Genomic DNA, 912,851 nt, shown 5'->3' with positions numbered 1-912,851 from the left:
ACGTGGTGCAGCAGATCCTGCCGACACTCGATGGCATCCGCGCCAACCTGCCCACCGGCTACCTGCTGGAAACCGGCGGCACCGTGGAAGATTCGGCCCGTGGCCAGAACTCGATCAAGGCCGGCATGCCGCTGTTCCTGGTGGTGGTGGCCACGCTGCTGATGCTGCAGCTGCGCAGCTTCTCGCGCGCAGCGATGGTGCTGGTCACCGCGCCGCTGGGCATCATCGGTGCCACGTTGTTCCTGCTGCTGTTCCGGGCGCCGTTCGGCTTCGTGGCGCTGCTGGGCACGATTGCACTGGCCGGCATGATCATGCGCAACTCGGTGATCCTGATCGACCAGATCCAGCAGGACATCGACGCCGGGCACGACCGCTGGCATTCGATCATCGATGCCACGGTGCGCCGCTTCCGCCCGATCGTGCTGACCGCGCTGGCGGCCGTGCTGGCGATGATCCCGTTGTCGCGCAGCGCGTTCTACGGCTCGATGGCGATCTCGATCATGGGCGGCCTGATCGTGGGCACGGTGCTGACGCTGGTATTCCTGCCGGCGCTGTACGCGGCGTGGTTCCGGGTGAAGCCGGATGAGGCCGAGACCACGCAGGGGTGATCGTCCCCGGTAGAGCCACCCCATGGGTGGCTCAGCGGAATGCCTGATGGAAGACAGCCACGCATGGCGTGGCTCTACCAAGGCAGGGCGAAATCCCTGTAGAGCCACCCCATGGGTGGCTGAGCGCAATGCCTGATGGAAGACAGCCACGCATGGCGTGGCTCTACCAAAGCGGCGGTACGGTTCCTGTAGAGCCACCCCATGGGTGGCTCAGCGCCATGCCTGATGGGTAGGCAGCCACGCATGGCGTGGCTCTACCAAGGCAGGACGAGATTCCTGTAGAGCCACCCCATGGGTGGCTGAGCGGGATGCCTGATGGAAGACAGCCACGCATGGCGTGGCTCTACCAAGGCAGGGCGAAATTCCTGTAGAGCCACCCCATGGGTGGCTGAGCGGGATGCTTGATGGAAAGACAGCCACGCATGGCGTGGCGCTACCTGGGCAGGGCGAAGTTCCTGTAGAGCCACCCCATGGGTGGCTCAGCGCCATGCCTGACGGAAAGGCAGCCACGCAGGACGTGGCTGCGCTACCGCATCAGCCCAGCTTGGCCAGCACGGCGTCGGTGGCGGCCGCGGTGCTGACGGCGTGGCCCTTCGCGGCCAGGTCGGCGGTGAACACGCCGTCATCCAGCACCGCATACACGGCGGCTTCCACTGCGGCGGCTTCCGCCTCCAGGCCCAGCGAGTGGCGCAGCAGCATCGCCGCGCTGAAGATCGTTGCGTACGGGTTGGCGATGCCCTTGCCGGCAATGTCCGGTGCCGAACCGTGGATCGGCTCGTAGATGCCCACCGCACCGGCTTCACCCAGCGAGGCCGACGGCAGCAGGCCCAGCGAGCCGGCCAGCATCGAGGCTTCGTCGGTCAGGATGTCGCCGAACATGTTCTCGGTGACGATCACGTCGTACTCGCGCGGCTTGGCCAGCAGGTGCATGGCCATCGAATCGACCAGCTGGTGCTCCAGCGCCACGTCCGGGAACTCCTCGCGGCCGATGCGCGCGGCGACGTCACGCCACAGGCGCGAGGTTTCCAGCACGTTGGCCTTGTCCACCGAAGTGACCTTGCCGCGGCGCTGCCGGGCCAGGCGGAAGGCGCTGCGCAGCACGCGCTCGATCTCGGCCACGGTGTAGCGGCACAGGTCGCTGGCACTGTCGGCATCGCGGGTCTTGTCGCCGAAGTAGATGCCACCGGTCAGTTCGCGCACCACCACGAAATCCACGCCGCGCAGCAGTTCGGCCTTGATCGGCGAGGCGCCCAGCGCGGCCTCATGCGTGCGCACCGGGCGCAGGTTGGCGTACAGGCCCAGTGCCTTGCGGATGGCCAGCAGGCCCTGCTCGGGGCGCACCTTGGCATTGGGGTCGGACCACTTCGGGCCGCCGACGGCGCCCAGCAGTACCGCGTTGGCGGCCTGGCAGGCGGCCAGGGTAGCGGCCGGCAGCGGTTCGCCGTGGCGGTCGATGGCAATGCCACCGATGTCGTGCTCGCTGAAGGTGAAGGTGTGGTTGAAGCGGGTGGCGATGGCCTTCAGGACGGCCACGGCGGCAGCGGCGACTTCCGGGCCGATGCCATCACCGGGCAGGACAACAATTTCAGCGTGCATGCTCACTCTCGTAACGTTCGATGTCAGGGGTGCGGCCCAGCAGGTAGCCCAGCTGGTCGACGCCTTCCAGCAGGCAGGTCTGCGAGAAGCCGTCCAGCGGGAAAGTGTAGACACGGCCATCGGGCGTGCGCAGTTCGCGGGTGGCCACGTCGATGGTCAGTTCATCATCGGGGCGCTGCATCAGCACCTGCACGTCGGCCTCGTCCAGCACGATCGGCAGCAGGCCGTTCTTCAGCGAATTGCCACGGAAGATGTCGGCGATCTCGCTGGACACGATGGCGCGCAGGCCCAGGTCGGTCAGTGCCCAGGGTGCATGCTCGCGCGAGGAGCCGCAGCCGAAGTTGCGCCCGGCCAGCAGGATGCGACGGCCAGCGTTGTGCGGCTGGTTGAAGGCAAAATCGGCCACCGGCGAACCGTCGGCCTGCCAGCGCCAGTCATTGAAGGCGTTGCGGCCCAGGCCGGCACGTTCGGTGGTGGACAGGAACCGTGCCGGAATGATCTGGTCGGTGTCGATGTTGGTCTGGCGCAGCACCACGCTGGCCGAGGTCAGGGTACGGAAACCGGCCATTACGCGACCTCCTGTGCGAACAGTTCGCGGGTGTCGGCCACCTGGCCTTTCACCGCGGCCCAGGCCGCGCTCATCGGCGAGGCCAGCAGGGTGCGCGAACCGGGGCCCTGGCGGCCCTCGAAGTTGCGGTTGCTGGTGCTGACCGCCAGCTGGCCGGGGGCGACCAGATCGCCGTTCATGGCGATGCACATCGAGCAGCCCGGCTCGCGCCATTCGGCACCGGCGGCACGCACGATCTCGTGGATGCCTTCGGCCTCGGCCTGGCGCTTGACGATCTCCGAACCCGGCACGACCAGCATGCGCACGCCATCGGCGATGCGGCGGCCGCGCAGCACCTGTGCCACTTCGCGCATGTCGCTCAGGCGGCCGTTGGTGCACGACCCGACGAACACCACGTCCACCGGCGTACCGGCCAGTGCCTTGCCGGCCTGGAAGTGCATGTAGTCCAGGCCCTTCTGCGCGGCGGCATCGTTGGCGGCGGGAATCGGCGCGTCCACGGCGATGGCGGTACCCGGGTGGGTGCCCCAGGTCAGGGTCGGGCGGATGTCGGCCGCATCGATGCGCACCTCCACGTCGAAGCGTGCGCCGTCATCGCTGCGCAGCTGCGACCAGCGGGCCACGGCGGCGTCGAAGTCGGCGCCCTTGGGGCCGCGTGGGGTGGCGGCCACCCAGTCGAAGGTCACCTGGTCCGGGGCCACCATGCCGGCACGTGCGCCGGCTTCGATGGACATGTTGCACAGGGTCATGCGCTGTTCCATGTCCATCGCTTCGATGGTGCTGCCACGGTATTCGATCACGTGGCCGGTACCACCGTTCACGCCGATCACGCCGATGATGTGCAGCACGACGTCCTTGGCGCCCACGCCGGGGGCCAGTTCGCCATCGACGGTGATCGACAGCGTCTTTGCCTTGCGCTGCAGCAGGCACTGCGTGGCCAGCACGTGGCCGACTTCGCTGGTGCCGATGCCGAAGGCCAGCGAACCGAACGCACCGTGGGTGGAGGTGTGGCTGTCGCCGCAGACGATGGTCATGCCCGGCTGGGTGAAGCCCTGTTCCGGGGCGATGACATGGACGATGCCGCGGTTGTCCGAGGCCATGTCGAACAGCTCGATGCCGTACTCGGCGCAGTTGCGCGCCAGCAGGGCCACCTGTGCCTCGGAGGCGGCGCTGGCGTAGGGCAGGGTGCCATCGGCGCGGGCCGGCAGGGTCGGCGTGGAATGGTCCATCGTCGCCTTGGTGCGGTCGGGCCGGCGCGGGGCCAGGCCGCGTTCGCGCAGTTCGGTGAAGGCCTGCGGCGAGGTGACCTCATGGATCAGGTGCAGATCGATGTACAGCACGGCGGGGGCGCTGTCGGATTCAGGGACGACCACGTGGGCGTCCCACAGCTTGTCGTACAGGGTGCGGGGTGCGGAAGTCATGCGTTTGCCTGGCAGAAGTACGAAGTAACAGACATCGGGAGAGATACGATAAAGCTCAACGGCGCCGGGCGAGCACGCGCAGCCGCACATAGTCGGCCAGGGCCTGGCCCTGCGCGTTGCGCGGCAGGTCGTCGAGCAGGGTTGTCGCGGCGCTGCGGACGGTCGCACGGATCTCGGCCGGCAGGTCGTCCAGCAGCGGGGCGGCGAACACGCGCAGCCAGCCGGCCACACCGGTCGGCAGCGGGGTCGGGCGCGGCAGGGTTTCGATCAGCTGCACCTGGAAGCCATGCTGGCGCAGCCGGTCGGCATAGGCCTCGGCGGTGGGGAAATACCACTGGAAGGTGCTGGTGCCATGGCCATGGGCCACGCGTGCGGCCTGCACGGCGGCAACGATCGACGCCACGTTGCCATGGCCACCGAACTCGGCGACGAAACGCCCGCCCGGGCGCAGCGCCCGACGCACGCCTTCCAGCACGCGGTCGGGGTTGCCCATCCAGTGCAGAGCGGCGTTGCTGAACACCGCGTCGAACTGGCCGTCAAACGCCAGTGCGTGGCCGTCCATCACCTGGGCATCGACACCACGTGCGCGGGCGGCGATGACCAGTTCCGGCGAGGCATCCACGCCGGTGATGCGGGCACCACTGAGGGCCAGTTCGGTGGTGAGCACGCCATCGCCACAGCCCAGGTCGAGGATGCGTTCGCCTGCACGCGGGTCCAACAGGCGCGCCACCGCGCCGCCGAGCAGCGGCACGAAGCCGGCATCGATCGCATAGTCCTGGGCATTCCAGTGCTGGCCGGCAGCGCTGGCCGCAGCGGGGGTGTCGAACGCGCTCATGGCAGAAGTCCTCAGGCAGTGGCGGGGGTGGGGGCCTGCGCGGTGCTGCTGGCGTTGGCCTGGCGCTGGCGCAGCAGGCGGTTGGCCACGTCCAGCCAGGCCAGTGCGGAGGCCTCGATGATGTCGCGGCTGGTGCCGGTGCCGTCGTACTCCACGCCTTCGTGGCGCACGCTCAGGTTGGCTTCGCCGCGGGCATCGGCACCGATGCCGACGCTGTGCACGTGGTAGCTGTCCAGCATCAACTGCACGCCGGTAGCGGCTGACAGCGCGCCGAACAGCGCATCCACCGGGCCGTCGCCCTGTGCGGTTTCGGCCACGCGGTTGCCATCGGGGTCGGACAGTTCGACCAGAGCATTGGCACGGCTGCCGACGTCGCTGATGGTCATCGAGGCCAGGCGGTAGCCCTGCGCGTTGGCGCCGCCCTGCATCAGCGTCTGCAGGTCGGCATCGGTGACCACGCGCTGCTGCTCGCACAGGTTCTTGAACTGCTCGAACACCAGCTTCAGCTCGTCTTCCTCCAGCCAGAAGCCCAGCGCGCGCAGGCGCGATTCGACGGCGGCACGGCCACTGTGGCGGCCCAGCACCATCTGCGAATCTTCCCAGCCCACATCTTCCGGGCGCATGATTTCGTAGGTGCCGCGATGGCGCAGCATGCCGTGCTGGTGGATGCCCGATTCATGGGCGAAGGCATTGGCGCCGACGATGGCCTTGTTGCGCTGTACCGGCATGCCGACCAGGCGCTGCAGCAGCTGCGAGGTGGCGACGATGCGCGGGGTATTGATCGCCGTGTCCTGCTCGTAGAAGGCCTGGCGCACCTTCAGCGCCATGGTGATCTCCTCCAGCGAGCAGTTGCCGGCGCGCTCGCCGATGCCGTTGATGGTGCATTCGACCTGGCGCGCACCGCCTTCGATGGCGGCCAGCGAGTTGGCCACGGCCAGGCCCAGGTCGTTGTGGCAGTGGGCGCTGAAGATCACGTTGGCCGCCCCCGGTACGTCGGCAACACCGGCGATGACCTGCTGGAACATCGCGCGGATTTCCTCCGGCGTGGTGAAGCCCACGGTGTCGGGCAGGTTGATGGTGGTCGCACCGGCGGCGATGGCCACGCGCGCGACTTCGACCAGGTAATCCAGTTCGGTACGGGTGGCATCCTCGGCCGAGAATTCCACATCGTCGATATACGAACGGGCCAGCGCGACATGCTTGCGGACCGAATCCAGCACCTGCTCGCGGGTCATGCGCAGCTTGTGCTCGCGGTGCAGCGGGCTGGTCGACAGGAACACATGCAGGCGCGGGTTGGCCGCCGCTTCCAGGGCACGGGCGGAGGTTTCGATGTCCGCCTGCAGGCAGCGCGACAGGACCGCGAGGGTGGGGCGGCGCAGTTCGCGGCCGATCATCGCCATCGCTTCACGGTCGGACTGCGAGCTGGCCGGGAAGCCGGTCTCGATGATGTCCACGCCCAGTTCGTCCAGCGCACGCGCCATCACCAGCTTCTGCGGCGGGCTCATGCTGCAGCCGGGGGACTGTTCGCCGTCACGCAGGGTGGTATCGAAGATGCGGATGCGCGGGGTGGTAATTCGTTCAATGGTGGTCACAGGGAGATCTCCTCGACAGCGGGCGTGACGGCGTGCAGGTGGGAAGCGGGGGATGAAGGGGTGGCCGGTGGCCGGGAAACAGGGGCGGCCGCGCGGGCCGGCCGTGGGGTATCGGGGCGGCGACGGCGCGGCTTGCGCGGCGCGCGCGGGCGGATGTCGGTCAGCAGGCCGGCCAGGACGCCGGCATCGATGTTGCCGCCGGATACCACCGCGCACTTGCGGCGGCCGGCGACGCGGCGGCCCGCGGCCAGCGCCAGCGCACCGGCACCTTCGGCGATGACGTGTTCTTCCAGCGCCAGGCGGACCAGGGTTTCGCGCAGCTCGGCCTCGCGCACGATGACCACGTCATCGAGCAGCGAAGCGCACAGCCGGCGGGTCAGGTGGCCGGGTACCTTGACCCGCACGCCATCGGCCAGCGAGGGTACCGGCGCGATCTCGCGCACGTCGCCGCGGATCGCGCGGGCCATCGAATCAACGCCCTCGACCTGGGCGCCGACAATGCGCACGCCCTGCGATTTCAGGGCCAGCGCGACGCCGGAGGCCAGGCCGCCGCCACCGATCGGCACGATCACCACGTCCGGGGCATGCGCGGCCAGCTCGATGCCGACCGTGCCCTGGCCGGCAATCACATCGGCATCGTCGAAGGCGGACAGGAAGCGGTAGCCGTGGCGCTGGGCCAGCTCGACCGCGAAGGCATAGGCCTCGTCGTAGCTGTTGCCGTGCTGGCGGACGGCGGCGCCCCAGTGGGCGACACCGGCGATCTTGGTGGCCGGTGCGCCATGCGGCATCACGGTGATGGCCGGTACGCCCAGGCGGTAGGCGGCCCAGGCCACGCCCTGGGCATGGTTGCCCGCCGAAGCGCAGATGACCGGGCGGGCATCGCCGCGCTCGCGGCCGGCCAGCAGGGCATTCAATGCGCCGCGCACTTTGTAGGAACCGGTGCGCTGCAGGTTCTCCAGCTTCAGCCAGGTGCCGAAGCGCTCTGCATGGTGCAGCGGGGTGGGCGGCAGGAAGCGGCGCAGGCGGGCCTGCGCAGCCAGGACGTCGGCGACGGTTACGTCGCCGACATCGCTTTCCGTGCTGGTGCTAGCGCCCGGCATGGGCCACCGGAAGCGGGCAGGCGACCTGCGGGTGTGGCCACGGGCGGCGAAGAAGACGCCTCCGTACCGGCACCGCAGGCGATACGGTGCGAGCATTCATGACGGTACTCCTTCCACGGCGCTGCTTTCGACGGGGGTGATCCGTACCGAAATGCAGTCGTAGATCTTTTCAATCTGCCGGCACAGCGTCTCCGGCGGGCGCTGGCCATCGACCACCAGCTGCAGGTGCCAGCGGCCATCATCGGCGGCCACCGGCGCACCGGTGATCGCGCGCGGGGCGAAGCCACGGCGTTCGGCCATGCCGATCACGCGCAGCAGTGCGCCTTCGGCGGGCTTCAGCACCAGGTCAAGCCGGTAGTGCATTGACGGACTCCTGTCGGGCATAGGCGGGGTTGGCTTCCAGCATCGTGCTGTTGGCGGTGTTGGGCGGCACCAGCGGCCACACGTTGGCGCGGGCATCGATGGCCACGTGCAGCAGGGCCGGGCCGGGTTCGGCCAGCAGTGCGGCCAGCCCGCCCTCGACATCGTCGCGGGCATCGATGCGGGTGGCGGCGATGCCGAACACCTTGGCCAGGGCGACGAAATCCGGGTTGTCGGACAGGTCGATCTCGCTGTAGCGCTCGGCGAAGAACAGCTCCTGCCACTGCCGCACCATGCCCAGCGAACTGTTGTCCAGCAGCACGATCTTCACCGGCAGGCGGCAGCGGGCGATGGTGGCCAGCTCCTGCACGTTCATCATGAAGCTGCCATCGCCGGACACCAGCACCACGGTGCGTTCGGGGCAGGCGAACTGCGCGCCCATCGCCGCCGGCAGGCCGAAGCCCATCGTGCCCAGTGCGCCGCTGGTCAGGTGGTTGCGCGGGTGGTTGAAGCGGCAGTGCTGGGCCACCCACATCTGGTGCTGGCCGACGTCGCAGGCAATGACGGCATCGCTGGGGGCGATCTCGCTCAGGCGCTTCAGCAGGGCCGGTGCATAGATGTGCGTGCCGGGTGCGTCGTAGCGGGCGGCGAAGCGGTCACGGTGCTGCGCGCAGCGCTTGCGCCAGGCGTCCTGGTGGGCCTTGGGGGAGGGGAAGGCGTCACGCAGGGCGCGGATGGCATGGCCGACATTGCCCGGCACCGCCACGTCGGCGGTGCGCAGCTTGGAGATCTCGTAGGCATCGGCATCGATGTGGACCACGCGTGCGAACGGGGCGAATTCGGCCAGCTTGCCGGTGGCACGGTCATCGAAGCGCGCGCCCAGCACCAGCAGCAGGTCGCAGTCCTGCACGGCCATGTTGGCCGCGCGGGTGCCGTGCATGCCCAGCATGCCCAGTGACTGCGGGTGACTGGCCGGCAGCGCGCCCAGGCCGCGCAGCGTCATCACGGTGGGGATGGCGCTGGCTTCGACGAAGGCACGCAGGTCCTGCACGGCATCGCCCAGGGCGATGCCGCCGCCGGCGTAGACCACCGGCTTCTCGGCCGCGGCAATCGCCGCGATCGCTTCGGCCAGCGCCGCTTCGGCCGGTGCCGGTGGCGGTTCCACATGGGTCGGCACATGCGCCGGCAGATGCCGGGCATCGGCCAGCTGCACATCCTTGGGCAGGTCGATCAGCACCGGGCCCGGACGGCCCTCGCGGGCGACGCGGAACGCATCGGCCAGCACCTGCGGCAGGTCGTCAACGCTGCGCACCAGCCAGCTGTGCTTGACGATGGGCATCGTCAGGCCGAACACATCCAGTTCCTGGAAGGCATCGGTGCCCAGCAGCGGCGTGCCCACCTGGCCGGTGATGCACACCATCGGCACCGAATCGAGCATCGCATCGGCGATGCCGGTGACCAGGTTGGACGCGCCCGGGCCGGAGGTGGCCACGCACACGCCGACGCGGCCACTGGCCCGGGCATAGCCGTTGGCGGCCAGTGCTGCACCCTGCTCGTGGCGCACCAGGATGTGCTTGAGCGACGAGTCCACCAGTGCGTCGTAGAACGGCATGATGGTGCCGCCGGGATAGCCGAACAGGGTCTGCACGCCTTCGGCCTGCAGGGCCTGGGTCAGCCAGCGCGCGCCGTTGGGCGGTGGCGCGCTGCGTTGTGCGGGGTTGTTCATGGGGAACCTTGCGAAGCGGGGGAGAGGGGGGCCGCGTGGTTACGCGGCCTGTCCTTGCAACCAGACCATCTTGGCGCGCAGTTCCTTGCCTACCTTCTCGATCGGGTGTTCCAGATCGGCCTGCTTGAACCGGGTGTAGTTCGGCAGGCCGGCTTCGTACTCGGCCACCCAGTTCTTGGTGAAGGTGCCGTCCTGGATGTCCTTCAGCACCGCCTTCATGCGCTCCTTGGTGCCCGCATCGATCACCCGCGGCCCGCTCACGTAGTCACCGTACTGCGCGGTTTCGGAGATGAATTCGAGCATGCGCGAGATGCCACCTTCGTAGAACAGGTCCACGATCAGCTTCAGTTCGTGCAGCACTTCGTAGTACGCGATTTCCGGCTGGTAACCGGCTTCCACCAGCGTTTCGAAACCCGCCTGCACCAGCGCCGAGGCACCGCCGCACAGCACGGCCTGCTCACCGAACAGGTCGGTTTCGGTTTCTTCCTTGAAGGTGGTCTGGATCAGGTTGGCGCGCGCGCCGCCCAGGCCACCGGCATAGGCCAGCGCGTAGTCGGCGGCCTTGCCGCTCTTGTCCTGGTACACCGCCCAGATGCACGGCACGCCACGACCGATTTCGTATTCGCGGCGCACCAGCGCGCCCGGGCCCTTCGGCGCGACCAGCACCACGTCCAGGTCCTCGCGCGGCACGATCATGTCGAAGTGCACGTTCAGGCCATGGGCGAACAGCAGTACCGCGCCCTGCTTCATGTTCGGCGCCAGCACGTCCTCGTACAGCTTCTTCTGCACCATGTCCGGGGTCAGCACGGCGACCAGGTCGGCGTCCTTCACGGCCTCGGCCGGTGCCTTCACGGTGAAGCCGTCGGCCTGTGCCTTGACCTCGGTGGGACCACCCGGGCGCAGGCCGACCACCACATCGAAGCCGGATTCGCGCAGGTTCAGCGCGTGCGCGCGGCCCTGGCTGCCGTAGCCGATGACAGCGATCTTGGTCTGGGGCAGGTCGTTGGTGCTCATGGGGGAGGTTCCTTGCGAGAGTGGGAAAAAAGAACCGGCCGGGCGTCGTGCAGACGGTCCGGCCGGTCAGGGGTAAGTGGGGAAAACGGCGCCATGCAGCGCACGGGCACAGCCACCACGAGGCGTCGCGGTGGTGCAGGTCCGGGTTTTGCGGTGGGCGGTGTTCATGGTGGTTGCGTCTGTAACCAGGTCCTGAAATGAAAAAACCCGCACCGGGGCGGGTGCGGGTTTCTGATGAGTTCCGGTGTGTCTGTTGCTTACACGCTGGCTCGTCCCGCACCTGTTGGTTGGGTAATAAGTACGAGCACAAGAATCGAACGCAGCGATGCGGCGCCGGTGTCGGCGGCTTCGATGTGGGTTCGCGGTGGTGTGTTGTGATGCAACATGTGATCGAGAGAAACACAGCCATTTCGGTGGTGTCAACCCTCGTCGAGGAATTTTCCATGGTTTCGCTTGCATCCGGCGCAATCGCTTGCGGCACAAGGATGGTTGCCGCTGAAAGTGTTTCGGTGAACCGCAATTCACTCTTTTCGCAGCGTTTTTTGCGCGGATTGCGGAGCATCTGTGGTGGCATTGGCCGGGGCCATGACCTCTGCCGGTTACCCCCGGTGCCGGCAGCAGCGAAGATCGAGGGACCACCCTTCCATCGGAACCCGACCGTGTCCCGACGCCTTGCCCGCAGCCTGCTGGCCGCCGCCGTACTGGCCGCCGTCCCCACCCTGTCCCTGGCGGCCGACCGCATCACCGGCCAGCCCTTCGCCACCCGCTCTGAGGTGATTGCCCCGCATGCCATGGCCGCGACCTCCCAGCCGCTGGCCACCCAGGTCGCCCTGGAGGTGATGAAGGCCGGTGGCTCGGCGGTGGATGCGGCGATCGCCGCCAATGCGGCCCTGGGCCTGATGGAGCCCACCGGCAACGGCATCGGTGGCGACCTGTTCGCCATCGTGTGGGACCCGAAGACGCAGAAGCTGTACGGCTACAACGGCTCGGGCCGCTCGCCGACGTCGCTGACCCTGGCCGAGTTCCAGCGCCGGGGGCTGAAGGAGATCCCGGCCACCGGGCCGCTGCCGGTGTCCGTGCCCGGCGCGGTGGATGGCTGGTTCGCGCTGCACGAGCGCTTCGGCCGCAAGCCGATGGCTGACAACCTGGCCCCGGCCATCCGCTATGCCCGCGACGGGCATCCGGTAGCCGAAGTGATCGCCTACTACTGGGACCGTTCGGTGCCGCGCCTGTCGCAGTACCCCGGCTTCAAGGAGCAGTTCACGATCAATGGCCACGCCCCGCGCAAGGGCGAGATGTGGAAGAACCCGAACCTGGCCAGCACCCTGCAGAAAATCGCCGACGGCGGCCGCGATGCGTTCTACAAGGGCGAGATCGCCCGCACCATCGGCGATTACTTCAAGGCCAATGGTGGTTACCTGAGCTACCAGGACATGGCCGACCACCACGGCGAATGGGTTGAGCCGGTCAGCAGCAACTACCGTGGCTATGACGTGTGGGAGCTGCCGCCGAACAGCCAGGGCATCGCCGCGCTGCAGATCCTCAACGTGCTGGAAGGCTACGATTTCTCGAAGATTCCGTTCGGCTCCCCCGAGCACATCCACCTGTTCGTTGAAGCGAAGAAGCTGGCCTTCGCCGACCGCGCACGCTTCTACGCCGACATGGCCTTCCAGCCGGCGCCGGTGCAGAAACTGATTTCCAAGGAATACGCCGCCCAGCGCCGCGCGCTGATCTCGATGGACAAGGCCCTCAAGGCGGTGCAGCCGGGCACGCCGAAGCAGCTGGAGGAAGGTGACACCATCTACATGACCGTGGCCGACGCTGACGGCATGATGGTGTCGTTGATCCAGTCCAACTACCGGGGCATGGGCAGCGGCATGGCGCCGCCGGGACTGGGCTTCATCCTGCAGGACCGGGGCGAGATGTTCGTGCTGCAGAAGGATCACCCCAACGGCTATGCGCCGGGCAAGCGCCCGTTCCAGACCATCATCCCGGCCTTCATCACCAAGGGCGGCAAGCCGTATGCCAGTTTCGGCGTGATGGGGGGGGCGATGCAGCCGCAGGGCCATGCGCAGATCGTGATGAACCTGGTGGACTTCGGCATGAACCTGCAGGAAGCCGGCGATGCGCCGCGCATCCAGCATGAAGGCTCGACCGAACCGACCGGGCAGGCCACGGCGATGACCGACGGCGGGGAAGTGAACCTGGAAACCGGCTTCCCGTACGAAACCGTGCGTGCGCTGATGCGCAAGGGGCACCGGGTGGTATTTGCCGATGGCCCCTATGGTGGCTACCAGGCGATCCTGCGTGACCCCGAGACCGGCGTGTATTACGGCGCCTCGGAAAGCCGCAAGGATGGGCAGGCGGCGGGGTACTGAGCGAGGATCGACCCGTTGCGGAAGTAGGGCGACGAGTCGCGACCGCCTGTTGTAGATCCACGCCATGCGTGGATGCGCTGTGTCCAACGGCCGAATCATCCGGTCCCGATCGAGTGGCATCCACGCGTGGCGTGGATCTACCGTTCGCTGGCAACGGGGCGAGGCGAAGAGTTGCTGCCGCCTGTTGTAGATCCACGCCATGCGTGGATGCGCTGCGTCCGACGGCCGAATCATCCGGTCCCGATCGAGGGGCATCCACGCGTGGCGTGGATCTACCGTTCGCTGGAAACGGGGCGAGGCGAAGAGTTGCTGCCGCCTGTTGTAGATCCACGCCATGCGTGGATGCGCTGTGTCCGACGGCCGAATCATCCGGTCCCGGTCGAGGGGCATCCACGCGCGGTGGGGATCTACCGCTCGCTGGAAACGGGGCGGGGCGAGTAGTTGCGACCGCCTGTTGTAGATCCACGCCATGCGTGGATGCGCTGTGTCCGACGGCCGAATCATCCGGTCCCGGTCGAGGGGCATCCACACGTGGCGTGGATCTACAGGAAGACGGTCGTCAGCCTCAATCGCGTTCCTGCGCCCGCGCGGCTTCGGCACGGGTGTCGGCCTGTGCGGCCTGCTCGCGCTCGATCCACGCTTCGATCATGTGCCGCGCCCGCTGCGCGCGTCGCCGCTCGCGGGCGTATTCGAAATCCAGCACCCGGTACAGCGACACGATCACCAGCACCATCAGCAGCGCAAACGGCAAGGCGGCAATGGTGATCACGCCCTGCAGCGCCTCCAGGCCACCGGCCATCAGCAGCACCGCCGCGATCAATGCCACGGCCACGCCCCAGGTCAGCTTGCGCGACATCGGCGGATCGCCGGCCTCGTCGGTGGACATGCTGGCCAGTACCAGTACCGCCGAGTCGGCCGAGGTCACGAAGAAGATCATCAGCAGCACCAGTGCGATGGCCGACAGCACCAGCGAACCGGGCAGGCTGTTGAACAGGGTGAACAGCACCGTTTCATAGCCATTGCCCAGGGCCTGCAGCAGGTCCACATGGCCGAACAGCTGCGACCACAGGGCGGTGCCACCGAACACCGAGAACCACAGGAAGCCGAGCAGGGTCGGTGCCAGCACCACGCCGACCACGAACTCGCGCACGCTGCGGCCACGTGAGACGCGCGCGATGAACGCGCCCACGAACGGTGCCCAGGCGATCCACCAGGCCCAATAGAAGATGGTCCAGTCCGCCACCCACGTGCTGCCGGAGAACGGCGACATGCGCAGGCTCATCGTCACCAGCTGGTTCAGGTAGGAGCCCAGCGTGGTGGTGAAGGTATCGAAGATGAAGCCGGTCGGGCCCAGTACCAGCACCGCCGCGGCCAGCAGCGCCGCCAGCGCCAGGTTGAAGTTGGACAGCCACTTGATGCCGCGCTCCACGCCGCTGCTGGTGGACAGCATGTACAGCACGAAGGCCACCGCGATGATGGTCATCTGCACCGGCAGGCTGGCCGGAATGCCGAACACGCGGTGCAGGCCGGCAGCGATCTGGATGGTGCCGAAACCCAGCGTGGTCGCAACACCGATGGCGGTGGCCACCACGGCGGCGATGTTGACCGCCTGCCCGAAAACACCCCGATGGTGGCGGCCGATCACCGGCTGCAGCATGTCGCTGACCAGCCCACGGCCGTTGCGGTTGTACTGGAACCAGGCCATCGCCAGCCCGATCAGCGCGTAGATCGCCCACGGGTGCAGGCCCCAGTGGAAGAACGCGTAGCGCATCGAGGCGCGCGCAGCATCCATGCTCTCCGGCGGCAGGCCTTCCGGTGGCTTGAGGAAGTGCGAGATCGGCTCGGCCGCGCCCCAGAACACCAGGCCGATGCCCATGCCGGCGGCGAACAGCATCGACAGCCAGCTGGCGCGCGAGAAATCCGGCTCGGCGTCTTCGCCGCCGATGCGCAGGTTGCCGAAGCGGCCGAAGGCCAGGTACAGCAGGAAGGTGAGGGTGAGGAACACCACCAGCAGGTACATCCAGCCGGCACCACGGATGACGTGGGCCAGAGCGGCCTGGACGATGTCGTTGAACGGGCCGGGTGCGACGCCGGCGATCAGCACCAGCAGGGCCACCAACGCGATGGAAATACGGAACACCATGAAGGAGCGTCTCCGATCAAGGGATTGAGGGGAGCGAGCCAGAGAGCTTGCATCGAGGGGCCGGCGGCATGCAGCACGAACCGGGCAGGGGCCGCAGTGGCGGCGGAGAAGACACCGGTCGCAATGACACCGGGCGCGGGCACGTTACTGAATGCGACGTCATGGTTCTGTTAATGCGCACCGTCTTTTCCCGCGCGGGAAGGCCTGACCCAGCTGCCGCATCTATGCTCTAATGCCCGCCAAGAAGCGGGGGTACCGGGCCAGTGGCCACGGTTGAGACAGTCCCTTGGAACCTGATCCGGTTCATACCGGCGTAGGGAAGCTTTGCAGTGCAGGCCGTGCGTGGACACCGCCCAGGAACCGTCCTGGCACCGTCCGCGCGCGCCGGCAGTGCGCCGCCGCTTCGTCCCTGACCTTCCTGGACGATGCCCGATGAACGCACAGCTCTCCGCCCTGCAGCAACAGGCCCAGCAACTCTCCGAATCGGTGACCCGGCCCATTCCCGGTTCGCGCAAGATCCACGTGCCCGGCTCGCGCCCGGACCTGCAGGTGCCGATGCGTGAAATCGTGCTGTCCCGCACGCCGACGCTGTTCGGCGGCGAGGAGAACGCGCCGGTCACGGTGTATGACACCTCCGGTCCCTACACCGATCCGGACGCGCGCATCGACCTGTCCGCCGGCCTGCCGGCATTGCGCCGCCCATGGGTCGAAGAACGCGGTGACACCGAAGCACTGGCCGGCCTGAGTTCAGCCTTCGGCCGTACGCGCGAGCACGACCCGAAGCTGGACGCGGTGCGCTTCCCGGCGCGCGTGCAGCCGCGCCGCGCCCGTGCCGGCGCCAACGTCACCCAGATGCACTACGCACGGCGCGGCATCATCACCCCGGAAATGGAATTCGTTGCCATCCGCGAAAACCAGCGGCTGGAGGCCATCGCCGATGCGGGCCTGCTGGCACAGCACCCCGGGCAGTCCTTCGGTGCGGCCATCCCGAAGATCATCACGCCCGAATTCGTGCGCGATGAAATCGCACGTGGCCGCGCCGTGCTGCCCAACAACATCAACCATCCGGAAAGCGAGCCGATGATCATCGGCCGCAACTTCCTCACCAAGATCAACGCCAACATCGGCAACAGCGCGGTGTCCTCGGGCATCGCCGAGGAAGTGGAAAAGCTGGTGTGGGCCATCCGCTGGGGCGGCGACACGGTGATGGACCTGTCCACCGGCAAGCACATCCATGAAACGCGCGAATGGATCATCCGCAATTCGCCGGTGGCCATCGGCACCGTGCCGATCTACCAGGCCCTGGAAAAGGTCGATGGGCGTGCCGAGGAACTGACCTGGGAGATCTTCCGCGACACGCTCATCGAGCAGGCCGAGCAGGGCGTGGACTACTTCACCATCCATGCCGGCGTGCTGCTGCGCTATGTGCCGCTGACCGCCAAGCGGGTGACCGGCATCGTTTCGCGCGGTGGCTCGATCCTGGCCAAGTGGTGCCTGGCCCATCACAGGGAAAACTTCCTGTACACGCATTTCGAAGAGATCTGCGAGATCATGAAGGCCTACGACGTGACCTTCTCGCTGGGCGATGGCCTGCGCCCGGGCTGCATTGCCGATGCCAACGACGCGGCACAGTTCGGCGAACTGGAGACGCTGGGTGAACTGACGAAGATCGCCTGGAAGCACGACGTGCAGACCATGATCGAAGGCCCCGGCCACGTGCCGATGCAGCTGATCAAGGAAAACATGGACAAGCAGCTGCGCGAGTGCGGCGAGGCACCGTTCTACACGCTGGGGCCGCTGACCACCGACATCGCGCCCGGCTATGACCACATCACCAGTGCCATCGGTGCGGCGATGATCGGCTGGTACGGCACGGCGATGCTCTGCTATGTCACGCCGAAGGAGCATCTCGGCCTTCCCAACCGCCAGGACGTGCGCGACGGCATCATGGCCTACCGCATCGCCGCGCATGCGGCCGACCTGGCCAAGGGCCACCCGGGGGCGCAGGTGCGTGACAACGCGCTGAGCAAGGCACGGTTCGAGTTCCGCTGGGAAGACCAGTTCCACCTCGGCCTGGACCCGGAAAAAGCCAAGGAGTTCCACGACGAGACGCTGCCCAAGGATGCGCACAAACTGGCGCACTTCTGCTCGATGTGCGGCCCGCATTTCTGCTCGATGAAGATCACCCAGGATGTGCGCGATTACGCCGAATCGGGCATGCAGGAAAAGGCCGAGGAGTTCCGCGCGGCCGGGGCGCAGGTCTACCGGCAGGAATGAGCCGGCGGGGCGGAGCGGGGCCGGACGGTGCGCGCCGGGCATGGTCCGGCGCGACCCGCTATTCTCGCCGCATCGCTCCCCGGGGAAAGGACGCCATGCCCGTTGCCATGACCACCCGCTGGCTGGCCATCGCCCGCCGGCATCCGTCGGCCTGGTTGCTAGGCATCCAGCTGCTGGCCGTGCTGCTGTATCCCGCCCTGGATGAAACCGCGGGGGGGCGGGCACTGGTCGGCGCCTTCGGCATGGCGGTACTGGGGCTTGCCTTGTGGGTCGTGCAGCGCAGCCCGCTCGGGACCTGGCTGGCCCTGCTGCTGGCCATTCCGGCCGTGGTGTTTTCCCTGGCCGGGGTCTGGCTGGACAAGCCGGCCCTGGCCACCACCGCGCAACTGCTCGAGAGCCTGCTGTATTTCTATACGGCCGGCGCACTGACGGCCTACATGCTGCAGGACCATAAGGTGACCCGCGACGAACTGTTCGCTGTGGGCGCCACCTTCACGCTGCTTGCGTGGGCGTTCGCGTTTGCATTCTCGGTGTGCCAGCAGTGGTATCCGGGCAGTTTCGCCGGCACCGGCGAGGGCGATCTGCGCAGCTGGATGGAACTGCTTTATCTCAGCTTCAGCTTGCTGTCCGGCGTGGGATTGAGCGATGTGGTGCCCCTGCATCCACAGGCTCGCGCACTGGTCATGCTGGAGCAGTTTTCCGGCGTGATGTACGTAGCTTTGGTGGTGTCGCGGCTGGTCGGATTGACCATGCTCAAGCGCTCATGAAAATGAACGCCACTTAAAAATTTCGCGCCCGCAGGGGCGCGAATGGTGAAGCTTTTTATCTGAATGCGTCGGCGAGAGAGAGCCTGTTGTTCACTTCGCGATAGTGCGGAGTAACCGGCTTAGGCTAATATTCGCGCGCATCTTTTTTTTTGCGCTTTGCGCCGATGCCGTGTGCCGAGTCTGGCTTTTTGCTGTACCCAAGGATGGGGGCGCCATGAATGTCCTCGGGTTTGAAACTGTCTTGGCCGCATAGCAGAGGATGAACAGCAGCGATTATCCAGCCCCGGAAGCCGACATGATCCTGGTCGGCCAGTGCCGTGTCAGCCTGTCTTCGCGTGAAGTACAGGTGCCCGGTACGCGTCGTCTGCGCCGCTTGACTCCCAAGGCGCTGGGCGTGCTGCGCCTTCTCATGCGCCAGCCGGGGCGGGTGGTCACCCGTGAAGAGCTGTTCGCCGAGGTCTGGCCGGACACGCTGCCCACCAACGACGTGCTGACCCAGGCGGTGACGCAGCTGCGCAAGGCGTTCGCCATCGGTGAGGACAACGGCACCGCCTACATCGAGACCATCGCCAAGAGTGGTTACCGGCTGCTGGTTCCGGTGACGCTGCTCGATCCGGAACACGCCCTGGAGGCCGATGCGCCGCCCCTTCCGCTTCCCGGTGAGGCAACGGATCCTGCGCTGCCGGCATTCCCGTTACCGGCCGGCGATGTTCCGCGGCGTTACCGGCGGCTGCGGCAGGCCCTGTTCTGGGGCGCCGGCGCCTGCCTGGTGGTGGCCGTGCTGCTGCTCACCTACCTGCTGGCCACGCGCGAGCCACCGCCGACCGCACTGGAAGCGGCGGTGGAAGACGGAACGCGGGTGATCGGCAGCCCGGAGCGCCCGTACCGGCTGATTACCGCAAGCGCCGGCTTTGAAACCTACCCGACGCTGTCCCCCGACGGTTCCCAGGTTGCCTATGAGGCGGCCAGTGACGGCGAAGGCAGCGGCAGTGCGATCAAGGTACAGACCTCGGGGAACACCCCGGCACGCCTGCTCGTCGCACCGCCGGCCGGGGCCAGTGACCGTTTCCCGAGCTGGTCGCCGGACGGGCGTGAAATCGCCTTTGCCCGGTTCGGGGAGGACGGCAGCTGCCAGGTGTTGATTGCCAGCGCCACCGGCGGTGACGTGCGCCAGGCGACCCGCTGTGACGGGACCGAACTGCTGAGTTTCGACTGGACACCGGACGGTCGCGGGCTGGTGTTCGGCAGCATGGTGGGCCGGTTCGCGCACAAGGGCATCCGGGTGCTGGACCTTGCCAGCGGGCAGTGGCGGGCGTTGGAGTACCCGGTCAGCGACGACGATTACGACTATGCGCCCCGGTTCTCGCCGGATGGCCGCTGGCTGGCCTTCGTCCGCAACCCCCAGCTGGGTGACCTGTGGCGCATGCCGGCCAATGGCGGGGTTCCCGAGCGCCTGACGGAGGATGCCGCCGAGATCCGCGGCTGGGCCTGGCTGTCGGACAGCCGGCACATCGTGTTCGGCCGTCGCGTGGACAGCGAGGTCCGCCTGTACTACCTGGATGGCGACAAACGCACCCTGCGCGACGTCGGGCTGGATGACGCGCAGTGGCCGGCCGTCTCCCGGCGGGGGGACATGCTGGCCTTCGTCCACCGGCGCGCCCAGTTCGGGGTGTTCCGCATGTCCCTGCAGGGCAGCGCGGCCACGCGCCTGTTCCCGTCCAACGGCCGTGATGGCCAACCGACGCTGTCGCCCGATGGCCAGCACCTGGTATTCACGTCGGACCGTTCCGGCACGTTCGCGCTGTGGTGGGCCGACCTGAAGCGGCCCGATTCGCTGCGCCCGGTGGAAGGGCTGCGGCCGGAAACCCGGCAGGCCCCGGACTGGTCACCGGACAGCCGTCAGCTGCTGGTGGTCGGGCGGGATGACCATGGCAAGGCCACCGTCTACGAGATCGCCCCCCGCGACGATCATCTCCAGGCGCTGCCGATCCCGGTCGTGCAGCCCTTGCAGGCCCTGTATACCGACCAGCCCGGGCACCTGCTGGTCATCGAGCGCGATGCTGAACAGCGGATCCGCCTGAGCCTGTTCGATCGCAGCAGCACGCCGTGGCGCCGGCTCGCCAGCCTGGAAGGCGTTTCGCAGGCCCGCTTCGACGCCCAGCATGGACGGATCCTGTTTACCCGCCTGGCGGCCAGTGGTCTGTGGTCGGTCGACCCGGGCCTGGATGCGGCCAGCGTGCGCCAGATCAGCACCGACCAGCCCACCCGCTGGCGCTACCGGACCTGGACGGTGGCCCGCAGTGGCGGCATCGATTACCTGGCCAGCAGCCGGGATTGCAGCACCGAACTGGTCCGCCTGCAGGAAGACCAGGCGCCGCTGTCGCGTTGTCTGGACGCGGGGCGGTTGAGTGCGAGCAACGGTTTCAGCGCCAGCGCTGACGGAAATGACCTGTTCCTGGCCCTGGCAGTCACCGATGGGGCGGACATCGGGGTGATGCGCTTGCCGGAAATGCCCCAGGTCCCGTTTTTGGCCATTCCCAACGCATTGATCTGGAAGGGAAAAGGGTCTTCGTAACTTTTTCGTGCCGATCTCGCATCGAATTCGGATCAATCTCGGCGGACTTTCCTGCGCCGAACCGCCCGACTTGGCAAAACAGGGGCCTGTTCCTGGCAAATCCCTGGTGAGTCATGCGTCAACTCTCGCTGGCCGATCGCGGCCAAACCCTGTCCCTCGACAAGGCAATCGATGACACCGCCCCGGTCTGCATGGGGGTGGCCCGGCTGGGCAGCCTGCAGACCTCCGGTACCTGCTTCACGGTCTGGATGCAGTTGCGCGGCAGCGCTTGGGTCGAGGCCAAGGAGGGGCGCTTCCGCCTGCGCCGGGGCGAATGGATCGCGTTCGAGAAGGAATCGCGGCCGCTGGTCCAGGCGGGCCGCAACGGGCTGTGCATCGGCCTGAACCTGAACGCTGAAGCGCTGCGTGCCCTGACCGAGATGGCCGACTGCGGCCTGTATGCCGGCCGGGGGCGGATGGGGCGTGCCGAATCGCGCATCGGCCTGCGCCTGTGGCGCGATGCACTGGCCAGCGGCCTGCCGGCCCAGGCCCTGCGCCCGCTGCTGCTGCACCTGGCCTCGTTGCAGCTGGGCCTGGCCGACAACGTGCAGCGCTGCCCGGGCCGTTCGCGCAGCCGCAAGCGCCAGGTGTTCGGCCGCATGCAGCGTGCGCGCCTGTACCTGGAAGGCAACAGCCACCGGGTGGTGCGCATCGGTGAACTGGCCGAGCTGACCAACTTCTCCAGCTGGTACCTCTCCAAGACGTTCCAGAGCCTGTACGAGGAAAGTCCCCAGTCGTTGTCGGCGCGCCTGCGCCTGGAACGTGCGGCCGACCTGCTGCGCGACACCGACATGATGGTGGGCGAGGTAGCCGCCGCCAGCGGTTTCGACAACTGCTGCAGCTTCGCCCGTGCGTTCCGCGCCCGCTATGGTCAGTCCGCCTCGCGGTTCCGCGAAAGCGTGGGTCTGCTGTCGCCACATTCGGCAAAGTCTCTGGGCGGGTCGCGCAAAAACATCGTTGCAACGCGATCGTAACGTTTTGGGGCGTTTTAACACGCCACTAACGTACTTGGAGAGATTGATGAACTTTCGCACCCCCGCCGTGCGGCTGGGCCTGCTGCCCGCCGGCATCGCGCTGGCGCTGAGCCCGAGCTTCGCCTCGGCACAGGACGCCACCGCCGGCACCAGCGGCACCACCAACCTGGACCGCATCTCGGTCACCGGTTCGCGCATCCGCCAGGCGAGCATGGAAACCGCGCAGCCGGTCATCGCGCTGCAGCGGTCCGATATCGAAAAGCAGGGCTTCACCAGCGTTGCCGATATCGTGCAGAACCTTGCCGCCACCGGCTCGCCGGCGATCAGCCGCGCCGATGCCCTGTCGTCCGGTGAAGAGGTGGGCGGCCAGTATGTCGACCTGCGCAACCTCGGCCCGCAGCGCACCCTGGTGCTGCTGGACGGCAAGCGCATGGGCGTCAGCTCCGGCGGCTACACCGACCTGGCATCGATCCCGACCTCGATCGTCGAGCGCGTGGAAGTGCTGACCGACGGCGCATCGGCCATCTACGGCTCCGATGCCATTGCCGGCGTGGTCAACATCATCACCCGCAAGAACTTCGACGGCCTGGAAGCCAGCGTCTACCGCGGCCAGTACGGCCAGGGCGATGGTGACAAGGAAACCTACAACTTCGTCTACGGCATGACCAGCGACCGTGGCTCGCTGACCCTGGGTGCCGAATACAGCGATGAAAAGCCGGTCTATGCCAAGGACCGCGATTTCAGCGCTTCGCCGAAGGGCCCGAACCACCCGGTGCCGGTCAACGGCAACGCCAACGGCTGGTCGGCGATCACCGAAAAGGGCGTGCTGGTCAACAACGGCAACTTCGTCCTGAACCCGGGTGCCGATCCGACCAACATCGCCAACTACCACGCGCTGGGTGATGCCGACCTGTCCAACCCGTCGCAGCAGATGTTCCTGCAGACGGGCATCAAGCGCCGTTCGGTGTTTGCCAACGGCCAGTTCGACTTCACCGACAACATCCGTGGTACCGCCAACGTTCTGTACACCGAGCGTGAAGCGCTGCAGCAGATCGCCGGTTACCCGTACCGTTCCTCGGCCTTCGGCACCCCGATGTCCAAGGACAGCGCGTTCAACCCGCTGGACCAGGACGTGAACTTCATGCGTCGCACCTGGGAAATGCCGCGCCAGACCAAGTCCGAACTGAACACCCTGCGCTTCAGCGCCGGCCTGGAAGGTTCGTTCCAGTTCGCTGACAAGTTCTGGGACTGGGATGTCGGCTACGTCTACAACCGCAACAAGGGTGTGAAGACCGGTACCGGCAACCTGTTCATCCCGAATGTGCAGAACGCGGTCGGTCCGTCCTTCATCCAGAACGGCGTCGCCTACTGCGGTACGCCGGGCAAGGTCATCCAGGGCTGCGTGCCGTGGAACCCGCTGCTGGGCTACGGCCAGGGCGGCCCGGGCTCGCTGAGCAACCCGGACCTGCAGAAGTACCTGTTCCTGCCGACCCACGACACCTCGCTGACCACCTCCAAGGTCTACAGCGCCAACATCAGTGGCTCGCTGTTCACCCTGCCGGCCGGTGACCTGTCGGTGGCTGCCGGTTACGAGCACCGCGAAGAGCAGGCCGAGTACAACCCGGATGCCCTGCTGCAGTCGGGCCTGAGCACCGACCTGGCCGGTGCCTCCACCGCCGGTGGCTACAAGCTCAACGAGTTCTTCCTGGAACTGAACGTGCCGATCCTGGCGGACCTGCCGTTCGCCAAGGAACTGTCGGTGGACATGGCCGGCCGTTACTCGGACTACAACACCTTCGGCAGCACCTTCAACAGCAAGTTCGGCCTGAAGTGGAAGCCGATCGACGACCTGCTGGTCCGCGCCACCTACGCCACGGGCTTCCGTGCGCCGACCGTGGCCGACCTGTACGGTGGCACCTCGCAGACCTTCGACAAGTACACCGATCCGTGTGATACGTCCTTCGGCGCGGCGGTCAGCAACCCGGCCGTGGCAGCCCGCTGCTCGGCGGTCGTGCCGGCCGGCTTCCGCCAGCAGGCGTCCGGTGGCGTCGATGCCAGCGGCCCCGGGTCGCAGTCGAACTACGCCTACCTGTCCGGTTCCAACCCGAACCTGCAGCCGGAAACCTCCAAGACCTGGACGGCGGGCCTGGTGTACAGCCCGAACTTCGTGCAGGGCCTGGACATCAGCCTGGACTGGTGGAAGATCCGCATCAACAACGTGATCGCCGCCGAGTCGGTGACCTCGATCCTCAACCAGTGCTACATCCTGAACAACCCGAATGCCTGCGCGCGCATCGTGCGTGATCCGGAAGAGGGTGGCCAGGTTACCGATGTGACCCGTACGCTGATCAACGGCGGCTACCAGGAAACCGCAGGTTACGACCTGGGCGTCCGTTACCGCCTGCCGGAATTCTCCTTCGGCAGCTTCATCATCGACTGGAAGACGACCTACGTCGACTACCTGGCGTTCAAGCGTGACAACGAAGTGCAGACGGCCGTCGAACAGCACACCGGCTGGGGCACGGGCGACTGGGGCGGCAACTTCCGCGTGCGTTCGAACCTGAACGTCGATTGGAGCCTGGGCAACTTCGGCGTGAACTGGGGCGTGCGTTACTACTCCGGCCTGAAGGAAGAGTGCGCGTACGATCGCAACGGTGGTCCGGAGTGCGATGATCCGGGCTTCTTCTCCAGCTACACGCAGGCCATCCCGGTGCGCCACACCGGTTCGAACACCTTCCACGACCTGCAGGTGCGTTACAACACCCCGTGGAACGCCACCATCTCGGCTGGCGCGAACAACGTGTTCGATCACCAGGGCCCGACGATGTACAGCGAGCCGAACTCGAGCTTCTCGTACTACGGTGGCTTCGATATCGGTCGCTTCTACTACATGAAGTACACCCAGCGCTTCTGATCCATCCAGGCGCAGCAGTACCAGGAGGGCGGGCCGCAAGGCCCGCCCTTCTTCTTTCCGGGGCGCTGCCGGTGAAAAGGGCAAGGGGGGCGGTGTCGCTCCGCACCGGCGCGCCAGGCGCGCAGCAGGCACGGCCGTGCCGCCTGGGCGCGGCCCGGCGGGGATCGCAAGGGACAGCAGGGGCCGGTGCCGCCGCAGCGGCCCGGCAGGTCAGTTTTCGCCGTCGACCAGGCCCATCAGGGCGTTGGCATGCTCGCGCCATTGCGGCAGGCGGTTGAGCACGCCGGCACGCTGCAGGTACTCCTCGTCCACCGGATCGCCGTTGACCAGGGCCAGGGCGACGTGCACGGCACCGGTGACCCAGAAGCTGCGCGTGGCGGCACGCTGGGGGTGCAGGTGGAAGGCCACCGCTTCGATGATCGCCATCGGCAGGCCCCACAGGCCCAGCAGGTAGGCGCCGGCCTCGGCGTGGCCCGGGCGCAGGTCGCCGGCCAGTGCCGGTTCGCTGCGTTCATTGCGCACGCCGGGCAGCAGCAGCCCGATATCGGCCAGCAGGGCGGCCGTCGCTCCCAGCTCGGCGCTGGATTCGGGCAGCAGCTTGGCGGCCAGTCGCGAGGCAAGCAAGGCGCGCTGCTGCAGCGAGTTGCGTTCGGCCGCCGACAGCGTGGGCGCGGAGAAGACTTCGCTGGCCAGCACCAGGTCACGCAGCGTGGACAGCCCCAGCCGGGTCACCGCGGTACGCAGGTCGGAAATGGTGCGGCCCTGGCTGAAGAAGGCCGAATTGGACAGCTGCAGCACCTTGGCGGCGATGGCCGGATCGGCAGCGACCAGCCGTGCCACATCGGCGCTGTCGGTATCGTCATCATGTTCCAGCGCCTGGGTCAGGCTCAGGTACAGGTGCGGGGGCGAGGGCAGTTTCTCGATGCGGCCGATCGCATCACGCAGCCGCGGGCTGTCGAGCAGCTCGCGCAGTTCTTCCAGGCTGGTCAGTGCTTCCAGCAGCACTTCCGGGGCCAGTGGCAACGGCAGGAAGCGGTGGGCCACGCCGATCAGGCGCGCCGGTGGGGGCCGCGAGCCCTGCTGGGCATCGATCAGGGCGATGCGGATGGTTTCCGGGCGCAGCGTGCGGATCTGCCCCAGCAACGTGGTGGCATTGAGATCGGGCAGGTACGGGCACACGATCACCGCATCCACGCCATGCGCGGCGACCGCGTTCATCGCGGTGTGGCCATCGGCGGCGGTGAGCGGTTGCCACTCTTCCCCAAGTGCGGCAATGAATTCAATCAGCTCGGCCGGCAGGCTGGCTGCATCCCCAACAAGCAGAATACGCACGACACGGTCCCCTGTCTGATCGTGATGGCGACATCGCGATCCTTGTGAAGTGACGCAATTTACCTAAAACGGCCCGTCCAGTGACGGGCCGTGTCAACGAAACGTGAACTGCATCGCCCCCGGGGGTATTCCGGTGGCGGTGCCGTTCAGGCCTGTCTCAGGCCTTGCCGTCGAGGAAACGCTGGTGCGCTTCGGTCAGGATGGCCTTGGCTTCGGCAGCGCCGCCCCAGCCGTCGAGCTTGACCCACTTGCCCTTTTCCAGGTCCTTGTAGTGCTCGAAGAAGTGGCCGATGCGCTCCAGCCAGTGGCTGGACACCTGCTCGATGTCTTCCACGTGGGCATAGCCGCTGAAGATCTTGGCGACCGGCACGGCGAGGATCTTTTCATCGCTGCCCGCTTCATCGCTCATCTTCAGCACGCCCACCGGGCGGCAGCGCACCACCGAGCCCGGCACCAGCGGCAGCGGCAGCACGACCAGCACGTCGGCCGGGTCGCCATCGCCGCACAGGGTGCTGGGCACGTAGCCGTAGTTGCACGGGTAGCGCATCGGGGTGGACAGGATGCGGTCGACGAAGATCGCGCCGGTTTCCTTGTCCACTTCGTACTTCACCGGCTCCGAGTCCTTCGGGATCTCGATGATGACGTTGATTTCTTCCGGCGGGTTCTTGCCGGGGGAGACGAGTTCCAGACCCATGGTGTGCTCCGGGGGGTAGAGAAGGGGGGCGAATTGACCCCCCATTTTATGCCTTCGGCGGCCATCGTGCAGGCCGGTGATGGCCTACGCGCGTTTGCGGCACCGGCTGATGGAGCGGCAGGGCGTCGGCTGATGGGCCCTCGCTGCGGGGACGGGCACGCTGCGGGCTGGTCTCCCGGAGCGTTTCCATGCCGTCTTTCTTCCCTTTCCGGCGCTGCGGTGCCCGTGTCGTGCGCCGTGTCGCCGCAGCGCTGGTGGTGCTGGGCATGCCGCCGGCCACCGCACTGGCCCATCATGTCGACCTGGTCGATTTTCCGTCCGGCGAGGCCAACTGGGACCGCTTCTACGCACTGGAAGCGGCCCTGATGCGCGGTTTCGATGCGTACTGCGCCGACACCCTCTGCGAAGGCGAGTACAGCAACCTGCAGGTCATGCAGTTCCGCTGCGCGGTGGACAGCGGGCGGGGCACGGTGCGCCGCTGCGCCTGGGTGGTGGTGGCCAGCGAGGTGCATGTCGATCCTGTCACGGGCCACCTGCAGCCGGACACCCCGCGCTGGGTGTGCCCGGTGGAACTGGGCCCGGGGGTGCGGGTGGAGCGTTTCCATGCCGCACTGGCGCAGCCTGATGGCATGCTCGAACCCCTGCCCGGGTCGGGCGTGGGGCTGTTCACCGGCCTGGCCGCGTGCCTGCAGGGCCAGGGCAATGTCCGGAGGGCTGGCTGATGGTCCGTCCTTCCGCCCGCGTACTGATGGCCTGCCTGGTGCTGGCCCTGCCGGCCACGCAGGCCGCGCCTGCCTATGTGGACGCGCGGCTGTATCCGTCGCAGGCTGCCGGCTGGGAGCGCTTCCGGGCGGTCGAGCGCGCGCTGGTCCGCGGTTTCGACAACGTCTGTGGCGATACCTTTTGCGAAGGCGAGTACTACAACCTGCGGCCGTTGCGCCTGCGCTGTTCGGTGCAGGCCGTTACCGGTGTGCTGGCCGGCTGCCTCTGGACCTTCACCGGCAGCAATGCCGGGGTGGAGCGGCGCAGCGGCCGCATCACGGTGGATGTACGCCACTATGCCTGTGCGCTGCCGCTGGCCGCGGGCACGACACTGGAGGCGCTGCTGCAGGCGCTGGAAGCGGCGCCGCCCGGGGAGGCGCTGGACGTGCCGCTGCCGGGGACCCGGCAGACGGTCTACGACGGTCTGGTGGACTGCCTGTAGGGGGTGTCCGCAATGCAAACGTGACTGATTCGCATTAACGGAGTAGCATGCGCGCCGCCCGCCCTTCCACGTCGGCCTGCCCGCATGCCCTCCAACGCCGCCACCCTGACCGAACTGCTGATCCGTGAACGCCCGGCGCTGCTGCGCCGCGTGCAACGCATCCTCGGTGGCGACAGTGGCGCCGAGGATGTCATCCAGGCGGTCTGGTTCAAGGCGCGCGGGGTGGACAACGCGCAGACCATCGACAACCCCCGGGCCTACCTGTACCGGCTGGCGGCCAACCTGGCCACCGATCATGGCCGTGAATCGACCCGGCGCAGCCGCCTGCTGGCCGAGCACTACCTGTGGGGACCGGACGAAACGGTGTCCACCGAAGAACAGGCCATGGCCCAGGACGAGCTGCAGCGCGTGCTGGAGGCGGCAGGTCATCTGCCCGAACCGACCCGCACCATCTTCCATCTCAACCGCCTGCAGGGCCTGACCCAGGCCGACATCGCACGCCGCCTCGGCGTGTCGGTGACCACCGTGGAAAACCATGTGCGCAGCGCGTTGCAGCGCCTGGCCTGGGCGCGCAGCGGCCAATGATGCCGCGCACTTGGGGAAACGCATGGCCCCGTCGTCTTGATGGAAGGGCCGCCGATGCGGTCTAGTTCCCGTTCCTGTACCTGAATGTGCCCGCCTGCCAGCCCATGAGCCCGCCGAGCCTGCCACCGCCGCCATCCCATGACCTGCTTGCCGAACAGGCGCAGGCATGGATCGCATGGCTTGCCTCCGGCCACGTCGATGACCACCGGATGCACGAGTTCGAGCAGTGGCTGGCGCAGCCCGGCCATCGCCGCGCGTTCGAGCATGAGCGTGCGCTGTGGCGCAGTCTGGGCCCACGCCCGCCCGCGGCCACAACGCCGCCGGTACGGCGTGCCCGCCCGCTGCGCTGGGCGATGGCCGCTGCCGCGGTGCTGGCGCTGCTGGCCGTGGCACCGGATGCCTGGTTGCGGCTGCAGGCCGACCACCGCAGCAGCAACGTGGTGGAGGCGGTGCAGCTGCCTGATGGCAGCCAGGCCGTGCTGGACGCCGACAGTGCCATCCGCGTGCGCTTCGACGCTGACGCGCGACGCATCGAACTGCTGCGGGGCCGTGCCTGGTTCGCGGTCACTGCGGACCCGCAGCGCCGTTTCAGCGTGGTGGCCGGCAACGGTGTGGTCGAGGATATTTCCACCGTGTTCACCGTTGCCCGCGATGAGGCACAGGTGGAGACGCAGGTCGGGCAGGGCAGGGTACGCGTGGCCAGCCCGGCCGGTGGTGGCTGGACCTACCTGGATACCGGGCAGCGCGCACGCTACGGCGACGGTGGTGGCGTGGCGCGCCTGGCCGACATCGATGCCGACAGCGTCGGCGCGTGGCGCCACGGCGAACTGCTGCTGGAACAGGCCAGCGTGGCCGAGGCGGTGCAGTCGCTGGGGCGCTACCGCAGTGGGCCGACCTTCGTCCGCGGCGATCTGTCGCAGTTGCCGGCGGTGAGCGCCGCGCTGCGCATCGACCGCCCGGAGCAGGCGCTGGATGCGCTGGCGGCCACCGCCGGGCTGCAGGTCACCCGGCTGCCGCTGGGCGTGGCCATCGTCAGCGCCACGCCGCGCTGACCGCCTGTCCGCAGTGGCGTGCGATTGGCCTTGGGGCTGTCGCCGCGCCGTTCGTCTTACCCCCGACCGTACCCGCCGCCGCCACGTACGTCGCCGTGTCCGCGCCCGCCGCGGATGACGCCGCGTCTGCGGCACCGAATTCCTGACAGGTTCCTCCATGCTTGAGTCCTCCCGTCCGGGCCGCCTGCCGCGCCCGTCCCGCCTGTGCATCGCCCTGCTGGCCGCCGGCCTGGCCGTCGCTGCTGCCCCCTCCGCCCTGGCCCAGTCCGCGGCCAACGGCCACGCTGCCGTGCAGCGCTTCGACATTCCCGCCCAGCCGCTGGATGAAGCGCTGCGCCTGTACATGCGCCAGTCCGGCGTGCAGGTCGTCTATCCGGCCGCCCTGGCCGATGGCGTGACCTCGCGCGCTGTCAGCGGCAGCCTGTCTTCTGGCGATGCACTGTCGCGCCTGCTGCAGGGCAGCGGCCTGGTCGCACGCCGGGTCAGCGCCGATGCGGTGACGCTGGAAGCCGGTGCGCCGGCGCAGGCCGATGCCGGCGTGGTGGTCACCGACACGCTGAGCGTGGCCGGCGACCAGCGTGGCGGCGATGCGGGCGACAGTGATGCCAAGCGCGTGCTCGACACCTACCGCAGCACCGGCTCGACCGCTTTCATCACCCACCAGACGCTGGAATGCTTTCGCGGCACCTCGGTGGGCGACATCGTCAAGGGCGTGGCCGGCGTCACCGCCGGTGATCCGCGCGTGGGCAACGCGCTGGACCTGAACATCCGTGGCATCCAGGGCCAGAGCCGCATTCCGGTCATCATCGACGGTGGCCAGTCCACCATGGACACCTACCGTGGCTATGCCGGCCAGTCGCAGCGCACCTACCTCGACCCGGACCTGATCTCCAGCATCAGCATCACCAAGGGCCCGAGCCTGCAGGCCAACGCCTCCGGCGGCATCGGTGGCGTGGTGGAAATGGAAACGCTCAAGGCGCAGGACATCCTGCGCGAAGGCAAGGACGTCGGCTTCCGCATCCGTGGCGGCCTGTCCAGCGGCAGCGCCAACAACCTGCCGGCCTACGGTGCCACCCCGCGCACCGACAACCATGCCACCGGCAACCAGTTCTTCAACATCGCCGGTGCCGGCCACTGGGACCGCTTCGACCTGGTCGCCGCCTACGCCAAGCGCGATGTCGGCAACTACTTCGCCGGCCGCCGTGGCTACGAGGATTTCCCGCAGACCCGGCGCACCCTGGCACCGCTGAACCCGCCGAACACCGAAGTGTTCAACAGTTCGTCCAAGTCCGAATCGGCGCTGCTCAAGGGTACCTGGCGCATCGATGACGAACAGACCCTGGAAGCCGGCTACCGCCGCTACGAGGGCAACGCCGGCGAAATCATGGCCTCGCAGATCATCCGCGTGGACCGCGACCGCGTGCCGCAGTGGGACCCGGGCCACGTCGACATGGATGCCTACAACGTCCGCTACCGCTTCAAGCCGGACAACCCGCTGGTCGATTTCAAGGCCAACGCCTACTACACCCACATGGACAGCCTGATGTACAACGGGCTGACCGGCATCACCCCGTGGTTCTACGACCGCCGCACCGAGTGGTACGACGCGCCGACCTTCAACACCGACCCCGGTTACAAGGAGGCCTACCGCAACGAGCTGACCCAGAACCGCTTCGGTGTCGATGCCAGCAATACCTCGCTGTTCGATACCGGCGCCGGCCTGTTCACGCTGAACTACGGCGTGTCCTTCAGCGACGAGGACGTCAAGCCGGGCCCGCATTCGCCGCGCATGCAGGACGATCTGGTCAACAACCGCTTCCTGCGCAATGCCGGCCGCAAGGAATACAGCGGCGTGTTCTCCGCCAAGTTCGAACCGGACGAGCACTGGGAATTCATGCTGGGCGGCCGCTACAACCATGTGAGCGTGCATGACCGCAACCAGCTGGCCACGGTCACCGCCACCAGCGTGCAGGGCCAGTACCGCTATACCGACCTGCTGTTCGGCAACCCGGCCAAGCCCTCGTGGCGCGACAAGCGCATCGCGCTGGTCAACTGGTACCCCGATGCCAACGGCAACTTCACCAACGATTCGCTGCTGGCCTCGCCGTACAAGCACGGTACCGTGGCCGACCTGGTGGGCTGGAACTACTTCAGCGCCGGCAAGCCGCAGGACCTGGAGGTGCCGACCGCCTGGAGCTGGTCCGATCCGATCCGTCGCCGCGACAGCGCGTTCATGCCCAGTGCCAGCGTCACCTACCGCTTCAACGAAGATGCGATGGTCTACGTGAAGTACAGCGAGGGCGTGAAGCTGCCGAGCCTGTTCGAGACCACGCTGGGCCTGTTCACCGCGGCCAAGCCGACCGGCGAGCTCAAGCCCGAACGTGCGAAGACGCTGGAGGTGGGCGCGAGCATCGTGCGCAACGACCTGTTCTTCGGCGGCGACCAGGCGGCGTTCAAGCTGGCCTACTTCAATACCCGCATCAACGACCTGATCACCCGCGACTACACCAACATCTCCGCCGGCCTGATCCGCAACGTGGACAAGTTCAAGGTGTCCGGGCTGGAGTTCCAGTCCACCTATGACACCGGCAAGGTCTTTGCCGACCTGTCCGCGCATTACTACTTCAAGGCCAAGACCTGCGCGCCGGACATCGCCGCCGGCCTGCGTGCCGATGCGGTGAAATGGGGTGACAAGGAAGCGATGGCCACGCCGGACTGCGTCGATGGCGGCTTCGAAGGGTCCTACACCAACACCCAGAACCCGCCCAAGTTCAACCTCAATGCCACCCTGGGCGCGCGCCTGTTCGACCAGCGCCTGACCTTCGGCGTGCGCGCGGTGCACAACAGCGGGCCCATCAGCGAACTGGACAAGAGCTGGAACAAGGGCCTGTCGGCCATCCAGCAGCTGTACCGCGCCGAGACCATCTATGACCTGTTCGCCAGCTACCGCTTCAGCGACCAGTTCAACGTGGACTTCAACGTGGACAACGTGCGCAACCAGTACTACCTGGACCCGCTGGCACTGGGCGTGATGCCTGCACCGGGCCGCGCGCTGCGGTTGGCGCTGACCTACCGCTACTGAGCGGGTGCGTCCCGGCGCCGGCCGCCGGGACACTCCGGTCCACCGGCAGGACGACGGCCACGCAGCAAGGCGTGGCCGTCGTGCAGGCAGGGGCGGGTGGCCCCGCCCGGGCCGGGAATGGATGAGATTCGTTCTCGTTTGGGAGTATGCTGTGCCTGTTGCCGGGTGCACGCTGACCCGTGCGGACAGGGCAGGGCGAACGCGATCTTGGGGAAGGGCCCCCCGGCGGACGTCTTCCAGTCACGTCCCTGCCTGATGCCCCTGCGGCGCGCAGTGGACACCCCTACCGCCGTCCTGTTGCACATGCCATGACCACGATCGACACCACCGCCGTCCCCACCCGCAGCCAGCGCCTGAAAGCAGCGACCAGCAGCACCCATGATTCGCTGGACAAGCGCATCATGTCCGAGGACATCTTCGCCAGCCGCGACCGCTTCGCCCGTTTCGTGCGCGTGCAGTACCGCTTCCACCGTGACATCCAGGCGCTGTACGCCGCGCCGGTGCTCGGTGCCCTGCTGCCGGACCTGGCCGAGCGCCAGCGCCTGGCCCAGATCGCCAAAGACCTGGGCGACCTGCAGCAGTCCCTGCCGGCGGATGCTGCGCCGGCCGTCGCCGCCGATGTCGAGCTGGCCCGCGCACTGGGCTGGCTGTACGTGGCCGAAGGCTCCAACCTGGGCGGTACCATCCTGTTCAAGATGGCAGCCAAGCTGGGCCTGGGCGCCGGCTTCGGCGCCAGCCACCTGGCCGCGCACCCGGATGGCGCGGCGCGCCACTGGCGCCAGTTCACCGCCGCGCTGGATACCGTGCCGCTGACCGATGCACAGGAAGCACAGGCCATCGAAGGCGCCAACGCCGCCTTCCGTACCGTGCGGGGTTATGTCGAGGAGGAATTTGCGTGAATGCCGGGCAGCTGTGGCGCATGACGGCGGACCGCCCGCGATGATCCGCTGGTTCTGGTTCTTCGTGGGCTGGCTGATGGTCGCCCTGGGCATCATCGGGGCACTGCTGCCGGTGATGCCCACCACCATCTTCCTGATCCTGGCGGTGTGGTGCTTCTCGCGCTCGTCGCCGCGTTTTGAAGCCTGGCTGCTGAACCACCCGCGCTACGGCCGCCCGCTGCGGCAATGGAAGGAACAGGGCGCGATCAGCCGCAAGGGCAAATGTTTCGCCGGTGGCGGCATGGCCCTGGGCTACGTGCTGTTCTACCTCGGTGCCCATCCCAGCTGGAAGCTGGCGCTGGGCGTGGGCCTGTTCTTCATCGCCAGCGCGGCCTACGTGCTGTCGCGGCCCGCCCCGCGTGAGCTGCCTGCCACTGTCGACGCGCCGCCGTGACGCGGCCACCGGTCGCAGGCTGCTGCCGTGCGATCGATGGCCGATGCCCCATCATGCGCGGTCGCGCCCGTCGCGGCCTGCGCCTTCCCTGAATGACGATCCGGATGTTCCCCATGCCTGTTGATGTTCTGCCGCTTGCCACTGCCACTCCCGTGCTGACGCCGTGGGGCATGTACCTGGCTGCCGATGCCGTGGTGAAGGCGGTGATGATCTGCCTGGCGCTGGCCTCGCTGGCGACCTGGACGGTGCTGATCGCCAAGACACTGGAACTGGGCCGCATCGGCCGCGGCCTGCGCGCGGCGCGGCAGGTGCTGGTGGGCAGCGGCACGCTGGCCGAGGCCGGGCATGAGGCCGCGCTGCAGCAGGGGCTGGCGCAGCAGATGCTGGAGGCCGCACGCACCGAGCTGCGCCTGTCGGCCGATGCCCACGGCCATGACGGCACCAAGGAACGGCTGGCCTCGCGGCTGGAACGCATCGAACTGGCCAACACCCGCCAGCTGCGCAATGGTACCGGCGTGCTGGCCAGCATCGGCGCGGTAGCGCCGTTCGTGGGCCTGTTCGGTACGGTGTGGGGCATCATGAACAGCTTCGTCGGCATTGCCGCGTCCAACACCACCAACCTGGCGGTGGTCGCACCGGGCATCGCCGAGGCACTGCTGGCCACGGCGATGGGCCTGGTCGCGGCGATTCCCGCGGTGGTGATCTACAACCACTTCAGCCGCCGGCTGGCGGTGTTGCGCGCGCTGTCGGGGGATATTTCCGCCAGCGTGCAGCAGATCGTGTCGCGCGACCTGGATCGCGGCCACGCGCTGCTGCGCAACGCGGCCTGAGGCGCGCCATGGCAATCCGTACTTCCCGCGACGATGACGACGGCCTGGACGAAGTCCATGACATCAATGTCACCCCCTTCATCGACGTGATGCTGGTGCTGCTGATCATCTTCATGGTGGCCGCACCACTGGCGACCGTGGACGTGCCGGTGGAGCTGCCGGCCAGTGCGGCCACGCCGCAGCCGCGCGATGCCGAGCCGGTGTTCCTGACCGTGCAGGCCGACCTGTCGCTGCGCCTGGGCGAGGCCACCGTCGATGCTGCCGGCCTGGCCGCCGCGCTGGACCAGCGCACCGGTGGCGATCACGCGCAGCGCATCTTCCTGCGCGCGGACAAGCGCGTGGCCTACGGCGACCTGATGGAAACGATGAACACGCTGCGTCGCGCCGGGTACCTCAAGGTGGCCCTGGTCGGGGTGGAGCAGGCCGCGCAATGACCGGCCTGGGGTCTTCCCGGCTGCGCTGGGGCGGCAGCTTTGCCGTGGCCGTGCTGCTGCATGTGCTGGTGATCGGCATCGTGCTGTGGTGGTCGCTGCGCGCGCCGCCGCCCGTGGCCGATGTGCTGCCGCCGGAAGCGGTGATGGTCGATCTGGCCGAGGTGCCGGAAGCGCCGCCCGCACCGCCCACCGAGATTCCACCGGGGCCGCCGCAGCAGCAACAGCAGCGCAGCGAGGCCGAGCCGACGCCGAAACCGCGTGAGCCGCTGCCGCCGGACGTGGTGCCGGAGGTGGCCGAGCCCTACACGCCGCCGAAGGCGCAGCAGCCCGACAAGGCCGCCGACCAGGCCACGGTGGACCAGACCCTGGCGCCGCCGCACGTGAGCGCGCATGCCAGTGAACGTTACGCGGCGGCGGTGACCACCGCCGGCCAGCAGAGCCAGGCCGCCGTGACCTGGCAGGGGCTGCTGCTGGGGCACCTGGAAAAGTACCGGCGCTACCCGCGCGTTGCCGAACGCCGTCGCGACGAGGGCGTGGTCTACGTGCGTTTCAGCGTGGACCGCCGCGGCAATGCCAGCAACGTGCGTATCGGCCGCAGCAGCGGCAAGGATGCGCTGGACCAGGCCACCCTGGAAACCGTCGCACGCGCTACGCCGGTACCGGCGCCGCCGGACGATGTGCCCGGCGACCCGGTGGAAGTGATGGTGCCGGTGGCGTTTTTCCTGCGCGGGCGTTGACCTGCACGGCATCCACGCATGGCGTGGATCTACCGGGATGCGCGCTGTATCCACGCATGGCGTGGATCTACCGGGGGGCGCGCTGTATCCACGCATGGCGTGGATCTACCGGGGGAGCGCGCTGCCTCCACGCTGGGCGTGGAGGCAGGGTAGAGCCAGGCCATGCCTGGCTGCGGCCCACCGGCCGGGTACCGCAGAGCCACGCGTGGCGCGGCGCTACAGCAGCGGCACCAGCAGCAACGCCACGATGTTGATGATCTTGATCAGCGGGTTGATCGCCGGGCCGGCGGTGTCCTTGTACGGGTCACCCACGGTATCGCCGGTCACCGCGGCCTTGTGCGCTTCGCTGCCCTTGCCGCCGAAATGGCCATCCTCGATGTACTTCTTGGCGTTGTCCCACGCACCGCCGCCGGTGGTCATCGAAATGGCCACGAACAGGCCCGTCACGATCGTGCCGATCAGCAGCCCGCCCAGCGCACGCGGCCCCAGCAGCAGGCCGACGATCACCGGTACCACCACCGGCAGCAGCGAGGGCAGGATCATTTCGCGGATCGCCGAGCGGGTCAGCATGTCCACGGCGCGGTCGTACTGCGGCTTGCCGGTGCCCTGCATGATGCCGGGAATCTCGCGGAACTGGCGCCGCACTTCCTCCACCACCGCACCGGCCGCGCGGCCGACCGCTTCCATCGCCATCGCGCCGAACAGGTAAGGAATCAGGCCGCCGATCAGCAGGCCGATGATGACCGTGTGGTCGCTCAGGTCGAAACGGAATTCCTGCCCGGGATGCGCGGCCTGCAGGTTGTGCGTGTAGTCGGCGAACAGCACCAGCGCGGCCAGCGCCGCCGAACCGATCGCATAGCCCTTGGTCACCGCCTTGGTGGTGTTGCCCACCGCATCAAGCGGGTCGGTGATGTCGCGGATCTCCGAGGGCAGTTCGGCCATCTCGGCGATGCCGCCGGCGTTGTCGGTGATCGGCCCGTAGGCGTCCAGGGCCACGATCATGCCGGCCATCGACAGCATCGCGGTGGCGGCAATGGCGATGCCGTACAGGCCACCCAGCGCGAACGCGCCCCAGATGGCCGCGCACACCGCCACCACCGGCAGCGCGGTGGATTTCATCGAGATGCCCAGGCCGGCGATGATGTTGGTGCCGTGGCCGGTGGTGGAAGCCTGCGCCACGCGCTGCACCGGCTTGTACTGGGTGCCGGTGTAGTACTCGGTGATCCAGACGATCAGGCCGGTCAGCACCAGGCCGATCAGCGCGCAGCCGTACAGTGGCAGGGGGCCGTGCACGTTGTCAGCCATCAGGCCGGTGGTGATCGGGTAGAACGCGATGGCGGCCAGCACGCCGGAGACGATCACGCCCTTGTACAGCGCGCCCATGATCGAGCCGCCGGGCTTCACCTTGACGAACAGCGCGCCGATGATCGAGGCGATGATCGACACCCCGCCCAGCACCAGCGGGTAGAGCACCGCATTGGCGCCGGCCTCGGCCAGCATCAGGCTGCCCAGCAGCATGGTGGCGATCACGGTGACGGCATAGGTTTCAAACAGGTCGGCGGCCATGCCGGCGCAGTCGCCGACGTTGTCGCCGACGTTGTCGGCGATCACCGCCGGGTTGCGCGGGTCGTCCTCGGGGATGCCGGCTTCGACCTTGCCCACCAGGTCCGCGCCGACGTCGGCGCCCTTGGTGAAGATGCCGCCGCCCAGGCGCGCGAAGATCGAGATCAGCGACGAGCCGAACGCCAGCCCGACCAGCGCGTGCAGCGCCTGGTCCATCTGCAGCCCCAGCCGCAGCAGCAGCGCGTAGTAGCCGGCCACGCCGAGCAGGCCCAGCCCGACCACCAGCATGCCGGTGATCGCACCACCGCGGAATGCCACGTCCATGGCCGCGCTGATGCCGTTGCGTGCCGCTTCGGCGGTGCGCACGTTGGCGCGCACCGACACGTTCATGCCGATGTAGCCGGCCACGCCGGACAGCACCGCGCCCACCGCGAAGCCGATCGCGGTGTACCAGCTCAGGAAGAAGCCGACCAGCACGAACAGCACCACGCCGGCCGCCCCGATGGTCAGGTACTGGCGGTTGAGGTAGGCGCGTGCGCCTTCCTGGATGGCGGTCGCGATGGCGACCATGCGTTCATTGCCGGTGGGTTGGCGCAGGATCCAGCGCGCCGAGACGATTCCGAACAGGATCGCGAGGATGGCGCAGACCAGCGCCAGTGACAGCCCGTGACGTTCCAGCATTAGACCCCTCCGCAGAATGGATGGACATGCATCCAGTGGCGATGAACTTCACCACGAGGGGGACGACGGGTTGCAGCCTGGAACCAACCCGTGCCGACCGTTTCGGTCGTCCAACGTATGGCGGTGTTCAGCATTCCCTGGTGCCCGCAGTATGCGTGCACCGGCGCAAAGATGGTAGCGCCGGCCCGCGCACCGCCATGCGCGGGCCGCCTGCGGCCATCCCGTCGCTGCCTTTGCACCCCGTTAAGCCACGCTCTGCAAGCCTGCACGCAGTCCCGTTGGAGAAAACCGCATGCGCCTGTCCCTCCTGTTGCTGGCCACGCTGGTGCCGGCCGTGCCGGTGCTGGCTGCCGAAACCCCGGAGCTGCAGCGTGCCGTCGGTGCCGCGCAGGCGGTAGGTGCCGTGCATACGCTGCGGCAGATTCCCGAAGCCTGCACCCGCCTGGAAGGTGAGTTCACCGGGGATGCCGCCACGCCGTACCGCTTCACCGCCGTACGCAGCAGCGAGCGCTGCCAGCCCCGTGCCCGTTTCGTCGATTACGCCACCGCCCAGCCCAGCCAGGCCAAGGGCTGGAAACTCAACGATGTCATCCGCGTGCCCCGTGCCGCGTGCCCGGCACAGCAGGCCGTGGTCCGTGTATGGCGCCTGCCGGGCGCGCAGGCGCCGCAACGGGATGGGCAGGGCCAGTCGCGCATCTACCTGGAAGAGGCCAAGCAGCAGGCAGCCGCCGGCACCATCGCACAGGTGCCGATGTTCACCGCGCAGCTGCAGGTGGAAGGCAAGGCCTGCCCGTAACCGCGCAGGGTGCCTGAACCACAACGGCCCGGGCGCGTGACACGCCCGGGCCGTTGTTCTCTGCGATGGTGCAGGGCCTCAGTTGCCCTTGCAGTCCTTCAGCCACAGCACGCGACCGATCTGGTCGTAGTGGTCGACCACGCCGGTCAGGGTGACCTTCTCGCGCGGTCGCAGCGCCAGTGCATAGGCGGTCTGGCTCGGGGCGAAGGCACAGGTGATGGCCACGCGCTCGAAATCGATGCCCGAGCTGCCGTCACCGGAAATCTCGAAGCCGGTGTTGTAGGTGCCGCCACTCTTGAGCACGCCGTTGACGCGGCCGCTGATGGCGTAGGTCTTGCCCTGGTAGCGCGGTTCGATCGCCGCCGGGTTGTCCTTGTGCTGGTTGCGCAGCTGGAAACCGAACTTGTCGGCGGTGATGTTCACCACCGAGGCCTGCGGCGTGGCCTTGGCCAGCTGCTCGCCGGCCTTGCCCGGCTTGACCTGGTTGAGCATCTTGCACATCTGCTCGCGGATGCCGTCGGCCGAACCGAAGGCGCCCTTGTTGAGCTTGACCATCATCCCCACCGTGCCGGCGGTGCCTTCGTTGGTGACGCTGACGATGATCGGAATCGGCTTGTGGGCCATGGTTTCCGGTTCTTCGATCAGCATCGAGCCGCCCTCGGCGTCTTCGCTGAGCACGTCCATGTTGGCGTTCTTGGCGATCACGCGCATCTGGCCGATGGCGCTCTTCACGCTCAGGTCCGGCTGGGTGACCGAGGCGGTGTAGGTGGTTCCGACCAGCGGGTTGCCCTTCTTCTGGAAGCTGCTTTCGCAGGTGGCGGCAAAGGCGGGCGTGGCGGCCGCGCACAGCAGCACGGCGAGCAGGGTTTGGCGCTTCATGGAATACGGTCCTTGTGGAATGACAGCACGCGCCCACACGGCAGTGGGCATGGTTCGACAGCGGCTTGCTTCGGCCCCTTGCGTCCCCCGGCCGGGCCCTGATTGTAGGGCGGCCATTCCCGCCATCGCAATGCGCCCGGCCGGCAGGGCCGGGCGCCTGTGGCTCAGCCCTCGAAGGGCGGCAGGGTCTTCTTCACGGCCACGTTCTTCAGCGTTACGTACTTCGGCAGGCCGTCGCTGCCGAAGGGAAGCGGTGCCTCGCCCTTGATCAGCGGCTGCAGGTAGGCACGGGCCTTGGCCGTGATGCCGAAACCATCGCGCCGGATGAAGCCGGCCGGCATCTTCTTCTCGTGGTTGGCGATCTTCGACAGCGGCGCAGCCTCGATCTTCCAGCGGTAGGGCGCATCGCTGCTGCGCACGATCACCGGCATCACCCCGTTGTGGCCCTTCAGCGCCAGCTGCACGGCGGCCTTGCCCACGGCCTGGGCCTGTTCCCAGTCGGTCCTGCTGGCGATGTGCCGCGCCGAGCGCTGCAGGTAGTCGGGCAGGGTCCAGTGCACCTTCAGGCCCAGCACGTCCTTGACCCGGCCGGCCAGATGGGCGGCCACGCCACCGAGCTGGGTATGGCCGAAGGAATCCTTGCCGCCGCCGGCATCGGCCACGAAACGGCCATCGGCGGTGGCGATGCCTTCCGAGGCCACCACCACGCAGTAACCCACCCGTTCGACCACGGCCTTCACCTTGGCCAGGAACGTGGCTTCGTCATAGGCACGCTCGGGCAGCAGGATGATGTGCGGGGCCTCGTCCTCGCCGTTGCCGGCCAGCCCGGCGGCGGCGGCCAGCCAGCCCGCGTGGCGGCCCATCGCTTCATAGATGAACACGCGGGTGGAGGTCTCGGCCATCGCCGCCACGTCCAGCGCCGCTTCGCGCACCGACACGGCGGTGTACTTGGCGGCCGAGCCGAAGCCGGGGCAGGTGTCGGTCACCGCCAGGTCGTTGTCGATGGTCTTGGGCACGCCGATGCAGGCCAGGTCGTAGCCGGAAGCCTGGGCCAGCTGCGAAACCTTCAGCGCGGTGTCGGCCGAATCGTTGCCGCCGTTGTAGAGGAACCAGCGCACGTCGTGGGCGCGCAGCACCTCCAGCAGGCGGTCGTAACGGGCCCGGTCATCCTGCAGCGACTTCAGCTTGAAGCGGCACGAGCCGAACGCCCCGCCGGGGGTGTGGGCCAGGGCGCGGATGGCCGCCGCGCTTTCCTTCGAGGTATCGATCAGGTCTTCGCGCAGCGCCCCCAGGATGCCGTTGCGTGCAGCCAAGACCTTGATTCCCTTGGCCCGGGCCTGTTCGATCACCGCCGCGGCGGTGGCATTGATGACGGCGGTGACGCCGCCGGACTGGGCATACAGGAGGGTACCGTTGCGCATGCTTTCACCTGCCAGGTGTGGGGGACATTGCAGGGACATTACCCGTATGCGGTAAAGTGGCGCTATTGCGGTGCAGCGATACCGGGCCGTCCGGACGCCCACCTTCTGGATTTTCAACACGTTGGAGTCAGGTTGATGCGATTGGTTCTGTTGGGACCGCCCGGTTCGGGCAAGGGGACACAGGCGACGCGCCTGAAGGAAAAGCTGGAGATCGCCCACATCTCGACCGGTGACATGCTGCGTGCGGAAATCGCCGGCGGCACCGAGCTGGGCAAGCAGGCCAAGGCCGTGATGGATGCCGGCAACCTGGTGTCCGACGAAATCCTGCTGGGCATGCTGGAATCGCGCCTGGCGCAGTCCGATGTCGCCAAGGGCTTCATCCTGGACGGCTACCCGCGCAACGTGGCCCAGGCCAATGCACTGGACGGCCTGCTGGCCAAGATCGGCCAGCCGCTGGACGCGGTGGTGCAGCTGGACGTGGCCACCGAGTTGCTGGTGGACCGCATTGCCGGCCGCGCCAAGGAGCAGGGCCGCGCCGACGACAACCCCGAATCGGTGCGCCAGCGCCTGCAGGTCTACAACGACCAGACCGCCCCGGTGGTCGATTTCTACGCTGGCCGCGGCACCCTGGCGCGCGTGGATGGCGTGGGTGACCTGGACGACGTCGAAGCCCGCATCCGCCAGGCCATCGGCCGCTGATGCCTGCCGGGCCGGCCTGCGGGCCGGCTCACCGGGAAGCACAACGCACACAGGCCAGGTCCGGAAGGACCTGGCCTGTGTCGTTTCATAGGCGCCAGCAGAGGGTTTGCTCAAGACCCCCGCAGCATGAGCTCCCTTGGGGATGGCCTCTTGGGGAGTAGGACCGATAGGGATGCTGCGGCTGGCAGGATGAATTGTGTCCGGGTTCACACATCATGGCTATCGGGAATTCCCTGACATGCGATTGGAAAAGTCGCACAGTCAATGTAGGAGTTCCCCGACCCTGAATCGACCATTGGCCGTCCATGGTCGCGATCGGTCACAATCTCCGCCCATGAGCAGCGTACATATCCTTGGAATCGCCGGCACCTTCATGGGCGGCGTGGCGGCGTTGGCCCGCGAGCTGGGCCATGCGGTCAGCGGCAGCGACCAGGCCATCTACCCCCCGATGTCCACCCAGCTGGAGCAGCTGGGCATCACCCTGGACCAGGGCTACCGCGCCGACAGCGTGCCACCGGGGACGGACCAGGTGGTGGTCGGCAATGCGCTTTCGCGTGGCAACCCGGCCGTGGAAGCCGTGCTGGATGCCGGCCAGCGCTACATTTCCGGCGCGCAGTGGCTGTCTGAACAGGTGCTGCCCGGCCGGGACACCCTGGCCGTGGCCGGCACGCACGGCAAGACCACCACCACGACCATCCTGACCTGGCTGCTGGAAGCCGCCGGCCGCGCGCCGGGCTTCCTGATCGGCGGGGTGGCCGAGGATTTCGGCGTTTCCGCACGGCGGGGACGTGGCCGCGAATTCGTGGTCGAAGCCGATGAATACGACACCGCGTTCTTCGACAAGCGCAGCAAGTTCGTGCACTACCGGCCGCTGGTGGCGATCCTCAACAACCTCGAATACGACCACGCCGACATCTTCCCCGACGTGGCCGCGATCCAGCGCCAGTTCCACCACCTGGTGCGCACGGTGCCCGCGCGTGGCCGGCTGATCGTCAATGGCGAGGATGCGCGCCTGGCCGAGGTGCTGGCGATGGGCTGCTGGACACCGGTCGAGCGCTTTGGTTTCGACCCATCGCTGGAATGGCATGCCGAACTGCTGGCAGCCGACGGCAGTGCGTTCGTGGTGCATCACCGCGGGCAACGCGTGGGCGAGGTGCACTGGCCACTGCTGGGGCGCCACAACGTGCTCAACGGCCTGGCCGCGTTGGCGGCGGCCCATGCGGTGGGCGTGGAACTGGCGGCGGTCATTCCGGCACTGGCACGTTTCCGCAGCGTCAAGCGGCGCCTGGAAGTGATCGGCACGCACGCTGGCGTGACCATCTACGATGACTTCGCGCACCACCCCACCGCGATCGCCACGACGCTGGACGGGCTGCGCGCCCGTGTCGGCGATGCCCGCATCGTGGTGGCGATGGAACCACGCAGCAATTCGATGCGCCTGGGCGCCCATGCCGAGGCGCTGGCACCTTCCCTGCAGCTGGCGGACGAGGTCGTGTTCCTGCACCGCCCGGAACTGGCCTGGGACGCGGGCAGGGTGATCGGTGCGGTGCGTGGCCATGCCCAGGCCGTGCCCGATACCGATGCGCTGCTGGCGCAGTTGCAGGCACGGGTGCAGCCGGGCGACCACGTGGTGTTCATGTCCAACGGCGGCTTCGATGGCGCCCCGCGCCGATTCCTGGCGGCGCTGCAGGCCCGATGAGCGATACCGCCAGCCTGCCGCTGTTCCCCTTGCATGCGGTACTGCTGCCGCATGCCAGCCTCGGCCTGCGCGTGTTCGAGCGGCGCTACCTGGACCTGGTGCGCGAAACCGGCCGCAGCGGCAGCGGGTTCGGTGTCTGCCTGATCCTGCAGGGCGAGGAAACCGGCGCACCGGCGGTACCGGCCGCCTACGGGGTGGAAGCACGCATCGAGGATTTCGATGTCGGCGCCGATGGCGTGCTGCAGCTGCAGTTGCGCGGTGCGCGGCGCTTCCACGTCGAGCGCACCCGCGTACGCGACAATGGCCTGGTGGTCGGTGACGTACGCTGGTGCGAACCGGACCCGGATGATGAACTGCGGCCCCAGCATGCCTTGCTGGCCACCGTGCTGGAACAGATCGTGGAACAGGCCGGTGCCGCCTTCGCGCCGGCGACACCGGCGTTGTACGACAACGCAGCCTGGGTGGGCTGGCGGCTGGCCCAGCTGCTGCCGCTGGCCGAAGCGCAGCGGCTGCAGCTGCTGCAGCAGGACGACCCGCACCAGCGCCTGCAACAGCTGCTGGGCTGGATGCCGTAACCCCGGGCCCCTGAACTGGTGGTTGCCAACCTGGGTTGGCAGCGGTCTGCACGAATCGCCAACCGAGGTTGGCGTCTACCGGAGCATGACCGGCAGCATGCCGATCCACCGGAAGGCCCCGGACCCGGTAGTTGCCAACCTCGGTTGGCAGCCGTTTGCACGAAGCGCCAACCCAGGTTGGTGTCTACCGGAGCGTGACCGGCAGCATGCCGATCCACCGGAAGGCCCCGGACCCGGTAGTTGCCAACCTCGGTTGGCAGCCGTTTGCACGAAGCGCCAACCAAGGTTGGCGTCTACCCGAGCGTGACCGGCAGCATGCCGATCCACCTGCAGCGGTCTGCACGAATCGCCAACCCAGGTTGGCGTCTACCGGAGCGTGACCGGCAGCATGCCGATCCACCTGAGGACCCCGGACCCGGTAGTTGCCAACCTCGGTTGGCAGCCGCCTGCACGAATCGCCAACCAAGGTTGGCGTCTACCGGAGCATGACCGTCAGCACGCCGATCCACCGGAAGGCCCCGGACCCGGTAGTTGCCAACCTCGGTTGGCAGCCGTCTGCACGAATCGCCAACCCAGGTTGGCGTCTACCGGAGCGTGATCGGCCCCATCACGGCGTGGTCTTCAACCGCAGCACCGGCAGCCCGGTTTCCGGGTGCACGTCCTCGGCCTGCGGCATGTCCCGCACGGCGTCCTTGACCGCATTGAGTGCCGGGTCGATACCGCGCAGCGGGTGCCACATGCCGATCCACTGCACATGCCGTTCGTAGCGCAGGGTCTGCGCGCTGCCCAGCCACAGCGGCGTATCGCCCGGCTGCAGCACGGCCGGGGCCGGCCACAGGCGCAGGGCATAGCGCTCATCCGGCCGTGCGCCCTGGCGCACCATCAGCAGCGCTTCCACGCGCGTGTCCAGGGTGGCCGGCAATACCGGCAGCGCATCCGGGCCGGTGTCCTTGTCCAGCATCATCAGCGCATCCTGCCAGCCGGCCTGCGGCTGCACGTGCCAGCCGCGCGCTTCCAGCTGGGCCTGCAGCGGCGCCAGCGGCCCGGCCACCTGCACGTCCAGCGGCCAGCGCTGGTCGTCATCGAATTCATTGCGGCGCGCCGGCAGCTGCGTCCACTGGGCGTTCCACCACGCCTGCGCATCGACCGCCACCGGTGCCGGCAGGGTCGGTTCGAAGCGGGCCAGCTTCACCGGGATGTTGCGCGGGGCGTACCACATCGCCGCCAGCACGAAGGTGCCGTAGAACAGCCACGCCGCCGGTTTCACCCAGAACGAGCGGTTGAAGCGGCGGCGGTAGGCGATGCCCAGCACCAGCAGCCAGAACGTGCCGAACAACATGCCGCCGATGACATCGCTCAGCCAGTGCGCGCCCAGGTACAGGCGGGCGAAGCCGATCAGGCTGACCACGATGCCCGACAGCAGGTACGGCCACACGCGCGTGCGGCCGGGCAGTTCGCGGGCGATCAGCACCGCGAAGAAGCCGAAGGTGATGGTGGCCATCGTCACCGACACCGACGGGAAGCCGAAGCCGCTGCTGGCATCGACCGGGCGCACCACGTCCACGGTGGCGCCCAGCAGCTTGGTCAGCGCCAGGCCGAAGGCCAGCGCGGCCAGCCAGTGGCCGGCGGCCATCCAGCGCCGCCGCCACAGCAGGTAGGCCATGCCGGCGGCGGTGGCCGGCAGCAGCACCTGCCAGGCACCCAGCGAGGCCAGCGCGGCCATCGGGTAGTCGGCCAGCGGGTTGCGCAGGGCCAGCATGGCCTGGTGTACCCACAGGTCCACGCTCAGCGGCTCACCATGGGCCACGACCACCATCAGCAGCACGAACCAGCCCCAGCCCAGCAACAGCAGCATCAGTGCCAGCATCGCCAGCGGCACCGATTCGCGCCGCGCCGGGTCGAACACCGACACCGAGTACCGGCCCAGCGTCGGGTGGCGCTGCGACCAGGCCAGCAGGCGCGCCAGCCAGCTGTCCATGCGGCTGGCCGACCAGCGGTAGCTGTACAGCACGATGGCCCAGACCAGCCCCAGGATCACCGCCAGCAGGCCCGCCACCACCACCAGACGGCCGGCCACGGCGGCCACGGCATCGTAGGCTTCGCCCAGCACCCAGCCCGGGGCCAGGAACAGCACCGCCCAGGACACGCTGGCCACGCCACTGGCCTGCAGGTAGCGCGGGAACGGCATTTTCATCATGCCGGCGATGGCCGGCACGAACGGGCGGATCGCCCCCACGTAACGCGCGACCAGAATGCTCTTGAAGGCATTGCGGCGGAACAGGTTCTCGCCCCGGTCCAGCAACTGCGGGTAGCGGCTGAACGGCCAGACGCCACGCAGCCGGTCACCCCAGCGCCGGCCCACCCAGTAGCTGATGCCATCGCCGGCGAAGGCACCCAGTGCGGCGGCGGCTACCGCATACGGCCCGGAAATCTGGCCCAGGCCGATGAACACACCGACAGCGAACAGCAGGGGCAGCGCGGGCACGATCGCGCCAAGGATGATCACCGCATCGCAGAAGGCGATGAGGAAAATAACCGCGCCAGCCAGCACGGGATGAGCTGCAATCCACGCAAGCGTGGCTTCGATCCAGGAAGCGTCCATTCCCCGATTATAGGGGCGTGAAGGTGACTGGTTCCCAGCCCCTTCGTGACCGTTTGCAACCAGTGCCATGGCCTAGAATGCACGCATGACTGCTTCTCCTACGCCTTCGGCGCGTGCGCTCAAGGCCGATACCTTCGGCCGTATCCTGCTGGTTTCCGGGGCCGATGGCCCGTTCGTCCGCCGTGATCTGGGCGCATCACCGTGGTGGCTGCGCTGGCCGGCGCGCGCGCTGGCACGGCGTGAAGCACGTGCCCTGCAGCACCTGCACGGCATGGCCGATGTGCCGCAGCTGCTGGCCTGGGATGGCCATCATCTGGACCGCAGCTTCATGGCCGGCGACGCCATGTACCTGCGCCCGCCGCACGGCGATGTGGCCTGGTTCCGTGCCGCGCGGCGGCTGCTGCAGCAACTGCACCGGCGTGGTGTGGCCCACAACGATCTGGCCAAGGAGGCCAACTGGCTGGTCACCGAGGACGGGCGGCCGGCCCTGATCGATTTCCAGCTGGCGGTGATCGGCAACCCGTGCTCGCGCTGGATGCGTCTGCTGGCCCGTGAAGACCTGCGCCACCTGCTCAAGCACAAGCGCATGTACTGCCGCGCTGCGCTCACGCCGGTGGAAAAGCGCGTGCTCAAGCGTACCTCGTGGGTGCGCGATGTCTGGTTCGCTACCGGCAAGCCGGTGTACCGCTTCATCACCCGGCGCATCCTGAAGTGGGAAGACAACGAAGGGCAGGGGCCGAAACCATGAACGGAGTGGATGCCGTGGCGCTCGATGCCGGCAGCGTGCTGCATGGGCAGCGCGAGGGCGCCATGTTCGTGCATGTGGTGCGTGCATCGACGCACCGCGCCGGCCGCTCGGCGCTGGCCGCCTACCAGGACATGGCCGCGTGCGTGCCGGGCTGGTTTGATGGGTTGATGGCCGTGCGCAACACCGGCATGCGCCTGCTGGGCATGAAAGACCTGGGCTCACTGCGCGCGGTGCGGGCGGTGACCGATCCGCGCCCGGGCCAGCGGCTGGGCATCTTCACCCTGCAGTCGCTGCAGGACGACGCGATTGTGCTGGAAGACGATGACCGCCACCTGCGGGTGCAGCTGTCGCTGCAATGGCGGGGCGACCAGCTGGAAATCGCCACGGTCGTGCACACCCACAACACGTTCGGCAGCGCCTACATGCTGCCGGTGGCGCCGGTGCATCGCTGGATCGTGCCGCACCTGCTGCGCAAGCAGGTGCGGCGCTACGCCCGGTAGATCCACGCCATGCGTGGCGGGGCGTGCCGGTTACTTCGGCGCGTCCGGCACCACCTGCTGGCCGATGAAGGTGCGCTTGGCATCGAAATCGTAGGCCACCTGCAGCTGGCCCACGTCCGGGCAGGCATGGCAATCGCGCAGCGGCGTGCGGTACAGCAGGCGGATGCCGCCGCCGTCCAGTGGCGAGGCGCCGGCCGACTGCGCCGGCGCGAACGGCGTGGCCTGCGGGTGCGCGTCCAGGATCGCCTTCACTGCCGGGTCCGCGCGCAGGGTGTCATCCAGCTGTACGGCATCCACATCGATGCGCTTGCCCTGCGCATCCACCAGGCGCGTGCCTTCGTTGGTGTTCGCGCGGAACGGGTATTCCACGGTGGCCACGCCCAGGCCGTCGTGTTCATGCCAGGCGGTCACGTAGGCCAGTTCGCCGGCACTGGACAGCTGCTGGGCGGCGGCGATGGCATCGGCACTGGCGCCACCGGCACGCATCGCATCGCGCAGGCAGTCGCGGGTGGCGGCGTTGTCGCCCTGGCGGCAGGCATTGAGATCGCCATCCCACACCACCGCGTCGCTCCAGCGCAGGTTGCTGTCGGCGGCGGCCGTCTGCGCGCTGTCGGCAGGTTCCTTGCCGGCTTCCGGGGGCTGGCCCTGGCAGGCGGTGAGCAGCACCAGGCCCAGGGCGGGCAGCAGCAGACGGGAACGACGCATGGCATGAACCTCGCAGCGGTGACTGGGCGGCTAGTATCGTCAAGGCCGGGTGAACTCCGCGTCGGCGCGGCATACTACGACCCGTTCGCAACAGTGCAGGAGTGAAGGACGTGGGCAGTCTGCAGGGCAAGACCCTTTTCATCACCGGTGGCTCGCGGGGCATCGGCCTGGCCATTGCGCTGCGTGCCGCGCGCGATGGCGCCAATGTGGCCATCGCGGCAAAATCCTCGGTACCCAACCCCAAGCTGCCGGGCACCATCCACAGTGCGGCCGAGGCGGTGACTGCGGCGGGCGGGCAGGGCCTGGCGCTGAAGTGCGACATCCGTGAAGAGGACCAGGTGCAGGCCGCCGTGGCGGCGACCGTGGATGCCTTCGGCGGCATCGACATCCTGATCAACAACGCCAGTGCGATCTGGCTGCGCGGCGCGCTGGATACGCCGATGAAGCGCTTCGACCTGATGCAGCAGGTGAATGCGCGTGGCAGCTTCCTGTGCGCGCAGGCCTGTCTGCCGTACCTGCTGCAGGCACCGAATCCGCACATCCTTACCCTGGCACCGCCGCCCAGCCTGGACCCCAAGTGGTGGGGGCCGCACACCGGCTACACCCTGGCCAAGATGGGCATGAGCTTCGTCACCCTGGGGCTGGCCGCCGAGTTCGGCCCGCAGCGGGTGGCGGTCAACGCGCTGTGGCCGCGCACCATCATCGCCACCGATGCCATCAACATGATTCCCGGCGTGGATGCGGCCGGTTGCCGCACGCCGCAGATCATGGCCGATGCCGCGCATGCGGTGCTGGTGCGCGAGGCGGCCGGTTTCCATGGCCAGTTCCTGATCGATGACGAGGTGCTGGCCCAGGCCGGCATCACCGACCTGTCCGCTTACGCGGTGGACCCGTCGCGGCCGCTGCTGCCGGATCTGTTCCTGGATTGAACCGGGCAATGCTGGCTGATGGTTGCCGGCCAACTGTGACCGGGCGCGCGACCACTGCGGTCGCAGGCTGATAGACTGCATCTCTGGAATCGGTTACATGACACGGAGATGTTGATGAAGCACGTAGGTTCAGCCGTCCTGTTGGCGGCATCGATCGCAGTGGCACTGTCCGCCTGTGGCAACAAGGGCGCGGCCGACAAGGCCGACAACGGCCACGACAGCAAGGTGGCCGCGCAGGCGCAGGACGCGCAGCAGGCGCTGACCGCCAAGCTCAATGATTACATCGACTGCTACAACGGCATGGATGCCGGGCTTCACCAGGGCATCGATCTGTACACCCGGTGGATCAAGGACCCGAAGGCGGGCCCGACCGGCCGCGAGGAACGTGGCTACGGGCCGACGCCGGTGGACGACTATCGCCTGAAGAAGTGCGATGAATCGGTCAATCGTGCGCTGGCCGCCACGCCGGCCCTGCCGGACCTCGATGCCGCCGCGCGCACGTACCTGGCGCAGCTGCATGCGCTGCAGCCGCTGGCCAAGCAGGCCCACGACTACTACGACCGCCAGGATTACGAAGATGACAACTTCGCCCTGGGCAAGCAGCTGCATGCGCCGCTGATGGCGGCCATGGCCAGCTTCACCAGCGCCAGCGAAGCGTTCAGCGATGCACTGGAGGCGCGCAACGATGCCGTGCAGCGTGAGCAGCTGGCGGCGCTGGAAAAGGCCGAAGGGCGCAGCATGGCGTTCTACCGCCTGTCGATGATGCTCGAAGCCAAGGCGATGGTGGACCTGATGAGCCAGGACACGTTCGACCCCGCTGCCGGTGCCGAGCGCGTGGCGGCGTTCAACGCCATTTCCGATGAGGCGCATGCCAAGGTGGTGGCACCGCCGAATTCCACCCAGTGGTCCACCTTCGAGATGTCGGCCGAGCAGTTCCGCCGCGAAGGCAAGGAGCGCCTGGCGCGCGTGCGCGACAGGAAGCCGTACAGCGCGCTGGAACAGAAGTGGATGGACAATCCGTCGCTGGCCCCGTCCGGTTCCCCGGGCAGGCTGCTCAAGGCCTACAACGATCTGGTCCAGCGCAGCAACCTGCTCTGATCGTGCTGCTGGCCTGCCGCCGCGCGCGGCAGGTCAGTGGTTGAAGGTGTCCGGAATCGCCCCGCCACAGCGCCGGCAATGCTTCGCATCCGGCTCGTGGCCTTCCAGCCCGCAGTGCGGGCAGCCGCGGGCATCGCGGCGGGCGGCCAGCTCGGCCTCGCGCATGGTGCTGGCCAGTTCGGCGGTGTAGATGCCGGTGGGCACGGCGATGATGCTGTAGCCGATCAGGATCAGCACCGAGGTGACGAAGCGGCCCAGCACGGTCTGCGGCACGATGTCGCCGAACCCGACCGTGGCCATCGTCACCACCGCCCAGTACATGCTGGCCGGGATGTTGCTGAAGCCATGCTCGGGCCCTTCGATGACGTACATCAGGGTGCCGGCGATGATGGTGATGGTGATGACCGTGAACAGGAACAGCAGGATCTTGCGCCGGCTGCGCCACAGCGACTGCATCAGGATGCCGCTTTCCTCGATGTAGCGGGTCAGCTTGAGGATGCGGAACACGCGCAGGATGCGCAGCGCGCGCACCACCAGCAGGCTCTGCGCGCCGGGCACGAACAGCGACAGGTAGGCCGGCAGGATCGAGAGCAGGTCGATGATGCCCCAGATGCTGACCGCATAGCGCAGCGGCCGTTTCACCACCGCCAGCCGCAGCAGGTACTCGGCGGTGAACAGCGCGGTGAAGCCCCATTCGAGCACGTACAGGCCATCGGCCCAGGCCACGTGCAGGTGCTGCACGCTGTCGATCATGACCACCAGGATGCTGGCGATGATCGCCACCACCAGGATCAGGTCGAAGTTGCGGGAGGGCCGGGTGTCGTGCCGGTAGATGATGTCGAACCAGGTCCGGCGCCAGCCGGTCTCGGTGGCGGGGTTCAGCTGGGGGGCGGAAAACGGGCGCATGGGTCCATTGTGCCGCAGGGGTACTGGCGCGAGAATGGGCCTTTCCGTCTACTGCCGCCACTGCCATGACCGCCGCCACCGACCCGCTGATCTCCCTGTCGCACTACTACCTGCCGGTGTACAAGCCGCGCCAGGTGGTGCTGGAACGGGGCCAGGGCGCCCGCGTGTGGGATTCGCAGGGCCGGGAGTTCATCGACCTGGCCGCCGGCATCGCCGTGTGCGGCCTGGGCCACAACGACCCGGACCTGGTGGCCGCGCTGGTCGACCAGGCCGGCAAGCTCTGGCATACCAGCAACGTGTTCTACAGCGCCCCGCCGCTGCACCTGGCCGAGGAACTGGTGACCTCCAGCCGCTTCGCCGAGCGCGTGTTCCTGTGCAATTCCGGCGCCGAGGCCAATGAAGCGGCCATCAAGCTGGTGCGCAAGTGGGCCTCCAGCCAGGGCCGTCCGGCCAGCCAGCGGGTGATCATCACCTTCCGTGGCAGCTTCCATGGCCGCACGATGGGCGCGGTGACCGCCACCGCCCAGCCCAAGTACCAGGAAGGCTACGAGCCGCTGCCCGGTGGTTTCCGCTACATCGATTTCAACGACGAGGTGCAGCTGGAAACGGCGATGGCCGCCGGCGACGTGGCGGCGGTGATGCTCGAGCCGGTGCAGGGCGAGGGCGGGGTGATGCCGGCCAAGCCGGGCTTCCTGCGCCGCGTGCGCGAGCTGTGCGACCAGCACGGCGCGCTGATGGTGCTCGACGAGATCCAGGCCGGCATGGGCCGCACCGGCACCCTGTTCGCGCACTGGCAGGATGACGTGGTGCCGGACATGGTCACCCTGGCCAAGGCACTGGGCGGCGGCTTCCCGATCGGTGCGATGCTGGCCGGCCCGAAGGTGGCCGAGGTGATGCAGTTCGGTGCCCATGGCACCACCTTCGGCGGCAACCCGCTGGCGGCGGCGGTGGCCCGCGTGGCCCTGCGCAAGCTGGCCAGCGCCGAGATCGCCAACAACGTCAGCCGCCAGTCGCATGCGCTGCGCGAGGGCTTCGACCGCCTCAATGCCGAGTTCAACATATTCAGCCAGGTGCGCGGCCGCGGCCTGATGCTGGGCGCGGTGCTGAACGAGGCCTTCGCCGGCCAGGCCGGCGCGATCCTCGACCACGCCGCCGAGCACGGCCTGCTGACCCTGCAGGCCGGCCCGGACGTGCTGCGCTTCGTGCCCTCGCTGAACATCACCGACGAAGAAGTGGCCGAAGGCCTCAAGCGCCTGCGTGCGGCGATCGTCTCGTTCATCGCATCGCGCTGACGTTTGGCGGGTAGCGCCGGGCCACGCCCGGCGTTACCGCACCGCGTAGCGCTTCAACACCCGGCCCAGCCCACGACCATCGCGCACGGTTTCCGCGTGCAGGCCGGCCGCGCGTGCGCCGCGCACGTTGGCGAACAGGTCATCGATGAACAGCGTGCGCGCGGGCGCTGCGCCGAGCGTGGCCAGCACGCGCTGGAACACGATCGGCTCGGGTTTGCGGCCCCCGAAACGGCTGCTGCTGAACACCCGGCCCTGCAGCGCCGGGAACAGGCGGGGCAGCAGGGCCGGCAGTGCGTCTTCCAGCAGCGGCCCGTTGTTGGTCAGCACCGCCATCGGCACCTGCAGGGGCCGCAGGCGGTCCAGCACCGCCTCGTGCGGGGCACTGGCGGCCTGCCGCGCGGTGGCCCAGGTGCGCGCATCCACGCTGCGGCCCAGGTGTTCGCCCAGGCGCGCCAGGTAGGCCGGGCCATCCAGCATGCCGCGGTCATGCGCGGCGTCCAGGCCGCTGTCGTACAGCGCGGCGTGTACTGCGGCGGCGGGTACGTCCAACGCCTGTGCCAGGTGCAGCACACGCGGCGCGCGCTGGTAGTGCACCAGCACGCCGTCCACATCGAGCAGCAGCAGGTCGATGGCCATGCCCGCAGCATGCCTGATCGGTGGCGGGCTGTGCGACACCCTGTCGCAGCACCACCCGTGGGGCGCCGCCTAGAATGGGGCAGCAACCAGAGGAGCGGTGATCGTGAAAGCGTGGTGGATGGTGGTGGGCCTGGGCGCGATGATGGTGGCGCCCTCAGCGATGGCGCGGGTGTGCGCGGTGAGCATCGACAGCAATGACCAGATGCAGTTCAGCAGCCGGCAGATCAAGGTGGCCGCCGACTGCAGCGAGGTCGACCTGACCCTGCGCCACACCGGCAAGCTGGCGGTCACGGCGATGGGCCACAACTGGGTGCTCACGCGCACGGCCGATTACCAGCCGGTGGCATTGGCGGGCATGCGCACCTCGCTGGCCGACAGTTACCTGCCCAAGGGCGATGCCCGCGTGCTGGCCCACACCAAGGTGATCGGCGGCGGCGAAACCGCGCGCGTGCGTTTTTCCACCAAGGGCCTGCAGAAGGGCGGGGATTACACCTTCTTCTGCTCCTTCCCCGGTCACTTCGCGATGATGAAGGGCACGTTCGTTTTCGGTTGAGCCGGCAGCAGCCACGCATGGCGTGGCTCTACAACACCGCTGCCCGGCCGGGTAAATCGATGAAACGCCGCCCGGCCCGGTAAATCCACGCCATGCGTGGATGAAACACCACAGGCCCCGGTAGATCCACGCCATGCGTGGATGGGGGCGGTACCGACCCACGTCGGCCGCCCCCGATGGCCTGTTACCCCTTCGCCGCGATGAACGCCACGCGCGCTGCCGCAAGCGTGGCGTCGATCACCGCATCGTCGTGCGCGCTGGACAGGAAGCCGGCCTCGTAGGCCGACGGAGCCAGGAACACGCCCTGCTCCAGCATCGCGTGGAAGAACCGGTTGAACGCGGCGGTGTCACAGGCGGTGGCCTGTGCATAGGTCTCCACCTTCTGGTCGGTGAAGAACAGGCCGAACATCGCACCGACCCGGGTAGTGGTCACCGCCACGCCGGCCTCGGCGGCGGCCGCTTCCAGGCCCGCACACAGGCGCGCGGTGCGTGCCGACAGATCGGCATGGAAGCCCGGCTGCGAGACCAGTTCCAGCATCGCCAGGCCGGCGGCCATCGCCACCGGATTGCCGCTGAGTGTGCCGGCCTGGTAGATCGGCCCGGCCGGGGCGATCTGCTGCATCAGGTCACGGCGGCCACCGTAGGCGCCCACCGGCATGCCGCCACCGATGATCTTGCCGAAGGTGGTCAGGTCCGGGGTGATGCCGTAGTGCGCCTGTGCACCGCCCAGGGCGACGCGGAAGCCGGTCATCACTTCGTCGAAGATCAGCAGCGCGCCGTGCTGCGTGCACAGTGCGCGCAGGTGCTGCAGGTAGCCGTCGCGCGGCGGGATGCAGTTGGCGTTGCCGACCACCGGCTCGATGATCAGGCCGGCGATCTCGCTGCCCTGCGCCTCGAACAGCGCCGTGGCGGCCTCGAAATCGTTGTAGGGCAGGGTCAGGGTCAGCTCGCTCAGGCCCGCCGGCACGCCCGGCGAGGTCGGCACGCCCAGGGTCAGCATGCCGCTGCCGGCCTTGACCAGGAACGAATCGCCATGGCCGTGGTAGCAGCCTTCGAACTTGACGATGCGGTTGCGGCCGGTGGCGCCGCGCGCCAGGCGGATCGCCGACAGCGTGGCCTCGGTGCCGGAATTGACCATGCGCACCATTTCGCACGACGGCACCAGCCGGGTGATGGTTTCGGCCATGGTCACCTCGGCCGCGCACGGCGCTCCGAAGGACAGGCCGTTGTCGATGGCCTTCTTCACCGCCTGGCGCACGGCCGGGTGGTTGTGGCCGACGATCATCGGGCCCCAGGAGCCGACGTAGTCGATGTAGCGGTTGCCGTCGACGTCATACAGATAGGGGCCGTCGGCGCGGGCGACGAAGAACGGCTCACCGCCCACCGACTTGAACGCGCGCACCGGCGAATTAACCCCGCCCGGCAGCAGCGCCTGGGCGCGGGTGAACAGGGCGTGGGACTGGTCGTGGTTCATGGGGATTCCTGGGCTGTACCGGCGGCGGCCGGCTGGAACTGGGCAAGGTAGGCGCGCTGGGTGGCGACCGGGTCGGTGGCGGCGTAGACGCTGCTGATGACGGCCAGCAGGTCCGCGCCGGCGTCGATGAGCGGGCCGACATTGTCCGGCGTCAGCCCGCCGATCGCCACCCGCGGCACGCCCAGTGCGGCACTGCGTCGCAGCAGGTCGGGCGTGGCGCGGCGGGTGGTGCGCTTGGTCAGGGTCGGGAAGAACGCACCGAAGGCCACGTAGCTGGCACCGGCGGCCACCGCGCGCTCGGCCAGGGCCAGTTCGTCGTAGCAGGAGGCACCGAGGATGGCATCGGGCCCGAGCAGGGCACGGGCGGCGGCGATTTCGCCATCGTCCTCGCCCAGGTGGGCCCCGGCAGCACCGATGGCGTGGGCCAGGGCGGCATCGTCGTTGATGATCAGCGGCACGTCGTAGCGCATGCACAGCCCCTGCAGCGCGCTGGCCTGCGCGTGGCGCAGGGCGGTGTCGGCCTGCTTGTTGCGGTACTGCAGCCAGGTCGCGCCAGCGGCCAGCAGTGGCGCGGTGCGTGCCAGCAGGCGGGCGGTATCGGGCTCGTCCGGGGTGATCAGGTAGACGCCGCGCGGCGCAGGGGAAGCAGGAGTCATCGATGGCTACCGGTTGCGTGGCCGCAGTGTGACAATGGGCGGCCAGAAAGGTCAGCCGTGATTATCCGATGAGCGATGCCAGCCCCACCACCTTCCGCACCTGGATGTGCGTGGTCTGCGGATTCCTGTACCACGAAGCCGACGGCCTGCCCGAAGAGGGCATCGCCCCCGGCACGCGCTGGGAGGACATCCCGGACACCTGGACCTGCCCGGATTGCGGGGTGACCAAGGATGATTTCGAGATGGTCGAAGTCGGCTGAAGCCCAGGGCCCGCCGGGCATGGCCCGGCGCTGCCGGCGGTGGCAGGCACCGGGCCGGAGGGGCAATCCCGCCTCAATGCAGCCGTGGCACCGGCCCGCCCAGGTCCACCAGCTTTTCGCGCAGCCACTGCGCATCGCTGGCATCGGGGTTGCGGGTGAGGTAGCGGCCCAGGTCGCGGCGCGCGCCGGCCAGGTAGTCCAGCTGCAGGTAGGCCAGGCCACGGTCGCGCAGCGCATCGGCCTGCTCCGGCGCCAGCTTCAGCAGGCGGTCGGCGCTGCGTGCGGCGCGGTCCCATTCGCCGGCTTCGGCATAGACGCCGTGCAGGTTGCGCAGCATGCGCATCAGGATCGCCCGTGACGGTGCCGGGTCGAGGATCTGCGCCAGGACCTGGTCGTCCGGGGCCTGCCCGCCCAGGTGTGATTTGGCGCGCTCGCGCAGCTCGTCCACGTCCAGCGGGCGGCCGCCGTTGAACGGGTCCATCACCAGCACGCCGCCATCGACCGGCAGGCGCACCAGGAAATGGCCGGGGAAGGACACCCCGTCCAGCGGGATGCCGAGCCGGCGCGCGACTTCCATCTGCACCAGCGCCAGCGAGATCGGGTTGCCCAGGCGGCGCTCGAACACCTGGTTGAGGTAGCTGTTGCGCGGGTCGTAGTACTCGTCGTGGTCGCCGCTGTAGCCCAGTTCGTCGAACAGGTGGCGGTTGATGGCGGCCATCTTCAGCGGGCTGCGCTCGATGCTGTCCACTTCCGGGCGCAGGTGGTCGACATGGCTCTGGATGAGCGCGTCGTAGGTGGCCGGCTGCAGGTCGGGGTATTCATCGCGTGCGATCAGCAGCGCGGTCGGCAGCAACGGCAGCGCCTCGTCCTCGAGGTCGGCCAGTGCATCCCATTCGGGCAGAGAGATCGGGTCCTGCATGGCCACAGACTGGCGGCAATCGCAGGCGGTTTCAAGCGGCGGGGCGTGAAAAACACAGCGTCCCGGTGCAGCACCGCCCGCTTGGGTATGGAGCGGGGCCTACCCCAGCGGGGCCGGGTACGCACGGCACCGGCCCGCTGCACGCCACGCGGCCCGTGGCGTTACTCGATGCCCGGGCCGAACTTCAGTTCCGTGCCGTCCTTGAGCTGCAGCTTGTGCGCCTGGCCGGCGTTGAGCTCCAGCACGTAACGGGCCGGGCCGCCACTGGGGTAGGGCGGGCACATGTCGCCGGCCGAGCACGGCGGCACGTCGCGCTGCTGGCTGACCAGCCTGCGCTCGGTATCGAAGTACAGGATGTCCAGCGCGATCTTGGTGTTCTTCATCCAGTACGCCTGCATTTCCTCGCGGTCGTGGATGAACAGCATGCCGTGGTCCTCGGGCATGCGGTCGCGGAACATCAGCCCGCGGGCGCGGGTGTCGTCATTGGTGGCCAGTTCCACCTTGTAACGGGTGCCGTCCAGTTCCACCCAGTGGCGGGCGGCATCGGTGGCACAGGCGGTCAGGGCCAGCAGCGGGAGCAGCAGCAGCGAGCGCAGCAGCGACATGGTCAGGAATCCGGAGGGAGGGTTACAGGACGATGGGCGGTTCGCCGCCGACGATCACCACGTCGGCCGGGCGGCGGGCGAACAGGCCCACGCAGACCACGCCGGGCAGCTGGTTCAGTTCGCGCTCCAGCGCCACCGGGTCGGTGATCTGCAGGTGGTGGATGTCCAGGATCTGGTTGCCGTTGTCGGTCACCACGCCCTCGCGCCAGGTCGGCTGGCCACCGGTCATGTCGCGGATGCGGCGGGCCACCAGGCTGCGCGCCATCGGGATCACTTCCACCGGCAGCGGGAAGCGGCCCAGCACCGGCACCTGCTTGCTCGGGTCGACGATGCACACGAAGCGCTCGCTGGCCTCGGCGATGATCTTCTCGCGGGTCAGCGCGGCGCCACCGCCCTTGATCAGGCACTTGTTGCCATCGCATTCGTCGGCACCGTCCACGTACAGCGACAGGTTGCCGGTGTGGTTCAGCTCCATCACCTCGATGCCGTGCTGGCGCATGCGCGCGGTGCTCTGCTCGGAGCTGGACACGGCGCCCTTGATGCGGTGCTGGATACGGGCGAGCGCATCGATGAAATAGGCCACGGTGGACCCGGTGCCGACACCGACGATCATGCCGTCTTCAACGTACTCGATGGCTTTTTCGGCGGCCAGGCGCTTGGCTTCGGACATGGGAAAAACTCTCAGGCAGGGAATCAGGATTTCTTTTCCAGCGACAGCAGCAGCGTCCACTGCGCGGCGGTCACCGGGAACACCGACAGCCGGTTGCCCTTGGCCACCAGCGGGAAGCCTTCGCCCAGCGCATCGGCGTGCAGTTTGATCTCGTCCAGCGCGATCACCTGCCTGAGCTTGCGGTCGAAGGCCACGTCCACCAGCATCCAGCGCGGCTCTTCGCGCGTGGCCTTGGGGTCGTGGTAGTCGGATGTCGGGTCGAACTGGGTCTCGTCCGGGTAGGCCGCGCTGGCCACCTTGGCCACCCCGACGATGCCCGGCACCTTGGTGTTGGAGTGGTAGAACAGGATGCCGTCGCCGACCTGCATGCCATCGCGCATGAAGTTGCGCGCCTGGTAGTTGCGCACGCCGTTCCACGGTTCGGTGCCGACGCGGGCCAGGTCGTCGATGGAAAAGGCGTCCGGTTCGGACTTCATCAGCCAGTAGCGCTTGCGGGCGGTCATGCGGTCACGTGCGGTGGGAGGGGAAACAGGGTGCCCTGTTCGGTGCAGATCGCATCGACCGGTACGTCCCAGGACGCCACCGGCAGCGCATCGACCTGCTGCAGCGAAAAGGCCGCGCCCACCAGCCACGGCGGTGCAGCGCGCTGGTGGCGGAAAGCGAAGCTGCGATCATACCAGCCGCCCCCCATGCCCAGCCGGCGGCACTGCGTATCGAAGCCCACCAGCGGGGTTACCACCAGCGCCATCTGCTCGGCGCTGAAGGTGTCCTCGATGGCCAGGTCCGGCTCGGGAATGCCATAGCGGTTGGCGGTCAGCGCCTGGCCGGGCCGCCAGGGCGCAAAGCGCAGCACTTCCCCATGCAGCACCGGCAGGCAGTAGGTCAGCGTGGCGGGCAGCTGCAGCTGCCAGCGGTGCAGCGCGATTTCGCCATCCAGCGCCCAGTAGCCGGCGACCGGGCCGTGCGTGGGGGCGAACGGCAGGGCCAGCAGGGCGTCGGCCAGGGTCTCGGCCGCGGCCAGCCGGGCCGGGGCGGGCAGGGCGCGGCGGCGTTGCCGCAGGTCGTGGCGCAGGTCCGGGCGCGGGTCGGTCATGGCAGGCTCGGCGGGGGAACCTGCCTATTGTGCCGCCAGAAAAGACGAAGGCGGCACCCGTGTGGATGCCGCCTTCGAGGAATACTGCATTCTCCGCAATGTCGATGCGTGCGAAACGACCTTGAACCCGGGGGCTCAAGTGGGAACGCTATGGAACCTTCGGGCTTCCCGCTGCAAGGCGGACCTGCACTCCCGGCGCCGTCGCGCTCCCGGTGTCGTTCTTAAGGGACAAGGCGAATGTTTGCACACGCCGTCGAGCACCGCAGAGAACGCGAGGCCATTATAGCGATGCGCGCGGCCACGACCAGCCCAACCGATGACCTTTCGTCGGCACAGTGCATCCCAATTCATGTACGTGTGGATGCCGTGCAGCCGTGCCGCGACGTCAGTCGTGGCCGTCGATCGCCCGGTCCAGGCGCCGGTTCAGGTCCGACAGCGTCTGCTGCAGGGCCGCGGCCTGGCGGGCATTTTCATCGCGCAGCTGCTGCAGTTCGTGGGCCAGGTTCAGCGCAGCCAGCACCGCCACCCGGTCCACGGCCGCCATGCGGTTGCTGCCGCGGATCTCGCGCATGCGGGCATCGAGCAGCCGCGCGGCCGCCATCAGGCTGTCGCGCTCGTCCCCGCCCACACCGACGGTGTATTCACGGTCCAGGATGCGGACACTGACCGGTTCGGCGGGGTGGCTCATGTGTGCTGCTCCAGGGATTTGAGCCGGCTGATCATCGCTTCCACCCGCGAGCGGGCCTGCTCGTTCTTGGCCAGCAGGGTGGAGCGTTCGGTCACCAGCTGTTCCTGCTGGTGGCGCAGGCTGCGGTTTTCCTCGGCCAGGCGCTGGTTGCGTTCAAGCAGCGCCTCGACGCGCGCGGCGAAGGCCTGCAACTGGGCGATGGCGTCTGAGGGTTCCATGAGCGGCACGATAGGCAAGCGGGGCGAGGGTGGTCAAGCGCTGCCGCAGCAAGGGCTGGCGGGCACGGGAAGGATGCCGGTGGATTGCTACACTACGGGGCTTCCCGGGCCGTGCCCTGCGCGGCCGGGATCCCCTCACCGAACGAGCCGCACGATGACCGAACTTCCCTCCGTCGACGACGTGAACCGCGCCAGCCAGGCCCTGCAGCTGGGTGCCACCGCTGCCGAGCTGCATGGCGGCCTGTGTGGCTGGCTGGCCGCCGGTGGTGCGCCGGGCAACGACTGGCCGGCCCGCGTGCTGGCCGATGACCACCTGGCGCCGGTGGCCGACGGCAGTGTGCTGGAGCAGTTGCTGCAGGTCACCATCAAGCAGCTGGAAGACCGCGATTTCGCCTTCGAGCTGCTGCTGGGCGACAGCAGCGACGTGGCCCCGCAGGCCGATGCGCTGTTCAGCTGGGCGCGCGCTTTCCTGGGCGGCTTCGGCCTGGGCAGCGGCGGCCGCCGCCCGGCCCTGTCCGAAGAAGGTGAGGAAGCCCTGAACGACCTGGCCAAGCTGGCCCAGGCGTCCAGCGAGGATTTCGAGAGCGGCAACGACGATGACGAGGACGCGCTGGCCGAGATCGAGGAGTTCATCCGCGTGGCCGTGCTGCTGCTGCACGGTGACGTGGTGCTGGCCGCGCGCCACCGCCAGCGCCTGAACTGATGGACATCAAGCAGCGCACCGGCATCGCCGCCGGCGAATACAAGCGCCGCCGCCGCCAGCTGATGGACATGGCCGGTGATGACGCGATCCTGGTGCTGCCGGCGGCGTCGGAGAAGGTGCGCAGCCTGGATACGCATTTCCCGTACCGGCAGGATTCGGACTTCTGGTACCTGAGCGGGTTCCCGGAACCGGACGCGGTGCTGGTGCTGATCCCCGGGCGGCGCCACGGCGAGACGATCCTGTTCTGCCGCGAGCGCGACCCCGAGCGTGAAGCCTGGGACGGTGGCCGTGCCGGACAGGAAGGCGCGGTGGCCCAGTACGGCATGGACGATGCCTACCCCATCGACGACCTGGACGACATCCTGCCGGGCCTGCTGGAGGGCCGCTCGCGGGTGTATTACCACTTCGGCCGCGATGCGGATTTCGACCTGAAGCTGATCGGCTGGGTCAACCGCGTGCGTTCGCAGGTGCGCCATGGCGCGCAGCCGCCGCATGAATTCCTGGAACTGGGCCACCTGCTGCACGAGCAGCGGCTGTTCAAATCCGGTGCGGAAGTGGCGCTGATGCAGCATGCCGCGCAGATCAGCGTGCGCGCCCACCAGGCCGCGATGCGGGCGGCGAAGGCCGGCATCCACGAGTACGAACTGCAGGCCGAACTGGAGCGCGTGTTCCGTGCCGGCGATGCGGTACCGGCCTATTGCAGCATCGTGGGGGCCGGCCGCAACGGCTGCATCCTGCATTACCGCGACAACAATGCGCGTTCGCGCGATGGCGAACTGGTGCTGATCGATGCCGGTGCCGAGTACCGCGGTTATGCCAGCGACATCACCCGCACCTTCCCGGTCAATGGCCGTTTCAGTGCCGAGCAGCGCGCGCTGCACGACCTGGTCGGTGCGGCGCAGGCGGCGGCCCTGGCCCAGGCGCGGCCGGGCGTGCCGTACGAAGCCGGCCACCTGGCGGCGGTGCAGACCCTGACCGAGGGCCTGCTGCGGTTGGGCCTGCTGAAGGGCACGCTGGAACAGAACATCGCCGAGGGGCACTACCAGCGCTTCTACCGGCACAAGACCGGGCACTGGATCGGCCTGGACGTGCACGATGTGGGTGACTACCGGCTGGCCGGTGATTCGCGGCTGCTGGAGCCGGGCATGGTGTTCACCATCGAGCCGGGGCTGTATGTCGGTGCGGACGACACGAGCGTGGAAGCGCGCTGGCGCGGCATCGGCATTCGTACCGAGGACGATGTGCTGGTCACTGAAGACGGCCACCGGGTGCTGACCGAAGGCCTGGCGCGCAGCGCCGACGAGATCGAAGCGTTCATGCAGGGATGAGGGGTTCTTCTTCTGCAGGGCTTGCAGCCCTGCACCCGCAGAGGCCGGAGCAACGGCAGATGCGTTGATCCCGGGTTGGTGGGGTGGTGTGGGTTCGCGGGATACGCCGTGAACCCATCCATGGGGGCTCGTAGGCGCCATCCCCCCCCGCCTTCGACAGTTGGCCGGTGGCTTGTAGATCCACGCCATGCGTGGATGAATCTCAATCGACATCGACCATTCGGGGAACTCATCGAAAAGCATCCACGCATGGCGTGGATCTACCCGATCGCGGGGATCTGTCAGGGGGGATGGTGTCCCCCGTGAATCCAGCCCGCCCAGCCGGGGGCTTGTAGATCCACGCCATGCGTGGATGGATCTCAATCGATATCGAACATTCGGGGAACTCGTCGAAAAGCATCCACGCATGGCGTGGATCTACCCGATCGCAGGGATCTGTCAGGGGGGATGGTGTCCCCCGTGAATCCAGCCCGCCCGGCCGGTGGCTTGTAGATCCACGCCATGCGTGGATGAATCTCAATCGACATCGACCATTCGGGGAACTCATCGAAAAGCATCCACGCATGGCGTGGATCTACCCGATCGCGGGGATCTGTCAGGGGGGATGGTGTCCCCCGTGAATCCAGCCCGCCCGGCCGGTGGCTTGTAGATCCACGCCATGCGTGGATGGATCTCAATCGATATCGACCATTCGGGGAACTCGTCGAAAAGCATCCACGCATGGCGTGGATCTACCCGATCGGGGGGATCTGTCAGGGGGGCCGGGATGTCCCGCAAACCCACCTTGCCCGGCCGGTGGCTTGTAGATCCACGCCATGCGTGGATGGATCTCAATCGACATCGACCATTCCGGGAATTCATCGCAAAGCATCCACGCATGGCGTGGATCTACCCGGTCCCCCGCGAACCCAATCCGCCCCACCAGCCATCAGCCGCATGGGGCGCCCCGCCACGAGGGGCTCAGCCGTTGGCGGCGAACACCGGGCGGGTCAGGTTGTCCGCCTCGTCCTGGGTGCACAGCACTTCATCCTCGATGCGGATGCCGCCGTAAGGGCGGAAGAAGTCCACGCGGTCCCAGTTGATCGCAGTGCCGTGGCCGGCCTGCTTCACTTCGTCCAGCAGCATGTCGATGAAGTACAGGCCCGGTTCGATGGTCACCACCATGCCCGGCTCCAGCACGCGGGTCAGGCGCAGGTAGGGGTGCCCGGCCGGGCGCTCGACGCGGCCGCCGGCATCGCTGGCGGCGAAACCGGCCACGTCATGCACCTGCAGGCCGATCAGGTGGCCGATGCCGTGCGGGAAGAACGCGGCGCTGACGCCGGTTTCCAGCGCGGTCTGCGGCGATACGTTGATTACGCCGAAGTCCTTCAGCACGCCCATCAGCGACAGGTGCGCATCGATGTGCAGCTGCTTGTAATCGAAACCGGCACGCACCGCCGCGCACATCTGCTGCTGGGCAGCGTCGACGGCGTCGATCATCGCGGCGAATTCGTCATGCCCCTTGGCCGCGTAGGTGCGGGTGATGTCGCTGGCATAGCCGTGGGCGCTGGCGCCAGCATCGATCAGGAAGCTGCGCAGCGGCTGCGGTGCCTTGCGGCCCAGTTCGGTGTAGTGCAGCACCGCGGCATGTTCGTTGAGCGCGATGATGTTGCCATAGGGCAGTTCGCTGGCGTCCTGGCCCACTGCCTGGCAGTAGGCCATGTGGATGCTGAACTCATCGGCGCCATGGCGGAACGCGGCTTCGGCAGCGCGGTGGCCGCGCACGCCCAGCACCTGCGCCTGGCGCATCAGCGCCACTTCATAGGGCGTCTTGTAGGCGCGGTGCCAGTGCAGGTAATCCAGCACCGGGGCCGGGTTGTTCGGCAGCCACGGGCCCAGCGCGCTCTGCGGCTCGCCCAGGATGGCGCAGCGTGCCGGGTTGGACGGCAGCAGCGGCAGCGCTTCATCGGCGGTGCGGATGATGTGGATGTCCACATGCTCCACCCACCAGCCGCTGGGTGCATCCGGCACGACGTGCCAGTAATCGAACGGCTGGTGGAAGATCACCTGCAGGCGCTTGCCCGGGGTGAACACGATCCAGCTGTTGGGCACACGGGTCAGCGGCAGCCACGCCTTGAAGTGCGGGTTCACCGCGTACGGGTAGTCGCGGTCGTCGAAGACCTGGTAGTGCAGGGTGCCGCTGGGGATCACCAGGTGGTCGAACCCACCGCGCGCGAGCGCCTGCTCGGCGCGCTGCTGCAGCACGGCCAGGTGGTGGGGGTACAGGGCGCCAGGATCTTGCAGGGTCATCGCATCGCTCGACGGAAAAACAGAACCCTGATTCTGCCGGATATGGCTGCCCCGTGCTGTGCGGGAACCGGCGCTCAGTCCGTCGAAAGCGGTGCAGCGCCGTCCTCTTCGCCCACCCAGTCGCGTACCAGCTGGCGGTGCTCGCGCGACAGCGTCAGGAAGCGGAAGCCGGCCCAGGCCTGCCCGGGCAGCTGCGCCGGTTCGGTCCACAGCAGGTGTACGCCCACATCGATGTCCACCTGGCGCCCGTCATCGAGCGGTAGCGGGAAGCGGAACTGGTACAGGGCGTCGTCGGCCAGCGGGGCGCTGGCCAGCAGCAGCATGCCAGTTTCGGACAGGTTGACCAGATGCCCGGCCGGGGTGCCGGCCATCTGGTCGGTGACCGCCACGCGCGCGGCGACCTGGCGGCGCGGCGCGCGGCGGGTGTCGACGGAGGGAGTGTTCATGCCTGCTGCTCCGGATGGGGTCCGGCCAGGGTGCGCAGTGCGCCCAGGGTGGCCTGCCAGGCGCGGTCGATCAGCCGGGCCTTGTCTTCGGTAACGACACGGACCTGGCCGTCGGCCATCTGCCGGGCCAGGGTATCCAGCTGGGTTTCCAGCGCCTTCTGGCCGCGCGCGTTGACGAACAGGGCGTGGTCGGTCAACCGGCTGTACCAGGACAGGCGCAGCCGGCGCGGCGCACCGTCCTGGGTGAATTCGAACCAGCTGCCGAACGGCAACGCCAGCAGATCGCGGTAGCAGGCGTCCTGCGTGGCATCGCGTGCGGGGGGCGTGGTGGCGGCAGGGGTGGCATCGCCGGCCTGGCCGCCCAACCGCGCACGCTGCTTCAGGCGCGCGCTCAGTTCGGTGCGCGAGGTGCTGTCGTCCTCGCCGCCGGGCGTGGACAGGCGGCGTGCCACGGCCGTGGCTTCGTCGGCGTGGTAGCCCACCTGGACCAGTGCCGCCTCGATGCCGGTGGCCAGCGTGGCATCCGCCGGTGCGCTGCCCGGTGCGTGGGCAGTCACCTCGGCAATCCGCGCGGTCTGTGCCAGGCACTGCTGCCACTGGGGCGAGTCCTCGCCATGGCGCAGTTGGGCCAGGGTCATCACATCGGCCCAGGCCTGGCGCAGCAGGGTCTGCACGAAGCGGGGCGGCTGCGCCTGTTCGCAGCGCTCGGCAATGCTGGCTTCGGTCTGGCGGCGGGCGACGTCCAGTTTTTCACGGCCACGGGCCGCATCGACGTGGCGGCGCTCGGCCAGCTCGGCGCGGTGCGCGGCGGCGCGTACCTGCTGCTGGATATCGTCATTGGCCGCGGCGAACACGGCCGGGTCCTGGGTGTCGCCGGCCTGTACGCGTTCCACGCTCTGGGCCAGGCGCTGCATCAGCTGCGGATCGACATCGTCGCTGCCCAGCCAGACCGCGCCGGCTTCGGCCACGCTGTTGAGCAGGTCGCGCGCGGGGTGTTCATCGCGCACGAAGAAGCCCGGATCGGCCAGGGCCGCGCGGGCGACCGGTACCTGCAGCCGGGCCAGCAGGCCGGCATTGCCGGCATCCGGGCGCTGCAGCTGCTGCACCTGGCCGAACAGGCGGCCGAGCAGGTCGAAGGTGTCCTGGTCTTTCACGGCCAGGGCCGGGGGCGCCTCGGGGCGTTCGCGCTGCAGCTGGGCCAGCAGGGCCGCCTGCAGATCGGCCATCGAACGTGGTGCGCTGGCCTGGGCCTGCAGGCGTGCCAGCAGGCCATCGAGGACCGCACTGGGCAGGGTGGGGGGCGCTGCTGTTCCCGGCGGCAGCGGGCCAGGCGTGCTGGCCGGGTTGGCCAGCAGCTGGTGCAGCGTGGCCATCGCCGGTTGCGCGGTCTCGCCAAAGCCCTGCAGCGGGCGTGCGGCGTCCTGCAGCATGCCCGACCAGGAACCGGCGGGGGCACTGCCGCCCCAGCCGGTCAGCGGGGCGGCGGTGCTGCTGCTGGTGCGGGTGGCACGACCACCGGCCACCGAATGGGTGATCAGGCGGCGGGTGCTGGCCGAGCGTGCCAGGTACGGCGTGTAGACCAGGCCGGGTAGCACGCCTTCCTGTGACAGCAGCCCGTTGAAGCGTTCGATGATTTCACCCAGCCGCTCCAGCACGTGGCGGTCCAGGCTGCGGAACAGCGCCAGCTGCACCGGCGGGTCCAGGCGCGCCTGTTCGGCCAGGCGGCGGGCCAGTGCGCACAGGGCATGCGGGCCCAGCGGCAGGGTTTCGGCGTCGAATGCCGGGCCGGCGGCGAGTACGCCCAGGCGCTGGCCGAGCAGGTTCAGGCCGTTGCCGCTGCGCAGGGTTTCCCGGCGGACCATTTCCACCAGCACGATGTCGCGGTCGATATCGTGTTCGTCCACCAGGCGCAGCGTGGTCAGGCTCCCGGTGGCGGGCTGCGGTGCGGCCAGGGGGGCGGCCACGCGTGGGCCGCGCAGGTTGGCCAGCGCCTCGACCACGGCATCGAGCATGCGCTCGCCAAAGGGCAGCGCGAATGCGTGTGCCTGATGGCGGTAGCCCATCAGGTCGGCCTGCTGGGCCGGGCTGCGTGCCAGTTCGGCGTCCTGCAGGAGCGATTGCTCCATCGCTTCGCCGCTCAGTGCCAGCGGTGCGGACAGCGTGTGCCGCACCAGCACGGTCAACTGGCCAAGCAGCTGCCGTACGCGGGGCGGCAGGCCCGAGTGGTCCAAGCGGGCTGCATCGGCCGGCAGCAACGGCATGGGAACTGACATCGGCGCGGTGTCCCGGGTCACGCAGAGTGAATGTGGACTCTACTGTGGGCGGCGTGGTGGGCGCCACATCCACGGCGCTGCCGGGTGCCACACAGGCCCGCCTGCCGGAGGCGTCATTCCTCCAGGAACAGGCTCACCACATCGTTGGTGAAGCGGCGGCCAAGCTCGGTGGGCTGCACATGGCCGTCGGCCACCTGCAGCCAGCCGCGCTGCACCGCCTGTGCCAGCGGTGCATCGAGCACGCGGCGTGCCAGGCCGGTGCGCGATTCGAAATCGCGCAGGCTGAAGCCTTCGTGCAGGCGCAGCAGGTTCAGCATGTACTCGAACGGCAGCCGCTCGGGCGCGATCACATCGTCGCCCCCCAGCGCGGCCGGGGTGCCGGCGGTGTCCAGGTAGGCCTGGGGATGCTTGAGCTTCCAGCGGCGCAGCACGTGTTCCTCGGCGCCGGAGCTGATCTTGCCGTGCGCGCCCGCGCCGATGCCCAGGTAGTCACCGAAGCGCCAATAGTTCAGGTTGTGCGCACTCTGCCGGCCGGGGCGTGCGTAGGCACTCACTTCGTACTGGTCGAAACCGGCCTGCGCCAGCAGGGCCTGGCAGTGTTCCTGCATGTCCCAGGCGTGGTCTTCATCGGGGATGCCCTGCGGCGGCCGTGCGAAGAACACCGTATTCGGCTCCAGCGTCAGCTGGTAGTGCGAAAGGTGCGCCGGCTGCAGCGCGAAGGCGCGTTCCAGATCGGCCTCTGCACCGGCCAGGGTCTGTTCCGGCAGCGCGTACATCAGGTCGATGTTGAAATTGTCGAAGCCCGCATCCTGGGCCATCTTCACCGCGCGCTCGGCTTCGCCACTGTCGTGGATGCGGCCCAGGCGCTTCAGTGCGGCATCGTCGAAGCTCTGGATGCCGAAGCTCAGCCGGTTCACGCCGGCGGCGCGGTAGCGGTCGAAGCGCCCATGCTCGGCGGTGCCCGGGTTGGTTTCCAGCGTGATTTCAGCGTTTGGCGCGAAGCGCAGGCGGGCGCTGGCCTGCTGCAGGAAACGGTCGATCGCCTCCGGCGGGAACAGGCTGGGGGTGCCGCCACCGAAGAACACGCTGTGCACCACCCGGCCCCAGACCAGCGGCAGGTCCTGGTCCAGATCGCGCAGCAGGGCGTCGATATAGGCATCGAACGGCAACGCGCCCTTGGCCTGGTGCGAATTGAAATCGCAGTACGGGCATTTGCGCACGCACCACGGCAGGTGCACGTACAGCGACAGCGGCGGCGGTACCAGCCGTGGCGCGGCGGCGTGCGCGTGATCGCCGGTGCAGACTTCGCCGGGCAGGTGGGTGCAGTGGTCGTGGTCGTGCGGCATGGGCTTCATCGGTAGTGCCGGCCGCTGGCCGGCTTCCCTTGGGTAATCAGGACGGCATCAGAGCCAGGTGGCCAGCTGCTGCTTGAGCTGCTGCAGCGCCAGGGCGCGGTGGCTGATGGCGTTCTTCAGCGCCGGTGCCATTTCCGCGGCGGTCAGGCCGTGGGTGGTATCGAGGAACACCGGGTTGTAGCCAAAACCATTCGTGCCACGCAGTTCGCGGATGATCTGCCCTTCCCAGCGGCCTTCGCAGATCAGCGGCTGCGGGTCGGTGGCATGGCGCAGCAGCACGATCACGGCATAGAAGCGCGCGCTGCGCTGGCCATCGGGCACATCGGCCAGGGCATCGAGCAGCTTGGCGTTGTTGGCCGCGGCATTGGTCGGGTGGCCGGCATAGCGCGCGCTGTACAGGCCAGGTGCACCGCCCAGGGCATCGACGATCAGGCCCGAATCATCGGCCAGTGCCGGCAGGCCGGTCGCCGCGCAGGCCGCGCGTGCTTTCAGCAGCGCGTTCTCGACGAAGGTCAGGCCGGTTTCCTCCACATCGCCCAGGCCCAGTTCGGCGGCCGAGGTGATCTGCAGCGGCAGGTCGGCGAGGATCTCCTGCATTTCCACCAGCTTGCCAGCATTGTGGCTGGCCAGGACAAGTTTCTTCATCCGCGCGGCTCCAGCAGGTCCCAGGTGTTCCCGTACAGGTCGCGGAACACCGCCACGGTGGCATACGGTTCTTCGCGCGGGGTTTCCAGGAATTCGACGCCGGCCGCCAGCATCGCAGCATGGTCGCGCCGGAAGTCGTCGGTGTTCAGGAAGAAGCCCACGCGGCCGCCGGTCTGGTTGCCGATGCGGCTGCGCTGTTCCTCGTTGCTGGCTTTGGCCAGCAGCAGGGCGGCGGCGCTGCCGTCGGTCGGGCCGACCACCACCCAGCGCTTGCTGCCCTGGTCGATGTCCTCCAGCAGGGTGAAGCCGAGCTTGCCGGTGTACCAGGCGATGGCCTCGTCATAGTCGGCCACCACCAGGGTGGTCAACGCGATGCGGCGCTTCATGCCTGCGGCTCCACCGCCAGCGCGGCCTGCTGTGCGGCCAGCAGTTCGGCCACGCCCTTTTCGGCCAGCGCCAGCAGCGCGTCCAGTTCATCGCGGCGGAAGGCATGGCCCTCGGCCGTGCCCTGCAGTTCGATGAAGCCACCGCCATCGTTCATGACCACGTTCATGTCGGTGTCGCAGTCGCTGTCTTCGGCGTAGTCCAGGTCCAGCACCGGGGTGCCGCGGTACACGCCCACCGACACGGCGGCCACGGCGCCCAGCACCGGGTTGCGCTTGATCTCGCCGCGCTTGATCAGCACGTTCACCGCATCCACCAGGGCCACGTAGGCACCGGTGATGGCGGCAGTGCGGGTGCCACCGTCGGCCTGCAGCACGTCGCAGTCCAGGGTGATGGTGCGCTCGCCCAGCGCGTTGCGGTCCACGCACGCGCGCAGGCTGCGGCCGATCAGGCGCTGGATTTCCAGCGTACGGCCGCCCTGCTTGCCGCGTGCCGCTTCGCGGTCGCTGCGGGTGTGGGTGGCGCGCGGCAGCATGCCGTACTCGGCGGTCACCCAGCCTTCGCCCTTGCCGCGCAGGAAGCCCGGCACGCGGTTTTCCACGCTGGCCGTGCACAGCACGCGGGTCTCACCGAAGCAGACCAGCACCGAGCCTTCGGCGTGGCGGGTGAAGCCGCGTTGGATGACGACCGGACGGAGCTGGTCGGGCTGGCGGCCACTGGGGCGGGCATCGGACATGGTGCGTTTCCCTAAGGGGTAAGACGGGCAGGGGAGTACGCCACATTGCCCGCGGCCTTCACGGGCGGGCAAGGAGGCTTCAAAGAGAGCGCTAGGGTACCATTCCCCCTTTGGGAGCATCGGAAACGCTCATGATTCGAAGCATGACGGCCTACGCCGGCGGCGAACGCGCCACCCCGTGGGGCACGCTGGGGTGCGAGCTGCGCTCGGTCAACCACCGGTTCCTGGAGGTGGGCACCCGCCTGCCCGAGGAACTGCGCGCGCTGGAACCGCAGCTGCGCGAGCGCATCGCCGCGCGCCTGAGCCGTGGCAAGCTGGACCTGATCGTGCGCCTGCGTGCGCCGGAAGCAGCAGGCAGCCTGCAGGTCAACGACGTGCTGCTGGGCCAGCTGGGCCAGCTGGCGCACCGCCTCACCTCCGATTTCCCCAACCTGCAGGTCAGCTTCACCGATCTGCTGCAGCTGCCGGGCGTCACCCAGGGCGAAGCCACCGATGCGGCGGCCCTGCAGGCCGAGGCACTGGCCCTGCTGGAGCAGGTGCTGGACGGCTTCGTCGCCGCGCGCGAGCGTGAAGGCACTACGCTGGCCACCGCCATCGCCGAACGCGTGGATGCCATCGAGCGCATCGCCGCTGAGGTGCGCACGCTGATTCCGGCCATCCGTGAAGGCCAGCGCGCCAAGCTGGCCGCGCGCCTGGCCGACCTGCCGCACCCGGTCGATCCCGGCCGCGCCGAGCAGGAACTGGTGCTGTGGCTGCAGAAGCTGGATGTCGATGAAGAACTGGACCGGCTGGGCAGCCACATCGTGGAAATCCGCCGCGTGCTCAAGCAGCGCGAGCCGGTCGGCCGCCGCCTGGATTTCCTGTTGCAGGAATTCAACCGCGAAGCCAATACGCTCGGCTCCAAGTCCGTGGACAGCCGCACCTCCAACGCGGCCGTTGAACTGAAGGTGCTGATCGACCAGATCCGCGAACAGGTACAGAACATCGAATGAGCACCCAGCCCACCCCGACCGGCACGCCCGCGCGCGGCACGCTGTACATCGTGGCCGCCCCCTCCGGTGCCGGCAAGAGCAGCATCGTCAACGCCACCCTGGCGCGCGACCCGCAGATCGCCCTGTCCATTTCCTTCACCTCGCGCGCCATGCGCCCCGGTGAAGTGAACGGCCAGCACTACCACTTCGTCAGCGCCGAGGAATTCGAGCGGATGATCGCCGCCGGCGATTTCTTCGAGCACGCCTGGGTGCACGGCGACTGGAAGGGCACGGCCCGGCAGTCGGTGGAGCCGCAGCTGGCCGCCGGCCAGGATGTGCTGCTGGAGATCGACTGGCAGGGCGCGCAGCAGGTGCGCCAGCTGGTGCCGGGCACGGTGACGGTGTTCATCCTGCCGCCGTCCAAGCAGGCCCTGGAAGACCGCATGCGCAAGCGGGGCCAGGACACCGAAACGGTGATCGCCCAGCGCCTGGGCGCGGCGCGCGAGGAAATGCTGCACTTCAACGACTTCGACTACGTCATCGTCAACGAAGTGTTCGATACGGCCGTGGACGAACTGTGCGCCATCTTCACCGCCAGCCGCCTGCGCCGGGAGGCCCAGAAGGTCCGCCATGCCGGCCTCATCCGGGCGTTGCTGACCCAGGATCCGGGCTCAACTGATTGATTCCTAAAGGGTCCGGCAGGGGTTGGCTTGATTTTGTCCAGCCCCTGCGCGTATACTCCACCCCCTTTCCCTCATTCGACTGAGCGGCCGACCGGTCGCCGGGAGCCCGTATGGCCCGCATCACCGTAGAAGATTGCCTGGAAGTCGTTAACAACCGTTTCGAGCTGGTCATGATGGCCTCCAAGCGTGCCCGCCAGCTCGCCAACGGCGTGCAGGCCACCCTGGACAACAGCGAAACCGACGACAAGCCGACCGTGCTGGCACTGCGCGAAATCGCCGCCCGCAAGATCGACAACGCCCTGATCGACGAAGTCGAGAAGGCCGAGCGTGAGCGTGCCGAGCGCGAAGCGCTGGAGTGGGCTGCCGCCGAAGTGGTCGCCGACGAAGACATGTCCAAGAACGACGATTGATCGTATCGATCGACGTCATTGATGGACCGCCGAACAGCCCGCCCCGTGCGGGCTGTTTCGCATTCAGTATTTGCCGTAAACCGCACTCTGGCATAGGCTGCGGGCATGAACCCAGGCCCCACTGCCAAGGTAGCCGCGCACCCCGCCGCGGCCGTACCTGATTACGTCCTTCAGCTCGAGCGCGCAGCGCACTACCTGCCGCCGGAGCAGCTGCCGCTGCTGCGCCGCGCCTGGGAAGTGGGCGCCGCCGCGCACGCCGGCCAGACCCGCAAGTCGGGCGAGCCCTACATCACCCATCCGGTCGCCGTCGCGCAGGTGCTGGCCGAGCTGGGGCTGGACGTGGAGGCGCTGATCGCCGCCATCCTGCACGACACCATCGAAGACACCCCGCTGACCCGTGAAGCCCTGGCTGCCGAGTTCGGCGAAGCCGTGGCCGAACTGGTCGACGGTGTCACCAAGCTGGACAAGCTGAAGTTCCGCGACCGCCAGGAAGCGGCGGCCGAAAGCTTCCGCAAGATGCTGCTGGCCATGTCGCGCGACCTGCGCGTGATCATGATCAAGCTGGCCGACCGCCTGCACAACATGCGCACGCTGGGCGCGCAGAGCCGCGAAGCCCGCGGCCGCATCGCCCGCGAGACGCTGGAGATCTACGCACCCATCGCCCAGCGGCTGGGCATGAGCCTGGTCAAGAGCGAACTGCAGAACCTCGGCTTCAAGGCGCTGTACCCGTGGCGCCACGCCATCCTGGAAAAACACATCCGCAGCCAGCCGGTGGTGCGCCGCGAAGCGCTGGCGCAGGTGGAGGTGCAGCTGTCGCAGCGCCTGGCCAAGGAAGGGCTGGAACACCGCCTGGTCAGCCGCATCAAGACCCCGTGGAGCATCTACAACAAGATGCGCGACGAGAACAAGACCTTCGACCAGGTGATGGATGTCTTCGGCTTCCGCCTGGTCGTGCGCAGCGTGCCCAGCTGTTACCACGCGCTGGGTGCGGTGCATGCCGCGTTCAAGCCGCTCGATGGCCGCTTCCGCGATTTCATCGCCATTCCCAAGGCCAACGGCTACCAGTCGCTGCACACGGTGTTGTTCGGGCCCTACGGCTCGCCGATCGAAGTGCAGATCCGCACCGAGGAAATGGACCTGATCGCCGAGCGCGGTGTGGCCGCGCACTGGACCTACAAGCTCGGCGGCGATGCCCCCAACAGCGCGCAGAGCCGTGCCCACGCCTGGATCGTCGAGCTGATCGATTCGCAGCGTGCCGCCGGCTCGTCGCTGGAATTCCTGGACAACGTGAAGGTCGACCTGTTCCCGGACGAGGTCTACCTGTTCACCCCCAAGGGCAAGATCCTGGCGCTGCCGCGTAATGCCACGGCGCTGGATTTCGCCTACGCGGTGCATACCGACGTGGGCAACACGGCGGTGGCCTCGCGCGTGGACAAGAAACTGGTGCCGCTGCGCACCAAGCTGGTCAGCGGCCAGTCGGTGGAAATCATCACCGCGCGCTCGGCCACGCCCAAGCCGCAGTGGCTGGAATTCGTGGTGACCAGCAAGGCACGCACCGCCATCCGCCACCAGCTCAAGCAGCTTGAACACGAAGATGCCGTGCAGCTGGGCCACCGCATGCTCGACCGTGCGCTGGAAGCGATGGATTCCTCGCTGGAGCGCCTGCCCAAGGGCCGCCTGGATGCCTTCCTGGCCGAGCACCGTTACCCGCGCCTGGAGGCCCTGCTGGCCGAGGTGGCACTGGGCAACTGGATGCCGACCCAGGCCGCACAGGCGCTGATGGCCTACGCTGAGCTGCGTGGTGGCCCGCATTCGCGCCACTTCTCGCAGGAAAAGATCCTCATCAACGGCAGCGAGCGCGGGGTGATCAGTTTCGCCGGCTGCTGCCAGCCGATTCCCGGCGACGAGATCATGGGCTACCACACCGCCGGCAAGGGCATCGTGGTGCACCGCATGGACTGCCCGAACCTGGCCGAACTGCGCAAGTCGCCCGAGCGCTGGGTGCCGATCGGCTGGGACACCACCGTATCCGGCGACTACGACACCTCGCTGGTGGTGGAAGTGGAGAACGGTACCGGCGTGCTGGCGCAGCTGGCCGCGGCGATCGCCCAGAGCCACTCCAACATCGAACGCGTGGATTACCTGGACCGCGACTTCAACGCCGCCGTGCTGGCGTTCAGCGTGCAGGTACGCGACCGCAACCACCTGGCCGAAGTGATGCGCCGCCTGCGCCGCCTGTCGGTCGTGCAGTCGGTGCGCCGCCAGTAGATCCACGCCCTGCGTGGATGATTGCGCGGAATGAATCAAAGGCACGGGGTCAGGTCCGTTTCCCGCCGGGGAACGGACCCGACCCCGAGCCGATGCCGCCCCCACCCGGTACAATCGGCGCTCTGTTTTCCCCAACGCACCGGAGCGATCCATGTCCCGCCAGATCATCAACACTGAAAAGGCCCCGGCCGCCATCGGCCCGTACTCGCAGGCCGTGCGCGCCGGCAACACCGTGTACTTCTCCGGCCAGATTCCGCTGGACCCGGCCACCGGCGATATCGTTGGTGCCGGTGACATCGAAGCGCAGGCCCGCCGCGCCTTCGACAACCTCAAGGCCGTGGCCGAAGCCGCCGGCGGCTCGCTGGACAAGGTGGTCCGCCTGGGCCTGTACCTGACCGATCTGGGCGAGTTCGCCAAGGTCAACGCCGTCATGCAGGACTACTTCCAGGCCCCGTTCCCGGCCCGTTCCACCATCGAAGTGTCCGGCCTGCCCAAGGGCGCGAACTTCGAGGTCGATGCGGTGATGGTCATCGACTGACCCACCCGTGGCGCGCAAGGCGGTAGCGACCCCGGCGCTGGCCCCGGCCGGCGAAGCGACGCTGGCGATGCTCGCCGGCGTCGGCCCGGCCGTGGCCGCCAAGCTGCAGGCACGTGGCCTGGCCACGTTGCAGGACCTGTGGCTGCACCTGCCGCTGCGCTATGAAGACCGCACCACCCTGACCCGCATCCAGGACCTGCGCAACGGCGTGCCGGCGCAGGTGGAAGCGCGGGTGGTGGCGGTCGAGCGCGGCATGCGCTACCGGCCCATGCTGAAGGTGGCGGTGGAGGATGAAGGGCAGGGCACGCTGGTGCTGCGCTTCTTCCACTTCCGCCAGCAGCAGGTGGGCCAGTTCGCCGTCGGCACCCGGCTGCGCTGCTTCGGCACGCCCAAGCCGGGCCAGCTGGGCCTGGAGATCGTCCACCCCAGCTACCAGATTCTCGGCCGTACCGATGACCCGGCACTGGGCGACAGCCTGGACCCGGTGTACCCGGCAGTGGAGGGCATCGGCCCGGCCACGATGCGCCGGTTCATCGGCCAGGCGCTGGACCGGCTGCCGGAAGAATCCACGCTGGAACTGCTGCCCGCCGGGTGGCTGGATGGGCTGGCCCTGCCGTCGCTGCGCAGCGCACTGCTGACCGTGCACCGCCCACCACCGGATGCCGACCTGGCCGCGCTGGCCGCCGGCACCCATCCGGCACAGCGCCGGCTGGCGCTGGAAGAACTGCTGGCCCACCACCTGAGCCTGCGCCGCCAGCGCATCGCCCTGCAGGCCCACCATGCGCCGCCGTTGGCGGGGCGGGGCACGCTGGCCAAGGCCCTGCTCAAGCAGCTGCCGTTCGCGCTGACCGGCGCGCAGGCGCGGGTGTTCAAGCAGATCCGCGACGATCTTGCCCGGCCCAGCCCGATGCTGCGGCTGGTGCAGGGCGATGTCGGCTCGGGCAAGACCGTGGTCGCCGCGCTGGCGGCCATGCTGGCGGTGGAGCAGGGCAAGCAGGTCGCGCTGGCGGCACCGACCGAACTGCTGGCCGAACAGCACCTCAACAACCTGCGCGGCTGGCTGGAACCGCTGGGCGTGCGCGTGACCTGGCTGGCCGGCAAGGTCACCGGCAAGGCGCGTGCGAAGGTACTGGAACAGGTTGCCAGCGGCGAAGCGCAGGTGGTGGTCGGCACCCATGCGCTGATGCAGGACGCGGTGGTGTTCCAGGACCTGGCGCTGGCCATCGTCGATGAGCAGCACCGCTTCGGCGTGCACCAGCGGCTGGCCCTGCGTGACAAGGGCGCGGGCGGACGCAGCGTGCCGCACCAGCTGGTGATGACGGCCACGCCCATCCCGCGCACGCTGGCGATGTCCGAATACGCCGATCTGGATGTCTCGGCCATCGACGAACTGCCGCCGGGGCGCACGCCCGTGCAGACCGTGGCGCTGAACAACGACCGGCGCCCGGAGCTGATCGAACGCATCGCCCTGGCCTGCCAGGAAGGGCGGCAGGTGTATTGGGTGTGCACCCTCATCGAGGAAAGTGAAGAACTGGACGCCACCCCGGCGCAGGCCACCTTCGAATCACTGCAGGCGCTGCTGCCGGGCGTGCGCGTGGGGCTGGTGCATGGCCGCCTGAAGGCAGCCGAAAAACTGGCCACGATGGTGGCGTTCAAGGCCGGGCAGATCGACCTGCTGGTGGCCACCACCGTCATCGAAGTAGGCGTGGACGTACCCAACGCCTCGCTGATGGTGATCGAGAACGCCGAGCGCCTCGGCCTGGCGCAGCTGCACCAGCTGCGCGGGCGCGTGGGGCGCGGCTCGGCGGTATCGCGCTGCGTGCTGCTGTACCAGGCGCCGCTTTCGCAGATGGCGCGCGAGCGCCTGCAGACCATGCGCGAAACCAACGACGGCTTCGTCATTGCCGAAAAGGACCTGGAGCTGCGCGGCCCGGGTGAACTGCTGGGCACCCGCCAGACCGGCCTGGCCGGGTTCCGCATTGCCGATCTGGCCCGTGATGCCGGCCTGCTGCCCGGCGTGCATGACCTGGCCGAGCGCCTGCTGGCCGAACAGCCGGCCCTGGCCGATCGCGTGGTCACCCGCTGGATCGGCACCGCCGTGCGCTACGCCTCGGCCTGAGCGCGCGGGGTAGCGCCGGGCCGCGCACGGTGGTTGCCTGCGCGCCGTTCCTGCATTCATCCACGCACGGCGTGGATCTACAGGGGGAGTGCCAGGCCATGCCTGGCAGGCGTCTATGCGGACGGCAACTGGCTGCCCACGTATTCGGACAGGCCGCGGCAGGCCAGCAGCAGCCCTTCGCGTACGCTGTCGCCCACGTGGTGCTCCTCCCCACCATCCACGCGCACGCGTTCGGTGGCATGCAGCAGTTCCAGCAGCACGGTCAGTCCGGCCGTGGCCCGGTCGATGCGTTCCAGTGCCATGCATTGCCCCGGTGTCCGCCGCTCTCTCGCCCACGGCTGACCATCGGCCCCTTCGCCCCGGCGGATGCGTTGCAGGCAGCCCAACAACGTGAGGTCGTCACCGGCAGGATCGGCACCGGTGGCCGACAGGGTGGTTTCCAGCGTGCGCGCCAGCGCATCGGGGATGCTGGCGGCATCTTCGCCCAACGTGGCGAACAGCAGCGGATAGCGCGAAGCAGTCATCTCGGCACTCCTTGTGCACGGAACAAGGGGCCACCAACGCGACGGCGAGGGTGGCGGGCGGTGAGTGGTTGCAATACCGGTGACTGTCGCTGAAACGCCGGCGGGCACGAGGCCCCCACGCACCGCCCGCCGTAAGGGGCGTGGACGGATTGCCTGCCGGACGCCACGCAGGAATACGCGCGCAACGCCGGCAGGCAAGCGTAAACAACACAACAGTCAAACGGGATTGCAAGCCCGTGCCATCCGTTGTCGATGGCTCGTCATGATGTTCACGGTATGCCCCGAGGCTTCAATGAGAATTGTTGGAAACATCGAAAAACGTGCGTCGCCATCGCCATCGCACAGGCCATGCCGATTACGTCAGAACGCGAGATTCGCGTGCCGTTCCGGCATTCATCCACGCATGGCGTGGATCTACATGGGGAGTGCCAGGCCATGCCTGGCAGGTGTCTATGCGGACGGCAACTGGCTGCCCACGTATTCGGACAGGCCGCGGCAGGCCAGCAGCAGCCCTTCGCGTACGCTGTCGCCCACGTGGTGCTCCTCCCCACCATCCACGCGCACGCGCTCGGTGGCATGCAGCAGTTCCAGCAGCACGGTCAGTCCAGCCGTGGCCCGGTCGATGCGTTCCAGTGCCATGCATTGCCCCGGTGTCCGCCGCTCTCTCGCCCAACGTGGCGAACAGCAGTGGATAGCGCGAAGCAGTCATCTCGGCACTCCTTGTGCACGGAACAAGGGGCCACCAACGCGACGGCGAGGGTGGCGGGCGGTGAGTGGCTCCAATACCGGTGACTGGCTACAGCCCGGTGGGCACAAGGCCCTCCACGCACCGCCCGCCATAAGGCATACGGACGGATTGCCTGCCGACGCCACGCAACAAACGCGCAACGCCGGCAGGCAAGCGTAAACAACAGCCAGTCGAACGGGATTGGAGTCCCGTGCCATCCGTTGTCGATGGCTCGTCATGATGTCCACGGTATGCCTCGAGGCTTCAATGAGAATTGTTGGAAACATCGAAAAACGTGCGTCGCCATCGCCATCGCACAGGCCATACCGATTACGTCAGAACGCGACATCCGCGCGTCGTTCCAGGTTTCATCCACGCATGGCGTGGATCCACCGTGTCGACCAAGGTCGACACCTGCCAGAGCAGGACGCCGTTCCGACAGATCACGGGAAACTGTCGAAGGTGGGATGGGTCCGGTGGCAGGGGTGTCCGCGGCATGGACGCCGCGGCCAAGCCCCCAGGGACGGGTTCACGGCGTCCCCTGCCACCGGACCCATCCCGCCCTCCCACGGACTGCCGGCCTTTGCCGTTGCTTCGGCTCCAGCTTCTGCGGGTGCCGCCCGGCCACCCCCCAGCCCCCGGTCTTGCAACGGTCATCATCCCGGTCCACACTTCGTTGCCGATCTGAAGACGGCACCCATGAGCAAGAAGATCCCGCTGTTGATCGACACCGACCCCGGTGTGGATGACGCCCTGGCCCTGTTGATGGCCTTTGCCGATGAACGGCACGACGTGGTCGCCCTGACCATCGCCGCCGGCAACGTGGGCCTGCAGTACACCGTCCGCAACGCCCTCAAGCTCTGCGACATCGTCGGCCGCACCGACGTGCCGGTGTTTGCCGGCAGCCCCGACCCGCTCATCCACCCGTCCGTGGACGCCGCCCACGTGCACGGCCGCGACGGCTATGGCGACGTGGACCTGCCGCCGCCCAGCCGCCAGGCCGAGGCCGAACATGCCGCGCTGGCCATCCTGCGCCTGTCGCACGAACATGCCGGCGAACTGATGCTGGTCATGCTCGGCCCGCTGACCAACCTGGCCCTGGCCCTGAAGCTGGACCCGACCCTGCCCCAGCGCATCAAGCACATCGTGGTGATGGGCGGGGCGGTCACCTGCCACGGCAACATCACCCCGGCGGCCGAATTCAACATCGCCTTCGACCCGGAAGCGGCGCACGTGGTGTTCACCGCGTTCAAGCACCTGCGGGTGTCGGACTGGGAAGCCACCGTCGCCCATGGCCTGCCCCTGCAGGCTGCCGAAACCTGGCTGCAGGCCGATTCGGACCGCGCCCGCTTCTACGAGCTGATCTCGCGCAAGACCCGCGGCCTGTCCGAGGACAGCAAGGGCGGCCGCTGGTACACCGCCGATGCAGTGGCCATGGCCTGGGCATTGAACCCGGAAGGGCAGCTGCAGGTGGAATCGCGGCCGGTGAACATCGAACTGAACGGCACGTTCAGCCGCGGTGCCACCATCGTCGACTGGAACCGCCAGACCGGCCAGCCCGACAACTGTGACCTGCTGATGGCCTACGACCAGCAGCGTTTCGAGGCCCTGGTCCGGGGCGCCCTGGGCGCTGCCTGAGGCCGTTCACCCTTTCCCCGGCGCGGACTTATCCCCCGGGTTGCCCCCAGCCGCAACCCGGGACTATAATGCCGCTCTTGACCACCAGCCCATTTACGGTGTGAGCCCATGAAGGCCGATATCCATCCGAACTACCGCGACGTCGTCTTCCATGACGTCACCTCCGATTTCAAGATCCTGACCCGCTCGACCATGGCGACGAAGGAAACCATCAAGTGGGAAGACGGCAACGACTACCCGCTGGTGAAGGTTGAAATTTCCTCGGCTTCGCACCCGTTCTACACGGGCAAGCACAAGGTCATCGACACCTCCGGCCGTATCGACAAGTTCCAGAAGCGCTACGCGCGCTGATCTGCCGGACCTGGTTCGAAACGACGGCCGCGCTCAGCGCGGCCGTTTGTTTTTCCCCAACGGCGGCCAAACGGCTGTTGGGATGGACGGAACACTGCGTCCGTGTGACACCTTCTTTGCCGATCCGGGCCGCATCGCGGCGGGCTTCCGGCCGCCTGTCGTCTACGACTTCCGTCTAGCGCCGGGCAAATGCTGCTGTGCGATAATGGCGTGATCCACGGCACAGGTCGTGGACGTCATTCACGTGCCTGACCAATGCGCTTGGGCAGGCGCCTTCCATGAAGGAGCGCACACAGTGTCCGATCTTGATCAGGTCACGCTCAACGCCGGCGAGAAGTCGGTCGTTCTGCCGGTCATCAAACCTACCCTTGGCAACGACTGCGTCGACATCTCGAAGCTGACCAAGGAAACGGGGTACTTCACCTACGATTCCGGCTTCACCGCCACCGCCAGCTGCAAGTCCGCCATCACCTACATCGATGGCGACAACGGTGTGCTGCTGTACCGCGGCTATCCGATCGAGCAGCTCTCGGAAAAGTCGAGCTACGTCGAAGTCGCTTACCTGCTGATCAACGGTGAGCGTCCCAGCGCCGAGCAGCTGAAGGCCTTCAACGAAGAACTGGCCGCCGAGGCCGATGTCGATGCGTCGGTCAACACCCTGATCGGCAGCTTCGCCACCGACGCCCACCCGATGGCCATCCTGGCGGCCGCCATCGCCCAGCTGTCGGCGCAGTACCACGCGTCGCTGGACCTGGCCGATGCCGAGCAGCGCCGCAAGGCTGCCGTGCGCCTGATCGCCAAGGTGCCGACCCTGTCGGCGCTGATCTACCGCCACGGCAAGGGCCTGCCGGCCAACAAGCCGGACACCTCGCTGGATTACGTCAGCCGCTTCCTGAAGCAGACCTTCGAGTCGGCCGATGGCCAGTACGAGCTGAACCAGGACGTGGTGAAGGCGCTGGACCTGCTGTTCATCCTGCACGCCGACCACGAGCAGAACGCCTCGACCTCGACCGTGCGCCTGGTCGGTTCGACCGGTGCCAACCCGTATGCCTCGGTCGCCGCCGGCGTCACCGCGCTGTGGGGTCCGGCCCACGGCGGTGCCAACGAAGCCGTGCTGAAGATGCTGGAAGAGATCGGTTCGGCCGACAACGTTGAATCGGCCGTGCTCAAGGCCAAGGACAAGACCTCCGGCTTCCGCCTGATGGGCTTCGGCCACCGCGTGTACAAGAACTTCGACCCGCGCGCGAAGGTCATCGGCGAGATGACCAGCAAGGTGCTCAAGCAGCTGGGCGTGCAGGATCCGCTGCTGGACGTGGCCGTGAAGCTGGAACAGGCCGCGCTGCAGGACGAGTACTTCGTCGCCCGCAAGCTGTACCCGAACGTCGATTTCTACAGCGGCATCATCTACAAGGCGCTGCAGATCCCGACCGAGATGTTCACCGTCATGTTCGCCCTGGGCCGTACGTCCGGCTGGGTGTCGCATTGGCTGGAACAGCAGGTCGATCCGGAAATGAAGATCGGCCGTCCGCGCCAGGTCTACACCGGCCACGACGTGCGCGATTACCAGGGCTGATCGGCCCGCAGGTGATCGGATGAAAAACGCCCCGCATCCGCGGGGCGTTTTTTTTTGCCGGCGCGACGGGGGATGGATGGGGGCAGGCGGCCGTCCGGCGCATGTGCTCTGCATGAAATTCATGCCAGGCAGTGATTGGCAATGAGGAAAATTGCATCCTTTCGAAATCAGGGTGTATTGCACAGAACTCGATGCAATGCCGCGTTTTTAAGAGTGTTTGCATGGTGCTGGGATAGGGAGTTTTCCTACCATTTTCCCCGTCGCCGCTGCCACGCCGGCGGTGATGCTTCCGGAGGAAGCCCCACCTCACTGTCCGAGAGAGACACCATGAATACGATCATCACGAAGGCCGCGCTGGCTGCAGCGCTGGCCACGGCATCGCTGTCCGCCCATGCCGCGCAGACCAACATCACCCTGACCGCCGAGATCGACAACACGCTGACGCTGCTGAAGGCCGACGGCAGTGCGATTGCCGATGCCGTCAAGCTGGCCTACAACCCGACCCGTGGCCTCAACCCGTGGGGCGAGCGTGTCCGTATCTTCTCCAATGACATCACCAGCGATGTCCAGGTGCGGCTGCAGGCGCCGGTCGAGCTGATTCCGGGCAGTGCATCCGGCCCCAATGTGCCGATGAGCGTGCAGCTGGGCGGCAGGCTGCTGTCGACCACGCCGGTGGAGTTCACCGCGGCCGAACTGTATGACGGTGGCCTGCCCAATGCCTCGGTGGCCATGGACCTGGGCATCGCGCAGACCACGGCGGCCACGCTGGCGGCCGGCAGCTACGAAGGCATGGCCAGCATCGTGCTGAACGTCAAGCCGTAAGCCGCCGCCGTACGCCCCCTGGGCCGGCCCGCCCCCGGGCCGGCCACCTCTGGTCACTTCCCCATGAATGCGTCCGCACCCGCCGTCACCCGGCTGGCGGCAGCGCTCGCCGTGTCGTTGGCCACGCCGCTGGTCGCCGCGCGCGACGTTCCCGCTGGCTTCGAGGACCTGGTTTATGGCCAGACCGAACACCTGGAAGTGCGCCTGTTCGGGCGCACGGCCGGGGTGGCGCCGGTGCGCGTGACACTGGATACCGTGCAACTGCAGGACCCGGGCGCCGTCCTTGCCGCGCTGGGCCTGTCCGCGCAGGCGCAGGCCGCGTTGCTGCCGGCCGCATCGCGGCCGCTGCCGCGCAACAGCCACCTGGCCTGCCGCTTCGGTGGCGCCGAAACCGGCTGCGGCTATCTCGATCCGCCGCAGGACCCTGCGGCGCTGCGCGCGCTGTATGACGAAGGCGAAGGGGCCGTGCGCCTGTTCGTGGCCCGCCAGTGGCTTCCCGCAGACGCCGCGGTGCCCCGCTTCAACCAGGTATCGAGCAATGCCGAAAATGCCCTGCTGCACCAGCAGGTGGTGAACGTCAGCGGCGGGCGCGACTACCAGAGCGTGGCCGCGCAGGGGATCGGCACGCTGGGCCTGTTCGAGCGTGGCCATCTGGCCGTGGAATGGAACGTCAGCCATCAGCGCTACCGTGGCCGCGGCGGCCACGCCGATGTCCAGTTCAACAATGCCTATTACCGCCACGATCTGGGCACGCAGCACTACCTGCAGGCCGGGCGCATGGACCGCCGCAACCTGTCCAGCCCGCAGGGCGGTACCTTCAATTTCGGCATGCTGCCGCTGGACCGCTTCAACGGCGTGCGCGCCGGTACCACCCAGGCCTACATCAACGCCGACGCGGCGGTACAGGCCACCCCGCTGACCGTGCTGCTGGCGCGCGATGCGCGGGTGGATGCCTTTGATGGCGAACGCCTGCTGCAGACGTTCTATCTGCAGGCGGGCATCAACCCGCTCGATACCCGCCGCTTCCCCTTCGGCGCCTACACCGTCACCCTGCGCATCTACGAAGACGGGGTGCTGGTGCGCAGCGAGGAAGCCCCCTTCGACAAGGGCGGCGACTGGACCAACAGCAGCGTGCAGTGGTTCGTGCAGGGCGGCCGGCGCGATGAACGCCGCCAGGACCGGTTCGATGGCGAATCGGCGGCCCTGGCGGGCCTGCGCGTTCCCCTCGGCCGCGATCTGGCCGTGACCGGCGGCGTGGCCGATATCGGTGGCCGCCGCTATGGCGAACTGCGCGTGGACCTGCGCCACGTGTTTCCTGGCCAGGATGTCCGCGCCAGCGCCAGCGTCATGCGGGGCAGTGATGGCAGCCAGGGCCGGCAGCACCAGCTGTCCTACCGCCGCCGTGCCTCGTGGAATGTGTACCACCAGCGCCTGCGCGGCACCGCCTGCCGCTTCGAGGACGATGCGCGTGACCGGCTGGGCTGCACCGATTCGCTCAGTGCCTCGATGGCGCTGCCGGTGGCCGCCGGCAGCCTGTATGTGGGGTACACGCGCCGCCAGACCTGGCAGACCGGCCGCATGCCGGGGGGCTACCCGGATGATCCCTTGAACGGTGGCATGCCATGGCTGCCACCGTGGGGGCGCGAGCCAGGCCGGCAACCGCAGCGCAGCCGGACCTGGCAGGCCAGCTACAGCCGCACCGAGCGCTGGAACGAATTCAGCGTATCCCTGCGCCTGGGCGGCTGGCACCAGCGCGCCACCGGTGCGGGCCTGGCCAACCGCGACCGTGGCATCTACCTGAACCTGAGTCTTTCGCGCCTGCAGCGCCGCGAGCCGGGGATCTCGCAGCGGCGTTATGCGCTGGATGTGCGCCAGCCCGAACATGCGCGTCCCAGCATCGACTACAGCGTGGCGCAGACGCTGCGGCAGGAGCATGACAGCCATTACCGCGAAGCGTCGGTGGAACTGCGCGGCAGCCAGGACGACCGCTACAGCGCCAGCGCCGGTGCGCAGCTGCAGAACGGCCTGGGCCACACCGGTGCCACCGTGGCGGCGTACCGGCAGCACGGGCGCAGTGAGATGTCCTACAGCGCCACCCACAGTTCAGGCTTTGCCCTGGGGCGGCAAGGCTTCTACTGGGGCGAGGGTGCTGGCAGCGAAGCCGGCCTGGCAGTGCGCGTGGATGATGCCGACGATGCCGACCTGAGCGGGGTCGCCGCGGAACTGCACGTGGGCGGGCTGCGCCGCCAGCGCCTGCAGCTGGGCGAGCGCCGCCTGCTGCCGCTGGCGGCCTACCAGGCCCACCGTGCTGAAGTGCAGGATGTCAGTGCGCTGGACAGCAGTGCGGTGGTACGCGTGGCCGGCACGTATGGTGCCCGCTCGCTGTTCCTGGCACCGGGCCGGCTGGTGCACATGCCGGTGCCGGTCGAGGTGACCTACACCTTCATCGGCAATGCCCGTGATATCGCCGGGCTGCCGCTGGGCGGTGCGCGCATCCTCAACGCGCCGGTACCGGGCACCACGGCCAGCGGCGGCTTCATTGCCGACTTCCCGCGCCGGGAAAAGACGCTCTACCTGCTGCAGGACGACCGCCTGCTGCAGTGCCCGCTGCAGGTGCGCGAACGCCGCAGCGTGCTGCTGCTGGTGGGGGATGTGCAGTGCGAAGCCCTGGCTGTGGCCCAGCTGCCGGCGCATATCCGCCAGCAGGCACGGGTAACGCGGCTGCTGCAGGAACAGGCGTTGATCGCGGCCACGCCGCAGACCGCCGCTACCGGAGGCGTGCGATGAGGTGGACGATGGGATGGGCCCTGGTGCTGGCAGGGGGCCTGGCGATGGTGGCGCCGGGTGCCAGCGCGCAGCGGCCGCCGGAAACCCACCCGGCCAGCGAACAGCGTGACGTCGTGCAGGGATGGGACCGCTCGGCGGTGCCGGGTGACATCGAACTGTGGGCACCCAGGACGATGCTGGCCCACAGCCACGCGGATACCACCCTGGAGTACGGGTACCTGCATCTGGTCTGTGCATCACGGTCCGATGCCCGCCAGGGACGGTGCCCCACCGAAGGCAGCGCTGATTCGGCCGTCGGGCTGCGGGCCGTGCCGGTGCTGTTCACCGAGGCCCGTTCGGGGATGACGGTCGAACTGGCCGTGCAGGGGGGCATCCAGCGCCTGCTGTCCGGGCGCTCGTGCACGCGGGACTACTGGCAGCCGGCCATCCTCGCGCCGTGGTCCAGCCATGCGCTCAACTGTGGTGCGGACCTGCCCGCAGGCACCGGCGGGCAGTTGTCGGTGCCTGGCCGGGAGCTGCAGCGGCTGGTGGCCGGCATCTGGACCGGGACGCTGTCACTCCAGGCCAGGACCCCGTCAGGTGGCGTGCTTGCGGCCTACACCTTCCGTTTCCGGTTCACCGTCACCGACCGCAATGCCGTGGCCATCTACCTGCCCGAATTCGACCACGCCACGCCCAGCGTGGGCCTGGACCTGCGCTACAGCCCGTTCGCGCAGACCATCGAGGGGCGCAAGGTGCTGGACATGTGCCTGTATGACGGCCTGGGTTCGCAGAGCACCTACCTGGGCGTGACCGCACGCGACAACAGCGGCCGGCCACCGGGCGCGACCGGTTTTTCCGTCTGGCACAGCGCTGGCGGCAGCGGTGAGCGGCAGCGCGTGGACTACACCGCCACCCTGGACTACAACGGTACGGCGGTGGCGATGGCCAATGGCGTGGAGCAGCGGCTGTCCGGCATCGATACCGCCCGCCTGCGCCTGGTGATGCTGCCGGGCATGACGCAGCCGGTGTTCTGCGTGCCCACGCCACTGACCCTGGCCACGCCCCGTTTCCCCAGTACCAGCAAGGACGCCGGCTACTACGTCGGCCAACTGCAGCTGGAACTGCGCGTGCCGACGTTCACCCCCTGACCTTCCGGAGTTCCGATGAACCACGTTGCCATGCGCGGCCTGCTGCTGTCCCTGCTGCTGATCGTGCCCAACGCCGATGCCAACCTTACCGTGCACCCGATGCGCACCTCCGTGGATGCGAAGAAGGGCACGCAAATCCGCGTGTACTCCCAATCGCCACAGCCGCAGTACGTGCAGGCATCGGTGCGCCGGATCGCCAATGCGGCCGATGCGGACGAGCAGGAGGTGGAAATCGACCCGGCTGCGGCGGCGATCGCCATCACGCCCGCCAAGTTCGCGCTGGCCGGTGGTGGCAACCGCCTGATCCGGGTTATTCCCCTGCAGCCGGTGGCGCAGGAGACCGCTTACCGCGTCTATTTCGAAGGGGTGCGTGGCCCGGATGAGAATCCGGCCGACGGTGGAGGGGGCACGGCCCGCGCCAATCTCGGCGTGAGCCTGGTATGGGGCGCACTGGTGAACGTGGTGCCTGCCGACGGCCGCGTGGCGGTGCAGCTGCGCGGCAGCACGCTGCACAACCTGGGCACGCTGCGCCTGGGCATCACCAGCGTGGCGGACTGCGAAGGCACGCGCTGCACGGCCCACGAGCTGTCGCGCAGCCTGTATCCGGGCAGTGCGGTGCTGCTGCCGTTCGCCGTGACGCCCGGGCGCACCGTACAGCTGCGCTACCGCCTGACGCGCGAAGGCTATCGCGAACACGTCCTGACCCTGGGGCCCTGAGTTTCCCATCCCGGCCGCGCGATGACGGCGGCCGGGCGCTTTTCGTGCAGATTGTTAAGGAGCACCCATGAACAAGATCTACCGACGACTCTGGTCCCGCGCACGTGGCTGCTGGATCGTGGCCAGTGAATTCGGCCGTGACCGCTGTGGCCCTGTCACCGGGCGCAAGGCCGGGCGGCCGGCGGCTACCGGCCTCATGCTGGCGATCGCACTGGCCCTGCCGGCGGTGGCCTCGGCCGATGCCAGCGATGAGCGCTGGGACGATGAGGAGGTGGCGACCTGGCCGCTGTACCCGCTGCAGGTGCTCCATGCGCTGGCCCTGCCGGCAGCCGCGCCTGTTGCCACGATCTCCAGCCTCCACCACCAGAACGCGCTGACGGTGGATACGACCTACCAGAACTCCACGGTATCCGGTAACAAGAGCATGATCCTGGGCTCCCGTTCCAGCATCAACGGATACCGCAGCAACGTCTACGGCACTGAAAGCCATACGCGCGGGGATGATCATGTTGCCGTCGGCTATGGCATCAACATGAACGGGTCGCAGGGCACGGCCGTGGGCACGCGTGCAGCAACCAATGGTGTCGGCGCGACGGCGCTGGGGCACGATGCCTATGCCAATGGCATGAACACCATTGCCATCGGCAGCGGGTCACGCGCGCAGCACGTGGAGTCCATCGCGATCGGCGCGAACTCGGTGACCAACGGTGCCAACCAGGTTTCCGTGGGCAGCAGTTCCCGCAAGCGCCGGATCGTCAACGTGGCCGACGCAACGCTGAGCACCACCAGCAGCGATGCGGTGACCGGCAAGCAGCTGCATGCCACCAACCAGTCGGTGGCCACGGCCACCAGCACCGCCAACACGGCGCGCAGCATCGCCGACCAGGCACTGCAGAGTGCACGGCTGGTCACCCAGACAAGCACGTCCAGCGCCATCCGTGTGGGCAGTGACAATACCGGCACCACGCTGACCATCAGCAACAGGAGCGGGGCAGCGCGTACGCTCAACGGCGTCCGCAATGGCGCCTTGAACAACAGCAGCACCGAAGCGGTGGCCGGCCAGCAGCTGCATGCCACCAACCAGAACGTTGCCGCTGCACGCAGCATCGCCGATGCGGTCAACAGCCGCCTGAATGCCGCAGCGGTGGCCTTGGGCCAATCGGCCACGGCCGAAGGCAGTGGCACGGTGGCAAGTGCTGCCATCGGCTCGGCCGCCCGTGCCTACAACACCCACAGCGTGGCGCTGGGTGCCGATGCTCGTGCAGCGGTGGATGCCAACGGCAACAAGAGCAGTGCCACGGGCAGTGTTGCGCTGGGCGCCGGTACCCGCAGCGGCAATGGGGGCGTGGCCACCGGCCTGCGCGCGCTGGCCACGGGCGACCGTGCGGTGGCGCTCGGCAACGATGCAGCGGCCGGATTCACCCATGCCACGGCCGTGGGTTACAAGGCCGCGGCCGGGGCCAACCAGGCCACGGCGGTCGGTCGGGAAGCGGCGGCCAGTGGGACCTATGCCAGCGCGCTGGGCAACCTGGCCAAGGCAACCGCAGACAGTGCGGTCGCGGTGGGTGACCGCTCCATTGCCAGCCATGCCGGCAGCATCGCGCTGGGCAGTGGTGCGCAGACCAGCGCGGCCAACCAGGTGTCGGTGGGCAGCAGCACGGTTAAGCGCAGGATCGTCAACCTGGCCGATGGCACGCTCAGCAGTACCAGCACCGATGCGGTGACCGGGCGCCAGCTGCATGCCACCGGCCAGGTGGTGGACGCCCACCGGCAGGTGCTTGATGCACACGGGCAGCAGCTGGCCGGGCTGGACCAGCGCGTGCTGCACAACCGGACGGGCCTGGAGGCGCTGCGTGCGGCCTTCGACGATTTCGAACCGGATCTGGATGGCGTGCTGAGGTTCGCTGCCGACGGCGGCGTGGAGGTGGGCGGCGGCCAGCTGCGCGGGGTGGCAGCGGGCGACATCAGTTCCGCCGCCAGCACGCATGCCGTGACCGGTGGGCAGTTGTTTGCAACCAATGAACGGGTGGGGGCGCTGGAGGGCTTCACCCGGTTCTTCAAGATCGGCGTTGACGAGGAAAGCCTCGATGCCCGCGCCGGCTGGGCCGGGATCGCCATCGGCGAGTCGGCCACGGCCACCCCCGGCAGTGACATGGAAGGCGGGACCGCGGTGGGCAGCTTCTCGCGGGCGATGGCCTTCAACTCGGTAGCCCTGGGGCGCGCTGCGCACGTGATCGAAAGTGCGGCCGAAGGCTTTGCGCTGGGGGCCAGTTCGATCGTCCATGTGCCGGGCGGCATGGCGCTGGGCGGGCGTGCGGAAATCCGGCCGGGCGCCACCAATGGCGTCGCGCTCGGCTACAGCTCGTATACCGACCAGGCAGATACCGTCTCCATCGGCAATGGCAGGCTCAAGCGCAGGATCATCAACGTGGGCAATGGCCGGGCCGCCGATGATGCGGTGACCGTTGCCCAGCTTGGTGGCAGCCTGGCAGGCCTGGGTGGCGGTGCTGCAGTGGATGCGGCAGGGAACATCATCGCGCCACGCTATGCCATCCAGGGCGGGCTCCACACCACGGTCGGCGATGCACTGCGCTCACTGGACGGCGCCGTGGTAGCCGGCAGTGCCCGTGTCGACCGCCTGGAGGACAGCCTGCGCGCGGTCTTCCAGGAAAGCCTGTCCCCGCGTGCGGATGGGGCCAGCCCGCTGCGCCTGGCCGGTGCGCAGGGCCGGGTGGTGTCCAACGTCGCCAATGGTGTCATCGCTGCGGGCAGCCGTGATGCGGTCAATGGTGGCCAGCTGCATGCGGTACAGCAGCAGCTCAACGGGCGCATCGATGGGCTGGAACAGCAGGCACAGGCGGTGCCGGTGGCGCGTACCGCCGTGGCGGCCGTTGCACCACCGGCGGGCAGTGGCACCGTGGCGCCGGTCGAAGGGCAGGGCACGCCCGGCCAGGCCGCGGCAGGCGAGGTGCCTGTACCGGCCGCCCCGCCCGTGGCCCGTGCCGACGCTGCCGATGCACCCCGGCCGCAGGTCGATACCGCCGAACTGGAGCGCCTGCTGGCCCGTGCCAATGACTACACCGATGGCGTATCCCGTGCTGTCGATGCCCGCCTGGACAAGATGGACAAACGTTTCAACCGCATGGCGGCGATGAGCAGCGCGCAGAGTGCGATGGCGATGAATACCGCGGGCCTGGCCACCTACAACCGCCTGGGGGCGGGCGTGGGCTACAGCGATGGCGAGTCGGCCATGGCGGTGGGCTACCAGCGCGTGCTGACGCAGACCGGCTCGGCCACCTTCAGCCTCAACGGTGCGTTCACCAACAGCGGTGAACGCAGCGTGGGGGTGGGCGTGGGCATCGGCTGGTGATGCTGTGGCCACGGCCAGCGCCGTTGCAGCTGGCCGTGGCCTTTCTTTCCAGGGGAATCATGATGGACGACTACAGCGTATTCGGCAGGCCGCATACGCGGCGGGAGAAATTCTGGTATTGGTTCGACCACTTCAACTGGTTCGGTGCCTTCGTGCTGACCACGCTTGCGCTGGCGGCCTATGTGCTGTGGGCGGCGGTGCATGCACCGGTACCCCGCATCCGGCCGGAGGCCGCCGACCTGCAGGTGCGGATGGTTGCCGAGACCATCGTGCAGCGCGCGGTCGCGGTGCGCGCTGCATCGCTGCCGGCAGGACGCCCCTACCAGACCACGGCGCAGATCCGTGCCAGCGCCGAACGTACGGTCAGGGTGCGCCAGGTGCTGGCCGAACCGGCGGTGCTTGCGCTGGAGGCGCGGCTGTACGCCGATATCGCCGACCATATCCGCGCCGCGGGCGATTGCCGGCCCCACAGCTGTGCCGAGGTGAGGGGGCGCATCGCCCTGCTGCGCAATGCGCGGCGGATCTGCATGCAGACCCACGCGGCGTTGCAGGAGGTGCTGGAGCTGCCCGTGGAGGCGGCGGTGTCGCTGGATGGCCAGCGCGGCCGCCTGGCCAGTGGCTGGGCCGACAGTTTCCAGGATGCGCACTTCCATGCGGAGGTGCTGCGCGACCTGCAGCAGGTGCATGCGGGCATCGTACTGAGCTATCCCCGGCGTGATCCTGTCATTGCCGCCACCCAGGTCCTGCTGGGGCGGCGTTCCTGAGCCAGCGCTGCATTTGCCGATGGAGGCCGAAGATGATTCTCGATGTGACCCTGATTGGGAAGACGCATGTGATGCCGGGCGTGACCCCGCGCCAGATCGTCGCCTACCGTGCGGCCCTGTCACGCGCGATGCACGGCGCCCGTGCACGGTTGCTGTCGGAACGGACAGAACCGGACGAAGCGGCCATCGGCGCGCTGCTGTTTCCTGCCGGGCCGCCGGATGTCTTCCTGTCCCATGCGCTGTGCACCAGCGATCCTGCGCTGTCCCTGGCCATCGCACTGGAACGTTTCGGCCTGAAGGTGTTCGTGGATTCGTGCATCTGGGGCAACCTGCACGCGCTGGCACCGGAGGCCGCACTGGCGTGCCCCAGCTCGGACATGGCCGATGCCTTGCGCCGTGAGCGTGCCTGGCGCGGCAGCACGGGCATGTACATGGTGCTGGCGGCGGTGGTGCAGCGCATGATCGATGACTGCGAACTGCTGCTGTTCACCGACAGCACCGAGCAGCTGGGCGATGATCCGGCCCAGCCCCAGGATGCGCTGTCGATGCCATGGGGCTTTTCCGCCCGCCACTTCGGCCGCTACGTGGCCCGGCGTGCACGCGTACGCCATTGGGTGGTGGCCGGGCGCAGCCATGCCGATGTGTGCCATACCCATGTGCCGACCGTGCGCTTCAACAACCCCGGCAACCGCCACCTGCTGGCCTGGACCAAGGTGCGTTCGGTGCTGGCCGAAGCGGACCTGCTGCCGCAGGGAACGCCGCGGCGGGGACAGACCGTGCTGGACGGGCTGTACCGCGAACTGGAACTGAGCCCGTTCGAGCGCCAGCTGCTGGGCTGGACCGGGCGCGATGCCGACGGCACCGGGCGGCCGCGCTAGGCCCGCCGCGCGCACCCGGCCCGCGCGTCAGCCCGCCAGATAACCGTCGATTTCCTGCTCGGCCAGCAGCTGCTGCAGCTGCGTGGCCGAGGCGCGGCGCATCGGCTTCTCATCCACCTGCGACAGCGGTGCCTGGCGCAGGGCGTCATAGGGCAGCACGGCCAGGTCGAAGGTCAGCTCTTCGGCGCTGAACAGCCACACCGGTACGTCCAGCGCCCGCTCCCGGTCCATGCGCAGGCGGCGCGTGCGCGATTCGGCCGGGATGCCGTGTTCTTCCAGGAAGCGCTGCACCGCATCGGCATCGTCGCTGTGCAGGTGCAGCTGCACCGGACTGTTGGCGTCGGCGGTTCCCTCCAGCACCGGGCCGGCCAGGCGGGGGGAGAACGGCGTGAGGAACTGGAGGGCACGCAGGGCCGCTTCCCGGCGGCGCTGCAGTTCGTTGCCGTGGCCGGGCCCGGCAAACAGCCGCTGGTATTCGCGCAGCGCGTCTTCAATTTCCACGTTGCGCGGCAACGACGCATCATCATGGATGCCGAGCCGGCTGGCGGCCTTGAGTTTGGCCTGGTGGAAGTCGCGGATGCCGCCTTCGGCCATCAGGCGGGCGGCTTCGTGGGCGAGGCGATGACGCCGCTCGCGGGTCTGCGTGCTGGCATGCTGGCGGGCGCGATGCATGCGGATGCTCCTTGGGCGACCTGGCCACAGCGTAGCGCACTGATGTGACATCTGCGTGGGTACGTGCGGCACGTCGCTGCATCTGCGCCATGGCACCGATGCAATGCGGGCGTCCGGCGGGATGCCTGCGCGGGGCGGCGGTTGCCGGGGCCCCCGGGGGTAACCACCCGGGCCGCGCGGGGCGTGCCGGGCCGTGCCCGGCGGGTGCATCCGCACCCGCCCGGGCCTGGACGCTGCGGTCAGAAGATATCGAACGCGCCGGCGTCGGTCTGCGGGGTATGCAGGTCCAGGTCGTAATCGGTCAGGCGGTCCATGTCCTCCACCTTCACCCATTCGGTGGCACCGTTGAGCGTGGTCTGCACCATGCCGGCCGGCGGATCGTTCTGGGCGATGGGGCGGTCCTTCAGGGCCACGCGCATGTAGTCGATCCAGATCGGCAGGGCGGCGCGGCCACCGTATTCGCGGTAGCCGAGCGAGCGGAAGTCGTCACGGCCCACCCACACGGTGGTCACGAACGGGCCACCGAACCCGGAGAACCAGGCGTCGCGGTGGTCGTTGGTGGAGCCGGTCTTGCCGCCCACGTCTTCGCGGCCGAGCACCTTGGCCTGCGCACCGGTACCGCGCTGGACCACGTCGCGCATCATCGATACCAGCTGGTAGGCCGTGCGCGCATCGATCGCGCGTGGCGCGGTGCGGGCATCGGGGTTGACCGGCGTGGCCGGTTCGGCCGGTGCCGGTGCCGGCGTGGTGGTGGCGGTCGCGGCAGGCTTGGGGGCCGGCGCGCCGAAGTTGAAGCCATCCACGACCTGGTTGACCGGCTGGCCATCGCTGCTGCCGGCGCAATCGTGGCAGGCCAGTGCCGGGTTTTCCTTGAAGACCACGTTGCCATCGCGGTCGGTCACCTGGTCGATCAGCCAGGTATCCACGCGCGAGCCGCCGTTGGCGAACACGGCATAGCCGCGGGCCACCGACAGCGGCGTCAGCGAGGCGGTACCGAGCGACATCGACAGGTTCGGCGGCAGTTCCGATTCGGCAAAGCCGAATTCGCTGATGTACTTGCGGGCGTAGTCCACGCCCATGCCGTCGAGCAGGCGCACCGAGACCAGGTTGCGCGACTGCACCAGCGCTTCGCGCAGGCGCATCGGGCCGCGGAAGCCGCCGCCGTCGTTCTGCGGCGACCACGTCTTGCCGCGCCGGTCGCGGAACACCACCGGGGCATCAAGCACGATCGAGGCCGGGTTGTAGCCCTTGTCGAAGGCGGCCGCATAGACGAAGGGCTTGAAGCTCGAGCCCGGCTGGCGGCGTGCCTGCGTGGCACGGTTGAACTTGTTGCCGGAGAAGCTGAAGCCACCCACCAGCGCCTTCAGCGCACCGCTGTGCGCATCCAGCGAGACCAGCGCGGACTGGCCACGCGGAATCTGGTCCAGCAGCCACTCGCCTTCCTTTTCGCCCACCCGCACGCGCACGATGTCGCCGCGCTGGACCAGCTTGGCGGGGGTCTTGTTGGTCCACTTGGCGGCCCCGGCCGGCAGGGTCACTTCGCGGCGGTTGGCCAGCACCACGGTGGCACTGCCATCGGCACCGGTGCTGGCCACGATGGCCGGCAGCAGGCCGGCCTGGGAGAACTGGCCACGCAGGTGCTCGGCCAGGGCGGCGGCATCATCACCGGCCCCCAGGGCGATCTGCTTTTCCACGCCGTGCCAGCCATGGCGATGGTCGTAGGTCAGCAGGCCGTCGCGGATGGCCAGGTTGGCTGCACCCTGCAGCGTTGAATCGATGGTGGTGGTGACGTGATAGCCCTTGTTGACCACGTCGCCGCCGAAGCGGGCGATCATTTCCTGGCGCACCATCTCGGCCACGTACGGGGCCTCGACCTGCACCGGCGGTTCGTGGGCACTGGCGTGCATGTCCACGGCCTTGGCCGCATCGGCCTCGGCCTGGCTGATGAAGCGCAGGTCGGCCATGCGCTGCAGCACGTAGTTGTCACGGCGCTGGCGCGCACGCTCGGGGTTGGAAATGGGGTTGCCGGAAGACGGGAACTTGGGAATGCCGGCCAGCGAGGCCATCTCGTCCAGGTCCAGCTCGTTCAGCTTCTTGCCGTAATAGAACTCGGCCGCCGCCGCCACGCCGTAGGCACGGTTGCCGAAGAAGCTCTTGTTCAGGTACAGCTCGAAGATCTCGTCCTTGGTCAGTTCCGACTCGATCTTGCGGGCCAGCAGGATCTCGGCCAGCTTGCGGGTGTAGCTGTATTCGGAACTGAGGAAGAACTGGCGGGCCACCTGCTGGGTGATGGTCGAGCCACCGGGCACGCGGCGGTCGTTGGTGGTGGCCAGCAGCCACACCGCGCGGGCGATGCCCTTGTAGTCCACGCCCCCGTGTTCATAGAAGCGGGCGTCCTCGGTGGCCAGGAAGGCCTGCTTCAGCTTCTCCGGCACGTCCTTCATGGTGATGGGGGTACGGCGGGTCTCGCCGAACACGGCCATCAGCTGGCCATCGCTGGCATAGACGTACATCGGTTCCTGCAGTTCCACATCCCGGAGGGTCTGGACGTCGGGAAGCTTGGAATTGACGGCGTAATAGAGGCCGCCCAGAGCGGCCGCGCCGACCAGCGCCAGGACCAGGAATACAACGAAGATCCAGCGCAGCCAACGGCGGAGGCGAGTCATCGGTGACAGATTCCGATTGCGAATTTCGTGGTCGCAGAGTATAGATGACGCACGGTGGCGGCTGGGGTCGGCACCGGGGGAGAGCATGGGGAAAGCCTGGGGCTGCGTGTCGAACCTGTGAGGTGCTTCACAGCAGGGCGGCTTCCGTTTGCTAAGAATACGTTATTAATGCGAGGACGCAGCTTCTGTGTCCAAGTGCCCGTCGGCAGGGGAGAAACCGTGGGGCTCATCCCAAAAAGTCAGTCGCCGCTCATCGGCGTCGACATCAGTTCGACTGCGGTCAAGCTCCTGCAGCTGTCCCGCAGTGGCAACCGTTTCCGCGTGGAACATTACGCCGTGGAACCGTTGCCGCCCAATGCAGTGGTGGAAAAGAACATCGTTGAAGTGGAGGCCGTGGGTGAGGCCATCCGCCGTGCGTTGAACCGTGCCGGCAGCAAGGCCAAGCTGGCCGCGGCCGCCGTGGCCGGTTCGGCGGTGATCACCAAGGTGATCCCGATGCCGGCCGACCTGGACGAGGACGACATGGAAGCCCAGGTCGAGCTCGAAGCGGTCAACTACATTCCCTACCCGATCGAGGAAGTGAACCTGGACTTCGAGGTGATCGGGGCGATCCCGAACAACCCGGAAATGGTCCAGGTGCTGCTGGCCGCATCGCGGTCTGAAAACGTCGAACTGCGCCAGTCCGCGCTGGAACTGGGCGGGCTGACCGCCAAGGTCATGGACGTGGAAGCCTTCGCGATCGAGAACGCCTTCGGCCTGGTGGCCAGCGACCTGCAGGTCGCCAGCGATGGCGTGGTGGCGCTGGTGGACATCGGTGCTACCATGACCACCCTGATCGTGCTGCGCGGTGGCCGCAGCCTGTACAGCCGCGAACAGGTGTTCGGCGGCAAGCAGCTGACCGACGAGATCATGCGCCGCTATGGCCTGAGCTATGAGGAAGCAGGCCTGGCCAAGCGCCAGGGCGGGTTGCCGGAAAGCTACGAGATGGAAGTGCTCGAGCCGTTCAAGGAAGCCACCGTCCAGCAGATCAGCCGCCTGCTGCAGTTCTTCTATGCCGGCAGCGAATTCAACCGCGTCGACCACATCGTGCTGGCCGGCGGCTGTGCCGCGCTGGGGGGGCTGCCGGAAATGGTCGAGGAGCAGCTGGGCGTGCCGACCGTGGTCGCCAATCCGCTGGCGCAGATGACCCTCGGGCCGAAAGTACAGGCGCAGGCGCTGGCCCAGGATGCGCCGGCACTGATGATCGCCACCGGTCTGGCGCTGAGGAGCTTCGACTGATGGCACGCATCAACCTGTTGCCCTGGCGTGCCGAACGCCGCAAACAGCGCCAGAAGGAGTTCTACGCGATGCTGGGCGTGGCCGCCATCGGTGGCCTGTTCCTGTCGCTGGTGATCTGGTTCTACTACGACCGCGAACTGGGCGGCCAGAACGAGCGCAACGCCTACCTTGAAACCGAGATCCAGAAGGTCAAGGAGCAGAACAAGGAAATCGACCGCCTGGACGAGCAGCGGGCCCGCCTGCTGGCCCGCAAGGACGTGATCGAGCAGCTGCAGGCCAAGCGTTCGCAGATGGTCCATCTGTTCGACGCCCTGGTGCGCACCATCCCCGATGGCGTCGTGCTGACCGCGTTGAAGCAGGAAGGCGACGTGCTGACCCTGGAAGGCCGCACCCAGTCCAACGCCCGCGTGTCCACCTACATGCGCGCCCTGGAAACGTCCGGCTGGATGACCAGCCCGGAGCTGGCGATCATCGAGGCACGTGCACCGGACAAGGACGGCAAGAACAACGGCCCGGTCAATGACATCAAGGCACTGCCCTACGTGTTCGTGGTCAAGGTGAACCTGCCCAAGCAGGGGGAGGACACGGCGGGCACGCCGGGCCTGAACCCCGATGGCAGTGTCGCCCACGCCCCGGCCGATCCGGCTGCCGCGCCGGCGGTCGTGCCGTTGGCGCCGGCGGCGGCCCCTGCAGCCCCGGCCGGCGCAACCCCGGCCACTGCCCCGGCAGCGCCGGCCACCCCGGCCACTGCTCCGGCCACCCCGGCACCCGCTGCCGCTCCGCCGGCCGCATCGCCGGCCAAGCCGGCCCCGGTGCGGCCTGAAGGCAGCCGCCTGGCGCAGCCGCCGCAGGCCCGCATCGCGCTGCTGCAGGGGGACCTCGCATGAGCCAGAAGAAGATCAATCTCAAGGACCTGGACTTCAACAACATCGGCAACTGGCCGCAGCAGCCGAAGATCATCTTCTGCGCGCTGCTGGCCGGGGTGATCCTGTTCGTGTCGTGGATGCTGCTCATCAGCGACAAGCGCGAGGAACTGGCCGTTGCCGAAGCCAAGGAAGTGACCCTGCGTGCCAGCTTCCATGACGAGCAGCAGCGCGCGCTCAAGCTCGAGCCGCTCAAGCAGCAGCTGGCCCAGATGGAACAGGTGCTGCAGCAGATGCTGCGCCAGCTGCCGAGCAAGACCGAGATGCCGGACCTGATCATCGACATCTCGCAGACGGCGCTGTCCAGCGGCCTGGCCAACGAACTGTTCGAGCCGCAGCCCGAACAGATCCAGGAGTTCTACGCGGAAAAGCCGATCAAGCTGCGCATGGTGGGCAGCTACCACCAGTTCGGCGCTTTCGTCAGCGGGGTGGCCTCGCTGCCGCGCGTGGTGATCCTGACCATGCATGACATCAACCTCAAGCCCAAGGAAAAGGACAAGGACGGCAAGGGCGCCATCACCGCGCGCGCCGGGGCACTGGAACTGTCGGGCACGGTGAAGACCTACCGCTACCTGGACGATTCGGAAATGACCGCCGCCGGGACCGGGCCTGCGGGCAAGGGCACCGATGGCAAGAGCGCCGATGGCAAGGGAGGCAAGCCGTGAACCGTCTTCCTGCCTGGATGGGGATGCTGCTGGCGGCCGTGCTGCTGGCGGGGTGTGGTCGTGGTGTGACCAGCACGCCCGGCGATGCGCCGAACCTGGAAAAGTGGGTCGAAAGCGAGCGCTCGCTGCCGGCCGAACCGCTGGACCCGCTGCCGGTGATGCAGCAGTTCGAAACCTTCGAGTATTCGGCCCAGGGGTTGCGTGACCCGTTCACCGACGCCTGGACCAGCCCGCAGAACGTGGCGGGGCTGCGCCCGGATCCGAACCGCCGCAAGGAGCCGCTGGAAGGCTTCCCGCTGGACAGCCTGGACATGGTGGGGACCATCGGTTCGGGCGCTGGCATGGTCGCGCTGGTGATGGCGCCGGACAAGGTGACCTACCGTGTACGCCCGGGTGCCTACCTTGGGCAGAGCGACGGCCGGACCACCGCGGTGCATGAAGACCGGATCGAGCTGATTGAGTTGGTGCCGGATGGTGCGGGTGGCTGGCTGGAACGCCCGGCGACACTCGCACTGGAAGATCAATGATCGTTAATGGGGATAGCACGATGACCTTTCACCAAGCCAAGGGGCTGCGTCCCATCCGGCGCTCTACCTTGAACCCCATCGGCGCGTTGGGAGTCGCGCTGATGCTGGCCTGTGCCCCGGCGCTGGCTGCTGCTCCTGCGGAAAAGCCGCAGGGCGCGGCGCTGGCCGCCCACGGCGCGCCGGCCACGCCACCGGCTGCGGCGCTGTCGGTGTCGCGGATCGATTTCAAGCGGGGTGATGACGGCGCCGGCCGCCTCATCCTGCAGTTCGACGGGCAGGGCGCCAATCCGGACCTGCGTACCCAGGGCAACAGCGTGGTGGTTGATGTCGGCAATGCCCGGCTGCCGGCCAACCTGCAGAAGACCCTGAACGTCACCGACTTCGCCACGCCGGTGCAGCGCATCGAGCCCAAGCCCTACGGGGGGGGCACCCAGCTGGTGCTGAGCACCAGCGGGCCGGCCGAATCGCTGGCCTACCAGAGCGGCAACGAGTACGTGGTGGAAATCATGCCGCGCCAGGCGGCCGCGGCGACCGGGGCGATCAACGCCGGCACCGTGACCCAGGCCGCTGCGGCGGTTGCCCAGCGTGGCTATTCGGGCAAGCCGGTCACCTTCAACTTCCAGGACGTGCCGGTGCGCACCGTGCTGCAGTTGATCGCCGAGGAGTCCAACCTGAACGTCGTGGCGTCCGATTCGGTGGAGGGCAATGTCACCCTGCGCCTGGTCAACGTGCCGTGGGACCAGGCACTGGACATCGTGCTGCGGGCCAAGGGCCTGGACAAGCGCCGTGATGGCAGCGTGGTGTGGGTGGCCCCGCAGGCCGAACTGGCCAAGTTCGAACAGGAAAAGGAAGACGCGCGCATCGCCATCGAGAACCGCGAGGATCTGGTCACCGATTACGTGCAGATCAACTACCACAGCGCCACGGCCATCTTCAAAGCGCTGACGGAGGCGCGTGGCATCGGCGGCGGTGGCAGTGGCGGTGGTGGCGGCAGCGGCGGTTCCAGCGCACAGGAAGAGAGTGGTTTCCTGTCCGGTCGCGGCCGCATCGTTGCCGACGAGCGCACCAACACGCTGATGATCAGCGATATTCCGAAGAAGATCGCGCGCATGCGCGAGCTGATCAACGTCATCGACCGCCCGGTCGACCAGGTGCTGATCGAGAGCCGCATCGTCATCGCCACCGATACCTTCGCCCGCGACCTGGGCGCGAAGTTCGGCATCACCGGCAACCGCAACAACGTGTTCTATGGCAGCAAGCTGGGTGATACGCACGCCAACATCCAGAATCAGTCCGACAACGACTACACCTACGCCAAGGCCTACAACGACTGGGTGGCCGGTGGCCGCACTGGGTCCGAGCCGATCCGCCAGCCGAACAAGATCACCTCCAGCCCGATGTTCAACCTGCCGGCGCTGGGCAACAACCCCGGCTCGCTGGCGCTGTCCATCCTCAACGCGGGTTACCTGCTGGATGTCGAACTGTCGGCGATGCAGCAGGAAGCGCGTGGCGAGGTGATCTCCAACCCGCGCGTGGTCACCACCAACCAGCGTGAAGCGTTGATCAAGCAGGGCAAGGAAATCGGCTACGTCACCATCAGCGGTGGCGGTGCCGGCGGTGCGGCGCAGGCCAACGTGCAGTTCAAGGAAGTGGTGCTGGAACTGCGGGTGACCCCGACCATCACCAACGACAACCGCGTGTTCCTCAACATGCAGGTGAAGAAGGACGAGGTGCAGCGCTACATCACCCTGGCCGGCTACGGCGAAGTGCCGGAAATCAACCGTCGCGAAGTCAACACGGCCGTGCTGGTGGAAGACGGCCAGACGGTGGTCATCGGTGGCGTGTACGAGTTCACCGACCGCAACAGCGTCAGCAAGGTGCCGTTCCTGGGCGATGTGCCCTTCCTGGGCAACCTGTTCAAGCAGCGCAGCCGCAGCAAGGACAAGGCCGAACTGCTGGTGTTCGTGACCCCGAAGGTGCTGCGCGTGGCCAAGCGCAGCTGAGCAGGCCGCCGTGCCTGCACGATGACACGGGCCGCATCAGCGGCCCGTGTCGTTTCCGGCGTTCAGGCGATCTTGATGCCACCCGGCGCCGTGGCCTGCGATGATGTAGGGAACCCGTGCCGTCCCACGCCGGTCCAACCCTGCCATGAACCTGCCTCCCCCGATGCCTGACACCGCCGTGGCCCCGGCCGCCGCCGCACCTTCCCGCCTGCACGAGGCGTTCGCCGCGCTACGCCAGGCGCTGTCGGCCGAGATCGTCGGCCAGGCCGCCCTGGTGGAACGCCTGCTGATCGCGCTGCTGGCCGATGGCCACCTGCTGGTCGAAGGCGCACCCGGCCTGGCCAAGACCACGGCCATCCGTGCGTTGGCAGCGCGGCTGGAGGCGGAGTTCTCGCGTGTGCAGTTCACCCCGGACCTGCTGCCGGCCGATCTGACCGGCACCGAGATCTGGCGGCCCCAGGAAGGGCGTTTCGAATTCGTTCCCGGCCCGATCTTCCATCCCATCCTGCTGGCCGATGAAATCAACCGTGCACCGGCCAAGGTCCAGTCCGCGCTGCTGGAGGCGATGGGGGAGCGGCAGGTGACGGTGGGACGGCATACCTACGCCCTGCCGCCGCTGTTCCTGGTGATGGCCACGCAGAACCCGATCGAGCAGGAAGGCACGTTCCCGCTGCCGGAAGCCCAGCTGGACCGCTTCCTGATGCATGTGCGCATCGATTACCCCGACCAGGCGGCCGAATCGGAAATCCTGCGGCTGGCGCGCGAGCGTGCCCGTGGGGCGTTGGACAACGTCAGCACCTCGCCCGGGAAGCTGCCGCTGCAGGACGTCTTCGATGCCCGCCGTGAAGTGCTGGGCCTGCATATGGCACCGGCACTGGAGCGCTATTTGATCGAGCTGGTGCTGGCCTCGCGCGACCCGGGCCGCTATGACGCTGCACTGGCCCGCCGCATTGCCTGGGGGGTCAGCCCGCGCGGCTCGATCGCGCTGGAACGCTGCGCGCGTGCGCGCGCCTGGCTGGCCGGGCGCGATTTCGTCACCCCCGATGACGTGCGGGCCGTGGCCGCCGATGTGCTGCGCCACCGCGTGCTGCCCAGTTACGAGGCCACGGCCGAAGGCTGGGATGGCCAGCGCCTGGTGGATGAACTGCTGGCCCGGGTACCGGCCCCCTGAGCACGACGATGGCGGCTGCACCTTCCCTGGCCGATGGCGATGGCCTGCGCCCGCACCTGGCCGAACTGGTGGCACTGCGCCGGCTGGCCCAGCGCCCGCCGCCGCCACGCCGTGGCCGGGCGGGCCTGGCGGGGCAGGCCCCTTCGCCGCTGCGGGGCCGTGGCATGGAATACGCCGAATCGCGCGAATACGTGGCCGGTGATGATGCGCGGCATATCGACTGGCGGGTGACCGCACGTACCGGCCGTGCCCATACCAAGCTGTTCCAGGCCGAACGCGAACGGGTCACCCTGATCGTGGCCGACACCGCGCCGGCGCTGTATTTCGGTACGCGCGTGCGGTTCAAATCGGTGCAGGCCGCGCGTGCCGGCGCGGTGGCGGCGTGGTCGGCGCAGCGGCGTGGCGATCGCATCGCTGCCCTGCGCGGCAGTGACCTGGAACCGCCGGTGGCACCCGCCGGCGGTGCCCGTGGCGTGCTGCGCGTGCTCGACGCACTGACCCGCTGGTATGCACAGCCACCGGCCGATGACCTCGGCCTGGCGCGTGCGCTGGACCATGCCGGCCGCGTACTGCGACCGGGCGCGCGCATGCTGGTGCTGGCCGATCCGCGCCAGGCGCTGCAGATTCCACCGGCACGCTGGGCGGCACTGGCCCAGCACCATGACCTGAGCCTGCTGCTGCTGGTGGACCCGCTGGAACTGGACCCACCCGCAGCGCAGCTGGAGTTCCTGGCGGACCAGCAGCGGATCGGCCTGGACCTGCGCGGCGTGGAGACGCAGGTGCAGTGGCAGGCCCGTTTCGTGGCGCCGTTGCACGAACTGCAGCAGCAGTTGGCGGCGCGCCGCATCGATGTGCACGTGCTGCGCAGCGATGCGCCCAGTGATGCCTGGCTGGCCGCCCAGCCCGGGCAGGTGCCGGCATGAGTGCGACGCTGCCGCTGCGTGATGTGCACCTGCCGCCCAGCCCCGGCTGGTGGCCGTTGCCGCTGGGCGGGTGGCTGGTACTGGCCGGGCTGCTGGTCGTGGCCGCTGCGGTGGCGTGGTGGGGGTACCGCCGTCGTGCCCGGCAGCGGCGCTGGCAGCGCGAGTTCGATGATGAAGTGGCCGCGGCGGCTGCCGGTGCACCGCGCATCGCGGCGATCGCCGCACTGCTGCGGCGCGCACAGCGGCAGGTGCGGCCGGGCAGCGAGGCGCTGCAGGGAATGCCATGGCTGGACTGCATCGACCCGGCCCGGCAACTGCCCGATGCACAGCGCGCGCTGCTGCTGGAGGGGGCCTATCGTCCGCAGGTCGATGCCGATGGCAGCGTGGCCCTGCAGGCATGGGCGCGCGCGCGCTTTCTGGCGTTGCGGCAGGGAGCGCGCCGATGAGTACCTGGGCGGCAGGATGGCCCTGGCCCGATCTGCTGCTGGCCTGGCCCTGGGCCCTGCTGGCCTTGCCGCTGCCGTGGCTGATGCGGGTGTGGCGGCGCCGCCAGGGGCGGCAGGGCGCGGCCCTGCGCGTGCCGTACACGGCGGAGGATCTGCAGTCGCTGGCCGGGCAGCCCCGCGTGCCCGGCGCCGCACTGCAGCGGCTGCTGCTGTGGCTGGGCTGGTGCGCGTTGTGCCTGGCGCTGGCACGGCCGCAGCACCTGGGCGATGCCATCGTGCCCCCGGTGGAAGGACGGCAGATGATGCTGGCGGTGGACGTGTCGGGCAGCATGAGTGAAGCGGACATGGCGCTGGGCACGCAGGTGGTCGATCGGCTCACGGCCGCCAAGGCGGTGCTGGCCGATTTTCTGGACCGCCGTGCCGGCGACCGCATCGGCCTGCTGATCTTTGGCGACCGCGCGTACACCTTGACGCCGCTGACCGCCGACCTGGCCAGCGTGCGTGACCAGCTGCGCGACAGCGTGGTCGGCCTGGCCGGGCGCGAGACCGCCATCGGCGATGCCATCGCGCTGGCCGTCAAGCGCCTGCGCACCCAGCCGGAGGGGCAGCGCGTGCTGATCCTGCTGACCGATGGCGTCAGCAACGCCGGGCTGCTGCAACCGCTGCGCGCTGCGGAACTGGCCCGTACCGAGGGCGTGCGCATCCATACCGTGGCCTTTGGTGGCGACGGCGCCATGCGCCTGTTCGGCCTGCAGGTACAACCGGACCAGGACCCGGTGGATGAAGCGACGCTGCGGCGCATTGCCGACATGACCGGCGGGCGCTTCTTCCGCGCACGCGATACCGACCAGCTGGCGGGCATCTACGCCGAGCTGGACCGGCTGGAACCGACCGCTGCGCGGGGGCCTTCGCTGCGGCCCCGCATCGAGTGGTACGCCTGGCCGCTGGCCATCGCGCTGCTGCTGGGGGCACTGGCCTGGCTGCTGCCGGAGCGCCGCCGATGAACCTGGCCATGCTGGATACCCTGCATTTCCTGCGCCCGCAGGCGTTGTGGCTGCTGCTGGCCCTGCCAGTGATCGTTGCCGTGGCGCTCTACCGTGGCCGCCGTGCCCAGGTCTGGCAGCAGGCCGTGGATGCCCACCTGCTGCCCCACCTGCTGGTGGCCGGGCAGGGGCGCGGCCCAGGCCTGCCGTGGGCGCTGCTGCTGGGATGGGGGCTGGCGGCATTGGCGCTGGCCGGCCCGAGCTGGCGCCAGCAACCGCAACCGCTGTGGCAGGCCGCTTCCCCGTTGCTGGTCGTGCTGGATCTGTCCAGCCGGATCACCGCCACCGATCTGCCGCCCTCGCGCCTGCTGCAGGCACGGGCGAAGCTGGGCACGCTGCTGGCGCAGCGCCAGGGCGGGCAGGTGGGGTTGGTGGTCTACGCCGAGGATGCCTACACGGTCGCACCGCTGACCGAGGACACCTCCAACGTGGCGCTGTACCTGGATGCGCTTGCACCGGACATCATGCCGGCCGATGGCCAGCGCGCCGACCGTGCGCTGGCGTGGGCCACGCGCCTGCTGCAGCAGGCCGGTGCGGCACGCGGGCAGATCCTGCTGGTGACCGACCGCGCCGATACCGAGGCGGTACGCGCTGCAGGACAGGCGCACGCGCAGGGCTTCACGGTGTCCGCGCTGGGGTTGGGCACCGTGGCCGGTGCCGCCTACCGCGACCGCCGCGGGCAGATCGGGCCGGCGGCGCTGGATGCCGGCAGCCTGCGTGCCCTGGCGGCGGCTGGCGGCGGCCGCTACCAGCCCGTTGCCAGCGATGACCAGGACCTGCGCGCGCTGGATGTGCTGCGTGCCGAGCAGGGCGGACAACAGCAGCGCCCCGGCGAAAGCCGGGTCTGGATCGACGAGGGGTACTGGCTGCTGCCGCCGCTGATGCTGCTGGCGCTGCTGGCATTCCGTCGCCGCGCGGTGCTGGCGGTCGTGCTGGCGCTGGGGGTGCTGCCGTTGAGCGGCGAACTGCATGCGCAGGCGCGGCAGGCTGCGCCGGTGGCCGGCACGCTGTGGCAGCGTGCGGACCAGGTGGCGCATGAGCGGATCGCGGCCGGTGTACGGGCCTACCATGACGGCGACTTCGCCACCGCGCAGGCGCGCTTCGAGGGCATCGACAGCGGCCCGGGCTGGTACAACCTGGGCAACGCGCTGGCGCGCCAGGGTCGCTACGACGAAGCCATCACCGCCTATGACCAAGCGCTGGCCCGGCAGCCCGGCATGGCCGATGCCGTGGCCAACCGCGCCGTGGTCGATGCCGCCCGCAAGCGCAAGCCACCGCAGAACACCCCGGGACAGGGCAACGGGCCGCAGCCACCGCCGTCCTCACCTGCGCGGCAGCCACCGCAGCAGCATCCCGCACAGGACCCGCAAGGGCAGGGCCAGCCGGGGCAGCGGGGCACGCCGCAGGCCCCCGGACCGGCCCCGCAGCAGGCGCAGTCCGGCCGCCCGGACGGCGCGCAGGGGCCGCAGACAGAAGACCGCCAGGCCCAGGAAAAGGCCGATGCCGAGCAGCGCCAGCGCATGCAGCAGGCCATGCAGCAGCACGCGGGCACGCCGGCGCCGGCAGCGGCCCGCAGCGATGGCCGCACGCCGCAGCAGCGCGAAGCGCAACAGGCCGTGGAGGCCTGGATGCGGCGCGTGCCGGATGACCCGGGCAACCTGCTGCGGGCGAAGTTCCAGCTGGAAAACGAACGCAGGAAACGGGAAGGACGATGACATCCAGCCACTACGGCCATTGGGTGCGGATGCCAGCGCGGGTGCTGCTGGCGCTGCTGTTGTGGCTGCCGGTGTGCGCACTGGCGCTGGCACAGGCCCCCCGCGCATGGCTGGACCGCACGCAGATCGCCCAGGGCGACACGGTCATGCTGAACATCGAAAGTGGCGGTGATGCCCCCGATTACGCGCCGCTGCAGGTGGATTTCGCGCTGGGGGAACAGACCAGCAGCCGCCAGGTGGAATGGCGCAACGGCCAGCTGCAGCAGCGCATGCTGTACGGGGTGGCCATGACCCCGCGGCGCAGCGGTACGCTGGTGGTGCCGGCGTTGCCGGTGGGGGCGGCGCGCACCGCGCCACTGCAGCTGCAGGTCACGGCCGCACCGGGCGCCAGTGCAGCAGGTGCTGGCGCTGGCGCTGGCGGTGAGGCTTTCCTGGAAACCGATGTCGATGATGCCAGCCCCTACGTGCAGCAAAGCGTGGGCGTAGTGGTACGCCTGTTCTTCGCCTCGCAGCTGGCATCGGGCGAACTGGTGCTGGATACCCCGCAGGGGGCGTCGCTGCAGCGGGTGGGCGATGACCGCAGCGATGTGCGCCAGGTCAACGGCCGCCGCTACAACGTGGTGGAGCGGCGCTACCTGCTGATTCCCGAGCGCAGCGGTGCGCTGCGGCTGCCTGCCGCCCGTTTTACCGGACGCAGCGCCGGTGGTTTCTTCGATGATTTCTTCGGGCGTGGGGATGGCCGCATGAGCGCCATCGGGCCCGAACGCGTGCTGCAGGTGCGTGCGCAACCCGCAGGTGCGCCGCAGCCGTGGTTGCCGCTGCACGACCTGCAGCTGCGCTATACGGCCACGCCCGGTTCGGCGCGGGTAGGCGAAGCGGCCAGCGTGGTGGTCGAGGCGGTGGCCGTTGGCGCTACCCGTGCACAGTTCACCGACCTGCCGGTGCCGGACATGGGGCCGGGCGCACAGGTATTCGCCGAGCCCGCGCAGTACGACGAATCCTTCGCCGGTGGCAGCCCGCGGCTGAAGGTCAGCCGCCGCTATTCCATCGTGCCGCGCCAGGCCGGCAGCCTGGACGTGCCCGGGCCGCAGCTTCACTGGTGGGACGTGGCCCAGGGGGCGGCACGCACTGCCCAGCTGCCGCCCCTGGCCTTGACCGTGGCGGCGGCCCGGCCGGGCAGCGCTGCGCCGCCCGCGCCGACGCCGATCGATACCCAGGCGGCCTTGCCGGATCAGGCGGTTGGCGATGCCGTTCCGGTTTCCCCGTCCGCACCGGCCACATGGCCCTGGCCATGGCTCGCGCTGGCGGCGGGGTTGGTGGTGCTGTGGCTGTTGACCCTGTGGTGGGGCTGGCGGCGCGGGCGTGGACCGCGCTCTGCCGGCGGCACGCCGCCCGATGGGGCGGGCACGGCCGCCGGCCGGGGGCTTGCGGCAACGCCGGCGGTACTGCGCCAGGCCCTGGATGCCGACGGGTTCGATGCTATCGAGCGGGTGCTGTGCACGATGGCGGGCGTGGCGCGGCTGGAGCAGGTCATCGAGCGCCTGGCCGATCCGCGCCAGCGCGAACTGCTGCAGCAGCTGCAGGAGGCCCGCTGGGGCGGGCAGGGCGATCTGCCCGGCCTGCGCCAGCACCTGCGTGCGGCCTTCCGCGACGGTCCGCGCTGGGTGCCTGCCGGTACCGCGGCCGACACCGCGCTGGCACCGCTGTACCCCCCGCCGCGTCGCTGAACCGGCGCGGCTTGCGCGCTTTGTTAGAGTAGATTCATTTTTCGAGGAATCCCGCGTATGACAGCAACGGCTGCCGGCAAGAAGAAGATGCCCCTGCATTGGAAGATGGGCATCGGCTTTGCGCTCGGCCTGGTCCTGGGCCTGATCGTGCACGCCCTGGGCGGCAGCATCGAAGGCCTGCAGACCGGTGCCAAGTGGGTAATGGACTACGTCACCACCCCGGCTTCGGGTCTGTTCCTCAACCTGATCTTCATGCTGATCGTGCCGCTGATCTTCTCGGCGCTGATCATGGGCGTGTCGGAGATGGGGGACATCCGCGCCCTGGGCCGCATCGGCTGGAAGACCCTGGCCTATACCGTGCTGTTGTCCGGTATCGCCGTGGGCATCGGCCTGGTGCTGGTCAACGTCCTCAAGCCCGGTGCCGGTGTGGACCCGCATGTGGCCGCGCAGATGCTGTCGGAGAACGCCGAGCGCAGCAAGGAAATCGTCGCCGGTATCCATGGCACGCCCAAGGGCATGGACATGCTGCTGTCGATCGTGCCGAGCAACGTGCTGCAGGCCGCCTCGGACAACGGCGCGATCCTGTCGCTGATGTTCTTCGCCCTGATGTTCGGCATCGGCATGGTGCTGACCAATGAAGAGAAGGTCGCCCCGCTGCGCCGCGCCATCGAAGGCGTGTTCGAGATCTCGATGACCCTGATCAACCTGGTCATCCGCCTGGCCCCGTACGCGGTGGCCTGCTTCATGTTCAACCTGGCCGCACTGTTCGGTTTCGAACTGATCATCCGCCTGGGCGCCTACGTGGGCGTGGTGGTGCTGGCCCTGGGCCTGCACATGGTGGTGACCTACGGTACGGCGGTGTGGCTGTCCGGCCGTTCGCCGCTGGGCTTCTTCCGCGATACCCAGGAGGCCACCGTGATGGCCTTCTCCACCGCGTCCAGCAACGCCACCCTGCCGACCGCGCTGCGCGTGGCCGACCAGATGAAGCTGCCGCAGCGCGTGTCGCGCTTCGTGCTGACCGTGGGCGCGACCGCCAACCAGAACGGCACCGCGCTGTTCGAAGGCGTGACGGTGATCTTCCTGGCCCAGTTCTTCGGCGTGGACCTGTCCATCGGCCAGCAGTTCATGGTGATGGCAGTGTGCATCCTGGGCGGCATCGGCACGGCCGGCGTGCCGTCCGGCTCGCTGCCGGTGGTGGCGATGATCTGTGCCATGGTCGGGGTGAACCCGCTGGGCATCGGCCTGATCCTGGGCGTGAACCACTTCCTGGACATGTGCCGTACCGCGTTGAACGTGACCGGCGATCTGGCCCTGACCACCCTGGTGGCCAAGGGCGAGCCGCAGGACGGCCCGGAACTGGTGCCGCACCGCGACTGACAGCGGGCGGCCCAGCTGGCCTGACCAGGGCCGGCGCCTTTTCCCGCGGGGAAGGGCGCCGGCCCTTTTTCGTCGGGGGCGTGGCCCGTGAAACGGCATGTGAAGGGTGTCGCGCGAGCGCCGAGGCGCTCAAGCTGCGACAATAGGCCGCCCGCACGTCCGCGGCCGCCTCCCGATTCCGACAGAACCATGACGCAGCCTACCCGTCGCCAGTTGGCCAACGCCATCCGCTTCCTTGCCGCCGATGCGGTTGAAACCGCAAAGTCCGGCCACCCCGGCATGCCCATGGGCATGGCCGACATCGCCGAAGTCCTCTGGAACGACTACCTCCGCCACAACCCGAACAACCCGCAGTGGTTCAACCGTGACCGCTTCGTGCTGTCCAACGGCCATGGGTCGATGCTGCAGTACGCGCTGCTGCACCTGAGCGGTTACGACCTGCCGATCGAGCAGCTCAAGGCCTTCCGCCAGCTGGGCAGCCACACCGCCGGCCACCCGGAACGCCATGAAACCCCGGGTGTGGAAACCACCACCGGCCCGCTGGGCCAGGGGTTTGCCAATGCCGTGGGCTTCGCCCTGGCCGAGAAGCTGCTGGCACAGCGCTTCAACCGCCCGGAACTGGAGATCGTCGACCACCGCACCTGGGTGTTCATGGGCGATGGCTGCCTGATGGAAGGCGTGTCGCATGAAGCCGCATCGCTGGCCGGCACCTGGGGCCTGCACAAGCTGGTCTGCTTCTGGGACAACAACCACATCTCCATCGACGGCAACGTCGAAGGCTGGTTCACCGACAACACCCCCGAGCGTTTCGAGGCCTACGGCTGGAACGTGGTGCGCGATGTCGACGGCCACGACCCGGAGAGCATCAAGGCCGGCATCGAAGCGGCGCTGTCGCAGGACGGCAAGCCGACCCTGATCTGCTGCCGTACCACCATTGGTTTCGGCTCGCCGAACAAGGCCGGCAAGGAATCCAGCCACGGCGCACCGCTGGGCAAGGACGAACTGGAGGCCACCCGCAAGCAGCTGGGCTGGAACTACGGTCCGTTCGAGATTCCCGAAGAGATCTACGCCGGCTGGCGCGCCGGTGGCACCGGCACCCTGCGCCAGGCCGAATGGGAACAGCAGTTCGACAAGTACGCCGCGCAGTACCCGGCCGAAGCGGCCGAACTGACCCGTCGTTCGCACGGCGAACTGCCGGCCGACTTCGTGGCCAAGGCCGATGCCTACATCGCCCAGGTCGCTGCTGAAGGCCCGACGATCGCTTCGCGCAAGGCCTCGCAGCTGGCCATCGAAGCTTTCGCCCCGCTGCTGCCGGAAATCGTCGGTGGCTCGGCTGACCTGGCGCACTCCAACCTGACCCTGTGGAAGGGCAGCACGTCGGTCGCCACCGACGATGCCAACGCCAACTACGTGTACTACGGCGTGCGCGAGTTCGGCATGACCGCCATTGCCAATGGCCTGGCCCTGCACGGCGGCTTCATCCCGTTCGACGCCACCTTCCTGGTGTTCAGCGATTACGCCCGCAACGGCGTGCGCATGAGCGCGCTGATCCCGGCCCACGCCATCCACGTCTACACCCACGATTCGATCGGCCTGGGCGAAGACGGCCCGACCCACCAGCCGGTGGAGCACCTGGCCTCGCTGCGCTACATCCCGAACAACGACGTGTGGCGCCCGTGCGATGCCGTCGAATCGGCCGTGAGCTGGAAGGCCGCGATCACCCGCCAGGACGGCCCGAGCTGCCTGGTGTTCAGCCGCCAGAACCTGCCGCACCAGCCGCGTGATGCCGGGCAGATCGCCCAGATCGAACGCGGCGGCTACGTGCTGGCCGATGCCGCCGGTACCCCGGACGTGATCCTGATCGCCACCGGTTCGGAAGTCTCGCTGGCGACCGAAGCCAAGGCCCAGCTGGATGCCGCCGGCCTGAAGACCCGTGTGGTCTCCATGCCGTCGACCGACGTGTTCCTGCGCCAGGATGCGGCCTACCGTGAGTCCGTGCTGCCGAACGCCGTGCGCAAGCGCGTGGCGGTGGAAGCCGGCGTGACCGGTTTCTGGCGCCAGTTCGTCGGCCTGGACGGTGCAGTGATCGGCATCGATACCTTCGGTGCCTCGGCCCCGGCCGACAAGCTGTACCAGCACTTCGGCATCACCACCGCCAAGGTGGTCGAGGCAGCCAAGGCGCTGTAAGCCCCTTGGAAGCTACGGAAAAGGCCGGCGCATGCCGGCCTTTTTCGTTGTATGTGTGTGGGGCGTCGCCAGGCGTGGCTTCAGCCCGTACGCGCCAGTGCCAGCCTCAACAGCCGTGCATTGAGCCGTTCGCCGACGCCCTTGGGTGCAGCCAACCCCATGCGCTGCAGGTACGGCGCATCGCCATCGCCGGCGCGCTGGCCCAGCGCGGCCCACACGGTGCGCACGGTTGCGCCGCGTGTCTGCGTGTTGCTCTTCAGCCAGCCCAGTGCCTTCACCAGCCCCTGTTCGATCTCGGTGAAATCACTGCCCAGCGGATAGTCGGGCAGGGTGCCGTCACTGCGGAAGCTCGCCAGTGCGGCCGACAGCGCCTGCGGTGAATTGCGCTGCGTGCCGGCGGGTGGCGCAGCGTCCAGTGCCCGCTTGCGCGCGGCCTTGGCCTGTTCGACCAGCGCGGACTGGAAGGGCGCTTCGGTGATGGCCAGCATGGCCTGCACGCAATCTTCGTCGGTCAGGCCGCGCAGATCGGCAATGCCGTACTCGTTGAGGAAGATGTCGCGCAGGTGGCGCGGGATGGTGGTGTGGCCGTAGTTCCAGCGCACGTTGGAGGCACGCTGGCCGCGCTCATCACGGGCGGCACGGAACATCAGCACACTGCGTGCATCCGGCAGGGCATGGGCCATCGCCACGAAGTTGTACTGCCCGCCCACGCCGGACACCACGCGGCCATCGTCCAGTGCATCGGACACCGCCGCGCCGAGTGCGGTAGCCATCATGCAGGAATTGAAGAAGCGCGCGTGGCGACGCTGCAGCCGCTCCAGTTCCTCGTTGCCGCCGTACAGCTGGTTGATCTGGCTGATCCGGCGCATGCCGATCGCATGCCGCTCGTCATCGGGCAGGTCGCGCAGCCACGCATAGAATTCCGGCGAGCCCAGGTAGAACGCCCCATGCAGGTATTCGCCCTCGGCGGCCAGGGTGGCATGGTCGGCGGTGTAGGCGCTGCCCTTGGCCAGCCGCTGCATCAGTGCCAGGTCATCGTGCACCTTGCGCTTGATGACCCCGGTCTGCACCAGCCGGCGGAAGCCTTCATTGAGCATCTCGCTGCAGCCGTACAGACCCTCCTCGAACGGGCCCAGCCCGCCGATGTCCTGCACCAGCGGGTGCTGCGCCAGCTGCGGGTCCAGTGCGTGCAGCACGCGCCGGTAGCGGGCGTTGTCGGTGTGCCGCAGCACCAGCGCATGGCTGAGCGCATCGGCCAGCGTGCCGATGCCGATCTGCAGCGTGCCGCCGTCGCGCACCAGCGTGCTGGCATACAGGCCGATGGCATAGTCGGCATCGCTGACCGGCTGCCGGGGCAGCCCGAACAGGTCCGGGTACGGGCCCGGCGGGGTGATCACCAGATCGAAGAACGTTTCCTCGACGGCGGCGCTGCCACCGAGCCAGGGCAGCTGCGGGTCCACCTCGGCCACCAGCAGTGGACGCGGCAGCCCGCGTGCGGCGATCGCATCGAGCGTGTCCTGGGTGATGTCGTTGTTGCACGACAGCGACAGCCGCGTGCTGCCTTCGCGGCGTGCCACCTTCTGCACGATCACATTCGGCGCGCGCTGCGCCACCGCATCGGCGGCGTGGGTGTAGTTGAGGCTGGTATAGCCGCGCTGCGCCTGCCGCGAACCGAGCAGGGCACCGGACTGCATGTAGAACTCTTCCACCTGCACATGCGTGGGCAGCTGGTCGCGCACGATGGCATCGGCATAGGCCAGCCGCGGGAAATCCGCACCGAAATGGCGGGCCGCGAACGGGCCCAGCAAGCGCGCTTCCAGGCCATCGCCGCGTGCCTTCGGCGGGTTCAGCGACAGCGCGGTGTACAACTGCAGCGGCCGCGACGGGTCCGCCTGGACGCGGCCATACAGCGCGTTGAGCAGCCGGTGCGGCTTGCCCAGCGCCAGGGGCGCACCTATCCGCAATCCGCCTTCCACCCGTGCCAGCAACCAGTCGACGGCGGCATCCAGGTCGGCCAGGTGTTCGGTCATGCGGGCTCCGTGCAGTGCCAAGGGGGGAAACGGCATTACAGCATGGCGGGTTTGAACGGCCGTCCACATCCGGTGCTGGCGCACTGCCGGCCACGCGAGGGCTTGACACGCGGTTCGATTACGTGCGTAATCGAATCGTCTGATTACGAGTGTAAACGATGATCCAGATCAGCGAAGCCGAGGCCGTGGTGATGGAGGTGCTGTGGGGCAGGGCACCGCGGACCGCCGATGAAGTGGTCGCGGCCCTGGCCGGTCGCGACTGGGCCGAACCCACCATCAAGACGCTGCTCAACCGCCTGCTCACCAAGGGCGCGATCAGTGCCGAACGCGACGGACGGCGCTACCTGTACCAGCCGCTGCTGCAGCGCCAGGCGTGGGTGGAGGCCCAGAGCGAGGACTTCCTCGGGCGCGTGTTCGATGGCCGTGTCGCCCCGCTGGTGGCGCACTTCAGCCAGCGCGGGCAGCTCAGTGCGCAGGACATCGCCGAACTGAAGCAGCTGATCCAGGAGCTGGGCGATGAATGAGCTGATCGATCTGCTGCTGCGCGCCAGTGCGTGGCTGGCGGTGGGCGTGCTGGTGCTGGCCGTGCTGCGGCCCGTACTGCTGGCGCTGGGCGGTGCCGCGCTGGCCTACCGCAGCTGGTGGCTGCTGCCGCTGCTGTTGCTGGCCCCGCAGTTGCCGATGCCGGCACCGGTGCTGGAGGTGGTGACCCTGCCGGTGCTGACGCTGGGCGTATTGCCTGGCCCGGTGGGCGCCACAGGCGATGCACCCGGGTGGCCGCTGGTGTGTGTGCTGCTGTGGGCGCTGGGCGTGGCCGTGGTGGCCTGGCGCAGCACCCGTGCACAGCGCGGCTTCCAGCAGGCGCTGGGCCGGCTGACCGCACGTGCCGACGGCAGCTGGCAGGCCAGTGGCGACCCGGGCCTGCCGGCCCTGGTCGGGCTGTGGCAGCCCCGCATCGTGGTCGGCCCGGACTTCGACACGCGTTTCACGTCTGATGAGCAGCACATGGTGCTGCAGCACGAGCGCAACCACCGGCGCCATGGCGACCACTGGGCCAACGGCGTACTGCTGGTGCTGCGCTGCCTGTTCTGGTTCCACCCCTTGCTGCCATGGGCGGCACGCCGTTTCCTGCGCGACCAGGAACTGGCCTGCGATGCACGCACCATCGCCCCGCATCCGGCCCTGCGCCGTCTCTATGCCACTGCGCTGCTCAAGGCCCAGCTGGCCCATCTCGCTGCACCGATGGCCTGCCATTGGCGCAGCCAACCCCTGTTGAAGGAGCGAATTGCCATGTTGAAGCAGAACGAGCGAAAGACGTTGCCGTGGGTGTCGGGCCAGGTGCTGCTGGTCGGGATGTGCGTGTCGCTGGGGGCCGTGGCCTGGGCCAGCCAGGGCGGTGGTGGTGGCGTGACGACGATCAGCGCCGAGCCGTTCGCAACGGCCCAGGCTGATGCGGCCCGTGCCGCGCTGGACCGCCCGGTGCAGGTGGACAGGATGACGCCGCCCACCTATCCCAAGAGCGCGGTGGCACTGCGCCAGACCGGCGTGGTGACACTGCAGGTGGATGTGACGGCACAGGGCACGGTGCAGGACGTGCGCGTGGTGAGTGCCACCAATCCGGGTGTATTCGACGCCGAATCGATGGCCGCTGCACGCCGCTGGACATACCAGCCGGCCCTGAAGAACGGCACGCCGGTGGCGGCCAGCGTGCGCATTCCGATCACCTTCGCGATGGATGAGAGCGAAACCCACACGGAAAACGGGGCGTGATGCGCACCTGCCGGTTGCTGCCGCTGCTGGTGCTGGCCGGATGCGCCGGCCCCGGGCAGTTGACCACGGTGGATACCCGCTCGGAAAACGTGGGTCACCAGCGCTTGAACGCGCAGCCGGCAGGCGGAGGGAGCGGGCAGGTGCAGGCCTATCAACTGGCGGCCAGCGAGGGCTACCGCATGCCGCAGCTGCACGTGGCACCGGATCCGGTGGTGGGCGAACGCGACCCACGCCGCGAACTGGCGCCCACCACGGTCTGCCTGCAGGTGGTGGTCAATGCCGATGGCCGGGTGGAACGCAGCCTGCCGTTGGCCGATCGCGCCGAATGCCTGCCGGGCAATGCCGTGGAAAACGCCCCGCTGCTGCAGGCGGCGCAGGCCGCGGTGGCGCAATGGCAGTTCTCGCCGGCGGCGGTCTGCCACTTCGGCGCGGGCCCGCGACCGCCCGACCGTGGTGACTGTGACGGTGCTGAACGTGTCGAGCCGGTGGCGGTGAGCCTGCTGTATGCCTTTACGTTCGAGATCGTGCACGGGCAGCAGACGGTGCGCACGCAGGGCCGGTAGGTCCCGGCCCTGCGCGGGGGTGGCTCATGCCCCGCCCTGGAGATTGGCTTTCACCGCTGGCTGCATCAGCTTCGGCTCGGCCAGCGTGGCATCGCGTGCTTCGCGCACGGCAACGAAGCCGGCCTCGTCCACGCCGTCATGGACATGGATGTTGCGCGCGCGCTGCTCGCCGATGGTGGTCTGGTTGGCGAACGCGCGGCCACCGGGGCCGTAATCGTGGCAGACGAACACGCGTGTGGCATCAGGCAGGGCCAGCAGGCGCTGGATCGAACGGTACAGCTGCGCCGCATCCCCCCCGGGGAAGTCGCAGCGCGCGGTGCCGCCGTCGGGCATGAACAGCGAATCGCCGGTGAACAGGGCGTCGTCGATCAGGTAGGCGATGCTGTCGCTGGTGTGCCCGGGCACGGCGATGATGCGTGCCTGCAGCGTACCCAGCGCGAAGGTTTCGCCGTCGGTGAACAGACGGTCGAACGGGCTGCCGTCTGCCGGCAGGTCGAGATGGTAGCGCGGTGCGAACGTGGCCTGCACCGCGCGGATGCCTTCGCCGATGGCCAGCGTGGCCTGCGGGAAGCGCTGCTTCAGCCAGCGCCCCGCCGACACATGGTCGGCATGGGCGTGGGTTTCCAGCAGCCAGCGCAGCTGCAGGTCCTGCTGTTCGATCACGGCCAGTACCGGGCGCACCGGTGCATCGCTGGTGGCATCGGTATCGGGGTCGTAGTCCAGCACCGGGTCGATCAGCGCCGCTTCACCGCTGGCCGGGTCGCTGACCAGGTAGCTGAAGGTATTGCTGTCGTGGTGGAAAAACGACTGGACCTGCACGCGCATGACGGTGTTCCTCGGCATCAGCCGCGAGCGTTGGCCACCAGCACGGTGTTCAACAGCTGCGCCAGGCGTTCGCCGGCCAGGCGCAGTTCACTCTCGGCCACGGGGCGGTAGCGCCCGGTGTACTCGTCACCGAGCTTACGCCCGTCCGGGTAAACCCCCTGTTTAACGGCAATGCGGCAGCTGGCTTCGGCCCAGCGCTGCGGATCGCGCTGCAGGTCGGCACGGCCCAGCTTCGGTGCCGGCAGGGCCTGCAGCACCGGCAGGTAGCCGGCATCGTCCAGCTTGCGGGTGTTGAGCATGCCGCTGTCCCACACCGAATGCAGGTTGGTGCCGCGGCCGTTGTACTGCACCTGCACGTCGTTGCCGCCCTTGTCGTGGCCGTAGCCGGCATGCATCGGCTGGTGGATGTCGCCGACCAGGTGCACGACGAACTTCAGCGCCTGCAGGCGCACGGCATCGGGCTGGCTGGCATCGCCCAGCACGGTGGTCTGCGCCTTCAGTGCTTCGACGATGCAGTTGCCGCCGTTGCAGTGCGTGGCCGGTTCATAGCGGCAGCCGTCTTCGGCGATGTTGACGTAATGCCAGCGCGCCGAGCGGCGGCCCAGGCCGGGATCCTTGGCGCGCAGCTGGTCGGCCCACGGCGCGATGCTGGACAGCGTTGCGCCGGGTTCCAGTGCCAGCAGGCGGTTCACTTCCGCACGCGCGGCCGGGGTCAGGCGCGGTTCGGCCACGTCGGCGACAAGGCGATGGCCTTGCGCGCCCCAGGCGTGGGCGGGAGCGGACAGGGAGAGCAGGGCCGGTGCCAGGGCAGCGGCCAGGAAGAGAGCGTGAAGGGATTTCATCCGGCCATTCTAGCCGGGCGGGGTTGCAGGTGGCGCCACCGGCAGTGGCCGCGCGCCCGCGGGCTGCCGCGGTGACAGAAAAAATGCCCCGGCACACACACCGGGGCAAACATGCTGCGAGGGTATCGCCGGGGAAGGGCGCCGGTGCCGTGCCCGTGCGCCCTTGCGGCTCAGAACGCGAAGACGTAGGACACGCCGTAGGCCAGCGGATCGATGTTGACCTTGCCCAGCTTCTGGCCATCGAGCTTGACGGTGCTGTCGATGTCGATCCAGCGCAGGTCCACGCGCAGCGCGCCCTTGTCGCTCACCTTGAAATCGACACCGGCGTGCGCGGCCAGGCCCCACGAATCCTTCAGCTGCAGTTTGCTGCCGGCCAGTGCGCCGTCGGTCTTCTCGCTGAAGAAGGTGGTGTAGTTCACGCCCGCGCCGATGAACGGCGAGACCTTGCCCTTGCTGTTGAAGTGGTACTGAAGGCTCACCACCGGCGGCAGGTGCTTGGTGCTACCCACCCGGCCCAGGCCGGCGATGTTGATGTCGTGCTTGAACGGCAGCGCGGCCAGCACCTCGATGCCCAGGTTGTCGGCGATGAAGTATTCGCCGGTGATGGTCGGCTTGATGTCCTTGTCGATGTCGACCTTCAGCGTGCCGTTGGCCAGCGTGCCGTTGTTCGACTTCGGCGCCACCTGGTGCACGCCGGCCGAGACGGTCCAGTCGCCCTTGGACTGGGCCATGGCCGGGGCGGCGGCCAGCGAGAGGGCGGCCGCCAGGCCGGCCAGGATCAGGGGGGAGGTCTTGCGCATGGGAGGCATCTCGTTGCGGTGGAATGGGGCCAGTGTCGGCCTCACGCCGCGCTAACGCTTTGATCCGGATCAAATCCCGCCTGCCGGCCCGGGCCCCGGCCGGCGCTGGCCCGCGGTAGCCAAGGGCGCCTGCTAGACTAATGGGCCCTATCCATCCCGCCGCATCCTTCGCGGCTGCAGGAGCTTGTGAACATGGCAATCAAGGTTGGTATCAACGGTTTCGGTCGCATTGGACGCAACGTCCTGCGCTCGGCGGTGCTGAACTTCGGCGACGACATCGAAATCGTGGCCATCAACGATCTGCTGGAGCCGGATTACCTGGCCTACATGCTCAAGTACGACTCCGTGCACGGCCGTTTCAAGGCCGACGTGGCCGTCGAGGGCAACACTCTGCTGGTCAACGGCAAGAAGATCCGCCTGACCCAGGAACGCGATCCGGCCAACCTGAAGTGGGATGAAGTCGGCGCCGACGTGGTGCTGGAAGCCACCGGCCTGTTCCTGACCAAGGACACCGCGCAGAAGCACATCGATGCCGGCGCAAAGAAGGTCATCATGTCCGCTCCGTCCAAGGACGACACGCCGATGTTCGTGTTCGGCGTGAACGACAAGACCTACGCCGGCCAGGCGATCATCTCCAACGCCTCGTGCACCACCAACTGCCTGGCCCCGCTGGCCAAGGTCATCAACGACAAGTGGGGCATCAAGCGCGGCCTGATGACCACCGTGCACGCGGCCACCGCCACCCAGAAGACCGTCGATGGCCCGTCCAACAAGGACTGGCGCGGTGGCCGTGGCATCCTGGAAAACATCATTCCGTCCTCCACCGGCGCGGCCAAGGCTGTCGGCGTGGTCATCCCGGAGCTGAACAAGAAGCTCACCGGCATGAGTTTCCGCGTGCCGACCTCGGACGTGTCGGTGGTCGACCTGACCGTCGAGCTGGAAAAGGAAGCCACCTACGCCGAGATCTGCGCCGAAGTGAAGGCACAGAGCGAAGGCGCGCTGAAGGGCATCCTGGGCTACACCGAAGACAAGGTGGTGGCCACCGATTTCGTCGGTGAGACCCACACCTCGGTGTTCGATGCCGACGCCGGTATCGCCCTGGACGGCACCTTCGTCAAGCTCGTGTCCTGGTACGACAACGAGTGGGGCTACTCCAACAAGTGCCTGGAAATGGCCAAGGTCGTGGCCGCCAAGTAAGGGCGCCCGCGTCGCAGTACAGACCCCGGCCTGGCCGGGGTTTGTCGTTTCAGGGCCTGTGGCTGTCGTAGCATGGGCCGTCCGCCCGCCGGCCATCGGGGCTGCGGGACCGCTCTGGAAGGCAGGAATGGAAGCGTTGATCGTCCTGGTGGTGCTGGTGGTGCTGGCGATCCCGCTGATGCTGGTGGTCGCGCTGGTGATGATTGCCGGCCTGCGCCGGCGCGTGGGTGCATTGGAAACCGCTCTGGCGCAGGTGCAGGAGGTGCCGGCGTCGCGACCCGTGGTGGCCCCGGCCGCCGCGCGGGAGCAGGCCCGGGACGAACCCGATGCGCTGTGGCAGCCGTCGGCGCCGCCGGTCAGGCCGCCGCCTGTCGAGCCACCGCCTGTCGAGAAGGCGCCGGTTGCGCCGCCGCCGCCGCTGCCGTCGGCCGTGCAGGCCCCCCCCCTTCCAGCCACGCCGTCCGCCCCTGCGCCGCAGGCACCGCCGCCACCGCGCGGGCCGGGTCTGGGCGAGCGCGTGCTGGGCGCGGTCAAACGCTGGTTCAGCGAGGGCAACGTGCCGGTCAAGATCGGCATGCTGGTGCTGCTGGCCGGCGTTGCCGCGCTGCTGAAGTACGTCAGTGACCAGGGCTGGCTGGTGGTGCCGATCGAGCTGCGCCTGGCCGGCATCACCGCGGCGGCGCTGGGTCTGCTGGTGTTCGGCTGGACCCAGCGTGATCGCCGCCGCCTGTTCGCCCTGGCCCTGCAGGGCGGTGCGATCGGCGTGCTGCTGCTGACCGTGTTCGCCGCGTTCAAACGCTTCGATCTGCTGCCGGCGGGGATCGCCTTCGCCAGCTCCATCGCGCTGGTGGCCGGGCTGTGCGTGCTGGCGGTGGTGCAGAATTCGCGCACGCTGGCGGTGCTGGGCATCCTGGCCGGTTTCATGGCACCGCTGTGGCTGTCCACCGGCAGCGGCAACCATGTCGGGCTTTTCAGCTATTACGCAGTGCTCAACGCCGGTGTGTTCGCCATCGCCTGGTTCCGCCCGTGGCGCGCGCTGAACCTGCTTGGTTTCGCGTTTACTTTCGGCATCGGGACGTTCTGGGGCGTGCTGCAGTACCGGCCCGACAAGTTCGCCAGCACCGAGCCGTTTCTGCTGCTGTTCTTCGCCTTCTACCTGCTGATTCCGCTGTTCTATGCGCGCCGGCTGCCGGCCGGTGGCCGCAATCTGGTCGATGGCAGCCTGGTGTTCGGCACGCCGCTGGTGGCGTTCTCGCTGCAGGCCGTCATGCTGCACGAGCAGCCGATGACGCTGGCGCTGTGCGCGTTGGGTCTGGCGGCGCTGTATGCGCTGCTGGCGCGTGCCTTCATCGCGCGCCCGGCCTACACGGTGCTGGCGCAGTCGCACGCGGTGCTGGCCGTGGGCTTTGCCACGCTGGCGGTGCCGCTGGCGCTGTCGGCACGCGCCACCGGTGCGGTATTCGCGCTGGAAGGGGCCGGCCTGGTCTGGCTGGGCCTGCGCCAGCGGCGCTGGCTGCCCCAGGTGGCCGGTGCGCTGCTGCAGTTCGGTGCGGCCTTCGCGTTCGTGGTCGGTGGCGACCACTGGGCCAGCGACCTGCGCTTCCTGCTCAACCCCACGGCCATCGGCGCCCTGCTGTTGGCCCTGGCGGGCCTGGCCTCGGCCTGGAGCTACCAGCAGCGCCAGCGGCACGACTTCGCGCTGGTGTATTTCCTGTGGGGCATGGCCTGGTGGCTGGGCGGTTTCCTGCACGACATCGTGCGTTTCATCGACAGCCGCGCGCAGGTGGATGCCGTGCTGATCCTGGCCGCGGTGACGGCCTGGCTGGTGGCCGAAGCGCAGCGCCGCTGGCCGGCGCTGGCGCTGGGCGTCACCGCGCTGCTGATGCTGGCCGCGGCGTTCCCGCTGGCGCTGCTGCAGAGCGCGATCCACCACCAGCCGTTCGCCGGTTACGGCGGGCTGGCCTGGGCGGTGTTCGCGGTGCTGGGCGTGCGCACCCTGCTGTGCCTGCGCCAGCACGGCGACGGTGTGGCCCGCATCGCCCAGTTCCTGTGGTGGCTGCTGTGGCCGACCGTGCTCTCGCTGCTGGCCCTGTGGGGGGCCGAGCAGGCGGGCCTGGCGCAGGGCTGGACCGTACTGCTGGTCACCCTGCCGTGGTGGCTGCTGGCCGCGCTGAGCGTACGCCGCTGGCCCTGGCTGCGCTGGCCGCTGGGGGAGGCGTTCGACCGTGCCCGCGTGCCGTTGCAGTGCGTGCTGTTCGCGCTGCTGGGCGTGGCATGGCTGGGCGGGCAATGGCTGCCGGGCTGGGCGGCCCCGCTGCCGTGGCTGCCGCTGCTCAACCCGGCCGAACTGGCGCAGTGGGCCAGCCTGCTGCTGGCCGCGCGCTGGCTGTACAGCGCGCAGGCACCGGCCGCGCTGCAGGGCCTGCGCGTGCCGTTGCTGGCCGTGGCCGGCTTCATCGCCCTGACCAGCATGGTCCTGCATGGCGTGCACCACTGGGGTGGTGTCAGCTGGAACGGCACGCTGTGGCATTCCAGCCTGGCCCAGACCAGCCTGACGGTGCTGTGGAGCGTGCTGGGCGTGATCGCCTGGGTATGGGGCTCGCGCCGTGGCCAGCGCGTGCTGTGGATGGTCGGTGCCGTGCTGATGGGCGTGGTGCTGGCCAAACTGGTTCTCATCGATCGCCAGCACCTGGGCAACCTGCTGGGCATCGCATCGTTCATCGCCTACGGCCTGCTGTGCACGGTCGTGGGCTATCTGGCCCCGGCGCCGCCGCGCGCCGCTGCCACGGAGGAAACCGCATGAAGACATGGCGCCGCATCCTGCTGCTGGCCGGCCTGGGCCTGATCGGCAGTGCCGGTGCGCAGAGCACCGACTACCGCCAGCAGTACGCCGAACAGTGGCCGCTGATCCTGTCCAGCACGCAGTCCGGTGCGTACCGGGTGGTGCTGGAGCCGGACATCTATCGCCGTGCGTGGTCGCCGGCGCTGGCCGATGTGCAGGTGTTCAACGCGGCCGGGCAGTCGCTGCCATCGGCGCTGCTGGCGCCGGACCAGCCGCTGGCGCAGCCGCCGGTGCAGCGCGAGCTGCCGTGGTTCGTGCTGCCACCGCTGGATGCGCGCCAGCGCAATGACCTGCAGCTGCTGACCGAGCGCGACACCGATGGCCGCGTGCGCCGTGTCGAAGCGCGGCTGGGCGGGGGCGCGGACGCGCCGACCGCCGGTGGCTGGCTGGTCGATGCCAGCGTACTGGGCCAGCAGCCCATCGCGGCACTGGTGCTGGACTGGGAAGACAGCGTGCAGCCGTTGCAGGCGCAGGTGCAGGTGGATGCCAGTGACGACCTGCAGCACTGGCGCCCGCTGCTGGGCAGCGCACCGCTGGTGGACCTGCAGCGTGCGGGCAAGCGCCTGCTGCAGCGCCGCCTGCAGGTGGATGGCGCTGCCCGCTACCTGCGCATCCTGCCGCAGGGCACGGCCCCGCTGCCGCCGTTGCGGGGCATGCTGGCCGAACTGCCGCCGGCCCCGGCCACGCTGCCGTGGGAGTGGTTGTCGCTGCCACCGCAGGCGGCAGGGAAGGGCGAGTACACCTTCACCCTGGACGGGCGTTTCCCGATCGGCCGCGCCAATGTCGAAACCGCCGACAACAGCCTGGTGCAGTGGACGCTGTACAGCCGCGATGACGACAGCGCGGAGTGGCAGCGCCGCACCGCACCGTGGATCGCCTACCAGCTGAAGCAGGACGCGCAGGGCGCAGCGACGCAGTCCGAACCGCAGGTACTGGCCGTGCCGACGCGTGACCGCTACTGGAAGCTGGTGGCCACGCCGGCCGAAACCGCGACCGCACCGACCCTGCGCCTGGGCTACCAGCCCGAAGTGCTGGTGTTCCTCAGCCAGGGCGCCGCCCCGTATGCGCTGGCGGTGGGCAGCGCGACGGCCCGGCGTGCCGATGCGCCGGTGGGGGTGATGATCGATGAACTGCGCCAGCGCAATGATCCGGCGTGGCAGCCGACGCTGGCACGGCTGGAGGGCGCCCCCGAACCGTTGGCGGGCAAGGCGGCACTGAGCCCTGCACGCGACTGGAAGGCGTGGTTGCTGTGGGCGCTGCTGGGTGCCGGCGTGCTGGTGGTGGGCGGATTGGCGGTGAGCCTGCTGAGGCAGAAGCCTGCGCCTTCAGACGATCCGTAGATCCACGCCATGCGTGGATGTTTTCCCCTGAACGATCGAAATACCTGATTCTGGCTGGGATTCATCCACGCATGGCGTGGATCTACCCCTCACGGCTGGGAACAGGCGTGCTGCTGGTAGGTGGCTGACCGGTAGATCCACGCCATGCTTGGATGCTTTTCCCTGAACCATCGAAATGCCCGGTTCCGATCGGGATGCATCCATGCATGGCGTGGATCTACCCCTCACGGCTGGGAACAGGCGTGCTGCTGGTGGGGGCATGACCGGTAGATCCACGCCATGCGTGGATGCTTTTCCCTGAATCATCGAAATACCCGATTCCGGGCGGGATTCATCCACGCATGGCGTGGATCTACGTTCTGCCGCGGCGCGGCTGCGGGCCGCACCCGATACAATGCCCGTCTGCCGCCGTGCGCGGTTTCCCGTCCCTGAGCCAAAGAGTTGCCCATGTCCATCGTCCGCATGACCGACCTCGACCTCTCCGGCAAGCGCGTGCTGATCCGCCAGGATCTGAACTTGCCGATCGAGAATGGCCGCATCACCTCCGAGCAGCGCATCCTGGCCTCGCTGCCCACGCTCAAGCACGCGCTGGAACAGGGTGCGGCGGTGATGGTCACCTCGCACCTGGGCCGCCCGAAGGAAGGCGTGTGGACCGAAGAGGATTCGCTGGCCCCGGTGGCCCAGCGCCTGTCCGCGCTGCTGTCGCGCGAAGTGCCGCTGGTCCGCGACTGGGTCGACGGGGTGGACGTGGCCGCCGGTTCGATCGTGCTGCTGGAAAACTGCCGCATGAACGTCGGCGAGGGCAAGGACGATGAAGCCCTGTCGAAGAAGTACGCCGCCCTGTGCGATGTGTTCGTGATGGATGCCTTCGGCACCGCGCACCGCGCGCAGGCGTCCACCCATGGCGTCATCCGCTTTGCCCCGGTCGCGGCCGGTGGCCCGCTGCTGATGGCCGAACTGGACGCGCTGGCCAAGGCGCTGGACGCACCGGCCAAGCCGCTGCTGGCCATCGTCGCCGGCAGCAAGGTCAGCACCAAGCTGGAACTGCTGGCGAACCTGGTCGGCAAGGTCGATCAGCTGATCGTCGGTGGTGGCATCGCCAACACCTTCATCGCCGCCGCCGGCTACAACGTCGGCAAGTCGCTGTACGAACCGGACCTGCTGGATACCGCGCGGAAGATCGTCGCCGATGCCAAGGCACGGGGTGCGGACATCCCGCTGCCGGTGGACGTGGTGGTGGCCAAGCAGTTCCTGCCCGATGCGGTTGCCGAAGTGAAGGCGGTCGATGCGGTGGCCGAGGATGACCTGATCCTGGATATTGGCCCGCAGACCGCCGCGCAGTACGCGCAGCTGATCGCCAAGGCCGGTACCGTGGTCTGGAATGGCCCGGTCGGCGTGTTTGAATTCGAAGCCTTCAGCAAGGGCACCGAAGCGCTCGCCCGCGCGATCGCCACCTCGCCGGCCTTCTCCATCGCCGGTGGTGGCGACACCCTGGCCGCCGTCGACAAGTTCGATATCGCCCAGCAGGTCAGCTACATCTCCACCGGCGGTGGTGCGTTCCTGGAATTCCTGGAAGGCAAGACCCTGCCGGCAGTGGCGGCGCTCGCGGCACGCGGCGCGTAAGTGATGGCCGGTTCCCATCACGCCACCGGAGAACAGCGCGCCGCGCTGTTCTTCGACATGGATGGCACGCTGATCGATTCGGAAGTAGGCATCACCCGCTGCATCGCCCATGCGCTGCAGAAGATGGACTACCCGGTGCCGCCGCAGGAAACGCTGCTGCGCTGGATCGGCCCATCGCTGCGGGTGACGTTCACGCCACTGTTCGTCGAGCCTGAGCGGGTGGAGCAGGCGGTGGGCTTCTACCGCGAGCGCTTCGACGCTGAAGGCTGGCGCGAGCATACGATCTACCCGGGCATCGAGGAGGCCGTGCGCACGCTGCATGCGCGGGGCCATCGGCTGGCGGTGGTCACGGCCAAGAACGAACCGCATGCGCGCCGCATCCTGGACCACCTGCCGTTCGGCGGGTTGTTCGAGGATGTCATCGGCTCCACGCTCGATGGTTCGCGCAGCAACAAGCCGCAGCTGGTGGGCGAGGCGCTGCATCGCCTGCAGCTGGCCCCGTCGCAGTGCTGGATGATCGGTGACCGCCGCATGGACATCGAAGGTGCACTGCACCACGGCCTGCGCAACGTGGGCGTGCTGTGGGGGTTCGGCGGCGCCGAGGAACTGACCGAGGCCGGTGCCGGCGTGCTGGCCGATACGCCGGCAGACCTGCTGCGGCTGCTGGACTGACCCTGCCGCACGCGCAGCGCCGGGCGGTCCCGGCGCTGCCAGGGGGCGCCACCATCCGCCACCGCATGTCCCTTCCTGCCCCGGGGATGTCCTGGCAGGGGTGTTGCCGGTGTCCGCCGGACAATCCGCGGCGCCAGCGCTGGCAAGGGTGTAAACGCATACATGGCGTGTGAAGGATGTGCTAATTTCCGTTCTTTCACGGGAGAGGCCCCTACACCATGTTTGACCGTCAGCGTCGCACCAAGATCCTTGCCACCCTCGGTCCGGCCACCGACCCGCCGGGCGTGCTGGAGGATCTGTTCCGCGCTGGCGTGAACGTGGTCCGCCTGAACTTCAGCCACGGCGACCCGTCCGGCCAGGCCAAGCGTGCCGCCGACGTGCGCGCTGCCGCGGCCCGGGTGGGCGTGGAAGTGGGCATCCTGGCCGACCTGCCGGGCCCGAAGATCCGCATCGAGCGCTTTGCCCAGGGCAAGGTGCAGCTCAAGGCCGGTGATCGTTTCGACCTGGTCGCCTCGCCGGATGCACCGGCCGGCGACACCACCCAGGTGGGCGTGAGCTACCTGGGCCTGCCGCAGGATGTGGGCCCGGGCGATGTGCTGCTGCTGGACGATGGCCTGATGCAGCTGCAGGTCGTGGAAGTGCAGGGCGAGCGCATCATCAACACCGTGCTCAATGACGGCCCGCTGTCCGACCGCAAGGGCCTGAACAAGCAGGGCGGTGGCCTGTCGCTGGGCGCACTGACCGAGCGCGACAAGGAGCTGATCGGCATCGTCGCCAAGATCGGCGTGGACTTCATCGCCGTTTCGTTCTGCCGCAACGCGCAGGACATGAACGATGCGCGCGAGATCGCCGAATCGCACGGCTGCTACGCCGCGCTGGTGTCCAAGATCGAGCGCACCGAGGCGATCGAGAACCTGGAGGAAATCGTCGAGGCCAGCGACGTGGTGATGGTGGCCCGTGGCGACCTGGGCGTGGAGATCGGCGATGCCGAACTGCCGGGCCTGCAGAAGAAGATCATCAAGGCCTCGCTGGCACAGAACAAGGTGGTCATCACCGCCACGCAGATGCTGCAGTCGATGGTCGAAAGCCCGATCCCGACCCGCGCCGAAGTGCTGGACGTGGCCAACTCGGTCATCGACGGTACCGATGCGGTGATGCTGTCGGCCGAAACCGCGGCCGGCGCCTGGCCGGTGAAGGCGGTCGAGGCGATGGCCCGCATCTGCCTGGGCGCCGAGCGCCAGTTCCAGATCGATACCGACTTCGGCGCCTCGCCGCGCGGCCTGGAGCGCGCCGACCAGGCGATCGCCATGGCCACCATGTTCCTGTCCCAGCACGTGGGCGTGCGGGCGATCGTGGCGATGACCGAATCCGGTGGCACCGCCCGCTACCTGTCGCGCTTCCGTGCCTCGGCACCGGTGTTCGCGGTGACCCGCCATGACGGCGCGCGCCGGCAGATGGCGCTGATGCGCGATGTGTTCCCGATCAACTTCGACAGCCGTGGCCTGACCCCGCGCGAAGCCGCGCGCGGCAGCATCCGCCTGCTGGTGGAAAACGAACTGCTGCAGGCCGGTGACCGCGTGGTGTTCACCAGCGGCGAGCACATGGAAACCCATGGTGCGACCAACACCCTGCGCCTGCTGGAAGTGGGCGAAGACGGCCGCGCCAGCGGCCTGGGCGAACTGTAAGCAACGCCGTTGCGGGGTCGGATCCGGTCTGGATCTGACCCTTCTCCAGACCGCACGGGACACGATGTGTCCTGTGCGGACAGGTGGAATCGTTTCCATCCGGTCTGCACGTCGAGGTCACGTGCCGGGGCGGCTATAATCGCGGTTTCCCGCACCCGCCTTAGGAAGTACATGAGCATCGAACAGCTGGCCGAAACCGCCCAGGCCATGGTCGCCCCGGGCAAGGGCATCATCGCCATCGATGAATCCACCGCTACCATCGCCAAGCGTTTCGCCAGCGTCGGTATCGAGAACACCGAAGAGAACCGTCGGGCTTACCGCGAGCTGCTGCTGACCACGCCGAAGCTCAACGACCACATCTCCGGCGCCATCCTGTACGACGAAACCATCCGCCAGTCGACCAAGGACGGCGTGCCGTTCGCCAAGTACATGGCCGACCACGGCATGATTCCGGGCATCAAGGTGGACAAGGGTGCGCACCCGCTGGCCGGCTGCCCGGGCGAACTGGTGACCGAGGGCCTGGACGGCCTGCGCGAGCGCCTGCAGGAGTACTACAAGCTCGGTGCCCGTTTCGCCAAGTGGCGCGCGGTCATCAACATCGGCGAAAGCATCCCCTCGGGCACCTGCATCGAATCCAACGCGCACGCGCTGGCCCGCTATGCCGCGCTGTGCCAGGAATGCGGCCTGGTGCCGATGGTCGAGCCGGAAGTCATCATGGACGGCGACCACGACATCGAGACCTGCTACGAAGTCACCGAAGCCACCCTGCGCTCGCTGTTCGATGCGCTGTACCAGCAGAACGTACTGCTGGAAGGCACCATCCTGAAGGCCTCGATGGTCATCTCCGGCAAGGGCTGCGACGAGCAGGCCGACGTCGAGGAAGTGGCCGAATCGACCGTGATGTGCCTCAAGAGCACCGTGCCGGCGATCCTGCCGGGCGTGGTGTTCCTGTCCGGCGGCCAGACCGACGAGCAGTCCACCGCGCACCTGAACGCGATGAACCAGCTGGGCAACCTGCCGTGGCCGCTGAGCTTCTCCTACGGCCGCGCCATGCAGCAGGCCGCGCTGAAGCTGTGGGCCAAGGACATGAAGGGCAACTACGCCGCCGCACAGAAGACCGTGTACGAGCGTGCCAAGGAAAACGGCCTGGCGGCGCTGGGCAAGTGGAACGGCTGAGCCCTGGGGCCAGTACCGCAGCATGAAAAACGCCGGCCGTGAGCCGGCGTTTTTTTTGCAGGATCACGCCAGCAGGGCGCTGATCCGCTGCAGGTCAGTGTCGGTGGTGGGGTTGTAGACGACCAGGTTCAGGTCGGTGCGCGCATCGACGGCGAATACCGAGTATTCGAAGGCGATCGGCCCCAGCACCGGGTGGCGGATGTGCTTGATCGCCTCGCCATGGGTTCCCTGCACCTCGTTGTCGTGCCACAGGCGCTCGAAATCCCTGCTCAGGTGGCACAGGCGCTCGACGAACGGGGCAATCGCGCTGGTCGCGCCCGCGCGCGCGGCGTCAACGCGGAAGGCGCCGACGGTAAAGCGGGCAACGCTTTCCCAATCGTACTGGGCGGCCCGGGCACGCGGGTCCAGGAAGATGTAGCGCAGGATGTTGCGTTCCTCCGGCGGCAGCGAACCGTAGTCGACCAGCATCACCGTGGCGGCACGGTTCCAGGCGGCCACATCCCAGGTGGCGGTGCGGATCAGCGCAGGGTGCGGGTGCAGGGCATCCAGCACGCGCTGCAGCCGGGGCGTGATGCCGCCCCCGTCACGGTAGCGGACCTCGGGTGGGCGGCCCAGGCCCAGCAGGAACAGGTGTTCGCGTTCGACGTCGGTCAGCATCAGCGCCGCCGCGATGCGGTCCAGGACCGCCGCCGAGGGCGCTCCCCCGCGTCCCTGTTCGAGCCAGGTGTACCAGGTGGGGCTGATGTTGGCGCGCTGCGCGACCTCCTCGCGGCGCAGGCCCGGCGTGCGGCGACGCGCCCCGGTGAAGCCGAAGGCGGCCGGGTCGAGCCTGGCGCGGCGATCGCGCAGGTAGCTGCCGAGGGGATTGTCTGGCGTGTCGACACCGCCGATCCTGTTGGTCATTTTACCCGTATAAGAACACTACTTTACCCGCATGTGATTGGAGCACAGATTCTGTCCCCACACCTTCAGGAGACAGTTTCATGCGCGTATTCGTTACCGGCGCGACCGGCAACATCGGCACGGCGGTGGTCGCCGAATTGATCGGCGCGGGCCACCAGGTGCTGGGCCTGTGCCGCAGTACGGAGAAGGAGGCGGCGCTGCGGGCAGCGGGCGCGCAGGCGCATCGCGGTTCGATCGACGACCCCGCCAGCCTCATGGCCGGGGCGGCAGACGCTGACGGGGTCATCCACCTGGCCTTCAACCATGATTTTTCGCGTTTTGCCGCCAGCTGCGAGGAGGATCGCGGTGTCATCGCGGCGTTGGCGTCGGCACTGCAGGGCTCGGACCGGCCGCTGATCGTCACCTCCGGCACCGCGATCGTGGCCGGTGTGGCGGGGCAGCCAGCCCGCGAAACGGATGCCATCGTCAGTACCCACCCGCGTGCGGCATCGGAGCAGGCGGCCGCCGCCGCCGCCGCGAACGGGACCAATGTGTCGGTGGTGCGGCTGGCACAGGTGCATGACCCGGTATCGCAGGGGCTGGTGACACCGTTGACGGCCCTCTACCGGCAACGGGGCCGGTGTGACTACATTGGCGACGGCACCCAGCGCTGGCCGGCCGTCCCGCTTGCCGATGCCGCGCGCCTGTACCGGTTGGCGATCGAACGCGCGCAGCCGGGCGCGAACTACCACGCCGTCGCCGAGGAAGGGATAACGCTGCGCGAGATCGCCCACGTGCTGGGCGAGCGTCTTGGGCTGCCGGTGGGCTCGATCACAGCGGCGCAGGCACAAGAACATTTTGGCTGGCTGGCCCGGTTTGCCTGCCACGATCTGCCTGCCTCCAGTGAGCAGACACGGCACCAGCTGGGATGGGTGCCCACTGGGCCGCGCCTGGTCGATGACCTGCGCCGGCTGGTGCTCGATCACGGCTGAAGCGCGTCGTGCCCCACGCACGCAGCGCGCAGGAAAGGGGAGCTGCCGGCGCGTTTCAGTGCGCCGGCAGCAGGCCGGGACCGTCCAGCGGGGGCAGGGGCGGGGACGTCGGCAGGGCCTCCAACGGCTGGCCCGCGGCCGTCAGCGCCTGCTGGTAGGCCTTGAAGGTGGCCGTGTTGTATGCCACCAGCACGATGCGCCGCGGCTGCGCATGGCTGCGCTGCCAGGCCAGGGTTTCGGTCACGGCCACCTGGGCGGCCTGGTACAGCGGGTAGCCGTAGACGCCGCAGCTGATGGCCGGGAACGCAATCGACTGCAGATCCAGTTTTTCGGCCAGCTGCAGCGACTTCCAGTAGCAGTTGGCCAGCAGGGCCGGTTCGTCGCGGGTGCCGTCGTGCCAGACCGGGCCGACGGTATGGAACACGTAGCGCGCCGGCAGCGCGTGGGCACCGGTGGCGCGGACTTCGCCGGTCGGGCAGCGCACGCCGGGGCGCAGTGTGGGCAGGGCTTCGCATTCGGCCAGCAGGTCGGGGCCGGCGGCACGGTGGATCGCACCGTCCACGCCACCGCCGCCGAGCAGGGTTTCGTTGGCCGCGTTGACGATCGCATCCACGGCCAGGGTGGTGATGTCGCCCTGCCACACTTCGATCTTCATGCGTCCGTCTCCTGCTCGTCGGTTGATCCGCGCAGCCACTGCGCCCGTTGTCCCACGGTAGTGGGAAGGGCATCGATGCTGCGTCATGGCCGTCTCACAGGGTGCGAACGACGGCCCTGACCGCACGATGGGCCGTGCCGGCTTCACGCAGGCTGAAGCAGAAAAACGGCGGCGGGAACCAACGGAAACGCCGGGCATGGCCCGGCGTTTTCTGGGGTGCAGCGGCCGCGGCGGGTCAGGCTGTCACGGCAGCCCGGCCAGCCATTCATCGTCCGAGCCCTCGTTCACGTCGGCGAACAACGGCGTGGAGAAGTAGCGTTCGCCGGTGTCCGGCAGCATCGCCAGGATCACCGCGCCCGGTTCGGCGCGGCTGGCCACGTCCAGTGCCGAGGCGATGGTGGCACCGGCGGAGATGCCGACGAAGAGGCCTTCCTCGGCCGCCAGCCGGCGCGCGGTGGCGATCGCGCGTTCATCCTCGATCGTCAGCAGTTCATCCACCACGTCGCGGTTGAGCACGTCGGGCACGAAATCCGGGGTCCAGCCCTGGATCTTGTGCGGCTTCCAGTCATCGCCCTTGAGCAGCGCTGCACCGGCCGGTTCGGTGGCGATGATGCGGGTCTGCGGCCGGGCCACCTTCAGCACTTCGCCCACGCCGGTCAGGGTGCCGCCGGTGCCCCAGCCGCTGACGAAGTAGTCCAGGCGCTTGCCGGCGAAGTCGCGCAGGATTTCCGCGGCGGTGGTGTTGCGGTGGTAGGCCGGGTTGGCCGGGTTGGCGAACTGGCTGGCCAGGAACCAGCCGTGCTGCTCGGCCAGTTCGCGTGCCTTGCGCACCATGCCGCTGCCGCGTTCGGCGGCCGGGGTCAGGATCACCTTGGCACCATAGGCGCGCATCAGCTTGCGCCGTTCCACCGAGAAGGTTTCCACCATGGTGGCCACGAACTTGTAGCCGCGCGCGGCGGCGACCATCGCCAGCGCCACGCCGGTGTTGCCGGAAGTGGCTTCCACGATCGTGTCACCCGGCTTGAGCACGCCGCGGGCTTCGGCATCGAGGATGATCGCCAGCGCCAGGCGGTCCTTCACCGAACCGCCGGGGTTGAAGGATTCGACCTTGGCGTACAGGGTCACCCCCGCCGGGGCCAGGCGCTGCAGCTTGACGATGGGGGTGTTGCCGACGGTGTCGAGGATGGAGTCGTACAGGGCCATGGAAGCGCTCCGGGGAACGGGCCGCGCCGGTCACGGCGGGCAGGGGGAAGGGGCCGCTGGTGCAGGGCCAGCGGCTGCCGGCTGACCGTAGCGCCGGCATATGACAGCCGGAAATGACCAGATGCCTTTCTTAAACAACGTTTGGTTATAAGCTGGTGACGGCAATTGACCTAGAGTGAACCTCCCCCCACCCCCGCTGCCGCCTGTCATGACGCTGACCCAGCTGCGCTACCTGGTTGCCATCGCCGATGCCGAGCTGAACATCACGCTCGCCGCCTCGCGCGTGCATGCCACCCAGCCCGGCCTGTCCAAGCAGCTCAAGCAGCTGGAGGACGAGCTGGGCTTCCTGCTGTTCGTGCGCAAGGGGCGCAGCCTGGAATCGGTCACCCCCGCCGGCACCGAGGTCATCAGCCGCGCCCGTGCGGTGCTGGCCGAGGCCAACAACATCCGCACCTATGCGGCCAACCAGCGGCGGGAAAGCCAGGGCCAGCTGATCCTGACCACCACCCATACGCAGGCGCGCTTCGTGCTGCCGCCGGCGGTGGCGCGCATCAAGCAGTCCTACCCGCAGGTGAGCGTGCACCTGCAGCAGGCCGGCGAGGCCGATGCGCTGGACCGGTTGAACCAGGGCGATGCGGACATCGCCATCATCAGTACCGCCGGGGGCGAACCCAGCGATGGCATCGCGGTCCCGCTGTACCGCTGGCGGCGGCTGGTGGTGGTACCCAAGGGCCATGCGCTGGACCGTGCCGGCCGCGTGCCGGACCTGCCGGCGCTGGCGGGGCTGCCGCTGATCAGCTACGAGTCGTCCACGCGACCGAATTCATCGCTGCAGCGTGCCTTCGGCAGCGTCGGCCTGGAACCGAACCTGGCGCTGACGGCGCTGGATGCGGACCTGATCAAGACCTATGTGCGTGCCGGCCTGGGCGTGGGATTGCTGGCGGAAATGGCGGTCAGTGCCGCCGATGAGGACCTGCGTGCCTGGACCGCGCCGGCGCCGATCGCCGAGTGCATCGCCTGGGCGGTGCTGCCGCGCGATCGCGTGCTGCGTGATTACGCACTGGAACTGGTGCACGTGCTGGCCCCGCAGATCGACCCGCGCGACCTGCGGCGTGTGCTCGACGGCAACCAGGCCCCGTCCTGGCCGGAACCGCCGACCTGGGAATCGCTGACCCAGACCATCACGGTGTGAGGTTGGTCGAGCAGGGCTTGCAGCCCTGTTCCGGCGGCTGTTGGCAGGTGTCGACCCTGGTCGACACGGTAGATCCACGCCATGCGTGGATGCATTTCGATTCCAATTCGAAATATTCGATTCCGATGGAACTTCATCCACGCAGGGCGTGGATCTACTGCAGATCGCGGAGATCTGTCGACGGCGGGGTGGGGCCGGTTGTGGCCAAGGCGACAGGGACGTACCTGCGCCGTCCCCCTCCTGCGACGGTTCGTCGCACGGCCTCCCCTGGACCCGCCTCTACACTGGCGGGATGACCCGCCTGTTCCGTCCGCAGCGCCTTCTGCTCCAGCTCGCCGTCCTGGCGACGCTGCTGATGGTGCTCGCGCCGCTGGTCAGCCGCGTGCTGCAGGCGCAGCCGATGGACCCTGCGGCGATGATGGGGATGGACCACGCTGCCATGGGCCATGACATGCACGACATGGGCATGGACATGGCTGGGCACGATCAGCACGGCGCTGCACCGGATGCACCCGCACGCCCGGCCGATCCGCATGCGATGCACGGCGAGGCCTGCGACTACTGTGTGCTGGCCATGCGCCTGCTGCCCTGGTTGGCCGTGGTGGTCCTGCTGCTGCCGTTGCAGTGGCGACCGCGCCTGGCCTTCCCGTGGACCCGCCCGCTCCTGCCCCTGCCGCGCTGGCCTGCGCATGCCGCGCGGGGCCCGCCCGTCCGCGCCGCCGTCCGCTGAATTCCCTGCCGACTACGCCGCACGACGCCTGACCGGGCGCCGTGCGTGCCTGCGTACCCTGGAGCTGTCCGATGAACATGACGTCCCGCCCTGCGGGCGCGCGCACGCGCCTGCCTGTCGCCCTTGGCCTTGCGCTGGCCGCGCCACTGGCCCACGCCGCGCCCGCTGATGAGGCGCGCACCCTGGAAACCCTGGTGGTCACTGCCGCCGCACCGTCCTCACCGCTGCACTGGGTGACCGACCCGCGCCTGCCGCGGCAGCCGGTACCGGCCAGCGATGGCGCCGATTACCTCAAGACCGTCCCCGGTTTTTCCACCGTCCGCAACGGTGGCACCAATGGCGATCCGGTGCTGCGCGGCATGTTCGGTTCGCGCCTGAACATCCTCAGCAACGATGGCAACCTGATCGGCGCGTGCCCCTCGCGCATGGACAACCCGCTGTCCTACATCGCGCCGGAAACCTTCGACCGGCTGACCGTCATCAAGGGCCCGCAGAGCGTGCGCTGGGGCGCGGGTGCCTCGGCCGGCACCGTGCGCTTCGAGCGCGATACCCCGCGTTTCGACACGCCGGGGCTGCGGGCGAGCGCCAGCGCGCTGGTGGGCGCGCGCGACCGCAACGACCAGGTGCTCGACCTGACCCTGGGCAATCCGACCGGGTATGTGCGCGCCAGCGGCAACCGCTCCGAAGCGGATGACTACAAGGATGGCCACGGTGAGGTGGTGCCGTCGAAGTGGCGCAAGTGGAATGGCGATGTGGCCATCGGCTGGACGCCCGACGCCGACACGCTGCTGGAGGTATCCGCCGGTGCCGGCGATGCCATCGCCCGTTATGCCGGCCGTGGCATGGACGGTGCCGCATTCGAGCGCACCAGCTATGCCGCACGTTTCGAGAAGCGCAACCTGCCCGGCGCGTGGGAGACGCTGCAGGCCAACGTGTACGACAACGAGGCCGACCACGTGATGGACAACTACACCCTGCGCACACCCAAACCGGCCAGCAGCATGCCCATGCCGATGGCGTCCAATGTGGACCGGCGCACGCGCGGCGGCCGTATCAGTGCTGAGTGGCGCTGGCAGGATGTGCAGCTGGTGGCCGGCGTGGATGCCGAGGACAGTCGCCATCGTGGCCGCAGCGCGATGGGGCGCGATGCCTACCGGGCAGTACCCTGGACGAAAGATGCGCAGTTCCGCCGGCAGGGCGTGTTCAGCGAATTGACACTGGGGGCCGGTACCGCGCAGCGCTGGATCGGGGGCCTGCGCATCGACCGCGCGCGCGTGCGCGATGACCGCACCGCGGTGCGCGGCATGATGATGGACATGCCCAACCCCACCGCAGGGCAGGAGCGCCGGCAGTGGCTGGGCAGCGGTTTCCTGCGCATCGAGCGTGATGTCGCCGCGGGCCTGACCGGGTATGCCGGGCTGGGCCACAGCGCGCGCATGCCCGACTACTGGGAACTGTTTTCACCCGACCGTGGCCCGGCGGGGGCCGCCAACGCGTTCGCGGGCATCCGGCCCGAGCGCACCACGCAGCTGGATGTGGGCCTGCAGTACAAGGGCCCGCGCCTGCAGGCCTGGGTGTCGGCCTATGCCGGCCAGCTGCGTGACTACATCCTGTTCACCTACCACGCCGGGGGCATGATGGGCAGCAGCAGCCAGGCCGGCAACATCGACGCGCGCATCGCCGGGGCGGAGGCCGGGGCGCAGTGGCAGCTGTCCCGGCAATGGACCGTGGGCGGCACGCTGGCCTACGCCTGGGGCGAGAACACGGATGAGCACCGCCCGCTGCCGCAGATGCCACCGCTGGAAGCGCGCCTGCAGGCTGGCTGGGAAGGCCGCAACTGGAGTGCCGGGGCCTTGCTGCGTGCTGTCACGGCCCAGCACCGTGTCGCGATCGGGCAGGGCACGGTGGTCGCCCAGGACCTGGGGCCCAGTGCCGGCTTCGCCACGCTGGCGCTCAATGCGGCCTACCGCTTCTCGTCGCAGCTGCAGCTCAGTGCCGGGGTGGACAACCTGTTCGACCGCGCCTACAGCGAGCACCTGAACCTGGCCGGCAGCGCCGATTTCGGCTTCCCCGCCGATCCGGTGCGCATCAATGAGCCGGGGCGCAGCCTCTGGATGAAGCTGAACTACCGGTACTGACGCGACCGGCCGGGCCAGGCGGGACCGGCCCGTGGCCGCATGGCGGCGTGCCCCTTTCCGGTGAAGGGGCACGCTTTCCGCCATGCCGCGCGTGGATACACCCCGACACACGGTGACACCGCCCCGGCAACCCTTGCACGGAAGCGGTTCACGGCGCTATCGCGGCCCACCCGGCAGGGCGGTAAACGCTTGGCACATACGGGTTTCATCAGGGCGCGCCTACACTCGCCGGTCGTGCATAGACTGGATGTGTTCATGTTGGGACGTAGCGCCGCGACCGTGCTCCTTGGCCTGGGACTGGCCACCCTCACCGCCTGTGGGGGAAAAGAGGAGGCTGCCACCCGGCAGGGCGGTGCGGCCGTGCCGGTGACCGCCCAGGTCGTCGCGCCGTCGGCATGGAGCGACACGCTGCAGGCGCTGGGCACGGCCAAGGCACGCGAATCGATCACGGTCACCGCCAAGGTCAGCGAGATCATCGAGCGCGTCCACTTTGAAAGCGGGCAGCAGGTGGCCGCGGGCACCCCGCTGGTGACCCTGCGCGGTCTGGCCCAGGAAGCGGCGCTGACCCAGGCCCAGGCGACCTTCGCCGAAGCCGACCAGCTGTACCGGCGCCAGCGTGAGCTGGCCACCCAGCGGCTGGTGTCCAGCGCCACGCTGGATACGCAGAAGGCCATCCGCGATTCGGCCGAGGCGCGCGTGGTGCAGATGCAGTCGGACATCGGCGACCGCCGTGTGCGGGCGCCGTTCGCCGGCGTGCTCGGCATCCGCCAGGTCAGCCCGGGCTCGCTGGTGACACCGACCACGGTGATCACCACCTTGGACGACATCGAACGCATGCACGTGGATTTCCAGGTGCCGGAGGCCGAACTGGCCTCGCTGTCCAACGGCGACAAGGTGCAGGCCACCAGCGTGGCCTGGCCGGGCCGTACGTTTGAAGGCGAGGTCAGCACGATCGATGCCCGCGTCGATCCGGCCACCCGCGCGGTCACCGTACGGGCCGATTTCGCCAACACCGACCATGCCCTGCGCCCGGGCATGCTGCTGGACGTGCGCATCTTCCGCCCCGAGCGCCAGGCGCTGGTGGTGCCGGAAATCTCGGTGGTGCAGGTGGGGCGGGATTCCTTCATCTACCGCATCAAGGACGATGCCACCGTGGAGCGCGTGGATATCGTGGCCGGGGCGCGCCGCGCCGGTGTGGTGGAGATCCGGCAGGGCCTGCAGGCCGGCCAGCGCATCGTGGTGGACGGTACCGGCAAGCTGCGCCCGGGCCTGAAGGTCGATGCCAAGGACACCGCGCCGGTCAATGCGCCTGCACCGGAAACGATGCCCGCACCACCGGCCGTGCCGGCCGGTACGCCGGCCACGGGTAACGGCGGATGAAACTGTCCGACATTTCCATCCAGCGGCCGGTGCTGGCCGTGGTGATGAGCCTGCTGCTGCTGGTGCTGGGCGTGATGTCCTTCACCCGCCTGACCCTGCGCGAGCTGCCGGCGATCGATCCGCCCATCGTGTCGGTATCGGTGGATTACACCGGCGCCTCGGCCGCGGTGATCGAAAGCCGCATCACCCAGGTGCTGGAAGATGCGCTGGCCGGCATCGAAGGCATCGACACCATCAACGCGCGCAGCACCAACGGCCGCGCGCAGGTCAGCATCGAGTTCACCTCCAACCGTGATATCGAGGCGGCCGCCAACGATGTGCGCGATGCGGTCAGCCGCGTCGCCGACCGCATGCCCGAAGAGGCGCGCCCGCCGGAAATCGCCAAGGTCGAGAGCGATGCCGACCCGATCATCTGGTTCAACATGTCCTCCACCACGATGGACACGCTGGAACTGAGCGACTATGCCGACCGCTACGTGGTCGATCGCTTCTCCAGCCTGGACGGCGTGGCGCAGGTGCGCATCGGTGGCCGCCAGCGCTATGCCATGCGCATCTGGCTGGACCGTGACCAGCTGGCCGCGCGCGGGCTGACCACCGGTGATGTGGAATCGGCCCTGCGCAACGAGAACGTGGAGCTGCCGGCCGGTCGCATCGAATCGGCCGACCGCGACTTCACCCTGCGCGTGGAGCGCAACTACATCAAGCCGGAAGACTTCGCGACCATTCCGCTGGGCAAGGGCCGCGACGGGTATGTGGTGCGCATGGGCGATGTGGCCCGCATCGAACTGGCGTCGGCCGAGCGCCGTGCCTATTTCCGCAGCAACGGCGAGCCGGGCATCGGCCTGGGCATCGTCAAGACCTCCACCGCCAATGCACTGGACGTGGCGCGTACCGCGCGCGCCGAAGCCGAGCGCGTGGCGCTGACGCTGCCGCAGGGCACGCAGATCTTCGTCACCTTCGACAACACCACCTTCATCGAAGCGGCAGTGGACCGCGTCTACGCCACGCTGGTGGAAGCGATGATCCTGGTGCTGGCGGTGATCTGGCTGTTCCTGGGCAGCTTCCGCGCCGCGCTGATTCCCGCCGTGACCGTGCCGGTCTGCCTGGTCGCGGCGTTCATCGCGCTGTACGCGTTCGACTTCTCCATCAACCTGTTGACCCTGCTGGCGCTGGTGCTGTGCATCGGCCTGGTGGTGGATGATGCGATCGTGGTGGTGGAGAACGTGCAGCGCCGCATCGACCTGGGCGAACCACCGCTGGTGGCCTCCAAGCGCGGTACCACGCAGGTGGCGTTCGCGGTGATCGCCACCACGGCCGTGCTGGTGGCGGTGTTCCTGCCGGTCGGCTTCCTGGAAGGCAACACCGGGCGCCTGTTCCGCGAACTGGCCGTGGCGCTGGCCGCAGCCGTGGCGCTGTCGGCATTCGTCGCGCTGACGCTGACGCCGATGATGGCCTCCAAGCTGCTCAAGCCGCACACCGGGCAGGCGCCGCGTGGCCTGCACGGCTTCGTCAACCGCCATCTGGAACGCCTGGCCGGGGCCTATGGCCGCCTGCTCGACCGCCATCTGGAGCGCACCTGGATCTACCTGGTGGTGATGGCGCTGGCCCTGCTGGCAACCTGGGGGCTGCTGAAGATCCTGCCCTCGGAACTGGCACCGGCCGAAGACCGCGGTTCGTTCCAGATCATGATCGATGGCCCGGAAGGTGCCGGCTACGACTACACCGTGGCACAGGTGCAGCAGGTCGAGGCGCTGCTGGCGCCGCACGTGGGGCCGGACAAGCCGATCGTGCGCGCCAACCCGCGCGTGCCCGGCGGCTGGGGCGCCAGCGAGGAAATGCACACTGGTCGTGTCAGCGTGTTCCTGCAGCCCTGGCGGCAGCGCACCGACAACACGCCCGACGTGGCCAACGCGCTGCAGAAGGAACTGGATACCCTGCGTGGCGTGCGCGTGCGCACCCAGGTCGGTGGTGGCCTGGTGCGTGGGGGCGGCCAGCCGTTCCAGATCGTGCTCGGCGGGCCGGAGTATGCGGAAATCGCCCAGTGGCGTGACCGCGTGCTGCTGCGCATGGCCGACAATCCCGGGCTGGTCGGCGTCGATTCGGACTACAAGGAAACCCGCCCGCAGATGCGGGTGAACATCGACCGCCAGCGTGCGGCCGATCTGGGGGTGCCGGTCACCGCCATTGGTTCGGCGCTGGAAACCATGATGGGCTCGCGCCGTGTCACCACCTTCGTGGACAACGGCGAGGAGTACGACGTGCTGGTGCAGGCCGGCCGCAGCGGCCGTGCCACCCCGGCCGACCTGGCGGCCATCCGTGTGCGCGCCGGTTCCGGCGAACTGGTACCGCTGTCCAACCTGGTCACGCTGAGCGAGGTGGCCGAAGCCGGTACGTTGAACCGCTTCAACCGCCTGCGCTCGATCACCATCAGTGCCGGCCTGGCCCCGGGCTACCCGCTGGGCGAGGCCATCGCCTGGGCACAGCAGGTGGTGGCCGAGGAACTGCCGCAGCACGCGCAGATCGACTGGAAGGGCGAGTCGCGCGAATACCAGAGCTCGGGCAGCGCGGTGCTGCTGACCTTCGCCATGGCCCTGCTGGTGGTGTATCTGGTGCTGGCCGCGCAGTTCGAGAGCTTCATCCATCCCTTGACCATCATGCTGACCGTGCCGCTGGGCGTGCTCGGTGCGCTGGTCGGCCTGTGGGTCAGCGGCGGCACGGTGAACCTGTTCAGCCAGATCGGCATCGTGATGCTGGTCGGCCTGGCGGCGAAGAACGGCATCCTGATCGTGGAATTCGCCAACCAGCTGCGTGATGACGGGCGCAGCGTGCGCCAGGCCATCATCGAATCGTCGATGGTGCGCCTGCGGCCGATCCTGATGACCTCCATCGCGACGGTGGTGGGGGCCATCCCGCTGGTGGTGGCCGGTGGCCCGGGCTCGGCCAGCCGTGGCACCATCGGCATCGTGATCATGTTCGGCGTGACCCTGTCCACCTTCCTGTCGCTGTTCGTGGTGCCGGCGTTCTACGCGCGGCTGGCCCCGTTCACCCGTTCGCCGGAAGCGGTCAAGCGCGAACTGGACCGGCAGGAGGCGGAAACACCGTCGGTGGGCGGCCATGCCTGAGGCGGTCAGCCTGCACGGGGAGGGTTTCATCCTGCGCCCCTGGCGTAGCGATGATCTGGACGCCCTGCTGCGTCATGCCGATGACGCGGAGGTGTCGCGCGGGCTGCGCGACCGCTTCCCGTACCCGTATACCCGCGCCGATGGCGAGGCCTTCCTGGCCGGGCGGGTACTGGCCCCCGGTACGTTGAACCTGGCCATCGAGATCGATGGCCAGGCCTGCGGCAGCCTGGGCGCCCAGCCCGGCACCGCCGAACGCGGGCATACCGCCGAGCTGGGCTACTGGCTGGGCCAGGCCCATTGGGGCCAGGGCCTGATGACCCGTGCGGTGGCGGTGTTCGCCCCGTGGGTGATGGACGAACTGCGCCTGTTCCGCCTGCAGGCGACCGTGGTCGATTTCAACATCGGCTCGGCCCGGGTACTGGAAAAGAACGGATTCCAGGAAGAGGGGCTGGAGCGCTGTGCCATCTACAAGCGCGGGGTGCTGCACGACCTGCGCCGGTTCGCCCGGGTACGCACGCAGCTGCCCTGACGGTGGCCGGGCGTGGCCCGGCACTGCCCGGTCGTCCTCTTTTTCCCGGCAGCACCGGGTGATGCCCGGCCGATGCCTTCCAGCGCTACCGCAGCGCTCCCCGATCAGGGAGAATCACCCGGTCCCCGCCAGCCGACGGGACGTCCTTCACTACCGCCGACTGGAGAGATCGCGTGGAAGCAACCGTACATTTCATCAACAGCATCATCTGGAGCAAGGCACTGATCGTGGTGTGCCTGGGCGCGGGCCTGTTCTTCAGCCTGCGCACGCGCTTCATGCAGATCCGGGGCTTCCTGGAAATGTGCCGCCTGACCGTCCGGGGTGAAAAGTCCGACGCCGGCGTGTCCTCCTTCCAGGCCCTGGCCATGTCGATGGCCGGCCGCATGGGCATCGGCAACATCGCCGGCGTGGCCACCGCCATTGCCTTCGGTGGCCCCGGCGCGATCTTCTGGATGTGGGTGATGGGCTTCCTCGGCGCGTCCACCTCGTACGTGGAATGCACCCTGGCGCAGATCTACAAGACCAAGGATGCCGAAGGCCGCTACCGCGGTGGCCCGGCGTACTACATCGAAAAGGCCATGGGCCTGAAGTGGTACGCGCTGGCGTTCGCCATCGCCACGATCATCGCGGCCGGTTTCCTGATGCCGGGCGTGCAGGCCAATGCCATCGCCGACAGCGTCATCAATGCGTGCCGTGGCACGGCCCTGTGCGGGCCGCTTGATGGCCAGGCGTTCGGCATGGACCAGGTGCAGGCGCTGAAGCTGGGCATCGGCATCGTGGTCGCCCTGCTGCTGGGCGTGGTGATCTTCGGTGGCGTCAAGCGCATCGCCAACTTCGCCGAAGTGGTGGTGCCGTTCATGGCGGCCGGCTTCATCCTGATGGCCATCGTCATCATGGTCATCAACTATGACCGCGTGCCGGAGATGTTCAACATCATCTTCAGCAGCGCCTTCGGTACCCATGCCGCGTTCGGCGCGATGATGGGCCTGGCGGTGGAATGGGGCATCAAGCGTGGCATCTATGCCAATGAGGCCGGTCAGGGTTCCGGCCCGCACGCGGCAGCGGCCTCGGAAGTCTCGCATCCGGCCAAGCAGGGTTACGTGCAGGCCTTCGCCATCTACTTCGACACCATGATGGTGTGCACGGCCACGGCCTTCCTGATCCTGGCCAGCGGCACCTACAACGTGTATTCCCCGGTGGAAGGGGCCGCACCGATCTTCCAGGGCCTGGCGGGCATTCCCGAGGGCGCCGGTTACGCGCAGGCGGGCGTGGAAGCAGTGCTGCCGGGCTGGGGCTCGGCCTTCGTCTCCATCGCCATCTTCTTCTTCGCCTTCACCACCATCATGGCCTATTACTACATGGCCGAAACCAACCTGACCTACGTCAACCATAACAAGAAGCGCCCGCTGACCGTGCTGGTGCTGCGCCTGGGCATCATCGCCATGGTGGTGTTCGGCGCCTTCCACAATGCCACCCTGGCCTGGGCGCTGGGTGACATCGGCGTGGGCCTGATGGCCTGGCTGAACATCATCGCCATCCTCATCATCCAGAAGCCGGCCATGCTGGCCCTGCGTGACTACGAACGACAGAAGAAGCTGGGCCTGGACCCGACGTTCGATCCCGATGCCCTGGGCATCAAGAACGCCGATTTCTGGCGCCAGCGCAAGCAGGAGACCGTGTAAGTGAATGACCCCTGGAGCAACCGCCGTCCCTCCGCACGCCCGCCGCGTGCCACGCCCCTGCCGCGTAGCGACGCGCCGGCAGGGGGCACCGGGGGCGGTGGTCCTGGGCGCAATGCCGACGAACTGCGCCTGTTCGGCCTCAATGCCGTGCTGGCCGCGTTCAACGCCCGGCCGCAGGCGCTGCGCAAGCTGTACCTGCTGGAGGCGCGCATTCCGCGCCTGCAGCCGCTGCTGAAGTGGTGCGTGGCCAACCGCGTGGGTTACCGCGTGGTCGAAGAGGGCGACCTGAACAAGCTGGCCGGCACCACCCACCACGAAGGCGTGGTGGCCGATGTGCAGCGCGCCGCACCGCTGCCGCTGGCGCAGTGGCTGGAGGGGCTGCACGACGGCCCGGTGCTGGCCCTGTGGCTGGATGGCGTGGGCAACCCGCACAACCTGGGGGCGATCCTGCGGTCGGCCGCGCATTTCGGCGTGTCGGCGCTGCTGCTGCCGGCCGACAGTGCGCTGGCACTGTCCGGTGCGGCGGCGCGGGTCGCCGAGGGCGGTGCCGAGGCGGTGCCGCTGGTGCGCCTGCCCGTGGCCGCGCAGGCCATGGCACAGCTGCGCCAGGCCGGCTTCGGCCTGGCGGCGACGCTGGTGGACGGTGGCGAGGATGTCTTCCGCGCCACGCTGCCGGCACGCCTGGTGTACGTCATGGGGGCCGAAGGCGAGGGGATGGACCGCAGCCTGGCCACGCAGTGCGACCAGCAGTTGTCCATTCCCGGCAGTGGGGCGGTGGAAAGCCTCAACGTGGCGTCGGCCACCGCCGTGCTGCTGGCGCAGTGGGCCAGTCGGCGCGGTTGAAGTTTCAAACTTCCCGCATCGCCAGCGGCATCGGTGGCGCGGAATGATGGGCAATTGCCACTTGCTGTCCAGGGGTGGCATTCCCGGAGCGCATCGCGGCCACCGCGTGGGGTGGCTCTGCCGGACCCGGCCTGACGGCCGGGTTTTCTTTTGCCTGGCGTTGCCTGGATCGACAGGGGCCGGGCCTTCCCATCGCCGTCCAGTCAAGCATCCTTTGCTGATTGTCAGGCGCGATGAGAGATTGAAAGTTTCCTCATTGGCCCGGCTGTTCCGGCGGCGCACGGTGGATGTCCATCCAACGTCGCAACGGAGTGGCCCTGATGCATCGATCCCACCGCAACGCGCCGGCATCCTGCCTGCTGCTGCTTTCCGTCCTGCTGCCCGCGGCCATGGCGTCATCGGTACAGGCCGGCGAACGCAGCCTGGACGGCGTCAATTTCACCGGCCCGCTCATCACGCCCAATCCAGCGGGCCTGCCCCAGGGCCACTGGTACGTGGAGCCGTACCTGGTCCGCAGCGACAGCCGCCATCATTTCGATGCCGGTGGCGACCGCCGCGACAGTGCGGCGCGCAGCGGCGGCTGGGCGGTGGTGCTGCCGGTCATCTACGGCTTCAGCGACCGGGTCACCGGGCAGGTGAACCTCAGTGCCGTGCGCGCCGAAGCCGGCGCGGCACACAGCAGCGGGTTCCGCGCCGGGGATACCACCGCACGCCTGCAGTACCTGCTGCAGGCACCCGATGCCGACGGCAGCCGCCCGGCGGTGTCGGTGGCGCTGGTACAGCGCTTCACCACCGGCAGTCATGACCGCATTTCCGGCAACCCGCTCGATGCCCAGGGGGACGGTGTACAGCGCACCACGGCCGCGCTGGGCATCCAGCAGGTGGTCTGGCTGCGCAACGGCCGCCCGCTGCGCTGGCGTGGCCAGTTCAGCGCCGGGCCGGCACCGGCCCGCACGGCCATCAGCGGCGCCAGTGTCTACGGCACCGGCGAGGGCTTCCAGGGGCAGATCGCGCGTGGTTCGGTGCTGGGGGTGTCGGTGGGGGCCGAGTACAGCGTCAACGCGCGCTGGGTGGGCGTGCTGGAGGTGGCGGCCAGCCGTGAAAGCCGCCAGCACCTGTCGGGCATCGCACCGGGTTCGGACGGGCGCTGGCGGCACATCGAGGAACACCGCCCCGCCAGCCGCAGCATCAGCATCGCTCCGGCCGTGGAGTACCACTTCAGTCCGGCGCTGGGTGTGATTGCCGGTGTGGAGATCACCGTGGCCGGGCGCAACGCGGGGCAGGTGGTCAGCCCGCAGGTCGCCCTGGGCATGTTCTTCTGAGGGGGCACTGATGACCATCACCGCTCTCTTCAGTGTCGAGGCGCTCGTCGGCAAGGTGCTGGCGGTTGTCTGGAGCCCGTACCTGGTCGTGCTGTGCCTGCTGGCTGGCCTGTACTTCAGCATCCGCACCCGCTTCATCCAGCTGCGCGCGCTGCCGGACATGCTGCGCCTGATGTTCCGCCATGAGCGCTCCGGTGCCGGCATCTCGCCGTTCCAGGCGCTGTCGCTGTCCCTGTCCAGCCGGGTCGGCGTGGGCAACATCGCCGGCGTGGCGATGGCCATCGCCTTCGGCGGGCCCGGCGCGATCTTCTGGATGTGGATCGTTGCCTTCCTGGGCGCGTCCAGTGCGTTCATCGAATCCACGCTGGCACAGATCTACAAGGGACGCGATGCCCACGGGCAGTATCGCGGCGGGCCGGCCTACTACATCGAAAAGGGCCTCGGCCAGCGCTGGTATGCGGTGCTGTTCGCACTGGTCACGGTACTGGCCGGGGCGTTGCTGGCCGGCACGCAGTCCAATGCCATCGCCAGCGCGGTGAACGAAGCCTGGGATGTGCCCGCACGGGTCACCGCCGGCGTGCTGCTGGCCGTGCTGGCGGTGATCGTGTTCGGCGGCGTGCGGCGCATCGCGCGGGTCGCCGAATGGGTGATTCCCCTGATGGCCGTGGCCTACCTGCTGGTCGCGGCGCTGGTGATGGTACTGAACATCGACAAGGTGCCCGAGGTGATCGCGCTGGTGCTGCGCAGTGCGTTCGGCGTGGATGCGGCCTTCGGTGCGATGATCGGCACGGCCATCCAGTGGGGCGTGCGCCGCGGGGTGTTGTCCAATGAGGCCGGCATGGGCAGTGGCGCGCACCCGGCCGCGGCGGCGGAGGTATCCCACCCGGTCAAGCAGGGGCTGGTGCAGGCGTTCTCGGTCTACATCGACACCATGATCGTCTGCAGCGCAACGGCCTTCCTGATCCTCTCCACGGGCCTGTACAACGTCTACGATCCGGCGGTGAACGGCGTGCCCGATGAAGCACGGCTGCTGCTGGGCAACCTGCCCGGCGTGGAGGCCGGCCCACGCTTCGTGCAGTACGCGGTGGAGTCGGCGCTGCCCGGCTTCGGCAGGTCCTTCGTGGCACTGGCGATCCTGCCGTTCGCGTTCACCACCATCCTGGCGCTGTACTACATGGCGGAAACCAACATCAGCTACCTGTGCCGTGACCGGCCGGGCGTGGTGACCATCGGCCTGTTCCAGCTGCTGTTCCTGGCGGCGACCGGCTATTCGGCGGTGAACAGCGCCACGGTGGCCTGGTCGCTGGGCGACATCGGTGTCGGCCTGATGAGCTGGTTGAACATCATTGCCATCCTGCTGCTGCAGAAGCCTGCCCTGGTCGCGCTGCGCGACTACGAGGCACACCGTCGCAAGGGCCGCGATCCGCAGTTCAGGCCCGGTGCGCTGGGCCTGCGCAACACGCGTGCGTGGGAGGGCTAGCCTTCCCGCACATGCACGGAGCCGGCACCGGGCCGGCTCCGCAGGGGGGCTTACTCGTTCGGCGGCGTGGTTGCCTTGGCCTCGCTGCCGAACGTGCCATCAGCCTCCGCGGCCAGGTAGGCGAACACCGCATAGGCCGCCACGTTCTGCGCCAGCGCCTTGGGGTCGATCTTGTCCAGGGTGTCGTCAGCGGTGTGATGCAGGTGGAAGTAATCCGACCCGTCCTGCGCCAGCCATGCCCAGGCGCCGCCCTTGGCCGCCAGCGGACCGATATCCGGGCCCGGGCCGCCCTTGTCGGCCTGGTATGCGATGCCCAGGGGCTTGAGCACCTCGGCGATCTGCTTGGTCGCTTCACGTGAACCTTCCGGGTTCGGCGAGCCGGTGTTGAACGCATAGATGCGGCCGGCACCGAAATCACTTTCGGCCGACAGCTGGTGGCGGGTGATGTCCTTGGCATGCGCCTCGGCATACGCCTTGCCGCCGTACAGGCCCTGTTCCTCATTGGCGAACGCCACCACGCGGATGGTCCGCTTGGGGGCCTGCTTGAGCTGGCCGATCAGGTGGCCGGCGGCCATGGTGATCGCCACGCCGGCGCCATCATCCACCGCACCGGTGCCCAGGTCCCACGAGTCGAGGTGACCACCGATCACCACCACTTCCTTGGGCAGGCTGCGGCCGGTGATTTCACCGATGACGTTGTACGAGGTCGCCTGGCCATCCCAGCCGCAGTCCAGTGCCACGCGCACGCGGGTGGCCCCACGGGCCAGCAGGCGCGCCAGCTGGTCGGCGTCCGGCACGGACAGCGCCGCCGACGGTACCGGGGTCAGGCCTTCATCGAAACGGGTGATGCCGGTGTGCGGTACGCGATGCGAATCGGTACCGGCCGAGCGCATCAGGAAGCCGACGGCCCCCTTGCGGATCGCTTCGGACGGCCCCTTGCTGCGGATCGCGCCGCCACGGCCGTAGTCGCGGCCATCGCGGTAGGCCACCATCTGGTAGTCGACGAACGCGATCTTGCCCTTCAGCGATCCCTCCGGTGCGGCCTGCAGCGCGGCCAGGTCGGCAAAGCGCACCACCTCGGCTTCCACCGTGCCGCCCGGGCTGCCGCCCAGCGCGGTGACCTGCAGCGGCTGCGGGTTGCTGCCCACCACGGCGGCCTGTTCACTGCGGCGTTCCCACTTGGGGAAGGTCACCGGCTCCTTCCATACCTTGTCAAACCCCAGTGCCTTGAACTTGGCTTCCGCCCAGGCCACCGCGCGCGCATCGGCTTCGCTGCCGGCCAGGCGTGGGCCGATCTCGGTGGTCAGCGATTCGACCACCTTCCAGCCGGTATCGTCATTGACGGCCTGGTCGCGCAGCTGGGCTGCGGTGGCCAGCGATGGCGGTGGCAGGGTCGTGGCGCGCGGCGCGGCGAATGCCGGGGCGGTCAGCAGGGCGAGGGTGGAAGCAAGGGCAAGGACACGGCGGCGCATGGACGGCTCCGGGAAGGGGGGGTAGCCGTCGAGCTTAACAGCGGTTCAGGCCCGCGCATGGGCGGGAGGTCATGGCAGGGGCGAACGCTGATTTCCGCCATGTTGCGCAAAGCGCGGCCCGCCCTGCAGGGCAGGCGCACGGCACCGGCGCACGCCCCACCGGCCGCCCGCGGTCAGTCGGCGGGGTTCGGCGCGAACGTGATGCGGGCGGTGACGCCCTTTTCCTGGCGCGGCGTCACCCGCACGCTCCAGCCATAAAGTTTGCACAGGCGCTGGACGATCGACAGGCCGATGCCGCCGCCCTGCGAATGCGCGGCATGGGTGCCGCGATAACCCCGCTCGAACAGGCGCGCGGCATCGTCCTCGCTCAGCCCCGGACCGGTGTCGATCACCTCCACCGCATCGGCGTGCAGGCGCACCGTCACCGAGCCTTCGCGGGTGTACTTCACGGCGTTGCCGATCAGGTTGCCCAATGCCACCGACAGGGCGGCTTCCGGTGCTTCCACCACCAGGTCCAGCGCGCCTTCCATCAGCAGGTCCAGCTGCTTGCCGCCCAGCTGGGCACGGTGCGCATCGAGCAGCTGCTCGGTCACCTTGGCCACGTTGCTGTGGCCCTGCCCACGCTCGTTGCGTGACAGCAGCAGCAGCGAGCCGATCAGATCGCTGCACTGCTGTTCGGCCCGCTGGATGCGCTGCAGGCGTTGCAGCACTTTCTCGTCCAGGCCCGGCCGCGCCAGCAGCAGTTCGGTGGCCCCCCGGATGACCGCCAGCGGCGTGCGCAGTTCATGGCTGACATCCGCGTTGAACTCGCGGTCGCGCTGCACGACTTCGGTCAAGCGGGTGGAGTAATCATCCAGCGCACCAGCCAGCTGTCCCACTTCATCGTCGGGGAAGCGGTGGGCCAGCAGTTCCGGCGATTTGGTGCCGCCCCGGTAGGCGCGCAGCCGCGATGCCAGGTCCGATACCGGGCGCATCACCCGCGAGGCCGACCACCACCCCAGCACCAGGCTCAGTGCGGTGAACAGGATGACCGCCACGATCAGCAGGCGCAGCAGCTTGCCGGCGGCTTCGGCGCTGTCGGTCACGTCGTAGCGGATCAGGCTGGTGAACGGCGTGCCCTTGGGGTCCACGCCCTTGCTGATGGCCACCTTGTAGACATGCCAGCTGCCATCGGAAGCCTGCTGCCGGATGTCATGGATGCCCACGCTCAGGTCGCGGTACAGCGGGTCCACCTTGTAGGCGTTGGCCGGGCTCCAGGTGCGCGCATCGAACATCAGGAAGAAAGGCGCTTCGCCGGGGTTGTTTTCCACCTGCGACACCAGGTTGGTGACTTCGCGCTGCAGGGTGCGTTCGACCAGCTGGTTTTCCACGCGCGCGCGCAGGTTCCAGGCGGCCGCAGCGAACAGGGCCGTCAAGCAGAACCCCAGCAGGACGAATGAAACGATGATGCGGCTGCGCAGGCGACGGCGATAACGCCCCTTCTTGCGCACGGGCTCGGATGACGAGGCTTCGGACATCGGTGATCGGGTCTTGGATGGTTGGCGCGCCACAGAGGCGTTCGCTTGCCTTGCCGGCCAGGGCCGTGGGCCCCATGCCCACCTGGACAGGATTACAGCACACCACGCGTTAAGAAAGGCCCGGCAGGTGGGGGCCGCCGGGCCGTTGCCCGCCACGCATCGGACGGTATCGTCGTGTATCGGCCGGCCCGTCCCGGTAGAGGGACGGGTGCGGCGACCGCCAGGGCGGTTACTTCTTCAGGTTGTCGCGGATCTCGCGCAGCAGCAGCACTTCTTCGGCCGGCGCGGCCGGTGCGGCTTCCTGCTTGCGCGACAGGCGGTTGATGGCCTTGACCACCAGGAAGATGGCGAAGGCCACGATGACGAACTGCACCAGCGTGTTGAGGAAATCACCGTAGCCGATGACCACGGCGGGTATTTCCTTGCCATCGGGCCCGATGCTGGCCGGAGACAGCGTCCAAGCCAGCTGGGAGAAATCCACCTTGCCGATCAGCAGGCCCAGCGGCGGCATGATGATCTTTTCCACCAGTGCGGTGACGATCTTGCCGAACGCCGCGCCGATGACCACACCGACCGCCAGGTCGATGACGTTGCCGCGCATCGCGAATTCCTTGAACTCGGTGAGCATTCCCATTCGTGTTTTTCTCCGCAGGGGCAGGGGGACAGCGCGCAGGGTAACCCAGCCGATGTCAGCCGGCGATGATGCCGTGGCGTTCGCCGACGTTTTCCAGGCGTGCACTGAAGCGGTCGCCGGGCTTGAGCGCGGCCACGCCGGCAGGGGTGCCCATGAACACCAGGTCGCCGGCACGCAGCTGCCACAGCTTGGACAGCTCATGCAGGATTTCCGGCACGTTCCAGATCATCTGGTCGAGCAGCGATTGCTGGCGCACTTCACCGTTGACCTCCAGCGACAGGTTCAGTGCGGACAGGTCGCCCACCTCGCCGGCATGCACGATCTCGCTGATCGGCGCGGAAGCATCGAAGCCCTTGGCCGCATCCCAGGGGTGGCCTTTCTGCTTGGCGGCCGCCTGCAGGTCGCGGCGGGTCAGGTCCAGGCCGACGGCGTAGCCATAGACCAGTGCCTCGGCATCGGCCACGGCCAGTTCACCGGCCGGGGCATCCTGGCCGATGGCCACCACCAGTTCGACCTCGTGATGCAGGTCCTGGGTGGAGGGCGGGTAGGGAATCACATCGTCATGGCCGACCACGATCGCATCGGCCGGCTTGCTGAAGAACATCGGGCGGCCACGGTCATCGGCAGCCGGCACGGCCGCGCCCATCTCACGGGCATGGTCGGCGAAGTTGCGGCCGACACAGTAGATGCGGTGGACCGGGAACGTGCCGCCGCCCACCACCGGAATGCGCGGAAGGGCGGGCGTAGCGATCACATCGGAAACAGCGGCAGCGGACATGCGGGGGTTCCAGTCAGGAAGGCCCCCGCAGTCTAGAACGGCATGGCGCCCGCGTCAGCGGGCCAGCGCCATCAGCGCGACATCGGCAAAGCCGACTTGCGCACGACGCGGTATTCGCCCTCGACCACGTTGGCATCGGCGGCCGCGCGCGGCGTTACCGGCTTGCGCGAGGCCAGCAGCTTCCACGCCAGGCCGACCAGGATCATGGCCGCGCCCACGAACACACCGATGAACACCATGGCGGCCAGGATCGCCAGGCCCAGCAGGCCCACGGCCACGCGCACCAGCGGGTGCCGCGGCTTGCGCGGGGCAAACAGGGTACGGAACTGGTTGAAGGCGGAAGTGCGGTTGAACATGGACGGCTCGATAGGCTGGGAATCAGCGAGCGGCCAGTATCAGGGCGGTCCGACTGTCATTGAGTGAAAAACTCGTTAAATATAGCCGTGGCTTATTACGAATCAATGACTTGTGTTCATGTCGCAGCCAGTGACCTGACCCGGCATGCGAGAATGCCGGTTTACGTACGAGCCTTCGCCATGACTGACGCCACGCCTGCCCTGATCGCCCTGGATGCCATTGCCGATGGGGGATTTGCCGAGGTCGAAGCCACGGTCGAGGGCGACGCCGAATCGCTGGTGCTGTACCGCGACGGCGTCCAGGTGCGTGCGTTCCTGAACATCTGCCCGCATGCTGGCCGGCGCCTGGACTGGGCCCCGGGGCAGTTCCTCAAGAGCCGTGAAGGGCACCTGGTCTGCGCCGCGCATGGCGCCTCGTTCGCGCTGGACAGCGGCGATTGCATCGCCGGCCCGTGCAAGGGCGACCGCCTGCGCGCGGTCCCGCTGGACGTGCGCGACGGGCAGGTCTACCTGGCCTGAGGCCAAAGCAGTCGAAAGCATCCACGCATGGCGTGGATGTACCGTGTCGACCAAGGTCGACACCTACCAAAGCGGTGTACGACGCCGTTCAGGCAGATCGCAGAAATCTGTCGAAGGCGGGGTGGGTCCGGTTGCGGGGGCGTGAGCCGCATGGATGCGGCGACCGAGCTTACATGGACGTACTTGCAGCGTCCCCCGCAACCGGACCCGCCCCGCCATCCCCCAGTAAACCAGCTGTTGCCGTTGCTTCGGTTTCTGCGGGTGCAGGGCGCAGCCCTGCCAACAAACCCCAACCCTCAGAACATCAGGTTGATCATCAACACCACCACGCAGGTGTAGATCAGCGACAACGGGCCGCCGACCCGCCACATCTCGCGCGGGGTGTAGTTGGCCGGGCCGGTGATCATCGAGATCACCGGGTTGGAGGCGGTCATCAGGTTGTTGGACGCCGACAGCGCCACGATCAACGCGAACGCGGTCGGGTTGCCTCCCGCCGCCAGTGCCAGGTTCACCGCGATGGGCACCATCACGATGGTCGCGCCGACATGGCTGATCACCAGCGAGAACGCCGTGGTCAGCAGCGCCAGCGCCACTTCCAGCACCCAGATCGGAATGCCGGTGGGCAGCTTGTCGATGGTGTGGCCGGCCACCCACGCCGCCGCACCGCTGGAATCCATCGCCCAGCCGAGCGGAATCAGCCCGGCCATCATGAACACCGTCTTCCAGTTGATCGAGGCGTAGGCCTCGTCCATGCGCAGCACGCCGGTCAGCAGCATGCCGGCCACGCCGGTCATCAGGGTCAGCGCCACCGGCAGCTTGCTGGTCAGCGCGATCAGGATGGTCAGGGCGAAGATCGCCATGGCGATCTTGAACTTGTGCGGGCGCTGTTCGCCGGTGGGGTAGTCGGTCACCACCACGAAGTCACGGCTCTTGGCGGCCTGCGCCAGATCGGTCCAGATGCTGTGGAACACCAGCATGTCACCGGCCCGCAGGGACACATCGCGCACGTCCTCGCGGATGACCTGCTTGTCGCGGTTGATCGCCAGCAGGCTGATGCCGCGCTCCTTGCGCAGGCGCAGGTCCGCGGCGCTCTTGCCGATCACGTTGGAGGTCGGCGGCACCACCGCCTCGGAAATGCCCGCGCGGCTGGGATTGAACAGATCGCCCAGGTGCTTCAGGCGCGAGGACATGCGCAGGAACTGGTTCTGCGCGAAATCGTTGACCACCTCGCGCGCGCCCATCACGCCCAGCACGCTGCCCACCCAGATGCGCATTTCCGCCGGCGGTGCCAGGCGGGTGTCGTTGCCGGTCTTCAGTGCCAGCAGCAGCGGGGCATCGTGCAGGTTCTCCGCTTCGCCCAGGGTCATGCCGACCAGCGGGCTTTCGGCGCTGACCACCAGCTCGAACACATCGCCCTCGATGCCGTAGGTCTTGGCGAAGTAGCTTTCGGTGCGCGCCGGGGTCACCCCGTCGTTGACCAGGGTCTCTTCTTCGATCAGCTTGCGGTCGCCGTAGTAGCGGAAGTAAAGCAGCGAGGCCACCACCAGCGCCAGGCCGATCGGCAGCGGTGCGAACATGCGCAGCGGCTCGATGGTGGCCAGGCCCGAGGGCAGGTTGTTGTTGGCCGAGGCCAGCAGGTCGTTGAGCAGGATCAGCGGCGAGTTGCCGACCATGGTCAGCGCACCACCCATCACGATCGCCGCGGCAATGGGCAGCAGCAGGCGCTGCAGGGTCAGCCCGGTGCGCGCGGCCAGCCGCGAGGCCACCGGCAGGTACAGCGCCATCACCGAGGGGTTCTGCATGAAGGACGAGTTCAGGCCGGCGATGGCCGTGGTCATCATCAGCAGCCGCTGTTCGACGCCGTGGCCGCGGCGCAGCAGCCAGGCGGCCAGCCGGTTCAGTGCCCCGGTGCGGTCCAGGCCCGCACCGAGGATGGTGGTGGCGATGATGCTCATCACCGCGTTACCGGAGAAGCCACCGAAGATCTCTTCCGGTGCGATCAGGCCGGTGACCCCGAGCACCACCAGCACCACCAGCGCGACCACGTCGGCGCGGATGCGCTCGAACAGGAACATCGCCATCGTGAAGCCGACCAGCCCGAGCACGAGCTTCATGTCGTTGGTCAGCGTCAGCGCGGTATCCATGTGGGGCGCGGTGTCCTCGGTGGCCGGTCAGGTGCGGTCGTACAGCAGGTCCCAGACGCCATGGCCGAGCTTCTGGCCGCGGGTCTCGAAATGGGTCTGCGGTCGCCAGTCCGGGCGCGGCACGGTGCCACGCGGGCCGGCGCGGTTGACCAGGCCGGCGGTGGCATCGAGCACGTCCCACATCTGCTCGGCGTAGTTTTCCCAGTCGGTGGCGCAGTGCAGGCGGCCGCCGGGGCGCAGCTTGCGCACGATCAGCTCGGCAAAGGCCGGCTGCACCAGGCGGCGCTTGTTATGGCGCTTCTTGTGCCACGGGTCCGGGAAGTAGATGCGCACTTCATCCAGCGCGCCATCGGCGATTTCCTTTTCCAGCACCTCCACCGCATCGTGGTGGTACAGGCGCACATGGTCGGCGTTGTCGTCGGCCAGCGCGTTGAGCAGGCGGCCCACGCCGGGCGCATGCACTTCGATGCCGATGTAGTCGCGCGACGGGTCGTGCTGGGCGGCAAAGCGCAGCGCGGCACCGTTGCCGAAGCCGATTTCCAGCACCTTCGGTGCGGTGCGGCCGAAGGTGGCATCCAGGTCGCGCAGCTGCCCGCTGTAATCCAGGCCGAAGCGCGGCCAGCGTTCATCGAACGCGCGCTGCTGGGCCGGGGTGAAGCGGCCCTGGCGCAGCACGAAGCTGCGGATCTCACGGCGGCCTTCGTTGACCGTGAACGGCTTCGGCGGTGCTTTGGAGCCCGCGCTGGAGAACGGATCGGTCATCTCAGCCCACCAGTCCTTCCACCGGGGAAGAGGCGCTGGCGTAGCGCTTGCGCGGAATGCGCCCGGCCAGGAACGCTTCGCGCCCGGCCTCCACGGCCTTGCGCATGGCACTGGCCATCAGCACCGGATGGCGGGCACCGGCAATGGCGGTATTCATCAGCACGCCGTCACAGCCCAGCTCCATCGCGATGGCCGCGTCGGAGGCCGTGCCCACGCCGGCATCGACGATGATCGGCACCTTCGCGTTCTCGATGATCTCGATCAGGTTGTACTTGTTCTGGATGCCCAGGCCCGAACCGATCGGCGCGGCCAGCGGCATCACCGCGGCGCAGCCGATCTCTTCCAGGCGCTTGGCCAGGATCGGGTCGTCGGAGGTGTAGACCATCACCTCGAAACCGTCCTTGACCAGCTGCTCGGCCGCCTTCAGGGTCTGCATCACGTCCGGGTACAGGGTCTTCTGGTCGCCCAGCACTTCCAGCTTGGTCAGGTTGTGGCCGTCCAGCAGTTCGCGCGCCAGCCGGCAGGTGCGCACGGCGTCCTCGGCGGTGTAGCAGCCGGCGGTGTTGGGCAGGATCGCGTAGCGGTCCGGCGGCAGCACGTCCAGCAGGTTCGGTTCGCCCGGGTTCTGGCCGATGTTGGTGCGGCGGATGGCCACGGTCACGATCTGGGCGCCAGCGGCCTCGGTGGCCAGGCGGGTTTCTTCCAGGTCCTTGAACTTGCCGGTGCCGGTGAGCAGGCGCGAGGAATAGGTCTTGCCGGCGATGACCAGCGAATCGGGAGAGGCAGGTGCGTTCATGACGCGATTATCGCCTATCCGCCTGAAGATGGGGTCGTCATCCGGGCGTGGCCGGGCAGGGGGCGTGGCCGGGCTCAGCCGCCGCCCAGCGCGTGCACGATTTCCACCACGTCGCCCTCGGCCAGCACATGATCGCTGTGGCGGCTGCGGGTGACGATCTCGCCATTGACCTCCACCGCCACGCGGCGTTCAAGCAGCTGTTCGGCCAGCAGCAGATCGTGGAGGGTTGCCGAGGCGGGCAGGGTGCGGGGTTCGCCATTGAGCTGGATGTTCATGCCGGCATTGTCCCCCAGCCGGCGGGCTGGGGGAACGCCGGGCAGGGCGGTATGCTCGTGCCGTTTCCCCAGCACCGGGCGTGATGGACCTCCCCGATCGAATCGCCGCCAGCCGGCTCATCCCTTGGCTGCCCCTGCTGTGCTGGGTGCTGATCGGGGTGGCCTGGCCCACCCCATGGGGCGTGCTCGCCGGATTGCTGGCCGCGATCCTGGCGCAAGCGCTGCTGCAGCGTCACGGCCTGATCGCCGCCGCAGCCATGCGCGCGCACCAGCCGGTGCCCGGTGGGCAGGCGCTGCGCTCGCATCCCGCGCCCCGGTTCCAGCTGCGCGGGGAGGCGGGGGATCAGGTGGTCCAGCAGTGCGAAATCGGCATGGGCGGTCCGGTGCTGGCGGTCTACGTCCTGCGCGATGGCGCGCTGATCGAGGATGTCGACGGAGGCTGGCACGATCTTCCCGATGGCTCGCGGCGGCTGGCCCACGTATACCGCGGGCAGGGCAGCCATGCGGTGGCGCTCTACGATGAGCGCCTGCACCAGCTGTCGCTCTGGGACGACCCTGATAGCGGCGCACTCTGGCGTTGCGTCCGCCGGCAGCTGGACGAAGGGCGCGCCATTGCCGCCGTGCTGCCGTCGCCCCCGGTCGCCTGCCTGCGCTTTGTTGCATTCCGCGGCCTGTGGTTGCCGCCGACCCACCGATGGGGGCAGCAGCCGCTGTTGCCCCTGCTGCGGCACCGGTTGGCCGACGGCCGGGAGCTGTCGGCGCCGTTGCTGCTGCCCGATGACCTGCGCCCGCTCCGCGAACCGGAGAGGTATGCCCTCTGCCCGCCACGCCGGCTCTGCCTGCAAGGGCAGGACAGCGGGCACTACGTCAGCGATCTGGAGGCGGTGGTCGAAAGCCCCACGGCGGCCTGCGTGGTGGTTGGCGGGCTGCAGATGGATGCGGCGTTCCGATCGTGTCAGGGGCTCTGGCTGGCGCATCACCGGCAGGCCTGGTGGGCGCTGGCCGACACCTGCAGCAACGGGCAGACGGGGGCCGACCACCGGTACTACGGGGTCAAGGTGGTGTCGGTCAGCGATGATGGCCTGCTGCAGCTGCGGGTGATGGAGCCGGCGTTCGCTCTGGAGTGGGAGCAGAGGCGGCCGGTGACCGGCAGGGTCTACCTGGCTGTCGAATGGCAGCCGGTCGGGCTCGCGCTGGATGTGGTGGACGGGCGGGCGGTGCTGCGGGTCGCACCTGCCCGGTAGTCCCCCCTGCCACCCCCGCGGGCCGGGGCCGGAGGCGGGCCTGCTTCGGATTTCCTGCAACCTGGCCAGTGGGGCACACCCGGCCGCTGCCAGCCGGGCGACAATGTCATGCGGCGGCGCAGCGTGAGCAAAGCGCGCAGGAGTGAAACCATTCACCGTGCGCTGGCGTACGTCCGCCGGTTTCCGATGCAATCCTTTACCCCACAGGAGTTTTCCACATGCAGCTCAGCAAACGCCCGGTCCGCACCGTGATGGCAGCGGCACTGGCGCTGGCCGCCCTTCCGGCCATGGCAGGCGAATCCGCATTCACCCGTACCGTGTTCATCGGTGACAGCCTGACCGACAGCGGCTACTACCGCCCGGTGCTGCCGGCCTCGGCGCGCCCGGTCATCGGCCAGTTCACCACCAACCCGGGCCTGGAATGGTCGCAGTGGCTGGCCCAGTACTACGGCACCAACGCCAGCCCGAACGGCCTGGGCCAGAACGGTGACAACTACGCCGCCGGCGGCGCCCGCGTGGGCACCGATCTGCTCAACCCGGCGCTCGGCAACGTGCCGATTCCCTCGCTGAAGACCCAGACCGCGCGCTACCTGGCCGCCAATGGCGGCAAGGCCGACGGCAACGCCCTGTACACCGTGTGGGGTGGCGCCAATGACCTGTTCGCCGCTGCTTCCGCGCCGGCCCAGGCGCAGGCCATCGTCGGCGCCGCCGTGACCGACCAGATCGGCATCGTGGCCAGCCTGAAGCAGGCCGGTGCGCAGTACGTGCTGGTGCCGAACCTGCCGGACATCGGCAACACCCCGCAGTTCCTCGGCCTGGGCGCTGCCGCCTCGGCGCAGGGCACCGCGCTGTCCACCGCCTACAACAACGCCCTGTACGGTGGCCTGAAGCAGGCCGGCCTGGAATTCATTCCGCTGGATACCTTCGGCCTGCTGCGCGAGATCATCGCCAACCCGGCGCCGTACGGCTTCACCAACGTCACCGGCCGCGCCTGTACCGATTCCTCGTCGCTGACCTGCAGCCCGGCCAGCTATGTCACCCCGGACGCGTACAAGACCTACCTGTTCGCCGACGGCGTGCACCCGACCATCGCCGCGCATGAAATGCTGGGCCAGTACGCCATCTCGGTGCTGGAAGCCCCGCGCCTGCAGCAGGTGCTGACCCATTCGGCGCAGACCGTGGGCCGTTCGCGTGCCGACCAGGTGAACCTGCACATCGCCGGCCGCCCGGCCGACGGCCTGTCCTGGTGGGGCAGCCTGCGTGGCGACATGCAGCGCTATGACCACGCCGACCTGTACGACGGCCTGGCCCCGGCGGGCCTGTTCGGTGTCGATTGGGCCCGCAACGGCATGGTGGTCGGTGCCTTCGCCGGCTTCGGCCGCATGGACGCCGACTTCGGCAACAGCAAGGGTGATTTCACCCAGAACGACACCAGCCTGGGCCTGTTCGGCGGCTGGTACGGCGAGCGCGCCTGGGTCAACGCCCAGGTCAGCTACACCTGGCTGTCCTACGATGTGACCCGCAAGGTCCAGCTGGGCCCGGTCACCCGCGAGCACACCGGTTCGCCGGATGGCAGCAACCTCACCGCCGCGCTGAACGCCGGTTACGAGTTTGGCGCCGAAGGCGGCTTCCGCCACGGCCCGATCGCCGCGGTGATCTGGCAGCAGGTGAAGCTGGACGGCTACACCGAAAGCAACCCGGGCGCGACGGCACTGGGCTACAACAAGCAGAACGCCGATTCGACCGTGGGCCGCATCGGCTGGCAGGCCCGCTTCGACGGGGGCCAGGTCAAGCCGTACGTGCAGGTGACCTATGACCACGAGTTCGAGGACACCAAGCAGGCCAGCGCCTGGCTGCAGAGCGTTCCGGTGGCCGGCACCTACCACGTGCCGGGCCTGAACTTCGACAAGAACTACGCCACTGCCATCCTCGGCGCGCGTACGGAACTGTTCGGCCTGCAGAGCAACATCGGCCTGAGCGCGACCACGCTGCAGAAGCGTGCGCGCGATGCCACGCTGTTCGCCAGCTTCAGCGGCAGCTTCTAAGCGGCAACCGGCCGGGCCGGCGTGCTTTCCCCCCGGGAAAGCGCGCCGGTTACCGGCATGGTGCGCAGGCCACCATTGCGTTGCACCGGCCTGCCCGCATAGACTCTCACCCTGCAACGCGGGCGTAGCTCAATGGTAGAGCTGTAGCTTCCCAAGCTACTGACGTGGGTTCGATTCCCATCGCCCGCTCCACTGCCTTTCCAGGCAGTGCGCTGGATGGCCGCCGCGAGGCGGTTTTTTTTCGCCTGTACCCCGGCGCTGCAGCGCAACGTGCACCCGCGTGGGCCTGCGGTTAGCGTCGGTCCTGCCCATGAAGGGCTGACAACGGAGACAGGCATGAAACATGGACTCAGGCTTGCTGTTGCAATGGTGGCGGTTGCATTGGCCGTCGGCATGACGGGGGCATCGGCGCAGTCGCGCTGCACGCCGTGCTATACCAACTACGAAGCCTGCCAGGCGGCGGGCAACAGTGAAGCGGTCTGCTACCCGGCATTCGCGCGTTGCCTGCGCAATGCGGGTTGCACCATTCCCTGACCAGGGGAGGGGCCTGCCCTGCAGCCAGGGCGGGCCCTGCCGGGAGCCCATCATCCCATCGCAATGCCTGCGCGCTATGCTGCCTGCCTCCTATCGGCCCGCCGCGATGAAGCTCGCCATCCTGTCCCGCAACACCAAGCTGTATTCCACCCGCCGGCTGGTCGAAGCCGCGCGCGCCCGCGGCCACACGGTGCGCATCCTCGACCCGCTGCGCTGCTACATGCGCATTGCCGCCGATGGTTTTTCGATGCACTACAAGGGGCGTCCGATGACCGGCGTGGATGCGGTGATTCCCCGCATCGGGGCGTCGATCACCCGCTACGGCACCGCGGTGCTGCGCCAGTTCGAACTGATGGGCGCGCGTACCCCCAATCCGTCCGATGCCATCCTGCGCTCGCGCGACAAGCTGCGTGCGCACCAGATCCTGGCCGCCCGTGGCATCGACATGCCGGTGACGGTCTTCGGTGACAACCCGGACGATACGGTGGACCTGCTGTCCATGCTGGGCCCGCCACCGCATGTGGTGAAGCTCAACGAGGGCACCCAGGGGCGGGGTGTCATCCTCACCGAGAAAGCCAGCGCCTCGCGCGGCATCGTCGAGGCCCTGCGTGGCCTCTATGCCAACTTCCTGATGCAGGAGTTCATCGGGGAAGCCAAAGGCGCGGACCTGCGCTGCCTGGTGGTGGGCGACCAGGTGGTGGCTTCGATGCAACGCCAGGCCCAGGAAGGCGATTTCCGGTCCAACCTGCATGCCGGTGGCACGGCGACTGCCGCCAAGGCCAGCCGGGCCGAGCAGCAGATGGCGGTGCGTTCGGCCAAGGCGCTGGGCCTGGGCGTGTGTGGGGTGGACCTGATCCGCTCCGCACGCGGCCCGCTGGTGCTGGAGGTCAATTCCACGCCAGGGCTGGAAGGGGTGGAAACCGCCTGCGGGGTGGATATCGCCGGGCGCATCATTGCGCATGTGGAGAAAATAAAATCTCTTAAAAATCAGTGATATATGATTCTCATGGGCAATTGAGGCCGGGTTTAACACGGCTTTAATCGGGTGTGCCGTAGCCTTCACCGGACCGCAGCTCTGCCTCTCAGCAGGAACGGTAATCGGGATATGACTTCAGGCCCGGGTGGCATTGCCGCCCGGGCCTTTTTCTTTGCTTTCGCCGCGCCCGGCGCATGCCCTTGCGGCGTCTGCCGTCCAGCACTTGCTGGTGGGCAAGACACCGCATACAGTCGGCCTTCACATATCAAACACGGATTCGTTTGTCATGAAACAACCTTTGTTGCTGGCTGTTCTGGTCTCCGGGCTGGCACTGTCCTCGCTCGCTAGCGCGAGTTCCAAGAGCGGTGCGGATGTGTTCCAGCCGGGCATGCCGCTGCTGCAGCAGATCGAGCGCATCGAGATCGCGCTCAACGATGGCGAAACCTATTCGGAACTGAGCCAGGATGGCCGTGGGCGTGTCCGTGAAGCCCTGTCGCGCCTTCGCGGCACGGCCGAGCGTTTTCCGAACCGTGATGCCATGCCTGAATCGGCACGAACCGAACTGTTCAATGACCAGCAGGTCGTGAACATGGTTTTGACACAAGCACGTGAAGATAGTCGTCTAATATGCCGACGTGAAAAGGCGCTGGGCTCGCACATGGCGACGACGCAGTGCATGACGGTCGCCGAGCGGGCGCGGCAGAAGGACAAGGCGCAGCGCGACATGGGCCAGGCCCAGCGCGTCGGAAAATTCGGCAATTAGAGGTGACAGTGAGAATCCTGGTAATCGAAGACAACAGCGACATTGCGGCAAACCTGGGTGACTACCTGGAGGACCGGGGCCACACCGTGGATTTCGCGGCTGACGGCGTTACCGGCCTGCACCTGGCCGTCGTGCACGAGTTCGACGCGATTGTCCTGGACCTGAATCTGCCGGGCATGGATGGCATCGAGGTCTGCCGCAAACTGCGCAATGAAGCGCGCAAGCAGACCCCGGTGCTGATGCTGACCGCGCGCGATTCGCTGGACAACAAGCTGGCCGGGTTCGATTCCGGTGCCGATGACTACCTCATCAAGCCGTTCGCGCTGCAGGAAGTGGAAGTGCGCTTGAACGCGCTTTCGCGGCGTGGCAAGGGCGTGCAGACGCGAGTGCTGGAAACCGGTGATCTGGAATACAACCTGGATACGCTGGAAGTCCGACGCCAGGGCAAGCTGCTGCAGCTCAACCCGACCGCGCTGAAGATCCTGCAGGCCCTGATGGAAGCCGCACCGGCCGTGGTGACCCGGCAGGAACTGGAAACCCGCGTGTGGGGCGAGGAGCTGCCGGACTCGGATTCGCTGCGGGTGCATATCCATGGCCTGCGCGCGGTGGTCGACAAGCCGTTCGAGGTGCCGCTGATCCAGACCCGCCACGGCATCGGCTACCGCATCGCGACCCCGGAAGTCTGACCCAGCGCAACGGCCGCCCCCTGCAGTACTGCGGGGGGCGTACCTGGCAGGCAGCGCTCAGGCGGCAGCCAGCGCCTGGTAGCGGCGGTGCAGTGTTTCCACCTGCGCCTGCAGATCATCCGGGTGGCCATCATTGACCACCACATCATCGGCGAGCGCCAGCCGCTGTGCCCGACGGGCCTGGGCGGCGATCATCCGCTCGGCCAGCGCAGCGTCGATGCCGTCGCGCTGCATCAGCCGGGCGTGCTGCACGGCTTCGGGCGCGTCCACCACCAGGATGCGGTCCAGCCACGGGTAGGCCTGGCGCCCACCCACCTCAGTTAGCAGCGGAATGGCGGCAATCGCATACGGGCTGGAGGCCTGCATGCACTGCTGCTGCATCTGCTCGCGGATGGCAGGGTGGGTGATGGCTTCCAGCGCGGCGCGTTCGGCGGGGTCGGCGAAGACATGGGCGCGCAGACGGGCCCGGTCCAGCTGGCCGTCCGCCAGCAGCATGCCGGCGCCGAAGCGCTCGGCAATCCGGGCCAGGGCCGGGCTGCCGGCCGCCACCACCGCGCGCGCGGCCAGGTCGGCGTCAGCCACGACCACGCCCAGCGCCTCGAAGCGCCGGGTCACCTCGCTCTTGCCGGCGGCGATGCCGCCGGTCAGGCCCACCACGAAGCGGCTCATGAGCGTGGCCTCAGCGCATGCCCACCGAATGCAGGTAGGCGTTGATCAGCGGTTCGCCCCACATGAAGACCAGCCAGCCGGCGATGGCCAGGTAGGGGCCGAAGGGGATCGGCGTGGCACGGTCACGGCCGCGGCTGTAGAGCCACAGCGAGCCGACGATGGCGCCGACCACCGACGACAGCAGGACGATCGGCAGGATGCCCTTCAGCCCGCACCACGCGCCCAGGGCCGCCAGCAGCTTGAAGTCGCCATGGCCCATGCCTTCCTTGCCGGTCAGCTGCTTGAACAGCCACCACACCGACCACAGCAGCAGGTAGCCTGCCGCGGCACCGACCAGGGCCGGCTTGGCGGGCATGTACAGGTTGTCGATGCTGCCGATCAGGCCCAGCCACATCAAGGGCAGGGTGAGCTGGTCCGGCAGCAGCTGGGTGCGCAGGTCGATACCGGACAACGCCACCAGGAAGCAGGTCAGCACGATGGCGCCGAAGCCCTGCCAGCCAAAGCCCCACTGCCAGACACAGGCCAGTACCAGCAGCGAGGTCAGCGCCTCCACCAGCGGGTACTGCACGGAGATCGGGGCCTTGCAGTGCCGGCATTTGCCACCCTGGATGATCCAGCTGAACAGCGGGATGTTTTCGTACCAGGACAGCTTGTGCTTGCAGTGCGGGCAGTGCGAGGGTTCCACCACGATGCCCGGCGGTGGCGGCTCGTAGATGTCCGGCAGTTCCAGGATTTCGCGGGCGTCACGCTTCCACTGCCATTCCAGCCGCTTGGGCAGGCGCAGGATGACGACGTTCAGGAAGCTGCCCAGCAGCAGTCCGAGGGCGGCCGCGGCCGGGTAGCCGAGGCCGGGATGCTGGTCGAGAAAAGCCATTCAGTGATTATCCGACAACGGCGGCAAGTTTGAAGATGGGCAGGTACATGCCGATGACCATGCTGCCGACGATGGTACCAATGATCACCATGATGACCGGTTCCAGCAGGCTGCTCAGGGCATCCACGGCATTGTTGACTTCCTGCTCATAGTACTCCGCCACCTTGAACAGCATGGCGTCCAGGGCGCCGGCCTCTTCGCCGATGCCGGTCATCTGGATCACCATGTGCGGGAACAGGTTGAGCTGCTTCATGGCCATGTTGACCGGGTAGCCCACCGACACGTCATCGCGCATGCGCAGCACGCCTTCCTCGTAGACCTTGTTGCCGGTGGCGCCGGCGACGATGCCCAGCGCTTCCACCAGCGGCACGCCGGCCTTGAAGGTCACCGCCGTGGTGCGGGCGAAGCGGGCGATGGAGCTGTTGTGCATGATCTGGCCCATCACCGGCAGCTTCAGCACCAGCCGGTCCATGCCATGCTGCATCCTTGGGGAGCGCTTGTAGGCGGCGATGAAGCCGACAATGCTGCCGACGATGGCCAGCAGGATCAGCCACCACCACGACACCATGAAGCGGGACAGGTTGACGATCATCTGGGTGAAGGCGGGCAGGTCCGCGCCGAAGCCCTTGAACACGTCTTCGAACTGCGGCACCACCCAGACCAGCAGGATGCCGCTGACGATCAGCGCCACGGCCAGCACCATGGCCGGGTAGAACAGGGCCTTCTTGATCTTGCCCTTCAGTGCTTCGATGTTTTCCTTGTAGGTGGCCACGGTGTCCAGCACCGTTTCCAGCACGCCGGCACCTTCGCCGGCCCGCACCAGGTTGCGGTAGAGCTCGTCGAACTGCACCGGGTGCTTGCTGACCGCCTCGTACAGCGATGAGCCGCCCTCGATATCGGTCTTGATGCTTTCCACCATCTTCTTCATGCGCGGGTTCTTGTGCCCGCTGGCGATGATGTCCAGCGCGCCGACGATGGGCACGCCTGATTTCATCATCGTGGCCATCTGCCGGCTGAAGAAGGCAATGTCCTTTGGGGTGACCTTGCTGCCAGATGCCCCGAACAGTGGCTTGGACTTGGGCTTGACCACACCGGGGTTGATGCCCTGGCGGCGCAGCTCGGCCCGGAGCAGGTTGGCATTCTTGGCCACCTGCTCGCCCTTCATCTTCACGCCCCGCTTGTCGGTCCCCTCCCAGACAAACGGCTGCAGCTCCGTGGTGCTGCGCGCCACGGGCTCCTTCTTGATCGCACTGCGACTGACAGACATGTTGGCTCCCCAGGCCCGCCATCCCCAGGCGGGCATCATGGGAAGCGATGGTAGCCGGTTCGGCCCGGCTCGGGGAGTCGCCGGGCGTGACCGAGCGCCCGGATCCTGCCAGCAGTGGGCGGAAGCTGACGTGCTGCGTCACATTGCCGTGCCCATCGCACTTTACGGGGCGGGGGCTTCCCATCCGCGAAAATACTGCCATCATTGGCCCGGGGAAATCCGGGGGGAAAGCTGCCAGCACATTGGCACGATACCTGCGTTGATCCACCCGCAGGGCGGGCGGCCCGCTCACCGGCGCATGCCGGCCAGGCTCCGCCCTGACTCAACCACTACTTACTTGGGGATGTATCACATGAAGAACCAGAAGGGCTTTACCCTGATCGAACTGATGATCGTCGTTGCGATCATCGCCATCCTGGCCGCCATCGCGCTGCCGATGTACCAGGACTACGTGGCCAAGTCGCAGGTCACCGCTGCGCTGGCTGAAATCACCCCCGGCAAGACCCAGTTCGAGATCTTCGTGAACGAAGGCAAGGCGGCGGACGATTTCACCGCGACCAAGCTGGGTCTGCCGACCGCGCCGACCACCCGTTGCACCAGCTTCACCATCACCGCTGGCGCTGAAGGTTCGATCGCCTGCACCACCATCAAGGGCAGCCCGAAGGCGGCTGGCAACATCACCTGGAAGCGTGCGGCCGACGGTACCTGGACCTGCAACACCTCGGTGACCGACGACAAGTACTATCCGGTTGGCTGCACCAAGGCGGGTTAATCCACGCCGGGGTACGGATCCATCCAGAAGCCTCGCAAATGCGAGGCTTCTTTCTTATCTGCGATCGTGGGGACGATTGTGCACGTTCGTATTCAGGGGGGAAGAATGGTGTACAGGCAGAAGGGGTTCAGTCTCATCGAGCTGATGATCGTTGTAGCCATCATCGCGATCCTTGCAGCCGTCGCGCTGCCGATGTACCAGACATATGTGGCCAAGGCGCAGCTGAGTGCCGCATTGGCTGAAATGCGGCCCGGCAAGACAACGATCGAGTCGGTGGTGCAGGACAGCCGGAACAGCGCGCTTGTAAACGCGGCCTATATCGGCCTGGCGCCGTCCGCACGCTGCTCGGCGGTTTCGGCCGAACTGGCCGCCACCGGTGCTGCCAGTATCAGCTGCACCCTCATCGGGGGGCCGGCGGTCGCTGGCAAGGAGCTGGTCCTGCGTCGTACGACCGAAGGCACCTGGTTCTGCGACGGCACGCCGTTCGACGCGCGTTACCGCCCGACCGGCTGCTGACCGCCCCGGGCTGCCAAGGGATGTTGGCGGCCCGTTGACGGGGCTATCATGGCCGGGGGAGTCAGGATCGTGCTGCCGGGCTGAAGGCCGGGCAATGGCAGGTCGGCTGAAGGAACAGCATCCGCTGCGGGCCAGGGCCTGCGGCAGGTCCGGCTGCCCCTGTGCCGGGAGACCGCGGAGCGGCTCCGGCGCTGCCTGCTCGTGAACAAGGATCCACATGAACGCCGTCACCACCGCCAACCTCGTCGGTATCACCGGCATCGCCCGCCGCCTTGTGCAGGACGGTGCGCTGGATGAAGCCACCGCCCGTGATGCGATGGCCAAGGCCACTGCCGCGCGGCAGCCGCTGCCGCAGTGGTTTGCCCAGAACAAGCTGGTCAGTGCCTCGCAGCTGGCCGCGGCCGGCTCGGTCGAATTCGGCATGCCGCTGTTCGATGTGTCCACCTTCGATGCCAGCCAGAACGCGATGAGCCTGGTCAGCGAGGAACTGCTGCGCAAGCACAACGTGCTGCCGCTGTTCAAGCGTGGCGGCAAGCTGTTCGTGGGGACCAGCAACCCCACCCACGCGCTGGACGAGATCAAGTTCCACACCAATCTGGTGGTGGAGCCGATCCTGGTGGACGAAGACCAGATCCGCCGCACGCTGGAACAGTGGCATGCCAGCCACGACACCATGGGCGATGCGCTGGGGGGCGATGACGATGGCATGGCCAATCTCGACGTCAGCGGCGGCGACGAGGAGGGCAGTTCCGACACGGGCATCGACGCCAAGGGGGATGACACGCCCGTGGTGAAGTTCGTCAACAAGGTGCTGGTCGATGCCATCCGCAAGGGGGCATCGGACATCCACTTCGAGCCCTATGAAGACGACTACCGGGTGCGCCTGCGCATCGATGGCCTGCTGAAGATGGTCGCACGCGCGCCGGTGAAGCTGAACCAGCGCATCGCCGCGCGACTGAAGGTGATGGCGCAGCTGGACATCGCCGAAAAGCGCGTGCCGCAGGACGGGCGCATCAAGCTCAACCTGTCCAAGACCAAGCAGATCGACTTCCGCGTGAGCACGCTGCCGACCCTGTTCGGCGAAAAGGTAGTGCTGCGTATCCTCGATGGCAGCGCGGCCAAGCTGGGCATCGACAAGCTGGGCTATGAACCGGACCAGCAGACGCTGTTCCTGGAAGCGATCCACAAGCCCTACGGCATGGTGCTGGTCACCGGCCCGACCGGTTCGGGCAAGACGGTGTCGCTGTACACCGCGCTGGGCATCCTCAACGATGAGACCCGCAACATCTCCACCGCCGAGGACCCGGTGGAAATCCGCCTGCCCGGCGTCAACCAGGTGCAGCAGAACAACAAGCGCGGCATGACCTTCGCCGCCGCGCTGCGCTCGTTCCTGCGCCAGGACCCGGACATCATCATGGTGGGTGAAATCCGCGACCTGGAAACGGCCGAGATCGCCATCAAGGCCGCGCAGACCGGCCACATGGTGCTGTCCACGCTGCATACCAACGATGCGCCGCAGACCATCGCGCGCCTGATGAACATGGGCATCGCTCCGTACAACATCACCAGTTCGGTCACGCTGGTGATCGCCCAGCGCCTGGCGCGCCGGCTGTGCACGCAGTGCAAGCAGCGTGCGGAACTGCCCGGGCATGCGCTGCTGGCCGAAGGCTTCACCCAGGCACAGATCGATGCGGGCATCCAGCTGTACGAGGCGGTGGGATGCGATGAATGCACCGGCGGCTACAAGGGGCGCACGGGCATCTACCAGGTGATGCCGATGACCGATGAGATCGCCACCATCATCCTGGCCGGTGGCAATGCCCTGCAGATTGCCGAGGCGGCGCAGGCCATCGGCGTGAACGACCTGCGCCAGTCGGCGCTGGTGAAGGTCGCTGCCGGCGTCACCAGCCTGGCCGAGATCAACCGCGTCACCAAGGATTGACCGGGGGCGCCGCGCGACGGATGCGGGCGCACAGGCGCCCGCGCCGCCTTCATTCCATGCCCAGCTTCTTCAGCTTGTAGCGCAGCGCCCGGAAGGTGATGCCCAGCTGCGCGGCGGTGCGGGTCTTGTTCCAGCGGTTTTCCTCCAGCGCGCGCTGGATCGCGGTGCGTTCCATCTGCTCGATGTACGACGGCAGGGCCGCGCCGCTGGCAGGCAGGTCGGCCACGGCTTCCGGCGGTGCCGCAGCGCCCGGTGCGCGCGGTGCGTGCTGTGGCAGCCGCAGGTCGTCGATGCCGATGCAGTCTTCCTCGGCCAGGGCCAGGGCGCGCTCGAGAATGTTCTCCAGTTCACGCACGTTGCCGGGGAAGCCGTACTGGGCCAGCGCGTCCAGCGCGGAAGGGGCCAGCAGCGGGGTGGGACGGCCATGGCTGCGCGCCAGCCGTGCCAGGATCGCGGCGGCCAGGGCCGGCAGGTCCTGGCGACGCTCGCGCAGCGGCGGCACCTTCAGTTCGATGACGTTGATGCGGTAGTACAGGTCGTGGCGGAAGCGGCCATCCTCGACCAGCTCGGCCAGGTCACGATGGGTGGCCGACAGGATGCGCACGTCCACCGGTTCTTCCTGCGCGGCACCGACCGACCGTACCGATTTTTCCTGGATGGCACGCAGCAGCTTCACCTGCATCTGCAGGGGCAGTTCGGCCACTTCATCCAGGAACAGGGTGCCGCCGTTGGCGGCCTGGAACAGGCCGGGCTTGTCGGCGTGGGCGCCACTGAAGCTGCCCTTGCGGTGGCCGAAGAACTCGCTTTCCATCAGCTCGCCGGGGATGGCCCCGCAGTTGACGGGAATGAACGGGCCGGCCGCGCGCGCGCTCTGGCTGTGGATGGTGCGTGCCACCAGTTCCTTGCCCACGCCCGATTCGCCCAGGATGTAGACCGGGGCCTGGCTTCGGGCCACCTTGGCGATGGTGCCGCGCAGCTGTGCCATCGCCGCCGAATCACCCAGCAGGCGGCCACCTTCATCGCTGGTCGGCGCCGCCACGCGGCGTTCGGCATTGTTGAGTTCCAGCGCGTGCTTGACCAGACCGCGCAGCACGGCGATGTCCACCGGCTTGCTGACGAAATCGAAGGCGCCGGCCTTCAGGGCTTCCACCGCCAGATCCATGCTGCCGAAGGCGGTGATCATCGCCACGGGGGTATGCGGGAAGTGCTGGGCGATCTCACTGACCAGTTCGATGCCGTTGCCATCGGGCAGGCGCATGTCGGTGATGCACAGGTCGTACGGGTTGCTGGCCAGCAGCTCGCGGGCTTCGGCGAGATTGGCGGCGGTGCTGATGCGCAGGCCCATGCGGCCCAGGGTCAGCACCAGCAGTTCGCGGATGTCGCGCTCGTCGTCGACGATCAGTGCGCTGCGGGTGTCGTTCATGGGGATGAAAGATAGCCGAGGGAGTACAAAGCGACAAATGTTTGACGCGGTGGCATCGCGGTCACGGTGGCATCAGGGTATGCGGGCCGGGCAGCACCAGGCGGAAACAGGAGCCGCCGGCGGGAACCGGAATGTAGTCCAGACGTGACTGGTTGGCGCGGCACAGCTCGCGGGCGATGTACAGGCCCAGGCCGGTGCCGTGCTCGGAGGTGGTGAAGAAGGGGCGGAACAGCTGTGCGGCGACGGTTTCGGGAATGCCCGGGCCGCGGTCCATCACGTCCACCACCGCACTGCGTTCGTGGCGTGCCACGCGCAGGCGGATGCGCGCGGGCTGGTCGCCGACACGGCCGTACTTGAGCGCGTTGTGCACCAGTACGGTCAGTACCTGGTGCAGGTGGCGCGGATCGACCTGCGCGGCCACCGTGGTCTCGCTGATGATCGGCTCCAGGCTGTCGGTTTCCAGCGTGAGTGTCTGCTTGTACTCGACCACGAAGCGGCGCACGAACGCGACCAGGTCCACGTTCTCGGGGGTGGCGCGCTCGCGCCGGGCCAGGCCGAGCACGCTTTCGACGATGCCGTTGGTGCGCTGGCACTGCTGGCGGATGATCTGCAGCAGCCGGCGGTCGCTTTCGTTGAAGCCGGTACCTTCTTCCAGCAGCTGCACGGCGTAGTTGATCGCCGCCAGCGGGTTGCGGATCTCGTGGGCCAGGCTGGCCGAAAAGCGCCCCATCGCCGAGAGCGTGAGGGATTCGGCCCGGCGCGAGACCACGCTGGAGTCGTCCAGGAACACCAGCACCAGGTCGCTGCCGGCCAGCAGGCGGGCAAAGCGCGGCTGCACTTCCGGCTGGTCCGGGGCCAGCTGCAGGGGCAGCTCGTCCTGCACCCAGCCGTTGCGCCAGCGCTGCAGGCGGCGGGCCAGTTCGGGCGCGATGGCCGCCAGGTCCAGGCGGCCACTGGCGGCGGCATCGTCGTTGTCGCCCAGCAGGTTGGCACCGGCCTCGTTGGCCAGGGTGATGCGGTTGTCGGCATCGACCACCAGCACGCCGGTGCGCATGCGGCGGATGATCAGCTCGTTGATCTGGAACAGGTTGGCCACTTCGTCGCCGCGCTGGTTGGCCAGCTGCTGGTTGCGCCGCGCACGGTTGCCGACCTGGTGGCTGATGAAGGCCACGGCCAGGTAGCTGGTGGTGAACATGGCCAGTTCGGCCAGGGTGCGCGTGGGATCACCGCCCTCGGTGACCTTCCAGGCATATTCAATGGCCGTGGCCACGCTGGCCGCCATGGCCAGGCTGACGCTGAGGGTCAGCGGCAGCAGGGTGGCGGCGGCCGCGATGTTGAACAGCAGCGACATCGAAATGCCGGCGCTGGCACCGGGCAGTGCATGGGCGAGCATCGAGGCGGCGACGATGTCCACGGCCACGCCGCAGACCACGATCGGCCGCAGCCACTGTTCGCTGCGGCCCACGGTCAACAGCAGCAGCGACAGCACCAGGTAGGCGCCGCTGACCCACGAGGCCAGGTGGGGGTGGTCGGGGGCGCCGACCATCGAGGACAGGGGGCTGAACAGCAGTGCGGCGATCACCGAGGCCATCAGGACGCGGTAGAGCGCGAAGAAATACAGCTCGCGCCGCGGGATCGACTCGATGCGGTCGATGAGTGAAGCACTGGGTGACACGCCGGAACTCCCCTTCAGGCTGCCTGGAATCTGGTTCTGTGCGGACGCGCGGTAAACCGCAGCCGGGCAAGTATAGGCCCCGGGACGGGGCCTGACCGGGGCGCAGGTCGCGCATTCGGTACCGCCGGGGCACCAGCGGCCACGGCGGTGCCGGGCGGGGCAGGGCGCAACTGACTGAAATTCCGCCGGAATCCCGGGGGGCGAGGTGTCGCGGAACTGACTTCTTTGCGCCCCGGCGCCGGCTCAGCCACAATAGTGGGCCCGCCGCGGTCCGTGCCGGTGTCCCTGCCCGGGGCCCCCGAGGAATTGCGTGCGGTCGTTCCTATTCCCACGGTGACGCATGAATTTCCACGAATACCAGGCAAAACAACTGCTTGCCGAATACGGCATCCCGGTCCCGGCCGGCAAGGTCGCAGCGACCCCGGACGAGGCGGTTGCCGTCGCCCAGTCGCTGGGCCAGGGCCCCTGGATGGTCAAGGCGCAGATCCACGCTGGCGGCCGCGGCAAGGCAGGCGGCGTCAAGTTCTGCAAGACCGTCGATGACGTGAAGGCCGCTGCGGCCAAGATGCTCGGCACCAAGATGGCCACCTACCAGACCGCCGGCGTCGAGCTGCCGATCAACCTGGTGCTGGTGACCACCGCCGGCGAGATCGTCAAGGAGCTGTACCTGTCGGTCCTGGTGGATCGTGGCACCCGCACCATCAGCTTCATCGCTTCGTCCGAAGGCGGCATGGAGATCGAGCAGGTCGCCGCCGAAACCCCGGACAAGATCCACACGCTGAACGTGGACTTCGTCGAGGGCGTGCAGGGTTACCACGGCCGTGACATCGGCTTCAAGATGGGCCTGACCGCCAAGCAGGCCGGCCAGTTCGCCAACATCATGGTGAACCTGTACCGCATCTTCAACGAAAAGGACCTGGCCCTGGTTGAGATCAACCCGCTGGCCATCCTGGACGACGGCAACCTGTACGCGCTGGACGGCAAGTTCAACAGCGATGACAACGCCAACTTCCGCCACAAGGCACTGGTCGCCATGCGCGACAAGTCGCAGGAAGATGAAACCGAAGTGACCGCTTCGGAGCTGGACATCAACTACGTCACCATGGACGGCAACATCGGCTGCATGGTGAACGGCGCCGGCCTGGCCATGGCCACCATGGACGTCATCAAGCTCAACGGCGGCGAGCCGGCGAACTTCCTGGACGTGGGCGGCGGTGCCAACAAGCAGCGCGTCATCGAAGCCTTCAAGCTGATCCTGTCCTCGGACAAGGTCGAAGGCATCTTCGTCAACATCTTCGGCGGCATCGTCCGCTGCGACATGATTGCCGAAGGCATCATCGCCGCGGTGAAGGAAGTGGGCGTCAAGGTTCCGGTCGTGGTGCGCCTGGAAGGCACCAACGTGGAAGAAGGCAAGCAGCTGCTGCGTGACAGCGGCATGGCCATCATCCCGGCTGACAACATCAACGACGGCGCCAAGAAGGTCGTTGAAGCGGTCAAGAACGCCGCCTGATCCCGACACCAAGGAATTCACATGTCTGTTTTGATCAACAAGAACACCAAGGTGATCGTGCAGGGCTTCACCGGCCAGCAGGGTACCTTCCACGCCACCCAGATGATCGAGTACGGCACCCAGGTCGTCGGCGGCGTCACCCCGGGCAAGGGCGGCACCACCCACATCGACCTGCCGGTGTTCAACACCGTCGCCGACGCCGTGCAGAGCACCGGCGCCGATGCATCGGTCATCTACGTCCCGCCGCCGTTCGCGGCTGACGCGATCCTGGAAGCCGCAGCTGCCGGCATCAAGGTCATCGTCTGCATCACCGAAGGCATCCCGGTGCTGGACATGCTGCGCGTGGACAACGTGCTGAAGAGCGCCTACCCGGGCACCGTGCTGATCGGGCCGAACTGCCCGGGCGTCATCACCCCGGGCGAGTGCAAGATCGGCATCATGCCGGGCCACATCCACAAGCCGGGCAAGATCGGCATCGTGTCGCGTTCGGGCACCCTGACCTATGAAGCGGTCAAGCAGACCACCGAAGTCGGCCTGGGCCAGTCCACCTGCATCGGCATCGGCGGTGACCCGATCAACGGCCTGAACTTCGTCGACTGCCTGAAGCTGTTCAACGAAGACCCGCAGACCGAAGGCATCATCATGGTCGGCGAAATCGGCGGCGACGCTGAAGAAGCCGGTGCCGAGTACATCAAGAACCACGTGAAGAAGCCGGTCGTCGGCTTCATCGCCGGTGCGTCGGCTCCGGCCGGCAAGCGCATGGGCCACGCCGGTGCGATCGCCTCGGGCGGCAAGGGCACGGCCGAAGGCAAGTTCGCCGCCATGGAAGCTGCCGGTGTCGTCACCGTCCGCTCGCCGGGCGACCTGGGCGCTGCCATCGCCAAGCTGGTCAAGTAAGACCGCTCGGCAGGGGGAGTCGACTGCCCGTCGACGGCGCTTCTGCCGGCGTGCATGAAACAGGAAGGCCGCCTCCGGGCGGCCTTTCTGCGTCTGGCGCCAGGTAACCCGGTCGGGCTCATCCACGCATGGCGTGGATCTACCCGGGGGCATCCCGGCGGGCGCACGGCGCGGCGTTACAATGGCGCATTGCAACCACAGGCTGGACCCCATGGCTTCGATCCGCATCGCGATGGCGCAGTTTGATTTTCCGGTCGGCGATGTGGCCGGCAACACCGAGCGCATCATCGGGTTGATCGGCCAAGCGCGCGACGAGTTCGGGGCCGAGCTGGTGATGTTCCCGGAGCTGGCCGTCAGCGGCTACCCGCCGGAAGACCTGCTGCTGCGCCCGGGCTTCCTGCAGGACTGCGCCCAGGCACTGGAACACATCGCCGCGGCCTGCACGGGCATCACCGCGGTGGTCGGCTGGCCGGAATCGGCCGGCGCGGTGGTCTACAACGCGGCCAGCGTGCTGCGCGATGGCATCGTCGAAAAGACCTACCGCAAGCGCGAGCTGCCCAACTATGCGGTGTTCGATGAACGCCGCTACTTCGATGTCGACCCGGACGGCGGCAGCTGCGTGTTCGAGGTCAATGGCATTCCAGTGGGCCTGCTGATCTGCGAGGACCTGTGGTTTGCCGAGCCGCTGGCCGACACCGTGCGTGCCGGCGCGCAGCTGGTGGTGGTGCCCAACGCCTCGCCCTACGAGCGCGGCAAGCATGCCCAGCGCGATGCCGTGCTGGCCGCACGCACCCGCGAGAGCGGCGCGGCCATCGCCTACCTCAACGTGGTCGGTGGCCAGGACGCGCTGGTGTTCGATGGCGCCTCGGTGGTGGCCGACGGTGACGGCACCGTGCACCCGGCCGCGGCGGCCTTCGTCGACCAGTGGCTGGTGGTGGAATATGACGGCGCGCACCGCCGCTTCATGCCGCACGTGTGGATGGACGATGGTGACGAAAGCATGGATGCGCTGGCCTGGCGAGCAGTGACCCGGGGCATCCAGGATTACTGCCGCAAGAACGGCTTCAAGAAGGTATGGCTGGGCCTGTCCGGCGGCATCGACTCGGCGCTGGTGCTGGCGATGGCGGTCGATGCACTGGGCGCGGACAACGTCACCGCCGTGCGCCTGCCGTCGCGCTATACCGCCGGGCTGTCCAACGACCTGGCGGTGGAACAGTGCCAGGCGCTGGGCGTGACGCTGGAAGGGCTGTCCATCGAGCCGGCGTTCAAGGGCCTGATGGAGGCGCTGGCGCCGATGTTCGAAGGCACCACGCCGGACCTCACCGAAGAGAACCTGCAGTCGCGCAGCCGTGGCGTGATCCTGATGGCGCTGGCCAACAAGTTCGGCGGCCTGCTGCTGACCACCGGCAACAAGAGCGAGTACGCGGTCGGCTACGCGACGATCTATGGCGACATGTGCGGTGGCTACGCGCCGCTGAAGGACCTGTACAAGACCGAGGTGTTCGGCCTGGCCAAATGGCGCAACACCGTGGGCGGCGCCCCGGTGATCCCGCCGGCGGTGATCAGCCGCCCGCCGTCGGCGGAACTGCGCGAGAACCAGCTGGACCAGGATTCGCTGCCGGCCTACGACGTGCTGGACGGCATCCTGTACCGCTACATCGACCAGGAGCAGTCGCGCGGGGAGATTGTCGCCGCCGGTTACGATGCGGCCGTGGTCGACCGCGTGCTGCGCCTGGTGCGCATCAGCGAATGGAAGCGCCACCAGGCTGCGCCGGGCCCGAAGGTCTCGCGCCGCGCCTTCGGCCGCGAGCGCCGTTACCCGATCAGCAACGGCTACACGGCCTGAACCCCGTCCGCCGGGCAGTGCCCGGCGGCAGTGCGGGCATCCGGCCGTGCCTAGGGCACGTCCTGGAGCAGCGGCTCCAGCCGGATGGTCTCGGCGGGCCCATCGAAGTGGCCAGCGCCCAGCCGTGCGCGCACGAAGGCCAGGCCATCGGCGGTGGCCGCATCCAGGGTGCCGCGGTGATCCACCGGGTAGCGCCGGAAGGCGACCGGTTCACCACGTACGGCCAGCCCGGTGGCATACAGCAGGGTGGTGAGGTAGGGCACATCCCGGTCGTGCTGGCCATGGCCCAGCATCAGCGGCTGGCCGAAGCCCTGGCGTGGCACGCCGAGATAGTCATGCAGCAGGGCCCCGATGCCCGCGACCTGCGCCAGCGGCGCGGTGAACATCTCGCCGGTGCTGGCACCGTCCAGCGCCGTGGCCAACGGGCCCAGGCACAGCTGGCGCGCCTGGGCCACCCGGGCCCGCCCGGCCGGGCTCAGCACGGCGTCGATCCGCGGTGCCATCTGCAGCAGGCCATCGAGCAGATAGGCGTGGTAGGCGTTGAGTGCGCCGGGATTGGCGGCCCGGTTGCCGGGCGTCATGGCCAGCACGGTCAGTTCGACGGCGGTCGGCGTGCCGGTGGTGAAACTGCCCCGGTAATCCAGGCCCGTGTCCTGCTGGCGGGCTGCCAGGTGCCCGGCGACCAGGGCGGCGGCGGCCCCTTGTGAGTGGCCGACCGATACCCAGCGCGGCGACAGCTGCCCCGCTGGCAGCAGCTGGTGGCTGGCGGTCACCAGGTCGAGGGTGTTGCGTGCGGCGGTACGCACATGCAGATAGACGTGCGCGCCCGGGCTGCCCAGGCCCTGGTAGTCGGCGGCCGCCACGGCGTAGCCGTCCGCCAGGAACTGGTCCAGGAAACGGCCATCACGCTCGGGCTGGTAGGGGCCGGAGACCGAGGGTGCGCAGTGGTCGGCGATGCCTTGGGTGCCATGCGCCCAGGAGACCACCGGCCAGCCGCCGGCCGGGGCGGGACCGGCCGGCAGGTACAGCAGGCCCGTGGCCTGGGCGAGATTGCCGTGGGGGTCCGCGGTGCGATAGACCAGCCGGTAGGCCTGGGCGGCCCGGGAGGGCACCCAGCTGGCGTGATAGGGCGTGGCGCTGACCAGGTCGCCTGCCTGTGCGGCGGTGGCGGCCGGAGATGCGGACAGCGCGAGCAGGAGCGTGGCCAGCAGGCCGGCGGGGGAGCGGAGGCGGCGGCAGGGACGGGACATGGGATGGAGACTCCAGCGGGCCGGGAGGGCCGTTGCGCTGCAGTCTGTGGGCCCGGGGGATCGCCACGTTGCGATGGCGGTCGCAGTGGGCGCTGTTTCCAACCCTTCCTAGCCGGCGTGAGGGGCGCTGCCGGGCGCGCGGCCCCAGGGAAAAAGAAAGGCCCCTTGCGGGGCCTTTGCTTACTTGCGTTCCAGGCGGGCGTTGCGTTCCCCGGTGCTGGCCGATTTCTCGCCGGCGAACGGGTTGAGCTTGCGGATGGCCCAGGGGTACTTCGGCCAGTTGCCGGCCAGCCACGGGTGGTCGGGCTTGTTCAGTTCCAGCACGCGGCGCGCGTCGGCCGCCAGGGTCTTGTTGCCCAGGTGGGTGTAGGCCTCGGCCAGCACGGCCACGGCATCGTACTGGAACGCGCTCTGCGGGTAGGTTTCCAGCAGGTAGTTGGCGCGGCCGGCAGCAGACACCCAGGCGTCGCGGCGCAGGTAGTACAGGGCGTTGTCCAGCTCGTACTGGGCGAACACGTCACGCAGCTCGATCATGCGCTGGCGGGCATCGGCGGCGTAGCGGCTGTTCGGGTAGCGGTCCACCACGATGTTGAAGTCCGAATACGCCTGGTGCGGGGTCGACAGGTCGCGGCGGCTCGAGTCCAGGGACCATACGCGGCGCAGGAACACCGTATTGCGGTTGCCGTTGGACAGGCCGCGCAGGTAGTACATGTAGGCGATGTTGCGGTGGGTCGGGTAGGTGCGGATGAAGCGGTCGATGCTGGACACCGCGTCATCGTGCTTGCCGGCCTTGTACTGGGCGTAGGCGGTTTCGATCATCGCCTGCTCGGTGTACGGGCCGTACGGGTACTGGGCGATCAGGCGGCGGAAGCTGGCTTCGGCACCGCTCCAGTTGCCGCCCTGCATGAGCTTGTGGCTCTTTTCGTACAGCTGCTCCGCCGGGACTCCTTCGTCGGGGCGGTCGGCCTTGGCACCACGGTGGCAGCCGGTAGCGGCGATGACCAACACCAGCAGCAGGGCGGTGAGGCGGACGGGCGCAGAGAGCAGGGCGGAGCGTCGGATCATGAGGTCGAGGCGGGACGCGGCTGGAATACGAAGGGTCGATGATAGCCTAGTGGCCTGTCCAGCGACTGAAACCGACGGCCGGACCCCCTAAATTTTCGTTCCACACCCCCGATATGTCTGAACAAGCCCCCGAAATGGCCCGCCAGGCCACCATTCCCGACACCTCCGCCGGCCGCCGTTTCGACGCGGTGGTGGCCGAACTGTTCCCCGAATTCTCCCGTTCGCGCCTGACCGAGTGGATCAAATCCGGCGATGTACTGCTGGACGGGGCCGCCGTGCGCCCCCGCGATCCGGTCCGCGGCGGCGAGCAGGTCACCCTGCAGGCGGTGCTCGACACCCAGACCCACGCCGAGCCGGAGGACATCCCGCTGGACGTGCTGTTCGAGGATGAGCACCTGCTGGTCATCAACAAGCCGGTCGGCCTGGTGGTGCACCCGGGGGCCGGCAACAGCAGTGGCACGCTGGTCAACGCGCTGTTGTACCGCGACCCGTCCGTGGCGGTGCTGCCGCGTGCGGGCATCGTGCACCGCCTGGACAAGGACACCAGCGGCGTGATGGTGGTGGCCCGCACGCTGGAAGCGCAGACCGCGCTGGTCGAGCAGCTGGCCGCGCGCGACGTGCACCGCCAGTACCTGGCCGTGGTGATGGGCCCGCTGGTGGCCGGCGGCACGGTGGACGCGCCGATCGACCGCCACCCGCGTGACCGCCTGAAGATGGGCGTGCGCGAGGATGGCAAGGACGCGGTCACCCACTACCGCCTGCGTGAGCGTTTCCGCGCACACACGGCGCTGGAGTGCCGCCTGGAAACCGGCCGCACGCACCAGATCCGCGTGCACATGGCGCATATCCGCCACCCGATCGTCGGTGACCCGCTGTACGGCGGTGCGCTGAAGCTGCCCAAGGGGGCCAGCGATGAACTGGTGGCCGCGCTGCGTGGCTTCAAGCGCCAGGCGCTGCACGCCGAAACGCTGGAATTCAGCCACCCGGTCACCGGCGAGCCGGTGCGCAACACCGCCCCGGTGCCGGCGGACATGCTGCACCTGATGAAGGTGCTGCGCGAGGACAGCGAAGCGTTCGCCGAACGCGAGCGGGACCGCTGGTGAGCACCGCGCCGCTGCCGTTGCTGCAGGCCGACTGGCCGGCGCCGCCGGGGGTGCATGCGCTGACCACCCGGCGTCATGGCACCGGGGTGTCGCACGCCCCGTTCGACCAGTTCAACCTGGGCAACCGGCACGCGGCCGATGGCGATGATCCGGCGCGGGTAGAGCAGAACCGGGCGTTGCTGGCGCAGGGCCTGGCGCTGCCCTCGGCGCCGCATTGGCTGCGCCAGGTCCATGGCACCACCGTGCTGCGTTTCGATACCGCCCCCCTGGCGGGCGCGGCCGAGCCGGTGGCCGATGCGGCGGTGACCGCGACCCCGGGCGTGGTGCTGGCGATCCTGACCGCTGATTGCCTGCCGGTGGTGTTCGCGGCGGCCGATGGCAGCGAGATCGGTGCGGCCCACGCCGGTTGGCGCGGCTTGGCCGATGGCATGCTGGAAGCCACGGTGGCGGCGATGCAGACCGCTCCAGGCCAGCTGCGTGCCTGGCTGGGGCCGGCAGCGGGCCCGGCGGATTACGAGATCGGCGAGGATGTCTTCCACGCCTTCGTCGGCCATGACGCCAGTGCCGGCCATGCGTTCGTGGCGACCCGGCCCGGGCACTGGAAAGTGGACCTGTACGCACTGGCGCGGATGCGCCTGCAGGCCGCGGGCCTGGCCGCCAGCGACATCCACGGCGGCACGCTGTCGACGATGGCCGATGCGGACCTGTTCTCGCACCGCCGTGACCGGCGCACCGGGCGCATGGCCACGCTGGTGTGGATGGGCTGATGCCCGGCGCGCACGCTCCCGCGGCCGAGGCGACCATCGTCTTCGACGGCGTGTGCGCGCTCTGCAGCCGCTGGGTCCGTTTCCTGCTGCGCTTCGATCGCCGCAGGCGCTACCGTTTTGCCGCCATGCAGGGCACACAGGGCAGCGCGCTGTTGCTTACCCACGGGCTGGACCCGAAGGACCCGTTGTCGTTCCTGCTGGTGGACGGGGAGGGCGCCTGGACCGATACCGATGCCATCGTGCGCGTGCTGGTGGGGCTGGGCGGCGCCTGGCGACTGGCCGGGGTGCTGCGGTGGCTGCCGCGCCACTGGCGTGATGTGGCTTACCGCGCGCTGGCGCGCAACCGCTACCGCTGGTTCGGGCGGCATGACGCCTGCTATCTGCCAGCTCCCGACGAGGTAGCGCGGTTCCTGGATTGATCCCCGCCGGGCATGGCCCGGCGCTAGCGGCGCGCGTTCGTGTGGGCAACGGGCTTCATGCTTCCAATGCCGCCAGGTAGCTGCGCCGCCAATGGTTGATGTCGTAGGTGCGCAGGTGCTCCATCATCGCGTGCCAGCGTTCCTGGCGCCGGCGCAGCGACATCGTCGCCGCAGTGGCGATGGCATCGGCCATGCCGTCCAGATCGTAGGGGTTCACCAGCAGCGCCTGCTTGAGTTCGTCGGCGGCACCGGCCAGCAGGGACAGCACCAGCACGCCAGGATTGTCCGGGTCCTGCGAGGCGACGTATTCCTTGGCCACCAGGTTCATGCCATCGCGCAGCGGCGTCACCAGCCCCACGGCGGCGGCACGGTAGAAGCCGGTCAGGGTGGCATGGGTGAAGTTCTGGTTGACGTAGCGCAGCGGCGTCCAGTCCGGTGCGGCATGGCCGCCGTTGATGTGGCCGGCGGTCTGTTCGAGCTGGCTGCGCAGCTGCCGGTATTCGGTGACATCGCCACGTGAGACCGGGGCGATCTGCAGGTAGGTGAGCGTGCCGCGCTGGTCGGGATGGCGTTCGAGATAACGCTCGAAGCCCTGGAAGCGTTCCGGCAGCCCCTTGGAGTAGTCCAGGCGGTCCACGCCGATGGCCAGCTGCCGGTTGCGCAGGCTGGCACGCAGGTCCTTCACCGCACTCTTGCCGACGGCGGTGGCGGCCTGCTGGGCGATCAGCGCGGTGTCGATGCCGATCGGGAACGCGGCCGCACGGAAGCGGCGTCCGCCCGGCGCCTGCAGCGTGCCATCGCCCAGCACCGTGCCACCGCCGAACAGGCGGACGTAGGTCTGGAAGCGATCGGCATCGCGCTGGGTCTGGAAGCCGACCAGGTCGTAGGCATACAGCGCCGAGAACAGCCGCAGGTGGTCGGGCATCGCCTGCAGCAGGTCGGCCGAGGGCATCGGGATGTGCAGGAAGAAACCGATGCGGCAACCGATGCCGCGCTCGCGCAGCATCGCCGCCAGCGGGATCAGGTGGTAGTCGTGGATCCAGACGATATCGTCGTCGCGCAGCAGCGGGGCGAGCCTGTCGGCGAACAGCGCATTGACCTGGTGGTAGATCTCGCGGGTGCCGCGATCGTAGTCCACCAGGTCCAGCCGGAAGTGCAGCAACGGCCACAGCGTGCGGTTGGCGAAGCCGTTGTAGTAACCATCGACATCACGCTTGGACAGGTCCATGGTCACGAAGCGGATGTCGCCGTCGCGCTGCTCATGCAGTGCGCCGCTTTCGCGCGTGCTCCTGCCGCTCCAGCCGAACCATAGCCCGCCGCGCTCGCGCAGTGCCGCCAGCAGGCCAACGGCCAGGCCACCGGCGCGGTTCTCCCCGGGCACGGCGACGCGGTTGGACACCACCACCAGGCGGCTCACGAGGCATCCTGCCAGGAGCGCGACAGGCGCATGGCTGCCGTGATCAGGCCCACATGGGAATAGGTCTGCGGGAAATTGCCCCAGGCCTCGCCGGTGTCGAAGGCCAGGTCTTCCGACAGCAGGCCCAGGTGGTTGCGCTGTTCCAGCAGGGTCTCGAACATCGCCCGTGCTTCGTCCAGCCGGCCGATCGCCGCCAGCGCATCGATGTACCAGAACGTGCAGATGGTGAAGCTGGTTTCCGGTGCGCCGAAATCATCCGGGGCGACATAGCGGTACAGCGCGTTGCCATGCTTGAGGTCGCGCCCGATGGCCTCCACGGTGGCGATGAAGCGCGCATCGGTGGCAGCGATGAAGCCGATGTCCGCCAGCAGCAGCAGGGATGCATCCAGGCGGTGCCCGTCGAAGGCATCGGTGAAGTGGCCGAGATCTTCATTCCACGCCTTGTCCATGATGCGGGCGTGGATGGTGTCCGCACGCTCGCGCCAGTACTGTGCGCGGTCGTCGCGCTTGAGGCGGATGGCGATCTTGCACAGGCGATCGCAGGCGGCCCAGCACATCGCGCTGGTATAGGTGTGCACCTCGGTACGGCCACGGAATTCCCACAGGCCGGCATCGGGCACGTCGTGCAGGGCAAAGGCCTGCTCGCCCAGCGGTTCCAGCCGCGCGAAGGCATGCGCATCGCCCGGGTCCTGCAGGCGGCGGTCGAAGAACAGCTGGGTGGAGGCCAGCACCACGCTGCCATAGACATCGTGCTGGCGCTGGACCCAGGCCAGGTTGCCACGGCGTACCGGGCCCATGCCGCGGTAGCCGGACAGGCTGGGGACCTCGTCCTCGTCCAGGCGGGCCTCGAAGCCAATGCCGTACAACGGCTGCAGCGTGCCGTCGGTGGTGGCGATGTTGAAGATGTAGCCCAGGAACTGCTCCATGGTGCGGGTGGCGCCCAGGCGGTTCAGCGCGCGCACCACGAAGGCGGCATCGCGCAGCCAGCAGTAGCGGTAATCCCAGTTGCGGCTGCTGCCGGGTGCTTCCGGGATGGAGGTGGTCATCGCGGCGATGATCGCGCCGCTGTCTTCGTACTGGCACAGCTTCAGGGTGATCGCGCTGCGGATCACCGCGTCCTGCCACTCCAGTGGAATGGACAGGTAGCGCACCCATTCGCGCCAGTAGTCACGCGTGCGCTGGAACGCTTCCTGGACATAGCCGCTTATCGACCGGGTCAGTGATTCATCCACGCCCAGGATCAGGTGGATGGGATGGTTGAGCACGAACGGCAGCCCGTCGCGGACGAAGCGCACGGGGACGTCGGTGGTCAGCCGCAGCACGTGGTCGGGCAGGATCCAGCGCACGTGGTTGCTGCCCCAGGTGGAGTCGGGCACGCGCGCGCCCCAGTCGGCCAGTGGGCGCGCGCGCACGATGATGCGCGGGCTGCCGGCGAGCGGGCGCACCTGGCGGACCAGGCTGACCGGCCGGTAGAAGCGGTCGTTCTGCCGCCAGCGGGGCGCGAAGTCGAGGATTTCCAGCACGCCGCCATGGCGGTCGCGCAGCACGGTGCGCAGGATGGCGGTGTTGGTCAGGTAGGCCTGCTCGCTGCCGGCGAAGTCTTCCAGTTCGATGGAAAAATCGCCGCCCTCCTGCTGGTTGGGCCCCAGCAGGGCGCAGAAGGTGGGGTCGCCGTCGAAGGTGGGCAGGCAGCTCCAGACGACGCGGGCGCGCTTGTCGAGCAGGGCGCCGAAGCTGCCGTTGCCGACCACGCCCAGATCAAGATCGGGTTGGGTCATCACGCTGGACATCTCGGTTGCGGCCGTGGGGGCGGCACGTCAGTAGGCATTCTCACGCAGCCAGGCGTGCACGCTGCGTATGTCCGGCAGGGAAAACACGGCCGCGCTGGGTTCGCGTTCACCCACCAGTACACTCCAGCCATGCAGGCCATTGGCCGCATCGAAGCCGAATTCATCGGTCAGGTCATCGCCGATGAACACCGGCAACCGGCCGCGGAAGGGCAGGTACTGCATCATCCTGCGCACGGCGCGGCCCTTGTCGCTGCCCACTGGTACGAACTCGACCACATGGTCGCCCGGCTGCAGGCGGTACCCGCTGTGGCCGCGGATATGGCGTTCGGCAAAGGCCCGCACATCGTTGCCGGCGTGCGGGGCGCCCCGCCAGTGCAGGGCCAGGCTGGGCCCCTTGTCTTCCACCAGCACGCCGGGATGCCCGTGCGCGAAGCGCATGGCCTGCTGGTGCAGCGCGTGCAGCCAGTCGCCGGTGTGGTCATCGTGCGCATCACGGATGACCTGGCCGTCCTGGCCACGCAGTTCGTGGCCGTGCAGGCCGGCGGAGGGCAGCCGCAGGGGCGCGAACAGGGCATCGATCTGCGCCAGCGGGCGGCCGCTGACCAGTGCCACCGCACCTTCCAGGCGGTCGCTGATGCGGCCGACCGCTTCGCGCACGTCCGGCAGCAACTGCACGGTGTCCGGGCGCTGGGAGAATTCGATCAGGGTGCCATCGACATCCAGGAACAATGCACAGGCATCGTCCAGCAGCGGTGGCGGCGGACGCAGGGGGAGATCATCAGCCATGCCACGCACGATGCCAGCGCGCGCGTGTAGGCGGGGTCGAGGCGCGCCCGGTGACCCCGCCAGCGACCCGCCGGTACCGGTCCGGTCCGGCGGGATGCAGGACGGCCCGTGCCGGGGCACAGGCCGCCGATGCGATCAGAACGTGTAGCGCACGCGGCCGTAGTAGTACGCGCCATTGCTGCCGATCGGCGAAAGCACGTCGTACGGCAGGTTGCCGAAGTAGTAGATGTCCGAGTTGGAACGATCCGAATAGGTGTCGCCCAGGTTCTGCCCGCCCACGGCCACGCTCCAGTTGGCGTTGACGCGGTACTCCACTTCGGCATCGAGCTGGTACTTGGCCGAATAGGTCTGGCGCGGGATGTAGCCATCGCCGAAGTTGAACACGCGGGTGGCGCTGCCATAGCGGTTGACCCGGCTGGTCAGGGTCCAGTGGTCGTTGCTCCAGGTGCCCGACACCGATGCACGGGTGCGCGGGGTGGCATCGGTCAGCGTGTTGGTTTCCTCGATGCCGAACAGCACGTAGTCGGCGTTCAGCCCGCGCAGTGCGGCCGGGGTGGCCAGGGTGTTCTTCAGCGTGGTCTTGGCATAGGCCCAGGTGCCGGTCAGCAGCAGCTGGCCACCGGCCAGCGACTGCCGCCAGTTGCTCACCAGTTCGGCACCGCGGGTGCGGGTGTCGGCGGCGTTGACGAAGAAGCTGGCGCTCTGCAGGCCGTTGACGCCGTAATTCTGCTGCACGAAGGTGGTCAGGGCATCGCCGGTGATGCTTTCCGACAGCGCGATGCGGTCGTCGATGTCGATCTGGAACACGTCCAGCGACAGGTCGAAGTGTTCGCCGACGCGGCTGGTGAAGCCCAGCGAGGTGTTGAGCGACTTCTCCGGCTTCAGGTCGGTCGCGCCCAGGCCGCGGGCGATCGGATTGTTGACCGACAGCAGGCGGCCCTGCACCAGCTGGCCACCGGCGTTGTAGCCGGTGGAGGTGGATTCATAGCCGATCTGCGCCAGCGACGGGGCGCGGAAGTTGTTGGAGAGGGCGCCGCGCAGGGCGAAGGCCGGGGTGAATTCGTAGCGCAGGCCGAGCTTGCCGGTCAGTTCGCCGCCGAAGTCATCGGAGTGTTCATAGCGCGCTGCCAGGTCGGTGGAGAAGTGGTCGCCGAACTGGCTGGACAGGCTGGCGTAGACGCTGGCGACATCACGCGACAGGCGCGCGGCATCCTGCGGGGTCAGGCCGCCACCGGCCTGCGAGCCGGTCGGGCGGTCGGTGAACGGGCCGGCGGCATAGCTGGACGGGTCGCCCGGACGCGTCTGGTAGCGCTCATGGCGGACTTCACCGCCCAGGCCCAGGGTATGGGTGATGCCGGGGGCCTGTTCGAACGCGCGGGTCACGTCCAGGTTGCCCACGGTCTGCGCATAGGTGTAGTCGGCCGTCTTGAAGCGGGTCGGGCTGGTCGGGCCGAGCGAGGCATTGAGCGAATCACGCAGGCCGTAGGTGAAATCGTTCTGGCCATGGTCGACGCTGGCGTCGTAGGTCCAGTCCGACCACTGGCCACGGGCACCGGCCACCAGTTGCAGATCGCGGTTGTCACCCAGCGAGACCGGGCGGTAGCCGTTGGGGTAGACCTGGGTCCAGTTGGCGTCGCTGTCGGGGTAGCGGAAGTAGTTGGCACCCTCGGAATTGCGCTTGTTGTACGTACCGAAGGCGTAGAAGGTCGAGCTCTGGCCGAACGGCAGCTGGCCGTTGAACCACAGGTTGGTATCACGCGTGGCGCTGTCGCCGAGCACGTAGTTGCGCTTGCCCTGCAGGGCAAGGTTGGCCGGGCTCTGGTCCCATGGCGGAATCTGGTCGAAGCCGGCGCGGTTGGTGCCGTCGTGGTGCTTGTACTCCACGCCGGCGCGGATGAAGCCGCCGTTCTCGCCCAGCGTCTTGCCGAATTTGGCGGTGATGTTGCCGGTCTGGCCATCGGTGAGGGTGCGGCCGATCGGCTTGAGATCGGTGTGGTTGGCACCGTAGCTGGCCTCGACCACGCCACCGTCGCCGCCGTCATCGAGGATGACGTTGATCACCCCGGCCACCGCATCGGAGCCGTACAGCGCGCCGGCACCGTCGCGCAGCACTTCGATGCGCTTGATCGCGCTGACCGGAATGGAATTGAAATCCACCGGTGTGGTGCCCTTGCCGATCTTGCTGTCGGTGTTCACCAGCGCGCTGTGGTGGCGGCGCTTGCCGTTGACCAGCACCAGCACCTGGTCCGGGGACAGCCCGCGCAGCTGCGCGGCGCGCACGTGGTCGGCACCGCCGGAGTTGGACTGGCGCGGGAAGTTGAACGACGGCAGCAGCGCCTGCAGCGCACTGCCCAGCTCGCCGTTGACCACGCCGGCCTTGCGGATGTCTTCAGCGGTGAGGACGTCCACCGGCGAAGTCGATTCGAGCACGGTGCGGTTGGAGGCGCGCGTGCCGGTGACGATCACGGTGTCGAGGTTGGTGGCGTCCTGCTTGGCGGCGTCCTGGGCCAGGGCGAGGGAAGGGGACAACGCAAGGGCGATGGCGAGGCCCAGGGGCGACGCGGACAGGCGGGGGGACATGCAGACCTCAGCAACAACGACGTGGAAGGGGGAGATAGTTACACTTACATCCATTCGGATGAAGAGATATATTATATTCGCGTGATGATCGATGTGGGCGCAACCCCTGTCCCTGATCGCATCAGCTCATGCCCCTGCGGCATGAGTCGAACTGGTTGCAACGGCAACCGAAACGCGGGTGTACGCTCCGTGCCCCGTCGTGTTTTCCAGCCCCTTCCCCTGGAGTTGTGCCCCCATGAAACGCCTTGGCCTCGTGTTTGCCGTGCTGCTGGCCACCAGCGGCTGTGCCAGCCTGTCCTCCACCACGCCCAGTGCCTATGCCACCGCGCCGAGCATGGCCGGTGATGCCGCGCGCCCGGCCAAGGCCAGCGGCTGGGTGCGCAGTGAGCTGTACTTCGGCGTGGGCGAAGAGCAGGGCGCCGGCAACCGCCCGCAGGCGGACACCATCAGCGATGCGCAGTGGCGCGAGTTCCTGGACAAGGAAGTCACGCCGCGCTTCCCCGATGGCCTGACCGTGTTCGATGCCTACGGCCAGTGGCTGTTCCGCGGCGATGCCGCGCCCAACCGGCTGCGTACCAAGGTGCTGGTGGTGCTGCATGAAGACACCCCGCAGCGTCGTGCCGACATCGAGGCCATCCGCCTGGCGTGGAAGCAGAAGACCCACCACCAGTCGGTGCTGTGGTCGCGGCAGGCGGTGGACGTCTCCTTCTGAGCAGCGTGGCCGCATGAGCCTGCGGCCGGCGTAGCGCGGTAGAACCACGCCATGCGTGGATGCGGCTCCGGCCGCATCCCGGTACACAGAAACCCAAACAGAGCCATGGAATCCGGCCCGCGCTGGCCCTACCATCGGCCGTCCCCACCCCCCACCGCAGCCCCTTCCATGCCCGCTCCCGCCCCTGCCGCCACGCCGCGGCGCTGGTTCGTCGCCGGCGACTTCAATGGCTTCTTCGGCCTGGTCGTCGACAACCTCTCCATCCTCGGCTTCATCGCCATGGCCCTGGTCGGCATCTTCCAGTTCCCGGCCGAGGTGGTGTTCGGCCGCATGTTCCCGGGCACCGCCTTCGGCGTGCTGGTCGGCAACCTGCTGTACACCCTGATGGCCCGCCGCCTGGCTGCGCGCACCGGCCGCGATGATGTCACCGCCATGCCGCTGGGCCTGGATGCACCGACCAGCATCGGCATGGCCCTGCTGGTGCTGGGCCCGGCCTTCGTTGCCTTCAAGCAGCAGGGCCTGGACCCGCATGCGGCGGCCATCGCCACCTGGCAGCTGGGCATGGCCTCGCTGGTCATCATGGGCGTGCTGAAGTTCGTGCTGTCCTTCTTCGGCGAAGCGGTGACCCGCGCGCTGCCGCGTGCGGCGCTGCTGGGGTCCATCGCCGGCATCGCGCTGGTGCTGATGGGCCTGCTGCCGCTGCTGGAAACCCTGCGTTCGCCGCTGGTGGGCTTCACCACCCTGGGGCTGCTGCTGTACGTGCTGATCGCCAAGGGCAAGCTGCCGGTGCGTGGCCCGGGCGTGTTGCTGGCCTTCGTGTTCGGTACGGTGCTGTATTACGGGCTGGGACTGGCCGGGCTGGGCGTGCCGGGCTTTGCGATTCCGGCCTGGGTGCCGCCGCAGGTGGTGCTGCCGCTGCCCACGCTGGGCTTCATCGAGGGCCTGCCCACGGCCATGACCTACCTGCCGCTGCTGCTGCCGTTCGGCCTGCTGATGGTGGTCGGTGGCATCAACGTGTCCGAGAGCGCGCGTGCGGCCGGCGATGACTACCGCACCCGTGACATCCTGCTGGTCGAGGCGGTGGCCACGCTGGTGGCCGGTGTCTGCGGCGGCGTGGCGCAGACCACGCCGTACATCGGCCAGCCGGCGTACAAGCACATGGGGGCCCGCAGCGGCTACACGCTGCTGACCGGCCTGTTCGTCGGCATCGGCGGCATGCTCGGCATCATCTCCGGGCTGGTGCAGTGGCTGCCGCTGGCGGTGCTGGCACCGATCATCGTGTACGTCTCCATCGACATCACCACCCAGGCCTTCCAGGCCACCCCGCGCCAGCATGCCGGTGCGATGGTGCTGGGCTTCCTGCCGTCGGCGGCCTACCTGCTGGCGATCAAGGCGCCGGGCTGGATTCCGGCCGAGCAGATGGCCGCGCTGCTGACCCAGGTCGACGGCCACGGCCTGCCGGAACTGGCGGTGATCTTCGCACTGGGCAATGGTTTCATCATCACCGCGATGCTGTGGATCGCCACCGTGGCGGCGATGATCGACGGCCGCCTGCGCCGCGCCTGCGGCTTCCTGCTGGTGGCGGCCGTGCTGACCCTGTTCGGGCTGATCCACTCGGTGGACCCGCGCGGTGGCATCTACCTGCCGTGGGACCTGCAGGGCCTGGCCCGGGTGATCAGCTGGCAGTTCACCGGCGCCTATGTGGCGCTGGCCGTGCTGCTGGGCCTGCTGTCGCTGCAGAAGCAGCCGGTGAAGCCGCTGGCAGAGCGCGCCGGGCATTGACCGGTGATGCTGGGCGCGGCCCGGCGTTACCGTTGTTCATCCCCATCAGGCCGGGCCATGCCCGGCCTCATGCCGTGCCATCCAGCTCGGGGTAATGGCGGAAGATGCCCTGGGTGCTGAACGGCAGCCGGCGTTCGGAGGCCAGGTAGGCCGCGATGTTCGGCCGCTGCGCCACGCGCGCCTTCAGCGCGGCCAGCAACGGCAGGGAAGGCCACAGGGCCTGCATGCGCAGCGGGAACATGTAGTCCAGGCCGCTGAGCAGCTGGAACAGCGACAGGTCCACGTAGGAATGCGTGCGCAGCGGATGGCGGCCGCCGTTGGCGGCGAGCACCTGTTCGAAATAGCCCAGGAACTTCGGCAGGCGCTGGCCCCGGGTTTCAGTGGCCCGCGCCTTCGCTTCGCGCTTCTGGTCTTCGTAGTACTGCGAGGCGGCGATGGGATGGTGGGTGTCATGCACCTCGGCCACCAGGTCGGCGATGGTCAGTTGCAGCTGCAGTGCCTGCACCCGCCGTGACGCGGCCTGTGGCACCAGGTCCAGCGTGGGCCCGAGGAAATCGAGGATCGCCGCGACCTGCGCAACGACCTGCCGCCCGGCCTTGAGGAAGGGCGGGGCAAACGGCGCGCAGCCTTCGCCATCACCGGCCAGGAAGGCATCCATCACCGCATCGCCATGCACGCGGGCCATGTCGATGTAATCGGCAGCGGCATCTTCCAGTGCCAGACGCACGAACTCACCGCGGCCCTGGATGCCGGTCCAGTAGTACAGCGCGTACTGCATGGGGATTCTCCGGGAAGGCAGGCCCACAGCCTCGCGCGTGGCGTGCAAAGCACGCGTGAGCGTGTGGCCACGGCGCGCGGCCGGCAGGCGATCAACCGGCCGGCGCGGCGGGGCCGATGGTGAGGGTGTCCTGGCGGTTGAGCGTGTCGGCCAGCGCATAGCGGTAGCCCGTGGCCAGGATTTCCAGATAGCTGTCGTTGCCGGTCAGGATGAACAGCTGCAGGTCGCGCAGGCCGTGCGGATCATAGTGGGCGCGAAGGGCCGCCAGGCCCGGGTGTTCGAGCGCCCGGTACAGGCCGGAAAACGGGCAGTGACCGGTATCACGCCAGTGCTGGATCTCATCGGCAGGCGCCTGTTCCAGCTGGATATCGCCATGGTGCATCTCATGGAAACTGCCGCCCCGGCAGCGTGCCTCGTGCACGCCCTCGAACCACACCTGCAGCGCACGGTAGTGCAGGCCGGTGCGTGCCTCGTAGTCGGCCAGTGACTGGGCTTCCACATGCACCTGCGCGCTGAGGTCCTGTTCGCGGTAGAGCAGGCTCAGGTCGACAGTGCTGATGCGGAAGGGCACTGGCTCGGGGCGCAGCAGCATGCAGGCATTCCATTGCAGGGAAACAACATTGGGCCGCGCCCGCCACACGCTGTCAACGCACAACCCGAACGCCGCCCGAATGGGCGGGGAACCGTCCTGCCGTGGGCCGGTCACACAGGTTCATGCAGCAGAAAGACGAGGTACTGCGTCATGCAGAGTGGAAAAGCAGTATGGCCCTGGATCGTGGGCGTGGTGGTGATCGGCGGCGCAGGGGCGTGGTTGTTCCGCGATCAGTTCGCCCCAGGTGGTGCGGCACCGGCCACGGTGGAAGCCCCGTTGCCGGCCACCGCCGGGCCGCCGGCCGCAGCACCGCCTTCACCCGCCGCCGCCATCCAGCACCCGCTGGATACCGAGGCGGCCGCCGACCCGGCCCTGCCAGCGCTGGCCGACAGTGATGCGACGGCCTGGAATGCGCTGGCGTCGCTGTTCCCGGGCGAGGGCGTGCTGGCCCCGGTGATGCGTGAATTCCTGATCCAGCGGCTGGTCACCCACATCGACAACCTGGACAAGCCGAGCGTGCCGCCCACCGCGCTGGCGCTGCGGCCCCTGCCAGGCGAACTGCAGGTGGACGCGGGCGCGGACGGTACCCCGCAGCTGGCGCCGGCCAATGCCGCGCGCTACGCCCCCTATGTGAAGGCTTTCACGGCCGCCGACGCCGACGCGCTGGGCACGGCCTATCTGCGCTTCTACCCGTTGGTGCAGAAGGCCTATGCCAGCCTTGGCCGCCCTGACGCGTACTTCAACGACCGGCTGGTGCAGGTGATCGACCACCTGCTGGCCACGCCGGAACCGGCGCGGCCGCTGGCGGTGGAACGCGACGAGCGTGGCCGCTACCGCTTCGCCGATCCGGCGCTGCAGTCCCGTTCGGTGGGGCAGAAGGCCCTGCTGCGCCTGGACCTGCAGCAGGAGCGGGCGGTGAAGCAGCAGTTGCGGGCCCTGCGCGCCGTGGTGACACGCGGCTGACCCTGCCGCCCGGCTTGGGGGGCTTGCGCGGGATCAACGCGCCGCCCACACCGCCCGTTGCATGCTGGCCCCCGGCTGAAGGACGCCGGGGGCCAGTCGCAGCCACCCTTGAAACGGGGTGGGGCATCCGCATCTTTCCTGCATCGCCGGCGCGGGCCGGCCCTTGATGACCGATGAGGATTCGCAATGCGGATGGACAAGCTCACCTCGCGTTTCCAGCAGGCGCTGGCTGACGCGCAGTCGCTGGCCGTGGGCCGCGACCACAGCATCATCGAACCGGCTCACCTGTTCAGCGCGCTGCTGGACCAGCAGGGCGGCAGCACGCGCCCGTTGCTGGCCCAGGCCGGCGTGAACGTGCCGGTGCTGCGCGAGCGCCTGACCGAGGCGCTGGATGCACTGCCGAAGGTGTCCGGCCAGGCCGGCAGCGTGTCGATGGGCAATGACCTCGGGCGCCTGCTCAACCACACCGACAAGCTGGCCCAGCAGAACGGCGATGCCTTCATCGCCAGCGAGTGGTTCGTGCTGGCCGCGCTGGAAGACAGCGGCACGCTGGGCATGGCGCTGCGCGCCGCCGGCGCTGACAAGACCCGCCTGCAGGCCGCCATCGACAAGCTGCGCGGCGGCGAGAGCGTGCAGTCGGAAAACGCCGAAGAACAGCGGCAGGCGCTGGAGAAGTACACCATCGACCTGACCGCGCGCGCCGAGAGCGGCAAGCTCGACCCGGTGATCGGCCGCGATGAGGAGATCCGCCGCACCATCCAGGTGCTGCAGCGGCGCACCAAGAACAACCCGGTGCTGATCGGCGAACCGGGCGTGGGCAAGACCGCGATTGTCGAAGGCCTGGCCCAGCGCATCGTCAACGACGAAGTGCCCGAAGGCCTGCGCGGCAAGCGCGTGCTGTCGCTGGACATGGGCGCGCTGATCGCCGGGGCCAAGTTCCGTGGCGAGTTCGAGGAGCGCCTGAAGGGCGTGCTCAACGACCTGGCCAAGAGCGAAGGCCAGATCATCCTGTTCATCGATGAGCTGCATACCATGGTCGGTGCCGGCAAGGCCGACGGCGCGATGGATGCCGGCAACATGCTCAAGCCGGCGCTGGCACGCGGCGAGCTGCACTGCGTGGGCGCCACCACGCTGGATGAGTACCGCAAGTACATCGAGAAGGATGCTGCGCTGGAGCGTCGTTTCCAGAAGGTGATCGTGGGCGAGCCGACGGTGGAGGACACCATCGCGATCCTGCGTGGCCTGAAGGAAAAGTACGCGGTGCACCATGGCGTGGAGATCACCGATCCGGCCATCGTTGCCGCCGCCACGCTGTCCAACCGCTACATCACCGACCGCCAGCTGCCGGACAAGGCCATCGACCTGATGGACGAGGCGGCCTCGCGCCTGCGCATGGAAATCGACTCCAAGCCGGAAGAACTGGACCGCCTGGAACGCCGCGTGATCCAGCTGAAGATCCAGCGCGAGATGCTGAAGAAGGAGAAGGACGAGGCTTCGCGGCAGCGCCTGGCCGACCTGGAAGGCGATATCGACGGGCTGGAGCGCGAATTTTCCGACCTCAACGAGATCTGGAAATCGGAAAAGGCTGCGCTGCAGGGGGCCACGAAGATCAAGGAACAGATCGAGCAGGCCCGCCTGGAGCTGGAATCGGCGCAGCGCCGCCAGGATTTCGCGCGGATGAGCGAAATCCAGTACGGCCAGCTGCCGCAGCTGGAAAAGCAGTTGCTGGCCGCGCAGGAAGCGGAAAACAACGATTTCAAGCTGGTGCAGGACCGGGTGACCGACGAGGAGATCGCCGAGGTGGTCTCGCGCTGGACCGGTATTCCGGTCAACCGCATGCTGGAAGGTGAGCGTGACAAGCTGCTGCGCATGGAGCAGGTGCTGCATGAGCGCGTGGTCGGCCAGGAAGAGGCGATCAAGGTCGTATCCGATGCGGTGCGGCGTTCGCGCGCCGGGTTGTCCGACCCGAACCGCCCCAGCGGCTCGTTCCTGTTCCTGGGCCCGACCGGCGTGGGCAAGACCGAGTTGTGCAAGTCGCTGGCCGAGTTCCTGTTCGACAGTGCCGACGCCATGATCCGCATCGACATGAGCGAGTTCATGGAAAAGCACAGCGTGGCCCGCCTGATCGGTGCGCCCCCGGGCTACGTGGGCTACGAGGAAGGCGGTTACCTGACCGAGGCGGTGCGCCGCCGCCCGTACTCGCTGATCCTGCTGGACGAAGTGGAGAAGGCGCACACCGATGTGTTCAACATCCTGCTGCAGGTGCTCGACGATGGCCGCCTGACCGACGGCCAGGGCCGCACGGTGGACTTCCGCAATACCGTCATCGTGATGACCTCCAACCTGGGCTCGCACCAGATCCAGGACATGGGCAGCGATGACAGTCCGGAGGCCTACCTGCAGATGAAGGCGGCGGTGATGGGCGTGGTGCAGGCGCACTTCCGCCCGGAATTCATCAACCGGCTGGACGACATCGTGGTGTTCCATCCGCTGGACAAACCGCAGATCAAGCAGATCGCACGCATCCAGATGCGTGGCCTGGAAAAGCGCCTTGCCGAGCGCGGCCTGAAACTGCAGGTGTCCGATGCGGCCTTCGACCTGCTGGGCAACGTCGGCTTCGATCCGGTCTATGGCGCGCGGCCGCTGAAGCGCGCCATCCAGGCGCAGCTGGAGAATCCGCTGGCGCAGAAGATCCTGGCCGGTACTTTCAGCACGGGCGACACCATCGCGGTGGATGCCGCCGGTGGCCAGTTGGGGTTCCAGCGTGCCTGATGCAGCAGGGGCCGGGTGATGCCCGGCCCTGCTGCGGCCACGGCTCAGAAGCGCCGGTTGTAGCCGCTGATCGCGGTGAACTGGTTGGCCTTCTGCACGATCGGGCTGTCGGCGGCATCGCCCAGCAGGCGGGCCCCTTCCACGCTGATGAACCAGTCGCTGCGTGCGCCCAGTTCGCGGCGCCAGGTCAGGCCCAGGCCGGCACTGTGGAAGCCGGCTTTGGGGGTGAACGCACGGAAGCCCGAGCTGGCCGACTGCGCAGCCGTGACGCCATACCAGGTCTGCATGTAGCCCTTGTTGCCGTACTCGGCCGAGCCGGTGGCGCTGAGCTTGCCGCCGGCCAGTGCGAACAGCGGCACGTCCACGCCCAGTACGGCGTGGCCGGTGGCCAGGCCGTTGTCGCCACGATCGCTGTCGCGCGGGGTGTACTGCAGCCCTGCCGTCAGCACAGCCGTGCCAACCACATAGCTACCGGCCACACCGACCATGGCACGGCTGCGGATACGTCCCATGCCCCGCAGATGGTCGGAACCTTCCAGGAAGGCGTCCTTGTCGCGGCGGCTGTTGCTGGCCGACACATAGCCACGCAGGCTGGCGCGGCCGGCGACCGTCGTGCTCCAGCCGACCCCGCCGGTACCGAGAAACCAGCCCCCGGGAGATGTCGCCTCGAACGACAGCATCGGTACGGCCTGGTAGTCCTTGCTGCCGCTGTAGCGCGGCGCGACACCCCCGCCGACCGACAGCTGCTTGGTCCAACGGTCGCTGGCGCCGGTGTCGGCCGCCGTGCCGGTCAGTGGCAGGGCCAGCAGGCTCGAAAGCAGCAGGAAGGGAAGGGCGGGGCGACGGGTAGGGCTCATGGCGACTCTCTGCGAGGGAAGTGCGGCGCGACATCCGGTCGGCTGCTGGCTGGCAAGCCTGCCCGGATGGCGCACGCGGTTCCCACCGCAGGTGTAACCCGCCTGTAAAATTCTGTAACCGCCGGTGGGGCGTTCAGCCGCCAGTCGGAGGCCAGCGCAGTTCCAGCCGCGCGCCGCCGTATGGGCTGGCCGCGACCTGCAGGCCGCCGCCGTGGCGCAGCGCGATGCGGTGGACGATGGCCAGGCCCAGGCCGAAGCCGCCGGTATCGCGGCTGCGGCTTTCATCCAGCCGGGTGAACGGGCGCAGCACCGTGTCACGGTCGGCCTCGGGAATGCCCGGGCCATCATCGTCCACGCGCAGGCAGGCCTGTCCGCCATCCAGATACAGCGCCACGTCCACGCGATGGCGCGCATGGCGCAGCGCGTTGCCGACCAGGTTGTTCAGGGCCAGCTGCAGCAGGCGTGGGTTGCCGACCAGAGTGGTGGGCGCGGTTGGCGCGGCGCGCAGCTGCTTGCCCGTGCGCTCGGCATCACGCTGGGCATCGGCCAGGCTCTCGTGCAGCCACTGCGGCGCATCGAAGGGCTGCATCGGGGGCTCCTGGCCGGGTTGCTCCAGACGCTCATAGGCCAGCAGTTCGCTGACCAGCCGGTTCAGCTCATCCAGATCACCGCGCAGGCCTTCGGCCAGATGCGCGCGTCGCTGCGGGTCGTCGCTTTCCTGCATCAGGTCCAGACCGAAGGACAGGCGCGCGATGGGGGTGCGCAGTTCGTGGGAAAGCGCATGGGTCAGGTCGCGCTGGCGTTGCACCAGTTCGGCCACGCGTGCGGCCATGCGGTTGGAATGCTCGACGATGACCCGGATCTGCGAGCGCGGCGATACCTGTGCACGCGCGTGCAGTTCGCCGGCGCCGATACGGTCGGCATGGCCACGCAGGATTTCCAGGTCACGCCACAGCAGGCGTACCCACAGGAAAATGCAGGCCCCTACCAGCAGCAAGATGCCGGCATAGGCCAGCAGGGTCATGTGCAGGGCCAGCGAGACCTCGCCGGGCAGGCGCAGGCTTGCCCAGCGTCCCTGCGCATCGTCGATGGGCAGCAGGACATGCTCGAAATTATCGCGCACCACGAAGCGGTGCTTCTGCAGCGATGCCTGCTCGGCGGCATCCAGTGCCGGCGGCCCATCCAGCAGGGCCAGCGCAATGCCGTAATGCGGCTGCCACTGCTGCAGCAGCGCGCGCTGCGCCTCGGCACTGCGCCCGGACAGGCCGCTGCGCACGGCGTAGACCTGTCCGCGCACCTGCTCGGCGAACACGCTGTCCAGCACCGGCGCATAGACATGGTCCAGGATGACATTCAGGCTCAGGACCGAAACCACGAAGCAGGTGCCGGTAATCAGCCACAACCGCAGGAACAGGCGCAGCATGGCCTACCAAGCCACCGGGTTGAACTGGTAGCCGCGGCCCCAGATGGTCTTGATGCGGCGCGGCTCGCGCGCATCGTCGCCCAGCTTGCGGCGCAGCTTGCCGATGCTCACATCCACGCTGCGGTCCTGGCCGTCGAAGCCGATGCCGCGCACGGCGTGCAGGATCTGGTCGCGCGAGAGCACCTGGCCGGGCTGGCTGGCCAGCAGCCACAGGATCTCGAATTCGGTGGTGCCTACCTCCACCCGCTGGCCCTGCAGCTGCACCTCGCGCTGGTGGCGATCGATCAGCAGCTGGCCATGTTCCAGCCGCCCGCCGTCGTGACCACTGGCCACCGACTGGCGGCGCAGCAGCGCGCGCAGCCGTGCCAGCAGCAGGCGGGGCTCCACGGGCTTGAGTACGTAGTCGTCCGCGCCCGATTCCAGGCCCAGCACCTGGTCCACGTCATCCTCGCAGGCGGTGAGCATCAGGATGGGTACCTGGGAAAAGCCCCGGATCTGGCGGCAGACATCGATGCCGCCCAGCCCGGGCAGCATCAGGTCCAGCACCACCAGCTGCGGCGCATGTTGCCGGCAGGCATCGCCGGCCAGGTCGCCGCGTGCCACGTGCTGCACGGCAAAGCCATGTTCGCGCAGGTAATCGCCGATGAGTTCGGCCAGGCGCCGGTCGTCCTCCACCAGCAGCACCTGCGGTGTGGCCGCCGGCCGGGCAGGGGACAACCAAGGGGGAGTGTGCATGCGATGGCCTCCATGCCAATGGGCAGTGCGCCCTGGCGGCGCAGCCTAGCAACCGCTCCTGCCTGCTGCCTGAATGGGCGCCAACCTGATAACCAGACGGCGTGAGCAGATCACCAACCGCTCTCTGGCTGGACCGCCGGGCTGCCCTATGGTGGGTGCTTTCCAACCCATGGAGTGGCGTCGATGAGTGGTCCGCAGTGGCATCTGGAAACCCTGGCCGTACACGGTGGCTACCGCCCCGACCCCACCACGCGTGCGGTGGCGGTGCCGATCTACCAGACCGTGGCCTATGCCTTCGATGACACCCAGCACGGTGCGGACCTGTTCGACCTGAAGGTACAGGGCAACATCTACACGCGCATCATGAACCCCACCACCGATGTGCTGGAACAGCGCGTGGCGGCGCTGGAGGGCGGGATCGGCGCGCTGGCGCTGGCCTCCGGCCAGGCGGCCATCACCTATGCCCTGCAGACCATCGCCGAGGCCGGCGACAACATCGTCGCCTCCAGTGCCCTGTACGGCGGCACCTGGAACCTGCTGGCGCATACGCTGCCGCAGTACGGCATCCAGGCGCGCTTCGCCGATCCGGCCGACCCGGCCGCGTTCGCCACGCTGATCGATGGCCGCACCAAGGCGGTGTTCGTCGAATCGATCGGCAACCCGCGCGGCAACATCACCGATATCGCCGCGCTGGCCGATGTCGCGCATGCGGCGGGTGTGCCGCTGATCGTCGACAACACCGTGGCCACGCCCTACCTGCTGCGGCCGATCGAACACGGTGCGGACATCGTGGTGCATTCGCTGACCAAGTACCTGGGCGGCCATGGCACCAGCCTGGGCGGGGCCATCGTCGATGCCGGCCGTTTCGACTGGCGGGCGCAGGCGGCACGGTTCCCGCGCCTGAACCAACCCGATCCCAGTTACCACGGGGTGGTCTATACCGAAGCCCTGGGCCCGGCAGCCTACATCGGCCGCGCGCGGGTGGTGCCGCTGCGCAACACCGGCGCTGCGCTGTCGCCGTTCAATGCCTTCCTGATCCTGCAGGGCATTGAAACCCTGGCCCTGCGCATGGACCGCATCAACGCCAATGCACGGGCCGTGGCCGAGTTCCTGGCCGCGCACAGCAAGGTCGCCTGGGTGCGCTATGCCGGCCTGCCGGGCGACGACCAGCACGGGTTGGCGCAGCGCTACCTGGGCGGCCAGGGCTCGGGCGTGCTGACCTTCGGCCTGCCTGGCGGGCGCGAAGCAGGTGCCCGTTTCCTGGATGCCCTGCAGCTGTTCACCCGGCTGGTGAACCTGGGCGATGCCAAATCGCTGGCGACCCACCCGGCCTCCACCACGCACCGGCAGCTGAGCCCGGCGGAACTGCTGCAGGCCGGCGTCAGCGAAGATACCGTGCGCCTGTCGATCGGCATCGAGCACATCGATGACCTGCTGGCCGACCTGGGCCAGGCCCTGGCGCGGGCCTGAGGGCGGCCATCGCGCAGGATCGGTCACGCAGCGCGCTGGCCGGTGCGGCACCATCATGGCCGTCCACAGGAAGGAGACGGCCATGAAGCAGCTTGCCCGCCTGCGCCAGGCGCAGGGTATCGAGCGGGTCATCGAGCACCTGCAGGCGTGCCTGCGCGCGCAGCAGCCCCTGCCGGACGTGACCACCCTGGCCGGCATCGCCCATCAGTCGCCATTTCATTTCCAGCGCCTGTACCGCGCACTGACCGGCGAAAGCCCGGGCCAGACACTGGACCGCCTGCGCCTGCTCAGTGCCCTGCAGGTCCTGCAGCAGCCCTCGGCCAGTGTCACCGAGGCCGCCCTGGCCGCGGGCTATGGCAGCGCGCAGGCGCTGGCGCGGCGTTGCCGGCAGCGGGTGCAGGCGACACCCCGGCAGTTGCGCGACGACGTGGGGCTGCGTGAACAGTGGCAGCAGGCATTGGCCCGGCCGCCGGCCGACGTGCCGGGCACGGAAGCGACGCCGCTGCAGGTGCAGGTGCGCACGCTGGAGCCATTCGATGTCGTGCTGCTGCGGACCCGGGGCGCATTCGCCGATCTGGACGCCGGGTTTGGCCGGCTGTTCGCCTGGGCACAGGCAGGGGGCATGGACGAGGCGCTGCGGCACCTCGTGGGCATCGCTGTCGATGACCACCGTGATGTCCCGGGGCACCGTCACCGCTTCGACTGCGGCATGGGGTTCGCCGTGCCGTTGCCGGCACTGCCGGTCCCCCTCCGGCGGCAGGTGCTGGGGGCCGGCCGGCACGCCGTGGCGCACCACGTCGGGCCTTATGAACGGCTGCAGGCGCTGGGCGACGCATTGCTGCGCGACTGGTGGCCCGGCAGCGGCTACACGTTGGCGGAAGCCCCTCTGTACTTCCACTTCCACGACGACCCCGAGCAGGTGCCCGGGGATCAGCTGCGCGCGGACGTCTGCCTGCCGCTGGCCGGCTGATAGCGCGCGGCTGTTTGCTCATCGCCTCTGGCGATCACCACGGCCGCGCGATTGGAGTACGGTGGACGTGCCTCTCCAAGGCAGTGGCGAAAACAGATCCCCGGCCGATGCGGGTCGGCCGGGGATCACTTTTTTCGTGGCGGTGGTGCCGCCTCAGACCACCGGAATGCTGTGCTGGCCCAGGCCACGGTAGGGCGGGGTGGCCATCACCATTTCCGCCAGCGAGTAGGCCAGTTCGCGCTCGGCCATCACCGTACCGTCGGCACCGTGCTCAAGCAGGTGCTTCACCTCGGCGTCGCTGTGCGCGCGGGCCAGCAGGGTCAGGGTGGGGTTGATGGCGCGCAGCTTGGCCAGCGCTTCGCCGGCTTCCAGCGGCTGCGGGATGGCCAGCACGGCGATCTTGGCGCGTTCCGGGTGCGCCTCGGCCAGCACGCGATCGGCCGCCGCGCTGCCACGGATCGCGGCCAGGCCCTTGGCGTGCGCCTGCTCGACGTGTTCCTTGTTGTCATCGATCACCAGCACGGGCACGCCACGGTCGCGCAGCACCTGCGCCAGTTCGCTGCCGACGCGGCCGTAGCCGATCACGATGGCGTGGTCGTGCAGGTCGCGCGAGGGGCCGGTGGCCTCTTCGGGCTCCGGCGGCTGCGGCAGGTGCTCCTGCTTGGCCTGCCAGCGGTCGAGCAGGCCGAACACCACCGGGTTGAGCATGATCGATACCAGCGCACCGGCCAGCACCAGCGACTGGCCTTCCTTGGGCAGGATCTGCAGCGCCACGCCGAGGCCGGCGATGATGAAGGCGAATTCACCGATCTGCGCCAGGCTGGCCGAGATGGTCAGCGCGGTGCTGGTGGGGTGGCCGAAGGCGCGCACGATGAAGAACGCGGCGGCCGACTTGCCGAACATGATGATCAGCACCGTGGCCAGCACCTGCCAGGGGTGCTGGATGAGGATGTTCGGGTCGAACAGCATGCCCACCGAGACGAAGAACAGCACCGCGAACGCATCGCGCAGCGGCAGCGAATCATGCGCGGCCTTGTGGCTGAGTTCCGATTCGTTGAGCAGCATGCCGGCGAAGAATGCGCCCAGCGCGAAGGACACGCCGAACAGCATGGCCGAGCCGAACGCCACGCCCAGTGCGATGGCCAGCACGGACAGGGTGAACAGCTCGCGCGAACCGGTGCCGGCGATGCGTTCGAGGATCCAGGGAATGACCCGGCGGCCGACCACCAGCATCACCGCCACGAACAGGCCCAGCTGCACGAAGGTCCAGCCGATGCTGGCCAGCACGCTGCCCAGCGTGTGTGCTTCCTTGCCGGCATCGGGGCCGAACACGCCGGCCATGACCGGCATCATCACCAGGGCCAGCACGCAGGCCAGGTCCTCCACGATCAGCCAGCCCACCGCGATCTTGCCGCGCATGGTCTCCAGCAGGCGGCGTTCTTCCATCGCCCGCAGCAGCACCACGGTACTGGCCGTGGCCAGGGAGAAGCCGAACACCACGCCATGGATGGCCGGCCAGCCCATCAGCCAGGCCACGCCCCAGCCGAGCAGGGTCGCCACGGCGATCTGGCCGATGGCACCGGGGATGGCGATGGCCTTGACCGCCATCAGGTCCTTCAGCGAGAAATGCAGGCCGACGCCGAACATCAGCAGCATCACGCCCAGTTCGGCCAGCTGGTTGGCCAGCGCCTGGTCGGCTACGAAGCCGGGGGTGAACGGGCCGACGCAGATGCCAGCCACCAGGTACCCGACCAGAGGAGACAAGCGCAGCTTGTTGGCCAGCGCGCCCAGGATGAAGGCGAGCCCCAGGCCAACGGCCACGATGTTGATCAGGTCGGTGTCATGGTGCATCGGCACTCGCAGGAAAATCGGGGGATGGCCCGATTTTCACCGATGGCGCCAGATACAGCAAACCCGCAGGCCTGCTGCCGGGGCCTGCGGGTCTGCTCACGCATGTCTGCTCTCCCCCGCCTTCGGCGCGACCCTTCAACAGGAAGGGCGCGCCTCCAGACGCGGCGGGGGGCCGGCCAGCGGCCGGCACGCCTTACCAGGTGTACCTGATGCGGCCGTACACGTACGCGCCGTTGAAGCCGAACGGCGAGTAGTTGCTGTAGGGCAACATGCCCCAGGTGGAGTTCTGCAGGTCGGTGGTGCGGTCGGGGTATTCGTCCAGCAGGTTGTCCGCACCCACGGTCAGGGTCCAGTTGCTGCTCGGCTTGTAGCTCGCCGAGGCATCCAGCACCCACTTGTCGCCGTAGGTCTGGTCACGCAGCGGCGTGGCCGAGTTGCGCACGGTGAAGCTGCCGTAGCGGGTGGCGGCCAGGCCCAGTTCCCAGTGATCCGAGCGCCAGGTACCGCTGAGGATGGCCTTGTCGCGCGGGAAGCTGTCCTCGATGCGGCCGATCTCGTCGCGGCCGATCAGCGGCTGGGTGATGCCCAGCGGGCCGAACACTGCCGGCGATGCCGCGAACTTCTTCACTTCGGTGTCGTTGTAGCTGTAGGCCGCGGTCAGCTCCAGGCTGCTGGCCGCGAACGGCACGGTGTAGCTGGACACCACGTCCACGCCACGGGTGCGCGTGTCCAGGCCGTTGGTGAAGTAGGAGAACGCGGTGACCTGCGGCAGGCCCAGCCCGGTCAGCAGGGTGGCCGCGGCCGGCGTGGTGGTGATGTTGGAAGACAGCGCGATGCGGTCGTCGATGTCGATCTGGTAGGCATCGACGGTCACGTACAGGCGGTCCACCGGCTGCAGCACCAGGCCCAGGCTGTAGCTGGTGGCCGTTTCGGCCTTCAGCTTGGACGCTCCCAGGGCCTGGGCGGCGGCACTGGTGGTCGGGAAGGTGCCCCGGTCGAAGAACACGCCGTTGATGATCGTGCTGGTCACCGCCTGGTAGCCCTGCTGGGCCAGCGAGGGCGCGCGGAAGCCACTGGAGGCGGTGGCGCGCAGGGCGACCTTGTCGGTGAACGCATAGCGCGCCGACAGCTTGCCGGAGAACTTGTCGCCGAAGTCCGAGTAGTCCTCGTAGCGGCCGGTGATGCCGGCGGAGAACTTATCGGTCAGGTCGGCTTCCAGGCCAGCGTAGACGGCGTAGTTGTGGCGATCGGCATGCACTTCGTTGGTGGGGGTGAAGCCACCGAAGCCCTGCGCAGCGCTGCCGGTATAGGAATTGAGTTCACCCGGCAGCTGTTCCCACTTCTCCTTGCGGTACTCGCCACCGAAGGACAGCGTGACCGGGTAGGCCAGGCCCCAGTCCAGCGCCTTGGTGAAATCGGCGTTGAGGATGTCCTGGGTGTACTTGAGCGTGCCGTCATAGAACGAACGCGGGCTGGCGGTGCCCAGGCTGTAGTTGATGCTGTTGCGGGTGTGGAAGTCCAGGGTGTTCTCGCCGTGGTTGGCGCTGATGTCCCAGGTCCAGCCGCTGCCGGTGTCACCCTTCACGCCCAGCACCAGCGAACGGTCCTTGGAGTACTGGTTGATTTCCGGCACGAAGCCGTCCGGGTAGGTCTGCGCCAGCAGCGCGCCCTGGCCGCTGTGGGTGCGCGAGCGGTAGAACGCGAACGAGGTGATGTCGCGGTTGCTCAGCAGCGCGGTGGCGTAGCCGGTGACGTGGTCGGTGAAGTTGAAGCTGGCATTGGCCGAGGCGGCGGTGGCGTCCACCTTGGGGTCGCCGACCACGAAGGTGGTCTGGCCGATGCTGGGGAAATTGCCGGTGTTGGGGGTGGTGCCCTGGTAGGGGCCGGCGCGGTTGCTCTCATCCTGCTGGCTGATCTGCCCGGCCAGGTGCACGCTGCCGCGGCCACCGGCGAAACTGACGCCGGTATCGCCGGACAGCTGGTACTTCTTGCCGTCGCCTTCGGTGTACTGGCCGTAATCGACCGCCAGGCTGCCGCCGGCACCGCTGCCCTTGAGCACGATGTTGACCACGCCGGCGATCGCATCGGAGCCGTACTGGGCCGAGGCACCGTCACGCAGCACTTCCACCCGTTCGATCGCGGCGATCGGAATGGCGTTGATGTCCACCGCCGAGGAGCCGCGGCCGATGCTGCCGTTGACGTTGATCAGTGCCGAGGTGTGGCGGCGCTTGCCGTTGACCAGCACCAGCACCTGGTCGGGGGAGAGGCCGCGCAGCTGGGCCGGGCGCACGCCGCTGGTGCCGTCGGTCAGGGCCGGGCGCGGGAAGTTCAGCGAGGGCAGCGCGCGCGACAGCGCGGTGGCCAGTTCGGAGGTGCCGGTGGACTGCAGCACTTCCGGGGTGATGATGTCGATGGGGGACTGCGACTGGGCCACGGTGCGGTCGGCCACGCGGGTACCGGTGACGATCACCGTGTCCAGGGTGTTGGCCGTGGGCGTGGACTGGGCGCTGGCGATCCAGGGGGAACCACCGAGTGCGACAGCGACGGCGGCGGCGATCAGGCTGGTCTTGCGGGTCATCGGGGTGCGGCTCCGGTTGGAGAGGGCGGGCACCGGAATCGACATCACGACGGTTGGGCGGACGGCGGTTGTTGCGGTGCGCAATTCAGGAATTAACGGGAATTTCAGGTGGCTGTCAAATGCCGGTAACAGCAAAAAACGTTGCAGCAGCAACCATTTAGCGCTGGCCGGCAGCGGCGGCGTGGGGACCCGGGAGGACGCGGTGCTGGACGTGGGAGAGAGAGAGCGGCCACCACCGCGTGTCCCGGGGCGCGTCAAGTATTCGTTAACGCTAGAATTGCGTCGCAGGAACAGTGCTCACCAGCACATTCCATCCGGTTATATGGACACCTTCCCCCATGATTTCGCTTCGTAATTTCGCCTTGCGCCGCGGCGAGCGGCTGCTGTTGTCCAACGTCGACCTGACCCTGCATGCCGGCTACCGGGTGGGTGTGGTCGGCCGCAACGGGGCGGGCAAGTCCAGCCTGTTCGCTGCGGTGAAGGGCGAACTGGAGGCCGACAAGGGCGATGTGGACCTGCCCGGCAAGGTGCGCATCGCCAGCGTCGCGCAGGAAACCCCCTCGCTGCCGGACCCGGCCCTGAGCTTCGTGCTGGGCGGTGATACCGAGGTGGCCGCCGTGCTGGCCGAAGAAGCCGCCGCCACTGCCCGGGAAGACTGGGAGGCCGTGGCCAACGCGCACACCCGGATGGCCGAGATGGGCGCCTACGACGCCGAGGCCCGTGCCGGCAAGCTGCTGCACGGCCTGGGCTTCCCGGCCGAGACCCATGCGCGCGCGGTGTCCTCGTTCTCCGGCGGCTGGCGCGTGCGCCTGAACCTGGCGCGCGCGCTGATGATGCCCAGCGACCTGCTGCTGCTGGACGAACCGACCAACCACCTCGACCTGGACGCGGTGTACTGGCTGGAACAGTGGCTGCTGAAGTACCCGGGCACGCTGCTGCTGATCTCGCATGACCGCGAGTTCCTGGACAACGTGGCCACCCACACCCTGCACCTGCACGGTGGCGGGGCCAAGCTGTACACCGGCGGCTATACCGATTTCGAGCGCCAGCGCGCCGAGCAGCTGCGCCAGCAGCAGATCGCCCATGACAAGGAGCAGGCCGAGCGCGCCCACCTGCAGAGCTTCATCGACCGCTTCAAGGCCAAGGCCTCCAAGGCCGCGCAGGCGCAGAGCCGCATGAAGCGCCTGGAAAAGCTGGCCGGCACCGAAGCGGTGCGCGCCGAGCGCGAGTTCCGCATCGAGCTGTCACCGCCGGCCAAGCTGCCGTTCTCGCTGATCCGCCTGAACCACGTCGAGGCCGGTTATGGCAGCGATTCGGTCATCCTGCACAACGTGGGCTTCGGCCTGGAGGCGGGCCAGCGCATCGGCCTGCTGGGCCCCAACGGCGCCGGCAAGACCACCCTGGTCAAGACCCTGGTCGGCGAACTGAAGCCGATCGCCGGTGAGCGCATGGCCCACCCGGACCTGCGCATCGGCTACTTCGCCCAGCACACGGTGGAGTCGCTGCACGAAGGCCAGTCGCCGATGGATCACTTCCGCGAGATCGACAAGGACGCGACCAACCAGTCGTTCCGCGATTTCCTCGGCAAGTGGAATTTCCCGGGCGACCGCGCTTTCGAACCGGTCGATGGCTTCTCCGGTGGCGAGCGTGCGCGCCTGGCGCTGGCGCTGATCGCCTGGCAGCAGCCCAACGTGCTGCTGCTGGACGAACCGACCAACCACCTGGACCTGGAAATGCGTGAAGCGCTGGCCGAAGCGCTGAGCGATTTCGATGGCGCCATCGTGATGGTCTCGCATGACCGCCACCTGATCGGCCTGGTCTGCGATACCTTCTGGCGCGTGGCCGATGGCGTGGTCGAGCCGTTCGACGGCGACCTCGATGCGTATGCGGCCTGGCTGCGCACGCGCCCGCAGGCGCAGGGCACCAAGGCGCGCATGGAGCAGGCGGTCGAGCCGGTGCAGGTCAAGACCGCGCCGGTCGCGCAGGTCGTGCAGAAGAAGCCGGTGAACCCGCACAAGCTGGCAGCCGCCGAAGCCAAGGTGGCCGAACTGGAAGCGAAGGTGGCCGACCTGGACCGCCAGCTGGCCGAACCGGCCAACTACGCCGATGCCACCCGCATGGCCGTGCTGGGCCGCGACCGCGAAACCACCGCGGCGCAGCTGGAAAAGGCCGAAGCGGCGTGGATGGAGCTGATGGAATCCTGATGCCCGCAGCAGCGCCGGGCCATGCCCGGCGGCGTTACCCGCCCTGGGCCTGCAGCCACGCGCGGAAGCGCCTGGCCGGTTCGCCTTCGGCGCGCGAGCGCAGTCGCGTGAGCCAGTAGCGGCCCAGGTCCAGGGTGACGGCGAAGGGCTGCAGCAGCCGGCCCTCTGCCAGTTCCTGCTCGAACATGCACAGCGGCAGCAGGGCCACGCCGCTGCCGCCGGCCGCCGCTGCAGCCAGGGTCAGCGAAGAGTCGAACACCGGACCGCGTGCCTCGATGTCATCGCTGCCCGCCGCCTGCAGCCAGCGCGGCCATTCATCGCTGCGGTACGAGCGCAGCAGCGGTACCGCGCCCAGGTCGCGCGGCGCGCGCAGCCGGCGCGCCAGTGCCGGTGCGCACAGCGGTGTGAACGGTGCATCCAGCACCGGCGTGCACACCTGGCCCTGCCAATCGCCCTCACCGAAACGGATCGCCAGGTCCAGGCCTTCGCCGGCCAGATCGATGCGGTTGTTGTGCGTCTGCATGCGCAGTTCGATATCCGGGTGCGCCGCCTCGAACGCCGGCAGGCGCGGCAGCAGCCAGCCAGTGGCGAAGGTGCCGACCACGCCGACGGTCAGCACTTCGCGCACGCCGCCGCCGGTATAGCGCGCCACGCTGGCGGCGATGCGGTCGAACGATTCATGCAGCACCGGGTACAGCGCCGCCCCTTCATCGGTCAGCGCCACGCCGCGTGGCAGGCGATGGAACAGGCGCACCCCCAGCCGGTCCTCCAGGCCACGGATCTGGTGGCTCAGCGCGGCCTGGCTCACGCACAGCTCAAGGGCGGCACGGGTGAAGTTCTGGTGGCGGGCGGCGGCTTCGAAGGCACGCAGCGCGTTCAGGGGCAGGGCAGGGCGGAGCATGGCCAGGGGTGAGCAGGAGTGATGGCCGATGCTAACCGGGGCCATGCCCAGGGGTAAATCCGCCGTGGATTCCATGCAAGCCATGAGAATGATTCATGGCTGGCCTTGAATATTCGCGCTGGTGAAGGCCCGCCGGGCTTCCAATAATCAGTGCCAGCCCGGGCCGCGCAGTGGCCCTTCCAGGAGGATTCCCATGCTTGCCCGTCGTCGATTCCTGCAGTTCAGTGGTGCCACGCTGGCCTCGGCCCTGGCCGCGCCGCTGCTTGCCCGTGCCGCCACTCCGGCCGCCACGGCCACCGATGCGGCCGTGCGCGCGGCGATCGGCCAGGCCGCCGATTTCGCTGCGCTGGAAAAGGCCAGCGGCGGCCGGCTGGGCGTGAGCGTGCTGGATACCGGCAGCGGCCGCCGCATCGCCGGGCATCGGCAGGACGAGCGCTTCCCGATGTGCAGCACCTTCAAGTCGATGCTGGTCGCCCATGTGCTCAGCCTGGCCGATGCCGGGCGCCTGTCGCTGGATACGCGCCTGCCGATCACCGACAAGGACCTGCTGTCATGGGCACCGGTGGCGCGCCGTCATGTCGGCAAGGACCTGAGCGTGCGCGACCTGTGCCAGGGCACGATGATCACCAGCGACAACACCGCCGCCAACCTGCTGCTGCGGCTCAGTGGCGGCCCGTCGGCACTGACGGCGTTCCTGCGCGCGCAGGGTGACAGCGTGACCCGCAACGATCGCTACGAGCCTGAAATGAACCAGTTCGCTGCAGGCGATCCGCGCGACACCACCAGCCCGGCGGCGATGGCCGCCAGCCTGGCACGGTTCGCGCTTGGCGATGGCCTGTCCAAGGCCGCGCGCCTGCAGTACGCCGACTGGCTGATCGACAACCAGACCGGCGACACCTGCCTGCGTGCCGGGCTGGGCAAGCGCTGGCGGGTGGGCGACAAGACCGGCAGCAATGGCGAGGACACCCGCAATGACATCGCCGTGCTGTGGCCGCGTGCCGGTGGCACCCCGTGGGTCATCACGGCCTACCTGCAGGGCGCGAAGGTGGACGACGCCCAGCGCGATGCGGTGATCGCACGGGTCGGCGTCCTGGCCGACGCCCTGATCGGCTGACAGCTACCGGCATCCCTTGGCCCCGCCCACGGGGCCATTCGCCTGATTCCTGCCAATGCGGCCAATCCTGGAGATCCACGCCATGCGTGGATGCCGTCCGCGCGCTACCGGCCTCCCGCATCCTGCGCGGTGGCCTCCTCCACCGCGGCGAGGAAATCCCGCCCCCAGCGGTCCACGTCGTAATACTCCACGATGCCCTGCAGCTGGCGCAGGCGCGCGCTGGCTTCTTCTTCCGGCATCGACAGGGCCTGCAGCAGACCAGCGGCCAGATCGGCCGGATCATGCGGGTTGGTCAGCACCGCCCCCTTCAGTTCGGCGGCCGCGCCGGCGAACTCACTCAGCACCAGCACGCCGGGCGTGCCCTCGATGCCCTGGGTGGCCACGAACTCCTTGGCCACCAGGTTCAGGCCATCACGCAGCGGGGTGATCCACATCACCTGCGCGGCGGCGTAGTGGGCCACCACCTGTTCGAACGGCAGCGCCTGGGCGAAGAAGCGCACCGGTGTCCAGTCCAGCCGCGAGAAGCGCCCGTTGATGCGCCCCACCGCCTGTTCGATCTGCGTCTGCAGGGTGCGGTAGACGGTCATCTCGCGCGCGGCCGGCACGCACACCATCAGCAGGGTGACCTTGCCGCAGTGCGCCGGGTGCGTCTCCAGCACGCGCTCGAACGCTTCCAGCTTGGCCAGCGTGCCCTTGGTGTAGTCCAGCCGTTCCACCGACAGCACCAGCCGCCGCGTGCCGATCTCGCGGCGCAGCTTGAACAGGTCGTTGCGCACATCGCTGCGCGCCAGCGTGCTGCGGATGCGGCGCAGATCGGTGCCGACCGGGTGCGCGCCCAGTGCCACGTCGCGCTCGCCGATGCGCAGGCGGGTGGTCATGGTGTCCAGGCCCACCGCGCAGCCATAGGTCAGGAAGCGCGGCGCGCAGCTTTCCCAGGCCAGCCGCTCGGCGGGCATCGCCCCGCGCACCACGTCCACGAAGTTTTCCACCTGGCGGGGAATGTGGAAGCCGATGTAATCGCAGCACAGCAGGCTGCCGATGATCTCGCGCCGCCATGGCACCACGTTGAACACATCGGCCGAGGGGAAGTAGGTGTGGTGGAAGAAGGCGATCTTCAGGTCCGGGCGCAGTTCGCGCAGTGCGGCCGGCACCATCCACAGGTTGTAGTCGTGGATCCACACGGTGGCACCGTGTGCGGCTTCCTCGGCCACGGCCTCGGCGAAGCGGCGGTTGACCTTCAGGAACACCTGCCAGTCGTCCTCGCGGAAGCGCGCACGTTCCCAGAACACGTGCAGCATCGGCCAGAACGCTTCCTTGGAAAAACGCTTGTAGAAGATGTCCACGTCCTGCCGGCTGAGCGGTACGCGGGTGGCGCGCAGGGTGGGGTAGCGTTCGCGATCGACCTCCACGTGGCGCTGGAACGGCCGGTGTTTGGGATCGTCGATGCCCCAGGCCACCCAGCTGCCGCGCTGCCCGCTTTCAAAGAAGCTCAGCAGCGAGGGAATGATGCCGTTCGGTGAGCGCGGCGGGCGTTGCACCAGCCGGCCATCCTCGATGGCTTCATCGAAGGGCAGGCGGTGATAGACCATCACCAGGTCGGCGCCTTCGGCCGGTGTCGCAGGCACCTGCAGCAGCAGGGGATCGTCGGCCGCCAGCAGGCCGAAGTGCGCGATCGCCTGCAGGATGCCGCCGCAACCGGGGGCGCTGGCGTGCCAGGTACGTGCCAGGCGGCGCGTGGCCTCCACCAGCGCCGGCTCGGAATCGCCCACGCAGACACCACGGAAGCCGGCCACGTACATCGACAGGTCGTTGAGGGTGTCACCGGCCACCAGGATGCGTTCGCGCGGCAGGTCCAGCAGGCGTGCCAGTGCCGCCAGCGTGCGGCCCTTGTCGGTATCCGGCGGCAGGATGTCCAGGTAGCGGTCGGCCGAATACAGCACATCGCAGCCCAGCGCGCGCGCGGTGCGCTCGATGCCCTCACGCAGCGGCGCCAGCGTGGCCGGGTCGCAGAAATAGGAACAGCGGCGCTCCTGCGGCACGTCCTGGCGCTGCAGCGCGGTGAAGCCACGCATCGCCTCGGCCACCACCTGCTCGCCGGGCCAGTGGGCATCGATCATCGACTGCAGGGGTTGCAGCGGCTGCAGGGTGCGGCCATCGACCACGGTGGCGCCGACGTCGCAGACGATGTAGTCCGGGCGGGGAATGGCCGGGTCGGCCAGCAGCGGCATGACCGCTTCCAGGCCGCGGCCGGTGATGAAGACCAGACAGATGCCGGGATGCTGGTCGATCAGCCGGTACAGGCGATGGCGCTGTGGCGCGGTACCGGCGAGGAAGGTGCCATCCAGGTCGGTGGCCAGGACCAGCTGCGGGGTGGCAGCGGTTGCATCGGAAAGAACGGGGTTCGGGATCAGGGGAGGGGACTGGACAGTCAATGCACATCCTTCGGGGTGGGAATGGGGGTGTCGCCCGGTTCGGTGGCCGGGTCGGGAATCAGTTCCAGCGCGGCCGGCGTGGTGCGCAGCATCGGCCGGAACGTGGCCGGGTGCGTGCGCAGACGGGTGTGGCGCAGCAGGCGCAGGGCGGTGAACACGGCGAGCATCAACAGCACCGTGGTGAAGTACAGCGGCAGCGCCGGCGCACCGAAGCGCTGCATCAGCGCGCCGGCCACGGCCGGGCCGATGGCCGCACCGACGCCATGCACCAGCAGCAGGCTGCTGCAGCCGGACAGCAGGTCCCGGGTGGGCAGGTAATCGAGCATGTGCGCCACGGCGAACGGGTACAGCGCGAACACCAGCCCGCCGTAGCAGAACACCAGCAGGAACATCACGTGCAGTTGCTGCGTCAACGGTGGCACCGCAGCCAGTGCGGCGACGGCGGCAGCCAGCACGCTCAGCACGAGCAGGCCCAGCCGCCGGTCATGGCCATCGCTGATGCGGCCCAGCGGCCATTGCAGCAGCGCACCGCCGGCGATGGCGGTCAGCATGAACAGCGGCACGCCCGCATCGCGCAGGCCGATCTGTTCGGCGTAGACCGGCAGCAGGCCCCAGAACGCGCCCATTGCCAGCCCGGACAGGCCGGCGGCCAGGGTGGCAACCGGTGCCAGCGCATACAACCGTCCCAGCGTCAGCCGCGGTACGCGCGGCACCTCCGGCTGCTGCAGGCGGGTCGCGGTGACCGGCAACATCGCTGCACAGACCAGCAGCGCGGTCAGGGTGAACATCGTGGCCGCACCGGCATCACCGGCCAGCAGCACCACCTGGCCCAGCGCCAGCGCCGACAGGTTGACCATCATGTACAGCGAGAACACGCGGCTGCGCCGACCAGCATCCGGTTCGGCGTTGAGCCAGCTCTCGATCACCGTGTACAGGCCCACCAGCGCGATGCCGGTCAGCACGCGCAGCAGCACCCAGCCGAGCGGATCGATCCACAGCGGGTGCAGCAGCACGGCCATGGTGGCCAGGGCGGCATGGAAGGCAAATGCACGGCTGTGGCCGATGCGGCGGATCAGCGGGGGGGCGGTGAAGGTGCCGATGAAATAGCCGGCGAAGTAGCCGGACATGATCCAGCCCAGCGTGCCGGCACTGAAGCCTTCCTGCCCGCCGCGCACGGCCAGCAGCGTACCCAGCAGCCCGCTGCCGGTCAGCAGCAGGGCAACGCCAAGCAGCAATGCAGTCAGCCGCCACATGCGTGCGACCTTCGTGGGGAAGGTTGGACAAACACGTGTCCCACCCTAACACATCGTCGTGATTGCCTCGTTTACCGGTGCGCGCGCTTGCTGGCAGCAGCGCACGCGCGCATCCTGCGCGCGTCCCCCACATGGAAGTTCCCGATGAGCCATGAACTGGTCTATCTGGCGCTGATCTTCGCGCTGCTGGTCATCCCGCGTGCGCTGCAGCGTTTCAGCCTGCCGGCGCCGCTGACCTGCCTGGCCTTCGGCATCATCGCCATGCTGTGGCTGGGCGAGCGCGCGCACGATGCGGTGATCGGGCTGCTGGCCACGCTCGGCATTTCCTCGCTGTTCCTGTTCGCCGGCCTGGAAGTGGACCTGGCAGCCCTGCGTCGCGGGCTGTGGCCGCTGCTGGCGCACCTGGTCATCCGTACCGCCACCCTGTTCGGCGTGGGCTGGCTGGCCTGGCATTACGCTGGGCTGCAGTGGCAGGCGGCGGGGCTGCTGGCGCTGGCACTGCTCACGCCGTCCACCGGGTTCATCATGGATTCGCTGTCGCGGCTGGGCCTGAGCGAGGATGAGCGCTTCTGGGTGACCAGCAAGGCCATCGCCGGTGAACTGCTGGCGCTGGCGGCCCTGTTCGTGGTGCTGCAGGCGGGTGACCCGCTGCACATGGCGCTGTCGAGCGGGGCGCTGCTGGCGATGCTGGTCGGCCTGCCGCTGCTGTTCATCGCACTGGGGCGCTGGGTGGCGCCGCACGCGCCGGGCTCGGAATTCTCGCTGCTGGTGATGGTCGGCATGGTCGCGGCGTACATCACCTACACGCTGGGCGTGTACTACCTGGTCGGTGCATTCATCGCCGGGCTGGTCGCGCGCCTGCTGCACCAGCGCATGCCGCTGCTGGCCTCGCATGACAACCTGCATGCGCTGCGCCTGTTCGCGTCGTTCTTCGTGCCGTTCTACTTCTTCAACGCCGGCACCAAGGTGCCCAGCCAGGCGCTGAGCTGGGAAGCGCTCGGCCTGGGCATCCTCATCACGCTGGTGGTGCTGCCGCTGCGCATCGCTGTGGTCTGGCTGCAGCGCCGGGTGATGTTCGGCGAAAGCTTCCGCAGCAGCCTGCGCGTATCGCTGGCGCTGGCCCCCACGCTGATCTTCACCCTGGTGCTGGCCGCGATCATGCGCGACCGTTTCCAGATTCCCGACGTGCTGTTCGGCGCGCTGCTGCTGTACGCGGCGCTGACCACGCTGCTGCCCTCGCTGGTGTTCCGCACGCCGTTCGATGTCGACCCGGTGGAGCAGGAGGTGGCGGCGCAGGAAGATCCCGCCGCCGCCACCGCGCCCGATGCCGTTGCCGGGCCGGTGCCGCCCACGGCGGCGCCCTGAACGCGGGGGCGGGTTTGCGCCCCATGGCCCCGGCCGTTAGGGTGGGGGCATGAAAGCGTTCGTGATCGTTCCTGCCCTGGTGCTGGCGCTGGCCGGCTGCAACCGCCCTGCCGACGGCGTGGCCCACGATGTGGCCACGGCGCCGGCCGACGCCTTCCTGGCCGCCATCGCCGCCCACTGTGGCAAGGCCTATGAAGGCAGGATCATCGAGGACACCCCGGCGCCGACCGGCAAGGATCCTTTCGCCGGGCAGCGGCTGGTGATGCACGTGCGCGGCTGCGAGGACCCGGCGCACCAGCTGAAGATTCCGTTCCATGTCGGCGATGACCATTCGCGTACCTGGGTACTCACCCGTACCCCGCACGGGCTGAAGCTCAAGCACGACCACCGCCATGCCGACGGCAGCCCCGATGCGATCACCCTGTACGGCGGGGACAGCACCCCGCCCGGTACCGCGCAGCGGCAGCAGTTTCCGGCCGATGCCGATTCGGTGGCGATGTTCCGCCGTGCCGACATGCTGGCCTCCACCCACAATACCTGGGCGATGGAGATCGAGCCGGACGAGCGCTTCGTCTATGAACTGACCCGGCCGGGCGGGCGCCGCTTCCGCGTGGCCTTCGACCTGGCCCATCCGGTGGCCCTGCCGCCGCCGCCCTGGTAGATCCACGCCATGCGTGGATAACGACGCCTACCGCGTCCCGAACCGCGCCCGGCAACCGCTGTTCACCCAGATCCGGCCACCGTTGTAGCCCCAGCTGCGCCCTTCCACGCAGGCGCTGCTGGACAGCTGCTGCTGCAGCACCGGGCGACCCTGGCGGGCGTCCCAGTCGCAGCTCTGCTGGCGGTTGCCGTTGCTCGAACAGGTGACGGTGTAGTTGGGATCGCCCCGGCCACCGCCCCAGCCCCCACCGCCGCCCCAGCCGCCGCGGGCCTCGGCGAACTCCGCCCGGCACCCGCGGTCCACCCAGAGGCTGCCGTTGCGCACCCCCCAGTTCTGCCCTTCGACGCACCGGGTATCGGACAGCTGGCGCACCAGCCGGGCATTGCGCCAGCCCACCGGGCACAGCTGCTGCCGGTTGCTCTGGCTTTCGCAGCGCACGGTGCGGTCCTGCCCGGGGTTGCCCCCCCAGCCACCGCCGCCGCCCCAGCCACCGGCCTCGACGAACTCGGCACGGCAGCCGCTGTTGACCCACAGGCTGCCGTTGCGGGTGCCCCAGGTCCGTCCTTCCTCGCAGGGGGAGCCGGACAGCTGGCGGACCAGGCGGGCGTTGCGCCAGCCGGTGCTGCAGACCCGTTCACGGTTGTTCTGGCTTTCGCAGCGGACCACGCCGCTGCCGCGGTCCTGGGCGGCGGCCGGTGGGGCGGGCCAGGCCAGCCAGGCAAGGGCAATGGCCACGCAGGCCAGGTTCCAGCGGTTCATGGCGGCACCCCCGATACGGTCGATGGTGCGCGGACTATAGGGATGGCGCGGGTAAAGCCGGCGTGACCGCGCCCGGGGGCGGGGGGATTTGCCCCGGCCGGGGCGTCGGCCGCAGAATACGAGGCTTTCCGGCGCCACCTGGCGCTGGCGTACTCCAGCGGAGCTTCCCCCATGCGTACCCACTTCTGCGGCCTGGTCGACGAGACCCTGATTGGCCAGACTGTCACTCTCGCCGGCTGGACCGACGTGTCCCGCAACCAGGGCGGCGTCTGCTTCATCGATCTGCGCGATCATGAGGGCATCGTGCAGGTGACGGTGGAGGTGGACAACGCGCAGGTGTTCGCCGTGGCCGCAAGCCTGGGCTACGAGGACGTGCTGCAGGTGGAAGGCGTGGTGCGTGCCCGCCATGCGCCCAACGAGAAGATCCGCACCGGCAAGGTGGAGGTGATCGCCACCGCCATCACCGTGCTGAACAAGGCCGAGCCGCTGCCGTTCCACGCCCACGAGAACCCGGGCGAGGAAACCCGCCTCAAGTACCGCTACCTGGACCTGCGCCGCCCGGAAATGCAGCGCATGCAGCGCACCCGCATCAAGCTGGTGCAGGCGCTGCGCCGCCACCTCGATGGCCAGGGCTTCCAGGACATCGAGACCCCGATCCTGACCAAGGCCACCCCGGAAGGTGCGCGTGACTTCCTGGTGCCGGCGCGCATGCACCCGGGCGAGTTCTACGCCCTGCCGCAGAGCCCGCAGCTGTTCAAGCAGATCCTGATGGTGGCCGGCTTCGACCGCTACTACCAGATCGCCCGCTGCTTCCGCGACGAAGCCCTGCGTGCCGACCGCCAGCTGGAGTTCACCCAGCTGGACATGGAATTCGCCTTCGTGCGCGAGCGCGACGTGCAGGACTTCGTCGAAGGCATGATCCGCGCCATCTTCAAGGAAGTGGTCGACGTCGAGCTGGACGCCAGCTTCCCGCGCATGACCTGGGCCGAGGCCATGCGCCGCTACGGCTCGGACAAGCCGGACCTGCGCATCGCGCTGGAACTGGTGGACGTGGCCGAACTGGTCAAGGACAGTGAATTCCCGGTGTTCACCGGCCCGGCCAACGATGCCGACGGCCGCGTGGCCGCGCTGCGCATTCCCGGCGGTGCCGTGCTCAGCCGCAAGCAGATCGACGAATACGCCGCCCACGCCGCCAAGTACGGTGCCAAGGGCCTGGCCTACATCAAGATCGCCGACAACGGCGAAGTCAGCTCGCCGATCCAGAAGTTCTTCAGCGAGCAGGCGTTCGCCGCGCTGGTGGCCCATGTCGGCGCCGGCAACGGCGACATCGTGTTCTTCGGCGCCGGTGGCTACAACAAGGTGTCCGACTTCATGGGCGCCCTGCGCCTGAAGGCCGGCAAGGACTTCAACCTGGTTGCCGACGGCTGGCGCCCGCTGTGGGTCACCGATTTCCCGATGTTCGAGTTCGACGACGAAGCCCAGCGCTACGTCGCCCTGCATCACCCCTTCACCGCGCCGGCGGTGGACGACATCGCCGATCTGCGCGCCAACGCGAAGACCGCCGTCTCGCGCGGCTATGACATGGTGCTCAACGGCAATGAGATCGGCGGCGGTTCGATCCGTATCCACCGCCCGGACATGCAGAGCGCGGTGTTCGAACTGCTGGGCATCGGTGCCGAAGAGGCCGAGGCCAAGTTCGGCTTCCTGCTCGACGCGCTGCGCTACGGCGCGCCGCCGCACGGTGGCATCGCCTTCGGCATCGACCGCATCGCCGCGCTGATGGCCGGCACCGAGTCGATCCGCGATGTCATTCCGTTCCCGAAGACCACCGGTGCGCAGTGCCTGATGACCGGCGCCCCGTCGCCGATCCCGGACGAGCAGCTGGCCGAAGTGCACGTCCAGGTGCGTCCGCAGAAGGCCTGACGCCGACCGTCCTACCCGTATCACGACCGACCAGGAGATCCATGCAATGACCGAGTTCGCGTTTTCGCTTGAGTGGGAAAAGCTGGGCAATGAAGGTTCCGATGCCGCCCTGGTGACCGAGCGCGCGCGCGTGTTCGGCGGCTGGCTGGTGCGGGTCGGTACGTCGCCGGCGGCCATGGCCCTGACCTTCGTCGCCGACGGCGAAGGCCGCTGGGATGGCGAGGACTTCGGTGTCGAGGACTACGAGGACGACGAAGAAGAGTACGACGAGGACGACGAGGAAGAAGAAGGCGAGGACGAGGAGGAGTACGAAGAGGAGGATGAGGAAGAAGCCGAGGACGCCCCGCGGGCCTGAGCCTGCGGCGTACGCGCTTCCCGCATCCCATGTATTCCATCCGCCGGGCCACCGTGGAGGACGCGCCGACCCTGTCGGCGCTGGCCGCACGCACCTTCACCGAAACCTTCGGCCATCTCTATCCGGCCCAGGACCTGCAGGCCTTCCTTGCCGAGGCCTACGCCGTGCCGCGGCAGGAAATCATCCTGCAGCACCCGGACTATGCGGTGTGGCTGCTGGAGCGTGATGGCCAGGCCATCGGGCATGCGGCGGCGGGCCCGTGCGGCCTGCCGCATGCCGGGGTCCAGCCTGGCGATGGCGAGATCAAGCGCCTGTACCTGGTCAAGGATGAGCAGAGCTGCGGCTGGGGCAGCCGCCTGCTGGAAACCGCGCTGGCCTGGCTGGAACGCGACGGCCCGCGCCCGCTGTGGCTGGGCGTGTGGTCGGAAAACTTCGGTGCCCAGCGCTTCTACGCCCGCTACGGGTTTGAAAAGGCTGGCGAGTACCTGTTCCCGGTGGGCCAGGTGAACGATCTGGAATTCATCCTGCGCCGCGCACCGCGGCCGGCCTGAGCGGCGTTCACCGCCGCTTGCCTGCACCTTTCGTCTACTACCCGCGTCACGACGCCCCGCCGACCGCTAGGCTGTATGCCATGACTCCCCCCGTTCTGTTGTTGCATGGCATCTGGAATGCCCGCGCCTGGGTCGGCCCGTTGGCCTGGCGCCTGCGCGTGCAGGGGTTCCAGGTTCATGCGTTCGGCTATTCGAGCGTGTTCGGGGGGCCGGACAAGGCCGTGCCGCAGTTGCTGGCGCGGCTGGCCGACAGTGGCCCGGTGTCGCTTGTGGGCCATAGCCTGGGCGGGCTGGTGGCGCTGGAGGCACTGCGCCAGCAGCCGACGCTGCCGGTGCAGCGGGTGGTCTGCCTGGGCTCGCCGTTGCGTGGCAGCGGCACCGCCCGGTCGTTGTCCGAGCACGGCTGGGGCATGGCCCTGGGCCGCAGTGGCGACCTGCTGCTGGATGGCCTGCCGGACTGGCATGGCCGCGCCCAGGTCGGGTTGATCGCCGGTTCGGTGCCGCATGGGCTGGGCAGTCTGCTGGGTGCGATCGGCGAGGCGTCCGATGGCACGGTGGCGCTGGAGGAAACCCGGCTGCCGGGGCTGGCCGACCATTGCGTGGTGCGCAGCAGCCACAGCGGCCTGGTGGTGTCGCCCGATGCCGCCCGGCAGACCGCGCATTTCCTGCGCCACGGCCAGTTCGACCACAGCCGCGACGCCGCCGCGGCGTAGTGGGGGCGCGCAGGGCAGGGCCCGGCCGTCCATTGCATTCCCGCCTCCGGCGGGCGTTGCCGGCCGGTTGGCGCTGGATCCATGCCGTGCGGCGATGGGCTCTCCCCGGGCCTCTGCCTCGCCCCTCGACACGGTGACCGCCCCTGATCGGGTAGAATCCGCGCCCTGATCCTCAACGCAAGTACGGAAGTCCCCATGGGTAGAGGCCCCTCCATCGAAGCCCGCAAGAACGCGTCCGACGCGAAGCGTGGCAAGATTTTCACCAAGATCATCCGTGAGATCGGCGTGGCCGCGCGCGGCGGTGGAGGCGACCCCAACAACAACCCGCGCCTGCGCGTGGCCATGGACAAGGGCCTGGCCGTGAACATGTCCAAGGACGTGATCGAACGTGCCATCAAGAAGGCCACCGGTGAACTGGAAGGCGTGGATTACGAGGAAGTGCGCTACGAGGGCTATGCCCCCGGTGGCGTGGCCGTCATCGTGGACTGCCTGACCGACAACCGCGTGCGTACCGTGGCCGATGTCCGCCATGCGTTCAGCAAGTGCGGCGGCAACATGGGCACCGAAGGCTCGGTGGCGTTCATGTTCAAGCGCCTGGGCGTGCTCAGCTTCGCCCCGGGGGCCAATGAAGAGGCCATCACCGAGGCGGCCATCGAGGCCGGTGCCGATGACATCGTGGTCTACCCCGATGACGGCTCGATCGATGTGGTTACCGCGCCTGACGCGTTCAACGCGGTGAAGGATGCGATGGCCGCCGCCGGCCACGTGGCCGACCATGCGGAAATCACCTTCCGCGCGGACAACGACATCAAGGTCGAGGGCGATGTGGCCCTGCAGGTCAGGAAGCTGCTGGACATGCTCGAAGACCTGGACGACGTGCAGGACGTGTACTCCAACGCCGAACTCGGCGCCGACGCCTACGCCTGAGCCGTCACTGACGGCCTGGGCGCGGGCCGCTGAACGGTCACCGCGGACAGACATGAGCCCATACGCCTGCCAGCGCTTTCCGTTCCGTTCCCGCCGGGGTGCGGCATGACCCGCATCCTGGGCATCGACCCCGGTTCGCAGCGGACCGGGGTCGGCATCATCGATGTGGATGCGGCCGGCCGGGTCAGCCATGTGCACCACCAGCCGCTGGTGCTGCTGGGGGCCGATGACTTCCCGCAGCGCATGAAGCTGCTGGTGCTGGGCCTGGCCGACCTGTGCCGGGAATACCAGCCGCAGGAAGTGGCCATCGAGAAGGTGTTCATGGCCCGCAACCCCGATTCGGCGCTGAAGCTGGGCCAGGCCCGTGGCGCGGCCATTTCGGCGGTGGTGCTGCGCGACCTGCCGGTGCACGAGTACGCGGCCAGTGAAATCAAGCTGGCCGTGGTCGGGCGCGGCGGTGCGGAAAAACAACAGGTCCAACACATGGTCGGGCTCATGCTCAACCTGAAAACCAAGCTGCAGGCCGACGCGGCCGACGCGTTGGCCGTGGCCATCACCCACGCCCACGTACGGGCGACGGCCAACCGCCTGGGGCTCAGTGCCCGCCAGGCGTGGGGCCGCAAATGAGGAGCTGTGCGCAATGATCGGTCGACTGCGCGGGATCGTCGCCTACAAGGCGCCGCCGTGGCTGGTGGTGGATGTGAACGGGGTCGGGTACGAGCTGGAGGCGCCGATGAGCACCTTCTACGACCTGCCCGAGCTGGGCCGCGAGGTCACCCTGTATACCCACTATTCGCAGAAGGAAGACAGCGTGTCGCTGTACGGCTTCCTGCGCGAGGGTGAGCGCCGGCTGTTCCGCGATGTGCAGAAGGTCAGCGGCATCGGCGCGAAGATCGCGCTGGCCGTGCTGTCCGGCGTCAGCGTGGAGGAATTCGCGCGCATGGTGCAGGCCGGCGACATCACCGCGCTGACCCGCATTCCGGGCATCGGCAAGAAGACCGCCGAGCGCATGGTGCTGGAGCTGCGTGACCGCGCCGCGCAGTTCGGTGCCGGCGGCGCGCTGCCCACCGGCAGTGGCCCGGCCCCGGCCGACCCGCTGGCCGACGCCACCGTGGCCCTGCAGCAGCTGGGCTACAAGCCGGCCGAGGCCGCGCGCATGGCGCGCGATGCCTTCAGCGAGGGCGACGAAGTAGCGACCGTCATCCGCAAGGCCCTGCAGTCGGCGCTGCGCTGAGCGCGCGCCGTTCCCTTTCCCCTTCCACCGCCTGAGCCCCGCCAGGAGTCCCATGTCCAGCAGTTCCACCCCGCACGATGCCGCCCATGGCGGCCACGGACACGGAAAGGGCGCAAGCGGCCTGGCCCTGATGGTCGGTGCCATCGGCGTGGTCTTCGGTGACATCGGCACCAGCCCGCTGTACACCCTGAAGGAAGCGTTCTCGCCGCACTACGGCCTCAACAGCGACCATGACACCGTGCTGGGCGTGCTGTCGCTGGCGTTCTGGGCGCTGAACATCGTGGTCACCCTGAAGTACGTGACCATCATCATGCGCGCCGACAATGATGGCGAGGGCGGCATCATGGCGCTGATGGCGCTGACCCAGCGCACGATGCGCCGCGGGTCGCGCTCGGCGTACGTGGTCGGCATCCTGGGCATCTTCGGGGCCTCGCTGTTCTTCGGCGACGGGGTGATCACCCCGGCCATTTCCGTGCTGGGCGCGGTGGAAGGCCTGGAAGTGGCCGCCCCGGCCCTGCATGCGTTCATCGTGCCGATCACCGTGGCCGTGCTGCTGGCGGTGTTCGCCGTGCAGCGCTTCGGCACCGAGAAGATCGGCAAGGCGTTCGGCCCGATCACCTCGATCTGGTTCATTTCCCTGGCCGCCATCGGCATCTACAACATCATCGATTCGCCGGAAGTGCTCAAGGCGTTCAACCCGTGGTGGGCGATCCGCTTCTTCATGGAGCACAGCTGGCACGGCATCTTCATCCTCGGCGCGGTGGTGCTGGCCGTGACCGGTGGCGAGGCGCTGTACGCGGACATGGGCCACTTCGGTGCCAAGCCGATCCGCCACGCCTGGTATTTCTTCGTGCTGCCGTGCCTGGTGCTGAACTACCTGGGGCAGGGCGCGCTGGTGCTCAACCACCCCGAAGCGCTGAAGAACCCGTTCTTCGAAGCGGTGCCGTCGTGGGCGCTGTACCCGATGATCGTGCTGGCCACGATGGCGGCGGTGATCGCCTCGCAGTCGGTCATCACCGGCGCGTTCTCGGTCTCGCGCCAGGCCATGCAGCTGGGCTACATCCCGCGCATGCGCATCACCCACACCTCGCACGACACCATCGGCCAGATCTACATCCCGGGCATCAACTGGGGCATCGCGGTGATGGTGATCGGCCTGGTGCTGGCCTTCCGCAGCTCGTCCAACCTGGCCGTGGCCTACGGCATCTCGGTGTCGGCGACGATGCTGATCGACACCCTGCTGCTGGCGCTGGTGGCACGTGCGCTGTGGCCGCGCTCGCGCTGGTGGATCCTGCCGCTGTGCGTGGTGTTCTTCATCATCGATGTAGGCTTCGTGGTCGCCAACGGCGCCAAGCTGCTGCAGGGCGCCTGGTTCCCGGTGGTGCTGGGCATCATGCTGTTCACCCTGATGCGTACCTGGCGCCGTGGCCGCGCATTGCTGCGCGATGAGATCCGCAAGGATGGCATCCGCCTGGACACCTTCCTGCCGGGCCTGATGCTGGCACCGCCGGTGCGCGTACCGGGTACGGCCGTGTTCCTCACCGCCGATCCCACCGTGGCCCCGCATGCACTGATGCACAACCTCAAGCACAACAAGGTGCTGCACGAGCGCAACGTGTTCCTGCACGTGGAAACCCTGCCCATTCCCTATGCGATGGAAGGGCAGCGGTTGAAGATCGAATCGATCGGTGACGAGTTCTACCGCGTCTACGTGCGCTTCGGCTTCATGGAGACCCCGGACGTGCCGCTGGCGCTGATGCGCTCGTGTGACCACGGCGGCATCTACTTCGACCCGATGGACACCACGTTCTTCGCCAGCCGCGAAACCATCGTGGCCACCGCCAACCGTGGCATGCCGATCTGGCGCGACAAGCTGTTCGCGCTGATGCACCGCAATGCCGCCCCCGCGACCGGGTTCTTCCGGATTCCGGGCAATCGCCTGGTCGAACTGGGCGCCCAGGTGGAGATCTGACGCGTCAGCTCTCCACCTGGGCTTCGTCCCACGGTTTGCGCTGCAAACCGCGGGCCCCGAGCGCATTCCACCTTATCCCCCCGCCTATCGGCGCGCCCCCTTGAACAACAAGGGGGCTTGGCTTCCCGACGTGTTCCGCGCCAGCAGCTGGGCATCGCTCGGCTGCGCCGTTCCATCCACGCATGGCGTGGATCTACCGTGTCGACCAAGGTCGACACCCACCAAGAGCAGGCCACGCCATCCAGACAGAGCGCGGCGATCTGTCGAAGGCGGGGGTGGGTCCGGTTGAGGGGGTGTGAGCGGCATGAATGCCGCGACCAAGCCCCCAGGGATGGGTTCACGGCGCCCCCCGCAACCGGACCCACCCTGCCAGATCCCAACAAGCCGGCCTTTGACGTTGCTCCGGCTTCTGCGGGTGCCGGGCGCAGCCCGGCCGAAACCCGCGCTTTTGCCGCATAATCAGCACATGACCGACGACCGCATCATCGGCGCCGGCGCCACCCGCGAGGATGACGCCGCCGACGCCAGCATCCGCCCCAAGCGCCTTGCCGACTACCTCGGCCAGGCCCCGGTGCGCGAGCAGATGGACATCTACATCGCGGCGGCCAAGGCGCGTGGCGATGCGCTGGACCATGTGCTGATCTTCGGGCCCCCCGGCCTGGGCAAGACCACCCTCAGCCACGTCATCGCCAATGAACTGGGCGTGGCCCTGCGTGTGACCTCCGGCCCGGTCATCGAAAAGGCCGGCGACCTGGCCGCGCTGCTGACCAACCTGCAGCCGCACGACGTGCTGTTCATCGACGAAATCCACCGCCTCTCGCCCGTGGTCGAGGAAGTGCTGTACCCGGCGATGGAGGATTTCCAGATCGACATCATGATCGGCGAGGGCCCTGCCGCCCGCTCGATCAAGATCGACCTGCCGCCATTCACCCTGATCGGCGCCACCACCCGCGCGGGCCTGCTGACCGCGCCGCTGCGCGACCGCTTCGGCATCGTCCAGCGCCTGGAGTTCTACAGCGTCGAGGAGCTGACCCGCATCGTGCGGCGTTCGGCGGCCATCCTCGGCATCGACTGCACCGCCGAGGGCGCGGCCGAGATCGCCCGCCGTGCCCGTGGCACCCCCCGTATCGCCAACCGCCTGCTGCGCCGCGTGCGCGACTATGCCCAGGTCAAGGCGGGCGGGCATATCGACGAGCCGGTGGCACAGGCCGCCATGCAGATGCTCAAGGTCGACCCGGAGGGCTTCGACGAGCTCGACCGGCGCCTGCTGCGGACCATGGTCGATTATTTCGACGGTGGTCCGGTGGGCATCGAATCACTGGCCGCGGCCCTGTCCGAAGAGCGGGGCACGCTGGAAGACGTGGTCGAGCCCTACCTGATCCAGCAGGGCTTCCTGGTGCGCACCGCGCGCGGCCGCATGGCCACCCACAAGGCCTACCGGCACATGGGCCTGAAGCCCAGGGCCGCGCCCACGGACCTGTTCGCCGGGCAGGATGAACATGGTTGAGTCCCGGTTCAGTTGGCCGACACGCATTTACTGGGAAGATACCGACGCCGGTGGCGTGGTCTACCACGCCCGCTACGTGGCGTTCCTGGAACGGGCGCGGACCGAATGGATGCGTTCGCTCGGTCTGGGCCAGGACGACCTGCGGCGTGAGTTCGGGCTGATCTATGCGGTCCGTGCCATGCAGATGGACTTCCTCAAGCCGGCCCGGCTCGATGATGTCCTGCAGGTCGGCGCGACCCTGGTCCAGCTCAAGCGCGCCAGCATGGCCTTCGAACAGCAGGTGCTGTGCCAGGGCCAGCTGCTGCTGACGGCCCAGGTCCGCATCGCCGCACTGGATGCGGCAACCTTCCGCCCGCGTGGCATGGGCGACAACGTCCTTGCCGCGCTGACACCCCACCTCCACCCCGAATCCGAACACTGAGGAACAACGGATGATCGCAACGCTCCTGGCCCTGCAGGCCACGGTCACCGAGGCACTGCCGGCGGATGTCACCAACGCCGCGACCCAGACCCTTGCCGGGGCCACCCACGGCGGCGGCATCAACTACCTCGAACTGATGGTCAAGGCCAGCCTGCCGGTGAAGATCATCGTGCTGCTGCTGCTGGCCGGCTCGTTCATCAGCTGGGTGATCATTTTCCGCAAGGCCCGCGTGTTCAAGCAGGCCACCCGCGAAGCCGACGAGTTCGAGAACCGCTTCTGGTCCGGTGCCGACCTGGGCAAGCTGTACAGCTCGGCCACCGACCGCAACCGCAGCGTGGGCGGCCTGGAAGCCATCTTCGAAGCCGGCTTCCGTGAGTTCAGCCGTCTGCGCGACCGCCGCCGGCTGGACGGCCGTGCGCAGCTGGAAGGCGCGCAGCGTGCCATGCGCACCACCTACACCCGCGAAGTGGACCAGCTGGAGCGCAACCTGGAACTGCTGGCCAACATCGGTTCCACCGCCCCGTACGTGGGCCTGGTGGGCACGGTGTTCGGCATCATGGTGACCATGCACGACATGATCAGCAGCGGCGCCCAGGCCGGCATCGCCTCGGTCGCGCCGGGTATTTCCGAAGCCCTGTTCGCCACCGCCATCGGCCTGTTCGTGGCCATCCCGGCAGTGTGGGCCTACAACCGCTTCACCACCCGCGTCGAGCGCATGTCGGTGCGTTTCGAGACCTTCGCCGAAGAGTTCAGCTCGATCCTGCAGCGCCAGACCGCTGGCGACGAGTAAGCGCCTGACCCGGGAGTCCAAGCCATGTCCGCTGCCATCGGCCGCCGCAAGCGCCGCAAGCTGAAATCGGAAATCAACGTCGTTCCCTACATCGACGTGATGCTGGTGCTGCTGATCATCTTCATGGTCACCGCGCCGTTGTTGACCCTGAGTTTCGACGTGGATCTGCCCCAGTCCAACGCCAAGGCGCTGGAAAGCAAGCAGGACCCGATCATCGTCTCGGTCCGCCAGGACGGGCAGCTGAGCCTGAAGCTGCCCGATGCCAAGGAACCGGCTGCGATGGATGCCCAGGAACTGCAGGGCCGCCTGAGCGGTATCGCCGCCCAGGACAAGAGCGTGCGGGTGATCGTTGCCGCCGACCGCGCCGTGGCCTATGAAAAGGTCATCGCCGCCATGGACGTCATCAAGCGCGCCAACGTGGACAAGGTAGGCCTGGCCACCGATGCACGCTGACGCACTGCCCCCGCCGCACAAGCAGGAACCGGGCTGGGGCCTGCCCCTGGCGCTGGCCGTGCTGGTGCACCTGCTGGTCGCGCTGGTGTTCATCGTGGCCTGGCTGTGGTCGCCGCAGCGCCACACCGAAGCGGCCGCCGGTGATCCGGTCGAGGCCAGCCTGGAACTGTCGGCTGCCGAGGCCGCCGCCGCCCGCCAGGCCCTGCGCCAGTCGGAAAAGCTGGAGGATCTGCCGACCCCGGTCGCCGAGCCGGTGCCGGTGCCGGAAGACACCATTCCGCCCCCGCAGCCGGTTCCCGAGCCGCGGCCGCAGGATGCCCCGACCCCGCAGCAGAGCCAGGCCCAGGAACGCATCGCCCAGCCCGATACCAAGGACCAGGACGCCGCCAATGCCCTGGCCATTTCCCAGGAAAAGGCCAAGCAGGAGCAGGAGGCCAAGCGCCGCCAGGAACAGATCGACCTGACCGAGCGCAAGCGCCAGGAAGAGGCCGAACAGAAGCAGCGCCTGGCCAAGCAGCAGGAAGCGGACCAGAAAAAGAAGATCGCCGAGCAGGAAAAGCAGGCCGCCGACAAGGCCGAAGCCGACCGGCAGAAGAAGATCGCCGAGATCCGGGCCAAGCGCGAACAGGCCGAGAAGGAAGCCAAGCTGGCCGAGCAGAAGCTGCGCCAGGTGGCCGCCGCCCGCAACGCCGCCGGGGCCAGCCCTGCCGGTGCGACCGGTGCGGCCCAGCCGGCGGCCGGCGGCGGTGGCACCAGCGATGACCTGGCGGCCAAGTATGCCGCGGCCATCCAGCAGAAGGTGCTGTCGCAGTGGGTACGGCCGGATACGGTGCCGCTGGGCCAGCGCTGCCAGATCACCATCACCCAGGTGCCGGGTGGCACGGTGCTGCAGGCCAAGGTGGGCGGCAACTGCCCCTATGACGAGGCCGGCAAGCGCTCGATCGAGGCGGCGGTGCTCAATGCCCAGCCGCTGCCGTACCGGGGCTTCGAGTCGGTCTTCGCCCGCACGATCAACTTCACCTTTACCGCCCAGGACCATTGAGTGGCGGGCCCTGGCAGGGCGGTCCGGTGGGCGGCCCTGTCAACGTGGCGTGATGCTGCCCTCTGGCACTGACCCGGAATTCACGTACCCTTGGTTCATGATTGCGAAGCGGTTCACTGCCGTTTTGCTATCCCTCGTATCTGGTTTACCCCTACTGAGCGCTCCATGAAGAAGATGCCCCGCTGGCTTGCCGTGTTCGCGGCCCTGTTGCTGCCCTTCGCTGCCGTCGCGCAGCAGAGGGGCCTGGATATCGACATCATCGGTGGCAATGCCTCCGCGTTGCCGATCACCGTCGTCCCGATGCCTTACCAGGGGTCGGCCGGCGCCCCGCAGACCGACGTGGCCGCGGTGGTCCGCGCCGATCTGGACCGTTCCGGCCAGTTCCGCACGCTGCCTGAAGCGCAGATCGTGGAAAAGCCCGCCCGTGGTGGCGACATCCAGTTCGCCACCTGGCGCGCGCTGAAGCAGAACTACATCGTGGTCGGCCGCGTGATCGACGCCGGTGCCGGCGCCTACCGCGTGGAGTACGAGCTGTTCGATGTGCCCAAGGGCGAGCGCCTGCTGGGCCTGGCGATGACCGCCCGCGGCAACGCCATGCGCGATGTCGCCCACCAGATGGCCGATGCCATCTATGAAAAGATCACCGGCGTGCGTGGCGCCTTCTGGACCCGCATCGCCTACGTGACCGCCAGCGGCAAGGGCGATGCCATGCGCTATGCGCTGATGGTCGCCGATTCGGACGGCTTCAATCCGCAGACCATCGTCCGCTCGGCCGAGCCGCTGCTGTCGCCGTCGTGGAGCCCGGATGGCGGCAAGCTGGCCTACGTCAGCTTCGAGCGTGGCAATTCGGCCATCTACATCCAGAACATCGCCACCGGCGCCCGTGAGCTGGTCACCAGCTTCCGCGGCATCAACAGCGCCCCGTCGTTCTCCCCGGACGGCAGCAAGCTGGCCCTGACCCTGTCGCGCTCGGGCAACCCGGAAATCTACGTGATGGACCTGGGCAGCAAGCAGTTGACCCAGCTGACCAACCACTTCGCCATCGACACCGAGCCGACCTGGGCGCCGGACGGCAGCGCGGTGTACTTCACGTCCGACCGTGGTGGCCGCCCGCAGGTCTACAAGGTCGGTGCCGGTGGTGGCAGCGCCGAGCGCGTGACCTTCCAGGGCAACTACAACGCCAAGCCCTCGGTGTCCTTCGACGGCAAGAAGATCGCCGTGGCCCAGGGGTCCGGCAACACCTACAAGATTGCGGTCATGGACAGTTCGCTGGGCTCGCCCCGCTGGAGCACCCTGTCCACCGGATCGCTCGATGAGTCGCCGAGCTTCGCGCCCAACGCGAGCATGGTGCTGTACGCCGCCCGCGAGGGTGGCCGTGGTGTGCTGTACGCGGTGTCCTCCGATGCCCGCGTGCGTCAGCGCCTGGTCCTGGCCGACGGGGATGTACGCGAGCCCGCGTGGGGCCCCTACCGTACCAAGCGCTAAAACAGTGTTAACATTCCGCTGTCTTGAACCCCTCATCGGCCTAGGAGCCACAAAGGTATTGCCATGAACAAGTCCACCCGTGTTCTGCTTGTTTCCCTGATGTCCGTGGCCGTCCTGGCCGGCTGCTCGAAGAAGGTGAAGGAAGAACCGGTAGCCCCGGTCGATACCGGCACCTCGACCACCACCCCGACCGCCCCGACCACCTCGGGTCTGTATGGCCCGGGCGATCTGGACACCGATGCCTGCCTGCGCCAGCGCGTTGTGTACTTCGACTTCGACCAGGATTCGGTCAAGCCGGAGTTCCAGGCCATCATGGCCTGCCACGCCAAGTACCTGCGTGACCGTCCGTCCTCGCGCATCACCCTGCAGGGCCACACCGACGAGCGCGGTTCGCGCGCGTACAACCAGGCCCTGGGCGAGCGTCGTGGCAATGGCGTGAACTCGGCCCTGCAGGCCAACGGTGGTTCGGCTTCGCAGCTGACCGTCGTGTCCTACGGTGAAGAGCGTCCGGTCTGCACCGAGTCGAACGAGGCTTGCTGGTCGCAGAACCGTCGCGTCGAAATCGTCTACACCGCGCAGTAATCCATGCGCATCGGCATCACACTGATGCTGGTCGTTGCGGCAGCCCTCGTGGCTGCCGCACCGGCGCAGGCGCAGCGGCAGAGCCTTGCCGACCGCGTGGGCGCCCTCGAACAGCAGATGTACAACAACAGTGCCAACCAGGACCTGTTGAACCAGATCAACCAGCTGCGCCAGCAGGTCGAGCGCATGCAGGGCACGATCGAGCAGCTGCAGCATGACAATGCCCAGTCCCAGCAGTCCGCCAAGGATCTGTACATGGACCTGGACAGTCGCCTGAACCGGCTGGAAGGGGGCAATGCCCCGGCACTGCCGCCTGTTCCGACGGGTGCACCTGCCGTCGCCCCGGCCACGGCGCCGAAGGCCACCCCGGCGCCCGGCAAGCAGCCCACCGCAGCGGCCACTTCCGAGCGGCCGCCTTCCGTCCACGGGGATGCCGGCAGCCTGGCCACGACCGGCGATGAGCGCACGGCCTACAACGTCGCCTTCGATGCACTCAAGGCCGGCAAGTACGACGACTCCTCGCAGCTGTTCCTGAGTTTCCTGGAGCTCTACCCCAACGGCGTCTATGCCCCCAATGCGCTGTACTGGCTGGGCGAAAGCTACTACGCCACCCGCAATTTCCCGATGGCCGAGACCCAGTTCCGCGAACTGATCTCGCGCTATCCGACCCACGACAAGGCCGCCGGTGGCCTGTTGAAGGTCGGCCTTTCGCAGTACGGCGAGGGCAAGCCCGACCAGGCCCAGCAGACGCTGGAGCAGGTCGTGTCGAAGTATCCCGGCTCGGACGCCGCCCGCACCGCGCAGGACCGCCTGCAGTCGATCCGGCTCGGTCAGCAGATCCGCTGAACCACCGCGGTGCAGTTCCAGCAGAGCCGAGCATCCGCTCGGCTGTTTTCGTTTCAGGCTCCAGCCCCGCGTTGCAGCCGCTCCGTCCAGAAGTCCACGCCATGAACGCCGTCACTCCGTCCAATGCCGCCGCCACGCCCAGCGAGATCGTGCAGTCGCCGCTGCCGCGCCTGAAGATCACCGAGATCTTCACGTCGCTGCAGGGCGAAGCCGATACCGCCGGCTGGCCGACCGTGTTCGTGCGCCTGACCGGCTGCCCGCTGCGCTGCCAGTACTGCGATACGGCCTATGCCTTCCACGGCGGCACCTGGTGGGACATCGACGACATCGTGGCCGAAGTGCTGGCGCAGGGCGTGCGCCACGTCTGCGTGACCGGCGGCGAGCCGCTGGCGCAGAAGCGCTGCCTGGTGCTGCTGCAGAAGCTCTGTGACGCCGGCATGGACGTCTCGCTGGAAACCTCCGGCGCGCTGGACGTCAGCGCCGTGGACCCGCGCGTATCGCGCGTGGTGGACATCAAGACCCCCGGCTCGGCCGAAGCGGCGCGCAACCGGCTGGAGAACCTGCCGCTGCTGACCGCGCGCGACCAGATCAAGTTCGTCATCTGCAGCCGCGCCGACTACGAGTGGGCCAAGGCCATGCTGGTCGAGCACGCGCTGGTGAAGCGCTGCACCGTGTTCTTCTCGCCCAGCAAGGGCGAGATCACCGCGCGCGAACTTGCCGACTGGATCGTCGAGGACCGCCTGCCGGTGCGCTTCCAGATGCAGCTGCACAAGATTCTGTGGAACGACGAGCCCGGCCGTTGAGTCTGCTCGCCGTTTCCTGATGCAACTCCGGCGCGGGACAGCGTGCTGGCTTTCTCCCCCCAACCGGAAGATTTCCCCATGAAGAAGGCAGTCGTGCTTCTTTCCGGCGGCATGGATTCAGCCGCCGTCATCGCCATGGCCCAGGAACAGGGCTTTGCCGTGCATGCGCTCAGCGTGCGCTACGGCCAGCGCCACACCTCCGAACTGGATGCCGCCGCCCGCGTGGCCAAGGCCCAGGGCGTGGTCGCGCACAAGACCGTGGACGTGGACCTGCGCAGCATCGGCGGCTCGGCCCTGACCGATGACATCGACGTGCCCGAAGCGGGCGGCGAGGGCATCCCGGTCACCTACGTGCCGGCGCGCAACACCATCATGCTGTCGCTGGCGCTGGGCTGGGCCGAGGTGATCGGCGCCAATGACATCTTCTGTGGCGTCAACGCCGTGGACTATTCCGGCTACCCGGATTGCCGCCCGGAATTCATCGCCGCGTTCCAGGCGCTGGCCAACCTGGCCACCAAGGCCGGCGTGGAAGGCGCGGGCATCCAGGTGCATGCGCCGCTGCAGTTCCTGAGCAAGGCGCAGATCGTCAGCGAAGGCGTTCGCCTGGGCGTGGATTTCGGCCTCACGGTGTCCTGCTACAACGCCGATGCCAATGGCGCGGCCTGTGGCCACTGCGATGCCTGCCGCCTGCGTGCGCAGGGCTTCGCCGATGCCGGTGTGGCCGACCCGACGCTGTACGCCTGATTCCCCCGCACGACGCGGTGCCGCCGGTGGGGGGCGCCGCGCCGTGGCCCGGAAGCCGGCAATGTTCCGTGTGGCCGCAGGCATGCGCGGGTGGTCCTGAAGCTGGGATGCAGCACGCGCCAGCAGGGCCTGAAGCCCTCGGCAGGCTGCCGTGCAGGTTCGCCTTGACCGGCAAAGTGGGGTAGAATGCGGACCCCGCCGAAAGGCCGGGGCCATGCAAGGGCCGTTAGCTCAGTCGGTAGAGCAGAAGACTTTTAATCTTTTGGTCGAAGGTTCGAATCCTTCACGGCCCACCATTGCATGCCGCAGCACGCTGCAACGAAAGCGCCCCTGCAGGCGCTTTTTTTGTGCCCGCGCGCCGGCTGGCAACGGCTCACCGCCTGCATCTGCATTTGTCCCCCCGTATTGCCCGTCGCATACTCCAGCGTCCACCAGTGAGGGAGAGGGCAGCACATGTTCAGCCACGTTGTCGTGGGGTCCAATGACCTGGAGCGTTCGCGCCGCTTCTATGACGCACTGTTCGCCACGCTGGGCGGGCCAGCCGGTACCGTTGATGAGAAGGGGCGCTTGGTCTACATCAAGGAGGGCCGCATGTTCGTGGTGACGTTGCCCATCGATGGCCAGCAGGCCTGCCATGCCAACGGTGGCACCATCGGTTTCACCATCGCCACGCCACAGCAGGTCGATGCCTGGCAACAGGCTGCGGTGGACCAGGGGGGCACGGCCATTGAAGACCCGCCGGGTGTGCGCGCTGCGCCGGGGCGCCGGTTGTACCTGGCCTATGTGCGCGATCCCGACGGCAACAAGCTATGTGGCGTGCATCTGCTGGGCTGATCGGATTGGGCGCACCCTCGGGTGCACCCATTCCATTACCTTTTTAATAAAAAATATTCGCTTTAAGGTAATATTCTGGCCGCCGGACATGGCCGCAGGGGCGGGTCCGGCGCGCGGCCTCAGCTGAAATGCCCGCGCAGCAGGCCCGCATCGTGGAAGGAGATGCCTTCGCGGATGCACTCTTCCGCACGCTCCATGTCCTTGTGCAGCTGGATCAGCCCCTCATCCGGAAGCTGCTCGATATCGCTCACGCCGCAGCAGGCCTGGTCGATCAGGTGCTGCATCGGTTCGCCCCAGCGTCGTCGTACATTGCGGATCATGCGGCAATGCCATTCGCGCATGATCGCATCCATGCGGTGTGGTGCCCTGGCAGGTGCTTCGGCAACACCGCGCAGGGCAGGCCGCGTGCTGCGCCCGGAGCGCAGCTCCTGGGTCCTAGCGGCCAACCGCTGTGCGAGTTCCTCGAGCCGTGTCTGCGTCATCCTTCGTCCCCCTGATCCGTTTTGCGAGAAGCTTGGTCATGTCGAGGACGTTGTCCGGCGCTGCAGGCTCGCCGAACTGGTCCACGACCAGGTAGGCGGTCTCCAGAAGTACCGGGTCGTAGATCCATTCCAGTGGATCGCCAACCAGTTCCAGGTAGTGCGAAAGCACCTTGACCGCAGCGCTTATCTTCTCGAAATCCAATCCCGCAGGCTGAGACGGAAACGACATCTCGTCACCGTTTTCGGAACGGTCCAGTGTGCCGTGGGCAAGGTGCATGGCCGCTTCGAGATCGCGTGCGAGGCGATGGCCGATGCTCTTGGGGTTGGTCTCTGAAATCCATTGGCTGACCTGGGGCTGCGCCCAGCGGCTGCCGCCGTACAGGCGTGCCCATTCGGCCGGGCCGCCGGCGGCGGCGACACGGAGGCGCATGTTCTGGGTGCGGGCGGTGCTGGCGTCCATGGGTAGATGGTGGCGCGCATTACCATTCCAGCAAATGACCAAAACGGTATTGACTTCATATAACCGTAACGGTAATGTGGAGCCATGAACCTCATCGACTACGCCATTTCACAAGGGGGCTATGGCACCCCCAGCTGTCCCGTCCTGCGCCGTGTTGCCGGCCGTACCGGCTGCGCGCCGCGCACCCTCTACCTGATCGCCCGCGGCCACAAGCTGCCCGGTGCGCGCCTGTGCCGTCGCATTGAACTGGAAACCGCCGGCGCGGTTGCCCGCGAGGAACTGCGGCCGGATGTGTTCGGCCCCGCGCCATCGCCGCCTGCCGTCCGGCCGCCGTCTTCCCCATGACCCCGTCCCGCTCCGTTGCCCCCGGCGTTACCGCGCCGGTGCTCCCTCGTCCTGCCCAGGAGGCCTTTGCCATGCAGCTTGATACCTTCGCCGAATATGTCCGTTCGCGCCTGGAACACTGGGGGGAAGCGTTCGCCCTGCACCGTGACTGCGAATACCTGGGCTTCCAGTCGCGCAGCCTGCTGGCCGTGCTGATCGACAACGGCGGGCACATGCCCGGCCGCGGACAGGGCTACAAGCCGGTGGAAACCGATATGCTGGCCCAGCAGATGGAAGACATCGTGGCGGCGATCGCACGCGATACCCCGGCCATGGCCTGCGCGCTGCGCGGCTATTACTGCGGGCGTGGCCGCCGCAAGATCGAACGCTTTGAAACGGCCAACCTGCTGCTGGCCAACGCCGGGCATCGCCCGGTGTCCAACCGCCATTACCTGAGCCTGGTCGAGCTGGGCTTCCAGCGCGTGAGGGGGTGGCTGGAGGGCATCGCCCAGGCGGCGTGACGTCGCCTTCCTGGGGACGCCACAGCGGCCGGATCGCGTTGACAGGTGCACACCCCCTGCGTAGATTGACTACCACGATGACATAGAAGCCCCCGGTGCTCCCGGGGGCTTTTTTGTTGTCCACGCGATGGCGCTGCCGCCATTGTCGTTGTCGTCCGCCCCGCAGCCTGCGGGGCTTTTTTTTGGCCGACGCCCGCGCTGTGTGCAGATGCACGCCGCCGCGGGCGGTGACCCCGGCCATCGTCCCCGGCTGCGGCCCGTGGCCAGCAGCCTCTACCGAGCACATACCCCATGAAACAAGAAATCTTCAGCACCGTTGGTGCTGCGGCGGCGAAGGCTGCTCCCCCGGTCACGGTCGCCGGCGCGGTGGCCGCTGGCATCAACCTGGACCGGCTGGTGGTGGTGCTGACCATCATCTATCTGGCTGCGCAGATCAGCTACCTGGGGTGGCGCTGGGTCCGCGAATGGCGGCAGAAGGTGCGGCCATGAGCGGCGCGGCGCCAGCGGTGCGGGGCCTGCCGGTCCGGCGCCTGGCAGCGGCGCTGGTGCTCAGTGCCGCCGGGCTCATCGCCATCGTCGAGCACGAAGGCTATACCGATACCGCGGTGGTACCGACGCGCAATGACCGCCCCACCTACGGGTTCGGCTCCACGTTCCGCGAGGATGGCACGCCGGTGGCGATCGGCGACCGCACCACGCCGGTGCGCGCGCTGCGCACGGTGCAGGCCCACCTGGCCGGCGAAGAGCAGCAGTTCCGGGCTTCGCTGCCGGGTGTTGCGCTGAGCCAGGACGAATACGACGTCTACGTGGATTTCCTCTACCAGTACGGCATCGGCAACTGGCGCAACTCTTCCATGCGCCGGCACCTGCTGCAGGGCGACTACCGGCAGGCCTGTGACGCGCTGTTGCTGTGGCGGCGTGCGGGCGGCTACGACTGCTCAACGCAGGTGCAGGGCAAACCCAACACGGTGTGCTGGGGGGTCTGGCAGCGGCAGCAGCAGCGCCACGCACGCTGCCTTCAGGCGCAGTGAGGCCGGTGCGCGGCGTTCAGCGCATCGTTGCCACCGCCTGCAGGGCGGCCACGACCTGTTCGCTGGAGAACCCGCAATGCCCTTCGCCGGCCGAGGGCAATCGCCGGGGCGCGGGTGTGGCACCGGCAGCCGCTGCCAACTGCGGGTAGACAGGTTCGAAGCGCGCGGGAATGGACGGGTCGGCGTGGTTGAACTGCAGGACCAGGGGGCGCCGAAGGGCGCCGGTCAGGTCCAGCGTCTGCCGTGCGGTGGTTGTCGCGGCGGGATCGGCGGCATAGCGCTTCACCCCGGCGTTGAACGCGGCGTCATCGCCGAACCCCGTGTAGACCGTGTCCAGGTTGCCTGCCGCGCGTCCGCCCACGCGCTGGGAGAGTTCACGCAGCACCAGCGCATGCAGGCTGATGGCACCGGCCAGCTGGTCTTCCTGCACCTGCAGCCGGGTGGCCAGCAGGCGTGCGACGTCCGGCCTGGCCTGCAACGCACGGTCGATGGCCTGGTACATCTCGCCCTGCGGCACCGGCGCGGCGTGGGGTGAGGCCAGGCCTTCCGGTGGCAGGCCGGGGGTGTCGGGGAAAAAGTAATCGAACGCGACGGTGGTGGTGAGCACTTCCCCGGCGATGGTCAGGCCGGGCAGGTTGGCCCCGCACAGCGCGACGCCGCCGTCATAGTGCCGTGGCAGGCGTTCCAGGCTGCCGATGGCGATGGCGCCGCCCATCGAGTAGCCGATGATCCAGGTCTTGTGCGTCCGCGGGTGCGTGGCGATGAAATGGGCGCGCAGGCGATCGGTATCGGCAATGCCATCGGCGACCGCCCAGCCCTGCCGGGCATAGCCGCTCTGGGCGACGGCATAGCCGGCCGCCAGCAGGGCAGGCGTCGCCTGGTCGGCAGGCCACGGTGTCTGGCGTGGCACGCCGCTGGGTTCGAAGCCGTGCGCGATCATCACCAGCTCGCCGTTCCAGTGGGCCGGCATGTCGATGCGCCACGGTGCGCCTTGCAGGTCACCGGTCTGCACGCGGGGTGCTGGCGGTGCCGGCGTGCGTGCGGCCAGCGGTGCGCCGGGCAATGACAGCAGCAGCGCCAGGGCCAGCGGGCGCAGGGGCGAGGTACGCATGGGCAGCACATTCATGAGGGCGTCGGCGCGAGCATAGCCGGTGGATGCCGCTGTGGCTTCCGCGCTGCAACACACCATCGCCGTGCCACCTGGCACTGCTGCCGGATCCTGCATCCCGCTATGCTTGCTGGTTTCCACACAGGGCTGTGTCCGATGCGTCTGCCGTTGTTGCCATTGCTGCTGCTTCCCGTGCTGGCGACGGCCGCGCCTGCGGCCCCTGCTGCGACCACGACGACGGCAGTGGCGGCACCTGCTGCCACCCCGCTGGTGATCGGCCAGACCTTCACCGTGGCATCGAAGGTGCTGGGGGAAACGCGTCGCATCAATGTGTACCGCCCGCAGCCGTGGGGCCTGGCCGCCGATGCGCCGCTGCCGGTGCTGTACATGCCCGACGGTGGCACCGCGGAGGATTTCCTGCACGTGGCGGGCCTGGTGCAGGTGTTGTCGGCCAATGGCAGCATGCGCCCGTTCCTGCTGGTGGGCATCGAGAACACCGAGCGCCGCCGCGACATGACCGGCCCGACCGATGACCCCGAAGACCGCAGGATCGCGCCGCGCGTGGGCGGTGCGGCGGCCTACCGCCGTTTCCTGCGTGACGAACTGATGCCGCAGGTGCAGCAGCGCTATCCCATCACCGAGGAGCGCGCCATCATCGGTGAATCGCTGGCCGGGCTGTTCGTGCTCGATACGCTGCTGCACGAACCAGGCCTGTTCCAGAGCTACATCGCGCTGGACCCGAGCCTGTGGTGGAACCGTGGCAGGGCGCTGGCCGAGCTCGGCGAGGCGGCGCCGGCGATTGCCCGCGTGCATCCGCAGGTGTTCATCGCCAGCAGCGGCCAGCCGGAACTGGCGCGTGCGGCCGGGCAGTTCGTGGCCGGCCTGCGTGCCGATGCCCCTGCCGTGGCGGTGAACCATCTGGCGCTGCCGCAGGAAACCCATGCGACGATCTACCACCCGGCGGCGCTGCAGGCACTGCGCACGCTGTTTGTACCGGCCGATGCCGGCACGCACTGAGCGGTTGCAGGAGACAGGAACAATGATGGTGATGCAGGTTGTACGGCGTGGATGGGTGCTGGCGGCGGTGCTGCTGGCCGGTTGCAGTTCGCCACTGCAGAGTGGCGGCCCGGGCAAGGCCGCAGAGGCGGCCACGGCCGCGCCGGGCGTGGTGCTGCCCGATACCGAGGCGCTGGTGATCCATGACCCGGCCGGGCGTGACTACCCGGTGTGGGTGGCCTTGCCGGCCGACTATGCGCTGCACCCGGAAAAGCGCTACCCGGTGCTGTACGTGACCGATGCGCTGTACAGCTTCCCGCTGGCGCGCAGCGTGCGCAACATGGTCGGCCAGCGCGGGGTGAACCTGGAGGACTTCATCCTGGTGGGCCTGCCGCCGCAGCAGGGCCTGACCTCCAAGGCCAGCCGTTCGCGCGACTACACGCCCAGCAACCCGCCGCGCAACGACCCGGCGCAGTACAGCGACGATGTCGAGTACGGCGGTGCCGGGCACTACCGCGACTTCCTCGCCACGCAGGTGCTGCCGCGCATCGATGCGCGTTACCGCACCGATCCGGCACGGCGTGCCTACGCGGGCCATTCCTATGGCGGGTTGTTCGGGGCCTATGTACTGACCACGCAGCCGGACCTGTTCCAGACCTACATCCTGTCCAGCCCGTCGCTGTGGTTCGATGGCCATCTGGTCGCGCGCCTGCAGAACACCGCCGTGCAGCCCACCCGGCCGACCACGGTGCTGCTGTCGGTGGGCAGCTACGAGACCATCAAGCCGGGCCCGCGCTATTTCACCCGCAACGACCTGCTGCGTGACAACGGCGATTTCGCCCAGCAGCTGCGCGGGCGCCGTGGCATCACGGTGGAGACCAGCGTGATCGAAGGCGAGGACCACTTCACCGTGTACCCGACGGTGATCACCCGTGCATTGCTGCGGACCTTCCCGGGTACCGGCCCGTACAGCAGCGGCTGAGGTCAGGCCGCGCTGGCGGCCGGCGGCGGTACGAGGGTGGCCTCGGCCGCATGCCGGAAGCACAGCCGGATCGCATCCAGCAGTTCGCTCATGCCATAGGGCTTGGGCAGGAAATGGATGCCGGCCAGCAGGCGCGGCAGCACCGCGTGCTGGTCCATGCCCGAGGTGACCAGGATCGGCAGCTGCGGCAGATGCTCGCGCACGCGGTTGGCCGCCTCGATGCCACTGATGCCACCCAGGTGCACATCGGTGAACAGCAGGTCGAAGCGTTCGCCGGCATTGAGCAGGCCCAGCGCGGCTTCGGCGCTGCTGACCGCCACCACCTGGCAGGCCTGGCTTTCCAGTGCCAGGCGGCTCAGTTCCTGGGTTTCTTCGGCGTCCTCGATCAGCAGGACCCGGGGTTCGACGTGGCGCTTGGACAACAACATGACGCAACAACTCCGCTGACAGCCGGCACGAAAGGCGCGCAAGTATGCGCGGCAGGCCGGTGAGGTCCGCGTGCAGGCCCTGCGCACCGCGTGTTACAGCGGTCGCCGGTGCCTGCGCAGGCCCACCGACAGCAGCAGGACCGCCAGCGCCACGACGCCCAGCCGCAGGCAGGTGGCCGGCCAGGCCAGTGCCTGCGCATCGGGCACGCTGAACACGTTCCAGGCCAGGTTCATCGACACGTGCAGTACCAGGCCACACCACAGCGTGTCGCCGTCCAGGTGGTCCAGCCAGGCGAACACGAAGCCGCCGAGCGCGATCAGCGCGAACACCTGCAGGGCCACCGCACCGCCGTCCAGGCCACCGACGCCCTGCGCGTGCACCGCACCGAACAGCAGCGCCTGCGGCAGTGCGGCCAGCCACCATGGCCAGCGCAGCACACGCACCAGGAAGACGAAGCCCAGGCCACGGAACAGCAGTTCCTCGGCCACGGGGAACAGCACCGCCAGCATCAGGGCATCGAGCAGGGTCAGTGTGGTGTTGAAGCGCCCCAGTGCGGCCAGCCCCACCCAGGCGGCCGTGCTGGCCAGCAGTACCCACAGCGGCCCGCGCAGGCCGTGGCGATCCAGGCCCAGCGCGGTGGCTGTCGCCAGCCGATGCGGGCGCAGTGCCGCCACCAGCACGACCGCCACCAGCACCGCCAGGGCGTTGTCGAGCAGGCTGCCGCCATAGGGCATGGGCAGCGCGGGAATCGGCAGCCCGGCGGCGGCGCTCAGGTCGCGTACGTACAGGCCCAGGGCAACGCCGCTGAGCGCGACGGCGGCCAGCAGCCAGGCGGGAAAGCGGGAGCGTGCGTGCATCGGCAGACCCAGGCAGGGAGACCTGCGCAGTCTGCGCGGGGCCGATCCGGCCGGCACGCGCCGGAAGTCTGTAGGTCTTCGGTCATGGTGGTTGCCGCGCAGTCAGCGCGCAACGGCTACCCTGAGCCGAATCCTCAGGGGAGTGACCCGATGCTGTGTCCCGTGTGCAAGACCCAGAACCTGCAGATGGCCGAACGCCAGGGCATCGAGATCGACTACTGCCCGCAGTGCCGGGGCGTGTGGCTGGACCGGGGCGAACTGGACAAGATCATCGAGCGCTCTGCCGCTGCCCCGGCCAGCGCAGTGCGCACCGCGCCGGCAGAAGCCCCGGCCGTGGCCGTGCAGCACCGCGATACCCGCCACCTGGGCCAGCGCTACGAGGAACAGCGTGGACACGCCGGCCAGGGCTACCGGAAGAAAAAGAAAGAGAGCTTCCTGTCGGACCTGTTCGATTTCTGAGCCAGGTCCCGGTCACGGCCGGCACAGGATGAATTCGCGGTCGCGGCTGGCGCCGACGATGAAATCGTACTCGCCGGCCTTGCGGCAGCCATAGCGCGCATAGAAGCGCTGCGCGCCAAGGTTGTCCTCCCACACGCCGACCCACAGCCTGCGACGCTGGGGATGGTCCAGCCAGGCCATGAACGTGTCCATCAGGCGCGCGCCATGGCCGCTGCCCTGGTGGCGTGCGCTGACGTACAGCCGCTTGAGTTCGATATCGCCTTCGGCCGCATCGGCGTGGGGCAGGGTGTTGGCACCGGCCGCCAGATAGCCGACCACGGCATCGCCCTCGTGCAGCAGCCAGATCGCACTGCGCGGATCGGCCAGTTCCTGCTGCTGTGGCACCGTGCTGTAGTGCGCCTGCAGGAAATCGTGCAGATCCTGGGGTGGGTAGGAGTCGCCCCAGGTTTCGGTGTAGGTCGCAATGGCGATGGCCGACAGTGCTTCGGCATCGGCAAGGGTGGCGCGACGGATGGACAGCGGCATGACAGGGCCTGCGATGAAACGTGCCGCAGTGTAGCGGGCCCCGGCATGCACCGGGGCCCGTGCAACGTCAGAACCAGAGGCGTACGCCGGCCACCCAGCGCGTGTCGCGCGCATGGTCGCCGGCGTAATCGGCGGTGTTGCCGAAGCTGCGCTCGTGGGTGATGCCGATGTACGGTGCGAAGCGGCGGCTGACCTCGTAGCGCAGGCGCAGGCCGGCTTCGACGCTGTTCAGGCCACGACCGATGCCTTGGGCAGGCTCATCCTTGCCCGCCACGGTGGCTTCCAGCAGCGGCTGCAGGATCAGCCGGTTGGTCAGCAGCACGTCGTACTCCACTTCGGCCTTGGCCATGACCTGGCCGCCGGAACCGACGTACAGCGTGGCCTGGCTTTCGAACTTGTACGGTGCCAGGCCCTGCAGGCCTACCGCCGCCCAGGTGCGTGAATCGCCGGGCCGGAAATCCTGGCGCACACCCACCAGCACGTCCCACCACGGCGAAATGGCGCGGCCGTAGAAGGCTTCCAGGTCTGATGATTCGGTGCGTCCGGCACTGCGTTCCCCCGCCGTGCGCAGCCACAGGCGGTTGAGGTCGCCACCGATCCAGCCGGTGGCCTCCCAGGCCTGGCCCTTGGCATCCTTGCCGTCCCACTGTTCCAGGCGGTCGATCAAAACCAGACTGTTGATCGCCGGTGCGTGCTGCATGGCACCGTGGTCGATCGGCGGGAACGCGGCGGCACGATCGGCCGCCGTGACCGGCGGGATCGGTTCGCGCGGCTCGGTCGGGGCGGGCAGGGCGTGGCCCATCGCGGCGTGATCCCTCTGCGAATGGTCCATCGTTGAATGGTCCATCTGCGAGTGATCCATCGCCGAATGATCCATCTTCGAATGATCCATCGGCGCGGCGGTTGCTTTGCTGTCGCTGTCCTGCTGTGCGTCCTGCGCATTCATGGAAGACATATCCATCCCGGACATATCCATGCCTGACATGTCCATCGTCGACATGTCATGGCCGGCATGGGACTGCGCCCACGCAGGGGCGGCGGCGGCCAGAGCGATGGCCAGCAGGCTGGGCGCGAGCGCGTGGGCGAGCGTGGTCTGGCGGCTCATTCTTCGATCCTCACTTCGCGCATCATCCCGGCTTCCATGTGGTACAGCAGATGGCAGTGGTAGGCCCAGCGTCCCAGCGCATCGGCACGCACGCGGTAGCTGCGGCGCGTGCCCGGCGGCATGTCCACGGTGTGCTTGCGCACCTGGAAGTTGCCCTGCGCGTCTTCCACATCACTCCAGACGCCGTGCAGGTGGATGGGGTGCTGCATCATGGTGTCGTTGACCAGCACGATGCGCATGCGCTCGCCGTATTTCAGGCGCAGCGGCTCGGCGCTGGCGAAGGGAATGCCATCGAAGGACCAGGCGAATTTCTCCATGTGGCCGGTCAAGTGCAGTTCCACGTCGCGGCCGGGATCACGCCCATCGGGATCATCGAACAGGCTGCGCATCGCGCCGTAGGTCAGGACGTCACGGCCGTTGCCGCGCAGGCCGATACCGGGGTCATCCAGCTTCGGCTCACTGGCCATGCTCTGCATGTCCACCAGCGGGTTGTTGCGCTCGCTGGCCGGGTGCTTCGGCGCGCTGCCACCCATCGCCATGCCGCCGTGGGCGCTGTGGTCCATGCCGGCCATGCCTGCCATGCCTGCCATGCCCGCCATGTCATGGCCCGACATGCCTGATCCATGAGCCATGTCATGGCCCATGTCGGCCATCGTCAGCAGGACGCGGGGATCGCGTTCCGGGATCGGTGCCTGCAGGCCGTGGCGCACGGCCAGGGTGCCGACGGCGTGACCGGTGCGGCCCATGTCCTGGCAGAAGATGGTGTAAGCGTCCTGGCCGCTGGGCTCGACCAGCACGTCGTAGGTCTCGGCCGGCGCGATGCGGAATTCATCGATGCTCACCGGATGGATGTACTGCCCGTCGGCGGCGACCACGGTCATCTTCAGGCCCGGAATGCGCACGTCGAAATAGGTCATCGCCGCACCGTTGATGAAGCGCAGCAGCACTTTCTCGCCGCTGCGGAACAGCCCGGTCCAGTTGCCCGCCGGGGCGGTGCCGTTCATCAGGTAGGTGTAGGTGTTGGCGTTGACGTCGGACAGGTCGGTGGGGGTCATCCGCATCCGTCCCCACATGCCGCGGTCGGCCAGTGCCGAGGACAGCCCGTCGCGGCGCACATCGCGGATGAAATCCGGCAGCGTGCGCTGGTAGTAGTTGTCATAGGCCGCCAGCTTCTTCATGCGGCGGAACAGCGCACCGGGGTCCAGGTCGGTCCAGTCCGACAGCATCACCACATGCTCGCGGTCGTAACGGTACGGCGGTGGCTGCAGCGGGTCGATGATCAGTGCGCCGTACAGCCCGGCCTGCTCCTGGAACATCGAATGGCTGTGGTACCAGTACGTACCGGACTGCTTCACGTCGAAGCGGTAGTGGTAGGTCTCGCCCGGGGCGATGCCGTTGAAGCTCAGGCCGGGCACGCCATCCATGTTGGCCGGCAACAGGATGCCGTGCCAGTGGATGGAGGTCGGGTCGTGCTGCAGGGTGTTGCGCACGAACAGGTCCACCGTCTGCCCTTCGCGCCAGCGCAGGGTGGGGGCGGGCAGGCTGCCGTTGACGGTGATCGCCGGCCGGGTGCGGCCGGTGAAGTTGGCTGCCGATTCGCCGATGGCCAGTTCCACGCGGGTCTGGGTGAGCACGGGGGGCGCGGTGACCAGGCGCGGACGGGCGGCGGCCAGGGCGCGCTGCGGCACGCCGAGGCCGGCCAGGCCGGCAAACACGCCGCCGGCGGCAAGGCCCTGCACGAAACGGCGGCGGGACGGCACGGGCAACACGCCCGGGCCGGGGGGAAGACGGGTATTCATGGTGGAAACTCCAGGCACGAGGCAACGCCGGCATGACGGCCGGCCGCAGTGCGCACGGGGCGCACGGACACGCGTGGAATCAGCCGATGGGAGGGCGTGAGGCCGGCGGCAGGGGCGGCGAGGGCAGGCCGTCGCGGGTCATCACCGGCGGCGGCAGGGCCAGCCCGGGGCTGGCCAGGAACGGCAGCGGCAGCACCGCCAGCAACGGGTGCTGGGCGCAGCTGCGCATGCAGTCCTTGATCTGGGCATGGGCGTCATGGCCACTGGCGTCAGACGCGGGGGCATCCTCGTCGGCGGTCATGCCGGCGCTGCCATGGTGGGGGCAGTCGGCCATGCCGGCGTGGTCCATGCCCTGCATACGGGCGGTGATGCGGCCCATGTCCTCGTGCCCGCTGGCCAGCGCCGCGTTCAGCCCGTTGAGCAACAGGCTGAGCATCAACACGATCCGGAGCAGGAGCGAGAGGGCGGACATGGGCGATACCTTAGCCGCAACCGGGGGCGGATGCACGGTGCGGCGGCTGGCGCGGTTCAACATTGGAGCAGGGCTAGGGTCGGCGAGGCCGGCCGGGCATCGACCGTCAGGCGGCGGCATGTGTATTCGCCACCGGTACCCGCCGGGCCGCCTGCGTCGCGATCGCCTCGCCGGGGCTGCTGGGATAGCAGGTGCGCCAGCGCAGGTACCCCCACTGCCAGTAATACTCCCGTCCAACCCGCTGCAGCGCCTGCCCGGTAAGGTCCGGGTCCCGGCGCCAGGCCGTCAGCTCCTCCAGTTCGGCGGTTGTCATCGGCAGTGGCTCGCGGTTGGCAAACAGCCGGCCCGCCGCCTGCTCCCGCTCACGGCGGGCCTGGTAGGCCCTTTCCCGCTCGTCCAGCGCCTGCATCCGGGCCCGATGATGTTCGTGTTCGCGACGTTGGGCGAACAGCCACTCGTCATCATCCAGGCCGAAGGGCTTGAACCAGGCACGCGAATCATGGACGTAGCCGTCCAGCAGGGCCGCAATGGCGGCCGGCGGTAGCTGCCCCGATTCCCAGACCGTGCCGATATGGGCGTCCAGCCACTGCCGCTCCTTGTGGCCACGCAGCTTCATCTGCACGAAATCCACCGAGGGGATGCCCAGAAACGGCGGCGGGGTCAACATGCCATGTGCCTGCGTCGGCTCGGCCAGTTCAGCACGGGTGCGCGCCGTGGCATTGTTGTACTTCATGCCTTGGGCCTCGCGCCGCAGCTCATCGTTGGCACCCAGCAGGTCGGCGCGGTCCTGCGGCGCCGCACGCTGGAAGGAGGGCAGCGCTGAGTAGGTGTCCAGGTGCTGGCGGCGCCAGAGCAGATACTGGCGGTAGTGCGCATACATCAGCGTTGCGGTACGTTCCGCTCGGCCGTTCGTGGTGATGCCTGCGGTGAACGGCGCCATGGCCTGCAGGTAGGCGTTGAAGTCACGGCGGAGGGTGGGGGCGACGTTGAAGTATGACCGTGGCCTGCCGACAGGCATCTGTTCCAATCGAAGCAGAGGTACACCCGCAGCCACCGCTTCTCGGTACATATGGCAGAGCGGTACCTGCGACAGCTTCTCCGCATCGTCCGGTGACTTCCCCTGTTCCCCCGGTGCGTAGCCGCCGCCGACATCCGAGTGTGCACCCGGGTAGACGATCTGTTCGCAGTTGGCGCCCTGCACCAGATCCAGCGGGAACGAGCCGCGCACTTCATGGGCGGCGACCATGTGGACGCAACGTCGGACATCCGAGGGAATGCGCAGGTCCTCCGCTGCCGCCCAGCCACCATGCCCGGCAAAGACATCCTCGAAGAAGCTCTGCGCGGCGCCCACCGAGGCCACCATATCGAACAGGCCCACGAAATCGACCTGTACCGGGATGCCGCACAGGCGCAGAGGGCCCGCACCGGGATCACAGGCATCGGCCAGCCAGTTGCAGAACACGCGCGCCTCGGTGGCCCCGCGCGAGAAACCGAACACCGACAGCCGGATGCGGTCCACGCGGGGATTCTGCTGCTGGAAAGGCGCCACCTGGGCGGCAAGGAAATGCCGCCGTTCCTGCAGTACCTGCCGGCGTGCGGCATGGTCGGCACGGGTCAGGTGCGTACCGCGGACCCGGCGCAGCGCATTGACCGTGTTCCAGAAGCCACCACTGAGCGAGTTGCGCAGGGCGATTTCCGCTTCCCCCTGATTGACGGCCAGGTAATTGACCAGCGGCAGGTTGGCCGCCTTGGCCAGACGTTTCACGTCCTGGAGGGTGAGGCGCATGTCCGCGCTCATGCGTCTGACCGTCGGTACTGGATTGCCAGCATGTAGATGATCGGTGACCGTTCGAGCCTGGAAATGGAACAGCAGATGATTCTGGATTTCCATCAGCATCCAGTTGATGCGTCCCTCGCCGCCCCAGCCTGCGGCCGCACCGGCCCGTGCATGCCAGCCGGTGCCGCTGTCGCCGGTCTTGTCCAGCGCGTCGGTGCCCACGCCTTGGATATAGCTTGCGAAGCGATGCAGCCGTGTGCTGTAGCGGTGGTCGATATCCTTGTTGAAGGCATCGAACAGGCGGGCGACATTGCTTTCCGTGTGGTCGCCGCGGGCGATGGCGTTCTCGCGGTGGTTGCGGGTGCCATCGAAGAAGCACCCCAGATAGAGTTCGATGCCGCAGCCGGGCCCGCCGGCTTCAACGGCATTGCCGGCCTGCCGTGCCCGCTCGCGGTCGTTGAGCGTGGTGGGGGCATCGGGGCATGCTGGCGCGATCGATGTCTTCATGGTTTCGGGTCCGTCCAATGGGTCTGATCGAGGAAGCGCGCGATGTTGTCGTCGTTGTCTTCTGCGCCGGGGTCGCTGATGTCGAAGGGAAAGCCTGGATAGCCAAGGCCGATGCGCGTTACCACCACGCGGATGTCGTCACCGGGGAAGTACATGAAATAGATGAAGCCATCGACGAATGGCGAATAGGGCGGAACCAGGACATCCCGTTCGGCAATGCTTTGTTTGTCCTGGAGGTACATGCTGCTGGTTTGATAGGCGACGGTGACTTTGAGCCCGGGTTGCCATTGCCTTGGCAGGGAGACGCAGCAGGTGGATGGATTGCCGCTGGCGTTTTGCCTCATGCTTCCTGCCCAGGTTCCATTGATGAGGACGGTGCCCAGCCCATCATCGGAGTAATTGGCGACGGCCAGCCGGACGCCCATATTGGGCGGCAGGTGGGACAGATCACGCCCGGTAAGCGAATCGATCAACGGCGGCTTGGGTGGTACCACCGGTGCCCTTTGCTGCTCGGCGTGATGGATCGCGATCTTGCTGCCGATGCCGAGCGCCGCGACGCCCAGCATGCCGACGATAAGAAAAGCGGCATGTCTCATCGTCCTTCCTCGTCCGTTGATGATGGATCGTTGGCCGGGTGCTGCAGGTCCGTCCAGCGGGTTTCTGCAAGGAACGCCTTGCGGCTGCCGGTCTCATCCTCAAGCTCGGGCGGGGCGATGTCGAAGGGAAAGCCTGGATAGCCGAGGCCGATGCGCGTTACCACCACGCGGAGGTCGTCACCGGGGAAGTACATGAAATAGATGAAGCCATCGACGAATGGCGAATAGGGCGGAACCATAACGTCCCGTTCGGCAATGCTTTGTTTGTCCTGGAGGTACATGCTGCTGGTTCGATAGGCGACGGAGACCTTGAGCCCGGGTTGCCATTGCCTTGGCAGGGAGACGCAGCATGTTGCGGGATTACCACTGGCGTTTGGCTCCATGCCTCCTCCCCAGGTTCCATTGATGAAGACGGTGCCCAGCCCATCATCGGAGTAATTGGCAATGGCCAGCCGGACGCCCATATTGGGCGGCATGTGGGACAGATCACGCCCGGTAAGCGTATCGATCAACGGCGGCTTGGGTGGTACCACCGGTGCCCTTTGCTGCTCGGCGTGATGGATGGCGATCTTGCTGCCGATGCCGAGCACGGCCAGGCCAAGAACACAGGCAATGAGGACAGACGCCAGCTTCATCAGCGTGCTCCGTCCGTTGATGATGGACCGTCGGCCGGGTGCTGCAGGTCCGTCCAGCGGGTTTCTGCAAGGAATGCCTTGAGGCTGCCGGTCTCATCCTCAAGCTCGGGCGGAGGAATCGGGTAGGGGAAGTCGGGGTAGCCGAGCAGGATGGGGGAGACGACAACGCGGATCTGGTCGTTGGGGAAATACAGGAAGGTGATGTCGCCATCAAAGAAGGGCGGATACGGCGGGACAAGGATGTCCCGCTCGGCAATGCTCCGCTTGTCCTTGAGGTACATGCTGCTGGTCCGATAGGCGACGGAGACTTTGAGCCCGGGTTGCCATTGCCTTGGCAGGGAGACGCAGCAGGTGGATGGATTGCCGCTGGCGTTTTGTCTCATGCTGCCGGCCCAGGTTCCATTGATGAAGACGGTGCCCAGTCCATCATCGGAGTAATTGGCGACGGCCAGACGCAGCCCGATGTCCGGTGAGGCATCGGAGAGGTCGTGGCCGGTAAGCGGATCGATCAAGGGCGGTCTGGGTGGCACCACCGGTGCCCTTTGCTGCTCGGCATGATGGATCGCGATCTTGCTGCCGATGCCCAGGAGCGCGATGCCCAGCAGGCCGGTGATGACGATCGGGGCGTTCTTCATACGCCTGCTCCCTGGCGTGCACGCGCTGCATCTGCGTGCGCCACGGCCTTGGCCGTCATGCGGAAGGCCAGTGCGTCATTGGCGATGCCACGGTGGTGAAGCCTTTCCACGACCGCTTGCGCGCACGCATGCACCTGGGAGGGCAACAACGTGGTCGGGCGCATCACCGGGTGGCGCAGCAGCCACCCGGTGATACGGTCGGGCTCTGCCATCTGCCGCAACGCGCGTTGCTGCGCGGGCGTGAAGCACAGTGGTGTGGCGGTGAAGTCGAACGGGCGTTCAGCTTCGCCGTCCGTGCGTAGCCAGCCGCCGTCGCGTGTCGCGCTGTACCACGCGGTGATACCGCCCAGCACGCGCTGGCGCTGCAGTGCATCGAGGCAATGGAACAGCAGGGGGACGATCCGTGTGTCGGCCCATCGCATCAGCCAGGGCGTGCCGTCGGCGGACCTGCCTTCCCATTGCCTGCGCAGGTGCGACACGATGGCGCCCAGATCCGCTGGCGTATGCAGCACCGACACCATGGGCCTGCCCTCACACAGTGCCAGCAGATGGCTCCAGACCCCGCGCACTGCAGCGTCCTCCGTTGGCAAGGTGAAGACGCATGGCGAAAGCGGCTGCAGGCCATCGCCGTGGTACTGCCCGTCGAACACGCGCGTCACGGGAACGGGGAGGTGAAGGCCGGACAGGTCCGACGGGAAGGACAGGAAGGCCGGGTCCACCAGCACGTGCAGTTGCCCGTCGCTGGCGGTGTGGCCTGTGATTTCCCACGGCAACCGTACATCACGCCAAGGATCGACAAGCACGGAATCAACCATTTTTGATGGCCCACGGTGTGCCGGCCTGCATGGCCTTGATCAGGCATTCCACGCAGATTGTCTGCGGGAACTGCGGCAGTGGAACCAGCAGCGTGGTGGGACCAACGAAGGAATGCTGGCTTGCCTGTACGGTGAGGGTGCCGGGGCAGTTGAGCTGCAGATTGCCGTCCGTCAGCGTGATGGAGGCGCCCTCTGCTGTGGCGATATGCAGATGACTGCCGGCGTGCAGTTGCACGGGCGCCTGTGCTGCAGCCAAGCGTACCTGCCTGCGTGCAGCCAGTTCGATGGGGCCGGCCTGGGCCTGTACATCCAGCACGTCCTGGCCTGCGGCCAGCGTCAGTGCGGAGGTACCGCCACTGCCTGTAACGCCGGCCAGCATGCCGATGGACTGTCTGCCATGCCAGCGCAGATGGCCGCCCACCGTCGATGCGCTGTGGCCGCCGCTGGCCAGCGACGTGGTTTCTGCGGCGGACCAGAGCAGTGCCTGCCCCGCAACGTTGCCAATGCCAACGGGTGAGTACAGGCCCAGCAGTGGGGCGCTGGGCAGGGGGAGGGAACCGGCGGCAAGCGCTGCACCGGACGGAGCAGGGGGCGCGGTGGCGTAGTCGTGGCCTGCGGCGGTGCTGGCGGCGTGAAGGCGCATGCCGTGCAGTGGGGACCGGTCGGGCGAAATGCTGCTTCGGCCCGGGTGGCCTGCGCCCTGCGCCGCGGCCAGGCCCACGGTGCGATGCTGCTGCGCGGCGGCATGCCAATGGTCTGCCAGGTACTGCGCCTGCTGCAGCAGCGCTTGGGCGCCGGTGGTCTGGCTGGCCGGGTCGTGGGGGGAGCGTCGTGCTGTGTCCAGCCACAGTCCTGCGGTTGCACGCACTACGCCCCAGGCATCGCTGCGCAGCTCGAAACCGGTTCCCCGCAGGCTGCCACGGTGGTTGCCGGCTTGATGGAGCAGGTGCCCCTGGCTGAGCCGGCTATGATGATGGCTGCTGGCCAGTTCGGTTCGCAGTTGGCCATTGCTGTCGTCGAACAGCAGGTGGTTGCCGCCTTCCCCGGACCATTCCTGCGAGCGGATGCCCCACAGTGCGCCTTGATGCCGCTGGCCTGCGGCACCTGCGCCTGCGGCGTGCCAGACCGGGGCGTTGCCTCCGGCAAGGTTCATCTCGGCGCAGGCGGTGCCGTCCCGGGCCAGCGCCAGTGCCTCCGGCCGCTGATCGCCACGCCCGTTGTAGAGCGCCCCCTGTACGATGGGTTGATCGATGTCACCTTCCAGGAAAGCCACCAGCACTTCCTGCCCTACCCGCGGTATGAACTGGCTGCCGACGCCAGGACCTGCGTAGCGCTGGGCAACACGGACCCATGCGCTGTCATGGCCCGCTTCGGAATAGGCAAAACGTACACGGATGCGGCCGAGGCGATCCATGTGGACAGGCGTCCCACTGGCGTCGCCGAGGACGACGGCACGCTGCGGTCCGGGGGCCTGGAGGGCGGGCGGCTCCTGGGGGCGCCAGGGCTGGGCATGGTCCTGGCCCTGGAAGTGGTTGGCGTAGCCGTGGGCCGTGGCATCCTGCCAGGGCACCCCGTCGATCAGCGCGGGGGGCGGTTGCACCCGGGCCGCCCAGCCCACGTCGCCGACACCTGCATGCGTGACGTGTGTCAACAGCAACGCCGGCACAACCGGGTGCCCCACCTCGCATTGCAACCGGAAAGCGGCGCCGGCGTGGAAGGATCGCAACGTCCCATGTCCATTCCATGTACGTTGCCGGCACAGCAGTGCCTGGGCCCGGCGCCGCAGGTGTGCCTGCGCCTCAGCGCGACTGGTCCAGGCGTCATGGCCAGCAGGCGCATAGTGCTCGCGTGTGCTGGCCGAGGCATGGACCGAATCACTCGCTGCAATCAGCCGCGCCTGTTCCGGCAGGTAGGTGGTCGTGGTCACCGTGCTGACGACCAGGCGCCGGCAGGCGTGCAGTGCCTGTATGCCATCGCGGCCATCATGCGCGCGTGCCTGGTGGTACGGTACGGCGGAGTCAATCAACGGTAGCAGGGTGCTGTCATCGACGATGACCATCCGATGCCCGGCTGGCGCACTATCGGTGGATTCGATGAACCAGCTCAATCCTGCCCGGGCCAGCAGCCGCTGTACAAAGGCCAGATCTGATTCGCGGTACTGACTGATGCAGTCGCGGTGCATGCGATCGGCACGCCGACGGGCGGCATCCTGCCAGCGCCAGCACGCATAGGGCCCATGGGCCGACAGGACGGAATCGATGACCGTGGCCAGATCCTGCGAGGTGAAGGTGCGGCTGTGACGCCGGTGCGCCAGCCACGCGCTCCAATCTGCCATGTCCACGCAATAGTGCGTTCCCTCGGTTGTTGTCTGGCATCGCACCCCCTCGACCAGACCTGCGTGCAGAATCGGCGCGTCACCGCTGCGGGCAACCAGCAGTTGCGCAGGTCGTGCGAGCCATGCAGACAACTCCTGTGCCGTGGTTGGCGCTGCCAGCTCGATCCGCCAGCGGCATCCCTGGGATAGTGCTTCAGTGCCATGCCAACGAAGGACACGCATCTGCGTGCCATCGGGAGCGTGGAAACGATGGACACGTGCAGTGTCATCCCGGACGCTTGCATCCATGCGGGGGTTCCTGCCACGTCATGGTGGCGCTTCCTGGGTGGGGTAGCGTCAAATGCGTTGCAGACGGGATGCAATCAGAATAGACCGAAAAATCGTGTCATCCCTTGCGCAGGCTCCGCGTGACAACGGGCTGCAACGGCAAAAAAGGGCCGTCGGCTGAATGCACGCGCGGGCACTGCATCGCATGGAATGGACGCCCGGCGCTTGGGGATGAAGGCGGAGTGCTGCTGATTACGACATTGCTGTCGGATAGGAGGCGTGCCCTCAGCCTTCTTCGCGCACGATCTCCACCAGCCGTGGGCCATAGCGGGACAGCTTGCTGCCACCGATGCCGCCGACCCGGGCCAGCTCGTCCAGGCTGGTCGGGCGCTGCTCGGCGATATTGCGCAGGGTGCTGTCGTGGAAGATCACGAAGGCCGGCACGTTCTGTTCCCGCGCCAGTTCGGCGCGCAGGCCGCGCAGGGCGTTGAACAGGGCCAGGTCCTGCGGCAGCACCGACAGGCCGGTGCGCTGGGCACTGCGCTCGCGGCCGACGCTGGCCGGGTTCTCGCGGCGCATGCGGATCGCGCGGTTGCCCTTGAGCACGTCGCGGCTGGCGTCGGTCAGGCGCAGGCCACCGTGGCCTTCGCTGTCCACTTCCAGCAGGCTGGCGGCGACCAGCTGGCGGAACACGCTGCGCCAGGTGCGCGCATCCAGGTCGCGGCCGATGCCGTAGGTGCTCAGCTGGGCATGGCCGGCCTGGCGGACCTTGTCGTTCTCGCTGCCGCGCAGGATGTCGATCAGGTGGCCCACGCCGTAGCGCTGGCCGCTGCGGTAGACGCAGCTCAGCGCCTTCTGCGCAGGAATGGTCGCGTCCCAGGCCGCAGGCGGGGTCAGGCAGTTGTCGCAGTTGCCGCAGGGCTGCGGGTAGGTCTCGCCGAAGCCGGCCAGCAGCACCTGGCGCCGGCACTGCATCGATTCGCAGTAGCCCAGCAGGTGGTCGAGCTTGGTGCGCTCGAGCTGCTTGCGCTCTTCGCCGGCTTCGGACTGCTCGATCATCTGCTTGAGCAGCACCACATCGCCCAGCCCATAGCACAGCCACGCCTCGGCGGCTTCGCCATCGCGGCCGGCGCGGCCGGTTTCCTGGTAATAGCCTTCCATCGACTTGGGCAGGTCGGTATGGGCGACGAAGCGTACATCGGGCTTGTCGATGCCCATGCCGAAGGCGATGGTGGCGCACATGACGATGCCGTCCTCGCGCAGGAAGCGGCGCTGGTTGGCGGCGCGCACCTCGGCGGGCAGGCCGGCATGGTAGGGAAGCGCGGTGAAGCCCTGGCCGCACAGGAACTCGGCCGTTTCCTCCACCTTGCGCCGGGACATGCAGTAGACGATGCCGGCCTCGCCGCGGTGGCCGCGCAGGAAATCGGTCAGCTGCTTGCGGGCGTTGTCCTTCTGCACCACGGTGTAGCGGATGTTGGGGCGGTCGAAGGAACTGACGAAGTGGCGGGCCTGGGCCAGGTCCAGGCGCTCGGCGATCTCGCGCTGGGTGGGCGGATCGGCAGTGGCGGTCAGGGCGATGCGCGGGATGTCCGGCCAGCGCTCGTGCAGCACGGTGAGCTGGCGGTATTCCGGGCGGAAGTCGTGGCCCCACTGCGACACGCAGTGCGCCTCGTCGATGGCGAACAGGGCGATGGGGCTGCGTGCCAGCAGGTTCAGGAAGCGGCCGGTCAGCAGGCGTTCGGGGGCGACATAGAGCATGTCCAGCTCGCCGGCCAGCAGTTCGCGCTCGACCCGCGCGGCGGTCTCCCCATCCAGGGTGGAATTGAGGAATTCGGCGCGCACCCCGACCTGGCGCAGGGCCTCGACCTGGTCCTGCATCAGTGCGATCAACGGCGAAATGACGATGCCGCAGCCGTCGCGCAGCAGGGCCGGGACCTGGTAGCACAGCGACTTGCCGCCACCGGTCGGCATCAGGACCAGGGCGTCATGACCGGCAGCCACATGCTCCACGATGTCCTGCTGTGGACCACGGAAATCGTCGTAGCCAAAGACGCGGCGGAGCAGATCGTGCGCGGGACGGGAAGACATCCGGCTAGTTTACCCCGGCGGGGGAGCCGGCAGGGCTGCGCCCTGCACCTGCTGGAGGCCACGGCAACTGCAACAGCGGGCGTTCCGTGGGTTGGCGGGGCGGTGTGGGCTTGCAGGACACGCCGTAAACCCATCCATGGGGGCTCGTAGGCGCCCTCCATGGCGCCTGCGGTCCTGCAAGCCCACACCGCCCCACCTCTGACAGATCCCCGCGATCGGGTAGATCCACGCCATGCGTGGATGCTTTTCGATCACCTATCGAACTATTCGATTTCGATTGGCATTGATCCACGCATGGCGTGGATCTACCAACGGACTGCGACCAACTGTCGAAGGTGGGGTGGGTCCGGTTGCGGGGGCGTGAGCGCCATGGATGGCGCGACCGAGCCTACAGGGACGTATTTACGGCGTCCCCCGCCACCGGACCCACCCCGCCAACCCCCAGAAAACCCGCTTCTGTCGTTGACGTTGCTCTGGCTCCAAGGCTTCGGCGGGTGCAGGGCGCAGCCCTGCCGAACCGCCCTCAACCCTTACTGGAGAAGCGAGCGCAGCATCCAGGCATACTTCTCGTGGGTCTGCAGGCGCTGGGTCATCAGGTCCTCGGTCGGGGCGTCCTCGCCCTTGGCCGCCTGGTCCAGCACCTCACGGGCCGTACGGCAGACCGCTTCGTTGGCGACCACCAACTGGCGTACCATTTCACGCCAGTCGGCGCTGTCGGTCAGCCCCGGCTCCTCGGCGATCGAGGTCAGCGCGGCGAATTCCCGGTAGGAGCCCGGGGCATTGAAGCCCAGTGCGCGGATGCGCTCGGCCACGTCGTCCAGCGCCGCCCACTGCTCGGTGTACTGGGTCTCGAACATGGTATGCAGCGAGTTGAACATCGACCCGGTGACATTCCAGTGGAAGTTGTGCGTCTTCAGGTACAGGGTGAACGCATCGGCCTGGAAGCGCGACAGCCCGTCGGCGATCTTCTTGCGGTCGGTCTGGCTGATCCCGATATCGATGTTCGGGGCCGACGGTGCAGCGGCGGCCAGCTTCTGCTTGCCGGTCTTGGCCTTGGCCGGGGTCTTGGTCTTCGCCATGAGGACAGTCTCCTTGTGGGTGATGATGAACACGATAGACCAGATCTAATGACTGGTCGCTTTCAAAGTTTTGAATTGATCGATTGATGACTTCTATTGAACAAAAACCCGTGTTGCGACTGCGTCAGCAGCGGACCGCCATCGATGGCGCGATGAGCCGCGACCGTGGCCGCCTGCTGGGACTGCTGTCGCGCTGCCAGGCCAAGCCGCAGGACACCGCGCTGATGGCCACCTTCGAGCAGGCCCTGCAGGCCTCCGTGCAGCGGCGCCAGCGCCGTGCGCAGCAGCAACTGTCCATCAGTCTGGACCCGCAGCTGCCGATCGCCCGTGAAGCCGAGGCGATCATCGGCCTGATCCGCGACCATCAGGTGGTGGTGATCGCCGGAGAGACCGGCTCGGGCAAGACCACCCAGCTGCCGAAGCTGTGCCTGGCCGCCGGCCGTGGCCAGGCCGGCATGATCGGCTGCACCCAGCCGCGACGGATTGCCGCACGCGCGGTGGCCACCCGGGTGGCACAGGAACTGCAGAGCGAGCTGGGCCAGCTGGTCGGCTACCAGGTACGCTTCAACGACAAGGTGGGCGAGGACAGCCGGGTCAAGTTCATGACCGACGGCATCCTGCTGGCCGAGATCGCCAGTGACCGCTGGTTGTCGAACTACGACACGATCATCGTTGACGAGGCCCATGAACGCAGCCTCAACATCGACTTCCTGCTGGGCTACCTCAAGCAGCTGCTGCGCAAGCGGCCGGACCTGAAGCTGATCGTCACCTCGGCGACCATCGACACCGAGCGTTTCGCCCAGCATTTCGACAATGCGCCGGTGATCAGCGTGGAAGGCCGTACCTTCCCGGTGGAGGTGCGTTACCGCGCGCTGGAAGGCGAGGGCGAGCAGGAGGGCGAGCGCACGGTCAACGATGCCATCGTGGCAGCGGTGGATGAGATCACCCGCCAGGATGCGCGCGGTGATGTGCTGATCTTTCTGCCGGGCGAACGCGAGATCCGCGATGCGCACCAGGCGCTGGAGCGGCGCAAGTACCGGCAGACCGACGTGCTGCCGCTGTACGCGCGGCTGTCCAACCAGGACCAGGACCGGGTGTTCAACCCCGGGCCGAACCGGCGCATCGTGCTGGCCACCAACGTGGCTGAAACCTCGCTGACGGTGCCGCGCATCCGCTACGTGGTCGATCCGGGCTTTGCCCGCGTCAAGCGCTACAGCCCGCGCAACAAGCTGGACCGGCTGCACATCGAGCCGATTTCGCAGGCCAGCGCCAACCAGCGCAAGGGCCGTTGCGGCCGTATCGCCGAGGGCATCTGCTACCGTCTGTATGCCGAGGCCGATTTCCAGGCGCGGCCGGAATTTACCGATCCGGAAATCCGCCGCTCCAGCCTGGCGGGGGTGATCCTGCGCATGCTGCAGCTGGGCCTGGGCCGGATCGAGGACTTCCCGTTCCTGGAAGCGCCGGACGAACGCGCCATCGCCGACGGCTGGCAGCAGCTGGCCGAACTGGGGGCGATCGACAGCGAGCGCCGCATGACCGCGGTCGGCAAGCAGATGGCACGGCTACCGGTGGACGTGAAGCTGGCGCGCATGCTGGTGGCCGCGCAGGCGGCCGGCTGCCTGCGGCCGATGCTGGTGATCGCCGCGTTCCTGGGCATCCAGGACCCGCGCGAGCGCCCGCCGGAAGCACGCGGGGCCGCCGACAGCGCCCATGCGCAGTTCGCCGATGGCCGCTCTGAATTCGTCGGTGTGCTGCGCCTGTGGGATGGCTACCGGCAGGCCCACGAGGACCTGACCCAGTCCAAGCTGCGCGACTGGTGTGGCCGTCATTTCCTCGGTTTCCTGCGCATGCGCGAGTGGCGCGAGCTGCATCGCCAGCTGCGCCTGCTGTGCGAGGAACTGGGCTGGAAGGAAGAGGCCATCGAGGCGTCGATGGCGCCGCTGCTGGCGGGCAGCAGTGCGCCTGCGGCCGCGCGTGACGATGCCGAAGCGGCCAAGGCCACCCGCGGCCAGCTGCACCGTGCCGCGCGCCTGGCCCGCGAAGGCAAGGCCGAGCCCGCGCCGGCCCCGGTGGCCGCGCGTGCGCAGAGGGAACAGGCCCCGGCCGGCGGCGGCTTCAGCGAAAAGGTGCGTGCCAGTGCCTACCAGACGCTGCACCGCGCGCTGGTGGCCGGCCTGCCCACGCAGATCGGCCACCGCACCGACAAGGGCGACTTCCAGGCCCCGCGCCAGCGCCGCTTCCTGCCGTTCCCGGGCTCGGTGCTGTCCAAGCGGCCGCCGCCGTGGCTGCTGGCGGCCAACCTGCTGGACACACAGAAGGTGTGGGGCATGACCCTGGCGGCGATCGAGCCGGACTGGGTGATCGCCGAACTGCCGCACCTGCTGCTGCGCAAGCACTTCGATCCGCACTGGTCGCGCGCGCAGGGGCAGGTGCTGGCCTCCGAGCAGATCAGCCTGTTCGGCCTGGTGCTGGCCCCGAAGAAACCCGTGCACTACGGCCGCATCAACCCGGGCGAGGCGCATGACATCTTCGTGCGCCAGGCGCTGGTGACCGGCGAGATCACCACCCGCGCCAGCGTGGTGGCCGACAACCTGAAAGTGCTGGAAGAGGCGCGTGAGGAAGAAGCCAAGCTGCGCCGTGCCGGCATCGTCGCCGACGAGGACTGGCAGGCGCGCTGGTACCTGGACCGGGTGCCGCCGCAGATCCATTCGGCCGCCGGCCTGGATGCGTGGTGGAAGGCGCTCGCGCCACCGCAGCGGCACGCCCTGCAGTGGACGCTGCAGGACCTGCTGCCCGGCGAGGGCAGCGAGGAAGACCGCTACCCGAAGTACCTGCCGCTGGGCGATGCACGCCTGCCGCTGCACTACCGCTTCGAGCCGGGTGCCGAAGACGATGGCGTGACCGTGGACGTGCCGCTGCACCTGCTCAATGCGCTCGATCCGGTGCGGCTGGGCTGGCTGGCGCCGGGCTTCGTGGCCGACAAGGCCTCGGCGCTGATCCGCAGCCTGCCCAAGGCGATGCGCCGCAACTACGTGCCGGCCCCGGATTTCGCCCGTGCGTTCTTCGAAGCGTTCCCGCAGCCCAGCGCCGATGACATCACCGGCGAACTGGCGCGTTTCCTCAGCCGGGCGACCGGTGCCACGGTGGCGGCCACCGATTTCGACGTGCCGGCGCTGGAGCCGCACCTGCGGATGAACCTGCGCCTGCGCGATGACCATGGCAAGGTGCTGGCGACGTCGCGTGATCTGGACGTGCTGCGCGCACGCTTCGGCGACCGCGCGGGCCAGGCCTTCGCGGCCCGTGCCGGGCGCGCGATGGCGGCCGAAGGGCTGCGGACCTTCCCTGCCGCACCGATCCCGCTGCAGGTGCCCGGTGAGGCCGGTGTACCGGCCTGGCCGGCGCTGGTCGACGAAGGCGAGACGGCCGCGTTGCGCATCTTCGCCGATCGCCAGCAGGCGCAGGAGGCCCACCCGCAGGGCGTGCGCCGGCTGCTGGAGATCGGCTTGGCCGAGAAGGTCAAGCAGGCGCGCAAGCAGTTGCCGGTAGCGGCCAAGACCGGGCTGCTGTACGCGGCGATCGAATCGCAGGAACGCCTGCGCGGCGATCTGGTGGATGCGGCGATGAATGCCGTGCTGGCCGACGGGCTGGGCGAGATCCGCGATGCAGCGCTCTTCGAGCAGCGGCGCGAGCAGGCCGGCAAGGCGCTGTTCGGCGAAGCAATGCAGCGGCTGAAACTGGCCGAGAGCATCCTGGCGCTGGTGGCGGAGCTGAAGCCGCTGCTGGAAGCACCGCTGATGGGCTGGGCGCGTGGCAACCTGGACGACATGGAGGCGCAGCTGGCCGGGCTGGTGCATGCCGGCTTCCTGCGGGACACGCCGGCCGATGCGCTGGCGCAGTATCCGCGCTACCTCAAGGCGATGATCCTGCGCACGGAACGGGCCAAGCGTGACCCGACCCGCGATCAGGCCCGCATGCTGGAACTGCGTCCCTTCCTGGAGGCGCTGGAGTCTGGCGACCAGCAGGGCCTGCGCGCACGGCCGGCATGGCAGGCACTGCGCTGGGACCTGGAGGAACTGCGGGTCTCGCTGTTCGCGCAGGAACTGGGGGCCCGCACGGGCATCTCGGCCAAGAAGCTGGCACAGCGGGTTGCCGCGCTGCGGCAGGGGTGACCGCGTGCTCCCGCAGGGCCGGGCCCAGGCCCGGTCCTGCGCGGATGACCGGCATTACTTGGTGCGGCGCACCTTGGCCTGGGTGTTGACCCCTTCCACCTTCAGGTACCAGGCCCCCAGCACGCCGGGACTGATGGCGACCTTGGGAGACGTCTTGCGGATGCCGGCCAGGGTGGTGGCATCGGTCTGTTCCCATTCCTGGCCGTTGTCCAGCACATAGGTGCGGCCCTTGCCGAAGCCGCGGAAGTCTCCCGTCAGCACGGCGTTGATCGGCTCCTTGCTGCCGAAATCGAAGAAGCCGCGGTTCTTGACGATGACTTCCTGGCGGCCTTCCTCGCGGGCCTTTTCCCGGACCTCGGCCACGGCCTCGGTGGTGGCCTTCTCGACCGTGCCCTGCAGCCAGCGGTTGAGCGTGGCCAGTTCGCCGGCATTGAGCTTGTCCAGACCGGCCGCCTTGAATTCGGCAGGACTCATCTGCGTCTGCAGGTCGCCGGCCACGACGCGTTGGGCCAGCGCGGGCAACGAGACAGAACACAGGGCGAGGGCGAGGCTGAGCGGGCGCAGCAGGCGCAGGTTCATGGTGGTTCTCCTGGAAGTTGCCCGAGTGTAGAGCAGCGTACGCACGGCGGCACGCCGTTCACCAGGCCGGCCCGCCGCGCCGGTGAACGGGGGCGCGTACCGGCGATTGTTCCTGAACGGGTGGGGCGTTACCGTAGAGGCCTCTGCCTTTGATGTCCGATGCTGTGAACCGCGCGTCTGCCCCCGGCCTGGAAGCCTTGTTGAACCGTCCTTCGGCGGCGGTGCTGTCCGCACCGTTGCGCGAAGCCGTGCTGCAGCTGTGGAACGCCGAGGGCACGCCGCACGGCATGCGCGGCAGCAGCTGGCCGGTGCTGGCCGATACGCTGGACGCGCTGGCCCTGCTCTCGGCCGACGAGGGCGTGGTGCTGGCCGCTCTGCTGTTCGACCTGCCGGGCTTGCGGGGCGGGCTGGAGGCACTGCCGCTGGGGCGCCAGCATGCGGCGGTGGCCGGCCTGCTCGATGGCCAGGACGCGGCCGACCAGGTATGGGCGCTGCACGCCGGCCGTGAGGCCGGGCGCAACAGCGAAGGCCTGCGGCGGTTGCTGCTGGCCATCATCCATGACCTGCGCGTGGTGCCGATCCTGCTGGCCCGCCAGCTGGCGCGCATGCGCGGTGCCGACCGGCTCGATGACGAGCAGCGCCGTGCGCTGGCCCAGCTGACCCGGGACATCCATGCGCCGCTGGCCAACCGGCTGGGCATCTGGCAGCTGAAATGGGAACTGGAAGACCTGGCATTCCGCCACCTGGAGCCGGACACCTACCGCCGCATCGCCCGTGAGGTGGACGAAACCCGCCTGGCGCGCGAACGCTATGTGCAGAACGTCAAGAAGCAGCTGTCGCGGGAACTGGCGGCGCAGGGCATCCAGGCCGAGGTCAGCGGGCGGCCGAAGCACATCTACAGCATCTGGCGGAAGATGCAGAAGAAGCGGCTGGCCTTCGACCAGCTGTACGACATCCGTGCGGTGCGGGTGATGGTGGACGACGTGGCCGCCTGCTACGCCGCGCTGGGGGTCGTGCATGCGCTGTGGGCGCCGGTGCCGAGCGAGTTCGATGACTACATCGCCCGCCCCAAGGCCAATGACTACCGGTCGTTGCATACGGCGGTGGTCGGGCCGGAAGGCCGCACCATCGAAGTGCAGATCCGTACCCACGACATGCACGCGCAGGCCGAACTGGGCGTGGCCGCGCACTGGAAGTACAAGGAAGGTGGCAAGGGCGCGGAGAAATCCTTCGACCGCAAGATCACCTGGATGCGCCAGCTGCTGGAGCAGGCGCAGGACGGGCAGGGCAACGAACTGGCCGGTGCGCTCGATGCCGAGCTGACCGAGGACCGTGTCTATGCCCTGAGCCCGAAGGACGAGGTGATGGACCTGCCGCAGGGGGCCACGCCGCTGGATTTCGCCTACCACGTACACACGATGGTGGGGCACCGTTGCCGGGGCGCCAAGGTCAATGGCCGCATCGTGCCGCTGACCTATCGGCTGCGCAGCGGTGACCGCGTGGAGATCCTGACCGGCAAGGAAGCCGATCCGCGCCGTGACTGGCTGATGCCTGCGCTGGGGTTCCTGGCCAGCAACCGTTCGCGTGAGAAGGTGCGCAGCTGGTTCCACAAGCTGGACCGCGCGCGCAACGTGCAGGCCGGGCGCGAGCTGCTCGAGCGCGAATTGAAGCGGCTGGGCCTGCAGCATGCCGACCTGGCACCGGCGGCGAAGAAGTTCCATGCCGAAAGCGTGGATGACCTTTACATCCAGGTGGCGCTGGGCGATACCGGGCCCAACCAGGTCAGCCGCCAGCTGCTGGAGGCCGAACGTGCGGCCCACCAGCCGCCGCCGGCACCGGCCCTGCCACGTGCCACCGCCCGCCGCGATGGCCTGAACAAGAGCAAGTTCACCGTGCAGGGCGTGGGCAACCTGCTGGTGCAGCTGGCGCGCTGCTGCCAGCCGGTGGCGGGCGAACCCATCGTCGGCTACCTCACCCGCAGCCGCGGTGTCACCGTGCACCGCGCCGACTGCGCCGCGCTGGCGCGCCTGTCGGCGACCAGCCCGCAGCGCATCCTGCCGGTGGAATGGGGCCAGGCCGGTGGCGGGTACGAGGTGGACGTGGTGGTCAACGCCGTTGACCGCCGCTGGCTGCTCAAGGACATCACCAACCTGATCGCGCAGGAAGACGCCTACGTGCTGGACATCCACAGCGACAACGTGCGCAACAGCGGCCGGGCGCACCTGCGCCTGCGGCTGAAGGTCAGCGATTACGGCCAGCTGTCGACCCTGCTGGGCAAGCTGGATGCGTTGCCGGGGGTCAGCGAGGCGCGTCGTCTCGGCTGACTTTCACGCCGCCGCCGCTATCGTGCCCGCATGCACCCTGAGCCTGACCATGATCCGCACGCCAGCGCGCATGCCGCGCTGGTGCGCGTGCGCCGCGAAGGGCGCTGGTGGTGGCTGCAGGCACGCCATGCCCGGCGGATCTGGCGCTGGGCGCTGCTGGCCGCAGCGCTGGTGTTCGTCGGCCTGGTGCTCCTGCGCAAGCCGCTGGCCGATTGGTTCTGGGATGAACCGCAGGTCGAACAGCTGCTTGCCGAAGCCGACCGCGCGCTGGCCGATGGCCATCTGAGCGAGGCCGATGGCAGTGGCGCGCGTGAGCGCTACCAGGCGGTACTGGCACTGGATGGCGACCGGCAGCAGGCCCGCGAAGGCCTGGCCCGCACCGCCGATGCAGCGCTGCAGCAGGCCCGCGAACGCCTGCAGGCCGGGGATCTGGACGGCTGCGCGCAGGCGTTGTCGCTGGCCCGCGAACTGCAGGTGCCACAGGCCCAGGCCGATGCCGTGGCGCGTGCGCTGCGCGAGCGGCGCGCGGCCGGTGCCGGCATCGATGCTGTGCTGCTGCAAGCCCGGCAGGCGCTGCAGGCCGGGCGGCTCGATGAGGGCCCGGACAGTGCGTTGCCGCTGTTCCAGCGGATCCTGGCCCTGCAGCCGGACCACCTGGGCGCACTGGAAGGGCGCGAAGATGCCTTGAGCGACCTGCTGCAGCGCGCACGCCATGAGGCCGACGAAGGGGCACTGGTGACGGCCGCGGCCAAGCTGCAGCGCGCGCGGCAGTTCGATGCTGGCCATGCCGACCTGCCGGCCAGCCAGGAACAGCTGGCACGCGCGCTGGAACGGCGCCAGCAGCAGGGGCTGCGTGAACTGCGCCGGCAGCAGCTGGACCTGGCAGCTGCCAGTTTCCAGGCGGTGCTGGCCGTCAGCGCCGACGACCCCGGTGCGCTGCGTGGCCGCGAGCGCGTGGTGCAGGCGCTGCTGGCGCGCGCGCAGCATGCCGGTGACGATTTCCAGTTTGCCGCCGCCGACCGCGACATCGCCCAGGCCGGCCTGCTGGGGGCGTCGGCCAGCGCACTGCAGCAGGCCACCCAGCGCCTGTCGAAGGCGCGGCAGGCACAACAGGCCCTGGAGCAGCCCACGGCCTCCGGGGCACAGCGCGAACGCCAGCTGCAGCGGCTGCTGCAGCGCATCGCCCGGGCCGAGCAGGCCGGGCACTGGATCAGCCCGCCCGGACAGAGTGCGTTCGATGCCCTGCGCGAGGCGCAGGCGCTTGCCCCCCGAGACCGCAGGGTCAGGCAGGCGGCCGCCCGGCTGTTGCCGGCCGGGCGCAGCTGTTTCGAGGACAACCTGCGGCAGAACCGCGTGCAGGGCGCGGGGGCCTGCCTGCAGGCATGGCAGACGCTGGCGCCGACCGATGGTGGTCTGGAGGCGGCGCGGCGGCGGCTGGCCGAACGCTGGCTGGCCATCGGCAGTGAGCGCCTGGGGCGCGGCGATGTCACCTTCGCCAAGGAGGCGCTGCTGCAGGCCGGGCAGCTGGGGGCAGGCCCTGGCAGCAGTGACTTCCAGCAGCTGCAGCAGCGCCTGCGCGATATCGGCGCAATGCCGTAAAACCGGCCTGCCCGCTATAGTAGCGGCCCCCAAGGTGCTGATCGTGCTGGAGTTGCATGTCCGTCCTCGTTACCGGTTCCACCAGCCAGATCGGTCGGTTCCTGCTGCCGCGTCTGGTGCGCGCCGGGGAACAGGTGGATGCGCTCAGCCGCCGGCCGCAACCGGTGCAGCCGGGCGTGCGGTGGATCGAGGGCGGCATGGCCGCGTTGCCGCCGCCAGTGGCAGGCCAGTGGAGCGCGATTGCCAGCTTCAGCCCGCTGGAGGCCTGGGTCGCCTGGCTGTCGCAGCAATCGGTCGCGCCCGCCGCGAAGATCATCGCCACCAGTTCGATGAGCGTGCTGACCAAGCAGGCTTCGGCTCAGGCCGATGAGCAGGATGTGGTGGCCATGCTGCAGCGGGGTGAGCAGGGCCTGATCGCCCAGGCGCAGCGGCTGGGCATGCAATGGGTGCTGCTGCGCCCGACCCTGATCTACGGTGCCGGCATCGATCGCAGCCTGAGCCCGATCGTCGCCCGCGCGCGCCGCCTGCGCGTGTTCCCGTTGCCGGTGGCTGGCGGGCAGCGTCAGCCGGTACATGCCGATGACATCGCCCTGGCGGTGCTGCGTGCCGTGCAGTCGCCGGCTGCCGATGGCCAGGTACTGGAAATCGGTGGCGGCGAGCGCCTGCGTTATGACCAGATGTTCGCGCGCGTGCACGCCAGCCTGGTGCCGCGGCCGATGGGCGTGGTGGTGCCGGGGCTGGCGTTGCGCGTGCTCTCCTCGCTGGTGCCCAGGGCCCGTGGTCCGGTCTCGCGGCTGGAGCAGGACCTGGTCGCCGATAACGGCCCGCTGCAGTCCCTGCTGGGCGTACAACCACGGCCCTTCCGTCCGGAGAACGCGACCTGGCAGCCGATGACGCCCGAGCAGGCGCAGCAACGCATCCAGGCCGCCTCCGGCCCGGTGCCCGCAGCATGAGCGCCAGCGCCCCCAGCGTCGGTGTCGCGCTGTGTACCTACAACGGTGCGGCCTACCTGCAGGTGCAGCTGGACAGCATCCTGGCCCAGAGCGTACGGGTGGATGAAGTGGTGGTCGGCGACGATGGTTCCTCCGACCAGACCCTGGAGCTTCTGGCCGCGTTTGCGGCACGGGCCGGCGCGCAGGGCATCCGGGTCGAGGTGGTGCAGCACCCGCGCAACCTCGGCTATGTGCTCAATTTCGCCGATGCGCTGCAACGCTGCCGCGCCGACATCATCTTCCTGTGCGACCAGGACGACGCCTGGCACCCCGGCCGGGTGCAGGCCTACCTGCAACGCTTCCAGGCCGACCCGTCGCTGTTGATGCTGCACAGCGATGCCCGGCTGGTCGATGCCCAGGGCCGCACGCTGGGCAGCAACCTGCTGGATGTGCTGGTGGTGCATCCGGCCGAAGTCGCGCTGGAGCGCTCCGGCCTGGCGATCGATGCCATCCTGCTGCGCAACTTCATCACCGGTGCGACCTGCGCGCTGCGCCGCCCCCTGCTGGACGATGGCCTGCCGATCGCCCCGTGCTGGAGCCATGATGAGTGGCTGGCGGTGATCGCCTCGCTGCGCGGGGGGCTGGACATGCTGGGACAGCCGACCATCGATTACCGGCAGCATGGGCGGAACCAGATCGGTGCGAGCCGGCGCAGCATCCTGCAGCGGCTGCGGGACCTGGACCTGTTCAACGCCGCGCGCCGCCAGCGCACCGCTGAGCGCCTGCAGGGCCTGGTGGCACTGCTGCAGCGGCGCGGGGTGGTCATCGCACCGCACCGCTGGCAGGGCCTGTCCGCGCTGGCCTGGCGCATGGCGTGGTCGCGCCTGCAGCTGTACCGGCGGCCGGACGTGGGCTGGCGCTGGATCGCCCACGATGCCCCGCGGTTGCTGGCCCGGCTGGCCAACTGCAGCCTGGCCGGCGCCCGCGGGAACGGGCTGCTGGCCGCGCTTGCCGGTGCAGTGGCGGGCTGGCGCGGTACCCGCGCAGCTTGAACTGCAGTGAAACCCCCGGGCGCGGCCTGCCTGCCGCCACAGCGGCTGCGTTAGACTCGGCGGGACTTTACCTTTCACCATGCCCGTGCCCCGACGCTACGATTCCGACGACATCGACGATTTCGACGACGACCTGGAGGGCGATGGCCCGGACTGGCGCCGACGGCTGATCACCTGGGGCATGGCGGCGTTCGCGCTGGGGTTGGGCTTCCTGATCCCGTACACGCTGTACCTGAACCAGCAGGTCACCCAGCGCTTCGGTGAACTGCGCTGGCAGATTCCCACCCGTGTCTATGCGCGCCCGCTGGTGCTGCAGCCGGGGGCGGCGATGGATGCGGCCACGCTGAAGACCGAACTGGCCGCCTCGGCCTACCGTGACGATGGCGAAGGCAAGGATCCGGCGACCTATGCGGTGCAGGGCGGGCGCTTCACCATTTCCAGCCGTGGCTACAACGATGTCGATGGCCGGGTGGCCCCGCGCCGCGTCGAGCTGACACTGGCCGGTGGCCAGATCGCGTCGCTGCGTGACGTGGGCACGCGCAAGGCGATCAAGTCCGCGCGCATGGACCCGGCCCGCATCGCCACGCTGTATGGCCAGAAGCAGGAGGAGCGGCGCCTGATCCGCATGGACGAGGCACCGGACCTGCTGGTCACCGGCCTGCAGGCGGTGGAGGACAAGGATTTCAACCGCCACCATGGCATCGACCTGTCCGGCATCGCGCGCGCGGTGTGGGTCACCCTGCGCTCGGGGGGGCAGAGCCGGCAGGGCGCGTCCACGCTGACCCAGCAGCTGGCCCGCAGTGGCCTGCTGGGCATCGGCAAGGAACAGACGATCACCCGCAAGTTCAACGAAGTGCTGTACGCGCTGATCATGGAAGCGCGCTATGACAAGCGCACCATCTTCGAGGCGTACCTCAACCAGGTGTACCTGGGGCAGCGTGGCAGCCAGGCGATCCACGGCATGTCCTCCGGTGCCGAATTCTGGTTCGGCCGTGACCTGTCCTCGCTGGACACCGAGCACATCGCGCTGCTGATCGGCCTGGTCAAGGGGCCGTCCTTCTACGACCCGCGGCGCAACCCCGAACGCGCCACCGACCGTCGCAACTTCGTGCTGGGCAAGCTGCGCGAAGCCAACCTGATCGACGATGCCGAGTACCAGCGCGCGCTGAAGGCGCCGCTGGGCGTGCCCAAGACGCCGGGACTGGTGGCCGCCAACCGTTTCCCGGCCTATATCGACCTGGTGCGTCGCCAGCTGGGCCACGACTATCCCGAAGCGGCGCTGCAGGGCGCGGGGCTGAGCGTGATGAGCGGCATGTCGCCCTCGGCGCAGGCCTATGCCGAAGGGTCGGTGACCAAGACCCTGAGCGCGCTGGAGAACAAGCGGCGGCCGCCGCTGCAGGCCGGCATGGTGCTGACCGACGTGCACAACGGTGACGTGCTGGCAGTGGTCGGCGGCGGCAATGTGTCCGAGCCGGGCTTCAACCGTGCCATCGAAGCGCAGCGCCCGGTCGGTTCGCTGCTCAAGCCGTTCGTCTACCTGCTCGCACTGGCCCAGCCCGACCGGTGGTCGCTGTCGAGCTGGGTCGATGATTCCCCGGTGACGGTGCAGCTGGGCCGTGGCCGCAACTGGAGCCCGGGCAACGCGGACAACCGCAGCCATGGCACCGTGCGCCTGATCGACGCGCTGGCCCACTCCTACAACCAGGCCACCGTGCGCGTGGGCATGCAGGTGGGCCCGGAACGGGTGACCCAGCTGATCCACGTGCTGGCCGGCATCAAGGCCGACCCGAACCCGGCGGTGATCCTGGGCTCCACCGACCAGAGCCCGTATGCGATGGCCCAGCTGTACCAGTTCCTGGCCTCCGGCGGCGAAATCCAGCCGCTGCACGCCGTGCGTGGTGTGCTCGATCCGGAAGGCAAGCTGCTCAAGCGCTATGACAAGACGCCCGCGCCGGCGCAGGAAGGCGATTCGATTGCCGCCAACCTGATCAGCATCGGCCTGCAGCAGGTGGTGGCCAGCGGCACCGCGCAGCGCCTGAATGCCGATGGCCTGGGGCGCCTGCAGCCGGCCGGCAAGACCGGCACCACCAACGATGGCCGCGACAGCTGGTATGCCGGCTACACCGGCGACCACCTGGCGGTGATCTGGATCGGCAACGACCAGAACGAACAGGCCGGTCTGTACGGTGCCACCGGTGCGATGCGTGTGTGGTCGGGCATCTTCCAGCGGCTGCCGAGCGCACCGCTGCGGGTGAACAACAAGGGCCTGGACTGGCAGCCGGTCGCCGCCGCCGGTACCAACAGCACCGACGAGGCCTGCCCGGGCGCCCGCCGCTTCCCGTTCGTGGTCGGCTATGCCCCGACATACGCACCGTGCGCGCCGCAGGCGCTGCCGGAAGAGCAGGGCACCGAAGGGGGCGGCTGGCGCAGCTGGTTCGGCCTGGACAAGAAACCCGAAACACCGGTCGAGGCCGCGCCCGCGGCACCGGCGGCGCAGACCGCTCCTTCCACACCCACGCGATGACCTGATGAAGATCCGTTCCCCCTTCAAGCCCCTGCTGGTGACCGGCCTGAGCCTGGCCCTGGCCGCCTGCGTCACGCCCACGCCGCCGGCTGCCAAGCCGGTGGTGGACACCACCTCGCCGGCCCAGCGCCTGGCCGCCGTGGATACCGTGGCGGGCCCGGACGACAAGGAACTGTCGGTGCAGCCGCTGCGTGACCCGGAAGTGGAAGACCTGCGGCAGGCCGCGCAGGCCCAGCGCAAGGCCGGTGATCTGGCCGGCGCGGCGGCCAGCCTGGAGCAGGCGCTGCAGATCGTGGCCGGTGACCCGGCGGTGCTGCAGGAACGCGCGGAAATCGCACTGCTGCAGGGCCAGTGGCAGGAAGCGGAGATCTTCGCGCGCAAGGCGATCGACCTGGGCTCGAAGACCGGGCCGCTGTGCCGCCGGCACTGGGCGACGATCGAGCAGTCGCGGCTGGCGCGCAACCAGAAGGAAAACGCGGTGTCCGCGCATGCGCAGCTGGAAGGCTGCACCGTGCCGGGAATCAAGCGGTACTGACGGGCCTGCCAACGGCGCAGCCCCTCGTGGCTGAGGGTCGGTAGGGCCACTGTCATCGTGGGTGGTCCGGCCTCTGACAGTTTCCGTGTGCCGTCAGCCACGGAAAAGAAATGAAGATCAAACGCGGGTCGCGCGTTGCGCGCACTCGCTGGGGGTCGGATCCGTTTTCCTGTGGAAAACGGATCCGACCCCTTTTTTCTCCGTTCAATCCACTGCTTCTGTTTGGCGTCTGCTTTGCCTGAACATTTCGGCAAAGGCTATCCGTCCAGGGTGAGGCGGGTGGGCCAGCCGGGACCGTCCACGACATGGATGTCGTGGACGAGCCCCCATGGATGGGTTTACGGCGTGTCCCGGTTGGCCCACCCGCCTCGCCCCATCCGACAGGCTTGCGACGCCATGAACTGTCGCTGTTGCCGTTGCCTGCGCTTGTGCCTCGGCCTCAACCGGGTGCCGGGCCGCGCCCGGCCGGGTATCCTTCCCGTCTGATGTCCGATCTTGTCCCCGCCAGCCGCGACGCCCTCAGCGAGGGTGGGGCGCTCGCCTCGCACCTGGATGCCTTCGTCCCGCGTCCAGCCCAGCTGCGCCTGACCGAGGCCATCGCCGCCACCCTGCAGCAGCGCGACCTGCTGCTGGCCGAGGCCGGCACCGGCACCGGCAAAACCTTCGCCTACCTGGTGCCGGTGCTGCTGTCCGGGCTGCGGACCATCATCTCCACCGGCACCCGCGCACTGCAGGACCAGCTCTACCACCGCGACCTGCCGCGCGTGCGCCGGGCGCTGGGCATCGGCAGCCGCAGCGCACTGCTGAAGGGGCGCAGCAACTACCTGTGCCGCTACCGCCTGCAGCAGGCGCGTGGCGAGCCGCGTTTTTCCAGTCCCGAGCAGGCCGGGCAGTTCCAGCGCATCGCGGCCTGGTCCGGGCGTACCGAGCACGGCGACATGGCCGAGCTGGATGGCCTGGCCGACGATTCGCCGCTGCTGCCGATGGTCACCTCCACGGTCGACAACTGCCTGGGCAGCGACTGCCCGTTCTGGGACGACTGCTTCGTGGTGCGCGCACGCCAGCGCGCGCAGGCGGCGGACATCGTGGTGGTCAACCATCACTTGCTGCTGGCCGACCTGGCGCTGAAGCAGGACGGGTTCGGTGAACTGCTGCCCGGGGCGCAGGCCTTCATCATCGACGAAGCGCACCAGTTGCCGGAACTGGCCGCGCAGTTCTTCGGCGAAGGCTTCGGCATGCGGCCCTGGCAGGAGCTGGGCCGCGACTGCCTGGCCGAGGCACGCAGTGTCGGCGGTGCGCAATCCGCCTTGCAGGCGCCGGTCGATGCTCTGCAGCAGGCCCTGTTGGCGTTGCGTACGGCAATGGAAGGATTGCCGCCGCGCGGCACGCAGTGGCGCGCGCTGTCGATGCCGCTGGTGCGCGATGGCTTCGATGCCGTGATGACCTGCCTGGTGGTGCTGGAAGCGGCGCTGCAGCCGCTGCGCGAGGCTGCCGCAGGCCTGGATGCCTGCCATGCCCGCGCGCGCGAAGCGATCGGCCGGCTGGGGCGTTGGCTGGGCGAGGATTCGCCGAGCCTGTCTTTCGATTTCGACGACGCCGTGCAGGAGGTCGCGGATGCGACCGTGCCGGCGGCTGGCGACGTGCTGTGGTACGAGCTGACCGCACGCGGTTTCCGCTGCCAGCGCACGCCGATGGACGTGTCCGCGCCGCTGCGCGAACACCGCGAACGTACCGGTGCGGCCTGGGTGTTCACCTCGGCCACGCTGACCGTGGATGGTGGCTTCGGTCATATCAGCGAACGGCTGGGCCTGGACGATCCGCAGACCCTGGTCCAGCCCAGCCCGTTCAATTGGCCCGAGCAGGCGCTGTGCTACCTGCCGGGCGACCTGCCGGACCCGGCGGCGCGCGGGTTCGGCACGGCCCTCATCCAGGCCTTGCTGCCGGTGCTGCAGGCATCGAACGGGCGTGCCTTCCTGCTGTTCGCCTCGCACCGCGCGCTGCGCGAGGCGGCCGAAGCACTGCGCGGTGCGCCGTGGCCCTTGTTCGTGCAGGGCGAAGCGCCACGCGCGACCCTGCTGCAGCGGTTCCGTGAATCGGGCAATGGCGTGCTGCTGGGGGCTGCCAGCTTCCGGGAGGGCGTGGATGTGGTCGGCGATGCGCTCAGCGTGGTGGTCATCGACAAGCTGCCATTCGCCGCACCGGATGATCCGGTGTTCGAAGCCCGCCTGGAGGCGATCCGCAGCCAGGGGGGCAACCCGTTCCGCGATGAGCAGCTGCCGCAGGCGGTGATCGCCCTCAAGCAGGGGGTGGGCCGGTTGATCCGCAGCGAGACCGACCGTGGCGTGCTGGTGCTGTGCGACCCGCGCCTGCTCAACCGCGGTTATGGCCGGGTGTTCCTGGATTCACTGCCGCCCTTCCGGCGTACCCGGCAACTGGCCGATGTGCAGGCCTTCTTTGCGCCACAATGGTCGCCCGTGGCCGACGCGGGTGATACCGCTGCCCCGGCGGCGGCCCCTTCAGCGCCCGGCACCACGCTCCCTTTGTTCTGACCTGATCCGATGAAACTGCTCGCCTTTGAAACCGCCACCGAAGCCTGTTCCGTTGCCCTGCACGTCGATGGGCAGGTACGGGAACACTTCGAGATCGCCCCCCGCCGGCATGCCGAGCTGGGCCTGCCCTGGGCCGAGGCGCTGCTGGCCGAGGCGGGTATCAGCCGTCGCCAGCTCGATGGCATTGCCTTGAGCCGCGGCCCGGGAGCGTTCACCGGCGTGCGGCTGGGCATCGCCCTGGCGCAGGGGATCGCGCTGGCGCTGGACCTGCCGCTGCTGCCGGTGTCCACGCTGCAGGTGCTGGCACTGCGCGCGCCGGCTGAACAAGAGCAGATCCTGGCGGCGATCGATGCGCGCATGGGCGAGCTGTATGTGGCCCGCTACCAGCGCGTGGATGGCCTGCCGGTGGCGCAGGACGCCGAGCGCGTGTGTGGCCCGGACGCGGTGGCGTTGCCGTCCGGCCTGGCGGTGTACGGGGTCGGCACCGGGTTCGGTGCGCTGGATGGCGCGTTGGCACAGCGGCTGGGCGACGCCCTGCGCGGGCAGGATGCGCAGGCACTGCCGCGCGCGGCAGATGTGCTGGCGCTGGCCGTGCCCGCCTTCGCGCGTGGCGAAGGCATCGCGCCGGAGAAGGTCGAACCGGCTTACCTGCGCGACAACGTCGCCCTGACCCTGGTCGAACAGCAGGCCGCGCGCGAAGCCAAGGCCAAGGCCAACGGCTGAGCCCCTCGTGGCGGGAGCGGATCGCGGATTCGTGGGATTGGCCGGGCAGGTGGGCTGCGCAGGGGACGCTGCAAGTACGTCCATGTAAGCTCGGTCGCCGCTTGCTCGTGTGCGCAGTCCTGAGCACACGGCAAGACCGGGGTTGGGCGTCCTGCCCAACCCGCCCGAGGCATGCCTCGGGCCCATGCGGCTCACGCCCCTGCGCAACCCACCCGCCCGGCCACGGACAGTTTCCGTGCGCCGTCCGCCACGGAAAATCGAAAAAAATCAAAATCAAAAGCCGATCGCTTCGCTCGCATCCACATATGGCGTGGATCTACCAAAGCGGGCAGTCGCATCGCGCGAAGTGAAAACAGATGCGCCGCGATCTGTCAGAGGTGGGGCGGTGTCGGATGGCGGGGTGTCCGCCGCATGGATGCGGCGGCCAAGCCTACACGGACGTACTTGCGGCGTCCCCGCCGCTCGACACCGCCCCGCCACTCTTCAGGATGCCAACCGCCGCTGTTGCAGTTGCCCTGGCTTTGCAGCGGGTCCCGGGCCGCAGGCCCGGGCAACAAAACCCCTACCGGTCGTCGCGCAGTTCGCCACCGGGCAGGAATACCCACGTCCGGGTCACCTGCAGGATGTCCACCCCATCATCGGTCTTCGGCAAGGGCGGGAACGGCTGCGCCAGTTCGACCACGCGCAGTGCCGCCTCATCCAGCAGGGGCGTGCCGCTGGAGCGCAGGATGCGATGGCTCTCCACGCTGCCATCGCGGCGCACGCCCACGCTGATCACCACCTGGCCCCCCAGCCGGCGGCGGCGGGCCTCGTCGGGATAGTTCAGGTTGCCGACCTGCTCGGCACGATCAACCCAGGCGCGCAGGTAATTGGCATAGGCGTATTCGCGGGTGCTGGCGGAGACGAACTTGCGGTTCGGCCGCTTGGCGTACTGGGCCGAGCGCAGATGCACTTCCGCCGCCAGCCGGGCCATCTCCGCATCGCGCTGCTCGCGGGCGGTCAACGGCGCGTCCGGGGCGGGCTGTTCCGGTTCCGGCCGTGCCTGCGCCGGTGCGGTCGGGTCCTGGCCGTTGCGGCTGCTGATCACCCGTGCCTGCGGCGGCGGCACCGGCGCGGCCTCCTGGCGCTGCTGCGGCACCGGGCTCAGGCCGGCCTGTGCCTGCGGCACGATACCGGCCTGGTTGTCGCGCGGCCGCTGTGCGCGGTCATGGTCGCCCCCCCCCTGCTGGCTGGCGGCGGCCAGGAAATCGGCCTGCTTCGGCGTCAACGCCGTGCGGGTCTGGCTGAAGATCACTTCCAGCGTCGGGACCAGCGGTGCGTCGCCACGCACGGCAAACCCCACGCCCAGGATCAGCACCGCATGCACCAGCAGTGACAGGGCCAGGGTCGCGCCCAGGCGCTGTGCCTCGCGCGGGGGCACCGGCAGGAGGGCGCTGCCAGCGTCCATCAGTGCAGATCGGCTTCGATCGCGTCGAACAGCTGGCCGGCGATGTTCAGCCCGTACTGCGCGTCCAGTTCGCGCACGCAGGTCGGGCTGGTCACGTTCACTTCGGTCAGGTAGTCGCCGATCACATCCAGCCCGACGAAACGCATGCCGCGGCGCTTCATCTCCGGGCCGACCTGGGCGGCGATCCAGCGGTCGCGCTCACTCAGCGGACGGCCTTCGCCGCGGCCACCGGCGGCCAGGTTGCCGCGGAACTCATCGCCCTGCGGGATGCGCGCCAGGCAGTAGTCCACCGGTTCACCATCCACCAGCAGGATGCGCTTGTCGCCTGCAGTAATGTCGGGAATGAACCGCTGGGCCAGGGCCAGGGTCTGCCCGCCGTGGGTCAGTGTTTCCAGGATCACGTTCAGGTTCGGGTCGCCGGTGCCGCTGCGGAAGATGGAACGTCCGCCCATGCCGTCCAGCGGCTTCAGCACGGCCTGGCCGTGTTCCAGCACGAACGCCTTGAGTGCCTTGGCGTCGCGGCTGACCAGGGTGGGCGGGCAGCACTGCGGGAACAGCAGTGCGGCCAGCTTCTCGTTGTAGTCGCGCAGGCCCTGTGGGTTGTTGACCACCCGGGCGCCGGCGGCGGCGGCGATATCCAGCACCTGGGTGTCGTAAATGTACTCAGCATCGACCGGCGGGTCCTTGCGCATCAGCACGACCTGGCCGGGACCGAACACCGTGCGGCTGAATGCGCCCAGGGTGAACCAGTCCGAGGGATCGTCACGGACCTGCAGCGGCGCGGTCTGCGCCACCGCCACGCCGCTTTCCAGCGCCAGCCCGCCCGGCCGCACGTAGTGCAGGGCGTGGCCGCGGCGCTGGGCTTCCAGCAGCATGGCGAACGTGGTGTCCTTGGCGATCTTGATGTGGGCGATGGGGTCCATCACCACGATGACGTTCAACGGCATGGTCGCACCTGTCAGGCAAGGCGATGATGGTAGCGGCATTGCCGGGTGCCTGCCTGCCCGGGCGGTGCAACGCTGCGTCCGCCGCCGGGCTGCGCACGCAGTGCGAAACCGGTCACGTTCAGCCGCCGGCCCGGCCCGGCCCATGGCATGGCCTTGAAGGGGGACAAGCAAGTGCGATATAGATACGCTTTCGCAGCGGCACCCGCCATGACGTGCCGCGCGCTTGGGGAAAGGCAATGACTGAAAACACGACTGCGGGCGGGGAACTCGCAGGCCTCCGGGTGATGGTCATCGATGATTCGAAGACCATCCGCAGGACTGCGGAAACACTGCTCAAGCGCGAAGGCTGTGAAGTGGTGACCGCGACCGACGGTTTCGAGGCCCTGGCCAAGATCGCCGACCAGCAGCCACAGATCATCTTCGTGGACATCATGATGCCGCGCCTGGATGGCTACCAGACCTGTGCGCTGATCAAGGGCAACCAGCTGTTCAAGTCGACCCCGGTGATCATGCTGTCCTCCAAGGACGGCCTGTTCGACAAGGCGCGTGGTCGCATCGTCGGCTCGGAGCAGTACCTGACCAAGCCTTTCACGCGTGAAGAACTGCTGGGTGCCATCCGCACATACGTCAACGCCTGACCAGGGGGGGAAGGCACCATGGCTCGTATCGTTCTGATCGAGGATTCACCGACCGACCGCGCGGTGTTCACCCAGTGGCTGCGCCGTGCCGGCCACGAGGTACTGGAAGCGGACAACGCCGAAGATGGCCTGCAGCTGGTCCGCGACCAGGCACCGCAGCTGGTGCTGATGGATGTGGTGCTGCCGGGCATGAGCGGCTTCCAGGCCACCCGCGCGATGGCGCGTGATGCCGCCACCCGGCACATCCCGGTCATCATCGTCAGTACCAAGGCGATGGAAACCGACCGTGCCTGGGGGCTGCGGCAGGGGGCCGCCGATTACATCGTCAAGCCGCCGCGCGAGGAAGACCTGATCGCGCGCATCAACGAACTGGTGGCCTGAATGCGCTCGCCCTTCGACATCCTTGAAGCCTACGAACGGCGCAGCCTGGCCCATGCCGTGCCGCTGCCGGAGCGGCACTTCGCGCAGGACCTGTGGCGTGGCGTGGGCTACCGTGTCGGCCAGCGCCGGCTGGTGTCCGATTTCCGCGAGGTCGTGGAAATCGTGCCGATGCCGCCGGTCACGCCGGTGCCCTGCGCGCAGCCCTGGCTGCTGGGGGTGGGCAACCTGCGCGGCAACCTGTTCCCGGTGGTGGACCTGAAGCTGTTCCTGGAAGGCGAACGCACCGTGGCCCAGGAAGGCCAGCGCGTGCTGCTGATGCGCCAGGCCGGCGGCGATGTCGCCCTGACCATCGACGAACTGTACGGCCAGCGCAGCTTCGACGCCGCGCAGCAGGCCGCCCCCGGCGCGTTGGCGGAGGGCCGCTATGGCCACTTCGTCGACCGTGCCTTCCATGCCGATGGCCACGACTGGGGCGTGTTCTCGCTGTCGTTGCTGTCGCGCACTCCTGAATTCCGGCAAGCCGCGGCCTGACGCCGCGCCCCGCCACCTGCATCGAAATCGAGGTTGAACGATGAGTACTGCTTCGGACGCCACCAAGCCCGGCAAGCTGCGCATGGGCGGCACCAACGCCTGGCTGGCCCTGCTGCTGTTGTCGATGATCGTGTTCGGCCTCAACACCGGCGTGGCCACCTGGCAGGGCAGCCGCCTGGCCGATGCCGGCTCCAAGGCCGCCGAGCTGCAGGTGCTTTCCCAGCAGCTGGCCAACCAGGGGCGTGACGCGGTGGCCGGCAACGCGCCGGCGTTCACCGCCTTCAAGGCCACCCGCAACGACGTCGAGGAACACGTTTCCAGCCTGCAGGGCCGCTATGGCAGCGAGCCGGGGGTGTCCGGCGCGATCCGGACCCTGGCCGATACCTGGGCGCCGCTGGGCAAGCAGGCCGGCCAGCTGGTGGCCAGCGAACCGGCGGTGCTGGCGCTGGCCGGCAATGCCAACAACTTCACCGGTGCGGTACCGGGCCTGCAGGCCCAGCTGAACGAGCTGGTGCGCGCGATGAGTGCGTCCGGCGCGACCTCCGCGCAGGTCTACAGCGCCCTGCAGCAGGTGGTGGTGGCCGGTTCGATGGCCCGCCGCGTGACCGAAATGCGCGCCGGTGGCAGTGGCGCGGCAATGGCCGGCGATGCACTGGCACGCGACATCACCGTGTTCTCGCAGGTGCTTGACGGCCTGCGCAACGGCAACGAAGAACTGGGTATCACCGCCGTGCGCGGGCCGGCCGCCGTGGCGCAGCTGGAAAAGTCGCAGGCGCAGTGGGACACCATGAAGCGCGATGCGGATGCCATCCTGGCCAGTTCGCGCCAGCTGTTCGCCGCGCAGGCCGCCGCCAGCAGCCTGGCTGCCGGCTCCAGCGACATGCTGCGTGACAGCCGTGGGCTGTTCCAGGCGTTCTCGTCCTTCGGTTCGGTCAGCGACACCCGCCTGTTCCCGAATTTCTGGATCGGCGTGGCCTCCGGCGCGCTCTCGCTGGTGGCCATCATCGGCTTCGTCACCATTTCGGTGCGCAGCCGTTCGCGCGAACAGGAACTGCGCTACCAGACCCAGGTGGAGTTCAACAGCCGCAACCAGCAGGCGATCATGCGGCTGCTGGATGAAATTTCCTCGCTGGGCGAGGGCGACCTGACGGTGAAGGCCTCGGTGACCGAGGACATGACCGGCGCCATCGCCGACGCGATCAACTACGCCGTGGACGAACTGCGCCACCTGGTGACCACCATCAACGACACCTCGGCCAAGGTGGCCGTGTCGACCCAGGAAACCCAGGCCACCGCCATGCAGCTGGCGGAAGCGGCCGGCCACCAGGCCAACCAGATCACCTCGGCCTCGGACCGTATCGGTGAAATCGCGGCCAGCATCGAACAGGTGTCGCGCAACTCGGCCGAGTCGGCCGACGTGGCGCAGCGCTCGGTGGTGATCGCCGCCGAGGGTGCCGGCGTGGTGCGCGAGACCATCCAGGGCATGGACCAGATCCGCGACCAGATCCAGGAAACCTCCAAGCGCATCAAGCGGCTGGGCGAGTCCTCCCAGGAAATCGGTTCGATCGTGGAACTGATCAACGACATTTCCGAGCAGACCAACATCCTGGCACTGAACGCCGCCGTGCAGGCAGCCTCGGCCGGCGAGGCCGGCCGTGGTTTCGCCGTGGTGGCCGACGAAGTGCAGCGCCTGGCAGAACGCACCTCCGGCGCGACCCGACGCATCGAAGGCCTGGTACAGGCCATCCAGGCCGACACCAACGAAGCGGTCACCTCGATGGAGCAGACCACCTCCGAAGTGGTGTCCGGCGCACGCCTGGCCGAGGACGCCGGTACCGCACTGACCGAGATCGAGCGCGTGTCCAACGCGCTGAACACCCTCATCAAGAACATCTCCATCGCCGCCCAGCAGCAGTCCGCGGCCGCGTCGGACATCACCCGCACGATGGGCGTGATCCGCCAGATCACCGGCCAGACCTCGCAGGGTGCGGGGCAGACCGCCGAATCGATCGGCCATCTGGCGCAGCTGGCGGCCGACCTGCGCCGTTCGGTCGCCGACTTCAAGCTGCCGGCGTGAACAGGGCAGGGCGGAGAGCAAGGAACCAGCCGATGAAGCATTCCCACTTCCAACGCCAGGGCCGGCGCGACCATCGCGCGGCGGCGACCGGAGCACAGCCATGAACAGCCTGCGCGATGCGATGAGCCATGCCGCGCTGGGCTGGGTCAAGCCCGAGCTGGACGAGACCCTGCGCCAGGCGCGCAACGAGGTCGAGTATTTCGCCGAAGATCCGGCCGATGGCAGCCGCATGCGCCTGTGCGCCGGCTACCTGCACCAGGTGCAGGGCACCCTGCGCATGGTCGAACTGTACGCCCCGGCGATGGTGGCCGAAGAACTGGAGCAGCTGGCCCATGCGGTCGGTGCCGGTGACGTGCCTGACCGTGATGAGGCCTGCGCCACGCTGATGCGCGGCAGCGTGCTGCTGCCCGATTACCTGGAGCGCCTGCAGAACGGCCATCGCGACATCCCGATCGTACTGCTGCCGCTGCTCAACGACATCCGCGCCGCGCGCGGTGCACCGGGCATCAACGAAAGCGTGCTGTTCGCCTTCGCCCCGGACAGCGCCAGCGCCAGCGAAGCGGAGCTGGACCATGCCCGTGGCAGCCTGAGCGGGCGCAACCGCGAACTGCTCGACACGGTCGGCAGTGCAGTGAAGGAAGAACTGCTGCGCATCAAGGACGCCCTGGACCTGCACCTGCGGACGGGCGCGGCCCCGGAACAGCTGCATGTGCAGGCGCAGGAGCTCAATGCCGTTGCCGATACCCTGGGCATGATGGGCCTGGGCGTGGCGCGCAACGTGGTGGTGCAGCAGCGCGATGCCCTGCAGGCGGTGGTCAAGGGTGAACACGCCATCGACGAAGGGCTGCTGCTGGACATCGCCGGTGCGCTGCTCTACGTCGATGCATCGCTGGACGACCAGGTCGCCCATCTGGGCGCCGGTGGCAGTGGCGAGGATGATCCCAGCGTGGTGGAAAGCCGCCGCACCGTGGAAGTGCTGGCCCATGAGGCCATCGCCAACTTCGCGGCAGCCCGCGAGCATTTCGTTGCCTTCATCGAAACCAGCTGGAACCACGCCGAACTGCAGGACGTACCCCGCCTGGTCGGCGAGGTCGCCGGCGCGCTGCGCATGCTCGATCTGGGCACCGCTGCCGATTACCTGATCGGCGTGCAGCGCTACATCGCCACCGAACTGGTCGGGCGCCAGCGCGTGCCCAGCGGCCGCCAGCTGGACACGCTGGCCGATGCCATGGCCAGCCTGGAGTATTACCTGGAAGCCCTGCGCGACCGACGCCCGGGGCGCGAAGACATCCTGGACATCACCCGCAGCAGCCTGGAAAGCCTGCGTTACTGGCCGCTGCCGCCGCTGGAGGATTCCAGCGCCGTGGCCATGGCCTCCGCGCTGGACGAAGGCATCGCGCCGGTCGTGGCCGAAACCATCGTGCCGGTACCGTTCACGGTCGAGCCCGCCGCGCTGGCCGTCGAGGTAACCCCGGCCGGGCCGGCACCGGGCTCGGTGCGGGCACCGCTGCCCGATGTCACCTTCGATCCGTTGCCTGACGCACCGCCGGCCGCCCCGGCCGCCGCGCCGCTGGTGTTCGCCGCGACCACCGCTCCGGTGCCGGACGTGCCCCTGTGGGACGTGGTCGGCTATGACCTGGTCGAGCCGGCTGTCGCGCTGGCCGATGTGCCGGCCACGCCGGTGGCGCATTGGCAGCTTGATGCGGACAGGCCGCCGATGGCCGATGCCGACGTGCCGGCCGATGCGACCGGTGAGAGCAGCACCGTGGCCACACCGTCGCCCCTGGCGTTTGACCCGGTTGCCGCCGAACACGCGCTGCCGGCGCTGGCCGAGGAGACGGTGACCTTCCACTTCGACAGTGCAGCGCTGGACAACGCCGATGACGTGCTGTCGCTGGAGGCGATGGAAACGCTGCCGCCGCTGCCTGACGATGACGCCACCGCGCACTGGGTGCTGCAGGCCGACGACCATGCCCCGCCGCTGCACGACGGCCCGGCCGGTGCCGGCCTGACGGCCAGCGACGCCGCGGCGGCTGACGATGCCGATGCTGATGCCGACCCCGGGCAGGCCGCTGCCGCGCTGCCGGCCATGGCCCCGACCGTGTCCGGTTCGGTGGTCGATGCGGCGATCACGCCGATTTCCTTCAGCGATGAAGATGCCGCGTTCCTGGCCGATCTCAGCGCGGCCGCGGCGGATTTCAATCCGCACGCGCCCGCACCGCTGGCCGACGCCGGGCAGGTGGCAGCGGCTGCGCCGGGCATCGAGGCGGGGTTCGAGGATGATGCCGAGAACATCGACCAGGACATCCGCGAGGTGTTCCTGGAAGAGTTCGATGATGAACTGGGCAACCTGGCGACGTTGTTGCCGGCCTGGCGTGCCCAGCCGGACAGCGTGGACCGGCTGCGGCCGATCCGCCGCGTGTTCCACACGCTCAAGGGCAGCGGCCGCCTGGTTGGCGCGCGTACGCTGGGTGAGTTCGCCTGGAAGATCGAGGGCATGCTCAACCGCGTGCTCGACGGCAGCCGGCCGGCCAGCCCGGCAGTGGTGGCGATGGTCGACCAGGCCCACCAGGCACTGCCCCAGCTCAACGCGGCGCTGCGCCACGGCCAGCGGGTGACGATGGACCTGCAGGCGATGCAGGCCATTGCCGACCGCGTGGCCGGCGGCGAGGAAACCTTCTACGTCGCCTTGGCATCGGCCGCACCGCCCGCCGCGCCTGCCGTGGACGCAGTACCGCCGCCGGCGGCCATCGCGATGCCGGAGGCGGACCTGCCGGCCGCCCCGGAAGGAACGCCTGCCAACATCGACAGCGTGCTGCTGGAGATCCTCGAGGCCGAAGTGGACACCCACCAGGCCACGCTGCAGGCCTGGCTGCAGTCGGCACAGCAGGCGCCACAGCCGGTCAGCGATGCACTGCTGCGCGCCGTGCACACCATGAACGGTGCGTTCGCGATGACCGACGTGCCGGAAATCACGGCCGTCACCGGTGGCGCCGAGTCGTACATCAAGCGGGCCCTGGCGGCTGACGTCGTACCCGCGCCGGAAGCGGTGGATGCGCTGGCCGACACGGCCCGGGCGATTGCCGCTACCATGCGGGCCCTGCAGGCCGAGCAGCCGCGCATCGCGCTGCAGGAGCCGCTGGCGCAGCGCCTGCGGGCACTGGCCGCGCAGTTGCCGGAGGCACAGTGGCCGGCCATGGGCATCGCGCTGGATGACGGCGACGATCTGTCCGATGCGGTGGCGGGCGACGAGCCGCATGACGTGCAGGATGACGCTTCCGCCGCGATCGCCGCGGAAGAGGACGTCGTGCCGTCGGCCGGGGTCGATGACGCCGCGCCGGCGCCGCTGGCCATTGAGGAGGCCGTGCCGCCCCAGGACATGCGGGAGCCGCTGCGGGCCGGTGCCGACACCGCGCTGGCCGAGCCGGTGGCGGTGCCGGAACGCGCTGAGCTGACTGCCAGTGATGATCTGTCGCGTTACTTCGATCTCGCGCAGACGCTGCCGGCAGCGGAGCCTGTCGCGGCCCCGGCGGCCGAGGTCGTTGGGAACAGTGAAGAAGGCACGGCGGAAGCGCCGGCAGTGGAGGCGCCGGATGTCGCCCTGACCGGAGCGGATGACCTGTCTGCATTCCTGGATGCCGATGTGCTGCCGGTCGGCGAGCACGAGCTGCCTGTCTGGGATGAAGATGAACTGGCCGGGCCGGTCGCGGTGGCTGTCGAGGACAGCCTGCTGAATGCGGTCGATGCCGGAGACGATGACCTGGCCGCTCTCGACAGCGACGCGGACAGCCTTCACGATGAAGAGGCTGTGCCGGCCTTTGGTGAGCCGGTTGCGTTGGAGGTTGCCCTGGCGGCAGGCCTGCACGTGATCGAGGATGCCGGTCAGGAGCAGGATCGGCAGGGGCCATGGCCCGTGCTGGGCCTGCAGGCCAGCGAACGCGCGCCGGGCGAGGCGGAAGCCTTTGCCGAGGAAGCGGACGTGGGCGGGACGGCGGCAGTCGGTGAAGGAGAGAGCATCGATCTGCCGCCCCCGGCCACGGTGCATGGGGAGGCTGGAGAAGACGCTGTTGCAGCGTCGCCTGCTGCGGCCGGTACCCCGGTCCCGTTCTTCGAAATGGAGCAGGCGCCAGGCGGCATCCCGACCACCGACGAACCGGCTGTGGACGAGGCCGCGCCGGTGGTACCGGCGGCCGTGTCCGTTGCGGCCGAGCCTGCCCACGAGGCCGATGCGCTGGATTTCACCCTGCTCGACCGCGAGCTGGTGGATATCTTCGTGGAGGAAGGCAAGGATCTGCTCGACCACTGCGATGGGCTGATCAGCGAACTGCGCAACGCACCGCAGGACCGCGATGTGCTGGCGGGCCTGCAGCGCGACCTGCACACGCTCAAGGGCGGTGCCCGCATGGCCGGCATCAACGCCATCGGCGACCTGGGCCATGGCATCGAGTCGCTGCTGGAAGCCGTCGCGGCGGGCCGCACCGATATCGAACGCAGCGATGTGCACCTGCTGGAGCGCGGCTTCGACCGTCTGCACCAGATGCTCACCCGTACCGGTGATCACCGCCAGGTGGCCGCCGCCGGGGATCTGGTGACGGCCTTCGAACTGCGCACGCGTGGTGACAGCGGAACCGTTGCCCCGGCCGCTGCCGAGGTCGATGCCGCTGCGGTGGCCCCGTCGGCGCCGGCCCCGCTGTCGGCCCCGTTGTCCGCCCCGCTGCCGGCCGAAGGCAGCAGCGAGGACGATCCGCTGGCCCGGCCGCAGCAGGAACAGGTGCGCGTGCGCGCCGATCTGCTCGACCGCCTGGTCAACCATGCCGGTGAAGTGGCGATCTACCGCTCGCGCCTGGAACAGCAGCTTGGTGCCTTCCGTGGCGCCATGGGCGAGCTGGAGCGTACCAACGCGCGACTGCGCGACCAGCTGCGCCGCCTGGACCTGGAAACCGAGGCGCAGATCGTCGCCCGCTACCAGCGCGAACAGGACCATGCCGACCAGAAGTTCGATCCGCTGGAACTGGACCGCTTCTCCACGCTGCAGCAGCTCAGCCGCGCGCTGAATGAATCGGCGGCCGACCTTGGCGGCCTGCAGGCGGTGCTGGACGACCTGTCGCGCCAGTACGACGGCCTGCTGCAGCAGCAGTCGCGCGTGAGCTCGGAACTGCAGGATGGCCTGATGCGCGCGCGCATGGTGCCGTTCGACGGCCTGGTACCGCGCCTGCGCCGTGTCGTGCGCCAGGCCGGCCTGGATACCGGCAAGCAGGTCCACCTGACCCTGGAAGGCACCCACGGCGAACTGGACCGCAACGTGCTCGACCGCATGGTCGCGCCGCTGGAGCACATGCTGCGCAATTCGGTGGCCCATGGTCTGGAAGTGCCCGAACAGCGCCGCGTCGCCGGCAAGCCGGAGGAAGGCGAGATCGCCATCCGCCTGCACCGCGAAGGCTCGGAAATCGTGCTGGACGTGGCTGACGACGGGGCCGGCCTGGACCGCGAGGCGATCCGCCGCCGTGCCATCGACCGTGGCCTGCTGGCCCCGGATGCGCAGCCGGGCGAACAGGAACTGGACAACCTGATCTTCGCTTCCGGCTTCACCACCGTTGACCAGGTCAGCCAGCTGGCCGGTCGCGGCGTGGGCATGGACGTGGTGCGCAATGAAGTGCGCCAGCTGGGCGGCACGGTGGACATCCAGTCCGTGCGTGGGCAGGGCGTGCGCTTCACCCTGCGTCTGCCGCAGACGCTGGCGGTCACCCAGGCGGTGTTCGTGCAGATCGGCGAAACCACCTTTGCCGTGCCCGTGGCATCGGTCAGCGGCATCGGCCGCTTGTCGCGCGAGCGCTTTGAAAGCGCCGACAGCACCTACCGCTACGGTGGCGAGGACTACACCCTGTACGACCTGGGCACGCTGGTCGGGCAGGCACCGGCACGGGCCGATGGCCAGGCCCAGGTGCCGCTGCTGCTGGTGCGTGCCGGCGACCTGCGTGCCGCCGTGGCCATCGACCAGGTGCTGGGCAACCGCGAAATCGTGGTCAAGCCGGTGGGCCTGCAGATCGCCTCCGTGCCCGGCATCTACGGTGCCACCATCACCGGCGATGGCCGGGTGGTGGTCATCCTCGACGTGGCCCCGCTGGTGCGCCGCCACCTGGCCAACCCGCAGGCGCCGGTGGCCATCACCGCTCCCCGCCAGGAGCGGCAGGTGCCGCTGGTGATGGTGGTGGACGACTCGCTGACCATGCGCAAGGTCACCAGCCGCATCCTGGAACGCCACAACTTCGAGGTCAGCGTGGCCCGCGACGGCGTCGAAGCCCTGGAGCACCTGGAAGAACGCGTGCCGGACCTGATGCTGCTGGACATCGAGATGCCGCGCATGGACGGCTACGAGCTGGCCACGGCGATGCGTGCCGATGACCGGTTCCGTGCGGTCCCGATCGTGATGATCACCTCGCGCAGCGGCGACAAGCACCGCCAGCGCGCTTTCGAGATCGGCGTCCAGCGTTACCTGGGCAAGCCTTACCAGGAGCTGGACCTGATGCGCAACGTGTACGACCTGCTGGGGATTGCCCGTGTCCGTGAGTGAAGCCCCCCCGACGCTGGCGGTCGCGCTGCTGGCCCGTCCGGGCAAGGCACGCGAACGCCTGCGTGAAGCGCTGGACCATGCCGATGTGCAGCTGGTGCTGGAAGACGATCCCACCGTGCTGGACCTGGAGGCGCTGCGCGCCGCCGGTGCCCAGGCCGTGGTGGTCGCACTGGAACCGGCCATCGAAGACGCGCTGGAGCGCCTGGACCCGGTGCTGTCCGCGCCGGAACTGACCCTGGTGTTCGACGAGGCCGACGTGGCGGCACGCCGCGATGGCTGGGACGCGCAGCGCTGGGGCCGGCATCTGGCCGCCAAGCTGCACGGCCACCAGCGGGTGCTGCCGCCCGGGGCCGAAGACGAACCGGCGCTGCTGCCCGAACCCGGCCTGCCGGTGACACCGGAACAGCTGCATGCCGGCGCCGCGCTGGAGCGCCACCTGCAGGAGGCCGACCAGCGGGCGCCTTCCGTGCCGGCCGACACGCTGTATGCGGCGCAGGAGGCCGGCCTGCCGGCCTACCAGCCGCCGGCCAGCCTGTCTGAACCGATGTCGCTGGAAGAGGCGCTGGCGGCGCTGCAGCCGACGGCCCCGGTGGCCCCGGTGACCAGCGCACCGGAGCCGGTTCCTGCGGTCCAGGTTCCGGCCGAGCCGGTGCCCGCAACGCCGCCGCCGGTCTCCTTCGGCGACCACACCCGCTGGTCGCTGGTGGACGAAGATGCCGCCCCGGTGCAGGCCGTCGCGCCAGCCACGGCGCCGCCGGTTGTGCCCGCCTTCGAGGCCAGCGCGTTGTCGCTGGTCGATCTGGATGCGCCCGCTGAAGGCGGCCGCGCCGGCGCCGTGCTGGTGCTGGCCGGCATTGGCGGCCCCGACGCACTGCGCCGCCTGCTGGGCGCGCTGCCGGAAGGCCTGGCCGTGCCGGTGCTGGTGCACATGCGCCTGGACGGTGGCCGCTACGGCAACCTGGTCAAGCAGATGGCGCGCGTCTCGCCGTTGCCGGTGCTGCTGGCCGAAACCGGCCACACGGCGCGGCCCGGGCAGGTCTACATCCTGGCCGACGAAACCGGCCTGCAGGTACAGCGTGATGGCCTGCACTTCATTTCCAGCAGCACGGGGCTGCAGCTGTCCACGCTTGATGCGGCGCACAGCGCGGTGGTGCTGCTCAGTGGCGCCGAACTGGGGCATGTCGATGCCGCGCTGGACCTGGCCGCGGCCGGTGCGTGGGTGGCCGGCCAGACCGGGGAAGGCTGTTACGACCCCGCAGCGGCCACGGCCGTGGTGGCGGCAGGCATGGCGGCCGGCGAGCCGCAGGAACTGGCGCAGGTCATTGCCGCGCGCTGGGCAAGCGAGGAAGGAGACGGGCAATGAGCTATGCCAGCAATGACGAGATCCGCGGTGTCCTGATCCAGGCCGGCAACGAGCGCGTGCTGCTGCCCAATGCCACCGTCGCCGAGATGATGGCACGCGTGCCGCTGCAGCCGGTGGCGGATGCACCGGCCTGGTTGCTGGGCGAACTGGCCTGGCACGGCTGGACCGTGCCGCTGCTGTCCTTCGCGCGCCTGTCCGGGCTGGGCGATGAGCCGGTGGCCGGGCACAACAAGGTGGTGGTGCTCAAGGCACTGGGGGGGCAGGCGCAGCGCCCGTACTACGCGCTGCTGACGCAGAGCTTCCCGCAGTTGATCGCCGTGCCGCGTGACGGCCTGCTGGCCGACGCCTCTGAAGAAACCCTGCCGGACACGGTGCACATGCGCGTGCTGCTGGGCGAACAGAGTGCGCTGCTGCCCAACCTGGACGCCCTCGAAGCCGCGCTGGATTCGCTGGCCGCCTGATCGTGGTGTATGTCGCCGGGCATGGCCCGGCGCTACCCGGGGTTGCTGCCGGGCGAGGCGTGATGCGGTTGCCGATCCCCTGCGGACGCGGTGCCGGCGTTACCCCAGATCTCCCAGCCGGGCCTGCAGCGCGGCGATTGCCGCCAGCCCGGCGGTTTCGGTACGCAGGATGCGTGGCCCCAGCTGCAGGCCCTGGAAGCCATCGGCCGCCAGCTGTGCGCGGTCACGCGGTGACCAGCCGCCTTCCGGACCGATGGCGATGACGATGCCACCGGCCGGTGCCTGCTGCAGCGTTGACAGCCGATGGCTGCCCAGCGGGTCCAGGGTCAGGCGCAGGGTGTCGGCGGGCAGCCCGGCGGCGGCCTGGGCCAGCGACTGCGGCGCAGCCACCGGTGGGATGCGCGCACGGCCGGACTGGCCGCAGGCCGACTGCACCACGCTGTTCCAGTGCGCCACCCGCTTCTCCGCGCGGGCGGCATCCAGCTTCACTTCGGTGCGTTCGGCGTTGACCGGCAGGATCGCCGTGACGCCCAGTTCGGTCGCCTTCTGCAGGATCAGGTCCATCTTCTCGCCACGGGCGATGCCCTGCAGCAGCGTGATGGCCAGCGGCGATTCGTTGGCGACCGCCTGCACCGTATCGATGCGCACCTGCACTTCGCGCTTGCTGGCCAGCACCACGCGGGCGGTGTAGTCATGGCCATCGCCGTTGAACAGCACGCAGCCGTCGCCTTCGCGCAGGCGCATCACCCGTACCAGGTGGTTGGCCGCTTCTTCCGGCAAGGTCACGGTCTGCCCGGCATGCAGGGCCAGGTCGATGGGGCAGCGGGTCATGCGCATGCAACAGCCTCGTCGATGGCCGCCAGCGTCGTGCGCGCCAGCAGCTCCAGTTGTTCGTCATCCACGCAGTACGGTGGCATCCAGTACAGCACGTCGCCCAGCGGGCGCAGCACCACCCCGCGCCGCAGCGCGGCCTTGTAGGCGTGCAGGCCGACCCGGGCGGCCGGGTCGAAGGCGGTGCGCGTGCTGCCGTTGCGGGCCAGTTCGAAGGCCACCACCATGCCGGCCTGGCGCACATCGGCCACGTGCGGGTGGTCGGTGAACGGTGCGGCCAGCGTGCGCATCACATCGGCGGTGCCGCGGTTGTGGGCCACCACGTCGTCGTCGCGGAAGATGTCCAGCGTCGCCAGTGCCGCCGCGCAGGCCAGCGGGTTGCCGGTGTAGCTGTGCGAGTGCAGGAAGGCGCGTTCGCGGGAGTCGTCGAGGAAGGCGTCGTACAGCGTCTGGGTGGCCAGCACCGCTGCCAGGGGCAGGAAGCCGCCGGTCAGGCCCTTGGACAGGCACAGCAGGTCGGGCATCACCCCGGCCTGTTCGCAGGCGAACAGGGTGCCGGTGCGGCCGAAGCCGGTAGCGATCTCATCGGCGATCAGGAACGCACCGTGCGCGTCGCAGAGTTCGCGGGCACGCTGCAGGTACACCGGGTCGTACATGCGCATGCCACCGGCGCACTGCAGGCGCGGTTCCAGGATCACCGCGCAGATCTCGCCGGGGTGGCGGTCGAACAGGTCGGCCAGGCCGTCGGCGGCCTGCCGCGCCCGATCGGCCGGGCTCTGGCCCGGCTCGGCCAGGTAGGCGTCGGGCGAGGGGGCGAACAGGCTTTCGGCCAGCAGCGGCGCGTAGACGCGGCGGTACAGCGGGATATCGCCCAGCGCCAGCGCCCCGAGGGTCTCGCCGTGGTAGCCGTTTTCCAGCGCGACGAAGCGCGTGCGGCGGGATTCCCCGCGATTCTGGAAATACTGGAAGGCCATCTTCAGCGCCACTTCCACCCCGGCCGAACCATTGTCGGCGTAGAAGACCTTGGCCAGCGGGTCGCGGCCGGCCTGGTGCGGGGCCAGGGCCAGCAGCCGCTCGGCCAGGGTGATGGCCGGTTCGTGGCTGAACCCGGCCAGCATCACCTGTTCCAGCTGCCCGGCCTGGGCGGCGATGGCCGCGCCGATGCGTGGCTCGGCATGGCCGAACAGGTTGGTCCACCAGCTGCTGACCGCATCCAGGTAGCGGTTGCCGTCATGGTCGTACAGCCAGGCGCCCTGGCCCCGAGCGATCGGGACCAGCGGCAGGGTATGGGGATGCTCGCGCATCTGCGTGCAGGGGTGCCACAGCACCTGCAGGTCGCGCTGGCGCCACTGCAGGGCCAGCGGGGAAGGGGTCGGGTCTGCTAGCATTTCCGGCTCATGAACATGTTGCTGCCTGCGTACATTCTATCGGTCCCGCTGCCCTTGCTGGCGCGGGCAGGACGGCACGCATGAGCCGCCGCCTGCCGATCATCCACCGTATCACCGACGAGGAGAACGGGCCCTTCCAGCGCCAGCACCTGGACCTGGAGTTCTCCAACGGCGAGCGCCGCCGCTTCGAGCGGCTGGTCAGCCGTGGCCATGGTGCGGTGGTGGTGGTGCCGATGCTCGACGATGAAACTGTCCTGCTGGTACGTGAATACGCTGCTGGCGTGCATCGTTATGAACTGGGCCTGGTCAAGGGCCGCATCGATGCCGGCGAAACCCCTGAACAGGCCGCCGACCGCGAACTGAAGGAAGAGGCCGGCTATGGCGCGCGGCAGGTGGACGTGCTGCGCGCGATGACCCTGGCCCCGACCTACATGAGCCACCAGTCGTGGCTGGTGGTGGCGCGTGACCTGTACCCGGAAAAGCTGGCCGGCGACGAGCCGGAGGAACTGGAGGTCGTGCCGTGGAAACTGGCCGACCTGGACCAGCTGATGCTGCGCGAGGATTTTTCCGAGGGTCGCTCGCTGGCGGCGCTGTTCATCGCCCGCCAGTGGCTGCAGGGCAGGCGATGATCAAGCTCACCGCGGACCTGCGGGAGACGGTCGTGGCCATCGCCCGCGAAGCCGGCGAGGCGATCCTGCAGGTCTACGCCAGCGGCTTCGACGTGCAGATCAAGGACGACGACAGCCCGGTCACCGCCGCCGACCTGGCCGCCAATGCCGTCATCGAGCGGGGGTTGCGGCAGCTGACGCCGGACCTGCCGATCCTGTCGGAGGAATCGGCGCAGGTGCCGTGGGAGGTGCGCCAGCACTGGGGCGCATACTGGCTGGTGGACCCGCTCGATGGCACCCGCGAGTTCGTCAGGCGCAACGGCGAATTCAGCGTCAACATCGCCCTGGTCTACCAGGGGGCCCCGGCGTTCGGCGTGGTGCTGGCACCGGTGACCGGCATCGTCTGGCATGCCCAGCGCGGCGAGCTGGCCTACCGCCGGCAGGGCATGCATGACAGCGTGCTGCGCACCCGCGTACCTGCCACCGCACCGCTGCGGGTAGCGGCAAGCCGCTCGCACCGCTCGCCGGCCACCCAGGTGCTGCTGGACCGCATGGGCGAGATCGAGACGATCGCGCAGGGTTCTTCACTGAAGTTCTGCCGCATCGCCGAGGGCGACCTGGACGTGTACCCGCGGCTGGGCCCGACGTCCGAATGGGACACCGCCGCCGGCCAGTGCGTGCTGCATGCCGCTGGCGGGGCCGTCTTGGCTGCCGGCACGGGCAAACCGTTCCGCTACAACCGCCGCGAGACCCTGCTCAACGGCGATTTCATCGCCCTGGGTGATACCACGCTGCCCTGGCGCAGCTGGTTGCCCAGCTGACCGTGCCTGACCCCGGGAGCCTGCATGAGCGCGTATGACACCCCCACCGGCGCATCGGCCGCCACCGACGAACTGGCCCGCCTGCTGCGCATCATGGCGCGCCTGCGCGACCCCGATGGCGGCTGCCCCTGGGACCTGGAACAGGATTTCGCCAGCATCGCCCCGTACACCATCGAGGAAGCCTACGAGGTCGCCGATGCGATCGACCGCGGCGATCTGGACGACCTGTGCGATGAACTGGGCGACCTGCTGCTGCAGGTGGTGTTCCATGCACGCATGGCCGAGGAACAGGGCGCGTTCGCCTTTGCCGATGTCGCCCGTGCGATCAGCGACAAGATGCAGCGGCGCCATCCGCACGTGTTCGCCGACGTGGCGGTGGACGATGCCGAGGGCGTGACCCGCAACTGGGACGCGATCAAGCGCGCCGAGCGCGCCGCCAAGGGCGAGACCGACAGCTCCGCGCTGGCCGGGATCTCGCGCGGCCTGCCGGAATGGCAGCGGGCGGTGAAGCTGCAGTCGCGCGCAGCCAAGGTTGGTTTCGACTGGCCGGGGCCGCTGCCGGTGCTGGACAAGGCTGCCGAGGAACTGCAGGAACTGCGCGAAGAGTTCGAGCGCGGCGACATCGCCGGCAACCGCGCGCGCCTGCAGGAAGAACTGGGCGACCTGCTGTTCGTCTGCGCCAACCTGGCGCGCCATGCCGACATCGATCTGGGCGCGGCGCTGCGCGGGGCCAACCACAAGTTCGAACGCCGGTTCCGTGCGATGGAAGCCCAGGCGGCCGGCGCCGGCCATACGCTGGCGGCGCTGGACCTGGACGCGCAGGAAGCGCTCTGGCAGCACGCCAAGGCCGGCGAGAAGGCCGGCGAGAAGGCATGAAGACCCTGGCGCTGTTCCTGCTGACCGCCGTGGCCGAGATCGTCGGCTGCTACCTGCCGTGGCTGTGGCTGCGCAAGGGGGGCAGCGTCTGGCTGCTGGTGCCGGCCGCTGCCAGTCTGGCGCTGTTCGCCTGGCTGCTGACCCTGCACCCCACCGCCAGCGGTCGCGTCTACGCGGCCTACGGCGGGGTCTACATCGGCACCGCGCTGTTCTGGCTGTGGCTGGTGGACGGCATCCGTCCCAGCCGCTGGGATCTGCTGGGGGCGGGCCTGTGCCTGCTGGGCATGGCGGTGATCATGTTCGGGCCGCGCCAGCCGGCGTGACGGTCGCGCGCGCCGGGCATGGCCCGGCATGACCGGCAGGTGCATGATGCAGGTGGTCATGGCCCCGGAGCCTTCCGCATGTCCCGTTTCGCCAGCTTCCGCGAGTTCTATCCCTTCTACCTGGGCGAGCATCGCCATCGGGTGTCGCGCCGGCTGCATTTCATCGGCAGCTGCGGCGTACTGCTGCTGGTTGCCGCTGCCCTGTGGCGCGGCCAGCCGTCCTTGCTGCTCGGGGCACTGGCCTGCGGCTACGGCTTCGCCTGGGTCGGCCATTTCTTCTTCGAGAAGAACCGCCCGGCCACGTTCCGCCACCCGTTCTATTCGTTCATCGGCGACTGGGTGATGTTCGCTGACATCCTGCGCGGCCGCGTGCCCTGGTAGCCGCAGCTGTGCCGTTACGGGCCCCGCGCTATGCTGGGGCCTGGACGTCCTCATAGAAAAGGAAAGCGCGATGTTCCCGACCATGTTCTTTACCGTGGTACTGGCCTTCGTGGCCGTGGTGATCCTGTTCAAGGCGGTGCGGATGGTGCCGCAGGGGTATGAATGGACCGTGGAGCGGTTCGGCCGCTATACGCACACCATGACCCCCGGCCTGCATTTCCTGATCCCGATCGTCTACGGGGTAGGGCGCAAGGTGAACATGATGGAGCAGGTGCTGGACGTGCCCAGCCAGGAAGTGATCACCAAGGACAACGCTGCCGTGCGCGTGGATGGCGTGGTGTTCTTCCAGGTGCTCGATGCGGCCAAGGCGGCCTATGAGGTCGCCAACCTGGAAGTGGCGATGATCGCGCTGGTGCAGACCAACATCCGTACCGTGATCGGTTCGATGGACCTGGACGAATCGCTGAGCCAGCGCGAAGTCATCAACGCCCAGCTGCTGAGCGTGGTGGACCATGCCACCAACCCCTGGGGCGTGAAGGTCAACCGCATCGAGATCCGCGACATCCAGCCCCCGCGTGACCTGCTCGACGCCATGGCCCGGCAGATGAAGGCCGAGCGCGAGAAGCGCGCGCAGATCCTGGAGGCCGAGGGCTCGCGCCAGTCGGAAATCCTGCGCGCCGATGGCGAAAAGCAGGCCACCGTGCTGGAAGCCGAAGGCCGCCGCGAAGCCGCCTTCCGCGACGCCGAAGCACGTGAGCGCCTGGCCGAGGCCGAAGCCAAGGCGACCCAGGTGGTATCGGCGGCGATCGCCGAGGGCGACGTGCAGGCCATCAATTATTTCGTCGCACAGAAGTACGTCGAAGCGTTCAAGGAACTGGCCAGTTCGCCGAACCAGAAACTGGTGCTGATGCCGATGGAGGCCAGCGGCGTGATCGGTTCGATTGCCGGCGTGGCCGAACTGGCCAAGCAGGCCCTGGCCAGCCAGACCTCCCCGCCGGCCACCAAGCGGCCGCCATCGATCGGAGGCTGACATGCGCTGGGAAGTCGTAGCCTGGGGGGCACTGGCCCTGCTGCTGTTCGCTGCCGAGGCGCTGGCGCCGGGCGCCTTCATGTTGTGGATCGGCATCGGCGCGGCGGCGGTATTCGTGCTGGTGGCCGTGTTCACCGATATTCCGGTGGTGTGGCAGGTGGTCGCCTTCGTGGTGCTGAGCGTGCTGTCGATCCAGTGCTACCGGCGCTGGGGCAAGCCGCGCGCGCGGCCGAGCGATGCGCCCCTGCTGAACCGTCGTGCCGAACAGCTGGTGGGCCGGGTGGTGCCTCTGCAGCAGGGCATCGCCGGCGGGCAGGGCCGGGTCAGCATCGATGATGCGTCCTGGCAGGTGACCGGCCCGGAGCTACCGGCCGGTACGCCGGTGCGGGTGGTGGCGGTGCAGGGCAGCACGCTGGTGGTTGAAGCCGCCGGCTGAAACGGGGCCGTGCCCTGCCTGCGGCAGGGTGCTGCGATTCGATGGGGGTTCATCCACGCATGGCGTGGATCTACCGGAAACCGCCGGTCCGGGCGGGAGCGTGACGCCCCGGCGCCATGGACCTGCCGGGGCGGCGCGCTTTGCCGCGACCGGTGGATCCACGTAATGCGTGGAGCCCTCTGGGCTGCAACCGGTGGATCCACGCCATGCGTGGATGCCTTTCGGCGGAGCGTCGAAAGGGCTGGTTTCGATCGGGGTTCATCCACGCATGGCGTGGATCTACCGGAAGCCGTCCGTCCGGGCGCCGTTGCCGGCCGCCGCCGCCCCCACCATCCCGTTGCGTTGCGACGCGCCTGCGCTCTGCCGATCTGGGATAATGCCGGTTCTTGTTTCCTCTGTTGCCGGACCCGGTCATGACCCAGAAGACGCTGCTCAACGATACCCACCGCGCCCTTGGCGCCAAGATGGTCGATTTCGGGGGTTGGGACATGCCCATCCACTACGGCTCGCAGCTGGATGAGCACCACCTGGTCCGCGGCGAAGCCGGCGTGTTCGACGTCAGCCACATGACCGTGGTCGACCTGCGCGGTGACCAGGTCAAGCCCTTCCTGCGCCGCCTGCTGGCCAACTCCATCGACAAGCTGAAGGCGCCGGGCAAGGCCCTGTACTCGTGCATGCTCAATGCCGAGGGCGGCGTCATCGATGACCTGATCGTCTACTACCTGGGCGAGGACTTCTTCCGGATGGTGGTCAACGCCTCCACCCGCGAGAAGGACCTGGCCTGGCTGCGCGAGCAGGCGGCACCGTTCGGCGTGTCAGTCGAGCAGCGCCCGGACCTGGCCATCCTGGCCGTGCAGGGCCCGCAGGCGCGGGAGAAGGTGATCGGCCTGGCCCGTGAAGCCGACCGCGAGGCGCTGACCAAGCTGGGCCGTTTCGCCGCCCAGGAAGCCCAGTCCGATGACGGCGTCGCCCTGTTCGTCGCCCGCACCGGCTACACCGGCGAAGACGGCTTCGAACTGCTGCTGCCGCAGGATGCCGTGGTCGCGTTCTGGAACCGCCTGATCGCCGCGGGCGTGAAGCCGGCCGGCCTGGGCGCGCGTGACACGCTGCGCCTGGAGGCCGGCATGAACCTGTATGGCCAGGACATGGACGAGGCGATCAGCCCGTATGAAGCCGCGCTGGCCTGGACAGTGTCGCTGGACGAAGGCCGTGACTTCATCGGCCGCAGCGTGCTGGAAGCGCAGAAGGCCGACGGCAACCACCGCCAGATGATCGGCCTGGTGATGGACGAGAAGGGCGTGCTGCGCCACGGCCAGGCGGTCACCACCGCCAGCGGCCAGGGCGAGATCCTGTCCGGCACCTTCTCGCCGTCGCTGGCCAAGGGCATCGCCTTCGCGCGTGTGCCGGCCGGCGAACTGGGCCAGGTGACCGTGGACATCCGCGGCCGCCAGGTGCCGGTGCGCGTGGTCAAGTTCCCGTTCGTGCGCGAAGGCCAGGCCCAGCCCGGCGTCCTGGCCGACGCGTGATCGATGCCACTGGCACGGGCCTGACAGCAGGCCCGGCCGGTTGGTTACACTACCCCCGTTTTTTCCAACCCCTGCAGAATCCTGGAGCAGTCCCATGAGCGAGATCCCCGGCGACCTCAAGTTCCTCAAGTCCCACGAGTGGGCCCGCGTCGAAGGCAACGGCCGCGTCACCGTCGGTATTTCCGACCATGCCCAGGGCCTGCTGGGTGACCTGGTCTATGTCGAGCTGCCCGAGGTCGGTGCCACCGCCAAGGCCGGCGAGCAGATCGCGGTCGTCGAGTCGGTCAAGGCCGCCTCGGACGTGTACAGCCCGATCAGCGGCACCGTGGTCGAGGTCAATTCGGCCCTGTCGGACAAGCCGGAAACCATCAACGAAGATGCCTACGGCGAAGGCTGGATGTTCGTGGTCGAGCTGTCCAATGCCGATGAGCTCAACGAACTGCTGTCCCCGGACGACTACACCGAAGCGCTGGAAGACGACGACCACTGATCGCCGCCTGACCGGTTCGATGACGGCCACCTTCCGGTGGCCGTTTTTTTTTGCCCGCCGCTCATGCCGGGGATGCGCCGTGATCTTCCCGGCGGGCATGAGCGGCCGCGCGTGTGGTCATCGTCGCGGCGGGAAGTTTGCGCAGTTTTGCGTTTTCGATGGTGCGGCGGGCACCCTGGATGTGAAAACTTTTCGACCGCGTTGCGTTGCCGTTCCGGGAGCCTGCACGCATGCCGGTGGCAATGCGCGCGCTGTCACCGCACCGCGCCCGCGCATCTGCCCGCTTTTCATTGCGATGCTGTTTTCAAGTGTTTTTTTGCATGCATGTGCAGGCGCGATGGCGGCGCTGCCGGTGGTGTCGGCGTAGGTTGCCGCCGCCGGAAGGGCCGGCCGGCGTCGCCGTGGCGGTGCGCCGGGAGGGGTGGAATGTGAAAATTTTTCGCGGGGGTTGTTGACAGTAAAAAAAACCGTGATTAGGTTTCGCCCAGCAGACCTTGCCTGCCCAACCGAGTGCGCAGAATCAAACGTCCGACGCGAAGCAGCCCCTTGATGACCACCGCGCTCCCTTTGTCGGTGGACATGGCCCCGCTTCCCCCGGAGAAACGCAAGCGTCTTTCCTTTCCGATGTCCGCGCCCCTGCACCTGGCGGGCATTGCCGTATCCGTAACGGCGCGCCTGACGCGCCGGCGGTCCCCGCACGCAGCATCTGCGGGTTTGATCCACCTGGGCGTATCAACTCCCTAATCACTGACGAGGAGCCATCCCATGGCAACCAAGAAAGCTGCGAAGAAAAAGCCCGCCGCCAAGAAGGCGGTGAAGAAGGTCGCGAAGAAGGCCGCTGCCAAGAAGGCAGTGAAGAAGGTCGCCAAGAAGGCCACCGCCAAGAAGGCGGTGAAGAAGGTCGCCAAGAAGGCCACCGCCAAGAAGGCGGTGAAGAAGGTCGCCAAGAAGGCCACTGCCAAGAAGGCAGTGAAGAAGACCGCCAAGAAGGTCGCGAAGAAGGCGACTGCCAAGAAGGCAGTGAAGAAGGCTGCCAAGAAGACCACCGCCCGCAAGCCGGCCAAGAAGGTCGCCAAGAAGGCAGTGAAGAAGGTCGCCAAGAAGGCCACTGCGAAGAAGGCCGTCAAGAAGACTGCGAAGAAGGCCACCAAGAAGGCTGCCCCGAAGAAGGCCGCCAAGAAGGTTGCCAAGCGCAAGCCGGCCGCCCGCAAGAAGAAGGCTGCCCCGGTAGCCCTGCCGGCCACCCCGGCGCCGCTGATCTAAGCACGTCCCGATCGCCGTACCCTGAAGCCCCTTCCCCGTGCCCAGCGGGGGAGGGGTTTTTTTATGGCCGGTTTGCCGCCCGCGCGGTGGCGGCATGCATCGGTGTGGGCCATCTCATCCACACACACCCGTATGGCGACAGTGCGTGGCCGCTGATCGCGGTCCCGGCCGGTGCCGCATGGGGAGGGAGGCGCCGGATTCGAAAGCAAATGTACAAAACGCTTACGGATTCCAATCAAAGTGTGCGTCAGTGCAGCGCAGCATGCGTTCGCCTAATGGACAATTGACGCACCTATCGAGGACCGTTCCATGCAGTCGACCTTTGGCGGCGCCAAGACTCTTGGCCAGAGCAACAAGACCCGCCAGACATCGCGTCCTGATGCGACGCGCGACGCAGGAGCGAACGGCCTGCAGCACGCCGGCGAGCGTACCGGCATCACCCGGCGACAGGCCCTGGGAAACCGTTCCCGCAGTGGCCTGTCCGTCCGTAGATACACGCAGCTGGGGCGCGGGGAGTTGCGCCGGACCAGCCCATGCGCGAAAGGGGGAACACCCGTCGAGGGTGATCGAGCGGCAGCCTGGCTGCACCACCATGCGATAGCGAGGATCGGCCAAGAACACCGCTAAGGTGCTGGCGCTTTTTCATTTTCCATTCGTTGGATGGTGCACCGGCCGATGACGCCGGTCGGGGGATAGCCGTGCCTGCAAGGTAGCCATTGCCACCTGCAGGGCACTCGAACATGACCATTGCCGCTGGGCTGGCACGCACTGCGTTGCCGGACGCCTTGCCTGCAGCGGTGTGCGTGGTTTTTTAGATCGATCTTAATTCCGGGAATGCGCGTGCTTCCGCACCGCAAGCCCGGTTACGTGTTGGCAATGCTGCCCAGACAGGGAGACCTCTATAGATCGGATCATCAGGCGCGATTTCCTGCAGTTGAAAAAAATGCATGTGCAGGGGGAAGGAATTCCTGCTGCTGCACGTGTCGTCATAGCCGACTTTTGTGAGTAAAGAGTCATGTTCGGAAACAGACAGTCTTCCAGGCCAAGAGATTGGCTTTCGCTGTTGCTGTTGTCCCTGGCGTTAGGGACAACGGTGATACAGCCAGTGGGAGCGAAGGAGGTGGCCGTGCCCATCTCCGAGCGCATCAAGATCAACCTGGGGGCCACGGCGTGGAAATACATCCGCGACTCGGACCCGCCAGAGGCCATGAAGCCCGGCTTCGATGACTCCGGCTGGCAGTCGGTCGGCATCCCGCACTCGATCAACGAGAACGAGATGTTCTCCAACACCCAGTCGGGTGGTGGTGCCGGCTTCATGCATGGCCAGGCCTGGTACCGCAAGCACTTCACCCTGCCTGGCAGCTACGCCGGTCGCAAGATCCTGGTGGAGTTCGAAGGGGCGCATACCGGCGTGCAGGTGTATGTGAACGGTCAGCTGGTCCGTGGCAGCAGCGCCTTCAACAAGGATGCGACCCACGTCAACGGCTTCCTGCCGTTCGTCATCGACATCACCGACATGGTGAAGACCGATGGCAGCGACAACGTCATGGCGGTGAAGGTGGCGGCCAACGCCAACTTCTTCGAGAACCCGGATTTCTCCGGTGGCTTCCGCTTCGGCCAGGGTGACACGGGCATCTTCCGCCCGGTGTACATGTACGTGACCAACCGGGTGCATATCCCGCAGAACGTCTACCCGGTGCTCAACACCTGGGGTACGTACATCGCCACCGAATCCATCGCCGATGACCGCAAGTCGGCACGGGTGCGGGTGGAGACGAACCTGCTCAATGAAACCAGCGAAGCCCAGCAGGCCGTGCTGACGACCCAGATCGTCGACGTCGAAGGGCAGGTGGTGGCACAGACGCAGGACACCAGGACGCTGCCGGCCAACCCGGCCAGTCCGCTGCGTCCCACGGGCATCGTCCAGTACCTCAACGTCGCCAACCCGGTGCTGTGGTTCCCCAACAACAGCAAGTACGGCAGGCCGTACATGTACCGGGTGAACCACATCGTCAGCATCAACGGTGTGGTGGTCGATGCGTCGCAGAGTCCGCTGGGCATCCGCACCATCACCTGGGACAAGGACTTCCCGATCATCAACGGCTACGCGCACCACCTGTGGGGCGCCTCGGGCCGTTATGACTACCCGGCGCTGGGCACGGCCGTGCCCGAGGAACAGCAGTGGCGTGACCTGAAGCTGCTGGCCGATGCCGGTGGCAACATCTACCGTCCCGGCCATTCCGCCTCCAGCCCGGAGTTCGTGGCAGCCGCCGACGCACTGGGTGTGTTCATCGTCCAGCCCAGCGGCGACGGCGAGAACGGGTTTGCCGGTTCCTGCTACCGCGAATCGCAGCCGACCACCGACTGCCCGCAGAACCTGATCAACAAGTACCCGCTGAAGCTTGAGCTGCACCGCGAGATGATCGTCCGCGACCGCAGCAACCCGTCCATCCTGGGCTGGGAAGCGAACAACGGCGTGATGGATCACAACTTCGCGCAGGAAGTCCGCCAGGTCACCAACCAGTGGGACCCGGTGGCGACCCGTGCGCAGGTCGACCGTACGCCCGATGACCGCAATGGCGACGTGCTGGGCTGCTCGCGCGAAAGCTGCGAACTGAACGTCAAGGACCAGTTCCCGAACAAGCCGGCCTGGTCGGCCGAGTACTGGGGCCGTGGCGAGTTCCGCGAAAGCTATGACTACGAAATCGCGATGGCCGCGCCCTTCATGGACGACTGGCGTCGTGGCGTCGTGCATAACGCCTTCGGCATCGCGCACTGGTACCTGGCCGAAACGCCGGGCGAAACCAGCACCTTCTGGAGTGGTGTCGAAGACAAGCGCGTGCGCTCGTTGGGTGACTCCATGATGGACGGTGGCCGCCTGCCGAAGCTGCTGTACTACACCTACAAGGCCGCGTGGACGCCGTACACCATCCGTCCGGTCGTGCATCTGGCCCACCACTGGAACCGTTCCGGTACCGTGCGGGTCAATGCATTCAGCAACTGCCCGGCGGTGAACCTGTACGTCAACGGCAAGCAGCAGGGCACCAGCCAGATCCCCAACAGCATCACCGTCGAGAACAACGACACCTCGCAGAACACCACCGGCCTGGTTGGCCAGGTGCACTGGGACAACGTCAAGTTCGAGCCGGGTACGCTGACGGCGCAGTGCCTGGATGAGTTCGGTACGGTCAAGGCCGAGGATTCGCGTGTCACCGCCGGTGCCGCCGATCACCTGGAACTGGTCGTTGAACCGGCCCTGCAGCGTCCCGATGGCAGCACCTTCAAGTGGACCGCCAACGGTTCCGATGCGGTGTTCATCACTGCCCGCGTGGTTGATGCCAATGGCGTGGTGGTGCCGGATGCCTCCAACACCATCACCTTCAACGTCAGCGACGCGACGGTGGCCAACTACCGTGGTGGCTGGAACCACATCGTCACCAACCCGGACGACTTCACGCCGAAGAACCTGGCCTACCATTCGCCGGGTGACCACGAGCTTGCCGCCGAAGGTGGTCTGCAGCGTATTGCCATCCGCACCACGTTCAAGCCGGGTACGGTCACCGTGACCGCCACCTCGCCGGGCCTGGGTGCAGGCCGGGCGACCTACGCGGTGGAAGCGTCGAACCCGCAGGTGCAGGGCATTTCCGATGTGCCGGTGGTGCTGCTGCAGCCGCAGGACCAGCTGGTCAGTGCCGGTCAGCCCGCACGCTTTGCCGTGATGGCCACCGGTGCCGGTCCGCTGGGCTTCCAGTGGCTGCGCAACGGTACGCCGATCCCGGGTGCCACGGCCAGCACGCTGGTCACCCCGGCCACGGCGCTGATCGACACCGATACGACCTTCAGCGTGAATGTCACCAACGCCAAGGGCGTGGTGCAGTCGCGTTCGGCCAAGCTGACGGTGTACCCGCCGGTGGCGCCGAGCTTCGACACCCAGATCGCCGACCAGAGCCTGATTGAAGGCGCGCCGGTGGTGTTCGAGGTGAAGGTGTCGGGTTCGCCGGAACTGACGTTCCAGTGGCTGCGCAACGATGTCGCCATCGATGGCGCCACCGATGCCCGCTACGAGATCGCTGCAGCATCGATGCGGGACAACGGCGCCGTGTTCAAGGTGCGCGTGACCAACCCGGTCGCGCAGGTCGTTTCCCTGCCGGCAACGCTGACGGTGAAGCCGGCCGAAGGCCTGGAGATCGGCACCCAGCCGCTGAACCAGGTGGCCGCACTGAACCAGTCGGCCAAGTTCTCGGTGACCCTCAAGCACGGCTCGGAGCCGGTGAAGTATGAGTGGCGGGGCCCGCGTGGCGTGGTCGGCACGAACAAGGCCGAACTGCTGATCGAATCGGTGCAGTCGACCGATTTCGGCAACTACTCGGTCACCATCACCAATGCCGCAGGTTCGGTGAGCAGCCAGCCGGCGACCCTGTCGCAGGCCGCTCCGGGTGTGAACCTGGCGCGTGGCAAGGTGGCCTTCGCCAGCAGCTACCAGAACGAAGGGGGCATGCCGGCCAGCAACGTGACCGACGGCAACGTCAGCACGCCGTGGGGCTCGGCGATTCCGGCACCGGAAGACCAGGACAAGCCGTACGAAGCGACCATCACCGTGGACCTGGGTGCGCCGCTGCCGTTCAACGACATCATCCTGCGCTGGGAAGCCGCCCATGCGTCCAAGTACCAGGTGGATGTGTCCAACGACAACAAGGAGTGGAGGACGGTCTTCCCCTCGGGCGACAACGCGCCCGGTGGCGTGGAGGAGTTCGGGTTCCCGACGACCACGGCCCGTTATGTCCGGGTGACCGGCCAGAAGCGTGCCACCCAGTACGGCTACTCGCTGTATGAGGTGGAGGTCTACAACGTCGCTACCTGCGGTCCGGACACCGAGCGTTACAGCGTGGTGGACCAGGGGCACGTACGTGACAACCAGACCACGTTGCTGTGGAACCGTGCGCACTTCACCCTGACCGGTGACCAGCAGCTGACCCAGGCCAAGGCGGCGCTGTACTGCCGTGACCAGGGCGCACGCCTGCCGACCCGCGAGGAAGCAGTGTCGATCAGCGGCCGCAATGCCGCCTCCTGTGCCTTCCCCAAGGCCTGGAAGACCTGGACGTCGAACAACGTTCCCGGTGATGACCGCTTGGCGTACTGGGTGTCCTCCGGTGGTGACGTGAACGTGGGTACCGCTGACAACCTGCCGGGCTGGGCGCTGTGCGTCGCAGGCACGCCGCAGGTGAAGGCACCCCAGGTGACCGTACAGCCGGCCGGCCTGACGGCCACGGTCGGTACCTCGGCCCACTTCGCCGTGGGTGCCAGTGGCACCGATCCGCTGACCTATGTCTGGTTCCGCAACCGTACCCAGGTGCAGAGCAGTGCCAGCCCGTTCTATGACACCCCTGTGCTGACGCTGGACGACAATGGCAGCCAGTTCTACGTGGTGGTCAGCAACTCGGCCGGTACCGTGACCAGCCAGGAAGTCACCCTGACGGTCAAGGCAGCGACCGATCCGGGCAATGGCAACCCGCAGCAGCCCGGCCAGCCGCCGGTGATCGTGATGCAGCCGGCCGACCAGGCCGCCGCCATCGGCAAGACCGCCACCTTCACGGTGGGCGCGACGCTGCCGGCCGGCCACCAGGCCAGCTACCAGTGGGAGCGTGACGGCCAGCCGATCGCCGGTGCCACCGCCGCCAACTACACCACGGCGCCGGTGACCCTGGACGACAACGGTGCGCGCTTCGGCGTGCAGGTCCGTGACGGCAACGCCACGACCCTGAGCAACGCCGCCGTGCTGTCGGTGGTGGACGGCGTGCCGTCGACCTCGGACAACCTGGCGCTGCACAAGGATGTCCACGCCAGCGGCAACGAGAACCCGGTGTTCTCCGACCCGAAGAACGTGGTCGATGGTGACCCTGAAAGCCGCTGGTCGTCGGACTTCAATGACGATGCCTACATCGATATCGATCTGGGCAGGCCGCAGGCGATCAACAAGGTGGAACTGCTGTGGCAGCTTGCCTATGGCAAGGCCTACCGCATCGAAGTGTCCATCGATGGCAATGACTGGAAGACCGTCTACAACCAGAAGGCCGGTCGTGGCGGTGAAGAGAAGCTGTCCTTCCAGACCGTGATGGCCCAGCATGTCCGCATGCAGGGTGTGAAGCGCAATACCGAATACGGTTACTCGCTGTTCGAGTTCCGCGTGTTCGGCCCGCAGTTGAGCATCGTGACCCAGCCGGTCGCACAGACCGTGACCCAGGGCCAGTCGGCCCACTTCAGCCTGTCGGTGATCGGTTCGCCGGAGCTGAGCTACCAGTGGTTCAAGAACGGTGAACGGGTGGCCACCACCAGCGAACCGTCCTATGACACGCCCGCGACCACGGCAGCCGACAACGGTGCCGTCTTCGCTGTCGTGGCCTCGGTGGGCAACAGCCAGGTCAAGAGCGATGACGTGGTGCTGACCGTGCTGCCGTCCAACCACGGTGGTGGTGACAACGGCAACGGCCAGAACCCGGGTGGCAACCCGCAGCAGCCGGTCGATCCGACCCCCACGCCCAGCCTCTCGCTGGGCAAGCGCGCCTACTCCAGCGGTGTCGAGAGCCCGATTGCCACCCCGGCAATCAACGCGATCGATGGCCGCCTGGATACGCGCTGGGCGTCGGACTTCCATGACGATGCCTGGCTGACCGTGGACCTGGGTGTGCCGGGCACGGTGACCGGTGTCGGCCTGCGTTGGGAACGTGCCTATGGTGCGGCCTACCTGATCCAGACCTCCGGCAACGGCCAGGACTGGACCACGGTGTACACGCAGAACGCCGGCCAGGGGGGCAATGAAGCGCTGAGCTTCACCCCGGTGCAGGCGCGCTACGTGCGCATGCAGGGCGTTCGTCGCGCCTCGCAGTACGGTTATTCGCTGCATGAGTTCGAGATCTACGGCACGCCGGCGTCCGGTACCGTGCCGCCGCAGCCGGTGGACCTGGCCCAGGGCCGTGCCACCGTCGCCAGTGGCAGCGAGGACGCCGGCCGGCTCGGCGGCGCCCTGGCGGTGGATGGCAAGGACGACACCCGCTGGTCGTCGGATTTCCATGACAACGCATGGATCTACGTCGACCTGGGCAGCGTCCAGCCGGTGGGCCAGGTGGTGCTGAACTGGGAACGTGCCTACGGTGCGGCCTACAGCATCCAGCTGTCCTCCGACGCTCAGACGTGGAACACCGTGTATAACCAGACCGCCGGCAGCGGTGGCCTGGAGCACATCCGTATCGATGCTGCACAGGCACGTTACGTGCGTATGCAGGGTGTGCGTCGTGGCACCGACTACGGCTATTCGCTGGAAGCCTTCGAGGTGTACGCCCCGCAGGATGGCCAGATCCCGCCGACCCAGCCTGACCCGCAACCGCAGCCCAAGCCGCCCGTGATCCAGACCCAGCCGGTCAACGTCGCGGTCACGGTCGGGGCGGCCGCACGCTTCTCCGTCGCGGTGGCGCAGGCCGATGGCCTGAGCTACCAGTGGAGCCGCAACGGCCAGGCGATCGCCGGTGCCACCGGCAGCAGCTACGTGCTCGCTGCCACCACCCTGGCCGACAACGGCGCCGTGTTCACCGTCACGGTGACCAATGCCGCCGGCCTGTCGACCACCTCGCAGCCGGCCACCCTGGTGGTGCAGGCCAATGAGGGAGGCACCACGCCGCCCAACCCGGGCGACGATGATGGCACCACCGTTCCGGACTACACCGTTTACCCCAACGCCCTGGGCGTGGCACTGAAGAACCGTACCCACGGCAAGTTCAGTGACGACCAGGTCTATGTGGCGGTGATCGCGCGTGATCCGAACGAGAACGGCCGCTTCGTATATCTCACGCCCGATGGCACCCCGGTGCCGATGACGGTGGCCGACAACGAAGCTGCCAACCATCTGACCAAGAACGGCCAGAACTACAGCAACTACTTCTTCACCCTTGCGCAGAGCAAGCTGCTGAAGATGCCGAAGCTGGACGGCGGCCGTATCTTCGTCTCGCTGGGCTCGCCGATGTACATCAAGGTCAATGAGGACATCAACCACCAGGTCGGCTTCGCCGGCCCGAACGTCCTCAATCCCACCGACCCGAACATCGACGTGCACTTCGACTGGTATGAGTTCACCTACAACAACATTGGTCTGTGGCTGAACAATACCCAGGTGGACCAGTTCGGCTTCCCGCTGGTGGAAGACGTCTATGGTGACAACCGCACGTGGCACCAGCGCACGGGCATCGTGGAATCCCGCGACGTGATCATGGCGGCCTACGCCAAGGAAGTGCCGCCGGAGTTCATGGTGACCAAGCCGACGGCGCAGCGCATCATGGCGCCGGCCAAGGGCAGCTTCGATGAGGGCCAGGTCAACGGCCACTACTTCGATGCCTACGTGAACCAGGTGTGGGATTACTACCGCACCCACACCCTGCGCTTCACCCTGGGCGCACAGCAGTTCACCGCTGTGACCGAGGGCGAGGAACTGGTGTTCACCACGGTCGTGCCGCAGGGTTCGACCGAGCCGCCCAAGGTGTACCGCATCGGCAAGCCCAACACCCAGGAAATCCTGGAAGGCAAGGGCAAGCTGGCCAGCGGTGACAGCACCGAACTGCAGATCGAAACGCGCCTGTGTGCCGGCTTCAACCGTCACATCATGGAAGATGCGTCGATCTGGGATGCGCATACGGCTGGCTGGTACGCCACCGGTCCGTACAACGCCTATGCCAAGTTCTGGCACGACCACAGCGTGGATGGAAAGGCCTATGGCTTCTCCTACGACGACGTGTCCGACCAGAGCTCGACCATCATGGCGCCCAAGCCCGAGCACGTCGTGCTGGGGATCGGCTGGTAAGCCGACGCTGGATGGCCCGGGGCGCGTTCGCGTGACCCGGGCCTGAGCGGGGGCCTTCGGGCCCGATACGGAGCCCTGCCGCAGCGATGCGGTGGGGCTTTTTCGTTGCCGCTGCCAGCGCCGTGCAGGGTCATGCCGTGCAGGGGCGCGCCGGGCGCAGGCATGCACGATGCAGCGGAGGCGCGCGCAGGTGTTGCCGGCCCGCAAGGCAGGCAGGCTGCAGCAGCGGCAGAAGAGACGCGGTTACAGGCCGCTGGAGAACGGGCTTGGTGCCGATCCCGAGGGCGGTGCGGCGCCGGGCGTCGTGCTTCCCGGCGGCGAGGGCAGCGCCGCGGTCTGTGCGGAGAAGCGCCAGGCCGACAGCCGCGAGGTTCCTTCGAAGCTGGCAAAGCGTGGCTCGAAGTGCCCACGCTTGAGGGTCCTGCCGCTTGAGCGGCTGTAGATCTCGAGCACGCCGGTGGTGCCACTGGCGTAGGTGATGCCCCAGTCCGTCGAGCCGGTGAACGGATCGGCGTAGATCCGGCGCAGGTAGCGCCGCGGGGCCGGCGAGCGCGGGTCGCGCAGCAGCGCATCCAGGTTCGGCGGCTGGGTGGGCTGCCCCGGGGGCGTGTCGGCGGCATAGCGCTGCAGGGCGTCGCTGAAATCCGCGCCGATATCCAGCAGTGCCTGTTCGGCGCTGCGCCGCTGCGCCAGCGCCGACAACTGGATGCCGCTGGTGGCGACCAGGCCGAGCACGGTAATGACGACCAGCACGCCGATGTAGGTGAAGCCGTCCTGTCCGCCCGGTGCGCGCGGCATGTCGTCCGCGTGCGCGGCCGGCGGTGCCGGCTCAGTAACTCGCATAGGGCTTGCCTTCATGGTCGGCCCCCGGCGCGCCGCTGCGCACGCAGCAGATGCCCGGCGGTGGTGGCGGTGCCGTGGCGAAGGCCGGCTGCGGCAGGGTGCTGCCGGGAATGCTGGCGCCAAAGCGTGGGCCGACACTGCCGGGGTCCAGGCCACCGATGGCGCTGCCATCGCCGCCGGCGCTGCCGGTGTTGTCCGGCGCTTCCTGCTCGGTGATCCAGGTCGTGGCACTGTGGGTCACCGGGTCCATCGGCAGGGCGCGCAGGTACTGGCGCTGCACCAGTTCTTCCAGCGACTGCGGGTAGCGGCCGGTATCCCCATGGAAGGCATCGATCGTGGCACGCAGCGAGCGCAGGTTGTCGGCCAGCACCGTATCGCGGGCGCGGTCCTGGGCGGAGAACAGGCGCGGTGCGCTCAAGGTCAGCAGCAGGGCGATGATGCCCAGCACCACCAGCAGTTCGATCAGGGTGAAGCCGCGCTGCGCGCGCTGGCCGCTGCCATCACCACAGCGCATAGGGCACCCCGTTGAGCCCCAGCAGGGCCTGCGGCACATACACGTCATAGACATCTTCCCCGGCCTGCGGCGCGGCGGCTTCGCTGCTGTAGCTGCGCAGCCCCCAGGTCTGGGCGGCGGCCAGCGACGCATCGGTGTTGAACGGATTGCGCGGCACGCGGCGCAGGAAGTACAGCGTCCTGTGCGAAGGGCTGCGCAGGTCGCTCACGCCCTGCACCAGCACGTCGAGGGTGGGCGGGTAGCCGGTGGCGGTGGCTTCCTTCTCGATGCGCCCTTCATCCCAGGCACGCTTGTAGGCGTCGATCGCCTGGCGGATCTCGCGCAGGTCACGGCGCAGCTCCTGTTCCTGGCTGCGCTGCGCGCTGCGCTGGGCCACCGGCACCAGCAGCGTGCCGAGGATGGCCACGATGGTCAGGCTGACCAGCAGCTCGATCAGCGTGAAGCCGCGGGTGGCCGGGCGCGGGCTCATGACGGATTGCCGATCGGCTTGCTGGAGGGCGGTGGTGCGCTGAACGGGCCCTGCGGCTGCGATGCCGACAGCGGCACGCTGTTGACCGGGGACGGTGCCGGTGGCGCCGCCGGCGGGGCGGCCGGAGGCGCAGCGGGTGCGGGCGTCGGCGTCGGATCGGCCGGTGCCGGCGCTGCGGTGCCATTGGCCGGCGCGGCCACATGCGCATCCTGGTACAGCGACATGCCGGACGAACTGGAAGCCTGGCCACCGACACCGGAGCCCATCATCAGCACGCCGGCGCGTTCGGGTTGCAGCGCGCCACTGGCGGCCGGTGCCGCGGCAGCGTTGGTGGCGGCACGCGCACCGGCCGGAGTGGCCGGTAGGGCCGGCAGCGGACGCTTGCGGTAGTTGCCTTCGGTGCCGGCCAGGAACTCGGTGCTGATGTCCGCCGGGCGTTCGATGTTGCGCACCAGGTGCGGGGTGATCGACAGCACGATCTCGGTGCGCTTGCCCGAGGTGTCGGTGCCACCGAACAGGCGGCCCAGCAGCGGGAATTCGCCCAGGCCCGGCACCTTGCTGCTGGTCTCGTTTTCCTGGTTGTTGATCAGGCCGGCCAGCACCTGGTTCTCGCCGTCATGCAGCTGCAGCAGGGTGGTGGCCTGGCGCGTACCGATCTGGAACACGCGGCTGCCCGAAGACGTGGTGGTGGCCGCGCCGAGGCTGCTGACTTCCAGTGCGACCTTGATGCCGATGTCGTTGTTCAGGTAGATGGTCGGCTCGACATTGAGGGTCAGGCCCACGTCCACGTAGTTCACCGATTCGGACGCGAACGCGCCGACGCCGCCGCCGACGGTGGCGGTGATCACCGGCACCTTGTCGCCGACCAGGATCTTGGCCTTCTCGCGGTTGCGCACGCGGATGCGTGGATTGGCCAGGATGTTGGCATTGCCATCCAGCGCGTTGGCGTGGATGACCGCCGTCGGTGCGGCACTGCCCAGGCTGAGCGTGTTGCGGCGTGCATGCAGCAGGTCGTTGAGCGTGACCTGGCTGCCGCCGGTGGTGGACAGCGGGGTGAGCGAGACCGACTGCGGCCAGTTGATGCCCAGGTTCAGTTCCTTGCTGCGCGAGACCTCCAGCACTTCCACGTCCAGCACCACTTCCGGTTCCGGGCGGTCCTGCAGCGCGACCAGGCGCGCGGCCAGCTGCACTGCTTCGGGGCTGTCGCGCACGATCACGGCGTTGAGCTTCTCGTCGACCACCACGTCGCGGCTCTTGAGCAGCGTCTTGATGCTGTTGGCCAGGTCCTTGGCGTCGGCGCTGTTGAGGAAGAACGTCTTGACCACGGTTTCCTGGTACTCGCGCACCTTGGCCGGCAGGTTGGGATAGATCAGCAGCGTGTTGCCGTCCATCACCTGGCGTTCCAGCTGGTTGCTGACCAGCATGAAGTACAGGGCTTGTTCCACCGTGCTGTTCTTCAGGTACAGCGAGACCTTGCTGTCGGCACGCACGTCCTTGTCGAACACGAAGTTCAGGCCCGAGCGCTGGGCCAGTACCTGGAAGACCTGGCGCAGCGGTGCATCGCGGAATTCCAGGGTGATCGGCTGGCGGTAGGCCTGGGCCAGGTCGGCGGTGAGCTGGGGCTGCTGGGTGCGGCCGTCGAGCTCCTGCAGCATGCTGCGCGCCGAGCTGTTGTCGGGCTGGGTGCGCAGGATGCGGTTGATGGTGCTGCGCGCCTCGTCGTAGCGGTTTTCGCTCATCGACAGGGCGACGTCGGCCAGCAGCTGGCGGTTGCGCACCTGGGCATCCAGATCGGTCAGCGCGGTGCGTGCCGGCTGGTTGCGCGGGTCGAGCTTGAGCACCTGCTCCAGCGAGGCGCGCGCGGCCTCCGTTTCGCCCTGGTTGGCCTGGCGCGCGGCATCGGCCATCAGGTCGGCGAGGATGCGGTCGCGGCTGTTGATGTAGGCCAGCCGGTAGCGGGCATCGTCCGGTGCCAGCTTCACCGCTTCCTGCAGCTTGCCCAGGCCGGCTTCGGTCTGCTGCTTGGCGATCAGCGCCTGGCCTTCGTGCAGCGCCTGACGGGCCGCACAGCCGCCCAGCAGCACGGCCATCGACAGGGCCAGGGTGCCCTGGCGCAGCAGGGGGCGCGCATTGCGCGGGCTCGGGTTCATTGCGCGGCTCCAATATCCAGGGTTTGCACGGTATTCATCGGCAGGTAGGTCAGCTGCATCGTTGGCGGCTGGATGGAGTCGATGCGGTAGTTGTCGTCCACGGTGCTCTGCTCATGCACCACGTAGGTACTGGCACCGTTGGCCAGGAACACTTCCCAGACGTTGTTGGACAGCGCCTTGCCCAGCACGGTGAACGGCACCATCGGTGCGCTGGGCGCCTCGGCCTGTACCGGCACGGCCGGCATCATCGACACCGGTTCGGCCGGTGCCCAGCTGGCGCTGGCGAACGGCGAGGGGCCGCCAGGGCGTGCCTGGCCGTCGGTACCGACGAGGTGGCGTGCCTGCACCAGCAGGATGCTGCTGTCAGGCACGGTGTGGCCACCCGCGCGCCGCACCGGCGTGGTCGCGGTGGCCACCACCGCGGTGGCGGGGGCTGCGACGGCAGCGTCGTCCGCCCCGTCCGGGCGCTTGTCGCCCCACAGGGCCAGGGCAGCCGAAGCGACCAGGCCGGTGACCATCATCAGGTGGCGCGGGGTCATGGCGTGTCGGGCCGGTTCATGTACAGGGTCACGCGCAGCAGCGCCTGCGGTGCCGGATCGGTGATCGTGGTGCGCCGGAAGCTGATGTCCTGCAGTGCGGCGAAGGGAAGTGACTGCAGCACGTCGAGCACGAACGCCCAGATGCTGGCGTAGTCGCCCTTCACCGGCAGGCTGATCTGGCACTGGTAGATCCCGCTGGCGCTGTCGTGGTGGTACTGGTAGTCGGCTGCACGCAGTTCCAGGCCATGGGCGTCGGCCAACGCGAACAGCGTTTCAATCGAGGGGCCCAGCACCTCGTGCTCGGACAGCACCGCCTGGAAGCGGGCGAGATGGCCGGCACCGCCCACTGGCGTCGCGCTTGCTCCGCTGTGCCGGCCCACCGGCGCGTCCAGTCGTCGTATCTGCTGCCGCAGTGCTTCCTGCTGCGCGCTGGCAGCGCCCAGCTGGCGGTGCGCCTGCAGGGCCAGTCCGCCGGCCCCCAGTGCCAGCAGGCACAGCGCTGCCAGCAGCCACCGGGTCGGCGTGACGCGGCGCGCGGCCAGCCATGCCTGCAGCAGCCAGCGGCTTGCTTCGGCACGCGTCAGTGCGTGTTCCATCGTGCCTCCAGCTCGAAGCGCAGCGGATGCTGCGGGTCCTGCTCGTCCACCTCGTGGTGGGTCAGCAGGACCTGTTCAAGGAAGCGGTGGTGCTGCAGCTGGCGCAGGTAGGTCAGCATGCTGTCGCTGTCGCGTGCTTCGGCGGTGATGTGCAGCAGGTGGTGCGGGGCATCCGGTGCCACGGACAGCAGGGCGACGTGGTCGCTGGCGGTGTCGTTCAACAGCTGGTGCAGCTGGTTCCAGGGGCGGTTGAGCTGCTGCACCATGGCGTTGATGGCGTCGGCCTGCGCGGCCGGTACCCCGGGAGCACGCGCGGGTCGCAGGCGCTGCTGGCGCTCGTGCACCTGGTCCTGCAGGCGTTGCGTACGGCGCTGCTGGTCCTGCAGCTGGACCTGCAGGTACCAGGCACTGCCCAGTGCGGCGGTGCTGGTGAGGGTGGCCAGCACCAGCAACGCCCACTGGGCCGGGGAGACCTGCCACAGCAGGCGGCGCCATCCGGCGGGAGCGAAATCGATGAGGGGGGCGGTCATGGCGGGGCACCTGCAGCAGCAAGCCACAGGCTGGCGGGGAGGGAGGGGGGCGATGCGTCCGGGAAGGCAGGGACCAGCGGCCGGCAGGCGGGATCCTGCTGCAGCCAGTGCGGTGCCGGGCCCGACAGCAGCAGGTCGTCCGGAACAGGCAGCGACTGCATCAGCGCTTCGCGTGCCAGCACGCGCGCCAGCCAGCCGGTATCGGCCTGGGCGGGCAGCCCCTGCCAGCGCACCTGGTGCAGGCGCTGCCCGTGGGCCAGGGCGAGGCCAAGCCGGCCATCGTGTACCAGCCCCAGCCACAGGCCGCTGCGGCGCTGGCGCCGGCTGCCATCCCACACGGCCAGCAGGTGCGGGCGCACGCTGGCCAGCCACAGCCCATGGCGCTCGGCCAGTGCGCGCAGGGCGGCCAGCACGGCATGGGGCAGTGCCGCGGCCATGAACGGGTGACGTGCCTGCCAGCCGGCTGTGATCTGCCAGTCGGCCGGGTTTTCGCCATGCAGTTGCTGCAGGCGCATGGCAGCCATGCTGCGCAGGTCGGCTACGCCGGACCACAGCGACAGCGTGGCCGGCGGCGTGACCTGCCACAGCCGCGCGAGGCGGTCGTCCAGCACCACGTGCAGCGGCCAATGGCGATGGGCCGGGGCGAGCGGGGCCAGCAGGGCGTCCACGGCCTCGGCCAGGGCCGCTGCCGTGGGGACAGTGGCGGCGCTGTGGCCTTCGGCGGATGGCAGGGACACCTGTGCCAGCAGCCCGGGTTGGCCATCGGCCCATTCCGGGCTGCACAGCAGGCTCAGGCCATCACAGGCGATGCCCAACTGCAGCGATTGCCCCGGTTTCCTATGCATGGACCGTCACCCGCTGCACTTCCTCCAGCGTGGTCAGGCCCTGGCGCACCAGCTGCAGCGCGGCGTGGCGCAGGCTGCGGGTGCCGGCCGCGTGCGCGGCGGCCTTGATCTGGCGGATCGGGCGCTGCTCGATCACCAGCTCGCGGATCTCATCATCCAGCAGCAGCACTTCGGCAATCGCATGGCGCCCCTTGTAGCCGGTGTCGCGGCAGTCACCGCAGCCGGTGCCACGCAGGAAGGTGAAGTCCTGCACATCCGACGGGGTGAGTTCCAGCGTGGCCAGCGCCTGCGCATCCGGTGCCGCGCAGGCCGTCGCGCAGTGCGGGCAGTTCAGCCGTACCAGGCGCTGCGCCCAGATGCCGTTCAATGCCGATACGAACGAATACGGATCGATGCCCATGTGCTTGAAGCGGCCGAACACATCGAACACGTTGTTGGCGTGCACGGTGGTCAGCACCAGGTGGCCGGTCAGTGCTGACTGCACGGCGATCTCGGCCGTCTCCCGGTCGCGGATTTCACCGACCATGATCTTGTCCGGGTCGTGGCGCAGGATCGAGCGCAGGCCCTTGGCGAAGTTCAGGCCCTTCTTCTCGTTCACCGGAATCTGCAGGATGCCCGGAAGCTGGTACTCGACCGGGTCTTCGATGGTGATGATCTTGTCGCGCCCGTCATGGATCTCGGTCAGCGCGGCGTACAGCGTGGTGGTCTTGCCCGACCCGGTCGGCCCGGTGACCAGCAGCATGCCGTAGGCCTGGCGCGCCAGCTGGCGCAGGCTGGCCAGGGAAGGGGCATCAAAGCCCAGTGCCTCCAGGGTCAACGCGCCGTAGGCCTCGATCATCGCGCGCTTGTCGAGCACGCGAATCACCGCGTCTTCGCCGTGGATGCTGGGCATGATCGATACGCGCAGGTCGATGTCACGGCCCCCGCTGGTGACCCGGAAGCTGCCGTCCTGTGGCACGCGGCGTTCGGAGATGTCCAGCTCCGCCAGCACCTTCAGGCGCGAGATCACCTGCTCGTTGAGCGCGGCGCCCTGCACCGTGGCGGCATGGTTGAGCACGCCGTCGATGCGGTACTTGACCATCAACCCGTTCGCCATGCTTTCCAGGTGGATGTCCGAGGCGGTGGCCTTCAGCGCGTCGTAGAGCGTGGAATTGAGCAGCCGCACGGCAGGGCTGCCGCCCTCGGCCGCGCTGGCGAAGGACAGTTCCGCCGCAGCGCGCCCTGCCTGCGGTGCCTGGGCGCCTTCGGCAGGCACATGCTGTTCCATGGCCTTGGCCGATGATTCCAGGCGCGACAGCCAGGCCTGGATGTCGCTGCGCCGGGCCAGGGCGGTGTGCACGCTGCCATCGGGCAGGCCGGCCCGGCTGCTGAGCCAGGTGCGCAGGTCCTGGTCGAACGGGTCGTCCACCACGGCACAGGTGCGTCCCTGCGCGTCGCGCAGCAGCAGGCAGCCGCGCTGCAGTGCCTGTGGCAGGGGCAGCAGATCCGGCAGGGGCTGGCACGCGGCCAGGCCGGCCGCATCCAGCAGCGGCATGTCCAGCGTTGCAGACAACGCCGGCAGCAGCGCATGTTCGGGCAACTGCAGGAGCTGCTGCAGTACGGAAATGACCGGCTGCTGACGGGTACGCGCCTGGCTACGGGCCTGGCGCAGCAGCTCGGCGTCCAGCACGGCAGTGGGGGGGGACGCCGTCAAGACAGATCTCCGGCCAGGTCGAAAATAGGCATGTACAGCAGTACGACGATGGTGCCGACCACGATACCGATGAAGGCCATCAGCAGGGGCTCGAAGCTGCGCGAGAAACGATCGATCCAGCGGCTGATCTCGCCGTCGTAGAACAGCGCCGACTGGTGCAGCATCGTGCCCATTTCACCGGTGTGCTCGGCCACCCGCAGCATGCGCAGGGAAATCGGCGTGGTCAGCCCGGCCTGTTCAAAGGCCTCTGACAACGGCATGCCGTTTTCCACGGCCGACAACGCCTGCTGCAGTGCCGGTCGCAGCCGTGCCGAGGCGATGGGTTGCACGGTGCGCAGGGCGGTAGGAATGGGAATGCCGCCTTCAACCAGCATCCCCATCGTCAGGTACAGCCGTGACAGTTCGTAGATGTGCACGCGCGGCCCCACGCCGGGCCAGCCGGCGGCCAGGCGCAACAGGCCGCCACGTGCCTGCAGCCGCTTCCAGGCCACCACGGCCACTGCACCGAGCATTGCCGCCAGCGCGGCCACCAGCAGCGGATGCTGCGACACGAACAGGCCCCACTGCAGCATCTGCTGTGACATCCAGGGCAACGGGCGGCCCGAATCCTGGTAGACCTCGGCGAACTTGGGCACCACATAGGTCATCAGGAACAGGCTCACGCCCAGGCCGACCAGCATCAGGATGCTGGGGTAGATGGCCGCACTGACCAGCTTGCCGCGGACCTGGTCCACCCGCTGCTGGTAGTCGATGTAGCGGGCCAGCGAGCGGGGCAGGTCACTGGTGCCTTCGGCGGCCTGGACGATGCCGACGTACAACGGCGGGAAGTGCTGCGGATGGCGGGCCAGCACGCCGGACAGGCGCATGCCCTCGTGCAGCCCGGCCAGCATCTGTTCCAGCAGGGCACGCGTGCGCGGGCGGGTTTCCTTCTCGGCCAGCGCCTGCAGCGCCTCGACGATGCCCAGGCCGGCGGTGAGCAGGGCCAGCAGTTCCTGGCTGAACAGGACCAGCGACAGCACGCTGCCCTGGCGGCGCAGGCCTGCCGTGCGGGCGGGGCGTACAGTGCTGACAAACAACTGCTGTGCCTCGGCCAGGGCGCGGGCTTCCTGGGCGTCATGCGCTTCCATGCGCAGCAGTTGCACGGCTCCCTGCGGATTCAGTGCGCGGACGTCGAACAGCATGGGGGGCCAGGCAGAGTGGTGTGGCGGGGAAGGGACATCCAGCAGGCGCGCCAGGCGCCTTCATTGCTCAGCGGCTGGAGCTGATGTCGGCATCCTCGCCAGTGCCGCCGGGCGTGCCATCGCGGCCCAGGGACGACACTTCATACTCCGCGCCCTCGGCCGGCGAACGGTAGGCATAGGGGTGGTGCCACGGGTCCAGCGGCACGTTCTTCTTCAGGTAGGGCCCATTCCAGCCGGCGGCATCGGCCGGTGCGCTGACCAGCGCGGCCAGGCCCTGCTCGGTGGTCGGGTAGTGGCCGACATCCAGCCGGTAGGTATCGAGCAGCTTGTCGAAGGTTTCGACCTGCGCCTTGGCGACCGTGACTTCGGACTTGTTGAGCTGGGAGAAGTACTTGGGGCCGACATAGGCGGCCAGCAGGCCGATGATGACCATCACCACCAGCAGTTCCAGCAGGGTGAAGCCATGCGCGCGGTGGCGCACGGAAGGGAACGACGGACGTGCGCGGCGGGGGGCGTCGGAGGCGGGCATGGGGGAGGGCTGCGGTGGGGAAGCGCCTGCTCCGGTGGGATGCCAGCGGGGCGCCAAAAGTCGTATTGATTTTGCGCGGCGATCATACGGTCTATTGCAGACGCCTGATAGTTGTCCGCTCCATGGGAAATGGCTCCAGACGGATTCGTACGCTCAATCTGCAATCAAGTGCCAATTGAAGTGAGATGTACGTCATTCTGGCGAGCGCGATGCGCGGCGCGTCACGCCCGCCGGGCGCCGTGGATGGCCAAAAAAAAGGCGGCCCGCAGGCCGCCTTCCGGATCGGGTTGTCTGCTACGCGCTCAGCGTGGCGAGGCCACCGCGCGGTTGCTCGATGCACCTTTGCCCTTGCGCTTGTCCTGTGCCGGCGTGGCCCCTTCGGCCATCAGGCTGTCGCTGCCGAAATCGGTATCCACATCCAGCCAGCGGCGGGCCGGAAGGCCCAGCGCGGCATCGAGCACGGTCGGCAACAGGCCGCTGGGCAGCCCGCTTTCGCCGTTCCACAGGATCGCCACGCCCAGGTCGCGTTCGGGTACCAGCGCCACCAGGCCACGGTAGCCCTGGACCGCGCCGGCATGGAACACCACATCGTGGCCGGCGTAATCGAAGGTGCGCCAGCCCAGTGCGTAGCCGGCCGAGTGCAGGCGTTCGCGGCGCCAGCCCGAGCGCATTTCACCGGGGGTGTTGATCAGGCTCGAGTGCAGGGTGGCCAGCAGCGGCGCCGGCAGCACGTCCGGGCGGTGGCCGGTGTGGGCCAGCAGCCACTGCGCCATGTCGCTGGCGCTGGCATTGACGCCGGCGGCCGGGGCGACGCGGTAGTAGGTCGGTTTCGGCGTCAGCGCCACCCAGCCATTGCGGCTGCGCACGTGCGGGCGGGCCCAGCGCGAGCTGGCCTGGATGCCGGCCAGGCCGAGGCTGGCATCGTTCATGCCCAGCGGCTTGAAGATGCGGCGCTCCACGGCCTGCTCGTAGAAGCTGCCCGAGGCGGCGTAGACGACATCGCCGATCAGGCTGAAGGCCACGTTCTGGTAGGCGTAGCAGTCGCCGGGCAGGCACTTGAGGCTGGTGCTGGCCAGCTTCTGGGTCAGCGCGTAGTACTCGGCGTTGCCTTCCAGGTCGCGGTCATAGGCGTTGTAGGTCAGGCCCACGCGGTGGCTGAGCACATCGGCCACGGTCAGGCGGTCGGTGGCTTCGGGGGAATTGAGGCGGAAGCCGGGCACGTAGTCGGTGACCTTGCTGTCCCAGCGCAGGGTGCCGTCGTTGACCAGCAGGCCGGCCATGGTGCCGGCGAAGGCCTTGGACAGCGAGGCCAGGCGGAACACGGTATGCGCATCGACCGGCTGCGGGTTGTTCACGTCGGTGACGCCGTAGCCGCGCGCGCTGAGGATGCGGCCGCCCTGCACGATCGCCACGGCCATGCCCGGCACGCGTTCGCCATAGGTCAGCTGCTGGGCCATCGATTCGATGTTGGCCACGTTGAAGCCGGCGGCCGGCAGCTGCACGTTCGGGCTCAGGCCGGTGCGGTAGGCGGCCGGTTGGGTGCTGGGCACGTGCGCGGTGCTGGCCGCTTCCAGGTTGGCCGGCAGCGGTGGCAGCGGCGGCGGGGTCTGGGCCGTGGTGGACAGGGCAACGGGCATCAGCATGCCCAGCAGACCGGTGGCCGCCGAACGGATCGTCCGGCGCGTGCTGTTGTTCTTCATCGGTTGAGACCCGTGCGCGACTGCTGGAAAGGATTCTAGCGCCGCTTTTCGCCTATGCACAAACAAAGCGAAGATGAATGCGCATCTCGTTGAAATCGATGGTTTTTTGACGCCCGCCCAGCGGCCCGGCCGGGCACCGTCTGCCGCAGGCCGGCAACACCCGGCACAGCACCGTCGCTGGCGATATGGCAGGGCATTGGCTAACGTACGCGCTTTGACGCTCCGGGGAAGGTTCGATGCCGCTTCACAGCCGCCCTCGGCGGGCACGGTGCCAGCGATGACGGCGCCTTCCCGGCCCCGCGGCCTTCGTGGCCTGGCCCTGGCGCTGCGCGAGTCGCCGGCGCTGTGGTGGTCGTTCCTGTACTTCTTCTGCCTGCTCAGCGGCTACTACGTGCTGCGCCCGGTGCGCGAGGCGATGGCCGCCTCCGATGACCTGCAGACGCTGTTCCCGCAGGCGCTGATCGACGGCTTCGCGGCCCGTGGCGTGGCCCTGCAGGATTTCGTGCTGCAGTTCCTGTTCACCTGCGTGTTCCTGATCATGCTGGTGCTTCAGCCGGTCTACGGCTGGCTGGTCAGCCGTTACCCGCGGCGGGTGTTCCTGCCGGTGGTGTATGGCTTCTTCATCATCACCCTGCTGGGTTTCTATGCCATGTTCGACAGCGGCGTGCCGGGGCGGGGCATGGCCTTCTTCTTCTGGGTCATGGTGTTCAACCTGTTCGCGGTGGCGGTGTTCTGGAGTTTCATGGCCGACGTGTTCTCCAACGTGCAGGCCCGTGCCTACTACGGCTACATCGGTGCGGCCGGCACCCTCGGCGCGTTCCTGGGGCCGCTGCTGACCGGCGCGCTGGTGCAGCGGGTGGGCATCGCCAACCTGATGCTGGTTTCTGCCGGCTTCCTGTCGGTGTGCCTGCTGTGCATCTGGCGGCTGCGGCACTGGGCCGTGCAGCGCGAGCAGGCGCAGCAGCTGGTGTCGGGCGAAGCGCCGATGGGCGGCAGCGTGCTCGATGGCCTCAGGCTGATCGTGCGCGAGCCACTGCTGCGCTGGCTGGCCATCATGGTGGTGTTCGGCGTGGGCGTGGGAACGCTGCTGTACAACCAGCAGGCCAGCATCGTGCGCGCGGCCTTCACCGACCCGGAGGCCCGCACCGCCTTCTATTCGCATATCGATCTGGCGGTCAACGCGCTGACGCTGCTGGTGCAGCTGGCACTGACCCGCTGGCTGCTGTCCCGGCATGGCATCGCCCCGGCCCTGCTGATTCCGGCCCTGGCGGTCATCGTCGGCTTTTCGGTGCTTGCGGCCTCGCCGTTGCCGCTGCTGGTGGCGGTGGTGCAGGTGGTGACCCGGGCCAGTGAGTTCTCGCTGTTCAAGCCGGCGCGCGAAACCCTCTATACCCGGGTGGACCGCCAGTGGCGCTACAAGGCGGGTGCGGCGATCGATACGGTCGTGTACCGTGGCGCCGACCTGAGCTTCACGTGGCTGCACAAGGGGTTGTCCCTGTTCGGTTCGCACGTGGTGTTCATCGGTGGCGTGGTCGTGGCGGGCCTGCTGACCGTGTCCGCCGTTGGCGTGCTGCGCGAAGAAAAGACGTTGCCCCGCGACCGTTGAACCACCCGATCTTTCCAAGGAGCTCCCATGCTGTCGACCATCGCGCTGCTGCTGACCGGACTGGTCGCTGTGCTGCACGTGTATTTCCTGGTGCTGGAAATGTTCCTGTGGACCCGTCCGCTGGGCCTGAAGACGTTCCGCAATACGCCGGAGAAGGCCGAGATCACCCGTGTGCTGGCGGCCAACCAGGGGCTGTACAACGGCTTCCTGGCGGCGGGCATCATCGTGGGGCTGGCGATGGCCCAGCCGGTGCTGGTGACGTTCTCGCTGGCCTGCGTGGTGGTGGCCGGCGCCTATGGTGCCTACAGCGTGAGCCGACGTATTTTCATGATCCAGGCGGTGCCGGCGATTCTGGCGCTGGTTCTTCGCGCGGTGGCGTGAGGTTCCAGCCAACGGCGCAGCCCCTCGTGGGTGGGCGCGGGTTTCCGGCGTTGGCTGGGGGCGGTGGGCGCGCGGGGGACGCCGTGAACCCATCCATGGGGGCTTGTACGCGGCATCCATGCCGCAGACACCCCCGCGCGCCCACCGCCCCCAGCCTTTGACAGATCTCTGCGGCGTCCAGCCCACGGAAAAGAAAAAGAAGAGCAAAAGCAAAAGCGGCCGATTGGCCGCTTTTGCTTTCCGCCGTTGCTGTTGCTGTTGCTCTTGATCTTCTTTTTCTTTTCCGTGGGCTGGATGCGCAAGGAAACTGTCCGAGGACGGGCGGGTAGGGTTCGCGGGACCGCAGGCGCCATGGATGGCGCCTACGAGCCCCCAGGGATGGGTTCACGGCGTGTCCCGCGAACCCGACCCGCCCGACCCAGCCCAGAGATATGACCCGCTGTCCGCGATCCACCCACGAGGGGCTCCGCCGTTGGCCGGCACCTCACTTCTTCGGTGACAGCCACATGTCGATCACCGCGCTGAACACCTCCGTGCCCGCAGCATCGCGCACGCTCACCGTCACCGGCAGCGCGTAACCCGCCGCCGCCGACACGATCGGCTGTGCCGGCAACGCCACCGCGCGCAGTGTGCCGCGCGCCTTGGCCAGGTACTGCACCTGCATCCCCTTCGGTATCCAGCGCATATCCTTGGGCAAGGATGCATCGACCATCAGCCCGGCGGTCAGTTCGGCCAGGTTGCACATCGCGATGGCATGCACGGTGCCGATGTGGTTGCGCACGCGCCGGCGGTCGGCCAGCGTGCCTTCGCAGCGGCCGTGTTCCAGGCGGGTGATGCGTGGGGCGATGCTGGCGAAGTAGGGCGCCTTGAAACAGACCGCGCGCGAGAACAACCAGGTGCCGGCCGGCCAGCGTTGCAGGCGGCGGTACAGCGAAAGCAGCGGTGGGGCCATGAGGGGTTTCCGGTAGGCGGATAGAACAACGGCGGGCCAGGGCCCGCCGTCGAGGAACACGCAACGTGCAGTGGGCTCAGGCCGCCTGCGAGTGCGTGTCCTTGTGCTGGCGCTGGGCGTAGCTGGCCGAACGCAGCTCTTCGGTATCGAAGTCGTCCACCGTGATGGTGTCCAGGGTCAGCGTGCGCAGTTCTTCCAGCAGGCTGCGCTCGTCCTGGGTCAGCACGCCTTCGGCCACCGCTTCGTCCAGCTGGGCCTTGAAGTCCAGTGCCTCGATGCCCTTGCTCTTGAGCGCCTTGAGGAACTTGCGCTCCACCGGCTCGGCCATGATCGCCTTGGCCAGGTAGCTGTTGATGCGGCCACCGGGGTTGTTCTCGCACGGGGTCAGGAACACGCCGTGGGCCAGGCGGTCGCGGGCCTCGTTCGGGGCCATCAGCAGCGCGGCCACGCGGCGGCTCAGGCGGTCGCCCGGGGCTTCGGCACGGCGGCCGAACGGGAAGATCAGCGCCCACATCAGCCAGCCGATCGGGCGGATCGGGAAGTTGCGCAGTGCGGCCGACAGCGATTCCTCGATCTTGTGCACGCTGTCATGGAAGGCCCAGGCCAGCAGCGGCTGGTCGGCCTGCGGCGCGCCTTCGTCGTGGTAGCGCTTGAGCATGGCGCTGGTCATGTAGACATGGCTCAGTACGTCGCCCAGGCGGCCGGACAGCGATTCCTTGAACTTCAGCTTGCCGCCCAGCGTCATCATCGAGATGTCGGCCATCAGCGCCAGGTTGGCCGAGTAGCGGTCCAGCTTGCGGAAGTACCGGCGGGTGTAGGCATCGCCCGGGGCGGCACCGAAGCGGGCACCGGTCAGGCCGAACCAGAACGAACGCACGGCGTTGGAAATGCCGTAGCGGATGTGGCCGAACAGGCTGCGGTCGAAGTCCTGCAGGCCAGCACGGGTATCCGGGTCCTGCGCGGCCTTCATTTCCTTCAGCACCCACGGGTGGCAGAGGATCGCACCCTGGCCGAAGATCAGCAGGCTGCGGGTCATGATGTTGGCGCCTTCCACGGTGATCGCGATCGGCGCGGCCTGCCAGCTGCGGCCGGCGAAGTTGCGCGGCCCCAGGATGATGCCCTTGCCGCCGATCACGTCCATCATGTCCGAGATCACTTCACGGCTCATGTTGGTGCAGTGGTACTTGGCGATGGCCGAGGGCACCGACGGCACGTCGCCGCGGTCGACCGCAGCGGCGGTGGCCTGCGACAGCGCGCTGATCTTGTAGGCCTTGCCACCGATGCGGGCCAGGGCTTCTTCCACGCCCTCGAAGCGGCCGACCGACAGGCCGAACTGCTTGCGGATGCGCGCGTAGGCACCGGTGATGGCAGCGCCGGCCTTGGCACCGCCGCTGGCAGTGGAGGGCAGGGTGATCGAGCGGCCCACGGCCAGGCACTCGTTGAGCATGTTCCAGCCCTTGCCGGCCATGGCGGCACCGCCGATCAGCTGGGTCAGCGGGATGAACACGTCCTTGCCGCGGATCGGGCCGTTCTGGAAGGTCGAGTTCAGCGGGAAGTGGCGACGGCCGATTTCCACGCCGACGGTGTCACGCGGCAGCAGGCCCAGGGTGATGCCGATGTCGCGGGTATCGCCGATCAGGCCGTCCGGATCGTACATGCGGAAGGCCATGCCGATCAGCGTGGCGACCGGGGCCAGGGTGATGTAGCGCTTGTCGAAGGTCAGCTTCACGCCGAGCACCTGCTCGCCGTTCCACTCGCCCTTGCAGACGATGCCGTAATCGGGGATGGAGGTGGCATCGGAGCCGGCGAACGGGCCGGTCAGGCCGAAGCAGGGCACTTCACGGCCATCGGCCAGGCGCGGCAGGTACTGGTCCTTCTGCGCCTGGGTGCCGTAATGCACCAGCAGTTCGCCCGGGCCCAGCGAGTTGGGCACGCCGACGGTGGAGCTGACCACCGAGGACACCGAGGCCAGCTTCTGGATGACCTTGTGGTGGGCCAGCGCGGAGAAGCCCAGGCCGCCGTATTCCTTCGGGATGATCATGCCGAAGAACTTGTTCTTCTTGATGAAGGCCCACAGTTCCGGCGGCAGGTCGGCATGGACGTGGGTGATTTCCCAGTCGTTGACCATCTTGCACAGTTCTTCGACCGGGCCATCGAGGAAGGCCTGTTCTTCAGCGGTCAGCTGCGGCTTGGGGTAGTTGAGCAGGATGTTCCAGTCCGGGTCGCCGGTGAACAGCTGGCCTTCAAACCCCACCGAACCGGTTTCCAGGGCGATGCGCTCGGTCTGCGACAGCGGCGGCAGCACCTTGCGGAACACCTTCATCATCGGTGCGGTCAGCAGCGGCTTGCGGATGAACGGCAGCAGCAGCGGCACGGCGATGATGGCCACCAGCGCGGCGGCCACGATCGTGGCGGTCTGGTTGACGTAGGGAATGAACCAGCACGCGACCAGCAGGGCCACGCTGATGAGGGTCCAGGTGATCAGCCGCATGCGGTGGTAGGCGACGAACGCCCCCGCCAGCAGGACGGCAAGGAAGGGAAGAACGATGCTCATGAGCGTGCTCCGGTGACGTGCTCGTTTGTGACGGACGAAGTCGTGGCCGGTGCCACGGACAACACGTCCAGATAGTCCAACACAGTTGCGGTAAAGGCGTCGTTGTCATCACCGGCGACCATGTGGGTCGCCTGCGGCAGTTCGACATGGCGCGCATGGGGTGCCAGGGCCAGGAATTCGGCCACGGTCTGCGGCGTGACCAGGTCGCTGCGCCCGCCGCTGACCAGCAGCAGGGGGCATTTCACCTGGCGCGCCGCCTCGGCCAGCGCATCCTGGTGCTGTTCGCTGTCGCGGGCCAGTTCGGCCACCAGCCGCGGGTCCCAGTGCCAGCGCCAGCGGCCCTGGCCGTCCTCGCGCAGCAGCGCACGCAGGGACTGTTCGGATTTGCGCGGGCGGTGCGGCATGTACGCCGAGATGACATCGGCGGCCTGGGCCAGCGAGGCGAAGCCATCGGGATGGGCGGTCATGAAGGCCAGGATGCGTTCGACACCGGCGGTATCCCAGCGCGGGGTGATGTCCACCAGCACCATCGCCGAGAACAGGCCCGGCCAGCGTGATTCGGCCAGCAGCCCGAACAGGCCGCCCATCGATGCGGCCACCAGCACCGGCGGGCGCGGCTGTTCGCCGGCCAGCACGATCAGGTCATCGGCAAACTGTTCGCCGTGGTAGGGGGCGTCCGCCGCGTTCCAGTCCGAATCGCCATGGCCACGCGCATCGTAGGCCAGCGTAGGGAAGCCGGCCGACGCCAACGCGTGGGCGGTGGCGGTCCAGGCGTGGCGGGTCTGGCCGAAGCCGTGCGCGAACAGGATGCGACCGCGGCGGCCATGCTCGTGGACCGTTGCGGCCAGCCGCGCGCCGTGCGCGGCGTCCAGGCGCTGCTCATCGAACGAAGGCGGAAGGAGGGGAGTGACCATACCGGCTAGTATGGAGTCGTGGCCGATGAAGTCAATACTGGCCGGTATGGTGCACCGCAACCAAGGCAGGTACGGCCTTGGGGGACGCTTTCGGTTGTACAGGCGTACTGCAACGAACCCCGGCGTATGGTTAAATCACCCAATGAATGCACCCGAAGCTTCCACCGGCGAACCGCGCGCCGGCCGCAACAGCCGCCTGAGCGCCGAAGACTGGGCCCAGGCCGCCCTCGACCTGATTGCCGAACAAGGCGTGTCCGCCGTGGCCGTGGAGCCGCTGGCCCGGCGCCTGGGGGTCACCAAGGGCAGTTTCTACTGGCATTTCCCGTCGCGCGATGCGCTGCTGCAGGCCGCGCTGGAGCGCTGGGAACTGTTCGAGCAGGAGCAGGTGTTCGGCAGCCTGGAGGACGTGCCGGACCCGCGCGTGCGCATGCGCCAGCTGTTCCAGGTGGTGGCCCATGAAGTGCAGCCGCACATCATCTACAGCGAACTGCTCAAGGCGCTGGACCACCCGATGGTGCGTCCGGTGATCGACCGCGTCTCGCAGCGGCGCATGGACTACCTGATCGCCTCGTTCCGCCAGGCAGGGCTCAGCTCCACCGATGCCCGCCACCGTGCGCGCCTGGCCTATGCGGCCTACGTGGGCTTCCTGCAGTTGTCGCTGCAGCTGCAGCAGCCGCGGCAGGCGCGGGAAGATTTCGAGGCCTATGTCGAGCACGTGATCGAGACGCTGATCCCGACCGGTTGAGCGCCGCGCGCGCAGACAGGAAAAGGCCGCGGCAATGCCGCGGCCTTTTTTTTTCCGCCGGGCAGCACGCGCTGCACCATGCAGAAAAAGCAACGGCCCCTTGCGGGGCCGTTGCAGCATCAGCAGATCAGTGAAGCGATCAGAACTGCTGCTTGTACTGCATGTACATGTAGCGGCCCGGCAGGTCGTACTGCGGGTCGAACATGTTGGCACGCACCGAGTACGACACCGGCGGCTGCTTGTCGAACGCGTTGTTCAGACCCAGCATGACGGTGCCCTTCCACGGCAGGTTGTAGCGAACCTGGATGTCGTGGTAGGTGGTGGCGCCGATGTGGTTCTCACCCTTCGCACCGTCAGAGCAGTACGGGAAGGTGTCCGGGTTCTTGACCGGATCGAACGGGCAGGTTTCGCGCATGCCGGACTTGTAGCGCAGGCCCCAGTTCACGCCGAAATCGCCGTAGGTCCAATCCACATACAGATTGGAGCGGACGCGCCAGTACGGATCCTGGTCGCGGTAGCGGCCCTGGCGGCCCTGCACCGGCGAATCCTGGGTCGACTTGGTTTCCCACTTCGACAGGTAGGTGCTGTCCAGGCTGATGGTGAACTGGCCGAACGAGGTTTCCGGCAGGCGGTACAGGATGCCCAGATCCCAGCCTTCCACCTTGTACGATGCCAGGTTCTGCAGCGGCATGTTGACGTTGGTGATGGTGTAGCGCTGGTTGATCGTGCCGTAGTTGGGGTCACGCGTGATCAGCGGGCAGTAGGTCGCCTGCTGCTGCGGCGTGCCGCCATAGCAGTAGCTCATGATGTCCTGGATCGCCGGACGGGTGATGGCGTCCTCCACCTTGATCTGCCACCAGTCCAGGGTGACGTTCAGGCCGGTGACGAAGCTCGGGCTCCACACCAGGCCCAGCGTGCGGCTGGTCGAGGTTTCCGGCTTCAGGTTCGGGTTGGCCTGCCAGGTGAACGGCACCACGGTCTGCTTGCGGCCACTGCCAGCACCCGGCTGGACGAAGTTGGCCGGAACGCCCTGGGCGGCACACTGGGCTGCAACGGCACCCGTACGCAGGCCCGCGTTGGACGAGCAGGGGTCGATGTAGGTTTCGAAGGAGTCCGTGTTGCCGCGGTACAGGTTGTTGATGCTCGGCGCGCGGAAGCCTTCCGAGTAGTTGCCGCGGATCATCAGGTCGTCGATCGGCTTCCAGCGGAAACCAAACTTGTTGTTGGTGGTGTTGCCGAAGTTGCTGTAGTCAGAGAAGCGCGAGGCCACGCTGAAGTCCAGCAGCTTGGCGCCCGGCAGGTCTGCCAGCACCGGGATCGACAGTTCCGCGAAGAACTCGTTCAGGTCATAGCCGCCCTTGGTCGGGGCTGCGCCGTTACCGGTGCTCAGGCCCGAGGCAATGAAGGCGTCCGGATCGAACTGGCCGGTTTCCTTGCGGTATTCATAACCTGCTGCGAAGCCCAGTGCACCCGCCGGCAGCTGCACGATTTCACCGGAGATGTTGGCGTAGTAGCCCTTGGACACCAGCGAGGACGAGTCGTGCGCGGTGAAGGAGGCGTACTTCAGCGCTTCCGGGGAAACCGAACCCAGGCCGCCGAGCGGATTGATCGGCACGCAGCCGGCGATGACGGCACCGGCCGAATTCAAGCAGACCGCCTTGCCGTCGCGGATGGCCGACGGGCCATAGGCTTCAGCCAGACGCGCCTTGTTGAACAGGCCGTAGGTCAGGTCGTTTTCGTCGGTCTTGTCGTAGCGGTAGCCGACATCCCAGTCGAAGTTGCGGCCAGCGAATTCGAAGAAGCCTTCGAAGCCACCGTAGAAGTGCCAGTTCTTGACGTTCTGGTTGAACGAACGGCCGCCGGATTCGTTGAAGCGACGGTTCACGCCGGTCAGTTCAACGCCATACGGGTTGTAGATGCTGCTTGCGCTCAGCTTCTGGCCCGTCACCGGCATCGCCGCGAGCAGCTGCTCGGACTTGCGCTCGTTGTACATCGCCTCGGTGCGGAAGGTGATGTTGTCGGTGATGTTGTAGGAGCCCAGCACGAACAGCGAAGTACGCTCGTTCGGGGTCAGCAGGTAGTTGTCCGGCGCGGTGTTGTAGCCGTGCACGTTCGGATCGAACGGCGTTTCCACGCCATTGATGATGACGTACTGCTGGTTGTTGCGGATGTAGCTGCCCGGCAGACCGGTTGCGCTCTGGCCGCTGAAGAACGGCGGGCCACCGGCGGAGATCTTGCGATCACCGGCCATCACCGACTTTTCGTTGACGTAGGAGGCGCCGACGGTGATCGAAGCGCGGTCAGTGGTGGTGCCCAGGGTGAAGTCATAGGCTTCACGCTCGCCATCGCCCTGGCTGTACTGGCCCTTGTAGAAGTTCGCTTCCGCGCCGTCGAAGTTGTGCTTGGTGATGATGTTCACCACGCCGGCGATGGCGTCCGAGCCATAGATGGTCGACGCACCGTCCTTCAGGATGTCGATGCGCTCGATCATCGCGGTCGGGATGGTGTTCAGGTCGACGCTGCCGTTCAGACCGGTGGTCCAGCGACGGCCGTTGACCAGCACCAGGGTGCGCTCGGAACCCAGGTTGCGCAGGCTGACGCCGGCCGAGCCGTCACCGCCGTTGTTGAACGTACGGTTCAGGGCTGCACCGTTGGCGGCAACGCGCTGCAGGATGTCGGCGACCGAGGTCACACCCTGCTTTTCGATGTCGGCACGGGTCAGGCTGAGGACCGGCTGCGAGGTTTCGATGTCGGTGCTCTTGATGCGCGAACCCGTGACCGAGATACGGTCCAGATTGGTTGCTTCCTGGGCCTGGACCGTGGTGGCGGATGCCGCACCGGCAACAAGCGCAATCACAACCGCATCACGCAGTTTGTTGGACTGGAAATTCATTTGGCTCTCTCTCTCCAAGGAAATCTTGGCTCTGGTAGTGCCCCAGCGGTGGAGCCCAAAAGGAAGCTCCAAAAACGTGAGGCTGACGCGATCTTAACCGTCAGGTCTCAAGAATTAAAGGTCCGTTAATTCAGCAATGCGCGTCCTGTGCTAGCGGCTGAATTTGTTTCGAATCAATGGCTTGTCGGTCAATCATCTGGCCCCCCGGCTGGATTGGCTAAAAGGCGTGAAAAAAAACTTTGCACCAAAATATTTCGTAATGTATCGATTTGTATCAAAAGCGGGGTGCGCCCAACGCAAAACGGGCGCCTGGGGCGCCCGTTCTCGTTGGGTCATGCGATGCAGAGGGGGGGGTTACAGATCCTGCTCGTAACGGACGTACGGCACAGTGCCGTCGTCATTGCTCTCATTGCGCGGCGAGAACGGGTTGCGGCCGCGGCTGATGACGTTCTCCGCGCCGACGGTAAGCTGCCCGGACCACGGGGTCCGCCAGGTCAGGCCGACACCCAGGCCTTCCCATTTGCCGGGCTGGCCGGGGACATCGACCACGCGGCCGATGATGCTGCCGGTGAAATTGCCATAGCCGGCGCCCAGGCTCAGGCTCTTGCTGTCCCAGCGGTCCACGAGGGCCGGGGCGGCATCGGACAGGGGCACAAGGCGGGCCTTGGCGTAGGTACCGGCGATCGACACGAAGCCTTCGCGGCCGATGTTCTTCTGCGCGAACACGGTCAGGTCGTTCTGTTCGGCGCGCAGCGAGGGGGTCTTGTTCGGACCGGACAGCCAGGCCGGCAGCGTTTCACGGCCGGTGCCGGCGGTCAGGCCGACGCGGCCACCGGGGCGGTTGAACGCAGCGGTGCCGGTGAAGCGGCGGCTGAGCGTGTCGTCATCGTCGCCCAGGCTGGCCAGCATGCAGTGGCTGGCCAGGCCAGCCATGCTGGTCCCGCTGCTGCTGTTGCAGAGCAGGCCCAGGGAATCACCCGAGGACAGGCCGAAGGCGGCGTCCAAGGAGTTGTTCCGCCCGAAATGCCAGCGCGCACCGGCGGCCTGCTTGCCGGTCGGCTCCAGGTACAGCAGGGCCTCGACCTTGCCGCTGCCCTTGTTCCATACCGGGATCACGGTACGCGTATCGGTGCTCTGCGCATGCACGCCCGCCACCGCCCCGAGGGCGATCAGCACGGCCAGCGATGTACGCAGAAAAGTACGCATGAGACCCGTTCAGACAGGATGAAACGACAGAAGTTCCCGCCGGAGCGGGAAACTGATCCTAGAATGTTTATGAATTCTTAACAAGCCTTGATCCTCCCCGGACCGAAGACTGCGTGACGATTACTGAAGCCGTTCAGGTGCCGGCAGGAGTTCCCCGTTGCTGCTGAACAGTATGCCGAATTCCGTCAATGGGAAGTGATACTCCCGTCCGCAGAACTCGCAGCGGATTTCGACCACGCCGTCCGGCTCGGCGGCGGCCCGGGCCTCTTCTTCGCCCAGCGACTGCAGCATGCCGGCCACCCGCTCGCGGGAGCAGGAGCAGCCGAAGCGCAGGGCCTTCTCGCCGACCAGCGTCGGGGATTCCTCGTGGAACAGGCGATGCAGCAGGTCGGCGGCCGGGGTGGCCAGCAGCTCGGCCTTGGACAGGGTCTCGAACAGGGCGCTGGCGCGGGCCCAGCCGTCCTCGTCGCCTTCATCGCCGGGCAGCTTCTGCAGCATCAGGCCGGCTGCGCCGTGGCGGTCGGCGACCAGCAGCAGGCGGGTCGGCAGCTGCTCGGACTGGCGGAAGTAGTCCTCGAAGGCCTCATCCAGGGCCGGCGCGGTCAGGCCGACCAGGCTCTGGTAGCGCTGCGGTTCGCGCGGGTCCAGGCCCGGGTTCTCGATGGTGATGGCCAGCAGGGCGTCGTCACCGAGGGTGGTCAGGTCGCGCGGGGCATCGCCGCCGTCGGACAGCTGGACGATGCCGCGCAGGGTGCCGGCGGCGGTGCATTCGGCGAACAGCGCGCGCAGGGCGCTGCTGCTGCGCAGCTGGATCGACAGCCGGCCATCGACCTTGGTGTGGCCGGTGAACAGGGCCGAGGCCACGGCGGCCTCGCCCAGCAGTTCGGCGGCCTGGTCCGGGTAGACGGCGTGGGACAGGATCTCCTGCCAGCTGGCCGACAGGTGCACGTGCACGCCACGTACGCCGGCATCGGGAAGCAGGAAGCGGATCAGGGAATCGTTTTGGGCGGTCATCGGCTCGGGTCGCGCGGGAACGGGGCCAGTTGCCGGATAATGCGCCGACAACCGTGCAGGAAAAGGATGCATCAGTAATGGGGGCAGCGGGAGAGGACCACAAGGTGGAGGCACCGGCCCAGGCCGCGCCACGGCGTCGCTGGCGCTGGCGGCAGCTGCTGTGGCTGCCGGTGCTGTTCGCGGGCCTGAGCACCCTGCAGGTGCTGGTGCTGCGTTTCATCGACCCGCCGTTGTCCACGGTGATGCTGTGGCGCTACGGCGAGGCGCTGGGCGAAGGGGACTGGTCCTATCGCCTGCACTACCAGTGGCGGGACCTGGACGCGATGGCGCCGAGCCTGCCGATTTCGCTGGTGGCGGCCGAAGACCAGCGCTTCCCCGAGCACGATGGGTTCGACCTGCAGGCCATCGAGAAGGCGCGCGACCACAATGCACGCGGCGGGCGCCTGCGCGGGGCCAGCACGATCAGCCAGCAGGTGGCCAAGAATCTGTTCCTGTGGCAGGGCCGCAGCTGGGTCCGCAAGGGGCTGGAGGTCTGGTACACGGTGCTGATCGAGGCGCTGTGGCCGAAGCAGCGCATCCTGGAGATGTACGCCAACATCGCCGAGTTCGGCGATGGCGTCTATGGCGCGCAGGCCGCCTCGCGGAAATTCTGGAACAAGGATGCCGCCCGTCTGAGCCCGGCCGAGAGTGCGCGCCTGGCGGCGGTACTGCCGGCACCGCGTCGCTACAACGCGGCCAGCCCGGGCCCGTACGTGCAGCGACGTGCCGCCTGGATCCAGCGCCAGGCCCGCCAGCTGGGCGGTGCGGCGTACCTGCAGGACGACTGAGTACACTGCGGCAATGAGCCAGGATCGACTGACCTTCGTCATTGCCGCCTACAACGAAGAGCGGGCGCTGCCACAGCTGCACCCGCGGTTGCTGGCGGTGCTCGATGCGCTGCACGGGCTGGAGGGGCGCGTGCTGTATGTCGATGACGGCAGCAGTGATGGCACCTGGGCGATCCTGCAGGCGCTGGTGGCCGCCGATCCGCGCGTGAGCGCGCTGCGCCTGTCGCGCAACTTCGGCAAGGAGGCCGCGCTGACCGCGGGCCTGGACCAGGTGCAGGCCGGTGCGGCCTTGATCCTCGATGCCGACGGGCAGGACCCGCCGGAGCTGGCCGGGCAGTTCGTGGCGCGCTGGCGCGAAGGCTATGACAACGTCTATGGCACCCGCCTGGAGCGGGAGGGCGAGGGCTGGTTCAAGCGGCTGACCGCGACGGTGTTCTACCGGGTGATGGGGCGCTTGTCGCGCACACCGATTCCGGCCGATACGGGCGACTTCCGCCTGCTGTCGCCACGCGCGCTGGCGGCGCTGCGCGAACTGCGCGAGCGGCACCGGTTCATGAAAGGCCTGTTCAGTTGGGTGGGCTTCCGCAGCGTAGCGGTGCCTTACCACCGGCACCGCCGGCTGGCGGGCCGCAGCAAGTTCAGCCTCTGGCGGCTGTGGAACTTCGCGCTGGAGGGCATTACCGGGTTTTCGACGGTGCCGCTGCGCGCGGCGACCTACCTGGGCCTGGCCACGGCGGTGTCGGCGTTCCTGTTCGCGGTCTGGGTGGTGGGCAAGGCGGCGCTGTATGGCGACCGGGTAGCCGGCTGGCCGACGATGATGGCGGTGATCCTGTTCCTGGGCGGTGTGCAGCTGATCGCGCTGGGGCTGATCGGGGAATACCTGGGCCGGCTGTACGAGGAATCCAAACAGCGGCCGCTGTACCTGGTTGACACCTGGCTCGCACCGCCCGTGGCAGACTCGGTCCTGCAACCCACCCTGGGAGGGCAGGCAGATGACCACGGTTCGGCAACTGTTGGACGGCAAGTCTCCTGATGTACATGCGGTCGCGCCTGGCGCGGCGGTGATCGATGCGATCCGGCTGATGGCCGACAAGGGCGTCGGTGCGGTGCTGGTGATGGAAGGGCCGCGGCTGGTCGGCATCCTGTCCGAGCGCGATTACGCCCGCAAGATCGTGCTGCGCGACCGTTCTTCGCGCGATACGGCGGTGGCGGAGATCATGACGGCGAAGGTGGTGACGGTGGCGCCGGGCGAGCAGGTGGAGCACTGCCTGCAGCTGGTGACCGATTACCGGATCCGGCACCTGCCGGTGCTGGAGAATGGCAGCGTGGTGGGCGTGATTTCGATCGGTGACCTGGTCAAGGCAGTGATCGATGCGCAGCGGCGGGAGCTGGATCAGCTGCAGCAGTACATCGTGGCGGGATAGGGTTTGTGGTGTGGCGGGCTTGCAGCCCGCCGGCCCGCTTGGTGCAACTGCAAGTGCTGAAGCCCAGGCAGAAGCAGCGCCTGCCGTGTGCGTGTGGAGGCGGCGGGCATGCCCGCTGCCTCTGGACACGGTGCCGCGCGCGGTTATCTGCCTTTGGTAGCGGCCAACCCGGGTTGGCACCGCTTTTGGCTCTGCTTTTTCTGATGCGCCGCGAACCAACGCGCTTACTTCGCGTACTGCCCGCCGCAGTCGGCGTCCTTGCCCGGCCCCGTTTCGATCGTGGCCAGCAGCGCTGCCGGCGGGGCGATGCTGCCCAGCGCCAGGGCAACCGCGCCGCGCAGGCCCAGGGCCTTGAAGTCCGGGCGGAACGAGGGATCCTTGAACGTGCCAGCAATGCGCAGCGGCGAGCGCAGCACCAGGATGCTCTTGTCCTTCGGCCGTGGCCGCAGCAGCAGGTCCAGCTGCTCATCGCGCAGGCTCACGGTGCCTTCGCCGATGATGATCGTGTCGGTGGTATCCACCACCAACGCGCGGCTGGTCATCAGGCCGTCGCGTACGCCGAAATCGGCGAAGGCGCAGCGCAGGGGAATCTGCCGGTCACCGGTGAACAGGAATTTCAGCGACTCGGTGATGTCCAGGCCAGCCAGTTCCATCACCAGGTTGCCGACATGGCCGCGGCCCATCGCCACGCCGACATCGCCACTGCTGCTGCCCAGCATGGCGGCGATGGAATTGCCGCGACCGGCCAGATCGATCTGGCCGCTGATGCCGCCCTTGGCCTGTTCGGCCAGCTTCGCATCCGGGAACAGCTGGCCCAGCTGTACCCCGCGCACGCTGGCCTTCAGCGCCGTGGCGATCTGCGGCTGGCGCGCGTCCATGCGGATGGTGCTGCGGATGTCACCGCCGGCCACGCCGAAGTTGAGCGGGTCCAGGCGCAGCACACCGTCGTCCAGCAGCAGGTGCGCGTCCATGTCGTCCAGCGGCAGCGAGGGCGCATTGATGCGGTGGGCCTTCCAGCGCACGTCGGCATCCATCGCGCGCAGTTTGCCCAGGTTGTACGGGGTGTCCGGCAGTACCCGCGGGCTGGCCGCAACCTGCGCGGCCTGCGCTTTCTGTTCGGCGTTGGCGGTCTCGCCGCCGCCGGTCTTCGGCGGGGCACCGACGAAGCCGGCCAGGTCGTCGAAATCGAGCCGGCGCGATTCCAGGGTGGCGGTCAGGCGTGGGCGCTCACTGCCCACTTCGAACTGCAGGGTGCCGCCCAGGTCACTGTCGCCGACCTTGCCGGTGAACCCTTCGTAGCGCCACACGTTGTGGTCGCGCTTGAGCCGGCCATCGAGGGCATACGGCGGCGAGGGCGGTATGGCGATGCCGAGCAGCGGGTAGAGGTCGGCCAGGTCCTGGCCACTGAGCGCGAACTGCAGGTCGAACACCTGCAGCGCGAACGGGTTGGTCAGCGTGCCGGTGGCCACGGCATGGGTGCCGCCGGCGCGGCCATCCAGGTGGATGCGGAACGGATGCGCGCTGTCGGTCAGCTGCAGCGGCGATTCGGTACCGCCACTGAGGGTGAACGGATTGCCCTGCCAGCGGCCCTGGCCTTTCACCAGCAGAGGGGGCGCGGCGTCGGCCTGTTTCGGTTCGCCACTGCGTACGCCGACGCGGATGTCGGTGCGGCCCAGTGCATCGAGGAACTGCAGGCGCCCGTCATCGATGCGCAGGCCCTTCAGTTGCAGCGTGCTTTTGCCGTCGCTGGCCGGCAGGAAATCCCAGTTGCCCGGCTCGCCCTTGCGGGGGGCGGTTTCCAGAAGCACGTCCGGCCGGGTCAGGCGTACTTCCGGCAGCTGGATGCTGCCACGCAGCAGCGGCCAGACCCGGATGTCGATCTCCACGCGGTCGGCACTGGCCATGGTGGGTTGCCGGGCCCAGCTGGCATTGGCGAAGGTGATCGCATCGGCGCGGACCGTGCTGGTGCGGCCCAGGTCCACATCCAGGTGGCCGATGTGCAGCGCGCGGCCGGTACGGGCCTGTACTGCGCGTTCCACCGGCCCTTTGAACCAGTTCCAGTCCCACAGTGCGACCAGCACCAGCAGTGCCGCCAGCAGGAACACCAGCACCGCCAGCCAGCGTTGGCCCCGTGGGCCAGGGCGGCGCAGGTGCCAGCGCGGAGCGCGTGGCGGAGCGGGGGCAGGGGCAGTAGTCACGCCGCCATGGTTGCCCCATCCGGGTGGACGGGGCGCGAAGCGGTCATGTGCGTGGCGTGCACATCACCGCCCGGAGCAGGTTCACAGCACCTGCATGGTCACCGCGACGAAGTGGCAGACGCTGCCGCCGATCACGAACAGGTGCCAGATGGCGTGCGAATAGGGAATCGATTCGCGGTGGTAGAAATAGGTGCCCAGCGTGTAGGACAGGCCGCCGGCCAGCAGCCAGCCCAGGGTCCAGCCATCGATGGAGGCCAGCATCGGCTTGACCGCCACGATCACCAGCCAGCCCATGGCCACGTAGATGGCGGTGGACAGGCGCTTGAAGCGGCCGGTGTAGAACAGCTTGAACACTACCCCGGCCAGGGCCAGGGTCCAGATGGCGGCGAACAGGCCCCAGCCCCAGGGGCCTCGCAGGCCGATCAGGGTGAACGGGGTATAGGTGCCGGCGATCAGTACGTAGATCGCGCAGTGGTCGAACACCTTCAGCCGGCCCTTGGCGACCGGGTGCTGGATGGCGTGGTACAGGGTGGAGGCGGTGTAGAGCAGCAGCAGGGCAATGCCGAAGACGATGGCACCGGCCAGTTGCCACCCGTCGCTGTAGATGGCGGCCAGCGTGATCAGCACCGCGCCGGCGCCCAGCGCCAGTACCGCACCGAGCCCGTGGGTCAGGGCGCTGGCGATTTCTTCACGGATGGAAGCAGCAGTCGTGGAGGTCATGGTGATGACGGATTTCGCGGGGAGGGGGACCCGCAGCCCCCCTATCATCGCCGCGATGGCGGGCGCTTGCACCCCCGCGACCGTATGGTGGATGAATCCGCGCTCATCCACGCGTGGCCTGGATGGGCGCGGATGCGCGCCCCTCGCATCAGCCTGCCGACACCGTATGCGCGGCTTCGCGGGTGGCCGAGAAGCGCACGTCCGGCGCGCGTTCCTGGGCCAGCTGCAGGTTGACCCGGGTCGGGGCCAGGTAGACCAGCTGCCCGGCCGCATCCAGGGCCAGGTTCAGCGCGTTCTTCTCGCGGAACTCTTCCAGCTTCTTCTCGTTGCTGCAGGTGACCCAGCGTGCGGTGGTGACGCTGACCGGCTCGAAGGTGGCTTCCACGCCGTATTCGTCCTTCAGGCGGTAGGCGGCCACGTCGAACTGCAGCACACCCACCGCGCCCAGGATCAGGTCGTTGCTGGTGAGCGGGCGGAAGAACTGGGTAGCGCCTTCCTCGGACAGCTGGGCCAGGCCCTTCTGCAGCTGCTTGAGCTTGAGCGGGTCGCGCAGGCGCGCACGGCGGAACAGTTCCGGGGCGAAGTTGGGGATGCCGGTGAAGGTGACCGCTTCGCCTTCGGTGAAGGTGTCACCGATGGAGATGGTGCCGTGGTTGTGGATGCCGATCACATCGCCCGGCCAGGCTTCAGCGGCGATCTCGCGGTCGCTGGCCATGAAGGTCAGCGCATTGGCCAGCTTCATGTCCTTGCCGGTGCGCACGTGGAAGGTCTTCATGCCCGCGCTGAACCGGCCCGAGCAGATGCGCATGAACGCCACGCGGTCGCGGTGCTGCGGGTCCATGTTGGCCTGGATCTTGAACACGAAGCCGGTCAGCTTGTTTTCCTGCGGGGCGATCTCGCGGCCGGTGGTGGCGCGCGCCTGCGGTGCCGGTGCGTGCTCGACGAAGAAGTCCAGCAGCGGCTGCACGCCGAAGTTGTTCACGCCCGAACCGAAGAACACCGGGGTCTGCTTGCCGTCACGGTAGGCCTGCAGGTCGAACGGATGGCTGGCGCCCTGCACCAGTTCCAGTTCATCACGCAGGTCGGCCAGCATCTGCGCACCGATCTTCTCGGCCAGGCCGGGGGCATCGATGGACGGGAAGATGGTCGAATCCTGGCGGGTGAAGTTGCGGCCCGGTTCGTACAGGTGCACTTCGCCGGTCAGCAGGTGCACCACGCCCTTCAGGCGCTGGCCCATGCCGATCGGCCAGGTGACCGGCGCGCACTGGATGCCCAGCACGGTTTCCACTTCATCCAGCAGCTCGATCGGGTCCTTGCCCTCGCGGTCGAGCTTGTTGATGAAGGTCATGATCGGGGTGTCGCGCAGGCGGCACACTTCCATCAGCTTGATGGTGCGTTCTTCCACGCCCTTGGCCACGTCGATCACCATCAGCGCCGAGTCCACCGCGGTCAGCACGCGGTAGGTGTCCTCGCCGAAGTCGGCGTGGCCGGGGGTGTCGAGCAGGTTGACGATCTTGCCTTCGTACGGGAACTGCATCACCGAGGAGGTGACGGAGATGCCGCGCTCCTTTTCCAGCGCCATCCAGTCGGACGTCGCGTGGCGGGCGGCCTTGCGGCCCTTGACCGAGCCGGCCATCTGGATCGCGCCCCCGAACAGCAGCAGCTTTTCGGTCAGCGTGGTCTTGCCGGCGTCAGGGTGGGAAATGATGGCGAACGTACGGCGACGGCCCGCTTCGGTGGCGACTTCGGACATGGCGGTGGCGCCCGCCCGGGGCGCGATTCAAGAAGGTAAGCCGCTGATTATAGCGGGCGTTGCGTCTCAGCGCCCGGTGCCGGCCGCGGCCGTGCCATCGCCGGTGCGGGCAAAGCGCAGTTCGCCCTGCGGGGAGACGATGCGGACCGGCACTGAACGCAGGCCCATGCCACGGTTGACCTGCACCACGAAATGCAGGTGCGGGGCGGTGCTGTAACCGGTGTTGCCGGAGCGGCCGATGGGCTGGCCGGCCTCGACCTGCTGCCCGGTGCGCACCTGTACGCCTGCCGGGGCCAGGTGCGCGTATACGGCCATGCTGCCGTCCGCGTGAAGCACGCGGATGAAATTGGCGCGCTGGCGATCGGCCGGCCGCTGGCCGTGGCCCTGGAAGCCGGCCTGCACCTGCATCACGGTACCGCTGCGCGCGGCCAGCACGGTCGTGCCTTCGGGCAGGGCGAAATCGACGGCGTCGCGGTTCTCTTCGTCGTCATGGCTGAGCCGGCCCTGCGGGGGCTGGCTGACCTGCAGGCGGCCGCCATCGAAGGGCACCCGGTAGGCCACATCCTGCGCCTGTGCGGCAGGATCGCCGGGGACCGCGTCCAGCCGCAGGTCCAGCCGCTGGCCGGAAACCGGTGCCGGCAGGTGGGCCACCACCAGGCTGCCAGCGCCATCGAGCACCGAACGCACGGGCAGGCCGGGCAGCGCCAGGCCGGGGGCCGGGCGCAGTTCGATCTGCACGGGGCCGGCCAGGGCATTGTCCACGCGTGCCTGCCAGCGCTCGCCGCTGCCTTCGATCTTCAGCAGCGCCACGGCGGCCGGCCGGCCTTCGGGCGTGGGCAGTGGCGTGTTGAGCACCGGCCCGGGCGGCGGTTGCATCAACCCCCAGCCCTGGCGCCAGTCACCGGGGGCAGTGGCGGCGGCCAGCACGGGCAGCAGCAGGCAGGTCAGGGGCAGGTGCGGCATCCGGGGGCTTCCAGGCGAGGGACAGGGGCGGGCATGCGGCGCGCCGGTGCGGATGGTAGCGGCTGCCGTCTGTCCGGGTAAGGGAAAGGGGGGGAGCGAGTCATCCATCGCTTCATCCGTATAAAGGGATTGACGTGCCGGAAAGGGCGTGGCATCGTAGCGTCACCATCGAGACCGGCAGAGGGACAGGCCCTTTGAAGCCGGGGCAGCCCGCAGACACGCATGTGCCTGCGTAGGTGCCAAATCCTGCGGGGACCGTGGCGTCCACCGGAAGATGGTTCGAAGCCTGCACCCCCGCGTGCATTTCGAACGCGAGCCCCGCGAAGGCTCGATGGCCGATTCCTCCCTTGGATTCCCGCCATGAGCTTCGCTGCCACCACCGCGCTTCATTCCGAACCCTTTACCCCCGTCAGCGTGCCGGTCGATGACCGCGTGCATGCCGTGCGCGGCGAGTTCGCCGCGGTGGTGTCGATGCGCCATGCCGGTCCGTGCCCGGTGCGCCTGCGCTATGAATGGGACGGGCCGGCCTCGGCGCCGGTGGTGGTGCTGGCCGGCGGGATTTCCGCCCACCGCCATGTGGCCGGCAATGCGCAGTTTCCGGAAAAGGGCTGGGCCGAAGGCCTGGTCGCCGCCGGCCGGGCACTGGACCCGCAGCAGCTGCGCGTGCTGGCGTTTGACTTCATCGGTGCCGACGGTGCGCTGGATGTGCCGATCGATACCGCTGACCAGGCCGATGCGCTGGCGCTGCTGCTGGACCACCTGGGCATCGGCACGCTGAAGGCGTTCGTCGGTTATTCCTACGGCGCGCTGGTGGGCCAGCAGTTCGCGCTGCGCCATCGTGCCCGCGTGCAGCAGCTGGTGCTGGCCAGTGGCGCGCACCGCCCGCATCCCTATGCCGCCGCCTGGCGCGCGCTGCAGCGCCGTGCCGTTGCGCTGGGCCAGCTGCAGTGCGGTGAAGACCACGGCCTGGCGCTGGCACGCCAGTTCGCCATGCTCAGCTACCGCACGCCGGAAGAATTCGGCGAGCGCTTCGATGCGGCGCCGGAAGTGGTCAATGGCCGCGTGCGCGTGGCCGCCGAGGATTACCTCGATGCCGCCGGTGCGCAGTACGTCGCGCGCACGCCGGTCACCGCCTACCTGCGCCTGTCCGAATCGATCGACCTGCACCGCGTGGACCCGGCCGCGATCCTGCCGCCGACCGTGGTGGTGGCCGTGGAAGGCGACCGCCTGGTGCCGCTGGCCGACCTGGTCGGCCTGGTCGAAGGGCTGGGCCCGCGCGGCAGCCTGCGCGTGCTGCGCTCGCCGTACGGCCACGACGCCTTCCTCAAAGAAACCGATCGCATCGACGCGATCCTCGCCTCAGCATTTCGCACCCCGGGAGATACCGCATGAGCCTGCACGCCGCCGATCCGTCCTGTAGCCGCACCACCGCCGCCGTCCGCGCGGGCATCGACCGCGATACCGCCCATGGCGCGGTGACGCCGCCGATCGTGCTGTCGTCGAATTTCAGCTTCGATGGCTTCGGCAAGAAGCGGCAGTACGACTACACGCGCAGTGGCAACCCGACCCGCGACCTGCTGGGCGATGCGCTGGCGGAACTGGAAGGCGGTGCCGGCGGGGTGGTCACCGCGACCGGCATGGGCGCGATCAACCTGGTGATCAGCGCGCTGCTGCAGCCGGGGGACACGCTGGTGGTGCCGCACGACGCCTACGGCGGCAGCTGGCGCCTGTTCAATGCGCTGGCGAAGAAGGGGCACTTCAGCCTGGTCACCGCCGACCTGACCGATCCGCGCGGCCTGGCCCAGGCTCTGGCCAGCCAGCCGAAGCTGGTGTTGCTGGAAACGCCGTCCAACCCGCTGCTGCGCATCACCGATCTGCGCTTCGTCATCGATGCGGCGCACAAGGCCGGTGCACTGGTGGTGGTGGACAACACGTTCCTGTCGCCGGCACTGCAGCAGCCGCTGGCTTTCGGTGCCGATCTGGTGCTGCATTCCACCACCAAGTACATCAACGGCCACAGCGACGTGGTGGGTGGCGCGGTGATCGCGCGCGATCCGGCACTGCTGGAACAGCTGACCTGGTGGGGCAACGCACTGGGCCTGACCGGTTCGCCGTTCGATGCGTTCCTGACCCTGCGCGGCCTGCGCACGCTGGATGCGCGCCTGCGCGTGCACCAGGAAAACACCCAGGCCGTGGTGGACCTGCTGGCGGCGCACCCGGCCGTGGCCCGCGTCTATTACCCGGGCCTGGCCGATCATCCGGGCCATGCCATCGCCGCGCGCCAGCAGAGCGGCTTCGGCGCGATGCTGTCGTTTGAACTGGCCCGCTGTACCGGCGAGGACCCGCATGCCGCGGTGCGCGCGTTTGTCGATGGCCTGCGCTACTTCACCCTGGCCGAATCCTTGGGCGGGGTGGAAAGCCTGGTCGCGCATCCGGCGACGATGACCCATGCCGCGATGACCGCCGAAGCGCGTGCGGCGGCCGGCATCAGCGAAGGCCTGCTGCGGCTTTCGGTCGGCATCGAGGCCGAGCGCGATCTGCTGTCTGACCTGCAGGCCGGCCTGGCCCGCGCTGCCAACGTGATCGAATCGGCCGCGCGCCACAAACAGGCGGTGGATGCATGAGCGCGGTCGCGGCGGAGATCGTGCCGGCTGCGGCCGGCGCAGGGCGTCTTGCGCTGCTCGGCACCGGCACGGTGGGTTCGGCGTTCGTGCGCCGTTACCAGGCCCTGCAGGCGCGTGGGCTGGCGCTGCCCGATGTGCAGTGGCTGGCCAATTCGCGCACCGCGCTGGCCATCGATCGTGATCTGGCACTGCCGCTGGAGCTGGCCCGCCGCGCGCCGCGCGATGGCCAGCACGCGCCGTTGTGGGCCAGTACCGAGGGCCTGCAGCGCGGTGACGTGGTGGTCGATGCCACCGCCAGCGAGGAGGTGGCCGCGCGCCACGAGCACTGGCTCGCGCGCGGCGTGCACGTGGTCACCGCCAACAAGCTGGGCCGCGGTGCGCAGCTGGACCGCGCCCATGCCATCGCCGCGCACTGTGCCGGCAGCGGCGCGCGCTACGGCGACAGCGCCACCGTCGGCGCCGGCCTGCCGCTGCTGAGCAGCCTGCGCGCGCTGGTGGCCGGGGGGGACCACATCCATGCCATCGAAGGCGTGCTGTCCGGTTCGCTGGCGTGGCTGTTCCATCGCTATGACGGCCAGGTACCTTTTTCAACGGCGGTGCGCGAAGCGCTGGCGGCGGGCTACACCGAGCCGGACCCGCGCGTGGACCTGTCCGGCGAAGACGTGCGGCGCAAGCTGCTGATCCTGGCGCGCAGCAGCGGCCTGGCCCTGGATGCGAGCCAGGTGCAGGTGGATTCGCTGGTGCCGACGGCGTTGGCGGCGCTGCCGGCGGACGCCGCGGTGGTAGCGCTGGAACAGCTCGATGCGCCGCTGCAGGCGCGCTGGCAGCAGGCCCGTGCCAACGGCAGCGTGCTGCGCTTCGTCGGTCGCGTCGATGGCGAGGGCGCACAGGTCGGTCTGCGCGAACTGCCGGCCGATCATCCGCTGGCGCAGGGCGCGGGCACCGACAACCGCGTGGCCATCCACAGTGATCGTTACCAGGCCCAGCCGTTGCTGATCCAGGGGCCGGGGGCCGGGGCGGACGTCACCGCGGCCGCACTGCTGGATGACGTGCTGCGGATCGTGGGCTGACCCGGCCTGCGATGCGTCCCCGCCGGGCCATGCCCGGCGGGCGCGCCATCAACGCGTCTTCAATGCTTTCAACAGCGCCGCGTTGAACTGCTGCGGGTCCTGCACCTGTGGCGAATGGCCCAGGCCTTCGAATTCGACCAGCGTCGCACCGGGAATGGCCGCGGCGGCGGCCTTGCCCAGCACCGGGTAGTTGCCCAGCGTGGCCTTCAGTTCCGGCGTGGCGCGGTCGCGGCCGATCGCGGTGCGGTCCTTCTGGCCGATGAACAGCGTGGTGGGCACCTTCACGTGTTCCAGTTCGTGGACCACCGGCTGGTTGAACACCATGTCCGAGGTCAGTGCCTGGCTCCAGGCCACCGCCTGCCGGCCGGGGCCGTCGTACATCCCCGACTGCATGCGCGCCCAGTGCTCGTAGGCCGGGGCCCACTGGCCGTCGTAGTACACCTCCATCTGGTAGCGGCGGATGCTGTCATAGCCGGTCTTCAGCTCGCCGGCGTACCAGTCGTCGACGCTGCGCCACGGCACGCCCAGCGCTTTCCAGTCCTCCAGCCCGATCGGGTTGACCAGCGACAGGCTGCGCAGATCCTGCGGGTACATCAGGGCATAGCGGATGGCCAGCATGCCGCCCATCGAATGCCCGACCAGGTGCACGCGCGTATCGCCCAGCTGCAGGTGCTGCAGCAGTGCGTGGGTATTGGCCGCCAGCTGCCCGAACGAATACTGGTAGCGTTCGGGCTTGCTGGACTTGCAGAAGCCGATCTGGTCGGGAGCGATCACGCGGTAGCCGGCGGCCAGCAGCGGCGTGAGGGTTTCCTTCCAGGTGGCGGCGCAGAAGTTCTTGCCATGCAGCAGCACCACGACACCGATCGGTGTGCGCTTGGGGGCGATGTCCAGGTACGCCATCTGCAGCGGTTGACGTTGCGATTCCAGCGTGAAGATCCGTACCGGATAGCCGTAATCGAATCCTTCCAGCTGCGGGCCGTAGGTATCGGCGGCCAACGCGGGCAATGGCAGGCAGGCAAGCAGGGCGGCGGCCAGCAGGCGCATGGAATACTCCGGGCAGGGGCAGGGGATGAGCCTACCCGGAATGCGATGGCGATGGCGCGTGCGGGCGCGCGCGGCCGGCCATCAGCACTCGATGACGTTCACCGCCAGGCCGCCGCGGCTGGTTTCCTTGTACTTGTCCTGCATGTCGCGGCCGGTATCGCGCATGGTCTTGATGACCTTGTCCAGCGACACCTTGTGCTTGCCGTCACCGCGCATCGCCATGCGCGAGGCGTTGATCGCCTTCACTGCGCCCATCGCGTTGCGCTCGATGCACGGAATCTGCACCAGGCCACCGATCGGGTCGCAGGTCAGGCCGAGGTTGTGTTCCATGCCGATCTCGGCGGCATTCTCGATCTGGCTCGGGTTGCCGCCCAGTGCGGCGACCAGGCCGCCGGCGGCCATCGAGCAGGCCACGCCCACTTCGCCCTGGCAGCCCACTTCGGCACCGGAGATCGAGGCGTTTTCCTTGTACAGGATGCCGATGGCGGCCGAGGTCAGCAGGAAGTCGAACACGCGCTGTTCGTTCGCGCCCGGGCAGAACCGGTCGAAGTAGTGCAGCACGGCCGGCAGCACGCCGGCTGCGCCGTTGGTCGGTGCGGTCACCACGCGGCCACCGGCGGCGTTTTCCTCGTTCACCGCCAGGGCGTACAGGTTCACCCAGTCCAGCGTGGTCAGCGGGTCGCGCATCGCCGCTTCCGGCTTGGAGGACAGCTCGCGGTACAGTGCCGGGGCGCGGCGGCCGACCTTCAGTCCGCCCGGCAGCACGCCTTCCTCGCGGATGCCGCGGGCCACGCAGGACTGCATCGCGCTCCAGATCTCGCGCAGCTGCGCGCGGATCTCATCTTCGCTGCGCCAGCACTTCTCGTTCTCGAACATCAGCTGGGCGATGCTCAGCCCGCTGCGCGCGGTCTGCGCCAGCAGTTCATCGCCGCTCTTGAACGGGTAGGGCAGCGGGGTTTCGTCGGGCACGATGCGGTCATCGGCCGCGTCGTCCTGGTTGACCACGAAGCCGCCGCCGACGGAGTAGTAGTCGCGCGTGGCGATCACTTCATCGTTGGCATCGTAGGCGGTGAAGCGCATGCCGTTGGTGTGGTACGGCAGCTTCTGGCGCTTGTTCATGCCCAGGTCGCGCTTCTCGTCGAAGGCGATCTCATGGGTGCCCATCAGCCGGATGCGCTTGCTGCTGCGGATGCGCTCGAGCGTGTCGGGAATGATGTCCGGGTCGATCAGGTTCGGGCGCTGGCCTTCCAGGCCCAGCAGCACGGCCTTGTCGGTGCCATGGCCACGGCCGGTCAGCGCCAGCGAGCCATAGACATCGGCGCGGATGCGCACCACGTCCTGCAGGCGGCCCGGGTCGAGCAGCCAGCGGTGGATGAAGCGCTCGGCGGCCTTCATCGGCCCGACGGTGTGCGAGGAACTCGGACCAATGCCGATCTTGAAAACGTCGAACGTGCTGACAGCCATGGATGCCAAACTGCGGGTACCGGACAAGCCGCTATTCTAGCGGGTGTGCCGGCCCAGCGATGGCTGCGGCGCAGCATTTCCTGCACGAGGAGCGGACCGGATGCTGACCCTGTTCCAGCGAGACGACTGCCATCTGTGTGACCTGGCCCTGGCCGAACTGGCCCGGGCGCGGGTGCCGGAGTTCCAGTCGGTGTTCATCGACGACCAGCCGGCACTGGAGCCGGCCTATGGCAGCCGGGTGCCGGTGCTGCGCGAGGAGGCCAGCGGCCGGGAACTGGCCTGGCCGTTCGATGCGGCCACGCTGCAGGCCTGGCTGGCGGCGGGCTGAATCCGCCGGGCATGGCCCGGCGGCGGTCAGGGCGTCGGCCGCGCCTTACTTGGCGTTGAACTTGACGATGGTGCTGATCGCGGTTTCGTCGGGAATGATCTTGGTATCGGCCCAGTCGCCGCCACCCACGCCGAAGTCCAGGCGCTTGACCGTGGCCTTGCCGGTCAGGACCGGCTGGGTGCCCGGCTTCCAGGTGAAGGTCAGGGTGACGGGCTTGCTGATGCCGCGCAGTTCCAGCGTGCCGTCGGCGGTGTACTGGTCGTTGCCGACGGCACGGAAGCCGGTGGCGGTATAGCGGGCGGTGGCGAACTTGCCGACGTTGAAGAAGTCTGCCCCCTGCAGGGTGGAGTCGCGGTCGCTGTTGCCGCTCTTCGCGCCGGCCAGCGGAATGCTCACCTCCAGCTTGCCGGCGGCCGGATTGGCCGGATCGAAGCTGAGCTGGGTGGCAAAGCCGGGGAAGCTGCCGGTGAAGGTTTCGCCGTCGTACTTGCTGGCGAACACCAGGATCGAGCCGGCGCCCGGTGCCTGCACGTAGTCAGCGGCCAGTACCGGCGAAGCGGCAAGCATGCCGGCCAGGGCGGCAGCGACGGCTGCGGGGGTGGTCAGTTTCAGGGTCATCGGTCAGTCCTTCTGTGGGGAGGAGGCAAGCCAGCCGCGGGGAAGCATGCGGGCCAGGGTGGCATCGCGCTGGAACAGGTGGTGGTACAACGCGGCGCCGGCATGGGCCAGCACCACGGCGATCAGCAGCCAGAAACCATACTCATGGATGGCATGGGAGATCGCCACGGCCTGCGGGTCCGGCCCGCTCAGCTTGGGGACGTCGACCAGGCCGAACCAGCGGAACGGGCGCAGGCCGCTGGCCGAATCGTAGAGCCAGCCCGACAGCGGAATGGCGAACATCAGCACGTACAGCAGCCAGTGGGTGGCGCTGGCGATGCGTTCCTGCCAGGTCGGCGTGCCTGGCACCGGCGCCGGGGCACCGGCATACAGGCGCCAGCCCAGCCGCAGCACCACCAGCGCCAGCACGGTCAGGCCGATCGATTTGTGCGCGGTGTAGACCCAGAAATACTTCGGCGTCTTCGGCAGTTCACCCATGGTCAGGCCGACGATGCCCAAGGCGAGGATCAACAGGGCGATCAGCCAGTGCAGGCTCTGGCTGACACTGCCCCAGCGGGTGGGCGTGTTCTTGGCGGTCATGCGGGATCCTTGGTGGCCGTCGGCGTATCGGAGTGGGCGTCAGCGTCCGGAGTTCCCGGCGTGGCGCTGCGGTCGAGGGTGGCTTCAGCCTCGATGCGGATCTGTACGGCATCGCCGATGACACTGGGCCAGCTGGTCATGCCGAACGCACTGCGGCTCAGTGTGGTGGTGGCGGAAAAACCGGCGGTGCGGCGGAAGGGGGGCAGCGGGTGGCGCTTGAGGGCATTGAGCGTGACATCCAGCACGACCTCCCGGCTGACACCGCGCAGGGTCAGCTGGCCGGTGACCTTCGCATGCCGCGCGTCGATCGGCTCGACGTGGGTGGAGACGAAGCGCGCGCTGGGGAAGCGGGTGCCATCGAGCAGGCCGCGCGCCAGCGTGGCCTTGTTCCATTCGGCATCCCCCAGGTCCAGCCGGGCGATGGGAACCTCCACGACCAGGTGGGCGGCCGCCCAGTCTTCCAGGTCGAAGGCCAGCGTTCCCTGGCTGCCCGACACGGTGCCCAGTGCCTGCGAGAAGCCCGCGTGCTCGATGGCGAACATCACCCGGGTGTGCACCGGGTCGAGCCGATAGGTCTCATTGGCGGCCTGCGCCAGGGGCGCAGCCAGCAGCAGCAACAACAGGGACACGTGTGGGCGCAGGGGCACGGGGCAGGCTCTGGAAGGGGCAACGCGCCGATCATACGCACAGGCGTGTGGCGCCGATGCGTGCACGGCTGCAACAGTTCGTGGTGCGTACGAGGCTGGAAACAGGCGGTTGCACGGCCGGGAGCGGCCCGCGGGGCGGCGGCCGCGGGCGGGCTGTGTGACAATCGGCGGCAGGAAAAGGGGATCAGGATGAGCGGCGGCAGGTACCCGGGATGGGCACGCACGGTGATGCTGGGCTGGGCCTTGTGGGCGGCAGCCAGCACGGCTGTGGCCGCCGACAGCGGGGGAGAAACGCCACGGCTGCGCCGGTTCGGCGCCGCCGAGGGGCTTCCTTCACGCATGGTGGTGGCCCTGGCCGAGGACCGCCAGGGGCATGTATGGGCCGCCACCGATGGCGGCCTGGCCCGGTACGACGGCGCCGAACTGCGTGTCTGGCAACACAACCCCGACGACGCCGGATCGCTGCCGGGCAACGAGATCGAAACGCTGCTGGTGGACCCGCAGGACCGGGTCTGGATGGGCGTCAACGGCAAGGGGCTGGCGCGGCTGGGCGCCGACCGCGAGCACGTGGAGGTCTTCAACAGTGTCAATGAGCGCTGCCACGGCCAGTTCTGGACGCTGGCCTACGCCGAGCGGTCGCTGTGGATCGGCACCAATGCCCATGGCGTCTGCCGCCTGCACGAGGATGGCCGGCTGGAGGTCTTCCAGCACGCCGGTACCGGCGGTGGCCTGCCCAGCGATACCGTCTACAGCAGCCTGGTCGATGACCGTGGCCGCTTGTGGGTCGGCACCGAATCGGGCGTGGCCCGCTGGAACGGCAGCACCTTTGTCGCCGTGGCACCCCGGCAGCTGGGCGCCGTGGCCGTGCTGCGCCTCAGCCGTGATGGCCGTGGCGGCATCTGGGCAGGCAGCCAGACCGAGGGCCTGTTCCACATCGATGCACAGGATGGCGTGCAGCGGCCGGCCTGGGCCGGCAGCGACCAGCTGCGTTCGGCACTGGTCCAGCGCGACCGTGGTGGCCGGGTCTGGGTAGGCAGCTCCGATGGCCTGCTGCGGGGCGACGATGCGACCCTGCGGCGCCTGGAAGGGGACCGGGGCAGTGGCTTCCTGACCGGGCACAGTGGCGTACTGGACCTGCTGCAGGACCATGAAGGCGGCCTGTGGGTGGCGCTGCTGACCCAGGGGCTGGCGTACCTGCCGCCGGACTGGCAGCGCTTCTCCACCTGGTTCCAGCTCGATGGCAAGCCACTGGACAGCCAGTACCTGCTCAGTGCGGCCAGCCAGGGCCGTGACTACTACGTCGGGGCCGCGCATGGCGTGTACCGGCTCGATGGCCAGGGTGTCCTGCACCTGCTGGCCAGCGACAAGGAGCTGGGCAGCGGTGCGGTGTGGTCGGTGCTGCCGCGTGCCGATGGCCGGTTGTGGCTGGGCCGTGCCGGTCGCCTGAGCCTGTACGATCCGGCGCGGCGGCAGCTGCGCGAGTGGGCGCTGGAGGGCGGTGCCGACCTGCGCCAGCGCATCGACCTGATGCGGCAGGCACCGGATGGCACGCTGTGGCTGTCGGTGATGAACCTGGGGCTGCAGCAGCGCGATGGCGAGGGCCGCGTGCTGCGCACCATCGCGCTGGAGAGCCTGCGTGGCAGCACCGATGCGCCGATCGAGCAGATCCGCTTCGATGCGCGTGGCAAGGCCTGGGTGGTTGGCGACATGGGGGTCCGGCGCGAGCAGGCCGACCGTTTCGAGGCGGTGGCCGGCGTCTCGCGCGGCAGCATCTATGACCTGGTATGGGCATCGCCCACTGTGCTGTGGCTGGCGCGCCAGGGGGCATTCGAACGTTACGACTGGGATGGCCTGGGCCTGCAGCTGCGCGAGCGCATCGATGCACGGCAGGGGGTGCCGCCGGTCAGCATGGGGGGGCTGGCGCTGGCCAGCGATGGCAAGCTGTGGGCGACCACGCCCCGTGGCCTGCTGCGCTGGGACCCGGCCACGCGCAGCCTGCGCCAGTTCAACGAACGTGATGGCCTGCCCGATGCGGAGTTCACCGGCCGGCCACCGGCGATCGGCAGTGATGGGCGCGTGCTGGCCGTCACCCAGACCGGACTGGTCGGCTTCGATCCGGAAGCGCCGGATGTCGCGCTGCCGGCATCATCGCTGGTGATCGGCCAGCTGCGCGTGCGGCGCGACGATGGCCTGGGCTGGCAGGAGCTGCCGGTGCAGGGGCCGGTCACGCTGGGGCCGGACGACCGCGACCTGCAGGTGCGCGCGCGCCTGCTGTCCTTCGCCAACCCGCAGGGCAACCGCTACCGGTTCCGCGTATCCGGCTATGACCAGAACTGGGTCGAGCAGGATGCCGATGGCGAACGCACCCTGTCGCGGCTGCCCCCGGGCGATTACCGGATCGAGGTGCAGGCCAGTGCGGGCCACGGGCCGTGGACCCCATCGAAGGTGCTGCAGATCACCGTGCAGCCACCGTGGTGGCGCAGCAACACGGCGGTCGTTGCCTATGTCATCGGCGGCATCCTGCTGCTGGCGGCGCTGGCCTGGATCGCGCGCGTGCGCCTGCGCCGCCGCCAACGCTGGCAGCTCACCCTGCACAAGCAGCAGCTGGCCGAGCAGGCATCGCAGGCCAAGAGCCGTTTCCTGGCCACGCTGGGGCATGAAGTGCGTACGCCGATGACCGGTGTGATGGGCATGAGCGAACTGCTGCTGGCCACGCCACTGGACGAGCAGCAGCGCGGCTACGCGGTGTCCATCCAGAAGGCCGGCAACCATCTGCTGCGGCTGGTGAACGACGCACTGGACCTGGCCCGCATCGAAGCAGGGCGGCTGGAACTGGACATCCGCCCGTTCGATCTGGCGACCCTGCTGGACCAGGTGCAGGCGCTGATGGAGCCGATGGCGCGGCGGCGGCAGCTGGTGTTCGAGCGCGGCCCGGCACTGCCCGGGGCCACCACGGTCAGTGGGGATGAAACACGCATCCGGCAGATCCTGCTGAACCTGCTGGGCAATGCCATCAAGTTCACCGAGCGCGGCAGTGTCGGCCTGGGCGTGCAGCTGCGCGAGGATGGCGATGGCCTGGTGTTCACCGTCAGCGATACCGGCCCGGGCATCAACGAAGACCAGCAGCAGCGCCTGTTCCACCGCTTCGAGCAGGCCGACGGGCCGCGCACGGCCTCGCGCTATGGCGGCAGCGGCCTGGGCCTGGCGATCTGCCAGGAACTGGCGGTCGCCATGGGCGGGCACATCGCGGTGGACAGCCGGCCCGGCCATGGCGCGCGCTTCAGTGTCGAACTGCCGTTGCCGTGGACCCGCCACGAGGCGCCCGCGCGCGGTGACGGCGCTGCCGGCGGGGACGTGGCGCTGCCGGTGCTGCCACCGCTGCGCATCCTGCTGGTGGAGGATGATGCGACGGTCGGCGAGGTCATCGCCGGGCTGCTGCGTACCCGGGGGCACACCGTGGTGCACGTGCTGCATGGGCTGGCGGCGCTGGCCGAGATCGCCACGGGCGGCTTCGATGTCGGCCTGCTGGACCTGGACCTGCCGGCGCTGGATGGCACCGCCATTGCCCGCCAGCTGCGGGCAATGGGGTACGAGCTGCCGCTGGTGGCGGTGACCGCGCGTTCGGATGCCTACGCCGAAACCCAGGTGCTTGCCGCCGGTTTCGATGGCTTCCTGCGCAAGCCGGTGACCGGCGATCTGCTGGTGGTGGCCATCGCCCACGCCCGTACGCAGCGCCAGGCGGGGGGCTGAGGCCGGTGGCAGCGTACGGCCGGTGGGGGCGTTCGGTTTACCATCGGCGGGCCGTGCGCGTGGTGCGCCGGCGTGGCCAGGCGGTCGGGAGAGCGTGCGTGGTGGCATGGGGACGGTGGGTATTGCTGTTGCTGGCCCTGTGCTGGCTGCCGTCGTTGCTGGCGCAGCCGGTGCCGCCCACGCCGCGGCAGGTGACCGTGTTCGACGGGTTGCCTTCCAATACGGTCAACCGCATGGCCGAGGACCGCTATGGCTACCTGTGGATCGCCACCAATGACGGCCTGGCCCGTTATGACGGCCGCAACTACCGTGTCTGGCGTGCCGAGGATGGCCTGCGCGACAACCGCATCTGGAGCGTGTTCGTCGATGCCCGCAACCGGTTGTGGATCGGCACGGAAAACGCCGGGCTGGTGCGCATGTCGGCCGACCGGCGCCAGTTGCAGTTCTTCGATCGCGCCAGCCAGCCGCTGCTGGCCAGCAACACGATCTGGAGCATCGCCGGTACGCCCGATGGGGCGATCTGGTTCGGGACCCACGAAGGGGGCCTGTACCGGCTTGATGCCAATGACCGGTTGCAGCGCTTCCTGCCTGAAACCGGCAACCCGCGCAGCCTGCCGGCCTCATCGGTGGCCTATCTGGCGACGTTGCCCGACGGGACGTTGTGGGTAGGTACCAAGCACGGCCTGGCCCGCTGGACCGGCAGCGATTTCGAACGCGTGCCCGCCGCGCAGCTGCCCAGCCAGCTGATCAACGGCCTGACCGCCGATGCCGACGGCAGCCTGTGGGTGAGTACCTACCATGGGGCGTCGGTGCGCCGCCCGGACGGCCGTTTCGAGGCGTTGTCCTGGGCGCTGCCGCCGGGCGAACAGATCCTGGGCGTGATGCTGCGCGACGAGCAGGGCGGTTACTGGCTCGATACACGCAGTGGCCTGGGCCGCGTCACCCAGGGCCAGTACCGTACCGTGCCGTTGTACAGCGCCATCGCGCGCGGCCCGGTGCGGCCGAACTGGACCGGGGCCTATGAAGACCGCGAAGGCGGCATCTGGCTGGCCAGCACCAATGCCGGCCTCTGGCACCTGCTGCCGCGGTGGTGGCAGTTCGCGGTGTTCTCGCGCCTGGAGGACGACCCGGCGTCGCTGCGCAATGCCTTCGTGCTCGGCACCAGCCCCTCGCGGACCGGTGGGGTGTGGACCGTGGGCGGGCACGGGGCGCTGGACCGGCTCGACCCGGTCACCGGCCGTATCGAACAGCACCGCACATGGGTCAACGGCAACCATTGGCTGACGTCTGTCCGCGAAGACCGCAACGGGCGGGTCTGGATCGGCTCGATCGATGCGCTGCTGCGCTACGACCCGCGCACCGGGGAGCTGCTGCGCTGGGGCACCGGGGAGGCGCAGGACGCGGCGCTGGAGGGAACGGTCGAGGCGTTGATGATCTGCGACGGCGACACGCTGTGGGCGATGTCACCTGCCGGGCTGCAGCAGCGCACGCTGGACGGGCGCGTACTGCGCGAACTGGACAACGGTGAAGGCGGGCTGCAGCCGGGCCAGCTGAACCTGGATCTGGAATGTGGCCCGCAGGACCACCTGTGGCTGGCCAGCAGCCGGGGGCTGCTGCAGTGGCAGCCGGGCACGTCGCGGTTCCAGCCGGTCAACGGCGCGCCGGCCTCGGCCGTGCATGCCATGCATATCGGGCGCGCGGGCGAGGTCTGGCTGTCCGAGGATGGCCGCCTGTCGCGGTACCGCTGGACCCTGGGCCAGCTGCAGCGCGAAGCGGTGATCGGTGCCGAGGATGGCTATCCAGCCATTGCGGCCAATGGCCTGGTCGTGGACGCGCAGGGCGTGGCCTGGGCCAGCAGCGCGCGCGGCCTGCTGCGGGTCAGCCCGGATGGGCAGAGCGTGCGCCTGTATGGTGTGCACGATGGCCTGCCCAGCCAGGAGTTCCGCGAACATACGCTGATCGCCACCGCCAGCGGTCGGCTGGTGGCTGGTACGCCAAGTGGCGTGGTGGCGTTCGATCCGGGTGTGGTGCGCCCTTCCACCCGCCGCGCGCCGCTGGTGATCGAACGGGTGGAAGTGCGCCGTGGGGAGCAGGTCCTGGACCTGACCCATGATGCGCCGCTGGAGATCGCCGATGGCGATCGCGACCTGCGCATCGTTGCCCGGCTGCTGTCCTTCGCCGATTCGGCGTCCAACGTGTACCGCTACCGCCTGGCCGGCTATGACCCGGACTGGGTGGAAGTGGGCCCGGGCGGCGAGCGGCTGTTCTCGCGCCTGCCACCGGGCCAGTACCGCATGGAAGTGCAGGCGCGTTCGGCCGACCATGTCTGGTCACGCGTGCAGGCGCTGGAATTCCACGTGCGGCCGCCCTGGTGGCGCAGCCTGTCGGGCCTGCTGGTGCTGGTTTCGGTCGGGTTGCTGCTGACCAGCTGGTTCGCCTGGCTGTACCGGCGCCGCCTGCAGCGCAAGCACGCCTATCAGCTGGCGCTGCACAAGCAGGAGCTGGCCGAGCAGGCATCGGCGGCCAAGACCCGCTTCCTGGCCAACCTGGGTCATGAGATCCGCACCCCGATGACCGGCGTGATGGGCATGAGCGAACTGCTGCTGGCCTCGCCACTGGACGCGCAGCAGCGCGGCTACACCCAGTCCATCCGCCATGCCGGCGAGCATCTGCTGCACCTGGTCAATGATGCGCTGGACCTGGCGCGCATCGAATCCGGCCGGCTGGAGCTGCAGTCCGGCCCGTTCGCCCTGGCCGGGCTGCTGCAGGACCTTGCCGCGCTGATGGGGCCGCTGGCCGCGGCCAAGGGGCTGCGTTTCGTGCTGGATGACCAGCTGCCGCCCGGCCTGCAGGCCATCGGCGATGCCATGCGGGTCAGGCAGATCCTGCTCAACCTGCTGTCCAATGCCGTCAAGTTCACCAGCCGCGGCCGCATTACCCTGCATGCACGCGCGCTCGACGAGGCGTGTGGCCTGTACTTCCAGGTAAGCGATACCGGCCCGGGCATCAGCACGGAGCAGCAGCAGCGCCTGTTCCGCCGGTTCGAGCAGGCCGATGGTGCCCGTACCGCCGCGCAGTACGGGGGCAGTGGCCTGGGGCTGGCGATCTGCCGCGAACTGGCGCTGGCGATGCAGGGGCAGATCCAGGTGGAGAGCCAGATGGGCAGCGGTACCACCTTCACGGTGCGCCTGCCGCTGGCCCTGTCGCTGGAAGCGGTGGTGCCCAGCGTGGAAGGGGCCGCCGGCGAGCTGCCGCAGGCGCCGCCGTTGCCGCCGCTGCAGGTGCTGCTGGTGGAAGACGATGCCACCGTGGCCGACGTGGTCAGTGCGCTGCTCACTGCCCGTGGGCACCGGGTGGTGCATGCCGGGCATGCGCTGGCGGCGCTGCGCGAAGTGTCCAGCAGCCCCTTCGATGTGGCCCTGCTGGACCTGGACCTGCCGGGGCTGAGCGGTTTCGAGCTGGCCCAGCACCTGCGCAACCAGGGCTATGCGTTGCCGCTGCTGGCGGTGACCGCGCGGACCGATGCCGACCTGCAGCAGCAGGTGCAGGCGGTGGGTATCGACGGGTTCCTGCGCAAGCCGGTCACCGGCGAGCTGCTGGTGGCGGCCATCGCGCAGGTGCTGGCCGAACGCTAGCGCCTGCCGTTCATTCGGCGACTTCTTCCACGTCGCCCTTGCGCCCGGGCTTGGTATCGGGCAGCTGCCAGAAGATCAGCGTGGAGGTCAGCGTGATCGCACCCACGCAGATGAAGGTGGCATGCAGCGCGGACGTGGCCGCATGGCCTTCCAGATGGCTGCCGAACGCGGACAGCAGGCTGCCGGCGGCCGCTGCGCCAAAGCCGGTGGCCAGCATCATCACCATCGACAGCAGGCTGTTGCCGGGGCTGGCGAATTCACGGTCCAGGTCGCGCAGGGTCACGGTGTTCATGACGGTGAACTGCAGCGAGTTGACCGCACCGAACAGGCCCAGCTGCAGCAGGCGCAGGCCCAGCGACTGCCCCGGCGTCATCAGCGCGAAGCTGGCCATCGCCACGCCGACCAGCACGGTGTTGACCATCAGCACGCGGCGATAGCCGAAGCGCTCCACCAGCCGCACCGCCATCTGCTTGGACACCATGCCGGCGGCGGCCACCGGAATCATCATCAGGCCGGCGGTCATCGGGCTCATGCCCATGCCGACCTGCAGCAGCAGCGGGATCAGCAGCGGCATCGCGCCGCTGCCGATGCGCGAGAACAGGTTGCCCAGGATGCCGATGCGGTAGCTGGGCACGCGGAACAGCAGCAGCGAGAACAGCGGGGCGGTCGAGTTGGCCGCGTGCAGCCAGTAGCCGACCAGCGCGGCCAGGCCGGCCACCGTCATCAGCATCACCAGGGCATTGGGCGTACCGACGCCGGCGGTGCCATCCAGGGCCAGCGACAGCACCACCATGGCGAAGGCCAGCATCACGTAGCCGCGCAGGTCGAAGCGCGTGCGGTGGCTGGCATAGTGGTCCGGCATGATCTTCAGCGCGGCGACGTAGCCGGCCACGCCGATCGGCAGGTTGATCAGGAACACCCAGTGCCAGGACGCGATCTCCACCAGCCAGCCGCCCAGCGTCGGGCCGATCAGCGGGCCGATCAGTGCAGGAATGGCGATGAAGCTCATCGCGCGCAGGAAATCCTCGCGCGGCACCGAGCGCATCACCGCCAGCCGGCCCACCGGCAGCAGCATCGCCCCGCCCATGCCCTGCAGCACGCGCGCGGCCACCAGCTGGTACAGGTGCTGGGCCAGCGCGCAGGCCAGCGAGCCGGCGGTGAACAGGATGATCGCCACCAGGAAGGTGCGGCGGGTGCCGTAGCGGTCGGCGATCCAGCCGGAGGCCGGGATGAACGTCGCCACGGCCAGTGCGTAGCTGAACACCACCGACTGCATCTGCAGCGGGCTCTCGCCCAGGCTGCTGGCCATCGCCGGCAGGGCCGTGTTGACGATGGTCGAATCAAGCATCTGCATGAAGATCGCCAGCGACACCAGCCAGAGCAGGGGGCGGATGGACGTGGCGCTGGACGTCATTGCAGGGGGCCGGCAGGTGGGGGAGTGCATGATCGCGCAGTGGCGGTCACGGCGCGATCAACAGGCGCCGTACCGCCACGACGGGCAAGGCGCTCAGCGCTGGCTGAGGCGGTGCACCGCATCCACCAGCACCTGCACGTGTGCCGGGTCCATGTCCGGCGACATGCCGTGGCCGAGGTTGAACACATGCCCTTCGCGCGAACCGCCATTGCCCGCCGCGTAGGTGTCCAGCACCTTGCCGGCGGCGGCGGTGATGGCATCCGGCGAGGCATACAGCGTGGTCGGGTCCAGGTTGCCCTGCAGGGCAACGCGGCCACCGGTGCGGCGCAGCGCTTCGTCCAGGTCCAGCGTCCAGTCCAGGCCCAGCGCATCGGCCCCGGTGTGCGACAGGGCTTCCAGGTGCAGGCCGGTGCCCTTGCCGAACAGGATCAGCGGCGTGCGCCCGCTGCCCTGGCCGCGTTCCAGGCCTTCGGCGATGCGCTGCAGGTAGCGCAGCGAGAATTCGCGGTACATCGACGGCGACAGTACGCCGCCCCAGGTATCGAACACCTGCAGGGCCTGCGCACCGGCCGCGCGCTGCGCCGCCAGGTAGGCGATGACCGCCTGGGTGGTCACCTCCAGCAGGCGGTGCAGGGCCTGCGGGTGGTTCAGGGCCATCGCCTTGATGCGCGAGAAATCCTTGCTGCCGCCGCCTTCGATCATGTAGCAGGCCAGCGTCCACGGGCTGCCGGAGAAGCCGATCAACGGGACCTGGCCATCCAGTTCGCGGCGGATCAGGCGCACCGCATCCATCACGTAGCCCAGGTCCTGCTCCATGTCCGGCACGTGCAGTTTGGCGATGGCGGCCTCGTCCCGCACCGGGTGGCGGAACTTGGGGCCTTCGCCTTCGACGAAGTACAGCTCCAGGCCCATGGCATCGGGAATGGTCAGGATGTCGGAGAACAGGATGGCCGCATCCAGCGGGAAGCGGCGCAGCGGCTGCAGGGTGATCTCGCAGGCGATCTCCGGATTCTTGGCCATGGCCAGGAAGGTGCCGGCCTTGGCCCGGGTGGCGCGGTATTCCGGCAGGTAGCGGCCGGCCTGGCGCATCAGCCAGACGGGCGTGCAGTCCACCGGTTCACGGCGCAGGGCGCGCAGCAGGCGATCGTTGCGGAGAGGGCTGGTCACGAAGGGGGGTCCTTGCGGGAAAGAGGGCAGCGGCATCAGTCGCCGTGCGGGAGGATCTGGAACCCGCGATGCAGTTCGGCATCGCGGGCCTTGTCGAAGGCATGGCGGGCGGCATCGGCCTGCAGGAACAGTTCGCGCCGCAGCTGCGAGCGGCCACCGACCCGGCCGGACTCGCGCAGCAGTTCCCAGCCGCCGAACAGGTCCGGCAGCAGGCTCAGGCGCAGGAAGCGCGGCGCCTGCGCGCCGTCTTCGGGATGTTGCAGGTAGACGTGCATGGGCCGATTGTAACGGGGCAGGGGTGAGCCCCGCCGCAACGGCTGCCGGCCGTGATGATCGCCCGTAGCGCCAGGCCCTGCCTGGCGAATGCGGGCTGTCAGGCGGCGCCCAGCACCTTCAGTACGGCCGCTTCGTCCACATCCGGCACCACTTCGGCCCGGCCCATGCCCCGCCACAGCACCAGGCGCAGGCGGCCGGCCACGTTCTTCTTGTCCAGGCGCATGCGGCCCAGCAGGGCCTGCGGGTCCAGCCCGGCGGGAATGGCCACCGGCAGCCCCAGCTGCTGCAGCAGCGCCTGCAGGCGCTGGCCATCTTCGGCCGGGGCCAGGCCCAGCTGGCTGGACAGGCGCGCGGCCAGCACCATGCCCACCGCCACGGCTTCGCCATGGTTCAGCGCATCGCGGCCCGGGGCCGAATAGCCCTGCTCGGTCTCGATGGCGTGGCCGAAGGTATGGCCCAGGTTGAGCAGGGCGCGTTCGCCCTTCTCGAAGGGATCGCGTTCGACGATGGCGGCCTTGTGCGTGCAGCTGCGCGCGATGGCTTCGGCCAGCACCGTATCCTGGCCGGCGGTCAGGGCATCGGCGTGCTGCTGCAGCCAGTCGAAGAAGGCGGCGTCACCCAGTGCACCGTACTTGACCACTTCGGCCAGGCCTGCGCGCAGTTCCCGCGTCGGCAGCGTGGCCAGCACGCGGGTGTCGGCGATGACCGCACGCGGCGGATGGAAGGCACCCACCAGGTTCTTGCCGGCCGGAATGTCCACGGCGGTCTTGCCGCCCACCGACGAATCGACCATCGCCAGCAGCGTGGTGGGCAGCTGTACGCAGTCCACGCCGCGCATCCAGCAGGCCGCAGCGAAGCCGGCCAGATCGCCGACCACACCACCGCCCAGAGCGAACACGCAGGCATCGCGGGTGGCGCCGAGGGCGGCCAGCGCGTCGATGGCGCGGCCGAACTCGGCCAGGGTCTTGGAGGCCTCGCCGGCCGGCAGCACGTGCTCGCCGACGATCAGGTCCGGGCGCGCGGCCAGCAGCGTGGCGCGCACCGCGGCGAGGTAGCGCGGGGCGACGTCGCTGTCGCTGACCAGCAGCACATGGCGGCCACGCACGTGCGCGGCCAGGGCGGCGCCATCGGCCAGTGCGCCGGCGCCGATGGTGATCGAATACGGGCGGTCGCCGCCGACGGCGACCTGCAGCGGGGTGGGGGAAGTCATGCGGTCAGGTCCTGTCGCTGCCAATGCGTGGCCAGCTTGACCACCAGCTGGGCGGTGGCATCGGCAGCAGTGAAAAGATCGGTGTCCAGGGTCAGGTCGGCCAGCTGCTGGTACAGCGGGTCGCGGTGCCGGGCCAGGTCATGCAGCACCTGCTCGCGGTCGGGACGCTGCAGCAGCGGCCGGCCCTTGTCGCGGGCCAGCCGTTCCAGCTGGGCCGGCACGCTGACGTGCAGGTGCACCACGAAGCCGCGTGCGGCGATCAGCGCCCGGTTGGCCGGGTCCAGCACGGCGCCGCCGCCGGTGGAGACCAGCTGGCCCTGGCCGGCCAGCAGGCGGGCCAGGGTGGTGCGTTCCTGCTCACGGAAGCCGGCTTCGCCGGCGTGCTCGAAGATGTCGGCGATGCTGGCCCCGGCAGCCTCCACGATGGCCTGGTCGACGTCGACGAAGTCCAGCGTGAAGCGCTCGGCCAGGCGGCGGCCGATGCAGGTTTTGCCGGCGCCCATCGGGCCGATCAGGATCAGGTTCGGAGCGGGATTCATCGTCACGGATGCTAACACCTCCGTGGCGTGGGCTTTACGACTTTCACGTCAGTGTGGGGCGGGCGCGGAAGGTCCCGCGCGTCGTCCGGAGCGCTCCCATGTCGATCGCAAAAGTCATTGAAATCACCGCCTCCTCGCCCACCAGCATCGAGGATGCCGTGCGCAGCGGCCTGAAGAAGGTTGCCGGGACGGTCAAGGGCATCCAGGGCGCCTGGGTGAACGACACCAAGGTCGTCACCAGCGCCAGCGGGGAAATCACCGAATGGCGGGTGAACCTGCGGGTCACCTTCGTGGTGGAGTAGGGCGGGGCAGGCGCCAGGGGCGGCGGTGTCAGCGCGCCGCCGTGATCTGGCGCTGCGCGTCCAGCGCGATCACCCGGTCGGCGACCGCCGGCAGGGTAGCCAGGGCCTGCCGGCTGACCCGTTCGAAGTACTGCACGAAGCGTTCCAGCTGCGGGCGGGACATGCCGCTGCGGTCGGGCTGGGCGGCCTGCATGGCCTGCTCCTGCTGCCAGCGCCAGCGCGGTACCACGGAAAAATCCGGTGGCTGCAGGAACCACAGGCGGTCGCAGCGCTGCCACAGCGCCGGGTAATCGCGGGCCAGGGCCTGGTTGCACCAGTGGCGCCAGCGGCCATCGCTGTCGCCCTCGCGTTCCAGGGCGTTGAGCGGCCGCTGCAGCGCGGCCTCGTCCTGCGCCGGGGTGCCGAGGAACCAGCCTTCGAACACCAGCAGGTCCAGCGGTTGCGACAACCGTGCCCACTGCGCTTCCGGCAGGCGCTCATCGGCCAGCTTGTCAAAGCGCGGCATCGACAGCGGTTGCCGCGCGGCAACCGCATCGAGCAGGGCATGGGCCAGCGGCAGGTCGTGGGTGCCCGGTGGCCCGCGGGTGATCAGCAGCGGGTGGATCTGGCGGGCCAGGCGCTGGCGTTGGCTGCGGGTCAGGTACACATCGTCGATGGACAGCGTGGCCGCGTTCAGCCCGCGCGCCCGTGCCCGCGCCACCACCTGCGCGGCCAGCGTCGATTTGCCGCTGCCCTGCAGCCCGCTGATGGCCAATACTGGTACCGCTGCGCCACTGCCCAGGGCATCGTCCAGTGCCTGCTCGACCAGCGTGTCAGGGAATCCTTTCGCCTTGGGCATGTACGCAGTGGCAACCATGCCGCCACAATAGCCCAAACCGCGTGAGAGCACCGCTGACATGAGTGACCTGTATACCGAAGCCCTGTCCACCTTCGCTGCCCTGTTCGACGAGGCGAAGCAGAGCCGGGAAGTGGAGCCCAACGCGATGACCGTGGCCACCGCCGATGCGCAGGGCCGCCCCTCGGCCCGCACCGTGTTGCTGAAGGCCTTCGATGAGCGTGGCTTCGTGTTCTACACCCATCTGGACAGCCACAAGGGCCGCGAACTGCAGGCCAACCCGCAGGCCGCGCTGCTGTTCCTGTGGCGCAGCCTGCGCGAGGCCGGCATCCAGGTGCGCATCGAAGGGCGCGTGGAAGCGGTGTCCGCCGCCGAGGCCGATGCCTACTTCGCCAGCCGCCCGCGCATGAGCCAGATCGGCGCCTGGGCGTCGCTGCAGTCGAAGACGCTGGCGACCCGCGAGGAATTCGACGCGCGCGTGGCCGAGATCGAGGCCCGCTTCGACGGCAAGGACGTGCCGCGCCCGGATGGCTGGAGCGGCCTGCGCGTGGTGCCTGACCGCATCGAGTTCTGGTACGGCGCGCAGTTCCGGCTGCACGAACGCTGGTGCTATGAAGCCGGCGCCGAAGGCCGCTGGAGCAAGCGGTTGCTGTATCCGTAAGGCGGCAGAAACCAAGCAGGCGGCGGTAGGTGCGCTGCCTCGGCAGCCAGGCCCCTGCTTGGCCGGATGGAGCAGGGGAGGCTGTCAGGAAGCGGTGCTGCGACCGATGAGGGAGGCCGCCGAAAACCAGTCGTCCATGCGGTCGGCAACCGGGTTGTAGCCGTCGACGAAATCACCGCTCACGGCGGCCATCCAGGCGTTGATGACCTCCACGGCGCTGCGCGCGGTGGCCGTGGCATGTTCCAGATCGAGCCGATGGGCGCTGTTGCGTGACTTGCCCTTGCGCAGGTGCAGGCTGAGCTCATACGGGCATGCTGCAGCCGGTGCATGGTGCACATACAGCGATGCCTGTACGCGCTCACCGTGGCGCAACGCGAACTCTCCGTTGGCGTAGAACACCATGCCGCTGAAGTAAAGGTCGCGCAGCAGGAAGGCGACATCCGGGTCTGCCACCTCCTCGAGTACCGCAGGTGTCGCGTCCAACAGATTGTTCTTGGCAAAGCACCAGCCCCACGGCGCCAGGAAGTACGGCAAGGGATGCTGCTGCCGCAGCCGTCGGTCCTGCTCGATGAACGTGTCGATGTGAAATCTCCTGTGCCGGTGCAGGCCGGCGGGCGCATGGCACTATCTGGCCAAAGGCGTGTCCCAGGCAACCTGCGGTTGTGTGGAAGAAAGGACTGGCTGGTTCATCGCGATGAAGGCGTGTCGCATCCGGACCTGTCCGCTTCATGCGCGAGCAGGTGGCAGGCGGGCACACTGCGTTGAATACCCTTGATCTACGGAGTCGCCATGCCCTTCTGGCGTTGCCTGTTTGCCGTACCGTCACCGCGCCGAGGCGTGGAAGCGTGCCTGCTGCTGCTGGCCCGCATCGTGGCGGGCGTGATGTTCAGCGTGTCCGGCTGGAACAAGGTGTTCACCGCTGCCGGGCGCGAGCGGATGGTGCATACGCTGATCGATGCGGGCATTCCGTTGCCGGTGTTCAGCGCGCCGGTGCTCGGGGCGATCGAGTGGATTGCCGGCGGCCTGCTGGTGCTGGGGCTGCTCAGTCGACCGTCGGCGCTGCTGCTGGCTGCGATCTGTGCGGTGGCCGCACTGACCGATGGCATCGCGCGCATCCCGGCGGGATTGAGCGTGCCGGACTGGCTCAGCTGGTTCTTCTACCTCAGCGAAGTACCGCTGGGCGTGCTGCTGCTGTGGATTGCGGCGGTAGGCAGTGGACGCTTCGCCATCGAGGCGCGCTGGGCACGGTGAAACCGCTGCGGTAGATCCACGCCCTGCGTGGATGGGACCGCCTACAGCCCTGCCGCACGCAGCCATCGCCACAGGGTGGTGCGCGATACCCCCAGCGCCTGTGCCATGCCTTCGCGGTCGTTGCGGTGCTCCTGCAGCAGCTGCTGCAGCTGTGCGGGAGCGGGGCGCTTGCCGGTGCTGTCGGCGGCCGGTGCGGCACTGCCTTCGCCTGCCAGTTCCGGTGCCAGTTGCTGCAGGCGGGCCACATCGATGTGGCCGTCGGCCGGCTGCCAGTGGATGCGCAGGCGGTCGATCAGGTTGCGCAGTTCGCGCACGTTGCCGGGCCAGTCGGCGGCCTGCAGCAGCGCCATCGCCGTCTCGTCCAGCGGTGCTTCCACGCCGCGCAGCTGGCGGAAGAAGTGGCGGGCCAGCAGCGGAATGTCGGCACGTCGCGCACGCAGTGCGGGCAGCGCGATGCGCAGTGCGGCCAGGCGGTAGTAGAGGTCGCGGCGGAAGCTGCCAGCCTGCACGCGCTGTTCCAGCGACTGCAGCGTGGCGGCCACCACGCGCAGGTCGATGCTGGTCGGTTCGGTGGCGCCCACGCGCAGCACTTCGCGTTCTTCCAGTACGCGCAGCAGGCGGGTCTGCAGCGGCAGCGGCAGCTCGCCGATCTCATCCAGGAACAGGGTGCCGCCATCGGCCGCCTCGATCAGGCCGATGCGCCCGCCGCGCCGCGCGCCGGTGAAGGCACCATCGCTGTAGCCGAACAGCTCCGCCTCCAGCAGCGATTCGCTGATCGCCCCGCAGTTCAGTGCGACGAAGCGCCCGCGCCGACCACTGGCGGCATGCAGCTGGCGCGCGACCAGTTCCTTGCCGGTACCGGTTTCGCCGGTGACCAGCACCGTGCTTTCGTGCGGTGCGTACAGGGCGATCAGGTCGCGCACCTGGCCCATGGCGGCGCTGTCGCCCAGCAGGTCGTGGCTGTCGCCGTGCAGGCGGCGGGGGCGGCGCGTGGCATTGCCGGTGCGGCCGGAGCGGGCCAGGGTCTGGGTCAGTTCCAGTGCGTGCTCGAAGGCCTGCCGCACCGAATCGGCCGAGTACAGCAACACGCCGGGCAGGCCGACCTGTTCGGCGTGGTCGATCGCCATGCCGGTGCCGACGATCACCTCGATGCCGTTGGCGCGCAGGTCGGCGATGCAGTCGCGCGCATCTTCGCGGGTGACGAACCGGCGGTGCTCGATGTCCAGCCCGAAGCTCTGCTGGAAGGTGCTGAACACCGGCACGTCGGTGGCGTGGGTGACCAGGCCGATGCGCGGGGCGATGCGGCGCGCCCGCGCCAGCGCTTCCATCAGGTCGAAGCCGTTGGCCTGGATCGGCACCAGCGGTACCTCCAGGCGGCTGCGCAGGTAGGCCGCGTTGGAGCCGCCGGCGATGACAACGTCGCAGTGCTCGCGGCGCAGCCGCTTGCCGATCACCTCCACCGCTTCTTCAAAGCCGAGGTTGATCTGCTCGATGCGCGCGCGGCGGTCGAATTCGGGAATGACGTCGCCGAGCAGGCCGGTCAGCCGCGAAACACTGACCGTCCAGATGACCGGGCGGCCGGGATCGGCGTCGGTGTAGCGCAGCGGGGAGCGGGGCAGGTCCATCGGGTGGGCCGGGGCGGGCGGGGTGTTTCATGATACATCTGTTTCAATGTTTCATATGTTTCATTCGGGGCAAGGGGTCATCACCGTGAAATCAACCACTTGCAGGTTGGCACGGTGCTTGCGCCTTCTCCTTCGTCCCATGACCTGGATTGCTGCATGACCGCTTCCCTTCCTGTTTCCGCCGGTGCCCGCTTCCGTGAAGCGCTGGCGGCCGAATCGCCGCTGCAGGTGATCGGCGCCATCAACGCCAACCACGCCCTGCTGGCCAAGCGCGCCGGCTACCGCGCCATCTACCTGTCCGGCGGCGGCGTCGCGGCCGGTTCGCTGGGCCTGCCGGACCTGGGCATCAACACCCTGGACGACGTGCTGGTGGACGTGCGCCGCATCACCGATGTGTGCGACCTGCCGCTGCTGGTGGACATCGACACCGGCTTCGGCCCCAGCGCATTCAACATCGCGCGCACGGTGAAGTCGCTGATCAAGGCCGGTGCCGCCGCCTGCCACATCGAAGACCAGGTGGGCGCCAAGCGTTGCGGCCATCGCCCGGGCAAGGAAATCGTCTCGCAGGGGGAAATGGCCGACCGCGTGAAGGCCGCTGCCGATGCCCGGACCGACGCCAACTTCTTCCTGATCGCCCGTACCGATGCCATCCAGGTGGACGGCGTGGATGCGGCGATCGAGCGTGCCATCGCCTGTGTCGAGGCCGGTGCCGATGGCATCTTCGCCGAGGCCGCCTACGACCTGGACACCTACCGCCGCTTCGTCGATGCGGTGAAGGTGCCGGTGCTGGCCAACATCACTGAATTCGGCAAGACCCCGCTGTTCAGCCGCGATGAACTGGCCTCGGCCGGCGTGGCCATCCAGCTGTTCCCGCTGTCGGCCTTCCGCGCGGCGAACAAGGCCGCCGAGCATGTCTACCAGACCATCCGCCGTGACGGCCACCAGCGTGACCTGATCGACAGCATGCAGACCCGCGAGGAGCTGTATGACCGGATCGGCTACCACGCCTTCGAGCAGCAGCTCGATGCGCTGTTCGCCGCGAAGAAATAAGCAGTACCCTGCACCATCAGTTTTCGGAGGGAAACATGAACGATACGACCGCAACCCCGACCTTCAAGCCGAAGAAGTCCGTCGCCCTGTCCGGCACCGCCGCCGGCAACACCGCCCTGTGCACCGTGGGCCGCAGCGGCAACGACCTGCACTACCGCGGCTATGACATCCTGGACCTGGCCACCACCAGCGAGTTCGAGGAAATCGCCTACCTGCTGGTGCACGGCAAGCTGCCGACCCGCGCCGAGCTGGTGGCCTACAAGGCCAAGCTGAAGTCGCTGCGCGGCATCCCGGCAGCGGTGAAGGCCGCGCTGGAAGAACTACCGCCGTCGGCGCACCCGATGGACGTGATGCGCACCGGCGTCTCGGTGCTTGGCTGCGTGTCGCCGGAAAAGGACGACCACAACCATCCCGGCGCGCGCGACATCGCCGACAAGCTGATGGCCTGCCTGGGTTCGATGCTGCTGTACTGGTACCACTGGAGCCACAACGGCCGCGCCATCGACGTGGAAACCGACGATGACTCCATCGGTGGCCACTTCCTGCACCTGCTGCATGGCGAGAAGCCGCAGGATTCGTGGGTGAAGGCGATGCACACCTCGCTGATCCTGTACGCCGAGCACGAGTTCAACGCCTCCACCTTCGCCTGCCGCGTCATCGCCGGTACCGGCAGCGACATGCACAGCGCGATCTGCGGTGGCATCGGCGCGCTGCGTGGCCCCAAGCACGGCGGCGCCAACGAAGTGGCCTTCGAAGTGCAGAAGCGCTACGACAGCCCCGATGAAGCCGAGGCGGACATCAAGGCCCGCGTCGAGCGCAAGGAAGTGGTGATCGGCTTCGGCCACCCGGTCTACACCGTGTCCGACCCGCGCAACAAGGTGATCAAGCAGGTCGCGCGCGAGCTGTCCGAAGAGCAGTCCAGCCTGAAGATGTATGACATCGCCGAGCGCCTGGAAACGGTGATGTGGGACATCAAGAAGATGTTCCCGAACCTGGACTGGTTCAGCGCCGTCAGCTACCACATGATGGGCGTGCCGACGGCCATGTTCACCCCGCTGTTCGTGATCGCCCGCACCGCCGGCTGGAGCGCGCACATCATCGAGCAGCGTGTGGACGGCAAGATCATCCGCCCGAGTGCCAACTACACCGGCCCGGAAGACCAGGCCTTCGTGCCGATCGACAAGCGCGTCTGATCCGCGCCTCCCTGCGCCTCCGGCCCGGCCTCGTGCCGGCCGGGGAGCGCCCGCCGCCCCGCCGGCACCCGGCCCGCCACCTGCATTCCGCCAGCCCATGAATACCGATTACCGCAAGAACCTCCCCGGCACCTCGCTGGACTATTTCGATGCGCGCGCCGCCGTCGAGGCCCTGCAGCCCGGTGCGTACGCCACCCTGCCGTACGTTTCGCGCGTGCTGGCTGAGAACCTGGTGCGCCGCTGCGAGCCGGGCACGCTGGACGCATCGCTGAAGCAGCTGATCGAGCGCCGCCAGGACCTGGATTTCCCGTGGTTCCCGGCCCGCGTGGTCTGCCATGACATCCTCGGCCAGACCGCGCTGGTGGACCTGGCCGGCCTGCGCGATGCGATCGCCGACAAGGGCGGCGACCCGGCCAAGGTCAATCCGGTGGTGCCGGTGCAGCTGATCGTGGACCACTCGCTGGCCGTGGAATGCGGCGGGTTCGACCCGCAGGCGTTCGAGAAGAACCGTGCCATCGAAGACCGCCGCAACGAAGACCGCTTCCACTTCATCGACTGGACCAAGCTGGCCTTCGAGAACGTCGATGTGATTCCGCCGGGCAACGGCATCATGCACCAGATCAACCTGGAGAAGATGTCGCCGGTGATCCAGGTGCGCCAGGGCGTGGCGTTCCCCGATACCTGCGTGGGCACCGACAGCCACACCCCGCACGTGGATGCGCTGGGCGTGATCGCCATCGGCGTCGGCGGCCTGGAAGCGGAGAACGTGATGCTCGGCCGCGCCTCGTGGATGCGCCTGCCGGACATCATCGGTGTCGAACTGAGCGGCCGGCCGCAGCCGGGCATCACCGCCACCGACGTGGTGCTGGCGCTGACCGAGTTCCTGCGCAAGGAGCGCGTGGTCGGTGCCTGGCTTGAATTCTTCGGCGAAGGGGCCGCTGCGCTCACCATCGGCGATCGCGCCACCATCTCCAACATGTGCCCCGAATATGGCGCGACCGCCGCGATGTTCTACATCGATGCGCAGACCACCGACTACCTGCGCCTGACCGGGCGCGAGGAAGCGCAGGTCGCGCTGGTCGAGAACTACGCACGCACCACCGGCCTGTGGGCCGACGATCTGGCCAGCGCGCAGTACGAACGCGTGCTGCGCTTCGACCTGTCCAGCGTGGTGCGCAACATGGCCGGCCCGTCCAACCCGCACAAGCGTGTGGCCACCGCCGAACTGGCCGAGCGCGGCATCGCTGACGAGGCCAAGCTGGTGGCCGGCAAGGCCGAGCAGGCCCAGGGTCTGATGCCCGATGGCGCGGTGATCATCGCCGCCATCACCAGCTGCACCAATACGTCCAACCCGCGCAACGTCATCGCCGCCGCACTGCTGGCGCGCAATGCCAATGCCCGTGGCCTGCAGCGCAAGCCGTGGGTGAAGTCGTCGCTGGCACCCGGTTCCAAGGCCGTGCAGCTGTACCTGGAAGAAGCCGGCCTGCTGCCGGAACTGGAACAGCTGGGCTTCGGCATCGTGGCCTTCGCCTGCACCACCTGCAATGGCATGAGCGGTGCGCTGGACCCGGTCATCCAGCAGGAAATCATCGATCGCGACCTGTATGCCACCGCCGTGCTGTCGGGCAACCGCAACTTCGATGGCCGCATCCACCCGTATGCCAAGCAGGCTTTCCTGGCCTCGCCGCCGCTGGTGATCGCCTACGCCATCGCCGGCACGGTGCGCTTTGACATCGAGAAGGACGTGCTGGGCGTGGATGCCGACGGCAACGACGTGCGCCTGAAGGACATCTGGCCCAGCGATGCCGAGATCGATGCCGTGGTCAAGGCTGCGGTGAAGCCGGAGCAGTTCCGCCGCGTCTACAACCCGATGTTCAACGTGCGCGTGGAGCACGGCGCGCAGGTCAGCCCGCTGTACGACTGGCGCGCGCAGAGCACCTACATCCGCCGCCCGCCCTACTGGGAGGGCGCGCTGGCCGGCGAGCGCACGCTGTCGGGCATGCGCGCGCTGGCGGTGCTGCCGGACAACATCACCACCGACCACCTGTCGCCGTCCAACGCGATCCTGGCCGCCAGTGCCGCCGGTGAATACCTGGCGAAGATGGGCCTGCCGGAGGAAGACTTCAATTCCTACGCGACCCACCGTGGCGACCACCTGACCGCGCAGCGTGCCACCTTCGCCAACCCGAAGCTGTTCAACGAGATGGTGCGCAACGACGACGGCAGCGTGAAGCAGGGCTCGCTGGCGCGCGTGGAGCCGGAAGGCAAGGTCATGCGCATGTGGGAGGCGATCGAGACCTACATGGACCGCAAGCAGCCGCTGATCATCATCGCCGGCGCCGACTACGGCCAGGGCAGCTCGCGTGACTGGGCGGCCAAGGGCGTGCGACTGGCCGGTGTGGAGGCGATCGTGGCCGAGGGCTTCGAACGCATCCATCGCACCAACCTGATCGGCATGGGCGTGCTGCCGCTGGAGTTCAAGCCGGGCACCACGCGGCTGACGCTGGGCATCGACGGCACCGAGACCTTCGATGTCGTCGGCGAACGCCGGCCGCGCGCGGACCTGACCCTGGTCATCCACCGCCGCGACGGCCAGGACGTGACCGTGCCGGTCACCTGCCGCCTGGACAGCGACGAGGAAGTGGCCATCTACGAGGCGGGCGGCGTCCTGCAGCGCTTCGCCCAGGACTTCCTGGAAGGCGCCAAGGTGGCGTGAGGCCATGAAGGACAGCGGGCTGGGCAATCGAGCGTCGAACGATGACAATCGGCCCACGCCCGCTGACCGGAAGGAACCGATGGACATTGGCCCTCGTCGTTGGATGTGTGCCGCCCTGGCGGTGGTTCTGCTGTTCTCCCTGGTTGGCTGCGCGACCACCGCGGTGGGCCCCCGTCGGCAGACCGATACGATCCGTGCGGCCTACCTGAGCGGCGACAAGGCCTATCTGCTGGGTGAGAAGCGCGACTACGAGATTGATCCCAAACCCTTTGTTGCGTACCACGCGCTGCTCGACAGCCCGTTGAAGGAGGCGGTGGTCTGCTCGCGGTTGAGCGGCCGCATCTGGCTGGGCACGGGCCGCCCGTCTCCGATGGTGGTCGGAACGTACGGCCTGCTGCTGGATCCCGCACGGGTCGATCCGGCCGCGGCGGCGGCAGCTGGCCTGCGGCGTGTCGAGTCGAATGATTCCTATCTGTACAAGCTTGCGGTCGACCCGCGCTGCGCGCCTGCGGCCTCGGCCGTCGGCTATTACGTCGCCACGTTCCAGGGGGAAGGGCGCCTGGTTACGGTGGAGGCGCGTGAACAACGTCTGGCCGAGGCCGCACTGGCCCAGCCCGTCACGCTGGAGCTCGACGTGAAGGGCAGCGAGCCACTGGGCTCGCCCGCGGCCGAGTCGGTCAGCGCCGTGGTGACGGCCCCGTTCTATCTGTTTGGCATCCTGTTCTTCAAGAAAAGCCTGTGAGGACCCCGCAACATGACCCATCCCCATCTTCCGCAGCTGCGCATTCCCGCCACCTACATGCGTGGTGGTACCAGCAAGGGCGTGTTCTTCCGCCGGCAGGACCTGCCTGAGGCCGCGCAGGTGCCCGGCGTCGCGCGCGATGCGCTGCTGATGCGCGTGATCGGCTCGCCCGACCCGTATGGCAAGCACACCGACGGCATGGGCGGTGCCACCTCCAGCACCAGCAAGGTGGTGATCATCGCCGCCGCCTCCGTGCCGGACCACGATGTGGACTATCTGTACGGCCAGGTGCCGCTGGACAAGCCGTTCATCGACTGGTCGGGCAACTGCGGCAACCTGTCCTCGGCGGTCGGTCCGTTCGCCATCAGCAATGGCTTCATCGATCCGGCGCGCGTGCCGCGCGATGGCATCTGCACGGTGCGCATCTGGCAGGCCAACATCGGCAAGACCATCATCGCCCACGTTCCGATGCGCGAGGGCGTGGTGCAGGAAATCGGGGATTTCGAGCTGGACGGGGTGACCTTCCCGGCCGCCGAAATCCAGCTGGAATTCCTTGATCCGGCGGCCGAGGATGGCGAGGGCGGTGGCGCGATGTTCCCCACCGGCCAGCTGCAGGAAGACCTGGAGGTGCCGGGGGTCGGTACCTTCCGGGCGACGCTGATCAACTCCGGCGTGCCGGTTGTTTTTGTCGAGGCTGCGGCACTGGGCTATGAGGGCACCGAGCTGCAGGGCGCCCTCAATGAAGACGCGGCCGCGCTGGCACGCCTGGAGGCCATCCGTGCGGCCGGCGCGGTGCGCATGGGGCTGGTGCCGGACCTGGCGGCCGCCGAGCGGCGTCCGTTGACCCCGAAGGTCGCGTTCGTGGCCCCGGCCCGCGCGTATGTCAGCTCCAGCGGCAAGCCGGTGCCGGCCGAGGCCATCAACCTCAACGTCCGCGCGATCTCGATGGGCAAGATGCATCACGCGATGATGGGCACCGCCTCGGTGGCGATCGCCACGGCCGCCACGGTACCGGGCACGCTGGTCAACCAGGCCGCAGGCGGTGCGGTGGGGGAGGCGGTGACCTTCGGCCATCCTTCCGGCACGCTGCGCGTGGGCGCACAGGCGAGCGTTGTTGACGGCCAGTGGACGGTGACCAAGGCCATCATGAGCCGCAGTGCCCGCGTGCTGATGGAAGGCACGGTGCGGGTGCCGGCCGACTGATGCGCTGGTGAACGCCAACCGAGGTTGGCGACGACCGGGGCGCGGAGACCGATTGCTTGGGTAGATGCCAACCTGGGTTGGCAGGGTGCACGGGCAACCGTGCACCCCAACGAGGAGACCGATGATGTCCGACCGCCACACCCCATCCAACGAACGTGCAGCGTGGGATGCGCTGCTGGTGGACATCGTCGACTACGTGCGTGATACGCCCATCGACAGCGCCCGCGCGTTCGATACCGCGCACCACTGCCTGCTAGATACCCTCGGCTGTGGCCTGGAGGCCCTGGCGTTCCCGGCCTGCAGCAAGCTGCTGGGGCCGGTGGTGCCCGGCATCTCGGTCATCAACGGGGCCCGCGTGCCGGGCACCCACTATGTGCTTGACCCGGTGCAGGCCGCCTTCAACATCGGCGCGATGGTGCGCTGGCTGGATTTCAACGACACCTGGCTGGCCGCCGAATGGGGCCATCCCTCGGACAACCTGGGCGGCATCCTCGCCGTGGCCGACTGGCTGGGCCGCAATGCCGCCGGCCTGCGCCGCGCACCCCCGACCATGCACGACGTGCTGCGCGCGATGATCAAGGCACACGAGATCCAGGGTGTGCTGGCGCTGGACAATGCCTTCAACCGGGTCGGCCTGGACCACGTGGTGCTGGTCAAGGTGGCCACCACCGCGGTCGTGGCGCACCTGCTGGGGCTGGACCGCGAGCGCATGCTCAATGCGCTGTCACTGGCCTGGGTCGATGGCCAGTCGCTGCGCACCTACCGGCATGCGCCCAACACCGGCTCGCGCAAGAGCTGGGCGGCGGGCGATGCCACCAGTCGTGGCGTGCGGCTGGCCCTGATGGCCGCCACCGGCGAGATGGGATACCCCTCGGTGCTCAGCGCGCCGACCTGGGGCTTCGAGGCCGTGTCCATGCACGGGCAGGCGCTGCGCCTGGCCCGTCCACTGGGCAGCTACGTGATGGAGAATGTGCTGTTCAAGATCAGTTTCCCCGCCGAATTCCACGGCCAGACGGCAGTGGAGGCGGCGATCCTCCTGCACCAGCAGTTGAAGGCCACAGGGCGCTCGCCGATGGATATCGCGCAGCTGACCATCCGCACCCAGCAGGCCTGCATCCGCATCATCGACAAGCAGGGGCCGTTGCATAACCCGGCCGACCGCGATCACTGCGTGCAGTACATGGTGGCCATCGCCCTGCTGCATGGCCGGCTGGTGGCCGAGGACTACGAGGACGATGTGGCTGCCGACCCGCGTATCGATGCGCTGCGGGCGAGGATGCAGTGCGTGGAGGATGCCGGCTTCAGTGCCGATTACCTGGACCCGGAAAAGCGCAGCATCGCCAACGCGCTGAGCGTGCGCTTCAACGACGGCAGCGATCTGCCGGAGGTGGTGGTCGAGTATCCGCTCGGCCATGCCCGGCGACGCGGGGAGGGCATGCCGCTGCTGCGTGACAAGTTCCGCCGGCACCTGGCCCACCGCTTCCCCACCGCCCAGCAGCAGCGCATCCTGGCGGTGTCGCTGGATCCGGTCGCATTGGCCTCGATGCCGGTGACTGCCTACGTGGACCTGTACCTGCCGACATAGGCCGGAGCGGGTGCCGGCGCTGGCGCTGCCCTCGCCTGGGGGGGGCCAACCCCGCGGGTCGGCCCTGCCGGCGTCAACACCTTGACGCGGGGCGCTTATACTGGCCGCCTCGTTCAAGGAGTGAAACGACATGACCGGTCTGGCGTGGCTGCGGCAGTGGGGGTGGAAGACGGCGCTGGTGGCCGGGGCCCTGGTCCTGGGCCTGGCGGGCTGCCGCAACGACAGCGGACAGCTGCCCAAGGCCAGCGGCGAGGCGATCGCCACCAAGGCCGAGACGGTGAAGGAATTCACCCTGTTGCGTGCCTACCCGGACCAGAAGAACGATGGCCTGTCGCTGGCGCTGGAGTTCTCGCGCCCGCTGGTCGGCACCCAGGAGTTCGACAAGCTGGTGCGCTTCGAGGAAAAGGTCGGTACCGAGGACAGCAGCTGGACCCTGTCCGATGATGGCCTGACCCTGCGCTACCCCTTCGTGGAGGCCGGCAAGGAATTCAGTCTGGTGGTGTCGGCCGACCTGCTGGCCGCCGATGGCAGCCGGCTGGGCAAGGAACTGAAGCAGAAGGTGTTCAGCGGCGAACTCAAGCCGGTGGCCGGTTTCGCCTCGCAGGGCAGCGTGCTGCCGGCGCGTGATACCCGTGGCCTGCCGGTGGTGTCGGTGAACGTGCCGGAAGTGGACGTGGAATTCCTGCGCGTGCGCGAAAAGGATCTGCCGACCTTCTTCAGCCAGTACCAGCGTGGCGGCCGCCGTGGCAGCTGGGAACTGAGCAGCGATTACGAGCGCACCCCGATCAACAAGCTGGCCGAGCCGGTCTACGTGAACCGCTTCATCCTGGGCGGCAAGCAGAACGAGCGCGTACTGACCTACCTGCCGATCCAGGACGTGAAGGAGCTGCAGGAGCCGGGCCTGTACTTCGCCGTGCTCAAGCGTACCGGCGATTTCGAGGGCGAGTTCGACACCGCCTTCTTCACCATCAGCGACATCGGCCTGCACGCCCGTGCCTACAAGGACAAGCTGTTCGTGCACACCGCGTCGCTGAAGGATGGCGCGGCGCTGAAGAAGATCGACCTGCGCGTGCTCGACGCCAAGGGCGAGACCGTGCTCAAGGCCAGCACCGATGGCAATGGCAACGCGCTGTTGAACTACACGCTCGACGCTGGCCACGTGCTGGTGGCCGGCAGCGGCAAGGACACCAGCTTCCTGCCGTTCAACCAGCCTGCGCTGGACCTGAGCGAATTCGCCGTGGCCGGCCGTGACAACGCCTGGTTCGATGTGTTCGCCTGGTCCGGCCGTGACCTGTATCGCCCGGGCGAGACCGTGCGGCTGTCCGCCCTGCTGCGTGACAACGATGGCAAGCCGGTCAAGAGCCAGCCGGTGTTCCTGCGCCTGAAGCAGCCCGATGGCAAGACCTTCCGCGAAACCCGCCTGCAGCCGGGCGAGCAGGGGTACTTCAGCTTCGAGCAGGCGATTCCGGCCGAGGCGCCGACCGGGCGCTGGCAGGTGGAATTCCGTACCGACCCGACCAGCAAGGACGCCATCCAGGGCATGACCCTGCGCATCGAGGAGTTCCTGCCCGAGCGCATGAAGCTGGACCTGGACAGCCCGCAGAAGACCCTGCGCCCGGGTGATGCCCTGCGCCTGCAGGCCAACGGGGCGTACCTGTATGGTGCGCCGGCCGACGGCAACCGTTTCACCGCCCGCCTGGCGGTGGGCGTGGAGCAGGCACCGGTGGCCAACCTGCCGGGCTATTTCTTCGGTGACCCGACCGCGGAGCTGCCGCGCGAGGCCAAGGATGTGATCGATACCACGCTGCCGGCCAACGGCCAGTTGCGCCAGGACGTGGATCTGCCCGAAGAGGTCGCCAAGGCCAAGACCCCGGTGGCCGTGGTGCTGTCCGGCAGCGTATATGAAACCGGTGGGCGCACGGTCACCCGCAGCCTCAAGCGCGTGCTGTGGCCGGCACCGGCGCTGGTCGGCGTGCGCCCGCTGTTCAACCCCGACGATGGCGCCGATGCCAACAGCAACGCGCGCTTTGAACTGATGCGCGTGGATGCCGATGGCAAGCCGCAGCCGGCCAAGGGCCTGAAGATCACCCTGGTGCGCGAACTGCGCGACTACCACTGGACGTTCAGCGACAACCGCTGGGGCTACGATTTCACCCGCCGTTTCGAAAACAAGGACACCCGCATCGTCGATGCCGGCAGCAGCGCGGTGGCCTTCGATTTCGCGGTGGAGTGGGGCGAGTACCGGGTGGATGTGTTCGATCCGGCCACCGGGCTGACCAGCCGTTATCCGTTCCGTGCCGGCTGGAGCTGGGGCGATGACAACCGCGGCCTGGATGCGCGCCCGGACAAGGTGAAGCTGGCGCTGGACAAGACCGGTTACAAGGCCGGCGACACCCTGCACGTGACGGTGACTCCGCCGCATGCCGGCAAGGGCCTGCTGATGGTCGAAAGCGACCGCATGCTGTACGTGCAGGAGATCGACGCCAAGCCCGGTGCCACCTTCAAGATTCCGGTCACCGCCGACTGGGAGCGCCATGATGTCTACATCACCGCGCTGGTGTTCCGCGGTGGCAGCGCGCCGAGCAAGATCACCCCGGCACGTGCCGTGGGTGTGGTGCATGTGCCGATGGACCGCAAGGCACGCACGGTGGCGGTCGGGCTGGTCGCGCCGAAGCAGATGCGGCCGGAGCAGGACCTGCCGGTCACCGTCAGCGTGCCGCAGCTGGCCGGCAGGACGGCCCATGTCACCGTATCGGCGGTGGACGTGGGCATCCTCAACATCACCCGCTTCCCGGTGCCCGATGCCGCCGCGCATTTCTTCGCGCAGCGCCGGCTGGGCATCGATGCCTATGATGTCTACAGCCGTGTGATCGAGAGCTTCGACGGCAGCACCGGCAAGCTCAAGTTCGGCGGCGACATGGCATTGCAGGCACTGCCGCAGGCCAAGCGGCCCACGGCACGGGTGCAGACCGTGGACCTGTTCTCCGGCCCGGTACCGCTGGATGCCAAGGGCAATGCCCGCATCCGTCTGAAGGTGCCGGATTTCAACGGCACCCTGCGCGTGTCGGCGCTGGTGTATTCCGATGCCGACTACGGCAGGCGTGATGTGGAAACCATCGTGCGCGCGCCGATCCTGGCCGAAGCCAGCATGCCGCGCGTGCTGGCCCCGGGCGACCGCAGCACGGTGACGCTGGACGTGCAGAACTTCACCGGCAAGCCCGGTGCCTTCAACGTGCGGGTGGACACCGAAGGCCCGCTGGCGCTCACCGAAGGCAGCCGCAGCATACAGCTGGGGGCCGATGCCAAGACCACGCTGAGCTTCCCGCTCGGCGCCCGCGAGGGCAACAGCGTGGCCAAGGTGCGCGTGCGCGTGGACGGCAACGGCTTCAAGGCCGACCGCCGCTACGAACTGCCGGTGCGTGCGGCCTGGCCGCAGGTGCTGCGTTCGCAGGTACGCACGCTCGATCCGCTGGCAGCGGTCAGCCTGGACAGCAGCCTGGCCGACGGGTTGATGGCCGAGTCGGTCAATGCCCGCCTGCTGGTCAGCCCGCTGCCGCCGGTTCCCTTCGCCAGCGCACTGCAGGGGGCGTTGAACTACCCCTATGGCTGCGCCGAGCAGACCACCAGCAAGGGCTATGCCGCGCTGATCCTGGACCAGGCCACCTCGGCCATGCTCGGCACCGATGGCCTGGACGCGAAGGCGCGCAACGAGCGCATGGAAGGGGCCTTCGGCCGCCTGGCCTCGATGCAGGTGGCCAACGGCAACTTCTCGATGTGGGGCAACGATGGGGATGTGAACCCCTGGCTGACCCCGTACATCACCGAGTTCCTGCTCGATGCCAAGGACGCCGGCTTCGCCGTGCCGGACAACGTGCTGCAGAAGGCGCTCAACCGCCTGAGCGAAGACCTGCTGTCCGGTGGCAATCAGTTCTACGGGCAGGACAAGCGCGACAGCCTGAAGTTCGCCAACCAGGCCTATTCGGGCTACGTGCTGGCACGGGTCAACCGTGCACCGCTGGGCACGCTGCGCGCGCTGTATGACAACGAGCGCAGCAAGGCCGTCGGTGGCCTGCCGCTGGTGCACCTGGGCGTGGCGCTGTCGCTGCAGGGCGACCGCAAGCGCGGCGAGGCGGCCATCGCGGCCGGCTTCGCCACCTCCAGCAGTGAACGCCCGGCGTACTACGGCGATTACGGCAGTGCCATCCGTGATGACGCGCTGATGATCGCGCTCACCCATGAAAACAAGCTGGCCAAGCCGGCCTGGGATGCGCGCTCGGTCGATCTGGGCCGTGGCCTGGATGCGCGCCGCAACAGCGGCTGGCTGTGGCTGAGCACGCAGGAACAGGTGGCGATCGCCCGCCTGGGCAAGGCACTGGCCGCCAACCAGAAGAAGCTGGTGGCCGGTGAACTGGTGATCGGTGGCAGCAGCGAGGCCATCAGCGAGCGCCGCCTGTTCGGCCGCAGCTTCGATGCCGGCCAGCTGGCCAGCGGCGTGCGGTTCACCCCGCAGGGCGAGCCGCCGATGTTCGCCAGCATCGACGTGGCCGGCATTCCGCGCACGCCGCCGGCACCGGACAACAGCGTGCTGGGCGTGGAGCGCAGCTACTTCGGCACCGACGGCAAGCCGTGGGCACCGCGCCCGTTGAAGGAAGGCGAAGCGCTGATCGTGCGGGTGACGGTGACCCCGGACACCAGCATGCCCGATGCGCTGCTGACCGACCTGCTGCCGGCCGGCCTGGAAATCGAGAACTTCAACCTGGGCGATGCCAAGCAGTGGGCCGATGTGGTGGTCGACGGCATCAACATCAGCGAGCGTGGCGAGGCAGCGCAGACCCAGCACGAAGAGTTCCGCGATGACCGCTACGTGGCGGCACTGAAGCTGTCCCGTGGCAGCAAGGCCACCGTGTTCTACCTGGTGCGCGCGGTGACCCCGGGCACCTATTCGGTGCCGCCGCCGCTGGTGGAGGACATGTACCGGCCGCAGCTGCGCGGCGTAGGCCGCAGCACGCCGACCACGATCACCGTGGTCCAGCCATGACCGTGCGGGCGGGCCGCGTCCGCGCGGCCTGCCCCGACCGGGTGGGCCGATGAAGGCGGGATGGCCGGCACGCGTGCGCGGCGCGCTGCGGCCCCTGTGGCCGTGGCTGCGCTGGGGCACGGCCGCGGTGTTGGCACTGCTGCTGGTGCTGGACCTGGCGTTCCCGCCGCCGCTGCCACGGCAACGCGACACCAGCACGCTGGTGGTGGCGGGTGATGGCAGCCCGCTGCGTGCCTTCGCCGATGCCGAAGGCGTATGGCGCTATCCGGCCTCGGTGGACAGCGTATCGCCGCTGTACCTGCAGGCCCTGCTGACCTACGAGGACCGCTGGTTCTGGCGGCATCCCGGCATCAACCCGCTGGCGCTGCTGCGGGCCAGCGGCCAGCTGCTGCGGCAGGGCCGCATCGTGTCCGGTGGCTCCACCCTGACCATGCAGGTCGCGCGCATCCTCGATGCGCATTCGCGCACGCCCTGGGGCAAAACCAAACAGATGCTGCGCGCGGTGCAGCTGGAAATGCACCTGTCCAAGGCGCAGATCCTGGCGCTGTACCTGGAACGCGCACCCTACGGCGGCACCATCGAAGGCGTGGAGGCGGCCAGCTGGGCGTACCTGGGCAAGCCGGCGGCGCGGCTGTCCCATGCCGAGGCCGCGTTGCTGGCCGTGCTGCCGCAGGCACCGAGCCGTCTGCGCCCGGACCGGCACCCGGAAGCGGCGCAGAAGGCGCGCGACAAGGTGCTCGAACGCATGGCGGCGCTGGGGGTATGGTCGGCCGATGACGTGCAGGATGCGCGCATCGAAACCGTGGTCACCCGCTCGTTGCGGCCACCGCTGCATGCCGCCCTGCTGGCCCAGCGCCTGCACAGCGCCTACCCGGGGCGGGCCCGCATCGAAAGCAGCATCGACAGCGGTCTGCAGCGCACGCTGGAAGAGCGCGTGGCCAGCTATTTCTCCACGTTGCCCGAGCGCACCTCGGCGGCCCTGCTGGTGGTGGACAACCAGAGCCTGGAAGCACGTGCCTACGTGGGCACGCTCAATTTCGGCGACCGCCAGCGGCTGGGCCACGTGGACATGGTGCAGGCCTGGCGCTCGCCGGGCTCCACGCTCAAGCCCTTCCTGTACGCGCTGGCACTGGACGATGGCCTGATCCATTCGGAAAGCCTGCTGGTGGATGCGCCGCAGAGCTTTGGCGGGTACCGGCCCGGCAACTTCGATGCCGCCTTCAACGGCCCGGTGGCGGCGGCGACCGCACTGCGGCTGTCGCTCAATGTCCCTGCGGTGGATCTGCTGGACCGCGTCGGCCCGGCGCGCTTTGCCGCACGCCTGTCGCACGCCGGCATCCAGCTGCGCTTCCCCAAGGGCAGCACGCCGAACCTGTCGCTGATCCTGGGCGGCACCGGTGCACGGTTGGAAGACCTGGTGGGGGCGTTCGCCGCGCTGAATCGTGGCGGCATTGCCGGCCACGTGCGCTACACCGCCGATGAGCCACGGGTGGAGCGACGGCTGGTATCGCCGGGCGCTGCCTGGATCACCCGCGAGATGCTCGAATCCAACCCGCGGCCCGGCGACGGCGTGGGGACCTTCGACGTGGCCGGGCGCCCGCGCGTGGCCTGGAAGACCGGCACCAGCTATGGCTACCGCGATGCCTGGGCGATCGGCAGCACCCGCCACTACACGGTCGGGGTGTGGGTGGGGCGCCCGGATGGCACGCCGTTGCCGGGCCAGTACGGGGCGGTCACCGCCTTGCCGCTGATGTTCGAGGTGGTCGACAGCCTGCCACGCCAGCGTGGTGACGCCGGTGCTGCGCCACGGCCAGCCAGTGTCAGCGAAGCCGATGTCTGCTGGCCCACCGGGGGCCTGGCCGACGAACTGCCACCGGCGTTGTGCCAGCGCCGGATGCCCGCGTTCGTGCTCGACGGCACCGTGCCGCCCACGTTCGCCGAGCGCGAGGCGCGGCGATGGCAGCCGGGGCGGCAGCGTTACCAGGCCGATGCACGCAGTGGCCTGCGCCTGTCGGCCGATTGCAGTGCCGCGCACGAGGTGGTCGAGCGCGAGATCGCGCGCTGGCCGGCGCTGGTGTCGCCGTGGCTGCCGCAGGCCACCCGGCAGGTGTCCCAGTTGCCGGCCCTGGCACCGGATTGCCGCGATGACGGACGCGAGGCCAGCATCGCCCTGCATGTGGATGGCCTGAACGATGGCGCCACCCTGGCACGCGCACCCAACGCCGACCATGGCGTGCGCCTGCAGCTGCGCGCGCTGGGCAGCGAGCAGGACATCGACTGGCTGCTCGATGGCCGGCTGATCGCCCGCTCCCGCGGCGCCCAGCACATTGCCCACGAATTCGCCGAAGCCGGCCCGCATACGCTGACTGCGCTGGCGTCCGATGGTGCCTGGACGCAGGTGCGCTTCCGCGTGCTGCGGTAGCGCCGGGCCGTGCCCGGCGCGCATGGGTCTTACTTGCCGATCCAGCCGTCAAGCAGGTCGGCGAACTCATCGGCGTGTTCCTCCTCCTGCGCCAGGATCTCTTCCAGGATGCGCTTGGTGGTGGTGTCCTTGTCGCCGATGAACTGGATCATTTCCCGGTAGCTGTCGATGGCGATGCGCTCGGCGATCAGGTTCTCGCGCACCATGTCGCGCAGGTCCGAACCTTCCTTGTACTCGGCATGCGAGCGTGCCGTCAGCGTGTCGGGGTTGAGGTCAGGCTCGCCCCCCAGCTGCACGATGCGCTCGGCCAGCTTGCCGGCGTGTGCCTGTTCCTGCTGTGCGTGTTCCAGGAATTCGGCCTTCACCGCGTCGGCCAGCATGCCCTTGGCCATGAAATAGTGCCGGTAGTAGCGCAGTACGCAGACATACTCGGTCGCCAGTGCATCGTTGAGCAGCTGGATGACGGCCTTGCGGTCGGCGCTGTAGGTGGGCGTGATGGCGCCATCGTCCAGGTTCCTGCGCGCGTTGCTGCGCAGGGTCTGGCGGTCGCTGATGCCGGGAAGGGGGGCGTGCTGTCTGGCTGGCTTTGACATGGCTGGCCGTTTCCTCTGGGAGTGGGGGATCAGGTGGGCAGGTGCTCCAGCACGTGGTCGGCCGAAGACACCTCGAACTTGCCGGGCTCCTCCACCCATGCCTCACGCACGATGCCGTCTTCCACATACAGGGCGAACCGCCGCGAGCGGATGCCCATGCCCGAGGCGCTGGCGTCCATCTGCAGGCCGAGCGCACGGGTGAATTCGGCATTGCCGTCAGACAGCATCAGCAGGCCCTCGGGCACGTTCTGCTCGGTGGCCCAGGCCTTCATCACGAACGGGTCGTTGACGGCCATGCAGTAGACCTCGATGCCACGGCGGCGGAATTCCTCGAAGCGGGCAACGAAGCCGGGCAGGTGGCGGGCCGAGCAGGTCGGGGTGAAGGCCCCGGGAACGGCGAACAGCACCACCTTGCGGCCCTCGAACAACGCATGGGTGTCCAGGGTCTGGATGCCGTCGCGGATGCGCTTGAGGGTGACTTCGGGCAGGCGGTCGCCGGCGTGGATGGTCATGGGAGCTCCTTTGCACGGGCAGGGTAGGGACCGGAATGGGATGGGCGCGTCAAGACATTGAAAATCCGGCGTGCACACCCATTCTGTCCGGTCCCGGGGCGGGATGCCGTGGCCAGCATGGCCCCTGGCCATGGCGGTGGCATTGCGTTGGATCAGCCGGCGTCACCGCAGGGGCATTCCACAGGCCGTAGCATCGGGCGGCGCTAGAATGAACGCGGGGCGGGACCCGCCGCGGCAGAATCAAATCGAGGTAGCTGGATGGAATTCAAGGATTACTACGCCACCCTGGGGGTGGAACCGGGTGCGGGCGACGCCGAGATCAAGACGGCCTACCGCCGGCTGGCGCGCAAGTACCACCCCGACGTCAGCAAGGAAGCCGGCGCCGAGGACAAGTTCAAGGCGGTCAATGAAGCCTATGAGGCGCTGCGCGACCCGGAAAAGCGGGCCGCCTATGACCAGCTGCGTGCGCAGGGCTACCGTCCGGGCGACGATTTCAACGTGCCGCCGAACTTCGGTGGCGGCGGCTTCAACTTCGAGGAAGTGTTCGGCGGCGGTGGCGGTGCCAACGGCGGCTTCAGTGATTTCTTCGAAAGCCTGTTCGCGCGCCAGCGTGGTGCGCAGGGCGGCCCCGGCTTCAGCAGTGGTGGCCACGCCCCCAACCGCGATACGCGCGCCAAGTTGTCGGTGCCGCTGGAGGCCGCCTACAAGGGCGACAGTCTGCGCATCACGGTCAATGGCAAGCAGCTGGATGTGCGGGTGCCCAAGGGCATCCGCCCGGGGCAGGTGATCCGCCTGAGTGGGCAGGGGCAGAACGGCGGCAACCTGCTGCTGGAAGTGGAATATGCCGCGCACCCGCAGTTCGACGTGGATGGCCGCAACATCCTGCATGCCCTGCAGGTCACCCCCTGGCAGGCCGCGCTGGGCACCAGCATCAGCGTGCCGACGCTGGGGGGCGCGGTGGAACTGAAGATCCCCGCCGGCGCCGAGGCCGGGCGCAAGCTGCGCCTGCGAGGGCGTGGCCTGCCGGGCAGCCCGGACGGTGACCAGATCGTTGAACTGGAAATCATCGCCCCGCCGGCCACCGACGAGGCGCAGAAGAAGGCCTACCGGAACCTGGCCAAGGCCTTTGGCGAAACGATCTGAAGGCAGGTTGGCGCCGGGCCATGCCCGGCGGCGTCAACAGCGTGCCGGCCCCGGCCGGCCGCTGCCAGGGTCAGCCCTGACCGGCAAACACCCGCTCCAGCACCTCGGACAGTTCGTCTTCCGAGAACGGCTTGGTGATGTAGGCCTTTGCGCCTTGGCGCATGCCCCACATGCGGTCGGTGTCCTGGTCCTTGGTGGTCACCAGGATCACCGGGATGTGCCGCGTGGCCTCGTCGCGGGCCAGGGTACGGGTGGCCTGGAAGCCGTTGAGGTTGGGCATCACCACGTCCATCAGGACCAGGTCGGGCAGCTCGGCCTTGGCGGTTTCAACCCCGGCCGCGCCATCGGTGGCGGTCAGGATCTGGTGCCCGAGCTTCTCGACGATGCGCTGTATCCCCAACAGCTGCGACGGTGAGTCGTCGACGATCAGAATGCGTGCCATGTTGTTCCCCGGATGATGCTGGCAGTGTAGTGCGCGCATCGTAGCGATGGGAGGGCAGGGCGTGCCGTCCGTCGCCTGCCTGCGACGCTCAGCCGATCCGCACCACTGTGCGTCCCAGCCCACCACCGGCCAGCAGCGTGTCGAAAACGTCCGGCAGCTCTGCCAGCCCGACCTCCCGGGTACAGATGCTGTCCAGGTGGCGTGGCTTCCACGCATCGGCCAGGCGTTCCCAGACGGCCTCGCGCAGGGCGCGCGGTGCGTTGGCCGACGACACGCCCAGAAGCGACACACCGCGCAGGATGAAGGGCATCACGGTCATCTCCAGCGCCGGGCTGGCGGCCAGGCCGGCGCTGACCACGCTGCCATAAGGCACCGTCTGTGCCAGCAGGCTGGCCAGCATCGGCCCGCCGGCGTTGTCCAGGCCGCCCCCGAAACGGGCCGTCTGCAGCGGGCTGGTATCGGCCAGGGCCTCGCGCGGCAGGACCTCGGCCGCACCGATGCCGCGCAGGAAATCGGCCTGGGCCGGTTTGCCGCTGATCGCGTGCACCGTGTAGCCGGCGCGGCTGAAGATGTCCACGGCCAGCGCGCCCACCCCGCCGCTGGCGCCGGTGACCGCCAGCGGGCCCAGGCCCGGGGTCTGGCGGTTGTCCTGCAGGCGCAGCAGGGCCAGTGCCGCCGTGAAGCCGGCCGTACCCAGCACCATGGCTTCGCGCGGGGTCAACCCGGGCGGCTGCGCAATGACCGCGCTGGCGGCCAGGCGCACGTACTGGCTGTAGCCGCCGTCACGGCTTTCCCCCAGCCCGCAGCCGGTGGCCAGCACCGCATCGCCCTCGCGGAAGGCCGGATCGGTGGAGGCCACCACGGTGCCGGCCACGTCGATGCCGCCCACCAGCGGGAAGCGGCGCAGGATGCGGCCCTTGCCGGTGCCGGCCAGCGCGTCCTTGTAGTTCACCGAGGACCACTGGGCGCGGATCACCACTTCACCGGGGTTCAGCGCGTCCAGCCCCAGCTGGACCAGGCCGCTGCGGTAGCCGGCCTCGTCGTTTTCGATGCGGAAGGCGGTGAACTGGGCGGGAATGGCCATCGGCGCGGCTGACTTGGGGGAAAACGCCACCTTACCCCTTTCAATCCTGCCGGTCCCCCCCATCTTGTATCATCGGTTACGTTTGATGGCTGGTAATGGCTGGCGACGCGGGAAGGGCCCGCGCGCGGCCCAATCTTGATGGAGCGTGCATGGCCTGGAATACACCCGGCGGCAACAAGGGCGGACAAGGCCCCGACGAGAATCGACGCGGGCCGTTCAAGCCGCGTGGTGGCGGCAGCGGCGGCGGCTGGGGCGGACTGCCCGGCCCCCTGAAGGACCTGTTCGATGGAGGCATCCTGCGCTGGGTCGCAGTGGCGGTGGTGCTGCTGGTGCTGTTCTCCAGCTTCCAGCTGGTCGGCGAACAGCAGCGGGGCGTGGTCCTGCGCTTCGGCCAGTTCTCGCGCATCCTGCAGCCGGGCCCGAACTTCAAGCTGCCCTGGCCGATCGAATCGGTCACCAAGGTCAACGCCACCGAGATCAAGACCTTCTCGATCCAGGTGCCGGTGCTGACCCGCGACGAGAACATCGTCAACGTCTCGCTGAACGTGCAGTACCGCATCGATGACCCGCGCCAGTACCTGTTCGGTACGGTCGATGGCGACCAGGTGCTGGAACAGTCCGCGCAGAGCGCGGTGCGCGAGGAAGTCGGCCGCGCCGACCTCAACAGCGTGCTGAACAACCGTGGCCCGCTGGCCGTGGCCGCCGAGGAGCGCCTGCAGGCGCTGCTGCGTGCGTTCCGTACCGGCCTGACCGTGACCGGCCTGACCCTGCCCGACGCCCGCCCGCCGGAAGAGGTGAAGCCGGCCTTCGACGAGGTCAACGGCGCCCAGCAGGTCAAGGAACGCCTGATCAACGAGGCCCAGGCCTACGCCGCCAAGGTGGTGCCGGAAGCCCGCGGCCAGGCCGCCCGTTCGCGCACCACCGCCGAAGGCTACAAGCAGGCCGTGGTCGCCAAGGCCGAAGGTGATGCCGAACGCTTCAGCCTGCTGCAGGGCCAGTACAAGGATGCCCCCGAGGTCACCCGCAAGCGCCTGTGGCTGGAAACCGTGCAGCAGGTGCTGTCGGAGAACCGCAAGGTCATTGGTGGCGATGGCCGCCAGCTGATCTACGTGCCGATGACCGGCGATACCCGAGGCAGCACCTCCGCGCCGGCCAGCGTGCCGAACCCGGACGTGGTGCTCCCGTCGCTGCCGGGTACCTCGGCAGCGGAACAATCCCGCGACCCGGGCCGGCCCACCGGCCGCCCGGCGGGTCGTCCGGCCGGCCGTGAGGAGGGCAGCCGATGAGAAATCCAATCTGGATCGCCGTCATCGTGGCGGCAGTGCTGGGCCTGCTGGGCTCGGTCTACGTGGTGCGTGAAGACCAGACCGCCATGGTGCTGAACCTGGGCAAGGTCGTGCGTTCGGACATCCAGCCCGGCCTGCACTTCAAGGTCCCGGTGGTGGAATCGGTGAAGGTGTTCGACCGCCGCTTCCAGGTGCTCGACACCACGCCGGCGCGCTACTTCACCGCCGAACAGAAAGATGTCAGCGTCGACTTCTTCGCCATCGGCTACATCTCCAACGTCGGTGACTACTTCCGTGCTACTGGCGGCGATCCGCGCATCGCCAATGCCCGCCTGGCGCCGATCATCACCGATTCGCTGCGCAACCAGATCAACTCGCGCACCCTGCAGCAGCTGGTGTCCGGCGACCGCAGCGAGCTGATCGCCGAGCAGCTCAAGGGCATCAACGAAGCGGTGGCGGGGCTGGGCATGCAGATGATCGACCTGCGCATCAAGCAGGTGGACCTGCCCACCGACAGCCAGGTCATCAACGACGTGTACGAGCGCATGCGCGCCCAGCGCAAGCAGGAAGCGGCCAAGCTGCGCGCCGAAGGCGAGGAGCAGTCGCTGACCATCCGTGCCCAGGCTGACCGCGAAAGCACCGTGCTGATCGCCGAGGCCGAGCGTGATGCCCAGCGCCTGCGTGGTGAAGGCGATGCCGATGCAGCGCGCATCTACGGCAAGGCCGGTTCGGCCGATCCGGCGTTCTATGCCTTCTACCGCAGCCTGGAGGCCTACCGTGGCTCCATGACCGACGGCAACGGCGTGATCGTGCTGGACAAGAACGACCCGTTCCTGCAGTACCTGAAGAACGACCGCTGACCGCCAGCGGCGTGCATCCGGGGCCCGGCGACCTGCCGGGCCCCGTGTTTTTTGGAGTTCCCCATGAAAGATCTGTTCGCGGCCGTGTGCCTGGTCGCGGTGCTCGAAGGCCTGTTCCTGTTCGTCGCGCCGGTGGCCTGGCGGCACATGGCCGAGCGCCTGATGGGCCTGCCCAGCCCGGCCCTGCGCAGTTTTGGCGGGTTGGTCCTGCTGGCGGGCCTGAGCCTGCTGTGGTGGGTCCGGCACTAGGGGCAGGGCATGGGCCTGACCGGCCGGTGAAGCCCGCCGCCGATGGGGTGGCACCGGACCCCGGAAACCCGGATAATGCACAAAAGCCGGACGGGCCTCCCGTTCGGCTTTTTCCGTGTCTGGGCCTTCCATCGCCGGCCGCTCCCCGTCTGGAGCCGCCACCTGTGCGCTGGCCAGCCTCGCCACGGTTCAACCGTCCGCGGCCCCGATGGCCGCAACAAAATCGAGGAGCCCGTCATGGGTCAGTCTGTCGTAGTGTTGGGTGCCCAGTGGGGCGATGAAGGCAAGGGCAAGATCGTCGATCTGCTCACGGAGGAAATCGGCGCCGTCGTGCGCTTCCAGGGCGGCCACAATGCCGGCCACACCCTGGTCATCAACGGCAAGAAGACCGTCCTGCACCTGATCCCGTCGGGCATCCTGCGTGACGATGCGCTGTGCCTGATCGGCAACGGCGTGGTGATCTCGCCGGCCGCGCTGCAGAAGGAAATCGCCGAGCTGGAAGCCTCCGGCGTGGAAGTGCGTTCGCGCCTGAAGATCTCCCCGGCCGCGCCGCTGATCATGCCGTACCACATCGCCCTGGACCAGGCGCGCGAACGCGCTGCCGGCGGCAAGGCGATCGGCACCACCGGCCGTGGCATCGGCCCGGCCTACGAAGACAAGGTGGCGCGCCGCGGCATCCGCATCGCCGACCTGCATTACCCCAAGCAGCTGGAAGAACTGCTGCGCACCGCGCTGGACTACCACAACTTCGTGCTGACCAAGTACCTGGGCACCGAAGCGGTCGATTTCCAGAAGACCTTCGACGAGGCGCTGGCCTTCGGCGAATACGTGCAGCCGATGAAGTCCGATGTGGCCGGCATCCTGCATGACCTGCGCAAGCAGGGCAAGCGCGTGCTGTTCGAAGGCGCGCAGGGCGCGCTGCTGGACATCGACCACGGCACCTACCCGTACGTCACCAGCTCCAACACCACCGTCGGTGGCGCGCTGGCCGGTACCGGCGTCGGCGCCGATTCGATCGACTACGTGCTGGGCATCGCCAAGGCCTACGCCACCCGCGTCGGCGGCGGCCCGTTCCCGACCGAACTGGACGATGAAATCGGCCAGGGCATCCGTGACCGCGGCGCCGAATACGGTGCCTCCACCGGCCGCCCGCGTCGCTGCGGCTGGATGGACATCGTCGCGCTCAAGCGCGCCGTGGCCATCAACGGCATCAGCGGCCTGTGCATCACCAAGCTGGACGTGCTCGACGGCATGGAAAAGCTGAAGGTCTGCATCGCCTACGAATACAACGGCAAGCGTACCGAGTACGCGCCGCTGGACGCGCAGGGCTGGGAAGACTGCACCCCGGTGTACCTGGAATTCCCGGGCTGGAACGAGAACACCCACGGCATCACCAACTGGGACGACCTGCCGCCGGCCGCGCGCGCCTACCTGCGTTCGCTGGAAGAGCTGGCCGGTTGCCCGATCAGCATCGTCTCCACCGGCCCGGACCGCGACCACACCATGGTCCTGCAGGACCCGTTCGCCTGAGTGATGCGCCGGTAGCGCCGGGCCATGCCCGGCGTCGCTGACAGGAAAAGCCCCGCACAAGCGGGGCTTTTTCGTACTGCTGCCGGCGTTACGCCAAGGCTTGGGCCGGGCGCTGCAGTCTGGCCATGAAGTCATCGGCGGTCTTGTTCACCTTGGTGAGCTTGAACCGGTTGAGCAGGATGTCATCCAGGGGATTCTCGAAGGGGGTGACCAGGATGCCGTTGTGGGCTTGCGTCCTGTGCATGAGGATTTCAGGCATGAATCCATCGCGAAGGGCATGTCCGATGATGGTGACCGGATTGTTCGTGACAAGTTCGCGGGCCATGGAAACCAGCTCGGATTTTGCGTCATCGAACGTTTCCTGCTGCGTCAACCGGAGTGATTCCGGGCTTTCCAGGCTTCCTATCATCTTGTAGATGGCAAGATGGTTTCCTGTTTCAGGGATTGGTGCGCCAGGAAGCAGGGTGACGTACGGGACGCCCTGCAGCTTGCAGGCCTCCTCGAACAGCGAGTCATAGTTTGTCGTGATGATGGCGCTGAAATGCGTTACTGCTTTCAGGTGGGCGGAGGTTGGCCGAGGCCTTCCCAGGGCTTTCATCAAAGTGACGAGGCGATCAACAAGTTTCTGCTTTCCGAACCTGAAGACGTAGTACTCAGCGACGTCGCTGAAGTTGAAGCGGTCGGAGCGGGGAAGTTCCTGGTTCCACAGTTCATCGCTGAGAATGTCTACAAGAAGCGATGCCGCAGGCATTCCCGCAGGTAGTGACATTCCGGCGCCTGCAATGAGTACGCCCTCGCCCCGTGAAGCTGCAGCGCTGGGGCCAGTGGAGGGCGGGGCGATGCGGGCGGGGATGGGGGCGGGCGTTCTGGATGCACGGTCTGCAAGGGTATTCAACAACGTGGTGTTGAACAGGTCGATGATGGCCTTGCGGACAAGCTCGGACAGGTCGTCGGCCAATTCGAATTCCTGACGGAACATGCCGTCCTGCCAGTCGGCAACCTCGCGCCGGAAACTGTCTCGATCAGTGTCACGCTCTGCGCCGTACTTCAGCTTCTTCTGAAAAGGAAGAATGATCTTCCCTTTGCTTCTTGAATAATCGTACTCGAGGTGAGTGACCGACTTTCCATTTGCATCTTCGGGAGGTACCCAGCCATACCTTTCACCCAGGATGAGGATGACGATCTGGCATGTTTCGATTTCCTGCTTGATCCGTTCCCAGCTGCTCTGCCCGGATGGGCTGATGTTCTCGGCGTTGACAGGTTCAATGCCCAGATCGGAAAGGCGCCTGACAACCGCCCTTCTCTCATTGGCAAGATCTTCCATGGTGCTGCTGATGAAGGCTCGAAGTCTGGTCATTGCGGTGTTGGAATGATTTCAGGGAGGGGTTGCATGGCCGCATGGATCCACCCGATGGCCCGGTGCGGAGCACTGCCGGATACGGTCGCGCTTTCCCTTGCTTCGGGCAAGGGCCTCTGAAATTGATCTCACCTGGCTGGTCCGAAAGTCAAGGAAAGTTTTGATTTTCATTATGAACGGGAAGGGCCTGGCGGTGTTCCGGGAGTAAAGCACTGCAAAAGGGAGCCGATAACTCCCGTATCCCCCCGTTTGGATCCACCGATGAATTACTTGAGGAATGTCAGGGTGTCCTGGCGTCTTGGGCTGGGCTTTGGCCTGCTGTTGCTGCTGGTGGCCGGCGTCGTCGCCACCGCCGCCACGGCCAGCATCGCGCAGAAGCAGGCCATGCAGCAGGTCGTCGAGGTTGGCGTGGCCAAGGTGCGCCTGCTGTCGCAGATGCTCGATGCCAACAACCAGATGATGGTCGTGCGCCGCGAAATGCTGATCCGCCAGGGCGACCACCTGCAGGACGACGAGGCGCGCATCGAGGCGCTGGTGGCGCGCTATGAGGGCAGCTGGAAGGCCTACCAGGCGCTGCCGGCCGATGCCGGTGGCAAGGCCGCCGCGCAGGCCATCGCCGAGGCGCGCGCCACGGCGCGCCCGTTGAACAAGCAGACCAGCCAGCTGATGGCGGCCAATGATTACGCCGGTGCCATCGCACTGACGCTTGGGCCGGTGCAGGCCGCGGCCAATGCCTGGAACAAGGCGCTGTCCGATGGCGTTGCCTTCGAGGAAGCGCAGAGCCGCAGCGCCGCGGCGGCGGCCATCGCCCTCGGTGAGCGCACCTTGGTGCAGCTGCTGGTACTGGGGGCCATCGCACTGCTGGTGGGGGTGGCCGCATCGGTGCTGATCGCCCGCAGCCTGACCGCACCGCTGGCACGGGCGGTGCAGCTGGCCGGGCGCATGGCCCGGGGCGAGCTGGAGCAGGACTTCCATCTCGGTGGCCGCGACGAGCTGAGCCGCCTGGGTGAAGCCATGGCCAGCGTGCGTGACAACGTGCAGGCCACCATCGGCGCACAGCTGCAGATGGCCGAACAGCACGATGCCGGCGCGATCCGCCACCGGATGCAGGCCGATGCGTTCCCGGGCGATTTCGGTCGCATGGTGCGCGCCACCAACGCGCTGGTCGATTCACACGTGCAGGTGCAGTTCCACCTGGCGGAGGTGATGCAAGGTTATGCGGTGGGCGATCTCAGCCGCGACCTGCAGGATTACCCCGGTGAGAAGGCGGTGCTGACCCGCACCATGGCCTCGGTGAAAGGCAGCCTGCAGGCGGTCAACGCGCAGATTGAAGCACTGGCGCAGGCGGCCAGCGCAGGTGATTTCAGCATGCGCGGCGACGAGGCGGCCTTCCAGTTCCAGTTCCGCGCGATGGTGGCCCATCTCAACGGCATGATGGCCGGGGCGCAGGCCAGCATCGCCGATGTATCCGACGTGCTGCAGGCCATCGCCGATGGTGACCTGACCGCGCGCATGGCCGGCCGGTACCAGGGCGTATTCGCGCGCATGGCGGCCGATGCCAACCGCACCAGCGCGCAGCTGACCGGCATCGTGCAGGGCATCCAGCAGGCGGCCGGCAGCATCGACAGCGCCGCCCAGGAGCTGGCAGCCGGCAACGCCGACCTGTCGCGCCGTACCGAACAGCAGGCGGCCAATCTGGAAGAGGCGGCGGCCTCGATGGAAGAGCTGACCTCCACCGTGCGCCAGAACGCCGAGCTGGCGTTCCAGGCGGACCGTGAAGCGCATGCGGCCGGCGAGGCCGTGCGTGCGACCGAGCAGGCGATCGGGCAGATGGCCACGGTGATGCGCGAGATCGATCAGTCCTCGGCACGCATTGCCGACATCACCACGGTGATCGATGGCATCGCCTTCCAGACCAACATCCTGGCGCTCAATGCCGCGGTGGAAGCCGCACGTGCGGGCGAGAACGGCCGTGGCTTCGCGGTGGTGGCCAGCGAGGTGCGCACGTTGGCGCAGCGCGCCGGCACCGCCGCCAAGGAGATCAAGGCGCTGATCGAGGAGGCCAGCGGCAAGGTACAGTCCGGCCTGGGCGTCACCGTGCAGTCCGAGGCGGCCATCGCCCGCCTGGCCCAGGCCAGTGCACGCACCAACCAGCTGATGAGCGACATCGCCGCCGCCACCAAGGAACAGGCGGCCGGCATCGAGCAGGTCAACCAGGTGGTGGTGCAGATGGACCAGGTGACCCAGCAGAATGCCGCGCTGGTGGAGGAGGCCACGGCCGCCAGCCGTGCGCTGGAGGAACAGGCGCAGGCGTTGACCACCTCGGTGGCGGTGTTCACCGTGGCCCAGGCCGCTCCACGCCCGGTGGCTGCCCGGGCGGCTTGAGCCCCCGCCGTGGCTGTGCTCTGATCGGCGTGGCTGCAGGCCGCAGCCACGTCCAGGAAGGAGGCAGTGCATGCGCGGGAACCTGGGGTTGACCAACAGCTACCTGAAGTTGGGCCTGGCCCTGACGATTGTCGGTATGCCGCTGGTGGCCGCCTCCTGGCACGGCGTGCCACCGATGGGCGCGGCTCGCTCGATGCACGTCAGCGCGGTGCTGCTGGGCGGCGGCATCGTCGCCTTCGTGATCGGTTGCGTGGTGAAAGTCGTCAGCCGGCGGATGCCGGTGGAACCATCGTGATGGGGCGCATGAGTGGAATTGGCGTGGCCGGTGAGGGCCTGCGCCGGGTTCCAGCCAGGCTGCATTCGTCGATGGGTGCCGCACGCGCGTGAGATGCCGCGCGGGATACTCCCTTCCGTTGACCTGATGTTTCAGCGATGCTCTGCCCATCAAGGGGGATGCATGGACAACCGGGATACGGAAGGGCAGGGCGAGATCCACGGGGATGTGCCGGCGGTGCCGGCGCTGGAGGAGGGCGCGCGCGTGGCGGTGGCCCATGATGCCCCCACCGACTGGTCGATGCTGCCGCTGGTGGCCGATGACCGCGATTCGGCGGTGATGCGGCTGTGGCGGTTGTTGCGCCACGAACCTGCGCTGATGGTCAGCGCGGGCTACATCCTGCTGTCGTTGCTGGGCCTGTGGTCGAGCTATTTCTTCTACCTGCGCTTCAAGCTGTCGATCCTGGATTACCTGCAGGTCAGCGATTTCCTGGTGGCGGGCCTGCGTGATCCGGCCTACGCGCTCATCCTGGCCTGCGGCGTGCTGATCGCGGTGCTGGTGGGATGGCCGGATACGGTGCGCCGCCGCAACCCGGCCAAGGTGGAGGCATTGCGTGCCCGTCACTGGGGTTGGCGCGTGCTGTTCACCCATTCGCGCTGGACCAGCTGGGAACTGGCGGGCATGCGTCCGCTGACCGGGCTGACCATCGCCGTGTGTGCGTTCATGGCGCTGGGGGCGGCCTCGTACGCGATGACCAAGGCCGAGCGTATCCGCGATGCGGGGGCGGGCCTGCCGGTGCGCGTGCATCTGGCCGGTGATGCCGCGCCGCTGGCCGGAGAGGCGCGCCTGCTCGGCAGCAGCAGCGCGTTCGTGTTCCTGTGGTGGCCGCAGCAGCGCCGCGCCGAAGCCGTACCGATCTCGGCGGTGCGCCGCCTGCAGTCGGTGGGCGTGCCTGTCCGGGCGGCACCGGCCAAGGCGGATACGCCCGCCGCAGCCCCCTGACCGGCGGCAAAAGGGGCGCGCCGCCGCAGGGACGGCGCGCCCGGTCTCCGGTGTTCAACGTGACGCGGTGCGCGCCGTTTTCTTCGTGGCCGTCTTGGTCGCGGCTTTCTTCACTGCGGTTCTCGGTGGCGCGCGCCCGCTCCCGCTGCGCTTGCCGCCGCCACCGTGCTTGTTCACCGTGGCCCAGGCGATGCGCTCGGCGGTGGCTTCACTGGCGCCCCGTGCGCGCTCGCTGTCCTCGATATGCGCCGCTTGGCGCTTCTGCTTGTCGGTGTAGGCCGATTTGTCGCCACGCGGCATGACCGGGCTCCAGGGGAAGGGGCTGCCCCGGCCAGGGCGGCTGCGCGGCGGGGACGCGGCCGACAGTGGCGCACGTTGCGTTAACAGGCGGTCCGCCAGAGGTGAACGCGCAGGCAAAACCGCGCTCGGTTATGCTTGTCCCATGCGTGTTGAACCCGCCGACATCGAAGCCCTGTTCGACGCCATCCCGGATGTGCTGTTCTTCATGAAGGACCGCCAGGGGCGCTACACGCACGTCAACCAGACGATGCTGCGCCGGCTGGGCCTGCGCTCGCGCAAGGACGTGATCGGCCGGACCGCGGCGGAAATCTACCCGACCGGCCTGAGCGCGGACTACGTGGACCAGGATGCGCGCGTGCTCGGCGGGGCGGTCATCGAGAACCTGATGGAACTGCACCTGTTCGCCAACCGCGAGCCGGGCTGGTGCCTGACCTGCAAGCGGCCGCTGCTGGTCGATGGGCGTATCGAAGGGCTGATCGGCATTTCCCGCGACCTGGGCCAGAAGCACAGCCTGGGGGCCCAGTACGAGCAGCTGCGGCTGGCGCTGGCCCACCTCAATGCGCATTACGCGGAAAACGTGCGCATGCAGACCCTGCTGGACATCACCGGGTTTTCCCTGTCCAAGCTGGAGCGCAGTTTCCGCAAGGTGTTCCAGATGACCCCGCAGCAGGTGCTGACCCGCCTGCGGATCCAGATGGCCATGCATTTGCTGCACAGCAACGAAAGCATCGCCAGCATCGGCCAGGCCTGCGGGTTCACCGACCAGAGCGCCTTCACCCGCAAATTCAAGGCGGAAACCGGGGTTTCGCCGCGTGCCTACCGCGTGCGCGCCAGCGAACACGCCACGCTCTGAGCCGCCGGATCGTCTGGCCTATCCCTTCCGCGCGCTGGACAGGGTAAGGTGTCGCCCTTGTTGCCGATGCCAGCCCTGCCGATGCCCGCTACCCCGACTTCGCCTGCTTCGACCTCGCGCCTGGGCCATGCGCTCAAGCCCCGCCAGCTGATCATGATGGGGCTGGGCAGCGCCATCGGTGCCGGCCTGTTCCTGGGCTCGGGCGTGGGCGTGCATGCGGCCGGCCCGGCGGTGCTGGTGTCGTACCTGGTCGCCGGCGCGCTGGTGATCATCGTCATGAACGCCCTGGGCGAGATGGCCGCGGCCAAGCCGACCAGCGGCGCGTTCTCGGTCTATGCCGCCGATGCCATGGGCGCCACTGCCGGGGCCACCGTGGGCTGGCTGTGGTGGGTGCAGCTGGTGATCGTGATCGCCGCCGAAGCGGTGGGCGCTGCCGGCCTGCTGGCCAGCATCTGGCCGGCCATCCCGGTGCCGATGGCCGCGCTGGCCTTCATGCTGTTCTTCACCGCCATCAACCTGCTGGGGGTGAGGAACTTCGGTGAGTTCGAGTTCTGGTTCGCCATCCTCAAGGTGGCGGCGATCCTGGCGTTCATCGCCATCGGCATCGCCCTGCTGATGGGCTGGCTGCCGCAGGTGGCCTCGCCGGGGCTGAGCAACTTCACCCAGCATGGCGGCTTCGCGCCCAACGGGTTGGCGGGTATCGGTGCGGCGCTGCTGGTGGTGGTGTTTGCGTTTGGCGGCACCGAGATCGTGGCGGTGGCGGCGGCGGAAACCGAAGACCCGGGCCGCAGCCTGGCCCGGGCGGTGCGCACCGTGGCCTGGCGCATCCTGGTGTTCTACATCGGGTCGCTGAGCGTGATCATCGCGGTGGTGCCGTGGACCAGCGAGGCATTGAAATCGCCCTTCGCCGCCGTGCTGCAGGTGGCCAACATTCCCGGCGCGGCCACGGCCATCACCCTGATCGCGGTGGTGGCCCTGCTGTCGGCACTGAATGCCAACCTCTACGGTGCCTCGCGCATGATGTTCTCGCTGGCGCAGCGTCGCGAGGCGCCGGCGGTGCTGGGCTGGACCGACCCGCGCCAGGTGCCGGTGATCGCGGTGCTGGCCAGTGTGCTGTTCGGCTTCGCCGCCACCATCATGGAACTGCTGTTCCCGGACAAGGTGCTGCCGGTGCTGCTGAACATCGTCGGCTCCACCTGCCTGCTGGTGTGGACCCTGTCGCTGGTATCGCAGCTGGTGCTGCGCCATCGGGCCAACCGGGCCGGCACGGCCCTGCCGTTCCGCATGGCCGGCTACCCGTGGCTGACCGCGTTTGCGCTGGCCATCCTGGCGCTGATTTTCGGCCTGCTGCTGTCCGGGGCGCAGACCCGGGTCCAGTTCCTGTCGATGGTGGCACTGACGGTCACCATCGCCGTGTGCAGTGCGATCGCCCGGCGCGTGCGCGAAGGGTGACGGGGGCGGGCCGCGCCGACGCGGCCACCACAACCGGCATGCCACCCTGCGTGCATGGGCCGTCCCCGGCCCGTCGAACAGGAGCAACGCATGCTGCGCAGCCGCCCTTTCCTGATGTTCACCGGCCAGGCCGAACAGGCCCTGGCCCTGTACGCTGAAGCGTTCGCCGATTTCCGCCTGCTCGGCCTGCAGCGCCATTCCGATGGCGCGGCTGCGGGCGTGCCGGGGCAGGTACGGCAGGCCATCTTCCTGCTGGGCGGTACCCACTACCTGTGCTTTGACAGCCTGGACGTGCACGGCTTCACCTTCACCCCGTCGATGTCCCTGTTCGTGGAGTGCGCGGGAGCCGAACAGTTCGAGCGCGCCGCCCGGGTGCTGGGGGAGGGCGGGCACTGGCTGATGCCGGTGGGCGACTACGATTTCAGCAACCGCTACGGCTGGGTGCAGGACCGCTTCGGTGTGTCCTGGCAGTTGAGCCTGGGCCAGATGCCGGACCCGTGAGGCATAACGAAAACGGCCCGCTTGCGCGGGCCGTTCCGTTTACCGATCCATCGAGAATTTACGCCTCGACTTCATCGTCCTTGTAGGCATCGACCGGGATGCAGGCGCACATCACGTTCTTGTCGCCGTACACGTTGTCCACGCGGGCCACCGGCGGCCAGTACTTCTGCAGCTTCAGGCTGGGCAGCGGGAAGGCCGCCAGTTCACGCGGGTAGGCGTGGGTCCACTCGCTGGCGGTCACCGCGGTGGCGGTGTGCGGCGCATTCTTCAGCGGGTTGTCCTCGCGGTCCAGGCGGCCGTCTTCGATCGCGGCGATTTCCTGGCGGATCTGGATCATCGCATCGATGAAGCGGTCCAGCTCGTGCAGCGATTCGCTCTCGGTCGGCTCGACCATCAGCGTGCCGGCCACCGGGAAGCTCAGGGTCGGGGCATGGAAGCCGAAGTCGATCAGGCGCTTGGCCACGTCTTCGGCGCCGATGCCGCTGGTCTTTTCCAGCGGACGCACGTCGAGGATGCACTCGTGCGCCACCAGGCCGTTGCGGCCGGTGTACAGGGTCTTGAAGTGCGGGGCCAGGCGCTTGGCGATGTAGTTGGCGTTGAGCTGGGCCACCTGGGTGGCCTTGCGCAGGCCTTCGCTGCCCATCATGGCGATGTACATCCAGCTGATCGGCAGGATCGAGGCGCTGCCGAAGCTGGCCGCGCTGACCATGCCGACCGGGCCGTTGTCACCCAGCTTGCCCGGCAGGAACGGTGCCAGGTGTTCCTTCACCGCGCACGGGCCGACGCCCGGGCCGCCACCGCCGTGCGGGATGCAGAAGGTCTTGTGCAGGTTCAGGTGCGAAACGTCCGACCCCCACTTGCCCGGCTTGGCCACGCCGACCAGGGCGTTCATGTTGGCGCCGTCGGTATACACCTGGCCGCCGTGCTGGTGGATGATCTCGCAGATCTCGACCACTTCCTCCTCGAACACGCCGTGCGTGGACGGGTAGGTGATCATGATCGCGGCCAGGCGGTCGCTGTACTTCTCGGCGTTGACGCGGATGTCTTCGACATCGACGTTGCCGTTGGCATCGGTCTTGGTCACCACGACCTTCATGCCGCACATCTGCGCCGAGGCCGGGTTGGTGCCGTGCGCCGAATCGGGAATCAGGCAGATGTCACGGTGGCCCTCGCCGCGCGAGCGGTGGTAGGCACGGATCGCCAGCAGGCCGGCGTACTCGCCCTGCGCGCCGGAGTTCGGCTGCAGGCTGACCGCGTCGTAGCCGGTGCATTCGACCAGCATCGCTTCCAGGGTCTGGATCAGCTCCTTGTAACCCAGCGCCTGGTCGGCCGGCACCAGCGGGTGGATCTGCGAGAACTCCGGCCAGGTCACCGGGATCATCTCGGCGGTGGCGTTGAGCTTCATGGTGCACGAGCCCAGCGGGATCATCGTGCGGTCCATGGCCAGGTCCTTGTCGGCCAGCGAGCGCAGGTAGCGCAGCAGTTCGTGCTCGCTGTGGTGGGTGTTGAACACCGGGTGGGTCAGGAATGCGGACTGGCGCAGCAGGCCGGTCGGCAGCGCGTCGGCGGTGCTGGCATCCAGTGCGTCCACGTCCAGCGAGGCACCGAATACGGCAGCCACGGCGACGATGTCGGCGCGGGTCGTGGTTTCGTCCAGGCTGATGCCGACCGAGTCGCTGTCGATCGCGCGCAGGTTGTAACCGGCGGCGCGGGCCTTGGCGTGGATCTCATCGGCATGCACGCCGGTGACGTGCAGGGTGTCGAAGAAATCACCACCCACCTGCACGCCGGCGTTGCGCAGCGATGCGGCCAGGATCGAGGCCAGGCGGTGGGTGCGGCGGGCGATGCGGGCCAGGCCTTCCGGGCCGTGGTAGACGGCATACATCGAGGCCATCACCGCCAGCAGCACCTGCGCGGTGCAGATGTTGGAGGTGGCCTTCTCGCGGCGGATGTGCTGCTCGCGGGTCTGCAGGGTCAGGCGGTAGGCCGGCTTGCCTTCGGCATCGATGGACACGCCGATCAGGCGGCCCGGCATCGAACGCTTGTAGGCATCACGGCAGGCCATGAACGCCGCGTGCGGGCCGCCGAAACCGAACGGCACGCCGAAGCGCTGGCTGTTGCCGACCACGATGTCCGCACCCCATTCGCCCGGGGCGGCCAGCAGGGTCAGGGCCAGCAGGTCGGTGGCCACGGCCACCAGGCCGCCGCGCGCGTGCACGGCATCGACCAGCGCCTTGTAGTCGCCGACCTGGCCGAAGGTATCCGGGTACTGCAGCAGCAGGCCGAAGGCCTCCGCGTCCAGCGCTTCGGCCGGGGTGCCCACGCGCAGCACGATGCCCATGGGCTCGGCGCGGGTACGCAGCAGTTCCAGCGTCTGCGGGTGCACGGCGTCGTGCACGAAGAAGGTGTCTGACTTCGACTTGGCCGAACGCTTGGCCAGGGTCATCGCTTCGGCAGCGGCGGTGGCTTCGTCCAGCAGCGAGGCGTTGGCGATCTCCATGCCGGTCAGGTCGGCGCACAGGGTCTGGAAGTTGATCAGCGCTTCCATGCGGCCCTGCGAGATTTCCGCCTGGTACGGGGTATAGGCGGTGTACCAGGCCGGGTTTTCCAGGATGTTGCGCAGGATCACGTTCGGCGTGTGGGTACCGTAGTAGCCCTGGCCGATGAAGCTGCGCAGCACGGTGTTCTTGTCGGCGATCGCACGGATCTTGGCCAGTGCCTGCACTTCGGTCATCGACTCCGGCAGTGCTAGCGGCGCCGGCGACTTGATCTTGGCCGGCACGATGGCGTCGGTCATCGCATCCAGCGTTGCGTGGCCGACCACGTCGAGCATCTGCGCGATTTCGGCGTCGTTGGGACCGATGTGGCGCTCGACGAACGCGGAATGGTGCTCGAGCTCACGCAGGGAGGGGGTGTTCTGGGACATGGCGAAGGATCCGTCAGGGAAGGGCGCACGCACGGGCGCAAGCCGCCGGCTGGCGGTCTTGCGGGGCGCCCCTCTGTCCTTTTGCCTGAGAGTTTGGAAGCGCGGAAAACCGCGGCTTCGTGCCCCTTCGGCGCCGGATCGAACCGGTCTCTCCAGAGTTGTGTTGCGGGTGGTATCGGGCCTGAGCGATTACGGGCGTTGCGCCTTCGGCAGCGGTGTTCCGCTTCTCCCACCATGTTGCCCGCCGATTATAGCCGGTTGGCGGTGCCGGTAGCCGGCGAGGGGCCGGCCCTGCACCGCTGCGGGGCTGAATGGGCGATGGCCCGGGCACGCGTTTCGTGCGCCGGCGCATGGCATTGGCGATCGGGCCGGCCTATCATGGCCAGACTCTCGTATTCATCTGGCGCCGTCCCCGCAGCAGGGGACCGGCGCCCGCCGTGTGTGCCGCGCACGGCCCTGTCGGACTTCTGCCCCATGACCGCCGCCGCCGCCCCTTCGACCCGACGCCTGGCCCTGCTTCTGGCCGGCCTGGCCATGTTCGGCCCGTTCTCCATCGACACCATCTTCCCGGCCTTCCCGCAGCTGGCCCAGCGCCTGGCGGTGGACGAGGTGGCGGTGCAGCAGACCATCAGCGTCTACCTGCTGTTCTACGGCCTGATGAGCCTGGCGCACGGGCCGCTGTCCGATGCTTGGGGCCGCAAGCGGGTGATCCTGGCGGGCCTGGTGGTGTTCGTCGGCGCCTCGGTGGGCTGCGCGCTGTCCACCGACCTGGGCACGCTGCTGGCCTTCCGCGCGCTGCAGGGCCTGTCGGCCGGCGTCGGCATGATCGTCGGCCGCGCGGTCATCCGCGACCTGTACCACGGCCACGACGCGCAGCGGCTGATGAGCCAGGTCTCGATGATCTTCGGCATCGCCCCGGCCATCGCGCCGATCATCGGCGGCTGGATCCTGCTCAGTGGCGCGGGCTGGCCGTTGATCTTCTGGTTCCTGGTGGTGTTCTCGCTGGTGCTGCTGGCCGCCACCGCGCGCTTCCTGCCGGAAACGCATCCGGTGCAGGCGCGCGTGCCGCTGTCGCCGCGTGGCCTGCTGCGTGACTACGTGCGCATCGGCTTCAACCCGCGCTTCCTGCGCCTGGCCCTGGCCGGCAGCATCAACTTCGGCGGCATCTTCCTGTACATCGCCTCCGCGCCGGTGTTCGTGATGCAGCACCTGCACCTGGGCGAGGGGGGCTTCGCCTGGCTGTTCATCCCCACCATCGGCGGCATGACGCTGGGCTCGTACCTGTCCGGGCGCATGGCCGGGCATACCCTGCCGACCCGGCAGATCAGCATCGGCTTCACCCTGTGTGCGCTGTCGGTGCTGCTCAACATCGGCTATGTGGCCCTGGCGCCGCAGCTGGTGCTGCCGTGGGCCGTGCTGCCGATCTTCCTGGGCGGCATGGGCATGGCGCTGATCTTCCCGATCCTGGCGCTGGCCGTACTGGACATGTACCCGCAGCAGCGCGGCCTGGCCTCGTCGCTGCAGGCGTTTGTGCAGCTGATGATCTCCACCGTGGTGGCCGGCGTGGTCTCGCCGCTGCTCAGTGGCAGCCCGCTGCACCTGGCGCTGGGCCAGGCGGCGTTCTTCGCCACCGGTTTCGTGTTCTGGATCTGGGAACACCGGCGCGAGCAGGCGCAGCAGGCAGCCTGCACGGGCGCCTGAGCACCGCGCACGGGTAGGGTGCACGCCGGCCGGCGTGGCCCTTGCCGTCGCTGCCGCGCGGGCTAGGCTGGGTGTTCCAGCCAGCCAAACCGTGCGTGCACGGCTGCCAGCCAACCGGATGTCGTTGCAGGAGGTTGCCGATGGCGGCACAGCAGACCTATCGCCTGTTCGAGGTGGCGCTCAAAGCACGCCACGTTCTTTCCCCGTCGCTGGTGCGCATGGTGTTTTCCGGTGCGGAAGTCATGCACATGAAGACCGATGGCCCGGACCAGCGGATCAAGGTGTTCTTCCCGTTGCCCGGCCAGGCCGTGCCGCAGGTGCCCAGCGGGGAGGACTGGTACGCCCGCTACCGGGCACTGGCCGACGATCAGCGGCCGCCGATGCGCACCTACACCATCCGCCAGCTGCGCGCCGCGCAGGGCGAGGTGGATGTGGACTTCGTGCTGCACGGTGAAACCGGCCCGGCCTCGTACTGGGCAACGCGGGCGGTGCCGGGCGACCGCGTCTTGCTGCTGGCGCCGGATGCCCAGGTTGATGCCCACAGCCAGGGCTGCGAATGGCAGCCGCCTGCGGGCGTGGGCCAGATACTGCTGGTGGCCGACGAAACCGCGCTGCCTGCGGTGGCCGGCATCCTGGAGGAACTGGCGGCGCGGCCGCAGGCACCGCGCACGCTGGCCCTGCTTGAAGTGGCCCAGGCTGCCGATGCACTGGCGCTGCGCGCACCGGCCGATGCCGAAGTGGTCTGGCTGCCGCGCGAAGGGGCGGGGCATGGGCAGCGGTTGCTGCAGGCGGTGCAGGCACGGCTGGCGCCGGCTGCGCTGGGTGCGGCCGGCGGCGATGTGCTGGAGGACGTCGACGTGGACACGCAGATCCTGTGGGAACTGGCCGACGCCGCAGGGCCCCTGTACGCCTGGGTCGCGGGCGAGGCCGGCGCGGTGATGGCGATCCGTCGTTACCTGGTGCAGTCCTGTGGCCTGGACCGTCGCGCGATCACCTTCATGGGCTACTGGCGGCAGGGACGGGTGCTGGATTGAGGCACCTGCGGGGATCGTGCCTGAACACGCCCGTGAACGGGCAGGGCGGCGGCGTGGGTTATCCTTGCGCCCCCGCAATGCACGTCCCCCTGATGTCCACCTCGTCCAAATCCCGCCGCGACCAGCGTCGCCGCCAGGAACAGCAGGCCGCCAACAAGGCCCGCACCGCTGCCTCTCCCGTCGAGCCGCACGCCGAACTGCGCGACCCGCAGCGTACCCTGCTGGCCGGCGTTGTCCGCCGCGACGGCGAATGGGTGCTGGGCATGGATGGCCGCATCGCCGGGCAGACCGAAAGCGCCGCGCATGTGCTGGCGCTGATCATGCAGGCCGGTGAACTGCACGAGCGCCAGGGCAAGCCGGTGCGCCTGATGTATTCCGATGCCCTGCGTGATGCGGCCCACGCCGAAGCCCAGGCCCAGGGCCAGACGTTCGAGGAATTCAAGGCCACCCTGGCCGAGCGCCTCGAGGCCGGCAAGGCCAACTGAGCCCACGCCGATGGGGCGGTACGCCGGTAGCGCCGACGGGTAGTCGTGCACCCCCACCACGCGCCCCATCGAAAAGGGGCGGACCCTTGCAGATCCGCCCCCGTGCTTACTTCGCCTGTGCCGTGCTGGCCTGCCAGCCGCACATCTGGCCCTGGTTCTGTTCCTTCAGCCACGCATTGACCGGGGCGAAGTATTCGATCATCGGGCCGGCGTCGAGCTTGTCGCTGCCGGTCAGCTCCTTCAGCGTGGCCTGCCAGGGCTGGCTGGCACCCTTGCTCAGCATCGCCCAGTACTTCTGCCCGGCTTCCTTGTTGCCGTAGAAGGTGCACTCGTGCAGCGGGCCCTTGTAGCCGGCCGCATCGCACAGGCCCTTGTAGAACTGGAACTGCAGGATGCGCGCCAGGAAGTAGCGCGTATACGGCGTGTTGCCCGGCACGTGGTACTTGGCACCCGGGTCGAAGAATTCCTCGCCGCGCGCGCTGGCCGGGGCCACGCCCTGGTACTTGGCCTTCAGGTCCCACCAGGCCTGGTTGTAGTGGTCCGGGGTGATCGAACCGTCGAACACGCCCCAGCGCCAGCGGTCGATCATCAGGCCGAACGGCAGGAACGATACGCCGGACAGCGCCATGCGCATCTGGTTGTTGATCACCGCCTCGCGGCTTTCCTCCGGCGTGTCCACCAGGCCGATCGAACTGAGGTACTTGGGCGTCATCGCCAGCACGATGGTGTCGCCGATCGCTTCGTGGAAGCCATCGTTGGCACCGCCCTGGAACAGCGGCGGCAGCGGGTTGTAGGCCAGGTCGTAATAGATGTGGCCCAGCTCGTGGTAGATCGTGGTGAAGTTTTCCTCGGTCGGCTTGATGCACATCTTGGTGCGCACATCGCCTTCCATGTTCATGTCCCAGGCGCTGGCGTGGCAGACCACGTCGCGGTCATCGGGCTTGATGAACTGGGTCTTGTCCCAGTACGACTGCGGCAGCGAGGGCATGCCCAGCGATACGTAGAAGTCCTGGGCGCGCTCGGTCATCTGCCGCGCGGTGCGCAGTTCGGCCTCACGCTGTGCCTTGTACTGCGCGGTGATGTTGGCCGTCGGGCCGGCCTTGGCCAGCGCGGCGCTCAGGTTGGCCTGGTACTGCTTTTCCAGCGCGGCGGTGATGTCCAGGCTGCCGGCACCGGGGTAGGGTTCGAGCTGGTCCCACAGGTTGGACCAGTCCTGCTGCCACATGTTGCCCAGCAGGTGCGCGGCGATCAGGCCATTGCCCACTTCGGCCTTGTCCTTGCCATAGGTCTTGTCCAGCTTGCCGCGCGCATAGCAGTGCAGCTGCTCGTACATCGGCTTGACCTGGTCCCACAGGCGATCGGTTTCCGGCCCGATCTGATCCGGCGGCATGTCATAGCCACTGCGCCACATCTGGCCGGCATCGGCGAAGCCCAGACCCTTGGCGCCTTCGTTGACCAGGCTGACGAACTGCTGGTAGTCGCCGCGCATCGCCTTGGTGGTGCCATGCCAGCCCTGCCAGGCATCAAGCTGCTTGTCGTAGTCGCGGCTGCGGGCCAGCACCTGTTCCAGGTCGCCCAGCTGGCGGCACGAAGCCGGATCCTTGTCATCGGTGCAGTACTTGCCGGCACCGTAGCTGCCTTCCATGCGGGTGGCGATCTGGGTCAGCTGGGCCAGCTTGGCCGGATCACGCGGTGCCGGCATGGCCGACATCAGCTTGAGCAGGTGCAGGGCACGCTTGCTGTCCTCGCTCATCGGCTGACCGTCGAACTTCTTCGCCTGCTCGATCCACAGGTTCAGCGCGGTCAGCGACCGTTCGTTGGCCTTGGCCGCGATGCGTTCCGAATCGCTGTTGATGTAGGTGGAGGACAGCCATTGTGCCGAAGTCATCTCCGGGTACATCGCCTTGTATTCGGCATTGACGCGGGCGACGAACTGGTCGGCGGTCTCGCCGGCCGGTGCGCTGCCACTGGCAACCGGGGCGTCGGGCGAGGGTTCCTTCTTGCAGGCGGCCAGGGCCAGCGTGGCAGCGGCGATGGCCGATGCCAGCAGGAGATGACGGTGCTTCACGGGCGGTCCTTGGGTGGTGAACGACGGCCGAAGGCTAGTGGGCAGTCGTTGCCACCGCAAGTGGCAAAGGTCGGCAGGGCTGCGCTCTGCACCCGCAGAATCAACGCCAACGTCAACGTCAAAAGCTGGCTATCCGTGGGATGGCGGGGTGGGTCCGGTTGAGGGGGACGCCGTAAACCCCCCTCCGGGGTCCGGCCCAGCCGCTGGCGGCTGTGCGTTCGGGCGCTTGCGAAGCCGTGCTTCGCAAGCAAAGCGCCCTCACCCATGGGGGCTTGGTCGCGGCTTGCTCGTGTGCGCTGTCCTGCGCACACGGCAAGACCGGGGTTGGGCGTCCTGCCCAACCCGCCCGAGGCATGCCTCGGGCCCATGCCGCTCACACCCCCTCAACCGGACCCACCCCGCCTTCGACAGATTCCCGCAGCTCTTGGTAGGTGTCGACCTTGGTCGACACGGTAGATCCACGCCATGCGTGGATGAATCTCAATCGAAATCGAATATTTCGATGATTCACCGAAAAGCATCCACGCATGGCGTGGATCTACCCGATCGCGGGGATCCGCCAACCCGCTGATCACAGGCTGTTGCCGGGCAGCAGGTGCAGGGCCGCAGGCCCTGCCGAACCCCCCTCAACGCTCGCAGCGGGCGAACAGGTCACGCTGCCGGTCGTACAGCGCGGTGCGCACCTGCATCAGCCCCAGCACCGACGGGAACACGTTGTCATGGTCGGCATAGCCGCCGGCACGGCGCTTCACGCACTGCAGGTCCAGCCCACGGCTGCTGGCAAAGCCCTGCGAGAACCACATCACCATCGGTACGCGGGTCTGCTCGGCCGGTGCGATGGCATAGGGCACGCCATGCAGGAACAGGCCCTTTTCGCCCAGCGATTCGCCATGGTCGGAGAAGTACAGCATCGCGGTGTCGTAGTCCTCCATGCCACGCAGCGTGCCGATGGTGCGTGCCAGCAGGTGATCGGTGTAGAGCAGGGCATTGTCGTAGCTGTTGACGATCTCCTCGCGCGAGCAGCGGCCCAGGTCCGGGGTGTCACAGGTGGGCGTGAAGCGGCGGAACGCGGCCGGGTAGCGTTCGAAATAGGCCGGGCCATGGTTGCCCAGCTGGTGCAGCACCACCACGCGGTCGCCCGGCTTGGCGCGCACGCGGGTGGCCAGGTCCTGCAGCAGGATCTCGTCCATGCAGCGGCCATCGGCACACAGTCCGGGCGTGGTGGCATCGGCCAGCGATTCGAACGCCAGGCCCTCGCAGACACCCTTGCAGCCGGACTGGTTGTCGCGCCACAAGGGGCTGACGCCGGCGCGGCTGAGCACGTGCAGCAGCGATTGGTGCGCGCGGATCTTCTTCTCGTCGTAGTCGTGGCGGCCCCAAGGCGAGAACAGGCAGGGCACCGACACTTCGGTGCTGGTGCCGCACGAATGCATGTCCGGGAAATTGATGACGTTGGCCTGCGCCAGTTCCGGCGTGGTCGCGTGCGGTGAACCATTCAATCCCCAGTTCTGCGCACGCGCGGTTTCACCCAGCACGATCACCAGCAGGCGCGGCTTGCTGCCGGCCGCACGCGGGGTGGCCTTCGCATCGGTACCGATCGGCAGCTTCGGGGCGCGTTGCACCGGGTTTTCGCTGCGCAGGGCACGGGGCAGGCCCAGCAGCACATTGGCCGGCGTCGCCAGGTAGCGCACTTCGCGCTGGTTGCGCATCAGCGCCGATACATCCTGGAACGACACCAGCGCGCCGCCGACGGCGGTGGCCGCTGCCAGCAGCAGGAAGCCGGCCCGCCAGAGCAGCGCGCGGCCCCAGCTGCGGCGGCGCAGCTGCACGCGCCACAGCACGATGACCGGCAGCACGCCCAGCCACAGCAGCGGCCACAGCAGCGAGGGCGTCAGCAGTTCGCTGCTTTCCTTGCGGTCGGTGGCCAGCACGTTGCGCAGCATGTCCGCATCCAGATAGATGTGGTAGCGGTCCATGTAGTAGGCCGCCATCGCGGTGACCAGCAGCAGCACCGACAGCAGCACGCGCGCGTTCCAGCGCCACACGATGATGCCCAGCAGGAAGGCGTGGGTGCCCAGCAGCAGCAACAGCAGCGACAGGCCGTAGCGCAGGCTGCCGGGGTGGCTGGCCATCGCGCTGTGCCAGAACAGGCTGTTGCCCGCGACGGCGAAGAATAGGCTGGCCAGCGCGATCAGGGCTTCACTGGACAGTTCCGGACGCCAGCCCAGCCAGCGGGTGGCAGGCAGGCGAAGGGGGCGATGGACCGATGCATTCATGCGCGTGCCTCCTGGCGGGTGGGGCGGTCCAGCTGCCAGCGGACCAGAAGATACAGGCCCAGCGACAGCAGCCAACATAGCAGTGCAGTGGCAACGTCGTGGGAAAGGAAGTGGGCGCCGCGCAGCTGCTGGCTGATGCCGAACAGCAGGCCACCGGCCACGCCGATCGTCAGGCCGGCCCAGCGCCACTGCGGGCGCCACAGCAGGGCGAAGAAGTACAGCGACAGCCACGCATAGCCAGCGCTGGCGTGGCCGGCCGGGAAGCAGGCATTGGAGGGCATGCCGGCCGGGCGTGTGTCGAACAGGCCGACGAAGCGTTCATGCCCGCCATAGCGCAGCAGGTCCCACGGGCACTCCATCGGGAGGTGGGCCTTCAGCAGCGAGACCAGGCCGGTGCCCAGCGCGACTGCCACCACCACGTACAGCAGCGCCCAGCGCAGGGTGCGGTCACGGCCGCGGCGCCAGTGATGGAAGCACAGCAGGATCGCCAGCAGCGCCCCCAGGGTGCTCAGCCATTTGCCGGCACGATGCACCAGGGCGGTGGTGGCCCAGGCGTTCTGCAGGGCCCAGTGGCCACCTTCCAGGCGGTACAGCTGGTCGGCCAGCCACTGGTCGCCACCGCCGCCCATCAGCAGGGCGAACAGCGGCACGCCGATGGCAAGCGGCAGCCCCAGGTGGGCCAGCAGGAACTGCCAGGGCTGCGCGCGGTGGGCGGCAAGGCCAGCGGGGGCGAGTGGACGGACGGGCATGCGGGAGGCGCCGGTTCGGGAACGCGGCCATGCTCGTCACCGGCATGTCGGAGAAGGGTCGGACCGCCGTTGGACGGCGGTTAAGCGCCGCCCCCGGTTCACTTCCGCTCAGTCCTCCTCGGCGGTGGCCCCGGTCTTTTCGGCATGGCACTGCGCATTCCAGGCGGTACCGGGCACCAGCTGCCAGCGGTTGCGGTTGGCCGTGCCGATGTCGATCACCTGTGCCGGGTCCACGCACGGGCTCATGGCATCGTCCAGCACCAGCAGCCAGCGGGTCTGCGGGGCCTGTGCCAGCCAGGGGCCGGCATCGTGCCACTGCTCTGCCCAGGGGCGCTTGAAGCCGAATTCGCGGACGGGGCGATCGGCCTGCAGCAGGTTCTGCTCGCGCCAGGCCAGCAGGCCCAGTTCCGCCTGTGGGCCGATGCGCTGGCCGACCCGCTGCATCACCGCCGATGCCGAGGCATGCGGGTCCAGGGCGGGCAGCAGCACCAGCCCATGCAGCGACCACAGCAGGGCGTGGGTCACCAGCACCAGCACACCGGCGCGGCGCTGCCGCAACGCGGCCGCGATCACCAGCACCACCGCGCCGAAGCCTAACAGGCCACCGCCCATCACGCCCAGCAGTTCATCGGGCATCGCGCGCTTGGCCAGCTGCGCGTGCGCCCAGGGGCTGCCACCGAGCAGCACGCCGCCCAGGGCCACGGCCACCACGCCCAGCACGATGCAGTAGCCCAGCAGGTAGCGGCGCACCGCCACCCGCCGCAGCAGGCCCGGCAGCAGCGGGGCCACTGCCAGCGCCAGCGCAGGCAGCATCGGCAGGAGGTAGACCTCGCGCTTGCCCGGGCTGGCCGAGAAGAACACCAGCACCAGCACCGCCCAGCCCAGCAGCAGCCACTGGCGGCCATCGCCGCGGGCCAGGCGCCGCCACCACGGGCGGGCCAGCCAGGGCAGCAGCAGGCTGCCGGGCAGCCACAGCGTGGCCATCACCTGCAGGTAGTACCAGGCCGGCTGCACGTGGTGCCAGGCATTGGCGTAGCGGGTGCCGGTCTGCTTGAACAGCAGTTCGTGCGCATAGGAAAGCAGCTTGGGGCTGGGCGAATGCAGCAGGGCCCAGCCCAGCGGGCCCAGCCAGACCAGCGTGCCCACCACGAAGGCCGGCAGCAGCCACAGCAGGGTGGCGCCGTGCGGCCCGTGATGGGCCTGGCCGTGGCGGCGCTGCCAGAAGCGCCAGCCCAGCCAGGGCAGGACCATCAGCAGCGGCAGGAAGCCCACGCCCTTGGTCACCGTGCCGACGCCGGCGGCGAATCCGGCCAGCCACAATGCAGGCAGATTGCGACGCTCGCACAGGTGGCGCAGCAGGCCCCACAGTGACAGCGTGGTCATCGCCACCAGCACCATGTCGATCTGCGCGCGCTTGGCCATCAGCCCGAACTGCAGGGTGCCGAACAGGGCGGCCATGGCATACGGGGTCAGCCGGGGGGACCACAGCCGGCGTGCAAGGTCGCCCACCAGCCACAGCGTCAACAGTGCCGCCAGCAGCGAAGGCAGCAGGAACGACCACTGCCAGTTGCCCACCGCTTCATAGCTGGCGGCCTGCAGCCACATGAACACCGGTGGCTTTTCCGCGTACAGCTCGCCGCCACGGTGCGGCAGCAGCCACTGGCCGGTGTCCACCATGGTCCGCGCCGCCAGCACGAAGCGCGGTTCGTCCGGCGGCTGCGGCTGGCGCAGGCCGAGCCCGGCCACCAGGCCGATGACCATCAGCAACCACAACAGGGGCAGGCGCCAACGGCGGGGCAGGGCTGCGGGCATGGGCGGCTCCGGGAGCAAAACGCAAGTCTGCCTGAACCCGGGTTGGAAAAGCGTCGTAGGCCCTGCCGACAAGGCCGTTTCCCACCGCATTACGACATCCTGGCAGCTACCATGGGGGCGACTTTTCATGCAGGAAGCGGGCATGCGCCTGTTGGTGATCGAGGACAACCGGCAACTGGTGGCCAACCTGTTCGACTATTTCGAGTCGCGCGGGCACGTGCTCGATGTCGCTCCTGACGGCATCACCGGGCTGCACCTGGCCGGCAGCCACCCCTACGATGCGGTCATCCTGGACTGGATGCTGCCACGCATGGAGGGCCCGGAAGTGCTGCGCCGCCTGCGCAGCGAGCATGGCTCGGAAGTGCCGGTGATCATGCTGACCGCGCGTGACGAGCTGCCGGACAAGATTGCCGGCTTCCGCGCCGGTGCCGATGATTACCTGACCAAGCCGTTCGCCCTGCCGGAACTGGAAGTGCGGCTGGAGGCGCTGCTGGTCCGTGCGCAGGGCCGCAACCCGCGCAAGCGCCTGCAGGTGGGCGATCTGGTGCTGGACCTGGCGACGCTGGAGGCGCGCCGCGATGGCCAGGTGCTGCACCTGTACCCGGCCTGCCGCAAGCTGCTGGAACTGCTGATGCGGGCCAGCCCGGGCGCGGTGACCCGCCAGCAGCTGGAGTTCGCCCTGTGGGGCGATGAACCACCCGACGGTGACCTGCTGCGCTCGCATGTCTACGAACTGCGCCGCAGCGTCGATGGCCCGTTCGAGGAAAAGCTGATCCACACGCTGCCACGGGTCGGGTACCGACTGGCGCCGACGGGAACCGCAGGCGGTGCGGACGATGGCGATGGCCCGTAAGCCCGGGCCGCTGTCGCGGCGCGTGGCCTGGTGGCTGCTCGGCTACCTGGCGTTGATCTCGCTGGCGGTGTTCAGCGTGGGCAACTACGTGCACGAACACGCCGAGCACGCGGCCTGGCGGGCGCTGCTCAATTCCGAGCTGGACAGCATCGTCGAGCATGTGAAGCACGAACCCCACTATCGCTGGCAGGATTCGGACACGCTCAGCCTCTACCATTTCGATGACCCGGCCACCCCCGACAGCCTGCGTGCGCTGCACCCGGGGCTGCATGACGGGGTGATCGTCCACGACCGCGAAACCGCAGTGATGGTGCGCCAGACCGATGAACTGGGGCGTATCGCGCTGGTACTGGACATTTCCGATTTCCACGACCTGGAACAGTTCGCCACGCGCTGGGTGATGCTGGCCGGGGTGGTGATGCTGATCGTCACCGTGCTGATGGCCACCCTCGGCATGGAGCGGCTGGTACGGCCGCTGAGCCTGCTGGCCCGCCATATCGGCGCACTGCGTCCGGGCGTGCCCGGACAGCGCATCGACGTGGACGTGCGCGGCAGTTCCGAGCTGCATACGATTGCCGATGCGCTGAACGACTACCTGGAGCGCAACGAACAGTTCGTCGAGCGCGAACGGGTGTTCATCAGCACTGCCAGCCATGAACTGCGCACGCCCGTGGCGGTGATCACCGGTGCGGCCGAACTGGCCCTGGATCAGCCGGGGCTGCCCGAGCGTGCGCGCCAGCAGATGCAGCGGGTGCTGCGCACTGCGCAGGGGGTGGAACAGCTGATCGACCTGCTGCTGGTGCTGGCCCGTGAACCGGCTCGCCTGGCCAACCGCGCTGAGCGTATCGCGCTGGACCAGCTGCTGCCGCAGATCGTCGATGACCATCGTCACCTGCTGGGCGACAAGGATCTGGACGTGAACGTGCAGGCCGCCCCGGTGGACATCGTCGCGCCGCTGGCCGTGGTGCAGGCGGCCATCGGCAACCTGCTGCGCAATGCGATCGAGAACAGTGGCCGTGGCCATATCCAGCTCACCCTGGGGACCGATGGCGTGCTGGTGCTGCAGGACCCGGGGCACGGCATGAGTCCGGAGGAGATCGCCGCCATCCATGCGCGGATGGCACGTGGGCTGCGGACCGAGCGCGGCGGCATCGGGCTGGAGCTGATCGCCCGGCTGTGCGAGCACCTGGGATGGACGCTGGCCTTCCAGGCCTGCGAACCACGCGGCACCCGCGCCACGCTGGATTTCAGCGGCGCGCGCACGCCCTGAGGCGGCGGCCACCCGGCGGGCGGGCTGGCGCACTGCGGCATGCAGGGGCGTGAAGACAATGTTAATCTTCGGAAACGCCGCCTGCATGCGGCGTTTTTTTTGCCCTTTTTTCGATCGACAGAGGACGCCATGCCGACCGAACCGACCACCGCCCTGATCTCCAGCGACATCGTTGGCCTGGGCCTGATCGCCGCCACCCTGGCGCTGATCTTCTGGGCCGCGAGCGGCCCCACGCCCCTGCTGAAGAAGATCTTCGCCTGGGTGCCCGCCCTGCTGCTGTGCTACTTCATTCCGGCCATCTACAACACCGCCGGGCTGATCGATGGCCATGCCACGGCGCTGTACAACCCGGTGGCGCGTGACGTGCTGCTGCCGGCCGCGCTGGTGCTGCTGACCCTGTCGATCGACCTGAAGGGCATCGCCAAGCTGGGGCCCAAGCTGATCGTGGTGTTCTGCGCCGGTACCGCCGGCGTGATGCTGGGCGCCATCGTGTCGTTCCAGGTGATGAAGCTGATCCACCCGGAAACGGTGGCCGGTGATACCTGGGCCGGCATGGCCGCGCTGGCCGGCAGCTGGATCGGCGGCGGGGCCAACATGGTGGCCATGCGCGAGATCTTCGGCACCGACGCCACCACCTTCGGCCAGATCGCGGTGGTGGACGTGGCCTGCGCCAGCCTGTGGATGGCGATCCTGCTGTTCCTGGCCAACCGCGCGCAGCAGATCGATACCCGCAGCGGCGCCGATACCCGTGCCATCGACGAGATGAAGGCGCGCATCAGTGCCTACGAGGCGCAGAACGCGCGTATCCCCACGTTGACCGACCTGATGGTGATCGTCGGCGTGGCGCTGGGCGGGGTGGGGCTGGCCCATGCCATCGCCGCGCCGCTGGCCGGCTGGTTCAAGGCGAACGTGGGCTGGTCCAGCCAGTTCAGCCTGGACAGCCAGTTCGTCTGGGTGATTCTGCTGTCCACCGCGCTGGGCCTGGGCCTGAGCTTCACCCGTGCGCGCCGGCTGGAGTCGGCCGGGGCCTCGCGGCTGGGCACGGTGTTCCTGTATTTCCTGATCGCCTGCATCGGCATGCAGATGAACCTGCTGTCGCTGCTGGACCGGCCGTGGCTGTTCCTGCTCGGCGTGATCTGGATGGCCACCCACGTGCTGGTGCTGTGGATCGTTGCCCGCCTGCTGCGCGTGCCGCTGTTCTTCTTCGGCGTCGGGTCGATGGGCAACATCGGCGCGGCCGCGTCGGCACCGGTGGTCGCCGCGGCCTTCCATCCGTCGCTGGCGCCGGTGGGCGTGCTGCTGGGCACGGTGGGCTATGCCACCGGTACCGGGCTGGCCTACGTGACCGGCCTGATCCTGAAGTGGATGGCCAACGGCTGAGTCCGGGCCTCCGTGGGATCGCGTTCCCATGTAGAGCCGAGCCCATGCTCGGCTCTTTTTTTGCCGGCCGCAGGCGGAACTGTGCAGTACATACCGGAACGTACGGTGTCAGCGTCGTAGCGTAGGCAGCACCTGTCGCTCATCTGCAGTGACGTTGCGGGGGGCTGGAATGACACAACGACAGATGATTCGCGGGGCTGTGCTGCTGGCACTGTTGCTGGCCAGTGTGGGGGCAGCGGCACAAGGCGGTGCCACTGCGCGTGGCGCCCAGGTCCAGGCCGTGACCGAGGCGAGTGCGCGTGAGGTGGCTTCGCTGATCACGCAACCGGGCTTCGCCGAGATCGTGCGCGGTACGCTGGCGGCATCGCCCGAGCAAGCCGTCGCACTGGATGCGGTGATGGAGCGCTTCGACCCGGATGTCCGGACCCGGGCCAGTGCCTCCTTGGCCAACAACGATCAACGGCTGCGCCAGGCAAAGGGGTTGCCGGAGCAGGGTGAGGGCCTGCTGCAGCTGCGCGCCTATGTTCCTGAGGGCCAGTCGCTGTCGGACACCGCTCCGCAACAGCTTTGGGTGGTCAGCCTGCCGCGCGGCAATGACCGTGACTGGACCACCTTGACCGCCTACGACGCGCAGGGTCGCGCGCATGTGCTGGATGCGAAGCGTGCGCCGTCATTTCCAGTACTGATCGTCGATGTCGATACCCGTCGTTCGGTGCAGGAGGGCATGGCGCTGGTCAACGCCGGATTGCGCGCACGCGGCCTGCAGTCGCCCGAGCGCATCCAGCTGTCGACCGATGGCGCGCGCGCGTCGCTGGATATCACCCGTCTCGACCGCATCCGCCTGGCCGATGACCAGGAACCGTGGGCATTGGGTGCGGCCGAGGTGTTCGCGGTGGTGTCCGGGCTGCAGATCGGCAAGGCCGAGCCGGAGATGGCCACGGTGGACATGCCCTACCTGGACTACGACAAGACCGACTACACCCCGCAGCAGGCGCTGATCCTGTGGGGCAACTACCGCTTCAACGCAGCCAATGTTCAGCTGTTCGAGGATGACGGCGACACCAACTACCAGGACCTGCTGGTGGCGCTGAGCAACGGTGTGAAGGCGGCACTGGGCGCGTTCGCACCGGAGTATGCGGTGATCGCTGACATCGCCGGTGCGATTCTGAAAGCGATGCCGACGTCGTGGTTCTCCAACGACATTGACTACGTAGACAGCTTCTACCTGGTTCAACGAGGCCAAACGTACACCGATCGGATGGGCGCTGCGAACAACGCCAGGGTCACGCTGACGCCGATCACGCTGGTGGAGTAGTCCGGCCGGGCAGCGCCCGGCACCCGCCGAAGCCAGAGCACGAGCAACAGCAACAGCAACAGCGTGCAATCCGTGGAATGGCGGGGTGGGTCCGGTTGCGGGGGACGGCGCACGTACGTCCCTGTAGCCTCGGTCGCCGCATCCATGCGGCTCACGCCCCCGCAACCGGACCCACCCCGCCTTCGACAGTTTCCCGCGATCTGTTGTAGATCCACGCCATGCGTGGATGCTCTTCGATGAATTCTCGAAATATTCGATTTCGATTGAGATCCATCCACGCATGGCGTGGATCTACGGGTCGCCGGAAATTTTTCAGAGCCGGGGCACTGTGGGTTTGTGGGGTGTGAGCGGCATGGATGCCGCGACCAAGCCCCCATGGACGGGTTCACGGCGGCCCCGCAAACCCACAGTGCCCCGGCATCCCTCAGTAAGCCAGCTTCTGGAGTTGCCGTTGCCTCTGCGGGTGCCGGGCTGCAAGCCCGGCACCCATTCCTCAGCAGCAGCGCCCGCCGTTGCGGCCGCCGTAGCGCGCTTCCTGCCGCTCGCGGAAGAACGTCTTGTAGTCCATCGGTTCCTGGTCCGGGTGCTTTTCCAGCATGTGCCGGACGTAGTTGTCGTAGTCGGGAATCCCACAGCACAGCCGTGCGGTCTGCACCAGGCGCCGCCAGATGCGGCGGTGCGTCTGGTACTGGCCGACGGGAACCAGTTGGGTGCTCATCACAGGTCCACCATTTCATGCGGCTTGAGCGCCACGTACGGGGTTTCCTTGTCCGTGCGCTGCGGGGCGCGGCGGGCGGCGACGATCGTCTTCACCGCATACACCAGGATCGCGAACACCACGAACAGGAACAGCACGGTCAGGCCGGTGTTGACGTAGGCATTGAGCACGATCTGCTTCATCTGCGCCACGCTCTTGGCCGGGGCGGTGATGGTGTCGCTGGCGATGGCGGCCTGGAACTTGTGTGCCTGGGCCAGGAAGCCCTGCGCCGGGTTGCTGTCGAAGATCTTGATGAAACCGGCATAGGTCGTGCAGATCAGCAGCCACGCCGCCGGAACCGCAGTCACCCATGCATAGCGGTCACGCTTCATCTTGAACAGCACCACGGTGCCCAGCATCAGCGCGATGCCGGCCAGCATCTGGTTGGAGATGCCGAACAGCGGCCACAGCGTCTGGATGCCGCCGAACGGATCGACCACGCCGGTGTACAGCAGGTAACCCCACAGCGCCACGCAGCCGGCCGTGCCGATGATGTTGGCCGTCCACGATTCGGTCTTCTTCAGCGCCGGGATGAAGTTGCCCAGCAGGTCCTGCAGCATGAAGCGGCCCGCGCGGGTACCGGCATCGACCGCGGTGAGGATGAACAGCGCCTCGAACAGGATCGCGAAGTGGTACCAGAACGCCATCATCGCGTTGCTGCCGCTGGGAATCGCTTCATGCAGGATCTGCGCGATGCCCACGGCCAGCGTCGGTGCGCCACCGGCGCGGTGCAGGATGGTCGGTTCACCGATCGCCACCGCTGTGGCTTCCAGCTGCTCAGGGGTGATGGTGAACCCCCAGGTGTTGGTGATGTAGTGCGCGGCGGAAACCGCGTCGGGGCCGATCACCGCCGCCGGGCTGTTCATCGCGAAGTACACGCCCGGGTCGATGATCGATGCGGCCACCAGGGCCATCACCGCCACGAACGACTCCATCAGCATGCCGCCGTAGCCGATGTAGCGCATGTGCGCTTCATTGGCCAGCAGCTTCGGCGTGGTGCCCGAGGAAATCAGCGCATGGAAGCCGGACACCGCGCCGCAGGCGATGGTGATGAACAGGAACGGGAACATGCCGCCCTTCCACACCGGGCCATCGCCACTGGCGGCGAACTGGGTCAGCGCCGGCATCTTCAGCTCCGGCATCACGATCACGATGCCGATGGCCAGCGCGATGATGGTGCCGATCTTCAGGAAGGTGGACAGGTAATCGCGCGGGGCCAGCAGCAGCCATACCGGCAGCACCGAGGCGACGAAGCCGTAGCCGATCAGCATCCAGGTGATCTGGGTGCCGGTGAAGGTGAAGGCCGGGCCCCACACCGGATCGGCGGCGACCTTGCCGCCGTACCAGATCGCCGCCAGCAGCAGGATCAGGCCGACCACCGAGATCTCACCAATCTTGCCGGGACGGATGTAGCGCATGTAGATGCCCATCAGGATCGCGATGGGCATCGTGGCGATCACCGTGAACATGCCCCACGGGCTTTCGGCCAGCGCCTTGACCACCACCATCGCCAGCACCGCCAGGATGATGATCATGATCAGGAAGGCGCCGAACAGCGCGATGGTGCCGGGTATCTGCCCCATTTCCTCGCGCACCAGATCACCCAGCGAACGGCCGTTGCGGCGGCTGGACAGGAACAGGACCATGAAGTCCTGCACCGCACCGGCCAGCACCACGCCCACCACCAGCCACAGCAGGCCGGGCAGGTAGCCCATCTGCGCGGCCAGCACCGGGCCGACCAGCGGGCCGGCGCCGGCGATGGCGGCGAAGTGGTGGCCGAACAGCACGTGCTTGTTGGTCGGCACGTAATCCAGGCCATCGTTGTTGATCACCGCCGGGGTGGCCCGGGTTGGATCAAGCTGCATCACCTTGTCGGCGATGAACAGGCTGTAGAAGCGATAGGCGATCAGGTAGATCGAGACCGCCGCGACGACGATCCACAGCGCGTTGATGTGTTCACCGCGGCGCAGGGCCACGGTGCCCAGACAGAACGCGCCGAGCAGGGCGAGCAGCGCCCAGCCCAGTTTGGAAAACCCTTTCATGAGGTGCTCTCTCCCGGAAAGACAGTCAAAGAGTCCCGCGTGTCCCTGGCAGGGTCAACGTGCGGAGGCCTGAACAGCGGTAGTACTTTGGTCGTACGCCCTGTCGCCATGACGCGCTGCGGACACCATGGCTGGAACAATCGGTTGCGTGGCCGCCGGTTGGTCGCGATCCGTGTGGCGTCCATCTTGTGGGCTGTCCCCGAACAGGAGTTGCCATGAGCCTTTCCGAGCCGGTGCGCGTGCTGCGCACCATCCGTGGCATGCCCACGTCCGACGGCGCCGGCGTGCGCCTGACCCGTGTCATCGGCGGCCCTTCGCTGCCCGACCTGGACCCGTTCCTGCTGCTGGATGAATTCGGTACCGACCGTGCCGAGGACTACCTCGCCGGTTTCCCCGAGCACCCGCACCGTGGCTTCGAGACGGTCACCTACATGCTGGATGGGCGCATGCGGCACCGTGACAACCACGGCAATGAAGGCCTGCTGGTGCCCGGCAGCGTGCAGTGGATGACGGCCGGCCGTGGCCTGGTGCATTCGGAGATGCCCGAACAGGAAAGCGGGCGCATGCGCGGCTTCCAGCTGTGGGTGAACCTGCCGGGCCGCGAGAAGATGACCGCGCCGAAGTACCAGGAATTCGCCCCGGACCGCCTGCCGGTGGTGCAGCCGGCCGACGGCGTGACGGTGAAGCTGATCGCCGGGCGCGTGGGCGACACCGTGGGCCCGATCGTGCAGCCGGCCACCGATCCGGTGTACCTGGACATCACCCTGGCGGCCGACCGCGCCTGGACGTACACGCTGCCGGAAGGGCACAACGCCTTCGCCTACGTGTTCGAAGGCGGGCTGGTGGTGGGCGAACAGGAAAACGCGCGCGCGGTGGCGCGGCAGGAACTGGCCGTGCTGGGGGGCGGTGAACAGCTGCACCTGTCCGCCGGTGGCGATGGCGCGCACTTGATCCTGGTCGCCGGCCGCCCGCTGCGCGAACCGGTGATGCGCCACGGCCCGTTCGTGATGAACACGCGGCAGGAACTGATGCAGGCCTTCGTGGATTTCCAGGAAGGCAGGTTCTGAGGGCCCGGCGTTGCCGGGCGATCGGGCGGGACGACGGGGAGGCTGCCAGGCCGTCATCCCCGTGCCCGCTCAGCGCCCGGCGGCGACGGCGGCAGGGGAGAGGTTCAATCCGCCCACCAGCTGCAGCAGGCTGCCCAGTTCGGTTTCGTTGCCCGGGTACAGGGCCAGCTGCGCATAGCGCTCCTTGGCCAGCTTGACCACGCTGATGCGGCGTTCGGCATAGCCCGGCGGCTGCTGGCCGCCCAGGTCGGGCTGGTACCAGTAAAGCGATTCGCCGGCGAAGCTGCCTTTTTCGTGGCGCAGGGCGCGGCTCAACGGAATGGAAGGATCGCGCTGGCTGAGCATCAGGCTCAGCACTTCACGGCCATCGGGGGTGGCGGCGCGGCAGACCAGGAAATCCGCATGCGACTGCTGCTGCCATTGCAGGCCGCTGTCGGCCGGCAGGGCAGGGCAGTTGCCCGCGGTTTGTGCGTGTGCCGGGACGGCCACGGCCAGCAGGCCCGCCAGCAGCGGGCTCGACAACAGAACAGACGCGAACTTCATGCATCCCCCAGAGGCGTGTCGGTGGGCACCACGGCCCATGACGGGTGCGTGGCCGGCCCTCCATCCCCGGGGGGCCGTTGCTCCAGACCTTAACGGAACGTGAGCAGCTGCACAAATCGCGGTTACGCATGAAACCATCATGGCCGGCCAGCGCCGGCCAGCGCCGGCCAGCGCCGGCCACGATGGCCGGGGTCAGCGCTCGCTACCCACCCATTTGTAGAGCAGGCCGCCGATCAGTCCGCCCAGCAACGGGGCGACCCAGAACAGCCACAGCTGGCCGGTCGCACCGCTGCCGGCGAAGAAGGCCACGGCAGTGGAGCGGGCCGGGTTCACCGAGGTGTTGGTCACCGGGATGCTGATCAGGTGGATCAGGGTCAGGGCCAGGCCGATCGCCAGTGGCGCGAAGCCGGCCGGCGCTTTGCCATGGGTGGCGCCCATGATGACCACCAGGAACACGGCGGTAAGCACCACTTCACACAGGAAGGCGGCTGCCACGCTGTAGCCGCCCGGCGACAGCGCGCCATAGCCGTTGCTGGCGAAGGCGCCGGCCTGGCTGCCATCGATGGCAAACCCGGGCGCACCGGAGGCGATCTGCAGCAGGATGAAGCCGGCCAGCAGGCCGCCGGCACACTGGGCGATGAGGTAGGGCACCAGGTCGCGGGCCGGGAAGCGGCCACCGGCCCACAGGCCGACGCTGACGGCCGGATTGAAGTGGGCGCTCGACACGTGGCCGAACGCGTAGGCGCCGGTGACCACCGTCAGGCCGAAGGCCAGTGCCACGCCGAGGAAGCCGATGCCCAGCGGATTGCCGTCGCCGCCGAACTTGGCGGCCAGTACCGCGCTGCCACAGCCCCCCAGTACCAGCCAGAACGTGCCGAGGAACTCGGCGGCCAAGCGTTTGCCCATGCCCATGACGTGCACTCCAATGAGGCGCGCGGATGCGTGCGGTCGCATTGGAGTGTGGGGCCGGTGATGGCCGCGTAAAGATGCCGTGGTGACGGGGCCTCAGTACGCCGGCAGCGGGATGAACTCCTTGTCATCACCGGGGATGGTGCCGAAACGGCCGGCGTCCCAGTCGTGCTTGGCCTGTTCGATGCGCTCCTTGGAACTGGACACGAAGTTCCACCACAGATGGCGCGGGCCATCCAGCGGTTCGCCGCCGAACAGCATCGCCTTGACCGGCGTCTTCGCGCGCAGGCGGCCCACCGCGCCGGCCTCGGGCACGATCAGGTGCTGCGCAGGCACGTCCACGCCATCCAGCTGGGCCTGGCCTTCCAGGATGTACAGCGCGCGCTCGCGGTGGCCGTTGTCGATGTCGATCTCCGCCTCCGGCTCCAGGTCGATGGCCACGTTCAGCGTGTCGGCAAACACCTGCACCGGGGATTCCTCGCCATACGCGCGGCCTGCGATCACCCGCAGCCATGCGCCGTTGCGGCGCTGCTCGGGCAGGGTGGCGGCCGGATGGTGATAGAACGCCGGGGCGATTTCCTCATGTGATTTCGGCAGCGCCACCCAGGTCTGCATGCCGTGGATCGGATGGTCGTGTTCGCGCTCCGGCGGCGGCGTACGCTCGGAATGGGCGATGCCGCGGCCGGCGGTCATCCAGTTCACATCGCCGGGGCGGATCACCTGGTCCGAACCGAGCGTATCGCGGTGGCCGATCGCCCCCGACCACAGGTACGTCACCGTGGCCAGCCCGATATGCGGGTGCGGGCGCACATCGATGCCGGTGCCGGGGGACAGGATGGCCGGGCCCATCTGGTCGACGAACACGAACGAACCGATGCTGCGGGCCTGCAGGGTGGGCACGGCGCGGCGGACTTCGAGGCCGCCGATGTCGTGGACGCGCGGGGCGATGATGGTGGTCATGCGGGCGTTCTCGCTGGCAGGAATTCAGTGCGCAGCATCGCATGCAGCTGTGACGGGGACATGCCCCGTATGGGTAACAGGGTGTTCCAGCCAACGGCGCAGCCCCTCGTGGCGGGATGGTTGGTGCTTGTCTCGTGGTTGGCCGGGCGGGTGGGCTGCGCAGGGGGCGCTGCAAGTACGTCCATGTAAGCTCGGTCGCCGCATCCATGCGGCTCACGCCCCTGCGCAACCCACCCGCCCGGCCCCGACAGTTTCCGGGCGCGTCAGCCACGGAAAAGAAAAAAGAAAATCAAATTCAAACGCCGGTCGCTTCGCTCGTATCCACGCATGGCGTGGATCTACCCGCCGTCACCGGGAAACTGTCGGGGGTGGGGCGGTGTGGGCTTGCAGGACCGCAGGCGCCATGGATGGCGCCTACGAGCCCCCATGGATGGGTTTACGGCGTGTCCTGCAAGCCCACACCGCCCCACCCAGCAAACAGAAAAGCCAGAGCCGGCTGTTGCTCCGGCTCTGGCTCTGGCTTTGGCTCCAGCGGGTGCCGGGCCGCAGGCCCGGCCGATAAACTCAAACCACCGGTTCGCGCAGGGCGGGGTTGTCCCAGCCCGGGCGCGGGGCGAAACGATCGCCATAGCGCTGCTGCAGCACCTTCAGCCGCTCGACCAGCGCATCGGCACCCGTGGCACGGATGTGCTGGATCGGGCCGCCCCGGAACGGGGCGAAGCCGGTGCCGAAGATCACGCCCGCATCGAGCAGGTCCGCATCGGCCACCACGCCTTCGTGCAGGCACGCCACCGCTTCGTTCAGCAGCGGCAGGATCAGCCGGTCTTCCAGATCCGCCGGGGCCTGGTAGCCGCTGGCCACCTCCGGCTTCTTCGCGCGGCCGTTTTCCCAGGTGTACAGGCCCTGGCCATCCTTCTTGCCGCGCTTGTCCGGTTCCACCGACTGCAGTGCCGCCGGAATCTGCAGGCCGAGGAACGGCGCCAGTTCGCGGCCGACGCCGGCGGCCACATCCAGGCCCACGGTGTCGATCAGCTCGATCGGGCCCATCGGCATGCCGAACTTCACCGCCGCCTTGTCGATCACCGGGCCCGGAATGCCCTCGGCATAGGCCGTGGCTGCTTCCAGCATGTACGGGAACAGCACGCGGTTGACCAGGAAGCCCGGGCTGCCGGCCACCGGCACCGGGAACTTGCCCAGCGCCTTGCAGAACGCGGCCAGGCGTCGCTCGGTTTCCGGCGCCATGCCGTCGTGGTGGATGATTTCCACCAGCGGCATCTGCGCCACCGGGTTGAAGTAGTGCAGGCCGGCGAACTGCGCCGGGCGCTGGATGTGGTCACGCAGTTCCACCAGCGGAATCGACGAGGTGTTGGTGGTCAGCAGTGCATCGGCCTTCATCGCCGGTTCCAGCGTCTGGTACAGCGCACGCTTGGCTTCCGGGTTCTCGATGATCGCTTCGATCACCAGGTCGGCCTGCGCGACGCCGGTGCCTTCCAGGTCGGCACGCAGGCGTGCGGCCACGGCCGGGCGCTTGCTGTCATCGCGCACCTTTTTGGCGAACAGGGCCTGCGCGCGTTCCATGGCCGGGTCGATGAAGCGCTGCTCGCGGTCCTGCAGGGTCACGTTGAAACCCTTGAACGCCGACCACGCCGCGATGTCGCCGCCCATCACGCCGGCACCGACCACATGCACGTGCTGGATGCCGTGGTCACCGCTGCCCAGCGCCTTCAGGCGCTCGGTGAGGAAGAAGATGCGGATCAGGTTGCGCGCCGTCGGCGTGCTGGCCAGCTTCACCACCGCACGGCGCTCGGCGTCCAGGCGGGCCTGGATCGGCTTGCCGCCGGCGCGCTGCCAGGTGCTGATCAGCGCGTAGGGCGCCGGGTAATGATCCTTCTTGGCCTTGCGGGCGACCTGCTTGGCCATCTGCGGGGCCAGCACCTTGCGGGCCAGCCAGGTGTTGGTGGCCCAAGCGGTGGCACGCTGCTTGAACGGGCGGGTGGTACCGGACAGCGCCAGCGCCACCGCCGTGTCGAGCAGCACTGCCGGTGCGACCACCTTGTCCACCAGGCCGATGCCGCGTGCGGCCGGGGCCGACAGCGTGCGGCCGGTCAGCATCAGGTCCATCGCCGCCGGGGCGCCGACCAGCTGCGGCAGGCGCGCGCTGCCGCCCCAGCCGGGGAAGATGCCCAGCTGGGTCTCGGGCAGGCCGATGCGGGTGCTGCTGTCATTGGACGCCACGCGGTAGCGGCAGGCCAGGGCCAGCTCGGTGCCGCCGCCCAGGCAGTGGCCGTGGATCGCCGCCACGGTCGGGCAGGGCAGCTCGGCCAGCTTCTGGTAAGTGGCCTGGCCACGACGGATGGCATCGTTGACGGTGCCGCGGCGGTCGAATTCCTGGAACTCCTTCAGGTCCGCGCCGGCGATGAACCCTGCCTTCTTCACCGACTGGATGACCACACCCTTGGGCGGGTCCATGGCCAGGCGCTCGATCAGGTCGCCCAGTTCCAGCAGCACGTCCTGCGACATGGCGTTGACACTGCTGTCCTGACGATCGAGGTTGAGCACCACCACGCCGTCGTCACGGATCTCGGGGTGCCAGTGGGAGAAGCGAAGCCCATCGAAGCCTGAGAGCATGGACGTTCCATCCGGTTGTGTATGGAGAAGCGGCTATGATCCAGAGGTTGTTTCCCCCGCGTCAAATCCCTATAGCAGGGGGTGGCGACCCCGGATCCATGGCCCTGGACCCCGGACGCTAGCGGAACGGTAGTTAAAAGCTGGTGCGGCGTCGGGTGATCGGCGACTGAACTTTTCCCGGGATTGGCAGTCTCATTGCCCGACGACGGTTGGGCTGACAGGAGTGCGGCCCCTCATGGCCGAGGTCGAAACACCACAGGAGCTGGATCTGGAACTGGTCCGGCGCGTGCAGCGCGGCGAGAGCGCGGCCTTCGATGTGCTGGTGCGCAAGTACCAGCATCGGGTCGTGGCCCTGGTCGGTCGCTACATCGCCGACTGGAGTGAATGTCAGGACGTTGCCCAGGACACGTTCATCCGTGCCTACCGCGCGATCGGCAGTTTCCGCGGCGACGCCCAGTTCTCAACCTGGTTGCATCGGATTGCCGTGAATACCGCGAAAAACTACCTGGCTTCACACAATCGCCGTCCGCCGACCGATGACGTGGACATCGGCGACGCCGAGCAGTTCGATACCGGAACCCGCCTGCGCGACACCGACACGCCCGAACGCGAGTTAATGCGCCAGGAGCTGGAACAGACGGTGATGAAGGCCGTCAACGCGCTGCCGGAAGAACTCCGGTCGGCGATCACCCTGCGCGAGGTGGAAGGCCTGAGCTACGAGGAAATCGCGCAGAAGATGGGGTGTCCGATCGGCACCGTGCGGTCGCGGATCTTCCGCGCCCGCGAGGCGATCGACATCGAACTCCGGCCGCTGCTGGACATCGGCAGCGCCACCCGTGAGAAGAGCCGCGTATGACCAGTGAAAACCCGTTCAACCCATCGCAGCACCACCAGTCCCCGGCCGGGCAGCGCCTGGACCTGCGCCACCGTGAGCAGCTTTCCGCCCTGGTGGATGGCGAACTCGGTACCGACGAGGCACGCTTCCTGCTGCGCCGGCTGGAGCACGAGCCGGAACTGTCCGCCTGCCAGGAACGCTGGCAGCTGCTGGGCGATGTGATGCGTGGCCAGGCCGGGCTGCTGGCCCCGGCCGGCTTCAGCGACCGTGTGGCTGAAGCCCTCGCCGCCGAACCGCGTCCGCAGGCTGAACCGCGCCGGCAGGTGCGTCGCAGCGGCTGGCGCAGCTGGGGTGGCGGTGCCGCGCTGGCCGCGTCGGTGGCCGCCGTGGCCCTGTTCATGGGCGGCGAGAAGCTGCGCGAGCCGGTGCCGGGCGATGAGGCGCCTGCACAGGTGATCGCCAGCCAGGCACAGCTGCCGGCAGCGCCGGTGCCCCCTACGGCCCCGGCAACGGTGACCGAGGCGTCGGTCGATCCTGCCGCCGTGGCCCTGGCCAGCGTGCCGGCGGCCGCGGTCGCCGCCGCCAGCCGCCGCCAGGACGGGCGCCGCGCCAGTGCGACCCGCAGCCAGCAGGCCGCGCGTGCCGCCCAGCGTGATGATGAACCCTTGCGTGCGGTGGCCAGCCAGGCTCCGTTGGCGCCGACCGTGCCGGCCGGCAGCAACCGGGCCTCGCCGTTCGGCGATGTCGGTGGCCTGCAGGCGCGGCCGTGGCCGCGGTCCAGCCTGGCCCCGGCGGCCGGCGGGGCGCTCAACGCCAGCTACCCGGCCCATGCCCCGTCACGTGCGTTCTACCCGTTCGAACCCCGCCTGCAGGAAACGCCCCTGCCGGCCTCGGGCCCGCGCGACTGAGCCCGGTCCCTGCGCGCCCCGCATTCGCCGGGGCGCTCCTTTCCCTGATGTCCCCCATCCGACCCGGAGGTTGCCGTCCGATGACTCCCCGACTCCGCACGCAGGCCATGGGCCTGCTGGCCCTGACCCTGCCGCTGGTGGCCTGCGCCCAGGCGCCGGCCCCGACCGCCCAGCCCCAGGCCGCACCGGCCGCCGCGCCGCGCGCGCCGGCCCAGCCGCTGGTCAGCGGCCTGCCCGATTTCACCCATCTGGTCGAACAGGTCGGGCCGGGCGTGGTCAACGTCGATACCACCATTGTCCGCAGCAACCGCCAGGCCCGCGGCCCGATGGCCTCGGGCGATGACGAGATGCCCGAATTCTTCCGCCGCTTCTTCGGCCCGGATTTCCCGATGCCGGGGCAGGGGCCGGGCGGCCCCGGTGGCGGTGGCCCCAGCATCAAGGGCCGTGGCATGGGCTCGGGCTTCATCATCTCCCCGGATGGCTACGTGCTGACCAACTACCACGTGGTCGCTGACGCCAGTGATGTGAAGGTCAAGCTGGGCGACAGCCGCGAGTTCACCGCCAAGGTGGTCGGCAGCGACCAGCAGTACGACGTGGCCCTGCTGAAGATCGACGGCAAGAACCTGCCGACGGTGCGCGTGGGCGACTCCAACAGCCTGAAGCCGGGCCAGTGGGTTGTTGCGATCGGCTCGCCGTTCGGCCTGGACCACTCGGTCACCGCCGGCATCGTCAGCGCGCTGGGGCGCAGCACCGGCGGCGCCGACCAGCGCTACGTGCCGTTCATCCAGACCGACGTGGCGATCAACCAGGGCAATTCCGGTGGCCCGCTGCTCAACACCCGCGGTGAAGTGGTCGGCATCAACTCGCAGATCTTCTCCGCCTCCGGCGGCTACATGGGCATCAGCTTCGCGATCCCGATCGACCTGGCGATGAGTGCGGTCGAGCAGATCAAGAAGACCGGCAAGGTCACCCGTGGCCAGCTCGGTGCGGTGGTGCAGGAAATCGATGCGATGAAGGCGCAGGGCCTGGGGCTGCCGGACAGCCGTGGTGCGCTGGTCAACGAAGTGGTGGCCGGCAGTGCGGCCGCCAAGGCCGGTGTGCAGCCGGGTGACGTGATCCGTACGGTGAACGGCACCCCGGTCAACAGCTGGTCCGACCTGCCGCCGCTGATCGGTGCGATGGCACCGGGCAGCAAGGTGACCCTGGGCGTGTACCGCGACGGCAAGCCGCGTGACCTCGGTGCCACCCTGACCGCGGCCACCGATGACGGCCAGGGCAGCAGCCGTGGCCCGGCCGCCGCCAATGACGATGCGCCCCCGCAGAGCGGTGCCAGCGCGCTGCTGGGCCTGGAGGCGACCGATCTGACCGCCGCCCAGCGCAAGCAGCTGGGCCTGGAGGCCGGCGAGGGCGTACGCATCACCCAGGTCAGCGGCGAAGCCGCCCGTGACGCCGGCCTGTCGCCGGGCATGGTGATCCTCAAGGTCGGCAACGCCCCGGTAGGTGGGGTGGACGCCCTGAACCGCGCGCTGGCCCGCTTCAAGAAGGGCGACGTGGTGATGCTGCTGGTCCGCGCCAGCAATGGCCGCAACGCCTTCGTGGCGGTGAAGGCCGGCCCGTAACGGGTTGGCAGGGGCACCCCGGCAGGGTCCGGGGGGCTCCCGGGAGGTTTTCCGGGCCGGGCCCGCGCTGTGCGGGCCCGGCCTGTCTGTGACGCCGGTCCGGCCCGCCACGCGGGATCCCGCCGGGCGTGCGATAATGCACCGTTATCCTGACGACGCGCCGCGCCGCCGCCACCTATGTCCTCTGATTCGATGCGGAACATCCGCAATTTCTCCATCATCGCCCACGTCGACCACGGCAAGTCCACGCTGGCCGACCGCATCATCCAGCTCTGCGGTGGCCTGCAGGCCCGCGAGATGGAAGCGCAGGTGCTCGACTCCAACCCGATCGAGCGCGAGCGTGGCATCACCATCAAGGCGCAGTCGGTCTCGCTGCCGTACCTGGCCAAGGATGGGCAGACCTACCACCTGAACTTCATCGACACCCCCGGCCACGTCGACTTCTCCTATGAAGTCAGCCGTTCGCTGGCCGCCTGCGAAGGCGCGCTGCTGGTGGTCGATGCCGCCCAGGGCGTGGAAGCGCAGTCGGTGGCCAACTGCTACACCGCCGTCGAGCAGGGCCTGGAAGTGGTGCCGGTGATCAACAAGATCGACCTGCCCACCGCCGACATCGAGCGCGCCAAGGCCGAGATCGAGGCCGTGATCGGCATCGACGCGTCCGACGCCGTGCCGGTCAGCGCCAAGACCGGCCTGAACGTGCAGGACGTGCTGGAAGCGATCGTGCACCGCATCCCGCCGCCGCAGCCGCGTGACACCGACAAGCTGCAGGCGCTGATCATCGACTCCTGGTTCGACAACTACCTGGGCGTGGTCTCGCTGGTGCGCGTGATGCAGGGCGAGATCAAGGCCGGCGACAAGCTGCAGGTCATGTCCACCGGCCGCAACCACCAGGTCGACAACGTCGGCGTGTTCACGCCGAAGCGGAAAGTGCTGCCGGCGCTGCGGGCCGGTGAAGTGGGCTGGGTCACCGCCAGCATCAAGGACGTGCACGGTGCGCCGGTCGGCGACACCCTGACCCTGGCCGGCGATCCGGCCCCCAAGCCGCTGCCGGGCTTCCAGGAAATGCAGCCGCGCGTGTTCGCCGGCCTGTTCCCGGTCGATGCCGAGGACTACCCGGACCTGCGTGAAGCGCTGGACAAGCTGCGCCTGAACGATGCCGCGCTGCGCTTCGAGCCGGAAAGCTCCGAAGCGATGGGCTTCGGCTTCCGCTGCGGCTTCCTGGGCATGCTGCACATGGAAATCGTGCAGGAGCGCCTGGAGCGCGAATACAACCTGGACCTGATCAGCACCGCGCCGACGGTGGTGTACGAGGTGCTGAAGACCGATGGCACCATCATCAACATGGACAACCCGGCCAAGCTGCCGCCGGTGAACCATGTCGAGGAGATCCGCGAGCCGATCATCCGTGCCAACGTGCTCACCCCGGAGGAGTACATCGGCAACATCATCAAGCTGTGCGAGGAAAAGCGCGGCAGCCAGGTCGGCATCAACTACCTGGGCAGCCAGGTGCAGATCAGCTATGAGCTGCCGATGGCCGAGGTGGTGCTGGACTTCTTCGACAAGCTCAAGTCGGTCAGCCGTGGCTACGCCTCGCTGGACTACCACTTCGTGCGGTTCGAGGCCGGCCCGTTCGTGCGCGTGGACGTGCTGATCAACGGCGACAAGGTCGATGCACTGTCGCTGATCGTGCACCGCAGCCATGCCGATCGCCGTGGCCGCGAACTGTGCGAAAAGATGAAGGACCTGATCCCGCGGCAGATGTTCGACGTGGCCATCCAGGCCGCCGTCGGCTCGCAGATCATCGCCCGCACCACGGTCAAGGCCATGCGCAAGAACGTGCTGGCCAAGTGCTATGGTGGCGACGTTTCGCGCAAGAAGAAGCTTCTGGAAAAGCAGAAGGAAGGCAAGAAGCGCATGAAGCAGGTCGGCCGCGTGGAAATTCCGCAGGAAGCCTTCCTGGCTGTCCTGCAGATGGACAACAAGTAAGCCCCGTACCGGCCTGCGGGCCGGTCGTCCGGTGACGTTGCAAAGGACCCTGAATGAAACTGTTTGAGATCCTCCTGGTCGTGCTGACCCTGGCCTCGGGCCTGATCCTGCTCGCCGAGAAGCTGTTCCTGGCCAAGCGCCGGGCCCAGCGTGCCGGCCTGCTCGATACCGAACCGGTGCTGGTGGACTACTCGCGGGCGTTCTTCCCGGTGCTGGCCATCGTGCTGGTGGTGCGCAGCTTCATCGCCGAGCCGTACAAGATCCCGTCCAGTTCGATGATGCCCAACCTGCTCATCGGCGATTTCATCCTGGTCAACAAGTTCTCCTACGGCCTGCGGCTGCCGATCACCAACACCAAGGTCGTGCCGCTGGGCGAACCGGCCCGCGGCGACGTGGTGGTGTTCCACTTCCCCGGGCATGACGACCGCGACCCGGCCAAGGGCGAGAACTTCATCAAGCGCGTGATCGGCGTGCCGGGCGACACCGTGGCCTTCGAGGGCGATGGGGTGATCCTCAACGGCAAGCCGCTGGCCTACGACAACAAGGGCCTGTACGCCGGCCACCGCGGCCAGGGCGAGGGCGCCAACCTGCTGGTCGAGCACCTGCCGGGCCGTACCCATACCGTGCTGGAGACCGCTTATCCTGCCGGGCAGGGCCAGTGGACCGTGCCGGCCGGCAAGTACCTGGTGATGGGCGACAACCGCGACAACAGCGACGATGGCCGTTTCTGGGGGTTGCTGCCGGAAGAGAACCTGCGCGGCAAGGCCTTCCTGATCTGGCTGAACTGCTCGGGCTGGTTCTGCAAGGATGGTTTCGAGCCGTCCCGCATCGGTTCGGGCATCAACTGACATCCAACGCGTATCTGGGGAGAACGCAATGAAGACGATGAACACGCAGCGCGGCATTACCCTGACCTCCTTCCTGGTGGTCCTGATCGTGGTGGGTTTCTTCCTCTACGTCGGCATGAAGCTGTTCCCGATGTACCAGGAGTACTACGCGGTGCGTTCGGCGATGAAGAGCCTGGCCAAGGAACCGGGCGTGGGCGGCATGCCGCCGGCGACCATCCAGGAACTGTTCTTCAAGCGCCTGTACATCAGCTATTCCGACAACGTGAAGCCGGCCAACGTCAAATTCGACCGTCATGAAAACGGCTGGACGCTCAAGGTGAACTACGAGGTGCGCCGCCCGTTGATCGGCAATCTCGACGTCGTCGGCAGATTCGATACAACCCAGGACCTGACCCGTAGCGGTGCCGAATAACGCTTTCCAACGTGGCGACCTGATCGGTCACCCCTTCCGTGACCAGGATCTGCTGAAGCAGGCCCTGACCCATCGCAGTGCCGGCGCGCCGCACAACGAGCGCCTGGAATTCCTCGGCGACAGCATCGTCAACCTGATGGTGGCCGAGGCGCTGTACCAGCGCTGGCCCAAGGCCGACGAAGGCGCGCTGACCCGGGCCCGCGCCGAGCTGGTGCGTGAAGGTGCGCTGGCGGTGATCGCCCGCCAGCTTCAGCTGGGTGAACGGCTGACCCTGGGGCCGGGCGAGATGAAATCCGGCGGCCACCGCCGGGACTCGATCCTGGCCGATGCGGTGGAAGCCGTGGTCGCGGCCATCTACCTGGATGCCGGCTTCGAGGCCTGCCGGGCGGTCGTGCTGCCCTGGTTCCAGGCCTCGATGGAGGCCCTGCCGGCGACCGGCCGGCCGGAAAAGGACCCCAAGACCCGCCTGCAGGAATGGCTGCAGGCCCGCCAGAAGCCCTTGCCGGTGTACGAGCTGCTCTCGGAAAGTGGCGAGGACCATGCCAAGATCTTCCGGGTACGCTGCAGCGTAGCCGACCCCGCCGCCAGCACCGGGGGCACCGGCTCCTCGCGGCGGATCGCCGAACAACAGGCGGCTGCGGCCGTCCTTGAACAACTGGATTCCAAGTGAGCGAACAAACTCCCCATCATTGCGGCAGCGTGGCCGTCATCGGCCGCCCGAACGTGGGCAAGTCGACCCTGACCAATGCCCTGGTCGGGGCCAAGGTCAGCATCGTCTCCAACCGCCCGCAGACCACCCGCCACCGCCTGCTTGGCATCGCCACCTTCCCGGAAGGGCAGCTGGTGCTGGTCGACACGCCCGGGCTGCACAAGGTGCAGAAGCGCGCGATGAACCGCGTGATGAACCGTGCCGCGCGTGGCTCGCTGGAGGGCGTGGATGCCGGCCTGCTGGTGATCGAAGCCGGTCGCTGGGATGACGAGGACAGCCTGGCCTTCAACGTCCTGCGCGACGCCGGCATTCCGGTGGTGCTGGTGGTCAACAAGATCGACCGCCTGAAGGACAAGGGTGCGCTGCTGCCGTTCCTGCAGCAGGTGACCGAAGGCCGCGATTTCGCCGCCGTGCACCCGATTTCGGCGCAGAAGCGCAACGGCCTGGAAGCCCTGGTGCGCGACGTGCTGAAGCTGTTGCCCGAAGCCCCGCCGATGTTCGGCGAGGACGAGATTACCGACCGCAGCCAGCGTTTCCTGGCCGGCGAACTGGTGCGCGAGCAGCTGATGCGCCAGCTGGGTGAGGAACTGCCCTACGCCACCACTGTGGAAATCGAGCGCTTCACCGAAGACGGCAACCTGCTGCGCATCGGTGCGGTGGTCTGGGTCGAGCGCGAAGGCCAGAAGGCCATCGTGATCGGCAAGGGCGGTGCCCGCCTGAAGGAGATCGGCGCCAAGGCCCGCCTGCAGATGGAGCGCCTGTTCGGTGCCAAGGTCTTCCTGGAAACCTGGGTGCGCGTGCGCGAGGGCTGGTCCGACGACGAGGCCGCACTGAAGGCCTTCGGTTACGACTGACCGGCGGCGGTCGCCCCGATGCTGATCGAGGACGACACCGGCTACGTGCTGCATGCACGGGCCTACCGCGAGACCAGCCTGCTGGTCGATGTGCTCAGCGCCCAGCACGGGCGCCTGGGCGTGCTGGCCCGTGGCGTCTCCACCCCGAAGGGGCAGGTGCTGCGCGCCGCCCTGCAGCCCCTGCAATGGATACGCTTCAGCGCCCAGCAGCGTGGCGAACTGGCCCAGCTGCGCGGTGCCGAGGCGCTGGATGCGGCCCCGCGCCTGTCCGGCGCGGCCATGCTGGCCGGTTTCTACCTGAGCGAACTGACCCTGCGCCTGGCGCCACGCCAGGACCCGCTGCCGGAGCTGTACCTGGCCTATGGGGAGGCACGCGCGCGTCTGGCGGTGGGGGCGGGGCTGGCCTGGACCCTGCGCCGTTTCGAGCGTGAACTGCTGGCGGCGCTGGGGCTGGGGTTCGACCTAGAAATGGCCGGCGATGGCCAGCCGGTGGACCCGGCGGCCCGCTACGCGCTGGACCCGGAGGAAGGCCCGCGCCGGCTGCTCAGTGAACGTGAAGGCGAGCGCCGCACCAGTGCCACTGGCTCGGCGCTGCTGGCGCTGGCGGCCGACGAGGAGCCCGATGCCGCCGACCTGGCCAGCCTGCGCCTGCCGATGCGCCACGTACTGGCCCACCACCTGGGCCCGCGTGGGCTGGCCTCGTGGGACATGCTGGAGCAGCTGGGCAGCAGACGTTGAAGTGACGAGCGCAGTCCGGCGCTGCCAGCCAGCCCGGTAGCGGCCGGGAGCCGTCCGATTTCAGTGCAGCAGCGCGGCCACGGCGGCGCGGAAACCATCCTGCGCCTGGTGCGATTCCGGGCGGTGGTGCAGTTGGCGTACGGCCCGGGCCAGGCGGGCCGCCCCGACGAAACCACAGCTGGCCTGCAACCGGTGCAGCTGGCTGCGCAGGCTGGGCTCATCGTGCCGGTACACGGCCTGTTCGACCGCATCGCGGACGCCGGGCAGTTCCGCCAGGAACAGTTCGCGCAGGGCGATCAGATGGTTGCGCTGGCCGTTGAGGGCGGCCAGGGCGGCCGTTTCATCCCAGTCACCCACCTCGGTCGGCAGGCGGCTGGGTTCGCCGGCATCGGTGCCGGGGCTGTTCACCAGTGCCCGCCGGACGGCCTTGAGCAGCTGGTCGCGGCCCAGTGGCTTGACCAGGGTGTCGCTGAAGCCCGCGCTGCGCAGGCCACTGTGCAGGGTCGTGTCGCCATCGGCGGTATGGGCCAGCGCCGGGGTGTCCGGCTGCAGCCGGCGCAGTTCGGCCAGCAGCTGGGCGCCGTCGCCATCAGGCAGGTTGACGTCGATCAGCCACAGGTCGTGAACACCGTGCCGTGCCCGGGCCAGCGCGCTGGCGAGCGAATCGGCGGTGTCAACGTCCGCAGGCAGGGTTTCCAGGGCCGCTTTGAAAAAACCGCGGCTGATGATGTCGTCCTCGACCAGCAGGAAGCGCGGCCGGGGGGCCTGCGGGGTCATCTGCATCAGGGCTGCCTCCATGTCAGCTGGGGACATATTAATGCCCTGCGCGGGCGGCGCAAGCGCCCTGGCGGACCGCACTGGTCCGGATCTGCGACAATACGCCCCCATTTTTGCCCGCAGCCTGTCGCCACGTGGCCCGATCCCGTTCCCGCATCGACCGTACCCCGTTCCAGACCGAGATCCTCGACCTCAGCCATGACGGCCGTGGCGTCGCCCGCCGTGAAGGCGAGGGTGGCAAGGTCACCTTCGTCAGCGGGGCCCTGCCCGGCGAGGTGGTCCTGGCCGAGCAGACCGCCCGCAGCCGCCATTTCGACGAGGCGCGCACGGTGCAGGTGCTGCAGGCCTCGCCGCAGCGCGTCAGCCCGAAATGTCCGCATTTCGGCACCTGTGCCGGCTGCGTGCTGCAGCACCTGGAGGAAGGCCAGCAGATCGTCGCCAAGCAGCGCGTGCTGATGGACAACCTGGAGCGCATCGGCCACGTCACGCCGGGCACGGTGCTGCCGCCCCTGGTCGGTGACAGCTGGGGCTATCGCCGCAAGGGCCGCTTCTCGGTGCGCCGGGTGGAGAAGAAGGACAAGACGCTGGTCGGCTTCCGCGAGCAGGACCCGCGCTTTGTCGCCGATCTTGAACAGTGCCTGACCGTCATCCCCGAAGTGGGAACGAAGGTGTCGGTGCTGTCCGCATTCATCGAAACATTGGATGGCAAACGCGACATTCCGCAGATCGAGTTCATCGCCGGCGACCAGGCCATCGCACTGACCGTGCGCCACCTGCAGCCGCTCAGCGATGCCGACCGGGGCGCCTGGGCCACCTTCGGCCAGCAGCATGGCTTCGCCATCTACCTGCAGCCGGGCGGCGTGGACACCGTGCAGCCGCTGGACGGGCAGGGCGTACCGCTGTCGTTCCGGCTGGCGCCGTGGGACGTGGAACTGGCGTTCCGGCCGCTGGATTTCATCCAGGTCAATGCCAAGCTGAACGAGAAAATGATCGCCCACGCGCTGGACCTGCTGGAGCCGGGCAGCGATGAGCGCGTGCTGGACCTGTTCTGCGGGCTGGGCAACTTCACCCTGCCGCTGGCACGCCGCGTGCGCGAGGTGGTCGGTGTGGAAGGCGACGCCGGGCTTGTTGCCCGTGCCCGCGAGAATGCCGAGCGCAATGGCCTGGCCAATGCCCAGTTCTTCAGCGCCGACCTGACCCAGGACCAGCGCAGTACCCCGTGGATGCGCCAGGGCTTCGACAAGCTGCTGCTGGACCCGCCGCGTTCGGGTGCGATCGAGGTACTGCAGCAGCTGCCGCTGAAGCAGTTCAAGCGCATCGTCTATGTCAGCTGCCACCCGGGGTCGCTGGCCCGCGATGCCGGCTACCTGGTCAACGAGCAGGGCTTCACCCTGGTCAGTGCCGGTGCGATGGACATGTTCCCGCACACCGCGCACGTGGAAAGCATTGCCGTCTTCGAGAAGCGCTGAAGACGCCGGGGCCGGCCAGCGGGCCGGTGGGTGGGATCAACCGGGTTGCTGGCCCTGCCAGCGCCCCTCGCGCAGCTGGAAGCGGACCGTGCGCGAGTATTCGCCTGTTGCGCTCTGCACGCGCACGGCACAGTCCAGTTCGGCGGCCTCGCTGCGCAGCGCACAGTGCTCGATGGCCTGTGCGCGGGCGTCGCCGATGTCCGCCGCCAGTGCCCGCCGCGCCGCCGGGTCGGCTTCCTCGGCCAGGGCCTGGCCGATCTCCCCCGCGAGCCAGGCCTGGGCGGCTGCCAGCGGCGGTGTCGGTGCCGGTGGCCGCACATCCAGCACCCGCCAGCCATCACCGTCCGGCTGCAGGCGCAGCATGCGATAGCGTCGTTTCATGCCCGCGTCGGCACCGGCAATGCAGTCGGCCACGCCCTGCTCGTGGTGCTGGCAATAGGGCAGTTCGCGCAGGTGCGGGGCGAACATCGCCGCAGCGACGGCCGACGCGGTGCCAGGGGCATTGTCCCGTTCGGCTGCGACGGCGGCCTCCATCGCGGCCTGCGCCTGTTCGATGCTGGGGGTCTGCGCCTGCAGCAGGCCCGGCAGGGCGGCGCACAGCAGCAGGGGCGAGCGGATCCAACGGAAAAGCATGCGGCGGCATCCATGCGCAGGGGGTGCCTGGATTCTAGGCAACGGTGTCCTGCCGCGCCGTGCACAGGTCACGCATAATGCGGCAATGGGCATCGAAATCGAACGGAAATTCCTGGTCACCAGCGACGGCTGGCGTACCGCCGCGCACCGCGTCATCCCGATGGCGCAGGGCTACATCAACGACATGGGCGCGCTGGACAGCGGTACCCAGAATGCATCGGTGCGGGTGCGCATCGAGGGCGAACAGGCGGCGTTGAACCTGAAGTCGCGCACCATCGGCCACACCCGTCAGGAGTTCGATTACCCGATTCCGGTGGCCGATGCGCGTGCGCTGCTGGCGCTGTGCGTGGGCGGGCTGATCGACAAGCGCCGGCACCTGGTCCAGCACGCGGGCCTGCTCTGGGAAGTGGACGAGTTCCTGGGCGACAACGCCGGCCTGGTGGTGGCCGAGGTCGAACTGGAACATGCCGACCAGGCCATCGACCTGCCGGCCTGGGTCGGGGCCGAGGTCACCGATGACACCCGTTACTACAACGTCGCGCTGGCCAGCCACCCCTATTCACGCTGGTGAGTGCCCGCTGCCTCCTCTTTACAGGCGGGGGTGGTTATCTGCCGGGGCGGTCCCCATGTCGGTCCCATGAGAATCGACATCTATTCCGACGTGGTCTGCCCGTGGTGCTGGATCGGCAAGCACCGCTTCCAGCGGGGTCTTGAACTGCTCGGCGCCGATGCGCCGGCGCTGGAGGTGCACTGGCAGCCGTTCCAGCTGGATCCTGACGCCGATGCCACGCCGGTACCGCTGCGCCAGGCCTATGCGCGCAAGTTCGGCAGCGCCGAGCGCACCGAGCAGATCCTGGGCCAGACCCAGGCCGCGGCGCGCAGCGAAGGCCTGCCGATGGATTTCAACCAGGGCCAGGTACGGGTGACCACCCTGCCGGCGCACCGCCTGCTGTGGCTGGCGGGCCAGCATGGCGTGCAGGACGCGGTGGGTGAAGCGCTGTTTGCTGCCCATTTCGCGCAGGGCCAGAACCTGGCCGACCCGGCGGTGCTGGTCCAGGCTGGTGCGGCCGGTGGTCTGGATGCGGCCGAGGTCCAGCAGATGCTGGCCGGCGACCGCGGGCTGGCCGAGGTCGAGGCCGGCCTGGCACAGGCGCAGGCGCTGGGCATCTCGTCGGTGCCGACCTTCGTCATCGATGGCCGCTGGGCCATTTCCGGCGCGCAGCCGCCGGAGGCCTTCGCCCAGGCCCTGCGGCAGATCGCGGCCGAACAGGGCGCGACCGCCGCAGGCGGCGAGGGGGATGCGGCCTGCGGGCCGTCGGGCTGCAGCGTCTAGGCCAGCACCGCTGCCGTGGGCAGGGTGGGGCCGGTATACCGGCCCGATACCCGGGAACTGCCCGCTGCCGGTGGCCCAGGTGCCTGCGTCGCAGGGCGGGTTCTGCGACAATGCGGCACTGCGCCATGCGGGCGCGCGTGTAGTGGAGATCTCCCATGCTGCTGATCGGCGTTGCCGGCACTGAACTGACCGCCCAGGAACGCGACTGGCTGCAGCACGATGCCGTGGCCGGGGTGGTGCTGTTCAAGCGCAACTTCGCTTCCCGGCAGCAGGTGACCGAACTGTCGGCGGCCATCCGCGCCGCCGCACCGCGCCCGCAGTTGATCTGCGTGGACCAGGAAGGCGGGCGCGTGCAGCGCTTCCGCGAGGGCTACAGCGCCCTGCCGCCGCTGCAGGAGATCGGTGCGCTGTACGCACAGGACCCGCAGCAGGCGCTGGCCCTGGCCGAGCACCACGCCTGGCTGATGGCCAGCGAAGTGCGCGCCAGCGGCGTGGACCTCAGCTTTGCGCCGGTGGTCGATCTGGGACGCGGCAACCGCGCCATCGGCGACCGTGCCTTCAGCGAAGATCCGCAGGTGGTGGCTGCCTTCACCGCCGCCTACGTGCGTGGCATGCACAGCGTCGGCATGGCCGCCACCCTCAAGCATTTCCCCGGCCACGGCACCGTGCTGGAAGACACCCACGTGGACACCGCGATCGATCCGCGCGCGCTGGACGAACTGCGTGCACAGGACCTGGTGCCGTTTGCTGCAGGCATCGCCGCCGGTGCCGACGCGGTGATGATGGCGCACGTGATCTACCCGCAGGTCGCGCCGGAACCGGCCGGCTATTCGCCGCGCTGGATCCAGCAGATCCTGCGTGGCGAGCTCGGCTTCCGTGGCGTGGTGTTTTCCGACGACATCGGCATGGCCGCCTCGCACAGTGCCGGCGGCGTGCCGGCGCGCGTGCATGCCCACCTGGATGCCGGCTGCGACGTGGTGCTGGTGTGCCACCCGGAGCTGGTCGAGGACGCCCTGCAGGCCGTGCAGAACCGTCCGCTCAATACCGCTGCGCTGCTGGGCCTGCTCGGCCGCGGCGCGCTTGGCTGGGATGGCCTGCTGGCCGATGCCCGCCATGGCCAAACCCGTACCCACCTGATTGACACCCTTGGAAGAACCGTCTGATGCCCAACCTCACCATTTCCCAGGCCCTGGCCCAGGCTGACCTGCTGGTCGACCGCCCCACCATCGACGCGGCCATCGCCGGTATCGCCGATGCCATCGCGCGCGACTACAAGGGCGAGGTGCCGTTGTTCCTGTCCATCATGCACGGCGCGCTGCCGTTCGCCGGCCAGCTGGCGCTGGAGCTGGGCGCGCGCGGGCAGGATGTGCAGTTCGATTACCTGCATGCCACCCGTTACCGTGGTGAAACCACCGGTGGCGACCTGGTGTGGAAGCACAAGCCGGCCACCTCGCTGTTCGGCCGCCGGGTGCTGCTGGTCGACGACATCCTCGATGAAGGCTTCACCCTGCAGGGCGTGCGCACCTGGTGCCTGGAACAGGGCGCCACCGACGTGCGCATCGCGGCGATGACCGTGAAGAAGCATGACCGCGCGCTGCCGGACGTGACCGCCGACTATGCCGGCATCGAGCTGCCGGACCGCTATGTGTTCGGCTTCGGCATGGACGTCAACGAAAGCCTGCGCTGCGTGCCGGCCATCTACGCGATGAAGGAATAACCGCGCTGCCGCGCCTGCGGCACGCGTTCCCCTGCCGCCGGCATCCCCAGGGTGCCGGCGTTCTTCTTTCCTGGAGTGTTTCCGATGCAACAGATTGCCCTGGCCGTGATCGGCGGTACCGGTGTCTACAACCTGGCCACGCTGGACGATGTACAGACGCATGAGGTCGAGACCCGTTTCGGCCGTCCGTCCGGCCCGGTGCGGGTGGGCACGCTGCTGGGCCACCGCGTGGCGTTCCTGGCGCGTCACGGCGAAGGCCATTCGCTGCCGCCGCACAAGGTGAATTACCGGGCCAACCTGGCCGCGCTGCAGCAGCTGGGCGCGCAGCGGGTGCTGGCACTGAACACCGTCGGCGGCATCACCGATGCCTTTGGCCCGCGCGTGCTGGCCTGCCCGGACCAGATCATCGACTACACCTGGGGTCGCATCAGCACCATCTGCGAGGAAGAGGGCACCGACGTGGTGCACGTCGATTTCGGCCACCCGTATACGCCGATGCTGCGCAGCAAGATCCTGGCTGCGGCCAAGGTCACCGGCGTGGCCGTGCACGATGGCGGCTGCTATGGCGCCACGCAGGGCCCGCGTCTGGAAACCATCGCCGAGATCGCACGGATGCGCCGTGATGGCTGCGACCTGGTCGGCATGACCGGCATGCCCGAAGCGGCGCTGGCACGGGAGCTGGGGCTGGACTACGCCTGCCTGGCGATCATCGCCAACTGGGCGGCCGGTTGTGGCGACGGTGAAGAGATCACGATGGCCGAGGTGCTGGCCAATGTGAAGGCCGCCAGCAACGGATTGCCGGAACTGGTGGGCGAATTGGCACGGGGGTGATTGTCAATGCGGGGCAGTCTTTGCATACTCCGACGGTGCGCTGGTTGAGCGTACACCACCCATTCATTGCAAAGGTCTCGCATCACCATGCCGAACGGTACCGTCAAGTGGTTCAACGACGCCAAGGGATTTGGCTTTATTTCGCCGGAGGACGGCAGCGCCGACGTGTTCGCGCACTTCTCCGCCATCAATTCCAAGGGCTTCCGCAGCCTGCAGGAAGGCCAGCGCGTCAGCTATGACGTGACCCAGGGCCCGAAGGGTGCCCAGGCTTCGAACATTACGCCGGCCGAGTGATCCACTTGCCTGTGCGTTGAAAACCCCGCTTCGGCGGGGTTTTTTTTGCGCTCCGGCGCGCGGGCCCGGCCGTGGACTGCGGCACAATGGGCGCATGACGGAACGACTGCGTATTGCCGTGATCGGCTACGGCACCGCTGGCCAGGCAGTGGCGGTGCTTTTTTCACGCGACGATCACATCGTCGATATCTTCGAGCGTGCGCCGGCCCCCGGGCCGGTGGGCGCAGGCTTCCTGCTGCAACCCAGCGGCCTGCAGGTACTGTGGCAGATGGGCCTGCTCGACGCCGTCCGCGCCCATGCCACGCCGGTGCACCGGCTGTATGGCGATACGCCGTGCGGGCGGGCGGTGATGGACATGGGGTATGCCGGGCTGGATGCGCGGCTGTGCGGGCTGGGCATGCAGCGTGGTGCGCTGTTCACCGTGCTGGACGAGGCGCGCGCCGGGGCGGGGCAGCTGCATGCGGGCGTCACCATCATCGCGGTCGATCACGAGCGCGGCTTGCTGCACGACAGCCTGGGGCGGGTGCATGGCCCGTATGACCGGGTGGTGGCGGCCGACGGGGCGGCATCCGCGCTGCGCGACGGCACCGGGGGCACCACGCTGGACCGCATGTACCCCTGGGGGGCGCTGTGGTGCCTGTTGCCGGCCGAAGACTGGCCGCACCTGCAGGAACTGCGGCAGCGCTACGTGGCCGCGCGGCGGATGATCGGCCTGCTGCCGGTCGGAACGCGGCCGGGCGATGACACACCCCGGTTGAGCTTCTTCTGGAGCCTGCCCCGCGCGGACTTCGCGCGCTGGGAGGCCGACGGCCTGCCTCGCTGGCTGGAGGAACTGCATGCCCTGTGGCCGGAAGCGGCCGGGCGGTTCGCGCACCTGCACGATGCCGGGCAGCTGGCGCGCGCGGTGTACCGCGATGCCGTGGTGCGGCACTGGCATCGTGGCCGGCTGGTGCTGGCCGGCGATGCGGCCCATGCGATGAGCCCGCAGCTCGGGCAGGGCGTGAACATGGCGCTGCTGGATGCACTGGCGTTGCGTGATGCGCTGCGCGCGCACGGCAACAGCGAAGCGGCGATGCAGGCCTACCAGCAGCAGCGCCGCGCCCATGTGGCGGTATACCAGCGCTGGAGCCGCTGGCTGACGCCGTTGTTCCAGTCCGATCGCGATGCCTGGGCGAAGGCGCGTGACGTGCTGCTGGGGCCGATGGGACGCTTGCCCGGTGGGCGCGGCCACATGCTGCGCGTGCTCAGCGGCACCCAGCATGGCTGGTTCGGTGCGCTGCCGCTGCAGCCGGATTTCATCGATGCGCTTGCCGGCCGTGCGCTGCCGCGCGTGGTGCCGGCCACCGCGTGAAATTATCGCTAACCCGGATTGACGATCGACTCACCGGGAATGTGCGACAACACGGGACAGGCGCACGGCGTGCGTCCCCTTCGACGATTCGTGATCCATTGCATCGCGCTTGCCCGGGGCTGCGCCAGCGCGCCGCCCCTCCGGCTCGGGTGAGCCGTCGCGATGCAAGGAGACCCCTCATGTTGTTCTCGGCCGAGGTGCTGGAAGCGGAGATCTGCAAGCTGCGCGGATTGCTGCAGATGCTGCACGAGGACCAGCCCGACGTGCTGGAAGATGTGTTCGAATTCCATGTGGGCAGCCTGATCAGCCATGCTGCGATCGAGCACCACGGGTACATCCGTACCTGTGCACAGGAGATGCTTGCAGCGGTGCAGGCACTGCCGCGGCGTGCCGTGGACGAGGGCCCGACGATCCGCCTGATGCCGGAGATGATCGTGCGCCCGGCATGACGGCAGCACCCGCTGCGCGTGGGTGACGGCGCCGGACCGGCGTCAGGCCTGCGGCACCTCAATCGCATGCCCCTGCACGCAGGCCACCAGCCGGTCGCCGCGCTGCACGGCCGGCACGCCACCGGCGGTGAATGCAGAGAAGGCGGGCAGCACGCTCAGGCCATCCTGCAGCCAGAAGGCGGGGAAGCGACGCCGCAGTGCCGGCAGCGCGACCTGCGGATGCAGGTGGCCGGCGATCACGTGCGCATCGTCGCAGCGCTGTGGGTGGTGGCAGAGCAGGAACGGGCCCAGCGGCACCGCTTCCTCATGCGGCACCACGTCCAGCGCCGCCTGCTGCAGCTGGCGGTCGTGGTTGCCGCGGATCACATGCACCCCCACCCCCGCATGCCGGGCGCGCCACGCCTGCCACTGCTGCTGCCACGCTGCGGCATGGGTCGCCCCATGCAGCACGTCACCGAGAATCCACAGCTCACGGCACGGGTATGCCTGCAGCAGCGCCTGCAGACGCTGCAGGTCATCGTGCGTACCGCCACGGGGCAGGGCGATGCCGGCACGGCGGAACGTATCGGCCTTGCCCAGGTGCAGGTCGGCGATCAGCAGCGCGCCGCGGGCCGGCCACCACAGGGCACGTTGGCCGAGCAGGCTGACCGCTTCGCCCGCCAGCTGCGTCGGCAGGTCAGTGTCCATGGCGGCGCTCCAGCTGTGCGGCCGCACGTAGCACGCGGGTGCGCCAGTCTTCATTGCTGAACTGGCCGCGCAGCCGTTCGGCCCACAACGGGAAACCCAGCGGGGTCAGCGAGCGCGGGGACTGCAGTGCCAGCGCCTGCGTGCCGATACGGGCCAGCACGCGCTGCAGTCCGGGGAGATCGAGTGCGTCTTCCAGCACTTCGCGTTCGGCCAGGTCCAGCAGCAGGTGGCCAGGATCGTGTTCGCGCAGCACGTCGTACAACAGGCCGGCCGACGCCTGCAGCTGGCGCAGCGATCGTGGCGCTGCGCCGGGCAGGCTGGGCACCAGCAGGCCGGCCACGCGCGCGATGCCGCGGAACTGGCGCCGTGCCAGCTCCCCCAGGTTGACCGCCTCGCGCAGGTCGTCCAGCAGCCTCTCGCTGTCCAGCAGCCCGCGCCAGGCCGTGGCATCCAGCGTCACGGCGTCGGCCGGGGCCAGCACCAGCCCGTGATCGTTGACCGCGTAGCCGATGCTGTTGCGTTGCACCCGGGTGCAGCGCAGCGCCAGCAGCGCGGCCAGCGCCTCATGCACATGGCGGCCGGCGAAGGGATACACGAACAGGAACTGGCCCTCACGACGGCGCACGTCCTCCACCAGCAGGTGGGCCGGCGACGGGCGCGCGGACAGTTGCGCCTGCAGGGCCAGCAACGGCTGCAGCCAGCGCGCTTCGGCGCTGTTGTCGGCGCCGGACAGCACCGCTTCCAGTTCGATCCCCAGCGGCGCCGACAGTGGCAGCTGCCCGCCCTGCCAGCGCGGCACCACGCCATCGCCCCCCCGTGCCAGCCGCACATGCGCGGTCATGTCGCGCAGCTGCACCAGTTCCAGCAGGCGACCGGCGAACTGGAACCGGTCGCCACGGCGCAGGCGGCTGGCGAACTGTTCCTCCACCGCACCCAGGCTGCCGCCGCGCAGGAACTGCACCCGCACGCTGCCATCGCTGCTGATGGTGCCGATCGACAGGCGGTGGCGCAGGGCCTGGCGGCGGTCGTGCATGCGGTAGCAGCCATCGGCATCGCGTACCACCTTGTGGAAATCGGGATACTGCGCCAGTGCTTGTCCGCCCTGCACGATGAAGTCCAGCACCGCCTGCCACTGCAGGGAAGACAGCGTGGCGAAGGCGTGCGTGCCACGCACCTGCGCCAGCAGCGCCGCCGCATCGAAGCCCCCAGCCAGCGCGCGGCTGACCGCATGCTGGGCCAGGACGTCCAGCGACAGCACCGGGGGGCGGCGTGCTTCCACCGCGCCGTCCCGCAGTGCGCGGCGTACCGCGGCGTATTCGGCCAGTTCCAGTGCATGGCTGGGGATGCACAGCACCTGCCCACTGGCACCCGGGCGGTGGTGGGCGCGCCCGGCACGCTGGCGCAGGCGCGCCACGCCCTTGGGGCTGCCCAGTTGCAGCACCTGTTCGACCTCGGGGAAATCCACGCCCAGGTCCAGGCTGGAGGTGGCCACCACGCAGCGCAGCGCACCGGCGCGCAGGCCGTCTTCAACCTGCTGGCGCAGCGCCGGGTCCAGTGAGCCGTGGTGCAGGGCCAGTGTCTGCGCAGCCTCCGGCCACACCGCCGCCAAGGCCCGGTGCCACAGCTCGGCCTGGGCGCGGGTGTTGGTGAACAGCAGGCTGCTGCGCGCGGCCATCAGCGCCTCGAGCACGCGTGGCAGCTGGGCCAGGCCCAGGTGGCCGGCCCAGGCGAAGCGCTCGCCCGGCGCCGGCAGCAGGCTGCGGACCGTGACCGGCCGCGGCCGCGCGCCTTCCACGATGGGCGCATCGGGCAGGTGCGGCAGCAGCACATCGCGCGCCTGTGCCAGGTTGCCCAGCGTGGCCGACAGGCCCCACAGCTGCAGTGACGGCGCATTGCCGCGCAGCAGCGCCAGGTTGAGCTGCAGCAGCACGCCACGCTTGCTGCCCAGCAGTTCGTGCCATTCGTCCACCACCACGCAGCGCAGCTGGCGCAGGCGTTCGAGCGTGTCGGGGTAACTCAGCAGCAGTGCCAGCGATTCTGGCGTGGTCACCAGCACGTCGATGCGGCCTTCGCGGGCCAGGCGACGCTCGCGGCTGCTGGCATCGCCACTGCGCAGGCCCACCTTCCAGCCCAGGCCGAGGCCATCGACCGGTGCCTGCAGGGCACGCGCGGTGTCGCTGGCCAGGGCGCGCAACGGTGTCACCCACAGCACCTGCAATGGGCGCACGGCGTTGGCCCGGCGGGGGGCGGGGGGCGGGTCGGTCAGCGCCTGCAGCAGTGGGCCGCCGAACATCGCCAGCGTCTTGCCGCTGCCGGTCGGGGTATGCAGCAGGCCCGAGCCGCCGGCCAGGTACTGGCGCCACATCGCACGCTGGAACGGCAGCGGGCGCCAGCCGTGGCCGCCGAACCAGGCCACCAGCCTGCGCATCGCCTCACGGCGCGTCATCGGGCCAGGGCCTGCAGCGTGCCCAGCGCATCGGCCTCGCGCGCCGGCTTGTCGTGGCGCCAGCGCAGGATGCGCGGGAAGCGCACGGCAACGCCGGACTTGTGCCGCGCACTGCGGTTGACCGCTTCAAAGCCCAGTTCGAACACCTGTTCGGCCTGCACGCTGCGCACCGGCCCGAAGCGCTCGCGGGTATGGGCGCGGATCCAGCGGTCCAGCGCGAGGATCTCTGCATCGTCCAGCCCGGAGTACGCCTTGGCGACCGGTACCAGCACCTCGCCGTCCCAGACGCCGAAGGTGTAGTCGGTGTACAGCGTGCTGCGCCGGCCATGGCCGGCCTGCGCGTACAGCAGCACCGCGTCGATGGTGAGTGGGTCGACCTTCCACTTCCACCAGTCCCCGCGCCGTCGCCCGGCCTGGTAGACCGAACCACGGCGCTTGAGCATCAGCCCTTCCACGCCGCGCTCGCGTGCGCTGTCACGCAGTTGCGCGGCCTGCGCCCAGCTGTCGGCGTGCACCTGCGGCGACAGCTGGATGCGTGCATCGCCGAGCGCGCCGACCAGTTCGGCCAGTTGCGCGCGCCGCTGCTGCAGCGGCTGTTCGCGCAGGTCGTGGCCATCGCGTTCCAGCAGGTCGTAGGCGAGCACGCGCACGGGGGTGTTGCGCAGTGTCGCCGCGCCGGGCTTGCGGCGCTGGATGCGTGTCTGCAGCGCCGTGAATGCACGCGGCAGATCACCGGCCGCATTCCAGGCCAGCAGTTCGCCATCGATCACGCAGCCGTCAGGCAGCGCGGCAGCGGCCTGCTCGATCTCGGGGAAGCGCCCGTCCAGGCGTTCTTCGCCACGCGACCACAGCGCCACGTCACCCTGCCGGCGCAGCAGCTGCAGGCGGATGCCATCCCATTTCCATTCCAGCAGCCAGTCATCGATCGCGCCCAGGCGTTCGCCGGGTTCGCCCTCCAGCGGTGAGGCGAGGAAAAACGGATAGGGCTGTTGGCGGTCCAACGGCAACGCTTCCGGCGACAGCAGCTGCGCCAGCAGGCCAGGCGAGGGCACCCACGCGCCGAGCATGCGCTGGGCAATGCGGGCGATATCCAATCCTGACCATTCGGCCAGTGCCTGCTGCACCAGCCGCTGCGATACGCCCACGCGCAGGGCACCGGTCAGCAGCTTGTTGAACACCAGGCGTTCGCTCGCGGGCAGCTGCCGCCAGCCGGCAACCACCGCCGCGCGACGTTCCTCTTCGGGCCGGTTGGCCACGGCCAGCAGGTGCTGTTCGATCCAGTCGGCGAGCGGGCGGTCCGGTGCAGGCGTGGCCGGATCATCCAGCAGCAGGGTCAGCGTTTCGGCCAGGTCGCCCACCTGCGCATAGCTGTCCTCGACCAGCCAGGGCGGCAGCCCCGATTCGGCGCTGACCCAGGCGCGCAGCTCGCCGCTGGCGGCGATCTTCCGGCGCGCGCCGCCGACCTTGCCGCCGCTGAGCAGGTACAGCGCCCACGCCGCATCGTGGGCGCGTGCGTGGGCGAAGTAGTCGACCAGGGCCGCGCGCTTGTCCAGCGTGGCCGTGCTGCGGTCCAGCCGCTGGTAGAGCGCGGCGAGGGCTTTCATTCCCCGCTCCCGAAATCGGTACGGAAGGCTTCAGCGGCCACGCCGCGTTCGCGCAGGAACGGAATCAGCGCATCGGTATTGCCATGGGTGGCGATCACCCGCTTGGCGCCGGTCTGTTCGATGGTCTGCAGCAGGGCGGGCCAGTCGGCGTGGTCGGACACCACGAAACCGCGATCGACATTGCGCCGCCGGCGGTTGCCGCGCAGCTGCATCCAGCCCGAGGCGAAACCGAGCTGGTGGCGGCCGAAGCGGCGCAGCCAGGGCGTGCCGGCGGCCGAGGGCGGGGCAAGGATCAGCGTGCCGGCGGCGTCCGGCTGGCGGCCCTGGTCGGCCACCGCCCGCGTCTCCAGCATGGGGATGCCTGCTTCGCGGTACACCGCCACGCCATTGGCGATGGCGCCGTGCAGCCATGCCGGTGAATCGTCCAGCGGCAGCAGTTCGGCCAGCACGCGCTGCGCCTTGCCCAGTGCGTAGCAGAGCAGCACGGCCGCCTCGCCGCGCTGCGCGCATTCGTGGCGCCAGGCGACGATGTCCGCCGCTACGGCGGCGGTGTCCGGCCAGCGGTAGACCGGCAGCGCGAAGGTGGCTTCGGTGATGAAGGTATCGCACGGCACCACCTCGAACGGCGCGCAGGTCGGATCCGGCTGGCGCTTGTAGTCGCCCGAGGCCACCCAGACCTGCCGGCCATCGTCGATGCGCACCTGCGCCGAGCCCAGGACATGCCCGGCCGGATGCAGCGACACCTGCACCCGGCCCAGTGTGAAGGGCGCGCCATGTGCATGGGCATGCAGGGCGACATCGCCCAACCGCCAGCGCAGGATCGGCACGCTGGCCTCCGTGCAGTGGTATTCGCCCATGCCCGGGCGGGCGTGGTCGCCATGGCCGTGGGTGATGACCGCGCGCGGGACCGGTCGCCAGGGGTCGATGTGGAAATCACCGGCCGCGCAGTACAGCCCTTCCGGCCGCAGCACCACCAGATCGTCGTTGAGTGCCATGCGATCACTGTGGCGCGCGCGGCGTGCACGGGGTGAGAACCGGCCTGAACGGCCACCGCCTGCCGGATGCGGCACAATCGGCGCAGTGCCCCTTGCCAGCGCAGGACGGAACGGATGAGCGGATCGAGCAGCGACAGCAGCGCGCCCTTCGAGACCCACGTGGTGTTCAACCAGCCACCGCCTTTCGTCGGGCGCGATCTGTGGGCCGATGATGTGGCGCTGGTGGAGGCCGTGCGGCGCGAGGGCGGGGCATCGTTCAACGCGCGGTTGGCGGCCTACGGTGCATTGGCCGGCGATGAGCTGTACCGGCTGGGGTTTGATGCCAACCGCGATCGCCCGCGCCTGCGCACGCATGACGCACAGGGGCACCGCATCGACACGGTGGAGTTCCATCCGGCGTACCACGCGCTGATGGGCACGGCCAAGCAGCATGGCGTGGCGGGCCTGTCGTGGCATGAGGCGATGGCGGGAGCGCACGTGGCGCGCGCGGCGCTGAGCTACCTGCACCACCAGGCCGAAGCCGGCACCAGCTGTCCGCTGACGATGACCCATGCGGCCGTGGCCGTACTGCGGGGCCAGCCGCACCTGCGGGCGTGGGCCGACAAGGCGGCGGCGCCGGTGTATGACGCGCGCGATGTGCCGGCGGCGGACAAGCCGGGCATCACCCTGGGCATGGGCATGACCGAAAAGCAGGGCGGGTCGGACGTGCGTGCCAACACCACGCGTGCTGAACCGATCGATGGCGAGCGCTACCGCCTGGTGGGGCACAAGTGGTTCTTTTCCGCACCGATGTGCGATGGCTTCCTGGTGCTGGCGCAGGCACCCGGGGGACTGACCTGCCTGCTGATGCCGCGGCGGCTGGCCGACGGCGACCGCAACGCGTTCCGCCTGATGCGGTTGAAGGACAAGCTGGGCGACTGGGCCAATGCCTCCGGTGAAGTCGAGTTCTGTGGCGCGCAGGCCTGGCGCGTGGGCGAGGAAGGGCGTGGCGTGGCCACCATCATCCCGATGGTGATGATGACCCGCCTGGACTGCCTGCTGGGCGGTGCGGCGGAAATGCGCATGGCGCTGGCGCAGGCGCTGCACCATGCGCGCCACCGGCGTACGTTCGGCAAGCGCCTGCTCGATCATCCGCTGATGGCCAACGTGCTGGCCGACCTGGCGCTGGAATCGGAAGCGGCCACGGTGCTGGCGCTGCGCGTGGCCGGGGCCGTGGACCGGGCGGGCCATGATGCCGCCGAGGCGGCGTTCGCGCGGCTCGGTACCGCCCTGGGCAAGTACTGGGTGTGCAAGCGCGTGGCGGTGTTCGTCAATGAAGCGCAGGAATGCCTGGGGGGCGCCGGCTATGTGGAAGAGTCGCCGTTGCCGCGCCTGTACCGGCAGGCACCGTTGAACTCGATCTGGGAAGGCAGCGGCAACATCCAGTGCCTGGATGTGCTGCGCACGCTCTCGCGCGAACCGGATGCGCTGGCCGCCCTGCAGGCCGAGCTGGCGGCGGTGGCCACGCAGCATCCCGCCTATGCCGATGCGCTGCAGCGCTGGAGCGCAGCAGGATTGCCGGCTGAAGCGCAGGCGCGGGTGTTCTGTGAACGTACCGCGCTGCTGTTGCAGGCGGCGCTGCTGCTGCGTGCGGGCAGTCCGTTGGCCGAGGCCTTCATCCGCAGCCGCCTGCAGGGCGGGCACGGACTGGCGTTCGGCACCCTGCCCGAGGGCGAGGACTGCAGCGGCGTGATCGCGCGCGCGTTGCCCACCTGAAGGCCGGGGCTGACCGCAGCCGGTCAGCCCCGCGCCAGGAAACTACACGAGACGATCAGTGCTTCTGCTTCTCGGCGTTGGCCTTGGCATCATCAGCCACATCGCGGGCCTTGTCGGCGACCTTCTGGGCGGCATCGGCGGTGGCACCGCTGGCATGTGCCGCCGCATCCTGGGCGGCGGTCTTGGCCTCGCCGGCAGCGGTGGCGGTGGCATCGGCGGCGCGGTCCAGTGCCTGCTGGGTATCGGCGGCGGCCTTCTCGCTGGCAGCCGCCGCATCATCAGCAGCGTTGCGGGTGGCTTCGGCGGCACGATCCACGGCATCGCGGGCGGCAGCACCGGCGCTGTCGGCAGCCTGTGCGGCATCCTCGCGCGCCTTCTCGGCTTCCGGGCCCTTGCAGGCGGCCAGGCCCAGCAGCAGCGCGGCGGCCAGCAGCGAGGTGGTCACGGGACGGATCTTCATGGCGCACTCCTGGTGAGGGGATCGAGGGAGGCCAGCCTATTCATGCCCTTGTGAAGACGCGGTAGCGGTGATCGGCCGGTGCGCGGGCAAAGAAAAAGCCGCTGGCGGACCAGCGGCTTTTCCAGAACAGCGTGAAGAAAGAAGTGATTACTTCTTGGCTTCTTCAGCAGCGTCCTTGGCCTTGTCGGCGGTGCCTTCAGCAGCCTTGGCAGCGTCGGCAGCCTGGCCGGCAGCAGCGTCGGTGGCGGCGCCAGCAGCCTGGGCAGCGGCGTCGGCCGAAGCGTCAGCAGCGGTGGCGGCGGTGTCGGCAGCAGCCTGGGCGGCGTCAGCGGTCTGGGCGCCGGCAGCAGCAGCCTGGTCGGCAGCGGCCTGGGCTTCGGTGGCGGCTTCGTTGGCCGAAGCAGCGGCGTCCTGGGCAGCTTCCTGCTTCGAGCAGGCGGCCAGGGCCAGAGCCAGGGACATCGCGACCAGCAGCTTGTTGATGCTCATTGTGTGAATCCTCGTCGTTAGAATAGGCAACGCGCAGTTGCGCGCCGACAACATGATGACAAGCCTCGTTTGGCTGTCAAGCGATCCCGCATTCATTTTTGCGAATTCGCGGTTAAACCCTTTTAAATCAATTCGATGGCAATTGCCGTCGCTTCGCCGCCGCCGATGCACAGCGTCGCGATTCCGCGCTTGGCTCCGCGTGTGCGCAGGGCGTTGACCAGGGTCACCACCAGGCGTGCGCCGGAAGCACCAATGGGATGGCCCAGTGCGCAGGCACCGCCATTCACGTTGAGCTTGTCGTGCGGGATGCCCAGTTCACGCATCGGCGCCATGGCCACCACGGCGAAGGCCTCGTTCACTTCGAACAGGTCCACGTCCTGCAGCGACCAGCCGGTCTTCTGCAGCAGCGTCTGGATGGCACCGATCGGCGCGGTGGTGAACCATTCCGGCGCCTGCGAATGGGTGGCATGGCCGACGATGCGGGCCAGCGGCGACAGGCCGCGCGCGGCGGCATCGTCCTCGGCCAGCAGCACCACGGCGGCCGCGCCGTCGGAAATGCTGGAAGAACTGGCGGCGGTCACGCTGCCGTCCTTCTTGAAGGCCGGGCGCAGGGTCGGGATCTTGGCGATGTCCGAGCGGCCCGGCTGTTCGTCGGTGCTGATCTCGACCTCACCCTTGCGGCCGGTCACCTTGACCGTGACGATCTCGTCGGCGAAAGCGCCATTGGCCTGCGCGGCCTGGGCGCGCTTGACCGATTCGATGGCGTAGGCGTCCTGTTCCTCGCGGCTGAACTGGTACTTGTCCACCGTGCATTCGGCGAACTCGCCCATGGCCTTGCCGTCGTAGGCGTTGACCAGGCCATCGTGGGCCATGTGGTCCACGGCCTGGAAATTGCCGAAGCGGTTGCCGGTGCGTGAATTGGGCAGCAGGTGCGGTGCGTTGGTCATCGACTCCATGCCACCGGCCACCACGATCGTGGCCGAGCCGGCCTTGATCAGGTCATGGCCCAGCATGATCGCCTTCATGCCCGAACCGCAGACCTTGTTCAGGGTGGTCGCGCCGACCGACAGTGGCAGCCCGGCGGCGATGGCGGCCTGGCGGGCCGGGGCCTGGCCCAGATTGGCCGGCAGCACGCAGCCCATGATGACTTCGGTGACCTCGCCGGCCGGCACGCCGGACTGTTCCAGCGCTGCGGTGATGGCCGCCGCGCCCAGGGTCGGGGTGGGCACGCCGGTGAACTGGCCGAGGAAGGAGCCGATGGCGGTGCGCTTGGCGGCCGCGATGACGATGTTGGACATGGCAATCTCTTGATGCGTAAGCAAGATTTGGAAGTGGAACGCAGGCCATTGGAAGTGGCCCGGATTCCCGGCAGACTGCGTGGGGGCCAGCCCAGTATAGAGGGTTGGCGATGGCCGCCGGTTCCACGCGCAGTCAGCTCCGCGAACGGCGGGATCACGTTCTGGTGGGGGATGCAGGGATGGATACGAACACGCTGGCACGACCGGCACTGGTGTTGGCCTTGAGTGCGGCGCTGGCCGCGTGTGGTGGCGGAGGTGGCGGCAGCAGCGTGCGCGCGGACCCGCCGCCGACGGCACCGCCGACCACGCCCCCCACTACGCCACCGACCACGCCGGCGCGGCCGCCGGAACCGGCCGGTGATGCCCACCTGGCGGTGATCAACGCACGGGCTTCGCAGCTGCAGGGCCTGACCGGGCAGAACGTGCGCATCGGCATCGTCGATTCGGGCGTCAACCGGGCTGCCCCGGCGGTGGCCGGGCGCGTGGTGGCCAGCTACGCCTACGTCGATCCGGCGCGCAACAACCTCAACGTCGATGATGTGGTCGGGCACGGCACCACGGTGGCCAGTCTGGCGGCCGGCGCACCGGTGGGGCCGTGGCCCGGCGGCGTCGCTCCGGGCGCGCAGATCGTATCGGCGCGGATCATCGGGGATACCCGGCCGAGCGATGACGGGTCCGGCCAGGGCAACGCGGTCAACGGGCCGATCGGCGTGGCCCAGGTCCACCGCGACCTGATCGCCAGCGGCGTGAAGATCATGAACAATTCCTGGGGCGGCCTGTACTGGACCAACCCGGCAGCTACCGCGCAGATCGCGGCCGAGTACCGTCCCTTCATCACCAGCAATGGTGGCCTGGTGGTGTTCGCCACCGGCAACGAGGGCCGGGCCGATCCGTCCAGCGTGGCCGCGCTGCCGAGCCAGGTGGGCAGCGGCGGCTCGCGCCCGGCCGCTGATCTGGAGCAGGGCTGGCTGGCGGTGACCGCCGTGGACACGGTCAACTTCACCCAGCGTGCGGACTACGCCAACGCCTGCGGCGTGGCAGCCCGCTACTGCCTGGCCGCGCCGGGCTCTGCCGTGTTCCCCGATCCGGCCTCGGCAAGCAGCAACCCGGCGTTCTACTGGGGGTATGGCACCTCCTACGCCGCACCGCTGGTGTCCGGCGCGGCGGCACTGGTGTGGCAGAAGTATCCCTACATGAGCAACGACCAGGTGCGCCAGGTACTGCTGGGTACGGCCACCGACATCGGTGCCCCCGGCGTGGACCCGGTCTTCGGCTACGGCCTGCTCAACGTGGCCAGGGCGGTGAACGGGCCGGGCCGGTTCGACTGGGGCGATGTCACCGCCAATGTCGATGCCGGCAACAGCGGCTCGCTGTGGAGCAATCCGATCAGCGGTGCCGGCGGGCTGGTCAAGCAGGGGGCCGGCACGCTGGCGTTGTCCGGCGACAGCACCTACAGCGGCGCCACCAGCGTGCAGCAGGGCGCGCTGAGCCTGCGTGGCGCCACGCTCCGCTCCAGCGTGATCACCTCGGCCGGGGCGACGCTGCAGTTCAGCAGCGGCACGCCGCGCGTGGTCGGCACGGTCACCAACAATGGCACGGTGGCGCTGACCACCGCCAACACCACCGCCACCATCGACGGCAATTACGTGCAGTCGGCCGGTGCGCAGCTGATGGTCGCGCTGGGCGTCAATCCGCTGCAGGTGACCGGCAGCGCGCAGCTGGCCGGTGGCGTGCTGGTCAACGGCTACATCAGCGGTTACGTACCGGCCAACGGCAGCCGGCAGGACCTGCTGCGGGCCAGTGGTGGCATCAGCGGCCAGTTCGCCGGCAATGCCACGTCCACCGGTGCGCAGGGGCTGGCGCTGCTGTCCAGCCATTTCGGTTATGACGCGAACACGGCGTGGCTGGTCCTGGACCAGGTCAGCGTGACGGCTGCGGCAAGTGCTGCACGGGTGGACCCGGCGGCCTTCGCGGCAGCCCAGCGCGTGCAGCAGGCCTTCGCACTGCTCGATACCGATGCCAGCCTGCGGCTGTCGGCATTCGGTGCGGCAGCGGCCGGTGTGCAGCAGGTGGGTGGCGGCAATGCCGGCCTGGCGGCGACGCTGGACAGCCTGTCGGGCCGTTCGCATGCGCTGGCGACGGCGCTGACCTTCGACAGCATCGACATGTCACGCCGCGCGCTGGCCACCCGTTTCGGCCAGGTACAGGGCCGGCCGGTGCTGGGCGGTGCGTGGCGCGCGTCGCTCGGCGAGGCCGGGCAGGGCAGCTTCGCCGGCAATGCGGCGCAGACCCAGGGCTGGATGGTCGGGCAGGACATGCCGATGGGCAGCAATGGCCTGTTCGGCGTGGCCTTCGGTGAAACCCGCAACCAGGGCAGCCACGGCTTCGGCGGGGACCAGGGCCGTGACCGTCAGGCGCAGGCGCAGCTGTATGCCGGCTGGGGCTTCGGCCGAGGCTACGCGCTGGCGCAGCTTGGTGCCGGCCAGTTCCAGCGCCAGATCGACCGCCAGCTGCTGCTGGGCGCCAGCGCGCTGGGCGCATCGTCGCGCTATGGCGGCACGTTCACTACCGCCAGCCTGGAAAGCGGGCTGCGCCTGGGCAACGCCCGCGCGTCGCTGACGCCTTACGTGGGCGCCAGCTACATGCGGCTGGACAGCGATGGCTTCAGCGAACAGGGCGGTGCGGGTTTCGGCCTGCGTGCCGACGCCAGCGTCGCCTCGCGCAGCCAGGCGCTGGCCGGCGTGCGCAGCGAGCGCCAGTGGGGGCGCTGGGCGCTGCGCGGCTACGCCGAATGGCAGCAGACGATCGCACGCAGTGGCCTGGACCTGCAGGCCAGCTTCGTCGGCGTGGAGGCCTGGGCGCCGCTGGCGCTGGTGTCCAACGCGCAGGGCAGTGGCCTGCTGGGGCTGTCGATGGAAGCCACGCTGCGTGGCCAGGCGCGCCTGTCCCTCGGCCTGGACCAGCGCGTCGGCCCCGGTCAGGACCTGCGGCAGGTAGCGTTGCGCTACAGCACCGGCTTCTGAAGCCGGCCTGCGGCAACAAAAAACGCCGGGCAGTGCCCGGCGTTTTTCAGGGGGGAGCCACGGCGTGGCGCTCAGCCGCCGCGCAGGTTGCCCAGGCGCGGCGTGCTGCGGCCCAGCGGCATCTTCAGCTTGCCGATCGACAGGATGCGGCTTTCGGCGATGCGGTCGGCGGCACGCTGCGGCGAGATGTTCTCGCGCTGCGACAGGTCGAAGATGCGGGTGAGGTTGTGGTAGATGCTGCGGATCAGGCGCATCGCGCGTTCGCGGTTGTAGCCGTCGATTTCCAGCGACACGTTCATCACGCCACCGGCGTTGACCGCATAGTCCGGTGCGTACAGGATGCCGCGCGCGTGCAGCTCGTCACCCACTTCCAGGCTGGACAGCTGGTTGTTGGCGGTGCCGCAGATGATCTTGCACTTCAGGCGCGGCAGCACCTGCGGGGTGATCGCCCCCTCCAGCGCGCACGGGGCGAACACGTCGGCGTTCACTTCATGGATCTCATCCGGCTTGACCGCCTCGGCGCCGTAATCGGTCACCGCACGGTCCACCAGCGCCGTGTCCAGATCGGTCACGTAGAGCTTGGCGCCGCGGTCGCGCAGCAGCTTGACCAGCTCCATGCCGATATGGCCCAGGCCCTGCACGGCGATGCTGGTCTTGCCCACTTCCTCGTGGCCGAACTTGACCCGCAGCGACGCCATCAAGGCCTGCAGCGCGCCATAGGCGGTGAACGGCGCCGGGTCGCCCGAGCCGCCATGGACCTGGTGCACGCCGGTGACGAACTGGCTTTCCAGGTAGATGTTTTCCATGTCGTTGACGTCGGTGCCCACGTCCTCGGCGGTGATGTAGCGCCCGCCGAGCGAATCGACGTAGCGGCCGAAGGCGCGGAACAGCACTTCGCTCTTCTCGGCCTTCGGGTCACCGATGATGACCGCCTTGCCACCGCCCACGTTCAGGCCGGCCAGAGCGTTCTTGTAGGTCATCGTGCGGCTCAGCCGCAGCACATCGGCCAGCGCCTCATCGGTGCTGGCGTAGGGGCGCATGCGCACCCCACCCAGGGCCGGTCCCAGGGTGGTGTTGTGGATGGCGATGATGGCGCGCAGGCCGGCATCGTGGTTGTGGCAGAACACCACCTGTTCGTGGCCGGTGCTGGCGAGGGTTTCAAAAAGCATGGCGTCTCCGATGGCATGAACATCCGCGATCGGCGGTGAACGTGCCAGCAAACGGTAGGGTCCCAAAACAAAAAAAGCGACGTCGTCAGCATTCGGGACGGGTCGCGCGGCGCCATTCTAGTCCATTCGCCGGGCGCGTGCCGGGCCCCTGGCCGGGGCGGGCCGGTGGTTAAAGAAGATGAAGATGCGGCCGATGCAGCCACAACGGCGGAGAGGGCCGGACCGGAGGGTGTGGACGGTGGCAGGGGCAGTGGCAGCGGGGATGCGGCGAAGGAAAGCAAGGCCATGAGCGCGCAGGTCGCGACATCGGCGTGGCAGTGTGCACGTGCGTGGCTGCAGGCCGTGTTCGGCACGGCCCCGCCGCGCCAGGCCGAGCGTCCCCGGCAGGCGCGGGCGGCCGCAGACCTGGCAACGGAGCGGTTGCCACTGGGCCAGGTGCACGCGCAGCTGCAGCAGGGCCTGCATGCGCTGGCCCTGTCCCCGCGCCAGGCCAGTGAAGACGAGCCGGCCGGCGCGGCGGCACTGGAGCAGGCCGTGGTGCAGGCGCTGCTGGCCCGCGACTGGGCCAGCCGGCAGCTGCCACGGCGGCCGCAGCTGCTGCCGCAGCTGATCCAGACGGTCAATGATGATGCTGGCTCGGCGCGGGTGATGGCCGCCATCATCGGCCAGGACCCGGTGCTGACCGGCAACCTGCTGCGCATCGCCAACAGCCCCGCCTACAAGGTGCATGAACGGCCGGTGGAAAGCCTGCAGCGTGCCGTCACCCTGGTGGGCACCGAAGGCGTGCGGCAGATCATCAGTGCCGTGCTGGTGCAGCCGGTGATGGAGGTGCAGTGCCCACAGTTTCCACAGTTCAGCAGCATCATCTGGGAGCATGCGCTGCTGGCCTCGCGCGGGGCGGCCGACCACGCGCGCGCGGTCAGCGGGGGCGATGCGTTTGCCGCACAGTGGCTGGGCCTGACCCAGGGCCTGGGTACCGCGTTGGTGATGCGGCAGCTGACGCAGCTGGCCAGCGCCGGCGGCCAGGAGATTCCCACGGCGCTGGCACTGCGGCTGTTGCAGCGCTGGTCACTGCCGGTGGCACAGCGTGTCGCGGCCGCCTGGGAGCTGCCCGAGCCGGTGCACCCGGCACTGCAGGCACAGGCCAGCGGCCCCCTGGCGGCGAGCCTGCGGTTTGGCAGCGCGGCCGCCGCCGCCAGCCTGCTGTGCCGGCATGGCCGGGCCACCCAGGGGCAGATGCTGGCGCTGCTGGAGCAGTCGCCGGACGTGCCCCTGCATGCCCTGCGCTGGGCCTGGCGGCGCCTGCACGGGCGCAGCGTGGAAACGCTGGGCGACGTGGACGAAGCCACCTGCCCGCCGGCGTGATCGCTACAGCTGGGATTCGATCGGCAGCCAGCTGATGACGCGGGCGGTCGCACGCTTGCCCAGTGAACTGCCCGGTTCCGGCCCGACCCAGTGTGCGGGCGGTTGCCGTTCGAGCCAGCGCAGCCGGCCATCGTCACCCAGGGCCAGCCAGTAGCTCTGCGCGGGACTGGCCAGGCGCAGGTACTCATCGCGCAGCTGCGCGCCCAGCACGGCGTCGTCGAACAGCACGCCCATTTCGGTGTTGAGGTAGGCCGAGCGCGGGTCGAGATTGAACGAACCGACGAAGCCGCGCCGGTCGTCCAGCACGAACGCCTTGGTGTGCAGGCTGGCGCCGCTGCTGCCGAACGGTCCGGCGCTGCCGGTCTGGCCATGTGCCTTCAGTTCGTACAGCTGCACGCCGGCACGCAGCAGCGGCACGCGGTAGCCCATGTACCCGCCGTGCACCGCCGCGACATCGTTGGCGGCCAGCGAATTGGTCACCACGCCCACCTGCACGCCGGCGCGGGACAACTGCGAGAGCCCGTCCAGGCCGTCCTGGCCCGGCACGAAGTACGGCGAGATCAGCAGCGCGGTGTGCCGGCTGTGCTGCAGCTCCGTGGCCAGCGTGGTGACCAGCCACTGCTGGCGGTCATCGCCACGGTGCTTCATCGGTGGGTCGGAGACGATGCGCACCTGCGTGCTCCAGTGCAGTGGTTCGGCACTGGGCCGCTGCCGCTGGCGGGAGGCCGCCACTTCGCGCAGGTACGGCTGGGCGTCGGCCAGCCGCGCATCGTGGGTGGACTGCACCAGCAGCTGCTGCAGGCGTTCGCTGTCAGGGGAGGCCAGCGCAGCGATCGGCACGGCCGCCGGGCTGTTCCAGTAGGCGTCGAAGATGGCGCTGGCCTGCTGCACGGCCGGCCCGGCCACCAGCAGGTCCAGGTCCTGGAAGTTCACGTCGCTGCGCGCGCTGAAGTATTCCTCGCCGATGTTGCGGCCTCCCACGATTGCCACGCGGCCATCGGCAATCCAGCTCTTGTTGTGCATGCGGTGGTTCATGCTGAACACCCGTTGCACCATTTCCAGCAGCCGGGCGATGCCATGGCGGTTGCGGAACGGGTTGTACAGCCGGATCTCGATGGAGGGGTGGGCATCGAGTGCCAGCAGCAGGGCGTCCTTGTCCTTGGCGTTCATGTCATCAAGCAGCAGGCGCACGCGCACCCCGCGCTCGGCCGCATCGTGCAGGGCCTTGGCCAGCAGGTGGCCGAGCATGTCGTCATGCCAGATGTAGTACTGCAGGTCCAGGCTGCGCCCGGCCTGTTCGCTGATCAGCGTGCGGGCGGCGAAGGCGTCGTGGCCATCACCGAGCATCGCCACCCCGGACTGCCCGGGATGGGCGGCCAGCAGCGGCGCCAGCTGGCGGTCCAGCACGGTCTGCGCCGGTTGCAGCGGCAACGCGTGCGATGCGGACCCCTGCGCACGCGGCGTCAGGCGGTCGGCCAGCAGCAGGCCCGACAGCACCAGGGTGGCCAGGGTGATGGCCAGCACGACCAGCCAGCGCACCAGGCGTGGCAGGCGGGACCAGAGGGCGCGGGAAAGCGGCATGGCCCGAGCGTAGCAGCCCGCCTGCGCCGGCTGGCGTCAGAAGCGCTCGTCGCTGCCCAGGTAGCGCCACTGGCCCGGTACCAGCGGTCCCAGCGCCACGCGGCCGATGCGCAGCCGGCGCAGCGCGGTCACCTGCAGGCCGGCGGCGGTGACGGCCTGTTTCAGGCCCTTGGCGGTCAGGCCCTTGCCAGCAAAGCGCAGGCGCTGCTCGCTCTGCCAGCTCACCTTGGCGCCGCCGGCTTCCTGCTGCAGGCGCGCCAGCAGCCAGGGCCCGCGTTCGGGGCCACCTTCGGCCACTTCCACCAGGTATTCCTGCTCGGTACGGCCCAGGTTGCGCTGCAGGTGGGCCAGCGTGGCCGGGTCCTGGCTGACCACCACCAGGCCGCTGTCGGCGGCCGGCAGCGAAGCGGCCAGCTGCAGGCCGTGGAAATGGCGCTGCAGGGGGCGGATGGCGCTGGCATCCAGGTCGCTGCGGGTCGCGCTGCTGACCAGCGCGCACAGTGCCTCTGCGGCCACCCCGGCCGGCTTGTGCAGCAGCATGCTGACCCGCTCGGCCTTGCTGTCGCTGGCCTGATCGTCGACCACGATCACCGCGCCTTCGCTGACCGGGCGCTGGGGCTGCTCGACCACTTCGCCGTCCACCCGTACCCAGCCGCCTTCGATGTAGCGCCGCGCTTCACCGCGCGGGATGCCGAGCAGGGCGGACAGGCGTTTGTCGAGGCGGGTCGGTTCCATGGCGGGCAGGTCGGGCAGGGGGCGCGCAGTGTAGCTGCTGCGCCGGTTCAGCGCTGGCCGCGGTTGGCCAGCTCGGTCAGGTACAGGCGCGTGTCGAACTCCAGCTGCAGGTAATCCGGCTCCATGTGCTGGCACAGCTGGTAGAAGGCCTTGTTGTGCTCGGCCTCCTTCAGGTGGGCCAGTTCATGCACCACGATCATGCGCAGGAACGCCGCCGGGGCCTGGCGGAACACCGTGGCGATGCGGATTTCACGGCTGGCCTTGAGCCGGTTGCCGTGCACCCGGGAAATGGCCGTATGGGTGCCCAGCGCGTGCTTGATCACTTCCAGGGTGTTGTCGTAGCAGACCTTGTTCAGCGGCACCGATTTGCGCAGGTAGCGGTCTTTCAGCTCCTGGGTGTAGTCGTACAGCTGGCGGTCGCTGCGCACCTCGTGCGGGTCGGGGTAGCGCTGGCGCAGCCAGGGGCCGAGCCTGCCCTGGGCCAGCAGGTCGCTGACCTGCGCCACCAGGGGCTCGGGATAACCGGTGAGGTACTTCAGAACCGCCATGCAGCCAGGGTGGGGCATCGCTAGAATGGGGGTCCTACGATACGACATGTGGCAAGCAGGACCATGGCAAAGCCCAACGCGCTGCAGGAACAATTGCTCAAGGCCGGCCTGGCCAAGAAGTCGCAGGCCAGCGCGGCCGCGCGCGAACAGGCCAAGGCCCGCCAGGGCAAGGCCGAATCGGCGTCGGCCGAGATCCAGCGCGACGCCGAGCGTGCCCGCGCCGAAAAGGCCGAGCGGGACCGCGCGCTGGCCGCCGAGCGCAATGCGCAGGCGAAGCTGGCTGAACAGAAGGCCCAGGCGCGGCAGATCATCACGGCCCATGCCGTGCCCCACAAGGGTGAGGACGAATACCGCTTCAGTGACGGTGGGGCCATCCGCACGCTGCTGATCGACCCCAAGCTGCGCAAGGCGCTGTCGGTGGGCGTGCTGGTCATCGTGGCCCATGGCGACGGCTACGCCGTGCTGCCGCGGGTGGCGGGCGAGAAGGTGCGCGAACGCATGCCGGAGGCGATCGTGGTCGATCACGGCCAGCCCGGCAGCAGTGCGGAGATCTCCACCGGCAACGCCGAGGATGATGCCTATTACGCCCAGTTCCAGGTGCCGGACGATCTGGTCTGGTAAGGCCTGGCTGAACTGGTCGTCGCGACCGGTTGCGGTCGGGGCGTATCCTCCCCATATCAGGCGACACACCTGCAGGAGGATGGCCATGGCCACCGGTTGGGCGGGGGATGGCGCGGTCCAGGACCAGATCGACGCCACGGTTGACGACGCTGTGGCCCGTGCCCGGCGCCAGTTGCGCCAGGGCCCCGGGCGCGAGCGCTGTGAAGCATGCGATGCGGTGATTCCGCTGGCCCGCCGCGAGGCGGTGCCAGGCGTGCGGCTGTGCGTGGCCTGCCAGCAGGCGCAGGACGAGGACGAGCAGGCGCACAGCGGCTACAACCGGCGGGGCAGCAAGGACAGCCAGTTGCGGTGAGGGGTGTTCGGCAGGGCTGCGCCCTGCACCTGCCGAAGCTTCAAGCAACAGCAACAGCAACAGCGGGCGTTCCGTGGGATGGCGGGGCGGGTCCGGTTGCGGGGGACGCCGTAAACCCATCCATGGGGGCTTGGTCGCGGCATCCATGCCGCTCACACCCCCGCAACCGGACCCACCCCGCCTTCGACAATTTCCCAATGGCCTGTAGATCCACGCCATGCGTGGATGAATCTCAATCGAAATCTAATATTTCGATGATTCACCGAAAAGCATCCACGCATGGCGTGGATCTACCCGATCGCGGAGATCTGTCAGAGGTGGGGCGGTGTCGGAGGGCGGGGTGTCCGCCGCATGGATGCGGCGGCCAAGCCTACACGGACGTACTTGCGGCGTCCCCGCCCTCCGACACCGCCCCGCCAATCCACGGATAGCCTGCTGTTGCTGTTGCTTGAAGCTTCGGCAGGTGCAGGGCGCAGCCCTGCAAACACCCCCCCCCTCAGCCGTCGCCCTGGATGCCGCCCGGGGCCTGTGCCGGGTTGCGCCAGCGGCGCACCGTGCGTTGGAAGAACAGGTTGTTCGGCAGCTGCAGCACGGTGCCTTCGTGGTCACCGCTCTCCTGCAGGGTGGTGTAGATCAGGTTGATGTCGATCACCCGGCCCTTCAGTCCCGGCTTCTCGCCGTTTTCCAGTACTTCGATGTAGTCGTGCAGACGGAACGGCCGGGTGGTGAAGATCAGCAGCGTGCAGAAGATGTTCGACAGCACGCTCCAGGCCGCGAAGAAGGCCACCGCGCCCACCGCCGCAAAGCCGGTGAAGGCCGTCCACAGCGCCACCGGCGAGGCGCCCAGCACGTGCAGGATGTACAGCAGTGCGCTGAAGGAAATGACGAAGGTGGTGACCCGGCGCGCGCCCATCACCATTTCCGGCGGCAGCGTGTAGTGCTCGGAGAAACGGCGGATCAGCCGGCGTCCGATCACCCGCAGCAGCCACGCGACCAGTACGGTCAGCAGCACCTGGGCGGCGATGCCCAGGTCATGCAGCCAGGGATGGGTCCAGGCGGGCAGGTGGTCCTTGATCGACAACATCATGCTGGCAGCGACAACAGGTAGCGGATACAGCGCCCGATGTTACCCGGCGTTCGGTACCGATTCGACCACCGCCCCCTGCCAGGCCACGCAGACCACCTCCTGCCGGTGCTGCTGCAGGCAGGCACGGCTGGCCTCGGCCTGCACGTGCAGCGATACGTTGAAGCCCTGCAGCAGTGCGCAGGCGGCGATTGCCAGGGCGGCAGCACAGGCGGTGCTGGACATGGAGGACTCCCGGCCGTGGATGGCCTTGCATGGACACGGGGTTGGATGCGGGGAGGCCCGAAAAGGTTTAAACGGCCCCGCCCTGGCCGGGGCGGCGGCCGCATGCCCGCCCGGCCGGGCCGTTTAAACCTTTTCCAAGCCTGCCGCATCGAAGGGATATGCTCGACACCACCATGCCCGCGCTGACCGCCGCCAACGATGCAGCCGCCGATGAACCCGCCCTGGTGCGGGCGGCGGCCGGTGGTGACATGTCGGCCTATGAACTGCTGTACCGGCGCCATGCCCCGCGCGTGTATGCCGTGCTGTGGCGGCTGTGCGGCGGCCAGCAGGCCCGTGCCGAAGACGCCCTGCAGGAAGCCTTCCTGCAGGCGTGGAAGGCGCTGCCGGGGTTCCGTTTTGAAAGCAGCATCGGCACCTGGCTGCATCGTCTGGGGGTCAATGCCGCGCTGATGGAACTGCGCGGGCGTGCCGGTGGGCATGACCACGACAGCCTGGATGATGCCGATGGAACGCTGCCGGAGCTGGCGGTGCATGACAGCTGCGCCGGCACCCGCCGTGATCTGGAACGCGCGCTGGCGACCCTGCCGCCGCGTGCACGTGCAGTACTGGTGCTGCACGATATAGAAGGCTGGAAACACCAGGAAATCGCCGAACAACTGCAGATGGCCGTCGGCAGTTCCAAGGCACAGCTTCACCGCGCCCGCAGCCTGTTGCGGGAACGGTTGGGAGATACCGCATGAACACGCACGACCCTGATTCCTCTTTCGATCCCGATCTGCAGGCCCGCCTGCGGGCGTTGCCCGACGAGCGCGCCGTGCCCGAGGGCAGCTGGGAACGCCTGGCACTGCGCCTGCCCCCGCGTGAGGCACCGGCGGCGCCCGGCGCCGCGCCCGCCACCGTGGTGGCGTTGCCGCGCCGCCGCCGCTGGCTGTGGCCGGTGGGGGCGGCAATGGCGGCCAGCCTGGCGCTGTACTGGGTAACGCCCGGGCAGCGGCACGATACGGTCCCCGGCGCTGCACCGTCCCTGATGCAGGCCCAGGCCGATGACATGACCCGCCAGTACCAGCAGGCGGTTGCTGAATCGCTGCCGGCCAACGCCGATGCCGGCGAGTGGCAGCCGGCACTGGCCGAACTGGACCACAGCGCCCGCCAGATCCGCGCCGCGCTCGCGCAGGATCCGCGATCGCGGCTGCTGCTTGAACAACTGCAGCGCACCTATGCGCTGCGCCTGCAACTGACCCGCCAGGCGGCCCAGTCCGCTGCCGGCATGGCTACCTGAGGAGAGCCCCGATGCGAATGATCCTTCCCCTGTGCCTGGCGGCTGCACTGCTGCCATCGCTGGCGCTGGCCGATACGCGTGTGGATGAGCGTGCGGCGCTGGCATCCGGCGGCCGCATCGAGCTGAGCAACATCGCCGGCAAGGTCAGCGTGCGCGGTTGGGACCGCAACGAGGTGCAGTTGACCGGCACCCTGTCCGACGGGCTGGAACTGCGGCAGGAAAAGAGTGCCAACCGCGTGCGCTGGGAGGTGGAATACCCGCGGCGCAACAGCAACGGTGGCGCCACGCTGGTGCTGAGCGTGCCACGCGGGGTGGAGGTGCAGCTGGGCACGGTCAGCGCCGATGTGGACATCAGCGGGGTGGATGTCAGCCGGTTGCAGGCCAGCACGGTCAGTGGCGGGCTGTCGGCCGCCGGGCGCAGCGGTGAGAGCGCGCTCACCACCGTCAGTGGCAGCATCCAGGCCCGGCTGCAGACGCCGCGGCTGGAAGCGCGCACGGTCAGCGGCCGCATCCAGGCCGGTGGTGGGCTGTCCGGTGACATCAACACCCAGACCGTGTCCGGCCGGGTCGATGTGGATACCGGCCGCGTGCAGCGGTTGGCGGTGGAAACCGTATCCGGCGGCATCGACGTGGCGGCGTCGGCGCTGGCACCGGGGGGGCGCATCAGCGCGCAGTCGGTCAGTGCGTCGGTCAACCTGCGGCTGCCGCGTTCGGTGTCCGCGCAGTTGTCGGTGGACAGCTTCAGCGGTTCGATCGACAGCGATGCCGGTACCGTGGAGCGGCCGCGCTACGGCCCGGGCAGCCGGCTTGACGCCCGGCTGGGCAGCGGTGACGGGGATATCCGCATCCAGTCGCATTCCGGCAGCGTGCGGGTACGCCTGGACCGGTGATGCGAGTGAGGCCGCGGCGGCAGGTCCGCCGCGGTCATCGTCGCCGGCGTCAGCCGGCCTTTTTCAGCGTCCAGGTGGTACCCAGGACTTCGATCTTGCCGCCGGCCTTGCGGAATGCGGCCACGTCGGCGGCGATGCTGCTGCTGCTGATGACGGCGTTGCTGCTGGCACCCTTGCGGTCACTGCGGATGCTGTTGCTTGCCTTCGCGGGGGTTTTTGCCTTGCGGGGCATGGTGGCTCCTGTCAGGGGGAAGGGGAGAGGGGCACGCAGGCCTGCGCCTGGTGCAGGTAGTCCTGCCGCACCGAGCGGCAGTCATCGCCACCCATGGGAAACTGGCGGCAGATCGCGGGACGCTGCGGGTAGATCGTGCAGCGCAGATGGTAGGGGTCGATGGCCGCGCACCAGCCTTCCTCGTTGCGCGCCATCACCGTGCAGCCGTAGTCATCGGTGTCCAGCAGGTGCGCCGGCACCGCGTCGCCGGGCAGCACGTGCACCGGCAGGCGACAGCAGACCGCCTCACAACGGCGGCAGTCGATGGGTGCAGGTGCTGCGACAGGTTGTGCGGCCACAGGGGCCTGGCGGGTGCCCAAAGCGGGTCTCGATGGCGGCTCGGGGTAGTACGCGGGCCATGGAAGAGCCAGGAAACACGGCCACGATGGCCCGCTGGGCGGGCCCGGCTGCGGCGGAAGGGACACACGCCGGAAGCCCCGGCGGAACACGCTGCAGATGTCAAGCCCCGCGATCATAGCGCAGGGTGCTTGACCAGATGTTAACCGGGCTGGGCGGCGGCCAGGGCCAGGCCCTGCACCACGCCGAAGGATGGGTCGCCATGCACCGGGCGGGCGGCCGGGAACGCCTCGGCGATGGCCTGGCGCAGGTAACCGGCACGGGACATGCCGCCGGTCACGAACACCGCCTGCGGGTCGCCGCCGATGTCGGTCCGGACCTGTGCCAGCAGCTCGCGCAGCTGCCCGATGTAGCCGTGGGCGGCCTGCGCCAGGCCGTCGGCCGGGGTGTCCACATGCAGGTCGCGGCCGATGTAGTCCAGTGCGCTGCGGTGGGTACCGGCGCTGCTCAGGGCGATCTTGGCCTGCTCCACGTCGCGGTACAGGCGTGCGGTATTGCCCGGTTCCTGCAGGGCCTGCAGGCGTGGGCCCCAGGGGCTGTCGACATGGTCGTAGCGGTGCAGGCGGAATTCACGCTGGCGTGGCATGTCCTGCACGGTGGCCGCTTCGACGAAGTGATGGGCGGGCACGCGGCTGACGCCGCGGCCGAACAGGGGCATGTACCGGGCCAGGCTCAGGGCCAGGTCGATATCGGTACCGCCGCGGGCGATACCCCAGGCGCGATGGATGCGCGGGGCCGCATCGCCGCCGACCTCGGCATGGGCGATATCGGTGGTACCGCCGCCGATATCGACGATCACCGCGTCGTGGCGGGCATCGCTGGCGGCGTGGTAATGCATGGCGGCCGCGGCCGGTTCCTCCAGGAAATCGACACTGTCGAAACCGGCCTGGGTGGCCGCTTCACGCAGGATGTCCAGTGCCTGGTCATTGCCGGCGGCACCGATCGAGCTGCGGAACTGCACCGGGCGGCCGAGCAGTGCGTGGCGCACGGCAGTGCCCAGCTGTGCGCTGGCGGTCAGGCGGATATGTTCCAGGATATGGCTGGCAATGCCGGTGATGGTCTGCCGGGCGCGCGGATGCAGGTTGTAGCCCAGCATCGATTTGGGGCTCTGCACCAGGTTGCCTTCCTGCTCGAGGAAATAGGCTTCCAGTGCGGCATCGCCGTACACCGCGTTCTGCAGCAGCTCGCTGGAGCTGCGTGGCTCGCGCATGCGCGCTTCCATCCATTCCCGGCGCAGGGCACGCAGCGCCTCGCGGCGCAGCGCCTGCGGCGTGCGCTCGATACCGGCCGCACGGGCCTGGCGCGTGGCGCTGTCGATCAGCTGCTGCAGAGCGTGTTCCTGGCCGGCATCGGGCTTGAAGTCTTCCGGGTCCTGTACCGCACCCGGGAAATACACGCTGGTGCGGAACTGCTGGGCACCCCCGAACGTGATGGGCTGGACGGCGCCGTCCACCACGATGGCCGCCGCCGAGTTGCTGGTGCCGAAGTCGATGCCCAGGCGCATGGGAGTTCCGGAAGATCAGGGGGCGCGCACTCTGCGCGGTTTCGGCCGCTGCCGCAAGTGCAGGCGCGAAGGGCGCGTTTGGCCACCGGTTACAATGCAGTCCGTTGATCGTGTCGAGAATGCCTGATGCCCGCTGTTCCCGCCTGCCCGCAGTGCACCCTGGAAAACACCTATGCCGATGGCGCGCTGTGGATCTGCGCCGACTGTGGCTTTGAATGGACGGCCGCGGACAGCCAGGGCGACGCGCTGGTCGTGCGTGACAGCAATGGCAACGTGCTGCAGGCCGGCGATACGGTGACGGTGATCAAGGACCTGAAGGTGAAGGGATCCTCCATTCCGCTCAAGCAGGGCACGGTGATCCGCAACATCCGCCTGGTCGAGGACGATGCCGAACACATCGAAGGCCACTCGGACAAGATCAAGGGCCTGGTGCTCAAGACCTGCTTCCTGAAGAAGGCATGATGCCCGCGCGGGCGGCTCAGCGTGCTGCCTGCTGGCTTGCCCGCCAACGCGCCAGGCTGTCCAGCTTGGCCTGGTAGCGGGCCTGCAGCGCGGTGCCACCCAGTTCGCGCGCCCGCACCAGCTCCCGGTCCGCCAGGCGCAGCTGCCCGCGCAGGAAGTAGACCCGGGCGAGCCCGAAGTGGAACTGGTGTGCGGTGTCATACAGCCGCACGGCCCGCCGGTAGTAGCCGATGGCCGCATCGAGCCGTCCTTCGCGCTCGGCCTGTGCGCCCAGCATGTACTGCGCGAAGGGGTCTTCGCGCTGTATCTGCTGCAGGCGCTGCTGCAGGGGACGGGCCTGGGCGTCCATGCCCAGTGCCAGGTACAGCGCACTGGCATTGGACAATGCCGCTGCGTTGCCCGGCGCATCGCGCAGGACGGTTTCAAATGCCCGGCGCGCGGCGGCATCGTCGCCTTGCCGGTGGTCGAGCACGCCGATGTTGTTCCAGGCCTGGGCGAAGGCCGGCTGCTGGGACAGCGCCGCAGCGAACAACCGGCGCGCGCCGGCGTCATCACCGGCGACCAGGCGCTCGGCGCCCCGGTTGTTGTAGAAGTGCGCCATCGCGCGCGTGTCGCTGATCGGCTGCGGCCCATGGCGGTCGTAGAGCACGTTGCGGTCCAGGTCCACGGTCGCGCTGGCACCGGCGATCTGTATGCCTGCGTTGACGTGGCCGACGTTGTAGACCACGCCCTGGCTGGTGTCCTGGTACCAGGACACGACCTGCCCGACTTCCTGCACGCGCGCGTCGATGCCGGCCTGGCGCGCGAGGCTGACGAACAGCAGGGTGAATGACAGGCAGTTCGCGCGCCGGTACTGCCAGACTTCGCCAACGGTGTAGGTCGCGTCGGCGTCGTACTGCAGGTCCAGGCCATGGTGGCCGAAGATCATCTCCACCAGCGCCTGCAGCCGCTGCTGGCGCGAGGCGCCCTGGGCGATCACCTGCTGCTGCAGCATGGCCTGCAGTGCAGGTGGAATGGCCATGATCTCCGCCGGTGCCGGTACGCTGGCGGGCCGTGGCTGCGGAGTGCTGGGCGCGGGAGGGGGCGGGCTGCCGGCCTGCGCGCAGGTGGCGGCCGCAGGCAACAGCAGCAGGAGGCAAACAGCGGCGTGCAGGCGCATGGCAGCTCTCCGCGACGGCGGCGCAGGTGCCGCCTGGGGGCAGTGTAGTCCTGTGCCCGGCGGCCTGCACGTGGCGCGCGCGCGCCCAGGCCGCCCCTGCAACGGTTGCCCAGCAAGCAACGTGCAGGAGGGGTGAACACCGCCGGCGTGCTTGCCGGCGGCCGGCACAGGCAGGATGATCGGGCCATGGAATTCGCTCCCCTGGACCTGTCCGAAGCGCAGTTGCTGGCCGTGCAGGCGGCCTATGCCACGCCGCCCCGCGCCTACCACCATTTCGGCCATGCACGCGCGGTGCTGCAGCATTGCCAGCAGGTGGCGGAGGGGCCGGGATGGCGGCAGCCGGCCGAGATCTACCTGGCGGCGCTGTACCACGATGCGATCTATGAGGCAGGGCGCAAGGACAATGAAGCCCGTTCGGCCGCACTGGCGCGCCAGGCCATTGCACGCTGGCTGCCCGATGCCGGTATCGACGCCGATCGGGTGGCCGCGCTGATCGCATTGACCGCCCGCCATGGTGAACTGGGCGTGGCCGATGTGGACGCCGAAGCGGCCCTGTTCCTGGACTGCGACATGGCCATCCTGGCTGCGCCGGCAGCGGTGTTCGATGCCTACGACCGCGGTGTGGCCGAGGAGTATGCCGGCGTGGTGCCGGGCTTCCTGTACCGGGCCGGGCGCAGGCGCTTCCTCAAGGCCCTGCTGGCGCGCCCGCGCATCTACCTGAGTGACTGGTTCCATGCCCGCTGCGATGCCCCGGCGCGCGACAACCTGCGCCGCCGCCTGGCTGCGTGACCGGCCCCGTTACACTGCGCGCCCCTGTCTTTCGTTTCCGTGCCCTGACCGTGTCCGAGCCTGACCGCGACCCCGATCCCCGTCCCACGCCGCCGGAAGAGCCGGGCCCCAACGAATGCTGCGGCAGCGGCTGCCCGCTGTGCGTGCTGGACCTGTATGCCGAGGAGCTGCAGCGTTACCGGCAGGCGCTGGCGCAGTGGCTGCAGCGGCACCCGGAGGCATCGCCATGACGCGGGGGCATGCAGGGCCGCGCGCTGCGGCCGCGCTGGCGCTGTCGGCGCTGCTGCTGTTCGTGCTGGTGGCGGTGGCCACGCAGTTCGTGCGCACCGACCTGGATTGGGTGCGGGCTACGTTGAGCCTGTACCTGCATGGCCCGTGGGGGTTGGCGCTGCGCGTGGCGTACTGCCTGCTGGCGGTGGCCATCGCGGTGCTGGGGCTGGCGCTGTACCGGTGCAGCATCGGCCCCCGGCGCAGTGCCGCCGCGCCGCTGCTGTTCGTGGTGTCCGCGCTGGGCCTGGCGACCGTGGCCATCGGTGACAGCTGGTTGCCGGCGCTGGCACCGCTGATCGCGCCGTTCATCCACGGCCTGGCGGCCAATACCGCGTTCCTGTGCGCCAGCACCGGCGCGCTGCTGCAGGCCTGGTACCTGCGCCGGGAGCCGGGCTGGCAGGCGCTGGCCGGTGGGCTGTGGGGCGGGGCCTGGCTGGCCTTCGTGCTGCTGTGGCTGCACGTGCTGTGGCGGGGGCCGCCGCGCGGGGCGGGGCAGAAGCTGGTGATCGCGGTGCTGGTCGGCTGGCTGCTGTGCCTGGCCTGGGGCCTGTGGCGACGCAGCCAGCGGCCAACCGCCGTACATGTCGCGCACACCTGCCACGGCGTATCGTGTGCGCAGACCAATGGGGATCCAACATGATGCGAGCGGGCCTGGGAAGGGCGATGGGGTTGATGCTGGGGCTGGCCGTGCTGCCGGCAACGTCGATGGCCGCCGTGGCCAGCGGCGTGCAGGACGTCAGCCATGGACGGTTCCAGCAGGTCCCGGTGCACCTGCCCACCGGCGCCCCCAAGCGCGTGGTGATCTGGTTCCATGAAGACCGGCGTGACGATGCCACGCGCCCGCCGATCGAGGCGCTGCGCGCCGACGGCGCCCTGGTGGCTGCGGTGGACGTGGCCAAGCTGCGGGGCGTGCTCAAGCACGAAGGCAACAGCAACTGCGCGTTCGGCCCCGGCGATGTGGAGAACTTCTCGCGCTGGGTGCAGGCGTTCCTGCACATGCCCGGTTACCACCTGCCGCTGGTTGGTGGTGATGGCGAAGGCGCCGAACTGGCCTATGCGCTGGCCGCCCAGGCCGACAAGCAGGTCTTTGCCGGCCTGCTGACCGAGAACTTCTGCCCCGATCATGTGCGTGAGCGCATGGTCTGCGGCGCCGGCGTGAGTGCCGGCCGGCTGCAGTCGACCGAGCTGAATTTCCCGTGGTTGAACGCTGCCGGTGACCATCGCTGCGCGGTGGGTGATTCGGCGCAGTTCGTGCGCCGGGTGGCGATGGCGCGCTCGTTCCAGCGCACCGCCGAGGGCGATGCCACGCCGGGACTGGTGGCTGCTGCCCGCGTGCTCGGCTCGCAGGCCGGCGTCAGCCTGGCACCGCCACCGGATGCGCTCAAGGGCCTGCCGATCGTGGAAGTACCGGCGACCCGGCCGGGCGACACGCTGGCGGTGTTCGTGTCCGGTGATGGTGGTTGGGCCGGGCTGGACAAGAACGTGGCGGCCTCGTTGTCCGAGCAGGGCATTTCCGTGGTCGGCGTCGATTCGCTGCGCTACTTCTGGAGCGCACGCACGCCGCAGGGCTTCGCGCGTGACCTGGAGCGCATCATCGGCCACTACCGGCAGCAGTGGCAGCGCGACAAGGTGATGCTGATCGGTTTCTCGCAGGGCGCCGATGTGCTGCCGGCAAGCATCAACCAGCTCAGCCCGGCGGTGCGCGCGCAGGTGGAGCGCATCGCGCTGCTGTCGGTGGGCAAGAAGGCCGACTTCGAATTCCACGTGACCAACTGGCTGGGTTCCAGCGGCAGCGGCCTGCCGATCGCGCCGGAGATGGCCAAGCTGCCGGCGGTCAAGACGCTGTGCGTGTACGGCGAGAAGGACGGCGATGCGCTGTGCCCGACGCTGCCGCCCAGCGAGGGCATCCGCCTGGTGAAGCTGCCCGGTGACCATCACTTCAATGGCGATTACGACCGGCTGGCCGAGGTCATCCTGAAGGACGGCCAGTAAGCGCCTACGATCGTGCCGAGCAGGGCCCGGCGCGATCGCACGCGTGGCATCAGCGCTTGGGGTCCAGCGAGATCAGCCGCGTGGCATCCAGCAGCGCCGCCGGCAGATGCATGCCACCCGGGGCCGCCAGGTAGCGTGGGCGCCACTGCGGCGCGAACTTGGACTTGAAGCGGCGCAGGCCGCTGAAGCCGTAGAAGCGCTCGCCATGGCGGGCCAGCAGGCCGGCCAGGCGGTTCCAGCGGCCGGCCAGCCGGTGCTCGGCCAGCCCGGACAACGGCGCCATGCCCAGCGAGAAGCGGGTGTAGCCCTGGTCGCGGCCCCACAGGAACAGCTCGATGAACAGGAAATCCATCGTGCCCTTGGGCGCATCGTCGAGGTGGCGCATCAGGTCCACCGACAGCTCGGTGGCCGCCGGGGCCTGCCACAGGTTGGCGAACGCCACCGGGCGACCCTCGGCTTCCACCACCGCCACCGGGAAACGTGACAGGTAGGTCGGGTCGAAACTGCCCAGCGAGAAACCCTTTTCGTCGCCGGCCTTGTCTTCCAGCCATGCATCGGAAATGGCCTGCAGCTGCGGAATGATGGCGGGCACGTCCTGTGGCTGCACCACGCGGAAGCTCAGGCCGCTGCGCTTGCCGCGGTTCCAGGCCTGGCGCAGGTCGGCACGATCGCGGCCTTCCAGGGTGAAATCCTGCAGTGGCACCATGGCTTCCTCGCCCAGCTTGACCAGGCCCAGGCCCAGGTCCAGGTAGGTCTGCCAGTAGGTTTCGCTGACCTGGTAGAACACCGGGCGCAGGCCCAGCCGGTCGGCTTCCTCGCGGAAGCGCCAGATCAGCGCGCGCACCACCTCCGGTGGACCGACCGGGTCACCCATGGCGATCAGCGAGCCGCCATAGCGCTGCATCATCACAAAGCCCTTGCCCGCCTCGTCACGCAGCACCGCCTTGTCGGCAGTCAGCACCAGGCAGGCCTGGGTATCGCTGGCCGCAGCCAGCACCGGTGCCAGCGTCTGCAGCGTGCCTTCATCGGCCGGCGGCAGCGGGCTGCGCGTGCTGTGCAGCAGCCGTGCCAGCCCGAACATCACCAGCGCGATGGCCACCACCAGCAGCGCGCGCAGCGCACGCGGGGCGTTGCCGGAGAGCGCGAACTGCCACCACAGTTCGTTCTGGTATTCGACATGGCTGTAGGTGAAGAACAGCAGCCAGATCACTGCCACCAGCACCAGGCCGAGGTTGCGGATCCATGGCCAGGACCAGGCCTCGTCCAGCAGCGCCCCCTGGCGGTAGAACTCGCGGCGTGCGGCCCACAGCGCCATGGCCACCAGCAGCGCCGACAGCGCGATCAGCTCCTGGCCGCCACGCAGCCAGATCGGCAGCGGCGCGGCCACGCAGAAGATCAGTGCCAGCGCCCAGGCCGCATGGCTGCGCCGGGCCAGGCCCTGGCCGATCAGCAGCAGCGCGACCCCGCCCAGGCTGCCGAGCAGATGCGAGGTTTCCAGGATCGGCAGCGAGGCATTGACCAGGTTGCGCTTGGGCGTGGGCAGCGTGCCGTCGATCACCAGCGCGGCGCCTACGCTGAAGGCGGCCAGCGCGATGACCTGTGGCAGCCACGGGCGCAGCGCGGCCCAGCCGGCGCGGGTGGCCCCGGCGCTGGCACGCAGTGGCCTGCGCAGGGCCGGCGCCAGCGCCAGCACGGTGGCCAGCAGCAGCGGCAGCACGTAGTAGGTGACGCGGTAGATCAGTGCCGCGGCCAGCACCGCGCCCGGGGCCACCTGTGGCAGCAGCTTGAGCAGGCTCCATTCGAACACGCCCAGCCCGGCCGGCACGGTGGAGACCAGGCCGGCCAGCACGGCCACCAGGTAGAGGCCGACGAAACCGGGCAGGCCGGTCGGGGTGGAATCGGGCAGCAGCACGTAGAACGCCGCGCTGGCCAGCACCAGTTCCACCACGCTCAGGGCGGTGACGCCGAGCATGGTGCGGCGGTCGGGCAGCCACAGGCCGTGGCCGAGCACGTTGAAGGTGCGGCCGTCACGGCCGACGGCGAGCAGGGTGGCCAGGTAGGCCAGCAGGGACACGATGCCGACCACGCGCACCGCCGCCGGGTCCAGTGGCAGGGCAAGCGCGGCCGCGGCCGGTTCCAGGCACAGGGCCATGCCGATCAGCAGCCACGCCCCGAAGATGAAGCCCAGCGTGCTCATCAGCACCACCTGGCCGATCTGCGCCAGGTCCAGCCCGGCGCTGCCGTAGCCGCGCAGGCGCACCGCGCCCCCGGTCAGCGCGGCGAAGCCGACGGTCTGGCCCAGGGTGTGGGCGAGGAAGGCGGTGATGCCCACCCGTGCCGGGTGCACGCGCTTGCCGCTGCGGCGCAGGCCGATGGCGTCGAAGCCGACCAGGCACGCGTAGCTGGCCAGGCCAAGCAGGACGGTCAGCGCGATCTGCGCGCCGCTCAGGTCATGGAAGGCATGGCGGATGGCCCGGTAGCCGTGCTCGTCGAATTCTCCGGCCAGCCCGCGCAGTGCCAGTGCCAGGATCAGCAGGGGGAAGACGACGGCGACAACCCGCTTCCAGGTCGGTGTGGCAGGGCGCGGTTGGGTATCGGGATCGGTCATCGGCGCAAGCGTGCGGCAGCGGGGGCGAGGGTGGCGTCAAGGCAAACGGCGTGGCGCATCGTGCGCTTGTCCGCGTCATTTGAACAGCCCGTCGCGCAGGCCGCTGCGATGGGCACAGACAACGCGCGCGCGCTGGGCCAGAATGCAGGCTTGTCCACCCGCAGGAGCCCTGCCCATGTTGGAGCGTTTCGACGTCGGCCCGCGCATGTCCGAGATGACTGTGCACAACAAAGTCGCCTATCTGTCCGGCCAGATTCCCGAGGACACCAGCCAGGACATCACCGGGCAGACCCGGCAGGTGCTGGCGGAGATCGACAAGCTGCTGGCGCTGGTGGCCAGTGATCGCCAGCACGTGCTGCGTGCGGAGGTGTTCCTGGCCGACATCGCCGATTTCGACGGCATGAACAAGGCCTGGGACGAGTGGGTGGTCGAGGGCGCGACCCCGGCCCGCGCCACGGTCGAGGCCAAGCTGGCCCACCCGGAGTGGAAGGTCGAGATCGTGATCACCGCGGCGGTGCCGTAAGGGGTTGGGATCACCAGCAGCTGCAGTGGCTGGAGCAACAGCAACAGCAACAGCAACAGCGGTTTCCTGGCTCTGACGGATACTGGCTTGGCTGGTGCGGGGTGGGTTGGCGGGACACGCCGTGAACCCATCCATGGGGGCTCGTAGGCGCCATCCATGGCGCCTGCGGTCCCGCCAACCCACCCCGCACCAGCCTCGATGGTTGGTCGGTGACGGACGTGCAGGCAAAAGCTGCAGGGCACAGCGGCTGGAAGCGGATCATTGAAAGCAGAACAGGAAAGGCACGCGGGCTGCGCCCGCGTGCCTTTCCTGTTCCAGAATCCCATCAATCCCCCGAAACCTGCCTTTGATCCTGCTTTGGCTTTGGCTTTGGCCATTGCCTTGGCAAAGCCATCCGCCGATGGGATCTGTCGGGGGTGGGTGGGATGGGGCAAGCGGGACCGCAGGCGCCATGGATGGCGCCTACGAGCCCCCATGGGTGAGGGCGCTTTGCGTGCGAAGCATTGCTTCGCAAGCGCCCGAACGCTCAGCCGCCAGCGGCTGGGCCGGACCGCGGAGCGGGGTTCACGGCGTGTCCCGCTTGCCCCATCCCAGCCGCCCAATCCATGACATCAAAACAGCCGACGCTGTTGCTGTTGCTGTTGCTCCAGCCTCAAAAAAGCGAAGCGCGACGCCGCCGCGTCGCACGACCACCACTGCTACAGCGTCACCAGATCGATGCAGTCCACCGGACACGGCGGCACACACAACTCGCACCCGGTGCACAGATCCGCAATCACCGTGTGCATGTACTTCGCCCCACCCACGATCGCATCCACCGGGCACGCCTGGATGCACTTCGTGCACCCGATGCAGTCGGCCTCCACGATCACCGCCAGCTGCGGCGCCTTGTGCTCGCCACGCGAACGATCGAAGGCCACGGCCGGCACACCCAGCACCTGCGCCAACGCACGCGCACCGGCATCACCGCCCGGCGGGCAGCGGTCCACGCCCGCCTCGCCACGCGCCATCGCCTGCGCGTACGGCCGACAGCCGTCATAGCCGCATTGCCCGCATTGGGTCTGCGGCAACAGGCGGTCCAGGCGTTCGGTCAGGGGCGGGATCAGGCTCATGCGTGGCGAAGGCTGCGCGGAAATCAGGCGTTCAAGGGTTTGCCGCGATACCAGCGGTCGTGGGCCAGTGCCAGCATCGGCCGGTCCTCGCCACTGTCACCGTAGGCATGGATGCGCGTGTAGCGCGACAGGTCGAAACGCTGGCGGATGTGCTCCACCTTGCGCGGCCCGCAGTCGCCGCCATCGTAGCGCCCGGTCAGGCGCCCGTCGCGGCTTTCCAGCTGGTTGCAGATCAACTGCAGGCCCAGCTGTTCGCACCAGGGGCGCAGGTACAGGTCCAGCGAGCCGGACACCACCACCACCGTGTGCTGCTGTTGCTGGTGCCAGCGGATCTGTTCAAGCATTTCCGGGCGCACCATCGCCGGCAGCATCTCGCGTGCAAATCCCAAGGCCTGCGTGGCGATGTCGTCGCGGTGGCGGTCGGTGAAGGTCAGGCGGGTGACACGACGGCGGATGCGTTCGGCGGAGATCAGCTTCAGCTTGTAGGCCAGCAGCCAGGGCCCGACCATCCACCACGCCCGGGCCAGCTGCTCGGGCGTGGCCACGCGGCGCAGGAAACGGCCGTAGCTGTCACAGGTGGTGATGGTGTGGTCGAAATCGAACAGCGCCAGCTCCATCCCGGTGTCTCCCCTCATGCTGCGGTGGGTGCGCTGCCGAAGGGCGCGGCAGGGCCGCGCCCGGGGGCATCAGCGCACCGGCATGCCCGGCTGCGCGCCGCTGTCGGCGTCCAGCAGCGCCAGCGCGCCGCCGTCGAAACCGGCCGACAGGATCATGCCTTCGCTCAGGCCGAAGCGCATCTTGCGCGGGGCCAGGTTGGCGATGAACACAACGCTGCGGCCGACCAGCGTTTCCGGCTCGCCGTAGCTGCCGCGGATGCCGGAGAAGATCTGGCGCTTGCCCAGCTCACCGGCGTCCAGTTCGAAGCGCAGCAGCTTGTCCGAGCCTTCCACGAACTCGCATACCAGCACCTTGCCGATGCGCAGGTCGAGCTTGGCGAAATCATCGATGCCGATGTAGGCCGGTGCCTCGGCACTGCTCGCTGCGTCCTTGGCCGGAGCCGGGGCAGCCGGCTTCGCGGCTTCGGTCTTGGCGGCGGGGGCGGCAGCGGCGGCCGGCTGCAGGGTGTCCTTGGAGGCGTCGATCATGGCGTCAATCTTCTTCGGGTCGATACGGGTGAACAGCGGGGTGTAGTCGGTGATGCGGTGGCCCAGCAGCGGCTGCACCAGGTCGGTCCAGTCGTTCACCGGCGCAGCCAGGAAGGCTTCGGCCTGGGCGGCGGTGGCCGGCAGTACCGGCTTCAGTGCGGTCACCAGCACGCGGAACAGGTTCAGGCCCTGGCTGCAGATGGCCTGCAGCTGCGCGTCGGCACCGTCCTGCTTGGCGACCACCCACGGCTTGACCTCGTCGATGTAGCGGTTGGCTTCATCGGCCAGGGTCATGGTCAGGCGGATCGCGGCGGCCGGATCGTTGCGTTCGTAGGCTTCGCGCACCGGCGCCAGGCCTTCGACGAAGCGCTGGTACTGCGCCGGGTCGGGCAGCTGCGTGGCCAGCAGGCCATCGAAACGCTTGCTGATGAAGCCGGCGCAGCGGCTGGCCAGGTTGACGAACTTGCCGACCAGGTCAGCGTTCACGCGGGCGACGAAATCGCCCAGGTTCAGGTCGAGGTCGTCCACGCCGCCGCCGGACTTGGCCGCGTAGTAGTAGCGCAGGGCTTCCGGTTCCAGGCCCGCGTCGAGGAAGGTACGGGCCATCACGAAGGTGCCGCGCGACTTGCTCATCTTCGCGCCGTCCACGGTCAGGTAACCGTTGACGTGCAGCCGGGTCGGCGCGCGGTGGCCGGTACCGTGCAGCACCGCCGGCCAGAACAGGCCGTGGAAGTTGACGATGTCCTTGCCGATGAAGTGGTGCAGTTCGGTGGCGGTGCCTTCGCGCAGGTGCGCCTCGAAGTCTTCGCCGAGCGTGCCGCACAGGGTCTGGAAGCTGGACAGGTAACCGATCGGCGCATCCAGCCAGACGTAGAAGTACTTGCCCGGGTGGCCGGGAATCTGGAAGCCGAAGTACGGCGCATCGCGCGAGATGTCCCACGCGCGCAGGCCGCCGTCGGCATCCAGCCATTCCATCAGCTTGGCCTTCACCCCGGGCAGGGCGACATCACCGGCCAGCCACTGGCGCAGGAAGCCCTCAAAGCGGCCCACCTCGAAGAAGAAGTGTTCCGAATCGCGGATTTCCGGCGTGGCACCGGAGATCACCGACTTGGGTTCCTTCAGGTCGGTCGGGTTGTAGGTGGCACCGCACACCTCGCAGTTGTCGCCGTACTGGTCGGCGCTGCCGCAGTTCGGGCAGATGCCCTTGATGTAGCGGTCCGGCAGGAACATGCCCTTGGCCGGATCGTAGAACTGCGCCACCGAGCGGCGGCTGATGTGGCCGGCCTGTTCCAGTTTCAGGTAGAACTGCTCGGTCAGCGCCTGGTTGGCGGCCGAGTTGGTCGAATCGTAGTGGTCGAAGGCCACGCCGAAGGCGGCGAAATCGCGCTCGTGGCTGGCCTGGATGTTGGCGATGAAGGTTTCCGGGCTGACCCCGGCCTTCTCCGCGGCCAGCATGATCGGCGTGCCATGGGTGTCGTCGGCGCACACGAACCAGGCCTTGCCGCCGCTCATTCGACGCGCGCGCACCCAGATGTCAGCCTGGATGTAGCCGACCAGATGGCCCAGGTGCAGCGGGCCGTTGGCGTAGGGCAGGGCGGTGGTGACGAGCGCGGTACGGGTCATGGTCACGGGTTCAGCCGGGGGAACCGGGGATTATCGCACGGCCACAACGCAGTGACCCGGCCGGGGCCGGGTCACCAGGGCGCTGCACGCGGGTCGGGTTACTCGCGGACCCAGGTCTGGGTGCGGCAGATGAACGCGATGCAGCCGGCCACGTCCAGCTTGCCGCCGCCGGGCTGCAGTTCCAGCTTGGACTTGTAGGTCTTGCCGTTGCCCGGGTCGAGGATGGTGCCGCCGGACCACTTGCTGGTGCTGCCCTTGTCCTGCGCCAGGTTCCACAGGATGGTCATGCCCTTGACCGGCTTGTTCTTGTTGGCGCCTTCACAGCCATCGCAGACCGGGTTCGGGCCCTTGTCCGAGTGCAGGATCTCGACCACCTTGCCGGTCAGCGTGCCGTTGGCGGCCTGGCTGATCTCGACGATCGACTTCACCTTGCCGGTCTTGTCGTCGATGGTCTTCCAGCGGCCGGCGGCACCGTCGGCGGCCTGCGCCGACAGGGCGGCCAGGCACAGCGGCAGTGCCAGCAGCAGGGTCTTGAAGGTCTTGCGCATGGTCCCCTCCCAGGGTTCATTCCGGCACGATGCCGGTACAGATTGACTGTATACCCATTCGGCGGGGTATGGGGAAGGGGGGCTGCAGGGCGGCGCCCCGCACCCGCCGATGCCGAAACCACCGCAACAGCAGGATGGCTGAGGGATGGCGGGGTACTGTGGGTTTGCGGGGCCGCCGTGAACCCGTCCCTGGGGGCTTGGTCGCCGCATCCATGCGGCTCACACCCCGCAAACCCACAGTGCCCCGCCTTCGACAGTTTTCCGCGATCTGTCGTAGATCCACGCCATGCGTGGATGAATGCCGGGCTGAGAAGGCTTCTGTAGATCCACGCCATGCGTGGATGGCGTGCAGGGACAAACGGGGGAACGATCAAACGGTTTCGTACAGCTCCAGCGGCAGCCCGTCCGGGTCGGCGAAGAAAGTGAAGCGGGCGCCGGTGTACTCGTCCACGCGGATCGGTTCGCAGGCGACGCCTTCGGCGGCCAGGCGGGCGATGAACGGTTCCAGTGCCGCCACCCGGAAGGCCAGGTGGCGCAGGCCCTGCGCCTCGGGCCGGCTGGGCCGGGGGGGCGGCGCAGGGAAGGAGAACAGTTCCAGCTGGCCGCCATCGGGCAGGGCCAGGTCCAGTTTCCATGAACCGCGTGCGGGCCGATGGTTCTCGGCCAGCACGCGCAGGCCAAGCACGCGCACGTAGAAGTCCTTCGAGCGGGCGTAGTCGCTGCAGATCAGTGCGGCATGGTGGATGCCCAGCAGGGCGGCGTCGGTGGCCATGGCAGGTACGGTCCTCGTGCTCAGGGCGTCGCCACAGGGGCCGGAGCGGCCGCAGGCTGTGCCAGCCAGCGTTCGATCTTGTGCTGCAGCACGTCCAGCGGCATCGAACCATCCTTCAGCACTTCGGCGTGGAAGCGGCGCTCATCGAAGGCCGCCCCCTGTACCGCCTGGGCACGCTCGCGCAGGCGCGTGATCGCCAGCAGGCCCAGCACGTTGGACAGTGCCTGGCCGGGCTGGGCCATCATGCGTTCCACTTCGGCGTTGGCATCGTCCACGCCCAGATCGGCCGATTTCTGCAGGTACGCCACGGCCTGCTGCTTGTTCCAGCCCTGCGCATGCAGGCCGGTGTCGGCCACCACGCGGGCGGCACGCAGCAGGCGCGAGTACAGGTAGCCGATACGGTCGTAGGGATCGCTGTACACGCCCAGTTCGTCGCCCAGCGTTTCGGCATACAGGCCCCAGCCTTCGACGAAGGCCAGGTCACCGCCCTGGCGGCGGAAGCGCGGCAGCTTGTCCAGCTCCTGCTGCAGGCCCAGCTGCACGTGATGGCCGGGGATGCCTTCGTGCAGGTACTGCGCCGGTACGCTCCAGCGCTTGCGGCTGGGCAGGTCGCGGGTGTTGACGTACAGCAGCGCCGGCTGGCCGGGCAATGCCGGCTGGTAGCTGGCTGCTGCGGCAGTGAGCGCGCGCTCCGGCTCCACCGCGCGCACTTCCAGCGGTGCCTTGGGCAGGGTATCGAGCACCGTGCCCAGGCGCGTGCCGACCTGCTGCTGCAGGGCCTGGTAGCGGGCCAGCAGTGCGGCGGCATCGTTGAACTGGAACTGGCGGTCGTTGCGCAGCGTGCGCAGCAGCTTGGTCTGGTTGCCGCGGATGCGGTTGTCCTTCATCACCGCGGCGATATCGGCCTGCAGCGCCTGCACGCGCTGCACGCCCAGCGCATGCAGCTGGGCCGGTGTCTGCTCGGTGGCGGTGGCCTGCACGATCAGGTTGGCATACCACGCCTGGCCGTCGGGCAGGGCGCCCATGCCATCGGTGCTGCGGGTGGCCGGCAGGTACTCGGTGGCGATGAAGCCGCGCAGGGCACGGTAGGCCGGCATCAGGCGCAGCTCGATCATGCGCTTGTATTCAGCGCTGATGCGGGCTTTTTCTTCGGCCGGGATGCTGTCGGGCATGGTGCGGATCGGCGACCAGAAGATGCTTTCCTCGGCGGTCGGCTTGATCACCGCGTCCAGCTGCGGCAGCACTTTTTCCATCAGGTCACGCGGCTGCACCACGCCGGCCTTCATGCCCTGGCGCATGTTGTCGATGGCCTGCTCGAACAGCGTCGGGATGCCCAGCGAACGCCGCGACCAGTCGTCGTAATCCTTGACCGTGTTGAACGGTTGCGCGCCGGCGCCGGCGCCCAGGATGGCCATGATGCTGCCGAGGTTGTAGTACTGGCTGATCGGCTGCATCCACGAGGGGAAGCGCTCGGCGGCCAGTGACGCGCGCGCATCGCGCACGAACATCTCATAGCTGAGCAGGTCCTGGCCCTGCAGGCCGTCGCTGCCGATCTTCTCGACCTTGCCCAGCCATTCGGTGGTGAAATCGTGCGACTGCTGGCGCCAGGCGGCGGAGAGGATGTTGGGCAGCTGGTCGTTGTAGCGGCTGTCGCCCTGGAAGGTCGCCTGCAGCGGGTTCAGCCGCATCGACGCATCCCAGTACTCCTCGTACAGGCGCTCGAGCTGGACGGCCTTGGTCGGGGCGCGCACCGCTGCCGGTGCCGCACGGCGGGCCGGGGCGGCGGCACGCCGCGGGGCCGGGGTGGCGCTTGGCTTGGCCTTGGGCTTGGCGGCCTGGCGCGTCTGCGCGGCCGTCGGGCGGGTGGCCTTCTTCTTCGCCGCCTCGGCCGAGGGAACGGCACTGAACAGCATCAACGAGGCGATGGCGAGCGCCAGGGCGCGTACAGGCTGGGGCATCGGTTGCTTCCGTGGAACACAGACCGTGGAGCTTGCACGATCCTGGCCCATACGGCCAGCCAGCAGCGCGCAGTCAGCCAGCAGCGGTATCGCTGTCAGTCAGCCGCCGCATCGGCGCGCAGCTGCGCGGCACGTTCCTCGCCCAGGTAGCGGGTGATCGCGCGGCGCATCAGGTACAGCAACGGGATGAGCACGATCGCAAAGCCCATCTTGTAGACGTAGTTCACGCTGCTGACCGCCAGGAACAGCGAGGTCGGCCATTTCTGCGGGCCCAGCACGAAGGCGATCCAGATCACCACGAAGCTGTCGATCAGCTGCGACACGGCGGTCGAGCCGGTGGCGCGCAGCCACACGTGGCGTTCGCCGGTGATGCGGCGGATGCGGTGGAACACCGCCACGTCGATCAGCTGCCCGATCATGAAGGCCACCAGCGAACCGGCGATGGTCCACATGCCCTGGCCGAACACGGCCGCGAACGCGGCCTGGTAATCGGGCACCCCGTGGCCGCTCATCGAGGTCACCCACCAGTCGGCCGGGGCCAGCGAAATGGCGGCAAAGGCGAACAGGAAGCCATAGCCGATCAGGCCGCAGGCCAGCCACGAGATGAAGCGCACGCCACGCTTGCCGAAGAACTCGTTGATGGTGTCGGTCATGATGAACACCACCGGCCACAGCAGCGTGCCGGCGGTGAAGCTGAGCGAGCCGGTCTGGCCGAACAGGTTCCAGTTCAGCGGCGCGATGCCCAGCGTGTCTTCCAGGGCGAAGATCTTCACCCCGATCAGTTCGGCCAGCACGGCGTTGGCGCAGAAAAAGGCGGCCAGTACGATGAACAGCAGGACGGCGCGGTCCTGCAGCGGCCGGTGGCTCATCTCAGCGGTCGCCGGCGCGGGTGAACGGCACCGTTTCCGGGGCGACCGCGCCGCCGGAAATGATGAAGCTCATCGCCTGGTCCACGGTCCAGTCGGTGGGGGTCAGCAGTTCCACCGGTACGATTTCCAGATAGCCGGAGGTCGGGTTGGGCGTGGTCGGCACATACACGGCGGCCAGCTCGCGGCCGGTACCGTGCTCCTTGATGACGCGGGTGACCAGGCCGACCGATTTCATGTCCCGGTGCGGGAAGTCGATCAGCACCACGCGTTGGGTGCTGCCCGGTTCGGTCTGCAGCATGTCCAGCAGCTTCTTGGCGCTGTCATAGATCACGCTGGCCAGCGGAATGCGGCGGATCACCGCACCGAACCAGCGCAGCAGGCGCTGGCCGATGACCCGGCGGCTGAGCACGCCCACGCTGAGGATCACCAGCAGGGTGGCAGCCAGCCCGATCAGGTTCTGCATCCATTCGACCTTGACCCAGCCCAGGTAGTGCGGGAACGAGGCGGCGATCTGCTCGGACAGCGGCACCACTACCGGACTGGAAATGCCCGACAGCAGCACGAAGACGAATTTGACCACCACCCAGGTCAGCCAGATCGGCAGCAGGGTCAGCAGGCCGGTGATCAGCAGGCGCTGCAGGGAGGGGCGCGGAACGAGTTGGGGGGCTTCGGGCGACATCCGCGCATTGTAGCGGTGCGCACGTCGCGTTTACGCTGCAGCTTGGGTAATCCCATGCCATGGAAAGGGGACGCTGTGTTGAAGGGGAGGCGCAGGTGGGGAATGGCCACGCTGGCGGCGGTGCTGCTGCTGGTGCTGGGCGGTGCGGTGTTGCGTTTCTGGCCGGTGCCGGCCGTCCAGCGGCAGGCCCTGGCGGCGCTGCAGGCGCCTGCGCCGGTGCAGGGGCCGGATGGGTCCGCACTGCTGTGGTCACTGGGATACGACGGTGCCGACGAGGCCGGGCGCGAGCGCCTGCTGGCCGGCGCGGTGGCGCGCTGGGAGCAGCAACCGCCAGGCAGCCGCGATGGCGTTTTCGCCGTGGGCCCACCGCTGGTGCACCTGGCCATGCCGGCCGGCAGCCGCTGTGCGTCACGCGGGGAGGGGTGCCTGGCCCAGGTCCGTGCCGATCCCGGGCGGTTCGCCGCGGCCCATCAGGGCCACGAGGCGCTGCATGCACGCGTGGCGCGGCTGGCCGATCATGGGGCGTTCCTTCAGCCTTTCAGCACCGGTCCTGGCGATGTGACGACAGCGCTGCCGGAACTGCTGCCGTTGCTGGACCCACCGGCCGCGCATGCCCTGGCCTTCGTGCATGGCGATACCCCCGCAGCACTGCAGGGGGCCTGCCAGGGCATCCTGGCCGGTCGCCGGCTGGTGCATGGCAGCGACATGCTGGTGGTCAGCATGGTCGGTGCCGCCATGGTGGAAACCAACGCCCACCTGCTGGCCGAGATGCTGGTGGAGCTGCCGGCGGCACTGGCCTTGCCCGCCGCGTGCCAGGCGGCGCTGCAGCCGATGGCGGTCGACGAGCAGGACATCTGCCCGGCCATGCGCGGTGAATTCGCGCAGGTCTCGGCAGCGCTGGATGTACCCGGCGTGCAGCTGCGCTGGGGCTGGCCGGTCTTCGATGGCCCGCGCACGCGCCTGCGCCGGGCTCCTTACTACGCCTGGGCCTGCGGCGCGCCGGCACGCCGGGCGCTGGCCGAGGACCAGCCCCTGCCGGTGCCGGCGGCGCCTCGCCGGGGCCTGGCCTGCCTGGCCAATGCCCAGGGGTGCACGCTGGCCGACATGGGCAGCGCGGCCCTGCAGCCTTACGCCGCACGCAGCCAGGATGCGGCGGCGATGCTGCGGCTGGTTGCCACGCAGCGCTGGCTGCGGCAGCAGCCAGGGGCGCCCGCCCAGGCCCTGGCAGCGCTGCCGGCCGCACTGCGCTCATCCACGCGCGTTCCGGTGGTGAGTGCCGATGGCCAGCGGCTGGAGGTGGCGCGGCGCTCGCCGGCGGTCCTGGACAGGGCCGGGCCGGTGCTCAGCGTGCCGCTGGTGCCAGCCTCCGGCCCGCGCTGATGACGCGGGCCGGACAGGTCAGCGTGCGTGAGGCTTGAGCCGCACATAGACCTGCTTGCGCACGCGCGCGACCACCTCGCCGTTGCCGTCGACGACATCGTTGCTGAACCAGCGCAGCACTTTTTCACCGCCTGCGGCCGCGGCACGCAGTTCATCCAGCATGGCATCGTCGATGCGGAAGGTGGTGCGTACGGTTCCCCGTCCGGGCTTGAGGAATTCGATCCCGCCGGCACGGTCCCAGACGAAGTAATCGCGACCCAGGGTGTGCAGCAGGCCCAGCATCCAGAACGGATCGGTCATGGCGAACAGGCTGCCGCCGAAATGAGTGCCGACATAGTTGCGGTTCCAGGGCCGCAGGCGCAGCGCGACATCGATCTGCCGGTAGTCGGGGCTGATCCGGGTGACGTGGATGCCAGTGAACAGGAACGGTGGCCACAGGTTCATGCCGAGGCGAAGGGTGCTGGCTTTCATGCGGTTCCAGGCGGGCGGGTTGACCCGGCCAGTCTAGCCATTCGCATGCGTATGTTGCACCCGTGGGCCAAGGCGCGTCAGGGACCGCCGTCGATCACGTAACCATTGCGGCCGGCGGCCTTGGCCCGGTAAAGCGCCGCATCGGCGGCTTCGACGAAATGGCGCGGCTGGGTCTGCGCATCGGGCACGCAGGTGTACACGCCGATGGTCAGGGTGACCGGCAGTTCGCCGTCCGGCACCGGTGCCGCCTGCTGCCGCACGCTGGCAATCAGGCTGTCGATGACAAGGCGCGCACCGCCGGTGGGGGTATCCGGCAGCACCAGCGCGAATTCATCGCCGCCATAGCGGGCGGCGATGTCGCGTGGGCGCCGAGCGTGGGCGCCGAGCGTGTGCGCGACATCGCGCAGCACCTGGTCACCGGCCTGGTGGCCGTTGCGGTCGTTGTGCTGCTTGAAATGGTCCACGTCGATCAGGGCCAGGCTCAGCGGTTTGCCGCTGCGGCGGGCGGCATCGATTTCCTGCTGCAGGCCCTGCTCGAAGCGCAGGCGGTTGACCAGGCCGGTCAGCGCATCGCGGTTGGCCTGGTAATGCCAGGCGCGGATGCGCCGGAACAGCCATACCGCCAGCACGCCTGCGATACCGGCCAGCGCCGGTGCCGGTGCCCACCACAGCGAGCCCACCCGCAACAACAGCCAGGACAGCAGCAACGGCGCCGGCAGGGCCAGCACGGCAGCCAGCCAGGGCAGGCGCAGGCCGAGCACCAGCACGCACAACGCCGCCATCAGGCCGGCCAGCAGGTGTTGCGCCAGCACCGGCAGGACCTGGATCTGCCGGTGCTGCAGCAGCATCGAGGCGATGTTGGCCTGGTACTCGCTGCCGCTCATCCAGTATTCGCGGGTGGTCGGTGTCAGCAGGCGCGGGGCGATGCCGCTGGCGGTCATGCCCACCACGATGCGCCGCCCGTGCAGCAGCGTGGCGTCGATGCGCCCCTCCAGCACATCGGCATAGGACACCTGTGGCAGCCGTTCGGGCGGTCCGGCATAGCGCACGCGCACGTAGTCGTCGCGGCGCCACTGGTAAGGCGACTCCTGCGCCGGCTCCGGGTCGGGCAGGCCATGCACGCGCGCTGCCTGCTCGCCGGCCAGGGCCATGCCCAGGGCCGGCCAACGCGGCCGGCCGATGCCGGCGTGCAGGTACAGGCCGCGGGCCACGCCGTCGGCATCCACTTCGACATCGGTATGGCCCAGCGCCGCGGCGCTGCCCGCGATCTGCGGGATGGGCAGCAGTTCCTCGGCCATGCGGTCGCCTGCGGCCGGGGCCGCCAGTACCGGCAGCACGACCTGGCCATTGCGCCGGATGGCGGTGGCCAGCAGTGCATCCTGCGCCGGGTCGCGGCGGTCGGGTTCGGACAGCATCAGGTCCAGCGCGACGCGTGCGGCCCTGGCATCGGTCAGCCGGTCCAGCAGCCGTGCGTGGACGCCACGCGGCCAGGGCCATTGGCCGATGCGTTGCAGGCTGCCTTCATCGATGGCAACGATCAGCACGCTGGGGTCGGGGGCATAGTCCCAGTGGCCGACCAGCATGTCGTACACCGCTTCATCCTGCCGCCACAGGAACTGGCCATGGCTGAGCAGCGTGGTCAGCACGCCGGCCAGCACGGCCAGCGCCAGGCGTTGCCGCCAGGGCAGGCGCGATCGGATCACAACAGCAGCCAGAGCAGCACGGCGCCGCCGCCAGCGCCGTAGCAGGCACGGCAGGGCAGGTCCAGCTGCTGTGCCGGCGAGAACGGTCCGGCATGGCCATCGTCATCGATGTACTGCACGCGGACATGCAGCCGCCCCCGCCAGGGGCGCTTGAAACTGACCTGCGGCTGCTCGGTCTGCTGGTCCAGCAGCGGGTGCGCGAAGTCGCCGCGGCGATCGACCTGGACACGGTAGCGCTGGCCTTCCGTGCCGGCCTGCCAGCGCAGGGTCAGCTCACCGTGGGCCACCTGGGGCGGCTGCAGTGCCGGGTCCACGGGCGTGTCGGTCAGCTGCAGCGGCAAGGCCTGGCCGAAGCGGCCCTGCTGTCCCCCGGCGCTGCGTGATGCCACCCGCCAGTAGTACGTACCGGGCGGCAAGGGCTGCGCCAGCCGAGCCTGGGTGCCTTCGACGGCCTGTTCGCGCAGGGGCGCACGGAACAGTGGCTCGTCGGCCACCTGCACCACGCTGCTGGCCGCGCCGGGGGCCTGGCTCCAGCGGAAGCGCGGGCGGTCGCTGTTGAGGGTCTGCCCGTGCAGCGGGGATACCGTCAGTGGCGGTGGCGGCTGGTCGCTGACCGTGAAGTCGCGTTCTGCATCGCGGCCCTCCACGCCCTGTGCGTCGATCGCGCGCAGCAGCAGGCGCAAGCGACCGGGCGGCAGATCGCTGATCGCCAGCGTGGTCGCGGCGGTGGTGGTGGCGAACAGCAGGATCTCCGGCGCATCGGCCTGGACGACTTCGGCGCGGTAGCTGGCGGCACCGGCGACCGGCTCCCAGCCCAGCAGGGCCGGCAACGGCTCCAGCCGCAGGGTGTCATCGCGGAGGCGGGGGGCGGGCAGCAGCGTGGCGGTGGCTTCCGGCGATGCGTCGCTGCTGGGGCTGCGGCTGGCCTGCCCGGGGGCGACCAGGCGCTGGCCATGGCGGTTGCCGACCTGCACCTTGCCCTGCAGCACTTCGGTGCTGGCGGCCTGGGTGTCGCTGCCGGCACTGACCCGGAACACCGTGCCGCGCACGCTGCTGGTCGCGGTAGGAGCATCGATGATGTAGCGCGATGCCGGTCCGCGCGCCGGGGTGACCCGGTTGCTGGCACGGCCCTGCTGCAGCCGCAGCCGGGTATCGACCATGCCGGTGCGCCCGTAGCGGCTGAGCTGGTCCAGCTGCAGGCGTGAATACTCGCGCAGCTGCAGCCGCGAGGCGTCGGCGAACTCGAGGGTGATGCTGGCGTCGGCAGCGGTCTGCACGGTATCGCCGATATGCAGCAGTTCGCCGGCCTGCAGGGCACGGGTGACGCTGCCGTCGGCGGCATCCAGTTCGGCTTTGCCGCGCACGGCCAGCACCCGCGCCGGTGCCGGTTCCACCCGCAGCCACGCGATCGGGAAGCGCAGCAGTTCACCCGGCGGCAGCCGGTACGGGTTGTCGATGCGATTGTGCTGCTGCAGCTGCTGCCAGCGTACGGAGGGTTTCAGGTAAGCGCCGCCCAGGTCCCACAAGGTATCGCCGGGGCGGACGCGGTAGTTCCACTCCTGGGCCAGGGCCAGGCCCGGCAGCAGCAGGGCCAGCCACAGCAGCATCTGCGGCAGGCGGGGCAGGAGGGTTGAGCGTCGGCCATCGGTCACGGCATGCAGTCCCGGCAATGCGGAGGGTCCAGCCGTGCAGACCCCATGGCCTTGCTGTGTCTCCCCCTGAATGGATGGTGGCAGCCAAAAGTGCTGCCAACATCACATTATCGCCCGCACCCCGTGCAGGAATTCTGAACGGTACAGACCGGGCTCAGAACAGCAGCGATGCCATCTTCCGGCGGTAGCGGCCCACCAGATCCTCGTCGCCGATGACGTTGAACGCATCGATCAGCGCCTTGCGCGGCAGGCCTTCCTGGAAGCTGCGGTCGATCCGCAGCATGTCCAGGAACTGCTCCAGCGCCGCTTCATCCTCGCCGGCCAGCAGCAGCTGCACACCACGCAGGTGGCGGGCCTGCAGGTCGTTGCCATCGGCACTGATGCGGGCCTGCAGTACCTCCGCGCCCGGGGCATCCTTCAGGGCGGTGGCAAAGGCCAGGCGGGCGCGGGCGCGCACGGCACGGTCATCGGTGGCCAGGTTGGCGGGCAGGGCATCGATCAGGCGGCCGGCTTCATCCACACCGCCGATCTGCAGCAGGGCCAGAGCCAGGTCCAGCTTGAGCTCATCCTTGTCCGGCTCGGCGGCGATCTGCGCGCGCAGTACATCCACCTGCGCCTGCGGGTCCAGCGGTTCCTCGTCCACCGCGACGGCTTCGGCCGGGGCGGCAGGCTCGATGCCATGCTGGCTGAGGAATTCACGCAGCTGTCCTTCCGGCAGGGCGCCGGGGAAGCCATCAACCAGCTGCCCGCCCTTGACCAGGAACACGGTCGGCACCGACCGGATCTGGAAGGCGGCAGCGATCTGCTGCTCCTTGTCCACATCCACCTTGGCCAGTTCGAACGCGCCGTTGTATTCGGCGGCCAGCTTTTCCAGCATCGGGCCCAGGGTCTTGCAGGGCCCACACCAGGTGGCCCAGAAATCCACCAGCACCGGTGTCTGCAGCGATTTCTGCAGTACCTCGGCCTCGAAGGTTTCGGTGGTGGCGTCGAAGACGTAGGTCGTTTCGCTCATCGGGGGCATCTGTATGGCGTCTGGAGACAGACGTTATGGTGGCAGATGATGACGGACTCAACCCGCGGACCGGCAATTGACCGACAATGCCGCCGATTCCTTCTCTCTCGTCCTGCAGGAGCTTCGATGTCGTTTCCATCCCGTCTGGTGTCACTGACCGGTGGCGTCGCGGCCCTGCTGTTCGTGCTGTCGGTGGTCGGGTTCGGCCTGGCCCTTCATGATTATTCGCAGGCGGTACATCCCGTCACCTGGCTGGGGGCACACGGGATTCCACGCGCGCTGGGCTTCAACCTGATCGGTCTGGTGCTGCCGGGCGTGCTGGCCGCCGGAGTGGCCGAGGGCCTGCGCCGCCGCCTGCCGGCCACGGCGGGCTGGGCCGCGCGGATCGGTTGCCAGATGCTGCTGCTGGCCGGGTTGGCCTTCGCCGCGATGGGCCTGCTGCCGCTGCACATCGATGACCTGGCCGATATGCAGGGGCCGGACAGCCAGCTGCATGTGGCGGCCTGGATGGTCTGGGCGCTGGCCTTCGTCACCGGCACCGTGCTGCTGGCGGTCACGCGCCTGCGTGACCGGGCCGCGCGCCCGCTGGCCGGGCTGGCCCTGGGGTGCGGGCTGCTGGCTGCGCTGGCGGCCTTCGGCCTGCAGGGCGTGCTGCCGGCGGCGCTGGCGCAGCGGCTGGCCTTTGCCTGCTGGGTGGTCTGGCTGGCCCTGGCGCTGCCCCTGGCGGCGCGCCGCTGAGGGCGCGGCGATGGCCGCGCCCGTGGTCGCTCAGGGTTGCGGGTAGCACGCCAGCTGGAAGCCGACCGGGCCGTAGTTGTCATAGATCCAGGCGATGGTCTGGTTGAGCGCGTCCTGCTGGCTGTCCGCTTCCACGGTATGGAAGCCGGAACTGCCCGTATCGTTGCTGAGCAGGTAATTGCAGTGGAACGTGGCGGCCTGGGCCGCCGTTGCGGTGCCCAGCGTGATGGCCAGGGCCGCCAGGGCCTTGTGCAGCGGTTTCATGCGGATTCTCCCGTTCTGGGCTCCCACGGACAGCCTGTGGCTGGCGGGCCGGGGAGCCGGCGGGCCCGCAGCTACAGGCTTGACGCTGCCCGGTGCGGCTGGCATCGGGGAAATCCGACCGGACGGTCGGGCAACGCCGCGCGTGCCCCGGGCGGTGACCGGCGTCGCCCTCGCGGCGGGACCGGGTGCCGCCGCCGGCCTTGAGCCCGTTCCGGTCCGGCGCAATGGCAAGGGCCCCGGCAAGGCCTGTGGCGACAGTGGCGCGCCTTTGCGGGGCAGGATTGGAGCCATTTGCCGCACTGCGGTACGCTGTACCGCTTTGCCGCCGCAACTGCGTGTTCCATGACCAGCGTCGAACCCAACGTTTACGATCCTCAGCAGGTTGAATCCGCCGCCCAGCAGTACTGGGATGCCACCCGTGCCTTCGAGGTCGATGAAGCCTCGGACAAGCCGAAGTACTACTGCCTGTCGATGCTTCCGTATCCGTCCGGCGCGCTGCACATGGGACATGTGCGCAACTACACCATCGGCGACGTCATCAGCCGCTACAAGCGCATGACCGGCCACAACGTGCTGCAGCCGATGGGCTGGGATGCCTTTGGCCTGCCGGCGGAAAACGCGGCGATCAAGAACAAGACCGCGCCGGCGGCGTGGACCTACAAGAACATCGACCACATGCGCAGCCAGCTCAAGTCGCTGGGCTACGCCATCGACTGGTCGCGCGAGTTCGCCACCTGCCGCCCGGATTACTACGTCCACGAGCAGCGCATGTTCACCCGCCTGATGCGCAAGGGCCTGGCCTACCGCCGCAACGCGGTGGTGAACTGGGACCCGGTGGACCAGACCGTGCTGGCCAACGAGCAGGTCATCGACGGCCGCGGCTGGCGTTCCGGCGCACTGGTGGAAAAGCGCGAGATCCCGCAGTGGTTCCTGCGCATCACCGATTACGCCCAGGAGCTGCTGGACGGGCTGGACGAACTGCCGGGCTGGCCGGAATCGGTCAAGACCATGCAGCGCAACTGGATCGGCCGTTCCGAAGGCCTGGAAATCCAGTTCGACGTGCGTGATGTCGATGGCAGCGTGCTGGACCCGCTGCGCGTGTTCACCACCCGTCCGGACACCGTGATGGGCGTGACCTTCGTGTCCATCGCCGCCGAGCACCCGCTGGCCCTGCATGCGGCCAAGGGCAACCCGGCGCTGGCCGCGATGCTGGCCGACCTGAAGCAGGGCGGCGTGTCCGAGGCGGAACTGGAAACCCAGGAAAAGCGTGGCATGGACACCGGCCTGCGCGCCGTCCACCCGGTCACTGGCGAACAGGTGCCGGTGTGGGTCGCCAATTTCGTGCTGATGGGCTACGGCACCGGTGCGGTGATGGCCGTGCCCGGCCACGACCAGCGCGACAATGAAGTGGCCAACAAGTACGGCCTGCCGATCGTGCAGGTCATCGCCCTGAAGGATGCGCGCAACGATGACGAGCGCACCTGGGACGGTACCCGCTGGCAGGACTGGTACAGCGACAAGAGCCGGCAGACCGAACTGGTCAACTCGGCTGAATTCGACGGCCTGGATTTCCAGGGCGCATTCGAAGCCCTGGCCGAACGTTTCGAGCGCAAGGCCCAGGGCCAGCGCCGCGTGAACTACCGCCTGCGCGACTGGGGCGTGAGCCGCCAGCGCTACTGGGGCTGCCCGATTCCGGTGATCTACTGTGGCAAGTGCGGCGCGGTGCCGGTGCCGGAAGAGCAGCTGCCGGTGGTGCTGCCGGAAAACGTGGCGTTCTCCGGGACCGGTTCGCCGATCAAGACCGATCCGGAATGGCGCAAGACCACCTGCCCGGAATGCGGCGGTGCGGCCGAGCGCGAGACCGACACCTTCGACACCTTCATGGAGTCCAGCTGGTACTACGCGCGCTACACCTCGCCCGGTGCCCGCGACGCGGTGGACAAGCGCGGCAACTACTGGCTGCCGGTGGACCAGTACATCGGCGGCATCGAGCACGCGATCCTGCACCTGATGTATTTCCGCTTCTACCACAAGCTGCTGCGTGACGCGCGCATGGTGGACAGCAACGAGCCGGCGCAGAACCTGCTGTGCCAGGGCATGGTGATCGCCGAGACCTACTACCGCCCGAACCCGGATGGCTCGAAGGACTGGATCAACCCGGCCGACGTGGACGTGCAGCGTGACGAGCGCGGCCGCATCACCGGCGCAACGCTGATCGCCGACGGCCAGCCGGTCGTGGTCGGCGGCACCGAGAAGATGTCCAAGTCGAAGAACAACGGCGTGGACCCGCAGGCGATGGTCGGCAAGTACGGCGCCGACACCGTGCGCCTGTTCTCGATGTTCGCCGCGCCGCCGGAACAGTCGCTGGAGTGGAACGAAGCCGGCGTGGACGGCATGGCCCGCTTCCTGCGCCGCCTGTGGGCGCAGGTGCAGAAGCACGCTGCCGACGGCGCCGCACCGGCGCTGGACGTGGCGGCACTGGACGCTGGCCAGAAGGCGCTGCGCCGCAAGACCCATGAAACCATCGAGAAGGTGGGCGACGATTATGGTCGCCGCCACAGCTTCAACACCGCCATCGCGGCGGTGATGGAGCTGATGAACGCGCTGGCCAAGTTCGATGACGCCAGCGCGCAGGGCCGTGCCGTGCGCCAGGAGGCACTGCGTGCGGTGGTGCTGCTGCTCAACCCGATCACCCCGCATGCCAGCCATGCGCTGTGGCAGGTGCTGGGCCTGGGCGAGGCCCTGCTGGAAGACCAGCCGTTCCCGCAGGCCGACCCGGCCGCGCTGGTGCGTGATGCGCTGACCCTGGCCGTGCAGGTCAACGGCAAGCTGCGTGGCACCATCGAGGTGGCCGCCGATACCGCCCGTGAGCAGATCGAAGCGCTGGCGCTGGCCGAGCCCAACGCCGCCAAGTTCATGGAAGGCCTGGCCGTGCGCAAGATCATCATCGTGCCGGGCAAGATCGTGAACATCGTGGCCGCCTGACCGGGCGTACTGCCTGCCGCGGCCGCCCTGCGCGCGCCGCGGCGGGACCGGTCTCAAGTGCCGTTCACGCGCCTTCGGGCACGATGCCTGCCTGTTGCCGCCGCCGCCCGGCTCCTCCAGACTGTATCCATGACCCGATTCCTGCTCGTCCTGCTCCTTGCCCTCGGCCTGACCGGGTGCGGCTTCCACCTGCGCAGCAAGCTGATGCTGCCGGCCGATACCGCCGCAGTGCGCGTGGTGTCCACCGCGCCGTACAGCGAACTGGTCAAGCTGCTGCGTCGCAGCCTGATCGGATCGGGGGCGACCATCGCCGAGGAGGACGGCACGTTGCCGGCCGCGCAGCTGCAGGTGCTGTCCGAACGCTGGGGTGACCTGCCGATCGCCATCGACTCGCAGGGCCGTGCGCAGGAATACAGCCTGCGCTACGCGGTGATCTTCATCTTCCGCCGCGAAGACGGCTCGGAACTGGTACCGCAGCAGGTGATCGAACTGTCGCGCGATTACGTGTCGCCGCCGACCGACGCCACCGGTACCACCACCGAGCGCGAAATCCTGGCCGACGAACTGCGCCGCGAGATGTCCGCCTCGATCATCCGCCGCATCGACAGCGTCGTGCGCGCCGAAGTGGAGCGCGGCACGCTGGTGCCCAAGCGCGATGCCACCGCCCCGGGTGATGGCGCTGCACCGGCGGCCACGCCGGTCAAGCCCTGAGCCGTACCCCGGCGATGGAACTGCGCCCGGAACAGCTGGCCAGCCAGACAGACGGCACGCCACTGGCGCCGGTCTACCTGGTCGCGGGCCCGGAAACCCTGCGCGTGCTGGAAGCGGCCGATGCGGTCCGCGCGCGCGCGCGCGCCGAGGGCATCAACGAGCGCGAAGTCTTCGATGCCGACGGCCGCGATTTCGACTGGAACCAGCTTGACGCCAGCTTCAACGCGCCCAGCCTGTTCAGTGCCCGCCGCCTGGTGGAAGTGCGCCTGCCCAGCGGCAAGCCGGGCAAGGACGGGGCCGAGGTCATCAGCCAGTTCTGCGCCAACCCCGCGCCGGACGTGGTCCTGCTGATCACCGCCAATGAATGGAGCAAGGCGCACCAGGGCAAGTGGGCCGAGGCCGTGATGCGCGTCGGCGTGCTGTCGGTGGCCTGGGCGATCAAGCCGCACGAACTGGGTGACTGGATCGAACGCCGGCTGCGCGGCAAGGGCCTGCGCGCGGACCCGGCCGCGGTGCAGCGGCTGGCCGAACGGGTGGAAGGCAACCTGCTGGCCGCCGCCCAGGAAATCGACAAACTGGCGCTGCTGGCCGATGGCCAGGTGCTGGACGTGGAGCGGATGGAGGCACTGGTTGCCGACGCCGCCCGCTATGACGTGTTCCGGCTGGTGGAGGCCACGTTCTCCGGCCAGCCGCCGGCCGTGCTGCGCATGCTGGCCGGCCTGCGCGGCGAGGGCGAGGCCGTGGCCGCGCTGATGCCGGTCGTCATCCGTGAACTGCTGGCCGGTGCCGGCCTGGCCCGGGTACAGGCCCGGGGCGGCAACCTGGCGGGCGAGATGAAGGCCCGTGGCATCTGGGAATCGCGGCAGGCCCCCTACAAGCGCGCGCTGCAGCGGCACCCGGAAGCCAAGCGCTGGGAGCGTTTCGTGGCCGAGGCCGGCCTGGTGGACCGCATTGCCAAGGGGCGCGCCGATGGCGATGCCTGGCTGGCCCTGGAGCGCCTGCTGGTGGCCGTGGCCGAGGCGCGCGCCGTACGCCTGCTCGCCCGCGCCTGACCATGCCGCTGCGCATCTATTACGGGGGCACCTTCGACCCGGTGCACCTAGGGCATCTGGCCATAGCCCGTGCCGCCCGCGACGAGCTGCAGGTCGCGGTGCGCATGCTGCCCGCGGCCGACCCGCCACACCGTGCACCGCCCGGGGCCAGCGCCGAGCAGCGCTGCGCCATGCTGTCGCTGGCCATCGGCGACGAGCCCGGCCTGCTGCTGGACCGCCGGGAGCTGGTCCGGGCCGCCCGCCAGCCGGGGCCGTCCTATACCGTGGACACCCTGCGCGAACTGCGCGCCGAACTCGGCCCCAGCCGACCCCTTGCCTGGCTGGTGGGGGCCGACAGCCTGCTCGGCCTGCCGGGCTGGCACCAGTGGCAGGCGCTGTTCGAGCTGGCCCATTTCATCGTTGCCGAGCGGCCGGGCAGCCCCCTGCAGCAGGCGGTGGACGGGGCACTCGGGGAGGCGCTGGAAGGCCGCTGGGCCGTCAATGAGCAGGCCTTGTTCGCCGCCCCGGCCGGTTGCGTGCTGCGCCTGCACCAGCCCCTGCGCAGCGAATCGGCCAGTGCGGTACGGGCGCAGATCGCCGCGGCGGGCCCCTGGCGGGCCCTGCTGCCGCCGGCCGTGGCCGACTACGTGGCCACGCAGGGCCTGTACGGCGCCTGCCCGCCGTGAATGCCCTCGTGCCGCCTTGCCCGTATAATCGCCCCCACGTTTATCGAGTCGATCCGCTTTGAGCAACCAGACCCAGCCCCAGACCATCAAGGTCGATCTGCCCAGCCCGCCGCCGTCCGTGCCGGAACTGCTGGCCAGCGTCCGCCAAGCCACCGAAGACCTCAAGGCCAAGGACCCGGTCGAGATCGACGTACGCGGCCGCTCCAGCGTCGCCGACTACATGGTGATCGTCTCGGGCACGTCCACCCGCCACGTCAAGTCGATCGCCGATGAAGTCGTGCGTTTCGCCAAGAAGATCGACGTGATGCCGCTGGGCGTGGAAGGTGAGCGCGAAGCCGAGTGGGTGCTGGTCGACCTGGGCGATGTGATCGTGCACGTGATGCTGCCGCGCGTGCGCGAGTTCTATGCCATCGAGCGCCTGTGGACCGTCGGTGACCAGCCGCCGTCCAGCGACGAGGACGACGTGGCCTGAGCCATGCGGTGATGCAGTCCTTCGACGGCGCCGATGGCGCCGTCGACGTTTGGGAGGAACGCTGATGAAAGCCCGCCTGATCGCCACTGGCGAACGCGCGCCCAGCTGGGTGGCGCAGGGGTTTGCCGAATACCAGAAGCGGCTGTCGCACTGGTTGCCGTTCGAGCTGGTGGAAATCGAGCCCGGCCTGCGTGGCAAGGGCCGCGATCCGCGCCGGGCGACCGAGGACGAAGGCAAGCGGGTGATCGCCGCACTGCCGAAAAACGCCTATGTGGTCGCGCTGGATGTGCCGGGCCGCCAGCTCAGTTCCGAGCAGCTGGCACAGCGCCTGGAACACTGGCGCGGGCAGGGCAGGGACCTGGCGTTCCTGATCGGTGGCCCGGAAGGCCATTCACCGGATGTGTCCGCGCTGGCCGATGAGAAATGGTCGATCGGCCCGCTGACGCTGCCGCACATGCTGGTGCGGCTGGTGGTGGCCGAGCAGCTGTACCGCGCGGCGGCGATGATTGCCAATCACCCCTACCATCGCGCGTGAAGAGCCGCTATACTAGTCGTCTGCCCCGCCCGAATAGCTCAGCCGGTTAGAGCACTTGACTGTTAATCAGGGGGTCGTTGGTTCGAGTCCAACTTCGGGCGCCATTTCAACGTGGCGGATCATCAAGAAGCCCGCATCGATCGATGCGGGCTTTTTTGTGTCCGCCCTATCCGGTGCAGTGGTGCACGCCGGCTCTACACTGAGCGCTTCTTCGTGTGGAGATTCCGCATGCATCGGCCTGGTCGCGTTGTTTCCCTGGTGTTGCTTGCACTGCTGTCACTGCAGGCCGCGCGTGCGGCGCCGGTGACCTGGCACCCGCCCGAAGGCACGACGGAAATACCGCTGTGGCCGGAAGGCAAGGTGATGCCACCGCCGAAGCTGGCAGGGCCCGAGCAGCTCGGCGAAGCGGTGTCCAAGCCCAGTGGCGAACGCTGGGCGATGCTGCAGAACGTCGCGGTGCCGACGCTGACGCTGTTTCCGCCCAAGGGGCCAGGCAACGGCACGGCGGTGATGGTCGTGCCCGGCGGCGGTTACCGCGTGCTGGCAATGGATCTGGAAGGCAGCGAGATCTGCGCGTGGTTGAACGGCCGGGGCATCACCTGCGCGCTGCTGAAATACCGTGTGCCGGCGTCGGGCCCGAACTGGGACCCGCAATGCAATTGCCGTGACATTCCTGCGGTGCCGATGGCGCTGCAGGATGCACAGCGGGCGATGGGCCTGCTGCGTGCACAGTCGGCGCGCTGGCATATCGATCCGAAGCGCGTGGGAGTGATCGGCTTTTCCGCCGGTGGCCACGTCGTCGCGGGGTTGAGTACGCAGGCGCGGCGAAGCTACACGCCGGTCGATGCGGCCGATGCGCAGCCGAGCCGTCCGGATTTCGCGATGGTGATGTACTCCGGGCACCTGTGGAACGGCAAGGCGAAGGGGCTGTCACTGGTCAAGGACATCGCCGTGGATGGCGAGGTGCCGCCGACCTTCATCGTGCAGGCCACCGATGATCCCACCGACGACGTGCGCGAGTCCCTCAGCTATTACCGCGCCTTGATCGATGCCGGCGTGCCGGTGGAAATGCACCTTTTCGCCCGTGGCGGCCATGCCTTCGGGCTGCGGGTGAAGACGGCGCCGGTGGCGGCATGGCCGCAGCTGGCCGAACGCTGGATGCAGGACATCGGGATGCTGTCGCGCCGTTGAGCCTGTGGCGGCCGGTGCTCAGAGCACCAGTGCGCCGCGCCAGACGGCCACCAGCGTGGCCACCGCCACCAGTGCGATGGCACCGAACAGCAGCGCTTCCCAGCGGGTGAACACCACGTCGCCACGTTGCCGCTTGGCCAGGGCGAACAGCGCCACGCCCGGTACATACAGCAGCACCGACAGCAACAGGTGATCCAGCCCGCCGGCGTACACCAGCCACAGCGCGTAGGTGCTGGACAGCACGGCGGCGGCGAAGTCGCGCCAGCGCGCGGCGGGAGTGCCGGCATAGGCGTCGCCGCGCCAGGCCAGCTGCACGCCGAAGGCGCTGGACAGGAAGTAGGGCGCCAGGCTCATCGAAGCGGCCAGCAGTACCAGGCTGGTATAGGTGCCGCTGTTGAACAGCAGCATCAGCAGGAACACCTGGATCAGGCCGTTGCTCAGCCACAGCGCGTTGGCCGGTACCTTGCGCGCGTTTTCCCGCGCCAGGAAGGCGGGCATGGTGCCGTCGCCCGCGGCGGCATACAGCACTTCGGCGCACAGCAGCACCCAGGCCAGCAGCGCGCCGAGTACCGAGATGATCGAGCCGGCGATGATCAGCGTCGCACCCCATTCGCCGACGATGGCCTGCAGCACATAGGCCATCGAGGGGTTGGGGAGTGCTGCCAGTTCTGCCTGCGACAGCACGCCCATCGACAGCAGGCTGACCAGCACCAGCAGCGCCCAGACGCCGACAAAGCCGATCACCGTGGCGCGGCCGACATCGGCCCGGCGCGCCGCGCGCCGTGAGTACACGCTGGCCCCCTCGATGCCGATGAAGACCCAGACGGTCACCAGCATCATGCCGCGCAGCTGCTGGCCGATGTCGCCCAGCGCCGGCGTACCGAAGAAGCCGGCGCGGAACACATCGGCACGGAAGGCCAGTGCCGCCAGCAGCAGGAACAGGGCAATCGGCAGCAGCTTGGCCACGGTGACCAGCGCATTGATGATGGCCGCCGTCTGCAGCCCGCGCAGCACCAGCAGGTGCACCGTCCACAGCAGCAGCGACGAGGCGGCCACCGCCACCGGGGTATTGCCATCACCGAATACCGGGAAAAAGTGGCCCAGCCCACTGAAGATCAGCACGAAGAAGCTGGTGTTGCCCAGCACCGAGGCCACCCAGTAGCCCCACGCCGAGGAAAACCCGATGTAGTCACCAAAGCCGGCGCGTGCGTAGGCGTAGATGCCGGTATCCAGGTCCGGGCGGCGGTTGGCCAGCGCCTGGAACACGAACGCCAGCATCAGCATGCCCAGGCCGCTGATCGCCCAGCCGATCAGCGCGGCGGCGGGGCCTGCGCTGCGCGCGATGTTCTGCGGCAGCGAGAAGATGCCGGCGCCGACCATCGAGCCGACCACCAGCGCGGTCAGTGCGGCCAGGCCAAGGCGTTGCTGGGAGGCGGGCATGGGGCTTCTCCGGGGTGGGGGGCCATCATGGGCGCAGGGGTGTGGTTGAAAAGCAAAGGCCCGGGGATGCACCCCGGGCCTTTGCCATGTGACACCGCCGGGATTCAGCGGAAGGTGTACTTGGCACCGACGGTGAAGTAGCGGCCGATGGCGCCGCTGAAATGCATCGGGTTGTAGTTCACCGCGCCGTAGGTGAGCGGATCCAGCGGTGCGATGCGGTCGAACAGGTTCTGCACGGACAGGTTGAGCTCGAACGCCTCGGTGACCGACCAGCGACCGGACAGGTCGAAGGTGGTGAACGAGGAGATCTTCTTCACCGGCGTACCGTCGGCGTAGAGCGTCTGGTAGTCGCCGCCGCGCTTGTCGGTGTTCTCCATCTTGCTGATGTAGTTCGCCACGCCGCTGACGCTCCACGGGCCCTGCTTCCAGGTGGCCCCCAGATTGGCGCGGTCCTTGGGCGTGCCGACGCAGTTGGAGACGTCGCAGTTGCCGTGGGTGCCCAGGTAATCGGAGGTCGAGCCGCCATTGGTGCGCTCGAACTTCAGCAGGTGGCTCCACTGCAGGTCCATTTCCAGCTGCCCCGGGCCGATGTCGAAGGTCTGGCGGATATCGGTGTCGATACCCCTTACCCGCGACGAGGCGGCATTCACGTAACTGTTGTTGACCGCCAGGATGGTGCCCGTGCCGGGTACGCCGTTGATCAGATCGGTATCGCGTACCACGTTGCCGGCGGCGATTTCATCGGCCGGTTCGCTCGAGGCGATTTCATTGGTGCGCTTGATTTCCCAGGCATCGACGGTCAGCGAGGTGCTGCGCGTGGGCTGCAGGACCACGCCGAACGAATAGCTCTTCGATTCCTCCGGCTTCAGCGCGGGGTTGGAGTTGGTAATGATCGCCACCTGACGTGCCTGGCAGTTGGACGTGGTCGGCTGCAGGTCGCAGCGCACCGAGTCCTTGATGCTGGAGAAACCGGCCAGGCCGCCGACCCCGCTCTCGGCGACGTTGGGGGCGCGGAAGCCTTCGGCATAGCTGGCGCGCAGGGCGATCCAGTCGGCCGGCGTCCACTTGATGCCCAGCTTCGGCGTGGCCTTGCCGTCGCCACCGTCGTACTTGTCATAGCGCAGCGCGCCGGACAGCTCCAGCGATTCCAGCACCGGTGCCGACAGTTCGATATAGCCGGCGTAGACGTTCTGGATGCCGTCATAAGCCGAATAGCCCAGGCCGATGATGTCGCCCTGGTCGGTGTAGGTCTGCGGGGTCAGGCTGTTGCTGGTACGCCGCCATTCGGTACCCACTGCAAGGCCCAGCGGGCCGCCCTTCAGGTCGGCCAGGCTGCGCGAGACCGTGGCGTTGAACGAATCCAGGCTGGTCTTGGCCCGTGCGCTGATGCGGGGGGAGATATAGTCGTACAGCGCCTGGGAATTGAGGTTGGCGTTATCACCGATGCGCCAGACGCCGCCCGGGCAGGCCGGGTTGCCCAGGGCACAGCGCACGGCGCTGTAGCGCAGGAAGCCGGTGCGTTCGCTGGTCAGGTCGGTGCCCGAGTGCAGGTAGCCGGTGTCATAGCTCCAGTCGCCCCAGTTGCCCTTGACGCCGACCAGGAACCGGTTGAACTCGTTGGTGTTCTCGGTGACGCGCGGGCCGACATCCCAGGCGCTGTAGCGCAGGCGCGAGGCCTGGCCCTGGATCGGGTTGTCAGGATGGGTCGGGCCGAGCACGGTGGCGCCGGGGCCGCTGTTGGCGTTGACCGTATGGCCGGGATAGCCCCAGCCGCCGGAGACGCCCGACGGCGTGTTGGTGAAGGTGGTTTCCTTCTTGGAGTAGCCGATTTCGGAGTAGAGCTCGCCGCCTTCGCCGAAGGCGAAGGTCGCCCGGCCGAAGACATTCACATATTTCTCTTCAGGCGAAATATCGCGATAGCGCTGGTTTGGATCCCACAGGCAGCCCTGCGATGCCACCGATGCATCCGTCTGGCCTGGAATGTTCGTCAGCCCCTGGCAACCCGGCAGCGGGACAAGGAAACCGGGGTTGGCATCGGTTGCATTGCGGTCATCGAACACCGAACCGTTTGGACCAACGCCGCCGCTCTTGCCACCATTGGTGAACGCGCCACCGGAACCGCCAAAGTAAGAGCCGTCGAAGTCATAGCCCCAGCGGCGCAGGTCTGCGGTGCCGATCCATTTGCGGTTCTTGCGGTCACTGACCTTGATCGCGTCGGATTTGCCGACATCGACGCTGACGAAGGCGTTCCATCCATCGCTGGACAGATCGCCGGTACCGGCGGTGAGCGTTGCCTTCCTCTCATTGCCATCGCCGTCACCGGACACGCCGTAGGAGCCGCGCAGGATCGCGCCCTGGAAGTCGCTGCGCAGGATGATGTTGACCACGCCGGCGATGGCGTCGGAGCCATAGATCGCCGATGCGCCATCCTTGAGCACTTCCACGCGCTCGACGGCGTCCATCGGGATGGTGCTCAGGTCGGTGAACACCTTCTGCCCGTCGTCGGCCAGGCCGTAGGTCGCCATGCGGCGCCCGTTCAACAGGATCAGCGTGGAACCGGCACCCAGGCCGCGCAGTGAAATGCCGGAGCTGCCGCTGGCAAAGCCGGTGCCGAAGGATTTGGGGACCGAGCCTGCGCCATTGGCGGTCAGGGTCTGCAGGTATTCGGACAGCGAGGTCTTGCCGGTACGGTCGATTTCCTGCCGGGTCACCACCTGCACCGGCGAGGGTGTCTCGGTGTTGGTGCGGGGAATGTTCGAGCCGGTGACCGTGATGCGGTCCAGGTTGGTGGCCTGTTCCTGGGCGAAGGCAGAGGTGGAAACCACGGCGCCGGCCAGCAGCAGTGCGCTGCTGGAAAGAAGGTGCGTGATGGATGTAGCCAGTGCATTGCGGCGGCTGGCGGACCGTTGGTTGGGGTGTTTCACAGCTTCTCTCCTAACTGGAAAACCTGGATCTGAGGACGTCACGGGAGATGACAGGTGCCATCCCGGGACGGGCCAATCTAGGTTTCCGGCAAGTGACGAAGTGGTGAAAAAACCCTTAATTTGAACGGTGTCACAGATGGGCCGGCGGTTCCCCTTCCCGTCGCATCGCGACGGGAAGGGGCGCGCGTGCATTCACCTGGGCAGGCTGAAATCGATGGGCACCAGGCCGATGGCGGGCACTGCCACGCCATCACGCTGGGCCGGCTCGAAGGTCCAGCGGTTGAGGACCTGGCTGCGTGCAGCCTGGTCCAGCGCGCGCGCGCCACTGCTGCGCTCGATGGTGACGTTGACGGGACGGCCATCACTGCCGACTTCCACCCGCAGCAGCACCGTGCCCTGCTGGTTGGCGCGCAGTGCGGCCGCCGGATAGGCCGGCGGCGGGGCGCTGCGGTAGTGCAGTTCGGCACCCACCTGCGGCGTGGACGGCGCCAGTGACGGCAGTGCCGGCGCAGTGTCCGGTGCGGCGGCCGGCAGCACGAAGGCCGGCGCATCCTCGATCACTGCCGTGGGAGCCGGCAGGGGCGGTGTGGGGACCGTGCGCGGCTGTGGCACCACCTGCACGTGCTTCGGGGGGGCGGTCACGTCCCGGGGCGGCAGCGGCGGCGGCTCCACCCGGGTGATCAGGCGGACCTGGGTCTTTTCCCGTGGCAGGGGAGTGGCCTGGTAGGCGGCCGGGATCAGCAGCAGGAGCAGGGCCAGCAGGTGCAGGGCGAGCGCTGCACTCCAGGCAGCAACGCGGGCGGGATCGAAGCGCAGCGGTACAACGGGGTACGTACGAACCATGGTCCACCTCCATGCCAGTTGTTGAACATCCTCAACGCACCAGGGCCGCAAGCGGGGTTGCCGCACGCAGCGGGCAGAGCCACATTCGCATGCCGGAAGGGGGGCTGACTTCATGCACGGTCGCTGTCGTTGTGCTGGCCTTCATCTGGGGGGACGGTACAGACGAAAAGGGCGGTTCCCCTGCGGGAACCGCCCTTGGCCAGGCGCGTGGGAAGGGCTCAGCGGCCCAGTTCGAACACCACGTCCAGGTTGACCGACACGGTCGATTCACCCGGTGCGACCGGCGTGGCCTTGTCCATGGCCATGCCCGCCGCGGCCGAGCGCGCCATCATCATCGGCACCGGACGGAAGCCGCCATTGCTGTTCTCGGAGATGCTGACGATGCGACGCACCTGCAGCCCCAGCGACCGGGCGTAGGTCTGGGCGCGTTCCTGGGCCTTCTTCAGGGCAGCCAGGCGGGCTTCGTCATAGACCGGTTCGGGCTTGTCGATCTCGAAGCTCGGCCCGTTGATCTGGTTGGCCCCCTGTGCCGCCAGTGCGTCGAGCACCTTGCCGAGCCTGGCGATGTCACGCACCTTCACGCTGACATTGTTGCTGGCCTGGTAGCCGGTGATCTTCGGTGCCTCGTTCTCGGCATAGCGGTACTGCGGGTTGAGGCTGACACCGCTGGTCTGCACATCACGCTCGGCAATGCCGGCGGCCTTGATCGCGGCCAGCACCTTGTCCATCTGCTGTGCGTTCTCGCGCATGGCGCTGTTGCCATCCACGGCCTGGGTGACCACGCCGGCGGACAGGCTGGCCACGTCGGGCACGCGGGTGGCTTCGGCATTGGCCGAAATGTTCAACAGGGTGCCCTGGACCGGGGCGATGGCCGGCGCGGGCGTATCGGCATGGGCGCTCATCGAGGCTCCGAGGGCAAGGGACAGGGCAAGCAGCAGCGGGGCGGTGGTGAGACGGCGCATCGGGATCTCCTTGGTTGCCGTTGAGGGTGGTGTCGTAGCGATGAACGCGCTGTGAGTCCGTTCGGGGTCGAGCATAACCGGAGTGCTGTTGCCAGCGATTCAGGCATCGCCCTCGGGTTATGCTGTGCCGATGCTCTATCTTGCCTCCCGCTCCCCCCGACGCACGCAACTGCTGGCCCGACTTGGACGCCCCTTCCAGGCACTGGACCTGGAGGTGGCCGAGGTGCGCGCCACGGGTGAAAGCGCGGCCCAGTACGTGCAGCGGGTGGCTGCGGACAAGGCCCGTGCCGGCCTGGCCCAGGTCCTGGCATCGGATCCGCAGGCGCTGGTGATCGGCGCCGATACCGAGGTGGTGCTGGACGGGGAGGTGTTCGGCAAGCCCGATGGCGCTGCCCATGCCTGCACGATGCTGGCACGGCTGGCCGGGCGTACCCATGAGGTCATGACGGCCGTGGTCGTGGTGGGCGCGCAGGTGCGCGACAGCGTGCTGGTGGTGTCACAGGTGCGTTTCGCCGCGATGGATGAACAGGCCATCGCCGCCTACGTGGCCACCGGCGAGCCGCTGGACAAGGCCGGTGCCTATGCCATCCAGGGCGGGGCCGAGCGCTGGATCGAACACCTGTCAGGCAGCTACTCCGGCGTGATGGGGCTGCCGCTGTACCAGACCGACCAACTGCTGGCCCGCGTGGGCGTGCCGGTGACCGTAACCGATGCCGGCAGGGAGGCTGCCCATGTCTGAGGAAATCCTGGTCAATGTGACCCCGCGTGAAACCCGGGTGGCGGTGATCGAGAACGGCATGCTGCAGGAGCTGCATATCGAACGTGGCTGGCGCCGTGGCGTGGTCGGCAACATCTACAAGGGCAAGGTGCAGCGTGTGATGCCCGGCATGCAGGCCGCCTTCGTCGAGGTCGGGCTGGAACGCGCCGCGTTCCTGCACGCCAACGATGTGGTAAGGCCGGCCCCGGTGGCCAGCGCCGATACCGAGAACACCACCCTGCCGCCGCCGGCCAGCGTGCCCATCGTGGAGCTGCTGCGCGATGGCCAGGACATCGTGGTGCAGGTGGTCAAGGACCCGATCGGCAGCAAGGGCGCGCGCCTGACCACCCAGATCAGCATTCCCTCGCGCTACATGGTGCTGCTGCCGCAGTCCAAGGTGGTCGGCGTGTCGGCCCGCATCGAGGACGAGACCGAGCGTGCACGGCTGAAGGCGCTGGTGACCGAACTGTCGGCCCAGCACGGGGGCTATGGCTACATCGTGCGCACCAATGCCGAAGGGCAGCCGGCCGAGGCCATCGCCGAGGACATCGCCTACCTGTCGCGGGTATGGAACGTGGTCGAGCGCCGTGGCCGCGAAGCGCCCTCGTGCAGCATCATCTATGAAGACCTGAGCCTGCCGCTGCGTTCGGTACGCGACCTGATCCGCAAGGACGTGGACAAGGTGAAGGTGGATTCCAAGGAGACCTTCGCCCAGCTGCAGGCATTCGTGGCAAAGTACATGCCGGTGCTGGCCGAGAAGCTGGAACTGTATTCCGGCGACCGCCCCATCTTCGACATGTTCGGGGTGGAGGACGAGATCGGCCGTGCGCTGGACAAGCAGGTGCCGCTCAAGTCCGGGGGCTACCTGGTGATCGACCAGACCGAGGCGATGACCACCATCGATGTCAACACCGGGTCGTTCCTGGGCCAGCGCAACCTGGAAGAGACGGTGTTCCGCACCAACCTGGAAGCGGCGCAGGCGGTGGCGCGCCAGCTGCGGCTGCGCAACCTGGGCGGCATCATCATCATCGACTTCATCGACATGGACGATGCCGAGCATCGCCGCCAGGTGCTGCGTACCCTGGAAAAGGCGCTGGCCCGCGACCATGCCAAGACCACGGTGTACGACTTCTCGCCGCTGGGCCTGGTCGAGATGACCCGCAAGCGCACGGTGGAAAGCCTGGAGCGGCAGCTGTCGGAAACCTGCACCCAGTGCAGCGGGCGCGGCACCATCAAGACCACCGAAACGGTCACCTACGAGATCTTCCGCGAGATCACCCGCGCGGTGCGCCAGTTCGACGCCGCCCGCCTGCTGGTGATCGCCTCGACCAAGGTGGTCGCGCGCATCACCGAGGAAGAATCGGCGGCGGTGGCGGAACTGGAGGAATTCCTCGGCAAGAGCATCCGCTTCCAGGCCGATGAGCAGTACCTGCAGGAGCAGTTCGATGTCGTCCTGCTCTGACCTGCGCTGCGCCTGGCCCTGGCCAGCCACCGGCCGGAGCCGATGAGCGCGCCGCCGCGCCTGCGACTGCGAAGGATCCGCCGTCATGCCGTCTATGCTGCTGCCATCGTGCTGGTGGTGGTGGCCCTTGCCGTGGGCACGCTCAGCCAGCTGCTGCCGCTGGCCGAGCGGCACCCGGACAAGGTCGCGGCCTGGCTGAGCGCGCGGGCCGGGCAACCGGTCCGGTTCGACCAGCTGCGTACCGCCTGGACCCGCCGTGGCCCGCTGCTGGAACTGAAGGGACTGCATATCGGCCAGGGCCCGGGCGTTGCCGTGGGCGAGGCCGAGGTGCTGGTGTCGATGTATGCCGGCCTGTTGCCCGGCAATTCACTGACCGAACTGCGCCTGCGAGGCCTGGCGCTGACCCTGCAGCAGGGGGCTGACGGCCGCTGGGCGGTGCGTGGCCTGCCGCAGCCGCAGGCCCCCGGTGGCGATCCGCTGGATACGCTGCGCCGGCTGGGGGAACTGCAGGTCATCGGTGGCCGCCTGGGCATCCAGGCACCGGCGTTGGGGCTGGAGACCACGCTGCCGCGGCTGGACCTGCGCCTGCGCGTGAACGGCGACCGCCTGCGGGTGGGCGTGCGCGCCTGGGCACAGACCGATGCCCTGCCGCTGACCGGCGTCCTGGACCTGGACCGCCGCAACGGTGGCGGCGAGGCCTGGGTCGGGGGGGATCCGGTCGATTTCCGCGCCTGGTCGCCGTTGCTGGCGGCGGCCGGGGTACGCCTGCGCGACGGCAAGGGCGAAGTGAATGTGTGGGCCACGCTGCACGACTTCCGCCCGGTGGCGGTGACCACCGATACGGACCTGCGCCAGGTCCGCATCGACGGCGCGCCGATGCCCGGCGTGGCCGTGCCGAGCCTGCAGCTGCAGCGCCTGCAGGCCCGCGTGCGCTGGCAACGCGATGCCAACGGCTGGTCGCTGCAGGCGCCCCGCCTGCGCCTGCAGGAGACCGACAGCACCGAACAGCTCGATGGCCTGCAGCTGGCGGTGGGCCGCAGGACGCAGCTCAGTGCGTCGCAGCTGACCGCCGCCATCGCCCTGCGCGGATTGGCCCTGAGCGATCGCCTGGACCCGGGCCTGCGCCACTGGCTGTACCTGGCCCGGCCGAACGTGCAGGTACGCGACCTGCAGCTGCGTGCCAGCAGCGGCGGCCCGCTGTGGGTACAGGGCGAACTGGAGCAGCTGGCCTTTGCCAGCGTCGGCGACGCACCGGGCCTGCGCGGCCTGGCCGGCCACGTCGAAGGCGATGCCGATGGTTTCCGCCTGCAGCTGCAGCCCGGCCGCCCGCTGCAGTTCGACTGGCCGACCGGCTTCGGCGTGCGCCATGACCTGCAGCTGGCCGGCGAACTGGTCGGCTGGCGTGACGAGGGCGGCGGCTGGCGCATCGGCACCCCGGCCCTGCGCGTACAGGGCACCGACTATGCCGCCGATGTGCGCGGCGGCATCTGGTTCCAGGGCGACGGCACGCGGCCATGGCTGCAGCTGGCCGCCAAGCTGGACGATGTGCCGATGACCGCGGCCAAGCGCTTCTGGATCCATTCCAAGATGAGCAAGGCCGCCACCGACTGGCTGGACATGGCGCTGGTCTCCGGCCAGCTGCGCAACGGGCGCGGCCTGGTCACCGGTGACCTGGACGACTGGCCGTTCGACGGCAACAACGGCCGCTTCGAGGCCGGTGGCCACATCGACAACGGCAGCATCCGCTTCCAGCACGACTGGCCGGAGATGGCCAAGGTCGATGCGGACATCGCCTTCATCGGGCCGGGCTTCAGCCTGCAGGGCAGCGGCGACCTGGCCGGCGTGGGCGTGCAGCGCTTCGAGGCCGGCATCGAGGATTTCGGTGCCACCCCGCTGTATGTGCGGGCCACCACCCCGAGCGACGCCGAGCGCCTGCTGGCGATGCTGCGCAAGAGCCCGCTGCAGGCCGACTACGGCGACACCTTGAATACGCTCAGTGCGCGTGGCCCGGCCAATGTGGGCTTCGACCTGCTGCTGCCGCTGCATGACGACGAAGGCCAGGGCCACCTGCAGGGCACGGTCGACCTGGCCGGGGTGAAGCTGTCGGACAAGCAGTACAAGCTGGATTTCGACAACGTGCGCGGCCAGGCCCGCTACAGCAGTGCCGGCTTCGATGCCGAGGCGCTGTCGGTCCGCCACCAGGGCCAGGACGGGCAGCTGAGCCTGCGTGCCGGTGGTTTCACGCATGACCCGAAGCAGGGTTTTGAATCGGAACTCACCGCGCGCATGGACGCCGACGCGCTGCTGGACCGCGCGCCGGAACTGGCCTGGCTCAAGCCCTACGTCAACGGCACCTCGCGCTGGACGGTGGCGGTCAACCTGCCGCGTGCGCAGCCCGGCACGCCGGCACCGCCCAGCGAACTGCGGCTGCGCTCGGACCTGGTCGGCACCCGCCTGGACCTGCCGGCACCGCTGGACAAGCCGGCCGAGGAACCGCTGGCCACCACCGTCGGCGCGCAGCTGCCGATGGGTGAGGGCCGCATCGACGTGGCCTTCGGCCAGCGCCTGGCCCTGGCCGCGCGCAGCCATGCCGGCCAGACCGGCGTGCAGGTGACGCTGGGCAGCAGCACGGTCGATCGTGCGCCGCCCACCAGCGGCCTGAATGTCAACGGCCACAGCGGCACCCTGGATGCGCTGGAGTGGATCACCCTGGCGCGCGGTTCCGGCGATGACAGTGGCGACAGCATGCCGTTGCGCGCGGTGGACGTGCAGGTGGGCCAGCTGATGCTGATCGGCGGCGTGTTCGAGCAGACCCGGCTGCAGCTGCGGCCCGGCCCGCAGGCGCTGGATGTGCGCATGGATGGCCCCTCGCTGGTGGGCCGCCTGAGCGTGCCCAATGCGGAGGGCGGCACCATCAGCGGGCAGTTCGCCCGCGTGCACTGGCAGTCGCTGCCGACGCCGGTGAAGCCGCCCGGTGATGGGGGGCCGATCCCGATGCCGGCCGACGGGGCGATGGCCGCGCGCGTGCAGGCCGGTGCCAACGATACCGACCCGGCCAAGCTGCCGCCGCTGGCACTGGATATCGACGACCTGCAGTTCGGCAAGGTGCTGCTCGGCCAGGCCGTGCTGCGCACCCGGCCGTTGCCGGCCGGCATGGGCGTGGACCAGCTCAGCTTCCGCTCGCCCAAGCAGCAGATCGATGTCAGCGGGCGCTGGCTGGGTAAGGGCGAAACCTCGCGCACCGAACTGGAGGCGAAGATCGCCAGCGAGGACCTGGGCACGCTGATGAAGAACCTGGACTACGGCGGCCAGCTGCGCGGGGGAGCCGGTGACGCCACGCTCAAGGCCGCCTGGACCGGCGGCCCGTCGGACTTCCAGCTGGGCAACCTGCAGGGCACCCTGCAGCTGGATGCGCGCAACGGCCAGCTGCTGGAACTGGAGCCCGGTGCCGGCCGCGTGCTGGGCCTGCTCAGCGTGGCCCAGCTGCCGCGCCGGCTGCTGTTCGATTTCCGCGACTTCTTCTCCAAGGGCTTCGCCTTCAACCAGGTCGAAGGCACCGTGCAGTTCGGCAGCGGCATGGCCCGCACCGACAAGGTGCTGATCGAGGGGCCGGCGGCCAACATCACCATCCGTGGCCAGGCCGACCTGCGCAACCAGCAGTTCGACCAGACCATCGACGTCAACCCGCGTTCGGGCAACCTGCTGGCCGTGGTCGGCGCAGTGGCCGGTGGTCCGGTCGGCGCGGCGCTGGGCGCGGCCACCAACGCGGTGCTGTCCAAGCCGCTGGGCGAGATCGGGGCCAAGACCTACCGGGTCACCGGGCCCTGGAAAGAGCCCAAGGTCGAGGTGATCGAGCGCGAGCGCACGCCGCCACCGGCCCCGGCCACGCAGCCCCCTGCGGCGGCCGGAAAGCGCTGATTTCTTCCCCCGCCGGCGCGCAGGGCTTGCCTTGCCGCGTCGCGCCCCCCAGATTGGACCCATGAACGACAACGCCCTGACTCTCGCCCACGACCGCCTGTTGCGCCCGTCGGGCCTGGACACCGCCGGCCTGGAGCGCGCCTTCGGCCAGCTGCTCGGCCCCGGCATCGACTTCGGTGACCTGTATTTCCAGCATTCGCGCCGCGAAAGCTGGAGCGTGGAGGACGGCATCGTCAAGGACGGTGCGCACTCCATCGAGCAGGGCGTCGGCGTGCGCGCGATCGCCGGTGAGAAGACCGGCTTCGCCTATTCCGATGACATCCATGCCGACGCACTGCTCACGGCGGCGCAGTCCGCCCGTGCGATTTCACGCGAAGGCGGTGCCCAGACCGGGCGCTCGCTGGTGCGCGGCAATGCGCGCGCGCTGTACCCGGCACTGGACCCGGTGGACAGCCTGGGCAACGAAGCCAAGGTCGAAGTGCTCAAGCGCGTGGATGCGTTCCTGCGTGCGGCCGACCCGCGGGTGAAGCAGGTGATGGTGAGCCTGTCCGGCGGCGTGGACACCGTGCTGGTGGCGCGCAGTGACGGCGTGCTGGGGGCGGACATCCGCCCGCTGGTGCGCCTGAACGTGCAGGTGATCGTCGAACAGAACGGGCGCCGTGAATCCGGCTATGCCGGTGGCGGTGGCCGTTATGACTACGCCGAACTGTTCGCCGGTGGCCGCCCCGAAGCCTTCGCCCGCGAAGCGCTGCGGCAGGCCCTGGTGAACCTGGAGGCGGTACCGGCCCCGGCCGGGGTGATGCCGGTGGTGCTCGGCCCGGGCTGGCCCGGCGTGCTGCTGCACGAAGCGGTCGGCCACGGCCTGGAAGGCGATTTCAACCGCAAGGGCACCAGTGTCTACGCCGGCCGCATCGGTGAGCGCGTGGCCGCACCGGGGGTGACCATCGTCGATGACGGCACGCTGGATGGCCGCCGCGGCTCGCTCAACATCGACGATGAAGGCCACCCGACCCAGTGCACCACGCTGATCGAGGACGGCATCCTGGTCGGCTACATGCAGGACAGCCTCAACGCCCGCCTGATGGGCGTGGCACCGACCGGCAACGGCCGCCGCGAATCGTTCGCGCACCTGACCATGCCGCGCATGACCAATACCTACATGCGCGCCGGCCAGCATGACCCGGAAGAAATGATCCGCTCGGTGAAGAAGGGCCTGTACGCGGTCAACTTCGGTGGCGGCCAGGTCGACATCACCAGCGGCAAGTACGTGTTCTCGGCCACCGAGGCCTATCTGATCGAGGACGGCCGCATCACCACGCCGGTGAAGGGCGCGACGCTGATCGGCAACGGCCCGGAGACCATGCAGAAGGTGCGCATGATCGGCAACGACCTGGCGCTGGACGAAGGCGTGGGCATCTGCGGCAAGGACGGGCAGAGCGTGCCGGTCGGCGTCGGCCAGCCCTCGTTGCTGATCGAGGGCCTGACCGTCGGCGGTACCCAGGCCTGAGCGCGATGCGTGCCCGGGCCGCCACAGGGGGCGGGGACTCAGTCCTCGCCGTCCTCGTCGCTGTCCTCGGTGAGGCTGTCGTCGCCGCTGGCGGCCTTCAGGCCCAGCGCGGCCGGCAGCATCAGCGTGCGCAGCACCTGGTAGATCTCGCGGTAGGCACGCGGCGGCTTGTTTTTCGCTTTTTCCGCCTGGGCATTGCGTACCAGCGTGCGCAGCTGCTGGCGGTCGGCCTGCGGGTAGTCATCCAGCAGGGCGGCCAGCGCCTTGTCGCCGTCGGCCAGCAGGCGCTCGCGCCAGTCTTCCACGCGGTGCATCATCGCCACCTCGCGGCGGCCGGTTTCGCTGTTGGCGTCCAGCGCATCGCGGATCGCCTCCAGCGTCGCCTCGTCCTCGCGGCGCATGTGCTTGGCCAGGAACGCCAGCTGCCGCTTGTGGGCGATGTGCGCGGTGATGCGCTTGCACTCGGCGATGTGCGGCAGCAGGTCCTCCGGGATCGGCAGCCGCGCCAGCTGTGCCGGGGTCAGCGACACCAGTTTCTCTCCCAAGGCCAGGACTTCCAGGGCTTCGCCGCGCTTCTGCTTGCGGCTCTTGTCGTGGAATTCACCGGTTTCTTCGTCGCGTCCGCGCATCGTCCATTTCCTACTTCAGAAAAACGTCGCCCGGCGTGATGCCGGGCCCAACCCGTACAGGATAAAGCATTGAACGTGATCGCCCCTGAAGTCGCCACCGGCGACGACAGCCTGGCCCGGCTGGAACGGCTGGCCGACCTCTCCCAGCGCCTGCTCGACCAGGCCCGGGCCCTGGGCGCGACCCAGGCCGAGGTCAGCTGCAGCGAGGAACGCGGGCTGGACGTGAATGTCCGGCTTGGCGAGGTCGAAACGGTGGAATCCACCCGCGACCGTGGCATCGCCGTGACGGTCTACTTCGGCCAGCGCAAGGGCAGTGCCAGCACCGCCGACCTGCAGGAGGCCAGCCTGGCCGCCACGGTCGAGCAGGCCTGCGCCATTGCCCGCCACACCGAAGACGACCCCGCCGCCGGCCTGGCCGAGGCGGCACTGATGGCCCGTGATTTCCCGGATCTGGACGGCTGGCACCCATGGGCGCTGCAGGCCGACCAGGCGGTGGACCTGGCGCTGGCCTGCGAAGCGGCCGGGCGTGAGGCCGATGGCCGCATCAGCAATTCCGACGGTGCCTCGGTCGGCAGCGCGCAGAGCCTGTCGGTGTATGCCAATTCGCACGGCTTCATCGGCCGCGAGCGTGGCACCCATCATTCCATCGGCTGTGCGCTGATCGGTGGCCAGGGCGATGGCATGCAGCGCGATGGCTGGTACACCAGTGCGCTGGCCCGCGAGGACCTGCAGGACCCGGTGGCCGTGGGCCGCCGGGCCGCCGAACGGACCGTGGCCCGCCTGCAGCCGCGCTCGATGGCCACCGGCAGCATGCCGGTGCTGTTCGCCCCGGAAGTGGCGCGCAGCCTGGTCGGCCACCTGCTGTCGGCCGTGTCCGGTGGCGCGCTGTACCGGCAGGCCAGCTTCCTGCTCGACAGCGTCGGCCAGCGCCTGTTCCCGGACTGGATGCAGATCGAGGAACTGCCGCACCTGCGTCGGGGGCTGCGCTCGGCCGCCTTCGATGGCGATGGCGTGGCGACCCGCTCCTCGCCGCTGGTCAGCGATGGCGTGCTGCAGCGCTACGTGCTGGGCAGCTACTCGGCGCGCAAGCTGGGCCTGCAGACCACCGCCAATGCCGGTGGCGTGCACAACCTGCAGGTCGCGCCCAGCGCGGACCTGGACCTGCACGGCATCGCCCGGCAGATGGGCCAGGGCCTGCTGGTGACCGAACTGATGGGCCAGGGCGTCAACGGCGTGACCGGTGACTATTCGCGCGGGGCGGGTGGCTTCCGTGTGGAAAACGGTGAGATCCAGTACCCGGTGGACGGCATCACCATCGCCGGCAACCTGCGGCAGATGTTCGCCGGCATCGAAGCGATCGGCCATGACGTGGATGTGCGCTCGCATATCCGGGTCGGCTCGATCCTGGTGGGGCAGATGACGGTAGCCGGCGAGTAAGGCGGCCACGCGACCGGCGAACGATTGAAACCTTCAATGGCGTAAGCTGGGCAGGCCTGGCGGGCCGGCGGGGAGCCGGCCGCCCAGACCACCCAATACACGAGCAAAGGAGATTGACCGTGAGCGAGTTCGACAACGTCACCGCACCGCCGCCGCCGCCGAGCACCACCGAGCCGGCACCCAGCGACCAGCGCACCATGGCCCTGGCCGCACACCTGCTGGGCATCTTCACCTGGTTCATCGGCCCGCTGATCATCTGGCTGGTCAACAAGGACGATGCCAGCAAGGGCTTTGTCAACGATCAGGCCAAGGAAGCACTGAACTTCCAGATCACCATCACGATCGCCTTCTTCATCTGCTTCCTGCTGACGTTCGTGCTGATCGGCGCGCTGCTGATGCCGCTGGTGGGTATCGTCAACCTGGTGTTCTGCATCATCGCGGCGGTGAAGTCCAACAACGGCGAAGCCTACCGTTATCCGTTCGCGCTGCGCCTGGTCAAGTAAGCCCGCGTTGCAGGACCATCGAAAACGCCCGGCATTGCCGGGCGTTTTCCGTTGTGGCCCGGCTACGGTGCGGTGGTGCGGGCGATCCCCTGGCAGGTGGTTGCCAGGGTATCGCGCAACCAGCGATGCACCGGGTCGGCATCGTGGCGCGGGTGCCAGATCGCGCGGATCTTCACCGCCGGTGTCGGCACGGGAAGTTCAAAGCAGGCAATGCCGGCCGCCAGCGCGTCGCCGCCGGATGCGGCCACACCCAGCGACAGGGCTGGCACCAGCCCGACCAGGTCCGATCCACGCACCACGGCGATGGCGTTGGCGTAGGTGAGCACCACCAGGGCGATGCGCCGCTGCAGCCCGGCCGCGGCCAGCGCTTCATCGACGGGGCCTCGGGACGTGCGCCGGCGCGCCACCACCACGTGGCGGGCAGCGGCGTAGCCGGCGGGACTCACCGCCGACAGCAGGGGGTGGCCGGTACGGCAGATGCCGACGAACCGGTCCTGCAGCAAGGGGCGGGTGCGCAGTTCCGGGGCCTCGGTGCCCAGCACGCCGATTTCCAGATCGATCAGGCCATCGCGGAGCGGCGTGGCGTCCTTGTCCGGCTTGGGCACGAAATGCAGTGCGACCCCCGGCGCGGTCGCGGCCAGCGCCGCCAGCAACGGGGCAGCGGCCAGGCTGATGAAGCCTTCGTTGGCACGCAGCGTGAACGTGCGCTCCACGGTGGCCAGGTCCACCGTGTGCCCCGCCGGTTGCAGGACCGCACGTGCCTGCTGTGCCAGCCCATGGACGCGCTCGCCAAGCTGCAGGGCGTAGGGCGTTGGCACCAGCTGCCGCCCGGCCAGCACCAGCAGCGGGTCCCCCGTCGCCGCGCGCAACCGGGCCAGTGTCCGGCTCATGGCCGAAGCGCTCAGGCCAAGCCGCTGCGCGGCCCGGGTCACACTGCATTCGGCCAGCAGGACATCCAGGGCCGCCAGAAGATTCAGGTCCACGTGCTGCATGGGCAGTCGGTCGATGAATGATTTGAATGCAATCGATTATTGCATGGCGTGCGTCTGGTGCAATCGAATGGGGCGCAACAGACTGGGGGCCCCAACCGGTGAGTTGTTTCCATGCACCTCTGCTCCCCTGATGCATCGCCCTCCCTGCTGCTGGTCGGCGCGTCCCGCGGCCTGGGCCTGGCCATGGCCGCCGAATTCCTGCAGCGCGGCTGGTCGGTGACCGCCACGGTACGCGGCGACCGCCCGACGCCGTTGCATGCCCTGGCAGACGATCACCCCGGGCGACTGCGGATCGAATCCCTGGACATCACCGACACCAGCCAGATCGCCGCGTTGCGGGCACGACTGGCCGGAGCAAAGTTCGATGTGCTGTTCGTCAACGCCGGTACCGCCAATGCCGACCAGGACGAAACGATTGCCGAAGTGAGTACCGAAGCGTTCGTGCAGGTCATGGTGACCAACGCCCTGGGACCGATGCGCGTCATCGAGGCCCTGCAGGACGTGGTACGGGCCGATGGCCTGATCGGCGTCATGTCCTCAGGCCAGGGCAGCATCGCCAACAATGAAAAGGGCGGGCATGAGGTCTACCGCGGCAGCAAGGCGGCGCTGAACCAGTACATGCGCTGCCATGCCGCGCGCCATGCAGGCGCGTCACGTGCCTGGCTGCTGCTGGCCCCCGGCTGGATCCGCACGCAGCTGGGTGGCCCGCAGGCCCCCTTCGGGCTTGAGGAAACCATTCCCGCCATCGTGGACACGGTGCTGTCCAAGCGCGGCCGGCCGGGGTTGGAGTTTCTCGATCGCATGGGGACTACCGTGCCATGGTGAGCCCGACGCATGCGATGCCGCTGATCGGCATTGAAGAGCATTTCCTGACCGGTGCCATCCGCGATGCCTGGACGGCTGCCGGCCTGGCCGCGAGCGATCCCAGTGTGGCCTTCCATGGCGGAGCGGTCGAAGCCCGCCTGCTGGCGCTGGGGCATGCGCGTCTCGCCCTGATGGATGAAACCGGGCTGGACATGCAGGTCCTGTCGCTGACGACACCGGCGTTGAATGATCTGGGGCGGCGCGGCATCGACCTGGCGCGGCAGGCCAACGATGCGCTGGCCGAAGTGGTTGCGCGCCATCCCGATCGCTTCCAGGCGATGGCGACGTTGCCGCTGGGTGAACCGGAAGCGGCCGCGCGGGAACTGGCGCGCTGCGTACAGGTGCTGGGCTTCAAGGGCACGGTGCTGTGCGGGAAGGCCGGCGGCCGCCATCTGGACGATCCCGCGCTGTTTCCGGTGCTGCAGTGTGCGGCCACGCTGGGCGTTCCGGTGCTGCTGCACCCGCGTACACCGGATGCCGCCGTGCGGGCCGCCTATTACACCGGCTTCACGCCCGCAGTGGACGCGGCCTTCGCCACCTATGGGCTGGGCTGGCACTACGATGCCGGCATCCAGTTCCTGCGGCTGGTACTCGCCGGCACCTTCGACCGCCTGCCGGAACTGCAGGTGATCCTGGGGCACTGGGGAGAAGTGGTGCTGTTCTATGCCGAGCGTCTGGTCGCGATGGATCGGGTGGCGGGGCTGCAACGTCCGCTGGCACGCTGCCTGCGCGAGAACCTGCATGTCACCGCCAGTGGCATGTTCCTGCCGCATTTCCTGCAGCGGGCCGCTGCGGTGGTCGGCCAGGACCGGCTGCTGTTCTCCACCGATTTTCCCTACCAGTACCGTCCCGGGCACGATGCCCGCCGTTTCCTGGAGACCTGTGGGCTCGACGATGCGGCCAAAGCCGGTTTCGCGCATGGCAACTGGTTGCGGTTGACCGCAGCACAGGGCACTTCCACTGCGCGTGGCACGCGGGGCGAATGAAGGACAGGCCTGTGGCAGGGCCTGTCCGGGTATCAGTGGTCGCGCTCGACCGCCAGCCGGGCCAGCGCGCGCAGCGGATCGGCTTCTTCGCGGTAACCGGCCAGCCGGTGTTCCATCCGTTCGGCCAGGGTGCGCAGATGGGCCTTGGCGCCGTCCATGCCGAGCAGGGCGGGGAAGGTCGATTTGGCCTGTGCCTGGTCCTTGCCGGCGGTCTTGCCCAGCTGTTCGGAACTGGCTTCCACATCGAGGATGTCATCGCGCACCTGGAAGGCCAGGCCGAGCGCATCGGCGAAGGCATCCAGGTCGGCCAGCACCGGTTCGGGGGCTTCACCGCACAGCGCGCCCATGCGCACGGCCGCGCGGATCAGTGCACCGGTCTTCAGTGCGTGCATGCGGGTGAGCGCCTGCAGCGATTGCAGCTGGCCGGTGGCGTCGATATCCAGCGCCTGGCCGCCGCACATGCCGGCCGCACCGGCGGCATGGGCCAGGGTCTGCAGGCAGGCCACGCGCAGGTGGGCGGGCATCGCCGCATCGGCCAGCAGGCCGAACGCACGCGCCTGCAGTGCATCGCCGGCAAGAATGGCGGTGGCTTCGTCGAAGGCCACATGGGTGGTCGGCTTGCCACGGCGCAGGGCGTCGTCATCCATCGCCGGCAGGTCGTCGTGGACCAGCGAATAGGCATGGATCAGCTCCACCGCCATCGCCGGGGCGTCCAGCCGTGCCATGTCCGCGCCGAACAGCAGGCCGCTGGCGTAGACCAGCAAGGGGCGCATGCGCTTGCCGCCGCCCAGCACCGAATAGCGCATGGCCTGGTGCAGCTTCAGCGGTGCCTCGGCCGGCGAGGGCAGGGCAGCATCGAGCTGGCTTTCAATACGGTCGCGCCAGCGCGCGAAGCTTGCCTCAGCCGTCATGGCCGGGGGCGTCGAACGGCTCGGCGGTATCCGGCTGGGCCGGATCGCTGAGCAGGCGCACGCGCAGTTCGGCCTGTTCCAGGGCCTGCTGGCACTGCCGGTACAGACCGACACCGCGTTCATAAGCACTGAGCGAAGCTTCCAGGCTCAGCTCACCGGTTTCCATCTGCTCGACCAGCTGTTCCAGTGCTTCGAGCGACTGCTCGAACTGGGCCACCGGCGAGGCGTTTTCAGGGGACTTCTTGGCCATGCAGCAAGTGTGGACGGGTGGCGCGCGAGGGTCAATTCACCAGCCGCCGGGACGCCACTGCAGCTGCGCGCCGTGGTTGTCCAGCCAGGCCTGCAGCGGTGCGGCGATGACCACATCGGCGGCGGCCAGCAACTGCGCGCCATCGAACAGCAACGGCAGCTGCGTGCGCCGCCAGGGCGCCAGATGCTCGCGCTGCAGGCAGTCCTTCAAGGCATGCGTGTGGGCGCGGCCGGGCAGCTGGATGCGCTCGCCGCCCTGGCGTGCGCGTACCTGCAGTGGATGGGCGAAGCCGGGGGCGCCCAGCAGGTTCAGCTGCCCGCCATCAGGCAATGCCAGCGGCGCGCGGCCGTCCCATGGGGACTGCCAGCCGGCGGGCAGGTGGGGCAGGGTGGCCGGCAGCAGGTAGGCGTGTTGCCGCCATTGGCGGATGGCATGGCCGTGCCAGAGCACCTGCGCCTGCCGGTCCGGCGTGGCGGCCAGCAGTTCCTGCTGCAGCTGGTGCAGCACGGTGGCGGGCAGGGGCGGCGCGCCGTGCTGGCGTACCCACGCGCGCAGCACGCGGGCCGCCCGTGCCGGAGCCACCTGCCGCAGCAGTTCCAGCGACAGCACGCGCGGGGCAACCTGCAGATGCGCCAGCAGTTCGTCGTCTTCTTCATCCAGCAGTGCGCGGGTCTGGCCGCACTGCTGGGTACTGCGTGCCAGTGCGGCGGCGGCATGCGGCCAGCGCGCGCGCAGCAGCGGCATCACCTGCAGGCGCAGGAAGTTGCGGTCGGCCGTGTCGTCGGCGTTGCTGGGGTCCTCGATCCACGGCAGGTCGTGGGCGTGGGCATAGGCCTGCAGATCGCAGCGGGAAACCTGCAGCAGGGGACGCCACAGCCGGTGCCCCTGCAGGCTGCCCTCGGCGGACATCGCCGCCAGGCCGTCGACACCCGAACCGCGCAGCGCGCGCAGCAGGAAGGTCTCGGCCTGGTCATCCTGGTGCTGGGCCAGCGCCAGCGTCTCGCCGGGGCGCAGTTCAGCGCCGAAGGCCGCACGCCGCGCCTGCCGCGCCGCGCCTTCCAGACCGAGCCCGCCGGTCACATCCACCTGCACCCGGTGCACAGCCAGGGCCATGCCCAGTGCATCGCACTGCCGCTGGCAGTGCGTCACCCAGGCATCGGCCGCGGCCAGCAGCCCATGGTGGACATGCACCGCGCGCAGCGGCACACCGCTGGCCTGTGCCGACTGCCACAGCCAGTGCAGCAGCACGGTCGAATCCAGCCCGCCGCTGTAGCCGACCAGCAGCGGTGCGTCCAGGGACACGCGGGACGGGAAGGAGGGAGCGGTGGACATGCCGGGACTGCAACGAAAACGGCGGCCAGTATGGCCGCCGTCGTCGTCATGCTCCAGTGCAGGCGCGTGGCGCCCTGGCTTACTCGGCCTTGCGCTCGAAGCGGGCCGGGGCGGGCAGTTCGACCGGCACGCCGTTGGCATCACAGGTGCCGGCCTGGCACAGGCGCTCGCGCAGGCGCGGGGTGGCCTGCACCACCATGTGGTAGATCGCGTTCTGTTCCAGCGTGCCGCGGATCGCCTTGCTGCCCGGGCCACGCGCCCAGATGCCGACATCCTCGCCACCGTGCGACTCGCCCTTCATCGGTACCAGCGCTTCCTGCATGTAGTCCGGGTTTTCGGTATCGACCTGGGTCAGGTCCGGGCGGCCCGCCACCGGGTCGAAGCTGCTCGGGCCGTGCGGGTAGTGCTTCGGACCGGCCGGCTGCTGGTTGGTCGCGCCGGTGTAGCCGGGGCCGTTGGCGTAGCTCAGGGTGGTGTAGGGCAGGCCCAGGCCGTCGCGGGCCAGGTCCAGCGCACCGGTGCCGTCTTCGCCGCCCTTGTCCTTCACCTTGCCCAGGATCGGGTTGCCGCGGGCCGGGTAGCCGACGAAGTTCAGGGTGTGGGAATGGTCGGCGGTGACGATGATCAGGGTGTCGTCGGCCGACGTCATCTCCGCGGCGGCACGCACCGCATCGGACATCGCCACGGTGTCGGTGAGCGCCCGGTAGGCGTTGCCGCTGTGGTTGGCATGGTCGATGCGCGCGCCTTCGACCATCAGCACGAAGCCGTCCTTGCTGCGCGACAGGGTGGTGATCGCCGCGCGGGTCAGCTCGGCCAGGCTGGGCTCGCCGGCCGGGTCCTGCGCGCGGTCATGCTCGTACTGCATGTGGTCCGGTTCGAACAGGCCCAGCAGGGCCGGTGCGCCGGCCGCGGCCTGCAACTGCTTGGCATTCCATACATAGGCACCCTGCGGGTGGGCCTGCTGCCATTCCTGCACCAGGCTGCGGCCGTCCAGGCGCTGGCCGACCTTGTCGTCGTATTCCGGGTCGCGTTCTTCCACCGTGGTGAACTGCGCGCGGCCACCACCGAGGGCGACCAGCGGGCCACGGCCGTAGCGCGAGGTGGACAGCAGCTGCTGGGCGATGTCCTTGCAGCCTGCGGCCTTGGCGGCTTCCGGCAGGTCCGAATCGTTTTCCCAGTTGCGTTCCGGCGAGTGCGCGTAGGTCGCCGCCGGGGTGGCGTGGGTGAGGCGGGCGGTGGACACGATGCCGGTGGCCAGGCCCGCGCTGTCGGCCAGCTGCAGCCAGGTCAGCAGGCCCTTGTTCAAGCTGTCGGCGCAGTTGTTGCGGGTGCCGGCGCTGACGCCGATCGCGCCCATGTGGGTCTTCACGCCGGTGGTGATGGCGGTCATGGTGCCGGCCGAATCGGGCGTCTGCGAATCGGTGTTGTAGGTCTTGCTGAACGCGGTGGCCGGGAAGCGCTCCCACGACAGCAGGTTCTCTTCGCCGGAGCTGCCGCTGCGCTGCCCTTCATAGATGCGTGCGGCGGCCACCGTGGTCAGGCTCATGCCGTCGCCGAGGAACAGGATGACGTTTTTGGCCTTGCCGGCCATCGCTCCGTTGGCGGCGGCCTGTGCCGCACCACTGCGGTACCACCACTGCGGGGTTTCCCCGGCCGGGTGGGCGACCGGTTCGACGGCGACCTTCAGGCCTGCCGGCGCGGCGGCCGGGGTGGACGTGCTGGCGCAGGCGCCCAGCAGCACGGTGGCGGCGCAGGCGGCGAGCAGAGAGACGGAACGGCGCATGGACGTTGGGTTCTCACAAAGCAAAACGGGGCGTTCATTATGCCCGGCGTCGCAAGGCACGCCGATGACACACTGATTTGTCCTGCGGGCGGTCGTTCCACGGGTACGCATGGGCTATGGTGGAACCATCTCCTGTTCCCCCTCTGGATGGCTTATGACGCTGGTCTCTGCCTGGCTGCGGATTCCGTTCTGGAAACGCGTCGTTGGCGGTTTCGTGCTTGGCGCGCTGGCAGGCTGGGCGTTGGGTCCGGCTGCGGAAACCTGGTTCGGCCCGCTTGGCGACCTGTACGTGACCCTGATCAAGATGATCGCGGTACCGCTGGTGTTCTTCGCGGTGATCAACGCGATTTCCTCGCTGCACGGGCAGAAGTCGGTGGCCGCGCTCAGCGGGCGCACCTTCCTGTGGTTCGTCATCACCGCCGCGCTGGCGGTCTGCGTGGGCCTGGGCGTGGGCACGGTGATGCAGCCCGGGGCCGGTGGCCTGCAGCTGTCGATGGCCAACAACTATGTGCCGCGGCAGGTGCCCAGCGTGGTGCAGGTGCTGCTGGACGTGGTGCCGTCGAACGTGTTCTACGCGCTGTCCGGCATCGGTACCAAGGTCAATGCCGCCGGTGAGACCGTGCTGGCGGCAGGCAGGGGCTCGATCCTGCCGGTGATCTTCTTCGCCGGCCTGGTCGGCTTTGCCATCGTCAAGCTGGGCGAGAAGGTGACCGAAGCGCGCAAGCTGGTCGGTCAGATGAGCGAGATCATGATCCAGGTGACCCGCTTCGTGCTGGAAGTCACCCCGATCGGCACCTTTGGCCTGATCGCCGGCCTGGTCGGCAGCTACGGGTTCGAGAAGCTGCTGCCGCTGGGCAACTTCGTGCTGGCCCTGTACGTGGCCTGCGCCCTGCACATCGTGGTGGTGTACAGCGCGCTGCTGCTGTCGCATGGTCTGAACCCGCTGAAGTTCTTCCGTGGTGCGGCCCCGGGCATGCAGGTGGCTTTCGTCAGCTCGTCCAGCTTCGCGGCGATGCCGGTGGCGCTGCGCTCGATCACCCACAACCTGGGCGTGAACAAGGATTACGGTGCTTTTGCCGTGCCGCTGGGCGCGAGCATCAAGATGGATGGTTGCGGTGCGATCTACCCGGCGCTGTGCGCGGTGTTCATTTCGCAGTACAGCGGCGTGCCGATGACGCCGGAGCAGTATGTGGTGGTGCTGATCGCCTCGGTGCTGGGCAGTTTCGGCACCGCCGGCGTGCCGGGCACGGCGGTGATCATGGCCACGGTGGTGCTGAGCGCGGCCAACCTGCCGCTGGAGACCATCGGCTATCTGTACGCCATCGACCGCATCCTGGACATGATGCGCACGATGACCAACGTGACCGGGCAGATGGTGGTGCCGGTGCTGGTGGCCAAGGAAACCGGCCTGCTGGACCAGAAGGTGTATGACAACCCCAGCACCAACCTGGGCGTGGATGACCCGGACCCGGGCCCGCCACAGCGCTGACCCCGCGCCCGTATCAACACCGGCAACGGCCCGCCACACCCTGGCGGGCCGTTTTCATTCCCGCCCGCGCGCCCGCCCGGCCGATGGATGGTGTTCCGTCCCAGGGGTAGATCCACGCCGCGTCTCTGGTAGATCCACGCCCTGCGTGGATGGGGCAGGCCATGACCCATAAAAAAAACCGCTGCAAGGCAGCGGTCTTTTCGTGCATCGGAACCTGCAGAGCGCTTCTACATCAAAGCTCGACGCGTCGGGCCTGCATGAACTTGTTGCCCCAGTAGCCGCTCAGCAGGGTGTCCACGCGGACATCCTTGCCGCTGCTCGGTGCGTGCAGGAAGCGGCCTTCGCCGACATAGATGCCGACGTGGTCCACCCGGCCCTTGCGGCCGAAGAACACCAGGTCACCGGCGGCCAGCGCATTGCGGTCGTTGATCAGTTCGGCGTTGCCATCGTGGGCCATTTCACGCGAGACGCGCGGCAGTTCGATGCCCAGGGCGGTGCGGAAGACGTAGCTGACCAGGCCGCTGCAATCAAAGCCGTTGTCCGGGTTGGTGCCACCCCAGCGGTACGGGGTGCCCAGCAGGGTCATCGCGCGGCGCAGCAGGGACTGCACCTTGCCGTTGTCGGCGGCATCACCGACCACGGCACCGGTGGCGGCGCTGCTGGTGTCGTAGTTGGCCAGCAGGCGGCTGAGGTCACCGGCGACCATCGCCGAGCGGTCCATCAACGGGATGCTGTCGTTGGATGCCAGGTGCGGCAGCAGGGCGGCCAGCGTGGCGCTGGCGGCGGCGTCGGCACGGCTGCGCTGCGGTGCTTCGACCTTGGCGGCCGGCTTGGCGGCGGCGGGCGTTGCCGGGACCTCGGCCACCGGTGCAACCGGGGCGTCAGCGGGGCGGGGAGCGGTCTGTGACCATGCCGGAAGGCTGGTCAGGAGCAGGGCCACGCCCAGAAGCAGGGGGCGGGCGCTACGCGCAGGAGCGGCGGTCTGGCCTTCACACGTCAGGTCGTCAGTCGTCACGCGGTGGTCACAGGTCAAAAAGCGATGGAGCATCATGCCCTGTAAAGGGGGGCATTAGTTAAAAATTCCGTTAGCAATATGTTATGCCTATCGTGACTTCCATCACATTTTTGGACATTAGCCCTGTTCAGCTTAGCGAAGAACACGTTTCGCGCCGGTGTAGTGGTCCTTCCAGTACGGGCCGCTCAGGGAGTCCAGCCGGACCGTTCCGCCGGTACTGGGGGCATGCACGAAACGGCCTTCGCCGACATAGATGCCGACGTGGGTGACGTTGCCGCGGCTGCCGAAGAACACCAGATCGCCGGTGGCCAGCCGCTTCGGATCGATCTTCGGCCCCTGCACGGCGGCCAGGTCGCGTGAAGTACGTGGCAGCCGCAGGTCGAGCATTTCCCGGTAGACATAGGTCACCAGGCCGCTGCAGTCGAACCCCGAATCGGGCGTGTTGCCGCCATACCGGTAGGGCGTGCCGACCAGGCTGATGGCACGCATCAGCACCGAATTGGCCGCCTGCGGGTTGTCCGGCACGGTGCTGGGCCAGACCGTGGTGCTGGCCGATGGTGGCGCAGGGCGGGTCGCTTTGCCGCCACCACAGGCGGCCAGCAGGCCGGCCAGTGCCAGCAGCACCGCGGCAGTGGAGTACCGGCGCAGGCCGGGCAAAACTGGCGTGATGTGCATGATCTCCGGATAATGCGCCACCTTGGGATGGCCGACATGATGGCCGTGTCCCCGCCGGGCGACAACCCGCCCCAACCCTCTGCCGGCAGGCAGACCCAGACAGAGTTGCGCATGAAGATCGAAAAAGACCGCGTTGTCCGTTTCCACTACACCGTTGCCGAAGCCGGCCAGGCGCCGATCGAATCGTCCAAGGACCGCGGCGAGCCGCTGGCCATCCTGATCGGCCACGGCAACATCATCCCGGGCCTGGAAAACGCCATGATGGACAAGGAAGCCGGCGCCAGCTTCAGCGTTGACGTCGCCTCGGCCGATGCCTACGGCGAACGCCGTGACGGCCTGTCCCAGCGCGTGCCGAAGAAGCATTTCGGCACTGCCAAGCTGGCCCCGGGCCAGCAGGTCGTGCTGCAGACCAACTTCGGCCCGCGCGCGGTGACCGTGCAGAAGGTCGGCATGAGCGTGGTCGATGTCGACCTGAACCATCCGATGGCCGGCAAGGACCTGCACTTCGACGTGGAAATCGTCGATGTGCGCGAAGCCAGCAAGGAAGAGATCGATCACGGCCACGTGCACGGCGACGGCGGCCACCAGCACTGAGGCACCGGTGCAGGCAGCCCTGGCGCTGCCTGCATGGGCCCTTACAGGACGGCCCACCCAGGTGGGCCGTTCGTTTCTATGCCCGATGGCCCATTCATGCACAGGGGACGGCCCGCATAATGCGCGCACCTGGTCCATGGATGTCCTGTGAACGCCGTTGCCCCCTCCCTGCAGCCGGTTGCCGCCGGCCAGCGCATCACCGTCATGGACAGCCTGCGGGGCTTTGCGCTGCTGGGCATCCTGCTGATGAACATGGAAGCCTTTGCCGGTCCGCTGGATCTGGTCCTTACCGGCATCGATGTGCACTGGCAGGGGGTGGACCGCTGGGCGGACGCGTTGATCTACGTGCTGGTGCAGGGCAAGTTCTTCACCCTGTTCTCGCTGCTGTTCGGTGCGGGCTTTGCGGTCATGGCGCAGCGCGCCGAAGCGGCCGGCCGCGCCTTCACGCCGTTCTACCTGCGGCGCAGTGCCGCACTGCTGCTGATCGGCCTGTGCCACGCGCTGCTGATCTGGTCCGGTGACGTGCTGGTGACCTATGCGCTGGCGTCGCTGATGCTGCTGGCCTTCCGCGAAGCGCCCAGGTCGTGGCTGCCCTGGCTGGGGGCGGGATCGTTCCTGTGTGGCCTGGCCGTGATGGTGTTGCTGGGGGCGCTGATCAGCGTCATGGCCTGGCACGCACCCGAGGAGGGCGCGAAGATGATTGCCAGCACCCTGAAGGACATCGAGCAGGAGCGCCAGGCCTACGCCCATGGCAGCTGGGGGGAGGCCACGCGGCAACGCGTGGTTGAGCTGGGGCGGACACTGTCGGCCTTGTTTGTCGCGGGCCCGGAAGTGCTGGGCATGTTCCTGATCGGCAGCTGGTTCGGGCGCAGTGGTGCACTGGCCGAGCCGGAACGTTTCCAGCGCCTGTATGCACGGCTGCGCTGGATCGCCTTGCCGCTGGGGCTCGTCCTTGCCGTGGGCGGAACGGCGTGGATGCCCTACATCGAACCGGGGCGCTACGACCTGCCCGCCGTGGTGGCGATGGCCATCAACTCGCTGTCCGGCGCCGTGCTGTGCCTGGGGTACCTGGGCTGGTTCATGCGCCTGCGCACGCACCTGGCCTGGCTGGCCCCTGCCGGGCGCATGGCGTTGACCAACTACCTGGCGCAGTCGGTGGTCTGCACGCTGGTGTTCTATGGCTATGGCGCGGGCCTGTTCGAACAGATGCCACGCGCCTGGCAGGTGGTCTTCGCACTGGGCCTGTTCGGTACCCAGCTGCTGGCCAGCCGTGCCTGGCTGCGGCGGTTCCGCTTCGGCCCCATGGAATGGCTGTGGCGGGCGATGACCTACCTGGCCTGGCCACCGATGCGGCGCGATTCCCTGCGCGGTTGAATGAAGCAGGCGGGGCGCGAAGAGGTGATCGTGGTCGGCGGCGGTGCCGTCGGCCTGGCCAGTGCGCTTGCCCTCAGCCTGCTGGGGCGCCAGGTACGGCTGCTGGAGCGTGGCCGCATCGGTGCGGCAACCTCGCATGGCAACTGCGGGACCATCACCCCCAGCCACGCACCGCCGCTGGCGGCACCGGGCGTGCCATGGCGCGCGCTGCGCTGGATGCTCGACCCGCGTGCGCCGCTGTACGTGCGCACGCGGCTGGACCCCGGCCTGTGGCGCTGGCTGCTGCAGTTCGCCGCGCGCTGCAACGCCCGGGACTGGCTGCAGGCGACCCGGGCCCGCGCCGCGCTGCTCAATGATTCGCGCGCCCGCCTGGCCGGCTGGGTGCAGGCCCACGGGCTGCAGTGCGAGTTCGAGGCGCGCGGGCTCGATTATGTCTTTGGCGATGCGCGCAATTTCGAACGGCATGCTCGCGAATGTGCCGGGCTCGATGCGCTGGGCATTGCCACGCACGGTATCGATGGCGCGCAGTATGCGCGTGACAACCCGGCCTTCCATGACCGCATCGCCGGTGCGATCCATTTCCCGGGCGATGCGCAGCTGCGTCCGGACCGCTACACCGCTGAACTGGCACGTGTGCTGCGCGCGCGTGGGGTGGTCATCGAAGAACAGGTGGCGGTGACGGGCTTCGATGCCGATGACCGGGGTGTGCGGGTGCAGGCGGGGACGCGCCGCATGGATGCCGCAGCGCTGGTGCTGGCCACCGGGCCGTGGTCGCCGGCCTGGGCGCGCGCACTGGGCCTGCGGGTGCCGATCCAGGCCGGCAAAGGCTACTCGCTGACCTGGTCGCGCCCGGCGATGGTGCCGCAGCGGCCGGTGGTGCTGAAGGACCACTCGGTGTTCGCCATCGCCTGGCAGGACAGCCTGCGGCTGGGAGGCACCATGGAGTTCGCCGGGCAGGATGCGCGCCTGCATCCATTGCGGTTGCAGGCACTGCAGCATGCCGCCGACCACTATCTGCGCCAGCCACGGGGCGAGGTGCTGCAGGAACAGTGGTGTGGCTGGCGGCCGATGAGCGTGGACGACGTTCCGTTGATCGGCCGCGCACCGGCGCATCGTCACGTCTGGCTCGCGGCCGGCCATGGCATGCTCGGTATCAGCATGAGCGCCGGCACCGGGCAGCTGCTGGCCGACCTGGTCTGTGGCCAGGCGCCATCGATCGATCCTTTTCCGTACCGACCCGAGCGATTTCCATGAGTGCAATGCCCTACGACTACGACCTGATCGTGCTGGGGGGCGGCTCGGCCGGGCTGGCCGGCGCCATCCGTGCCGCGCAGCACGGGCAGCGCGTGGCGTTGCTCGAACCGGGCGAACTGGGCGGCACCTGCGTGAACCTGGGCTGCGTGCCGAAGAAGGCGATGTGGCTTGCGGCCGATCTTGCCGAGCGCATCGCGCTGGCCAGTGCGCTGGGCTTCGACGTGCCCGAGCGGCCTGCGCTGTCATGGAAGGAACTGGTGATCCATCGGCAGGCCTACATCACCAACATCCACACCAGCTACCGCAACCGCCTGGATGAAACCGGCGTGGTGCGCATTCCCGCGCGCGGGCATCTGCTGGACGCGCATACCGTGGCCTGCAATGATGGCGTGCACTACACCGCCGCCCACATCCTGCTGGCCACCGGCGCGCACCCGCAGCGGCCGGACGTGCCGGGCGCCGAGCTGGGCCGGGTGTCCGATGATTTCTTCGATCTGCGCGCCGCCCCCGGCCATGTCGCCATCATCGGCGGTGGTTACATCGCGGTGGAACTGGCCGGCCTGCTGCAGGCGCTGGGCAGCCATGTCGACCTGCTGGTGCGTGGCGATCGCCTGCTGGAGCGTTTCGACCATGAACTGACCGAACGGCTGGCCGACAACCTGCGCCAGCAGGGCGTGCGCATCCACTTCGGCTACCGCCTGCGCGCGCTGCAGCGCGAAGGCGAGCGCGTGCGCGTGCTGGGCAGTGACGACGCGCCGGAGGACGCGCACGACGCGGTGTTCTTCGCGACCGGCCGCCGCGGCAACAGCCGGAACCTGGGCCTGGAAGCGCTGGGCATCGGTATCGGCGAGCACGAGCAGGTGCTGGTTGACGAATGGCAGACCACGGCCGTGCCCAGTGTGCACGCGGTGGGGGACATCGCCGGCAAGGTTGGCCTGACGCCGGTGGCGGTGGCCGCTGCCCGCCGCCTGATGGACCGCCTGTTCGGTGGCCGCGCGGAGGCGAAGATGGATTATGGGAACGTGCCCAGCGTGGTGTTCTCGCATCCACCGCTGGGCCAGGTCGGGCTGAGCGAACACGAGGCACGCCAGCAGCATGCGCAGGTGAGCGTCTACCACAGCCGCTTCCGGCCGATGCTGCAGGGGTTGGCCAACGGCACCCAGCGCAGCCTGTTCAAGCTGGTCTGCGCCGGCCCGGAAGAACGCGTGGTCGGCGTGCACCTGCTCGGTGAAGCGGCCGATGAGATCCTGCAGGGCTTCGCGGTGGCGGTGAAGATGGGCGCGACCAAGGCGCAGTTCGACGATACGGTGGCCATCCATCCCACGTCGGCCGAGGAAGTGGTGCTGATGCGCTGATCCGGGCGGGGAACCGGTGGCGGTGATGCGCCGTGCGACAATGCCCTTCCCCCCGAATTCGCGTACCGCCCCGTGCGGAACGTTGCCGTCCTGATGTCCATGCCTTCCCCCCGCATCGCCACCACGTCGCCGCGCATCGCTGTGGGCGGTGTCGGGCTGGCGGCGATCGGTGCCATCGCCGCGTCCGGCAAGGCGATCATCGTCAAGCTCGGCCTGCGCTACGGTGTGGACGCCACCACGCTGCTGGCCCTGCGCATGTTGATGGCGTTGCCGCTGTTCGTGCTGATGGCGCTGTGGTCCGGCCGCCGTGCGCAGGCACTGTCCTGGGCCGACCGCGCCCGTGTGCTGTGGCTGGGCTTCACCGGCTACTACCTGTCCAGCCTGCTGGATTTCCAGGGACTGCAGTACATCAGCGTGACCCTGGAACGGTTGATCCTCTATCTCAACCCGACCCTGGTGCTGCTGATCAACGTGCTGCTGGCGCGGCAGCGTCCCGGACGCTGGCAGGTCGCCGCGCTGGTGCTGAGTTACCTGGGGGTGCTGCTGGCCTTCGGCCACGACCTGCAGCGCGAAGGCGGGCAGATCATCCTCGGCAGCCTGCTGGTACTGGGCAGTGCGCTCAGCTATGCGCTGTACCTGTTCGGCAGTGGCCGGGTGGTGGCGCGCATCGGTGCGGTGCGGCTGACCGCCTATGCCAGCTGCGTGGCCAGCGTGCTGGTGCTGCTGCACTTCGCCGTGACCCATCCGCTGCCGCTGCTGTGGCAGGCACCGCCGCCGGTACAGTGGCTGTCGCTGCTCAACGCCACCGCCTGCACGGTGCTGCCGGTGCTGGCGATCATGCTGGCGGTGCAGCGCATCGGCTCGTCGCTGGCAGCGCAGGTCGGTATGCTGGGCCCGGTTTCCACCATCGTGATGAGCCTATGGCTGCTCGACGAACCGATGGGGCCGGCGCAGGTCGCCGGCACCGTGCTGGTCCTGATCGGCGTACTGCTGGTGACGCGCCTGCGGCGCTGACGCCGGAGCAGGCGCGTGCGCGCATTCTTGCGGTGATCCATGCCATTCCTGCCGGGCAGGTGATGGGCTACGGGCAGGTGGCGCTGCGGGCCGGCCTGCCCGGGCGCGCCCGGCTGACCGCGCGCGTGCTGGGCCAGAACGATGACCCGGACCTGCCCTGGCACCGGGTGCTGCGCTCGGACGGGCGCATTGCCATGCCGGAAGGGTCGGCAGGCTGGCGCGAGCAGTCCCAGCGCCTGCGTGCCGAAGGCGTGGTGGTGGAGAACGGCCGGGTGCGGATGCCGGCACGTGACCCCGCCGCGGCACTGGATGCGGCGGTGTGGGGGCCGGGCTGACCGGCCATGGGCAGCTGAACGGGCGCCGCGCTGCGCCCACTGGCGAGCGCGCGTGCTGCGGCTATGATGGAGACCGTTCCATGCCGGTGCCCCCATGTTCCCGCGACTGCCCCCCGTCACCAAGGCCCTGCTGATCGCCAACGCGATCCTGTTCCTGCTGCAGCAGCCGTTCCTGCTTGGCATGCAGACCTTCGAACCGTTCATGCTGCAGCCGCTGCAGCAGGGGTTCGATGCGTTCTCGCCCGGTGGCAACTTCCAGCCGTGGCAGCTGCTGACGTATGGCTTCCTGCATGGCAGCTTCGGCCACCTGTTCTTCAACATGCTGGCGGTGTTCATGTTCGGTGCCCCGCTGGAGCAGACCTGGGGCGAACGGCGTTTCCTGCTCTATTACCTGGTCTGCGTGGCCGGCGCCGGCCTGTGCCAGCTGCTGGTCGGTTCGCTGCTGGAAAACCCGGCAACGGTGCTGGGGGCCTCCGGTGGCGTGTTCGGGCTGTTGCTGGCCTACGGCATGCTGTTCCCGAACCAGCGGGTGATGTTGCTGTTCCCGCCGATCCCGATGAAGGCACGCACCTTCGTCATCCTGTTCGGTGTGGGCGAGCTGGTGCTGGGGGCCACGGGATGGCAGCCGGGCGTGGCGCATTTCGCGCACCTGGGCGGCATGCTGTTCGGCTGGCTGCTGATCCGGTACTGGCGTGGGCAGCCGCCGTTCAACAAGCGCCGCCCCCCGGGCCCGCCCAAGCGCCCGAACCATCTGCGCAGCGTGAAGTAAGCCGCAGCGCGGGTCATGGACTCCACGCATGGCGTGGATCTACAACCAAAGGCATCCACGCATGGCGTGGAGCTACAGATCGGCCAGCAGCACCTGCGCTGCGTTGTGCCCGGGGGCGCCGGTGACGCCGCCACCGGGATGCGTGCCCGACCCGCACAGGTACAGGCCGGGCAGGGCACCACGGTAGCCGGACTGGCCAACCATCGGCCGCGCGGCGAACAGCTGGTTGGGGCTGAGCGCACCGTGGAAGATGTCACCGCCCACCAGGCCGAAGGTGCGCTCCAGGTCCAGCGGTGACAGCACCTGCCGGCCGCGCACGCTGGCGGCGAAGCCGGGCGCGTAGCGCTCGACGGTGGCGATCATCAGGTCGGCCACCGTTTCCCGGTGGTCGTCCCAGTGCCGTCCGCCGGGCATTACCGGCGCGACGTGCTGGCAGAACAGGCTGGCGACGTGCTGTCCCGGCGGTGCCAGCGAATCGTCCAGCGTGCTGGGAATGAGCATTTCCACGATGGGTTCGCGCGACCAGCCATCGCGGCGCGCATCGAGCCAGGCACGGTCCATGTAGTCCAGGCTGGGGGCCAGGATGATGCCGGCCGTGAGGTGGTCGCCCGGGCCGGGCAGGGCGCGGAAATCCGGCAGCTGCGACAACGCGACATTCATGCGGAAGGTGCCGGAGCCGCAGCGCCAATGTGCCATGCGTTCACGGGTGGCGTCGGGGACCTGCGAGGGGGGCAGCAGGTGTTCGTACAACAGCTTCGGGTTGACGTTGGCCACCACGGTGCGTGCGCGCACGGCCTGGCCGTCGGCCAGCTGCACGCCCACGACGCGCCCGTGCTCGACCAGTAGCTGTTGCACGCCGGCATCGACGCGCAGTTCGGCCCCTGCAGCGCGCGCGCTCGCGGCGATGGCCTGGCTGATCGCTCCCATGCCGCCAAGGGCGTGGCCCCAGGCGCCCTTGACCCCGTTGCACTGCCCGAACACATGGTGCAGCAGCACGTAGGCACTGCCGGGCGTGTAGGGGCTGGCGTAGTTGCCGACGATGCCATCGAAGCCGAACAGTGCCTTGATCGGTTCGCTTTCGAACCAGCGATCGAGATACTCGGCGGCCGACAGGGTGAACAGGTCCAGCAGCTCCTGCCGCAGCGCAGGCGACAGCGCCGACAGTTCGCGGCCAAGCCGGCCCATCTGCCACAGCGCCGGCAGGGCGCGCCAGCCGGCACCCACGCCCAGATCCGGCGGTGCCCGCAGCGCCCAGTCGCGCAGCACATCGGCAAACACCTCCAGGCGGGCTTCATACGCCGGCAATGCCTGTGCGTCCCGTGCGGAGAACTTCGCCACCTCGGCCTGCGTGCGGCCCGGCGCCGCCAGCAGGTAGCGATCATCGGGCAGGGGCAGGAAGTTGTTGGCACGGCGCGCCACGATGCGCAGGCCCTGCGCATGCAGCTGCAGGTCGTCGATCACCTTGGACTGCAGCAGCGACACCGTGTACGAGGCGACCGAATTGCGGAAGCCCGGGTGGAATTCCTCGGTGACCGCGGCGCCGCCCAGCACGGCACGGCGCTCGAGTACCAGCACCCTGCGCCCGGCGCGTGCCAGATAGGCCGCACAGACCAGGCCGTTGTGGCCGCCACCGACGATGACCGCATCCCAGGCTGCCGTCGTCATGCGGGGCGTATCGCGGCTTCGATGGCGGCGATGTCGATCTTCTTCATCGGCATCATCGCGTTGAACGCGCGCTTGGCCAGGGCCTTGTCGGCGCTGGTCACCGCCTCCAGCAGCGTGCGCGGGCTGATCTGCCAGAACACCCCCCAGCGGTCGCGGCACCAGCCGCATTCGCGTTCCTGCCCGCCGTTGCCGACGATGGCGTTCCACAGCCGGTCGGTTTCCGGCTGGTCCTCGGTGACCACCTGGAACGAGAAGGCTTCGCTGTGGGTGATCGCCGGCCCGCCATTGAGGCCGACGCAGGGGATGCCGCAGACGGTGAACTCGACCATCAGCACATCGCCCTCGCGGCCATCGGGGTAATCACCCGGAGCCGTGTGCACGGCGGTCACCGCGCTGTCGGGGAAGGTCTGGGCATAGAACGTGGCAGCCGCCAGTGCATCCTTGTCGTACCACACGCAGACGGTGTTCTTGTGGGCCATGGCAGGGCTCCGCAGCGGACCAGGCCGCAGCGATAGCACGGCGGGCGTTAATGCCGGATCGTGCTGCGCTGCAGGAACTGTCGGCGCAGCGTTACCATGGCGCAACGACACGACAGGGACGATGCGTGAAGATCCTGGTACTGGGCGGGTATGGCGTATTTGGTGGGCGGCTGGCCCGCCTGCTGGCGGATCTTCCGGCACTGGAACTGCTGATCGGCGGGCGCAACCTGGCTGCCGCCCAGGCGTTCTGCCAGGGCTACACCGGCCAGCCCCGGGTGCGCGCGCTGCAGGTTGACCGGCAGCAGCTGGCACCGGTGCTGCACGCCGAGCGCCCCGATCTGGTGGTCGACGCCTCCGGGCCTTTCCAGGAGTACGGTGCGCACCGCTACAGCGCGGTCGAGGCGTGCATCGCCGCCGGCATCGACTATCTGGATTTCGCCGATGCCGCCGATTTCGTGTTCGGCGTGTCCCAGTACGACGAACAGGCGCGCGCCGCCGGCGTATACGTGCTGGCGGGCGTCAGCAGCTTCCCGGTGCTGACTGCGGCGGTGTTGCGGCAGATGGCCACGCGCATGGAGATCCGCGAGGTGGAAGGTGGCATCGCGCCGTCGCCCTTCGCCGGCATCGGCCTGAACGTGATGCGTGCGGTGGTGGGCTACGCCGGATCGCCGGTGAAGCTGCGCCGGCAGGGGCGTGATGGCCATGGCATCGGCCTGGCCGAAAGCCGCCGTTTCACCGTCGCCGTACCGGGGCACCTGCCACTGCGCAACCTGCGCTTCTCGCTGGTGGACGTGCCCGACCTGCAGGTGCTGCCCCCCGAGCACCCCGGCATGACCGACATCTGGATGGGCGCCGGGCCGGTGCCCGAGAGCCTGCACCGCATCCTCAACCTGCTGGCCAAGGCGCGCTGGCGGCTGAAGCTGCCGTCGCTGGAACCCGCATCGCGGCTGTTCTACACCGTGTTGAACCTGATGACGTTCGGCGAGCACCGGGGGGGCATGTATGTGCGTGCGCGGGGCGTACGTGACGGGCAGCCGGTGGAATGCAGCTGGCATCTGCTGGCCGAAGCCGATGACGGCCCGTACATCCCGTCGATGGCGATCGAGGCGGTGATCCGCAAGCAGCTGGCCGGCGAGCGCCCGGCAACCGGTGCACGGCCGGCCACGCATGCGCTGGCACTGGCGGACTACGATCAGCTGTTCAAGGACCGCACGATCCATACCGGTTTTCGCCAGCCGGTCGCCGGTGCCAGCCTGTACCAGCGCGTGCTGGGCGACGCGTATGCCCGCCTGCCGCCAAGCGTGCAGGCACTGCATGCACCGCAGGCGCCGCGCCGCTGGCAGGGCATGGCGCGGGTGGAGCGGGGCGATGGCCTGCTGTCGCGCCTGCTGGGCAGGCTGTTCGGTTTTCCCGATGCGGGCGATGCCATACCGGTCAGCGTGGCATTCGATGCCGAAGCCGGTGGCGAGCGCTGGACCCGTACCTTTGCCGGCCGGCGCTTCTCGTCGCTGCAGACCGAAGGGCAGGGGCGCAACGAAGCCCTGCTGGTCGAGCGCTTCGGCGCAGTCGCCGTGGCCCTGGCGCTGGTGGTGCAGAACGGGCGGCTGCAACTGGTGCCGCGCCGCTGGTCGTTGCTGGGCATTCCGCTGCCGCGCGCACTGCTGCCGGGTGATGCCAGCTTCGAGTACGAGCAGGACGGGCATTTCGTGTTCGACGTGGAGATCGGCGCCCCGCTGGTCGGGCGCATCGTGCACTACCGGGGAACCCTGCAGCCCGCGCCCGGCACCCCGTAGATCCACGCCATGCGTGGATGGATCGCGCATCCTCTGCGGCACCCTGTAGATCCACGCCATGCGTGGATGGGCCCCCCGAACGGAAAAGGGCGCCAGACGGCGCCCTTTCCGGTACTACCTGCGCAACACGCTCAGCGCCAGACCTTGATCTGGTCCGCGTCGGTGCGCTGCATCGGCTGGCCCGGCTTGCAGCTGAAGGTGGCGCCGAAGGCCGGCAGGTTCGACAGCGCACCGTTGGTGCGCCAGCGGCCCGGTGCACGGATGTCGGCGGTCACGCGGCGCACGGCCTCGTTCGGTGCCAGCTGCTGCGGCCACAGCGCCGCCCAGGCGCGGAAGAAGCCCTGCTGTTGCGCCGGCTTGGCCTTCGGCTCCTGCGCGGCGTAGGCGGCCCAGGCCAGTTCCAGGCCGGCGATGTCGGCCAGGTTCTCTTCCTGGGTCAGTGCACCGTTGACCTTGGCGCCCTTCACCCCGGGGAAATCGTAGCTGCCGTACTGCGCGGCCACGCGGCTGCCGAGCAGCGTCCAGGCGGTCTTGTCGGCCGGCGTCCACCAGCTGCGCAGTTCGCCCTTGGCATCGACCAGCGCGCCCTTGGCATCGATGGCGCGGGTCAGCTCGTGGCCGACCAGGCCGCCGAAGCTGCCGAACTTGTCGGCGGCATCGGCCTTGGCGTTGAACACCGGGCCCTGCAGGATGGCGGCGGTCACGATCAGGCGGTTCTGCGCCAGGTCATAGGCCAGCGAGGGCTGCTGCGGCAGCACATCCCAGCGGCGGTCGGCGTTGCCCTTGCCGATGCGCTTCATTTCCTCGCGGTGGCGCCAGGTCGAAGCGATCAGCATGTTGCCGCCGAACGAGCCGCGGCCCATCGGCTGCACGGTGTAGTCCAGATCGCGCAGCGGGGTGCCGATCTCGATCTTCAGGGCCGCCAGCTTGGCCTGCGCTTCGGCCTTGGCCTCGGCGCTGAGCCAGCTGCTGTTCTTCACGGCGTCGATCTGTACTTCACGCACCTTGTCCACGATCCAGGCGGCCTGGCGGCGGTCCTCGGCGGACAGGTAGCGGGCGGCATATTCGCGGCCCAGCATCGGACCAGCGGCCACGTTGATGGCGTCCAGCACGGCTTCCCAGCGGGCCGGCGGCAGCGTTTCACCGCGCAGCACACGGCCACGGAACTCGAATTCGGCGTCGCGGTAGGCCTTGGACAGGTAGGGCGCCATCGCATCGCCCACGCGCCAGCGCAGGTAGGCCTTCCACTGGTCCGGCTTGTTCTTGCCGATCATGCCGTCGAGCTGCTTGAACAGGTTCGGGTCGGACAGCGAGACCAGGTCGTCATTGACGCCCTGCACCTTCAGGAACGCATCCAGCTGCAGGTTGCGGTAGCGGCTGTTGAGGTCCTTGGTGGAGATCGGGGCGTAATTGTTGAACGGGTTGTTGATGCCGGCCAGCGACTGCGCGTTGCGTGCCAGTTCGGTTTCCAGGGCGATCACCGCGGCAGCTTCGGCATCGAGCTTGGCGGCCGGGGTGCCGGTCAGCGCCAGGATCTGCTTCACATAGGCACGGTAGCGGCCCATCAGGGCGACGGTGTCGGCGTCGGTGCGGGTATAGAAGGCCGGGTCGGGCAGGCCCATGCCGCCCTGCATGAAGTAGCCGATGTGGCGGTCCAGGGCCTTCAGGTCCACGTCCGGGCCGAAGTTGAAGGCCACCGGGATGCCGACCTGGTGCAGGGCCGCGATCGAGGCGGGGATGTCCTTGGCCTTCTTGATCGCGTTGATGCGCGTCAGCAGCGGGGCGATCGGGTTGGAGCCATCGGCTTCCACGGCGGCCTCGTCCAGGCCGCTGGCCCAGAAATCGCCCAGCAGCTTCTGCACATTGCCCTGCGGGCCATTCATCGCGGCATCCAGCAGTTCACGCTGCTGGACACGGCTGCGGTCCACCAGCTGGCCCAGCGCCGTGGTCGCCCCGGTCTGCGGGACCGGGTTGGCCTTCAGCCAGGCGGCGTTGGTGGCGTCATAGAAGTCGCTGCACTGGGCGCTGACGGACGGGGCAGCGGCGGCCTTCTTCTTGGCGGCGAACGCATCGTGGGTCGGGACCAGGGTCGCCAGGCTGATGCCCAGGGCGATGGCAAGCGGACGGAAATTGGGCATGTAGAGCAAATCCAGGATGGATTGAGGGCGCGCGAACTATAGCAAGCCGGGCATGGGCGGGGCATGCACAGCAGGCATGGCGTGCCACGCGCAAAAACAAAGGCCCGGGAAACCCGGGCCTTTGCAGGTACTGCCAGGCGTCAGCCAGGGCTTACCAGATCACCACCTGCTGTTCGCCGGTGCGGGCCATCGGGGCGCCGGCCTTGCACTGGAACGCGGCGGCAAAGGCCGGCAGGTTGGAGGGGGCACCGATGGCGCGGAACTGCGCCGGTGCGTGCGGGTCGGTGGCCAGGCGGACCTTGGCGTTTTCCGGGGTGTACTTGGTGCGCCACACGGTGGCCCAGTTGAAGAAGAAGCGCTGGTCGCGGGTGAAACCATCGACCTTGGCGTCTTCCTTGCCGGCGGTCGCCTTCTGCAGGGCGTCGTAGGCGGTGGCCAGGCCACCCAGGTCAGCGATGTTCTCGCCCAGGGTCAGGTGGCCGTTCACCGCCTGACCATCGACCTTGTACTGGTCGAACTGCTTGACCAGCTTGCCGGTCAGGCCCTGGAAGTTCTTGGTGTCACCCTCGGTCCACCAGTTTTCCATGTTGCCGGTCGGCCCGAAGCGTGCGCCCTGGTCATCGTAACCGTGGGTCATTTCATGGCCGATCACCGCACCGATGCCACCGTAGTTCAGCGCGTCGTCGGCCTTCGGGTCGAAGAACGGCGGCTGCAGGATGGCGGCCGGGAACACGATCTCGTTCTGCAGCGGGTTGTAGTAGGCATTGACCGTCTGCGGGGTCATGCCCCACTCGGTCTTGTCCACCGGCTTGCCGATCTTGGCCAGGTTGAACTTGTAGTTGAACGCGTTGGCGGCGCGCACGTTGTCCAGGTAGCTGTCGCGCTGGGTCTGCAGGCCCGACCAGTCACGCCACTTGTCCGGGTAGCCGATCTTCGGGGTGAAGGTTTCCCACTTGGCGATGGCCTTGGCCTTGGTTTCATCGCTCATCCAGGTCAGGCCCTGGATGCGTTCCTTCAGCGAAGCGGCCAGGTTCTTCACCAGCTGCTCCATCTTTTCCTTGGCTTCCGGCGAGAAGGCGACCTTCACGTACAGCTGGCCGAAGGCTTCGCCGGCGTCGCTTTCGATGGTGCCCAGCACGCGCTTCCAGCGCGGCTTCTGTTCCTTCTGGCCATTGAGGGTCTTGCCGTAGAAGGCATAGTTCTCATCGACGAAGGCATCGCTCAGGTACGGCGAGGCGCTGTCCACGGTGTGGAAGCGCAGGTAGGCGCGCCACACCGACGGGTCGGTGTCGGCCAGTGCCTTGCTCACTTCCTGGTGGAAGGCCGGCATGGCCAGCGAGAACTTCTCCGGCGCGGCAACGCCCTGGGCCTTGAAGAACTCGGTCCAGCTGAAGTTCGGGGTCAGCTTGTCGGCGTCGGCCAGGGTCACCGGGTTGTAGAACAGGGCCACGTCACGCGACAGCTCCACGCGCGACTTGGAGGCCTTGGCCAGGCGGGTTTCGAACTTGACCACGTCCTCGGCCTGCTTGGCCGCATCGGCGGCAGCGACGCCGGACAGTTCCAGCACCTTGGCCACGTGGGCCTGGTAGGCCTTGAGCTTGTCGGCGTTCTTGGCGTCGGTGTAATAGGTGGTGTCGGGCAGGCCCAGGCCACCCTGGCTGGCGTAGGCCAGGTTCACGGCCGAGTTCTTGAAGTCGGCCTCGGCACCGAAGCCGAACAGCGGGTTTTCACCCTTGGCCGCGCTGCTGCGCAGGTAGTTGGCGATGCCGGCGGTGTCCTTCAGGCCATCGATGGCCGCCAGATCGGCCTTCAGCGGCTCGATGCCCTGGGCATTGATCTTGGCTTCGTCCATGCCGGTGGCCCACAGGTCACCCACGATCTTTTCGATGTGGTCGGGCTTTTCGACCTTGGCGACCTGCTCGGCGAGCTGATGTTGCACGGCAACAGAACGCTCGTCCAGGATGGTGAAGGCACCCCAGCTGGTGCGGTCGCCCGGGATTTCATTGGCGGCCAGCCACTTGCCGTTGACGTAGTCGCCGAACGCGGTGCAGGCGTCCTTGCTGGCGTCCAGGTCACCGGCCTGGAAGGCGTTGTAGGCCGGCAGCTTGGTGTCATCCAGGCTGTAGCTGGTCGGGGTGGGGGTGGCGGCCGGAGCGGAGGCGGCGCCTTCCGTGGCCGGGGTTTCGGTCTTGCCGCAGCCGACCAGGGCAGCCGAAACGGCCAGGGTCAGCAGGACGATCTTGGGATTGCGGATCACGTTGGTGGGCCTCCAGGCCTGGGATGCATCGGAAATGGCCCCGCACGGGGACCTTGGCCGAACGATACGCCGCCGGCCTGACCTGCAAGGGTGTCGAAGGTCATGGGCGGACGCAAGGGGCCATGATGGGCAAGGGCGCCTGATGCGGCGCCCTTGCCGGGGGAACGCAGGTTGGCTCAGAGGCCGCCGCCGCCGCAGCCCTTGCCGAGGTAGTCATCGATCAGCCGCAGTTGGTCGGCCATGATCTTGCGCGTCCAGGCCGGCCCGTGCGCATAGTCGGCAATGGCATGGAACTCGACCGGCTGGCCGGAATTCTTCGCCTTGGAGACGAACCATTCGGACTGCTCGATCGGCACGGTACGGTCGCGGTCGCCGTGGTAGACCATCAGCGGGATCTTCATTTCACCCGCCTTGTCCAGCGGATTCAGGCCGGCCACGGTCGGTGCCTGCGCCTGGCGGAAGAAGGGGTTGGTATAGAAACGCGACCAGATCCTCTTGATGTCCGACACGCCCGCGCCGGCGATGGCGCACTTGTACAGGCCATTGGGGCGCACCGACGCGGCGAAGGCCGAATAGCCGCCGTAAGAGAAGCCGAACATGGCGATGTGGCCGGGCTGGGCGATCTTCTGCTCGATCATCCACTTGGCGCCGTCATCCTTGTCGTCCTGCATCTTCTGGCCCCATTCGGCATCACCGGCCATCCACAGGCGGCGGCTCCAGTCGGCCGAGCCACGGAACTGCGGGCGCAGGACCGCCATGCAGCGCGAGACCATCAGCGGCACCCACATCGAGCCGTCGAAATCCATGCCATCGCGTGCCCAGGGCCCGCCGTGCGGATGCACGACCGCCTTCCACGGGCCCGCGCCGCACAGTTCGGTGCTGGGCGTGGTCAGGAAGGCCGGAATGTCCAGCCCATCGCGCGCCTTGTAATACACCAGGCGGGTGTCGCCGAGGGCGGCCGGATCGATATCCGGGTAGCTCTTGGCCAGCAGGGTCAGCTTGCCGTTGTGGAGCAGGTGGTACTCGGGCGGGTTGGCCGGGCCGGAGGTGACCAGCAGGAACGTCTTCAGGTCCGCGCTGTAATCCAGGACGCGGAGTGAGCGGCCGTTGTCGATCTGGGTACTGGCGCTGTGCCCACCGGCCGGATCGACCAGGGTGACGCTGCTGGCCTGGATGTCCAGCGCCTGGCGGACGCCCTGTTCCAGACTCTTGAAGGAGGGATCGGTCCACTGCGTTTCGTTGCCGCGCGGGCCGCTGTAACCGATGCCGAGCACGGCGCCGAAAGGCACGCCGGGCACGTTGCGGTAGCGGTTGACGTGCACCGAGCCGGCATTGAAGAACTTGTGCTCGAACAGGACCTCCTTCTGCTTGCGCGCGCCGATGTCGTACTCGTAGATCACCGTCTTGTCGCGCCCCACGTTGCTCTGGATGAAGGCGATGTTCGGGTCGTCGGCGAACCCGACCACCTGGGTGATGTCGCGGTCCTTCACGTGCGAGCGGAAATGCTCTTCCCAGCTGTTGGTGGCGGGGTTGCGGAATTCGGTGGCCACGTAGGCGCCGGTACCATCGATGTCCTGCCGCAGGCGGGCACGCAGCTCGCTGTTCAGGTCGGTCACATAACCGGCCACGCGTTCTTCGGTCTTCTGGATGCGCTGGGACGAAAAGCTGCGCAGGTTCACCTTGTACACATCACCGGAATTGCTGCCCGAGCCGCTGATCACCAGGATGTGGTCCGGGTCGTTGGGCAGCACGTCCAGCACGGTGGCATTGGACAGTGCCTGTTCCAGTTCTTCGTTGCGGCTGCCCGCGCGCGGGGGCGTGATGGGCTCCTTCCACTGCTTGCCTTCGGTATCGGTGATGAAGAACTTGCTGATGAACGTCTTGTTGACCCGGTCGGTGCGCAGGTCATAGGGCTGCCAGAGGGTGACGGCGAGCAGGCCGTTCTTGATGAAGCCCATGCTCTGGAACTTCATGCGGCCGGTGCCGATGACGGTGGGCGGTGCGTCGAGGGCCTCGGTCTTCCAGACCAGGATGACGCGGTCTTCGCCACGGGCCTGCAGGCCCGCGATCTGCTTGCCGTCAGGGGACAGCGACAGGCTTGAAATGGCAGGGAAGGCGGCCAGCTGTTCGATGCTGGGCGTTTTCGGCTTGGCGGCCAGCGGCAGGGGGGCCGCCACGGCCAGCGCGGCCAGGAGCAGGAGATGCTTCATGCGGGGTTTCTCACCGGGTCCTTGCAGAAAGAAAAAAGGCCGTGGCCATGGCCACGGCCCCCAGAAGGGCAGCCACTGCCCCGGAGGGCAGTGGCGCGATGGAGCATCAGAACGAACGGGTGACGTTCACGAAGTACGTGCGGCCGAAGTAGTCATAGCCACTGTACAGCGGAGCGTTGCCGACGGTGTTGTAGCCACCGTGCGCCGGCGAGATGGTCGGCGGTTCCTTGTCACCCAGGTTGCGCACGCCACCGGTGGCGGACCACTTGTCACCGATGTAGCGGACCGACGCGCTGGAGATGATGTAGTTCGGCACCGACAGCTTGAACTCGGAGGTCGCCGGATCTTCATCGTAGCGGCCGTAGCTGGACATGTTGTCCACCCACTCCAGGCCGTAGCGGACCTGCCAGCTGTTGAACTTGTAGGACAGGTCCAGCGAGCCGGTCATCTTCGGACGGTTCAGCTGCCCGTTGTAGTCCACCAGCGGGTCGCTGGAGAAGACCTTGCTGGACTGTTCCAGGAAGTTGGAGACCGTGGCGGTCGCACGGAATTCACCCGGGCCGATATCACGCACGTAGCGGGTGGTGAAGTCCAGGCCACGGACCTTTTCCGTACCCAGGTTGGTGTAGCCGTCCTGCACGCGCAGCGAGTTGTTCGGGTTGCGGGTGATCAGGCGGCAGACGCCGACGTTGTTGTTGAAGTCCGAGACGGTGCCGTTGTAGCACTGGCTCAGGATGTAGCTGCCACCCATGCGCGACACGCCGTCGGTCACTTCGATGTCGAAGTAGTCAACCGCGAAGGACAGGTCGCCGATGGACGCCGGGAATTCCGGCTGCAGGACCAGGCCGACGGTCAGTGCGTCCGAGGTTTCCGCACGCAGTGCGTTGTCCACCAGGCCGCCACCGATCTGGTCCACGCGGACCGAGTTGGTCTGGGTGAAGTTGGTCGGCAGGCCCTGCGAGGCGCAGTTGATGTAACGGGTGCTGGTGGGGCTGCGGCTGCCATAGTTGTTGCACGGATCCTGGCCGGCGGCCAGGAAGCCGCTGGTGGCGCCGAGGAACTGTTCGAACAGTGCCGGGGCGCGGTAGGAGGTGCCGTACGACGCGCGCAGCGACAGCCACTTGACCGGGGTCCACAGGCCACCCAGCTTCCAGGTGGTGTCCGAACCGTAGGACTTGTAATCGGTGAAGCGGGCCGACGCATTGAAGGTCAGTTCCTCGGCACCGGTGACGCCGGACAGCACCGGCAGTTCCAGTTCGCCGTAGGCTTCCCACACCGAGTCCGTACCGCGGGTCGGGTCGGAGCTGGTCAGGTTGTACAGGTTGCGGGCCATCGAATCGGCCGAGGGGGTGTCGTCGATCTTCGAACGACGGTATTCGACACCGGCGGCGACGGCAGCGGTGCCGCCCGGCAGGTCGAACAGCGGGCCGTTGACGTTGAAGTTGAAGGTCGATTCCTGGTACTTGGTGCGGCCGGTGACCGGCTTGTACACGAAGTCCTTCCAGTTCTGCGGCAGCACACCGGCCAGGGTCTGGCTGTTGAGCATCGGTGCGGCCACGCAGCCATTGGTCTGCACGCGGCAGCGGAAGCCACCGGCACCGTCGGAAACCACGTCCAGGCTCTGCGCCAGGCGGTCGGTCAGGAACGAATCGAAGGTGTAGTCCGACTTGGAGTCAGCGAAGCTGACCATGGTGTCGTAGTTCCACTCCGAGGTCAGCTGGCCGCGCAGGCCGGCGGTTGCACGCCAGAAGTCGACCTTCTGCTCGCTCTTGTCGTTGCCGAAACCGATGAAGGTACGGGCGGCGACATTCTTGCCGTTGGAGGTTTCGCTCGGCAGGGCGAAGGCGGGCAGGTTGACCAGGCCACCCAGCAGCGGGTTGCCGACCGAGTAGTCATAGGAGAGCTGGCGGAAGCCGGTCTGCGAGGACTCGCGGCGGTTGCCCAGGAACTCGTAGTAGAACTCGGCGTTGCCCATCACGCCGGTATCCACGCCGCCCTGGAAGTACAGGGTCTTGGTGGTGGCCGGGGAGATCAGCGATTCCTTGAGGTGACCCGGGCTGAAGGTGTCACGGCTGTAGTAGCTGACCGGCTCGTAGCCCGGCAGCGGGCCGCCGGTGACGGCCGAATTCGGACGCCAGCGGTCCAGGCCGCCGAAACGGGCGGTACCCAGGGTGTTGATGGTGACGCCGCCCGAATCCAGGGTGAAGCACTTGGACTTGCCGGTCATCGGGTCGATGTAGTCGCCGCTGCCGAAGTAGTTGCCGACCGACAGGTCGCGCAGGTTGTCGGTCGGGCAGCTGGCCCAGCCGCGGTCGCCGACGGTGACTTCGTTGCGGATGTACTGTTCGTACGAACCGGAGAAGTGCGAACGCTCGCCGGTCTTGCCGAAGGTGATGGAGTAGCGGCGCTCGTCACCGCCGCCGTGTTCGGTGGCGTTGTGCTGTGCTTCGACGCTGATGCCGTCCACGGTCTTCTTGGTGATCAGGTTGACCACGCCGGCGACCGCGTCGGAGCCGTAGATCGAGGAGGCGCCATCCTTCAGGATTTCGACGCGGTCGATCATGGCATTCGGCAGCACGTTCAGGTCAGCCGAGCCGACCGAGCCACGCGAACCTGCCGGCGCGATGCGGCGGCCGTTGAGCAGGATCAGGGTACGGCTGGGGCCCAGGCCACGCAGCGAAAGCGTGTTGGCACCGGGGCCACCGTTGGTGACGTAGCCACCGAAGGAGTTGTTGATCTGGGCGGCACCGCCGGTGACGCTGTTGCTCTGCAGGGCGCCGGCGGTGGAGGCGAAGCCTGCCAGGGTGGTTTCTTCGCGGGTGATGACCTGGACGGGCGAAACCGAGTTGAACACGTCGCGGCTGATGCGCGAGCCGGTGACCGTCACGGTGTCGAGGTTGGTGGCCCTGGAGCCACTCGCCTTGGTGCTGGCGATCTCTTCCTTGTCTGCCTTTTCGGCATCCTGGGCAAAGGCCGGTGCGGTTACGGAGAACAGCACGGCCGTGGCCAGCGCGTAGCTCAGCGGGTGACGGCTGAGCGTCTTGCGATTGATCATTTGTGGATCCCCTTGAATCAAACGATTGCGTCAAACACCGGCGACTTGTGAAAACAGGCGTCTCCGTGTGCCTTCGAATCAGGATTTGGCATCTCGATGCCCCCTGTATCAGCAGCTTCACGAGCTGATGACTTGAGGTTAACACAGGCTTAACTTGCGCTGTCAACTATTCATCACCAGGTCATAAAGACGCGATACGCAAAGTGCCGTTTTTGCCAACGGCTTGCATGCAAGGCATTGAATTAGAATGGAAATTGTTGGTTTCAAGTGAAATCTTTTTCGCCATATCCCCGTCTGTGTCGCACTGTCCGCCCCTGCAGCACGGTCGGGCGGGGTTCAGTGTCGGGGCGTGGTACAGGGGGAGTACTGGCACGCTGAATGCGCGCCACGACCGCTGGCACTCCCGGGAGCAGGCGGTCGGTGGCACCTGCCCGGCGCAAAAAAAAAAAGCCCCGCCGGAGCGGGGCCTTTCCTGCGGCGCAGGCGTGTGCCTATTTCCTGCCGAAGTCGTACTGGGCCTGCACATAGATGGCGCGCCCGTAGGCGTTGTACAGGTTGTCGTTGTACGGCGCGTCGATGTTGCCGGCGAAGGAATGCTGCTGGTTGTCCGGCACCTTGTTGAACAGGTTGTTGACCATCAGCGAGAAGGTCAGGTTGTCCATCGCCCGGTAGTTCACGCTCAGGTTGTAGGTCGTGTAGGAGCCCCACTTGCCGGCCTTGTAGCCGGAGGTCGGATCGACATAGTCGTAGCCGCGGCCCAGGTTGGCCAGGTAGTTCGGCGTACGGCCGATGTAGTTGAAGTAGAGCGTGGTGGTCCACTTGTCCAGCGCCCAGCCGACCGAGCCATCGGCGCGCACCTTGGCGAACGAATCGTAGGTCCACATCGCATACGGGTCGCCCAGCAGGTCCAGGAACGGGTCGCCGATCTGCGGCTGCAGTTCACGCTTGAGCATGTTGGTGTAGTTGCTGGCGAACTGCAGCGAACCGAAGCGGCCGATATCCTGCACATACTTGAAGCTGGCGGTGACCGCCTGCAGGTTCTGGCGCGCCACGTTCAGCTTCGGCGTATAGATCTCCTCCAGCGCACCGCTGGCGTCACGGGTGATCCATTCGGCCACTTCCGCGCAGGTCGCGCCGGCCGTATTGGTCAGTCCATTGCGGCAGTAGTATTCGGCCAGCAGCAGCTGGTCCGAGCTGAGCGTGTTGACCTCGTTCTTGATCTTCCAGTTGTAGTAGTCCAGCGACACCGACAGGTTGCTCATCGGCGCCCAGACCAGGCCGGCGTTCCAGACATCGGCGGTGATCGGCTTCAGGTCCGGGTTGCCCGACTGCGTGCCGAAGACCGAGACGCTGCCATAGCGGCAGTCCACGGTATTGGAGGGGGCAAAGCCGAGCTGGCCGCAGCGGTAGTAGTCCTTGGCCGAATTGGCGTAGTAGCCGCTCCTGCCCTGGAAGGCGTCGGGCAGCGATGGTGCGCGGAAGGCGGTGCCGTACTTGCCACGGAACAGCAGGCTCTCGAACGGGCGGAACTCGATGCCGATGCTGTAGGTCGGCTTGTCCACGGTATGCCCGGCGATCTTGAACGCGTCGTAGCGCCCGGAGGCGGTCACCGTCAGCATGTCGTGCAGGGGCAGGCGCAGCTCGCTGGTCACCGCGTAGTTGCTGCGGTGGCCATTGCCGGCCACGGCGGTGGTGCCGAACACGGTGCCATCGGTCAGCCGCTCGTCCGGGGTGTAGTTCCAGCCCTCGCTGCCGCCTTCCACGACGGCGGCGAAGCCGGCATCGCCGCCGGGCAGCGCGAACAGGGAACTGTTGGTGATCTGGGCGCGGGTCTGGGTCTGCCAGGTCCGGCTGTGGCTGTTGGTGAAACCGGTGAAGCTCTGGAACGCGCCGGCGGGCAGCTTGGAATAGAACGCGCTCCAGTTCGGGTTGTAGATGTTGTAGCCATCGTCGGTCTGGCCCAGCACCGGGCCCAGCACGTTGTCGGCGAACCAGGCATTGATGGGATCGTTCCAGCGCGCATAGCCGCGTTCGTTGAGCTTGTACTCGCCGCGGGTGACGCTGGCCTCGTAGTCCCAGCTGCCGCCGAACGAGCCGCGGGCGCCCAGTGTGAGCTGGTAGGACCTGCTGCGGTCGGTGTTCATGATTTCCCGGTAACCGGCACCGCCGATGTCCTCGGGGGAGAACACGCGCTGCAGCCCGAGGTAGCGCCCGCTGGACTGGTCGAAGAACGGGCCCATGCTGATATCGGTGCCCCAGAAGTTGTAGCCGGCGCCGGTGTTGTAGGTGACCGACTCGTAGCTGTAGAGCGCATCGGCGAACAGCTGGACGTTGTCGTTCACATCGTAGGTCAGCGCCGAATAGAACTGGCTGCTTTCCTTGCCGTTCTTGATGGTCCGGTAGCCGGCGCCGAACGGCGAACCGCACGACTGGCCCGCCGTGCGCTGGCCCAGGCGGGTGGTGCCGCCGAACTGGCCGGCGACGCTGGCGCAGTTGGTCGGGTCCATCATCAGGAAGTCGTTGGTGTCGGCGTCGAACACCAGGAAATCGTTGGACGGCAGCTGGCGGGTGTAGCCGCGCGTATTGTTCTGGCGGGTCAGCTCGCGCTGGTAGCCCCAGATCGGGTTGGTCTTCTCGTACTGCACGTTGACCAGTGCGCGGAAGCGGTCATCGGCGCTGTTGAAGCCGTTGGCCGCACTGAAACGGAAGCTGTTGCCGCCGCCATCGGAATACGTCCCTCCGCGCACGTTCAGCGTGCCGCCGTCCATGCGCTCCTTGAGGATGATGTTGACCACGCCGGCGATGGCGTCCGAACCGTACAGCGAGGACTGGCCGCCGGGCAGCACTTCGATGCGCTCGACGATGTCGATGGGGATGCCGCTGATGTTGTTGAACGCATCGCTGCCGTTGTACAGGGCCGGGTAGGACAGCATCGGGCGGCCGTTGATCAGGTACTTGGTGTAGCCCGGGTTGAGGCCGAACATGCCGGCCGCTTCGGCACCCTGGGTGAAAGAGGCCGAGGTCTGGCCGCCCTGCAGGCCGCCGGTGGTCAGCGAGGACTGCTGCAGCACTTCGGCCACGCTGGAGAAACCGCGGGCCTGGATGGCCTCGGCGCTGATGGTCAGTACCGGTGTCTGGTTTTCGATCTGGGTCTGCGGGATCAGCGAGCCGGTGACCGTGACACGGTCCAGGTTGGTGGCCCTGCTGTCCTTGTCGGCCTCCTGGGCCAGCGCCGGGGCGGCGCACAGGCTGGCGGCAATGGCGAATGCGAGCGGAGCGGAAACAAGCGTACGGCGTTGGCGAGGCATCACAGTGATTCCTTTTCGTGATCTGGACCATCCCCCAGTTCCCGGGGGCACGTTCGACTCAACCTGCGCGTTGCAGCAGGTCGATACGAACCTAACACGTGCTTAACGTGGTAACTGTGCGCCTCATGTGCAGTTCAGCGAAGTGATTTTCCTGCGGTGAATCACAGGCGAATCAACTGCTTGGGCGTATTAATACGGGCCGCGCGTGCCGGATGTGGGGATATTCATTTACCAGGGATTAATCGATGCAATGACGGCGTGAAAAGCAAAAAAAAAGCCCCGCTGGTGCGGGGCTTTCCAGGTCATGCGGACCTGCGCCGGCGATTACTTGCCGAAGTCGTACTTGGCCTGCACGTAGATGGCACGGCCATAGACGTTGTACAGGTAGTTGTTGAACGGCGTACCCGAGGTGCCCAGGTAGCTGTGCGCCTGGTTGTCGGGCATCTTGTTGAACACGTTGTTGACCATCAGCGAGAAGGTCAGGTCATCCTGGGCGCGGTAGTTCACGCTCAGGTTGTACGTGGTGTAGGAGCCCCACTTGCCGGCGGTCCTGCCCGATGCCTTGTGCACGTAGCCATAGCCGTTCAGGCCGGCCAGGTAGTCCGGGGTATGGCCGATGTAGTTGGCGTACACCGTGGTGGTGAACTTGCCCAGGGCCCAGCCCACGGCCATGTCCGAACGCACCTTGGCGTAGCTGTCGTAGTTCCACATCGCCACCGGGTTGCCCAGCAGGTCCTGGAACAGTTCACCCGGCTGCGCCTGCACTTCACGCTTGAGCATGTTGGTGTAGTTGCCCGAGAACTGCAGCGAGCCGAAGCGGCCGATGTCCTGCAGGTACTTGAAGCCGACGGTCACGGCCTGCAGGTTCTGGCGCGCCACGTTCATCTTCGGCGTGTAGAGCGACTGCAGGTTGCCGGCGTTGTCACGCACGACCCAGTCCGCCACGTTCTGGCAGGTGGCCGATGCGCCGTTGGGCAGGCCGTTGCGGCAGTAGTACTCGGCCAGCAGCAGCTGGTCGGTGCTGGCGGTGCCGACTTCGTTCTTGATCTTCCAGTTGTAGTAGTCGGCCGAGACCGACAGGGTTGCCATCGGCGCCCAGACGATGCCGGCATTCCAGACGTCGGCGGTGATCGGCTGCAGGTCCGGGTTGCCGGCACGCTCGGAATAGGCCGAGACGTTGTTGCCGAAGCGGCAGGCGTCGGTGTTGCCCGGGGTGAAGCCCATCTGGCCGCAACGGTAGTAGTCGGTCGAATTGGCGGCGTAGTAGCCGCTGCGGCCCTGGAAGGCATCAGGCAGGGTCGGGGCACGGAACGCGGTGCCGTACTTGCCGCGCAGCAGCACGCTTTCCAGCGGACGGTACTCGATGCCCAGGCTGTAGGTGGACTTGTCCACGGTCTTGTCGGCGATCTTGAACGCGTCGTAGCGGCCCGAAGCGGTCACCGTCAGCGACTCCAGCAGCGGCATGCGCAGTTCGCTGGTCACAGCGTAGTTGCTGCGGTGGCCGTTGCCGGCCACGGCCGACGAGCCCCACACGCCACCGTCCAGCAGGCGCTGGTCAGGGCTGTAGTCCCAGCCTTCGCTGCCGCCTTCCACGACCACGGCCAGGCCGGCATCGCCGCCCGGCAGCGCGAACAGCGAGCCGTTGGTGATCTGCGCGCGCGCCAGGTTCTGCCAGGTGCGGGCATGGTTGGTGGTGTAGCCGGTGAAGCCCGCGAAGTCTTCCGGTGCGATCGGCGAATAGAACGCTGCCCAGTTCGGGTTGTAGATGCCGAACGTGCCGCCCTTGGCATCGGTATAGGTGCCCAGGCGCGCGCCCAGCACCTTGTCGGCGAAGTAGGCGTTGATCTCGTCGTTGAAGCGCTGGAACTTGCTTTCATCCAGGCGGTATTCGCCACGGGTGAAGCTCAGGCTGTAATCCCAGCTGCCGATCGCGCCCTTGCCACCCAGGGTGACCTGGTAGGCACGGCTCTTGTCGTTGTTCAGGATGCCCTTGTAGCCTTCGCCGCCGATGTCTTCCGGCGCGAACGCGCGCTGCAGGTTGACGACCTTCTGCGAGCCCTGGTCGTAGAAGCCGCCCATGGTGCTCTTGGTGCCCCACCACAGGTAGTTCGAGCCGGACGTGTACTCGGTCTTTTCCTTGCTGTACAGCACGTCGGCGAACAGCTGCAGGTTGTCGGTCGCGTCGAAGGTCATCGACGTGTAGAACTGGCCGCTGTCCTTGCCGTTCTTCAGGGTCTTGTAGCCGGCGCCGTAGACCGAGCCGCACGACTGCCCGGTCGGGCGGTTGGCCAGCACGGTGGTGCCGCCGAACTGGCCGGCCACGTTGGCGCAGCGGCTCGGGTCCATCACGTGCAGCGAGTTGTCGGCGGCATCGATGACGGCGAAATCATTGGCCGGCAGCTGCGCGGTGTAGCCGTGCGGGTTGTTCTGGCGGGTCAGGTCGCGCTGGTAGCCCCAGATCGGGTTGCTGGTTTCCAGCTGCACGTTGACCAGCGCGCTGAAACGGTCGTCCAGGGCGGTGAAGCCCTTGGCGGCGCTGATGCGCACGTTGCTGCCGCCACCTTCGGTGTACGCGCCGCCACGCACGGTCAGGCTGCCGCCGTCCATGCGTTCCTTCAGGATGATGTTGACCACGCCGGCGATGGCATCGGAGCCATACAGCGAGGACTGGCCGCCGGGCAGCACTTCGATGCGCTCGACGATGTCGATCGGAATGCCGCTGATGTTGTTGAAGGCGTCACCACCGTTGTACAGCGCCGGATAGGACATCATCGGGCGGCCGTTGATCAGGTACTTGGTGTAGCCCGGGTTGAGGCCGAACATGCCGGCCGCTTCGGCGCCCTGGGTGAAGGAGGCCGAGGTCTGGCCACCCTGGATGCCGCCGGTGGTCAGCGAGGACTGCTGCAGGACTTCAGCGACGCTGTTGAAACCGCGGGCCTGGATGGCCTCGGCGGAGATCGTCATGACCGGGGTCTGGTTCTCGATCTGGGTCTGCGGAATCAGCGACCCGGTGACGGTGACCTTGTCCAGGTTGGTGGCCTTGTCCTGTGCCATTGCCGGCGTGGCGGCAACCAGGGCGGAGAACAGGGCGACAGCGAGGGTGTTGCGACGTGCGGTGGTGCGATGGTCTTTCATTGATGTTCCATGAATAAGGCAAAAGCAGAAGCGGCACTGCGCCATCCGGCCATGCAATGCAAACAGGTCGTTTACGATCGATACAGTGCGTCTCGACCGTAACATGGTCTTAACGAAAAATGCGCGGAATCCTGACGAACCCGAATTTCAGTCAGCCCGCGTGCAGGTTGTATGATGCTCTGTTCTCTTCCCCCGTTTGTTTCCTCCGGAGTCATGCAGTGAACAGTTCCAGCCGCCGCCCGCACGCCAGCCAGGTGCAGAAGGGGCTCAGCCCGCATGCGCGCATCCGCAACGTGGTGGCCGTCGGGTCCGGCAAGGGCGGGGTGGGCAAATCCACCACCTCGGTGAATCTGGCCGTGGCGCTGCAACAGCTGGGCGCACGCGTGGGCGTGCTCGATGCCGACATCTACGGCCCGAGCGTGCCGGCGATGCTGGGCCTGTCCGGCCGCCCGGAAAGCCCGGACAACAAGAGCATCGAGCCGCTGCGCGCGTTCGGCGTGGACACCATGTCCATCGGCTACCTGATCGAAGACGAAACGCCGATGATCTGGCGCGGGCCGATGGCGACCTCGGCGATGACGCAGTTGTTCAACGACACGCTGTGGGATGACCTGGACGTGCTGCTGATCGACCTGCCGCCGGGTACCGGCGACATCCAGCTGACCCTGACCCAGAAGATTCCGCTGGCCGGCGCGGTGATCGTCACCACGCCGCAGGACATCGCCACGCTGGATGCGAAGAAGGCGTTGAAGATGTTCGAGAAGGTGGAGGTGCCGGTGCTGGGCATCGTGGAAAACATGGCGGTGCATACCTGCAGCAGCTGCGGCCATGTCGAGCACCTGTTCGGCGAAGGTGGTGGGGAGCGCATGGCGGCCCAGTACGGCGTTCCGCTGCTGGGGTCGCTGCCGCTGCAGATCGGCATCCGTGAACAGGGCGACGCCGGGACCCCGATCACGGCGGCGCAGCCCGATTCGGTTGCGGCCCAGGCGTACCGCCACGCCGCGCAGCAGCTGCTGGACGCTTTGGGCCAGCGCCCTCGCGCATCGATTCCGATCCTGTCCTCGCTGCTCTGAAAGTCGCCGGAAAAAAGACCGCCGGCGCGAGGCCGGCGGTAATCTGCGGATGTTCCTGGAGAGAATGGATTACCAGTCGTACTGCACCTGGAAGCGCACGTAGCGCGGATCGTTGAAGTACTTGGGCGTGTTGTAGTTGTAGAAGGTGCGGATGGTCTGGGCCCCGCTGGGGCGGCCGTACTTGGACTCGTACACCTGCACCGGCTTGATGTTGTTGAAGGCGTTGAGCACCGATACCTGCACGCTCAGGCCTTCCATCCACTTCGGGGTGTAGGTGATGCTCGGGCTGACGGTGAACTGCCACGGCGTCCGGCCAGCGCTGCCGACCTTGGCGATGTCATCGGCGCTGGTGACGCCATCGGCTTCCAGTTCGCAGCTGTGGAACACGCCCGTGTAGCCGTATTCGGTGCCGAAGCTGCCCCAGCCGCCGCCCAGGCAGCTCTTGGGGGCGCCCGACTGTGCCAGCAGGTTCACGCCGACCGACCACTCATCGGTGAACTTGAAGCCGCCATACAGCTTGAAGCTGTGGCGATGGTCATTGAACAGGTAGCCGTCGGCGCCGTACATGATCTCGGCGAAGTCGAAGTCCGACGTGGTGCCGGTGTCGTCCTGGCCGTTGGTGCTCTTCACCAGGCCCTCGTAATTGCCTTCCAGCTTCGACCAGGTGTAGGACAGGCTGGCATACCAGCGTTCGGTCTGCTTGTCGGCGCTGAGGGTGACGGCCTTGTAGGAACGCTTGGCCTTCGGGCCGAGCGTGGCGCCGGGGACGGTGATTTCCTCGGTCGTGCCATTGCCGTCGACATCCAGGGTGACCTTCAGGTCGCTGCCCGGGTTGTAGATCCAGCAGCCCGGCAGGCCTTCCGGCACGGTCCAGGGGTCGGACCAGTTGGACAGGTCATAGCCTGCGGCCACCGCGGCGTTGTACAGCGAGCGCGAGTCGCAGGTGTCATCGATGGCCTTGTTGATGCGGCGGTAGGTGGCCTTGATGCCCAGGGTCCAGTCGTTGAAGAAATCGACCGACGAGCTGATCTGCTGCTGGTAACCGAGGATGACTTCGTCCTGGGTGTACGGCTTCAGGCCCTTCGAGGCCACGGCGCGCGGATCGGGGGTGGTGCCGCCTTCGCCGTTGATGACCGAATCGTAGGCGCCGTCTTCATAGCGGCCGGTGATGTTGGGAGCGCCGTTGGCGCCAATGCCGTCGTAGGTGTAGTACTGGTCCAGGTAGTAGGACGCGCTGGCGGCACGCAGTGCGACGTTGGCCGCGATGGGCAGGGAGTAACGGCCCACCGACGCGAACAGCTTGCTGCGGCCGTCACCGAGCAGGTCCCAGGAGAAGCCCAGGCGCGGCTGCCAGATGTTGTCCTGCTTGACGAAGCTGATGCCGTCGGAGTTCTTGTTGTTGAACGAGTCGTTGCGGACGCCGGCGTACAGCATGAAGTTGTCGGTGATCTGCCAGTTGTCCTGCAGGTACCAGGACTTCTGCTTGATCTCGATGGAGCCGCCGTTGCGGAAGTTGACCAGGTTGGCGTAGTCGTCCTCCAGGTACCACAGCGCGCCACCGGAATAGGACGTGCCCTGGACCGAGGTCCACTTCTCGTCGCTGTAGCCGAAGCCGATCTTGTGGTTGCCCAGCTGCCAGTCGAAGTCCAGGCGCGCGCCCTTGCGTTCGTTGCGGCCACCGAAGATGCCCACGGTACTGGCCACGGCGCAGCCGATGCGGCGGCCGGTGCCGCCGGTTTCGGAGCGGTAGTCCAGGACGTAGGGGCAGGCACCCTGCGGGCTGTTGATGTCACCGTTGTAGGCGTCGAAGACACCGTCGGGGCTGATGGTGTGCTCGGAGGCGCGGTTGCGCATCTGGCCGTACTGCAGCGACCCGGTCAGGTTGTCGGTCAGGTAGCTGGTCCACTTGAAGATGTCCGTCTGCCCGCCGCTCTTGCCGACCAGCTCGCCCAGGTAGCTGGTCTTGGCCGGTTCGCCGCCGGCCGTGGGTACGTCATAGGCCGCATTGTAGTAGTCGTAGTTGTAGCGCCGGCTGTTGTCGAACCCGGTGTACTCCAGGTGATTGTTCTCGTTGAGGTACCAGTCGACCTTCAACAGCCAGTAGGGCGTCTTGGACTCGTAGTCGTAGGCGGTGGTGGACAGGGCTGCCGCCGACGGCGGCCGTCCATTGGTGGTGTACTGCGAGCCGCGGTTGCTGAAGCTGGTGGTCTTCGAATCGCTGAACTGGCCCATGGCGAAGACGAACAGCTTGTCCTCGATCAGCGGGCCGCCGGCCCAGACGCTGTACACGTTCGAACTGCTGCTGTTCTTGTCATAGGAACGGAAGATCGACCCGTCGTTGTAGTAGGTATCCGGCGCGCTTTCGCGCAGCGAGTCCGGTGCCCCGGTCCAGCTGAAGCCGCCCTTCCACTCGTTCGTGCCGCGCTTGACGTTGACGCTGGTCACGCCGCCGGTGGAGAAGCCGTACTGGGCGCCGTAACCGCCGGTCTGGACGTCCAGCTGGTCGATGGCCTGGTACGGGATTTCCGAGAACGACAGGCTGTCGTAGAGGTTGGTAACGTTGAAGCCGTTGACGTAGTAGCTGTTTTCCGCAGCCGAAGCGCCGCCGAATGACGCAGGGCCGAAGTAGCCGCTTGACGCCACGGTGCCGGGGGTCAGCAGGGAGACGCTGGTCACGTCGCGCCCGACGGGCAATGCATTGAGCTTGTCAGCGGTGAACGTGGTACGCGATTCAACGCTGCCCAGGTCGATCGTGTTGGCCGCACCGAGGGCGCGCACGTTGACCGTGTCCAGTGAGGTGGCCGCGCCCGAACTGGCGGCGGCGAAGGTGGCGAATGCCTGCTGGCCGGCCACCACGTTGACGCGCGTGGTGGCGGTCGCGCTGCCGCCGCTGACCGTGGTGACCTCGTAGGTGCCGGTGGGAAGCTGCGAAATGCGGAAGCGGCCATCGGCGCTGACGCTTACTTCACGGGTTGCGCCGGAAGCCAGGCTCTTGACCTGGACCTTTTCCGCCGATGTCGCGGTGCCGACAATGTCGCCAGAAGTGCTCTGGGCGAATGCGGAGCCCGCCATGGCGCCGAGCACCATGGCCAGGACAGTTGGCTTCAGGCGCCGTCCCTTGAAATTCAGATTCATCGTGATCCCTTGCTGGAAGCGTGGATGGATTGCGGTACTAGCTGAACGATCCGTTCAGGCTGAATGAAACCGTAATGAGCTTTTCGCAGGGGTGCAACGCAACTGACTTTTGAGTTTGCTTTCGTTTAACTAAAAATATATTCAAGTATTTGATTTGAAAGAATAAATAATTTTATTTCGATATGTTTCGCGTCGATACAAAGCGATGGAATATGAAAGAATTTTGTGGTAAGCGATACATGCTGCGATGCAGCGAATCACTTGTTATTTTTTTGTAAGGGCGCCTTGAAGCCGTGTGGCGGGCAGGGGCTGCGCCAACCTGAACGTAGGCGGCCCGTGGGCGGGCCTGTAGAATTTCCCGCTTGCATAACGCCCCCACGAACAGGAACGCGCATGAGCATCAAGAGTGACCGTTGGATCCGGCAGATGGCCGAACAGCACGGGATGATCGAGCCGTTCGAAGCCGGGCAGGTCAAGCAGGCCAATGGCCAGCGCATCGTCAGCTACGGCACGTCCAGCTACGGCTATGACGTGCGTTGCTCACGCGAATTCAAGGTGTTCACCAACATCAACTCGACCATCGTCGATCCGAAGCACTTCGATTCGGGCAGCTTCGTGGACATCACGGCCGATGAGTGCATCATCCCGCCCAACAGCTTCGCGCTGGCGCGTACCGTGGAATATTTCCGCATCCCGCGCGATACCCTGGTGGTGTGCCTGGGCAAGAGCACCTATGCGCGCTGCGGGATCATCGTCAACGTGACACCGCTGGAGCCGGAGTGGGAAGGGCATGTGACCCTGGAGTTCAGCAACACCACGCCGCTGCCGGCGCGCATCTATGCCAACGAGGGCGTGGCGCAGATGCTGTTCTTCCAGGCCGCGCCGGACGACGTCTGCCAGACCTCGTACAAGGACCGTGGCGGCAAGTACCAGGGCCAGACCGGCGTGACCCTGCCGCGCACCTGAGCGCGTCCGCCATGGCGGATGAAAAACGCCGGGCATGCCCGGCGTTTTCGTTTGTGGGGCCGTGGCTGCTGCTCGCCGGGCATGGCCCGGCGCGGCCTCATTTGCCGCGGCCGAACAGCATCGCGATGCCCACGCCCACCAGTGCCACCGGCCACCAGGTCAACAGCAACCGGGACAGGTTCAGGTGCGTCCAGCCCAGATTGCTGGCAAGCATGAACAGGCCGATCAGGATCAGCAGGATGGCGGCGACGAGATTGAAACGCATCGGGTTCGGCCAGGGCTCAGGTCAGGGCTGGATATCCTAGCCGTTCCTTCCAGTAGGCAACATGCTGGGCCAGCGCATCGGCCTCGTAGCGGTGTGCCTGGCCGCTGCCCCAGACCGGGCCAGGCCAGGCGGGATCGCCATCGTGCCGGCCGATCACGTGGAAATGCAGCTGGCGCACGATGTTGCCCAGTGCGCCGATGTTGATCTTCTCCACGCCATCGCTGCCCTTGAGGGCCTTGCAGGCGCGGTTCAGTTCGGTGCGCAGCTTGTCCTGCTGCTCGCCATCGAGCTCGATCCATTCGGTGATGCCGGCCAGGCGGGGCACCAGCACCAGCCACGGGAAACGCTCGTCGTTCATCAGCCGCACTTGCGACAACGGTCCTTCGGCAACCAGTACGCTGTCGGCGGCCAGGCGTGAATCCAGTTCAAAGTCGCTCATCCAAGATGCTCCGAGAAGAAGTCCAGGGTGCGTTGCAGCGCCAGGGTGGCGCTGTCCGGATCATACGCATGTCCGACCTCCCGGTTGAAGGCATGGTCGGCCGGGTAGACGTAGACCGGCATCTGCGGCAGCTTCTGGCGGTGGGCGGCGATGGCCTCCGGCGGAATGCTCCTGTCCTGTGCGCCGAAGTGGAAGATCACCGGGCCCTTGGCCGGTTCATCCAGGAACTGGACATTGCGCGCGCCGTAGTAGCTGACCGAGGGCAGGCCCTGCCGCAGCGCCGCAAGCAGCGCGATCGAGCCGCCCCAGCAATAGCCCACGGTGCCCACCTTGCCGGCGGGGGCCAGCCGGGTAGCGGCGGCGCGCACCACGTCCAGCGCCTTTTCCACGCCCAGCGCGCCCACGCGGGCCAGGCCGCCCTGCACGCCGTCGCTGTCGTAGGGCAGGGCATCAGGGCTGGCCTCCGTGCCGTCGACCAGGTCGAAGAACGAAGGGGCCAGCACGGCATAGCCCTGCGCGGCGAAGCGTTCGGCCACGCCACGGATGTGCGCGTTGGCCCCGAAGATTTCTTGGATGACCACCAGCCCGGCGCGCGGCTTGCCTTCGGGCATCGCCTGCCAGGCGCGGACGGGGCCAAAGTGCGTATCAAGCGTGATCCATCCGGCCATCGTCGGGTACCTCGGTCTGTGCGGGGGAAAGCGGCATTATCCGGTGCCGGCCGGTTAGCGGGGTGTCAGCAGCTGTGCGCGATCTGGCGGGTGCAAGGCCTGCGCGTTGGATTTACCAGCCGGGTGACGCCGCCGGCAAAGCGTTGACAGGTGCACACCGCAAACCTAGGATCTGTACCACGATGACATAGAAGCCTCCGGCGCAAGCCGGGGGCTTTTTTGTTGTCCGCACGTCGGCCCGGCCATGGCTCCGGGGCATCGCGTTCCCGCGATGCGTACGTGGGGTGACGCTGCTGTGGCGGGCCAGCAATGAACAATGCCATGCGGGCTGACCCGAGCCCGGAACGTACCGACCCGACAGGCCACCGCACGGTGGCCTTTTTCATTTCCAGGAGAACACTACATGAGCAACAACCAAGCCATTTCCGCCCAGGATTCCGTGCTGTACGTGAAGGCCGGCACGGCCCCGGTCAAGCCGAACGATCCGGCAGGCTACACCGAGGTCGACGGCCTGACCGCCTTCCCGTTCGGCCGTGGCCAGGCCAATACCCTGGATGCCACCAACCTGCGCTCGCGGCAGATGGAAAGCATCGCCGGCCTGTCCGGTGGCCAGACCGTGCAGGTGACCGGCCATCGCTGGCCGGTGGGGACCTCGGCCGGCCAGGAACTGCTGCGCGACGCCGATCCGGACGCCGACCTGCACTTCCTGATGGTGCTGCCCACCGGTGACGCTGCCACCTTCGTGGCCAAGGTCGCCGCGTTCAACGTGGCCCCGGGCACCAACCAGGTGCTGACCTTCACCGCCGATCTGCTGCCGCGCGATTTCGCCATCGTCGCCGTTGCCGCAGGTGGCACCCCGTGATGCTGCTGGGCAAAGCGCAGATCCTGCAGGCCCAGGACCGCCGGCACCAGGATGTGGCGGTCCCGGAGTGGGGCGGCATGGTGCGCGTGGCCATGATGTCGGCCAGCGACCGTGATCGCTGGGAGCAGGACACCTACGGCGGTGACACCCCGAAGGTGGAAGACTTCCGTGCACGCTTCGTGGGCCTGTGCCTGGTCGACGAACAGGGCGCGCGTCTTTTCAGCGACGGCGAGGTGGCCCAGCTCGGTGCCAAGTCGGCCGCTGCACTGGACCGGGTGTTCCGCGTGGCGCAGACGCTCAATGCCCTGGGTGAAGCGGCCATCGGAGAGCTGGAAAAAAACTGATCCGCCGGCCTGAGCGCCGGCTTCAGTTCCGGATTGCGTGGCGGCTTGGCTTCCCGCATCCGGACCATCTGCTGGCGGGAGTGACCTCCCGCCAGCTTTCCGAGATGTACGCCTTTGCACGGCTGGAACCGATGGACCAGCCGCTGCAGGGCATGCTCGCGCAGCTGACCAGCGTGCTGGCGCAGGTCCATGGCAATGCGACCACCGCCGAGGATTTCCTGCTGGTACGCCCGCGCAGGCAACCGCGCGATGAGGCCAAGGCCAGGGCCAGCCAGCTGCTGGAGCTGTTTGACAGTGCATCGCGCCGCAACGGCAGCCGCCAGGGCTGACCGGGCAGGCAGGCGCCGGGCGGGCAAGGTGCCCGGCGCTCATGAAGGGGCCCTGCGGGGCCCTCCACTTTTTTGGGAGGAACGCGTGTGGCGTCCACTAACCAGATCATTGACGTAACGCTGCGGACCAATTCGGCAGCGTTCCGCGCAGCGATGAACGAGGCCAGCCGGATTGCTGGCCAGAGCCTGCGGATCATACGGCGCGATGCCGACCAGGCCGCCGCATCGCTGGACCGCATGCATGCCTCGGCCCGCCGGGCGCAGGGAGCGTCCGGAAAGGCCGGCGACGGCGGCGCAGCCGAGGGCGGCAGCGCAGGCCTGAAAGGGGATCTCCGGTCCGGCGCCCAGAGCCTGCTCAAATGGGCCGGCGGACCATGGGAAATCGCTGCCGTCAGTATCCGCAAGGTCGGCCAGGCCTACATGGACATGGTGCAGCAGGCCGAGAAGGCACGGGCCGAGTACCGTGAGCAGATCCAGTCGATGAAGGTGATGTCCTTCACGATGGATGAGGTGGGCAAAGGCTTGGCCAACCGCAGCCTGCCGGTCACCGACGGCATCGGCGCGCTGCATGAGCAGCTCAAGACCCTGCGCGAGTACGATGCAAGAGAGAAGGCGCTGCGCGGCTCGATCACCCACTGGCAGGGGCGGATCGAGTACGGCAAGACCTCGGCCCGTGAAGGCAGCGGCCTGAGCGCGGCGGCCGACTATGAGGGCCTGCAGAAGGCCCAGGCGGAGCTGGCCAACTTCGAGAAGCGCGTGACCCCGGTGCGCCAGCAGTTCGCCGAACTGGAAGCGCAGATCAAGAAATCGGTGGACCCGGAGCTCTACCAGAAGATCGTTGCTGCGCTGTACAACGTGGACAATGTGAAGCTGGAGAACGTCCGGGCCCAGATCGGCAGTGTCGGCTGGGCGTCCCTGCAGGCCAGTGCGGCGGTCGATGGCATGATCGCGGGCCTGAAGGCATCGAGCCGGCGCGATGACATCGAGTGGATCCGGCTGACCAAGGGCGAAATGGCCGCCTGGCGCGCCGAGCGCGACGATCAGGTCAACGCCGTCTCGGACGGCCAGGGCGCCTCCAGCGAGCAGCGTGCCCAGATCGAACAGGAGGCCGCGCACAAGCAGATGCACCTGCAGCGCATGGAGCGCTTCCGCCAGCAGCAGCAGGCCCGGCAGCAGGCGATTGAACAGTCGCAGCAGGAAGCTGTCGCGGTTGATGGGCTGGTTGACCGCATCGACAAGCAGACCGCACAGGATCGCATCCAGCTGCAGCTGACCGAGGGCATGACCGCCGCCGAGAAGCTGCGGGTGACCATCCTGGATGAGATCACCCACCGCACGCGTGCGCTCAGCACGGTTGACGAGAAGCGGGTCCGCACCGCCCTGGATGCCGCCGTTGCCCAGGGCAAGGAGACCGCGGCGGCGGAAGCCGCAACGAAGGCGCTGCAGGACCTGCTGCAGCTCAAGCGCGACCTGGCCGTTGCCGCGCAGGCACAGCAGCGTGCCAACGACCAGGACCTGTTCACCATCGGGAACGGTGCGCAAGCCAGCGAACGCATGCGTCGGCGCAGTGCCCTGGATGAGGACCGGGAAAGCCGGAAGCGCGCGCTGGATGACAAGTCGCGCGGGGCGGATGGCACTGTCATTGAGTCGGACAGCTACCGCGACCAGTTGGCGAGGCTGGACGAATTCCATGCGCAGGCGCTGGAGCGTGAAGATGCCTACCAGCAGGCCAAGCAGGCCCGCCAGTCGGACTGGGGGGAGGGGGCCAAGCGGGCATTCGATGACTATGCCGCCGGTGCGGCGAACATGGCCGATCAGAGCGCAGGCCTGTTCACCAACATGTTCTCCGGGATGGAGGAGAGCCTGGTGCGGTTCGCGCAGACCGGGAAGCTCTCCTTCTCCGGGATGGCCAACGCCATCATCGCCGATCTGGCCAGGATCGCGGCCAAGCAGGCCGTGGTCGGGATATTCAAGGCGATCTTCGGCAGTGGGCAGCCCGATGCCGGCGGCAAGGGGTACTCCAGCGGCGGCTATACCGGCCCCGGCGGCAAGTACGAGCCGGCCGGCATCGTGCACAAGGGGGAAGGGGTGCTCAGCCAGGAAGACATGGCGGCACTGGGCGGCCCGTCGGCGTTCTTCGCCCTGCAGGGGGCACTGCGCCGGGGAGAAGGCATCGGCGGGGGCGATGCAGTCACCACCGGCCTGGTCGCGATCGCGCCTTCGGGCGGTGGCGGCATGAATGTGGAAATCAACAACTACGGCGACAACCGGGTGCAGACCCGCGAGGAGCGCCAGCGCATGCCCGATGGCAGCGAAATGCGGCGGCTGGTGATCGACATCGTGGGCGACAGCCTCAACGGTGGCGAGCTGGGTGCCATTGGACGAGCCCGATACGGATGGATGGAGGCAGTGGGATGAGCCGTTGGCCAGAATATGCAGAGATCCGCTTTGCCGACTACAGCGAGGAGATCGTCGCGTCCGAGGAGCGGACCGACATGGAGCGTGGACCGAGCAAGATGCGCGTGATCAACAGCCGGGTGATGAAGAACATCCAGGCATCGGTACAGTTCCGCAGTGCCGCCGATGCCGAAGCGTTCGAAGCCTGGTACCTGCACGATGTGAAGCGGGTGGGGTGGTTCACGATGGCGCACCCACGTACCGGGCAGCCGATCACGGCCCGTTTCCCGCAGGGCATCGGCCGCCTGGTGCCGCTGAACACCCAGTTCCGTTTTTCCAAGCGTGACCTGGTGCTGGAGTACATGCCATGAGCACCTTCAACGAACGTCGCCAGCGCCTGGCCGACACGCAGGGGCCGCTGATGCTGCTGGAGGTGTCCGCGCCCTCGATGCCCGATGTGCTGCGCATCGTCAATGACACGGTCAACTGGACGAGCAACGGCCTGGCGTTCATCGCCGCGCCCTTCGGCTTCCAGCTGCCCGATGATGTCACCGGGCAGGCGCCGCGGGCACAGCTGGTGATCGACAACGTCGGGCGGGCCTTGACCGAAGACCTGGAACGGCTGATGCCCGGGGAAATGCTCACCGCGCGGTTGATGATCACCGACCGTGCCGATCCGGATGTGATCGAGGCCGAGTACGACCTGCCGATGACCCAGGTGTCGGTCAACACGCGCACGGTCAGCGCGCAGTGTGGCGTGGATTTCCTGATGCGCCAGCAGGCCGTGCTGCTGCACGCCAATCCGTTCACCCTGCCCGGGATTTTCTGATGCGGCTGCACGACATCGAGCGGTTGGTGGGCATTCCCTATGAACAGGCCCGGTTCGACTGCGCCGACCTGGTGGTGCTGGCGCAGCGCGAGCTGTTCGGGCGCGAGGTGGACCTGCCGGGCCGGCGGCCCCGCGGCCTGCGCGGGGCGCTCGAACTGGCCGGCCATTCACGCCTGCGCGCGACGCCGCGCGAGGGGCCACCGCACGATGGCGACCTGGTCCTGATGATCGAACGTGGGCACCGCACCCCCGGCCATGCCGGGGTTTTCTTTTTCCTGGCCCATGAGGGCTGGGTCCTGCACAGCAATGAAACGAACGGCTGCAGCGTGCTGCACCGGGTTCGTGACCTGCCCGGATACGGGCTGCGGATAGAGGGATACTACGCATGGAACTGACCCCCCGACCGGTGGCCGATGGCCGCCTCATCATCACCCCGCATCCGGTCCTGCTGGATGGCCAGCGCAACGTGCCGGCCGATCTGCGTCCGGGCGAGAGCCTGTATGCCTTCCTGATGCGCCATGTCGATGGCCTGGATGGCAAGCCCTGGCAGGTTCACGTGGATGGCCAGGACGTGCCGCGCGAGCAGTGGATGCAGATGCAGCCGCGCCATGGCCAGCTGATCGAAGTGCACAGCGTGGTGGGCAAGGCGGCGATCCCGCTGATCGCGATGATCGCGCTGACCTATTTCACGTTCGGCATCGGGACCCTGGCGGCCAGTGGCGCCTGGGGGGCCGGCGCCATCGCAGGGACCTACGGCACGCTCGCCGCGTCGGCGGTCTATGTGGCCGGCAGCGTGCTGATCAACAAGGTGCTGACGCCCAAGCCGCCCAAGCCCGGTGGCGGGGGCGTGGCCGAGACGGCCTATTCGCTGGCGGCACCGCGCAACCGTGTCCGCGCCTACGAGCCGCTCGGGCTGCTGTTCGGCTCGGTGCGTGTCGCACCGGATGTGATCAGTCGCCCGTACACCTGGTATGAGGCCGATGAGCAGTACCTGGCGTTGACCCTGAGCCCGGGCATCAACGTCGGGCGCGTGGAGGCCCTGCAGAACGGCGATGCAGCGCTGTCCAGCTACGAGGGCGTACGCACCTGGTTCCGCGGTTTCCCGCAGATGCCGGAGGAGGCCATTCCGCTGTACAGCAATGCCGATGTGGTCGATGGCGCGCAGCTGCTCGATACCGGCAATGATGCCAAGCATGTTCCCGGCCCCTGGGTGGAGCGCACCAGTTCACCGGACACCCTGCGCCTGCAGGTGAACATCGAATTCCGCCTGTGGGATGTCACCTCCAAGGGCAAGGACAAGGACAACCGCGAACAGGTCCAGATCCAGTACCGTCCCACCGGCAGTACGGCCTGGCAGGTGTTCGGCAACCATGCGGTGGTGGGCCGTACGCAGAAGACCCGGCGGGTGAGCTATGGGCGTGATGTCGAGCCCGGGCAGTACGATGTGCGCGTGCGCGTGGCTGGCCAGAACACCGATGGCAGCGGAGCGCAGGCCAACTTCACCTGGACCAACCTGGTCAGTGTGCAGCGCGATGACGCCAGCCACGCGGGCATTCCGGCGATCGGCCTGCAGATGAAGGCCTCCGGGCAGCTCAACGGCACGCCCGATGAGATCCGCTGCGTGGCCCATTCGCGGCCGGTTCCTGTCTGGAAAGGCGAGGCAGCGGGGTGGGTGGTCGAGGAGACCAGCAACCCGGGCGCGCAGATCCTGGCCTATGCCCGCGGCATCAACGACGAGAACGGCAAGCGCATCGCCGGCCTGGGCATGGCCGATCGCCGCATCGACATCGAAGGCCTGAAGGCGTTCATGCTGCACTGTGCGGACAACGGGTTCAGCTACGACTACTGGCTGACCGAAGTGCGCAGCCACCAGGCCGTGCTCGACGCCATCGCGCTGGCCGGCTTCGGCCAGGTGACCTGGGCCAAGGGCCGCCTCGGCGTTGCCTGGGCGGCGGACGAGCAGCCGCTGTCGGGCGTGGTCAACATGGCCACCATCAAGAAGGGGCAGTTCCAGGTCGACTACACGCTGGCCAATGCGGCCGATGGCATCGAATACAGCTACCTGGATCGCCGCACCTGGACCGCCTCGACCCTGCGCGTACCCGCGCCGGGCGTGGAGGTGATGCTCAACCCGGCCAAGGTCACCGGTGAAGGCGTGACCAGCGAAGCGCACGCGGCCATGCTGGCCCGATGGCACCTGGCGCAGAGTGTCTACCAGTACAAGTCGATCAGCTACAGCACGGACCTGGAGCACTTGGCCTACGCGCGCCTGTCGGTGCTGGCCCTGCAGCATGACCTCACCCAGTGGGGCTTCGGCGGCCGCGTGCAGGGCGCCAGCCGCGATACCGCCGGGGTCACCACGCTGACGCTGGATGAACCGGTGCCGCCACCGGCAGCGGGCAATGCCTTCATCGGCGTGCGCATCCCGGGCGAACGCGTCTACCGCGTACTGCGCGTGCTGGCAGGTACCGAGGCCAGCGACACGCTGGTACTGGCCGACCCCTGGCCAGCCGATGCCCCGATGCCCGGCGACAGCGAGGCCAACCCGGCCCACGACACGATCTGGATCTACGATTTCAAGCAGACCCCGGGTACGCGCGTTCGCGTCACCGGCATCCGCCCGGAAGCCGACCTGAAGGGGGCGGCAGTGGATGTGGTGCAGGAAGGGCCCGAGTTCTGGCACTACGTGCGCACCGGGCAGTATGTACCGCCCTCCCATGCCTCTTCCCTGCAGACCCGGCCGGTGGCCAGCAACCTTAAGGTGGTCGAGCGCCAGGTCAGCCTGGGGGGCAGCCTGCGCACCGAGCTGCAGGCGAGCTTCGACATCAGTGGTCCGGTCGGTGACATCCACGTGCTGTCCGACCCGGACGGCAACGCTGCGCTGGAGGAGGTGGCACGCACGATCACCCGCAGCGCCAGCTGGTCCATTCCCGGAGCGGGTACCTACCCGGTGGTCGTGCGGCCCTACAGCCCGGACGGGCGTGCCGGCGTTGCCGTGTCCCTGCAGTACACCACGCAGGGCGCGGATGCGCCCCCGGTTCTGGTGGATCTGTTCGACGTGGAGGAACTCAGTGGGGGTGTGCGCCGCTACCTGTGGGGGTTCCTCAGCGATACCGTGCAGTCCCCGGACTTCGCCGGCGTGGAGATCCGGTATGTGGCCGGCGTGGCCACGGCCCTGGTCTGGGACGAGATGACCCCGCTGGGGGAATCGGGTTACCACGCTGCAGCGTTTGAATCGATGCTGCCGGCGGCAGGGCCCTGGACGTTCGCCTGCCGCTCGCGCAACACCAGCGGCGTGCTGTCCACGGGGATGCGGGTCGTGCGCGCGACGCTGCAGCCCAACCTGGGCGAGGTGATCGGCGGCATCCAGACCGGGCAGGCACAGCAGGCCCGGAACCTGGAAAAGGAAATCAGCGACCGCATCGATGCGGGGCTGGCCGAAGCCGCAGCCCGTGCCGGTGGGCTGGCGCAGGCCGCCCGCGAGCTGGCGGCCGAGGCCAGCGCCCGGGCGCAGGCGGATGGTGAGTCCATGCAGGCCATCGCTGCAGAGAGCACCGCGCGCGTGGCCGGTCTGCTGAACGAGAAGCGCGAGCGCGAGGCGGCGGTTTCCCAGGAGCAGCAGACCCGCCAGAGCGATGTGGAATCGCTGGCGCGGGCCCTGTCGGAGGTGGCCGCCGGCAGCGGCACGCAGTTCGACAGCCGCCTGATCTGGTACTTCGACCAGGCGGTCGAGGGCTGGACCGGCAACGGCGCGCCGACCGTGGTGGATGGCTGGTTGCGGCCGGCCAACGTCGCGGCGTCACCGTGGGTGCAGTCGCCAGCGGGGCTGGCCGTGGATGGCAGTGCCCATCGTTTCGTGAAGCTGCGGGTGAAGCGCGTGGGTACGCCGGTGTGGGCCGGCACGCTGCAGTGGATCACCACGGCTGACCGCACCTGGAACGGGCAGAAGCAGGTGGCGATGGCCGAGCCGGCGTGGGATGCCCATGGCGTGGCGATCATGGATGTGCAGGATGTGCCGTGGTGGCCCGGCGTGGTGGATGCGATCCGTGTGCAGCTGGGCGCAACGCAGTCGGCAACCCATGGCTTCCTGCTGGACTGGGTTGCCGTGGGCCGGCCGACACCGGGGGCCAGCGTGGCGCTGGTGCAGCAGGAAGCCCAGGCCAGGATCGCCGCCGATGCCGCCGAAGCCAGCCAGCGCAGCACGCTGGCAGTGCAGATGCGGGGCCAGTACAGCGGCACCGACCTGGCGCAGGTGACCACCGGGTTCATTGCCGACGAGCGTACCGCGCGCGTGGCCAGCGACAGTGCCCAGGTCGGACGCATCAGTGCCATGGAAGCACGCCTGCCGGCCGGCAACGGCCAGGTGGCCACGGCGGCCAGCGTGACCGCCGAGCAGCAGGCACGGGTGGCCGGCGACCAGGCCAACGCCAGCGACATCACCGCGCTGCGGACCCGGGTCGATGGCAAGGCCGATGCCAGCGCGCTGCAATCGTTGACCACGCGGGTGGACACGGCGGAAGGAAAGGTCGATGCGCAGGGGCAGCAGCTCACCCAGCTGGGCAACCGGGTGGGGGCGGTGGAAGGCCAGAATGGCGCCAATACCACAGCGATCAGCGGGCTTGCATCACGTGTCAGCAGTGCCGAGGGCAGGCTCGAGGCGCAGACTTCCCAGGTCACCCAGCTTGAATCCAGTGTCCGGGTCCTGCAGAACGGGGGCGACAGCCTGTTCCCGCTCGGCACATTCGAGCAGGGCGAAAATGGCGCGAACGTCGTCCCGCTGCAGGCCGGAGGCAACCGGTTCCAGTTCCAGACCGCTTCTGCCCGGACGGGTCGCCTGGGCATGCTGATCAGCACCGTGGTCGGCACGACGTCGAACGCGGACTGCTACATCGGTGACTACATTCCCTGCGGCCAGAACCGGCGGATCTATGTCGAGTACTACCTGCGTCTGCGTGCAGACAGCCCGGATGCGCCCGGCGGGCAGATCGGCGTTGGCCTGAACCTGGTGATTGCCGATGGCAGCCAGGCCTGGCCGCGGTTGTTCACCAACCTGGCCAGCCTCAACGGCAGCAAAGGCCAGTGGACGAAAGTCAGCGGTTACCTGGACACGACCACGACGTCCCAGCGCTACCGGCTGATGGTGGGCATTCCGCAGCTGAACCGCCCCAACGGTGTGCTGCTGGATATCGACGACATCAGGATGGTCGATGTCACCGATGCCTACAAAGCCCAGCAGTCCGCTGATGCGGCGACAACGGCTGTTTCCGGCCTGACCTCGCGGGTGACCGTCACCGAGGGCCTGGTGAGCGCACAGGGGCAGCAGCTGACGTCCCTGGCGTCATCGATGGGCAACATCGGCGGTGACAACCTGCTGCCCAACAGCAGCTTCGACGTGCGGGGCAGCGAAACCGGGCTGCCGACGGGCTGGGTCGACCTGGTCCAGAACATCACGGCGCTGGGACGCAGCTATGTGGCCAGTCCGCTGCCCGGCTCGGCGGTGGCCTATCGCGTGGTCGCGCAGGCGACGGCAGCGGCCAATGCCTACGTCGGGCTGGACTGCAACACCACAGCATCACGGCCCAAGGCCGTGCCCGGCCAGCGTTATACCTCCTCCGTGTTCGCGCGGGGGTTCGTGGGGTTGAACCTGCAATGCTTCATCATCTACCTGGATGCGACAGGCGCAACGCTGGCGAACAACACGCAGAACATCGTCATGACCGAGACGTTCCAGCGCTGTGTGTTCACCGCGCCTGCCGCACCGGCAGGCACCACCCAGGCACGGGTTGCCTGGCGTCTGGGTGCGACGGCGGCCGGGCAGAACCTGTGGCTGGAACTGGACAACGCGATGTTCCAGCAGGGTGAAACGGCCACGCAGTGGATGCCCGGTGGCGTGGAAACGGCGGCGGCCACCAACGCCAATGCAGCGGCCATCGCCGGACTGACCACCACCGTCACCCAGCAGGGCAGCCGGTTGGATGCCGCGGCGCAGGACCTGACCAACCTGAAATCCCAGATAGGCAGCGTGTCGGCCACCGGCTTCAACCAGCTGCAGACGCAGGTGACCCAGCAGGGGGGGCAGATCAGCGCCCAGGCCTCACAGCTCAGTGGCCTGCAGTCGCAGATCGGTGGCAAGGCCGAAGCCGCTGTTGTCCAGCAGATGCAGGCACTGGTCAGAAACCTGGGCGAGTCCGGCAACCTGTTGATGAACGCCACCTTCCCGCTCTGGCAACGTACCGGCTGGGGATGGGGCTACAACCTGGGGTGGCATGAACTCGGCAACCCGACCGGTGACAACAGCTGGCGTCCGGTTGGCGTGTTCGGCATCGGTTCGGTGCGGCCGGGCAGGCCGGCCAGCAGCGAAATCTCCTGGTTCGGCACGGAATACGACATCGCCGTGGAGCAGGGCAGAACCTACTGCGCCTCGGGGAGCGTCAACGCCCATCGCTGCGATCTGCTGGTCGAGATCACCTGGGTCAATGCTGCCGGCGGGGCCATTGCCGTGGCCCAGTCGCCCTGGGTGATCAACCCGAACATCGGCTCGGTACCTACGCTGGCGAACCTGCCGCGCCCGTTCGTGATCGCCAAGGCGCCCTCCGGTGCGGTATCGGCCCGCTACCGCGTGCTCGTGCGTGGCCGGGGGGAGGATACCCCGTACCTGTGGCTGTTCCGTCCCATGTTCAGCCGCGTGGCCGACGATGCGACCCAGCCACCGGCATGGTCGGCGGGGGGAACGGAGGCCTCGGCATCCTGGGCGGTCAATGTCCGTGCGGACGGCCGGATCGGTGGCGTCCAGCTGGCAAGCAACGGCCAGACCTCCGCGTTCGATGTGGTGTCGGACATGTTCAGGGTGTCGGCGCCCAATGGCGGCCAGCGCACCGAATACAGCGATGGCAACTGGCGTGTCTACGACAGCAACGGCGTGATGCGGGTGCGCATGGGCGTGTGGTGACCGACTGCCGGTGGTTGCGGTGGAGCCCCCCGATTCAGGGCTCCACCGTCAACCCCGGTATACTGGCGCCCTTTCAGGCCCCGGCCCCCAGGCGCCCCTGTCATTCCGGCAGGGTCCCAGGCCCCCAGAGTCCCGCGATTCCATGTCCCAGCTGAACCCCAAAGTCGGCTTCGTCAGCCTTGGCTGCCCGAAGGCCCTCGTCGATTCCGAGCGCATCCTCACCCAGCTGCGGGCCGAGGGGTACGACATCGTCCCGTCCTACGATTCGGCCGATGTGGTGGTGGTCAACACCTGCGGCTTCATCGATTCGGCGGTGACCGAATCGCTCGATGCCATCGGCGAGGCGATGAACGAGAACGGCAAGGTCATCGTCACCGGCTGCCTGGGCAAGCGCCCGGAACAGATCCGCGAGGCCTACCCGGACGTGCTGGCCGTGTCCGGCCCGCAGGACTACCAGAGCGTGATGGAAGCGGTGCACGCCGCGCTGCCGCCCAAGCATGACCCGTTCGTGGACCTGGTGCCGGACTACGGCATCAAGCTGACCCCGCGCCACTATGCCTACCTGAAGATTTCCGAAGGCTGCAACCACAAGTGCAGTTTCTGCATCATCCCCTCGATGCGCGGCAAGCTGGTCTCGCGCCCGGTGGATGAGGTGCTGCGCGAAGCCGAGCGCCTGGTGCGCGGCGGCGTGCGCGAGCTGCTGGTGGTCTCGCAGGACACCTCCGCCTACGGCGTGGACGTGAAGTATGCCGAGCGCATGTGGCGCGACAAGGCCTACCAGACCCGCATGAAGGCGCTGTGCGAAGGCCTGTCCGAGCTCGATGCCTGGGTGCGCATGCACTACGTCTACCCGTACCCGCACGTGGACGAGGTGGTGCCGCTGATGGCCGAGAACCGCATCCTGCCGTACCTGGACATTCCGTTCCAGCACGCCAGCCCGCGCATCCTGCGCCTGATGAAGCGCCCCGGCGCGGTCGAAAAGACCCTGGAACGCGTGCAGAACTGGCGCCGCATCGCGCCGGACATCACCGTGCGTTCGACCTTCATCGTCGGCTTCCCGGGCGAGACCGAGGCCGAGTTCGAGGAACTGCTGTCGTTCCTGGATGAAGCGCAGCTGGACCGCGTGGGTGCGTTCGCCTACTCGCCGGTCGAGGGCGCCACCGCCAACGACCTGCCCGATGCGGTGCCGGAAGAAGTGAAGCAGGAGCGCCTGGCGCGCTTCATGGAAAAGCAGGCGCAGATTTCCGCGGCACGCCTGGAGGCGAAGATCGGCACGGTGCAGCAGTGCCTGGTCGATGCCATCGAAGGTGACATCGCCGTGGCGCGTTCCAAGGCTGATGCGCCGGAAATCGATGGCCTGGTGCACATCCAGAATGCGGACCAGGTGAAGCTGCGCGTGGGCGAGTTCGTCGACGTGGAGATCACCGAGAGCGACGAGCACGACCTGTACGGCGACGCGCTGGGCAGTGCCACGCGCCCGGCCTTCGACCTCAAGGTGCTGTGACCGCTGCGGCTGCCACCGCTGCCGGTGGCGGCCGTCGCCGTTTCGAGCCGCCCGCGCGTGACGCCGTGGCGGCCGATTGTTTCGATCATCCGTTGTTTGCCGGAATGGCGGCGTTCGGCGACCTGCTGCAGGCCGCGGTCTGGCCATCGGTGCGTTCACTGGATGCGCGGCTGGCGCTGCCGGGCAAGACGCTGGTGGCGCAGGACGCGGCCTTGCTGGCCGATGGCCTGCACTACGAGGCCCGCATCGCGCAGGGGCGCATCGCCACCCGCGCCGGCAACTGGCACGACCTGTTCAATGCGCTGGTGTGGGCACGTTACCCGCAGCTTAAAGTGGCGCTCAATGCCGCCCAGTGCCGGCACATGGCGACCGTGCCGTCCGGCCAGCGCAACCGCGCGCAGGCGGCCCTGACCCAGTTCGACGAAACCGGGGTGGTCGTGCGTGTGCGTGATCCGCTTGTGCTGGCTGCGTGGGATGCGCATGACTGGGCGGCGTTGTTCGCACCTGCGTGGTGGCAGAGCGGGAGCATCGCCATCGCCGCCGTGTTCGGCCATGCGTTGATGGAGCAGGCGTTGCTGCCGGGGCGCCTGCTGGTGGGCAAATGCGTGGTGGTGCAGGGGGATGAGCGCGCGGCCTGCATCGAGGTGGTTGCCAATGCCATCGACGCGGGCACGGTGCTGGATGATCCCCTGCAACTGCGGCCGCTGCCATTGGCGGGTGTTCCCGGCTGGCATGACGTGCAGGATGTCGCCTTCTACGGCAATGCCGACTACTTCCGCCCGCTGCGCGAGGGCCGCCGCTACCCACCGCCGTTGCACACCGCCGGCAGTGTCGACGGTTAGCCGACCGCCTTTCGTTCCGGCGTTACGCCGCGTAGTCCACGCCGATCACCGCGAAGGTGAAGTGCCCGCCGGGCAGCGCCACCGAAAACTCATCGTCGACGCGCTTCTTCAGCAACGCCCGCGCCAGCGGCGAATCGATGCTGATGCAGCCGGTGCCTGCGTCGGTCTCGTCCGGCCCGACGATGCGGTAGCGGCTGGTCTCGCCCGTGTCCACGTTTTCCAGTTCCACCCAGGCGCCGAAGAATACCGCCTGCGGATCGGTCGGCCGGGTATCGACCACCCGCAGTGCCTCCAGGCGCTTGGTCAGGTAGCGCACGCGGCGGTCGATCTCGCCCAGCTGCTTCTTGCGGTAGGTGTACTCGGCGTTCTCCGAACGGTCGCCCTCGGCGGCCGCCGCCGCCAGTGCCTTCACCACCTCGGGGCGGCGCACGCGCCACAGCTCATCCAGTTCGGCTTTCAGCCGGGCATGGCCGGCGGCGGTGATCAGGGCGGTGCTCTTTTCTGCAGGGGGACGCCAACGGGACATGCGGTACGGCTTCTTTCCAGGAGTGCGAGGGGGGCGGGCGGGGCCGTTCCGCTTCGGAAAGCCCCGCCCGGTAAAGGAACGGGTTCAGCGCTTCCCGCCGAAGATGCCGCCCAGGATGCCGCGCACGATCTGGTTGCCCAGCTTGGTACCGACCGTGCGCGTGGTCTGCTTGGCCATGGTCTCGATCATGCCCTGGCGGCGCCGGGTGCCGAAGATGGTGTCCTTGATGGCCTGGCCGAAGCCCCCCTCCTGCGCGTCATCCTGCTGGCGGGTCCGCGCTGCCGGTGCCTGTGCCTGCGCGGTGGCCTTCTCCGCACGTGCGGCCAGCAGTTCAGCGGCCGATTCACGGTTGATCGCCGTGTCGTAGCGGCTGCCGACCGGGCTGCCCGCCCGCACCTGTGCGCGTTCGGCCTCGGTGATCGCTCCCATCCGGCAACGCGGCGGGGCGATCAGCGTCTGCTGCACCGGCATCGGGATGCCCTTGTCCTGCAGGGTGGAGACCAGTGCTTCACCGGTGCCGAGCTGGGCCAGCACCTTGGCCACGTCCAGTTTCGGATTCGGCACGAAGGTTTCCGCTGCGGTCTTCACCGCCTTCTGGTCGCGCGGGGTGAAGGCGCGCAGCGCATGCTGCACGCGGTTGCCGAGCTGGCCCAGGATGTTGGCCGGCACGTCGTCGGGGAACTGCGAGCAGAAGTACACGCCCACGCCCTTGGAGCGGATCAGCCGCACCACCTGCTCGATGCGTTGCACCAGTGCCGGCGGCGCATCGTTGAACAGCAGGTGCGCTTCATCGAAGATGAACACCAGCTTGGGCTTGTCCAGGTCGCCTACCTCCGGCAGCGTCTCGAACAGCTCCGACAGCAGCCACAGCAGGAAGGTGGAATACAGCTTGGGCTTGAGCACCAGCTGGTCGGCGGCCAGGATGCCGATCACCCCGCGGCCGTCGTGGTTGACCCGCATGATGTCGGCCAGTTCCAGTGCCGGTTCGCCGAAGAACTGCTCGCCGCCGTCCTGGGCCAGGCGCAGCACCGCGCGCTGGATCGCCGCAATGGAGGGCGCGCTGACCAGGCCGTATTCGGTGGAAACATCCTTGCGCTCCTCGGCGACCAGGCCGAGCAGGGCACGCAGGTCGTCCATGTCCAGCAGCAGCAGGCCACGGTCGTCGGCCAGCTTGAACACGATGTCCAGCACGCCGGCCTGGGTGTCGTTGAGCTCCAGGATGCGGGCCAGCAGGGTCGGGCCCATTTCGCTGATGGTGGTGCGTACCGGGTGGCCCAGCTTGCCGTACAGGTCCCAGAACACCGCCGGGCTGGCCGCCGGGCCGTAGTCGGTCACGCCGATCTGCGCCGCGCGCTGCAGCAGCGCGTCTCCGCCGCTGCCGGGCACCGCCAGGCCGGATACATCGCCCTTCACGTCGGCCAGGAACACCGGCACGCCGATCCGTGAAAACCCTTCGGCCAGCGTCATCAGGGTCACGGTCTTGCCGGTACCGGTGGCGCCGGCCACCAGGCCGTGGCGGTTGCCCAGCCGCGGCTGCAGGGTCACGGGGATATCGTCGGTGGTGCCTTTGCCGAGCAGAATCGGATCCATGGTCCAGCCCTTGTAGTGAATACGCACAATGTTAACCGGGGCAGCCGGCCGGCCTGGTGCGGGTTGCCCGGACCTTGGCCGCGCCGCTACTCTGCCTGCCTGTCTCGCACACAGTGCCAAAAATGCCCGTTCCTGTCCTGCTTTCCCGCACCTGGCCGCTGCTGGCCCTTGCCAGCCTGGTTTCCATCTCCCCCGAGGCGCACGCCCAGCGGGTCTCGGCGCGGGACAAGGCCAAGGTCGATGTGCTGCAGCAGCGCATGGCGGCTGCCGAGAAGCGCTACACCAACGCGCTGGTGCTGGTGGGCAATGCCGACCCCAAGGGCAGCAACGAAGCCGACGCCGCACTGGAAGACATGGAAGATGTCATCAGTGAGTGCGTGAAGCAGAAGGGCTGCCAGATGGGTGACATGCTGGCCACCTACAAGCGCCTGCTCAAGCACGACGCGGACGCGGTGGCCGATGATGCCCAGGCCGACGACGAAGGCGATCGCCTGGAGGCCGACCCGGACCATGTCGGCCCGCTGGCCGCCGATGTGCCCGAGGCGGCCCGTGCGGCCGCCCTGCTCAACGACAAGCGCCATGCCTTTGACACCATGGTCGAGTACAACCCGGCCATCCAGGCCGGCATCCGCCGCTGGCTGACCGACATGCGCCCGGCGCTGCTGACCAGCTATGAGAACTACCAGAACCTGCGTGCGGTGATGTGGCCGGAATGGGAAAAGCGCGGCCTGCCCGAAGCCTTGCTGTTCGGCATCATGGCCAAGGAATCCAACGGCCGCGTGCATGCATCCTCACGCGCCGGTGCGGCCGGGCTCATGCAGTTCATGCCCGCCACCGGGCGCCGTTTCGGCCTGGGGCCGGATGGCACCGGCTTCGACACCCGGTTCGACGCGCGCAGTGCCGCCGAGGCCAGTGCGACCTATCTCAACGAACGCATGCGTGAACTGAACAACAGCGTGGAACTCTCGCTGGCCGGCTACAACGGCGGAGAGGGACGGGCGGCGCGGGTGGCGCGTGAAAACCCGGGGCAGAGCTTCTGGATCGACCGGGTCTACAACCAGTTCCCCGGCGAGACCAAGGACTATGTGCCCATGGTGATCGCCGCCGCGTGGATCTTCCTGCACCCGCAGCAGTACGGCGTGGAATTCCCGAAGATCAGCGCGCAGCCGGCGACCCTGCGCCTGGCCCGCTCCACCACCATCTATGAACTGACCATCTGCCTGGGCAGCCATGGCACGCGTGATGGCTACATGCGTGCACTGCGCAACCTCAATCCCCGCTACGAGGCCGATGGGTGGATCCCCGCCGGTACGCTCATCAATGCGACCACGCGCATCGCCAGCCTGTACGCGCGCAACTGTGTCAGCGGCCCGCGTGCGGACCTGGCGCGGGCGCTGATCACCGCCGACCTCAATGCGGCCATCGTCCGCCCCGGCGCGGTGGCCTACACCGGCAGCGTGGCGGTGGGGGGCGTGGTACCGGTGGCAGCGGCGGCCGAGGGCGATGAGATCGCGGCCACTCCCACCGCCCCGGTGGCGGCACCGAAGCCGCCGGCCAAGGGCAAGCCCAAGGTGCGCACCTACAAGGTGGGCAAAGGCGATACGCTGGGCCGCATCGCCGCCCGTTTCCAGTGCGACGTGCCGGCCCTGGCCCGCGCCAATGGTCTGAAGGCGCCGGCTTACAGCCTGCGCCCGGGGCAGACCCTGAAGCTCCAGGGCTGCGACAAGTAACGCTTTCCAACGAGAACGACCTGCATGGATCTTGCCGCCACCCGCGACCTGTTCGCCAACCTCCGCGAAAACACCGACTGGGACCTGCAGGCGCCGCTGCTGTGGGGTTACTACTTCGTCCATGCCACCGCCGACCGCCTGCAGGCGCTGGCCCAGACCCTCGCTGCACAGGGCTATACCGTGGTGGAACTGTTCGAGCAGGTGCCCGACGAGGGCGAGGCACCGTTCCACGTGCTGCACGTGGAACGGGTGGAGGTCCATGACGAGGCCTCGCTGGACCTGCGCAACCAGGAACTGGCGGCCCTGGCCGCACAGCTGGGCGTGGAGGACTATGACGGCATGGATGTCGGCCCGGCCCCGGGCGCACCTACGCTGCAGTGACTGGCGCCCCGGCGGGGGCGCCTTCCGGTGCCGCCGGGCGCTGCCCGGTGGCGACCGTCCGTGATCAGCCGCGCCGCGTGGCCAGCGCCTGGCCCAGCTTGACCGGGTGCTCGGCGCCCAGGCCGGTGGTGAATTCGGCCACGCCCGGCGGCAGCAGCACGATAACCGTCGAACCGTAGTTGAAGCGTGCCATCTCGGCGAAACGCTCCAGGGTGATGCCCTGGCCGCGGTAGTCCTTGCGGGTGATGCGATCACCGTATTCCGGGATCTCCACGCCGCTCCATACCGTTTCCACGCCGGACACCAGCAGCGCGCCGACCATCACGCTCACCATCGGGCCGAAGTCGGTGTCGAAGTGGCAGACCAGGCGCTCGTTGCGTGCGAACAGGCCCGGCACGGTGTTCACCGCATCCGGGCCCACGCTGAACAGGCGGCCGGGCACGTGCACCGTTTCGCGCAGGGTGCCGGTCCACGGCATGTGCACGCGGTGGTAGTCGCGCGGGGACAGGTACACGGTGGCGAACAGGCCGTCATTGAAGGGCTTGGCATCCTCGGCGCTGCCCAGCAGTTCGGCGGCGGTGAACGACTGGCCCTTGGCCTGGAAGATGCGCCCGGCCTGGATCGGGCCCAGCTGGCTGATGCGGCCATCGGCCGGCATCACCAGGCGGCGCGGGTCGGCGTCGGCCACGCGTGCGCCGGGCTTCAGTGCACGGGTGAAGAACTGGTTGAAGGTCGGGTAGCTGCGCGGGTCCGGGTTGGCGGCCTCGCCCAGATCGACGTTGAATTTCCGGGTCACGGTGTCGATGAGCCATTGCGACACGCGCGGGTTGTCCGAGTACGCCAGCGAGCGCGCCATCGAGGACAGCAGGCGGTGCGGCAGGACGTAGCTCAGGGTGGTCATCAGGCTCATGGGGCGGATTTCTCGGTCAGCTTCTGCAGGTCGCGGGCAATGGCCGGCGCGTTGAACGGGGGACGGACCAGGCCGGCCAGGCGGCCTTCCGGGTCGAGCACGGCCAGGCTGGCCGAATGCTCGACGGTGTAGTCCTCGGGGTTTTCATCGAAGTGCTTGCCGGGCACCTTCTGGAACACGAAGCCCAGCGCGGTGGCGAAGCGCTCCAGCGAGGGCACATCGCCGGTGGCGGCCAGGGTGTCCTTGTGGAAGCCATGCACATATTCGCCCAGGCGGGTGGCGGTATCGCGACCGGGGTCCACCGAAATGAACAGCACGCGCGGGCGCAGGGCCTCGGGCACCGTTTCCCACTGCTTCTGCGCGCCGGCCAGTTCGGCCAGGGTGGTCGGGCACACGTCCGGGCAGAAGGTGAACCCCAGGAAGACCAGCGTCCAGTGGCCTTTCAGCTCGCCGGGGATGAGCCGGGTGCCGTCGGACTGGGCCAGGTTGTAGTCGGGCAGGGGCCGTGGCTGCGGGTACAGGGTGATGGCCTCGGTGGCCGGCTGGCCGGCCGGCGGCGCGGGCGCGAAGACCTTCTGGGCGGCGAGCAGGCCCAGCCCGGCGGCCAGGGCGATGAGCAGAATGATGCCTACGTTGCGATTGAACATGGGGATCCGCTGCGGGAAGTGGGGGCCATCATACCGTCTGCGCCCGGGTCGTTACCCCTGCAACGGATGCCGGCGGCCCCGGCAACGCCTATAATCGGGGGCCACTTTGCCCGTCGTACCGCCATGACCGCCGAAACGGCCGCCGAACTCCACACGATCATCGACCTGATCCGCTACGGCACCAGCCGTTTCAACGAAGCCGGGCTGACCTTCGGGCACAGCTACGACAACGCCCTGGATGAAGCCACCCAGCTGGTGCTGCACAGCCTGCACCTGCCGCATGACCTCGGCCCGGCCTACGGCCAGGCGCGCCTGCTGCAGGCCGAAAAGCAGCGCGTGCTGGACCTGTTCCAGCGTCGCATCGACGAACGCATTCCGGCCGCCTACCTGACCGGCGAAGCCTGGTTTGCCGGGCTCAGCTTCAAGAGCGACGAGCGCGCCCTGGTGCCCCGCTCGCCCATCGCCGAGCTGATCGAGTGCGGTTTCGAGCCGTGGCTGGCCGGCCGCGATGTCAACCGCGCGCTGGACCTGTGCACCGGTTCGGGCTGCATCGCCATTGCCATGGGCCACTACTACCCGAACTGGGAAGTGGATGGCGTGGACCTGAGCGACGACGCCCTGTCGCTGGCCGAAGAGAACAAGGAGCGCCTGCAGGCGCACAACGTCACCCTGCTCAAGTCGGACCTGTTCAACGGCCTGACCGGCCGCCACTACGACCTGATCGTCACCAACCCGCCGTACGTCACCAACGACGAGACCGATGCCCTGCCGCAGGAATATTCCTACGAGCCGGAAATGGGCCTGCGTGCGGGTGATGATGGCCTGGACCTGGTGCTGAAGATCCTGCGCGACGCGCCGCTGCACCTGAGCGAGGACGGCCTGCTGATCTGCGAAGTGGGCGAGTCCGAACAGCACCTGATCAAGCTGCTGCCGGAAGTCGATTTTGCCTGGATCGAATTCAAGGTCGGCCAGATGGGCATCTTCGCGGTCGAATGCCGCGAGCTGATCGCCCACAGCGCCCGCATCACCGAACTGGCGGCACAGCGCCCGTGAGCTCCAATGCGTTCGGCAAGCTGTTGACCGTCACCACGTTCGGCGAATCGCACGGGCCGGCGATCGGCTGCGTGATCGATGGCTGCCCCCCGGGCCTGGCGCTGGATGCGGCCGAGTTCGCCCACGACCTGCAGCGCCGCGCCACCGGCAAGAGCCGGCATACCTCGGCGCGCCGCGAGGCCGACGAGGTCGAGATCCTGTCCGGTGTGTACGAGGGCCTGACCACCGGCACGCCGATCGCGCTGCTGATCCGCAACACCGACCAGCGCAGCAAGGATTACGCCAGCATCGGCCAGCAGTTCCGGCCCGGCCACGCTGACTACACCTACTGGCACAAGTACGGCATCCGCGATCCGCGTGGTGGCGGCCGTTCGTCCGCGCGCGAGACCACCATGCGCGTGGCCGCTGGCGTGGTGGCCAAGAAGTGGCTGGCCGAGCGCTTCGGCATCACCGTGCGCGGCTACCTGTCGCAGCTGGGCAACCTCACCCCGGCCGGTTTCGACTGGTCGGCGGTGGAAGACAACCCCTTCTTCTGGCCGCATGCCGCGCAGGTGCCGGAGCTGGAGGCGTACATGGATGCGCTGCGCAAGTCCGGTGATTCGGTCGGCGCACGCGTGAACGTAGTGGCCGACAACGTACCGCCGGGTTGGGGCGAGCCGATCTACGGCAAGCTCGACGGTGATCTTGCCGCGGCCCTGATGAGCATCAACGCGGTCAAGGGCGTGGAGATCGGCGACGGCTTCGCCAGCGCCGCCCAGCTCGGTACCGAGCATCGCGACCTGCTCACGCCGCAGGGTTTTGCCAGCAACCATGCCGGCGGCATTCTCGGCGGTATCTCCACCGGCCAGCCGGTGACCGCATCGATCGTGCTCAAGCCGACCTCCAGCCTGCGCCTGCCCGGCCCATCGCTGGACACCGCCGGCAACGTGGTCGAGGTGGTCACCACCGGCCGCCATGACCCCTGCGTCGGCATCCGCGCCACGCCCATCGCCGAGGCGATGATGGCGCTGGTGCTGATGGACCAGGCCCTGCGCCACCGCGCGCAGTGCGGCGATGTCGGCACCATCACCCCGCGCATTCCCGGCCAGATCGATGGCTGATGCGCGGCCGGTGGTGTGGGTGAGCCAGCCGCTGGTCGAGGCGGCCATCGCGCCGTTGCGCGACCGCGTGCAGCTGCACACCACCGACACCGTCACCGCCTGGACGCCTGACCAGCTGGCCGAACGGCTGGCCGGCGTGGATGGGGCCATCATCACGCTCAACGAGCGCATCGGCGCCGCCCAGCTGGCCGGCAATGCGCGCCTGCAGGTGATCGCCAACGTCGGCGTGGGCTACAACAACCTGGATGTCGAGGCGCTCAGCGCGGCCGGTGTCCTGGCCAGCAACACGCCCGATGTACTCACCGAGACCACGGCCGACCTGGGGTTCGCCCTGCTGATGGCCACCGCGCGCCGCATCACCGAAGCCGAGCGCTGGCTGCGCGAGGGCCACTGGGGCCAGTGGTCGTTCCAGACCATGCTCGGTGCCGACATCCATGGCAGCACGCTGGGCATCCTCGGCATGGGCCGCATCGGCCAGGGCATCGCCCGCCGCGGTGCCCATGGTTTCGGCATGAACGTGCTGTACCACAACCGCTCGCGGCTGCCGGCCGGGACCGAAGCGGCCGTCGGCGCGTCCTACGTGGAGCTGGACACGCTGCTGGCCCGCGCCGATCACCTCGTGCTGGTGCTGCCGTACTCAGCGTCCTCGCACCACATCATCGATGCCGCCGCCCTGGCGAAGATGAAGCCCACGGCCACGCTGGTGAACATCGCCCGTGGCGGCATCGTCGACGAGTTGGCGCTGGCCGACGCCCTGGCCCACGGCCGCCTGGCCGCCGCCGGCCTGGATGTCTACGAAGGCGAGCCGACGGTGCGCCCGGAACTGCTGGCGCTGCGCAACGTGGTGCTGACCCCGCATATCGGCAGCGCCTCGCTGGGCACGCGTACGGCCATGGTGCATCTGGCCGCGGACAATCTGCTGGCCGCGCTCGGCCTGGCCGGCGACGTGTCGGCCATGCCGAGCGCGATCAACGCCGATGCTGCCCTGGCCGCACGTGCCACCGTGGGCAAAAAAGGCGTGAAACGATAGGGAACCTCCGCGCGCCTGCCCGAGGAGGTTCCCCGAACCCAGCCGCTGTGCGTCAGTTTCCCTCTCCCTTTTCCTGCGAGTTTTTCCCATGAGCAATGCACAACGTTCCTTCCATGTCGCCGTCGTTGGTGCCACCGGCGCGGTCGGCGAGACCATGCTGTCGATCCTGGCCGAGCGCAACTTCCCGGTCGGTACCCTGAGCCTGCTGGCCTCGGAACGCTCGGCCGGCGGTGAAGTCGAATTCAACGGCGAGAAGGTCAAGGTCCAGGACCTGGCCACCTTCGATCCGGCCGGCGTGGACATCGCGCTGTTCTCCGCCGGTGGCAGCGTGTCCAAGGACTACGCGCCGAAGTTCGCCGCTGCCGGTGCGGTGGTGATCGACAACTCCTCGGCCTTCCGTTACGACGACGATGTGCCGCTGGTGGTGTCCGAGGTCAACCCGGACCAGGTGGCCAACCGCCCGCGCGGCATCATCGCCAACCCGAACTGCTCGACCATGCAGATGCTGGTCGCGCTGGCACCGCTGCACCGCCGCTACGGCATCGAACGCATCAACGTGGCCACCTACCAGTCGGTGTCCGGCGGTGGCCGTTCGGCGCTGGAAGAACTCGGCAAGCAGACCGGCCAGCTGCTCAGCTTCCAGGACATCGATCCGCAGCGCTTCCCGGTGCAGATCGCGTTCAACCTGATCCCGCACATCGATGACTTCCAGGACAACGGCTTCACCAAGGAAGAAATGAAGCTGGTGTGGGAGACCCGCAAGATCCTTGCCGACGACAGCATCCTGGTGAACCCCACCGCCGTGCGCGTGCCGGTGTTCTATGGCCACTCCGAGGCCGTGGCGATCGAAACCCGCGAGAAGGTTACCGTGGAGGCCGCGCGCGAACTGCTGGCGCAGTCGCCGGGCGTGGAAGTGGTGGACCGTCGCGAAGCCGGCGGCTACCCGACCCCGGTCACCCACGCCTCGGGCACCGACGCGGTGTACGTCGGCCGCATCCGTGAAGACCTGTCGCACCCGCGTGGCCTGAACCTGTGGATCGTCTCGGACAACATCCGCAAGGGCGCCGCGCTCAACGCCGTGCAGGTGGCCGAACTGGTCGCCGCCGAAAAGCGCTGATGGAAAAGGCCGGGCGATGCCCGGCTTTTTTTGTGGGGCAGGTCCATCCTGCCTGGTGGGTGCGGACCCCGGTCCGCACGCTTTATAGTGTCGCCCATGAATAAACGGGCCAAGGGCGCATCGCGCCCGCTCACCTATCTTTCCACGGCACTGCTGGCCCTGGCCAGCAGCTCGGCCATGGCACTGGGGCTGGGCGACATCCGTGTGCTGTCGCGTCCCGGGCAGCCGTTGCTGGCCGAGATCCCGGTCATCTCGGCCGATCCTTCCGAGCTGGAGAACCTGCGTGTCGGCCTGGCCTCACCGGCCGCGTTCGCCCGGGTCGGCCTGGCCGCGCCCAGCGGCGTGGTCGGCGAACTGCAGTTCGAACTGGCACGCAACGCGCAGGGCAGGGCGGTGGTACGGGTGACCTCGCAGGCACCGGTACAGACGCCATCGCTGAGCTTCCTGGTCGAGGCCGACTGGGGGCAGGGCCGGCTGGTGCGCGAGTATTCGGCACTGGTCGATGCGCCGGCCAGCGCGCTGGCGGTGGCCGAACCGGAGATCGTTGCTCCCGCCGGCACGCCGTCCAGCACCATCCAGCGCGAGCCGGCCGTTGTGCCGGCAGCAGCCCCCGCACCTGCACCGGCCACGGCGCCCGCAGCACGTGCAGCACGCAGCGCGGCACCGGCCGTCGCGGCCAGCGCCGATGGCAGCGTGACCGTGAAGCGGGGGCAGACGCTTTCGCAGATCGCCAGCGCTGTTGCGCGCGAGCACCAGGTAAGCCGTGACCGGGCGATGATCGCCCTGCTGCGCGCCAACCCCGAAGCGTTCATCCGTGGCAACGTCAACCTGCTCAGGCAGGGGGCGGTGCTGCGGATGCCGGGCAGTGACGCGCTGGCTGCCGTGGAGGCCAGCGAGGCCGCCACGCTGGTACGTGAACACATCGCACAGTGGCGCCAGGCACGCGCCCTGCCGCAGCCGGTGGGGGCGCCGGCCCCGGCGGCCGCACCCGCACCGGCCACGGCCGCCGCGCAGGGCGCGCGGCTGGAAATCGCTCCGGCGCTGGCGGCCGATGCCGCCCGTGCGGGCACAACCACCGGCACCGCCGCCGGCAGCGAGGGTGACATGCTGGGCAATGAACAACTGCGTCAGGCCAAAGAGGACATCGCTACCCGCGATGCCGAAATCGACGAGCTCAAGCAGCGCGTGGCCGACCTGGAAAAGCTGCAGAAGCAGCAGCAGTCGCTGATCGCGATGAAGGACAACGACCTGGCGGCCGCCCAGCAGCGCCTGGCGCCGGCGCCGGGGGCACGCGAGGGCGGCACCCCCTGGTACTGGCTGGGGCTGCCGGTGCTGCTGCTGGTGGCGCTGGGGGCATGGCTCGTCCGCCGCCGCCGGCCCTCGCCATTGCCGCCGCTGCCACGTGAAGACGGCGATGCCACCGGGCTTGCCGCCGCCGTGCCGGCCGGTGCCGGCCTGGATGTGCTGGCCGAACAGGCGCCCTGGCCGCCGGTGGGCGAGGCGCGCCAGGAGCCGTCGATGCCGGCCTGGGCCGACCATGACGTCCCCGCCGATACCACGGTGGAGGCTGAGATCGTCCATGACTGGACGCCGGATGCCGGGCTGGAGCCGGTGGCTGTAACGCCGGCGGCGTCCACGCTCCCGGCATGGGATGACGCGGACCGGGACGACGTGCTGCCTGCGGCCGTCACCGAGGCGCCGCGCTGGGATGACCCGCCGGCCGCAGCCGATAGCGCTGAAGTGGTGCCGGATGTGCCCGCCTATGCCCTGCACGCTGAGCAGCAGCCCGGTTACCGCGGTGTGTTCGACCTGCCTGACGACGCCGGTGCTGCTGCCGATACCCACGGGCCATCCGCGCTCCCGCCCCTTGTCGAGGCACCGGCCGGGGCGATCGAGGCCGCTGCCCCGCTGGGGCGGGCAGGCCAGGAGCGGCTGGAACTGGCCATCGCCTACCTGGACCTGGGCGATGCGGAGACCGCACGCACCCTGCTGCTGGAAGTCGCCGAGGGCGGCGATCTGCACAGCCAGGCCCAGGCGCGCGAACTGCTCGCGCGCCTTTCCTGATTTTTCCCCCTTCATCGAGAACCGGCATGCACAGGGAACGACGCATCGACTACGTGGAATTCGCCTCGCGCGATCCGGCCGCCAGCCGCGCTTTCTTCGAAGCGGTCTTTGGCTGGTCGTTTGTCGATTACGGCACGGATTACACCGCCTTCGACGATGGCCGCCTGCAGGGCGGATTCTTCCGCGGCGAGCCACGCCTGGCTGGCGAGGGCGCGCCGCTGCTGGTGCTGTATGCCGACCTGCTGGCCCCGGTGGAGGCCGCCGTGCGGGCCGCCGGTGGTGAAATCGCCCGGCCGGTGTTCTCCTTCCCCGGTGGCAGCCGCTTCCAGTTCATCGAGCCGGGCGGCAATGAACTGGCCGTCTGGTCCGAACGCGACCCGGCCTGAGCCACCCCTTCCGCAGCATCGAGGTTTCCATGCGTTACGCGCTCGGCGTCGAATATGACGGCAGCGATTTCAAGGGCTGGCAGAACCTGGGCGAGGCTGGCCCCAGCGTGCAGGCCAGCCTGGAACAGGCCCTGTCATCGGTGGCCGACAGCCCGGTCCATGTCGTCTGCGCCGGGCGGACCGACGCGGGCGTGCACGGTGCCTGCCAGGTCGTGCACTTCGACAGCGAGGCCGACCGCGACCCGCGTGGCTGGGTGCTGGGCACCACCGCGCGCCTGCCGCGCTCGATCGCGGTGCGCTGGTGCGTGCCGGTGGCCGACGATTTCCATGCCCGTTTTTCCGCGCGGGCGCGCCGCTATGTGTACCGCCTGGTCAACCGCCAGGTGCGCCCGGCGCTGTACCGGCAGAGCCTGAGCTGGGAGCGGCGGCCGCTGGACGAGGCCCGCATGCACCAGGCCGGGCAGGCGCTGCTGGGCGAGAACGATTTCAATGCCTTCCGCTCGATCCAGTGCCAGGCCCTGCATGCGCGGCGCGAACTGCAGTCGCTGCAGGTCAGCCGCCAGGGCGAGGTGGTCGAGGTGGCCGTGCAGGCCAATGCATTCCTTCATCACATGGTCCGCAATATCGTGGGCTCGTTGATCATGGTCGGCAGCGGGGAGCGGCCTGTGGACTGGATGGCCGAACTGCTGGCCGGACGCGACCGCACCCTTGCCGGCCCGACCGCGCCGCCCCAGGGGTTGGTGTTCCTGGGCCCGCTGTACCCCGACAACTGGCACCTGCCTGCCGAGGTCACGCTATGAGCCGTTCCTACTACCGCACGCGCATCAAGTTCTGTGGCATGACCCGCGCCGGTGACGTGCGCCTGGCCGGCGAACTGGGCGTGGACGCAGTGGGTTTCATCTTTGCCCGCGAGAGCAAGCGCCGCGTGGCCCCGGCCGAGGCGCGCGCGATGCGCCAGGCCATCGCGCCGATGGTCGACGTGGTGGCGCTGTTCCGCAACAACAGCAAGGAAGAAGTGCGCGAGGTGCTGCGTACCGTGCGCCCGACCCTGCTGCAGTTCCATGGCGAGGAGGACGAAACCTTCTGCCGCAGCTTCAACATGCCCTACCTGAAGGCCATTGCGATGGGCGGGCGCGAGGACATCAACGCCCGTACCCTGCAGCTGCGCTACCCGAGCGCGGCCGGCTTCCTGTTCGACAGCCACGCCCCGGGCGGCGGTGGCGGCACCGGCGTGGCCTTCGACTGGACGCGCATTCCCAGCGGCCTGCACCGGCCGTTCCTGCTGGCCGGCGGGCTGACCCCGGAAAACGTCTACGACGCAACCCTGGCGACCCTGCCGTGGGGCGTGGACGTGTCCAGCGGCATCGAACTGGAGCCGGGCATCAAGGACGGCAACAAGATGCGTACCTTCGTCGAGGAAGTGCGCCGGGCCGACTGCGCTGTGCTGGATTGATGGTTGAATGCGGCGTTGTTTTTCGTGAAAGGCTTGCCATTTGAGCATCCACGCCCTCTTCACGTAGGATGATTCCACGGGTACCGGTCGCGGATGACCGGTACAGGAATCGCGGTGCGCAGCCTGGCTGCCCCGGAGGGCGCCCGGCGCCCACAGCCCAGGAAGGGACGCCTTGCAGGAATTCTTCGCCGTCGTCTTTGCATTCCCGACGCTGCCCTACAGCATCGTGCTGGCGGTAGCGGTGATCTATTGGCTGCTGGCGGCCTTCGGCCTGGTCGACGACGGCATCGCCGAGACCGGCGGCCTCGATCCCGCAGCGGGGGATGCCACTGATCTGCCGGGCCTGTCCGGCCTGCTGGCCCGTTGGGGGCTGGGCGGCGTTCCGGTGATGCTGGTGATGGCCCTGCTGGCCTTCTTCGCCTGGACCGTGACCTACTTCGTGCACCTGTTCGTGCTGCTGCCACTGCCGGCGCTGCTGCGCTGGGGGATCGGCACGGTCGTGCTGCTGCTGGCACCGCTGCCGGCCATTCCGCTGACCGCCACGCTGCTGCGTCCCATCCGCCGTCTGCTGCTGCACCTGCGCCCGGTCCCGCAGGCGTCGCTGCTCGGCCGTGTCGGCGTGGTGGCCTCGCCGACGGTCGACGCCCGCAGCGGGCACGCCACCGTCGATGACGGCGGCGCGGGCCTGGTGCTGCAGGTGCGCAGCGATAGCGAACTGCAGCGCGGCGAGCGCATCGTGCTGGTCGAGCACCTGGCCGCGCAGCATTGTTACCGGGTCGTCCGCGCCGATGCGGTCGCCCTCGATTTCCAGGACAACCTGCTTCCGGGCAACAAGGAGAATCACCGATGACATTGGCAACCATGGCGCCGTTCCTGATCGGCGTGGCCATCCTGCTGGTCCTGATGCTGGGGCTGGCCGGGCTGTTCAAGGCGTTCTACCGCAAGGTGGACCAGGGCGTGGCCCTGATCGTCAACGACATGAGCGCCACGCCCAAGGTGCATTTCACCGGCGCGCTGATCATCCCGGTGCTGTACCGCGCCGAGCTGATGCGCATCAGCCTGATCACCCTGCAGATCGACCGCCGCGGCAAGGAAGGCCTGATCTGTCGTGACAACATGCGTGCTGACATCGCCGTGGCCTTCTACCTGCGCGTGAACGAGACCCAGGCCGACGTGCTGCGCGTGGCCAAGGCCATCGGCGCCGACCGCGCCTCGGACAAGCACGCGGTCGACGAACTGTTCAACGCCAAGTTCTCCGAGGCGCTGAAGACGGTCGGCAAGAAGTTCGATTTCACCGAGCTGTTCGAGAAGCGCCAGGAATTCCGCGACGAGATCATCGCGGTGATCGGCAACGACCTCAACGGCTACGTGCTGGAAGACGTGGCGATCGATTACCTGGAACAGACGCCGAAGGCGCTGCTGGACCAGTTCAACATCCTCGACGCGCAGGGCATCCGCAAGATCACCGAGCTGACCGCCGCGCAGAACGTGGTGACCAACGAACTGGAACAGAACGAAAAGCTGGCCATCACCAAGAAGAACGTGGAGGCGCGCGAAGCGCTGCTGGCGCTGGAACGCCAGCAGGCCGAGGCCGAGGCGCGGCAGAAGCGCGAAATCGAGACCATCCGCGCCCGCGAGGAAGCCGAGACCGCCAAGGTGCAGGAAGAACAGCGCCAGCTGTCGGAGAACGCGCGCATCGAGGCGCAGCAGCTGATCGACATCCGCGAACAGAACCGCCTGCGCGAAGTGGAAGTGGCCGAGCAGAACCGCCAGCGTGCGGTCGCCATCGAAGCCGAGCGGGTCGAGCGCGCGCGTCAGCTGGAGCAGGTCACCACCGACCGCGAGGTGCAGCTGCAGGGCGTGGAGCGCGACAAGGTGGTCGAGCAGGGCAAGATGGACGTGGCCAACATCACCCGTGAGCGCATCTCCATCGACAAGACCGTGGCCCAGGAAGAAGAGCGCATCAAGGAAGTGCGCGAGGTCTCCGAAGCCGACCGCCAGAAGCAGGTGCTGATCCTGGAAGCCGAAGCCAAGGCGCAGGAAGCGCTGGTGCGCGAGGTGAAGGAAGCGCAGGCGCGGGAAACCGCCTCCAAGCACCGCGCGGTGGAACTGACCACGCTGGCCCAGGCCGAGCACGAGGCCGCCGGCAAGCAGGCCGAGGCCAAGCGCCTGCTGGCCGACGCACTGCGCGCCGAGCAGGCCGCCCCGGGCCTGGCCGAAGCCCAGGTGCGCGAAGCCTCCGCGCTGGCCATCGAGAAGGTCGGCATCGCCGAGGCCCGCGTGATCGAAGCCAAGGCCGATGCCACCCTCAAGCAGGGCAGCAACGAGGCGCAGGTGCTGGCGCAGACCCTGCAGGCGCAGGCACAGGGCGAGGAAAAGATGGGCCTGGCCCGCGCCACCGCCACCGAATCGCTGGGCAACGCCGAGGCCGGCGTGGTGCAGAAGAAGCTGCTGGCCGAAGCCGAAGGCCTGGTGCGCAAGTTCGAGGCCATCGCCTCGCTCAGCGACCAGGCACGTGGCCACGAAGAGTTCCGCATGATGCTCGACAGCAGCCTGAAGCAGGCGCTGGCCTCGATCGAGGCGGGCAAGGACGTCTCGCGCGAGAACGCCAGCGTCATCGCCAGCGCGCTGCGCAATGCCGACATCGATCTGGTGGGCGGCGATGGCGGCATGTTCGAGAACCTGGTCAAGGCGGTCTCGCTGGGCAAGTCGATCGAAGGCTTCGCCGGCAAGAGCCCGATCGTGCAGGAGCTGATGCAGCGCTACCTGGGCGTGGCCGCGCCCGAACCTGCACCGCGGCAGATCAGCGACGCCGCCGATGCGGTGCAGACCGTGTCGGCCACCGTGGTCGACAGCGTCCGCTGATGCACCGGGCGGTGGCCGTACCGGCCATCGCCTGTCCGGGGCGGCTGCACCCGCGGCCGTCCGCCCGTGAGCTGGAAGCCTGCTGATGTCCGAATCGAATCCTTCCGTCGATGGCGCCACGGTGGCGCCCTCCGGCGACACCGTTGACCAGGCCGTCGCCCAGGGCGGCGCCTATGATGTGCTGCGCCGTCGCCTGGGCGAACAGGGCCAGCGCCTGCAGGCCCTGGCCGACGGGTTGAACCGGCAGCGCCTGGCCGAGTTCGGTGACAGCCGCATGGAGGTCGCCGGCCGCTTCCGCATCCGCAGCGACAACAACTGCGTGGGCCGGGACATCGTGCAGGTCGGTCCGGATCGCCTGCTGTTCGGCTACAACGTGTTCATCGGGCTCAAGACCCAGACCCGCATCGAGGATGTGTTCGGCCTGTACCGGCTGGTGCAGGGGCCCGACGGCTACGACGTGGCCGCGCAGGCGCTGAAGGGCAGTTTCCTGGACCAGCCCGGCTTCGTGCACGACTTCAACGAACTGTATGCCTACTACAAGCATGCACGCCTGCTGCAGCTCATCGTGGTCGGTGACAAGCTGCTGGCTTCGTTCCAGATCGGCGAGCGCAGCAGCGATGTGCGCGTGTTCCGCTGGGCGCTGTCGCGCGATGGCGAGCTGACCTACCTCGACGCCCGCGGCGAGCGCGATATCGCGCTGCCACCACCGTTCGATTTCGAGTGGTCCCGGGCCACCCGTGACCTTGCGGTCAGCGGCCGGCACGCGCACCTGAACATCCTTGACACCCTGTTCGTGGAGACCACCGGTGGCGACCTCACCATCAAGGTCGAGAACAACACCGAGACCGGGCGGGGCATCTACAGCGAGCCGGTGGAGGACAGCACGCAGTCGCTGGATGATGCGCAGTTCGCGTTTGCCCGCGTAGGCTCGCTGCTGCTGCTGAAGGTGCTGCCCTACCGCGAAACCGTCTGGCGCGGGCTGATCTACAACACCCTGACCGGCGACATCGTGCGCAACGATGCCATCGTGCAGGCCTGCGTGCAGCTGCCCGAAGACCACGGCGTGATCTTCCCTGGGGGCTATTACCTGCAGGGCGGCGAGCACAAGGCGTTCGACGCCTCGATGGCCGGCATGCAGTTCAAGCGCAGCATCCGCTCGCCCAACGGCGAGGACATGCTGTACATCTTCTACGAGCGCGAAGGCGGGCGCTCGGCCCTGTTCGTCTACAACACCATCCAGCGCGTGCTGCAGAACCCGGTGTTCGGCCATGGCTACGCCTTCATGCAGGACGGGCGCATGGTGCTGTTCCATGCCGAAGGCAGCGAGCCGACCCGCATCCACCCGATGCAGGTCTGGCAGACCCCGTTCAGCAGTGACGAATTCGCCGCCAGCCGGCCACCCGGCAATACCTTCATGGGCCGCATCGGCAACGCCGAACTGGTGCGCGGCATTTCCAACCTGTTCAACCTGGCGCGCGAGATCGAAGGCCAGGATGTCTCGGTGCAGCGCTACCAGCGCCTGGTGGCCGATACCCGCCGCCTGTTCGATACCCACCATTGGCTGGGCGACGACGCCTGCAACGGCGCCGAGGCGCTGCTGCGGCAGATCAGCGCCACCGGTGAATCGGTGCTGGACGAATACGAGAAGGTCCAGTCGATCCGCCAGCAGTCGGCGCAGGCCATGGCCGCCGCAGAAGCGGCGTACAAGACGCTGACCGGCCGCCTGCAGCCGGAGAACTGGACCGGCATCGAGGACTTCGTCGAGGCGCTCAACGCGATCACCGCCCTGCGTGGCCGGCTGCTGACCCTGCGCGAGCTGCGCTACATCGATACCGCGCGTATCGAGGCGATGACCGCCGCACTGGTGCAGGCGCATGAGCAGGTGGGGGCCGCCACCGGGGCATTTCTTGCCGGGGACACGGCGCTGGCCCCGCTGGCCACACGGCTGCAGGCGCTGGACGAAGCGGCCCAGCAGGCGGCCAGCGCCCGCCAGCTGGACGAGCAGCTGGAAGGATTGCGCGGCATGGCCAGCGACCTGGACATGCTGTCGCAGCTGATGGCAGGCCTGAAGGTCGATGACGCGACGGCGCGCACCCAGGTGGTCGAAGCCATTTCGACCCTGTACGGGCGGTTGAACCAGGCACGGACACGCGCCGAGCAGCGGCGCAGGACACTGGGCAGTGCCGAATCGGTGGCGCAGTTCGCCGCCCAGTTCGCCCTGTTCTCGCAGTCCATCACCAGCGCACTGGCCATGGCCAGCGACCCGGAAAAGGCCGAGGAACAGCTGTCGCGGCTGCTGGTGCAGCTGGAGGAGCTGGAAAGCCAGTTCGGCGAGCACGAACAGTTCCTCGGCGACATCCTCAGCAAGCGCGAGGAACTGGTCGAGGCCTTCGAGACCCACCGCCAGGCCCTGCTGGACGACCGCCAGCGCAAGGCACGTTCGGTGCTGGATGCGGCCAACCGCATCCTGGAAGGGTTGGCCCGGCGTACCGAGCGCTTCGGCGATGCCGACGAGCTCAATGCCTTCTTCGCCGGCGATCCGCTGATCCTCAAGCTGCGCGAACTGGCCGAGCGGCTGCGCGGGCTGTACGACAACGTCAAGGCCGATGACATCGAGGCGCGCCTGAAGGGCGTGCGTGACCAGGCGGTGCGGCAGCTGCGTGACCGCAGCGACCTGTACGAAGCGGGCGGCAACGTGGTGCGGCTGGGCCCGCGCCACCGCTTCAGCGTCAATACCCAGGCGCTGGACCTGACCCTGCTGCCGCGGGGGGAGGCATTGGCCATCCACCTGACCGGCACCGACTTCCTCGAACCCCTGCACGACCCGGAACTGGAGGCGCTGAAGCCGTTCTGGCCGGTCACCCTCGATTCCGAATCCGAAGCGATCTACCGCGGCGAGTATCTGGCCGGTTGCCTGCTGCAGGCTGCCGAGGAAGGGCGCGATGGCCTGGACCTGGCCCAGCTGCTGCACGATGCTGCCGAGCCCGAGGCGCTGGACCAGCGGCTGCGGGCCTTTGCGGCCCCGCGGTACCGCGAGGGCTACGAGCGTGGCATCCATGACCATGATGCGGCCTTGATCCTGCGCGCACTGCTGCCCCTGCAGCAGGCGGCGGGCCCGCTGCGGCATGCACCGCGCGTGCGTGCGCTCGCGCTGCTGTTCTGGGCCGCGCAGCATCGCCAGGAAGCGGTGGCCCAGTGGCCCGACCGGCAGGCGGGTGCCGAGGCCATCGCACGCCTGTTCGGCTCCGATGAGGGACGCCAGGCGTTGTGCGCGGAAATGACCGGGGCGCTGCAGGCCTATGTGCAGGCCCAGGCGCTGCCCTTCGATGCGGATGTGGCCAGCCAGGCCGCGGCCTACCTGGGCGAGGAACTGCGCGCCGGCGAGCCGGTCTTCAGCACCAGCCGCCATGCGCTGGCGCTGCTGGATGCGCTGGCACAGCAGCTGGCGCTGGCCGGCCAGCGCGAGGCCTTCGAGCGTGCGCTGCAGCGCCAGCAGGATCCATTGGCCCAGCGCTGGGCGCTGGCCGGGCAATGGTTGCGCGCGCTGGCCGGCGTGCCCGCGCAGGCGGCACACGCCGGCTACGTCGATGAGGCGGCTGCGCTGCTGCTGGTGCAGCGCGACCTGCGCACGCGCCCCAGCGATGCACTGCTGCGCGCGGAGGTGCACGGGCTGCTCGGCGAGCACCCGCGCATCCACACGGGCAGCCTGGTGCTGGCACTGGATGATTTCCTCGGTCGCCTGCAGCACCACCAGCAGCGCTTCGTGCCGTCCTTCCACGCTTACCAGGCCGTGCGCCAGGGCATCATCGCGCGCGAACGCGATGTCCTGCGCCTGTCCGAATTCAAGCCGCGCCCGCTGTCCTCGTTCGTGCGCAACAAGCTCATCAACGATGTCTACCTGGGCGTGATCGGTGACAACCTGGCCAAGCAGATGGGCACGGTGGGGGAGAACAAGCGCAGCGACCTGATGGGCCTGCTGATGATGATTTCGCCCCCGGGCTACGGCAAGACCACCTTGATGGAGTACGTGGCGCACCGGCTCGGCCTGGTCTTCATGAAGATCAACGGGCCGGCGCTGGGCCACGAGGTACGTTCGCTGGACCCGCAGCAGGCACCCGATGCCACCTCGCGGCAGGAGCTGGAGAAGCTCAACCTGGCCCTGGAAATGGGCAACAACACCATGCTGTATGTCGATGACATCCAGCACACCCATCCGGAGTTCCTGCAGAAGTTCATCTCGCTGTGCGACGGCACCCGCCGCATCGAAGGCGTCTGGCGTGGAAAGACACGCACCTATGACATGCGCGGCAAGAAGTTCTGCGTGGTGATGGCCGGCAACCCGTATACCGAATCCGGCGAGGTGTTCAAGATTCCGGACATGCTGGCCAACCGTGCCGACATCTACAACCTGGGCGATGTGCTGGGCGGCATGGAGGCGGCCTTCACCCTGAGCTACATCGAGAACAGCCTGACCTCCAATGCAGTGCTGGCCCCGCTGGCAACGCGCGACATGGCCGACCTGTACCTGCTGGTGGACCGGGCGATGGGCAAGGACGTGTCCACCAACGGCCTCAGCCATGCCTACAGTGGCGCGGAGATCAACGAAATCACCGCGACCCTGCAGCGCATGCTGCGCGTGCGCGACGTGGTCTACCGGGTCAACCAGCAGTACATCGCCAGTGCCGCGCAGGACGACCGCTACCGTACCGAGCCGCCGTTCCGCCTGCAGGGCAGCTACCGCAACATGAACAAGCTGGCCGAGAAGATCTCGCCGGTGATGAACGATGCCGAGCTGCAGCAGCTGATCGCCGACCACTACCTGGGGGAAGCACAGCTGCTGACCACCGGTGCCGAAGAGAACCTGTTGAAGCTGGCCGAGCTGCGCGGCGTGCTGGATGACGCGCAGGCGCAGCGCTGGGCGCAGATCAAGCGTGATTTCCTGCGCAACAAGGCCATGGGGGCCGATGAGGGCGACGTGGGCGGGCGTGTGGTCGCGCAGTTGGCCGACATCGCCAGCGCACTGCAGCTGCCGCCACCGGCAGCGGCCAGCGCCCCCGATCCGGCGCCCTGGCCGGCGGTGCTGGCGGCCCTGCAGCGCCTGGCCGATGCCCGCACGCCGCCGCCGGCGGTGCCGGCCATCGTGCAGGCCGCGCCGCTGGCCGACGATCTGCACGCAGGACTTGCACCGCTGCTGCAGCAGCTGGCCGCCTCCCAGGATCAGCAGGCGCAGGTGGTGCAGTCACTGGCCATCGTCGCGGGATGGGCCCGCCAGCAGATCGAATCCGGTGGCAGCGCACGTGAGCCGCTGCCGCGCGTGCGCCGTGCCTCCACGCCGCAGGAACGCGCGCTGGATGAGGCCCTGATGCGCCACTTCTATGGCACCTCGGCAGCCTCGGACAGCGAGGATGGCGCGACCCCGGGCGTACCGGCCACATGATGCCTGCGGCGCCGCTGCCGTTACCGCAGCTCGACGCCGATGATCCGGCCGGGTACGGCGCGCCGTTGTTGCAGGCCCTGGCTGCCGGGGAGCCTGCAATCGCCACCGATGGATGCCAGGCGCTGATCGTTGCCCTGGAACGCATCGCGCTTGCCGTGCAGGGCAGTGATCCGGCCCGGCTGCGTCGGCAGGCAGGGTGGTGGGGGCGCCTGCTCGGGCGGGATGTCACCCGCCAGGCCGAGGCGGCGCAGCTGCAGGCGCAGCTGGGCGTGCTTGCGCTGCAGGCCACCGAGCAGGCCCATGCGTTGCGGCGGCAGCTTCAGCAGCGTGCCGGCACGATCGCCTGGCTGCAGGCCGCGGCCGATGCCCTGCAGCACTGGGCCGACCATGCGCGCGCGCAGCTGCCAGCGTTGCCCGCGCATGCGCAGTCCCTGCTGGGCGCGCGGATGGAACACCTGCAGCGGCTGGCGGCACTGCGCACGCTTGAAGCAGGCCAGTGGCAGCTGTTGCTGGCGCAGGACGAGGCATTGCTGCAACGCTTCACGCGCATCCACGATGTGCTGCTGCCCGCCTGGCGGCAGGCGGCGCTGGCCCAGCGCGCGCGCGCGCAGGCGGCGTTGGTCGGGCAGGCTGCGGCACTGCAGGCACAGATCGATGACGAGGTCGCTGCCGCTCAGGCTAGACTTCGCTGAGCCGGTTCCCGCCACCGGCCTCCCAACCGCAAGGAATCCGCTCGATGACCCAGGACAGCCAGAGCCCCGGCACCCTCGTTACCCCCCCTGCCTCCGCACTCGACGATGGGGCGCTGCAGGCCCTTGGCCTTGCCCGTGACGATCTGCCGCGCATCGCCGAAATCGGCCGTGAGCTGCAGGACCTGCGTCCGGGCAACCTGCAGGTGTTCGGACGCGAAGCCGCCAGCCGTACCGCCTCGTTCTCCGGCCAGCTGCTGGACCAGGTGCGCAACAGCGACCTGGACGCCAGCGGCGAGAAGCTGGGCGACGTGGTGCGCATTGCCCGCAGCCTGAAGCTGGACGGTTTCTCCGAGCGCTCCAAGGTGCCGATCATCGGGGGGCTGATCGACCGCTTCCGCGCGTCCAAGGGCGAGCTGGTGCAGAAGTTCAGCGACACCAATGCGCAGATCGAGCAGTTGATGGGCGATGTGAGCGCGCAGCAGGCGCTGATGGGCAAGCGCGTGGGCGAGTTCGACCGCATGCACGACATCGTCCGCGAGGAGCGCCACGCACTGGGCCTGCATGCGGCGGCGGGCAAGCAGCGCCTGGCCGAACTGCAGGCCGAGCAAGTGGCCGGGCAGGGCAGTGAAGACCCGCAGCAGCGCATCCGCCAGGCCGAGATCGACAATGCCATCCGCCTGATCGAGAAGCGCGTGTCCGATCTGGTGCTGATGCAGCATGCCGCCGACCAGTCGCTGCCGATGATCCGCCTGATCCAGGCCAATGCCCTGCAGCTGATCGAGAAGTTCAACACCGTCCGTGACATCACCATTCCGTCCTGGAAGCGCCAGTTCGCCATCCAGCTGTCGCTGGGCGAGCAGAAGAACGCGGCCGAGCTGACCAGTGCCATCGACGATGCGACCAACGAACTGATGCGGCGCAATGCCGACCTGATGCGGCAGGCCTCGGTGTCGACCGCGCGCAGCAACCAGCGTGGCGTGATCGACGTGGCCACCCTGCGTCACGTCAACGATCAGCTGATCGCGACCGTGGAAGAGGTCCGCAGCATCCATCGCGAAGGCATGCAGCAGCGGCAGAAGGCCGAGGTCGAACTGGCCCGGCTGCGCGACGATGTGCAGCAGCGGCTGGCGGCCCCCACGGCGCCCTGACGGTACCGGGCGGCGGTGATGCCGGCCGGGTAATGCCGGCCGGTCCGGGTCAGCGCAGCTGGTCGGCCAGCCAGGCGGCCAGCGCCTCCACCCGTGCATCGGTGCGGCCATCGGGCCATGCCAGCACCCACATGCCGCCGGTGGCGGCGAATCCCCAGGGGGCCAGCAGGCGTCCATTGGCCAGGTCCTCGGCCACCAGCGGCTCCGGCGCGATGGCCGGCCCCAGCCCGGCCACCGCTGCCTCCAGCAGGTAGTACAGGTGCTCGAAGCCTGCGCCGCGCTGCAGCCGTGACGGGTCCAGCCCTGCCGCTTCGGCCCAGGCCGGCCAGGCTTGCGGCCGCGAGGTCGTATGCAGCACCGGTTCGTCCAGCAGCGCCGCCGGCGGGGCATGGCGCAGGCGCGCCGCCGCCGGATGCGCCGGGGCCACCACCACCCCGACCCGTTCCGGCGCCAGCTCGCGTACCTGCCAGCCGCGCGGCCACGGCCCCTGTGCCAGCAACAGCACCGCATCCAGCCCGGCCTGCGCATCGGTGAAGCTGCCATCCAGTGCCGACCACTGCAGGGGCACACCGGGCAGCGCCTGCTGCAGGGCCGGCAGGCGCGGAATCATCCAGCGCGCCAGCACGCTGCCGCTGCAGCCCAGCACCAGGGCAGGGGCCTGCCCGGCGCGGGTGAGGGCGCGCACCGTGTCGTCGATCAGTCCGAACCCCTGCGCGCACGCCTGCTGCAGGCGCTGCCCGGCCTCGGTCAGGCGCAGCCCACGACCCACGCGCTGGAACAGCAGCAGCCCCAGGTGGTCTTCCAGCAGCTTCACCTGACGGCTGACCGCACCGTGGGTGACATGCAGGGCCTGCGCGGCCCGACCCACCCCGCCCAGGCGGGCGGTGGCCTCGAACGCACGCAGGGCGTTGAGCGGCGGCAACTGCGGTTCCGACATGTGAATTTTCCTGACATGAACGGCCAGATAATATCGATTTTTCGGGCTGCACCTGTGCGCTAGAGTATCAACCTGTCCCGCTTCACCGGCTCTCCCCCATGTCCGCATCGCCCATTGCCGATTTCCACGCCTTCCCGGATGCCCAGGGCCACTTCGGCCGCTACGGCGGCAGCTTCGTTGCCGAAACCCTGGTGGGCCCGCTGCAGGAACTGGCCCAGGCCTACGACCAGGCCCGCCAGGATCCGGCCTTCCAGGCCGCCTATGACACCGACCTGGCCCACTATGTCGGCCGGCCGAGCCCGATCTACCACGCCCAGCGCCTGAGCGACCACGTCGGCGGCGCGCAGATCCTGCTCAAGCGCGAAGACCTGAACCACACCGGCGCGCACAAGATCAACAACACCATCGGCCAGGCCCTGCTGGCCGCGCGCATGGGCAAGAAGCGCATCATCGCCGAGACCGGCGCCGGCCAGCACGGCGTGGCCAGCGCCACCGTGGCCGCGCGGCTGGGCCTGGAATGCGTGGTGTACATGGGCGCCACCGACATCGAGCGGCAGAAGATCAACGTCTACCGCATGAAGCTGCTCGGTGCCACGGTGGTGCCGGTCACCTCCGGCTCGGCCACGCTGAAGGATGCGCTCAACGAGGCCATGCGCGACTGGGTGACCAACGTGCAGGACACCTTCTACATCATCGGCACGGTGGCCGGCCCCGATCCGTACCCCCGCATGGTGCGCGACTTCAACGCCATCGTCGGCCGCGAGGCGCGGGCGCAGATGCTGGCCGAATATGGCCGCCTGCCCGATGCGATCACCGCCTGCGTGGGCGGCGGCAGCAACGCCATCGGCCTGTTCCATGCCTTCCTCAATGACCGCCAGGTCGAGATCGTCGGTGCCGAAGCGGCAGGCGATGGCATCCACACCGGTCGCCATGCCGCCTCCATCGCCGCCGGCCGCCCCGGCGTGCTGCACGGCAACCGCACCTATGTGCTGTGCGATGACGATGGCCAGATCATCGAAACCCATTCGGTCTCGGCCGGTCTGGACTATCCGGGCGTCGGCCCGGAGCATGCGTTCCTGGCAGACAGCGGCCGCGCCCGCTACCTGGGCATCACCGACGAGGAGGCCCTGCAGGCCTTCCACCTGCTGGCGCACACCGAAGGCATCCTGCCGGCGCTGGAATCCAGCCATGCGCTGGCCCAGGCGATGAAGCTGGCGCGTGAGCGCCCGCGCGACCAGATCGTGCTGTGCAACCTGTCCGGCCGTGGCGACAAGGACGTGCACACCATCGCCGCCCGGGAGGGCCTGGTGCTGTGAACACGGTGCTGCGCCATGGTGGCGCGCTGGTGCTGGCAGTCGGCCTGGGCGGCTGCAAGCCCCCGGACCCGCCGCTGCTGCCCGCGGCCCCCGCCGCGCCGGCGGCGATCGCTCCGGCCCAGCGTGCGGCCAGCAACGATGATGCGGCCCGTGCCGGGGATGACGTGGCCAACCGGCCGATCGAGGATGCCCCCGCGCCGCGCGTGGCAGAAAACGCCGATGAAGAACCGGTGCCGGCCGTGGTGTCGGTGGCGCTGGACCATGCCGGTGACGTGCTGATCGGCCAGCGCTTCAGCGAGATCGAGGCCGATGGTCCATGGCATTCGGCGGGGCTGGCCGAAGCGACGAGGGGGCGCTGCGAGTACTACGAGCGCGGCACCCTGCCCGAAGGCGTATCGATGATGGTGCAGGACGGGCACGTGGTCCGCTTCGACCTGGCACCGATCGACGATTCCGGCCAGGTGGTGGTGCAGCCGGGGCCCTTCGGCCTGCGCCTGGACATGCCGCTGGCCAGCACCCTGAAGCGGTTGCCGCGCGGCACCGTTGCCCAGCCCTATGGCGATGACCCGGAAGCCGGGCAGACGCTGGTATGGCTGGACCCGGGCTCGGACCTGGCGATCCGCGTGGAGATCGTCGATGGCGTCGTATCGAGAATGTACTGGGGCGCCAGCGGCGCCGTTGAATTGAATGAAGGATGTGCCTGAAATGTCCGTTGACCGTATCGATGCCTGTTTCGCCCGCCTGCGTGCCGCCGGCCGCAAGGCGCTGATCCCGTTCGTCACCGCCGGTGACCCTTCGCTGGAAGCGACCGTGCCGGTACTGCATGCGCTGGTGGACGCGGGGGCCGACGTGCTGGAACTGGGCGTGCCGTTCTCCGACCCGATGGCCGATGGCCCGACCATCCAGCGCAGCTCCGAGCGCGCGCTGGCCCGTGGGGCGGGCCTGCGCTACGTGCTGCAGGCCGTGTCGGAGTTCCGCCAGCGCGACAGCACCACCCCGGTGGTGCTGATGGGCTACCTCAATCCCGTGGAGATCCACGGCTATGCGGCGTTTGCCGCAGCGGCCGTCGGTGCCGGCGTGGATGGCGTGCTGCTGGTGGACCTGCCACCGGAAGAGGCCGGGGAGGCGCAGCAGGCCTTCGATGCCGCCGGCCTGGCGCTGGTGCTGCTGGCCTCGCCGACCACCAGCGAGGCCCGCGCCGAAAAGCTGCTGTCGCTGGCCCGTGGCTATCTGTACTACGTCAGCTTCGCCGGTGTCACCGGTGCATCGGAACGGCTGGACAGCGCCGCGGCCAGCGCCCGCCTGCAGGGCCTGCGTGCCCGTGCCCAGGTGCCGGTGGTGGCCGGGTTCGGCATCAAGGATGCCGCCAGTGCCGCCGCCATGGCCGAGCAGGCCGATGGCGTGGTGGTCGGCAGCGCCCTGGTGGCCGCGCTGGCCGATGCGCCGTCGGTCGAGGTGGCCGTGCAGCGTGCCCGGGCATTCCTGGCCCCGTTGCGGCAGGCGCTGGACGGCTGAGCCGGCAGCCCGTCCGGCCCGGCCGGGCGGGGGTGTGGCGCTAAACGTACGTCCCAGCATGGTTTTTTTCTGGCGGGCCGGGGAGCGGGCGGGGGTGCACGGGCGGCGGGAGCGGCGCTAGACTGTCGGCCTTTGCGGCCCCCGGGCCGCCCTGAACGGAAGTTTCGTCCCGCATGAGTTGGCTCAGCAAGTTGATGCCGTCCGGCATCCGCACCGACAACACCCCCAGCAAGAAGCGCAGCGTCCCCGAGGGCCTGTGGGAGAAGTGCAGCAGCTGTGGCAGCGCGCTGTACCGCCCCGAGCTGGAGGAGAACCTGGAGGTCTGCCCCAAGTGCGGCCACCACATGGCCATCCGCGCACGTGCACGCCTGGCGGCCCTGTTCGATGCGGACAGCACCACCGAGATCGCTGCGCGCCTGGGCCCGACGGACCTGCTGAAGTTCAAGGACCAGAAGAAGTACGGCGAGCGCATCAAGGCCGCGCAGAAGAACACCGGTGAATATGATGCGCTGATCGCCATGCGGGGCCTGCTCAAGGGCCGCCCGCTGGTGGCTTCGTCCTTCGATTTCGCTTTCATGGGCGGCTCGATGGGCTCGGTGGTCGGCGAGCGCTTCTCGCTGGCGGCCGAGACCGCGCTGGAAATCGGTGCCCCCTACGTCTGCTTCTCCGCCAGCGGCGGCGCGCGCATGCAGGAAGGGCTGTTCTCGCTGATGCAGATGGCCAAGACATCGGCTGCGCTGGGCAAGCTGCGCGAAGCGGGCCTGCCGTTCATCTCCGTGCTGACCCACCCGACCACCGGCGGCGTGTCCGCCTCGTTCGCGATGCTGGGCGACATCAACATCGCCGAGCCGCAGGCCCTGATCGGCTTTGCCGGCCCGCGCGTGATCGAGCAGACCGTGCGCGAGAAGCTGCCGGAAGGCTTCCAGCGTTCCGAATTCCTGCTCGAGCACGGCGCGATCGACCAGATCTGCGACCGCCGCGAGCTGCGTGACCGCCTGGCCGACCTGCTGGCGATGCTGCGCCGCGAACCGGCACACGAGGTCGCTTGATGGGGCGCCGTTACTTCGGCACCGACGGCATCCGCGGACGGGTCGGCCAGGGCGTGATCTCGGCCGATTTCGTGCTGCGCCTGGGCAATGCACTGGGCCGGGTGCTGGTGGAACAGCAGCAGGAGCACGGGCGGCGGCCGATCGTGGTGATCGGCAAGGACACCCGTATTTCCGGCTACATGTTCGAGGCCGCGCTGGAAGCCGGCCTGGTGGCTGCCGGTGCCGACGTGCAGCTGCTGGGCCCGATGCCGACCCCGGCAGTGGCCTTCCTGACCCGCTCGCTGGGCGTGGACGCGGGCGTTGTCATCAGCGCCTCGCACAACCCGCACTACGACAACGGCATCAAGTTCTTTTCCGCCCAGGGCGAGAAGCTTGACGACGCCACCGAGCTGGCGCTGGAAGCCGCGCTCGATCTTCCCTTCCTTACCGTCGAGTCCGAATCCCTGGGCAAGGCGGCGCGCGCGCGCGAAGCGGTGGGCCGCTACATCGAGTTCTGCAAGGCCAGCGTGCCCCGCAGCTTCGACCTGCGTGGCGTGCGGCTGGTGCTGGACTGCGCGCACGGCGCCACCTACCACATCGCCCCGCTGCTGTTCCGCGAACTGGGGGCGGATGTCATCACCATCGGTGCCGCGCCCGATGGCGTGAACATCAACGATGGCGTCGGCTCGACCCACATCGACAACCTGGCCACCACGGTGCGCCAGACCGGTGCTGCGCTGGGCATCGCCTTCGATGGCGACGGCGATCGCGTGCTGATGGCCGACGACCAGGGCAACCCGGTCGATGGCGATGACCTGCTGTACATCCTGGCCCGTGCCTGGCAGGCCGAAGGCCGCCTGCGCGGGCCGGTCGTCGGTACGCTGATGAGCAACTACGGCCTTGAAAAGGCCATGGCGGAGCTGCAGATCCCGTTCGTGCGCAGCAATGTCGGCGACCGTTACGTGCACCAGGCGCTGGTCGAAGGTGGCGGCGTGCTGGGCGGTGAAGCCTCCGGCCACCTGCTGTGCCTGGACCGGGCCACCACCGGTGATGGCATCGTCAGCGTGCTGCAGGTGCTGGTCGCGCTGCGCCGCAGCGGGCAGACCCTGCGCCAGGCGCTGCAGCCGCTGTCGCGGGTGCCGCAGAAGACGGTGAACGTGCGGTTGGGAGATGTCTCGGCCAAGGCCACGGTGCAGGCGCCGGGCGTGCAGCAGGCCTTGGCCCAGGCACAACAGGCCGTGGCCGGTCGCGGTCGCGCGTTCCTGCGCCCCTCGGGGACCGAACCGGTGGTGCGGGTCACGGTGGAGGCCGATGAAGCCACGTTGATGCAGGACACGCTGGACCGGCTGTCGGCGGCGGTCAAGGCGGCTGCGGCGGCCTGAGCGGTTCCTGCGCTGGCGGGCCCCTCCCGGGGGCCGCCGGCAGAAAGCACGACGCCCCGGCTTGCCGGGGCGTCGCTGTTTCCAGGGCCGGCCTTTCGTGGCCGGGCCAAGCCGTCAGGGGCCGCTGTCTCAGGGGCCGGGCACCATCTTCTTCTGGCGTGCCTTGAAGCCATTGAACAGCGGGCCGATCACCGGGTTGTAGCTCAGGCGGATCCGCTTGCGCAGCCAGCTGGCCGGGCGGTTGCGGATCGCGAAGCGGTAGATGTGTTCCGGGTCGCCGCCGACCACGTTGCGGCCGAACGGGTGGGTGGTGTGCAGGTAGCGGAAGCCCTGCTCACGCGCGACCTCGATGTAGTCCTGGTCGAAATCGCCATAGGGCCAGCACAACGTATCCGATACCCCGCCCATTTTTTCCTGCAGTACCTGGCGTGCCATCGACAGGTCGCCACCGATGCCCCGGCGGCGCTCCTCGCGGCTGATGTCCATGCGCAGCCAGCGGGTATGGCTGTGCGTATGGCAGTGCACTTCGAACGTGCCTGCCTCGGTGGCCGCGCGGGCTTCGCTCCAGCGCATCATCACATCGTCGCTGCGGCCCTGCTGGTAGATCGCCGCTTCGCAGCCGCGGTGGTCAGGGGTGGCCGGCAGCGCGGCACCGGGCTGCCCGGCATGCGGGCGCAGCGGGCCATCGCCCATCCAGCCGGTGACCACGAACACGGTTGCGCGCATGCCGTACTTCTGCAGGATGGGGTGTGCGTAGACCCAGTTGTCCAGGTAGCCGTCATCGAAGGTGATGACGATGGACTTGCGCGGCACCGGCTTGCCGGCCAGGAAGCCGGCGTACTGCGCCAGCGTCAGCGACGTCCAGCCATCCTCGGCCAGCCAGGCGATCTGGCTTTCGAAGTTTTCCGGCGACACGGTGATCATGCCCGGCGAGGGGCTCACATGGTGGTGCATCAGCACCGGTACGGTCCTGGCGTCAGCCATGGCCCAGCTCCTTCAACCACTGGTGGTAATAGTGTTCGGTTGCCTCGGCATGGCCGTCGGCGGTGAAACGCTGCGCTGCGCGCATCCAGTCCCAGCCGGCACGCCCCATCAGCTGGCGCCGCTGCGGATCGTCGATCAGCAGGCGCAGCGCGCCCGCCAGGGCGTCATTGTCACCCAAAGCGGTGAGGATGGCGTTGCTGCCATCGACGACCATCTCCGGCACGCCGCCCACGCGCGTGGCCACGATCGGAAGACCTGCCTGGGCGGCTTCCAGGAACACGGTGCCGGCGGCTTCCTTGTGGGAGGGCAGGGCGAACACGTCGAAGCCGGCCATCAGCCGGGCGGCATCGCAGCGGTAGCCGAGCAGGTGCACCTGCGCCTCCAGGCCATGCTGGGCACGCAGGGCCAGCAGCTGGTCCATCACGGCCTTGCCGTCGCCGACGATCACCAGCTGCAGCCGTGGATTGGCCCGGCACAACGGCGCCATCGCCTGCAGCAGGTCGGCATGGCCCTTCGGCGCGCGCAGTACCGCCACGCAGCCGACCACGGTGTCAGCGGCCGAGAAACCCAGCTCGACACGCACCTCGGCACGGATCTGCTGCAGCGCCTGCCATGCCGCCTCGCCGTCCGCATGGTGCCAGCCGGGCAGCGCAGTGATCGGCTGCACGATGCCGATGCGCGCCGCATCGATGCCACGGTCCACCAGCAGCTGCTTGACGAAGCTGCTGACGGTGATGATCCGGTGTGGCAGGCCGGTATAGGTCAACAGCGAGTTGACCGGGCTCATCAGGTGCCGCGACCGCACCACCAGCGGGGTTCCGCCCAGCCGCGCGCCGGCAGCGGCAATCAGCGCGTCGCGCCGGCTGGTGGTGTTGACCACGTCGTAACGGTGCCGGCGCACCAGGCGCGAGACCGACCAGATCCCGCGCACCAGCCGCGCCAGCCCGCCCATCTTCAGCGTGTGCACGGTGAAGCCATGTTCACGGGCGAGCGTGCCCAGCCGCGCATCGGGCTGGCACAGCAGCGACACCTCGTGCCCGCGCGCGCGCATGGCCTGCATGTTGCGGAAGATGTAGATCTCCTGGCCCCCCATGCCTTTGGCGGCTTCGGTGTGCAGGATTCGCAGGGCACGGCTCATGATGGAAACGGTCCTTGAGGGGAAGTGGCGCCGCGGGCGCTCATCGGTTGCGGAAGCGGGTCAGCGCTTCCCATGCACCGCGCACGGCAGCCGGGTCCGGTGCCTGCTGTGGCAGTGGCAGGTAGTGGCGATCCAGCGCCGTGGCATTGCCGAACTTGTCGAACACGTAGATGGCATCGCCCTGGCGTACCGCGCGCTGCGACCAGCTTTCCACCATCAGGGCGCGTGGCCCGGCCGGTGCGGCGGCCAGCAGGTCGTGGCCGGTACTGAAGTCGGCCAGTGCGTTCTCGCAGCCCAGGCCGTGGCGCAGCAGGGTGGGAACCCAGTCCTCATGCGAACTGGTGCGGGCGTCGTGGCCGGCCTGCTGGCCGGGCCAGCGCAGCACGAACGGCACCTGCAGCTGGTAGTCGGAGAAGTTGCCGTTGTGGCCCCAGTAGTTCAGGTGCAGGTCGTTGAACTCTTCGGCGTGGTCGCCGGTGACCAGCACGATGGTGTCCTGCTCCAGGCCCTGTGCCCGCAGGCCTTCAAGCAGCCGGCCCAGCAGGCTGTCGGCATAGTGCACGGCGGTCCGGTAACGGTTGAGTTCCGGTGTCGGGTCGTGGTCCGGGCCGAGCGAGAGGAAGTCGATCTTGTCGGCCATCGGCGTGGCGAATGCCGGGTAGTCGGCCGGGGTGTGGTAAGGCGCGTGGGTGGAATCGAGGAACACGAAACCGAACCAGGGGCGGCCCGCCTGCTGGCTGGTGGCGATGTCGGCCTGCAGGCTGCCGACGATGCTGGCGTCACGCTGGTCCACGCTCAGCGCGCTGGGGCCCTGGTGCAACTGGCCACGGACATCGGCGAAGGCGGTGCGGTCGAATTCGGGGCTGTACAGCGGGGCGCTGCCGTACAGGTGCAGGTCGTAGCCCTGCTGCTGCAGGACCTGGAACAGTACCGAGCCCCGCTGCTCGGCCAGCATGCTGGGCCAGTAGCCGCCGGGCAGGCCGTAGAGCAGGCCGAACAGGCCGTAGCGCGTAGCGTTGCCGGTACTGAAATGCTGGTCGTAGACGCGTGCCCCGGAGGCCAGGGCGCTGGCGTTGGGCATCACTGCCGGTTGCAGCATGTCATGCCGCAGTGACTCCATCACCACCATCAGCACATTGGGACGGGCATGGCTCTGGCAGCGCAGGGGCGCAAGCGGGTAGCGCAGCTGGCTCAGGCGCGGGTCCGGCAGGCCGGCCTGTGCCTCGCCGACCACGCCGAGCCGGCGCATGAAGGATTTGGCGGTGATCGGCTGGGCCCACGGCAGGTAGTTCCACTGGCTGGTCACCGAGCGCTCGCCCAGAGCGTCGTAATAGGCAGTGGCCGCCTGGCCGCCCGCCATCAGCATCAGCGCAGCGGCCCAGACCAGGCGCACGGCGCGGCGGTGGCCGCGGGCCGGCAGCAACGTCCAGCAGGCCCAGGCCAGCAGGCCCTGGGCGACGAAGACCGATGCCCCCATCGCGCCGACCTGCAGCCAGGTCCGCCAGGCCAGGCTGACCTGGTCGCCCAGCGCCCCGCCGAACACCATGTTGGCCACCATCGCATTGAGGTGGAAGCGGTACAGCGCGAAGACCTTGGCATCGACCAGCAGCAGGCACAGCCACAGGCCCTGGAACAGCACGCTGGCGATCGTCAGCGGGCGCGTGCTGCGCGCCCACAACCCGAGCAGCAGGGGCAGCAGGCCGGCCAGCGCGCCCAGGGCCAGCAGGTGGCCCGGCAGGGCGATGGCCAGGTAGGCCAGGCCCAGGTGCCCGCCGGGGTTGGCCGCCAGCGGAATGTTGTCCAGCGCGATCAGCATCGCCAGCACGGTGTTGGCCACCATGAACAGGCTCCACCAGGCCAACCGCTGCCATCGGCTGGCAGCAGGGGGAACCGGGGCGGGGGCAGGGGAGTGGGGCGTGTTCGTCATGCAGCCGGGATCGGGAGGTGGGGCCGGCGCATCGGGTATGCCAATGCGTCGTCACGTTGCGCGAGGGTTGCGCATTGTATCCACTTGTATCATCGGCCGTTGATGGAACCTTGTGAGGGTTCTGTCACAATGTTCAGCCGGCCTGTCCGCCAGGCGGGCCGGTCGACCCAATGACAAGCCAGGAACCGCTGTGAGCCAGATCCCGACCCTCGACATCACCCGTTTCGACAGTGACCGCGCCGCCTTCGTGGCCGAACTGGGCGCGGCCTACCGCCAGTGGGGATTCGCCGGCATCCGAAACCACGGCATCCCGCAGGCCGACATCGATGCCGCCTATGACGTGTTCAAGGCGTTCTTTGCACTGCCGGAAGCGGTCAAGCGCCAGTACCACGTCGCCGGTGGCGGCGGTGCCCGCGGCTACACCCCGTTCGGCGTGGAAACCGCCAAGGGTTCCAAGCACTTCGACCTGAAGGAGTTCTGGCACATCGGCCGCGAGATCGCCGATGACTCCAAGTACCGCGAAGTGATGCCGCCGAACCTGTGGCCGACCGAGGTCGAGGGCTTCCGCGAGCGCGGCTACGGCCTGTACCAGGCGCTGGACAATCTCGGTTCGCGCGTGCTGTCGGCGCTGGCCCTGCATATCGGCCTGCCGGAGAATTTCTTCGCCGACAAGACCAACTTCGGCAACTCGATCCTGCGTCCGATCCATTACCCGCCGATCACCACCGACGACATTCCGAACGTGCGTGCCGGTGCCCATGGCGACATCAACTTCATCACCCTGCTGGTCGGTGCCAGTGCGGCGGGCCTGGAGGTGCAGTCGCACGAGGGTGAGTGGGTGCCGTTCACCTCGGATGCGGACACCATCGTGGTCAACATCGGCGACATGCTGCAGCGCCTGACCAACCACGTGTACCCCTCGACCATCCACCGCGTGGTCAACCCCCCGGGCGAGCTGGCGCGCCAGCCGCGCTACTCGGTGCCGTTCTTCCTGCACCCGAACCCGGATTACCTGATCGACGTGCTGCCGTCGTGCATCACCGCGGACAACCCGAGCCGGTATCCGGAGCCGATCACGGCGCACGGTTTCCTGGAAGAGCGCCTGCGCGAGATCAAGTTGAAGTAACCAAAGGGCCGCCGCGAGGCGGCCTTTTCATTTTCCGGGTGGCGGTTGGATGGGCGCTGGCAGATCCACGCCCTGCGTGGATGGGACCTGTCAGGCAGCGGAATGGCGAAGGGGCCGGCCGGCCCGAGCCGCCCCTGATCCCGCCCCAGGGAGCCGTGCCATCGGCGGGAAAATGCATGTAACCGATTACGCCGAAACGGTTTTTTGCCGATCCGGGTATCATGTCCCGTTGATTTCAAAGGGAACCATTGCCCATGCGCCGCAAGATCGTCGCCGGAAACTGGAAGCTGCATGGCAGCCGTCAATTCGCCTCGGACCTGCTGGGCCAGGTGGCGGCCGGCTTGCCGCAGGGTGGGGTGGAGGTCGTGATCCTGCCGCCATTGCCCTACCTGGGGGAGCTGGTCGAGGACTTCGGCGGGACCGGGCTGGCCTTCGGTGCCCAGGACGTCAGCAGCAACGAGAAGGGCGCCTACACCGGCGAGGTGTGCGCGGCCATGCTGCATGAGGTCGGTGCCCGCTACGGGCTGGTCGGCCATTCCGAGCGGCGCCAGTACCACCATGAGACCAGTGAGCTGGTGGCACGCAAGTTTGCGGCGGCCCTGCACGCCGGCCTGGTGCCGGTGTTGTGCGTGGGCGAAACGCTGGAGCAGCGCGAGGCGGGGCAGACCGAAGCGGTCATCGCCAGCCAGCTGGCGCCTGTGCTGGATCTGGTCGGGGCCGAAGGCTTTGCCGGGGCCGTGGTGGCTTACGAGCCGGTGTGGGCGATCGGTACCGGGCGTACCGCCAGCAAGGAGCAGGCGCAACAGGTGCACGCCTTCATCCGTGGCGAAGTGGCCAGGTTCGATGCTAGAATCGCTGATTCACTGCCCATCCTTTACGGCGGCAGCGTGAAGCCCGACAATGCCCGGGAACTGTTCGCGCAGCCGGATGTCGATGGTGGGTTGGTCGGTGGCGCCTCGCTGGTCGCCGCGGACTTCCTGGCCATCGCCGAAGCGGCGGTCGGGCACTAATCCCGTAATGCTGCCGGCCCAGGCCGGCATTACCTGTCCGAGGGCGGATTCGAAATGCTGATGTTGATCCTCAATGTCGTCTACGTGCTGGTCGCGGTGGCCATGATCGCGCTGATCCTGATGCAGCGTGGCTCCGGTGCGGCGGCAGGGTCGGGCTTCGGCGCCGGCGCCTCGGGGACGGTGTTCGGTGCGCGCGGCGCCTCCAACTTCCTGTCCAAGTCGACCAAGTGGCTGGCCGTGGTGTTCTTCGGCATCAGCCTGTTCATGGCCTGGTACGCCGGTCATGGCTCCCGCCCGGCCGCCACCCAGGACCTGGGTCTGATGTCGGCCGCGCCGGCCGCTTCCGTGCCGGCTGGCGAGATGCCGGTCGTGCCGAAGGCCGATCCGGCCCCGGCCCAGCCGGTCGTTCCGGCCGCTGCCGAGCCGGCCAAGGCGGAATCTTCGGTTTCGGGTGAAGAAAAGCCGTCGGAAGGCTCCCAGAAACACTGAAGCCGGTTACAATATGCGGCGCATCGCGACTCCATAGTGTGATGTGATCGTTTGCCCAGGTGGCGGAATTGGTAGACGCACTACCTTGAGGTGGTAGCGACTTAGGTCGTAGGGGTTCGAGTCCCCTCTTGGGCACCATTTGTAAGTAAAGCGGGTTTGGCCTGGCGCGCAAGGTGTCAGGCCGGTTCCCGTCCACTCCCCCATGCCAAAGCGCCTGCAGGCGCGGCGGCAGAGGCAAGAGAGAATCGCTGTGCTGGCCGAATATTTGCCGTCCCTGCTGTTTCTGATCGTTGCCACCGGTATCGGCGTGACGCTGATGCTGGTAGGCCGATTCCTCGGTCCCCGCCGCCCCGATCTGCAAAAGCTCTCGCCGTACGAGTGCGGCTTCGAGGCTTTCGAGGATGCGCGCATGAAGTTCGATGTGCGCTACTACCTGATCGCGATCCAGTTCATCGTCTTCGACCTGGAAATCATCTTCATCGTGCCCTGGACCCAGGTGTTCATGGAAATCGGCGCCCGTTCGCTGGTCACCATGGGCCTGTTCGTGGGCATGCTGTTCCTCGGTTTCATTTACGTCTGGAAGAAGGGAGCGCTGGAATGGGAGTGATTCAGACTCTCGATGGCCTGATGAACAATCCGACCCCGGAAGGGCGGGTTGATGACATCCTGCGGCCCCAGGGCGACAACCCGCTGCTGGAAAAGGGCTACGTCACCACCAGCGTCGACGCCCTGCTGAACTGGGCGCGTACCGGCTCGCTGTGGCCGATGACCTTCGGCCTGGCCTGCTGCGCGGTCGAAATGATGCACGCCGGCGCGGCGCGCCTGGACCTTGACCGCTACGGTGTGGTGTTCCGTCCGTCGCCGCGCCAGTCCGACGTGATGATCGTCGCCGGTACCCTGGTCAACAAGATGGCCCCGGCGCTGCGCAAGGTCTATGACCAGATGCCGGACCCGAAGTGGGTCATCTCGATGGGCAGCTGCGCCAACGGCGGCGGCTATTACCACTATTCGTATTCGGTCGTGCGCGGCTGTGACCGCGTGGTGCCGGTGGACGTCTACGTCCCCGGTTGCCCGCCGACCGCCGAGGCGCTGGTGTACGGGATCCTGCAGCTGCAGAAGAAGATCTGGCGTACACAGACCATCGCCCGCTGACCCTTCCACACTACAAGAGCGCGCCAAGCCCCCATGGCAGAGCAAGCATCCTTCATCGACCGACTCTCCGCACGTTTCGCTGGTGCGAAGGTCATCGTGGTCGAACCCCGCGGCGAAGTGACGCTGGAGGTGCCTGCCGCCGATTGGCATGCCGCCGCCCTGGCCCTGCGTGACGAGTTCGCGTTCGAGCAGGCCGTGGACCTCTGCGGCGTCGACTACCTGGGCTATGGCTCCGACGAATGGGACACCGCCGATGTGTCCTCGCAGGGCTTCAGCCGTGGCGTCGAGGGCAAGGCCCAGGGCCGTTTCGCGTGGGGTGAATTCCCCACCGAGGAAAACGGCGCCGGCGGCGTCAGCGCCCAGCACATGCCGACCCAGCGTTTCGCCGTGGTCGCCCAGCTGCGTTCGCTCCAGCACAACCTGATGCTGCACCTGCGCTGCTTCGCCCCTGACGAAGCGCTGCCGGTGGTGGCCTCGCTGACCGATATCTGGCCGGGCCTGAACTGGTTCGAGCGTGAAGCCTTCGATCTGTACGGCGTGATCTTCGAAGGTCACCCCGACCTGCGTCGCATCCTGACCGACTACGGTTTCGTCGGCCATCCGTTCCGCAAGGACTTCCCGCTGATCGGCAACGTGGAAGTGCGTTACGACGAAGAAAAGAAGCGCGTGATCTATGAGCCGGTGACCTCGGTCGAGCCGCGCGTCAATGTTCCGCGCGTGATCCGTGACGACCCGCGCCTGCAGACCGCAGAAGGCGAGCGTTCGCAGGAGGCAGTGAAGTGAGCCACGTACACCAGGCCGGCGAAGCCTTCGCCAGCAATCCCGCCGAAGCACGGCAGGAAATCCGCAACTACACGATGAACTTCGGTCCGCAGCACCCTGCGGCCCACGGCGTGCTGCGCCTGATCCTGGAAATGGACGGCGAAACCATCATGCGCGCGGACCCGCACGTGGGCCTGCTGCACCGTGGTACCGAGAAGCTGGCCGAGTCCAAGCCGTTCAACCAGTCGATCGGCTACATGGATCGCCTGGATTACGTGTCGATGATGTGCAACGAGCACGCCTACGTGCGCGCGATCGAGACCCTGATGGGCATCGAGGCGCCGGAGCGTGCGCAGTACATCCGCACCATGTTCGATGAAATCACCCGCATCCTGAACCACCTGATGTGGCTGGGCTCCAACGCGCTCGACCTGGGCGCGATGGCGGTCATGCTGTACGCCTTCCGCGAACGCGAAGAGCTGATGGACTGCTATGAAGCGGTCTCCGGCGCGCGCATGCACGCGGCGTACTACCGTCCGGGCGGCGTCTACCGCGACCTGCCGGACCAGATGCCGAAGTACAAGGAATCGCGCTGGCACAAGGGCAAGGCCCTGAAGAACCTCAACGCCTCGCGCGAAGGTTCGCTGCTGGACTTCCTGGAGAACTTCACCGTCGAGTTCCCCAAGCGCGTCGACGAATACGAAACCCTGCTGACCGACAACCGCATCTGGAAGCAGCGTACCGTCGGCATCGGCGTGGTCACCCCGGAACTGGCTAACGCCTGGGGCATGACCGGCGTGATGCTGCGCGGTTCGGGCATCGCCTGGGACCTGCGCAAGAAGCGTCCGTACGCCAAGTACGATGCCGTCGATTTCGACATCCCGCTGGGCAAGGAAGGCGACTGCTACGACCGTTACCTGGTCCGCGTCGCTGAAATGCGCGAATCCAACCGCATCATCAAGCAGTGCGTGGCGTGGCTGAAGGCCAACCCGGGCCCGGTGATGGTGAAGAACTTCAAGGTCGCGCCGCCGAGCCGCGAGGACATGAAGGACGACATGGAAGCGCTGATCCACCACTTCAAGCTGTTCAGCGAAGGCTACTGCGTGCCGGCAGGCGAGACCTACTCGGCCGTGGAAGCCCCGAAGGGTGAATTCGGCTGCTACCTGGTTTCCGACGGCGCCAACAAGCCGTTCCGCGTCCACCTGCGCGCCCCGGGCTTCGCCCACCTGTCCTCGATCGATTCGATCGTGCGCGGCCACATGCTGGCCGACGTGGTGGCGATGATCGGTACCTACGACCTGGTGTTCGGCGAGGTTGACCGGTAATGCCGGTCGCCACGCCAACGCCTGCTGCTGGCAGCCGGCGCAAGCCGGCGCCGCAGTTTCTGGAATTTCACGTTATGCATTTCGCTGAGGTCGGCCGATGAAGGCGACAGGTAATTTCGAGGCGGCGCGCGACGTCGACCCGATGGTGGTGCTGAGCGACAAGACCCGCGCTCACATCGATCACTGGCTGTCCAAGTTCCCGCCGGACCGCAAGCGTTCGGCGGTGCTGCAAGGGCTGCACGCTGCCCAGGAACAGAACGAAGGCTGGCTGACCGACGAGCTGATCGCCGGCGTCGCCAAGTACCTGGACCTGCCGCCGGTGTGGGCCTACGAGGTCGCCAGCTTCTACTCGATGTTCGAGACCGAGAAGGTGGGCCGCAACAACGTGGCCATCTGCACCAACATCAGCTGCTGGCTCAATGGCGCCGAGGACATCGTGCGCCATTGCGAGAAGAAGCTGGGCATCAAGCACGGTGAATCGACCCCGGACGGCCGCGTCTACCTCAAGCGCGAGGAAGAGTGCCTGGCCGGCTGCGGTGGCGCGCCGATGATGGTCATCAACGGTCACTACCATGAGCGTCTGACCCTGGAAAAGGTCGACGAGCTGCTGGACGGGCTGGAGTAAGGGCATGGCACATCACCACGAATCCAAGGGTCCGGTCGGCCCGGCGCCGCTGCCGCACCAGGTGGTCTACACCACCCTGCATTACGACACCCCGTGGTCGTACGAAAGCTACCTCAAGACCGGTGGCTATGCCGCCCTGCGCAGGATCCTCGAAGAGAAGATCCCGCCGGAGCAGGTCATCGAGATGGTCAAGGCCTCGGGCCTGCGCGGCCGCGGCGGCGCAGGCTTCCCGACCGGCCTGAAGTGGTCCTTCATGCCCAAGGGCAACATGCAGAAGTACATCCTCTGCAACTCGGACGAATCCGAGCCGGGCACCTGCAAGGACCGCGACATCCTGCGCTACAACCCGCATTCGGTCGTGGAAGGCATGGCGATCGCCTGCTACGCCACCGGCTCGACCGTGGGCTACAACTACCTGCGCGGTGAGTTCCACCACGAGCCGTTCGAGCACTTCGAGCAGGCCCTGGCCGACGCCTATGCGAACGGCTGGCTGGGCAAGAACGTGATGGGCTCGGGCGTGGACATCGACATCTACGGTGCCCTGGGCGCCGGCGCCTACATCTGCGGCGAAGAAACCGCCCTGATGGAATCGCTGGAAGGCAAGAAGGGCCAGCCGCGCTACAAGCCGCCGTTCCCGGCCAACTTCGGCCTGTACGGCAAGCCGTCGACGATCAACAACACCGAAACCTATGGTTCAGTGCCGGCGATCATCCGCAACGGCCCGGAGTGGTTCAAGGGCCTGAGCCTGACCGCCAACGGCGGCCCGAAGTGCTTCTCGGTGTCCGGCTGCGTGCAGAACGGCGGCAACTTCGAAGTGCCGCTGGGCACCACCTTCGACGACCTGCTGGCAATGGCCGGTGGCCTGCGTCCGGGCCGCACCCTCAAGGGCGCGATCCCCGGCGGCGTGTCGATGCCGGTGCTGACCGCGGCCGAGCTGAAGGGCCTGCCGATGGACTACGACACCATCCGTGCACTGGGCTCCGGCCTGGGTTCGGGCGCCGTCGTGGTGCTGGATGACAGCGTGTGCTGCGTGAAGTTCGCCTGCCGCATCAGCCAGTTCTTCCACAAGGAATCCTGCGGCCAGTGCACCCCGTGCCGTGAAGGCACCGGCTGGATGCACCGCGTGCTGGAGCGCATCGTCGCCGGCAAGGCCACGATGGAAGACCTGCACCAGCTGAAGGCCGTGGCCGGCCAGATCGAAGGCCACACCATCTGCGCCTTCGGCGAAGCGGCGGCATGGCCCATCCAGGGCTTCCTGCGCCAGTTCTGGGACGAATTCGAGTACTACATCGTCAACGGTCATTCGATGGTTGACGGCAAGAAGGTGGAGGCAGCCGCCGCATGAGCGCGCAACCCAACAACCCGGGCGTGACCCCGGCGGTCGTGCCGGAAGGGCATGTCACCGTCGAGATCGACGGCCGTTCCCTGGTCGTGCCCAAGGGCTCGATGATCATCCAGGCCGCCGACAAGGCCGGCATCTCCATTCCGCGCTTCTGCTACCACGAGAAGCTGCCGATCGCCGCCAACTGCCGCATGTGCCTGGTGGACGTGGAGAAGTCGCCGAAGCCGGCGCCGGCCTGCGCCACCCCGGTGATGGACGGCATGAAGGTCGCCACCCGCAGCGAGAAGGCACTGAAGTTCCAGCGCTCGGTGATGGAGTTCCTGCTCATCAACCACCCGCTGGACTGCCCGATCTGTGACCAGGGCGGCGAGTGCGAGCTGCAGGACGTATCGCTGGGCTATGGCCGTTCGGTCAGCCGCTTCAACGAGCGCAAGCGCGTGGTGCCGGACGAGGACATGGGCCCGCTGGTCGCCACCGAGATGACCCGCTGCATCCAGTGCACGCGCTGCGTGCGCTTCACCGCCGACGTGGCAGGCACCTATGAACTGGGTGGCATGTACCGTGGCGAGAACCTGCAGATCGGTACCTACGACGGCAAGCCGCTGACCACCGAGCTGTCCGGCAACGTCGTCGACGTCTGCCCGGTCGGCGCGCTGACCAACAAGGTGTTCCAGTTCCGCGCCCGCCCGTGGGAACTGACCGCGCGCGAATCGCTGGGCTACCACGACGCGATGGGCTCGAACCTGTTCCTGCACGTGCGTCGCGGCGAAGTGCTGCGCACCGTGCCGCGTGACAACGAGGCCGTCAACGAATGCTGGCTGTCCGACCGCGACCGCTACTCGCACCAGGGCCTGTACAGCGAAGACCGTGCGGTCAAGCCGCTGCGCAAGGTCAATGGCGAGTGGAAGGAAGTGAGCTGGGCTGAAGGCCTGGCTGCCGCGGCCGAGATCCTCAAGGCGAACCAGGGCGACACCCTGGGCGTGCTGGTGCACCCGTCGACCTCCAACGAGGAAGGCGCGCTGCTGGCCCGCCTGGCCACCGGCCTGGGCACCGGCAACATCGACCACCGCATCAACAACCGCGACTTCTCCGACGCCGCCACCGCCGAAGTGTTCGGCCTGCCGCTGGCCGAGATCGAAGCCGCGGACCGCATCGTCGTGCTCGGCAGCAACATCCGCCACGAGCTGCCGCTGCTGCACGCCCGCCTGCGCAAGGCACAGACCACCCAGGGCGCGAAGATCCACGTCATCAACCCGGTGGATTTCGACTTCGCCTTCGGCATCGCCGGCAAGCAGATCGTCGCGCCGTCGCAGTTCGTCAACGCGCTGTCCAACGCCGAGCTGCGTTCGGCCGTGCAGGGCGGCAGCAACACCGTGCTGATCGTCGGCGGCATCGCCGAAAACCACCCGCAGGCCGCCGCCATCCGCGCTGCCGCGCGTGATTTCGCCGCTGCCACCGGTGCCAAGCTGTGCCGCATCCCGCAGGGTGCCAACGCCATCGGCCTGACCCGCGCCGGCGTGCTGCCGGCCGGCAAGGACGTCGCCGCGATGCTGGCGCAGCCGCGCCAGGCCTACGTGGTGTACGGCCTGGAGCCGGGCCTGGACTTCGCCGATGCCCCCGCCGCGCGCAAGGCGCTGGCCGGTGCCCAGGTCGTGGCCTTCAGCCACTTCGCCTGCGCTTCGACCCGCGACGTTGCCGATGTGATCCTGCCGATCGGCGCGCTGCCGGAAGTGGACGCCACCCTGACCAACCTCGACGGTCGCCAGCAGTCGGCCCGTGCCGGCGGCAAGCTGCCGGGCGAAGCCCGTGAAGGCTGGCGCGTGCTGCGTGCCCTGGGTGGCGAGCTGGCCGTGGCCGGTTTCGAGTTCACCGATCTGGCCGGCCTGCGCGCCAGCCTGGCCCCGGTGTCGGTCAACGTGGCCGCCTCGGCCCAGCCGGCCGTGGCCGGTGAAGGCCTGGAAGTGGCGTCGACCGCCGCGATCTACCGCACCGATGCGGTGGTCCGTCGCGCCCCGGCGCTGCAGTCGCACCCGCTCAACAACGCTCCGCGCATCGTGCTCAACGCCGATGACGCTGCGCGCCTGCAGCTGCAGGAAGGGCAGATGGCCAAGGTCGGCACCGACGCCGGCCGCGCCACCCTGCCGGTGGTGGTCGACGCCCGCGTCGCCGCGGGTTCGGTCTGGATTGAGTCGGGCCACGGTGCGACCGCACCGCTGGGCGCCGCTCGCGTAACGGTGGTGGCTGCATGAACGAATTGCTGATTAACGCCGTCGATCCGCTGCACCAGTGGCTGCTTGGCCTCGGTGACATCGGCGCGCTGATCTGGATCATCCTGAAGATCCTGGTGATCGCCGTGCCGGTGATCGTCTCGGTGGCCTTCTACGTGGTCTGGGAACGCAAGCTGATCGGCTGGATGCACGTCCGCCACGGCCCGATGTACGTGGGCATGGGCATCTTCCAGGCCTTCGCCGACGTCTTCAAGCTGCTGTTCAAGGAAGTCGTGCAGCCCAGCAGCGCCAACAAGGCGATCTACCTGCTGGCGCCGCTGATCACCCTGGCCCCGGCCTTCGCGGCCTGGTCGGTGGTGCCGTTCGACTCGCAGGTGGTGCTGTCCAACGCCAATGCCGGCCTGCTGTACCTGCTGGCGATGACCTCGCTGGGCATCTACGGCATCATCCTGGCCGGCTGGGCGTCCAACTCGAAGTACGCGTTCCTCGGTGCCATGCGCGCCTCGGCGCAGATGATCAGTTACGAAATCGCCATGGGCTTCGCCCTGGTCGGCGTGATGATCGCGTCGGGCAGCCTGAACCTGAGCACCATCGTGATGGCGCAGGCCGGCAGCTCCGGCTTCTTCGACTGGTTCCTGATCCCGCTGTTCCCGCTGTTCGTCATCTACTGGGTGTCGGGCGTGGCCGAAACCAACCGCGCGCCGTTCGACGTGGTGGAAGGCGAATCGGAAATCGTGGCCGGCCACATGGTCGAGTACTCCGGCGGCGCCTTCGCGCTGTTCTTCCTGGCCGAGTACGCGAACATGATCCTGATCAGCTTCCTGATCTCGATCTTCTTCCTCGGCGGCTGGCTGAGCCCGATCCAGGGCTGGGTCAACCCGGGCGATGTCTCGCCGCTGGTCGACTGGATCTGGAAGGGCGGCGCACCGTGGCTGTTCGTCAAGGTGTTCTTCTTCGCCAGTGCCTACATCTGGTTCCGTGCCAGCTTCCCGCGCTTCCGCTATGACCAGATCATGCGCCTGGGCTGGAAGGTCTTCATTCCGCTGGCCATTCTGTGGATCGCGGTTACCGCCGTCATGGTGTTCTTCGGCGTGATTCAAAAGGGCGTCTAAGTGATGAACAGGATTACCCATTACTTCAAGAGCCTGCTGCTGCTCGAACTGCTGGCCGGCCTGTGGCTGACGCTGAAGTACAGCTTCAAGCCCAAGTACACGATGATGTACCCGATGGAGAAGTTCCCGCAGTCGCCGCGCTTCCGTGGCCTGCACGCGCTGCGCCGTTACCCCAACGGCGAAGAGCGCTGCATCGCCTGCAAGCTGTGCGAAGCGGTGTGCCCGGCGCTGGCCATCACCATCGACTCGGCCAAGCGCGAGGACGGCACCCGCCGTACCACCCGCTACGACATCGATCTGTTCAAGTGCATCTTCTGCGGCTTCTGCGAAGAAAGCTGCCCGGTGGACTCGATCGTGGAGACCCACATCCTCGAGTACCACTTCGAGAATCGTGGCGAGAACATCGTTACCAAGCCGCAGCTGCTGGCCATCGGTGACCGGCTTGAAGCCGAGATCGCCGAGCGTCGCGCCGCCGATGCCGCTTACCGCTGAGGTCGAGAGATGGATTGGGTAAATATCGCTTTCTGGGTGTTCGCCATCGCGGCAACGGTTTCGGCCGGTGCGGTGATCAGCGTGCGCAACCCGGTTCACGCCGTGCTCTGCCTGGTGCTGACCTTCTTCTCCATCGCCTGCGTGTGGCTGCTGGTGGGCGCCGAGTTCCTCGGTGTGGCGCTGGTGCTGGTCTACGTCGGCGCGGTGATGGTGCTGTTCCTGTTCGTGGTGATGATGCTCGACATCGATCCGGCGAACCTGCGTGAAGGCTGGGTGCGCTACCTGCCGGTCGGCCTGATCGTGGCCGTGGCCATGCTGGTGCAGATGCTGATGCTGATCGGCGTGAAGGGCAGGGCGGTCAACCCGTTCCCGGCCGACAACGCCGCCGCGCTGGCCGCGGACAGCTCCAACATCACCTGGCTGGCACGCAGCCTGTTCACCGAATACCTGCTGCCGTTCGAGTTCGCCGCCGTCATCCTGACCGTGGCCGTGGTGGCCGCCGTCATGCTGACCCTGCGCCGCCGTACCGGCGTGAAGAGCCAGAACCCGGGCGACCAGACGATGGTCAAGGCCGGCCAGCGCCTGCGCATGGTCAAGATGGACGCCGAACAGCCGCTGGTCCACAGCAACACCAAGCCGGTCGCGGGCGACGAGGAGACCAAGGCATGATCACTCTGGGCCACATCCTGGCGCTGGGCGCGGTGCTGTTCTGCATCAGCCTTGCCGGCATCTTCCTCAACCGCAAGAACATCATCGTCCTGCTGATGTCCATCGAGTTGATGCTGCTGTCGGTGAACATCAACTTCGTCGGGTTCTCGCGCGAGCTGGGTGATCCGTCCGGCCAGCTGTTCGTGTTCTTCATCCTGACCGTCGCCGCAGCCGAGGCCGCCATCGGCCTGGCGATCCTGGTGACCCTGTTCCGCACCCGCCGCACGATCAATGTCGGCGAAGTCGATTCGTTGAAGGGCTGATCCACAGATGGAAATCACTCTCTCCAAGAGTCTGTTGATCGCAGTGGTGCTCGCACCGCTGTTCGGCAGCATCATCGCCGGCCTGTTCGGTCGCCAGGTCAAGCGCTTCGGCGCGCAGACCGTCACCATCCTCGGCGTGGCCATCAGCTGCGCCCTGTCGATGTACACGCTGTACCAGCTGCTCTGGGGCGGCGCGCAGCCGTTCAACCAGAACATCTACACCTTCTTCGAAGTCGGCCAGTATTCGGCCCACGTCGGGTTCATGGTCGACAAGCTCACCGCCATGATGATGGTGGTGGTCACCTTCGTGTCGCTGCTGGTGCACATCTACACCATCGGCTACATGGAAGAAGACCCGGGCTACCAGCGCTTCTTCAGCTACATCTCGCTGTTCACCTTCTCGATGCTCACCCTGGTGATGAGCAACAACTTCCTGCAGCTGTTCTTCGGCTGGGAAGCGGTGGGCCTGGTGTCGTACCTGCTGATCGGCTTCTGGTTCAAGCGCCCGACCGCGATCTTCGCCAACATGAAGGCGTTCCTGGTCAACCGTGTGGGTGACTTCGGCTTCCTGCTGGGCATCGCCGGCGTGCTGTGGGTGTTCGGCACCCTGGACTACTCCGAAGTGTTCTCGCACGCCAGCATCCTGGGTGATCCGCGCGCCCAGCTGCAGATCTGGGACGGCAACCTGTTCGGCCTGCAGCTGATGAGCGAGCCGGTGGTCTGGTCGATCGCCACCCTGATCTGCATCTGCCTGTTCATCGGTGCCATGGGCAAGTCGGCCCAGGTGCCGCTGCACGTGTGGCTGCCGGACTCGATGGAAGGCCCGACCCCGATCTCGGCACTGATCCACGCCGCGACGATGGTGACCGCCGGTATCTTCATGGTCACCCGCATGTCGCCGCTGTTCGAGCTGTCGCAGACCGCGCTGAACTTCGTGCTGTTCATCGGTGCCACCACCGCGTTCTTCACCGGCCTGATCGGCATCGTGCAGAACGACATCAAGCGCGTCGTCGCGTATTCCACGCTGTCGCAGCTAGGCTACATGACCGTCGCCCTGGGCGTGTCGGCCTATTCGGCCGCCGTGTTCCACCTGATGACCCACGCCTTCTTCAAGGCGCTGCTGTTCCTCGGTGCCGGCTCGGTCATCATCGCCATGCACCACGAGCAGGACATGCGCAAGATGGGCGGCCTGCGCAAGTACATGCCGATCACCTTCATCACCATGTGGATCGGTACGCTGGCCCTGGTCGGTACGCCGTTCTTCTCCGGCTTCTACTCGAAGGACACCATCATCGAGGCGGCCGAGGTCCACGCGCACCTGTCGCACACCTGGGTGGCCACCTACGGCTACTGGGCGGTGCTGGGCGGCGTGATCGTGACCAGCTTCTACAGCTTCCGCCTGCTGTTCATGACCTTCCATGGTCCGGAACGCTTCCGTGATGCGCACCACGATGACCACGGCCACGACAGCCATGGCCATGACGACCACCACGCTGCCGATGCCCACCACGGCGCCGCCCATGACGACCACGGCCACCATGGCCATGGCGCGCACGAGCCGCACGAAACCCCGTGGGTGGTGACCCTGCCGCTGATCCTGCTGGCCATCCCGTCGATCGCCATCGGCTTCTTCAGCGTCGGTCCGATGCTGTACGGCACCGACTGGGCCGGCCACCACGCCCACGACGCGATCAAGGGCCAGGCGCATACCTTCTTCACCGGCATCGTTGATTTCTACGACCCGGCGAGGAACACCATCGGCTTCCTGGGCGAAGAGTTCCATGGCCCGGTCGCCTTCGCGATCCACGGCATGATGGCGCCGGCCTTCTGGCTGACCGTGGCAGGCTTCCTGCTGGCGGCGCTGTTCTACCTGTGGAAGCCGGACCTGTCGGGCAAGGCACGCAAGGCCTTCGCTCCGCTGGTGTCGGTGCTGGAAAACAAGTACGGCTTCGACAAGCTGTGGATCGATGGCTTTGCCGGCGGCAGCGTCAAGCTGGGCAAGGTCTCGCGCTGGATCGACAGCAACATCGTCGACGGTGCGGTCAATCTCTCGGCACGTGTTGTGGACGTCGCAGCCGGCGTGCTGCGTCGTACCCAATCCGGTTTCCTCTATCACTACGCCTTCGCGATGATCATCGGCCTGATTGCCCTGCTGGGCGCGCTGATGCATTACCTGCGTTGATGACCTGTACGGAATAAGAAGACGTGTCGAACTGGCCTCTACTCAGTGTCCTCATCTGGCTGCCGATCTTCGGCGGTGCCCTGATCCTTGCCATCCGTGACGCACAGACCGCCCGCTGGGCGTCGCTGGGCGTCGCCGTGCTGACCTTCGTCGCCAGCCTGTCGCTGCTCAGCGGCTACAACCCGGCGGCCGAGGGCCTGCAGTTCGTCGAGACCCATGCGTGGATCCCGGCGTACAAGATCGGCTACAACCTTGGCGTGGACGGCATCGCCGTTGCCCTGATCCTGCTGACCACCCTGGTCGGCGTGCTGGCCCTGATCGGTGCCTGGAGCGCCATCGACAAGCGCGTGAACCAGTACGTGGCGGCCTTCCTGATCCTGGAAGGCGTCACCGTCGGCATCTTCTCGGCCACCGACGCGATGCTGTTCTACGTGTTCTTCGAGGCCATGCTGATCCCGATGTTCCTCATCATCGGTGTCTGGGGTGGTCCGCGTCGCATCTACGCCGCCCTGAAGTTCTTCCTGTACACCTTCCTCGGCTCGGTGCTGATGCTGGTGGCGCTGATCTACCTGTACCTGAAGGGCGGCAGCTTCCAGCTGGCCGACCTGTACGCGCTGCCGCTGAGCGCCAAGGAACAGACCTGGATCTTCTTCGCCTTCCTGATCGCCTTCGCGGTCAAGGTGCCGATGTTCCCGGTGCACACCTGGCTGCCGGACGCGCACGTGGAAGCGCCGACCGCCGGTTCGGTGATCCTGGCCGCCATCGCGCTGAAGATCGGTGGCTACGGCTTCCTGCGCTTCAACCTGCCGATCGTGCCGGACGCCTCGCATGAGTGGGCCTGGCTGGTCATCGCCCTGTCCCTGATCGCGGTCATCTACGTCGGCCTGGTCGCCCTGGTGCAGGACGACATGAAGAAGCTGATCGCCTATTCGTCGATCGCGCACATGGGTTTTGTCACCCTGGGTACCTTCATCGCCCTGTGGCTGGTGCGCGAAGCCGGCAATGCCGACGCCGCCCGCCTGGGCCTGCAGGGTGCGATGGTGCAGATGATCTCGCACGGCTTCGTGTCCGGCGCGATGTTCTCCTGCGTGGGCGTGCTGTATGACCGCATGCACAGCCGCCGCATCGCCGATTACGGCGGCGTGGTGAACGTGATGCCGTGGTTTGCCACCTTCGCCATGCTGTTCTTCATGGCCAATGCCGGCCTGCCGGGCACCAGCGGTTTCGTGGGCGAGTTCATGGTCATCCTGGCCTCGTTCCAGCGCAATCCGTGGATCGCACTGGGTGCGGCCACCACGCTGATCATCGGCGCCGCCTACACCCTGTGGCTGTACAAGCGCATCTTCTTCGGCGAAGTGGCCAACAGCCACGTCGCCGAGCTCAAGGACATCAACGGCCGCGAGTGGCTGGTGCTGGGCGTGTTCGCCATTGGCGTGCTGGCCCTGGGCCTGTACCCGAAGCCCTTGACCGACCTGATGGAGCCGTCGATCGCCAAGCTGGCGATGCAGATCGCCTCCAGCAAGCTGCTCTGATCGGGCCGTGAAGCGAATTGATTCCAGGATTTGATAATGACCACCTCGCCGCTGATGCCACTGACCGCCGCTGACCTGCCGCCGCTCGCCCCCGAGCTGGTGCTGGTGGGCGCTGCGTTCGCCCTGATGATCCTCGATCTGTTCGTCAGCAACCGGAACAAGATCGTCACCCACCTGTTCTCGATCGCCGCGCTGGCGGTGGTGCTGTTCATGCTGGCGACCGGCGTGGGCGGGCAGGGCGAGGTCTTCCACGGCATGTTCGTGCGCGACACCGCTGCGGACGTGATGAAGACCGTGATCGTGCTGATCAGCGGCCTGAGCCTGGTCTACGGCTGGAGCTACCTGCGCGAGCGCAACCTGTTCCAGGGCGAAATCCCGGTGCTGGTGCTGTTCGGCACCGCCGGCATGATGATCCTCGTCTCCGCCGGCAGCCTGCTGATGGTGTACCTGGGCCTGGAACTGCTGGCCCTGTGCTCCTACGCGCTGGTGGCCAGCAACCGCGACAGCGGCCTGGCCTCGGAAGCGGCGATGAAGTACATCGTGCTGGGTTCGCTGGCCTCGGGTCTGCTGCTGTACGGCATGTCGCTGATCTACGGCGCCACCGGCAGCCTGCACCTGGATGCCATCCGCGAAGCCATCCCGCACTCGGAAGAGCGCATGCTGCTGATCACCGGCGCGGTGTTCATGATCGCCGGCGTGGCCTTCAAGCTCGGCGCGGCACCGTTCCACATGTGGCTGCCGGACGTCTACCAGGGCGCCCCGGCACCGATCGCGCTGTTCATCAGCTCGGCACCGAAGCTGGCCGCGTTCGGCATGGCCTACCGCCTGCTGGAAATGGGCGTGGGCCCGCTGTCCAGCGAGCTGCAGATCCTGATCGCCGGCCTGGCCGCGCTGTCGCTGGTCATCGGCAACCTGATGGCCATCGCGCAGAGCAACCTCAAGCGCATGCTGGCGTTCTCCACCGTCTCGCACATCGGCTTCCTGCTGATGGGCATCGCCGGTGGCGGTGCGCAGGGCTATGCCGCCGCGCTGTTCTACGCACTGGCCTACGCCATCATGTCCACCGCGGCCTTCGGCGCGATCATCGCGCTGTCGCGCAACGGCTTCGAGGCTGAGAGCATCGATGACTTCAAGGGCCTGAACGCCCGCAACCCGTGGATGGCCGGCCTGGTGCTGTGCATCATGGCGTCGCTGGCCGGCATTCCGCCGTTCCTGGGCTTCTGGACCAAGCTGGCCGTGCTCGGCGCTGCCGTCAACGGTGGCCTGCTGTGGCTGGCGCTGCTGGGCGTGATCTGCGCCGTGATCGGTGCCTTCTACTACCTGCGCGTCATCAAGGTCATGTACTTCGACGAGCCGGTGGGCGAGGCCCTGCCGCGCAACAACGACCGCGTGCTGGGCGTGGTGCTGGGCGTCAATGCCCTGGCCCTGCTGGCGCTCGGCGTCAGCTGGAACCCGATCATGGTCTGGTGCCAGCAGGCTTTTGCGCATCTTGCATAAAAGTTGACACAAAGCTGCGCAATTCATGTAATATGCGCAGCCTGAGTTGTCACTGCAGCGGTTCAGCCAGAACATCGTTGCAGCGCGTCTACCCTCACCGGTGATGCAGCAGTTCAAACACTTCCGGTGCGGGGTGGAGCAGTCTGGCAGCTCGTCGGGCTCATAACCCGAAGGTCGCAGGTTCAAATCCTGCCCCCGCTACCAACATCCGCGCCGGCGCCAACCGGTTGGATGAATGAGGGAAGGCTTGCATCTTCTGAAGCCATCACTCATAATTCCGCTTCTGATGCGGGGTGGAGCAGTCTGGCAGCTCGTCGGGCTCATAACCCGAAGGTCGCAGGTTCAAATCCTGCCCCCGCTACCAAGTAAAGAATGCGCCTTCGAAGCTCTGTTTCGAAGGCGTTTTTCTTTGTGGTTCCGGTGTGGCCGTCGCGTCGCCGCGCCGGGCCCGGCGGTTGCTGCGGCAGGCGGGAGAGTGGCCCCCAACCTTGCACCAGCACGGTGCAAGGGCTATCATCCACGGGCTGGCGGTATACCTGATGGTCGGCTCCCCACGGGGAGGGCGTCCATCCCGCCACCAGCGCCCCGGGCCGGTCCCCCTGCGTCACGCATGGACAGGCCGGGCGGCTGGGCTTCGCAGGGGATCGCGTCAGCGCGCCCTGCGGCCGGAATCCAGTGACCGGATTTCCACCGGACAAGGGGCCCAGCGGGCCCTTTGTTGTTTCCGGAACGGGCCCACCGCTGGCCCGGTCATTTTCCTCATTCAAGAACAAGGCAGGCTGTGAGCGACAAGGCAACCGAAATCGCGACTCTGCTCGGCCCCACCGTCGATGCGCTGGGCCTGGAGCTGCTGGGCGTCGAATACCTGCCCGCACCGGGCGGCGCGACCCTGCGCCTGTACATCGATGTGCTGATCGCCGAGCAGGACGAGCGAGTGATCAACGTCGAGGACTGCGAGCGCGTGAGCCGCGAAGTCTCCGCGCAGCTGGACGTCGAGGATCCGATCAGCGGCAACTACACGCTGGAAGTGTCCTCGCCCGGCGTGGACCGTCCGCTGTTCAACCTGCAGCAGTTCGGCCAGCACCTGGGGCAGAACGCCAAGGTGCAGCTGAAGCTGCCGCAGGACAACCGCCGCCGCCTGCAGGGCCGAATCGAATCGGTCGATGCGGAGCAGGGCACCATTACCTTCACCGTCGACAAGGCCACCGTGGTGGTGTCGGCGGACAACATCGACAAGGCGCGCATCATGCCTGACTGGGTTGCCCTGGGCCTGGCCCCGAGCAAGCCGACCGGTCCGGCACCGAAGCGCCCGAAGCCGAACACGAATTCTTCTTCCAACGAGCCGGCGGCAAAGAAGCCGCGCGCGGAGTGAGCCAATGAGCAAGGAACTGTTGCTGGTAGTGGACGCGGTCGCCAACGAGAAGGGCGTGCCGCGTGAAGTGATCTTCGATGCGATCGAGGCCGCACTGGCATCGGCCGCCAAGAAGCGCTATCCCGACGAGGAAGTGCTGACCCGCGTGGCGATCGACCACAAGGATGGCAGCTACGAAACCTTCCGCCGCTGGGAAGTGGTGGCCGATGACGTGGTGATGGAATCGCCCGACCGGCAGATCCGCCTGATGGACGCCGTCGATGAAGCCGAAGGCGTGGACGTCGGCGATTACATCGAAGAGCAGATCGAAAATCCCGATTTCGGCCGTATCGCCGCCCAGGCCGCCAAGCAGGTAATCGTGCAGCGCGTGCGCGAAGCCGAGCGCCAGCAGGTGGTCGATGCGTGGAAGGACCGCGTGGGCGAGCTGATCACCGGTGTGGTCAAGCGTGCCGAGCGTGGCAACATCTACGTGGACCTGGGCGGCAACGCCGAAGGCTTCATTCCGAAGGACAAGGGCATTCCGCGCGACGTGCTGCGCGCCGGCGACCGCGTGCGCGGCTACCTGGCCGAAGTGCGTTCGGAGCCGCGTGGCCCGCAGCTGTTCATCAGCCGCGCCGCGCCGGAGTTCATGATCGAGCTGTTCAAGCTGGAAGTGCCGGAAGTCGGCCAGGGCCTGGTGGAAATCATGGCCTGTGCCCGTGACCCGGGCGACCGCGCCAAGATCGCCGTGCTGGCCCACGACACCCGTACCGATCCGATCGGCGCCTGCATCGGCATGCGCGGTTCGCGCGTCCAGGCCGTGTCCAACGAGCTCAATGGCGAGCGCGTGGACATCGTGCTGTGGAACGAGAACCCGGCCAACTTCGTCATCAACGCGATGGCGCCGGCCGAAGTGCAGTCGATCATCGTCGATGAAGACAAGCACTCGATGGACCTGGCCGTGGCCGAAGACCGCCTGGCCCAGGCCATCGGCAAGGGCGGCCAGAACGTGCGCCTGGCCAGCCGCCTGACCGGTTGGCAGCTCAACGTGATGACCCAGGACCAGGTCACCGCCAAGTCCGAAGCCGAGCAGGCCTCGGCCCGCCAGCTGTTCATGGACAAGCTGGAAGTGGACGAGGAAATCGCCGGCATCCTGGTCAGCGAAGGCTTCGGCACCGTCGAGGAAATCGCATACGTGCCGGTCGGCGAACTGCTGGCCGTGGAAGGCTTCGACGAGGACATCGTCGAGGAACTGCGTGCGCGTGCCCGCGATGCGCTGCTCAACGATGCACTGGCCGTGGAAGAGGGCCTGGAAGAGGGCGCTCCGTCCGACGACCTGCTGGCCCTGGCCGGCATGGACGAGGCGACCGCCTACGCCTTGGCCAGCCACGGCGTGCGTACGGGCGAGGACCTGTCGGACCTGGCCGCTGACGAGGTGGTGGAGTTCGGCATCGAAGGCCTGGACCAGGCGCGCGCCGCGGCGCTGATCCTGGCCGCCCGCGCCGAAGAGATCGCCCGGCTGGAACGCGGCGAATGAGCCGGCAATGAACAGGGCCCTGAGCCGCTCAGGGCGTAGAATCCGCGTCACCTCCTACGGCGAGGGGGCGCTCACAAGAACCTAGGATCCGAATGTCGCAGCAAACCACCATCCGCAAGCTTGCCGAACTGGTCAATACGCCGGTTGAAAAACTGCTGGAACAGCTGGCCGGTGCCGGCATGAAGTTCAGTGGCCCAGACCAGGTCGTGACCAGCACCGAGAAGGTGAAGCTCCTGGGCTTCCTTCGCCGTGCCCATGGCAAGCCCGAGCAGGCCGCCGAGGAAGCCGAAGCCGCTTCCAAGAAAATCACCCTGAACCGCCGCAAGCACCAGGAAGTGACGGTGAACGCGGGTCGCAGCAAGACCACCGTGAACGTGGAAGTGCGCCAGAAGCGCACCTACGACAAGGCGGCCACGCGCATGACCCCGGATGAGGAGCGCGCCGACATCCTGCGCAAGCTGGAGGAATCGCGCCAGCGCAACCTGGCCGAGCAGCAGGCGCTGGCGGAAAAGGACCGCCTGCGTGACGAGGAAATCGCCCGCAAGCGCGAAGAGGAAATCGCTGCACGCGAGCGTGCCGAGGCCGAGAAGAAGGCTGCGGCCGAAGCGGCCGAAGCCGCCAAGCGCGCCGAGCAGGAAGCGGCCAGCCGCCCGGCGCCGCGCCCGGCGGCCGACGCCGCTGCCCCGCGTGCGCCGCGTCCGGCTGCGCCGGCCGCCCCGGCGCCGTCGCGCGCCGCGCCGCGTGCCGATGACCGCAACGACCGCAACAGCCGTGGTGGCCGCAACGAACGTGGCGGCGATGACCGCTTCTCCGGCCAGCTGCACCTGTCGGCGGCCGACCGTGCCCGCCGCGGCAGCAACACCGGCAACAACCGGGGTCGTCCCGGTGGCGGCCGCAATGCACCGGGCCGTCGTGGCGACACCGGCCGTGGCGGCAGCAACGGGGGTGGCAGCCATGGGTTCGAGCGTCCGACCGCACCGGTGGTGCGCGAAGTGTCGATCGGCGACACGATCACCGTGGCCGACCTGGCGCAGAAGCTTGCGCTGAAGGGCGGCGAGGTGGTCAAGGCGCTGTTCAAGATGGGCGTGATGGCTACCATCACCCAGTCCATCGACCACGACACCGCCGTGCTGGTGACCGAGGAACTGGGCCACAAGGCCAGCCGTGCCGACAACAACGACGCCGAAGACGCGCTGCTGGCGGCAACCGGTGATGACCAGGGCGACGCCGTGCAGCGTCCGCCGGTGGTCACCATCATGGGTCACGTCGACCACGGCAAGACCTCGCTGCTGGATTACATCCGCCGCACCAAGGTCGCCACCGGCGAAGCCGGCGGCATCACCCAGCATATCGGTGCCTACCACGTCGATACGCCCAAGGGCGTGATCAGCTTCCTGGATACCCCCGGCCATGCGGCCTTCACCTCGATGCGTGCGCGCGGCGCCAAGCTGACCGACATCGTGGTGCTGGTGGTGGCCGCCGATGACGGTGTCATGCCGCAGACCAAGGAAGCGATCCAGCATGCCCGTTCGGCTGGCGTGCCGCTGATCGTGGCCATCAACAAGATCGACAAGTCCGATGCCGACCCGATGCGGGTCAAGAACGAACTGCTCGGTGAGCAGGTCGTGGCCGAAGACTTCGGTGGTGACACCCAGATGGTGGAGATCTCGGCCAAGACCGGCCTGGGCGTCGACGACCTGCTGGACGCCATCTCCATCCAGGCCGAACTGCTGGAACTGAAGGCCGTCGACGAAGGCCGCGCCTCCGGCGTGGTGATCGAATCGGCGCTGGACAAGGGCCGCGGCCCGGTCGCTACCGTGCTGGTGCAGCAGGGCCGCCTGAAGAAGGGCGACTACCTGGTGTGCGGCATCCAGTACGGCCGTGTGCGTGCGCTGTTCGACGAGACCGGCAAGCAGCCGGACTTCGCCGGCCCGTCCATCCCGGTGCAGGTGCTCGGCCTGTCCGGCGTGCCCGAAGCCGGTGACGACTTCGTGGTCGTCGATGACGAGCGCCTGGCCAAGGACGTTGCCCAGCAGCGTGAGACCAAGCGCCGTGAATCGCGCCTGGTCGCCACCGCCGGCAGCCGCATGGAAGACATCATGGCCCAGCTGGGCAAGGGTGACGGCCAGCAGGTCCTCAACCTGGTCATCAAGGCCGACGTGCAGGGTTCGGTGCAGGCACTGAGCCAGGCGCTGGTGGCCCTGTCCAACGACGACATCCGCATCAACGTGATCCACTCCGGCGTGGGCGGCATCACCGAATCGGACGCCAATTCGGCCGTTGCCTCCAAGGCCACCGTCATCGGCTTCAACGTGCGTGCGGATGCCTCGGCTCGCCGCATCATCGAATCCAACGGTGTGGACCTGCGTTACTTCTCGATCATCTATGACGTGATCGACCAGGTGAAGCAGGTGGCCTCCGGTCTGCTGGGCGTGGAGATCCGCGAAGAGATCATCGGTATCGCCGAGGTCCGCGACGTGTTCCGCAGCTCGAAGTTCGGCGCGGTCGCAGGCTGCATGATCGTCGAAGGCGTGGTGAAGCGGAACAAGCCGATCCGCGTGCTGCGCGACAGCGTGGTGGTGTTCGAGGGCGAACTCGAATCGCTGCGCCGCTTCAAGGAGAACGTGGAGGAGGTCCGCAACGGTACCGAATGCGGTATCGGCGTGAAGGCCTACAACGACGTCAAGCCGGGTGACCAGATCGAGTGCTTCGAGCGCATCGAAGTGCCGCGCACCCTGTAATGCTGCACGGAACCGGGCCTTCGGGCCCGGTTCCCGTTACCCCCTGCTGTACCCTGATCCAGACCGCAAACACAGAAGAGCCCTGCCGCGTGCCCAAGACTTTCCATCGAACCGACCGTGTCTCCGCCCAGCTGCGCCGTGAACTCGGCACCCTGGTGCACAACGCCGTGCGCGAGCATGCGTTGCCCTCGGTGAGCGTGTCCGACGTGGAAATCACCCGTGACATGGCCCATGCCAAGGTGTTCGTCACCGCGCTGATGCCCGAGCGTTCGGCCGAGGCCGTGGCCGGACTGAAGGAGCTGGGCAGGCAGCTGCGCATGGACCTGGCCCGGGCGATGAAGCTGCGCCACGTGCCCGAGCTGCATTTCCACTACGACGATTCGGTCGATCGTGGTGAGCACATCGACAACCTCCTGCGCGACCTGCCCGATACGCTGGCCGCGGAAAAGCGTCGCGAGGGCGGCGAAGAATAACCGCGCGTCGCCGGGCATGCCCCGGCGTTGTTGCATTCCGGCTGCGCGATGCCCGATGCGGGCCGCGCTGCGGCAGCCAGGCATGGCCTGGCTCTACAACCTCCTGTCATGACCCGAATTCAGTTCCGCCGCCTGGATGGCATCCTGCTGCTCGACAAGCCGACCGGGCTGAGCTCCAACACCGCGCTGCAGGTGGCCCGCCGCCTGTTCCGGGCCGAGAAGGGCGGCCATACCGGCAGCCTGGACCCGCTGGCCACCGGCCTGCTGCCGCTGTGCTTCGGTGAAGCCACCAAGATCGCCGGCCTGCTGCTGGGCTCGGCCAAGGCCTATGACGCCGAGATCGTGCTGGGCCAGACCACCGACACCGACGATGCCGACGGCCAAGTGCTGCTGGAGCGGCCGGTGCCGGCCATCAGTGCGCAGGACCTGCAGGCGGCGCTGGCGCCGCTGACCGGCCACATCCGCCAGCGTGCCCCGATCTATTCAGCGCTCAAGCAGGGCGGCGAGCCGTTGTATGTGAAGGCCCGCCGTGGCGAGGCCATCGAGGCGCCCGAGCGCGACGTCCACGTGCAGGCCATCGACGTGCTGGAACAGCAGCCGGCCCGGCTGCGCCTGCGCGTGACCTGTGGCTCGGGCACCTACATCCGCAGCCTGGCCCGCGACCTGGGCGAGGCGCTGGGGTGCGGCGCCCACATCAGCGGCCTGCGCCGGCTGTGGGTGACGCCGTTCCAGGCGCCGGCCATGGTCACCCTGGAACAGCTGCGGGCCCTGTCCGAGGCCGGTGACGAAGCCGGGCTGGACGCGCTGCTGCTGCCGCTGTCGGCCGGATTGGCGCATTTCCCCCGTATCGAGCTCGATGTCGGCCAGACGGCCCGGTTCTGCATGGGCCAGCGCCTGCGCGACCCGGCCTGGGCACCGGGCGTGGTGGCCGTGTACGGCCCCGCGCAGGCCATCCAGGGCCTGGGCCAGGTCGATGACAGCGGCCTGCTGGCCCCGCAACGGCGCTTCAACCTCTGACCGGGGCAGAGCGGTTCAGCCCGGGTCCCTTGTCCCCGGACCCCCGGGACCGTTACAATTTCGCGGCCATTTTCCGGCAGCCTGCGTCCCGCAGGTTCATCATTCCCGTAATCGGCGAGCATGGCGGTGCGTGAACACGTTCCTGCCAGCCCCGCATCCAAAGAGAAAAGCACCATGTCGATCGACACCCAGAAGGTCATTGAAGACAACAAGCGCAGCGCCGCGGACACCGGCTCCCCGGAAGTCCAGGTGGCCCTGCTGACCGCCCGCATCGAACTGCTGACCGGCCACTTCAAGACCCACAAGAAGGACCACCACAGCCGCCGCGGCCTGCTGCAGATGGTCAACCGCCGCCGCAGCCTGCTCGACTACCTGAAGAAGAAGGACGTCGAGCGTTACAAGGCCCTGATCGAGAAGCTTGGCCTGCGTCGCTAAGCAACGAATCCCCCGCGGCGCAGCGATGCGCCGCGGTTTTGTTTTTGCAGTACCGCAATTCCTTTTATGGGCCGGGACAACCGGTCACCCGACGGCGGCAAGGGTCGCCGACGGTCCATTCGCAGACAGCATCCCCAAGGACACCCTCCGTGGCAAAAATCACCAAAACCTTCCAGTACGGCAAGCACACCGTCACGCTTGAGACCGGCGAAATCGCCCGCCAGGCCAGCGGTTCCGTCATCGTCAAGATGGACGACACCGTACTGCTGGTCACCGCCGTCGCCGCCAAGAGCGCGCGCGAAGGCCAGGACTTCTTCCCGCTGACCGTCGACTATCAGGAGAAGTTCTACGCCGGCGGCCGTATCCCGGGTGGTTTCTTCAAGCGTGAAGGCCGTGCGACCGAGAAGGAAACCCTGATCTCGCGCCTGATCGACCGTCCGATCCGCCCGCTGTTCCCGGAAGACTACAAGAACGAAGTCCAGATCATCGCCACGGTGATGTCGCTGAACCCGGAAGTGGACGGTGACATTCCGGCCCTGATCGGTGCCTCGGCGGCCCTGGCCCTGGCCGGCACCCCGTTCATGGGTCCGATCGGCGCTGCCAAGGTCGGTTACAAGGACGGCCAGTACCTGCTGAACCCGACCGTCAGCGAACTGGCTGATTCGCAGCTGGAACTGGTCGTTGCCGGTACCGCCAACGCCGTGCTGATGGTGGAATCGGAAGCCGAGCTGCTGTCCGAAGAAGTGATGCTGGGCGCCGTGACCTTCGGTCACCGCGAAATGCAGAAGGTCATCAACGCCATCAACGAGCTGACCGTCGAAGCCGGCACCAAGCCGTCGACCTGGGAAGCCCCGGCCAAGAACGACGTGCTGATCGGCGCGCTGAAGGAAGCCATCGGCCCGCGCCTGGGCGAAGCCTTCCAGGTGCGCGACAAGCTGCAGCGCCGTGACGCCATCTCGGCGATCAAGAAGGACGTGGTCGAAACCCTGGCTGGCCGCGTGGCCGCCGAGGGCTGGAACCCGGCCGAACTGTCCAAGGAATTCGGCGAGCTGGAATACCGCACCATGCGTGACTCGGTGCTGGACACCAAGGTCCGCATCGACGGCCGTGCGCTGGACACCGTCCGCCCGATCGCCGTGAAGACCGGCGTGCTGCCGCGTACCCACGGTTCCTCGCTGTTCACCCGCGGCGAAACCCAGGCCATCGTGACCATCACCCTGGGCACCGCCCGTGACGGCCAGGTCATCGATGCCGTCTCCGGTGAGTACAAGGAAAACTTCCTGTTCCATTACAACTTCCCCCCCTTCTCGGTGGGTGAGTGCGGCCGCATGATGGGCCCGAAGCGCCGTGAAATCGGCCACGGCCGCCTGGCCAAGCGCGGCGTGCTGGCTGTCATGCCGTCGCTGGAAGCCTTCCCGTACACCATCCGCGTCGTCTCGGAAATCACCGAGTCGAACGGTTCCTCGTCGATGGCCTCGGTCTGCGGCTCGTCGCTGGCCCTGATGGACGCCGGCGTGCCGGTGAAGGCCCCGGTGGCCGGTATCGCCATGGGCCTGGTCAAGGAAGGCGATCGCTTCGTCGTCCTGTCCGACATCCTGGGTGACGAAGATCACCTGGGCGACATGGACTTCAAGGTGGCCGGTACTGCCGAGGGCATCTCCGCCCTGCAGATGGACATCAAGATCGAAGGCATCACCGAAGAGATCATGAAGCAGGCCCTGCAGCAGGCCAAGGCTGGCCGTCTGCACATCCTGGGTGAAATGGCCCACGGCCTGACCGCCCCGCGTTCGGAACTGTCCGACTACGCGCCGCGCCTGCTGACCATCAAGATCCACCCGGACAAGATCCGCGAAGTGATCGGCAAGGGTGGCTCGACCATCCAGGCCATCACCAAGGAAACCGGCACCCAGATCGACATCCAGGACGACGGCACCATCGTCATCGCCTCGGTCAACGCCATCGCTGCCCAGGCCGCCAAGGCCCGCATCGAGCAGATCACCTCGGACGTCGAGCCGGGCCGCATCTACGAAGGCAAGGTCGCCAAGATCATGGACTTCGGTGCGTTCGTGACCATCCTGCCGGGCAAGGACGGCCTGGTGCACGTTTCGCAGATCTCCAGCGAGCGCGTCGAGAAGGTCGGCGACAAGCTGAAGGAAGGCGATGTGGTCAAGGTCAAGGTGCTGGAAGTCGACAAGCAGGGCCGTATCCGCCTGTCGATGAAGGCCGTGGAAGAAGGCGAAGGCGCCAGCGCCGAATGATCGACGGCAGGTGTCAACCTTGGTTGACGCACTCTCGCTGACATCGCTGGAATGAAGAAGCGGGCTTCGGCCCGCTTTTTCTTTGCCTGCGTTACCGCGCTGCGTGGGCCGGGCAGGCTGGCAGGCTATGCTGCAGTGATGGACCACCTGCGCCTGCTCGATCTGGATATCGACCGCCCCGCGCAGCGGGTCAGCCGCGCGGGCCAGGTGCTGCCTGTGACCGGCCTGAGCTGGAAGCTGCTGGAGGTGCTGCTGGCCCACGGGGTCGCTGTGGTCGGTTTCGATACCCTGGCCGCCCAGGTCTGGGCGCCCGCGGTGGTCGGCGAGGATGCCATCAGCCAGCGGGTGAAGCTGCTGCGGCAGGCGCTGGGCGATGACAGCCGCCGACCACGCTACATCCGCTCCGTGCGGGGACAGGGCTACCAGCTGTGCGCGCTGCCGCAGCCGCTGGAACGGCCGGCCATCGGCACGCCCCGCCGGTTCCCGCGCTGGCCTTGGCCGGTGGCGGCCGGGGCAGTGGTGCTGGCCGGTGTACTGCTGTGGCCGCACGCACCGCCAGCGGGTCCGGCACAGGCCCTGCTGGCGCGCGCGGACCACTACGCCGGCATTGGCCAGGCGGCCAACAACCAACGCGCCATCGCACTGTACCGGCAGGCCCTGCAGGCCGACCCTGATTCCATGGCGGCCCGGCGTGGCCTGGCCCGCGCCCTGGCGGCGGACACCTGCCTGTACAACGGGGGGCCTGGCCCGGCGCGGCAGGCGTTGGCGCTGGTGGCACCGGCACGGTCCGGCCAGCCGCAGGACGGGGCCACGTACGCGGTGCGGGGCTATGCCCATGATTGCCTGGGGCAGATGCCGCAGGCCATCGCCGATTACCAGCGGGCGCTGGAGCGGGAGCCGGGCGATGAAGCCACCCGCGCCTCACTGGCCTACCTGTACCAGGAGCAGGGGCAGCTGGCGCGTGCGCTGCGTGACAACCTGGCCCTGAAAGCGCCCGGCCGCGTGCGTTTCCGTGATGTGCAGGTGGCCCGGGAACTGGAGCTGCTCGGCTTTCCGCGGGTGGCCGGCGAACAGCATGCCCGCAATTTCCTGCTCTACCCGGACAACGTGTTCGCCAACATCGCCTGGCCCCACAGCCTGTTGGCCGCCGGTGAGCCGGAGCGGGCGCGCCAGGTGCTGGCGCAGGCGCTGCAGCGTGGCACGCCACACCCGCAGCTGCTGCGGCTGCAGGCAGAGCTGGCGCTGTTGGCCGGCGACCGGCCAGCGGCCGCCCGGGCCTTCGAGGCGGCATCCCAGCTGCGCCCGCAGCAATCGCTGGGGCAGACCCTGGTGCTGCTGCACGGTACGACGCCCGCCGCCAGGGCGGGCATCGAACAGCGCCTGCAGCAGGTGCGCACGCAGCAGGCCGATGGCTGGCCCGATGCCGCGCTGGAACAGGCGCTGCTGCTGCAGGCGCTGGGCCAGCGTGATGCCGCACAGGGGGCGCTGCAGCAGGCGGTGGATGCTGGCTTCCGCGATGCCGCCTGGCTGCGCGTGACCCCGCTCTTCGCGCCGTTGCGGTCGCCGCCGGGCATTGATGCGGTGCTGGCGCGCATCGATGCCGATGTCGCCCGGCAGCGGGCGCAGGTGCTGGCTGCCCCTTGGCGACCGGCCGAACTGGCCGGCCTCAGCGCAGCGCCGGCAGCAGGAAATCGGTGAGGATGCGCCGCGACTGCGGGTGCGCGAAGCTGCGGTTGTAGGCCTGGCTGGTGACCACCGCCACCGCGCGCTGCTGCGGCAGCAGGAAGACGTAATTGCCACCGTTGCCGGACATCGCCCAGACTGTCTGCGGGGTCCCGGCACTGTCCAGTTGCAGTCCCCACCACTGGTAACCGTAATCGCTGCCATCGCCGGCCCGCGCCTGCGGCGAGACCATCGCGGCGATGTAGTCGCGCGGAACCAGTTGCCGGCCCTGCCAGCGCCCGCCGTCGAGCACCAGCTGGCCCAGCCGGGCCAGGTCGCGGCTGCGGTAGCGCGTGCCGCCACCGCCCATGCCGATGCCCTCCGGTGAGCGGTTCCAGTGGCTGCCGGTGATGCCCAGTGGCCGTTCCAGTGCCTGTGCCGCGTAGTCGGCCAGTGCCTGGCCGGTCGCCTGTTCCAGCACGGCACCGAGCACGAAGCTGTCGGCCGTGCAGTAGGCGAAGGCACGCCCATGCGGGCTGTCCTGCGGGCGCGTCATCCACGGGGCGAAGCCCTTCACCGGTAGCGACAGCGCGAAGTCCAGCCAGCGCTCGCTGACGTACATGCGTTCTTCGTTGCCGCTGGAAAACGGATTCTCATCGTCGCATTCCCACAGGCTGCTCATGGTCAGCAGATCCTGTACGGTGGTCGCGCGCAGGCGCGGGTCCACCGCATGGTGGGCGGTGAAGGTGGGAAAGTAGTCGTAGATGCGGGCCTGCACACCCGGCAGCCGGCCTTCACCGATGGCGGCGCCCACCAGCAGCGCGGTCACGCTCTTGGTCGCCGAGCGCACGTCCTGCAGCGTGTCCGCGTCGGCACCATTGAAGTAGCGCTCGTAGACCACCTGGCCATCGACCTGCAGCAGCACGCTGCGTATCTGCTTGAATTCATCGCGGGCGATGGCCTGTTCCAGCGCCAGCAGGCGGTCCGGGTCGGGGCGGGCGGGAGCGGCCGGGGCGGGCAGTGGCAACAGGCACACACACAGCAGCAGGCCGGCGAGGAACGGACGTAGGCGCATGGTCGGGCTCCGATGAAGGGAGCCCCATTCGGCCAGCGTGCCGTCTGAAGTGCAGGAAAGGCGGCTGAAGAATTCTGAAGCCCTGTGCGGCAGGCACGCTTGCCGCCGGCTGGCCGTGCGGTGTCCTGCCGGTCGCTGCGCGGGCATCGGCATGACGGTGCGTTGGCGTGCTGCCGCAGCGCCGGGTTGTCCACTGGACGACTTGCAGGGACAGGCGTGCGAAACGGTCGTCGCCCCGCGATCGGTTTGCTACCGTGGCTGCGCCTTCGCTCCGGGAGATCCCATGTTCCGCCAGACTGCGGCTGTTCTCGCCGTGCTGCTTGCCAGCACCCTGCCCACGGTTGCCAGCGCCGCCGGCCACGAACCGGACGCGGTCGCCGCGCCGGCCACGCCCGTGGTGTTCGGGGCGTACTATCCCGGTGGTTCGGCCAGCCGCTACCCGGTGTCGGCCATTCCGGCCGACCGGCTGACCCACCTGTTCTATGCCTTCTCCACCATCAAGGAGGGCCGCTGCGTGGTCGGCGACGAGGCGCCGGCGAACTTCGCCGCGCTGGCCGACCTCAAGCGCGCGCACCCGCACCTGCAGACGCTGATCTCCATCGGTGGCTGGAATGCCGGTGGCTTCTCCGATGCCGCGCTGACGCCGGCCAGCCGCAAGCGCTTCATCGACTCGTGCATGGCGCTGTTCTTCGATCGCCATGCCGGCAGTTTCGATGGCGTGGATATCGACTGGGAGTTCCCGGTCAGCGGTGGCCCGACGGAGATCGCGCACCGCCCGCAGGACCGTGCCAATTTCACCCGCCTGGCCGTTGAATTCCGTGCCGCGCTGGACGCCCGCGGCCGCAAGCAGGGGCGGCCGCTGCTGCTGACCGCCGCGCTGGCCGCCGGCCGCCTGCAGACCGATGGCCCCTACGATCCAGCCGCCAGCTATGACCTGCCCGCACTGGCCAAGGTGCTCGATTTCATCAACCTGATGAGCTACGACATGGGCACCGGGTTCTCGTCGGTGTCCACCTTCAACGCGCCCTTGCACGCGGTGGACGGTGACCCGCTGCAGCCGGCGCTGAAGCGCTGGAACAATGTGGCCGGTGCCGTGCAGTTCTACCGCGAACACGGGGTGCCGGCCGACAAGCTGGTGCTGGGCGTGCCGTTCTACGGGCGCGGCTTCAAGGTGACCGGCGATGCCCCCGATGGCCTGTACCAGCCCTACAGCGCGCCGGCCGATGCCGGCGACTGGCGCGTGATCAGGACGCGCTACCTGGGCCAGCCCGGCTGGACGCAGCATTGGCAGGCGCAGGCGCAGAGCCCGTGGCTGTACAACGCCAGCGAGAAGGTCTTCATCAGCTACGAAGACCCGCGTTCGATCGCCATCCGCTCGCACTACGCGCGCAGCGAAGGCCTGCGCGGGGTGTTCATGTGGGAACTGACCGGCGATGACGAGCAGGCCAGTCTGCTGCGCGCGATGCTGTCGCCCTACGAGGACAAGCTGCCCGGTGATTGAGCCGGGCTGCGTGCCTATGCCGGGTAGCGGCTGACTTCGATCAGGTTGCCGTCGGGGTCGCGGAAGTACACCGATTCGATCGGCCCCAGGGCGCCGGTGCGCGGCACCGGCCCTTCCTCCACGGCCACGCCTTCGTGCTGCAGGTGGGCCAGTACGGCCTCGATCCCCATGCGGGTGACCAGGCACAGGTCGGCGCTGCCGGCCGTGGGCCGCTGTGCATGTGGCGCCAGCGGCGCACTGGCCGGGTGCAGGTTGATCTTCTGCTGGCCGAACTGCAGGGCGGTACGGCCGGCGCCGAAGCGCACGGCCTGCATGCCGAGCACACGCTCGTAGAACCGGCAGCTGCGCTCGATGTCGGCGACGGTGAGGACCAGATGGTCAAGTCGGTCAATGGCGATCATGCCGGCCAGCGTATCGCCGGCCACGCATGGCGGGTGTGCCGGCCTTGGCTGCAGCGCCCGGCAGCCGCGCTCAGCCGGCCCAGACGCTGTTGGGATCGCCGTGGCGCGCACGCCGATGGCTGGCACGGGCCAGAGTGGCGAAGCCGAAGGCCATGGCCAGGGCAATGGTGTCCACCCAGAACAGCGGCCACAGGCCGCGCGTTGCGGCCAGCCACGGCCAGTAGCCGGTCAGTGCGCCATGCACCAGCGGCACCAGCGCGGTGCTGATGGCCGCCGCCCACAGCAGTTCACGCGCGGCCTGTGCCGGCCGGCGCACCGCGGCCCACAGGGCGCAGACCGCCCAGGTGGCGAAGCAGGCCCAGCGGATGCCGGCATCCACGGTGGTGGGCGCGATGCGCTCCAGCACCGGTGCGGCGACGAAGGCCACCGAAATCGCCACGCACAGGCCGATGCATACCCCGACGGTGGCACGGGCCATGTTGACCTGCGCGCGGCCCTGTTCGACCTGCCGGCGCCTGCGCCGCGACTCGATCCACAGCAGGTTGCCCGAATAGAACAGGAACGCACCGCCCAGGCCGAGCAGGAAGTACAGCCAGGCGATGGCGCCGTTGCCGAATTCGCCGAAGTGCAGGGCATAGGCCGCGCTCAGCGTGGCGTGGTTCGCATCGCGATGGCCCGGCAGCTGGGTCGCCAGCACGGTGCCGGTCGCCACATCCAGCGCCACCGCCCCGAGCGGGCCCAGCGTGCCGGAGGATTCACCGGTGATTTCCACCGTGGCATGGGCGTCGTTGGCGTGGGCCAGCTTCAGGTACGCCGGTTTGAAATCCTGCACCCCCTGCTCGCGGGCGACATCCAGCGCCCGCGCATGCAGCGCCTGCAGGCTGCCCGGTGCGGCGGGCTGGCCGGCAGCGGCGCGGACCGGCGCGGTATCCATCGCCGGGCCCACGGCGTGTTCCAGCTTGCCCTGGAACACCAGGGGATTGAGCGCGGCCATCTGCAGGACAACCAGGCACAACAGGGCGCCGGTGACGGCGAACATCAGGTGGAACGGCAGGCTCAGCACGCCGATCACGTTGTGCGCGTCCTGCCACATCTGCTTGAGGTTGCGCCCGGGGCGCAGCGCGAACAGGTCGCCGGCCAGCTTCGGCAGGTGGATCACCAGGCCGCTGAGCAGTGCCATGCCGTACAGCAGCGAGACGATGCCCATGATGTAGGCGCCGGCCACCGGCAGGCCGAGGCTGTAGTGCAGCTGGTTGACCAGTTCGGCCAACCCCGTCTGCGGTGGCGTGGGGCTGCCCTCGTAGTGATCGCGCCAGGCGTACTGCCATTGGTGCTGCGCGTTCTGCCAGTAGGCCAGCGGCTCGGGATGGTCGGGGCCGGGGAAGGTCATGCCCACGTGTTCGCGCGCTGCGGGGTGGCGCGCCAGCACGCCTTCCAGCAGCTGCTGCATGTCATCCAGCGTGGCCGGCGCGGCTTCGGCCGCGCGCGGGTTCTGCCACAGCGGCAGGTCGTGGTGGAACAGGGTCAGCGCGCCGGCATAGAAGGCCACGAACAGCCCGAAGCCGGCGACCAGGCCGACCCAGGTGTGCAGGGTGGTGAACGTGCGCAGGGTCTGCGAACTGAATTTCATGCGGGGAACCTCATTGCACCGCGCCGGTGGCGCGCAGCAGCCAGAGCAGGGCGAAGCCGGCCATGGCCGCCGTGCCCAGGCCGCTCCAGGCGTGCAGGCCGCTGCGGAAACTGAAGGCCCATAGCGCCGCGAGCATCCACAGCGGGATGAAGGCGATCAGGCTGGGGACCAGCGCGTGCTGCCACGGGCCGGGTGGCAGCCAGGCGATCAGCCCGGTAACCGCCGCGGCCAGGAAGAAGCCGGCGATGATGCCGGCCAGGGCGCGCGGCCACATCAGCGTGCGCCCGTGCGCGGGCGGTGCCAGGCCGCCAGCCAGGGCAGCAGCATCGCCACCAGCATCCAGGTGGCCAGCATGGCCACGGTACCGGCGGCAAAGCCCAGCTCGGCGATCCACAGCCACAGCCCGGCGGCGGCGGCCACCAGGCCGATCTGCGCGCCCAGGCGGCTGGCACGCTGCAGGCGCGGCCAGCGGCAGTGCGGTGACGCGCCATAGAAGGCCGCCGCTGAAAACGCCGAGGCCAGTACGGCCAGGCTGCTCAGGCCCAGGCTGGACAATCCAACGGAAATCATCGGCGGGGTGTGCAGGGAACGGGCCGGGCGCGCGTTGCGCAGGCCGGCCCGGCGGTCAGGGGCCGTCGGAACAGCGGGGGCATCGTGGAGGTCCTGGTGGTGGGGCGGGGCACGGAAACCGTGCGCGCACATGGTAATCATTGGCGTTTGGGGTCGCCAGCGCCTGGCCATTCAGGCGGTGTGGCAGGCTGGCTTGGGCTTTGTCGCGCGCTGGTTTAAGATCGTGGGCACAGCCTTCCTGGAACAAGGTGGCCCGCGCCCTGCGCCGGCCGAGCGTGCGACATGAGCACTACCACCGCCCACCGCTGACCTGCCGCCACGGCCCTGTGTTCCAGGCGCCCACGTGGCGCTTTTTTATTGCCCGGGCTCCGGCCCGGCACCGCATTCCAGCCCGCCCCGCGGGCCCAGCCTGAAGCCATTGCGATGATCACGATCACCCTTCCCGACGGCAGCCGCCGCGAATTCGAAAATCCCCCCAGCGTCATGGACGTCGCCCAGTCGATCGGCGCCGGCCTGGCCAAGGCCACCATCGCCGGTGCGGTCGATGGCGTGCTGGTCGATGCCAGCGACGTCATCGAGCGCGATGCCAGCCTGCGCATCATCACCGCCAAGGACGAGGAGGGCGTGGAGATCATCCGCCACTCCTGTGCCCACCTGGTCGGCCATGCGGTCAAGCAGCTGTACCCGGACGTGAAGATGGTCATCGGCCCGGTCATTGCCGAAGGCTTCTACTACGACATCTATTCCGAGCGCCCGTTCACCCCGGACGACATGGCCGCCATCGAAAAGCGCATGGGCGAGCTGATCGCCCAGGACTACGACGTCATCAAGAAGATGACGCCGCGCGCCGAGGTGGTCGAGATCTTCAAGGCCCGTGGCGAGGACTACAAGCTGCGCCTGATCGAGGACATGGCCGAGGACATCCAGGCCATGGGCATGTACTACCACCAGGAATACGTGGACATGTGCCGCGGCCCGCACGTGCCGAACACGCGCTTCCTGAAGGCCTTCAAGCTGACCCGCATTTCCGGTGCCTACTGGCGTGGCGATGCGCAGAACGAGCAGCTGCAGCGCATCTACGGCACCGCCTGGGCCGACAAGAAGCAGCTCGAGGCGTACATCAAGCGCATCGAAGAAGCGGAGATGCGCGACCACCGCCGCATCGGCAAGCAGCAGGACCTGTTTCACCTGCAGGAAGAGGCCCCGGGCCTGGTGTTCTGGCACCCCAAGGGCTGGGCGCTGTGGCAGGTGGTCGAGCAGTACATGCGCAAGGTCTACCGCAGCAGCGGCTACGGCGAAGTGCGCTGCCCGCAGATCCTGGACGTGAGCCTGTGGAAGAAGTCCGGCCACTGGGACAACTACCAGGACAACATGTTCTTCACCGAATCGGAGAAGCGCACCTACGCGGTCAAGCCGATGAACTGCCCGGGCCATGTCCAGGTGTTCAACCAGGGCCTGCACAGCTACCGTGACCTGCCGATCCGCTACGGTGAATTCGGTTCGTGCCACCGCAACGAGCCGTCCGGCGCGCTGCACGGCATCCTGCGCGTGCGCGGCTTCACCCAGGACGACGGCCACGTGTTCTGCACCGAGAGCCAGATCGAATCGGAAGTGACCGCCTTCCACCAGCAGGCGCTGGCGGTCTACCGGCACTTCGGCTTCGAGGAGATCCAGATCAAGATCGCCCTGCGCCCGGAATCGCGCCTGGGCGACGACGCCACCTGGGACAAGGCCGAAGGCGCGCTGCGCTCGGCGCTGTCCAGCTGCGGCGTGGAGTGGCAGGAACTGCCGGGCGAGGGCGCCTTCTACGGCCCGAAGATCGAGTACCACCTGAAGGACGCCATCGGCCGTACCTGGCAGCTGGGCACCATGCAGGTCGATTTCATGATGCCGGGCCGCCTGGGCGCCGAGTACGTGGACGAGAACAGCCAGAAAAAGCACCCGGTCATGCTGCACCGGGCCATCGTCGGTTCGATGGAGCGCTTCCTGGGCATCCTGATCGAGCACCACGCCGGGCAGTTCCCGACCTGGCTGGCGCCGACCCAGGTGGTGGTGGCCAACATCACCGATGCACAGGCTGAATACGTCTCGGCTGTGACCAAAACCCTTGCGGATCAAGGCTTCCGGGTCAACGCCGATTTGCGTAACGAGAAGATCGGCTATAAGATTCGCGAGCACACGCTGCAGCGCGTGCCGTACCTGGTGGTCATTGGCGACCGCGAAAAGGAAAACGGCGCGGTGGCGGTGCGTACGCGTTCCGGCGAGGACCTGGGCAGCATGAGCGTCCAGGCCTTCATCGAGCGGCTGCACGCCGAGGGCGCGTAAGCAAAGGTCCGGTCCGGGGGCACAGGCACCCGGGCCGGTTCGATACCCTTGGGAGAATGTAATATCAGCACCCCTGACAACAAACAGAACCGCAAGAATCAGGAAATCCGTGTGCCGCGCGTCCGCGTGATCGGCAGTGACGGTGAAATGATCGGCGTGTTGTCGCGCGACGAAGCGCTGTCCATGGCCGAAGATGAAGGCCTGGACCTGGTCGAGATCCAGCCGCAGGCCGATCCGCCGGTCTGCAAGATCATGGACTTCGGCAAGTTCAAGTTCGAAGCGCAGAAGAAGGCCAGCGAGGCCAAGAAGAAGACCAAGCAGGTCGAGATCAAGGAAGTGAAGTTCCGTCCGGTCACGGACGAGGGCGACTACCAGATCAAGCTGCGCAAGATGCGCGGTTTCCTCGAAGATGGCGACAAGATCAAGGTCAACATCCGCTTCCGTGGCCGTGAAATGAGCCACCAGGAGCTGGGCCGTGAAATGGCCGCCCGCATCGAGGCGGATCTCGGCGAAGACATCGTGATCGAATCCCGTCCGCGCCTGGAAGGCCGCCAGATGGTGATGATGATCGCGCCGAAGAAGAAGTAAGGCAGCGTCGGGCGCTTGCCCGGCCGCGTCCAGCACAGCCGGGCCCCGGGCCCGGCTTTGTGCATTGTGGCGGCTTCACTTTGCCGCCATATCGTCTCGTTTTCCATTGAGACGCAATCCTGCGGCCCGCAGGAGCACCGCCCCGGCAATGCCCGCTCGATCAAGGGTTTGCATCAGCCGGGCAGGGCGGGCATAATGGGCGGCCCGGTTCGCCGGGTGCTGTTTTCTTTGCTTTGATGAATACGGCAACAGGACCGGCCCGCTCCTTTGAGGAGATGGGCTTACAAGCAGGCACGGGCACGGACGGAAAGTGTGGCATCGCCACCGCCCTGGTCAGTAAAAAAACACCATCAAGGACATAGCAATGCCCAAGATCAAGACCAACCGGGCGGCGGCCAAGCGTTTCCGCAAGACCGCATCCGGCAAGTACAAGGCTGGCCACGCCAACCGTAGCCACATCCTCACCAAGAAGGCGACCAAGCGGAAGCGTAACCTGCGTCAGACGAACCACGTCCGCGCAGAAGACGCAGGCCGTCTGGACCGCATGCTGCCCTACCTCTGAGGAACTGAAAAATGGCACGAGTTAAGCGTGGCGTACAGGCGCGTCGCCGTCACAAGAAAATTCTGGATCTGGCCAAGGGCTACTACAACGCCCGTCGCAAGGTCTTCCGCGTTGCCAAGCAGGCGGTCATCAAGGCACAGCAGTACGCCTACATCGGCCGTAAGCAGAAGAAGCGCAACTTCCGTTCGCTGTGGATCACCCGCATCAATGCGGCTGCCCGCATCAACGGCCTGAGCTACAGCCGCTTCATGAACGGCCTGCTGAAGGCTGGCATCACCCTGGACCGCAAGGTCCTGGCTGACATCGCCGTGCACGACGCAGCCGGTTTTGCCGCACTGGCCGAAAAGGCCAAGGGCGCGCTGGCGGCATAAGTCCTTCCCGATGCCGTTGCCGTTCACTCGGAACGGTGTCAGGTCAAGGCAATGCATGGGGAAGGGCGCAAGTCCTTCCCCATTCTTTTTTGTCCCGGGCGCAGCGGCCGCTGGCGCAGCGACCGGGCAGCGGTGGCGACGGGGGTCGGCCCTTCGCACGTCGCGATGGCAGACCGACCGGAGTTCCGGCTACCCATGAGTGACATCCAATCCCTGACCACCCAGGCGCTGGCCGATGTGGCCGCCGCGCAGAGCCCGGACGTGCTGGAACAGCTGCGCGTGGCGCTGCTGGGCAAGAATGGCAGCATCACCGCCCAGCTCAAGCAGCTCGGCGCGCTGCCGGCCGATGAGCGCAAGGCCGCCGGCGAAGCCATCAACCAGTCCCGTGATGCGCTGACCCGCGCGCTGGGCGAACGCAAGGCCGTGCTTGAAGACGCTGCGCTGGACGCGCGCCTGGCTGCCGAAGCGATCGACATCACCCTGCCGGGCCGCCGCGGCGACCGCGCCGGGCTGCACCCGGTCACCCGTACCCTGGAGCGGATCACCGGCATCTTCGGCCGCCTTGGCTATGAGCTGTCCGAAGGCCCGGAAATCGAAGACGACTGGCACAACTTCGAAGCACTGAACTTCCCGCCGCACCATCCGGCGCGCGCGATGCACGACACCTTCTACTTCGGTGACGGCCGCCTGCTGCGCACGCATACCTCGGGTGTGCAGGTGCGCTACATGGGCGAGCACCAGCCGCCGCTGCGCATGATCGCCGCCGGCAAGGTGTACCGCAGCGACAGCGACCAGACCCATTCGCCGATGTTCCACCAGGTCGAAGGCCTGCTGGTTGACGAGCATTCCACCTTCGCCGACCTGAAGGGCACGCTGGCCGAGTTCGTGCGCGCCTTCTTCGAGCGCGATTTCGAGATGCGCTTCCGTCCCAGCTACTTCCCGTTCGTCGAACCGGGGGCGGAAGTGGACATCGCCTGGCAGCAGCCCGATGGCAGCACCCGCTGGCTGGAAGTGCTCGGCTGCGGCATGGTGCACCCGAACGTGCTGCGCAACGTGGGCATCGATCCGGAGCGCTACACCGGCTTCGCCTTCGGCCTGGGCGTGGAGCGCTTCGCGATGCTGCGCTACGGCGTCAACGACCTGCGCGCGTTCTTCGAGAACGACGTGCGGTTCCTGAAACAGTTCGCGTAAGCCGCAACCGTGTAGAGCCGGGCCATGCTCGGCTGCATTTCCGGATGGACGCCTCCTTGCGCATGCGCTGGGCGACCACAAAACCGCAACGGGAGGCGCGCCTCCCACCAGGGTGACACCATGAAATTCTCCGAAAACTGGCTGCGCAGCCACGTTCCCACCTCCGCCTCGCGCGATGAACTGAGCGCGGTGCTGACCGCCATCGGGCTGGAAGTGGAGGAGGTGACCGCGCTGGGCGATGGCCTCGATCACGTGGTCGTGGCACGTATCGTCGAGGCCCAGCGCCATCCCGAAGCGGACCGTCTGCAGGTGTGCAGGGTCGATGCCGGGCAGGGCGAGCTGCTGCAGATCGTCTGTGGTGCACCGAACGCACGCCCGGGCCTGGTCGCGCCGCTGGCGATGGTCGGCGCGCAGATCGGCGAGCTGAAGATCAAGCCGGCCAAGCTGCGTGGCGTGGAATCCAACGGCATGCTGTGCTCGGCCAAGGAGCTGGGCCTGGACAACGATGCCTCGGGCCTGCTGGAACTGCCCGATGATGCGCCGGTTGGCCAGGCGCTGGTGGACTACCTGGGCCTGCCTGACGCCAGCATCGAGATCAAGCTGACTCCGAACCGCGCTGACTGCTTCAGCGTGCGCGGCATCGCCTATGACGTGGCTGCTGCGGCCCACAGCGAAGTGCGGCCGTTCGCTGCCGCGCCGGTCGCTGCGGTGGGCAGCCGCGAGCTGTCGATCCAGCTGGCGGCGGGCGCGGATGCGCCGCGTTACCTGGGCCGGGTGATCGAAGGCGTCAACGCCGCCGCCAGCACCCCGCTGTGGATGGCCGAGCGCCTGCGCCGCAGCGGCGTGCGTCCGGTGTCGCTGCTGGTGGACATCACCCAGTACGTGATGCTGGAACTGGGCCAGCCGATGCATGCCTACGACCTGGGTACGCTGAAGGGCAGCATCGCCGTGCGCCGCTCGCGTGCCGGTGAAACCACCACGCTGCTCGACAGCCGCGAGGTGGTGCTGGATGACAGCTTCCTGGTGGTGACCGACGCTGACCGCCCGGTGGGCCTGGCCGGCCTGATGGGCGGTTTCGACAGCCGCGTCACCGACGCCACCACCGACGTGTTCCTGGAAGCGGCGCACTTCGCGCCGGCCGCGATCATGGGCCGGGGCCGCAAGCTGGGCCTGCACACCGATGCCGGCCACCGTTTCGAGCGCGGGGTCGACCCGGCGCTGCCGCGCACCGCCATCGAATACGCCACCCGCCTGGTGCTGGACCTGGCCGGTGGCACGCCGTCGCCGGTGACCGAGGCCGTGCGTGCCGAGGATCTGCCGCAGCCGGCCACGATCCTCCTGCGCCGCGCCCGCATCACCCGCGTGCTCGGCATCCGCATCGACGATGCCGAGGTCGAGCGCATCCTGCGCGCACTGGGCATGGACGTGGTCGCCGCCGGCGAAGGCTGGCAGGTCACCGCACCGAGCCGCCGCTTCGATATCGCCATCGAGGAAGACCTGATCGAAGAGCTGGCACGCATCCACGGCTACGAGCAGATCCCGACCACGCTGCCGGGCGGTGCCAGCCGCGTGGCGATGCCGACCGAGACCGTGCTGGACACGCTGAGCGTGCGCCGCCAGTTGGTCGCCCGTGACCTGCAGGAAACCATCAACTACGCCTTCGTCGATGCCGCGCTGCTGTCGCAGTGGCAGCTGACCGAGGGCCTGGTGCCGCTGGCCAACCCGCTGTCGGCCGAACTGGCGGTCATGCGCCCGTCGCTGCTGCCGGGCCTGGTGGCCACGCTGGGCCGCAATGCCGCCCGCCAGCAGGGGCGCGTGCGCCTGTTCGAGGTCGGCCGCGTGTTCGCCCAGCAGGCCGGCGACGGTCAGCCGGCACCGCTGGAAACCACCCGCGTGGCTGCCGCGGTCTGCGGCGATGCCGAGACCGTGCAGTGGGGCCTGCCGGCCCGCAAGGTTGATTTCCATGACCTCAAGGGCGACCTGGAATCGCTGGCCGCGGCCAGTGGCGCGGTGCTGGCGTTCGAGCCTTCGCAGCGCCCGTATGGCCACCCGGCCCGCTCGGCCGAGGTGCTGCGCGATGGCGCGGTGATCGGCTGGATCGGCCAGATCCACCCGCGCCTGGCCAAGGCGCTGGACCTCGACGTGGACGTCTATGCGGTGGAACTGGACCTGGCCGGCCTGTCGGCCCGCCAGCTGCCGCGTGCCGGCGAGCTGTCGCGCTTCCCGGCGGTACGCCGCGACCTGGCCTTCCTGGTGCCTGAACAGGTCAGCTGGGCGGCCCTGGCCGCCACCGTGCGGCAGGCGGCCGGTCCGCTGCTGCGCGAGGTCAACCTGTTCGACCGCTATGTCGGCCAGGGGGTCGAGCCGGGCTTCAAGAGTCTCGCTATGGGCTTGATTTTGCAGGACAAGTCGCGCACTCTGACGGACCGCGACGTGGAAGCGGTGGTGGCCGAGGCGGTCACTGCCATCGAGCGTGAACACCACGCCCGGATCCGCGGCTGAGCGGGCAGCACTCGGGGGTAAGCAGGCAATGGCATTGACCAAGGCGGAGATGGCGGAAAAGCTGTTCGACGAAGTCGGTCTGAACAAGCGTGAAGCCAAGGAATTCGTCGACGCATTCTTCGATGTGCTGCGCGAAGCATTGGAACAGGGACGTCAGGTGAAGCTGTCGGGCTTCGGCAATTTCGACCTGCGGCGCAAGAACCAGCGCCCGGGTCGCAACCCCAAGACCGGCGAGGAAATTCCGATTTCCGCCCGTACGGTGGTCACGTTCCGTCCGGGCCAGAAGCTCAAGGAGAGGGTGGAAGCGTATGCTGGATCCGGGCAGTAACCGAGAACTTCCGCCGATACCGGCCAAGCGCTACTTCACCATCGGTGAAGTCAGCGAGCTGTGCGACGTCAAACCGCACGTGCTGCGCTACTGGGAGACCGAGTTTCCCAGCCTTGAACCGGCCAAGCGCCGTGGCAACCGCCGCTACTACCAGCGCCATGATGTGCTGATGGTGCGGCAGATCCGCAGCCTGCTGTACGAACAGGGCTACACGATCGGCGGTGCGCGCCTGCGGCTGGATGGCCCCGATGCCCGCGAGGAATCGGCGCTGAGCAACCAGATCATCAAGCAGGTACGCATGGAGCTGGAAGAAGTGCTGCAATTGCTGCGGCGCTGATTCATTTCTCCGCGTTATCCGCTATACTTCACGGCCCGCCCAACGGCGGGTACATCGCAGCATCAGTCGGGGCGTAGCGCAGCCTGGTAGCGCATCTGCCTGGGGGGCAGAGGGTCGTCGGTTCGAATCCGGCCGTCCCGACCACTGTGATGGATCAATCAAGCCTGCGCAGCGATGCGTGGGCTTTTTTGTTGGCGCAGGAAAAGCGACGCAACCCTAAAGTTTCCGCCGTCGCTGCCGTCTAGTGCAGGGAGCCCGTGAAAGCGTGAGCTCCATCACGGCACTGTCGCACCCGAACCTCTGATGGGACACTGCCCCTCGAAACCAACCACAGGGGGTTGTGTTGATCAGCAGTCGTTTCATCCAAGGCGCGGCCACGGCCGCACCGGTCCTGGACACCGTGTTCAAAGGCAAGCATGTCACCGTGTCCTGGGGCGTGCGCGGCCCCGAACTGCGCAAGGCCGCCGAGCCGGCGGCGACCAAGGCGGCGCGGCGCGCATTGTCGGCCGTGTCCGGCCATGCAGGCGAGCCGCGCCTGCATGAGGTTTTCGTCGCCAACCAGATCGCCGTGGCGATCAGCATCCACACCCAGCTCAGCAATGCGGCGGCGGGGGATGCGGTGTTCTTCCTGTGCGATTCGCAGGACGTGGTGGAATGGCTGCTGTCGGCGCTGGCGATCGTGCCGGACTGAGCCGGGTACCATGGGGGCATGCCGAGCCCGCCCACGCCCCTTTCCCTCACCCTGGATGGCGACCGTTTCCAGGACATCGGCGGCTTCTATGCCGAGATCAACCGCGTTTTCATGGCCGATGAGGACTGGCAGCTCGGCCCCAGCCTGGATGCGCTGGATGATCTGCTATATGGCAGCTACGGCGTGGCCCGGGATGCTTCTGCGGTACAGTTGACCTGGCTGCAGTTCGAGAAGAGCCGGCAGGCGCTGGGCGTGGCGGCCACGCGCGACTGGCTGCAGGCCAAACTCGCGCAGCCGGACCACTTCAATGCCGAAGGCGTGCAGCGCCAGCTGCAGGCGCTGCAGGCCGGTGGCCCGACCTATTTCGACATCGTGCTGGAGATCCTGGCCAGCCACCCGCACATCACCCTGCGGCCGGCCTGAGCCGACCCGGCCGGATCAGTCGTCCAGCGCGGCATCGATCGCCGCCAGGGCGTGCAGGGTGGTGGTGTCGAACAACGGTACCGGGCTGTCCTGCTGGCCGATCAGCAGCATGATTTCCGTGCAGCCCAGGATGATGCCCTGCGCCCCGCGCGCCACCAGCCGCTGGATGACCTCGACATACGCCTGGCGCGAGGCGTCGCGCACCACGCCGGTAATCAGTTCCTCGTAGATGATCCGGTGCACGGTGCGCCGGTCATCCTCGTCCGGCACCAGCACGTCCAGGCCATGCGTGCGCTCGAGCCGGCCGCGGTAGAAGTCCTGTTCCATCGTGAACGCAGTGCCCAGCAGGCCGATGCGCTGCAGGCCATCGGCCTTGATGCGCGCGGCGGTGGGGTCGGCGATATGCAGCAGTGGCACCGGCACGGCGTCGGTCACCGCGTCGGCCAGCCGGTGCATGGTGTTGGTGCAGATCAGCAGCAGCTGTGCACCACCGGCCTGCAGGCGACGCGCGCCCTCGGCCATCTCCACGGCCAGGGCATCCCATTGGCCGGCATGCTGCAGCTGTTCGATGCGGTGGAAGTCGAACGACCACAACAGCAGCTGCGCCGAGTGGGTGCCGCCCCGTCGGCGCCGGACTTCCTCGTTGAGGATGCGGTAGTACTGCGCGGAGCTTTCCCAGCTCATGCCGCCGATCAGGCCCAGAGTCTTCATGTCCATCCACATCGTTGCCCAGCCCTGGATTGAAACACAGGCCGGGTGCCTGTGCTGTACCCATCGAACGGCAGCACGACTGTCCATGGGCAGGCCGTTCCGCCGGCCGTAAGCTGGGGGCTGTTTTCCATTGCCTGGAGTGACGCGTGGCCCTGCATACCTGGTGGCTGTTCACGGTGACGGTGTTCGTGCTGTGCGGCACGCCCGGCCCGAACATGCTGCACATCCTCAGCCGCAGTGTCGGCCTGGGCTTCCGCCGCAGCACGGCAGCGATGCTCGGCTGCCTGCTGGCCCTGGTGCTGGTACTGGCCGCATCGGCGGCAGGGCTGAGCGCGTTGCTGCTGTCCTCGCCGGTGCTGTTCGAGGTGCTGCGCTACCTGGGCGTGGCCTACCTGGCCTGGCTGGGCATCAAGGCCTGGCGCGAGAGCCGTGCGCCAGCGCCGCAGGCACCGGTGGGCGGAGGCGATGCGCTGCCGCCACCCGCGCTCGACCGGCCGTGGGCCGTATTCCGGGGTGGTTTCCTGGTGGGCCTGAGCAACCCGAAGCTGCTGCTGTTCGCAGCCGCCTTCCTGCCCCAGTTCGTCGACCCGGCGCGTGCGCTGGGCGTGCAGTACACCGTGCTGGTAGCGACCTTCGCTGCCTGCGAACTGTTCTGGTACGCGGTCTATGCGCTGGGCGGCCACAAGCTGCGTCGTGCACTGGCGCGGCCAGCGCTCAAGCGCCTGTTCGACCGCCTGACCGGCACGATCTTCCTCGGTTTTGCGGTACTGCTGCTGCGCTTCCGCCCGCGCTGAACCGCAGGCCGTTCACGTCGGCTGGGCGCTGCGCTCACGGTCCAGGCATCGCCCACCGGCTAGCGTGATGGCTCCTATCGCGCCCCTGCCGGGGAAAGGATCGACATGATCAAGTGGGCCATCATCTTCGCCATCATCGGCCTGATTGCCGGTGCGCTGGGTTTCGGTGGCATTGCCGGTGCCGCCGTGGGAATCGCCAAGTTCCTGTTCTGGGCGGGCATCATCATCGCCGTGGTGCTGTTCCTGCTGGGCATGACCGTGGCGAAGAAGGTCAGCTAGCCAGCCTCGGCAACGGCGCGCTCAGTGCGCGCCGCTGCGCGAGAACAGGTTGATCACCAGCACCCCGGCCAGGATCAGGCCGATACCCAGCAGTGCCGGCAGATCCAGCCGCTGCTTGAACACCACCAGCCCGATCAGCGAGATCAGCACGATGCCCACGCCCGACCAGATGGCGTAGGCGATGCCGGTGGGCACTGATTTCATCGTCAATGCCAGCAGGTAGAAGCACACGCCATAGCCGGCCAGTGCGCCGAGGGTCGGCCACAGCCGGCTCATGCCGTCGGACGCCTTCAGCAGCGAGGTGGCGATGACCTCCAGCACGATGGCCGCGGCGAGATAGACATAGGGATTCATCAGGCGGTCCTTGCAGCGGGCGGGCCCGGGGCTGCCCGCACGGGGCGGGGGTCAGTCCGGCAGCGGGGCGAAGCGCGGCTGCGGACCCTCGGCTCCCGGTACCTGCTCGACGAACATCGCATACGGGCGTACCCACAGGCCACCGTCGCCGTACAGGGCCCGGTACAGCACCATCGGTTGCAGGGTTTCGCTGCTGCGGACCACATCGATGACGTCGTACAGGCCGCCCTTGAAATGGCGATAGCGGCCGCGGGCCAGGGCCGGCAGCGGGGTCAGGTCACTCATTGGGGATGTTCCGAGGAGGGGGATTGCCGGCGGCGCAGTACGCGGCGACGGCCTGCGCAGTATTGGCGATGCCTGCGGCCTTTGCCAGCTCCCAGGGGCGTTCGCAGCGCTGGTTGCGTGCGCACCATTGGTATCCGGCCGAGCCGATGCAGCCGTGGGCATCGCGGTCGCTGCCGGGCATCGGTGTCGGCGCGATCGGGGCCACGGTCGGGGCGGTGGCACAGGCCGCCAGCAGCAGCGGCAGCAGGGCGATCGGTTTCATCGGCAGGTGCCTTGCAGCAAGGGACACCCAGTGTGCGCAGCGCGGAAGTGGCCGGCACGTGAGGAAGGGTGGGGCCGGGCCCCGGTGCCCCCCGGCGGGCTCAGCTCAGCGACGCACGGATCAGCTCTTCGAGCAGGATCAGGTAGCAGGCCGCGAAGTACAGCTTGAGCAGCGTGGAACGCTGCAGGTGCAGGAAGGTGCGCATGTGGAAGGGACCCCTGTAGGTGAAGGTAGTGTGAATCAATGTCAACATCGTGACAAGGGTCACGTAATCTCTTCACTTAAGCCACTCAGGGATGTGACGGCTGGCCCGCCTGCGTCACTTCAGACGGGTCTGATGGATCACGTTCCAGGCCTCGTGGATCGTGGGCACACAGGCCGCTGCGGCGGCTGTTCCGGGAATCCGCCATGAACGTCATCGTCACCCATCTGGACCGCGGCTGGCACGTGCAGCTTGCCGGGCAGGTCCAGCCCTCATTCCATCTGTCCGGCGCCGACGCCTTCGATGCCGCCTGTCGCCTGGCGGAGGCATTCCACCGGCGCACGGGAGGCTGCGCGACGGTGGACGTCCGCAGCTTCCAGGCCCGGGTGGAAGTGGCGCGGTTCGGATGATCCTGCGACCGCAGGGCGGTCAGTAGTCTTCGCAGGCCTGGGGCATCAGCGTGGAGGGAATGCCCAGGCCCTGGCAGGCCCAGCCGCCATTGCTGTCACGCTGCAGCCGCAGCAGGCCGCCGGCAACGACATCCGACTGCAGCATGCAATCAAGCGCGATGTAGAGCTGGCCACCGACATAGGACGGGTTGGCGTTGAAGCTCGTACAGCGCGAGGTTTCCGTCGGCATCTGCGCCAGCAGCTTGGCCCGCAGGCCGTTGAGTGATGCATCACTTTCGACCAGTGTCGCTTCCACCAATGCCTTGTTCACGCCCAGCTCGTACAGGGCCACGGCGACCTTGGTGCGCTTTGTAAACGTCTGGTACTGGGGCAGGGCAATCATGGCCAGCGTGGCGATGATGGCCACCACGACCATCAGTTCCACCAGTGAAAACCCGCCCTGGTGCCGGCTGCGGGGCCGTGCAACGGCGTCATGAGAACAGTCAGAGGGCATGGGCCGGTTCCTTCATGGGTAACTCCGTGGCGGGGGGCTGGCACGCAGGAGCTGTGCTCTGGGTCGGGCCCGCCGCGATGGCATCGATGACGCCGCAGAGATGGCTGGGCGGGCTGTACTTGTAGACCCGGCAGGGTTTCAGCTTGGGAAACGCCGCGCCGATCCCGCGCCAGTAGCTGCGCGTGATCAGCACGATCACCTGCAGGTCGGGACGGGCCCGGACGATGCGGTTCAACAGGGCAATGCCATCGCTCTGCCCCGGCGTGGGCATGTAGGGGTCGATCACCAGCAGGTCGCAGGCCGGGTTGCCGGCATGCTGTTCGGCTTCATGCGGTGAGCGGGCATGGGTGATGCTCGACCCGGCCACATGCTGCTGCAGGCAGGCCTGCAGTTCGCGGCGCAACACCGGGTTGGGATCGGCGATGACGATGTTCATGGAGGGCTCGGCACGATCAGCGCCCACCGTGTCGGGTGTTGCTGGCGGACAGGGCCGGGCAGCGGAGGATTCGCAGGTGCATGAAGGACGGGCGATCAGGTGTTCATCGGGGCAGTGGCGGCGATGCCGCCGGGCTGCCGCAACGCTGCGACGGATGCCCGCCGGGGACAGCCATCGCAGCGTGCGCATCAGGCGGGGATCAGGCGCGGCAGGCGGCCGGCAGCAGATCTTCCGGTGCGCCGGTACCGGTGCACTTCCACAGGCCGTCCTTGCTGCGGTCCAGGTTCAGCGTGGCGCTGCCGCCCCACTTGGTGTCGGCCTTCAGGCTGCAGGTCAGGTTGGCTTCACCGGAGGCTCCGTCCATGGACACGCTGAAGCTGCTGCAGCGCGATCCTTCCACCGGCAGGCCGACTGCGGACGGGTCGCTGGTGGTGGAGCCTTCGGAAAACAGCGCTTCCACACCGATCTTGCCGCCGGCCACTTCGGACAGCGCGGCCGACAGCTTCGACTTCGCCGAGAAGTTCTGGTACTGCGGCAGGGCGACCATGGCGAGGATGCTGATGATCGCCACCACCACCATCAGTTCAATCAACGAAAAGCCGCGCTGTGCGGACATGGGGCGGGCGGCGCGGCGCATGGGCAGCGTTGCAGTAGTCATGGTGGATCCTTATTGAAGTCTGGTTTGATTTTCTGGAATGACGGCAGGGAGCGTGGTCCCGGCACGTGCTGCTAGAAAATCATTTCGAGCGCAGGATCGATATTCCATAACTTGCAAAATGCGCTTTCAGAACCCTGCATGCATGGGTTTTACGAATTATCTGAAAACGCATGCGTATTGCTGCGCCGGGCATCGTGCTGTTGCGGCGCGCACTGGCGGATGCACACGGCCAGGACCGCGCAGGCATGTGGGCTTCGTGGGCGTTGGCGCCGGTGGGGAATGAAGCGGCTTCAGGGCGACACCACGCAAAAATGCCGCCCCCGCTTCCCCAAGCGGGGGCGGCGTCCCCATCCCCATATTCCCCTGTTTTTCCCCCGGGGCGGGGGCGTACCGGTTGCCGGCGGCTTACAGCACCAGCGAACTTTCCACGTCCAGCACCATGCGCCGGGCAAGGGCCAGATTGGCCTTCTGGCGATCCAGCACGACATAGAAGAACAGGCCGCGCTTGGCCGACACCGGGCGCAGCACGTGGTAGGCGCGTCCCAGCGTGATCAGGATGTCTTCAATGGCATCGTTGAGCTTGAGTGCATCGGCGGTCTTCATCTTGGCGCGGATGACTTCGGTGTTGCCTGCCGCAGCCAGTTCCATGTCGACACCGGCGCCGGCCTGGCCCAGCAGCATGCCGCTTTCATAATCGACCAGGGCAACGGCCTGTGCGCCGTTGATCTGCATGAGCGATTCCAGGCATTTGTTGATAGCAGTATTCATTTCAGTCTCGGTGTTGGAAAGTCGGCGGTTGAAGAAGTGGTGGAAGAATCGCGGACGCATTTACTGGTCCGATGTGGCGGCGAGCTGGAGCACGCATTGTTTTGCGTGCCACAGCACGTTCCCGATCACGCAGGTGTGGTCGCAGGCGGTCATCAGCAGCCGTGGCGACGGCCCCGGCACGGCCAGCATCAGGACCTTGCCGTGGGCGGCTTCGAGAATGAGGGTGTCCAGGTCGCCGAAGGCCAGCTCACGGCCCAGCGCGCCGGCCAGGCCGAGCATCGAACTGGTCATGGCCGCCAGGCGGTCGGCGGTGTTGCCCCGTGGGCCTGCCTGGGCCAGGGCGAAGCCATCGCTGCTGGCCAGGACGATGGCCTGCACGCCGCTGAGGGTCCTGGCCAGGGCCTCCAGGGTGGGGGCCGGGTGGGGCGTGTCATTCATCGATTGTCACCATCGCGTTGCATTCAATCTGGCTCATCAGCACATCCATCAGGATCATGGCCTGCGGCATCTGGCGCGGGTCCAGCGGCATCACCGGCAGGGACGGGGCGTGCATCTGCAGCCAGGTTTCCCAGGCGCGCAATGCGGGAAGGTTGTCGTCGCAGCGGGTCACGCCGATCACCACGGGCAAGCGCGGCGCCGCTTCTGCAATCGCCTGCAGGTACATCGCCGCCTGTGCCGTGCCCGGGTGGGTGCCGGCATCGACCAGTACGATCGCGCCCTGCGCGCCGGCCAGCAGGATGGGCCACAGGTAGGAAAACCGCTGCTGCCCCGGGGTGCCATACAGGCGCAGGCGATCGCCGCCGGGCAGAGCGATGTCGCCATAGTCCAGGGCGACGGTGGTGAACTCCTTGCCGACGCTGGGATCGCTGTTGCGGGCTTCGGTCGCTACCGCCTGTCCTTGCGTCAGGGTCTGCACCAGCGTTGATTTGCCAACGCCAAGCGGTCCCATGACGACCACTTTGTGTTCACGCATTGTCATGCACTCCAGCGGATTCGAATCTGGCGCCACAGGTTGGCCAGTCCATCGGCGGCCGAACGGCGTGCCATGGGGGGGCTGCCCATGACGGGAAAACCGTAGCCGCTCAGGTAGGCGGCGTTGAAAAAGGCCTGCACCTGTTGCCGGGGTATGTCGAGCAGGGAGCTGCAGCCCTCCACCGAGACACCGTGCCTGACCATCAACGCGCACAGGCGGAAGTGGTCGTGGCGATGGGCCAGGATGCGGAAGTCGGGCCAGCGGTGCAGCTGCAGCTGCGTATCGCCCATCAACGGCTGCAACGGTGTGTCACCGTGCCCGGCGTGCAGGCCGATGTCCCACAGCGTGGGGCGCATGGGGAGCAGGCTGCCCGTTGTCGCGCGCTTTTCGAACATCTCGCGATTGACCATGGCCAGCGCCAGGTCCGGTGTCGGTTCGGACAACAGCCGCTGCAGTTCGGCGATCGCGATGGGGGACGGTTCGGTCGTCATCATCCGGTCGTCGCGCGCGCTCAGCCAGCACACCGTCTTGTTCGGGTGGATGATCGCGGCATACCCGGTCCCGCGGTCGGCCAGCGCATCACTGGACAGGTAATACCTGAGCTGCTGCACGAAGGGCAGTGCCGCAGGCGGCGATGCCATGTGCAGCCGTTCGTCGAAAACGTCCTGGTAGGGATACCGGCGGTAGCGGGTCATGGTCGAATGCGCGTAGGGACGTGATGAAAAGGATGTGCGCCTGCCGCGCGCAGAAAAAACGCATCTGCGTGGCAGGGGGGCCTTCCAGGGTGGGGTGCGGCGATATGTGCGCTGCGGGGTGCTAGCTGACCATTCGCCGTGCGCGAGGTCTATGCAAATACTGGGAAATGCGTGAATACGTGCGCGGAATCGGAAAGATTTCAAATGCAATCTCTTGCATTGACGCTCGCGCGATGGCGTTCGTAGCATCGCCTCGCCATGTTCAATGAAGAGGCGTGTCAATAATCCTTTATGAGTATCCGGATAGTAATTGCCGACGATCATCCTGTTGTGATGGTGGGCATACGCGCGGTGCTTGAACTACGGGGCGGGTACAGCATCGTGGGGGAAGCACGCTGCCCCCAGGAGCTGTTCCACTTGATGGGGGAGGGCGGCGTACAGATGGTCGTCACTGATTTCTGCATGCCCGGGTGCCGCCTGCCGGATGGCCACACGATGCTCGATACCCTGCAGCGCCGGTACCCGGGCGTGCAGGTTGTGCTGATGACGATGTTCACCAATGCCTCGTCGCTGCACCTGGCGCTCCGCTCGGGCGTGCGGGCGATCGTGGACAAGGGCGGCGATCCGCGGACACTGCTGGACGCCATCGAGAAGGTCCGGGCCGGCGTTGTCTTCATCGACGGGCGGCTGGTCGAGCGGCTGAGCCCGTCCGGCCACCGTGACCGGCTGGCCAGCCTGTCGCCGAAGGAGCTGGAGGTACTGCGCCTGTATGCCGCCGGGGATTCCATTACGGACATCGCCACGCGCCTGAGCCGGACAGTCAGCACCATCAGCCGGCAACGCCTTTCAGCGATGCGCCGGCTGGGCGTGCACAACGAGGCAGAACTGTTCGCCTGCCTGCTCGGGGAGGGGCTGGTCAACGGCAGTGAATGCGGGCTGGTGCATCACTAGCCTGCCGTGCAGCGGCAACCCTGTTCCGTTGCCGGGCCGGCCGGCAGCAGGCCGGGCGTCGCGTATCCAGCGCCATGCCCCTGCGGCAGTGCCGGAAGCCATGCCGTGCGTTCTGCCACGGTCCCCCGGTCAGCCTCGCGCCGGCAAGTTGAATGCGGGAAAACCGCAAAGTGCGCGGCCTCTGTGCGCCGGCCCGGCAATACCGGATGCTTGCAGCACCAGAACGACCAGGAGCATTCGATGGGCAAGGGATCCGCTTGGCACCGCACGGCCTGCCTGCTGTTGCCGCTGATGGCGGTGGCCGGCGTGGCACAGGCACAGGCTTATGGCTACGGCGATGGCTACCGTGACAACGGCTATGGCGGCCGGGGTGACCCGGGCATCGTGCGCTGTGAATCCAATGGTGGCCGCAGCAGTGAATGCGCGCTGGAGGGCCGCCCGCGGCTGATCCGGCAGCTGTCCAACACGCCCTGCGTGGAAGGTGAGAACTGGGGCGCATCACGCCGGGGCGTATGGGTGACCCAGGGCTGCCGCGCGGAATTCATCGGCGACTACCGCCGGGGCCGGGAGGGCCGGGGAGGCTGGCGTGACGACGCACAGGTGATCAGCTGCGATTCCAACAAGAACCGCTGGAACCAGTGCCGTGTCAGCATCCGCCGGGAGGCCCGGCTGATCCGGCAGGAGTCGCGTACGGCCTGTATCGAAGGACAGACCTGGGGCTGGGACAGCCGGGGCGTCTGGGTGGATGGCGGCTGCCGGGGGCAGTTCCAGGTGCGCTGAGGTCGCGGCGCCTCCTGAGCTGCAAATCAGAGAAATCTGATGGAGTGGGTCGCTCGGGTTGACTATCGTGGCTGCCGCGACCATTCGTGCCGTATTCGGCCCGATGGTCGCGCCCCTGACGATAGGCCAGCCAAGGAGCGGGTACGCATGTTGATCCGTCTGCAATGCGAGCGGCGCCAATGGCGCGTGCTGCACCCGGACAGGGCTGAACCGGTCGATTTCCGCGACGGTGCGCGTGCCTTCGATTTTGCCGATGCCCTGGCACGGCTGCACTTCACCGATACCGGGCAACGCGCTGCGGTGCGGGTCGAAGCCAGCGGCGCGTTCGTCGAAGCCGTCAGTTACGGTTGACCGCCCGGGGTTGGACGGTGCCGGTGAAGATCCACGCCATGCGTGGATGCGATCCGGTCGGCATGTTGTGCAGCCAGGCATGGCCTGGCTCTACCGGTGGATGTGCCTGTTATGGATCCACGCCACGCGTGGATGCGATCCGGTCGGCATGTCGTGCAGCCAGGCATGGCCTGGCTCTACCGGTGGATGTGCCTGTTATGGATCCACGCCACGCGTGGATGCGATTCGGTCGGCATGTCGTGCAGCCAGGCATGGCCTGGCTCTACTGGTGGATGTGCCTGTTATGGATCCACGCCATGCGTGGATGCGATCCGGTCGGCATGTCGTGCAGCCAGGCATGGCCTGGCTCTACCAGTTGTAGATCCACGCCACGCGTAGATGCGCAGGTGTAGATCCACGCCATGCGTGGATCAGGGGTCTCAGCTCGCGGCGCTGAGTGGCGGGGTACCGGCCGCGAGTGCCGGCCAGCGCGCGAGCACCGCGGCACGGATGCCGGCGGCATCGATACCGGCTTCGGCCAGCAGGTCTTCGCGGCTGGCGTGATGCTGGTAGCTGTCCGGCAGGCCCAGGTGCAGGAACGGGCGCAGCACGTCCTCGGCATTGAGCAGCTCGGCCACGGCGGAACCGGCGCCACCGGCCACCACGTTGTCCTCGATGGTCACCAGCGCGTCGTGGCGCGCGGCGATGTCCAGCACCAGGTCGCGGTCAAGCGGCTTGATGAAACGCATGTTGACCACGCTCAGGCCCAGCTCGCGGCCCACCTGTTCGGCGGCGGCGACCGTGCTGCCGAAGGCCAGCAGCGCCACGCGGCTGCCGGCCACGCGCACTTCGCCCTTGCCGATCGGCAGGGTGGACAGGTCGCTGCCGGCGGCCACGCCGGTGCCGCTGCCGCGCGGGTAGCGCACCGCCGCCGGCCCGGCGTACTGCAGGCCGGTGCTGAGCATCTGCCGGCACTCGGCTTCGTTGGACGGCGCCATCACCACCATGTTCGGTACGCAGCGCAGGAAACTCAGGTCCAGGTTGCCCGCATGGGTCGCCCCATCCGGGCCCACCACGCCGGCGCGGTCGATCGCGAACAGCACGTCCAACTCTTGGATGGCCACATCGTGCACCAGCTGGTCGTACGCGCGCTGCAGGAAGGTGGAGTAGATCGCCACGACCGGCTTGGCGCCCTGGGTGGCCATGCCAGCGGCCAGGGTCACCGCGTGCTGCTCGGCGATGGCCACGTCGAAGTAGCGCTGCGGGTACTCGCGGCTGAAGCGCACCAGGCCCGAGCCTTCGCGCATGGCCGGGGTGATGCCGTACAGGCGCGGCTCGGCGGCGGCGGCATCGCACAGCCAGTCGCCGAACACATCGGTATAGGTCGGCTTCTTCGCGCCGGGCTTGGCCACCAGGCCCTTGTCCGGGTCGAACGGCCCCACGGCGTGGTAGCCGATCTGGTCGCCTTCGGCCGGCTCGTAGCCCTTGCCCTTGGTGGTCATCACATGCAGCAGCTTGGGGCCCTTGGAGGCGCGCAGCGTCTTCAGCGTGGACAGCAGGGCCGGCAGGTCGTGGCCGTCGATCGGCCCGGTGTAGTGGAAGCCCATTTCCTCGAACAGGGTGGAGGGCACGAACATGCCCTTCCAGTGTTCTTCCCAGCGCTTCACGAAGCGTGCCGGGTTGTTCTTCTTGTCGCCGAGGATCTTCTTGCCGCCTTCGCGCAGCGCATTGAGCGTGCGGCTGCCGGTGGCACGGCCGAGCATCTTGGTCAGCCCGCCGACGGCCTCGGAAATCGACATGTTGTTGTCGTTGAGGATCACCAGCAGGTTGGGTTCCGGGTCCATGCCGCCGGCATGCATCAGCGCTTCGAACGCCATGCCGGCGGTCATCGCGCCGTCACCGATCACCGCCACGACCTTGCGCTCGTCGCCTTCGGCCTGGCGGGCGATGGCCATGCCCAGCGCGGCGGAGATGGACGTGGACGAGTGGCCGACGCCGAAGGTGTCGTATTCGCTCTCCTCGCGCTTGGGGAACGGCGCCACGCCATCCTTCTGCTTGACGGTGTGGATCTCGTCGCGGCGGCCGGTGAGGATCTTGTGCGGATAGGTCTGGTGGCCCACGTCCCAGACCAGCTGGTCGACCGGGGTCTGGTACAGGTAGTGCAGGGCCACGGTCAGTTCGATCACGCCCAGGCCGGCGGCGAAGTGGCCACCGCTCTTGCCGACCGATTCGATCAGGTAGGCGCGCAGTTCATCGGCGACCGCCCTCAGTTCGGATTCGTCGAACGTGCGCAGGTCATCCGGCGTCTGGATGCGCGCGAGGCGGGGATAGCGGGCGGAGTCGATCATCATGTTCGCACTTGTTCTGAACGCCCATTTTCGCCCTCAAACGGGGGTGGGGCAAGCAAACGCCGTCGCCCGTGACAGGACGGTGAGGGTTGCCGGCGGGTGCGTTCAGGCGAAGAGCTTTGAACGCTTGGGCAGCTGGGCCTTCAGGAACGCCATCTGGTCGGCCAGGATGTTGCGGTTGGACAGGATCAGGTGCTCGATCCAGCTGGGCCGGTAGGGCACGGCCAGCAGGGGCATGTTGGCCTGCTGGGGGGTACGGTCGCTCTTGCGGGAATTGCAGTGGAAGCAGGCGGTGACCACGTTTTCCCAGCAGTCCAGCCCCCCCTTGGACAGCGGCATGACGTGGTCGCGGGTCAGGGCGGGGCGGTTGAACTGCTGGCCGCAGTACAGGCACAGGTGGGCATCGCGGGCGAACAGGGCCTGGTTGGTCAGGTTCGGCGTGGGGTCCAGTGCGCGTGAGCGGGCATGGCCGCGCGCGGCGATGATCGGGTGCAGGTCCATGCCGCTGCGCAGGCCGCTGAAGCGGTTGGTGCCACCATGGATGTGCAGGCAGGGGTCGCCCAGCGTCCAGGCCACCGCATCGCGGGCGTACAGGCACGCCGCATCCTGCCAGGTGATCCAGTCCAGTACGCGTCCGTGGGCATCAAGGGAAAGCAGCCGGACCGTGCCGGGGCGATGCAGCGGGGTGACGTTGGGCGATGCCTCGGCGCCCGGAGCAGAAAGGCAGGCTCCGGCTTCGATCAGACCCAAGCGTGTAGTGTCTGTCTCCATCGGGAGAACAGCTTATACCCGAATCATTGCGATTTGTGTATCGCCCGTGGGCGACACACAAATCGCAATGATTCGGGTCCGCGCATTCTTCCTGTCCCCCGCGCCTGTCGGCGCGCCCCCCTTAACAAAGGGGGGCTCTCCTCCAGATACATGGTGGGGGTCTGGGCCCTTATCCACGCGTGGCGTGGATCTACCAGCCGCGGGACACTTTCAGAGGCGGGGCGGTGTGGCCTTGCAGGACCGTTGGCGCCATGGATGGCGCCATCGAGCCCCCAAGGACGGGTTTACGGCGTGTCCTGCAAGGTCACACCGCCCCGCCATCCGCCAGTAAGCCAGTTGTTGCCGTTGACGTTGCCTCTGCGGGTGCCGGGCGCAGCCCGGCTCAGGTGCCGAAGCGTTCGTCGTCCATGGCCATCAGCGGGGCGGCACCGGCCTGGAGGGCGGCGGCATGGCCGAGGGTGCGCGGCAGCACGCGGGCGAAGTAGAAGCGGGCCGTTTCGCGCTTGGCCTGCTTGAAACCTTCGGTCTGGGCGCTGGCATCGGCGGCCGCGACGCTGCGTGCCCACCAGTAGGCCAGCACCACGTAACCCGAATAGAACAGGTAGTCGTAGCTGGCTGCGCCCAGTTCGTCCGGGTTGGCGGCGGCGCGCTTGAGCACATCCATCGTCAGCGCCCCCCATTCGGCGGCCTTGGCGCGCAGCGGGCCGATGAGCTCGGCCAGCGCCTCGTTGCCCTCATGCGCCTTGGCGAAGGCTTCCACGTCGGCCAGGAACAGCTTCAGGCCGGCGCCCTGGCTGGCGGCGGTCTTGCGGCCGATCAGGTCCAGCGCCTGGATGCCGGTGGTGCCTTCATACAGGGTGGTGATGCGGGCATCGCGGGCCAGCTGCTCCATGCCGTGCTCGCGGATGTAGCCATGGCCGCCGAAGCACTGCAGGGCGTTGTAGGTGTTCTCGATGCCCCATTCGGTCTGGCAGGCCTTGGAGATCGGGGTGAGGAAGCTGACCAGCGTATCGGCACGCTCGCGCTCGGCGGCGTCATCGGCGCTGTGGGCGACATCGATCAGGGTGGCGGCGTACAGGGCCAGCAGGCGGCTGCCTTCGACCAGCGACTTGATGGTCAGCAGCATGCGGCGCACGTCCGGGTGCACCAGGATCGGGTCGGCCGGCTTGTCCGGGAACTTCGCGCCGCTGAGCGCGCGCGACTGCAGGCGCTCGCGGCTGTACTTGAGCGCGTTCTGGTAGGCACGCTCGGACAGGCCGATGCCCTGCAGGCCGACGCCCAGGCGTGCAGTGTTCATCATGGTGAACATCGCCTGCAGGCCCTTGTGCGGCTGGCCGACCAGATAGCCCTGGGCGCCGTCGAAGTTCATCACGCAGGTGACCGAGCCCTTGATGCCCATCTTGTGTTCGATCGAGCCGCAGCGCAGGGCGTTGCGCTCCCCGACCGTGCCGTCGCGGTCGACCTTGAACTTCGGGGTGACGAACAGCGAAATGCCCTTGGCGCCGGCCGGTGCATCGGGCAGTTTGGCCAGCACCAGGTGCACGATGTTGTCGGTCAGGTCGTGCTCGCCGGCGGTGATGAAGATCTTGGTGCCGGTGATCGCGTAGCTGCCGTCGGCGTTCGGTTCGGCCTTGGTCTTGAGCAGGCCCAGGTCGGTGCCGCAGTGCGGTTCGGTCAGGCACATGGTGCCGGTCCAGCGGCCCTCGATCAGCGGCTTCAGGAACGCCTCGTGCTGCCAGGCTTCGCCATGCTGCTTGAGGGCTTCGATCGCGCCATGCGACAGCAGCGGGAAGTTGCCCCAGGCCAGGTTGGCGGCGTTGATCATTTCGTTCAGCGGCACGCCCAGGGTGTGCGGCAGGCCCTGGCCGCCCAGTTCCGGCGCGGCGGTCAGGCCGGTCCAGCCGCCTTCGACGAACTGGTCGTAGGCCTGCTTGAAGCCGGGCGGGGTGGTGACCTCGCCGCTGGCCTGGTCGAGCACGCAGCCGATCTCGTCACCCACGCTGTTCAGCGGTGCCAGCACACTGCCGCTGAAACGGCCGGCTTCTTCCAGCACGGCATCGACCACGTCGGCGGTGGCGTCGGTGAAGCCCAGGCGGGCGAACAGCGGTTCCACCTTGAGCACGTCGTGCAGGGCGAAACGAAGGTCGGAAAGCGGTGCGGTGTAGCTGCTCATCGGGTACGTCTCGATCAGGGGCGGGTAGGGGAGGGCGGGTGTCAGCGCAGCACGCCGGGCAGGCCGGGGGCCTGGTTGAGGGTGCTGCGGCTGCTGATGTCGAAGGTGCGCTGCTTCTTCTCTTCCGGCGTGGCGGCCACCGAGCCCTTCAGGCCGTAGGCCAGGGTGCGGTTGCTGGCCAGTGCATCGGCCACCACCAGGCGGGCGGCCGAGCTGGGCTGCAGGTCCACGGTGATCACATCGGCGGACACGCCACCGATGGAGATGCCGGGCTTGGCCTGCAGGGTGCCGGCGTCGGTGTCGCCGACGGTCAGGGCCAGCGAGACGTCGTCGAAGGTCATCGGCATCGAGCTGAAGTTCTGCAGGCGCAGGGCCACGCTCCAGCGGCCATCGGCCTGCACGGTCAGCTGCTGCAGGCTCGCGGCGGGTTCGGAAACGCGCTTGACCACGCCGTTGCTGCAGGCGGCCAGGGCCAGGAGGGACACGGCAATCAGAGCGGTTCGGAAGCGGCGGAGCATGGGCGCAGGTCCTCGGTCAGGGGTGCGTTGAGAGAAGGATACTATGGCGTATGGTGGATTGGATGCTGCTGTGCAGCAGCCCGGCGGCGGCTCAGGGCGCGGGATCGCCGGTCAGCGGCGCCATCATCCGCAGCGGGGCCAGGTCATAGCCCATGGCCTCGGCACGGTGGCGCAGCTGTTCGAACACCTGCCGGTCCAGGTGCGGTTCGCGGGCCAGGATCCACAGGTATTTCCGGTCCGGCCCCCCCACCATCGCCCACTGGTAGTCCGCATCGAGTGCGATCACCCAGTAGTCGGCCCAGACCAGCGGCAGCCAGCCCAGCCAGTCCGGCGCGAAACGGACCTGCAGCTGCCCGGGGTGGCCGGTGACCGGGCGGGCCATGCCATCGGCGGCGATGCGTTCGCCACTGGCGGTGCGGCAGGCGTTGTGCACGCTGATGCGGCCTTCGCTGCGCAGGCTGTAGGTGGCGGTGACGTCAGCCACGCATTTCTTCTGGAACGACACCGGCAGGTGCGCGATCTCATGCCATTGGCCAGCGTAGCGGTCGATGTCCAGGTCGGGGACCGCCTGTACCGGTGCCGCGGCCATCAGGGGCGCCGGGCACAGCAGCAGGCAGGCGAGCAGGGCAGGGAGCGGGCGCATCGCAGGATTCCTTCCGGGGCCGTTGAGCTTAGGGCGAGGCGTGCGGGGGCGTGTAAATGAATCGTCAGCGCGTGCAGGCCGCGGGCACAAAAAAAGACCTGCATCGCTGCAGGTCTTCGAAAGGTGGTGGCCGAGGACGGAATCGAACCGCCGACACGGGGATTTTCAATCCCCTGCTCTACCAACTGAGCTACTCGGCCGGATTGTGCGGGCTGCCGTGCATGCGCACCGGTTGCCGGAAAAAAAAGACCCGCATTTCTGCAGGTCTTCGAACGTGGTGGCCGAGGACGGAATCGAACCGCCGACACGGGGATTTTCAATCCCCTGCTCTACCAACTGAGCTACTCGGCCACTTGTTTCGTTGCAGCGATGTCGCTGCCGAGGACGCGCATATTACGGACGCCGGCGAGGTTCGGCAAGCGTTTTGGCAAAAAACCTTCACATTTCCGTCTGCGACAGGGCAGTGGCGGTGCAAGTGCTTGATCCTGCGTGGTGATGCAGGGGCATGGGGAGCCGATGCCGGCATGAACGATGATTCACCTGCAGGGCACCCGGGCGTGGCCTCCAGCGTCGCCGATGACGGAAATCAGCAGGCCGCCGGCGTACGCAAAAGCGCTGCGACAAGGCCCGGCCGTGCCGCGATTCGCGCAGGCGGTGAAACGCTGTTTTCGCCGCCGGCCCGTCCACAGCGGCGTGGCGTACTGTCGGCCTTCCTTCGTTGACGCTGGCAACAGCAGAGTAACTGGACATGTCCGTTTCCTCCCCGACCACCACCACCCGCATCGTGCTGGCCTCGCGCCCGCAGGGCGCACCAACGGCCACGGATTTCCGCCTGGAACAAGCGGCGCTGCCCGCGCTGGCAGCGGGCCAGGTCCTGCTGCGCAACCGCTATCTGTCGCTCGACCCGTACATGCGTGGACGCATGGACGAGGGCCGGTCCTACGCGGCGCCGGTGGCGCTGGGTGAGGTGATGGTGGGTGCTACCGTTTCCGAGGTACTGCAGTCGCGTGCCGACGGCCTGGCCGCCGGCGATCTCGTGCTGGCCAGTGGCGGCTGGCAGACCCATGCGGTGGCCGATGCTGCCAGCATCAGCCGTCACCTGCAGCCGCAGGGGCTGCCGCCCAGCCTGGCACTGGGCGTGCACGGCATGCCGGGCTTCACCGCCTATGCGGGCCTGCACGAGATCGGCAAGCTGCAGCCGGGTGAAACACTGGTGGTGGCCGCCGCCAGTGGCCCGGTCGGTGCCACGGTCGCGCAGCTGGGCAAGCTGCAGGGTGCGCGCGTTGTGGCCATCGCCGGGGGGCAGGCCAAGCGTGCCTACCTGGAAACACTGGGCGTGGACGTGGCGCTGGACCACCGTGCCGGGGATTTCGCCGCGCAGCTGCGTGCGGCCGTGCCGGATGGCATCGATGTGTACTTCGAGAATGTCGGCGGCCATGTGCTGGATGCCGTGCTGCCGCTGCTCAATGATTTTGCCCGCATTCCGGTCTGCGGCACCATCGCCACCTACAACGCGCATGGCGTGGCGCAGCCCGGCCTGGACCGCCTGCCACCGCTGTTCGCGCAGGTGCTGCGCCAGCGGCTGACGGTGCGCGGCTTCATCATCACCGACTTCAACCACCTGTTCGCGGCGTTCGAGCCGCAGATGGCGCAGTGGCTGCGCGATGGCCGCATCCAGTACCGCGAGGATGTGGTGAAGGGGCTGGAAAATGCACCGGAGGCATTCTTCGGCCTGCTGCAGGGACGCAACTTCGGCAAGCTGGTGGTACAGCTGGATTGAGCATCCACCGGGCAGGGCCCGATGCTGCCGATCAGGCCTTGGCGGTTGTTTCGCGACGCAGCAGTTCGCGTTTGCGGGCCACGCCCCAGGCATAGCCGGACACATCGCCATCGCGCCGCACCACGCGGTGGCAGGGCACGGCCACCGCGAGCGGATTGCTGGCGCAGGCCCGTGCCACGGCACGGGTGGCCCGCGGCGCGCCGATCCGCGCGGCGATGTCGGCGTAGGAGGCGGTCTGCCCGTGCGGAATCTGCTGCAGGGCCTGCCAGACGCGCTGCTGGAAGGCGGTGCCGCGGATATCCAGCGGCACCGCCAAGCCACGGGCGGGGTCTTCGACCAGCGCGATCACCTGCGCGACCCGCTGCTCGTAGGCCGGGTCGGCACCGATCAGTTCGGCGTGGCGGAACCGCTGCTGCAGCGAATGCAGCAGCGGTTCCGGCTCGTCGCCCAGCAGGATCGCCACCACGCCGGTGCGGCTGCTGGCCACCAGCACGCTGCCCAGCGAGCTCTGGCCGATGGCGAAGTGCAGGGTTTCCCCACGGCCACCGGCACGCCAGCGCCCCGGGGTCATGCCCAGCAGGCGCGGGGCGTTTTCGTAGAAGCGGCCGCTGGACCCGAAGCCCGCCTCATGGAACGCATCGGTGATGCTGGCGGGGCTGTCCAGCCCATCACGCAGGCGTTGCGCGCGCAGCGCTGCGGCGTACTGCTTGGGGGTCAGGCCGATGGCCTGCTTGAACAGCCGGTGCAGGCGGGTCGGGCTGCATCCGGCCAGCCTGGCCAGCGCCTGCAGTGACGGTTCTTCGGCAGCCTGCTGCAGGTGGCGGCAGACCCGCTCGACACGGGCATCGATGGCAGGGGGCAGGGAGGTATCCATGGGGGGATTCTGGCACGCGGGCCCGTGCCGGAAACTCCGGTTCCTGCACTGCGGGGGTGACCGGAAACGGAGTGCGGGCGCCATACGTGCGGCGGCATTCTGCGGCCTTCTCAACGTCCCGGAGTCGACATGCGTCTGCAAGGAAAAACCGCTCTCATCACCGGTGCCAGTGCGGGCATCGGCCGTGCCTGCGCACTACGCTTCGCTGCTGAAGGTGCAGCCGTGGTACTCAACGCGCGGCGCGCCGGGCCACTGCAGGACGTGGTGGCGCAGATCGAGGCGGCCGGTGGGCGTGCGCTGGCCTGCGCCGGTGACATTGCCGCCGCCGGCACCGCCCAGCACCTGGTCGATGCGGCGCAGGCCACCTTTGGCGGGCTGGACATCGCCATCAACAATGCGGGCATGCTCGGGCCCGCTTCGCTCACCGCCGAGCTGGACGAGGCCGATTGGCACGCCGTGCTGCAGACCAACCTGACGTCCGCGTTCCTGGCCGCGCGTGCGCAGCTGCCGGCGCTGTTGGCGCGTGGCGGTGGTTCGCTGGTGTTCGTGGGGACGTTCGTCGGGCACACCGCGGGCATGCCCGGCATGGCGGCCTATGCCGCCAGCAAGGCCGGCCTGATCGGCCTGAACCAGGTGATCGCCGCCGAGTACGGCGCGCAGCGCATCCGCAGCAATGTGCTGCTGCCCGGTGGCACCGATACCGAGATGGGCCGGCAGGCAGCCGCCAGCGAGGACGCACGCGCCTTCGTGCGTTCGCTGCATGCGCTCAAGCGCATGGCCGAACCGGAGGAAATCGCCAATGCCGCGCTGTTCCTGGCCAGCGATGAAAGCAGTTTCGTTACCGGCAGTGCGCTGCGGGTGGAGGGTGGGGTATCGATCTGCCGCACCTGAGTGACGCTGAAGGGCTCAGTCGTGTCCGTAGCGGAGCCCGCTGGAGGCCATGAAGCCTTTGGGGTCGAACCGCGCCCAGGCCTGGCCCCAGTCGAACCGCGCGTGGCCGCCGCTCAGCGGGCGGCCCAGCGCGGTGCCCAGCACGCGCCGCATGAACGCTACTTCGGCATCGATGGCGGCCTGCGTGGGCCAGCCATCCTGCAGCGGTGCGCCAGGCAGGTGGACGCCGAAGGTGACCATCCGCAGCGACCGGCCATGGAAGCAGAGGCCGGCACCGGCCGGCACGCCCTGCAGCGAAAGGCCCTGCAGATGCAGCCAGTGGTAGCCGTTGCCGAGGTCACGGGGCGCGCGCAGCAGGCCGGCGAACGCCTCGCCGGCCTGGGCAGGCGTCAGGGCCGCACCGATGCGCAGGGGCAGGGGGCCGACGGCGATGGAGCCGTCGGCCGCCTCCAGCTGCAGCGGCAGCATCCTGCGGAGGGTCACGGCGCCGGCTGCAGCTGCCCGATGCGGCTGACCTGGATCTGCGTCTGGTAGTAGTACTTGCCGCTGGGTACACCATCGTTGACGAAATCGATGCGCACCCGCCGTGCTGTACCGCGGACCAGCAGTCTGTGGTTGTACAGCAGTTCCGGTGGCTGGCCGAACGCGGCCAGCACTTCCGGCCGCAGCGCGGCATCCAGCACGACAGTGACATTGAGCGGGTGCCGGTAGTCGCGCTCGCTGTTGAGGTAGATGTGTCCGTCGCCCTGGCCGACGGCCTGCACGGTCACCGCGAACGTACCGGTGATGCCACGCCGGGGATCATCCTGCGCCGCGCGCACCGCTTCGGTCGTGCTGATGGCCCCTGCAGGCGGTGGCTGGATGGCCGGGCGATGGGCGCAGCCCACGGTCAGCAGCAGGGCGGACAGCAGCAACGGCAGACGGATCATGGCACTTCCTTGTGAAGATCGAGGGCCGATTGTGGGCGGTGCGCGATGACGGCCGCAAGCGCGCCTGCACGCGTTGTTCGCGGCAGCCCCACCGGCGCATTACCTGCCGCATTCCAGCATGCCTGCACGAGGCCGGCACCCCGCTGCGCCAGGAGGAGAACGTGTCATGAGCCAGCGTCACACGGGCACTGCGGGTGACGCCTCGCCGGGCAAGAGCGAGGGCGTGCAGGAGAGCCGGCAGGACCGGAAGCAGGAGCAGGTGGCCCGGCAACGGCCGGGGCAGCGTGACCAGCAGGTGCACGATGCGAACACCCGCCGGCCGGCGCGCAAGGACGGCGGGCAGGGGACGGACTGAGTGCGGCGCAAACAAAAAGCCCCGGGAGAGCCCGGGGCTTTCTGCGGTATGAAGTGGTGGAGCCAAGGAGGATCGAACTCCTGACCTCGTCATTGCGAACGACGCGCTCTCCCAGCTGAGCTATGGCCCCACGGCAGGCCTGCAGTCTACCCAAGCGATGCCCGGCTTGCCAAGTCCGCAGCCTCCCAGGTCCGGGCCGTCGGCGCCGACTGTGCTGGAACCGGCCGATTCGCTGCCGCGGGAGGGTCGTGCAACGAAATCGTAACAACTTGGGTGATAATTGAGCCTGCGCAGTGTTTCCACCCATTCCACCGCCCGGCTCGCGCAGGCCGCACGGACGCCTCCTCAGAGCTTTCCATGCCTTCCCAATCCCATTCCCGTCGTCTGCCGGGTGTGTCGTCCTCCTTCATTTCCTTCCGCCGCCATCCGCTGGCGCTGGCCTGTGCCGGCCTGGCTCTGGTGGGCAGCTTCGCCGCTTCGGCACAGGATGCCGCGCCGACCCCGACCGGGCTGGACACCATCACCGTGACCGCCGAGCACCGCGAGCAGAACCTGCAGGAAGTGCCGGTGTCGGTGGGCGTGGTGCAGGGCGAGCGCATGCGCGATTACACCGCCGGTGGCGATGACACCCTGCTGGCGCTGTCCGGCCGCGTGCCGAGCCTGTACGCCGAAACCACCACCGGCCGCATCTTCCCGCGCTTCTACATCCGTGGTCTGGGCAACATCGACTTCTACCTGGGTGCCTCGCAGCCGGTGTCGATCATCCAGGACGACGTGGTGCTGGAACACGTGGTGCTCAAGTCCAACCCGGTCTATGACGTGGACCAGGTTGAAGTGCTGCGCGGCCCGCAGGGTTCGCTGTTCGGCCGCAACACCACCGCCGGCATCATCAAGTTCGACACCCTCAAGCCGACCGACGAGTACACCGGCCGCGTCAGCGCCAGCTACGCGACCTACAACAGCGTGTCGATCGATGGCGGCTTCGGTGGCCCGATCAACGACATCGCCTCGTTCCGCGTGTCGGCCCTGTACCAGCACCGCGACGACTACGTCGACAACACCTACACCGGCCCCAGCGCCGACGGTACGGTCAGCCCGAAGAAGAACGCCATGGGCGGCTTCGACGACCGCAACGTGCGCGCGCAGCTGCTGCTCAAGCCCAGCGAGCAGTTCTCGATCCTGGCCTCGGCCCACGCGCGTGACTACAGCGGTACCTCGACCCTGTTCCTGCGCGGCGCGCTGACCAAGGGCTCGAACCAGACCGACGTGCCGCGCGACAAGGTCGCCTACGACGAAGCCGACAACAATCCGCAGGCCTACAAGACCTACGGCGGTTCGGTGAAGGCCCGCTACGACTTCGGTGCGATCGACCTGACCTCGATCACCGCCTACGAAACCACCTCCGGCTACAGCCGTGGCGATACCGACGGTGGCGCGGCGGTAAACTTCCCGGTCAACGGCGTGCCCAATGGCTACGGCCAGTCCATGGGCCGCATCCGCGACCTGGACCAGTGGACCCAGGAATTCCGCCTGGCCAGCCACACCGACAGCCCGCTGCAGTGGCAGGCCGGCCTGTTCTACTTCAACGGCGCCGACACCACCGATTTCTACCAGCGTGCGTGGTTCCTGCAGGGCGCGGCCCGCAACCCGAACAACTGGGTGCGCCTGCGCAACAAGAACACCTCCTGGGCGGGCTTCGGCCAGGTGACCTATGCGGTCAACGACAAGCTGACCCTGACCGCCGGCGTGCGCCAGACCAACGATGAGAAGCACACCCGCCTGCTGAAGACCGCCGACACCGCTGCCGGTGTGGTGACCTACAAGGGCCGCACCGACGTCAAGATGTCCGACACCACCCCGAGCTGGGACCTGAGCGCGATGTACCAGCTCACCCAGAACGTGAGCGTGTACGCCAAGGTGGCCAGCGGTTTCCGTGGCCCGACCATCCAGGGCCGTTCGGCGGTGTTCAACGCCGACTTCACCACCGCCAACTCGGAAAAGATCCTGTCCTGGGAAACCGGCGTGAAGAGCAGCCTGTGGGACAACCGCCTGCGCCTGAATGCCACCGCCTTCGCCTACACGGTCAAGGACATCCAGCTCAACGGCAATGATTCGGACGGCAACGGTGTGCTGTTCAACGCGGACAAGGCCAAGGCCTACGGCCTGGAAGCGGACTTGGAACTGCGCCCGATCCCGAACCTGACCCTGAGTGCCGGCCTGAGCCTGCTGCACAGCGAGATCAAGGACAAGCGCGTCTACGCGCAGGTCTGCGGCCTGAACGGCGTGGTGGTGTGCACCGTGAATGACCCGACCATCAAGGTCGGTGCCAACACCTTCGCGCAGATCGACGGCAACCCGCTGCCGAACGCGCCGAAGTACACGGTGAACCTGGCGGCGCGCTACGACTTCCCGGTCAGCGATGCGGGCACCATGTTCGTGTCCACCGACTGGAACAAGCAGGGCTATACCAGCTTCGTGCTGTATGACACCAAGGAATTCAACTCCAAGGGTGACTTCGAGGGTGGCCTGAAGGTCGGCTATTCGGGCAATTACGGTGCCTACGAAGTGGCGCTGTTCGCGCGCAACATCACCAACGAGAAGAACCTCAAGGGCGTGATCGAGAACTACATGGCGGCGGTGTACAACGAACCGCGCACCGTGGGTGTCTCGCTGAACATGAACTGGTAAGGCCGGCGAGGGCCGGGCGGCACGGCCGCCTGGCGCTCCAGCGGGGGCGACCCCACAGAAAAACGCCGGGCATTGCCCGGCGTTTTTCGTGGTGCCCCTGCAGGTCTCAGCGGGATGGCAGCAGCGGCTGCAGCCGCGCTTCCAGTTCCTGCTGGCGCCAGCCAGCCAGCGCGGCGGGCCACTGGCGGCTTTCCAGATAGGCTTCCAGATGCTTGCGTGAGGCCAGCACGCCATCGGCCAGGTCCAGCTCGCGGCTGCGCTGGGCAACGGCATCCTGCAGCTTCTTCAGCGCCTGCTTGTTGGCATCGCTGGCCTGCATTGCCAGTGGTGCACCGGCTTCGTCGTCCAGCGGTGTGGACAGCGCCTGCCAGACCGCGCCGGCCAGCTTGCGCGGGGCCTTCGGGAACTGCTCGAACAGCTTGGCCAGCGCGGCTTCATCGGCCGGGGGCGTGCGCGCCAGGGTGGCCGCCAGTTCGTTGTCCAGGATCCAGCTGCGTGGGCGGTCGCTGCTGCGTGCCTGGCCGTCGCGCCAGCGCAGCAGGCGCAGCAGGCGCCGCTGTGCGGCGGCATCGAGGAACTGCGCCGAGCGCATTGCCAGGTGCGGCCAGCGGTCTTCATCGTTGGCCACGCTGGACAGCAGGCGCTCGCCATCGTCGTGCAGCCACTGCTGACGGCCCAGGGCATCGAGCTTGCTGCTGATCGCATCGTGCAGCGCGAACAGGTGCTCCACATCGTCGGCGGCGTACTGCAGCTGCGCTTCCGACAGCGGGCGGCGCATCCAGTCCGAGCGGGTTTCGCCCTTGGCCAGCGTCACCCCGGTGATCTCGGCCACCAGCTTCTGGTAGCCCATGCCGGCGCCGATGCCGGCCAGCGCGGCACCGATCTGGGTGTCGAACAGCGGGCGCGGCAGCACGCCGCAGGCCCACTTGAAGGCGACCAGGTCTTCGCTGGCGCTGTGCATGACCTTGATGATCGATTCATCGGCCAGCCAGGGCGCCAGTGCCTCGGTCATGCCGGGAATCAGCGGGTCGATCAGCAGGATGTCATCGCCGACGGCCATCTGCACCAGCGCCAACTGCGGCCAGAAGGTGCGTTCACGGATGAATTCGGTGTCCAGGCCGATGCGGGCCGGTCGCTGCTGGAAGTACGTGTCCAGCTCGGCGGGGGTGGTGATCCAGGTTGCCACGGGTCAGGGCCTGCTACTCGGGTTTGCTCAGGCAGGGGAGAATAGCCTAACGTCGGTCCGCGCCCGTACCGAAGGAGGGTTCCCTTGCGTTTTCCGTTGCCATCCGTGCCCTGTGCCCTGCTCGCGCTGGCGCTGCTGGGCTGCTCGCCGGCCGCGCAGGCCCCGGTCGGGGCGGGGAAGGGCGAGGAGGGGCCGCCGGTGACGCAGGCCGATGCCGATGGCCCGGCACAGGCCGCCGCAGATGATGGCGCGGGGCGGGTGACCATTGCCGGGCAGGATGCGGCAGAGGACGTGCAGCGCTGGGCGCCACCGGTGGTCGACCGGCAGGGGCGCACGCTGGCGCAGCTGCGGCATGCGGCGCAGCAGGCCTTCCAGCGTGATGACCTGTATGCCAGCCCCGAGTCGGCCATTCCGCTGTGGCTGGCGGTGCAGGAACAGGCCGCCGATGACCGCCAGGCCCGTGCAGGCCTGCTGCGTGCCCGCCAGTACCTGCGGCGGCAGGTCGATGCCCTGCTGGTACGCCCGCTGAAGCAGCGCGAGGCGCTGGTGGAAGCCGGGCAGATGGCGCTGGTGCTGCTGACCCTGGCACCGGATGATGAAAACGTGCGCGCGCTGCAGGGCCGGGTGGAGCGTGCCCAGCGCGTGGTGGCCTACAACCGGGCCGGTGAAGACGATCTGCGCGCCGGGCGCATCGGTGAAGATGGTGATGGGGCCCTGGTCAATTTCCGCGAAGCGCTGCAGCTCGATCCGGCCAGCGTGCGTGCGCGGCAGGGGCTGGCCGCCGCTGAGAGCGGGTTGATCCGGCGTGCCGAAGATGCGGCGCGTGCACGCGATTTCGCCGCTGCTGGCGCCTGGCTGGCCGAAGCCAGCAAGGTGCGCGATTCCTCGCCGACCATTGCCGATGCCTTCGAGCGCATCGAAGCCATCCGCGCCGCCACCCTGGTGCAGCTGCGCGATGGTGGCCTGCGCGACCTGGCCACGCCGCAGGGGCTCAAGCCGGCCCGTGAGAAGCTGGCCGAGGCGTTGCGCATTGCCCTGCCGGGCGACAGCGTGGTGGCCGAGCTGCGCGAACGCATCGACCTGGCCACGCACTACGGCAGCTTCAGGCCCGGCCAGGTGTTCAGTGATGCGCTGCGTGACGGTGGCCGGGGCCCGCAGATGATCGTGGTGCCGCACGGTGGCTTCCAGATGGGGGCCGGTGATACCGAGCCGGGGGCCACCGATGCCGAGCGCCCTGCCCATTACGTGCGCTTCGAGCGCGGCTTCGCGCTGGCGATCACCGAAGTGACGGTGGCGGATTTCGAACGGTTCGTGAAAGCCACCAATGCGCGCCCGCGCGCCACCCGGCGCGGGCATTCGGTGGTCTATGACGAGCGTAGTGGCAACTTCATCCGCCGCAGCGGGGTGGACTGGCGCTCGGATTATGACGGTGCCCGTGCCATGGGCAACCAGCCGGTGATGCATGTCAGCGTGCGTGATGCGGAAGCGTATGCGAACTGGTTGACCGAGCAGACCGGGCGTTCCTACCGGTTGCCCAGCGAGGCCGAATTCGAATACGCCCTGCGTGCGGGCAGCAGTGGCCGCTACCCCTGGGGCGATGCCGGAACGCCGCCGCCGGGGGCTGGCAACTTCACCGGCAGCGGCGATGTATCGCCCTCGGGACGGCACTGGCAGAACGCCTTCGTGGGCTATCGGGATGGCTGGTGGGGCCCGGCACCGGTGGCGACGTTCCAGCCCAATGCGTGGGGATTGCATGACATGGCCGGCAACCTGAGCGAATGGGTCTCCGACTGCTGGCATGCCAGCTACCGGCGCGCCCCTTCCGACGGGGCCTCCTGGTACAACCCGGGGTGTCGTGCCCGCGTCATCCGCGGTGGCAACTGGGCCAACGCACCCGAGCAGAGCCGTGCAGCGTGGCGGCAGTCGCAGGATTCGGATACCACCTCGGCGCGCATCGGTTTCCGCGTGGTGCGGGGGATCTGAGCCGGGCCGCCAGCCTTTCACCCCAGCGGCCCGGGGCCGCACTAAGATGGCGGCGTGCCCGCCACCGGCGGGGCCCGCCGGGACTTTCCGCCGATGCGCAACGATCCGTTTTCCCGTTCGCCGCAGCACAGTGCGCCGCGCCGTGGCCTGTTCGGCAACGTCCGCTGGTGGGTGCTGCTGGCATTTGCCGGTTACGCGGCCTTCTACTGGTTGTCCAACCGGACGATGGACCCGTACACGGGCGAGAAGGTGCTGATCGATGCATCGCTGGATGCCCGCCAGGAGAAGGCCCTGGGCCTGCAGGCCTACCAGCAGATCCTCGCGCAGGAGCGGCCGCTGGATCCCTCGGCGGATATTTCCCGCGACGTGCGCGACATCGCCCAGCGGCTGATCGCCAAGGTGGACGTGGTGGAAACCGCGCTGGCGCAGGAACATGGCGTGCAGCCGGCGCATTTTTCGCGTGATTTCGAGTGGGAAGTGAATGTGATTCCTTCCGACCAGGCCAATGCGTTCTGCCTGCCCGGCGGCAAGATGGCCGTCTATACCGGCTTGGTTCCGGTGGCGCGCACGCGTGATGCGATGGCGGTGGTGATGGGCCATGAGATCGCCCATGCGTTGCTGCGGCATGGTGCACAACGCATGGCCCAGCAGAAGCTGACCCAGATCGGGCAGATGGCAGGCGCGGCCAGTGGCATGGATGCACAGCAGCAACAGATGATGATGTCGGCGATGGGCTATGGCTACCTGCTGCCCTATGCGCGCAGCCATGAAACCCAGGCCGATGAGGTCGGGCTGATGCTGGCGGCCGCGGCCTGCTTCGACCCGCGCGAGGCCATCCCGCTGTGGCAGCGCATGGGCCAGGCCAGTGGCGGACAGTCGCCGCCGGAGTTTTCCTCCACGCACCCGAACCCGGGGACGCGTATCCAGAACCTGCAGGCGCTGATGCCGAAGGCACTCGAGTACCGGCAGAAGTTCTGCGAGCAGGCAAAGTAGTGGGTGTTCGGCAGGGCTTGCAGCCTTGCACCTGCCGAAGCCAGAGCAACAGCAACAGCAACAGCGTGCATTCCGTGGGATGGCGGGGTGGGTCCGGTTGCGGGGGACGCCGTAAATACGTCCATGTAGGCTCGGTCGCCGCATCCATGCGGCTCACGCCCCCACAACCGGACCCACCCCGCCGTCCGCGATCTGTCGGAATGGCGCTTGGGGTCAGATCCGTTTTCCGCAGGAAAACGGATCTGACCCCGAATTGATTCGATATCTGAAAGAGATTCATCCACGCATGGCGTGGATCTGCCGACCGTCACCCGGAAACTGTTGAGGGTGGGGCGGTGTGGCTGTGCAGGACCGTTGGCGCCATGGATGGCGCCATCGAGCCCCCATGGATGGGTTTACGGCGTGTCCTGCACAGCCACACCGCCCCGCCAAGCCACCAGCAATCCAGAGCCGCTTTGGCTGTTGCTTCGGCCGTTGCTTGAAGCCTCTGCAGGTGCAGGGCGCAGCCCTGCCGAACACCCCTCTACTTGACCTGCACGTCGATCACGCCGTCGCCGACGCGCGCCTGCAGCGTATCGCCAGGCTGTACCTGCCCCACCTGCCGTACCAGCGTGCCGTCATCGCTGCGGGTGAGGATGCTGTAACCGCGCGCCACCGTCGCCAGCGGGCTCACCGCCTCCAGCGAACGCGCCAGCCCGCGCAGGCGCAGTGCATCACGTTGCAGCAGGCGTTGCAGTGCGGCCTGTGGGCGCGTGCGCAGGGCGCCGAGGCGGCGTTGCATTTCATCCAGCTGCCGCTGCGGGTGGTGGCCACGCAGGACGGCAGCGGCATGGCGCAGCTGCGCCGCACGGCGCTCCTGCTGCTGGTTGAACGCGGCATGCAGGCGGCGGCCAAGATCCAGCTGGCGCTGGCGCAGTGCATCCAGCCGTGCCTGCGGGCTCTGCGCGTTCAGCCGCAACAGGGCGCGGTCGGCACGCTGCATCGCCTGCTGCATCGTGTGCCGTTGCAACTGCACCATCCGCGCCGCCGTGCGGCGCAGGCGCAGGGCCAGTTCGCGCTGGTCGGGCACCAGCAGTTCGGCCGCCACCGACGGCGTCGGCGCGCGCAGGTCGGCGGCGAAGTCGCTCAGGCTGAAGTCGGTTTCGTGGCCCACCGCCGACACCACCGGCGTGCCGCTGGCGGCGATCGCACGCGCCAGGGCTTCGTCATTGAAGGCCCACAGGTCTTCCAGCGAGCCGCCCCCGCGGGTCAGCAGGATCACGTCGTAGCGGCCACTGGCATCGGCGGCCTGCAGCAGGCGGGTGATCTGCGCGGCGGCGGTGCTGCCCTGTACCAGGGTCGGCAGCAGGTCCACTTCCAGCAGCGGGAAACGGCGGGCCAGCACGCTCAGCACGTCGCGCACGGCGGCGCCGGTGGGCGAGGTGATCACCGCCAGGCGCTGCACGTGGGCGGGCATCGGCCGCTTGCGTGCCGGGTCGAACAGCCCCTCGGCCTCCAGGCGCGCCTTCAGTTCCTCGAAAGCGCGGCGCAGCGCACCCTCGCCGGCTTCTTCCATGTGGTCCAGCACCATCTGGTACTCGCCACGGGCGTCGTACAGGGTGACCTTGCCGCGGACCAGCACACGCATGCCTTCGCGCGGTACGAACTTCAGGTACTGCGCCTTCATCCGGAACATGGCCGCGCGCAGCTGGGCGCGCGCGTCCTTCAGGGTGAAGTACAGGTGCCCGGAAGCAGGCCGCGCCACGCTGCCCAGCTCGGCTTCGACCCAGATCGCCGGGAAGCTGCCTTCCAGCAGGTCGCGGGCCAGGGTGTTGAGCTGGCTGGGAGTGAGGACGTCGTTGTTGCGTGGCTGCATGGGTACGGCGTGCGGCAGGTCGAACGGGCGCTCAGGATCGCACGTCAGCGCGCGGCGTGCTGGGCCAGCGCCCACTGCACGTGCTCGCGCACCAGTGGCGAGGGATCGTCGATGCGGGTATGCAGGGCGGCCCGTGCCTCGGCCGAGGCCGGTGCGTTGCCCAGTGCCACCGCGATGTTGCGCAGCCAGCGTTCATGGCCGCTGCGTCGGATGGGGCTGCCTTCCGTGCGGCGCAGGAACTCGGCCTCGTCCCAGGCGAACAGCTGGTCCAGTCGTGCCGTATCCAGGTTGTTGCGCGCGCGGAAGTCGGCTTCGTCGGTGCGTCTGGCGAACTTGTTCCAGGGGCAGACCAGCTGGCAGTCGTCGCAGCCGTAGATGCGGTTGCCCATCAGGGGCCGCATGTCCTCGGGGATGGCCCCGTCGTGTTCGATGGTCAGGTAGGAAATGCAGCGCCGCGCATCCAGCCGCTGCGGGCCGATGATGGCCTGGGTCGGGCAGACATCGATGCAGCGCGTGCAGGTGCCGCAGTGGGCGGTGGCCGGCGCGTCGATCGGCAGCGGGATGTCGATGTAGATCTCGCCGATGAAGAACCAGGAGCCACCGTGACGGTCGATCAGGCAGGTGTGCTTGCCGATCCAGCCCAGCCCTGCGTTGCGCGCCAGGGCACGTTCCAGCACCGGTGCCGAATCGACGAAGACGCGGTAGCCCAGCGGTGCCACTTCATCGTTGATCTGCGTGGCCAGCTTCTGCAGGCGGCTGCGCATCAGCTTGTGGTAATCGCGGCCCAGCGCGTAGCGCGCCACATAGGCGCGGCCGGGGTCGGCCAGGGTCGCCCAGGCTTCGGTGTCGTCCTTGTGGCTGTAGTCCATGCCCACCGAGATCACCCGCACGGTGCCGGGCAGCAGTTCGGCCGGGCGCGCGCGCAGCGTGCCGTGGCGGGCCATCCAGTCCATCGTGCCGTACAGGCCCTGGCCCAGCCAGTCGGCCAGGTGTGCCTCATCCTCGGCCAGGTCGATGCCGGCGATGCCGCAACGCTGGAAGCCGTGCGCGCGCGCCAGCGCGCGGATGCGGGCCACGGCCCAGGCAGGATCGACGGTGATGGGTACGGCTGACATGGGGCCAGTATAAAATCCCTGCATGCTCGATCTTTCCCTCCTGTTCGATTCGGCGGCCGCGCGCACCCTCGATGCACGCGCGTCCGCGCTGCTGGGCGAGGATGGGTGGGACCTGATGGCCCAGGCCGGGCTGGCGGCCTGGCAGTGCCTGCAGCAGCAATGGCCCGACGCCCGCCGGTTGTGCATCGTCGCCGGCGCCGGCAACAACGGTGGCGACGGCTACGTGCTGGCCACCCACGCGGTACGGGCCGGGCGCGCCGTACAGGTGGTGACGGTGCCGGGCAAGCCACCGGCGACCGGGCTGGCACAGCGCGCGGCCCGTGAGTACCAGGCGGCAGGTGGCAGCACCGTAGCGTTCGATGGCCAGTGCCTGCCCGATGCGGACCTGGTGGTCGATGCGTTGTTCGGGCTGGGCCTGAGCCGGGCGCCGGACGAGGCTGGCCAGGCGCTGGTCGCGGCGATCAATGCCGCGCAGGTGCCGGTGCTGGCCCTGGACGTCCCCAGCGGCGTGGACGCCGACCGTGGCAGCGTGCCGGGCGTGGCCGTGCGCGCGACGGTCACGTTGCAGTTCATCGCCAACCACCGCGGGCTGTTCACCGGTGATGCGCTGGAGTACGCCGGGCAGCGCAGGCTGGCCCCGCTGGAACTGCCGGACGCGGCCTGGCAGGGCATATCGCCCCGGGCACAGCGTTGGGGCGGTGAGCGCCTGCGCGCGCTGCTGCCGCCACGGCGCGCCAATACCCACAAGGGGGAATCCGGCCACGTGCTCTGCCTGGGGGGCAACCACGGCAGCGGCGGGGCCATCGCGTTGGCGGGCGAAGCCGCGCTGCGCGCTGGTGCCGGGCTGCTCAGCATCGGCACGCGGCAGGCCCACGTCGGGCCGCTGCTGGCCCGGCTGCCGGAGGCGATGGCCCATGCGCTGGAAGACGGCGATGCGCTGGCACCCTTGCTGGCGCGGGCGAAGGTCGTCGCGGTGGGCCCAGGCCTGGGCCAGGACGCATGGGCCCAGGCGCTGTGGGCCCGGCTGCACGGTGGTGGCCGGCCGCTGGTGGTCGATGCCGATGCGCTGAACCTGCTGGCCGCCGATCCGCATGCCATGCCCGATGCCGTGCTGACCCCGCACCCGGGCGAAGCGGCACGCCTGCTGGCTACCACGACGTCGGCCGTCCAGGCCGATCGCTACGGCAGTGCACAGGCACTGGCCGACCGCTACCACGCGGTGGTGGTGCTCAAGGGCGCCGGCAGCATCGTCGCAGCGCCAGGGCAATGCCCACGGCTGATTGCCGCCGGCAACCCGGGCATGGCCGTGGGCGGCATGGGCGACCTGCTGACCGGCATCATCGCCAGCCTGCGCGCACAGGGCCTGTCAGCCTTCGATGCCGCTGCCGCCGGCGCGCTGCTGCACGCGATGGCCGGCGACGTGGCGGCTGCCGACGGCGCACGTGGCCTGCTTCCCACCGACCTGCTGGCGCCCCTGCGGCGGCTGGCCAACCCGGACCGCTGAACATGACCGACTTCTTCCTTGCCGATGCCGACCAGACCGGCGTGCTCGGCCAATGGCTGGCCCAGACGCGCCCGGCGCAGGCGCTGGTGGAACTGCGTGGCGACCTGGGCGCCGGTAAATCCACGACCGCACGCGCCCTGCTGCGAGCGCTGGGGGTGCAGGGGCCGATCCGCAGCCCGACCTACACGCTGGTCGAGCGCTACCCGCTGGCCAGTGGTGGCGAGGCCTGGCACCTGGACCTGTACCGCATCGGCCAGGCCGGCGAGCTGGATTTCCTGGGCCTTGACGAGGGCAGTGCCGTGTTGTGGCTGGTGGAGTGGCCCGAGCGGGGCGCCGGTGCCCTGCCGCCGACCGATCTGGTGGTTGCGCTGTCCATCGAGGGACAGGGGCGCCGCGCGCGTCTCACCGCCAGCAGCGATGCGGGTCGCGAATGGCTCGCCCGGCTCCCGGAAGGGGGCGACTTGCAGGCCATTTCTGCCGGCTGACGAGAACAAACGGCGGCAGGTTACGGATTATTAAGGGAAAAGGTGTTGCATTTCGTTCAGCGCGGTGATTGAATCCTGAGCCATGCGCCCGGGGAACCGTCTCTTCGCCATCTGTGCCACCGTCGGACTGTGTCTGGCGAGCGCGGCTGCGTGGGCCGGTGAAGTACGCCAGGTGCTGCTGAATACGGGCCCCACGGGCACGCGCGCGGAAATCGCGCTGGAGGGCAGCGGTGGCTACAAGACCCTGACCCTGTCCGGCCCGAACCGGCTGGTGGTCGATTTCCCCGATTCGGAAGCCGTGCACGGCATCAAGCTGCCGGCCGCGCAGGGGGTGGTGACTGCCGTGCGGACCGGGCAGCCGGTACCGGGCACGTTCCGTGTGGTGTTCGACCTGGCCGAGTCGGTCGCGCCGTTCCGCCCGCAGATGCTGCGCGAAGGCAACCAGTCACGGCTGGTCATCGAATGGCCGGGCGATGCGCCGGCCAGCACGGCCAGCCGTCCTGCCACGCCGCCGCCCGCCGCGACGGCCGCACCGTCCCCTGCAGCCACCAGTGCCCAGGCCCGCAACGATGCGGCACGGGCGACCGCCCTGCTGACCGCGCAGGTGCAGCAGCAGGCCAGTACCAGTGCCGCAACGCCGGCCAACCCGGCCCCGGTGCCGGCCACGGCGGCCGCCAATGTCGCCGCCGCCGGTACGACGGCGGCCAGTGGCAGTGTTTCGCCTTCACCGGCGGCCATCCTGGCCGGGCAGGGCGGGGACGCGGCATCGCCGGCCCCAGCCCCCGTGGCCGTGGCACCGGCGCCGCCGCGCCCGACCCTGCCCAGCGACGCCTCGCGCGTGCGCATGCAGCCGGGCATGCGCCACCTGGTGGTGGCCATCGACCCTGGCCACGGCGGGCAGGACCCAGGTGCGATCGGCCCGACCGGCAAGCGCGAAAAGGACGTCACCCTGGCGGTGGCGCGTGAACTGGCCCGGCAGGTCAACGCCACGCCGGGCCTGAAGGCCTACCTGACCCGCGACAGCGATGTGTTCATCCCGCTGCCGATGCGTGCGCAGAAGGCGCGTGCGGCCAAGGCCGACATCTTCATTTCCATCCATGCCGATGCCGCCGAGAACCGTTCGGCCACGGGGTCGTCGGTGTACGTGCTCTCGACCAAGGGCGCCTCTTCGCAGCGCGCGCGCTGGCTGGCGGACAAGGAAAACGCGGCCGATCTGGTCGGTGGCGTACGCCTGCAGCAGACCGAGGGCACCCTGGCCAATGTGCTGCTGGACCTGGCCCAGAGTGGCTACATGAAGGCCTCCGAGGATGCGGCCGGGCATGTGCTGGGCGGCCTCAAGCGCATCGGCAACAACCACAAGCCGAACATCGAGCGCGCCAACTTCGCGGTGCTGCGCACGTCGGACATGCCGGCCATGCTGGTGGAGACCGCCTTCATCTCCAACCCGGACGAAGAGCGCCGCCTGATCGACCCGGCCTACCAGCGACGTATTGCCGGGGCCGTGCTCGATGGGGTCAATACGTTCTTCACCCGCCAGCCGCCGCCGGGCACGTTGTATGCCGCGCGCGCGCAGGCCGAAATGGACGCGGCCAGCACCGTCGCCGGCGGCAGTAAGTAACCCGGTGATGGCCGGGTCCCGGCGGCACCGTGGCCGCGACGGGGTTCCTGGCACCTGTTTCCGGCGCGGCTCCGCCTGACCTCCGCTATCATCGGGGCATGACGTCCGTTCCCCGTAGTGCACCCTGTTCGCGCCTGCCTGTGGCCACCGGTCGGGGGTGCGCATGAGCGCCCCGATCCGTCCCTTGCCGGAAATCCTGATCAACCAGATCGCTGCCGGCGAAGTGGTCGAACGGCCTGCTTCGGTGGTCAAGGAACTGGTTGAAAATGCCATCGATGCCGGCGCCACGCGCGTGGACATCGACCTGGAAGAAGGCGGGGTGCGCCTGATCCGCATCCGGGACAATGGCAGCGGCATCGCGCCGGAACAGCTGCCGCTGGCCGTGTCGCGCCACGCCACCAGCAAGATCGCCAACCTGGATGATCTGGAATCGGTGGCTACGCTTGGCTTCCGCGGCGAGGCGCTGCCGTCGATCGCCTCGGTCAGCCGCTTCACCCTGGCCTCGCGCCGGGCCAGCGATGAGCACGGCTCGGCGCTGCAGATCGAAGGCGGCAAGGTGGGTGAGGTGACCCCGCGCGCGCATGCGCCGGGCACCACGGTGGAAGTACGCGAGCTGTTCTACAACGTGCCGGCGCGGCGCAAGTTCCTGCGCGCCGAGCGTACCGAACTGGGCCACATCGAAGAGTGGCTGCGCTCGCTGGCCCTGGCACGCCCGGACGTGGAACTGCGTGTTTCGCACAACGGCAAGGCATCGCGCCGCTACAAGCCCGGCGACCTGTATTCTGACGTGCGCCTGAGCGAGACGCTGGGCGAGGATTTCGCCAGCCAGGCCGTGCGCGTGGACCACAGCGGTGCCGGCCTGCGCCTGCATGGCTGGATCGCGCAGCCGCATTATTCGCGGGCCAGTGCCGACCAGCAGTACCTGTATGTCAACGGCCGTTCGGTACGTGACCGCAGCGTCGCCCATGGCGTGAAGATGGCCTACGGCGATGTGCTCTACCACGGTCGTCAGCCGGCCTATGTGCTGTTCCTGGAACTGGACCCGACCCGGGTGGACGTCAACGTGCACCCGGCCAAGCATGAAGTGCGTTTCCGCGACGGTCGCCTGGTCCATGATTTCGTCTACCGCACGCTGAAGGATGCGCTGGCCGATACCCGTGCCGGCGTGTCTGCGCAGGAGATCGGCGCGGGCGCCCTGCCACCGGTCGAGGGAGCGGGGCCGTCCACGGCCGGTGCTTCCGGGTTCGGCCTGGCCCGTGGGGCTGGTGCCGGTCTGTCCAGTGGCGGCGGGAGCGGCGGTGGCGGCAGTGGTTTCAGTGGCTGGCGCCCGCAGCAGCCGCTGGGGCTGCAGGTGGCCGATGCCCCGGCCGCCTATGCCGCCCTGTACGGGGCGCCCGGCACTGCCGAGCGCAGCGCCGCGTTGCCGCCCATGCCGATGGAGAACGGCCTGCCGGTCACGCGCGCCGATGCCGGCGTGCCGCCACTGGGCTATGCGATCGCGCAGCTGCACGGCATCTACATCCTGGCCGAGAACGCCGAGGGCCTGATCGTGGTGGACATGCATGCCGCCCACGAGCGCATCGGCTACGAGCGCCTGAAGAACGCGCACGATGGCATCGGCCTGCATGCGCAGCCGCTGCTGGTACCGATCACCCTGGCGGTGGGCGAGCGCGAGGCCGACACCGCCGAACAGGAAGCCGACACGCTGGCGGCACTGGGCTTTGAGATCACCCGTTCCGGCCCGGGCTCGCTGCACGTGCGCAGCATTCCGGCGCTGCTGGCCAATGCCGAACCGGAAGCCCTGCTGCGCGATGTGCTGGGCGACCTGCGCGAGCATGGGCAGAGCCGCCGCGTGGCGACGGCCCGTGATGAGCTGCTGTCGACGATGGCCTGCCATGGCGCGGTGCGCGCGAACCGGCGCCTGACCGTGCCGGAAATGAACGCGCTGCTGCGCGACATGGAAATCACCGAGCGGTCGGGCCAGTGCAACCACGGCCGGCCGACCTGGGCCCGTTTTTCGCTGGCGGAAATCGACCGCTGGTTCCTGCGCGGTCGTTGAGCGCATTCGCGTTGAGGACATCATCGATGGGCAAGTGGGGAATGCGTGGCCTGCTGGCCGGGCTGGTCACCGTGGCGGGCTGCAGCCCGCCGCCGGCGCCGCCTGCCACTGCGGCGGTGGACCCGGGGTTCGAGGCCGCGCAGCAGCAGTGGCGCGTGCAGCGTTACCAGGCGCTGACCGCCACCGACGGCTGGACGGCGCTGGTGGGGCTGCACTGGCTGGACCTGCAGGCGCATTTCATCGGCAGCGGGCCCGGCAGTGGCGTGCGCCTGGCCGTCGGCCCGGAACGCCTGGGCATGCTCAGCCGTGAGCAGGGCCAGTGGTGGCTGACGCCGGAAGCCGGCGTGCAGGTCACCCTGGGGGACACGCCGGTCAAGGGGCGTGTGCGCCTGCAGACCGACAAGGACCCGCAGCCCACGCTGCTGGGCTTTGATGGCGGCAAGGGCCAGCTGAGCATCATCCGCCGCGGCAACCGCGATGCGCTGCGGGTGAAGCATGCCGATGCGCCTTCACGGCGCGATTTCGCTGGGCTGACGTACTGGCCGGGTGGCCCGCAGTGGCAGGTACGCGCGCGCTTCGTGCCGCATCCTGCCGGCACCACCTTGCCGATCGTGGACATCACCGGGCTGACCACGCCGATGCCCAATGCCGGCGCCGTGGAGTTCGACCACGATGGCCGCCATTGGAAGCTCGAGGCGATCGGGGAGCCGGGGCGCCCGCTGTTCCTGATCTTCGCCGACCGCACCAGTGGCCATGGCAGCTACCCGGCCGGCCGCTACCTGGATACCGACGCCCCCGGTGCCGATGGTTTCGTCACCGTTGATTTCAATCACGCCTACAACCCGCCCTGCGCGTTCACCGCGTTTGCCACCTGCCCGCTGGCGCCGCCGGAAAACCGGCTGGACCTGCGCGTGGAAGCGGGCGAGAAGGCCTACCACCTGCCCGAAGGAGAGGGCTGACCATGACGATCAAGATGCTGGCGCGCAGCGCCCTGTTGCTGGCCGCCTGTGCGCTGGCCCCGTTGGCGGCCACTGCCCGCAATGCGCCTGCCGCCGCACCTGCCAGTGCCGCGCCACCGGTGCCGCTGCTGTGGAAAGTCACCGGCCTGGGCGATTCAAAGGTCTATCTGCTGGGTTCCTTCCATCTGCTGACGCCCAAGGACTACCCGTTGTCGGCCGATGCCGAGCAGGCGTTCGACGCGGCCAAGCGGCTGGTGTTCGAACTGTCGCCGGAAGACATGCAGTCGCCGCAGCTGGCCAGCCGCATGGTGCAGGCCGCGATCCGCACCGATGGCAGTGAACTCAAGCGTGACCTGGATGCCCCGACCTGGCAGAAGCTGCAGGCCTATGCGGCGGCGAACAGGTTGCCGCTGGAGCAGATGCAGGGCATGCAGGCCTGGTTCGTCGGCCTGAGCATTTCGGTATCGCAGATGCAGAAAATGGGTCTGGACCCGGCGCTAGGCCTGGACCGCCATTTCATGGATGCCGCCGCCAAGGCCGGCAAGGCGGCCAGCGGGCTGGAAGACATCGACACCCAGATCGGCACGCTGGCCGGGATGGGGCCGAACGAGCAGCGGCAGATGGTGGCCGAAGCGCTGGACCAGGCCGACAAGGGCGATGAACAGTCGCGCGCCCTGCATGAGGCCTGGCGCCGTGGCGATGACCGCTACCTGTGGAACACCATGGCCGTGCAGATGAAGCAGCAGTACCCACAGCTGTACCAGCGCATCAACACCGGCCGCAACGATGCATGGCTGCCCAAGCTGGTGCCATACCTGCAGGCCGGGCAGGGCACGACGCTGGTGGTGGTGGGCAGCCTGCACCTGCTGGGCAGCGATGGCGTGGTCGAGAAGCTGCGCGCGAAGGGCTACAAGGTCGAGCGCGTGTGCACGGGGTGCAAGCCGAAACGCTGAACATGCGCGAGGCAAGGTGCGGTGGTGGACACCGCAGCCCGGGCCCGGATGCAGAAACGGCGCGCCAGGGGCGCGCCGTTTTCGTTGGGGCGATCGTACCGGGGCTCAGCGGCGGGTCTTGCCGCCGGTACCGGACGGCTCGTTCGGCTTGCCGGTGGTGCCACCGGTGCCGGTGCCCGTACCGGTGCCGCCACGCGGGCCGCCCCAGCCGGCGCCCATGCTGCGCTGGAATTCCTGCCACAGCTCCAGGTTGCGCTCGGTCAGCTGGTTCATCATCGCCCACGGGGTCTGGCCCAGCAGGTTGCCCATCTGCTGGCGGAACTGCTGCTGCTGGTCCAGGAAGACCTGCATGCTGCGCTCCAGGTAGTTGCCCATGAAGCCCTGCAGGGAATCGCCATAGAAGCGGATCAGCTGGCTCAGCAGCTGGGTGGACAGCATCGGCTCACCGTCCTGTTCCTGGTCGGCAATGATCTGCAGCAGGACCGAACGGGTCAGGTCGTCGCCGCTCTTGGCGTCGCGGACTTCGAAGTCCTCGCCGTCCAGGATCAGCTGGCGCACGTCCTCGATGGTGATGTAGCTGGAAATTTCGGTGTCGTAGAGACGGCGGTTCGGATACTTCTTGATGATGCGGGTCGCAGCCATGAAGCGGTCACTCGTCACAGTAGACGCGCAGCATGGCGCAGTGCAGCAGCCGTTGCAACCGCCCCAGCCCCCGCCAGGCTTGGCTTTCACGTCCAATCATGTTGCGCAGCAAGGGGTTGCGTGCTGCGCAGCATGACCAACGGCAGGGGCAGCCCCGCAGGGCGCCCGCGCCGCGGGCGGCCTTACCAGCCCATGTGGTGGCCGCCGTTGATGTCCAGGTTGCTGCCGGTGATCCAGGCGGCTTCGTCGGCCACCAGGAACGATACGCCGTAGGCGATTTCCTCCGGCTTGCCGAGGCGGCCGGTGGGAATGTCGGCGATGATCTTGGCGCGTACTTCCTCCGGTACCGCCATCACCATGTCGGTGGCCACGTAGCCGGGGGAAATGGTGTTGACGGTGATGCCGAAGCCCGCGTTCTCACGTGCCAGGGAGATCGTGAACCCGTGCATGCCGGCCTTGGCCGCGGCGTAGTTGGCCTGGCCGTACTGGCCCTTCAGGCCATTGATCGAGCTGATCTGGATGACCCGGCCCCAGCCGCGGCGGCGCATGCCCTCGATGACCGGGCGGGTGACGTTGAACACCGAATTGAGGTTGGTGTTGATGACATCGTGCCACTGGTCCACGCGCATGCGGTGGAAGGTGGTGTCGCGGGTGATGCCGGCGTTGTTGACCAGGATCTCCACCGGGCCCAGCTCGGCCTCCACGGCGCGCACCAGGGCGTCGGCGCTGGCCGGTTCGGCGACATCGCCGGGGAAGATGGCGATGGTGTAGCCGCGTTCGGCCATCGCCTGCTGCCAGGCGCGGGCCTTGGCCTCGTCGCGGTAGTTGGTGGCGACCCGGTGGCCCTGCTCGGCCAGGCGCTGGCAGATGGCAGTGCCGATGCCGCCGGTACCGCCGGTGACCAGTGCGACGCGAGATGTCATGGGATGTTTCCGGGGATCAGGTGGGGGAAAGGGGATTCTGCAACATCGGCGCGGAAAGTGCGCCCGGCGGCAACAGGATGTCCTGGCGCGGCAGCCGGGTGGGGTTGAAGGCCTGGCAGGCAGTGTCCAGCAGCGCGGGCAGCGTCGTGGCCGCGTCCAGTGCGGCAGGCTGCTGGCCCAGCAGCGCCCACAGCGCGCGCAGTACCGGCAGCGGGTGGGTGGCATCCACCGGCAACGCCGCCAGTGACTTGGACAGTTTGTGGCCGGGCGCATCGAGCAGCAGCGGCAGGTGCCAGTAGCGGGGGATCGCCAGGCCCAGGGCCTGTTGCAGCAGGATCTGCCGTGCGGTGGAGTCGAGCAGATCGGCACCGCGCACCACTTCGGTCACGCCCTGTGCGGCATCATCGACCACCACCGCCAGCTGGTAGGCCCAGCAGCCATCGGCACGGCGCAGCACGAAGTCGCCGACCTCGGCATGTACATCCTGCTGTTGCGGGCCACGCAGGCCGTCGTCGAAGTGCACGCGGCTGTCCGGCGGCACGCGGAAGCGGACGGCGGGGTCCGGTCGCGGTTGCCGTGCCACACAGCGATGATGGATGCCGCCGCTGGCCGCCAGTTCGCTGCGGCTGCAATGGCAGACGAAGGCCTGGCCACCGGCCAGCAGCACGTCCAGCGCAGCCTGGTAGGCGTCGCCACGTTCGCTCTGCCACAGGACCGGGCCATCGGCGGCCAGGCCGAATGCGGCCAGTGCCTGCAGCTGGGCCTGCGCGGCACCGGGCACGGTGCGCGGCGGGTCGACGTCTTCGATGCGCAGCCGCCACAGGCCGCCGTGATGGCGGGCGAGCAGCCAGCTGCCGAAGGCGGCAAGCAGGGATCCGGGATGCAGCAGGCCGGTCGGCGAGGGCGCGAAGCGGCCGCAGGGAATGGGGGAGGTCATGCTGGCTGAATCGTCGGTCAGGTTGGCGCTTGAATTCAAGCTGACCGCACCGCAAATTGGTCGATATCGACCCTTTTAGAGCCGGATTCTTCCATGTTCACCCGTATAGCCCTGTTCCTGGCCACCAACCTTGCGGTGCTGATCCTCGCCGGCATCGTGATGTCCATCCTGGGCGTGGACTCCCGTTCGATGAGCGGCCTGCTGGTCATGGCCGGCATCTTTGGTTTCGGTGGTTCCTTCATCTCGCTTCTGCTGTCCAAGTGGATGGCCAAGCGCTCCACCGGTGCGGTGGTGATCACCGAGCCGCGCAACCCGACCGAGCGCTGGCTGCTGGCCACCGTTGAGCGCCAGGCCAAGGCCGCCGGTATCGGCATGCCGGAAGTGGCGGTGTATGAAGGCCCGGAGATCAATGCCTTCGCTACCGGCGCCAACCGCAACAACGCGCTGGTGGCGGTGTCCACCGGCCTGCTGCACAACATGAGCGAGGACGAGGCCGAAGCGGTGCTGGGTCACGAGATCGCCCACGTCGCCAACGGTGACATGATCACCATGGCGCTGCTGCAGGGTGTGCTGAACACCTTCGTGATCGTGTTGGCCCGCGTGGTCGGCGGCATCATCGACAGCGCGCTGTCGGGCAACCGCGAAGGTGGTGGCCGCGGCTTCGCCTACTTCATCATCGTGTTCGTGCTGGAGATGGTATTCGGCCTGTTCGCCACCATGATCTCGATGTGGTTCTCGCGCCACCGCGAGTTCCGCGCCGACGCTGGCGGTGCCTCGCTGGCCGGCCGTCAGAAGATGATCGCCGCGCTGCAGCGCCTGCAGCTCAACCACGGCCAGAGCACCCTGCCGACCCAGATCGCGGCCTTCGGTATTGCCGGTTCGACCGCGCGCAAGCTGTTCATGAGCCACCCGCCGCTGGAAGAGCGCATCGCCGCGCTGCAGGCCTCGACCGTGGCGTAAGCCCTGCTACTCCGTGGCAACGGAAGCGCCCGGCCCTGTGCCGGGCGTTTTTCGTTGGGCGCAGGTAGTGTCGGGCCATGCCCGGAGGGGCGTTGCCGTGACCGCGGGGGGGGTGTCACTTTTCTTTGCGCGCGCAAAGAAAAGTAACCAAAAGAAACGCGCCGCCGTCCGCGAGCCGGTGCTGCGCACCGGTGCCCTGCGCTTCTCGGTGAATCAGGGGACGGCGCCGAACTCGCTGCGCTCAGACACCGGCGCCTCTGCGCCCCTGATTCCCCTGCGATGCTCGGCTCGCTCCAAGGCGGATCCAGATCAAAGGCCACAGCCGCACCCGGTAGATCCACGCCATGCGTGGATGCCGTTGCCGTTGATCTTGGTCTTCCAGTCCGCCTTGGAGCGAGCCGAGCACCGCAGGTCCGGCGAGGGCGAAGAGGTGCGGGTGTCTGAGCGCAGCGAGTTCCGCACCGTCCCTCGGCGGACCGAGGAGCACAGGGCACCGGCGTGCGCAGCACGGCGGCTCGCGGCCCGGCGGCGTGTTTCTTTGGTTACTTTCTTTGCACGCGCAAAGAAAGTGACACCCCCCCCGCGGTCACGGCAACGACCCGCCGGGCATGGCCCGGCGCTACCGGCGCGTCGGCGCACGTGACACCTCCCCGCGGTCGCGGCAACGACCCGCCAGGCATGGCCCGGCGCTACCGGCGTGTCGGCGCACGTGACACCTCCCGCGGTCACGGCAACGACCCGCCGGGCATGGCCCGGCGCTACCGGCATGTCGGCGCCCGTGGCGTCGCCGTGCGGAGCCCACAAACAAAAACGGCACCCTCGCAGGTGCCGTCTTGCTGAACCGCGTGTACGCGGAAAATCAGAACTTCGCGTCGAACTCGGCCGCGTAACCGGTGTTCACCAGCACCTTCTGCAGCGACTCGGCCACCTTCAGGTTGCCGGCCACGACCTGCTGGGTCTCCGGGCCACGGTTGTCCATGCGGGCCAGGGTCGCGCCCTTGAAGTCGCAGACCTTGCCACCGGCCTCACGCACCAGCAGCACACCGGCGGCGATGTCCCATGCCTTCACGCCGGCCTCGAAGTAGGCATCGGCGCGGCCGCAGGCCACGTAGGCCAGGTCCAGCGCGGCCGAACCGGTGCGGCGCACGTCCTCGGCCTGCACCAGCAGGGCGTCGACGGCCTTGAGCTGGCTGCTGGCACGGGCGCGCTCGCGCGGGGCGAAGCCGGTATGGATCATGGTGCCGGACAGGTCCTTGCGGTCGGCCACGCGGATGCGGCGGTCGTTGAACACCGCGCCGGCGCCGCGGCTGGCGGTGAACAGCTCGTTGCGCAGCGGGTCGAAGATGACCGCGTCGATCGGCTCGCCGTTCTCGACCAGGGCAATGGACACGCAGTAGTGCGGGAAGCCGCGCAGGTAGTTGCTGGTGCCGTCCAGCGGGTCGATCACCCACATGTAACGGCTCTCGCCCTGCACGCCACCTTCTTCGCCGAAGATGCCGTAATCGGGGTAGGCGCGCTTGAGTTCCTTGACGATGACCTTTTCCGCGTCCGCGTCCACTTCGCTGGCGTAGTCCATGCGCCCCTTCTGCACCACGTTCAGGGCCTCGAGCTTGTTGATGTTGCGCAACAGGACGTTGCCGGCGAGGCGGGCGGCCTTGACCATGACGGTGACGGCGGGTTTCTGCATGGCGTGGGCTCCCGTGAAGGCAGAAGGATGGAACTGGCGGGGGAAAAGAGCGGGTCCGGCGCAGGGGCCGGCTGCACAGTTTACCATTGCTCATCGTCCAGCTCGACCATTTCCCTGTTCATGTCCCAGTTTCCCGCCGTTCCCCGCATCCGATTCGTCCTGGTCGGCACCCAGCACCCCGGCAACATGGGCGCCGCCGCCCGTGCGCTGAAGACCATGGGCCTGGCCCGGCTGGTGCTGGTCGCCCCGGAAAAACCGCTGGACGAGGAGGCGTTCCGCCGCTCGGCCGGCGCCGAGGACGTGCTGGGGGGCTCGCCCGTGGTGGCGACCCTGGCCGAGGCGGTGGCCGATTGCCACCTGGTGCTGGGCTGCACCGCCCGGGCCCGCCGGGTGCAGCTGGAAGAGCTGCTGCCGGCCGTGGCTGCCCAGCGCGTGGCCGACCGCGCCGGCGAGGGCGCGGAGGTGGCGGTGGTGTTCGGGCGCGAGCGCACCGGCCTGACCAACGAGGAACTGCAGCTGTGCCACGCGGCCGTGCACATTCCGTCCGACCCGGCCTTCAGCTCGCTCAACCTGGCGGCGGCCGTGCAGGTGCTGGCCTATGAAGTGCGCATGCGCCTGCTGGGCGTGCAGCCGCAGGCCCTGGCCGCGCCGGAGGCCGACCCGGGCTTCCGCGAGCAGCCGGCCAGCCATGACCAGCTGGAGAGCTTCTTCGGCCAGCTGGGCCAGACCCTGGACGAGATCGATTTCCACAAGGGGCGCGCACCGGAGTCGGCCATGCGCAAGCTGCGCCGCCTGTTCCTGCGGGCCGAGCCGAGCGAACAGGAAGTACGCCTGCTGCGCGGCATCCTCGCCGATGCCCAGCGCATGGCCCGGCTGGCCGGTGCGCAGGGCGAGGGGGGCTGACGTACGTCTCATTTTTTCGGGTAGTCTGTCGCGATACCCAGGGGGAATGATGGTGGTGACGGGGCTGCGAAGGGCACTGCAGTGGGGACTGCTCGGCCTTGCCATGGTGCTGTCGGTGGCAACGGCGTGGGCGCAACCCAACCGTGTCCTGGTGCTGGGCCGCATCAGCGACGACCCGCAGGCGCACTACGCGCAGCTGCAGCCGTTGCTGGACTATGTGGTCGCCCGCATGCATGACGTTGGCATCCGCGAGGGGCGCATCCTGATGGCGCGTGACCCGCAGCAGATGGCCAGCTACCTGCGCCGGGGCCGGGTGGACTGGGTCACGGAAACGGCCGGTGCGGCCGTCTCGCTGGGCCAGCGCAGCGGCGCCCGCCCCCTGCTGCTGACCGAGCGCAGCGGGGTGCGTGAGTACCACACGGTGTTCTTCGTGCGGCGGGACAGCCCGGTCCAGCGCCTGGAAGACCTGCGGGGGCGCCGCCTGGCCCTGCAGAATCCTGCTTCCACCAGTGCCTACCTGGTGCCCGCCATGACCCTGCTTGACCATGGCCTGCAACCGCAGATCCTGCTTGATGCCAATGATGAGCCCGGCAGCACGGCGGTGGGCTATGTGTTCGCCCGCAGCGAATTGAACATCGCCACCTTCGTGCAGAAGGGGCTGGTCGATGCCGGGGCGGTCAGCAGCGTGGACTGGGACGACGAGCGGCGGGTGCCGGCGGCGTTCAAGCAGGACCTGCGCGTGCTGGCACGCACGGCGCCCTATCCGCGGGCGGTGGAAGTGGTACGCGCCGACCTGGATGCCAGGGTTCGCGACCGCCTGCAGGACGTGCTGCTGCAGGCGGCCAGCGACCCGCAGGCACAGGTGCCGTTGCAGCGGTTTTTTGGTACTTCCGGCTTCCACCGCGTCGATGCCCAGGCACGCCAGCGGCTGGAGGAACTCAAACTAGGACTCACGCGCGTGCGGATGGAAGTGGAATGAAGTGGCTCGGGGCAGGTATGCAGGCACGGTTCCTGCTGGCCATGGGCGGTGCCATGGTCGTGGTGGTGGCGATCCTGGCCGTGCTGCTCGGCCGCCAGGCCGCGATGCAGCAGGAGGTGCGCAGCCTCAGCGGCGGGGTGATCCACGAGCTGTTCGACCGCAGCGTGCGCAGCCGGGGGGAAGCCCTGGCGCGCGAGCTGTCCGATGCCCTGGCCAACCCGTTGTACTACAACGACCTGGAACAGGTGGGCGCGCTGGCGCGCAACACCGCCCGCCAGCAGGTGGTGCGCTATGTGCTGGTGTTCGATGCCCGCGGCCGCCTGGTGCATGACGGTTCGCTGGTGGTGGCCGGGTTCGGCAAGCCGATGAGCGACCCGCTGGCGGCCAACGCGGTGGCGGCGCGTGCATTGCTGGTGCAGCAATCGCCGAAGGTGCTGGATAACACGATGCCGATCATGATCGGCAACCAGCGCGTGGGCGGCGTACGCGTGGGCATGGCGCTGGATGATGTGCAGGCCATGGAGGAGGCCGCCAGCCAGACGCTGGATGCGCGCCTGCAGCAGGTCGGCAGCCGGCACCTGGGCTGGCTGCTGCTGATGCTGGGGTTGCTGGTGGTCATCGGCGTGGTGGTCACCCTGTACGTGCAACGCACGCTGGTGGCGCCGATCCGCGACCTGGCGGTGGCGGCACGGCAGATCGAAGCCGGTGACTACAGCGCGCCGCTGCGCGAGAGCCGCCGTGACGATGAGGTCGGTGAACTGGTGCGTGGCTTTGCCCGCATGCGCGATTCGATCGCCCGGCATGACCGTGAAGTGCGGCGCATGGCCTATACCGATGCGCTGACCGGGCTGACCAACCGCCTGGCCTTCCGCGAGGCGCTGGACCACCGGCTGATGGCGGCCCGTGCCGCCAACCGCCGGCTGGGCCTGCTGTTTGCCGATATCGATGACTTCAAGCGGGTCAACGACACCCTGGGCCATGAAGCCGGTGACGAGGCGCTGCTGCAGTTCGCCCAGCGGATCAGCGCGGCGGTGGCCGAGGCCGGGGGCGACGAGGCGTTGCTGGCCCGCTTCGGTGGCGATGAATTCGTGATCCTGGTGGGGGATGGGGATGTTGCCGCCACGGCGCGGGTGCTGGCCGAGGTGCTGGTGCGCGAGCTGGGCAAGCCGCTGGTGGTGCAGGGACGGGAACTGTTCCTGGGGTCGTCCATCGGCCTGACCCTGTTCCCCGATGATGCCGCCGATGCCACCACGCTGCTGAAGAACGGCGACATCGCCATGTACCAGGCCAAGATGGCTGGCAAGAACTGCTACCGCTACTACAGCAAGGCCATGGACCATGCGGTGGAGCGTCGCGTGCACATGGAACAGGAACTGCGCGGGGCCTGGGAGCGGGGTGAGCTGCGGCTGGCCTTCCAGCCGATCTTCCGCACCCGCGACCGGCGCCTGGTCGGGGTGGAAGTGCTGCTGCGCTGGCAGCACCCCACGCTGGGCACGATTCCACCGTCGGTGTTCATCGAAGTGGCCGAACAGAGCGGGCTGATCGAAGTGATCGGCCCCAAGGTGCTGCGCGCGGCCTGCATGGAAGCGGCGCAGTGGCCCCGGGGCGTGGCTGGCGATGAGCTGTTCGTATCGGTCAACGTATCGCCGCGCCAGCTGCGCGGTGGCGAGCTGCCGGCGCTGGTGGCGCAGTGCCTGGCCGAATCGGGCCTGCCGGCCTCGCGCCTGCACCTGGAACTGACCGAAACGGCGGTGATCGGCGATGAGATGGTCGCCGCGCAGCTGCTGGACAAGCTGCACCGCACCGGGGTGAAGGTGTGGCTGGACGACTTCGGCACGGGTTTCTCCGGGCTGAGCCACCTGCGCCAGGTGCCGGTGGACGGCGTGAAGATCGACAAGAGCTTCGTGGCCGACATGCAGCGCGACCCGGACGATCTGGCGCTGACCACGGCGATCATCGCGATGGCCCATGCGCTGGGCATCACCGTGGTGGCCGAGGGCATCGAACAGCAGGCGCAGTTCGAGCTGTTGGCCCAGCGTGGCTGCGACCTGGGCCAGGGCTACTGGCTCAGCCATCCGGTCAACGCTACCGACGTGGTACGGATGATCGAATCAGGCGCGTGACCCCGTCATTGATCCACGCATGGCGTGGATCTACCGGCAATCAACGTGATGCCCTCCCGCCGGTTAGCTCCATGCCCTGCGTGGATGGCCGTCTGGCCCGCCGTTACACCGGACGCTTGCTCGGGTCGCCGGGCAGCTCGCGTACCAGCTTGGGCACCAGGTAACCGGACAGGCGGGCGGTCAGCCCAGCGATCAGGGCCTTGGCGCGGGCATCGTCCACTTCGAAGTGGGCTACGCCCTCCACCCGGTCCAGCTGGTGCAGGTAGTAGGGCAGCACGCCGGCGGCGAAACTGCGCTCGCTCAGGGCCTGCAGCGCCTCGATGCTGTCGTTGACGCCGCGCAGCAGCACCGCCTGGTTCAGCAGCTGCGCACCGGTGCCGCGCAGGCGCGCCATCGCCGCGTCCACGCCGGTATCGAACTCGTTGGCATGGTTGGCGTGGACCACGATCGCCAGGGGCCAGGGCAGCCCGTGCAGCCAGGCCAGCAGTTCGTCGTCCACGCGCTCGGGCAGGACGATGGGCAGGCGGGTATGGAGGCGCAGCCGGCGCAGGTGCGGGATGCGGCGCAGCGCGTCGGTCAGTTCGGCCAGCTTGTGCGTGGCCAGTGACAGCGGATCGCCGCCGGACAGGATCACCTCGTCGATGTCCGGATCCGCCGCGATGGCGGCCACCGCCTCCTGCCAGCCGCCCTTGGCCGCATTTTCCGCGCCGTAGTCGAAATGGCGGCGGAAGCAGTAGCGGCAGTTGATCGCGCAGCTGCCGGTGGCGACCAGCAGCGCCCGCCCGCGGTATTTCTGGATGACCCCGGTGGCCTTCTTCGCCGCGCCGTCGCCGACTGCATCGAAGCTGAACCCGGGCACGGCCTGCATCTCGTCGTTGATCGGCAGGACCTGCCGCAGCAGCGGGTCGGCCGGGTCGCCCGCCCGCATCCGCGCCACGAAACCTTCCGGCACGCGCAGCGCGAACTGCGCCAGGGCTGCCTGCGACACCCCGAGCGTGGCCGCCTCCAGGCCCAGCCGGTCCAGCAGCACCTGCGGATCGCGGATGGCCTGCCGCCAGAGCTGTTGCCAGCGCATGGGGGCGCCTGGCGACGGGGGCCGTGGGAAGGCGGAAAGCTGCATGGAGAGGGGGCCTGCGGTTATCATGGGGGCAGAAAAACAGTCGCCCACCGGCCTTCGGTGGGCTTTCCATTCTACCGGCTCGCCGCACCCGCGGCGGTTTTGCCACTCAGGAGTTTACGCATGGCCAGCTACGGCATGAACGACGTCAAGAACGGGATGAAGATCCTGGTCAACAACCAACCGGCCGTCATCATCGACACCGAATACGTCAAGCCGGGCAAGGGCCAGGCCTTCACCCGCGTGAAGTACCGCCTGATCAAGGACGGCCGTACCCAGGAAGTGACCATGAAGTCGACCGACTCGCTGGATGCGGCCGACGTCGTCGATACCGACATGAACTTCATGTACAGCGACGGCGAGTACTGGCACTTCATGGACCCGGAATCCTTCGAGCAGGTCCAGGCCACCAAGGCCGGCATGGGCGGCGCGGAAAAGTGGCTGAAGGGTGAAGAGTCCTGCGTGGTCACCCTGTGGAACGGCGAGCCGATCTTCGTGCAGCCGCCGAACTTCGTCGAACTGAAGATCACCGAAACCGATCCGGGCGTCCGTGGTGACACCTCCGGCGGCGGCGGCAAGCCGGCCACCCTGGAAACCGGCGCGGTCGTCCGCGTGCCGCTGTTCGTCAACCAGGATGAAATCATCAAGGTCGACACCCGTTCGGGCGAATACTCCGCACGCGTCAAGTAAGGTTCCGGCCACAGGCCGACCTTGCGGTAGCGCCGGGCCATGCCCGGGTACGCGCCATCGCATTCGCGCTGGCGCTCCCATGATCTGCTCCGGCAGATCATGGGCCCCGCTTCACGAGTCTCCAGACCCCGCCGCTTCGCGGCAGCCCCTCACTCAGGGGCGTGTCCCCCAGAAGCATCTCGCCGCCCCTCCAGCCAGTGAGCCCGCATGAGCGATAGCCCGCACCTCCCCGAAGCCTGCGACCTGCTCATCGAAGCCGGTTATGTCGTTCCGATCGAGCCGCATGCGGTGGTGCTGGAAGACCATGCCGTTGCCGTGCGTGGCAGCCAGATCGTCGCCATCCTGCCGCGCGCCGAGGCCCGCGCGCGTTTCCGCGCCAGCCAGGTGGTCAGCCGTCCCGAAGCGGCGCTGATGCCGGGCCTGGTCAATGCGCACACGCACAACCCGATGACCCTGCTGCGCGGCGTCGCCGACGACCTGCCGCTGATGACGTGGCTGCAGCAGCACATCTGGCCGGTGGAAGCGGCGGTGATCGGCCCCGAGTTCGTCGCCGACGGCACCACCCTGGCCATCGCCGAGATGCTGCGCGGCGGCACCACCTGCGCCAACGAGAACTACTTCTTCGGCGACGTGCAGGCCGCGGTCTACAAGAAGCACGGTTTCCGCGCGCTGGTCGGCGCGGTCATCATCGATTTCCCCACCGCCTGGGCCAGGACCGACGACGAGTACTTCGCCAAGGCCGGTGAACTGCACGACCAGTGGCGCACCGACCCGCTGATCGGCACCGCGTTCGCGCCGCATGCGCCGTACACGGTCAACGACGCCAATTTCGAGCGCGTGCGCATGCTGTCCGACCAGCTGGACATGCAGGTGCATCTGCACACCCACGAGACCGCGCAGGAAATCAGCGATTCGATCAAGCTGCACGGCCAGCGCCCGCTGGCGCGGCTGGATCGCCTGGGCCTGGTCAACGACCGCCTGATCGCGGTGCACATGACCCAGCTGACCGACGCCGAAATCCACCTCTGCGCCGAGCGTGGCGTCAGCGTGGTGCACTGCCCGGAATCGAACCTGAAGCTGGCCTCCGGCTTCTGCCCGGCGTGCGCCCTGCAGCGTGCCGGTGTGAACCTGGCCATCGGCACCGACGGCTGTGCCAGCAACAACGACCTGGACATGTTCAGCGAGAACCGCACCGCGGCGATCCTGGCCAAGGCCGTGGCCGATGACGCGACCGCGCTGGATGCGGCCACCACGCTGCGTGCGGCCACGCTGGGCGGTGCCCGCGCGCTGGGCTTCGGCGAGCGCATCGGCTCGATCGAGGTCGGCAAGCAGGCCGACCTGGTCTGCGTGGACCTGTCCGCGCTGGAAACCCAGCCGCTGCACAACGTGCTGTCGCAGCTGGTGTACGCCACCGGCCGCCAGCAGGTGAGCGATGTCTGGATCGCCGGCCAGCCCAAGCTGGTGCGGCGTGAACTGGTGGGCATGGACCTGCCGGGCATGGTCGCCAATGCGCGCCAGTGGCGCGAGCGCATCCGTCACATCCGCGCCTGAACCCCGGCGCTGCAAGGACTCCCAACATGACTGCCCCCCACGCTTCCTCCAATTTCGACCAGGCCGAACTGGACAAATTCGCCGCGCTGGCCAACCGCTGGTGGGATGCTGACGGCCCGCAGAAGCCGCTGCATGCCCTGAACCCGGTGCGCCTGCAGTACGTGGCTGACCGCGTGCCGCTGCGCGGTGCGCGCGTGCTGGACATCGGCTGCGGCGGCGGCCTGCTCAGCGAAGCGCTGGCCCAGGCCGGTGCCGAGGTGACCGCCATCGACCTGGCTCCGGAACTGGTCAAGGTGGCGCGGCTGCACGCGCTGGAAAGTGGCGTGAAGGTGGACTACCGCGTGCAGGCGGCCGAGGACCTGGCCGCCGAGCAGCCGGGCAGCTTCGATGTGGTCACCTGCATGGAAATGCTGGAGCACGTGCCCGATCCGGCGGCGATCATCGCGGCCTGCAAACGCCTGCTCAAGCCCGGCGGGCACCTGTTCCTGTCCACGATCAACCGCACGGCCGCGGCCTTCGCGGTGGCGATCATCGGTGCCGAGTACGTGGCGCGGCTGCTGCCCAAGGGCACCCACCACTACCAGGAATTCATCAAGCCGGCCGAACTGGCGCGCTGGCTGCGCGATGCCGACGTGCAGCTGCACGACGTCAGCGGCATGGCCTACGAGCCGTGGCGCAACCGTGCGCGCCTGAGCAGCCGTACCGACATCAACTACCTGGCCCACGCCACCGTCGCCGCGCAGGCACCGGCATGACCGCTGCGCGCTTCCCGCGCGGCGTGCTGTTCGACCTGGACGGCACGCTGCTGGACAGCGCACCGGATTTCGTCGCCACCTGCGATGCGATGCTGGCGGCCCGCGGCCGCGTGCCGATCGATCCGGCGGTGCTGCGCCCGGTGGTGTCCAAGGGCTCGTGGGCAATGGTGTCGGCCGCGTTCCCGGATCTCGACGCCGCTGCCCGTGATGCGCTGATTCCCGAATTCCTGCAGCGCTATGAAGCGCTGATCGGGCAGCACGCGGTGCTGTTCGATGGCGTGGCGGGCATGCTGGACGCACTGGATGCCGCCGGCACCGTGTGGGGCATCGTCACCAACAAGCCCGAATACCTGGCGCGGCTGATCGTGCCGCAGCAGGGCTGGCAGCAGCGCTGCGCGGTGCTGGTCGGCGGCGATACGCTGGCCGAGCGCAAGCCGCACCCGCTGCCGCTGCTGCATGCCGCGCAGGCCATCGGCATCGCCGCGGCCGAGTGTGTCTATGTCGGCGACGACGAGCGCGACATCGTGGCCGCGCGCGCGGCGGGCATGCTGTCGGTGGCCGCCCTGTGGGGCTATCGCCTGGCAGAGGACGACCCGCGCAGCTGGCAGGCCAGCGTGATGATCGACAATCCCGAACCGTTGCACCTGGCCAGCACCTGGCCGATTTCGCCGTAAGCAAGGATTCCGCAGTGAGCAGTGCGTTGGACAGTTTCCTCGACAAGTGGCGGACCCGCTGGCCGGAATGGTCGGTGGCCGAACCCTTCGTGCCCGAAGCGCAGCGCCTGCGCACCGTGGCCTGGTTCGCCTTGCTGCAGGAATTCGATGACATGCTCAACACCAGCGGCGACCCGCTGCCGGCCGATGCCAAGCTGGCCTGGTGGGGCGAGGAGCTGCGCAGCTGGGCCGGGCAGCGTTCGCGCCACCCGCTGGGGCGCGTGCTGGAACCGGCCCGCGCACCGTGGGTGCAGCTGGCCGATGCGCTGCCGGACATCGTCGAGGCGCGCAGTGTGGCTGTCGATGCCGCGGCTGCCGAGCGGGCCCTGGCGGGCTTCGCCGAGGCCGTGGCGGCGGTTGAAGCGGTCCTGTTCGAAGATGCGCCCGGCAAGGGCGTGCTGCGCAAGGGGGCCGGGCGCGCGGTGCTGCTGCAGACCCTGGCCCAGCGCCTGTACGACGCCGGTGTGGCCGGTATTCCGCGTGCACTGCTGGCCGGTACCGATGTCAGTGCCGCGCCGCAGCGCTGGGCACAGCAGCTGTTGAAGGGCTGGGCGGTGCGGGTGCCGGGCCCGCGCCCGCGCCGTATCTGGTCGACCCTGGCGCGCGCACGCCTGGCGGCTCAGGCGGCGGGCAAGCCGATCGAAGCCACGCCGGTGCGCACGCTGCTGCGCGTGTGGTGGGCCGCGCGCGGCTGATCGGGGTGCCGTTGCGCTCGCCGGGCCGGGCCCGGCGCTGCCCCGGTGTCTGTCCCGCCGCAGTGGGCTAGAAGCGCCGCACCGAATCGATGAGGGCGCCCAGCGCATCCACGTCCAGCGTGGCGCGCGATGCGCCGCGCATGTCGCGGTGCCGGCTGTCGGCCGCGTCAACAATGCGGGTCCAGGCGCTGCAGATGTCCTCGCACGCCGTGGTGTCGATGAAGCCGGAGCGCTGGTCCAGCGCATTGAAGCCTTCGGTGAACGCCACGCCGGTCGCGGCCAGTGCCTTGTGCAGCGCGGCGGGCTTGCCCGCCAGCGTGGCCACGGCCTTCAGTGCATCGGTGTGCGCCTTGCGGTACAGCGCCACCGCCTTTCTGGCCTGCGTGGGCGTGATGTGTGCCGCGCCTTCCCAATCGCGGAAAGGATTGTCCAGGTTGGCCGCGCGCCATTCCGCCTTGCGTGGCTGGCGCACGGCCAGGGCCAGGCCGGCGTCGACCCGTGCCTGGAATGCCTGCCGGACCTGCGTGGCCAACGTGGCGGGGACACTGTCCAGCGACAGGCTCAGCAGCTGCGGCCACTGCGAGGCTGCCGGGAAACGTGCATCGTCCGGCGGGAACACATCGATCAGTTCCAGGTGCTCCAGTGACGCCAGTTCGCCCAGCTGCGGCAGGTTGTCCAGCGTGCAGGGCGCACCTTGTACGGTCAGGGCGCGCAGCCCCGGCAGACGTTCGGCGATCCGCGCCGCGTCCAGCTGCCGCATGCCGTGCAGGGTGATCTGCTGCAGGTCGGGCAGGCCGGACCAGTGCAGGCCCGGATCGGTGCAGAACACATCGAGCCAGCGGCCGCCATGCGCAGCGTGGATGACCAGATCCGGATGCGCGGTGCCACGCAGGATGAGCGTGTCCAGCCCGCTGTTGAGGTGGATCGCGCGCATGCCGGTGACGTCCACGCTCAGGCGCGACAGCGTGGTGCCGCGCACATCCAGCACCGCCTCCTGCGTGCCACTGATGATCAGCTGGTGGATCAGCGGGCGCGTCTTCAGCCAGTCCATCAGGCCGGGCACCGGCACGTCGATGTCCACCTCGGTGAGCACCGGCATCTGATCGAACAGCGTCAACGCGGGGGCGGCGTTCATGGCCGTACCCTGCAGCGACGATGCGCCGCGCGCCACCGAGAAACCCTTGCCCTTGAGGATGACCGTGTCGTCGTAGCGGTCGCGCGCGTTTTCCTGCTTGTAAGCGCGGGTGATGGCCGGGTCGAGGGCATTCCATGCCTGTTGCTGCTGCAGGCAGGCGCCGTCGGGCCAGTTGTCGTGGCTGCAGACCTCGCCGCGCGCCATCGGCTCGCGCCAGCCGAGGTGGGTGATGTCGCGGGGCAGGTCGTGGCCGACCCAGTGCAGTTCGCGCTGGTTGTTCCAGCCCATGAAATCCAGCACGGCTGGCTTCAGCGCGGGCAGGGCGGCGGCATCGGGCGGTGTCTGTGCCCACCAGTCCAGCAGCAGCACGGCATGGCCGTCGTCGTCGTCATGGTGGGTGAACTGGAATGCAAAGCAGCGATCGAAACGCAGATTGCGCGCGGTATAGATGTCGCCGGGCCTGGGCATTGAACGTCCTTGTCTTGAAGCCGACTTGTCTTGAAGCCGCCTTGTCTGGCAGCTGCGGGGTGGCCGGCGGCGCACCGCCACCGGCGCGTGGGTTACTTGCGTTCCAGCACCAGCAGCGGGTCGATGCGGGTATCGAACCAGTTCATGCCCCAGTGCAGGTGCGGGCCGGTGGCGCGGCCGGTGGCGCCCACCGCGGCGATCACCTGGCCCTGCTCGACCCGGTCCCCCACTTTCACATCGATGCGGGACAGGTGCAGGAAGTTGGAACTGATGCCGTAGCCGTGGTCGATCAGCAGCGTGCCGCCGGTCAGGTACAGGTCCGGGCCGGCGAAGGTGACCACGCCGGCTGCCGGTGCCTTCACCGGGGTGCCGGTGGGTACGGCGATGTCCATGCCGGAATGGCCGGCGCCGGGCTGGCCGTTGTAGACCCGGGCATTGCCGAAGCGGCCGCTGATGCGGCCCTGCACCGGCCAGATGAAGGGCTTGGCGAAATCGGTGCGGTCGTCATCGCGCGCGCGCGCGGCCGTCACTTCGGCCTGTTCGCGCTTGATCCGTTCGGCGATGGCCGGCGGCGGGTTGACGGTCTTCGGCGGCACGCCGTTGACGCGCTCCACCGGCCAGTCGCGCGGGGTGACGGTCAGGCTCACTGTTTCCCGGCTGCCATCGGGACGCTGCACCTGCAGCTGCAACGGTCCCTTCTCGTCGCGGCCGATGCCGAACACCACGCTGCCGTAGCCGCTGACCCGCAGCGTGCGGCCGGCGTAGTCCACCCGGCTGCCGGCCGGCACTTTGCCGATCACCATGGCCCCCTGCGAGGCGCTGGCCGGGAACACCACGCGGCTGTCGGCGGCCTGTGCCGCGGCCGGCAGGGCCGGCAGCAGCAGGGCAGGGGCGCCGGCCAGTGCCAGCGCAAGCAATGCCGTCCGCATCAGCGGTTGAAGGCCAGGCGCTGGCCGTTGGCCGGACCGACGATCTTCGTGCCGTCCCAGGCCAGCTGGCCGTTGATCCAGGTCGAGGCGATGCGCGAATGGAAGGTGGTGCCTTCAAACGGCGACCAGCCGCACTTGGACAGGATGTCTTCGCGCTTGACGGTGAACGGCGTGTCCTCCACCAGCACCAGGTCGGCGAAGTAGCCTTCGCGCAGGAAGCCGCGCTCGGCCACGTCGAACAGCTGGGCCGGGGCATGGGCGAACTTCTGCACCACCCGGGCGATGTCCAGCTTCTTCTCGTGCACCAGTTCCAGCGCCGCCACCAGCGCGTACTGCACCAGCGGCAGGCCGGACGGTGCCTGTGCATACGGCTTCTGCTTCTCTTCCCAGGTGTGCGGGGCATGGTCGGTGGCCAGCACGTCGATGATGTCCTCCACCAGCGCAGCGGTCAGCGCCTCGCGGTCGGCGACATCCTTGATGGCCGGGTTGCACTTGATCAGGTTGCCCAGCCGCGCATAGTCGGTGCGGTCGAAGCGCAGGAAGTGGATGCAGGTCTCGGCGGTGATCTGCTTGCGGGTGCCGTCGGCGCGGATCAGCGGGCCGCGCTCGAACAGGGCAAGCTCATCGGCGGTGGAAATGTGCAGCACGTGCAGGCGGGTGCCGTGCTTCTTCGCCAGCGACGTGGCCAGCAGCGAGGATTTCAGGCAGGCCTCGCGCGAACGGATATCCGGGTGCTGCTCGGCACTGAGGGTGTCACCGTACTGGGCCTGGTACTGCTTCATCAGCGCATCGATCATCGGCGTGTCTTCGCAGTGCGTGATGATCGGCGTAGGTGCGTCGCGGAAGATCGCGTCCAGGGTGTCCGGGTTGTCCACCAGCATGTTGCCGGTGGAGGCGCCCATGAACACCTTGATGCCCGGTGCGGTCTTGGGGTCCAGGCGCTGGATGTGCTCCAGGTTGTCGTTGCTGGCGCCCATGTAGAAGCCATAGTTGGCGCGCGCGCGGCCGGCGGCGGCATCGTACTTGGCCTGCAGCGCTTCAGCGTTGAGCGTGGGCGGGTTGGTGTTGGGCATGTCCATGAAGGTGGTCAGGCCACCGGCCACGGCGGCGGCCGACTCGGTGGCGATGTCGCCCTTGTGGGTCAGGCCCGGTTCGCGGAAGTGCACCTGGTCGTCGATCATGCCGGGCAGCAGCCAGCGGCCGGCGGCGTCCACCACCTGTTCACCCGGAAGCGCGGCCAGGCCGCTGTCGATGCGCGCGATGCGTCCATTCTCGATGCGCAGGTCGGCGTCGAAGACCCGGCCTTCATTGACCAGGCGGGCGTTGGTGATGAGCGTGGAGGACATGTCAGTGTTTTCCTGTGCAACGGCATGAAGGGGCGTGCAGGTGCTCAGGCACCGGGTCGACGCCGCCGGGGTGGAAGGGGTGACAGCGACCGAGCCGGCGCGCGGCCAGCCAGCTGCCGCGCAGCGGGCCGTGCCGGGTGATGGCTTCCATCGCGTATTCAGAACAACTGGGATAGAAACGGCAACGCGGCCCGAGCAGGGGGCTGATGAAGCGCTTGTAGGCGCGCAGCAGGGCGATGAGCAGGCGGGAGATCACCCAGTCATCTTATGCCAGTTGGCATGAAGGCCGCATTTGTGCAGGATGGGCCGTTGGCCGCATGTCGCTGATGGCCTGCGGCCGGTGTCGGCTCCCCCCGTGGGTGCCGGCCAGGTGCCGTACCGCGCAAGGCGGTCCGCGTTCGCTGGACCGCCCCTCGGCCCGGTCTCTCCACGTCTGAATGGAGCAGGCCGCCGAGGTTGCTGCTGCGGGACGGGTAGGCTATAAAGGCCCGCTTTCCCGGGCCCCGGGGAAACCAAGGAAGAGCGTTTCGTGGCTGCTAAAAAAACTGCAAAGAAGGCCGTCAAGGCCGCCAAGAAAACCGCCAAGCCTGTTGTGAAGAAGTTGGCGGAAAAGCCTGTTGCCAAGAAGCCCGCCAGCAAGGCGGCCAGCAAGGCAGCATCTGCGCAACCGGCGGCCAGGAAGGCCACCGCTAAGAAAACGCCGGCCAAGACCCCGGTCAAGGCCAAGCCGGCACCGGCGAAGAAGGCGGCCGCTGCCGCCAAGCCGGCCGCCAGCAAAAGCAAGCCTGCTGCCAAGAAAGCCGTGCCGGCGGTGAAGAAGCCGGCGGCCAAGGCCCCGGTCGCCAAGAAGGCCGCGCCGGCGAAGAAGGCTGCGCCGGCCAAGCCGGCGGCGAAGCCGGCCCCGGCCAAGAAGGCCGCCGCCCCGAAGGCGGTTGCCCCGGCCAAGGCTGCACCGAAGAAGACCGCCGCCCCGGCCAGCGCGCCGGCCAAGGCCCCTGTAGTGAAGTCCGCACCGGGGAAGGTCGTCGCGCCGTCTCCGGCCAAGCCTGTCCCGGCCAAGGCCGTGGCCGCGCCCGCTGCGAAACCGGTCTCCGCGCCGGCCAAGGCGGCTGCTGCCACTCCGACCGCCCCGCAATCCAAGAATCCCGTGCCCGTTTCGAAATCGCCTGCCAAAACCGCCGTGAAATCCGAATCCGCCCCGAAGACCGTGTCGCGCCCTGTCGGCAAGGTCGCCGTGGCCGTCACCGCCCGCTCGGCGGCCCCGGCCCCGCGCAGCAAGTACAAGGTCGTCGAGTACAAGACCGACGAGGCCACTGGCCGTCCGATCCTGCCGGCGGGTTACAAGCCGGGCCCGGACGAGGAATACATGAGCACGCTGCAGCAGGAGTACTTCCGCCAGCGCCTGCAGCAGTGGCGTGCCGATCTGGTCGAGGAATCCAAGCAGACCATCGAGAACCTGCGTGACGAAGTCCGTGACATCGGCGACGAAGCCGAGCGTGCGACCCGTGAAACGGAGAATTCCCTGGAACTGCGCACCCGTGACCGCTACCGCAAGCTGATCGGCAAGATCGACAGCACCCTCAAGCGCCTGGAAGCAGGTGACTACGGGTATTGCGTGGACACCGGTGAGGAAATCGGCCTGGAGCGCCTGGAAGCACGCCTGACCGCCGAGCGCACCATCGACGCCCAGGAGCGTTGGGAGCACCTGCAGAAGCAGCAGGGCGACTGATTCCTGATCGTTGTCTGGTCATGCGGAAAACCCGGCTCCGGCCGGGTTTTTTGTTGGGTCATCCGCGCGCCTGATGACACGCCCATCCACGCATGGCGTGGATCTACCGTAGAGCCAGGCCATGCCTGGCTGCATCAAACCCATCCACGCATGGCCAGGATCCACCGTAGAGCTAGGCCATGCCTGGCTGCATCAAATCCATCCACGCATGGCGTGGATTTACCGTAGAGCCAGGCCATGCCTGGCTGCGACCCACCGTAGCGCCAGGCCATGCATGGCGTGGAGCCGCCGGGCGATGCGCCGCGGTGGTTACGGCAACGTCTGCCCGATCACTGCAGATCGCGCAGGTTCAACGTCCGCAGCGTCGGGTTCTTCCACGCGGTGATCCCGGCCACGCTGAGCACGGCGAACCCGCCCAGCACCACCGCCGGCACCAGGCCGAGCAACCGCGCCATCGTGCCGGCGTAGAACGCGCCCAGTTCATTGGACGAGCTGATGAAGATGCCGTTGATCGACGACACCCGCCCGCGCATCTCTTCCGGGGTGGCCAGCTGCAGGATGGTCGAGCGCACCACCACCGAGACACCATCGAAGGCGCCGTAGAACAGCAGGATCAGCCCCGACAGCCAGAAGTGCTGCGACAGCCCGAAGGCGATCACGCACAGGCCGAAGCCGGCCACCGCACACAGCAGCACCGCGCCGGCATGCTTCTGCAGCGGGTGGCGGGCCAGCCACAACCCGACGCAGACCGAACCCAGCGCCGGCGCCGCACGCAGGATGCCCAGCCCTTCCGGGCCGTAATGCAGGATCTCGTGCAGGAAGGCCGGCAGCATCGCCACCACGCCGCCCAGCAGCACCGAGAACATGTCCAGCGCCATGGCGCCGACCATGATGCGGTTGCCGACCACGAAGCGCGCGCCCTCGGCGATGCTCTTGAAGATGGGCGCGGCCGGGCCCTCATGCACCGGCTCGCTGACCTTCAGCGTGGCCAGGCAGCCCACCGCGACCAGCGCGAAGGCGGTGGCTACGCCATAGGACACGCCCTTGCCGCCCCAGGCCACCAGCACGCCGCCCAGCGCCGGGCCGGCGACCATGCCGGCCTGGAACACCACCGCGCCCAGGCCGGCGCCGCGCGCGTACTGGTCGCGTTCAAGCACGCGGGCGAACAGCGCGTTGTAGATGGGCGAGAGGAAGGCACGCACCATGCCGGTCAGCGCGATGGCCGCATAGATCGGCCACACGCCCTGGAAGGGCAGCCAGCCGGTGGCCACGCCGGTCAGCACCAGTGCGGTGACCACCAGCCCCGCGCAGGCGGCCATGCCCAGCCGGCGGCGCGGTAGATGGTCGATCAGGTAGCCGGCGAACGGTGCCACGCAGAAGAACGGCAGCACCTCGGCCAGGCCGACCAGGCCCAGCGAGAACGGGTTGCGGGTGACTTCATAGATATGCCAGCCGACAGTGACCGCCACCACCTGGTAGGACAGCATCGCGAAGATGCGGTAGGCCAGCAGCTTGGCGAAGCCGGGTCGGGCCAGCAGGCCCAGGGCGGTGTCCTGGGCAGGGGCGGGGTCGTTCACGGCTGGGCGCGCTGCAGTTGGGCCTGCGCGGTCTCGCGGATGAAGGCCAGCATCGCGGCTACGCCATTGCTGCGGGTGGGCGAGAGGTGGCGTGCCAGGCCGATGTCCTGGATATAGCTGGGCTCGGTGGCCAGGATTTCCTGCGCCGGGCGGCCCGAGTACACGCGCAGGGCCAGGAAGATCAGGCCCGAGACGATGGCCGAGTCGCTGATGGCATGGAAGCGCAGCTGGTCGGCGTTGCCTTCGGGCACGATCCAGACCATCGACTGGCAGCCCAGCAGCCGGTGTTCTTCGGTCTTCCAGGCGTCCGGGAAGGCCGGCAGCTTGCGGCCCAGGTCGATCAGGTACTGGTAACGCTCGGACCAGTCGCCGAAGAAGCCAAATTCCTCGGCGATGGCGGCCTGGGCCTCGGCGGCGGTGGGTTCAAGCGGGAAGGGGGAATCGGTCACAACGGTCTCTACGGTGGGGTGTGGCCGGCGGAACCGGCCACGGGGCAGGGAGTCAGGCGCGCTTGCGCACCCAACGTACCCCCTGCGCGGTGTCTTCCAGCACGATGCCTTCGGCGGCCAGCTGGTCGCGGATGGCGTCGGCGCGGGCGAAATCGCGGGCCTGCTTGGCCGCGACGCGTTCGTCGATCAGGCCCTGGATGCGTGCGTCGTCGTCGCTGTCGCCTTCGGCAGTGCCGAACCATGCCGCCGGGGCCTGCTGCAGCAGGCCCAGCGCCAGGCCTGCCCCCAGCAGTTCGCCCTTCAGGCGTGCCTGCTCGGCGGGGGCGGTGGCGCGGCGGGCTTCACCGGCGATGCGCGCCACTTCGGCCAGTGCCTGCGGCGAATTCAGATCATCGTCCAGCGCGGCCTCGACCACGGCCGGGATCACCGCGCTGGCCGGCACGTCGGCCAGGTCACGCAGGGTGCCGTACAGGCGGTCCAGGGTGCGCACCGACTGTTCGATCAGCGCATCGGACCAGTCCAGCGGCTGCCGGTAGTGGGCCGACAGCAGGGCCAGGCGCAGGGCCTCCGGCGGATGCTGGCGCACCAGGTCATGCACGCGCTCGATGTTGCCCAGCGATTTGCTCATCTTGGCGCCGCCGAAGTTGAGCATGCCGTTGTGCAGCCAGTAGCGGGCGAAGGTGCGGCCACCGTGCGCGCACTCGCTCTGCGCGATCTCGTTTTCGTGGTGCGGGAACTGCAGGTCCACGCCGCCGGCATGGATGTCGATGGTTTCGCCCAGGTGGGCGGCCGCCATCGCCGAGCATTCGATGTGCCAGCCCGGGCGGCCGCGGCCCCAGGGCGAATCCCAGCCGGGCAGGTCGTCGCTGGAGGGCTTCCACAGCACGAAATCACCCGGGGCACGCTTGTACGGGGCGACCTCCACGCGGGCGCCGGCCAGCATCTCCTCCGGGTCGCGGCGCGACAGCTTGCCGTAGCCCTCGAAGGTATCCACCGCGAACAGCACGTGGCCTTCGGCGGCGTAGGCATGGCCGTTGGCGATGAGCTGATCGATCATGGTGATGATCTGCGGCATGTGTGCTGTCACTTCCGGCTCGATGTCCGGCGGCACCACGCCCAGCGCGGCCATGTCTTCGCGGTAGGCGGCGGCGAAGCGGTCGGTGATGGTGCTGATCGGCACGCCCTGTTCGCGCGCGGCCGTGTTGATCTTGTCGTCCACGTCGGTGATGTTGCGCGCGTAGCGCAGCGCGCCGAAGCGCCGGCGCAGCAGATCGGCCAGCACGCCGAACACCACCGGCCCGCGCGCATTGCCGATATGCACGTAGTTGTAGACCGTGGGGCCGCACACATACAGGGTCGGACAGGTCGGATCGAGCGGGCTGAACGGTTCGAGCTGGCGTGTCAGGTTGTTGTGCAGGCGCAGGGTCATGGGGGCGGGGCTGGGGGACAAGCCTGTGATTTTAGAACGTGCCAGCCGGTTTTGGGGGGCCGGGGGGCGTCCGCGGCCGGGTCGCCTTCGTCCAAGGTGGGGTGGGCAGGAGCCCGGCGGACGGGTAATGTTCAGCCCCTCACGGTCGCCACTGCCTACACTATCGTCGTGCCCCAGCTCCCGTTGCCAATGAAATCCACCGCGCTGCTGGCGCTGGCCTGCCTGGCGGCGGCCCCGTACGCGGCTTCTGCCCAGGACGGTGACCCGCGCAACCGGGTGGTGATCGTGGAGAACGTGAAGTTCGACTACGCCCAGGTGCTCAACGTCGAGCCGGTGTTCCAGACCCTGCGCGCGACCCGCACCGAGGAGCACTGCGAGCCGGTGTCCACCCGTACCCTGGCCCCGGTGAACGTGACCGGTGAAGAGCCGGCCGAGGACAAGGGCCGGCTGAGCCGGTTCTGGGATTCGGTGCGCTCGATGTTCCGCCGTGGCGACGAGGAGCCCAGCGAGGATGCCGCCCCTGCGCCCACCCCGGCCCCGGCGCCGAACGCGCCGATGCTGACCCGCGACTGCAAGATCGTGCCGGTGGGGCGTGAGTTCCGCCGCCCCATCGCCTATGACGTGGACTATGTCTACAAGGGCACCAAGTACCGCTCGCGGCTGCCGGAAGACCCCGGCAACCGGCTGAAGATCCGCGTTTCCATCACCCCCTGGCTGGGCGCCGAGCAGGGCGCCTCCGGTACCCCCTGACCGCCCCGGGGCCGCAGCGCTTGCGCCGGCCCCGCGCGCATGCAAAGATGGGCGGACATGAACGCCACCGACTTCCAGCATGACAGCAGCGCCGCCCGCCAGGCCTCGGGCATGACGTCGCGCGCGCGTCGACCGGAACCCCACATTTCCGCTGGGTAACCGGAGCTTTCTGCTGTTCGTCCGAAAAAAACCCAGCCCCCCGGCTGGGTTTTTTCGTTTCCGCGTCATGAAGGTTTCACCTGCAGCCGTTTTCTTTCCACCCTGTTTCCTCCCACCGTGCACCGACCCGCCCAGCCGGCACCGGCGCCGCCCATGCAAGGAATGATGATGTCCCTCAAGCACTTCCTGAACACCCAGGACTGGAGCCGCAGCGAGCTTGACGCGCTGCTGACCCAGGCCGCGCTGTTCAAGCGCAACAAGCTCGGCGACCAGCTCAAGGGCAAGTCGATCGCGCTGGTGTTCTTCAACCCGTCCATGCGCACCCGCACCAGCTTCGAGCTGGGCGCGTTCCAGCTCGGTGCCCACGCGGTGGTGCTGCAGCCGGGCAAGGATGCGTGGCCGATCGAGTTCAACCTCGGCACGGTGATGGACGGTGACACGGAAGAACACATCGCCGAAGTGGCCAAGGTGCTGGGCCGTTACTGCGACATCATCGCCGTGCGTGCGTTCCCCAAGTTCATCGACTGGGCCTACGACCGCCAGGACATCGTCCTCAACAGCTTCGCCAAGTATTCGCCGGTGCCGGTCATCAACATGGAGACCATCACCCACCCCTGCCAGGAACTGGCGCACATCATGGCCCTGCAGGAACACTTCGGCACCCAGGACCTGCGCGGCAAGAAGTACGTGCTGACCTGGACCTACCACCCCAAGCCGCTGAACACCGCCGTGGCCAACTCGGCGCTGACCATCGCCACGCGCATGGGCATGGACGTGACCCTGCTGTGCCCGACCGCCGACTACATCCTCGACGACCGCTACATGGGCTGGGCCGAGCAGAACGTGGCCGAGAGCGGCGGTTCGCTGAAGATCAGCCATGACATCGACAGCGCCTACGCCGGCGCCGATGTCGTCTACGCCAAGAGCTGGGGCGCGCTGCCGTTCTTCGGCAACTGGGAGCCGGAAAAGCCGATCCGCGACCAGTTCAAGCACTTCATCGTCGACGAGCGGAAGATGGCGCTGACCAACAACGGTGTGTTCAGCCACTGCCTGCCGCTGCGCCGCAACGTCAAGGCCACCGACGGCGTGATGGATTCGCCGCAGTGCATCGCCATCAACGAAGCCGAGAACCGCCTGCACGTGCAGAAGGCGATCATGGCTGCCGTTGCCGGGCGCTGATTTTCCACGTCATTCACGCACTCCAGACAATCCGCCGGGCATCGCCCGGCGCTACCCCACCTGATTGGACATACCCCCCATGAGCAACAAAGACGTCGTTCTCGCCTTCTCCGGCGGCCTGGATACCAGCTTCTGCGTGCCGTACCTGCAGGAGCGCGGCTACAACGTGCACACCGTGTTCGCCGACACCGGCGGCGTGGATGATGAAGAGCGCGATTTCATTGAAAAGCGCGCCGCCGAACTGGGCGTGACCAGCCACGTCACCGTCAACGGTGGCCCGGCGATCTGGGAAGGCTTCGTCAAGCCGTTCGTGTGGGCCGGCGAAGGCTACCAGGGCCAGTACCCGCTGCTGGTGTCCGACCGTTACCTGATCGTCGATGCCGCACTCAAGCGTGCCGCCGAACTGGGCACCAACATCATCGCCCACGGCTGCACCGGCATGGGCAACGACCAGGTGCGTTTCGACCTGGCCGTGAAGGCGCTGGGCGATTACCAGATCATCGCCCCGATCCGCGAGATCCAGAAGGAACACACCCAGACCCGCGCCTACGAGCAGAAGTACCTGGAAGAACGTGGCTTCGGCGTGCGCGCCAAGCAGCAGGCCTACACCATCAACGAGAACCTGCTGGGCCTGACCATGTCCGGCGGCGAGATCGACCGCTGGGAAGCCCCGGGCGAGGGCGCCCGCGGCTGGTGCGCACCGCGCAGCGAGTGGCCGGAACAGGCGCTGACCGTCACCCTGACGTTCGTCGAAGGTGAAGCCGTCGAGCTGAACGGCAAGGCGCTGCCGGGCGAGCAGATCCTGGCGCAGCTGAACAAGCTGTTCGCCCCGTATGGCGTCGGCCGTGGCGTGTACACCGGTGACACCGTGATCGGCCTGAAGGGCCGCATCGTGTTCGAAGCCCCGGGCCTGGTCTCGCTGCTGGCCGCGCACCGCGCGCTGGAAGATGCGGTGCTGACCAAGCAGCAGAACCGCTTCAAGCCGGACGTGGCGCGCAAGTGGGTGGAACTGGTCTACGAAGGCTTCTACCACGACCCGCTGAAGACCGACATCGAGGCCTTCCTGAAGTCCTCCCAGGCCAAGGTCAACGGTGAAGTGGTGCTGGAAACCCGTGGTGGCCGCGTCGATGCGGTGGCCGTGCGTTCGCCGCACCTGCTCAACACCAAGGGTGCCACCTATGCACAGTCGGCCGACTGGGGCGTGGAGGAGGCCGAAGGCTTCATCAAGCTGTTCGGCATGAGCTCCACCCTCTATGCGCAGGTGAACCGCTGAGACCGTATCGCCCTGGCCCCGTGCGGGCCAGGGCACACGGCAACTGGATGAAACGATGAGCGCGCTACGCATCAGCACTGATCCGCAGGACCTGGACGTTGCCCTGATCCATCATTTTCTGTCCACCCAGGCGTACTGGAGCCCGGGCATCGGGCGCGACGTGGTGGAACGGGCGATCAGCGGTTCGCTGTGTTTCGGCGCTTACCTGGAGACGTTGGGCCAGGTTGCGTTCGCGCGCGTCATCACCGACGGAGCCACGTTTGCCTATCTGGCCGATGTGTTCGTGCTGCCGGAGCACCGCGGTCAGGGCTACAGCAAGCAACTGGTACAGGCGATCATGGCCCATCCGCAGTTGCAGGGCCTGCGCCGCTTCATGCTGGCTACCAGCGATGCACACCGGCTGTACGCGGGCTTCGGCTTCAGCGCGCCGGCACGACCGGAACTGCTGATGGAAATCGTGCATCCGAACCCCTATGCCCCGGCCTCGGCCGATTGAACTCCCTGTTGATCCCATGACCGACCTGCTTGCTTCCACCCTGCAGCACCTCCAGGCCCTGGTGTCCTTCGACACCCGCAACCCGCCGCGTGCGATCACCACCGGTGGCATCTTCGATTACCTGCGCGACAACCTGCCCGGGTTCAATGTCGAGGTGATCGACCACGGTGCCGGTGCGGTCAGCCTGTATGCCGTGCGTGGCACGCCGAAGTACCTGTTCAACGTGCATCTGGATACCGTGCCCGATTCGCCGCACTGGAGTGCCGACCCGCATGTCATGCGGCGCCTGGACGACCGCGTGGTCGGGCTGGGCGTGTGTGACATCAAGGGCGCGGCCGCTGCGCTGGTGGCGGCGGCCAATGCCAGCGAGGGTGATGCCGCGTTCCTGTTTTCCAGCGACGAAGAAGCCAACGACCCGCGCTGCATCGCCGCGTTCCTGGCCCGTGGCCTGCCGTATGAAGCGGTGCTGGTGGCCGAGCCGACCATGAGCGAAGCGGTGCTGGCGCACCGTGGCATCAGCTCGGTGCTGATGCAGTTCGCCGGCCGTGCCGGCCATGCCTCGGGCAAGCAGGATGCCGCCGCCAGCGCGCTGCACCAGGCGATGCGCTGGGGCAACCGCGCGCTGGACCACGTGGAATCGCTGGCCTCGGCGCGCTTTGGTGGGCTGACCGGCCTGCGCTTCAACATCGGCCGCGTTGAAGGCGGCATCAAGGCCAACATGATCGCGCCGGCCGCCGAGGTGCGCTTCGGCTTCCGCCCGCTGCCGTCGATGGACATCGATGCGCTGCTGGCGACCTTTGCCGGTTTTGCCGAGCCGGAAGCGGCGCTGTTCACCGAAACCTTCCGCGGGCCCAGCCTGCCGGCCGGTGACATTGCCGATGCCGAGGCGCGGCGCCTTGCCGCGCGTGACGTGGCCGATGCGCTGGACCTGCCGATCGGCAACGCGGTGGATTTCTGGACCGAGGCCTCGCTGTTCTCCGCCGGGGGCTACACCACGCTGGTGTTCGGCCCGGGCGACATCGCCCAGGCCCACACCGCCGATGAGTTCGTGACGCTGGAACAGCTGCAGCGCTATACCGACGCCGTGCACCGCATCATCGCCGCCGGCGCCTGATCGACCCCCACAACGCCGCCGTGCCCTGGCATGGCGGAACTGCAACGCGGCGACCGCCGCCTGTGACGAAACCGAAATGTCTCCTGCCCTCCAGCCCCACCGCCAGACCCGCCAGACCATCGTGCGCCTGCTTTCGAGCATGGCCAGCGCGAAGGAAATCAGCCAGTACCTCAAGCGCTTCTCGCAGCTGGATGCCAAGCGCTTCGCCGTGGTCAAGGTCGGCGGCGCGGTGCTGCGCGACGATCTGGACGCGCTGACCTCCTCGCTGTCGTTCCTGCAGGAAGTGGGCCTGACCCCGATCGTGCTGCACGGCGCCGGCCCGCAGCTGGATGCCGAACTGTCGGCCGCCGGCATCGAGAAGCAGACCGTCAACGGCCTGCGCGTGACCTCGCCGGAAGCACTGGCCATCGTGCGCCGCGTGTTCCAGCAGTCCAACCTGCGCCTGGTCGAGGCCCTGCAGCAGAACGGCGCGCGCGCCACCTCCATCACCGGCGGCGTGTTCGAGGCCGAGTATCTGGACCTGGACACCTACGGCCTGGTCGGCGAGGTGAAGAAGGTCAACCTGGCCCCGATCGAAGCCAGCCTGCGTGCCGGTTCCATTCCGGTCATCACCAGCCTGGGCGAGACAGCCGGCGGCCAGATCCTCAACGTCAACGCCGATTTCGCCGCCAACGAACTGGTGCAGGAACTGCAGCCGTACAAGATCATCTTCCTCACCGGTACCGGCGGGCTGCTGGACGAGCAGGGCAAGGTGATCGATTCGATCAACCTGTCCACCGAATACGACCACCTGATCGCGCAGCCGTGGATCCATGGCGGCATGAAGGTGAAGATCGAGCAGATCAAGGATCTGCTGGACCGGCTGCCGCTGGAGTCGTCGGTGTCCATCACCCGGCCGGCGGACCTGGCCAAGGAACTGTTCACCCACAAGGGCTCGGGCACGCTGGTGCGCAAGGGCGAGAAGGTGCTGCGCGCCACCGCCTGGAGCGAACTGGACCTGCCGCGGCTCAAGGCGCTGATCGAATCCAGCTTCGGCCGTACGCTGGTGCCGGACTACTTCGAGCGCACCAGGCTGCTGCGTGCCTATGTCAGCGAGAACTACCGCACTGCGGTGATCCTCACCGACGAAGCCGAGGGCGTGTACCTGGACAAGTTCGCCGTGCTCGATGATGCGCAGGGCGAGGGCCTGGGCCGTGCGGTGTGGAACGTGATGCTGGAAGAAACCCCGCAGCTGTTCTGGCGCTCGCGCAACGGCAACCCGATCAATCATTTCTACTACGCCGAATCCGACGGCAGCTACAAGCAGGAGACCTGGAAGGTGTTCTGGTACGGCGCCGACGACTTCGACCGCATCAAGGCCTATGTCGACCACTGCGCTGCGCGCACCCCGAGCCTGCAGGGCTGAGCGATGACCGATTCCTGGACCACCGTTCCCACCCTGGTCGGCCGGCATGTGCGGCTGGAGCCGCTGCAGCTGGCGCATGTGCCGGGCCTGGCCGCGGCGCTGGACGGCAGTGGCCTGGACCAGCTGTGGTACACCCAGGTGCCTTCGGCAGATCACGTGCAGCCCTATGTGCAGGCCGCGCTGGATGCACAGGCCGAAGGCAAGGTGCTGCCGTTCGTGATCCGCGATGCGGCCGGCGACATCGTCGGCAGCACGCGCTTCTACGGCCTGGAAGCCGATGTGCCCAAGCTCAGCCTGGGCTACACCTGGTATGCGCCGCGCGTGCAGCGCACCGGCGTCAACAGCGAAGCCAAGCTGCTGTTGCTGCAGCATGCCTTTGAAACCCTGGGCTGCATCAGCGTGGTGCTGGAAACCAGCTGGTTCAACCACACCTCGCGCACCGCCATCGCCCGCCTGGGCGCCAAGCAGGACGGCGTGCTGCGCAACCACAAGCGGCACGCCGATGGCACGCCGCGCGATACCGTCATCTTCTCCATCATCGATAGCGAATGGGCCGGGGTGAAACGCCACCTGCGGTACCGCCTGGACAGCCACGCATGAACGATTCGACCTTCACCCTGGGCATTGTCGGTGCCCGTGGCCACACCGGCGCCGAGCTGATCACGCTGGTGGCCGCACACCCGCGCCTGCAGCTGGCCTTCGTCTCCTCGCGCGAGCGCGCCGGGCAGCGCCTGGCCGACCACCATCCGGACGTGCAGGGCGAGCTGCAGTACGAAAACCTCGATGCCGAGGCCGTGGCCGCCAAGGGCGTGGACGCGGTGATCCTGGCCCTGCCCAATGGCCTGGCCGCGCCGTTCGTGGCCGCCATCGCTGCAGCGAAGCCGGACACGGTGATCGTCGATCTGTCGGCCGATTACCGTTTCGACGAACAGTGGTACTACGGCCTGCCCGAACTGAACCGGCAGCACTACGCCGGGCAGAAGCACATCAGCAACCCCGGCTGCTATGCCACGGCCATGCAGCTGGCGATCGCGCCGCTGCTGGACCTGTTGGCCGGTCCGCCGCAGTGCTTCGGTGTGTCCGGCTATTCCGGCGCGGGCACCACGCCCTCGGACAAGAACAACGTCGCGCTGCTGGCCGACAACCTGATGCCGTACGCGCTCACCAACCACGTGCATGAGCGCGAGGTCTCCGCCCACCTGGGCGTGCCGGTGGAGTTCATGCCGCACGTGGCACCGCATTTCCGTGGCATCACCCTGACCGCCAACCTGTGGCTGAACCAGGCGCAGACCCGCGAGCAGATCGTGGCGCGCTACCAGCAGACCTATGCCGGGGAAGCACTCGTGGAAGTGGTCGATGAGGCCCCGTGGGTGAGCCGCATCGCCGGGCGTCATGGCGCGCAGGTCGGTGGCTTCACCCTGGCCCCCGGTGGCAAGCGGGTGGTGGTGGTGGCGACCCTGGACAACCTGCTCAAGGGCGCGGCCACCCAGGCCATGCAGAACCTCAACATCGCACTGGGCATCGACGAACTGACGTCGATTCCGCACTGATACCGCTTAGTTACCGCATTCCGGAGCCCCCCATGGCAGACCTTCTTTGGCAGAAGCCCGGCGTCGCTGTCGACGCCCAGATCCAGACATTCCTCGCGGGCGATGACGTGGTCCTGGACCGCGAATTCTTCCTGCACGACATCGCCGCCAGTGCCGCCCACGCGCAGGGCCTGCAGCACATCGGCATCCTCAGCGCCGATGAGCTGGCCGGCCTGCTGCGCGAGCTGGACGTGCTGGCCGAGGATTTCCGCGCCGGCCGCTTCGTGCTCGATGCACAGTTCGAAGATGGCCATTCGGCCATCGAAGCGCGCCTGACCGAACGCCTGGGCGACGCCGGCCGCCGCATCCACACCGGGCGCAGCCGCAATGACCAGATCCTGGTGGCCACGCGCCTGTGGCTGAAGGAAAAGCTGCAGCGTGTCGGCCAGCTCAGTGCCGAGATCGCCAAGGTGGCACTGGACCGTGCGCAGGCCGAGAAGGACCTGCCGGTGCCGGGGTACACCCACATCCAGCGCGCCGTGGTGTCTTCGGCGGGCATGTGGTGGGCCGGCTGGGCCGAGGCGTTCATCGACAACGCGATCCGTGCGCGCGATACCCACGCGCTGGTGGATGCCAACCCGCTCGGCACCGCCGCCGGCTATGGCGTGAACCTGCCGCTGGACCGTGAACACACCACTGCCGCGCTGGGCTTTGCGCGCATGCAGGTGTCGCCGATCTACGCACAGCTGTCGCGCGGCAAGTTCGAACTGGCCGCGCTGGAAGCGCTGGGCGGTGCGACTCTGGACCTGCGCCGCCTGGCGTGGGACCTGTCGTTGTTCACCAGCGGCGAGTTCGGCTTCGTCGCGTTGCCGTCGCAGTACACCACCGGCAGTTCGATCATGCCGAACAAGCGCAACCCGGACGTGATCGAGCTGATGCGGGCGACCCACGCCAGCGTGGCCGCCGCGCGTACCGAGATCGAGCAGCTGCTGTCGCTGCCGTCGGGCTACCACCGCGACCTGCAGGCCTCCAAGGGCGCCATCTTCCACGGCTTCGGCCGTGGCCTGGCTGCGCTGGAGCTGCTGCCGGCGCTGCTGGCCAACCTGGAGTGGCGCCCGGACAAGCTGCTGGCCGCGATCGATTCGGGCATGTATGCCACCGACGTGGCGGTGGAAGCCGCCGTGGCCGGCGTGCCGTTCCGCGAGGCCTACAAGGCCGCCGCGGCCTCGGCCGACAGTGCCGGGCAGGGACGTACGCCGGAAGGCAGCCTGGCCGCGCGCGTCTCGCCCGGTGCCGCTGCCGACCTGCGCCTGGATGTCCTGCGCGCGCGCTGGCAGGCGCTGTCCTGATGGCGGGCACGGTCTATCTGGTGCTGGCCATGCGCCGCGCGGACTTCAACACTGCCGCCGTGCAGCCGCATCGTGAGTTCCTCGATGCCCTGCAGGCGCAGGGCAGGCTGCAGCTGACCGGTGGCTTTGCCGACGGCAGCGGCGGCGCGTATGTGCTGTGCAACGTGGACAGCCTGGCGCAGGCGCAGGCCATCGTCGCCACCGATCCGCTGGTGACGATGCAGGCCTCCGACCTGACCGTGCACGAATGGCTCACCCGCTGAGCTGAGCCCACGACCAGGAGCCGCCGACCATGACCGCATCGCCTTTCCCCGAACAAGCGCTGCCGTCCTGGCGGCGCGCCGTCCTGAAGGTCGGCAGCAGTCTGCTCGCCGCCGACGGTGGCGGGCTCTCGCCGCGGCACGCGCTGGGCCTGGCCCAGTTCGTCTCGGCCCACGTGCTGGCTGGCCGTGAGGTGGTCATCGTCTCGTCCGGGGCGGTGGCGGCCGGGCGTGCGATCCTGCCGCGCATCGATGAAGCCGGCGCCGCGATGGCGGCCCGGCAGGCGCTGGCCGCGCTCGGCCAGGCGCAGCTGATCGGCCTGTGGCAGCGCTTCTTCGAGCGGCCCGTGGCGCAGGTGCTGCTGACCCATGACGACCTGCGCAACCGCCGGCGCTATCTCAATGCCCGCGCCACGTTGAACGAACTGCTGCGCGTGGGTGCGCTGCCGGTGGTGAACGAGAACGACACGGTGTCCGTGGACGAACTCAAGCTTGGCGACAATGACAATCTGGCCGCGACCGTGGCCGCACTGGTCGATGCCGATGCGCTGTTCATCGCCACCGACATCGACGGTCTTTACAGTGCCGATCCGCGCACGGTGGCCGGCGCGCAGCCGCTGCACGACGTGCCCGAGCTGACCGATGCGGTGCTGGCGATGGCCGGCGGCGCCGGCTCGCGCGCTGGTACCGGGGGCATGCGCACCAAGCTGGAGGCAGCGGCCAAGGCGGGCCGCGTCGGCATCGATACCTACCTGTTCAATGGCCGCAGCGCCGAGGTGGTGCGTGCGCTGGCGCAGGATCGTCTGTTCGGCACGCGCATCCATGCCGCACGCAGCCGCGAGGCTGCACGCAAGCACTGGCTGCGGCATGCACCGTTGGCGGTGGGCGCGATCCTGGTGGATGCCGGCGCCGCGCAGGCGATGCGTGAAAAGGGCGCGTCGCTGCTGCCCGGCGGCATCACCGGCGCCGAGGGCGACTTCCGCCGGGGCGACATGGTGCAGGTCTGCTGGCCGTCGCCGCAGGGCCTGGCGTGCATCGCCCGTGGCGTTTCACAGTACGCCGCCGATGACGTGCGGCGCATTGCTGGCCGCCATTCGCGCGACATCCAGGGCGTACTGGGCTACAACTACGGCGGTACCGTCGTCCATCGCGACGACCTGGTGCTGCCATGACCGGACTGCAGGAGATGCCGATGCGTGAGATCGAAGCCCAGGCCCATGCCTGCCGTGATGCCGCCGCGATCGTTGCCGGCCTCGACAGCGCTGCACGCCAGGCGCTGCTGCTGGCCATGGCGCGTGCGCTGGAAAGCAATGCCGGGCTGATCCTGGCCGGCAATGCGCGCGACCTCGCTGCCGCCCGCGAAAAGGGCATCGGTACGGCCATGCTCGATCGCCTGGCACTGGACCCGGCGCGCCTGTTCGCCATGGCCGAAGCCGTACGTGAGGTGGCGGCACTGCCCGACCCGGTCGGTCAGGTGACCCGTGATGATGTGCGTCCCAACGGCATCCGCGTGCAGAAAGTGCGCGTGCCGCTGGGGGTGATCGCGATGATCTACGAGGCCCGCCCGAACGTGACCGCCGAAGCCGCCGCACTGTGCCTGAAGGCGGGCAACGGTGTGATCCTGCGCGGCGGTTCCGAGGCGCTGCATTCCAACACCGCGATCGCGCAGGCACTGGCCACTGCGCTGCAGGCCCATGGCGTGCCGGCCGCGGCAGTGACCGTGCTGACCGACCTGCGCCGCGAAGCGATGCTGGCGCTGCTGCAGCTGCACGAACTGATCGACCTGGCGATTCCGCGCGGTGGCGAGGGCCTGATCCGGTTCGTGGCAGAGCATGCGCGTGTACCGGTGATCAAGCACTACAAGGGCGTCTGCCACCTGTATGTGGACCGGAACGCGGACCTGGACATGGCGCTGGATCTGCTCGTGGATGGCAAGTGCAGCCGGCCGTCGGCATGCAATGCACTGGAGACGCTGCTGGTGCACCAGGATGTGGCAGGCACGTTCCTGCCGCGCGTGGCGCAGGCACTGGGCGAACGGGGCGTGCAGCTGCGCGCCGACGCGCGTGCGCAGCCCCTGCTGCCCGGCAGCCTGCCTGCCACCGATGATGATTTCGCCGCCGAGTTCCTCGATCTGGTGCTGGCAGTGGGCGTGGTGGACGATCTGGACGCAGCGATCGCGCATGTGCGCCGGTACACCTCGGACCATACCGAGGTGATCGCCACCGAGGACGCGGCCAGCGCCGAGCGCTTCGTCAGCGCGCTGCGCTCGGCGGTGGTGATGGTCAATGCCTCTTCGCGCTTCTCTGATGGCGGCCAGCTTGGGCTGGGTAGCGAGATCGGCATTTCCACCACGCGGCTGCATGCCTATGGCCCGATGGGACTGGAAGCGTTGACGGTCGAACGTTTCGTGGTACGCGGGGAAGGGCAGACCCGGTAAGGGGGGCTTTGCAGGGCTGCGCCCTGCACCTGCAGAAGCTTCAAGCAACAGCAACAGCGGGCGTTCCGTGGGTTGGCGTGGCGGTGTGGGCTTGCAGGACACGCCGTAAACCCATCCATGGGGGCTCGTAGGCGCCATCCATGGCGCCTGCGGTCCTGCAAGCCCACACCGCCCCACCTCTGACAGATTTCCGCGATCGGGTAGATCCACGCCATGCGTGGATGCTTTTCGGTGAATCATCGAAATATTCGATTTCGATTGGGATGGATCCACGCATGGCGTGGATCTACAACAGATCGCAGGAAACTGTCGAAGGCGGGGTGGGTCCGGTGGCAGGGGTGTGAGCCGCATGGATGCGGCGACCAAGCCCCCAAGGATGGGTTTACGGCGTCCCCTGCCACCGGACCCACCCCGCCATCCTTCAGGAAACCCGCTTTTGCTCTGGCTCCAGCCCTGGCTTCGAGGCTTCAGCAGGTGCAGGGCGCAGCCCTGCAAACACCCCCACCGCTACAGCAACGGCTGTGCGGTCAGCCCCACCGGCCGTGCGTTCTCATCCATGTGCAACGTCACCGCCTTGGCACCGAACAGCTGCTCGGCCAGCACCGGGCTGGCCCCCAGCCGCTGCGCGATCTCCTCACGGGTCGCATCCACCCGCGGGCAGCGCCGTTCCTTGCCGGCAAAGCGCATGCGGTTGTACTCGGCCCAGGCGATCAGCGCCACCGCGCAGCACAGCAGGATCAACGGCAGGGCAATGACCAGGAACGGATCGAGCTTCTGCTTGTGTTCGTACAGCTGCAGCCAGGCCATGTGCCCGCCCAGCATCCAGGAAATCAGGGTGACCAGCGGCGCCCACAGGTAGAAGTAGAACCCCCAGAAGGCCAGGGTGACAAAGCCCCAGGCCGTGCGCTGCAGGCGCGGCTGCTGGCGCGGTTTCTGGATCAGGCGCGAATCGAAACGGTTGGACGGCTTCTTCGCGGTGGTCTGTCGGGTCGCGTTCATCGTATCCCCCGGTCCGGGCTGACCCAGGTGGCGCGCTTGCCGCGGCGCTTGAACAGCGTCTTCGGCAAGGCCACCAGGGTGGTGAACAGGCTGATCAACCAGTACGCCATCGGGTACCAGATGACCCAGAAGTAGTTGCGTCCAATGTGCGTTTCGTAACGACGATCAATGATCAGGCTGCTGGCGAACTGCAGCAGGCACACCAGTGCCAGGATCACGCCATGCCACTGCGGCAGCAGCGTATCGATGTACAGCGGGGCGGGCAGGGTGACGAATTTGCCCAGCGCCCACAGCACGATGATGAGCAGCATGGTGTAGGCCCACATCACGCTCAGGATGTATTCCAGCAGCACGCCCCACATGCGCCGCTTGCGCCAGCTGAACAGCGATGCGCCATGGCGCAGCAGCACTTCCACGCCCCCTTGGGCCCAGCGCAGGCGCTGCCGCCACAGGCCTTTCAGCGTTTCCGGCATCAGGATGAAGCACAGCGCGTTGGGCTCGTAGCGGATGTCCCAATGATCCAGCTGCAGGCGCCAGCTGATGTCGATGTCCTCGGTCACCATGTCATCGGCCCAGTAGCCGATGCGGTGCAGGGCGGTCCGCCGGAAGGCGGCGATCACCCCGGACACGGTGAAGATGCGGCCGTAGACGCGCTGGGCGCGCTTGATCATGCCGATGATCGAGGAGAACTCGGCCACCTGCAGGCGGCCCAGCAGGGTGGAGCGGTTGCGGATGCGCGGGTTGCCGGTGACCGCACCGACCCGTGGGCCGCTGGTCAGGTGCCAGACCATCCAGTGCATCGCGAACTCTTCCAGCATCGCATCGCCATCGATGCACACCAGGTACTCCGACCGTGCAGCCAGGGCGCCCATGCGCAATGCGTTGGCCTTGCCCAGGTTGCGGTCCAGGTGCACCACGCGCAGCCGCGGGTGGATCGCCGCCAGGGCATCCAGGCGCGCGCCGGTATCGTCGCGGCTGCCATCATTGATCGCGATGACCTCGAAATCCGGGTAGCGCTGGGCCAGGGCCGCACCGAGGGTGTCGTCCAGGTTCTCCGATTCGTTGTGGCAGGGAATCAGCAGGCTGGCGAAGGGATACTCGGCCATCGGTGGCGGATCGTTGCGCGGACGTGATCTGCGTTCGCGACGGAAGAAGTAGTACAGGCCGCCGGACATCCAGAAGAACGCCATCACCATGGGGTAGAAGAAGGCGAACTGGAACAGGGCATACAGCCAGGGGCTCATGTCCATGTCACTTCTCCGGGTACGGGAAGTTGCGCGCGGACATCGCCGCACGGGCATCCGCGGTCGACGGCTTGTCGGCGATGAAATCGTCCGGGTACCACGCGAAATGGCGCACGCCCTGCGCCTGCAGCCGGCGCACCTGCGCGCGCAGGCGCTGACCGTCGATCGGCGTCTGCGTGCGCCAGTCGACGGTCTGCAGCTCGAACATCGTATGTTCCAGCGCCGGGTCGTGCTGGCGCACGGCAGCGACCAGGCGGTCCAGCCAGCGCTCGGGGCGGCGGCTGCCTTCCATCCACGGCATCGCCATCAGCGCGGTGCGGTCGTAGGCCTGGTTGAACAGGTCCAGGCGCTGGGCGAACCACGCCGCACTCTGCGGTTCCAGCACCGGCTGCGCGTACAGGTTGCGCACGGTGCCCAGCTTGGGCCGCCAGCGCTGGGCGGTGTCGCGCAGTTCCAGGGTGAAATCGATCAGCGCACGGGTGCGGCCGCCATCGGCGCCTTCCTGCGGCAGCTGCGCCAGTTCGGTGTCACGCACATAGGCATCGTCGTGGAACAGCAGGCCTTCAAAATAGGAATTGATGGCCAGGTCTTCGTAGATGTCCTTGATGATCTGCCGGGCCTGCGGCCGGGTGAAATCCAGCCGGTACATGCCATCGTGCTCGGGGCTGGCAATGCCCAGCGCGTCACGCTGGGCGGGGTCGGGCAGCTCATAGCCCAGCACCGGCAGCCAGGCGAACACCTTCACCCCGGCACGGGTCTTCAGCTGCCACGCCACGCGGTTGAACAGGTCCGCGCGCATCGGCAGGTGCCGGTTGGGGAAGTACAGCGCATCGGCGGTGTTGTTGCCGTCCGGGTCGGCGAAGGCCTGCAGGTAGACGTGGGTCGGGCCGACCCGCTTGACCCGCTCGATCAGCCTGTCCAGGTTGCGGGCCTGCTGCGCCGGGTCGGCGTCGTACACCGCATCCAGATCGATCTGCAGCGCGCGGGTGCCGTCCAGGCTGACATCGCGGCGCAGTTCGAACGCCAGCGAGGTGACGTTGGGATTGCCGGTCACCAGCAGGCGCGCCAGCCCATGCAGATCACGGCTGACCGGCGTGCTGCGGCCTTCCAGGTCGAACGACACCGGCATGCCCAGCTGCTCGGCGATGTCGTTGCTCAGCTGGTTGTAGGCCGCGTAGGGCCATACGATCGCCTGCGGGCGCACGCCCAGTTCCTTCTGGATGCGCTGCACGCTGCGGCCAAGGTCGTCGCGCAGGCGTTTTTCATAGGCCTGGTCGGTTTCATAGTGCTGGCTGGCCGGGTCGTAGATGCGGGTGATCACCGCCGGTGTCTGGTTGCCCTGCGGGTTGGACTGCACGCCGTGGTGCAGGTTGTCGGTATGGCTGGCCAGCTCGATCAGGCCGCTGCGCTGCATCTCCCGCAGCTGGTCCCAGGTCAGGAAGTCATCGTGGCCGAACGGGCGGTAGCCATAGTCGATGGTGCGCCCCGGTGCCATGTCGACATAGTCGGTGATCACCGCCACCAGCGCAGGGTAGTTGTAGGCCTGCAGCAGTGGGAACACGCGGGTGTAGACGCTGCGCAGGCCGTCATCGAAGGTCAGCAGCACCGGCCGTGGCGGCAGGCTGGCTTCACCGCGCGATGCCTTGACCAGCTGCGACAGGGACACCGGGTGGTAGCCATGCGTGGACAGCCAGTCCAGGTGCGCCGCGAAATTCTGCGTGCTCACCGCGTAGGCGTCGGCGTCGGATTTCTCGCGCACGTCATCGCGCACGTCGTGGTAGCTGAGTATCAGCAGGCCGTTGTCGGTGGCATCCAGTTCGGTGGCCGGCCGGGCGGCCATCGCGGGAACTGCCAGGGCCAGCAGGCCCAGCAGCAGGGAGGTCATCAGGCAGCGAAGCATCCGTTCCATCTCATTCCCCCCAGCGCAGCACGGCATCGAAGCCGATGTGACGTTCGCGTCGGCCGTCGTAGACCGGCCGTGACCAGCTGACGCCGTATTCCAGGATCCGCCCGGTGCCGAACTGCCATTCGTGGCGGTAGGCCACCGTGGGGATCAGCGAACTGCCATAGCCCTGCTGCCAGTAGTCGCCCAGGGAGACGGTCAGGCGATGGCGGAAGTGCCGCTCGTAGCGCCGCCACAGCTGCTGGTCCACGCGGATGCCGATGTCCACCGAACGGTCGCGCGAGGGATTGAAGTAGGGCACGTCATCGCGGCTGCCACGGCTGGTGTAGAGGCTGCCCAGCCCATCGACCAGCAGCCGCGGGCGGGTCAGCAGGCGCTGCTCGATGGCGGTGTTGAGCGTGTCGCGGCGGTTGCCATCGTCGTAGCGGAACTGGCTGCCGCCGATGCGCCAATGCGTGCGTTCATCGCGGACATAGTCCACCGCCAGTGCCACGCTGTCGGCGGTGATGCCGGCCACGCGGGCCTGCATCGAGGCTTCCGGGTCATTGCGCGCGGCGGTCACGCCGGCGTGCCAGTGATCGTTGAACTGCCAGCCGAGCGCACCGCGCAGGCCGGTATCGCCGATGCTGTCATTGGGGCGCAGCACGGCCGCTTCGGCATCGAGGCGGTCGAAGCGGTAGCGCAGGCCCGCGCCGAGCCACAGCGGGTGGATCTTCTGGTCCTGGAAGGTGACCGAGCGGCGGTCGAAGAAGGCGAACGCGCGCCAGCGGTCATCCAGCAGTGGCGAGGCCACTTCCATGCCGTAGTGCAGGTCATCATTGCCCAGCGGCGAGGTGCCGCCACCGCCGGAACTGCGCCCGCCCTCGACCATGGCCTGCAGCTGCCAGCCACGGTGCGCACGCCATTCGCGGTCCATGCGCTGCACGGCCGGCTGGGTGGGATAGCGCTGCAGCAGATCGTCATGCAGCGGGCGGGCCAGGTCGTCACGCTGCAGCTGCACGTACGATTCCTGCATGCCGATGCGTGGCGCCACATCGCGCGGGTCCAGGGTGTAGGCCATCTGGTGGCGTTCCAGTGCCCGCCGCGGCCAGCCGCGCATCTGGTAGACGCTGCCCAGGGCCGTCTGCAGGCCACCGTTGCCCGGGCCGACGTCCACCAGCGCTTCCAGTTCGCGCTGGGCGGTGGGCAGGTCGCCGCTGTAGGCGCGGATCATCGCCAGGTTCACATCGGCTTCGTAGCGTGCCCAGTTGGCGAAGGGGTTCTTGCCACCGCCCCAGCGCCACGCCGGTTCGTCCTTCTGCCAGGCCTGCAGGTAGCTGATCGCTTTCTCGGCCTGCTCGGTTTCCAGATAGGCATAGGCCAGTTCCGAGCGTGTCTCGAAGCGCGAGGGGTCATGCTTCGCTGCGGCCTCCAGCAGCGGGATGGCCTCTTCCGGGTGCTGGGTGGCCATCATCGAATCGCCCACTGCCGCCAGCACGTAGTCGGGCAGGGCATGGCCCTCGCGCTGCAATGCCTGTGCTTCCTCACGCACCTGTGCGTGGCGCGACAGGCGGTTGAGCAGGATCAGCCGGTCCAGGCGGACGCGCAGCGGCGCCTGTGCGACCGTCGTGCCGTCACGGGCGGCCAGCCGGTCCATTTCCGCCAGGGTGGCTGCGGCCTCGTCCAGCCGGGTGTCTTCGGTTTCCCCGTAGGCCAGGCTCCAGTTGATCCGCTTGGCCAGATAGTCCGATTCCAGGCGTGCCTTCTGGTCGGCATCGAAAAGGTCCGGGCGGGCCTGGTACAGCTGCCAGGCACGGCTGGCGTTGCCGATGTCACCCAGGGTCAGGACCTGCAGCTTGTACAGCAGGTCATCGTTGGGTTCGACACGTTGCGCGCGCTCGATCGCGGCCAGCGCGTCGACCCATTGCGCCTTGTCGCGGTACTGGCCGATCTCGGCCAGGCGGTCGGCGCGTGTGGACACCGGCGGCGGTGCCGCCTGCAGCGATGCCGCCATCGCCGTGCAGACCAGGCCGACGCCAAGCGCCAGCGGACGAAGTGCTGCCATGTTACCCCCCGAGCATCCTTACCTGAATGGAGCTAAAAATGTGACGTAGGTCACAATTAAACTCTACTCCCCCCATCGGGCCGGCGCCAGTGCTGGCGTTCGCCATCCAGGGGGCGGGTACTGCCGTTGGTCGTTCGATCCCATCACATCCCCGCCGGTGCTGGTGTCCGCGATGGGCGCGGCCATGGCTGGCCCATGCCCATCGGCCGTGCCGGGCGGGCACGGCGGGAACACGGTACGTCAGCGGGTGCAGGCGTTCTGTGTAGAGGCCCCGGTAGCCCGCCGCAGCCGGCCAACGGGGCCTCCAGGCGTCACCAGACGTCTTCGAGCTTGCGTGGCTTGCAGGCCACCCAGGCGGCGCCCAGCATCACCAGGGCGCAGCACAGCAGGAAGGCAAAGGGCAGGGTCCAGCCAGCGCTGACCGTGTGCAGCCAGCCGACCAGGAAGGGGCCCAGGCAGCTCAGGGCATAGCCCACCCCCTGCATGAAGCCGGACAGCGCTGCCGAGCCGGTCGGCGTGCGCGTGCGCAGGTTGATCAGGGTCAGTGCCAGTGGGAAGGTGGACGGGCCGACGCCGAGCAGGCAGGCCCACAGCAGCGGTGCGGCCATCGGCGCCCAATGCAGGCCGGCAAAGGCCACCAGGAAGGCACAGAAGCCGATCAGCACCAGCGGGAACGGATTCTGCAGGCGTACCGCCAGTGAAGGAATCAGCAGCGATGGCAACAGGCCCAGCGCCGAGAACACCGCCACCATCACGCCGCCGAAGGCCGGCGAGCCACCCGCTTCGACCACGATGCGGGGCAGCCAGGTGAACATCGAATAGGTCATCAGCGAGGTCATGCCGAACATCAGCGTCATGCCCCAGCCCAGTGAGGTGCGCCAGACCTTGCCGTGCGGTGCCAGTGATGGATCGGTGGCGGCGGTGGCCGCTTCCGGGCGTGGCGCGCGCAGCGCCAGCAGCAGCCAAGGCAGGGCGGCGGCCAGCGCCAGCAGCGCCCACACCCCCAGCGATACGCGCCAGCCGGCGCTGTTGGCCAGGGGCACCGCCAGCAGTGCCGGGGTCATGGTGCCCAGCTGCAGCACGCTGATGTAGAAGGTACTGAGCGTGCCGACCCGGTTGGCGAAGTAACGCTTCACCAGCGGGGGCACGACCACGTTGCCGATGCCCATGCCGGCCAGGGCGACCACCGATCCGAACAGCAGGCTGCCCACGCCGACCGACGCCGAGCGCAGCAGCAGGCCCAGCGCGGCCAGCCCCATGGCCAGCAGCGTGGTGCGTTCCAGCCCCAGGCGCCGTGCGATGGCCGGGGTAAGCACGCCGAACAGGGCGAACGAGGCGGTCGGCAGCATGCCCAGTACACCGGTCATGGTGGTGCCGAAGCCGAACTGCTGGCCCAGCACGTCCAGCAGCGGGGTGACCGAGGTGACCGCGGTACGCAGGTTGACCGCAGCGAGAAGGATCGCCACGAAGGCGAGGGCCCGGCCGTGCAGCAGCGACGGCGAGGCGGAGGAAGACGTGGGCATCGTGTGTCCTTGCAGGTGGCGCACGCCGCATCATCGGCGTACAGCGGCGGCACCGGGCAGCGCCGGTGCGGCAGGTGGGAGATGCCCCGCGCGGGGCGGGGCTGTACCCATTGTACGTGGCATGGATGGGCGGGGCAGCCCATCGGGTGTCACCTGCGGGACACGGCCCGGGTCAGAAACTGTATTCCAGGCCCAGGCTGACGGTGGTGGCCGGCGCCGGCTGGCGTCCCCAGGGGCTGGTATCGATGCCGCGGAAGAAATACCGGCGGTTGAACAGGTTGTTGACCATCAGCGAGCCGGTCAGCACGTTGCCGCCCGGGCCACGGGCCAGCTCGCGGGTGGCCCTGGCATTCCACACGGCGTAGCCGGGCATGCGGCCGATCGAGCCGACGGCATTCTCGGCCACGGTGTTGGCCTTGTCCGACCAGGACGCGCTGTAGTAGTAGCCATCCACCGCGACGCTGCCGTGCTCGCCCTGCCAGCTGGCACCGATGTTGAACTGGTTGCGTGTCGCGTAGGGCACCGTGTTGCCCCGGTACACGCCACTGCGCAGCGTGGCGTCCAGGTAGGTATAGCCGGTGTTGAAGGTGACCTGCGGCAATGCGGCCGGTTGCCAGCGGGCCTCCACTTCCACGCCCTGGTGGCGGGTACGCCCGAGGTTGCCGTAGGCACGTGACGTATTGTCCAGCTCGATCTGGTTGTCGAAGTCGATGCGGTAGGCGGCTGCGCTTAGCTGCAGTGCCTGCGAGGGGGTGAAGCGCAGGCCGGCTTCGTAGTTCCAGGCCAGCTCCGAATCGAGGTTGTTGCCGTAGATGATCTGGGTGACCTGCGGGGCGCGCAGCGAACGCTGCGCGTCCACGTAGCCATACCAGTGCGGGTTGAAGCGGAAACCCGCGGTCAGCCCGGGCAGCAGGTTGCGGATCGGGTTGTCGGTGCTGGCCCCGGTGGCGCGGTTGTAATAGGCCGAATCCAGGTGTTCCCAGCGCAGGCCGGGGGTGACTGTCAGCCGCTGGTCGAACAGGCTGATGGCGTCACTTACGTAACCTGCCCAAGCCCGGTCCTTGAAGCGCCAATCGCGCACGAGGGTCTGCACGCCGTTGTCCAGGCCGGTGTTGCCGACGATGAAATCGATGTCCTCGCGCATGCCGCGCACACCTGCGGTGATGGTGTGGCTGACACGTTCACCGTCGGCGCGCAGGGTCAGGCGCGGCTCGGAACCGAAGATGCTGAAGCCGCGGGGGGCGCTCTGGCGCAGCTGCGGCGGCAGGTCCGGGGACCACGTTTCGGTGGCCGCGCGGCGCATGCCGACGATGAAGTTGCGCGTACTGTCGGCATTGAACGTGGTCCAGTCCAGTTGTGCGGCATCGAACGGGCCCCAGCGGCCCAGGTCCTGCAGCAGCGTGACGGACGCGCGCGTGGTGCGGCCGGAGAATTCATCCAGCGTGCGGGTGGAGCGGCGGCTGCCGGCGGCGTAGTCCTCGGTGGACAGGGCGCCGGCCAGGTCCATGTTGGCCACGTAGCGGCTGATGTCGGCCTTCACCAGCGTGCGGGCCGACGGCGCCCACTCCGCGCGCAGGCGCGCGTTCTTGACGTCGGTATCGCTGTGCTCGCGGCCGTACCGGCCCTTCAGCCAGTCCGCATCCAGCTGCAGGCCGACGGTGTCGGTCAGGTAGCCGCCGGTGGTCACCGCGTTGTCGCGCAGGAAGCGTCCGGCGCCGCCGGCGGTGATGCGGCTGGACAGGGTGGTGGTCCATTGCTGCGGAATCGGCTTGCTGATCAGGTTGATCACACCGCCCACGTTGTTGGGCCCGTACTGCACCGCCGCGCCACCGCGCACCACGTCGATGCGGTCGATCTGGTTCATGCTGACCGGGAACAGCGACAGGCTGGTCTGGCCGTAAGGCGCCAGCGCCAGCGGAATGCCGTCATGCAGCACCTGCACGCGCCCGCTGCGGCTTTCATACAGGCCACGCAGCATGATCTGCGGCAGCACGCCGGTGCCGGTCTCATCGAGGATGCGGATGCCCGGCACGCGCTGCAGGGCATCGTCCAGTGACCGGAACGCGCCGGTCGCCAGCGTGCGCGAATCGATCACCGAACGTGCGCCGGCAAAGGTCTGTACGTCCTGCTGTCGGGACTGGCCGAACAGGCTGGTGGCTTCCACCCGCACGGTATCGAGCTGCACGGCACGGGCGGTCGCTGCGCGGGCGTGGGGCGCGGCCGCCGTTGCTGTACCGGCCGCGACGCGGGCGATGCTGTAGGCGCCGCCCGGTGTGCGCACCAGCGCCAGCGGATGCGGCGCGAGTGCGGCGCGCAGTGCGGCTTCGGCATCCATCTGACCGTGCACCGGCGCGCTCTGCAGGCCGCGCAGCAGCGTGCTGTCCACCGACAGCGCGATACCGGCCTGGCTGGCGATGCGCATCAGGCTGGCGTCCAGCGGCTGGGCAGGAATGTCAAAGGCCTGGGCGCCGCCGGCAGGTGCGGCGCCTGCCGCGGCAACAGGGGCGGCCAGCGCCAGGGCCAGGCACAGCGGCAGGGCGCGCAGGTGGCCAGGGCGTTGGCCACGCAGAATCGAAAACATGGGCACTCCGGAAAGGGATCGTGCAGCCTGGACATCAGGTGCTCACCCTGTATGAGTCGCGAGCGCGCGGAAGTGACACCCCGGCGTGGATTTTTTTTGCCGCGGCGGCCAGATCAGTCGCGACGCTGCTCGATGCGCACCAGCCAGCCGCCGGACAGCACCTGCACATCGATGGGCAGGGTCTGGGCCAGGGTCCGCAGTACCGCAGCGGTGTCATCCAGCGGGTAGCGGCCGGACACGCGCAGGCGGCCAGCCCCGGCGCTGATGCGGATCAGGCCCGGATGGTAGCTGCGCAGGCGCTGGATCAGCTCGGACAGCGGGGTATCGAGCACGCTGAGCACGCCGATGCGCCAATCGGCAGCCAGGGCGCTCTGCGCGGCGTCGGCCGGGTGGATGCCGGTGGCGTCCAGCCACGCACCTTCGCCCGCCGCCAGTGCATGGCGATGCGGGCCGGCCAGCACGCGCAGGGAATGGTGCAGAGCGACCACCAGGCTGCGGTCGCGGTCCTGGCGCAGCAGCAGACTGCCACCGGCGGCGTCGCTGTCGATCTGCCCGTGCCGGTCCCGTACCTGCAGCAGGCCGGCGTGGCCCGGGCGCGTGGCGATCAGCTGGCCCTCGCGCAGGACGATGCGGGTGGTGCCGTCGTGCGCCTGCACATCGGCCGAGGAGCGGGCATCCAGCAGCACGCTGCTGCCATCGGCCAGCGCCCAGTGCCGCCGCTGCCGGGTGGCGGTATGCAGGTCGGCCACCATGTCGGGCAGCAGGCCCAGCTGGCGCCCGGCCCAGGCACCGGCCAGGCCGGCACCGGCCAGCGAGAGCAGGCCGCCGAGCGCCTGCCGCCGCCGCCGGCCACGACGGTCCAGCTGCTGCAGCAGGGTGTCCACGCGGGCACTCCGCTGCGCATCCTGTGGGGGCAGGGCCTGCATGCCGTCGAAGGTCTGGCCGAGCGCGCGCTGCAGGCGCTGCCAGGCAGCCGCGTGCTGCGGGTCGGCCTGCAGCCAGCGCTGCAGGGCGCGCTCGGTATCGGCGTCGCCGGGATTGCCACGCAGCTCCACCAGCCACTGCACGGCCGCTTCGCTGGCCGCGTCCAGTGCGGCACCGCCGGTCATGGCACGCCCGCGCACCGGGTCAGTCCGTCGTGGCCATCAGGCACTGGCGCAGCCCCTGTGCCATGTAGCGCCGCACCATGCTGACCGACACGCCGAGCGTTGCTGCGATCTGCGCGTAGGTGAGGCCGTCCAGCTGGCTCATCAGGAAGGCACGGCGCGCCTTGCTGCTGACCCCGTCCAGCGCCTGGGCGATGCGGTGCAGGGTTTCCAGCAGCAACGCCTGTTCCTCGGCGCTGGGGGCCATGGCGGGCGGGGCATGCGCGAGCGCTTCCAGGTAGACACGTTCCAGCTCGCGCCGCCGCCAGCGCTGGGTCAGCACGTTGCGGGCCACGGTGCCCAGGTAGGCGCGGGGCTCTTCGATGGCATCCAGGCCCTGCCGGGCGATCACGCGCAGGAAGGTTTCCGAGGCCACGTCTTCGGCATCGGCGCGGTTGCGCAGGCGCTGGCGCAGGCTGCTGAGCAGCCAGGGCTGGTGTTCGGTGTACAGGGTGGCCGTGGCGGCAGCGTCGGCATGGGACAGCGGCGGCATCGAAGGCCCATCAGGCGAACTGAGAATCGTTATTGTATGCGAGTCATTGTCACCCTGGGCCGGCCGGGTGGGGCGGCGGTGTGCCTGATCGGGTGGAACGTGCCGCTACCGGTTGCCGGTGCCGGACGGCAGGCACAAAAAAAACCCGGAGGACAAATTGTCTTCCAGGCTTCTTTGGTAACCACCGAAGTGGTCGGGGAGACAGGATTCGAACCTGCGACCTCTACGTCCCGAACGTAGCGCTCTACCAGACTGAGCTACACCCCGAAGGGAGCCGCCTATTCTAGCCATTCACCCCGATGGCGGCAAGGGGTGGATGCTGTTTCCTTCACACTGCCGGAGCGGTGGATCTTCAGGGAACAAAAAAGCCTGGACGACGTCACCAGGCTTGATTGCGACCACCGAAGTGGTCGGGGAGACAGGATTCGAACCTGCGACCTCTACGTCCCGAACGTAGCGCTCTACCAGACTGAGCTACACCCCGAAGGAGCCGCCTAAGATACCGTGTGAAGGCCAAGGCGGCAAGGTTTTTTTACACCTCAACGACGGTTTTCTTTCTCGATGCGGTTCTGCTCGCGGGCTTCGAACCACATGCCGTTGAGGATGGCCACCGTGGAGGCCAGGCCGGCCCCGAGAATCCAGGCGAAATACCACATGGTTGTGTCTCCTATATCGGTGGGCCGCCCTCAGTAGGCGTTGGGGTTGTTGCCCATTTCGTCGTGGGTGGTCTTGCCCTTGAGCACCCGGTACACCCAGGTGGTGTAGGCCAGGATGATCGGCAGGAAAATCACCGTGGCCAGCAGCATGATCCACAGCGTCAGGTGGCTGGAGGAGGCATCCCACACGGTCAGGCTGGAGGTGGGCTGGCTGGAGGACGGCAGCAGGAACGGGAAGATGGCAAAGCCCACGGTGAAGATGATGCCGGCGATGGCCGCACCGGAGGCGATGAACGCCAGGCCACCACGGCGTGCACGCAGCAGCACCGCGCTGGCCAGCAGGCCGAGCAGGCCCACCACCGGTGCCAGCAGCGTGGCAGGCATGGCGCTGTAGTTGCGCAGCCAGCCACCGGCGGCCCCCAGCTCGGCGGTCTTCAGCAGCGGGTTGGTGGCGCCGTCGGTGACCACCTGCGAGGTGATCTGGTAGCCGGGCAGGCCGAGGGCCACCCAGGCACCGCCCGCAGCGAACAGCACGAAGGCCACCAGCGCGGCAAGGCTGCCAAAGCGTGCCGAACGCTCGGCCACCGGGCCATCGGTCTTGATCACCAGCATTGCCGCACCGTGGGCCACCAGCATCGATACGCTGAGCAGGCCGGCCAGCAGGGCGAAAGGCATCAGCAGGCCGAAGAACGAACCGGTGTAGAAGATGCGCATGCTGTCATCGAAGTGGAACGGCACGCCAAGCAGTACGTTGCCCACTGCCACGCCCATGATCAGCGCCGGGATGAAGCCGCCGACGAACAGCGCCCAGTCCCAGGTGGCGCGCCAGCGCGGGCTGGGCATCTTGCTGCGGAACTTGAAGCCGACCGGGCGCAGGATCAGTGCGAACAGGATCACGAACATCGCCAGGTAGAAGCCGGAGAAGCTGACTGCATACAGCGGCGGCCAGGCGGCGAAGATCGCACCGCCGCCCAGGATCAGCCACACCTGGTTGCCTTCCCAGACCGGGCCGATGGTGTTGATCACCAGCCGGCGTTCCTCATCGGTGCGGGCCACGAAGGGCAGCAGGCTGCCCACGCCCAGGTCGAAGCCATCCATCACGGCAAAGCCGATCAGCAGCACGCCCAGCAGCAGCCACCAGATCACGCGCAGCGTGGTGTAGTCCAGAAGAATGAAGTCCATCGTGGTTCTCCTGCCTCAGGCGCCGTTGGCCGGCGCAGCGGCATTGTGGGAAGCATGCGGGGCGGGCGACTGCAGCGACGGCAGCACCTCGTCCGGGCCCTTGCGGATCGCCTTGAGCATCAGCTTGATCTCCACCACGATCAGCACGGTGTAGATGGCGGTGAAGCCGGCCAGGGTCAGCAGGATTTCATGCAGCGCCAGGCCCGATGCCGCATAGAAGGTGGGCAGCACGCCATCCACCGCCCACGGCTGGCGGCCGTACTCGGCCACGAACCAGCCGCATTCGATGGCGATCCACGGCACCGGCAGCGTCCACAGGGCCAGCTTCAGGAACCACGGCTTGTCCTGGAAGTTGTTGCGGCAGGAGTAGTAGAAGGCCAGGGCGAAGAAGGCGATCAGGTAGAAGCCCAGTCCGGCCATCACGCGGAAGGTCCAGAACAGCGGCATCACCCGTGGCACGGTATCCATCGCCGCCTGCGCGATCTGTTCCGGCGTGGCGTTGAGGATGTCCTCGCGGTAACGCTTGAGCAGCAGGCCATGGCCCAGGTCCTGCCAGTGGCGGTCGAACATCTCGCGCGCTTCCACGTCGTTGCGGTTGGCGCGCAGGCGCTGCAGCGCTCCGTAGGCCAGCTGGCCGCCGCGCACGCGGTGCTCGGCGCGCTCCACCAGCTCCAGGATGCCCGGTATCGGCTGGTTCAACGAACGCGTGGCGATCAGGCCCATCAGGTAGGGCACCTTGATCGCGTAGTCGTTCTGGTGGGTCTGCTGGTTGGGGATGCCGAAGGCGGTGAAATCGGCCGGTGCGCGTTCGGTTTCCCACATCGCTTCGATCGCGGCCAGCTTCATCTTCTGGTGCTCGCTGGCGGCATAGCCGCTCTCGTCACCCAGCACCACCACCGACAGCGAGGACAGCAGGCCGAAGGCGGCGGCCACCGCGAACGAGCGGCGGGCCAGATCCTTGTGCTTGTTGCGCAGCAGGAACAGGGCACTGATCGACATGACGAACACGGCACCGGTCACGTAGCCGGCGCTGACGGTATGCACGAACTTGGCCTGCGCCACCGGGTTGAACACCACGGCCATGAAGTCCACGACTTCCATGCGCATGGTGTCCGGGTTGAACACCGCGCCGGTGGGGTTCTGCATCCAGCCGTTGGCGACCAGGATCCACACCGCCGACAGGTTGGTGCCCAGCGCCATCAGCCAGGTCACCGTCAGGTGCTTGACCTTGGACAGGCGGTTCCAGCCGAAGAAGAACAGGCCCACGAAGGTGGCTTCCAGGAAGAAGGCCATCAACCCTTCGATGGCCAGCGGCGCACCGAAGATGTCACCCACGTAGTGGCTGTAGTAGGACCAGTTCATGCCGAACTGGAATTCCATGACGATGCCGGTGGCCACGCCCATGGCGAAGTTGATGCCGAACAGCACGCCCCAGAACAGGGTCATCCGGCGCCAGATGTCCTTGCCGGTCATCACGTACACGCTCTCCATGATGGCCACCATGAAGGACAGGCCGAGGGTGAGCGGGACGAATAGGAAGTGGTACATCGCGGTCAGCGCGAATTGCAGCCGCGACAGCTCTACGACTGTCGAATCAATCATGGCCTGGCTACCTCGTGGATAGTGCCGTTGCAGGTGGCGGGAAGGGTGGTCTACGACGTGAATGATGTGACCGACTACTTCAAACAGCCTTGATCCAGATCAATGTATGAATGCGCCTACAGGAACATCGTAGGCCAACCCGCTGGCAACTGCGACCGCATGACGCACGGGAAGGCCCCTGCCTGCCCCTACAATGCCGTGGGCCCCCTGATTTCTTTCGTGAAGACATCTTGACCGCCGCCACCGACCCGCCCACCGCCGCTGCTGCCATGGAACCGGGGGATACGACGCAGATCCGACGTGCCCGCGCGGCCTGGCTGGCCGGACTGGCCCATGCCGCGCGTGGGCGCCAGCGCGTGGCCGGGGCCTGCATCAGCCTGTCCGGCGCACTGTTGATCGGGCAGGCGGCCGCCATCGCCTGGCTGGTGCAGGCCGTGCTGGTTGAACATCGTCCATTGCGTGACGGCATTCCCGTTCTGCTCGGGCTGGCCGTGGTACTGGTGGTGCGTGCGCTGCTGGGCAGCGCGGTGCAGGCCGCAGCAGGTGATGTCGCCGACACGGCGCGCCTTGCTTTGCGTGAGCGTGTGTTCGCCCGGCTGCTGGACCACGGCCCGTTGTGGCTGCGCCAGCGCCGCACCGGTGAACTGGGCGAGCTGATGCTGCATCATGCCGATGCCATCGAAAGCTATTACAGCGGCTTCCTGCCGGTACGTACCGAGGTGGTGGTGGTGCCGTTGCTGATCCTGGCTGCCGTGGCGTGGGTGGACTGGGTGGTGGCCGTGATCCTGCTGTTCACCGCCCCGCTGGTGCCGTTCTTCATGATGCTGGTCGGATGGGGCGCCGAGGCCGCCGGGCGGGCGCAGCTGGGGGAGCTGGCGCGCATGAGCGGCCACTTCGCCGATCGCCTCAAGGGCCTGGGCCTGCTGCGCCTGTATGGGCGTGGCCAGGCCGAGCTGGCCGGCATCGAGGCCGCCGCCGAAGGCGTGCGCACGCGCACCCTGAAGGTGCTGCGCATCGCATTCCTGTCGTCCACCGTGCTGGAGTTCTTCGCCTCGGTCAGCGTGGCGATGGTGGCCCTGTACCTGGGCCTGAGCTATCTGGGCCTGATGCGTCTGCATGCGCAGGTCCCCACGTTGGGCGCGGGCCTGTTCTGCCTGTTGCTGGCGCCGGAATTCTATGCACCGCTGCGGCGGCTGGCAGCGCATTACCACGATCGCGCCAACGCCCTGGCGGCGGCGGCCGAAGTGGAGCGCCTGCTGCAGGGAATGGCGGACGAGCGCGGCGGGGAGGCCGAGGGCGTTGCCAACACCGTGCCTGAGCCGGCCGAGGCGGCTGCACCGCCGCTGCAGGTGGTCGGGCTGTCGCTGCGTCCGCTGGGTGCTGCACGCGATGCCGTGCGCGGTCTTGCCTTCGTACTTGAGCCGGGCCAGCGCCTGGCCGTGGTCGGGCCCAGCGGCAGTGGCAAGAGCACGCTGCTGGAAGCACTGGCCGGCTGGTTGCCGCCGCAGGCCGGCCAGGTGCGCGTACGCCCGGGGCTGAGCGTGGGCTATGCCAGCCAACGGCCCTATCTTTTCCACGGCAGCATTGCCGACAACCTGCGCTTGGCCGATCCGGGGGCCAGCGATGCACGCCTGCGTGCGGTGGCCGAAGCCGCGCAGGTGATGCGTTTTGCCGACCGCCTGCCCGAGGGGCTGGATACGCTGATCGGCGAACGTGGCTTCGGGCTGTCCGGGGGCGAGGCACGGCGCATCGGCCTGGCACGCCTGCTGCTGCGTGATCCGCAGATCCTGCTGCTGGACGAGCCGACCGCCTTCCTCGATGACGAAACCGAAGCGGCCTTGCTGCGCAGCCTGGCGGCTCATGCGCGTGGGCGCTGCGTGGTGGTCGCCACGCACAGCCCGGTGGTGATGGCCTGGGCGGACGGTTGCCTGTCGCTGCCCGCAACCGTGGATGCACCGGCTGCCGGAGGGCAGCAGGCATGACCGGCCGTCGTGATTCGCTGCGCGCGGTGTTTGCCCGCCATCGGCCGCAGCTGCTGCCGACGGTGCTGCTGCTGTGGACCACGATGCTGGCCGGCACTGCGTTGCTGGGCTTGTCCGGTGGCTTCCTCACCGCCGCCGCACTGGCCGGTGCAGCGGGACTGGGCAACGGCTTCAATTTCTTTTCGCCCTCGGCGGGCATCCGTGGGCTGACGATGGCACGCATCGTCTCGCGCTACTTCGAAAAGCTGGTCGGCCACGACGCTACCCTGCGCATCGCGCGTGACCTGCGCGTGTGGTTTTTCCGCCGCGCGCTGCCGCTGGCACCGGCACGGCTGGGCGGCACCCGCACCGGCGATCTGCTGGCGCGCCTGCTCGGCGATATCGGCGAGGTGGACGGGCTGCTGGTACGCGCGATCGGTCCGCTGCTGGCGCTGGCCGGGTTGAGCATGGTGGCCGTGCTGTCGGCGGCGCTGATCCTGCCGGCGGCCGGCGTACTGCTGGCGGTGATGGCAGCACTCATCGGCGTGGCCGTGCCGTGGCTGGGCGTGCGCGGTCGCGACCGTGAAGAGGCCGATCGTGCCGCGCATCGCACGGCATTGCGCACGGCCGCCTTCGAGGGCCTGGAGGGCGCGGGCGATCTGGCCGCATTGCAGGCCGGGGCCGCCTGGCAGCTGAAGGTGCGGGTGGCGGCCAAGCAGGTCGCCGCACGTGACCGGCGGCGGCGCTGGCGGTTGCTGGCCGGTACCACGCTGCACGGTGTGCTGGCGGGCCTGGGCCTGGTCGCGATGATCGCGCTGGCGCTGTCAGCGGCCGAACAGCAGCAGATCGATGCCGCGCTGGCGGCCGGGCTGGTGTTCCTGACCGTGGCGGCCATCGAATTGTGGGCCGGCCTGGGGCAGGCCTGGCAATCGCTGCAGTCAGGCCGTATCGCCGCCGCGCGGTTGCAGGACATCGTCGAGCAGCCGCCCAGCGTGGACGAACCGTCGCAGCCGGTGCCCGTTCCCGCACGTGGTGATCTGCGCTGGGAGCAGGTGTGCTTCCAGTGGCCAGGCGCTGCACGACCGGTGCTGGAACGGCTGGACCTGCGGTTGGCACCGGGTGAACGCATCGCCATCGGCGGCGACAGTGGGTGTGGCAAGACCACCTTGTCCAGCCTGTTGCTGCGCCTGTGGGACCCCCAGCAGGGCCGGCTGACCTACGGCGGGCACGACCTGCGCCGTTTCAGCCAGAGCGCCTGGCATGCCCAGCTGGCGTGGCTGCCGCAGAACGCACCGGTGTTCGCCGGCAGCGTGGCCGACAACCTGCGCATAGGCGATCCGCAGGCCGATGATGCGCGCCTGTGGCAGGTGCTGCAGCGCGTGCGCCTGGCGGACTGGGCGCGGGCCAATGCCGGGTTGGCGACGTGGGTGGGCGAGAACGGCGCGACGATGTCGGCCGGGCAGGCACGCCGGCTGGCCCTGGCCCGCGCACTGCTGCGCGAGGCACCGATCCTGGTGCTGGATGAGCCGACCGAAGGCCTGGATGTGGACACCGCACGCGCGCTGCTGCTGGACCTGGCCGGGCTGTTGGAAGGTCGCAGCCTGCTGATGATTACCCACGACACATTGCCCGAAGGCGTGGTCGATGCCCGTTACCGCCTGCGCGATGGACGGCTGCGGCGGGAGGAGTGATCGCCGGTTTCCGGTGGAGAGCATCCACGCATGGCGTGGATCTACAACGTTCCGTGTCGGCGGGCGGAACCATCCACGCATGGCGTGGATCTACAACATTCCGTGCCGGCGGGTGGAACCATCCACGCATGGCGTGGATCTACGGCCGCGCGTTCTCCGGTTCGTCGGGATGCGTTCGGCTGTCTGCCCGGGTAGCGCCACGCCATGCGTGGCTGGGGCGTGTCAGCGCGCGAACTCGCGCAGCAGCACCGCCACCGTGGCGACGTTGGCCACCACGCACAGCCAGAACACCCACTGGAAGGCGGTCTTGCGGTGCTTGTGGCGGAATGCGGCCTGGCCCAGCAGCGCACCGGGCCAGCCACCGGCAAACGCCAGCAGCTGCAGCGTACGCTCGGGCGTGCGCCACTGGCCCTTGCGCGCCGCGCGCTTGTCATGCCCGTACAACGCGAAGGCCGCCACGCTGGCCAACCCATACCACACGGCCAGCCAGAGCGGCAGCAGGCCGGTGATCGAAACGGCAACCAGCGCGCCGACGACCGCCAGTGCAGCGAGGCGGCGTCCGTGCTTCACAGCGTGTCGAGGAAGCCGCGTACCGCCGGCCCGAAGCGCTCGAAATCAACCAGGAAGGCATCGTGGCCCTGCGGCGAATCCAGGCCGATGAACTGCGCCTGGGCACCGCCGGCGCGCAGGCCATCGGCAATCTGCTGCTGTTGCTGCACGGGGAACAGGATGTCGGTGTTCGCGCCGATCGCCAGCGCCTTTTCGATGCGGATTTTCGCCAGCCCCGCCATCACATCGCCCCCGGCATATTCGGCCAGGTCGAACCAGTCCATCGAACGGCTCAGGTACAGGTAGCAGTTCGGGTCGAAGAAGCGCACGAAGCGCCGTGCATGGCCTTCCAGATAACTTTCCACCTGGAACTCCAGCCCGAACGGATCGTCGTCCACCTGGTCCGAATCCAGCCGCACGCGGCCGAAGCGGCCATCCCATTCCAGCGCCGAACGGTAGGTGATGACGCCCAGCTTGCGCGCCATGCGCATGCCCGATTCAGGGTAGCTGGCCTCGTCGTACTGGCCGCCGTTCCACTGCGGGTCCAGGCGGATCGCTTCACGCTGCAGCGAGCGGATCGCGATGGAGAACGGCAGGGCCTGGGCACTGCCGGAAATGTTGATGTGGCTGCGCGCGATGCCTGGGTGCAGCAGCAACAGGGCCAGTGCGGTCATGCCGCCCATCGAGTTGCCGACCACGCAGGCCAGCTGTTCGATGCCCAGTGCGCGGACCACCTCGACGGCGGCGCGTGCGCCATCCTCGATGGACAGCTCGGGGAAGGCCAGGCGATACGGAGCACCCGAGGACGGGTCGGCCGATGCCGGGCCGGTCGAGCCCTTGCAGCTGCCCAGCGAATTGACGCAGACCACGAACCAGCGGTCGGTGTCGATCGGCTTGCCCGGGCCAACCATGGCGTCCCACCAGCCGGGGGCCGGGTTGGCATCGTTGGCGGCGGCATGCGCATCGGGCGACAAGCCGGTGACGATCAGCAGCGCATTGCTGCGCGCGGTATTCAACGTGCCCCAGGTTTCATACGCCACGCGGCCCTGCAGCAGTGCGCCGCCACGCTTGAACGGGAACGGCGAGGGCAGGGCGTGGAAGCGGGTACCGGTCGGGATGAATTCAGTCATGCGCGCATTCTAGCGGGGGGGCCGTGCATGCAGGCGGCATGCAGGTTTCCATTGGCGGTGTGGGGGTATCCACGCACGGCGTGGATCTACGGGAAGCGCAGTTCCACCACGCCGTCGTGCGGCAGGGTCACCTGTACCGGTGCACTCTGCAGGTCGCCTTCACCACGGTTGGCGCTGCCACTGCGCGAGACGCGCGCGATCACCTCGACGGCCTCATGGGCCGACAGCGGCGCGGTCGGCATCGGGCTGTCACCGTCGCCCAGCGCGACCGTACCGGGGAAGCCCGCCAGCGGCAGGCGGCGCACGGCGACCGGCATCGGCGGGCCGCCCACGGCGCGGGCCAGCACGAAGACCTGGGTACTGGCCGGCCACTGGGCGGCATCCAGCCCGGGAGGAAGGTGCACACGCACCTGCAGCAGCGGCGGTTGGGCATCGCCAGCCGTGGCGGGTGCCGGCTCGCCACCGGCCTCCCGTGCCAATGCGATCTGCGCCTGCAATGCCTGTGCGGCACCCGGTTCCAGGCGCGGCAGCAGGTCGGTCCAGACCTGGGCGGCTTCGGCGTTATGGCCACGCTGACGCAGCGCGATGCCGAGCAGCCAGCTGGCCCGTTCGGCGTCGGGCTGCACCTGCAGGGCATGCCGCAGCCACTGCAGGGCGGTGTCATCGAACTGCTTGTCGGCCTGTGCCTGCGCGCGCGCCTGCGCGGCTTCCACCAGCACACCGGCCTCGTCCGGGGCCAGCGCAACCGCACGCGCGAAGGCCTCGGCGGCGGCGGCGGGGTTGCCGAGCTCGGCCTGCGAACGGCCCAGCAGTACCCAGCCATCGGCACGCTGCGGATCGCGCTGCAGGGCCTGCTGCAAGGCCTGCACGCCATCGCGCAGGGTCGCTACCGAAGCGGGGGGCGGCTGGGTGGCTGCGCGTGGGTCGCCGACCAGCTGGTACAGGCAGCCGCCCGCGACGCCCAGGGCCAGGATGCCGGCCAACCAGCCGCGGCCAGCGCCGTGCCGCAGCGGCCACAGCACCCACATTGCGATGAGCGCGGACACCAGCGTCGCCAGTCCGGTCAGCAGCAGCGCGCTCACCAGCCATCTCCCGCGTCTTCCGCAGCGACCACGCGCTGCGCGCGGCGGTGCACGATGCGCGTCACCAGCAATGCACCGGCTCCCAGCAGCAGCAGCGGGCCGCCCCACAGCAACCACGTGCCCGGCTGCAGCGGCGGCTGGTACAGCACGAACTGCCCGTAGCGTTCGACCAGGAACTGCTTGATCTGCGCGTCGTCGCGGCCCTGCTGCATCAGTTCCAGCACCTCGCGGCGCAGGTCCTGGGCGATCTGCGCGTTGGAGTCGGCCAGTGACTGGTTCTGGCACTGCACGCAGCGCAGCTGCGCGGCCAGGTCATGGAAACGGGCTTCCTCGGCTGCGTCGGCAAATGCCAGCGGGCGCGTGTCATGCACGGGCTGGGGGGGCAGCTGCGCCCCGGCCAGCAACGGCCAGGCCAGCAGCAGGGCCAGCCACAGAAGCCAGGGCGCGTGCTTACGGATCGCCGTGCAGTCCGTTGTCGGCATGGGCCTGGGCCTTTTCAATCGTCTGCAGGGCGGGAATCAGCTTTTCGTCCACGACCTGCTGGGTCATCGCGCCGCTGTACTTCCAGCGCACCACGCCGCTGCCATCGACCAGGAAGGTTTCCGGTGCGGCGGTCACGCCCCAGTCGATCGCCGTGCGGCCTTCGATATCGCTCAGCACCACCATGAACGGGTTGCCCAGCTGTTCCAGCCAGCGCAGGGCATCGTTGGGCTGGTCCTTCCAGTTGTAGCCGACCACGCGCACGCGCTTGGTTTCAGCGAAACGGGTCAGTACCGGGTGTTCCTCGCGGCAGGCCGCGCACCAGCTGCCCCACACGTTGAGCAGGTAGGGGGCGCCGCGCAGCTGTTCGCTGTGCACGATCATCGAGGGGTCGTGCAGTACCGGCAGCGCGAAGGCCGGGGCGGGCTTGCCGATCAGGGCCGAGGGCAGGACATCGCGCTGCGGATCGCCCGATTTCATCACCCCGTAGACCATCAGCCCCAGCAGGCCGAAGAAGAACAGCACGCCGATCACGATGGCCACGGGGGGCAGCGGGCGGGACGGGCGGGGGGCGGGGGACTCGGACACGGTGGAAACTCCTACGGGCGACGGAAGCGGCGGTCGGCGGCGGTGATGAATCCGCCCAGTGCCATCAGCAGTGCGCCCAGCCAGATCCAGCGCACGAAGGGCTTGATGTGCACCCGTACCGCCCATGCATTGTTGCCCAGCGGCTCGCCCAATGCCACGTAGACATCACCGCCGGGACGTGCATCGATCCCGGCTTCGGTCATCACCTGGCCGCCACTGGCGTACTGCCGCTTTTCCGGGTGCAGCAGGGCCAGTTCACGGCCCTGGCGGAACACGCGCAGGTGCCCGCGGTCGGCAGTGAAATTGGGCCCTTCGCGATGGTCCAGGCCCTCGAAGCGCACTTCGTGCCGGCCCACCACCACGCTCTGGCCCGGTGCGAGCGCCACTTCGCGCTGCACATTCAACGCTTCCACCAGCAGCGCTCCGACCAGGAACACCGCGATGCCGGCGTGGGCGACGATCATGCCGAGCATCTCGCCGGTGAAGCGGCCATTGCCGCGCAAGCGTTGCCAGACGAAGCGCGCGGTGCCCAAGGCTACCCAGGCGGCGGCGGCCACGCCCAACCCGGCCTTCCAGCCGTTCTGCGGGGCCTGCCACCAGGCCAGTGCACCGAGCGCAACGGCCAACGCCAGCCACGGCAGCAGCAGCGCCAGCGCGCGCGACGGCTGGTCGCGCTGCCACTTCACCAGCGGGCCGAACGGCAGCAGCAGCACCAGCGGTGCCATCAGCAGCAGGAACAGGCTGCCGAAGTAGGGCGGGCCCACCGAAATCTTGCCCAGCCCCAGGGCATCGGCCAGCAAGGGATACAGCGTGCCCAGCAGCACCATCGCGCAGGCGGTGGCCAGCAGCAGGTTGTTGGCCAGCAGCAGGGTCTCGCGCGAGGTGGCGGTGAAGCCCCGGCGCGGGTCGTCGGCGTCCACCGCCAGGCGCGGCGCGCGCAGGGCATACAGCAGCAGGCTGCCGCCGACCAGCAGCGACAGGAACACCAGGATGAACAGCCCGCGCGAGGGATCGGCGGCGAACGAGTGCACGCTGGTCAGCACGCCCGAGCGGACCAGGAACGTGCCCAGCAATGACAGCGCGAAAGCGGCGATGGCCAGCAGCAGGGTCCAGCTGCCGAAGGTGCCGCGCTTTTCGGTGACGGCCTGCGAATGGATGAGGGCGGCACCCACCAGCCAGGGCATGAAGCTGGCGTTCTCCACCGGGTCCCAGAACCACCAGCCGCCCCAGCCCAGCTCGTAATAGGCCCACCAGCTGCCCAGCGCGATGCCCAGCGTCAGGAACGCCCAGGCCACGTTGGTCCAGGGGCGGGTCCAGCGCAGCCAGCGCGCATCCACGCGGCCTTCCAGCAGCGCGGCCACGGCGAAGGCGAACGGCACCGCGAAACCGACATAGCCCAGGTAGAGCATCGGCGGGTGGATGATCAGGCCGGGGTCCTGCAGCAGCGGATTCAGGTCACGGCCTTCCAGCGGCGCAGGCACCAGGCGCGTGAACGGGTTGGAGGTGAAGATCAGGAAGGCGAGGAAGCCCACGCTTACCAGGCCCATCACCGCCAGCACGCGCGCCTGCACGGGGGCTGGCAGGTGCCGGGAGAACAACGCGACCGCACCGGTCCACAGGGCCAGCACCAGCGCCCACATCAGCAGCGAGCCTTCGTGCGCGCCCCAGACGGCGGAATAGCGGTAGATCATCGGCAGCAGCGAATTGGAGTTCTCGGCCACGTAGCGCACCGAGAAATCCTGCTGCACGAACGCCGCCGTCAACGCAGCGAAGGCGCCGGCCACCAGCAGCAGCTGCGCCAGTGCCGCCGGGCGGGCCACGGCCATCCAGGGGGCCTGCCCGCGCTGGGCACCGACCAGCGGCAGCACCGATTGCAGCAGCGCCGCCAGCAGCGCTGCCAGCAGCAGGATCTGTCCCAGTTCGGGCAGCACTCAGCGCACCTCGGGCGCCGGCACCGGCACGTCGTGCTTGATGTGCGCCTTGCCCATCTTGTCGGCCACTTCGCGTGGCATGTAGGTTTCGTCGTGCTTGGCCAGTACTTCTTCGGCCACGAATTCGTTGCCGCTCAGGCGCCCGGTGACCACCACGGCCTGGCCCTCGCGGAACAGGTCCGGCAGGATCTGTTCGCTGCGCACCACCAGCTGCGCATCACCGTCGGTGACGGTGAAGCGGGCCAGCAGCGAGCCGGGCTCGCGGTACAGCGACCCTTTTTCGACCATGCCCCCCAGGCGGAAACGGTCGGCACCGGCGGCGTCGCCGCGCAGCACCTCGGCCGGCGTGTACAGGTATGCGACGTTGCGCTGCAGGGCCAGCGCCACCAGCGTGGTGGCCAGGCCGGAGGCGGCCACCAGCAGCACCACCCACAGCAGGCGGCGACGACGCTGCGGGTTCATCGGCTCAGCTCGCCGCTGGCGGGCGTACCGGCATCGCCGCGTGCGCGCTGGCGCTGCTGCCGGCGCTGCGCGGCGGTGACCGCCCAGCGCAGGCGCAGCCAGGAACCGAGCGCATCCGCGCCGAGCACCCCCACGAACACCGCATAGGCGGCGACGACATAGCCCAGGTAATTCATGTCTTCTCCTGCAGGTGCCGGCGCACCCAGTCCTTGCCTGCTTCACGCTGCAGGTTGTCCGCGCGTGCCTTGGCCAGCAGCGAGCCAGCAAACCACAGCTTGGTGCCGACCACCATCCACCACAGCGGGGCGATCATGCTGGCATCGAGCGTGGTCGGCCCGAACAGGCGGATGCTCTGGCCCTGGTGCAGGCTGCCCCACCAGTCCACCGAATAGCGGATCACCGGCAGCAGGGCAACGCCGACAATGGCCATCAGCCCGGCCGCACGTGCGGCGGCACGGCGGTCTTCGATGGCCACGTACAGGCCGATCACCCCGATATAGAGGAACAGCAGCAGCAGTTCGGTGGTCAGGCGCGGGTCCCAGTCCCACCAGGTGCCCCACATCGGCCGGCCCCAGATGCTGCCGGTCAGCAGGGTGATCAGCGTGAAACCGGCCCCCAGCGGGGCGCAGGCCATGGCGAGAATCTCACAGAGCTTGATCCGCCAGACCAGGCCGATTGCGGCATACAGCGCCATCAGGCCGAACACGAACAGACTCATCCACGCACTGGGCACGTGGACGAACAGGATGCGGAAACTGTCGCCCTGCTGGTAGTCGGCCGGCACCACGAACAGTGCCTGCCACAGCCCCACCGCCAGCACCGGTACCGCCAACAGGTAGAACACGCGCGACCAGCGCTGGGCGAAGCGGTCGAAGGTGGGCGGTGAACCGAGTTGGTGGAACCAGCGGACGATCGGGTTCATGCGGTGGCGGCTATCCAGTAGGTGCGGATTGGCTCAGCTCAGGGAAATGCGGATCGCCGCGGCGGTGGCCAGCGGTGCCAGCACCAGCGCGACCACCAGCCCGGCACCGAGCATCAGCAGGGCGCCGACCGGGTCCTGGCCCCGGCTGGCCGCTGACAGGCTGCCCGCACCGAACACCAGCACCGGTACGTACAACGGCAGCGACAGCAGCGCCACGAGGATACCAGAGCGCCGGATGCCCACGGTCAGCGCGGCCACCACACCACCGATCAAGCTCAGCACCGGTGTTCCCAGCAGCAACGATGCCAGCAACATCGGTATCTGGTCATGCGGCAGATGCAGCATTTCCGCCAGCAGCGGGCTCAGCACGATCAGCGGCAGCGCGGTGGTGGCCCAGTGCAGCAGCACGCGCACCAGCACCAGCCAGGCCAGCGGCACCGGCGCCAGCAGCCATTGTTCCAGCGAGCCGTCCTCGGCATCGGAACGAAACAGCGAATCCAGCGCCAGCTGGCCCGCCAGCAGCACGGCCAGCCACAGCACGGCGGCGGCACTGAAGGACAGGCGCAGCGGGTCGCGGCCCTGGGCCAGGGCGAACAGCACCACCACCAGCAGGGCGAACAGCAGTGGCTGCAACGCATCGCCGCGGCGGCGCCACAGCAGGCGCAGATCACGGCCCAGCAGGGCGCGGGCGGTCTGCCACAGGCCCGGTTCGGTTCCCGGCGCGATCATGCCGCGTCCTCGTGCACGGCCACGCCCGGCCCGGCAGGCGGCAGTTCCAGCAGCCGCGTACGTACCGGCGGCGCGGCGTACGCACCGTGGGTGGTGACCAGGGCTGCCCCGCCACTGCGCAGGTGGGCGGAAATCATCCGGTTGACCAGGGTGATGCCCTCCAGGTCCAGGTTGGCGTAGGGCTCGTCCAGCAGCCACAGCGGGGCGGGTGACAGCCACAGGCGGGCCAGGGCCAGCCGGCGCTTCTGCCCGGCTGACAGGTGCCGTACCAGGGTGTCCTCGTAGCCGGCCAGGCCGACGATGGCCAGCGCGTTGCCGGGCATCTGCCGCGCGCGGCGGCCATGCAGCCCGCACAGGAAGTGCAGGTTCTCCAGCGTGTCCAGGTCGGGCTTGAGGGCCGGCAGGTGGCCCAGGTAGGCCACGTAACGGGCACGCTCGGCGGTGCCGGCCGGCTTGCCGTCGATCTTCACGCTGCCCGTGCCGGCGCGGGACAGTCCGGCCAGCACGCGCAGCAGGGTGGTCTTGCCGGCACCGTTGCCGCCCTGCACCAGCAGGGCCTCGCCGGCATCGACCTGGAAGTCGAGCGGGCCGAACACCGGTTCGTCATTGCGGGAATAGCCAAGGCCGCTGGCGGCCAGCAACGGAGGGGTGTCCAAGGGACGCAGGTCTTCATGCCGGGAACAGGTGCCGATTGTATCGGTGAAACCAGGGGCCGGTATTGCGTACACTGCCCGATCTCTCCCCCGTCCGCTGCTGCCAGGCCGATGCAACCCAACACCAAGCTGCCCAAGGTGGGCACCACCATCTTCACCGTGATGTCCCAGCTCGCCGCCGAACACGGCGCGGTCAACCTGGGGCAGGGGTTCCCGGACTTCGCCGCGCCACAGCGGCTGATCGACGAGACCACCAAGGCCATGGCTGCCGGCCTGAACCAGTACCCGCCGATGACCGGCGTGGCCCCGCTGCGCCAGGCCATCGCGCAGAAGTCGCTGGACCTGTATGGCGCACAGATCGACCCGGATACGGAAATCACCGTCACCAGCGGCGCCACCGAAGCGATCTTCAACGCCATCCACGCCGTGGTGCGTGCCGGCGAGGAAGTGATCGTGCTCGACCCGGCCTACGACTGCTATGAACCGGCCATCGACCTGGCCGGCGCCACGGCCGTGCACGTGCCGCTGGACCCGCAGACCTTCGCCGTGGACTGGGACCGCGTGCGTGCGGCGATCACCCCGCGCACGCGCCTGCTGATGGTCAACACGCCGCACAACCCGTCCGGTGCGATGCTGACCGGAGCGGACATGCAGGCGCTGGCCGATGTGCTGCGTGGCACGCAGATCTACCTGATTTCCGATGAGGTGTACGAGCACATCATCTATGACGGCCGCCGCCATGAATCGGCGCTGCGTTACCCGGAACTGCGCGAACGCACCTTCGTCATCTCCAGCTTCGGCAAGACCTACCACTGCACCGGCTGGAAGATCGGTTACGCGGTGGCCCCGCCGCGGCTGACCGCCGAATTCCGCAAGGTGCACCAGTACAACACCTTCACCAGCTTCGGCCCGGCCCAGTATGGCTTTGCCGCGATGATCCGCGACGAGCCGGAACACCACCTGGAACTGGGCGCGTTCTACCAGGCCAAGCGTGACCGCTTCCGCGAGCAGCTGGCCGGTACGCGGCTGAAGCCGCTGCCGGTGCCAGGCGGCTATTTCCAGCTGGTGGACTATTCGGCGATCAGCGATCTGCCGGACCATGAATTCGTGAAGTGGCTGACGATCGAAAAGGGCGTGACCGCCATTCCGCTGTCGCCGTTCTACGAGACCGCGCCGGTGGGCCAGCGCCTGGTGCGGCTGTGCTTTGCCAAGAACGAAGCCACCCTGGATGCGGCGATCGAACGCCTGCGCCTGCTGTGAGCGGGCACGGGACACGCGGAGAAACGACCATGCAGGACCTGCGCATTTCCCTGATCCAGGGCAACACCCGCTGGCATGACCCGGCCGGCAACCGCGCCTACTACGGTGCGCTGCTGGCACCGCTGGCCGGCACCACCGACCTGGTGATCCTGCCGGAAACCTTCACCAGTGGCTTCTCCAACGAGGCCATCGCCCAGGCCGAGGGCATGGACGGCCCGACCGTGGCCTGGGTACGCGAACAGGCTGCAACGCTGGGGGCGGCCGTGGTCGGCAGCGTGCAGCTGCGCGAGGCGGGCGGTGTCTACAACCGCCTGCTGTTCGCCACGCCCGATGGTGGCCTGCAGTACTACGACAAGCGCCACCTGTTCCGCTACGGTGGCGAGCACGAGCGCTATGCCGCCGGGCGCGAGCGCCTGACCGTGGAATGGAAGGGCTGGCGGATCAATCCGCAGGTCTGCTACGACCTGCGCTTCCCGGTGTTCTGCCGCAACCGCTACAACGTGGAGCGGCCAGAGCAGCTGGACTTCGACCTGCAGATCTTCGTGGCCAACTGGCCCTCGGCGCGCGCCTATGCGTGGAAGACGCTGCTGCGCGCGCGCGCGATCGAGAACCTGTGCTTCGTCGCGGCGGTCAACCGCATCGGTGTGGACGGCAATGCGCTGCACTATGCCGGCGACAGCGTGGTGCTGGATTTTCTCGGCCAGCCGCAGGTGGAGATCCGCGAGCACGAGCAGGTGGTCACCACCACCATCTCGGCACAGGCGCTGGCCGCGCATCGCGCGCGCTTCCCGGCCATGCTCGATGCCGATGCCTTCCATCTGGACGAGCACGCCTGAACGCTGGCCGCACCGGTGGCCGTGCCTGCATCGCACCGGCACGCCACCGCTGCTAGATTCGCCGCCACTCCGACCGCTGTGGGCATTCTGCCGATGAAAAAATTCCTTGCCCCGCTGCTGGCCTTGGCCGCCGCTACGCTGGCCCCCGCTGCGCAGGCCGCCGGCAACATCGACTGCGATCTGCGCTACAACCTGTCCGGCTGGTCGTTGTTCTACAAGACTGCGTCGGGTACCGGCACCATCACCTGCGCCAACGGTGCGCGCATTCCCGTGCGCATCAAGGTCACCGGCGGTGGCCTGACCGTGGGCAAATCGAAGATCGTCGATGGCAAGGGCCGCTTCAGCGGCGCCTATTCGCTCGATGACCTGCTGGGCAAGTACGTAGCCCTGGGTGCACATGCTGGTGCGATCCGCTCCGGTGGCGCGCTGGCGATGACCAAGGGCGATGTCTCGCTGGCGCTGGCCGGTACCGGCCGCGGCTGGGACCTGGGCGTGGATGGCTCTTCGTTCGTGATCCGCCGCCGCTGAACTGCCGGCGGTCTGGATGACCCGCGCTCAGCGCGGGTCGATACCTTCGAAGTGGCGTAGTTTCATGTCCCGGCACAGGCCGTCCAGGTCGTCGTAGATCAGCTTTTCATCGATGCCCAGCTGCAACAGCTCCCGGCGGATCAGCGCGATCCTGTGCTGGGGAATGGTGAACTTGGTCAGCCCTTCGTGCTGCAGTGGGCGGTGGTCAGGGTGATAGGTGAAGACACCACGCTGCGCGCGCAGGCGGCTGGTGATGTGCTTGGACAGGTAGATGAAAGGCTCCTTTCCGCTTGGCTCGGTGGCGGTGGCGCCGATTCTGGGGGCGTAGTGCCACGTGAGTGCGTCTTCGGCCAGCATGTACAGGGCGGCATCGGTGTTGCCCGGGTACTGCACGGCAAAGAACAGGGCGATCAGAGGTGACAGGCTCCAGTCCAGCAGCCGCGTGGGCAGGCCATGGTGCTGGGCCAGCGCCATCAGTTCCAGTTCGGACTGCGGTGCCGCCGCATGCAGCAATGGCGATTCCGCACGCAGGATGGACAGTGCGTTCGCTTCCATCTTTTCAAGGTCAAATCCACGGTTCTTCACGGCCTCGGCATGGCGGTACAGCGAGGGCACGAGGTCATGCGCCGCATTGCCCTGGCCCCGGAACAGGCGTCCAGTCCGGTTGCTGGCGGTGATGTCGGCGACCAGCTGCTGCACGCTGTCGAGGGTGCGCGGTGTCGAGGGAACGGGCGTGGCCATGATGCGCTCGGGCGGCGAAGGGCCGGGGATCATAGCGGATGCGTTCTGCGTGCTGTGCCGATGGCACGGTGCTTCGGAACATTCTGATGGGTGGCATCCTCTGGAAACGGAAAACCCGGCCGAAGCCGGGTTTTCTGTTTCATGCCAGAGCGGGATCAGCCGCCGCGCGGGCCGCTGCGGCGCGGGCCGCCGGGACCGCGGTTGCCGCCGGGCCCCCCCGGGCCACGGTTGCCACCCGGGCCGCCGGGGCCACGATTGCCGCCCGGACCACGGTTGCCACCGCCAGGGCCACGACCGCCCGGACGCGCGCCCTGGGCCGGCTTCGGGCTGCCATACGGGTTGAAGCCCGGGGTGGCGTGGTCGGACGGGAACGACGGGGCGTTGCCCGGATGGCCATACGGATGCTTGTTGCCCTGCTGGCCACGGTTGCCGCCGCCGGCGTTGCCGCCACCGAAGCTGCCGCGACCCTGGCCACCGCCCGCGTTGCCGCCACCGAAGCCGGCACGGCCCTGGCCGCCGCCGGCGCCCTTGGGCTTGCCGGCACCGGGGCCACGGGCGCCCGGACCGCGGGCGCCGGGACCGGCGTTGCGGTGACCGCTCGGGCCGGTGCTGACGCCGTCCGGCACGTACCAGGTGCGGAATGCGGCCGGGTTGCCTTCCGGCAGGGCGCGGTCATTCTTCGGCTTGCGCTGCTTGAACGGCTTCTGCGACTGCTTGGCCGCCGCTTCGCCGCTGACGGTCAGGCCGCCCTTGAAGCCGCCGCCCTTGCCGCCACGGCCGCGGCCGCGGTCTTCGCGCAGGGTGTCGAAGCGGCGCAGTTCGCGGCCTTCATCGGCGGTGCTGTGGCCGTTCACATAGGCATTGCCACGGCCGCCGCCATCGCGCACGCGCACGGTGGTCTTGGCCGCACGGCGCTGGCCGATCACCGGCTGCAGGGTCAGGGCCGACGGCGCGCCTTCTTCCAGCTTCAACTGGGCGCGCAGCGCCTCGACCTGGCTGCTCGGCAGTTCCACCGAGTGGCCACGGGCCAGTTCGCGCGGCAGGCTGACCTTGCCATAGCGGGTGCGCTTGAGTCGGCTGACCTGGCACCCCTGCGATTCCCACAGGCGGCGCACTTCGCGGTTACGGCCTTCCTTGACCACGACGCGGAACCAGTCGTGCGAATCGGTGCCGCCGATGCGTTCGATCTCGTCGAACTTGGCCGGGCCGTCGTCCAGGGCCACGCCACGGGCGAGGCGGTCGACGATGGCATCGCTGACCTTTTCCTGGCCTTCCGGTGCGCGCACACGCACCACGTATTCGCGCTCGACCTCGAACGACGGGTGCATCATGGCGTTGGCCAGTTCACCGTCGGTGGTGGCCAGCAGCAGGCCGGTGGTGTTGATGTCCAGGCGGCCGATGGCGATCCAGCGGGCGCCCTTCAGTGCCGGCAGGGATTCGAACACCGTCGGGCGGCCTTCGGGATCTTCACGCGTGGTCACTTCGCCTTCCGGCTTGTTGTAGACCAGCACGCGCGAGGGCTCGCTCAGGGCGGTGGCGACGAAGCCGCGGCCGTCCAGTTCGATCTTGTCGCCGCTCTTGACCGACATGCCGGTCTGCGCGACTTCGCCATTGACCTTGACCAGGCCTTCGGCGATGCGCTGTTCCAGCGCACGACGCGAGCCGAGGCCGGCCTGGGCCAGCACCTTGTGCAGGCGTTCTTCCAGCTTGAACTGTTCGGTGGTGGCTTCGCGCTTGAGCGAGAGCTTGTTCAACGACAGCTTGCGAGGGGTGTCACTCATTTACTTTGCTCCGGCCGGCGATCTCGACGTCGGCCTCTGGTTCGGACTCGGCTTGGTCAACAGCCACGGTCGTCGTCGCGACGGCGTTGTCTTCGCTTTCGTTCTGGTGTTCCGCGCGCGGTCCCGGCGCGGTTGCGGGGTGCCCGTCATCAGTGGGCGAAGGTGCTGGCTCATCGGGGTCCGCCGCGTCTCCGGCGGCGGAGGAGTTCAGGGCATCATCGCCGGCAGTGCTGCCCGGCGCGATGTTCGCCGGGATGTCATCCCCGGCATCGTTGGCGGCCACGTCCGGGCCGGCGGCGCTGGCGGCAGCCGGCGCATCACGGTCCAGCGGCAGCTGCGGTTCCAGTTCGCCCAGGTCCTTCAGTTCGGACAGGGGCGGCAGTTCGTCCAGGCGCTTGAGCCCGAAGTAGTCCAGGAAGCCCTTGGTGGTGCCGAACAGCGCGGGCTTGCCGGGCACGTCGCGGTGGCCGACGACGCGGATCCACTCGCGCTCTTCCAGGGCCTGGATGATGTTGCTGCTTACCGCCACGCCGCGCACCTGTTCGATCTCGCCGCGGGTGATGGGCTGGCGGTAGGCGATCAGTGCCAGGGTTTCCAGGGTGGCACGGGTATAACGGGTCTTGCGTTCGGTCCACAGCCGGCTGATCCAGCTGTGTACTTCGCCGGTCACCTGGTAGCGGAAGCCGGAGGCCACCTCGACCAGTTCCACGCCGCGTCCGCCGCAGGCCTCGCGCAGCTGCTCCAGCGCCCGTTCGACGCTGCCCGGCGGCACCGGCTCGTCCTCGGGGAACAGGTCCTTGAGCTGGGCCAGGGTCAGCGGCTGGCTCGATGCCAGCAGCGCGCCCTCGACTATGCGGTTGATCAGCGGTTGATCCATCGGCAGGCAGCGCTCACTCGGTCTCGTTGGCGGCGTCGTTGTCGTCGAACTCGCTGCTGAACTGCAGCGGGGCATTGGTGTTGCCGGACGCCAGCGACTTGACGTAGATCGCCGCCAGCGGTGCTTCCTGGACAATGTCCAGCAGCTGTTCCTTGGCCAGTTCCAGCACGGCCAGGAAGGTGACCAGTACACCGAGCTTGCCTTCTTCTGCGGTGAACAGGCTTTCAAAACGGTAGAACCGGCCGTCTTCCATGCGGCCCAGGATATCGCCCATGCGCTGCCGGACACTCAGTGCCTCGCGCTTGATCGCGTGGCCGCTGAACAGCTCGGCGCGGCGCATCACATCGTGCAGCGCCAGCAGCATCTCCTTCAGGTCCACCGGCGGCGGCAGCTTCACCGCAGCGCGCTCGGGCACGAAGGCATGGACCACGGTGGTGTCGCGGTCCTGGCGGGGCAGGGCGTCGATGTCCTCGGCGGCCTGCTTGAAACGTTCGTACTCCTGCAGCCGGCGTACCAGTTCGGCGCGCGGGTCGGCCTCATCGCCGTCCTCGCTGACCGGGCGCGGCAGCAGCATGCGCGACTTCACCTCGGCCAGGATCGCGGCCATCACCAGGTACTCGGCCGCCAGCTCGAACCGCAGCTCGCGCATCACGGTGATGTATTCCACGTACTGCCGGGTGATCTCGGCCACGGGAATGTCCAGCACGTCCAGGTTCTGCCGGCGGATCAGGTACAGCAGCAGGTCCAGCGGGCCCTCGAATGCATCCAGGATGACTTCCAGTGCATCCGGCGGGATGTACAGGTCCTGCGGAATCTGCAGCACCGGCTGCCCATGCACCACGGCCAGCGGCATTTCCTGCTGCTGGGGGGCGGGCGGCCGGGTTGGCGGGTTCGCGTCGTGCGCGGGTTCGGCAGTCATCTAGAAGGACATAGGCATTGCAACGGACCAGTCGCGACCCGGCAGGCGTTTCCCAGCCAGGCGGGAAATGCGCCCAAGGGGCCATGACACGCCGGGATCGGCGCGATTCCACACATCAAACAGCAAGGCGCGCCGCGGCACGGCAGCGACGGAACTACGGGGAGGTCGTCATACGTGGGCCGGTCGGGGGCGGCGGGTCGGTCGTCGGGGGCGTCTGCCGCTTCACCGACGGGCCGCTGCCTGCAGCCACGTGCAATGGACCCTAGGGTATCGCGTCGTCCGGTCAGTGTCCAGCCATGCCCGGGCCACGCCGGGCCACGGGTAGAATCGGCGCGGTTTCCGCGCACTTCGACAGGAGCTTCCGGTGTGGTATGTGATTGAAGGATATGACGGCCATGAGGTACTGGCCCAGCGGCTGCAGGTCCGGGCCGAACACCTGGCCCGGTTGCACGCCCTGCAGGCCGAAGGCCGCCTGCTGCTGGCCGGCCCCTGCCCGGCGATCGACAGCGAGGACCCGGGACCGGCCGGCTTCAGTGGTTCGGTGGTGATCGCCGCGTTCGATTCCCTGGCCCAGGCACGTGAGTGGGCCGATGCCGACCCCTACGTGGCGGCCGGCGTCTACCTGCGCGTCGAGGTGCGGCCGTTCCGCAAGGTGCTGCCGTGAGTGCCGGGGACCGCGTGGAGCGGATCCGTGCGGCGCTGCAGCAGGCATTCTCGCCGCTGGAGCTGCAGGTCGAGGACGACAGCCATCGCCACGCCGGCCATGCCGGTGCGCGCGATGGCCGCGGCCATTTCAACGTGCGTGTGGTCAGCGACCGCTTCCAGGGCATGGCGCAGATCGCGCGCCATCGGGCGGTCTATGCCGCGCTGGGCGAGCTGATGCAGACCGATATCCATGCCTTGTCCATGCGTGCACTGACCCCGTCAGAACGGGGCTGAACACGTGTCTTTCCCTGTCCTGGCGGGACTTTTGCAGTCCTGTCCGGGACACAGCCAGGTTACCGAGATGCGACATTCACCTAACGTAGTGTTTACATCCGCCGGTGGAAACGCTTACATTCCGCGCCAAGCTGGTAGGTCCAAGCCGTGGAGGGCGGCTTCGTGAACAAGGCAGCCATCACAATCAAAGACGTTGCACGCGAAGCCCGGGTCTCCGTGGCCACGGTCTCGCGCGCGCTCAACGGACACGAAAACGTCGCCGAGCCGGTGCGCAAGCTGGTGCTGGAGGTGGCCGCGCGCCTGCGCTACACCCCGCACGCGGCTGCCCGCAGCCTGAGCAGCCGCCGCACCAATACCATCGGGGTGGTGCTGCCGGACCTGTACGGCGAGTTCTTCTCCGAGCTGATGCGGGGCATCGACCAGGTCGCACGGGGGCGGCGCCAGCACCTGCTGGTGTCCAGCTACCACGGTGACCAGGAGCAGCAGGGTGCTGCCCTGCGGGCCATGCGTGGGCGCGTGGATGGCCTGCTGGTGCTTTCGCCGTATGCCGAAAGCCCGGACTTCCTGACCGACAACCTGCCGCAGTCGTTGCCGACCGTGCTCATCAATACCTACCTGCCGGGGCAGGACCATCCGGTGTTGAGCATCGATGACCACGCCGGCGCGGTGGCCATGACCCGCCACCTGCTTGATGCCGGCCACCGCCGCATCGCCTTCATTTCTGGCCCGGACCTCAACTTCGACGCGCGCGAGCGCCTGCGCGGCTTCCGTGACGCGCTGGCGGCCTTTGGCGACGGCGCCGAAGGCATCGAGCTGCCCGGTGATTTCGACGAAGCTTCCGGCCACCGTGCCGGTCAGGAGTTGCTGGCAGCCGGCACGCTGCCCGATGCCGTATTCGCCGCCAACGACATGATGGCCCTGGGCTGCCTGTATGCCTTCGCGCAGGCCGGCGTCAATGTGCCCACCGATGTCGCCCTGGCGGGCTTCGATGACATTCCGCTGGCGCGGTTTGTCCACCCGTCGCTGACCACCATGCAGGTCAGCATCGCCGAGCTGGGCGATCGGGCCATGACGCGCCTGATGCAGTTGATGGACGGCAACAACACGGATGTCGCCGGTGACAAGCAGACGCTGGTACCGCGTCTGATCGTTCGTGATTCGACCCGACACACGTCATCCGGCCATTGAAGCTGGAGACGTTTCTTTCTTCTTCATTTTGAGACACGGTGCCGCGCGAGCGGTTGCCACCACCCGGAGAAACCCATGATCCATTCCACCCACCTGATCCGCACGCCGGCACGCCGGCTGCTGACATGTGCCCTGATGAGCTGCCTGGCCCTGGGCGCGGCCCCGGACCTGATGGCCCAGTCGGCCAACGCCAGCCTGCGTGGCCAGGTGTCCAACGCACAGGCCGGTACGGAAATCACCGCCACCAACCTGGCCACCGGTACCGTCCGCCGCGGCACCGTGCGCGCAGACGGCGCCTATTCGCTGATGGGCCTGGACCCGGGCACCTATGACGTGACGGTCAACGGCAAGACCCAGAAGGTCACCGTGACCGTGGCCTCGACCGCCACGCTGAACTTCGCCGATGCGGCGTCCAGCACCGGTTCGGCTGCCGCTGCGACCAACCTGGATACCGTCACCGTGGTGGCGCCGACCCTGCTGCAGGAAGTGCGCACCTCCGAAGTGGGCAAGACCGTCAGCCTGCAGCAGATCCAGACCACCCCGCAGGTGTCGCGCAACTTCCTGGAGTTCGCCGACGCGGTGCCGGGCATGATCTTCACCCGCGATGCCAAGGGCAACACCTCGCTGCGCGGCGGTGCCACCAACTCCGACGGCACCAATGTCTACATCGACGGTGTGGGCCAGAAGAGCTACGTGAAGGGCGGCGGCGTGGCCGGCCAGTCCGGCAGTGCCGGCAACCCGTTCCCGCAGCTGGCCATCGGTGAATACAAGGTCATCAGCGGCAACTACAAGGCCGAGTACGGCCAGGTGTCCAGCGCGGCGATCACCGCGGCCACCAAGTCCGGTACCAACGAGTTCAAGGGTGAGACCTTCTACCGTTACACCAACGAAAGCATGCGCGCGATGACCCCGGCCGAACGCCAGCCGGGCAAGCGCAAGGAAGACTCGGCCGAGAAGGAATACGGCTTTGCGCTGGGTGGCCCGATCATCAAGGACAAGGCCCACTTCTTCGTGACCTACGAAGCCAAGCGCTTCGACCTGCCGGTGACCATCGCCCCGAGCGGTGCGGTCACCGGTGCGGCCTCGCAGCTGCCGGCCGCCGCCGCCGCCGGCCTGGGCCCGGCCAGCCAGCCGTTCCAGCAGGACCTGATCTTCGCCAAGATCGACGTCGAGCCGACCGACAACGACCGCATCGAGTTCACCGTCCAGGACCGTGACGAGAACCAGCAGCAGTTCAGCGACCAGACGTCCAAGGAACACGGCAAGATCACCGACAACACCGACCGTCGTTTCGCGCTGCGCTGGAACCACAGCGGTGAGCGTTACTACAACGAGTTGATGGTCACCCACGAGAAGTCGTTCAACAACCCGCTGCCGCTGAACCTGGGCAACGGCTATATCTATACCGCGCCGGATGGCCGCGACGTGGACGGCAACACCCCGCAGGAACGCACGGTGGTGGAGATCGGTGCTGCCAACGCTTTCGCCTCGCAGGTGAAGGGCCAGAAGGGCTGGTCGATCGAAGACAACCTGACCCTGGATGGCCTGGAGTGGGCCGGCGACCACACCATCAAGATGGGCGCCAAGTACAAGAAGATCAACCTGTACGCTTCCGACGCGCAGCAGATCAACCCGCAGTTCTTCTACACCGTGGGCAACCCGGAATTCGGTGTGGACACCCCGTACAAGGCGCAGTTCACCAAGCCGATCACCGGCGTGAGCGGCGTGTCCTCGGAAGTGCGTTCGAAGACTACCCAGATCGGCCTGTTCATCCAGGATGACTGGCAGGTCAACGACCACCTGCAGCTGAACCTGGGCCTGCGCTGGGATTACGAAAAGAACCCGACCTATCTGGATTTCGTGACCCCGCCGGAAGTGGTCAACGCACTGAACGCGCAGGACCCGCACGGCCCGGCCGGGCAGACCTATGCGCAGACGCTGGCGCTCAGTGGCCTGAACATCAACGATTACATCAGCAACGGGCACAACCGCAAGGCATTCAAGGATGCCTGGCAGCCGCGCCTGGGCTTCTCGTATGACATCAACGCCGACGAGCAGCACGTGATCCACGGTGGTGCCGGCCGTTCCTACGACCGTGACCTGTTCGACTACCTGGCGCTGGAAACCACCAAGCTGGCCCTGCCGCAGCCGACCGTGTTCTTCCGCAACCCGAACACCGGCGCCTGCCTGTATGGCCAGAATCCGTGCTTCGACTGGAACCCGAACCTGCTCAACGGCATCGGCAACGTGCAGGCCCTGCTGGGCAGCACCAGCAACGAAGGCCTGGAAGTGGACCTGCTCAACAACAACCTGAAGGTGCCCTACGCCGACCAGTTCAGCCTGGGCATGAGCAACCAGATCGGCGAGTGGCTGACCGATGCCACCATCTCGCGCACGCTGACCTATGACGGCTTCGCCTACACGCTGGGCAACCGCTTCCGCAACGGCAACTTCTTCGACAACCAGATGCTGTGCGGTGCCGAAAAGCCGACCTACGGCCAGCCGTGGGGCTGCAACATTCCCGGCTTCGGCAGCCTGATCATCGGCCAGCAGGGCATCAAGACCCGTGCCACCCAGATCCTGCTGTCGGCGCAGAAGCCGTACACCAAGGAAAGCGGCTGGGGCACCTCGATCGCCTACACCTGGACTACCGCGCGCCACAACCGCAACATCGACGAGCATTACTCGTTCGACCGCGGCACCATCGGTGAATACCCGTACATCAAGTCCAACGGCGCGCCGCGCCACCGCCTGGTGGTCACCGGTTCGTACGACGGCTTCTGGGGCATCACCTTCGGCGGCAAGCTGACCCTGGCCACCCCGGTGGCGGGCAACGACTGGTCCTGCGTGGCCCAGGCCGGCAACGCGAACTGCCTGCCGACCCCGGCAGCCGGTTTCCCGGCCGGCAATGGCCACTTCCTGCTGGGCGGCAAGATCTTCGGCTACCGCTCGCTGGACCTGCAGGCCACCAAGACCTTCAAGCTGGCAGGGGACACCGAACTGTATGCACGCATCGACATCATCAACGTGCTGAACTTCGACAACTTCTCCAACCTGAACTACGTCAAGAAGGACGGTACCCTGCTGGTCAGCTACAACGAGACCGGCGACATCACCGGTACCCCGCGCCAGGTGAAGGCCGAAGTAGGCTTCCGCTTCTGATGCTGGACCGCCGGCGCTGCCTTCCCGGGCGGCGCCGGCACCGGTGGCAATGGCCGGCCGCCCGTGGCCGGCCCATTGCCCAGGCCGATGCCCGCAACGGCGTGGGCATCGGCCTGGACAATGACGGGACCCTGTACGTGCCACGGTTGCCGTGGTTTTTTTTGCGACCGTTCTGTAAACGATTTCAGGCCATTGGACGTTATGCTTTCCCGTTACGTCGTCCGGAAGAGGAGCAGGGCCATGAAGGCACATCGACTGTTGACCACCCTGGGCGCAGCACTGCTGCTGGCGGCCTGCCAGCAGCAGGCCCCGCAGGAGCCCGCCAAGCCGCGCCCGCCGGTGATCCTGGTCGAGGCCGATGCGCCGCCGCGCCCGATGAAGCCCGAGCTGCCGCCGCTGTTCGATGACATCGAGCGCCGTACGTTCCAGTTCTTCTGGGATACCACCAACGAGGTCAACGGCCTGACCCCGGACCGTTTCCCGTCGCGCCCGTTCGCCAGCATCGCCTCGGTGGGCTTCGCGCTGACCGCTTACCCGATCGGCATCGAGAACGGCTGGGTCAGCCGCAACCAGGCCATCGACCGCACCCTGACCACGCTGCGCTTCTTCCGTGACGTGCCGATGGGCCCGCAGCGCACCGGCAAGGCCGGCTACAAGGGCTTCTATTACCACTTCCTGGACATGCAGGAAGGCCGCCGCTACGACAGCTGGGTGGAACTGTCCTCGGTGGACACCGCGCTGCTGATGATGGGCGTGCTGTTCGCCCAGTCGTACTACGACGGCGATGACCCGCGCGAGAAGGAAATCCGACAGATCGCCGACACCCTGTACAAGAAGGTCGACTGGCCCTGGCTGCAGCAGCGCGCACCGCTGATCTCGATGGGCTGGTTCCCCGAGAGCGGCTTCATCGACCACGACTGGATGGGCTACAACGAGGCGATGATGGTCTACATCCTCGCCCTGGGCTCGCCCACGCACCCGGTCAGCCCGGACGCGTGGACGGTGTGGACGCGCACCTACGACAACGACTGGGGGGTCTACCAGGGCCAGGAATACCTGTCCTTCGGCCCGCTGTTCGGCCACCAGTACAGCCACGTCTGGATCGACTTCCGCGACATCCAGGATGCGTACATGCGCGAGCGCGGCAGCACCTACTTCCTCAACAGCCGCTCGGCCGCGCTGGCCCAGCGCGAGTACGCCATCGCCAACCCGATGAACTGGAAGGAGTACGGCGAGAACGTGTGGGGGCTGACCGCCAGCGATGGCCCGCAGAACACCACCCAGGACTACCGCGGCGAGCAGCGCCAGTTCCGCCACTACTCCTCGCGCGGCGCCGGCCTGCGCGAGAACTTCGATGACGGCACCATCGCCCCGACCGCAGCGATCTCCTCGGTCGTGTTCGCGCCCGAACAGGTGATCCCGGCCACGCTGGAAATGCACAAGCGCTTCGGCGACTACATCTATTCCAGCTACGGCTTCCTGGATGCGTTCAACCCCAGCTTCAACTACGACATCCCGATCAAGACCGGCCGCCTGGTGCCGGACCGTGGCTGGGTGGCCAGCGACTACATCGCCATCGACCAGGGGCCGATCCTGACCATGATCGCCAACTACCGGAACGATTTCGTGTGGGAGGTGATGAAGAAGAACCCGTACATCCGCAAGGGTCTGGAACGGGCCGGCTTCTCCGGGGGCTGGCTGGCCCCGGAGGGATCGTTCCAGCCGCTGGAACTGCAGAAAGACGAGAAGGCCGCCGCCGCACGCGCGGTCGGCATCGCCGAATCACGCGCGGCTGCCGCGCAGGAACAGAAGAACAATGCCAACCGCAACAACAACCCGGGCAAGTAACACCGTGCCAGCCCTGGCCATCCGCCTGCGCCGCTGGGCCCTGCCACTGCTGGCGATGCTGGCCGTGGCCGGCTGCGCGCGCACGGACGACACCACCACCGTGCGCTTCTGGGCGATGGGCCGCGAGGCCGAAGTGGTGGCCGAGCTGATCCATGAGTTCGAGGCCGAAAACCCCGGCATCAAGGTGGATGTGCAGAACATCCCATGGACGGCAGCCCACGAAAAACTGCTGACCGCCTTCGCCGCCGACGGCCTGCCCGACGTGTGCCAGCTGGGCAACACCTGGGTGCCCGAATTCGCTGAACTCAACGCGCTGACCCCGCTGCAGCCGTTCGTCGACCATTCCGGCGTAGTCGATCAGAAGGACTACTTCCAGGGCATCTGGGATACCAACGTCATCCACGGCGAGCTGGTCGGCGTGCCGTGGTACGTCGATACCCGCCTGCTGTACTACCGCAAGGACCTGCTGGCCAAGGCCGGCTTCGACCACCCGCCGCGCACCTGGGCGGAGTGGAACACGCAGATGGCGGCGATCAAGCAGATGCAGGGGCGCAACCGCTACGCCGTGCTGATGCCGATCAACGAGTTCGAGCAGCAGCTGTCCTTCGCCCTGCAGCAGCCCGATCCGCTGCTGCGCGACGACGACACCCGCGGCAACTTCGCCAGCCCCGGCTTCCGCCGCACGCTGGGCTTCTACGCCAACATGTTCGAACAGGGCTGGGCGCCGAAGATGTCCGAGACGCAGATCTCCAACGTCTGGGATGAATTCTTCCGTGGCTTCAACGTGTTCTACATTTCCGGCCCCTGGAACATCCGCGAGTTCAAGAAGCTGCAGCCCAAGGACCTGGAAGGGCAGTGGGGCACCGCGCCGCTGCCGGGCCCGGACGGACTGGGCGCCGGCATCGCCGGCGGCACCAGCCTGGTGATCTTCCGCAAGTCGCAGCAAAAGGAAGCCTCCTGGAAGCTGATCGAGTTCCTGTCGCGGCCGGAAATCCAGGCCCGCTTCCATTCCATCATCGGTGACCTGCCGCCGCGGCGCAGTGCCTGGCAGGCCCCTTCGCTGGCCGGCGATCCACTGGCCGCTGCGTTCCGCGACCAGCTCGAGCGGGTCAAGCCCACGCCGAAGGTGCTGGAGTGGGAGCGCATCGTGCAGGAAATGCGCATCGTCACCGAGAAGGTCGTGCGTGGCGGCATGCCGCAGGACGCGGCGGTACAGGAGCTGGACCAGCGCGTGGACAAGGTGCTGGCCAAGCGCCGCTGGATGCATGAGAACGAACGCCTGCAGGGCCCGGCCGATGCGCCGGCCGCCGCCGGCACCCCCGCCGTGGAGACCCGCTGATGAAACGTACGAGCCTTGCCGGCTGGATCTTCGCCGCGCCAGCGCTGATCGTGCTGGGCGTGTTCTTCGGCCTGCCGGTGCTGTCGGCGCTGGCCCTGAGCGTGACCGACTTCGACCTGTATGCGCTGGCCGACAGCCACAACCTGCGCTTCGTGGGCCTGGGCAACTACTGGGACCTGCTGCAGACCCCGATGTTCTGGAAGTCGCTGTGGAACACCACCTACTTCGTCATCATCGGCGTGCCGCTGTCCATCGGCGTGTCGCTGGGCGCAGCGATGCTGCTCAATGCCCCGGCCGCGCGCTTCAAGGCCCTGTTCCGCACCGCGCTGTTCGCCCCGGTGGTGACCACGCTGGTGGCGGTGGCGGTGATCTGGCGCTACCTGTTCCACACCAGCTACGGGCTGGTGAACTACGGCCTGGCCCACATCGGCATCGGTCCGGTCGACTGGCTGGGCGACCCGAACTGGGCCATGCCCACCATCATGCTGTTCGCCGTATGGAAGAACTTCGGCTACAACATGGTGATCTTCCTGGCCGGCCTGCAGGCCATTCCGCATGACCTGTACGAGGCCGCGCGCATCGATGGCGCCTCGCGCTGGAAGCAGTTCCTGCACATCACCCTGCCGATGCTCGGCCCGGTGCTGCTGGTGGTCGGGGTCATTACCGTGTCCGGCTACTTCCAGCTGTTCGCCGAACCCTACGTGATGACCCGCGGCGACCCACTGCAGAGCACCGTCAGCGTGCTGTATTTCATGTTCGAGGAAGGCTTCAAGTGGTGGAACCTGGGACGGGCCTCGGCCGTGGCGTTCCTGCTGTTCCTGATCATCCTGGCGGTGACCACCGTGATGCTGCGTTTCGGCCGCAAGAGGCAGTTGGTATGAGTCGTGAAATCGGCCAGTCGCGCTGGCACCCGTGGTGGATCAACGGCGCCCTGCTGGTGCTGGCGCTGGCCAGCCTGGCCCCGTTGCTGTGGATGCTGTCGGTGTCGTTCATGCCGGCCGGGCAGGCCAGCCACTTCCCGCCGCCGCTGCTGCCGTCGCATGCCACCACCGCGAACTACCACGAACTGTTCGCGCGTACCGGCATGGCCAGCAACTTCGTCAACAGCCTGCTGGTCTCGCTGTCGATCACGCTGGGCTCGCTGCTGCTCAACACCATGGCCGGCTATGCCTTCGCCAAGCTGCGCTTCGTCGGCCGCGAGCGGTTGTTCCAGCTGCTGATGGCGGCGCTGGTGATCCCGGCGCAGGTGGCGATGCTGCCACTGTTCCTGCTGATGAAGCAGCTGGGCCTGGTCAACAGCTTCGGCGGGGTGATCGTGCCGGCGCTGGCCACGGTGTTCGGCATCTTCCTGGTGCGCCAGTACGCCCGCTCGATTCCCGATGAGCTACTGGAAGCGGCGCGCATCGACGGGGCAGGGGAGCTGCGCATCTTCTTCCAGATCGTGCTGCCGATGCTCAAGCCGGTGCTGGTGACGCTGTCGATCTTCACCTTCATGGGTGCCTGGAACGATTTCATGTGGCCGCTGATCGTGCTGACCGACCAGGAGCACTACACTCTGCCGGTGGCCCTGGCCACGCTGTCACGCGAACACATCATGGATGTGGAGATGATGATGGCCGGTGCGGTGGTGACCGTGGTGCCGGTGCTGGCACTGTTCCTGGTCCTGCAGCGTTACTACATTCAAGGATTGTTGTTGGGGAGTGTGAAGGGATGAGGTCAGTGATCGCCGCCGGTGCCGCCCTGTTGTGGACGTCTGCGGCGATCGCCGCCCCGCCGGCACTGCCGGCACCGAAGGTGATCGATGACTTCGACGACCCCGCGGCCTGGTCACTGGTGCTGTCCGACCAGGTCAGCGGCTCGCTGCGGCCGGTCAGCGGCGCCGGCGGTGGCCGCGCGCTGTGCCTGGATTACGACTTCCACAAGGTGTCCGGCTACGTGGGCATCCGCCGTGCCGTGGGCATCGACTACCCGGCCAACTACCAGTTCGGCGTCCAGCTGCGCGGTGATTCCCCGCGCAACGACCTGCAGTTCAAGCTGATCGACGCCAGCGGCGACAACGTGTGGTGGGTCAACCGGCCGGGCTACGCCTTCCCCAAGGCATGGACGCCGGTGCAGTACCGCAAGCGGCAGATCGACAAGGCCTGGGGCCCCTCGGCCCAGACCGAGCTCACCCGCAGTGCCGCGATGGAGTTCACCATCTACAGCAAGGTGGGCGGGCGCGGAACGGTGTGCTTCGACACGCTGACCCTGCAGGGCCTGCCCCCGGCTGATACCTCGCCGCTGCGGCCGGCGGTGATCGCCGATACGGCCACGGCGCTGCAGGACCGCATGGTCGATGGCAAGGACAGCACGTTCTGGATCAGTGGGGGCGTCAAGCAGCAGACCATCAGCCTGGACCTGCGCAGCCCGCGCGAGATCGGCGGTGCGGTGATCGACTGGCTGCCCGGCCTGGAAGCCACGCGTTACACGATCCGCACCTCCGAAGACGGCCGCGACTGGCGCACCGTGCGCGAAGTGACCGCCGGTGGCGGCGGCCGCGACTGGCTGGCGATGCCCGATACCGATGCGCGCTATGTGCGCTTCGACCTGCAGGACGGCCCCAACTGGCGCTACGGCATCCGCGAGATCGCGCTCAAGCCGCTGGATTTCGCAGCGACGCCCAACGCGTTCCTGTCCTCGGTGGCGGCCGATCTGCCCCGCGGTGCGTTGCCCCGTGCCTATGTCGGCGAGCAGCCCTACTGGACCCTGCTGGGCCTGGATGGTGGGCAGGAACAGGCACTGCTGGGCGAAGACGGGGCACTGGAGCCAAGCAAGGGCAGCTTCAGCGTCGAGCCGTTCATCCAGCTCGACGGCAAGCTGCTGTCGTGGTCGGATGTGGCGCTGACCCAGTCGCTGCAGGACCATTACCTGCCGATTCCCACCGTGGACTGGGTGCATGAAAAGGTCGGCCTGTCGGTGACCAGCTTCGTGCAGGGCAGCCCCGAGCGTGCACAGTTGATCGGGCGCTACCGGCTGAGCAATCCGGACAAGGTGGCGCACGACTACACCCTGGCCCTGGCGATCCGCCCCTGGCAGGTGAATCCGCCGACCCAGTTCCTCAACACGGTGGGCGGCTTCAGCCGCATCGATGCGCTGGATGTCGGCGACCAGGTGGTGCGGGTCAACGGCGAGCCCCGGCTGTACTCGCTGCAGGTTCCCGATGCCCGGTTCGCCACGCCGTTCGATGGCAAGCTGGAGGTGATGCACCTGGCCAGCGGCAAGCTGCCGGCAACCACCGAAGTGAAGCGTGATGTCACCGGCATGGCCTCTGGCGCGCTGCTGTACCGCATCCGCCTGGAGCCGGGGCAGAGCCGTGAAGTCGCGCTGGTGCTGCCACAGACCGGTGGCTGGAAGCCGCAGGCCGTGGACGTGGCCAAGGCGCAGCAGCAGGTCGCGGCGATGTGGCGGCAGAAGCTGGACGTGGTGAAGCTGCAGGTGCCGACGGCGGGACAGCCGCTGGCCGACACGCTGCGTACCGCGTTGGCGCACATGCTGATCTCGCGGGTCGGCCCGCGCCTGCAGCCGGGCACGCGCTCGTATGCACGCAGCTGGATCCGCGATGGCGCGATGATTTCCGAAGGCCTGCTGCGGCTGGGCCGCAGCGACGCGGTGCGCGATTACGTGGCCTGGTATGCGCCCTACCAGTTCGACAACGGCAAGGTGCCCTGCTGCGTGGATGCGCGCGGCAGCGACCCGGTGCCGGAGAACGACAGCCATGGCGAGCTGATCCACAACATCGCCGAGTACGGGCGCTACACCGGTGACACCGCGTTCGTCGAACAGATGTGGCCGCATGTGCTGGGCGCCTACCAGTACATGGAGCAGCTGCGTGGCAGCGAGCGCACCGAGGAGAACCGCGCGCGCAACCCGGCGTTCTACGGCATGATGCCGGCCTCGATCAGCCACGAAGGCTATTCGGCCAAGCCGATGCATTCGTACTGGGACAATTTCTGGGCCCTGCGCGGCTATACCGATGCCGCACGCCTGTCGGCACAGCTGGGCAAGCTGGAGGCGATGCAGATCGCCGAGTCGCGCGACCAGTTCCGTGATGACCTGCAGGCCTCGCTGCTGTCGGCGATGGACCAGCACCGCATCGATTTCCTGCCGGGCTCGGCCGAGCTGGGGGATTTCGACCCCACCTCCACCACCATCGCCCTGGCCCCGGGTGGCGAGCAGAACCTGCTGCCGCAGCAGGCGCTGTACAGCACCTTCGAGCGCTACTGGAACGAATTCGTGCAGCGCCGCGACGGCAAGCGCGAATGGAAGGACTACACCCCCTACGAATGGCGCAACGTCGCGGCCTTCGTGCGCCTGGGCTGGCGTGACCGCGCCTGGCAGGCCACCGAGTTCTTCTTCAAGGACCGTGCACCGCAGGCCTGGAACCAGTGGGCCGAAGTGGTCTCGCGCACGCCGCGCAAGCCGTTCTTCGTCGGTGACCTGCCGCATGCCTGGGTGGCATCGGACTTCGTGCGTTCGGCGCTGGACATGTTCGCCTACAGCCGCGACAGCGACGATGCGCTGGTGCTGGCCGCCGGTGTGCCCACCGCCTGGCTGCAGGGCCCGGGCATCGGCGTGCAGGGCCTGCGGACCCCGCAGGGACAGCTGAACTACCACCTGCAGCGCAGCGACAAGCAGCTGGTACTGGACCTGCAGGCAGGGCTGACGCCGCCGGCCGGTGGCGTGGTGTTGCCGTGGCCCTACGCGGGTGACCCGGGGAATGCGACCATCAACGGTGAGCCGGCGCAATGGAGCGGCAACGAGCTGCATGTGCTGCAGGTGCCGGCACGCGTGGAGATCGAGGTGCCCAGCGCCGTCCGCCGGGCCGAACGCAAGGACAGGTGAGCATGCGGGAGGCAGGCAAGGGCAGGGCGTACCGCGGCCTGGGCATGGCCGTGCTGGCGCTGGCCTGCATGGCGGCAGTGCCGGGTGCCTACGCTGCCCCCACGCGTGCGGAAGGGGGTGCGTCCCGTGAGGTGGCCACTGCGACGGGCATGGGCATGGGCATGGTCACCTTCAACCTGCACCACGACCGCGAAGACTGGCCCGCGCGCCGTCGCACCATCCTGGCCGAACTGCGGCGCCTGCAGCCCGATGCGATCGCGCTGCAGGAAGTGATCCAGAAGCGCAACGTGCGCAACCAGGCGCAATGGCTGGCCAGCAAACTCGGCTACGAGTACCTGTTCGTGTCCACCGACCCGCCGGGTGCCCCCAAGCGCTATGGCAATGCCCTGCTGACCCGGCGGCCGGTGCAGGCCCGTAACGAGCACCTGCTGCAACCGTTGGCCGACTACCGCACCGTGGCGCACCTGCGCATCGATGTCGATGGCCAGCCGGTGAACGTCTATGCCACGCATTTCAACGAACGCAGCGATGAGGACGGCAAGCGCATCCGCCGCACCCAGGTCGAGGATCTGCTGCGCTTCATCGGCCGCACCTCCGCCGGCGCGCCGGTGGTGATCGCCGGCGATTTCAATGCGCTGGTCGATGCCAATGACCTGAGCGAGCTGCGCAGCCGTTACGGCGACAGCTACGGCAGCGTGCACGTCAACAATGCCGACCTGGCACAGGCCAGTACCTTGAACCGGCACTACTACGATGCGCCCTCGCGTATCGACCACATCTTCTTCCAGCAGGATGCGCTGGTGGCACGTGAGGCGAAGATCCTGTTCGATGCACCTGACGCCGGTGGGCGCTGGGCGTCGGACCATTACGGGGTGTGGGCGCGCCTGCAGTTCACCCCGACGCCGTAGCGCGCCCGCTTCTGTAGTGCCAGGCCATGCCTGGCTTGTTTAGCGCCCGGCCATGCCTGGCAGCGGGCGGATACCGATCCGGGGCGGCAACCAGAACATGGCCTGTCGCCCGCGCCTTCCGTGATCGCCGCCCATAAAAAAACGGCGGGGATCATCGATCCCCGCCGCGTCATGCCGATTCCCGGGCCGCTCAGGCGGCCGGCGGGGTGGGCTTCTCTTCGTCCTTCTTCGCTTCCTCGGCCTCGTCGACGACCGGGTCCGCCGCCGGGGCCTCGACTGCCGGCTGGGCCGGAGTGGCGGCATCGATAGCATCGAGCATGCTGGTCTGCACCGGTGCCACCGGGGTCACGACCGGCGTCTCCGCCTTCGGGGCTTCGACGGCGACCGGGGCTTCCGCCTTCGGGGCTTCGACGGCGACCGGGGCTTCCGCCTTCGGCGCTTCGACAGCGACCGGGGCTTCCGCCTTCGGTGCTTCGACAGCAACCGGGGCTTCGGCCTTCGGGGCTTCGACGGCAACCGGGGCTTCGGCCTTCGGTGCTTCGACGGCGACCGGGGCTTCCACCTTCGGTGCTTCGACGGCAACCGGGGCTTCGGCCTTCGGTGCTTCGACGGCAACCGGGGCTTCCACCTTCGGTGCTTCGACAGCGACCGGGGCTTCGGCCTTCGGTGCTTCGACAGCGACCGGGGCTTCGGCCTTCGGGGCTTCGACGGCGGCCGGGGCTTCCACCTTCGGTGCTTCGACCACGGCGCTGCTGACCGCGACAACCGGAGCGGCGGCGGCTACGGCGGCCGGGGTGCGGGCCGGCTTGCCGGCGTCGGTGGCCGGCGGCTCGATGTCGTCGTCGAAATCGAATTCCGGCTGCGGACGTGCCGGCTGGGCGGCGGCAACGGCGGTCACCTCACCGGTCTGTTCGACGGCCGGCTCGATGATGTCGCTGTCCTCACCGTCATCGCTGTCGTCCTGGTCATCGCCCAGGGCGTCGCCACCGGCGGCGTTCTCGGCATTGCCGCGACGGCGACGGCGACCACCGCGACGGCCGCGACGGCGGCGGGTCGCGCCTTCGCCGGCGGCATCGCCGTTGGCATCCACCGTGGCACCTTCGGTACCGGCATCGGCGCTGGCCTCGACCACCCCATCGGTGGCTTCGGCATCGACCACGGTGCCCAGCGGCGCATCGTTGGCCACCGGTGCGGTGACCGCGACGGCGGGGGCATCCTGCGGGGCCGCCACGGCAATGGCCGCGGCGGCAGCAGCGGTGACGGGCACCACGGCATCGGCCGGTGCGGCCTCGGTAGCGGCGCGCTGCGGCTTCTCGGCCGGCTTGTCACCGTCCTGGCGCGGCGGCTTGGGCTGCTTCACCTTCGGCTGCTGCTGGCCCTGGCCCTGCGGCTGCTCGTTGCGCGGCTTCTGCTGCTGGGGCTGCTGCTGCGGGTCACGCGGCTGGCGCGGCGGCTGCGCATCCTTGTTCTGGCCGTTCTGGCCATTCTGGGCATTGGCGTTGTTGCCGCCGTTGTTGCCCTGGCGGCGCTCGTCGCGCTCCTTGCGTTCGCCACGCTCCTTGCGGCCGCCCGGGTCCTTGCCCTGGGCGTTGGCGTTGCCGCCACGGTTGTCGTCGCGACGGTCCTTGCGGTCCTTGTTGCGATCCTTGTTGCGGTCCTTGCGGCCGCCATCGCCCTGCGGCTGGCGGGCCGTCGGGGCCGGCGCTGCGGCCGGGGCCGATTCGCCGCCGAAGACGCGCTTGAACCAGCCGACGATGCCGCCGCTGGCGGCCGGGGCCGGGGCGACCACCGGAGCCGGCACGGGGGCCGGGGCGGGGGCCACTTCTTCGCGGACCGGGGCCGGCGAGGTGTGCTTGACCTGGGTGACGGCCGGCGGCGGGATGTTCAGCTGGCCCTTGGTCAGCGCATGCACCGGCAGCTTGCGCGGGGTGCCGCGCTGGTAGCTCGGCTTGCCGCTTTCCTCGCCCAGCTCGTTCTCGCGCAGGCGGGTCACCACGTAGTGCGGTGTGTGCAGCTGCTCGTCGGCGACGATGACGATCGGGGCTTCATGGCGCTGCTCGATCTCACGCAGCGCGCTGCGCTTTTCGTTCAGCAGGTAATTGGCGATCTCCACCGGGGCCTGGACCAGCACCTGCCCGGTGTTTTCCTTCATGGCGTGCTCTTCGGCCACGCGGATGATCGACAGCGACAGCGATTCGACGCTGCGCATGCGGCCATGGCCGTCGCAGCGCGGGCAGACGATCTGGCTCGATTCGCCCAGGCTCGGGCGCAGGCGCTGGCGGCTCATTTCCAGCAGGCCGAAGCGCGAGATGCGGCCGACCTGCACGCGTGCACGGTCGTACTTGAGCGCATTGGCCAGGCGGTTCTCCACCTCGCGCTGGTGCTTGTTGGAGGCCATGTCGATGAAGTCGATGACCACCAGGCCGCCCAGGTCGCGCAGGCGCAGCTGGCGGGCCACTTCCTCGGCCGCTTCCAGGTTGGTCTGGAAGGCGGTGTCCTCGATGTCGCTGCCCTTGGTGGCGCGCGAGGAGTTCACGTCGACGGCGGTCAGCGCTTCGGTCTGGTCGACCACGATCGAGCCGCCCGACGGCAGGCGCACGTTGCGCTCGTAGGCACCTTCGATCTGCGATTCGATCTGGAAGCGGTTGAACAGCGGGATGTCGTCCTTGTAATGCTTGAGCTTGCGCAGGGTCTGCGGCATCACCTGCTGCATGAACTCGCGGGCGTGCTCGTACATCTCCTCGGTGTCCACCAGGATCTCGCCGATGTCGGCGCGCAGGTAGTCACGCAGGGCGCGCACGATCAGGCGCGATTCCTGGTAGATCAGGAACGGGGCCGGCTTGCTCAGTGCCGCTTCGGCAATGGCCCGCCAGACGTTGAGCAGGTAGTCCAGATCCCACTGCAGCTCTTCGGCATCGCGGCCGACGCCAGCGGTGCGGATGATCACGCCCATGTCGTCGGGGATGTTCAGCTTGTCCAGGGCGTCCTTCAGGGCAGCCCGGTCTTCGCCTTCGATGCGACGGGAGACACCGCCCGCGCTCGGCGAGTTCGGCATCAGCACCATGTAACGGCCGGCCAGCGAGATGAACGTGGTCAGGGCGGCGCCCTTGTTGCCACGCTCTTCCTTGTCCACCTGGACGACGATTTCCTGGCCTTCCTTCAGCAGTTCGCGGATGCCGGCCTTGTTGTGGTCGACGCCGGCCTGGAAGTAATCCCGGGAGATTTCCTTCAGCGGCAGGAAGCCATGGCGGCCACCGCCGTATTCGACGAAGGCGGCTTCCAGCGAGGGCTCGATGCGGAAGATCCGGCCCTTGTAGATGTTGGACTTCTTCTGTTCCTTGGACGGCTGTTCGATGTCGATGTCATACAACGACTGGCCATCCACGATGGCGACACGCAGCTCTTCAGCCTGCGTGGCGTTGATCAGCATTCGCTTCATTGTTGCGTTCCTCGCAAGCGGCTACCGCGCGGAACGCCATGGGGTTTCGCCTCTGGACACGGCTCGCTGCCCATTCGCGCAAGCGCGGGGAGGGCAGCTTGGGTTTCCAGCGCTACGACACCACGGCAGGCCGCGGGAGCGCTTCATTTTCTGGTTTTGGGTGTTGCAGGGCCGGCGGCGGCTGTCAGCCAGGCTGGAGCGCCGCACGGGACATGTTCAGCGCGACTGCGTGTCAGGCAATCGGCGATGGCCGGGAACGCCGGTGAGCCGCTAACATGGCCGCCCCGCGGGCGGTGGTCGCGCACTGTGCCGGATTCGTCGGAAGCTGGGCTTCTGGCCCTGAGTAACTTCCAACGAAATCAATCCCTTATCTCGCCCCCCGAGTGTAACAGAATAAACAGCCCGATGACTGCCCCAGACCCCACCAAGCCCGCCGGCGACAAGCCGTCCGTGCGCATGATCACCGTTCCGGCCGATCGCGCCGGCCAGCGACTGGACAATTTCCTGCTCGGCCAGCTCAAGGGCGCCCCACGCAGCCTGGTCTACAAGCTGGTCCGCAGCGGCCAGGTCCGCGTGAACGGTGGCCGGGCCAAGGCCGAACGCAAGCTGGAGGCGGGCGATGAAGTGCGTGTGCCGCCAGTCCGTCTCAGTGAAGAAGGAGACAAGGCCGGGCCGCCCGAGGCGTTCATGCGCCGCCTGGAGCAGGCCATCGTGTTCGAGGACGCGCGCCTGCTGGCCCTGAACAAGCCCTCCGGCGTGGCCAGCCACGGTGGCAGCGGCATCAGCTTCGGTGCCATCGAGACCCTGCGCGCTCTGCGCCCGGGGCAGACCCTGGAGCTGGTCCACCGGTTGGATCGCGACACATCGGGCCTGCTGGTGGTGGCCAAGAAGCGCTCGGCGCTGAGCGAGCTGCAGGCGCTGCTGCGTGAAGACCACGGCGCGGGTATCCGCAAGCGCTACCTGACCCTGCTGGCCGGGCGCATGCCTGATGGCGTGATGACCGTTGATGCCCCGCTGCATGTGGGCCTGCGCCAGGGGGGCGAACGCCACGTGCAGGTCAATGCGATCGGCAAGGCGTCGATCAGCCATTTCCGGGTGCTGGAGCGCCGTGGCGGCCATTCGTACTGCGAGGTGCGCATCGAGACCGGGCGCACCCATCAGATCCGCGTGCATGCCCAGCACCTGGGGCACCCGGTGGCTGGTGACGACAAGTACGGCGATCCAGCGGTCAACAAGCGGCTTCGTGAGCAGATCGGCCTCAAGCGCCTGTTCCTGCATGCCGCATCGCTGGAGTTCGCGCTGGACGACGGCAAGAGCCCGTATGTGCTGAATGCACCGTTGGCGGATGAGTTGGTCGAGGCGCTGGACAAGCTGCGCTGACGGATCAGGCTGGCCTCAGCCAGGCATGGCCTGGCTCTACCTAGGGTTGGGTAGATCCACGCCATGCGTGGATGCTTGCATCACCGCGCGGGACCGGGCTGGCCTCAGCCAGGCATGGCCTGGCTCTAGCTTGGGTTGGATGGATCCACGCCATGCGTGGATGCTTCCATCACCGCGCGGGACCGGGCTGGCCTCAGCCAGGCATGGCCTGGCTCTACCTAGGGTTGGGTAGGTCCACGCCATGCGTGGATGCTTCCATCATCGCGCGGGACCGGGTCTACCTCAGCCAGGCATGGCCTGGCTCTACCTGGGGTTTTGTTGATCCACGCCATGCGTGGATGTTTGCATCACCGCGCGTGACCGGGTCTACCTCAGCCAGGCACGGCCTGGCTCTACCCCGGGTTGGGTAGATCCACGCCATGCGTGGATGCTTGCATCACCGCGCGGGACCGGGCTGGCCTCAGCCAGGCATGGCCTGGCTCTACCTGGGGTTTTGTAGATCCACGCCATGCGTGGATGCGCCTTGCGGGGCCGCTCACCACTTGAACAGCACCAGGCTGATCGCCAGCGTGCCCATGCCCGCGACCAGGCCATACACGGTCTCATGGCCCTTGGCATACCGCTTGGCTGCGGGCAGCAGCTCGTCCAGCGCCAGGAACACCATCACCCCGGCGATCAGCCCGAACACCCAGCCGAAGGTGGCGTGCGACAGCGAGCCCTTCAGCAGGACATAGCCGATCGCCGCGCCCACCGGTTCGGCCAGGCCCGACAGCAGGCTGGCGGCGAAGGCATAGGCCTTGTTCTGCGTGGCGAAATACACCGGCACCGCGATCGCGATGCCTTCGGGAATGTTGTGGATGGCGATGGCGAATGCCAGCGGCATGCCCACCGAGGGGCTTTCCAGCGTGGCGAAGAACGTGGCCAGCCCTTCCGGGAAGTTGTGTGCGGTGATCGCGATGGAAGTCAGCAGGCCGACCCGCTTCAGGTAGGCGCGGCTGTTGTCGCGGAAGGCGGGATCCTGCTTGTCCAGGCTTTCATGCGGGTTGGGAATGAGGTGGTCGATCAGCACGATCGCCACCACGCCCAGCAGGAAGGCGATCGTGCCGTAGGTGAAGCCGGCCCGCGGCCCATAGGCCAGGCCGAACGATTCCACCGATTTGTTGAGGATCTCCGACAGCGAGACATACACCATCGCGCCGCCGGCGAAGGCGAGCCCGAAGGCCAGCAGGCGTGGATTGGGCCGGCGCGAGAACAGCACCAGCAGGCTGCCGATGGCGGTGGCCAGGCCGGCCGCGAGGGTGACCGCCAGGGCGATCCAGACGTTTTCCTGGGAAATCTGCAGCATGCGCCGGCGCGATCCTTACTCGGGTATGCCGACCGCCCGGCACGGGGCCGGGCGGCAGGCAGGGGGCGAGGCGTGGCGCAGGCTGGCCTCGGTCAGGGGCTCAACCGCCGCGGCGGGCGCGCTCTTCCACGGCGAAGCACTGGTCCGGCTTGGGCTGCGGCGGGTTGAAGCTCAGCGGCACCTGGATGGTGGCCGGCACGGCCTGGCCGTTGCGGGTGGCGGCCTTGAACTGCCAGCCCTGCACGGCGGCCTTGGCCAGTTCATCCAGCTGCGGGTTGCCGGCACTGCCGAGCAGGGTGATCTCGCTGGGCTTGCCGTCCACGCCGATCACCACCTTGAAGGTGGTGGTGCCGCCCACGCCCAGGCAGGCCAGCTCCAGCGGGTACTGCGGCGGCGGGGTCTTCACCGCGGCCACCTCGGTGGGCGGGATGGCCGGGGCCGCCGGCGGGGCGGTGCCGCCACAGCCGGCCAGGCCGGCCACAGCGAACAGGGACAGGCTCAACAGACGCAGGTTCATGGGGTTACTCCGTCAGGGCTGCGGCCTTGGCCGCACAGATGAAGTCGTTCTCGCTCAGGCCACCCACGTCGTGGGTGGAAAAACGCACCACGGCACGGTCGTAGTGCACCCCCAGGTCGGGGTGGTGGTCTTCGCGGTGGGCGATCCAGGCCAGGGCGTTCACGAAGGCCATGGTCGCGTGGTAGTTGTCGAAGCGGAACGTGCGCACCAGCGCCTGGCCGGCTTCGGCCAGCTCCCATCCCGGCACCTGGGCCAGCAGTTCCGCCACGCGGGCTTCGCCCAGGCGGTGATCGCTGCCGCGGCGCGGCACGCAATGGGCCTGTGCCAGCGGGATCAGGTCGGCCATGGGGGTTCCTCCACTTGTATTGATGAACAATGCGCCGGACGGTGTATAAACCGAATGAGCGCGTAACGTAGACAAGGCTAGAATAGCCCGATGATCCAGATCTCCGACACTGCCCAGCGGCATTTCCGCAAGCTGATCGAACGCGAAGGCATCCCCGGCATGGGGGTGCGCCTGAGCGCGGTCGACCCTGGCACACCGCGCGCCGATGCGCGCCTGGAGTTCGCCGAACCGGCCGACCTGCTCGGCGACGAGTGGGCGGTGGACTGCGAAGGCTTCACCCTCTATGTGGATGCGACCAGCGTGGGCTGGCTGGACGGTGCCGAGATCGACATCGTCGCCGGCACGGCAGGTGGCCAGCAGCTGACCATCAAGGCCCCGCGCATCAAGGGCGAAGCGCCCGGCGATGCAGCCTCGCTGGTCGAGCGCGTGCACTGGGTGGTGGAAAATGAAATCAACCCGCAGCTGGCATCCCACGGCGGCAAGGTGGCCGTGCAGGAAGTCTCGGCCGAGGGCGTGGTGCTGCTGCGCTTCGGTGGCGGCTGCCAGGGCTGTGGCATGGCCGATGTGACGCTCAAGCAGGGCATCGAGAAGACCCTGATGGGGCGTGTGCCGGGCATCACCGCCGTGCGTGATGCCACGGACCATGACAGTGGCCAGGCGCCCTACATTCCCCGCGGCAACGCTGCCTGACGCCGCCGCGTGCCGTTGCGCCGGGCTGACGAACTCATCGCTTCCCTGCTGGCCCGCCAGCAGGCCGCTCCCATCCTCGAAAAGACCACGGGCCTGCCTTACGGCTGGGCCCTGTGGCTGCGTGCGCTGACGCCACTGCAGCGGCCGTTCCATGCCCGCGATGTGATCGCGGTGCTGTTGCCGCGGCCGTTGCCCGGTGCGCCGGGGCGGCTGCCCGCACTGGGGTTCGCGCAGGCCCTGCGCCGCCTGTTCTGGCAGGACTGGGACCCGGCCCCGCGCGACCAGCGCTGGATGCGCTGGGTTTCGTCGCTGGCCAGCGTCCTGCTGCACCTGCTGTTCTTCGTGCTGTTGCTGTGGGTGGCGATGATCCGCCCGCCGGCCAGTGAGCGCGAGGGGGGTGAGGGCGAGCGCATCCAGGTCGAGTTCCTGGGCCAGGGCACGCAGGAAGGCGGGGGCGAGCAGCCCGGTGCGGCCGAGGCCATCGCCGCCGCCGCCAGTGCGGCGGCCGCGGCGGCACAGGCCGAGGCCGAAGCGGCAGGATGGGCGGCGCCCGCCCGCCCGCAGCCTGCCGCGCACACCGCGCAGGCCACCCAGCCGCCACCCGCGGCGGCGCCCCCTTCTCCGGCCGAGCCCGCACCGGCGGCCGAGCCTGTGCCGTCCCCACCCGTGCAGGCCACGGACGTAGTGCAGGCCAGTACCGATTTCGTGGTGCCGCCGGTCAGCCACCTGCGTACCGAAGTGCGCGTGGTGCCGCGCGCGGCCGAGGTGCCGGCGGTGCGCGAACGCAGCGTGCAGGCGGTGCAGGCACCGCAGGTTCCCACGCCGGTGACCCCGCCGCCGGTCCGTGTACCGACCCCGGCACTGTCTGAGCCGCAGGTGCGCGAACGGGAGATCGCCCAGGTCGATCCGGCCCCGGCGATGCCACCGTTGCGTCCCGTCGAGGTGCGCGTGCGCACCCCGCAGCGCGACCTGCAGGTGCAGGAGCGCGAGGTGACTACGGTGTCCGCCGAATCCGTGCAGCTGGCGCGCGTGCCCGTGCCGGAGCCGGGTGTGCGTGACCGGCAGGTACCGCAGGTGGCAGTGCGCGAACGCAGCGTCACCGCGCGCGAGCCGGCCCCGGCCCTGGCGGCATCGACGGCGACCGCAGCGGCCGATGGCCGTGCAGCCACAGCAGCCATGGCTTCTCCTGCGCGCAGTGCGGTGCCGGCCGGGCAGGCCGGCGCGCGGTCCGCGCCTGCGCCCGGCAACTGGGCCACGCCAGCCCGGGGGGATGACTGGGGCGCGTCCAGCCGTGACCGGCCCGGTGCTGCCCGCGGTGCGCAGGCCTCTACCGGTGGGCAGGGCCAGGGGTTGTTCAACGCCGATGGCAGCGTGCGCGTGCCCGGGCAGGAGGGCGCTGCGGGGGGCAGCCAGCGCGGTGCCCCCGGTGGCGACAGCGATGGCTGGACCAAGGACCGCATCGCCCAGTCGGGAACCTGGCTCAAGCGGCCCCCCTATGACTACACGCCCACCTCGTTCGACAAGTACTGGGTACCGCAGGAATCGTTGCTGGCCGAATGGGTGCGCAAGGGCATCAAGTCGCTCGAGATTCCGCTGCCCGGTACCAGCACGAAGATCTCCTGCGTGATCTCGCTCCTGCAGGCCGGTGGGGGCTGTGGCCTGAGTGATCCGAACATGCAGGACCAGCCGGCGATCGCGCGCCCGCCGCCGGACATCCCGTTCAAGAAGGAACTGCAGGAAGACAACGGCAGCCGCTGATGGCTGCCATTGTCCGCGCAGGGTCTCGATGCGCGGCGCCGCACCGGTGTCGGCGCCTGCAGCGCCACGCCATGCGTGGATGCCTTGCGCGCGGACGCCCCCGCGCCGCCCAGGGGCGGCGCTACCGTAGGGTCATTCGCGTTGCGACAGGAACACCCAGAACGGCACATCGCGCGCGACCCAGTCGCGGCTGGCGTCGTCCAGGATGTCCAGCAGGGTGTCGAAATCCTTCGGTGCGCTGGCACGCAGCGCGTCCACGTCGGCCAGGAACAGGGCGTGCCCGTGGCCGGGCAGCCACTGCAGGTCGCGCAGGTTGTCCGACAGCGCATCCCAGTTGCCGCCGAAACCTGCCGGAAAATCCAGCTGCGCGGCCAGCCGCGCCAGCAGCGTGCGCTTGTCCGCCACGCTCTGCAGGTCGATGCGGCTGATGTGCAGGCCGGCATCGCGCATGGCCGCGGCAAGCGCATCGATGTCGCCGCTGTCGATGGCGTAGACGCCTGCATTGTTGATGTCGTGCAGGCCAAGGCCGAAATCATCGTGGCTCATCGGGTGTCTCCAGGGGCGGGCACGGTGAAGCTGCGGAACGAATCGTAGTGGTCGTCGGTGTAGTACCACGCATCCGGCGGGTCGCCGCCGGTGATGATGCGGCGGGTGCCCCGCGTGGCGGCACCGGGGGTATCCACCGTGTATTCGCGGTAGTAGCCGCGGGGCCGCTGCGGCAGGCGTTGTTCGCGGTTGCCGAACACGCTGCCGTCCTGGCGGTGCGGGAACGGGCCGCCGCGCTGGATCAGGGCGATGGTGGCGCGTGCTTCGGCAGGCAGGAACGGTGGCAGGCGGTCGCTGGCGCGCGCGGTCGGCGCGGCGCCTGCGGGGCCGGCGGTACCGTTCTGCAGTGCCGGTGCGAACTGTGGCGGCGCCGGCCGCTGCAGCAGGTGGTTGGCCAGCAGCCCGGCCAGCAGCAGGGCGATGGCGGCGATCAGCAGCCGGGGGTTGCGCATGGGCAGGCACGGGCAGGGAGGATGCGCGCACTGTAGCGCCTGCGTGCTGCACGGTGCATGAGGCGCGGCGCTGCGTCACGGGCAGGTCACACTTGCCGCGGGCCTCACGGGCAGGACGAAGTTTCCTTTACATCCCCCTTGGTAATCTGGCGCTCTATCCCCATCATTCACGGCGCAACTCCCGGCACCGCCGGGCGACCCGTCACCAGGAGATCCACCATGGCCTACACCCTGCCCAAGCTGACTTACGCCTACGACGCGCTGGAACCGCATATCGATGCGGCGACGATGGAAATCCACCACACCAAGCACCACCAGACCTACATCAACAACGTCAACGCGGCGCTGGAAGGCACCGAGTACGCTGACCTGCCGGTGGAAGAACTGGTGAAGAAGCTCAAGTCGCTGCCGGAGAACCTGCAGGGCCCGGTGCGCAACAACGGTGGCGGCCACGCCAACCATTCGCTGTTCTGGACCGTGATGGCCCCCAATGCGGGCGGCAACCCGGTCGGTGGCGTTGCCCAGGCGATCGACAAGGACCTGGGGGGCTTCGACAAGTTCAAGGATGCCTTCACCAAGGCGGCGCTGACCCGCTTCGGCAGCGGCTGGGCATGGCTGAGCGTCACCCCGGACAAGAAGGTCGTGGTGGAAAGCACCGGCAACCAGGACAGCCCGCTGATGGAAGGCAACACGCCGATCCTGGGCCTGGACGTGTGGGAACACGCCTACTACCTGAAGTACCAGAACCGTCGCCCGGAATACATCGGTGCGTTCTTCAACGTCATCGACTGGAACGAAGTCGAGCGCCGCTACCAGGACGCGATCGCCTGAGAACGGTAGCGCCGGGCCCTGCCCGGTGGCTTCAGTCAAAGGCCGGGGGAAATCCCCGGCCTTTTTGCTGGTCTGCGCTGTCGGGCCAGGCCCGGCGAACGCAGCGGCGCGATCATTCGGTGGACGCCGGGGCGTCCTGCAGGCGCAGGGTGGCCATCACGCCCAGGCGCAGGCTGGGCAGGTCGCCATCGGCAGGCAGGCTGATGGGCTGCTGGCGGATGCCACCGAAATGCTTGACCTGGAACAGCACGTCCAGCCCATGCCCACCGGCCCCACCCCCACTGGCAGCCATCTCGCTGCGGCCGCCCGGGTTGCGCCGGGCGGGCTGGAAGCCCGGGGTGCTGCGTACCAGTTCGCTGGTGCTGGCCGCGAAATCGCCGGCGATCAGGCTGGGCATGCCCTCGGCGGTGGCACCGATCCAGGTCATCAGGTCGCTGGCCTGGTGCTGGCGCGGGCCGGGCGCCTCCGAATCCGGGCGCAGGCGCGCGACATAGACATTGAGCAGGGCCTCGCCCAGCCGCACCCGCAGCATGCCGGCGGCGCTGAACGTGCCGGGCGGGTGCAGCAGGGTGACACCGTCTTCGGCCACCGGCAGCCGGGTCAGCATGGCATTGCCGTGGCGCAACGGCTGGCTGGGCGGGTCGGCGGTGACGAAATCACAGCTGTAGCGCAACCGGCTGGCCAGCCAGCATGCGGGGTTGCGGCCCTGTTCCTGCAGCACCTGCTGCACGGAAATGACATCCGGCTGCAGTTCGCCGAGCACGCGCAGCACCTGGTCCCGGCGCTGCTTCCATTGGCTGTCGTCGCGGCTGGGCAGCTCCAGTGATGCCACGGTCAGCTGCCGCAGGTCATGGCTGTCCTGTGCGGGCAGGGCCGGCTGCGGGGTGGCAGACGCCGGCAGCACCAGTGCCAGCCACCCGAGGCAGGCAAGCAGGGAGCGGGCAAGGGGGAGGGGGCGCATAACGATAAGTTTACGCCTTTGTCGTGCAGGGACCGTGACTTCCGGCCTGCCGGCGCCGTGCCTGCCATGCCTGACGCGCAAAGTCACGCAGCCCTGCAGCGTGCGCTGCGCAGGGTGCTTCCGGTACCCTTGGGCCCTTTGTTTCCGCAGGAACCCCTTCCAGGATGAGCTACGACGCAGCCGCACCCGCCGCCGGCAAAGGAACCATGCCGCGCCAGATACCGTACATCATCGGCAACGAGGCCTGCGAACGGTTCAGTTTCTACGGGATGCGCAACATCCTGGTGCAGTTCCTGATCACCTCCCTGCTGCTGCAGGAGCTCACCGCCGAAGGGCGGGCCGGTGAGGCCAAGGACATCATGCACAGCTTCATGATCGGCGTGTACTTCTTCCCGCTGCTCGGTGGCTGGCTGGCCGACAAGTTCTTCGGCAAGTACCACACCATCCTCTGGTTCAGCCTGGTCTACTGCGCCGGCCACCTGTGCCTGGCGCTGTTCGAGGACAGCCGCCAGGGCTTCTTCCTCGGCCTGGGCCTGATCGCGCTGGGTGCCGGCGGCATCAAGCCGCTGGTGGCCTCGTTCATGGGCGACCAGTTCGACCAGAGCAACAAGCATCTGGCCAAGATCGTCTTCGATGCCTTCTACTGGATCATCAATTTCGGCTCGCTGTTCGCCTCGCTGCTGATCCCGCTGGTGCTGAAGAACTGGGGCCCGCAGTGGGCGTTCGGCATCCCGGGCATCCTGATGTTCGTGGCCACCTTCGTGTTCTGGCTGGGCCGCAAGCGGTACGTGCTGGTGCCGCTGCCGCCGAAGGACCCGCATTCGTTCGCCAACGTGGTGCGCACCGCGCTGACCGCGCGTGTCGCCGGCCACGGCCGCCCGGGCCTGGCCATCGCCGTTGCCGGCCTGGTGCTGGCGGCGGCGTCCTTCGGCCTGGTCGGGTCGCTGGGTATCGTGATCTGCCTGTGCCTGGCGCTGGTAGCCATCCTGGCCGGCGTCGGTGGCGGTACCTGGCTGCAGCTCGACCGTGCCCGCAGCCAGCATCCGGCCGAGGCCGTGGAGGGCGTGCGTGCCGTGCTGCGCGTGCTGGTCATCTTCGCCCTGACCACGCCGTTCTTCTCGCTGTTCGACCAGAAGGCCTCCACCTGGGTGCTGCAGGGCCAGCAGATGCAGATGCCGGAATGGTTCACCGCCTCGCAGATGCAGGCACTGAACCCGCTGCTGGTGATGATCCTGATCCCGTTCAACAACCTGGTGCTGTACCCGGCGCTGCGCCGCTTCGGCATCGAGCCGACCGCACTGCGCCGGATGACCGCCGGCATTGCGTTCAGCGGCCTGGCCTGGATCGTCATCGGTGGCATCCAGGTGGTGATGGACGGTGGCAATGCGATGTCGATCTTCTGGCAGATCCTGCCGTACGCGCTGCTGACCTTCGGTGAAGTGCTGGTGTCGGCCACCGGCCTGGAGTTCGCCTACAGCCAGGCCCCGCAGGCCATGAAGGGCGTGGTGATGAGCTTCTGGAACCTGACCACCACCATCGGCAACCTGTGGGTGCTGCTGTCCAACGCGGCGGTGCGCAACGATGCGGTGACCCACAAGATCGCCAGCACGGGCCTGAGCGAGGCCGCGTTCCTGATGTTCTTCTTCGCCGGCTTTGCCTTCGTGGCGGCGTTTGCCTTCGGTTGGTACGCGCGACGCTATCGTATGGTCGACAATTACCGCAGCGCCTGAGCCCGACATGACCCCTGTCAACCTGCTGTTGATCGCCATCACCGCCATTGTCTCGTGGATGGCCTTCAACAACCGCAAGCTGGCCGACCGCCTGATCCTGTGGCCGCCGGCGGTGGATCGCCATCGCCAGTATGATCGCCTGCTGACCTACGGCTTCATCCATGCCGACTGGTCGCACCTGATCTTCAACATGATCACGCTGTTCTTCTTCGGCGGCCAGATCGAACGGGTGATGGTGCAGCTGACCGGCAGTTGGCTGACCTACCCGGCGTTCTACCTGGGGGCGCTGCTGGTGTCGATCCTGCCCAGCTACCTGAAGAACCAGAAGAACCCCAACTACCTGAGCCTGGGTGCATCGGGCGCGGTATCGGCGGTGCTGTTCGCCTTCATCCTGCTCAGCCCGTGGACGATCATCCTGGTGTTCTTCATCCCGGCACCGGCGATCGTCTATGCGGTGTTCTACGTGGGCTACAGCATCTGGATGGACCGCCGCGGCGGCGACCGCATCAACCACAGCGCGCACCTGGCCGGGGCGGCCTTCGGCGTCCTGTTCATGCTGGCCATGCAGCCGAGCATCTTCAGCCACTTCCTGGGCGAGCTTTCCAGCCCGCGTTTCGGGCTAGGGGGCTGAGCGGGCGGGGCGGCCCATCGGGTCCGCCCGTCACCGGCAATGAAAGAAGGCGGCTCAGGCCGCCTTCTGTGCATCCGCGCCATAGGTATCAAGCAGGCGGGTGAATACTTCCTCGCCGATGGTGCGGAAGGCATCGTCATCGGTCTGGCCTTCCACGGCCAACTGCAGCAGTCCTTCCAGCAGTGCCGCATCGGCATCGGAACGCGGGGTGGAATCGGTCGGGGTCATCATGTCCTCGTGGTGCGGTGGAGCCTGGGAAAAGTACGCAAGGGCCGTGCCAGCAGGTACAGGGCCCCTGACCGGTCTATCGGCCGCCGGGCTGCTGCCTTGAGGGGCAGGAAGTGACGTGAAGGGGCACACATTGCCCCTGTTCAGGCTTCACGCGATCATGGCGCCCCGCTGCGCACCATCCACGCAGTTGCCGCAGGAGACAGTCCCATGGCGTCGGTCACCCCTCCCGGACTGGCCTACGAGGTCGAGCACGACCAGGCCAGCCATCGCTTCACCGCGCGCGTGCGCGGCCACGTGGCGGTGCTGGACTACCAGATCAAGCGACGGCGGATGGTCATCACCCATACGGAAGTGCCCGAGCCGATCGCTGGCCGTGGCGTTGCCGGTGAGCTGACCCGGGTCGCGCTGCGTTTCGCGCGCGAACACAAGTACAAGGTGGTGCCGGCATGCTCCTATGCCGAGGCGTTCCTGCAGCGCCACGAGGAGTATCACGACCTGCTGGTGGGCTGATCCAGCCGGTCACGCTTCAGCCTGGAAAGGCGATGATGTACGAACATGAACAGGGGATTGCAACGATGAAGAGGAACACCCGGCCACTGCGGATGACCGCGCTGGCAGGCACGCTGGCGCTTGTCCTGCTGGCCGGTTGCCAGCGCGAAACGGCAGCACCGGCCACGGATGGCGCGGTTGCCGGTGATGCCGCACCGGCGCCGGCGGTGGCAGCGGCCGATGCGCCGGTGGAACTGCGCGACATCATCGAAACCAACGAGCGCGAGGTGGTGGGCATCAGTTACCCCGCCGATGCCAGCCGTTACCCGGGCCTGGCCAGGGCATTGCAGGCCTATGCCGTCGATGCGCGGGGTGAACTGCAGCAGGCGCTGGACGGGCTGGGCAATGACAAGCCGACGATGCCCTACGAACTGTCGCTGAGCTTTGAAACGGTGCTGGAAACCCCGCAGCTGGTGGTGGTCAGTGCCGATGGCAGCCGCTACACCGGTGGCGCCCACGGCGAGCCACTGGTGGCGCGCTTTGTCTGGCTGCCGGAAACACAGCAGATGCTGACCGCCGACAAGCTGGTGGCCGACAGTGCGGGCTGGAAAGCGATCAGTACCTATGTGGCCGACCAGCTGCGCGAGCGCGCGGCCACCCGGCTGAGCAGCGAGGACATGGAGCCGGCGCAGATGCAGGAACAACTGCGCAGCGCCAGCCGCATGATTGCCGACGGCACCGGCCCGCGGGCCGACAATTTCAGCCAGTTCCAGCCCTTGACCGATGCACAGGGCCGCATCACCGCCGTGCGTTTCGTGTTCCCGCCCTACCAGGTGGGGCCGTATTCGGATGGTACGCAGACCGCCGATGTGCCGGCGGCGGTGCTGCTGCCGCACGTGGCCAAGGACTACACGGGGCTGTTCGTGCAGGGCTAGGCCCGGAATGACGGAGGTGGTGTGGACGCAGGTTTGCAGGCGCGGGTCACCGGCTTGTTGCAGGAAGCCGGGATCACCGTTGGCGGTCATCGGCCGCAGGACATCCAGGTGCATGATCCGCGGTTCTACCCGCGGGTCATGGGGCAGGGCTCGCTGGGGCTGGGCGAAAGCTACATGGAGGGCTGGTGGGATGCCCACGTCCTGGATGACGTCCTGCTGCACCTGATGCAGGCGCACCTGGACGAGCGCGTGCACGGCTGGCGCGAAGTGGCCGATGCCCTGAAGGCGCGGCTGTTCAACCTGCAGGCCGGGCAGGGCAGCTATGAAGTCGGACGTCGCCATTACGACCTGGGCAATGACCTGTACCAGGCGATGCTCGGCCAACGCATGGTCTACAGCTGCGGCTACTGGCGCAATGCCGGCGACCTGGACAGTGCGCAGGAGGCCAAGCTGGACCTGGTCTGCCGCAAGCTGGGGTTATGCCCGGGCCAGCGCGTGCTGGACATCGGCTGCGGCTGGGGCGAGGCGTTGAAGTTCGCCGCCGAGCGCTACGGCGTCAGTGGCGTCGGGGTGACCATCTCGCAGGAACAGGCCGAGCATGCCCGCCGGCTGTGCGCGGGCCTGCCCATCGAGATCCGCCTGCAGGATTACCGCGCGGTGGATGAAACGTTCGATGCGATCTTCTCGATCGGCATGTTCGAGCATGTGGGCGACAAGAACTATGCGAGTTTCTTCGAAGTCGCCCGGCGCTGCCTGTCACCGCAGGGCCTGCTGCTGCTGCACACCATCGGCAGCAATGTTTCCCGGCGCCGCACCGACCCGTGGATCGCGCGCTACATCTTCCCCAACTCGATGCTGCCATCGGCAGTGCAGGTCACCCGCGCGTTCGAGAGGCGTTTCGTGCTGGAGGACTGGCACAACTTCGGTACCGACTACGACCTGACCCTGCAGGCATGGCGGCGCAACATCGAGGCGGCGTGGGACCGGCTGGATGCGCAGCGCTATGACGAAACGTTCCGGCGCATGTGGCGGTTCTATCTGGCCGGTTCGATGGCGACCTTCCGCTGCCGGCATGCGCAGCTGTGGCAGCTGGTGCTGTCGCCGGGCGGCGTGCCTGGCGGATACGTCGCACCGCGCTGACCGGCAAGCGCATCCACGCATGGCGTGGATCTACCCGGGGGGCGCGCACATCCCCATCGATCCATGCCATGCGTGGATGGCGCGACAACCAACCGCCCGATCAATCCACCCCATGCGCGGACGACCCGGTAGATCCACGCCATGCGTGGATGGCGCAGCAACCCACCATCCGGAACATCACCTCGTGCGTGGATGACGCAACAAAAAACCGCCCGGTTTCCCGGGCGGTTTTCGTATCACATCACCGCGCGGGCGATCAGTTGCCGGCGTTGGTCAGGCCACGCTTTTCCAGCAGCGGGCCGATTTCCGGCGCATGGCCGGCGAAGTTCTGGAACAGTTCCATCGCATCGACGCTGCCGCCCTTGGACAGCAGGGTGGCACGGAAGTGGTCGCCGTTCTTGCGGCTCAGGCCGCCGTTGTCACGGAACCACTTCTGGGTGTTGGCATCAAGCACTTCCGACCAGATGTAGGCGTAGTAGCCGGCCGAGTAGCCGCCCATGATGTGGCTGAAGTACGGCGTCTTGTAGCGCGGCGGCACCGGCGCGTAGTAGATGCCGTCCTTTTCAAGCGCGGCACGCTCGAAGGCCATCACGTCCTTGGCGGCCGGTACCTGGTCCGGGCCGATCTGGTGCCAGCGCTGGTCCAGCATGGCGGCGCCCAGGTATTCGGTGGTGGCAAAGCCCTGGTTGAACTTCGAGGCAGCCAGCACCTTGTCCAGCAGCGCCTGCGGCATGGCGCTGCCGTTCTGGTAGTGCTTGGCGTAGTTCTTCAGGATTTCCGGGTTGTCGGCCCACATCTCGTTGACCTGCGAGGGGAACTCGACGAAGTCACGCGGCACGGCGGTGCCGGAGAAGTAGGGGTACTTCACGTTGGAGAACATGCCGTGCAGAGCATGGCCGAACTCGTGGAAGGTGGTGGTCACCTCATCCCAGGTCAGCAGGGTCGGCTGGCCGGCCGGCGGCTTGGGGATGTTCAGGTGGTTGGCCACCACCGGCTTGAAGCCGGTCAGCTTGGACTGCGACACGTAGGCGTTCATCCACGCACCGCCACGCTTGGAGGCGCGTGCATACGGGTCGAAGATGAAGATCGCCAGCTGGCTGCCATCGGCATCGAACACGTCGTAGACGGTGACGTCATCGTGGTACACCGGCAGGTCGGTGCGCTGCTTGAAGGTCAGGCCGAATTCCAGGTTGGCGGCATGGAACACGCCGTTTTCCAGCACGTTCTTCAGTTCGAAGTACGGCTTGAGCTGGGATTCGTCGAAGTTGTACTTGTCCTGGCGCACCTTCTCGCTGTAGAAGGCCCAGTCCCACGGCTCGAGCTGGAAGCTCTTCTTGCCGGCCGCCTTCTGTTCGCGGTCGATCATCGCCTGCAGGTCGGCGGCTTCACGCTTGGCGTTGGCCACGGCGGCCGGGGCCAGCTTGCCCAGCATCGCGTTGACCGCTTCGGGGTTCTTGGCGGTCTGGTTGGTCAGGTTGTACGCGGCGAAGTTGGCAAAGCCCATCAGCGCGGCCTTGTCGGCGCGCAGCTGCATGATGCGCGAGACCAGCGCGGTGTTGTCGAACTCACCGCCGCGGCTGCCACGGCTGACCGAGGCTTCGTAGATCTTCTGGCGCAGGGCGCGGTTGGCCAGGTTGGTCAGCGGCGGCTGGCCGGTGGTGTTGAGCAGGGTGATCACGTACTTGCCGTCCAGGCCACGGGCCTTGGCGGCTTCGGCGGCTGCAGCGATCTGCTCCTTGGACAGCCCGGCCAGTTCCTTGACGTCATCCACGGTGATCGCCGAAGCGTTCACTTCCGACTGTACGTTCTGGCTGAACGTGGTGCCCAGGTTGGCCAGCTCGGCGTTCATCGCCTTCAGCTTGGCCTTGTCCGCGTCGGACAGCTTGGCACCGGCGCGCACGTAGTTGTCGTGGTACTTCTCGACCAGGCGCACGCCTTCGGCATCCAGCCCCAGCTGGGTGCGGGTGTCGTACAGCGCCTTGATGCGGGCGAACAGCTTGCCGTTCAGCGCGATCGCATCGCTGTGCGCGGCGAACCTGGCCGAATAGTCGGCCTGCAGCTTCTTGCGTGCATCGTTGGTGTCGGCGCCGACCAGGCTGAAGAACACGGTGGTCGCGCGGTCGAGGATGTCACCGCTCTTTTCCAGGGCGATGATGGTGTTGTCGAAGGTCGGCTTGGCCTTGTTGCTGGCGATGGCCTCCACTTCCTTCAGCTGCTGCGCCATGCCGGCGTCGAAGGCCGGGGCGAAGTCGCTGTCCTTGATCTTGTCGAACTGCGGGAAATGCAGCGGCAGCGGACTGTCGGCGAAGAACGGGTTGGCCTGCTGGGCGGCGGTCGCGGTCGGGGTGGCGGTGCTGGCCGCATAGGCGGGCAGGGCGAGGCCAAGGGTCATGGCCACGGCGAGGGCGAGGCGGGTAGTCAAGGTCAATCTCCGGTAAGACAAGTGCCCGAGGGTAACCCGCCACCTGCCGGAAGGGCTTGTGTCGAAAGGCATGCCCGCGGTCCCGGCGCGGGGCCGCGGGCCTTATGATGAGGGCCTTCCACCGGGATCGCCGCCATGTCCACCGCCTACGATTTCAGCTTCCGCGACCTTGCCGGCCAGCCGCAGGCACTGGAACAGTTCCGTGGCCAGCCATTGCTGCTGGTCAACGTCGCCAGCCGGTGCGGCTTCACCCCGCAGTACACCGGGCTGGAACAGCTGTGGCAGGACTACCGCGGGCGTGGCCTGCAGGTGATCGGCTTCCCGTGCAACCAGTTTGGTGGCCAGGAACCGGGCGATGCCGAGCAGATCCGCCAGTTCTGCTCGCTGGATTACCCGGTCAGCTTCCCGCTGTCGGAGAAGATCGAGGTCAACGGCCCCGGTGCGCACCCGCTGTGGGCGTGGCTGGCGCAGGAGAAGCGCGGCCTGCTGGGCAGTGCCCGCATCAAGTGGAACTTCAGCAAGTTCCTGGTGGACCGCCAGGGCCGGGTGGTGGGGCGCCATGCCCCGACCACGAAGCCGGAACAGCTGCGTGGTGCGATCGACGCGCTGCTGTAAGCCAATGCCGCGCCATCGCGGTGATCAGGGGGCTGCGGTGTGGCGCGGCGGGCGGTTGCGTACGTCTTCGGGCAGTGCCTCGACGATTTCCTCGAGGATGCCGGGCAGGCTCGCCTCGCTGTAGCCGCGATGGGTGCGGACGATGGTGCCGTCGCGTCCGATGATGAACATGTGCGGCACGGCGACGATGCCGTACTGCCTGGCCAGCACCCCGCGCGGATCGTGCAGGTAATCCAGCTTGGGCCAGTCGGGGTGGCGCACCAGCCGGTTGACGTCGTTGCGGGGTTCGCCCCAGTTGACCGCGTACACGTGCAGCGCATCATCGCCGACCACCTTCTGCAGGTAGGCCAGGATCGGCAGTTCCTTGCGGCAGGGGCCGCACCAGGAAGCCCAGAACGTCACGATCACGACCTTGCCGCGCTGCTGGGCCAGATCCACCGCCTGGCCGTCGCGGTCCTTGCCCAGTGCCTGCGGGGGCACCTCGCCGCGCTGGGGCGGCACCGGTGCCGGTGCGGCGGCCTGTGCACCGGCGGACGCCATCGCGCAGGCCCACAGCAGTGCCGTGGGCAGGATCTTCCTGATCATCGAGTGTCCCCTGTGCGGGCCGGGCGGCCGCGTCGGCAGACAATGCCGTGAATGCGGGCCGGGTTCAAGCCAATGAAAAGGGACGAAGGCGTTGCCGCCCCCGTCCCTTGCGTGCACGGCGTACCGGACGCGGCTTACTTCTCGACGAAGGCGCGCTCGAACACGTAGTGACCGGGCTGGCCGATGCGCGGGGAGACCTGGAAGCCACGTGCATCCAGCACGGTACGCAGGTCGGCCAGCATCTGCGGGCTGCCGCAGATCATCGCGCGGTCGTTTTCCGGGTTCAGTTCCGGCAGGCCCAGGGTGCGCTGCATCTCGCCGCTTTCCATCAGCGAGGTCAGGCGGCCCTGGTTGGCGAACGGCTCGCGGGTGACGGCCGGGTAGTACAGCAGCTTGTCGCCGATCATTTCGCCGAGGAACTCATGCGCACGCAGTTCCTTCTCGAAGTAATCACGGTAGGCCAGGTCCTTTTCGTAGCGCACGCCGTGGCAGAGGATCACCTTCTCGAAGCGCTCGTAGGTTTCCGGGTCCTTGATGACCGACAGCCACGGCGCCATGCCGGTGCCGGTACCCAGCAGGTACAGGTTCTTGCCCGGGTGCAGGTCGCTGATCAGCAGCGTGCCGGTCGGCTTCTTGCCGACCAGCACCTTGTCACCCGGCTTGATGTGCTGCAGGCGCGAGGTCAGCGGGCCGTCCTGCACCTTGATGCTGAAGAACTCCAGGTGCTCTTCCCAGTTGGCGCTGGCGATGGAATACGCGCGCAGCAGCGGCCGCGCCTCGGTTTCCAGGCCGATCATCACGAACTGGCCGTTCTCGAAACGGAAACCGCTGTCGCGGGTGAGGGTGAAGCTGAAGTAGGCATCGGTCCAATGGCGGACCTCAAGCACCGTTTCGGCGCCGAAAGCGGAGGACATGGGGGTAGTCAGGCTAGGGTTTCGTCCCCGCCATTCTACCCCAAATGAGAGAAGTTCTCATTGGGCGGAACGAGAGGCGTTCTCAGCCAGCCTCAGCGGTAGCCGGCGGCCTGCAGTTCGAACAGCTCGGCATAGCGCCCGCCCTGGGCCATCAGCGTTTCGTGGGTGCCACTGGCCTCGATGCGGCCATCGGCCAGTACCAGGATGCGGTCGGCCATGCGGACGGAGGAGAACCGGTGCGAGATCAGGATGGCGGTGCGCTGTTCAGCCAACTCGCGGAAGCGCTGGAACACCTCGAATTCGGCGCGGGCGTCGAGCGCGGCGGTCGGTTCGTCCAGGATCATCACCTGCCCGTCGCGCATCCAGGCGCGGGCGATGGCGATCTTCTGCCACTGGCCACCGGACAGGTCCACGCCCTGGGCGAAGCGGCGGCCGATCAGCTGGTCGTAGCCGCCGGGCAGGGCGGCGATCACTTCATCGGCCATGCCGCGACGGGCGGCGTCGCGGATGCGGGCCGGGTCGTCCATCGCCTGCACCTGGCCCACGCCGATGTTCTCGCCGGCGGTCAGGTTGTAGCGCACGAAATCCTGGAAGATCACCCCCAGGTTGGCGCGCAGGTCGTCCAGGTCGTAATCGCGCAGGTCACGCCCGTCGAGCAGGATGCGGCCCTCGTCCGGGTCGTACAGCCGGGCCAGCAGCTTCACCAGCGTGGTCTTGCCGGCGCCGTTCTCGCCGACCAGGGCCAGCACTTCGCCGGCCTGCAGGCTGAAGTCGAGGTGGCGCACCGCCCACTGTTCCGCATCCGGGTAGCGGAAGCCTACGTTCTCGAACACGAAGCCACTGCGGATCGGACGCGGCACCGGTACCGCCCCCGGTCGCGAGCGGATTTCCGGCTGGATCTGGAAGAACGAGTACAGGTCATCCAGGTACAGCGCCTGGCTGGCCACCTGCGAAAAGCCCACCAGCAGCCCTTCCAGCAGCTGGCGCAGGCGCAGGAAGCTGCCGGCCAGGAAGGTCAGATCGCCGATGGAGAAATCCCCGCGCACGGTGCGCCAGGCGATGTAGGCATACGCGGTGTAGTAGCCCAGCGTGCCCAGTGCCGCCAGCAGCGTGCCCCAGAATGCGCGCCGACGTGCCAGCGTGCGGTTGGCCTGGAAGAACTGCTGGGCCAGCCGCCGGTAGCGTTCGATCAGGAAGCCGTGGAGGTTGAAGATCTTCACCTCCTTGGCGGTTTCCACGCTGGCACCGACCTGGCGCAGGTAATCCAGCTGGCGCCGCTCGGGTGTCCACATGAAATTGAGGCTGTAGCCGGCGGCGTTGAAGTGCGATTCGCCGATGAAGGCCGGTACCAGCGCCAGCGCCAGCAGCACGATCAGCCACGGCGCGTAGACCACCAGGCCGACCGCCAGGCTGGCCACCGTGATGCCGTCCTGCACCTGGCCGAACAGCTGGCTCATCAGGTTCATGCGGCCCATGGTCTGCCGCCGCGCACGGTCCAGCTTGTCCTGCAGGTCCGGGTCCTCGAAGTCTTCCAGGTCCAGCTCCGCCGCGTGCTCCATCAGCCGCACGCTGGTGGCGTTGGCGAACAGTTCCGACAGCAGCGTATCGGCGTAGTTGACCAGCCGGCCCAGCAGGTCCGAGCCGATGGCCAGCGCGAACTCCAGTGCCAGCAGGCCCAGCAGCGGGTTCAACAGACCACTGGACAGGGCCTGGCCGAACGGCGGAAAGCCCCCGCTGTGCTGGCTCAGGTGCAAGGCGGCGTCGATGATCAGCTTGCCCACGTACAGCATCGCCACCGGCAGCAGCGCGCGGATCAGGCGCAGGCCGAGGCTGGCCGAGGTCAGCGCGGGGCTGGTCTGCCACACCTGGCGCAGGAACGGTGGCAGGTTGCGCATGGCGCCGAAGCGCTGGCGCAGGCTGGGCTTGTTCGCAGGGGTGGCAGGCATGGGGCCATTGTGCGCCCGGTGCTCGTGAACGCACCGGGGCGATCGCGCTGCGGGCCGGTGGCAGCTGCGCCGCAACCGGCCCGGCCCCGTGCCGGCTTACGGCATCGGCGGCACCAGCCCGGCACCCAGGCGGTTCCAGGCGTTGATCACCGCCACGGCCATGCTCAGGTCGGCGATGCCCTTCTCATCGAAGTGCGGCGCCAGGGCTTCATACGCGGCCTGCGAGGGCGCGCCGTCGGTCAACCGGGTCAGCGCTTCGGCCCAGCCCAGGGCCGCGCGCTCACGGGCGTCGTAGAAGCGGCTTTCCCACCACACCGCAATGGTGTCGAGCTTGCGCGGCTCGATGCCGCCCTTGCGCAGGCCGCTGGCATGCATGTCCACGCAGTAGGCGCAGCCGTTGAGCTGCGACACGCGCAGGAACACCAGTTCCACCAGCTCCTGCGGCAGCGAGCTGGCGTGGACATGGCCGGAGGTGGCGATCAGGCCCTTGTAGGCATCGGCGGTCAGGCGGGTGTAGGGGACGCGGGGGGAGGAATGGAAGGACATCGTGCAGCTCCGTGACGGCCACCATGGCCGTCTTTCACTGCAAGGACGCGCCAGTGCCCGGGTCCGTGACAGGGGTACGCAGCTTGTGCGGGTTGAGCACGCTGAACACCGTGGCGATGCGCCCGTCGATGATCTCCACGGTGGTCACCGAATGCAGGTGGCCGTGGTCGAAGCGCAGGATCGCCGGTTCGCCGTTGACGTAGCCCAGGCGGGCATCGTGCGCGGCGCCACGGCGGGCAATGGCCCAGAACAGCCGGCCGATGCGCTCGGCGCCCAGCAGCGGCCGAACCGCGGCGGTGACCACGCCGCCGCCATCGGACACCAGTCGTGCATTGGCGTGCAGCAGGGCTTGGATCGCCTCGCTGTCGCCGCGCTGGGTGGCGTCCATGAAGCGCGCCAGCAGTTGCCGGTGCTGGCCGGCATCGGCGTTGAAGCGCGGCCGCCCGGCCTGCAGCCGCTGCTTTGCCCGATGGACCAGTTGCCGGCAGTTGGCTTCGCTGTGGCCGATGAGGCCGGCGATCTGCCGGTAATCGTGGTCGAAGGCTTCCTTCAGCAGGAACGCCGCCCGTTCCTCCGGCCCGAGCTGTTCGAGCAGGGTCAGGAAGGCGACCGAGACCTCATCGGCCAGCGCATGGGCCTGCGCCGGGCCGGGGGCAGGGTCCGGCTCCAGGCTGATCGCCAGCGGTTCAGGCAGCCACGGCCCCACGTAGTGCTGGCGCTCGCGCTTGGCCGCGCGCAGGCGGTCCAGGCCCAACCGGGTGGTGGCGGTGACCAGCCAGGCTTCCGGGTCCTGGATGGCCGCCGCATCGACGCCCGACCAGCGCAGCCAGGCATCCTGCACGACATCCTCGGCGTCGGCGCGGCTGCCGAGCAGGCGGTAGGCCAGGGCCAGCAGGCGCGGGCGGTGGGTCTGGAACAGGGTTTCAGCGTTCATGTGGGCAAGGACGCGGCAGTGGTGCGTGGCGTGACAGGCGGGCTCTGGCCCCTGCGACTCTACGCGCGGCCGGGGGAGGGGGTAAAATGGGCGGATTACCCCCGCCAGCCTTGAGCAAGCGAGCAAGCCGTGACATCGATCAAGCAGGAAGACCTCATCCAGTCCATCGCCGACGCGCTGCAGTACATCTCGTACTACCACCCGGTCGACTACATCAAGAACCTCGCCGCCGCCTACGAGCGCGAGGAGTCGCCGGCCGCGAAGGAAGCGATGGCCCAGATCCTGATCAATTCGCGGATGTGCGCCGAAGGCCACCGTCCCATCTGCCAGGACACCGGCATCGTCACCGTGTTCCTGGAAATCGGCATGGACGTGCGCTGGGACGACGCGACCATGGGCGTGGAGGACATGGCCAACGAAGGCGTGCGCCGCGCCTACATGCACCCGGACAACAAGCTGCGCGCTTCGGTGCTGGCCGATCCGGCCGGCAAGCGCATCAACACCAAGGACAACACCCCGGGCGTGGTCAACGTCAAGGTGGTACCGGGCAACACCGTCGATGTGATCGTCGCGGCCAAGGGCGGTGGTTCCGAAGCCAAGACCAAGTTCGCCATGCTCAACCCGTCCGACTCGATCGTGGACTGGGTGCTGAAGACCGTGCCGACCATGGGCGCCGGCTGGTGCCCGCCGGGCATGCTCGGCATCGGCATTGGTGGCACCGCTGAAAAGGCGATGCTGCTGGCCAAGGAAGCGCTGATGGAGCCGATCGACATCACCGAGCTGCAGGCCCGTGGTGCGTCCAACCGCATCGAAGAGCTGCGCCTGGAGCTGTACGAGAAGGTCAACGCGCTGGGCATCGGCGCGCAGGGTCTGGGCGGCCTGACCACCGTGCTGGACATCAAGATCAACGATTATCCGACCCACGCGGCCAACCTGCCGGTGGCGATGATCCCGAACTGCGCGGCGACCCGCCATGCGCACTTCACCCTGGATGGCAGCGGCCCGGTGATGCTCGACCCGCCGTCGCTGGAAGACTGGCCGACGCTGACCTACGACGCGTCCAAGGGCACCCGCGTGGACCTGGACACGATCACCCCGGAAGACGTGGCCAACTGGAAGCCGGGCCAGACCCTGCTGCTCAACGGCAAGCTGCTGACCGGCCGCGACGCCGCGCACAAGCGCATGGTGGACATGCTCAACAAGGGCGAGGAACTGCCGGTCGACCTCAAGGGCCGCTTCATCTATTACGTCGGCCCGGTCGATCCGGTGCGCGATGAAGTGGTGGGCCCGGCCGGCCCGACCACCGCCACCCGCATGGACAAGTTCACCGAGCAGGTGCTGGCGCAGACCGGCCTGCTGGGCATGGTCGGCAAGGCCGAGCGCGGCCCGGCCGCCATCGAGGCGATCAAGAAGCACAAGTCGGCTTACCTGATGGCCGTTGGCGGTTCGGCCTACCTGGTGTCCAAGGCGATCAAGGCGGCCAAGGTCGTCGGCTTCGCCGACCTGGGCATGGAGGCGATCTACGAGTTCACCGTGCAGGACATGCCGGTGACCGTGGCGGTCGATTCCACCGGTGAGTCGGTGCACACCACCGGCCCGCGCGAATGGCAGGCCCGCATCGGCAAGATTCCGGTGGTGGTGGCCTGAGGCCACACGCTCCGGAGCGAATGGCCGGCCCTGCCGGCCGTCCTCAGCGGTGATGGGGAAGCGGCGCCTGCGGGCGCCGTTTCCGTTTCCGTGCCAGGCTCAGGGCACGTTGCGTGCGTCGGCCTCGGCCTCATCGGCGGCCTGCCGGATCATGTCCAGCGTTCCGCCCGGCACCGAGGTAGCCGACAGCGCTACCCCCATCAGCAGGTTGTTCTGCTCGTAGTTGAACGGCTGCGGCTGCCAGAGCGGGCGCCCTTGCGCCGGGTTGCGATGGAATACCCAGGTGAACTCCAACGGCGTGTCCGCCGGGCCGGACAGCTCGCGACGGTAGGTGGCCCAGCTGCGGTTGCTGCCGGCGATGACCGGGCCTTCGCCCTGCGGCGCAGGCGCGTCCGCGTCGATGTGATGGAGGGTGGGATACAGGCAGCGGATACGGACGATCCGGGTTTCCTCGCCTTCGGCCGTGGTCGCCGTTGCGCTGGCCGGCCCCTTGGGCGCGCACTGGACCCGGGTCAATGCCTCGCGCGCCGCGAGGAAGGCGTTGCCCTTGTCGCCGTCGCGGGCCGCCTGTGCCCGCAGCTGGGCCATGCTGGTCCGGAACCGTGGCAGCTGGATACGCGCGATGTCCTCGCGCGTGGTGCCGCTGGCCTGCACATGGAAGCGGATGAAGCTCTCATCGTCGCCGTGCTGGATCAGGTGGGTGCCGAGCAGTGCAAGGTCCACCGGCTCAAGCGGGGTGTCACCTGCCACCGCCGTGGCGGCCAGCAGCAGGCTGCAGGCAAGCGCGTGGCGCAGTGCCTGTACAGGGCGGGGGACAAGGCGGGATTCCATGGCAGGCGTGCTCCTTGCAGCGGGGAATGCAGGCCACGGCGGGTGCCACGGCCAGGGCGGGCGCGGGCCATCGCCGCCTGCAGCATACAACTGCTACCCTGCCGCCATCGGCAATGGCGAGGGGCCTGGTCAATGTGGCGATGGACGATGGTGGCGCTGGTGGCGCTGGCCGGGTGCAGCAGCCAGGGCGATCTTCCCGGCGATGGCAGCAGCTACAACGCCAGTGCGCAATGCGTGATGGCCTGCCAGGCGCGCCAGCAGAAATGCCTGGCACAGACCGATTCGGACCGGCGCTTCAGCTGCGATTCGCAGGCAGCCTCGCGCTGCGATTCCTACAAGAACGAGGACGCGCGCCAGGCCTGCCGCATGCAGGCGCAGGCCTGTTATGACCAGTCACCCTTGATCAGCTGCAGCCAGGATGCTGGCAGCTGCATGGCCTCGTGCGGCGGCGGCTAGCCACACGCTCCAGCGCCCGGCTACAGCAGCGACAGCACCGTTTCCGGTGGCCGGCACAATGCGGTGCCCTTGGCCGTGATCACCACCGGCCGGTTGATCAGGCGCGGATGGGTGGCCATCGCCGCTACCAGCGCCTGCTCGTCGGCACCGGCCAGGCCCAGTTCGTCGAACAGGGCCTCCTTGCTGCGTACCAGTTCGGCTGCGCGCAGGCCCGCATCGGCCAGCACGCGCCGCAGCGTGGCCTCGTCCGGCGGGGTGGCCAGGTAATCCACCACCGTCGGTTCGATGCCGGCATCGCGGATCAGCTTCAGTGCCCCGCGTGAATTGCTGCAGGCAGGGTTGTGCCAGATCACCACCGCCATCAGAACCACTCCAGCAGCGATACGCCCACGCCCACGTAGGTGGCCTTGTGGTTGTAGTCGATCAGGCTTTCGCCATAACCGTCGAACACCTGGATATGCCCGCGCAGCAGGTTGCTGATGGGGAAGCCGTAGTCCAGCTGCAGCGCGCCATGCGATCGGCTGCCGGTGCGCAGCGAATGGCGCGCCATCAGCGCGACCTCATGGCCGTTGCGGTTCCAGATCAGGGTCGCATCGCCGCGGCCCATGTAATCCTCGATGTCCGGGTTGTTGTCTTCACGCTTGGACTCGGGAATGCGGTACCACGGGCGCAGCACCAGCGCCCAGTTCTCGCGGTCCAGGCCGATGTTGAGCATCACCCGGTTCCAGCTGCGCGACAGCGGGTCGGCACGGCCATTGGACTGGTGGTTCAGGCTGATGCCGGTCATGCGCCCGCGCCAGCCACCGATCGAGTAGCCGTTGCGGAACACCATCATCACTTCCGGCTCGTAATTGGTTTCGCGGAACGGGCGCGAATCCTCGCCGTTGTAGGCCTGCCAGCGCGAGCTTTGGGTGTAGCCGGCCCAGATGTCGCCGTTGTCGCCGAACAGGTTCTCGGCGATCTTGGTCTTGAAGCTGATCTGGAACTTCAGTTCGGCACTGTCCAGCGTCTGCGCCTGGGTCACCGTGTTGGCCGGGTTCGGGGAGTGCGGGGTGGTGTTCTTGTCGCTGGTCCAGAACGCCGGCAGCAGGTAGACCGGCTTGTAGGCGCGCAGCTGGAACGGCCCCAGCTTGGAGTCCTCGGCCAGTTCCCAGCGGCTGTCCAGCAGCGAGCCGCGGCCGGCATTGGCCAGGGCGCTGTCGTCGGGCGCGGGGCGGAACAGGTCGCCGACCTTGGCCCGCAGCTTTTCCTCGCCCTGGCTGACCCGTGCGGCCTGGCGTTGTTCACGCAGGGCCTGGGCGGCAGCGGTCGCGGCGGCATCGGCCTCGGCGGTGGCCTGCGCGGTGCGGCCGTAGATGCGGTCATAACAGGCCAGGCGGGCGGCATCACTGTCGATGGCGGCACAGCCGGTCGGCGTGGTGGTCGCGCCGGCAGCGAATTCCTGGGCGGCCAGTGGGGCGCTGGCGGTGGCCAGGACCAGGGCGGCAGCAAGGGGGGAACGTCGGAAGAACAGGACAGGCAGGGTCATTGCAACAGGCCCTTGAAGGGAAAAACGGTCATCGCACAGTGTGGCCGCTGCACGCGCCAACGGCCAGCCCTGCCGGGTTTTATGCCCGGCGCAGGCGTGCGCGTGGCGTGAAGAGGGGCTCAGAAGAACCAGGCGAAGGCGAACAGGCCCAGCATCGCCACGACCAGGGCCAGCTTCAGTGCCACCCCGAGCAGGATGCCCAGCCAGGTCGCCAGCCCCACCTTGGCCGAGCGCCCGAGCTGCCGGGTGTGCCAGTACTCGCCGGCCAGGGCACCCAGCAGGGGGCCGGCCAGCAGCCCGACCGGCATGAAGAACAGCCCGGCGATGCTGCCCACGAACGTGCCCCACAGGGCCTTGCGGCTGGCGCCCACCCGCTGCGCGCCCACCACGGTGGCCAGCACGTCCACCAGCAGTGACAGCACGGTCAGCAGCCCCAGGACCAGCAGGGACGGCCAGCCGACATGGGCAAAACCGTCGGCCCAGGCAGCCACCAGCAGGCCGACGAAGACCAGCGGGACCCCGGGAAGGGCGGGCAGCACGATGCCGGCCACGCCGGCCAGCACCAGCAGGGCTGCTAGCAGATACAAGATGAATGAAGGGTCCATGCCTATACGTATGGTTTGGGATTTGGGGTTGACAGTGAAAGATTTTGCCAGTTGCTTTTTCGTTTTGGCCGGGTTAAGTTGCAGTCGCTGAGCTTGGCAAGGTCACCGTGGATCGTGGCCTGATGACGCTAGATCTTCCCGATCCGCTGCATCGATGCACCTCGCTTCCCCCTTGCTTGTCAGCCGCCCAGAAGGCGTTTCCAACAACAAGAGAGAGTCACCAGGGAGTTAGTGAGATGTCTGATCGCGAGACCGGTACCGTCAAGTGGTTCAACGATGCCAAGGGCTTCGGCTTCATCAGCCGTGAAAACGGCGAAGACGTGTTCGTGCACTTCCGTGCCATCCAGACCCAGGGCTTCAAGAGCCTGAAGGAAGGCCAGAAGGTCACCTTCACCGTCGTGCAGGGCCAGAAGGGCCTGCAGGCCGACGCCGTGCAGCCGACCTGATCGGCACGCACTGCAGGTAAACGGAAAAGGCCCGCGCAAGCGGGCCTTTTTTCATGGAGGGCCCAGCCACCGGCTGGCTCAGCGCAGGACCACCCGGCCGTTGACCACACGCACGTAGGTGTTTTCGCGGATGCCAGCCAGGTCGCGCTGGTTCACCACGATGGTGCGGCCATCGTCCATGCGCACGGTGATGTCGTAGGTATCGCTGGTGACGTTCTTCTGGATCTGGTTGCCGGCGAGGGCGCCACCGACCGCGCCAGCGGCGGCGGCGATGTTCTTGTTGCCGCGGCTGCCGCCGGTATGGTCGGAGATCTCATGGCCGGCCACCGCGCCGACGATGCCGCCCAGGATCGCGCCGGTGGCGCTGGGGGCGGTGCGGCCGGAAGGAATGGTGTTGATGCGGGTGACGATGCCGCAGTCGGCGCAACGGCCCTGGTTGTAGCCGGCATTGCCATAGCCGCCGTTGTTGTAGCCGTTGTTGTAACCGCCGCCGCCATAACCGGGCGAAGTGGCACAGCCGGCCAGGGCCAGGGTAGCGACGGCGCTGGCAGCAATGAGCTGGATCTTCATGGGGCATCTCCTGGCCGTGAGGCACTGCATGGGTGGTGGTCGCTGCTTCGTGCAGCGGTGGCTGAATCGTCCACTTTCCTACGTGAACAAGGTGCCAATCGCCGGCCCGTATTCCCGCTGAAAGATGAATCAGCGGAAGTCCTGGTGGCAGGCACGGCAGTCCTGCTGCAGCTGCGCGACCACCGTGGCCAGCGCGGCGCAGTCCACGGCCGGGCTGGCCAGGGCGCTGTTGAGCGTGGCGCGCAGCTGGCTGCCGTGCTGCTGGAAGCCGGCACTGTCCTTCAGCCCGGGAAAGGCCAGGTCCAGGTCGTTGGACAGCAGGCGCAGGCTCTGCAGGCGTGGCTGGCTGTCGGCCAGGCTGCAGCGGTTGTGCTGCTGGGCCGTGTGCAGCTGGGCCAGCTGGCGCTCCATCACCTGCATCAGGCTGGACGGGAACGGGTCCTGCCGTGCCTGCAGCGCACGGCCGACCATCACCGTGGCGACCAGGCCGATCAACAGGCCCAGGCCCAGCATGAACAGATAGCGCTGGGCGGCGGAAGGACGGCGGGGCGGGCTGGCGTTCATGGCGGGCGCTCCTGGCGTGCAACGGTGGGTTTGGCATCGGTGCGCTGTGGGCACGCTTGCCGGCACGTTAAAATAACGGGATGAACGAACAGGTCAAACAACGCTTCGCCGGTATCGAACGGCTGTATGGCGTGGGCGCGCTCGAGCGCCTGCAGGGCAGCCGCGTGGCGGTGGTCGGCATGGGCGGGGTCGGTTCCTGGGTGGTCGAGGCGCTCGCACGCTCGGCCGTCGGCCACCTCACCCTGATCGACGCCGACGACATCTGCGTATCCAACACCAACCGCCAGCTGCCGGCGCTGGAAGGCAACTACGGCCGCAACAAGGCCGAGGCGATGGCCGAGCGCTGCCGGGCGATCAACCCGGACATCGATGTGGACGCGGTGCAGGCGTTCCTGACCGTATCGAACATGGCCGAGCTGCTGGACCGCGGCTTCGATCTGGTCATCGATGCCTGCGACAGCTTCCGGGTGAAGGTGGAAACCATCGCCTGGTGCCGCCGCCGCAAGCTGCCGTTGCTGACGGTCGGCGCCGCCGGGGGCCGTACCGATCCCACCCTGGTGCGCATCCGCGATGTCTCGCGCACCGAGCATGACGCCATGCTGGCACTGATCCGCAAGAAGCTGCGCAGTGAATTCAATTTCCCCAAGAACGCCAAGCGCTACTTCGGCGTGCCGGCGGTGTATTCACTGGAAAACGTGAAATACCCGCAGGCCGATGGCAGCGTGTGCGGCATCCGCCCCAACCTGGGGGCCGATGCAGCGCTCAAACTCGATTGCGGGGCCGGCCTGGGGGCCGCCACCCATATCACCGGTGCGTTCGCGTTCGCGGCCGTTGGCAAGGCGCTGGAGATGCTGCTGGAACCGAAAAAGGTGAAGGCTGCCGCCAGCGAGGCCGTCGCCGGCGCCTGACGGCGCGTGCTGCTGGCAACGCCGGGCTCTCAGGCAGCGGGCAAGCCGAACAGCCGGCGCGCATTCTCGGTGGTGGCCCGCGCCAGCGCTTCCGTCTCGATGCCGCGCAGCCTGGCGATATGCGTGGCGATATCCGCCAGCCGTGCCGGCTCGTTGCGCTGGCCGCGAATGCCCGCATCGGGCTGGTCCGGGGCATCGGTTTCCAGCAGCAGCTGTTCCAGCGGCATCTGCCGCACCAAGCGCTGCAGGCGCTGCGCGCGTTCGTAGGTGACCGGCCCGCCCAGGCCCAGCAGGAAGCCGCGCTTGTGCAGCTGCGCGGCCTGCTCGGGGCTGCCGGAAAAACTGTGCACCACCCCGCGCAGTCCGCCGACGCGGCTGATCGCTGCGATCACCGCATCCACCGCACGCCGTGCATGCACGATCACCGGCAGGTCATGCTCGCGTGCCAGCGCCAGCTGGCCGGTGAAGTAGTGCTGCTGCGCCTGGGCATCCAGGCCGTCGATGAAGAAATCCAGCCCGCATTCGCCGATCGCGCAGGGCCGCTCGCGCTCGACCCAGCCTGCCAGCGCCTGCAGGTGCCCGGGCTGGTGCTCGGCCAGGAACATCGGGTGCAGGCCGTAGGCCGGGTACAGGCCCGGTGCCTGCTGGCAGACGTCGCGCAGTTTCGGCCAGCTGGCCGCGGTGACCGCCGGCACTACCTGGGCCTGTACGCCGGCCGCGCGCGCGCGCGCGATCACCGTGGCGCGGTCGGGATCGAACTCGGCGGCGTCCAGGTGGCAGTGGCTGTCGATCAGCACGTTCAGCGCCGTGGGACAGGCGCGGGCACGGCGCTGCGCTGCTTCCAGTTGGCCAGCAGCAGGGTGCCCATGCCCAGCAGCAGCTCATCCACGAACGGAATCGGGTCGGGGATGAACAGGGTCAGGGCGAACAGGCCGGCGGTGATCTTGAACAGGGTGGGGAAGCGCAGCCGGCGCGCCCACTCCAGCAGGGGCAGCAACAGGGGGTTGGCCATGGCGGGGAGCTCGGTGAGGAATGTGCAAACGCTACCACGGGCCGTGGATTTCCCTTTGCTGAATGGGGGGTGTGAATATGCAGGAAATGTGGAGATTCCGTTCAGGGTGTGCATGCTGCAATCTGCCCATGAACGTTGCGGATGGTCCGCAAGGAGCAGGTCATGAAAAGCACAACAACAACTGTCCTGGTCGCCGCGGGCGCGCTGCTGGTCGGTGGTATCGCCACGGCTGCCTTCATGAAGGGAGGCAGTGCCTCGCCGGACACCGTGGCAGCCGACCATGGTGCGTCGCGCCTGGTGGCCGGTAGCACCGCTGACGACGGTGCACGTACCGACCAGCTCGATGCCAGCGGCAAGCGTGGGCTGGAATATGCCGACGTGCTGAAGGTCGATCCGATCACCCAGAAGGAAAAGGCCTACGCCACCGTGATCGGCACCGAGCCGGTGCGCGAGACGTCCACCACCCAGACCCCGCATGAGGTCTGCGAGGATGTGGTGGTGCAGGAGCGCCTGCCGGAGCGTGACGGCAATGTCGGCGGCACCGTGATCGGTGCGGTGGTCGGCGGCCTGCTCGGCAACCAGGTGGGCGGTGGCAATGGCCGCAAGGCCGCAACCGTGGCCGGTGCCGTCGCCGGTGGCGTGGTCGGCAACCAGATCGACAAGCGCCATGTCGGTGGCCGCGTGGTCAACCGTACCGAGCGCCAGTGCCACACCGAAACGGCGACGTCGCAGTCCAGCCGGGTCACCGGCTACAACGTGACCTACCGCAATGAAGACGGCACCACCGGCACGATGCGCATGGCCAGCCAGCCGGGCAACCGCATCGCGATGGGCACCAGCGATGTGGTGAAGGGCTACAACGTGACCTACCGCTACGATGGCGCGGAGAAGACCGTGCGCATGGACAACAAGCCTGCCAGCGACCGCCTGCCGGTGGTCGATGGCCAGCTGGTCACCCAGACGGCGGCGGCCGGTGACGTGGCGACCAATCGCCAGTAATACCCTCTTGCCGCAGGATGCACAGCAGGCCGGCCGATGCGCCGGCCTGCTTTTTTTGTGCCTGTTGCCGGGTATCTGCAATGATGCAGTGCATCCACCGACAGGGAGTCGCCATGAGCATTTTCGACCTGCGCATCGAAACCGCGCGCCTGCTGCTGCGCCCGGTGCAGCAACAGGACCTGGAGCCGTATCTGGCGTTCTGCGCCGATGAGGGGGTGATGACCCACCTGGGGGGCGTGCAGGCGCCGCAGACCGCATGGCGCGGTTTCTGCAGCCTGGCCGGCAGCTGGCACCTGTTCGGCTTCTCGATGTTCAGCGTGATCGAGAAAGACACCGGTGCCTGGGTGGGGCGCATGGGGCCCTGGCAACCGCTGGGATGGCCCGGCACCGAGATCGGCTGGGGCATCTGCCGTGCCAGCTGGGGCAGGGGGTACGCACCGGAAGCGGCGGTGGCGGCAATGGATTGGGCCTTCGACACGCTGGGCTGGGACGAGATCATCCACACCATCGCGCCGGAGAACGTGAGCTCCAAGCGCGTGGCGGGCAAGCTGGGCAGCACGCTGCTGCGCATGGGCGAGCTGCCGCCGCCACTGCAGGGCAAGCCGGTGGAGATATGGGGCCAGTCGCGCATGCAGTGGCGGCAACGCCACCGCTGAGCAGCCGATCATCGCGCCGCCCTGCCCACGCCTGTGCCAGACTGCATGCAGCCGGCCGTCGGCCGGGGTGACAGGAGGGCAGGATGGTGCAGGAGCGTGTCCCGCTGACCGTGCATGGCATGTCGGTCTCGGGTAATTGCCACAAGGTGCGCCTGCTGCTGGAGCAGCTGGGCAGCCGCTATCGCTGGGAAGAGGTCGACAGCGCGCATGGGCAGACCCATACGCCGGAATTCCTCGCCCTCAATCCCAATGCCAAGGTGCCGCTGATCGTCCGCGACGATGGCCGCGTGCTGACCGAATCCAATGCGATCCTGTTCTGGCTGGCCGAAGGAACGCCCTATCTGCCGACCGATGGCTGGGAGCGTGCGCAGACCCTGAGCTGGATGTTCTTCGAGCAGTACAGCCACGAGCCCTACCTCGCCGTGGCGCGCTTCATCTGTGGCTGGGCCGCCCCCGGGTCATCCCGGCATGCGGAACTGCCACGCCTGCGCGAGCGTTCCCATGCTGCGCTGGCGGTGATGGAGCAGCACCTGCGGCAGGCCGCCTGGTTCAGCGGCAGCGCCTATGGCATCGCCGATATCGCCCTGTTCGCCTACACCGATGTGGCGGCCGACGGCGGTGTTTCGCTTGAGCCGTTCCCGGAAGTGCGCGGCTGGCTGCAGCGCGTGCGGTCGCAGGCGCGCTTCGTGGCGATGCCGGCGGTGACCCCGGAAGTGCGGGCGAGGATGGACGCCGCCGCCTGATCCCTGCTGCACCACCTGCAACAACGACACGGAGGGGTGTTCGATGTTCGCTGTGGTTCCCGATCCGATTCCGGCACGCATGCGCGGCCTCAACCGCGCCGAGGTCTGCGATGCCAACTTCCTGGAGGCCGTGCGTGGCTGGCGGGGTACCGCCCGGCCACGCCCGGCGCCGGACGCGCCGATCCTGCCGGGCAGCACGCTCGCGGCCGGTGCGTTCGGCGAACTGTTCGAATCGCAGCTGGCCAGCCGCCAGCTGGACCTGATGGCGCGCGTGCTGCGCGTGCAGAACAAGGTCTTCTACACCATCGGCTCGTCCGGCCATGAGGGCAACGCGCTGCTGGCCCGGGCGTGCCGGCCGACCGATCCGGCCTTCCTGCACTACCGCTCCGGTGCGTTCATGGCCGAGCGCGCGCGGCAGGTGCCGGGCATGGATGCGATCGTCGATGCGGCCCTGTCGTTTGCCGCCAGCGCGGACGATCCGGCCAGCGGGGGCCGGCACAAGGTCTGGGGCAGCAGGCCGCTGTGGGTGCTGCCGCAGACCTCCACCATCGCCTCGCACCTGCCCAAGGCGTTGGGTACGGCGCTGGCCATCGAAAGCGGCAAGCGGCTTGGCCAGCCGTTGCCGATCCCAGGTGACAGCATCGTGCTGTGTTCGTTCGGCGATGCCTCGGCCAACCATGCCAGCGCGCAGACCGCGTTCAACACCGCGATGTGGGCCGCCTACCAGAAGCTGCCGGTGCCGGTGCTGTTCGTCTGCGAGGACAACGGGCTGGGCATTTCGGTGAAGACGCCGGAAGGCTGGATTGCCGAGCGCTTCAGCCAGCAGCCGGGGCTGGACTATTTCTTCGCCGATGGCCTGGACCTGGCGCTCGGCCATGACCCGGTGCAGGCGGCGGTGGCGCACTGCCGGCGCACGCGGCGACCGACCTTCCTGCACCTGCGCACCACGCGCCTGATGGGGCATGCCGGGACCGACTTCGAGGTGGAATGGCGCGCGCTGGCCGAGCTGTGCGCGGCCGAGGCGCAGGACCCGCTGCTGCGCTCGGCGCAGATCGCGCTGGAATCGGGCTGGATGGAGGCCGCCGCCATCGAGGCGGCCTACGAGGCGATGCGCGTGCGCTGCCTGGCTGCGGCTGATGCCGCCGACCAGCGGCCCAAGCTGCAGTCGCTGGCCGAGGTGACCGCGCCGTTGGCGCCGTATTCGCCGGCGGCCGTGCAGGCCGAGGCCTGCCGTGTGCTGGACGCGGGACAACGGCTGGCCCAGTACGGCGGCGAGGATGCGCTGCCGGAACGGCAACCGCCGCGCCATCTGGCGGTGCAGATCAACCAGGGCCTGCAGGAACTGCTGGGCAGGTATCCGCAGGCGCTGCTGTTCGGCGAGGACGTGGCGCAGAAAGGGGGCGTGTACACGGTAACCAAGGACCTGCTGCGCCGCTTCGGCCCGCGCCGGGTGTTCAACACCCTGCTGGACGAAACGATGATCCTGGGCATGGCCCAGGGCCTGGCCAACCTGGGCATGCTGCCGGTGCCGGAAATCCAGTACCTGGCCTATCTGCACAATGCCATCGACCAGCTGCGCGGCGAGGCCTGCTCGCTGCAGTTCTTCTCCAATGACCAGTTCCGCAACCCGATGCTGGTGCGGGTGGCCGGGCTCGGCTACCAGAAGGGATTCGGCGGTCATTTCCACAACGACAATTCGATCACTGCGCTGCGCGACATTCCCGGCCTGGTGGTGGGCTGCCCGTCGCGCGGCGACGATGCGGTGATGATGCTGCGTACGTTGGCCGCGCTGGCGCAGGTGGATGGACGGGTGGCGGTGTTCCTTGAGCCGATCGCGCTGTACATGACCAAGGATCTGCACGAAGCGGGCGATGGCCAGTGGCTGTTCCCGTTCCCGCCGCCGGGGCAGGCGATCGCCCTGGGCGAAGGCCGGGTCCATGCGCCGGACGCCACCGACCTGGTGGTCTTCACCTTTGGCAATGGCGTGCCGATGGCCCTGCGTGCGGCGGTGGCCATCGGCCAGCAGCTGGGCTGGCAGGTGCGGGTGGTCGACCTGCGCTGGCTGGTGCCGTTGCCGGCGACGTTCATTGCCGCCCAGGCCGCCACCGCCCAGCGTGTGCTGGTGCTGGACGAGGGCCGCCAGAGTGGCGGGGTGGGGGAGGGCGTGGTGACTGCACTGGTGGAAGCCGGCTTCGGCCACCTGCCGCTGCGCCGGGTCTGCGGTGCCGACACCTACACGCCGCTGGCGGGGGCAGCAATGTTCGGGCTTCCAAGCGACAATGCGCTGATTGGCGCCGCCCTCGATCTGGCGCAGGAACCCTGATGCATGTGTGGATTGGCGGGAATGTTGTTGCCGGTGGCGCAGGCCCCGGCCGAAGTGCTGCAGGCGCAGGCGCTGTCCATGGGGCAGGCCCTGCACCATCGCGGCCCGGATGACGGTGGCGTCTGGGTCGATGCCGCGGCGGGCATCGCCCTGGCCCATCGCCGGCTGAGCATTCTCGACCTGTCCCCGCTGGGCCACCAGCCGATGGCATCGGCCGATGGCCGCTATGTGCTGGCCTACAACGGCGAGGTCTACAACTTCGCGGCACTGCGCGCCGAGCTGGAACCGCTGGGGCATGCCTTCCGTGGCCATTCCGATACCGAAGTGCTGCTGGCCGCGGTACTGCAATGGGGCGTGGAAGATACCCTGCAGCGCTGCAATGGCATGTTCGCCATTGCCCTGTGGGACCGCCAGGAACGCTGCCTGTGGCTGGCCCGCGACCGTGTAGGCAAGAAGCCGCTGTACTACGGCTGGGCCGGCGATGCGCTGGTGTTCGGCTCGGAACTGAAGGCACTGTGGCAGCACCCGGCGTTCGACAACGGCATCGACCGCGATGCGCTGACCCTGCTGCTGCGGCTGGACTACATTCCCGCACCGCATACCATCCACGAGCGCTGCTTCAAGCTGCTGCCCGGCCGTGTCCTGCGCCTGGACGCACAGGCCGTGGCGGCCGGCGCGGCCGCACACCGTCCGGAACAGGCGCAGCGCCCGTTCTGGGATGCGCGCGCACGCATGCAGGCGGCGCTGGCCGCGCCGTTCCAGGGGCGTATCGAAGAGGCCGAGGAGCAGCTTGATGCGCTGCTGCGCGACGCGGTGGCGCTGCGCATGGTGGCCGACGTGCCGGTGGGCGTGTTCCTGTCCGGCGGCACCGATTCCTCGCTGGTGGCCGCGCTGATGCAGGCGCAGAGCCCGCAGCCGGTGCACAGCTTCAGCATCGGCTTCAGCGGCTCCGGCCATGACGAGGCGCCGCTGGCCAGGGAACTGGCTGGCCACCTGGGCTGCGACCACACCGAACTGTATGTCAGTGGCGCCGATGCCCTGGCGGTGGTGCCGCAGCTGCCGGCGATGTTCGATGAACCCTTCGCCGATGCCTCGCAGGTGCCGACCGCGCTGGTGGCCCGCCTGGCGCGCCAGGGCGTGACCGTGGCCCTGTCCGGCGATGGTGGCGATGAGCTGTTCTTCGGCTATACCCGTTACGTGCGGGCACTGCGCAACTGGCAGATGCTGGGCCGCGTGCCCGGGCCGCTGCGGCGCTGGATGGGCGCCCGCTCGCAGCAGCAGGGCGAGGCATCGCGCACCGGTGGCCTGGCCGCGTTGCTGGCCGAAACCGGTGCGCGCGGCATCGGCGATGTGTACCGCAACCGGATCTCGCGTTGGCGCGACCCACGGGCCGCCGTGCCCGGTGCCAACGCGGCCGGCAGCTTCTATGACCTGGCCGATCCGCTGCATGGGGCCGGTACGCCGGCCGATGCGATGATGCTGGCCGATTTCGTGACCTACCTGCCCGATGACCTGCTGTGCAAGGTCGACCGCACTTCGATGGCGGTCAGCCTGGAAGCGCGCGCGCCGTTGCTGGACTGGCGGGTGGCCGAGTTCGCCTGGTCGCTGCCGCTGTCGTTCAAGCGCTCGCAGGACACCAGCAAGGTGCTGCTCAAGCGCGTACTGGGCCGCTACGTGCCGCAGGCGATGGTGCACCGGCCCAAGCGCGGGTTTGGCGCACCGGTCAGCGACTGGTTGCGTGGTGACCTGCGGCCCTGGGCTGACGAGCTGCTGCAGCCGGCACGGCTGGAACGGGAGGGCGTGCTGTCCGCCGCCGCCGTGCAGCCACTGTGGCAGCAGTTCCTGGGCGGCCAGCGCAAGTGGCATACCCACCTCTGGAACGTGCTGATGTTCCAGGCCTGGCAGGTACACTGGCGGCAGGTGCGTGCAGGCGTGGCGGCCGGCTGAGCCTTCACCGGCGGCGAAGGCCGCGCTGGCTAGGGTGGGGGTTCTTTCCAGGAGACCATCCCGATGTCCGGACCGACCATCGCTGTCCTCGTCGGCAGCCTTCGCCGCGAATCGTGCAACCGCAAGCTGGCCCATGCCCTGGAGAAGCTGGCGGCCGGCCGCGCCCGCTTCGTGCAGGTGGAGATCGGCGACCTGCCGCTGTACACCCAGGAATTCGACGCTAGTTATCCGGTGCAGGGCACGCGCCTGAAAGACCAGGTACGGGCCGCTGACGGCGTGCTGTTCGTCACCCCCGAGTACAACCGCTCGGTGCCGGGCGTGCTCAAGAACGCCATCGACGTCGGCTCGCGCCCCTACGGCGACAGCGCCTTTGCCGGCAAGCCGGCGGCGGTGATCGGCGCCTCCATCGGGGCCATCGGTACGGCCCTGGCCCAGCAGCACCTGCGCAACATCCTGTCCTACCTGGACATGCGCGTGCTGCCGCAGCCGGAGGCGTTCATCCATTTCAAGGACGGCCTGATCGATGCCGACGGCACGGTCCACAACGAAGGCACGCAGGCGTTCCTGCAGGGCTTCGTCGACCGCTTCCTGGCGCTGGTGGCGGCCCAGGGCCGGTGAGGTCGCCGGGGCGCGTCCCGGCGTGTCACCGGGCCGTTTCGGTGGAGCGGTTTCCTGACCCCGGCCCGGGCGATCTGCGATAATGCCGGCATCGGGCGCCGCACGGGCGCCCGTCGCAGGCGTTGCGACCGCCCCGCGCCAGTCTGGTCATGTACCGGCGGATATCCCCCGTTTCTGCACGGCTTATCCACAGGCTTGTCCATGTCGCCGGGCGCAGTGCATGCCTACACTCGTCTGGCCCCTTATCCAGGAAGTACCGCTCTCCATGTCCGCCCGTTCCGGCTTCCGTTCCGACCGCAAAGAGCGCGGTGACCGCTTCGACCGCGATCGCGATGACAGCCGCATCGACCAGCTGCGCGTGCCACCGCATTCGGTGGAAGCCGAACAGGCGGTGCTCGGCGGCCTGATGCTGGCGCCGGAAGCGTACGACCGGGTCAACGACCAGTTGAACGAAGGCGACTTCTACCGCCGCGACCACCAGATGATCTACCGCGCGATCCGCGAGCTGTCCGAGCGCGAGCGCCCGTTCGATGCGGTGACCCTGGGTGAGTGGTTCGAATCGCAGGGCAAGCTGGACCTGGTGGGCGATGGCGCCTACCTGATCGAGCTGGCCAGCACCACGCCGTCGGCCGCCAACATCGTGGCCTATGCCGAGATCGTGCGTGACAAGGCGGTGCTGCGGCAGCTGATCCAGGTCGGCACCGACATCGTCAACGACGGTTTCCAGCCCGAGGGCCGCGACAGCAGCGAGCTGCTGTCGGCAGCGGAAAAATCGGTGTTCGCCATCGCCGAGCAGGGCGCGCGCGGGCGCACCGACTTCGTGGCCATGCCCGGCGCGCTGAAGGATGCCTTCGAAGAGCTGCGCAACCGCTTCGAGAACGGCGGCAACATCACCGGCCTGCCGACCGGCTACAACGATTTCGATGCGATGACCGCCGGCCTGCAGCCGACCGACCTGATCATCCTGGCCGCGCGCCCGGCGATGGGCAAGACCACCTTCGCGCTGAACATCGCCGAGTACGCGGCGATCAAGTCGAAGAAGGGCGTGGCGGTGTTCTCGATGGAAATGTCTGCCTCGCAGCTGGCCATGCGCCTGATTTCCTCCAATGGCCGCATCAACGCGCAGCGCCTGCGTACCGGCCAGCTGGAAGACGAGGACTGGAGCCGCGTCACCAGCGCGATCAAGATGCTGAAGGAAACCAAGATCTTCATCGACGATACGCCGGGCGTGTCGCCGGAAGTGCTGCGTTCCAAGTGCCGGCGCCTCAAGCGCGAGCACGACCTGGGCCTGATCGTGATCGACTACCTGCAGCTGATGAGCGTGCCGGGCAACAGCGAGAACCGTGCGACGGAAATCTCGGAGATCTCGCGTTCGCTCAAGGGTCTGGCCAAGGAACTGAACGTGCCGGTGATCGCGTTGTCCCAGCTCAACCGCTCGCTGGAAACACGTACCGACAAGCGCCCGGTGATGGCCGACCTCCGCGAATCGGGCGCCATCGAGCAGGACGCGGACATGATCGTGTTCATCTACCGCGACGATTACTACAACAAGGAAAATTCGCCGGACAAGGGCCTGGCCGAGATCATCATCGGCAAGCACCGTGGTGGCCCGACCGGTTCGTGCAAGCTGAAGTTCTTCGGCGAATACACCCGCTTCGACAACCTGGCCCACGATTCGGTCGGTTCGTTCGAGTAACGTCCAGCCTCTTGCCGTAGACACCAACGCCGAGCCCCGCTCGGCGTTTTTCGTTGCAGCCTCCCTGCCGACCATTCGCCATAAGTGCATTCCGTATGTCGCAGTTGTAAATGTCATGTAATGCGCAGCTTCTACGATGCCGCCGCTGCAACTTCCCTCCCGACGCCACCGACCGGCGTCCAGCGCGCACAAGGAATCTGCCCTACATGCCTGCCCACGCTCCGCTCCGCCGCAACCTGCTCACCCTGCTGGTCTGTGCCGCTCTGCCGTCGCTGGCCTGGGCCGACGAGGCCCCTGTCGATGGTGCATCGGCCACCACCCTGGATTCGGTTTCGGTGATCGGCCGCGGCGAAGCGCGCCAGGTCCAGCGCGTGACCGCCGAGGACATGAAGGTGCTGCCGCCCGGCGCCAACCCGCTCAAGCTGCTGGCCAGCAAGCCGGGCGTGCACTTCGAATCGGCCGATGCCACCGGCGCCTACGAATGGTCCACCAGCATCAGCCTGCGCGGCTTCAACCAGAGCCGGCTGGGCTACACGCTCGATGGCATTCCGCTGGGCAACATGAGCTACGGCAACAGCAACGGCCTGCATATCAGCCGCGCAGTCATCAGCGAGAACCTGGGCGGTGCCGAAGTGTCCACCGGCATCGGTGCGCTGGGCACGCCGTCCACCAGCAACCTTGGCGGCGTGTTCCAGTTCTATTCGATCGACCCGTCCACCGAGTTCGGTGTGACCCTGGCGCAGGGTTTCGGCAGCGACAACGCGCGCCGCAGCTATGCCCGCCTGGACACCGGTGACCACCAGGGCTTTGCCGCCTACCTGTCCGGCGTGTACTCGGAAAGCGACAAGTGGAAGGGCGCCGGCTCGCACGAACTGAAGCAGTTCAACGGCAAGGCCACCTACAGCTTCGGCGTGGACAGCAAGCTGACCGCGCTGGTCAATGCCTCGCGCCGCGTGGAAGCCGATTACCAGGACCTGTCGCTGGAAATGATCGACCGCCTGGGCTGGAACTGGGACAACTACGCGCCGGACTGGAACCGCGCGCTGGCCGCAGCCCGTGGCCAGTACAGTGGCGGCGTCAACAGCCCGTGGGATGCGTACTACTCCGGCCACGGCGTGCGCAATGACGACATCACCAGCCTGGCCGGCGATTTCGGCCTGAACGAGACGATGCGCTTGAAGGCCAACGTCTACAACCACAGCAACCGTGGCCAGGGCCACTGGTTCAGCCCGTCCAATCCGTCCAACCCGGGCACCCCGCGCGAGATCCCGATCTCCATCCGCACCACCGAATACGCGATCGACCGCACCGGCATCACCGCGGCCTTCACCTGGGCCGTGGGCGGCCACGAGCTGGAAGCAGGCCTGTGGTACGAAGACAACAGCCACAGCGTGCAGCGCAACTTCTACTACATCGATGGCCCGGTGAAGGATGACTATTTCCTGCGCAACCCGGACCAGCGCGTGTGGCTGCAGGACTACAGCACCATCACCCGCCAGTTCTACGTGCAGGACCGCTTCCGCCTGTTCGATGACCGCCTGACCATCGACGTCGGCGCCAAGTCGCCCAATACCCGCACCACGGTGCGCACGCCGCTGGGTACCTACGCCAACAACAGCAGCCTGACCGCGAAGAAGGGCTTCCTGCCGCAGGCCGGCTTCAACTTCAAGCTCAACGACAGCAACGAGATCTTCGGTTCGTTCGCCAAGAACATCGCCGCCTACGCGCTGGGCGTGGGCAGCCCGTTCAACGTGCCGCAGGCCGCCTTCGATGCCAGCGCCCGTGGCCTGAAGCCGGAACAGTCGCGTACGTTCGAACTGGGCTGGCGCGGCTACGGCCGTGGCTATGAAGCCTCGCTGGCCGTGTATGACGTGAAGTTCGAGAACCGCCTGCTGGCCATCGCCCAGTGCGTGGGCATTCTCGGCTGCCCGGCGCTGTACTCCAACGTGGGCTCGGTCAGCAGCCGCGGTGCCGAAGCCACCCTGCAGCTCAAGCCGATGCAGGACCTGACCTGGTCCAACTCGCTGTCGTACAACGACAGCACCTACGACAGCGACTACACCGACAACGGCATCGTGCCCACCCGCGGCAAGAAGACCGTGGACACGCCGGAGTGGATGTTCGCCAGCACCCTGGCCTGGACGCCCGGCCCGTGGGACGTGCGCCTGTCGGCCAACCATGTCGGCAAGCGCTACGTGACCTATACCAACGATGAGTCGGTGCCCAGCTACTGGCTGCTCAACGCCTCGGTGGCCTATGACGTGGGCAAGGTCGGCCCGGCGCAGAACCTGACCCTGGCACTGAACCTGACCAACCTGGCCGACAAGCAGTACCTGGCGACCATCAACACCAACGGTACCTACGCCACCGACCCGACCCGCAGCCTGGCGACCATGCAGGTCGGTGCGCCGCGGCAGGTGATGGCCACCGCCACCGTGCGCTTCTGAGGGACACGCCCTGATGAAGCCGCTGCCGGACGTGGAAACCCGTCGCCGCCTGCTGCGCCTGGCCTGGCAGGGCACAGGCGCCGCGATCGCCCTGGCCGCGATGCCCGGGCTGGCGGCGACGGGCCCACGGCCACGGCTGGGGCGTGATCCGTTCACGCTGGGCATCGCCGCCGGTGACCCGGACCCGCAGGGCGCGGTGTTGTGGACGCGGCTGGCACCGGCACCGCTGGATGGCGGCGGCATGCCGCCGCGTGCGGTACCGGTGCGCTGGTTCGTCGCCGAAGATGCGGCCATGCGCCGTATCGTCCAGCGCGGTGTCGCCGCAGCGGTGCCCGAGCTGGCGCATTCGGTACATGTGGAGGTCAATGGTCTGCGCCCGGGCCGCGACTACTACTACCGCTTCGCCTGCGATGGTGACGAGGAAAGTCCCGTCGGCCACTTCCGTACCGCACCGTTGCCGGACACTGCGCTGGAGCAGCTGCGGCTGGCCCTGTGCACCTGCCAGGCCTGGAACAGCGGCTACTACCCGGTGCTGCGCGACATCGCCAGCAGCGATGTGGACCTGGTGCTGCATGCCGGTGATTACCTGTACGAATACAGCCCGTTGCAGAACGCACGCGGCAGCACGCTGGACGCACAGCGCTTCAGTGGCGAGACCATCACCCTGGAGCGCTACCGCGACCAGTACGCACTGTACAAACTCGACCCGGACCTGCAGGCCGCACATGCGGCGCATGCCTTCGCGGTGATCTGGGACGACCACGAGGTACAGAACGACTATTCCGGCATCCACCCGGAAAAGAACGATGTCCCGGTAGAAGCGTTCATCGCCCGTCGTGCGGCCGCTTACCGCGCGTTCTACGAACACCTGCCGATGCGCAGCACGCCGACCGGCAATGGCGGCCTGCGCGTGCACCGTCGCCTGCGCTACGGCGACCTGGCCCAGCTGACTCTGCTCGACTGCCGCCAGTTCCGGCCTGCCAACCCGTGTGGCGTGGGCGAATCGGCGCGCTGCGAGGCGGCACTGGACCCGCGCGCGAGCATGCTCGGCGCGGGGCAGGAGGCATGGTTCGCGCAGTCGATGGCGGCCGCGCAGGGCACGCGCTGGAACGTGGTGGTGCAGCAGCTGCTGATGGCCCAGCTGCGGCTGGACCGCGGCACGCCGCGCGAGCGCTTCTGGAACGATGCCTGGGACGGCTACCCTGCGGCACGCACGCGCCTGCTGCAGGCGCTGCAGGCGGGCGGGCAGGGCAATGCCATCGTGCTGGGCGGCGACTGGCACTCCAGCTTCGTCAATGACCTGAAGCTGGATTTCGATGCACCGGGCGCACCGGTGGTCGCCACCGAGTTCATCGCCCCGGCGATCAGCAGCGGCGGCGATGACACGCCGTATGGGCCGTACTACGGTCCATCGATTCCGCAGAACCCGCACATCCGCTACTTCGATGGCGACCGGCGTGGCTGGTGGAACCTGCAGTTGAACCGGCAGACCGTGGATGCGGAACTGCGCTTTGCCGACAGCGTGCTGCGCCGTGATGCCGCCGTGCGGCCAGCCGCACGGTTCCAGGTGACCCACGGCCGACCGGGTGCGATGCCGGTATAGCGGACGTGCCCGCTGGGCAGGGGCAGGCGTTACCGGGCATGGGCAGGGCGTGGATCGACGGCTTTCATCGCCCCCAGCCGGGTTTCGTCGCAAACCGGTTGCGGGCCACGGGGCAGGGCGGCAGGGTGGTCACAGGCGGCATGGGGCCGCGCATGGAGACCGTCATGAAGACCCTGTTCGCGCTGGGCGTGTGGTGCCTGCTGTTCGTGCTGTGCTGGCCGTTGGCCGTGCTGGCATTGGTCGCCTGGCCGTTCGTCTGGCTGCTGAGCCTGCCGTTCCGCCTGGTCGGCATCACCTTCTCGGCGCTGTTCGCCTTCCTGCGCGCCCTGTTCATGCTGCCGGCGCGACTGCTGGGCGGCGGCCCGGCCACGGCATGAGGCGGGTCGTACTGGCGGTCCTGGCCCTGATGGCGGCGCCGGCGTTTGCCGCGCCGCCTGCGGCGGCCTATCTGGAGCGCCAGCAGGCCGCTGCGGCGGACGCGGCGGCAGGCGATGGCCAACCCGCTGCCAAGGACACCTGCCGGGTGGTGAAGGAATGGAAGGTGGGCGGTGTCGTGGCCCAGCACCGTGTCTGCGAGGATCCGCCGAAGGCACCGCCATCGCCGCCCGTGCCCGCAACCAAGGCCGCATCCGGGCATTGATGCAGGCCCTTGCCCACGCCTAGACTGCGCGATGCGCAGCGGGCGGTCCCATGCTGCCAGGATCGATTTCCTTCCTGCTGGAGGTGGTGCATGCGGATTGCCCTGGGCCTGCTGATGGCAGCGGGTTTCGTTGTGCCGGCAACAGGCACGGCAGCGACCACGGTCGCGCCATCGGGGGTCCCGGCCATCGATGTGGCATCGCCACTGCGCACGCGGGTCGGCGCACCCGAGCCCAGCATCGTGGCGGCCTACGCCGATGCCGGTGCCAGTGACATCCATGTGCATGTGCTGACCGACGCGGAATGGGCGCGGTTCGATACGGCACTGGCGCGCCTGCCGGCCCTGCATCGGCGCATCCTGCAGCGGCACCTGAAACGCCTGAGCTTCCTGGACCTGAAACCGGGCGCGGGCAGTGCGCTGACCGCCCGCATCGGTGAGGGCACCGGCGAAGACGCTGCATTTTCGATCACGCTGCGCGCCAGCCTGCTGGACGAATCGCTGGCCAGCTTCCTGGGCACCAAAGAGGCCAACCTGTTCGCCGATGACGGCACCGGCCAGCACCTGCAGGTCGAGGCCGGCGCGCTGGATGCGTTGACCTACGTGCTGCTGCACGAGGCCACGCACGTGGTGGACCAGGTGCTGGGGCTTACCGCGGACAGCCATGCACCGCTGATGGCCGGAGTGTGGGAATCGGCCCGGCAGCCGGTCGCGGCGCAGGCCTCCAGCCTGGCCCTGCAGACCGGGTTCCGGCGCGCGCCGAAGATCCCGCTCGGCAAGGCGCCAGCCTACTACCAGGCCCTGGCCGCCAGCCCGTTCGTATCCTTCTATGCCACCGCTGCGGCGCCGGAAGACATCGCCGAACTGTTCGCCTGGCAGCAATTGTCGGCCTGCGCCACGCAGGCCGTGAATGTGCAGATCCGTGATGCCGCAGGGCAGGTGGTCTTCACCTATGCCCCCTTGGCCAACCGCGTGGCGACCGCGCGGTTCACGCAGGTGCAGCAGGTGCTGGGCGTGCAGGGTTGTGCCGGGCGCTGGGCGTAGCGCCGACGACACTGTTCCCGCTGTTGTGCAGGGCAGCAAGCGGCCGGTTTCGGTCAAGTCGTCCGGTCTTGATTTCCGTACGCTGCGGCTATGGGCATCCCGCTTCCCGGGGTGCAGGGACGCGGGCAAGGGAACACCATGAAGCAACTGCGGGTTTACGCCATGGCGCTGGTGGCATTGGCAAGTTTCGGTGCCTGCGCACAGGGGCCTGACCGGCTCGCGGCCGGCGAGCACGTGGCCGAGCTGCAGGGGCTGACGCTGCACTACACGATCGCCGGCCACGGGCCGCTGCTGGTGGTGCAGTCGCCGGGGTGGGGCATCGGTACGCCCTACCTGGCCAACGGGCTCAAGCCGCTGCAGGACCAATTCACGGTGCTGACCTACGATCCGCGCGGCACTGGCGGATCGACGCCGGTGGCGGCCGACGCGCACCTGACCAATGGCGACCTGGCCGATGACCTGGAGCAGCTGCGTGCCTACCTGGGATTGGAACGCATGGATCTGCTGGGGCACTCCAATGGCGGGGCCATCGCGATCATCTATGCCGAACAGCACCCGGCCCACGTGCACAAGCTGGTGCTGGTCGGTGCCCAGCTGCTGGGCTACAGGCAGGAGGCGGACAGCGTGGCCAAGGCTGAATCCGCGCGGCGCAAGGCATCGCCGGATTTCGCCTGGCTGCGCGAGCATATCGGCGACCCGACGCCCAGGACCGACGCGGCGTTCACCGCCTATTTCCGCGAGCGTGCGGGTTACTTCCTGTACGACCCAAAGAAGGATGCGGATGTGTTTCTCGGCCACCTGACCAACACGATGTCGGCGTCGATGAACCAGGCGTTCGAGGAGACGCCGCCCGTGAAGGCGGCGCCACCGTTGTCGGACCTGGGCAGGATCACCGCGGCGACCCTGGTGGTCGAGGGCCGGCAGGACCCGGCATGCCCGCTGGCGATGTCCGAGGCGATCCAGCACGGCATTGCCGGTGCGCAGCTGGTGGCACTGGACCGCACCGGGCATTTCCCGTGGATCGAACAGCCGGCACCGTTCTTCGCGGCGGTTTCGCGCTTCCTGCGGCAGTAGTCCCTGCAGCGCAGCGCGGTACAACAAAAAACCCCGCCGAGGCGGGGCGGTACAACAAAAAAACCCCGCCAAGGCGGGGTTTTCCGTATCCGGTGCAGGCCGGGCGCGCCGGCATGCACCGGTGGGTCAGCCGATCAGTTGGCCTTGTGGATGGCGCGCTTGCTCACCGCCATGGCGGCGTCGTGCACGACTTCCGACAGCGACGGGTGGGCGTGGCAGATACGCGCCAGATCGTCGGCCGAGCCGTTGAACTCCATCGCCAGCACGCCTTCGTGCACCAGTTCGGACACGTTGGCGCCGACCAGGTGCATGCCCAGGATGCGGTCGGTTTCGGCGTGGGCCAGCACCTTCACGAAGCCGGCCGGTTCGACCATCGCCACGGCACGGCCGTTGGCGGCGAACGGGAAGCTGCCGGCCTTGTACGGGATGCCTTCGGCCTTGAGCTGCTGCTCGGTCTTGCCGACCCAGGCCAGTTCCGGCTCGGTGTAGATGACCCACGGAATGGTGTCGAAGTTGACGTGGCCCGGCAGGCCCGCGATCAGTTCGGCCACGGCGATGCCTTCCTCGAAGCCCTTGTGGGCCAGCATCGGGCCACGCACGCAGTCGCCGACCGCCCAGACGCCGTTCACGCCGGTGTGGCAGTGCGCGTCGACTTCGATCTGGCCACGCTCGTTGACCTTCACGCCGGTGCCTTCGGCCAGCAGGCCCTTGGTGGCGGCGCGGCGGCCGACGGCCACCAGCAGCTTGTCCACGGTCAGGGTCTTTTCGCCTTCGCTGTCGGTGTAGGTGACAACGACTTCCTTCTTCTTGCCCTTGCCGGTGATCTCGGTCCTGGAGACCTTGGCACCGAGGCGGATGTCCAGGCCCTGCTTCTTGAATTCCTTGGCGGCGACCTTCGACACTTCGGCGTCGGCGACGGCCAGGAAGTCCGGCAGTGCTTCCAGGATGGTGACTTCAGCGCCCAGGCGCTTCCACACGCTGCCCAGTTCCAGGCCGATCACGCCGGCGCCGATCACGGCCAGGCGGTTCGGCACTTCGGTGAAGTCCAGGCCGCCGACGTTGTCGACGATGGTCTCGCCGTCGAACTTGGCGAACGGCAGTTCGATCGAATCCGAACCGGCGGCGATGATGACGTTGGTGCCCTTCAGCTCGACCACCGAACCATCATGCTGGGTCACCTTGACCACGTTGCCCGGCTGCAGTTCACCGAAGCCGTAGTAGGTGGCGACCTTGTTGGCCTTGAACAGCATGGCGATGCCGCCGGTGAACTGCTTGACGATCTTGTCCTTGCGGCCAACCATCGCTTCGACGTCGATCTTGGCATCCTTGAAGCTGATGCCGTGGTCGCCAAAGATGTGGCCCATGTTCCAGAACTGGCGCGAGGAATCCAGCAGCGCCTTGGACGGGACGCAGCCCACGCGCAGGCAGGTGCCGCCCAGGGCCGGCTTGCCGTCCTTGCCCAGCGCTGCGTCGATGCAGGCGGTCTTCAGGCCCAGCTGCGCGGCGCGGATGGCGGCGTGGTAGCCGGCCGGGCCGGCACCGATGACGACGACGTCGAATTGTTCAGCCATTTGATGAGTCCTTGTTGCTATACCAGAACCCCTCCGCGCAGGCGCGGAGGGGCGGGAGGTGTCTTACAGGCCGAACAGCATGCGGCCCGGGTTTTCCAGCTGGTTCTTGATGTCCACCAGGAACTGCACCGAATCCTTGCCGTCGATGATGCGGTGGTCGTAGGACAGCGCCAGGTACATCATCGGCGCGATCACGACCTGGCCGTTCTGGGCGATCGGACGCTCCTTGATGGCGTGCATGCCCAGGATGGCGCTCTGCGGCGGGTTGATGATCGGGGTGGACAGCAGCGAACCGAAGGTGCCGCCGTTGGTGACGGTGAAGGTGCCGCCCTGCAGTTCGTCCAGGCCCAGCTTGCCGTCACGCGCCTTCTTGGCGTAGTCGGCGATGGTCTTTTCGATGTCGGCGAAGGACATGCGCTCGACGTTGCGCAGGACCGGGGTGACCAGGCCCTTCTCGGTCGACACGGCAATGGAGATGTCCGAGTAGCCGTGGTAGATGATGTCGTCGCCGTCGATCGAGGCGTTGACCAGCGGGAAGCGCTGCAGCGCGTTGGCAGCGGCCTTCACGAAGAAGCTCATGAAGCCCAGCTTGATGCCGTGGGCCTTGACGAACTCGTCCTGCAGTTCCTTGCGCGCGGCCGACACCTTGGACAGGTCGACTTCGTTGAAGGTGGTCAGCATGGCGGTGGAGTTCTTCGACTCCATCAGGCGCTCGGCGATGCGCTTGCGGATGCGGGTCATCGGCACGCGTTCTTCCGGACGGGCGCCACCGGCCTTGCCGGCGCCGCCGTTGCGGGCGAAGTTGACGATGTCTTCCTTGGTCACCGCGCCGCGGCGGCCGGTGCCGTCCACGTCGGCCGGGTTCACGCCTTCGGTGATGGCGGTGAAGCGGGCGCCCGGCGGCAGGCCGTCAGCGGCCGACTTGGCGGCCGGGGCCGGCGCAGCGGCAGCGGCCGGTGCAGCCGCGGCCGGGGCGGCGTCAGCCTTCTTCTCTTCCGCGGCCGGCGCCGGGGCAGCGGCCACGGCGCCTTCCTCGATGATCGCCACGACCTGGCTGGAGGTCACGGTCGCGCCTTCGGCGAACTTGATTTCCTTGATCACGCCATCGACCGGCGACGGCACTTCCAGGACGACCTTGTCGGTTTCCAGGTCAAGCAGGTTTTCGTCGCGCTTGACGGCGTCGCCCACCTTCTTGTGCCAGGTGGCAATGGTGCCGTCGGCGACGGATTCGGGCAGTACCGGGGCTTTGACTTCGGTGGCCATGCGGGAGCTTCCTGGTTTGTCTTCTAAATAAGGGGGAGGAGTTATTCAGCGACCTGGTCGTTGAACGGGTTGACCAGTGCATCGGCGACCAGCTGCTGCTGTTCGCGGATGTGGTCAGCCATGTGACCGGCGGCCGGCGATGCCGAACGCGCGCGACCGGCGTAGTGCAGGCTCTGGCCATCGGCCAGGCAGAACTGCAGGTGGTGGCGGATCTGGTACCACGCACCCTGGTTCTGCGGTTCTTCCTGCGTCCACACCACGTCGGTGGCCTTGCCGTACTTCTTCAGTTCGGCGGCCAGCAGCGCGCGCGGGAACGGATACAGCTGCTCCACGCGGATGATCGCCACATCGTCCTGGCCACGCTTGGTCTGGTCTTCCAGCAGGTCGTAGTAGACCTTGCCCGAGCACAGCACCACGCGCTTGACCTTCTTGGCGTCCGCATTGGCATCGCCGATCAGGTGCTGGAACTCGCCGTTGGCCAGTTCGTCCAGGGTCGACACGGCCAGCTTGTGGCGCAGCAGCGACTTGGGCGACATCACCACCAGCGGCTTGCGGGTGGTCATGCGCAGCTGGCGGCGCAGCATGTGGAAGGCCTGTGCCGGGGTCGAGGGCACCACCACCAGCATGTTCTCCAGCGCGCACAGCTGCAGGAAACGCTCCAGGCGCGCCGAGCTGTGTTCCGGGCCCTGGCCTTCGTAGCCGTGCGGCAGCAGCAGGGTCAGGCCGGAAATGCGGCCCCACTTGGCTTCACCGGCAGCGATGAACTGGTCGATCACCACCTGGGCGCCGTTGGCGAAGTCGCCGAACTGGCCTTCCCAGATGCACAGCGTGTTCGGATCGGTGGTGGAGAAGCCGTATTCGTAGGCCATCACCGCTTCTTCGCTGAGCAGCGAATCGATGACGGTGGCCTTTTCCGGCGAATCGACCAGCTGGCGCAGCGGCAGGTAGTAATTGTCGGTGGCTTGGTCGTGCAGGATGGCGTGGCGGTGGGTGAAGGTGCCGCGACCCACGTCCTGGCCGACCAGGCGCAGCGCGTTGCCTTCGTCGAGCAGGGTGGCGTAGGCCAGGTTCTCGGCAAAGCCCCAGTCGCCCGGGATCTCGCCGGCGGCCATCTTGCGGCGGTCGTCATAGACCTTGGCCACGCGCGAGTGCAGCTGCACTTCGGCCGGCACGTTGTTGATCAGTTCGGCCAGCTGCTTCAGCTTGCCCATCTCGACCTGGGTCGAGACCGGGTCGGACAGCTTGCCTTCCAGCAGCTGCGGCCAGTTGACGTACAGCGGGCTGGACGGCGGGGTCTTCTCGACCTGCGCCAGCTCGGTGGTCACTTCACCGGCATCAAGCTTCTCGCGGTAGGCATCGACCAGCGCCTTGCCGGCGCCGGCGGCGATCACGCCCGCCTTTTCCAGCTGTTCGGCATACATCTCGCGGGTGGTGGCGTGCTTGCGGATCACCTGGTACATCAGCGGCTGGGTGATCGCCGGCTCGTCGGCCTCGTTGTGGCCCCAGCGGCGGTAGCACATCAGGTCGATGACCACGTCCTTGGCGAACGCCTGGCGGAACTCGAAGGCCAGCTTGGCGGCGAACACCACCGCTTCCGGGTCATCGCCGTTCACGTGCAGTACCGGCGCGGCGATCATCTTCGCAACGTCGGTGGCATAGCGCGTGGAGCGGGTGTCCTGCGGGTTGGAGGTGGTGAAGCCGACCTGGTTGTTGACCACGATGTGCACGGTGCCGCCGACGGCGAAGCCGCGGGCCTGCGACATCTGGAACAGCTCCATGACCACGCCCTGGCCGGAGAAGGCCGCGTCGCCGTGGATCAGGATCGGCATGACCTGCTTGCGGGCGGTGTCCTTGCGGCGCTCCTGGCGCGAACGCACGGAACCGGCGACCACCGGGTCGGCGATTTCCAGGTGCGACGGGTTGAAGGCCAGGGCCAGGTGCACCGGGCCGCCTTCGGTGGCCACGTCGGCCGAGAAGCCCATGTGGTACTTCACGTCGCCGGCGGAGGCGTGGTCGTCGTGCTCGAACTTGCCTTCGAATTCGTCGAACAGCTTGCGCGGGTTCTTGCCCAGGGTGTTGACCAGCACGTTCAGGCGGCCGCGGTGGGCCATGCCGATCACCACGTCCTTGACGCCGTCCTTGCCGGCATCACGGATGATGGTGTCCATCATCGGGATCAGCGCATCGCCGCCTTCCAGCGAGAAGCGCTTCTGGCCGACGTACTTGGTGTGCAGGTAGCGCTCCAGGCCTTCGGCCGCGGTCAGGCGCTCCAGGGTGCGGCGCTGGGTGTCAGCGTCCAGCTGGTAGTTGCCACCGGCCAGTTCCAGCTTCTTGTAGAGCCACTGGCGCTGCTCGGCTTCGGGCATGTGCATGAACTCTGCACCGATCGAGCCGGTGTAGGTCGCCTTCAGGCGGGCCAGCAGGTCGCGCAGCTTCATGCGCGGCTGGCCACCGACGCCGCCGGTGCTGAATTCGGCGTTGAGGTCGCCCTCGGACAGGCTGTGGAACGGCAGGCCCAGGTCCGGCGGGTTGACCGGCGCGGTCAGGCCCAGCGGGTCCAGGCGGGCGCCCAGGTGGCCGCGCGAACGGTAGGCGGTGATCAGGCGGCCGACATTGCGTTCACGCTCATCACCCGCGCCGGCGCCGGTGCCGGCCTTCAGTGCGTCCTTGGCGGCATCGGCGATGTGCGCGATGACGGCCGAGTGCGGAATGTCACCCGCTTCGCGGCCCTTGAAGCCGTCGAAGTAGGCCTTCCATTTGGGATCGACACTGTCCGGAGAAACGAGGTACTGCTCGTACAGATCCTCGACATAGGAGGCGTTGCCGCCGGCGAGCTGCGATGACTGCGCAAACTGCTTCAGTAGATTGTCCACGATGGAGGCTGTTGATTCGCTTGTGGGGTATGGCTTCAGAAGGACCCGGCCGGAATGATGAATAGCCATGCGCGGGCGCGTTCAAACAGGCAAATTGTACCCCCATCCGGACACGAAGGGGCACCGCGGCGGGCCGCTCGGGACCGCCGATGTCGCTCGCAGACAGGTTCGGGCGCTGGGCCCGGGGTCAGATGCCGAGGGCGCGCAGTTCGCTGCAATCGCGCGAACGGTCCCAGATGCGCTGCAATTGCTGCACGAACGGCTGCGAACGTGACGGCAGCGCGAAGCCGGCTTCGCCGTCCAGGCGGTGCCCGATCAGACGAAAGTAGAAGTCGCCGGCATCGTTGAGCAGGCAGGCCGAGCCCAGGGCCCGGTCGCCAGCATCGGCAACGTCGCGGAACTGGATCACGCTCGGCAGGCGCTGGGCCAGCGCCAGCAAGGGGGCGCCGGTGGCCGCGATGGTGGCGGCATCCTGCACGATCACTCGCAGCTGCTTGTCGTGGCGGGCCGTGGCGAAGCGGCGCAGGGCCGCCTGCACCGGCGGCGCGTCCAGCAGGCCCGGGTCGAGCTGGGCGCTGTGGACCCACAGCTGGCGGCGCGCCCGATGGATCACGGCGGTGGTGGCGGCGATGGCTTCGGCACGGCTGCTGATGGCGCTGGGCCCGTCCAGGCGGCGGCGCATCTGCTGGTGGCCGATGCCGGCTTCCTCGAATTCCGGGCCTTCGGGCAGGAAGCCCTGGCGGGCATAGAAGTCGCGGGCCGGCAGCTGCGCGTGCAGGTACAGCGTGGCCAGGCCCAGGCCACGTCCGGCCTCCACCAGCGCCGCCAGCAGGGCCTCACCCAGCCCCTGGTTGCGGTGGCTGGCCAGCACCGCCATGCGGCCGATGCGGCCGTCCGGGGCCAGGCGGCCGGTGCCCACCGGCTGGTCCTGTGCATCCAGCGCCAGCACATGGGCGCAGACCGGGTCCAGGGCATCGCGCTCCAGTTCGGCGGCGATGCCCTGTTCCTGCACGAATACCCGCTGCCGCACCGCGTGGATGGCGGCGTGGGCGTCTTCGTGGCGGACCTGCTGGACCCGGAGCGCGCTCATGGCTCAGCCACGCCCGGGCGTGCTGTCATCTTCTTCGTCGTCCTCGAAGTTGACGATGACCTCGATGCCGTCATCGTGCACGGTCACGGTGTGCACACCATCGGACACCGCGTCGGCATCGATGGCATCGACGCGGGTGCGGCCTTCGATCACCTCACCGAGCACGCCCTCCTCGCCATCGTCCTCTTCCTCGCCGGCATGGACCTCGTTCGGGTCGATCAGCTGGAACACGCCCCCGGCCAGCAGCTGCTGCACCACCGCGCGACCCTTGTCGGACAGGGCGCGGTAGGCGGCATCGTCCAGCTGCTCGGCACCGGCCAGGCGCTGCGCGTCCTTGACCGGCAATGCGAAGTCGCGGCCGCTGACGTACAGGCTGGCCCCACGCTTGGCCCGGCGCCAGGCCAGGCGTGCCCACGGGTGGCGCTGCAGCAGCAGGCCGTCGTGCAGGCCCGCCACCACCTCGTCCTGCGGCGGCGCGGCCTGGTGGGCCATCACTTCGCCGGCGGCACGGTAGGTGGTGATGAACCGGCCGAACCAGTCGCCCAGCGTGTCCGGATCGTTCATGCGGATGGCGTTGAGCGCGGTGATGACCCGGCCCATGGCGACCGCATCGATCTCGTTCGGGTCGGCCGGCAGGGCCAGGTCCGGGTCCTGGTAGCGGATGTTCTCATCGGCATCGGCGATGAGCGTATCGAGGTAGTCGCTGATCAGTTCGGCCGACGACGGCGCGCGCATGCCGAAGGAGAAGGTCAGGCAGGGATCTTCGGCCACGCCGTTGTGCGGCACGTTCGGCGGCAGGTACAGCATGTCGCCCGGGGCGAGTACCCAGTCGTGGCTGGGCTTGAACACCTGCAGCAGCTTCAGCTCCACATCCGGGCGGAAGCCCAGCGGCGGGCGCTTGCCCTTGGTCGATTCGCTGGCATCGATCTGCCAGCGGCGGTGGCCATGGGCCTGCAGCAGGAACACGTCGTACTGGTCGACGTGGGCACCGACCGAGCCGCCGGTGGCGGCGAAGCTGATCATCACGTCGTCCATGCGCCAGCGCGGCAGGAAATCGAACCGGTCGATCAGCGCGCGCACGTCCGGGTCCCACTTGTCCACGTCCTGCACCAGCAGGGTCCAGTCGTGGTCGGGCAGGGTGGGGAACAGTTCCTCGGCGAACGGGCCGCTGCGCACGGTCCAGCCATCGGTGGCGCGGTCGTGGCGGATCAGGCGCGCCAGCACGCCTTCTTCGCAGGCCAGCCCGGCCAGGTCTTCCGGCTGCACCGGGGTCTGGAAGTTGGCGAAAGCATTGCGGATCAGCAGCGGGCGCTTCTGCCAGAAATCGCGCAGGAACACCGCCGGGGCCATGCCCAGCGGCTGGCCCGGGCGGGCGTGGACTTCGATCGGGAAGGCGATGGGCTTGCGGGCGGCCATGGGAAATCCTTGCAGCGGAAAGCGGGAGTGGCGGTGTAGCGGGCCACCAAGGCCACCATTGTCCGACGTTCGTTGGGATTGCGCACGTGTGGTGGTTTGTCGCGGGGTTCCGGCCAACGGCGGAGCCCCTCGTGGCGGGTGGTTGGGTCGCGTAAAGCGCTGGGTTCATGGGCTGGGTGGGGGGGGGGGGGGGGGGTTCGCGGGACACGCCGTAAACCCATCCATGGGGGCTCGATGGCGCCATCCATGGCGCCAACGGTCCCGCGAACCCACCCCACCCGACCCTTGACAGTTTCCTGCGCGGCCCGCCACGGAAAGGAAGCATGTAGATCCACGCCATGCGTGGATGACGTTGCCCGGGAAAGCGCCATCCACTGCAGGTACCCCAAAAACGAAAGAGGGACGCGGCGAAGCCGCGTCCCTCTCAATTCCATCCCGACACCCCACTGCTCTTCGATCCGTCACCGGGAATCTGTCGAAGGTGCGCCGGGGTGGGTGGCCGGGACCGCAGGCGCCATGGATGGCGCCTACGAGCCCCCAGGGATGGGTTCACGGCGTGTCCCGGCTGCCCACCCCGGCGCGCCCAAGCCGCAGTAACCCAGAGCCGCTTTTGATGTTGCCGTTGCCGTTGCCGTTGCTGTTGCTGTTGCTGTTGCAGAAACAGCCTGCCGCAGGCAGCGCACGCGGCCGCCGCCGCAGGAAAACCCCTTAGATCTTCTTCGCCAGCGCTTCAGCCAGGCCGGTGTAGCTGCCCGGGGTCATCTCCAGCAGCCGCTGCTTGGCATCGGCCGGCAGCTCCAGCCCCTGCACGAACGCGCGCATCGACTCGGCCGTGATGCCCTGGCCACGGGTCAGCGCCTTCAGCTGCTCGTACGGGTTCGGCAGGCCGTGGCGGCGCATCACCGTCTGCACGGCCTCGGCCAGCACTTCCCAGGCCGCGTCCAGGTCCGCATCCAGGCGCTGCGGGTTCACTTCCAGCTTGCCCAGGCCCTTGGCCAGCGAATCCAGTGCCACCTGGCTGTGACCGAAGGCGGTGCCCAGCGCACGCAGCACGGTCGAATCGGTCAGGTCACGCTGCCAGCGGCTGATCGGCAGCTTCGCGCTGAAATGCTCGAACAGCGCGTTGGCGATGCCGAAATTGCCTTCGGCATTCTCGAAATCGATCGGGTTGACCTTGTGCGGCATGGTCGAGGAGCCGACTTCACCTTCCTTCAGGCGCTGCTTGAAGTAGCCCAGCGAGATGTAGCCCCAGATGTCGCGGGCCAGGTCGATCAGGATGATGTTGGCGCGGCGCGCGGCGTCGCCGATCTCGGCCACGTTGTCGTGCGGCTCGATCTGCGTGGTGTACGGGTTGAACACCAGGCCCAGGCCGGTGACGAAACGCTCGGCGAAGGCCGGCCAGTCCACGTCCGGGTAGCTGGCCACGTGCGCGTTGTAGTTGCCCACCGCACCGTTGATCTTGCCGGTCAGCTCGACCGCGGCGATCTGCCGGCGCTGGCGCTCCAGGCGCGCGACCACGTTGGCCAGCTCCTTGCCCAGGGTGGTGGGCGAGGCGGTCTGGCCGTGGGTGCGCGACAGCATCGGCTGGGCGGCCTGGGCATGGGCCAGGGTGCGCAGGGTGGCGGCGATGCCATCCAGGGTCGGCAGCAGCACCTCGCGGCGGGCCTGTTCCAGCATCAGGCCGTAGCTGAGGTTGTTGATGTCCTCGCTGGTGCAGGCGAAATGCACGAACTCCAGCGCCGGGGCCAGCTCGGCGTCGTCCTTCAGCTGTTCCTTGATGAAGTACTCCACCGCCTTGACGTCATGGTTGGTGGTGCGCTCGATCTCCTTCACGCGCGCGGCCTGGGCCGGGCTGAAGCTGGCGGCCAGCGCGCGCAGGCGGGCGGTGGCGGCGGCGGAGAACGGTGCCAGCTCGACGATGCCCGGCTCGGCCGCCAGGGCCAGCAGCCATTCCACCTCGACCACGATGCGGGCCTTGATCAGGCCGTATTCGGAAAAGATCGGGCGCAGGGCATCGACCTTGCCGGCGTAGCGGCCATCGAGCGGGGACAGGGCGAGCAGGGCGGATTCGGACATGTCGGCGGGGCAGGGACGAGCGGCGGGGGGCATAGTCTACGACGTGCGGGGCCCATGCGTGCCGGGCGGGGGCCGTTGTGCCGTGCGCTTGCCAGGCACGGCCTGGCGCTACCGGGCGATTTCGTCATCCCAGGCCACGGACAAGGGAGTATCGTTATTGCCGCCGCCAGCCCGGGAAGCGACACCCTGCCAGCCGCCGCTTCCCTTTCCCCAACGACGAAGTAGTGCGGAGTCGATGCAATGAGCAAAGCTGCAAGCAAGAGTGCCACCCGCGGTTTCCGGACCGAACATGACAGCATGGGCGAGCTGCAGGTGCCGGCCGATGCCCTGTGGGGCGCGCAGACCCAGCGCGCGGTACAGAATTTCCCGGTGTCCGGCCAGCGGATGCCGCGTGGGTTCATCCGCGCGCTGGGCCTGGTCAAGGGCGCTGCCGCCGAGGTGAATGCCGAACTGGGCCATCTGCCCAAGGGCGTGGCCAAGGCCATCGCGTCGGCCGCCGCCGAAGTGGCGGCCGGCGATTGGGATGCGCATTTCCCGATCGATGTGTACCAGACCGGTTCGGGCACCTCCTCGAACATGAATGCCAACGAGGTCATCGCCACGCTGGCCAACCGTGCCGGCAAGGCGGGCAAGACCGTCGTGCATCCCAACGACCACGTCAACCAGGGGCAGAGCTCCAACGATGTGATCCCGACCGCGCTGCGCGTGTCGGCGGTGCTGGCCACCCATGAGCAGCTGCTGCCAGCGCTGGTGCACCTGCGCAAGACCATCGACCGCAAGGGTCGCAGCCTGCGCAAGGTGGTCAAGACCGGCCGCACCCACCTGATGGATGCCATGCCGCTGACCTTCGAGCAGGAGTTCGGTGCCTGGTCGGCACAGCTGGCCTCGGCCCAGGAGCGCATCGAGGACAGCCTCAAGCGCGTGCGCCGCCTGCCGCTGGGCGGCACCGCCATCGGCACCGGCATCAACGCCGACCCGCGCTTCGGTGCGCAGGTGGCCAAGGCGCTCAAGCAGCAGACCCGCATCAGGTTCGACAGTGCCGACAACAAGTTCGAGGGCCTGGCCGCGCAGGACGACGCGGTGGAACTGTCCGGCCAGCTCAACGCACTGGCCGTGGCCTTGATCAAGATCGCCAATGATCTTCGCTGGATGAACGCCGGTCCGCTGGCCGGGCTGGGCGAGATCGAACTGCCGGCACTGCAGCCGGGCAGCTCGATCATGCCGGGCAAGGTCAACCCGGTCATTCCGGAGGCCACGGTGATGGCCTGCGCGCAGGTGATCGGCCACCACACGGCAATCACCGTGGCCGGCCAGACCGGCAACTTCCAGCTGAACGTGACGCTGCCGCTGATCGCAGTGAACCTGCTCGATGGCATCGGCCTGCTGGCCAATGTGTCCACCCTGCTGGCCGACAGTGCCATCGCGGGGCTGAAGGTGCGCGAGGACCGCGTGGCCGAGGCGCTGGCCCGCAACCCGATCCTGGTAACCGCGCTGAACCCGATCATCGGCTACGAGAAGGCGGCCGCGATCGCCAAGCGGGCCTACAAGGAACAGCGCCCGGTGCTGGATGTCGCGCTGGAAGACAGCGGCCTGGCGGAAGCGGAGCTGCGCCGCCTGCTGGACCCGACCGCGCTGACCGCGGGCGGCATCCATGCCGGTGGTGGTGGCGCGGGCGGCTGATCGGCCGGTGGCATGCCGGCGGGCCGCGTGCTGCGCTCGCCGGGCATGGCCTGGCGTTACCGGTCCAATGAGAAACGCCGCCCTGGGGGCGGCGTTTTCCGTTCAGCGCCGGTCGGCGACGATATTGCCGAAGGTCTGGGTGTAATCCTTGAATTCGGGAATCGCCTGCACCAGGTCGGCGGGGATCGGGTTCACCCCGGCCGGCGGGACGATCTTGACCGGCTGCATGTTGGGATCGGCCGGCGCCTCCACCAGCGTGTTCTGGCGCAGCACCTGCAGCTGGCCGAACATCGTCTGCAGCATCTGCTGCTGGCGTGCATCGAGCGGGATCTCGATCTCGTCCACCTTCATGTGCCCATTGGGCAGGATGATGATGTTCGGCGCCGGCGGGCGACGCACGGTCACCAGGCCCTCGCTGACGGAGATCTTCGGCTTGCCGCGTTCGGCGCGGTGGTTGCGGTAATCCTGGTCGCAGCCGGCCAGGCCCAGGCAGAGCAGGGCGGCCAGCAGCAGGAGCAGCTTCTTCATGATGGGCATGCGGTGTTCCCGGGGGGGCTTCATTGTAAGCCCCTGTGGCACCGGTGGCCGGCAACGGCGTGCGTTGCCGGCCAGGTGCGCTGTCATGTCGCATCAGAAGTTGACGGTGTAGCCCTTGCCGTTGTCCTTGCCGCAGTCATCGACATCCTTCTGTTCCATCGTGGCATACGGCTTGAAGGCGGGCAGGGCCGAGGCCAGGGCCTGCTGGCTGGTCAGCAGGGCCGGCAGGCGCTTGCAGATGCGCTGGGCATGGGCCTTGATCTGGTCGGCCTGCGCATTGATGCGGGCTTCCAGGCCCTGCGTGTCGCCGCTGAAAATGCCCTTGATGGCTTCGCCGGCGGCATTGGCCCCCAGCTTGGCCCCGGCCAGGCCGATGTCCATGCCGTCCAGTGCGATGGCTTCGACGTGGCCCCGGTAGGCCTTCAGCAGCCGCCGCTGGTTGTCATCGGCCGGCACTTCCTTGCCATCGACCAGGAAGCGCCCGTCCGGGGTGATGGCGGCCTTGGGCTGGCCGTCGGCGGAGACCGAGATGTTGCCCTGGATGACTTCCTTGCGGGCCTTGTCGGTGGCTTCCTTGACGGTCTGGCCGACGTTGCTGGTCGCTTCGGCTACGGCCTTGCCCGGTGATTGGTCATTGCCGGCAGGGCCGCCACAGGCGACCAGCGGCAGGCACAGCAGCGCGGTGGGCAGCAGCAGGCGCATCGCATTCATGTCCTTCCCCTCGATGATGGCGTGGATGGCGGTGTTACTTGCGGCGCGGCAGGTTCACCGCACCGCGCACGTTGCTGTGGTTCACATCGCCGCTGCCGCTGTGGCCGACGGTCAGCGAACCGCCGGCACCATTGACAGTGACGTCCCCCGAGCCATGGCTGCGCACGTTGACGTTGCGGCCGATGTCATCCAGGGTCACCTCGCCGGAGCCGACCACGCCGATCTCCACGCTGCCGGTCACGCGGCGGAAGCTGACATCGCCGGATCCGATGGTGTCCACGCTGGCATCGCCACGGATGTCGGCCACTTCCACGTCGCCGGAGCCGACCGTGCCGATGCGCGTGCTGCCCCCGATGGTGCGGGCCTTCACGTCGCCGGAGCCGACCGAGGACAGGTTCAGGCTGCCGGCGCCTTCGATGATCAGATCGCCCGAACCGACCGACCCCTGCAGGTTGCCGCGGGTGCCACGGGCGATGAAGTCCCCCGAGCCGGTCTGCACGCTGACGGACTGTGCGTTTTCGATGGAGGCATCGCCGGAACCGACCTTGAACTGCAGCGGCAGGTTGTCCGGCACGCTGCCATGGATGTCCAGCCAGGCGTAGTTGTTGCCAGTGCTCCAGTTGATCTGCTTGCCGTCGCGGCGCAGGCTCACCACCAGCGTGTCACCGTTGCGGCGCTGGTCCAGTACCAGGTCGTTGAGCGCGTCCTGGCTGGAGGCGCAGGCGCGGCCGTCGAGCTGGCCCGCTCCGCTGCGCGCGGTCAGTTTCAGGTCATGCTGGTTCACCTCGAACAGCACGGCCTTGACGCCGGTGGTATCGAGCTTCAGCGCGCGCGGCGCGGTGAACTTGCAGTTCTGTGCGTCGGCGGCCTGGGCCGACAGCGGCAACAACAGCAGGGCAGTGCAGGCAATCAGTGAACGCATGGCAGAAGCTCCTCGGTAGATCAGACTTCGCCAGCGCGGCGGCGCAGGCGGATGGCAAGGACGATGAACACCACGCCGACGGCGGCACCGATCCACAGGTCGGGCATGGCCAGCGAACGCAGCTGTTCGGTCGGGTTCATCAACGCGACCACCGAATCCAGGTCGCGGCGCTGGCTCAGGTCGCCGGAGCGGTACAGCAGGTCCATGCCGGCGAAGGTGCCCAGCAGCAGGCGGCCGACCACGTGCTGCCAGAACCAGCCGCTGCCCATCTCGAACAGCTGCATGACACGGGTGGTGCTGACGATGATGCCGGCGAACAGCGGCAGCATGACCGCCCACAGGAACGGCTTGCTCTTGGCCCAGGCCGAGCACAGCAGCAGCCAGCCGACGGTGGGCAGCGCCCACAGCGCGAACAGCGGCAGGGCGGTGACCAGGCCGGCGGCCAGGGTCAGCGGATTGGCCGGGCCCAGGATCAGCGTGCCAACGTCGCCGCCATGGACCAGCACGACCACGCAGATCACTGCCAAGAAGCCGAACATGGTGGCGATGGCGGCCAGCACGGTGATGGCCGGGGCGATCAGCAGTGCGCTGATCGCCTTGGACAGCACGGTCTGGGTGTCCGACAGCGGCAGCGATTTCCAGAACAGCAGGCTGCGGTCACGGCGGTCGTCGTACAGGGCGCCCAGGCAGTAGAAGAACACCACGAAGGCCAGCACCACGAACGGCCAGGTGGAGCTGAGCACCAGGGTCAGGTCCAGTCCATTGCCCAGGTCGGCCATGTCCTTGGCATTGAGCTGGCGGGTCAGCAGGGCCAGGTCCAGGCCGTTGACGTTGATGTCGCTGTTGTTGACCACCAGGTTGCCATCGGTGGCGGCGCGGCGCAGGGCGAACAGCCCCAGCACCACGCCCAGGGTGCTCATCACCAGTGAAACGGCGCCGGCGATCACCGGGGCGTAGAGGAAGCCGCCGCGGCTTTCCCAGTATTCGCGCTTGAGCAGCCAGCGCAGGGTGCCCAGTGGGCTGACGGGAGACTGTGCGGTGTTCATGCGTAGGTTCCCTTCATGACGGCAACAAACAGGTCGGCCAGGCCCGGGTTGCGGGTTTCGCCGAGGGCGGTGAGCTGGGCGCGCGGCGTACCGTCGTACAGCAGCACGGTCTTGCCGAAGGGCAGGCTGCGTTCGTCGATCGGCTTGAGCGCGCGGGCGGTGTCGAGCTGGTCGGCGTTGACCAGGACTTCGGTGTAGCGTTCGCCCACTTCGTCCATCGCTGCACCCAGCACGATGCGGCCATCGCGGATGAACAGCACGTCGGTCAGGATGTGCTCGATCTCCTCCACCTGGTGGGTGGTGATGACGATGGTCTTCTGCTCGTCGAAATAGTCTTCCAGCAGGCGCTGGTAGAACTCCTTGCGGTACAGGATGTCCAGGCCCAGGGTGGGCTCGTCCAGCACCAGCACGCGGGCATCGATGGCCATCACCAGGGCCAGGTGCAGCTGCACGATCATGCCCTTGGACAGTTCACGCACGCGCTGCTTCGGCTGCAGCTTGGTGTTGGCCAGGAAGCGCTCGCAGCGGGCGCGGTCGAAGCGCGGGTGCACGCCGGCAACGAAATCGATGGCCTCGCGCACCTTCAGCCAGCGCGGCAGCACCGCGACGTCGGCGATGAAGCACACATCGTTCATCAGGGCATCGCGTTCGTTGCGCGGGTCGCGGCCGAGCACGCTCAGTTCGCCCTGGACCGTGGTCAGGCCCAGCACGGCCTTCAGCGCCGTCGTCTTGCCGGCGCCGTTGGGACCGATCAGCCCGACGATGCGGCCAGCAGGGATCTCGAAGCTGGCGTTGTCGAGGGCGAGGGTGTTCTTGTACGCCTTGCGCAGGTTGCGGGCGGTGATGACCGGCCCGTCCGGAAGGGCGGTGGTGAGGCTGGCACTCATGATGATTTCCCCTGGGGCAGCAATTCGTCGAGACTCAGGCCCAGGCGCTGGATGCGTTCCAGCACCGCCGGCCATTCTTCATTGAGGAAGCGGTCGCGTTCGCTGCTGCGCAGCTGCGAAGCCGCCTGTTCGGTCATGAACATGCCCAGGCCGCGGCGCTTCTCCACCAGGCCCTCGTCGGCCAGTTCCTGGTAGGCGCGCGACACCGTGATGGGATTGAGCTGGTAGTCGGCCGCCACCTGGCGTACCGAAGGCAGGGCATCGCCCGGCTTGAGGATTCCGTCGAGCATCATGGCGATCACGCGCTCCTTCAGCTGGCGGTAGATGGGAGCGCCGTCGCTCCACTGGATGTCGCTCATGGTCAGCTCCGTGGGGTCAGCGGCTGTGCGAACGAGAAATAAGGCATGGACAGCGAGCTGCGCAGCCGGCGGGGGAGGAACGGGGCGGAACTGGCAGTCCCTGGCTCGGTCTCGGTCGCATCCTGCGGTTCATCGGAAGAGGGGGCCAGGGGCGCGTTCATCGCATTGAGCGGTGGCGCATTCAGGGCGAGCCACGCCACCAGGCACAGGCTGGACGCGGCCAGGACCGCGGGGGTGGCAAATCGACGAGCCTGCTGGATGTTCATCGCATTCCCCTGTCTCAGGTGACTGGTGTTGTATGCAACTATAACACCGGCACGCCCAGGTGCAAGCCTTTGTGGCCCCAACCAATGGCAGGGGGGGCGGTGGCATCGGGAATTTCCCACAAGTTGTTGAAATATATGTTTTTCATGAGGGGCGAGGGTGGGCCGGTGTACGGCCTGCCGTCAGCCTGGGGAGCGAGCACGGGGCTGTCCACCCTGTTCAGGCGCGCGCCTGGCGTTCCGCCAGACCCTGCAAGGCCCGGGTGCCAGGCCGCCATGAGGGTGGTCAGGGGCCGGTGCTATAGTGCGGACGACCCCGGTCGCAGACCGGTTGACCCCTAAAAAGTGGCCCCTTTCCGGATTCCCGACATCCATGTTCACTTCCGTTGCCCTGCGCGCGCCGCGCGCCCTGTTCACCGGCCTGCTGCTGGCCTGCGCCCTCGGCGCTTCCGCCACGGCATCGGCCGCCGAGCTGCTGGACGTTTCCTATCGTCCGCTGGCCGGCAAGGAGCAGGTCAACCTGCAGAAGCGCTACCACGGCCAGGTGCTGCTGGTGGTCAATACCGCCAGCAAGTGTGGCTACACCCCGCAGTACGAAGGCCTGGAAGCGCTGCAGCAGCGCTATGCCAAGCAGGGCTTTGCGGTGCTGGGCTTCCCGTCCAACGATTTCAAGGGACAGGAGCCGGGTGACGAGAAGCAGATCCAGGATTTCTGCACGCTGACCTATGGCGTGAAGTTCCCGATGTTCGAAAAGGTGCACGTGGTCGGTGACCAGGCCACGCCGCTGTACCAGCGGCTGACCACCCTCACCGGCGTGGCACCGGGCTGGAACTTCCACAAGTACCTGGTCGGCCGCGATGGCAAGGTCATCGCCCAGTTCCCGAGCAAGATCACCCCTGATGACAAGCAGCTGCTGGCCGCCATCGACAAGGCGCTGGCTGCTCCGCGCGCGCCGTGATGCCGGCGATGCCTCGACATCGCGGGCATGCGTGCGACAATGTTTGTTTCGCGCCGACGTCGGCGCCCAGTCACTTCCAGGAAAGCAGCGAATGAAGATGGGAATGCGTGGCGCCGCGGCGTCGGTTCTGATTCTGGCGATGGGTACCTCCGGGGTCGCCCTGTCGCAACAACCGGCTGCCCAACCGGCCGCCAAGGAGACCGCAACCTTGAATTCCCCGAAGCAGAAGCTCGGCTATGCCATCGGCATGGACGTGGCCAAGTCGTTCCAGCCGATCGCCCAGGAAATCGATCTGGCCGCACTGCGCACCGCCGTGCAGCGCTCCTTTGAAGGCCTGCAGCCGCAGATCACCCAGCAGCAGGCGCAGGAAACCGATGCCGCGCTGCGCCAGGTGGTGATGGCCCGCAATGGCCAGCAGGTGCCGGGCCAGGCGCCGGGCAGCACGCCGCCGAAGGTCGACCGTACCAAGGTCGGGCAGATGCTGGGCGCCTATTCGGTCGGCCCGTCGCTGGCCCAGCTCAAGGATGACCTGGATGTGGACGCGCTGTTCGATGCGATCACCACGTCCTTCAACAAGGGCCAGTCGAAGCTGAGCGAAGCTGACGCCAATGCCACGCTGCAGGCCTTCATGGCCGCCAAGCAGGCCCAGCAGCAGGAAAAGGCCGCCAAGGCCGCGCAGACCAACCGTGAGGAGGGCAATGCGTTCCTGGCCAAGAACAAGCTGCAGCCGGGCGTGGTGACCACGGCCTCGGGCCTGCAGTACCAGGTGATCCGCCCGGGCAGCGGCGAGCGTCCGGTGGCCACCAGCAAGGTGCGCGTGAACTACGAGGGCAAGCTGCTCGATGGCACCGTGTTCGACAGCTCCGCCGGCCGTGGCCCGGCCGAGTTCGGTCTGAACCAGGTGATCGCCGGCTGGACCGAGGGCGTGGCCCTGATGCCGGTGGGCTCCAAGTACCGCTTCTGGATCCCTGGCGATCTGGCCTATGGCCCCAACGGCACCCAGGGCGGCCCGATCGGCCCGAACGCGACGCTGACCTTCGACGTCGAACTGCTCGGCATCCTGCCGTAAGCAAGCGAAGGAGCGAGCAAGGACATGCGCGTTGCGATTTTCGGTACCGGCTATGTGGGCCTGGTCACGGGAACCTGCCTGGCTGATGTCGGCCACCAGGTCATCTGCGTGGATATCGACCAGGCCAAGGTCGATGGCCTGAACCAGGGCATCATCCCGATCTACGAGCCGGGCCTGGAACCGATGGTCAAGGCCAACCACGCCGCACGGCGGCTGGCCTTCACCACCGATGCCCCTTCGGCCATCGCCCATGGGCAGGTGGTGTTCATCGCCGTCGGTACGCCGCCGGACGAAGATGGCAGCGCCGACCTGCAGTACGTGCTGGCCGTGGCCCGCACCATCGGGCGGCACATGAGCGTGCCGACCGTGGTGGTCAACAAGTCGACGGTGCCGGTAGGCACCGCCGACAAGGTCCGCGCGGCGATCGCCGACGAGCTGGTCGCCCGTGGCGTGGACATTGCCTTCGATGTGGTGTCCAACCCGGAATTCCTGAAGGAAGGCGATGCGGTGGCCGACTGCATGCGTCCGGACCGCATCATCATCGGTGCCACCAGTGAAGCGTCGGTGGCGGTGATGCGCCGCCTGTATGCCCCGTTCAACCGCAACCACGACCGCGTGGTGGAAATGGACGTGCGTTCGGCGGAACTGACCAAGTACGCCGCCAACGCGATGCTGGCCACCAAGATTTCGTTCATGAATGAAATCGCCAACATCGCCGAACGTGTCGGTGCCGATGTCGAGCAGGTCCGCCAGGGCATCGGGTCGGACCCGCGCATCGGCTGGCACTTCATCTACCCCGGTGCCGGCTACGGTGGCTCGTGCTTCCCCAAGGACGTGCAGGCGCTGGCCCGCACGGCCCAGCAGTACGGCATGGAACCGAAACTGCTCAATGCGGTGGAGGCCGTCAACGACGCGCAGAAGGGCCATCTGTTCGAGCTCATCCAGCGCCATTTCGACAAGGGCGAGGATGAAGGCGTGCGTGGCCGCACCTTCGCGGTGTGGGGCCTGGCGTTCAAGCCCAACACCGATGACATGCGCGAGGCCTCCAGCCGTCGCCTGCTGGCGCAGCTGTGGGAAGCCGGGGCGCGCGTGCGTGCCTACGATCCGGAAGCCGCGCATGAAGCCCAGCGCATCTTCGGCCAGCGCGATGACCTGGTGTTCTGCGAAAGCGCCGGGCAGGCGCTGGAAGGGGCCGATGCGCTGGTCGTGGTGACCGAGTGGAAGCAGTTCCGCAGCCCGGATTTCCAGGCGCTGCGTGCCGGGTTGAAGGATGCGGTGGTGTTCGATGGCCGCAACCTGTACGACCCGGCCGAGGTGGAAGCTGCCGGCCTGGCGTATTACGGCATCGGCCGGGGGCGATCGCTGCATGTCTGAGCTGCCGTTGAGTGAACGTGAGCAGGCGCTGGAAGCGCGCCTGGTCGAACTGGAAATGCGCGTCTCCTTCCAGGAGCACGCGCTGGCCGAACTGAGCGATGCGCTGGCCGATGCCCGCATGCAGGGCACCCGCAATGCCGATGTGCTGCGGGTGCTGCTGGAAGACCTGGGCAAGGTCCGCAACGCACTGAATTCTTCCGACCCGGCGAGCGAACCGCCGCCGCCGCACTACTGATCCCGTACCTATGAGCGATACCCTCCGCGACCAGCTGCTGGGCTTGGGCTTCAAGCCTGCGCCCAAGCCCGAGCGCAAGAATGATGGCCCCCGCCGTGATGGCCGCCCGCAGGGCAAGGCCGGGCAGGGCAAGCCTGCGGCCAGTGGCAAGGGCGAGCACAAGCCGGGCGGCGAGCGCCGCCACGGCCACGGTCAGGGCCGGCCCCAGGGCCAGGCACGCCCGCAGGGCCAGAACACCGGCCCGCGCCGCCCGCGTACCGCCGAAGAGATGGACCTGGCCAAGGCCTACGCCATCCGCGCGCAGCGCGAGAAGGAAGAGCGCATCGAAGCCGAGCGCCTGAAGCAGGAAGAGGCCCGCGTGCGCCGCGAGGCCAAGGCGAAGCTGGACGTGCTGCTGAAGGACAAGGGCCTGAACGCCGAAGCGGCCGACATCGCCCGCCACTTCCCCTACGGCGGCAAGATCAAGCGCATCTATGTCACCGCCGAGCAGCTCAAGCAGCTCAATGCCGGCGAACTGGGCGTGGTGCAGCTCAATGGCCGCTACCTGCTGGTGACGGCCGCGGTGCTGGCCGAGGCCGAAGCCGTGTTCGCCCAGGCCGTGGCGCTGAAGGTCGATCCGAACGCGCCGATCGAGGACGATCCCTACGCCGACCCGAAGTACCAGGTGCCTGACGACCTGGTCTGGTAAACGGCGTATCCGGGAAAAGGCAGGGGCGTGATCCCCTGCCTTTTTCCGTTGTCATGTTCCGCTGTCATTCCAGTGGCCCGGCCACCGCTTCGCCGGCCTGCCAGACGGCGTGGATGCGCTGGGTGGTGCTGATGTCGGCCAGCGGATCGCCATCGACCACCAGCAGATCGGCACGCTTGCCGGCGGCGATGCGGCCGCGGTCGTCCAGGCCGAGCAGGTCGGCTGCATTCGTGGTGGCGGTCTGCAGTGCCTGCGCCGGGGTCAGCCCTGCCTGTACCAGCAACTGCAGCTCACGGTGCTCGGCCACGCCGATCACCCGCTGCGGCAGTGCGCCGGCATCGGTGCCGAAGCCCAGCTTGACGCCGGCCGCGCTGAGCCGGCCCACGTTCTGCAGGTTCATCGCCACCGCCTTGCGTGCGGCCGGAATGTTGGCGCCGGCCAGCTGTTGCTGCTGCCACGTCGGCTGCGACCAGCGGGCCAGCACGTCCGCGGGCAGCGCATTGCGCACGAACGGCGTGTCCAGCAGCTGCGGCGATTCCGCATAGGCGTAGTTGGCCTCGTCGATGGCGAGGGTGGGGATGTACCCGGTGCCCTGCTCGCGCATCGTCCGCGCCAGCATCGGATCGATCGTGGTATCGCGGATGCCGTGGGCGATGATGTCCACCCGCGCGGCCACCAGGTCACGCGCCTGGGCCAGATCATGGATGTGCGCGGCGACCTTCAGGCCGCGCGCGTGTGCTTCAGCAATGGCCGCCTGGTACACCTCCGGCGCCATCAGCGGCAGCTTGCCGCCGGCGTTGTCGACCCACAGCTTGACCAGGTCCACGCCATCGGCGTGCTGGGTGGCCACCGCCGCGCGCGCTTCCTCGGCCGTGCGCGGGCGCGCCACGGGGTCGCGCGACAGGCCCATTGCGGCGGCCGGTGGCGTTCCGCCGGGTACGCCGATGCCACCGCCCGCCCCGTACAGCTGCGCCCCCAGCGCCGGGCTGGCATTGACCGCCTTGCGGATGGCGAAGAAGGCCTCGCCGTTCATGCCCAGCGCGGTGACGGTGGTGATGCCGTAGCGCTGGAACTGGCGCAGGTCGCGCACCACGTTGTCACGGGTGTAGAAGCGGTCGCCGTGTTCCAGCCCCTGGGTGTTGCCGACGTGGGCATGGGCGTTGACCAGCCCGGGCAGCACGGTCTTGCCGGTGTAGTCGATGCGGCGCGCGCCGCTGGCCGCGGCCGGCAGCGGTGTGCCGACGTGGACGATGCGGCCGTTGTCGATCAGCACCGGGGTGATGCCACGATCACGCGTGCCGTCGAAGACACGGGCGTTTTCCAGCAGCACCGGTGCGGCGGCGGCGGGCAGGGCGGTGGTGGCGGCAAGCAGCAGCGCCCACAGGCGGGTCGGTCGCATCGGCAACTCCTGTCGAGGGATGCGTCCGAGCCTACCCCATCGGGGTGTTGTGCGTTCCCGTGTCAGCCCTGGGCCGTGGCCCGCCGCGCACGGATCAGCGGCAGGTTCAGGGCGAAGAAGCACAGCAGTGCGCCGACCAGGGCGAAGCCACTGGCGGCCAGGAAGGCGGTGCGGCCGTTGTCGATCGTCCACAGCTGTCCGGCGATCAGCGCCCCCAGCACACCGCCCACGCCGGAGGAGAAGCCATACAGCAGCCCCTGGCCGTGGCCGTTGAGGCGACCGGGGAAATAGGTGGCCAGCATCTGCATGGCGGCGGCGAAGAAGGCGGCAAAACCCAGTGCGTGCGCGGTCTGCGCGACCAGCATCACCGGCAGGTTCTGCGGGAACAGCGCGGTCACCGCCCAGCGCAGGCACGAACTGCTCAGCGCGATCAGCAGCATCCAGCTGGCGTCGTGGCGACGGAAGAAGCGGCCGATGGTGAAGAACACGCCCACCTCGAACACCACGCCGACCGTCCACAGCAGGCCCAGCAGCGAGGTGCGGTAGCCGTGATGGTCCATGTAGACCGAGAAGAAGGTGTAGTAGGGGCCGAATGACAGCTGCTCCATGAAAGCGGCCAGGAAGAAGGCCAGCACCGCCGGGCGCCGCACGATCTGCCAGAAGCCGCTGGCATCATCGCTGCGCCTGTCCAGGCTGCGGGCGTACTGGTTGCCGAAGGCCGACAGCACCAGCAGCACGAACAGCGGCAGCATCAGCCAGGGCAGCATGCCGGCGCGGCTGCTACCGTCGTCTCCCTCGATCAGCCAGCCGAACAACGTGACGATGGCGATGAAACCCAGCGAGCCCCAGACGCGGATCAGCCCGTAACGATGGCTGTCGCTGCCCAGGTGGGTCAGGGTGATCGATTCGAACTGTGGCATCACCGCGTTGTAGAAGAAGCAGAACACCACCATCGCCGGGTACATCCACGGCTGTGGCAGGGGCAGCAGGAAGGCCATGAAGCTGAGCAGGGTCAGCACGCAGCCCAGCCGCAGCAGGCGGATCGGTTTCGGCGAGGCAGCCGCCAGCGACGTCCACGTGCTCGGTGCGACCACGCGGGTGGCGTACCACAGGCCCATCATCACGCTGATGGCGGTGACGCTCATCCCGCGCGCGGTCAGGAACAGGCTCCAGTACGGCGTGAACGCGCCCAGTGCGGCGTAGTAGAACAGGTAGAAACTGGAGAGGCGGGCGGCAGGGACGGTCATCGCGGGAATAATGCACGGTAACGCCGGGCCAGGCCCGGCGGCGGGGGATGGCACCGGGCATGGCCCGGCGTCATCGGTTCATTCGGGGTCGTAATCCAGGTTGGAGGCCAGCCAGCGCTCGGCCTGGGCGCGGTCCACGCCCTTGCGCCGGGCGTAGTCGCCCACCTGTTCGCGGCTGAGCCGGCCGACCACGAAATACTGGCTCTGCGGGTGGCTGAAGTAGTAACCGGACACCGCCGCGGTGGGCAGCATGGCAAAGCTTTCGGTCAACTGCATGTCCGCATGGGTTTCAGCCTGCAGCATCTGGAACAGGCGCTGCTTTTCGCTGTGTTCCGGGCAGGCCGGGTAGCCGGGGGCCGGCCGGATGCCGCGGTACTGTTCGCCGATCAGGGCCTCGTTGTCGAGTGTCTCGGCATGGTCGTAGCCCCAGAATTCCATACGCACGCGCTGGTGCAGGCGCTCGGCCAGCGCCTCGGCGAAGCGGTCGGCCAGGGCCTTGAGCAGGATCGCGTTGTAGTCATCGTGGTCGGCCTCGAAGCGGGCCACGTGGGCATCGATGCCGATGCCGGCGGTGACGGCGAACGCGCCGATCCAGTCCTGGCGGCCGCTGTCGGCCGGGGCGATGAAGTCGGCCAGGCAGAAATCCGGACGCTCGACCGGCTTGTCCACCTGCTGGCGCAGGAAGTGCAGCGTGGTGTCGCCATCGGGATGCTGCACGCGCACGTCATCGCCGACGCTGTTGGCCGGCCACAGGCCGAACACCGCCTTGGCCTGCAACCACTTCTCGCCGACGATGCGGTCCAGCATGGCACGCGCATCGTGGTACAGCTCGCTGGCCTGCGTTCCCACGATCTCATCGGTGAGGATGGCCGGGAACTTGCCGGCCAACTCCCAGGCCTGGAAGAACGGGGTCCAGTCGATGTAATCGACCAGCTCGGCCAGTGGGTAGTCATCGAACACGTGCAGGCCCGGCTGCTTCGGCGCCGGTGGCGCATAGCCGTCCCAGTTCCCCTGGAACTTCTGCCCGCGCGCCTGCTCCAGCGGGACCAGCCGCTTGGCATCACCGCGGTTGCGGTGGCGCTGGCGGATCTCGGCATACTCGGCTTCATTGGCGGCGACGAACGCGGCGCGCAGGTCGGTGGAGATCAGCGACTGCGCCACGCCGACAGCGCGCGAGGCATCCTTCACCCACACCGTGGGCGCGTCGTAGTGCGGGTCGATCTTCAGTGCCGTGTGCGCCCGCGAGGTGGTGGCCCCGCCGATCATCAAGGGCAGGGTGAAGCCTTGCCGCTGCATTTCGCGGGCGACATGGCTCATTTCTTCCAGTGAGGGGGTGATCAGCCCGGACAGGCCGATGATGTCGGCCTGGTGCTCGCGCGCGGCATCGAGGATCTTCTGTGCCGGCACCATCACGCCCAGGTCGACCACCTCGAAGTTGTTGCAGGCCAGCACCACGCCGACGATGTTCTTGCCGATGTCATGCACATCCCCCTTGACCGTGGCCATGATGATGCGGCCGTTGCTGCGTGCGGTGTCGCCGCTGCGCGCCTTCTCGGCTTCGATGAAGGGCAGCAGGTAGGCCACGGCCTTTTTCATCACGCGGGCGGACTTGACCACCTGCGGCAGGAACATCTTGCCGGCCCCGAACAGGTCGCCGACCACGTTCATGCCGTCCATCAGCGGGCCTTCGATCACATCCAGCGGCCGCGTGGCCGCCGCCCGTGCCTCTTCGGTGTCCTGGTCGACCCAGGCATCCAGGCCATGCACCAGGGCATGGGCCAGACGCTGCGCCACCGGCTTGTCGCGCCAGGCGAGGTCTTCGCTCCTGGCCGCGCCTTTCCTGCCCTTGTAGCGCTCGGCGATCTCCAGCAGGCGTTCGGTGCCGTCGCGGCGGCGGTTGAGGATCACATCCTCCACGCGCTCGCGCAGCTCCGGGTCCAGGTCGTCGTAGATCGGCAGGGCGCCGGCATTGACGATGCCCATGTCCATGCCGGCGGCGATGGCGTGGTACAGGAACACCGCATGGATGGCCTGGCGGACCGTTTCGTTGCCGCGGAAGGAGAAGGACACGTTGGAGACGCCGCCGGACACATGGCAGTGCGGCAGCGTGCGCTTGATGATGCGGGTGGCTTCGATGAAGTCCACCGCATAGTTGTCGTGTTCCTCGATGCCGGTGGCGACGGCGAAGATGTTCGGGTCGAAGATGATGTCTTCCGGCGGGAAGTCGATCTCGTCCACCAGCAGCCGGTAGGCACGGGTGCAGATCTCCACCTTGCGTGCGCAGGTGTCGGCCTGGCCGGCCTCGTCGAAGGCCATCACCACGGCGGCCGCACCATAGCGGCGGACCTTGCGCGCGTGCTCCAGGAACAGCGCTTCGCCTTCCTTCAGCGAGATCGAATTGACCACGCTCTTGCCCTGCAGGCACTTCAGCCCGGCTTCGATCACGCTCCACTTGGACGAATCGACCATCACCGGGATGCGGGCGATGTCCGGCTCGGACATGATCAGGTTCAGGAAGCGGTGCATCGCCTTCTCGGAGTCGATCAGGCCCTCGTCCATGTTGACGTCGAGAATCTGCGCGCCGCTGGCCACCTGCTGGCGGGCCACGTCCACCGCTTCCTCGTAGCGTTCTTCCTTGATGAGCTTGCGGAACTGCGCGCTGCCGGTGACGTTGGTGCGTTCACCGACGTTGATGAACAGCAGGTCCGGGGTGATGACCAGGGGCTCCAGCCCGGACAGGCGGGTGAAACGGGGCGGCGATGCACTCATGCGGCATGCTCCTGCAGCGCGGGCAGGGCACGCGGGGGCAGGTCGGCCACGGCCTCGGCGATCGCGCGGATATGGTCAGGGGTGGTGCCGCAGCAGCCGCCCACCAGGTTCAGCAGGCCATCGCGGGCGAAGCCGCGCAGGGTGGCGGCCATCTCCTCGGGGGTTTCGTCGTACTCGCCGAAGGCATTGGGCAGGCCGGCATTGGGATGCGCGCTGACATGGCAACCGGCCACCCGTGCCAGGGTTTCCACGTGCGGCCGCAGGTCGTTGGCGCCCAGTGCGCAGTTCAGCCCGATCGACAGCGGCCGGGTGTGCGAGACCGACGCATGGAACGCCTCGGCGGTCTGCCCGGAGAGCGTACGCCCGGAGGCATCGGTGATGGTGCCGGAGATCATCACCGGCAGGCGCCCGCCGCGTGCGTCGAAGGCCTCTTCCAGCGCGTACAGCGCCGCCTTGGCATTGAGCGTGTCGAAGATGGTCTCGACCATCAGGGTGTCGGCACCGCCGTCGATCAGGCCGTCGATGGCCTCGCGGTAGGTGTCACGCAGTTCGTCGAAGCTGGTGTTGCGGAAGCCGGGATCGTTCACGTCCGGGCTGATCGAGGCGGTGCGGCTGGTCGGCCCGACCACGCCGATGACGAAGCGCGGCTTGCCCGGCGTGGTGGCCGCCACGGCATCGCAGCAGGCCCGTGCGACCGCCGCGCCGGCCTTGTTCAGTTCGTAGACCAGGTGCTGGAGGTGGTAGTCGGCCTGGCTGACCGACGTGGCATTGAAGGTGTTGGTTTCCACCAGGTCCGCGCCCGCTTCCAGGTAAGCGGTGTGGATGCCGCTGATGATGTCCGACCGGGTCAGCAGCAACAGGTCGTTGTTGCCTTTCAGGTCATGGCCTTCCGGCGCACCGTGGCTGCAGCCGGGGCCATGGCTGTGGTCGTAGCCCCCGGCGAAGCGCTCGCCCCGGTAGTCGGCTTCCTGCAGGCCGTGGCGCTGGATCATGGTGCCCATCGCACCGTCGATGATCAGGATGCGCTGGCGCAGTGCATCAAGCAGGGCGGCAGCGCGGTCGGGGTACAGCCAGGGCAGGACAGCCACGGGGCCTCCTCAGGGCTTGTTGGCGATCAGCGAGATCACTTCGAAATGCGGCGGGCGCTTTTCGCGGGTGACCGTTTCCAGGCTGGAGACGTCCAGCCCAGCCTTGTCGACGAACTTCTTCAGTTCCTTGTCGCTGAAACCCAGGTTGACGTGGCCGTACGCTTCCACGGCGGCCTTGTGCTCGTGCCGGGCCAGGCTGCACAGCAGCAGACGGCCGCCGGGCCGCAGCACGCGCGCGGCTTCGGTGACGGCCTGCGCCGGCTTGCTGGCGTAAGTAAGCGCATGCATCAGCACCACCAGGTCGAAACTGCGGTCCTTGAACGGCAGCGCGTGCATGTCGCCTTCCTGTACTTCCACGTTGGGCAGGCGGCGCAGGCGCTCGCTGGCGGCGGCGACCACGCGCGCGCTGGTGTCGATGCAGACGTAGCGTCTGGCGTGCGGCGCCACCAGTTCGGCCAGCACGCCATCACCGGAGGCGATGTCCAGCACGTCACCGGTTTCCAGCAGCGGCAGCGCCGTGCGTGCCAGCGCTTCCCAGGTGCGGCCCGGGGAATAGTGGCGCTCCATGTCGCCGGCCACGCTGTCGGCCCAGTTCTGGTCGGCAGCGCGGCTGGCCAGCACCGCGGCCACCCGTTCAGCATCCTGTCGCAGCAGCGGATCATCGCTTCCATTGCTCAAGGCATGCCACAATGCCTGCTGCGCCGGGTCCAGCTGGGCCTCGTCGAAACGGTAGTAGGCCGAAACGCCGGCACGGCGGTCGCGGACAAGGCCGGCTTCCTTCAGGCGTGCCAGGTGGGTGGACACACGCGGCTGGGCCAGGCGGGTGATGGCCGACAGTTCCGCCACCGTCAGTTCTTCCTGCTCCAGCAGCGCCAGCAGGCGCACGCGGGTCGCATCGGCGAACACCTTCAGGCGGGTCGACCAGTCTTCCAGATCCATAAATATCTACCTATCGCGATATAGAGATATATTCGCCGAGGTCGCCATTCCCGGTCAAGTCGGTGGCGTACGGAAAGGGCCTGCCCCCGGTACAATCGCGCTACCTGGGCACGCCGTGCGCGGCCCATAACATCATGTACCCGGGAGGGTGTTGTGGATTTCAGCTTTACCGAAGAGCAGCTGATGCTGCAGGACGTGGCGCGGCGCATCGCGCAGGAAAAGATCGCGCCCAGCGCCGAGCATCACGACCGCACGGGCGAGTTCCCGCTGGAGAACATCCGCCTGCTCGGCGAAAACGGCCTGATGGGCATTGAAGTGCCGACCGAATACGGCGGTGCAGGCATGGACCCGATTGCCTACGTGCTGGCGATGGTGGAGGTCGCCGCCGGTGACGCTGCGCATTCGACCATCATGTCGGTCAACAACTCGCTGTTCTGCAACGGCATCCTGACCCACGGCAACGAGGCGCAGAAGCAGAAGTACGTGCGTGCCATCGCCGAGGGTGAAGCCATCGGTGCCTTCGCGCTGACCGAGCCGCAGTCCGGTTCGGATGCCACGGCCATGCGTTGCCGCGCGCTCAAGCAGGCTGACGGCACCTTCGTCATCAATGGCAAGAAGAGCTGGATCACCTCCGGCCCGGTGGCCAAGTACATCGTGCTGTTCGCCATGAGCGAACCGGACAAGGGCGCGCGCGGCATCACCGCCTTCCTGATCGATACCGACAAGCCGGGCTTCGGCCGTGGCAAGACCGAGCCGAAGCTGGGCATCCGCGCCTCGGCCACCTGCGAGATCGAGTTCAACGATTACGTGGCACAGCCCGAAGACGTGCTGGGCCAGGAAGGCGAGGGCTTCAAGATCGCCATGGGCGTGCTTGACGCCGGCCGCATCGGCATCGCGTCGCAGGCGATCGGCATTGCCCGTGCCGCCTACGAGGCGACGATCGAATACGTGAAGGACCGCAAGGCCTTCGGTGCGGCGATCGGTACCTTCCAGATGACCCAGGCCAAGATCGCCGACATGAAGTGCAAGCTGGACGCCGCCCTGCTGCTGACCCTGCGCGCAGCGTGGGTGAAGGGCCATGGCAAGCGGTTCAGCAACGAGGCGGCCATCGCCAAGCTCACCGCTTCGGAGGCGGCGATGTGGATCACCCACCAGGCGGTGCAGATCCACGGTGGCATGGGCTATTCGAAGGAAATGCCGCTGGAGCGCTACTTCCGTGATGCCAAGATCACCGAGATCTACGAGGGCACTTCGGAGATCCAGCGCCTGGTGATCGCCCGCAACGAGACCGGGTTGCGCTGAGCGAGCACGCATCGGGCAGGTGTCACCGTGGGTTGGCGCGGATTCCCGAGCGCCAACCAAGGTTGGCGGCTACCGGGTCTGCCGCTCTGGTAGGTGTCAGCCTTGGCTGACACGGATCCTTGAGCGCCAACCAAGGTTGGCGACGACCGGGTGTCTGCCGCTCTGGTAGGTGTCAACCTTGGTTGACACGGATCCTTGAGCGCCAACCAAGGTTGGCGACGACCGGGTGTCTGCCGCTCTGGTAGGTGTCAACCTTGGTTGACACGGATCCTTGAGCGCCAACCAAGGTTGGCGACTACCGGGTGTCTGCCGCTCTGGTAGATGTCAGCCTTGGCTGACACGGATCCTTGAGCGCCAACCAAGGTTGGCGGCTACCGGGTGTCTGCCGCTTGGGTAGGTGTCAACCTCGGTTGACACGGGTCCTTGAGCGCCAACCAAGGTTGGCGGCTACCGGGTTCTGGACAACAAAAAAGGCCCCGGATCGCTCCGGGGCCTTTTTCGTTTCAGCTCACCGCCGGATCAACGATCCGGGCGGTGCGCGCTTTCCGCGTCGCGCTGGCGGGCCACGAACTCCTTGGACGGTTCGTCCAGCTTGTCGCCCAGCATGCGGCGCACGACCACGAAGAACACCGGGATCATCAGCAGGCCCAGCAGGGTGGCGAACAGCATGCCGCCGATCACGCCGGTACCGATGGCGTGGCGGGAATTGGCGCCGGCGCCGGTGGAGATGGCCATCGGGATCACGCCCATGATGAACGCGAAGGAGGTCATCAGGATCGGGCGGAAACGCAGGCGGGCCGCTTCGATGGTGGCATCGCGCAGGGTCTTGCCCGAGGCACGCTGCTCCACCGCGAACTCCACGATCAGGATCGCGTTCTTCGCGGCCAGGCCGATCACGGTGATCAGGCCGATCTTGAAGAAGATGTCGTTGGGCAGCCCGCGCAGCATCGACAGGCCGATCGCACCGAGCACGCCCAGCGGCACCACCAGCAGCACCGCCACCGGGATGGACCAGCTTTCATACAGCGCGGCCAGGCACAGGAACACCACCACGATCGACAGCACCAGCAGCAGGGTCGCGGCATTGCCGGCCAGGATTTCCTGGTAGGACAGGCCCGACCAGTCGTAGCCGAAGCCCTGCGGCAGCTTGGTGTTGACGATGTCTTCCATCGCGCCCATCGCTTCGCCGGAGCTCTTGCCCGGGGCCTGCGAGCCGACGATGTTGATGGCCGAGTAGCCGTTGTAGCGGCTCAGCGACGGCGAGGCGGACACCCACTCGGATTTGACCACCGTGTTCAGCGGGATCATCGCGCTGGTGCCGTCGGCGTTCTGGGTCAGGCTGGACGGGCTGTAGAAGCTGCGCAGCGATTCCTGGCCGGTACGGTAGGGGGCATCGGCCTGCATCGTGACGCGCTTGATGCGGCCCTGGTAGAAGAAGTCGTTGACGTACACCGGGGCCAGCATCAGCTGGATGGTGCTGTACACGTCCGACACCGACATGCCCATGGCCTGTGCCTGCACGCGGTCAACGTGCAACTGCAGCTGCGGGGCGTTTTCCAGGCCGTTCGGGCGCACGCCCACCAGCTTGTCGCTTTCCTGTGCGGCGGTGCCGAGCAGGATGTTGCGTGCCTGGGTGAGCTGTTCATAGCCGGCGCCGCCACGGTCCTGCAGCCACATGTCGAAGCCGCCGAACTGGCCCAGGCCCTGCACGGTGGGCAGGTTGACCACGAAGATCTGCGCTTCCTTGATGCCGTAGAAGGCACCGTTCATGTTCTGGATGAACTCGGGAACGGTGATCTTGCGCTCTTCCCAGGGCTTGAGGCGGATGAAGCCCATGCCCACGTTCTCGCCGGAACCGACGAAGCTGAAGCCGGCCACCTGCAGCATGCCCTCGAAGCCGTCCTGCTTCTGCAGGATGCCGCGCATCTGGGCGAACACCTCGTTGGTCTGGCCCTTGGTCGAGCCCGGCGGCAGCTGCACGATGGCCAGCGCGTAGCCCTGGTCTTCCTCGGGCAGGAAGCTGCCCGGCATGCGGGTGAACAGGAAGCCGCACAGCACCGTCAGCACCACGAACAGGATCATCCAGCGCGGCGCATGGCGCACGGCCGAGCCGATGTGGCCGACGTAGGTGCCGCTGATCTTGTCGTAGTACTTGTTGAAGGTACGGTAGATGATGTTCGGGTTGTCGTTGTGCGTCGGCTTGAGGAAGGTCGCGCACAGTGCCGGGGTGAAGCCCAGTGCCAGGAACGCGGAGAACGCCATGGAGATGGCGATGGTCAGCGCGAACTGCTTGTAGATCTCACCGGCCGCGCCACCCTGCAGTGCCGAGGGGATGAACACCGCCGCCAGCACCACGGTGATGGCCACCACCGCGCCGGTGATCTGGGTCATCGCCTTCTGCGTGGCCGGTTTCGGGTCGAGCTTTTCCTCGCTCATGATGCGTTCGACGTTCTCGATCACCACGATCGCGTCATCGACCACGATGCCGATCGCCAGCACCATCGCGAACAGGGTCAGCTGGTTGATCGTGAAGCCGATCATCCACATGCCCAGGAACGTGCCGAGCAGGGCCACCGGGATGACCAGGGTGGGGATGATCGTCGCGCGGAAGTTCTGCAGGAAGATCAGCATCACCAGGAACACCAGCAGGACCGCTTCGAACAGGGTCTTGACCACTTCCTGGATGGAGATCTTGACGAAGGTGGTGCTGTCGTACGGCGAGAACCAGCTCACGCCGGCCGGGAAGCTGGGCTGCAGCTCGTCCATCTTCGCGCGCACCGCCTCGGCCACGTTCAGGGCGTTGGCGCCCGGCAGCAGCTGGATGGCGAAGGCACCGGTGGGCTTGCCGTTGTACTGGGTGTCAAAGCCGTAGTTGTTGGCACCGAAGGCGACGCGGGCGATGTCCTTGAGCAGTACGCGCGAGCCGTCGGCGTTGGAGCGCAGGATGATGTTCTCGAACTCCTGCGGCGAGCTGAAGCGGCCTTCGGCCGACACGGTGGCGGTGAAGTGCTGGCCGGCCGGGGACGGGTCCGAACCCAGCGAGCCGGCGGCGAACTGCACGTTCTGCGCCCGCACCGCCGCCAGCACCTGGCTGGCCGACAAACCGTAGCCCTGCATCTTTTCCGGGTTGAGCCAGATGTTCATGGCGTACTCGGAACCGAACTGCTGGGTGCTGCCGACGCCGGGGATGCGCGAGACCTGGTCGAGCACGCGCGAGCCGACGATGTCGTTCAGCGCATCACGGTTGATGGTCGGCGTATCGGACTGCAGCGCCACCACCATCAGGAAGCCGGCGTTGGCCTTGGCCACCACCACGCCCTGCTGGGTCACTTCCGAGGGCAGGCGTGGCGTGGCCAGCGAGACCTTGTTCTGCACCTGCACCTGGGCGATGTCCGGGTCGGTGCCGGTCTCGAAGGTCAGCGTGATCTGCGCACGGCCGTTGGACGAGGACGAGGAACTGAAGTACAGCAGGTGGTCGATGCCGGTCAGCTGCTGCTCGATCACCTGGGTGACCGATTTTTCGGTGGTGTCCGCACTGGCACCCGGGTAGGTGGCCGAGACGGTCACCTGCGGCGGGGCGATGTTGGGGTAGGACTCCACGCCCAGGTTGAGGATCGCGATCACGCCGCTGAGCGAGATCAGGATCGCCACCACCCAGGCGAAGACCGGGTGTTCGATGAAAAATTTAGGCATGACGGAAGGTTCCCGTTACTGCTTGTTCGAGTCGGTGGCGCCGGCGGCCGCAGGCTTCTGCTCGCCCTGGGCGGGTGCGGCGGCCTTGTCGGCACTGGCGGCGGCAGGTGCGGCGGCAGCCGGGGCCTGTCCGGCAGCCGCCGGCTGGCCATTGCCGTTGCCCTGGTCCGGGGTCCATGGCTTGGCGGTGGCCGGTGCGCCTTCCTTCACCTTCTGCACACCGGCCACGATGACCTTGTCACCGGCGGCCAGGCCGTCGCTGATCAGCCAGTTGGCCCCCTGCACGCCATCGGACTTCACGTTCTTGCGCACGACCTTGCCATCGCCGCCGACGACCATCACGTAGCCGCCGGTGGTATCGCGCTGCAGGGCCTGCTGCGGCACCAGGAAGGCGTTGTTGCGCTCGCCCAGGTTGGCCTGGAAGCTGACGAACGCCCCCGGCAGCAGGATGTGCTGCGGATTGGGCAGCAGCGCGCGCAGCGAGACGGTACCGGTGGACGGGTCCACGGTGGTGGAGGAGAAGTCCAGCGTGCCGGGCTCGCCATAGGTGGTGCCGTCGGACAGCTTGACGTTGACCGTGGCCTTGCCGTCGCCGGACAGGGCCAGCGCGCCCTTGGCCTGCGCCGCGCGCAGCTGGGTCAGTTCATCCACGCTCAGCGAGAAGTTCACGTACAGCGGGTCCAGCTGGTCGATGGTGGTCAGCAGGGTCACGTCACCCTGGCCGACCAGCGCGCCTTCGGTGACCTGCTGCTTGCCGGCCTGGCCGCTGATCGGCGCGGTGACGTCGGTATAGCCCAGGTTGATGCGCGCGGAGGTGACCGCCGCTTCAGCCTGCTTCACCGCGGCCAGCGCGGTGCGCTCGGCCGATTCGGCGTTGTCCAGGTCGGCCTTGGACACGAATGCCTGCGGTGCCAGCGAACGGGCGCGGTCGGCGGCGACCTTGGCGTTGGCGTAGGTCGCCTTGGCCGAGGCCAGCTGCGCTTCGGAGGCGTTGAGGCTGGCGCGCAGCGGGGCCGGGTCGATCTGGAACAGGACCTGGCCCTGCTTGACCTCGCTGCCTTCCTGGTAGACGCGCTTGAGCAGCACGCCGGGCACGCGGGCGCGCACGTCGGCGGTGCGGAACGCGGACAGGCGGCCGACCAGCTCGCGCTGCAGCGGCAGGGTCTGCGGCTTGGCCTCGATCACGCCGACTTCCGGCGGCGGGGGCGTCTGCTGTTCCGGCTTCTTGCAGGCAGCCAGCGCAAGGGCGACGGCGCACGTCAGGGCAAGGGTGCGGAGTGGGGCGGTCATCAGGAGAAACTCCGGGGTTGGATTGAAGACGGGGCCGTCGACGCCGGCGGAGCGAATGCCCGCAGGAAGCTGTCAACGGAGAACTCTGCCCAACGCCGACGCAAGACCGCGTCATCACGGTGGGGGGTATGGAAGCGCTGTTTCTCGAAATCCAGGCCGGCGATCATGCTCAGTAGCAGTTCGGCCATGAAGTGCGGGTCGTCACGGCGCAGCTGGCCGTGGCTGCAAGCGGTTTCAATCCATTCAGCGAGGTGAAGCGTGAGTGTTCCCGGGCCATCCTGGTACAGGCGCCGGGCTTCGTCGGGGAACTGCACCGCATCGGCGGCAATCAGCCGCCGGGCCTGGATCACGTGGGGCTGGTCGAAGTGGTCCAGGTAGTCCACGGCGAACTGCAGCAGGCCGCTGCGCAGGTCGCTCGAGCGCGGCCCATGCAGGCCGGCCGTCGCGCGCCGGACATGGCGCTGCATCACCAGCCGCAGCAGGGCATCCTTGCTGCCATAGCGTGAGTACAGGGTCTGCTTGGAGCAGCCGGCGCGCTGGGCCACCGCGTCCATGCTCAGCTGCATGCCCTGGTCGGCGAGCAGTTCGCGCACGGCATCGAACACGCGCTGGTCTCGCGCGTCCATGGCGGCAGCAGGCAGGGGGGGCGTGTTCACGGAGTGGACTATACCGTCCAGTTTACATTTGTGGAATCACGAAGTGCGGCTGCGTGTATCGAGTCGTCACACGTTTTGCCGATGCTGTCGGCGGGCCACGTGCGTGCACCCGTGGCAGGTGCGCCGGTGTCGATGGTCCATGCTCCCGCGTACGGCCCGGTGCACGCGCAGCCGTGCCACGGAAAAGATGAATAGGCAGGTAAACCGCGGCCAACCCGGTATCTGGTTATTCCGTCCTGCAGCAAGGTCTTTCCGTGCAACGGGGCTACAATTTCATTTTCCCAACTGAGCAAGCGCATCAGCTCTGCCATGAAACCGCAAAAAACCGCAGCCAAGACCGTGAAAAACAAAAGCAGACCAGCAGAGTCGGAGGTCGCCGTGACCGCTGGTTTCTCCCTGGAGCCGGTGTACACGGCCTTGCGCAAGCGTTACCCGGCGGCCGCGCAGGCCGAAGCCGTGGCCTTTGCCGCCGATTTCTACAAGCGCATGGAGTCGGACGAGTTCCCGCACCACACCGCGGAAGAGTGGGCGGCGCTGGCAGCGGACACGCTGGAGTTCGCGCGCAGCCGCAAGGCCGGCAAGGCCAACGTGCGCGTGTTCAACCCGACGCTGAAGGGCAACGGTTGGGAATCGCCGCACACCGTGCTGCAGATCGTCAATGACGACATGCCGTTCCTGGTGGACACCGTGACCATGTCGCTGGCCGACCTGGGCGTGGGCGTGCACGTGCTGGGCCACCCGGTCATCCACTTCACCCGTGACAAGGCCGGCAAGCTGGCCAAGGTCGGGCAGGGCGATGCCGAATCGGTGATGCTGCTGGAGATCGACCGCCAGCCGGCCGATGCCATGGCGGCCGTGGAAAAGGCCATCAACAAGGCGCTGGACGAAGTGCGCGCCATCGTGCGCGACTGGCAGCCGATGAAGGACAAGGCGCTGGCGCTGGCCGACGACCTGGGCAGCCGCCAGCTGCCGGTCGATGCCACCTCGCGCAAGGAAGCACAGGAGTTCCTGCGCTGGGCCGCTGACAACCACTTCACCTTCTTCGGCTACCGCGAATACCGCGTGGAGAAGCAGGGCAAGGAAGACGTGCTGGCGCCGCTGAACGACACCGGCCTGGGCCTGATGCGGGGCCAGGACAAGTCGGCTGCGCGCCCGGTCAAGACCCTGGCCGCGCAGGGCCTGAATGCCACGTCCGGGCTGAAGGACGCGCTGATCCTGACCAAGACCAATGCCCGTTCGCGCGTCCACCGCGCCGGCTACATGGACTACATCGGCGTGCTGGAATTCGACGCCAAGGGCAAGATCATCGGCGAGCAGCGCTTCCTCGGCCTGTTCACCTCCAGCGCCTACAACCGTCGCCCGTGGGAAATCCCGCTGGTGCGCCAGCGCCACGAATACGTGATGAAGCAGTCCGGCCTGGCCCCGGCCAGCCACAGCGGCAAAGCCCTGCGCCACATCCTGGAAACCCTGCCGCGCGAAGAACTGTTCCAGTCCAGCGAGGACGAGCTGTTCCGCACCGCCATGGGCGTGCTGGGCCTGCAAGAGCGCGTGCGTAGCCGCCTGTTCCTGCGCCGCGACAAGTACAGCCGTTTCATCTCCGCGCTGGTCTACCTGCCGCGCGAGCGCTTCAACACCGACGTGCGCCTGCGCATCGAAGCCATGCTCAAGGACGCCCTGCAGGGCGAACACGTGGACAGCTCGGTGGTGCTGGGCGAATCGCCGCTGGCCCAGGTGCACCTGATCGTGCGTGCCAAGCCCGGCGAGATGCTGGACGTGGACACCGCCGACCTGGAGCAGAAGCTGGCCCACCTGCTGCGCAACTGGCAGGACGACCTGCGTGAAGCCCTGGTGGCGCGCCATGGCGAAGGCGAAGGCCTGCGCATCGCCGCACGCATCGGCAAGGCCCTGCCGGCCGGCTACATCGAAGACAACAGCACGGCCGTGGCCGCCAACGATGTCAGCCAGCTTGATGCCCTGACCGGCCCGGACGACCTGCGCCTGAGCCTGCAGGCAGTGCCGCGCGAGAGCGGTGACGGCCTGCGCCTGAAGCTGTACCGCCAGCTGGATGACATCCCGCTGTCGGACGCGCTGCCGATGATGGAAAACATGGGCCTGCGCGTGATCAGCGAGCGCCCCTACCGCCTGTCGGTGGACAACGCCCCGGTGTACGTGCAGGACTTCGAGGTCGAATCGACCGCTGGCGCCATCGATGCGGCCAGCGTCGATGAAGCCTTCGGCGAGACCTTCGCCCGCGTCTGGCACGGCGATGCCGAGAACGATGGCTTCAACCGCCTGGTGCTGGCCGCCGGCCTGCACTGGCGCCAGGTCGCCATGCTGCGTGGCTACTGCAAGTACCTGCTGCAGACCGGCGTGCCGTTCTCGCAGTCGTACGTGGAAGGTACCTTCACCCGTTACCCGCTGCTGGCGCGCCTGCTGGTGGAACTGTTCGAAGCCCGCTTCGATCCGGCCACCGGCCATGAAGGCAAGGATGACATCGCCGCCGGCCAGGCTCACCTCAAGGCCCACTTCGACGTGCTGGCCGCCGGCGACGAAGCGACCCTGAAAGTGCTCAAGACCGTGGTCGATGCCCGCAAGGGTGACCGCGATGCGCAGATGCAGGCCGCGCGCGAAGCGCTGCTGAAGCTGATGGACCGCGTGTCGAGCCTGGACGAGGACCGCATCCTGCGCTCGTTCATGGGCGTGATCGATGCCACCCTGCGCACCAGCTACTACCAGACCGATGCCAACGGCCAGCACGGCCATGTCATCAGCTTCAAGTTCGATTCGGCCCAGGTGCCGGACCTGCCCAAGCCGCGCCCGTACCGCGAAATCTTCGTGTACGGCCCGCGCGTGGAAGGCGTGCACCTGCGCTTCGGCGCGGTGGCCCGTGGTGGCCTGCGCTGGTCCGACCGCCGCGAAGACTTCCGCACCGAAGTGCTGGGCCTGGTCAAGGCGCAGATGGTGAAGAACACGGTCATCGTGCCGGTCGGCGCCAAGGGCGGCTTCTTCGCCAAGCTGCCGCCGGCCAGCGGTGACCGCGATGCGGTGTTCGCCAACGGCGTGGCCTGCTACAAGCTGTTCATCCAGGGCCTGCTGGACATCACCGACAACATCGTCAACAACAAGATCGTGCCGCCGGTGGATGTCGTGCGCCACGACATGGACGATCCGTACCTGGTGGTGGCCGCCGACAAGGGCACCGCGACCTTCTCCGACATCGCCAACGGCCTGGCCATCGCGCACGGCTTCTGGATGGGCGATGCGTTCGCTTCCGGTGGCTCGGTCGGCTATGACCACAAGGGCATGGGCATCACCGCCCGTGGCGCCTGGGAATCGGTCAAGCGCCACTTCCGCGCGCTGGGCCACGACAGCCAGAGCCAGGACTTCACCGCCGTCGGCGTGGGCGACATGTCCGGCGACGTGTTCGGCAACGGCATGCTGCTGTCGCGCCACATCCGCCTGGTGGCTGCCTTCGACCACCGCCACATCTTCCTGGACCCGAACCCGGATGCGGCCACCTCGTTCGTCGAGCGTGAGCGCATGTTCGCGCTGCCGCGCTCGAGCTGGGCCGACTACGATGCCAAGCTGATCAGCAAGGGCGGCGGCATCTTCCCGCGCACCCTGAAGTCGATCGAGGTCACCGCCCAGGTGCGTGAGGCGCTGGGCCTGGACGAGAACGTCAAGGCACTGTCGCCGAACGACCTGATGAGCGCGATCCTGAAGGCACCGGTGGACCTGCTGTGGAACGGCGGCATCGGTACCTACGTCAAGGCCGGCAGCGAACAGCACAGCGACGTGGGCGACCGCGCCAACAACGCGCTGCGCGTCAATGGCAGCGAGCTGCGCTGCAAGGTGGTGGGCGAGGGCGGCAATCTGGGCATGACCCAGCTGGGTCGCATCGAAGCCGCCCAGGCCGGCGTGCTGCTCAACACCGACTTCATCGACAACTCGGCCGGTGTGGACACCTCCGACCATGAAGTCAACATCAAGATCCTGCTCAACGATGTGGTGCGCGCCAAGAAGCTGACCGTCGAGCAGCGCAACAAGCTGCTGGCGTCGATGACCGACGAGGTCGCCGACCTGGTGCTCAACGACAACTACCGCCAGAACCAGGCCCTGAGCCTGATGGAGCGGATGGCGGTCAAGCGCCTGGGGTCCAAGCAGCACTTCATCCGTACCCTGGAACAGCAGGGCCTGCTGGACCGCCAGATCGAGTTCCTGCCGTCCGATGCCGAGCTGTCCCAGCGCAAGGCGCGTGGCCAGGGCCTGACCCGTCCGGAACTGTCGGTGCTGCTGTCCTATTCCAAGCTGGTGGCATTCGCCCAGCTGCTGGAATCGGACATCCCCGAAGACCCGTACCTGTCCAAGGAACTGCAGCGCTACTTCCCGACGCCGCTGCAGAAGAAGTACGCCGATGCGATGGAACGCCACCGCCTGAAGCGCGAGATCATCGCCACCGCGGTGACCAATCAGACCATCAACCGCATGGGCGCCACCTTCCTGATGCGCATGCAGGAAGACACCGGCCGTTCCATCGCCGAGGTCGCCAAGGCCTACACCATCAGCCGCGAAACGCTGGATGCGCGCGCGCTGTGGGCGCAGATCGATGCGCTGGACGGCAAGGTGCCGGAGTCGGTGCAGGTCGATGCCCTGGAAGTGATCTGGTCGCTGCAGCGTTCGTTCGTGCGCTGGCTGCTGTTCCGCCCGGGCCCGATGCCGGGCATCACCGAGGCGGTGAACCGCTACCAGGGGCCGTTCAACGACATCCGCGTGGCCTCCGGCGTGCTGCCCGATTCGCAGCGTCCGACCTACGAGGCCCTGGTGGCCGAGTGGAAGGAGAAGGGCCTGCCCGCCGCGCTGGCCCAGCAGCTGGCCGAACTGCACTTCCTGGCCCCGGCGTTCGACATCATCGAACTGGCGCGTACCCGCAAGCTCAAGCCGGTGGATGTGTCCAAGATCCACTTCCGCCTGGGCGAAGCGCTGAGCCTGCCGTGGCTGTTCGAGCAGATCGACGCGCTGGAGGTCAACGGCCGCTGGCATGCCGTGGCCCGTGGCGTGCTGCGCGATGAACTGGCTGCGCACCACCGCAACCTGGCCGGCCAGGTGCTGGCGACCAAGGGTGCCAGTGCCGAAGCCAAGGTCAGTGCGTGGATCGATCGCGACGACAACAGCCTGCGCTTCACGCTGGCGATGTTGACCGAGCTGGCCGAGCAGAAGACGCTGGACTACCCGACCGTCTCGGTCGCGGTGCAGCGCCTGGGCCAGCTGGCCTCGCATGGTGCATGACTGAGGTAGTGCCGGGCCGTGCCCGGCGTGCGTGAACCGGAACGGCCCCGCGCAAGCGGGGCCGTTCTGTTTCCGGGCCAGGGCTGCGGCCATGAACCTGCCCATGGGTGGGAAACAGGGTCCCTGCCGGCGGTCTCAACCCGGCCCCGGCGCTCGGTTATGCTCTTGGCCAGTTCCCCCCGGACCCACCGATGAGCGACACCCCCCGCATCGCTTTCCTTGCCAGCAGCGTCGAACCGGCGCGCATGGCCCGCGCGGCCATGGTGGCGCGCTACGGCGATGTGCCGCCGGAAGAGGCCGACGTGCTGTGCCCGCTGGGCGGCGACGGCTTCATGCTGCAGACGCTGCACCGCCATGGCCACCTGGGCAAGCCGGTGTTCGGCATGAAGCTGGGCACGGTGGGGTTCCTGATGAACCAGTACCGTGGCGATGACGATGTGCAGGCGCGCATCGCCCGTGCCGAGCCGGCGCACCTGCGCCCGCTGGAAATGCTGGCGCTGACCGAATCGGGCACCAGCACCGGCTCGCTGGCCTACAACGATGTGTCGCTGCTGCGGCAGACCCGGCAGGCGGCGCACCTGGGCATCGACCTCAACGGCCAGGAGCGGGTGGCCGAACTGATCGGTGATGGCGTGCTGGTCGCCACCCCGGCCGGCAGCACCGCCTACAACTATTCCGCGCATGGCCCGGTGCTGCCGCTTGGCTCGCATACCATCGCGCTGACGCCCTTGGCCCCGTACCGGCCCCGGCGCTGGCGTGGGGCGATCCTCAAGGCCGACACCGAGGTGCGCTTCCGCGTGCTGGACCCGTACAAGCGCCCGGTCAGCGTGACCGCCGATTCACACGAGACCCGCGACGTGGTGGAGGTGACCATCCGCGAGTCCCGCGAACGCCGGGTGACCCTGCTGTTCGACCCCGAACACAACCTGGAAGACCGGATCCTGAGCGAACAGTTCGTTTTTTGAGGACAATACGCTGCCGGCCCCGCCGACCGCTTGAAGGAACCCCCCATGGGCGACAACACACCCCGCTTGCTGACCGTCGCGGTGACCTCGCGTGCCCTGTTCGACCTGGAAGAAAGCCACGCGCTGTTCGAACAGCAAGGGGTGGATGCCTATGCCGAGTACCAGCGCACGCACGAAGACGACGTGCTGGGGCCGGGCGTGGCGTTTCCGGTGGTGCGCAAGCTGCTGGCGCTGAACCAGGGCGCCAGCCCGGAAAACCCGCGGGTGGAAGTGATCCTGCTGTCGCGCAATTCGGCCGATACCGGCCTGCGCATCTTCAATTCGATCCAGCATTACGGGCTGGGCATCATCCGCGCCACCTTCACCGCCGGTGAGCCGACCTGGCCCTATGTGAAGCCGTTCGGGACCGACCTGTTCCTGTCGGCCAACCCCGAATCGGTACGCCGCGCACTGCGCCACGGCATCGCTGCGGCGACCATCCTGCCCAAGCCGCCGGGTGAAACCGCCGCCGCCGCCGAGCAGGTCGATACCGGCCGCCCTGCGGGGCAGCTGCGCATAGCCTTCGACGGTGATGCGGTGATCTTCGGCGATGAAAGCGAGCGCATTTCCCGCGAACAGGGCGTGGAGGCGTTTGGCCGCCATGAGCGCGAGCGGGCCCGCGAGCCGCTCAGCGGCGGCCCGTTCCGCGGCTTCCTGTCGGCCCTGCATACGTTGCAGGAAGTGTTCCCCAGTGGCGAGGAAGCGCCCATCCGCACGGCACTGGTGACCGCACGTTCGGCGCCGGCGCACGAGCGGGTGATCCGTACCCTGCGCGAGTGGGGCGTGCGCCTGGACGAAGCCCTGTTCCTGGGCGGGCGCCACAAGGGCCCGTTCCTGCATGCCTTCGGTGCGGATATCTTCTTCGACGATTCGCAGCACAATATCGACAGCGCCCGCGAGCACGTGGCCGCCGGGCACGTACCGCACGGCGTCGCCAACGAAGGCTGATCGCCGCCGGGCATGAACGCAGCAGGGAAGCGCCAGGCCACGCCGGGCGCGCACAGCGGCCGGTGCCTTACGGGTTCTCCGCCAATCCCAGCCGCAGCTCCACCACCTTCCAGCGCAGGCCCTGCGGTTCCAGTACCACCTGCAGCGGCGGCTGGCCGGGGCCGCGATCGACATCCACCACGAAGCGGTTCAGCCGCTCGAAGTGGTGATGGGCGCGCTTGAGAGGCTGCGCCGGTTCGGTGGCCGCCCAGGCATCGCCGCCCTGCAGTTCGTTGCGCCCGCGCTTCCACAGCACATGGCCCTGCAGCATCGCGCCGATGCCCATCGGGGTGACCAGCGTGTCCACCGCGGCGCCGCCCACCTGGTCGCCCAGGCCATACAGCAGCGCACCGAACGGACTGGCGGCCACGTCCGGGCCGGCCTGGCGCACCAGATAGTCGTTGAACTGCGCCCGCAGGCTGGCGCGCACGCTCGGGAAATCCACGTAGCGCACCAGGCGGGCACTGTCGCGTTCTTCGATGGCCTGCGACAGGCCGTGCACGGCCAGGTACGGACCGCTGAACCAGCCGGCTGCGCTGGCCAACAGCACCAGCAGGAGGATTGCGATGAGTCTCTTCATGCCACCAGCGTGCCGCAAGTCAGGCACGCCGGGGTGAAGGCGTGGTGATCGCACCGGCCTGCCGCTGCCGGGTGGGTCAGAATTCCAGGTCCAGGGCCGCGCACAGGTAGTCCACGAACGGGCCCAGCGTGGCCAGGTCCTTGCCCAGCGTGGAGAGCAGGCGTGGGCCGGTCATGGTGTCGTTGTCCAGCGATCGCCACATCACCCAGTTGCGGTGCTTGAGGTCGTCGATGAACTCGAAATCGGCCGGGAAGCCGCGCGGCGGCCGCACCAGCTTTTCGCTCTGCTCGAAATCGAAGCGCTTGCGCAGCGGCCCGCCATGCGCGGCCGCCTTCCAGCTGCCGGGGTTGTCGAGGATGAAGTGGCGGATGCGGCGCTGGGTCTCCGGTTCGGGGTGCCACAGGCCGGCGCCGACGAAGCTCTCGCCGGGCTGCAGGTGCACATAGAACGACGGAGCGGCCACTTCACGGCGGCGCTCATGGAACAGGCGCGCGCCCTGCCAGGTCTTGTAGGGCGACTTGTCGTTGGAGAAACGCGCATCGCGGTGGATGCGGAACAGCGAGCCGCCGACGCCGCGGGTGTCGGCACGGAAATGCGTGCTGACCTCGCTCAGTGCCGGCTGCAGGTCACCCAGCAGGCGCAGGAACGGCTGCCGCACATGGTCTTCGTACTGCTGGCGATGGTCGTTGAACCAGGCTTTGTCGTTGTGCAGCGCCAGGCTGCGCAGGAAGCGGAAACTGGCGTCGGAAAAGTAGGTGCTCACAGGCTGTCCTGCAGGTGGTGGCCCCAGTCGCGCAGCGCCTGCAGCAGGCCGGCGCGGCGCGCGTCATCGGGCGCTTCGACGGCCAGTGCCTCGATCTGCTGCTGGTACTCGGGCAGGGAAAGTTCACCCAGGCGCTCGTCACCGGACAGGCGGCGCTGGCGGTAGTCCTGCCAGCGGGCGTGGTCGGTGGCATCCAGGCTGTCGGGATGGTTGCGTGCCCGGTAGCGGAACAGCAGCTCCGGCAGACGCGGGTCGCGGAAGCGGCCGGCCAGTTCGGCCAGCTGGGCGGGCGGGGTGGTGCGCACCACGGCCAGCAGCGGCTTGTCACCGGCGCCGAGGAAGCCGTCGTAGAGCGAAGCATCCACGTCGGCCACGCCGCCACTGCGCGGTTGGTTGTAGACCTGACGGGCCTTTTCCGCCAGGGCGGGGGCGTGTTCGCGCAGGCGTGCGGCCTTGGCCTCGATCGCGGCCACGTCCAGCCCCAGCCGTGCGTGGTCGGCGGGCCGCAGGTGGTTCCAGGCCACCAGCGCGGGCACCTTGTTCAGGTGGACTTCCTTCAGCGGCACACGGGCCGTGCCTTCGGGCAGCTCGCTGGCACGCAGGTACAGGCGTTCGGCGATGGTCTCGGCAGGCAGGGCCAGCAGATCGTCGATGTCGCCATCCAGGTCGAACACGATCACCCGGTTGTTGATGGTCGGGTGTACCGACAACGGCAGCACCGGCGCGGCGCACAGGCGGCTGGCCGGGTAGCGCATGGAAATGTGCAGCACCGGCTGGCACGCGGCCACGTCGAGCAGGCTGGCCACGAAGCGCTTGTCACGCAGCTTCAGGGCGTACTCCCACAGGCGCGGCTGCGACTGCTTGAACAGGCGCGCCATGCCGATCGTCGCGCGCACGTCCGACAGCGCTTCGTGCGCGTCGCCTTCGCGCACGCCGTTGGCCTCGGCCAGGTGCTCGAGCTTGAACGAGGTGGCGCCGTCTTCGCGCGTTGGCCAGTTGATACCTTCCGGGCGCAGGGCGTGCATCAGCCGCAGCATGTCCAGCAGGTCCCAGCGCGAATTGCCGTTGCGCCATTCGCGCTCGTAGGGGTCGTGGAAATTGCGGAACAGGCCGTGGCGTACGAATTCATCGTCGAAGCGCAGCGTGTTGTAGCCCAGCGAGCAGGTGCCGGCACGGCCCATCAGCGCGTTGATGCGGTCGAACGCTTCGGCCTCGCTGATGCCTTCGGCCAGTGCCTGCTGCGGGGTGATGCCGGTGACCAGGGTGGCCATCGGCGACGGCAGCAGGTCATCGGCCGGGCGCACGAAGAAACTGGCCGGGGTGTCGATCTCGTTGAGGTCGGCATCGGTGCGCATCGCCGCGAACTGGGCGATGCGGGTGCGGCGCGGGTCCTGGCCGAAGGTTTCCAGGTCGTAGAACAGGAAGCTGTCGGCCATCAGTGGGCGCCCTCCAGGACCGGCAGCTGCGCGTGGATCTGCGCTTCCAGCGCGGCCCAGTCGATGGTGTCCAGGCTGCCATGGCCGGCGGTGGCGGCTACCAGCATCGCGCGCTGGAGGTCGGTGCGGCGCAGCGCTTCGGCATACGGCGTGTGCAGGAAGGTGACCATCGTGTAGTGCGGCACGAACCGCGTCGGCCAGCGTCGCTGCAGTTCCTGTTCCAGCTCGCGCTGCAGCAGGAAGGCCGGGTCGGCCACCCGGTCGCGCATCTCCAGGTAGTTGTCCAGCGCCATCTGCTGGATGGCCTGCGCGTTGGGCTTGCGTTCGGCCTCGAAGGCGGCGAAGGCGCTGTCCAGATCGTCGGCTTCCATCAGGTGGCGGGCCAGGGCCACGCAGTCCTCGAAGGCGCAGTTCATGCCCTGCCCATGGAAGGGCACCATTGCATGGGCCGCATCGCCGATCAGCACGGCGCGGCCGCCCTGGTGCCAGCGTTCCAGGGTGAGCGTGCCCAGCAGCCCCGGCGGGTGCTGTTCCCAGTCGCTGCGCAGGTGCGGGATCAGCGGCAGCGCATCGGCGAACTCACGGGCGAACAGGGCTTCGGCCTGCGCGCCGCTGTTGACCGTGGCGAAGCTGGGCTCGCCATGATTGGGCAGGAACAGGGTGACGGTGAACGTGCCTTCGTGGTTGGGCAGGGCAATGCACATGTAGTGGCCGCGCGGCCAGATGTGCAGCGCGTTGCGCTCGATGCGGAAACTGCCGTCGGCACCGGGCGGGATTTCCAGTTCCTTGTACGAATGGTCGAGGAAGGCGATGTCCTCGCCCAGCGGCGCGCGCCGGTTCATCGCCGCGCGCAGCGCCGAGCCGGCACCGTCGGCGCCGATCAGGGTATCGAAGCGGATGTCGTGCGGGCTGTCGTCGCGGTCATCGATGAAGCGCGCATGGCCGGCATCGAAATCGACGGTGTGCAGGCGGCGGTGGAAGTGCACGGTGGCGCCGGCCTGTTCGGCCAGTTCCAGCAGCGTGGTGTTGAGGTCCTTGCGGTGGATCGACCAGATCACCTCGCTGTCGTCGCGGCCATAGCGCTGCAGCTGCGGTTCGCCGTCGCGCGGGTGGATCATGCGCCCGCGCATCATCACCGCACGGGCCATCACCTCGTCCTCCACGCCGGCCTGGCGCAGCGCGTTGCGGCCACGTTCGGCCAGCGCCAGGTTGATCGAGCGGCCGCTTTCGTAGTCGGCCACGCGCGGGTCGCCACGACGCTCGTACAGGGTGATGCGCCAGCCCTGCCGGGACAGCAGGATGGCCAGCAGGGATCCGGCCAGGCCGGCACCGATGATGCTCAACGAGCGGGAAGCATGTGCGATCAACGAACTGTCCAGCAGTAGGGGGAGGGGCGGCTTACAGGCCCGCCCAGGCTTCCACTTCCTCGACGAAGTGGTGCAGGTCCACGTAGCGGTTGTACAGCGGCGTGGGGGAAATGCGGATCACGTCAGGTTCGCGCCAGTCGCCCAGCACGCCCACCGACTGCAGGTACTCGAACAGGGCGCGGCCCTGGCTGCGGCCACCGGCCACGCGCAGTGACAGCTGGCAGCCGCGGCGCTCGGTTTCGCTGGGGGTGATGACCTCCAGCACCTGCGGCAGGCGCTGCCGTACCAGCGCGTCCAGCCTGCCGGTCAGGGCTTCGGATTTGGCGCGCAGCGCGTCCATGCCGGCGCGCTCGAACAGGTCCAGCGAGGCGCGCAGCGGGGCCAGGCCGAGGATCGGCGGATTGCTCAGCTGCCAGCCCTCGGCGCCGACGGCCGGGCGGAATTCCGGTGCCATCTGGAAGCGGGTGGCTTCCTCGTGGCCCCACCAGCCGGCGAAACGCGGCAGGGTGGTATCGCGGTGGTGGCGCTCGTGCACGAACGCACCGGCCACCGCCCCCGGGCCGCTGTTGAGGTACTTGTAATGGCACCACACGGCAAAGTCCGGGGCGATGTCGTGCAGCTGCAACGGCACGTTGCCCACCGAGTGGGCCAGGTCGAAGCCGACGCGCGCGCCGTGCAGGCGGGCAAAGCCGGTGATCGCACGCAGGTCGAACACCTGGCCGGTGCGGTACTGCACGCCGGGCCACAGCACCAGCGCCAGGCGCGGGCCGTGTTGGCTGATGGCCTTTTCGATCGCCGCCAGCGAGATCGTGCCGTTGGGCTCGTCCGGCTGCACTTCCACCAGGCAGTCGGCCGGGTCGAAGCCATGGAAGCGGATCTGTGCTTCCACCGCGTGGCGGTCGGTCGGGAACGCACCGGCCTCCATCAGGATCACCGGGCGCTGCGCGCTGGGGCGATAGAAGCTGACCATCATCAGGTGCAGGTTCACGCTCAGCGTGTTCATCGCCACCACTTCGCTGGGCAGCGCACCGACCACGCTGGCCAGCTGTGCGCTGACCAGACGGTGGTAGGACAGCCACTGCGTGGGGCCGGTGAAGTGGCCTTCCACGGCCAGGTCGGCCCACTGCTTCATCACTTCCTGCACGGCACCCTGCGCGCCACGCGGCTGCAGGCCCAGCGAGTTGCCGACGAAGTAGGTCTGCTCGCCGCTGCCATGGCGCGGAATCAGGAACTCGCGGCGGAACGCGCGCAGCGGATCGGCGGCGTCCAGGGCGATGGCATGGGTACGGCTGAGCAGGTCGGACATGGGTCGGGCAACAGGCTGCAACGGGGCCGTCAGTGTAGCGCCTGGGGCCTGACCGGGGCGCTGCCATGACCCGGTAGCGACCAACCTTTGTTGGCGTTCGTGGATCCAGGCGCCCACCAAGGTGGGCATCTACCAGGACAGCGGGGCGGGCATCGCCCGGCGAACGTCATGACCCGGTAGCGGCCAACCTTGGTTGGCGTTCGTGGATCCAGGCGCCCACCAAGGTGGGCATCTACCAGGGCGGCGGAGCGGGGCGTCGCCCGGCGAATGTCATGACCCGGTAGCGATCAACCTTGGTTGGCGTTCGTAGATCCAGGCGCCCACCAAGGTGGGCATCTACCAGGACAGCGGGGCCGGACATCGCCCGGCGAACGTCATGACCCGGTAGCGGCCAACCTTGGTTGGCGCACGCATGAGCAAGTCGCCCACCAAGGTGGGCATCTACCAGGACAGCGGGGCCGGGCATCGCCCGGCGAACGTCATGACCCGGTAGCGGCCAACCTTGGTTGGCGTTCGTGGATCCAGGCGCCCACCAAGGTGGGCATCTACCGGTCGATGCGTCAGCCCGCCGCCGGTGCGGGCAACGGGTCCACGTGCCCGCACTGGCGGCAGGTGCGCAGTTCCAGGCTGGCGTGATAGCGGGCGAACACCTGCGGCAGGTCCGTTTCGATGTTCTGCAGCGGGAAATACTCTTCGTGCAGCTTGTGGTTGCAGCGCTCGCAATGCCAGATCACGCCGTCCTTTTCATGCGGCAGGCGCTTGCGTTCCACCACCAGCCCGACGCCACCGGGTGGCCGGCGCGGGGAGTGCGGCACCCTGGCCGGCAGCAGGAAGATCTCGCCGGCACGGATCGGGATATCCCGCACCGCGCCGTCTTCCTGCACCTTCAGCACCATCTCGCCTTCCAGCTGGTAGAACCACTCCGGTCCTTCGTCGTAGTGGTAATCGGTGCGCGAGTTCGGCCCACCGACCACCATCACGATGAAATCGCCGTTGTCGATCATCTTGTTGCCCACCGGCGGCTTGAGCAGGTGGCGGTGTTCCTCGATCCAGGCGTGCAGGTTGATCGGCGAGGCGAGCATGATCGGCTCCGGCAGCAGGGGTCAGTCGCGGCGGCCGTGGCGCGGCACGAAGGACAGGGCCTTTTCATAGGCGGGCTTGAGTTCATCGGCGGCACCGACATCGATGCCCATTTCGCTCACCCGGCCATCCTTCAGGCTATAGACCCAACCGTGCACCATCAGCTTCTGCCCGCGCGCCCACGCGTCCTGCACGATGGTGGAGCGGCACAGGTTGGCGACCTGCTCGATCACGTTCAGTTCGCACAGGCGGGCATGCTTGAGTTCGTCATCCTCGATCGCATCGAGGATGCCCTGGTGCTTCTGCACCACATCGCCGACATGGCGTAGCCAGTTGTCGGCCAGGCCAACGCGGGTGTTGTGCAGGCAGGCATGCACGCCGCCGCAGCCGTAGTGGCCGACGATCAGGATGTGCTTGACCTTCAGCTGGTCCACGGCGTACTGCACCACGCTCAGGCAGTTCAGGTCGCTGTGCGCGACCACGTTGGCCACGTTGCGGTGCACGAATACTTCACCCGGGGCCATGCCGATGATCTGGTTGGCCGGCACGCGCGAATCGGAGCAGCCGATCCACAGGTACTCCGGGTGCTGCTGCTTGGCCAGCTGCTGGAAGAACTCCGGGTCATCACGGGCGATGCGGTCGGCCCATTCGCGGTTGTTCTGCAGCAGCTTGTGGATGTCTTTCATGGTCGGGGGTCCCTGGCGTCGGGTGGAGGCAACGCGCGGCCGGACCGGCCACACCGTCGCTCGATGCGGGTGCGTTCAGCTGCCGGCGGCAGCCTCGTCGCGGTGCCGGCGCATCCACTGCGCCAGCTCGGTGGAATGCGGTGACTGCAGTTGTTCCAGCGCGGCGATGACCGCCTGCTGGTTGGCGTCGGGATGGTTCTGGCTCAGCTTCAGTTTCAGCTGCACCTGCTCGACCTGGAAACGGAAGCCGACGATGCCGCGCAGCTGCCGGCGATGGTCGTCGCGGTGCGGTTCGAACTGCCAGGCCTGGCCGACGCTGGCCTCGAAGTGGTCGCCCAGTTCGCCGACCAGCGTGGCCAGCGCATCGGTGTCATCGAAAGGCTGCAGCTGGCCGCGCAGTTCGGCGGCGGCGTAGTTCCAGGTCGGCACGCGCGCGGCGGCCTCCTTGTCCGGGTACCAGCTGGCCGATACATAGCCGTGCGGGCCATCGACCAGCACCTTGGCCGGACCGGTGCGGCGGGCCTGCGGATTGGCGCGGGCCCAGTGGCCGCGCAGTTCGATCTGGTCGCCCTCGCGCCGGTACAGCACCGGCAGCCGGGTCAGTTCGGGCAGGCCGTCATCACCGGTGGTCAGCACGGTGATGAACGGATCGCGCGCCAGCAGGCGGTCCAGCCAGAGCAGGTCGGTTTCGGCGAAGGCGCGCGGGGTGAACATCGGCCTGGGCTCAGGCGCGCCTGCCCAGCGACTGCACCATGCGGCCACGCAGGGCGTCATCGGTGTCGGCCTGCGGCGGCTGCACCTCGTGCAGCGAGAAGCCACGCACCAGCGCGTCTTCTTCGTCCAGGCCGTCGTACTCGACGAACTCGGCGTCGAACAGCTGGGCACGGGCGGTGTCCTCGCTGTCATAGCTGAGGGTGTTGCCGTCGCTGTCCAGCACTTCGGCGGTGCCCGCCGGGCGCACGCGCAGGCGGGCCCAGATCAGGGTGTTGCCGAGGCTGGCCAGCCACCAGCTGTCGCGTGCGGCGGTATCGTCATTCATGTGTGTCACCAGAGCGAGGCCAGCCAGAGCAGGGCAGCCATGCCCAGCCCGACCAGCAATGTCAGCAGCGACACCCAGGCCGGGGTCGCCAACCCGGTCAGCGAACGGTCCGGCTGCGTGCGGAATTCACGGCGCAGCAGCCAGCCCAGCGCGTCGGGCTTGAGGAAGGCGCCCTGCCCGAAGCGTTGCGCCAGCGCCGGGTGGCGGTCGCGCACATGCACCAGGGTCAGGGGCCAGAAGATCACGAAGGCACTGAACCCGGCCACTGCAACGCCGACGAAACACAGGGCGAAGAACAGGGTCATGGGGGCAGTACCTCCGTGGTCGTGTGCAGTGGCTTAGAAGTCCGCGCTGCCCGGGGCGCGCGGGTAGGGGATCGCATCGCGGATGTTGGACAGGCCGCAGACGTAGACCACCAGGCGCTCGAAGCCCAGGCCGAAGCCGGCGTGCGGCACCGAGCCATAGCGGCGGAAATCGCGGTACCAGCTGTAGTGCTCGCGGTCCAGGCCGAACTGGGCCATGCGCGCATCCAGCACGTCCAGGCGCTCTTCGCGCTGGCTGCCACCAATGATCTCGCCGATGCCCGGGGCCAGCACGTCCATCGCGGCGACGGTCCTGCCGTCGTCGTTCAGGCGCATGTAGAAGGCCTTGATGTGCTCCGGATAGTTGGTCACCACCACCGGGCGGCCGACGTGTTCCTCGGTCAGCCAGCGCTCGTGCTCGGTCTGCAGGTCCAGGCCCCATTCGACCGGGAAGTCGAATTTCCTGCCGGACTTCTGCAGCAGGCTGACCGCATCGGTGTAGTCGATGCGCTCGAACGGGGCGTTGATGAAGTCTTCCAGCTTGGTGATCGCGTTCTTGTCCACGCGCTCGGCGATGAAGGCCAGGTCGTCGCCACGTTCGTTCAGCACCGCGCGGAACAGGTACTTCAGGAACTCTTCGGCCAGGCGTGCGTCTTCGGCCAGGTCGGCGAAGGCGATTTCCGGCTCGATCATCCAGAACTCCGCCAGGTGGCGGGTGGTGTGGCTGTTCTCGGCGCGGAAGGTCGGGCCGAAGGTGTAGACCTTGCTCAGCGCCAGGCAGTAGGCCTCGACGTTCAGCTGGCCGGACACGGTCAGGAAGGTTTCCTTGCCGAAGAAGTCACGGCTGAAATCGATCGCGCCCTTTTCGTCGCGCGGCAGGTTCACCATGTCCAGGGTGGACACGCGGAACATCTGGCCGGCGCCTTCGGCGTCGGAGGTGGTGATGATCGGGGTGCTGATCCAGTTGAAGCCGTTCTCGTGGAAGAAACGGTGCACGGCCTGGGCCAGGCAGTTGCGGATGCGGGTGACGGCGCCGAACAGGTTGGTGCGCGGGCGCAGGTGGGCCACTTCGCGCAGGAACTCCGGCGTCATCGGCTTGGGCTGGATGGGGTAGGTGAGCGGGTCTTCGACCCAGCCGACCACCTCGACCGCGCTGGCCTGGATCTCGAACGACTGGCCCTTGCCCTGCGACTTCACCAAGGTGCCGGTGGCGGTCAGCGAGCAGCCGGTGGTCAGGCGCTTGATCTCTTCGAAGTTGGCCAGCGCATCGGTGGCGACCACCTGGATCGGGGCGAAGCAGGAGCCGTCGGTCACGTTCACGAAGGCCAGATTCGCCGAGCCGCGCACCGTGCGCACCCAACCGCGTACCGTGACTTCGCCGCCTTCCGGGATCTTCCCGGCAAGCGCATGTTCAACGCTGACCACCGTCATGACTTGAATCCTCTGCTGATCGACTCGATCTGTGAACACGGGAGTTTACCGGTTGCAGTGTTCCGCTTGCGAGGCATTTCTTCGGCCGTCGGCTCCTTATAATGTCCCCGTACCACTGGAGCCCCCCATGGCCGTCAGCCTGACCCCCATCGCCTTCGAGCGCGTGCAGCGCTTCGTGTCCCAGACCCCCGGTGCGCTGGGCCTGCGCTTCGGCGTGACCAAGACCGGCTGCTCCGGCTGGGGCCACGTGACCGACCTGGCCCGTGACCAGCGCGAGGGCGATACCGTGTTCGACCAGGACGGGGTGAAGATCTTCGTCGACGCCCAGAGCCTGGCGCTGGTGGATGGCACGGTGATCGACTTCGGCAAGCACGGGCTGAGCGAGACGTTCACGTTCAGCAATCCCAACGCCACCGCTGAATGCGGCTGCGGCGAGAGCTTCACCACCGACGCCGACAAGGCCTGAAGACCGGTTCCGGCGTCAGCCGGGCGTGGCCCGGCGCCACCCCGGCCTGCTCTGGTGCCGTGGTATGTGGCCAGCACCGCCTGCATCTGGACCTGGGTTGATTGCAGGTCATTGAAATTGCTTGAATTTATGGTTTGTTCTGGTGTCGGGGCGAGGCAGCTCCCCGCCGCGCACGGCCCGGCGCGGTTGTCCAGCCGCGTTGCTTGCGCCATAATGCGCGGCTTCCTGCCTTCTAGGCGGGAATCCTTGCCCCACCGCGGTATCAACGGCGGGGGGCTGTCCGGCCGCAAGGCCACATCCGAAAGGTAGAAAAAACATGAGTCGTCATTACGAAGTCGTGTTCCTGGTCCACCCGGACCAGAGCGAACAGGTCCCGGCCATGGTCGAGCGTTACAAGTCGATCGTCGAGAACGGCAACGGCAAGATCCACCGCCTGGAAGACTGGGGCCGCCGCCAGCTGGCCTACCCGATCCAGAACCTGGTGAAGGCCCACTACGTGCTGCTGAACATCGAAGCCGACCAGGCCGTGCTGAACGAGCTGGTGGAAAGCTTCCGCTTCAACGACGCCGTGCTGCGCAACCTGGTCATCAAGCGTGACGAGGCTGACACCGAGCAGTCGCTGATCATGAAGAGCAAGGACGAGAAGGGTGACAAGCCGGAGCGCGGTGAGCGCCGTCGTCGTGACGACGAAGAAGGCGAGTCCAACGCCAACGCTGACAACGAAGCCGGCGAAGACGCCGCTTCCGCCGCCTAAGGAGCCTTCCCATGTCCAAGTTCTTCCGTCGCCGCAAGTTCTGCAAGTTCACGGCTGAAGGTGTGAAGGAGATCGACTACAAGGATCTCAACACCCTGCGCCAGTACCTGACCGAGAACGGCAAGATCGTGCCGAGCCGCGTCACCGGTACCAAGTCGAAGTACCAGCGCCAGCTGGCGACCGCCGTCAAGCGCGCTCGCTTCCTGGCCCTGATTCCGTACACCGACAACCACGACGTCTGATGCCCGGTGGGCGGCCCCGCGCCGCCCGCTGTGCCCGCTATTCGGACAGCCATCGCTGCGGGGCGCCTGCCTCGCTAACGAATAACATTTCTGGAGCATTACCATGCAGCTGATCCTTCTGCAGAAGGTCACCAACCTCGGTGGCCTGGGTGACCTGGTCACCGTCAAGCCGGGCTACGGCCGTAACTTCCTCGTGCCGCAGGGCAAGGCCGTGCCGGCCACCGAGAGCAACAAGGCCGAGTTCGAAGCCAAGCGCGCTGAATACGAAGCCAAGGCCCAGGCCATCCACGCCGACGCCGAAAGCCGCAAGGTCAAGCTGGAAGGCCAGAGCGTGACCATCGCCGCCAATGCCTCGACCGAAGGCAAGCTGTACGGCTCGGTCGGCGCGCGCGAAATCGCCGATGCCTTCACCGCTGCCGGCCTGGAGCTGAGCAAGAGCGAAGTCATCCTGGGCGAAGGCGCCTTCCGCAACATCGGCGAGTACGACGTCCTGGTGCACCTGCACGCCGACGTCGAGACCACCGTCAAGGTTGTGGTCGTGGCTGAAGCCTGATCCCACGCCGCAAGGCCTGGTATCACCGGAACGGGCGCCCGCAAGGGTGCCCGTTTTGTTTTGGCGGCGCGCGCGGGTGTACCGGCCGCGACCGCAGCCGCCAGATTCCCGCCAGGCCGCCCCCGGCCCCGATGTTCCACGCCCATTCGTAGAACACGGCCACATCGGTATACTCAGGGCGTCACACCCGTTCCACGGCCGGCGATCCCAATGGGATCAATGACTTGGAGGGTAAACGCAGGCCGCCCGGCGGCCCCCGGCCCGGAAACCCTATGCGTCTGTCCACCATCAAGCTGTCCGGCTTCAAGTCCTTCGTCGATCCGACCACGCTGCACCTGCCGACCAACATGACCGGTGTCGTGGGGCCCAACGGCTGCGGCAAGTCGAACATCATCGACGCGGTGCGCTGGGTGATGGGCGAGAGTTCGGCCAGCCGCCTGCGCGGCGATTCGCTGACCGACGTGATCTTCTCCGGTTCCTCGGCCCGCAAGCCGGTGTCCCAGGCGACGGTCGAACTGATCTTCGACAACAGCGACCACGCCATTTCCGGCGAGTACGCCGCGTTCAACGAGATCTCGGTCAAGCGCACCGTCAGCCGCGACGGCACCAGCAACTACTACCTCAACGGCACCAAGTGCCGCCGCCGCGACATCACCGATCTGTTCCTGGGTACCGGCCTGGGCCCGCGCAGCTATTCCATCATCGAGCAGGGCATGATCAGCCAGATCATCGAGGCCCGGCCGGAGGACCTGCGCGTGTACCTGGAAGAGGCCGCCGGCATCTCCAAGTACAAGGAACGGCGCAAGGAAACCGAGACCCGCATCCGCCACACGCGCGAGAACCTGGACCGCCTGAACGACCTGCGCGAGGAGATCGGCAAGCAGCTGGAGCACCTCAAGCGGCAGGCGCGGCAGGCCGAGCAGTACCAGGCGCTGCAGGAAGAGCGCCGGGTCAAGGATGCCGAATGGAAGGCGCTGGAGTTCCGCGGGCTGGATGGCCGCCTGGCCACGCTGCGCGCCGGGCTGTCCGAAGAGGAAACCCGCCTGCAGCAGCTGATCGCCGAGCAGCGCGATGCCGAAGCGCGCATCGAGACCACCCGCGTGCGCCGCGAGGAATCGGCCGACGCGCTCAATGCCGCGCAGGCCGAGGTCTACCAGGTCGGCAGCACGCTGGCCCGGCTGGAACAGCAGATCCAGCACCAGCGCGAGCTGTCCACCCGCCTGCACAAGGCCCGCGATGAAACCCAGCAGGCCCTGGCCGAGCTGGGCCAGCACATCAGCGGCGACGAAGCCCGGCTGGGCGTGCTGCGCGAAGCGGTGGACGATGCCACCCCGCAGCTGGAGCAGCTGCAGGAAGAGAACGAGATCAAGCAGGAGGCCCTGCGGGACGCCGAGGCACGCCTGGCCGACTGGCAGCAGCGCTGGGAACAGCACACCCGGCACACCTCCGAGGCATCGCGTGCCGGTGACGTCGAGCGTACCCGCGTGGATTACCTGGACAAGCAGATCCTCGATGCCGACCGCCGCCGTGAAGCCCTGGCCAGCGAGCGCGCCGGGCTGGACCTGGATGCGCTGGACGAGGCGTTCGAGCAGCTGCACCTGCAGCATGAAACGCAGAGCACCGCGGTGGAGGAGCTGACCGGGCAGGTCGAGCAGCGCAAGCAGGGCGTGGCGGCAGTGCAGGAACAGCAGCGCAGTGCGCAGGCCGAGCTGGCCGAGGTGCGCAAGCAGGCCAACGGCCTGCGCGGCCGCCTGGCATCGCTGGAGACGCTGCAGCAGGCCGCGCTGGGCCAGGAGCAGGGCGCCGCCGTGGCCTGGCTGCAGGCGCGCGGGCTGGATTCGGCCGCGCGCGTGGGCGAGCGGCTGGACGTGGACGCGGGCTGGGAAAATGCCGTGGAAAGCGCGCTGGGCCAGTTGATCGAAGGCGTGCTGGTGGACGACCCGGCCCGCCTGGTCGATGCCCTGGGCGAACTGGGCGACGGGCGCATCGCGCTGGTCGCCGCCGAGGATGCCGCATTGACGGTGGCGCCGACCTCGCTGGCGGCCAAGGTGCGTGGCCCGGTGGCGATCCGCCGCCTGCTGGCGCGCCTGCATGCGGCCGACGACCTGGCCCAGGCGCGTACGCTGCAGGCCGCGCTGGGCGAGGGCGAATCGGTCATCACCCGGGCCGGCGAACGCCTGGGTGAGGGCTGGCTGCGGGTGTCGCGCTCCGGTGCGGTGCAGCAGGGCGCCCTCCTGCGCGAACGGGACATCAATGAACTGCGCGAGCAGATCGAGCAGCTGCAGGGCCGTGAATCGGATCTGGAAGAACAGCTGTCCGGCTGCCGCGAGCAGCTGCTGGCGGCCGAACAGCAGCGCGAGGATGCACAGCGTGCGCTGTACCTGGCCCACCGCGCCGTGTCCGAACTGGCCGGGCAGCTGCAGAGCCAGCAGGGCAAGGTGGAGGCGGCGCGGACCCGCATCGACCGCATCGAAGGCGAACTGTCGCAGTTGCTGGACGCGCTGGACGTGAACCAGGAACAGGCCCGCCAGGCGCGCGGCAGGCTGGAAGATGCCGTCAGCAGCATGGGCGACCTGGAATCGACGCGGGCTGGGCTGGAGGGTGAGCGCCGCCAGTTGACCGACGCGCGCGACCACGCGCGCGAAGCCGCGCGTGCCGTGCGCGAACGTGCGCACGCGCTGGCGCTGACGCTGGAATCGCAGCGGGCCCAGGTGGCCTCGCTGGGGCAGGCACTGGAGCGCATGACCACCCAGCGTGGCCAGCTCGACTCACGCCTGGGCGACCTGCATGCGCAGCTGGACGAAGGCGATTCGCCGGTCGAATCGCTGCAGGCCGAGCACCAGAACGCGCTGGAAGAACGCGTGCGTGCCGACCGCGTGCTGGCCGAAGCGCGGACCCTGCTCGATGGCATCGATGCCGAGCTGCGCAGTTTCGAGCAGACCCGGCACAAGCGTGACGAACAGGCCGTATCGCAGCGCGAGCGTATTTCCCAGCGCAGGCTGGACCAGCAGGCACTGGTGCTCAGTGCCGAGCAGCTGCAGGCCGCCGTGGAGAAGGCCGGTTTCGTGATGCAGGATGTGCTGAACACACTGCCCGACGAAGCACGCCTGAACGATTTCGAGCAGACCGTGCACCAGATCGATGCACGCATGCGCCGGCTGGAGCCGGTCAACCTGGCGGCCATCCACGAGTATGGCGAGGCCTCGCAGCGTTCGGACTACCTGGAAGCCCAGCACGTGGACCTGACCACGGCGCTGGAAACGCTGGAAGATGCCATCCGCAAGATCGACCGCGAGACCCGCGGCCGCTTCAAGGACACCTTCGACCGCGTCAACGCCGGCGTGCAGGCCCTGTACCCGCGCCTGTTCGGCGGTGGCCATGCCTACCTGGAACTGACCGGCGAGGACCTGCTCGACACCGGCGTGACCATCATGGCGCGGCCCCCGGGCAAGCGCGTGTCCAGCATCTCGCTGCTGTCCGGTGGCGAGAAGGCGATGACCGCCGTGGCCCTGGTGTTTGCGATCTTCCAGCTCAATCCGGCCCCGTTCTGCCTGCTGGACGAAGTGGATGCGCCGCTGGATGAAGCCAACGTCGGCCGCCTGGCCAACATGGTCAAGGAAATGAGCGAGAAGGTGCAGTTCCTGTTCGTCAGCCACAACAAGGCCACGATGGAAGCTGCCCACCAGCTGTCCGGCGTCACCATGCGCGAACCGGGGGTGAGCCGCCTGGTCAGCGTGGACCTGGAAGAAGCCGCACGATTGGCGGGCGCTGCCTGACGTGCCATCCTGTCACCTGAATGAATCAGCCGGAGAACCTATCGAATGTCCGACACGGCACTGTTGCGCATCGGCATCATGGCCGCCGGCCTGCTGTTGATCGCTGCGATCTTCCTGTTTGGCCGTCCGAAGAAGAAGCCCCAGGGGCGCCGGGTCGAGGGTAACGAGCCGGCCTCTCCCGGTGCGCCGCGCCGCGAGCCGGTGCTGGGCGAGGAAGGGGTTGCAATCGAGGACCGCGCCGAGCCCGGCCTGACGCCGGAGGGCGAGCAGGCCGAACTGGGCCTGCCCGACGTGGAACCGGGCGCGGCCAGCGACCTCGGCAAGCGCGCCACCCCGGATTTCGACAAGATCGTTTCGCTGTTCGTGGCCGCCCGTGCGGGCGAGAAGCTGCGCGGCGAAGACATCGTGGTGGCCGCGGAAAAAACCGGCCTGGTGTTCGGCCACATGAACGTGTTCCACCGGCTGGTGGAAGGCCACCCCGAGCGTGGCCCGATCTTCTCGATGGCCAGCATCATGAAGCCGGGCAGCTTCGACATGGCCAACATCCGCAGCATGGAAACCCCGGCCATCGCCTTCTTCCTGACCCTGCCGGCGCCGCTGACCGCGCTCGATGCGTGGGAGAAGATGCTGCCCACCGTGCAGCGCATGGCCGAACTGCTCGATGGCGTGGTGCTCGATGACAGCCGCAACGCGCTGGGCCGGCAGCGCATCGCCCACATCCGTGATGAGCTGCGTGCCTACGACCGCCAGCACCAGGCCCCGCCGCTGACCAAGCCGCCGCGCTGGTAAGCACCGCGTCTGTTCCAGGGGAGATCAACGCCCCGCGTGGATGCCTGACAGTGAAATCCACGCCATCGGCGTGGATCGATATCACGCCGGTACGCCAGCCACCTTGGCGAAGGCACCGCGGAAACGGGCCATTTCTTCCTCGGTACCCACCGTGACCCGCACCCGCTGCGGCCAGATCGCCCAGCTGCGGCCGATCACCACGCCTTCGGCCGCCATGGCCTGGGCAAAGGCGGTGCCATCGCGCTGCACGTCCACCACGAAGCAGTTGGCTTCGGAGGGCACGCTGCTGAAACCGCGCTTGCCCAGCCAAGCGATGGTGGCCTGGCGCACCTGCGCGTTCTGCTGGCGGCGCTGGGCCACCAGCTGCGGGTCGCGCAGGCTGGCCAGCGCGGCGGCCATGGCCGGCACGGGCAGTGGATTGTCGCCCAGGCTGGCCAGTTCGCGCAGGCGGTCCGGGTGCGCGGTGGCCACGCCCATGCGCAGGCCGGCCATGCCGTACAGCTTGGAGAACGTGCGCAGCACGATCACATCGTCGCGCTGTGCGGCCTGGCCGATCAGCGAGGGTTGCGTGCTGTACTGCAGGTAGGCTTCATCCACCAGCACGCGGGTGGCATCGGGCTTGTTGGCCAGCAGCCAGGCCAGATCGGCCGGCAGGGTCACCGAGCCGGTGGGATTGTTCGGGTTGCAGATATAGATCAGGCCGGTCGGGCGCGCGTGCGCTGCCGCCACCATCGCGCGCACGTCGTGGCCGCCATCGCCCCGCAGCGGCACGCGCTGCACCTGGGCACCGCGCGTAGCCGCCAGGTCGCCCAGTGCCTCGAACGTAGGGTCAGCCACCACCACGGCCGCCTGCGGGCCCGTCCACAGCGTGGCGGCACGGTTCAGCGGTTCGCTCGACCCCGGGTACAGGCGCACGCGTTCAGCCGGCACCTGTTCCTGCGCGGCGAACAGATCGCGCAGTTGGCCGGCCAGTTCAAAGCGGTAGCGGCCGCTGGCGGCGATGCTGTCCCGCGCGGCCTGCTGCGCGGCCGGGGCTGGGCCATAGGGGCATTCGTTGAAGTTGAGCAGCGCCGGTCCCGGGTGGGCGGAGGCCGCACCGACGGTGGCGGGGGCCCGCTGGGCCGTGGCCAACGGGGGCAGACCCGTGCCGGCCACGACCAGGCCGGTGCCGGCCAGTTGCAGGAAATGACGACGGGACGTGGGCAGGGACACGGCAGGATCCAGAGGGGCGACCGACGCACGCTAGCGCTGCGCGTGCATGCCGGCAAGCGGGCTGCCGTTGCACGGGATGGGCACGCTGGGGGCGGTAGAATTCCCGACTGTCCCAGAACCACCGGATTCCAATGACCCCCAGCCCCGCCGAACGCGTTGACGACCTCCGCCGGCAGATCGCCCAGGCCAACCGTGCCTACCACGAGCTGGACGAGGCGCAGATCCCCGATGTCGAGTACGACCGGCTGGTACGCGAACTGGAGGCGCTGGAGCGTGAACACCCCGAGCTGGTCACGGCCGATTCGCCGACCACCCAGGTCGGTGGCCGCCCTTCGGGTCGCTTTGCCGAAGTGCGCCACGCGCTGCCGATGCTGTCGCTGTCCAATGCATTCAGCGATGAGGAAGTGGCCGATTTCGTCCGCCGTATCGACGAACGCCTCAAGCGCGGCACGCTGCGTTTTTCCGCCGAACCCAAGCTGGATGGGCTGGCGATCAGCCTGCGCTACGAGGGGGGCCGCTTCGTGCTGGGCGCAACCCGTGGCGATGGCAGCACCGGCGAGGACGTGACCGCCAACCTGCGCGAAGTCAACGACATTCCCAAGCAGCTGCTGGGCAGCGGTTGGCCGGATGTGCTGGAGGTACGCGGCGAGGTCTACATGGCGCGTGCCGATTTCGAGGCCTTCAACGCCAAAGCGCGCCTGCACGGCGGCAAGGTGCTGGCCAACCCGCGCAACGGTGCGGCCGGCTCGCTGCGCCAGCTCGACCCGAAGATCAGCGCGCAGCGCAGGCTGAGTTTCTTCGCCTATGGCACCGGCGATGTGCAGGGCGGCGAACTGCCCGATACCCATTCGGGCACGTTGGCGCAGCTGCGCGCGTGGGGCTTCCCGGTCAGCAGCCTCAGCCAGGTGGTGGAGGGCAGCGACGGCCTGCTGGCCTATTACCGCAGCATCGGCGGGCAGCGCGATGACCTGGCCTTCGACATCGATGGCGTGGTCTACAAGCTGGACGACCGTGCCGGCCAGCAGGCGATGGGCTTTGTTGCCCGCGCGCCGCGCTGGGCGATCGCGCACAAGTTCCCCGCGCAGGAGCAGAGCACCACGGTGGAGGCGATCGAGATCCAGATCGGCCGTACCGGTGCGGCCACGCCGGTGGCGCGGCTGGCGCCAGTGGCGGTGGCCGGGGTGATCGTGTCCAACGCCACGCTGCACAACGCCGACCAGATCGCACGGCTGGACGTGCGGGTGGGTGACAGTGTGATCGTGCGGCGCGCCGGCGATGTCATTCCCGAAGTGGTCAGCGTGATCGCCGACCGCCGCCCGGCCGGGACCACGCCGTGGCAGATGCCGGCGCACTGCCCGGTGTGCGGCTCGGAAATCCTGCGCGAAGAGGGCGAGGCGGTCTGGCGGTGCTCGGGCGGCCTGACCTGCCCGGCGCAGCGCAAGGAAGCCATTGCCCACTTCGCCTCGCGCCGGGCGATGGATATCGACGGGCTGGGCGACAAGTACATCGAAACCCTGGTGGATGCGGGCATCGTGCGTGGCGTGGCCGATCTGTACCGGCTGACCCGCGACCAGCTGCTGCACCTGAAGCTGGTGCTCGATGCCGAAGGCCCGTCCGAGCTGGCGGCTGCGCTGAAGCTGCATCTGCCGGCCGAAGGCAGTGGTGCGGTGCTCAACGCCGTGCTCAGGCTCGATGGCCATGATGCGGGCTGGCGCGCGCAGGCGCTTTCGCAGCCGACGGCTTTCGAGTGGAACACGAAGAAGATCGCCACCAAGTGGGCCGACAACCTGATCGCGGCCATCGATGCCAGCCGCACCACCACGCTGGAGCGCCTGCTGTTCGCGCTGGGCATCGAGCATGTGGGCGAAAGCACGGCCAAGGCGCTGGCGGTGTGGTTCGGTGACCTGGAGCTGATCCGCTACCTGCCATGGCCGCTGTTCAAGCGCGTGCCGGATATCGGCGGCGAAGTGGCGCGTTCGCTGGGCCACTTCTTCGAGCAGGCCGGCAACCAGCAGGCCATCGATCAGCTGCTGCAGGCCGGGCAGGTGCGCATCCGTGATGCGCATGCGCCCAGCGCCAAGCTGCGCGAGGGCCTGGACCTGGCACAGGTGCTGGTGGAGGCGGAGATTCCGGGCATCACCCGCCTGCGTGCGGAAAAGCTGGTGGCGGCGCTGACCACCGCACAGGCGGTACTGGATGCCGAGCATGGCCAGTTCGTCAATGCAGGCCTGCCGGAGGACACCGCACGTGGCCTGGCCGCGTGGCTGGACACCGATGGCCATGGCCCGCTGCTGCTGCTGGCCGAACAGAAGCTGCATGAGCTGCTGGCCAAGGCGCCGCAGCAGGCCGAGCAGGCTGCCGGCGTGCTGGAGGGGCAGACCGTGGTGCTGACCGGCACCCTGTCAGCGCTCACCCGCGATGCGGCCAAGGAGCGCCTGGAAGCACTGGGCGCGAAGGTGGCTGGCAGCGTGTCGAAGAAGACCAGCTTCGTGGTGGCCGGTACCGAGGCCGGCTCCAAGCTGGAAAAAGCCCAGTCGCTCGGCGTGGCGGTGTGGGACGAAGACCAGCTGCTGGCCTTCCTGGCCGAACACGAATGACCGGGGGCGGGCACCCTGGTGCCCGTCCGTTTCTTCCGCAGAGATCGACAAGGACCCTCCATGCAGACCGCACCGCTGGATTTCCGCCTGGCCACCCGTGCCGACGAGGCGTTGCTGATCGCGTTGATGCGCGACTTCTACGCCGAAGACAAGATTGAGTTCGACGATGCGCGCGTGCGCCGGGGCGTGGATGCGCTGCTGGCCGACCCGCGCAACGGCGAGGTGCTGCTGTGGCTGGACGAAGCCGGGCAGGTGGTGGGGTATGCCGTGCTGGCGATGGGCTTCAGCCTGGAGCAGGGCGGTCATTTCGTCCTGCTGGACGAGCTGTACCTGGGGCCCAGCGCACGTGGCCGTGGCCGTGGCAAGCAGGCGCTGGCCACCTGCGAACAGCGTGCGCGCGGGCGCGGGGTCGGGCGCATGCGGCTGGAAGTGAACCGCCACAACGAACTGGCACGGCGCCTGTACCTGGCCACCGGTTACATCGATGACACACGCGACCTGCTGACCCTGCCGCTGGACCATCCGCGCAGCGAGGGCATCCTGTGAGCGAGGCACTGCGGCAGCGCCTGCGCCAGCGTGCGGCGCTCAACGCGCTGGTGCGCGGCTTCTTCGCCGCGCGTGACGTGCTGGAAGTGGAAACCCCGATCCTGTCGGTGGCGGGCAACACCGAGCCGAACATCGACAGTTTCCATGCCGATTTCAGTGGCCACGTCGATGCGGGGGCGCGCCGGCGCTGGCTGCGCACCTCGCCCGAGTACCCGCTCAAGCGGCTGCTGGCCGCCGGCGTGGGTGACTGCTACGAGCTGGGGCGGGTGTTCCGCAACGGCGAGGCCGGTGGCCGCCACAATCCCGAATTCACCATGCTGGAGTGGTACCGCGTGGGGTGGGACCACCACCGGCTGGTCGAGGAGACCGCTGCGCTGGTCAATGCGGCACTGGCCCTGGTGGGGCGCAGCGCGCAGCTGCAGGTGATGAGCTATCGTGATCTGTTCCTGCAGCACGTGGGCGTGGACCCGTTCACCGCCGGCCTCGACGCGCTGCGTGCACCGCTGCAGGACATCGGCATCAATGACCAGGGCCTGGTCCGCGATGACTGGCTGGACCTGCTGATGACCCATCGCATCCAACCGCACTTCGATGACGCCATCATGACCGTGGTGCACGACTGGCCGGCCTCGCAGGCGGCCCTGGCCCGCATCCGTCCGGGCGAGCCACCGCTGGCCGAGCGCTTCGAGCTGTACCTGGGCACGGTCGAACTGGCCAACGGCTATCACGAGCTCAATGATGCCGATGAACAGCGGGCGCGTTTCGAGCGCGACCTGCAACGCCGGGGTGAACGCGGTGATGTGCTGCCGGCGCTGGACGAGGCCCTGCTGCAGGCGTTGCCGTCCATGCCGGCCTGTGCCGGCGTGGCGGTGGGCATCGACCGCCTGCTGATGGCCATGGCGCGTACGCCGCGTATTGCCGATGTGCTGGCCTTCGATTTCGCCCATGCCTGAACGGTGTGGCTTGCTGAACGTCACGCACTGTCACCAAACCATCGGCTGCCGTGCTTGCGTGGCCAACGTCGATGATGTTCTCATCAGCGGCAGTGCCGCCTGTCTGTGCGGCGTGTCCTGACTGACGGGGAACACTTTGGTCAAGCTGTTCGCGGTGGCCGCGGTACCGGTGTACTCCATGGCGATGTGGGGTGCGCTGCTGCCGTTTCCGCTCTCCGCACAGGAAAGCGGGTACGACCAGAAGGTGGTGACCTGTGAATCCAAGGACATGGCCTGGGTGCATTGCGATATGGATGTCAGCCAGGGCGTGGACCTGGTGCGCCAGCTGTCCAGCAACAGCTGCGTGCGTGGCAGCGAGTGGGGAACCGACCGCAGTGGCGTATGGGTGACGCTGGGGTGCCGTGCGGACTTCCGTGCGCGCAGTGCCGGCCCCGGGGCCACATCGGCCACCGGCGCGCCGACTGTCCGGCGCGTGGTGCGCTGCGAATCCAGCGGGCGCCCGCAGAGCTGCCCGGTGCGCCTGGACGGCGGGGCGGTGCGCCTGCTCCGGCAGCTGTCGGTGCTGCCGTGCCGCGAAGGGCAGGGCTGGGGCTACCGTCGCAACGAGGTCTGGACCAGCCGTGGCTGCCAGGGCGACTTCGAGGTATCCGACAAGGATGGCCGCTTCGTCGATGTGCCGCGCCGGTTGACCTGTGAATCCAAGTCGAAGAAGCGCCGTTTCTGCGGGGTCAGCATCGGTGCCGGTGCCGTGGTCAGCCGCCAGCTGTCCAGTACCGCCTGCGTCCAGGGCCAGACCTGGGGCTGGGACCGCCATGGCATCTGGGTCGATGGCGGCTGCCGCGCCGAGTTCTCGGTGAACTGAAGCCCTGCGGGCCGCTACAATGGGGCGATGAACGCCTCCACCGACTTCGATTTCTCCCGCTACGACCACATCCGCCCGATCCTGTGGACCGGTGATGCCCTGCAACTGCTGGACCAGCGCAAGCTGCCGTTCGTGGTGGAGCATGTGGCCTGTACCGACAGCGACCAGGTGGCGGCGGCCATCCATGCCTTGACCGTGCGTGGCGCACCGGCCATCGGCATCGCCGCGGCCTGGGGCGTGGTGCTGGCGGCGCGCGATGTGCAGGCCGATGACGGCGCACAGGCGCTGCAGAAGCTGGAACCGGCGCTGCAACGGCTGAACGCCTCGCGTCCGACCGCGGTCAACCTGGCCTGGGCGCTGGCGCGCATGCGTCGCGCGCTGGCCGCCGCCGGTGCCGACTGGCGCCAGGTGCTGGAAGCGGAAGCCGAGGCGATCGCCCGCGAAGACCTGGCCGCCAATCACCACATGGGCGCGCTGGGGGCTGGCCTGATCGAGGCCGGCAGCGGCGTGCTGACCCACTGCAACACCGGCTCGCTGGCGACTGCTGGTTTCGGGACCGCGCTGGGCGTGATCCGTGCCGGCATGGCCCAGGAACGCATCGCCCGCGTGTTCGCCGGCGAAACCCGCCCGTGGCTGCAGGGTGCGCGCCTGACCGTGTGGGAACTGCAGCAGGATGGCATCGATGCCACCCTGATCGCCGATTCGGCGGCCTCGCACCTGATGAAGACCGGCGCGGTGCAGTGGGTCATCGTCGGTGCCGACCGCATCTGCGCCAACGGTGATACCGCCAACAAGATCGGCACCTACCAGCTGGCCATCGCCGCGCGCCACCATGGCGTGAAGTTCATGGTGGTGGCGCCGTCCTCGACGGTGGACATGGACACGGCCGATGGCAGCCAGATCGAGATCGAGCAGCGCGACCCGGGCGAACTGTACGGCGTGGGCGGCACCCGCACCGTGGCCGAAGGCATCGCCGCCTGGAATCCGGTGTTCGACGTCACCCCCGGCGAGTTGATCGATGCCATCGTGACCGAACGCGGGGTGATTCTGAACCCGACCGTGGCCAGCATGAAGGCGGCGTTCGGCGGCTGATCATCGCGGGGGTTCTGGCCCCTGCGGCAGCCCCATCCACGCAGGGCGTGGATGGCCGGGGAGCGGGGGGTGTTGGCGCGCCGCCGGCCGTGGCCCGGGTCCCCGCATCCCCGCATTTCCGGTAGATCCACGCCCTGCGTGGATGGCTTTTCGGGCCGCCGCCGGGATGGCGCCTGCCAGACCCCCTAAGTTCCTGATTTGTGCCGGTAAAATCCCTGTAAAGACAGGCGGAAAACGGCCTTCTGTGGTAGACTCAACCGGTTCAAACAGACTTCCGGATGCCATGCCTGCCAAGGCCCGGCGCCCGGACTGGACCGCTACCAGAGAACGGAACCCGAATGGCAGAAACCGCCAAGGAAATCATCCAGGTCAACCTGGAAGACGAGATGCGCAAGAGCTACCTCGATTACGCCATGAGCGTGATCGTGGGCCGCGCCCTCCCGGATGCGCGCGATGGCCTCAAGCCGGTGCATCGTCGCGTGCTGTTCGCGATGAACGAACTCAACGCGCACAGCAACAAGCCCTACTTCAAGTCGGCGCGTATCGTCGGTGACGTCATCGGTAAGTACCACCCGCATGGCGACGCCTCGGTGTACGACACGCTGGTGCGCCTGGCGCAGCCGTTCTCGCTGCGCTACATGCTGGTGGATGGCCAGGGTAACTTCGGTTCGATCGACGGCGATTCCGCCGCGGCGATGCGTTACACCGAAGCCCGCATGTCGCGCCTGGCGCATGAGCTGATGGCGGACATCGACAAGGAAACCGTCGATTTCCAGCCCAACTACGATGAAAAGGAACTGGAGCCGACGGTCATGCCGACCCGGTTCCCGAACCTGCTGGTCAACGGTTCGGCCGGTATCGCGGTGGGCATGGCTACCAACATCCCGCCGCACAACCTGACCGAGTCGATCAATGCGTGCATCGCGCTGATCGACAACCCGCAGATCGATATCGACGGCCTGATGGAGTACATCCCGGGCCCCGATTTCCCCACCGCCGGCATCATCAACGGCACGGCCGGCATCATCGCCGGCTACCGCACCGGCCGTGGCCGCGTGCGCATCCGGGCCAAGGCGGACATCGAAGTGGCCGACAACGGCCGCGAATCGATCATCGTCACTGAAATTCCTTACCAGGTGAACAAGGCGCGTCTGATCGAGAAGATCGCCGAGCTGGTGAAGGAAAAGAAGATCGAAGGCATCAGCGAGCTGCGCGATGAGTCCGACAAGGACGGCATGCGCATCTACATCGAGATCAAGCGCGGCGAATCGGCCGAGGTTGTGCTGAACAACCTCTACCAGCAGACGCAGATGGAATCGGTGTTCGGCATCAACATGGTGGCGCTGGTTGATGGCCGCCCGCAGTTGATGAACCTCAAGCAGATGCTCGAGGCGTTCGTCCGCCACCGCCGCGAAGTGGTCACCCGCCGCACCGTGTTCGAGCTGCGCAAGGCGCGCGCCCGTGCCCACGTGCTGGAAGGCCTGACCGTCGCGCTGGCCAACATCGACGAGATGATCGAACTGATCAAGACCTCGCCCAACCCCAACGAGGCGCGCGAACGCATGCTCGCCCGCCTGTGGGCACCGGGCCTGGTCGGTGCGATGCTGGGCGCGGCCGGTGCCGAGGCGTCGCGCCCGGAAGACCTGCCCAAGGGCGTTGGCCTGGTCGAGGGCGGTTACCAGCTGACCGAGATCCAGGCTACCCAGATCCTGGAAATGCGCCTGCACCGCCTGACCGGGCTGGAGCAGGACCGCCTGACCGATGAGTACAAGCAGCTGCTGGAAGTGATCGCCGGGTTGATCCACATCCTGCAGGATCCCGATCGCCTGCTGCAGGTGATTCGCGAGGAACTGGTCAACGTCAAGGCGGAATTCGGCGACGAGCGTCGCACCGAAATCCGCCACAGCGAAGAAGACCTGGACATCCTCGACCTGATCGCGCCGGAAGACGTGGTGGTCACCGTGTCGCACGCCGGTTATGTCAAGCGCCAGCCGGTCAGCGTGTACCGCGCGCAGCGCCGTGGCGGCCGTGGCCGCAGTGCGGCGGCGACCAAGGAAGAGGATTTCATCGAACAGCTGTGGCTGGTCAACACGCATGACACGCTGCTGACCTTCACCAGCAGCGGCAAGGTGTTCTGGCTGCCGGTGTACCAGCTGCCCGAAGCCGGTTCCAACGCACGCGGCCGCCCGATCATCAACTGGATTCCGCTGGAACCGGGCGAGCGCGTGCAGGCCGTGCTGCCGGTGCGCGAGTATGCCGAAGGCCAGTTCGTGTTCTTCGCCACCAGGAACGGCACGGTGAAGAAGACCCCGCTGAGCGAGTTCGCCTTCCGCCTGGCGCGCGGCAAGATCGCGATCAACCTTGACGAAGGCGACGCGCTGGTCGGCGTCGGCCTGACTGACGGTGAGCGTGACATCCTGCTGTTCGCCTCCAACGGCAAGACCGTGCGCTTCGGTGAAGACAAGGTCCGTTCGATGGGCCGTACCGCCACCGGCGTGCGCGGCATCAAGATGCCGGCCGGCGAGGAAGTGGTCAGCCTGATCGTGGCCGAAAGTGCCGGTGGCATCGAGGACGAGAACGAGGACGACAACGGTGTCGAGGAGACCGCAGCCAACGGCGATGCGGTGATCGACGGCGCCGACGACGCCAGCGTGCAGTACATCCTCACCGCCACCGAGAACGGCTACGGCAAGCGCACCCCGCTGCCGGACTACCCGCGCAAGGGCCGTGGTACGCAGGGCGTGATCGGCATCCAGACCACCGAGCGCAACGGCAAGCTGGTGGCCGCGGTGCTGATGGGCTCCGATGACGAAGTGCTGCTGATCTCCGATGGCGGCACGCTGGTGCGCACCCGTGGTTCGGAAATCAGCCGCGTCGGCCGCAACACCCAGGGTGTGACCCTGATCCGCCTGTCCAAGGACGAGAAGCTGCAGGCCGTGGAGCGGATGGATGCGTCCATCGACGAGGACGACGACGAAGTGGCCGTGGCCACGCCGGCGGCCGCCCTTGGCGATGCCACCCCGGTGGCTGCCGAGGACGCGCCGCAGGAGTGATCCCGCGCTGCACCTGAGGTACCCGACGACGCCGGCCCTGTGCCGGCGTCGTCGTGTCGGGTCGCCCGTTGCACGCCGCATGGGCGACCTGCCGCTGCCGTGATGAAAATACGCGTGCATTTCACGGCAGCGGTGGGATAAGGGGCCATGCTGCCCCCGGAGATCGCCGATGTCCGCCACGCCGCAGTCCGCGCCCCGTCCCCTTTCTGCGACGCGCCATCCCTTGGTGACCGTGCTGGCGCTGGTGTTCATCGTGCTGGGCCTGGTCATCGGCGGCCTGGGCGGCTGGCTGTTGAACCTGGGCGGTTCGGCGTACTACGTGGCCGCCGGTGTCGGCCTGCTGCTCAGCGGCATCCTGTTGTGGGGCAACCGGCGCAGCGGTGCGCTGTTGTTCGCGGTCGTCTACCTCGGCACGCTGCTGTGGACGGGGTGGGAGTCCGGCAGCGACTACTGGCGCTGGGTGCCACGGCTGGGGCTGATGACCGGGCTGGCCTTCGTGCTGTCGTTGCTGACCCCGACACTGCAGGCACCGGTGCCCAGGCGCCTGTCGCGCGCGCTGGCCGCCGTGCTGGCACTGGGCTTCATGGCCGCCGTCACCCTGGCGTTCGTGCCGCATGGCGTGGTGGACGGCCACCAGCCCTTCCCGGAACCGTCCAGCGGCGCCGGCCTGGAACCCACCCGCGACACCACCCAACTGCAGCCGGCTGACCAGCCGGCCGACAGCGACTGGACTGCCTGGGGGCGCAGCAATGCCGCCACCCGCTATTCGCCGCTGAAGCAGATCACCCCGGCCAACGTCGCCACGCTGCAGCCGGCCTGGCAGTTCCGCACCGGCGACCTGCCGAAGCGGCGCTGGGGGGCGGAAACCACGCCGCTCAAGGTGGGTGATCGCCTGTACCTGTGCACCGGCCGCAACCAGCTGATTGCCCTGGAAGCCGCCAGCGGCAGGCAGCTCTGGCGCTTCAACCCGAAGGTCCGCGATGCGTCCATTCCCTATACGGCCGCATGCCGGGGCGTGTCGTACTACGAGCTGCCGGTTGCCGGCGCCCGCACCCCCCGCTTTGCCGATGATGCCGCCGACCTGGTGGTTCCGGCGCCGATGCTGGTCCATGCCACCCGCACGGACGGCACGCGGCCGGCCTGCACCGCCCGCATCATCGAGGGCACGCTGGATGGACGCCTGATCGCCGTCGATGCCGACAGTGGCCGCCCCTGCGCCGGTTTCGGCAACAACGGCCAGGTGGACATCACCCTGGGGATGGGCGAGGTGCCGCCCGGCTACGTCTCGATCACTTCGCCACCGGCCATCGTGCGCGGGGTGATCGTCACCGGCCACCAGGTGCTGGACGGCCAGCGCCGCGATGCGCCCTCCGGGGTGATCCAGGCGTTCGATGTGGTGACCGGCAAGCTGCGCTGGGCCTGGGACATGGACCAGCCCGAGCTGACCCGGCTGCCACGGCAGGGCCAGGAATATACCCGTGGGACGCCGGACCTGTGGACCACCGCGACCGGCGACGAACAGCTGGGCCTGGTCTACCTGCCGCTGGGCAATGCCGCAGGCGACTACTGGAGTGGTTCGCGCACGGACAACCAGAACCGGTACGCCACATCGCTGGTGGCCATCGATGTGACCACCGGCAAGCCGGCCTGGCATTTCCAGGCCGTCCGCAGGGATGTGTGGGATTATGACCTGGGCTCGCAGGCCAGCCTGGTGGATTACCCGACCCCGGCGGGCAAGGTGCCGGCCATCCTGCTGCCGACCAAGCAGGGGGACCTGTACATCCTGGACCGCCGCACCGGCCAGCCGCTGACCCCCACCGAGGAGCGCCCCGTGCCCAGCGGCGGTGTCGAGCCGGCGCAGCGCTCGCCCACCCAGCTGTTCTCGCGCTACCACACCCTGCGCCGCGAACATGACCTGACCGAGCGTGACATGTGGGGCCTCACCCCGATCGACCAGCTGGTGTGCCGCATCCAGTTCCGCAGGGCGCACTACCAGGGCATTTACACCCCGCCGTCGGCGGACCATCACGCCATCCAGTATCCGGGCTACAACGGTGGTTCGGACTGGGGCAGCGTGGCGCTCGATCCGCGGCGCGGGATCATCGTGGCCAATTACAACGACCTGCCCAACTACAACCGGCTGGTGCCGCGTGCCGAGGCCGACCGCAAGGGCTGGCTGCCGCGCGAGCAGCAGCGTGCCGACCGGGGGGCCGGTGAAGGGGCGGGGGACCCGCAGGTGGGCACCCCGTATGCCATCGACGTCAACGCCGGCTGGCGCCTGCCGTTCACAGGCCTGCCGTGCAAGCAGCCGCCCTATGGCGGCATCCGCGCCATCGACCTGCGTACCGGCAGGCTGCTGTGGGACCGTCCGTTCGGCAGCGCACGTGGCAACGGCCCGTTCGGCTTCCGTTCCGGCCTGCCGATCGAGATCGGCACCCCCAACAACGGCGGCGCGGTGGTGACCGCCAGTGGCCTGATCTTCATTGCCGCCGCCACCGACGACCTGCTGCGCGCGATTGATCTGAAGACCGGCAAGGAGCTGTGGCACGCCAAGCTGCCGGCCGGTGGCCAGGCCAACTCGATGGTGTACGAACAGGGCGGACGCCAGTACGTGGTGATCGTCGCGACCGGGCACCATTTCATGGAGACGCCGAAGGGCGATTACGTGATGGCATATGCACTGCCGCCACCGTGATGGGAAAGTGCTGGCACTGAAGCTGTTATCGTGAGTCCATCGATACCCGCAAGGAAGGAAATCACACAATGCAACGACTGCTGACCGTCGCGTGTTACCTGGCCAGCCTGGCGTTTCTGCATCGCGGGCTGAAGCGTCTCATCACCGATGTGCCCCCGGCGGTGCCCGAGGGGGTCAGCGCTGCGTATGCGCACGGCTACCAGGCCGGGTACACGGCGGTGGCCCTGCTGTTCCTGGTGGCAGGTGCCGCCTGCGCGCTGCTCGGCTGGCGCCTGTGGAAGCGGGCCGTGCAGCACGGCTGAGGACCGGCGAATCGACGTGGGCTGCCGGCCAGCAGGCCGGCAACCGGCAGTGCCTACCTGGGCACCCGTACCATTTTCGTCATCAAGTGTTCGACCACGCCGGCCGGATCATCGGTGCGCCCCACGTGCGTGCTCGACATCTGCACGATCGAGCTGCGTTTGGCGGTGAGGAAGTGGAAGCGTGCACGTGCCGGCAGCTGTGCGATCGGGCCGGCACTGGCATCGCCGCGGCAGATCGCCACGATGGCATCCAGCCACGGCTGCAGCGCTTCCAGGTCGAGCACAGGGGCGAAAGCCGCCATGCGCGCGGCATCGATCTCGATCGCCGCCTGCAGGTGGCGTGCCCCCGGGCAGGACACGATCACCCCGACGTTGATGAATTCCTCGCGTTCCACCCGCGGTACCACGCGGATGACCGCATAGTCATACGTGTGCAGCGTGGGCACGGATGGCCTCCTGCACGAACACCGCGCGCACCTTCAGGCGGTGCGTGAGGTAGTTGATGTAGCCCTGACGGTACGCCTGCGGGCTGTCGAAGGCCGGCTCGTCCACCAGCCAGCTGTCCGGCACCAGGTCGACGATGCGCTCGATCTCCGCATCGGGCAGGCGCGCCGCGAGCGCGGCGTCCACCTCGGCAATGCGGCTGGCAAACGGCAGCAGCACGTGGTCGCGCACCAGCACGAACGGCTTCTCGCAGGCATCCCCCGCGTTGGCCCAGTCATGGTGGAAGTACATCGCCGCACCATGATCGATCAGGTACAGCTGGCGGTGCCACACCATCAGGTTCGGATTGCGCGCCGTGCGGTCCACGTTGCTGGTGAACGCATCGAACCAGACGATGCGCGAGGCCAGATCCGCATCCACCGGCATCGCCGCCGGGTCATAGTTGATCGCACCGGGCAGGTAGTCCAGGCCCAGGTTCAGGCCCTCGCTGGCACGGATCAGGTCCTGGATCTCCGGATCCGGTTCGGTGCGGGCGAACTCGCGGTCCAGTTCCACGAACAGGATCTCGGGAATCGGCAGGCCCAGCGTGCGTGCCATTTCCCCGGCGATGAGTTCGGCAATCAGCGCCTTGGGGCCCTGGCCGGCACCACGGAACTTGAGCACGGCCATGCCGTCGTCATCGGTTTCCACGATGGCCGGCAGGGAGCCGCCTTCGCGCAGCGGAGTGATGTAGCGCAGGGCGTGTACGGTTCGCATGGTGGCATTCTACCCGCAGCCAAGACGCACAGGCCCGCACGGCCGGCGCTGGCTGTACCGCGGGAAAACCCGTCAGCAATGCGGTATGGCCGCAGGGCATTTCTTCACTTGCCCATTCCGCCGGCGGTGGCAGCATCCCATCAGGAAGGGGATGACACGCAGCATTGGCCCGGGATGCCGGGCACATGACATGCCGGCCGTGACAAGGACGGCAGCACATCCATCGACGAAACGATTGAAGGCGTGCTTGGGAGGTTTCTATGAGCGACGAATTCAATGCAGCACTTCCGCCCCTGGACGATGCCAAGGCCGAGCAGATGATCGGCAAGGTCGTGCTGGTGGGCATCACGCGGTACGGTGGCGATGGCCAGATACAGGGACGGCAGCAGTACTCCGGTACGGTGCTGCGCATCAGTGCGGAAGAGGGCGTGGTGCTGGCCGATGAAGCCGATGGCCACGAGCGCTACCTGCCGCCGATGCTGGACCAGTACCTGCCTGCCGAACCCGGGGAATACCGCCTGCGTACCGGGGGTTCCATCGTGGTGGATCCCGATTACCTGACCACCTGGGATCTGCACGCGCAGCAGTGAGCGTGCGGGGCCGTGCCCGTTCATGGCGATTTCCGCAGGACCGGTGGCGCCGGGCCATGCCCGGCGGCAGCTTCTGCTGGCGCTCACTAGCCCTTCCGGCCCATTTACATCGGTTCCCCCGGTGCTAGATTCGGCCGGTGCCCGGTTGCAGGGCAGCGCCACTCCCGAGGGAATCATCACCATGCTCATCCGTCGTACCACTCTGGCCTCGGCTGTTGCCGTGGCCACGTTCGGCCTGTTGGTCGCAGGCCCGGCCCTGGCCGACTATGCCAAGCCGCCGGAAGCGCTGCTCAAGGTGCTGAAGGCGCCGCCACCGCCCATGCCCAGCCTGGACCCTACCGGCCAGCGCCTGCTGCTGACCACGGCGCAGACCTATCCGTCCATCGCCCGTGTGGCCCAGCCCTACCTGAAGCTGGCTGGCGTCCGCCTGGAGCCGAAGAACCGCAGCCGCCATGACACGGCCGGCGGCTATGGCATTCCGGCCTGCGTGGCCGACTTCACCCTGGTCGATGTGGCCGGTGGCCGTAGCACCACGGTGACCCTGCCGCAGGGCTGTGCCGGTGGTGCCCAGTGGTCGGCCGATGGCCGCCACTTCGTGTTCCAGAACGCGGTCGATACCAGCGTGCAGCTGTGGGTGGGCGATGCGGCCACCGGCCAGGTCAAGCAGGTGCCGGGCGTGCAGCTCAACCCGATCTTCGGCAACACCGTGCAGTGGCTGGGCGGCGGCCAGAACCTGCTGGTGAAGCTGGTGCCGGCCAACCAGGGACCGGCCCCGTCCGATGGCGGCGTGCCGACCGGCCCGGATGCGCAGGAATCGTTGGGCAGCAGCGGCGAAAGCAGTACCTATGAAGCGCGCGACACGCTGACCAGCGTGCATGATGAAAAGCTGTTCGCCTACTATGGTGCCTCGCAGCTGGCCGTGGTCGATACCATCCACGGCACGGTCCGCCCGGTGGGACCGGTCGCCATCTACAACGATGTCAATGCCGCGCCCGATGGCGTGCACGTGCTGACCGAGTCGATCAAGCCGCCGTTCTCGCACGCGGTGACCTACCAGCGCTTTGCCAATGACGTGGCGGTGCTGGACACCACCACGGGCCGCACGTCGGCCATCGCCAGCCTGCCACTGGCCGACCGCGTGCCGGTGCATGGCGTGCCCGAAGGCCCGCGTGGCTTCGATTGGCGTTCCACCGATCCGGCCACCCTGGTCTACGCCGAAGCGCTGGACAAGGGCGACTGGAAGGTCAACGTGCCGCACCGCGACCGCGTGCTGATGTGGAAGGCGCCGTTCACCGGCAAGCCGGTGCAGATCGCACTGACCGCACAGCGCTTTGAAGGCATCGCCTGGAGTGCTGATCCGGCGGTGTCCTTCCTGTACGAAAACGACGAGAACCGGCACTGGATGCAGACCCGCATCGTCGATGTGGACCAGCCCAGGCAGGAGGGTCGCCTGCTGTGGGACCTGTCCAGTGATGAGCGCTATGCCGCGCCGGGCAACTTCGTGTTCACCCGCCTGGCCAATGGTGCGCCGGTGGTGCGCCGCGAAGGCAACCACGTGTTCCTGCGCGGGCAGGGGGCGTCGCCGCAGGGCGATCGTCCGTTCCTGGACCGCCTGGACCTGGGCACGCTGAAGAGCGAGCGTCTGTTCCGCAGCAGTGCCGATGCCTATGAGCAGTTCCTGGGCTTCAGCGAGGCACCGGGGCGCTTCCTGACCTGGCACCAGTCGGTCATCGACCCGCCCAATGCCTTCGTGCGCACGCTCGGTGCTGCCGAAGCCGGTGCCAAGGACGGCGAGGCCCGGTTCGCCTCCACCGCCACCGCGCTGACCACGCTGGCCGACCCGACCCCGGAAGTGCGCCAGATCAAGAAACAGCTGGTGACCTACAAGCGTGCCGATGGCGTGGACCTGTCCTTCACCCTGTACACCCCGCCGGGCTACAAGGAAGGCCAGCGCGTGCCGGCGATCCTGTACGCCTACCCGGCCGACTTCGCCAATGCGGCCCAGGCCGGCCAGGTGTCCGGTTCGCAGCAGACCTTCACCCGCCTGCAGCCGTACCGCCTGATGCTGCTGGCCGGCTACGCGATCATCGACAACGCCTCGTTCCCGATCGTCGGCGATCCCAAGAGCGCGTATGACACTTACCTGGAGCAGCTGGAGGCCGACGCCAAGGCCGCGGTGGACAAGGCCGTGGACATGGGCGTGGTCGACCGCAACCGCATCGGTGTGACCGGCCATAGCCATGGCGGCCTGATGACCGCCAACCTGATCGCGCACACCACGCTGTTCAAGGCCGGCGTGGCCACCAGTGGTTCGTACAACAAGACCTTCACCCCGTTCGGCTTCCAGAACGAGCGCCGTTCGGTCTGGCAGGCGCAGGACGTGTACCTGAAGGCGTCGCCGTTCTTCTATGCCGACAAGATCAAGCTGCCGTTGCTGCTGGTCCACGGCGAGGACGATGCCAACCCGGGCACCGAACCGTTCCAGTCGCGCAAGCTGTACCAGGCCATCCGTGGCAACGGTGGTACCACCCGCCTGGTGATGCTGCCGAACGAACCGCACTGGTATACCGCGCTGGAATCGAACGAGCAGCTGGTGGCGGAAATGCTCAACTGGTTCGATACCTACGTGAAGAACGCGAAGTAGGTAGGTCCCGTTGCACGGTGACGTGCAGGCGGCCACCTGAGGAAGGTGGCCGTCGCACAGCCGCATCGTGCGCTCCCTGTTGATGGTGTGATGCCACCGAGGTGTCCATGCAGCGTATCCCTGCTGTTCTGTCTGGCCTGCTGCTGTCCGCCGCCGTGGGGGCACAGCCGCCGCCTGCGGTGCGCATCACCGTGGCCTACGAGTGGTCTGGGTGGGGGCACGAGGCAGGAACCTGGATCATTGAGCGCGGCCATGACGGCGTGGATCGGCGGCAGGACGTGGGAACAACGCAGGACAGCGCCGATCGCGTGCATGTCCTGCCGGCGTCGGCCGTTGATGCGCTGCTGGCGGCGACCGATGGCCCTGCACCCAGCCGCGAGAGCGTGATCGCCCAGCTGGCGGCCGGCCTGGACCGCGATGCGGTGGCCCGGCTGGATCCAACCGTGCGCTCGTTTCCCGCTGCGGCGTGCACCTATGCCGTGCAGCAGGCCTGGGTCAGGCGGGTGCTGACCGATGAGGAACTGCGCCGCCGGGTGGAGCAGATCGTCAGTGGCCTGTGGACGGACGATTATCCGGTGATGACGGTGACCGTGCAGCAGCAGGGACGCCCGCCGATCACCTTCTTTTCGCACGCGCAGGGCCCGGCGATGTTGCCCTGGAAGCAGGTGCCTGCCGGCGAAACGGACCCGCAGACGCTGGAACAGCAGCCGGACCAGTGGCGGATCGACCTCAGTCGCGCCGTCGATGGCCTGCTGCCGCTGGACATGGGGTCCCGTGCGCGCTTCCAGCCGTCGTGGCTGCAGAGGCAGGTGGGCATGAGGTTGCAGCTCGATGCGCAGGCATGCGGGAAACCCCGCGGCCGCTGATGTCCGTTGCGGCGGGATCCGTGCCGGTCGTGAACAGATTGCCGCCATCTGCAAACAACTGTGCAGGCCCGGTAACAGCGTGTCACGGGTCCGGTTGCCGGGCTTTTTCGTGGGGTAGGCTGGAACCCGTTGCCGGTAACGGGGCGTGAGATGAACGCGATTACCACCGTTGTGCTGTTGTCCCTGTTCGCCGTTGTGCCGGCTACCTATGTGCCGGTTACCCACGCCCAGGACATGGCGGCGCGTGCGGCCATGCCCGCGCCGTGGCGCGAGCTGGGCATCGTGCCGGGCATGGCCTACGCCAAAGCCCGCCGCTTGCTGGTGGCAGCCGGTTGGCAGGTCACCCGCGCGGAAAGCGCGAAGGCCGCTGTGCCCGATTTTCCCGAAATCGAATGCGGGCAGGGCCACGGCGCGGTCTGCTCGGCGGGGTTCCACAAGGAGGGGCAGGCCATCGCCATGATGATCGGCACCACGCTGGCGGGCCAGCCGTTCGTGCAGGGCACGTATTGAGGCCGGTGGGCAGGGTGACCAATGCCACGGCCGGGGGGAACGGGCACCGGGCTAGACTGCGGCTTTCGGGCGCCAGGGAACCAAGGCATGGCCGTGATACTGGGACGTTCAAGCGTGGGTTGGCTGCTGATGGGCCTGCTCTGCAGCGGCATGGCGGCAGTGGCGTGTACCGCGCTGGGGCACTTCGCGATCCCGCGCTTTGCCGCCAGCTTTGCCGAAGCTGGCCAATCGCTGCCGGCCATCACCCGCTGGTTTGGCGCCACCTATGCCCTGGCATGGGTGGGCCCGCCGCTGGTGGTCGCCACCTGGCTGATGGGGCGTGCGCGGTTTTCGGCGCTGATCGGCAGTGCTTCGCTGATGGTGGCAACGCCCATTGCGATGTTCGCCACCTACCTGCCGGTGTTCCGCCTGGGCAGCCTGGTCTGACCGCAGGGCGTGCTGGACGTACCGGTGACGTGATGGCGTGCCGGCAACCGTGACCTCCGGCCTGTCGCCGGGCGCGCGCACTCGTACTACTCTCGGCGGGTTCAGGCGCGTGGTGCGCCTCCCTTCCACTGGAGTTGTCGATGTCCCGTTCGTTGCTGGTCGTCGTTTCCGCTGTATTGACCCTGGCCCCCGTGCCCTTGCTGGCCGCCAAGGCACCGGCCCAGGACCTGGCCGCCGAGGTCAATCCCTTCATCGGCACCACCAATGCCGGCAACGTTTACCCGGGCCCGACCGTACCGTTCGGCATGGTGGCCTTCAGCCCGGAAATGACCGCGTTGCCGGGCAAGCGGTTCCCGATCGCCGCACCCGGTGGCTATGAGTGGCGCGCCAATGGCGTGCGTGGTTTCAGCCTGACCCATGTCAACGGCACCGGCTGCACCGGTGCCAGTGGTGATGTTCCGATCATGCCGGTGACGCTGCCGGTGGAGGTCTCGCCCTCCTCGGTGGATGCGATCACCCGCTACAGCAGCCTGCTCGACCATGCCAAGGAAGCGGCCAGTCCGGGTGCCTACAGCGTGACCCTGGACAACGGCGTTGCCGTGGAGCTGGGCGCGACCGCGCGCACGGCCGTGGGCCAGTTCCGCTTCCCGGCCGACAAGCCGGCCAACCTGCTGTTCCGCACCTCCGACAGCGAAGTGGGCAGCACCGATTCGACCATCATCATCGACCCGTCCACGCGCACCGTGCGCGGCACGGTGACCAGCGGCAACTTCTGCGGCTACCTGGCCGAGGACCGCCGCGAGAGCTATTACACACTGCATTTCGTGGCCGAATTCGATCAGCCGTTCGACGTCGGCGGTACCTGGCGCGATGCCACGGTGCAGGCCGGCGCGAAGGAAGGCGGTGGCGGCACCACCTATGGCACGCAGGGCCATCCGCCGGCCGGCAAGGGCGCCGGTGGCTGGATCAGCTTCAACCCCAGGACCAGCCCGGTGGTGACTGCACGCATCGGCATTTCCTACGTGGATGAAGCCGGCGCGCGCGCCAACCTCGGCCGCGAAGCACCGGTCGGCACCACCGTGCAGCAGGTGCAGGCCGCCACGCGCGAGGAATGGAACCGCACACTGGGCCAGGTGAACATCGGCGGTGGCAGCAAGGACGAGCGCACCGTGTTCTACACCGCGCTGTACCACGCACTGCTGGCGCCGAACCTGTTCAGCGATGGCGATGGCCGCTATCGCGGCATGGACGGCAAGGTGCACGCCCTGTCCAAGGGGCAGAAGGCGCAGTACGCCAATTACTCCGGCTGGGACGTGTACCGTTCGCAGCTGCAGCTGGTCACCCTGCTCAAGCCGCAGGTCGGTTCGGACTTCGCCCAGTCGCTGCTCAACCAGGCCGACCAGAATGGTGGCGTGTGGGATCGCTGGACCCACCTCAACGGCGCCACTGGCGTGATGAACGGCGATCCGTCGCCGCCGTCGGTCGCGGCGATCCATGCCTTCGGTGGCCGCAGCTTCGACCTCAAGCGTGCCTATGCATCGCTGAAGCAGGCGGCCACCGTGCCGACCGAGCGTGACCTGAGCCGCCGCGGCTGCCCGGTGCTGTGCGTGGGCCAGCGCCCGGGCCTGGACCAGTGGATGGCGCTGAAGTACATGCCGGTGGGTGCGCCGGGCTGGGGCACCGCCTCGGACACGCTGGAGCTGGTGGCCGCTGATTTCGGCCTGTCCGAACTGGCCCAGGCCGCCGGTGACAAGGCCGGCGCAGCCCTGTTCCGCGAGCGCTCGGGCTGGTGGCGCAACCTGTTCAACCCGCAGGCGACCGCACACGGCGGCTACATCCAGCCGCGCAATGCCGATGGCAGCTGGCCGGCGTTCGACCCGGCGCAGGAAGACGAATTCGTCGAAGGCAGCGGCGCACAGTACCTGTGGATGGTGCCGTTCGATCCGGCCGGCCTGATCGCCGCGCTGGGCGGCCGCGAGGCCAGCATCGCGCGCCTGGATGCCTTCTTCCGCAAGGAAAACGGTGAGTGGGCGGTGACCAAGTCCGGCCCGCTGCATGCCGAACTGGACAACGAACCGTCCATCGGCGCGCCGTGGCTGTACAACTTCGTCGGCCAGCCGTGGAAGACGCAGGAAACCGTGCGCCAGGCGATGCGCCAGATCTGGACCAACACGCCGCAGGGCATGCCGGGCAACGACGACCTGGGCCAGATGTCCTCGTGGTACGTGTGGTCGGCACTGGGCCTGTACCCGCTGTACCCGGGCCGCGCGGATCTGGTGATCGGCAGCCCGCTGTTCCCGGAAGCCACGATCAACCGCCCGGGTGCGACCATCCGCATCACTGCACAGGGCGCCGCGATGGATGCCCCGTATGTGCAGGGCCTGCGCGTGAACGGCAAGGACAGCCAGGACAGCTGGCTGCCGGCCAGCTTCGTGCACAAGGGCGGCACGCTGGACTTCACCCTGGGCCGTGAGCACAACGCGCAGTGGGGCACCACCGCGCCGCCGTCGTACGGCCCGAAGTAAGTGATCGATACCGGCCGGGCAGCGTGCCCGGCCGGTGCATCCGGGGCACCTGGAATAGCTGGCCCGCGCATTCCCGCAGCAGCACCGCGCCACGCACGCGGCATGGACACGGGAATCTGTTAGCCTGCGCGCAATGCAGGCTGCAGCCGGGAGGACCGCGCATGGAGATTCCGCAGGATGTCTACGACCACGTTGTAGGCGTCGCCACTGAAATGGCCAACGCGTCCAGCCATGGCGATACGCGCAGCCAGTGGCGGCTGCACGACCAGCTGCGGCAGTACTGTGATGCGCTGGCGGTTGAGGGCCGTGACCACCCGTTCCTGTGGGAGACGCTGGGCGATTTCACCAGCGACAGCGGCGTGGCCATCAGTTACTACGAACGTGCGTTGCGCCAGGCGCAGCAGCTGGGGCTGATCGAAGGCGAAGCATCGATCCTGCTGGAGCTGGCACGCCGCCATGTCGATCTGGCCGAGCCCGAGCGCGCCTATGAACTGGCCCGGCGCGCCGATGCCGCTGCACGCCAGACCGATGACCTGGACCTGCGGCGGGAAATCAGCCAGTTCCTGCTGGAACAGTCATGACCGGGGCGAGGGCCGCCGCGCGAGGCTACGCGGGGTCTGCGCTGGGCAGCTGGTCCAGCACCCACGCGCAGAAGCTGCGCACCAGCGGGTCACGCGCGCTGTCATCGTGCAGCAGCCAGCTCCAGCGCGGACCCTGCACATAGCCCGGATCGAGCGGCAACAGCTGCCCACGGGCGCGCGCCGGCGCGGACAGCAGTTCGCTGACCAGCGCGATACCCAGCCCCTGCAGGGCGGCGTCGAGCAGCTGCCCCGGCTCGGAAAAATTCAGACCTTCGCGCTGCTGGCCGACCGCCATGCCGCCCTGGACCTGCCACTGGCTCCAATCCATTTCGCGCTCGCCATGCAGGGTGGTGCGCGTGGCGGCCGGCAAGGCCAGCACATCCGGATGGCAGGCGGGATACAGGCGGTCCTGCCACAGCAGGCGGTGGCTGCATGCGGCCTGCGCTTGCAGGTCATCGCGCAGGGCGATGTCCAGCGTCTGCGTGGCCATGTCGGGAGGGTCTTCGCTGGTCAGCAGCCACAGATCGGCGTGGGGGTGCTGCCGGCGGAAGTCGCCCAGTCGCGGCACCAGCCAGTGGCGGGCGAAGGCCGGCGTGGTGTTGACGATCAGCTGGTTCGGCTTGCGGTACTGGTCGAGCCGGCGGATGCCGCTGGCCAGCTGCCGCAGCAGCGATTGGGTGGTGGCCAGCAGGTCATGGCCGGCATCGGTGAGGCTGACGCTGCGCCCCTGCCGGAAGAACAGCGGCTGCTCCAGGAAATCTTCCAGGCCGCGGATCTGCTGGCTGATGGCCGATTGGCTCAGGTGCAGTTCCTCGGCGGCGCGGTGGAAGCTGCCCAGCCGGGCGGCGGCCTCGAAGCCGCGCAGTGCATTCAACGGTGGCCAATGCGTGCGCATGATTGATAAGAAAAACTGATCTCGTGTGCGCTGAATCTATCGTTTGTCTGGCAGCCCCAGCAAGCGCAGCATGGGCCTGTCGCTTGCCGCCCGGCCTGCCGGATGCATCAGCTGGGCTTCACCATCCGTGTTGGAGATCGTCATGTCTACCCGTCGTCACTTCCTTGGCCAGCTGGCCGGCGCTGCCGGTATCACCGGTGTGGCCGCCCTCGGGCTGGCCAGCCTGCCCGCGCCGGCGAAGGCCGCTACCGGCGGCTGGCGCATGCCCGATGAGCACGGTGCACAGGACCGGGTGTTCCTGGCCTACGCCGCGCAGCCGCAGGTGTGGGGCGAGCAGGCCGATGCAGTGAACGCAACGGTGGCGCGGCTGGCCCGCACCCTCGCGCGCTACCAGCCGGTCAGCGTGCTGTGCCGCCCGGCGCAGCGCCGGCAGGCGCGGGATCGCTGCGGTACCGACAACATCGAACTGCTGGAGGTGGCGCTGGACGATATCTGGGTGCGCGACTACGGCGGTTGTTTCGTCGTGGACGGGCAGGGCGGCCTGGGCCTGGTCGATGTCAACTTCAACGGCTGGGGCGGCAAGCAGCGCGCGCGCAATGATGGCGCCGTGGCGGCGTGGCTGGCCGAGGTGACCGGCGCCACGCTGCTGGGCAGCGATCTGGTGGGCGAGGGCGGTGGCATTGAAGTGGACGGGCAGGGCACCGCCGTCCTGACCGAAAGCTGCTGGGTCAACCGCAACCGCAACCCCGGCTGGTCGCGGGCCGATATCGAAGCGGAGCTGAAGCACCACCTGGGCCTGCGCAAGATCATCTGGCTGCCGGGCATTGCCGGGCAGGACATCACCGATGCGCACGTGGATTTCTACGCGCGCTTCGTGCAGCCCGGCGTGGTGGTGGCCAACCTGGACAACGACGCGCAGTCCTACGATTACGACCTGACCCGCGAGCACCTGCAGATCCTGCGCACGGCCACCGATGCCGATGGACGCCCGCTGCAGGTGCACGTACTGCCACCGCCGCTGCACGGGCGCGACACCGTGCACATGCGCGACAACGAGGATATGGCGCGCGGCTACATCAACTATCTGCCAGTCAACGGCGCGGTGATCGCCCCGCAGTTCGGGGATGCGCAGGCCGATGGCCACTGTCGCGAGCTGTTGCAGGACCTGTATCCGGGGCGGCGGATCGAGCAGCTGGACATCGATGCCATTGCCGCCGGCGGGGGCGGCATCCACTGCGTGACCAAGAACATGCCGCGCGTGGACTAGCGTTTCAGTGACTGGCGCGTCAGTGATTGGCGCGTCAGTCGTTGTCGCGCTTCAGCGCCGCATCGGCAGCAAGCAGCGCCTCGGCAGCTGCGCTGAGCGGGGGCGAATCCACCATCGGTACGCCGATGGCCGCCATCATCTGTTCCATGGTGACGAAGGCGCGCTTGCGGCGATCGTAGATGCCGGTCATCAGCACCGCGCGGGTGGCGATCTTCTCTTCGCCCAGCAGCACGCGCTGCTCCATGATGATGCGCGTGCCGACCCAGCCGGCCAGGCGGGTTTCCAGGGTGAAGCGCTGGAACGGCCGCAGCTCGCGGCGGAACTGGATGGAACCGGCGCTGACGATCGGTGCCCACTTCTCGCGCCAGGCCACCTTGCCCAGCCCCATGCGCAGGATCAGGTCCAGCCGGCCCAGGTCGAAGATCGTCCAGTAGCGGCCGTTGGTCATGTGCAGGTTCGAATCCAGGTCGTTGGGCAACACCCGGAACGGCAGGCGCGATACCCCGAACGGGGCCTCCAGCCGGGGCCGGAAGAAGCTGCGCAGCAACAGGTTGAGCAGGCGGAACCACAGATTCATGCTGTTATGACGACCGTTATAGTTGGTGGTACGCTAATTCATGACGCCCCTGCTGGCAAGGAACCGCAATGAGCCCACGCCACTCCGATGCCCCCCAGCGCGTGGTCGAGGCCGCCGCGGACATGCTGGCGCGGGTGGGCTTGAACGCGACCAGCATCCGCGAGGTGACCAAGGCGGCCGATGCGCCGTTGGGGTCCACCTACCATCACTTTCCCGGCGGCAAGCAGGAGCTGCTGGCGCGTGCGACCGCGCAGGCCGGTGACAAGGTCGATGCGCTGCTGCAGCAGTTGCTGCGTGCAGGGGCCGAAGAAGGATTGCGCCAGTTCCTGGCGCTCTGGCGCGAGCGGCTGATCCGCTCGCAGTTGCGTGCCGGTTGCCCGGTGCTGGCCAGTGCCGTGGAAGAGCCCAGCGAGGGCGGGCCGGGCATCGCCCGCGATGCGGCCGCCGAAGCGTTCGCGCGCTGGGAACAGCGGCTTGCCGAGGCGCTGCAGCGCGATGGCCACGGCCAGGTGCAGGCACAGCAGCGTGCCACGTTGCTGATTGCCGGCGTGGAGGGGGCGGTCGCCCTGTCGCGCGCGATGCAGGACATCGCCCCGTTCGACCGCGTCAGCGCACAGCTGCTGCGCGTGGTGGCGGCACGGTAGATCCACGCCATGCGTGGATGATCGTTGCCGTTGTAGAGCCACGCCATGCGTGGGTGCATTCCCCGTGGCCCGGATGGATGCCTACAACCGCTGCACCCATCCGGCCACCCATCGGCTTATGCCGCGTAGCGCGCGGCCACGGTCCTGCTCGACAGCTTGCCGGTCAGGCCTTCGCGTGCCGCTTCATAGGCCTCCAGCAGCTCGCCTTCGTGCAGCGACGGCACGGTGATGAACTCGCCACGGTCGAAGCCCACCAGCGAGGCGTCCACCAGGTTCTCGGCGGTCATCACGATGGCCGGGTCGAGGTTGCTCACCGGCAGCCCGCCCACGTCCCAGAACTCGGTGGCAGTCGCTCCGGGCAGTACAGCCTGCACGTGCACACCGGTGCCGGCCAGTTCGCGCTTGAGCGAGCGGCTGAAGGCCAGCAGGAACGCCTTGCTGCCGCCGTATACGCCGTTGAGCAGTTCCGGTGCCAGCGCCACGATCGAGGCGATGTTGATGATCGCGCCCTGGCCGCGCTGCACGAAGCCCGGCACGGCCGCATAGGCCAGGCGGGTCGGTGCGGTGACGTTGAGGGTGATCAGGTTGGTCATCCGCTCCACGTCGCTGTCCAGCAGCGAGGTGTGGGTGCCGATGCCGGCGTTGTTGACCAGCAGGCGGATGCTGGCGTCGTCGCGCAGCTTGGCTTCGACCACGGCCAGTTCGGCCGGCTCCACCAGATCGGCCGCCAGCACTTCCACGGCACGGCCGGTGCGGGTGCTGATGTCGGCCGCCAGCGTGTTCAGCCGGGTGCGGTTGCGGGCGACCAGAATCAGGTCATAGCCACGCTGGGCGAGCCGGTCGGCATAGATGGCGCCGATGCCGGAGGAGGCGCCGGTGACCAGCGCGGTACCAAGGGAAGTGCTCATGGCGGTGTTCCAGGGAGGGGCGGGGGATTCCGTGGGGCCATGGTGCGCTGCTGGCGGGATGGCTGAAAGGACGTATATAGTCATGATTCCTGCCATGACCGGATTCCTGCCATGCACCGCATCGGCTACCTGCTCGCCGACGGCTTCCAGATGATGGGGCTGGCCAACCAGACCGTGTACGAACTGGCCAACCGCGCGTTGGGCCAGCCCTTCTACACCGTGCAATGCCATTCGCTGCAAGGGGGACTGCTCAGCCCGACGTTCGGCCCGGCCATCCAGACCCGTGCGCTGAGCGCACGCAGCCGCGCCGATACCTGGATGGTGCCGGGGGTGATCGATCCGCTGGGCCAGCCGGCCGATCCGCAACTCGTGCAGCGCTTGCGGCAACTGGCGCCGCACGCGCGGCGCACCGTCGGCCTGTGCACGGGCGCGTTCGTGCTGGCCGACGCGGGGCTGCTGGAAGGCCGCCGTGCCACCACCCACTGGGGCTTTGCCGATGCCCTGCAGCGGCGCCATCCCGGCATCGCGGTGGAGCCGGACCGGTTGCACATCGTGGACGGCCCGATCTGGACCTCGGCCGGCATGACCGCCGCGCTCGACCTGGCGCTGGCCATGGTCGAAAAGGATCTGGGGGCGGAGGTCGCGCGCCGCGTGGCGCATTCGCTGGTGATGCACCAGCAGCGTTCGGGCGGGCAGAGCCAGCACTCGGAAATGCTGAAGCTGGCGCCGAAATCCGATCGCATCCAGCGCGTGCTGGAGCATGTGCGTGGCCACCTTGCCCAGCCATTGGGCGTGGAAGAGCTGGCCGAGGTGGCGAACCTGAGCCCGCGCCAGTTCAGCCGCGTGTTCGTTGCGGAAACCGGGCAGTCACCGGCCAAGGCGATCGAGGGCCTGCGCCTGGAAGCGGCGCGGTTGATGATCGAAAAGAGCCGCCATCCGCTGGAGGTGGTCGCGCGCGAGAACGGCTTCCGCGACCGGCGCCATCTGCGCGAGGCGTTCCTGCGTGGTTTTGGTGTGCCGCCCCGGGCGGCGCGCAGCGAGGGCCGCAAGGCGGGGTGACCGCCCTGCGGCGTCGGCAGCAGCCGGGCCTCAGGCCAGGCTCAGCTGTACATCGATGTTGCCGCGGGTGGCCTTGGAGTACGGGCAGGTCTGGTGTGCGGCGGCGATCAGCGCCTCTGCCTGCTCACGCTCCAGCCCGGGCAGGTGCACGCGCAGGCGTGCCTGCAGGAAATAGGCATCACCGCCCATGCCCAGATCCACCTCGGCATCCACCGCGATGCCGGCCGGCACGGCGATCTTCGCGGCAGCAGCGGCCTTGGCGATCGCGCCCATGAAGCAGGCCGACCAGCCGGCCGCGAACAGCTGTTCCGGATTGGTGCCGGCGCCGGTGCTGCCGGGCGGGGTCAGGGTGATGTCCAGGCGGCCATCGTCACTGCGCGCGCTGCCGTTGCGGCCCCCCACGGTGTGGGTGCGGCCGGTGTAGAGGACGTTCTCGATCTGGGACATGGTGGCGGTTCCTGCAGGGCGCTGCCGGGATGGCAGCCGATGCCGGGCAGGATGGGCGCGCCGTGTAGCCCGGGCATGTCCGTGCCGGGCGGGTTTTGTATCCCACTGTAGGCCGGGGCGGGAAGGGGATTGGAAAAGGGGGGTGGAAAAGATGGTTAGAAAAGGTCGTTAGAAAAGGTCGTTAGAATCGGCCGTGCGTACCCCGCGCGGCCCAGGCAAGGATGTCTGCAGGGTGATGGACGATCGATCCCGCCAGAACGAGGTGGCGCTGCGCACGGCACGCGGCGAACAGATGACCCGCACGCGTTCCTACCTGCGGCGGTACGGCTGGCCACGGCTGCGCATGACGGTGGTGGTGGTGCTGACCGGGGCTGCCGGTTTCCTGTCGTCACACCTGCTGCGCCTGGCCGGGCTGGACAGCATGATGCTGCGTTATCCGCTGGCGGTGCTGCTGGCCTACCTGGTGTTCCTGCTGCTGATGTGGCTGTGGGTGCGCCTGCAGGGGCAGGCAGCGGAGCTGCTGGGAGGTGACGGTAGCGGTCTGCCCGGGGCGGATGGTGGCAGCGGCGGTCATGCCGGGGCCGGCGGACGCTCGGGGGGCGGTGGCGCCTCGGCATCGTGGAACGAGCCGGCGGCACCGGGCGGCAACACCGGTGCGGCCACGGGCGGCACGGCGGGCGAGGAGACCTCGCTGCTGGAACTGGCCGACGGCGAAGCCGGCATTCCGGTGCTGATCCTCGTGGTGCTGCTCAGCGTTGTGGGGGTGGCGGTGGTGGCGACCTCCTGGGTGGTCTGTTCGGCCCCGGTCTTGATGGCCGAACTGCTGGTCGATGCGGCCATTGCCGGCGGCCTGTACCGGCGCACACGCGGCCTGCCGGTGCAGGGCTGGTGGCGCTTGTGTCTGGCGCACACGTTCTGACCGCTGCTGGGCCTGCTGGTGTTCTTCGCCGCGCTGGGCGGGATCGCCGGACAGATGGCGCCGCAGGCGACCACGCTGCAGCAGGTCTGGCAGGCACGCTGACGGGCCGGCAGCGGTGCGTTGCCGGCCCGCAGGTGCGTCAGTCGAAGCGCCAGCTGAGGCCGGCATACACGCCGCGACCATCGCCCGGTGTCGAGCGGGCCACGTCCTTGCCGGCGTCGTCGTAACCGGGGGTGACGGTGGCGGCGTAGTGGCGGTTGCCGATGTTGCGCAGCTCGGCCCACGCCTGCCAGCGCCCGCTGGGCGCATCAAAACCGATGCGGGTGCCGAAGATCAGGTGGCTGTCGGCCCAGTAGCTGTTGGCGTAGTCCACCGCGATGCGCGAGGCGTACTCGGTGTTGACCCCGGCATACAGGCCCGAAGGATGCTGGTAGCGCAGCTCGCCCTGGTAGAGGTGCCGCGGCAGGCCGGGCAGCATGTTGCGGCCGAAGCGTGCATCGTGGCGGTAGCGGAAATCGCTGAAGGTATAGGCCTGGCGCAACGACAGCACGCCGGCGCTGCCCTGCCAGAGGGTGCTGTCGAGCCCGGCTTCGATGCCCCGGTGCGCGGTGGGGCTGGCGTTGTTCTCGGCCACGAACAGGTTCGGCACCGGCTGCAGCTCCACGCTCAGCAGTTCGTGCAGCACGCGGGCGGAATAACCGGTCAGCTCCCAGCGTCCGATCGCGCTGTCGCCGCGCGCACCCAGTTCCAGCGTGGTGGCGGTCTGGTTGACCAGCGGCACCGGCGCGCGCTGGCGGCCGCTGGACGCACCGTAGCCTGCAGGGAAATACCTGTTGGAACCCCAGATCATCGACCACGGGTGCGGCGCTTCGACCGAGCGGCTGAGGTTGCCGAACCACTGCACCTGCGGCGAGGCCTGCCAGGTGAATCCCAGGCGCGGGGCGTAATCCCAGGTGCCTTCGTTGATGCGGCCGTCGCTGGCCGGCCAGGTCACCTGCACGTCGCGGCGCGTATGGATCGCGGCCAGGCCGGTCTGCAGGCGCAGCGTGTCGGTCAGCGCCAGGTCATTGCCCACGTGCAGCACGCTGTCGGTGCCGTGGTGGCTGAAATCACGCGTATGCGTGCCAGCCGGGTAGCCATTGCTGGCAAAGCGCAGCGTCTCGCGCACATCGGCATCCAGATCGTGGGTCACCCGCAGGCCGAGCGTGGTGACGCTGTCACGGCCGAACAGCGTGTGCCGGTGCGTGTAGTCCAGCGTGGCGTTGAGGTTGGCGTAGTCCAGCTGCTGGCGGTACAGGCTCTCGTTCAAGTCCATCGGGTAGCGGTGATAGGCCAGCCCGGCCTGCAGCGTGTTGCTGTCGTCGATCGTCCAGGTGGTGGTGTTGCCGATCCAGGTGCTGCCCGGCTGCGGGCGGCGTGCATCGATGGCCAGGTTGGCCGGGTTGGCGGCGTGCGGATCATTGCGGATCTGTGCGCGGGTCAGGCGCCCGGGCGTTTCGTGGTCGGTCTCGCGGTAGCGCACGGTGAAGCGCGTTTCCAGCTGCGGGCTGATCTGCCAGCCGATGTTGGCCACCGCGCCCTTGCCATCGCCCTTGCCATGGCGCTGGTAGCCATCGAAGTCGGTGTCGGTGTAGGCGAAGAAATAATCGACATCGCTGCTGACGCCGCCGTAGCTGGCGCTGCGCTTCTGGTAGCCGCGGCTGCCGGCTTCGTAGTGCAGTTGCAGGCCTGCGCTGTCGCGGCCACTGCGGGTGACATAGTTGATGGCACCGCCCAGCGCCAGGGCGCCGCGCTCGAAGCCGTTGGCGCCGCGCAGCACTTCCACGCGGCCCAGCCACAGCGGCTCGAGCAGTTCGTAGGGGGTGCCGCCGGGGCCGGTCAGCGGCAGGCCATCGAGCGAGACGGCAATGCCCGAGGCATGCGCGCCGGGGCCGCGGTTGATGCCCGAGCCACGGATGGACACCTTGACGCCCTCGTTGCCCGGCGACTGCGCACTGATGCCCGGCTGGTAGGCCAGCACATCGGCGGTGCCGCCGATGCGGCCTTGGCCGACCTGGGCCAGGTCGATCACGTTGCCCGCGCCGGGGATGCGCTTCAGCGCGGCGCGGGCCTGTTCGATGTCGGTGGCGGCGGTGACCTTGACCGTGTCCAGCGTGGTGGCCGGATCGGCCGACGCGGCGTGGACGGGGCTGGCCAGGACGAGGCCGAGCGAGAGCGGAAGCACGGCCAGGGCCGGCTGCGAACGGGGGGGAATCAGGGGCATGCGCGGTACGAAGGAAGCGGGGGAGGCGGCTTGATGGGCCGGAGACGGCCTGTAAACCGTGATTTGGCGCGAGAAGTTAACAGTTCATGCCCGCCTCGTCACCCTTCGCCGCCGCAGGGTGTGCTGACTGCTGGTGGAATGAGCGCTGCGGTAGGGGCGCAGAGGGCTTGCCGCCGCGCCGGGCTGCGCGCACCATGGCGCGGTCGAAAATGGTGGGCCGGCGTGGTGAGCCCCGGCCAGCTGCAGGGCACTGCCCGGCAGCCATAATCCAGCCCATTGCAGGGCCGCGGACCCCGACAGAAGGCGGACATGTGCCGTTTCCTGTCACCGTGTGCCCGGGCGCTGCCGCCCATGCCCCAACGCAGGAACCCCAGCACAGTCCTTTGCCGTTGCCTGCGGCATTGTCGATCTGGAGTTCGTCCATGCAACACACCCCTGTCCTGATCATCGGCGGCAGCCTGGTAGGCCTGTCCGCGTCCCTGTTCCTGTCACTGCGCGGCGTGCCGCACGTGCTGGTGGAAAAGCACGCCGGCAGTTCGCCGCATCCGCGCGCGATGGGCTTCACCGAACACACCCTGGAGTATTTCCGCGCCTGCGGCCTGGGCGATGCGATTCCGCATACGCCGCCGGACGCGCGCCTGCAGCGGGTGACCGCCGACAGCCTGGCCGGCACCTGGGGCGATACGCTGCCGTGGACGCCGGGCGAGCCGGGTGCCGCACCGGCCGATTTTTCGCCCTGTCGTGGTGCCGCCATCGCCCAGGACCGTCTGGAGCCCATTCTGCGCGAGGCCACGCGGGCCCGCGGGGCTGACCTGCGCTACGGCCATCGCCTGTGCGAATGGCAGGCGGTGGATGATGGCGTGGTGGCCGTGCTGGAAGATCGTTCCACCGGCGAGCGCAGCCCGATCCATGCCCGCTGGCTGCTGGCCTGCGACGGTGCCGACAGCCCGATCCGCGAACAGCTGGGCATCGCGCGCGAGGGCGTCGGCCACCTGCGCACGCTGCGCAGCGTGCTGTTCCGCTGCGAACAGGCCGATGCCTGGCTGGCGCGTGGCGTGCAGCAGTTCCAGATCGTGCAGCCGGCGCTGCAGGGCTTCCTGACCACCTACGGCGACAGCCGCTGGGTGCTGATGTTCAACGATGACCAGCTGCGCAGTGATGACGAACTGCATGCGGCGGTGCGCAAGGCGCTGGGTGCGGACATGCCGGTGGAGCTGCTGGCCACCGGCCGCTGGGAGCTGGCCGGACGCATCGCCCGGACCTACCGCGAGGGCAATGTGTTCCTGCTGGGTGACGCTGCGCATCAACTGCCGCCGACACGCGGTGGATTCGGTGCCAACACCGGCATCGATGACGCCTGGAACCTGGCGTGGAAACTGCAGCTGGTGCTGCAGGGGGTTTCCAATGAAGCGCTGCTGGACAGCTACAGCAGCGAGCGTCAGCCGATCGGCTGGCTGCGCCACCAGCAGACCTTCGCGCGCCCGGATTACGCGCGCTGGGTCGATACGCCGGTGCAGGCACCGCTGTATGGCAACGCGGCGATGGAACTGGGCCAGCTGCAGCGTTCGGCCATCGTGATCGGCGCGGGTGCAGACCTGCCGCCGGCGGCAGCGCCGGACGAATGGAAGGGCCAGCCGGGCACGCGTGCACCGCACCGATGGGTGCAGCGCGACGGGGTGACCGTCTCGACGGTGGATCTGTTCGTGCAGCACTTCACCCTGGTCAGCGAGGACCCGCAGTGGCTGCAGGCCGCGCGCGATGCAGCGGCAAAGCTGGGCCTGCCGTTGGCTACGCTGCAGCCCGGCGTGGACCTCGTGGTGGGCGACAGCGCCGCGTTCCGTGATGCCTTCGGCATCGGCCCCCATGGCGCCACGCTGGTACGCCCGGACGGGGTGGTGGCGTGGCGGCAGGCCAGCGCGGGCGAGGATGCGCTGGCCATGATGATGCAGGTGCTGCGCACGGTGGCGTGCGTGGCCTGATCCCCGGTGTGGGGGCCCGCCCGGCGGCTACGGGGCGGGCTTGGCCAACGCACGCGACTTCGCGTAGAGCGCCTCGGCGATGTCCTTCTCACCGAGCGCGGCATGGCACTCGGCCAGGCTGTCCCAGGCATTGGCCGAGGCGGGATGCAGCACGGTGTTGAGGGCGAACAC

At 68.1% G+C, this 912,851-nt stretch carries 789 protein-coding genes, 12 tRNA genes, 1 other RNA gene, 1 pseudogene and 3 riboswitches (2 of these 806 only partly in view); of the genes and pseudogenes, 453 read left to right on the top strand and 350 right to left on the bottom strand.

All coding sequences use genetic code 11. The features are described from left to right. On the top strand, positions 1-608 hold the 3' portion of the coding sequence (locus Q9R17_RS04795) for an efflux RND transporter permease subunit (protein ID WP_308157301.1). 2,563 nt of this gene lie to the left of the window's left edge; the window shows 608 of its 3,171 coding nt (coding positions 2,564-3,171); its start codon lies beyond the left edge, outside the window; its stop codon occupies positions 606-608. Between the two features lie 534 nt (positions 609-1,142). Here the strand turns inward: Q9R17_RS04795 and leuB are convergent. The 9 genes from leuB to ilvC all read right to left on the bottom strand — a co-directional run bounded on the left by leuB (position 1,143) and on the right by ilvC (position 10,817). Continuing rightward, a complete protein-coding gene (gene leuB, locus Q9R17_RS04790; protein WP_308157300.1) occupies positions 1,143-2,204 on the bottom strand; it encodes a 3-isopropylmalate dehydrogenase in 1,062 nt (353 codons plus the stop codon). Then, entirely contained in the window at positions 2,194-2,772 is a 579-nt protein-coding gene (leuD, locus tag Q9R17_RS04785; protein WP_308157299.1) for a 3-isopropylmalate dehydratase small subunit, read from the bottom strand. The genes leuB and leuD overlap by 11 nt, the downstream gene beginning before the upstream one ends. Beyond that, complete coding sequence (leuC, locus tag Q9R17_RS04780) at positions 2,772-4,190, bottom strand: 3-isopropylmalate dehydratase large subunit (RefSeq protein ID WP_308157298.1); 1,419 nt, start codon at positions 4,188-4,190, stop codon at positions 2,772-2,774. The genes leuD and leuC overlap by 1 nt, the downstream gene beginning before the upstream one ends. A 55-nt stretch (positions 4,191-4,245) precedes the next feature. Beyond that, positions 4,246-5,025, bottom strand: coding sequence for a class I SAM-dependent methyltransferase (locus Q9R17_RS04775; RefSeq protein ID WP_308157297.1), 780 nt, complete (start codon positions 5,023-5,025; stop codon positions 4,246-4,248). Positions 5,026-5,036: 11 nt separating this feature from the next. Beyond that, the gene (locus tag Q9R17_RS04770; RefSeq protein WP_308157296.1) at positions 5,037-6,617 is read right to left on the bottom strand and encodes a 2-isopropylmalate synthase; all 1,581 of its coding nucleotides are present in this window, start codon (positions 6,615-6,617) and stop codon (positions 5,037-5,039) included. After that, positions 6,614-7,717 (bottom strand): threonine dehydratase, encoded by a 1,104-nt coding sequence (locus tag Q9R17_RS04765; protein WP_308157295.1) that lies wholly within the window; start codon positions 7,715-7,717, stop codon positions 6,614-6,616. Before Q9R17_RS04765 ends, Q9R17_RS04770 begins: the two co-directional genes overlap by 4 nt. A 96-nt stretch (positions 7,718-7,813) precedes the next feature. Continuing rightward, positions 7,814-8,080 carry an ACT domain-containing protein gene (locus Q9R17_RS04760; protein ID WP_308157294.1) on the bottom strand — a complete coding sequence of 89 codons (267 nt, stop codon included), beginning with the start codon at positions 8,078-8,080 and terminating at the stop codon, positions 7,814-7,816. Then, entirely contained in the window at positions 8,064-9,803 is a 1,740-nt protein-coding gene (ilvG, locus tag Q9R17_RS04755) for an acetolactate synthase 2 catalytic subunit (protein WP_308157293.1), read from the bottom strand. The genes Q9R17_RS04760 and ilvG overlap by 17 nt, the downstream gene beginning before the upstream one ends. A gap of 39 nt (positions 9,804-9,842) precedes the next feature. Further along, positions 9,843-10,817 carry a ketol-acid reductoisomerase gene (gene ilvC, locus Q9R17_RS04750; RefSeq protein ID WP_308157292.1) on the bottom strand — a complete coding sequence of 325 codons (975 nt, stop codon included), beginning with the start codon at positions 10,815-10,817 and terminating at the stop codon, positions 9,843-9,845. A gap of 659 nt (positions 10,818-11,476) precedes the next feature. Here ilvC and ggt point away from each other — a divergent pair. Continuing rightward, positions 11,477-13,195: a gamma-glutamyltransferase gene (gene ggt / locus Q9R17_RS04745; RefSeq protein ID WP_308157291.1), complete on the top strand. Its 1,719-nt coding sequence runs from the start codon at positions 11,477-11,479 to the stop codon at positions 13,193-13,195. Positions 13,196-13,760: 565 nt separating this feature from the next. On the opposite strand, the gene Q9R17_RS04740 is transcribed toward ggt, so the two are convergent. Further along, positions 13,761-15,338, bottom strand: coding sequence for a BCCT family transporter (locus Q9R17_RS04740; RefSeq protein ID WP_308157290.1), 1,578 nt, complete (start codon positions 15,336-15,338; stop codon positions 13,761-13,763). Between the two features lie 238 nt (positions 15,339-15,576). Continuing rightward, positions 15,577-15,676, top strand: a riboswitch (TPP riboswitch). Between the two features lie 94 nt (positions 15,677-15,770). On the opposite strand from Q9R17_RS04740, the gene thiC reads away from it, so the two are divergent. From thiC to Q9R17_RS04715, 5 genes are all read left to right on the top strand, one after another. Continuing rightward, positions 15,771-17,615 (top strand): phosphomethylpyrimidine synthase ThiC, encoded by a 1,845-nt coding sequence (gene thiC, locus Q9R17_RS04735; RefSeq protein ID WP_308157289.1) that lies wholly within the window; start codon positions 15,771-15,773, stop codon positions 17,613-17,615. 95 nt (positions 17,616-17,710) lie between these two features. Continuing rightward, positions 17,711-18,382, top strand: a complete 672-nt coding sequence (locus tag Q9R17_RS04730) for an ion channel (protein ID WP_308157288.1) — start codon at positions 17,711-17,713, stop codon at positions 18,380-18,382. Between the two features lie 259 nt (positions 18,383-18,641). Continuing rightward, the gene (locus Q9R17_RS04725; protein WP_308157287.1) at positions 18,642-20,957 is read left to right on the top strand and encodes a winged helix-turn-helix domain-containing protein; all 2,316 of its coding nucleotides are present in this window, start codon (positions 18,642-18,644) and stop codon (positions 20,955-20,957) included. A gap of 113 nt (positions 20,958-21,070) precedes the next feature. After that, entirely contained in the window at positions 21,071-21,970 is a 900-nt protein-coding gene (locus Q9R17_RS04720) for a helix-turn-helix transcriptional regulator (RefSeq protein ID WP_308157286.1), read from the top strand. A gap of 46 nt (positions 21,971-22,016) precedes the next feature. Then, positions 22,017-24,884, top strand: a complete 2,868-nt coding sequence (locus Q9R17_RS04715) for a TonB-dependent receptor (protein ID WP_308157285.1) — start codon at positions 22,017-22,019, stop codon at positions 24,882-24,884. Between the two features lie 210 nt (positions 24,885-25,094). Here the strand turns inward: Q9R17_RS04715 and Q9R17_RS04710 are convergent, their stop codons facing one another. Then, positions 25,095-26,216, bottom strand: a complete 1,122-nt coding sequence (locus Q9R17_RS04710) for an HDOD domain-containing protein (RefSeq protein WP_308157284.1) — start codon at positions 26,214-26,216, stop codon at positions 25,095-25,097. A 157-nt stretch (positions 26,217-26,373) separates the two neighbouring features. Continuing rightward, positions 26,374-26,910 carry an inorganic diphosphatase gene (ppa, locus tag Q9R17_RS04705; RefSeq protein ID WP_308157283.1) on the bottom strand — a complete coding sequence of 179 codons (537 nt, stop codon included), beginning with the start codon at positions 26,908-26,910 and terminating at the stop codon, positions 26,374-26,376. Between the two features lie 188 nt (positions 26,911-27,098). Between ppa and Q9R17_RS04700 the strand changes: the two genes are divergently transcribed. From Q9R17_RS04700 to Q9R17_RS04655, 10 genes are all read left to right on the top strand, one after another. Next, on the top strand, positions 27,099-27,632 hold the full coding sequence (locus Q9R17_RS04700) for a hypothetical protein (RefSeq protein ID WP_308157282.1): 534 nt from the start codon (positions 27,099-27,101) through the stop codon (positions 27,630-27,632). Further along, a complete protein-coding gene (locus tag Q9R17_RS04695; protein ID WP_308157281.1) occupies positions 27,632-28,114 on the top strand; it encodes a hypothetical protein in 483 nt (160 codons plus the stop codon). Before Q9R17_RS04700 ends, Q9R17_RS04695 begins: the two co-directional genes overlap by 1 nt. Before the next feature lie 84 nt (positions 28,115-28,198). Continuing rightward, positions 28,199-28,699: an RNA polymerase sigma factor gene (locus Q9R17_RS04690; protein ID WP_308157280.1), complete on the top strand. Its 501-nt coding sequence runs from the start codon at positions 28,199-28,201 to the stop codon at positions 28,697-28,699. Positions 28,700-28,803: 104 nt separating this feature from the next. After that, the gene (locus Q9R17_RS04685; RefSeq protein ID WP_308157279.1) at positions 28,804-29,751 is read left to right on the top strand and encodes a FecR domain-containing protein; all 948 of its coding nucleotides are present in this window, start codon (positions 28,804-28,806) and stop codon (positions 29,749-29,751) included. Between the two features lie 157 nt (positions 29,752-29,908). Further along, positions 29,909-32,833, top strand: a complete 2,925-nt coding sequence (locus Q9R17_RS04680) for a TonB-dependent receptor (RefSeq protein WP_308157278.1) — start codon at positions 29,909-29,911, stop codon at positions 32,831-32,833. Between the two features lie 308 nt (positions 32,834-33,141). Beyond that, the gene (locus tag Q9R17_RS04675; RefSeq protein WP_308157277.1) at positions 33,142-33,732 is read left to right on the top strand and encodes a biliverdin-producing heme oxygenase; all 591 of its coding nucleotides are present in this window, start codon (positions 33,142-33,144) and stop codon (positions 33,730-33,732) included. A 43-nt stretch (positions 33,733-33,775) separates the two neighbouring features. Beyond that, positions 33,776-34,165 carry a YbaN family protein gene (locus Q9R17_RS04670; RefSeq protein WP_308158279.1) on the top strand — a complete coding sequence of 130 codons (390 nt, stop codon included), beginning with the start codon at positions 33,776-33,778 and terminating at the stop codon, positions 34,163-34,165. Positions 34,166-34,278: 113 nt separating this feature from the next. Then, on the top strand, positions 34,279-34,995 hold the full coding sequence (exbB, locus tag Q9R17_RS04665; protein WP_308157276.1) for a tonB-system energizer ExbB: 717 nt from the start codon (positions 34,279-34,281) through the stop codon (positions 34,993-34,995). An 8-nt stretch (positions 34,996-35,003) separates the two neighbouring features. After that, entirely contained in the window at positions 35,004-35,429 is a 426-nt protein-coding gene (gene exbD / locus Q9R17_RS04660) for a TonB system transport protein ExbD (RefSeq protein WP_308157275.1), read from the top strand. Next, complete coding sequence (locus tag Q9R17_RS04655) at positions 35,426-36,166, top strand: energy transducer TonB (protein ID WP_308157274.1); 741 nt, start codon at positions 35,426-35,428, stop codon at positions 36,164-36,166. The genes exbD and Q9R17_RS04655 overlap by 4 nt, the downstream gene beginning before the upstream one ends. Before the next feature lie 216 nt (positions 36,167-36,382). On the opposite strand, the gene Q9R17_RS04650 is transcribed toward Q9R17_RS04655, so the two are convergent. Further along, positions 36,383-38,410: a sodium-translocating pyrophosphatase gene (locus tag Q9R17_RS04650; protein ID WP_308157273.1), complete on the bottom strand. Its 2,028-nt coding sequence runs from the start codon at positions 38,408-38,410 to the stop codon at positions 36,383-36,385. Positions 38,411-38,702: 292 nt separating this feature from the next. Between Q9R17_RS04650 and Q9R17_RS04645 the strand changes: the two genes are divergently transcribed. Next, entirely contained in the window at positions 38,703-39,206 is a 504-nt protein-coding gene (locus Q9R17_RS04645) for a hypothetical protein (protein ID WP_308157272.1), read from the top strand. A gap of 78 nt (positions 39,207-39,284) precedes the next feature. Here Q9R17_RS04645 and Q9R17_RS04640 read toward each other — a convergent pair whose 3' ends face one another. After that, complete coding sequence (locus tag Q9R17_RS04640; RefSeq protein WP_308157271.1) at positions 39,285-40,085, bottom strand: hypothetical protein; 801 nt, start codon at positions 40,083-40,085, stop codon at positions 39,285-39,287. Positions 40,086-40,249: 164 nt separating this feature from the next. Beyond that, positions 40,250-41,506 carry a 6-phosphofructokinase gene (locus tag Q9R17_RS04635; protein ID WP_308157270.1) on the bottom strand — a complete coding sequence of 419 codons (1,257 nt, stop codon included), beginning with the start codon at positions 41,504-41,506 and terminating at the stop codon, positions 40,250-40,252. Between the two features lie 135 nt (positions 41,507-41,641). On the opposite strand from Q9R17_RS04635, the gene Q9R17_RS04630 reads away from it, so the two are divergent. The 3 genes from Q9R17_RS04630 to Q9R17_RS04620 all read left to right on the top strand — a co-directional run bounded on the left by Q9R17_RS04630 (position 41,642) and on the right by Q9R17_RS04620 (position 44,479). Further along, positions 41,642-42,205: an adenylate kinase gene (locus Q9R17_RS04630; RefSeq protein WP_308157269.1), complete on the top strand. Its 564-nt coding sequence runs from the start codon at positions 41,642-41,644 to the stop codon at positions 42,203-42,205. Between the two features lie 334 nt (positions 42,206-42,539). Then, entirely contained in the window at positions 42,540-43,904 is a 1,365-nt protein-coding gene (mpl, locus tag Q9R17_RS04625) for a UDP-N-acetylmuramate:L-alanyl-gamma-D-glutamyl-meso-diaminopimelate ligase (protein ID WP_308157268.1), read from the top strand. Then, positions 43,901-44,479 (top strand): LON peptidase substrate-binding domain-containing protein, encoded by a 579-nt coding sequence (locus tag Q9R17_RS04620; RefSeq protein WP_308157267.1) that lies wholly within the window; start codon positions 43,901-43,903, stop codon positions 44,477-44,479. Before mpl ends, Q9R17_RS04620 begins: the two co-directional genes overlap by 4 nt. A gap of 607 nt (positions 44,480-45,086) precedes the next feature. Here Q9R17_RS04620 and Q9R17_RS04615 read toward each other — a convergent pair. Beyond that, positions 45,087-47,081: a bifunctional DedA family/phosphatase PAP2 family protein gene (locus Q9R17_RS04615; RefSeq protein WP_308157266.1), complete on the bottom strand. Its 1,995-nt coding sequence runs from the start codon at positions 47,079-47,081 to the stop codon at positions 45,087-45,089. Positions 47,082-47,166: 85 nt separating this feature from the next. Between Q9R17_RS04615 and Q9R17_RS04610 the strand changes: the two genes are divergently transcribed. Together Q9R17_RS04610 and Q9R17_RS04605 are read left to right on the top strand one after the other, a co-directional pair. Then, positions 47,167-47,829 carry a phosphotransferase gene (locus tag Q9R17_RS04610; protein WP_308157265.1) on the top strand — a complete coding sequence of 221 codons (663 nt, stop codon included), beginning with the start codon at positions 47,167-47,169 and terminating at the stop codon, positions 47,827-47,829. Continuing rightward, positions 47,826-48,329: a DUF2867 domain-containing protein gene (locus Q9R17_RS04605; protein ID WP_308157264.1), complete on the top strand. Its 504-nt coding sequence runs from the start codon at positions 47,826-47,828 to the stop codon at positions 48,327-48,329. Before Q9R17_RS04610 ends, Q9R17_RS04605 begins: the two co-directional genes overlap by 4 nt. A 30-nt stretch (positions 48,330-48,359) precedes the next feature. Here the strand turns inward: Q9R17_RS04605 and Q9R17_RS04600 are convergent, their stop codons facing one another. Beyond that, positions 48,360-49,034 (bottom strand): hypothetical protein, encoded by a 675-nt coding sequence (locus Q9R17_RS04600; protein WP_308157263.1) that lies wholly within the window; start codon positions 49,032-49,034, stop codon positions 48,360-48,362. A gap of 110 nt (positions 49,035-49,144) precedes the next feature. Between Q9R17_RS04600 and Q9R17_RS04595 the strand changes: the two genes are divergently transcribed. Beyond that, positions 49,145-49,963, top strand: a complete 819-nt coding sequence (locus Q9R17_RS04595) for an NAD(P)-dependent oxidoreductase (RefSeq protein WP_308157262.1) — start codon at positions 49,145-49,147, stop codon at positions 49,961-49,963. 114 nt (positions 49,964-50,077) lie between these two features. Further along, complete coding sequence (locus Q9R17_RS04590; RefSeq protein WP_308157261.1) at positions 50,078-51,061, top strand: YiiG family protein; 984 nt, start codon at positions 50,078-50,080, stop codon at positions 51,059-51,061. Between the two features lie 33 nt (positions 51,062-51,094). Here Q9R17_RS04590 and Q9R17_RS04585 read toward each other — a convergent pair whose 3' ends face one another. Continuing rightward, positions 51,095-51,967: an ion transporter gene (locus Q9R17_RS04585; protein ID WP_308157260.1), complete on the bottom strand. Its 873-nt coding sequence runs from the start codon at positions 51,965-51,967 to the stop codon at positions 51,095-51,097. Between the two features lie 65 nt (positions 51,968-52,032). Between Q9R17_RS04585 and Q9R17_RS04580 the strand changes: the two genes are divergently transcribed. Continuing rightward, positions 52,033-53,259 (top strand): acetylornithine transaminase, encoded by a 1,227-nt coding sequence (locus Q9R17_RS04580; RefSeq protein ID WP_308157259.1) that lies wholly within the window; start codon positions 52,033-52,035, stop codon positions 53,257-53,259. Positions 53,260-53,292: 33 nt separating this feature from the next. On the opposite strand, the gene Q9R17_RS04575 is transcribed toward Q9R17_RS04580, so the two are convergent. Then, positions 53,293-53,895, bottom strand: a complete 603-nt coding sequence (locus Q9R17_RS04575; RefSeq protein WP_308157258.1) for an HAD-IA family hydrolase — start codon at positions 53,893-53,895, stop codon at positions 53,293-53,295. A 118-nt stretch (positions 53,896-54,013) separates the two neighbouring features. Here Q9R17_RS04575 and azu point away from each other — a divergent pair, with 118 nt between their 5' ends. Continuing rightward, on the top strand, positions 54,014-54,448 hold the full coding sequence (azu, locus tag Q9R17_RS04570) for an azurin (RefSeq protein ID WP_308158278.1): 435 nt from the start codon (positions 54,014-54,016) through the stop codon (positions 54,446-54,448). A gap of 184 nt (positions 54,449-54,632) precedes the next feature. Here the strand turns inward: azu and hemL are convergent, their stop codons facing one another. Together hemL and thiE are read right to left on the bottom strand one after the other, a co-directional pair. After that, positions 54,633-55,922 carry a glutamate-1-semialdehyde 2,1-aminomutase gene (hemL, locus tag Q9R17_RS04565; RefSeq protein ID WP_308157257.1) on the bottom strand — a complete coding sequence of 430 codons (1,290 nt, stop codon included), beginning with the start codon at positions 55,920-55,922 and terminating at the stop codon, positions 54,633-54,635. Then, positions 55,919-56,578 carry a thiamine phosphate synthase gene (gene thiE, locus Q9R17_RS04560; RefSeq protein ID WP_308157256.1) on the bottom strand — a complete coding sequence of 220 codons (660 nt, stop codon included), beginning with the start codon at positions 56,576-56,578 and terminating at the stop codon, positions 55,919-55,921. The genes hemL and thiE overlap by 4 nt, the downstream gene beginning before the upstream one ends. A gap of 68 nt (positions 56,579-56,646) precedes the next feature. On the opposite strand from thiE, the gene Q9R17_RS04555 reads away from it, so the two are divergent. Then, a complete protein-coding gene (locus Q9R17_RS04555; protein WP_308157255.1) occupies positions 56,647-56,838 on the top strand; it encodes a rubredoxin in 192 nt (63 codons plus the stop codon). 73 nt (positions 56,839-56,911) lie between these two features. On the opposite strand, the gene Q9R17_RS04550 is transcribed toward Q9R17_RS04555, so the two are convergent. From Q9R17_RS04550 to Q9R17_RS04515, 8 genes are all read right to left on the bottom strand, one after another. Further along, complete coding sequence (locus tag Q9R17_RS04550) at positions 56,912-57,757, bottom strand: SirB1 family protein (RefSeq protein ID WP_308157254.1); 846 nt, start codon at positions 57,755-57,757, stop codon at positions 56,912-56,914. A 161-nt stretch (positions 57,758-57,918) separates the two neighbouring features. Then, complete coding sequence (locus Q9R17_RS04545; RefSeq protein ID WP_308157253.1) at positions 57,919-58,362, bottom strand: DUF192 domain-containing protein; 444 nt, start codon at positions 58,360-58,362, stop codon at positions 57,919-57,921. A 22-nt stretch (positions 58,363-58,384) separates the two neighbouring features. Next, positions 58,385-59,032: a ribose-5-phosphate isomerase RpiA gene (gene rpiA / locus Q9R17_RS04540; RefSeq protein ID WP_308157252.1), complete on the bottom strand. Its 648-nt coding sequence runs from the start codon at positions 59,030-59,032 to the stop codon at positions 58,385-58,387. Positions 59,033-59,055: 23 nt separating this feature from the next. Beyond that, positions 59,056-59,535 carry an EVE domain-containing protein gene (locus Q9R17_RS04535; protein WP_308157251.1) on the bottom strand — a complete coding sequence of 160 codons (480 nt, stop codon included), beginning with the start codon at positions 59,533-59,535 and terminating at the stop codon, positions 59,056-59,058. After that, a complete protein-coding gene (locus Q9R17_RS04530; protein WP_308157250.1) occupies positions 59,532-60,125 on the bottom strand; it encodes a 5-formyltetrahydrofolate cyclo-ligase in 594 nt (197 codons plus the stop codon). Before Q9R17_RS04530 ends, Q9R17_RS04535 begins: the two co-directional genes overlap by 4 nt. A gap of 86 nt (positions 60,126-60,211) precedes the next feature. Next, positions 60,212-60,397, bottom strand: a non-coding RNA gene (ssrS, locus tag Q9R17_RS04525) — 6S RNA. A 113-nt stretch (positions 60,398-60,510) separates the two neighbouring features. Beyond that, positions 60,511-60,813 (bottom strand): cell division protein ZapA, encoded by a 303-nt coding sequence (locus Q9R17_RS04520; protein WP_308157249.1) that lies wholly within the window; start codon positions 60,811-60,813, stop codon positions 60,511-60,513. Further along, on the bottom strand, positions 60,810-61,031 hold the full coding sequence (locus tag Q9R17_RS04515) for a TIGR02449 family protein (protein ID WP_308157248.1): 222 nt from the start codon (positions 61,029-61,031) through the stop codon (positions 60,810-60,812). The genes Q9R17_RS04520 and Q9R17_RS04515 overlap by 4 nt, the downstream gene beginning before the upstream one ends. Positions 61,032-61,185: 154 nt before the next feature. Between Q9R17_RS04515 and Q9R17_RS04510 the strand changes: the two genes are divergently transcribed. Beyond that, positions 61,186-61,734, top strand: coding sequence for a UPF0149 family protein (locus Q9R17_RS04510; RefSeq protein WP_308157247.1), 549 nt, complete (start codon positions 61,186-61,188; stop codon positions 61,732-61,734). Between the two features lie 5 nt (positions 61,735-61,739). Beyond that, positions 61,740-63,062 carry an aminopeptidase P N-terminal domain-containing protein gene (locus Q9R17_RS04505; protein WP_308158277.1) on the top strand — a complete coding sequence of 441 codons (1,323 nt, stop codon included), beginning with the start codon at positions 61,740-61,742 and terminating at the stop codon, positions 63,060-63,062. Between the two features lie 960 nt (positions 63,063-64,022). Here the strand turns inward: Q9R17_RS04505 and pepQ are convergent. The 7 genes from pepQ to rph all read right to left on the bottom strand — a co-directional run bounded on the left by pepQ (position 64,023) and on the right by rph (position 71,190). Further along, on the bottom strand, positions 64,023-65,351 hold the full coding sequence (pepQ, locus tag Q9R17_RS04500) for a Xaa-Pro dipeptidase (RefSeq protein ID WP_308157246.1): 1,329 nt from the start codon (positions 65,349-65,351) through the stop codon (positions 64,023-64,025). 74 nt (positions 65,352-65,425) lie between these two features. Next, on the bottom strand, positions 65,426-65,797 hold the full coding sequence (locus Q9R17_RS04495) for a PilZ domain-containing protein (RefSeq protein WP_308157245.1): 372 nt from the start codon (positions 65,795-65,797) through the stop codon (positions 65,426-65,428). Further along, positions 65,794-68,070, bottom strand: a complete 2,277-nt coding sequence (locus Q9R17_RS04490) for a DUF1631 family protein (RefSeq protein ID WP_308157244.1) — start codon at positions 68,068-68,070, stop codon at positions 65,794-65,796. Before Q9R17_RS04490 ends, Q9R17_RS04495 begins: the two co-directional genes overlap by 4 nt. Positions 68,071-68,183: 113 nt before the next feature. After that, positions 68,184-69,416, bottom strand: a complete 1,233-nt coding sequence (gene hemW, locus Q9R17_RS04485; RefSeq protein ID WP_308158276.1) for a radical SAM family heme chaperone HemW — start codon at positions 69,414-69,416, stop codon at positions 68,184-68,186. A gap of 57 nt (positions 69,417-69,473) precedes the next feature. Next, positions 69,474-70,070 carry an RdgB/HAM1 family non-canonical purine NTP pyrophosphatase gene (gene rdgB / locus Q9R17_RS04480; RefSeq protein WP_308157243.1) on the bottom strand — a complete coding sequence of 199 codons (597 nt, stop codon included), beginning with the start codon at positions 70,068-70,070 and terminating at the stop codon, positions 69,474-69,476. Beyond that, complete coding sequence (locus Q9R17_RS04475; RefSeq protein ID WP_308157242.1) at positions 70,067-70,456, bottom strand: VOC family protein; 390 nt, start codon at positions 70,454-70,456, stop codon at positions 70,067-70,069. The genes rdgB and Q9R17_RS04475 overlap by 4 nt, the downstream gene beginning before the upstream one ends. Then, a complete protein-coding gene (gene rph, locus Q9R17_RS04470) occupies positions 70,453-71,190 on the bottom strand; it encodes a ribonuclease PH (protein ID WP_308157241.1) in 738 nt (245 codons plus the stop codon). Before rph ends, Q9R17_RS04475 begins: the two co-directional genes overlap by 4 nt. A 131-nt stretch (positions 71,191-71,321) precedes the next feature. Here rph and Q9R17_RS04465 point away from each other — a divergent pair, with 131 nt between their 5' ends. The 6 genes from Q9R17_RS04465 to recG all read left to right on the top strand — a co-directional run bounded on the left by Q9R17_RS04465 (position 71,322) and on the right by recG (position 78,179). Beyond that, positions 71,322-72,182 (top strand): YicC/YloC family endoribonuclease, encoded by an 861-nt coding sequence (locus tag Q9R17_RS04465; RefSeq protein WP_308157240.1) that lies wholly within the window; start codon positions 71,322-71,324, stop codon positions 72,180-72,182. Further along, positions 72,179-72,844 (top strand): guanylate kinase, encoded by a 666-nt coding sequence (gene gmk / locus Q9R17_RS04460; protein ID WP_308157239.1) that lies wholly within the window; start codon positions 72,179-72,181, stop codon positions 72,842-72,844. Before Q9R17_RS04465 ends, gmk begins: the two co-directional genes overlap by 4 nt. Before the next feature lie 110 nt (positions 72,845-72,954). Further along, the gene (rpoZ, locus tag Q9R17_RS04455; protein WP_017357259.1) at positions 72,955-73,254 is read left to right on the top strand and encodes a DNA-directed RNA polymerase subunit omega; all 300 of its coding nucleotides are present in this window, start codon (positions 72,955-72,957) and stop codon (positions 73,252-73,254) included. Positions 73,255-73,359: 105 nt separating this feature from the next. Continuing rightward, positions 73,360-75,522, top strand: coding sequence for a bifunctional (p)ppGpp synthetase/guanosine-3',5'-bis(diphosphate) 3'-pyrophosphohydrolase (locus tag Q9R17_RS04450; RefSeq protein WP_308157238.1), 2,163 nt, complete (start codon positions 73,360-73,362; stop codon positions 75,520-75,522). Between the two features lie 151 nt (positions 75,523-75,673). Beyond that, a complete protein-coding gene (locus Q9R17_RS04445; RefSeq protein ID WP_108750974.1) occupies positions 75,674-76,060 on the top strand; it encodes a RidA family protein in 387 nt (128 codons plus the stop codon). 7 nt (positions 76,061-76,067) lie between these two features. Beyond that, positions 76,068-78,179: an ATP-dependent DNA helicase RecG gene (gene recG, locus Q9R17_RS04440; RefSeq protein ID WP_308157237.1), complete on the top strand. Its 2,112-nt coding sequence runs from the start codon at positions 76,068-76,070 to the stop codon at positions 78,177-78,179. 113 nt (positions 78,180-78,292) lie between these two features. On the opposite strand, the gene Q9R17_RS04435 is transcribed toward recG, so the two are convergent. Then, positions 78,293-78,703: a hypothetical protein gene (locus Q9R17_RS04435; RefSeq protein WP_308157236.1), complete on the bottom strand. Its 411-nt coding sequence runs from the start codon at positions 78,701-78,703 to the stop codon at positions 78,293-78,295. A gap of 450 nt (positions 78,704-79,153) precedes the next feature. Further along, positions 79,154-79,360, bottom strand: a pseudogene (locus Q9R17_RS04430) (hypothetical protein); the annotation flags it as partial. A gap of 769 nt (positions 79,361-80,129) precedes the next feature. Here Q9R17_RS04430 and Q9R17_RS04425 point away from each other — a divergent pair. From Q9R17_RS04425 to Q9R17_RS04380, 10 genes are all read left to right on the top strand, one after another. Then, positions 80,130-81,068: a nucleoside hydrolase gene (locus Q9R17_RS04425; RefSeq protein WP_308157235.1), complete on the top strand. Its 939-nt coding sequence runs from the start codon at positions 80,130-80,132 to the stop codon at positions 81,066-81,068. Positions 81,069-81,176: 108 nt separating this feature from the next. Next, positions 81,177-81,419 carry a type B 50S ribosomal protein L31 gene (locus Q9R17_RS04420; protein WP_010484049.1) on the top strand — a complete coding sequence of 81 codons (243 nt, stop codon included), beginning with the start codon at positions 81,177-81,179 and terminating at the stop codon, positions 81,417-81,419. A gap of 295 nt (positions 81,420-81,714) precedes the next feature. Then, positions 81,715-82,992 carry a citrate synthase gene (locus tag Q9R17_RS04415; RefSeq protein ID WP_308157234.1) on the top strand — a complete coding sequence of 426 codons (1,278 nt, stop codon included), beginning with the start codon at positions 81,715-81,717 and terminating at the stop codon, positions 82,990-82,992. Positions 82,993-83,319: 327 nt separating this feature from the next. Continuing rightward, positions 83,320-83,814, top strand: coding sequence for a CS1 type fimbrial major subunit (locus Q9R17_RS04410; RefSeq protein ID WP_308157233.1), 495 nt, complete (start codon positions 83,320-83,322; stop codon positions 83,812-83,814). Between the two features lie 63 nt (positions 83,815-83,877). Continuing rightward, the gene (locus Q9R17_RS04405) at positions 83,878-86,601 is read left to right on the top strand and encodes a TcfC E-set like domain-containing protein (protein ID WP_308157232.1); all 2,724 of its coding nucleotides are present in this window, start codon (positions 83,878-83,880) and stop codon (positions 86,599-86,601) included. After that, on the top strand, positions 86,598-87,731 hold the full coding sequence (locus Q9R17_RS04400; RefSeq protein ID WP_308157231.1) for a CfaE/CblD family pilus tip adhesin: 1,134 nt from the start codon (positions 86,598-86,600) through the stop codon (positions 87,729-87,731). The genes Q9R17_RS04405 and Q9R17_RS04400 overlap by 4 nt, the downstream gene beginning before the upstream one ends. Positions 87,732-87,761: 30 nt before the next feature. Then, entirely contained in the window at positions 87,762-88,448 is a 687-nt protein-coding gene (locus tag Q9R17_RS04395) for a pilus assembly protein (RefSeq protein ID WP_308158275.1), read from the top strand. Between the two features lie 67 nt (positions 88,449-88,515). After that, positions 88,516-91,818, top strand: coding sequence for an ESPR-type extended signal peptide-containing protein (locus Q9R17_RS04390; protein WP_308157230.1), 3,303 nt, complete (start codon positions 88,516-88,518; stop codon positions 91,816-91,818). 62 nt (positions 91,819-91,880) lie between these two features. Then, positions 91,881-92,582, top strand: a complete 702-nt coding sequence (locus tag Q9R17_RS04385) for a hypothetical protein (RefSeq protein WP_308157229.1) — start codon at positions 91,881-91,883, stop codon at positions 92,580-92,582. Positions 92,583-92,626: 44 nt separating this feature from the next. After that, positions 92,627-93,460, top strand: coding sequence for a hypothetical protein (locus tag Q9R17_RS04380; protein WP_308157228.1), 834 nt, complete (start codon positions 92,627-92,629; stop codon positions 93,458-93,460). A gap of 27 nt (positions 93,461-93,487) precedes the next feature. Here Q9R17_RS04380 and Q9R17_RS04375 read toward each other — a convergent pair whose 3' ends face one another. Both Q9R17_RS04375 and Q9R17_RS04370 read right to left on the bottom strand, forming a co-directional pair. Continuing rightward, a complete protein-coding gene (locus Q9R17_RS04375) occupies positions 93,488-94,132 on the bottom strand; it encodes a hypothetical protein (protein WP_308157227.1) in 645 nt (214 codons plus the stop codon). A gap of 239 nt (positions 94,133-94,371) precedes the next feature. Further along, positions 94,372-96,798 carry a penicillin-binding protein 1A gene (locus Q9R17_RS04370; RefSeq protein WP_308157226.1) on the bottom strand — a complete coding sequence of 809 codons (2,427 nt, stop codon included), beginning with the start codon at positions 96,796-96,798 and terminating at the stop codon, positions 94,372-94,374. 219 nt (positions 96,799-97,017) lie between these two features. Between Q9R17_RS04370 and Q9R17_RS04365 the strand changes: the two genes are divergently transcribed. The 13 genes from Q9R17_RS04365 (at position 97,018) to tkt (ending at position 112,783) form a co-directional block, all read left to right on the top strand. Next, entirely contained in the window at positions 97,018-98,076 is a 1,059-nt protein-coding gene (locus Q9R17_RS04365; RefSeq protein WP_343238779.1) for a pilus assembly protein PilM, read from the top strand. Then, the gene (locus Q9R17_RS04360; RefSeq protein WP_308157224.1) at positions 98,076-98,963 is read left to right on the top strand and encodes a PilN domain-containing protein; all 888 of its coding nucleotides are present in this window, start codon (positions 98,076-98,078) and stop codon (positions 98,961-98,963) included. The genes Q9R17_RS04365 and Q9R17_RS04360 overlap by 1 nt, the downstream gene beginning before the upstream one ends. Next, positions 98,960-99,664 (top strand): type 4a pilus biogenesis protein PilO, encoded by a 705-nt coding sequence (pilO, locus tag Q9R17_RS04355; protein WP_308157223.1) that lies wholly within the window; start codon positions 98,960-98,962, stop codon positions 99,662-99,664. Before Q9R17_RS04360 ends, pilO begins: the two co-directional genes overlap by 4 nt. A 17-nt stretch (positions 99,665-99,681) precedes the next feature. After that, positions 99,682-100,191, top strand: a complete 510-nt coding sequence (locus Q9R17_RS04350; RefSeq protein ID WP_308158274.1) for a pilus assembly protein PilP — start codon at positions 99,682-99,684, stop codon at positions 100,189-100,191. A 20-nt stretch (positions 100,192-100,211) separates the two neighbouring features. After that, positions 100,212-102,194, top strand: a complete 1,983-nt coding sequence (locus tag Q9R17_RS04345) for a type IV pilus secretin PilQ family protein (protein WP_308157222.1) — start codon at positions 100,212-100,214, stop codon at positions 102,192-102,194. Positions 102,195-102,339: 145 nt separating this feature from the next. Next, positions 102,340-103,365 carry a MoxR family ATPase gene (locus Q9R17_RS04340; RefSeq protein ID WP_308157221.1) on the top strand — a complete coding sequence of 342 codons (1,026 nt, stop codon included), beginning with the start codon at positions 102,340-102,342 and terminating at the stop codon, positions 103,363-103,365. Between the two features lie 8 nt (positions 103,366-103,373). Then, entirely contained in the window at positions 103,374-104,288 is a 915-nt protein-coding gene (locus Q9R17_RS04335; RefSeq protein ID WP_308157220.1) for a DUF58 domain-containing protein, read from the top strand. Further along, positions 104,285-104,734, top strand: a complete 450-nt coding sequence (locus tag Q9R17_RS04330) for a DUF4381 family protein (protein WP_308157219.1) — start codon at positions 104,285-104,287, stop codon at positions 104,732-104,734. Before Q9R17_RS04335 ends, Q9R17_RS04330 begins: the two co-directional genes overlap by 4 nt. Continuing rightward, positions 104,731-105,738, top strand: coding sequence for a VWA domain-containing protein (locus Q9R17_RS04325; protein WP_308157218.1), 1,008 nt, complete (start codon positions 104,731-104,733; stop codon positions 105,736-105,738). Before Q9R17_RS04330 ends, Q9R17_RS04325 begins: the two co-directional genes overlap by 4 nt. Continuing rightward, positions 105,735-107,492 (top strand): VWA domain-containing protein, encoded by a 1,758-nt coding sequence (locus Q9R17_RS04320; RefSeq protein WP_308157217.1) that lies wholly within the window; start codon positions 105,735-105,737, stop codon positions 107,490-107,492. The genes Q9R17_RS04325 and Q9R17_RS04320 overlap by 4 nt, the downstream gene beginning before the upstream one ends. Continuing rightward, complete coding sequence (locus Q9R17_RS04315; RefSeq protein WP_308157216.1) at positions 107,489-109,219, top strand: BatD family protein; 1,731 nt, start codon at positions 107,489-107,491, stop codon at positions 109,217-109,219. The genes Q9R17_RS04320 and Q9R17_RS04315 overlap by 4 nt, the downstream gene beginning before the upstream one ends. A 57-nt stretch (positions 109,220-109,276) precedes the next feature. Further along, complete coding sequence (locus Q9R17_RS04310) at positions 109,277-110,596, top strand: dicarboxylate/amino acid:cation symporter (protein WP_308157215.1); 1,320 nt, start codon at positions 109,277-109,279, stop codon at positions 110,594-110,596. A gap of 189 nt (positions 110,597-110,785) precedes the next feature. Further along, complete coding sequence (gene tkt, locus Q9R17_RS04305) at positions 110,786-112,783, top strand: transketolase (protein ID WP_308157214.1); 1,998 nt, start codon at positions 110,786-110,788, stop codon at positions 112,781-112,783. 80 nt (positions 112,784-112,863) lie between these two features. Here tkt and Q9R17_RS04300 read toward each other — a convergent pair whose 3' ends face one another. Then, entirely contained in the window at positions 112,864-114,813 is a 1,950-nt protein-coding gene (locus tag Q9R17_RS04300) for an acetyl-CoA hydrolase/transferase C-terminal domain-containing protein (protein ID WP_308157213.1), read from the bottom strand. 158 nt (positions 114,814-114,971) lie between these two features. On the opposite strand from Q9R17_RS04300, the gene Q9R17_RS04295 reads away from it, so the two are divergent. The 3 genes from Q9R17_RS04295 to Q9R17_RS04285 are packed head-to-tail and all read left to right on the top strand — an operon-like array spanning position 114,972 to position 117,146. Next, entirely contained in the window at positions 114,972-115,337 is a 366-nt protein-coding gene (locus Q9R17_RS04295) for a BlaI/MecI/CopY family transcriptional regulator (protein ID WP_308157212.1), read from the top strand. Beyond that, complete coding sequence (locus Q9R17_RS04290) at positions 115,330-116,583, top strand: TonB family protein (protein ID WP_308157211.1); 1,254 nt, start codon at positions 115,330-115,332, stop codon at positions 116,581-116,583. The genes Q9R17_RS04295 and Q9R17_RS04290 overlap by 8 nt, the downstream gene beginning before the upstream one ends. Continuing rightward, positions 116,583-117,146 (top strand): hypothetical protein, encoded by a 564-nt coding sequence (locus tag Q9R17_RS04285; RefSeq protein WP_308158273.1) that lies wholly within the window; start codon positions 116,583-116,585, stop codon positions 117,144-117,146. The genes Q9R17_RS04290 and Q9R17_RS04285 overlap by 1 nt, the downstream gene beginning before the upstream one ends. Positions 117,147-117,170: 24 nt before the next feature. On the opposite strand, the gene Q9R17_RS04280 is transcribed toward Q9R17_RS04285, so the two are convergent. From Q9R17_RS04280 to Q9R17_RS04270, 3 genes are all read right to left on the bottom strand, one after another. Continuing rightward, positions 117,171-117,971 carry an MBL fold metallo-hydrolase gene (locus tag Q9R17_RS04280; protein ID WP_308157210.1) on the bottom strand — a complete coding sequence of 267 codons (801 nt, stop codon included), beginning with the start codon at positions 117,969-117,971 and terminating at the stop codon, positions 117,171-117,173. A 17-nt stretch (positions 117,972-117,988) separates the two neighbouring features. Then, complete coding sequence (locus tag Q9R17_RS04275; RefSeq protein ID WP_308157209.1) at positions 117,989-118,813, bottom strand: S1/P1 nuclease; 825 nt, start codon at positions 118,811-118,813, stop codon at positions 117,989-117,991. Positions 118,814-118,983: 170 nt separating this feature from the next. Next, entirely contained in the window at positions 118,984-119,613 is a 630-nt protein-coding gene (locus Q9R17_RS04270; protein WP_308157208.1) for an OmpW family outer membrane protein, read from the bottom strand. A gap of 192 nt (positions 119,614-119,805) precedes the next feature. On the opposite strand from Q9R17_RS04270, the gene gap reads away from it, so the two are divergent. From gap to Q9R17_RS04235, 7 genes are all read left to right on the top strand, one after another. Then, entirely contained in the window at positions 119,806-120,810 is a 1,005-nt protein-coding gene (gene gap, locus Q9R17_RS04265; protein ID WP_308157207.1) for a type I glyceraldehyde-3-phosphate dehydrogenase, read from the top strand. A gap of 127 nt (positions 120,811-120,937) precedes the next feature. Then, positions 120,938-123,613, top strand: a complete 2,676-nt coding sequence (locus Q9R17_RS04260; protein ID WP_308157206.1) for a DUF2339 domain-containing protein — start codon at positions 120,938-120,940, stop codon at positions 123,611-123,613. After that, complete coding sequence (locus tag Q9R17_RS04255; RefSeq protein WP_308157205.1) at positions 123,610-124,992, top strand: DUF3999 domain-containing protein; 1,383 nt, start codon at positions 123,610-123,612, stop codon at positions 124,990-124,992. Before Q9R17_RS04260 ends, Q9R17_RS04255 begins: the two co-directional genes overlap by 4 nt. Positions 124,993-125,439: 447 nt before the next feature. After that, the gene (locus tag Q9R17_RS04250) at positions 125,440-126,615 is read left to right on the top strand and encodes a phosphoglycerate kinase (RefSeq protein WP_308157204.1); all 1,176 of its coding nucleotides are present in this window, start codon (positions 125,440-125,442) and stop codon (positions 126,613-126,615) included. Between the two features lie 3 nt (positions 126,616-126,618). Then, positions 126,619-127,287, top strand: a complete 669-nt coding sequence (locus Q9R17_RS04245) for an HAD hydrolase-like protein (protein WP_308157203.1) — start codon at positions 126,619-126,621, stop codon at positions 127,285-127,287. Positions 127,288-127,505: 218 nt separating this feature from the next. Beyond that, positions 127,506-128,972, top strand: coding sequence for a pyruvate kinase (pyk, locus tag Q9R17_RS04240; protein ID WP_308157202.1), 1,467 nt, complete (start codon positions 127,506-127,508; stop codon positions 128,970-128,972). 171 nt (positions 128,973-129,143) lie between these two features. Continuing rightward, entirely contained in the window at positions 129,144-130,148 is a 1,005-nt protein-coding gene (locus Q9R17_RS04235) for a class I fructose-bisphosphate aldolase (RefSeq protein WP_308157201.1), read from the top strand. 63 nt (positions 130,149-130,211) lie between these two features. On the opposite strand, the gene Q9R17_RS04230 is transcribed toward Q9R17_RS04235, so the two are convergent. Then, entirely contained in the window at positions 130,212-131,051 is an 840-nt protein-coding gene (locus Q9R17_RS04230; RefSeq protein WP_308157200.1) for a helix-turn-helix transcriptional regulator, read from the bottom strand. An 80-nt stretch (positions 131,052-131,131) separates the two neighbouring features. On the opposite strand from Q9R17_RS04230, the gene Q9R17_RS04225 reads away from it, so the two are divergent. After that, a complete protein-coding gene (locus tag Q9R17_RS04225; protein ID WP_308157199.1) occupies positions 131,132-132,022 on the top strand; it encodes an SDR family oxidoreductase in 891 nt (296 codons plus the stop codon). A 55-nt stretch (positions 132,023-132,077) separates the two neighbouring features. On the opposite strand, the gene Q9R17_RS04220 is transcribed toward Q9R17_RS04225, so the two are convergent. Together Q9R17_RS04220 and cysK are read right to left on the bottom strand one after the other, a co-directional pair. Further along, positions 132,078-132,677, bottom strand: a complete 600-nt coding sequence (locus Q9R17_RS04220; protein ID WP_308157198.1) for an O-acetyl-ADP-ribose deacetylase — start codon at positions 132,675-132,677, stop codon at positions 132,078-132,080. Positions 132,678-132,920: 243 nt separating this feature from the next. After that, entirely contained in the window at positions 132,921-133,880 is a 960-nt protein-coding gene (gene cysK / locus Q9R17_RS04215; RefSeq protein WP_308157197.1) for a cysteine synthase A, read from the bottom strand. A 208-nt stretch (positions 133,881-134,088) separates the two neighbouring features. On the opposite strand from cysK, the gene Q9R17_RS04210 reads away from it, so the two are divergent. From Q9R17_RS04210 to Q9R17_RS04165, 10 genes are all read left to right on the top strand, one after another. Then, positions 134,089-135,072, top strand: coding sequence for a LysR family transcriptional regulator (locus tag Q9R17_RS04210; protein ID WP_308157196.1), 984 nt, complete (start codon positions 134,089-134,091; stop codon positions 135,070-135,072). Positions 135,073-135,364: 292 nt separating this feature from the next. After that, entirely contained in the window at positions 135,365-135,802 is a 438-nt protein-coding gene (locus Q9R17_RS04205) for a DUF2946 domain-containing protein (RefSeq protein ID WP_308157195.1), read from the top strand. Positions 135,803-135,873: 71 nt separating this feature from the next. Beyond that, positions 135,874-137,940 (top strand): TonB-dependent copper receptor, encoded by a 2,067-nt coding sequence (locus Q9R17_RS04200; protein WP_308157194.1) that lies wholly within the window; start codon positions 135,874-135,876, stop codon positions 137,938-137,940. Positions 137,941-138,195: 255 nt separating this feature from the next. Beyond that, positions 138,196-139,320 (top strand): efflux RND transporter periplasmic adaptor subunit, encoded by a 1,125-nt coding sequence (locus Q9R17_RS04195; protein ID WP_308157193.1) that lies wholly within the window; start codon positions 138,196-138,198, stop codon positions 139,318-139,320. Next, entirely contained in the window at positions 139,317-142,442 is a 3,126-nt protein-coding gene (locus tag Q9R17_RS04190) for an efflux RND transporter permease subunit (RefSeq protein WP_308157192.1), read from the top strand. The genes Q9R17_RS04195 and Q9R17_RS04190 overlap by 4 nt, the downstream gene beginning before the upstream one ends. Then, on the top strand, positions 142,435-142,971 hold the full coding sequence (locus Q9R17_RS04185; protein ID WP_308157191.1) for a GNAT family protein: 537 nt from the start codon (positions 142,435-142,437) through the stop codon (positions 142,969-142,971). Before Q9R17_RS04190 ends, Q9R17_RS04185 begins: the two co-directional genes overlap by 8 nt. 173 nt (positions 142,972-143,144) lie before the next feature. After that, positions 143,145-144,653 carry an alanine/glycine:cation symporter family protein gene (locus Q9R17_RS04180; protein WP_308157190.1) on the top strand — a complete coding sequence of 503 codons (1,509 nt, stop codon included), beginning with the start codon at positions 143,145-143,147 and terminating at the stop codon, positions 144,651-144,653. A 57-nt stretch (positions 144,654-144,710) separates the two neighbouring features. Next, complete coding sequence (locus tag Q9R17_RS04175; protein ID WP_308158272.1) at positions 144,711-145,496, top strand: TrmH family RNA methyltransferase; 786 nt, start codon at positions 144,711-144,713, stop codon at positions 145,494-145,496. A 320-nt stretch (positions 145,497-145,816) separates the two neighbouring features. Next, positions 145,817-146,818, top strand: a complete 1,002-nt coding sequence (locus tag Q9R17_RS04170; protein WP_308157189.1) for a hypothetical protein — start codon at positions 145,817-145,819, stop codon at positions 146,816-146,818. 10 nt (positions 146,819-146,828) lie between these two features. Beyond that, positions 146,829-148,298, top strand: a complete 1,470-nt coding sequence (locus tag Q9R17_RS04165) for an alanine/glycine:cation symporter family protein (protein WP_308157188.1) — start codon at positions 146,829-146,831, stop codon at positions 148,296-148,298. A 50-nt stretch (positions 148,299-148,348) separates the two neighbouring features. Here Q9R17_RS04165 and Q9R17_RS04160 read toward each other — a convergent pair whose 3' ends face one another. From Q9R17_RS04160 to Q9R17_RS04140, 5 genes are all read right to left on the bottom strand, one after another. Further along, on the bottom strand, positions 148,349-149,770 hold the full coding sequence (locus Q9R17_RS04160) for a M28 family peptidase (RefSeq protein WP_308157187.1): 1,422 nt from the start codon (positions 149,768-149,770) through the stop codon (positions 148,349-148,351). A 173-nt stretch (positions 149,771-149,943) separates the two neighbouring features. Next, positions 149,944-151,287, bottom strand: coding sequence for a HAMP domain-containing sensor histidine kinase (locus tag Q9R17_RS04155; protein ID WP_308157186.1), 1,344 nt, complete (start codon positions 151,285-151,287; stop codon positions 149,944-149,946). Positions 151,288-151,516: 229 nt separating this feature from the next. Continuing rightward, positions 151,517-151,921 (bottom strand): large-conductance mechanosensitive channel protein MscL, encoded by a 405-nt coding sequence (gene mscL / locus Q9R17_RS04150; RefSeq protein ID WP_308157185.1) that lies wholly within the window; start codon positions 151,919-151,921, stop codon positions 151,517-151,519. Between the two features lie 55 nt (positions 151,922-151,976). Next, on the bottom strand, positions 151,977-152,699 hold the full coding sequence (locus Q9R17_RS04145; protein WP_308157184.1) for a fumarylacetoacetate hydrolase family protein: 723 nt from the start codon (positions 152,697-152,699) through the stop codon (positions 151,977-151,979). Positions 152,700-152,770: 71 nt separating this feature from the next. After that, on the bottom strand, positions 152,771-153,055 hold the full coding sequence (locus Q9R17_RS04140) for a hypothetical protein (RefSeq protein WP_308157183.1): 285 nt from the start codon (positions 153,053-153,055) through the stop codon (positions 152,771-152,773). Positions 153,056-153,235: 180 nt separating this feature from the next. Between Q9R17_RS04140 and Q9R17_RS04135 the strand changes: the two genes are divergently transcribed. After that, on the top strand, positions 153,236-153,574 hold the full coding sequence (locus tag Q9R17_RS04135; RefSeq protein ID WP_308157182.1) for a Rieske (2Fe-2S) protein: 339 nt from the start codon (positions 153,236-153,238) through the stop codon (positions 153,572-153,574). A 296-nt stretch (positions 153,575-153,870) separates the two neighbouring features. Here the strand turns inward: Q9R17_RS04135 and Q9R17_RS04130 are convergent, their stop codons facing one another. From Q9R17_RS04130 to thiS, 4 genes are all read right to left on the bottom strand, one after another. Continuing rightward, entirely contained in the window at positions 153,871-155,718 is a 1,848-nt protein-coding gene (locus Q9R17_RS04130; RefSeq protein WP_308157181.1) for an SLC13 family permease, read from the bottom strand. Positions 155,719-155,745: 27 nt separating this feature from the next. Beyond that, the gene (trmB, locus tag Q9R17_RS04125; protein ID WP_308157180.1) at positions 155,746-156,480 is read right to left on the bottom strand and encodes a tRNA (guanosine(46)-N7)-methyltransferase TrmB; all 735 of its coding nucleotides are present in this window, start codon (positions 156,478-156,480) and stop codon (positions 155,746-155,748) included. Position 156,481: 1 nt separating this feature from the next. Then, on the bottom strand, positions 156,482-157,276 hold the full coding sequence (locus Q9R17_RS04120) for a thiazole synthase (protein ID WP_308157179.1): 795 nt from the start codon (positions 157,274-157,276) through the stop codon (positions 156,482-156,484). A gap of 74 nt (positions 157,277-157,350) precedes the next feature. Then, positions 157,351-157,551 (bottom strand): sulfur carrier protein ThiS, encoded by a 201-nt coding sequence (gene thiS, locus Q9R17_RS04115; protein ID WP_308157178.1) that lies wholly within the window; start codon positions 157,549-157,551, stop codon positions 157,351-157,353. Between the two features lie 83 nt (positions 157,552-157,634). On the opposite strand from thiS, the gene Q9R17_RS04110 reads away from it, so the two are divergent. The 7 genes from Q9R17_RS04110 to Q9R17_RS04080 all read left to right on the top strand — a co-directional run bounded on the left by Q9R17_RS04110 (position 157,635) and on the right by Q9R17_RS04080 (position 163,799). Next, positions 157,635-158,795 (top strand): hypothetical protein, encoded by a 1,161-nt coding sequence (locus Q9R17_RS04110; RefSeq protein WP_308157177.1) that lies wholly within the window; start codon positions 157,635-157,637, stop codon positions 158,793-158,795. Positions 158,796-159,013: 218 nt separating this feature from the next. After that, entirely contained in the window at positions 159,014-160,840 is a 1,827-nt protein-coding gene (locus Q9R17_RS04105) for an autotransporter domain-containing protein (protein ID WP_308157176.1), read from the top strand. Between the two features lie 118 nt (positions 160,841-160,958). Next, positions 160,959-161,032: transfer RNA gene (locus tag Q9R17_RS04100), tRNA-Gly, on the top strand. Between the two features lie 144 nt (positions 161,033-161,176). Next, complete coding sequence (locus Q9R17_RS04095) at positions 161,177-161,374, top strand: hypothetical protein (protein ID WP_308157175.1); 198 nt, start codon at positions 161,177-161,179, stop codon at positions 161,372-161,374. Between the two features lie 106 nt (positions 161,375-161,480). Next, positions 161,481-162,368 (top strand): 30S ribosomal protein S6--L-glutamate ligase, encoded by an 888-nt coding sequence (gene rimK / locus Q9R17_RS04090; RefSeq protein WP_308157174.1) that lies wholly within the window; start codon positions 161,481-161,483, stop codon positions 162,366-162,368. Between the two features lie 268 nt (positions 162,369-162,636). Further along, positions 162,637-163,113 carry a hypothetical protein gene (locus Q9R17_RS04085; RefSeq protein WP_308157173.1) on the top strand — a complete coding sequence of 159 codons (477 nt, stop codon included), beginning with the start codon at positions 162,637-162,639 and terminating at the stop codon, positions 163,111-163,113. 8 nt (positions 163,114-163,121) lie between these two features. Further along, the gene (locus Q9R17_RS04080; protein WP_308157172.1) at positions 163,122-163,799 is read left to right on the top strand and encodes a response regulator transcription factor; all 678 of its coding nucleotides are present in this window, start codon (positions 163,122-163,124) and stop codon (positions 163,797-163,799) included. A gap of 57 nt (positions 163,800-163,856) precedes the next feature. Here Q9R17_RS04080 and coaE read toward each other — a convergent pair whose 3' ends face one another. Genes coaE through Q9R17_RS04065 form a run of 3 tightly spaced genes read right to left on the bottom strand, consistent with a single transcriptional unit; the run spans position 163,857 to position 166,609 of the window. Continuing rightward, complete coding sequence (gene coaE, locus Q9R17_RS04075) at positions 163,857-164,468, bottom strand: dephospho-CoA kinase (protein ID WP_308157171.1); 612 nt, start codon at positions 164,466-164,468, stop codon at positions 163,857-163,859. Positions 164,469-164,478: 10 nt separating this feature from the next. After that, positions 164,479-165,342, bottom strand: a complete 864-nt coding sequence (locus Q9R17_RS04070) for an A24 family peptidase (protein WP_308157170.1) — start codon at positions 165,340-165,342, stop codon at positions 164,479-164,481. Between the two features lie 7 nt (positions 165,343-165,349). Continuing rightward, positions 165,350-166,609 carry a type II secretion system F family protein gene (locus Q9R17_RS04065; RefSeq protein ID WP_308157169.1) on the bottom strand — a complete coding sequence of 420 codons (1,260 nt, stop codon included), beginning with the start codon at positions 166,607-166,609 and terminating at the stop codon, positions 165,350-165,352. A 352-nt stretch (positions 166,610-166,961) separates the two neighbouring features. Between Q9R17_RS04065 and Q9R17_RS04060 the strand changes: the two genes are divergently transcribed. From Q9R17_RS04060 to pilB, 3 genes are all read left to right on the top strand, one after another. Next, positions 166,962-167,381: a pilin gene (locus tag Q9R17_RS04060; RefSeq protein ID WP_308157168.1), complete on the top strand. Its 420-nt coding sequence runs from the start codon at positions 166,962-166,964 to the stop codon at positions 167,379-167,381. Positions 167,382-167,489: 108 nt separating this feature from the next. After that, the gene (locus Q9R17_RS04055) at positions 167,490-167,897 is read left to right on the top strand and encodes a pilin (protein WP_308158271.1); all 408 of its coding nucleotides are present in this window, start codon (positions 167,490-167,492) and stop codon (positions 167,895-167,897) included. Between the two features lie 217 nt (positions 167,898-168,114). After that, complete coding sequence (pilB, locus tag Q9R17_RS04050) at positions 168,115-169,839, top strand: type IV-A pilus assembly ATPase PilB (protein WP_308157167.1); 1,725 nt, start codon at positions 168,115-168,117, stop codon at positions 169,837-169,839. Positions 169,840-169,888: 49 nt separating this feature from the next. Here the strand turns inward: pilB and Q9R17_RS04045 are convergent, their stop codons facing one another. Beyond that, the gene (locus Q9R17_RS04045; RefSeq protein ID WP_308157166.1) at positions 169,889-171,262 is read right to left on the bottom strand and encodes a sigma-54 dependent transcriptional regulator; all 1,374 of its coding nucleotides are present in this window, start codon (positions 171,260-171,262) and stop codon (positions 169,889-169,891) included. Between the two features lie 61 nt (positions 171,263-171,323). Beyond that, the gene (locus Q9R17_RS04040; protein WP_308157165.1) at positions 171,324-172,937 is read right to left on the bottom strand and encodes an ATP-binding protein; all 1,614 of its coding nucleotides are present in this window, start codon (positions 172,935-172,937) and stop codon (positions 171,324-171,326) included. Between the two features lie 340 nt (positions 172,938-173,277). On the opposite strand from Q9R17_RS04040, the gene sucC reads away from it, so the two are divergent. From sucC to Q9R17_RS04025, 3 genes are all read left to right on the top strand, one after another. Then, positions 173,278-174,447 (top strand): ADP-forming succinate--CoA ligase subunit beta, encoded by a 1,170-nt coding sequence (sucC, locus tag Q9R17_RS04035; protein ID WP_125362066.1) that lies wholly within the window; start codon positions 173,278-173,280, stop codon positions 174,445-174,447. 21 nt (positions 174,448-174,468) lie between these two features. Next, entirely contained in the window at positions 174,469-175,344 is an 876-nt protein-coding gene (sucD, locus tag Q9R17_RS04030; protein ID WP_308157164.1) for a succinate--CoA ligase subunit alpha, read from the top strand. A gap of 211 nt (positions 175,345-175,555) precedes the next feature. Next, entirely contained in the window at positions 175,556-177,190 is a 1,635-nt protein-coding gene (locus Q9R17_RS04025; RefSeq protein ID WP_308157163.1) for an NAD+ synthase, read from the top strand. 50 nt (positions 177,191-177,240) lie between these two features. Here the strand turns inward: Q9R17_RS04025 and Q9R17_RS04020 are convergent, their stop codons facing one another. Beyond that, positions 177,241-178,440, bottom strand: a complete 1,200-nt coding sequence (locus Q9R17_RS04020; protein ID WP_308157162.1) for a lipase family protein — start codon at positions 178,438-178,440, stop codon at positions 177,241-177,243. 180 nt (positions 178,441-178,620) lie between these two features. Continuing rightward, the gene (locus tag Q9R17_RS04015; protein ID WP_308157161.1) at positions 178,621-179,505 is read right to left on the bottom strand and encodes an outer membrane protein assembly factor BamD; all 885 of its coding nucleotides are present in this window, start codon (positions 179,503-179,505) and stop codon (positions 178,621-178,623) included. Between the two features lie 113 nt (positions 179,506-179,618). Between Q9R17_RS04015 and rluD the strand changes: the two genes are divergently transcribed. Genes rluD through Q9R17_RS04000 form a run of 3 tightly spaced genes read left to right on the top strand, consistent with a single transcriptional unit; the run spans position 179,619 to position 181,794 of the window. Beyond that, entirely contained in the window at positions 179,619-180,608 is a 990-nt protein-coding gene (rluD, locus tag Q9R17_RS04010) for a 23S rRNA pseudouridine(1911/1915/1917) synthase RluD (protein ID WP_308157160.1), read from the top strand. Continuing rightward, on the top strand, positions 180,602-181,375 hold the full coding sequence (gene pgeF, locus Q9R17_RS04005) for a peptidoglycan editing factor PgeF (RefSeq protein ID WP_308158270.1): 774 nt from the start codon (positions 180,602-180,604) through the stop codon (positions 181,373-181,375). The genes rluD and pgeF overlap by 7 nt, the downstream gene beginning before the upstream one ends. Beyond that, the gene (locus Q9R17_RS04000; RefSeq protein WP_308157159.1) at positions 181,375-181,794 is read left to right on the top strand and encodes a DCC1-like thiol-disulfide oxidoreductase family protein; all 420 of its coding nucleotides are present in this window, start codon (positions 181,375-181,377) and stop codon (positions 181,792-181,794) included. Before pgeF ends, Q9R17_RS04000 begins: the two co-directional genes overlap by 1 nt. A 55-nt stretch (positions 181,795-181,849) precedes the next feature. On the opposite strand, the gene otsA is transcribed toward Q9R17_RS04000, so the two are convergent. From otsA to Q9R17_RS03980, 4 genes are all read right to left on the bottom strand, one after another. Continuing rightward, complete coding sequence (gene otsA / locus Q9R17_RS03995) at positions 181,850-183,211, bottom strand: alpha,alpha-trehalose-phosphate synthase (UDP-forming) (protein ID WP_308157158.1); 1,362 nt, start codon at positions 183,209-183,211, stop codon at positions 181,850-181,852. Next, the gene (locus tag Q9R17_RS03990; RefSeq protein ID WP_308157157.1) at positions 183,208-184,989 is read right to left on the bottom strand and encodes a glycoside hydrolase family 15 protein; all 1,782 of its coding nucleotides are present in this window, start codon (positions 184,987-184,989) and stop codon (positions 183,208-183,210) included. The genes otsA and Q9R17_RS03990 overlap by 4 nt, the downstream gene beginning before the upstream one ends. Positions 184,990-185,028: 39 nt before the next feature. Next, positions 185,029-185,787, bottom strand: a complete 759-nt coding sequence (otsB, locus tag Q9R17_RS03985) for a trehalose-phosphatase (RefSeq protein WP_308157156.1) — start codon at positions 185,785-185,787, stop codon at positions 185,029-185,031. A 135-nt stretch (positions 185,788-185,922) separates the two neighbouring features. Continuing rightward, entirely contained in the window at positions 185,923-188,367 is a 2,445-nt protein-coding gene (locus Q9R17_RS03980; protein WP_308157155.1) for a TonB-dependent receptor, read from the bottom strand. 235 nt (positions 188,368-188,602) lie between these two features. Here Q9R17_RS03980 and Q9R17_RS03975 point away from each other — a divergent pair, with 235 nt between their 5' ends. Both Q9R17_RS03975 and Q9R17_RS03970 read left to right on the top strand, forming a co-directional pair. After that, positions 188,603-189,079: a DUF3574 domain-containing protein gene (locus Q9R17_RS03975; RefSeq protein ID WP_308157154.1), complete on the top strand. Its 477-nt coding sequence runs from the start codon at positions 188,603-188,605 to the stop codon at positions 189,077-189,079. A 168-nt stretch (positions 189,080-189,247) separates the two neighbouring features. Further along, complete coding sequence (locus Q9R17_RS03970) at positions 189,248-190,861, top strand: hypothetical protein (RefSeq protein WP_308157153.1); 1,614 nt, start codon at positions 189,248-189,250, stop codon at positions 190,859-190,861. A 67-nt stretch (positions 190,862-190,928) separates the two neighbouring features. Here Q9R17_RS03970 and Q9R17_RS03965 read toward each other — a convergent pair whose 3' ends face one another. Both Q9R17_RS03965 and Q9R17_RS03960 read right to left on the bottom strand, forming a co-directional pair. Continuing rightward, positions 190,929-191,639 (bottom strand): glutathione S-transferase, encoded by a 711-nt coding sequence (locus Q9R17_RS03965; RefSeq protein ID WP_308157152.1) that lies wholly within the window; start codon positions 191,637-191,639, stop codon positions 190,929-190,931. Between the two features lie 91 nt (positions 191,640-191,730). Further along, positions 191,731-192,231: a hypothetical protein gene (locus Q9R17_RS03960; protein ID WP_308157151.1), complete on the bottom strand. Its 501-nt coding sequence runs from the start codon at positions 192,229-192,231 to the stop codon at positions 191,731-191,733. Positions 192,232-192,381: 150 nt separating this feature from the next. On the opposite strand from Q9R17_RS03960, the gene Q9R17_RS03955 reads away from it, so the two are divergent. Both Q9R17_RS03955 and clpB read left to right on the top strand, forming a co-directional pair. Continuing rightward, positions 192,382-193,194 (top strand): DUF3014 domain-containing protein, encoded by an 813-nt coding sequence (locus tag Q9R17_RS03955; RefSeq protein WP_308157150.1) that lies wholly within the window; start codon positions 192,382-192,384, stop codon positions 193,192-193,194. A gap of 186 nt (positions 193,195-193,380) precedes the next feature. Next, a complete protein-coding gene (gene clpB, locus Q9R17_RS03950) occupies positions 193,381-195,966 on the top strand; it encodes an ATP-dependent chaperone ClpB (protein ID WP_308157149.1) in 2,586 nt (861 codons plus the stop codon). A gap of 44 nt (positions 195,967-196,010) precedes the next feature. On the opposite strand, the gene Q9R17_RS03945 is transcribed toward clpB, so the two are convergent. The 3 genes from Q9R17_RS03945 to Q9R17_RS03935 all read right to left on the bottom strand — a co-directional run bounded on the left by Q9R17_RS03945 (position 196,011) and on the right by Q9R17_RS03935 (position 198,981). Continuing rightward, positions 196,011-196,823 (bottom strand): MipA/OmpV family protein, encoded by an 813-nt coding sequence (locus Q9R17_RS03945; RefSeq protein ID WP_308157148.1) that lies wholly within the window; start codon positions 196,821-196,823, stop codon positions 196,011-196,013. A 133-nt stretch (positions 196,824-196,956) separates the two neighbouring features. Then, positions 196,957-198,246: an ATP-binding protein gene (locus Q9R17_RS03940; RefSeq protein WP_308157147.1), complete on the bottom strand. Its 1,290-nt coding sequence runs from the start codon at positions 198,244-198,246 to the stop codon at positions 196,957-196,959. 3 nt (positions 198,247-198,249) lie between these two features. After that, positions 198,250-198,981 (bottom strand): response regulator transcription factor, encoded by a 732-nt coding sequence (locus Q9R17_RS03935; protein WP_308157146.1) that lies wholly within the window; start codon positions 198,979-198,981, stop codon positions 198,250-198,252. 183 nt (positions 198,982-199,164) lie between these two features. Between Q9R17_RS03935 and Q9R17_RS03930 the strand changes: the two genes are divergently transcribed. Together Q9R17_RS03930 and Q9R17_RS03925 are read left to right on the top strand one after the other, a co-directional pair. Further along, entirely contained in the window at positions 199,165-200,451 is a 1,287-nt protein-coding gene (locus Q9R17_RS03930) for an aminotransferase class V-fold PLP-dependent enzyme (RefSeq protein ID WP_308157145.1), read from the top strand. An 82-nt stretch (positions 200,452-200,533) separates the two neighbouring features. Then, entirely contained in the window at positions 200,534-201,421 is an 888-nt protein-coding gene (locus tag Q9R17_RS03925; RefSeq protein WP_308157144.1) for a GyrI-like domain-containing protein, read from the top strand. Positions 201,422-201,574: 153 nt separating this feature from the next. Here Q9R17_RS03925 and ybaL read toward each other — a convergent pair whose 3' ends face one another. Together ybaL and Q9R17_RS03915 are read right to left on the bottom strand one after the other, a co-directional pair. Next, the gene (gene ybaL, locus Q9R17_RS03920; protein ID WP_308157143.1) at positions 201,575-203,272 is read right to left on the bottom strand and encodes a YbaL family putative K(+) efflux transporter; all 1,698 of its coding nucleotides are present in this window, start codon (positions 203,270-203,272) and stop codon (positions 201,575-201,577) included. 193 nt (positions 203,273-203,465) lie between these two features. Continuing rightward, complete coding sequence (locus Q9R17_RS03915; protein WP_308157142.1) at positions 203,466-205,850, bottom strand: TonB-dependent receptor; 2,385 nt, start codon at positions 205,848-205,850, stop codon at positions 203,466-203,468. A gap of 338 nt (positions 205,851-206,188) precedes the next feature. Here Q9R17_RS03915 and Q9R17_RS03910 point away from each other — a divergent pair, with 338 nt between their 5' ends. Further along, positions 206,189-208,054, top strand: a complete 1,866-nt coding sequence (locus tag Q9R17_RS03910; protein WP_308157141.1) for an ABC-F family ATP-binding cassette domain-containing protein — start codon at positions 206,189-206,191, stop codon at positions 208,052-208,054. Between the two features lie 34 nt (positions 208,055-208,088). On the opposite strand, the gene Q9R17_RS03905 is transcribed toward Q9R17_RS03910, so the two are convergent. Continuing rightward, complete coding sequence (locus Q9R17_RS03905; RefSeq protein WP_308157140.1) at positions 208,089-208,955, bottom strand: LysR family transcriptional regulator; 867 nt, start codon at positions 208,953-208,955, stop codon at positions 208,089-208,091. A 193-nt stretch (positions 208,956-209,148) separates the two neighbouring features. Here Q9R17_RS03905 and blaL2 point away from each other — a divergent pair, with 193 nt between their 5' ends. Continuing rightward, the gene (gene blaL2 / locus Q9R17_RS03900; RefSeq protein ID WP_308157139.1) at positions 209,149-210,069 is read left to right on the top strand and encodes a L2 family extended-spectrum class A beta-lactamase; all 921 of its coding nucleotides are present in this window, start codon (positions 209,149-209,151) and stop codon (positions 210,067-210,069) included. A 104-nt stretch (positions 210,070-210,173) separates the two neighbouring features. Here the strand turns inward: blaL2 and ggpS are convergent, their stop codons facing one another. Together ggpS and Q9R17_RS03890 are read right to left on the bottom strand one after the other, a co-directional pair. Continuing rightward, on the bottom strand, positions 210,174-212,432 hold the full coding sequence (gene ggpS / locus Q9R17_RS03895) for a glucosylglycerol-phosphate synthase (RefSeq protein WP_308158269.1): 2,259 nt from the start codon (positions 212,430-212,432) through the stop codon (positions 210,174-210,176). A 65-nt stretch (positions 212,433-212,497) separates the two neighbouring features. Then, positions 212,498-213,754 carry an MFS transporter gene (locus Q9R17_RS03890; protein ID WP_308157138.1) on the bottom strand — a complete coding sequence of 419 codons (1,257 nt, stop codon included), beginning with the start codon at positions 213,752-213,754 and terminating at the stop codon, positions 212,498-212,500. Between the two features lie 144 nt (positions 213,755-213,898). Here Q9R17_RS03890 and Q9R17_RS03885 point away from each other — a divergent pair, with 144 nt between their 5' ends. Then, positions 213,899-215,119: a cation:proton antiporter gene (locus Q9R17_RS03885; RefSeq protein WP_308157137.1), complete on the top strand. Its 1,221-nt coding sequence runs from the start codon at positions 213,899-213,901 to the stop codon at positions 215,117-215,119. 61 nt (positions 215,120-215,180) lie between these two features. Next, entirely contained in the window at positions 215,181-215,780 is a 600-nt protein-coding gene (locus Q9R17_RS03880; RefSeq protein WP_308157136.1) for a hypothetical protein, read from the top strand. Positions 215,781-215,807: 27 nt separating this feature from the next. On the opposite strand, the gene Q9R17_RS03875 is transcribed toward Q9R17_RS03880, so the two are convergent. Continuing rightward, positions 215,808-216,539, bottom strand: a complete 732-nt coding sequence (locus Q9R17_RS03875; protein WP_308157135.1) for a DUF3011 domain-containing protein — start codon at positions 216,537-216,539, stop codon at positions 215,808-215,810. A 171-nt stretch (positions 216,540-216,710) separates the two neighbouring features. Here Q9R17_RS03875 and aspS point away from each other — a divergent pair, with 171 nt between their 5' ends. The 20 genes from aspS to Q9R17_RS03775 all read left to right on the top strand — a co-directional run bounded on the left by aspS (position 216,711) and on the right by Q9R17_RS03775 (position 233,721). After that, positions 216,711-218,462 (top strand): aspartate--tRNA ligase, encoded by a 1,752-nt coding sequence (gene aspS, locus Q9R17_RS03870; protein ID WP_308157134.1) that lies wholly within the window; start codon positions 216,711-216,713, stop codon positions 218,460-218,462. A 46-nt stretch (positions 218,463-218,508) separates the two neighbouring features. After that, a complete protein-coding gene (locus tag Q9R17_RS03865) occupies positions 218,509-218,817 on the top strand; it encodes a DNA primase (protein WP_308157133.1) in 309 nt (102 codons plus the stop codon). Positions 218,818-218,846: 29 nt separating this feature from the next. Beyond that, complete coding sequence (locus Q9R17_RS03860; RefSeq protein ID WP_308157132.1) at positions 218,847-219,368, top strand: GNAT family N-acetyltransferase; 522 nt, start codon at positions 218,847-218,849, stop codon at positions 219,366-219,368. A gap of 80 nt (positions 219,369-219,448) precedes the next feature. After that, positions 219,449-220,081, top strand: a complete 633-nt coding sequence (locus Q9R17_RS03855) for an alpha/beta hydrolase (protein ID WP_308157131.1) — start codon at positions 219,449-219,451, stop codon at positions 220,079-220,081. A gap of 195 nt (positions 220,082-220,276) precedes the next feature. Then, positions 220,277-221,008, top strand: coding sequence for a YebC/PmpR family DNA-binding transcriptional regulator (locus Q9R17_RS03850; protein ID WP_308157130.1), 732 nt, complete (start codon positions 220,277-220,279; stop codon positions 221,006-221,008). A 105-nt stretch (positions 221,009-221,113) separates the two neighbouring features. Continuing rightward, complete coding sequence (ruvC, locus tag Q9R17_RS03845) at positions 221,114-221,635, top strand: crossover junction endodeoxyribonuclease RuvC (RefSeq protein ID WP_249843124.1); 522 nt, start codon at positions 221,114-221,116, stop codon at positions 221,633-221,635. Between the two features lie 13 nt (positions 221,636-221,648). Continuing rightward, positions 221,649-222,242, top strand: coding sequence for a Holliday junction branch migration protein RuvA (ruvA, locus tag Q9R17_RS03840; RefSeq protein ID WP_308157129.1), 594 nt, complete (start codon positions 221,649-221,651; stop codon positions 222,240-222,242). A gap of 52 nt (positions 222,243-222,294) precedes the next feature. Then, on the top strand, positions 222,295-224,214 hold the full coding sequence (locus Q9R17_RS03835) for a potassium transporter Kup (RefSeq protein ID WP_308157128.1): 1,920 nt from the start codon (positions 222,295-222,297) through the stop codon (positions 224,212-224,214). 466 nt (positions 224,215-224,680) lie between these two features. Then, on the top strand, positions 224,681-225,721 hold the full coding sequence (gene ruvB / locus Q9R17_RS03830) for a Holliday junction branch migration DNA helicase RuvB (protein ID WP_308157127.1): 1,041 nt from the start codon (positions 224,681-224,683) through the stop codon (positions 225,719-225,721). Next, complete coding sequence (gene ybgC / locus Q9R17_RS03825; RefSeq protein ID WP_308157126.1) at positions 225,708-226,142, top strand: tol-pal system-associated acyl-CoA thioesterase; 435 nt, start codon at positions 225,708-225,710, stop codon at positions 226,140-226,142. Before ruvB ends, ybgC begins: the two co-directional genes overlap by 14 nt. Before the next feature lie 10 nt (positions 226,143-226,152). Further along, a complete protein-coding gene (gene tolQ / locus Q9R17_RS03820; RefSeq protein ID WP_308157125.1) occupies positions 226,153-226,932 on the top strand; it encodes a protein TolQ in 780 nt (259 codons plus the stop codon). Between the two features lie 24 nt (positions 226,933-226,956). Further along, positions 226,957-227,385 (top strand): protein TolR, encoded by a 429-nt coding sequence (gene tolR, locus Q9R17_RS03815; RefSeq protein WP_308157124.1) that lies wholly within the window; start codon positions 226,957-226,959, stop codon positions 227,383-227,385. Continuing rightward, entirely contained in the window at positions 227,375-228,427 is a 1,053-nt protein-coding gene (gene tolA / locus Q9R17_RS03810) for a cell envelope integrity protein TolA (protein WP_308157123.1), read from the top strand. The genes tolR and tolA overlap by 11 nt, the downstream gene beginning before the upstream one ends. A 165-nt stretch (positions 228,428-228,592) precedes the next feature. Further along, entirely contained in the window at positions 228,593-229,912 is a 1,320-nt protein-coding gene (gene tolB, locus Q9R17_RS03805) for a Tol-Pal system beta propeller repeat protein TolB (protein WP_308157122.1), read from the top strand. 63 nt (positions 229,913-229,975) lie between these two features. Continuing rightward, the gene (gene pal, locus Q9R17_RS03800) at positions 229,976-230,494 is read left to right on the top strand and encodes a peptidoglycan-associated lipoprotein Pal (protein WP_308157121.1); all 519 of its coding nucleotides are present in this window, start codon (positions 229,976-229,978) and stop codon (positions 230,492-230,494) included. 3 nt (positions 230,495-230,497) lie between these two features. Beyond that, positions 230,498-231,340, top strand: coding sequence for a tol-pal system protein YbgF (ybgF, locus tag Q9R17_RS03795; RefSeq protein ID WP_308157120.1), 843 nt, complete (start codon positions 230,498-230,500; stop codon positions 231,338-231,340). Between the two features lie 101 nt (positions 231,341-231,441). Next, complete coding sequence (gene queE / locus Q9R17_RS03790; RefSeq protein WP_308157119.1) at positions 231,442-232,143, top strand: 7-carboxy-7-deazaguanine synthase QueE; 702 nt, start codon at positions 231,442-231,444, stop codon at positions 232,141-232,143. Between the two features lie 78 nt (positions 232,144-232,221). Beyond that, the gene (queC, locus tag Q9R17_RS03785; RefSeq protein ID WP_308157118.1) at positions 232,222-232,887 is read left to right on the top strand and encodes a 7-cyano-7-deazaguanine synthase QueC; all 666 of its coding nucleotides are present in this window, start codon (positions 232,222-232,224) and stop codon (positions 232,885-232,887) included. A gap of 220 nt (positions 232,888-233,107) precedes the next feature. After that, positions 233,108-233,183: transfer RNA gene (locus tag Q9R17_RS03780), tRNA-Lys, on the top strand. A gap of 157 nt (positions 233,184-233,340) precedes the next feature. Further along, positions 233,341-233,721, top strand: coding sequence for a VOC family protein (locus Q9R17_RS03775; protein ID WP_308157117.1), 381 nt, complete (start codon positions 233,341-233,343; stop codon positions 233,719-233,721). A 119-nt stretch (positions 233,722-233,840) separates the two neighbouring features. Here the strand turns inward: Q9R17_RS03775 and Q9R17_RS03770 are convergent, their stop codons facing one another. Both Q9R17_RS03770 and Q9R17_RS03765 read right to left on the bottom strand, forming a co-directional pair. Beyond that, positions 233,841-234,062, bottom strand: a complete 222-nt coding sequence (locus Q9R17_RS03770; protein WP_308157116.1) for a hypothetical protein — start codon at positions 234,060-234,062, stop codon at positions 233,841-233,843. Positions 234,063-234,156: 94 nt separating this feature from the next. Further along, positions 234,157-234,663 (bottom strand): hypothetical protein, encoded by a 507-nt coding sequence (locus Q9R17_RS03765; RefSeq protein WP_308157115.1) that lies wholly within the window; start codon positions 234,661-234,663, stop codon positions 234,157-234,159. Positions 234,664-234,747: 84 nt separating this feature from the next. Between Q9R17_RS03765 and Q9R17_RS03760 the strand changes: the two genes are divergently transcribed. The 4 genes from Q9R17_RS03760 to Q9R17_RS03745 all read left to right on the top strand — a co-directional run bounded on the left by Q9R17_RS03760 (position 234,748) and on the right by Q9R17_RS03745 (position 236,539). After that, positions 234,748-235,008, top strand: coding sequence for a YdaS family helix-turn-helix protein (locus Q9R17_RS03760; protein ID WP_308157114.1), 261 nt, complete (start codon positions 234,748-234,750; stop codon positions 235,006-235,008). Positions 235,009-235,079: 71 nt separating this feature from the next. Continuing rightward, positions 235,080-235,508, top strand: coding sequence for a hypothetical protein (locus Q9R17_RS03755; protein WP_308157113.1), 429 nt, complete (start codon positions 235,080-235,082; stop codon positions 235,506-235,508). A 291-nt stretch (positions 235,509-235,799) separates the two neighbouring features. Continuing rightward, positions 235,800-235,997 (top strand): hypothetical protein, encoded by a 198-nt coding sequence (locus Q9R17_RS03750; RefSeq protein WP_308157112.1) that lies wholly within the window; start codon positions 235,800-235,802, stop codon positions 235,995-235,997. Beyond that, positions 235,994-236,539 (top strand): glycoside hydrolase family protein, encoded by a 546-nt coding sequence (locus Q9R17_RS03745; protein WP_308157111.1) that lies wholly within the window; start codon positions 235,994-235,996, stop codon positions 236,537-236,539. Before Q9R17_RS03750 ends, Q9R17_RS03745 begins: the two co-directional genes overlap by 4 nt. Positions 236,540-236,555: 16 nt before the next feature. Here Q9R17_RS03745 and Q9R17_RS03740 read toward each other — a convergent pair whose 3' ends face one another. Beyond that, positions 236,556-237,635 carry a hypothetical protein gene (locus Q9R17_RS03740; RefSeq protein ID WP_308158268.1) on the bottom strand — a complete coding sequence of 360 codons (1,080 nt, stop codon included), beginning with the start codon at positions 237,633-237,635 and terminating at the stop codon, positions 236,556-236,558. A gap of 168 nt (positions 237,636-237,803) precedes the next feature. Here Q9R17_RS03740 and Q9R17_RS03735 point away from each other — a divergent pair, with 168 nt between their 5' ends. Together Q9R17_RS03735 and Q9R17_RS03730 are read left to right on the top strand one after the other, a co-directional pair. Further along, positions 237,804-238,664 carry an alpha/beta hydrolase-fold protein gene (locus Q9R17_RS03735; RefSeq protein WP_308157110.1) on the top strand — a complete coding sequence of 287 codons (861 nt, stop codon included), beginning with the start codon at positions 237,804-237,806 and terminating at the stop codon, positions 238,662-238,664. A gap of 31 nt (positions 238,665-238,695) precedes the next feature. Continuing rightward, the gene (locus Q9R17_RS03730; RefSeq protein ID WP_308158267.1) at positions 238,696-239,625 is read left to right on the top strand and encodes an alpha/beta hydrolase-fold protein; all 930 of its coding nucleotides are present in this window, start codon (positions 238,696-238,698) and stop codon (positions 239,623-239,625) included. 2 nt (positions 239,626-239,627) lie between these two features. Here the strand turns inward: Q9R17_RS03730 and Q9R17_RS03725 are convergent, their stop codons facing one another. After that, positions 239,628-240,053: a response regulator gene (locus Q9R17_RS03725; protein ID WP_308157109.1), complete on the bottom strand. Its 426-nt coding sequence runs from the start codon at positions 240,051-240,053 to the stop codon at positions 239,628-239,630. A gap of 93 nt (positions 240,054-240,146) precedes the next feature. Then, positions 240,147-240,911 (bottom strand): CPBP family intramembrane glutamic endopeptidase, encoded by a 765-nt coding sequence (locus tag Q9R17_RS03720; RefSeq protein ID WP_308157108.1) that lies wholly within the window; start codon positions 240,909-240,911, stop codon positions 240,147-240,149. 150 nt (positions 240,912-241,061) lie between these two features. Here Q9R17_RS03720 and Q9R17_RS03715 point away from each other — a divergent pair, with 150 nt between their 5' ends. Continuing rightward, a complete protein-coding gene (locus tag Q9R17_RS03715) occupies positions 241,062-241,370 on the top strand; it encodes a zf-TFIIB domain-containing protein (protein ID WP_308157107.1) in 309 nt (102 codons plus the stop codon). Between the two features lie 12 nt (positions 241,371-241,382). Here the strand turns inward: Q9R17_RS03715 and Q9R17_RS03710 are convergent, their stop codons facing one another. The 12 genes from Q9R17_RS03710 to Q9R17_RS03655 all read right to left on the bottom strand — a co-directional run bounded on the left by Q9R17_RS03710 (position 241,383) and on the right by Q9R17_RS03655 (position 256,005). After that, on the bottom strand, positions 241,383-241,895 hold the full coding sequence (locus tag Q9R17_RS03710) for a GNAT family N-acetyltransferase (RefSeq protein ID WP_308157106.1): 513 nt from the start codon (positions 241,893-241,895) through the stop codon (positions 241,383-241,385). Positions 241,896-241,962: 67 nt separating this feature from the next. Next, positions 241,963-243,000, bottom strand: a complete 1,038-nt coding sequence (locus Q9R17_RS03705; RefSeq protein ID WP_308157105.1) for a copper resistance protein B — start codon at positions 242,998-243,000, stop codon at positions 241,963-241,965. Next, a complete protein-coding gene (locus Q9R17_RS03700) occupies positions 242,997-244,799 on the bottom strand; it encodes a copper resistance system multicopper oxidase (RefSeq protein ID WP_308157104.1) in 1,803 nt (600 codons plus the stop codon). Before Q9R17_RS03700 ends, Q9R17_RS03705 begins: the two co-directional genes overlap by 4 nt. Positions 244,800-244,878: 79 nt before the next feature. Further along, the gene (locus Q9R17_RS03695; protein ID WP_308157103.1) at positions 244,879-245,271 is read right to left on the bottom strand and encodes a CopL family metal-binding regulatory protein; all 393 of its coding nucleotides are present in this window, start codon (positions 245,269-245,271) and stop codon (positions 244,879-244,881) included. Between the two features lie 106 nt (positions 245,272-245,377). After that, positions 245,378-247,555, bottom strand: coding sequence for a DUF2235 domain-containing protein (locus Q9R17_RS03690; protein WP_308157102.1), 2,178 nt, complete (start codon positions 247,553-247,555; stop codon positions 245,378-245,380). After that, positions 247,552-248,151, bottom strand: coding sequence for a DUF3304 domain-containing protein (locus Q9R17_RS03685; protein WP_308157101.1), 600 nt, complete (start codon positions 248,149-248,151; stop codon positions 247,552-247,554). The genes Q9R17_RS03690 and Q9R17_RS03685 overlap by 4 nt, the downstream gene beginning before the upstream one ends. Further along, the gene (locus tag Q9R17_RS03680) at positions 248,148-248,786 is read right to left on the bottom strand and encodes a DUF3304 domain-containing protein (RefSeq protein ID WP_308157100.1); all 639 of its coding nucleotides are present in this window, start codon (positions 248,784-248,786) and stop codon (positions 248,148-248,150) included. The genes Q9R17_RS03685 and Q9R17_RS03680 overlap by 4 nt, the downstream gene beginning before the upstream one ends. Continuing rightward, entirely contained in the window at positions 248,786-249,421 is a 636-nt protein-coding gene (locus Q9R17_RS03675) for a DUF3304 domain-containing protein (protein ID WP_308157099.1), read from the bottom strand. The genes Q9R17_RS03680 and Q9R17_RS03675 overlap by 1 nt, the downstream gene beginning before the upstream one ends. Beyond that, positions 249,418-250,224 (bottom strand): DUF4123 domain-containing protein, encoded by an 807-nt coding sequence (locus tag Q9R17_RS03670; protein ID WP_308157098.1) that lies wholly within the window; start codon positions 250,222-250,224, stop codon positions 249,418-249,420. Before Q9R17_RS03670 ends, Q9R17_RS03675 begins: the two co-directional genes overlap by 4 nt. Positions 250,225-250,228: 4 nt before the next feature. Beyond that, on the bottom strand, positions 250,229-252,859 hold the full coding sequence (tssI, locus tag Q9R17_RS03665; protein WP_308157097.1) for a type VI secretion system Vgr family protein: 2,631 nt from the start codon (positions 252,857-252,859) through the stop codon (positions 250,229-250,231). A gap of 264 nt (positions 252,860-253,123) precedes the next feature. Further along, positions 253,124-254,926 (bottom strand): DNA helicase RecQ, encoded by a 1,803-nt coding sequence (gene recQ, locus Q9R17_RS03660; protein WP_308157096.1) that lies wholly within the window; start codon positions 254,924-254,926, stop codon positions 253,124-253,126. 530 nt (positions 254,927-255,456) lie between these two features. After that, on the bottom strand, positions 255,457-256,005 hold the full coding sequence (locus tag Q9R17_RS03655; protein ID WP_308157095.1) for a Dps family protein: 549 nt from the start codon (positions 256,003-256,005) through the stop codon (positions 255,457-255,459). An 86-nt stretch (positions 256,006-256,091) separates the two neighbouring features. Between Q9R17_RS03655 and hrpA the strand changes: the two genes are divergently transcribed. Beyond that, a complete protein-coding gene (gene hrpA, locus Q9R17_RS03650) occupies positions 256,092-260,174 on the top strand; it encodes an ATP-dependent RNA helicase HrpA (protein WP_308157094.1) in 4,083 nt (1,360 codons plus the stop codon). Between the two features lie 54 nt (positions 260,175-260,228). On the opposite strand, the gene Q9R17_RS03645 is transcribed toward hrpA, so the two are convergent. Next, positions 260,229-260,753, bottom strand: coding sequence for a hypothetical protein (locus tag Q9R17_RS03645; protein WP_308157093.1), 525 nt, complete (start codon positions 260,751-260,753; stop codon positions 260,229-260,231). Positions 260,754-260,905: 152 nt separating this feature from the next. Between Q9R17_RS03645 and Q9R17_RS03640 the strand changes: the two genes are divergently transcribed. The 8 genes from Q9R17_RS03640 (at position 260,906) to tsaB (ending at position 272,991) form a co-directional block, all read left to right on the top strand. After that, entirely contained in the window at positions 260,906-263,077 is a 2,172-nt protein-coding gene (locus tag Q9R17_RS03640) for a bifunctional (p)ppGpp synthetase/guanosine-3',5'-bis(diphosphate) 3'-pyrophosphohydrolase (RefSeq protein WP_308157092.1), read from the top strand. A 30-nt stretch (positions 263,078-263,107) separates the two neighbouring features. Continuing rightward, positions 263,108-264,676 carry a hypothetical protein gene (locus Q9R17_RS03635; RefSeq protein WP_308157091.1) on the top strand — a complete coding sequence of 523 codons (1,569 nt, stop codon included), beginning with the start codon at positions 263,108-263,110 and terminating at the stop codon, positions 264,674-264,676. A 56-nt stretch (positions 264,677-264,732) separates the two neighbouring features. Then, entirely contained in the window at positions 264,733-265,629 is an 897-nt protein-coding gene (locus tag Q9R17_RS03630; RefSeq protein ID WP_308157090.1) for an NAD-dependent epimerase/dehydratase family protein, read from the top strand. After that, positions 265,626-266,660, top strand: a complete 1,035-nt coding sequence (locus Q9R17_RS03625) for a glycosyltransferase family 2 protein (RefSeq protein WP_308157089.1) — start codon at positions 265,626-265,628, stop codon at positions 266,658-266,660. Before Q9R17_RS03630 ends, Q9R17_RS03625 begins: the two co-directional genes overlap by 4 nt. Before the next feature lie 85 nt (positions 266,661-266,745). Next, positions 266,746-269,184, top strand: a complete 2,439-nt coding sequence (mrcB, locus tag Q9R17_RS03620) for a penicillin-binding protein 1B (RefSeq protein ID WP_308158266.1) — start codon at positions 266,746-266,748, stop codon at positions 269,182-269,184. 4 nt (positions 269,185-269,188) lie between these two features. Next, on the top strand, positions 269,189-269,719 hold the full coding sequence (locus Q9R17_RS03615; RefSeq protein WP_308157088.1) for a tetratricopeptide repeat protein: 531 nt from the start codon (positions 269,189-269,191) through the stop codon (positions 269,717-269,719). 485 nt (positions 269,720-270,204) lie between these two features. Next, on the top strand, positions 270,205-272,268 hold the full coding sequence (locus Q9R17_RS03610) for an ATP-dependent DNA helicase (protein WP_308157087.1): 2,064 nt from the start codon (positions 270,205-270,207) through the stop codon (positions 272,266-272,268). Between the two features lie 9 nt (positions 272,269-272,277). Beyond that, positions 272,278-272,991 (top strand): tRNA (adenosine(37)-N6)-threonylcarbamoyltransferase complex dimerization subunit type 1 TsaB, encoded by a 714-nt coding sequence (gene tsaB / locus Q9R17_RS03605; protein WP_308157086.1) that lies wholly within the window; start codon positions 272,278-272,280, stop codon positions 272,989-272,991. 562 nt (positions 272,992-273,553) lie between these two features. Here tsaB and Q9R17_RS03600 read toward each other — a convergent pair. Both Q9R17_RS03600 and gshB read right to left on the bottom strand, forming a co-directional pair. Beyond that, a complete protein-coding gene (locus Q9R17_RS03600) occupies positions 273,554-274,438 on the bottom strand; it encodes an energy transducer TonB (RefSeq protein ID WP_308157085.1) in 885 nt (294 codons plus the stop codon). Beyond that, the gene (gene gshB / locus Q9R17_RS03595) at positions 274,438-275,385 is read right to left on the bottom strand and encodes a glutathione synthase (protein WP_308157084.1); all 948 of its coding nucleotides are present in this window, start codon (positions 275,383-275,385) and stop codon (positions 274,438-274,440) included. The genes Q9R17_RS03600 and gshB overlap by 1 nt, the downstream gene beginning before the upstream one ends. A gap of 236 nt (positions 275,386-275,621) precedes the next feature. On the opposite strand from gshB, the gene pilG reads away from it, so the two are divergent. The 7 genes from pilG (at position 275,622) to Q9R17_RS03560 (ending at position 287,407) form a co-directional block, all read left to right on the top strand. Next, positions 275,622-276,023 (top strand): twitching motility response regulator PilG, encoded by a 402-nt coding sequence (gene pilG, locus Q9R17_RS03590; RefSeq protein WP_308157083.1) that lies wholly within the window; start codon positions 275,622-275,624, stop codon positions 276,021-276,023. Positions 276,024-276,041: 18 nt separating this feature from the next. Next, complete coding sequence (locus tag Q9R17_RS03585) at positions 276,042-276,404, top strand: response regulator (protein WP_308157082.1); 363 nt, start codon at positions 276,042-276,044, stop codon at positions 276,402-276,404. Then, the gene (locus tag Q9R17_RS03580) at positions 276,405-276,935 is read left to right on the top strand and encodes a chemotaxis protein CheW (protein WP_308157081.1); all 531 of its coding nucleotides are present in this window, start codon (positions 276,405-276,407) and stop codon (positions 276,933-276,935) included. Positions 276,936-276,975: 40 nt separating this feature from the next. Next, positions 276,976-279,012, top strand: coding sequence for a methyl-accepting chemotaxis protein (locus tag Q9R17_RS03575; protein ID WP_308157080.1), 2,037 nt, complete (start codon positions 276,976-276,978; stop codon positions 279,010-279,012). Positions 279,013-279,112: 100 nt separating this feature from the next. Beyond that, positions 279,113-285,583 (top strand): Hpt domain-containing protein, encoded by a 6,471-nt coding sequence (locus tag Q9R17_RS03570; RefSeq protein WP_308157079.1) that lies wholly within the window; start codon positions 279,113-279,115, stop codon positions 285,581-285,583. Next, positions 285,570-286,946 (top strand): chemotaxis protein CheB, encoded by a 1,377-nt coding sequence (locus Q9R17_RS03565; protein WP_308157078.1) that lies wholly within the window; start codon positions 285,570-285,572, stop codon positions 286,944-286,946. Before Q9R17_RS03570 ends, Q9R17_RS03565 begins: the two co-directional genes overlap by 14 nt. Beyond that, positions 286,943-287,407, top strand: a complete 465-nt coding sequence (locus Q9R17_RS03560; protein WP_308157077.1) for a chemotaxis protein CheW — start codon at positions 286,943-286,945, stop codon at positions 287,405-287,407. Before Q9R17_RS03565 ends, Q9R17_RS03560 begins: the two co-directional genes overlap by 4 nt. 99 nt (positions 287,408-287,506) lie before the next feature. On the opposite strand, the gene Q9R17_RS03555 is transcribed toward Q9R17_RS03560, so the two are convergent. Both Q9R17_RS03555 and bioA read right to left on the bottom strand, forming a co-directional pair. After that, on the bottom strand, positions 287,507-288,244 hold the full coding sequence (locus tag Q9R17_RS03555) for a 16S rRNA (uracil(1498)-N(3))-methyltransferase (RefSeq protein WP_308157076.1): 738 nt from the start codon (positions 288,242-288,244) through the stop codon (positions 287,507-287,509). Next, positions 288,235-289,626 carry an adenosylmethionine--8-amino-7-oxononanoate transaminase gene (gene bioA, locus Q9R17_RS03550; RefSeq protein WP_308157075.1) on the bottom strand — a complete coding sequence of 464 codons (1,392 nt, stop codon included), beginning with the start codon at positions 289,624-289,626 and terminating at the stop codon, positions 288,235-288,237. The genes Q9R17_RS03555 and bioA overlap by 10 nt, the downstream gene beginning before the upstream one ends. Before the next feature lie 80 nt (positions 289,627-289,706). Between bioA and nudE the strand changes: the two genes are divergently transcribed. The 12 genes from nudE to Q9R17_RS03490 all read left to right on the top strand — a co-directional run bounded on the left by nudE (position 289,707) and on the right by Q9R17_RS03490 (position 306,225). Further along, a complete protein-coding gene (nudE, locus tag Q9R17_RS03545) occupies positions 289,707-290,255 on the top strand; it encodes an ADP compounds hydrolase NudE (RefSeq protein ID WP_308157074.1) in 549 nt (182 codons plus the stop codon). Further along, entirely contained in the window at positions 290,252-291,055 is an 804-nt protein-coding gene (gene cysQ / locus Q9R17_RS03540; protein WP_308157073.1) for a 3'(2'),5'-bisphosphate nucleotidase CysQ, read from the top strand. Before nudE ends, cysQ begins: the two co-directional genes overlap by 4 nt. Before the next feature lie 24 nt (positions 291,056-291,079). Further along, on the top strand, positions 291,080-291,931 hold the full coding sequence (mazG, locus tag Q9R17_RS03535; RefSeq protein ID WP_308157072.1) for a nucleoside triphosphate pyrophosphohydrolase: 852 nt from the start codon (positions 291,080-291,082) through the stop codon (positions 291,929-291,931). Further along, positions 291,928-292,254 (top strand): YnfA family protein, encoded by a 327-nt coding sequence (locus Q9R17_RS03530; protein ID WP_308157071.1) that lies wholly within the window; start codon positions 291,928-291,930, stop codon positions 292,252-292,254. Before mazG ends, Q9R17_RS03530 begins: the two co-directional genes overlap by 4 nt. 78 nt (positions 292,255-292,332) lie before the next feature. Then, positions 292,333-292,635, top strand: a complete 303-nt coding sequence (locus tag Q9R17_RS03525) for a DUF962 domain-containing protein (RefSeq protein WP_308157070.1) — start codon at positions 292,333-292,335, stop codon at positions 292,633-292,635. A gap of 70 nt (positions 292,636-292,705) precedes the next feature. Beyond that, complete coding sequence (locus tag Q9R17_RS03520) at positions 292,706-293,665, top strand: SPFH domain-containing protein (RefSeq protein WP_308157069.1); 960 nt, start codon at positions 292,706-292,708, stop codon at positions 293,663-293,665. 1 nt (position 293,666) lies between these two features. Then, positions 293,667-294,101, top strand: coding sequence for an NfeD family protein (locus Q9R17_RS03515; protein ID WP_308157068.1), 435 nt, complete (start codon positions 293,667-293,669; stop codon positions 294,099-294,101). 413 nt (positions 294,102-294,514) lie between these two features. Beyond that, the gene (gene gcvT / locus Q9R17_RS03510; protein WP_308157067.1) at positions 294,515-295,627 is read left to right on the top strand and encodes a glycine cleavage system aminomethyltransferase GcvT; all 1,113 of its coding nucleotides are present in this window, start codon (positions 294,515-294,517) and stop codon (positions 295,625-295,627) included. 94 nt (positions 295,628-295,721) lie between these two features. Continuing rightward, positions 295,722-296,117, top strand: a complete 396-nt coding sequence (gene gcvH / locus Q9R17_RS03505; RefSeq protein ID WP_308157066.1) for a glycine cleavage system protein GcvH — start codon at positions 295,722-295,724, stop codon at positions 296,115-296,117. A gap of 19 nt (positions 296,118-296,136) precedes the next feature. Continuing rightward, entirely contained in the window at positions 296,137-296,484 is a 348-nt protein-coding gene (locus Q9R17_RS03500) for a hypothetical protein (protein ID WP_308157065.1), read from the top strand. Between the two features lie 398 nt (positions 296,485-296,882). Beyond that, the gene (locus tag Q9R17_RS03495; protein WP_308157064.1) at positions 296,883-297,380 is read left to right on the top strand and encodes a hypothetical protein; all 498 of its coding nucleotides are present in this window, start codon (positions 296,883-296,885) and stop codon (positions 297,378-297,380) included. Positions 297,381-298,506: 1,126 nt separating this feature from the next. After that, positions 298,507-306,225: a discoidin domain-containing protein gene (locus Q9R17_RS03490; RefSeq protein WP_308157063.1), complete on the top strand. Its 7,719-nt coding sequence runs from the start codon at positions 298,507-298,509 to the stop codon at positions 306,223-306,225. A 243-nt stretch (positions 306,226-306,468) separates the two neighbouring features. Here the strand turns inward: Q9R17_RS03490 and Q9R17_RS03485 are convergent, their stop codons facing one another. From Q9R17_RS03485 to Q9R17_RS03430, 12 genes are all read right to left on the bottom strand, one after another. Beyond that, on the bottom strand, positions 306,469-307,068 hold the full coding sequence (locus tag Q9R17_RS03485; RefSeq protein WP_308157062.1) for a type II secretion system protein: 600 nt from the start codon (positions 307,066-307,068) through the stop codon (positions 306,469-306,471). Continuing rightward, positions 307,055-307,582, bottom strand: coding sequence for a prepilin-type N-terminal cleavage/methylation domain-containing protein (locus Q9R17_RS03480; protein ID WP_308157061.1), 528 nt, complete (start codon positions 307,580-307,582; stop codon positions 307,055-307,057). Before Q9R17_RS03480 ends, Q9R17_RS03485 begins: the two co-directional genes overlap by 14 nt. Next, entirely contained in the window at positions 307,569-308,051 is a 483-nt protein-coding gene (locus tag Q9R17_RS03475) for a type II secretion system protein (RefSeq protein ID WP_308157060.1), read from the bottom strand. The genes Q9R17_RS03480 and Q9R17_RS03475 overlap by 14 nt, the downstream gene beginning before the upstream one ends. Next, on the bottom strand, positions 308,048-310,201 hold the full coding sequence (locus Q9R17_RS03470) for a secretin N-terminal domain-containing protein (protein WP_308157059.1): 2,154 nt from the start codon (positions 310,199-310,201) through the stop codon (positions 308,048-308,050). Before Q9R17_RS03470 ends, Q9R17_RS03475 begins: the two co-directional genes overlap by 4 nt. After that, complete coding sequence (locus tag Q9R17_RS03465; protein ID WP_308157058.1) at positions 310,198-310,740, bottom strand: hypothetical protein; 543 nt, start codon at positions 310,738-310,740, stop codon at positions 310,198-310,200. Before Q9R17_RS03465 ends, Q9R17_RS03470 begins: the two co-directional genes overlap by 4 nt. Continuing rightward, positions 310,737-311,336 (bottom strand): hypothetical protein, encoded by a 600-nt coding sequence (locus Q9R17_RS03460; protein ID WP_308157057.1) that lies wholly within the window; start codon positions 311,334-311,336, stop codon positions 310,737-310,739. Before Q9R17_RS03460 ends, Q9R17_RS03465 begins: the two co-directional genes overlap by 4 nt. Then, positions 311,321-311,866 (bottom strand): hypothetical protein, encoded by a 546-nt coding sequence (locus Q9R17_RS03455; protein ID WP_308157056.1) that lies wholly within the window; start codon positions 311,864-311,866, stop codon positions 311,321-311,323. The genes Q9R17_RS03460 and Q9R17_RS03455 overlap by 16 nt, the downstream gene beginning before the upstream one ends. Further along, positions 311,863-312,711 (bottom strand): hypothetical protein, encoded by an 849-nt coding sequence (locus tag Q9R17_RS03450; RefSeq protein ID WP_308157055.1) that lies wholly within the window; start codon positions 312,709-312,711, stop codon positions 311,863-311,865. Before Q9R17_RS03450 ends, Q9R17_RS03455 begins: the two co-directional genes overlap by 4 nt. After that, positions 312,704-314,404 (bottom strand): GspE/PulE family protein, encoded by a 1,701-nt coding sequence (locus Q9R17_RS03445; RefSeq protein WP_308157054.1) that lies wholly within the window; start codon positions 314,402-314,404, stop codon positions 312,704-312,706. The genes Q9R17_RS03450 and Q9R17_RS03445 overlap by 8 nt, the downstream gene beginning before the upstream one ends. Then, positions 314,401-315,585 carry a type II secretion system F family protein gene (locus Q9R17_RS03440; RefSeq protein WP_308157053.1) on the bottom strand — a complete coding sequence of 395 codons (1,185 nt, stop codon included), beginning with the start codon at positions 315,583-315,585 and terminating at the stop codon, positions 314,401-314,403. The genes Q9R17_RS03445 and Q9R17_RS03440 overlap by 4 nt, the downstream gene beginning before the upstream one ends. A gap of 67 nt (positions 315,586-315,652) precedes the next feature. Then, on the bottom strand, positions 315,653-316,114 hold the full coding sequence (gene gspG, locus Q9R17_RS03435) for a type II secretion system major pseudopilin GspG (RefSeq protein ID WP_308157052.1): 462 nt from the start codon (positions 316,112-316,114) through the stop codon (positions 315,653-315,655). Between the two features lie 302 nt (positions 316,115-316,416). Then, positions 316,417-317,814: a serine hydrolase domain-containing protein gene (locus tag Q9R17_RS03430; protein WP_308157051.1), complete on the bottom strand. Its 1,398-nt coding sequence runs from the start codon at positions 317,812-317,814 to the stop codon at positions 316,417-316,419. A gap of 277 nt (positions 317,815-318,091) precedes the next feature. Here Q9R17_RS03430 and Q9R17_RS03425 point away from each other — a divergent pair, with 277 nt between their 5' ends. Further along, the gene (locus Q9R17_RS03425; protein WP_308157050.1) at positions 318,092-319,420 is read left to right on the top strand and encodes an MFS transporter; all 1,329 of its coding nucleotides are present in this window, start codon (positions 318,092-318,094) and stop codon (positions 319,418-319,420) included. 30 nt (positions 319,421-319,450) lie between these two features. Continuing rightward, the gene (locus Q9R17_RS03420) at positions 319,451-319,801 is read left to right on the top strand and encodes a DUF1304 domain-containing protein (protein WP_308158265.1); all 351 of its coding nucleotides are present in this window, start codon (positions 319,451-319,453) and stop codon (positions 319,799-319,801) included. A 484-nt stretch (positions 319,802-320,285) separates the two neighbouring features. Here Q9R17_RS03420 and Q9R17_RS03415 read toward each other — a convergent pair whose 3' ends face one another. The 3 genes from Q9R17_RS03415 to Q9R17_RS03405 all read right to left on the bottom strand — a co-directional run bounded on the left by Q9R17_RS03415 (position 320,286) and on the right by Q9R17_RS03405 (position 324,221). Further along, positions 320,286-320,753: a hotdog fold domain-containing protein gene (locus Q9R17_RS03415; RefSeq protein WP_308157049.1), complete on the bottom strand. Its 468-nt coding sequence runs from the start codon at positions 320,751-320,753 to the stop codon at positions 320,286-320,288. Positions 320,754-320,829: 76 nt separating this feature from the next. Next, positions 320,830-323,307 (bottom strand): acyl-CoA dehydrogenase, encoded by a 2,478-nt coding sequence (locus Q9R17_RS03410; protein ID WP_308157048.1) that lies wholly within the window; start codon positions 323,305-323,307, stop codon positions 320,830-320,832. Beyond that, positions 323,304-324,221, bottom strand: a complete 918-nt coding sequence (locus Q9R17_RS03405) for an alpha/beta hydrolase (RefSeq protein WP_308157047.1) — start codon at positions 324,219-324,221, stop codon at positions 323,304-323,306. The genes Q9R17_RS03410 and Q9R17_RS03405 overlap by 4 nt, the downstream gene beginning before the upstream one ends. A 142-nt stretch (positions 324,222-324,363) precedes the next feature. On the opposite strand from Q9R17_RS03405, the gene Q9R17_RS03400 reads away from it, so the two are divergent. Further along, positions 324,364-324,966 (top strand): TetR/AcrR family transcriptional regulator, encoded by a 603-nt coding sequence (locus Q9R17_RS03400; protein WP_308157046.1) that lies wholly within the window; start codon positions 324,364-324,366, stop codon positions 324,964-324,966. A 139-nt stretch (positions 324,967-325,105) separates the two neighbouring features. Here the strand turns inward: Q9R17_RS03400 and Q9R17_RS03395 are convergent, their stop codons facing one another. The 3 genes from Q9R17_RS03395 to Q9R17_RS03385 form a co-directional block, all read right to left on the bottom strand. Next, complete coding sequence (locus Q9R17_RS03395; protein ID WP_308157045.1) at positions 325,106-327,859, bottom strand: TonB-dependent receptor; 2,754 nt, start codon at positions 327,857-327,859, stop codon at positions 325,106-325,108. 354 nt (positions 327,860-328,213) lie between these two features. After that, positions 328,214-329,065, bottom strand: a complete 852-nt coding sequence (locus Q9R17_RS03390; protein WP_308157044.1) for a hypothetical protein — start codon at positions 329,063-329,065, stop codon at positions 328,214-328,216. A gap of 120 nt (positions 329,066-329,185) precedes the next feature. Then, positions 329,186-330,079, bottom strand: coding sequence for an Hsp33 family molecular chaperone HslO (locus Q9R17_RS03385; RefSeq protein ID WP_308157043.1), 894 nt, complete (start codon positions 330,077-330,079; stop codon positions 329,186-329,188). A gap of 77 nt (positions 330,080-330,156) precedes the next feature. Here Q9R17_RS03385 and mtgA point away from each other — a divergent pair, with 77 nt between their 5' ends. From mtgA to Q9R17_RS03370, 3 genes are read left to right on the top strand one after another with little or no spacing between them, the layout of a single operon-like run. After that, positions 330,157-330,906 (top strand): monofunctional biosynthetic peptidoglycan transglycosylase, encoded by a 750-nt coding sequence (gene mtgA / locus Q9R17_RS03380; RefSeq protein WP_308157042.1) that lies wholly within the window; start codon positions 330,157-330,159, stop codon positions 330,904-330,906. Positions 330,907-330,919: 13 nt separating this feature from the next. After that, entirely contained in the window at positions 330,920-331,939 is a 1,020-nt protein-coding gene (locus Q9R17_RS03375; protein ID WP_308157041.1) for a glycosyltransferase family 2 protein, read from the top strand. Beyond that, complete coding sequence (locus tag Q9R17_RS03370; RefSeq protein ID WP_308157040.1) at positions 331,899-332,330, top strand: CBS domain-containing protein; 432 nt, start codon at positions 331,899-331,901, stop codon at positions 332,328-332,330. The genes Q9R17_RS03375 and Q9R17_RS03370 overlap by 41 nt, the downstream gene beginning before the upstream one ends. Before the next feature lie 224 nt (positions 332,331-332,554). Here the strand turns inward: Q9R17_RS03370 and Q9R17_RS03365 are convergent, their stop codons facing one another. From Q9R17_RS03365 to Q9R17_RS03350, 4 genes are all read right to left on the bottom strand, one after another. Next, on the bottom strand, positions 332,555-334,480 hold the full coding sequence (locus Q9R17_RS03365; RefSeq protein WP_308158264.1) for an AsmA family protein: 1,926 nt from the start codon (positions 334,478-334,480) through the stop codon (positions 332,555-332,557). Between the two features lie 129 nt (positions 334,481-334,609). After that, on the bottom strand, positions 334,610-335,248 hold the full coding sequence (locus Q9R17_RS03360) for a hemolysin III family protein (RefSeq protein ID WP_308157039.1): 639 nt from the start codon (positions 335,246-335,248) through the stop codon (positions 334,610-334,612). Positions 335,249-335,396: 148 nt separating this feature from the next. Further along, entirely contained in the window at positions 335,397-337,001 is a 1,605-nt protein-coding gene (locus tag Q9R17_RS03355; protein ID WP_308157038.1) for a peptide chain release factor 3, read from the bottom strand. Positions 337,002-337,067: 66 nt separating this feature from the next. Beyond that, entirely contained in the window at positions 337,068-337,964 is an 897-nt protein-coding gene (locus Q9R17_RS03350; protein WP_308157037.1) for a M23 family metallopeptidase, read from the bottom strand. A gap of 162 nt (positions 337,965-338,126) precedes the next feature. Further along, positions 338,127-338,245: riboswitch (SAM riboswitch) on the top strand. 79 nt (positions 338,246-338,324) lie between these two features. On the opposite strand from Q9R17_RS03350, the gene Q9R17_RS03345 reads away from it, so the two are divergent. Genes Q9R17_RS03345 through Q9R17_RS03335 form a run of 3 tightly spaced genes read left to right on the top strand, consistent with a single transcriptional unit; the run spans position 338,325 to position 341,658 of the window. Next, positions 338,325-339,356 (top strand): homoserine O-succinyltransferase, encoded by a 1,032-nt coding sequence (locus Q9R17_RS03345; protein ID WP_308157036.1) that lies wholly within the window; start codon positions 338,325-338,327, stop codon positions 339,354-339,356. Beyond that, on the top strand, positions 339,353-340,588 hold the full coding sequence (locus Q9R17_RS03340; RefSeq protein WP_308157035.1) for an O-succinylhomoserine (thiol)-lyase: 1,236 nt from the start codon (positions 339,353-339,355) through the stop codon (positions 340,586-340,588). Before Q9R17_RS03345 ends, Q9R17_RS03340 begins: the two co-directional genes overlap by 4 nt. Next, complete coding sequence (locus Q9R17_RS03335; RefSeq protein WP_308157034.1) at positions 340,585-341,658, top strand: homoserine dehydrogenase; 1,074 nt, start codon at positions 340,585-340,587, stop codon at positions 341,656-341,658. Before Q9R17_RS03340 ends, Q9R17_RS03335 begins: the two co-directional genes overlap by 4 nt. Before the next feature lie 48 nt (positions 341,659-341,706). Here Q9R17_RS03335 and Q9R17_RS03330 read toward each other — a convergent pair whose 3' ends face one another. Both Q9R17_RS03330 and Q9R17_RS03325 read right to left on the bottom strand, forming a co-directional pair. Continuing rightward, positions 341,707-342,702 carry an alpha/beta hydrolase gene (locus tag Q9R17_RS03330; protein ID WP_308157033.1) on the bottom strand — a complete coding sequence of 332 codons (996 nt, stop codon included), beginning with the start codon at positions 342,700-342,702 and terminating at the stop codon, positions 341,707-341,709. 81 nt (positions 342,703-342,783) lie between these two features. Continuing rightward, positions 342,784-344,166, bottom strand: a complete 1,383-nt coding sequence (locus tag Q9R17_RS03325) for an L-serine ammonia-lyase (protein ID WP_308157032.1) — start codon at positions 344,164-344,166, stop codon at positions 342,784-342,786. A gap of 100 nt (positions 344,167-344,266) precedes the next feature. Between Q9R17_RS03325 and Q9R17_RS03320 the strand changes: the two genes are divergently transcribed. After that, positions 344,267-344,494 (top strand): glutaredoxin family protein, encoded by a 228-nt coding sequence (locus tag Q9R17_RS03320; protein WP_308157031.1) that lies wholly within the window; start codon positions 344,267-344,269, stop codon positions 344,492-344,494. A 45-nt stretch (positions 344,495-344,539) separates the two neighbouring features. Here Q9R17_RS03320 and Q9R17_RS03315 read toward each other — a convergent pair whose 3' ends face one another. The 3 genes from Q9R17_RS03315 to Q9R17_RS03305 are packed head-to-tail and all read right to left on the bottom strand — an operon-like array spanning position 344,540 to position 346,332. Further along, entirely contained in the window at positions 344,540-345,112 is a 573-nt protein-coding gene (locus Q9R17_RS03315; RefSeq protein ID WP_308157030.1) for a YceI family protein, read from the bottom strand. Between the two features lie 3 nt (positions 345,113-345,115). Then, positions 345,116-345,691 carry a cytochrome b gene (locus Q9R17_RS03310; RefSeq protein ID WP_308157029.1) on the bottom strand — a complete coding sequence of 192 codons (576 nt, stop codon included), beginning with the start codon at positions 345,689-345,691 and terminating at the stop codon, positions 345,116-345,118. Continuing rightward, entirely contained in the window at positions 345,688-346,332 is a 645-nt protein-coding gene (locus Q9R17_RS03305) for a YceI family protein (RefSeq protein WP_308158263.1), read from the bottom strand. Before Q9R17_RS03305 ends, Q9R17_RS03310 begins: the two co-directional genes overlap by 4 nt. Before the next feature lie 234 nt (positions 346,333-346,566). Between Q9R17_RS03305 and Q9R17_RS03300 the strand changes: the two genes are divergently transcribed. Further along, a complete protein-coding gene (locus tag Q9R17_RS03300) occupies positions 346,567-350,088 on the top strand; it encodes an ATP-binding protein (RefSeq protein WP_308158262.1) in 3,522 nt (1,173 codons plus the stop codon). 101 nt (positions 350,089-350,189) lie between these two features. Continuing rightward, a complete protein-coding gene (locus Q9R17_RS03295) occupies positions 350,190-353,723 on the top strand; it encodes a hybrid sensor histidine kinase/response regulator (protein WP_308158261.1) in 3,534 nt (1,177 codons plus the stop codon). Between the two features lie 10 nt (positions 353,724-353,733). On the opposite strand, the gene mdtD is transcribed toward Q9R17_RS03295, so the two are convergent. The 5 genes from mdtD to Q9R17_RS03270 all read right to left on the bottom strand — a co-directional run bounded on the left by mdtD (position 353,734) and on the right by Q9R17_RS03270 (position 358,329). After that, a complete protein-coding gene (gene mdtD / locus Q9R17_RS03290) occupies positions 353,734-355,167 on the bottom strand; it encodes a multidrug transporter subunit MdtD (protein ID WP_308157028.1) in 1,434 nt (477 codons plus the stop codon). A 63-nt stretch (positions 355,168-355,230) separates the two neighbouring features. After that, positions 355,231-356,340, bottom strand: coding sequence for a uroporphyrinogen decarboxylase (gene hemE, locus Q9R17_RS03285; RefSeq protein ID WP_308157027.1), 1,110 nt, complete (start codon positions 356,338-356,340; stop codon positions 355,231-355,233). Continuing rightward, positions 356,340-356,579, bottom strand: coding sequence for a WGR domain-containing protein (locus tag Q9R17_RS03280; RefSeq protein ID WP_308157026.1), 240 nt, complete (start codon positions 356,577-356,579; stop codon positions 356,340-356,342). The genes hemE and Q9R17_RS03280 overlap by 1 nt, the downstream gene beginning before the upstream one ends. A gap of 98 nt (positions 356,580-356,677) precedes the next feature. Next, a complete protein-coding gene (gene aroB, locus Q9R17_RS03275) occupies positions 356,678-357,790 on the bottom strand; it encodes a 3-dehydroquinate synthase (protein WP_308157025.1) in 1,113 nt (370 codons plus the stop codon). Continuing rightward, a complete protein-coding gene (locus tag Q9R17_RS03270; protein WP_308157024.1) occupies positions 357,787-358,329 on the bottom strand; it encodes a shikimate kinase in 543 nt (180 codons plus the stop codon). Before Q9R17_RS03270 ends, aroB begins: the two co-directional genes overlap by 4 nt. 98 nt (positions 358,330-358,427) lie before the next feature. Here Q9R17_RS03270 and Q9R17_RS03265 point away from each other — a divergent pair, with 98 nt between their 5' ends. Next, complete coding sequence (locus Q9R17_RS03265) at positions 358,428-358,631, top strand: dodecin family protein (protein ID WP_308157023.1); 204 nt, start codon at positions 358,428-358,430, stop codon at positions 358,629-358,631. Positions 358,632-358,659: 28 nt separating this feature from the next. On the opposite strand, the gene Q9R17_RS03260 is transcribed toward Q9R17_RS03265, so the two are convergent. Continuing rightward, positions 358,660-359,487, bottom strand: a complete 828-nt coding sequence (locus tag Q9R17_RS03260; RefSeq protein ID WP_308157022.1) for a kinase — start codon at positions 359,485-359,487, stop codon at positions 358,660-358,662. Between the two features lie 40 nt (positions 359,488-359,527). Here Q9R17_RS03260 and pdxH point away from each other — a divergent pair, with 40 nt between their 5' ends. After that, on the top strand, positions 359,528-360,127 hold the full coding sequence (pdxH, locus tag Q9R17_RS03255) for a pyridoxamine 5'-phosphate oxidase (RefSeq protein ID WP_308157021.1): 600 nt from the start codon (positions 359,528-359,530) through the stop codon (positions 360,125-360,127). Positions 360,128-360,211: 84 nt separating this feature from the next. Here the strand turns inward: pdxH and Q9R17_RS03250 are convergent, their stop codons facing one another. Next, positions 360,212-360,661 carry a hypothetical protein gene (locus tag Q9R17_RS03250; protein ID WP_308157020.1) on the bottom strand — a complete coding sequence of 150 codons (450 nt, stop codon included), beginning with the start codon at positions 360,659-360,661 and terminating at the stop codon, positions 360,212-360,214. 255 nt (positions 360,662-360,916) lie between these two features. Here Q9R17_RS03250 and Q9R17_RS03245 point away from each other — a divergent pair, with 255 nt between their 5' ends. Beyond that, positions 360,917-361,378, top strand: coding sequence for a DoxX family protein (locus Q9R17_RS03245; RefSeq protein WP_308157019.1), 462 nt, complete (start codon positions 360,917-360,919; stop codon positions 361,376-361,378). 41 nt (positions 361,379-361,419) lie between these two features. On the opposite strand, the gene prpR is transcribed toward Q9R17_RS03245, so the two are convergent. Continuing rightward, positions 361,420-363,003 (bottom strand): propionate catabolism operon regulatory protein PrpR, encoded by a 1,584-nt coding sequence (gene prpR, locus Q9R17_RS03240; protein WP_308157018.1) that lies wholly within the window; start codon positions 363,001-363,003, stop codon positions 361,420-361,422. A gap of 156 nt (positions 363,004-363,159) precedes the next feature. Here prpR and prpB point away from each other — a divergent pair, with 156 nt between their 5' ends. The 8 genes from prpB to pbpC all read left to right on the top strand — a co-directional run bounded on the left by prpB (position 363,160) and on the right by pbpC (position 378,952). Further along, positions 363,160-364,053, top strand: a complete 894-nt coding sequence (prpB, locus tag Q9R17_RS03235) for a methylisocitrate lyase (protein ID WP_308157017.1) — start codon at positions 363,160-363,162, stop codon at positions 364,051-364,053. A 35-nt stretch (positions 364,054-364,088) separates the two neighbouring features. Further along, entirely contained in the window at positions 364,089-365,246 is a 1,158-nt protein-coding gene (gene prpC, locus Q9R17_RS03230; protein WP_308157016.1) for a 2-methylcitrate synthase, read from the top strand. Between the two features lie 97 nt (positions 365,247-365,343). Beyond that, the gene (gene acnD, locus Q9R17_RS03225) at positions 365,344-367,962 is read left to right on the top strand and encodes a Fe/S-dependent 2-methylisocitrate dehydratase AcnD (protein WP_308157015.1); all 2,619 of its coding nucleotides are present in this window, start codon (positions 365,344-365,346) and stop codon (positions 367,960-367,962) included. Positions 367,963-367,966: 4 nt separating this feature from the next. Then, positions 367,967-368,704, top strand: a complete 738-nt coding sequence (locus Q9R17_RS03220; protein WP_308157014.1) for a hypothetical protein — start codon at positions 367,967-367,969, stop codon at positions 368,702-368,704. Positions 368,705-368,716: 12 nt separating this feature from the next. Then, a complete protein-coding gene (prpF, locus tag Q9R17_RS03215) occupies positions 368,717-369,907 on the top strand; it encodes a 2-methylaconitate cis-trans isomerase PrpF (protein ID WP_308157013.1) in 1,191 nt (396 codons plus the stop codon). 124 nt (positions 369,908-370,031) lie between these two features. Further along, complete coding sequence (locus tag Q9R17_RS03210) at positions 370,032-371,492, top strand: bifunctional 2-methylcitrate dehydratase/aconitate hydratase (RefSeq protein ID WP_308157012.1); 1,461 nt, start codon at positions 370,032-370,034, stop codon at positions 371,490-371,492. Between the two features lie 130 nt (positions 371,493-371,622). After that, the gene (locus Q9R17_RS03205; RefSeq protein ID WP_308157011.1) at positions 371,623-376,530 is read left to right on the top strand and encodes an alpha-2-macroglobulin; all 4,908 of its coding nucleotides are present in this window, start codon (positions 371,623-371,625) and stop codon (positions 376,528-376,530) included. A 49-nt stretch (positions 376,531-376,579) separates the two neighbouring features. Next, the gene (gene pbpC, locus Q9R17_RS03200; protein WP_308157010.1) at positions 376,580-378,952 is read left to right on the top strand and encodes a penicillin-binding protein 1C; all 2,373 of its coding nucleotides are present in this window, start codon (positions 376,580-376,582) and stop codon (positions 378,950-378,952) included. A gap of 29 nt (positions 378,953-378,981) precedes the next feature. Here the strand turns inward: pbpC and Q9R17_RS03195 are convergent, their stop codons facing one another. Both Q9R17_RS03195 and Q9R17_RS03190 read right to left on the bottom strand, forming a co-directional pair. Beyond that, positions 378,982-379,545, bottom strand: coding sequence for a ferritin-like domain-containing protein (locus Q9R17_RS03195; RefSeq protein ID WP_308157009.1), 564 nt, complete (start codon positions 379,543-379,545; stop codon positions 378,982-378,984). A gap of 29 nt (positions 379,546-379,574) precedes the next feature. Further along, complete coding sequence (locus Q9R17_RS03190; protein ID WP_308157008.1) at positions 379,575-380,057, bottom strand: peroxiredoxin; 483 nt, start codon at positions 380,055-380,057, stop codon at positions 379,575-379,577. Between the two features lie 258 nt (positions 380,058-380,315). On the opposite strand from Q9R17_RS03190, the gene Q9R17_RS03185 reads away from it, so the two are divergent. Beyond that, the gene (locus tag Q9R17_RS03185; protein WP_308157007.1) at positions 380,316-381,200 is read left to right on the top strand and encodes a DnaJ C-terminal domain-containing protein; all 885 of its coding nucleotides are present in this window, start codon (positions 380,316-380,318) and stop codon (positions 381,198-381,200) included. A 70-nt stretch (positions 381,201-381,270) separates the two neighbouring features. Here Q9R17_RS03185 and pilH read toward each other — a convergent pair whose 3' ends face one another. Both pilH and Q9R17_RS03175 read right to left on the bottom strand, forming a co-directional pair. Beyond that, the gene (pilH, locus tag Q9R17_RS03180; protein WP_005410644.1) at positions 381,271-381,642 is read right to left on the bottom strand and encodes a twitching motility response regulator PilH; all 372 of its coding nucleotides are present in this window, start codon (positions 381,640-381,642) and stop codon (positions 381,271-381,273) included. An 88-nt stretch (positions 381,643-381,730) separates the two neighbouring features. After that, complete coding sequence (locus tag Q9R17_RS03175; protein WP_308157006.1) at positions 381,731-382,726, bottom strand: YhdH/YhfP family quinone oxidoreductase; 996 nt, start codon at positions 382,724-382,726, stop codon at positions 381,731-381,733. 149 nt (positions 382,727-382,875) lie between these two features. Here Q9R17_RS03175 and hflK point away from each other — a divergent pair, with 149 nt between their 5' ends. From hflK to Q9R17_RS03155, 4 genes are all read left to right on the top strand, one after another. Beyond that, on the top strand, positions 382,876-384,012 hold the full coding sequence (gene hflK / locus Q9R17_RS03170; RefSeq protein WP_308157005.1) for an FtsH protease activity modulator HflK: 1,137 nt from the start codon (positions 382,876-382,878) through the stop codon (positions 384,010-384,012). Continuing rightward, on the top strand, positions 384,009-384,872 hold the full coding sequence (locus tag Q9R17_RS03165; RefSeq protein WP_308157004.1) for a protease modulator HflC: 864 nt from the start codon (positions 384,009-384,011) through the stop codon (positions 384,870-384,872). The genes hflK and Q9R17_RS03165 overlap by 4 nt, the downstream gene beginning before the upstream one ends. Before the next feature lie 63 nt (positions 384,873-384,935). Beyond that, the gene (locus Q9R17_RS03160) at positions 384,936-385,121 is read left to right on the top strand and encodes a DUF2065 family protein (protein ID WP_308157003.1); all 186 of its coding nucleotides are present in this window, start codon (positions 384,936-384,938) and stop codon (positions 385,119-385,121) included. Between the two features lie 237 nt (positions 385,122-385,358). Then, positions 385,359-386,651: an adenylosuccinate synthase gene (locus Q9R17_RS03155; protein WP_308157002.1), complete on the top strand. Its 1,293-nt coding sequence runs from the start codon at positions 385,359-385,361 to the stop codon at positions 386,649-386,651. Between the two features lie 88 nt (positions 386,652-386,739). Here the strand turns inward: Q9R17_RS03155 and Q9R17_RS03150 are convergent, their stop codons facing one another. After that, positions 386,740-388,008, bottom strand: a complete 1,269-nt coding sequence (locus Q9R17_RS03150) for a DUF4062 domain-containing protein (protein ID WP_308157001.1) — start codon at positions 388,006-388,008, stop codon at positions 386,740-386,742. Positions 388,009-388,269: 261 nt separating this feature from the next. Between Q9R17_RS03150 and Q9R17_RS03145 the strand changes: the two genes are divergently transcribed. The 3 genes from Q9R17_RS03145 (at position 388,270) to Q9R17_RS03135 (ending at position 391,669) form a co-directional block, all read left to right on the top strand. Continuing rightward, the gene (locus Q9R17_RS03145) at positions 388,270-390,393 is read left to right on the top strand and encodes a methyl-accepting chemotaxis protein (RefSeq protein ID WP_308157000.1); all 2,124 of its coding nucleotides are present in this window, start codon (positions 388,270-388,272) and stop codon (positions 390,391-390,393) included. A gap of 70 nt (positions 390,394-390,463) precedes the next feature. Next, a complete protein-coding gene (locus tag Q9R17_RS03140) occupies positions 390,464-390,688 on the top strand; it encodes a hypothetical protein (RefSeq protein WP_308156999.1) in 225 nt (74 codons plus the stop codon). 162 nt (positions 390,689-390,850) lie between these two features. Beyond that, the gene (locus Q9R17_RS03135; RefSeq protein WP_308156998.1) at positions 390,851-391,669 is read left to right on the top strand and encodes a hypothetical protein; all 819 of its coding nucleotides are present in this window, start codon (positions 390,851-390,853) and stop codon (positions 391,667-391,669) included. Between the two features lie 54 nt (positions 391,670-391,723). On the opposite strand, the gene Q9R17_RS03130 is transcribed toward Q9R17_RS03135, so the two are convergent. Further along, positions 391,724-391,969 (bottom strand): hypothetical protein, encoded by a 246-nt coding sequence (locus Q9R17_RS03130; protein ID WP_308158413.1) that lies wholly within the window; start codon positions 391,967-391,969, stop codon positions 391,724-391,726. A 142-nt stretch (positions 391,970-392,111) separates the two neighbouring features. Between Q9R17_RS03130 and Q9R17_RS03125 the strand changes: the two genes are divergently transcribed. From Q9R17_RS03125 to Q9R17_RS03115, 3 genes are all read left to right on the top strand, one after another. Beyond that, complete coding sequence (locus Q9R17_RS03125; RefSeq protein ID WP_308156997.1) at positions 392,112-392,822, top strand: AraC family transcriptional regulator; 711 nt, start codon at positions 392,112-392,114, stop codon at positions 392,820-392,822. 60 nt (positions 392,823-392,882) lie between these two features. Then, a complete protein-coding gene (locus Q9R17_RS03120; RefSeq protein WP_308158260.1) occupies positions 392,883-394,274 on the top strand; it encodes an amino acid permease in 1,392 nt (463 codons plus the stop codon). A gap of 90 nt (positions 394,275-394,364) precedes the next feature. Beyond that, positions 394,365-394,775: a VOC family protein gene (locus Q9R17_RS03115; RefSeq protein ID WP_308156996.1), complete on the top strand. Its 411-nt coding sequence runs from the start codon at positions 394,365-394,367 to the stop codon at positions 394,773-394,775. Between the two features lie 58 nt (positions 394,776-394,833). Here the strand turns inward: Q9R17_RS03115 and gcvP are convergent, their stop codons facing one another. Then, on the bottom strand, positions 394,834-397,701 hold the full coding sequence (gene gcvP / locus Q9R17_RS03110) for an aminomethyl-transferring glycine dehydrogenase (RefSeq protein WP_308156995.1): 2,868 nt from the start codon (positions 397,699-397,701) through the stop codon (positions 394,834-394,836). Between the two features lie 63 nt (positions 397,702-397,764). Continuing rightward, positions 397,765-397,867, bottom strand: a riboswitch (glycine riboswitch). Between the two features lie 308 nt (positions 397,868-398,175). Between gcvP and Q9R17_RS03105 the strand changes: the two genes are divergently transcribed. The 3 genes from Q9R17_RS03105 to Q9R17_RS03095 all read left to right on the top strand — a co-directional run bounded on the left by Q9R17_RS03105 (position 398,176) and on the right by Q9R17_RS03095 (position 400,921). Then, positions 398,176-399,402 (top strand): multidrug effflux MFS transporter, encoded by a 1,227-nt coding sequence (locus Q9R17_RS03105; RefSeq protein WP_308156994.1) that lies wholly within the window; start codon positions 398,176-398,178, stop codon positions 399,400-399,402. Positions 399,403-399,542: 140 nt separating this feature from the next. Then, positions 399,543-400,436 (top strand): siderophore-interacting protein, encoded by an 894-nt coding sequence (locus Q9R17_RS03100; protein WP_308156993.1) that lies wholly within the window; start codon positions 399,543-399,545, stop codon positions 400,434-400,436. 92 nt (positions 400,437-400,528) lie between these two features. Continuing rightward, complete coding sequence (locus Q9R17_RS03095; protein WP_308156992.1) at positions 400,529-400,921, top strand: hypothetical protein; 393 nt, start codon at positions 400,529-400,531, stop codon at positions 400,919-400,921. Between the two features lie 106 nt (positions 400,922-401,027). On the opposite strand, the gene Q9R17_RS03090 is transcribed toward Q9R17_RS03095, so the two are convergent. From Q9R17_RS03090 to Q9R17_RS03075, 4 genes are all read right to left on the bottom strand, one after another. Next, positions 401,028-402,989, bottom strand: a complete 1,962-nt coding sequence (locus tag Q9R17_RS03090) for a M2 family metallopeptidase (RefSeq protein WP_308156991.1) — start codon at positions 402,987-402,989, stop codon at positions 401,028-401,030. Positions 402,990-403,615: 626 nt separating this feature from the next. Next, positions 403,616-405,265: a phosphoethanolamine--lipid A transferase gene (locus tag Q9R17_RS03085; protein WP_308156990.1), complete on the bottom strand. Its 1,650-nt coding sequence runs from the start codon at positions 405,263-405,265 to the stop codon at positions 403,616-403,618. Next, complete coding sequence (locus Q9R17_RS03080; protein WP_308156989.1) at positions 405,262-406,014, bottom strand: phosphatase PAP2 family protein; 753 nt, start codon at positions 406,012-406,014, stop codon at positions 405,262-405,264. Before Q9R17_RS03080 ends, Q9R17_RS03085 begins: the two co-directional genes overlap by 4 nt. A 108-nt stretch (positions 406,015-406,122) precedes the next feature. Then, on the bottom strand, positions 406,123-407,826 hold the full coding sequence (locus Q9R17_RS03075; protein WP_308156988.1) for a glycosyltransferase family 39 protein: 1,704 nt from the start codon (positions 407,824-407,826) through the stop codon (positions 406,123-406,125). A 142-nt stretch (positions 407,827-407,968) separates the two neighbouring features. On the opposite strand from Q9R17_RS03075, the gene Q9R17_RS03070 reads away from it, so the two are divergent. From Q9R17_RS03070 to Q9R17_RS03055, 4 genes are all read left to right on the top strand, one after another. Next, positions 407,969-408,679 carry a response regulator transcription factor gene (locus tag Q9R17_RS03070; protein WP_308156987.1) on the top strand — a complete coding sequence of 237 codons (711 nt, stop codon included), beginning with the start codon at positions 407,969-407,971 and terminating at the stop codon, positions 408,677-408,679. Beyond that, positions 408,669-409,949 carry a HAMP domain-containing sensor histidine kinase gene (locus Q9R17_RS03065; RefSeq protein WP_308156986.1) on the top strand — a complete coding sequence of 427 codons (1,281 nt, stop codon included), beginning with the start codon at positions 408,669-408,671 and terminating at the stop codon, positions 409,947-409,949. The genes Q9R17_RS03070 and Q9R17_RS03065 overlap by 11 nt, the downstream gene beginning before the upstream one ends. Positions 409,950-410,078: 129 nt before the next feature. Then, positions 410,079-411,329: a DUF819 family protein gene (locus tag Q9R17_RS03060; protein ID WP_308156985.1), complete on the top strand. Its 1,251-nt coding sequence runs from the start codon at positions 410,079-410,081 to the stop codon at positions 411,327-411,329. A gap of 199 nt (positions 411,330-411,528) precedes the next feature. Then, on the top strand, positions 411,529-412,644 hold the full coding sequence (locus tag Q9R17_RS03055) for a DUF3103 family protein (protein WP_308156984.1): 1,116 nt from the start codon (positions 411,529-411,531) through the stop codon (positions 412,642-412,644). A 493-nt stretch (positions 412,645-413,137) separates the two neighbouring features. Here Q9R17_RS03055 and Q9R17_RS03050 read toward each other — a convergent pair whose 3' ends face one another. Then, on the bottom strand, positions 413,138-413,362 hold the full coding sequence (locus tag Q9R17_RS03050; RefSeq protein WP_108765908.1) for a CstA-like transporter-associated (seleno)protein: 225 nt from the start codon (positions 413,360-413,362) through the stop codon (positions 413,138-413,140). Continuing rightward, a complete protein-coding gene (locus tag Q9R17_RS03045) occupies positions 413,362-415,443 on the bottom strand; it encodes a carbon starvation CstA family protein (protein WP_308156983.1) in 2,082 nt (693 codons plus the stop codon). Before Q9R17_RS03045 ends, Q9R17_RS03050 begins: the two co-directional genes overlap by 1 nt. Positions 415,444-415,658: 215 nt before the next feature. Between Q9R17_RS03045 and Q9R17_RS03040 the strand changes: the two genes are divergently transcribed. Continuing rightward, on the top strand, positions 415,659-416,510 hold the full coding sequence (locus Q9R17_RS03040) for a pirin family protein (RefSeq protein WP_308156982.1): 852 nt from the start codon (positions 415,659-415,661) through the stop codon (positions 416,508-416,510). Positions 416,511-416,579: 69 nt separating this feature from the next. On the opposite strand, the gene Q9R17_RS03035 is transcribed toward Q9R17_RS03040, so the two are convergent. From Q9R17_RS03035 to Q9R17_RS03020, 4 genes are all read right to left on the bottom strand, one after another. Further along, complete coding sequence (locus tag Q9R17_RS03035; protein ID WP_308156981.1) at positions 416,580-417,053, bottom strand: hypothetical protein; 474 nt, start codon at positions 417,051-417,053, stop codon at positions 416,580-416,582. A gap of 192 nt (positions 417,054-417,245) precedes the next feature. Further along, complete coding sequence (aqpZ, locus tag Q9R17_RS03030) at positions 417,246-417,965, bottom strand: aquaporin Z (RefSeq protein WP_308156980.1); 720 nt, start codon at positions 417,963-417,965, stop codon at positions 417,246-417,248. 93 nt (positions 417,966-418,058) lie between these two features. Continuing rightward, positions 418,059-418,922: a pirin family protein gene (locus tag Q9R17_RS03025; protein WP_308156979.1), complete on the bottom strand. Its 864-nt coding sequence runs from the start codon at positions 418,920-418,922 to the stop codon at positions 418,059-418,061. Positions 418,923-419,486: 564 nt separating this feature from the next. After that, the gene (locus Q9R17_RS03020) at positions 419,487-421,550 is read right to left on the bottom strand and encodes a 3-hydroxyacyl-CoA dehydrogenase NAD-binding domain-containing protein (protein WP_308156978.1); all 2,064 of its coding nucleotides are present in this window, start codon (positions 421,548-421,550) and stop codon (positions 419,487-419,489) included. Positions 421,551-421,785: 235 nt separating this feature from the next. On the opposite strand from Q9R17_RS03020, the gene rpoE reads away from it, so the two are divergent. The 9 genes from rpoE to recO all read left to right on the top strand — a co-directional run bounded on the left by rpoE (position 421,786) and on the right by recO (position 430,459). Continuing rightward, positions 421,786-422,406, top strand: coding sequence for an RNA polymerase sigma factor RpoE (rpoE, locus tag Q9R17_RS03015; protein WP_308156977.1), 621 nt, complete (start codon positions 421,786-421,788; stop codon positions 422,404-422,406). After that, positions 422,403-423,293: a sigma-E factor negative regulatory protein gene (locus Q9R17_RS03010; protein ID WP_308156976.1), complete on the top strand. Its 891-nt coding sequence runs from the start codon at positions 422,403-422,405 to the stop codon at positions 423,291-423,293. Before rpoE ends, Q9R17_RS03010 begins: the two co-directional genes overlap by 4 nt. 80 nt (positions 423,294-423,373) lie before the next feature. After that, positions 423,374-424,912 (top strand): DegQ family serine endoprotease, encoded by a 1,539-nt coding sequence (locus tag Q9R17_RS03005; RefSeq protein WP_308156975.1) that lies wholly within the window; start codon positions 423,374-423,376, stop codon positions 424,910-424,912. A 192-nt stretch (positions 424,913-425,104) separates the two neighbouring features. Continuing rightward, positions 425,105-426,898, top strand: coding sequence for a translation elongation factor 4 (lepA, locus tag Q9R17_RS03000; protein WP_308158412.1), 1,794 nt, complete (start codon positions 425,105-425,107; stop codon positions 426,896-426,898). A gap of 53 nt (positions 426,899-426,951) precedes the next feature. Further along, entirely contained in the window at positions 426,952-427,746 is a 795-nt protein-coding gene (gene lepB / locus Q9R17_RS02995) for a signal peptidase I (RefSeq protein ID WP_308156974.1), read from the top strand. 28 nt (positions 427,747-427,774) lie between these two features. Next, positions 427,775-428,158: a DUF4845 domain-containing protein gene (locus Q9R17_RS02990; protein ID WP_308156973.1), complete on the top strand. Its 384-nt coding sequence runs from the start codon at positions 427,775-427,777 to the stop codon at positions 428,156-428,158. Beyond that, positions 428,148-428,828, top strand: a complete 681-nt coding sequence (gene rnc, locus Q9R17_RS02985; protein WP_308156972.1) for a ribonuclease III — start codon at positions 428,148-428,150, stop codon at positions 428,826-428,828. The genes Q9R17_RS02990 and rnc overlap by 11 nt, the downstream gene beginning before the upstream one ends. Beyond that, positions 428,825-429,721, top strand: coding sequence for a GTPase Era (era, locus tag Q9R17_RS02980; protein ID WP_308156971.1), 897 nt, complete (start codon positions 428,825-428,827; stop codon positions 429,719-429,721). Before rnc ends, era begins: the two co-directional genes overlap by 4 nt. Before the next feature lie 18 nt (positions 429,722-429,739). Next, complete coding sequence (gene recO / locus Q9R17_RS02975; protein ID WP_308156970.1) at positions 429,740-430,459, top strand: DNA repair protein RecO; 720 nt, start codon at positions 429,740-429,742, stop codon at positions 430,457-430,459. A 60-nt stretch (positions 430,460-430,519) separates the two neighbouring features. On the opposite strand, the gene Q9R17_RS02970 is transcribed toward recO, so the two are convergent. Further along, on the bottom strand, positions 430,520-431,242 hold the full coding sequence (locus Q9R17_RS02970) for a response regulator (protein WP_308156969.1): 723 nt from the start codon (positions 431,240-431,242) through the stop codon (positions 430,520-430,522). A gap of 128 nt (positions 431,243-431,370) precedes the next feature. Between Q9R17_RS02970 and rlmD the strand changes: the two genes are divergently transcribed. Continuing rightward, the gene (gene rlmD, locus Q9R17_RS02965; protein WP_308156968.1) at positions 431,371-432,705 is read left to right on the top strand and encodes a 23S rRNA (uracil(1939)-C(5))-methyltransferase RlmD; all 1,335 of its coding nucleotides are present in this window, start codon (positions 431,371-431,373) and stop codon (positions 432,703-432,705) included. A gap of 36 nt (positions 432,706-432,741) precedes the next feature. On the opposite strand, the gene Q9R17_RS02960 is transcribed toward rlmD, so the two are convergent. Then, the gene (locus tag Q9R17_RS02960; protein WP_308156967.1) at positions 432,742-433,338 is read right to left on the bottom strand and encodes a hypothetical protein; all 597 of its coding nucleotides are present in this window, start codon (positions 433,336-433,338) and stop codon (positions 432,742-432,744) included. A gap of 85 nt (positions 433,339-433,423) precedes the next feature. Here Q9R17_RS02960 and Q9R17_RS02955 point away from each other — a divergent pair, with 85 nt between their 5' ends. The 8 genes from Q9R17_RS02955 (at position 433,424) to Q9R17_RS02920 (ending at position 439,313) form a co-directional block, all read left to right on the top strand. Continuing rightward, positions 433,424-433,909 carry a CYTH domain-containing protein gene (locus tag Q9R17_RS02955; RefSeq protein ID WP_308156966.1) on the top strand — a complete coding sequence of 162 codons (486 nt, stop codon included), beginning with the start codon at positions 433,424-433,426 and terminating at the stop codon, positions 433,907-433,909. Positions 433,910-433,975: 66 nt separating this feature from the next. Then, entirely contained in the window at positions 433,976-434,671 is a 696-nt protein-coding gene (locus tag Q9R17_RS02950) for a DsbA family oxidoreductase (protein WP_308156965.1), read from the top strand. A gap of 155 nt (positions 434,672-434,826) precedes the next feature. Next, a complete protein-coding gene (gene nagZ / locus Q9R17_RS02945) occupies positions 434,827-435,834 on the top strand; it encodes a beta-N-acetylhexosaminidase (protein WP_308156964.1) in 1,008 nt (335 codons plus the stop codon). Then, a complete protein-coding gene (locus Q9R17_RS02940) occupies positions 435,834-436,388 on the top strand; it encodes a hypoxanthine-guanine phosphoribosyltransferase (protein ID WP_308156963.1) in 555 nt (184 codons plus the stop codon). The genes nagZ and Q9R17_RS02940 overlap by 1 nt, the downstream gene beginning before the upstream one ends. Positions 436,389-436,472: 84 nt before the next feature. Further along, the gene (locus tag Q9R17_RS02935; RefSeq protein ID WP_308156962.1) at positions 436,473-437,219 is read left to right on the top strand and encodes an S-methyl-5'-thioinosine phosphorylase; all 747 of its coding nucleotides are present in this window, start codon (positions 436,473-436,475) and stop codon (positions 437,217-437,219) included. An 87-nt stretch (positions 437,220-437,306) separates the two neighbouring features. Beyond that, the gene (locus Q9R17_RS02930) at positions 437,307-437,513 is read left to right on the top strand and encodes a cold-shock protein (RefSeq protein WP_057506519.1); all 207 of its coding nucleotides are present in this window, start codon (positions 437,307-437,309) and stop codon (positions 437,511-437,513) included. Between the two features lie 94 nt (positions 437,514-437,607). After that, a complete protein-coding gene (locus Q9R17_RS02925; protein ID WP_308156961.1) occupies positions 437,608-438,864 on the top strand; it encodes an NAD(P)/FAD-dependent oxidoreductase in 1,257 nt (418 codons plus the stop codon). 179 nt (positions 438,865-439,043) lie between these two features. Continuing rightward, on the top strand, positions 439,044-439,313 hold the full coding sequence (locus tag Q9R17_RS02920) for a hypothetical protein (protein WP_308156960.1): 270 nt from the start codon (positions 439,044-439,046) through the stop codon (positions 439,311-439,313). A gap of 42 nt (positions 439,314-439,355) precedes the next feature. Here Q9R17_RS02920 and pdeM read toward each other — a convergent pair whose 3' ends face one another. The 4 genes from pdeM to Q9R17_RS02900 are packed head-to-tail and all read right to left on the bottom strand — an operon-like array spanning position 439,356 to position 445,045. After that, positions 439,356-440,000 (bottom strand): ligase-associated DNA damage response endonuclease PdeM, encoded by a 645-nt coding sequence (gene pdeM, locus Q9R17_RS02915; protein WP_308156959.1) that lies wholly within the window; start codon positions 439,998-440,000, stop codon positions 439,356-439,358. Further along, the gene (locus tag Q9R17_RS02910) at positions 439,990-442,446 is read right to left on the bottom strand and encodes a ligase-associated DNA damage response DEXH box helicase (protein ID WP_308156958.1); all 2,457 of its coding nucleotides are present in this window, start codon (positions 442,444-442,446) and stop codon (positions 439,990-439,992) included. The genes pdeM and Q9R17_RS02910 overlap by 11 nt, the downstream gene beginning before the upstream one ends. Next, a complete protein-coding gene (locus Q9R17_RS02905) occupies positions 442,443-444,050 on the bottom strand; it encodes an ATP-dependent DNA ligase (protein ID WP_308156957.1) in 1,608 nt (535 codons plus the stop codon). The genes Q9R17_RS02910 and Q9R17_RS02905 overlap by 4 nt, the downstream gene beginning before the upstream one ends. Next, positions 444,047-445,045: a ligase-associated DNA damage response exonuclease gene (locus tag Q9R17_RS02900; RefSeq protein WP_308156956.1), complete on the bottom strand. Its 999-nt coding sequence runs from the start codon at positions 445,043-445,045 to the stop codon at positions 444,047-444,049. The genes Q9R17_RS02905 and Q9R17_RS02900 overlap by 4 nt, the downstream gene beginning before the upstream one ends. A 114-nt stretch (positions 445,046-445,159) precedes the next feature. On the opposite strand from Q9R17_RS02900, the gene Q9R17_RS02895 reads away from it, so the two are divergent. After that, the gene (locus Q9R17_RS02895; protein WP_308156955.1) at positions 445,160-446,800 is read left to right on the top strand and encodes an acyl-CoA dehydrogenase family protein; all 1,641 of its coding nucleotides are present in this window, start codon (positions 445,160-445,162) and stop codon (positions 446,798-446,800) included. 55 nt (positions 446,801-446,855) lie between these two features. Here Q9R17_RS02895 and Q9R17_RS02890 read toward each other — a convergent pair whose 3' ends face one another. The 3 genes from Q9R17_RS02890 to Q9R17_RS02880 all read right to left on the bottom strand — a co-directional run bounded on the left by Q9R17_RS02890 (position 446,856) and on the right by Q9R17_RS02880 (position 449,047). Beyond that, positions 446,856-447,260: a hypothetical protein gene (locus Q9R17_RS02890; protein WP_308156954.1), complete on the bottom strand. Its 405-nt coding sequence runs from the start codon at positions 447,258-447,260 to the stop codon at positions 446,856-446,858. 147 nt (positions 447,261-447,407) lie between these two features. Beyond that, positions 447,408-447,749, bottom strand: a complete 342-nt coding sequence (locus Q9R17_RS02885) for a hypothetical protein (protein ID WP_308156953.1) — start codon at positions 447,747-447,749, stop codon at positions 447,408-447,410. Between the two features lie 122 nt (positions 447,750-447,871). Continuing rightward, a complete protein-coding gene (locus Q9R17_RS02880) occupies positions 447,872-449,047 on the bottom strand; it encodes a thiolase family protein (protein WP_308156952.1) in 1,176 nt (391 codons plus the stop codon). A gap of 179 nt (positions 449,048-449,226) precedes the next feature. Between Q9R17_RS02880 and Q9R17_RS02875 the strand changes: the two genes are divergently transcribed. Further along, on the top strand, positions 449,227-452,070 hold the full coding sequence (locus tag Q9R17_RS02875) for an autotransporter serine protease (RefSeq protein WP_308156951.1): 2,844 nt from the start codon (positions 449,227-449,229) through the stop codon (positions 452,068-452,070). A gap of 71 nt (positions 452,071-452,141) precedes the next feature. Here Q9R17_RS02875 and Q9R17_RS02870 read toward each other — a convergent pair whose 3' ends face one another. After that, the gene (locus Q9R17_RS02870) at positions 452,142-453,239 is read right to left on the bottom strand and encodes a Glu/Leu/Phe/Val dehydrogenase dimerization domain-containing protein (RefSeq protein ID WP_308156950.1); all 1,098 of its coding nucleotides are present in this window, start codon (positions 453,237-453,239) and stop codon (positions 452,142-452,144) included. Between the two features lie 285 nt (positions 453,240-453,524). Between Q9R17_RS02870 and Q9R17_RS02865 the strand changes: the two genes are divergently transcribed. Next, a complete protein-coding gene (locus Q9R17_RS02865; protein ID WP_308156949.1) occupies positions 453,525-454,604 on the top strand; it encodes an HDOD domain-containing protein in 1,080 nt (359 codons plus the stop codon). 3 nt (positions 454,605-454,607) lie between these two features. On the opposite strand, the gene Q9R17_RS02860 is transcribed toward Q9R17_RS02865, so the two are convergent. From Q9R17_RS02860 to Q9R17_RS02850, 3 genes are read right to left on the bottom strand one after another with little or no spacing between them, the layout of a single operon-like run. After that, positions 454,608-456,185, bottom strand: coding sequence for a phospholipase D family protein (locus Q9R17_RS02860; protein ID WP_308156948.1), 1,578 nt, complete (start codon positions 456,183-456,185; stop codon positions 454,608-454,610). 36 nt (positions 456,186-456,221) lie between these two features. Next, the gene (locus tag Q9R17_RS02855) at positions 456,222-456,920 is read right to left on the bottom strand and encodes an RNA pseudouridine synthase (protein ID WP_308156947.1); all 699 of its coding nucleotides are present in this window, start codon (positions 456,918-456,920) and stop codon (positions 456,222-456,224) included. A gap of 47 nt (positions 456,921-456,967) precedes the next feature. Then, positions 456,968-457,468: a M48 family metallopeptidase gene (locus Q9R17_RS02850; RefSeq protein ID WP_308156946.1), complete on the bottom strand. Its 501-nt coding sequence runs from the start codon at positions 457,466-457,468 to the stop codon at positions 456,968-456,970. A 63-nt stretch (positions 457,469-457,531) separates the two neighbouring features. Here Q9R17_RS02850 and Q9R17_RS02845 point away from each other — a divergent pair, with 63 nt between their 5' ends. After that, on the top strand, positions 457,532-458,089 hold the full coding sequence (locus Q9R17_RS02845) for a DUF2058 domain-containing protein (protein ID WP_308156945.1): 558 nt from the start codon (positions 457,532-457,534) through the stop codon (positions 458,087-458,089). Between the two features lie 85 nt (positions 458,090-458,174). Then, positions 458,175-458,441, top strand: a complete 267-nt coding sequence (locus Q9R17_RS02840; RefSeq protein WP_308156944.1) for a DksA/TraR family C4-type zinc finger protein — start codon at positions 458,175-458,177, stop codon at positions 458,439-458,441. A 496-nt stretch (positions 458,442-458,937) separates the two neighbouring features. On the opposite strand, the gene Q9R17_RS02835 is transcribed toward Q9R17_RS02840, so the two are convergent. After that, positions 458,938-459,528 (bottom strand): mechanosensitive ion channel family protein, encoded by a 591-nt coding sequence (locus tag Q9R17_RS02835; RefSeq protein ID WP_308156943.1) that lies wholly within the window; start codon positions 459,526-459,528, stop codon positions 458,938-458,940. A gap of 39 nt (positions 459,529-459,567) precedes the next feature. Then, on the bottom strand, positions 459,568-459,750 hold the full coding sequence (locus tag Q9R17_RS02830; protein WP_308156942.1) for a hypothetical protein: 183 nt from the start codon (positions 459,748-459,750) through the stop codon (positions 459,568-459,570). A gap of 158 nt (positions 459,751-459,908) precedes the next feature. Here Q9R17_RS02830 and Q9R17_RS02825 point away from each other — a divergent pair, with 158 nt between their 5' ends. Genes Q9R17_RS02825 through Q9R17_RS02815 form a run of 3 tightly spaced genes read left to right on the top strand, consistent with a single transcriptional unit; the run spans position 459,909 to position 461,919 of the window. After that, on the top strand, positions 459,909-460,490 hold the full coding sequence (locus Q9R17_RS02825; protein WP_308156941.1) for an RNA polymerase sigma factor: 582 nt from the start codon (positions 459,909-459,911) through the stop codon (positions 460,488-460,490). Next, positions 460,487-461,029 (top strand): hypothetical protein, encoded by a 543-nt coding sequence (locus Q9R17_RS02820; RefSeq protein WP_308156940.1) that lies wholly within the window; start codon positions 460,487-460,489, stop codon positions 461,027-461,029. Before Q9R17_RS02825 ends, Q9R17_RS02820 begins: the two co-directional genes overlap by 4 nt. Positions 461,030-461,046: 17 nt before the next feature. Next, complete coding sequence (locus Q9R17_RS02815; protein ID WP_308158411.1) at positions 461,047-461,919, top strand: DUF4097 family beta strand repeat-containing protein; 873 nt, start codon at positions 461,047-461,049, stop codon at positions 461,917-461,919. Positions 461,920-461,968: 49 nt separating this feature from the next. Here Q9R17_RS02815 and Q9R17_RS02810 read toward each other — a convergent pair whose 3' ends face one another. The 3 genes from Q9R17_RS02810 to Q9R17_RS02800 all read right to left on the bottom strand — a co-directional run bounded on the left by Q9R17_RS02810 (position 461,969) and on the right by Q9R17_RS02800 (position 464,051). After that, complete coding sequence (locus Q9R17_RS02810; protein WP_308156939.1) at positions 461,969-462,151, bottom strand: hypothetical protein; 183 nt, start codon at positions 462,149-462,151, stop codon at positions 461,969-461,971. A gap of 11 nt (positions 462,152-462,162) precedes the next feature. After that, complete coding sequence (locus tag Q9R17_RS02805) at positions 462,163-462,414, bottom strand: YkgJ family cysteine cluster protein (protein ID WP_308156938.1); 252 nt, start codon at positions 462,412-462,414, stop codon at positions 462,163-462,165. Between the two features lie 275 nt (positions 462,415-462,689). Further along, complete coding sequence (locus Q9R17_RS02800; RefSeq protein ID WP_308156937.1) at positions 462,690-464,051, bottom strand: Hsp70 family protein; 1,362 nt, start codon at positions 464,049-464,051, stop codon at positions 462,690-462,692. 126 nt (positions 464,052-464,177) lie between these two features. Between Q9R17_RS02800 and Q9R17_RS02795 the strand changes: the two genes are divergently transcribed. Then, positions 464,178-464,513, top strand: coding sequence for a zinc ribbon domain-containing protein YjdM (locus Q9R17_RS02795; RefSeq protein WP_308156936.1), 336 nt, complete (start codon positions 464,178-464,180; stop codon positions 464,511-464,513). Positions 464,514-464,529: 16 nt separating this feature from the next. Here Q9R17_RS02795 and Q9R17_RS02790 read toward each other — a convergent pair whose 3' ends face one another. Further along, complete coding sequence (locus Q9R17_RS02790) at positions 464,530-465,534, bottom strand: transglutaminase-like domain-containing protein (RefSeq protein ID WP_308156935.1); 1,005 nt, start codon at positions 465,532-465,534, stop codon at positions 464,530-464,532. Positions 465,535-465,858: 324 nt separating this feature from the next. Between Q9R17_RS02790 and Q9R17_RS02785 the strand changes: the two genes are divergently transcribed. From Q9R17_RS02785 to Q9R17_RS02770, 4 genes are read left to right on the top strand one after another with little or no spacing between them, the layout of a single operon-like run. After that, positions 465,859-466,461, top strand: coding sequence for a hypothetical protein (locus tag Q9R17_RS02785; RefSeq protein ID WP_308156934.1), 603 nt, complete (start codon positions 465,859-465,861; stop codon positions 466,459-466,461). A 50-nt stretch (positions 466,462-466,511) separates the two neighbouring features. Continuing rightward, positions 466,512-466,691, top strand: a complete 180-nt coding sequence (locus tag Q9R17_RS02780; RefSeq protein ID WP_308156933.1) for an oxidoreductase-like domain-containing protein — start codon at positions 466,512-466,514, stop codon at positions 466,689-466,691. Beyond that, a complete protein-coding gene (locus tag Q9R17_RS02775; RefSeq protein WP_308156932.1) occupies positions 466,688-467,371 on the top strand; it encodes a DUF998 domain-containing protein in 684 nt (227 codons plus the stop codon). Before Q9R17_RS02780 ends, Q9R17_RS02775 begins: the two co-directional genes overlap by 4 nt. Continuing rightward, positions 467,368-468,723, top strand: a complete 1,356-nt coding sequence (locus Q9R17_RS02770; RefSeq protein ID WP_308156931.1) for an AcvB/VirJ family lysyl-phosphatidylglycerol hydrolase — start codon at positions 467,368-467,370, stop codon at positions 468,721-468,723. Before Q9R17_RS02775 ends, Q9R17_RS02770 begins: the two co-directional genes overlap by 4 nt. Positions 468,724-468,772: 49 nt before the next feature. Here Q9R17_RS02770 and mprF read toward each other — a convergent pair whose 3' ends face one another. Continuing rightward, a complete protein-coding gene (mprF, locus tag Q9R17_RS02765; protein WP_308156930.1) occupies positions 468,773-471,331 on the bottom strand; it encodes a bifunctional lysylphosphatidylglycerol flippase/synthetase MprF in 2,559 nt (852 codons plus the stop codon). Positions 471,332-471,506: 175 nt separating this feature from the next. On the opposite strand from mprF, the gene Q9R17_RS02760 reads away from it, so the two are divergent. Next, complete coding sequence (locus Q9R17_RS02760) at positions 471,507-471,854, top strand: RidA family protein (RefSeq protein WP_308156929.1); 348 nt, start codon at positions 471,507-471,509, stop codon at positions 471,852-471,854. 698 nt (positions 471,855-472,552) lie between these two features. Here Q9R17_RS02760 and rnfB read toward each other — a convergent pair. The 8 genes from rnfB to Q9R17_RS02720 all read right to left on the bottom strand — a co-directional run bounded on the left by rnfB (position 472,553) and on the right by Q9R17_RS02720 (position 480,560). Further along, the gene (rnfB, locus tag Q9R17_RS02755; RefSeq protein WP_308156928.1) at positions 472,553-472,966 is read right to left on the bottom strand and encodes an Rnf electron transport complex subunit RnfB; all 414 of its coding nucleotides are present in this window, start codon (positions 472,964-472,966) and stop codon (positions 472,553-472,555) included. A 23-nt stretch (positions 472,967-472,989) separates the two neighbouring features. Further along, positions 472,990-473,583: an HAD-IB family hydrolase gene (locus tag Q9R17_RS02750; protein WP_308158410.1), complete on the bottom strand. Its 594-nt coding sequence runs from the start codon at positions 473,581-473,583 to the stop codon at positions 472,990-472,992. A 69-nt stretch (positions 473,584-473,652) separates the two neighbouring features. Next, positions 473,653-475,734 carry a methionine--tRNA ligase gene (gene metG / locus Q9R17_RS02745; RefSeq protein ID WP_308156927.1) on the bottom strand — a complete coding sequence of 694 codons (2,082 nt, stop codon included), beginning with the start codon at positions 475,732-475,734 and terminating at the stop codon, positions 473,653-473,655. A gap of 98 nt (positions 475,735-475,832) precedes the next feature. Next, positions 475,833-476,282: a DUF2147 domain-containing protein gene (locus Q9R17_RS02740; protein WP_308156926.1), complete on the bottom strand. Its 450-nt coding sequence runs from the start codon at positions 476,280-476,282 to the stop codon at positions 475,833-475,835. Between the two features lie 370 nt (positions 476,283-476,652). Further along, positions 476,653-477,054 carry a VOC family protein gene (locus Q9R17_RS02735; protein WP_308156925.1) on the bottom strand — a complete coding sequence of 134 codons (402 nt, stop codon included), beginning with the start codon at positions 477,052-477,054 and terminating at the stop codon, positions 476,653-476,655. Between the two features lie 20 nt (positions 477,055-477,074). Then, positions 477,075-479,012 (bottom strand): DUF885 family protein, encoded by a 1,938-nt coding sequence (locus Q9R17_RS02730; RefSeq protein WP_308156924.1) that lies wholly within the window; start codon positions 479,010-479,012, stop codon positions 477,075-477,077. Positions 479,013-479,107: 95 nt separating this feature from the next. Then, positions 479,108-479,881 (bottom strand): queuosine precursor transporter, encoded by a 774-nt coding sequence (locus Q9R17_RS02725; RefSeq protein WP_308156923.1) that lies wholly within the window; start codon positions 479,879-479,881, stop codon positions 479,108-479,110. A gap of 1 nt (position 479,882) precedes the next feature. Further along, entirely contained in the window at positions 479,883-480,560 is a 678-nt protein-coding gene (locus tag Q9R17_RS02720; RefSeq protein WP_308156922.1) for a DUF502 domain-containing protein, read from the bottom strand. 102 nt (positions 480,561-480,662) lie between these two features. Here Q9R17_RS02720 and Q9R17_RS02715 point away from each other — a divergent pair, with 102 nt between their 5' ends. Next, a complete protein-coding gene (locus tag Q9R17_RS02715) occupies positions 480,663-481,940 on the top strand; it encodes a hypothetical protein (protein ID WP_308156921.1) in 1,278 nt (425 codons plus the stop codon). Positions 481,941-481,958: 18 nt separating this feature from the next. Here Q9R17_RS02715 and Q9R17_RS02710 read toward each other — a convergent pair whose 3' ends face one another. The 4 genes from Q9R17_RS02710 to trxA form a co-directional block, all read right to left on the bottom strand. Next, entirely contained in the window at positions 481,959-482,411 is a 453-nt protein-coding gene (locus tag Q9R17_RS02710) for a DUF4442 domain-containing protein (RefSeq protein WP_308156920.1), read from the bottom strand. A 77-nt stretch (positions 482,412-482,488) separates the two neighbouring features. Further along, positions 482,489-484,114 (bottom strand): CHASE2 domain-containing protein, encoded by a 1,626-nt coding sequence (locus Q9R17_RS02705; RefSeq protein ID WP_308156919.1) that lies wholly within the window; start codon positions 484,112-484,114, stop codon positions 482,489-482,491. Then, entirely contained in the window at positions 484,111-485,721 is a 1,611-nt protein-coding gene (locus tag Q9R17_RS02700) for a FecR domain-containing protein (RefSeq protein WP_308158409.1), read from the bottom strand. Before Q9R17_RS02700 ends, Q9R17_RS02705 begins: the two co-directional genes overlap by 4 nt. Before the next feature lie 199 nt (positions 485,722-485,920). Beyond that, the gene (gene trxA, locus Q9R17_RS02695) at positions 485,921-486,778 is read right to left on the bottom strand and encodes a thioredoxin (protein WP_308156918.1); all 858 of its coding nucleotides are present in this window, start codon (positions 486,776-486,778) and stop codon (positions 485,921-485,923) included. A 126-nt stretch (positions 486,779-486,904) separates the two neighbouring features. On the opposite strand from trxA, the gene Q9R17_RS02690 reads away from it, so the two are divergent. Further along, complete coding sequence (locus Q9R17_RS02690) at positions 486,905-487,516, top strand: DUF998 domain-containing protein (protein ID WP_308156917.1); 612 nt, start codon at positions 486,905-486,907, stop codon at positions 487,514-487,516. A 30-nt stretch (positions 487,517-487,546) separates the two neighbouring features. On the opposite strand, the gene Q9R17_RS02685 is transcribed toward Q9R17_RS02690, so the two are convergent. Further along, on the bottom strand, positions 487,547-487,780 hold the full coding sequence (locus Q9R17_RS02685) for a hypothetical protein (protein ID WP_308156916.1): 234 nt from the start codon (positions 487,778-487,780) through the stop codon (positions 487,547-487,549). A 342-nt stretch (positions 487,781-488,122) separates the two neighbouring features. Between Q9R17_RS02685 and leuS the strand changes: the two genes are divergently transcribed. The 8 genes from leuS to Q9R17_RS02645 all read left to right on the top strand — a co-directional run bounded on the left by leuS (position 488,123) and on the right by Q9R17_RS02645 (position 495,391). Further along, positions 488,123-490,765: a leucine--tRNA ligase gene (gene leuS, locus Q9R17_RS02680; protein ID WP_308156915.1), complete on the top strand. Its 2,643-nt coding sequence runs from the start codon at positions 488,123-488,125 to the stop codon at positions 490,763-490,765. Between the two features lie 129 nt (positions 490,766-490,894). Beyond that, positions 490,895-491,476, top strand: a complete 582-nt coding sequence (gene lptE / locus Q9R17_RS02675; RefSeq protein WP_308156914.1) for an LPS assembly lipoprotein LptE — start codon at positions 490,895-490,897, stop codon at positions 491,474-491,476. A gap of 14 nt (positions 491,477-491,490) precedes the next feature. Further along, the gene (gene holA, locus Q9R17_RS02670) at positions 491,491-492,528 is read left to right on the top strand and encodes a DNA polymerase III subunit delta (RefSeq protein ID WP_308156913.1); all 1,038 of its coding nucleotides are present in this window, start codon (positions 491,491-491,493) and stop codon (positions 492,526-492,528) included. Positions 492,529-492,530: 2 nt separating this feature from the next. Beyond that, a complete protein-coding gene (gene nadD / locus Q9R17_RS02665; RefSeq protein WP_308156912.1) occupies positions 492,531-493,193 on the top strand; it encodes a nicotinate-nucleotide adenylyltransferase in 663 nt (220 codons plus the stop codon). A gap of 58 nt (positions 493,194-493,251) precedes the next feature. Further along, entirely contained in the window at positions 493,252-493,665 is a 414-nt protein-coding gene (rsfS, locus tag Q9R17_RS02660; protein ID WP_308156911.1) for a ribosome silencing factor, read from the top strand. A gap of 64 nt (positions 493,666-493,729) precedes the next feature. Next, positions 493,730-494,200, top strand: a complete 471-nt coding sequence (rlmH, locus tag Q9R17_RS02655; RefSeq protein ID WP_294989324.1) for a 23S rRNA (pseudouridine(1915)-N(3))-methyltransferase RlmH — start codon at positions 493,730-493,732, stop codon at positions 494,198-494,200. Between the two features lie 27 nt (positions 494,201-494,227). After that, a tRNA-Asn gene (locus Q9R17_RS02650) sits at positions 494,228-494,304 on the top strand. 124 nt (positions 494,305-494,428) lie between these two features. After that, complete coding sequence (locus Q9R17_RS02645) at positions 494,429-495,391, top strand: alpha/beta hydrolase (RefSeq protein WP_308156910.1); 963 nt, start codon at positions 494,429-494,431, stop codon at positions 495,389-495,391. Between the two features lie 18 nt (positions 495,392-495,409). Here the strand turns inward: Q9R17_RS02645 and arcD are convergent, their stop codons facing one another. The 4 genes from arcD to Q9R17_RS02625 form a co-directional block, all read right to left on the bottom strand. Then, the gene (gene arcD / locus Q9R17_RS02640; protein WP_308156909.1) at positions 495,410-496,831 is read right to left on the bottom strand and encodes an arginine-ornithine antiporter; all 1,422 of its coding nucleotides are present in this window, start codon (positions 496,829-496,831) and stop codon (positions 495,410-495,412) included. 104 nt (positions 496,832-496,935) lie between these two features. Next, on the bottom strand, positions 496,936-499,755 hold the full coding sequence (locus Q9R17_RS02635; protein ID WP_308156908.1) for a TonB-dependent receptor: 2,820 nt from the start codon (positions 499,753-499,755) through the stop codon (positions 496,936-496,938). A 192-nt stretch (positions 499,756-499,947) separates the two neighbouring features. Further along, positions 499,948-500,598 carry an energy transducer TonB gene (locus Q9R17_RS02630; protein WP_308156907.1) on the bottom strand — a complete coding sequence of 217 codons (651 nt, stop codon included), beginning with the start codon at positions 500,596-500,598 and terminating at the stop codon, positions 499,948-499,950. A 218-nt stretch (positions 500,599-500,816) separates the two neighbouring features. Then, positions 500,817-501,560, bottom strand: coding sequence for an SIMPL domain-containing protein (locus Q9R17_RS02625; protein ID WP_308156906.1), 744 nt, complete (start codon positions 501,558-501,560; stop codon positions 500,817-500,819). Between the two features lie 130 nt (positions 501,561-501,690). On the opposite strand from Q9R17_RS02625, the gene Q9R17_RS02620 reads away from it, so the two are divergent. From Q9R17_RS02620 to tldD, 4 genes are all read left to right on the top strand, one after another. Further along, on the top strand, positions 501,691-502,299 hold the full coding sequence (locus tag Q9R17_RS02620) for a Maf family nucleotide pyrophosphatase (RefSeq protein ID WP_308156905.1): 609 nt from the start codon (positions 501,691-501,693) through the stop codon (positions 502,297-502,299). Continuing rightward, a complete protein-coding gene (rng, locus tag Q9R17_RS02615; protein ID WP_308156904.1) occupies positions 502,292-503,779 on the top strand; it encodes a ribonuclease G in 1,488 nt (495 codons plus the stop codon). Before Q9R17_RS02620 ends, rng begins: the two co-directional genes overlap by 8 nt. Positions 503,780-503,821: 42 nt before the next feature. Then, positions 503,822-507,697, top strand: coding sequence for a YhdP family protein (locus Q9R17_RS02610; protein WP_308156903.1), 3,876 nt, complete (start codon positions 503,822-503,824; stop codon positions 507,695-507,697). Between the two features lie 61 nt (positions 507,698-507,758). Then, a complete protein-coding gene (gene tldD / locus Q9R17_RS02605; RefSeq protein ID WP_308156902.1) occupies positions 507,759-509,204 on the top strand; it encodes a metalloprotease TldD in 1,446 nt (481 codons plus the stop codon). Between the two features lie 38 nt (positions 509,205-509,242). Here the strand turns inward: tldD and yjgA are convergent, their stop codons facing one another. Then, complete coding sequence (yjgA, locus tag Q9R17_RS02600; RefSeq protein WP_308156901.1) at positions 509,243-509,833, bottom strand: ribosome biogenesis factor YjgA; 591 nt, start codon at positions 509,831-509,833, stop codon at positions 509,243-509,245. 69 nt (positions 509,834-509,902) lie between these two features. Between yjgA and pmbA the strand changes: the two genes are divergently transcribed. Together pmbA and Q9R17_RS02590 are read left to right on the top strand one after the other, a co-directional pair. Further along, positions 509,903-511,270, top strand: a complete 1,368-nt coding sequence (pmbA, locus tag Q9R17_RS02595; RefSeq protein ID WP_308156900.1) for a metalloprotease PmbA — start codon at positions 509,903-509,905, stop codon at positions 511,268-511,270. A 119-nt stretch (positions 511,271-511,389) separates the two neighbouring features. Continuing rightward, on the top strand, positions 511,390-511,773 hold the full coding sequence (locus Q9R17_RS02590; protein WP_308156899.1) for a DUF4870 domain-containing protein: 384 nt from the start codon (positions 511,390-511,392) through the stop codon (positions 511,771-511,773). A gap of 62 nt (positions 511,774-511,835) precedes the next feature. Here the strand turns inward: Q9R17_RS02590 and Q9R17_RS02585 are convergent, their stop codons facing one another. Next, on the bottom strand, positions 511,836-512,765 hold the full coding sequence (locus Q9R17_RS02585; RefSeq protein ID WP_308156898.1) for a LysR family transcriptional regulator: 930 nt from the start codon (positions 512,763-512,765) through the stop codon (positions 511,836-511,838). A gap of 111 nt (positions 512,766-512,876) precedes the next feature. On the opposite strand from Q9R17_RS02585, the gene Q9R17_RS02580 reads away from it, so the two are divergent. Together Q9R17_RS02580 and Q9R17_RS02575 are read left to right on the top strand one after the other, a co-directional pair. Continuing rightward, complete coding sequence (locus Q9R17_RS02580) at positions 512,877-513,590, top strand: SDR family oxidoreductase (RefSeq protein ID WP_308156897.1); 714 nt, start codon at positions 512,877-512,879, stop codon at positions 513,588-513,590. Beyond that, entirely contained in the window at positions 513,587-514,615 is a 1,029-nt protein-coding gene (locus tag Q9R17_RS02575) for an amidohydrolase family protein (protein ID WP_308156896.1), read from the top strand. The genes Q9R17_RS02580 and Q9R17_RS02575 overlap by 4 nt, the downstream gene beginning before the upstream one ends. 32 nt (positions 514,616-514,647) lie before the next feature. Here Q9R17_RS02575 and Q9R17_RS02570 read toward each other — a convergent pair whose 3' ends face one another. The 4 genes from Q9R17_RS02570 to Q9R17_RS02555 all read right to left on the bottom strand — a co-directional run bounded on the left by Q9R17_RS02570 (position 514,648) and on the right by Q9R17_RS02555 (position 518,891). Then, positions 514,648-515,526, bottom strand: coding sequence for a farnesyl diphosphate synthase (locus tag Q9R17_RS02570; protein ID WP_308156895.1), 879 nt, complete (start codon positions 515,524-515,526; stop codon positions 514,648-514,650). Continuing rightward, complete coding sequence (locus Q9R17_RS02565) at positions 515,516-515,776, bottom strand: exodeoxyribonuclease VII small subunit (RefSeq protein ID WP_308156894.1); 261 nt, start codon at positions 515,774-515,776, stop codon at positions 515,516-515,518. Before Q9R17_RS02565 ends, Q9R17_RS02570 begins: the two co-directional genes overlap by 11 nt. A gap of 36 nt (positions 515,777-515,812) precedes the next feature. Next, positions 515,813-517,108: a tRNA lysidine(34) synthetase TilS gene (gene tilS / locus Q9R17_RS02560; RefSeq protein WP_308156893.1), complete on the bottom strand. Its 1,296-nt coding sequence runs from the start codon at positions 517,106-517,108 to the stop codon at positions 515,813-515,815. Between the two features lie 79 nt (positions 517,109-517,187). Continuing rightward, positions 517,188-518,891: an alkaline phosphatase gene (locus tag Q9R17_RS02555; RefSeq protein ID WP_308156892.1), complete on the bottom strand. Its 1,704-nt coding sequence runs from the start codon at positions 518,889-518,891 to the stop codon at positions 517,188-517,190. Between the two features lie 154 nt (positions 518,892-519,045). Between Q9R17_RS02555 and Q9R17_RS02550 the strand changes: the two genes are divergently transcribed. Then, positions 519,046-520,380 carry a dicarboxylate/amino acid:cation symporter gene (locus Q9R17_RS02550; protein ID WP_308156891.1) on the top strand — a complete coding sequence of 445 codons (1,335 nt, stop codon included), beginning with the start codon at positions 519,046-519,048 and terminating at the stop codon, positions 520,378-520,380. A gap of 232 nt (positions 520,381-520,612) precedes the next feature. Here the strand turns inward: Q9R17_RS02550 and Q9R17_RS02545 are convergent, their stop codons facing one another. Both Q9R17_RS02545 and Q9R17_RS02540 read right to left on the bottom strand, forming a co-directional pair. Next, positions 520,613-521,395, bottom strand: a complete 783-nt coding sequence (locus Q9R17_RS02545) for a C40 family peptidase (RefSeq protein ID WP_308156890.1) — start codon at positions 521,393-521,395, stop codon at positions 520,613-520,615. A gap of 132 nt (positions 521,396-521,527) precedes the next feature. Further along, positions 521,528-522,070 (bottom strand): C40 family peptidase, encoded by a 543-nt coding sequence (locus tag Q9R17_RS02540; RefSeq protein WP_308156889.1) that lies wholly within the window; start codon positions 522,068-522,070, stop codon positions 521,528-521,530. Between the two features lie 111 nt (positions 522,071-522,181). On the opposite strand from Q9R17_RS02540, the gene Q9R17_RS02535 reads away from it, so the two are divergent. The 7 genes from Q9R17_RS02535 (at position 522,182) to Q9R17_RS02505 (ending at position 528,765) form a co-directional block, all read left to right on the top strand. After that, on the top strand, positions 522,182-522,664 hold the full coding sequence (locus Q9R17_RS02535) for a peptidylprolyl isomerase (RefSeq protein ID WP_308156888.1): 483 nt from the start codon (positions 522,182-522,184) through the stop codon (positions 522,662-522,664). Positions 522,665-522,811: 147 nt separating this feature from the next. Further along, positions 522,812-524,038 carry a DUF418 domain-containing protein gene (locus Q9R17_RS02530; protein ID WP_308156887.1) on the top strand — a complete coding sequence of 409 codons (1,227 nt, stop codon included), beginning with the start codon at positions 522,812-522,814 and terminating at the stop codon, positions 524,036-524,038. Continuing rightward, positions 524,039-525,292, top strand: coding sequence for an FAD-dependent oxidoreductase (locus Q9R17_RS02525; RefSeq protein WP_308156886.1), 1,254 nt, complete (start codon positions 524,039-524,041; stop codon positions 525,290-525,292). Next, positions 525,289-526,647 carry a glutathione-disulfide reductase gene (gene gorA / locus Q9R17_RS02520; protein WP_308156885.1) on the top strand — a complete coding sequence of 453 codons (1,359 nt, stop codon included), beginning with the start codon at positions 525,289-525,291 and terminating at the stop codon, positions 526,645-526,647. Before Q9R17_RS02525 ends, gorA begins: the two co-directional genes overlap by 4 nt. Before the next feature lie 93 nt (positions 526,648-526,740). Next, positions 526,741-527,661, top strand: a complete 921-nt coding sequence (locus Q9R17_RS02515; protein ID WP_308156884.1) for a DMT family transporter — start codon at positions 526,741-526,743, stop codon at positions 527,659-527,661. Continuing rightward, on the top strand, positions 527,658-527,996 hold the full coding sequence (locus tag Q9R17_RS02510) for an MGMT family protein (protein WP_308158408.1): 339 nt from the start codon (positions 527,658-527,660) through the stop codon (positions 527,994-527,996). The genes Q9R17_RS02515 and Q9R17_RS02510 overlap by 4 nt, the downstream gene beginning before the upstream one ends. Positions 527,997-528,090: 94 nt before the next feature. Further along, positions 528,091-528,765: a rhomboid family intramembrane serine protease gene (locus Q9R17_RS02505; protein WP_308156883.1), complete on the top strand. Its 675-nt coding sequence runs from the start codon at positions 528,091-528,093 to the stop codon at positions 528,763-528,765. Between the two features lie 72 nt (positions 528,766-528,837). Here Q9R17_RS02505 and Q9R17_RS02500 read toward each other — a convergent pair whose 3' ends face one another. Both Q9R17_RS02500 and Q9R17_RS02495 read right to left on the bottom strand, forming a co-directional pair. Then, positions 528,838-530,430, bottom strand: a complete 1,593-nt coding sequence (locus tag Q9R17_RS02500) for an NAD(P)/FAD-dependent oxidoreductase (protein WP_308156882.1) — start codon at positions 530,428-530,430, stop codon at positions 528,838-528,840. Beyond that, positions 530,427-530,909 carry a VOC family protein gene (locus Q9R17_RS02495; protein WP_308156881.1) on the bottom strand — a complete coding sequence of 161 codons (483 nt, stop codon included), beginning with the start codon at positions 530,907-530,909 and terminating at the stop codon, positions 530,427-530,429. Before Q9R17_RS02495 ends, Q9R17_RS02500 begins: the two co-directional genes overlap by 4 nt. Positions 530,910-531,034: 125 nt before the next feature. Between Q9R17_RS02495 and Q9R17_RS02490 the strand changes: the two genes are divergently transcribed. After that, on the top strand, positions 531,035-532,702 hold the full coding sequence (locus tag Q9R17_RS02490) for an SDR family oxidoreductase (protein WP_308156880.1): 1,668 nt from the start codon (positions 531,035-531,037) through the stop codon (positions 532,700-532,702). Positions 532,703-532,833: 131 nt separating this feature from the next. Here Q9R17_RS02490 and Q9R17_RS02485 read toward each other — a convergent pair whose 3' ends face one another. The 6 genes from Q9R17_RS02485 to Q9R17_RS02460 all read right to left on the bottom strand — a co-directional run bounded on the left by Q9R17_RS02485 (position 532,834) and on the right by Q9R17_RS02460 (position 548,805). Further along, on the bottom strand, positions 532,834-534,840 hold the full coding sequence (locus Q9R17_RS02485) for a M13 family metallopeptidase (protein WP_308156879.1): 2,007 nt from the start codon (positions 534,838-534,840) through the stop codon (positions 532,834-532,836). 151 nt (positions 534,841-534,991) lie between these two features. Then, positions 534,992-537,097 carry a M13-type metalloendopeptidase gene (locus Q9R17_RS02480; RefSeq protein WP_308156878.1) on the bottom strand — a complete coding sequence of 702 codons (2,106 nt, stop codon included), beginning with the start codon at positions 537,095-537,097 and terminating at the stop codon, positions 534,992-534,994. Between the two features lie 176 nt (positions 537,098-537,273). After that, positions 537,274-539,307, bottom strand: coding sequence for a prolyl oligopeptidase family serine peptidase (locus Q9R17_RS02475; protein WP_308156877.1), 2,034 nt, complete (start codon positions 539,305-539,307; stop codon positions 537,274-537,276). A 106-nt stretch (positions 539,308-539,413) separates the two neighbouring features. After that, positions 539,414-542,362 (bottom strand): TonB-dependent receptor, encoded by a 2,949-nt coding sequence (locus tag Q9R17_RS02470; protein ID WP_308156876.1) that lies wholly within the window; start codon positions 542,360-542,362, stop codon positions 539,414-539,416. Between the two features lie 491 nt (positions 542,363-542,853). Next, complete coding sequence (locus Q9R17_RS02465) at positions 542,854-545,670, bottom strand: TonB-dependent receptor (RefSeq protein WP_308156875.1); 2,817 nt, start codon at positions 545,668-545,670, stop codon at positions 542,854-542,856. Positions 545,671-545,994: 324 nt separating this feature from the next. Next, positions 545,995-548,805 (bottom strand): TonB-dependent receptor, encoded by a 2,811-nt coding sequence (locus Q9R17_RS02460; RefSeq protein ID WP_308156874.1) that lies wholly within the window; start codon positions 548,803-548,805, stop codon positions 545,995-545,997. Between the two features lie 218 nt (positions 548,806-549,023). Between Q9R17_RS02460 and apbC the strand changes: the two genes are divergently transcribed. Continuing rightward, the gene (gene apbC, locus Q9R17_RS02455) at positions 549,024-549,878 is read left to right on the top strand and encodes an iron-sulfur cluster carrier protein ApbC (protein ID WP_308156873.1); all 855 of its coding nucleotides are present in this window, start codon (positions 549,024-549,026) and stop codon (positions 549,876-549,878) included. Positions 549,879-549,947: 69 nt separating this feature from the next. On the opposite strand, the gene Q9R17_RS02450 is transcribed toward apbC, so the two are convergent. Beyond that, positions 549,948-553,013, bottom strand: a complete 3,066-nt coding sequence (locus Q9R17_RS02450) for a TonB-dependent receptor (protein WP_308156872.1) — start codon at positions 553,011-553,013, stop codon at positions 549,948-549,950. A gap of 393 nt (positions 553,014-553,406) precedes the next feature. Here Q9R17_RS02450 and dcd point away from each other — a divergent pair, with 393 nt between their 5' ends. Further along, positions 553,407-553,979, top strand: coding sequence for a dCTP deaminase (gene dcd, locus Q9R17_RS02445; protein WP_308156871.1), 573 nt, complete (start codon positions 553,407-553,409; stop codon positions 553,977-553,979). A gap of 97 nt (positions 553,980-554,076) precedes the next feature. Here the strand turns inward: dcd and Q9R17_RS02440 are convergent, their stop codons facing one another. The 3 genes from Q9R17_RS02440 to Q9R17_RS02430 are packed head-to-tail and all read right to left on the bottom strand — an operon-like array spanning position 554,077 to position 555,351. Next, positions 554,077-554,244: a DUF5668 domain-containing protein gene (locus tag Q9R17_RS02440; protein ID WP_308156870.1), complete on the bottom strand. Its 168-nt coding sequence runs from the start codon at positions 554,242-554,244 to the stop codon at positions 554,077-554,079. Positions 554,245-554,260: 16 nt separating this feature from the next. Further along, complete coding sequence (locus Q9R17_RS02435) at positions 554,261-554,683, bottom strand: HIT family protein (RefSeq protein ID WP_308156869.1); 423 nt, start codon at positions 554,681-554,683, stop codon at positions 554,261-554,263. Beyond that, the gene (locus Q9R17_RS02430) at positions 554,680-555,351 is read right to left on the bottom strand and encodes a dienelactone hydrolase family protein (RefSeq protein WP_308156868.1); all 672 of its coding nucleotides are present in this window, start codon (positions 555,349-555,351) and stop codon (positions 554,680-554,682) included. Before Q9R17_RS02430 ends, Q9R17_RS02435 begins: the two co-directional genes overlap by 4 nt. Positions 555,352-555,754: 403 nt before the next feature. Between Q9R17_RS02430 and Q9R17_RS02425 the strand changes: the two genes are divergently transcribed. The 10 genes from Q9R17_RS02425 to Q9R17_RS02380 all read left to right on the top strand — a co-directional run bounded on the left by Q9R17_RS02425 (position 555,755) and on the right by Q9R17_RS02380 (position 569,407). After that, positions 555,755-556,213: a phage tail protein gene (locus tag Q9R17_RS02425; RefSeq protein ID WP_308156867.1), complete on the top strand. Its 459-nt coding sequence runs from the start codon at positions 555,755-555,757 to the stop codon at positions 556,211-556,213. Further along, a complete protein-coding gene (locus tag Q9R17_RS02420) occupies positions 556,213-556,557 on the top strand; it encodes a hypothetical protein (RefSeq protein ID WP_308156866.1) in 345 nt (114 codons plus the stop codon). Before Q9R17_RS02425 ends, Q9R17_RS02420 begins: the two co-directional genes overlap by 1 nt. A 104-nt stretch (positions 556,558-556,661) precedes the next feature. Further along, complete coding sequence (locus Q9R17_RS02415; protein ID WP_308156865.1) at positions 556,662-556,886, top strand: hypothetical protein; 225 nt, start codon at positions 556,662-556,664, stop codon at positions 556,884-556,886. Between the two features lie 87 nt (positions 556,887-556,973). Further along, positions 556,974-559,304 (top strand): phage tail tape measure protein, encoded by a 2,331-nt coding sequence (locus Q9R17_RS02410; protein WP_308156864.1) that lies wholly within the window; start codon positions 556,974-556,976, stop codon positions 559,302-559,304. Next, entirely contained in the window at positions 559,301-559,654 is a 354-nt protein-coding gene (locus tag Q9R17_RS02405) for a hypothetical protein (protein WP_308156863.1), read from the top strand. Before Q9R17_RS02410 ends, Q9R17_RS02405 begins: the two co-directional genes overlap by 4 nt. Then, positions 559,651-560,112 (top strand): DUF1833 family protein, encoded by a 462-nt coding sequence (locus Q9R17_RS02400; protein ID WP_308156862.1) that lies wholly within the window; start codon positions 559,651-559,653, stop codon positions 560,110-560,112. The genes Q9R17_RS02405 and Q9R17_RS02400 overlap by 4 nt, the downstream gene beginning before the upstream one ends. Continuing rightward, positions 560,112-560,507, top strand: coding sequence for a peptidoglycan endopeptidase (locus tag Q9R17_RS02395; RefSeq protein ID WP_308156861.1), 396 nt, complete (start codon positions 560,112-560,114; stop codon positions 560,505-560,507). Before Q9R17_RS02400 ends, Q9R17_RS02395 begins: the two co-directional genes overlap by 1 nt. Next, positions 560,498-567,061, top strand: coding sequence for a host specificity factor TipJ family phage tail protein (locus Q9R17_RS02390; RefSeq protein ID WP_308156860.1), 6,564 nt, complete (start codon positions 560,498-560,500; stop codon positions 567,059-567,061). Before Q9R17_RS02395 ends, Q9R17_RS02390 begins: the two co-directional genes overlap by 10 nt. Before the next feature lie 142 nt (positions 567,062-567,203). Further along, entirely contained in the window at positions 567,204-568,565 is a 1,362-nt protein-coding gene (rimO, locus tag Q9R17_RS02385) for a 30S ribosomal protein S12 methylthiotransferase RimO (RefSeq protein ID WP_308156859.1), read from the top strand. After that, positions 568,562-569,407, top strand: coding sequence for a DUF3025 domain-containing protein (locus Q9R17_RS02380; RefSeq protein WP_308156858.1), 846 nt, complete (start codon positions 568,562-568,564; stop codon positions 569,405-569,407). Before rimO ends, Q9R17_RS02380 begins: the two co-directional genes overlap by 4 nt. A 22-nt stretch (positions 569,408-569,429) precedes the next feature. Here Q9R17_RS02380 and greB read toward each other — a convergent pair whose 3' ends face one another. Then, positions 569,430-569,933, bottom strand: a complete 504-nt coding sequence (gene greB / locus Q9R17_RS02375; RefSeq protein ID WP_308156857.1) for a transcription elongation factor GreB — start codon at positions 569,931-569,933, stop codon at positions 569,430-569,432. An 84-nt stretch (positions 569,934-570,017) separates the two neighbouring features. After that, the gene (locus Q9R17_RS02370) at positions 570,018-571,523 is read right to left on the bottom strand and encodes a helicase HerA-like domain-containing protein (RefSeq protein ID WP_308156856.1); all 1,506 of its coding nucleotides are present in this window, start codon (positions 571,521-571,523) and stop codon (positions 570,018-570,020) included. A gap of 122 nt (positions 571,524-571,645) precedes the next feature. Between Q9R17_RS02370 and Q9R17_RS02365 the strand changes: the two genes are divergently transcribed. Next, the gene (locus tag Q9R17_RS02365) at positions 571,646-573,253 is read left to right on the top strand and encodes a transglycosylase SLT domain-containing protein (protein ID WP_308156855.1); all 1,608 of its coding nucleotides are present in this window, start codon (positions 571,646-571,648) and stop codon (positions 573,251-573,253) included. A 24-nt stretch (positions 573,254-573,277) separates the two neighbouring features. Next, on the top strand, positions 573,278-573,634 hold the full coding sequence (locus Q9R17_RS02360) for a ribonuclease E inhibitor RraB (RefSeq protein ID WP_308156854.1): 357 nt from the start codon (positions 573,278-573,280) through the stop codon (positions 573,632-573,634). 64 nt (positions 573,635-573,698) lie between these two features. Here Q9R17_RS02360 and asd read toward each other — a convergent pair whose 3' ends face one another. Together asd and Q9R17_RS02350 are read right to left on the bottom strand one after the other, a co-directional pair. Further along, entirely contained in the window at positions 573,699-574,544 is an 846-nt protein-coding gene (gene asd, locus Q9R17_RS02355; protein WP_308156853.1) for an archaetidylserine decarboxylase, read from the bottom strand. Next, entirely contained in the window at positions 574,541-575,191 is a 651-nt protein-coding gene (locus tag Q9R17_RS02350; RefSeq protein WP_308156852.1) for an SCO family protein, read from the bottom strand. Before Q9R17_RS02350 ends, asd begins: the two co-directional genes overlap by 4 nt. A gap of 123 nt (positions 575,192-575,314) precedes the next feature. Between Q9R17_RS02350 and prmB the strand changes: the two genes are divergently transcribed. From prmB to Q9R17_RS02285, 13 genes are all read left to right on the top strand, one after another. After that, positions 575,315-576,244, top strand: coding sequence for a 50S ribosomal protein L3 N(5)-glutamine methyltransferase (gene prmB / locus Q9R17_RS02345; RefSeq protein WP_308156851.1), 930 nt, complete (start codon positions 575,315-575,317; stop codon positions 576,242-576,244). Further along, entirely contained in the window at positions 576,241-577,344 is a 1,104-nt protein-coding gene (aroC, locus tag Q9R17_RS02340) for a chorismate synthase (RefSeq protein ID WP_308156850.1), read from the top strand. The genes prmB and aroC overlap by 4 nt, the downstream gene beginning before the upstream one ends. Continuing rightward, entirely contained in the window at positions 577,337-578,374 is a 1,038-nt protein-coding gene (locus tag Q9R17_RS02335) for a D-glycerate dehydrogenase (RefSeq protein ID WP_308156849.1), read from the top strand. The genes aroC and Q9R17_RS02335 overlap by 8 nt, the downstream gene beginning before the upstream one ends. Positions 578,375-578,462: 88 nt before the next feature. Continuing rightward, a complete protein-coding gene (locus tag Q9R17_RS02330) occupies positions 578,463-579,491 on the top strand; it encodes an aspartate-semialdehyde dehydrogenase (protein ID WP_308156848.1) in 1,029 nt (342 codons plus the stop codon). Positions 579,492-579,587: 96 nt separating this feature from the next. After that, the gene (locus tag Q9R17_RS02325; protein ID WP_308156847.1) at positions 579,588-581,555 is read left to right on the top strand and encodes a FimV/HubP family polar landmark protein; all 1,968 of its coding nucleotides are present in this window, start codon (positions 579,588-579,590) and stop codon (positions 581,553-581,555) included. 26 nt (positions 581,556-581,581) lie between these two features. After that, a complete protein-coding gene (locus Q9R17_RS02320; RefSeq protein ID WP_308156846.1) occupies positions 581,582-581,941 on the top strand; it encodes a VOC family protein in 360 nt (119 codons plus the stop codon). 29 nt (positions 581,942-581,970) lie between these two features. Next, positions 581,971-582,741, top strand: coding sequence for a tRNA pseudouridine(38-40) synthase TruA (truA, locus tag Q9R17_RS02315; RefSeq protein WP_308156845.1), 771 nt, complete (start codon positions 581,971-581,973; stop codon positions 582,739-582,741). Beyond that, positions 582,738-583,394, top strand: coding sequence for a phosphoribosylanthranilate isomerase (locus Q9R17_RS02310; RefSeq protein WP_308156844.1), 657 nt, complete (start codon positions 582,738-582,740; stop codon positions 583,392-583,394). Before truA ends, Q9R17_RS02310 begins: the two co-directional genes overlap by 4 nt. A gap of 172 nt (positions 583,395-583,566) precedes the next feature. Continuing rightward, positions 583,567-584,244, top strand: coding sequence for a hypothetical protein (locus Q9R17_RS02305; protein WP_308156843.1), 678 nt, complete (start codon positions 583,567-583,569; stop codon positions 584,242-584,244). Further along, positions 584,241-586,259 carry a hypothetical protein gene (locus Q9R17_RS02300; protein ID WP_308156842.1) on the top strand — a complete coding sequence of 673 codons (2,019 nt, stop codon included), beginning with the start codon at positions 584,241-584,243 and terminating at the stop codon, positions 586,257-586,259. Before Q9R17_RS02305 ends, Q9R17_RS02300 begins: the two co-directional genes overlap by 4 nt. An 85-nt stretch (positions 586,260-586,344) precedes the next feature. Then, positions 586,345-591,696, top strand: coding sequence for a DNA repair ATPase (locus Q9R17_RS02295; protein WP_308156841.1), 5,352 nt, complete (start codon positions 586,345-586,347; stop codon positions 591,694-591,696). Then, positions 591,696-592,388 carry a hypothetical protein gene (locus Q9R17_RS02290; protein ID WP_308156840.1) on the top strand — a complete coding sequence of 231 codons (693 nt, stop codon included), beginning with the start codon at positions 591,696-591,698 and terminating at the stop codon, positions 592,386-592,388. The genes Q9R17_RS02295 and Q9R17_RS02290 overlap by 1 nt, the downstream gene beginning before the upstream one ends. Before the next feature lie 44 nt (positions 592,389-592,432). Beyond that, entirely contained in the window at positions 592,433-593,536 is a 1,104-nt protein-coding gene (locus Q9R17_RS02285; RefSeq protein WP_308156839.1) for a toxic anion resistance protein, read from the top strand. Between the two features lie 49 nt (positions 593,537-593,585). On the opposite strand, the gene Q9R17_RS02280 is transcribed toward Q9R17_RS02285, so the two are convergent. Beyond that, positions 593,586-594,473: a LysR family transcriptional regulator gene (locus tag Q9R17_RS02280; RefSeq protein WP_308156838.1), complete on the bottom strand. Its 888-nt coding sequence runs from the start codon at positions 594,471-594,473 to the stop codon at positions 593,586-593,588. Between the two features lie 98 nt (positions 594,474-594,571). Here Q9R17_RS02280 and trpB point away from each other — a divergent pair, with 98 nt between their 5' ends. From trpB to glmM, 5 genes are all read left to right on the top strand, one after another. Further along, positions 594,572-595,789, top strand: a complete 1,218-nt coding sequence (gene trpB / locus Q9R17_RS02275; protein ID WP_308156837.1) for a tryptophan synthase subunit beta — start codon at positions 594,572-594,574, stop codon at positions 595,787-595,789. Further along, on the top strand, positions 595,786-596,493 hold the full coding sequence (locus Q9R17_RS02270; protein ID WP_308156836.1) for a hypothetical protein: 708 nt from the start codon (positions 595,786-595,788) through the stop codon (positions 596,491-596,493). The genes trpB and Q9R17_RS02270 overlap by 4 nt, the downstream gene beginning before the upstream one ends. 1 nt (position 596,494) lies before the next feature. Further along, positions 596,495-597,304, top strand: coding sequence for a tryptophan synthase subunit alpha (trpA, locus tag Q9R17_RS02265; protein WP_308156835.1), 810 nt, complete (start codon positions 596,495-596,497; stop codon positions 597,302-597,304). 173 nt (positions 597,305-597,477) lie between these two features. Next, a complete protein-coding gene (accD, locus tag Q9R17_RS02260) occupies positions 597,478-598,353 on the top strand; it encodes an acetyl-CoA carboxylase, carboxyltransferase subunit beta (RefSeq protein WP_308156834.1) in 876 nt (291 codons plus the stop codon). Further along, positions 598,350-599,714: a phosphoglucosamine mutase gene (gene glmM, locus Q9R17_RS02255; protein WP_308156833.1), complete on the top strand. Its 1,365-nt coding sequence runs from the start codon at positions 598,350-598,352 to the stop codon at positions 599,712-599,714. The genes accD and glmM overlap by 4 nt, the downstream gene beginning before the upstream one ends. Before the next feature lie 129 nt (positions 599,715-599,843). Here the strand turns inward: glmM and Q9R17_RS02250 are convergent, their stop codons facing one another. Genes Q9R17_RS02250 through Q9R17_RS02240 form a run of 3 tightly spaced genes read right to left on the bottom strand, consistent with a single transcriptional unit; the run spans position 599,844 to position 603,763 of the window. Next, on the bottom strand, positions 599,844-600,698 hold the full coding sequence (locus Q9R17_RS02250; protein ID WP_308156832.1) for a polysaccharide deacetylase family protein: 855 nt from the start codon (positions 600,696-600,698) through the stop codon (positions 599,844-599,846). Next, positions 600,691-601,836 carry a glycosyltransferase family 4 protein gene (locus Q9R17_RS02245; RefSeq protein WP_308156831.1) on the bottom strand — a complete coding sequence of 382 codons (1,146 nt, stop codon included), beginning with the start codon at positions 601,834-601,836 and terminating at the stop codon, positions 600,691-600,693. The genes Q9R17_RS02250 and Q9R17_RS02245 overlap by 8 nt, the downstream gene beginning before the upstream one ends. A 40-nt stretch (positions 601,837-601,876) precedes the next feature. Then, positions 601,877-603,763 (bottom strand): DUF3413 domain-containing protein, encoded by a 1,887-nt coding sequence (locus tag Q9R17_RS02240; protein WP_308156830.1) that lies wholly within the window; start codon positions 603,761-603,763, stop codon positions 601,877-601,879. 190 nt (positions 603,764-603,953) lie between these two features. Here Q9R17_RS02240 and Q9R17_RS02235 point away from each other — a divergent pair, with 190 nt between their 5' ends. The 28 genes from Q9R17_RS02235 (at position 603,954) to Q9R17_RS02100 (ending at position 633,118) form a co-directional block, all read left to right on the top strand. Beyond that, positions 603,954-604,889, top strand: a complete 936-nt coding sequence (locus Q9R17_RS02235; protein ID WP_308156829.1) for a 2-oxoglutarate and iron-dependent oxygenase domain-containing protein — start codon at positions 603,954-603,956, stop codon at positions 604,887-604,889. A gap of 254 nt (positions 604,890-605,143) precedes the next feature. After that, positions 605,144-605,899 carry a triose-phosphate isomerase gene (tpiA, locus tag Q9R17_RS02230; protein ID WP_308156828.1) on the top strand — a complete coding sequence of 252 codons (756 nt, stop codon included), beginning with the start codon at positions 605,144-605,146 and terminating at the stop codon, positions 605,897-605,899. A 54-nt stretch (positions 605,900-605,953) separates the two neighbouring features. Continuing rightward, positions 605,954-606,388: a preprotein translocase subunit SecG gene (gene secG, locus Q9R17_RS02225; protein ID WP_308156827.1), complete on the top strand. Its 435-nt coding sequence runs from the start codon at positions 605,954-605,956 to the stop codon at positions 606,386-606,388. Positions 606,389-606,441: 53 nt separating this feature from the next. Next, positions 606,442-606,526: transfer RNA gene (locus tag Q9R17_RS02220), tRNA-Leu, on the top strand. 112 nt (positions 606,527-606,638) lie between these two features. After that, positions 606,639-606,995 (top strand): NADH-quinone oxidoreductase subunit A, encoded by a 357-nt coding sequence (locus Q9R17_RS02215; RefSeq protein WP_308158407.1) that lies wholly within the window; start codon positions 606,639-606,641, stop codon positions 606,993-606,995. Continuing rightward, positions 606,986-607,540, top strand: coding sequence for an NADH-quinone oxidoreductase subunit B (locus Q9R17_RS02210; RefSeq protein ID WP_308156826.1), 555 nt, complete (start codon positions 606,986-606,988; stop codon positions 607,538-607,540). The genes Q9R17_RS02215 and Q9R17_RS02210 overlap by 10 nt, the downstream gene beginning before the upstream one ends. A 33-nt stretch (positions 607,541-607,573) precedes the next feature. Continuing rightward, positions 607,574-608,323, top strand: coding sequence for an NADH-quinone oxidoreductase subunit C (locus tag Q9R17_RS02205; protein WP_308156825.1), 750 nt, complete (start codon positions 607,574-607,576; stop codon positions 608,321-608,323). Beyond that, on the top strand, positions 608,320-609,627 hold the full coding sequence (locus tag Q9R17_RS02200; protein ID WP_308156824.1) for an NADH-quinone oxidoreductase subunit D: 1,308 nt from the start codon (positions 608,320-608,322) through the stop codon (positions 609,625-609,627). The genes Q9R17_RS02205 and Q9R17_RS02200 overlap by 4 nt, the downstream gene beginning before the upstream one ends. Positions 609,628-609,724: 97 nt before the next feature. Then, positions 609,725-610,252 carry an NADH-quinone oxidoreductase subunit NuoE gene (nuoE, locus tag Q9R17_RS02195; protein ID WP_006381132.1) on the top strand — a complete coding sequence of 176 codons (528 nt, stop codon included), beginning with the start codon at positions 609,725-609,727 and terminating at the stop codon, positions 610,250-610,252. 4 nt (positions 610,253-610,256) lie between these two features. Continuing rightward, the gene (nuoF, locus tag Q9R17_RS02190; RefSeq protein ID WP_308156823.1) at positions 610,257-611,597 is read left to right on the top strand and encodes an NADH-quinone oxidoreductase subunit NuoF; all 1,341 of its coding nucleotides are present in this window, start codon (positions 610,257-610,259) and stop codon (positions 611,595-611,597) included. Continuing rightward, on the top strand, positions 611,594-613,843 hold the full coding sequence (gene nuoG / locus Q9R17_RS02185) for an NADH-quinone oxidoreductase subunit NuoG (protein WP_308156822.1): 2,250 nt from the start codon (positions 611,594-611,596) through the stop codon (positions 613,841-613,843). The genes nuoF and nuoG overlap by 4 nt, the downstream gene beginning before the upstream one ends. Further along, complete coding sequence (gene nuoH / locus Q9R17_RS02180; protein ID WP_308156821.1) at positions 613,840-614,934, top strand: NADH-quinone oxidoreductase subunit NuoH; 1,095 nt, start codon at positions 613,840-613,842, stop codon at positions 614,932-614,934. The genes nuoG and nuoH overlap by 4 nt, the downstream gene beginning before the upstream one ends. A gap of 3 nt (positions 614,935-614,937) precedes the next feature. Continuing rightward, complete coding sequence (nuoI, locus tag Q9R17_RS02175) at positions 614,938-615,426, top strand: NADH-quinone oxidoreductase subunit NuoI (protein ID WP_308156820.1); 489 nt, start codon at positions 614,938-614,940, stop codon at positions 615,424-615,426. Between the two features lie 9 nt (positions 615,427-615,435). Next, entirely contained in the window at positions 615,436-616,095 is a 660-nt protein-coding gene (locus Q9R17_RS02170; RefSeq protein ID WP_308156819.1) for an NADH-quinone oxidoreductase subunit J, read from the top strand. Then, a complete protein-coding gene (gene nuoK, locus Q9R17_RS02165; RefSeq protein ID WP_308156818.1) occupies positions 616,092-616,397 on the top strand; it encodes an NADH-quinone oxidoreductase subunit NuoK in 306 nt (101 codons plus the stop codon). Before Q9R17_RS02170 ends, nuoK begins: the two co-directional genes overlap by 4 nt. Before the next feature lie 7 nt (positions 616,398-616,404). Next, positions 616,405-618,579, top strand: coding sequence for an NADH-quinone oxidoreductase subunit L (nuoL, locus tag Q9R17_RS02160; protein WP_308156817.1), 2,175 nt, complete (start codon positions 616,405-616,407; stop codon positions 618,577-618,579). 23 nt (positions 618,580-618,602) lie between these two features. After that, entirely contained in the window at positions 618,603-620,111 is a 1,509-nt protein-coding gene (locus tag Q9R17_RS02155) for an NADH-quinone oxidoreductase subunit M (RefSeq protein ID WP_308156816.1), read from the top strand. A 36-nt stretch (positions 620,112-620,147) separates the two neighbouring features. After that, entirely contained in the window at positions 620,148-621,608 is a 1,461-nt protein-coding gene (gene nuoN, locus Q9R17_RS02150; protein ID WP_308156815.1) for an NADH-quinone oxidoreductase subunit NuoN, read from the top strand. 127 nt (positions 621,609-621,735) lie between these two features. After that, positions 621,736-621,812 (top strand) — tRNA-Met (locus tag Q9R17_RS02145). A gap of 83 nt (positions 621,813-621,895) precedes the next feature. After that, positions 621,896-621,972: transfer RNA gene (locus tag Q9R17_RS02140), tRNA-Met, on the top strand. A 417-nt stretch (positions 621,973-622,389) separates the two neighbouring features. Then, positions 622,390-622,980, top strand: coding sequence for a ribosome maturation factor RimP (gene rimP, locus Q9R17_RS02135; RefSeq protein ID WP_308156814.1), 591 nt, complete (start codon positions 622,390-622,392; stop codon positions 622,978-622,980). A 4-nt stretch (positions 622,981-622,984) separates the two neighbouring features. Continuing rightward, positions 622,985-624,496 (top strand): transcription termination factor NusA, encoded by a 1,512-nt coding sequence (nusA, locus tag Q9R17_RS02130; RefSeq protein ID WP_308156813.1) that lies wholly within the window; start codon positions 622,985-622,987, stop codon positions 624,494-624,496. A gap of 92 nt (positions 624,497-624,588) precedes the next feature. After that, positions 624,589-627,237, top strand: coding sequence for a translation initiation factor IF-2 (gene infB / locus Q9R17_RS02125; RefSeq protein WP_308156812.1), 2,649 nt, complete (start codon positions 624,589-624,591; stop codon positions 627,235-627,237). 89 nt (positions 627,238-627,326) lie between these two features. Beyond that, on the top strand, positions 627,327-627,710 hold the full coding sequence (gene rbfA, locus Q9R17_RS02120) for a 30S ribosome-binding factor RbfA (RefSeq protein ID WP_308156811.1): 384 nt from the start codon (positions 627,327-627,329) through the stop codon (positions 627,708-627,710). Positions 627,711-627,818: 108 nt separating this feature from the next. After that, positions 627,819-628,727: a tRNA pseudouridine(55) synthase TruB gene (gene truB / locus Q9R17_RS02115; RefSeq protein ID WP_308156810.1), complete on the top strand. Its 909-nt coding sequence runs from the start codon at positions 627,819-627,821 to the stop codon at positions 628,725-628,727. A 174-nt stretch (positions 628,728-628,901) separates the two neighbouring features. Beyond that, entirely contained in the window at positions 628,902-629,162 is a 261-nt protein-coding gene (gene rpsO / locus Q9R17_RS02110) for a 30S ribosomal protein S15 (RefSeq protein WP_005417886.1), read from the top strand. A 149-nt stretch (positions 629,163-629,311) separates the two neighbouring features. Beyond that, complete coding sequence (pnp, locus tag Q9R17_RS02105; RefSeq protein WP_308156809.1) at positions 629,312-631,420, top strand: polyribonucleotide nucleotidyltransferase; 2,109 nt, start codon at positions 629,312-629,314, stop codon at positions 631,418-631,420. Between the two features lie 138 nt (positions 631,421-631,558). Next, positions 631,559-633,118 (top strand): winged helix-turn-helix transcriptional regulator, encoded by a 1,560-nt coding sequence (locus Q9R17_RS02100; RefSeq protein WP_308156808.1) that lies wholly within the window; start codon positions 631,559-631,561, stop codon positions 633,116-633,118. Here the strand turns inward: Q9R17_RS02100 and Q9R17_RS02095 are convergent. Continuing rightward, positions 633,087-634,157: a serine hydrolase gene (locus Q9R17_RS02095; RefSeq protein WP_308156807.1), complete on the bottom strand. Its 1,071-nt coding sequence runs from the start codon at positions 634,155-634,157 to the stop codon at positions 633,087-633,089. The two genes, Q9R17_RS02100 and Q9R17_RS02095, sit on opposite strands and share 32 nt — an antisense overlap. Before the next feature lie 283 nt (positions 634,158-634,440). Between Q9R17_RS02095 and Q9R17_RS02090 the strand changes: the two genes are divergently transcribed. Beyond that, positions 634,441-635,658, top strand: a complete 1,218-nt coding sequence (locus Q9R17_RS02090; protein WP_308156806.1) for a glycoside hydrolase family 18 protein — start codon at positions 634,441-634,443, stop codon at positions 635,656-635,658. A gap of 14 nt (positions 635,659-635,672) precedes the next feature. On the opposite strand, the gene Q9R17_RS02085 is transcribed toward Q9R17_RS02090, so the two are convergent. From Q9R17_RS02085 to Q9R17_RS02070, 4 genes are all read right to left on the bottom strand, one after another. Then, positions 635,673-636,056, bottom strand: a complete 384-nt coding sequence (locus tag Q9R17_RS02085; protein ID WP_308158406.1) for a VOC family protein — start codon at positions 636,054-636,056, stop codon at positions 635,673-635,675. Positions 636,057-636,129: 73 nt separating this feature from the next. Beyond that, positions 636,130-637,689, bottom strand: coding sequence for a PepSY-associated TM helix domain-containing protein (locus Q9R17_RS02080; RefSeq protein WP_308156805.1), 1,560 nt, complete (start codon positions 637,687-637,689; stop codon positions 636,130-636,132). A gap of 10 nt (positions 637,690-637,699) precedes the next feature. Then, positions 637,700-637,963, bottom strand: a complete 264-nt coding sequence (locus Q9R17_RS02075; protein ID WP_308156804.1) for a hypothetical protein — start codon at positions 637,961-637,963, stop codon at positions 637,700-637,702. Next, complete coding sequence (locus Q9R17_RS02070) at positions 637,963-638,259, bottom strand: hypothetical protein (protein WP_308156803.1); 297 nt, start codon at positions 638,257-638,259, stop codon at positions 637,963-637,965. The genes Q9R17_RS02075 and Q9R17_RS02070 overlap by 1 nt, the downstream gene beginning before the upstream one ends. A gap of 423 nt (positions 638,260-638,682) precedes the next feature. Here Q9R17_RS02070 and thrS point away from each other — a divergent pair, with 423 nt between their 5' ends. The 11 genes from thrS to Q9R17_RS02015 all read left to right on the top strand — a co-directional run bounded on the left by thrS (position 638,683) and on the right by Q9R17_RS02015 (position 647,577). Next, positions 638,683-640,584: a threonine--tRNA ligase gene (gene thrS, locus Q9R17_RS02065; RefSeq protein WP_308156802.1), complete on the top strand. Its 1,902-nt coding sequence runs from the start codon at positions 638,683-638,685 to the stop codon at positions 640,582-640,584. Positions 640,585-640,632: 48 nt separating this feature from the next. Beyond that, on the top strand, positions 640,633-641,172 hold the full coding sequence (gene infC / locus Q9R17_RS02060) for a translation initiation factor IF-3 (protein WP_308156801.1): 540 nt from the start codon (positions 640,633-640,635) through the stop codon (positions 641,170-641,172). A gap of 364 nt (positions 641,173-641,536) precedes the next feature. After that, positions 641,537-641,734 (top strand): 50S ribosomal protein L35, encoded by a 198-nt coding sequence (gene rpmI, locus Q9R17_RS02055; RefSeq protein WP_010342861.1) that lies wholly within the window; start codon positions 641,537-641,539, stop codon positions 641,732-641,734. A gap of 11 nt (positions 641,735-641,745) precedes the next feature. Further along, a complete protein-coding gene (gene rplT, locus Q9R17_RS02050) occupies positions 641,746-642,105 on the top strand; it encodes a 50S ribosomal protein L20 (RefSeq protein WP_005410435.1) in 360 nt (119 codons plus the stop codon). A 195-nt stretch (positions 642,106-642,300) separates the two neighbouring features. Continuing rightward, positions 642,301-643,296 (top strand): phenylalanine--tRNA ligase subunit alpha, encoded by a 996-nt coding sequence (gene pheS / locus Q9R17_RS02045; RefSeq protein ID WP_308156800.1) that lies wholly within the window; start codon positions 642,301-642,303, stop codon positions 643,294-643,296. Positions 643,297-643,416: 120 nt separating this feature from the next. Next, the gene (gene pheT, locus Q9R17_RS02040; RefSeq protein WP_308156799.1) at positions 643,417-645,798 is read left to right on the top strand and encodes a phenylalanine--tRNA ligase subunit beta; all 2,382 of its coding nucleotides are present in this window, start codon (positions 643,417-643,419) and stop codon (positions 645,796-645,798) included. Between the two features lie 28 nt (positions 645,799-645,826). Next, positions 645,827-646,126, top strand: coding sequence for an integration host factor subunit alpha (locus Q9R17_RS02035; RefSeq protein WP_005410432.1), 300 nt, complete (start codon positions 645,827-645,829; stop codon positions 646,124-646,126). Next, the gene (locus tag Q9R17_RS02030) at positions 646,107-646,463 is read left to right on the top strand and encodes a MerR family transcriptional regulator (RefSeq protein WP_005410431.1); all 357 of its coding nucleotides are present in this window, start codon (positions 646,107-646,109) and stop codon (positions 646,461-646,463) included. Before Q9R17_RS02035 ends, Q9R17_RS02030 begins: the two co-directional genes overlap by 20 nt. A 67-nt stretch (positions 646,464-646,530) precedes the next feature. After that, positions 646,531-646,607: transfer RNA gene (locus Q9R17_RS02025), tRNA-Pro, on the top strand. Positions 646,608-646,806: 199 nt separating this feature from the next. Then, positions 646,807-647,154, top strand: coding sequence for a hypothetical protein (locus Q9R17_RS02020; protein WP_308156798.1), 348 nt, complete (start codon positions 646,807-646,809; stop codon positions 647,152-647,154). Between the two features lie 18 nt (positions 647,155-647,172). Next, positions 647,173-647,577 carry a ribonuclease inhibitor gene (locus Q9R17_RS02015; RefSeq protein ID WP_308156797.1) on the top strand — a complete coding sequence of 135 codons (405 nt, stop codon included), beginning with the start codon at positions 647,173-647,175 and terminating at the stop codon, positions 647,575-647,577. A 15-nt stretch (positions 647,578-647,592) separates the two neighbouring features. Here the strand turns inward: Q9R17_RS02015 and Q9R17_RS02010 are convergent, their stop codons facing one another. Further along, complete coding sequence (locus tag Q9R17_RS02010; RefSeq protein ID WP_308156796.1) at positions 647,593-648,288, bottom strand: aspartate/glutamate racemase family protein; 696 nt, start codon at positions 648,286-648,288, stop codon at positions 647,593-647,595. Positions 648,289-648,434: 146 nt separating this feature from the next. Between Q9R17_RS02010 and Q9R17_RS02005 the strand changes: the two genes are divergently transcribed. After that, a complete protein-coding gene (locus Q9R17_RS02005; RefSeq protein ID WP_308156795.1) occupies positions 648,435-649,082 on the top strand; it encodes a LysE family translocator in 648 nt (215 codons plus the stop codon). A gap of 105 nt (positions 649,083-649,187) precedes the next feature. Further along, on the top strand, positions 649,188-649,361 hold the full coding sequence (locus tag Q9R17_RS02000; RefSeq protein WP_308156794.1) for a DUF1328 domain-containing protein: 174 nt from the start codon (positions 649,188-649,190) through the stop codon (positions 649,359-649,361). A 21-nt stretch (positions 649,362-649,382) separates the two neighbouring features. On the opposite strand, the gene Q9R17_RS01995 is transcribed toward Q9R17_RS02000, so the two are convergent. Genes Q9R17_RS01995 through Q9R17_RS01985 form a run of 3 tightly spaced genes read right to left on the bottom strand, consistent with a single transcriptional unit; the run spans position 649,383 to position 650,262 of the window. Beyond that, positions 649,383-649,715, bottom strand: coding sequence for an SMR family transporter (locus tag Q9R17_RS01995; protein ID WP_308156793.1), 333 nt, complete (start codon positions 649,713-649,715; stop codon positions 649,383-649,385). Between the two features lie 51 nt (positions 649,716-649,766). Continuing rightward, positions 649,767-650,000, bottom strand: a complete 234-nt coding sequence (locus Q9R17_RS01990; RefSeq protein ID WP_308156792.1) for a DUF1653 domain-containing protein — start codon at positions 649,998-650,000, stop codon at positions 649,767-649,769. Continuing rightward, positions 649,993-650,262, bottom strand: a complete 270-nt coding sequence (locus Q9R17_RS01985) for a hypothetical protein (protein WP_308156791.1) — start codon at positions 650,260-650,262, stop codon at positions 649,993-649,995. The genes Q9R17_RS01990 and Q9R17_RS01985 overlap by 8 nt, the downstream gene beginning before the upstream one ends. Positions 650,263-650,670: 408 nt before the next feature. Between Q9R17_RS01985 and Q9R17_RS01980 the strand changes: the two genes are divergently transcribed. After that, complete coding sequence (locus Q9R17_RS01980; RefSeq protein WP_308156790.1) at positions 650,671-650,874, top strand: hypothetical protein; 204 nt, start codon at positions 650,671-650,673, stop codon at positions 650,872-650,874. A 19-nt stretch (positions 650,875-650,893) separates the two neighbouring features. Here the strand turns inward: Q9R17_RS01980 and Q9R17_RS01975 are convergent, their stop codons facing one another. From Q9R17_RS01975 to Q9R17_RS01945, 7 genes are all read right to left on the bottom strand, one after another. Continuing rightward, complete coding sequence (locus Q9R17_RS01975) at positions 650,894-651,367, bottom strand: prepilin-type N-terminal cleavage/methylation domain-containing protein (protein WP_308156789.1); 474 nt, start codon at positions 651,365-651,367, stop codon at positions 650,894-650,896. Further along, the gene (locus Q9R17_RS01970; protein WP_308156788.1) at positions 651,357-651,992 is read right to left on the bottom strand and encodes a response regulator; all 636 of its coding nucleotides are present in this window, start codon (positions 651,990-651,992) and stop codon (positions 651,357-651,359) included. The genes Q9R17_RS01975 and Q9R17_RS01970 overlap by 11 nt, the downstream gene beginning before the upstream one ends. 10 nt (positions 651,993-652,002) lie before the next feature. Further along, positions 652,003-652,461, bottom strand: a complete 459-nt coding sequence (locus Q9R17_RS01965) for a pilin (RefSeq protein WP_308156787.1) — start codon at positions 652,459-652,461, stop codon at positions 652,003-652,005. Between the two features lie 405 nt (positions 652,462-652,866). Beyond that, complete coding sequence (locus Q9R17_RS01960) at positions 652,867-653,193, bottom strand: hypothetical protein (protein ID WP_308158405.1); 327 nt, start codon at positions 653,191-653,193, stop codon at positions 652,867-652,869. Positions 653,194-653,289: 96 nt separating this feature from the next. Further along, a complete protein-coding gene (locus Q9R17_RS01955) occupies positions 653,290-653,667 on the bottom strand; it encodes a roadblock/LC7 domain-containing protein (protein WP_308156786.1) in 378 nt (125 codons plus the stop codon). Then, positions 653,660-654,202, bottom strand: a complete 543-nt coding sequence (locus Q9R17_RS01950) for a GTPase (RefSeq protein ID WP_308156785.1) — start codon at positions 654,200-654,202, stop codon at positions 653,660-653,662. The genes Q9R17_RS01955 and Q9R17_RS01950 overlap by 8 nt, the downstream gene beginning before the upstream one ends. A gap of 2 nt (positions 654,203-654,204) precedes the next feature. Next, a complete protein-coding gene (locus Q9R17_RS01945; protein ID WP_308156784.1) occupies positions 654,205-654,897 on the bottom strand; it encodes a hypothetical protein in 693 nt (230 codons plus the stop codon). Between the two features lie 291 nt (positions 654,898-655,188). Between Q9R17_RS01945 and Q9R17_RS01940 the strand changes: the two genes are divergently transcribed. The 3 genes from Q9R17_RS01940 (at position 655,189) to Q9R17_RS01930 (ending at position 656,979) form a co-directional block, all read left to right on the top strand. Continuing rightward, positions 655,189-655,848, top strand: a complete 660-nt coding sequence (locus Q9R17_RS01940) for a response regulator transcription factor (protein ID WP_308156783.1) — start codon at positions 655,189-655,191, stop codon at positions 655,846-655,848. Between the two features lie 240 nt (positions 655,849-656,088). Next, the gene (locus Q9R17_RS01935) at positions 656,089-656,628 is read left to right on the top strand and encodes a DUF3011 domain-containing protein (RefSeq protein WP_343238765.1); all 540 of its coding nucleotides are present in this window, start codon (positions 656,089-656,091) and stop codon (positions 656,626-656,628) included. A 147-nt stretch (positions 656,629-656,775) separates the two neighbouring features. Then, positions 656,776-656,979 (top strand): hypothetical protein, encoded by a 204-nt coding sequence (locus Q9R17_RS01930; RefSeq protein ID WP_308156781.1) that lies wholly within the window; start codon positions 656,776-656,778, stop codon positions 656,977-656,979. Positions 656,980-657,398: 419 nt separating this feature from the next. On the opposite strand, the gene dxs is transcribed toward Q9R17_RS01930, so the two are convergent. The 7 genes from dxs to Q9R17_RS01895 form a co-directional block, all read right to left on the bottom strand. Next, positions 657,399-659,306, bottom strand: coding sequence for a 1-deoxy-D-xylulose-5-phosphate synthase (gene dxs, locus Q9R17_RS01925; RefSeq protein ID WP_308158404.1), 1,908 nt, complete (start codon positions 659,304-659,306; stop codon positions 657,399-657,401). Positions 659,307-659,411: 105 nt separating this feature from the next. Then, a complete protein-coding gene (locus Q9R17_RS01920) occupies positions 659,412-660,077 on the bottom strand; it encodes an HNH endonuclease (protein ID WP_308156780.1) in 666 nt (221 codons plus the stop codon). 382 nt (positions 660,078-660,459) lie between these two features. Continuing rightward, positions 660,460-662,250, bottom strand: coding sequence for an acyl-CoA dehydrogenase C-terminal domain-containing protein (locus Q9R17_RS01915; protein WP_308156779.1), 1,791 nt, complete (start codon positions 662,248-662,250; stop codon positions 660,460-660,462). Between the two features lie 41 nt (positions 662,251-662,291). Continuing rightward, positions 662,292-662,768: an LEA type 2 family protein gene (locus Q9R17_RS01910; RefSeq protein ID WP_308156778.1), complete on the bottom strand. Its 477-nt coding sequence runs from the start codon at positions 662,766-662,768 to the stop codon at positions 662,292-662,294. Between the two features lie 91 nt (positions 662,769-662,859). Continuing rightward, on the bottom strand, positions 662,860-663,411 hold the full coding sequence (locus Q9R17_RS01905; protein ID WP_308156777.1) for a lipocalin family protein: 552 nt from the start codon (positions 663,409-663,411) through the stop codon (positions 662,860-662,862). 124 nt (positions 663,412-663,535) lie between these two features. Continuing rightward, positions 663,536-663,611, bottom strand: a tRNA-Phe gene (locus Q9R17_RS01900). 75 nt (positions 663,612-663,686) lie between these two features. Next, a tRNA-Phe gene (locus tag Q9R17_RS01895) sits at positions 663,687-663,762 on the bottom strand. 397 nt (positions 663,763-664,159) lie between these two features. Between Q9R17_RS01895 and Q9R17_RS01890 the strand changes: the two genes are divergently transcribed. After that, positions 664,160-665,191, top strand: a complete 1,032-nt coding sequence (locus tag Q9R17_RS01890) for an NADP-dependent oxidoreductase (RefSeq protein ID WP_308156776.1) — start codon at positions 664,160-664,162, stop codon at positions 665,189-665,191. Positions 665,192-665,222: 31 nt separating this feature from the next. Here the strand turns inward: Q9R17_RS01890 and Q9R17_RS01885 are convergent, their stop codons facing one another. After that, a complete protein-coding gene (locus Q9R17_RS01885) occupies positions 665,223-666,065 on the bottom strand; it encodes a methylated-DNA--[protein]-cysteine S-methyltransferase (RefSeq protein ID WP_308156775.1) in 843 nt (280 codons plus the stop codon). 129 nt (positions 666,066-666,194) lie between these two features. Here Q9R17_RS01885 and Q9R17_RS01880 point away from each other — a divergent pair, with 129 nt between their 5' ends. Then, entirely contained in the window at positions 666,195-666,956 is a 762-nt protein-coding gene (locus Q9R17_RS01880) for an SDR family oxidoreductase (protein WP_308156774.1), read from the top strand. A gap of 15 nt (positions 666,957-666,971) precedes the next feature. Here Q9R17_RS01880 and Q9R17_RS01875 read toward each other — a convergent pair whose 3' ends face one another. Together Q9R17_RS01875 and Q9R17_RS01870 are read right to left on the bottom strand one after the other, a co-directional pair. Next, on the bottom strand, positions 666,972-667,424 hold the full coding sequence (locus tag Q9R17_RS01875) for a hypothetical protein (RefSeq protein WP_308158403.1): 453 nt from the start codon (positions 667,422-667,424) through the stop codon (positions 666,972-666,974). Positions 667,425-667,435: 11 nt separating this feature from the next. Next, positions 667,436-667,885, bottom strand: coding sequence for a hypothetical protein (locus Q9R17_RS01870; protein WP_308156773.1), 450 nt, complete (start codon positions 667,883-667,885; stop codon positions 667,436-667,438). 166 nt (positions 667,886-668,051) lie between these two features. On the opposite strand from Q9R17_RS01870, the gene Q9R17_RS01865 reads away from it, so the two are divergent. Further along, entirely contained in the window at positions 668,052-668,240 is a 189-nt protein-coding gene (locus Q9R17_RS01865; protein ID WP_308156772.1) for a hypothetical protein, read from the top strand. Between the two features lie 54 nt (positions 668,241-668,294). Here Q9R17_RS01865 and Q9R17_RS01860 read toward each other — a convergent pair. Further along, positions 668,295-668,370: transfer RNA gene (locus Q9R17_RS01860), tRNA-Ala, on the bottom strand. Positions 668,371-668,597: 227 nt separating this feature from the next. Between Q9R17_RS01860 and Q9R17_RS01855 the strand changes: the two genes are divergently transcribed. Then, positions 668,598-670,928, top strand: coding sequence for a TonB-dependent receptor (locus Q9R17_RS01855; RefSeq protein ID WP_308156771.1), 2,331 nt, complete (start codon positions 668,598-668,600; stop codon positions 670,926-670,928). Between the two features lie 106 nt (positions 670,929-671,034). Here the strand turns inward: Q9R17_RS01855 and rnd are convergent, their stop codons facing one another. Next, a complete protein-coding gene (gene rnd, locus Q9R17_RS01850; RefSeq protein ID WP_308156770.1) occupies positions 671,035-672,114 on the bottom strand; it encodes a ribonuclease D in 1,080 nt (359 codons plus the stop codon). Positions 672,115-672,198: 84 nt separating this feature from the next. Here rnd and Q9R17_RS01845 point away from each other — a divergent pair, with 84 nt between their 5' ends. Together Q9R17_RS01845 and Q9R17_RS01840 are read left to right on the top strand one after the other, a co-directional pair. Next, positions 672,199-674,097: a formylglycine-generating enzyme family protein gene (locus tag Q9R17_RS01845; protein WP_308156769.1), complete on the top strand. Its 1,899-nt coding sequence runs from the start codon at positions 672,199-672,201 to the stop codon at positions 674,095-674,097. Between the two features lie 93 nt (positions 674,098-674,190). Next, positions 674,191-675,090 carry a M48 family metallopeptidase gene (locus tag Q9R17_RS01840; RefSeq protein WP_308156768.1) on the top strand — a complete coding sequence of 300 codons (900 nt, stop codon included), beginning with the start codon at positions 674,191-674,193 and terminating at the stop codon, positions 675,088-675,090. A 523-nt stretch (positions 675,091-675,613) separates the two neighbouring features. Here Q9R17_RS01840 and xseA read toward each other — a convergent pair. Together xseA and queG are read right to left on the bottom strand one after the other, a co-directional pair. Continuing rightward, complete coding sequence (gene xseA / locus Q9R17_RS01835; protein WP_308156767.1) at positions 675,614-676,945, bottom strand: exodeoxyribonuclease VII large subunit; 1,332 nt, start codon at positions 676,943-676,945, stop codon at positions 675,614-675,616. A 44-nt stretch (positions 676,946-676,989) separates the two neighbouring features. Then, a complete protein-coding gene (queG, locus tag Q9R17_RS01830; protein WP_308156766.1) occupies positions 676,990-678,060 on the bottom strand; it encodes a tRNA epoxyqueuosine(34) reductase QueG in 1,071 nt (356 codons plus the stop codon). Positions 678,061-678,082: 22 nt separating this feature from the next. Here queG and Q9R17_RS01825 point away from each other — a divergent pair, with 22 nt between their 5' ends. The 6 genes from Q9R17_RS01825 to Q9R17_RS01800 all read left to right on the top strand — a co-directional run bounded on the left by Q9R17_RS01825 (position 678,083) and on the right by Q9R17_RS01800 (position 685,638). Further along, a complete protein-coding gene (locus Q9R17_RS01825; protein ID WP_308156765.1) occupies positions 678,083-679,564 on the top strand; it encodes an NAD(P)H-hydrate dehydratase in 1,482 nt (493 codons plus the stop codon). Positions 679,565-679,566: 2 nt separating this feature from the next. Further along, positions 679,567-680,049 carry a tRNA (adenosine(37)-N6)-threonylcarbamoyltransferase complex ATPase subunit type 1 TsaE gene (gene tsaE / locus Q9R17_RS01820; RefSeq protein ID WP_308156764.1) on the top strand — a complete coding sequence of 161 codons (483 nt, stop codon included), beginning with the start codon at positions 679,567-679,569 and terminating at the stop codon, positions 680,047-680,049. A gap of 82 nt (positions 680,050-680,131) precedes the next feature. Next, on the top strand, positions 680,132-681,667 hold the full coding sequence (locus tag Q9R17_RS01815; protein WP_308156763.1) for an N-acetylmuramoyl-L-alanine amidase: 1,536 nt from the start codon (positions 680,132-680,134) through the stop codon (positions 681,665-681,667). Positions 681,668-681,830: 163 nt separating this feature from the next. Further along, complete coding sequence (mutL, locus tag Q9R17_RS01810; RefSeq protein WP_308156762.1) at positions 681,831-683,726, top strand: DNA mismatch repair endonuclease MutL; 1,896 nt, start codon at positions 681,831-681,833, stop codon at positions 683,724-683,726. A gap of 26 nt (positions 683,727-683,752) precedes the next feature. Next, on the top strand, positions 683,753-684,685 hold the full coding sequence (locus Q9R17_RS01805) for a DUF1684 domain-containing protein (protein ID WP_308156761.1): 933 nt from the start codon (positions 683,753-683,755) through the stop codon (positions 684,683-684,685). Positions 684,686-684,687: 2 nt separating this feature from the next. Continuing rightward, positions 684,688-685,638, top strand: coding sequence for a TraB/GumN family protein (locus tag Q9R17_RS01800; protein WP_308156760.1), 951 nt, complete (start codon positions 684,688-684,690; stop codon positions 685,636-685,638). Between the two features lie 105 nt (positions 685,639-685,743). Here the strand turns inward: Q9R17_RS01800 and phaR are convergent, their stop codons facing one another. From phaR to gluQRS, 3 genes are all read right to left on the bottom strand, one after another. Beyond that, the gene (gene phaR / locus Q9R17_RS01795; RefSeq protein ID WP_308156759.1) at positions 685,744-686,280 is read right to left on the bottom strand and encodes a polyhydroxyalkanoate synthesis repressor PhaR; all 537 of its coding nucleotides are present in this window, start codon (positions 686,278-686,280) and stop codon (positions 685,744-685,746) included. Between the two features lie 182 nt (positions 686,281-686,462). Continuing rightward, on the bottom strand, positions 686,463-687,203 hold the full coding sequence (phbB, locus tag Q9R17_RS01790) for an acetoacetyl-CoA reductase (RefSeq protein WP_308156758.1): 741 nt from the start codon (positions 687,201-687,203) through the stop codon (positions 686,463-686,465). Between the two features lie 16 nt (positions 687,204-687,219). Further along, on the bottom strand, positions 687,220-688,140 hold the full coding sequence (gluQRS, locus tag Q9R17_RS01785) for a tRNA glutamyl-Q(34) synthetase GluQRS (RefSeq protein WP_308156757.1): 921 nt from the start codon (positions 688,138-688,140) through the stop codon (positions 687,220-687,222). Between the two features lie 93 nt (positions 688,141-688,233). Between gluQRS and htpX the strand changes: the two genes are divergently transcribed. Next, a complete protein-coding gene (gene htpX, locus Q9R17_RS01780) occupies positions 688,234-689,100 on the top strand; it encodes a protease HtpX (protein ID WP_308156756.1) in 867 nt (288 codons plus the stop codon). An 859-nt stretch (positions 689,101-689,959) separates the two neighbouring features. Here the strand turns inward: htpX and Q9R17_RS01775 are convergent. Continuing rightward, complete coding sequence (locus tag Q9R17_RS01775) at positions 689,960-690,787, bottom strand: inositol monophosphatase family protein (RefSeq protein WP_308156755.1); 828 nt, start codon at positions 690,785-690,787, stop codon at positions 689,960-689,962. Positions 690,788-690,907: 120 nt separating this feature from the next. Between Q9R17_RS01775 and Q9R17_RS01770 the strand changes: the two genes are divergently transcribed. From Q9R17_RS01770 to Q9R17_RS01760, 3 genes are read left to right on the top strand one after another with little or no spacing between them, the layout of a single operon-like run. Continuing rightward, positions 690,908-691,690, top strand: a complete 783-nt coding sequence (locus Q9R17_RS01770) for an RNA methyltransferase (protein ID WP_308156754.1) — start codon at positions 690,908-690,910, stop codon at positions 691,688-691,690. A 46-nt stretch (positions 691,691-691,736) separates the two neighbouring features. Then, positions 691,737-692,669, top strand: coding sequence for a phosphate/phosphite/phosphonate ABC transporter substrate-binding protein (locus Q9R17_RS01765; RefSeq protein WP_308156753.1), 933 nt, complete (start codon positions 691,737-691,739; stop codon positions 692,667-692,669). After that, positions 692,666-694,792, top strand: coding sequence for a GGDEF domain-containing phosphodiesterase (locus tag Q9R17_RS01760; RefSeq protein WP_308156752.1), 2,127 nt, complete (start codon positions 692,666-692,668; stop codon positions 694,790-694,792). The genes Q9R17_RS01765 and Q9R17_RS01760 overlap by 4 nt, the downstream gene beginning before the upstream one ends. Positions 694,793-694,895: 103 nt before the next feature. Here the strand turns inward: Q9R17_RS01760 and epmB are convergent, their stop codons facing one another. Then, positions 694,896-695,936 (bottom strand): EF-P beta-lysylation protein EpmB, encoded by a 1,041-nt coding sequence (gene epmB / locus Q9R17_RS01755; protein WP_308156751.1) that lies wholly within the window; start codon positions 695,934-695,936, stop codon positions 694,896-694,898. A 96-nt stretch (positions 695,937-696,032) separates the two neighbouring features. Here epmB and efp point away from each other — a divergent pair, with 96 nt between their 5' ends. The 5 genes from efp (at position 696,033) to Q9R17_RS01730 (ending at position 700,313) form a co-directional block, all read left to right on the top strand. Beyond that, entirely contained in the window at positions 696,033-696,599 is a 567-nt protein-coding gene (gene efp, locus Q9R17_RS01750) for an elongation factor P (protein ID WP_006457340.1), read from the top strand. Positions 696,600-696,806: 207 nt separating this feature from the next. Next, positions 696,807-698,150 (top strand): TRZ/ATZ family hydrolase, encoded by a 1,344-nt coding sequence (locus Q9R17_RS01745; RefSeq protein ID WP_308156750.1) that lies wholly within the window; start codon positions 696,807-696,809, stop codon positions 698,148-698,150. A 26-nt stretch (positions 698,151-698,176) separates the two neighbouring features. After that, positions 698,177-698,905 (top strand): bifunctional 2-polyprenyl-6-hydroxyphenol methylase/3-demethylubiquinol 3-O-methyltransferase UbiG, encoded by a 729-nt coding sequence (gene ubiG, locus Q9R17_RS01740; protein ID WP_308156749.1) that lies wholly within the window; start codon positions 698,177-698,179, stop codon positions 698,903-698,905. Beyond that, positions 698,902-699,579, top strand: a complete 678-nt coding sequence (locus Q9R17_RS01735) for a phosphoglycolate phosphatase (protein WP_308156748.1) — start codon at positions 698,902-698,904, stop codon at positions 699,577-699,579. The genes ubiG and Q9R17_RS01735 overlap by 4 nt, the downstream gene beginning before the upstream one ends. Before the next feature lie 14 nt (positions 699,580-699,593). Further along, a complete protein-coding gene (locus tag Q9R17_RS01730; protein ID WP_308156747.1) occupies positions 699,594-700,313 on the top strand; it encodes a phytoene/squalene synthase family protein in 720 nt (239 codons plus the stop codon). A gap of 67 nt (positions 700,314-700,380) precedes the next feature. Here Q9R17_RS01730 and Q9R17_RS01725 read toward each other — a convergent pair whose 3' ends face one another. From Q9R17_RS01725 to yidD, 4 genes are all read right to left on the bottom strand, one after another. Beyond that, positions 700,381-701,916, bottom strand: coding sequence for a hypothetical protein (locus Q9R17_RS01725; protein ID WP_308156746.1), 1,536 nt, complete (start codon positions 701,914-701,916; stop codon positions 700,381-700,383). Between the two features lie 92 nt (positions 701,917-702,008). Beyond that, positions 702,009-702,845, bottom strand: a complete 837-nt coding sequence (locus Q9R17_RS01720; RefSeq protein ID WP_308156745.1) for a M23 family metallopeptidase — start codon at positions 702,843-702,845, stop codon at positions 702,009-702,011. Then, positions 702,845-704,191: a dihydroorotase gene (locus Q9R17_RS01715; RefSeq protein WP_308156744.1), complete on the bottom strand. Its 1,347-nt coding sequence runs from the start codon at positions 704,189-704,191 to the stop codon at positions 702,845-702,847. The genes Q9R17_RS01720 and Q9R17_RS01715 overlap by 1 nt, the downstream gene beginning before the upstream one ends. A 1-nt stretch (position 704,192) precedes the next feature. Then, positions 704,193-704,447, bottom strand: coding sequence for a membrane protein insertion efficiency factor YidD (gene yidD / locus Q9R17_RS01710; protein WP_308156743.1), 255 nt, complete (start codon positions 704,445-704,447; stop codon positions 704,193-704,195). A 273-nt stretch (positions 704,448-704,720) separates the two neighbouring features. Here yidD and dksA point away from each other — a divergent pair, with 273 nt between their 5' ends. Beyond that, entirely contained in the window at positions 704,721-705,920 is a 1,200-nt protein-coding gene (gene dksA / locus Q9R17_RS01705; protein ID WP_308156742.1) for an RNA polymerase-binding protein DksA, read from the top strand. 329 nt (positions 705,921-706,249) lie between these two features. On the opposite strand, the gene Q9R17_RS01700 is transcribed toward dksA, so the two are convergent. Genes Q9R17_RS01700 through cysS form a run of 3 tightly spaced genes read right to left on the bottom strand, consistent with a single transcriptional unit; the run spans position 706,250 to position 709,375 of the window. After that, positions 706,250-707,497, bottom strand: coding sequence for an MFS transporter (locus tag Q9R17_RS01700; protein WP_308156741.1), 1,248 nt, complete (start codon positions 707,495-707,497; stop codon positions 706,250-706,252). After that, the gene (locus tag Q9R17_RS01695; protein ID WP_308156740.1) at positions 707,494-707,946 is read right to left on the bottom strand and encodes a SufE family protein; all 453 of its coding nucleotides are present in this window, start codon (positions 707,944-707,946) and stop codon (positions 707,494-707,496) included. The genes Q9R17_RS01700 and Q9R17_RS01695 overlap by 4 nt, the downstream gene beginning before the upstream one ends. 52 nt (positions 707,947-707,998) lie before the next feature. Continuing rightward, positions 707,999-709,375 (bottom strand): cysteine--tRNA ligase, encoded by a 1,377-nt coding sequence (gene cysS / locus Q9R17_RS01690; protein ID WP_308156739.1) that lies wholly within the window; start codon positions 709,373-709,375, stop codon positions 707,999-708,001. A gap of 189 nt (positions 709,376-709,564) precedes the next feature. Between cysS and Q9R17_RS01685 the strand changes: the two genes are divergently transcribed. The 12 genes from Q9R17_RS01685 to Q9R17_RS01630 all read left to right on the top strand — a co-directional run bounded on the left by Q9R17_RS01685 (position 709,565) and on the right by Q9R17_RS01630 (position 721,326). Further along, positions 709,565-710,125 (top strand): hypothetical protein, encoded by a 561-nt coding sequence (locus Q9R17_RS01685; protein ID WP_308156738.1) that lies wholly within the window; start codon positions 709,565-709,567, stop codon positions 710,123-710,125. Positions 710,126-710,452: 327 nt separating this feature from the next. Continuing rightward, positions 710,453-711,463: an N-acetylornithine carbamoyltransferase gene (locus Q9R17_RS01680; protein WP_308156737.1), complete on the top strand. Its 1,011-nt coding sequence runs from the start codon at positions 710,453-710,455 to the stop codon at positions 711,461-711,463. 79 nt (positions 711,464-711,542) lie between these two features. After that, positions 711,543-712,736, top strand: coding sequence for an argininosuccinate synthase (locus tag Q9R17_RS01675; protein ID WP_308156736.1), 1,194 nt, complete (start codon positions 711,543-711,545; stop codon positions 712,734-712,736). Positions 712,737-712,791: 55 nt separating this feature from the next. Beyond that, positions 712,792-713,232, top strand: coding sequence for a GNAT family N-acetyltransferase (locus Q9R17_RS01670; protein WP_308156735.1), 441 nt, complete (start codon positions 712,792-712,794; stop codon positions 713,230-713,232). A 16-nt stretch (positions 713,233-713,248) separates the two neighbouring features. Further along, on the top strand, positions 713,249-714,346 hold the full coding sequence (locus Q9R17_RS01665) for an acetylornithine deacetylase (protein WP_308156734.1): 1,098 nt from the start codon (positions 713,249-713,251) through the stop codon (positions 714,344-714,346). Positions 714,347-714,422: 76 nt separating this feature from the next. Next, the gene (locus Q9R17_RS01660) at positions 714,423-715,751 is read left to right on the top strand and encodes an acetylglutamate kinase (RefSeq protein ID WP_308156733.1); all 1,329 of its coding nucleotides are present in this window, start codon (positions 714,423-714,425) and stop codon (positions 715,749-715,751) included. A 3-nt stretch (positions 715,752-715,754) separates the two neighbouring features. Continuing rightward, positions 715,755-716,351 (top strand): GNAT family protein, encoded by a 597-nt coding sequence (locus tag Q9R17_RS01655; protein WP_308156732.1) that lies wholly within the window; start codon positions 715,755-715,757, stop codon positions 716,349-716,351. Next, positions 716,348-717,301, top strand: a complete 954-nt coding sequence (gene argC, locus Q9R17_RS01650; protein WP_308156731.1) for an N-acetyl-gamma-glutamyl-phosphate reductase — start codon at positions 716,348-716,350, stop codon at positions 717,299-717,301. Before Q9R17_RS01655 ends, argC begins: the two co-directional genes overlap by 4 nt. A 32-nt stretch (positions 717,302-717,333) precedes the next feature. Further along, positions 717,334-718,629, top strand: coding sequence for an argininosuccinate lyase (locus tag Q9R17_RS01645; RefSeq protein WP_308156730.1), 1,296 nt, complete (start codon positions 717,334-717,336; stop codon positions 718,627-718,629). Further along, on the top strand, positions 718,629-718,892 hold the full coding sequence (locus Q9R17_RS01640; protein WP_308156729.1) for a YciI family protein: 264 nt from the start codon (positions 718,629-718,631) through the stop codon (positions 718,890-718,892). The genes Q9R17_RS01645 and Q9R17_RS01640 overlap by 1 nt, the downstream gene beginning before the upstream one ends. A gap of 29 nt (positions 718,893-718,921) precedes the next feature. Then, positions 718,922-720,061, top strand: a complete 1,140-nt coding sequence (proB, locus tag Q9R17_RS01635) for a glutamate 5-kinase (protein ID WP_308156728.1) — start codon at positions 718,922-718,924, stop codon at positions 720,059-720,061. Then, the gene (locus Q9R17_RS01630) at positions 720,058-721,326 is read left to right on the top strand and encodes a glutamate-5-semialdehyde dehydrogenase (protein ID WP_308156727.1); all 1,269 of its coding nucleotides are present in this window, start codon (positions 720,058-720,060) and stop codon (positions 721,324-721,326) included. Before proB ends, Q9R17_RS01630 begins: the two co-directional genes overlap by 4 nt. Positions 721,327-721,833: 507 nt before the next feature. Here Q9R17_RS01630 and pgaD read toward each other — a convergent pair. The 13 genes from pgaD to Q9R17_RS01565 all read right to left on the bottom strand — a co-directional run bounded on the left by pgaD (position 721,834) and on the right by Q9R17_RS01565 (position 736,698). Continuing rightward, complete coding sequence (gene pgaD / locus Q9R17_RS01625; protein ID WP_308156726.1) at positions 721,834-722,325, bottom strand: poly-beta-1,6-N-acetyl-D-glucosamine biosynthesis protein PgaD; 492 nt, start codon at positions 722,323-722,325, stop codon at positions 721,834-721,836. Further along, positions 722,322-723,575 (bottom strand): poly-beta-1,6-N-acetyl-D-glucosamine synthase, encoded by a 1,254-nt coding sequence (pgaC, locus tag Q9R17_RS01620; protein WP_308156725.1) that lies wholly within the window; start codon positions 723,573-723,575, stop codon positions 722,322-722,324. The genes pgaD and pgaC overlap by 4 nt, the downstream gene beginning before the upstream one ends. Position 723,576: 1 nt before the next feature. Continuing rightward, positions 723,577-725,469 (bottom strand): poly-beta-1,6-N-acetyl-D-glucosamine N-deacetylase PgaB, encoded by a 1,893-nt coding sequence (gene pgaB, locus Q9R17_RS01615; protein WP_308158402.1) that lies wholly within the window; start codon positions 725,467-725,469, stop codon positions 723,577-723,579. Between the two features lie 10 nt (positions 725,470-725,479). Continuing rightward, positions 725,480-727,516, bottom strand: coding sequence for a poly-beta-1,6 N-acetyl-D-glucosamine export porin PgaA (gene pgaA, locus Q9R17_RS01610; protein WP_308156724.1), 2,037 nt, complete (start codon positions 727,514-727,516; stop codon positions 725,480-725,482). Positions 727,517-727,827: 311 nt separating this feature from the next. Continuing rightward, complete coding sequence (locus Q9R17_RS01605) at positions 727,828-729,039, bottom strand: MFS transporter (protein WP_308156723.1); 1,212 nt, start codon at positions 729,037-729,039, stop codon at positions 727,828-727,830. A 172-nt stretch (positions 729,040-729,211) separates the two neighbouring features. After that, a complete protein-coding gene (locus Q9R17_RS01600; RefSeq protein WP_308156722.1) occupies positions 729,212-731,620 on the bottom strand; it encodes a TonB-dependent siderophore receptor in 2,409 nt (802 codons plus the stop codon). 113 nt (positions 731,621-731,733) lie between these two features. Further along, on the bottom strand, positions 731,734-732,744 hold the full coding sequence (locus tag Q9R17_RS01595; protein WP_308156721.1) for a DUF4880 domain-containing protein: 1,011 nt from the start codon (positions 732,742-732,744) through the stop codon (positions 731,734-731,736). Between the two features lie 4 nt (positions 732,745-732,748). Then, on the bottom strand, positions 732,749-733,258 hold the full coding sequence (locus Q9R17_RS01590; protein WP_308156720.1) for a sigma-70 family RNA polymerase sigma factor: 510 nt from the start codon (positions 733,256-733,258) through the stop codon (positions 732,749-732,751). Between the two features lie 190 nt (positions 733,259-733,448). After that, positions 733,449-733,525: transfer RNA gene (locus tag Q9R17_RS01585), tRNA-Pro, on the bottom strand. A gap of 140 nt (positions 733,526-733,665) precedes the next feature. Further along, positions 733,666-733,742: transfer RNA gene (locus Q9R17_RS01580), tRNA-Pro, on the bottom strand. Positions 733,743-733,797: 55 nt separating this feature from the next. Beyond that, complete coding sequence (cydX, locus tag Q9R17_RS01575; protein WP_005410354.1) at positions 733,798-733,914, bottom strand: cytochrome bd-I oxidase subunit CydX; 117 nt, start codon at positions 733,912-733,914, stop codon at positions 733,798-733,800. A 30-nt stretch (positions 733,915-733,944) separates the two neighbouring features. Beyond that, positions 733,945-735,096, bottom strand: a complete 1,152-nt coding sequence (gene cydB, locus Q9R17_RS01570; RefSeq protein ID WP_308156719.1) for a cytochrome d ubiquinol oxidase subunit II — start codon at positions 735,094-735,096, stop codon at positions 733,945-733,947. A gap of 15 nt (positions 735,097-735,111) precedes the next feature. Beyond that, the gene (locus tag Q9R17_RS01565; protein WP_308156718.1) at positions 735,112-736,698 is read right to left on the bottom strand and encodes a cytochrome ubiquinol oxidase subunit I; all 1,587 of its coding nucleotides are present in this window, start codon (positions 736,696-736,698) and stop codon (positions 735,112-735,114) included. A 269-nt stretch (positions 736,699-736,967) separates the two neighbouring features. Here Q9R17_RS01565 and cydD point away from each other — a divergent pair, with 269 nt between their 5' ends. Together cydD and cydC are read left to right on the top strand one after the other, a co-directional pair. Continuing rightward, the gene (cydD, locus tag Q9R17_RS01560; protein ID WP_308158401.1) at positions 736,968-738,680 is read left to right on the top strand and encodes a thiol reductant ABC exporter subunit CydD; all 1,713 of its coding nucleotides are present in this window, start codon (positions 736,968-736,970) and stop codon (positions 738,678-738,680) included. Next, positions 738,677-740,350 (top strand): thiol reductant ABC exporter subunit CydC, encoded by a 1,674-nt coding sequence (gene cydC / locus Q9R17_RS01555; RefSeq protein WP_308156717.1) that lies wholly within the window; start codon positions 738,677-738,679, stop codon positions 740,348-740,350. Before cydD ends, cydC begins: the two co-directional genes overlap by 4 nt. A gap of 222 nt (positions 740,351-740,572) precedes the next feature. Here the strand turns inward: cydC and Q9R17_RS01550 are convergent, their stop codons facing one another. The 11 genes from Q9R17_RS01550 to ccmA form a co-directional block, all read right to left on the bottom strand. Beyond that, on the bottom strand, positions 740,573-740,920 hold the full coding sequence (locus tag Q9R17_RS01550) for a DUF1294 domain-containing protein (RefSeq protein ID WP_308156716.1): 348 nt from the start codon (positions 740,918-740,920) through the stop codon (positions 740,573-740,575). Continuing rightward, positions 740,917-742,029, bottom strand: coding sequence for a homoserine O-acetyltransferase (locus Q9R17_RS01545; protein WP_308156715.1), 1,113 nt, complete (start codon positions 742,027-742,029; stop codon positions 740,917-740,919). Before Q9R17_RS01545 ends, Q9R17_RS01550 begins: the two co-directional genes overlap by 4 nt. Before the next feature lie 86 nt (positions 742,030-742,115). After that, on the bottom strand, positions 742,116-743,057 hold the full coding sequence (locus Q9R17_RS01540; protein ID WP_308158400.1) for a tetratricopeptide repeat protein: 942 nt from the start codon (positions 743,055-743,057) through the stop codon (positions 742,116-742,118). Between the two features lie 50 nt (positions 743,058-743,107). Continuing rightward, positions 743,108-743,593: a cytochrome c-type biogenesis protein gene (locus Q9R17_RS01535; protein WP_308156714.1), complete on the bottom strand. Its 486-nt coding sequence runs from the start codon at positions 743,591-743,593 to the stop codon at positions 743,108-743,110. After that, positions 743,562-744,143, bottom strand: coding sequence for a DsbE family thiol:disulfide interchange protein (locus Q9R17_RS01530; protein WP_308158399.1), 582 nt, complete (start codon positions 744,141-744,143; stop codon positions 743,562-743,564). The genes Q9R17_RS01535 and Q9R17_RS01530 overlap by 32 nt, the downstream gene beginning before the upstream one ends. Before the next feature lie 47 nt (positions 744,144-744,190). Beyond that, on the bottom strand, positions 744,191-746,110 hold the full coding sequence (locus tag Q9R17_RS01525; protein WP_308156713.1) for a heme lyase CcmF/NrfE family subunit: 1,920 nt from the start codon (positions 746,108-746,110) through the stop codon (positions 744,191-744,193). Beyond that, positions 746,111-746,572: a cytochrome c maturation protein CcmE gene (gene ccmE, locus Q9R17_RS01520; RefSeq protein WP_308156712.1), complete on the bottom strand. Its 462-nt coding sequence runs from the start codon at positions 746,570-746,572 to the stop codon at positions 746,111-746,113. Beyond that, positions 746,569-746,748 (bottom strand): heme exporter protein CcmD, encoded by a 180-nt coding sequence (gene ccmD, locus Q9R17_RS01515; RefSeq protein WP_308156711.1) that lies wholly within the window; start codon positions 746,746-746,748, stop codon positions 746,569-746,571. Before ccmD ends, ccmE begins: the two co-directional genes overlap by 4 nt. Then, the gene (ccmC, locus tag Q9R17_RS01510; RefSeq protein WP_308156710.1) at positions 746,745-747,494 is read right to left on the bottom strand and encodes a heme ABC transporter permease CcmC; all 750 of its coding nucleotides are present in this window, start codon (positions 747,492-747,494) and stop codon (positions 746,745-746,747) included. The genes ccmD and ccmC overlap by 4 nt, the downstream gene beginning before the upstream one ends. 33 nt (positions 747,495-747,527) lie before the next feature. After that, entirely contained in the window at positions 747,528-748,223 is a 696-nt protein-coding gene (gene ccmB / locus Q9R17_RS01505; protein WP_308156709.1) for a heme exporter protein CcmB, read from the bottom strand. Continuing rightward, entirely contained in the window at positions 748,220-748,879 is a 660-nt protein-coding gene (gene ccmA / locus Q9R17_RS01500) for a heme ABC exporter ATP-binding protein CcmA (protein WP_308156708.1), read from the bottom strand. The genes ccmB and ccmA overlap by 4 nt, the downstream gene beginning before the upstream one ends. 108 nt (positions 748,880-748,987) lie before the next feature. Between ccmA and Q9R17_RS01495 the strand changes: the two genes are divergently transcribed. From Q9R17_RS01495 to Q9R17_RS01485, 3 genes are all read left to right on the top strand, one after another. Next, positions 748,988-750,136: a pyridoxal phosphate-dependent aminotransferase gene (locus tag Q9R17_RS01495; protein ID WP_308156707.1), complete on the top strand. Its 1,149-nt coding sequence runs from the start codon at positions 748,988-748,990 to the stop codon at positions 750,134-750,136. 29 nt (positions 750,137-750,165) lie between these two features. Beyond that, on the top strand, positions 750,166-750,972 hold the full coding sequence (locus Q9R17_RS01490) for an amidohydrolase (RefSeq protein ID WP_308156706.1): 807 nt from the start codon (positions 750,166-750,168) through the stop codon (positions 750,970-750,972). A 93-nt stretch (positions 750,973-751,065) separates the two neighbouring features. Then, the gene (locus Q9R17_RS01485) at positions 751,066-751,500 is read left to right on the top strand and encodes a hypothetical protein (protein WP_308156705.1); all 435 of its coding nucleotides are present in this window, start codon (positions 751,066-751,068) and stop codon (positions 751,498-751,500) included. Between the two features lie 27 nt (positions 751,501-751,527). On the opposite strand, the gene Q9R17_RS01480 is transcribed toward Q9R17_RS01485, so the two are convergent. From Q9R17_RS01480 to Q9R17_RS01465, 4 genes are all read right to left on the bottom strand, one after another. Continuing rightward, the gene (locus Q9R17_RS01480; RefSeq protein ID WP_308156704.1) at positions 751,528-752,241 is read right to left on the bottom strand and encodes an FRG domain-containing protein; all 714 of its coding nucleotides are present in this window, start codon (positions 752,239-752,241) and stop codon (positions 751,528-751,530) included. Positions 752,242-752,396: 155 nt separating this feature from the next. After that, entirely contained in the window at positions 752,397-754,022 is a 1,626-nt protein-coding gene (locus Q9R17_RS01475; protein ID WP_308156703.1) for a pseudouridine synthase, read from the bottom strand. Next, positions 754,015-754,899: an SMC-Scp complex subunit ScpB gene (scpB, locus tag Q9R17_RS01470; RefSeq protein WP_308156702.1), complete on the bottom strand. Its 885-nt coding sequence runs from the start codon at positions 754,897-754,899 to the stop codon at positions 754,015-754,017. Before scpB ends, Q9R17_RS01475 begins: the two co-directional genes overlap by 8 nt. Before the next feature lie 13 nt (positions 754,900-754,912). Then, positions 754,913-755,818, bottom strand: a complete 906-nt coding sequence (locus Q9R17_RS01465; RefSeq protein WP_308156701.1) for a ScpA family protein — start codon at positions 755,816-755,818, stop codon at positions 754,913-754,915. Between the two features lie 364 nt (positions 755,819-756,182). Between Q9R17_RS01465 and Q9R17_RS01460 the strand changes: the two genes are divergently transcribed. The 10 genes from Q9R17_RS01460 to Q9R17_RS01415 all read left to right on the top strand — a co-directional run bounded on the left by Q9R17_RS01460 (position 756,183) and on the right by Q9R17_RS01415 (position 770,083). Next, a complete protein-coding gene (locus Q9R17_RS01460; protein WP_308156700.1) occupies positions 756,183-756,482 on the top strand; it encodes a YciI family protein in 300 nt (99 codons plus the stop codon). Further along, positions 756,479-756,757, top strand: a complete 279-nt coding sequence (locus Q9R17_RS01455; protein ID WP_308156699.1) for a BolA family protein — start codon at positions 756,479-756,481, stop codon at positions 756,755-756,757. Before Q9R17_RS01460 ends, Q9R17_RS01455 begins: the two co-directional genes overlap by 4 nt. Before the next feature lie 162 nt (positions 756,758-756,919). Next, a complete protein-coding gene (locus tag Q9R17_RS01450) occupies positions 756,920-757,945 on the top strand; it encodes a LacI family DNA-binding transcriptional regulator (protein ID WP_308156698.1) in 1,026 nt (341 codons plus the stop codon). A 75-nt stretch (positions 757,946-758,020) separates the two neighbouring features. Next, a complete protein-coding gene (locus Q9R17_RS01445; RefSeq protein ID WP_308156697.1) occupies positions 758,021-761,107 on the top strand; it encodes a TonB-dependent receptor in 3,087 nt (1,028 codons plus the stop codon). Between the two features lie 240 nt (positions 761,108-761,347). Further along, on the top strand, positions 761,348-762,955 hold the full coding sequence (locus Q9R17_RS01440; RefSeq protein WP_308156696.1) for a glucoamylase family protein: 1,608 nt from the start codon (positions 761,348-761,350) through the stop codon (positions 762,953-762,955). Positions 762,956-763,010: 55 nt separating this feature from the next. After that, on the top strand, positions 763,011-764,294 hold the full coding sequence (locus Q9R17_RS01435) for a sugar ABC transporter substrate-binding protein (RefSeq protein ID WP_308158398.1): 1,284 nt from the start codon (positions 763,011-763,013) through the stop codon (positions 764,292-764,294). Next, on the top strand, positions 764,291-765,175 hold the full coding sequence (locus tag Q9R17_RS01430) for a sugar ABC transporter permease (RefSeq protein WP_308158397.1): 885 nt from the start codon (positions 764,291-764,293) through the stop codon (positions 765,173-765,175). The genes Q9R17_RS01435 and Q9R17_RS01430 overlap by 4 nt, the downstream gene beginning before the upstream one ends. After that, positions 765,172-766,008, top strand: a complete 837-nt coding sequence (locus Q9R17_RS01425) for a carbohydrate ABC transporter permease (RefSeq protein WP_308156695.1) — start codon at positions 765,172-765,174, stop codon at positions 766,006-766,008. Before Q9R17_RS01430 ends, Q9R17_RS01425 begins: the two co-directional genes overlap by 4 nt. Next, entirely contained in the window at positions 766,005-769,175 is a 3,171-nt protein-coding gene (locus Q9R17_RS01420) for a discoidin domain-containing protein (RefSeq protein WP_308156694.1), read from the top strand. Before Q9R17_RS01425 ends, Q9R17_RS01420 begins: the two co-directional genes overlap by 4 nt. Positions 769,176-769,177: 2 nt before the next feature. Beyond that, the gene (locus Q9R17_RS01415; protein ID WP_308156693.1) at positions 769,178-770,083 is read left to right on the top strand and encodes an endonuclease/exonuclease/phosphatase family protein; all 906 of its coding nucleotides are present in this window, start codon (positions 769,178-769,180) and stop codon (positions 770,081-770,083) included. 190 nt (positions 770,084-770,273) lie between these two features. On the opposite strand, the gene Q9R17_RS01410 is transcribed toward Q9R17_RS01415, so the two are convergent. Further along, positions 770,274-773,522, bottom strand: a complete 3,249-nt coding sequence (locus Q9R17_RS01410) for an Rne/Rng family ribonuclease (RefSeq protein ID WP_308156692.1) — start codon at positions 773,520-773,522, stop codon at positions 770,274-770,276. A gap of 405 nt (positions 773,523-773,927) precedes the next feature. Between Q9R17_RS01410 and Q9R17_RS01405 the strand changes: the two genes are divergently transcribed. Continuing rightward, entirely contained in the window at positions 773,928-774,902 is a 975-nt protein-coding gene (locus tag Q9R17_RS01405) for an RluA family pseudouridine synthase (RefSeq protein ID WP_308156691.1), read from the top strand. Positions 774,903-775,437: 535 nt separating this feature from the next. Here Q9R17_RS01405 and zupT read toward each other — a convergent pair. The 3 genes from zupT to Q9R17_RS01390 all read right to left on the bottom strand — a co-directional run bounded on the left by zupT (position 775,438) and on the right by Q9R17_RS01390 (position 777,110). Beyond that, entirely contained in the window at positions 775,438-776,247 is an 810-nt protein-coding gene (gene zupT, locus Q9R17_RS01400) for a zinc transporter ZupT (RefSeq protein ID WP_308156690.1), read from the bottom strand. A gap of 100 nt (positions 776,248-776,347) precedes the next feature. Then, positions 776,348-776,764, bottom strand: a complete 417-nt coding sequence (locus Q9R17_RS01395) for an energy transducer TonB (RefSeq protein ID WP_308156689.1) — start codon at positions 776,762-776,764, stop codon at positions 776,348-776,350. A gap of 4 nt (positions 776,765-776,768) precedes the next feature. Continuing rightward, on the bottom strand, positions 776,769-777,110 hold the full coding sequence (locus tag Q9R17_RS01390) for a 4a-hydroxytetrahydrobiopterin dehydratase (RefSeq protein WP_308156688.1): 342 nt from the start codon (positions 777,108-777,110) through the stop codon (positions 776,769-776,771). Positions 777,111-777,200: 90 nt separating this feature from the next. On the opposite strand from Q9R17_RS01390, the gene Q9R17_RS01385 reads away from it, so the two are divergent. Further along, positions 777,201-777,800, top strand: a complete 600-nt coding sequence (locus Q9R17_RS01385) for an NfuA family Fe-S biogenesis protein (RefSeq protein WP_308156687.1) — start codon at positions 777,201-777,203, stop codon at positions 777,798-777,800. A gap of 9 nt (positions 777,801-777,809) precedes the next feature. Beyond that, positions 777,810-779,558, top strand: coding sequence for a hypothetical protein (locus Q9R17_RS01380; RefSeq protein WP_308156686.1), 1,749 nt, complete (start codon positions 777,810-777,812; stop codon positions 779,556-779,558). A 132-nt stretch (positions 779,559-779,690) separates the two neighbouring features. Here the strand turns inward: Q9R17_RS01380 and Q9R17_RS01375 are convergent, their stop codons facing one another. Together Q9R17_RS01375 and Q9R17_RS01370 are read right to left on the bottom strand one after the other, a co-directional pair. Next, positions 779,691-780,104 (bottom strand): barstar family protein, encoded by a 414-nt coding sequence (locus Q9R17_RS01375; protein ID WP_308156685.1) that lies wholly within the window; start codon positions 780,102-780,104, stop codon positions 779,691-779,693. Then, positions 780,101-780,556, bottom strand: a complete 456-nt coding sequence (locus tag Q9R17_RS01370; protein WP_308156684.1) for a ribonuclease domain-containing protein — start codon at positions 780,554-780,556, stop codon at positions 780,101-780,103. The genes Q9R17_RS01375 and Q9R17_RS01370 overlap by 4 nt, the downstream gene beginning before the upstream one ends. Before the next feature lie 219 nt (positions 780,557-780,775). Here Q9R17_RS01370 and Q9R17_RS01365 point away from each other — a divergent pair, with 219 nt between their 5' ends. Then, positions 780,776-781,387: a superoxide dismutase gene (locus Q9R17_RS01365; protein ID WP_308156683.1), complete on the top strand. Its 612-nt coding sequence runs from the start codon at positions 780,776-780,778 to the stop codon at positions 781,385-781,387. A 112-nt stretch (positions 781,388-781,499) separates the two neighbouring features. Here the strand turns inward: Q9R17_RS01365 and Q9R17_RS01360 are convergent, their stop codons facing one another. Beyond that, positions 781,500-782,348, bottom strand: a complete 849-nt coding sequence (locus Q9R17_RS01360) for an endonuclease/exonuclease/phosphatase family protein (RefSeq protein WP_308156682.1) — start codon at positions 782,346-782,348, stop codon at positions 781,500-781,502. A gap of 164 nt (positions 782,349-782,512) precedes the next feature. Here Q9R17_RS01360 and Q9R17_RS01355 point away from each other — a divergent pair, with 164 nt between their 5' ends. Next, on the top strand, positions 782,513-784,078 hold the full coding sequence (locus Q9R17_RS01355) for an oligopeptide:H+ symporter (RefSeq protein ID WP_308156681.1): 1,566 nt from the start codon (positions 782,513-782,515) through the stop codon (positions 784,076-784,078). 7 nt (positions 784,079-784,085) lie between these two features. Continuing rightward, positions 784,086-784,709, top strand: coding sequence for a rhomboid family intramembrane serine protease (locus Q9R17_RS01350; protein ID WP_308156680.1), 624 nt, complete (start codon positions 784,086-784,088; stop codon positions 784,707-784,709). Between the two features lie 54 nt (positions 784,710-784,763). Here the strand turns inward: Q9R17_RS01350 and Q9R17_RS01345 are convergent, their stop codons facing one another. Then, on the bottom strand, positions 784,764-784,937 hold the full coding sequence (locus tag Q9R17_RS01345) for a hypothetical protein (RefSeq protein WP_308156679.1): 174 nt from the start codon (positions 784,935-784,937) through the stop codon (positions 784,764-784,766). A 210-nt stretch (positions 784,938-785,147) separates the two neighbouring features. Between Q9R17_RS01345 and Q9R17_RS01340 the strand changes: the two genes are divergently transcribed. The 3 genes from Q9R17_RS01340 (at position 785,148) to cfa (ending at position 787,504) form a co-directional block, all read left to right on the top strand. Beyond that, positions 785,148-785,450, top strand: a complete 303-nt coding sequence (locus tag Q9R17_RS01340) for a GNAT family N-acetyltransferase (protein WP_308156678.1) — start codon at positions 785,148-785,150, stop codon at positions 785,448-785,450. A gap of 65 nt (positions 785,451-785,515) precedes the next feature. Beyond that, entirely contained in the window at positions 785,516-786,364 is an 849-nt protein-coding gene (locus tag Q9R17_RS01335) for a DUF3298 and DUF4163 domain-containing protein (protein ID WP_308156677.1), read from the top strand. A gap of 21 nt (positions 786,365-786,385) precedes the next feature. Continuing rightward, the gene (cfa, locus tag Q9R17_RS01330) at positions 786,386-787,504 is read left to right on the top strand and encodes a cyclopropane fatty acyl phospholipid synthase (protein ID WP_308156676.1); all 1,119 of its coding nucleotides are present in this window, start codon (positions 786,386-786,388) and stop codon (positions 787,502-787,504) included. Between the two features lie 256 nt (positions 787,505-787,760). Here the strand turns inward: cfa and Q9R17_RS01325 are convergent, their stop codons facing one another. Then, the gene (locus tag Q9R17_RS01325) at positions 787,761-789,926 is read right to left on the bottom strand and encodes a M3 family metallopeptidase (RefSeq protein ID WP_308156675.1); all 2,166 of its coding nucleotides are present in this window, start codon (positions 789,924-789,926) and stop codon (positions 787,761-787,763) included. 135 nt (positions 789,927-790,061) lie between these two features. Between Q9R17_RS01325 and Q9R17_RS01320 the strand changes: the two genes are divergently transcribed. Further along, the gene (locus tag Q9R17_RS01320; RefSeq protein ID WP_308156674.1) at positions 790,062-790,541 is read left to right on the top strand and encodes a glutathione peroxidase; all 480 of its coding nucleotides are present in this window, start codon (positions 790,062-790,064) and stop codon (positions 790,539-790,541) included. Between the two features lie 24 nt (positions 790,542-790,565). Here Q9R17_RS01320 and Q9R17_RS01315 read toward each other — a convergent pair whose 3' ends face one another. The 5 genes from Q9R17_RS01315 to Q9R17_RS01295 all read right to left on the bottom strand — a co-directional run bounded on the left by Q9R17_RS01315 (position 790,566) and on the right by Q9R17_RS01295 (position 795,466). Further along, positions 790,566-791,126, bottom strand: a complete 561-nt coding sequence (locus Q9R17_RS01315; protein ID WP_308156673.1) for a TlpA disulfide reductase family protein — start codon at positions 791,124-791,126, stop codon at positions 790,566-790,568. 134 nt (positions 791,127-791,260) lie between these two features. Beyond that, positions 791,261-792,040: a ferredoxin--NADP reductase gene (locus tag Q9R17_RS01310; protein ID WP_308156672.1), complete on the bottom strand. Its 780-nt coding sequence runs from the start codon at positions 792,038-792,040 to the stop codon at positions 791,261-791,263. A 92-nt stretch (positions 792,041-792,132) separates the two neighbouring features. Further along, positions 792,133-793,986 (bottom strand): ABC transporter ATP-binding protein, encoded by a 1,854-nt coding sequence (locus tag Q9R17_RS01305; RefSeq protein WP_308156671.1) that lies wholly within the window; start codon positions 793,984-793,986, stop codon positions 792,133-792,135. Positions 793,987-794,082: 96 nt separating this feature from the next. Beyond that, the gene (locus Q9R17_RS01300; protein ID WP_308156670.1) at positions 794,083-794,532 is read right to left on the bottom strand and encodes a carboxymuconolactone decarboxylase family protein; all 450 of its coding nucleotides are present in this window, start codon (positions 794,530-794,532) and stop codon (positions 794,083-794,085) included. Positions 794,533-794,566: 34 nt separating this feature from the next. Next, positions 794,567-795,466, bottom strand: a complete 900-nt coding sequence (locus Q9R17_RS01295; RefSeq protein ID WP_308156669.1) for an RNA polymerase sigma-70 factor — start codon at positions 795,464-795,466, stop codon at positions 794,567-794,569. Between the two features lie 129 nt (positions 795,467-795,595). Here Q9R17_RS01295 and Q9R17_RS01290 point away from each other — a divergent pair, with 129 nt between their 5' ends. Beyond that, positions 795,596-797,113 (top strand): fumarate hydratase, encoded by a 1,518-nt coding sequence (locus Q9R17_RS01290; protein WP_308156668.1) that lies wholly within the window; start codon positions 795,596-795,598, stop codon positions 797,111-797,113. Between the two features lie 99 nt (positions 797,114-797,212). Here Q9R17_RS01290 and Q9R17_RS01285 read toward each other — a convergent pair whose 3' ends face one another. Then, a complete protein-coding gene (locus tag Q9R17_RS01285) occupies positions 797,213-797,944 on the bottom strand; it encodes a hypothetical protein (protein WP_308156667.1) in 732 nt (243 codons plus the stop codon). Between the two features lie 132 nt (positions 797,945-798,076). Here Q9R17_RS01285 and Q9R17_RS01280 point away from each other — a divergent pair, with 132 nt between their 5' ends. Then, a complete protein-coding gene (locus Q9R17_RS01280; protein WP_308156666.1) occupies positions 798,077-798,400 on the top strand; it encodes a hypothetical protein in 324 nt (107 codons plus the stop codon). Between the two features lie 20 nt (positions 798,401-798,420). Here the strand turns inward: Q9R17_RS01280 and arsC are convergent, their stop codons facing one another. The 3 genes from arsC to Q9R17_RS01265 all read right to left on the bottom strand — a co-directional run bounded on the left by arsC (position 798,421) and on the right by Q9R17_RS01265 (position 800,533). Then, a complete protein-coding gene (gene arsC / locus Q9R17_RS01275) occupies positions 798,421-798,762 on the bottom strand; it encodes an arsenate reductase (glutaredoxin) (protein ID WP_308156665.1) in 342 nt (113 codons plus the stop codon). Beyond that, positions 798,762-799,928: a phospholipase A gene (locus Q9R17_RS01270; protein WP_308156664.1), complete on the bottom strand. Its 1,167-nt coding sequence runs from the start codon at positions 799,926-799,928 to the stop codon at positions 798,762-798,764. Before Q9R17_RS01270 ends, arsC begins: the two co-directional genes overlap by 1 nt. A 119-nt stretch (positions 799,929-800,047) precedes the next feature. Further along, positions 800,048-800,533, bottom strand: coding sequence for a DUF456 domain-containing protein (locus Q9R17_RS01265; RefSeq protein ID WP_308156663.1), 486 nt, complete (start codon positions 800,531-800,533; stop codon positions 800,048-800,050). Positions 800,534-800,769: 236 nt separating this feature from the next. On the opposite strand from Q9R17_RS01265, the gene Q9R17_RS01260 reads away from it, so the two are divergent. Then, the gene (locus Q9R17_RS01260; RefSeq protein WP_005410290.1) at positions 800,770-800,979 is read left to right on the top strand and encodes a cold-shock protein; all 210 of its coding nucleotides are present in this window, start codon (positions 800,770-800,772) and stop codon (positions 800,977-800,979) included. A gap of 78 nt (positions 800,980-801,057) precedes the next feature. Here Q9R17_RS01260 and Q9R17_RS01255 read toward each other — a convergent pair whose 3' ends face one another. Both Q9R17_RS01255 and Q9R17_RS01250 read right to left on the bottom strand, forming a co-directional pair. Then, complete coding sequence (locus tag Q9R17_RS01255) at positions 801,058-801,549, bottom strand: glycine zipper 2TM domain-containing protein (RefSeq protein ID WP_308156662.1); 492 nt, start codon at positions 801,547-801,549, stop codon at positions 801,058-801,060. Positions 801,550-801,678: 129 nt separating this feature from the next. Continuing rightward, a complete protein-coding gene (locus Q9R17_RS01250) occupies positions 801,679-802,113 on the bottom strand; it encodes a hypothetical protein (protein ID WP_308156661.1) in 435 nt (144 codons plus the stop codon). 80 nt (positions 802,114-802,193) lie between these two features. Between Q9R17_RS01250 and Q9R17_RS01245 the strand changes: the two genes are divergently transcribed. Next, on the top strand, positions 802,194-803,021 hold the full coding sequence (locus Q9R17_RS01245) for a tRNA threonylcarbamoyladenosine dehydratase (protein ID WP_308156660.1): 828 nt from the start codon (positions 802,194-802,196) through the stop codon (positions 803,019-803,021). Between the two features lie 29 nt (positions 803,022-803,050). Here the strand turns inward: Q9R17_RS01245 and Q9R17_RS01240 are convergent, their stop codons facing one another. Together Q9R17_RS01240 and Q9R17_RS01235 are read right to left on the bottom strand one after the other, a co-directional pair. Then, the gene (locus Q9R17_RS01240; protein WP_308158396.1) at positions 803,051-803,824 is read right to left on the bottom strand and encodes a TatD family hydrolase; all 774 of its coding nucleotides are present in this window, start codon (positions 803,822-803,824) and stop codon (positions 803,051-803,053) included. After that, complete coding sequence (locus Q9R17_RS01235) at positions 803,821-804,033, bottom strand: DUF6116 family protein (RefSeq protein ID WP_308156659.1); 213 nt, start codon at positions 804,031-804,033, stop codon at positions 803,821-803,823. The genes Q9R17_RS01240 and Q9R17_RS01235 overlap by 4 nt, the downstream gene beginning before the upstream one ends. Before the next feature lie 162 nt (positions 804,034-804,195). On the opposite strand from Q9R17_RS01235, the gene Q9R17_RS01230 reads away from it, so the two are divergent. The 13 genes from Q9R17_RS01230 (at position 804,196) to Q9R17_RS01170 (ending at position 819,820) form a co-directional block, all read left to right on the top strand. Next, on the top strand, positions 804,196-805,032 hold the full coding sequence (locus Q9R17_RS01230; RefSeq protein ID WP_308156658.1) for a glycine zipper 2TM domain-containing protein: 837 nt from the start codon (positions 804,196-804,198) through the stop codon (positions 805,030-805,032). Between the two features lie 113 nt (positions 805,033-805,145). Beyond that, a complete protein-coding gene (locus tag Q9R17_RS01225; RefSeq protein WP_308156657.1) occupies positions 805,146-805,688 on the top strand; it encodes a GNAT family N-acetyltransferase in 543 nt (180 codons plus the stop codon). An 83-nt stretch (positions 805,689-805,771) separates the two neighbouring features. Further along, on the top strand, positions 805,772-806,431 hold the full coding sequence (locus Q9R17_RS01220) for a glutathione S-transferase family protein (RefSeq protein WP_308156656.1): 660 nt from the start codon (positions 805,772-805,774) through the stop codon (positions 806,429-806,431). Positions 806,432-806,474: 43 nt separating this feature from the next. Next, positions 806,475-808,754, top strand: a complete 2,280-nt coding sequence (locus tag Q9R17_RS01215; protein WP_308156655.1) for a thiamine pyrophosphate-dependent enzyme — start codon at positions 806,475-806,477, stop codon at positions 808,752-808,754. A gap of 3 nt (positions 808,755-808,757) precedes the next feature. Then, entirely contained in the window at positions 808,758-810,701 is a 1,944-nt protein-coding gene (gene asnB, locus Q9R17_RS01210; RefSeq protein WP_308156654.1) for an asparagine synthase (glutamine-hydrolyzing), read from the top strand. Between the two features lie 63 nt (positions 810,702-810,764). Continuing rightward, on the top strand, positions 810,765-811,319 hold the full coding sequence (locus tag Q9R17_RS01205; RefSeq protein ID WP_308156653.1) for an NAD(P)H-dependent oxidoreductase: 555 nt from the start codon (positions 810,765-810,767) through the stop codon (positions 811,317-811,319). Positions 811,320-811,584: 265 nt separating this feature from the next. Then, entirely contained in the window at positions 811,585-813,015 is a 1,431-nt protein-coding gene (locus Q9R17_RS01200; protein WP_308156652.1) for a replicative DNA helicase, read from the top strand. 206 nt (positions 813,016-813,221) lie between these two features. Further along, the gene (locus Q9R17_RS01195; protein ID WP_308156651.1) at positions 813,222-815,462 is read left to right on the top strand and encodes a TonB-dependent receptor; all 2,241 of its coding nucleotides are present in this window, start codon (positions 813,222-813,224) and stop codon (positions 815,460-815,462) included. Positions 815,463-815,475: 13 nt separating this feature from the next. Beyond that, a complete protein-coding gene (locus tag Q9R17_RS01190) occupies positions 815,476-817,065 on the top strand; it encodes an alkaline phosphatase D family protein (RefSeq protein ID WP_308156650.1) in 1,590 nt (529 codons plus the stop codon). Positions 817,066-817,229: 164 nt separating this feature from the next. After that, positions 817,230-817,442 (top strand): hypothetical protein, encoded by a 213-nt coding sequence (locus Q9R17_RS01185; RefSeq protein WP_308156649.1) that lies wholly within the window; start codon positions 817,230-817,232, stop codon positions 817,440-817,442. After that, the gene (locus Q9R17_RS01180) at positions 817,439-817,705 is read left to right on the top strand and encodes a hypothetical protein (protein ID WP_308156648.1); all 267 of its coding nucleotides are present in this window, start codon (positions 817,439-817,441) and stop codon (positions 817,703-817,705) included. Before Q9R17_RS01185 ends, Q9R17_RS01180 begins: the two co-directional genes overlap by 4 nt. Before the next feature lie 90 nt (positions 817,706-817,795). Then, the gene (locus tag Q9R17_RS01175) at positions 817,796-818,746 is read left to right on the top strand and encodes a hypothetical protein (protein ID WP_308156647.1); all 951 of its coding nucleotides are present in this window, start codon (positions 817,796-817,798) and stop codon (positions 818,744-818,746) included. 138 nt (positions 818,747-818,884) lie between these two features. Then, positions 818,885-819,820 carry an alpha/beta hydrolase gene (locus Q9R17_RS01170; RefSeq protein ID WP_308156646.1) on the top strand — a complete coding sequence of 312 codons (936 nt, stop codon included), beginning with the start codon at positions 818,885-818,887 and terminating at the stop codon, positions 819,818-819,820. A 134-nt stretch (positions 819,821-819,954) separates the two neighbouring features. Here the strand turns inward: Q9R17_RS01170 and lpdA are convergent, their stop codons facing one another. The 6 genes from lpdA to purB all read right to left on the bottom strand — a co-directional run bounded on the left by lpdA (position 819,955) and on the right by purB (position 830,109). Beyond that, positions 819,955-821,391: a dihydrolipoyl dehydrogenase gene (lpdA, locus tag Q9R17_RS01165; RefSeq protein ID WP_308156645.1), complete on the bottom strand. Its 1,437-nt coding sequence runs from the start codon at positions 821,389-821,391 to the stop codon at positions 819,955-819,957. A 63-nt stretch (positions 821,392-821,454) separates the two neighbouring features. Next, complete coding sequence (gene sucB / locus Q9R17_RS01160) at positions 821,455-822,654, bottom strand: dihydrolipoyllysine-residue succinyltransferase (protein ID WP_308156644.1); 1,200 nt, start codon at positions 822,652-822,654, stop codon at positions 821,455-821,457. 41 nt (positions 822,655-822,695) lie between these two features. After that, positions 822,696-825,527 (bottom strand): 2-oxoglutarate dehydrogenase E1 component, encoded by a 2,832-nt coding sequence (locus tag Q9R17_RS01155; RefSeq protein ID WP_308156643.1) that lies wholly within the window; start codon positions 825,525-825,527, stop codon positions 822,696-822,698. 187 nt (positions 825,528-825,714) lie between these two features. Further along, positions 825,715-826,617 carry a GNAT family N-acetyltransferase gene (locus Q9R17_RS01150; protein WP_308156642.1) on the bottom strand — a complete coding sequence of 301 codons (903 nt, stop codon included), beginning with the start codon at positions 826,615-826,617 and terminating at the stop codon, positions 825,715-825,717. A 3-nt stretch (positions 826,618-826,620) separates the two neighbouring features. Beyond that, positions 826,621-828,033, bottom strand: a complete 1,413-nt coding sequence (locus tag Q9R17_RS01145) for a cupin domain-containing protein (RefSeq protein ID WP_308156641.1) — start codon at positions 828,031-828,033, stop codon at positions 826,621-826,623. A 708-nt stretch (positions 828,034-828,741) separates the two neighbouring features. After that, positions 828,742-830,109, bottom strand: coding sequence for an adenylosuccinate lyase (purB, locus tag Q9R17_RS01140; protein ID WP_308156640.1), 1,368 nt, complete (start codon positions 830,107-830,109; stop codon positions 828,742-828,744). A 240-nt stretch (positions 830,110-830,349) separates the two neighbouring features. Here purB and Q9R17_RS01135 point away from each other — a divergent pair, with 240 nt between their 5' ends. After that, entirely contained in the window at positions 830,350-831,789 is a 1,440-nt protein-coding gene (locus Q9R17_RS01135; RefSeq protein WP_308156639.1) for a class II fumarate hydratase, read from the top strand. Between the two features lie 102 nt (positions 831,790-831,891). Here the strand turns inward: Q9R17_RS01135 and Q9R17_RS01130 are convergent, their stop codons facing one another. The 7 genes from Q9R17_RS01130 to Q9R17_RS01100 all read right to left on the bottom strand — a co-directional run bounded on the left by Q9R17_RS01130 (position 831,892) and on the right by Q9R17_RS01100 (position 836,517). Then, complete coding sequence (locus Q9R17_RS01130; RefSeq protein WP_308156638.1) at positions 831,892-832,317, bottom strand: hypothetical protein; 426 nt, start codon at positions 832,315-832,317, stop codon at positions 831,892-831,894. Positions 832,318-832,419: 102 nt separating this feature from the next. Further along, a complete protein-coding gene (locus tag Q9R17_RS01125; protein WP_308156637.1) occupies positions 832,420-833,037 on the bottom strand; it encodes a hypothetical protein in 618 nt (205 codons plus the stop codon). A gap of 34 nt (positions 833,038-833,071) precedes the next feature. After that, complete coding sequence (locus tag Q9R17_RS01120) at positions 833,072-833,959, bottom strand: hypothetical protein (RefSeq protein WP_308156636.1); 888 nt, start codon at positions 833,957-833,959, stop codon at positions 833,072-833,074. 20 nt (positions 833,960-833,979) lie between these two features. Next, positions 833,980-835,005 carry a hypothetical protein gene (locus Q9R17_RS01115; protein ID WP_308156635.1) on the bottom strand — a complete coding sequence of 342 codons (1,026 nt, stop codon included), beginning with the start codon at positions 835,003-835,005 and terminating at the stop codon, positions 833,980-833,982. Beyond that, entirely contained in the window at positions 835,002-835,892 is an 891-nt protein-coding gene (locus tag Q9R17_RS01110) for an ABC transporter ATP-binding protein (protein WP_308156634.1), read from the bottom strand. The genes Q9R17_RS01115 and Q9R17_RS01110 overlap by 4 nt, the downstream gene beginning before the upstream one ends. Further along, on the bottom strand, positions 835,889-836,251 hold the full coding sequence (locus Q9R17_RS01105) for a GntR family transcriptional regulator (RefSeq protein ID WP_308156633.1): 363 nt from the start codon (positions 836,249-836,251) through the stop codon (positions 835,889-835,891). Before Q9R17_RS01105 ends, Q9R17_RS01110 begins: the two co-directional genes overlap by 4 nt. A gap of 2 nt (positions 836,252-836,253) precedes the next feature. Then, entirely contained in the window at positions 836,254-836,517 is a 264-nt protein-coding gene (locus tag Q9R17_RS01100) for a hypothetical protein (RefSeq protein WP_308156632.1), read from the bottom strand. 370 nt (positions 836,518-836,887) lie between these two features. On the opposite strand from Q9R17_RS01100, the gene Q9R17_RS01095 reads away from it, so the two are divergent. The 5 genes from Q9R17_RS01095 (at position 836,888) to Q9R17_RS01075 (ending at position 840,838) form a co-directional block, all read left to right on the top strand. Continuing rightward, complete coding sequence (locus Q9R17_RS01095; RefSeq protein WP_308156631.1) at positions 836,888-837,472, top strand: glutathione peroxidase; 585 nt, start codon at positions 836,888-836,890, stop codon at positions 837,470-837,472. A gap of 91 nt (positions 837,473-837,563) precedes the next feature. After that, a complete protein-coding gene (locus Q9R17_RS01090; RefSeq protein WP_308156630.1) occupies positions 837,564-838,541 on the top strand; it encodes an FKBP-type peptidyl-prolyl cis-trans isomerase in 978 nt (325 codons plus the stop codon). Between the two features lie 24 nt (positions 838,542-838,565). Continuing rightward, positions 838,566-839,915: a UDP-glucose/GDP-mannose dehydrogenase family protein gene (locus Q9R17_RS01085; RefSeq protein ID WP_308156629.1), complete on the top strand. Its 1,350-nt coding sequence runs from the start codon at positions 838,566-838,568 to the stop codon at positions 839,913-839,915. Continuing rightward, positions 839,908-840,150, top strand: a complete 243-nt coding sequence (locus Q9R17_RS01080; RefSeq protein WP_308156628.1) for a SlyX family protein — start codon at positions 839,908-839,910, stop codon at positions 840,148-840,150. The genes Q9R17_RS01085 and Q9R17_RS01080 overlap by 8 nt, the downstream gene beginning before the upstream one ends. 10 nt (positions 840,151-840,160) lie before the next feature. Continuing rightward, entirely contained in the window at positions 840,161-840,838 is a 678-nt protein-coding gene (locus Q9R17_RS01075; RefSeq protein WP_308156627.1) for a DUF2058 family protein, read from the top strand. Between the two features lie 64 nt (positions 840,839-840,902). Here the strand turns inward: Q9R17_RS01075 and Q9R17_RS01070 are convergent, their stop codons facing one another. From Q9R17_RS01070 to Q9R17_RS01050, 5 genes are all read right to left on the bottom strand, one after another. After that, positions 840,903-842,237 carry an amidohydrolase family protein gene (locus tag Q9R17_RS01070; protein WP_308156626.1) on the bottom strand — a complete coding sequence of 445 codons (1,335 nt, stop codon included), beginning with the start codon at positions 842,235-842,237 and terminating at the stop codon, positions 840,903-840,905. A 62-nt stretch (positions 842,238-842,299) separates the two neighbouring features. Then, positions 842,300-843,484 carry an MFS transporter gene (locus Q9R17_RS01065; protein WP_308156625.1) on the bottom strand — a complete coding sequence of 395 codons (1,185 nt, stop codon included), beginning with the start codon at positions 843,482-843,484 and terminating at the stop codon, positions 842,300-842,302. A gap of 78 nt (positions 843,485-843,562) precedes the next feature. Further along, positions 843,563-846,253: a methionine synthase gene (metH, locus tag Q9R17_RS01060; RefSeq protein ID WP_308156624.1), complete on the bottom strand. Its 2,691-nt coding sequence runs from the start codon at positions 846,251-846,253 to the stop codon at positions 843,563-843,565. Continuing rightward, positions 846,250-847,341: a homocysteine S-methyltransferase family protein gene (locus Q9R17_RS01055; RefSeq protein ID WP_308156623.1), complete on the bottom strand. Its 1,092-nt coding sequence runs from the start codon at positions 847,339-847,341 to the stop codon at positions 846,250-846,252. The genes metH and Q9R17_RS01055 overlap by 4 nt, the downstream gene beginning before the upstream one ends. A gap of 9 nt (positions 847,342-847,350) precedes the next feature. Next, complete coding sequence (locus Q9R17_RS01050) at positions 847,351-848,280, bottom strand: metalloregulator ArsR/SmtB family transcription factor (protein ID WP_308156622.1); 930 nt, start codon at positions 848,278-848,280, stop codon at positions 847,351-847,353. Between the two features lie 153 nt (positions 848,281-848,433). Here Q9R17_RS01050 and Q9R17_RS01045 point away from each other — a divergent pair, with 153 nt between their 5' ends. Continuing rightward, positions 848,434-849,582, top strand: coding sequence for an acyl-CoA dehydrogenase family protein (locus tag Q9R17_RS01045; RefSeq protein ID WP_308156621.1), 1,149 nt, complete (start codon positions 848,434-848,436; stop codon positions 849,580-849,582). A 519-nt stretch (positions 849,583-850,101) separates the two neighbouring features. Here the strand turns inward: Q9R17_RS01045 and Q9R17_RS01040 are convergent. From Q9R17_RS01040 to Q9R17_RS01030, 3 genes are read right to left on the bottom strand one after another with little or no spacing between them, the layout of a single operon-like run. Next, on the bottom strand, positions 850,102-853,275 hold the full coding sequence (locus Q9R17_RS01040; RefSeq protein ID WP_308156620.1) for a multidrug efflux RND transporter permease subunit: 3,174 nt from the start codon (positions 853,273-853,275) through the stop codon (positions 850,102-850,104). A gap of 15 nt (positions 853,276-853,290) precedes the next feature. Further along, positions 853,291-854,565, bottom strand: coding sequence for an efflux RND transporter periplasmic adaptor subunit (locus Q9R17_RS01035; protein WP_308156619.1), 1,275 nt, complete (start codon positions 854,563-854,565; stop codon positions 853,291-853,293). After that, positions 854,565-855,191, bottom strand: a complete 627-nt coding sequence (locus tag Q9R17_RS01030) for a TetR/AcrR family transcriptional regulator (protein WP_308156618.1) — start codon at positions 855,189-855,191, stop codon at positions 854,565-854,567. Before Q9R17_RS01030 ends, Q9R17_RS01035 begins: the two co-directional genes overlap by 1 nt. Before the next feature lie 339 nt (positions 855,192-855,530). Here Q9R17_RS01030 and Q9R17_RS01025 point away from each other — a divergent pair, with 339 nt between their 5' ends. The 3 genes from Q9R17_RS01025 (at position 855,531) to Q9R17_RS01015 (ending at position 862,459) form a co-directional block, all read left to right on the top strand. Beyond that, positions 855,531-860,507, top strand: coding sequence for an NAD-glutamate dehydrogenase domain-containing protein (locus Q9R17_RS01025; protein WP_308156617.1), 4,977 nt, complete (start codon positions 855,531-855,533; stop codon positions 860,505-860,507). A 191-nt stretch (positions 860,508-860,698) separates the two neighbouring features. After that, positions 860,699-861,472 carry an NAD kinase gene (locus Q9R17_RS01020; RefSeq protein WP_308156616.1) on the top strand — a complete coding sequence of 258 codons (774 nt, stop codon included), beginning with the start codon at positions 860,699-860,701 and terminating at the stop codon, positions 861,470-861,472. A gap of 45 nt (positions 861,473-861,517) precedes the next feature. Continuing rightward, on the top strand, positions 861,518-862,459 hold the full coding sequence (locus Q9R17_RS01015; protein WP_308156615.1) for a 5'-nucleotidase: 942 nt from the start codon (positions 861,518-861,520) through the stop codon (positions 862,457-862,459). Between the two features lie 67 nt (positions 862,460-862,526). On the opposite strand, the gene Q9R17_RS01010 is transcribed toward Q9R17_RS01015, so the two are convergent. The 11 genes from Q9R17_RS01010 to asnS all read right to left on the bottom strand — a co-directional run bounded on the left by Q9R17_RS01010 (position 862,527) and on the right by asnS (position 872,488). Next, positions 862,527-863,078, bottom strand: coding sequence for a DUF2939 domain-containing protein (locus Q9R17_RS01010; protein WP_308156614.1), 552 nt, complete (start codon positions 863,076-863,078; stop codon positions 862,527-862,529). 76 nt (positions 863,079-863,154) lie between these two features. Further along, on the bottom strand, positions 863,155-863,841 hold the full coding sequence (locus tag Q9R17_RS01005; RefSeq protein ID WP_308156613.1) for a DUF2461 domain-containing protein: 687 nt from the start codon (positions 863,839-863,841) through the stop codon (positions 863,155-863,157). Further along, a complete protein-coding gene (gene sbcB / locus Q9R17_RS01000) occupies positions 863,838-865,277 on the bottom strand; it encodes an exodeoxyribonuclease I (RefSeq protein ID WP_308156612.1) in 1,440 nt (479 codons plus the stop codon). Before sbcB ends, Q9R17_RS01005 begins: the two co-directional genes overlap by 4 nt. Then, on the bottom strand, positions 865,277-866,644 hold the full coding sequence (locus tag Q9R17_RS00995; RefSeq protein ID WP_308156611.1) for an NAD(P)/FAD-dependent oxidoreductase: 1,368 nt from the start codon (positions 866,642-866,644) through the stop codon (positions 865,277-865,279). The genes sbcB and Q9R17_RS00995 overlap by 1 nt, the downstream gene beginning before the upstream one ends. Positions 866,645-866,675: 31 nt before the next feature. Then, entirely contained in the window at positions 866,676-867,950 is a 1,275-nt protein-coding gene (gene kynU, locus Q9R17_RS00990) for a kynureninase (protein ID WP_308156610.1), read from the bottom strand. Between the two features lie 560 nt (positions 867,951-868,510). Beyond that, the gene (locus Q9R17_RS00985; protein ID WP_308156609.1) at positions 868,511-869,032 is read right to left on the bottom strand and encodes a 3-hydroxyanthranilate 3,4-dioxygenase; all 522 of its coding nucleotides are present in this window, start codon (positions 869,030-869,032) and stop codon (positions 868,511-868,513) included. A 21-nt stretch (positions 869,033-869,053) separates the two neighbouring features. Then, a complete protein-coding gene (can, locus tag Q9R17_RS00980) occupies positions 869,054-869,716 on the bottom strand; it encodes a carbonate dehydratase (protein ID WP_308156608.1) in 663 nt (220 codons plus the stop codon). A 75-nt stretch (positions 869,717-869,791) separates the two neighbouring features. Next, positions 869,792-870,430, bottom strand: a complete 639-nt coding sequence (locus tag Q9R17_RS00975; RefSeq protein ID WP_308156607.1) for an FMN-binding negative transcriptional regulator — start codon at positions 870,428-870,430, stop codon at positions 869,792-869,794. Between the two features lie 10 nt (positions 870,431-870,440). Beyond that, positions 870,441-870,755 carry a hypothetical protein gene (locus Q9R17_RS00970; protein ID WP_308156606.1) on the bottom strand — a complete coding sequence of 105 codons (315 nt, stop codon included), beginning with the start codon at positions 870,753-870,755 and terminating at the stop codon, positions 870,441-870,443. Between the two features lie 5 nt (positions 870,756-870,760). After that, positions 870,761-871,060, bottom strand: a complete 300-nt coding sequence (locus Q9R17_RS00965; protein WP_308156605.1) for a hypothetical protein — start codon at positions 871,058-871,060, stop codon at positions 870,761-870,763. A gap of 33 nt (positions 871,061-871,093) precedes the next feature. Continuing rightward, entirely contained in the window at positions 871,094-872,488 is a 1,395-nt protein-coding gene (asnS, locus tag Q9R17_RS00960; RefSeq protein ID WP_308156604.1) for an asparagine--tRNA ligase, read from the bottom strand. A 127-nt stretch (positions 872,489-872,615) separates the two neighbouring features. Here asnS and Q9R17_RS00955 point away from each other — a divergent pair, with 127 nt between their 5' ends. The 6 genes from Q9R17_RS00955 to zipA all read left to right on the top strand — a co-directional run bounded on the left by Q9R17_RS00955 (position 872,616) and on the right by zipA (position 879,068). Beyond that, complete coding sequence (locus tag Q9R17_RS00955; RefSeq protein WP_308156603.1) at positions 872,616-872,954, top strand: iron-sulfur cluster assembly accessory protein; 339 nt, start codon at positions 872,616-872,618, stop codon at positions 872,952-872,954. A 316-nt stretch (positions 872,955-873,270) separates the two neighbouring features. Next, positions 873,271-873,708: a 30S ribosomal protein S6 gene (gene rpsF, locus Q9R17_RS00950; RefSeq protein WP_308156602.1), complete on the top strand. Its 438-nt coding sequence runs from the start codon at positions 873,271-873,273 to the stop codon at positions 873,706-873,708. Positions 873,709-873,719: 11 nt separating this feature from the next. Continuing rightward, the gene (gene rpsR, locus Q9R17_RS00945) at positions 873,720-873,950 is read left to right on the top strand and encodes a 30S ribosomal protein S18 (RefSeq protein WP_002804494.1); all 231 of its coding nucleotides are present in this window, start codon (positions 873,720-873,722) and stop codon (positions 873,948-873,950) included. Positions 873,951-874,053: 103 nt separating this feature from the next. After that, positions 874,054-874,503, top strand: a complete 450-nt coding sequence (rplI, locus tag Q9R17_RS00940) for a 50S ribosomal protein L9 (protein WP_308156601.1) — start codon at positions 874,054-874,056, stop codon at positions 874,501-874,503. Between the two features lie 272 nt (positions 874,504-874,775). Then, positions 874,776-878,279: a chromosome segregation protein SMC gene (gene smc / locus Q9R17_RS00935; protein WP_308156600.1), complete on the top strand. Its 3,504-nt coding sequence runs from the start codon at positions 874,776-874,778 to the stop codon at positions 878,277-878,279. Positions 878,280-878,324: 45 nt separating this feature from the next. Next, positions 878,325-879,068, top strand: a complete 744-nt coding sequence (gene zipA / locus Q9R17_RS00930; protein WP_308156599.1) for a cell division protein ZipA — start codon at positions 878,325-878,327, stop codon at positions 879,066-879,068. A gap of 81 nt (positions 879,069-879,149) precedes the next feature. Here the strand turns inward: zipA and Q9R17_RS00925 are convergent, their stop codons facing one another. Beyond that, the gene (locus Q9R17_RS00925) at positions 879,150-880,280 is read right to left on the bottom strand and encodes a pyridoxal phosphate-dependent aminotransferase (RefSeq protein WP_308156598.1); all 1,131 of its coding nucleotides are present in this window, start codon (positions 880,278-880,280) and stop codon (positions 879,150-879,152) included. Between the two features lie 125 nt (positions 880,281-880,405). On the opposite strand from Q9R17_RS00925, the gene ligA reads away from it, so the two are divergent. The 8 genes from ligA to Q9R17_RS00885 all read left to right on the top strand — a co-directional run bounded on the left by ligA (position 880,406) and on the right by Q9R17_RS00885 (position 892,380). Further along, complete coding sequence (gene ligA / locus Q9R17_RS00920) at positions 880,406-882,877, top strand: NAD-dependent DNA ligase LigA (protein ID WP_308158395.1); 2,472 nt, start codon at positions 880,406-880,408, stop codon at positions 882,875-882,877. A gap of 60 nt (positions 882,878-882,937) precedes the next feature. Further along, positions 882,938-883,423 carry a GNAT family N-acetyltransferase gene (locus Q9R17_RS00915; RefSeq protein ID WP_308156597.1) on the top strand — a complete coding sequence of 162 codons (486 nt, stop codon included), beginning with the start codon at positions 882,938-882,940 and terminating at the stop codon, positions 883,421-883,423. Beyond that, a complete protein-coding gene (gene epmA / locus Q9R17_RS00910) occupies positions 883,420-884,376 on the top strand; it encodes an EF-P lysine aminoacylase EpmA (protein WP_308156596.1) in 957 nt (318 codons plus the stop codon). The genes Q9R17_RS00915 and epmA overlap by 4 nt, the downstream gene beginning before the upstream one ends. Before the next feature lie 184 nt (positions 884,377-884,560). After that, on the top strand, positions 884,561-885,238 hold the full coding sequence (locus Q9R17_RS00905) for a DUF3011 domain-containing protein (protein ID WP_308158394.1): 678 nt from the start codon (positions 884,561-884,563) through the stop codon (positions 885,236-885,238). 27 nt (positions 885,239-885,265) lie between these two features. Then, positions 885,266-886,330: an S-methyl-5-thioribose-1-phosphate isomerase gene (gene mtnA / locus Q9R17_RS00900; protein WP_308156595.1), complete on the top strand. Its 1,065-nt coding sequence runs from the start codon at positions 885,266-885,268 to the stop codon at positions 886,328-886,330. A 338-nt stretch (positions 886,331-886,668) separates the two neighbouring features. Beyond that, positions 886,669-889,383, top strand: coding sequence for a DNA gyrase subunit A (gyrA, locus tag Q9R17_RS00895; RefSeq protein WP_308156594.1), 2,715 nt, complete (start codon positions 886,669-886,671; stop codon positions 889,381-889,383). A 169-nt stretch (positions 889,384-889,552) separates the two neighbouring features. Next, positions 889,553-892,078: a membrane-bound PQQ-dependent dehydrogenase, glucose/quinate/shikimate family gene (locus tag Q9R17_RS00890; RefSeq protein WP_308156593.1), complete on the top strand. Its 2,526-nt coding sequence runs from the start codon at positions 889,553-889,555 to the stop codon at positions 892,076-892,078. A gap of 68 nt (positions 892,079-892,146) precedes the next feature. Then, complete coding sequence (locus Q9R17_RS00885; protein ID WP_308156592.1) at positions 892,147-892,380, top strand: hypothetical protein; 234 nt, start codon at positions 892,147-892,149, stop codon at positions 892,378-892,380. Positions 892,381-892,433: 53 nt separating this feature from the next. Here the strand turns inward: Q9R17_RS00885 and Q9R17_RS00880 are convergent, their stop codons facing one another. Next, positions 892,434-892,826 carry a DUF3037 domain-containing protein gene (locus Q9R17_RS00880; protein ID WP_308156591.1) on the bottom strand — a complete coding sequence of 131 codons (393 nt, stop codon included), beginning with the start codon at positions 892,824-892,826 and terminating at the stop codon, positions 892,434-892,436. Continuing rightward, complete coding sequence (locus Q9R17_RS00875) at positions 892,804-893,580, bottom strand: HipA family kinase (protein ID WP_308156590.1); 777 nt, start codon at positions 893,578-893,580, stop codon at positions 892,804-892,806. Before Q9R17_RS00875 ends, Q9R17_RS00880 begins: the two co-directional genes overlap by 23 nt. 260 nt (positions 893,581-893,840) lie before the next feature. Between Q9R17_RS00875 and Q9R17_RS00870 the strand changes: the two genes are divergently transcribed. The 7 genes from Q9R17_RS00870 to Q9R17_RS00840 all read left to right on the top strand — a co-directional run bounded on the left by Q9R17_RS00870 (position 893,841) and on the right by Q9R17_RS00840 (position 901,722). Then, a complete protein-coding gene (locus Q9R17_RS00870) occupies positions 893,841-894,170 on the top strand; it encodes a hypothetical protein (protein WP_308156589.1) in 330 nt (109 codons plus the stop codon). A gap of 181 nt (positions 894,171-894,351) precedes the next feature. Beyond that, positions 894,352-896,814 (top strand): prolyl oligopeptidase family serine peptidase, encoded by a 2,463-nt coding sequence (locus Q9R17_RS00865; RefSeq protein ID WP_308156588.1) that lies wholly within the window; start codon positions 894,352-894,354, stop codon positions 896,812-896,814. Positions 896,815-896,921: 107 nt separating this feature from the next. Next, on the top strand, positions 896,922-897,680 hold the full coding sequence (locus Q9R17_RS00860) for a hypothetical protein (RefSeq protein WP_308156587.1): 759 nt from the start codon (positions 896,922-896,924) through the stop codon (positions 897,678-897,680). 150 nt (positions 897,681-897,830) lie between these two features. Continuing rightward, complete coding sequence (locus Q9R17_RS00855; protein WP_308156586.1) at positions 897,831-898,190, top strand: hypothetical protein; 360 nt, start codon at positions 897,831-897,833, stop codon at positions 898,188-898,190. Positions 898,191-898,277: 87 nt separating this feature from the next. Further along, entirely contained in the window at positions 898,278-898,616 is a 339-nt protein-coding gene (locus Q9R17_RS00850; protein WP_308156585.1) for a hypothetical protein, read from the top strand. 140 nt (positions 898,617-898,756) lie between these two features. Beyond that, on the top strand, positions 898,757-901,141 hold the full coding sequence (locus Q9R17_RS00845) for a GH92 family glycosyl hydrolase (RefSeq protein ID WP_308156584.1): 2,385 nt from the start codon (positions 898,757-898,759) through the stop codon (positions 901,139-901,141). 161 nt (positions 901,142-901,302) lie between these two features. Further along, the gene (locus tag Q9R17_RS00840) at positions 901,303-901,722 is read left to right on the top strand and encodes a hypothetical protein (protein ID WP_308156583.1); all 420 of its coding nucleotides are present in this window, start codon (positions 901,303-901,305) and stop codon (positions 901,720-901,722) included. A 25-nt stretch (positions 901,723-901,747) separates the two neighbouring features. Here Q9R17_RS00840 and Q9R17_RS00835 read toward each other — a convergent pair whose 3' ends face one another. Beyond that, positions 901,748-902,596, bottom strand: a complete 849-nt coding sequence (locus tag Q9R17_RS00835) for a LysR family transcriptional regulator (RefSeq protein WP_308156582.1) — start codon at positions 902,594-902,596, stop codon at positions 901,748-901,750. Positions 902,597-902,759: 163 nt separating this feature from the next. On the opposite strand from Q9R17_RS00835, the gene Q9R17_RS00830 reads away from it, so the two are divergent. Continuing rightward, on the top strand, positions 902,760-903,884 hold the full coding sequence (locus tag Q9R17_RS00830) for an agmatine deiminase family protein (RefSeq protein ID WP_308156581.1): 1,125 nt from the start codon (positions 902,760-902,762) through the stop codon (positions 903,882-903,884). A gap of 34 nt (positions 903,885-903,918) precedes the next feature. On the opposite strand, the gene Q9R17_RS00825 is transcribed toward Q9R17_RS00830, so the two are convergent. After that, positions 903,919-904,461: a thioesterase family protein gene (locus tag Q9R17_RS00825; RefSeq protein WP_308156580.1), complete on the bottom strand. Its 543-nt coding sequence runs from the start codon at positions 904,459-904,461 to the stop codon at positions 903,919-903,921. A 68-nt stretch (positions 904,462-904,529) separates the two neighbouring features. Here Q9R17_RS00825 and Q9R17_RS00820 point away from each other — a divergent pair, with 68 nt between their 5' ends. Then, entirely contained in the window at positions 904,530-905,105 is a 576-nt protein-coding gene (locus Q9R17_RS00820) for a TetR/AcrR family transcriptional regulator (RefSeq protein ID WP_308156579.1), read from the top strand. A 116-nt stretch (positions 905,106-905,221) separates the two neighbouring features. On the opposite strand, the gene Q9R17_RS00815 is transcribed toward Q9R17_RS00820, so the two are convergent. Beyond that, positions 905,222-906,013: an SDR family oxidoreductase gene (locus tag Q9R17_RS00815; protein WP_308156578.1), complete on the bottom strand. Its 792-nt coding sequence runs from the start codon at positions 906,011-906,013 to the stop codon at positions 905,222-905,224. Positions 906,014-906,124: 111 nt separating this feature from the next. Here Q9R17_RS00815 and Q9R17_RS00810 point away from each other — a divergent pair, with 111 nt between their 5' ends. After that, entirely contained in the window at positions 906,125-907,072 is a 948-nt protein-coding gene (locus Q9R17_RS00810; protein WP_308156577.1) for a GlxA family transcriptional regulator, read from the top strand. 30 nt (positions 907,073-907,102) lie between these two features. Here the strand turns inward: Q9R17_RS00810 and Q9R17_RS00805 are convergent, their stop codons facing one another. Beyond that, the gene (locus Q9R17_RS00805; RefSeq protein ID WP_308156576.1) at positions 907,103-907,519 is read right to left on the bottom strand and encodes an organic hydroperoxide resistance protein; all 417 of its coding nucleotides are present in this window, start codon (positions 907,517-907,519) and stop codon (positions 907,103-907,105) included. A gap of 235 nt (positions 907,520-907,754) precedes the next feature. Between Q9R17_RS00805 and Q9R17_RS00800 the strand changes: the two genes are divergently transcribed. Then, on the top strand, positions 907,755-908,438 hold the full coding sequence (locus Q9R17_RS00800) for a hypothetical protein (protein ID WP_308156575.1): 684 nt from the start codon (positions 907,755-907,757) through the stop codon (positions 908,436-908,438). A 139-nt stretch (positions 908,439-908,577) separates the two neighbouring features. Here the strand turns inward: Q9R17_RS00800 and Q9R17_RS00795 are convergent, their stop codons facing one another. Further along, positions 908,578-910,701 (bottom strand): TonB-dependent receptor, encoded by a 2,124-nt coding sequence (locus Q9R17_RS00795; RefSeq protein WP_308156574.1) that lies wholly within the window; start codon positions 910,699-910,701, stop codon positions 908,578-908,580. A gap of 422 nt (positions 910,702-911,123) precedes the next feature. Between Q9R17_RS00795 and Q9R17_RS00790 the strand changes: the two genes are divergently transcribed. Next, positions 911,124-912,680, top strand: coding sequence for an FAD-dependent monooxygenase (locus Q9R17_RS00790; protein WP_308156573.1), 1,557 nt, complete (start codon positions 911,124-911,126; stop codon positions 912,678-912,680). Between the two features lie 27 nt (positions 912,681-912,707). Here the strand turns inward: Q9R17_RS00790 and Q9R17_RS00785 are convergent, their stop codons facing one another. Further along, positions 912,708-912,851: the final stretch of a serine hydrolase domain-containing protein gene (locus tag Q9R17_RS00785; protein ID WP_308156572.1), read on the bottom strand. Its footprint extends 1,287 nt past the window's final position; 144 of the gene's 1,431 nt are visible here — the last part of the coding sequence; its start codon lies beyond the right edge, outside the window; its stop codon occupies positions 912,708-912,710.

The organism is Stenotrophomonas sp. 24(2023) (assembly GCF_030913365.1).
Classification (GTDB): Bacteria; Pseudomonadota; Gammaproteobacteria; order Xanthomonadales; family Xanthomonadaceae; genus Stenotrophomonas.
This window is presented reverse-complemented; position numbering and strand designations above follow the sequence as displayed.

Excerpts from the sequence above, each read along its gene's own strand:
- Q9R17_RS01310 (WP_308156672.1), bottom strand. The coding sequence starts at position 792,040 with ATGTCCTCCGCTTTCGGCGCCGAAACGGTGCTTGAGGTCCGCCATTGG.
- pilH (WP_005410644.1), bottom strand. The coding sequence starts at position 381,642 with ATGGCACGCATTCTGATCGTCGACGACTCACCGTCGCAGCTGTTGGGG.
- Q9R17_RS00965 (WP_308156605.1), bottom strand. The coding sequence starts at position 871,060 with ATGACCCTGTTCTTCGCCCTGTGTTTCGTCGGCGTTGCAGTGGCCGGG.
- Q9R17_RS03145 (WP_308157000.1), top strand. The coding sequence starts at position 388,270 with ATGAATTACTTGAGGAATGTCAGGGTGTCCTGGCGTCTTGGGCTGGGC.
- Q9R17_RS04385 (WP_308157229.1), top strand. The coding sequence starts at position 91,881 with ATGGACGACTACAGCGTATTCGGCAGGCCGCATACGCGGCGGGAGAAA.
- Q9R17_RS02905 (WP_308156957.1), bottom strand. The coding sequence starts at position 444,050 with ATGAAAGCCCTCGCCGCGCTCTACCAGCGGCTGGACCGCAGCACGGCC.
- Q9R17_RS01920 (WP_308156780.1), bottom strand. The coding sequence starts at position 660,077 with ATGGAGACAGACACTACACGCTTGGGTCTGATCGAAGCCGGAGCCTGC.
- Q9R17_RS02885 (WP_308156953.1), bottom strand. The coding sequence starts at position 447,749 with ATGAGCATCAACAAGCTGCTGGTCGCGATGTCCCTGGCTCTGGCCCTG.
- pgaA (WP_308156724.1), bottom strand. The coding sequence starts at position 727,516 with ATGGCAGCACTTCGTCCGCTGGCGCTTGGCGTCGGCCTGGTCTGCACG.
- Q9R17_RS03085 (WP_308156990.1), bottom strand. The coding sequence starts at position 405,265 with ATGAATGCATCGGTCCATCGCCCCCTTCGCCTGCCTGCCACCCGCTGG.
- Q9R17_RS03105 (WP_308156994.1), top strand. The coding sequence starts at position 398,176 with ATGACCGCCGCCGCCGCCCCTTCGACCCGACGCCTGGCCCTGCTTCTG.
- Q9R17_RS03220 (WP_308157014.1), top strand. The coding sequence starts at position 367,967 with ATGAAGGACAGCGGGCTGGGCAATCGAGCGTCGAACGATGACAATCGG.
- Q9R17_RS03485 (WP_308157062.1), bottom strand. The coding sequence starts at position 307,068 with ATGCGAGTTACTGAGCCGGCACCGCCGGCCGCGCACGCGGACGACATG.
- Q9R17_RS04200 (WP_308157194.1), top strand. The coding sequence starts at position 135,874 with ATGAACATGACGTCCCGCCCTGCGGGCGCGCGCACGCGCCTGCCTGTC.
- Q9R17_RS03405 (WP_308157047.1), bottom strand. The coding sequence starts at position 324,221 with ATGGTCACTCCCCTCCTTCCGCCTTCGTTCGATGAGCAGCGCCTGGAC.
- Q9R17_RS01270 (WP_308156664.1), bottom strand. The coding sequence starts at position 799,928 with ATGACCCTGCCTGTCCTGTTCTTCCGACGTTCCCCCCTTGCTGCCGCC.
- thiS (WP_308157178.1), bottom strand. The coding sequence starts at position 157,551 with ATGAACATCCAGCTCAATGGCGAACCCCGCACCCTGCCCGCCTCGGCA.
- Q9R17_RS01175 (WP_308156647.1), top strand. The coding sequence starts at position 817,796 with ATGCGGATTGCCCTGGGCCTGCTGATGGCAGCGGGTTTCGTTGTGCCG.
- gcvT (WP_308157067.1), top strand. The coding sequence starts at position 294,515 with ATGACCCAGAAGACGCTGCTCAACGATACCCACCGCGCCCTTGGCGCC.
- Q9R17_RS01425 (WP_308156695.1), top strand. The coding sequence starts at position 765,172 with ATGAGTCGTGAAATCGGCCAGTCGCGCTGGCACCCGTGGTGGATCAAC.
- Q9R17_RS03885 (WP_308157137.1), top strand. The coding sequence starts at position 213,899 with ATGAGCCATGAACTGGTCTATCTGGCGCTGATCTTCGCGCTGCTGGTC.
- Q9R17_RS04230 (WP_308157200.1), bottom strand. The coding sequence starts at position 131,051 with ATGACCAACAGGATCGGCGGTGTCGACACGCCAGACAATCCCCTCGGC.
- epmB (WP_308156751.1), bottom strand. The coding sequence starts at position 695,936 with ATGATAACCGCAGGCCCCCTCTCCATGCAGCTTTCCGCCTTCCCACGG.
- gorA (WP_308156885.1), top strand. The coding sequence starts at position 525,289 with ATGAGTGCAATGCCCTACGACTACGACCTGATCGTGCTGGGGGGCGGC.
- Q9R17_RS01375 (WP_308156685.1), bottom strand. The coding sequence starts at position 780,104 with ATGAGCCACGATGATTTCGGCCTTGGCCTGCACGACATCAACAATGCA.
- Q9R17_RS04195 (WP_308157193.1), top strand. The coding sequence starts at position 138,196 with ATGTTGGGACGTAGCGCCGCGACCGTGCTCCTTGGCCTGGGACTGGCC.
- sucB (WP_308156644.1), bottom strand. The coding sequence starts at position 822,654 with ATGGCCACCGAAGTCAAAGCCCCGGTACTGCCCGAATCCGTCGCCGAC.
- Q9R17_RS02610 (WP_308156903.1), top strand. The coding sequence starts at position 503,822 with ATGAGCGCGCCGCCGCGCCTGCGACTGCGAAGGATCCGCCGTCATGCC.
- Q9R17_RS02685 (WP_308156916.1), bottom strand. The coding sequence starts at position 487,780 with ATGAAACCGCTGCACAAGGCCCTGGCGGCCCTGGCCATCACGCTGGGC.
- blaL2 (WP_308157139.1), top strand. The coding sequence starts at position 209,149 with ATGCTTGCCCGTCGTCGATTCCTGCAGTTCAGTGGTGCCACGCTGGCC.
- Q9R17_RS02715 (WP_308156921.1), top strand. The coding sequence starts at position 480,663 with ATGGCCACGCTGGCGGCGGTGCTGCTGCTGGTGCTGGGCGGTGCGGTG.
- proB (WP_308156728.1), top strand. The coding sequence starts at position 718,922 with ATGACCGCATCGCCTTTCCCCGAACAAGCGCTGCCGTCCTGGCGGCGC.
- Q9R17_RS01105 (WP_308156633.1), bottom strand. The coding sequence starts at position 836,251 with ATGAGCGACATCCAGTGGAGCGACGGCGCTCCCATCTACCGCCAGCTG.
- azu (WP_308158278.1), top strand. The coding sequence starts at position 54,014 with ATGGTGGTGGGCCTGGGCGCGATGATGGTGGCGCCCTCAGCGATGGCG.
- Q9R17_RS03905 (WP_308157140.1), bottom strand. The coding sequence starts at position 208,955 with ATGCTCCGCCCTGCCCTGCCCCTGAACGCGCTGCGTGCCTTCGAAGCC.
- aqpZ (WP_308156980.1), bottom strand. The coding sequence starts at position 417,965 with ATGGGCATGGGCAAACGCTTGGCCGCCGAGTTCCTCGGCACGTTCTGG.
- Q9R17_RS01890 (WP_308156776.1), top strand. The coding sequence starts at position 664,160 with ATGTCCGTTTCCTCCCCGACCACCACCACCCGCATCGTGCTGGCCTCG.
- Q9R17_RS01970 (WP_308156788.1), bottom strand. The coding sequence starts at position 651,992 with ATGCGCACGCTGCGATGGCTGTCCCCGGCGGGCATCCGTCGCAGCGTT.
- Q9R17_RS01645 (WP_308156730.1), top strand. The coding sequence starts at position 717,334 with ATGGCAGACCTTCTTTGGCAGAAGCCCGGCGTCGCTGTCGACGCCCAG.
- Q9R17_RS00790 (WP_308156573.1), top strand. The coding sequence starts at position 911,124 with ATGCAACACACCCCTGTCCTGATCATCGGCGGCAGCCTGGTAGGCCTG.
- gcvP (WP_308156995.1), bottom strand. The coding sequence starts at position 397,701 with ATGTCCCAGAACACCCCCTCCCTGCGTGAGCTCGAGCACCATTCCGCG.
- lepB (WP_308156974.1), top strand. The coding sequence starts at position 426,952 with ATGAAACTGTTTGAGATCCTCCTGGTCGTGCTGACCCTGGCCTCGGGC.
- Q9R17_RS03025 (WP_308156979.1), bottom strand. The coding sequence starts at position 418,922 with ATGACCACCATCATCGCCCCGCGCGTCCACGACATCGGCGGCCTCGAA.
- Q9R17_RS02920 (WP_308156960.1), top strand. The coding sequence starts at position 439,044 with ATGTTGTTCTCGGCCGAGGTGCTGGAAGCGGAGATCTGCAAGCTGCGC.
- Q9R17_RS03075 (WP_308156988.1), bottom strand. The coding sequence starts at position 407,826 with ATGCCCGCAGCCCTGCCCCGCCGTTGGCGCCTGCCCCTGTTGTGGTTG.
- Q9R17_RS03630 (WP_308157090.1), top strand. The coding sequence starts at position 264,733 with ATGTCCGTCCTCGTTACCGGTTCCACCAGCCAGATCGGTCGGTTCCTG.
- Q9R17_RS04655 (WP_308157274.1), top strand. The coding sequence starts at position 35,426 with ATGACCGGCCTGGGGTCTTCCCGGCTGCGCTGGGGCGGCAGCTTTGCC.
- Q9R17_RS04185 (WP_308157191.1), top strand. The coding sequence starts at position 142,435 with ATGCCTGAGGCGGTCAGCCTGCACGGGGAGGGTTTCATCCTGCGCCCC.
- Q9R17_RS04620 (WP_308157267.1), top strand. The coding sequence starts at position 43,901 with ATGAGCGATACCGCCAGCCTGCCGCTGTTCCCCTTGCATGCGGTACTG.
- asnB (WP_308156654.1), top strand. The coding sequence starts at position 808,758 with ATGTGTGGATTGGCGGGAATGTTGTTGCCGGTGGCGCAGGCCCCGGCC.
- zupT (WP_308156690.1), bottom strand. The coding sequence starts at position 776,247 with ATGCTGCAGATTTCCCAGGAAAACGTCTGGATCGCCCTGGCGGTCACC.
- Q9R17_RS01725 (WP_308156746.1), bottom strand. The coding sequence starts at position 701,916 with ATGCCCAGGCCCGGCGACATCTATACCGCGCGCAATCTGCGTTTCGAT.
- Q9R17_RS02075 (WP_308156804.1), bottom strand. The coding sequence starts at position 637,963 with ATGTGGCCGCGCGCCCTGGCCGGCATCATCGCCGGCTTCTTCCTGGCC.
- nuoI (WP_308156820.1), top strand. The coding sequence starts at position 614,938 with ATGAACAGGATTACCCATTACTTCAAGAGCCTGCTGCTGCTCGAACTG.
- tolR (WP_308157124.1), top strand. The coding sequence starts at position 226,957 with ATGTCCGCTGCCATCGGCCGCCGCAAGCGCCGCAAGCTGAAATCGGAA.
- ccmD (WP_308156711.1), bottom strand. The coding sequence starts at position 746,748 with ATGAATTACCTGGGCTATGTCGTCGCCGCCTATGCGGTGTTCGTGGGG.
- Q9R17_RS02390 (WP_308156860.1), top strand. The coding sequence starts at position 560,498 with ATGGAACTGACCCCCCGACCGGTGGCCGATGGCCGCCTCATCATCACC.
- Q9R17_RS04375 (WP_308157227.1), bottom strand. The coding sequence starts at position 94,132 with ATGCATCGCGCCCGCCAGCATGCCAGCACGCAGACCCGCGAGCGGCGT.
- Q9R17_RS03515 (WP_308157068.1), top strand. The coding sequence starts at position 293,667 with ATGCGCTGGGAAGTCGTAGCCTGGGGGGCACTGGCCCTGCTGCTGTTC.
- Q9R17_RS04315 (WP_308157216.1), top strand. The coding sequence starts at position 107,489 with ATGACATCCAGCCACTACGGCCATTGGGTGCGGATGCCAGCGCGGGTG.
- Q9R17_RS02565 (WP_308156894.1), bottom strand. The coding sequence starts at position 515,776 with ATGGCCAAGAAGTCCCCTGAAAACGCCTCGCCGGTGGCCCAGTTCGAG.
- Q9R17_RS02630 (WP_308156907.1), bottom strand. The coding sequence starts at position 500,598 with ATGGTTCGTACGTACCCCGTTGTACCGCTGCGCTTCGATCCCGCCCGC.
- nuoF (WP_308156823.1), top strand. The coding sequence starts at position 610,257 with ATGGCACATCACCACGAATCCAAGGGTCCGGTCGGCCCGGCGCCGCTG.
- Q9R17_RS03965 (WP_308157152.1), bottom strand. The coding sequence starts at position 191,639 with ATGCAGTACGCGCTGTACTACTGGACCGGCATCCAGGGCCGCGGTGAG.
- mutL (WP_308156762.1), top strand. The coding sequence starts at position 681,831 with ATGAGCGCCCCGATCCGTCCCTTGCCGGAAATCCTGATCAACCAGATC.
- Q9R17_RS01945 (WP_308156784.1), bottom strand. The coding sequence starts at position 654,897 with ATGACCCGCTACCGCCGGTATCCCTACCAGGACGTTTTCGACGAACGG.
- Q9R17_RS01250 (WP_308156661.1), bottom strand. The coding sequence starts at position 802,113 with ATGAACGCCAGCCCGCCCCGCCGTCCTTCCGCCGCCCAGCGCTATCTG.
- Q9R17_RS00795 (WP_308156574.1), bottom strand. The coding sequence starts at position 910,701 with ATGCCCCTGATTCCCCCCCGTTCGCAGCCGGCCCTGGCCGTGCTTCCG.
- Q9R17_RS01800 (WP_308156760.1), top strand. The coding sequence starts at position 684,688 with ATGACGATCAAGATGCTGGCGCGCAGCGCCCTGTTGCTGGCCGCCTGT.
- Q9R17_RS03010 (WP_308156976.1), top strand. The coding sequence starts at position 422,403 with ATGACCAGTGAAAACCCGTTCAACCCATCGCAGCACCACCAGTCCCCG.
- Q9R17_RS04160 (WP_308157187.1), bottom strand. The coding sequence starts at position 149,770 with ATGCGCCGCCGTGTCCTTGCCCTTGCTTCCACCCTCGCCCTGCTGACC.
- Q9R17_RS01980 (WP_308156790.1), top strand. The coding sequence starts at position 650,671 with ATGAACGTCATCGTCACCCATCTGGACCGCGGCTGGCACGTGCAGCTT.
- Q9R17_RS04130 (WP_308157181.1), bottom strand. The coding sequence starts at position 155,718 with ATGGATACCGCGCTGACGCTGACCAACGACATGAAGCTCGTGCTCGGG.
- tssI (WP_308157097.1), bottom strand. The coding sequence starts at position 252,859 with ATGGATGCAAGCGTCCGGGATGACACTGCACGTGTCCATCGTTTCCAC.
- Q9R17_RS01350 (WP_308156680.1), top strand. The coding sequence starts at position 784,086 with ATGACCCCTGTCAACCTGCTGTTGATCGCCATCACCGCCATTGTCTCG.
- lptE (WP_308156914.1), top strand. The coding sequence starts at position 490,895 with ATGACCCGATTCCTGCTCGTCCTGCTCCTTGCCCTCGGCCTGACCGGG.
- Q9R17_RS03585 (WP_308157082.1), top strand. The coding sequence starts at position 276,042 with ATGGCTCGTATCGTTCTGATCGAGGATTCACCGACCGACCGCGCGGTG.
- Q9R17_RS04065 (WP_308157169.1), bottom strand. The coding sequence starts at position 166,609 with ATGTCTGTCAGTCGCAGTGCGATCAAGAAGGAGCCCGTGGCGCGCAGC.
- sbcB (WP_308156612.1), bottom strand. The coding sequence starts at position 865,277 with ATGGCCGACAGCTTCCTGTTCTACGACCTGGAAACCTTCGGCCAGGAC.
- sucC (WP_125362066.1), top strand. The coding sequence starts at position 173,278 with ATGAATTTCCACGAATACCAGGCAAAACAACTGCTTGCCGAATACGGC.
- phaR (WP_308156759.1), bottom strand. The coding sequence starts at position 686,280 with ATGGCTGCGACCCGCATCATCAAGAAGTATCCGAACCGCCGTCTCTAC.
- gluQRS (WP_308156757.1), bottom strand. The coding sequence starts at position 688,140 with ATGACCTCCCCCATTCCCTGCGGCCGCTTCGCGCCCTCGCCGACCGGC.
- Q9R17_RS02485 (WP_308156879.1), bottom strand. The coding sequence starts at position 534,840 with ATGCCCAATTTCCGTCCGCTTGCCATCGCCCTGGGCATCAGCCTGGCG.
- Q9R17_RS02790 (WP_308156935.1), bottom strand. The coding sequence starts at position 465,534 with ATGGCCATTCCACCTGCACTGCAGGCCATGCTGCAGCAGCAGGTGATC.
- mtgA (WP_308157042.1), top strand. The coding sequence starts at position 330,157 with ATGGGGGCAGCGGGAGAGGACCACAAGGTGGAGGCACCGGCCCAGGCC.
- nudE (WP_308157074.1), top strand. The coding sequence starts at position 289,707 with ATGAGCCGCCGCCTGCCGATCATCCACCGTATCACCGACGAGGAGAAC.
- Q9R17_RS04280 (WP_308157210.1), bottom strand. The coding sequence starts at position 117,971 with ATGCGCGTGCAGGTCCAGTCGTTTTTCCACCACGACAGCAATACCTTC.
- ilvC (WP_308157292.1), bottom strand. The coding sequence starts at position 10,817 with ATGAGCACCAACGACCTGCCCCAGACCAAGATCGCTGTCATCGGCTAC.
- Q9R17_RS03460 (WP_308157057.1), bottom strand. The coding sequence starts at position 311,336 with ATGGAACACGCACTGACGCGTGCCGAAGCAAGCCGCTGGCTGCTGCAG.
- Q9R17_RS02785 (WP_308156934.1), top strand. The coding sequence starts at position 465,859 with ATGGAATTCGCTCCCCTGGACCTGTCCGAAGCGCAGTTGCTGGCCGTG.
- phbB (WP_308156758.1), bottom strand. The coding sequence starts at position 687,203 with ATGACATCTCGCGTCGCACTGGTCACCGGCGGTACCGGCGGCATCGGC.
- Q9R17_RS04360 (WP_308157224.1), top strand. The coding sequence starts at position 98,076 with ATGGCACGCATCAACCTGTTGCCCTGGCGTGCCGAACGCCGCAAACAG.
- Q9R17_RS02505 (WP_308156883.1), top strand. The coding sequence starts at position 528,091 with ATGTTCCCGCGACTGCCCCCCGTCACCAAGGCCCTGCTGATCGCCAAC.
- nuoE (WP_006381132.1), top strand. The coding sequence starts at position 609,725 with ATGAAGGCGACAGGTAATTTCGAGGCGGCGCGCGACGTCGACCCGATG.
- Q9R17_RS03475 (WP_308157060.1), bottom strand. The coding sequence starts at position 308,051 with ATGAGCCCGCGCCCGGCCACCCGCGGCTTCACGCTGATCGAGCTGCTG.
- Q9R17_RS01855 (WP_308156771.1), top strand. The coding sequence starts at position 668,598 with ATGCCTTCCCAATCCCATTCCCGTCGTCTGCCGGGTGTGTCGTCCTCC.
- Q9R17_RS03610 (WP_308157087.1), top strand. The coding sequence starts at position 270,205 with ATGTCCGATCTTGTCCCCGCCAGCCGCGACGCCCTCAGCGAGGGTGGG.
- Q9R17_RS04255 (WP_308157205.1), top strand. The coding sequence starts at position 123,610 with ATGAAGACATGGCGCCGCATCCTGCTGCTGGCCGGCCTGGGCCTGATC.
- Q9R17_RS04165 (WP_308157188.1), top strand. The coding sequence starts at position 146,829 with ATGACCATCACCGCTCTCTTCAGTGTCGAGGCGCTCGTCGGCAAGGTG.
- leuS (WP_308156915.1), top strand. The coding sequence starts at position 488,123 with ATGACCAGCGTCGAACCCAACGTTTACGATCCTCAGCAGGTTGAATCC.
- Q9R17_RS03070 (WP_308156987.1), top strand. The coding sequence starts at position 407,969 with ATGCGCCTGTTGGTGATCGAGGACAACCGGCAACTGGTGGCCAACCTG.
- Q9R17_RS03155 (WP_308157002.1), top strand. The coding sequence starts at position 385,359 with ATGGGTCAGTCTGTCGTAGTGTTGGGTGCCCAGTGGGGCGATGAAGGC.
- arcD (WP_308156909.1), bottom strand. The coding sequence starts at position 496,831 with ATGCCCGCCTCCCAGCAACGCCTTGGCCTGGCCGCACTGACCGCGCTG.
- pilG (WP_308157083.1), top strand. The coding sequence starts at position 275,622 with ATGACTGAAAACACGACTGCGGGCGGGGAACTCGCAGGCCTCCGGGTG.
- Q9R17_RS01110 (WP_308156634.1), bottom strand. The coding sequence starts at position 835,892 with ATGAGTGCCAGCCTCACCACCGCCCTTCCGGACGGGCCGGTCATCACC.
- Q9R17_RS03390 (WP_308157044.1), bottom strand. The coding sequence starts at position 329,065 with ATGCGTACTTTTCTGCGTACATCGCTGGCCGTGCTGATCGCCCTCGGG.
- Q9R17_RS03375 (WP_308157041.1), top strand. The coding sequence starts at position 330,920 with ATGAGCCAGGATCGACTGACCTTCGTCATTGCCGCCTACAACGAAGAG.
- Q9R17_RS02835 (WP_308156943.1), bottom strand. The coding sequence starts at position 459,528 with ATGATGTTGTCGATCAAGGACCACCTGCCCGCCTGGACCCATCCCTGG.
- Q9R17_RS02950 (WP_308156965.1), top strand. The coding sequence starts at position 433,976 with ATGAGAATCGACATCTATTCCGACGTGGTCTGCCCGTGGTGCTGGATC.
- cydD (WP_308158401.1), top strand. The coding sequence starts at position 736,968 with ATGGAACCGGGGGATACGACGCAGATCCGACGTGCCCGCGCGGCCTGG.
- recQ (WP_308157096.1), bottom strand. The coding sequence starts at position 254,926 with ATGTCTTCCCGTCCCGCGCACGATCTGCTCCGCCGCGTCTTTGGCTAC.
- yjgA (WP_308156901.1), bottom strand. The coding sequence starts at position 509,833 with ATGCGCGGACGCGACGAAGAAACCGGTGAATTCCACGACAAGAGCCGC.
- gyrA (WP_308156594.1), top strand. The coding sequence starts at position 886,669 with ATGGCAGAAACCGCCAAGGAAATCATCCAGGTCAACCTGGAAGACGAG.
- dcd (WP_308156871.1), top strand. The coding sequence starts at position 553,407 with ATGAGCATCAAGAGTGACCGTTGGATCCGGCAGATGGCCGAACAGCAC.
- Q9R17_RS03265 (WP_308157023.1), top strand. The coding sequence starts at position 358,428 with ATGTCGATCGCAAAAGTCATTGAAATCACCGCCTCCTCGCCCACCAGC.
- Q9R17_RS02570 (WP_308156895.1), bottom strand. The coding sequence starts at position 515,526 with ATGACGGCTGAGGCAAGCTTCGCGCGCTGGCGCGACCGTATTGAAAGC.
- Q9R17_RS02170 (WP_308156819.1), top strand. The coding sequence starts at position 615,436 with ATGGATTGGGTAAATATCGCTTTCTGGGTGTTCGCCATCGCGGCAACG.
- Q9R17_RS01080 (WP_308156628.1), top strand. The coding sequence starts at position 839,908 with ATGTCTGAGCTGCCGTTGAGTGAACGTGAGCAGGCGCTGGAAGCGCGC.
- Q9R17_RS01225 (WP_308156657.1), top strand. The coding sequence starts at position 805,146 with ATGAGCATTTTCGACCTGCGCATCGAAACCGCGCGCCTGCTGCTGCGC.
- Q9R17_RS00865 (WP_308156588.1), top strand. The coding sequence starts at position 894,352 with ATGCTCATCCGTCGTACCACTCTGGCCTCGGCTGTTGCCGTGGCCACG.
- Q9R17_RS01095 (WP_308156631.1), top strand. The coding sequence starts at position 836,888 with ATGTTCACTTCCGTTGCCCTGCGCGCGCCGCGCGCCCTGTTCACCGGC.
- Q9R17_RS01315 (WP_308156673.1), bottom strand. The coding sequence starts at position 791,126 with ATGATCAGGAAGATCCTGCCCACGGCACTGCTGTGGGCCTGCGCGATG.
- Q9R17_RS04685 (WP_308157279.1), top strand. The coding sequence starts at position 28,804 with ATGAGCCCGCCGAGCCTGCCACCGCCGCCATCCCATGACCTGCTTGCC.
- cydC (WP_308156717.1), top strand. The coding sequence starts at position 738,677 with ATGACCGGCCGTCGTGATTCGCTGCGCGCGGTGTTTGCCCGCCATCGG.
- nusA (WP_308156813.1), top strand. The coding sequence starts at position 622,985 with ATGAGCAAGGAACTGTTGCTGGTAGTGGACGCGGTCGCCAACGAGAAG.
- prpC (WP_308157016.1), top strand. The coding sequence starts at position 364,089 with ATGAACGATACGACCGCAACCCCGACCTTCAAGCCGAAGAAGTCCGTC.
- Q9R17_RS03865 (WP_308157133.1), top strand. The coding sequence starts at position 218,509 with ATGACCGAGTTCGCGTTTTCGCTTGAGTGGGAAAAGCTGGGCAATGAA.
- Q9R17_RS02325 (WP_308156847.1), top strand. The coding sequence starts at position 579,588 with ATGAATAAACGGGCCAAGGGCGCATCGCGCCCGCTCACCTATCTTTCC.
- Q9R17_RS03095 (WP_308156992.1), top strand. The coding sequence starts at position 400,529 with ATGTCCACCTCGTCCAAATCCCGCCGCGACCAGCGTCGCCGCCAGGAA.
- Q9R17_RS02710 (WP_308156920.1), bottom strand. The coding sequence starts at position 482,411 with ATGAAAGCCAGCACCCTTCGCCTCGGCATGAACCTGTGGCCACCGTTC.
- Q9R17_RS03500 (WP_308157065.1), top strand. The coding sequence starts at position 296,137 with ATGACGGCCACCTTCCGGTGGCCGTTTTTTTTTGCCCGCCGCTCATGC.
- Q9R17_RS00885 (WP_308156592.1), top strand. The coding sequence starts at position 892,147 with ATGCAACGACTGCTGACCGTCGCGTGTTACCTGGCCAGCCTGGCGTTT.
- Q9R17_RS03975 (WP_308157154.1), top strand. The coding sequence starts at position 188,603 with ATGAAACGCCTTGGCCTCGTGTTTGCCGTGCTGCTGGCCACCAGCGGC.
- kynU (WP_308156610.1), bottom strand. The coding sequence starts at position 867,950 with ATGTCCGACCTGCTCAGCCGTACCCATGCCATCGCCCTGGACGCCGCC.
- Q9R17_RS04210 (WP_308157196.1), top strand. The coding sequence starts at position 134,089 with ATGACGCTGACCCAGCTGCGCTACCTGGTTGCCATCGCCGATGCCGAG.
- truB (WP_308156810.1), top strand. The coding sequence starts at position 627,819 with ATGACCCGAATTCAGTTCCGCCGCCTGGATGGCATCCTGCTGCTCGAC.
- Q9R17_RS02855 (WP_308156947.1), bottom strand. The coding sequence starts at position 456,920 with ATGGAACCGACCCGCCTCGACAAACGCCTGTCCGCCCTGCTCGGCATC.
- Q9R17_RS03835 (WP_308157128.1), top strand. The coding sequence starts at position 222,295 with ATGTCCAGCAGTTCCACCCCGCACGATGCCGCCCATGGCGGCCACGGA.
- tolQ (WP_308157125.1), top strand. The coding sequence starts at position 226,153 with ATGATCGCAACGCTCCTGGCCCTGCAGGCCACGGTCACCGAGGCACTG.
- rimO (WP_308156859.1), top strand. The coding sequence starts at position 567,204 with ATGTCCCAGCTGAACCCCAAAGTCGGCTTCGTCAGCCTTGGCTGCCCG.
- hrpA (WP_308157094.1), top strand. The coding sequence starts at position 256,092 with ATGACTTCTATTGAACAAAAACCCGTGTTGCGACTGCGTCAGCAGCGG.
- Q9R17_RS04015 (WP_308157161.1), bottom strand. The coding sequence starts at position 179,505 with ATGATCCGACGCTCCGCCCTGCTCTCTGCGCCCGTCCGCCTCACCGCC.
- Q9R17_RS02450 (WP_308156872.1), bottom strand. The coding sequence starts at position 553,013 with ATGAATCTGAATTTCAAGGGACGGCGCCTGAAGCCAACTGTCCTGGCC.
- nuoK (WP_308156818.1), top strand. The coding sequence starts at position 616,092 with ATGATCACTCTGGGCCACATCCTGGCGCTGGGCGCGGTGCTGTTCTGC.
- Q9R17_RS03340 (WP_308157035.1), top strand. The coding sequence starts at position 339,353 with ATGAGCCTGCACGCCGCCGATCCGTCCTGTAGCCGCACCACCGCCGCC.
- Q9R17_RS02540 (WP_308156889.1), bottom strand. The coding sequence starts at position 522,070 with ATGCACATCACGCCAGTTTTGCCCGGCCTGCGCCGGTACTCCACTGCC.
- asd (WP_308156853.1), bottom strand. The coding sequence starts at position 574,544 with ATGAGCCTGATGACCACCCTGAGCTACGTCCTGCCGCACCGCCTGCTG.
- Q9R17_RS01545 (WP_308156715.1), bottom strand. The coding sequence starts at position 742,029 with ATGACTGAATTCATCCCGACCGGTACCCGCTTCCACGCCCTGCCCTCG.
- Q9R17_RS01940 (WP_308156783.1), top strand. The coding sequence starts at position 655,189 with ATGAGTATCCGGATAGTAATTGCCGACGATCATCCTGTTGTGATGGTG.
- Q9R17_RS04245 (WP_308157203.1), top strand. The coding sequence starts at position 126,619 with ATGGCCGGTTCCCATCACGCCACCGGAGAACAGCGCGCCGCGCTGTTC.
- Q9R17_RS01875 (WP_308158403.1), bottom strand. The coding sequence starts at position 667,424 with ATGCTGCCGCTGCAGCTGGAGGCGGCCGACGGCTCCATCGCCGTCGGC.
- Q9R17_RS02725 (WP_308156923.1), bottom strand. The coding sequence starts at position 479,881 with ATGAGCCACCGGCCGCTGCAGGACCGCGCCGTCCTGCTGTTCATCGTA.
- Q9R17_RS04530 (WP_308157250.1), bottom strand. The coding sequence starts at position 60,125 with ATGACCGACCCGCGCCCGGACCTGCGCCACGACCTGCGGCAACGCCGC.
- Q9R17_RS00970 (WP_308156606.1), bottom strand. The coding sequence starts at position 870,755 with ATGAATGACGATACCGCCGCACGCGACAGCTGGTGGCTGGCCAGCCTC.
- Q9R17_RS03990 (WP_308157157.1), bottom strand. The coding sequence starts at position 184,989 with ATGACCCAACCCGATCTTGATCTGGGCGTGGTCGGCAACGGCAGCTTC.
- Q9R17_RS02240 (WP_308156830.1), bottom strand. The coding sequence starts at position 603,763 with ATGACGAACACGCCCCACTCCCCTGCCCCCGCCCCGGTTCCCCCTGCT.
- Q9R17_RS03450 (WP_308157055.1), bottom strand. The coding sequence starts at position 312,711 with ATGCATAGGAAACCGGGGCAATCGCTGCAGTTGGGCATCGCCTGTGAT.
- Q9R17_RS01030 (WP_308156618.1), bottom strand. The coding sequence starts at position 855,191 with ATGGACGCGCGAGACCAGCGCGTGTTCGATGCCGTGCGCGAACTGCTC.
- Q9R17_RS03915 (WP_308157142.1), bottom strand. The coding sequence starts at position 205,850 with ATGACCCGCAAGACCAGCCTGATCGCCGCCGCCGTCGCTGTCGCACTC.
- Q9R17_RS04490 (WP_308157244.1), bottom strand. The coding sequence starts at position 68,070 with ATGTCAGTTCCCATGCCGTTGCTGCCGGCCGATGCAGCCCGCTTGGAC.
- purB (WP_308156640.1), bottom strand. The coding sequence starts at position 830,109 with ATGTCCGAATCCGCCCTGCTCGCCCTGTCCCCGCTCGATGGCCGCTAC.
- Q9R17_RS01390 (WP_308156688.1), bottom strand. The coding sequence starts at position 777,110 with ATGGCCGACCTGATCCCGCTGGCACAGGCCCATTGCGTGCCGCGCCGC.
- Q9R17_RS01735 (WP_308156748.1), top strand. The coding sequence starts at position 698,902 with ATGACCGCTGCGCGCTTCCCGCGCGGCGTGCTGTTCGACCTGGACGGC.
- Q9R17_RS01715 (WP_308156744.1), bottom strand. The coding sequence starts at position 704,191 with ATGTCCTCCACGCTCATCACCAACGCCCGCCTGGTCAATGAAGGCCGG.
- Q9R17_RS01665 (WP_308156734.1), top strand. The coding sequence starts at position 713,249 with ATGACCGACCTGCTTGCTTCCACCCTGCAGCACCTCCAGGCCCTGGTG.
- Q9R17_RS03465 (WP_308157058.1), bottom strand. The coding sequence starts at position 310,740 with ATGACCCCGCGCCACCTGATGATGGTCACCGGCCTGGTCGCTTCGGCT.
- infB (WP_308156812.1), top strand. The coding sequence starts at position 624,589 with ATGTCGCAGCAAACCACCATCCGCAAGCTTGCCGAACTGGTCAATACG.
- coaE (WP_308157171.1), bottom strand. The coding sequence starts at position 164,468 with ATGAGCCGCTTCGTGGTGGGCCTGACCGGCGGCATCGCCGCCGGCAAG.
- Q9R17_RS02895 (WP_308156955.1), top strand. The coding sequence starts at position 445,160 with ATGAGCGGATCGAGCAGCGACAGCAGCGCGCCCTTCGAGACCCACGTG.
- pilB (WP_308157167.1), top strand. The coding sequence starts at position 168,115 with ATGAACGCCGTCACCACCGCCAACCTCGTCGGTATCACCGGCATCGCC.
- Q9R17_RS01540 (WP_308158400.1), bottom strand. The coding sequence starts at position 743,057 with ATGTGGGTGCTGTGGCCGCTGCGGCACGGCGCTGGCCGCGGCTGGTTG.
- Q9R17_RS04520 (WP_308157249.1), bottom strand. The coding sequence starts at position 60,813 with ATGAGCCACCCCGCCGAACCGGTCAGTGTCCGCATCCTGGACCGTGAA.
- Q9R17_RS01410 (WP_308156692.1), bottom strand. The coding sequence starts at position 773,522 with ATGAAGCGAATGCTGATCAACGCCACGCAGGCTGAAGAGCTGCGTGTC.
- Q9R17_RS04085 (WP_308157173.1), top strand. The coding sequence starts at position 162,637 with ATGAAACAACCTTTGTTGCTGGCTGTTCTGGTCTCCGGGCTGGCACTG.
- smc (WP_308156600.1), top strand. The coding sequence starts at position 874,776 with ATGCGTCTGTCCACCATCAAGCTGTCCGGCTTCAAGTCCTTCGTCGAT.
- Q9R17_RS04475 (WP_308157242.1), bottom strand. The coding sequence starts at position 70,456 with ATGAAGCGCCGCATCGCGTTGACCACCCTGGTGGTGGCCGACTATGAC.
- Q9R17_RS01120 (WP_308156636.1), bottom strand. The coding sequence starts at position 833,959 with ATGCGTTCACTGATTGCCTGCACTGCCCTGCTGTTGTTGCCGCTGTCG.
- Q9R17_RS02875 (WP_308156951.1), top strand. The coding sequence starts at position 449,227 with ATGGATACGAACACGCTGGCACGACCGGCACTGGTGTTGGCCTTGAGT.
- Q9R17_RS00825 (WP_308156580.1), bottom strand. The coding sequence starts at position 904,461 with ATGAATCTGTGGTTCCGCCTGCTCAACCTGTTGCTGCGCAGCTTCTTC.
- Q9R17_RS02250 (WP_308156832.1), bottom strand. The coding sequence starts at position 600,698 with ATGGCTGACGCCAGGACCGTACCGGTGCTGATGCACCACCATGTGAGC.
- Q9R17_RS01435 (WP_308158398.1), top strand. The coding sequence starts at position 763,011 with ATGCTGGCCGTGGCCGGCTGCGCGCGCACGGACGACACCACCACCGTG.
- nuoH (WP_308156821.1), top strand. The coding sequence starts at position 613,840 with ATGAACGAATTGCTGATTAACGCCGTCGATCCGCTGCACCAGTGGCTG.
- nuoL (WP_308156817.1), top strand. The coding sequence starts at position 616,405 with ATGGAAATCACTCTCTCCAAGAGTCTGTTGATCGCAGTGGTGCTCGCA.
- Q9R17_RS02800 (WP_308156937.1), bottom strand. The coding sequence starts at position 464,051 with ATGCGCCTGGGCATCGACTTCGGCACCAGCAACTCGGCGGCGGCCATC.
- Q9R17_RS01535 (WP_308156714.1), bottom strand. The coding sequence starts at position 743,593 with ATGCCGACAACGGACTGCACGGCGATCCGTAAGCACGCGCCCTGGCTT.
- Q9R17_RS01990 (WP_308156792.1), bottom strand. The coding sequence starts at position 650,000 with ATGAGTGACCTGACCCCGCTGCCGGCCCTGGCCCGCGGCCGCTATCGC.
- Q9R17_RS03680 (WP_308157100.1), bottom strand. The coding sequence starts at position 248,786 with ATGAAGCTGGCGTCTGTCCTCATTGCCTGTGTTCTTGGCCTGGCCGTG.
- Q9R17_RS03725 (WP_308157109.1), bottom strand. The coding sequence starts at position 240,053 with ATGTTGTTGTCCAAGCGCCACGTCGAACCCCGGGTCCTGCTGATCGAG.
- Q9R17_RS02760 (WP_308156929.1), top strand. The coding sequence starts at position 471,507 with ATGTTGGAGCGTTTCGACGTCGGCCCGCGCATGTCCGAGATGACTGTG.
- mdtD (WP_308157028.1), bottom strand. The coding sequence starts at position 355,167 with ATGCACTCCCCCACCTGCCGGCCCCCTGCAATGACGTCCAGCGCCACG.
- Q9R17_RS04605 (WP_308157264.1), top strand. The coding sequence starts at position 47,826 with ATGAACGGAGTGGATGCCGTGGCGCTCGATGCCGGCAGCGTGCTGCAT.
- rph (WP_308157241.1), bottom strand. The coding sequence starts at position 71,190 with ATGTCCGATGCCCGCCCCAGTGGCCGCCAGCCCGACCAGCTCCGTCCG.
- Q9R17_RS04600 (WP_308157263.1), bottom strand. The coding sequence starts at position 49,034 with ATGCGTCGTTCCCGTCTGCTGCTGCCCGCCCTGGGCCTGGTGCTGCTC.
- Q9R17_RS01265 (WP_308156663.1), bottom strand. The coding sequence starts at position 800,533 with ATGGACCCTTCATTCATCTTGTATCTGCTAGCAGCCCTGCTGGTGCTG.
- Q9R17_RS04000 (WP_308157159.1), top strand. The coding sequence starts at position 181,375 with ATGCCCGGCGCGCACGCTCCCGCGGCCGAGGCGACCATCGTCTTCGAC.
- Q9R17_RS04630 (WP_308157269.1), top strand. The coding sequence starts at position 41,642 with ATGCGATTGGTTCTGTTGGGACCGCCCGGTTCGGGCAAGGGGACACAG.
- trxA (WP_308156918.1), bottom strand. The coding sequence starts at position 486,778 with ATGAGCGAAACGACCTACGTCTTCGACGCCACCACCGAAACCTTCGAG.
- Q9R17_RS01805 (WP_308156761.1), top strand. The coding sequence starts at position 683,753 with ATGGGCAAGTGGGGAATGCGTGGCCTGCTGGCCGGGCTGGTCACCGTG.
- Q9R17_RS03760 (WP_308157114.1), top strand. The coding sequence starts at position 234,748 with ATGAACCTCATCGACTACGCCATTTCACAAGGGGGCTATGGCACCCCC.
- Q9R17_RS02750 (WP_308158410.1), bottom strand. The coding sequence starts at position 473,583 with ATGGAGCTGGCGCTGTTCGATTTCGACCACACCATCACCACCTGTGAC.
- Q9R17_RS04740 (WP_308157290.1), bottom strand. The coding sequence starts at position 15,338 with ATGGTGTTCCGTATTTCCATCGCGTTGGTGGCCCTGCTGGTGCTGATC.
- pgaC (WP_308156725.1), bottom strand. The coding sequence starts at position 723,575 with ATGGACATGAGCCCCTGGCTGTATGCCCTGTTCCAGTTCGCCTTCTTC.
- Q9R17_RS03125 (WP_308156997.1), top strand. The coding sequence starts at position 392,112 with ATGCGTGTTGAACCCGCCGACATCGAAGCCCTGTTCGACGCCATCCCG.
- prpF (WP_308157013.1), top strand. The coding sequence starts at position 368,717 with ATGACCCATCCCCATCTTCCGCAGCTGCGCATTCCCGCCACCTACATG.
- Q9R17_RS02890 (WP_308156954.1), bottom strand. The coding sequence starts at position 447,260 with ATGAAGATCCGTCCCGTGACCACCTCGCTGCTGGCCGCCGCGCTGCTG.
- Q9R17_RS04445 (WP_108750974.1), top strand. The coding sequence starts at position 75,674 with ATGTCCCGCCAGATCATCAACACTGAAAAGGCCCCGGCCGCCATCGGC.
- Q9R17_RS01950 (WP_308156785.1), bottom strand. The coding sequence starts at position 654,202 with ATGCGTGAACACAAAGTGGTCGTCATGGGACCGCTTGGCGTTGGCAAA.
- Q9R17_RS03350 (WP_308157037.1), bottom strand. The coding sequence starts at position 337,964 with ATGCCGCACCTGCCCCTGACCTGCCTGCTGCTGCCCGTGCTGGCCGCC.
- Q9R17_RS01885 (WP_308156775.1), bottom strand. The coding sequence starts at position 666,065 with ATGGATACCTCCCTGCCCCCTGCCATCGATGCCCGTGTCGAGCGGGTC.
- Q9R17_RS03130 (WP_308158413.1), bottom strand. The coding sequence starts at position 391,969 with ATGCCGCGTGGCGACAAATCGGCCTACACCGACAAGCAGAAGCGCCAA.
- leuC (WP_308157298.1), bottom strand. The coding sequence starts at position 4,190 with ATGACTTCCGCACCCCGCACCCTGTACGACAAGCTGTGGGACGCCCAC.
- Q9R17_RS03575 (WP_308157080.1), top strand. The coding sequence starts at position 276,976 with ATGAGTACTGCTTCGGACGCCACCAAGCCCGGCAAGCTGCGCATGGGC.
- Q9R17_RS02840 (WP_308156944.1), top strand. The coding sequence starts at position 458,175 with ATGGCCACCGGTTGGGCGGGGGATGGCGCGGTCCAGGACCAGATCGAC.
- Q9R17_RS03635 (WP_308157091.1), top strand. The coding sequence starts at position 263,108 with ATGCACCCTGAGCCTGACCATGATCCGCACGCCAGCGCGCATGCCGCG.
- pdxH (WP_308157021.1), top strand. The coding sequence starts at position 359,528 with ATGAGTGACCTGTATACCGAAGCCCTGTCCACCTTCGCTGCCCTGTTC.
- Q9R17_RS02475 (WP_308156877.1), bottom strand. The coding sequence starts at position 539,307 with ATGAAGCATCTCCTGCTCCTGGCCGCGCTGGCCGTGGCGGCCCCCCTG.
- trmB (WP_308157180.1), bottom strand. The coding sequence starts at position 156,480 with ATGACCGATCCGTTCTCCAGCGCGGGCTCCAAAGCACCGCCGAAGCCG.
- Q9R17_RS04435 (WP_308157236.1), bottom strand. The coding sequence starts at position 78,703 with ATGACTGCTTCGCGCTATCCGCTGCTGTTCGCCACGTTGGGCGAAGAT.
- cysQ (WP_308157073.1), top strand. The coding sequence starts at position 290,252 with ATGATCAAGCTCACCGCGGACCTGCGGGAGACGGTCGTGGCCATCGCC.
- Q9R17_RS02700 (WP_308158409.1), bottom strand. The coding sequence starts at position 485,721 with ATGCTGCTGTGGCTGGCCCTGCTGCTGCCGGGCCTGGCCCTGGCCCAG.
- exbB (WP_308157276.1), top strand. The coding sequence starts at position 34,279 with ATGCCTGTTGATGTTCTGCCGCTTGCCACTGCCACTCCCGTGCTGACG.
- Q9R17_RS03395 (WP_308157045.1), bottom strand. The coding sequence starts at position 327,859 with ATGAATTTCCAGTCCAACAAACTGCGTGATGCGGTTGTGATTGCGCTT.
- Q9R17_RS03695 (WP_308157103.1), bottom strand. The coding sequence starts at position 245,271 with ATGTCCGCCCTCTCGCTCCTGCTCCGGATCGTGTTGATGCTCAGCCTG.
- Q9R17_RS01260 (WP_005410290.1), top strand. The coding sequence starts at position 800,770 with ATGTCTGATCGCGAGACCGGTACCGTCAAGTGGTTCAACGATGCCAAG.
- metG (WP_308156927.1), bottom strand. The coding sequence starts at position 475,734 with ATGACCCGTACCGCGCTCGTCACCACCGCCCTGCCCTACGCCAACGGC.
- mazG (WP_308157072.1), top strand. The coding sequence starts at position 291,080 with ATGAGCGCGTATGACACCCCCACCGGCGCATCGGCCGCCACCGACGAA.
- Q9R17_RS04715 (WP_308157285.1), top strand. The coding sequence starts at position 22,017 with ATGAACTTTCGCACCCCCGCCGTGCGGCTGGGCCTGCTGCCCGCCGGC.
- secG (WP_308156827.1), top strand. The coding sequence starts at position 605,954 with ATGCTGATGTTGATCCTCAATGTCGTCTACGTGCTGGTCGCGGTGGCC.
- Q9R17_RS02090 (WP_308156806.1), top strand. The coding sequence starts at position 634,441 with ATGTTCCGCCAGACTGCGGCTGTTCTCGCCGTGCTGCTTGCCAGCACC.
- Q9R17_RS01355 (WP_308156681.1), top strand. The coding sequence starts at position 782,513 with ATGAGCTACGACGCAGCCGCACCCGCCGCCGGCAAAGGAACCATGCCG.
- metH (WP_308156624.1), bottom strand. The coding sequence starts at position 846,253 with ATGAGTGCATCGCCGCCCCGTTTCACCCGCCTGTCCGGGCTGGAGCCC.
- Q9R17_RS02280 (WP_308156838.1), bottom strand. The coding sequence starts at position 594,473 with ATGTCGGAACCGCAGTTGCCGCCGCTCAACGCCCTGCGTGCGTTCGAG.
- hemE (WP_308157027.1), bottom strand. The coding sequence starts at position 356,340 with ATGCCGCTGCCCTCTTTCCCGCAAGGACCCCCCTTCGTGACCAGCCCT.
- Q9R17_RS04340 (WP_308157221.1), top strand. The coding sequence starts at position 102,340 with ATGAACCTGCCTCCCCCGATGCCTGACACCGCCGTGGCCCCGGCCGCC.
- nuoG (WP_308156822.1), top strand. The coding sequence starts at position 611,594 with ATGAGCGCGCAACCCAACAACCCGGGCGTGACCCCGGCGGTCGTGCCG.
- Q9R17_RS02415 (WP_308156865.1), top strand. The coding sequence starts at position 556,662 with ATGTACGCCTTTGCACGGCTGGAACCGATGGACCAGCCGCTGCAGGGC.
- Q9R17_RS02035 (WP_005410432.1), top strand. The coding sequence starts at position 645,827 with ATGGCATTGACCAAGGCGGAGATGGCGGAAAAGCTGTTCGACGAAGTC.
- Q9R17_RS04550 (WP_308157254.1), bottom strand. The coding sequence starts at position 57,757 with ATGCAGGACCCGATCTCTCTGCCCGAATGGGATGCACTGGCCGACCTC.
- Q9R17_RS03320 (WP_308157031.1), top strand. The coding sequence starts at position 344,267 with ATGCTGACCCTGTTCCAGCGAGACGACTGCCATCTGTGTGACCTGGCC.
- Q9R17_RS03185 (WP_308157007.1), top strand. The coding sequence starts at position 380,316 with ATGGAATTCAAGGATTACTACGCCACCCTGGGGGTGGAACCGGGTGCG.
- Q9R17_RS01485 (WP_308156705.1), top strand. The coding sequence starts at position 751,066 with ATGAAAAAATTCCTTGCCCCGCTGCTGGCCTTGGCCGCCGCTACGCTG.
- Q9R17_RS02245 (WP_308156831.1), bottom strand. The coding sequence starts at position 601,836 with ATGAGCCGTGCCCTGCGAATCCTGCACACCGAAGCCGCCAAAGGCATG.
- Q9R17_RS02320 (WP_308156846.1), top strand. The coding sequence starts at position 581,582 with ATGCACAGGGAACGACGCATCGACTACGTGGAATTCGCCTCGCGCGAT.
- thiC (WP_308157289.1), top strand. The coding sequence starts at position 15,771 with ATGAACGCACAGCTCTCCGCCCTGCAGCAACAGGCCCAGCAACTCTCC.
- Q9R17_RS03645 (WP_308157093.1), bottom strand. The coding sequence starts at position 260,753 with ATGAACCTGCGCCTGCTGCGCCCGCTCAGCCTCGCCCTCGCCCTGTGT.
- Q9R17_RS01065 (WP_308156625.1), bottom strand. The coding sequence starts at position 843,484 with ATGACCGTCCCTGCCGCCCGCCTCTCCAGTTTCTACCTGTTCTACTAC.
- Q9R17_RS00855 (WP_308156586.1), top strand. The coding sequence starts at position 897,831 with ATGAACGCGATTACCACCGTTGTGCTGTTGTCCCTGTTCGCCGTTGTG.
- Q9R17_RS02535 (WP_308156888.1), top strand. The coding sequence starts at position 522,182 with ATGAAGATCGAAAAAGACCGCGTTGTCCGTTTCCACTACACCGTTGCC.
- Q9R17_RS02940 (WP_308156963.1), top strand. The coding sequence starts at position 435,834 with ATGCCCAACCTCACCATTTCCCAGGCCCTGGCCCAGGCTGACCTGCTG.
- Q9R17_RS02500 (WP_308156882.1), bottom strand. The coding sequence starts at position 530,430 with ATGACGACGGCAGCCTGGGATGCGGTCATCGTCGGTGGCGGCCACAAC.
- Q9R17_RS03425 (WP_308157050.1), top strand. The coding sequence starts at position 318,092 with ATGACGGCGCCTTCCCGGCCCCGCGGCCTTCGTGGCCTGGCCCTGGCG.
- accD (WP_308156834.1), top strand. The coding sequence starts at position 597,478 with ATGAGTTGGCTCAGCAAGTTGATGCCGTCCGGCATCCGCACCGACAAC.
- Q9R17_RS02015 (WP_308156797.1), top strand. The coding sequence starts at position 647,173 with ATGCCGAGCCCGCCCACGCCCCTTTCCCTCACCCTGGATGGCGACCGT.
- Q9R17_RS04270 (WP_308157208.1), bottom strand. The coding sequence starts at position 119,613 with ATGCGCAAGACCTCCCCCCTGATCCTGGCCGGCCTGGCGGCCGCCCTC.
- Q9R17_RS01230 (WP_308156658.1), top strand. The coding sequence starts at position 804,196 with ATGAAAAGCACAACAACAACTGTCCTGGTCGCCGCGGGCGCGCTGCTG.
- Q9R17_RS01605 (WP_308156723.1), bottom strand. The coding sequence starts at position 729,039 with ATGCCCACGTCTTCCTCCGCCTCGCCGTCGCTGCTGCACGGCCGGGCC.
- mprF (WP_308156930.1), bottom strand. The coding sequence starts at position 471,331 with ATGACCGATCCCGATACCCAACCGCGCCCTGCCACACCGACCTGGAAG.
- Q9R17_RS01075 (WP_308156627.1), top strand. The coding sequence starts at position 840,161 with ATGAGCGATACCCTCCGCGACCAGCTGCTGGGCTTGGGCTTCAAGCCT.
- Q9R17_RS04615 (WP_308157266.1), bottom strand. The coding sequence starts at position 47,081 with ATGGACGCTTCCTGGATCGAAGCCACGCTTGCGTGGATTGCAGCTCAT.
- Q9R17_RS04575 (WP_308157258.1), bottom strand. The coding sequence starts at position 53,895 with ATGGCCATCGACCTGCTGCTGCTCGATGTGGACGGCGTGCTGGTGCAC.
- Q9R17_RS04425 (WP_308157235.1), top strand. The coding sequence starts at position 80,130 with ATGAGCAAGAAGATCCCGCTGTTGATCGACACCGACCCCGGTGTGGAT.
- rluD (WP_308157160.1), top strand. The coding sequence starts at position 179,619 with ATGTCTGAACAAGCCCCCGAAATGGCCCGCCAGGCCACCATTCCCGAC.
- Q9R17_RS02735 (WP_308156925.1), bottom strand. The coding sequence starts at position 477,054 with ATGGCCACCGACGCCGCCCTGCTGGGCATCCACCATGCCGCACTGATC.
- Q9R17_RS01985 (WP_308156791.1), bottom strand. The coding sequence starts at position 650,262 with ATGAAACCGATCGCCCTGCTGCCGCTGCTGCTGGCGGCCTGTGCCACC.
- Q9R17_RS00840 (WP_308156583.1), top strand. The coding sequence starts at position 901,303 with ATGGAGATTCCGCAGGATGTCTACGACCACGTTGTAGGCGTCGCCACT.
- leuD (WP_308157299.1), bottom strand. The coding sequence starts at position 2,772 with ATGGCCGGTTTCCGTACCCTGACCTCGGCCAGCGTGGTGCTGCGCCAG.
- Q9R17_RS04510 (WP_308157247.1), top strand. The coding sequence starts at position 61,186 with ATGACCGAACTTCCCTCCGTCGACGACGTGAACCGCGCCAGCCAGGCC.
- Q9R17_RS02430 (WP_308156868.1), bottom strand. The coding sequence starts at position 555,351 with ATGGCCGGATGGATCACGCTTGATACGCACTTTGGCCCCGTCCGCGCC.
- Q9R17_RS03260 (WP_308157022.1), bottom strand. The coding sequence starts at position 359,487 with ATGGTTGCCACTGCGTACATGCCCAAGGCGAAAGGATTCCCTGACACG.
- tkt (WP_308157214.1), top strand. The coding sequence starts at position 110,786 with ATGACGCAGCCTACCCGTCGCCAGTTGGCCAACGCCATCCGCTTCCTT.
- ccmB (WP_308156709.1), bottom strand. The coding sequence starts at position 748,223 with ATGATCGCGCCGGGAACCGAACCGGGCCTGTGGCAGACCGCCCGCGCC.
- Q9R17_RS02955 (WP_308156966.1), top strand. The coding sequence starts at position 433,424 with ATGGGCATCGAAATCGAACGGAAATTCCTGGTCACCAGCGACGGCTGG.
- Q9R17_RS01440 (WP_308156696.1), top strand. The coding sequence starts at position 761,348 with ATGAAGGCACATCGACTGTTGACCACCCTGGGCGCAGCACTGCTGCTG.
- Q9R17_RS01370 (WP_308156684.1), bottom strand. The coding sequence starts at position 780,556 with ATGCGCAACCCCCGGCTGCTGATCGCCGCCATCGCCCTGCTGCTGGCC.
- Q9R17_RS04310 (WP_308157215.1), top strand. The coding sequence starts at position 109,277 with ATGACAGCAACGGCTGCCGGCAAGAAGAAGATGCCCCTGCATTGGAAG.
- pbpC (WP_308157010.1), top strand. The coding sequence starts at position 376,580 with ATGAAGGCGGGATGGCCGGCACGCGTGCGCGGCGCGCTGCGGCCCCTG.
- nadD (WP_308156912.1), top strand. The coding sequence starts at position 492,531 with ATGCCGCTGCGCATCTATTACGGGGGCACCTTCGACCCGGTGCACCTA.
- Q9R17_RS04285 (WP_308158273.1), top strand. The coding sequence starts at position 116,583 with ATGCGCACCTGCCGGTTGCTGCCGCTGCTGGTGCTGGCCGGATGCGCC.
- Q9R17_RS01765 (WP_308156753.1), top strand. The coding sequence starts at position 691,737 with ATGATGGTGGTGACGGGGCTGCGAAGGGCACTGCAGTGGGGACTGCTC.
- Q9R17_RS01340 (WP_308156678.1), top strand. The coding sequence starts at position 785,148 with ATGGCGTCGGTCACCCCTCCCGGACTGGCCTACGAGGTCGAGCACGAC.
- Q9R17_RS03020 (WP_308156978.1), bottom strand. The coding sequence starts at position 421,550 with ATGCTCTCAGGCTTCGATGGGCTTCGCTTCTCCCACTGGCACCCCGAG.
- Q9R17_RS04225 (WP_308157199.1), top strand. The coding sequence starts at position 131,132 with ATGCGCGTATTCGTTACCGGCGCGACCGGCAACATCGGCACGGCGGTG.
- Q9R17_RS03310 (WP_308157029.1), bottom strand. The coding sequence starts at position 345,691 with ATGACCGCCAAGAACACGCCCACCCGCTGGGGCAGTGTCAGCCAGAGC.
- Q9R17_RS01115 (WP_308156635.1), bottom strand. The coding sequence starts at position 835,005 with ATGAACACCGCACAGTCTCCCGTCAGCCCACTGGGCACCCTGCGCTGG.
- Q9R17_RS02360 (WP_308156854.1), top strand. The coding sequence starts at position 573,278 with ATGGATCTTGCCGCCACCCGCGACCTGTTCGCCAACCTCCGCGAAAAC.
- Q9R17_RS04350 (WP_308158274.1), top strand. The coding sequence starts at position 99,682 with ATGGGGATGCTGCTGGCGGCCGTGCTGCTGGCGGGGTGTGGTCGTGGT.
- Q9R17_RS03135 (WP_308156998.1), top strand. The coding sequence starts at position 390,851 with ATGGACAACCGGGATACGGAAGGGCAGGGCGAGATCCACGGGGATGTG.
- Q9R17_RS02720 (WP_308156922.1), bottom strand. The coding sequence starts at position 480,560 with ATGTCGCCCGAAGCCCCCCAACTCGTTCCGCGCCCCTCCCTGCAGCGC.
- hflK (WP_308157005.1), top strand. The coding sequence starts at position 382,876 with ATGGCCTGGAATACACCCGGCGGCAACAAGGGCGGACAAGGCCCCGAC.
- tsaB (WP_308157086.1), top strand. The coding sequence starts at position 272,278 with ATGAAACTGCTCGCCTTTGAAACCGCCACCGAAGCCTGTTCCGTTGCC.
- Q9R17_RS01675 (WP_308156736.1), top strand. The coding sequence starts at position 711,543 with ATGAGCAACAAAGACGTCGTTCTCGCCTTCTCCGGCGGCCTGGATACC.
- lepA (WP_308158412.1), top strand. The coding sequence starts at position 425,105 with ATGCGGAACATCCGCAATTTCTCCATCATCGCCCACGTCGACCACGGC.
- Q9R17_RS04680 (WP_308157278.1), top strand. The coding sequence starts at position 29,909 with ATGCTTGAGTCCTCCCGTCCGGGCCGCCTGCCGCGCCCGTCCCGCCTG.
- Q9R17_RS01445 (WP_308156697.1), top strand. The coding sequence starts at position 758,021 with ATGATCCATTCCACCCACCTGATCCGCACGCCGGCACGCCGGCTGCTG.
- Q9R17_RS02205 (WP_308156825.1), top strand. The coding sequence starts at position 607,574 with ATGGCAGAGCAAGCATCCTTCATCGACCGACTCTCCGCACGTTTCGCT.
- thrS (WP_308156802.1), top strand. The coding sequence starts at position 638,683 with ATGATCACGATCACCCTTCCCGACGGCAGCCGCCGCGAATTCGAAAAT.
- Q9R17_RS01035 (WP_308156619.1), bottom strand. The coding sequence starts at position 854,565 with ATGACCGCCCCACTCCGCACCCTTGCCCTGACGTGCGCCGTCGCCCTT.
- Q9R17_RS02010 (WP_308156796.1), bottom strand. The coding sequence starts at position 648,288 with ATGAAGACTCTGGGCCTGATCGGCGGCATGAGCTGGGAAAGCTCCGCG.
- Q9R17_RS03270 (WP_308157024.1), bottom strand. The coding sequence starts at position 358,329 with ATGAATCCCGCTCCGAACCTGATCCTGATCGGCCCGATGGGCGCCGGC.
- tolB (WP_308157122.1), top strand. The coding sequence starts at position 228,593 with ATGAAGAAGATGCCCCGCTGGCTTGCCGTGTTCGCGGCCCTGTTGCTG.
- queC (WP_308157118.1), top strand. The coding sequence starts at position 232,222 with ATGAAGAAGGCAGTCGTGCTTCTTTCCGGCGGCATGGATTCAGCCGCC.
- Q9R17_RS03045 (WP_308156983.1), bottom strand. The coding sequence starts at position 415,443 with ATGAAAGGGTTTTCCAAACTGGGCTGGGCGCTGCTCGCCCTGCTCGGC.
- Q9R17_RS01190 (WP_308156650.1), top strand. The coding sequence starts at position 815,476 with ATGAAGCCGCTGCCGGACGTGGAAACCCGTCGCCGCCTGCTGCGCCTG.
- Q9R17_RS01760 (WP_308156752.1), top strand. The coding sequence starts at position 692,666 with ATGAAGTGGCTCGGGGCAGGTATGCAGGCACGGTTCCTGCTGGCCATG.
- htpX (WP_308156756.1), top strand. The coding sequence starts at position 688,234 with ATGTTCACCCGTATAGCCCTGTTCCTGGCCACCAACCTTGCGGTGCTG.
- Q9R17_RS04205 (WP_308157195.1), top strand. The coding sequence starts at position 135,365 with ATGACCCGCCTGTTCCGTCCGCAGCGCCTTCTGCTCCAGCTCGCCGTC.
- cydB (WP_308156719.1), bottom strand. The coding sequence starts at position 735,096 with ATGGACTTCATTCTTCTGGACTACACCACGCTGCGCGTGATCTGGTGG.
- aroB (WP_308157025.1), bottom strand. The coding sequence starts at position 357,790 with ATGACTTCCCCCACCCCGCTGCAGGTCGCCGTCGGCGGCGACCGCCCG.
- Q9R17_RS00860 (WP_308156587.1), top strand. The coding sequence starts at position 896,922 with ATGCAGCGTATCCCTGCTGTTCTGTCTGGCCTGCTGCTGTCCGCCGCC.
- Q9R17_RS01655 (WP_308156732.1), top strand. The coding sequence starts at position 715,755 with ATGACCGATTCCTGGACCACCGTTCCCACCCTGGTCGGCCGGCATGTG.
- Q9R17_RS03560 (WP_308157077.1), top strand. The coding sequence starts at position 286,943 with ATGAGCTATGCCAGCAATGACGAGATCCGCGGTGTCCTGATCCAGGCC.
- pgaD (WP_308156726.1), bottom strand. The coding sequence starts at position 722,325 with ATGAACGCGACCCGACAGACCACCGCGAAGAAGCCGTCCAACCGTTTC.
- Q9R17_RS03925 (WP_308157144.1), top strand. The coding sequence starts at position 200,534 with ATGAAGCAGCTTGCCCGCCTGCGCCAGGCGCAGGGTATCGAGCGGGTC.
- nagZ (WP_308156964.1), top strand. The coding sequence starts at position 434,827 with ATGCTGCTGATCGGCGTTGCCGGCACTGAACTGACCGCCCAGGAACGC.
- ubiG (WP_308156749.1), top strand. The coding sequence starts at position 698,177 with ATGACTGCCCCCCACGCTTCCTCCAATTTCGACCAGGCCGAACTGGAC.
- gshB (WP_308157084.1), bottom strand. The coding sequence starts at position 275,385 with ATGCCGTTGAACGTCATCGTGGTGATGGACCCCATCGCCCACATCAAG.
- Q9R17_RS01010 (WP_308156614.1), bottom strand. The coding sequence starts at position 863,078 with ATGAAGAGACTCATCGCAATCCTCCTGCTGGTGCTGTTGGCCAGCGCA.
- Q9R17_RS01475 (WP_308156703.1), bottom strand. The coding sequence starts at position 754,022 with ATGAGTGACACCCCTCGCAAGCTGTCGTTGAACAAGCTCTCGCTCAAG.
- Q9R17_RS02730 (WP_308156924.1), bottom strand. The coding sequence starts at position 479,012 with ATGCCCCAGCCTGTACGCGCCCTGGCGCTCGCCATCGCCTCGTTGATG.
- Q9R17_RS02820 (WP_308156940.1), top strand. The coding sequence starts at position 460,487 with ATGAACACGCACGACCCTGATTCCTCTTTCGATCCCGATCTGCAGGCC.
- Q9R17_RS03750 (WP_308157112.1), top strand. The coding sequence starts at position 235,800 with ATGAAACAAGAAATCTTCAGCACCGTTGGTGCTGCGGCGGCGAAGGCT.
- Q9R17_RS01040 (WP_308156620.1), bottom strand. The coding sequence starts at position 853,275 with ATGCCTAAATTTTTCATCGAACACCCGGTCTTCGCCTGGGTGGTGGCG.
- rplT (WP_005410435.1), top strand. The coding sequence starts at position 641,746 with ATGGCACGAGTTAAGCGTGGCGTACAGGCGCGTCGCCGTCACAAGAAA.
- Q9R17_RS04700 (WP_308157282.1), top strand. The coding sequence starts at position 27,099 with ATGCCGTCTTTCTTCCCTTTCCGGCGCTGCGGTGCCCGTGTCGTGCGC.
- hemW (WP_308158276.1), bottom strand. The coding sequence starts at position 69,416 with ATGCCGCACGACCACGACCACTGCACCCACCTGCCCGGCGAAGTCTGC.
- Q9R17_RS04645 (WP_308157272.1), top strand. The coding sequence starts at position 38,703 with ATGCGCCTGTCCCTCCTGTTGCTGGCCACGCTGGTGCCGGCCGTGCCG.
- trpB (WP_308156837.1), top strand. The coding sequence starts at position 594,572 with ATGTCCGCATCGCCCATTGCCGATTTCCACGCCTTCCCGGATGCCCAG.
- Q9R17_RS02585 (WP_308156898.1), bottom strand. The coding sequence starts at position 512,765 with ATGCAGCACGTGGACCTGAATCTTCTGGCGGCCCTGGATGTCCTGCTG.
- Q9R17_RS04020 (WP_308157162.1), bottom strand. The coding sequence starts at position 178,440 with ATGTCCCGTCCCTGCCGCCGCCTCCGCTCCCCCGCCGGCCTGCTGGCC.
- Q9R17_RS03370 (WP_308157040.1), top strand. The coding sequence starts at position 331,899 with ATGACCACGGTTCGGCAACTGTTGGACGGCAAGTCTCCTGATGTACAT.
- Q9R17_RS04545 (WP_308157253.1), bottom strand. The coding sequence starts at position 58,362 with ATGTCGCTGCTGCGCTCGCTGCTGCTGCTCCCGCTGCTGGCCCTGACC.
- ybaL (WP_308157143.1), bottom strand. The coding sequence starts at position 203,272 with ATGCACCATGACACCGACCTGATCAACATCGTGGCCGTTGGCCTGGGG.
- Q9R17_RS03415 (WP_308157049.1), bottom strand. The coding sequence starts at position 320,753 with ATGGCCCCACCGCTGCTTTCGCTGTACCGCCGCCTGCAACGCTGGCCG.
- lpdA (WP_308156645.1), bottom strand. The coding sequence starts at position 821,391 with ATGGCTGAACAATTCGACGTCGTCGTCATCGGTGCCGGCCCGGCCGGC.
- Q9R17_RS04120 (WP_308157179.1), bottom strand. The coding sequence starts at position 157,276 with ATGAACGCACCTGCCTCTCCCGATTCGCTGGTCATCGCCGGCAAGACC.
- tolA (WP_308157123.1), top strand. The coding sequence starts at position 227,375 with ATGCACGCTGACGCACTGCCCCCGCCGCACAAGCAGGAACCGGGCTGG.
- Q9R17_RS01670 (WP_308156735.1), top strand. The coding sequence starts at position 712,792 with ATGAGCGCGCTACGCATCAGCACTGATCCGCAGGACCTGGACGTTGCC.
- Q9R17_RS04370 (WP_308157226.1), bottom strand. The coding sequence starts at position 96,798 with ATGACTCGCCTCCGCCGTTGGCTGCGCTGGATCTTCGTTGTATTCCTG.
- Q9R17_RS02460 (WP_308156874.1), bottom strand. The coding sequence starts at position 548,805 with ATGAAAGACCATCGCACCACCGCACGTCGCAACACCCTCGCTGTCGCC.
- Q9R17_RS04640 (WP_308157271.1), bottom strand. The coding sequence starts at position 40,085 with ATGAAGCGCCAAACCCTGCTCGCCGTGCTGCTGTGCGCGGCCGCCACG.
- Q9R17_RS02910 (WP_308156958.1), bottom strand. The coding sequence starts at position 442,446 with ATGACGCGCCGTGAGGCGATGCGCAGGCTGGTGGCCTGGTTCGGCGGC.
- Q9R17_RS03765 (WP_308157115.1), bottom strand. The coding sequence starts at position 234,663 with ATGGACGCCAGCACCGCCCGCACCCAGAACATGCGCCTCCGTGTCGCC.
- Q9R17_RS02870 (WP_308156950.1), bottom strand. The coding sequence starts at position 453,239 with ATGCTTTTTGAAACCCTCGCCAGCACCGGCCACGAACAGGTGGTGTTC.
- Q9R17_RS01930 (WP_308156781.1), top strand. The coding sequence starts at position 656,776 with ATGTTGATCCGTCTGCAATGCGAGCGGCGCCAATGGCGCGTGCTGCAC.
- Q9R17_RS01420 (WP_308156694.1), top strand. The coding sequence starts at position 766,005 with ATGAGGTCAGTGATCGCCGCCGGTGCCGCCCTGTTGTGGACGTCTGCG.
- prmB (WP_308156851.1), top strand. The coding sequence starts at position 575,315 with ATGACCGCCGAAACGGCCGCCGAACTCCACACGATCATCGACCTGATC.
- Q9R17_RS03205 (WP_308157011.1), top strand. The coding sequence starts at position 371,623 with ATGACCGGTCTGGCGTGGCTGCGGCAGTGGGGGTGGAAGACGGCGCTG.
- Q9R17_RS01285 (WP_308156667.1), bottom strand. The coding sequence starts at position 797,944 with ATGGAATCCCGCCTTGTCCCCCGCCCTGTACAGGCACTGCGCCACGCG.
- Q9R17_RS04580 (WP_308157259.1), top strand. The coding sequence starts at position 52,033 with ATGACCGCCGCCACCGACCCGCTGATCTCCCTGTCGCACTACTACCTG.
- Q9R17_RS01965 (WP_308156787.1), bottom strand. The coding sequence starts at position 652,461 with ATGACTACTGCAACGCTGCCCATGCGCCGCGCCGCCCGCCCCATGTCC.
- Q9R17_RS03440 (WP_308157053.1), bottom strand. The coding sequence starts at position 315,585 with ATGCTGTTCGACGTCCGCGCACTGAATCCGCAGGGAGCCGTGCAACTG.
- Q9R17_RS03745 (WP_308157111.1), top strand. The coding sequence starts at position 235,994 with ATGAGCGGCGCGGCGCCAGCGGTGCGGGGCCTGCCGGTCCGGCGCCTG.
- Q9R17_RS00915 (WP_308156597.1), top strand. The coding sequence starts at position 882,938 with ATGCAGACCGCACCGCTGGATTTCCGCCTGGCCACCCGTGCCGACGAG.
- Q9R17_RS01180 (WP_308156648.1), top strand. The coding sequence starts at position 817,439 with ATGAGGCGGGTCGTACTGGCGGTCCTGGCCCTGATGGCGGCGCCGGCG.
- Q9R17_RS02440 (WP_308156870.1), bottom strand. The coding sequence starts at position 554,244 with ATGCGTTTCAATCTCGTCGCCGCCATCCTGCTGATCCTGATCGGCCTG.
- Q9R17_RS04330 (WP_308157219.1), top strand. The coding sequence starts at position 104,285 with ATGAGTGCGACGCTGCCGCTGCGTGATGTGCACCTGCCGCCCAGCCCC.
- Q9R17_RS02690 (WP_308156917.1), top strand. The coding sequence starts at position 486,905 with ATGTCGTTTCCATCCCGTCTGGTGTCACTGACCGGTGGCGTCGCGGCC.
- ruvB (WP_308157127.1), top strand. The coding sequence starts at position 224,681 with ATGACCGACGACCGCATCATCGGCGCCGGCGCCACCCGCGAGGATGAC.
- dxs (WP_308158404.1), bottom strand. The coding sequence starts at position 659,306 with ATGATCGACTCCGCCCGCTATCCCCGCCTCGCGCGCATCCAGACGCCG.
- Q9R17_RS04585 (WP_308157260.1), bottom strand. The coding sequence starts at position 51,967 with ATGCGCCCGTTTTCCGCCCCCCAGCTGAACCCCGCCACCGAGACCGGC.
- Q9R17_RS04220 (WP_308157198.1), bottom strand. The coding sequence starts at position 132,677 with ATGAAGATCGAAGTGTGGCAGGGCGACATCACCACCCTGGCCGTGGAT.
- Q9R17_RS02420 (WP_308156866.1), top strand. The coding sequence starts at position 556,213 with ATGCTGCTGGGCAAAGCGCAGATCCTGCAGGCCCAGGACCGCCGGCAC.
- Q9R17_RS03335 (WP_308157034.1), top strand. The coding sequence starts at position 340,585 with ATGAGCGCGGTCGCGGCGGAGATCGTGCCGGCTGCGGCCGGCGCAGGG.
- Q9R17_RS03430 (WP_308157051.1), bottom strand. The coding sequence starts at position 317,814 with ATGAAGAACAACAGCACGCGCCGGACGATCCGTTCGGCGGCCACCGGT.
- ccmE (WP_308156712.1), bottom strand. The coding sequence starts at position 746,572 with ATGAACCCGCAGCGTCGTCGCCGCCTGCTGTGGGTGGTGCTGCTGGTG.
- Q9R17_RS01100 (WP_308156632.1), bottom strand. The coding sequence starts at position 836,517 with ATGAACATCCAGCAGGCTCGTCGATTTGCCACCCCCGCGGTCCTGGCC.
- rplI (WP_308156601.1), top strand. The coding sequence starts at position 874,054 with ATGCAGCTGATCCTTCTGCAGAAGGTCACCAACCTCGGTGGCCTGGGT.
- Q9R17_RS02370 (WP_308156856.1), bottom strand. The coding sequence starts at position 571,523 with ATGGATCCGATTCTGCTCGGCAAAGGCACCACCGACGATATCCCCGTG.
- Q9R17_RS03770 (WP_308157116.1), bottom strand. The coding sequence starts at position 234,062 with ATGCGCGAATGGCATTGCCGCATGATCCGCAATGTACGACGACGCTGG.
- Q9R17_RS03195 (WP_308157009.1), bottom strand. The coding sequence starts at position 379,545 with ATGTCAAAGCCAGCCAGACAGCACGCCCCCCTTCCCGGCATCAGCGAC.
- clpB (WP_308157149.1), top strand. The coding sequence starts at position 193,381 with ATGCGGATGGACAAGCTCACCTCGCGTTTCCAGCAGGCGCTGGCTGAC.
- asnS (WP_308156604.1), bottom strand. The coding sequence starts at position 872,488 with ATGACGGTGGTCAGCGTTGAACATGCGCTTGCCGGGAAGATCCCGGAA.
- pdeM (WP_308156959.1), bottom strand. The coding sequence starts at position 440,000 with ATGGACACTGACCTGCCGACGCAGCTGGCGGGCGAAGCGGTCAGCCTG.
- Q9R17_RS03160 (WP_308157003.1), top strand. The coding sequence starts at position 384,936 with ATGAAAGATCTGTTCGCGGCCGTGTGCCTGGTCGCGGTGCTCGAAGGC.
- holA (WP_308156913.1), top strand. The coding sequence starts at position 491,491 with ATGGAACTGCGCCCGGAACAGCTGGCCAGCCAGACAGACGGCACGCCA.
- Q9R17_RS00810 (WP_308156577.1), top strand. The coding sequence starts at position 906,125 with ATGCACCGCATCGGCTACCTGCTCGCCGACGGCTTCCAGATGATGGGG.
- Q9R17_RS02930 (WP_057506519.1), top strand. The coding sequence starts at position 437,307 with ATGCCGAACGGTACCGTCAAGTGGTTCAACGACGCCAAGGGATTTGGC.
- Q9R17_RS04400 (WP_308157231.1), top strand. The coding sequence starts at position 86,598 with ATGAGGTGGACGATGGGATGGGCCCTGGTGCTGGCAGGGGGCCTGGCG.
- Q9R17_RS00815 (WP_308156578.1), bottom strand. The coding sequence starts at position 906,013 with ATGAGCACTTCCCTTGGTACCGCGCTGGTCACCGGCGCCTCCTCCGGC.
- Q9R17_RS03325 (WP_308157032.1), bottom strand. The coding sequence starts at position 344,166 with ATGGCTGTCAGCACGTTCGACGTTTTCAAGATCGGCATTGGTCCGAGT.
- Q9R17_RS04325 (WP_308157218.1), top strand. The coding sequence starts at position 104,731 with ATGAGTACCTGGGCGGCAGGATGGCCCTGGCCCGATCTGCTGCTGGCC.
- Q9R17_RS02070 (WP_308156803.1), bottom strand. The coding sequence starts at position 638,259 with ATGATTTCCGTTGGATTGTCCAGCCTGGGCCTGAGCAGCCTGGCCGTA.
- Q9R17_RS02740 (WP_308156926.1), bottom strand. The coding sequence starts at position 476,282 with ATGCGCAAGACCTTCAAGACCCTGCTGCTGGCACTGCCGCTGTGCCTG.
- bioA (WP_308157075.1), bottom strand. The coding sequence starts at position 289,626 with ATGCTAGCAGACCCGACCCCTTCCCCGCTGGCCCTGCAGTGGCGCCAG.
- Q9R17_RS03245 (WP_308157019.1), top strand. The coding sequence starts at position 360,917 with ATGCCCTTCTGGCGTTGCCTGTTTGCCGTACCGTCACCGCGCCGAGGC.
- Q9R17_RS01630 (WP_308156727.1), top strand. The coding sequence starts at position 720,058 with ATGACCGGACTGCAGGAGATGCCGATGCGTGAGATCGAAGCCCAGGCC.
- Q9R17_RS02330 (WP_308156848.1), top strand. The coding sequence starts at position 578,463 with ATGAGCAATGCACAACGTTCCTTCCATGTCGCCGTCGTTGGTGCCACC.
- Q9R17_RS02845 (WP_308156945.1), top strand. The coding sequence starts at position 457,532 with ATGGCAAAGCCCAACGCGCTGCAGGAACAATTGCTCAAGGCCGGCCTG.
- Q9R17_RS04395 (WP_308158275.1), top strand. The coding sequence starts at position 87,762 with ATGCGCGGCCTGCTGCTGTCCCTGCTGCTGATCGTGCCCAACGCCGAT.
- Q9R17_RS01915 (WP_308156779.1), bottom strand. The coding sequence starts at position 662,250 with ATGAGCAGCTACACCGCACCGCTTTCCGACCTTCGTTTCGCCCTGCAC.
- Q9R17_RS04045 (WP_308157166.1), bottom strand. The coding sequence starts at position 171,262 with ATGAACGACACCCGCAGCGCACTGATCGTCGACGACGAGCGCGACATC.
- Q9R17_RS02775 (WP_308156932.1), top strand. The coding sequence starts at position 466,688 with ATGACGCGGGGGCATGCAGGGCCGCGCGCTGCGGCCGCGCTGGCGCTG.
- Q9R17_RS02990 (WP_308156973.1), top strand. The coding sequence starts at position 427,775 with ATGAAGACGATGAACACGCAGCGCGGCATTACCCTGACCTCCTTCCTG.
- Q9R17_RS02795 (WP_308156936.1), top strand. The coding sequence starts at position 464,178 with ATGCCCGCTGTTCCCGCCTGCCCGCAGTGCACCCTGGAAAACACCTAT.
- rpiA (WP_308157252.1), bottom strand. The coding sequence starts at position 59,032 with ATGTCCGAAGCCAAGCGCCTGGCCGCCGAAAAAGCCATCGAGTACGTT.
- Q9R17_RS03345 (WP_308157036.1), top strand. The coding sequence starts at position 338,325 with ATGAGCTTCGCTGCCACCACCGCGCTTCATTCCGAACCCTTTACCCCC.
- Q9R17_RS01235 (WP_308156659.1), bottom strand. The coding sequence starts at position 804,033 with ATGGCCAACCCCCTGTTGCTGCCCCTGCTGGAGTGGGCGCGCCGGCTG.
- Q9R17_RS01090 (WP_308156630.1), top strand. The coding sequence starts at position 837,564 with ATGAAGATGGGAATGCGTGGCGCCGCGGCGTCGGTTCTGATTCTGGCG.
- Q9R17_RS03410 (WP_308157048.1), bottom strand. The coding sequence starts at position 323,307 with ATGAGCATCGTTCTTCCCTTCCTTGCCGTCCTGCTGGCGGGGGCGTTC.
- Q9R17_RS01145 (WP_308156641.1), bottom strand. The coding sequence starts at position 828,033 with ATGGCCGCCCGCAAGCCCATCGCCTTCCCGATCGAAGTCCACGCCCGC.
- Q9R17_RS03005 (WP_308156975.1), top strand. The coding sequence starts at position 423,374 with ATGACTCCCCGACTCCGCACGCAGGCCATGGGCCTGCTGGCCCTGACC.
- Q9R17_RS02425 (WP_308156867.1), top strand. The coding sequence starts at position 555,755 with ATGAGCAACAACCAAGCCATTTCCGCCCAGGATTCCGTGCTGTACGTG.
- Q9R17_RS01905 (WP_308156777.1), bottom strand. The coding sequence starts at position 663,411 with ATGCGCCCGCTCCCTGCCCTGCTCGCCTGCCTGCTGCTGTGCCCGGCG.
- Q9R17_RS04450 (WP_308157238.1), top strand. The coding sequence starts at position 73,360 with ATGAACCCAGGCCCCACTGCCAAGGTAGCCGCGCACCCCGCCGCGGCC.
- Q9R17_RS02350 (WP_308156852.1), bottom strand. The coding sequence starts at position 575,191 with ATGTTCAATCGCAACGTAGGCATCATTCTGCTCATCGCCCTGGCCGCC.
- Q9R17_RS04290 (WP_308157211.1), top strand. The coding sequence starts at position 115,330 with ATGAATGAGCTGATCGATCTGCTGCTGCGCGCCAGTGCGTGGCTGGCG.
- Q9R17_RS04110 (WP_308157177.1), top strand. The coding sequence starts at position 157,635 with ATGGACCTCCCCGATCGAATCGCCGCCAGCCGGCTCATCCCTTGGCTG.
- pepQ (WP_308157246.1), bottom strand. The coding sequence starts at position 65,351 with ATGACCCTGCAAGATCCTGGCGCCCTGTACCCCCACCACCTGGCCGTG.
- Q9R17_RS02295 (WP_308156841.1), top strand. The coding sequence starts at position 586,345 with ATGTCCGAATCGAATCCTTCCGTCGATGGCGCCACGGTGGCGCCCTCC.
- Q9R17_RS03300 (WP_308158262.1), top strand. The coding sequence starts at position 346,567 with ATGCTGGGCTGGGCCTTGTGGGCGGCAGCCAGCACGGCTGTGGCCGCC.
- Q9R17_RS02000 (WP_308156794.1), top strand. The coding sequence starts at position 649,188 with ATGATCAAGTGGGCCATCATCTTCGCCATCATCGGCCTGATTGCCGGT.
- otsB (WP_308157156.1), bottom strand. The coding sequence starts at position 185,787 with ATGGCTGATGATCTCCCCCTGCGTCCGCCGCCACCGCTGCTGGACGAT.
- Q9R17_RS03685 (WP_308157101.1), bottom strand. The coding sequence starts at position 248,151 with ATGAGACATGCCGCTTTTCTTATCGTCGGCATGCTGGGCGTCGCGGCG.
- Q9R17_RS00800 (WP_308156575.1), top strand. The coding sequence starts at position 907,755 with ATGGACGATCGATCCCGCCAGAACGAGGTGGCGCTGCGCACGGCACGC.
- Q9R17_RS03050 (WP_108765908.1), bottom strand. The coding sequence starts at position 413,362 with ATGAGCACCCAACTGGTTCCCGTCGGCCAGTACCAGACGCACCGCCGC.
- mscL (WP_308157185.1), bottom strand. The coding sequence starts at position 151,921 with ATGGGAATGCTCACCGAGTTCAAGGAATTCGCGATGCGCGGCAACGTC.
- Q9R17_RS04420 (WP_010484049.1), top strand. The coding sequence starts at position 81,177 with ATGAAGGCCGATATCCATCCGAACTACCGCGACGTCGTCTTCCATGAC.
- Q9R17_RS01480 (WP_308156704.1), bottom strand. The coding sequence starts at position 752,241 with ATGGCCACGCCCGTTCCCTCGACACCGCGCACCCTCGACAGCGTGCAG.
- Q9R17_RS02335 (WP_308156849.1), top strand. The coding sequence starts at position 577,337 with ATGGCTGATGCGCGGCCGGTGGTGTGGGTGAGCCAGCCGCTGGTCGAG.
- Q9R17_RS03530 (WP_308157071.1), top strand. The coding sequence starts at position 291,928 with ATGAAGACCCTGGCGCTGTTCCTGCTGACCGCCGTGGCCGAGATCGTC.
- Q9R17_RS01070 (WP_308156626.1), bottom strand. The coding sequence starts at position 842,237 with ATGCGACCGACCCGCCTGTGGGCGCTGCTGCTTGCCGCCACCACCGCC.
- Q9R17_RS03520 (WP_308157069.1), top strand. The coding sequence starts at position 292,706 with ATGTTCCCGACCATGTTCTTTACCGTGGTACTGGCCTTCGTGGCCGTG.
- Q9R17_RS03960 (WP_308157151.1), bottom strand. The coding sequence starts at position 192,231 with ATGCTGCTGCGCCCCGAGCCAGTGCCCTTCCGCATCAGCACTGTCGAC.
- Q9R17_RS03940 (WP_308157147.1), bottom strand. The coding sequence starts at position 198,246 with ATGCTGCGCCTGTTCCTGCGGTTGTGGCTGATTACCGGCACCTGCTTC.
- Q9R17_RS04405 (WP_308157232.1), top strand. The coding sequence starts at position 83,878 with ATGAATGCGTCCGCACCCGCCGTCACCCGGCTGGCGGCAGCGCTCGCC.
- Q9R17_RS04515 (WP_308157248.1), bottom strand. The coding sequence starts at position 61,031 with ATGGAACCCTCAGACGCCATCGCCCAGTTGCAGGCCTTCGCCGCGCGC.
- Q9R17_RS00985 (WP_308156609.1), bottom strand. The coding sequence starts at position 869,032 with ATGCTCGCCTCGCCGATCAACCTGCACGCCTGGATCGAGGAACACCGC.
- Q9R17_RS04025 (WP_308157163.1), top strand. The coding sequence starts at position 175,556 with ATGGCTTCGATCCGCATCGCGATGGCGCAGTTTGATTTTCCGGTCGGC.
- Q9R17_RS01910 (WP_308156778.1), bottom strand. The coding sequence starts at position 662,768 with ATGCTCCGCCGCTTCCGAACCGCTCTGATTGCCGTGTCCCTCCTGGCC.
- Q9R17_RS04105 (WP_308157176.1), top strand. The coding sequence starts at position 159,014 with ATGCAGCTCAGCAAACGCCCGGTCCGCACCGTGATGGCAGCGGCACTG.
- Q9R17_RS02470 (WP_308156876.1), bottom strand. The coding sequence starts at position 542,362 with ATGATCAATCGCAAGACGCTCAGCCGTCACCCGCTGAGCTACGCGCTG.
- pheS (WP_308156800.1), top strand. The coding sequence starts at position 642,301 with ATGAGTGACATCCAATCCCTGACCACCCAGGCGCTGGCCGATGTGGCC.
- Q9R17_RS02465 (WP_308156875.1), bottom strand. The coding sequence starts at position 545,670 with ATGCCTCGCCAACGCCGTACGCTTGTTTCCGCTCCGCTCGCATTCGCC.
- Q9R17_RS01020 (WP_308156616.1), top strand. The coding sequence starts at position 860,699 with ATGAGCGACACCCCCCGCATCGCTTTCCTTGCCAGCAGCGTCGAACCG.
- tpiA (WP_308156828.1), top strand. The coding sequence starts at position 605,144 with ATGCGCCGCAAGATCGTCGCCGGAAACTGGAAGCTGCATGGCAGCCGT.
- Q9R17_RS01960 (WP_308158405.1), bottom strand. The coding sequence starts at position 653,193 with ATGCAGATCAACGGCGCACAGGCCGTTGCCCTGGTCGATTATGAAAGC.
- Q9R17_RS02860 (WP_308156948.1), bottom strand. The coding sequence starts at position 456,185 with ATGCCGCTTTCCCGCGCCCTCTGGTCCCGCCTGCCACGCCTGGTGCGC.
- Q9R17_RS03890 (WP_308157138.1), bottom strand. The coding sequence starts at position 213,754 with ATGTGGCGGCTGACTGCATTGCTGCTTGGCGTTGCCCTGCTGCTGACC.
- Q9R17_RS03710 (WP_308157106.1), bottom strand. The coding sequence starts at position 241,895 with ATGCCGCTGTCCATCCGTCGCGCCACCCTTGCCGATGCCGAAGCACTG.
- Q9R17_RS04060 (WP_308157168.1), top strand. The coding sequence starts at position 166,962 with ATGAAGAACCAGAAGGGCTTTACCCTGATCGAACTGATGATCGTCGTT.
- Q9R17_RS01640 (WP_308156729.1), top strand. The coding sequence starts at position 718,629 with ATGGCGGGCACGGTCTATCTGGTGCTGGCCATGCGCCGCGCGGACTTC.
- efp (WP_006457340.1), top strand. The coding sequence starts at position 696,033 with ATGGCCAGCTACGGCATGAACGACGTCAAGAACGGGATGAAGATCCTG.
- Q9R17_RS02515 (WP_308156884.1), top strand. The coding sequence starts at position 526,741 with ATGTCCATGCCTTCCCCCCGCATCGCCACCACGTCGCCGCGCATCGCT.
- Q9R17_RS04535 (WP_308157251.1), bottom strand. The coding sequence starts at position 59,535 with ATGACCGCCCGCAAGCGCTACTGGCTGATGAAGTCCGAACCGGACGCC.
- Q9R17_RS02815 (WP_308158411.1), top strand. The coding sequence starts at position 461,047 with ATGATCCTTCCCCTGTGCCTGGCGGCTGCACTGCTGCCATCGCTGGCG.
- Q9R17_RS02080 (WP_308156805.1), bottom strand. The coding sequence starts at position 637,689 with ATGAAATTCAGTTCGCAGACCCTGCGCACGTTCACCACCCTGCACACC.
- Q9R17_RS03100 (WP_308156993.1), top strand. The coding sequence starts at position 399,543 with ATGGCGGCACAGCAGACCTATCGCCTGTTCGAGGTGGCGCTCAAAGCA.
- Q9R17_RS00870 (WP_308156589.1), top strand. The coding sequence starts at position 893,841 with ATGAGCGACGAATTCAATGCAGCACTTCCGCCCCTGGACGATGCCAAG.
- Q9R17_RS03930 (WP_308157145.1), top strand. The coding sequence starts at position 199,165 with ATGAGTGGTCCGCAGTGGCATCTGGAAACCCTGGCCGTACACGGTGGC.
- Q9R17_RS02210 (WP_308156826.1), top strand. The coding sequence starts at position 606,986 with ATGGGAGTGATTCAGACTCTCGATGGCCTGATGAACAATCCGACCCCG.
- Q9R17_RS01150 (WP_308156642.1), bottom strand. The coding sequence starts at position 826,617 with ATGAGCGCGCTCCGGGTCCAGCAGGTCCGCCACGAAGACGCCCACGCC.
- Q9R17_RS04095 (WP_308157175.1), top strand. The coding sequence starts at position 161,177 with ATGAAACATGGACTCAGGCTTGCTGTTGCAATGGTGGCGGTTGCATTG.
- Q9R17_RS01185 (WP_308156649.1), top strand. The coding sequence starts at position 817,230 with ATGAAGACCCTGTTCGCGCTGGGCGTGTGGTGCCTGCTGTTCGTGCTG.
- Q9R17_RS01220 (WP_308156656.1), top strand. The coding sequence starts at position 805,772 with ATGGTGCAGGAGCGTGTCCCGCTGACCGTGCATGGCATGTCGGTCTCG.
- Q9R17_RS01205 (WP_308156653.1), top strand. The coding sequence starts at position 810,765 with ATGTCCGGACCGACCATCGCTGTCCTCGTCGGCAGCCTTCGCCGCGAA.
- Q9R17_RS04235 (WP_308157201.1), top strand. The coding sequence starts at position 129,144 with ATGAGCATCGAACAGCTGGCCGAAACCGCCCAGGCCATGGTCGCCCCG.
- rnfB (WP_308156928.1), bottom strand. The coding sequence starts at position 472,966 with ATGAGCCTGATCCCGCCCCTGACCGAACGCCTGGACCGCCTGTTGCCG.
- pyk (WP_308157202.1), top strand. The coding sequence starts at position 127,506 with ATGTTTGACCGTCAGCGTCGCACCAAGATCCTTGCCACCCTCGGTCCG.
- Q9R17_RS03705 (WP_308157105.1), bottom strand. The coding sequence starts at position 243,000 with ATGAGCCGCCAGACCACGCTCGCCCACGCGCTCGCGCCCAGCCTGCTG.
- ruvA (WP_308157129.1), top strand. The coding sequence starts at position 221,649 with ATGATCGGTCGACTGCGCGGGATCGTCGCCTACAAGGCGCCGCCGTGG.
- Q9R17_RS00805 (WP_308156576.1), bottom strand. The coding sequence starts at position 907,519 with ATGTCCCAGATCGAGAACGTCCTCTACACCGGCCGCACCCACACCGTG.
- scpB (WP_308156702.1), bottom strand. The coding sequence starts at position 754,899 with ATGGATCAACCGCTGATCAACCGCATAGTCGAGGGCGCGCTGCTGGCA.
- Q9R17_RS04720 (WP_308157286.1), top strand. The coding sequence starts at position 21,071 with ATGCGTCAACTCTCGCTGGCCGATCGCGGCCAAACCCTGTCCCTCGAC.
- Q9R17_RS01280 (WP_308156666.1), top strand. The coding sequence starts at position 798,077 with ATGTGGCGATGGACGATGGTGGCGCTGGTGGCGCTGGCCGGGTGCAGC.
- Q9R17_RS03875 (WP_308157135.1), bottom strand. The coding sequence starts at position 216,539 with ATGAACCGCTGGAACCTGGCCTGCGTGGCCATTGCCCTTGCCTGGCTG.
- Q9R17_RS03755 (WP_308157113.1), top strand. The coding sequence starts at position 235,080 with ATGCAGCTTGATACCTTCGCCGAATATGTCCGTTCGCGCCTGGAACAC.
- Q9R17_RS01215 (WP_308156655.1), top strand. The coding sequence starts at position 806,475 with ATGTTCGCTGTGGTTCCCGATCCGATTCCGGCACGCATGCGCGGCCTC.
- Q9R17_RS02435 (WP_308156869.1), bottom strand. The coding sequence starts at position 554,683 with ATGAGCGACTTTGAACTGGATTCACGCCTGGCCGCCGACAGCGTACTG.
- Q9R17_RS01125 (WP_308156637.1), bottom strand. The coding sequence starts at position 833,037 with ATGAATGCGATGCGCCTGCTGCTGCCCACCGCGCTGCTGTGCCTGCCG.
- Q9R17_RS03715 (WP_308157107.1), top strand. The coding sequence starts at position 241,062 with ATGCTGTGTCCCGTGTGCAAGACCCAGAACCTGCAGATGGCCGAACGC.
- gcvH (WP_308157066.1), top strand. The coding sequence starts at position 295,722 with ATGAGCGAGATCCCCGGCGACCTCAAGTTCCTCAAGTCCCACGAGTGG.
- Q9R17_RS02405 (WP_308156863.1), top strand. The coding sequence starts at position 559,301 with ATGAGCCGTTGGCCAGAATATGCAGAGATCCGCTTTGCCGACTACAGC.
- cysK (WP_308157197.1), bottom strand. The coding sequence starts at position 133,880 with ATGGCCCTGTACGACTCCATCCTCGACACCGTCGGCAACACCCCCATC.
- Q9R17_RS03525 (WP_308157070.1), top strand. The coding sequence starts at position 292,333 with ATGTCCCGTTTCGCCAGCTTCCGCGAGTTCTATCCCTTCTACCTGGGC.
- Q9R17_RS02495 (WP_308156881.1), bottom strand. The coding sequence starts at position 530,909 with ATGGCCCACAAGAACACCGTCTGCGTGTGGTACGACAAGGATGCACTG.
- Q9R17_RS04775 (WP_308157297.1), bottom strand. The coding sequence starts at position 5,025 with ATGAGCGCGTTCGACACCCCCGCTGCGGCCAGCGCTGCCGGCCAGCAC.
- Q9R17_RS03115 (WP_308156996.1), top strand. The coding sequence starts at position 394,365 with ATGCTGCGCAGCCGCCCTTTCCTGATGTTCACCGGCCAGGCCGAACAG.
- Q9R17_RS02365 (WP_308156855.1), top strand. The coding sequence starts at position 571,646 with ATGCCCGTTCCTGTCCTGCTTTCCCGCACCTGGCCGCTGCTGGCCCTT.
- Q9R17_RS03190 (WP_308157008.1), bottom strand. The coding sequence starts at position 380,057 with ATGACCATCCACGCCGGCGACCGCCTGCCCGAAGTCACCCTCAAGCGC.
- Q9R17_RS03720 (WP_308157108.1), bottom strand. The coding sequence starts at position 240,911 with ATGCACGCACGCTCCCGCTTTCCCGCCTGGCTGCTGGCCGCCGTCGCG.
- Q9R17_RS01955 (WP_308156786.1), bottom strand. The coding sequence starts at position 653,667 with ATGAATGACACGCCCCACCCGGCCCCCACCCTGGAGGCCCTGGCCAGG.
- Q9R17_RS04610 (WP_308157265.1), top strand. The coding sequence starts at position 47,167 with ATGACTGCTTCTCCTACGCCTTCGGCGCGTGCGCTCAAGGCCGATACC.
- tilS (WP_308156893.1), bottom strand. The coding sequence starts at position 517,108 with ATGTCCACCGCTCCCTCCTTCCCGTCCCGCGTGTCCCTGGACGCACCG.
- Q9R17_RS01365 (WP_308156683.1), top strand. The coding sequence starts at position 780,776 with ATGGCCTACACCCTGCCCAAGCTGACTTACGCCTACGACGCGCTGGAA.
- Q9R17_RS02960 (WP_308156967.1), bottom strand. The coding sequence starts at position 433,338 with ATGCTTTTCCGTTGGATCCGCTCGCCCCTGCTGCTGTGCGCCGCCCTG.
- Q9R17_RS02865 (WP_308156949.1), top strand. The coding sequence starts at position 453,525 with ATGAGCGCGCAGGTCGCGACATCGGCGTGGCAGTGTGCACGTGCGTGG.
- Q9R17_RS01395 (WP_308156689.1), bottom strand. The coding sequence starts at position 776,764 with ATGAACCTGCGTCTGTTGAGCCTGTCCCTGTTCGCTGTGGCCGGCCTG.
- Q9R17_RS03570 (WP_308157079.1), top strand. The coding sequence starts at position 279,113 with ATGAACAGCCTGCGCGATGCGATGAGCCATGCCGCGCTGGGCTGGGTC.
- Q9R17_RS03165 (WP_308157004.1), top strand. The coding sequence starts at position 384,009 with ATGAGAAATCCAATCTGGATCGCCGTCATCGTGGCGGCAGTGCTGGGC.
- Q9R17_RS01200 (WP_308156652.1), top strand. The coding sequence starts at position 811,585 with ATGTCCGCCCGTTCCGGCTTCCGTTCCGACCGCAAAGAGCGCGGTGAC.
- Q9R17_RS01840 (WP_308156768.1), top strand. The coding sequence starts at position 674,191 with ATGCGCAACGATCCGTTTTCCCGTTCGCCGCAGCACAGTGCGCCGCGC.
- Q9R17_RS01405 (WP_308156691.1), top strand. The coding sequence starts at position 773,928 with ATGACTGCCCCAGACCCCACCAAGCCCGCCGGCGACAAGCCGTCCGTG.
- Q9R17_RS01025 (WP_308156617.1), top strand. The coding sequence starts at position 855,531 with ATGAAACCGCAAAAAACCGCAGCCAAGACCGTGAAAAACAAAAGCAGA.
- gspG (WP_308157052.1), bottom strand. The coding sequence starts at position 316,114 with ATGCCCGCCTCCGACGCCCCCCGCCGCGCACGTCCGTCGTTCCCTTCC.
- Q9R17_RS03040 (WP_308156982.1), top strand. The coding sequence starts at position 415,659 with ATGAGCCTTTCCGAGCCGGTGCGCGTGCTGCGCACCATCCGTGGCATG.
- hemL (WP_308157257.1), bottom strand. The coding sequence starts at position 55,922 with ATGAACCACGACCAGTCCCACGCCCTGTTCACCCGCGCCCAGGCGCTG.
- Q9R17_RS02310 (WP_308156844.1), top strand. The coding sequence starts at position 582,738 with ATGAGCCGTTCCTACTACCGCACGCGCATCAAGTTCTGTGGCATGACC.
- Q9R17_RS01135 (WP_308156639.1), top strand. The coding sequence starts at position 830,350 with ATGAGCAAAGCTGCAAGCAAGAGTGCCACCCGCGGTTTCCGGACCGAA.
- Q9R17_RS02770 (WP_308156931.1), top strand. The coding sequence starts at position 467,368 with ATGATGCGAGCGGGCCTGGGAAGGGCGATGGGGTTGATGCTGGGGCTG.
- Q9R17_RS01170 (WP_308156646.1), top strand. The coding sequence starts at position 818,885 with ATGAAGCAACTGCGGGTTTACGCCATGGCGCTGGTGGCATTGGCAAGT.
- Q9R17_RS03455 (WP_308157056.1), bottom strand. The coding sequence starts at position 311,866 with ATGACCGCCCCCCTCATCGATTTCGCTCCCGCCGGATGGCGCCGCCTG.
- Q9R17_RS01565 (WP_308156718.1), bottom strand. The coding sequence starts at position 736,698 with ATGATTGATTCGACAGTCGTAGAGCTGTCGCGGCTGCAATTCGCGCTG.
- Q9R17_RS00955 (WP_308156603.1), top strand. The coding sequence starts at position 872,616 with ATGGCCGTCAGCCTGACCCCCATCGCCTTCGAGCGCGTGCAGCGCTTC.
- Q9R17_RS00850 (WP_308156585.1), top strand. The coding sequence starts at position 898,278 with ATGGCCGTGATACTGGGACGTTCAAGCGTGGGTTGGCTGCTGATGGGC.
- Q9R17_RS01935 (WP_343238765.1), top strand. The coding sequence starts at position 656,089 with ATGGGCAAGGGATCCGCTTGGCACCGCACGGCCTGCCTGCTGTTGCCG.
- Q9R17_RS04730 (WP_308157288.1), top strand. The coding sequence starts at position 17,711 with ATGCCCGTTGCCATGACCACCCGCTGGCTGGCCATCGCCCGCCGGCAT.
- ybgC (WP_308157126.1), top strand. The coding sequence starts at position 225,708 with ATGAACATGGTTGAGTCCCGGTTCAGTTGGCCGACACGCATTTACTGG.
- Q9R17_RS04695 (WP_308157281.1), top strand. The coding sequence starts at position 27,632 with ATGGTCCGTCCTTCCGCCCGCGTACTGATGGCCTGCCTGGTGCTGGCC.
- queE (WP_308157119.1), top strand. The coding sequence starts at position 231,442 with ATGAACGCCGTCACTCCGTCCAATGCCGCCGCCACGCCCAGCGAGATC.
- Q9R17_RS00975 (WP_308156607.1), bottom strand. The coding sequence starts at position 870,430 with ATGTTCACCCCGCGCGCCTTCGCCGAAACCGACCTGCTCTGGCTGGAC.
- Q9R17_RS03480 (WP_308157061.1), bottom strand. The coding sequence starts at position 307,582 with ATGCGCTGTGGTGATGGCAGCGGCCAGCGCGCGCAGCGCGGCTTCACC.
- Q9R17_RS02395 (WP_308156861.1), top strand. The coding sequence starts at position 560,112 with ATGCGGCTGCACGACATCGAGCGGTTGGTGGGCATTCCCTATGAACAG.
- zipA (WP_308156599.1), top strand. The coding sequence starts at position 878,325 with ATGTCCGACACGGCACTGTTGCGCATCGGCATCATGGCCGCCGGCCTG.
- Q9R17_RS01255 (WP_308156662.1), bottom strand. The coding sequence starts at position 801,549 with ATGAAGATCCAGCTCATTGCTGCCAGCGCCGTCGCTACCCTGGCCCTG.
- Q9R17_RS04345 (WP_308157222.1), top strand. The coding sequence starts at position 100,212 with ATGACCTTTCACCAAGCCAAGGGGCTGCGTCCCATCCGGCGCTCTACC.
- Q9R17_RS03280 (WP_308157026.1), bottom strand. The coding sequence starts at position 356,579 with ATGCACGTCTACCTGCAACATCCCGAAGACGGCGCGCAGGCGCCGCGC.
- argC (WP_308156731.1), top strand. The coding sequence starts at position 716,348 with ATGAACGATTCGACCTTCACCCTGGGCATTGTCGGTGCCCGTGGCCAC.
- rng (WP_308156904.1), top strand. The coding sequence starts at position 502,292 with ATGTCTGAGGAAATCCTGGTCAATGTGACCCCGCGTGAAACCCGGGTG.
- Q9R17_RS04070 (WP_308157170.1), bottom strand. The coding sequence starts at position 165,342 with ATGGCTTTTCTCGACCAGCATCCCGGCCTCGGCTACCCGGCCGCGGCC.
- Q9R17_RS03400 (WP_308157046.1), top strand. The coding sequence starts at position 324,364 with ATGAATGCACCCGAAGCTTCCACCGGCGAACCGCGCGCCGGCCGCAAC.
- Q9R17_RS01720 (WP_308156745.1), bottom strand. The coding sequence starts at position 702,845 with ATGCGGACGGCATTGCTTGCGCTGGCACTGGCCGGCGCCCCTGCCCTG.
- Q9R17_RS00820 (WP_308156579.1), top strand. The coding sequence starts at position 904,530 with ATGAGCCCACGCCACTCCGATGCCCCCCAGCGCGTGGTCGAGGCCGCC.
- Q9R17_RS01295 (WP_308156669.1), bottom strand. The coding sequence starts at position 795,466 with ATGAACGCTGAAACCCTGTTCCAGACCCACCGCCCGCGCCTGCTGGCC.
- Q9R17_RS02620 (WP_308156905.1), top strand. The coding sequence starts at position 501,691 with ATGCTCTATCTTGCCTCCCGCTCCCCCCGACGCACGCAACTGCTGGCC.
- Q9R17_RS01770 (WP_308156754.1), top strand. The coding sequence starts at position 690,908 with ATGTCCCAGTTTCCCGCCGTTCCCCGCATCCGATTCGTCCTGGTCGGC.
- Q9R17_RS00845 (WP_308156584.1), top strand. The coding sequence starts at position 898,757 with ATGTCCCGTTCGTTGCTGGTCGTCGTTTCCGCTGTATTGACCCTGGCC.
- Q9R17_RS03955 (WP_308157150.1), top strand. The coding sequence starts at position 192,382 with ATGCAGAGTGGAAAAGCAGTATGGCCCTGGATCGTGGGCGTGGTGGTG.
- Q9R17_RS01130 (WP_308156638.1), bottom strand. The coding sequence starts at position 832,317 with ATGAAGAAGCTGCTCCTGCTGCTGGCCGCCCTGCTCTGCCTGGGCCTG.
- Q9R17_RS02970 (WP_308156969.1), bottom strand. The coding sequence starts at position 431,242 with ATGCAGATGACCCCGCAGGCCCCCCGGCCGCGCTTCCTGCTGGTCGAG.
- Q9R17_RS03690 (WP_308157102.1), bottom strand. The coding sequence starts at position 247,555 with ATGAAGACATCGATCGCGCCAGCATGCCCCGATGCCCCCACCACGCTC.
- prpR (WP_308157018.1), bottom strand. The coding sequence starts at position 363,003 with ATGGACCTGCCCCGCTCCCCGCTGCGCTACACCGACGCCGATCCCGGC.
- Q9R17_RS01685 (WP_308156738.1), top strand. The coding sequence starts at position 709,565 with ATGAAATCCACCGCGCTGCTGGCGCTGGCCTGCCTGGCGGCGGCCCCG.
- ccmC (WP_308156710.1), bottom strand. The coding sequence starts at position 747,494 with ATGAACCCGATCGTCCGCTGGTTCCACCAACTCGGTTCACCGCCCACC.
- Q9R17_RS03355 (WP_308157038.1), bottom strand. The coding sequence starts at position 337,001 with ATGTCCGAAGTCGCCACCGAAGCGGGCCGTCGCCGTACGTTCGCCATC.
- rpsR (WP_002804494.1), top strand. The coding sequence starts at position 873,720 with ATGTCCAAGTTCTTCCGTCGCCGCAAGTTCTGCAAGTTCACGGCTGAA.
- Q9R17_RS04335 (WP_308157220.1), top strand. The coding sequence starts at position 103,374 with ATGGCGGCTGCACCTTCCCTGGCCGATGGCGATGGCCTGCGCCCGCAC.
- ppa (WP_308157283.1), bottom strand. The coding sequence starts at position 26,910 with ATGGGTCTGGAACTCGTCTCCCCCGGCAAGAACCCGCCGGAAGAAATC.
- Q9R17_RS01335 (WP_308156677.1), top strand. The coding sequence starts at position 785,516 with ATGAAGAGGAACACCCGGCCACTGCGGATGACCGCGCTGGCAGGCACG.
- Q9R17_RS02900 (WP_308156956.1), bottom strand. The coding sequence starts at position 445,045 with ATGGCACTCAACGACGATCTGGTGGTGCTGCGGCCGGAAGGGCTGTAC.
- Q9R17_RS03675 (WP_308157099.1), bottom strand. The coding sequence starts at position 249,421 with ATGAAGAACGCCCCGATCGTCATCACCGGCCTGCTGGGCATCGCGCTC.
- Q9R17_RS01975 (WP_308156789.1), bottom strand. The coding sequence starts at position 651,367 with ATGCCCTCTGACTGTTCTCATGACGCCGTTGCACGGCCCCGCAGCCGG.
- pgaB (WP_308158402.1), bottom strand. The coding sequence starts at position 725,469 with ATGCTTCGCTGCCTGATGACCTCCCTGCTGCTGGGCCTGCTGGCCCTG.
- Q9R17_RS03035 (WP_308156981.1), bottom strand. The coding sequence starts at position 417,053 with ATGAAGTTCGCGTCTGTTCTGTTGTCGAGCCCGCTGCTGGCGGGCCTG.
- thiE (WP_308157256.1), bottom strand. The coding sequence starts at position 56,578 with ATGACTCCTGCTTCCCCTGCGCCGCGCGGCGTCTACCTGATCACCCCG.
- Q9R17_RS01300 (WP_308156670.1), bottom strand. The coding sequence starts at position 794,532 with ATGTCCTTCCATTCCTCCCCCCGCGTCCCCTACACCCGCCTGACCGCC.
- Q9R17_RS01415 (WP_308156693.1), top strand. The coding sequence starts at position 769,178 with ATGCGGGAGGCAGGCAAGGGCAGGGCGTACCGCGGCCTGGGCATGGCC.
- Q9R17_RS03210 (WP_308157012.1), top strand. The coding sequence starts at position 370,032 with ATGTCCGACCGCCACACCCCATCCAACGAACGTGCAGCGTGGGATGCG.
- tsaE (WP_308156764.1), top strand. The coding sequence starts at position 679,567 with ATGACCGACTTCTTCCTTGCCGATGCCGACCAGACCGGCGTGCTCGGC.
- Q9R17_RS04410 (WP_308157233.1), top strand. The coding sequence starts at position 83,320 with ATGAATACGATCATCACGAAGGCCGCGCTGGCTGCAGCGCTGGCCACG.
- Q9R17_RS01385 (WP_308156687.1), top strand. The coding sequence starts at position 777,201 with ATGATCCAGATCTCCGACACTGCCCAGCGGCATTTCCGCAAGCTGATC.
- nuoN (WP_308156815.1), top strand. The coding sequence starts at position 620,148 with ATGACCACCTCGCCGCTGATGCCACTGACCGCCGCTGACCTGCCGCCG.
- Q9R17_RS02030 (WP_005410431.1), top strand. The coding sequence starts at position 646,107 with ATGCTGGATCCGGGCAGTAACCGAGAACTTCCGCCGATACCGGCCAAG.
- Q9R17_RS02935 (WP_308156962.1), top strand. The coding sequence starts at position 436,473 with ATGCAACAGATTGCCCTGGCCGTGATCGGCGGTACCGGTGTCTACAAC.
- Q9R17_RS01680 (WP_308156737.1), top strand. The coding sequence starts at position 710,453 with ATGTCCCTCAAGCACTTCCTGAACACCCAGGACTGGAGCCGCAGCGAG.
- Q9R17_RS01995 (WP_308156793.1), bottom strand. The coding sequence starts at position 649,715 with ATGAATCCCTATGTCTATCTCGCCGCGGCCATCGTGCTGGAGGTCATC.
- truA (WP_308156845.1), top strand. The coding sequence starts at position 581,971 with ATGCGTTACGCGCTCGGCGTCGAATATGACGGCAGCGATTTCAAGGGC.
- Q9R17_RS01305 (WP_308156671.1), bottom strand. The coding sequence starts at position 793,986 with ATGCCTGCCACCCCTGCGAACAAGCCCAGCCTGCGCCAGCGCTTCGGC.
- Q9R17_RS03970 (WP_308157153.1), top strand. The coding sequence starts at position 189,248 with ATGCCCGCTCCCGCCCCTGCCGCCACGCCGCGGCGCTGGTTCGTCGCC.
- Q9R17_RS01660 (WP_308156733.1), top strand. The coding sequence starts at position 714,423 with ATGTCTCCTGCCCTCCAGCCCCACCGCCAGACCCGCCAGACCATCGTG.
- Q9R17_RS02925 (WP_308156961.1), top strand. The coding sequence starts at position 437,608 with ATGACGGAACGACTGCGTATTGCCGTGATCGGCTACGGCACCGCTGGC.
- Q9R17_RS03065 (WP_308156986.1), top strand. The coding sequence starts at position 408,669 with ATGGCCCGTAAGCCCGGGCCGCTGTCGCGGCGCGTGGCCTGGTGGCTG.
- mtnA (WP_308156595.1), top strand. The coding sequence starts at position 885,266 with ATGAACGCCTCCACCGACTTCGATTTCTCCCGCTACGACCACATCCGC.
- Q9R17_RS03935 (WP_308157146.1), bottom strand. The coding sequence starts at position 198,981 with ATGCACACTCCCCCTTGGTTGTCCCCTGCCCGGCCGGCGGCCACACCG.
- Q9R17_RS01745 (WP_308156750.1), top strand. The coding sequence starts at position 696,807 with ATGAGCGATAGCCCGCACCTCCCCGAAGCCTGCGACCTGCTCATCGAA.
- Q9R17_RS03910 (WP_308157141.1), top strand. The coding sequence starts at position 206,189 with ATGATTTCGCTTCGTAATTTCGCCTTGCGCCGCGGCGAGCGGCTGCTG.
- rpsF (WP_308156602.1), top strand. The coding sequence starts at position 873,271 with ATGAGTCGTCATTACGAAGTCGTGTTCCTGGTCCACCCGGACCAGAGC.
- Q9R17_RS04190 (WP_308157192.1), top strand. The coding sequence starts at position 139,317 with ATGAAACTGTCCGACATTTCCATCCAGCGGCCGGTGCTGGCCGTGGTG.
- pal (WP_308157121.1), top strand. The coding sequence starts at position 229,976 with ATGAACAAGTCCACCCGTGTTCTGCTTGTTTCCCTGATGTCCGTGGCC.
- Q9R17_RS00875 (WP_308156590.1), bottom strand. The coding sequence starts at position 893,580 with ATGCGAACCGTACACGCCCTGCGCTACATCACTCCGCTGCGCGAAGGC.
- Q9R17_RS04300 (WP_308157213.1), bottom strand. The coding sequence starts at position 114,813 with ATGACCGAACACCTGGCCGACCTGGATGCCGCCGTCGACTGGTTGCTG.
- aspS (WP_308157134.1), top strand. The coding sequence starts at position 216,711 with ATGCGTACCCACTTCTGCGGCCTGGTCGACGAGACCCTGATTGGCCAG.
- Q9R17_RS03150 (WP_308157001.1), bottom strand. The coding sequence starts at position 388,008 with ATGACCAGACTTCGAGCCTTCATCAGCAGCACCATGGAAGATCTTGCC.
- pilO (WP_308157223.1), top strand. The coding sequence starts at position 98,960 with ATGAGCCAGAAGAAGATCAATCTCAAGGACCTGGACTTCAACAACATC.
- cydX (WP_005410354.1), bottom strand. The coding sequence starts at position 733,914 with ATGTGGTATTTCGCCTGGATTCTCGGGGCCGGCCTGGCCTCCACGGTG.
- Q9R17_RS04390 (WP_308157230.1), top strand. The coding sequence starts at position 88,516 with ATGAACAAGATCTACCGACGACTCTGGTCCCGCGCACGTGGCTGCTGG.
- Q9R17_RS04155 (WP_308157186.1), bottom strand. The coding sequence starts at position 151,287 with ATGTCCGAAGCCTCGTCATCCGAGCCCGTGCGCAAGAAGGGGCGTTAT.
- Q9R17_RS03495 (WP_308157064.1), top strand. The coding sequence starts at position 296,883 with ATGGCAACCAAGAAAGCTGCGAAGAAAAAGCCCGCCGCCAAGAAGGCG.
- Q9R17_RS03385 (WP_308157043.1), bottom strand. The coding sequence starts at position 330,079 with ATGACCGCCCAAAACGATTCCCTGATCCGCTTCCTGCTTCCCGATGCC.
- Q9R17_RS03315 (WP_308157030.1), bottom strand. The coding sequence starts at position 345,112 with ATGACCCTGAAACTGACCACCCCCGCAGCCGTCGCTGCCGCCCTGGCC.
- rpoZ (WP_017357259.1), top strand. The coding sequence starts at position 72,955 with ATGGCCCGCATCACCGTAGAAGATTGCCTGGAAGTCGTTAACAACCGT.
- Q9R17_RS02550 (WP_308156891.1), top strand. The coding sequence starts at position 519,046 with ATGACGCTGGTCTCTGCCTGGCTGCGGATTCCGTTCTGGAAACGCGTC.
- Q9R17_RS03700 (WP_308157104.1), bottom strand. The coding sequence starts at position 244,799 with ATGAATACCCGTCTTCCCCCCGGCCCGGGCGTGTTGCCCGTGCCGTCC.
- queG (WP_308156766.1), bottom strand. The coding sequence starts at position 678,060 with ATGTCAGCCGTACCCATCACCGTCGATCCTGCCTGGGCCGTGGCCCGC.
- Q9R17_RS03060 (WP_308156985.1), top strand. The coding sequence starts at position 410,079 with ATGCCGACCGAACCGACCACCGCCCTGATCTCCAGCGACATCGTTGGC.
- Q9R17_RS04320 (WP_308157217.1), top strand. The coding sequence starts at position 105,735 with ATGAACCTGGCCATGCTGGATACCCTGCATTTCCTGCGCCCGCAGGCG.
- Q9R17_RS04135 (WP_308157182.1), top strand. The coding sequence starts at position 153,236 with ATGACTGACGCCACGCCTGCCCTGATCGCCCTGGATGCCATTGCCGAT.
- Q9R17_RS02555 (WP_308156892.1), bottom strand. The coding sequence starts at position 518,891 with ATGCGCCGTTCCGTCTCTCTGCTCGCCGCCTGCGCCGCCACCGTGCTG.
- Q9R17_RS03175 (WP_308157006.1), bottom strand. The coding sequence starts at position 382,726 with ATGGCCATTCCCGCCCAGTTCACCGCCTTCCGCATCGAAAACGACGAG.
- Q9R17_RS04170 (WP_308157189.1), top strand. The coding sequence starts at position 145,817 with ATGCATCGATCCCACCGCAACGCGCCGGCATCCTGCCTGCTGCTGCTT.
- Q9R17_RS02880 (WP_308156952.1), bottom strand. The coding sequence starts at position 449,047 with ATGTCCAACATCGTCATCGCGGCCGCCAAGCGCACCGCCATCGGCTCC.
- Q9R17_RS04275 (WP_308157209.1), bottom strand. The coding sequence starts at position 118,813 with ATGAAATCCCTTCACGCTCTCTTCCTGGCCGCTGCCCTGGCACCGGCC.
- Q9R17_RS01050 (WP_308156622.1), bottom strand. The coding sequence starts at position 848,280 with ATGGATCTGGAAGACTGGTCGACCCGCCTGAAGGTGTTCGCCGATGCG.
- Q9R17_RS03655 (WP_308157095.1), bottom strand. The coding sequence starts at position 256,005 with ATGGCGAAGACCAAGACCCCGGCCAAGGCCAAGACCGGCAAGCAGAAG.
- Q9R17_RS02285 (WP_308156839.1), top strand. The coding sequence starts at position 592,433 with ATGACCCAGGACAGCCAGAGCCCCGGCACCCTCGTTACCCCCCCTGCC.
- Q9R17_RS03860 (WP_308157132.1), top strand. The coding sequence starts at position 218,847 with ATGTATTCCATCCGCCGGGCCACCGTGGAGGACGCGCCGACCCTGTCG.
- Q9R17_RS03080 (WP_308156989.1), bottom strand. The coding sequence starts at position 406,014 with ATGCCCGTCCGTCCACTCGCCCCCGCTGGCCTTGCCGCCCACCGCGCG.
- ruvC (WP_249843124.1), top strand. The coding sequence starts at position 221,114 with ATGACCCGCATCCTGGGCATCGACCCCGGTTCGCAGCGGACCGGGGTC.
- rpoE (WP_308156977.1), top strand. The coding sequence starts at position 421,786 with ATGGCCGAGGTCGAAACACCACAGGAGCTGGATCTGGAACTGGTCCGG.
- Q9R17_RS01775 (WP_308156755.1), bottom strand. The coding sequence starts at position 690,787 with ATGCAGAAACCCGCCGTCACCGTCATGGTCAAGGCCGCCCGCCTCGCC.
- Q9R17_RS04145 (WP_308157184.1), bottom strand. The coding sequence starts at position 152,699 with ATGTCCGCTGCCGCTGTTTCCGATGTGATCGCTACGCCCGCCCTTCCG.
- Q9R17_RS03625 (WP_308157089.1), top strand. The coding sequence starts at position 265,626 with ATGAGCGCCAGCGCCCCCAGCGTCGGTGTCGCGCTGTGTACCTACAAC.
- Q9R17_RS04635 (WP_308157270.1), bottom strand. The coding sequence starts at position 41,506 with ATGCGCAACGGTACCCTCCTGTATGCCCAGTCCGGCGGCGTCACCGCC.
- Q9R17_RS03640 (WP_308157092.1), top strand. The coding sequence starts at position 260,906 with ATGTCCGATGCTGTGAACCGCGCGTCTGCCCCCGGCCTGGAAGCCTTG.
- Q9R17_RS04675 (WP_308157277.1), top strand. The coding sequence starts at position 33,142 with ATGACCACGATCGACACCACCGCCGTCCCCACCCGCAGCCAGCGCCTG.
- Q9R17_RS03945 (WP_308157148.1), bottom strand. The coding sequence starts at position 196,823 with ATGAGCCCTACCCGTCGCCCCGCCCTTCCCTTCCTGCTGCTTTCGAGC.
- rpmI (WP_010342861.1), top strand. The coding sequence starts at position 641,537 with ATGCCCAAGATCAAGACCAACCGGGCGGCGGCCAAGCGTTTCCGCAAG.
- Q9R17_RS04650 (WP_308157273.1), bottom strand. The coding sequence starts at position 38,410 with ATGCTGGAACGTCACGGGCTGTCACTGGCGCTGGTCTGCGCCATCCTC.
- Q9R17_RS03775 (WP_308157117.1), top strand. The coding sequence starts at position 233,341 with ATGTTCAGCCACGTTGTCGTGGGGTCCAATGACCTGGAGCGTTCGCGC.
- ybgF (WP_308157120.1), top strand. The coding sequence starts at position 230,498 with ATGCGCATCGGCATCACACTGATGCTGGTCGTTGCGGCAGCCCTCGTG.
- Q9R17_RS02825 (WP_308156941.1), top strand. The coding sequence starts at position 459,909 with ATGCTCGACACCACCATGCCCGCGCTGACCGCCGCCAACGATGCAGCC.
- Q9R17_RS04295 (WP_308157212.1), top strand. The coding sequence starts at position 114,972 with ATGATCCAGATCAGCGAAGCCGAGGCCGTGGTGATGGAGGTGCTGTGG.
- Q9R17_RS00830 (WP_308156581.1), top strand. The coding sequence starts at position 902,760 with ATGTCTACCCGTCGTCACTTCCTTGGCCAGCTGGCCGGCGCTGCCGGT.
- Q9R17_RS00890 (WP_308156593.1), top strand. The coding sequence starts at position 889,553 with ATGTCCGCCACGCCGCAGTCCGCGCCCCGTCCCCTTTCTGCGACGCGC.
- Q9R17_RS01490 (WP_308156706.1), top strand. The coding sequence starts at position 750,166 with ATGCAGGACCTGCGCATTTCCCTGATCCAGGGCAACACCCGCTGGCAT.
- Q9R17_RS02525 (WP_308156886.1), top strand. The coding sequence starts at position 524,039 with ATGAAGCAGGCGGGGCGCGAAGAGGTGATCGTGGTCGGCGGCGGTGCC.
- Q9R17_RS02645 (WP_308156910.1), top strand. The coding sequence starts at position 494,429 with ATGCATCGGCCTGGTCGCGTTGTTTCCCTGGTGTTGCTTGCACTGCTG.
- gmk (WP_308157239.1), top strand. The coding sequence starts at position 72,179 with ATGAGCACCCAGCCCACCCCGACCGGCACGCCCGCGCGCGGCACGCTG.
- rlmH (WP_294989324.1), top strand. The coding sequence starts at position 493,730 with ATGAAAGCCCGCCTGATCGCCACTGGCGAACGCGCGCCCAGCTGGGTG.
- pheT (WP_308156799.1), top strand. The coding sequence starts at position 643,417 with ATGAAATTCTCCGAAAACTGGCTGCGCAGCCACGTTCCCACCTCCGCC.
- Q9R17_RS01600 (WP_308156722.1), bottom strand. The coding sequence starts at position 731,620 with ATGTTTTCGATTCTGCGTGGCCAACGCCCTGGCCACCTGCGCGCCCTG.
- Q9R17_RS02400 (WP_308156862.1), top strand. The coding sequence starts at position 559,651 with ATGAGCACCTTCAACGAACGTCGCCAGCGCCTGGCCGACACGCAGGGG.
- Q9R17_RS01495 (WP_308156707.1), top strand. The coding sequence starts at position 748,988 with ATGCAACCCAACACCAAGCTGCCCAAGGTGGGCACCACCATCTTCACC.
- mpl (WP_308157268.1), top strand. The coding sequence starts at position 42,540 with ATGAGCAGCGTACATATCCTTGGAATCGCCGGCACCTTCATGGGCGGC.
- Q9R17_RS01015 (WP_308156615.1), top strand. The coding sequence starts at position 861,518 with ATGGGCGACAACACACCCCGCTTGCTGACCGTCGCGGTGACCTCGCGT.
- Q9R17_RS04250 (WP_308157204.1), top strand. The coding sequence starts at position 125,440 with ATGTCCATCGTCCGCATGACCGACCTCGACCTCTCCGGCAAGCGCGTG.
- Q9R17_RS02625 (WP_308156906.1), bottom strand. The coding sequence starts at position 501,560 with ATGCGCCGTCTCACCACCGCCCCGCTGCTGCTTGCCCTGTCCCTTGCC.
- Q9R17_RS01345 (WP_308156679.1), bottom strand. The coding sequence starts at position 784,937 with ATGACCCCGACCGATTCCACCCCGCGTTCCGATGCCGATGCGGCACTG.
- Q9R17_RS02095 (WP_308156807.1), bottom strand. The coding sequence starts at position 634,157 with ATGCGCCTACGTCCGTTCCTCGCCGGCCTGCTGCTGTGTGTGTGCCTG.
- cysS (WP_308156739.1), bottom strand. The coding sequence starts at position 709,375 with ATGACCCTGCGCCTGCACAACAACCTGACACGCCAGCTCGAACCGTTC.
- Q9R17_RS01870 (WP_308156773.1), bottom strand. The coding sequence starts at position 667,885 with ATGATCCGTCTGCCGTTGCTGCTGTCCGCCCTGCTGCTGACCGTGGGC.
- Q9R17_RS01590 (WP_308156720.1), bottom strand. The coding sequence starts at position 733,258 with ATGCCGCCGCTGTCCCATGCCGACGCTGCCGCCACGGCCACCCTGTAC.
- Q9R17_RS01245 (WP_308156660.1), top strand. The coding sequence starts at position 802,194 with ATGAACGAACAGGTCAAACAACGCTTCGCCGGTATCGAACGGCTGTAT.
- Q9R17_RS03555 (WP_308157076.1), bottom strand. The coding sequence starts at position 288,244 with ATGCGCATGACCCGCTGCCCCATCGACCTGGCCCTGCATGCCGGGCAG.
- Q9R17_RS02100 (WP_308156808.1), top strand. The coding sequence starts at position 631,559 with ATGGACCACCTGCGCCTGCTCGATCTGGATATCGACCGCCCCGCGCAG.
- Q9R17_RS01320 (WP_308156674.1), top strand. The coding sequence starts at position 790,062 with ATGTCCACCGCCTACGATTTCAGCTTCCGCGACCTTGCCGGCCAGCCG.
- Q9R17_RS01195 (WP_308156651.1), top strand. The coding sequence starts at position 813,222 with ATGCCTGCCCACGCTCCGCTCCGCCGCAACCTGCTCACCCTGCTGGTC.
- recO (WP_308156970.1), top strand. The coding sequence starts at position 429,740 with ATGCTGATCGAGGACGACACCGGCTACGTGCTGCATGCACGGGCCTAC.
- Q9R17_RS02830 (WP_308156942.1), bottom strand. The coding sequence starts at position 459,750 with ATGTCCAGCACCGCCTGTGCTGCCGCCCTGGCAATCGCCGCCTGCGCA.
- Q9R17_RS02580 (WP_308156897.1), top strand. The coding sequence starts at position 512,877 with ATGCACCTCTGCTCCCCTGATGCATCGCCCTCCCTGCTGCTGGTCGGC.
- Q9R17_RS04260 (WP_308157206.1), top strand. The coding sequence starts at position 120,938 with ATGGAAGCGTTGATCGTCCTGGTGGTGCTGGTGGTGCTGGCGATCCCG.
- Q9R17_RS01815 (WP_308156763.1), top strand. The coding sequence starts at position 680,132 with ATGCGCCCGGGGAACCGTCTCTTCGCCATCTGTGCCACCGTCGGACTG.
- xseA (WP_308156767.1), bottom strand. The coding sequence starts at position 676,945 with ATGCAGCCACGCAACAACGACGTCCTCACTCCCAGCCAGCTCAACACC.
- ilvG (WP_308157293.1), bottom strand. The coding sequence starts at position 9,803 with ATGAACAACCCCGCACAACGCAGCGCGCCACCGCCCAACGGCGCGCGC.
- Q9R17_RS01465 (WP_308156701.1), bottom strand. The coding sequence starts at position 755,818 with ATGACTGCCGAACCCGCGCACGACGCGAACCCGCCAACCCGGCCGCCC.
- arsC (WP_308156665.1), bottom strand. The coding sequence starts at position 798,762 with ATGGCGGTGGTGATCTGGCACAACCCTGCCTGCAGCAATTCACGCGGG.
- Q9R17_RS03600 (WP_308157085.1), bottom strand. The coding sequence starts at position 274,438 with ATGGACGCTGGCAGCGCCCTCCTGCCGGTGCCCCCGCGCGAGGCACAG.
- Q9R17_RS03330 (WP_308157033.1), bottom strand. The coding sequence starts at position 342,702 with ATGCGCCTGCTGGCCGCCGCCCTGCTTGCCTGCCTGCCATTGCCCGCG.
- rdgB (WP_308157243.1), bottom strand. The coding sequence starts at position 70,070 with ATGAAGAAACTTGTCCTGGCCAGCCACAATGCTGGCAAGCTGGTGGAA.
- Q9R17_RS04765 (WP_308157295.1), bottom strand. The coding sequence starts at position 7,717 with ATGCCGGGCGCTAGCACCAGCACGGAAAGCGATGTCGGCGACGTAACC.
- Q9R17_RS03140 (WP_308156999.1), top strand. The coding sequence starts at position 390,464 with ATGCGCGGGAACCTGGGGTTGACCAACAGCTACCTGAAGTTGGGCCTG.
- sucD (WP_308157164.1), top strand. The coding sequence starts at position 174,469 with ATGTCTGTTTTGATCAACAAGAACACCAAGGTGATCGTGCAGGGCTTC.
- Q9R17_RS03855 (WP_308157131.1), top strand. The coding sequence starts at position 219,449 with ATGACTCCCCCCGTTCTGTTGTTGCATGGCATCTGGAATGCCCGCGCC.
- Q9R17_RS04590 (WP_308157261.1), top strand. The coding sequence starts at position 50,078 with ATGAAGCACGTAGGTTCAGCCGTCCTGTTGGCGGCATCGATCGCAGTG.
- Q9R17_RS03615 (WP_308157088.1), top strand. The coding sequence starts at position 269,189 with ATGAAGATCCGTTCCCCCTTCAAGCCCCTGCTGGTGACCGGCCTGAGC.
- leuB (WP_308157300.1), bottom strand. The coding sequence starts at position 2,204 with ATGCACGCTGAAATTGTTGTCCTGCCCGGTGATGGCATCGGCCCGGAA.
- rimK (WP_308157174.1), top strand. The coding sequence starts at position 161,481 with ATGAAGCTCGCCATCCTGTCCCGCAACACCAAGCTGTATTCCACCCGC.
- trpA (WP_308156835.1), top strand. The coding sequence starts at position 596,495 with ATGTCCGTTGACCGTATCGATGCCTGTTTCGCCCGCCTGCGTGCCGCC.
- Q9R17_RS03360 (WP_308157039.1), bottom strand. The coding sequence starts at position 335,248 with ATGACCTCCACGACTGCTGCTTCCATCCGTGAAGAAATCGCCAGCGCC.
- exbD (WP_308157275.1), top strand. The coding sequence starts at position 35,004 with ATGGCAATCCGTACTTCCCGCGACGATGACGACGGCCTGGACGAAGTC.
- Q9R17_RS04495 (WP_308157245.1), bottom strand. The coding sequence starts at position 65,797 with ATGAACACTCCCTCCGTCGACACCCGCCGCGCGCCGCGCCGCCAGGTC.
- Q9R17_RS01360 (WP_308156682.1), bottom strand. The coding sequence starts at position 782,348 with ATGCGCCCCCTCCCCCTTGCCCGCTCCCTGCTTGCCTGCCTCGGGTGG.
- Q9R17_RS04465 (WP_308157240.1), top strand. The coding sequence starts at position 71,322 with ATGATTCGAAGCATGACGGCCTACGCCGGCGGCGAACGCGCCACCCCG.
- tldD (WP_308156902.1), top strand. The coding sequence starts at position 507,759 with ATGAACGACAACGCCCTGACTCTCGCCCACGACCGCCTGTTGCGCCCG.
- Q9R17_RS04555 (WP_308157255.1), top strand. The coding sequence starts at position 56,647 with ATGAGCGATGCCAGCCCCACCACCTTCCGCACCTGGATGTGCGTGGTC.
- Q9R17_RS04140 (WP_308157183.1), bottom strand. The coding sequence starts at position 153,055 with ATGTTCAACCGCACTTCCGCCTTCAACCAGTTCCGTACCCTGTTTGCC.
- Q9R17_RS02810 (WP_308156939.1), bottom strand. The coding sequence starts at position 462,151 with ATGCCCCGCAAGGCAAAAACCCCCGCGAAGGCAAGCAACAGCATCCGC.
- acnD (WP_308157015.1), top strand. The coding sequence starts at position 365,344 with ATGAATACCGATTACCGCAAGAACCTCCCCGGCACCTCGCTGGACTAT.
- greB (WP_308156857.1), bottom strand. The coding sequence starts at position 569,933 with ATGTCCCGTTGGCGTCCCCCTGCAGAAAAGAGCACCGCCCTGATCACC.
- Q9R17_RS04690 (WP_308157280.1), top strand. The coding sequence starts at position 28,199 with ATGCCCTCCAACGCCGCCACCCTGACCGAACTGCTGATCCGTGAACGC.
- Q9R17_RS01825 (WP_308156765.1), top strand. The coding sequence starts at position 678,083 with ATGCTCGATCTTTCCCTCCTGTTCGATTCGGCGGCCGCGCGCACCCTC.
- Q9R17_RS02850 (WP_308156946.1), bottom strand. The coding sequence starts at position 457,468 with ATGGCGGTTCTGAAGTACCTCACCGGTTATCCCGAGCCCCTGGTGGCG.
- Q9R17_RS02300 (WP_308156842.1), top strand. The coding sequence starts at position 584,241 with ATGACATTGGCAACCATGGCGCCGTTCCTGATCGGCGTGGCCATCCTG.
- prpB (WP_308157017.1), top strand. The coding sequence starts at position 363,160 with ATGACCGCTTCCCTTCCTGTTTCCGCCGGTGCCCGCTTCCGTGAAGCG.
- Q9R17_RS03735 (WP_308157110.1), top strand. The coding sequence starts at position 237,804 with ATGCGTCTGCCGTTGTTGCCATTGCTGCTGCTTCCCGTGCTGGCGACG.
- can (WP_308156608.1), bottom strand. The coding sequence starts at position 869,716 with ATGAAAGACATCCACAAGCTGCTGCAGAACAACCGCGAATGGGCCGAC.
- Q9R17_RS01865 (WP_308156772.1), top strand. The coding sequence starts at position 668,052 with ATGAGCCAGCGTCACACGGGCACTGCGGGTGACGCCTCGCCGGGCAAG.
- Q9R17_RS03730 (WP_308158267.1), top strand. The coding sequence starts at position 238,696 with ATGCAGGTTGTACGGCGTGGATGGGTGCTGGCGGCGGTGCTGCTGGCC.
- Q9R17_RS01085 (WP_308156629.1), top strand. The coding sequence starts at position 838,566 with ATGCGCGTTGCGATTTTCGGTACCGGCTATGTGGGCCTGGTCACGGGA.
- Q9R17_RS04760 (WP_308157294.1), bottom strand. The coding sequence starts at position 8,080 with ATGCACTACCGGCTTGACCTGGTGCTGAAGCCCGCCGAAGGCGCACTG.
- Q9R17_RS02290 (WP_308156840.1), top strand. The coding sequence starts at position 591,696 with ATGCCTGCGGCGCCGCTGCCGTTACCGCAGCTCGACGCCGATGATCCG.
- rpsO (WP_005417886.1), top strand. The coding sequence starts at position 628,902 with ATGTCGATCGACACCCAGAAGGTCATTGAAGACAACAAGCGCAGCGCC.
- Q9R17_RS03980 (WP_308157155.1), bottom strand. The coding sequence starts at position 188,367 with ATGTCCCCCCGCCTGTCCGCGTCGCCCCTGGGCCTCGCCATCGCCCTT.
- Q9R17_RS03580 (WP_308157081.1), top strand. The coding sequence starts at position 276,405 with ATGCGCTCGCCCTTCGACATCCTTGAAGCCTACGAACGGCGCAGCCTG.
- Q9R17_RS00905 (WP_308158394.1), top strand. The coding sequence starts at position 884,561 with ATGTGGGGTGCGCTGCTGCCGTTTCCGCTCTCCGCACAGGAAAGCGGG.
- Q9R17_RS03470 (WP_308157059.1), bottom strand. The coding sequence starts at position 310,201 with ATGAACCCGAGCCCGCGCAATGCGCGCCCCCTGCTGCGCCAGGGCACC.
- gap (WP_308157207.1), top strand. The coding sequence starts at position 119,806 with ATGGCAATCAAGGTTGGTATCAACGGTTTCGGTCGCATTGGACGCAAC.
- Q9R17_RS01880 (WP_308156774.1), top strand. The coding sequence starts at position 666,195 with ATGCGTCTGCAAGGAAAAACCGCTCTCATCACCGGTGCCAGTGCGGGC.
- Q9R17_RS03850 (WP_308157130.1), top strand. The coding sequence starts at position 220,277 with ATGGGTAGAGGCCCCTCCATCGAAGCCCGCAAGAACGCGTCCGACGCG.
- Q9R17_RS04725 (WP_308157287.1), top strand. The coding sequence starts at position 18,642 with ATGAACAGCAGCGATTATCCAGCCCCGGAAGCCGACATGATCCTGGTC.